Genomic DNA, 771,759 nt, shown 5'->3' with positions numbered 1-771,759 from the left:
TGACAATGTACACCCGCCCCCACCAAGCCCCGAACGGGGCATCCTACATCCATAGCCCGTGGGGAATCCACGGGCGGGCGAGGATGAATCGGGACAATCGGAACCATGCGGAGGGATGATCAGGGTGATGGTTGATGGAACCGGCAGATTGGTCCACGGGGGAACGGTCGAAGGGATCGTCGCCTCGTGCGAGGGGGCGTCGACCGTCTCGACCGCCACCGCATCCGCCATCTCGTCCACCATCTCGTCCACCGCCTCGTCCGCCATCTCGTCCGCCACCTCGTCCACCACCTCGTCCACCACCTCGTCCACCACCTCGTCCACCGCCTCGTCCACCATCTCGTCCACTACCTCGTCCGCGGTTTCGTCCGACGACATGGCGGTCGTGGTGGCGGTCGATGAAACCGTCATGGTCTGGAGCAAAGCGTCGGTCGAAGGGACCGTCACCTCTCTCACATGCCGCGGTTCATGGATTGATGGGCACGGCCTGCAGCCTTTGCCCATCCTGCGAGACTGGTCCAACGCCATGCCCGACAGCTTGCTTGCGCATGGGGCGGACGAGTGCCAGCTTGGGCGCTGCTTCCAATCGCAATTCCGAAACCGGATGTCAGCGCATGTCAGTCACGTGGATGTTCACCCAGATCGGGGTCGTTGCCCTGCTGTGGCTCTCCGCCCAGCCAACCGGTGCGGCGACCGTGCGGGTTCCGGTGGGCAGCCGCAGGCAACTGGCACGCATCGTGGAGGCCGCACAAGCGGGCGACACCCTGCTGCTGGCCGCGGGTACTCATCGTGTGGCCCAATTGCGCCTGCCCGATGGCGTGACCTTGCGCGGCGAGGGCAGCGTGACACGCCTGAAGGGCCGCGGGAGACGCGGCATGCTCTGGCTGGATGCGGCCCACCAGGGAGTGGTGCTGGAGAATCTGCTGCTGACGGGAGCCCGCAACCGGGAGGTTGGTGGGGCGATTCGAGCGCTGGACTCCCGCCTCACACTGAAATCCGTGACCATTGAGCACTGCCGCTCCCGCAAGGCCGGCGGTGCGCTCTTCGCGCGCGGCGGCACGCTGACCCTGCAGGACTGCCAGTTCCTGGGCAACCATGCGCCCAGAGGTGGTGCGCTGGCTCTGGCGCGCGGAGACTCGGCCCTTGCCCCGGGCGGCCTGGACGCCCAGAATGTGCTCTTCGCGGGCAACCGGGCAGGCACGGGTTCCGTCATTGCCAGTGCACTGCCCACACGCGTGAATCACGGCACCATCACCGACAACGAGGTCACCGAATACATGGGCGCCCACCTGATTCTGGAGCACACGCTCGAATTGAGCGCGTGCAACTTGTCCGACAATCGCGGTGCGAGCAGCGCTGGTCCGCTGCAGATGCCAGACAGGGACAGCCTGCGTGTGAGCTATACCAACATTCACGGCCACGAGGGCGGCGACTGGGTGGGAGTACTGGAACCGTTGGCTTCCCGGCCCGGAAATCTGTCCTGTGTGCCAGTGTTCGTGAACCCGGTGGCACGAGACTTCCGCCTGCGCTGGGACAGTCCATTGCTGGACATGGGAGACACAGCGGCTCCGCTGGACTTCGATCTGACACGTTCTGATATCGGGTGGAGCCCTGTCGTGCCAGTGCAGACCCTTGCGGGAACGATCTCGGATCCTCTGGAAGCCATCAACTACGAAATCACCGCGAACTGCACCATCAATGCAGCAATCCCTCCTGGGGCAACATTGCGTGCAGCATCGGGTGTCCAACTGAGCATCGCGGTTGTGGGTAGTGGGGTGTATACATTGGGCAGCGCCCAGGGGCCGCGCACGGCGGTTGTTGGCAGGCCAGGCCGTGATCTATTATCCGCAGCTTCCATCCTCTTCAAACCCGGGACCGCTTCCGGAACGGAGTTGCATGTGGAAGGTGTGCTCTTCAATTATCCAGCCATCGACTATGCGAATGCGACTTCCGCACTGTCCTTCAATGGGCAATTCGCGTCGATGTTGCTTCCCGTTGTTCTGGATGGCAACCTCAATCAGTTCCAGAACTACATGAATCTGACTGTGCCAAACGGCTCGACCCCAATCCATTGTGATCTGCTGTTCTGGAACTGCGAAGGGCAAGTCAGCAACATGAGTTTCGGTGTCGATCCTTTGTTGAACCCGGGAAGTTTGTCCTGCAACAGTTCAAAGATGTCCATCGAAGGTTGCGAATTCACTGTTCCCGCAACGGGTGATTTTCGTTCACCATTGAAGATGTTCAATGTCACATCGAGTGGAACATATCATCTGGTGAACAACACCTTCACAGGAAGTGAAGATCAGGTGGGGCCCTTGGCTGACTTCTATCACGCGGTCGCGCGCCTGGAATGGAACAGGTTCCTGCAGTGCAAGACAACGGCGTACATCCAGACATCCTCAAGCCTGGATATGGGCGGGGAGGCCAGAAATGAGATCCACGCAAACCTGGATGCGGAAGCTTTCGAGACTGATACTCCGATCGTCGCGCTTGAGAGCGGAGATCTGGACATGTACTGCGGACGCAACAGCATTGTCGTCGCAGATGCTGATGCAACGCAGCCTATCATTTCGTTCACAGGGGATCACAGTCCCAATCCAGATCGCATCTGGCGAGAAAACTATTGGGGTACAAGCTGTACGGAGTTGCTGACCGAAGAAACCGTGAATGACGACGTCATTGGGTTGATTCCCGTGTGGGCCGAAGTCGAGGAGAATCTCCTGACCTGTCTGGAGTACTTTGCACCGGGCAATCCGGCTTGCCCCTATGAACCCTACACGGCTTTCGAACTGCTGAAACTGGGCATCGATGCTGAGCTGGCTGGGGATCTGGACAGTGCGCGTGAGCATTGGTACTACTTGGTGATCTTGCACCCCACTGCGAAGGAAATCAATGAAGCGACTCTGCGCTTGAAAGCCCTGGGCCAGGACAAGAATTATGGCCCGGATCATTTCACGCTGGTGCGCGACCATCTGTTTGAAGCCGCCGATCTGTCAGAGGGGGTGAACTTCCATACCCAGGCCGTGTTGCAGGATTGCAGCGCCTGGTGTGTCGAGGCCCTGCTGGGAGACCGCACCCTGGCAATCGCTGCCTTGAATGCCATGCTGGTGGGCGAGACCAATCATGTGTGCATTGATGAAATCCACTTCAGTCTGGCGGAGATCGCCACCTATCCCGCTCAAGGCGGACAATCCTCTGCCGCTCCGGATGCCCGCTATACCCGCGCTCTCGTGCAGCAGCAGGCAGTCCAGACCTTGTTGGCATTCCAGCGGGGCACACATGCCGGAGTGCTGGAACCAGCGGCACTACCGCAGACCTTCGCCATTCAGCGACTGTATCCCAATCCTTTCAACCCCACGACGAGGATTGAACTGTCGGTGCCCGAAACTGCGGTTGTGCGACTGCGCATTTTCAATCTGCAGGGCCAGCAGGTGGCCACGCTGGTGGACGGTCGCCTTGAGGCAGGCGTCCATTCGATCCTCTTTGATGGCAGTGCGCTGGCCAGCGGCATGTATCTGGCACGAGCCGAGTATCAATGCCAGACCCAGGACCGAAAGATGATGCTGATCAAATGACCCGAATCAGGAAACTCGCCTGCTGTTTGCTGTTGGGGTTGGGGCTTTGCAGCCCTGGCCTCGCGGCCATTCTGCATGTACCTCTGGACTTTGGCGAAATCCAGAGTGCCATGGACGCCAGCGCTCCCGGGGACACGGTGCTGGTGGCACCGGGTACATACACGGGGCTGTACACCAGCCCGGACTACACTCTGACTCTGGCCTCGAACTACCTGTTCAGCCAGGATTCCACGGACATCAACGAGACGGTTCTGGATGGAGAGTACGCAGGCACGATTCTGGACATCATCGTCGGCGAAGGAAACTGGTTCACCCTCTGCGGTTTCACCCTGCAGCACGGCCAGGGGCAGGACATCAACTCCTCCGCCTATTGTTTTCGGGGAGGAGCGTTGCAGATCAATGCTCCCTCGAATGCCGAGATCAAGGATACTGTGTTCCGTGAAAATCGGGCACCGCGAGGGGGAGCGGTCCTCAATCAGGGAGTCGTTTGTGGCATAGCAGGGCTTGCGGGCAGTCTGTTCCTGCGCAATGTGGCGTGCTACAGCAATACGACCGACGCGCCGACCGGAGGCGTTACCGGGGTCCTTTTCATTCGCACCAGCGCTTCCACGATGGTCATTGACAAGTTTCTCTACAATGGGGGTGGCGACAGTTCCCGGTCGATACACGTCTCGTGCTCTCTCATGGATTCCGTGTACGTGAACGATCTCACACTGTTGGATTGCGATGGAAACGGGGCCGGAATAGGTTCCAGCATTGTCCATGAAAGCGGACAGGTCTTCACGAACATCCGAACGTCAGCCGCCGAAGGTCTGCGCGGTGCTGCTTTTGTAATACAGCCCATTCACTACGTTGTGGACTCTTCGGTTGTCGTAGTCCGCAACATGGACTACGGTGATCAGAGATTGGCGTTGTCCAGCAGCATACGTTCCCAATCCACGACTCTGGATATCGATGGAGTCAAGATCCATGGATTCCGCAACATCGATGACGCGCCTGCGGTTCAGATCCGCTCGGATGTACCGGGATCCATGCGCAATGTGAACATCTACAACAATGTTGCGGGGGACAGTCTGACTCACGTCGCAGAACCTCTGCTTTGGACGGTCAACATGAACCTGGACAGTGTCTACGTCCACGACAACCGGTCGATCGTGCCTGGGGACCCCCAGGTCGCCAGTAATGGGGGCAATGACGTTCAGGGGGCGATGGTCAGAGCAGAAGGCCAGAACATCACGTTGTCCAATATGCGCTTCGAGAACAACCGGGTCGATGACCTGGATGACTACAGTGACCATTCGCCATCGGAGATTTCACCATTCCAATTGGGGGCGAGAATTGTGGGCCGGTGCCAATGGAATCCTTGTTGCACGAAACATTTCAGTGGAACACAGCCGTCAGCCCAACTCTGTTCCCGAAGTGTATTCGGTTGCAGCCATTGACCTTGCGCGCCCCGGATCGACCTTGGTCTTCGTTGCGGGGACGCACCTGTACCTGGACAGCATCCGAGTGGAAGACGCAGATGATGGCGGCCTTGTTGTCGGATCGGACTCGATATGGGTATCGAATGTGGTGCTGAAGGATGTGGGCAGGGTCGGTTTCCTGATGGGCAGAAATGAACTCCCTCAGGCTGCACCCTACTACAGCTTTCGGAACATCCATATCGAGAATGTGGATGCCAGTGACAACTTCCTGACCCCCCAGGAACAATGGGGCAGCAACCAGGCACTGTTGTTCGTGGATGTGCGTGCGGCGTACTTCGGGATTCCGCCAACCATCGAGTTCGAGAATGTGACGGCCACCGGCTGTGACGGGATGCGGCACTTGTTCAATTTCTATGAAGGTGTCACCCTTCGGGTCCGCAACTGCGTGTTCTGGAACAATACCTACCAGCAGTTGCTGGAGTGGGATGACCCCATCACCCAGACGTGGGAGTACAACATCCTTCAGGAGCCTGTGCCAGGCATCGGCAATCAGGTTGGAGTCGACCCCCTGTTCGATGAGGAACTGGGTATCCCCTGGCTGTCCCCAATCTCCCCGGCCATCGACGCAGGCAACCCGGCATTGGTATACAACGACATCGAAGACCTCGACAACCCCGGCTTCGCCCTCTGGCCCAGTCAGGGCACCACGCGCAACGACATCGGCTACACCGGTGGACCGCATGCGGGAACTCTGGAACATCTGGTGGCCGTGCGAGCACCGCGCCCGGAACCCTTGGCGCAACCGGGGGCCTTCGTGCTGCGCCCAGCCTTTCCCAATCCCTTCAATCCCGTGACCACTCTGGGCTATGTTCTCAACCGCCCACTGCAGGTGGAGCTGTCCGTGTACAATTTGCTGGGGCAGAAGGTGCGGACACTCGTTTCCGAAATGGAGAGCGCGGGGGAGCACCATGTAAGATTCGATGCCAGCGAACTGGCAAGCGGGGTGTACATCGTGGAGCTGACCGCAGGTGGGGAATCGCGAACGCAGAAGATTCTGCTGCTGAAATAGGACGCCCCGAAGGGGCACTGTTTCCTCAGCCCAAAGCGACGCTTTGGGTTGTGTCGCCCCCGTCAATCCACACACAATCGTCTGCCATGTCACTGCCCCCATCCCACCACACCTTCGGCGTGCCTTCCCCCGCTGCGCGAGGGAAGGGATGACGGCTTCGCCTCGCCAGGCAATGGTCTACTGCCAAGCCCCGAACGGGGCATCACACATTCATAGCCCGTGGGGAATCCACGGCGGACGTGGATGAATCGGGTGGAGAAGGGTGTGTGTTCCCATAGCATGGCGCCCCGGTTACGCTGCGCTTCATCCGGGCTACGTCGTTTTATGGGACTTGTCAACCAACACATGGCAATCACACCACACACCGTCCCCCACCAAGCCCCGAACGGTGCATCACACATCCGTAACCCATGGGGAATCCACGGGCGGAGGCGATGAGCTGGCCGCAAGATCACCCACCGCGAGACAGCGGCGAATTCCCAAAGAATCAATCCCCTTCCGCAGCGGTGACGCCGGTGGCGGAACCATCGAGACGGAACGGATGGGCAGGGAACGTTGGCCCCCGCGCAGAGGAGTGTATTGCCGGCGACCGGCGACAGTATCCGTGACATGCACACTGTCAGTCGCACAGCGGTTCCAAATGGGAATGAACTTGTGGTGTAACCAATCGGGATTCCCGCCTTCGCGGGAATGACGGGAATGACGGGAATGGGCGAGCCGCATGCTCACCCACCGCGAGACACCGTCGATTTCCCCAAGATTCAATCCTCTTCCACATCGGTGACGCCGGTGGCGGAACCATCGAGACGGACCGGTTGGGCATGAGCGTGGGCCGCCGCGCTTGGCCCGAAGGACCGCATCGCGGGCCAAGTTTGCGCGGCGCGAGGCCTGCTGGGCCTTCTTTTGGACCTACATTTTCTTCGCGAAGAAAAGGTAGGAGAACGCCCCCCGCGCAGGGAAGTGTATTGCCGGCGACCGGCGAGGCATGCCGTGACACGGCACAGTGTCTGACGCACAGCGACGCCGGCCGAAGGGCGGCTGGTACGGGTGTTGAGTAGAAATGAGATGGTTTGCCGTGTAACCCATCGAGGTCCCCGCCTGCGCGGGGATGACATTCGAGGTGGTGCGGTGTAACCTCGGGGCGCCATGCAATGGGTCCCCGCCTGCGCGGGGATGACAGAACTTTGGTGCTCAGCCTATCTTCAGCTTTTCCAGCAGGAAGCCGTGAGGAGTGTTCCAGGGGCAGAAGCGGACACGGTGGAAACCCCTTGCGGAGAAGAGGCGACGCACGATCGCCAGAGAGTCGATGATTGAATGACCACGCCCGGCGAGAAGAGGCAATGTGTCACGTTCCTCTCCGTCGAAGTTCGCCAGCCAGTCGTGGAGCACGGTCAGGCCATCAGCGTCCAGCATGGTGGATCTGAGGCGCTGCTCTTCCAGGAAAGTGAGACGCGCTGCGACCAGGCCCAGCAGCCAGGCGGGCTGGCCGCAGAGGTCGAGGGTCTTCAGGTGGGCGCGCAGCAGGTCGGCCACTTCGGGCATGGCCTCGGGCGCCAGCTCGCCGCGTCGTTCGAACAGACCGGGGCGCTCGCAGCCCCAGGGCAGGCTGGTGTGTTGGGCTCCCTGACCCAGTTCACGCACCAGAGTGCTGGACCAGCCACCGACCTGCAGCATGTAGCAGGTTTCCTCGTGGGAAAAGCAGGCGCGATGCGCGCGCAGCAGCAGGCGCGCCTCATCCGCGACGGAGGGCAGGTGCAGCGTGTAGCCCATGGTATTGCCCAGATGGCGCGCCCACTGCTCAAGTTCCTTGTGCTCAGGGTCGTCGTTGGCCAGGCTGGGCGACAGCAGCACATCAATCGGGCCCGCACCCTTGGCCTGGCGCAGGGCCAGCGGGCGCAGCTGCAGTTCCACCGCCTCGCGGGCCTCGGGGCGCAGGTGGCCGTGGCGGGCCAGGCTCAGGTCCAGATCGTTGTTGAGCACGTCGTGAGACACGATGGCCAGTGAGCCGGATTCAGCGGGGCCCGCACTGAGAACCTGGGTCCAGCCATCATGGATGCTGCAGACAAGCTGAGGTGTCATCACGGGGCTCCCTTGCTTACTGGGGCCGGGTCTCCGGGTCGCTGGGGGCGGTGAAGGTGAAGGCCAGCCATTCCCCCTGACGATGCACGCTGTCCACGGGTGTGTGCCATTGCCGAGCCAGGGCGTGAATCGCTTCCTCTTCCGTGGAGAGGATGCCCGACACCAGCAAGCGGCCACCGGGGACCAGCAGGCGCAGGAAGTCGGCGAAGAACTCTTCGATCACACTGCGCTGGATGTTGGCCAGCAGAATGTCGAAGCGGAAACTGCGGTCCAGGCTGGCGGGGCTGCCCAGCTGGAAGTGACTGGATACGCGGCATCCGTTCTGGGCGGCGTTCTCGCGCGAGGCGCGCACGGCTTCGTCCTCGATGTCGATGCCCCAGGCAAAACCGGCGCCCAGTTTGAGCGCGGCAATCGCCAGCACTCCCGTGCCACAGCCGGCGTCCAGCACATTGCGGCCCGCCAGCTCCAGCTCTTCCAGGCATTCCAGCAGCAGGCGGGTGGTCTCGTGGGTGCCGGTGCCGAAAGCGCTGCCTGGGTCCAGACGAATCAGCAGGCGGTCGGCGTGCTCCGGCCCCGGCTCGAGCCAGGTGGGGCAGATCAGGATCCGCTGGCCAATGGGCTGGGCGGCCCAGTACTTTTTCCACTCGGTGTTCCAGTCCTCGTCTTCGCGGGATTCGAGGCGATGGTTCCAGGTCAGCAGCGTGTCCGGAGTCAGTTCGGCCAGGCTTTCCAGAAAGGCATCCAGACCGGCCCGCACACGGTCCATGTCGGTCTCGCCGGGAAACCAGGCTTCCAGCTTGTCCTTGTCCTCTTCCAGACCGCTGGCGCCGGCTTCGAAGAGATGGTTGCTGAGGGGCTCGCTGGCCCAGTCGTTGTACTGAATGATCAGGCGATAGTGCATGGCAATTCCGGAAGGGGCGCGGGGTCGCGCGTGGGGCGCCGTGGCTACGGGAGCTGGCGCAGGGTTTCCAGCAGCACATCTCCAATGATGCCCAGGCTCTCGGAGCTGCACTGGGCGGGAGTGTCACGCGTGGTGTGCCAGGCCGGATAGGTGAAATCGATCAGGTTCACTGCGGGAATGCCGGCCTGGATCAGCGGCACATGATCATCGAGGATCGCCTGACCCATCCGGCGCTGGAAAATGTTGTCGTGGCCCAGATCGGCGGCCGTGTTCCAGATCAGGTCCACCCAGTCCGGAGCGGCCTGCCAGCTGTTGCGCTCGATCTGCAGGTCCAGGTCGGTGTCACCCAGCATGTCCAGATTCACCGCCAGAAACGGGGCGGGCACCAGCAGGTTGCGGGCCAGATGGCGCGAGCCCAGCAGGTAATCGGCCAGCACGCCCTCCTCGCCCCAGTCTTCACCATCCACGAGCACGATGTCCACTCCAATCGGTGGTGGAGTCGTGCTCCAGAGCGTGGCCAGTTCCAGCAGGATCGCCACACCGCTGGCGCTGTCGTTGGCGCCGACCAGCGGCTGAGCCGCCAGCTCGGGGTCCTTTTCCTGATCGCAGAAGGGACGACTCTCCCAGTGGGCCGTCAGCAGTATACGACGCGGTACATCGGGCCGGAAGCGGCAGACGATGTTGCTCAGGTTCAGGGTGGGGCCTGCCTCGGCACGTTTCGGATGGTCGTCGCGTACAGGGTGGCTGAAATTCTGCAGAAACACGTCGTCACCCAGGGGCGTCAACGTGGCCAGCAGCCAGTCGCGGGCCGCGGTGTGTCCGGGTGCGCCCGGGTAGCGCGGACCGATCTCGCAGAGCTGTTCCAGAAATGAGAAACTGCGTTCCCGCGAGAAGGACTCGGCCTGCGCCGTGAGGCCACTGGCCAGAACAAGGGCCAGCAGGCAGCGTGTGAGACTCATCGGCGTCCTCCCGAACTGCTGGACGAGCCACCACCGCGTGCGTTGCGGATCTGGATCGTGCAGTTCATTCCGAATTCGGTGTAGGTCATCTGATCGGCCACGGTGCCCGAGCGCTGCGAACCGAACTCGTACCAGGCGCCCCCGCGCACATTGCGCGAGAACTCGAAGTCGGTGCTGGCGCGCAGTTTCCAGTTGCTGGGAGTCTGTGGCGTGTTCCAGACCAGAATCTGCACAGGATCGCCCTCACCATCGGGATTGGGCACCGATTCGCGGATGCTGTTCACGGTCATGTTGTTGGAGCGCGTGTATTCCAGCCGGACGGTGGTATCGTTCTGGAAGCCGGTCTTCATCAGCGGCAGCTTGAAGCCCTTCTTCAGGCGCTTGCTGCCGCTGACCTGCATCTCGGTACGCCGGTTGTAGGTCAGCGAACGGTTGCCCGGGTTCTCGGGCGTGGTCACCGTCAGGGTGCGACTCTGGTTGAAGTTCAGGTTGCCGCTCCAGTCGTTGTTGGTGCTGAAGTCGAATCCGGCCAGCGGGCTGAAATTGCGCGTGTAGGACAGACGGCTGCGCTCCATGCCCGGTCGGGTACTGGAAATCGTGTACGAGGTTTCCAGCTTGCCCGTGTAACTGTGATTCAGGTTGAGCGAGGTCACCAGCGTGCGGATGACCGGCAGTTTGTCCAACCCGCCGATGGTCAGATTGTAGTTGGGCACCAGTTTCAGCGAGGGGTTGCCGCCCACCAGGTCACCATCGTTGAAGGTGCCGCCACTGAGGGTTTCGTTGCTGAAACTGAACCAGCCGTTCTCCGACTTGCGCCGCGAGCTCTCGCGGTCGTTGGTGTAGCTCTGGTCAAAGGCGAAGTCGTAGCTCAGGTTGATGGGCACCGACTTGATGAAGCGCACCTTGGTGCCCAGCTTGTAATCGTAGCCGAATGAGCGCTGGGTCTGCACCACATAACTGCCCACACCCAGCGTGTCGAAGCCCGTGTCACGGCTCAGACCCAGCTGGTACAGCAGGGCCGCGTGGCGTTCGCTGGCGGTGTGTGTCCAGGGCAGCACGGCCTGACCCGGGTTGCCGAAGGAGCCCGTGCGATTGAACGTGATGGTCACATCATCGAAGGCATTGGTGCCCAGTGCCAGGCGCTTGCGCACTCGGGTCAGCCATTCGATCACGGGATTGGGGCCGCGCTCCTCGTCGTCAGCGGCGGTCACCAGCAGGGAATCGCCGCCGGCGGGCAGTTCCACTTTGGCCGGGGGCGTGGTGCCCCGTGCCGCCAGAATCAGGCTGTCCATCTTTGCCTGCTCGCGCATCAGCACCAGGCTGTCCTGGGCGCTCAGTTTCACCGAGTCGGGCAGTTGGTCAAAGAGGGAACGGCGCACGGGTGCGGATTCTGGCTCGGGTTCAGGCGCGCTGGGTGGTGTCTCCACCACGGGATCCTGTGCGACAGGTTCGACGGGCGAGGCGACCATGGCTGGCGCCGTACCGCCTTCGGTCAATTCAGGCTGCTCTTCGGGCTGCTGTTCCGGAGCCTGGGCGGGCGGTGAGGACTCGTCTTCGTTCCCGTCTCCGGACTTATTGTCCTTGGCCTGCTGGCGGTCGGCCTTGCGCTGTTCCTTGAGGGTTTCCCGCTCGGCGCGTTTCCGATCACGCTCGGCAGTCCTGGCCGCTTTCTCTTCCTGGAACTCGCTCTGGTACTCGCTGAGCTTCGCGGTGTTGGTGAACATGGCGGCCTGGAGCACATCCTTGGTCTTCAGCCGCATCGAGGTGCGGAAGTCGCCACGGCTGCCCAGATCCACACCTCGGGCCGGCTCCACCAGGGTGCGCCGCCAGGTGTAGCTGGTGTTGTAGGTGAAGTCCGTGCTCAGCCAGGCCAGCAGCTCGGGCGTGAAACGGAAGTTCATGCCCTGGGTGATGTTGTGATCGCCGTCGTGGAAACTGGCCTTGCCCTGCAGCCAGCGCTCGTACTGCACGTAGAATTCGTCATCGCTGGTGCGCGTTGGATCGTTGGCCGGCACCGAGGTCTGTCCGCGGTCGAAGAGCAGATTGTTCTGGTAGGCCCGGTTCATCTCCACGCTGAAGATGGTCAGCGGCGCGAAGCCCGTGGCCCAGTTGCGGTTCAGGGTGTAGGTCTCGGTGTGCTGGAAGGTGCCGTCACGATCCAGTTTGTCACGCAGTGTGCGCGAGGTGTTGGCCCCCAGGTTGAACTTGTTGGGGAAGTAGTTCAGCTCGGCTTCGCTGTACTTGCCGATCAGCGGCCAGTCGGGCAGGAAGAACAGCGGGCGCAGCCGGTGCTTCCAGTCGATGGTGTTGTTGTAGCCGAAGGTGAAGTTCTGGGTGACCGTCGTATCGCCTTCGATCAGCTTGTTGCGCGAGACCGTCTCCGACACGTCGTAGCTCAGGCTGGCCTTGTCCACCAGCTGCTTGCCCAGCCAGGACTCGCTCTTGGTCTTGCGCACGCTGGCGCGCGCGTTGCGGCGCAGGCTGACGTCCTCGACCCACTCGGGGTGGTTGTTGCGGTCCACTTCGCTGTCGTCGTTGGGGAAGTACTTGGGCAGGCGGTAGTCGTAGGACCAGCCACCGGACACATTCAGGTTGGTGTTCCAGTCGGGGGGCATCAGCCGCCCCAGGTCCGTGTCACCCTGGATGCTGCGCTTCTGGGTGAAGGTGGCGTTGGCACCCGCCGAGCGCTGTTTCACGTTGTGGAATTCGGCGTCCTGCTGCTCGAAGTTGGCGTTCAGGTTCAGCACATCGCTGAAATTGGCATCCACCTTGGCGCGGAAGGCGCTGCCGTTCTCCTTCTTCACATCGGTCAGGCGCAGCTCGTTGAACCAGACCTGGGTATTGGCCGGTTGCGCGCTGTGGTTGCGCACGCCGAAGTAGAGACTGCGCACCTGGTTGATCGAGGGATTGCCCTGCACGCGCAACTGCCCGCCATCGGCCAGCGTGATCGGTTTGCCCGGCTCTTCCTGCTCCTTGCCCGCCGCCGTGAATGACTCCAGCGCCGTGATCTCGGTGAAGAGCACATCCAGGCTGTTGGCCGGGTTCCAGCCGGGGTGGATGAACTTGCTGTACTCGTAGAAGTTGTTCTGCGCCGACTCGATGCGGTAGCGGAACTCCAGCGTGTTGTCCTCGACGAAGTTCACCTCGCCGGGCACTTCGCCCGTCAGTTCGGTGCGCGTGAAGGACCCACCGTGCAGGAACATGCGCATCCTGCGGTACTCGCTGAAGGTCTGGGGCGTGGCGAACTGCTTCTTGACCCAGGCCGTCTCACCGAAGGGCAGGTTTTCCAGCTGCAGCACCAGGCTCTGCTCGCGGCTGACTTCCTGGGTCAGAAAGTCCTTCTGGCCTTCCACCCCGGGCGGGCCGTAGTAGAACTGGTTGTTGTCGAAGTTGTTCAGCACGGTCACGTCGTAGTGGCTGGTGTCGCTTTCCTCGACGATGGCCTGGCGCCACTCGTTGCCCACGATATTGAACTCGGCGATGTCCAGATCCAGCGGATGGGTGTTGCCGCTGAACCAGAGGCGCACACCGTTGACCAGGGTCAGGTTGGGATTGCCCACCACCTGCACGTTGTCGTCGGCCAGCGGAATGCGGATGTAGACCCAGCCGCGCTCGTTGGGGAAGGCGTAGCGATCGAAGTCCGGGTTGGCGGGATTCAGCGGCACCGTGTACGAGAAGTAGCTGTTCTCCAGCTCGACGCTCTTGTTGCCGTTGCGGTCCTCGCTGTCGGGCGAGATCTGGTCGCTGTCGCGGGAGTTGCCTTCCCAGCCGTGTGACTTGTCGATGCTGCGGTCGGGGGGCAGGCGGTCATCCGGATAGCGCAGGTAATCGTCAAAGGACCAGGGCTCCCAGGCGTCCTTGAGGAAGTTGCCGTTGATGTCCCACCAGTCGTAGATGTCGCCCAGCTCGGCGATCATCACGCTGTCGTTGGGAGCCGAATAGCCGAAGAAGGCGTCCGGCAGCGGCCACTCGGGATCGGCGCCATCCAGGTTGTCCAGACCGGTGTCCTCGCTGGGCACCAGCTGGTCGTCATCGTTGAGATCCTCGGTGTCCAGCGCGCCGTTGGGGATCACGTCTTCCGAGATCTGGCCCAGATCGATGTGCATCACGCCGCTGTTGTCGCCCGAGATGTACACCGTCATCTCCAGGTATTTCTTGTCGGACAGGTCGTCGTAGGCCCCGCGGAAGTCGTAGTAGATGCCGCCCCAGGAGCGCTGGCGCTCGACGGGTGAGCCGTCCAGGCTGAACTCGCTGTCCGAGATCACCTGGCTGGCCAGGGTGAAGGGGTAGTAGTGCAGCCGGAAGAGGCGGATGTTGTTGCTGGTGCCTTCGCGCGCGTTCTGCTGGTAGTTGGGCCAGATGTCCGAGGCGTTCACCCGGTCGCGCGGGTTCCACCAGCCGATCTGCCCGCGGTAGCCCAGCGCGTCACTCACCGGCTGCGAGGAGAGGAACCACTGGTTGGCGCCCATGCCCACCGGGATCTCCTGCTTGGAACTCTCGAAGTCGTCGATGTAGGCCACCCCGTTGTTGTCGCCCGTGGTCGGGCTGTTCGAGGGGTTGGGGTCGGGCAGCACGATGGCGTACTCGGCTTCCATGCTCAGCCCCGACTCGGCGTCGGCCTCGATCAGGGGCAGCGCGTCGATGGCCTGGGTCATCAGGCGCGGCTTGAACTTCAGCCGGCCGTTGACGTCGAAGATCAGGTTCTTGATGGGCTCGTTGCCCAGACGGATCTTGCGCTCGCTGCTCTCCTCGTTGAAGTAGATCGCGCTGGCGCCCAGGAAGTTGGTGTTGCCCAGATCGTACTCGGCGCGCAGGCCGGCATAGGTCTTCTTGCGCAGCTGGAAGAGCTGGGGAGTCTCGAAGGTGACCTCGATCTCCTGGTTGGGCTGGGTGTACACCGGGTTGGTGATGCGGATGATGCCGGCGAACTCGTCCAGCTCGTAGTCGGTGCCCTCGCTCAGCCGCCGGCCGTTGGCGGTGACGCTCACGTTGGTCACGTTCCAGCCCAGGTTGATCACCTCGGTGCCCACCAGCGCCGTCGATTCCAGCGAGAAGCGCGAGACCAGGTCCAGATAGGTGATGTCCGTGGTGCGCAGGTTGTACAGCGGGGCCATGGTGGTCGAGTCGGCGAAGCCGATGTACTGGGTGTCGTTGGCCGTGTTCACGATGTTGGGCAGGATCGAGCCATCACGCTGATCCAGCACGCGCGAAAAACCCGTGGAGTCCTGTGAGGAGCCGAAGGGCTCCAAGCTGGGGAACCACAGGTATCCGGTGTCCGGGTCCAGCCACTTGCGGTCGATCTTGCCGTCCTTGCCCACCACGCCCGTGCCGTTCTGCTCGGTGTCCAGATAGAAGATCGAGAGGTAGCTGGTGCCGTTCTGGCTGGTGCTGCCCGTGCCGCCCGAGGCGGTCTTGAGGATGTTCAGGCTGAAATCGTTCTGGTCGGAGTTCTGGGCGCCCACCGAGTAGACGTTCTTCAGCATGCGGTCCCAGTAGCCCTTGTCGCTGTCGGGGCTGAAGTTCTGGGGCACAAGCACCACCACGCTCGACTGCTCGTCCGTGAGCTCGTTCTCATGGACACCCTGACTGAATGCCTGGTAGGTGTTGCCTGACACCGTGGAGTGCGGAGTCTGGAAGAAGTTGGCCGTCGCGGTACTGTAGGACATGGCCACGAATTCGTTGGGACGTGGGCTAAAGTTCAACTGAACGATACCGCGATCCTCGTCAATTTTGAAGGGCAGATCCGCGGTGCTCCCGCTACTCCATTCGTAGGGTTGCAATTGGTAGAGCTGGCCATCGAACTCCGGGCTGCCATCGGGGCCCACAAGATACAGGCGGCGGTAACTGCCCTGTTCGCGGCTGAAGCGCCAGAGAGTGAATTTTGTGATGCGGGCCTGATCCGTGGTGTAGTGACGGTAGGTGCCCGCCTCCAGCTCGCGGTAGCGGTCGCGGTAGAAGTCGTTGACGAAGAACAGGTTGGGCACCCACTCGCCCGGATTGCGCGCCTGGGTGCTTTCGCTGGAGCCGTCGCCGCGCGCGGTCTGTTTCTTGGATTCGTTCTTTTCCGAGGAGGCCACGCCCGTGAGCTGCAGCGGTCCGAAGCGTGTCACGGCCTTCAGTCCAAAAAGCCCGCTGCTCTTCTCGCTGAAGTTGACGAAGCGCGTGCTGGGCAGGCTCATCGAGATGTTGCCCACTTCCAGGCTCTGGATGATCTCCTCGGGCTCGCCCGTGTAGGTGATCGAGAGGCTGTTCTCGAAGTCGAAGGTGCGCTCGGTGTCCTGGTCGATGTGCACATCCACCTTCTCGCCGATCTTGCCCACCACGGTGAACTGCTGGTTCTGCTCCAGCTGGAAGTTGTTGCGGTTGTTGTTCAGCAGACTGGCCGACTCGCTCTCGCGCTTCTCGTTGCGGTAGGCGCCGCGAATGCCGATCTGGCCGGTCACATTCATTCCGATGCGGCCGCTGCCGAAGATGCGCTGGAAGGTCTGGCTGCGGATCTTGAAGGGAATGTCAATCTGGATGTGCTCGCCGCCTCCGGCCGCCAGATCCATCGATTTCTCGCCCAGAGTGCGACGCACCTTGGCCTGGTTGCGCGCCAGCAGCAGGCGGCGTTCCAGGCTGGAGTGGCTGAGGAACTGGGATTCCAGCAGGGTGCCGTCCCAGGAGTAGCTGCGCAGCATCACACCGTTGGCCGTGCTGTCCTGGCGGATGATGGTGGACGCGCCGGGGCGAGGGTGCCCCAGCCATGCCTCCGCACTCTCGCCACTCTGCGACAGCTGCGAGAGGGGCGAGTCCGGAGAGTTGCCGTTGTAAAGCCCCAGCCCCGTGTGCAGGGTGGTGGAGCCGCTGGAAGGCGGAGCCCAGACGGAGTCGTCCTGGTTTCCGGACGAGTCGGAAGTGCTGGCCTGGGCCAGCGCCATCACGGGATGCGCAAGCCACAGCAGGGCCATGAGCAGCAGGATGCGGGTCCTGGCCCGGGGCCGTACAGGATGCCGGAGTGCCTGAATGATGAGGTACCCTCTGGAAGTCCCTGTCGCCGGGGGCCGCGGACGTGTCCGGGAGCCGGGAATGGCGGGCGGGAGATTGAGTTCAACGATCAGAAGAGCAAACGGTCGATGGACCTCCAGAAGCAGTCGGCCGATGGTTCAGCGGTGTTGAGGACCGGGCGATCCGGTCGGTGATCGATGGGGCGGCTGGCCCGGAAGTCCGGGGTCGGTACACTGCGACAGGGCAAGTGCCTGCAGGAAGGTGCCGGTGCCCGGTGGCGACCCCCATCCTCAGCCTGCGCCAACAGGTCGGCAAATATAGGGTTGTGCCATTAATAGTAGATCGGACGGACGGGTTCCCGGCTTCAGTGCCAGGAAGCACAGGACAGGGGGCAATAAGCATGGAGTTCCGGCGTTCCACTGACACGCAAACGACGCGACGCAACAGATGGAAAGGGATATCACATGCGCGCCTTGACCTTGATCGCCATCGGCCTGCTGGCCGTGGGCGCCCACGCCCGAGGGCTGGGACAACTGCTGATGGATCCGGAGCTGAACCTGAAGACCGGCCAAGCCAGCCAGATCGAGACGACCCTGGACCAGCACCGGCTTGAAATGGTGCAGCTTCAGGCGGACCTGAAGAAAGCCCGGATGGAACTGGACATGGCCCTGAAGTCCGACGCGAGTCTGGGGACCATGGAGAAGAAGGCTGACGAGATCACCAAGGCCGAAGGCATGGTGCTGAAGTCACGGCTCAAGGTGCATGTCGCGGTCCGCAAGAACCTGGACGAAACCCAGCAGGCCATCTTCGACCGCAAATACTCGAGCCTCGACCGACCCGGAAAGGGCCGTGGGGGCAAGGGACGCGGCGGTCCGGGCCCAGGCTGGAACGCTGACGGTCCGCGCTTCGGTCCCCACGGACCGGGTCGCTGTGGTGCCGGACCTTGCGGCCCCGGTGGTCCGTCCGCCCTGCCTGGCGGTCCCGACCTGGACTGAGATTCATCGGCTTGCCGCCTCGCGACGGCCGGCCGCAACCCTGACCCACTTCCTGTTTCCTGATGCACTGAGCGGTCGACTCCTGGAGTTCGGCCGTTCAGTGTGTTGGGGGCAACCAGCGGAACAGCTCGCGCTGCAGGGTGCCTTCGGCCACCACCACCTCGCCCTCGGCACTCAGCAGCACATTGATCTCGGAGCGGTAGCCCAGATCCGGCAGGTAGATGCCCGGTTCGATCGAGAACAGGGTGCCGGGAATCAGTGGACGCAGTTCCTTGCTTTCCAGATTGTCCATGTTGGCACCGCTGGCGTGATCCACGGTGTGCATGCTGTGCCCCGTGCGGTGGATGAAACGGTCGCCCAGTCCAGCCGCCGTGATCACATCGCGCGCGGCCTGGTCCACTTCCCAGCCGTGCACGGGGGCCTTGGCCGCCCAGCGCTCCCGAACCAGTGCCAGGGCGGCGTCGCGGGCATCACGGACCACTTCCCACAACTGCGTGACGCGTTCGGGCGGAGTGCGGGGGCCGGTCCAGCCCATCCAGGTCTGGTCGGCGTAGACCGCCCCGGGACGATCGCACTTGGCCCAGAGATCAATCAACAACAGGCAGTCTTCCGTGATCCGGGCCGAGCCATGGGCCGCGGGTTCGTAGTGCGGATTTCCCGCATTGCCATTGATGCCCACGATGGGGGGATGGTCCGTGTTCAGGCCCTGGACGGCGAAGCGGCTCATGATCCACTGCTGCAGGTCGTACTCGCTCAGCGGTTTGCCCGTCGCACAGGCCTTGGCGGTTTCCTGGAAGGCCGCGAAGGCGATGTCGCGCAACTGGGCTGCCGCTTCCAGGTGACTGCTTTCCTGTTCAGGAGTGAGCGTGGCTTCGAAGAACTGGATCAGTTCGGCGCTGGAGACCACGGTCTTGCCCAGGTCGCGTACCAGATCCAGTGTGCCGCCATCGACCCAGGAGACGGTGGGAATCGCGCCCATGGGGCTGTATTCCATCGCGATGCGGGTGGCGCCGGTCAGCAGGGCATCCAGTTCCTGACGCAGACTCTGGTAGCTGAGGTATTCGCGCACCGTGCCGGGCAGATGGGCCAGGGTGGTGCTCTCGATGCGATGCTGCAGTCGGCCCGGCTCGCCCGATGCGGGAATCCAGTAGAAACAACGGCGCGTGCGGACCCCCGTCGAGGGCAGCCCCAGCAGCGAGTCGGCCACGGGGTTGGTGGTGCGGAAGACAAAGAGCAGCCAACCGTCCAGGCCCTGGCGCCGAAGTTCCTGCTGGATGCGGTCCACGGAGTGTTTCATCGTCCTCTCCCTTCCTGCGGCTTTTCGGGTATCGTAAGTTGGCGGCCAACCTAACGATCGCCTGTTTCGATTGGAATCCGTCATGAACCTGATCTATCTGGATCACAACGCCTCCTCGCCGGTCGCTCCCGAGGCGGTGGCCGCCATGCAGCCCTGGCTGGCCCACTGCGGCAATCCCACCAGCACCCATGCCTGGGGACGTCAGGCCGCCATGGCCATCGAGGAAGCGCGCGCCGACCTGGCCGCCCTGCTGGGCTGTGCCGCCGAGGAACTGTTCTTCACCAGCGGTGGCACCGAGTCCGACAATCTGGCGATCCTGGGTCTCTGCGATCCGGCAAGACCCGCGCACCTGATCTGCAGTGCCATCGAGCACCCCGCCGTGCTGAATACGGTCGGCTTTCTTGAGTCACGCGGCTGGAGTGTCAGTCGGGTGGGCGTGGACGGGCAGGGCGTTCTCAAGCTTGCCGAACTGGAGGCGGCCCTGCGAGCGGATACCCGGCTGGTCAGTGTGATGCTGGCCAACAACGAAGTGGGCAGCCTGCAGCCCGTGCACGAGATTTCGCGGCTTGTGCGTGCGCGAGGTATTCCCCTGCACAGTGACGCGGCCCAGGCCGTGGGCAAACACCGGGTGAAAGTGGATGAACTGGGGGTGGACCTGCTGACCGTGGCGGGGCACAAGCTGAACGCGCCCATTGGCGTGGGCGCGTTGTATGTACGCAAGGGTATCCAGCTGCAGCCGCTGTGTCACGGAGCGTCTCACGAACGCGGCCTGCGACCGGGCACCCCCAATGTGCTGGAAATCGTGGGCTTGGGCGCGGCGGCCAGACGATTCGAGATGGCCGAATCCGGGATTCTGGAAGAGTATGCCGGCCTGCGCGATCATTTCGAGCGCGTGCTGCGTGAGACCTTGCCCGCCGTGCGCTTCAATGCCGGTCGGGCGCCACGACTGGGAAACACCAGCAGTGTCTCATTTCCGGGAATCCGCAGCGGTGACCTGATGGCGGCCTGTCCCAGGGTCGCGGCCAGTGCCGGAGCGGCCTGCCACCGTGACCACACCGAACCCAGCCACGTGCTTGCCGCTATGGGACTGCCGCTGGAGACGATAGAGTCCACCCTGCGGTTCTCGGTGGGGCTGGGCACCACGCGTGAGCAATTGAATCAGGCGATCACACTGCTGGCCCAAGCTCTGCGCGAGCTGGGCTTCAGTAGTCGGTGATGCGCGCCAGTCGCGGTCCAACCGGTCCGGGTTCGGCGTCGAAGGTGCTGCCCGTGATCGCCTCGTAGGCTTCGATGTACTTCAGCGCGGCCTCGATGCGCAGCTCGTCCGTGATCGGGGGCACGGGGCCGTCGCCCGTGAACCCGCGTTCCGCCAGCCAGGTGCGCATCACGTCCTTGTCGATGCGCCGCTGCTCGGCACCTTCCTTCAGTCGCTGCTGATAGGTGTCCGCGTACCAGAACCGGCTGCTGTCGGGAGTGTGGATCTCGTCAATCAGGATGACCTTGCCGTCCAGCAGGCCGAACTCGTATTTGGTGTCCACCAGAATGATGCCCTGACGGGCCGCGATTTCCGTACCGCGCGCGAACAGGGCCAGACTGATGCGGGAGAGCTGGTCCATGATGTCCCGACTCACCAGCGAGCGTTTCACGATTTCCTCGGCGGATACGCTCTCGTCGTGCTCGCCCTGTTCCGCCTTGGTGGAGGGAGTCAGCAGGGCGTGGGGCAGGGCCTGATCCTTGACCAGACCATCGGGCAGCGGATTGCCGCAGAAATTGCGCCCGCCATTCTTGTAATGCGTCCAGATGCTGGTGCTGGTGGTGCCCGTCAGGTAGCCGCGCACGATCATTTCCACCTTCAGCGGTTCCACATCCCGCACGATCATCGCATTGGGTGCGGGCAGCGAAACCACGTGATTGGGCACGATGTCGCGGGTCGCCTCGAACCAGAAGGCTGCCATCTGGTTGAGCACCTGGCCCTTGAAGGGGATCGTGGTCAGCACCACATCATAGGCGCTCACGCGATCGCTGGTCACGATCAGCCGTCGGCCATCGCGGTGCCAGCTGTCCCGCACCTTGCCACGCATGCAGGTGCCGGGCAGATTCAGATCGACTGTCTCAAGCGTGTGATGCAGTTGGTCGGCGACCAGCTCGCGGGAAATCACGGAAGCACCTCCTGTTGTGGCCCGTATCACGGAAAATTCTAGAAATCGCAGCTTCCCGGCGTGCGCGGGAAGGGCATCACGTCACGGATGTTCTCCATGCCCGTGGCGTACATGATCATGCGTTCGAAGCCCAGACCGAAACCAGCGTGGGGCGCGCTGCCGAAACGACGGCTGTCGAGATACCATTCATAGGCTTCCAGCGGTTGGCCCAGCGCTTCGATGCAGCCGACAAGCACATCCAGGCGTTCTTCGCGCTGGCTGCCGCCAATGATCTCGCCCACCCCGGGCACCAGCAGGTCCATCGCGGCCACCGTGCGGCCATCGTCGTTGCGCCGCATGTAGAAGGCCTTGATTTCCTTGGGGTAGTCGGTCACGAACACGGGGCGTTTGAGGTACTCTTCCGTGAGCCAGCGTTCGTGCTCGCTCTGCAGGTCCTTGCCCCAGGCCACCGGGAACTCGAATTTCTTGCCGGAGGCCTCCAGTGCCTTGATCGCATCCGTGTACGTCAACCGCTCGAAGGGGCTTGAGGCGATCTGGCGCAGCGAGTCCAGCAGTCCCTTGCGGATCCACTGGTCGAAGAAGGCCATGTCCTCGGCGCAGTTCTCGAGCAGGTCGTTGATCAGGTAGCGCAGAAACTCGCCCGCCAGTTCGCAGTTGGCGGCCAGGTCGTAAAAGGCCATTTCCGGCTCGATCATCCAGAATTCGCTGGCGTGTCGTGAGGTATGGCTGTTCTCGGCGCGGAATGTCGGGCCGAAAGTGTAGATGTCACACAAGGCCAGCGCGAACATCTCTCCGTTCAGTTGTCCGCTGACGGTCAGGTTCGTCTCGCGCCCGAAGAAGTCCTTCGACCAGTCGATGGCTCCCGAGTCCAGACGCGGAGGGGTGGCCGGGTCGAGCGTGCTGACCCGGAACATCTCGCCGGCGCCCTCGGCATCATTGCCCGTGATGATGGGCGTGTGCACGTAGACGAAGCCCCGATCCTGGAAGAATCGGTGGATCGAGTACGCCAGGCGGCTGCGCACCCTGAACACGGCGCCGAAGGTGTTGGTGCGCGGACGCAGATGGGAAATCGTGCGCAGAAACTCGAAGCTGTGGCGCTTCTTCTGCAAGGGATAGCTGGAGTCGCAGCTTCCCAGGATCGTCACCTGCTGCAGATGAATCTCCACGGACTGCCCGCTGCCGGCACTGGCGACCAGGGTGCCCGTCACCTGCAGGCAGGACCCGGTCAGCGCCCGTCCGATTTCCTCGAAATTGTCAATCAGTTCCGGTCCATAGACCAACTGGATGCTGGCCTGGCACGATCCGTCATTCAATTCGATGAAGGAAACGGTTTTACCTGTGCGATTGGTCCGGATCCATCCTGCGGTTGACACCTCGCGTCCCACAAGGGTGGTGTCTTCAAGCAGGCGGCGTATGCGCAAACGTTCGCTTCCCATGCATGTCCTCTATGTAGTTGGTTCGAAAGCGGATTCGAGGGCAGGAAAGTAGGAGTTGACCAGTGCCCCGCCAACGATACAGAGCACGCCCATGTCATCCATGAGAGTGGGGCATCTGCACCCAATCGGTCCAGATCATGGTTCAGGACCGCCCATCGGGCGGTGAAGGTAACAGTGCAATGGTTGCAAGTATTCGTAAACAAAGAACATGAGAGCGGAGATGGGATTGGCATACGATCTGCGTAGTCAACCTCCGACAGGCATTCGAATCAAGAAACGAGGTAGATCATGTTCAAGAATACTCTCCGCATCGCCACACTGCTGCTCTGCGCCACCCTGACCCTGACGTCCACCGCCGGAGCTCGCAAGAACCAGATCGACAATTCGCTGCGGCCCGGCTTCGATGCCCCGGTCGTCGAGCAGACTGTGCTCACCGGAGTCGTCATGGAGTCGATTGATTCCCGGAACTTCTTCTTCCGTTCCATGGAGCAGGGCTTGATCGTGCTGCAGTTCGACTTGCCCGTGGAACTGGATTTCGGCAGTGAACTCATTCTGACCTGCGGGAGGCATCAGAGCCTGAAGTTCAACGACGAGTCCTACACCTGTTTCCAGGTGCTCGAGTACAAGTGATCCAACCTGCACTTCTCCAGTGCGCGGGCGGCCCAGAAGGGCCGCCCGTTTTGTTGTGTGCCCGTTTTGTTGTGTGCCCGTTTTGTTGTGTGCCCGTTTTGTTGTGTGCCCGTTTTGTTGTGTACCCGGTTGACTCTCCGGAACCGTGGCGTGACATGAGCTGAGCGGAATTGGTTCAGTTGAACTCCAGTGGCTGGTGCATTTCAACTGTGTCCTGGGGCACTGGGGCCCGGATCACATCGGAGAGGCTTCCAATGGCTTGAAAATCAATGACTTGAAGTGGAAAGAAATTTTGGCACGATACTGGCAATACCTGATTCCGAAGGACAGAAGACATAGAAGTTGAACACCGAATCAGGAGTTTCACAAAATGAAGACGCTCAGCACCCTGCTCGCTTGCCTGACCATCGCCAGTTTCACCATGGCCGCCGTGGCCCCCATTCACAGTGTCGATTCGCGCAAGGCTTCCCAGGTTCGTGTGTCCGATGGCGAGTACGCCTATTCGGCCACCGGCATCATCGCTTCCAAGCTTGCGGACGGCCAGTGGCTGCTGTACACGAATACCGGCGACTATGTGCTGGACTTCCGTGGAGACGTGGAGCTGACCCGTGGCACGAACCTGCTGTTCTGGGGCAACGAAGACGGATCCATGAACGTGAACGGAGAGGACCTGAGTGTCATCGTGGTCGGACACTTCGAAATCAAATAGCCGTCATCCAGAATGGAGACGAACACGGGGCGCCCATGGGTGCCCCGTGTTGTTTTCGTGATGCTCGTGCTGGGTTCACGACGAATAGCGCGACTCGATCAGTGTGGTCAGCAGCTCGCAGGTGGCGGTCAACGCGCGTTCATGTGTGCGCTCCAGCCCGTGGGATGCTGCCACACCGGGCCCCACCAGCGCGACCCTGAAGTCATTTCCAGCCCGCAAGGCCGCAGTACCGTCGCTGGAATAGAACGGGTATACGTCCACCCGATGGGGAATTTCCTTCTGGCGGGCCAGGTTCACCAACTCGGTGCGAAAGCCGAAGTCATAGGGACCACCGGAATCCTTGGCGCAGATGCTGGTGTGGAACTCATCCCCGGCCGGACCCTTGCCCACCACGCCCATGTCCACCACCAGCATGTCCTTCACACTGTCAGGATATCCGCCCGCCGCGCCGTGTCCCACTTCCTCGTAGTTGGAAAACAGGAAACATACCGGCAGTTCGTGCAGAGTGCTGGACAAGGCATGGGCCACGTCCAGCAGGCAGGCGGTACCCGCCTTGTTGTCCAGGAAGCGCGAGCGAATGAAGCCGTTCTCAACGAATTCGAATCGGGGGTCGAAGACCACGAAATCTCCGACCGAGATGCCCAGGGCTTCCAGATCCTTGCGCGAAGACGTTTCCATGTCCAGGCGCAGCCAGGTGTTGTCCATGCTGCGCACGGTGGAATTGACCTCGCGATTCGCGTGGGTCGCCGGGTTGTCCAGCAGGAAGGTCCCGCGATATGCACGGCCATCATGCGTGAACAGGGTGAGATACTCGCCTTCGAATGACGTGACCGGCCAACCGCCCAATTGGCACAGGCGGATGATGCCTGCTTCGGTGATGCTGGCCACCATGGCCCCCAGTGTGTCGATGTGGCCGGCGATCACCAGCTCGGGGCTCGGGTGATTGCCCGCGATCAGGGCACCCTTGCGGGTTCGCTGGTGCCGGATTCCCCAGCCATCAAGCCGCTGTTCAAGATGCTCGATGATCCTGTCCGTGTATCCCGTGGGGCTGGGAATCTCAATCAGTTCCTTGGTCGTGCGCGTGACGGGTAGCATCTGGAATCCTGTGCTTTTCCTTGAGTGGTCGGACGGGCTCGCAGCCGCTGTTGCGGCCAGCTGCTGCGATAGAATCGGATTTTTAATATAGTCAGGTGATTTCGGCGCAATTTCTCGCCCGGATGTGACATCAGATTCCTGACGATCCCCTGCCTGCAACGTGCGCTCAATTCAGTTCCGGAGTATCCGTATGCCCAGAACCTGGGAAGTTACCGGTGTGTTCGAACCGTCCCCCAAGGGTGCCGGCCTGTTGCGCTCATTGGACCACGATCTTCGTTCGGTCCCCGATGATCCCTACGTCCCGCCAGAGTTGATCAAGGCCCTGCACCTGAGGCCGGGTTGCCTCGTGCATGGATTGGTGCAGGATCAGGACAAGCGCGCACCGAGGCTCTTCAAGGTGCAATCCATCCAGGGCCTCAGTCCTGTCGCATGGAAGGACCTGCCCCCGATGGACCAGGGGGTTCCCATCGACCCGGAAGAGCGCCTGACCCTCGAGCATCCGGATTGTCCGGTCGCGATGCGCATTCTGGACCTCTTCGTACCCATCGGCAAAGGCCAGCGTTCGCTGATCGTGGCTCCTCCGCGCAGTGGCAAGACCGTGTTGCTTCAGCAATTGGCCAAGGCCATTCACCTGAATCATCCCGGCGTCACGGAACTGATGCTGCTGGTCGACGAGCGTCCCGAGGAAGTCACGGACATGCGGCGGACGGTCCATGGGCATGTCATTGCGTCCAGTTCGGATCACAGCACCGACAACCATGTGCGAGTGGCCGAACTGATGACGGAATACGCCCGGCGGGAAGTGGAGGCTGGCAAGGATGTGGTGTTGTTCCTGGATTCGCTCACTCGGCTGGGGCGAGCGTTCAACAAGGAAACCAGAAACAGCGGGCGCATACTGTCGGGCGGCATCGACAGCCGGGCACTGGAAAGGCCCAAACGCATCTTCGGCGCGGCCCGCAAGGTTCAGGGCGGGGGCAGTCTCACAATCATCGCGACCGTACTGGTAGGAACGGGCAGCCGCATGGATGACGTGATCTTCCAGGAATTCAAGGGTACCGGCAACATGGAGCTGGTGCTGGATCGCAAGCTGGCGGAGAAGCGTATCTGGCCCGCCATCGATCTGGGTGAATCCGGTACGCGCAAGGAAGAGAAGCTGCTGGATGAATCCGAGCTGCGGGCCATGTCCCGGCTCCGTACCGCACTGATGAGTCGTCCCTCCGGTGCCTGGATGCCCGATCTGATCAGCAAGGTCTCGGGCAGCCGTGGCAACAAGGATCTGGTGGCCCAGTTGAATGCCCGCATCGCCGAGCTTTGATGCGATTCGGGCCCGGCTCGCCGATTTGAGGTCTGGAACCCCCGGATCTTTTTCCCGACAAAGCTGATTCTGCATGAACCAAGGGAATGCGTATCGAGCACTTTTCGCTTGCGCAACCCAAACACGGTTGGTATGTTGGAAGTCTTGCCGCTTTTCTGGCGGCGAATCGGGACTGTTCTGAACAGTCGAACGCGCTCATTGACATAGTCGAAAACTATACGGCCACGTCACTCAGGAGACCTTTCGGGGTTGTCCTGGGGAACATTTTGAGTCATGTACGAGAGTGCATGGATCATTCATCCATTCGATTCTTATTTGAACGAATAGATCACAATGGAGAGTTTGATCCTGGCTCAGGACGAACGCTGGCGGCGTGCTTAACACATGCAAGTCGAACGTGAAGCCTTTCTTCGGAGAGGTGGAAAGTGGCGAACGGGTGAGTAACGCGTAGACAACCTGCCCTTCGATGGGGGATAGCCCCGGGAAACTGGGATTAATACCGCATGACGCACCGGGATCGCATGGTCCTGGTGTTAAAGATTTATCGTCGGGGGATGGGTCTGCGTGACATTAGGTAGTTGGTGAGGTAACGGCTCACCAAGCCAACGATGTCTAGCTGGTCTGAGAGGATGATCAGCCACACTGGGACTGAGATACGGCCCAGACTCCTACGGGAGGCAGCAGTGAGGAATATTGGACAATGGGGGAAACCCTGATCCAGCAACGCCGCGTGAACGATGACGCTGTTACGCAGTGTAAAGTTCTGTAAGGAGGGAAGAACCACCGGGTATTGCCCGGTCTGACGGTACCTCCTAAGTAAGCACCGGCTAACTCCGTGCCAGCAGCCGCGGTAATACGGGGGGTGCAAGCGTTGTCCGGATTTATTGGGCGTAAAGGGCTCGTAGGCGGGACTTTAAGTCTGGCGTGAAATCTCATGGCTCAACCATGAAACTGCGCTGGAAACTGGAGTTCTTGAATTGCGAAGAGGAAGATGGAATTCCTGGTGTAGCGGTGGAATGCGTAGATATCAGGAAGAACACCGATGGCGAAGGCAATCTTCTGGTCGCTAATTGACGCTGAGGAGCGAAAGCGTGGGGAGCAAACAGGCTTAGATACCCTGGTAGTCCACGCCGTAAACGATGGATACTTGGTGCTGGATTTGATTTGGTCGGTTCAGTGCCGGAGCTAACGTGTTAAGTATCCCGCCTGGGGAGTACGGTCGCAAGGCTGAAACTCAAAGGAATTGACGGGGGCCCGCACAAGCGGTGGAGCATGTGGTTTAATTCGATGCAACGCGAAAAACCTTACCTAGGATTGTGGCAGAGGACCGTCCATGAAAGTGGATTTCCCTTCGGGGTCTCTGTCTCAGGTGCTGCATGGCTGTCGTCAGCTCGTGTCGTGAGATGTTGGGTTAAGTCCCGCAACGAGCGCAACCCTTATCCTTATTTGCTAGCAGGTCAAGCTGAGAACTATAAGGAGACTGCCCGGGTTAACCGGGAGGAAGGTGGGGACGACGTCAAGTCATCATGGCCCTTACACCTAGGGCTACACACGTGCTACAATGGTCGGTACAATGGGTTGCGATACCGCGAGGTGGAGCTAATCCCAAAAAACCGGCCTCAGTTCGGATCGTAGTCTGCAACTCGACTGCGTGAAGCCGGAATCGCTAGTAATCGTGGATCAGCATGCCACGGTGAATACGTTCCCGGGCCTTGTACACACCGCCCGTCACACCATGGGAGTCGGGAGCGCCCGAAGTCGCTGAGCCAACCGCAAGGAGGCAGGCGCCGAAGGTGATACTGATGACTAGGGTGAAGTCGTAACAAGGTAGCCGTACCGGAAGGTGCGGCTGGATCACCTCCTTTCTAAGGAGTACGGCAAGTTTCCTACGGGAAATGCGCCGAGACCAATTCGCGCCAACTTGTTGGCGCGCACGTGCCGACAGATGAAACGCGCACGCACCAACTTGTTGGTGCGCCGTGTCAACTTGTTGACACGCAGGCGTGGCCGTATTTTCGACTATGTTTTGATTTTGGGCCGGGGAACCGGCCTGCTCTTTGGAGACGAAACACAGACAGCACGGACACGTGCAGCGTCTTGCGGGGGCCTTCGGGTTTCCGTCTGAGCGGGCCTATAGCTCAGTTGGTTAGAGCGCACGCCTGATAAGCGTGAGGTCGGTGGTTCAACTCCACCTAGGCCCACTGTTCGGGCCTGGGGAGTGACGCCAGGTTACCCTGTGTCTTTCGTCAGTACCGGACTGTGGATCTGAAGTGATCAGCCGGATTTTCCTGTGGGAAAGGACTGGACTGCGGCATGCCGGCAGCCAGGACTTTTCGCGCAGCGAAAAGTCCCAAGCTGAGCGCTTCAGCGCTCAGCCGGGGAATTAGCTCAGCTGGGAGAGCGCCTGGTTTGCAACCAGGAGGTCGTGGGTTCGAGCCCCATATTCTCCATTTGGACATCGTTTTCGGATGATGTTCTGGCCGCGGAACACCGCTTCACTTCACGGTGGTGGGATCCGGCACTGCGTCCGCTTGCGGATGCACGTTCTTTGACATGCAGAAGTCAACTCGTTGTCATGAATCAATTCATGACGACGCAACCCATTTGGTCGCCACCCTTGTTCGTCGCGGACAAGACGTGGTACGTCCATATGTCCCGTGCCATCCAGCCCGGATGGCCACGAGGACAGTCACAGGTCAGCAGCGATGTTGGCCGCGTGACCGGAGTTTTCGCTTGCGAAAACTCCGAAGGTGTACGCTTGCGTACACCCACGGGTTGCAATTGTTCATCGAGACATCTGAGAACCGCCACTGAATGAATGCGTGAGACAACAAGTTTTGCTTGCTGTCTCACGATCGGAATGGATTTTCAAGTTTTTAAGGGCGTACGGTGGATGCCTTGGCACAGACAGGCGATGAAGGACGTGGTAAGCTGCGATAAGCTTCGGGGAGCTGCACACAAGCGTAGATCCGGAGATTTCCGAATGGGGCAACCCGGCGGGAGTAATGTTCCGTCACTCAAAAGAGAGCCAACCCGGGGAACTGAAACATCTAAGTACCCGGAGGAAGAGAAAACAACCGTGATTCCCCAAGTAGCGGCGAGCGAACCGGGAAGAGCCCAAACCGACAATATGCCAAGCGTTGGGGCGTTGTATTGTCGGGGTCGCGGGACGTTCGGGTCTTTCCCAATGAAGACCATGGAGTTACAAAGGCAGTGTCTAGTCGAAGCGTCTGGAAAGTCGCTCCATAGACGGTGATAGGCCGGTAGGCGAAAGGCACTGCCCTCCAGAACGGATCCCAAGTACCGTGGAACACGAGAAATTCTGCGGGAATCCAGCAGGACCACCTGCTAAGGCTAAATACTCGTCTGTGACCGATAGTGAACCAGTACCGTGAGGGAAAGGTGAAAAGCACCCCGGGAGGGGAGTGAAATAGATCCTGAAACCGTGCGCTTACAAGCAGTGGGAGCCCCCTTGCGGGGTGACCGCGTGCCTTTTGCATAATGAGCCAGCGAGTTGCTCGTAGCATGCAGGTTAAGGTGTTCAGCACCGGAGCCATAGCGAAAGCGAGTCTGAATAGGGCGAAAGTATGTTGCGGCAGACGCGAACCCAGGTGATCTACCCATGGCCAGGTTGAAGGTTCTGTAAAAGGAACTGGAGGACCGAACCAGGTGACGTTGAAAAGTCATTGGATGAGCTGTGGGTAGGGGTGAAAGGCTAATCAAACCTGGAGATAGCTCGTACTCCCCGAAATAGCTTTAGGGCTAGCCTCGATTGTTGACTGACGGAGGTAGAGCACTGGCAGGACTAGGGCCCTCACCCGGGTACCAAACCCTGATAAACTCCGAATGCCGTCATGTTTAGATCGGGAGTCAGACTGCGTGAGATAACTTTCGTAGTCGAAAGGGAAACAACCCAGACCAACGGTTAAGGCCCCCAAGTGTGGTTTAAGTGAATAAGGATGTTGGACCGCCCAGACAACCAGGAGGTTGGCTTAGAAGCAGCCACCCCTTTAAAGAGTGCGTAATAGCTCACTGGTCGAGTAGTCCGGCGCCGATAATTTTCGGGACTCAAAACCACCGCCGAAACCATGGGCATGTGTACTTGTACACGTGCGGTAGGGGAGCATTCTGTTAACCGTCGAAGGTGTGGAGCGATCCATGCTGGAGGAGACAGAAACGATTATGCTGGCATGAGTAACGATAAGGAAGGCGAGAAACCTTCCCACCGAAAGTCCAAGGATTCCTCTGTAAAGATAATCTGCGGAGGGTTAGTCGGACCCTAAGCCGAGGCCGAAAGGCGTAGGCGATGGAAAACGGGTTAATATTCCCGTACCAGCGACGCATCGTTTGAGCGATGGGGGGACGCAGAAGTGAAAGGGCAGCCGGACACTGGATTGCCGGTCTAAGCGTGTGGGGTTGTGATAGGCAAATCCGTCACAGTATACCCGAGGCGCGAATGGGAGAGCGCAAGCTCATGAACTGCCCCTAATCATGCTGCCAGGAAAAGCCTCTAAGCGAGATGTTAGCTGACCGTACCGTAAACCGACTCAGGTAGATGGGGTGAGTATCCTCAGGTGATCGATAGAACCGTGGTTAAGGAACTCGGCAAATTAACTCCGTAACTTCGGGAGAAGGAGTGCCCTTGTGGGAAATGGACTTCGCGTCCGGCTTTCACGGGGGCCGCAGTGACCAGGCCCAAGCGACTGTTTACCAAAAACATAGCACTCTGCGAAGTCGTAAGACGCTGTATAGGGTGTGACACCTGCCCGGTGCTGGAAGGTTAAGGGAAGAGGTCAAGTCTTCGGACGGCAGCTTTGAACCGAAGCCCCAGTAAACGGCGGCCGTAACTATAACGGTCCTAAGGTAGCGAAATTCCTTGTCGGGTAAGTTCCGACCTGCACGAATGGTGTAACGATTTGGGCGCTGTCTCAACCACGGAATCGGTGAAATTGCAATGTCGGTGAAGATGCCGGCTACCCGCGACAGGACGGAAAGACCCCATGGACCTTTACTATAACCTGATATTGTGTTTTACCCTAGCATGTGTAGGATAGGTGGGAGACGGTGATCCGGCCACGCCAGTGGTCGGGGAGTCAACCTTGAAATACCACCCTTGCTTTGGTGAAATTCTAACCGCGGTGTGTGAATCCACATCCGGGACAGTGTCAGGCGGGTAGTTTGACTGGGGCGGTCGCCTCCCAAAATGTAACGGAGGCTCGCAAAGGTTCCCTCAGCACGGTCGGCAATCGTGCGAAGAGTGTAAAAGCATAAGGGAGCTTGACTGCAAGACTTACACGTCGCGCAGGTGCGAAAGCAGGCTTTAGTGATCCGGCGGTTATGCGTGGAAATGCCGTCGCTCAAAGGATAAAAGGTACCCTGGGGATAACAGGCTTATCGCTTCCAAGAGTTCACATCGACGAAGCGGTTTGGCACCTCGATGTCGGCTCGTCGCATCCTGGGGCTGTAGAAGGTCCCAAGGGTTTGGCTGTTCGCCAATTAAAGCGGCACGTGAGCTGGGTTCAGAACGTCGTGAGACAGTTCGGTCCCTATCCGTCGCGGGCGTATGAGAATTGAGTAGAGCTGCACCAAGTACGAGAGGACCGGTGCGGACGAAGCTCTGGTGCACCAGTTGTCATTCCAATGGCATGGCTGGGTAGCCACCTTCGGCAAGGATAAGCGCTGAAAGCATCTAAGTGCGAAACCAACTACAAGATCAGTTCTCACTTCAGGCCCGTCAGAGATGATGACGTTGATAGGCGACAGGTGTACGCACAGCAATGTGTTCAGCCGAGTCGTACTAATCGGCCGTGTGACTTGATTTAATTTTCCCTTCCGACATGTTCGGTGGGGGTTCCCAGATGTCTTGGTGGACCACCAGGACGGTGAACAGAACGTCTGGATTGACCAAACAACGAGTTGACGTCTGCATGCCTGGATTCAAAAATATTCAGGTGGCCATAGCGGCGGGGTCACACCTCTTCCCATCCCGAACAGAGAAGTTAAGCCCGCCAGCGCCGATGGTACTGCATGAGCGATTGTGTGGGAGAGTAGGTCGCCGCCTGGTTTTCATTCGAAACGCCCCTTCGCAGGGGCGTTTCCCGTTTTTGGCGGTGCAGTGGGTGAGCGTCAAATGGGGCCGGGTACTGGCCGGAACTACGTGGTGTATTCAAGCAGTTTGCCGCTAGCAGGCCTTCGCTGATCATTGCACAAAAATGGGCTGTCATGTCACACAAGCGCTGGTATTCCATACAGCAATGAGAGTTTTGCTGGGCGAACATCGGCGTTGCTTTTGTAGTGCTGGATTCGCTCTTTCGACCACAAGCCGCTTTGCTTGTTGAATCCGCCAGTCAGGAAACACCATGAAAACACTACTACTGTCCATTTTCGTGAGCGCAATGTCCGCGCATGGCCAGGACTGCAATGTCAACGGCATACCGGACAACACTGAGCTGCAGGTCTTGCAGGGCGTGCGCCAGGACCTGTCCGGTCTGAACTCCCTGCAGGACGGGATCCTGCTTCAGGATCTCGACGGAGATGGCGACTTGGATGTGTTGCCAGCCCGCTCCACCCAGGCCACGAGCCTGTATTGGTACCGGAACGACGGGAGCGTCTACACGGCGGTGCTGCTGCTCGATGCGAACTTCTTCTACTCGGATTGGAACGTGTTCTGGGCGGGAGATTTCTACGGCGATGGTCAGATCCGGGTACTGATCAGCGAACTGTCCTTCGGCAACGGCGACCAACAGTATCCACGTTTCCTGCTGCGTTCGATCGATGGCAACACGACGGTTCAGATCTCGGGCGCCAGCCACTCCTCCGCCGCGGTCGGTGACGTGGACGGCGACGGAGACCTGGACGTCGTGGCCTACAACGCGGGCACCTACCTGCAGACCAGCTCTGGATTCCAGCTGAATCCCGTACTGCTGACCCAGCGCTTCCACGCCGGCCAGCTGCTCGACTGGGACCTGGACGGGGATACGGACTTCGCCTTCGTCTACAATGCGGATCTCAAGCTAAAGACCAACAACGGCGGGGTCTACAGCGAGCAGACCCTGTACGGCGCTCCGGCCAATCTGCTGCGCAAGCTGCAGATGCTGCAGGAGCCCGGAGACAGCTATCCGGATCTGGTCACAGCGCAAGGCACGAGTGGCGTGCCGGTGGTGATCCACAACACGGGAGCCGCACCGGTGCTCGAGTTGCTGGCTTCTTCGGGTGCCGCCCTGAACGGAATCCATGTTCGCGAGCTGGACGGGGACGGCTGTCCGGACTTGCTTGGAACGCGGGAAGACAATGTTCTGGCGGCCTGGTTCTGCGCAGCCGATCCCCCGCAGACATTCCCGCTGGCCGAGATGAGCGGACGCAAGCTGTTGCAGATCGTGCATGACGATACGGCGCCCGGATGGTTGCAGCTGGGGCGTGTGGCCAGCGGGGCATTCGCGCGGCTTGAGCTGACATGGGGCGATCAGAATCAGAACGGCATTCCGGATGACTGCGATATCATGAATTCGATTCTGGCCGATTGCGACGCCAATGGTCTGGCTGACGATTGGGAGATCGCGGCCGGGTTTGCCCGGGACTGCAATGGAGACGGCATTTCCGATTCCTGCCAGCCCGAGTTGGACTCCAACAACGATGGCATTCCCGATGTCTGTCAGGACTGCAACGGGAATGGCATTCCAGACGGCGAAGAAGGCCTGGACGACTGCAATGCCAACGGCATTCCGGACACCTGCGAACTGGACGACAACGATTGCAACAGCAATGGAATTCTGGACAGTTGCGAAGGTCTGCCGGACTGCAATGCGAATGGAATTCCGGACAGCTGTGAAATGGCGGGCAACGATTGCGATGGCAACGGCATTCTCGACGAGTGCCAGCTCGACTGGTTCAATGAAGATCTGGCGGTGAGCCTGCCCGCGAATGCGCTGTTTTACGCGGATCTGGACCAGGACGCTGTGCAGGACCTGTTGAGCGCCGATGCTTGGTACCGTTGGAGCACAGGCACCTGGGTGCTGCAGTCGACATTCTCCGGCACCTGCATCGGCGTTGGCGACGTCAACGGGGATGGGGTTCCGGACCCCGTGATCCAGTCGGGTGGCATGATCTCTTGGCTGGATCCGGCCAACGGCTGGGCCGCGACTGATGTGGCCAGCATGGATCCGGTGACGGTTCTGCGATTGCACGACATGGATGATGATGGTCGTCAGGACTTCATCTGTCGCACGGCAGACACCTGGGCCATCCATTACAACAGGGTATCGGGAATTCTGAGCTGCATCTCGGATGTGCTGACTCCGGCACCTTACGGTTGGAGCGGACTTGAAGTCGGCGACATGACCGGAGATGGCAGGCCGGATATCGTGGCTGCGTCGATCCTGGATATCTGGGCGCTTGAAGTCGGCCATGTGTCCATCTATGAACAACTGACGCTGCTGGATTACAGCGAAAACCGATTCATCGAGTACGACTCCTCGCAGGAAGCGGTGAGTTTTGCATTGAAGTTCGCGGACTGCGATGGAGACGGACAACCGGAACCCATCAGCATCTACGCATTGAACAGTTTCAGTGGTTCCGACGCGACAGTTTTCGAAGGGGGGGCAGCGGGCAGCCTGACCCGCGCCGAGTATGTGCCCTCCGTGCTCATTCCGGTCGATCTGGATGGAGACGGGCGTTCCGAGCTCCTCACTCGTGACTTCTACAACGCGAACCGCAACGGGGTATGGAACCAGGGTGTGTACACGGATCTGGGACCGACCTTTCTGGATGCCGGCAGTGTCATGCTGGACGCCGATGCGAACGGCACTCTCGAATTCTGTCGCACGGGTCAGGTCCGGGCGCTCTGGCCCCAGGACGGAAACAGCAGCGGGGTCCCCGATGTCTGCGAGATCGCAATGGGCCAGTTGCCGGATTGCAATGGCAACGGTACCTGGGATGCTCTGGAGATCGGCGAGGGCACATCGGCAGACCGGAACCTCAACACAGTTCCCGACATCTGTGAGACACTCGCCGATTGCGACAACAACAGTGTGCCCGACGAGGTGGAAACACCCATCATGCCGGAGATCCATGACCGAACCTGGGCGCTGTTGCCCAACAGTTCCAGCGAAAGGTTTCTGAGTGGCATCTCAGGGGACTTCGATGGGGATGGTGAAACCGAGGTCATCGCCCTGGTGACGGACGAAGTGGGATATGACAACTACGGCAGGAATTTCGGATGGGTGCAGGATGAGGCTGGCGAGCCTGTGTTCACCATGGACAACGCCCTGTCAGACTACACATGGCGCCTCGAGCTGTATCCCTGGCCGCGGTCGGGCAATCTGGCCGACGGCTTCCTCTACTATGTGGAATCCGGTGGACCCACGGGCCTGTTCCTTCGCGACTCTCTGGGTTCCATGGATCAGCTGCTGCCGCTCGGTGCCGGCGCGGAGCGTCAGGTACTTCCCGCCGACCTGAACGGGGATGGCCAGCCCGATGTACTGGACTGGCATGATGGTCAGCTGGACCTGAGACTCTCGGACGGCCTGGGTGGTCTGGTGACACAGTCTGTTGATCCTTCGTTCCACCATGAGAAGATGTGCCGCATTCGCGAGCCTGGATCGGCCCACGATCGCATTCTGTCTTTGGACGATGGCGCCGGCTTGATCCTCAGCCTGTCCCTCGAATTCGGCGCCCAGGTGCTGGACACGCTCGATATGGCGGTCGGCGGGTTCGATGACATGGCAAGTGCGCACCTGCCCGGCGGAGGGCTGGGCGTGCTGCTTCACTCGGGTGACACGCATCGATTGTACCATCTGGCCAGTCCTCTCAATCCTGAACTGCCGGTTCTGGAGGATCTGGGCGCGGAACCCGGCAGTGAATACACCCTCGTGCTGGGGTCGGATCTTGATGGAGACGGCACAATGGATCCGGTGTGCTCCGATGCGCCACCGCCGCACCACAACATCAGGTATCATGTGCGCTACAGTCGTGGTCCTGGCGCAGGCACATGGCAGAATTTCACAGTCAACCGCACCGAAGGTGCCGTAGTCGCGGACCTGCGTCACACCCATCGGCCAGAGCTTCTGCTGCTTGGCTATCGGTTCTGGCAAACTGAAAACTCATTCGCCGAGTCGCACCTGTTCCTGCGCTCCGTGAGTCAGACCGTACGGGATCATGACGGGAATGGTGTCCTTGATGTGTGCCAGTTGGTGGGCCAGACGGAAGTTGACTGCAATCAGAACGGCTTCTTCGATGAATACGAGCTCGCCACGGGCGCTGCGGAAGACTGCAACGGCAATGGCATTCCCGATGCGTGCGACATCGCTTCGGGCGATTCCATGGATCTGGACGGAGATGGGATTCCTGACGAGTGCGAAAGCGCTGCCGGCTGTGTGACGCTTGACATCAGCAGCCCGGGATCAGGCCAGACCTTGCTGCAATGGAATGCCGGTGAAGGATGTCCGGTACTGCACGGCCCCTGCAGATTGCTCGTTTCCGATGATCCAGACTTCCCGGGAGGCGGAACGGTTCTGTATCAAGGCCATGCGACCTCGTTCCTGGACACCTTCGATCCGGAAACGCCCACCGTTCGCTGTTACCGCGTGGAGGTTCAGCGCTGATCTGGGTTGGACGTTCATTGGCCCACTGAAGGATGACTGTTCATCACGGATATCGAGACAGAAGGGCCGCCCCGCGGGGCGGCCCTTTCGTATTCATGACATGAGGGCTCGACTTCAGAATCCGCAAGTATACATCAGCTGAAAGCTGGTCTGACGCCTTCATGTGCATCCCGATCAGATCGCCGCGCGCCCACAAGTGGGCAGGGCCAGGAAGACGCATCTGCTGGAAGACGCGGCTGCACTCTTCACGCCTGCGGCGGACAGGGACCGGAGTGAGGACCTTTCCGATGCCCAGAACGCCAGCGGATTCGCGATCGGCCACTTTCGCAACCAGGGTGCGTTGCGTCAATGGCAAGAGTGGCGAGCACTGTCCGGCCGGGATCAGGTCTGGAGGCGAGGCGCAACTGCCTGCGAAGACGTGATCCGTGGCATCGTGCCGGCGGTTTGCGATCCAGAGAAAGTTGCCCCTGCAGAAATCCTGCAGGGGCAACTGGGCAATGGAGAAATCAGAGCGCGTGTTACTTCAGGCGGAAGAACTCGATGCGGCGGTTCTGGGCGCGGCCTTCTTCAGTGGCATTGTCGGCCACCGGGTTGTCGGGGCCGAAGCCCTTGGCCTGCAGGCGCGAAGCGTCCACATCGTGTTCAATCAGCCAGGTACGCACGGCTTCCGCGCGCTTCTGGGAAAGAGAGCGATTGAATGCATCACGGCCCTGATTGTCCGTGTAACCACGGACTTCCAGGGCGATTTCCGGATTGTCATTGAGCGTGCGCAGCACCTTGTTCAACGCGGCTTCCGAATCGGCGGTCAGCGTGGCCTTGCCGGAATCAAAATTGATGCCCGCCAGTACCACGGCTTTGCCCGCTTCAACCTGAACTTCGGGCTTGGTGTCGGGGCAGCCGTCCTGATCCTTGTAGCCGTTCACGGTTTCGGCCTCGTTGGGGCACTTGTCATCCACATCGAGAATGCCGTCACCATCGTTGTCAAGGTCAGGGCAGCCGTCCTCGTCCTGGAAGCCATCAAAGTCCTCGGCATCGTTCGGGCACTGGTCGTCCGCGTCCAGGATGCCGTCGTTGTCGTTGTCCGCTTCGGGGCAACCGTCGTCATCCTTGTAACCGTCCATGTCTTCAGCCATGTCGGGGCAACCGTCATCGGCATCGAGAATACCATCGCCGTCGTTGTCCAGGTCAGGGCAGCCATCGGAATCCTGGAAGCCGTCCATGTCCTCGGCTTCCCTGGGGCAACGGTCGTCACGGTCGAGGATGCCGTCGCCATCGGTATCCTTCGGCTGACCGGGGAAGAAGGAGAGTCCTGCGGTGACGGTGATCCAGGCATCATTGGCCGAATCGTCTTCGAAATCGTCCAGGAAGTCGGTATTGCTCAGGTGATACAGACCCTCGATGCTGACCGCCCAGTTGTCACTCAGGTGATGCATCAGGCCCAGTCCCACTGGAATGGCCAGGGTATTGGTGTCGGCTGATTTCGTGAAATCGTGGTAAGCCGGGTGCAAGGACCCATCGTCCTGGTCTTCCGCATTGAAAGTGGCCCACTCGACGCCTGCGGTGAGGTAGGGCATCAGAAACATTTCGCGATGGATGGGCAGCCACTTGAACCGGCCGGTGACGCTGTTCGGATTTGACTGGAAAGCCCCCAGATCATTGCTGCCCTTGAGGCGGGCGCCGGTTGCGCGCAGTCCCAGAGCAAAGCGGTCATTCAGCCACCAGTGCACATTCAGGTCCGTCACCAGACCGAAGCCATCACTGTCCAGTTCCCCCATGTAGTTCGACACGCCCAGCGCGACGCCGAATTCCGGTTTGGCGGCGCGTTCGGCGGCGTGCAGCATGCTGGAGATTCCCAGCAGGCACAGACTTGCCCCTGCAATCAGTTTCATGATCACTCCCTTGTGGTTGTTGGCTCGAATGCAATTCCTGGATCCTCTTGGTGAAGAAGGATCTCGGTCTGATCAAGCGCATCAAGTTCTCGAAACAGCAAGTGCAGTTTTTGTTCGGCAAGCACAGTTGCAGAGGTGAATCAGATGAAAAGGGCCGCCCGAAGGCGACCCTTGTGTTCTGGAGATCCTGGCTGGCGCATCAGAAGCCGAATGAATACATCAGCTGGAAGTTCGTCTGGCTATGTGTACTGACAACGCCCGATGCGGACGTGTTCTTCGCCTCGGGCACCAGCTGCATGCTGCCATTCAACTGATGATGCGAACCGATGCGATACCCGGCACCCAGGGTGTAATGGTTCTCCACGATCGCGGGGAACAGCGGATTCAGGTATTGATCCGGTACCGGGTTGCTGGCATGATTGAAGCCGAAACGCAGTGTCAGGTCTTCGTTCCAGGCCCAGGCGGCTCCGAGGGCCATTACAAGCTGGTCGTCCCAATTCTGTTTGAGGGCCATGTCCATGGAAGTCCCCGCGAATCCCATTGCCATGGGATTGGCCTGGGTGGCATCGGCCTTGAAGCTCAGGTTGAAGTTTTCCATTACCGAACTCCAGCCGATCTGCTTCAGGTCCATGGCCACCAACCATGCCTGACTGGGCCTGTAGGCCAGACCGAGTGCCATCTGGGCTGGCCACTGGAAGTCCTTCACGGTGATCTTGCCGCTCACCGGTACGGTCACGGCCGAGTAGCTGCCGGCAGGAGCACCCTGGTTGCCTGGTGCGCCTTCGGGGATTCCGTTCCACTGTTGGGCCAGCAGGGCGTCATCGAAGTTGGCGCTCATGCTCATGCAGGCCCCATCGGCCTCCAGATCGGACAGCGCGGTCGCCCCGTGGTAACTGAGGCCAACGGTCCATTGGTCGGAAACCGTATACAATGCGCCCAGTTTCATCGCCATGCCACCTCCGGTCGCCTGGCCGGTGAAGTCGCTGTCATCACAGAAACTGAAATGAGCCCAGTTGACCGGTCCCGCAGCCATTGGATTGCTGGCATAGTCCTGTGACGGCATGCTGAGCTGACCGGCCATCACGGCACCACCCAGAGCATCCACCATGCTTCCCGACGCACTGCCCAGAGCCTGGCTGCCACCCATGCTGCTGATGAAACTGGCGAACTGGCCGGCTCCGGCCATGGCCATTTCCACATCCATGTTGGCCCAGACATAATCCATGGTCAGGCCAAGGCCCAGTTTCTCATTCATTCGGTAGCCCACAGGCACGCTGAAACGCCCGACACCGACCTGGGACATGGCAGGATTGCCACTGCCAGCAGACAGGAAACTGCTCTTCTCGTAGTCGGTGCCCATCCCGCCCTGGGCAAAGACGCCCGCGCCAAGAGTCCAGCTTCCCATGCTTCGCAGGTAGCCCATTGCCGGCATGATGAATCGATCGGCGGCGGAATCGGCTGTGGGCATTCCGTTCATGCTGGAACTGACTTTGGGTTGCAGCATGCCCAGAGCAAAGTCGAGTCGCGAGCTGCCCGAAGTCATCAGGGTGATGGTGGCAGGATTGTTCATCACGGCCGCGCTGCCGTTGTCGAATGCCTGACCAGCACCCCCCATGGCTGTGGAAATCGGGCCATAGCCCTCGTTGTCCATTCCATTGGTGGCCATGACACTGGCCGGTGCCAGCAGCGCCGCGCACAGCAGGCCGCGGCTGATTGAGTGGTTCACAAAGGCCATTTCAGCCCTCCTCCGTGCAGTCTGGAATCGGACCAAGGCTCCATTCCGGAGTTCCATGCTCAGGAAACTCACCAGGCCGGCGATTCACGGACCGAGATAAGGACCTGTGAAAAGTTTCACATTGATATTGATCAAATGGTCATATGAACATGCGCGCATGACGAAAAGTGACATCCCGACTTCCGGCAGCCAGGCAAGTGGTCCGTCAGGACCCGTTTCCAGTTCTGGGCAACAGGTCCCGACCGACGGATTCCGTGTGTCCGAATGCTGCATTCAAGTGCGAAGAGGTGCCGCCGAGATCGAGAAGGATTCCTCCCGGGACAGCTTGCATTGACCGAATTGCCGAGCGATTCTTCCGGGCGGAAGTCTCAGGTCGGAGTACGGGACAGCCTGCGCGACGCAATCCATGCAAACCAATGAGCATGGCACACTGGGTGCCTTGACGATTCACGATGGGCAGATGGAATGGATCTGGAAACCGCCATCCTGTGGTACGTCTGCCTGGGCGGCGTGGCAACGTTGAAACGTGTCGTGGAAATGCGTCAGGAACTGGTCCAGTATTCGACTCTCATGCCATTCGATGTATTCGGGCTGTTGCTGCTGGTCATCCTCACGGCACGGACAGTGCTTTGGTTGCCATTGCTGATTGCGCGAGGGCTGTTGCACCTGTTTCCGGGCCGTCGGGATTCGTGATCCAGCGCGTGGCACAACCGCCCCTCAGAGCAGGTCGCTGGCAATGTCCGCCAGTTCGCTGCGCTCGCCCTTGCTCAGGGTGATGTGGGCGTACAGCGGCTGTCCTTTCATGCGGTCTATCAGGTACGACAGGCCGTTCGAGTGGGTATTGAGGTAGGGGTGGTCGATCTGGAAGATGTCCCCGGTGAAGACCATTTTCGTGTTGTCTCCGGCCCGCGTGATGATGGTCTTGATCTCGTGGGGCGTCAGATTCTGTGCTTCATCGACGATATAGAAGACCTTGTAGAGACTGCGGCCACGGATATAGGCCAGCGGACTGATCACCAGCTTCTCCTGATCCAGATACTCCTTGATGCGCTTGTGGCGGGCATCCGATTCCTTGAACTGGTTCTCGATCACCCCCAGATTGTCGTACAGGGGCTGCATGTAGGGGTCGATCTTGGACTTGATGTCGCCGGGCAGAAAGCCCAGATCCTTGTTGCTGAGCGGCACGATCGGGCGGGCCATCAGGATCTGGCGATAGTTCTTGCGCACCTCCAGGGCGGCCGCCAGGGCCAGCAGGGTCTTGCCGGTGCCTGCCTTGCCGCTCACGCTCACCAGCCGGATGTCATCATTCAGCAGGGCATCCATGGCGAAGCTCTGCTCGGCGTTTCGCGGTACGATGCCGTAGGCCTGTTGTTTGTCAATGCGGCGCAGGACACCCCGGCCCGGGTTGTACACGGCCAATGCCGAGCGCTTGTTGTTGCGCATGATCAGATACTCGTTGGGCACCAGCGGGTGGTCCACCTTCAGGTCCGCCAGTGGAATTTCACCAACGGGTTCGTAGAGACGATTGATCAGCTCCGAATCCTGGTTCTCCTCGATGCGATGCCCCGTGTACAGTTCCCCGATGTTCTTCACATGATCGTTGCGATAATCCTGCGCGGGCAGTCCCACGGCCTTGGCCTTCATGCGCAGATTGACATCCTTGGTCACCAGCACGACGGATCGTCCGCGGCTCGCCTTGTGCAGCACGTAGGCCGTGTTGAGAATCTGGTGATCCATCTTCTGTGCGGGAAAGCTGACCTGCAGGTCCTTGTGCATGGGGGCCGAAAGCACCACCCGGATCCGCCCCAGACCCGGGCCGATGAGCACCCCCTTGTCGAAGAGGCGATCCCCACTGAGCGAGTCGATGATGCGCACGAACTCGCGGGCATGGAAGTTCAGCGAGTCGTTGCCCTTCTTGAAGTTGTCCAGCTCCTCGAGGACCGAGATCGGCACCACGAGATCGTTCTTCTCGAACTTGTAGATGCAGTTGCTGTCGTGAAGGATCACATTCGTGTCCAGAACGAATGTCGAGGTGCGAATGGCGGGGGTACGGACGGCCATGGAAGTCTCCCGCTGGCTGAATCCTGGTGTGTGGCACAGTGCGGCAGGGGTTGGGCCGCCCGAACGATGGCTCGAAAGTGGCAAGCTGGACGGGACTCTGCAAGGGAGGAAAGGTGTGGTGTGGGATCAGACCCGCGGACCACCGGGGCGCGGGTCACAGCAGGCGGCATCCTCGTGACCTGGGCAGAGCGTGCACCCGCCACAGCGAGTGGGTCCGGGAGTCCTTGCCGCGTGCAGCATTTCGCGCACTTTTCTGGTGCCCAGAACCGTGATGTACAGGGTGGCAGCTCCCACCAGCACGGCCACTCCCACAAGGTCCCAACTCACAGGAAAAGCCCCCCGATCTGGTACACGGCCAGGGAGATCAGCCAGGCCAGTACGGTCAGGCCACCGAATTGGAGCAAGGCCCATTTCCAGCTGCCCGATTCCTTGCGCATGACCGCCACGGTGGCCATGCAGGGTGTGCCGATCAGCAGGAACAGCATCAGGCTGATGCCCGTCAGCGGCGAGTACTCCCGCTGGATGGCTCCCGACAGGGTGCTCACATTCTCATCATCTCCTCCGAGCGAGAAGACAATGCTCATCTGTGACACGAACACTTCCTTGGCGGCGAAGGCACCCAGCAGCCCGGTGGTAATCTTCCAGTCGAATCCCAGCGGGGCGAAGACGGGCTCGATGGCCCTGCCGATCCGGCCGGCCAGAGAATACTGCAGTGCCGCGGCGGCCTGTGCCGCCTCGACACTGATCGCGGAGTCCGCGGGCTGCGGCGGAAACTCCCTGTCGGGCAGACGGGGAAAACTGGTGAGCGCCCAGAGCACGATCGACACGCCCAGGATCAAGGTGCCCGCCTTGCGCAGGTAGCTCCGGGAGCGTTCGGCCATTTTCATGATCACGGCTCGGCCCGTGGGAATGCGGTAGGGCGGCAGTTCCATCACGAATGGAGTGTCTTCGCCCCGCAGGACGGAGCGCTTGAGCAGCAAGGACAGGCCAAGCGCCAAGACGATTCCCGCCATGTAGATGCCCCAGAGCGCGGGGGCACGCAGCCCAGGCGAGAAGAATGCGGGAATCAGCAGCATCCAGATCGGCAGACGGGCCCCGCAGGACATCAGGGGCAACACCAGCATCGTGACCAGCCGGTCCTTTTCGTTCTCGAGGGTGCGGGTGGCCATGATCCCGGGAATCGAGCAGCCGAAGCCGGACATCAGCGGCAGGAAACTCTGTCCGTGAAGGCCGAAGCGGTGCATCATCCGGTCCATGATGAAGGCGGCCCGGGCCATGTAGCCCGTGTCTTCCAGCAGGGCCAGCCCGGCGAACAGCAGCACGATGTTGGGCAGAAACACAACCACTCCACCCACACCGGCGATCATGCCATCGACAAGCAGGGAGCGCAGCAGCGACGGGGAATCCGCGACCCAGAGCGAGGAAATGGCACCGGCAAGCAGCCCGAATCCCGATTCGATCCAGTCCATTGGATATTGGCCGAGACTGAAGGTGAGCCAGAAGATGCCGTACATGATCATGAGAAAGATCGGCAGGCCCAGCCAGCGATGCACGAGCATCCCGTCAATGGCGTCGCTCATGGCACGGGCATCCGCGCGGGACTGCGAGAGTGTCACTTCGCGCAGCAGGCCATTGGCAAAACCGGCCAGCTGTGAGCCCAGCAGAAGCGGCAGGTCCATTCCGGAAAGTGCTTCAAGCTGCTTGCGTTCGAGGCTTGTCGCGTCCAGAACGTCCGTACTGTTCTCGACCAGGATCCCGAGCAGGTTCTGGGCATCCGGATCACACTTCAGCAGCTTGACGGCCAGCCAGGTGCTTTCGCGGCTGACGATGCCGTGTCGGTTCAGCAGACTCTCCAGCCGATCCAGGCTGCCGCGAAGATCGGCGCCCAGCGTCACACGGCGGCGGCAGTCGACTGGGTTGAGACCCTGTTCAAGGATCGCCTGGCGCAGCTGCTCCAGTCCGATGCCGTGTTTGGCCGATGTTTCCACCACCGGAAACCCCAGCAAGGCTCGCATCTGGGCCAAGTCCAGACGTTGTCCGGAGCGCTCGGCTTCGTCAGCCATGTTCAGGCAAAGAACGGGATTGGCGCCCGTGAGCATGACCTGGGCCAGCAGAACCAGACTCCGTGAAAGAGTCGAGGCATCCGCCACCACGACGATCACATCCTGTGTGCCACTGAGCAATTCGGCCTGGGCGATGCGCTCTTCGGGAGACCAGGAACTGAGGCTGTAGGTGCCGGGGAGGTCGAAGAGCTGGAATCCATTGCGTGGAAACCGGGAATCGGACACCAGCCCCAGCCGTTTCTCAACGGTGACGCCGGGATAGTTTCCCACCTGGTGATTCGAGCCGGTGAGTGCGTTGAAGAGGGTGGTCTTGCCGCTGTTGGGGTTGCCGGCCAGGGCCACGTGGAGCGGGCGCTCCAGTTCGGGGCCTTCCGGGAACGCCTCCAGGCGCTCAGCGCGGGATGTGAAACCGATCCCGGTGGTCATTTCAGGCAGGGTCCTTGACCATGATTGTACGCGCTTCCTTCTGCCGCAGGGCAATCTGCCAGCCACCCAGATTGATCCAGATCGGGTCGCCGCCCGGAGCCTTGCGCTCGACCCGGACGATCACGTCGGGCAACAGGCCCATGTCCAGCAGCCGCTGGCGGATGGCCCCGGAACCTTCCACGGTCGTGATGATGCACGAATTTCCCGGGAGAATCTGTTCCAGGCTCATCCAGTTTCCTCGCATCCAGTTGCCTCAGGCGAAAAGGCGAAACCAATCTTGTTCGGCGAGACTAACTTTAACATCCCGCCGTCAGATTTCCCATGATATCGGTCAATCCGCAGGGCAAGAATCAGCCTCAATTGACAACTATTTCGCCAGATCTCCACAGCCGGAGTCAAGGTGACCGACTCCAGGCTTGCCTCAAAGCCATGCAAGGTGGACATTCTGCCTGCCCGACAGATTTCTCCGAACATGCCGGACCCTCGAAATCTGAAGACCAGACATCCGGATCATATTCACCAGAACGCCCCTGAACGGGACATCCGCAGCGCTGTGCCCGTGCAAGGACCATCTCCCCGGAGAGCTCCGCCCGGAAGAGCAGGGACAAGTGGCTGTCCCGGTTTCTCCGAGGCGGCAGCTGCTTGAACCTGGTCAGGGAACTGCCCCGGATTGACCCATATCAAATGGAAGACTGCCCCGCTTCCGGACCTTGGCCGATCCCAACGTCTGCAACCGGAGGTTCGTCATGCATATTCAGAACCGTCGTATCCTGATTCTCGGCGGATTCGGCCTTGTGGGTACCGCCGTATGCCGGGAGCTCCTGAAGCGCTCGCCTGCTGCTCTTCACATCCACAGTCTGCGACTCAGCGAAGCCGAAAAGGCCCGTGACCTGCTGCTGCCGGAAAAGGGGCAGTGCGAACTGGAGGTCTGCGAGGGCGACATCTTCTCGCGTGACAGCGATGGAGACACGGTCTCCCAGCAGCTGTTCGGTCAGGTCGGTCCACTGCGTGACAACGATCTGCCCAAGTACAATCTGTACCGCATGCTGGCCGAGATCCAGCCCGACATCGTGATCGACTGTGTGAACACGGCCACGGGCATCGCCTATCGCAACATCTTCCGTGCGGCCGAGAAAGCCTGCGTTGCCTTGGAAACCGGCGACCCCGACGGTGAAGCCATGCAGCACCTGCTGGAATCGCTGTACATCCCGCGGCTGATCCGGCACATCCAGGTGCTGTACCGCGGCATGACGGACTGCGCCACCGGCGTCTACATCAAGGTGGGCACCACGGGCACCGGTGGCATGGGCATGAACGTGCCGTATACACATTCCGAAGAGAAGCCCAGCCGCATGCTGCTGTCCAAGAGCGCGCTGGCCGGTGCACACTCGATGCTGCTGTTCCTGATGGCCCGCACGCCCGATGCCCCGATCACCAAGGAACTGAAACCGGCCGCCGCGATTGGATGGAAGAGCATTGGCTACGGCCCGATCAATCGCAAGGACGGACCGATCCGCATGGTCAACGCCCGGCCGATGCCACTGGGGCAGGACTTCTCGACCTTTGACCCCTCGGCCGCCGAGCTGCGCGACGATGTGATGGAAAACGTCTACATCGATACGGGCGAGAACGGCATCTTCAGCCTCGAGGAATTCTCGGCACTCACCACCAGTGAGCAGATGGAATTCATCACGCCCGAAGAAATCGCCACTCAGCTGGTATACGAAATCGAAGGCGGCAACACCGGTTTCGACATCATCAACGCCCTGGACAATACCACCATGGGGCCAAGCTACCGAGCCGGCCTGATGCGTCACTGGGCCCTTGAGAAGATGGTCGAGCTGGAAAAGACACACGACACCCACAGCGTGGCCTTTGAAATGCTGGGGCCGCCGCGACTGAGCAAGCTGCTCTTCGAATCCCATCTGCTGCGACTGGCCTACGGCAAGATGAGCGCCGTGCGCAAGGCCGATGCTGCCGACCTGACTCACATTCTCAACACGCTGGTGCTCGAGAATCCGGAAGTGGCCAACCGCATCGTATCCACCGGCATTCCCATCCTGCTGGACGACATGCGTCTGATCCGCGGCCAGAAAGTGATTCTGCCCTCCGAGGCCAAGCAGATCTCGATCACGGACGAACGCCTCGAGACCTGGGTCAACGATGGCTGGGTCGATCTGCGGGCCGCCAACTGCGCGCGTTGGATCCAGCGCTTCCGTTGCATTCACGAAGAACTGCAGGCGATTCCGCGCGAGGACACCTCGAGCCGCCACTTGCGCCAGCATCGCTTCTGGCACGAAGAGAACCTGATCCTGCCGGGCAAGATCGCCGGTTGGGTCTTTGCCGTCGAGGATCACGGCTCCCGGATGAAATGATCCGGTACGTACGCGACAATCCTGATCCCCCGGCCCGGAGCGACCGGGGGATTTTTTGACCAGCCCGGAAGGAGCGCCCCGTGAGTCTTCTGCATGACCTGTGCCGGACCGCCCGAGACGAGAATCGATCGGTGCTGCTGGAGCCGGAAGGACTGGACCTGCTGGCATCCGTGGGTCTGGATGTGCCACGCAGGATACATCTGGCGCTCGGACAGCGCCCCACACCTGAACAGTTGCGGACATTGCCCGGCGAACGCATCGTGCTGAAGGTCGAGTCCCCGCAGATCCTGCACAAGAGTGATCTGGGCGGAGTGCGACTGTTGCCGAAGACCGTCGAGGACATCGTGCCCGTGATGCAGGAGCTGGAAGGCCGACTGGCGCACATGGACCTGCGCGGATTCGGGCTCCACGAGTGTGTGCCATTCCGGGGAGAGTTCGGCGCCGAGCTGCTGGTGGGAATCCGCCGCACCCCCGAATTCGGGAATGTGGTCGTGCTGGGGCCGGGCGGAATTCATTCGGAAGCTCTGGCACACATGATGCGGGGGCAGGTGCCCGCCGTGTTCCATCCCGCCAGCACCCCGGCGGCCGGTCCACTCGAGCTGCTGGATGCCAACCCATTCACCCGTTTCCTGACCCGCCCACAGCGCGGACAGGCACCACTGGTGGATCCGGAACTGCTGTCCCGCACGCTGGCCGCATTCCTTCAGCTTGCTCGTGATCTGGATGACAGCAACATCCGTGATCTGGAAGTGAATCCATTCGTGCTCTCCGGCAATCGCCTGATCGCACTGGATGCCCTGGCGACCCTGGACTGGAATCCCCGCCCCACGCCGGCACTGCCGCGCCCGATTGCCCGCATCCGCAACCTGCTGCTGCCCGACAGCGTGGCCGTGATTGGTGTCTCACAGGCGATGAACCCTGGCCGGATCATGGTGGAAAACCTGAAGAAGCTGGGCTTTCCGGCGGAACGCATCACCATTCTCAAAGCGGGTGAAACGGAACTGGCGGGCTGCCGTTGCGTGCCCGGGCTGGCGGCTCTGGAGCAGCCGGTGGACCTGCTGGTCTGCAGCATCAGCGCCGATCAGGTGCCCGCTCTCGTGGAGGAGGCGGCCACCACGGGCAAGGCCCGCAGTCTTGTGCTGATTCCCGGCGGCATGGAAGAGAAAGCCGGAGGTGCTCCCGCGCTGCAGAGCATGCATGCCGCCCTGGCGGCTTCGCGAGCGACTCCCGGCGGTGGTCCGGTGCTCAACGGAGCCAATTGCGTGGGGTTTCGCTCCCTGCCCGGGCGGGTGGATACGCTGTTCATACCCGATCACAAACTGCCCGCACCGGTGCTGCCCGGAGCGCCCATCGCGCTCATCTCCCAGAGCGGAGCGTTTCTCGTCTCGGCCCTGGACCGGCTGGGCAGCCTGAGCCCGCGGTATGCGCTCTCGATCGGCAACCAGACCGACCTGAGCGCCGCGGACTATCTCGAGTACTTCGCGGAGGACACGGAACTTGAGCTGGTCGCCGTCTACATGGAAGGCTTCAAGCCCGGCGACGGCAGCCGTTTCGTGGAATGGACCCGTCGCATCACGGACAGTGGTCGGCGAGTCCTGCTCTACGTGGCCGGCAGGACCAGCGCCGGAGCCCAGGCCAGCGCAAGTCATACGGCAAGCGTGGCCGGTGATCACCTTGTGATCCAGAATCTGGCTCGTCAGGCGGGAGCCCTTGTCTGCGATTCACTGGACGAGTTCGGAGAGCTGCTCAAGCTCTGCACCCAACTTGTCGGCCGTCGTCCGGGTCAGGGCAGGGTAGGTGCGATTTCCAATGCGGGATTCGAGTGCGTGGCCATTGCCGACAATCTGGGTGGGCTGGAACTGGCCAGCTTCACACCCCAAACGGAGAGTCGCCTGCAGACATTTCTGGAGAAGGCGCGCGTCGAGCGCATCGTGGACCTGCACAATCCTCTGGATCTGACCCCCATGGCCAACGACGCCGTGTTCGGTGATGTGGTTGGCAGCCTGGCGGATGCGGAGGAAGTGGACGCGCTGGTCGTGGGCTGTGTGCCCATGACTCCGGCGCTGCACTCCCTGGCTGCCGGCGCGGGACACGCCGAGGACCTGACGGCCCCGGATGCGGTGGCGGCTGGCATTGCACGGGTCTTTCATGGTTCCCGCAAACCGATGGTGGTGGCGGTGGACGGAGGCGAGAATTATCACCCCCTGCGCAGGCATCTGGATCAGCTGGGAGTTCCGGTCGTGGTGACCGTGGAGAAGGCCACGCGTCTGCTGGCGCTGTGGTACGGCAAGCCCTGAATGCTCAGGCGGAAGGCACCAGCCCCCACTCGCCGCTCAACTGCAGCTGGACCAGCTCGGTACCGGCACCGCCTTCAAGCAATTCGAGAGCACGGCTGACCGCGGCGTCCAGACCCAGAGTGCGGCTGGCGGCCGCTTTCAGGCACAGGTCCACCAGTTCCGGAGCCCGCTCCCCCAGAGCGGAGACACGTTCACCCACTCGCAGCTGCGCAGCCAGGGATTCGCGTTCGCTGCTGTCCAGGTAACGGTCCACGATGTCCCGCACTTCCTGCTTGCAGTTGGAAAGATTTTCGCCGAGCACCGTGATGTCCAGCGATACGCCATCGGGAGTCCTTGCGGTCAGCGAGAGCAGAACACCGTCCTTGCGCTGGCTGACGTCCACACGGTGGAAGGTGGCACCCCGGTAACTTTCCATCATGGTCCCCCTGGCACTGTTGCCGGTTGATTCCAGTCGCATGTGGAACCGAGGGCGAAGATGGTGACCCGTCCGTAAAGGCGCAAGCTACGAGCAACGCCGTCACCGAAGCCTGCAGCCGCCGGATGGCCGATGGTCCGCAGGGGTGCGCTACCCGCTCACCGGCAGACGTTGTGTGGCCCAGAACTCCAGTTTCTGCTGGACCTGCTCGAGCACGATCGGCTTGCTCAGATAATCGTCCATTCCCGCATCGAGGCAGATCTCGCGATCCCCGCTCATGGCGTTGGCCGTCATGGCGATGATCGTGGGACGCAGATCCGGACCGAAGTGATGAAGGATCCGGGAAGTGGCCTCCAGCCCATCCATCTCGGGCATCTGCACGTCCATGAAGATCACGTCATAATTCTGGCGCTGAACGGCTTCCACCGCCTCCAGTCCATTGCCCGCGATGTCAATCGAGTAGCCCATTTTCGCCAGCACCCGCTGGGCCAGCAACTGGTTCACCGGATTGTCTTCCGCCAGCAGGATTCGCAGGGGCAGACGTTCCGAGAGTTTCGAGTCCAGTTTCACGCTCGGTTTCGAAAGGCCCGTGCGAGAGCCGGTTTCCACATCCTTGAGGGTGCGCACCAGGTTCTTGTGCATCACGTTGTGACGCAGGGGCTTGTTCAGCCAGCAGGAGAAGAGCTGGTCGATGTCTTCGTCATCGGGGCGCCCCGCCGAACTGAGCATGATCAGCGGCAGATTGCTGCCCGTCTCCAGCTCCCGGATCCTGCGCGCCAGTTCAAGACCATCCATGCCGGGCATCTGCATGTCCAGGATGGCCACGTCAAACCGATTGCCGGCAGCCAGTGTGTTCAGCGCGGCTTCCCCGCTGTTGACCGCCATGCACTCGATCTTCCAGTTGCTGCACTGCAGCGACAGAATGCGCAGATTGGTGGTGTTGTCATCCACGATCAGCGCGCGTATGCCTTCCAGTGACACGAATTCTTCCCGATCCTCGAGCATCGCGGCCCGTGTACGGATCGTGAAGTAGAAGGTGGAACCTTCACCGTCCGAGCTCTTGACCCAGATCTGTCCGCCCATCATCTCGCTCAGGCGCTTGCTGATCGCCAGACCCAGCCCGGTGCCGCCGAAGCGACGGGTCGTGCTGCTGTCGACCTGTGAGAAGACCTCGAAGAGTGCGCTCTGGCGCTCCTCGGGAATGCCGATGCCCGTGTCGGACACCGAGAATTCCAGTTCCAGCGTGCCACCTTCAAGCTTCGTGCTGCGCACCGACACCAGCACTTCGCCTTCATAGGTGAACTTGACCGCATTGCTCATCAGGTTCACCAGGATCTGGCGCAGGCGGGTCGTGTCACCATGGATTGCGGCAGGTACTTCCGGGTCGATCATGTAAAGCAGTTCAAGATTCTTCTCGCCGGCCTTGTGTGCCAGCAGGTCAATGCAGTCCTCGATGCACTCGCGCAGGTTGAAGGGCTGGTCTTCCAGGTCCATCTTGCCCGATTCGATCTTCGAGAAATCGAGGATGTCATTGATCACCACCAGCAGGCTTTCCCCACTGACCCGGATGGTGTTCACGTACTCTTCCTGTTCCGGACTCATCCGGGTGGTTCCCAGCAGGCTGGTCATTCCGATCACACCGTTCATGGGAGTGCGGATTTCGTGACTCATGGCTGCCAGGAAACTGGACTTGGCCTTGGCGGCGCTTTCGGCGGCATCACGGGCCTGTATCAATTCCTCTTCGAAACCCTTGCGCTCGGTGATGTTGCGGAAGGTCAGCAGGCTGCTGTTGGTGCTTCCCCAGGTGGTGCCGATCGCGCTGCGGTTCGCCTCCACCGGAATCATCGAGCCATCCAGTCGTCGGAAGGTCGTTTCACTGCTCACACCGTTGGTCAACGGGCGAGCACAGAGGATGCCCAGGTCCAGCCCGATCAATTGTTCTTCCGTGCCGTACAGCATTTCACAGGCGGCCGGGTTGGTCATCATCACCTTGCGATCACGATCCAGTACCAGCAGCCCTTCCGACATGCTGTCGAGAATGGTCTTGAGGCGTCGCTGGATGCCTTCGCTGCGCAGGTAGGCCTTGGTGCGGAAACGCACGAAGATCAGCACCACCACCAGCAGGATGGTCGAGAGCAGGGTCAGCCCGGTGAGGATCTTGCTGAAGTCGTAGTGGAAGCCCCGCAGTGTGTCGTCGGCCTGGATCGACATCAACCAGGCTCGCTGGTTGCCGTCCATGTTGGCCACGGGCACGAAGGTGTTCAGATAGTCCTGTCCCTCGGCATTCACGAAGAGTGCGAAGGGGGTGAATCCCATCAGTCGCTCGTCGATGGCGCCCTGGAGCTTGCGTTCGATGATGTTGACCGTGGGGGCCAGCACATTCTCATCGCGGCGCCCACCCTGGACATTGGTGGCCGCGTGTCGCTCGACCCAGAAGCGCGAACTGATCTGTGTGCCCATCAGGAATTCGGATGCCAGGTCCTTGGCCGGATTCTTCTCGAGCAGCAGGGCGTACTCACTGGTGAACAGCTTGTCCAGTTCGCCGCGGTATGCCTTGAAACTGGCTCCCGTGTCCATGTATCCCAGCAGGCGATCGCCGTCGTGGATGTTGAAGTAGTACTTGCTGCCACAGCCGTGCTGTCCGCGTTCGAAACCATAGCGACTCAGTCCCCGTTGTTCCGGAGTCAGGTGTCTCATGAAGTCACTGCTCAGGCCGTCATCGTAGATCTCCGGGTGGTCGAAATTGATCAGCAGGCGGCCATCCGGCAGAAAGATCCGCATCTCGCTGATGTTCTGTTTCTTCAGCAGCTCATAACTGTGAGACAGTTCCCGCTGGATCCAGTCATGGGCCGAGGCCAGATTCTCCTGAGGGTTGGCACCGGCCAGCTCGAGCTGGTGCAGGAATTCCCGGTTGTAGCTGAGATCGCCGTGGACCACATTGCTCACCATCTGCCAACCGTTGTCGATGGCCTGGATCGCCAGTTGAAGTTCCTGGGACTTGCGAAGGGTGTACTCCTCCGTTCGCGTGTCCAGCTCGGTATTCAGCAGGTGAATCGCGGTGATTTCAATCAGGATGTATACGGCGAGCAGATGCTTGGCGTAGGGGATTTTCATCGGGACGGAACCTTTCCTGCGGATACCGATCTGCGGGCCAGTGCCCGGGCTGAAGCAACCAGATTCAGGCAGAATCGACCCTTTGGCACGTCCAGCGCCGGGGGGCGATCCAGTGCAGTTGATCGGCACCTTGCCAAGGCGGATTTGACGACAGATTCACTGGTGACGAATTCAATCCGGGAAAATTCAAAGCCGGGAACAGTGCCTGACCCTTGGCCCATGGGAAAATGCCGGCCCGGATCTTGACCCTGCTCATGGCAATGCAGGCAACGGAAAGGAATGTTGCGGCCCGTCAGCATGCCCGGAAAGGAACGCATCATGAGCCCCTTGGACCCCAAGTCCCTGACCGTCTTCTGTCATCGTCTGCAGAAGCCCCTGAGCATCAAGGAACACGAACGCTGCCCCTATTGTTATGGGCAGAAGGGCGAGATTCGCGACCAGGGTCACGACCAGTTCTGTGATTTCAAGCCCGGCGAAGATCCGGTGCAGTTTGGCGATGACGCGAACGGCGATCGCATGTCGCGTGGCTGAACAGCCTCCAGGTGACTTGAATTCTGTGGAAATGGCCCCGTGAGGGGCCATTCTCGTTGCCCAAGGTCGGGCGCTTGATGACGCATTTTGAACGGCCCCGACCGCCCACGTTTCTGTCTCCCCCGAGAAGGCTCATGCTGGTCTGACCCGGCGCTCTGATAAATCTTGCAGAAATAGGTGCTTTGCCGACCTGCATGAGGCGGCGGTCAGGGCTGGGTCAGGAATCCCTTCCTCACATATAAAGGCACAGGCTTTGCAAGGGTCAGCTCGCCCTGAAGCCAACCCGCGCCCCGCGGGCACGTGCTTCCTGAACTGGAAACTTCAGCAGTCTTGAAACCGGGTCAGGCCTCAATGCTGCCATGCGTGCTGTATTGGCCCTTGCCCACATCGTGGAAGGAATCCCCTCATGACGAGTCGAAATCTTTTGGGTACACTGCTCGGACTGGCGATCGCCGGCCAGGCGCTGGCCGCCGGAGTGTTCTACAGCGAGTACATCGAAGGCAGCAGCAACAACAAGGCTGTCGAGATCTACAATGGCAGCGGCGCTTCCATCAATCTGGCCAACTACGTGATGACCCGTTCCAACAACGGGGATGCCAACCCTTGGGCCAACCGCTTCTCCTTCACGGGCACCCTGGGTTCGGGTTGCGTGTTCGTGATTGCCAACTCCAGTGCCAATGCGGCCATTCTGGCAGAAGCCGATGCCACCAGCGGGCTGACCTTCTACAATGGCGATGACCGTCTGGGACTGTACGAGGTCGTCGGCACCGACACCATCTGCGTGGACACGATCGGTGAGCTGGGCGTGGATCCCGGTGCGGCCTGGACCGTGGGCTCCGGCGCTACCGCCGAATACACTCTGCGCCGCATGGCCGGCATCGTTGACGGCAATTGCGTCTGGCCGGGTTCCGGCGAACTGGAGTGGGATGTGTTTCCCCAGAACGACAGTGCCGACCTGGGCATGCATGGCTCCATCGGTTGCGCGGGCAACGTGAACCCCGAAGTGAGCAACGTGGCCACCATTCCCGCCGTTCCCACCGAGGATGATCCCGTGGACGTGGTTGCCGACATCATCGATGTGGACGGCACGGTCCTGATGGCCGAGCTGCACTGGGGTCTGGCCTCGAATGCGCTGACCAATGTGATTGCCATGCAGAGCATCGGTGGCGACGCCTGGCAGACCATGGTCCAGATTCCCGACCTGAACGCCTGCACCGTGGTGTACTACCAGGTCGTGGGAACCGACGACGCCATGGGTCAGGGTTCCTCGCCCGTGTTGAGCTACACCGTGGATTGCCATCTGACCATTCCGCAGATCCAGGGTGCCACCGATGTGTCGCCCTATGAAAACGCCACCGTCTGCACCGAAGGCATCGTCCAGCGCGTCGTGGCCGACCGATTCTTCATTCAGGACGGCACCGCCGTCCGCAGCGGTCTCACCGTCTTCACCGGCACCGCCCCCACCGTGCTGGTGGGCGACCTGGTCGAAGTCTGTGGCCTGGTGGACGAGTACTTCAACCTGACCGAGATGACCAACAACCCCGTCGTCACCGTGCTGGGAAGTGGTCTCCCCTACGCCCCGGTGCTGCTGGATGCGGCCACCGCCGCGACCGAGGATTATGAGTCGATGCTGGTCACCGTGGCTGCCCTGACCGTCACCGCCGAGCAGAACAACTTCGGTGAGTTCATGCTGGCCGATGGCAGCGGCGAGATCCAGGCCGATGTGGATTTCTTCACCATTGACCCTGCGCCCATGCTGGACGACTGCTACACCCTGACCGGCATCCAGTACTACAGCTTCGGAGCCTACACCATCTTCCCGACGGAAGCCGGTGATGTGGTCAGCTGCAACGTGGCCGACGCCATCGACCTGGTGGGCAGCTTCTCGCTGAATGCCAACTACCCCAACCCCTTCAACCCCACCACCACCATCGATTTCACCCTGGCCCAGACTGCCGAGATGACCCTGGCCGTGCATGACCTGGCCGGTCGTCAGGTGGCCCTGCTGGTCAACGGTATCCAGAGTGCCGGTGCGCACAGTGTGACCTTTGACGCCTCGGGCCTGAGCAGCGGTGTATACTTCTACACCCTGAGCGCCGACGGCTTCCAGGACACCCGCAAGATGGTGCTGCTGAAGTAGACCTGATTCACGTCCCCTGGACAAACGGGCGCCCCATCCGCAAGGATGGGGCGCCCGTGTTTTGGGGCTGTTGGGTGCATCTCAGTCCACCGTGATGCTCTTGGAGACGTTCTTGGGAGAATCGGGATGCACACCGTGGTTGCGGAAGCCCATGCGCTCCAGCCAGGCCATCTTCATCAGGCACATCTCGTAGGCCAGACGCTGCAGCACCAGAATCGAGCTGAAGGTGGTGTACAGCAGGTCGCCCGTTGGGGGCAGGGCAACGAAACGTCCCACATAGTTCGGGTTGCCGCCCGGGGCGTCCAGCGCGGCGCGGCGCAGGTCCTCGTTGGGCTCGGCGATCACGATGGTCATGGCACCCCGGATCTTGTGGGTGTTGATCTGGGTGATGGTCAGGTCCACATCCCGCTGACCGGGACCGGTGATGTAGATCAGCGGATAATCCTTGTAGAGACTGGCATGCAGTTCCTCGGCCACCCGCGGACTGCGTGACAGAATATCTCCGGTGAACAGGCTGTCACCAAAGGCCAGCAACTGGGCCCGGCGCTGGTTGCTGTCCAGCTTCTCCCAGCCTTCCATGCTGGCCAGACTGGAGAGCAGGGTACGAGTCCAGTTCTGCATCTGGTCCAGGCCGTAGGAATTGTTCAGTCCAAGGATGGTGTTGGGCCCGTGCTTGAATTCCGTGGTCGAGATGCCTTCGGCATGATTCAGCACCACTTCGCGGATCTTGAGTGCTCCCTCGCGCGCCACGCCCCACATGCGCGTGCCCAGAATGTGCAGGCTGGGCACCAGATACAGCAGTCCGGCGATCTCGCTGACCGCGTCGCCGGTTGTCTTGAGCGTCTGGTGCAGCAGGTCGGGAATCGGGTCCAGCCGCGATTCGTGATCCACGCTGCCATGCAGTCCGCGCCCGCCCCGGCCGCCCAGCGCGGCACTCAGGTACTTGGCCATTCCCAGCAGCATGGTGTTCTGGTTGATGTAGCTCTTGGTGGCGGGCACCGCGATTTCCGGTCCGCAGCGCAGGGGAATCGCCAGGTCGGCCTTCTCCTGGGCCAGGGTGGAATTCATGTTGTTGACCAGCGAAATGTGATGCAGGCGCGGGCATTTGGTCTTGAGGTCGTTGACCACGTCGATCACGTCCTTGGTCTCGCCGCTCTGGGAAATGGTCAGCAGCAGATCGCGCTCGGTGATGCAGTGGTTGAACTGGCTGCGATATTCACCGGGCAGCAGCGGAATGAACTTGACTCCGCACAGATCATTGAAGAACAGCGCTCCGGTGCGGGCCGCGTTGTAGCTGGTGCCCGAACTGACCGCGTAGATCTGGCCCCCACGGCGATGACAGGCGAGGGCTTCCTGGACGAACTGCATCAGTTTGGTGTTGAGGTCGTTGATCTCGTCGTTCTCGAGATACAGATCGGCCAGTTTCAGCAGATCGCGCCGGGGGTGCTCGGCGTGACGTTCCCAGGCCCAGCGCAGCAGCGGTGCGCTGTCGCTGTAGAAGGTTTCGTCCTTCCAGATGCCCGCAGGCAGACTCTGGAAATTCTCCCAGAGCGGATCGTCGTCAAACAGTGCCCCACAGGCCTGCATCAGGGCATCGGTGCTGTCACACAGCATCAGGTCGCCGATGCCCTTCTCGGACTCGGGTTGCATGGTCTGGTGGCTTTCGCTGGCCAGGCGGTACTGGCGCAGCCGCCCGCTGCCGAAGGTGAAGAAGCGTACCAGGCGGCGTGCGCTGTCGATTTCGTCTACGATTTCCTGTTCCATGAAGTACTGGAACCCGTCGCGCAGACCGATCTCGTCCACCTGCAGATTGCTGAAACGCGGAGTCATGGCGATTTCGCTGCCGGCGCGCACTCTGGAAGATGGCTGTTGCCCTTCGCGTGCGGGCTGATCTCCGGCGGCGAACACCGTATACGAGTCGGCCGTGAACTCCACGAACTGCCCCTCGCGGATCGGCAGCAGCAGGCGTGTCATGCGCAGCACGGCGGTCAGGTCGGAACTGGCCAGGATGAAGGCATTGCCGTCCCGATTCTCGCCTTCGCTGCCAATGCCCACGTAGAGGCTGCTGCCCCGCTTGATCGCCCAGACCGTCTCGGTGCGCGGGTTCACGATGATGGCCGCGTAGGAGCCGGTCAGCACTTCACAGGCCAGCACGATGGCGTGTCGCATGGCGGCATTCTCATCGGGGAAGCGTCCACCGGCGACCGCCTCGCTGAAGAAGTGCTCCACCGTGTGCACCAGCATTTCTCCGTCATTGTCGGAGAGCACCTCGTGGCCCTGCTCCTTCAGCCAGTGCTTGAGTCTGGGCGAGTTGCTGATGTTGCCGTTGTGCGCACCATAGATGTGCGTATGACAGTGCACGTCGTGGGGTTGGCTGTTGGCCTGATCGACGGCACCGTAGGTGGCCCAGCGCACCTGGCCGCAGAAGATGCGCCCGGCCTGGGCCTGCATGCCCAGCGGGCCGCAGATCTTCGACGGGGCACCCGGCGCTTTCAGCAGGGTCACCTCAGTGCCGTCCTGAAACGCGCCTCCGGTGGAGTCGTAGCCCCGGTACTCCAGCGCGCGCAGCAGACGCACGGCCACGCTTCCCAGGCGCTCGGTGCGCTTGGCGTAGATCAGGCCAAGAACGCCGCAACCCAGGGCGGAACGGATGCCCGGAATGGGAATCCGAAGGTTGGCCACGAAAGCCAGAATCACCCAGGGCCAGGTTGCGGGTCGCGAAGTCGTGTGGGGGCGATGAAACATGGTGGAATCCTGATTGCAGGGCCGATTCCGGTTCGCCGGATGGAATCCGGTCGCTGTCGGCGAGAGTATCGGTTCGCGAAGCGTGAATAAAAACAAAGCCGGAAGGTGCTGACGGATTTGCCGATATCAATCCCGGATTCTCGCAATGGCCTGCCGAACCGTACTTTGGCGCGTCGCGTCAATTCAATCGGGAGGCAGAGAATGGAGCAGGCAGGCCTGCACATCGTCGTTTGTCCACGGGCAGCCGAGCTGAATGCGGAAGACCGGGAGCTGATGCGACGCCTTCGACCCGTGGGGATTCACCTGCGGGTGCGCAATTTCGTGCCCGACGTGCCCGCGCCGGAGTGGCTGGAGGCACTGACCGCCCTGTTGAAGGACTGCCGCGAACTGTCGGGCCGGCCCCGGCAGCTGGTGGTCATCGACCACGAAGGCGGACGCGTCCATCGCCTGCCCGCCCCCTTCACCCATTTTCCCTGGGCCGTGCAATGGGCCGACCGAGCGGAAGCTGTGGCCCGCGCCATGGCAGTCGAGCTGCGCGCGCTGGGCGTCAATCTGCTGCTGGGACCCGTGGCCGATGTGGCCTCCAACCCCGGGAATCCCGTGATCGGTCCCCGTGCGTTCTCGTCTTCCGCGGCGGAGTGCGCCCGGATCACGCCCCGGTTCGTGAGTGTGGCCCAGTCTCTGGGGCTGGCCTGCTGTCTCAAGCATTTCCCGGGGCACGGAGATACCCATCAGGACTCCCACGCCTGCCTGCCCCGCGTGGATCACGCGCTCGAGCGCTTGCGCGCGATCGAGCTTCCTCCTTTCGAAGCCGGCATCGCCGCCGGTTGCCGGTCGGTGATGAGTGCCCATCTGGTGAATCCGGAACTGGATCCCGGGTGCCCTGCCACCCTGTCCCGCAAGACACTGAACGGCCTGTTGCGTGAGACACTGGGCTTCAGCGGGATCATTTTCAGCGACGACATGGAAATGGCCGCGATCACCGGGCTGCCCACCGGGACACCGGAGCTGGAGGCTCTGGCCGCGGGCGTGGACCTGCTGTTGTACAACCATCATCCCGAGCGCGCTCTGGCGGCCGCCGACGCGATCGATCGTGCGCGCGCCGAAGGGCGTCTGGATCTGGAACTCGAACGGGCGTCAGCCGCGCGCATCCAGACGCTGCTGGAGTCCCTGCCGGCTCCGGGACCCAGTGTCCTGCCGTCCATGAGCGATCTGGAATTGAATCACGCACTGGCACGTGAGTGTGCCCACGCGATGCCGCTGGATCTGTCCGGAAGCGGTTTCGAAGCCTTGTAGCCGATCGATGTCGCGGGCACGGACAGGATTTTTCCTGCGGCCCCTGCATGGGAGTCACCCGATGAACTTCACCATTTTCGTGATCCGCCTGGCCGAAGCCCTGCTCTCGGCACCCCCGGGTGAGACATCCTCGACTCTGCACTCGGCGCTGGAGACCCTGGCCAGTGCGATCGACATGGAGCGCGCCGGAATTCATCTTGAAAACGAGGGCGGGGACTTCGTGCGTGACCCCGAGCTGTGCTGCGGAGACGAGCTGGCGATTCCGCGGGTCTTCAAGAAGGAGTGGCTTCAGGACGACGTGTTCGCGCCCATCCTTGAAGGCACGCCCGTGCTGCTGGCCAATCTTGGCAATGACGGCGCCGAGGACAGCCTCCCGGCTCGCCTGGCCGACCATGGTGTGCGCACGCTGTTCCTGCTTCCGCTGCGGCGAGAGCAGCACGTGGTCGGTCTGCTGTGCCTCGAGCGCAGCACGGCGATCTCCAGATGGGACAATCTGGACAGTCCGGGGCTGGCGCTGCTCTCCGGTGTGATTTCAGCGGCCATCGAGCGCATCCGCTCCGAAGAACGGCTCTCCAGCCTGGAAGCCGGTTATCGTGAGCTGTTCAACAGTGTCTCGGACCCGATCTACATCCAGGACGCCCAGGGCCGTTTCGTGGATGTGAACATGGGGGCTGTCCGGATCTACGGTTATCCCAGGGAGTACTTCCTGGGCAAGACACCGGAGTTCATTTCCGCTCCGGGCCGGAATGACATGAATTCCGTGATCCAGCATGTGATGGCTGCGCTGAATGGCGAATTCCGGCGCTTCGAGTTCTGGGGCATCGACAGCAGCGGGCGTGTCTTTCCCAAGGAGGTCAGCCTGTACCCCGGGCGCTACAACGGAGAGCCCGCGATCTTCGCCTTCGCCACCATCATCAGTGAGCGCAAGAGCCGGGAAGAAGCCCTGCGCATCGAGGATGAGCGCTCGCTGCATGCCCGCAAGCTGGAAAGCCTGGGAGTCCTGGCGGGCGGGATCGCCCATGATTTCAACAACCTGTTGCAGACCATCATGGGCAATGCCGAGCTGGCCGCCGATGAGCAGATGGCGGGATCGGCCAGTGCACTGTATCTGCGGGACGTGATCCAGGCTTCCAATCATGCGGCGGATCTTTGCCGGCAGATGCTGGCCTATTCGGGCAAGGGGCAATTCCAGCTGGGCATTGTGGACCTGGGCGCGGAAGTACACACGATCGCCCGGATTCTCGAGTCGGCGCGCAAGCCGGGAACTCGCCTCCTGCTGGAGCTGGACAGCGATCCCGTCGTGATCCATGCCGATGTGGCGCAGGTGCGCCAGGTTCTGATGAATCTGCTGACCAATGCCATGGAAGCTCTGGGCGAAGACTCCGGGGAAGTACGGATACGCACCTGGAATCAGGTGCTGGATCCGGCGGAGCTGGAGAATGTCTATTTCGCGGCGGAAGCGCAGCCCGGCAAGTTCGCCTGCCTGGAGGTGGGCGACACGGGAAGCGGCATGGACGAAGACACGCTTGGGCGCCTGTTCGATCCCTTCTTCACCACCAAGATCCTCGGTCGCGGTCTGGGACTGTCCGCCGTGCTGGGCATCATGCGATCCCATGGGGGCATGATTCGTGTCCAGAGTCAACCGGACCGTGGCACTCGCTTCCAGGTGATGTTTCCGGCCCATGGCCAGGCATCGCCGGACATGCTGCCGCCGCAACGGGATTCCGGGAGCAACTCGAGTGCACTGCGGGTCCTGCTTGCGGATGACCAGGCGGCCACGCGCCGGATCTGCAAGCGCCAGTTGGAGCGCCAGGGCCATCATGTCGAGGATGCTGAAGATGGCGCCCAGGCCTGGACCCTTTTCCAGAAGGACCCGGCAAGCTGGTCGCTGATCCTGCTGGACCTTGGCATGCCGGGCCTGAGTGGCGACCAGGTGCTCAGGCGCATCCATGCGATCCGGCCCGAACTGCCGGCAATCCTGATGAGCGGATACGACGAGGAGGATGCGGTGTCGAAGATCGGTGATGACCCGCGGACCCGCTTCCTGCAGAAACCCTTCACCGGAGCGCAGTTGGCCGGCTGCATCGCCACGCTCCTGGAACCCCGATGACCTGCTCACGATTTTCTGACGGGATGGCGCGATCTTGGGCAGCGCACAGCGGATTCCGTTCAGTGAAGAGAGGCTGATGTCAAACAACCCATGCATGATCCTTGCTCATCGGGGTGCCCATGGAGGTGCTCCGGAGAATACACTCCGGGCCATCCGGGGCTCGCTGGCGGCGGGTGCCCAGGCCCTTGAAATCGACGTCCAGGCCGTGGCCGATACACTGCTGGTGTTTCACGACCGGCGTCTGGAGCGGCGCACCGATGGCAACGGTCTGCTCGCGGAGCACAGCCCCGAAGTCCTGCGGCGCCTGGATGCGGGTGGAGGAGAGCGCATTCCATTGCTTGAAGAGGTGCTCGCGCTGGTGAAGGGCGAAGCCCTGCTGAACGTGGAGTTGAAAGGGCCCAGGACGGCGGCTCCGGTGGCACGGATGCTGCTGGAGTGCCTGAGCACGGGCCCCTGGCGGCGCGAGCAATTGCTGGTGTCTTCCTTCAATCATCGTGAGCTGCGCCTCTTTGCGGAACTGGCCCCCGCGATTCCACTGGCCCTGCTCTGCGAGGGTGTACTCAATGATGTGGTGGCTACCGCCCGCAGCCTGGGGGCCGGTGCGGTGAACCTGTCGGTGGACTTCGCCGACCCCGCGCTGATTGCCGAGATCCAGCGCGCGGGCTTGCTGGTGAACGTGTACACCGTGAACCATCCCGAGGACATGCGGCTGCTGCTGCGCGCCGGAGTCAACGGTCTGGTCACCGACGAGCTGGAACTGGCGCAGCGCGAGTGTCTGCAGCAGGGGCGCGAAATCTGGTCCATGCCGGGCAAGGCCGGCCCCGCGCTCTGACTCTCAGTCGATGCGCTGAAGCACGTGATACAGGTTCTCGAGGCGCCCGTCCAGCGGGGTCTCGTTGGCGATGGGTTCCTGATCCATGTCCAGCACGCCCCGCAGCTCGAAGCCACAGCGATCGATCATCTCCAGAAAGGCCTCTTCGCGCCAGAGCCGTGTGCGGTGAATGGTCCGGTGAACCTGTTGCGGCTGACCGGGGCGGGTTTCGGTGACCGTGCAGGTTTCCTGTGAGATGCCCTGCGCGTCAAACTCCTCCGTTTCCCAGAGAATCTTCAGTTCAAGATCGCCGCGGTGGTTTTCCCAGCTGCAGTCAATGGTTGCCATGCCCGGCGGCATGCCATAGCTGAAATCAATGATGTATACACCACGCTTGCGCAGCATGGCCCGTGTGTGGCGCAGGTGGGACTCGATGTCCGCGTCTTCCACCAGGTAGCGGAAGCTGTTGATGGACAGGAATGCGCCGTCGAAGCGCTCGGGCAACCTGAAGCTGGCCATGTCGCCTTCGAGCAGGCGGGCCCAGCCTTCGAGACCTTCCGCGCTCAGGGAGCGTCGCGCATACTCGAGCGTGTGGGGGTTGATGTCGTACCCTGTGGTGCGGCACCCCAGCCGGGCCATGCCCAGCAGGTTGCGACCCGTTCCGCAGGCCGGTTCCAGCACATGCTGGGGCGGGCGTCCGCCAAACTGCTCGAAACACTCCAGATAAAAGACCAGCTCGCGCGTGGTGTCCCAGTCGTAGGCCACGTCGTACAGTTCGGCCAGGTCGTACAGCTCCCGTCCATGTTGTCCGCGCATCGGGCGTCCTTGCTCCAGCTTGAAAGGAACTGCCGGTCATGGGACCGGCAGCGTCGTCTGTGGCTTGGTGTGGCGGGCGCCAAAGGTGCGTCGCCAGCGGTGGATCAGCAGCAGGCACACCCACTTCCGCAGCCGCCCCCGGACTTGCCGGAATCGCCACTGTCGGATGAGCCGTCCTTGTCCGCTTTGGACCCGCCACTCTTGTAGTCGGTCTGGTAGAATCCGGACCCCTTGAAGACGATTCCGCCGCCGCCCGAGATCAGTCGTTCCAGAGTCTCGGTATGGCAGGTCGGGCAACTTGTCAGGGCCGCATCGCTCATGGATTGAAAGGCTTCCAGGCGGTGGCCACAACTGCTGCAGCGATACTCATAGGTGGGCATGGTGTCCGTCCTGTGTTCTTGTCAGTGAAACGCGGGCGAGTATAGCATTTGCCCCCTGCTTGTTCCCGACAGACCTGCCGGTCCTTTTTCAGGAAATCTTCATGGCCCATTGCGCCAGTCCCGTTTTGGTGTTATAGTTGGGTAGAACACCAAATCAGGACGGACCTATGCAAATCCAGTGGCAATCCGATCAGCCCATCTACCGCCAGCTGCGGGAACGGATGGTACAGATGATTCTGGATGGCCTGCTGGCGGAAGGAGAAGCGTTGCCCGGTGTGCGCAAGGTGGCCGCCGAACTGCAGCTGAATCCTCTGACCGTCATGAAGGGCTACCAGGAGCTTGTGGAGGAACAGATCGTGGAGAAGAAACGTGGACTGGGCATGTTCGTGCGTGAAGGCGCCAGGGAGCAACTGCTGGCCAACGAGCGCGAGCGCTTTCTGAGCGAGGACTGGCCGCGCATCCTGGCCCGTATCGAATCGTTGGGCTTGCGGCAGGAAGACCTGCTGGCCGGAGTGAAGGGAGGCGCACGATGAGCTCCGTGATCCACGCCCAGGGGCTGGGCAAGAGCTACGGAAAATTCCGGGCACTGGACTCGGTGGACCTGGAGATTGGCGAAGGGCGCATCGTGGGTCTGATCGGCCCGAACGGCGCAGGCAAGACCACCCTGCTCAACGCGGTCCTCGGTCTCAGCACCTACGAAGGGGAGCTGAGCGTGCTGGGGCACAATCCCATGAGCGAGCGCGACACCCTGATGCGCGACGTCTGTTTCATCGCCGACGTGGCGGTCATGCCGGGCTGGATGCGCGTGAGCCAGGCACTGGAGTTCGTGGCACAGACCCATCCTCGTTTCGATCGGCAGAAAGCGGAGAGTTTTCTGGCCACCACCGAGATCAAGCGCAAATCGAGGATCCGCACTCTCTCGAAGGGCATGAAGACCCAGTTGCATCTGGCACTGGCCATGGCCATCGACGCCCGCCTGCTGGTGCTGGACGAGCCGACTCTGGGTCTGGACATCCTGTACCGCAAGGAATTCTACTCGCGCCTGCTGAACGAGTATTTCGAATCGACGCGCACGATCCTGGTCACCACCCACCAGGTGGAAGAAGTGGAACACATTCTCAGCGACCTGATCTTCATTCGCAAGGGCAAGCTGATTCTGAACTGCCCGATGGAGGATGTGGCCGAACAGTTCGTGGAGGTGCTGGTGACCCCCGACCGCACCGACGTGGCCCGCAGTCTGGCGCCGATTCACGAACAGGAAGTGTTCGGCAGGCGACTGATGCTCTTCAGGGGCCGCCGCCGCGAGGAGCTGGTGACTTTGGGCGAAATGCGCACGCCGGGTGTGGCCGACCTTTTCGTGGCCTTGATGAAAGGAGATCAGGCATGAAAGCCTTCCTGATGCTCATTCGGCGCGAACTCTGGGAGCATCGCATGCTCACCTTCGTGCCCGCGTTCATCACCGTGTTGTCCCTGCTGGGTGTGCTGATCATGTTCTTCCTGCCCTCGCGTCTGCAGACGGGAATGCAGATGGACGGGCGTGCCCAGATTCAGATGGATCTGCGTGAAGGACACAATTACAGTTTCAAGACGGATGATTTCTCGGTGAAGCAACTGGTGCTGCTGTATGACCGGTTGCCCGAAGACACCCGTGGCCTGCTGATCAACGGTGCGCTGCATGGCCTGGCGGCGGGGTTCCTGCCTCTGATGCTGATCCTGATTGTGTCGTACCTGCTGGACTGCCTGTACAAGGAACGCAAGGATCGCAGCGTGCTCTTCTGGAAATCGCTGCCGATCTCCGACCGTGACACGGTGCTGTCCAAGCTGATTACCGGCCTGATCGTGGTGCCGCTGATCACCTTGCTGGCCATCATGATCCTTCAGCTGCTGGTGATGTCGCTGGCCTCGGTCGTGGCGCTGGTCTGTGGTGCGTCCATCTGGGGATCGGTGTGGGGTCCGGCAGAACCGCTGCGGATCTGGCTCACTGGCATCCAGTTGTGGGGCGTCCTGCTGCTCTATTACATGCCCCTGGCAACCTGGATGCTGCTGGCCTCGGCCTGGGCGCGAAAGAGTCCTTTCCTGCATGCGGTGGCACCTGTCATCGTGCTGGCCCTGGCCGAGAAAATCATCCTGGGCAGCGACCGCTTCATCGAATGGATCATGGAGTGGATGGCGGGGGGAGTCGCCGTTCTCGCGAACGGCAGCGTGACACGCTATGCCCACACTCTGAGTTTTGGAGTGAGCAATCTGGGGAGTTTCATGACCCAGCCATCGATTTACGTTGGACTGCTGGTCAGTGTCGGATTCCTGCTGGCAACCATCCGGGTCCGTCGCTGGCGCGAACTGGGTTGACGCAACCGCATCCAGAGATTCAACAGGCTCCGGAGATTCACTTCGGGGCCTGTTGCCATTCTGAGACAGGCGCATCCTTCCCGGACCTTCCGGAAGCGTTGCCTTCCCAGCCGGTCAGGACTACATTGGCGGGGACTTGATCACGCAGTGCGTCGCAATCGGGACAGGATGGCACCATGGATCGTTCGATCGGCATCGACATCGGGGGCAGCAACGTACGCGTGGCCGTCTACGACCGTGAGGGCAAGGAACAATTCTACCGGATCGAACCCGTGGCCGGCAGTACCCCCGACGCGCTTGTTTCCCAGATCGACGGCATGCTGGCCCTTTGCAACACGCATGCCGGCAAGGCGCTTCCCATAGGAGTGGCGATTCCGGCTCCCGTGAATCCACAGGATGGCACACACGGTCTGGTCTTCAACGTGCCCGCCCTCAACCAGATGGATCTCTGCACCGAACTACGCCGCCGCCATGCCGTGCGTGTGGTGGCCGACAACGATGCCAACGCGGCCGCGCTGGCGCAGGTGCGATACGGCCCCCGTCGGGGTGTGCGCAATCTGGTCTACGTGACCGTGAGCACGTCGATTGGTGCCGGCATCATCTGCTCGGGAAATCTGGTGCACGGTGCCGTCGGTGGGGCAGGAGAATTCGGACACATCAGCGTGGCCATGGACGCCGAGCTCTGCTACGAATGCAAGCACAACCATGGCTGTCTGACAACCTTCGCCAGCGGCACCGGGCTGGCCTGGCGTGCCGAGCAGCTGCGCCGGACCGGCATGCTGCCCGCTGACTCACGGCTCAACCGGAAGGGCATTGGAGCAGCGGACGTGGCACAAGCCGCCGAAGCCGGCGATCCCCATGCCGGCCAGTTGCTCGACCAGGCCGCGCGCGCACTGGGGACCGCCGTACTGACTCTGGTGCATACGCTCAATCCCGAGGTGATCGCCTTCGGAGGATCGGTGATCCAGAAGATCGAGCCTCTCTGGGAAGGCCTTCAGCGGATCACGCACGCAGGTTGCATGCCCCAGATGGCCGACAGTTTCAAGTTGGTGCGCGTTCCTGAAGGGGACCGCGAATGTGTGCTGGGCGCCGCAGCCCTGGTCTGGGAGGCCTGATGCTGTACAATCGCCGCCTCAAGGGCAGCCTGGTGGTCGAGGAGATCCGCAGCCAGGTCCTGCAGGGCAATCCACTGGGAGACTCCACCCTTCGCCAGGTGCCGGTCTATCTGCCTCCCGGGTATCACAAGCGCAGCCGGAAGTTTCCCGTGATCTATGTCCTGGCGGGACTGTTCGGCTCGCCCGAGGGCTGGCTGGACTTCCGTGCCTTCTCGGAGAACGTGTTCCAGCTGGCGGACCGGCTGATCGCCGAAGGACTGCCGCCCTTCGTGCTGGTCTGTCCCGATGGCTTCACACGCTATGGCGGCAGCCAGTACCTGAATTCCACGGGTACCGGGCGCTACATGGATCACATCATCCAGGAACTGGTTCCCATGATCGACGAGTCCTACTCGGTGGACGCCCGGCGCGAGGCCCGCGCCCTGGTGGGACGCTCCTCAGGAGGATTCGGTGCCCTGCGCCTTGCCATGGCCCACCCGGATCTCTTCGCCCACGCGCTCTCCGGCTCGGGCGATCTGTATTTTCGCGCGTCCTGCATTGGCGAGATCGCGCAGATTCCCTCGCTGCTGAAGGCGGCCGGTGGGCTCGAGGCCTTCCTCGCCGCGCTTCCCGGTCTGCGCCGCCTGGATGCTCAGGCGGCCACCCTGCTGAATGTGATCGCCCTTTCCAGCTGCTATTCCCCGGATCCTGAAGGTCCGCATGGATTCCGTCTGCCCGTGGATCCCGAGTCCGGTGAGCTGCGCCCCGAGGTGCTGGATCTCTGGGCAGCCCAGGATCCAGCGGAGCGTCTTGGAGAAGACGGCGAAGCCCTGCGCAGCCTGCAGACTCTGTATGTGGAGGCGGGAAACCGGGATGAGTATCACGCGGATCTGGGGGCACGGGTCTTCGCGCACCGGTGCCGTCAGGCTGGAATTCCGGTGATCCACCAGGAATACGACGGTGGGCATTCGGGAGGCGGCTGGCGTTACGAGGTCATGTTCCGGTTGTTGGCCGAACGCTTTGCGGCGCTATGAGACCAGCTCGCGGAACACGCGCAGATACTCGCTCGCGCTGTTGCGCCAGCTGAAGTCCTGCTTCATGCCATTGCGCTGGAGGCGACGCCAGACTTTGGGCTTTTTCCAGGCGGCCAGCGCCAGGTCCACCGCCTCGAGCAGTTCGGCTGCATTGTAATTGTAGAAGTGAAAGCCGGTGGCCTTGTCGGCGTTCTCGAGAAAATCGATCACCGTATTCTTCAACCCACCCGTGTGACGCACGATCGGCAGGGTGCCGTAGGTCATCGAGTACATCTGGTTCAGCCCGCAGGGTTCGTAAAGGCTGGGCATCAGGAACATGTCGGCGCCCCCTTCGACCAGATGCGCCAGGGGCTCCGAATAGGCGATGCGCACGCCCAGCCGTCCAGGATTGGCCCTGGCCGAATCCAGCAGGAACTGTTCGAAGACCTTCTCGCCACTTCCCAGCACCACCATCTTCAGGTCGCGGCTGAGGATGCGATCCAGACAGCCCGCCAGAATCTTGATGCCCTTCTGGTCGGTCAGGCGTGAGACAATGCCGATCACGGGGCCGGGAAACTCTGGGTCCAGTCCGAACTCGCGCAGCAGTTCCACGCGGTTGCGCGACTTGCGATCCAGTTTCTGGGCCGTGAAGGGATAGGGCAGCCAGCGGTCTTCACCCGGATTCCAGACTTGGGTATCGATGCCGTTGAGCACGCCGTGCAGACGGTCGCGATGCTGGCGCAGCACACCGTCCAGTCCGCAGCCCTGCTCGCTGCCGAGGATTTCCTCGGCGTACCCCGGCGAGACGGTGATGATGCGGTCGCTCATGCTGATGCCCGCCTTCAGGCAGTTCAGCTTGCCATAGAACTCGAAGGGACCCATGGGGAAGAGCAGATCACGGGAGAGGCCCAGCTTGTCAATGGCTTCCGCGGGAAACACCCCCTGGTAGCCCAGGTTGTGCAGACCCAGCACCAGCTTGATCTGCTGCAGGCCCGGATGCTGACGGTAGCGGATGCGGATCAGGGCCGGCAGCATGCTGGTGTGCCAGTCGGACAGCACCAGCACATCGGGCTCGACCACTCCTTCCAGCAGCAGTTGCACGATGGCGAGCTGAAAGAAGAAGAAACGCTCGTCGTTGTCGTGCCAGCCCTCGCCCGTGGCGAGATCGGTGTACACGCTGTCACGCTCGAAGTAGTACTGGTTCTCGAGAAACAGCACTCGCACCCTCCCACCGTGTGGCACACACGTGTACACCGAGGTGGGGAAGGTGTTTCCGAGGAACGGCACGGTGATCCGGGTCAGCGGCTTCAGGCCGGCTGCTTCGCGATCGATGTTGCCGTACAGCGGCAGCACCAGGGTCACGTCCTGGTCCAGGTCGGCCAGCGCGGCGGGCAGTGCGCCCATCACGTCACCCAGCCCGCCCGATTTGACCCACGGCGTGGCTTCGGAAGCGGCGAAGAGAAGCGAGAGCGGTCGGTTCCGGTCAGACATTGACTTTCGCCCGGCGCAGGTTGTCGGCCGCCATTTCGGGCGGTGTGGGGTTGATGTAGAAGCCCGAACCCCATTCGAAGCCGGCGGTCTTGGTCAGCCGCGGCAGCACTTCCACATGCCAGTGCCAGTCAAAAGCCAGCGTATCCCAGTAGTTCGCCCGTCGCCGTGCGTGTGTGGGATTGGGCGATGTGTGGAAGAGATAATTGAACGGCGGATCGTTCACCGCCATGCGCAGCTTGGCCAGAACCACCTGCATGGTGTGGGCCAGATCACGCACGATGTGGTCGGGGGCCACGCTGTAGTCGTGGGCGTGCGTGCGTGGCAGCACGATGACTTCATAGGGAAAGCGTGAGGCGTAGGGACACAGGGCCACGAAATGGTCGCTCATGTATACCAGGCGTTCTCCGTGCGAGAGTTCCTCGTCCATGATGTCGCAGAAGATGCAGCGTTCCTTGTGGTGGAAGTGTTCGCGTGCGCTGTCCAGCTCCAGCGATACCGTCTTGGGCGTCACGGGTGTGGCAATGATCTGGGTGTGCGGGTGGGCGATGCTCGCGCCCGCGTCGCTGCCATGATTCTTGAAGATCATCACGTACTTGAAGCGTGGGTCTTTCATCAGATCGGCCAGTCGCAGGCGATAGACTTCGAAGATGCTGGCGACCTGGTCCAGAGGCATGTCCGCCATGTGCTGCACGTGGTTGGTGCTTTCGATGACCACCTCGTGCGCGCCGATGCCATTCATTCGGTCATAGATCCCGTCGGCCCGCCGGTCGCCGGTGCCTTCGATCTGCAGGGCCGGAAACTTGTTGGGAATGACGCGCAGCGTCCAGCTTGAATCATTGGAGATGCCACTGCTGCGGTGTGCCAGGATCTCCGGAGGCGTGAGCGCTTCGTTGCCCGTGCAGAAGGGGCAGATCTGGGTGCCGGGCAGGGTCAGTTCCTTGTCGAACCAGGTGCGTCGGTTCTGGCGCTCGGTGGCGATGATGACCCAGCGTTTCTGTATCGGGTCCAGGCGAAGTTCGGGCATGAAGTCTCCCATGTGATCAGGTTCGGGCGGCCGGAGCCGGCGAGTGTCAGCTCAGTCGCGGGCGGAATCTAGCAATTTCGGCCACCGGCGGGCTTCGATTGACACTTGCTGGGTCCAATGATATGTTCAAACCCACTCAGTAGTCACCAAGGAGCCGGCCATGACGATCACCGAAGAGACCGCGAACGATGTCAGCATTCTCACCATCAAGGGAAACATCATGGGCGGGCCTGACGCTGAAGTGTTCTACAACAAGGTCAAATCCCTGATCGATGCCAACCAGCGCAAGATCGTCCTTGATCTCAGCGGGGTCAAGTTGATGAACTCGTCCGGGCTGGGCATTCTGATCAAGAGCCTGAAGCCGGTCAAGGAGAGCGGTGGCGACTTTCACCTGGCCAACATCTCCGAAAAGATCGACAGCCTGTTCATGATCACCAAGCTTTACACAGTCTTCAGCACCTTCGATACGGTCGCTGATGCCACCAAGGCCTTCCAGGGCAAGTAGTTCCGCACAGCGGGACGGGCATTCCGGAGCACAAGATCCCGACTTCGTTCAATTCGCGCGAGATTCGTGATCGGATCGCGCGTTTGCAGGAAACTCTGCATCGCCTGGGCTCGGCTGGCCCGGGCGATTTTTCCTCTCCCGCTGACCAGCCTTCCTCCGATTCCTGGCATGAGTTCGCCGCATTGCTGGACGAGCTGGTTCCCGCTTCCGAGCTGGATCGCAGCCAGCGGGAAAATGCACTGCTGCGTGAAATCGGCCAGCGTCTGGGTCTGGACCTGGATACAGAACGCCTCTCCCACCTGATCATGGATACCCTCGGGGAACTGATTCCCTATGATGCGGCCGGCCTGTACCTGGTGCAGAACGAGCGCATCAACTGGGAAACCCTGCGCGGGTACGAGATGCAGAATCTGCAGCTGGTACGTTCCAAGCTGGACAAGGGCATCATGGGCTGGGTGGGCCACAACCGGAAGTCCGTGGTGGTGGAGGACGTGCGCAAGGATCCGCGGTACTTCAACGCGCGCGCCTCGACCCGCAGTGAACTGGTGGTTCCCATTCTGCTCGAAAACGAGCTGCTGGGCTTCTTCAACCTCGAATCCGATCGACTGGCCAGTTACGACGAGGAAGCGCGCCACCTGCTGGAAGTATTCGCCAGTCAGGTCGCCCTTGCGGTGGAGCGCGCGCGCCTGCACGGTGATCGCCTGGAAAATCGCCGCGTCGAGCGCGAGCTGGAACTGGCGCGCAGCATCCAGCAGGATCACTTTCCCCACCACGATTTCGTCGCGACCGATCTGGAGATCGCCGGCACCAGTCTTTCCTGCGAAGCCGTGGGTGGCGACTATTACGACCATTTCGCCCTCGATGAGCGACGCCAGGCCGTGGTCATCGCCGATGTCACGGGCAAGGGCATTCCCGCGTCGCTGATCATGACCAGCGTGCATGCCGGTTTCCGGATCCTGATCGCCGAGGGCAAGAGCCTGCCGATGATTGCCGCCCAGCTGAACAACTACATCTGCAGTGTCACCGAGCCGGATGTGTTCGTCACCATGTTCTTCGGAGTCTACGAACGCGACACCCAGCGATTCCGCTATGTCAATGCCGGGCACAACCCACCGGTGGTGCGTCACCCGGACGGTGGCGTGGACCATCTGATCAGCGGCGGCATCGTGCTGGGCGCATTCGAGGACATCGGCTACGAGCAGGGGTCCTTCGCGCTCCGTGCCGGCGATTCGGTCCTGTTCTACACCGATGGGCTCAGTGAGGCCCAGAATGACCAGGGCCAGGAATACGGACTTGAGAATGTCCGGCAGAGTTTCGTCACACACGGCGGGGTGGAACCACCGCGCACGCTGATGGGGCTGCTCAACGACCTGCAGCACTTCGTGGGCGCAGGTGAAGTGGGGCCTGCCACCGGCGACGACCTCACCATCATGGTGCTGCGTGTTCCACCGCAGCCGAGCTGACATCGCAGACGGGAGCAAGCTCATGCGTCATGCCATCTACCCGGGCACCTTCGACCCAATCACTCTGGGGCACCTGGACATCATCCAGCGCAGCTGCCGCCTCTTCGACCGGGTCACCATCCTGCTGGCCGTGAATTCGCGCAAGACTCCGCTGCTCTCGCTGGAGGAACGCGAGAACGTGATCCGGGAATGCGTGAGTCATCTGCCCGAAGTGGTCGTGGACCGTTTCGAGGGTCTGCTGGTGGACTACGCCCAGGCGCACGGCGCCAGTGTCATGATCCGTGGCCTGCGTGCGGTGAGTGACTATGATTACGAAGCCCAGCTGGCGCTGCTGAACCGCCGCATGGCGCCGGAAATCGACACGGTGTTCCTGCTGGCCAGCGAACAGCATGTCTTCGTGAACTCATCCATCGTGCGGGAACTCTATCTCTACGGAACCGAATACCAGCGCTTCGTGCCCAGGCCTGTGATCCAGGTCCTGGAAGCCCGTCGCGAGCTGGGGGAGAAGCGGAAATGAACATCGTGCGAAGCTTGCAGGAGCGCGCCGCACTGCTCAAGGGACACGTGGTGCTGCCGGAGGGCGAAGACCCGCGTACGGTCGAAGCCGCACGCCTGCTCAAGGAAAAGGGGATCTGCCGGGTCAGCCTGATTGGCTCACGGCCACGTGTGGAGGCTCTGGCCCGCGAGGCGGGATTGGCGCTTCAGTCCCGTGATCTGCTGGACCCGGCGGAGTCGGAGTGGAGCGATCGCTATGCCCACGAACTGTTCCAGTTGCGCAAGGCCAAGGGACTGAGCCTGGCCCAGGCAGCCATTCAGGTTCGCCAGGAACTGTACTTCGCCGCATTCATGCTCAAGGAAGGGCGCTGCGATGCCAGTGTGGGCGGTGCGGTGAACACCACCGGGGATGTGATCCGTGCGGGCATCCAGGTCCTGGGAATGGCGCCGGGGACTTCGGTGGTCTCGTCCACCTTTCTGATGGTGCTGCCCGATGGCAGGGTCTTCACCTATGCCGACTGTGGCATCGTGCCCGATCCGGACGCCCGCCAGCTGGCATCCATCGCGATCAGTTCGGCGGCCACCCACGAAGCCCTCACCGGCGCACAGCCCCGGGTGGCCATGCTCAGCTTCTCGACACACGGCAGCGCCGCCCATCCCCGGGTGGACAAGGTGCGCGAGGCGCTGGCGCTGGCGCGCAAGGCGGCGCCTGACCTGTGCATTGATGGTGAGTTGCAGGTGGATGCCGCCATCGTGCCCGCCGTGGCCAATCGCAAGGCACCCGGCAGTCCCCTGGCGGGAAACGCCAACGTGCTGATCTTTCCGGATCTCGATTCGGGCAACATCGCCTACAAGCTGACCCAGCGTCTGGGCGGTGCCGAAGCCTTCGGCCCTCTGGTCCAGGGTCTGGCCAGGCCCTTCATGGATCTGTCGCGCGGGTGCACGGCCGAGGACATCGTCAATGTGGCCTGCATCGCCCTGCTGATGGGGCAGACCGGCAACTGAACCAGCCCAGCAGAAACTCAGAAGAGGCGGCGCCGGACAGAATGGCGCCGCCTTTCTCACATGGGCTCAGCACGCCCGGGATTCTCAACCAATCACCAGGACCGTGATCAGAAGCAGGATGAAGACCGGCGATCCGACCATCAGGTCAAGGTGTTGCCTGTAGTGACGGCGCCGGGTGCCTGCAGGACGTTTTCGTCGGAACATGGCTCCTCCGGATTTTGACAACTGTGTCGCAAAACGGATGCCAGTCGAAATGAATTGATTATCAAGGACTTGCGATCTGAGGATGTGGTTCAAATGCTCCAGGATGGAGCCTGAAGGATGGGTTTGGGCATTTCAACCACCTGCCGGCGAGCTGCCGGCAGGACGAATCCGGATCAGACGACCCGGATGAGAAGCAGCAGAAGCAACAGAAACAACGGGCTGGACATCAGTACTTCCGCCGGAAGTGACAGAAGACGGTTGCGCTGACCGGAGTTCTTCCAGTTGATTTTCAACATGGCACGATCCCTTCTTCCCACGCTGCAATGCAGGTAAGTGAGTTCAGTTTGTGGAGATTTCGGGAAAGCATCAGAGGGCACCCCTGATACTGCGACGCACACCAAGGCAAGACGCGTACCAGTTTGCCAGGATTGGGTGTCCATGGGTTCAAGTACTACAAAATCAATGAATTGGATTCTGGAGAGTTTCGAGTGCTGTTCTGCTTCTGATGGCAGGGCTGTTGAACATCGGGCGCTCGTGTACAGGAGCCGACGTCCTCTCAGCGCGTTCCATGTTGTCCGCGCTTCCAGCGCCGGTACAGTCCTGGCCAACACTCACGAATCCAGGCGCACCAACGTTCGTATTCAGGCCATTCGGCTTCGGCTTCGCGAAATCGGCGGTGGTGATGCACGAGTCGTGAGCCCTGACGTTCGGAACCCAGAACCGCGTGCAGGTACTCGTGATGGATCAGGCTGTCCAGGGCCCAGTCCGGCGTTCGCGCATCATTGAGTGCCTGATGCAACTGGATGCAGTGGCTGGTATCCTGATAGCGCCCAAGTATCCGTCCAGTGGAGAAGGTTTTCCAGATGATGCTGGGCATGCCCGTGTGAGGCATCCCCCGCCCCGAGCGCGCGGCCACATCCTCCAGACGCAGACTCAGCCAGGGATCGGACGTGACAGGTTCCGCGGGGCGCGGTCCCGGGTGTTGTCCGTTGTGCACCCAGCGCAGTTGGCCTTCCTTGAGCAGTCGACGCATTTCCAGAGAAACCGGAAGCTTGCGGATGCGGCGCAGCAGGATTCGCCCCAGCAGCAGGGCGGTATCCGGGTCAGAATCCAGCAGGCTGCGTGCCAGGCAGAGAGACCAGTGAGGCTCGGGCTCCTGTCGATGGCGCAGACTGCCCATGGTGCTGCGGTTGGCCCGGCTGACCAGTTTCACCGGCAGAGCGGGCAGACGCTGGCGCCCCGCTGCCGCATAGAGTCGGTCTTCCTCGCTCAGGCGAATCGCCAGCGAGGCCTGCAATCGCTCACGGGTTTCCGGAGAAGCGGCCAGCGAGTCCAGTTCCGGAAGCAGGCTGAGTTGGTGTGAGTCATGGGAAGGCGTCCGGGGCATGGGCTCCTGCCGAGTCGGGGTGGCTTGTCTGTGTCTCACCGGCTTGCTAAGATGCGACGCCCGCCAGTGCGCGGGCATCTTCCGGAAGAGCGCCCCGGGCGTTTCCCGCGGCGGGCAGCAAATTGAAAACGTCACACGGCAGAAGGATACGAATCCCATGGCGCTCAGCAAAGATCAGGTAATGCAGGCATTGGGCAAGGTGTCCTACCCGGGCCTGAGTCGGGACATCGTCTCCTTTGGAATGGTCAAGGGCGTGGAGCTGCTGCCCGAGGCCATCGTGGTCTCGCTGGTGGTCAGCTCGTCTGACCCCACCATCGGGCAAAAACTGGAGCATGGAGTCCGAGAAGGACTTCAGCAGCTTTCCCCGGGACGGATCGACGTGAACGTCGAGCTGCGCGCAGCCAGTGGCCCAGCCGCGGGCGGGCATGGCACGGCCCAGGCCATGTTGATGGGAAACGCTCGTCACGTCATCGCCGTGGCATCGGGCAAGGGCGGGGTGGGCAAGTCCGCCGTGTCCTCGAACCTTGCCGTGGCCTTCGCACGCCAGGGGCTGCGCACGGGCATTCTCGACGCGGACATCTATGGTCCTTCCATCCAGTTGATCCTGGGTGATCACCAGCAGCCGGTCGTCCGGGATGACAAGATCATTCCCATTGTGCGCCATGGGGTCTCGATGATGTCGATCGGCTTTCTGGTTGACGAAGACAACGCGATGATCTGGCGCGGTCCCATGGTGATGAATGCTCTGGTCCAGCTGATGAGCGATGTGGCCTGGCCCGAGCTGGATGTGCTGGTGGTGGACATGCCGCCCGGAACCGGTGACGTTCAGCTGACCATGAGCCAGCGCGTGGCCCTCTCCGGTGCGGTCGTCGTGACCACGCCCCAGGAAGTGGCCCTCATCGATGCCCGCAAGGCCATCAACATGTTCGGCAAGGTCAACGTGCCCATCCTGGGCATCATCGAGAACATGAGCTGGTTCATTCCTGAAGGCAGTGCCCAGAAGCAGTACATCTTCGGCAATGGCGGCGGACGGCGCGAAGCCGAACGCCAGGGCGTGGACCTCCTGGCCGAGATCCCCCTGGACCAACGGATCCGTCAGTGCTGCGACGCAGGCACGCCCGTGGTCCTTGAAGAACCCGGCTATGGTGAGATATTCGATCAGATCGTCAGCCAGCTGCGGGCACGCCTTCAGCTTTGAGGCCGGGGCCCCGGTTCCGCGCCCTGTTCGCGGAGATCCTGCACCAACCGGACCCGGCAGCCACTTGGACCCTTCCCGGCAATCTCGGCCAAGGACTTTTCCTTGATTGCTGAACAGGGTGTTTCTACTTTGAGACCCTTCGCTTCGTCCCGAATCAAGGAGTACCAGATGGCCCGCTTCGTGCCGTTGTGCGCTTCCGCCATCCTCTTGGCTGGTCTGGCAGGTGCCGCGCAATCCGCCGGTTTCATGGATGGCGTCACCCTGCGCTTCAATACCGGTCTGAACCACCTGTCCGGGTTTGACGGGATGAACAGCTACATCAAATCCCTCAACACCTACTACGGCCCCAACGGGTTCTTTCCCTTCGACGTTGCCGCTGGCGGCAGCTTCGGAAATGGTGTGGGCAACGATCCCTTCGGCGGCTGGCGTCCCCAGTTCGTGATGGACGATTTCCGCAATGACACGACCTTCGGCTTCACCCTTGAAAAGGTCGTCCGCCAGACCGAGTACACCAAACTGCATGCGGGGCTCGAGTACTTCAGTGGCAACGCGGACACCGGCAACAACTTCGACTTCGAAGTCCAGGGCAACATCAGTGGCTCCATCGTGGCATCCGAGCGCATCGAGCTCTCCGGCTTCATGGGCACCCTGCGCTACAGCCTGCGTGACCTTGCCATGCCGCTGTCCGGTTATGTGGGTGTCGGGCTTGGCATGGCCAGCCTGAATTCACACGGCTACGAAGGATTCTTCCAGAACAATCTTGCCACCGGCAATTTCATCGAGTTTCACCGAATCAAGGCCGATCACGACGGAACCACGTTCTCCGGTCGTCTCTTCGTCGGGCTCGAGCGCAGCATGGGCCCCATGTCCCTGATGGCTGACTTCGGTTACAACCTGATGAACTTCAAGGAGTTGGACGGGAAGACCACCCTCAGCATGGCGCAGCTGAATCCCACCGGTGCCAACTACGAAACCCTGCGCGAGGTCGCCATCCTCGGCGCGCCCTCCGATGTGCGCTACGACTTGCTGCCCCTGATTCGCATGGTGGGCAATTCGACCCGCATTTCTCCGCTGATGTTCGAGAACAGTCTGGACTTCGCGGACTATGCGGATCTGTGGGAAAACCAGCCGATCGCTCCTCCCAAGGCGATCGAATACGACTTTTCCGGTGGCTTCTTCAAGCTGGGTGTCGGTTACAACTTCTGACCACCCGGCGCAGTCGCCGACAGCGATTGGAATCTCCGGAGTGGATCCCGGGGATTGCATGTGTAGAAAAGGGGCCCCCACAAGGGCCTCTTTTCTTTGGCAGAGTTCGAGGTGCTTTCAGCTGGCGCAAGTTCGACACTTTCCGTGGACCGCAGCCGCGGTCAAGCCAGTCCGGAATGCCGAAGTCCATAGCACATGTTACTCGATTCCGTCCTGGATCCACGGCCGCTCCTGCGTGGCATGCCACGCGATCGAGATCCGTGCCACACCATGTTCTGATTCACCCCCAGCTTTGGAATATCCATGAAGCGGCTTTTTCTGATTGACCTGATGTCCCAGTTCTTCCGTTCCCACATGGCATTGGACCGCAATCCGATGACGACAGGAGACGGCCTGGTGGTCAGTGGCATCCACGGGGTACTGCGAGCTCTGTTGCGCATTCAGCAGATCGAGGAGCCGGACGCGATCGTGATCTGCACGGATACGGCACAACCCACGTTCAGGCATGAGCTGTTTCCTGAATACAAGGGACATCGGCCACCCATGCCCGAAGCGATGTCGGCCCAGATCCCCATTCTCTACGAAATGCTTGAACTGGCAGGCATGAAGCCGCTGGCTCTGCCGGGCTACGAGGCCGACGATCTGCTGGCCACATTGGCGCTGCGGGCTCGCGATGCCGGGTGGGAGGTCTTCATCGTGTCATCGGACAAGGACCTGATGCAGATGGTTGGCGAGAACCTCTACCTGTACAGAACGGGCAATCGGGGCGAGGTGAACCTGGTGGGTCCCGAAGGGGTACGCGAGAAGTTCAAGGTGGAGCCCGCGCAGGTGATCGATGTGCTGGCGCTGATGGGAGATGCCTCGGACAACGTGCCCGGTGTGCCCGGAATTGGCGAGAAGACCGCCTCGAGTCTGATCAGCACCTATGGAAACCTGGATGCGGTCTACGAGAACCTGGAGGACCTGGGCAAGAAGGCCATCCGGCGTTATCTGGAAGAGAATCGCGAGGCGGCCTATCTCTCGCGCCAGCTGGTCACCATCGATGCCCGGGTTCCAGTGGACTTCTCCCTCGAGTCGGCTGGCCTGCCACGCTGGGACGCGCCCGGCCTCTCGGACATTTTGATGCGTCTCAGCTTTCGCGGCATGATGGAGGACCTGTCCCGCCTCAAGAAGGCGCCGACGGCACCGGACGGTGACGCGGCACCGGCCGCCACTCGCGACTATCATCTGGTTCCGGATCGGGCCGCCTTCGCGGCTTTCCTGGACCGGCTGATTGAAGCCACGGCGCCGGGTCCCGCGCAGAAGCTGTGCTCCTTCGATACCGAAACCACGGGTCTGGACTCGCTGGATTGCGAACTGGTCGGCTTCTCCTTTTCGTGGCAACCGGGCGAAGCCTGGTATGTGCCCGCGCGTTTTTCCGCCGCCGAGTCCATTCAGACCGGCCTTTTCGAACCGGACGCGAATCCCGATCTGGACTGGATCGTCGAGCGTCTGCGCCCCTGGTTCGAGGATGCCGCCCGCCCCAAGTGCGGGCAGAACTGCAAGTATGACATCAATGTGCTCTCGCAGCTGGGCATCGTGGTACGCGGAGTCGTCTTTGACACCATGCTGGCCAGTTTCGTGCTCAAGCCCTCGGGGCGCCAGCACAATCTGGACGCTCTGGCCCTGCACTACTTGAATGTGCGCAAGATTCCCACCAGCGAACTGATCGGGAGTGGCCGCAAGCAGATCAGCATGCGCGAAGTCCCGCTGGAGAAGATCAGCGAGTACGCCTGTGAAGATGCCGACACCACGCTGCAACTGGTGGCATTGCTCGAGAAGGAACTGCGTGAGGCGGGACTCGAGGAACTCTTCCGCACCATCGACATGCCCACCATGGACCTGCTCTGCCGTGTGGAACAAGCGGGAGTCTGCATTGATTCTTCCGCTCTGGCCGTGATGTCCGGCGAGCTGGCGGAGAGCATCACGGAACTTGAACATCGGATACACGAAATGGCTGGAGAGAGTTTCAACTTGAACTCACCCAGTCAGTTGGCACACATTCTGTTCGAGAAGTTCAGACTGAAACCGGGCAAGAAGACTCAATCCGGATTCAGCACCGATGTGCGTGAACTGGAGCGCCTGGCCAAGGAGGATCCGCTGCCGCGCGAAATCCTCAACTACCGCCAATTGGCCAAGCTCAAGAGTACCTATGTGGACTCGCTGCCCAGGTTGGTCAATCGCCGGACAGGCAGAATCCACACCAGTTTCAACCAGACCATCGCGGCCACGGGGCGACTGAGCAGCACGGATCCAAATCTTCAGAACATTCCCATCCGCACCGAGCTGGGCAAGCGCCTGCGCGGAGCCTTCGTCTCGGGGCATGCCGACCGTGTGCTGATCGATGCGGATTATTCTCAGATCGAACTGCGCGTGCTGGCTCACATTTCCGGCGACGAGGAATTGACACGCTCCTATCGCAACGGCGAGGACATTCACTGTCGCACGGCCGCGGCGATCTTCTCGGTGTCACCGGATGCGGTGGATGAAGAACAGCGCCGGATGGCGAAGGTGGTCAACTTCGGTGTGATCTACGGAATGGGAGCCTACGCCCTCGCGGGCAACCTGGAGATTCCCATGAAGGAGGCCGCGGGCTTCATCGAACAGTACTTCGAGCTCTACCACGGCGTCCGGTCCTGGGTTGATCGCACACTCGAGGAAACCCGCAGACTGGGATACGTGAGCAACCTGTTCGGCCGCCGCCGCTACTTGCCCGAGATCACCTCCGACAATCGGGTGCTGCGCGAGAATACCGAGCGGATCGCGATGAACACACCCATTCAGGGCAGTGCCGCCGACCTGATCAAACTGGCCATGATCCGACTGGACCAGCGGATCCGTACCGAACTGCCCGACCTGCGGATGATTTCCCAGGTGCATGACGAACTGCTCTTCGAGGCCCCGCGGGAAAAGGCGGTGGAGTACACCGCCATCGTCAAGCAGGAAATGGAATCCGCCATTGCCCTGAACGTGCCCTTGGTGGCCGAAGCCAACTGGGGCGATTCCTGGCGCGAGGCACATTGATTCGCGGCCACTTGGCGTGAGCGCCAAGTGGCCCACCCACGGAGCCAGGCATCCTGCCCGGCCCGGAGCCACCCACGGAGCCAGGCATCCTGCCCGGCCCGGAGCCACCCAAGGCGCCAGGCATCCTGCCCGGCCCGGAGCCACCCGCGTAGCTACCCACGGAGCCACCCGCGGAGCTACCTGCGGAGCTACCCACGGATCCACCCACGGAGCTACCCACGGAGCTACCCACGAAGTTACCCACGGAGCCACCCAAGGAGCCACCCAGGGAGCCACCCACGGAGCCAGGCATCCTGCCCGGCCCAGAGCCACCCAGCGAGCCAGGCATCCTGCCCGGCCCGGAGCCACCCGAAGACTCAAGACGAACCTTGCCGGAGACTGAACGCCCGGTGATCCACTGGGACCACCGGGCGATCTTGACAGGACAGCTGAATCAGGCAGACACCGGGTCCGGGGCCGCTACCCCTTCCCGATGCGGCCACAATAAGAGGTATTCGCATCCCCCATGAATTGCCCCGAGGCACTGGCAAGGTGTGAGCCCAGACACAGGCGCCCCTTGCTGGAATACCCGGCAGGAACCAGCAGAGCCCGGCATTCGATTGAAGTCCATGGGTGGAAAGGCATCATTTCATCAAGAGAATCCGACGGGTCTGCAGGCTGCTGCGGGTTTCCAGCCTCAGCAGATAAACACCCGACGCCAGGCCGGTCCCGTCGAACTGAGATTGCTGGAATCCGGCTTCGCAGGGGCCATCGAGCAAGCTGCGCACCAGCTGGCCAGCCATGTTGTACACAGACAGGCGAACGGGCCCAGCTTCCAGAGTGTGGAAGCCGATGGAGGTCGTCGGGTTGAAAGGATTGGGCCAGGCCTCCAGAAGGGTGAACTCCGCGGGGTCTTCGATTCTGTGACTCACAGCCACGCCGTCATCGAATCCGCTGAGCTGCAGGTCGTCCACGTACCAGCCTTCAAGCTGGGTGCCGTCGTCCGAGCCGAAATGAAAGGCGAAGCGGACGACCTGATCGGTGTAGTCGCCCAGATCAAAACTGGCGGGTTGCCAGTCAAAGAGCCCACTGTAACACGGAGTGCCACCCGTGAAGGGGTGGGTCGCGGGATTTCCGCCCCCCGTGAGCCAACGGAACACCTTGTTGTATCCTTCGATGGGTTCCAGCTGGATCCAGCTTGCTCCGTCATCCAGGCTGATTTCCACGACACCCCCATCGTAGGCCGAATCCGGTGATGCGCCGGAGATTTCCGCATCCATCCGATGCATGAAGCTCAAGCGGGTCCAGTTCTGGAGCAGGATGGGCGGAGTGATCAGGCGAGCATCCGCGTGAGCCGCGTACTCCCCGATGTCGCTGTCACCGCATTTCCATGCGTGCGTGGGTGACATGCTGTCTTCGGTGCTCAGGTGCCAGTCGTTGAGCCAGTCGCCCACGGTGGGCATCTGCCAATCGACCACATCCCCTTCACCATCCGCAGCCCAGAAGGGCAGGCGCTGCCCGATGTCCAGTAGGATTTGGTCGCTGCCCTGGAACTCCGCGCTGGTGATCTGCAGGGCCAGGTCCGCCGTGCTGATGGCCGGACAATCGGGAGAAATCTGGAGCTGGAAAGGGAAGTCCGCACTGGCGGATTGCCCGGGCAGCAGATCGGGGAAGGTGCTGATCCCATTGAGCACCGTGATCCATTCGAAGTCGGTGGACACGGCCAGTTCCACGGAGCTGGCCGACCCGGCACCCACGTTTTCGAGGCTGGCGGTCAGAACAAGTGTTTCACCGGGCTCCGCGATGCCGTCTCCGTCGTCATCGCCGGAGAACTGCCAGTCCAGCAGAACCAGTTCGGGCAGCGCGGCCACTTCTTCGTCGGCGATCAGGGTCAATGCGGTTGTCTGACCGTTGGTGTTGCTGCCCTGATAGGCGGCAACATACAGGCGCACCGTGCCGGTGCCCGCTGCGGGAGCCGTCCATGAGAAACTGGCCGTATTCTGGCTGTTGGACGAGAGATGCACGCCGTTCGTCTCACCGCTGACACTGTACGTGGCGGTCGCGGTGCCTGCCGTGATCTGCCCGGCATTCGTGGTTCCCGTACCGACCCGGCAGGAGCCGTTGAAATTGCGGATGCTGTTGCCGGCACTGTGTCCCAGCGTGATGGTGTAGGATTGCCCGGGAGTATAGGTCAGCGGGAAACCATCCAGAGTGACGGTTCCACTGCTGTTGCCATGGCAGGACACCGCACAGGTCTGGCGTCCGGGAGCATGTGAGTAGCCGGTATAGCTGGAACGAGCGAAGAGGGGAATGCTGAAGCCCGTCAGCAGGATCAACCCGAGAAGCAGTTTCGGGGTCATTGTGAGCCTTTCAAGTCGAAGAGTGGAGGGTCGGGAGGCTGGACGGCTCTGCCCGATCGGGCAAGACCAATCCAGCGCCGACTATCTACTGCTCCGCCGGTTGCGGGCGCTTGATCTTGCTCAGAAAACAAGGGCGAGAGAAAAGGGGCAGGCTCCCCCCCCAGGGGCCTGCCCCAACAATCCTTCAACCTGCGCCAGGCGCTGGCGGAAGGTTCTTCAGCACGCTGAAGAGTTCCCCCTTGGTTCGGAATCGAATTCCGCGGAATCTTTTGCGCGGCCCAATAGTGGCAGAGAGCCCGGCCTTGAAAGGTGTCCAGAACCACAGTCGGATGTGACGGCCATCACACTGTTGCCTGCGGACGGTGGCCCGGACCTGCCCGCTTCGAGAGGGTCTGGTCTTGAATGGTATGGATCCATCCGGCGCGCCTGTCTGCCATTTCGGGGGGGGGCCATCCGAGGCTCTCCCCGGGACGTCGTGCCGGGGTGCCGATCCGCTCCCGCGCCGGAACTCATTGTGACAAAAATAACAGAGTTTGCTTTTCTCTTGATATCGCCAGAAATGGCGCCACGAAATTTGTGTTTCACGAAAAAAGGATTATACTCCGGGCCGTCCGGAAATGGCGGCGCTCGAAGCCTTGCCTGACGGCCCTGGGTCTTTGTCAAAGTATTTCAACCCAGTGTTCTGGACAGTTGAAGGATACCTTCCCCTTCGGGTTCCGGGGAAACGGCAGGTGATGCGATCGAGTTGCCCCTGTCTACAAGTCAGGAACCAGGGCATTCAGACGACACACACTCACTTCGGAAGCCTCCCGGAACACCGGCAGGTTGTTTCTGTTTACATGGCGGGTTCGCGCCGGCCAGTCGAAATCACTCAGTGAAAGGGAGCTTGATGGACTGCTGTTACTGCCAGAAGGAAATCAAGAAAAAAGACACCAAGTACGAATCCAAGCAGAAGGGTATCGAAGGTACCTACCATTGGAACTGTTTCGTCAAGGTGACCAAGGAAGCCAACCGCCTGGGCAGCCAGAAGCTTGAGAACAACATTCAGTCCACGGGCAACATGCACGTCAATACGCCCATCGACATGTTCTCCTGATTCGGGTGGACCCCACGGAGTCATTCATTCGGAAGAGGCTGGAGCCCGGTGCGGGCAATCCAGCCTCTTCTGGTTTGTACTGCCGGGAGTTTCTGGCCCATTATGAAAACTTCACCGTCGGCAGCCTGCTTTTTCCCCGCCGACTGCGCCCCGCCCTGGCCGCGATCTACGCTTTCGCCCGTTTCTCCGATGACCTGGCCGACGAGCCCGGGGAGCTGCCTCCCGGCCTGGCCCCGCAGGATGAAATCGCCTTTCGTCTGGCCCGTCTGGATCATTGGACCCAGATGATCCGCGAACTGCCCTCCGGGGCTGATCGGCATCCATTGCTGCCCGCCCTTGTCGAGACACTGCAACGACACGCCATGCCCCTTTCACTGCTGCTGGATCTGCTGAGCGCTTTCCGCCAGGATCTGGTATCGCCCGTGCACGAGTCGCGAGCCTCTCTGCTGGACTACTGCAGTCGCAGCGCCGATCCGGTCGGTCGACTGATCCTGCGCCTGTTCGGGCTGGATGATCCGGAATTGGACCGGCTTTCCGACCGGATCTGCACCGGTCTGCAACTGGCGAACTTCTGGCAGGACCTCTCCCGGGATCTGCCCGTTGGACGCTGGACCCTGCCACGGGAAGACCTTCTGGCTCATGGGCTGCCCACCGATCTGGAAGGCCTGCGAGCCGCAGGAAACCAGCTGCAGCCCCTGCTGGATTCGCTGACTGACTGGACCGGCCAGCTCTTCGATGAAGGCGCCCCCCTGCTGCGGCGTGTGCCACGACGCCTGTCGCTGGAACTGGCCCTGTTTCTGGGTGGAGGCCGGGCGATTCTGGAGCAGGTACGCTGGCAGGGAGTGGATATTCTGTGGCGCCGGCCCCATCTTTCCCGCGGGAAAAAAATCCGTATCGGATTGGCCGCAGCAATGGGACGCGGCCGCTGAATCGAGCCTGGAAGGGGGAGGGGTGGGCGCAGCCATCGAGCACGTCAATGCGCTGGCACCAGCGGCCCACGAACTGGACTCCGCCTATCGCTACTGCTCCGCATATACCCGCCAGCACGCCCGCCATTTCTATTGGGCCTTCGCATTCATGAGCCCCGGGCGCCGACGGGCGATCCATGCCGTCTACGCCTTCTGCCAGCATGCCGACCAGGCCGTGGATGAAGCGCCGTCCATTGAACAGGGACGTCAGCGCCTGGACACCCTGCGCGACAAGCTGGAGCGCATGGACTCCTCGCGGGAACCGGTGATGTTGGCATTGCGTGACACGCTGGAACGCTTCCCGATCCGGCGTGAGCTGCTGCACCAGTTGCTGGACGGCATGGAAATGGACCTGACCCGCCAGCGCTATCCCGATTTCGCCGCCCTCAGCCAGTATTGCTGGCATGTGGCCTCCGTGGTGGGCCTGATGAGCATCGAGATCTTCGGCTATCGCGATCCCCGTGTGCGCCAGTTCGCGGAAACTCTGGGTCTGGCGATGCAGCTTACCAACGTGGCCCGAGATGTGGCCGAAGATGCGGCGGAAGGCAGGATCTACCTGCCCCAGGACGAACGCCTGCATCACGGTGTCAGCGACGAGGATGTGATCCACGGAAACTTTCACCCTGGCTTCCGCACGCTGATGCAGGAGTTCTGCGATCGCAGCGACCGCCTGTACGACGACGCGTTCGCCCTCTTGCCCGAGTCCGAACGCTCCTCGATGAAACCTGCCCTGATCATGGCGCGGCTCTACCGTCGCCTGCTGGTCGAGATCCGCGCACGGGACCACGATGTCACTCGCGGCAAGGTGCGCTATCCCCTCTGGCGCAAACTGTGGATCGCCCTGGGCACGGCCCTTTCGTGGAAATGACACACAGCGATGTGGTGGTGGTGGGAGCCGGGCTGGCCGGTCTCACGGCGGCCCGCGATCTGGCCCGCGCCGGACTTTCCGTTTGCTTGCTCGAGGCGCGACGGCACCCGGGCGGGGCGACTTTCAGTCTGGACTCGCCCTTCGGACGTACCGACAACAGCCTGCATCTCTTTCTGGGCTGCTACCGTGAATGCCTGCATCTGCTTGAAGAGCTGGGCACCACCGAGGGTCTGGACACGCAGCCGGACCGCTATCCAATTCATCGAGCGGGCAGGCGTGGCACCCTTGTGCTGCGACCCGCGCTGGGGGCACTGGCATTTCCCATCGGCCTGCTGAATGCCTCGGGTTGGAACTGGAGCGATCGGCTGTCCCTGCTCAAGGCCGGTATTCGCCTGCAACTCAGCGATCCGGCCGAGGGCGAGACGGTGGGACTACTGCTGAATCGGCTGGGCCTGCACTCGCCAGTGGCACTCGAGTTCTGGCGCGAATGGGCGCTCTCGGTTTTCAATGGTCCCCTCGAGCCCCTGGATGCGCGGTTGTTCCATTCCGCCTTCCGCACCATGTTCGCCAGCGCGCAGGCCGCAAGGCCGCTGCTGACGCGCTGGCCGCTGGAGCGTCTGCTGATTGGACCGCTGAGCCAGGAGCTCGAGCGCGCCGGTGGCCAGATCCGGCTGGGTGCCGCGGTACGCACGATCAAGCGTCAACCGGCTGGCGGATTCCTGCTGGAGGGCGAGAGCGGATCCGTGTCGGCGGATCGGCTGGTCTGGGCGGCAGCGCCCGAGGCGCTGGCGCTTGCCTGGCAGGCAGAGAGCTTGCCCGGACTGCCGCAGTCAACCGATGCGGCGGGCATCGCCAACCTGCACCTGCCCGTGAAAACCTGGCCCTGGCGCGAACGCCTGCTGGGACTTTTTGGAGAGCGCTTCCAGTTTCTCTTCAGGCCGCCGGTCGACGCGGGGGTGGAGGAGCGCTCGGCGATTCTGGTGGCCAGTGGCCTGGGCCAGCTGGAAGGCCGGGTCCTCGAGCAGGAAGGCCGGGAGCTGCTGACCCGCCTCGGGCTCGTGTGTGAAGGCCGGGGCTGGCTGATCCGCCAACCGCGAGCCCTGCCCCTGCAGACTCCCGAGTGGAATCGACTGCGACCGCTTCCGGGCGAATTGCTGCCCGGGCTCTGGGTCTGTGGAGCCTGGTGCCGCACCGGTTTGCCGCTCACCATGGAATCCGCGGTGCTCAGCGCTCGGCAGATGGCGCGGCCGATGGTCGCACAAGGACCACGGAGCCCGATTCCGGCTTGTTGAGATGAAACCTGCGGCGGCGGCAGCCGGTCAAAGCGCGGCTTTCGCGGCGAAGACACTCTGCCCTCGTCCGCATTCCGTTCCCTTTCGAAGGAGGTGTTTCGTGAAAACCCTGCTGGCCATCCTGCTGCTCGCGGCCAGAATCGCCCTGGCCGGCGACACCTTTCTGGGAGTGATCCTGGACGACGAACCGGTCTCTCTGGACAAGTATGGCGAAAAGGGTCTGGCGGTCCGGGTCGACCAGGTCGTTGACGGATCGCCCGCCGAAAAGGCCGGCATCCGCGATGGCGACCTGTTTCTGCTCTTCGGGGGCAAGGCAGTCACCGATCGCGACGACCTCAGTTTCTATCTGGGACGCCACGAACCGGGTGATACGATCAAACTGGTCGTGTTGCGGGGCGGCGAGAAGCACACCCTGAGTGCCCAATTGGGCGAGGCCCCAAGGAACGCGCCCGTGGTCAAGGTCTTCGGCAAGGACGTGAGTTCCAACTCGGGCTTCCTGGGAGTGACCACGCAGGAGATCAACACCAACCTGCTCGAGTTCTTTGGTGTCGAGGAAGGATACGGAGTGCTCGTCGATGGCGTGGTGTCCGGATCTTCCGCCGAGAAGAACGGAATCAAGGTCGGTGATGTGATCGTGCAGCTCGACGACAAGCGCGTCGACAGCATCGGCCGCCTGGGACGTCTCACGCGCAGCACGAAACCCGGTACGACCATCACCATCCTGATCTACCGGGACCACAAACCGCGCACCCTCACCTTCCAGATCGGCAGCCGCGATCATTCCAGCCTGTTCGTGCCCGACACGGAAACCCCACGGGCCCTGCTGCTTGACGGCACCGTGGACGGAGCGGAAACGATGGCCGACATGGGAATCCGCATCGGCGAGGGCGTGGTGAACGGACTGGAGTCCTCCATGCTCTTCTTTTCGTTCGACGAGGAGAACCGCCAGGAGATCCGCGAAAGCATGGAAGAAGCCCGGCGTGACCTCGAGGAAAATCGCGAGGAACTTCGTCAGGACATGCTCGAATTGCGAGAGGAGATGCGCCAGGACATGCTCGACGGAGACTGTGATCCAATGCCAGGATTCCTTCTTCGCGAGGATACCGGCGTCTTCTAGTCCCCTGCCACCCGTTTCCATTCGACCGGAGAGTCCATGCGTTCCGCGATTTCCCTTTGTGTGACCCTGTTCCTGACATCCGCCGCCTTCGCCGAGACATTGGATCCGGCCCGCAGTTACACCTTCGCGGACCTGTACGCCATCGGCGGCGCGGGCAACACCTCCGTGGCCTCGGCCGAACTGGATGTGAACAGCCTGCGTGGCGACAGGCTGCAGGCGCTGGGCACCTTTCTGCCCACAGTGGACCTGAGCGCCAACACCTCGCGGACACGCCGGGAAACCTTTGACTACGTGGCCTCCGACGGGTCCATCCAGACCAGCCCGGCGGGTGAAAGCTTCGTCACCAATTCCAATTCCTGGTCGATCAGCGCCAGCCAGGACCTGTTCAAGGGCTTTGAGACCGTGTCCAACTATCGCCTGGCCCTGCTGGCCCAGGCGGATGTGCGTCTGGCCCACGAGCGGGCCCAGCTGCAATTGCATCGCGATCTGCGACGCCAGGTGCATCAGGTGATCGCCCGTCGCGAACTGCTGGGGCGTGAGGAGGAGCTGTTGCGCCAGAACGAGGAGCAGCACCGTCTGGCCCAGGCCCGTTTCGAGGTGGGCGCCGTGACACAACTGGATGTGCTGCAGACCGAAATCGATCTGGGCAGCCAGCAGCTGAACGTGGAGAATGCGCGCCAGGAACTGCGCTCGGCATGGGACGCCCTGGCCGTGCTGATCGGGCTCGAACCGGGAGTGCAGGCCACTCTCGATGTACCCTTCGATGTGTTCCAGCCCACCTGGCAGGCCGAGGATCTGGTGGCCATGGCCGAAGAAACCCGCTACGAGCTTGTGGTCCAGCAGCACCGCGTGGAAAGTGCCCGCTGGAGCACCACGGCCGCGCGTGCCCGCTTCATGCCCAACCTGTCTCTGGGGCTGGACTACAGCCGCTCGATCAACCGTGAAGAGCGCAAGGATCTGGAACTCTTTCCCGACAACAACACCACCTGGCTGGGCCTGAATCTGCGTCTGCCCCTGTTCACGGGTTTCACCACCACCAATACCTGGCAGCATCGACGTGCCGACGAGCAACGCGAGCAACTCAATCTGGAGCAGGCTCGCCGCCAGGCCCGTTCGGAAATCGGCGATGCCCTGGCGCGCCTCGGATCCTCCTGGGAGCAGAGCCGTGTCACGGAAAAGAACCGCGAGCTGGCGCGCCGTTCCTTCGAAATGGAGGAGGAGCGCTATCGCCTGGGTCTGGCGACCCTGCTGAATGTCCAGAGTGCACGCGCCACCCTGCGTCAGGCGGAGACCGGCCACATCCAGCAGCAGCTCGATTTTCTGGACCGCCTGGCCGACCTGGAGCTCTCGGTGGGACGCACTCTGCGCTGAAGACCGTCCACTTCCGATCTCAAGGCCGTTCGCTGAACGGCCTTTTCTGCTCGCTGGGCGGCGCCGGACCGTGCGCCGGAGCCAGCGGTGATCTATATTGCGGCCTCTGCCGACGCCGACTGCTGGAGCCCAGTTCATGCACAGCCCAGACCCGCATCTTCCCCTGCCCGACCGGCTGGCCCTGGTCATCGACACGGCCACACCCGGCGGAGGACTGGCCCTGCACCACAATGGCCTGCTGGAGGAGCGCAGCTGGGGCTCAGCCCTGAAGGCCGGTTCGCGCCTGATTCCCGACCTGCGCGAGATGCTGGCCAACCAGGGCCTGGCCGCTTCCGATCTGGAATTGATCATCCTTGCCAATGGTCCCGGTTCTTTCACCGGACTGCGGGTCGGGCTGGCCAGTGCCAAGGGGCTGGCCTTCCGGCATGGCATTCCGCTGGTACCGCTGAATACATTGGAGGTGCTGGCCCAGCAGGCCCCCTGCCTGAGTGGAGTGGTGGCCCCGGTGGTGGGCGCCCGGCGTGGGGAATTGTACACCGCACTGCACAGGCGCCAGGATTTTTTCTGCCAGCGGCTGCAGGACTTCAGTCGGCACTCATTCGATGAGTTTCTGGAGACTCTGCCCGACGATGCCCTGGTGGTGGGACCCGCGGTTCACGATTTGCGCGCCCATGCCCGCAGCGCACCCCGGGGTGTGTTTCTGGCCGATGATCCGGCCAACCGCCTGTCGCTGGACTGGATGAACCGCCTGGGCCAGGACCGATACCGATTGAAGGGCCCCGAGGACGCGAGCCTGCTGGAGCCCTGGTACCTGCAGGAATTCACGCCCACCCGAGGGAAGAGCCGCCTGTGATGAGAGATACCTGGACCATCCTGCAGATCGACTGGCGCGATCTGGTGGACATTCTCCTGGTCAGTACGCTGTTCTACCAGGTCTACCGGATGATGAAGGGCACGCGCGCCATCCCGATGTTCGTGGGCATGCTGCTGCTGTTCTTCGTGTACGTCGTGGTGCAGCTGCTGGATCTGACCCTGGTCTCGCTGATCTTCCGCGAGTTCACCACGGTGTGGGCCATTGCCATCGTGATTCTGTTCCAGCCCGAATTGCGTCGCTTTCTGATCCAGATGGGCAACAGCCCCATCTTCTCGCGCATCTTCCAGATTCGTTCCTCGGGCCTCTACGAAACGGTTGCCGAAGCGGCCCAGGATCTGTCCAAGCGCCAGTACGGGGGCCTCTTCGTGCTGATTCGCGATGTGGGCCTGCGCGCCATCCAGGAAACCGGGGTGAAACTGCAGGCCGAGCTCACCAAGGAAACCCTGGTGACCATCTTCTTCCCGCGGACACCGCTGCACGACGGCGCGGTGATGATTTCCGGCTCGATCATCCAGGCGGCCAAATGTCTGCTGCCCCTGTCGACCAACCCCAATCTGGACGTGACCATGGGCACGCGCCACCGGGCGGCCATTGGTGTCACCGAAGAATCCGATGCGGTGGTGGTGGTGGTGTCCGAGGAAACGGGGGCGATCAGCCTGGCCGTGGACGGCAAGCTGAATCCGGTGCACGACCCGGCAAAACTGGCCCAGACCCTGCAGAACCTGATGGTCCGGCGCAAGTGAGAACGGGTCTTTCCCGCGCCTCCCGGAGCGCTCGATGATCCCTCCCGGTGCCATCGCTCCCGAGCGTCCGCTCCCCGTCCCCCGCATGCTGATCAATCGCCCGGTGACCGGCTGGGTGATGTACGACTTTGCCAACAGCGCCTATGCGGTGGTGATCCTCGCGGTCATCTTCAACGTCTGGTTCGCCGAAGTGATTGCCGGTGGCGAGGCAGGCACGGTGCTCCATCTCTTCGGGCGCACGGTCACGGTACCCGGGGTGACCGTGTTCAGTTTCGTCAATTCCATCGCGCTTGTCCTGGTGGCCGTGGCCTCGCCCCTGCTGGGTGCCCTGGCGGATTTCTCGGGGCGCAAGCGGCGCTACCTGGCCATCGCCTGGATGATGGGTGTGCTGAGTACCGGTTGGATCAGCTTCTTCGGGGCGGGTGATCTGCTCATCGTGAGCGTGCTGTTCATCCTGAGCAATCTGGGCTTCGCCGGCGGCAGCGTGTTCTACGACGCCTTCCTGCCCGAGGTGAGCGAGCGCGGCACCGAAGGGCGCGTGTCCGGTCTGGGATATGCCGCAGGCTACCTGGGCGGCGGGCTGCTGCTGGTGCTGATCTTCGTGCTCAAGAGCCAGTGGCCCCAGTTCGACTTTCGCTGGAGTTTTGCGCTGACCTCGCTCTGGTGGCTGATCTTCGCGATACCGACCTTCCTCTGGCTGCCGCGCAAGGAACCTCGTCCCCGGCGCGCGGGCGAGCTCGGTGGGTATCTCAAGATCGGCTTCAGGCGGGTGTGGCACAGCCTCAAGCACATGCGCCGTCTGCACACCCTGCGCTGGTTCCTGCTGGCCTATCTGATCTATGGCACGGGCATCGAGACCGTGATCCGGCTGACTTCGATCTTCGGTGCGGTGGAACTGGGCATGCAGCAGCAACAGCTGGTGCTGTTCTTTCTGGTGATCCAGGGCACGGCCCTGGTGGGCGCGATGCTCTTCGGCTGGTTGGCCGACCGTTTCAGCAACCGGCGGTCGCTGGCGATCTCGCTATCGGTCTGGGTGCTGGTACTGGTCTGGGCCTGGTTCCTGGGGGTGATCTGGACTCCCATCCAGGAATTCTGGTTGCTGGGCATTCTGGCCGGAGTGGCCATGGGCGGCAGTCAGGGTGTGTCACGCAGCCTGCAGTCGGTGATTCTGCCCGAAGGCATGGAGAGCGAGTTCTTCGGCTTCTTCACCATGAGCGGGCGTCTGGCCAACATTCTGGGCATGCTGACCTTCGGAGTGGTCACCTGGATCACGGGCGACATGCGCACGGGCATCGTCAGCCTGCTGGTCTTCTTCGTGCTGGGCCTGCTGCTGCTGGTGCTGGTCTCCGAACGCCGCGGCCGTGGCGAAGCCCGCCAGTTTCTCGAGGAACTGGGTGAGGCCTGAGCCCCCGCTTCCACCAGCCTGACCCATCCCCGACCTGCCAAGGAATCGGTTTCTTCTTCACCCCGAATGCCACAAGTTTGACGCAGCCGCGGCGCGCCCCTCACCGGACCGGGCGCGGACCCGGCGCCACCGTCCCAAATCCCGAGAATGCATGTCACGCAACATGTGGACCCAGAAGCGGAAACAGAGCCGCAAGCTGGATGAACTGGACCGCCACGAGGAACGCCGCCAGGCCCGCAAGGCCCGGGCGCTCGAGCAGGGCAGCGAAGAGCTGAGCGTTGAGGACAGCGAGCACCACGCCGACGAGATGCTGAGCCGCCGGGTGCGCGACAAGGCCATCGTGCTGCCCGAGGAAAGCACGGGCGAGCCCGGCCGGGTGGTGGCTTACCGCCGCAACACCTTCCTGGTGGAGCGTGAGGACGGCAGCACCATCGGCTGCCGCACGCGCAGCACCACCAGAACGCCCCACGAAGACAGCACCCTGGTGGCCGTGGGTGACCAGGTACTCTTCGTGGTGCTGGAGGAGAAGGAAGGCGTGATCGTGGAGGTGCGCCCCCGCCGCAACCGGCTCTCACGCTCCTCGAAGCTGCACCGCGAGGTGGAGCAGGTGATGGTGGCCAACATCGACCAGATCCTGATCGTGGCCTCGGTGCAGGAACCCTGGCTCAAACCGGGTCTGATCGATCGTTATCTGGTGACCGCCGCGGTCAATGGCTTTGACAGCCTGCTGTGCTTCAACAAGGTGGACCTGGACCCCGATCGCCATTACCAGGAAATCGCCGAGCTCTACGGCGGACTGGACGTGCCCTGGTGTGCTACCAGCGCCGAGACCGGCGAAGGAATGGATCGCCTGCGCTCGCTGCTGACTGGCAGGACGACCGTTCTCTCGGGGCAGTCCGGGGTGGGCAAGAGTTCCCTGCTGAACGCGCTCAATCCGGATCTGCGGCTGACCGTGCGCGGAATCAGCCAGTACAATTCAAAAGGAACCCATACCACCACCGCTGCCCGCCTGATCCGCTTCAATTTCGGGGGGCATGTCGTCGATACTCCGGGCATCAAGGAGCTCTCCCTCTGGGGCGTGAGTCGGGAAGATGTGCAGATGGGCTATCCGGAGATTCTCCGGGAAGCCGACGGGTGCCGATTCACCAATTGCCGTCATTCCGAGGAACCGGGCTGTGCAGTTGCCGACGCGGTGGAAGCCGGCCGGATTTCTCCCCTGCGCTACCAGAATTACCTGAGCATCCTGGAAAGCCTGTGAGGAATCATGAGCCTGAGCTTCCTGGTCGTTGATGCGGATCCGGTGAACGCGAACCTCGTCTGCCGCTTGCTGGAAGAGGAAGGACATCCCTGCCGCAATTACCAGAGCGGCCGGGCCGCGCTGGACACCCTCAGCAATTCTCCCCCCGAAGTCATGGTGATCGATCTGGGCAACACCGACATGAGCGGCAACCAGTTGCTGGAGTCCGCGCGCGAGGTGCTGCCCGATCTGCGCTGCATCATGATGACGGAAAAGGTGAACAGCGACGCTGTGCTGCAGGCGATGAAACGCGGGGCTTTCGACTTTCTGCTCAAGCCCGTGCACTCCGAGCAGTTTCACCTGATCGTGAACAAGATCCGTCGCGAACTGAAGACCAGTTACCAGGCGGGACTGGTCAGTCGCCACGACGACGAATACGACTTCAGCAACATCATCGGCAATTCTCCCGCCATGGTGCGCACTCTGGAAATGACCAAGAAGGTCGCCAGCTCCAGCGCCAACACCGTGTTCATCAAGGGCGAAACCGGAACGGGCAAGGAACTCTTCGCCCGCGCGATCCACTACAACTCGGACCGCCGCGAGGAGCCCTTCATCGAGGTCAACTGCTCGGCCATTCCCAGCAACCTGCTGGAATCGGAGCTGTTCGGGCACGAGAAAGGCTCGTTCACCGACGCCAAGGAACGGAAGATCGGATTGATCGAACGGGCCTCGGGCGGTACTTTCTTTCTGGACGAAATCGGCGACATGGACTTCAATCTGCAGGCCAAGTTGCTGAGGGTGCTGGAAGAGCGCCGGATCCGGCGTGTGGGCGGCGATCGCACCATTCCCGTGGATATCCGCTTCGTGGCGGCCACCCACAAGGATCTGGAAGACATGATCGCCGAGAAGTCCTTTCGCGAGGACCTGTTCTTCCGTTTGAACGTGATCACCATCGAGTTGCCCGCCCTGCGCGAGCGCCGGGAAGACATCGTGCCGCTGGCCCAGTTCTTCCTGGACCGTTTCCGGCGCGAGCACAAACGCGAAGTCTGCCGCTTCTCCAGCCAGGCGATTCACGCTCTGCGCAACTGGGACTGGCCGGGCAACATCCGCGAACTGCGCAATGCCATCGAGCGGGCCCTGCTGATCGAGGCCGACGATGTGATCGATGCCGAGCACCTGCACCTCTGGCGGCGGCGCTCGTCCAGTCCGGCCAATGGTGCCGAGAGCAATGGCTCACGCACGCGCATCGGTTACGACTTCGAGATTCCCGACGACGGGTTCTCGATCGTGGAGTTCGAAAAGGTGCTGCTGTCCCGGGCGCTGCACAAGGCCCGCCACAATGTCTCACGGGCTGCACGCCTGCTGGGACTCAGCCGCGAAACGATGCGCTACCGCATCAAGAAGCATGCATTGGAAGAGATTGAATGAGGCGATCACCCTTCACCCGCCCCCTGCTGGCCGCGAGTGATGTTCTGCTGCTTTTCGGATGTTTCAGCCTGGCCCGTGTTCCCGCGCTTCTGCTGCCCGGACACGGGCCGGCGCTTGCACCGGACCCTGCCCCCGCCCTGCTGCGGGTTTTCTTTTTTGGCGCGGTGCTCTGGCTGGTGAATGCCTGGCAGGAGCAGCTCTACCGTCTGGATGCCCGTGATCCATGGGACGTATTCTTCGCCGGAGTGCGGGCCGCGCTCAAGACCGGAGCCCTGCTGCTGATCCTGCTGTTTCTGGCCCGCATCGACCTGGACTTTCCCCGTGGCACCGTGATCCTGGCCTGGCTGATGGCGGCCGTGCTGCTGCCCCTGTTCCACATGGCCGTGCAGTCCCGCCTGGTGCTGCGTCCCGGCGGATCCACGCGCACCTTGCTGCTGGGGGGCGAAGAAGGCATTCGCGAGTACTTCCAGAGCCGCAAGATCTCGGCGCTCAGCGAAAGCCTGGGCGTGTGTGGCATCGTCGCGGGTGCGCCCTTCAGCGGAGCCGAACTGCCGCTGCCCGTGCTGGGCCAGCTGGACGATCTGCCCCGGATCATCCGGGAAACCGGTGCCTCACGCCTGCTGATCTGCGCGGGGCACCTGGAACGTGCCCGCTTGAACACGCTGCTGCAGCGCAGCATGGGCAGCGTGGACGAGCTGATGATCTTTCCCGACGTGGCCGTGCTGGAACTGGCCGAGCTGGAAGTGAGCCATCTGGGTTCGCGCATGGTGCTCAACTTCAACCAGAACCTGCGCAGCGCGATGAACCAGTTCGTCAAGCGTTCCATCGACGTGCTGGGATCGCTGGCGGGGCTGGTGGTGCTGGCGCCCTTGCTGCTGGTGTGCTGTCTGGCGATCTCGCTGGATTCGCGCGGCTGGCCGATCTACCGGCACCGGCGCTGGGGACGGGGCATGAAGTGGATCTACATGATCAAGTTTCGCACCATGGTCCGCGACAGCGACGCCGTGTTGCAGAAGTTGCTGGCCGAGGACGAGAACGCCCGCGCCGAGTGGGCCGCCCAGTGCAAGCTCAAGAACGATCCACGGATCACGCGGGTGGGCGCGTTCCTGCGGCGCTGGTCGCTGGACGAGCTGCCCCAGATCATCAATGTGCTGGTGGGAGACATGTCGCTGGTGGGGCCGCGCCCGATCAACGAGGTCGAGTACGACAAGTACGGGCACTGGCAGCGCAATTTCATGAGCATCCGCCCGGGTCTGACCGGCCTCTGGCAGGTCAGCGGACGCAGCGACCTGGACTTCGAGGACCGGGTGCGCCTGGACATGTACTACATCCGCAACTGGACGATCTGGCTGGACCTGCGCATCCTGATCAAGACTCTGGGAGTGGTGGCCGCCCAGGAAGGCGCCTACTGAGGGTCCCCGGCCGCACCGTTCAGCCAAGTGACCCGGGCAGATCCAGCCGGCCCTCGAACGCGCGATGCACCTCGCCCGAGAAATGCCAGCCCCGCTCATCTTCGCCCACGCGCATCACACCGCCGGCCATGCTGGCGTCAATGGGTGACTGCACCACGCCCGCCCGGGCCAGCAGCACACAGGCGGCGATGCAGCCCGTGCCACAGCCCTCGGTCTCGCCCTCCACGCCCTTCTCCCAGGCACGCACCCGCACATGACCCGAGTCGAGACGCTGCACGAAGATCACGTTGCTGCCTTCGGGGTCGAAACTGGGATGATGGCGCACGGCCGGTCCGATGCGTTCGATGGGAAAGGTGCCCAGATCATTCACGGCCAGCACGCAATGCGGAACTCCCACCCGCAGGAAGCCCAGCAGGCGCGCGGGCTGAATGCTGGCCACCAGACGGGCATCCGCCTCCAGCCGTTTCAGGTGACCCGGGTCTTCGACGATGCGTCCGATCCAGAGCGTGCTCTGTCCCTGCTGGCGTCTGACCCGCTGCAGTCCTGCCCTGGTCTGGAAGGTCAGTTCCTGCCCTCCGATGCCCAGGGTCGCGGCGTATTCGGCGCAAGCTCGCGCCCCGTTGCCGCACATGTCCGCCTCGCTGCCGTCCGGGTTGAAGATGCGCATGCGGAAGTCCGCGTCCTGGGCGTGCTCCACCAGCAGCAGTCCATCGGCTCCCACTCCGCGCCTGCGGTCACACAGCCAGGCGACCAGACCGGGGCGCTCGAGGGGCACCTGTCCCTCGCGGTTGTCCATGGCCACGAAGTCGTTGCCGTTGGCGCTCAGCTTGGCGAAGTCAATGCTCATGCGGGTCCCCTTTCCAGCACGGAAATGATCGCGCGGTGCAGCCGGTACAAATCGCCCGCGCCCACGGTGGCCACCAGCTCGCCGGGACGGGTGTTTTCCAGCAGCTGCAGCAGTTCGTCGGGAGTGTCCAGCGCGCGGGCGTCCGGATGACTCTCCATCCAGGGCAGGAAGGAACGATGGGTCACCCCGTCCACGGCGGCTTCACGGGCGGCGAAGACCGGCCAGGTGATCACGCGGTCGGCCCCGGCCAGTGCCTCGGCCGTCTCACGGCAGAAGGCCCGCACCCGGCTGTAGGTATGCGGTTGATGGATCACGGTCAGGCGCGTGGGTGCCAGTTCGCGTGCAGCCTGGATGAAGGCGGCGATCTCGCTGGGGTGGTGGGCGTAGTCATCCAGCAGCAGGCGCCCGTTGCCCTGCCAGACGGTCTGGAAGCGCCGCAGCAGACCGTGGAATCCTTGCAGCGCTTCTGCCGCGCGGCTCACGGGAATGCCCAGCACGCTCTCGTGTTCCCAGATCCAGGCCAGGCACTGGGCCGCATTCAGGCGGTTGTGACGCCCGGGCAGGGGAGGCGTGAACTCCAGGCTGCCACCTGCGGCCGTCTGACGGACCAGGCTCCAGATCCCGTTGCCGGACTGCAGGCGGTAGTCGCAGTCGGCGTGTTCGCCCACGAGCACGGTGCGTCTGTTCCGGGGCCGCCAGGCCAGGTCGGCGGGCTCGCCGGAGACCTGCAGGATCACCGGGTCCAGACGGACCTGGGCCACCAGCTGGTCCATCGCCGAGTAAAGGTCTGCGGGGCGGGGGTAGATGTCCACGTGGTCCCAGTCCAGGTGTGTCACCAGCAGATGTGCGGGGCTGAGGGTCAGGAAGGAGCGGTCGAACTCGTCGGCCTCCAGCACGCGGTAGTTTCCCGCGCCCAGCCGTCCCTGGGGCAGACTGTTCAGGCGTGCGCCGATGAACCAGCCCGGCTCCAGGCCGCAGGCATCCAGTGTCCAGGACAGCATGGCCGTCACGGTGGTCTTGCCGTGTGTGCCGGCCACGGCGATGCTGTGGGCGCATTCGCTGAACAGGCCCAGCAGCTCGGCCCGTTTGATCACGGGCAGACCGGCCGCGAGGGCCGAGAGGATTTCGGGGTGATCCGTGCGCATGGCCGCCGTGCGTACCACCAGTTGGGGGTTCCATTCCAGGGGCACCCGGGTCTGGTCGGTGGTGATGCGGATACCGCGGGCTTCCAGGTCCTGTGTCACGGGCGTGCGATCGCGGTCGGAGCCGCTGACGCTGCAGCCCGCCTCGGCCAGCACGATCGCCAGAGCGCTCATGCCAGCCCCCCCGATGCCGGAGAAGTGGACCCGGGCGGGAATGCCCGGCGGAAGTTGGTTGTGGGACATGCTGGATTCCTGCCTGGCGCTGGGATCGGATCGGGGCCGTTCGCAACGCGGGCCAACTTAGGGAACCGTCACGAGGGGAACCACGGGTGGAACCGTGCCGGATTTGCCCGGATGTCCAGAGTCGCACACACGCGAGGCCAGATTCTTCGTGCCTTGTGCTCGGCCCTCTGTTTGTGCCAGTTGCCCGGTGGCAGATTGGGCGACGATGCGAAATGGCCGCAGGGCGCACGGGACAGGGCAGGGAGGCACGGTGATCGCGGAGCAGGAGTGGATCGAGCGGGCGCGCCCCGGCCGACATTGGTTGCCCTTGGCCGCGGAATGCATGCGGGAGGTCGAAGCCAGTGCGGAAGGTGTTCCGCACGGTGATCCACTGCTGGGCTCCTTTCCGGAGGAGAGCCTGCAGGCCGCATTGCGCGAGCGCGCTCTGGGTTGCCTCGAGCGGCTGCGCCTGGACGATCTGGACCGCCTGCTGACACTGTTGGAAGAGGGGGCCGTCGCGGATCGGCAATGGGCCGCAAGGCTGCGCTCCCTGCTGAGCGACCCTGCCCATGAACTGCCGGGATTGCTCGGGTCTTCCGGAAACCAGCCCGGGGTCTGGCGCGAGCGTCTGTCCCGTGCTCTGGAAATACCGGAGCTTCTGGCAGCCGGGCGTTTCCGCAGTGCCGAGACGCTGGCACACCGTCTGGAGCAGCAGGTGGCGGGGCAGCGGGGCGACGCCCGTGTCTTGCTGCTGATCCTGAGGGCGATCCCGCTGCTGCTGATGGGCAAGGCGCCCGAGCTGGCCCGCGTTGTGGCCGAAGCCAGCGCCTGCCAGTCCGCCGAAGCTCCGCTGGGCACCTTGCTGCAGACCCTGGCGGAAGAGGGTGCACCCAGACTGGAACACGGACGGCTGGCCCGTCGCCTGCTGGTGGAAAGCTATCGCCACGGTGCCATGCTGGGGCGCTCGCCGGCTTTCCAATCCATGCTGGCGCGCCTGTCCCGGGCCGCCCATCATGGCGATCCGGTACTGCTCAGCGGGGAGAGTGGCACCGGCAAGGAGCTGGCTGCCCGTTACCTGCATGAGCACTCGCCCCGCTCGGGTGCGGCCATGGTCTGCCTGAATTGCGCGGGTCTGCCGCTCAGCCTTGCCGAAAGTGAATTGTTCGGCTGCACTGCGGGTGCCTTCACCGGAGCGCGCGAGCGGCGGGGGCTGGTGGAGCGCGCCGAAGGCGGCACACTGTTCCTGGATGAGTTCGGAGCGATGCCTCCCGGCCTCCAGGCCAAGCTGCTGCGCCTGCTGGAGAGTGGCGAGTACTATCGGGTGGGGGATTCGCGACCTCGCCAGGCCCACTTTCGCCTGGTGGCCGCCACCAATGAAGAAAGCCGCTTGCTGGACAACGGTTTCCGCCAGGATCTGCTGTTCCGGATGGGGGGTGAGCCATTGCGCCTGCCTGCGCTGCGCGAGCGTCTCGAGGATCTTCCATTGTTGTGCCAGGCATTCCTGCTGGAGCTGCCCGATGGAGACGGGGCCCAGGACCTCTGTTCCGCCGAGTCCCAGTCATTGCTGGCCGCCTGGAGCTGGCCGGGCAACATCCGCGAACTGCGGTTTCGCTTGCGCCAGCTCGTGCGGATGTCACGCCAGGAACGCAGGCAGGCCCTCGAACGGCTGTGCCGACCCATTGGCACCGACCGGCCCACCATGGTGGCGGAGCAGCCCGAACTGCGGGCCATCACCGAGCGCGCCGAACGACAGGCCGTGGCTGACGCCCTGCGGCGCCACCCCGGGGACAAGCGCCAGGCGGCCCGCGAACTGGGCATTTCCCTGCCGACTCTCTACTCGCGGCTCAAACGCTGGCAGGAAAGCCCGGAGCCACTCCAGCTCAATTCCTGAACCTCCATTCTGCCATTCCGGGCAACCTGTGTCAGTTGCTGGCTTCTTCTTACTTTGGGGCCTTTCCGGCAGCGGGCGCATTCTCGGTCTCGCCTTCCTGCCTCCGTTTCCTGCCTTGACGTCTGGTGGAACCCCTGACCTTCGTGCCGGCTGCTCCGCGGGCTGCGGACCCGGGAACGACCGCCATCGGACCGGGAGGAGCACCTCCGCCGGGTGCCTTGGCAACCCCGCACCGGCCGCGCACGAAGACCTGTCTGTCGCCCTCAATTCGGGATATCGCAATGGCCAACGAAGGCAACCTGTTCCTGCAGTTTCTGCTGCTGCTTTTCCGCCGCAAGAGACTCGTGCTGGGCATGGTCCTGGTGAGTGTCACCCTGACCGCGATCTACAGTCTGGTGATGGACAAGACCTGGGAAGCCCGCGCACTGATCGTGCCACCCACGGGCGGTGCCTCGGGTCTGGCGGGCCTGCTGGGCGACATCCCCATGGCCGGCATGCTGAGCGCGTTCACCGGAGAGTCGGGCAGCGGCGAGTATTACCTGGCCATTCTCAACAGCCGCGTGATGTATCAGAAGGTGCTGGACAAGTTCGAGTTGCGCACTCATTACGAACTGGACGAGGACACCAAGATCGAGGACGTCTACGAAATGATGTCCGAGAATCTCTCCGCGGAATTCGATGTCAACTCGGGCATGATCACCCTGCTGGTGAAGGACAAGAACGCCCAGCAGGCCCTGGAGATGGCCGAGTACATGGTGGCCGAACTGGAAGCGCTCAACCGGCAATACTCCTCACGCAAGGCCGCCGAGAACCGGCGTTTCGTGCAGGGCGAGGTGGACAAGATCTACGCGGGTCTGGACAGCCTCGAGAATCTGATGCTGGCCTTCCAGAAGCAGGAACGTCTGCTGGAGCCCGAACGCCAGGCCGAGGAGCTGCTCAAAGGGTATGGAGAACTGAAATCCCGTCTGGAGCTCAAGGGCCTGGAACTGAGCCTTGCCCGCCACAACTACAGCTCGGGCCATCCGGTGGTCAAGGAGCTGGAACAGGAAGTCCAGATCCTGCAGACACGCCTGGACAAGGCGTATACCAAGGGCGACGATGACCTCTTCATCGCTATCCAGGATCTGCCCCGTGCCACACTCGAGTACCTGCGGCTGAAGCGCGAGCTGGAAATCGGCAACCAGAAACTGCTGTTCATGCTGCCGCAGCTCGAGCAGGCCAAGATCCAGGAAGTGCGTGACACCGATGTGCTGGAAGTGCTGGATCCGCCGCGGCTGCCGGAGAAACGCATCCGCCCCAAGCGCACGCTGATGGTGGCCCTGGCCGGGCTTGCCGCGCTGGTGCTGGCCAGTCTGCTGGTGCTGGTGCAGAAGAAGATCGAAGACGATGAATCGCTGCACGGACAGCTCAAGGAGCTGGGGCAACACCTGCGCGACCTGCTCACATTCAAATGACACTGAGGATTTCCGTGAAGCACCTGACCCGCCCCCGCCTGTTCCTGATGCTGACCCTGCTGGTGGCCGCCTGCTCGGGCGGTCCCGAACTGGCGTCGATCCGTTTCGAGAAGACCCTGCTGCCCAACCGCCTGTATACGGTGAATGCGCTCACCGAGTCCAGTTCGGGCATCGAGATCGAGCGCATGCCCGGAATGGAAGGCCTGATCTCGGAAAAACATTCGGCCACGGCGCGCTCGCGCCAGTTGCTGACCACCGGGCCTCTCTTCGAGGGGGCGATTCCCCTGAGGCTTGAGACCATGGATTACGATGGCACCGACGACTCGCTGGAGATGCACTTCAATCTGGCCGGTGTATACGGCAATGCCCGTTTCGATTCCAGCAGCAAGCAGATTTCGCTGCTGGATCTTCAGGGGGAGTGTCAGGACACGCTGCTCTCGCTGCAGGATGTGGGGGATTTTCTTGTCTCGGCCTATCAGGCCATCCAGGGTGCCTTGCTGGACACGGTGCGCCAGTTCAGTGTGGGGCAGAGCGATACGGTCAGTGGAGTCCAGCTGCATCCGATGGGGCCGCTGAACATGAGCCTCAAGGAAATCTCGGTGTACACGCTGGACAGGATCCAGGGCGACAGCGCCTGGTTCTCCGTGAAGCGCTGGGCCGAGCTGCAGGATGACGAGATGGTGACCTCGCTCAATACGACGGTCGAGGGCACCGGATCGGGCAGCATGCTCTATCTGATGTCCGAGAACTATGTCGTACAGACCTCGCTCAGCACCAGCCTGACCGTGTCGCATACGACCGATTCTCTGGCCTTCGTGGCCACCTCGGGCAGCCGGATCGATGTGACCACGACCATCGAACCCAGTCAGCCGTGACACGGGTCCGGCTCGCGGACAGGATGGCGCAGAGGTTCTTCAGGTTCGCCGGGGAACTGATCGTGCTGTGTACCATCCTGACCGGGGCATCGTGCGCCGCGCCCTGTCCTTCGGTGCTCGATCATCTGCCCCCGTCCTCGCCCGCGTGCCTGCTGGATGCCTGGTCCTGCGAGCTGCGGTTCGCAGCTCCCGATGATGGGCCGGAGGCTCCCGGACCATTCAGTTTCAGACCCTGGTATGGCCAGATCGACGAGCGATATACCCTGAACTGGGAAACCGGGCAGGGATTCCACCTCGAGGTGGAACTGTCGCAGGGCCCCACCGACACCCTGCGCTACCGCGAACGTCTGGAAGAGCTGGCCTCATTCCTCAGTGGTTTTCTGGATGTCTGGAACAGCGCCATGTTCCGCGTTCCCTGTGAGACGGTGCCCGACAGCACCAACTGGAGCGCCGAAGATGGTGGATGGTGCGCACGCTATCCCGTCGCGCCTGACGGGTTCGTGGAGCAGCACTGGGATTCCAGCGGCTTTCCCCGGGGCATCCAGGGCTGGCAGGAGGGTATCCAGCTGTTTCAGGCCGATCTGGCGCCTTTGGTGACCCACGGTGAAAACCTGCTGGGCCAGGCCGACATCTGGCTCGAATCCGGTCTGGTGCATTACCACTTCCGGCTGGAATACAGCCTGGTCAGCCGTTTCCTGATGCCCGCCCGCCTGCTCTTCAATTCATCGGTCTGGGGCTCGGAGCAGGAGCTGCGCATTGAATTCCGCCAGTACCAGTGGAGAATCAAGGATCGGGACCATGATGACGATGTAGGAAGGGAATGAACCCGTCCCGGCGGACCGGGAAGTGATGGTGCCAGAGCAGGAGCCGCGTTGACCTTTCTTCAGCAGATTTCCTGGCATTTCCGCGATTCCATGGAAGGATCGGCCATCATGATGGTGACCGTGATCCTCCTGCTGCTGCTGTCGCCGGCCTTCATCAAGATGGCCAAGGACCGCCTGGCCCTCCAGCGCCGCAACAGCACCTTCATGGATCAGCTGGCCCATACCGAGCTGAGCATGGCCGAACGCAAGATGGTGGTGCGGGCGATCCACGAGATCAGCCCGGGGAATCCCGAAGCCCTGCTTCAGGATCCGCGGATCTTCAATCGCTGGGTCGACGGCATGCCCGAGATCGCCCAGCCGTCCGCCGCACTGATCGAGCAACTGTCCCACATCCGCCGGGTGCTTTACAGCGATGTATATGTAGTACCGCCGCTGCGCAGCACGCGCGACTTCCAGCCCAATCTGTTCGTCAACATCTGCCTGGCGCGCGGCGCCAATGTGCTGCAGCCTTCGGTGCTGGTGGAGCTGGACGATGGGCAGCTGACCTTCCGGCTGACCCGCAAGGATTCAAGCTATTCCTATCGGCCCGGCGATCGCCTGTTGCTGCACGTGCCCCATCCCGAGGCGATGTACATCGCGCCGGTGTCGGTGATTTCCGTCAGCAGCGACCAGCGTCAGATCACCGTGAGCCATGCGCAGGCCCGTGAATTCCAGGTCCGACAGTACCGCGAGTTCTGGCGTGTGGATCTGGACATGTCGATCCGCTTTCATGTGATCACGCGCGATGGCGATCCCGATCCGGCCCATCCGGGACACCATGATGGACACATCCTGAACCTCTCGGGGGGCGGAGCCGCTCTGGTCTGTGCGCGTGAATTGCCTCGGGGAGTCCATCTGCGATTCCCGCTTTATCTGGCGGACAGGGTGCTGAATCCTGTGGTGGCCCGGGTGATCGAAAGCCAGAACCTGCCCGGGGAGAAGTGCAAGGCGCACCTGATGTTCGCTGGCATCTCACCCGAAGAACGTGACCAGATCATCCGCTCACTCTTCCAGTGGCAACGTGAACGGCTCCAGCAGGACCTGGACCTGAAGCACGGAAACGACCTGACCTGATCGGGTCCGAAAAACCTCACGGCATCAGCCAGCCCGATCGCGGCCTGGCGTTGCACTGGTTCAGATCCCTCCTCGAACACCTTGCCGACGGGCCGAATTCCATTTTCCAAAGCTGTGTCTGTCGGCTCAAGCTCGAAAGCATACTTGATAGCGCCAATTCGACGGAAATCCGTCTGTTGCTCATCCCGGGATCCCGTACACGGTTTACACTCTGTTAATCCATTCTTGCCCGAGAACATCCCCCCCGGAGGCATCTGCTCCTTTTGGAAGCTGCAGAACCGGACTTGGAGATTCTGGTCCGATTTCTGCTGAAGGTCGGGTGGAGTGTCGGATCAGGACGGGACAGTCGTGACTATCGGGGACCCCGTTCCTTGCCAAACCCGGTTTTCTTGATTTGGCTTGGGCAATATCCTAGGTTGGCGCCGTTGCTGCGAACCTGTCGGTATCCGATTCGTTTGTCGATCCCCGTAGGGCACCATCCGTTCCATCCTGCTTTCCATGGCATCGCCACCCAGGTGATCCACGGTCGTGGGGCGTGCACTCCCGGAGAACAAGTCAGGATCTCGCCACCCATGCAGGTTCACGTTGGCCATCTCACATCCTGTTCAGCGGAGGGTACCATGAGGAGCGTCACGCGTCTCCGTGCGTTCTCCAACCCTTTTTTCACCCTGTTGCTTGCTTTGCTGCTGCTCAGTCCCGCAGCCTGGGCCGGTCGGGGCAAGATCAAGGGCAAGGTGATCGACACCAAGAGCGGCGAACCGGCCGAGGCCATCGTCAAGCTCGAGGGTACCAGTTACGGCGCCTACACCGACTTCGAAGGGGAATTCCTGATTCCCCAGGTGGATGCAGGCATCTACACCGTGACCATCACCAGCCTGAATTACCATCCGGTCACCATCGAGCAGGTTCCGGTCGCCTCCGACCAGACCTACGACGTGGGCACGATCAAGCTCACCAGTTCCGCCGTGGAACTCGAGACGGTGATCATCGTGGCGGACAAGAAGAAGATCGACCTGGGTGAAGCCAGCGGCAAGACCACCAAGACCGGCGAGGAAATCAGCCGGCAGGCGGCCACCGACGTGACCGACGTGCTGCGTGGCACGGCCGGTTTCAAGATCGACGACGAGGGCGCGATTCACGTGCGCGGGTCCCGTACCGAAGAAGTGAAGTACGTGATCAACGGCATCGACTCGCGTGACCCGCTGGTGGGCGGGCAGAATTACGTCAACGTGGACGTGGCCAACATCGAGCAGATCGACGTGCTCTCCGGTGGTTTCGGCCCCGAATACGGTCAGGCCCAGGCCGCCGTGGTGAAAGTGACATCCAAGGAAGGTGACACCGACGGCTACCACGGCCGCTTCGAGTGGAGCACCGACCGCGCGTTCGACGCCTACTCCTTCAACACCGACGGCTACAACCTGTCCATCGGTGGCCCGCTGCCCTTCCAGAACAACATTCCCAAGAATCGCCGCACCACCTTCTTCTTCGCCGGGCGCGTGTATCTGACCGATACCTACCTGCCCTACGACATCGACCGCGGCAGCAGCGATTACGTGAACCTGGGCATCGACCTGCCCGAACGCCAGAAGAACGAATACAGCGCCTCGCTGAACATTTCCATTCCGGTGACCGACACCCATCGCCTCAAGATCTACGGCGAGCGCTTCTATCGCCGCTGGGACCTCTACCCCGAAGGCGAAGGCCCCGTGTCCGGCAACTACGGCTATCCCTATCTCTACAACGAGCGGGATCGTCCGCGCGCCGAGAACAACCGCAGCAACATCTCGCTGACCTACACGGCGCCCATTCCCAGCAAGAACGCCACCTTCGAGGTGCGCGCCTACCGCTCCAACACCAAGACCCTGATCTCCCCCGGAGGTCGCACGCCCGACCAGTTCGTGCTTGAGCTGCCGGCTCAGGAGCAGGCCAACGAAGACGACAAGAGCGCCTTCCTGGGCAACGGCTACCAGGACAACGACGACAACGGCTACTTCGACGGTTATGTGGATGCCAACAACAACGGTCAGTACGACGGCTATGTGTACGACTCCCACGGCAACCCGATCTACAGCGAAGGCTACGAGGATCTGAACCGCAATGGCCGCTGGGACCGCGGAGAAGACTGGGTGGATCTCAACGGCAATGGCCAGTACGACACGGCCGAGCCCTGGACCAATATTCCCAACCCGGTCAACGGCGAGGACAATCCCTGGTTCGATCCGTGGGACATCTACGATGACCTGAACCACAACGGTCGCTGGGACGATGCCGAGCCCCAGACCACCGAGCAGGACACCAACCACAATGGCATCTGGGACGGCGAACGTTTCCAGGATGTCAACGGCGACGGAATCTGGAACGGCTGGAGCGAAGACTTCGTGGATGCCAACGGAAACGGCGTCTGGGATCCGGGCGAAGACTACACCGATGAGAACGGCAACGGCCGTTTCGACATGGCCGAAGGCTACGACGACATCAACGCCGACGGCCGGATGAATTTCCGCGACGTGCGTGAAACCAACGAGGATCTGGGCGAGCCCTACCTCGACGGCGACTTCTTCTGGGACACGGGCGAGCCCTTCATTGACGAGGCCGACCCGATCACGGGCGTCTACAACGGCATCTGGGATGCGGGCGAAGTCTGGTTCGACCTGCCCAGCACCTACGGCGCCTACGCGACCTGGATCGCCGGCGGACGCCGCAATCAGCAGCCCCAGCCCACCCTCAACGGCATCTACGATGGCCCCAACAATACCTTTGACGAATTCGAGCTGTTCACCCGCTTCGCCGATTTCGTGGTGGATCCTTTCCAGCAGTATCACGGCGAAAGCGACGTGCGCACGGTGGGCCACACCCCCGGCGAGTTGATCACCAATGAGCATTTCCGCGAGACCGTGATCGATGTCAGCATGCCGGTCGTCTACAGCTACAATGGCGAGGACAACGGCAGCGACTGGTACAACGATGGCGTGAGCATCTACAGCGCCAACAAGACCGGTGCCACCTGGCAGAACCGTGGCGACGACCCGCTGAGCATCGGCGCGACCTTTGACCCGCCCAACCTGGACTGGGATGAGTGGGAGCCCTTCGTGGACTACAACTCCAACGGCGTGCAGGACGGCAACAACTGGGGCGGCGGCCCGGATTCGCCCTGGGGGTACCAGTACAACTTCGAAGCCTACTACGACTTCTTCCTGAACCCCAACAATTTCGACGGCCAGGCGATCTGGCAGGAGCGCAGCTCCACCACCCTGTCGCTGGAAACCGAGTACCAGTGGCAGATCAACAAGTATCACGACGTGCTGGGCGGAGCCCAGATCATGGCGCGTGATCTGCAGATGAACTCGATCGAAAGCCCCAACAAGCTCTACGATGGGTCTTCGCCACTGCCGATCGGCAGCCCCTATCCGGAACGCGGAAACTTCCGCGACTTCTACGACCGCCAGCCCACCGAAGGCGCGCTGTTCTTCCGTGACCAGATGAACTTCGAGGGCATGAACGTACTGGTGGGCATGCGCTGGGACTTCCTGCTGCATGAGAAATCCGTGGTCAACGAATCCGACGAAGCGGCCAACGCCGGTGATCCCGGAGCCGTGCACGCCCAGCGTGGCACCAGCCGCCTGAGCCCGCGCCTGGGCATCAGCCACCCGATCACCGAAAGCGCCAAGCTGTACTTCAACTACGGCCACTTCTATCAGGCGCCCCAGTACACCTACTACTACCAGTCCACGACCGGCTCACGGGCCAACAACACCCTGGTGGGCAACCCCAACCTCAAGTATGAGAAGACGGTCGAGTACCAGTTCGGCGTGGAAGCACGCTGGGCCGAGATTGGCACCACCGTGAACCTGCAGGGTTACTACCGCGACATTTTCGACCAGATCACCTCCACGGTCATCGAGCTGGCCCCGGGGTATACGATTGACCAGTGGACCAACGGCGACTACGGCCGCGTGCGCGGTGCCAACATCAGCGTCGAGAAGGCCGAACGCAACTACTCGGTCAGTTTCAACTACGAGCTCAGTTTTGCCTACGGCAAAGCCTCCAGTTCCCGCGCCGCCTCCGAGGATCGTCTCAATGGCAATCCGGTGAATCGCGACGAGCGCCCCCTTGACTGGGACCAGACCCACAGCCTGAATGCTTATTACAGCCTCTACTTCGGTCAGGGCGAGAATGCCAGCCTCTTTGGCTTCAGGCTGCCCGACGACTGGCTGTTCAGCATGAGCAGCAGTTTCGCCACCGGTCGCCCCTACACCCCCTCGATCTACCTTGAGGATGTGGAGCACGTGGCCCTGATCGCCCGCAATTCGCGTCGCATGCCCTTCACCGAGGAGACGCGCATCAAGTTCGAGAAGTACTGGCGCTTCAAGACCAGCAGCCACAACCTGGTTACGGGCATTGAAGTCACCAACCTCTTCAACCACCGCAACGTGCGCAACTACTATGCGGAAACGGGCAATTACTACCAGGCGATGCACGCCAAGAATCCGGACTTCGTGCTGTATTACCCCGGCAAGTACGAGTACGACAACAACCCGCGAAACATCGGGCCCGGTCGGAATATCCTGCTGCGGTTCGGTTACAAATTCTAGCTGGAGCACCGATGAAGCGATACACACCGTGGCTGCTCGGCCTGCTGATTTTGATTGCGGGCCTGGGTTGCGACGACAACAACGGCAACCAGTACGATCGTACGGTGACCGAGACCTTCCGAACCTGGCGCACCGAAGTGGTGGACAGTCTCGTGTCCGGCACCTGGACGCTTGCCAACTCGCCCTACTATGTGTCCAGCTCCGTGGCTGTGGCCGCCGGGCAGACCCTGGTGATCCAGCCGGGCGTGGAAGTGCTCTTCGAGCGCAACAGTTCCATGTATGTCGAGGGCACCCTGACGGCCATTGGCACCAACGCCAGCCCGATCAAGTTCTATCCCGTGATCCTCAAGGAGGATTATGGACTCTGGCAGAGCCTGGTCTTCATGCCGGGCAGTGATGCCAGCGAGCTGAAGTTCGCCATCGTGGCCTATGGCGCCAAGTTCAACAACTCCGACCCCTACAAGAATGCCGCGATCGTGGTGGACGACAGCAGTCCGACGATCGAGCACTGCATGATCTACCTGAACCAGTACAACGGCATCAGCTTCATGCATGGCGCCCTGCCGCGCTTCCGCTCCAACATCGTGCACGAGAACGATGGCTCCGGTGTGGTGTTCGACACCACCCACGTGGGCACGACCCAGTTGCTGGACTGGCAGGGCGACAGTCTCTTCGCGCGCAACAACGTGTCACGCAATTCCTCGCTGGCCTTCCGCTTTCCGGTGGAAATGGGCGAGCTGCAGTGGGGCGTGACGATCTACGACAGCGTGTATGTGGCCGACACGCTCAACACCATTGACACCCTGGTGGTGCTTGACAACCGCTTCGTGCTTGGCGAGAACACCTACCGCAATGAGAACCGCGACAAGGTGGACGTGCTGGGCAATTGCATGGATGACGCGCTCTTCGACGAACTGAACGCCGACTTCCAGAGTTTCAACTCCTGCAGCCCCTGCATCGAGGCCGGGTATGACGTGACTTCCGCCAAGCGGTCCGATGTGGGGCCCGTGCTCTATCAGGCCTCGGCCAACGAACTGCGCAAGCAGATCAAGAATTCCACCCTCACCGGTACCTGGCGTGTCACCTGCGATGCGTTCAGTTCCGAGGACGTGACCATTTCGCCGGGAGCCCGGCTGGAATTCGCCGGCTTCTACGGCCTGGAGTTCAACGGCAACCTCAACATCGACGGTGCCACCTTCGACCTGGCCCCCGAGTCCGACTGGACCGTGACGCCCGGAACCTCTTTGTCCGACTGGCGCAGCTTGCTGATCAAACCACGTACCGACGACCTGAGTCTGGCGGGCACGACCCAGCAGATCACCGCCACCATCAGCAACAGCAGTTTCGCCCGTGGCAGCGAGTCCGGATTCTCGGGTCAGAACTACATCCAGAATGGCGGCATCATCGAACTGCGTGATACGGAGAGCTATTACATCGAAGGCAGCCCGACGCTCTACCGATTCGATGCCGACATCGATCTGACTGTCAGCGGCTGCGATTTCGATCACACCACCTACTACTCGGTGGCGGCCCACGGCCCCGGCAGTCATGCCACCGTCGAGAACTGCACTTTCACCAACAATGGTCTCTCGGCTCTGTTCGCCGGCAATGGCGCCAGCGCCTCCTTCACGGGCAATCGTCTGGATGGCTGTCGGTTCTACGGGGTGTTCATCTACAACACTCCTCAGATGGCCCTGATCGAGAACAACCTGATCATGAACTGCGATGTCTACGGCATCAAGGTTCAGGCCACTCCCAACGCCAGCATCCTGCAGAACACCATCCTGTTCAACGGGTATGGCGGCATCAAGGTGGAAAGCCAGTCCAATCCCGTGATCCGTTACAATATGGTCGTGGGCAATGACTACAGCCTCAGCAGCACCGCCACCGGCATCGTGGGCAACCAGATCGGTGCCAGCTTCGATACCAACAACCCTGTGATCGATCAGAACTGGTTCCACGACAACGGTGCCGCCGATGAGAGTTTCCCCTCCAACTGGGACGTGGGCGCCTGCAACCTCGAAAACCAGGATCCCCAGCTGCAGGGCAGCAACTGGCTGCCGGCCAGTGGCACCATCGACTGCGGAGGCAGTGTGGTGTCGGTCGGCTGGAATCCCGGGGAGAACTAGAAGAGACCATGAAAACCCATCACACCTTCCACACTCTCCGCATGGGTCTGGTGCTGGCCACCGCTGGCCTGCTGGCTGTCACGCTGCAGGCCAAGGAGGACGACAGCCGCTACGAGCCCGTGATCCGCAAGGACGAGCCCGTCTCACGCAATGTCAGCGCCGACTGCGAGCGCCCCACGCTGGACCTGCGCGTGCACCGCGTGGGCAAGATGTGGATGACCTTCAAGAACGACGGCACCTTCGGTCACGGCGACGCAACGGGCGACGACGATCCGGTCACCGGCGAGCAGGCGCCCCAGTGCGAGTATCCCGGCGGCAGCGGGGTCGAGTACCTCTACCAGGGCTCGGTGTGGGTCGGCGCGCTGATCGTGGACGATTCCGGCATCGAGACCCCGCGTGTCTCCTTCGGCTCCGAGGGCTGGGACCGCGACGTGAACGAACTCTGGCCCGGTTGCGGCGAGGAGTTCAAGATTCGCGAGCGCACCACCCGCCTGAACGCGCTGGACTACCTGGACCGCAACATCTACGACTCGCTGGCCGTGTCCGAGCAGGACTTCTATTCGGCCTACACCGACACCATCGACGATCTCGGCCTTCTGCCCAACGGCCAGGTCTGGGACCCCCAGGACAACAACCATGTGCCGCTGGGCGTCAAGGTCGAGATGGAGTCCCATGCCTGGAGCTACAGCTACGCCCAGGACTTCATCGTCATTGACTACAAGATCTCCAACATCGGTTCGAAGTTCCTCAAGAACCTCTACATCGGCCTGTATGTCGACGCCGATGTGGGGCACGGCGACGAAGCCGGACAGGGGCGCGCTTCCGATGACTTCTGCGGTTTCCGGCGCACGGCCATCGACACCGTGTCCAATCAGCACATCCTGATCAACACGGCCTACATCGCCGACAACGACGGGCGCCCGGCCAGCGAGACCAGCGGCACCAACTTCACCTGTCCCGACGTGACCGGCACCCGCATCCTGCGCGCGCCCAACCCCCAGCTGCAGACCACCTTCAACTGGTGGAACTCCAACGCCTCGCCCGACCAGGATTACGGCCCCGCCTGGACCTGGTGGCAGGACCATCCCGACGCCCGTGGCGACGACATGAGCTGGAGTCTGATCCTGGGCACGCCCGAGGCCGACATCCACAAGTATCAGGTCATGTCCAACGGCGAGTTCGATCCCAGCATGCCGGCCTGTGTCGTGGGCCAGAGGCCCCCAGCTCAGGTGGAGCTGGATCCGGTCACCGGGGACACGCTGCTCTACCGCGAGTTCGATGTGGTGGGCGGCGGCGTGAATCCCAACGGCGATGACACGCGCTACCTGATTTCCTGGGGCCCGATGGGCGTGTTCGACTACACCGATGCGGGTGGCAACAACATCTATCGCCTGAATCCGGGCGAGTCCTTCGTGATGACCGTGGCCTACATCGCCGGGCAGAACCTGCACGACCGCAGCCACCCCCAGGGCGCTGTGACCTCACGCATTGACACCACGGTCTTCGACTGGACCGATTTCGACTTCAACGCCATCTGGTCGCAGCGCGTCTACGACAACGAGATGTACGACACCCCGATCTACGACCTGGACGGCGATGGCTTCTACGAGACGGGCGACGGCTGGCCCGGCGAGGACTTGGGGCTTGACGGCCTCTGGGCCCCGGCCATCGGCGACACTGTGAAGTACTGGGGGCGCGTGGTCACCCTGCCCAGCGGCCTGCCCGCGATCTACGAGGGGCCCGACAGCCTGGAAGGCAACGGCAAGCTGGACGAAGGCTTCTCCTCGCTCTGGGGCGAACAGGTTTCCGAAGACGATTTCCTTTGGACATTCCTGCGCAACCGCGGCAATCTGGAAATGGTCGAGGACTCCTTCCTGATCAACGCCGGCCCCAAGTTCTCCCAGGGTCTGCGCGAAGACTGGTACATCGGCCACTTCAACAACAACGGCTTCCTGGATGCCGGCGATGGCATTCCCGATTTCCAGGGACCGCCGCCCCCGCCCTGCCCCGACATGGAAGTCGTGACCGGTGACAAGTGGGTTGAACTGCGCTGGCAGCGCAATTCGATGTCCGAGGCCTACGTCGATCCCTTCAGCCGTGTGCAGGATTTCGAAGGCTACCGTGTCTACGCGGGCAACGCCAACTTCGAAGCGGACTACACCCTGCTGGCCGAATTCGACAATGTGAACTACGCCTACCGCGACAACACGGGGGCGCTGCGCACCCTGCCCGATCCCGGACCCTGGGGCGCACAGCCTTTCCGTGATCCCGTGCGGGGCTGGGAACGCCAGCCCGTGGGCAACAACAGTGGCTTTGGCGCCATCGTGCACGTGGAAGGCGAACCGGACGAAGAAATCCTGATGGACATCAATGAGGATGCCTGGATCGAACAAGGCATCGCGGTCTGGGTCGACGCCCCCGGCGACACGACTTTCTGGCTGGATGGCAGCGCGGTCGAGCTGACCCGCAATCAGGCAGGGTATCTGAGCTTCACCAACGCCGACAACGAGAACGTGGTGTACACGGGCGACATGTACCTGGATGCCAACCGCGATCGCGTGTGGAACATGGGCGATGCCTACCATGTGGAGTTCCGCTATCGGCTGGAAGGCATCCAGAGCCTGTATCCGCGCTTCTATGCGGTCACGGCCTATGACTTCGGTGACTACCAGACCGGTACCGAGCCGCTGGAAACCGCCAAGAGCTGCAACGCGATCCGTCAGGCTCCCAGCGGTTCGCCCAGTCGCGAAGTGCGCGTGGTGCCCAATCCCTATCGCTTCGATCAGGATTACACCACCGAGCAGTCCTTCGGCAACAGCCAGCAGGGCCTCGCCTGGGAAAACCAGGATGATGGTTCCTCGGCCTACCTGCCCGCCCAGGACCGACGCATCGAATTCATGAACCTGCCCTACCAGTGCCTGATCCGCATCTTCAGTCTCTCCGGAGACCTGGTGCAGATCGTGCCGCACAATGTGGAAGGGGACCACAGCCGCTGGAATTCTGACTTCTCGGAAGCGTGGGACCTGAACAACCGCAACTTCCAGCAGGCCGCCAGCGGGCTGTATTACTTCAGCGTCGAAGACAAGACCCCGGGAAATGACGGATCGATTGCCACCGGCAAGTTCGTCATCCTGAAATAATCCGTGTCACGGAGACTTCCATGCGACTGACCCAGATCCTGGCCCTTTGTACAGCGGTGCTTGCCCTGTCCCAGAGTGCCTTCGCCCAGGTGAAAGCCGGCACGGTGACCGCCACTTTCCTCGAGCTGCCGGTGAGCGCGCGGGGCATGGGCATGGCCGATGCTCTGCTGCCCATCGCCAACGATGTGTCCGCGCTGTACTTCAATCCGGCGGGGCTGACCCTGGTGGAGAACTGGACGGCGGGATTCACCCATGTGGAACTGCCCGTTGATACGCGTCAGGACTGGGTGGGTGCCGCACGTACCTTCGACAACCTGGGCCTGAGCGCGGGCATCTCCCTGACTCACCTGTACACCGACCAGATGGACGAAACCACACCCGCTGCCCCCGAAGGCACGGGCAGGACCTTCAACTGGACCAATACCGCCCTGGGTCTGACCGTGGCCAAGCGTCTCACCGACAAGTTCAGCGCCGGCCTGACCGTGAAGTACGTCAACCAGAGCGCGATGGAATTCAATTCCGATGGCTGGGCCGCCGACGTGGGCACCTACTACGACACGGGCTGGAAGTCCCTGAAGGTGGCCATGATCATCGCCAACTTCGGGCCCGACATGACCTTCTTCAACGAGAAGGAAGATCCCCTGCCGATCCTCTTCAAATTCGGCATGTCCATGGATCTGATGGGCACCCCAACCGACGAGAATTACCTGCTGGGAGCCTTCGAATTCGGGCATCCCTCCGACAACGTCGAGCAGATCAACCTGGGCCTGGAGTACGCTTTCAAGCAGAGCTTCTTCATGCGCATCGGCAAGAAGATCAACGGGATCACCCGTGATACCTGGGACGATTTCCAGCAGGACGCGGGCAAGGACCCCTATCTGGAATATCCCCTGCTTTCTCTGGACGGGTTGACGCTGGGCACGGGCTTCATGCTCGATACCAGCAGTGGTGCACTGCAGTTCGATGTGGCCTACGCCCCGAACAAGTACCTGGAAGACCTGTTCATGCTGACCATGTCCCTGAAGCGCTGAGAGGATTTCACCAATGAAAAACTTTGGGTCACGACCCTTGAATCCCGTTCGGGGATTGGCGCTGGGAGCCTTGCTGCTGCCTGTCGTGTTCTGGCAGGGCTGCAGCAAGATTGACGGCAGCTACAGTACGAACACGGCCCCCACGGTCGCTTTCGTCAACAACGAACCCGACGCGGATGGTGTGCAGACAAACTTCCACATCGACCGCTACGCCTTCCTGATGCCGGACAGTCTGGTGGGTTTCGAGGAAGCCAGTCCGGCCAACTTCCCCGCTCCCGGAGCTGAGGACGTGTCGGGTGTGCGCTTCCAGCTGATCCACTATCAGTACCTGCAGATCGAGCACATCGATTCGATCTATGTGCTGGACGCCAGCGGGGAATGGGAACAGACCGTCTCACCGGCGCTCTACGAGCTGGACACCAACATCGGACGGTATCTGGGTCTGACCCAGCCCGCCATTGGTGCCCCCTTCCACTGGGAGCTGAACACCAACTATGTGCTCGCCGGTGATTTCACCTATCGCCCGGTCTACTCCTTCTCGCCGATGATCTTCTGGGCGGGCAGTGATCCCGATGGTTTCGTGGAAGAGTATCGTTTCACCGATCATGTCTACGAAACGGACGCGGCCCTGCAGACCTTCCTGTCCCAGTTGCGGGCCAACCCGGACATGAGTGGTGTGGATTGGACCTACACCCAGAACACCCAGGCCGTGGTCAATCTCACCACTCAGCTGGGGCGGATCCAGAAACATGCCCTGGTCGTGCAGAGCATCGACAACGACGGCCAGGTGAGCGAGCCGGCATACCGGCTGTTCAACCGCAGCAACCGTGCGCCGAACACACCCCGGATCACCTATCAGAAGGATGGGTACAACAGTGTCGGCCAGCCCGAGAACTACACCCGTCACATGATCGGCTGGGATGATTTCATTGGCGACGGTCCCACGGCAACCACGTTCCGCAACCAGGAAGAGTTTCCGGAGCTCCCGTGTTACAACACGGCGCTCAGCAACTGGAACGGCATCCGCTTCCTGATCAGCGGCGATGACCCCGACGACCAGGCATTCGTGACGATTCCGCTTGAATTCAAGTACGAGCTGGTGCGTTTCCAGGGTGATGCCGCCGCGCTGGATTCCTTCCTGCATTTCGACGCGCTCACCGACAACGGTGAATGGGTCGCCAGTTCGGGCCAGGCCGTCGAGCTCACGGAAGCGACGGTTCTGAGCTTCGACGAGTACAAGTTCAGCAATGGCTGGACGGCCAATTCGATTCTCGAACTCTTCAATCTGGAAAGCGGCTACTACCAGCTGCGTGTCTGGACCCGGGACGATGGTCTTGAGTCCACGGCCGTTCCCGCCTGGATCCGCTTCAGCACGCATCTGGCCGCTCCCACACGCGATGTGCTGCTGCTGAACTTCACTCCCCGCAACCTGTCGCCGGCGCAGATCGCCAACGCGCTGGGTGGGCACACGTTCGAAGAGCATGCCGAATTCTATCGGGGCATGATCAGCGAAGCGCTGGGCTCGATCACGGGCGTGGATCCTGTCTGGAGCACGGACGTGGCCGACGACAGCTACAACTGCTTCTACTGGGAACTGGAAGACGGCACACCGCCCAACTTCCCCGATCTGCCCAACTACATTCCCTTCTCGATGATGAGTGACTACCGCACCGTGATCTGCGTGGATGACGGATACAAAGGGACCACGGGCGTGAGGAACCAGATCACCCAGAACCTGAAGGTGATCGCGATGGATTACCTGGACATGGGGGGCAGCCTGTTCTGGACCGGCTACTCCAGTCTGTCCAAATCCTTCGGCTACAACGGGGTGGACATCAACAACACGGCCGCCTACCAGACCCAGAACGCGGGCGATTTTCTGGCGGCCTACCTGGGTGTCTATGACGTCTACGTGGACCAGTTCCTGACCTTCCAGAACAGTCGCGGCGACGGCAATACCGCCGGCATTCCAGAATTCGCCTTCCTGGATACGCTGCAGCTGCAGCAGTCCGTGATCGACACCATGCGCGCCGATGGCAACACCTTCTTCAACGGCCGATTCGATGATGGCGTGGATCCCTTCGACTGGCGCTCGCCGCTGCCCGGCAATGCCATTCCCTATGTGGAAGCCTTCTCGATCTACGAGCCGGCCGGCACCCAGAGCGTGTACACCTACAACAGCTATTCCGCCGAGCTGAATTCTCGCGAGACCTTCGACATCTTCCGGGTCGTGGGCGCAAGCAGCCTGCCGCCCCAGCTGTTCGTCAGTGCGGATTCGGTGGGCGGTTATGGGTTTGACTTCTCGCCCGATCCTGATTCGCAGGGTTGCTGGGTCAGTGTTCCCGACCAGATCCGCAACCTTCAGGACATCACCATCTTCAACGCCTACGAAGCACACAACCTGAGCCGCGCCGACGAGATGTGGGCCCAGCCTGTGGTGCATGTGACGATCAACATCAATGCGCGCGACCGTGTGTTCATGTACGTGCAGCACCAGTTCATCGGCGACCCCGCGGAGTACTGGACCGTGGGTGACACCGTGTCCGTGGACCTGCTCTGGCAGCCCATCCTGGACAAGCACCGCAAGGTGACCACCTGCTACACCGAGAACATGAACTTCAGCGTCAATCTGGGGCCGATCCAGGCCGGTGCCACGTATACCAACTTCCGCACGGCCTTCAACAGCATTCCGATGTATGTGATGGAGTACGGCGAACTGGGTACGGCCAGCCCGACCCTGGGCCTGTTGCCCGGGCCCGGTGCCCTGGGCCTGATGCAGAATGTGCTCTACAGCTTCTATTCGCCCAAGATCCAGGACTTCTTTGCTCCCTGAGCGAGTACCGTACCTGACACATGAGAACATGGGCAAGGCCCCACCCCGAGGGTGGGGCCTTGTGTTCACAGGCAACCCGCACGGATCGCCGCATGCAGCACCCGCAGTACCCAGTCCACGGACCTGACAATGGCAGGCACTGACTCCCGCTCCGGTCGTGGTCAAGGAAACCATCCACGCCCGGCGGGAAAAGAAGCGGTGCGCCGTGGAAATGGGGAACCCCGGAAGAAGGGTGCTGGTCCCATCCGCCTGCTGCTGTTCCTGCTGCTGACGGGAATCGTTCTGCCGGGGGGCTTCGCGCTCTGGTTGTTCGAGGCGCCGGCCGGTGATACCACGATCCAGCAGGAGGTGCGGATACGTCCGGGCACCAGCCTGGCCCAGGTGGTCAGCGCGCTGGACACTCTCGGGATCAGCGACCATCCCTGGGCCCTGCGCCTGTTGGCCCGTCTGACCGACAGTGATCGCGGGATCCAGCCCGGCATTTTCGTGCTGGATGGCCGAATGAGTCGCATGGATATTCTGCGGCGCATCGGCCGCTATGCCGTTCCGGGAGTGGACGTGCGCATCACCGAAGGCCTGCGCCTGCGTGAGCTGGCCGGGGTGGTGGCCCGGCAGTGCCAGCTGGACAGCCTGCGCTTTCTGCAGCTGTGCCGCGATCCGGGTTTCATTTCGGAACTGTCGCTGCCCGGTGACCCTGAAACACTTGAAGGGCGGCTTTTTCCGGATACCTACAGGATCAGCACACTCGACGATGAAGAAGCCCTGATCACGCGCATGGCCCGGCGAATGGAGGATGTGGTCTGCGGTCTGCTGCCGGACTCCTGTGGCAGTCTGGATCGCGTCCGGCTGCTGACCTTGGCCTCGATCGTCCAGGGCGAGTATCAACTGCCCTCGGAAGCGGATACCATCGCCTCGGTCTATCTCAATCGACTGCGCCGTGGCATGAAACTGCAGGCGGACCCAACGGTGCAGTATCTGCTGGACAAGCCGCGGCGTCTGCTGTATCGGGATCTGGAACTGGATTCCCCGTGGAATACCTATCTGTATGCTGGCCTGCCGCCCGGACCGATCAACTCCCCGGGGCGCATCGCGATTGCCGCGGTGCTGTTTCCGGCGGAAACTGACTACCTTTATTTCGTCGCCGACGGGCAGGGCGGACACTTTTTCGGGCGCACCCTGGCCCAGCATCAGTTGAACCGGCGCGTACTCGACAGTCAGCGTCGACGTCTGCGCCAGGAGCAACGCGAAGGCCGCAGAACTGGCGATTCCCTTTCGGTGGAATCGGTGGACAATGACGTCATTCAGCCTTGAGGAAGGGGCAAACTGCGTGGATCTGAGCGGATTGAATCCAGTCCAGCGAGAAGCCGTGATGGCCACGGATGGCAGCGTACTCATCCTGGCCGGAGCCGGCAGCGGCAAGACTCGCGTGCTGACCAGCCGCATCGCCTGGATGCTGGAACAGGGCCAGTGCAAACCCTGGCAGGTTCTGGCGCTCACCTTCACCAACAAGGCCGCCCGCGAGATGAAGGAGCGCATCGCCCATCTGGTGGGGCAACGGGTGGACGAGATGTGGGTCGGCACCTTTCACTCGGTCTTCGCCCGCATCCTGCGCCGCGAGGCGGAATACCTGGGCTACGACCGCAACTTCACCATCTACGACAGCGACGACCAGTTGCGCCTGGTACGCGAGTGCATGAATCACCTGGACATCAGCACCAACCAGCTCAATCCAAAGCGTGTGCGCGGCGAAATATCCTCCAGCAAGAATGCGATGCTGAGCGTCGAGGAGTTCGAGAAGAGCGACAGCGGCTTTGTGCACGACATGATCTCGAAGATCTACCGGGAGTATACGCGCCGACTGCGAGCGGCCAATTCGCTGGACTTCGATGACCTGCTGCTGAAACCCATCGAGCTGTTCGAGACCCACCCGGAACGACTGGCGGTCTACCAGGATCGCTTCCGACGCATTCTGATAGACGAGTACCAGGACACCAACAAGGCCCAGTTCAAGGTCACCGGCATGCTGGGCGCCCAGCACGGCAATGTGTGCGTGGTGGGCGACGACGACCAGTCGATCTACGGCTGGCGCGGCGCAGACATCAGCAACATCCTCGACTTCGAGGATCACTGGAAGAACGCGCGCGTATTCAAGCTGGAACAGAACTACCGCTCGACCGAGACCATTCTCGAAGCGGCACACGCCGTCGTCTCACAGAATGGGGGACGCAAGGACAAGAAGCTCTGGACCGAGAACGGGCGCGGCGAACCCGTGACCCTGCTCAGCGGCGAGGACGACGCGATGGAGGCGGCGCTGGTCTGCGACCGGATCCGCCGTGGCCATCTGGAAGGCCGGCCCTACAAGGACTTTGCCGTGCTCTACCGCACCAACGCTCAGTCACGGGCGCTGGAAGAATCGCTGATCCGCAATGGTATACGTTACCAGATCATCGGAGGCCTGCGTTTCTACGAGCGGCGCGAAGTCAAGGACGCACTGGCCTACCTCCGTCTGCTGGCCAATCCGCGTGACGAGATCAGCCTGCTGCGCATCATCAATTATCCACGGCGCGGTGTGGGTGATACGGGTCTGGCCGCACTGCAGAGTGCCGCCCAGCTCCAGAATCGCAGTCTGTACGACCAGCTGGCATTCGCGGGCAGCGTACCCGGCCTTGCCAAGGGCGCGCGCCAGAGCATGCTGGAACTGCATTCGCTGCTGGAAACCACCCGGACCCGCATGGCGGCCACTCCCCTGGATGTGGCCTTCCGTGATCTGCTGTCGGCCCTGCATATCTACGAAGCCCTTGAGGCGGAGGGGCCCGAAGGAAAGCCCCGCGTGGAGAACCTGCACGAGCTGGAATCCGCCGTGAAACGCTATGCCGAGAACAGCGAACTGGGACTCGAAGGATTCCTTCAGGAAGTGGCGCTGGTCAGCGACATCGACGGCATGGCCGACAGCGATGACCTGGTGACCCTGATGACCGTACACAGCGCCAAGGGGCTGGAATACGACACGGTCTTCGTGACCGGCATGGAGGATGGGCTGTTCCCCCTGGGCAATGCCATGGGTGATCCGGAGCAGCTGGAGGAGGAACGCCGCCTGTTCTACGTGGCGGCCACTCGCGCCAAGCGCCGGCTCTATCTCTGCCTGGCGCGCTTCAGAATGCGCTTCAATGGTGGCAGTGGCGGCCCCAGTCCTTTCCTGCGGGCGATTCCCGCCGAGCTGCTGCAGCAGGAAGGCGGCCGGCTGGGCGGCACCGGCGAGGAGAGTTTCGGAGGGCGCGACGGCCATTGGCAAGGCTCCGGCGCCACCCCGCGCAATCGCAGTCTGCTGCGCGAAGACTCCGCCGTGAGACAACGCCCACTGGGCGGCGGGCTGGACGGCAGTCGTCCCCAGAAGCCAGCCCGCAAGCGCACGGGCCTGCCGCTCTCGGGCAGCGAGGTGCTGTTGAACAAGGTCAGTCCTTTCCGCCAGGCGCCGGTTCCGCCCTCCGTCGAAGACGAATCCCAGGAGGCGGAAGTCTCCGATCCCTGCGAACTGACCGTGAATGCGGATGTGATGCACCCGACCTATGGCCCCGGCATCATCATCCACCGGGTCGGTTTTGACGAGAACATGAAGCTCACGGTCCGTTTCAAATCCGTGGGAGTCAAGAAACTGGTGGCCCGTTTCGCCCGCCTGAGGGTCCTGTGAAGTCTGGATGGATAGAGAGATGAACGGTCCAAGCGCCCGCAGCCTCACCTTGATCGACCTGGCTCTGGAAGAAGACCTGGGGCGGGTGGGGGATATCACGGCCCGGGCCTGCCTGGTTCCCGGACGCCGGGGACGGGCCCGCATCGAAGCGCGCCAGACCGGCGTGGTCTGTGGACTGGAGCTGGTGCGTGCCGTATTCATGCGTCTGGCCGACGGACGCCCGCTCGAGATCCGGAATCTGGTCGAAGAGGGGGCGCGTGTGACACCCATGCAGCGCCTGCTTGACATCGAGGGCGATCTTGCGGTGATTCTCGGCGGCGAACGTACCGCACTCAATTTCCTGCAGCGTCTCTCGGGCATCGCCAGCATGACACGCAGCCTGGTCGATCGGCTCGAGGGCTCGTCCACCCGCATCCTTGACACACGCAAGACCCTGCCCGGCTGGCGCGAACTGGACAAGGCCGCGGTGGCCTGTGGCGGGGGCCGCAATCATCGCCATGGCCTGTATGACCTCTTTCTGATCAAGGAAAACCACATCCGGGGCGCTGGCGGAATTCTGCCGGCGCTCGAGCGGGCTCGCGCGCTGCGCGACCAGGAAGACCTGGATTGCCAGCTCGAGATCGAAGTGGAAAATCTGGCCGAGCTGGAGCAGGCCATCGCCGGCGGAGCCGACATCGTGATGCTGGACAATTTCACTCCCGAGGGAGTTTCCAGCGCTGTGGAGCTGGCCGGTGGGCGTGTGCTGCTGGAAGTCAGTGGCGGCATCACTGCCGACAACCTGGCGGACTATGCGCGCCGGGGAGTGGATTTCATCAGCATCGGCGCGCTGACCCACAGCGTGAAAGCCTTCGATTGCTCGCTGCTGGTCGAGGAGGTGGACTCGTGATCCAATCCTCACGCCTGCGTTCACTGCTGTTTCTGTTGGTCCTGGCAGGCCTGGCTCTTGCCGGCGGGCTGGTTCACAAGGGGCGAGTCTTCCTTGTGGACGCCAACTTCACCCAGGGATTCGAAGAGGACGGCTGGCAGGTAGGCTGGACCATGGTCGACGGCGAGGGTTCCGGCAGCAGCTGGAGTCGCCTGTCCGCCAGCGAGTACTACTCCCCCTTTGCGGGCAACTGGTCACTGGGCTGCCGCTACAACGCCGATGGCAGCGCCAACGACGATTGGCTGATCACGCCTCCGCTGCGTGCCGACAGTGCCCGCACCACGTTCACCCTGCATTACCGCAGCCAGGATGTGAATCACCAGGAGCACATCCAGATTCTCAGTCTGGAAACCGATCAGGTCCAGGATCTGGGCAGTCTGGGCAGCAGCGAGCTGGAGTCGCTGTTCCAGGTGGAGCTGGAGAATGCGCGGGTTCCAAGCTCCTGGCAGACCTGGACCATGGAGGTCCCCGCCGACACCACCCGGCTCTGGTACGTGGCCGTGCGCTGCCTCTCCGCGGATCGCTTCGTGCTGCTCGTGGACGGCTATACCGGACTGAACACGGTGGCCACGGGCAATTACTTCGTCGAATCGCGCTTTCGCCCGCACACTCTGGGGGCAATTCCCGTGGACACCTTCCAGCTTGCTCCGCTGCGCATCTGGAATCTGGCCAGCACCGAGAGCCTCTGGGTGGTGCCCGGTTTCCATGACTCGCCCTGGGGGGCCCACATCGATGCGCCGTTCTACATTGACAATCTGGTGCGTGACACGCTGCTGATTCTGCCCGAGGCCTCGCTGGATCTGCAGACGGGCATCCAGGGAACCTGGGAAGTGGACGATGGTGGCCAGATCAGTACACTGCGCTTCAGCGGCAGTCGTGCCGACACCCTGCTCATCTCCTGGACCACATCGGAGGCTGGCCCCTGGACCCAGGACACGATCGCGATGGCATGCACGATCTGGGATCCCGACAGCCTGGAGCTGTACGCCTGGTCCGAGACGTTCAGTACCAGCACACTGGATTCCTTGCCGGGATGGGGGGGCAACCAGCCGACGCAGAGCCCGGGTTGGCAGATCGGCGAGTTCGTCAGTTCACTGAACTTCACCGTGCCCTGGCGCGAGTCCACAGGGTCCTTCGTCTACATCAACAGCGATGCCCAGGGGCTGTGGCGTTCCGACGGTACGACACCCGCGATCCAGAACGACACTCTCTGGACGCCCTGGATTCAGCTGCCCGCCGCAACTCAGGCACTGACTCTCAGTTTCGAGCTGTTTTACGATGACCGGGCCGGGTCCAGCCTGCAACTGCTGGGTCGCGACTCGGTCGCCGGCTGGCAGCTGCTGGATGAGCCCGAGGCCAGCGGGACGATCTGGAGCCTGAACGCCCTGGGACTGAATGCCTGGCTGGAATCGGATTCCCTGCAGCTGGCCTTCGTTTACCAGGGGAGCTGGTCCTACGGCGTGGCGCTGGACAACCTTGCGCTCCAGGCCGGGGATGAAGGCCTGCCCGTGTCACCTCCGCCAGCACCAAGACCACCGGCCGAATCGGCCAGTGTGCAGGTCAGTCCCAATCCATTCAACCCGATCACCCGCATGCACTATCAGGCTCCGGAAGCGGGCGTGCTGCATTGGCAAGTCTACAATCTGCGCGGCCAGCGGGTTTTCGACTCGGGCCCCCAGCGGGTCTGGCGAGGCGAGAACCTGTTCACCATTGACCTGGGGCCTGCCGCGGCCGGGATTTATCTGCTGCGCATCGAAGGCTCCGGGCCCGGTGGTGCCTGGCCCGGCCTGACCCGCAAGATCACGCTGTTGAAATGAAGCGGCCCCCGGTCACGACCACCGATCGGAACTCCGCGTGCCCCTGGACTGCGGGTCTGATGTATTGCGTTGTCCTGCTTCTCGGCATTGCCCCTCCAGCCAGTCTGGCTCATGGAAAAAGCTGCATCCTGGAACCACCCAGCGCGCGGCCGCTGCTGCAGCTTGGCGCCTGGCAGGAGCAGCTGGACTCGCCCGACGGACATTTCGTGATCCATTGGAACAGTTCCGGCGACAGTGCCAGCACCGGCGCCACGGCCCAGGCGGTTCTCGAGGGCCTGCTGGCTGCCGCCCGCATGTACCACGACAGCCTGGGTTACGCCCGCCCGCCCGCCGCCGAAGGAACGGCCGTGCCTGTCTTCCTGCAGCCCCAACCCGCAATGGGCGCAACCCAGCCCCAGAACCCCGTGGGCAATGGCTACAGCAGTTCACTGTTCCTGGACCGAAGTTTCGCCCGCTGGGGAGCCGATTCACTGGGACTGGCGAGCCTGACGGCGGCTCACGAGTACTTTCACGCCGTACAGTTCGGCAGCGGATTCTTCGTGAGCAACCTGGCCTTCTACGAAGCCTCGGCGGTCTGGGCCGAAGACCGGGTCTATCCCGCGCAGGACGACTGGGTCACGCGGTATGCTCCTTCCTTTCTGGCCGACCTGAGCCTGCCGCTGGACACCTTCAGCGGTGTGCGACACTACGGTGCGGCGGCCGCGCTCAAGATCCTGCTGGCCAGCCAGGACGGACCGGAGGACCTGAGACTGACCCTGCAACTGGCGGGACAGCACCACGCCTGGCCTTTTCTGCTGTCCCTGCGCAGCGATGCCAACACGGCGTTGGCCCACATGCTGGCGGAACTGCTGCATGCGGGCTCGCGGGTGAGCCAGGGCGCTGGAGTTCCCTCCTTCCCCGAGCTGGGGGCGTTGCCCGAGGTGGATCGTCAGCAGTTTCCGATGCAGTACGACGGTGCTGGACTGGCGCCTCTGGCCTCGCTGATTCTGCGGCCCGGAACGCCATCGAGTGTGCTGCAGACCGCGCTTCCTGTATACGCACTGGACTGGCCCAGCTGGACACCTGCTGTGGTGGCCGCCGACCAGTGCCTGCCTCTGGGTGCTGATGATCTGCTGCTGATGCCCAATCCTGCCCCGCTGTCATGGCTCGAACTGATCCAGCTGGAGGCCTGCACTCTTCCGGAACCCGGCTTCTCGGTGACCTCATTGGGAAACCCGTCGCGGATGCGGATCACGGTCGAGGAAGGTCCTCTCGCACTGGGACTGTACACGATTCTGGGAACACGGATTCCCGACTGGAGCCTGCACCTCGACCGCGGTGTCTTCGACATTCCTGTGCCGGGGCTGGCCTCCGGTTCCTACCTGTTGATCGCCCTGCCCCATGGCCCTGCGCGCCGGGTGCTTGTGGTCAAGTGACCGTCCTGAACGGACCTTCCTGATTCAGCAGCCTGGCGCGGCGCCCCGGAAGGGTTGGCGGAGGCGCATTGACTGATAATCTTCGGGCGACTGTTTTTTGATTGTCTGACAGAATCGACAGAGCGACTTTCCCGACCGGATTCTCACTCCCCACAGCTTCGAACCCAGCCATCAGAGCAGCCTGGCGTCGGCGGCATGTTGTCGCGCAACCGGCGCGATCCCCAGTCTGCCGCATCCGGCATGAAAGGAATTGGACATGGCCCTGCATTCTGAGTTCCGTCATTGGGTCGCCCCGTGGGTGTGCCTGTGCCTGTTTGCCCCGTTGTCTGGGGCGAGCCAGACCGACTCGCTGGCACCAGCGGACGCGCAGGCACTTCGCACGATTGCGGACCTGCAGCTGAATTCTCTGGGAGAACTGCTGGATCTGAGCTGGCCGGATACGGCACCCTGCTATCAGGTCTTCAGTTCCGCGGAGCCCTACGGGGGCTACACGGAACTGCCCGACCCTTGGCTGTACGGCAATGAAGACGGTCGCATGCACATGCTGGTCCAGACAGCTGACTCGACCCGGTTCTACCGGGTGGCCGTCAATGAGCCGCCGGTGGCGCTGGTGGCGGAAGCCCAGATTGATGTCTACATCAATGATCCGGTCATCGTGTCGGGAGAGCTCTGCCAGGACCCTGAGGGGCTCCCCCTGCGTTACGATTGGCGATTGAACGGACTCCCATATTCCAGCGCGCAGGACCTTGTGCTGGCCGCAAGCCCTGTCGAGCAATTCCTTGAATTTGAACTGACGGTCAACGATGGCTGTCAGGACAGTGCCCCGGTCACGGTCCAGGTAGAATGGCACCCACTGCCATTCAGCAATGGCTTCTGTCTGTCACCAAACGGAAATGACAGCAATCCGGGAACCCCCGAGCTTCCCAAGCGCAACCTGGATGCCGCCTTCACGGCAATCCAGGCGGATCCTCAACGCAACATCGTCTACATGGAAGAGGGGACGTACAGCTCACCGGCCAATGGCTTGATTTCCAATGTGATCCTCGCGGGTGGTTTCCATGATGGCTTTGACGACACGGACTGGCAGAGTCATGAGACGATCATCCAGGATTCATTTCAGGGGCTGCACTACTGCGGGTTGCTGGGTGATGGTGTGAGCAATGTCAGCCTGAACCGTCTGACCATTCGGGCATTCCAGCCCAATTCGGGTGATCCTCGCAATCGAATCGCCATGATCCTCCTCCAGAGTGATGTGGATTTCAATCACTGCAAGATTGTGGCTCCTGACGCCGGAAACGGTTCCCCCGCTGGCGCTCCCGGTCAGGATGGAAACAATGGATCACGCGGAGCCGATGGCCAATCGGGATGCGAAAATGGGTTTTTTCCACCGTCGTGTGATCACTGCCCACTTCCCGAGGGAGGGAATGGGGGTGGCGCAACTGGGGGCGATGGCGGTGTTCCGGGCTGGGGGCCTGCCGCGGGCGGCCCCGGTGACAATGGCGCTGGCGGCGCACCGGGTGGGTCCGGTGGCAGCCCCGGAGCGAACGGCGCGCATGGAACGCCTGGTAGCCAGGGAGGAGATGGCGCGAACGGCACACCTGCCGGTATTGGCCTCTTTTCCGCCTCACGCTTCGGTTTCCATCCTTCCGCCGGTGGCACAGGGGCCAACGGGACGGATGGCCGCGGTGGCGGAGGAGGTGGCGGAGGTGGTGGCGGCAGCGATGGCTGCTGGAGCTACGGAAGTGGCGGCGGTGGCGGTGGTGGCGGCGGACAGCCAGGAACAGGCGGTCAGGGTGGAAAGAGTGGTGGTGCGAGCATTGCCCTCTACCTTGTGGATTCCACAGTCCAGATCGCGAACTCGACCTTGCTGGCTGGCTCGGGGGGGGCACCCTCGCTGGGTGGCTCCGGGGGTGCCGGGGGAGCTGGGGGACTGCCCGGCGATGGCGGTGCCTGGGATCATGGAGCAGGTCAGGATGATGCCGGCATCGGTGGCAACGGTGGTCGCGGTGGAGCTGGGGGAGATGGCGGTGCGGGTGGCAACGGGGCTGGCGGTCATTCGATCTGCGCGGTCAGCATCAACAGCACGATCCTGTCGGACAATCTGACCTACCTCTTCCAGCCTCCGGTACCGGGTGGTCCCGGGGCTGCGACCGGACTCAGCCGGGGCATCCTGATTCCCTGAGCTCTGGATGCACGGGACTCTGCAGCAACGAAAAGGGGGCCACCCGGCTGGGTGACCCCCTTAATATGTCGCACGGGGCCGGAGACTCGAGTCGATTCCCGGCCAGCCTCACCTCAAGGGCAGACCGTGCAGAGAACGGGCATTTCGGCCAGCAGGATCTGCGCTGTCACGGCCCGATCGGCGTTGACCGGAACGATCACGAAAGTCATCACGCCATCGCAGGGCGGTTCGTAGAAGTTGATGCCAAACGACTGGGCCAGGATGTAGTCCACGTGGCACGTGCTCCAGGTTCCCACGATACTTTGGGGCAGGTTGTTGTCCACCAATGACCAGATGGCAATCTGGACATCCAGTGCACTGATTGCTTGGTTGTCACAGGATGCGACCTGGCCCTGGAAGTGCTGGTTGAGAATCCAGTTCACTCGGTCGAGAGTCGTGGGATTCTCGATCAGACCCGTGGGAAGGTCTTCGTAGCTGGAGTACAATTCGGCCTGGTAGGTCTGATTGCCATTGATTCCAAAGTCGGAGTCGAGGCACCAGCCATGCCAGGGACCTTCCAGGCCGGGTATATCCGTGTTGCCCAGGGTGAGACTGGGGAAGTACGAGGTGTAGCCCAAGAGATTGGGGTTGGTCACGCTCACGGTCACCAGGCCGTCCTGGCCTTCAACGGCGGCCAACAGATCCACAAGCCCGTTGAAGTCGGGGCCTTCCACACAATCCACGGCACAGCCACGCACTCCGCAATCGCCATCGGAATAGTCACCGCTGACCACGGCGTGCGCCACCACGTACAGTGACCCGGCCAGGTCATCCACTTCGATGGTGTACTCCTGAAGGCCCCCGGCGAAGTTTTCTTCGGGGTAGGGGAACTGGCCCGGGGCGGCCGTGAAGCGGTTGCGATGATCGCGGGGCAGTGCTTCCGAGCCGACCCAGAGGTGGATTTCATCAAGTTCGTAGCTGCCGCAGGTGATGTAGCTCACCATGGCGGTACCGTCGAAGTAGTCCACGAAGACCTCTCCCACGAGGGTGCCGGCTTCGATGTTGCACTGCCCGGCACCGGCGTACAGGTCGAAGGCGTAACTGCCTTCATCGAGCGGGCCGTTGGTCCAGCCCCAGCGGTTGATCGAGTTGTTGTTGCAGCCATCATTCAGCTCGTCGAAACACTGGCGCACGTCATCATCGCAACTGTAGGCGAACGCCGTTTCACCATCATTGTTGCAATAGCCGCCTCCGCCACCACCGTTGTGTCCACCGGAATGCCCACCGGAATGACCACCGGAATGACCTCCACCACCACCGCACTGATGTCCATTGCTGTGGTTGCCGCCCCCGCTGTGACCACCGCCGTGGTGTCCGCCACCGCCATGGCCACCTCCGCCACCGTGTCCGCCACCACCTGCAAGTTGGGCCCCCTGATCGCTCAACGGTGACAGCGCACCTTCCTGTGTGCTGTCGCAGGCCGCCAGCATCAAGGCCACACTGCCCGCAAGCAACAGGACTGAAACTCGGTTCATGGTTCGCTCCTCATGATTGAATTGGACAAGACGCCGGTGCCGCGCCCCACAATATGCCGTCGCCCTCGGGCAGAGAGGGTGACGGATATTGAATGGGACCGGGATTTCACAGCCTTGCCGGTTTTGACTGAGCAAAGTGCATGCCATACAGAACAAGAGCATCGTTATCGGGGGCAGGGTTTCGGAATGGGGGAGTGGGCAGCTTTGTGTTGGGTGGCTCCCTGCATGCCTTTCTCTGGCACCATGCAGTCTGAAGCGAGGAAGCGAATTGGATGAAGCAGGGGTTGGAGAGTCGTCGTGTTCAGTCTGTGCCTTTTCGGTCGGAAATGCTGATCAACCAGGGGACTCAGGAGACCCGGGCTTCATGCCGTTGAAGGAGTACTGGGGGCCTGAATGCAGCGAGGCCGCCCTGGATGGGCGGCCTCGCATATCAGACGGTCCGGTTCGTATGCACCGGGTGCATCACGCACCGGGCAGGATCAGGGGCATTCGGTGCAGATCACCGGGATCTGGGCCAACAGGATCTGGGCCGGGGAGCTCACGGGCACCAGGATCACGGTCATGATTCCGTCACAGGCCGGCTCGTAGAAATCGATCGTCGAGGCCAGGTCCAGGATGTAGCTCACGTGGCAGGGATTCCAGGTGCCGAAAGTCGTGGGCACATTGTTGTCCACCAGGGTCCACAGGGCACGCTGCACATCCAGCGCGCTGATCGCGGCGCCCGAGCAGGGGGCGATCTGTCCCTGGAAGTTCTGGTTCAAGATCCAGTTCACGCGATCCAGCGTCTCCGGGTTCTCGAGAATTCCGTTGGGCAGGGTTTCGTAGCTCGAATAGAGATTGGCTTCGTAGTCCACGCTGGCGGTGATGGGCAGGTCGGAATCCATGCACCAGCCCAGCCAGCTGCCTTCCAGCGAGGTGCCTTCTGCATTGCTGATGGTCAGCGTGGGGAAATAGGCCGAGTATCCGAACAGCGAGGGATTGCTCACGGACACGGTCACGGTGCCGTCCAGACCTGCGGCATCTTCCAGCAGCTGGTTCAGTCCAAGGAAGTCAGGACCTTCCACACAATCCACGGCGCAACCGCGCACACCGCAGTCGCCGTCGGAGTAATCACCGCTCACCACAGCGTGGGCCACCACATAGATCAGGCCGTCAAGGTCGTCCACCTCGATGGTGTATTCCTGCACGTTGCCGTCGAATTCTTCCACCGGATAGGGGAACTGGCCGGGAGCCGCCGTGTAACGATTGCGATGATTGCGGGGCAGCAGGTCGTCACCCACCCAGAGGTGGATTTCGTCCAGCATGTAGCTGCCGCAGGTGATGTAGCTCACCATGGCGGTGCCGTCGAAGTAATCCACGAAGACCTCACCTACCAGGGTGCCCGCGTCGATGTTGCACTGGCCGGCTCCGGCATAGAGGTCGAAAGCATAGCTTCCCTCGCTCAGTGCGCCATTGGTCCAGCCCCAGCGATTGATGCCATTGCCGCAGTTGTCCTGGATTTCGTCGAAACACATGCGCACATCGTCGTCGCAGCTGTAGGCAAAAGCTGTCTCGCCATCATTGTTGCAGTAACCGCCGCCGCCACCGTGGTTGCCGCCGCCGTGGTGGCCACCGCCGTGATTGCCACCGCCATGGTTGCCGCCACCACCGTTGCATCCTTCGCTATGGCCGCCGGAGTGGCCACCATGGCTTCCGCCGTTGCCACCACAGGAATGTCCGTTGCCATGGTTGCCGCCACCGCCATGGTTGCCGCCGCCACCGTGGTGGCTGCCGCCACCGTGGTGGCTGCCGCCACCGCCGTGGTTTCCACCACCACCGCAGCCATTGCCGCCACCACCGTGGCTGCCTCCGCCGGCAATTTCTGTACCCTGGTCACTCATGGGCGACACGAGGGAAGTGTTGGAGCTGTCACAAGCCACCATCAGGGCAGCAAAGCCACCGACGCAGAGCAGTACGGAAAGTCGATTCATCGTGATCTCCTGGACTATTGTTCGTTTTCCCTTTCCTGAACAGCGACCCTTACCGGCCAGCGCACCGAACTGGCAGGACCCGTTCTTTTGAACAAGCCTTGCCGCCATGTGTGCTTTGAATGCGGGGTCACCGTCTGACAGCATTGGCATTCGCAATCGGTGTGCCGTTTTGTCAAAAATAGCAGCGTTCCTGAGTTTGGGCCGTGAATCTGTGCGTTGTGTCGAGCCAGATGGTTGTTTTTACTGGAGAAGTCAAAAGCGACAGGTTTGTCGATTTTGGAGATCAGCTTTGATTCAAGGGGAAGAAGTGTCCGCTGAACAGGTCGGCAGTGTCAGATGTGTTCAGAATTAGACAATATTGGCAATGGTGGGCTGGAGAGCTTCAAGGCTTGCTGGGTTTGCTGTCTTTTCATCTATTGGCACGCTGGCCTGGAACCAACGGGTGGCTCCGAGCCATGTACCCAGCTTTGAGAAATCTGGAGGGGGGGCATCTGGACCTGAAAGCAGAACTGGCGGCCTGGCTGGAAACCTTGCTGAGTCCTGAACGTCTGGCACGCATCGAGCGGGTGCTGGATCAGCGCACGCGCAAGGTGACGGTCGTGTTGGAAGACCTCTACAATTGGCAGAACGCGAGCGCAGCACTTCGCAGTTGCGAGATCTTTGGACTGCAGGAGGTGCATACGATTGAAAATCGCTTCGAATTCAGGCGCAATACCCATGTGGACCTGGGCAGCAGCAAATGGCTGGAGCTGATTCGGTGGGCAGAACCCGGTGGCGGAAACACCAGGGCCTGTCTGGAATCACTTCGTTCGCGTGGCTTCCGGATCGTGGCCGCCAGCCCGCACACACCGGCGATGGCTCCCAGTGAGCTCGAGCTGGATCAGCCCCTGGCTCTCTGCTTTGGAACTGAATTGGAAGGATTGAGCCCCGAGCTGTTGGAGCTGGCCGATGCTCGAGTCCAGCTTCCGATGTACGGCTTCACACGCAGTTTCAATGTCTCGGTCAGCGTGGCCCTGTTGTTGAACGAGGTGATTGGCCGATTGCATGCCGGTGAGTCCACCTGGCAGTTGGAGGCTGAAGACCGAACCCAGTTGCGCATGCAATGGATGCGGAAGTCCATCACACATCAGCAGGCTCTGATCCAGGTCTGGCTGGAGGAGCGGGGCCATCCGGTTGATTCCATCGATCCGCTGCCCGAAGACATGCCGGACCGGGGCCGCCCACGTTCCTGAGTTGTTCATCGATGGCACAACAGGCAATCCCTGGGCAGGATCTTCCCCCTGCGCCGCCCAGAAAGTCGCCCATGCATCTGAAGAGCCACCCAATCTGTACGGCCATCGAATCTTGGTCGAGTGCAAGGGCACCCGAAGAGCCAACCTTGCTTCCTGCCAATCTGGTTGATATCAAAACGGACACGCAGGTGCCACGGAGAAGTGTCAGCAGGAGAGCCACCCACGGAGCCACCCGAGGTGTCGCCATGGGAGCCACTCGCACGGAGTCACGTCCGGAGCCACCCGAGATGTCACCCAGGAAGCCAGTCATGGAGCCACCCGAGGTGTCACCAACGGATCCAGCCATGGAGCCAGCCATGGAGCCACCACGGAGCCACCCGAGGTGTCGCCATGGGAGCCACTCGCACGGAGTCACGTCCGGAGCCACCCGAGATGTCACCCAGGAAGCCAGTCATGGAGCCACCCGAGGTGTCACCAACGGATCCAGCCATGGAGCCAGCCATGGAGCCACCCACGGAGCCACCCGAGGTGTCGCCATGGGAGCCACTCGCACGGAGTCACGTCCGGAGCCACCCGAGATGTCACCCAGGAAGCCAGTCATGGAGCCACCCGAGGTGTCACCAACGGATCCAGCCATGGAGCCAGCCATGGAGCCACCCACGGAGCCACCCGAGGTGTCGCCATGGGAGCCACTCGCACGGAGTCACGTCCGGAGCCACCCGAGATGTCACCCAGGAAGCCAGTCATGGAGCCACCCGAGGTGTTACCAACGGATCCAGCCATGGCGCCACCCACGGAGCCACCCGAGGAGTCATCCGGGTGGGCCCTACCGGAGCCACTTCCGGAGCCACCCGACCACAGCGCCACCTTTGTGCCTTGCTGGGCTTTCACTATATAAATGCCCCGTTTCCGCACAGCACCCAGGGAGATCCATGCCGCACTCGCTCAAGGTTTACATCGAAACCTATGGCTGCCAGATGAACGAATACGATTCCGAGCTGGTGGCCAGCCTGCTTGAACAGGACAGCCATCGCCTGGTGCCCACTCTGGATGATGCGGATGTGGTGTTGGTGAACACCTGCGCGGTGCGCGAGAACGCCGAGCAGCGGGTCTTTGCGCAACTGGCCCGCTACAAGAAGGCCAAGGAAGCCCGCTCCGGAGACATGACCATCGGAATCCTGGGATGCATGAGCCAGCATCTGAAGGAGAGCATCACGGCGGCCCATCCCTACGTGGATCTTGTCTGCGGGCCCGACCAGTATCGCCAGTTGCCAGCTGTGATCCGCGACCTCACGGTCAGCCGTGAGCAGCAGTACATCCTGATCAACAAGGATCGCACCGAGAACTACGACCAGATCTACCCGGCCCGCAAGACCGGGGTGAATGCCTGGGTCACGGTCATGCGCGGTTGCGACAATATGTGCAGCTTCTGCATCGTGCCCTTCACCCGTGGGCGTGAACGCAGCCGCAGCATCGCCTCGGTGGTGGAAGAGTGCGTGAAGTTGGCCGGGGAGGGCTTCCGCGAAGTCACCCTGCTTGGGCAGAATGTGAACTCATACAAGGATGGCGACCAGCAATTCGCCGACCTGCTTCAGGCGGTCTCGCACGTGGATGGCATCGACAGGATTCGCTTCACCAGTCCGCACCCCAAGGACTTCAGCGACGCCATGATGGACCAGATGGCCCACAACCCCAAGGTCTGCAAGCACATGCACCTGCCCATGCAGGCCGGCAACGACCGGGTACTGGATGTCATGCGCCGACACTATACGCACGAGGAATTCGCCCAGCTGGTACAGCGTGCCCGCGAGCGGGTCCCCGGCATCGGGTTCAGCACGGACATCATCGTGGGTTTTCCCACCGAGACAGCCGAGGAGTTCGAGGATACGCTGCGGCTCGTCGAGAAGGTGCGCTTCGAAAGTGCGTTCACCTTTGAGTACAGTCCTCGCGAGGGTGCGCCCTCGGCCCGCTGGGAGGATGATGTGACGCCCGTGGAAAAGAATCGACGCCTGAGGGAATTGGTGGCCCTGCAGCAGAGCATCACCATGGAAAAGGCCGCCGAATGCGTCGGCCGCAGCTTTGAAGTCCTGCTGGAAGGCCCCAGTCGCAAGCAGGATTCCGAGCTGGTCGGACGCAGCAGCTGCAATCGGGTGGTGGTCGTGCCCGAGGACCCGCGCTGGACCGAAGGCACTCTGGTCACGGTGGCCGTGGACCGGGCTGTCAACTTCACCCTCAAGGGCTGTGTCACGGCCGTTGAAGGAATCCCTCTGGAACGCCTTCCCGCCGACTGGAAACCCCGTCCCAGGCGTGCACGCGCCTGAGAGTGCGCCTGTCGGGCAGTCCGGGAGGCGGTTTCACCTGCGTCCGCGCTTTCGTACTTTGCCGCCCGTGAAACAACCCGCGGTCGCCGGTGGACGCAAGTCTCCGGCGGTCTTCCCGAGCCCGCGGGGTCGGATTTCTTCCCAAGCATTTCCGGAGGTCTGCCACCATGTGGTTTCTGCGCTGGTTCGTGACCTTTTTGGTGCTGCTGTTCTGCGTCTGGTTCGCCACGGCGAATCTGGATCCGGTGGGACTCAACAATCCCTGGAGTGGTCAGTATCACACCATGCCCGTTGCCGTGCTCGTGCTCGGTTCGATCGCCACCGGCATCGCGATCTGGGGAGTGGTTTCCTTCTTCGCCAGCCTGGGGCTGCGCAGCGAAATCCGCACTCTCAATCGCCGCAACCGGGAACTGAAGAGCGAACTTACCCGGCTGCGCAACATGAGTGTTCTCGAAGACCACGAACTCTTCGGACCGCTTGACGAACGTGATGCAACATTCCCGGGCGCCGGGGGCGCGGATTCTCGCCAGCAGGGAGCCGACCGATGACCTCCTTCCTGTCCCTGATCATGCTGGCCATCGTTGCCGCAGCCCTGTATGTTCTATACCGGATGTTCGAGAACCGCAGCAGTCGGCCGAGCCACGACCACTACGTCGATGGTCTGGACGCCATGGTCCGCAAGGACTATCGCGAAGCGGCCCAGTGTTTCCGCCAGGCGGTGGAAGCGGACAGTGATCACGTACTGGCCTACGAGAAACTGGGCAATGTATACCGCGAACTGGGTGACATCCGTCGGGCGGCCAAGATCCACCGTGATCTTACCGTGCGGGCGGGGCTGGCTCCCGACCAGCTGGCCAGGATCCAGTTGAGCCTGTGTGACGACCTGCTGCTGCTCGATCGCCCCGAAGAAGCTCGTCAGGCCGCTGAGAAAGCTGCTCAGGCCGACAGGCGCAACATTGCCGTGCAACTGCGCCTGCTTGAACTGAATGAATCGGCGGGTCGCCTTGAAGAGGCCATGGCCGCTCTCAAGCGGGTCGAAACTCTGGGTCAGCAGGACCTCAAGGAAACCCGTGCACGACTCAAGGTCGGTCTGGCCCTTCTGCAGATCCAGACCAACAAGGGACGCGCGGGACGTGTCCTGCTGAAGGAAGCCCTCAAGGATCATCCCCGGTGTTTCAAGGCGATGCTGCTGATCGGTGATTCCTACCAGATCGAAGGCCGCATCGAAGACGCCCTGCAGGCCTGGGAGCGAATTCCCTTTGAGGTGCCTGAAGAAGGCTGGCAGGTGTTCGAACGCATCGAGAAGGTCTACTTCGAGAATGGACGTTTCGGGGATGTGGAGTCCCTGTACCGTCGCGTGATCCAGAAATCCCCCGAGAATCCGGACGCCTGGGTGGCTCTGGCGCAGTTCTACGAGCGCAAGGGCGAACTTGAACAGGCCGTCACACTGTGCCGCGAAGGGCTTGAGAAGACAGGACGCAGCATCGACGTTGCCCGGATGATGATTCGACTGCTGGGCCGCAAGGGCGACAGTCGCGAACTGATCGTGTTCACGTCCCAACTGGTTGAGCGCCTGATGGAAGGTTCCCGGCAGGAACGGCGCAAACGTGCCGTCCCGCGTCCGGCAGGTGCCGAGGCAAGCTCTTCCGATCCGGAATCCGTCGAAGAGTGATCACAAGACACCACTGGGGCTCGTTCTTCGGGTACCACGGGGCCGGGCTTCTGCCCGGCCTGTTTGTTTTGTGCCTGCTGCTGGCCGCGCCGGCGTGCAGCGCCTGGAGCGAAGCCGACTGGCTGGCGGGCAGATTGCCCGAGTCGGGCGAGACCGTGATACCCAAGGATGCGGAAGGTCTGGTCCGGGCCGTCCGCCTGGGCGACCCGCGCGCCATGCTGTACGCCATCCGCAGTCTCGACCGCGAGACAACCACGGCTTGGGTGCGCCGCGAGGCGCTGTTGCTGATCCTGCAGCACTTCTGCATCACGGATGCTCTGGACTCGCTTGATGTGCGCCGACGGCAACTCCACGATCTGTACGGTCTGGTCTTCGCCTGCGCTGGAGATCCCGGTCTGGCGGTCGTGCCCGACACGCGCGTGCACTGGTGTCTGCAGCTGGGTGCTTTCTCGAGCAAATCCAATGCGTCCCGCCTGCTGAATCGTCTCAAACACGAAGGGCAATCCTTGCGGGTTGTGGAAGAAGGGGGACTCTTCCGGGCGCTGGCAGGCAGCTGGGCCAGTGAAGAAGAAGCACAACGCATGGCCGCGGACTGGAAGCGGCGCGGTCTGATTTCCGAGTGCTCGGTTCGGGAGGAGCCGTGACCCGCGACAACTCAGCCGCCGCTGCGGCCACCCCGATGATTCGGCAGTACCAGGAGATCAAGCAGCGGTTTCCCGGTCTGGTGCTGTTCTATCGGATGGGCGACTTCTACGAGATGTTCTTCGATGACGCGCGCATCGCGCACGAGGTGCTGGGCATCTCGCTGACCAGCCGTGGCCAGCACAAGGGTGAAGATGTTCCGCTGGCCGGCTTCCCGTATCACGCATTGGAACCTTACCTGACCCGGATGGTCAAGGCCGGCTACCGGGTGGCGATCTGCGAGCAGGTGGAAGACCCGCGCAAGGCCAAAGGCCTGGTCAAGCGAGATGTGGTGGAAGTCGTGACCGCCGGGACCAATTTCACGCCCGCCGTGATCGGTTCCGCCGACAATAATTTTCTGGCGGCGCTCTGCCCGGTTGGCGGCGCGTTTGCCCTTGCCTGGGCCGATCTGACCACGGGCGAGTTCCGCACGGGCGAGTACAGCGAACGCGATCTGCGCATGTTGCTGTCCGGCCTGGAGCCCGCCGAAATCCTCCTGCCCAGGGGGTCCCACAAACAGTTGACGGCCCTCTGCGGCAAGGCGGTGTGTACGCGGATGGAGGATTGGTTCTTCGATACGGAGACCGCCCGCCGCGATCTGCTGGAACACTTCGGGACCGCCTCGCTCAAAGGATTCGGCATCGAGCAGCTTCCCGGTGCGATCGCCGCCTGCGGAGCCCTGCTGTCCTATGCCAAGGAGAACCTGCGTCGTCAGCTGGAGCATCTGGTCAGCATTCGGCGCTACGACATCAAGGGCAATCTGCAGCTGGATCCGTCCACGCGACGTAACCTGGAACTGGTGCGCAGTCTTTCCGGTGACTCCGGTCCCACCTTGTTGGGTGTCCTGGATCGCAGCATCACTCCCATGGGCCACCGCCTGCTGGTGAGTCGTCTGCACGCGATTCCTGCCCGACTGGATGTGATCCGCGAGCGCCAGACCGCCATTGGCCAATTGATCCCGAATTCTTCATCGTGTGATACGCTGCAACGCGAACTGGCCCGCGTGGGGGATCTGGAGCGAATGATCGCCCGTCTGGCGGCCGGCAAGGCCAATGCACGCGATGTGGTGCAGCTTGGGCAAGCGCTCGAGACGCTGCCCGGGATCCGCGACTGCCTGGGATTCGCCCATGACGGCTTGTTGGCGGAACTGCGTGACAAGCTGGACCCTTTGCCCGAAGTGACAACCTGGATCCGTGAGACACTTGTGAGCTCGCCGGCCCTGTCACTGACGAATGGCGGTCTGATCCGCGATGGAGTCAGTCCGGTTCTCGATGAGCTGCGGGAAATCCTGGTCAGCGGCAAGGACTGGATCCGGGGTGTGGAACAGGCCGAACGCGAACGCAGCGGCATCCAGAGCCTGAAGATCCGCTTCAACAAGGTCTTCGGGTACTACATCGAGATCTCGCGTTCCAATCTGGACAAGGTTCCCGAGAACTATATCCGGCGCCAGACGCTGGCCAATGCCGAACGCTATGTCACCCCCGAGCTCAAGGAACAGGAAGAGAAGGTGCTGCACGCCGAGGAGCGCATCGGAATCCTGGAGCTTGACCTGTTCCAGGCACTTGTCGATCGCATCCGTCCGCACTATTCCGTGCTCCAGCGCAACGCGGCGGCGCTTGCCCGACTGGACTGGCTGCAGAGTCTGGCAGCGGTGGCCCAGCGGCAGAACTGGTGCTGTCCCGAACTGGTTGAGAGCGGCGAGATGCACCTGCATCAGGCCCGCCATCCAGTGATCGAGACCGTTCTGCCACCGGGCGAAACCTTCGTGCCCAATGATGTGATCCTGTCCAGCAGCCGTGAACAGGTGCTGCTGATCACCGGGCCCAACATGGCTGGCAAGAGTACCTATCTGCGCATGGTGGGTTTGATCACACTGCTGGCTCACATGGGCAGCTGGGTCCCGGCCACCCGGGCCACGATCCCTGTGCGCGACCAGATCTTCACCCGGGTGGGGGCCAGCGACAACCTGGCCAAGGGTGAGTCCACCTTCCTGGTGGAGATGAACGAAGCCGCCTACATCCTCAACAATGCCACCTCGTCCAGTTTGGTCCTGCTGGATGAAATCGGTCGCGGGACCAGCACCTTCGACGGTCTCTCGCTGGCCTGGGCGATCACGGAGTATCTGCACGAGCGGCCGGGCAGCCAGGCGCTGACGCTCTTCGCCACCCATTACCACGAGCTGGTGGATCTGGAAAGCAGCCTGGTGCGCCTGCGCAATTTCAACATCCGGGTCAAGGAATTCGGCGACAGGGTAATCTTCACCCGGGAAGTGGTTCCCGGTGGCTGCAGTCACAGTTACGGAATCGAAGTCGCGCGCATGGCGGGAATCCCGCCCACCGTGATCCAGCGTGCCCGGGAAGTACTGTCGCGCCTCGAAGCCAATGAGTATACGCGGGACATGACTCCCAGCCTGCAGCAACGCTCGCTCGAACCTTCCAGAGTGGCTGAGCAGTTGACCTTGTTCCAGTCTCCGGACTCGGACCTGCGCGAGCTTCTGCGTCGCGCGGACCTGGAAAACCTGACCCCCCTGCAGGCGATGAGCCTGCTGATCGAGCTGCGATCCCTGCTCTAGTCAAGGCTCGGAGCGGCGTGCTCTGCGGTGCGATTCCAGCAGCGTTGGAACACGGCATTCCACCACAACGGTCGAGAATCTGGAGTTGTTCGCATTTGCCGCCCGCCGTTCAGGATCTGCTGACACATCAAGTGGTGTCCGGCAGTTGTGCGTTTGACAGGCTTGGACAACCTGCGGGGAATCCAGCATATTGAGCCGTTCCCGTTCCATACCCAGGAGGTTCCATGTCCCGTGGCGCACGCCAACTGTTGTTCGTCTGTTCTGGAAACATCTGCCGCAGCCCGGCCGCCGAAGCCCTGTGCCGTCAGGCCCTCGAGCACAGCGGTCGCAAGGGCTGGCGAGTGGGCAGTTGCGGCACACTGAAGATCCCCGGCGAACCCGCGGCGCCCAACACGATCCGTGCCCTGGATGAGCGTGGGGTCGACCTGGAAGAGTTCCGGTCCCGCCCCATGACCTATTTCCTGCTGCGCGAGGCCGACTGGATCGTCTGCATGGAACAACACCATGTGGATGCCGTGGTCGAGGAACTTGGCGGTGACCTGGACCTGGTCGAGCGGATCGCCGTGATCACCGAGTTCCATCCCAACCCCGATTTCCGCAATGATGCCGGCATCTATGACTTCGTCAAGGCCCCCTGGGAGGAATACAGGGAAGGAATTGACGAACTGGAACGCTGCGTTCTCAGCTTGGTGGAAAACCTTCCCTGACCTGCCGATACGCTCCCGGTGGAATGTTTGTCCATGCGCAGTTTCGAATCGCGCCTGGAGGATCCAATGGGAGTGCAAACCCAGATGCCGGAAGTACTTGACAGCCGGGCTCGGCTGACCTGCGTCCTGGTGGATGTGCAGGCCGAGGCCATTCGAAATACCACGGATTCCCTGTTGCCCTATGGGGTGACCGTTCTCAACTGCAGCGAGTTCGACGAACTGGATTCTCTGATCGCCGAGTTCGGAATCCATGCGGTGATGTGTGATATCCAGCGCCTGCAGAAGCTCCCGCCCGAGCGCCTCAGCGAGTTCCGCGAAAACCATCCGACCCTGCCCATCATCCTGCTGGGCAATCCTCCGATTGATCCGGACGAAGTCGAACGCCGTTTGCGTCACGGTGGGGATGAATTCCATCAGAAACCTGTGATCGGTCTGAACCTGGACCGTGTGCTGCGCAACCAGATCCGCCGCCGCGCCGAGGACATGATGCTGCAGGACCTCGAGCAGGAAGCCAGCAAGCGCCTGATGAGCAATGTGCTTCAGGCCAAACGGGAATTCGAGGAAATCTTTGACGCCCTGCCCTGGCCATTGTTGCTGGCCGATCGGGCTGGTGTGGTACGCCGGGCGAATCTGGCGACCGTGGCCAACGACTCCGGTGCGATTCGCCGGATCGTGGGGCGTGCCCTGTCGCCCGCGCTACGCAGTGCAGGACAGCGCGCAGCCCAACTGGATGAGATGGTCAGGGAGCGCCTGCAGGACTGCAGTCCGGTGGAAGCCGAAGGCCTGGGCCCCGTGTTCGAGCATGGCGAACTGTTCAGCTGGCCCTTGCATGGACCCAGCGGCGAATCCAATGGGACTGTCCATCTGCTCGTCGATCGGACACAGATCCACCGCCTCGAGTTTCTGCTTCAGGAGCAGGAGAAACAGTCCACCATCGGACTGTTGGCGTCCGGAATGGCGCACAACCTGAGCAGTCCACTCCAGGCCATCCAGGGCAAGCTTCAGCTGCTGGAAATGATCAACGGGCCCAACGATGACATGACCTTCCTGTACAATGTGACCAGTCGCATGCAGGACATCGTCAGCAGTTTCATGTACAAGCTGCGTCGCGATCGGGAACCCCGGACGACGGCGGTGGACATCAATGCCCTGATTCTGTCGGAATTGAAGGTGCTCGAGGCGAATCTGGTCTTCAAGCACGAGATCTCCTGTCAGACCGAACTGGATCCGCTGCTGGAACCTGTGCCCGCGATTCATGGCGACATTTCCCAGGCGCTGACCAACGTGATCAACAACGCCGTGGATGCCATGCATGGCTGCAAGCGCAAGGAACTGACCATCCGGACCGTGCATGGTGGAGAAGGCTACAGCAGGATCCACATCATCGATACGGGCAGGGGGATTCCGCTCGAGATCCGGGAGAAGATCTGGGACAGCTTCTTCACCACGAAGCCGCTTTCCGGCGAGGCGGCCCCGGGCGAACCCAGTGGAACCGGATTGGGTCTGGCCTCCAGTCGATTCCTGCTGAACAAACATGGAATCGGCATCGATTTCAGCAGCACTGTCGGGGTGGGTACGGAGTTCATCATCTCCTGGCGGCGTTCCAGCTGAATTGATTGGGACGTGTTCACCTTACGGGTGGCTCCGAGGGTGGATTTTCATGTTGAAGTGCCTCCCGCGGCGAACGGGACCTGATCAGGAAATGCCAGGATTGGCATATCAGGGTGGAGCAGGACTCCCGACGGGTGGCTCCGGGCCGACTCCGGGAGTGACTGTCTTGGGTCAACCGACTCGGCGGGGCGTGCCGGATCAGACGGCCTGGGTGGCTCCGAGGGTGCCTTTCAAAGCTCAACGACTGCACCAGAGCACCCAGTAGCCTTGAGCACCTCCCCTTGACCCGGCCCCCATCGGCTGTCGTGAGATGATCCGGGGCCAAGCCTCAATTGTTATGCTCCCACCCTCAATCACTCTGGGATCCATACCCTCCATCCGGTTGCCGGTCGCTCCGTCGGTGTGGTCCTTCTGCAGGTCAGTTCCGGAAACGTGTGCATGTCTTCCCAGCCATCCCAGCCAGACAGTTCTTCCGAAGGACTCGCGCCCGAAGGACAGGTAGCCGTCCGTACGGAACGCAGCGGGTCCGGGCGCCCCTCGATGGACACCCGCATCGTGCCCAGCGAAACTCTGTCGGTACTTGAAATGGATCGACTCCTGGAGCATCTGGCGGATCTTGCGTCCAGCCGGCTGGCCAGGGAGCGACTGAGACATCCGATCTGGTTGCTGAAGCTGGAGCGTATCCAGCGTCTGCAGGGCCTGGTCCAGGAGGTTCGGGAAATCCTCGAGCATCGCAGGACCCTCTCGCTGCTTCCGCTCGCGGATGCCGAGGAAGCCCTCCAACGCCTGCTCGAGAGAGCGGATTTTCTGGACGGTACCCAGCTGAATGCCCTCGCCGGTGTGCTGGAGCTCAGTGGCGAGCTGTCCGTTTTCTTCACCTCACAGCCCGGTGCGTTTCCGCTCTGCACTGACGCTCTTGAGGGCTTGGGGCAATACTCGGAAGAACTGACCTCGCTGCGCCGCAAGGTGGATGAAACGGGTGAGCTCAAGGATGGAGCATCGCCGATTCTGGGACGCTTGCGCGGGGAATTGCGACACGAGGAGTCGCGGATTCGCAACCGACTGGAAAAAGTGGTTGCGGAATGGTCCCGCCAGGGACTGCTGTCGGACACGAACATTGGCTGGCGCGATGACCGGCCGGTGGTCCAGGTCCCTGCCGGAGGAGCCGGCAAGCTGGACGGTCTTGTGGTGGATCGCAGTGCCAGCGGCCGCACGCTCTTCGTCGAACCATTCATCAGTCTGGAACACCGGGGCAAGGTGAACCAACTGCAGGCCGAGATCCGCCACGAGGAGATCCGGCTGTATCACGAACTCAGCTCCATGTTCAGGGCGCGCCGTTCCGACATCACCAGGACCCGGGATCAACTGACACAGCTGGACGAGTGGTTGGCACGCGCGCGGCTGGGAGTCGAGCTGGGCGGACGCCCGGTGGAAATCAGTCAGACCATGGAACTGGTGATCCGTGACGGACGCCATCCCCTGTTGATGCGGAACACGGATGTCGTGCCTTTGAACCTGGAATTGGGACCCGACCAGAAAGTGCTGCTGATCAGTGGTCCGAATGCGGGCGGCAAGACCGTTGCCATGAAGACCCTGGGCATGTTCGCCCTGATGCTGCGGGCGGGAATTCCGCTGCCGGTGGCCGAAGGCAGCCGTCTGCCCGTGTTCGATTGTGTGCTGACGGACATTGGCGATCGTCAGTCGATCGAGAATGACCTTTCCACGTATACGTCCCATCTGAGTCGAACCCGGGACATTGTCGTGCACCGCAATCGCCGGGGATTGTTCCTGGTGGACGAACTGGGCAGCGGCACCGATCCTGATGAAGGCGCGGCCATCGCCATGGCCTTTCTCGAGCGGATGACCGGGGCCTCAGGGCTGACCGTGGCCAGCACCCATCTGGGCCAGCTCAAAGCCTTCGCCCATGAGCGGCCCGGCATCGTCAATGGCTCGATGAGTTTCGACGAGGAAAAGATCACCCCGACCTACCGCTTCGTCGGGGGAGTTCCCGGCTCCAGTTATGCGCTGGAAATTCTGCAACGGATGGACATGCCCAAGGTGATCCAGGACCGTGCACGCCACTTCATGGACAACGAACAGAAGAACCTCGCCCGTTTGATATCGGATCTCCAGTCCAGGCTCGCCCAGAGTGAGCGCGCCCTGAAAGTGGTGGAGATGCGGGAGGTCGAGCTGGAAAGTCTGGTCAATCAGTATCGCGACAAGCTCAAGCTGAGCCGCAAGGAAGCACGCGTGATCCGCAGCGAAGCGCTCGCCGAGGCCTCGACAATCCTCAAGGAAGCCAATCGGCTGGTGGAAAAGGCTGTTCGCGATGTGAGACAGCATGGGGCCGAGAAGGAAAAGGTTGCCGAAGCCCGCGAGACCCTGCGCAACAAGGACAGGGAACTGGAAAGCCGGAGGCAGGCGCTTCAACCACGGCAAACACCCCGACGTCTCGATCGGCCACCTGCGGTCGGAGATCGGGTTCGCGTCACTGGGCTGGATTCCGTGATGCAGGTGCTGCGGGTGGATTCGGGCAAACTCACCGTGCAATCGGGTATCATGAAGCTCAGTTTTCCCCTCGACAGGGTTCTTGAGATTCTGGGCCCTGAAGAAAAACGGAGCGAGACCAGAAGTGGCGTGAAGCATCAGGTGGGTGCGCCGTCCTCCTTGCGTCTTGACATGCGCGGGATGAGCGCGGATGAAGCGATGGGGGCCATGGATGCGTTCATTGATGAATGCATGATCGCGGGGGTGTCGCCCGTCTGCATCGTGCATGGCAAGGGCGATGGCATTCTGCGTCGGGTTGTTCACGAGCATCTTGCGCGCTTCGAATGTGTGACGAACTGGCGCCTGGGCATTCCCGAAGAGGGTGGTGATGGCGTGACCATCGTGACGATCGAGAACTGAGCGGAAGAGCTGTGGCACGTATTCCCGAGCACCAGATCCAGCAACTGCTGGCCAGCGTCGACATCGTCGATCTGGTCTCGGGCTACCTCACGCTCAAGCGCGCTGGCACACATTTCAAGGGACTTTGCCCCTTCCATCAGGAAAAGACGCCGTCCTTCACCGTCAATCCGGCCATGGGAATCTTCAAGTGTTTCGGCTGCGGAAAGGGCGGAAACGCAATCGGTTTTCTGATGGAAGCGGAAGGTCTCTCGTGGCGGGAAGCCGCACAGCGGCTTGCGGACGGTTGCGGGATTCAGCTGGATCCGGCGGGTGACAACTCCGGGGAGCAGCGGTCGATCGAGGAAGTACTCTATCGGATCAACGAGGTTGCCCGGGACTGGTTCCGCCAGAATCTGAAAGCGGCGCTGCGGGGGACCGGTCCGGTCCCCGGTTATCTTGAGCGCCGTTCCCTGGATCATGACACCTGCGAGCAATTCCTGCTGGGCTATGCTCCCGACTCCTGGAGTGGCTTGATGGATCACGCTGCGGGGCTGGGGTTGCCCCGTGAGCACCTGGTGCGTTCGGGGTTGGTCGTGCAGCGCGATGATGGCCGCTGTTACGATCGCTACCGTGGGCGTCTGATCTTTCCTATCCGGAACGTCAGTGGAGCGGTGATTGGATTCGGAGGCCGGGTTCTCGAGGGGGAAGAGCAGGGCGCGAAGTACATCAACAGTCCCGAGACGGAATTGTACCACAAGGGGAGGGAGCTTTACGGGATCTTCGAGGCCCGCAATGAAATCCGGAGGACACGCAGCGCGATCCTGGTCGAGGGCTACATGGACCTGATCAGCCTCTGGACAGCCGGAGTTCGCAATGTGGTGGCCAGCCTCGGCACGGCGCTGACCTCTTCGCAGGCCATGCTGCTGAGGAGATTCGCCGAGCGGGTGATTTTCCTCTACGATGGCGACAAGGCGGGCCAGACCGCGATGGCCCGTGGAGCGGCCAATCTTCTGGAAGCCGGACTGGAACTGAAGGTCTGCCGGTTGCCGGATGGGCTCGATCCTGATGATACCTTGCGCGAGCACGGGCGAGAACGATTCCTGGAGTATCTGGAAGATTCGGAAGATTACTTCCGGTACCGTATCACGGAGTACCGTCGCACGGAGAACGAAGCCAGTCCACAGGCGTATCGCGAGTTCGTCCAGGGGCTCGCTGAAGGTGCCGGGCGGATTCAGGACACTATCCTGCGCCATGAACAATTCCAGCGGATTCATCGCGCCAGTGGGATCCCGGTGGAGGAGATCAGCCGCCTGGCGAGGACTCTGGTCAAGCCGGCCAGCTCAAGTGGCGAAGGGGCTCCCGGCATTCACGATCAGGAGCAAGTCTGGATCGGCCCTGAACACAAACGGGCTCGCGAATTGTATTCCCTGTTCATGCGCAATCCGGACGTTCGTGATGCAATCCTTGAGGAACTTGATCTGGGCCAGATCAGACACCCACTGCTCAAGTCCGCTTTCTCTCTGGCCATCGAAGCCCACCAGGATCCCGGACACAGCGTTGAGAGTTGGGCGCATTCGCTTGAAAACCGTGCAATGCGGGAGCTGGCGATCGGCGAACTGGTTGCAGGCTCACGTGAAGGTGATCTTCAGCTGACGCGCGATCTGCTGTTCAAGTTTCAGGCAGAACCTTTGCAAGAGCGACTGCAGCAGATCAATACCCAGTTCCGCAGTGAAGCGCTCAGTCCCGAAGTGCGTTCCGAACTGGAACAGGAGTTCATGGTGCTTCAGCGTCAATTGGCCCTTCTGCGCAAGACCCAACGCAAGCCCTCCGCCTCCTGAGACTGCGTTCGGCGGTATCCTGCCTGTCACCTGTTCCACCTGTTCAAAGATGCTCAGGCCAGCTCGCGTCATTCAGATTGCGTCCTTGGAACAGCTCTGCTCCATTGGGGAATCGCTGTGTGATATCTGGAGCCTTCCATGTGTGTCCCTCACGTTTCCCGGTTGCTGATCCTTGCACTGGCGTTATCGGCCCGAGCAGAACTTTTCGAACTCATGGACCTGCCGGCCCTGGGGGCGGACAGCACGGACAGCCGAAGTGTGGCCTTGATTGACTTGAACGGTGATGGGCGGTTGGATCTGTTCTTCAGCAACTCGTCCCATGAAGACAGCCGAGTGTTTCTGGGGGGCTCCGAGACAGGGTTTGAGTTGGGGTCTTCAGGAGATCTGACCTCCAGTGGTGGGCGCAGTGATGGTGCCAGCTTTGCGGATGTGGATGGAGATGGCGACCTGGATGCCGCCATCGTGAACTGGTATGGGGATCCGACGCAGTTGTTTCGCAATGAAGGCAACGGCCAGTTCAGTCGGATCACAAGCGGTCCCGTCACCGTGCCGGGCAGCTATTCAGAGACCTGTAGCTGGGCGGACGTGAATGGCGACGGCTGGTTGGATCTTTATATCAGCAACTCGGGTGGCTCCCTGCAGAACCAGCTCTTTCTGAATTCCGCCACCGGAGACGTCGAGTTCGAATCCGATACCATGAATGAGTTGGTGCAATGGCAAGGGCATTCGCGTGCGGTCGCCTTCATGGATTGGACCATGGATGGGCAAATCGATCTGGCAGTGAGCAACGAGGGGAGTGATACGAACCAGGCATTCACCCAGCAACAACCGGGAAACTGGCAGCTCGATTTCACCAGCCAACTCTACCAGAATTCAAACAACACGATGACCATGAGTTGGGGTGATGTGGACAATGATGGAGATCCGGATCTCTTTCTTGGCAATCATGGCCAGACAGACCAGTTGTATCGAGCCAGCTCCTCCGGGGATCTGGTACTCGATTCTCAACCCGGTTTCCTGCCGGACACCCGTAGTTTCGGCAGTGCTTTCGGCGATCTGGACAACGACGGGGATCTGGATCTGGTTGTGACCCAGGGTCATGACGTCTCCCCGACTCAGTCATTCCATGATGTGGCATACCGCAACGATGGCAATGGCAACTTCGCCCCCTGGGTTGATTCCGGATTGGACCTTAATTCTGGTTGGTCCTACGGCTGTGCACTGGCCGATCTGGATGAGGATGGATTTCTGGATCTGGTCACGGCGCGCTGGCAAGCCGAACACCAGCCCAACCTCGTCTGGCGGAACCGGCTGAGTACAGGGCACTGGATTCAGTTCGATCTGGTTGGAATCGGTCCGAACACGACGGCCATCGGTGCGAAGATTCGTGTGTTCTCATCAATCAATGGATCACACACGGTACAGACACGTTGGGTTGAGGGGCAGACGGGCTACTGTGGCCAGGTGCTGAGGCAGCATGTAGGGCTGGGAGAATCCCAGAGGGCCGACAGTGTCGTTGTAACCTGGCCCGATGGGACCACGGATCGTTGGCTGAATGTGCCGACCGACCAGCGGGTTCAGCTCCTTCAGGGTGGCGGCGACACAGCGTTGCGATCCGGTGACCGCGGTCCTCTGCCAATTGGCTTCATATTGAGTCCGGTGCAGCCCAATCCCTTCAATTCCACGACCCGGATCACTTGGACAATGGACAAGGTGCAGCACGTGAGTATCCACATGATGGACCTGCGGGGGCGCACGCTTCGCTGCCTCGCCGCGGGGTTGTATCCTGTGGGCAATCACTCACTTTCCCTGGACGGAACCGCTCTCAGCAGTGGACTCTACCTGGTCACGGTGCGCGCAGGCGACCACATGTACTGGCAGACCGCTTCACTGGTGAAGTAGCGGCTCAGTAGCTGCCAAAGGAGTGTGGTTCACGTATCACGGGTCCAGGATGGAGCCAAGGAATTCATCCACGATCTGTAGCCGCGCTGCCTTTCTCCGCGTGTCCGCCCCAGCGCCATGTAGTGACTGTGGGGTTTCAGAAAGACCGTGTTCCGTCCGTGCGCCAATGCGTTGTGACTTGACCAGGCCCAATCTTCCGGCTTGCCGGCAAGTTTCCTGATCACTGGCAGGTGATCCAGATGCCTGAAGCAACTGGGCAGGTGGGAGTCCTTTCTGACCTCACGATGGATGAAGCGCTTTCGCCAGAGAGACCCGCTCCTGTGCCAGATCCGGTTGAAGGCCCTCGCGTAGCGCCCTTGGACACGGCTCATCATCCTTGAAATGGCGGTCGTGCTGTCAGCCGAGACCAGCAGATCTATCTGGTTCTCGAGCAGGCACCAACCATGAATGCTGACAGACTCCAGCTTTGCTGCGTGTGCCAGATATTCCAGATAGATGTCCCTGTCCTGGTCCGTGTGGAACACAGGCACTCGATTGTTGCCCTCTTGGGTGAGGTGGTAAACCTTGCCGGAAATGAACAGTCGGCGGGATCGAGCCATGGGTCATCCTGTTTTCGGCAATACTGGTGAACACCGGCAACCGATGAAACAGGGTGAAGCTCGGTTCTGAAAAGTAATCGGATCATGTGTCAAGCATGATTGACCTTTCCGGCAAGTGACTGGGGCGGATGTGTGCCGAAGGTTGCATGGCGAAGCTTCAGGGAGGGTGCTGTTCCGGGTGGCTCCTGGCCACTCCGGATCAAGCAGGGATCACGTATCAAGGCCGCGATAGAAGACCAGTGTCAGCAGCATGAATGCCACATTGGGCAGCCAGCCAGCCTGCAAGGGAGTCAGCAGCCCTTCATAGCCAAAGTTTCTTGCGAACACCTGGGCTCCGTAATACAGGAAGCAGCACAGCAGGCTGATCCCGAATCCCACGCCGATACCTCCGAAACTGCGGCGCATGGCGATGGGAACTCCGAACAGAACGATCACGAGGTTCGCAAAGGGCATGGCCATTTTCACCTGACGGTCCACTTCCCAGCGAAGGATGGGCGCCCCGGCCTGTTCCTGTCTTCGAATGAAGACTCCCAGCTCGCCAAGATTCATTTCTTCCGGTTTCGCGCGAAGGTTCCGGATATCATTGGGGTCCAGGTGCAACCGCGGGACAGGCACCCGATCAAATCGATTCCAGCGGGATTCAGGGATCAGTACACGCTCCACGCCGTCCACGAACACCCATCCGGAATCCGACTTCTCCACGGCGATGGCGTCCAGGCGCCGCGCCAGTCGACCATCTTCGAACTCGAGCCAGACCGCCTTGCTTCCCTGCTGTTCAACGAGGTTGAAGTTGTCCAGTGCGAAGACACTGGCTGAATCGTTCTGGAAGTAGATCCGTCCACTGTTCTGAAGCATGGTTTCCGGCCGTTTCCGGATTCTTGTTTCGTAGATCTCGAGCCGTTCCTTGGCGGTGTCCGGCACCAGGGTTTCACCCAGCAGCAGGACTCCCAGACTGATCACGAGACCCATCCCCGAGAGAGTCATCAGGATACGCAGGGGATTGACTCCGCTCGCCTTCATGGCGGTGATTTCGCTGGTACGGACCAGTCCCCCCAGAGTGAACATTGTTGTCAGCAGCAGCGCCACCGGGGAAATGAGATACACGATATGAGGAGTGTAGAGCAGGTAGTAGCGGATGATCTCCGAACGTGGAGTGCCGCTCTCGATGAACTTGTCCAGGTGGTCCATCAAGTCCACCGTGATGAAAGTCATCACGGCGGCGGCCAGAGTCGCCAGTCCGATGATCAGAAAGCGTTTGAGAATGTAACGGGTCAGGATGCTCACGATTTGGTTTCCGATTCCTGCTCAAGCTCTCGCGCCAGTTCGGCCATTGCCTCGTTCTCAAGCCGATCCTGTTCGCTGTCATTGAGATTGCGCTTGAACAGCCGGTCAACCCAGCCGGGAAGCTGGATCGGGGTTCCGTCCCGCATGGCGGAACGCATCAACCAGATTCCAAGAATCAGCAGCAGGACATTCGGAGTCCACATCGCGACCAAGGGTGATACATAGCCCGCATCCGCCAGATCCTCACCTCCGATCAGGAAGATCCAGTAGCCCAGAAAGAAGATCACGGACAGCATGCCGGAAACAACCAGGCTGCCGCTACCCGATTTGATGCCCAGAGGGCCACCGATCAACACGAACAGAATGATGGCGACCGGAATAGAGAACTTCTTGTGGATCTCGACCCAGGCACTGCGGATGCGTTCCAGATTCCGATCCGGTGTTTCCTCCCAGCGTCGAATACGTTCGAGCATCTGCCCGATGGACAGTTCGCGATCTCCCCGGTACTTCGAGGTCTGTCGATTGATGACCATGTTTCTCGCTGCGATCTGCATGAGACTTTCACGGAAATCCAGGCGTGTGTAATCATTGTCCTTGGCCCAGCGTCGCTGGTGGATCTGACCGTCGAAGAGGTGAAGTTCAAAACTCGCCAGCGACTCTTCGAATGCAAGATCAGCCGAGTCTGCAACAATCGTCGTGTGCAGTTTGCGGTCGCTCTCGTCGAAGATCGTGACGGAGTACATTCGCTGCGTGTTGGAATCCACCCGGCGGGCGTTGAGAACGTATCCCGGGACATCCTGCAGAAACATGCCTTCTTCCAGCTGCATGGTCGGTTGCTTGCGGTAGATGGTTTTTCTCAGGAGGCTGGACTTGTAGTTGAAATCCGGCAGCACCCAATTGTTGTACGAGATCATGGCCACGCAGATCAGGGTTCCGGCCACCAGAACCGGATAGATCAGACGGAACACGCTCACGCCGGTCGACTTCAGAGCAGTGATTTCGTGATCGGATGCCAGACGGCCGAATGCCATCAAGCTGGCGATCAGGGCAGCCATCGGGACTGCAAGAGCCAGGATCCAGGCGATGTTGTACAGGAAGAATTCCAGGATCAAGCCTCCGGGCAATCCCTTGCCCAGAATCTTGCCCAGCACCTGAAATGCAAAATTCAGCACGAACAGAAACACGATCAACAGCAGGCTGTAGATGAAGGGAGCGATGTGCTCGCGCAGGATGTAGCGGGTGAGTCGGGACATCCAGTGAGGATCTGCCTATGAAAAATGCCGGGCATCCAGAAAGAGCCCGGCATCAGTGTTGAGTGCAGTGCTCGTCAGTCCCGATTGCCACCCATGATTCTCAGGATGAAAAGGAACAGGTTGAAGATATCAAGAAAAAGGGTCAGCGCGGCTACGGTTGGGGGGATCTGGCGGCTGCTGTTCATCACCCTGCTCAGATCATACAGCAGGAATCCATTGAACAGCAATGCGCCAACGATGGATGTGGCCATCACCATGCTGCTGCTCTTGAAGAAGAAGAGATTCAGGAGCTGTGCTCCGATCAGGGTCAGCAGCCCGATGAACAGGAATCCCCCAAGGAAGCTGAAGTCCTTCTTCGAGAACCAGCTGAACGCGGCCAGTCCCACCACATTCAAGCCCGTCAGAAGCATTGCATTGGCCAGAATCTGGGAGCCGCCCAATTGGTGCGTGGTCACGTAGATCACCGGCGCGATCACGGCTCCTGCCACGAAGGTGAAGCCGTAGAAGATCGGTATCGCCTTGGGGCCGTTGGAAGCCTTCTGGGCCCAGATCACCATTCCTATCAACAGCAGAAAGGAGATGAACGGGGAACCGGCGACAAGCGGCAGAATCGACGGAGACATGCCCACCTGCGCGCCCGCCGCCGCGACAAGCAGTCCGACGAGAACGAGACCGAACACTTTCCGGATGTAACTCGTTCGCTCGCTGATGCTCAGATCACGCAGTGCAGGATCGGCGAAATTGTAACGCTGGTCCATTCAGATTCATCCTTTCAGTCTTGCATTGAAAAGGCCGACCCGACAGTTGCGGTCAACTCGGCTTTTGAACTCGAATCAGGCGTTCTTGTTTCAGCGCCCGTTCTATAAATCTCCCGTTGGCGGGCGGAGAACGAGCTCTTCCACCAGAACCCTTGGATCGCCCAGGCAGCTGTCCAGTATGATCCGGGCCAATGATTCTGCCGGCATCAGCTTTTCTGCCAGCTTTTGTCCTTGCTCGCCCCAGGCAGGGGTCAGGGTGGCTCCGGGATGGACATTGCACACCAGAATGCCTTTCTCGCGCAGTTCCTCACGAACGACATTCATTGCCTGCGCCAGCCCAGCCTTCGCGCCACCATAGATCGAACTCCCTGAAAACACAGTGTTTGCTGCGACGCTCAAGATGGTGATGATCCTGCTGTCCCTTGAGAACAGGTCAGCTCGCAACAGCTCGGACAACAATTGCAGAGGTGCCACGAGATTGATCTGGATCTCACGCGCAATCATGGACGCGTCCTGACTCTCCAGCAGGCCGGGCTGGAAAGACCCCGCATTGTTCACCAGCAGATTCAAGGGGCCGCGGGCTGCCAGATCATGGACCAGTTTCAGAGTGTCCGAGTGCAATGCAAGGTCACACTGAAACCCCAATGCTGAATTCGTATGCCTGGCCGTTTCATCAAGGCCATGCGCATTTCTGCCACAGAAATCGACTTGCCAGCCTCTGGAGTCCAACCCGAGTACAAGCTCCCGACCGATTCCGCTGCTTCCACCGGTGACAAGTGCTCTGGGCGTTGAGTCCTTCACAAGGACCTCCTTCCTCCGTCATTACTTGACCTGAAACTTCCATTCGTCGTGCCGATAACCCCTGTAACCCACCCTTGGAGCCACCCATGTGGGCATGGGGCATCATCTGGAGAAGACATATGCCGTCCCCGGCGCACAATGTACTGGAGCTTGGTGTTGAGAAGCTGGCCGAAGAACTGGTCCTGGCGGATCTTGACGACATTCAGTCCGCAGACTTTCTCGTACGGCAGGTCACCACTCTCCGGGATCTTGCCGAAGCCGAAGGATTGGCGTCAGGTGCCCAGTGGTTGGCGCAGATGCTGTTCCTGCTTGAGAAGCAATCAGACAGTCCAACGGCGCATCTGGCAGAGGAGTTGGGAAGTCTGATCCAGAAGCTGCAGGAGTTGCTGTCCGGGAATTTTGCCGATCGTGCAGACGGTGCCCTACCTGAGATGGTACAGGACGGTTCGGGATGGAGTGTTTGGCGTTCCAGATTGCCCGGATATGTGAGTGAGAACATTCTGCGGGACTTTCTCGAGAACCTGCCAGGGACTCTGGACGAGATCCAGCACGTGCTGCTCGGCCTTGAAAACAATCCCGAGGCGAGCAGCTTCGCTGAGTTGCGTCGGCACTTGCACACAATCAAGAGCGATGCAGGTCTGCTGGGGCAAAAGGATGTGGAATTGCTTTGCCATGCGGCAGAGGATCTGCTTCGAGCCGAAGATCAGCAGCTGGCCATCGACCCGTTCTTTCTGGCCTGGGATTGGTTGAAGCGCCAACTCGACTGGGTCGTCAATGACGAGGAACAACCCGAGTCACATGAAGAAGTGTTGGCCGTACTGGTCAGCGCGGCGTCGACGGGTGGCTCGAAGGGTGCGCAGAGTATTGCTCCCCTATCAATGGAGGATGAGTTCAGCTTCGAGCCAGTCTGCCACTCGGAATGCCAGGAACCGGAAGAAGACTGCTGGGCTGTGTTGCCGCAAGACAGGCTGCTGCTTGGAGATTTCCTTCAGGAGTCACTCGAGCACCTCGAGAATGTCGATGTGCTCCTGCTCAGGCTCGAAAAGCACAGGGATGAGCAAGAAGATCTGAACGGTGTGTTCCGGGCTTTTCACACGATCAAAGGCCTGTCCGGATTCTTCGGCCTCGAGGCCATGCGCCGGTTGGCCCACCATACGGAAACGGTGCTTGACCGAGTCAGGAAGAAGGATCAACCCCTGACCGAGACGATCGTCGATCTGTTGTACGACTCGATAGACGTTCTCAAGACCATGATCGAAGCTCTCAAAGAAGGATTGAACCAGGGGCTTGAGCGAGTCGAGCTTCCCTCTGCCCAGTCTCTGATCACTGCCCTGATGGATGCTTGGGACCAGATCGATTTCCAGAGTTCGGGATCGCCACAGGACGACCGCCCCCTGGGGGCGATTCTGATGGCCCGCCAACAGCTGGATCCGGCATCACTGGCAGCCGGACTTCTGGAACAGTCACGCTCGGAGCCACCCAGACTCGGTGAAATCCTGATCGAACAGGGAATGACCTCACGCCGCCTCGTCCAACAGGCTCTGGCGCGCCAGGAATCCGGGGAACGGCAGCCCATTGGAAAGCTGCTGCTGGAGCAACGCCAGGTCAGCCCTGAGGATCTGGAGATCGCGTTGTCCAAGCAGGAAGGCCATGCGCCACGGCGCCTGGGTGAGGTACTGGTGAAAAGCGGGCAGGTCAGTGCACGGGATGTGAGCCATGCGCTGCGAAGCCAAACCCAGTCCGTGGACACTGGGCGAAAGCCCTTGGACTCCAGCTTCGCACAGAGTGTGAAGGTGGACTCCCGGAAACTGGACCTGCTCGTTGATACCATTGGCGAACTGGTGATTGCCGAAACTCTGGTGGTACAAAACCCCGAACTCAGGAGCGTGGCCCGCTCCCCGAAGCTGGTCCAGCTGATCGCCCAACTGGACAAAATCTCACGCGACTTGCAGGAAATGGCCACCGGACTGCGTCTGGTGCCGATCCAACCCGTTTTCGACAAGATGGCGCGCCTCGCCCGCGATCTGTCCCGCAAGACGAACAAACCCCTCCACTTCCATCTGGATGGCGAAGACACGCAGCTTGACAAGAGTGTTGTGGACCGCATCGGGGATCCCCTGCTGCATCTGGTCCGGAATGCGGTGGATCACGGACTTGAGAGTGATCCTGACCAGCGTGTCGCATCGGGCAAGCCGGCCAAAGGAAACCTGAGCCTCAGGGCCTGGCAGCGCGGTGGCAGCATCTGGATCGAACTTCAGGACGATGGCCAGGGTCTGAATCCCGAGGCTCTGCGGCAAACGGCGATTCAGCGCGGATTGATTCCCGTGGATTCCCAACTGGGCCCCAAGGAACTGCAGCAGCTGATCTTTCTTCCCGGCTTCAGTACATCGCGTCAGGTCACGGACATTTCCGGGCGCGGGGTCGGAATGGATGTCGTGCGGGAATCCATCAATGCCCTGCGCGGCACGATCCATCTCGACAGTGAGGTCGGCAGGGGCACCACCTTCCGGATACAATTGCCACTGACGATGGCGATCATCGAAGGCATGCTTGTGCGAGCGGGGGGCCAGACCTACGTGCTGCCATCCCAGTCCATCGTCAGGCTGGTGGAGCCGGCACAGGCCCAACTCGAGCAGATCATCGGTCGTGGAGTCGCGCTGCGACAACCCGAAGGCATGCTTCCGCTGGTGGATCTGGCGGCCACATTCGGACGGACGGAAATGGAAACGCGCAATGGTGCGGTCCTGATCATCGTGGAACATCTGGAACGCCGATTCGCACTGCTTGTGAACCGGGTCCTTGGCCAGCAGCAAGTCGTGATCAAGAGCCTCGGAGCCACCCTTCGTGGGGTGCCCGGCATCTCCGGCGGCTGCATCCTCGGAGACGGTCGGGTTGGCCTGATTCTGGATGTCGGCGGGCTGACCTGTCCGACCTGCGAACTAAATCCCGTCATGCCCGGCTCAAGAAGCTCCGGCACTGTGGATTCGCCTTTGGCCGGTCGATAGAGTTCCATGTGTCAAAGCTGATTCATGATGGAGGGATGTGTGGAGTCGAAACCGAATCAGGTGGCCGGTGATGCCGGCAAGTACCTGACGTTCACGCTGGGTGCTGAAACCTACGGGCTTGAAATCCTGGTCGTCCGGGAGATCATCGGCCTGATGGATGTGACACCCGTTCCGCGAACACCCAGATACATCCGGGGCGTGATCAACCTGCGCGGACGGATCATCCCGGTGGTGGATCTGCGCACCAAGTTCGGCCTGCCCCCGGCCACGGACACTCCCGAGACATGCATCATCGTCGTCGACATTCCCGATGGGGAAAGTTCACTGCAGATGAGTGTGGTCGTCGACACCGTATCCGAAGTGCTGGACATCTCAGGGGAAGCCATCGAGGAACCGCCCTCGATCGGAGCCGGCGAATGCCGGAGCTTCATTCGCGGAATCGCGCGCAACGAGTTGGGAATAAAGGTCCTCCTGGACATGCGGGAAGTTCTGCGCGCCGATGGCCTGGTGCCCATTTCAGAAACACTTGAAAAATCAATCGCCTGATTTCCAGACGGGAGACACTCATGGCAATGGACAACTCATCCTCAGGCCACGGCGGGTATGTGGACAATCCGGACCGCACCCAGGAGCTGGCAGCCCTCCGGCATGCCGTCGAGTCCGCGAAGGTCGCGATCATCCATCTGGACGGGGAGCTGCGTATACAGGATGTCAACCCTGCGGCTGCCCAGCTGCTGAACGAGTCGAAGGCTGGACTTGAGTCCGAGGTCTACGGTCTGAATCTGGTGCAACTGATCGGGGCAAGTCTCAAGCCTGTGTTCGCTCTGGGCGAGAACATCTCTTCCGAACGGCCAGGCGACTGGCGCCTCAAATCCGCAAGCCGTTCCTGGCGTTTCAACTGGGTACCCATGACGGGGAGTGCAAACGAGCCCGGGGGCGGCACCCTGCAGATCACGGATGAGACCAGATCGGTGGAAACTGAAACACGTGCCGCCAGTCTCGAATCGCTGATCGAAGGATCACAGACCTATTACATGACCTGCGACCGCAACCTCTGCATCACCTACCTGAATCCCTCGGTCAAGGCGATGTTCCGCAAGTATCAGCTGGAGATCCGGAAGTTCCTGTCCACCTTTGATGTGGACAACCTGATTGGTCAGAACATCGACCAGTTTCACCGCACGCCCGATCATCAGCGACGCCTGCTGGCCAATCCATCCTTGTTGCCCGTGACATCCGAAGTCCGGATCGGTGAGCTGGAATTCGGAGTCACCGCGAACATGCTGAGCGATGGGCAAGGCAAGCCGATCGGCATCGGTGTTGAGTGGGCTGACCGCAATGCGTATGTCGGCTACCGACGTGAAACGGGCCAGGTGCTGAACGGTGTGAAACAGGGCGATCTGTCGCAGCGCGGCGATGTCCAGCGTCTGAATGAAGTCTACGCACCGATGATGGCCGGGATCAATGAGATCCTGGATGCATTGACCGATCCCATCAACGTGGCCCGGGATGCCCTGCGCAAGATTGCCGCACGGGATCTTACCGTGCGCATCACCAATGACTATGAAGGTGATCACGCGATCATCAAGCGGAATCTGAACAAGGCGATGGACATCCTCGAGAACGCCTTCATGCAGATCAGCATCTCGGTCAATCAGGTGGGACGCGCTTCGGGGCAGATTGCCGACGGCGCCAAGAAGATCGCCGACGGCGCCAACCTGCAGGCGAGCAGCATCGAGGAGATCTCATCCTCCCTCGAGGAAATGTCGTCGATGGTAGCCCAGAATGCCGACAATGCGGAACAGGCCCGTGGGCTTGCACGCACCGCCCAGGTCGCCGCGGAGAAGGGCGGCAACGCCATGGGCCGGATGGTGGAAGCCATTGGCCGCATCAAGTCCAGCAGCGACCAGACATCCAAGATCATCAAGACCATTGATGAGATCGCATTCCAGACGAATCTGCTGGCGCTCAACGCGGCCGTCGAGGCGGCCAGGGCCGGCGACGCGGGCAAGGGGTTTGCGGTGGTGGCCGAGGAAGTGCGCAATCTGGCCCAGCGCAGTGCCGAAGCCGCGCGCAACACGGCGGACATGATCGAGGAATCGGTTCGCAACGCCGAGGGTGGTGTGCGGATTTCCGACGAGGTCAGTGTGGTCCTCAGCGAGATCATCGACAGCAATACCAAGGTCAACAATCTGATCACGGAAATCGCGGCCGCCTCCAAGGAGCAGTCCGACGGGATCCGCCAGATCAATGATGCGGTCGTGACCATGGATCGTGTCACCCAGGAGAATGCGGCGAATTCCGAGCAATCCGCCAGCTCGGCCCAGCACCTGAATGAGCAGGTTCATTCTCTGCGGGCCATGGTGAGCACGTTCCGGACACGCACCCCCAAGCGTCGTGAAACACCTCAGGACGCGCCCGTCAGGTCGTCCGCAGCACCCCTCAGGTCATCGGCCACACGGGTCCAGCCCATGACCTCGCGCGTCGAAAACAGTCCGAAGCGTGTGCTGGCACCGGCGCTTGCGCCCGAAGACGTGTTCCCGCTTGACTCGGATGATGACTTCGGTGATTTCTGATTCACGGGGGCACGCATTGAATTCCCGACCGACCGGCTCCGCATTCCCGGTGATGGGCGAGGAAGACTCCACGTCCGTCAACACACGGTCAGCGGTCGAAATCTTCGACAGCAAGAGCTACACACGTTTCTGCGATCTGGTATACGACCAGTGTGGCATCCTGCTGAATGAGAAGAAGCGTTCGCTGGTGGAAGCCCGTCTCGGAAAGCGCCTGCGCCAGTTGAATCTGGACAGTCTCAAGTCCTACATCACCCTGCTGGAGCATGGTGAGGGGCGCGAAGAGATGGTCCAGATGCTGAATCTGATTTCCACCAATGTGACCAGTTTCTTCCGCGAGAACGAGCATTTCAATCTGCTGCATCGCCTGGTGGATGATTGGGCCGGGCAGGGCGTCAAGCGGCTCCGGATCTGGTGCGCGGCTGCTTCCACGGGCGAGGAGCCCTGGAGCCTGGCCATGGTGATACAGGAGGCTGCGGCCGGTCGGATCGCCGACATCAAGCTGCTGGGGACCGACATTTCGACCCGGGTGCTCGAGCAGTGTCAGCGTGCCGAGTACGAGGATCGCAAGCTTGAGCCCGTATCGTCCGCACGACGCGAACGCTGGTTCCAGCGAGTGGCCGCCGCCAACGGCGAGGTGCATTGGCGAGTTCGCGATGAGTTGCGACGATTGGCCCTGTTCCGACGATTGAACCTGGTGCGAACTCCCTACCCCATGAAGGGACCACTGGACGTGATCTTCTGTCGGAACGTCATGATCTACTTCGACAATCCGACACGCAAGCGATTGATGGAAAACATGGAGCAGCTGCTCAGGCCCGGAGGGTATCTCTTCGTTGGTCACAGCGAAAGCCTGGCCGGCAGTCTGAGCAGTCTCCAGCGTGTCGCCCCTTCCGTCTATCGGCGTGAGACGCCGTGAACGCGATGGCGGGAACCGCATGCAGAAGTACAGGAGGATGAAGACTTGAGCCGTCGAGAAGACATCATCAACAAGGTCCAGACTGTCAAGGGGCTGCCCGCGTCCACCATGGATGCACTGCGCATGCTCAACGATCCCTCGTTCCGCATCGCGGATCTGGCGAAAGCCATTGAATTCGATCCCGGCATGACCGGCAATGTGTTGCGCCTGGCCAACTCCAGCTACTTCGGCGCCGCTCGCGAAATCTGCACGGTACGCGAATCGATCACACGACTTGGACTGCGCAACCTGTTCAATGTGATGGTCACGTCAGCGGCCGCCCCGTTGTTCCAGGCCGGAATCAATGGGTACGATCTGCCCCCCGGAAAACTCTGGATCCAGTCCGTGGCCACTGCGGTGGGTACCGACAAGATCTGCGGCTGCCTGCACAGGCCCGCCAATGAACTGGGATTCACCACGGGATTGCTGCTGGATGTGGGAAAGCTTGTGCTCGGATCCTTTCTGGAAGTTGATGGCGACGATATTCTGGATCTGGTCAGGCGCGACGGCATTTCCTTCGACGCGGCCGAGCGTGAAGTACTGGGCATCGACCACGCGGAGGTGGGCAGCATCCTGCTGGGGCGTTGGCAGCTACCGGTCACGATCTGTGATACGGTGCGCTGGCATCATCGGCCAGAGCTGGCCGTGGCCGGCAGCCAGCTGCTGGATCTGGTGCATCTTTCCGAGAGACTGACTCACGTCTCGGGCAACAGTCAGGGCGTCGATCAGGGGCATTACCATTATTCCGAAAGCAGTTTCAATCGTCTGGGGTACACCTCGGATCTGGACCAGGACGTGCTCGCGGAAGTGGAAGAAGCAATCCACGAACTCGATGGTGCGTTCGCGGGGGCCGCATGAGCGGAACCGACACCAGACGTCCCGCGCTGGGCACGAACGCTATTGACCCGGAATTGCTGGGAACCGTGTTCTGCGAGTTGATGGAAACCGTGGCCCTGCTCTGCGGTGAACCCATCCCCAAGGATGATCTGGACCCGGATGAGTGCGGTGGGATTCGCCTCAGCATTCGCTTCAAGGGCGAGCGCAGTGGCTATCTGGCCTGGTTCCTGCATCGCCAGACCGGGGAGCGCATTGCTGGAAACGTGTTGGGGCTGGACGTGGAGGACACCTACAATCGCCTGTGCGCCAGCGAAACGCTCAAGGAGCTGACACGCAATCTGTGTGGACAAGTCCTTGAAGCGGTTTTCGGTTGCGAACGCGACTATGAGCTCAGCGAGACGGATCTGGAACGCTCGACCGCCGATGAATGGCAGGATGTGATCGATTCGGCGCATGGCCTGTGCTACAGAATCGATGGCGAGCCCGTGATCGTCAGATTCCATGCGGAGGACTGAGCATGCCGGTCAAGGTTCTCGTGGTGGACGATTCAGCCGTCGTGCGCAGAATCTTCAGTGAGGAACTCTCGCGCGATCCGGAGCTGGAAGTGGTGGGCACCGCCATCGACCCCTACGCGGCCCGGGACCAGATTCTGGCGCTCAAGCCGGATGTGCTCACCCTGGACATCGAAATGCCCCGCATGGATGGCATCACCTTCCTGCGCAAGCTGATGAAGTTCCATCCCCTGCCGGTGATCGTGGTCAGTTCGCTGACTCCGCGCGGCGGGGATCTGGCCATGGAAGCCCTGGCCGCGGGGGCCGTGGATGTGCTGTGCAAGCCCGGTTCGTCCTACACGGTTGGCGACATGACCCGGGAGCTGGCGGAGAAGCTCAAGGGAGCGGCCCGGATCTCGCCCGACCGTCTGCGATCCGACCCCGAACGCCCTGCGATCCAGCGCCTGTCAATGACCCGCACCACGCACAAGATCGTCGCGATCGGTACTTCCACCGGTGGTACCGAGGCCTTGCGCGACGTGCTGTCCGCCATGCCCGCCAACGCTCCGGCCATGCTCATCGTGCAGCACATGCCCGAGAATTTCACCCGCTCGTTTGCCAATCGGCTCAACGAAGAATCGGCGATGTCGGTTCACGAGGCCGAGGATGGTGAGATCCTGTCTCCGGGCAAGGCACTCATCGCGCCGGGCAACCGTCACCTGATGCTGGCCCGCTCGGGAGCCGTATACAAGGCGGTCGTGAAGGATGGCCCGCGCGTATCTCGACATCGTCCATCCGTGGACGTGCTGTTCAAGTCCGTCGCCCGCTACGGTGGTGCCAATGCGCTGGGCGTGATCATGACCGGAATGGGCAAGGACGGCGCCGAGGGACTGCTTGAGATGAAGCAGCAGGGCGCCAGGACCATTGGGCAGGACGAGCAGAGCAGTGTGGTATACGGCATGCCGCGGGAAGCCCACTTGCTGGGGGCGGTGGACGAACAGCTTCCTTTGTCCCGAATCGCGGCTCGCATTCTGGCCGTTGCCGGGTCGGACTGAATCAGGCAGGCGTCCTGGTCTGCCGGGGAGCCCCTGCCAGCAGCGCCTGTCGCAAGGCGGGCAGCACGACCTCGCTCGCCCGCTCCAACCCCTGATAGATCTTCAGCGAATCCTTGTCGATCGTGCTGACCGCTCCGCTGGCCATCAGCTTCTGCTCCATCTCGCTGCCTTCCTTGGCGATCGTCGAGACGACCACGACGGGAATCGGCTTGTAGCGCATCAGCTTGCGCAGGAAGGTATTGCCATCCATGCGGGGCATGATCACGTCCAGCGTGAGCAGGTCGGGATCCAGTTCCAGAATCTTCTCGCGGGCATCGTAGGCATCCTCCGCCTCGCCGCACACTTCCAGGTCCCCGGACTCTTCGATGCAGCGCCGCAGAAGTCGCCTCACCGTAGCGCTGTCGTCCACGATCAGAACTCTGGCCTTGCGGCCGGCCAGACGTTCACGACGCTCTTCCACGACCGCGTGTTCCGCCATGCGCTGGATGATGGACACCTCGATCTGGTTGCTTGTGGAGTTCATGTGCAGCTTGCGGCCGTTGCGTCCGCCCAGGTCCTGATGGATCACAGGAATGCCGAATCTGGCCAGCAGCTCAAGCGCGATCTCGGCGTTGCGTTCGGGAATGCCGCTGACCGATGCCACCGAGGCGGCGCCCAGATGACCGATCACGTGTCCGCCGCCATAGACCGAGGCCACCAGATTCGATTTCCTTGAGCCGGCCGAACGGGCCACCGCAATCAGGTTGTGGATCGCGATGTCCCCGTACTTTCCCGGTTCCAGACTTCCGCCCGTGTTCACGGGCAGCATGTAGTGGTTCATGCCGCCCCAGCAGCGGGCATTGTCGTACAGGCAGACCGCCACACAGGAACCCAGCAGGGTTGAGATGATGGTTTCCGTACGGCAGAAGACGGACTCACCGGGAAGCAGGAAGCGGCGTTCCATGATCAGTTCACCGCCAGTTGGTCCAGGTCTTCGTAGAGCCGGTCGATGTCGATGATCAGGGCCACGGATCCGTCTCCCATCAGGGCTCCTCCCGCGATGATCGGCGCATCCGAGGGCAATCCTTCGATGCGGCGATGCACCACCTGCTGCACGCCCAGCACATCGTCGACACAGAGGGCCATGCTGCGCCCGCGGCTCTCGACGGTCACCAGGGTCTGTTCGCCCAGGCCCGAGCCGGACCAGCGACCCGAGTCCAGCATGTCACGCATCTGGATCAGAGGAGTCATCTTCTCGTGCTGGCGCACGAAATCCGTCCTGCCCAGCATGCGATGCACCTGTTCAGGGTGATGGGTCGAGGTTTCCTGGATGCGTTCCATGGGCAGGATGTAGGTCTGTCCATTCACCCTTATCAGGTAGCCATTCAGGATCTGAGTGGTCACGCTCTGCGGCAGTTCGATCAGGAAGCGCGAGCCCTGGCCGGGAGTGCTGTCGACCTTGATCCGGCCCCCCGCATCCTCGATCTGGCGTTTCACCACATCCATGCCCACACCCCGACCCGAGACGTCGGTGACTTCGCGGGCGGTGGAGACTCCCGAACTGAAGAGCAGGCGTATCACATCCTGCTCGCCCATCGGGGCGCCTTCGCGGATCAGGCCCAGACTCTCCGCCTTGCGGCGGATGCCATCCAGATTCAGACCGGCCCCGTCGTCGCTGACGCTGAACACCAGGTGCGTGTCGGTGAGGCGCGCTTCCACGCGCAGGCTTCCGTTGGGATTCTTGCCCTGCTGTTCACGGGTTTCCGGACTCTCGATTCCGTGATCCGCCGCGTTGCGCACCATGTGGGTCAGGGGGGCATCCAGCAGGTCGATCAGGCTCTTGTCCACTTCCACGGATTCGCCGATCAGCACCACGTCAATCTGCTTGCCGCTCTTCTGTGCCACATCACGGACCAGTCGCGGCACTTTCTGGAACAGGGACTTGAGCGACACCTTGCGAATGGACATGATGCTTTTCTGGAGGTCCTTCGAGAGGCCGTCGAAGGTTTCGTTGGCACGGCGGAAATCGGTGACCAGACGACGATCGACCGACACATCCGAGAGGCGCTTTTCCAGATGTTCGAACATGTCACCGACCACCAGCAGCTCGCCGACATAAGCCAGAAAGGTGTCGATGTGTGCCTCGTTGACACGCATGGTCTTCTGGGAGTCCATCGCGCCCTGGCGTGATTCCGCGGGTGCGCCCGCATCCGTGCCCGGTGCGCTGCTGCCGGCATTCGTCGGCGCGGAACTGGACGGGGTGGGCGAGGGGCGGAAGTGTTTTCCGTTCTCGAGGGGTGTCAGCTTTTCAAGCAGCAGGTCACGCAAGAGGGGATCGTACCCCATGGCGCCGGTGATCGTCTGCCAGGTATCCAGGCAATCGGCCATCGTCGCCTGGGCCTGCTCACTCTCGGCCAGGCCCTTCAGTGCTTCCAGCAGGGCCAGTGCATGGGATCCCGTGTTCTCGTCCAGCATGCCGTTCTCGGCATCCTTGAGGAGCTTCAGCAATTGTCGGCCCTCATCGGGCAGACCACTTCCGTCGCCCTCGACCAGCGTGCCCAGTGTGGTCAGCGCTTCCTGAAGAGTCGTGGCAAGATTGGGGTCTTTGCCTTCAAGGGTTCCCAGCAATCCCTGAAGCAGATGCATCACGGAACCCAGCGCGTCCTCGCTGCCGGAGGGGATGGCCAGTTCGCGAACCCTGGACAGCAGCTGGGCGAAGGATTCGGCATCTCCCACTTCAGCGCCTCCGCCGCGGACCTGCTCGAACATGCTCTTCAGCGTGTCCACGCCTTCCAGCAGGACGGATGTCACCTGCTGGTCCGCCATCAGTCGATTCTTGCGGACCAGATCCAGGATGGTTTCCATTTCGTGAGCCAGCGACTTGATGTTGCTGAACCCGAAGAACGCACTGTTTCCCTTGATGGAATGCACCGGACGAAAGATCGCGTTCACGATCTGAGTGTCTCCCGGTGTCTGCTCCAGTTCGATGAACAGGGCATCGAGACTGCTTAGCGTGTCCGAAGATTCATCGATGAATTCGACCAGCAGCTCCTGGTCCACACTGAGATTCTGGCTTGCCATCGGGTCCCTCGGCTCAGGAAGCGGGTTTCATCGCGCGCAGGTCATTGAGCAGCTGCAGCCAGTGCTGGATTCGGGCGACGGCCTTGCCGACCGCCTGTTCCAGTTGGGACATGTCTTCGAGAGGCTTGAAGATCATCGTGTCCGCGCCCAGGCGCATGCAGTTCATCGCATTGTCCAGTGTCACATAGCCCGTGATCATGATCGCATGGGTCATCGGATACTCCTGGCGAATGTGCGCCAGCAGTTCCACTCCGTTCATCTCGGGCATCATGATGTCCGAGATCACGATGTCCGTCCGGATCTCTTCCAGTCTGGCAATGGCTTCCCGCCCGTTGGCCGCCGTTTCCACGGAGTACCCCAGAAACCGGAAGTATCGTGCCAGCATTTCGCGGATTTCCAGTTCATCATCCACGATCAGAATCTGAACGACCATCTTGTACCTTCCTTTCAGCCGCTGGAAGTCGCAACAGGAAGCGTGCTCCGCCTTCTGGCCTGTTATCAACGAGGATCTGCCCGGCGTGACGTTCGATGATGCCCAGGCTGATCGCGAGGCCAAGCCCCGTGCCTTCTCCCACGCTCTTCGTGGTGAAGAATGGATCCCAGATCTTCGTCAGCAGCTCTTCGGGTATTCCAGGACCGTTGTCTTCAACAGTGGTGTACAGATCCTTATCGTTCGCGCGACTGCGAACAATTAACCGCCCCTGCCGGTTTTTGCCCACCGCCTGTGCCGCATTGACGAACAGATTGACGAAGACTTGTTCCAGCTCCTGTGGGTTGCCTTCAAGCAGGGGCATATCCGGGCAGAGATCCTTTTCCACGGTCATGCGGTTCTTGAGCACATGGCCGGCCAGCATCAGCGCGTTCTCAAGGATCTCGTTGAGCGAACAGGGCTGCATTTCCCCCGTATCGCGCGACGAGAATGATTTAAGACCCTTGACGATCCGGCTGATCCTGCTTACGCCTTCCTGGATGCCGTCCAGAACCCGCGGCACTTCTTCCTGGATGAAACTCAAGCGCTCGGGGTCCGGGTTGCCTTCGGTGGTGTCCTGCTCCTGCAACACGCTCCAGAATCTGCGCAGCGTCTGCACGTTTCCCGAAATGAAGCTGGCAGGGTTGTTGATCTCGTGTGCGATACCCGCGGACATCGTTCCCAGAGTGGCCAGCCGTTCGCTGTGCACCAGTTGCCTGGCCCGGGCCTCGGCCAGTTGTTCCATTTCGGTGGCGTACACCTGGAGACGTTGGTTGGCCTGGCCCAGTTCCGATTCGTAGTTGAGGATGCGCCGACCCACGTCCACTCTGGATCGAAGTTCGGCCGGATTGAAGGGTTTGGTGAGGAAATCGTGTGCGCCGGATTCCAGACCCGCGACAATGTCCTTCTTCTCGGCGCGACCGGTCAGCAGGATCGTATACACGAACCGGCCCAGTTCATTGTGGGCCAGGCGTGTACAAAGATCGATCCCGTCGGCGCCGGGCATCATCCAGTCCAGAATCGCGAAACGGATCTCCGGGTCCCGCACCAGGTGCTCCCAGGCGCTCAGTCCGTCTTCGGCACTCACCACCTCGTGTCCCCAGCGGAGGAGATTGGCTTTCAGCAGCAGACGGCTGGTCAGATCATCATCCGCGCTCAGAATCTTCATCATGCAGTCCGTGCGGGCGAGGTGAATGGCTTGGGAGTCGTCGATCGCTCAGGGTTCAGGCCGGGATCAGATCCAGGCAGATCAGCTGCTTCTCAAGAGCCTCGGGCGTGATCGGTTTCACCAGATACCCTTCGCATTGTGAGTCAAAGGCCGAGAGCACATTCCGCGAATCACCCATGGCGGTGGTCATCACGATCTTGCTGCCTTCGCCGGGGGAGATCTCAAACTCCACCTCGACCGCGCGAATGCGCTTGAGCGCTTCCTGCCCGTTGAGGTTGGGCATCATGATGTCCAGGCAGATCAGGTCGTATGGTTTTGCTTCCACAAGGGCCATCTTGACCGCCTGGACCGCTTCGGCCCCGTCCACTGCCACATCGCAGGATCCCCAGCGGGACAGGTGCTGGGTCAGAATGCGCCTTGCGATGAAATCATCTTCAACAACCAGAAACCGCATCGTGGACTCCTTCGCATCATTCGGATTGTGGATATCCTCCGGGTCCGGAAACGGATCCTTCGGGGTATTGGTAGCTTATCGGCCCTTCGTGAACTGATCTGGATCGCCGGGTCAGACCACTTTCAACACTCGACTCGCTGAAGGAAAACCATGGCCGGCGCCCCACCTCCCTGCTCGTTGCACCATGTTGAAATCTATGTGCGCCAGCTTGCGGCGTGCCGTGAGTTCTGGGACCCACTGTTTGCCCGGCTGGGGTGGCGCCTGCATCAGGAATGGCCACAGGGAGTGAGTTTCATCGATGACAGCACTGGGGCCTATCTCGTTTTCGTCCAGGCGGAGGCTCGATTCGCCAGATCCGGGTTCCATCGCTGCCGCCCCGGGCTGAATCATCTGGCTTTCCGGGCGGAAAGCCGGGAGCGGGTCTTCTCCCTCAAAAGTTGGCTGGAAAGTCAGGGGATATCCATGCTCTATGAAGATCGCTGGCCTTATGCCAGTGGCACGAATTCGGTGGCCTTGTTCTTCGAGGACCAGGACCGTCTGAAGGTCGAGGTCGTCTGGTCTCCGGAAGGGACGTGACATGCGTGCTGTTCTGTACTGTTTGCCGCTGATCCTTGTTTGCCTGGCCTGTCAGGGGCCACCTCAACCGACCGGGCTGCTCGAACTCTTCCCGGATTCATCCGGAATGCGCCGCACGTTCGAGGTCCAGCGCGCCGATGGGGGAAACTTCCGCTACCAGCTGGAGACCGCGATCGTGGATACGCGCGAAGCGGGTCGCAAGGGACTGGCTTTCAATGACCCGCGTCATCGCGGTCTGGTTGGCAATCCGCAACTGATCGTGCATGAGCGCAGCATGGAACTCTTGCTGCCCGATTTCTCCCTGACCATGGGGCTGCTGGATTGGCCACTGGAAGCGGACTCTTCGCTGGTCGAGTATCTGCCCGGCTTCCAGGCCCGCAAGCTGGGATGGCAGCACCTTGAACGTGCCGACGAGCGAAACCTCTGGGCGTTCGGGATGGAGTATCTGGTGAACGAGGAACTGCTCAGGCGCTTCGGAGTGGATGCCATGGGCCAGCAACTGGAGTTTCGCCTCTGGTTGGCGCCCGGGATTGGCCCCGTGCGATTCGAGTCGGGCGACACCTATCGCGAGGAGCTGGTGCGATGACCCACAATGAGGCTGGCCCGCTTCTTGAAGCTGCCCGTGAAGCCGGTGCTGCCGCAGCGTCCGTCATCCGTCAAGCTTTTCGCAGTGGGACGGATCTGGCAGTCGTCCTGAAAGGGCATCAGGACTTCGTGACCCGCGTGGATCTGGAGTGCGAGGGTCTGATCCGCGAGATTCTGGCCAAGAAGTTTCCCGGAATCGGATTCCTGGGAGAAGAGGGCGGCCGGGATCTGGAGGGGCATCAGCGTGTCTGGGTCGTGGACCCTCTGGATGGCACAAGCAACTTCATGCATGGGTTTCCGGCATTCGCGGTGTCCATCGCGCTGGTCGAACGGGTGGCTCCCCGGGTGCTCTGCGGTGGGCGATTCCCCGAGATGGCCCCATTTCGACCGATTCTCGGTCTGGTTGTCGATGTCTGCCTCGAGGATGAATACTTCGCCTGGCAAGGGGGAGGGGCCTGGGTCAGCAGAAAGGGTGCCCCCGAGCAGGCAATTCGGTGCAGCACCCGCCCCAATCTGGAAGGGGCGTTTCTCGCCACCGGATTTCCTGTCCGGAATCGCGATCTGGCCAGGCTCTATACCCAGCTCTTCGTGGATCTGCTGCCGCTCAGTGGCGGCATCCGCCGAGCCGGAAGTGCTGCCCTTGACCTGGCTTATACCGCGGCCGGAATTTTTGATGCTTTTTTCGAAATCCATCTCTCGCCCTGGGACCTGATGGCCGGGCTTGTCCTCATCGAAGAGGCCCAGGGAGCCACCCAGGGGCCGGGTCAGGAAGACGCGATCCAGACCGGAAATCTCATTGCGGGTTCAGTGGATGTCTGCCATGAGCTGAAGCTGTTTCTCGATCGCCGGCTTGGGTGAAAAAGCCGGAATCCAGCTTTGCACTCGAGAGCATCCTTTCTATATTAGATCCCTGTTCAACGGAGGGGAGGGGCGGTGCGACATCCGGGTATTTGCGTGCGTGACGGTCGCCTCATCTTGTCCGTAGACTGACTTCTGCAGTTCAAATGCACCCCGGGGGGGTGCATTTTTTTTAGATCGCCCGTGGAGGACCACCTTGAAAGAGCAATTGCGCCTGTTGATGGAGCTGCAGAAGATCGACGACCGATTCCGTGAGCTCGAAATCTCCAAGGGCACCCTGCCCATGGAGCTTAAGCGTATCGAGAAGGAATTCGTCGAGCTGAAGCAACGGCGTTCCGGAGCGGAAACCAGCCGCCAGGAACTGCACGTGGACATCAGCAAGCGGGAGAAGGCCGGAGACGAGCTGAAACGCAAGATCAACTCCCTGCAGGAGCGGCTCTTCGGCACCCAGACCAACCAGGAGTACGAGGCGGTCACGCGCGAGATAGATTGGCACCAGGAAAGCCTGGCTGACAACGATTCCAAGCTGACGCAGGCCATGGAATCCCTGGCCGAAGCCGAGCGGGAACTGGAAACCAGTTCCAGCCAGGTGGGCGAACTGGAGACCCGGCTTGCGGAAATGAATGCCCGTTACGCGGAGTTCAATGAGCGCACCTCCAAGCAGGCGGCCCTGCTCCAGAAAGAGCGCGATGTGGCCGCGGCCCAGGTGAAACCTCGCTTGCTGGCCCACTACGAGCGCATTCTCAAGGCCAAGGACGGACGCAGCGTGGTGGCCATCAATCGCAGCACCAGCTGCGGCGGCTGTTTCCACACCCTGCCGCCCCAGACCATCACGCGAGTGCGCGCCATGAACGAACTGATCCTGTGTGAGACCTGTGGTCGCGTGCTCGTCAGCGACCAGCTCCTGATCCAGGACTGAGCGAACCGGCCTGTGCCGGAACGTGGTGTGACCATGGGAATTCCCATGGATTTGGGAAGAAGCAGAACTGTGGCCCGAAGCCCGTTCGGTGGCCGCGTTGTGCTCGACACAGAGGGTCTGTGCAATCTGGCAGCCTTCTGTGTCGTGCACAGCGAGGAAAGTCCGGACTTCACAGGGCAGGATGCCCGCAAGGGGCGCCGCGAGGCGACGGAAAGTGCCACAGAAAATATACCGCCAACGTCTTCGCTTGCGAAGACGCGGGCAAGGGTGAAATGGTGCGGCCGGGGATCAACCTGGCTCAATGCAAGAGCGCACCGCGCGGCGGGCAACCGTCGTGGCAGGGTAAACCCCATCCGAAGCAAGACCAAGCAGGGAGCACGAGCGGCCCGCTTCATGGCCTGACGGACGGACACCAGCATTCCGGCTTGCCGGAATGCAAAGGTTCCGGTCGCAGACCGGAAACTCCCGGGTAGGTCGCATAGATCAATGGCCACCCTCCGTTTCGGCGGAGACAGAATCCGGCTTATGGGCGGACTTCGGGCCACAGTTCTGCTGGACGCGGTGCCCGAGCGGCACATCGGGCGAGCACGTCGCGATCCCTGCGCGCAAGCCGCCGCCCCGTGGACATTCGTCCACTCGAGAATCGAAGTGTGTGATGAACGATAGATGGAGCAGACATGGAGATTCTCTGGGAACACCCAGGGGATATTCAGTCCAGCCAACGAGTTGCGGATGTCGCTGAATCACTGAACATCTCGCCCGTCATCGCGGCGATCCTGCTGAACAGGGGACTGAATTCGGCCGACGAGATTCAGGCCTTTTTCACTCCCAGCCTCAAGGACCTTCAGGATCCCATGCAGATGGCGGACATGGCCAAGGCCGTGGATACCCTGATCGGGGCGCTCACGGATCGCCGACGGATCGTCGTGTATGGCGATTACGATGTGGATGGTGTCACCAGCGTATCGCTGCTCTACCTGGTACTGAAAGACCTGGGTGGACGCGTATCCTACCGGATACCCGAGCGACAGAACGACGGCTACGGCCTGTCCGAGACAGCCATCGGGGAGTGCTGGGCCCAGGGTGATCGCCTGCTGGTGACCGTGGACACGGGCATCACGGCCGTTGACCAGATCCGCTATGCACGAGAGCTTGGCATGGATGTGATCATCTGCGATCACCACCGGCCGGGCGACGAATTGCCCAACGCCAACGCCATCCTCAACCCTAAGGTCGAATCCTGCGGGTATCCCTTCCGCGAACTGGCGGCAGTCGGTGTCGCCTTCAAACTGGTTCAGGCACTGAGTGACAGACTCCAGCTCGACGACGGGCTGGCCTTCCGTTATCTCGATCTGGCCGCGCTGGGAAGTGCGGCGGACATCGTGCCGCTGCTGGGCGAGAACCGGATCCTTGTCAGTCTGGGACTGGACAAGCTCAACACCCAACCTCTCACGGGCATTCGTGCCCTGCTGGATGTGGCCAGCCCCCAGGGGCGGGAAGTGGATGTGAGCCAGATCATCTTCGGCCTTGCCCCCCGGATCAACGCCGTGGGTCGCATGGGCAACGCGGAACGTGCCGTGGAACTGCTGACCACCAAGAACCGCAGCCGCGCCCGAGAGATCGCCCAGGTCCTGGAAGAGGAAAACTGCGCGCGCAAATGCATCGACCAGGGCACACTCAGTGAAGCCCTGCTCAAAGTCGAGCAGGAAGTCGATCTGGTCAACGACCGCGTGATCGTGCTGGCCCAGCGGGAATGGCACTGCGGCGTGATCGGAATCGTCGCCTCGCGCATCATCGAGAAGTACCATCGCCCCACCGTGCTGATCTCCGTCGACGAACACGGCGTGGGCAAGGGCAGTGCGCGCAGCATTCCCGGATTCGACATCTACAGTGCTCTGAATGAGAACAAGGAACTGCTCGAGCAGTTCGGTGGGCACATGTATGCGGCAGGTCTCACCATCCGCGAGGAAGTGATTCCCGAGTTCGCGCGTCGGCTGAAGGAATATTGTGCCAACAACCTAAGCGAGCAGGACTTGCTCCCGCGTCTGGTGCTGGCTGCCGAGATCCCCCTGGCCGAAATCAATCGCCAGTTCGTGGAGACCCTGGCCCGCTTCGCGCCACACGGTCCCCGCAATCCCAAGCCCCTCTTCCTGACCCGGGATGTCCAGATCTGCAGCGTGGTACGCCAGGTCGGCAATGGGCATCTCCACGTCAGACTGCAGAAGGGTGGCTACGAATTCGAGACCATCGGATACGGTCTGGGGCGGCTGGAGCCCGAAATCGCCAACCTCGAGTTGCTGGACATCGTCTACAGCGTGGAAGACAATGTCTGGCAGGGACGCCGCAGCATCCAGCTGCATCTGAAGGACATCTGCCGCGCGGGAGCCCGGCGGATGGAATCGCAACCCGTGAGCCGGGCCGTCTGAAACCACCCGAAGGACCACCATGGCATATGAATTCCTGAATGAAGACCAGCGCATGCTGCGCGAGATGGTCAGTGACTTCGCCCAGCGGGAGATCCAGCCCCTGGCGGCCGAGCTGGATCACGACCAGCGCTTTCCCCACGAAACCATCGGCAAGATGGCCGAACTGGGGCTGCTGGGAATTCCCTATCCCGAAGAGTTCGGCGGCGCCGGCATGGATACCGTGTGTTACGCGATCGCCGTCGAGGAAGTCGGCCGTGCCTGTGGAAGCACCGGGCTGATTCTCGCGGCCCACACCAGCCTGGGCACCAACCCGATCTACATGTTCGGCAGCCCCGAGCAGAAGGCCCAGTACCTGCCGCGACTCTGCAGCGGCCAGACACTGGGTGCCTTCGGACTGACCGAACCCGGTGCGGGCAGTGATGCGGGAGGCACGCGCACCCAGGCGGTCCAGGATGGCGATCACTGGGTGATCAACGGGTCCAAGATGTGGATCACGAATGCCGCCTACGCCGACTACCTGATCCTGACGGCCGTGACCGACACATCGAAACGCGAGATCTCGTGTTTCATCATCGAGAAGGGAACCCCGGGCTACACGATCGGCGCCGAGGAGAAGAAACTGGGCCTGCGCGGCAGCGATACCCACGCCCTTTCCTTCGAGGACGTGCGTGTGCCGGCCAGTCAGATGCTCGGGCCTCGCGGCCAGGGATTCAAGCAGATGTTGAAGACTCTCAATGGCGGCCGCATCAGCATTGGGGCGCTCTCGGTGGGACTGGCCCAGCGTGCTCTCGACGAATCCCTGCGTTACAGCCAGGATCGCGTGCAGTTCGGCCGGCCCATCTGCGACAACCAGGTGATCGCGGGCTATCTGGCCGACATGGCCACCCGCGTCGAAGCCTCTCGCGAACTGGTGCTGCGCGCGGCCAGGATGAAGGACGCCGGCATGGACTATTCCCAGGCTGGCGCCATGGCCAAGCTCTTCGCCAGCGAGACCGCCTCATGGTGCGCGGACCGCGCGATCCAGATTCACGGCGGATACGGGTACACACGCGAGTATCCGGTCGAACGGCTCTACCGGGATGCCAAGCTCTGCGAGATCGGTGAAGGAACCAGTGAGATCCAGCGTCTGGTGATCTCGCGACAATTGCTGGATGCACGGTGATCCAACCCGCGGGCGAACGTCTGCCCGCGTCCTGGAAGGGGCGCGCGTTTCGGGCCTGGCCTCTGGACTGCGGGTTGCTGCGGGTACCCGAGCGCCCGGCTGACGGCGCACGGGCGGGACGGTCGCGCTTCACCCTGCCGCTGCGAGCCTGCGTGATCCGCGGTGATGGCCTGACTCTGCTGGTGGATTGCGGACCCGATCCGGGACTGATGCAGCACCTGCCCGACCTGGCCTGGCAGGCGCCGGAGCACGATCTGGAGACTCAGCTGGACATCCTGGGGGTTCCTGCCGAGACGGTGGATCACGTGGTCCTGACCCATCTCGACGGAGATCACGCCGGCGGTCTGTGGAACTATGGCAACGAGCGTTTTCCCAAGGCATGGGTTCACGTGCAACAGGCTGCCCTGGATTGGTGGCGTCGCGAGCTGGATGGTCGGGCCCGTGTTCGCTACTTCCGCCGGGGGGACCTGGAACGGCTGATGAACTGCCCGCGCACCCTGATCCATGACGGCGACTGGGCCCTCGAGCCACGCATTGAGATCTGGCTCAGGGAAGGGCACACGCCCGGACATCAGGTGGTGCGCGTCGAAGGCGAGGGCGGTCTGCTGTTGGCCGGTGATCTGCTCTCGACCCGGTCTTCCTTTCGCCCGGGGCTGCGCAATGATTCGGATGAAAACCCTGCCGAAGCCACCCGCCTGCGGGAGGAGCTGGCGCGGCTGGACTGTTCGGCCTGGTTTCTGTGTCATGGAATGATCCCATGGCAGGAGCAGGGTCTGGTGGTGGCATGACAGAGTCAAGGAAAGGAATTTCCAATGCGTGATACAGTGATCGTGGGCGCTGCCCGCACTCCCATCGGCTCCTTCAATGGCAGCCTTGCGTCGATTCCCGGTCCCCGTCTGGGTGCGGTGGCCATCAAGGCTGCGCTCCAGCGCGCGGGGGTGGACCCCGCTACCGTGGGTGAAGTCTACATGGGCACGGTACTGCCCGCGGGTGTCGGCCAGGCTCCCGCGCGCCAGGCTGCCCTGTTCGCGGGTCTGCCCGAGCATGTGCCCTGCACGACCGTCAACAAGGTCTGTGGCAGCGGTCTCAAGTCTGTGATGCTGGCAGCCCAGGCGATCGCCCTCGGTGACTGCGACATCGCCGTGGCGGGCGGCATGGAAAACATGAGCCTGACGCCCTACTACCTCATGGAAGGCCGCAACGGCTATCGCATGGGGCATGGCAAGTTGATCGACGGACTGGTTCATGATGGACTCTGGGACGTCTACAACGACTACCACATGGGCAGTGCTGCCGAGCTCTGCAGCCGCGAGATGTGCATCACGCGCGAAGATCAGGATGCGTTCGCGGTGGAATCCTACCGCCGCAGCAACGAGGCAATCGCCAGCGGCCGGTTCAAGCGCGAGATCGCTCCGGTGGAAGTGCCCCAGCGCAAGGGTGATCCGCTGATCGTGGATACGGACGAAGAGCCCGGACGCGGCCAGCCGGCCCGCCTGGGCAGTCTGCGTCCTGCCTTCGAGAAGGATGGTACGGTCACGGCGGGCAACGCCAGTTCGATCAATGACGGGGCGGCCGCCCTGGTCCTGATGAGCGCCGACAAGGCACGCGAGCTGGGTCTGAAGCCCCTGGCCCGCATCGTGGCACATGCCAGCGCTGGCCAGAAGCCCGAGTGGTTCACAACGGCTCCCGCCGCCGCGATCACCCGCTCTCTCGAGAAAGCGGGACTGGGACTGGCGGACATCGACTGCTTCGAAATCAACGAAGCCTTTTCGGTGGTATCTCTGGCCAACAACCAGTTGCTCAAGCTGGATCCGGCCAAGGTCAATCCAAGGGGGGGCGCGGTCAGTCTGGGGCATCCCATCGGTGCCAGCGGAGCCAGGATCCTGGTCACTCTGCTGCACGAGATGGAAGACTCGGGTCTGCGCCGTGGGCTGGCCAGCCTCTGTATCGGCGGCGGCGAAGCCGTGAGCCTGATCGTGGACCGTCAGATCGACTGAACCGGACTTTTGCCAGGAGAACATTTCCGATGAATCGCAGCATTTCCGTGATCGGTGCCGGCACCATGGGCAATGGCATCGCCCATGTCTTCGCCAAGGCTGGATACAGTGTCACGCTGATCGATATCAACGCCGAGGCGTTGGCTCGTGGGCACGCCACAATCCGCAAGAACCTCGAGCGGGAAGTGAGCAAGGAGAAGATCACCGCGGAGCAGGCAGCCACCGCGCTGGCGCTGATCACTGCCGCGAACAGCCTGGACGCGGTCAAGGGCAGCGGGCTGGTGATCGAGGCCGCCAGTGAAAACGTGACACTCAAGGAAAAGATCTTCCGGGAGCTGGACACTCTGGCCGACGCCGACGCGATCCTCGCCAGCAACACCTCCTCGATCAGCATCACCAGGCTGGCCTCGGTGACATCACGCCCCACCCAGGTCATCGGGATGCACTTCATGAATCCCGTACCCGTGATGACTCTGGTTGAGGTGATCCGTGGTCACGTGACCAGCGAGGCCACCAACGACGCCGTGCTGAGCGCCTGCCGCGAACTGGGCAAGACTCCGCTTGTCTCACAGGACTACCCCGGATTCGTGGCCAACCGCATTCTGATGCCCATGATCAACGAGGCGATCTTCACCCTGTTCGAAGGTGTGGCCACCCGCGAAGCCATCGATGGAATCATGAAACTGGGCATGGCGCACCCCATGGGCCCGCTGACCCTGGCGGACTTCATCGGTCTGGATGTGTGTCTGGCCATTCTCAACGTGTTGCACACCGAGCTGGGCGACCCCAAGTATCGTGCCTGCCCGCTGCTGAAGAAGATGGTGGCCGCCGGTCATCTGGGCCGCAAGAGCGGCAAGGGTTTCTACGATTACAGCGCCTGAGCGGAATCGATCCGTTCGGTCTTTCATTGCGCAGGAGAGTTCATGGATTTCCTCTTCACCGAAGAGCAGCTGGCCGTTCAGGAAATGACCCGACGCTTCGCCCGGGAAAAGGTCTTGCCCGGAGTGCGCGAACGCGACGAGAACGCCGAGATTCCCGACGCCCTGCGTCACGAGCTGCTCGAAATGGGCTACGGGGCCATGATGGTGCCCGAAGAATGGGGCGGCATGGGAATGGACAGCATCAGCTATTCCCTGGCTCTCGAGGAAATCTCCGCGGTGGACGCGGCCCTCGCGGTGGCTCTGAGTGTGACCAACTCGCTGGGTTGTGCTCCCCTGCTGCGTTTCGGTACCGAAGCCCAGCGCGAGAAGTACCTGCGGCCCCTGTGCGACGGCCGCATGCTGGCCGCATTCTGCCTTTCCGAGGCCGGTGCCGGCAGTGATGTGCGCAGCCTCGAGACTCGCATCGAGCGCGAAGGCGACGAGTATGTGATCACCGGATCGAAGATGTGGGTCACCAACGGCAGCCGCGCCGACCTGTTCCTGGTCATCGGCAGCAGCGGGCCTGAGGTGGAAGGGCGCAGCGCCAAGACCGCCCTGCTGGTGGAGAAGGGCACGCCCGGGCTGAGCCTGGGCAAGCTCGAGGACAAGCTGGGCCTGCGCTGCAGTGATACGGCCCTGATGCACTTCGACAAGGTGCGCGTACCCGCCGGAAACCTGCTACACGAAGAGGGCAAGGGCCTTCACGTGGCGCTGGGCATGCTCGACGGCGGCCGCATCGGCATCGCCAGCCAGTCTTTGGGCCTGGCGCGCGGCGCCTTCGAACTGGCGCTGGATTACGCCAGGCAGCGCGAGCAGTTCGGCAAGACCATTGACCAGTTCCAGCTGATCCAGTTCAAGTTCGCCGACATGGCAACCCGCATCGAAGCGGCCCGCAATCTTGTCTACAAGGCCTGCAGCCTGCGCGATGCCGGGCTTGATTACAGTCGCTATGCGGCCATGGCCAAATTGTACGCCAGCGAGACCGCCAACTTCTGTGCGCGCGAGTGTGTCCAGATCCATGGTGGGTATGGCTACAGCCGCGAGTATCACGCCGAACGCTTCATGCGCGATGCCCGTGTGACCGAGATCTACGAAGGTACCAGTGAAATCCAGCGGATCGTGATCGCACGATCCGTGATGGCTTGAGAACGAGGAGCACATGGCTGAAGTCCGCCCCGACCGGCGCTACGCGCGCGAGCAGGCGATTGCCGTGCTCTATGCTCACCATCTCTCGGGGAGACCCTTGGGCGAGGTGATGGAGTCCGCCCTGGTACTGAATCGCAAGGAAGAGCTGCAGGTGGGGCCGGGTGAAGACCTGCCCGCCGGCGCCCTCGGCGACGAAGCCACCCGGGCCTTTCTGCGCAACCTTGTGCTCAAGACCGTGCGGGACTCCGACAGCATCGATGCGCTGATCGCGCGCAAGGCTTTCAAGTGGGATCTGGAGCGTATCGCCCTGCTCGACCGCATCATCCTGCGTCTGGCCATTGCCGAAATGCTGCACACGGACATTCCCACCAAGGTCTCGATCAACGAGGCCATCGAGATCGCCAAGAAGTACTCCACCGAGAACAGCGGCAAGTTCGTCAACGGCATCCTTGACAGTGTCAAGGCCGATGTGGAACAACAGCGTGCCGCCATCCTTGGTCTGCCCGATGAGGGGTAGAGCGTTTCAGCGAGGCCTGCCACTTCTGCTGGCGGGTCTGCTGGCCTGCGGCGGGCAGCTGGAAAACCCTGCCTGGCGCAACGGTGCGGTTGTCAGCGCGGACAGTCTGGCCAGTATGGCGGGCTTGAAGATCCTGCGCGCGGGTGGCAGTGCGGCGGATGCCGCCATCGCCACCACACTGGCGCTGGCGGTCTGTGAACCCTACAGTTCCGGTCTGGGCGGAGGGTGCCTGCTGGTGAGCCATTCGGCCGAGGATGGTGTGACACGGGCCATCAGTGGACGCGAGAACGCCCCGGCCGCCGCACGTTTTGACATGTATCTCGATGCCGACGGACTGCCAATGCCCGACCTTTCAGGTGCGGGCATTCTGGCTGTCGCCGTGCCCTGTGAGTTGCAGGCCCTGGCGCTGCTGCACGAGGAGCAGGGCCACTTGCCCTGGCATGATCTGGTCGAACCTGCTCGGCTGCTTGCCGAGCAGGGATTCAGCGTGGGCCCCCGCCTCGGACGCGTGCTGGCGGCCAGTGACTCGCTGTTGCGCCTGCACAACGATGTGGCCAGCCAGCCCTGGTGGAAGGATGGTGAGATCCTCGACACGGGTGATCGCCTGATTCAACCCGCCCTGGCGCGCAGTCTGGCCCGTCTGCAGGAGCTGGGCGTACGCGAATTTCTCGAACTGGTGTTTGCCCCCGCACTGGACAGCCTGGCCCAGGAACGCGGTGGCATCCTCACCGGCGGTGATCTGCTGGCCGTGGAAGCCACCGCCGAGACCGTGGTGTCGGGATCGTATCACGGACTGGAGCTGCGATCGATCGGTGCTCCCTCATCCGGCGGTGCCTTGCTGATCGAGGCCTTGCAGGTGCTGGATGGCCAACAACTGGACACACTGGCGCCGCGGGATCCCCTGCGCATCGATCGTGTGGCCCGCACTCTCGAATACGCGTTTGCCGACCGTGCCCGTTGGTTCGGTGACCCCCGCTTCTGCACCATTCCCCTTGACAGACTGCTTTCGGAGGAGTATGCCGACTCGCTGCGCGCTCTGGTGACTTCCGGTATACGAACCGATCAGGCCTGGCCCGGACTGGAACGGGAGATCCGCGAGGGCGATCACACGACCCATGTCTGCGTGATCGATTCCCGTGGCAATGCCGTTTCGCTGACTGCCACCATCAATACGTACTTCGGATCGGGCATCACCGAACCGCGCACCGGCATCGTGCTCAACAATGAGATGGATGATTTCGTGATCCAGCCGGGGGTGCCCAATTTCTATGGGCTGGTCGGCAGCCCCCGCAATGCGGTGCGGGCGGGGGCACGTCCCTTGTCCAGCATGACTCCCCTGATTGTGCTGAAGAATGGCCAGGTTCATCTGGTCGCAGGCAGTCAGGGTGGCCCCAAGATCATCAGCACCGTGCTGCTGCATGCGCTGGATCTGGTGGATTATGGAATGGACCCGGCCGATGCGCTGGCACTTCCCCGCTATCACCAGCAGTGGCGCCCCGCCCTTCTGATGCTGGAACCCGCATTCTCCCCGGCCAGCCGGACCCGCCTGCGCGAACTGGGGTGGGAACTGGACGAGCGCACCGAGCCCTGGAGCGTGGCTTCGCTTCTCCTGCGTGATCCGGACGGGCGCCTGCGCGGTGCCGCCGATCCACGCGCCGATGGTCTGGCACTGGGCTACTGACATGAGCACCCCGATGCCATCCCTGAGGGAGAAGGGGGGGATTCTGCTGGTCTGCGGGGAAAGCTCCGGCGACCAGATTGCCGCGGCCATGCTGCGGGAATTGCGTCGCCGAAACCCGCGAATTCCGGTGTACGGTGTCGGTGGGCCGGCCCTGGAAAAGGCCGGAATGGACATCCTGATCCCCCAGAATGAGCTTGCCGTGATGGGCGTGCTGGATGTTCTCGGCAGCCTGGGCACCTTGCGCCGCAGTTTTCGCCGTCTGGAGGATGTGGTCCGCGAACGCTCTCCCGAGATGCTGCTGTTGGTCGACTTCCCCGGATTCAACCTGCGCCTGGCGCGCGACCTGCGCAGCCTTGTTCCCCGGATCCTGTATTACATCAGTCCCAAGTACTGGGTCTGGAAGCGTGGCCGCCTGCGCACCATGGGCGAACTCTGCGACGCGATCGCACTGATCTTCCCCTTTGAAGAGAATGATTACCGGAGCCTTCCCGTGGATGCCCGCTTCGTGGGCCATCCGGTGCTTGACCTGGTGTCGAACGCCCCATCGCGCGATCTGGCCCGGGAGCTTCTTGGAATTGATTCATCTCGCCCGGTGATCGCCTATTGTCCCGGCAGCCGTCGTGGAGAACTGAAACGTCATCTGCCGATCCTGCGGGATACCGAAGCGGAACTTGAGCGCCTCTGGCCCGACAAGACGCATGCTCCCCTGCGCGTGCTGCAGCTGGCCGATGGACTGGACCCGGACACTCTCGATCAGGCAACACGCCTGCTGCCAGGTGTGAGACAGATCCAGGGACAGTTCCACACGGTGCTGCGCGCCGCCGACAGAGCCCTGGTGGCCAGTGGCACAGCCAGTCTCGAAACGGCGGCACTGGGTACGCCCCACATGGTCTTCTACCGACTGGACCCTCTGGCCTGGGCACTGGCCAGCCGACTGGTGCAGGTCAAATGGGTCACTGCCATCAACATCGTCGCCGACCGAGAACTGGTTCCCGAAAGTCTGCAGCACCGTGCCACCGGGCCCGCACTGGCCAAGTGGTGTCACGATGAGCTGGAAAACCCCGCGGCGACCGAGAACGCCGAGCGGCTGGCCGCAACCGTGCGCGATCTGCTGGGAGGACCCGGCGCCGCCCGGCGTACGGCGGAACTGGCACTTGAACACATCGCTCTGCTGCATCGGGAGCGTGGGCAATGAGTATGAAGAAGCGGATCACACGACTGCTGAACGGTTTTGCATTGCGCTTCGGGTGGTTGCTGCTGCTTGCCACGCGATTGCTTGTCAGGGTGAGGTTCGAAGGGCGGGAGCACTTCCATCAGCTGAAGCAGGAAGGTGTCTCGATCCTGATCGCCGTGTGGCACGGACGCATCCTGCTGCCGATCCTCGTGCATCGCAACGAAGGTATCGTTCCTCTGATTTCGCTGAGTCGGGACGGGGAAATGATCACGCGCACAGTGGAGAGGCTGGGGTATCGGGCGGTGCGCGGATCCAGCTCCCGACGCTCCCAGGAGGCGCTGCAGGACATGGTGAACGAGTTGAGTGTGCCCGGCACGGTTGGCGCGATCATGCCCGACGGACCGCGCGGTCCCCGGCACTCAATGAAATCCGGCGTGATCCGGATGGCGCGGGAAAGCGGTGCGGTGATCCTGCCCATGAGCTTCCGCGCCAGGCGTCCGATCGAGTTCGGCAGTTGGGACCGCTTCAACTTCTGGAAGCCTTTCACGCGCGCCATCGTGATCTACGGCGAACCGATCCGACTGGATGCCGAAGGCGAATTCGGGCAGCAGCGAGAGGCCGTGCGACAGGCCATGATCGCTCTGGAGAACCGCGCGGATCACTGGTTCGAAAGCCATTCGGGATGAGCGCCGGTTCCCCTCCCCGCAGCCTGCTGGCGTGGCTGCTCTCAGTGCCCTGGGCGAGCATCACGGGAGCACGCAATCTGGCCTACGACACGGGCCTGTTCACCACACACGACTCGCCCTTGCCCACCCTGTGTGTGGGCAACATCAGTCTTGGGGGCGTGGGCAAGTCCCCACTGGTGATGCATCTGGCCCGTGAAATCTCCGCGGCGCGGGACTTCCCCTTGCATGGCCTCCGGTTCGGAGAATCGCCGGTGGCCGTGCTGAGTCGAGGCTATGGTCGCCGCAGTCGCGGATTCGTGCTGGTCAGCCGTGGGGAAGGGCCATTGGTATCGGTGGATCAGTCCGGGGATGAATCAGCAGTCTGTGCTCGTTTGTGTCCCGGGGTCTGGGTGGCCGTCTGCGAAGACCGTCTGGAAGGAGTGCGCCAGCTGCGCCAACTGGGTTGTGGTTCGGTGATTCTGGACGATGGATTCCAGCACCGGCGGCTGAAACGCGATCTGGATCTACTGATCTGGGATTGCGGGCTCGATCCTGCCAGCGAAGCACTGCTGCCTTTCGGGAGATTGCGGGAGTCTCCACGAAACGCTGAGCGCGCGCACGCATTGATTTTTTCCAGGGCTGGAGATGCCAGTCTGCTTGCCCGGCGACTGACCTGGTTTCGGCAGGTGACGGATGCGCCGGCCTGGGTGCTTGAACTGCAGCCCGATGGCCTGTACGACCCAATGAGTGGCAACCCGCTTCCCGTGCCCGTGGGGAACTGGGGGGCCTTCTGCGGTCTGGGCAATCCGGGACAGTTCGAAGACTCACTCCAGCAATCCGTCGGACTTCCAGTCCATTCGCGGCATTTTCCTGATCATCACGCCTTCAGTACCGCTGACATTCTGGAACTGCAACGCGCGGTCGAGCAAGATCAATTGTCCTGTCTCGTGACGACCTGGAAGGACTGGGTGCGTCTTCCTCCTGCACATGGTCTGCCTGTTGTGGTGCTTGGCCAGCAGGTTCGGCTTCTTCCGCTCGACTGATCCTCAATTCAGGCGTTGGTCCTGCCATTCCTCCCAATGAACGCAATCCATCAGTTTTCCACACATGTGGGGACGCCAGCTTCAGGGGGCCACCCTCGGAGCCACCCGTTGCACGGGGAGTGTCCAGTCTGGCAACCATTTCCGGGACTGACTGTTCGCCGGATCTCTTGACGTGTTGACTTGAATCCTGGCAGAATTCCAGGCACTCATCCACACATCGGGGACACCAGCTACAGCGGGCCACCCACGGAGCCACCCGTTGCAAGGCACGCATTCCCGACTGGCCAGCGGTTCTCAAGAACCGGTGTTGTCCGGAAGTCCAGCCGGAGCGGAGCAACTCCCAGGAAGTGACCGGGCAGTCATGCACAGTTCTGCGACGGCCAGCTTTGCGGGGCCACCCTTGGAGCCACCCTTTCCACAAGAGTTGTCCAGTTTCGCATCCACATCTCAGGTACTCACATCCGGGTCCATCATGGATGGCCACCCGGGACTTTCCACCTGCCCCCGCGCGGAGCCACCCTCAGAGCCACCCAGGAAACCCTCCACGCAATTGACTTCAAAGTCTCCCCAGCAGATCGCCCACCAGATTCCCGAGGTCCCGGGCTTCGAGCCCCATTCGGAGCCACCCGTTCTTCCCGCCCAGCTTCATCCCTCACAGTTCAATTGCCACATTGACACCCCGGACGGCAGACCACCCGCCGTCCCCGAGCGCGAGCCAGAACCATGAACGATCCCACCGACAGCTGCCGCATCGGAAGTTCCTTTCCCCGGCCGGAAGCCCCGGACAAACTCCGCGGACAAGCACGATACACGGATGACCTCCCCGGAAACGGGGTGCTCCATGGAGCCACTGTGCGCAGCACCTGCGCCCGGGGCACAATCCGTGGAATCCAATTCTCGCCCACGATCGACTGGAGCCAGTTCGTCATCGTCGATGCCAGGGACGTGCCCGGCAAGAATCGGCTGCAATTGCTGACCGACGACCAACCCGTGCTGGCCGCCACCCGGATCAATCACCCGGCCGAGCCCGTGCTGCTGCTGGCGCATCCCGATCGAGAGACATTGCGCCATGCGGTCAGACAGGTGCGGGTTCTCGTGGATGAGGAGCCGCCCGTCGAGGATCTTCGTGCGGCCATGACCGGTTCCGAACGGATCCACGGCGACGACAACCTGCTCAAGAGCTACACCATCCTCAAGGGCGATCCGGATTCCGTCTGGGAAGGTGCGGCGCTGGTGGTGGAAGGTGAGTACGAAACCGGGGCGCAGGAGCAGTTGTACATCGAGCCCCAGGCGATCCAGGCCGAGCCCATGATCGGCGGCGGGGTCGTGATCAAGGGCTCGCTCCAGTGCCCCTACTATGTGCACAAAGGCTTGCTGCCCATCCTCGATCTGCCCGCCGATCGCGTGCGCGTGATCCAGTTCACCACGGGCGGCGCCTTCGGCGGCAAGGAAGAGTACCCCAGTCTGCTGGCGGCGCACGCGGCCCTGCTGGCGCTCAAGGCGGGCCAGTCCGTGCGCATGGTTTACGAGCGCGACGAGGATATGCTGGCCACAACCAAGCGCCACCCCAGTCTGACCCGGATCCTCACGGCCATCGACGACGCGGGAAAGTTGCTTGCTCTGGAGATCGACTTCAACCTGGACGGCGGAGCCTATGTGACACTCAGTCCCGTGGTGCTCTCGCGCGGGGCGATTCACGCCGCGGGTCCCTATGCCTGTCCCCATGTGCGTGTCACGGCGCGGGCCTGGGCCACCAATCGTCCGCCCATGGGTGCTTTCCGGGGTTTCGGTGCCCCACAGAGCATCTTCGCCCTCGAGCGCCAGCTGGACCGGGTGGCCGCCGCAGCTGGACTGGATCCTGTAGAATTCCGAAGGATGAATCTACTGACCAGGGGCGCCAGCATGGCCACCGGTCAACAGATGACCCAGGATCCCGGCTGGTCGGCTCTGCTGGATCACGCCCTCGAGAAATCGAACTATCACGATGTCCATCGCCGCGCGCTGGCTCACAACCGGGAGTCCCTTGACACAAGGCGCGGAGTGGGACTCTCCACCTTCATGCACGGAGCCGGGTTCACCGGGAGCGGAGAGGTGACTCTGGCCTCGGTCGTTGAAGTCGCCGCTCTGGCCGAAGGCCTGATCGAAGTACGCACCAGCTGTGTCGAAATGGGGCAGGGCGCGATAGCTGTCTTCACCCAGATCGCGGCCGAGAGTGCGGGGCTGCCCGCTTCCTGCATCCGCATCGCCCGGCCCGACACGGCCCACGTGCCGGACAGCGGGCCCACGGTGGCGTCGCGCACGGCGATGGTGGTGGGCGAACTGGTACGGCGCGCCGTGTGTGACCTCTGCGAGCTGCTGAAAGCTCACGGCTGGACTCCCGGCCAGTCCCCGGACCTGTTCGCCGAAGCCTGCCGCCAAGCCACCCTGTCGGGTCCTCTCCGCACGCGCAGCCAGTATCAGGCCCCACCTGGAATCAACTGGGATGATGCCACCTACCGGGGCGATGCCTACGCGGCCTGGGCCTGGGCCGTGTACGTGGCGGAGACGGAAACCGATCTCGCCACGCTGGAATCCCGCGTGACACGGTTCACGGCGGTCCAGGAGGTGGGTCGCGTGATCAATCCGATCCTGGCCCAGGGGCAGATCGAGGGCGGCGTGACCCAGGCCATCGGCTGGGCCCTGATGGAGGAAGTGGCCTGGCGTGGTGGCGCGATGGCCAACAATCGCCTCTCCGGTTATATCGTGCCCACCGCGGCCGATACCCCGGAAATCGGCGTGCATTTCCTCGAGCACCCGTTCAGCCATGGACCGGGCGGCGCAAAGGGGATCGGCGAGCTGCCCATGGACGGCCCGGCGCCCGCGATCTGTGCGGCACTGGACATGGCGTTGGGCACCAGAATCACGGCGATTCCCGCCCTGCCCGAGCGCCTGCTGCACGAACTGTCTCTCCGGGAGGCCAGCGATGAGTGAGTCACCCATCCGTTTTCTGCTCAATGGCCAACCGCAGACCTGGAAGGGGGATCCTTTCCGGCGCCTGCTGGACGTGCTGCGCATCGACCTGGGACTCACCGGCAGCAAGGAAGGCTGTGGCGAGGGCGAGTGCGGAGCCTGCGCCGTGCTCGTGGATGGCACGCTGGTCAACGCCTGTCTGCTGCCCATGCTCCAGGTGCGCGACCGCGCCGTGCTGACCATCGAAGGAGTCGAACATGACGCGCTCGGCGCGCGCCTGCAGGCCGCCATGGCCCAGGCGGGTGCCACACAGTGCGGAATCTGCACTCCCGGCATGGTGATCGCGGCACTGGCACTGCTGCGGGCGAATCCCCGCCCCACTCGCGAGGAAGTCCGCCGCGGACTCGCGGGAAATCTCTGTCGCTGCACGGGCTACATGAAGATCATCGACGGCGTGATCCAGGCCGCGGAGGAGTCCGCATGAGCACCCCCTGGAGCATTGTCGCGGCCGATACTCTGGACGACCTGCTGGCGGTGATGCAGCACAATCCGGGCTGCCGTCCCCTCGCCGGTGGCACCGACCTGCTGGTGCAGAAGCAGCTGCGGCCACTGGACGGCGAGCCCTGCGTGGACATCTCGCGCATCCCCGAACTGGCAGGCATTTCACGCACATCCGCTGGTGATTGGCGCATCGGCGCCACCACGTCCTACAGCCAGATCCTGGCCGACCCGGTTCTGTGCGAAACCTTTCCCATGCTCGCCAGGGCCGCGGGCCTCACCGGAGGCTGGGCCATCCAGAACCGGGGCACGCTGGGAGGCAATCTGGCCAATGCTTCCCCGGCCGCCGACAGTCCACCCGCGCTGATGTGTTACGAAGCCGAGTTGGAGCTTGTCGGCCCATCCGGATCCCGGCAGATGCCCCTCGCTGATTTCTTTCTGGACTACCGGCGCACGGCGTTGCGTCCCGGTGAACTGATCGCGGCCATCCTGGTGCCGGCGCGTGATCCACGAGTCTGGCATGAGAGCTACACCAAAGTCGGCACGCGCGAAGCCCAGTCGATCGCCAAGCTCTCGCTGGCCATCGCCCTGCATCTCGAGGACGGAATCGTCCTACAGGCATTTCTGGCCGGCGGAGCCCTTGCCCCCACCTGCGTGCGCCTGATTGAATGTGAAACACTGCTTGTCGGTGCCCGGTTCGAACGCGCATTGATTCCGCGTCTGCAGGACAGCCTGCAGCGCGCGATCCATCCCATCGACGATCTGCGCTCCAACGAGCATTACCGCCGACGCGTGGCCTCCGCCCTGCTGGAGCGGGCGCTGCGGACGGCCATGAAAGGGACTGCCTGATGTCCGACTGGATCAACGAGCTGGCGACCCTGCATGCAAGCGGCGAGGCCTTCGCCCTGGTGTCCGTGATCCGGGTCCGGGGTTCCGCCCCCCGCGAGCGCGGGGCCCGCATGATGGTCACCACGGATCGCGTTGTGGGAACCATTGGAGGTGGTGGTCTGGAGCATCAGGCGATCGAGCAGGCGCGCACCCAGTTGCACTCGGGTGAAGATCTGGAACTGTCCGCCGAGTTGACACCCGCCCACGACCAGATCTGCGGGGGTGCCGTGGACCTGCTGATCGAGATCTTCAACAGCGGTCCCCGACTGATCCTCTTCGGTGCCGGACATGTGGCCCGTGCCCTGACCCAGGTTCTGCAGGGAACGGGAGTGCGCATCGAATGCATCGATGCCCGCGAAGACCAGCTGCAGCACCCCGAGATGCCGGCCAGCGTGATCCGTCATCTGGAACACGGTCCCGACTTTGCTGGCTCGGCCCGCTTCCAGCCCGCGCGAAGCATCGTGTGCGTGATGACCCACAGCCACGAGCTGGACCTGGACCTGTTGCGCACTCTGTTGCCCCAGGCACCTGCCTGGCTGGGATTGATGGGCAGCAAGACCAAGTGGCACAACTTCCGGCGTTCCTTGCTGGCCGAAGGGTTCAGCGAGCCTCAGGTGGATGGGATTCACTGTCCGCTGGGTTCCCGCAAGCTGGGCAAGTTGCCGCGGGAAATCGCGATCAGCATTGCCACCGACCTGCTGGAACGCATCCATGCCGGAGAGTGAGCCCTTGCCCCTGCTGGTTCTGCTGGCGGCCGGCCGCAGCCAGCGAATGGGGCAGGCCAAGGCCTTTCTGCCCTTTGGCGCACATACCTGGCTTGAACAGCAGCTGCAATGGTTCGCCGCCGCCGGTGGCCACCGTGCCCTGGTGGTCCTGAGCGAGATCCCCGCCGCACACGCGCCCGCTCTGCCCACCGTGGGAGAATGGCAACCGCATCACGGACTGACCCTCACTCTCCACCTCAATCCGTACCCGGAATCAGGTCCCCTCGGCAGTCTGCTTGTCGCCCTTGAGGCGTTGAAGGGCGCCCCGTCCTGTTCGGTGCTGATCCAGCCGGTGGATGTACCACTTCCGGATTCCGGACTGCTGCGCTCCTTGCTCGTTCATCCCCTCGGGGAACTGGACAGTGTGCAACCCACGCGCCGGGGCAGACGCGGGCATCCGCTGCGCATCGGTCCCGGCCTTGCGGCAGGTCTGGCCCGCCTGGACCCACTCGAGCCCGGACAACGTCTGGACCGGGCCATCGCCAGGCGTGTTGATGTGCGACATACCATCGAAACCGACTCCGACCTGCCCTTCCTCAATCTGAATGCGCCCGCCGACTGGGCCGCCTTCCTCAGGGATCATCCCCCGTCCCTCTGACTTCCCGCACCTGTTTTCTGCCCGGAATTTCGCCGTGCAGCCAAGGCTCCTGACGGGGGAATTTCTGCCCAGCAGGGCAATTCCTTCCTCATTTCGGAAGCTGCGGGCTCCTGAACTTCAGAAGTTTCAAGCTCTTGAAATTCAAACAGTTGGGGCCAATTCCTGACTTGGCACCGGAATTGCCAACCCCGAGTGAGACGAGGCATTTCCAAACAGGTGGAGTCATGAAGAAAAAAGACCGCATCCAGGGAAAGAAGGCGCTGTTCGTGCTTGGACTGGGCCTGGGTTACCAGGTGGACGCCCTGCGCCAGCGCAAGGACGGCAAAGCGAAGATCTACGCGATCGAGCGCTACGAAGATGTGTTCGAGCGGGCAGTCTCCACCCAGAGCTGGGATGCCAGCATCGATCAGGATGTGGAGTTCTGGATCGGCAAGGATCTGGGGTCCGTGCTGGAGCATCTCGACGAAGTGACCAAGGACATGGCCGAAGAGGACTGGGACATCATCACCAACCAGCCCTCGATCCGCCTGGATCCCCGCTACTACAAGACACTGCTGCGCGCACACCGCAAGCAACGCGTCGCCAAGGTGCAGGCCGACGAGTGACACAGGGAACGAGTGACATGGGCACTTCCGGCAGGCCCGGAGCGCTGCGCATTCCTGCGGTGATCGCCCAGCTGGGTGTGAATCACGATGGCAGTCTGGCGCGCGCGGTGGCCCTGATCGAGATGGCGGTCAGCTGCGGCGTGCAGGCGGTCTGCCTTCCCGTGTATCAGGCGGGGCTCTGCATGCCCGACCCCTGGTCGGCGACGCCCGGGCCGCTGCCCGCCCTGGATCTGGACTCCGAGACCGTGCGGGCCTGCGAACTGGGAGCGCCGGCCATCCGGCACTGCATTGCCCTGGCGCGCTCGCGGCGCATCGACATCGGGCTGCACGCCTGTGACCCGGTGTCACTGGTTCTCAGCCAGGAGCTGGGTCCGGACTTTCTGGTTCTGGATCTCCAGAACGGCCAGGCGGACACACTGCTCGAGTTGGCGCTGGAGACCCGGATTCCCCTGGTGGTGCAACTGGGCGAAGCGGACACGGGCGATCTGGACCAGCTCCGGCAGCATCTTGGTGCCCATGCCGGACGCACCCTGGTCATGCACGGTGCCCTGCCGGCTCCCCTGGACGAAGGCAGCGCGTCCCCCGATCGTGTGAGCATGCTGGAGCGCTGGTTCGAGCGTTGCGGTTTCTGCGACCACACGGGATCTCTGGCCTGCGCACTGGCTGCGACCCACGCGGGCGCTCAGGCGATCAGTGTGCACATCACTCTGGACCGCGCGGCACCCGGCCCCTGTCATCACTGGGGTCTGGACCGCACCATGCTGTCCTCCTACGTGGCGACCCTGCGCAGGAAACCAGCCACGATTCATTCCATCCCGGCCTTGCGCCCGGTTGGATCACATTGGTGGGAGCAATCCGATGACCGACGCGAAGGGACCGGCAATGCCCGGGCCTGAACTGCAAGCGCTGGCTGCCTGTCTGTCAGGGAGCGGACTGGCTGAAGACAGTCCCCAGATCGCCGAATTCGAGATGCGGCTGGCCTCCTTGGCGGGACTGGAGCAACCGGGCCTGGCCACCACCAGTGCATCCGCTGCGATGCAGCTGGCCCTGACCGGACTCGAGATCAAGGCGGGCGAGTGCGTGGTGCTGTCCACCCTCTGCGAGATCCGTTTCGTCAATCCCGTGATCCATCTGGGAATCCGCCCCCTGCTGCTGGATGTGGAGCCGACCGGGTTGTCGCTGGACCCCATAGCCCTGGCCACCTTCCTCGATGCCCAGTGCCTCAGGCGCGGAAGTGCCTGGTTCGAACGGGAAAGCGGTCGGCGTGTGGCCGCCGTGGTGCTGCCGCACATTGGGGGTCTGCGTCCCCGGCGCCGTGATGTGCTCGAGCTCTGCCACCGGCATGGACTAGCGCTGATCGAGTTGCCCGAAAGCCTGCGGGACGCGGAGCTGGCATCCTCGGCCGCCGATGCCCGCGTGCTGGATTTCAGTCACCACGAACCGGGCCTGGGTGGCGGAGGAGCGCTGCTCAGTCCGCACGCCTCCGTGATCCAGAGTGCCCGCTGGTGGGCCGGACTTTGCCGCTCGGTCGGTGATCAGGGGCCCAGTGACTTCGGCTTCCAGTATCGCATGCCGGCCTTGCTGGCCGCTCTGGGCAACGCGCGGCTGGAGCGCATCGAAAGCGAACATTCCACTCAGAGCCAGAGCCACGGTCTGCCCACGACACTGCTGCCTTTCGGACCCGCCGTGTTCGCGCATCATGCCCGGCGGGCCTGGCGCATTCCCGAAGGATCCAGTTTCGCGGCCTGTCTGGAAAACCTGTTTCCCGCAGGCTGGACCGGCGAACGCCTGCCGTTGCCCCTGCATCGCCAGGAACTGTACGCCGGTTTCCTCAGCGGCAGTGCACCCGTGGCCGAGCGCGCCTGGCAGGAAACCCTGGTGGCGCGTCCGGTACGTCCCGTGGCCCGTGCCCCCCACCTGTCCGTCCATGAAAGCCGCTCCCTGGTGGAGTCAGGCGGAAGGAGCCCGCTGTGAACTTCCTCTTTGCCGGAATCAAGAACTGGCCCATTCATCACGAGTGGGAGCACCTGATGGCCGAGGCCCTGAGGGCCGCCGGGCACCAGGTGCTCTTTCTGGGCTGCGAGCCGGGAAGTCTGGAAGCCTGCGAGTGCGTGGATCACACCACTCTGGCCAACCACGGCTCCCATCGGGCCTTCTGCCAGGACTGCGCCCGCTTCCAGCAGGGAGTGCATGCCCGTGCCGGTTTCCGCGAAGTGTCACTGCGCGGCAGTGTCCAACAGGACGCCGAACTTGATGCGCGCCTGAACGGGCTGGATGACGAGCGGATCCTGCGTCTGGGTGTGGCCGGATTCAGCCTTGAAGAACTGCTGACTCCCTCGATCAAGCGCTGGGGAAAATCCGGCCAGCCGGTGCGCGAGATCATGTCCGGGGACGTGCTGCGCCAGCACGCCCGGACCATCCTCAAGGTCGAGCAGCGCTTCCCGGGCATCGTGCACCGGGAAGGTGTGGAGTGCCTGGTCGTGCTCAACGGGCTTTTCGGCACCGAGCGCACTCTGAGCGAAGTGGCCCGGGGCCTGGGCCTGCGCGTGATCAACTACGAACGGGGTCACGTGCGCAATACCCTGATGTTCTCCGATGCGGGTCCTTCGTGTCACATGGAAATCGGCCATCTGCTGCCCGCGGACGACGCGCCCGAGCTGGAGTCGGCACAGGCGGCCCTGCTGGATTCCTACCTGGATGGTCGCCGCAGCAACCGCGATTCCAACGCCCGTTTCGGCACCGGATCCGCGGGGCCGGGACGACGCGCCGGCACTCGCGCGGGCGAGACTCGCACGCGGATCGCCGTGTTCAGCAATGTGAGCTGGGATTCGAGCATCTGCAGTCGCCCCACCGTGTTCGGCAGCTACCGTGACTGGTTGGTCGCGGTGATCGAACTGGCCCGCAGCCATCCCCAGTGGGATGTGGTGCTGCGCGTGCATCCCGGTGAAGCCAGCCTGCAGTACGACCCCACGGCCGATCGCACGGCCGACTGGGTGGCCACCCGCATGCCGCCCTCCAATCTGGAGGTGATCGATGCGGACGATCCGACCAGCTCCTGGGATCTGGCCCAGTCCGCCGACCTGAATCTGGTCTTCTGTACCACACTGGGGCTCGAGCTGGCCTGTGTGGGGCGCACGGTACTGGTCTGTGGAGACGTGCACTACGCGGGACGCGGATTCACCAGGGAACCCGTGAGCGCGGCGGCCTTCGAGGAAAGCATTCAGGACTGCCTGCAGAATCCTCTGCCGCAGGCGGAGACTCGCCGGCGTGCGCGCCACTATGCCTGGCACCTCTATTTCAAAGCGCCGACACCCTTCCCCTGGGTGGAAGAAGTCGAGTATGGCCGTCCCCAGCGCCTTGCCGGGCCGGTGGACATGGTGCAGCTCTCGAAGGATGAATTGCTGCGCGGGCTGCTGGGCTGGTTCGCCGGTGAACGTGCCACCCCGCCCTCCCTGAACGATCTGCTGGAAGCCCCCGACTCCTGCCCGCTGCCCTGGCGTTTCGGCAGCCGTGTGATCCGTGTCAGGGGCAGCCTGGCGATCCTGATCACGGCCCACGACCGTCCCGACTCCCTGCGCCGAGTGCTCGAGGGCTATCGCCAGCAGAGCGCCGGTTCGCGCTCGTTCCGGATCCTGGTGGTGGACGATGGCAGTCCTGCCAGTCTCGAGTCGCTGGTCAAGGAGTATCAGGCCTGGCTGGAGATCGACTGTCTGCGCCTGGATGTGCAGGGTGGACCCGCGCGCGCGCGCAACCGCGGTCTGGACCTGCTGCTGCAGTCCGGTTCCGGGGTGGGCTGTGTCTTCATCACGGGCGATGACATGATTCCCGACCGGGAACTGGTGGCCCGACTCCAGGAAAGCCGGCGTGGCTGGAATGACGAGCGCGTGGCGCTGCTGGCGCGCGTCGACTGGCATCCCGATCTGGCTCTCAACCGGGTGATGAAACTGGTCTCACGCAACGGCATGCAGTTCGCATTCGAGCGCCTGCCCGCCCGCGCCATGCTGCCCGCGGCCTACTTCTACACCAGCGGTGTGGCCCTGGACGCGGGATTCCTGCGGCGCAGCGGTCTGCGCTTCCGCGAGGACTTTCCCTATGCGGCCTTTGAGGACGGCGAATTCGCCAGCCGTGCCATGGCTCAGGGACTGATTCTGGCCTATGACTCGGCGCTGAAGGTGTATCACGACCATGCGATGGACTATCGTGGCTTTTCCGCGCGCCAGCGTCGTGTGGGCGCCGCTGCCCGGGTCTGGCACGCCCTCAACGCGCGGGCGTTCCACGAGGTGGCGGGCAACGAACCGCAGTCTCCCCCGGACCGCCGCGACATGCGCTTTCTCGAGCGCGCCTTGAGCGAACTGTCGCGTCTGGACCTGAGTGCGCTTCAGGGAGTTGCCGGAATGGCCGGTGACCTGGCGGCCCAGCTCGATCGCGAGCAGGACACCCTGCTCGAGCAGTTGTTCCGTCTGCATTACGAAGCGGGCTGGTTCGAACGCCCGCTGTTCCAGGCCGGCACCACCGTGTCCGGGAGACTGAGCATCGTGATTCCGGTCTACAACCAGTGCGAGCTGACCCGGGCCTGCCTGGAGTCGATCCGTCGCCAGACTTCCGGCGATGTGGAGATCGTGGTGGTGGACAATGGCTCCACCGATGGCACGCGCGAGCTGCTGGCCAGTCAGCCGGACATTCTGGTGGTGCATCATCCGCTCAATCTGGGATTCGCCCGGGCCTGCAATGCGGGCGTGCGCCAGGCCAGTGGCGAGCTGGTGGTGCTGCTGAACAACGACACCGTGGTGCAGGCCGGCTGGGATCTGCCCCTGCGCCATGAACTGGCCGACCCGATCACGGGCATCGTGGGCCTGCGCCTGCTTTACCCCGACGGCACGGTGCAGCACGCTGGCGTGGTCTTCAACAACGAGGGTCTGCCCTGGCATGTGTTCCGGGGCCTTCCCGGACTGAGCGCGCCCGTGATGCGCCGCCGCGAACTGAGCGCGGTCACCGGCGCCTGCCTGGCCATGCGGCGCGAGCTGTATCTGAACATGCACGGCCTGGACGAGAACTTCGTCAACTGTTACGAAGACATCGACCTGTGCCTGCGCGTGCGCGACGCGGGTTACCGAATCGTCTACAATCCCGACGGCAGCGTCCTGCATTTCGAAGGCCGCAGCGAAGGCCGCAACGAGCGCATCGCCCACAGCTGGCTGGTGCTGCAGGAACGCTGGCAGGGAAAACTGCCCCGCGACGAGGCCCAGGTGCTGGCCCAGGCCGGATTGCGCCTCGACCGCGACCCCAGGACAGGAGCCGTGCGCTATCTGCCACTGGATCCCTCACCCGAGGAAACCGGGCGCGAAGCCAGCTGGCTGCTTGAAAACGAGCGTCACGAGGATGCCCGCAAGCTGCTGCGCTGGGCCATCAACCAGTACCCGAACCAGCTGGATCTGCGTCGGCAATTGATCCAGCTGGAGAGCGCGCTGGGCAACAAGGCCCAGGCCGAGCGACTGGCGGCGGGCATCCTGAATCTGGCACCGGCCACCGAACACACCTCGCTGACGTCGCCCGGAGTGTCCTCGTGAGCGCTCATGTGCTTGTGATCCAACTGGCCCGCCTGGGTGATCTGGCCCAGAGTCTGCCGCTGATCTTCGGCCTCAAGCAGGCCGGTGCCCGGGTGGACCTGATCTGCGGTTTCGACCCCGGAGACTGGTTGCGCGAGCGGCTGGACTCGTTGATGGTGCTGGACACGCGCAGTCTGGAGCAGGGGCTGGAAGATCCAGCGGTCCTGTTCACGGCCCTGCGCACGCGGCTGGGAACCCTGCTGGCCGGAAGCCGTCACGGCAGCTGGGACCATGTGATCTGTCTCAACGATGCGGTGCCCGCCACCGAACTGGCCGCCCTGCTGCCCGGCAACTCCCGGTGCGGAGCCGGGGTGGCCGGCGATCCCTACGCGGCCTGGTTGGCCGCCCTGGGCGAGGAACGTGGCGAGAACCTGGTGCACCTGAGCGAGATGATGCTGGCCAGTGTGCCATGGGTGGAAGGTCAGGTCAGTGCGGCCCGCGTGCGCAACAGCCGCGACATCGTGATCCACAGCGGATCGGGCAGTCGCTGGCGCCAGCTGGAACCCCTGTTCTGGCGGGGACTGCTGCGCGAGCTGGCCCTGGCCATGCCCGGACATCGCCTGCTGCTCACTGGCAACGCCACTGAACGTGCCACCTGCGAGAAGCTGGCGCTGGGCATTCCGTCGGTGATCAATCTGGCGGGACGCACCTCGCTGGACGAGCTGCTGCTGACGCTGGAGAATGCCGCGCTGGTGATTGCCCAGGACACAGGCGTGCTGCATCTGGCCGCCGCCACCAGCACTCCCCTGCTGGGGCTGTACCACGCCAGTGCGCGCGTGACCGAGACCGGGCCGTTCCAGCATGGCGCCCACGTGCTGGAAGTGTCGGCCGACTGCCACCCCTGCCATGAAGGGGCGCCCACCTGCGCCAATCTCGATTGCCGCCACTGGATCGAGTTTCACGGTGTGGCACGCATCGCGCTGGCGATCCTGCGGGGCGAGACGCCCCCGCATCCCGCCGACCCGCGTCTGGCGCTCTGGCGCTGCGAGTTCGAGGGCGGTGGCTGGCTGCTGCGTGATCTGGGCAGTGGCGGGTGGTATCGTCGCGAGGAAAAGCTGGCCCAGCTGGCCTTCCTGCGGGGCGATGGCGCGCACGAGCCGCTGATGGCCGACGGAAAAGCCTGGCGGGCCGCATGCGCAAATGGAATGGATCACGCCAGCTGGCAGCGCAGACTGGGCATCGGCAGCCCCGTGGGACTGCTGGAGACCGCATCGCACTGGAAGGCCGCCTGTCTGACCACCAAGGAACTTTCGCGATGAACCTGCTGGTTCTGGACATCCCCCTCTTCGTCGAGGAGCTGCGAGCCGCGGGCCATGCGGTGGTGAACATCGGGCCCGACCCGGCCTGCGAGATCCATCTCGCACCGGGACAGTACACGCTGGATGCCATCTGGTCACGCCTGCCTGCGGGATTCACACCCGACCGGCTGCTGCTCAGCGAAAGCCTCAAGCGGCGCCGGGTTCCCCAGGGCATCGCCGAAGCCCCTTGTCCCACGCTCTTCCATTCGGTCGATGGTCACCTGCACCTGGACTGGCATCTGGCGCTGGGACGGCTCTTCGACCACGTGCTCTGCAGCCAGCTGGCGGTCTGTTCGGCCATGCAGGCCGCGGGGCTGCGGGCGAGCTGGCTGCCCTGGGCGATTTCCGCCCACGAGGTCAGCAGCGACATCGAGTCCGGCCCGCGTGACATCCCGGTGAGCATGGTGGGCAGTTTTCTGGCTGCGCACCGCCCCAAGCGCATGCAGCTGCTCGAGCGCCTGGCGCGCCGTTTTCCGCTGGCGCTCTACGGTCCGCCCTTCACGCCCTTCCTCACTCCACTGGAACAGGCGGCCATCTATGGGCGCTCGCGGATCGTGCTCAACGAGTGCATCGGGGGCGAAGTCAATTTCCGCCTGCTCGAAGCGGCCGCGCAGGGCGCCTGTGTGCTCAGTGAACAGGAGTCCGAAGGTCAGTCCCTGCTGCTGCGCCCGGGCAGGGAGTTCGTGCCCTGGACACCGGACACGGTGGAGGAGGAACTGGACCGCCTGCTGGCCTCTCCGGACACCTGCCACGAGATCGGCCGTGCGGGCTGGCAGCGGCTGAACGCCGATCACACGCGCACCCGTCGCTGCGCGATGTTGCTCGAAAGTCTGGAACTGGCCCGGATGGAAGACCGACGACTGGAGCAGATTCCCGCGGCGCCCCGACTGGAGCACTGGATTCGTCAGCGCCTGGTGGCCAACGGTCTCGCCGATCCCCGTGACACACCGCGTGCCGCGCGCGCCGCCGGGCAGCCGTCCACTTCTCACCGCCTGACCGGCCCGCTGGGGGACGAGCTGCTGATCGGGCAGGCCGAGGAACTGCTGCGGAGCGGCCGGACCGACGAAGCCGAGAGTCTGCTGTCCGGCAGTGAGTCCAGGCTTTGCCTGCTGGCACTGGAAGCCTGGCGCCTGATCCGTCTTTGGGACGCACAACAGCTGGACTCCGCGCAATGCGTGCAGGCGGCACAGATGCTGGCCCAGGTCTTTCGCAACCTCAACCGCCGCCATCGCGCGGGCATCGTGGTCAATCCCGAACGGATCACGATTCCCTGCTGGGAATTCCAGTTGCTGCAGCTGGCCCTGCGACGGCTTCCTGACGAGCCCGGCCTGTGGCTGGCGCTGGCCAGATGCGAGGATGACTGCGGACTCACGGCCCACGCAGTCGCCAGCATGGACAGCCTGATGCACGTGATGCACACGAAGGGGCTTGAGCTTCCCGACGAACTCAGGCTAGAGCATGCGCGCCTGCAGTGGAAAGCCGGCCTGCGCGAAGCTGCCGAAGCGAATCTGCTCAGACTGTCCGACTCGGACTGGATCACGGCATCGTGGCTGCCCACCGAAGAACGCCTGCGCCTGCAGTACGTGCGACGGCTGGTGAACGAGCGCAACATCACCGCTCTTGAACTGCTGGCCACCGAGCGTCCCTCGTCCGCGATCACGGGCCTCTGCTGCGAGCTCTCGCAACTGGATCATCAACCCGCGCGCGGGTTGAGCCTGCTGGATTCCCTGATCGCGAAGGAACCCGGCTCCCCGCGCCTGCACAGGCTGCAGGAGCGCATGCTGGAACAGATGGGCCGCCACGAGGAAAGCCGGATGGCCCACCAACGGTCTCGCCAGTGCAACATCCTGGTGCGGCACACGGAGGACATGCAATGAACCGCCCCCTGACTCTTGAAGACCTGGCGGCCCTGGCGCACCAGCATCGGGCCTATTCCCTCGTGAGCTGTCGCCAGGGTGGATACAGTTTCCGTGTTCCCGGTGCGGGTCTGGTGCACAGCACGGTGAATCCGGCCGGCGAGGCCATGCGGCAGGCCCGGGAAGCCGGAGTCGTGCCGGGCAGCCGTCCGCTGCTGCTGGGTTGCGGTCTGGGCTGGCAGGCCCTGGCCTGCCTCGAGCTGGGCGCGTCCAGCGTGCGCATTCTGGAAGCGGATGTGCGCGTGCTGGCCACATTGCATGCCCTGCCTTCGGCGCGCAGGCTGCTGCAGGATTCCCGCGTGCAACTCCATCGGCCCGCCGATGATGGCGAGTTCCTGCGCCTGCTGGCCGGCCTGTTCAAGAGCGAACACGAGAACCAGCCCCTGCTGACCCTGGCCACCACTCCCGCGCTCTGGGCCGAACATCTCCCGGGCAGTTGCTCGCTCGTGCTGGACATTCTCAGCCGGCGCCGCAATGGCTATGCCCAGGAGCCCAGTCTGGCTCACAATGCCCGGCTGAATTCGGTCTTCCTGGCCACCAGCGCCGAGTTCCGGCTCTACGAGGGCTCATGGAAGCAGCAGCCCGTGGTGGTCTGCGGAGCGGGCCCCAGCCTGGACAAGGACCTTGAGACCCTGCGTGCCCAGCGTGCGGAGCTGCGCATCATTGCCGTCAACGCCGCACTCAATCCGCTGCTCAAGGCCGGCATCGTGCCCGACCTGGTGATCGCCGTGGATGGCATGAACGTGATCCAGGCGGACTTGCCGGTGGTGGCCGAGAACATTCCCCTGCTCTGGGTGCCGGGCACCAACCATGGATTCGTGTCCGGTTGGCCCGGTCCGCGCATTCTGGCACTTCCCGTGGGTCCGGGGCTGCCGCCCACTCCCTGGCACGGTCGGACGCCGGGAACGCTGCAGTCCGGAATGGGAACCGTGGCGGGACCCGCGCTGGACGCCGCGCGCCAACTGAGTCAGGGCCAGCTGTATCTCAGCGGAGTGGACCTGGGCTGGAGCGCGGGCCGCGGATATGCGGGCAATGTGCGCCGCGAAATGGTTTCCGGCATCCGCTCGGACTTTGACTACATGCGCCGCCAGCTGGGCCTCTTCGTCAATGAACTGCGGCTGGCGGGCCGCCATGTCTCCGCTTTCGGTGAGCCCTGCGACTGGATGGAACACCCCGTCCGCCATCTCGAGACCCACGCCCTGCACGAGGAGAACGTCTGATGCATGCCCGCACCATCGTCGCCCAGCGCTGGCCCGCCCTGGAACTGGACCCTGCTCGCACGGCCAGCAGCACCTCCTCGACACAGCGGGAGCGTCTGGTCTGGAAGGGCCAGACCATGGTCTCGCCCCTGAATCCCGAGCGCGAGGCCAAGCGCCTGCTCGAGCAGGCATTTCCCGATGGCATTCCCGCACGCGTGACGCTCGTGGGCCACGGCAATGGTGTGCTGGAACGCCTGCTGCTGGATGCGCCCGTCCAGGCCCTGCGCATTCTTGTGCCCGACATGGCGTATCTGTCCTGCGCACTGGACCTCTGGAAGGACGCCGAGGTTCTGGCCGATCCCCGTGTGGACCTGGTGGCGCCCGGACAGGAACTGCTTCCTCTGGACGGCGAGCAGCTGCTGGACCTGCCGGCGATCGTGCGCGCCTTCCCCGGATTCTGTGCCCGCACGCGGGTCCAGCTGGGGCAGCTGCGTGCCAGCGAACGCCGTCTGCGGATCATGGTCGTGGAGCCGGTGTATGGCGGTTCATTGCCGCTGGCGCGTCACGCGGCCGAGGCCTTTCGGGCGCTGGGGCACACGGTGCAGAGTGTCTCACTGGACGGCATGGAGCAGGCTCATCGCACCTTGCTGAACGCGGGCGACCGGCATCTCAAGGGCCGCAGTCTGCTCTCCGGATTCGAAGAGCTGATGGGTCAGCTGGTGCTGCTGGAAGCCTCGCGCTTCCGGCCCGACCTGGTGTTCGCGCTGGCCCAGAGCCCGGTGAGCGCGCGGGTCAGCGAGCAGCTGCGCCAGCAGGGAGCACGCACGGCCTTCTGGTTCGTCGAGGACTACGAGACCATGCCCTACTGGAAGGCCCTGCATGGGCATTTCGACCTGTTTCTCACCATCCAGAAGGGCCGCTTCCACGAGCAGCTGGCCGCGCTCTCGGGAAACCCCGTGCGCTACCTGCCGCTCTGCAGCGACCCCTCGGTCCACTTTCCCGAGCCTGGAACGCCCGAGGAGAGCATCCCGCTCAGTTTCGTGGGCGCCGGGTATCACAATCGCCAGACCGCGTTCCTGGAACTGCGTGACCACGGGCTGAAGATCTGGGGCTCCGACTGGAACCCGCTGCACCCGGCCTTCGACATGATCCAGGACGGAGGTCGGCGCACGGACGAGGCCCGCAACCGCTGGATCTTCTCCAACAGCCGGATCAATCTGAACCTGCACAGTTCCACCTATCACGCGGGCGTCGATCCCGATGGCGACTTCGTGAACCCGCGTGTCTTCGACATCCTGGCCTGCGGCGGATTCCAGCTGGTGGACCAGCGCAGCCTGCTGCCGGAACTGCTGGTTCCCGGCAAGCATCTGGCCACCTACCGTGACACCAACGAACTGCGCGACCTGGTGACCTGGTACCTGGAGCATCCCGGGCAGGCCCGGGAGATGGCCGAGGCGGGGCGGCGCGAAGTGCTGGCCCGTCACACCTTCAAGGTGCGAATGGCCGAGTTCCTGGAGCTGGCGCATCAGCTGGGCGCGGACTGGTTCCCCACCGCCGCTCCGCGCAAGGAAGCGGGCCTGGTGGCCGAGGCCGATCCGGAACTGGCCGCCTGGCTGGCCCAGCTGCCACCCGATGTGGATCACACGGTGTCCTCGATCGCGCGTCACGTGAGCCAGCTCGAGGGCGAACTGGGCGAGACCGAGCGCCTGTTCCTCTACATGGGCCGCATTCAGGAATGGGCTCGCAGCAAGAAGATCGACCAGATGCTCGAGGGGGCCTCCCGTGGCTGAGATCCTGGTGATCAACCTGACCCGCATGGGCGACATCGTGCAGACCTCGCCGCTGTTGCAGGGTCTGCGCCAGCAGCATCCAGATGCGCACATCGCGCTGCTGGTGATCGACGCCTTCCGCGGAGTGGCCCAGCAGATTCCCGCCGTGGACGAGGTACTGGTCTACGAACAGGACGAGAGTGTGAGCCGCCTGATGGCACCGGGCTGGACCTTCGGTGATGCGGTGATCTGGCATCGCAATTTCGTGCGGGCTCTTGGCCAGCGGTCCTGGGATCTGGTGATCAACCTGACCCACAGCCATGACAGCGCCCTGCTGAGCCAGCTGGTGGCGCGGGGCGAGATCCGTGGCCTCAGCGTGCACCGCACGGGCCAGCGCGACATCAAGCACGACTGGGTCAAGTACTTCTTCAACGTGACCGCCAACCGGGGTTTCAATTCCTTCAATCTGGTGGACATCTACCGCCGCATCGGCAATCTGCCCAAGGGCGTCGGTCAGGCACTCTGCCTCGAACCGGGTGACGAGGCCCGCCGCTGGGCCGCCGACTTGCCGCTGGACGGACCGGGCCCCCTGGTGATGCTGCAGCTGGGAGCCAGCCGCGACAACCGCCGCTGGCCGCTGGAAAGTTTCGCCCGCTGCGCGCGCATTCTGGCCGAAGAGTGCGGGGCGCGGTTCCTGCTCTGTGGCACCCAGAAGGAAATGCCACTGGCCGCCTCGTTGATGACTCTGGCTCCCGAGCTGGTGTATCACGACCTGAGCGGCCAGACCAACCTGGCGCAGCTCAGTGCACTCTGCACTCGCGCCGACCTGCTGATCAGCAACGACACCGGCACCATGCACATCGCGGCCGCCATGGGGACTCCCGTGGTGAGCCTCTTCCTGGCTACCGCCCTGCCCGAGGAGACTGCGGCCTACCTGCCCGGAACGCTGGTGCTGCAGCCGCGCATCGCCTGTTCGCCCTGCAGCCACCATGTGGAATGCCCGCACATCAACTGCCGTGACTGGATCACTCCGGCCGCGGTGGCCGCCGCCGCCCGGATGCAACTGGACGGCAGCGTGCCGGAGACCTGGCCCGACGCCGAGCGAGTGCATGTCTTCCGTTGCGAACGCGATGCCGAAGGCTTCCAGACCCTGGTGCCGCTGCTGCAGGAGCAGCTGTCTCCGGAAGCGATCTTCAGCCTGTGTTACCGCAGGCTCTGGAAGACCGAGCTGCGCGCGGGTGTCCGCGAGCCCCTGGCGCTTTCGCTGGTCGATGAGCTGGCCGGTCTGCGCGCGCGGCTGGCCGTCGCCCCGGATCCCGCTCTGTTGCTGCATCGCTGCAATCAGGCCCGCGAGATTCTGGACGATGTGATCCAGCTGGCCGGCGAAGGGCATGCCCTGACCGGTGAAGTGGCACTGGACCTCTCCAACTCTGCACCCAGTCTGAAACTGCTGGAGCGCGTGTCAAGCCGGGTGATCGAGATTGACGCCACCCTGTTCAAGCGCGAGATGTCGCACACCTGGTTGCGCCCGCTGGCCGTGCTCTTCCGCTTTGACAAGGAGGAACTGGACCAGGAACCGGATTTCGAACGCACCAATCGCGCCATGGGCCGGATCTACGACACGCTGGCCCACCGGGCCCTCGAGCTGGCGAACATGCTGGACACGGTGATCCGTGAGCTGGAACCCGTGACCCGGACTCAGGAACTGGACCCCATCTGCCATGAGTGAATGGGCATTCGAAAGCGGCCCCTCGCGCCGGGGTGATGCGACTCTCTGGCTGAGCTGCGGGGAGCGCAGGCTGGCCGTGCACAGCCCGCTGGACCCGCGTCGCGAGGCTCGCACGCTGCTGGCAGGCCTGGGTGTGCAGCAGCCAGCCATGTTGCTGCTGCTGGGCGGCGGGCTGGGGTACCTGGCCGAGGAGGCCTCCCGCGGTGACTGGCAGGGCGTGCTCCAGCTGGAACCGCCTCGCACCGGCGCGCGGATTTCCGGCGAGCAGCGGCCCCCGAGCGGCGTACGCCTCCTGCACGGAACACCCATGCAGCTGGTGGATGCCATCACGCGCGAACAGATGGAACGCGGATATCCGGATCTGTACCTGGTGGTGAACACTGCCTATCGCGCGGCGTTTCCCGGCTGGGCTGCCGGGCTGCTGGAGCACTTCAGCCCCGGGCTGAATCCTTCGCGCCTGGGCAGTCTGCGCACACGCAGCTGGCAGGGGCGGCGCGTGCTGGTGCTGCAGAGTGGCTACTTCCTGCTGCGCGAATGCAGCCGCGCCTTCCGCGAGCAGGGCTGCGAGGTGCTGGAAGTGCCGCTGAGCCGCGAAGGCAACCGGATCGCGCCCACGGTCGTGCATCAGGAATTGAAGATCGACGAGGACTTCCTCAACCGGCTGCTGGAGAAGCTGGGTGACTTCCGCCCGGACCTGGTGTTCTGCGTGAACCACATCGGCTTCGATGCAGAAGGACGGCTGGCGGCGATTCTGGAGAAACTGCGCATACCCGTGGCGGTATGGTACGTGGACAGCCCCGTCTACATTCTCGACGGGCATCACGGGGTGGCCACGGGCAACACGCATCTCTTCGTCTGGGAGCGCCACTGGCTGCCCGCGATGCAGCAGCTGCCCTTTGGTTCGGTCCAGTGGTTGCCGCTGGCGGGCAATGGCGAGTTCGCCACACGGGGCGCGGCCGGCAGCCAGCGCGATTGCAGTTTCGTGGGGGGCTCCAATGTCGAGGCCGTCTCCAAGTGGAGCATCCGGCTGGGGCTGAACACGGCCCAGCGTCGCGAGTACGAACGCCTGCTGGAAGACTGGGTCCTCAATGGGCGCCGGATTCCCGTGGAGACCTTCCTGGAAGAACAGCGCCTGCGGATTCCCCTGCTGGCTTCGGGTCTGGACGAGCGCGGCTGGCGCACACTGCAGAGCCTGCTGGTACTGGAAGGCACCCAGCGGGACCGCCTGGACCTGGTGCGTGCCTTTGCCCAGCGCGATTTCGTGGTCTGTGGTGACCGCGGCTGGCAGAACCTGGAGCCGGCCCTGCGCCTGCTGCCGGGCCTGGACTACTACGGAGCGCTGCCCCTGCATTATGGGGGCTGCCGGGTGAACCTGAACAGCACCAGCCGCCAGATGCCCACGGCGCTGAACCAGCGCGCCTTTGATGTGCCCCTGTGTGGCAGCGTGGTGCTGGGTGACGCCCAGGAAGACCTGGAGCTGCTCTTCACTCCCGGGCGGGACTGTCTGGCCTGGCACACGCCCGAAGAGGCCCTGGAGCTGAGCAACCGGCTGCTGCGTGATCGTCCGCTCTGGAGCCGCCTGGCACGCGAGTCCCGTGAGACGGTTTTGAGCAGGCACCTGTACCGACATCGGGTGCGCGAGATTCTGGATACACTGAAAACGACCTATTCAACCCCGACCGGCAGCCGCAAGGATGCCCGTCCCCTGGAGGAACCATGCAGATCATCGTGAACGGAGAACCCTGGGCCCTGCCTTCCGGCGTGCCGCTGGGTGGGCTGGATTACCGGTCCCTGATGGAGCAGGTGGCGCTGGCCATGCGTGACAGCGGCCTGCTGATCACCCACGTGCGCGTGAACGGCGAGGATGTCACCGGGCGTGACTTGAACGCCATTGACGGACTGGGCAAACCGCAGTCGCTGGAACTGGGCGTGCACCGTCCCGAGGAACTGGTGGCCGAATCCCTGAAGGTGACCGCGGAAATGGTGGCGCCCCTGCGCCGTGATCTGGCCACCTGTGCCGATCAGCTTCGCATCGGCGATGAAGCCACGGCCACCCTGGTGCTGTTCCGGATCATCGACAACTTCGAGCTGCTCAAGTCGGGCGTGACCCAGATGGGGCGCATTCTCACCCGCTACCTGCCCGGCGAGTTGGCCGTGGTGATCACCGGGTTCTCGGGCACCTTCGAGCCGCTGCTGGACGAAGTGATTTCGGCCCAGGAGAATCGTGACCTGATTCTGCTGGCCGACCTGCTGGAGTACGAGTTGAGCGAAGGCCTGGAAAGCTGGGCGGTGGCCATTGAACCGTTGATCGAGACCCTCTCGAAAGTGACCGTCGAATGAGCGCTGCACACCCGCAGGGCCTTGCCGCTTCCGAGACGGAATCCGCGGGCGAGGACCGACTGTTCAGGCTGCTGGACGAGTGGGAGAATCTGCTGCGCCTGCTGGGCGGCGGGGATGACAATCTCGAGCATCTGGACGCCCTGTTGAACCGCCGCGAGGAGCTGGGCCATGCCGTGGCCGAGTGTGTCGAGGGACTGCGTGCCCGCTGGCCCGAGGCCCATCCACACCGACTCTGGTTGCGCGCCGAACTGGCCACCCGGTCGGCACGGATCTCGACCATGGAAGACAGGCTGGGCGGGCAGCTTGGCGAGGAACTGGGAGGACTGCGGGCCAGGCTGAACGGCCTGGATCACACACGGCGCACCCTGGTGGGCTATGGTCGCCGGCCGCGCCCCGAACCCCGCCGCCTGGATACGGAACGCTAGGTCCGGCGTCCCGGGGAAAACCGGGCGATGGCCGCGCTCAGGCGGGAGGAAGTTCCCTGTCGCTCTCCGGTTCCGTGTGCGCCAGCGGCGCATTGCGGTAGTCCAGGCGCGGAGGCCCGAGCATGCCGCCGGAGAAGATGGTCTTGACCGCATCTTCGACGCTCATCTTCAGGATGCGCACGTCGGCTTCGGGCACGAAGAGCATGAAGCCGGATGTGGGATTGGGCGTGGTGGGCACGAACACCGTGATGTAGACCCGGTCATCCGAAGTGCGCGTGCTGCCGGTGACGAAGGCCAGCGCCAGTGTGCCCGGCAGGGGGTACTCGACCAGGGCCACCGCCTTGTAGGCCGACGCCCCGGGCGAGGAGATCGAGTCCACCACCTGCTTCGAGGCCGAATAGACCGTCTTGATGAAGGGCACGCGCATCAGCAAGGTTTCGCCAAGCTGGATCACACGACGCCCGATCATGTGCGCCGCCACCAGACCCACGATGTAGACGATGATCAGCATCGAGAAGAAGGCCAGGCTCACCAGAGCCCATTCGGGCAGATCTCGCAGCAGGGGGCGCAGCACGGGAAGCATGATGCCCGAGAGCGAGGTGAAGAGCAGCTTGAACACGAACACCGTCAGGCCCAGAGGGACCAGGACCAGGATTCCCGAGGCCAGATAGGTGCGCAGGTGTTTGCTGACGCTGGACCCCTGGGGCTTCTGAGAGTCTGTCTGCATGCTGATTCCTGAATGATCCGGGTTGCCTGTCATCTGCCGTGAGGCGCTCAAGGTGGCGAATTCCGGGGCAGATACTCCGTCCGGGCACGTTGCGATCCCCGGACCTCACTCCTCCTGTCTCAAGCCTTTCCTTGGCCCGGGCCGCGTCAATTCCTACTTTCGCCGTTTGCTGACACCTCAACGACAATTCTGGCGCAAGCAGGAATGCCCTGCGGCAGCCGGATCCTTAGCCTGATGGAGACATGCCATGAGCGGCATTTCCGACGCCCAGAAAGCCCGGCAGTGGTTCACCGAAACCCTCAAGATTCACCGCAGCACCAATCCCGACCTGCAGAAGGTCATTGCTGGATATCGCAAGAGCCTGAAATATGCTCCCCACGATCCGGAAGTGCTTTACACCCTGGGCGTGGCCTATCTCGGCCGTGGCGAAGTGAGCCACGCGCTCGAAGAGATTGACAAGAGCCTGTCCATCAAGGACGATGTGGCCGAGGCCTGGTTCCATCATGGCCAGTGCCACATGCTGCTCAAGCAGTACGACAAGGCCGAGGTCAGTTACCGCCACGCTCTGCGCCTGACGCCGACCGAGCGCAGTGCCACCCTGCACTTCGCCTTGGCCATGACCTTTCAGGCCCGCAACCAGGCCGACAAGGCCATTGCCGCCTTCCGCACCGGTCTGGAGATCAGCCCCGATGATCTCAGCGGCAACTTCCAGTTCGCGATTCTGCTGCTGAATACGGGCAAGGCCGACGAAGCCGCCCAGCGTCTGGATTCCCTGCTGGAGAAACAACCCGGCAACCGGGATGTGCTCAACTACCGCGCCCTGATCCATGCCCAGAAGCAGGAGTACGGCCAGGGTGCCGCACTGTTGCAGAAGGCCATCGAACTCAATGGCAACGACGCGGCCCTGTTGTTCAATCTGGGCCAGATGCAGGAGCAGGGCGGCGACCGGGATACCGCTGAAACCAGCTACCGCGAAAGCCTGGAGCTGAAGCGCGACCAGCCGCCCGTGCTGGGACGTCTGGCCATGCTGCTGGCCGGCCACAAGAAGGAATACGACGCGGCCATCGCCCTCTTCGACGAGGCACTGGCTCTGGCCCCCAACGATGCCGGCCTGCACTATCTGAAAGGCATGGCCTATCAGGAGCAGGGTGAGACGGACATCGCCGTGAAACTGGTCGAACGGGCTCTGGAACTGCAGCCCGGCCTGCGTGAGGCCCAGTTGGCCCTCGAGCGTCTGAAGCAGGGTGGCGAGACCGCGGGCCCCAGCTCCAGTCAGCTTGAAGAGGCCCTGGAGAAGGATCCGGAAAACCGCTCCCTCAAGGCCCAGCTGGTGCAGGCCTACATGCTGGGTCAGCGCGCCGCCGAGGCCCTGCCCCTGATCGAAGAGTTGCTCAAGGACGACCCCGACAACCACGCCCTGCACCTGAACCTGGGCTTCGCGCTCTCGATGACCGCCGGCCGCGACGGCAACGCGCTGATGCGTGCCCGTGCCGAGCTGAAGCGCGGCCTGGAAGGCGTCAGTGATCTCAACGCGCGCTATCGTCTGGTGCAGATCGATCTGCAGCTGCGCGAGGCGGACGAGGCCGCCGACGAACTGCGCAAGCTGTTGATGGAAGCCCCCGAGGATGCGCGCCTGCATGGCATGCTGGGCACCGCCCTGCAGCAGAAGGGGCATTTCGTGGACGCGGTGGCCGCCTTCACCACGGCCCTGGAAAAGGACCCCACGGCCAGGGAGCCCGTCGTCTCGCTGGCCCAGATTCATGACCTGCTCGGGGAACTGGAACCCGCGGTGGCCATGTATCAGCGCTGGCTGGAGTTCTCGGGCAAGGATGCCACTCCCGGCCTGAGGCTGGCCCTGCTGTACAATCGCAACCAGCAGTACCAGAATGGTCTGGCCGTGCTGGATGCCCAGCTCGAGCGTGACCCCGAGAACGTGCAGATCATCTTCTACCGTGCGCTGACACTCATGGACCTGCGGCGCTACGACGATGCGGAAATCGCCCTCAACCGGGCCCTCGAGCTGCGTCCCGAGTTCCCGGAAGCCAGTCAGCGGCTCCAGCACCTGCAGCAGATTCGCCCGATGGCCAGCGCCTCGGTCGAGGAGCTGGAGAAGAGCGTGGCCGACGATCCCGACGACCTGGACGATCGCTACCTGCTGGCGCTGTCGTACATGACCAGTCGCGACTGGGGCAAGGCCATCGGCCAGCTGGAAGCCATCGTGGCCAAGGATGCCCAGAATCACCGCGCGCTGTACGAGCTGGCCAACGCCCATGTGGCGGCCGGCGATCTGGATCACGCCATCGACTGCATGATCCAGCTCGAGGAGCGCTTGCCCTCCGATCCCAGCGTGCGCTTCCGCCTGGCGGAACTGATGCTGGAGAACGACGAGGTCAGCCTGGCCCTCAAGGAGTATCACAACGCCGTGGACATGCAGCCCAACAATGCGCTGTTCAATTTCCGCTACGGCATCGCGCTCAAGGAAGCCGACCGTGAGGACAAGGCCGAAGAGTACATCCGCAAGGCGCTCAAGCTGCAGGATGTGTTTCCCCAGGCCTGGTACGAGCTGGGGCTGCTGGAGTACACCAGCGAGCGCCACGATGGCGCGCTGACCAGTTTCCAGAAGAGCCTGACCCAGAACCCGCAGCAGCCCCAGGCCCTGTACTTCAGCGCGCTGATTCATCTGAACGTCAAGAAGGATCCGGCGCTGGCCACCAAGCTGCTGCAGAGCGCGCTGAGCCTGGCTCCGGCCCACGGGGATGCGCACTTCCAGCTGGGCAAGCTCTTCGCTGCGGCCGGGCGTGATGCGGATGCCGGTTATCATCTGGCGGCCGCCCTGGACAGCTGGGACGAGCACGCATTCAATCGCCCGGAGGCCGAGCGCCTGCTGGCGGATTCGACGAAAAGCTAACCATCACTTCACAGGAGGGATCATGTCCACCCTGACCAAGGTCGACGACGGCAACTTCCAGGATTTCGTGTCACAGGCCGGGCTGGTGCTCGTGGATTACGGCGCGACCTGGTGTGGCCCCTGCAAGAAACTCAATCCCGTGCTGGAAGAGATCCAGGGCGAGCGCGCCGATGTGCGCATCGGCAAGGTCGACATCGAGGAAGCCCGCCAGGCCGCGCTGGCCAACGGCGTGATGTCGGTGCCCCAGGTGCACTTCTACCGCGACGGCAACAAGGTGGACCAGTTCATGGGCTACCTGGACAAGACCAAGGTGCTGGCCTACATCAACAAGCACCTGCCCGCCCAGTCATGAAGGCCCTGCACGCGCTCCGGCTTTCCCTCTGGATGCTGGCTCTGATGCTGCTGGCGTCGGCCTGCTCCGATGGAACCGTGGGAAAGTCCACCGCTGATTCGGGTGCCACCCTGGACACGCGCATGGCCGAGTCCACCATTGCCCCGGCTTCCGATCGGACCGGCGTGGTGGATCTGAAGGACTTCGACTGGGCCGCGACCGAGGGCAAGATCGTCTTCCTTGAATTCTGGGGAACTTGGTGCGGCCCCTGCATCCGCAGCATGCCCACGATCCAGAAGCACTGGGAAGAGCACCGCGACAATCCGGACTTCCGGATGATGGCGATCAACACGGGCAGCCGCGGGGATGACCCGGCCAAGATCCAGCGCTGGCGTGAGGCCAATGCGGGATTCACCTTTCCTGTGTTCCTTGACTCAGACCGCAAGATGTCCACCACCTATCAGGTGACCGGCATTCCGCGCTCCGTGGTTCTGGGACGTGACGGCAAGGTGGCCTGGACGGGCCACCCGATGCAGATGCCCGTCGGCCTGCTGGATCGCCTGCTGTCCGGAAACGTCCAGGGCTAATCTGCCCGGGGCTGAGCTGCCCCGGGGCTGACCCGCCCGGCGTGATCCGGCAGCCACACCGCCGGATTGTCACCGCTTCCGGCCCATCGGACCGGGGAGGGTGTGATGCACGGTTTGATTCTTGTACTGTTTCTGGCCCTGCTCTCCTCGCGAGCCGAAGCCGACGACAGCTGGATGCTGCACGACGACAGCCAGGTCGGTCGGGTGGACATCACCATTGACCAGGCCGATCTGGACTGGGCATACGCCAATGTCTGGAGCGACTCGATGCATGTCTGCACCGTGCGCTTCCGCAACGCCCTGCTTGACACCGTGATGACCCCGGTCGGCTTCCGCCTGCGCGGCAACACCTCACGCACCTCCGCCAAGAAAAGCTTCAAGCTCAAATTCGACGAGTACCTGGACGGCCTCGAGTTCTTCGACGAGGACGCCCTCAATCTGAACGGCGAGCACAACGACCCCGCGATCGCGCGCAGCAAGATCGCCTGGGATCTGATGCAGCGCGCGGGCATGCGTGCCTCGCGCGCCTCGCACAGCGAAGTCTGGATCAATGGCAACTTCTACGGGTTGTATGTGTCCGTGGAGCACATCGACAAGGAATGGCTGCGCAAGCGCTTTGCCGACTCTTCGGGCAATCTCTGGAAATGCCTCTGGCCGGCCGACCTGAACTGGCTGGGCAGCGATCCCGAAGCCTACAAGCTGCTGGTCAACGACCGACGGGTCTACGAGCTGAAGACCAACGAGGAACTGGACGACTACGGCGCCTTGCAGCGACTGGTGCGCGTGCTGACCCAGACCCCGCCCGCCGCCCTGCGCGACAGTCTCGAGAGCGTGCTGGCCATCGAGGACGTGCTGGAGGTGATGGCCGTCGATGTGCTGCTGGGCAACTGGGACGACTACCGATTCCTGCGCAACAACTACTACCTGTATCACGACCCGTCATCCGACCTGATGCACTTCATTCCCTACGACTACGACAACAACATGGGCATCGACTGGTTCAATGTGCCCTGGGCGACCCTCGACCCCTATGCCTGGCCGGCCAATGACGGGGATGGGCGCCCACTGAGCGCCGCACTGCTCTCGATTCCCGCGTACCGCGACCTGTACACCCATTTTCTCGAACGGGGCCAGCAGCAGTTGCTGGCAGGCTTCGACTGGTCCGCTTACACCGATGCGTTGCGCACCCTGCTGACTCCCTCGGCCAGCGCGGACAACTGGCGCACGCTGGATTACGGCTTCACTGTCCAGGACTTCCAGCAGAGCTGGTCGCTGGGGCACTATGAGAATCAGCATGTGAAGCGCGGGCTGCTCGAGTTTCTCGATCTGCGCTCCCAGAGTCTGCCCGGGCAACTGAACTGGGTCAATGGCGGCCCCGTGCTCTGGCAGGGTGAGCTGGTGTCCAGTGGCATTGACAGCCTGCAGGCCAGTGTGCTGGCATTCTCCGCGGCGGGTCTGGACTCGCTCTGGCTGCTGCCCAGTCTGAACGGTCAGGAGCTGTCGCCCATACCGCTTCTGGCCAGCCCGACGGGCGGTCAGGAATTGTCGGCTGACGACGGCTGGAGCACACGGTTTCCTCGCCCCGGAACCGGCACTCTGAGCTGGCGCCTGCGGGCTCTGGACCAGGCCGGACACACGCGTGACTGGCCCGTGGGCGCGCCCAGAACCCTGCTGCTTGAAGATCCTGCCGCCGACAGTCTGCGCATCGTGGAGTTCATGGCCAGCAATTCCAGCACCATCAGCGATGGCCAGGGGGACTTCGACGACTGGCTCGAGCTGGTCAACGGCTCGCAGCACACCCTGCAACTGGCGGGAGTCGCACTGTCGGATTCGCCCTCGCAGCCCTTGCGCTATCTGCTGCCGGACACGCTGCTGGGGCCAGGCGAGCGCCTGCTGGTCTGGTGTGACAACGACACCCAGGACCCCGGCCTGCATGCCGGCTTCGCGCTTTCCGCCAATGGCGAGAGTCTGCTGCTGAGTCTGCCCGGCGGACGGCTGCTCCAGCGTCTGGATTTTGGCGCCTCGCAGACCGATCTCAGCTGGCAACTGCCCTGTGACGCGGGGCTGGAGCAGGCCGATGATCCGGGAGCCTGGCTGACCGCGGCCGATCCCACTCCGGGCACGAGCAATCAGTGTCTCACGGTGTCGGACCTGCGCATCACGCGCCTGGCCAACAGCTTGCGCCTGGACTGGAGTCCTTCAGGCGGAACCCTCTGGCGCGTGGAACGCTATCCGGCGGCTCCCTGGCTCGGCGGTGCCCAGACCGTGGCGATCGTCAGCCAGCCCTTCTGGGTCGACGAGCAGGCACTGGGCGACAATCAGCCGGTCGGTTGTTACACGGTGCGGATCATCACTCAACCCTGATCGAACACGGAATTCCCGCGGTGCGGCAGAATGTGCACGCCGTCCGCTCACAAGCTGGAGAACACGGATGCGCATGGATACCCGTCATCTGGCCTGGATGGCCCTGGGAAGTGGTCTGCTGGGGCTGAGCCCGTTCAAGCTTGCCCCGGCCTGGGACGCGATGCCCGATTCGGTGGTGGTCACCGAACAGGTGCCGCATCTGGACTGGACCCGGCACGCCGTGATCTACGAAGTGAACCTGCGCCAGTATACCGAAGCGGGCACGCTGGCCGCCTTTCGCGAGCATCTGCCCCGCTTGAAGGAGCTGGGTGTGGACATCCTCTGGTTCATGCCGCTGACACCCATCGGCGAACTGAACCGCAAGGGAGGCATGGGCAGCTATTATTCGGTGAAGGACTACCGGGCCATCGATCCGGCCAGCGGCAGCATCGAGGAATTCCGGGCTTTGGTCAAGGAAATTCACGGGCTGGGCATGCACGTGATCGTGGACTGGGTGGCCAATCATTGCGCCTGGGACAATCACATCGCCAGCGAGCATCCCGAATGGATCACGCGCGATGCCCAGGGAAATCCCATGCCGCCAGTGCCCGACTGGAGCGACGTGATCGATCTGGACTATTCGCAACCCGGGCTGCGCGAGTACATGACCGGATCGCTGGAATGGTGGCTGCGTGAAACGGACATCGACGGTTTCCGTTGCGACGTGGCCGGCCTGATCCCTTTCGATTTCTGGGATGACGCGCGTCCTCGGCTCGAGGCAGTGAAGCCGGTGTTCATGCTGGCCGAATGGGAAGATCCGCGCCTGCATCCCCGGGCCTTCGACATGAGCTATTCCTGGGCCTTTCACAATGTGATGAACAGCATCGCGCGCGGGGAGCGCGTGCCTGCCGCCATCGACACCGTGATCCAGGACTTCGGCAAGTTTCCCGCGGACGCCTACCTGATGCAGTTCGTCACCAACCACGACGAGAACAGCTGGAACGGCACCGAGTTCGAACGCATGGGCGAGGCCGTGGACGCGATGACCGTGCTGACCTGGACGGTGCCCGGCATGCCGCTGATCTACAGCGGGCAGGAAATCGGCCTGAATCGGCGGTTGGCATTCTTCGAGAAGGATCCCATCGTCTGGGGCCCCTCCCCGCGCGAAGCCTTCCATCGCCGGCTGAACCAGTTGAAACACGATCTGCCCGTGCTGGCCAATGGCTCGGCGGGAGGCGTCTTCCAGTCGCTGCCGGTGCCCGACGACAGGCTGTATGCCTTCCGGCGCGGCTCCGGTTCCGGTGCGCTGCTGGCCGTGTTCAATTTCAGTGACGAGGCGCGCAGTGTTCCCGCCGGTCATCCCGCTCTGGCCGGAGCAGCGCTCTGGGCCGCCGATGGAGTCGAGCCCCGCGGGGATGGCATCGTCCTGCCCGCCTGGGGCTGGGCGCTGCGCCTCGAGGACTGAGCCGTTCGCGCGACGCGTCACACACGCATGATACACTCCGCCCCGACACGGGATTCCGTGCCGGGGCGGTGTCGCGCTTGGGTGTTACAGAGTCGTAACGGGGTGGGGAAAATGGGGCGTCTTCGTGCCCCGGCCCAGCCGAATGGCCGGCACGGGAAGATCCGGGTCCCTGGGACCCTGATCTCCGGAACCCTTGGTGTCGGAGCGGTTTCTGCCATCCGACGGTCACAAACAGTCATCCATCTCCGGCATCCACAAGCGGGGGGTGTCGAAGCGGACTCCCGGGACGCGGAGCGGTGGAGCAGGGGATCACCGGGACTCAGTGGGTGTGATAAACCTCGTCGATGGAGTACATCAGCTCTCCGGACAGCAGATGATACAGGGGCTGCAGTTCCTTGAGGAACCAGAGGTCCAGCTCGGGGAGACGTTCGGGCAGCAAGGTGCCCACGAAGGACTGGAAATGCTGCAGTTGCAGCCAGAGGGTGTGCAGGGTCACGTGCTGGGCATTGTCAATGGCGCGCAACTGCGTGATGTACGGGATGCCGTCCCGTCCCTTGAGCTTGCCGTCGAAGACCTCCAGTCCGTGCACTGCCCCCGACCAGCGACGGTAGAGGTATTCGTACAGACCGGGCAGTTCCACATGAGCGGCCAGGCTTTCCAGGTTGCGCGGGCCATCGAACATCGAGTACCAGATCGGGGTCCGGTTGGTGCGCCGCTTGAGGTCGGCGAATTCCCGGTTCACCTCTTCGAAGAGTGGTTGGGCCAGCAGGCGTTCCAGCTCCAGCACCCGGGGGCTTTCGCCGGCCAGCTCGGGCAGGCGCAGCCCGTTGAGGATCCGGTCCTTGTTCAGCTTGCGGCGAAAGCGGCGCCCCTGACTGCTGGCGGAGTTGAGGCGCTCGCTCATCCCCACTTCCCAATTGAGATAGCCCACCAGAAAACAGAGCGCGCGCCGCTGGCTGTCGGTCTGCAGGATGTACTCGCTGCTCAGCAGGCTTTCGAAGAGGCCCCGCAGCAGCATCTTGCAGGGTTCAACCGCTCCGGCGCGCAGCAGCACACCAATCGCGTCCAGGGTTTCCAGACTGTGGCGGAACAGCAGCAGCAGGGGAGTTTCCCAGGCCTGTCCCGTGGAGCTGAGCGTGCTCCAGTGCAGGATGTGGGTCCCGAAATGCACGGTTTCGGCAATGCCGTTGGCGAACTGATGAAGAAGCCGGTCCTGGGTGCTGCCCGGAACCGGCTCCTGAAGTACCTGGGGAATGGGGCGTGTGGGCATGCTGGGTTCCTGTTCTCTGCTTTGCTGCAGAACAGGCATCGGCAGATCCCGGAAATGCTTGAACTCAGTCGCGTCGCAGGCTCTGGACCCGCCGCTCCATTTTCGTGGAATCGTCCAGGCTCCAGTCGTGGTTGTAGAGCGCACCTTCCCAGTCGCCGTACATCGGGTTGGGCAGCATGATGAAGCGGGTACCGAACTCGCTGGCGTGGGCGTCCACGGCGGCCTGACGTTCTTCGCTGCTGCGTGCGTCAAAGTCCCCGGAGAAGTCGGCCAGATTGTCACCCAGCAGCACGGCCACCCGATGGTCGCGGGCCACGAGCTCGCGGCGGGCGACCTTGCTGTTGCCCTCGGTCCGCAGCAGCACGTGCTCCGCATTGGCCTGGGGCAGGCCAGCGTCCCTGAGATTCTGGATGGTCTCGTCCAGCAGCACCTGCTTGCGATTCGAGATGTAATAGATGTCCACCCCGCTCGAGTCGGCCCAGTCGAGGAACTGCTTGACGCCGGGCAGGGCCAGCGCGCGTGCTTCGCGGCACCATTCGGCCCAGCCGGTGGGATAGGCGGTACCGTCCTGGATGCAGCGGGCCTGGAAGGGGCTGTTGTCCAGCACCGTCTCATCAATGTCCAGGATCACGGCGCGCTTGCCGGCGATCTTGAGACTCAGGTCACGCTCAAGCGCCATCCGGGCCATGGTGTAGGCCTGCAGATACAGGGCCCGGGCTTCGGCGCTGCGCTGGAACCACCAGGTGGCCAGCACCATCTGCTGGTTCAGTTCCCGGTGGCTGTCCGCGGCGACCTGGACCGCCGGTGCCGTAGTGGAAGCGACGCTGACCTCGGCGGTCATGTCGGGTTTGCCGGCCTGAGTGGTCACGCAGGCCATCATCAGCAGCAGCGGCAGCAGAGCGCTTGCCGTGCGCATGGTTCGGAAGTGCATGGGGGTTCCTTGTTGCTCTCGGGTTGGATCTCAGGCCGCCAGTTTACTCTGTTTTGGCTGCAACATCAAATTGGCAGATTGCGCTCTCCGCAACCCTGCGTCGCGCCTCGAAGGAGATCCGCCGATGAGCCAGATGACCAGCCCTGTTCTGGATGTATACGCACCCTGGGATCGCACGCTGATCCGCAGTCTGCCAATGACTCCCGCATCCCGCATTGAAGAATACCTGCAGCGTGCCACCAGCCTCTCGCAGGCCGCTGCCGGGCCTTTGCCGCTGGCCCGGCGCATCGCGATTCTGGAGCGCACGGGCCGCCTGGTGCGTGAGCGGCGCATGGAGTACGCGCGCACCGCCGCCCACGAAGGCGGCAAGCCGCTGACCGACTCCCTGGTGGAACTGGATCGCGCGGCCCAGGGCATCGACGCGGCGGTGGGCGAACTGCAACACAACCAGGGACGCATGATTCCCATGGGCCTGGGGCCCTCCTCGGCCGGGCGCGTGGCCTTCACCCTGCGCGAACCGATCGGGCCGGTACTGGCGATCAGCGCGTTCAACCATCCCTTCAACCTCATCGTGCACCAGGCGATCACGGCCGTGGCCGCGGGCTGTCCGGTGCTGGTGAAACCGGCCCGGGCCACGCCCCTGTCCTGCATCAACCTGCTGGAATGTCTGCAAGAGGCCGGATTGCCCGAGGGCTGGGCCCGCCTGATCCTGTGCGACAACAACACAACGGCGACGCTGGCCGCCGACCCGCGGATCCGCTTCATGAGCTTCATCGGCAGTGGGCGTGTGGGATGGCAGCTGCGTTCGCGGCTGGCCCCTGGTGTGCATTGCGCTCTGGAACACGGCGGCTCGGCCCCGGTGATCGTCGAGGCCGATGCGGACCTGGAAGCCGCGGTGCCGCTGATCGGCAAGGGCGGGTTCTACCACGCGGGGCAGGTCTGCGTGTCCGTGCAGCGGGTCTTCGCCCATCACGGCGTGGCCCGGGAACTGGCCGAGCGTCTGACCGCATACGCGGAGACCCAGCAACCCGGCGACCCCCTGCTGGCGGAGAGTGCCATGGGGCCGCTGATTCGCCCCCCGGAAGTCCTGCGCGTGCAGGAGTGGGTCAACGAAGCCCGCGAGGGCGGGGCGGAGGTCCTCTGCGGGGGCCAGGCTCTCGGCGAGACCTGTCACGCCCCGACCGTGTTGTTCAACGCACCTGAATCCTCACGCGTGATGCAGGAGGAAGTCTTTGGCCCGGTGATCTGCGTGACCTCCTGGACCGACCGGGAAGAAGCCTGGCGGATGGCGAATCGTCCGCCCTTCGTCTTCCAGGCGGCCGTCTTCACGCGCGACATCGAGCTGGCCCTGCGCTCGGCCCATCGCCTGAAGGGAACCGCCGTGATGGTCAACGATCACACGGCCTTCCGGGTCGACTGGATGCCCTTCGGCGGGCGCGAGCAGTCGGGCCTTGGCATGGGCGGCATTCCCGAGACGATCCGTGATCTGAGCGTGGAGAAACTGGTGGTGATCCGCAGCGCGGGGATTCCCGGGTAAGATGCGCGGAGATGCCTCAGGGGAGGTAGACCACCTTGCGGCACAGCTCACCGCGCGCATGAGTCAGGCGCAGGAAGTAGACGCCCGCTGCCAGCGCGTGCCCATTGATCCTGTGAGTGGGGTCCAGCGCCATGTCACGCGCGTGACCCGTGCGTGAGGAGGCCAGCTCGCCCAGTTTGCGCCCCGTGATCGAGTACAGTTCCAGACGCCAGTCCCGCCCCGGATCGCCCGTGATGCTCAACCATGTACGCCCGTTGAAGGGATTGGGTGCAATGCGCAGGTCGCAGCCGGCGATGGTGATCTCATGGGGCAGGATGTCCGTACCCTGGCAGTTCTCGTCCGTGAAACCCAGGATACCGCAGTCGGCACTGTAGCACGGTGAACCGGGCTGCAGACGATAGTCTCCGGCTTGCGGGTCGCAGCAGAGTGGGTCCAGCACGCGGTTTCCACCCTGATTCTGACCGGGAAAGCCATCGCCGCCCGCGTTGTCGAAGTGCAGATTGCAGCCCAGCATGGGCGAAGCCATCAATGCACTGGCGGCCGCTTCGCCCTGGGCGGACCAGGCCACCAGATTTCCTTGCACCAGCGGGTCACCGGCGGCCAGATACAGCCCACCACCCATGCGGGCCTCGTTGCCGGCAATGGTATTCCGCTCGATGAGTGCTTCCGGGGACAGGCGGCAGCTGATGGCGCCGCCGAGAAAGGCCCCATTCTCGACGAACAGGTTCTGCCGGACCCGGGCCGCCGTCGATTCCAATGAGAGGGCGCCCCCATACCCGCGCAACCCACCCGTATTGTGCAGGAACCGATTGCTGCGCAATTCCGGCGCTCCACCCATGACATACACGGCTCCGCCCATGAAGGCCTGATTGGTATCGAACTCGTTGCCTTCCAGCAGACTTGAGCTGCGGATGAGAGCCACCGCTCCGCCCTGGCGTGCCGAGCAGAGTTCGAATCGATTGCCGCGCAGGGTGGGGGAACTGTCGCGAATCAGGATTGCGCCGCCCGCATTGCTTGCCCCTGTGGGCGCCTGGCCCTGGCGCAGGGTGAAACCTTCCAGTCTGGCGGCGGAGCTTTCGCCCCTGGAGAAGACAAGCAGGCGCCCTGCAAGTCCTTGAAGAATGCACGTGCTGGTGCCGCTTCCCAACAGGACCAGATCCCGGCCCCCGAAGTCAAGGCTGCCGAACCAGATGCCTGCCGCCACCACCACGGAATCCCCATCGCTGCTGGCATCCAGGGCCTGCTGGATGGTCGGAAAGTCAGCGGGTACCTGCCTCGTGGCAGCCTGGTTCGACAAAGTGAACAGGGTGCAAAGCAGCAGAATGAGCAGTGGTCCCACCCAAATCCCTCCAATACTCCAATTAGAAATCATGGACTTCCATTGCTGACGAGCGGTCTATATACGATTTGGAGGGGCAGCAAATGCCTGAAAGTGACCATTGAAAAAGTTTGCCAGGACAAAGAGTTGCTGTGTGTCATCACGACCTGACTTCATAGGGTCCATCGCAGGATGTTGAATTGATTGAAGTCAATTGAACCAGTGATTTCCTGTGTGGATCCACGACAACAATAACTCCGCTATGTAACACCGTGACCCTCTTCGCAGGACCTTCGGCAGCCAAGCCGACCAAAGATGAACAGTGGGCGACCAATTGTGAACGATTTCGGCGCCAATTGCCGCCGCGACTCCCGCATGTTCCGCGTGATGCAAAGAAGAAATTCATTGGACGATAATCAGCTTGACTTTGCAGTGACGGATTGACTCCTTGCCGATCATTCAGACGAACACCGAACTGCTCCCCACCTACTGCTCCGATTCGTCCGCTTGTCAACTCCGGAGAATCCCATGACTCTGCTGCAGCGCATTGGACTGCTGTTGCTGTTCCTTGCCGGTACGGCTTCCGCCCAGGGCACACTATCGCTTCAGTTGCCCGAATGCACCGAACCGGGAGAGACACAGATCCTCACCGCACACGTCGATCTGGAACCGGGCGCCACGCTCAAGTCCTACGATGTGCGCATTCTTTTCGACCCGGCACTTGTGACCTTTCTGCCCGCGCAGCTCACACAGGGGCCGTGGTTGCAAAGTGGTGGCCCGACCTTCTTCGTCGGTGATGTGATCGGTACCGAGATGATCGTCAATGCGGCCATTCTGGGGCCGGGGCTGTCCGTGTCCGGATCAGGAAATCTGTTCTCGGTTCCGGTCACATTCCTCCAGCCCGGCGCCATCGACTTTGCCGTCTCACTGTCGACCATGTACGACGTCACGCTGCAGGTATTGGATGTGCTTGTGGTACCCTCCGCCGTCGAGGCCCCCTGCACCAGCTTCAACCTGAACATCAGCTACGGCTCCGGCATCGTGGAACTGAGCTGGGATGCCCAGGATCTGGCCGATGCCTACAGGATCTATCGCAAGCAATTCCTTGGCGAGGCCTGGTCCCTCGTCGACAGCACGGCAGCCACCAGCTGGCAGGAGGCTGTGACACCCGAATCCACACGGCTGTACAGAGTTTCGGCCCAGTATTTGCCATGAGATTCACGAACTGAAAAACTGATCCGGCAAGGCTGCACCACTCTCCCGCACCGCCCACCTGTTCTTGTCGGACCTCGCCCTTGACCACTGAAAATCTGTCTGGTCTGTGACCCGCGATCCGGGCCATCGGGGGGTCTCTCTCTCCTGACGAGAGGCACTTCGACCATTCCTGGATCACGGATGTCGGTCCGGATCGAAACGCCTGACGGGGACTTCATGATGCGCACACATGGCAATCGACACATCCGGACCACCCTCTGGGCCGTGCTGCTCTGCGGCAGTCCCGCCTGGTCCGCCTATTCTCTGGACACCAGCCCGGGCGCGACTCTGGGCCTGTGGTCCCGCTGGGAAGTGGCGGCCAACAGCTACGAACTGGACGTCTATCTCAACCATGTCCCGGCTACCGCGCAGGAGCCGATCCGCCTGGTTGACCTGACCCTGCAGTGGGATCCGGCGTTGCTCGCAGCGGTCGGTGCGCCGGATCCCGGGCTGCTCTTCGATGGCCTCAGCGAGGTCTTCTACGCCCATTACGACGGGGTGGACGGGCGCACCTTCACTGGCACGCTGCTGGGGCAGCAGGCGGGTGTGACACCCACCGGCCCTGTCCTGATCCTCAGCCAGACCTTCCATGCACTGGACCTGCTGGGTGGTCCGGCCAGCATCACCATCGCCAATCCTGTGCTGCGTGGTGAAATGAACCAATCGATTCCCTGCGACAACGCGTCTCCCGTGACCCTGACGGTCGACACCACGCCCCCATCGGGCTACCTCTACGAGCTCGAAGCCATTTCACCTCCGGGCAATGACACGTATACATGGTTGCCCACAATCTCCCAGTCTCTCAGTGGAGGAGACGGCAGCCTGCATTCTCTGGTGAACTCCGAAGACCCGGCTCTGCCGCCCAATCCCTCGCCGCTCTGGACGGCCCCGCCGCTGCCGGGCAGTTTCGTGCTCTCGGCGGGCAACGGCCTCAAGACCGTGTACCTCGACCTGCGCGATCAGTACGGCAATGCGGTCACCCTCAGCGACCAGCTCACGCTGGACGACCAGCCTCCTCTTCCCGTGGGCGCCCTGACGGCCAGTCCCCGTCACCAGGGCGTGCAGCTGGACTGGGGCCTGCCCGGCGACCTGGACTTCAGCCATGTGGAAATCTGGCGCCAGGGCTGGTTCGACAGCGGCATTTCCGCCTATCCGGAGTACGATGACATCGCCCCGATGGACAGCTGGCCCGCCGACCGCGACGAGGCGATTTCCAAGGGCTTCACCCTGGTCTACAGCGGCACGGGCACCAGTCTGCTGGATTCGGTCGTGCCGCGTGACGTGTATCGCTATGTGGCCATCGCCGTCGACCTGGCGCTGATTCCCGCGCCCATCGGCCCCGACTCGCGCGCCCGGGCCACCAACTACTTCCTGGGCGATTTCGCCACACCTTACAGCGGCACGGTGCATGTGGCCGACCTGGTGCGCCTCTCCAACACCTACAGCACGGCCGATGGCGACTTCCTGTATTACAACCAGGCGGATATCGGCCCCAGCGACGACAATGGCCCTCTGGGCATTCCCATGACGGACAACATGATCGATTTCGAAGACCTGATGCTTTTCGCCATGAACTATTCCTTCAGCGGCCCGCCGCTGAGCGCGGCATCCGGCGCAGACCTCGAACTGGCCGACACCCAGGCTCCCGCCACTCTGGAATGGCGCGCCGAGGGCAACCAGTGGAGCCTCTGGCTCAGCGGCAACGGCATTCTCGGAGCCCGACTGGTTCTCGAGAATGGCCTCTCCATCAGCGAATCCGACACGGAACCCTGGCCCCTGCTGGTGCGACCCTCCGCTGCCGGTCAGGAACTGGCTCTGGTCTCGCTGGATGGAGGTGATCTTTCGGGCCGGTTGCTCAGCCTGGCCGTGTCCCAACCCCCGAGTATTCTCTCAATCGAACTCAGGGATCGCGCCAACACCCGTGTGACGCCCACCCTGGATTCGGGGAGTTCCTCCAGACCGGCTTCCTTCGCACTGTACCCCGTGAGCCCCAACCCCTTCAACCCGGATACCATGGTCCGTTTCAGCCTGGCTGAAGACGGCCCGGCGTCTCTGGTGCTGTACGACATCCAGGGCCGCAAGGTGCTGGAGCTGTTCCGCGGCCAGCTGCCCGCGGGCGAGCGGACCCTGCGCCTGGACGCCGGTCCGCTGGCCTCCGGAGTCTACATCCTGCAGCTGCAGTCCGGAGAATTCCACAGCGCACGCCGGATCAGCCTGGTACGCTGAGACCCGAAACCTCGGATCGGTCGCGTGCACAAGCCGTGACCGTGACCCACTTGTTCTGAAAGGACAGAGAGATGAGACATGGAAAATGGATTTGGCTGCTGAGCCTCGCGATGTGCGCGAGTTCGGTCTTCGCAGCTGAAGTCAATGTCTCCGCATTGGGAGACAATGGCTGGTATTCGGATGATACTCGAGCGGATGGGACTGGCTTGCCACCAGCGGGCACGAATCTGGTCAGCGACACGCTGACGGATGATCCGGAAGCCACCGCGGTCGGCACGTCGGCACATGATGCGGATATTCTGGCTCAGATCTCATTCGGGCCGGCTCCCGGCACCGTCCCATCCGGGACTTATACCGGTGCAACACACCTGATGATTGGCGCGAACGGATCCGGCAAGAGCCAGATTTCACATCGCAAGGACGATGCCAGTGGCCACTGCAGCGGCGATGTGGCATTCGGTCCGGGAATGACCCTGAGTTACTCCTGGATGGGCAATGGAACGGTCAGTGTGACTCCCTCTGTCAAGCTCGGCGTCAAGACCGCAGACTTCGGCAGTACGGGCGTGTCCACCCGCACGGGTGAGAATGCCTGGGACAAAGTGCTGATCTACGAACCCGGCAATCTCAACGGTGGCACATCCGATGGGCTGTGGCATACGGAAACGGTTGACTTCAATACCGGCAAATGGTGGTTCTTCGATCGCACGGTTCTTGCGGGCACCATCAGCAATCCCATGACTCTGTCGGATATGTCCACCTCCGGACTCACGTTTTTTGGAAGCAAGACCATCCAGGATGTCTATGACCTGATCGCCGATGAAGACGCTATCGTCACCAGCGTGCAGTTCGGTGTGGGCAGTGGCAATGCGGGTGCCAGTGTCTATGTCAATCAGTTCACAAGCAGTTTCTACAACGTGGGGAACACGATCACTTTCGGACCGCCGCCTCCCGTTCACAATGTGTCGCAACTGACGGACCATTTCACGATCCAGTCCGCCATCGATGCAGCCAGCAGTGGTGACATCATCGAAGTGGACGCCGGAATCTATGCTGAGAATGTCATTGTCGGTACTTCGGTCGATCTGCGCGGACCCAACTATGGCATTTCCCCGAATGGCGGCCCACGCGTGGCAGAAGCGATCGTCGTCCCGGCCGTGGATGCTCCGTCTTCCGGAGAAATCTTTCACATCGCTGCAGGGGCCGACGGCACAAGCATTCGCGGCTTCGTGCTTGATGGCGACAACCCTGCTTTCGCCAGCAACGGATACGGTTTCGGTGCTGACATGCATTGCGCCGAGGGGATCACGACCTACGAGAACAACATTGATGATGTGACAATTCAGGAAAACATCTTCAGGAATCTCACCTACTTCGGTGTGACACTCTTCGGGGCCTCCTATTCGGCCCCCGCCACATCCGGACACACGATTGAAGACAATCTGTTCCAGAATCTTGGAACCTATGATGGTGCTTCGGGAATCGATTTCTGGGGTGGTGCCGTTCTGATCTACAACGGTCAGTACGCGCATATCACGAACAATGTCATGAGCAATGTGCGCATGGGAGTGCAGACCGGAAACTTCCATTCAGCGAATCCAGGTGCAGCGATTTATCAGGAGATTTCCGGCAACACAATGTCCGTGCGGCGTCGCGGCATCTTCCACAATCTGTTCACGGGGAGCCCCAGCGGCCTCACCCTTTCCAACAACAACATCACGGCGGTCTGGGATGCGAACGAAACCAAGTGGGACGGAATCCTGCTGGCTTCGTTGAGTGACGCGACTCACACTGTGTCTGGAAACACGGTGAATGGCTCAGGTGCGGTTCCGGGAAGCATCGGAATCCAGGTCTGGAATGTCGCTGCTTCGGGCATGCCCACCATCAGTGGTGGCAGCATCGACAATGTGGACATGGGCCTGTTCCTCAACAACTATGAAGGCTATTCCAGTGATGCGGGCAGCGGTGCTCATGCCACCGTATCCTCCCTGCCCATCACCAACGCCCAGACAGGTATTCGTGTGCTGGACAGCCCGCTCAGTACGGCGCATGCTGCGGTTGAACTGGCCATTGGAAGTGGTGTCAACGCCAACGGTGGTGTGACAGGCCTTTCGGTCGAAAACTCCTCGGCATCCGTCACCAGCCTGAGCGACCTGGACTTCAGTGGACAGAGTGGGGATTACATCACTCTCGTGTCAAATGCGGGCGACCTGGACGCCACCGGTGTCGAGTTTGATGGTCTGACAGGCGGTGTGGCCAGTCTTTCCCAGAACAACGCCATCGAAGACAAGATCACCCATGCCCTGGACAATGGCGCTCTGGGATTGGTTCGCGTCAAGACCGGCGAACTGTTCGTGACCTCCGCTTCCGGTTCGATCCAGCGCGGTGTGGATGCGGCGGATGCCGGTGACCTGATCAACGTGGAGCAGGGCACCTTCGTCGAGAATGTGCTGGTGAACAAGGTCGTGCATGTGGATGGCGCGGGTGCTGGTGCTGGCGGTACGATCGTCGCTCCCGCGAGTGGAGTGGCGATGGCACTCAGCGCCGGAGCGGACGCCCTCAACCGCGTGATCGTATCCAATGTGCGGGCCACGGGCTGCACGACTGGATTCGTGGTCAGCAGTCACAATACCCTTGATCAGGTCGAATCGATCAGCAATTCGAACTATGGTCTCAGTCTGAACAGTCTGGTTGACCTGATTCTCACAGGATCAAAGTTCAACAACAACACCAATGCGGGTCTGAAGCTTGCTTCGGCTGCCAGTGCCGATGGTCTGGTCGTCACCAACTGTGAATTCAACGACAGCCCCAATGTGGGGTGGTACGCTGACGCCAACAGTGGTGTCGAGCCGATTCTCGACAATGTGAGCGTATCGTATACAACTTTCAATGGCAATCTGAACAAGGGCATCTACACTGAGCGCCTGTCGAATGCTCTCTTCGATCATGTGACCGTCGAGAACAGCGGGACCGGCGGTTCCTTGAATCACCGCGCAGGTTTTGACTTCAATCTCAAGTGGCGCACGGACTATGACAACATCGTCGTGCAGAATTCGACATTCACCAATTGCGGCACGGGTGATCCCAACGGCGCCGGGTTGATGATCAAGGCCAGGAACGACGGGGGCACATACGGATCGAATCCGGCAACGGTCGGCAGTGTGACGTTGACGAACCTTGTCGTGACGGGTTGTGGTGGCACAGGCGCGTACTCGTCGGGTATCCGCATTGGCGAAGCCAGCAATACATTGTATGGCGTCAATACCAGCCCGACTTCTGTCACGGTTTCCAATTGTGTGATCAGTGGAAACAGCGCGTACGGCATGCGGAATGCGACCATCGGCACCGTGATTGATGCAGAAAACAATTGGTGGGGCGCCGGCAACGGACCCTTGGATTCTAGCGATGACACACCAAGTGGCCTCTACAATCCAACAGGATCGGGCAACGCCGTCTCGGATGGCATTGACTACGTGCCATGGATCGGGGATGTCTTCACCGCCACCCAGACCGTCAGCGACAATCGGATCGCGGTGGACGATCTGGGGTGTCCCGGGACTACGACAGTCACTTTCGGCATCACACCGAACTTTTCCATGCTGCCCTATTTCGCCTACAATTTCCAGATCAGCTATCCGACAAGTCTGGTTCCAATCGCGTACACGAACCTGTACAATCCGGGTGGGCAGGGTCTGACCTATACCACGGGATTGAACGGCCCGGCACCCTTGCTGGTGGACTGGGTACTTTACGGCCCGACCGCATCAAGCACCCAGACCGGCGACTTGTTCACGGTCGTCTTTGACGGTGTTGCGGATGACGGCGCTGCATCGATCACCCTGACATTGGCTGACTTCCGCCAGCACGATGGCAACGGTTTCATTCTGTTGCCCGTCACGGAAAGTGCTGCAACCGTCGTTGAAGTCGATGGAGTCAGTCCCTCCTTGTTGACTGCGGTCTTCCCCGATGTGAACTGTGGTGATTCGCCCAATGAATTCTACCAGACCAATGCGGAGATCCAGGTCACAGGCATCAGCGGCTCAGACAATCTGGATCTCGCGCGCGTGCAGTATTCATTCGACAATGCAAACTGGACCGATGCGATCACGGGTCTCAGCGGCCTGAATCACAGCGGCGGATTGTTCACGACTGTCGGGGCACTGCTGGTTGAAGGACCCCGTACACTGTATGTGCGCTATCTGGACTCCGTCTGCAATGCCAGCAATGTCGAGTCGTTTGGCTTTGTCGTCGATACGGGAAATCCGGTAGCTCCGACCAATCTGGTTGCCACTCCGGATCACGGGGTCGTGCACCTCAGCTGGACCGCTGGCAGCAATTATACCAGCTACAAGCTCTATGGCAAGATTCGTGCGGGTTACCCCTACTACAACGACGGCATTCCCGGGCTCCCCGATGATGGCCTGCCCCCTGTGGGTGACCCGACTACCGGAGTCGAGCTGGCCTCCTTCAGTCCTGCGGATCCGACTTCATTCGATCACGCGGTTGCAGCACGTGGAGTCTACGACTACCAGTTGGTGGCATACGACTGCGCGAACAATACGCCTGCTTCCAGCAACATCGCCTCCAGCACCAACTACTTCCTCGGTGACTGGGCTGCGGCCGGAGGGCTTGGACTGTATGATGGGTCAGTATGTTTCAACGATGTGACTTTCGGAATGTCCGTTCATTATGGTGAGACAACTGATGGCTCCGTCAAGGACGAGATCGATGTTGCCCCAACCTCCGACAATTCGGCCTTTGGGCTGCCCGGTCCCGATCACCGGATCAACTTCGAAGACCTGATCATCATGGCCATCAACTATCGCCTCAGCTGTGGTGATTCTCCCCTTGATGCGGCGCCCGACATGCCGGCCTTCGACAAGGACGCGATGGTTGCTTCTGCCGCCACCGTGGGTCTGAATGTGCTGGCCGACGAAACCCGGCTGACGCTGGACGGACAGCTGATGGGTTACAGTGCCTTCGTGCGCACCGACCGCTCCCTGAGTGGTGTCGGTTGCGACAACGGTCTGGCCCTGAGCTATGCCGTTCCCGGTGGCTACATGATTGACGTGGTTGGCCAGGGCGAGCTGCTGGATGCCAGTTCCATCGTGCATTTGCGCTTCTCAGGTTACGGAGACATCAATCTGGAATCGGTTGACGGACGCGACATGAACAACAATGCCCAGTCCGTGAGCACCACCGAGTCCGGCATGGGCACCCTGCCCACGGTGTACAGCCTGGAGCAGAACTACCCCAACCCCTTCAACCCCACCACCACCCTGCGTTTCGCGCTTCCCGAAGCCGGCCAGGTGGAGCTTTCCGTCTACAATACTCTGGGCCAGAGAGTCGCCACCGTGGTGAACTCGACCCTGCAGGCGGGATGGCATGAGGTGACGTTTGACGGCAGCAGCCTGGCCAGTGGTGTTTACTACTACCGGATGCTGAGCGGCAATTTCCAGGACCTGAAGAAGATGGTTCTGGTCAAGTAACACACGAACAAGGTGCGCGCCCCCCGCAACTGCGGGGGGCGCGGATCTGTCTTTCAGGTAAGTGCCCGAAGGACGCCTTGATCCGCACACTGGATGAAAGGGTCAGAAGATGAAAAGGGGATTGAGAATTGTACTGGCACTGGGCTTGACGGCAGCTGGTGTTGCCCAGGCTGCGACTGTGCACCAAGAAGCGGTTCCGTTCCAATATGACGAAGAACAATGCCGCCGAATCAGTGATGATGGAGCAGGAGGAATCTGGGGGAACACATGTTGGCAGGGGCCGGTTGCTGGACCCAACAACAAGATGAACTACCACGTGGGACAGGGCGATCTTCCCACGGGGACCATCGTGACACTGTCAGATCTGTTCGGCCCCACTCCGATCACCATGGATGATCTGGAGTCAATCAGTTTCTACACCAAGAAATTGAGTGCAGACTCAGTTCCGGACAATGAAGATTTCTTTATCGTCATCTACACTGCTCCCCCGGGAAATGGTGGTTGGTACAACAGCCGTCTGGAAACCCAACCTGATGTGGGATACTCAGGGTTCACTTCGGACGATGATAATTGGCGCTTCTGGACAACGGACCTTTCCGGTCCCAACAATCAGCTGCTGTTCTATGACTTCACTCCCCTCAGATCCACATCGGGTGAGTATGCGACGCTGTCACAACTGAGTGATGGCATCGTGCCCTGGACTTCCGTGACTCCGCGTGACTATCGCACCGAAACCGTGCTGATGATTTCCATTCAGACCGCATCCAATTACAACGGTTTTGACGGTATGATCGATGGTTTGACCATTACGCTCGAAAATGGTGATGTCGGTGAAGTGGACATGACCGACGGCATCACCCGATTCACCCAGAGCCCCGCGGTTCCCGACGAGGAACTGCCCCGAGTGGCCAGTGGAGCACCCACGGGCTGGGGAGCTGACTGCTGGCAGGGACCGGCGAGCGGCAAGATCAACTACTACACCTACTATCGTGATGACGAGAAGCCCAATCTTCATGGCGCTGCCGTATCTCTTGATGATCTGTTCGGACTGGATCACGAAGTAACGATCGGTGACCTGAAGAACTTCTCCTTCCATACCAAGAAGCCCAACAGCATTCCGGTTGGCGATGATTTCTGGATTCAGATCTATACCAAGCCAATATCAACCGGCTGGTACAACAGCCGGATATATGCCCAGCCGATGCACGGACCTGGTGGACCCTTCTATACTCAGGAAGACAATGTCTGGCGTCTTTGGTCAACCGACAATGCCGCGTCGGCAACACCGAAGCTGTATCTGGAAGACAAGACCCGTGCTCCGGGTCAATTCGGAACCATTGAACAGTTTTCTGCCGGACCCATGCCTTGGGCACACGACTATTCCGGTGAGGAGATTCTCGCGTTCTCAATTCATACTGACAGTAACTGGAATGGCTTCGATGGATATCTGGACGGCCTGAGCATTGAACTGAAAGACGGCCGTCTGGGTGAAGTTGACTTCACCGATGGCCCACATCTCGAGATGGTTGCCCTGGATCCGACTCACATTTCCGTGGCGAATGGGGGCTGCGAGCCCAACACCCGAGTGAGCGTGCAGCTGTCCAATCTGGGTGGCAGCTCGATCTTCGCCTACCATGTGATGATGACCTTCCCGACCGCGCTGAATGCGCATTCGATCACCTTGAATGAAACCGGCTATCCCTCGCTGTTCGCCACGGCCACGGGTTTCGGCAGCAACGGGGGCACCATCGATGTCAGCTGGGCCCAGTCCGCGGCGACACCCAGCAGCTTCGAGGGTGAACTGTTCCAGGTGGACTTCTGGGGCGATGCCAGCGAAGACCTGTTGGCTCAGGTGCAGTTCACATTCAGTGATTTCCGCGCTCCGCGTGCAGGCGGGGGCTTTGACCTTGTGCCCGTCCTGCCGGGCGATCCTCTGACCGTGGTTGTGGACGATACTGTGCCGGCCTTTGCAGCCACATTCCCGCAGTTCCCGCTGGACACCTGCGTTGATGGCGATTTCACCGTGCTGGTGGACGCCACCGACAATGTGGATCTGGACAAGGTTCAGTATCGCTTCGACAACACGGGCACCTGGATTGATGCAATCACAGGTATCGTCGGCTCCCCGCTGACCGGTGGATCCTTCCTTGCCGATGTGTCTGGTCTGTCAGACAACATGAGTCATTCGATCCAGGTGAAGCTTGTGGATGATGTGTGCTACGAGAGCACCGAAGCCAGCTGGGTTTTCACCAAAGATGCCGTTTCAGCAGCACCCATCACCAATCTGGCTGCATCTCCCCGCCACAATGCCGTTCGTCTGAGCTGGTCCGGCGGAAATGGAAGTGACAGCTACAAGCTCTATCGCTCCAAACGAGTCAGCTATCCCTACTACAATGACATGGTCTCGATGTCGGGGAATGACGGGTTGCCTCCGGTGGGCACCGTGTTCGATTTCGTAGCCGTCATCGACAAGGATTCGACGGGATACACGGATGCCTCCTTCGCCAATACCTACACGGACCGCGGTGTCTATGACTACAAACTGTCTGTGTACGACTGCGCCAATGATTCGCTTCTGAGCAACCTTGCCAGTGCGACCAATTACTTCCTCGGTGACTGGTACGGTGGTCCGGGGAGCTACAATGGTGCCGTGTGCATGGAGGATCTGACGATTTCCCTGTCCAGCTATTACGGTACGACCTCAGATCCTGGTGCGACCGTTGGAACATGGGAAGCCGGTGATTCGGATGAACTGGATGTGGCTCCCACTTCGGACTTCACGGCTTTCGGCCTTCCGAATCCCGACGGCCTGATCAACTTCGAAGACCTGGTGATTTTCGCCATCAACTACAGCCTGGGCTGCACCTCGCCCCTGACGGGCGCCGATGGTCCCGAGATCCACAAGGATGCCCTGATCGCATCCGCTTCCAGCCTGGTGCTGAACAGCGTGGCCGATGGCCAGGTCGAGATCGCTCTGGACGGCAGCCTGATGGCCTACAGTCTGCGGATCAACTCCGGTCAGAGCCTCTTGGGTGCGAGCTGCGACGGTGCTCTGGTGATGAGCTACGCCTCGGCCGATGGTTGGGTGATTGACGTGGCCGGCAACGGCGGCATGCTCACCGAGAATGCGGTGCTGCGCCTGAACCTGTCCAACAGCAATGCCCTGGACCTGGAGGTGCTGGCGGCCCGTGATGGGGCCAACACGCCTGTCGATCTGTCGCTGGACATGCCCGAAGTGGACGCCCTGCCCACCAGCTACAGCCTGGGGCAGAACTTCCCCAATCCCTTCAATCCCACCACCAACCTGCGCTTCGGTCTGCCCGAGGCGGCCAACGTGCGTCTGACCGTGTACAACACGCTCGGCCAGCAGGTGCGTACTCTGGTGTCCGGTGAGCTGAATGCCGGCTGGCACAACGTGGTGCTCGACGGGTCGTCCCTGGCCAGCGGCGTGTATTACTACCGCCTGGAAGCCAACGACTTCACGGATCTGCACAAGATGGTGCTGCTCAAGTAACTCGAACGAATGTCCCCCGCCCACAAGGGGCGGGGGACTGTTTTTTCAAATCCCCCCCCGCGGGGTAGAGGAGTCATGATGAAGAATTTGCTGACCCTTTCGGCAGTGGGACTGCTGCTGGCAGCCACAACGACCCTGGCGGGCCGGCCGCCGGTGAGTCCGGAAGTGGAATTGAGCGGTGTGATCCAGAAGAATCTGGTGGTTCCCCAGGTTCAGGACTTCGTCAACACTGGCGCGGTGGCGGCTGCCCTGCTGGGTGCGGATTATCTGGTCGCCATGCAGGCGGATGTCACCGAGGACAATGCAGGCAATGGTTTCGATGGATCAGAAACGCCTGAAGATCCAGACGATGGGGGTTGGGACTGGGTTACCAACGGCACATCCCACACGGCAGCCGCCAGCCCGCTCAATATTTATGGCGCGACCATCCAGGGGCTGTACAATGCCTACCAACTGGATCCCAAGCCCGAGTATCTCACGGCCATGACCGATGCGGCCGATGCGATGGTCGCTGCGGGCAACAGCAGCATCAACAGGTCATCCGATGTGCTGTTTCTGCTGAAGTTCGCTGTGCTCACGGGGAACTCTTCCTACGCGTCCGCCGCCAAAGGCAAACTGGACTACCGGTTCGCCGAGTACACGGACGCTGCCGGGCTTGCCGAGTACATCCGTGTCAGTCGCGGATCCGGCACGTGGCACAATGGCATCATCCCCTGGGACATCGGTTCCTACGTCCAGGCCGCCCAGGCAATGCATGCCCTTCATCCAGGCGATGGCTACGATGCGGATGCCGATGCGATGGCCGAAGTTCTCTATCAGGACAGCTTTGTCAATCCTGCAGGATACTACAAGCCCTTTGATGCCCAGAACGATGGGTATGATGCCGGCTACGGCAACAGTGCCTACTGGGTGTATACCCTGGGGCTATCGGGCCTGATCGAGAGCTTCTGCACCGCGAATGTGCACATGGCCGAGGTGCCCGCTCTCAAGAACGCCCTGCTGGGTTGCCAGACTCCAAGCGGTGCCTTCAGCTACCAGAATGGTGGCAATGCCGGTGATGAGGACTGGCAGTGCACGGCATATGCCGTCAGGGCACTTTCGACCTGTTTCAGTGGTGTGCAGACCGAAATCGCCAGTGCGGCGGCATGGCTTGCCTCCACCCAGGATGCCAGTGGTGCATTCATCTACACGGGCGGTGATCATTACCCCGAAGAGGGTGGTGAGTGTACGGCGGCCCTCGCCCTTGCCGCGGGTTACTCTCTGAGCCAGACCGCCTCGGATCTGGTCATCGGCGAGGATGCGGGAACCTGTCCTGAGCTGACGACCTTGACATATCACATCGACGGTGCTGCCGATTACCGTTCCTGCACGGTATTCATCGGTTACGACCCGCTGGTGCTTGAAGTCTATTCGGTCGATCAGATCTACGATCCCGGTAGCAACACCTTCGCGTCCTTCGACAATGGCGCGGGCAGTCTGGAAGTGACGTTCTCCATGCTGGGAGTGTCCCCGGGAACGACGTCCGGTTCGGCGGATCTGTTCAGCGTGACATTTGATGCCGTGGCCAACGCCGCCGCCAACAACACAACGAACATCGCTGTGACCAATGTGGTCATGCGTGACAAATTCAATGGCTCCATCCCCATCGACGATTCGGGTGACACCAGTGTGACGGTCGACGGTGAGATCCCCACGCTCAGCGCCAGTCTTCCGGGTACCCCCTGCGCAGGTGACTATGTCTACAATGCGGACTTCATCGTCCCATTCAGTGGCGCCGACAACATCGCTCTGGATCATGTGGAGTACAATTTTGACGATGGTCCCTGGGTGTCGCCGACCATGACTCTGGGCACGTTCACGACGGACATGTTCGCTCCCGGTGACTATGATCTGGCCGATGGTGGCCATGTTCTCAATGTGCGCTACCTGGACAGTGTCTGCTACGCGAGCCTCCCGGTATCGTTGGCATTCATTCTGGACACGACAGCCCCCGTGGCCGCCAGCAACCTGGTCGCCACCCCCAACACGCACGCCGTGGATCTGACCTGGACTGCAGGCAGCGGCCATGATGGCTACGTGCTGAATCGCTACAAGCGAGTTGGCTATCCGTACTTCTGGGATGGGTTTGTGGGACTTCCGCCGGCCGGATCGCACGTGGCCGCGGGATCCGTGAACATCGCCGCGGGTGCGACCAGTTACACGGATGATTTCGGCAGCGAGGACTACACGACCCGTGCCGTGTATGATTATGAACTGGTTGCCGTTGACTGTGTCAATCCGAATGCGACAAGCAACATGGCCAGCGCCACCAATTACTTCCTGGGTGACTGGTTCCACGAGATTTCTCCCACGCCCACCAATTACGATGGCTTCGTGTGCACTCCCGACCTGACTCTGCTTTCTGGATACTACGGACTGGACCCCGATCAGGGCGCGACGGCTGGATTCGAAGACGGTGACACGGACGAGATGGATGTGGCACCCACCTCCGACATGGGTCCCTTCGGACTGCCGGGGCCCGATGGCCGGATCAACTTCGAAGACCTGATCATTCTGGCCATCAACTATCGCCTTGGATGCTCTACGCCCCTGGCCAGTTTCCCCACCAACCCGCACGGCAAGGACATGCTGATTGCCGAAGCCAGCGGGCTGGAGCTGCAGTTGACCGAGTCCGGTGCGGCCCTGCTGCTCGATGGTGAGGCGATGGGCTACAGTGCCCGGCTGCGCACCGAGCGTCAGTTGCTGAACGCCAGCCTGCCCGCGGGCACGGTGATGCACTACAGCGAGAATGGCGAGCTGGTGATCGATGCGGTGGGCCTGGGCTCGCTGCTGGATGCCACCACCGTGCTCAACCTGGAGTTCGCCGGCAGTGGCGCCATCGAACTGGTGAGCGTGGATGCCCGTGATCAATTCAATGCTCCGCTGTCGCTGACCGTGGATGTGCCGCCCGCCCTGCTGCCGGTGGCCTACGAGCTGCAGCCCAACTTCCCGAACCCCTTCAACCCCACCACCACCCTGCGCTTCGCGCTGCCTGTGGCCGGTGAGGTGCGCCTTGCGGTGTACAACATGCTGGGACAGCAGGTGGCCCTGCTGGTGAACGGCAGCCTGGACGCCGGTTGGCACAGTCTGGTGTTTGACGCGTCCGCCCTCTCCAGTGGTCTGTACTACAGCCGCCTCGAGGCGAACGGTTTCACGGCCATGCAGAAGATGCTGCTGGTCAAGTAAGCTCAGCGGGTGGACGCCGGTCGCCCGTTGGACCGGCGTCCACACCTGCGCTGCAGATCACAGATCGAACATGTACGGTGTTCGGTCATCCAACAAAGGAATCAGGCCATGCGTGCCAATCAGTGGCCCTTGCTCGTGACACTGATCCTGGGAATCTCCGGGACTGCGTCCGCTCTTCAGGTGGAAGGGCCCGCGGTGGAAACCGGAAGCTGGACCCAGGCATTCACCGAGTTCGGATCCGGGAACTTCGATCACATTCAACTGCGCACACTCAGTGGCGATGGATTCGTGATGGGACTGGACGGTATCGGTGTGTTCAGCGATGGAGCCTGGTGCCAGAGTTACAACGACGGGACCATCGTCACGGCGGATGGCCCCACTGAAAGTTTCCTCGGATTCACCCTGCATTTCGCAGGAGATCTGGTGGATCCGCTTTCATTCGACTACCAGATCTGGGACGGAGCTGTGCTCCAGGCCAGCCTGTTGGTCACCTGGTCCGGCAGCAGCTTCAGCGTGGGGCCCTCCAGTTGGAGTGATGGCCGCATCGATCAGGGGCAGGACCAGTTCACGGGGGCCTTCGATGTGAGCCAGGTCGGCCTGGCGCCGGGCTGCATGGCCGAGGCCCAGTACACGGTCAGTCTGGGGCAGCTTTGCGGCAGTGGCCCTGCCAGTGCACCGGATTACTTCCACTACACGGTTTTCGTGGACTACCCTGCCTCACTGCAGCCCACCGCCGTGCAGCAGATCTATTTCCCCGGTGGCGGGCATACCTTCCAGGTCAGCCCCCTCTCCGGTGGACAACTGGAAGTCTCGATGACCCTCTTCAGCGCGGTCACCAATCACACAGGGCCGCTCTTCCGCGTTCTCTTCGATGCCATCGCGGATCTGCCGCCCAACGAGGTCTTCATCAGTGAGGTGGTCCTGCGCAAGCCGGTGAACACGAATCTGGTGGCCTGGTTCGGGCCGGGGGACGACCTGCTCATCGATGCGGTGCTGCCCACGATCACCCTGGACGATGTCCCCGAGCTGACCTGCCAGACGGATGCGGGCTTCACGGTGGACCTGAGCGCCACCGATCCGGTGGGGCTCAGCGCCATCGAGTGGCGCCTGGACAGCGATCCCTGGCAGGATACTTTGCTGCCCGTCAGTGGCACCAGTTATGGCCCCGTGCCCTTCTTCGTGGACCTGACGGGAGTGGCCGACGGAGCCCACACGGTGGAGTTCCGCTCGGTGGATGCCTCCTGCAATGCCAGTCCGCTGGCCGACTGGGCCTTCTTCGTGGACAATACCCTGCCCGAGCCGGTGAACAGCCTGCTGGCCCAACCCCGCGACCACGCGGTACTGCTGAGCTGGGCCGCCACCTCCGGACACGATGGTTATTCAATCTACCGTGTCAAGCGTCCGACCTACCCCTATCCCTACGCTCCGGGCCTGACTCCCCAGCTGAGTCCCGTGGACTCCGTAACCAGCGTGGGCCCGGCCGTGACCAGTTGGCTGGATGATTTCGGCAGCGACGATTTTGCCACTCGCGGTGTCTACGACTATCGGCTGGTGGCCTTTGACTGCGCCAACGGAACCGTCAATGGGTCCATCGCGTCGGCCACGAACTACTTCCTGGGTGACTGGGCGATGCCCTACTCCGGTACCGTCTGTGGAGATGATCTGGGGCTGATGTCGATGTACTACAACACGCCGACCGTCCCGGCCTCCAGCGAGCTGGATGTGGCCCCCACCAGTGACTTCACGGCCTTCGGGCTGCCCATGCCGGACGGCCAGATCGGTTTCGAAGACCTGGTGATCTTCGCCATCAACTACCGGGTCGGTTGTGCCAGTCCCCTGACCACATTCCCCGGCTCGCGTCCGGGCAAGGATGCCCTTGTGGCCTCTTCCGGGACGGTGGAACTGGCGCAGACAGGGAATACGGTGCGCCTGCATCTGGATTCGCAGGTTCTGGCTGCCAGTCTGGACCTGCGCGGGCAAGGACGGTACGTGAGTGCCCGCTGTGATCAGGGTGTGGTTTTCGTGACACCTTCGGCTTCCGGCTGGACCGTGGATGCGGCTCACCTGAACCCCGACGACGTACATGGTCTGGACATCGTGTTGACCATCGCAGACGCGTCGGCGCTGGAGCTGGTATCCGCGGACTGTCGTGATGCACGGAATGCCCTGCTTGACCTGAACCTCGAGACTGGTGGTGCGAGCCTGCCCACGAGCCTGGCCCTGCTGCCCAATGTGCCCAATCCTTTCAACCCATCCACTCTGGTCCGTTTCGTGCTGCCCGAAACCCAGTCGGTGAGTGTGGATGTGTTCAACCTGCAGGGCGCGCGCGTGCTGACCTTGCTGGATGGCGAACTGCCCGCGGGTGAACACACGGTCCGATTCGATGCCACTGGACTGGCCAGCGGGGTCTATGTCACCCGTCTGCAGACCGGATCCCGGGTTCTGACACAAAAGATGCTGTTGCTGCGCTGAACGACGATCGCCTTGCTGGAGACTGGAGCCATGAACAAACTGATTCTGAATGCTGTGAGCTGTGGGCTGTTGGCCTCTGGCGCGTACGCGCAGACCTTGAGCTATTCCATCCAGGACATTGTGGTGGAACCGGGAGAACTGATCACCCTGACCGTGAATGTGGACGGCGGTCTGGCCGACATGCGCGGATTCACTCTGGATCTGCTCTACGAGAATTCCATTGTCGACATCTACTCGATCAATCAGGGAAGCTTGTTGCTGGAGCACTCGCCCAGTTTTCTCTACTGGAACGACGAGCTGATCAACGGTGTGACTCTGGTGCGCGTGGATTACGCCATTCTCGGAGGCATTTCCGGGGTTCAAGGCCCCGGTGACCTGCTGCACATCACCTTCGAAGCGGTGGGATGCGGCATTGAAACGCTGGCCATCGTCGCTGCCGAGTTCCGCGATCTGGACAACCAGTCCATTGCGGTCGATCTGGGTACGGGCATCGAGCACCAGGTCTGCCAGGTGCCGCCGCTGCGCATTGTGCACCAGTTGAATGGTGACAAGCTGCTCAGCTGGGGGCGTGTGCTGAACGCCAATTTCTTCACGGTCTACCGATCAGTGGAGATGACCGGACCCTGGACCTCCGTTCAGACCACCTCCGACACCACCTGGGTGGATACGTCGGTGGCCGCCTGGCCACAGGCCCTGTACCAGATCCGGGTGGATCATCCCTGACATCTTCCGCGCCGGGTCCGAAAGGGCCCGGCGCTGTTTCCGCCTTTCCCCCTCCTGCTCCCCGCCTTCGACACCCTGGACAGGGTGTTTCTTCTGCATTGACTTCGGCAGTCATTCTGTACGATTTCCGGCACTTTCGTATGATTCTCGCCATTAGTGACAAAACCAATTTCTGCAAGTACAGATATATCAGCGACATAGGAAGTGGCATTGGGTTTGCCACATCCAGGTCAGCAAAATCAGCGGATCTCTCCGCCGTCAGTCGAACGTTTTTTGGATCCGGAACCAGAGGCCGTGGTGTGCGGCTTCTGGTCAATTACACAAGGGGGACGTATGAGCAAGCGTTTCGAATTCATCAGTGTGGGCGCAGCCCTGCTGGCAACTGCCGTGCTGGCTGCCGCTCGTCCGGCAGGGGTGGGCAGTACCGATTACCTGCATGCAAGCGGTGGTCGCAGTCTGGGTGATGTGTTGATCGTGGAATCCGGTCAGATCACTCTGTCTGCCGATGGTGTTGGAATGACCGGTCCCACTGGCCTGATCCAGGTGGACAAGCCCAGTGCGAGCGCCACGGTGCGCAGTGCCTATCTGGCCACCGCGAGCCAGGGTTTCAGCAATGCCGTGATCGCCGATGGCTGCGTCACCCTGGCCGGGTCGGGCGTGAGCTGGGACATGATCGTGGCCGGACCGATCAACAACAACAATCACTGGGCCGATGTGACCGACATCGTGGCTCCGGTCATCGATGTGGCGCCTGCCGGCATCAATGATCTGGTCGTCACCGAGTGCGGAAGCATCGACGGCAGTGCCCTGTACGTGATCTTCGACGATCCCGACACGGACCTGGTCCAGACCGCCGTGATCGCCTTCGGTGGCCAGTCCACCCTGGGTGATGACTTCTCGATCGGCTTCGGTGCCCCCGTCGAGATCGACGCCAACACCGTGATCGAACTGGGTCTGGCGATTTCCTTTGGTGCTCAGGGCCAGGATCCCTGCCAGAACAGCCAGGTCGACATCAACGGCCAGCGCCTGACCTCCGACGCCGGACACACCGATGACGGTGAGTTCGCCAACGGCGCGCTGATCACGGTGGGCGGCATCGGCGACGACCGTGCCAATCCGCTGGATCCCTTCGAAGGTGATCCCTGCGTGCCCTTCGCCGTGGGCACCGACGACGAACTGTACGATGTGACGCCCTTCATCAACAATGGCGACACCTCCATGCTGGTGCACACCGTGAATCCTTCCGGTGACGACAACATCTTTGCCGCGCACATGCTGATCACCTTCGCGGTGGTGGTGAACGAAGGCGCCGTGCTGACCCCCGGTCTGGCCAACCGCACCGTGGGCAGCATGCACACCCTGACCGCCACCCTGCAGGACGACAATGGTGACCCCGTCGTCGGTCGCGACGTCGAGATCGACATCATTGCCGGACCGAACACCGGTCTGGGTTCGGGCGTGCTGGTCACCAATGGCGCCGGCCAGGCTCAGTTCAGCTACAGCAGCGCCGTCGTCGGCATGGACCAGGCCCGTGCGTCCTTCCTGGACAGCAATGGCGACCCCGCCCTCTCCAACATCGCGCTGGTCTTCTGGGATCGTCCCGCGTCGGCCAACGACCTGCCCGGCACGTTCAGCCTGGGTCAGAACTATCCCAATCCCTTCAACCCCAGCACGACCATTGAGTTCAGCCTGCCCGAGACCGGCATCGCCAGCCTCGTGGTGCGCAACCTGGCCGGCCAGACCGTCGCCACCCTCTTCGAAGGAATGGCCCCCGCCGGCAGCCACAGTGTGGTGTTCGACGCCAGCAACCTGTCCTCGGGCGTGTACTACTACACCCTCGAGCAGGGCAGCCTGCGCGCCAGCAACAAACTGGTGCTGATGAAGTAGTCCCCCTGGTATCACCTGCATCTTTGCCTTGGGCGCCCCGACTTGTCGGGGCGCCTTTGTTTATGCTCCTTGCCACAATTCGAGTGACAAAGGCTGGAGCAGGGGAGAGAGCATGATTCCGGTTGAGATCTGCATTCCGGCCGATGACCGCTTCGCGCTGCGACGGAGCCTGCGTCAGGCGATGGCCGGGGGCGCCGCACGCGTGGAGCTCTGCCGGGAGCTGGCCTGTGGTGGAGTCACACCGGCTGCAGCCGACATGCGTCAGGCGCGCCGCCTGCTGCCGGCTCATGTGGCCTTGCAGGTACTGGTGCGGCCGCGCAACACGCACGTCGAGATCGGACCACGGGTTCTCTCCCGCATGCTGGACCAGATCGATTGCTGTGCCGACGAGGGAGCCGATGGAGTCGTGCTGGGAGCTCTGCGTGGGGCACATCTTGACTGGCCGGTCTTGAATCGCCTGCTGGAACGATCTCATGCGCGCGGATTGTCGGTCACTTTCCATCGGGCCTACGATGAGCTGGCGCATCCCGAGAACGGACTGTCCGCTCTGGCGCGCGCCGGAGTCTCGCGCGTGCTCAGCAGTGGCAGCCCGGGCTTGCACAGTGCGGGCGTGGCACAGGGGGCGCAGCGCCTGGCAAGCAGTCTGTGCGCAGCAGGCAACCGGATCGAACTGGTGATCGGGGGCGGCCTCACTCACCTTCTTGCGGCACGCCTGCTTCAGGAGCTGCCGATTGCCGGGCGACGGATTTCCCTGCACGCCCATTCCTGTGTGATGCGGGACGGGCACGTCGAGGCCGCGCTGGTGCGCAAGCTGGTACGTCTGACACACCGGGCGCCGTGCTGAGCGAGCGCCTGAATCGCACCAATGAAAATGGCCCGCTCATGAGTCTTCATGAGCGGGCCATTTCTGGTTCATGATCTGCCTCAGTCGTCCAGCAGGGACTCCGCATCCACGGCAGACACGGCCGAGATGCGCGGCGGCACCCGGTCGGTGGCGAATACCCGGAACAGGCCCGTGGGGCCCAGCAGAGCGTAGCCGCGGCTGACTCGCAGGCGGGGAGCGTCGGTCCAGGCGACGGTCTGCCAGGCATCGCCGGAATCCGCTGTGTGGCGCCATTCCACCCGGTAGTAGGGGCTGTCGCTCTGGGGAGTCCAGTTGAGCACCAGATCATTGCCCTCGCGCACCGGAGCAGCAACCAGCGGTGGGTCGTACACGATGGGGATGTCCGTGTTGAAGGCCAGCATGCTCAGATCGTCCACGTTCCAGCCGCAGAATGTGGTGTTGCCGTTGGTGGGGCCAAGGCCGAAGCGGATCTGGAAGGCCGGGTTGCCATCGGCCCAGTCGCTCACATCATAGATGCGCTCCAGCCAGAGACCGTCGGACAGGTCCTGGGAATTGCTCCACAGTTCCACCCAGCTGGCACCGTCCCAGACCTGTAGGGTGACCTGGTCCCAGAAGCTGGCTTCGATGCCCAGCCAGCGGTAGAACTGGATCTGGGTGTCCAGTCGGTTGCTCAGGTCGTAGAGCGGAGAATAGGCCCAGCTGGTTGCGGGCATGTTGTTGGGGTAGTCGCCGCCCAGCACGAAGCCCAGGATGCGGTTGTCCGAACTGGGGCTGTGATCTGTGGCTGGGTCGGGGTCGCCATCCTGTCCACCCCCTTCGACTGTGACACCGATCTGCCAACCTTCGCCCAGGGTCCAGCCCTGGTCCGTGGAAAAATCATCTTCCAGGAAGACTTCTCGCACACCGATCTCGATCGAGAAGGTGCGGGTCACGGTATAGCCCTCATCGGCGGTGAGGGTCACCGAGAGATTCACCAGGCTGCCCAGCGGAGCCTCGGGACTGATGCTGAAGCGGAAGGGATTGTCCGTGTTCCAGGCGCCCGTGATGTTGGGCAGATCGGGCCAGGAACCCTGGGTGTCCGTGATGTTGATCAGGTTGCTGAGGGTCGAGAGCGTACCCGTGATGCCCGTGGCCAGCAGACCCGTGTTCTGCAGGTGCACGATGAACTGGCCGCTGAAGCCTGGATTCAGCAGGTCTTCGGGGTCCAGCGGCTGATTGCCGTCGGCCAGCAGATTGGGACGATCGGTGGGGTTGGACTCGGATCCACCAATGGTGTCGGTGCCCGTGTTGTCCGGGTCCAGCCAGTGTTTCAGCTGCTGGTTGTTGCCGGAATGGCCATCCCAGGACAGCGAGAATTTGCCGTAGTAATCGTTGACGTTGTTCGAGCAGTTGGCCTGGCCACCGTGCAGCTGCCCCACGATCTGGTGATTGGGGTTGTAGAGCGGCGAGCCCGAGCTGCCCGGTTCGGTGGTGCCATCATCCCAGGCGGCGATGTGCCAGTGGCTGTTGGCGGGCGTTCCCGACCAGGTTCCATTGTCCACTGGGTCGTTGTCGAAGGAAATCTTCTTGATGTCGCCACTGGGGTGATGCACGCAGACACTGGCGGTGGAGGCCTGATCGCGACGATCCCAGCCCGAGTAGGTCACGTTGTAATTGAAGGGAATCGGTTCGGTCAGTTCCAGCAGGGCGAAGTCGGAATCGGAGTGGCTGGCCCGCAGGATCGCACCCTGCACCGTATCCGTGGTGGGGCCGTCCTGGTTGCCGCAGCCCGCGCTCTGGTAGTTGAACATGAAGATCCAGCTGGTCTCGCCGCCCAGACAGTGGTTGGCGGTCAGGAAGTACTGGGTCTGGTCCTCGCGCACATTGTTGATCATCGCGCCGGTGCAGACCCGGAATCCGCCGCCGGTGAGGATCATGGCCACGCTGTTGATTTCTTCGGTCCAGTTCGTTCCCTCGGGGCAGTTGACGTTGTTGTTGCAGTTGCCCGAGTCATTGTAGTCGCGGCTGGCGTCACGCGCGAAGCCAAAGATGTCGCGGTAGCCGTGGATCACACTCACCACGCGGAAGTCGGGGTTGAAACGCACATCCGCTGGCTGCACGTACTCCAGCACACAGTCTTCACCGGGCAGGGGCTGGGTGGCGAAGACACCGTCGGGCTTGTTGTTGAACTCGGTGAACGCTCCCAGCACGGTGGCGTGGTCGGGAGTGTACACGAAGAAATCGGCCCCGTGCGGCAACAGGAAGTTCTCGTAGATCAGATTGATGCTGGTGGCGCCGTCGCAGTGCAGGGCCAGGCGCCAGATGCGCGTGCCGTCGGCCAGCGTATCCCACTGGCCCGAATCCTGTGGCGAGAAGGAGACCTCGTGCGGCGTGCCGAAACGCAGCGGCACATCCTTGCCTTCCTGCTCGTCTTCGAGCAGCAGGGCGTCCACATCGGGTCGGGCAAAGACCAGCGCTGCCGGGGCGGGCCCGAGATCGGCACTGCGCAGCAGGCTGGGGGGCGAACCACCCGCGCTGACCTGGGCAGACAACGGCTTCAGGCCCGTGAACAGGGCCAGGGCCACAATGATGGAAAGGGAACGGAAACGGGTCATGGATCTCCTCCGGAGTCGGGCTGGACAAGAACGTGGGGGCGCAGGATCCCTGGAATGGCCATCAGGCTGGGGGATGGGGGGCCCTCGGGCGACCGCCCAACTTTGGAAAAAGCGTGTCCGGGTACAACTTAAATGCCCCCCGACCCGGCTTGGCAAGACCCGGGACGGGGGGCGGTTGAGGGCATTGTCACGGCGGTCGATCCGCCGGATGGCTATCGCAGCAGGATCAGCTTGAACTGGCTGGATTGGCCACCACCGGACAGGCGGCAGATGTACAGGCCCGAGGCCTCGGCACCCGCATTCCAGTCCAGCTCGTGCTCACCCGCCTCGAGGGTATCGTCCAACAGGGTGGCCACCCGCTCGCCGGCCAGATTGAAGATTTCCATCCGGGCCTGCACTCGGTGGGTCAGGCGGAAGCCGATGCGTGTCGACGGGTTGAAGGGATTGGGCCAGGCCCCCAGCACCTGCAGGCTGGAGGGCCGCTCGGCCGGGGCATTCACCTGGGTGGTGAGCGGTGGGTGGCCGTAGAGGCCGGTGCCCGTGCCCACCAGCAATTCGTCGTAATACAGAACCTGGATCCGGGTGCCGTTGGGATAGCTGTAATCGCTGCTCCAGGCGCTTGCCCCCTCGGCCAGGGTCAGGATCTCCGTATTCACCGCCACATAGGGCATTTCCCCGCCGGCACCATCGTCGCCCACCGTGACCGCACTGGCTTCGCCGTTGCTCGGAAATCCCGACTGGGTCAACGTTTCCCATTCCTGACTGACCGGGTTGCGCCAATAGGCCACGGCGTGATCGCTCAGGTCGGCGCCCACCGCATAGATTCCGCCCTCTGAATCACGGGCCAGATCCTTGATCGATACGGCCCAGTTGAGTTCCTTCACCGCAGTCCAGCCCTCATCCGTGGATCCCGTGATGCGGTAGACGCCATTGCTGGTGGCCGTGCTGTCGCTGTAGCGATAGTCCACACCGGCGTACAGTACCGACTGACCATCCTCCTGGCAGAAGAGCAGATCGTTGACATCCATGCCATCGCTGGGGATCGGGCTGGGGTCCAGCACGGAGAATGTGTCACCACCATCCTCGCTGATCGCGATCAGTCCCTTGCCCCCGGGGTTGCCGCTGAACCAACCGGCGGCCACACGCTGTCCGTTGGACGGGTCCACCTCCAGAGCCATCACGCTGCAGAAGAAGTTCAGATTCCAGGGCGCCTGGCTGGCATCCAGCAGCATGTCCCAGCTGGTGCCACCATTGGTGGAGCGGTACACGCGCGAGTTGCCCACGAAGACCGTGTTTCCACTGTGATCGGTGGTGTCCATCGCGACGGAATGGTAGGGCGAGCCATCGTTGTTGGGGAAGATCGCCACGCTCCACTCGGGGCTGCTCTGGTAGTTTCGCACACAGCGAATGCCGGCCTTGCTGGCCAGCCAGGCAGTGTCCTTGCCGCTGTCCATTTCCAGATCGCCCACCTGGACCGCCTCGATGCCCTCGTCGATCTCGCTGAGGCTGAATCCCTGATCGAGTGAGCGTCCCAGACCCTGGTCGGTGGTCATGTAGACGACCGCACCGTCATTGGGATCGGTGGCCACTGCCCCATCGTTGGGATGTGTCTCGAAGCCGCCCCCGCCCATGGGAGTCCAGCTTCCGGTTTCACCCATGCCGTTGCTCCAGGCGGTGCCGAAGTAGACGCTGTAGGATTCCGCGTCCCCGGCGAAGCAAAGATTGCTGCCACTGGTGCCGCCGATCTCCGTGTCGATCTCGTTCCAGTTTTCGGTCTCAGGGTCGTAGATGGCCACGGCCTTGTGATGATTGGGCTCCTGACCGATCCGCCCGCCCAGAAAGAGCCGTCCGTCGGGGGCCACGCCAAAGGCCGTCCAGTCCTGGGGCGTGGTCAGGCCCGTGGTGGGAATCGCCACGAAGGAACTGGAACCGCTGATCTCGGCCAGGGCGTCGTCGATCACCCAGAGGGGCTGTGCCGCTCCGTTCGAGAAGCCAAGGAGGTGTGTCTCACCATCCCATTCGCCGATCGCCAGTCTGCCGATGCCTCCCGGCATGCCGCCGATGCTCAGCGGCGACCAGGGCAGGGCGACCAGATCGCCGTTCTCTTCGTCAATGCTGCTGGCGTGCAGTTGCCCACCGGATACCGAGTACAGCACGCTGTCGTGAATCAGGAGGCAGTTGAAGTTGCCGCTGGCCACCTGACTCAGGCTGCCTTCGTCCGTGCTGATGCGCTGGATTCCCTGATCCTGCAGCAGAAAGAAGAGCAGGCCCGTGTTGGCATCCACGGCCAGTTCACGAATGCCGGATCCCAGACCGGCATCCGCGTCTGCATCGGGCAGCACGGTGAAGGTGCCGTCGCCATCGGGCACCGCATCCGTGTGGAAGTCCGCCGAGAACAGCGAATTGGCGCTTTCCGTGGCGATGAATACGCGCGTGTGTGTGTCGGAAACGGGAAGGCAGACGATCGCGTTGATGCGTCCACCGTAGACGGCTTCGGTCTCGGGTCCACTCAATTGGGCCTGCGTCACCAGGGGCAGGGCCAGCAGTGTGCTCAGAAGGGTGCGTGCGACAAGGGTGCGCCTGAAGGTCATGGTTGATACTCCCGTTTGGTCCTTACACCGCCGCAGCGGGCGCCCCCGGTCCGGGCCGCAGGGGCTTGAATCGGCCCCGCTGCAGGGGGTCTTGACGGGAAGACCGAAGAAATGCAAACGGCGGATATGAACCAGAACGATTTTCAAGATCAATCCAAACAAGCACTTGCCAGAAATGTTACCGAAAATTTGCACTCGGGTTGACAAACTGACTGGCAGTCATTACTCTTGCCCCCGCTGAAAATGACTGTCAGTCATTGACTGAACTGAAGAACATTGGAGGGCCCGATGGGATCCACGGAACGCCGGGAACGGGAGCGGGACGAACGGCGGCGCAGCATTCTGACAGCCGCCGAAAGACTCTTCCTGGAAAAGGGCTACAGCGCCGTGACTCTGGACGAGTTGGCGGCGCACTGCGAGCTGGCCAAGGGGACGCTCTATCTCTACTTCCCTTCGAAGGCGGACATGCTGGGAAGCATTGCCCTGGCCACGATCCAGGATCTGGGCGACCGGTTCCAGCGGGTTCTGGAGACCTGCCAGGATCCCGCAAGCTGCCTCGGGCAGATGGGGCAGCAATACATGGAATACCATCACGCCACGCGCGAACGGTCCGGACTGGTTGAGCTGGCCAGATCGAGAGCGATCCAGGAACAGTTGAGCCCCGAATTGCAGGCGGCCTGGGGCCGGGAAAGCGGACGTTCGATCACCCAGCTTGCCCAGGCCCTCGGGGGCTGTCGCGCCGCCGGTTTGCTGGTCGAGGACCTGGATCCGCTGGAATTCGCACTGGTCCTGGCTGGCTGTTCGATGGGCCTGATCGAGATCGCGGGACAATGTCAGGGCATGTTGCCCCTGGAACCGGCGCAGTTCGTGGAACGCGGCTGGAGCCTGTTGCTGTCCGCCGTGAGCGCTCCGGGTGTGGATCTTTCCCGTTCCATGAAGGACGGAGGCCCCGAATGACAACACACAGCTGTCCCGACTTGCATGGTGAAAAGGAGATTGGCATGCGCCACTGGATTGGTTGGATTCTTCTGTTGCCCCTGCTGGTGACACAGGCACATGGAAGTGCATACTCTCTGGAGGGCGTTGTGGATGGCCGCGTCCTCGATGCCCACAGCCATCTGCCTCTGGCCGGTTGCAACGTGGTGATCACGGGCAGCAATCTGGGCACGGCCACGGACCTTGACGGAGCCTTCAGCATTGGCAAGGTCAGGGTCGGAGTGCATTCGCTGACCCTGAGCATGGTGGGGTACGAGACGCGCGTGCTGACGGACGTGATCGTCAAGCCCACCCGCAATGATCCTGTCGAGGTTCTGCTTTCGCCCGCGGTGATCCAGCTAGAAAGCCTGGTGGTGCGGCCCGACTGGTTCGCGGTCCGCGCGGAAGGTGGCGCTCCTGCCGTGAGCTACAACCGCGAGGAGATCCGCCGGGCCCCGGGCAGTGCCGAGGACGTTTCGCGTCTGCTGAACGTGCACCCTGCCGTGGCGATGGGTGTGGACGACCAGCGCAATGACCTGGTCGTGCGTGGCGGCAACCCCATCGAGAACCTGATGCTCGTGGATGGGCATCCTGTCCAGAACCTGAGCCACTTTGCTTCGCAGGGTTCAACCGGCGGTCCGGTGAGCATCATGCAGGCGGACTTCATCGACGATGTGCGGTTCGTGCCCGGTGCTTTCGATGCACGTTACGGCAATCGCCTCTCGTCCGTGATGGACCTGCGCATGCGCCGCGGAAACTCGCAGGAGTTGCGCGGGGAACTGTATACAAGCATGGCGGGTGCGGGTTTCCAGCTCGAAGGCCCCGCGGGCGGCGGAGGCAGTTTTCTGCTGGGCGGACGCCGCAGCTATCTGGAATTGATGACCAGCCAGCTCAACCTGGCCACGGCTCCCGTGATGGCCGATGCCAACGCCAAGCTCTCCTGGCCCATGGGCGACCACGACCGGCTCGAGTGGCTGTTCCTGGGCAGCAGCAGTCGGATCCAGCAATCCGCCATCGACGATGCGGACATGGGCATGAACTACGACACGCGCGTCGGCAACGGGATGAGCGGCCTGCAATGGCAGCACTTCAGCCCCGGAGGCGCCACACGCACTCTGTCGTACACCCTGAACCAGCAGCTCTTCAACGAGAACTTCTCCTGGTTCGACTCCACCGAGCACAATGACAACACGGCCCGCGAGAATGTGCACACCTTTCAGCTGTCCACCATCGAGCGAATCGGGAAGGGAAGCCTGGATCTGGGTGTGGGACTGGAACTTCTCGACAGTCAGCACGATGTGTCGCTGGATTCCTGGACCTCCCCCTACGGCGAAGTACTGCCAGCGGCCCAGGTGCACGGTGCACTGGACAAGAAGCGCAGCTGGGTCCATCTCAACTATGTGACCTGGTTGCGTGGAGGGCTGCAGATCACGGCCGGTGCGCGCCTGGATCACGACGACTTCTTTGGCACCACCGACCTGCAACCACGATTGAGCCTGCGCCAGGATCTGGGTCGGGACTGGGCGCTCACCTCTTCGGCGGGCCTGTATGCGCAGACCATTCCCGCGGTCTGGGCCGTGCAGGACGCGGCCAACGACAAGGTGTCCAGCATGAAGGTGCGCCAGATGCAGGCGGGCGTCGAGTTCCGGCCCCAGGATGCCTGGCTGGTGAGTCTGGATGGCTTCTATCGTCTGTATACGGACATGCCCTACAGTCTGCAGCAGGATTGGCTGCCCCTGGCGGCTGCCGGATCCTATTTCGGCTATTCCGATCTGGGCGAGATCGCCAGCGGTGGAGAAGGCCGCTCCTACGGGCTTGAGTTCCAGGCCCAGAAGAAGCTGGACGAGAAGACCTATGGCACCTTCAGCTATGCCTGGTCGCTGTCGCGCTATCGCACCGAGAGCGGCCCCTGGTTGCGCGGCCCCTTCGATCGCCGCCACATGGCCACGCTGATCATGGGCTGGATCCCCAACAATCGTCTGGAATTGAGCATGCGCTGGGCGGTCTCCGGAGGAGCCCCGTATACGCCCCTGGATCCCGTGGCCAGTGCGGCGGCAGGCCGGAGTCGCTACGACCGGACCCGGATGAACGACGACCGCCTGCCCCTGTATCACCGACTGGACCTGCGTGCCGATTGGCGCTTTCACCTGAAACGCTGGAATCTGGTGACCTTCCTGGATCTGCAGAACGCCTACGACCGCCAGAATGTTGTCAGCCGCTACTGGAGCGTCAAGGACCAACGAGCCAAGGATCAGATCGGCTGGGAAATCATGCCCGTGGGCGGCATGCGCCTGGAATTCTGACGGAAGGCCCGCACGGCGGGCCTTCTTCATTGGGTGACCAGGAGGCGTTCCAGGCCCCCGCCGAAGGCATCACACATATGTAGCCCGTGGGGAATCCACGGGCTACTTATGCATTGTGCCTTCGGCTCGTGGTGGATCGCGTCTTGAAGGGGATCCGATCTTGATGGGCGCTCCCGGCCTCCGCCCATACCCGCCTTGGCCTGCCCCGGCTCGAACCCTATCTTCGGGGCGCTTGCCGCCGGCTGTCCGGATCCTCTGGATCGGTCGGTCCCCATTCCCCATCGGGAGAGTCCCATGATCCGCCCTCACCTTCGGTCGAGCAGTCCATCGGCCCATCGTTCCATGTACCGCGTTCTGGTGTTGCTGCTGCTGCTGGCCTGCGCGGGCCCCAAGGGCAATTCGCCGGAACTGGAAAGCCGGATCTATGCCCATACCAACGGACTGATTCCCCGCGATGCCGAGATCCAGATCAGTTTCCGCGACAACATCGAGATCGGTCCCAATGATCTGGCCGACGGATCCGGTCTGATTCGCTTCACGCCCGTGCTCAAGGGACGCATGAGTCTGCGGAATTCACGGACTCTGGTCTTCACGCCGGACGAGCTCCTGCCCACCGATCAGGAGTATCGCTGTCGCGTGAACATGGGCAAGGTCTTCAAGGATCTGAAGGGTGATACTCGCTACGGCTTCAGGCTGAAGGTGCAGCCCTTCCAGATGGAACTGAGCACGCTCAGTCTCTCGCCCAGCCCTGGCGGGAACTCGCAACTCCAGCGACTCTCGGGCGAGCTGAGCTTTCCCGACAAGGCCGATCAGGACTGGCCGGCGCACATGCTGCGTCTGGTATTCAATGGCCGTCCCGTGACACTGAAGGGCCAGCTGTCCTCGAATGCCCGGACCTATGCCTTCTGGGCCGACAGCCTCGAGCGTGGCGAGGAGGACCGGGTGATCGAGCTGCGCTGGTCGGCCCGGGAAGCGGGATCCAGCGAGCAGGGCACGCGCAGCCTGACTCTGCCCGGAACCGGTGTGTTCCGTTGCCTGCAGCTCACCGAGCGCAGCTCCGCTCCCCAGCAGTTCGTGCTGGAGTTCAGTGATCCACTGGATCCGGACCAGGAACTGACCGGGCTGGTCCGGCTCGAACCGGCGGTGGCCCTGGATCTGAAACGCGAAGGCAACCGGGTGGTGCTGGTCCCGCGCACCCGGATGAGCGGGCGGGTCCAGGTCAGCGTGGCGGGCGAACTGCGCAGCACGCATGGCACCAGTCTGGGTGAGGCATGGGCGGGCCAGCTGGATCTTCCCGAGGCGGAGCCGGGCCTGCGCTTCGTGGGGCAGGGCACCATTCTGCCCTCGGGAGACAGCCTGCTGCTGCCCATCGAGAGCCGCAATCTGCGCGGATTGGTGGTCAGCGCCATCCGTGTGCCACAGGACAACCTGCCCCAGTTCCTGCAGGTGAACCAACTGGATGGACAGAGCGAGCTGTACCGGGTGGGCCGCCGTGTCTGGTGGCAGGAGTTCGCCCTGCCCGATCCGGGCGAACGGCGTCAGGAGTGGACACGCCATGTGCTGGATCTGGCCCCGCTGGCACGCAGATTCCCCAGAGGGCTGTATCACCTGGAGGCCTTCTTCCTGCCCGGGCACTCGCTGTATTCCTGCGCGGGCATGATTCCCGAACCCGTGCTTCCCGGTCCCTTGGCCCATGGCGAGAATGATCAGGATTACCGGGCCTTTCTGGATGCCCGCAGGAATGCCGCGGTCCAGCAGGGCTGGAGCCATTCCGACGATCCCTGTGCCGACGATTTCTTCTGGTCCTGGTGGGACGATGAACCGACACGCGTCACGGGGCGCAACGTGCTGGTGAGCAACCTGGGGCTGCTGGCCAGCAGTCAGGAGGACGGCAGCCTGCTGGTGGGTGTCAGCGACCTGCAGACCGGACGCCCGGTGCCCGACGCCCGCGTCGAACTGTGGAGCAAGGACCTGTTGCGTCTCGCCAGCGCGTCCCTGGATGCCCAGGGCTTCGCACGGCTGGCCAATCCGGATGCGGGCCTGCCCACCAGCTGGCGGGATGCCAGTCCCTTGCTGGTGGCCGTGCGCGGCGACGACCGGATCTTCATGAAGCTGGACGCGGCAAGCCGGCTCTCGCTCAGTGGATTCGACACCGACGGCGTGGGCGCCGAACACGGTCTGAAGGCCTGGATCACGGGCGAGCGCGGTGTCTGGCGTCCCGGAGACTCCCTCTTCGTCAGTTGCATGGTTCAGGATCCGCAACACACACTGCCTGCGGGGCATCCTCTCGAGCTGGAGCTGCGGACTCCGCTGGGCACACGCTATCTGAGCAGCCGGCAGAACATGGCGGCGTCCGGGTTGAATGTGTTCCGGCTGGCCACGGCCCCGGATGCGCCCACCGGGCACTGGGAGGCCGTGCTGAAACTGGGCGGGCGTGAGTTCCGTCAGCTGCTGCGCATCGAGAGCGTGCGCCCCAATCGTCTGGCCGTGGATCTGGAGCTGGAAGGCCCGCTGCTGGCCGGCCGGAAACTGACGGGCAACCTGGATGTGCACTGGCTGCACGGTGCTCCCGCCGCAGGCCTGAAGGCCGATCTGAGCCTGAGCCTGCGCGAGGACCCACGGCCTTTCCCGGGCTGGACTGAGTTCAGTTTCCGCGACCCGACACGCAGTTTCCAGCCCGCGGAATTCCGTCTCACGGAAGGTCGCCTGGATGGAGCCGGGCACTGGAAGCTGGTGCTGGATCCCCTGCCTCTGGACGCTCGTCCGCCGGGACGGCTGAGCGCCGTGTTCACCGCGCGGGCCTTCGAGGAAGCAGGTGTCTTCAGCCAGCGCAACCAGGTGCTGCCCGCCCATGCCTGGCCGCGCTATCTGGGCATGAAACTGCCCGAGCCCAATGCCTGGGGCTTTCACGCCACCGATCGGCCCACCCGGGTTCGCCTGCAGGCCCTGGATCTGGAAGGCCAGCCCACCGGGCCGGTTCCCGTGGAACTGAGTCTTTACGCCATTGACTGGCACTGGTGGTGGGAAGAAGGGGCCGACAACATCGGGCGTTATCTCACGCGCGAAGGCATCGAGCCGGTCCGGCGTGATACACTGACCCTGTCCGCCGGGGGAGCCGACTGGGAATTGATGGTTCCCGAGCAGGACTGGGGCCGCTACTTGCTGCTGGCCCGCGACATCCAGGGCGGGCACCGCTGCGGGCAGTTCCTCTTCTTCGACAGTCCCGAGATCGAGGGCAGCCGCGGCGGTGATACGGCGGAAAGTCTGTCCCAGCTGGCGCTCAGCCCCGATCGCGAAGTATATCAGACCGGGCAGACCGCCATCATCCAGGTTCCCACCGCCCGCGGAGCCCAGGTGCTGGTCAGTCTGGAGAAGGGCGGGCGTGTCCTGCGCCGATACCGCCAGGCCGCCGGAGCCGGCTCGACACGCCTCGAGATTCCCCTGCTGCCCGAGCATTCTCCCACGCTCTACCTGCATGTCACCGTGCTGCAGCCCTGGCGCAACAGCGCCAACGATCTGCCCCTGCGCCTGACCGGAATGCTGCCCCTGACGGTCGAGAATCCGGATACACGCCTCCACCCCGTGCTCAAGACTCCCGCCGAGTTCCTGCCCGGTCAGGAGGCGCGCATCACGCTCAGCGAACGGGACGGTCTGGCCTGCGACATGACTCTGGCCATCGTGGACGAGGGCCTGCTGGATCTGACCAATTCGGACACCCCCGACCCCTGGAGCCACTTCTACGGCAAGGAAGCGCTGGCCGTGGTGCACTACGACAACTACTCGCGCGTCAGTGGAGCACTGGCCGGGCGCATGGAGTCGGTGCTGGCCCTGGGCGGTGATGGCTGGGAAGCCCCGCCCGAAACCAGGGTCAACCGCTTTCCGCCCATGGTGCGTTTCATCGGGCCGATCCGGTTCAAGGCGGGTGAAACACGCCAACTGCAGGTGCCTTTCCCCGAGTACATGGGATCGGTCAAGGTGATGGCGGTGGCCAAGGCCGGCGATGCCTGCGGTTCCTCCGGGGTGGCGGTGCCCGTGCGGGGTCCCCTGATGGTGCTGGGCGCACTTCCCCGCGTGATCGGGCTCAAGGAAGAGTGCAGTCTGCCGGTGAGCGTGTTCGTGGGCGATGAGGTGACAGGACCGATCACGCTGAGTGTGCGCGCCGAAGGAGGTCTGCAGCTTGATGGCCCGGCCAGCAAACAACTGGCTGCGGGAAGTGGAGAGCGTCGCGAGTCCTTCCAGTTGAAGAGCGCGGCCCTGCCGGGCAGTGGCCGTGTCATTCTGGAAGCCCGCAGTGGTGATCTGGTGGCCAGCCAGCGCATCGAGCTGGCCCTGCGTCACCCGGGTGGCCGCGAGAGAGATACCGTTGAGAAACTGCTGGAGCCCGGGGAAGAACTGCAGCTGGATTGGCCCGGCAATGGTCTTCCCGGCACCTCGCGTGGCCGTCTGGAACTGTCGCTGGGCCCACCTCTGCATCTTGGCGAGCGATTGGAAGGTCTGCTTGGATATCCTCATGGATGCCTCGAGCAGATTGTCTCACAGGCCATGCCGCTGCTGGCGTTGGAAGGACTGGGCCAGCTGCCCGACTCGCTCCAGGAACGACGCGGACTCTGGCTGCGGGCCACCATCGAGCGCCTGCAGCGCCTGCAGCAGCCCGAAGGCGGCTTCGGGATGTGGCCCGGGCGGTCGCGCATGGATGACTGGGCCAACTCCTGGGCCGGACATTTCATGCTGCTGGCCGAGAAGCAGGGCTATGCCCTGCCTGCAGGCATGAGGGCCAACTGGGTGCTCTGGCAGTCGCGTCGGGCCAGCGCCTGGACCACAGGTGATGCCGCCAGCCAGTTGACCCAGGCCTATCGCCTGTATACACTGGCATTGGCGGGAAGTGCTGATCTGGGTGCGATGAACCGCCTGCGCGAGCGCCAGGACCTGCCGGCAGCCTGCCGCTGGCGTCTGGCGGCCGCGTACAGGCTGGCCGGCCACGAGGATGGAGCACAGGCCCTGAGTCAGGGACTGCCGCTCGCGGGCAGCGATGCCAGCATTGCCGATGTGGCCTACGGGTCCAGCCTGCGCGACCGCGCGATGGTTCTGGACGCCTGTGTGATGCTCGAGCGCCGCGAGGATGTGAATCGCCTTTCCCGCGAGATCGCCGGGGAGCTGGGCACCGGCCAGCACAGCACACAGAGTCTGGGCTGGGCCCTGCACTCGCTCGCCGAAGCGACACGCCTGCTGGCGGAGGGCGGGGGCATCCGGGCGGAACTTGGGCAATCCGGCAGAACACGCAAGCTGGAGACCGCTCGTCCCCTTCTGGAACTGCCCGTGACACCGGGAGGGACGAACGCGGACCAGGTACTTCGCAACACCTCATCGACTCCGCTGCACGTGGTGTTCACCCGCAGCTGGTTGCCCGAACCCGGGACCGGCACTGCACTCAGCCACGGCCTGAACCTGACGCTGGAATTGGTGGATGACCAGGGGCAGTCGATCCTGGCCGACGGCGTGCGTCAGGGCACGGATGTGGTGCTGCGGGCCACCGTGAGCAACCCGGGCAACAGGCCGTTGAAGGACCTGGCGCTCACGCTCTCCCTGCCCTCGGGCTGGGAGCCCCGTGATCCAGCGCGCGAGTTGATTGGAGTGGAGTACCAGGACCGGCGCGACGACCGTGTGATCAGTTACTTCAATCTGGCAGCCCATGCCCGGGTCGGCATCGAGGTGCGCGCCCATGCGGCGTTCCCGGGACGCTATCTGATGCCGGCCCAGCGCGTCGAGGCCCTCTACGACAGCGACGTCCAGGCGGTGGTGCCCGGCGATTGGGTGCGCGTGCTGTCCTCGGGATCCGCCAGACCGTGATGCGCCGCAGGGGAGTTCCGTTCCGCCTGCTGCTGGCGTGCCTGTCTCTGACGCTGCTCTGGTTGGGCCGACCCCCGGGTCAGCTCTTCCGCGAGCCGTGGTCCTATGTGCTCGAGGATCGAGAGGGAAAACTGCTGGGAGCCACGGTCGCCGCGGATCAGCAGTACCGCTTTCCCCCGGGGGGGAGCCTGCCCGAGCGCTATCGGGTGGCCGTGATCCAGCGCGAGGATCGGCGTTTCCTGTCGCATCCCGGCGTCGATCCTCTGGCAGTCCTGCGTGCCATGCGGCAGAATCTGCGGGCTGGTGAAGTGGTCAGCGGGGCCAGCACGCTCACCATGCAGGTGATCCGTCTGAGCCAGGGGAATCCTCCCCGGACTCTCTATCGCAAGTTGCAGGAGGCGGCTCTGGCCGTGCGTCTGGAACTGCATGCCTCCAAGCAGGAGATCCTGGAACTCTACGCCAGTCATGCGCCTTTCGGAGGCAACACGGTGGGGCTGGAAACCGCCGCCTGGCGCTATGTCGGCCGTCCGCCCCACGAGCTGTCCTGGGCCGAGGCCGCGCTCTTCGCCATGCTGCCCAATCGCCCCTCGGCCCTGCATCCGGGCAAGCGGCGCAATGCCTTGCGCGAGCAGCGCGATCGCCTGCTGAGCAGTCTGGCCGAAAGTGGCCAACTGGATTCGCTGGAGCTAGAGCTGGCGATTGCCGAGCCCCTGCCCGCCGCCCCACGCCCCTTCCCGCGTCTGGCACCACATCTGTACCACACGCTCCAGTCCCGTGCTCGACTCGATCCCGCACAGCACGCTGGCGAACCGCCGCGTCTGCGCAGCAGCCTGGATCTTGAAGAGCAGCGACGCACCCGTGCGATTCTCGATGTGCGCCAGCAATCTCTCGCGGCGGAGGACATCGCCAACATGGCCGCCCTGGTGCTGGACTGGCGCACGGGCGAGATCCGGGCCTGGGTGGGCAACAGCGGCACGGGAGCCGGACGTGATGTGGACATCATCGAGGCCCGGCGCAGCACGGGCTCCCTGCTGAAACCACTGCTTTATGCCGCGCGCTTCGACGAAAGCGCGCTGCTGCCCGGTTCGTTGGTGGAAGATGTGCCGACGCATCTGGGTGGCTATTCACCCGTGAACTTCAACAAGGATTACAGCGGAGCTCTGCCCGCCAAGGATGCGCTGATTCGCAGCCTCAATGTTCCCGCCGTGCTCCAGTTGAAAGCCTTCGGTGCGGCCAGATTCTACGGCCTGTTGCAGGACTTCGGGCTGGGTGGACTCAGTGGCGGACCCGAGCACTACGGCCTGACCCTGATTCTGGGATCCGCGGAAGCCAGCCTGCTTGAATTGTGTACGGCGTATGGCATTCTGGCTCGCTGCACGATGTCTGACCGGGGCGCGCGCTTCACCCCAGGCCTTGAACCCGGAGGCGATCCCGCATCCCGGGTGGAGAATCCTCTGGGACGTGGTGGAGCCTGGCAAGCCCTGGACTGTCTGGCCGATGTGACACGCCCGGACGAGTTCGGTTCCTGGCGTCGCTTCGACGGAGCGGTCCCCGTGTACTGGAAGACCGGCACGAGCTTCGGGCGTCGGGATGGCTGGGCGATTGGCGTGACCGCCGAGCGCGTGGTGGGAGTCTGGGCCGGGAATGCCGATGGCCATGGTGCCGCCGGGTTGACCGGCCTGGGAGCCGCCGCTCCCGCGCTTTTCGAGATCCTGGCTGCCCTGCCTGCCCCTGCCACACGCCTGCTGTCGCCCACGGACGAGTTGCGTCCGCTGGATGTGTGCGCACTCAGCGGCATGCGTGCCTCCGAGGTCTGTCCGGAGCACCGATCCGTGCTCGCTACGCTCAAGGCGCGGAACGGTCCCCGCTGCACCTGGCACCACTGGGTCTGGCTGGACCCCGTCACGGGCGAACGGGTGACCGCTGACTGCGCTCTGCCCGATGCCCGCGTGCGCGTGCCGTGGTTCGTGCTGCCTCCCGATGTGGAAAGCATCTACCGCTCACGCCACATGGAGTATCGCCTGCTGCCCGCCTGGCGTACCGACTGCCGTCCCGAGGATCCGGCCAGCGTGGACCCGACCGGCGAGCTGAGCCTGATCTACCCCTCCGAGGGCGCACGCCTGCTCTTGCCCCGCGGCCTGGATGGCGGGCTGGAAGCCTTCATCTTCGAAGCCGCCCACCGCCGCGAGCAGCGTGTGCTGTTCTGGCACCTCGACGGCGAGTTCCTCGGCCGCACCGAATCGCCCCACCGCCTCTCCGTGCGCGCCGCCCCCGGCCCCCACCGGCTGACCATCGTTTCCGACAGCGGCGAGCGTCTGAGTCGCCGGTTCACGGTGCTGGCACGGTGATGAGCTGTTCGTGGGCTGGGGAATGACAGGCCCGGTTTTCGCACTGTACGAAGAATGGTCCAGGGTGTTCAATGCGGTTCAAGCTGTGATTGGGACTTGTCGCAGGATCGCTGTAGGAGAATCACAACATGAGCATGGTTGGTGAATGCTGGTGAATGGAACGGACAGGAGTGATCCACAGGGCACGACCATGAACTGGTTGCGCTCCCTGAAAAGGCACTACTGGAAGCAGCGCTTCTTCCTGGAGGGCTTCCGTCGGCATCTTCTGCTCGGTCTGCTGGTTTGTACCATGGTGGCATTCATGGTTGGCCTGATGGCCGAAATCTTTGTGAATCCTGGGGCTCCATTCAAGGCTGTTCAGGTGGACACTTCCGTACTGAATGGCGAAGCAGTATTCGCGGATGTGGACTTCGATGGTTGGTTGGACCGTTTGCGCGAATCCCGGACGAAATTCGAACAGGCGTCATTCTCACTCGAAACACGTCATTCAGGATCGCCGAACCCGACACAGCAATTCTATTTCAGCGGATCGGATATTCTGCCGTATCCATATGCCACGAAACTCGACTCGAATCGAGTGATTCTGGCCGCATTGACCGATGCCAAGGATTCGTTGGATGTACGACTGAACCTGAGGACATTTTACCGAGATGGACACACGGTTGATTGGTCGGGACCTTTGGCGGGCCCCGACTGGCCGGTCTTCGACAAGCTGCATCGCCCAATGATCGCCGGTGCTGTGACGATGATGCGCGGCGGCATCCCATGCGTGTATCTCAAGATTGATTCACATTTCAACGGTTGGCGCGGCGGGATTGTGCTGGATCCTGACTTTCCGGAAAAGCGAATTGAATATCCCAGTGGATTGACACCAAGCCTGAATCAGAACAATTGGCTTCGCGGACCCGAAGGACGAATTCTGTGGGCCATGGGAAGTTCTGCTCCACACAATGGGAACACATTGGGTGGGATTGCTGATGATCGTGCCAGGTTGTTCCTGTTCGACCCGGACTCAGGATTCATCTTTCTTCGGGACTTTGGGCCCGATTGCTCAAGCCTTTTCATACAACCGCTTCAGGACAGACGACACGCATTGTTGACCACCAAGCATGGGATGCTGCTTGAAGACAGTCTTGGAGCCAATGCAGCAATCTGGGACAGTTGGACGAATGAATTCGAGGCCACTTGGTGGATCGAAGACCTGATTCAAAATACGCTTGTCGATTCCGCGGGTGTGTACCTGGCTTTCAATCAGGGGATTGTGAGCTACCTGGACGGAACGAGTTGGACTCTCCGGGAAGTTGGCAGAATTCAACTGGAGAATGGAGACAGGCTACTTCCCAGAGACGGCTTCTGGATACGTTTCAATGAAGCGAACTATATGAGTGTGCATGACAAGCGGGGCCGCATGCTGGCGCGGATTCCTCTCAAAGACCAGTTTGAGTTTCCCACCATCGAGCGGGCAGTGAATGGGCTGGCAGAGGCACGACTGCATGTGGCGCTACCTTCCATGATTCTCAGTTTTCGCTTCGATTCCGTTCCGTGGCCGAATCGAGTGCTGGAGAACCCTGCAACGCCGGTGACAGGGCTGCTTGCTTTTCTGGTGTTGCTTGCTTCGCTTAGTCGCAGGATCAGCCTGCAGGAGCGCATTCTGCGCAGTATTGTGGACAGTGGCAGCGAAGCGGTGGGGATCTTCGATCCAAATGGGCGCTTGCTTTTTGCAAACGAGTGCTTCCTGCGCGATACGGATTCTGGTACGATTGGCGAAGTTCTCAAACTCTGCACGGAATCCGACGAACCCGTTCTCCAAAAAGTCCGTAACCGGTGGATACGCTGGACAATACGCGGTTTGAGCATACAGGGCCGTCACTTTGGCCGGGCTTTGCTTGGGGTGGACGAATCGGCCAGCATCACCCAGCAGGAGCTGACTCATCTTGTGGCACTCAGCCGCAGTCTTGGGCACAACATGCGCCAACCGCTGACGGCAATCCAGCGTGCCGAAGGGAATGTGCTGGCGCTGCTGGAGCAATCAGACCCGCTGGTTGCCGCCGAGGCGCGGGATTCCCTGGAATCGATCCGCCTGTCCGTGCTCAATCTGGACCAACGGATCACGAACTTCATCGCCCTCGTGCGCGTGGATGCCAAGTGGCAGTGGATTGATCCGGCAACACTTGTGGACAGCGTACTGGCCGATCTGCATCTGGAGAACATGTCCGGCATTGAATTGCTCAAGGAGCAGCCTTCCGCAGTCCCTGCCGTGTGCGGTTCCCTGGCGTCGCTGCGTGCCATGCTGGATGTGGTTGTCGCCAATGCACTGGAAGCGATGATCCGCAAAGGAAAGCTTTCCGTGAACCTGTGCAGTGCCAACGAGTTTCTGGAAATCCGGGTCTCGGATACCGGCCCCGGGATCGCCCCTGAAATGCTGGCTGACATCTGGACTCCAGGACGTACCACCAAGTCCACAGGTCTTGGGTATGGTCTGTACTTCGCCAGGGGAATCGCCAGGATTCATGGCGGTGAGATCCAGGTGGAACACAGCAGCCCTGCCGGAACTGTGATGCTGGTGCGTTTGCCTCTGGAGCCCCCCGCCAGTATGAAAGCCGGCATTGAAAGGAGACCCAATTGACGACTCTCCAGCCCAACGGTCTGCATGTCCTTGTCGTGGATGATGAGGTGACGACCTGCAGGGAAACGGTCAAACTGTTGAAGCGCCTCGGGTACGAGTCCTCCTACCTTCTGGATCTTGAGAAGGTGGAAAGATGGATCACGCTGCATCAGCCTGACATCCTGTTGCTGGATGTGGAGTTTCCCGGCGATATGAACGGGGGTATAAACCTGTTGCAGGCACTGCGTCGTGCGGGGCATCTTCATCCGGCCATCTTTCTTTCTCATCGGGGAGATTCCGGCACGGTCGTCGATGCCTCCCGCCAAGGCATGGTGACCTATCTGGAAAAAAGTGCTTCAGAATCTGCGCTGGTGGCTGCATTGGAAGAAGCCAAGGGGGCGCTGCCCCATCGTTTTGATCCGGACCTGCCGGCATCCGAGCAAGTTCTTGGGGCCAGCGCGGCGTTCCGCGAGACCATGCAGATCTGCCGGGACTTCGCCCCTCTACTGGACATTCCTGTGTTGCTCACCGGAGAGACCGGATGCGGCAAGAATCTCACCGCCAGATTGATTCACCAACTCAGCCCCCTGTGTGACAAGCCATTCATGGAATTAACCTGTCCCACCATCCCGGAAGGCCTGGCGGAAAGCCATCTCTTCGGACATCTCAAGGGCAGCTTCACCCATGCGATCGCGGACCAGAAGGGCATTTTCGAACTGGCGGACGGGGGCACCCTGTTCCTGGATGAGTTCGGGGACCTCAAACCCGACGTGCAGTTGAAACTGCTGCGTGTGCTGGACAGCGGCGAGTACACGGTCCTTGGGGAACACAGAACCCGCCACAGCCGTGTGCGGTTGATCGTGGCGACCAATCAGGACATTCCCGCCAAAATCCAGAATGGCGAATTCCGCGCCGATCTGTGGCACCGGATCCAGGGCCTGGAGCTGCACCTTCCACCCTTGCGGGAGCGCAGCGAAGACATCGCTTTGCTGGCGAACTATTTCGTGGCACGGTTCATCTCAGGAAAACCCGGACGTGCGCATGTGCTGTCACCGGATGCCTTGCGCGCCCTGCAGCGCCACGACTGGCCCGGAAACATCCGCGAACTGGATTACCGGATCAAGAACATCTGCGCCCGCTCAAAAACCATCGGCATCGAAGCCTGGCAGGTCGAGAATGCCCTGCCTGCACCCGCAGGAGAACACACACAGCAACCAAAAGCCGAAGAACTTCCGTTGCCGACACACAGTGACAAGATTTTGCCCTGGAAGGAGTACAAAACCACAAAGGAGCGGGAGTACTTTGACCGCATCGTGGAGTTGACGGGGGGCAACATCAAGCGAGCTGCAGAGCTGGCAGGTGTCGACCGCAAGAAGATCTATGAGGTCCGGGGCACCGCCTGAAGATTCCGACCCCTCTTGATCCGGGACTCTGTGGGTCTTTTGCTACAGAGTGACGCAATTCTCCCGCAATGGAACACGGAAGGACTGGCCCCCAAAAGCTGATTTCATTGGCATGCCACTTGCCTTCTGTTCCGTATGGCACCTCCAGTGCTTGGCCCACTGGAACTGGATGCCCACCACGAGTGGGTCCGCATGGGAGGCTTGTGCACAGATTGTGCGGTGCTTTCCGCTGTGTGTGTGACCGCCAAAGGCCGCCAAAAAGTCCTCGGCGCCAGCATGGCCCTGTCGGAAGCGGATGTCCACTGGTGCATCCGTCTGGAAAGTCTGGGCCCGGGGCATGCATGGCGTAGAGTACATCCCCAGCGTCAACATTTGAGAGTATTGTTTCGAATTCTGCGCAGGAGATATGATATGAAGCTGATTTCAGTGATGAAGGCGCTGTCAACTCTAAGCGTGATTCTGTTCTGCATCACCGCCTGTGATACGGAAGACAGCAATAGGCATGAGGCCATACGGATTCTGGAACCCAATCATGCGACAGTATGGCCGCTCTATGGGACAGATCTCCCCATAATCTGGTACAGCGAACTGCCTGATGAGGACTTGCTGATCCAGCTCGTCTATGGCGGTGAGCCTGTCGATTTGATCAGTGAGAATGCAGATGATATAGGGCACTACAATGAATTCGACCTGTCCGGAGGTCTGGAAGTCGATAGCGGCTACAGAATCCGGATAACTCGCTCGGATGAACAGTACCTCAGCGATGAGTTTTCCATCGCCGCGGCCATGGAAATTTTCGAACCTGGAGAAGAAACAATTTGGACTCCCGGCGAGGCGAATACACAGATTCGGTGGGATTCTCAGGAAGCTGGCGGATACGTCAGGATTGAGCTCTGGAAGGGAAATGAAAATTATCTGACGATTGCGGATTCCACTGAGAATACGGGAAGCTTGGATAATTGGGAAGTCCCGATTCTGCTTCCCGCTGCAGGAGACTATAGACTGCGCATCCTCAAGAATGCGGAATTGATTGGATTCAGCAAAAACTTCTCAATCGGATCACCCTTGAGTATCACCTTCCCTGATTCCAATACTGTTCTTGGTGTCTCTCAGAGATATGTTGACATTTATTGGGATTCCGGTGATTCAGAAGGATATGTGTACTTGGATCTGTATCGTCAGGGGCACCGGGTAAGACAAATAAGTTACTCTTCGACGAGTAACGATGGCCAATTCTCATCGTGGGATGTCCCAGGGGATTTGCTTTTGGCGGGCGACTACCGTGTGCGAATCACACATGCAGAAACCGGCGTCTTCTCCTACAGCCAGCCTTTCACGATCACAGAGTCCGTGCAGGTGCTCAGCCCGGCTATGGATACGGTCCTCTTCTGGGGGCAGGACTCTGTGCTGATCACATGGGCTCAGGACTCCTTGCGTAGTCCGATTCGCCTGGAATTCGGGCGCAACAACTACGACACACCGATTGCGGATTCTCTTGCCAATACCGGCGAGTACTACTGGAAACTCCCTGACTCTGGCTATAATGCCGATTACTACAAGGTAAAACTCACCTGCTTGAATGGCGGCATGACTTCCCTGGGAAGCCGATTTACAATTGCAGACCGGTTTTCAGTTCTGGAGCCAGATTCATCCACAGTCTGGGAGCTGGGAGAGCAGAATGTCCACATTGCTTGGGGATCGGGAGATCTGGGTGGTGGCGTTCGGCTGGAACTGTTCTTGGGGGATACACTGGCGCACCTGATTTCAGGTTCAACAAGCAACAGCGGTAGTCTGTCCTCTTTCGATGTGCCCTCAGCGTTGATTGCATCCACGCAATACAGGATCAGGATCACTCACCTTGAGTACAATTCGTGGACTGAATTCAGTGACTATTTCTCCATTGCATCGGCATTCGAAGTCGTGTTGCCTGACGACAGCACTATCTGGAGCCGTGGGCAGGAGAATGTCGAGATTCGATGGAACACGGCCTGGATGGATGGATACGTGACGATCGAACTCTTTCGCGAACAAGAGTTCTGCTGCATGATCGCACCAGAAACCCCAAATTCCGGTTCGCTGATATGGGGAGTTGTGCCAGAGTCAATCATGGCCTCGGATGATTACAGTGTACGTATTGTGCACGAATCCGGTCGCACGATATTCAGCGAGGACTACCGTATTGAGTAATGAACATTTTTCAATCGTATTGTGTTAGTTGGCATCTCTTGGTCAGGAGTGTTTGCGGAACCATGAAACAATACTGCATCCGATTGTTGAACATCCTGGTTCTCTTCTTGCTCATTTGCTCCTGTGACGAAGACGAACAAGAGAACCTGGTGATCCTCAGTCCAAGTGAATCCACAGTATGGATCCACGAAGAAGGAATTCCCAGGATTCGATGGAAAAGTGATGGAGTTTCCAGGGATCATAATTTGATGATAGAATTGGAGGATTCAGCGGAAAACAGAATTCTGCTGACATCGAATGCTACCAACAATAATGGTTCCTGGTATTCCGAAGAATCAAGTTTGCCGGAAAATCTTGACCTGAGTTTGAAGTATCACGTTGTGATTACTTCTGCTGCAAGGGAATACAGAAGTGCCGAGTTTTCTATCCTGGCAAGGCTGCGTGTAGAAATCGTCAATGAATCAAGATACTTGCTGGCAGATGGTAGGAGCATTCCTGTCGTCTGGAATGTGGGAGACAGCACGGGGACAGTCTCCATTGAGCTGAAGATTTCAGATTATACTTCCATTGAACTTGCCCAAGAGTTGGAGGATCACGGACTATTCCTGTGGGAAATCGCCGACAGCCTTGTTAGCAACAGTTATCGAACCTTGGTTGTCAACCACTCCAACGGGACTTGGGGCGAAAGCTCTTTGTTTTATATAGCACGACCGATAAAACTAGTTATCCCCGATGAAGATACTGTATGGAGATCCTGGTGGGAGCCGCGAATTGAATGGGAGACAGGGAATCTTGGAGACGATGTGCGTATTATTCTGCTGCATGACAACATCATACGCGATACACTGGCGACCAGAGCATACAATGATGGCGAGGGTTACTTCAGCCTGCCAGAAGGACTCGCCGAGGATTCCACCTACTCCATTCGAATGGAACACCTATTGAGCGGGTCAGTTTCAATCAGTCCGCAATTCACCATACTGGAGCGCTTCGAGATCACCGTTCCCAACGAGGAGACGCTTTGGTTCACTGGTGATACGGTGGACATACTTTGGGAGGCACTGGAGTATACAGGCCATGCAAGTATTTCCCTTTATCAGGGGAACCAGAATTCCGTGGAGGTGATTGCTGACAGTGTGTCATTTGATTCTGGCTTCTATCAGTGGGAGATTCGAGCCACGTTGGAATCAAGACGGAATTACAGGATCAGGATCCGTCCTTTTGAATCCGGGGAAGATGTATCCTCCTCCAGTTTCACGATCTCAGAGCCACCAGCTGTGACTCAACCGGAATCCGCCGTCGTCTGGCAGCCTGGGGAGCATTGGGTTCGTTGGGCAGGGGAAACGCTGGGTGGCGCTGTGCGAATTGAACTGCTTCAGAATGGCATTCTGGCGCATCTGGTCACGCCTTCAGCATCAAATTCCGGTATGTATGAGGCTTTCATACCTATAACAATGCCAATGGGCGATTATCAGGTAAGGGTGAGGTTTCTGGATCACGGTATTGAGGTGTTGAGTGAAGAGTTCACCATAACTGGCCAGTTGACGATTACAGAACCAAACAGTGCTACAGTCTGGCGTATCGGAATGCCAACTTCCATTCGCTGGATTACAGGTGGGATGGGTGGACTGGTGACCCTGGAACTTCACCATCAGTCCTCGATCTTCATGGCGCCAATCGCGAATCAGATCCCCAACACGGGAGTTTTCGACGAGTATGTTGTCCCTCAGGATTTGCCTCCGGAAACGGACTATGTTTTGAAGATCATTCATTCGTCAGGGGGTGTCTATTGGAGTCCGGAGTTTTCGGTTCTGGGGCAGATTGCTGTTCTGGTGCCAAACCAGGAAACAGTTTGGGCGAACAACCTGATCAGCTATCCAATTTCCTGGGATACTGGGCTGTTGGGAGGGCTTGTTGAGATCGGTTTGCTTCGCGATGGTATTGTGATCGATACTTTGGGGTCGTTGACGCATAATGATGGAAGTTTCTTGTGGGTCAGGGACGAAGAAATTGAGCCGGATTCGACGTACCAGATTCTGGTTGATCATCATACTCTTGGTGAAAGCTCGCTGGGTGAGGAATTCAGGATCGTACAGGGTATGACGATCACGAGTCCGGATTCGGATGCGATCTGGGAGCTCTGTCAGCACGATGTGGAAATCCAATGGGATCCGATGGATTTTGGCGGAACTGTGTCCTTGACATTGATGAGTAGTCCACATCAAACAGTCATTGCCGAAGGCATACTAAACACAGGTATATATGTCTGGACTGTGCCTTGCAGCAATTTTACAAGTCCGACTTGCTGGATTCGATTGGATCATCTAGAGACGGGATTTCAGTTTCAAAGTGAGCGCTTTGTACTGAGACCTGACTTCAGGATTCTCGAGCCAGACAACACAACTGTCTGGGCACCTGGAGCAATGGGTACAATTGTTTGGAATACTGGTTGGTTGAATGGCACTGTGCAATTGGAGCTTCTCTTGGCATCACAACCAGAAAGAGTAGTCTTTGAATCCCGAAGCAACTTTGGAACACAGCAGGTGTATTATTGGAGTGTTCCTTGGGATTTGCCTGAAGGTGATGACTATCAACTACGACTCACACATCTGGAAAGTGATCAGGTGATTCACAGCTTGGTCTTCAGTGTCAGCAATTGATCCTGTGAATGGTCTGATCAATCGATCGCAACACAGATTCTGATAGAGGAATCGATTCCTTCTTCTCATAATGCATCACAAGAATGTATCGCCATTCCTTTGTAAGAGCTGCTGAAGCCCGCATGTAACCATCCCCAAAATCCGGGCCATTGATTCTTGGAGTTCTCCGGCCTAATCTGGCAAGGCAAAGGAGATTCCCCGATGAGAAAGTCCCGCTTCAGCGAAACGCAGATCGTCACCATTCTGAACGAGGTCGAAGCTGGTCGAGCAACCAAGGATGTTTGCCGGGAATACGGCATCAGTCCGGCGACCTACTACGGCTGGAAGTCCAAGTTCGGTGGCACGAGTGCCTCGGATGTCAAACGCCTTAAAGACCTGGAAGAGGAGAATCGGCGTTTGAAGCAGATGTACGCCAGTTTGAGTCTGGATCACATGCTGCTGAAAGAGGTGCTCGAAAAAAGCTCTGAACCCGGCGGCACGTCGTGAGCTGGTCCAGAATCTGATGATTGATCCTGGGTCCAGTGAACGTAGGGCTTGCCGGGTGGTTGGACTTCCGCGGTCGGTTGCCCAGTACCAACCGAATCCTGACCGGGATCGGAATGTGATCGATTGTCTGATCGACCTGGTTGAGCGTTTCCCGCGCTACGGCTTCAGAAAGCTGTTCAAGGTGCTGAGGCGCGAAGGGAATTCCTTCAACCACAAGCGGGTTCACCGCGTGTACTGCCAATTGAAACTGAATCACAGACGGAAAGGGAAACGGAGAGTGCCCAATCGCAACCCGGTTCCCCTCAGCATTCCAGAACAGCTGAACCACTCGTGGTCCATCGACTTCATGTCGGACAGTCTATGGGATGGGCGAAAGTTCCGGACCTTCAATGTGATTGATGACTGCAATAGGGAGGCACTGGCCATCGAGATCGATCTGAACCTGCCTGCGCCCCGCGTCGTGCGCACTCTGGATCGACTTGCGGCACGCCGGGGGTACCCCCGGCAGGTGAGGATGGACAACGGGCCTGAATTCGTATCCAATGCCATGGCCGAATGGGCGGTTGATCACGCTGTCCAGCTGGAATTCATTCAACCAGGCAAACCAACCCAGAACTCCCTGGTAGAACGATTCAACCGCAGTTTCCGCGAAGAAGTGCTGGACTTCCATGTCTTCGAAACCCTGAAGCAGGTGCGCGAGATCTCGGAAGACTGGCTGGTCGAATACAATGAGTCCCGCCCCCATGAAGCCCTCGGAGACCGAACACCGGGGGAAATCAGAGACCTATTGAAATGCCGGAACTCCGAGAATCCCTGGCCCTAAAAGCGGGATGGTTACACACACACTGCTCGACCTTCATGGATCCATCCCAGCCCTTGAGATGGTGACTATTGGCAGAATCCATGATGTCAACACACTCGATCAGATCCGGATCGAGCCGGGTGCATTTTATGTGCTTGACCGTGGCTATCTCGATTTTGCACGGCTTTACAGGATCCATCAAACGGGGGCATTCTTCGTCATTCGTTCGAAGTCCAACTTCGATTCAAGGCGATTGTATTCTGTCTCTGTTGACAGAACAACAGGTGTGATTTGTGATCAACGAATCACACCAAATGGACAGGCAACACGAAAGCGATACCAAGAGTTGCTACGCCGGGTTAGATACAAGGATGCAGCCACTGGCAAGAAGCTTGATTTTCTGACCAATAACACGGCTCTTCCTGCGACTACCATTTGTGCTCTATACAAGCAGCGCTGGCAGGTCGAACTGTTCTTCAAATGGATCAAGCAAAATCTGTGTATCAGGCACTTCCTGGGGAACAGCGAGAACGCAGTCAAGACTCAGATTTGTGCGCAGTTGCCAATATGTCCTGATTGCAATCATCAAGAAGGAACTGCGACTGACTCTTCCACTCTACACTTGCCTACAGATTCTGTCGGTGTCTTCATTCGAGAAAATCCAGTTGGAAAGCGCCTTGAGCGGATTCGATTACAAAAAGTTGTGTCACTCTGATTTCAACCAATTGAAATTATTCGACTTCTAACCGGACAGTAGTGGGGCCATGGCTTTCCTTTTAGGTGACTAAACCAAACAAGGGGAAAGCAATCGTGACCCAGACCAATGAAGACAATTTCAACGAACAGCTGCAAGCCTCATTGACAGACAATCCAGACTTCTTGCGCAAGCTGCTGTCGAGTGTGCTCCAGCGCTTTCTGAAAGCTGATTTCACGGCCTTCCTTGGTGCTGAACCGAATCAGCGAATCGAGTCCCCCAGGGGCTACCGCTGTGGGTTCTATGAGCGGAGCCTGATAACCAGAGTGGGCCGAATCCAGTTGCGGGTTCCGCGGGATCGGAATGGCCTGTTCAGAGCGGAGCTGTTCGAGAGGTACCAACGAAGCGAGAAAGCCCTGCTGCTGGTCATCATGGAGACCTACATCCAGGGGGTCGCGACTTGCGGGTGAAGAAGATCACAGAGGAACCTTGCGGAGTGTCCTTTTCCAAATCCCAGGTTTTCAATCTGACACGGGGCCTGGACTCTGATCTGGATGTCTGGCGGGATCGTCCACTGCAGTCGCACTATTCCGTGATGTACGTGGATGGGATGTACACGAAAGTGCGCGAAGCAAACCAGGTCGTCAAGCAGGTGGTCTTTATGGTGCTGGGAGTGGACTCCAGCGGCGGTCGTGAAGTGCTGGGAACGGCCGTGGTTCACGAAACGAATGAGACTGAGAATCACGACATGTTTGACTGCTTGAAAGCCAGGGGAGGCGTCGAGTGGATCTGGTCGTCAGCGATGCGCACAACATGTTGAAGGCCGCGATCACGCGCGGATTCCTGCGCGGCCAGCATGGTTTCTGCCTGGCAAAGATGCCTGTTTCACTTCATTCGGAACTTGCAGGGAATGACTCCTGCCCGACACCAGTCTTGCAGACCGCGCAGAGATCCGCGCGCGAGTCGGTCTGCCTTGAAAGCGATGAAAAGATGGACTTCGAACGATCTCTGATGCAGAATGCGGAATGGATTGTGAAGTCCAAACCACAGCTGGCAGAATGGATCGAAGATACTGCACCTGAGATATTGGCACACATGTAGTTTGCATCTGGGCTATGGTCACGGCTCCGTTACAACAATTTGCTGGAGCGATTCAACAATGAACTACGATGGCGGGAACGCGTGGTCGGCACCTTCCCGAATCAAGCAAGCGCATTGCGACAGATCACAGCAATGGCAGTCGAGAAAGTCGAAGATTGGCCTGAAGGGAAGCGCTACCTGAGTCCTGCGCTACTGGTTCAAGGAAGGCGCCGCACGGCCAGCTGACTTTTGCACATAATTTTGGACTTGACTTGCCCCCGACTTCCAAAGCAGTCAACGACTCCAGCCGATGATCGAGCTGGTATTCTTTAAGATACTGTGCATGGCCTGCTTCAGTGATGCACTTTCTCCACACCCTGAGTGTCAGGGCCCACACACCATCGTTGCAATGCTTCGTTCCTTCTGCATTCCGATCTGATTTAAAGCTGAAAAGTTCCAGCTGAAACTGGAACAGTCATTGCAATTGCATCACTCGACCGGAGACCACAGTGTTTTCAAACAGGTATGATTGATGTATACGCTGGTGCATTGATCTCCGTTGTTCCAACCATGACCGCAAATCGTATCAGTGCCTGGATGCCTACAGGATCCAATCGTAACTGAGCAGTCACAACAGAAGAGGAGAGAAAGATGAAGTGGTGCAATGTCTTGACAGGAGTATTTTTGTCTTTGTTGGCGGGAGCCGCGATTGGGCAGGATCTGGTCACTGAATGCATGAATCTTGACGACAACCAAGTTCCCGCTGGTTGGACTTTGTGGACTGATGGGAATGCTGGCATTGCCGATGGGAGGTTCAATGCAAACACAGTAGACGGATCAGCCAGACTGACCCATATTGTACCTAATTCTGCTGACTTGGCTCAGTTGAGTTTCAGCTACACGGGTAGCCTGAACACAGCCTACTGGGGCCAGAACAATGGACTCGAGTTCAATCTTGCGGGAGGAGAATGGTTTTCCATTCGGCTTGCATATTCTCAGTACAATTGGGGCAACTATGCAATTGCACTGGTTGGGTCCAATTCGGGTTACCTTCAGCAAGACGCCTACCCCTTCACCGCGGGGGAGTATCACATCCAGGTTTCACTCTCTGATGGAGCTTTCAGCTCAACTGCCATAAATGCATCTACCCAGGAAGTCCTGTATGATTACACGATCTCGGTGCCTGGTTTCACCCTCGCTGAACTGGAAGATGTCAGTTTTACTGTGGACGCCACCACAGGAAACAATGTCCACATGGATGACCTTTGTGTTGGTATCATGAGCATCGACACGAATCTGTATACGCAATGCAATGATCTGAATGACAATGCTGTTCCTGATGGCTGGTCTCTGTGGACCGACCAAAGTGCTGAAATCTCCAATGGACGTTTCAATGCGAATCTGATTGATGGCTCCGGGAAGCTCTGGCATCCTGTCCCGAATGGCGCAGATCTTGACCAGATCAGTTTCAGTTACACAGGGAATCTCCAGTATGCTTACTGGGGGCAGAATACTGGCCTCGAGTTTGAAATGGCAAATGGAGATTGGTATTCAGTGCGATTGGCCTATTCGGAGTACAACTGGGGCAACTATGCCATAGCGTTGGTAGGGAGTACATCGGGCTATCTCCAGGAGGCCACCTACCCGTTCATTCCAGGTGAGTACGCTGTGGAGATTGAGATCCGCGACGGAAGCTTCAGCTCACGCGCGACGAATCTTTCATCCATGCAAGTGTTGTATGACTACACGATCTCAGTCCCGGGGTTCCTTGTAGCGGACCTTGAGCAGGTTGCCTTCTCGGTGGACACCACGACTGATAACGGAACATGGTCTGATGATCTTTGCGTCGAAGTCGAGGCACATCTTGCAGCGGTCACAGGGTTGTCAATCGCAACTTTGCCCGATTACACAGTACAACTTGATTGGGATCCCGTTCTTGACATCTATGGGCAAATCGCCCCTGTGGATTACTACTTGGTCTTCTACAACGAACAGAACTACATGTTGGAGAATGATTGGTATTACTTGACTTCAACAGATCAACTGTCAGTGCAGCATTTGCGCGCTGCTCAGTTTTCTGACCAGATTCTGTATCGTGTGTCCGCATGGCGTGGCAGCAATCCCCAAGCACTTGGGTTGACCGTTGGGATGCCCTTGCATCAATGCAAGGCTATTCTTGCTGCAAGGTGATCAAACACATCGTGGGAACATGATTTTAGTTCGCCTTGTCTGCTCGGAGTGGCAACGACTTCTATATACTTCAGTGTTCAAGTTTCAATCGAAAGGTGCACTTGAAGATAGATCTCAGTGAATGCGCGAGTCCATGCAAGTGTTAGATCTTCGATCTGGACTTCGGAGAGAGCGCGAAGAAACATTTTAGTTGGCAATGACTTCGGCTCGTCCCCCGGCGGGCCGGAGTCGCTTTTTGTCCAGAGGGCCCTACCTGAATCTCACCACGGCTGTCGGATCCTCGTGGTAGGTGGCCGAGTGACCCTCGACCCACTGGCCGTTCTGGAGGTAGCGGGAGCGGGTGAGCAGGGTGCCGTCCTCGAGCTGCTCGCCGCTGCCTTCGACCTGTGTGATGCCGTTGGCATTGCCGCTGACCGTTTCGGTGCTGGTGTAGGTGTTGCCGTCGACGGTGATCGTGCCTTCGGTGTGGAAACCCGCCGTTGTGACATACCAGTAGGCGATTGTCTGGCGTTCGGAGTCCCAGATCACCAGAGTTTCGCCGCCGTACTCACCGTCGTTGATCGAATGCATGATCCGGATCGCCTGCCCGTTGAGGATGCGTTCCCAGTGCTGCACGTCCACCTTGGGTTGCTCGGGCGTGCTGTCGGCCAGCTCGCCGCGAAAGGTCAGTCCCACCCAGGGAGCCAGCGGTGCAAGGCCCGGAGCCAGGCTGTCCGGATCCACGGCGGCCTGAACGGAGGGCAGCATCAGCAAGCTCAGACCAAGCAGTCCAAGTCGTGCGGCGAGTCTGGTGCAGAAGGATTTCATCGCTGAATTCTCCCCGTGATGTTGAGGCTGGCGCATGGTTGCCGGACCGTTGGAGTGCTCGATGGTGCCCGGGCCGGGCAAAATTGCGTCTTTCCTGCTGGTCGAGCAAGGGCTCGGCAACACAGGAGAAAGACCCCGATGGCCCATCCACCTTCCCTGGCCTGCGAACATTGCCGGGCCAATGCCTGGCGCCGGCTGGATCCCGGCTCGCAGTTGCTGCGCAAGCAGGAGCTGCTGCACGAAGCTCTCGCCGAGCTGGGGCCCACGCCTGAGCTGCCGCTGCTGCAGCCTTCACCGCGCAACGAAGGGTTCCGCAACAGCGTGAAGCTGCGGTTGGAAAAGCGGCGTGGGCGGCTGGTGGCCGGGCTGTACGACGACAACAGCCACCGCGTGCTGGCGGCGGAGGCCTGTCCCGATCATCATCCGATCATCGGACGGCTGCTGCCCACGGTTCTGGAGGCGGTGGCCAGCTGTGGGCTGCCCGTCTACCGTGAAGCCAGTGGAGAAGGCTTGATCAGTCACCTGGTGCTGCGTGCGCTGGACGGTCAGGGGGCCCTGCTCTGTCTGGTGCTGCGCGATCACGGGTTGCCCGCGGAGGTGCCCGTCGAAGAAGCACCCTGGTGGCCCGTGTGCCAGCGCCTGGCGCGCCAGATCGAGGCCTGGGACGGGCTCTGCATCCAGATCCAGATTTCACTTCAGCGCGAACGCGGCAACCGGATCCTGGGGCGTGAGATGCGCACCCTGCTGGGGCCCGCCGTGATTTCCCGGCGATTTCTGGATACACCCGTGGGTGTCAATTCCGCGGCGTTCATGCAGGCCAACCTTGCCCAGTATCACACGATTCTGGGCACCCTGTGCGACAGGGCCTGTCAGCATCCTGTGGAACGGGTCGCCGATCTGTTCTGCGGCTCCGGGGGCATTGGGCTGAGCCTTGCGGCACGCATGCAACCACGCCCGCGCCTGCTGCTGGTGGAGAATGACCCACTGGCGGCGGAACTGCTGCAGCACGGCTGTGGGGAAGGGGTGGACGTGCTGAACGGGGATGCGTTGCACAGCCTGAGTCTGTTGCGCGAGATGCAGCCCGGGCTGGTGGTGGTCAATCCGCCGCGCAAGGGGCTGGGCGAGGAACTGGCGCGCTGGATTGCCGACAGCGAGATCCCGCGCGTGTTCTACCTGTCCTGCAATCCGCAGAGCCTGGCCCGTGATGCAGGCTTGCTGCGGGCTGCTTACGGCATCGCCGGGCTGAACGCCTGGGACATGATTCCCAACAGTCCCCACATCGAGTGTCTGATGGAGCTGGAGCGGAACTGAGCAGACCCAGCGTGTGGACTTACCCTGCCAGCAGCCGCTCGGCCAGCATCAGGGCGTCCACGGGCCAGAAGGCGCGCGGTCGCGGGTGAACCACCTGGGGCAGGCCCTCGAGTCGCAGAGGGCGGCAACTGAGAATGGCTCGCTGCCAGCGCCGGGGCACCGCCGCAATGCCGTACACGGCTCCCAGCAGCGCTCCGGTGATCGCGGCGTTGGTATCCGTGTCGCCTCCGCGTCCCACCGTATCGACCAGAGCCTCCTCCAGCCCTCCGGCGTTTTTCAATTGCCAGACCGCATTGCGCAGCGCCAGCAGCACCCAACCGGATTCAGGCCCGCTGAACTCGCCGGCGGTGGCGTTCTCGGGCAGAGTCAGCATGTGGGCAAGGCGCGGATCCTGGCCCTTCCCGGAAGCCCAGCCCAGGATGCTGGCATGCAGTTCCAGCGCACCTGGGCCATCCTGGATCGCATGGGCGATCGCCCGTACCAGCAGCGCCCCGGCCTGTCCACAGACCGGGTGCGGATGGGTCAGCCGCGCGTCGGCCAGCGCCAGTTCGCCTGCGAGTTCGGGACGTGACGCACAGAAAATGCCCAACGGACTCACGCGCATCAGTGAGCCATTGGCCTGCGACTCGGCGTTCGGCCTGCCTTCCAGGCCCGCGCGCGTGGTGCGGCCCATGTCGAAGGGCTCGCTGTCTCGCCAGTACTGGTAGGCGCGCAGGACCTCCGCCTGCTTGTACTCACCGTGTGTCACGAGGGTGCGGGCCAGCATCAGCGCCATTTCCGAATCATCGGTGGGCTGTCCGGCGATCAGGTTCCAGCTGCCGCCGTCCTGCAGGTCGCGCACACCGGTCGGGAATTGCTTGCGGATGCGTTCCGCCGACTGGAATTCGACCAGGCTGCCCAGTGCATCGCCGGCCAGCTGGCCCAGCAGGCAACCCTGTGCGCGTTCAAGTCGCGCATGATCCGGGCGACAGGTCCTGTCTCCGGGAAGGGCCGGTCGGGGCCAGCACAGCCCCGGTGTTCCCGGGTCGAGCGGGGATTCGGGAATCTGGTTCCAGGGCCGTGTACGCAGCCACTCCAGCAGGGCGGGAGCTCCACAGAACAGGCGTCCGTCGCTGTTGCAGTTGCCACGCGCGTCGTAGACGATCGGGTGACCCTGGCCATTGACCACCTGGCCGCCTGCCCCGCGCAGCAGGGCGTGTCCGGCGGCCAGATCCCAGGCCACGGGGCCGCCCAGTGATACGGTCAGGTCCCCGTCGCCGGCCGCCACCAAGGCCATGCGCATCGCGATGCTGGGCATGGTGCGGTAGCGCATGGGAGCCACACAGTGGCTGTTCATCAGAGCCTTGCGGTCGGCCACATGGGAGAGCAGGGCCAGTTCATCGTTGTCGGCCTGGGTGGGCCACTCGCGCTGGACAGGCTGGCCATTGCGCAGGAAGGGGGTGTTTTCGGCCCAGCAGAACTCGTCGCCGTCACCGTCCCAGGAATGGACCACGCCCACCACGGGGCGTCCTTCGACGACCAGGGCAATCGAGACGGCCGAACCGCGGAATCCCTTGAGGAACGTGGAGGTGCCGTCGTTGGGGTCCACGACCCAGATCGCGGGCGGAGGGGCAGGATCCTCGCCCAGCAGATGGAACCCGGTTTCCTCGCCAAGGAATCCATCGGCAGGGTACTCCGGAGTCAGCAGCTCCCGGATCCGGTTCTCGACCTCGCCGTCGATGTCCGCATGATCGCCATACCCGCGTGGGCCGCCCGGGCGATGGAACTCCTCCCGCAGCATGCGCGCTCCCTCCCTGGCGGCTGCCCGTGCACTGATCAGCCTCTGAGGCAGCGAATCGGAGAGGAAAGGCATGTCGGGTCCTTTTCATTGATAGTCCGGCAAACGGATTCTGTACCTGACGGAACCCGGGGAACCGGACGTACGGGATTGGTCCAGGCCCTCAGCGCCAGGCCTGGCGGGCAAGATAACTGGCCCCGGGCTAAGCCGCAGCGGGAATGTCCCCTGCGTCATTCGGGCGGATTCCCGGATGCGTGAGCGGAAGAGTCGACGAAAGTGCCGCTGCCCGTTGACTCTCCATCCCCTCGACGCTAGATTGGTGGTCTTGCAAATTTTCTGAAGGACGGATCCGTGAAGACCTACACGCTGAAAGCCGGCGACATTTCGCATGACTGGTTCATCGTCGATGCGAAGGATCTCCCCCTGGGGCGCCTGAGCACCCGGGTGGCCCAGATTCTGCGGGGCAAGCACAAGCCCTCGTTCACGCCGCACATGGACAATGGTGATTTCGTCATCGTGGTCAACGCGGACAAGATCCGCCTGACTGGCAACAAGGCCGAGACGAAGACCTACTTCCGTCACACCGGGTACCCCCAGGGCGCTCGCACGACGACCTTCCGCCAGGCGATGGAGAAGGACCCGTCCTTCGTCATCGAGCACGCGGTCAAAGGCATGCTGCCCCACACTCCGCTGGGCCGGCAGATGCTGAAGAAACTGAAGGTCTACTCGGGAACCGAGCACCCCCATGGTGCCCAGCAGCCCCGCGAGCTCAAATTCGAAGGTCTCCTCCGATGATGATGAAGAACTCCAAGCGAGTCTATGCCACCGGCCGTCGCAAGCGTTCCATCGCCCGCGTGTGGGCCGAGCCCGGCACCGGCAAGGTCACCGTCAACGGTGCCGATCTGCTGACCTATTTCAAGCGCGATGTGCTCAAGATGGTCATCGAGCAGCCCGTCGACCAGTGCGGACTCAAGGACAAGCTGGATGTGTTCGCCACCGTGGTCGGTGGTGGGCTCAGCGGTCAGGCCGGCGCCCTGCGTCTTGGCATCAGCCGCTGCATGGTCCAGATGGACGAAGAGCTGCGCAAGACACTGCGTGCTGGCGGCTTCCTGACCCGCGATGCCCGCATCGTGGAACGCAAGAAGTACGGACAGCCCGGCGCCCGCAAGCGCTTCCAGTTCAGCAAGCGCTAGTCCGCCGCCCGATCGAATCTTGCGAAGGCTGCCGTGCACGCCACGGCGGCCTTCTTTCACAAACACGAGTGTCCGGCTCCGACGCCGGACGACCAAGCACGCGACCGGACCCTGGCGGGGGTGTCTGGCGTCTGTCAGCAAGCTGACAGCCGGATTCCGTCAGGGGTTGAAGGTCGCGGATGATCAACCCGGCAGGACCCATCCTATCCATTCCGGCTTCGGCGGAATCCTGCCACCACCTGGAGGACTCATGTCCCGTATCACGATCAAGCAGTTGCTGCTCGCCGGTTCCCACTTCGGACACCTGACCCGCCGCTGGAATCCCCGCATGCGCCCGTACATCTTCATGCAGAAGAACGGCGTGCACATCCTGGACCTCAAGAAGACCCATGTTCTGCTGGAAGAAGCGGCCAACCGTCTGGGCTCCATCGTGTCCAAGGGCGGCGATGTGCTCTTCGTGGGCACCAAGGACCAGGCCCGCGACGTGATCAAGGAAGAGGCCGAGCGCTGCGGCATGTTCTACGTGAACGAGCGCTGGCTGGGCGGCATGCTCACCAACTTCCGCACCATCCGCAATTCCATCCGCACCCTCGAGATGCTGGAAGCCAAGGGCAAGGACGGCACCTACGACCGCATCCGCAAGAAGGAGATCCTCTCCATCGAGCGTCAGAAAGAAAAGCTGGTCAACGTGCTGGGCGGTATCCGCAACATGAAGCGTCTGCCCCAGGCCATGTTCGTGGTGGACACCATCAAGGAAGACATCGCGATCAAGGAAGCCATCAAGCTGGGCATTCCGGTCTTCGCGATCTGCGACAGCAACTCCGATCCCTCGGTCGTGGATTATGTGATCCCGGCCAACGACGACGCCTACAAGTCCATCGCGATCATCACCAACGTGCTGGCCGACGCGATCGATGAAGGCCGCGTGCTGCGCAAGGAATCCAGCTTCGGCGTGGAAGGCGAGCAGGACGAGAACGAGAATCCGGATCAGAAGCCGGCTGCCCGTCGTCGCCGCAAGAAGGAAGGCGTGGTTGCCGTGGCTCGTGCCGAAGGCGCTCCCGAGGCTCCCGCAGCCCCCGAAGCCCCTGCCGCCCCCGAGGCTCCCGCGGCTCCCGAAGCTGCGGCAGAGTAGTCCGGTCTTGCGGTAGGGCCACGGAGGCCGGGCCACCGAGGCAGGGCTTGTTGAATGAATGCATTCCGGAGTTCGCTCCGGATTTTCCCTGAGACAGGAGTCTGAACGATGGAAGTTTCCGCCAAGGACGTAATGAAGCTGCGCCAGGCCACTGGTGCCGGCATGATGGATTGCAAGAAAGCTCTCGCCGAATCGGGCGGCAGCTTCGATGAGGCGATGGATTACCTGCGCAAGAAGGGTCTCAAGACCGCCGAGAAGCGCGCCGACCGCGATGCCAATGAGGGCAAGGTGGTGGCCGTGATTTCTGCCGATGGTCGCCAGGGCGCCCTGCTTGAACTCAATTCCGAGACCGACTTCGTCTCCGGAACCGAGGATTTCCGCAGCTTCGCCCAGGCCTGCGCCTCCCAGGTGCTGGCCCACAACCCGGCCGACGGCGATGCCCTGATGGCGCTGGCCCATCCCGGTGCCGACGGCACCCTGGGCGATACTCTGAATACACTCGTCGGCAAGCTGGGCGAGAAGATCGGCGTGCGTCGCTTCAGCCGCGTGGAGATTCCCGCCGGCGAGCAGGGCGTCGTGCAGTCCTACATCCACCTGGGCGACAAGCACGGTGTGATGCTGCATGCCACCTGCGGCAAGGCCGACACCGCCAGCAACGACTCCTTCAAGGAACTGGTCAACGACCTCTGCCTGCAGATCGTGGCCTACGGCGCCAAGGCCGTGGACCGTGATGGGCTTGACCTGGCCCTGATCGAGAAGGAGCTGGAGCTGTACCGCGAGATCACACGCAACGAAGGCAAGCCCGAGGCCATGATCGACAAGATCGCCGAAGGCAAGCTGAACAAGTTCGTCAACGAGGTCACCCTGCTGGGCCAGACCTTCGTCAAGGACGACAAGGCCACCGTGCAGCAGCACATCAACTCCGTGGGCAAGAGCCTGGGAGACACGCTGGTGGTCAAGGGCTTCAGCAGCTTCGTGATCGGTGAATGATGTCCTGAGCGACGCGCCCCCGCAAGGGGGCGCGCCTGTATCGATTCCATCTCGGCAAGCACCTGGAGCACGATGACCCCGATCCCTGCAGCCAGACGCATCCTCTTGAAGCTCTCGGGCGAGGCGCTGGCCGGCGAGGTCGGCTTCGGCATTGACAGCGGCATCCTGGCGCGTACGGCACGGGAAATCGCCCACGCCATCGGCACGGGTGTGCAGCTGGGACTGGTGATCGGCGGCGGCAACTTCTTCCGGGGCATCTCCGAGAGCGCCAACGACATGAAGATCGACCGCAGCACGGGCGACTACATGGGCATGCTGGCCACCGTGATGAACTGCATGGCCATGCAGGCCGCCATCGAGAAGCTGGGAGTCGAGACCCGCGTGCTCTCGGCTCTGACCATTCGGGAATGCGCCGAACCCTATATCGTGCGCCGCGCGATCCGGCATCTGGAGAAGGGCCGCGTGGTCATCTTCGCCGCGGGCACCGGCAATCCCTACTTCAGCACCGACACCGCCGCGGCCCTGCGGGCCAACGAGATCGGCGCGGATCTGCTGATCAAGGGCACCAAGGTCGATGGCGTCTACGACAAGGATCCGGTGCGCCATCCCGATGCCACCTTCTATCCCGAACTGACCTACCTTGACGTGCTTCAGCGTCAGCTGAAAGTCATGGATGCCACGGCCATCAGCCTGTGCATGGACAACGGTCTGCCCCTGCGGGTCATCAACATGACCCAGGAGGGCAACCTGGCCCGTCTGCTGGCCGGGGAATCGCTGGGGACCCTGATTTCCGGAGACTGAATCATGACCAACGAGATCATCGAAAAAGCCAGCCACCACATGGACCGCAGCATCGAGGCGATCCGCGAGACTTTCCACACGGTGCGTGCGGGCAAGGCCAGCACCTCGGTCCTGGACGGAGTGCGCGTGGACTACTACGGCACGCCCACCCCGATTTCCCAGGTGGCCAACGTGAGCGTGCCCGAAGCACGCATGATCCTGGTGCAGCCCTGGGAAAAGAAGATGCTGGACGTGATCCAGAAGGCGATCATGACCTCCGACCTGGGTCTCAACCCGGGCAATGACGGCAATGTGATCCGCGTGCCGCTTCCCGAACTGACCGAGGAACGCCGGCGCGACCTGGTGAAGCAGGTGCACAAGCTGGCCGAGGACGGCCGTGTGGCCTTGCGCAACGTGCGGCGTGACGCCAACGACCACCTCAAGAAAGCCCTCAAGGCCGGCGAGATCTCCGAAGACGAGGAACGCCGTGGCCTGAAGGTGATCCAGGACCTGACCGACGAGCACATCGCCAAGGTGGATGAGCTGCTGAAGCAGAAGGAACAGGACATCCTGGTCATCTGAGTTCCCGCGGGCGATCGTCCGCCACGAACGGGTCAGCCCGGCGCCCTTTCCGACCGAAGGAGCGCCAGCCGAAGGGCGGGAGTTTCCATTGTCCGTGTCGTGCGGACGCCAGGATGCTCCCGTCATCCATATCACGGGGACGGGCCGATTGCCGGCCCCCCTGCACTCTCAAGGGTATCCTGGTGAATTCCAGCATCCGCAACTTCTGCATCATTGCCCACATCGATCACGGCAAGTCGACCATCGCCGATCGCCTGCTCGAGCTCACCGGCACGGTGGCCGCCCTGGGCCTGAAGAAACAGGTCCTGGACGACATGGACCTGGAGCAGGAGCGGGGCATCACGATCAAGGCCCACGCCATCACCATGCAGTACAAGGGCCCCGACGGCCCCGTGGTGCTGAACCTGATCGATACTCCGGGCCACGTGGACTTCTCCTATGAGGTCTCCCGCAGTCTGGCCGCCTGCGAAGGGGCGATCCTGGTGGTGGATTCGGCCCAGGGTGTGGAAGCCCAGACCATCTCGAACCTCTATCAGGCCGTGGCCGCCGGGCTCGAGATCATTCCCGTGATCAACAAGATCGACCTGCCCAACGCCATGCCCGAACAGGTGACCCACCAGATCGTGGACCTGCTGGGCTGCGAGGAATCCGAGGTGATCGCGATTTCCGCCAAGACCGGACTCAACTGCGAGAAGCTGCTTGAGGAAGTGGTCCGGCGGATTCCGCCGCCCAAGGGCACGGTGGAAGCGCCCCTGCGCGCCCTGGTCTTCGATTCGATCTACGACAATTTCCGCGGCGCGGTGACCTATGTGCGCGTGATGGATGGCGTGCTGCGCAAGGGCGACGCCATCATTTCCATGCACACTCGCAAGCAGTTCCAGGTGGACGAAGTCGGTCTGCTGATCATGGGCCGAAAGGTCTGCAAGGAACTGAAGGCCGGAGAAGTGGGTTATGTGATCCTTGGCAGCAAGGACGTCAAGGACGCCAAGGTGGGCGACACCCTCACCACCCTGCGTGACGGGGCCAGCGAGGCCCTCGAGGGCTATGCCGTGGTCAAGCCGATGGTGTTCTCCGGTGTCTACCCGGTGGACGCCGAGGACTACGAGGAGCTGCGCGACGCGCTCTCCAAGCTCTGCCTCAACGACGCCAGCCTGATCTACGAGCCGGAGACCAGTCTGGCGCTGGGATTCGGTTTCCGCTGTGGTTTCCTTGGGCTGCTGCACATGGAGATCATCCAGGAGCGGCTCGAGCGCGAGTACAACCTGAACATCATCACCACCATGCCCAACGTGCCCTACCGCATCAAGCAACCGGGGCAGTCGGAGCAGGAAGTGAGCAACCCGGCGCAGTTCCCGCGCAACGAGAAGATCGAATCGGTGATGGAGCCCTACGTCAAGGCGCAGATCATCACGCCCACCGAGTACATCGGCAACATCATGAAACTGGCCATGGACCGCCGTGGTGTCTATCTGGCCACCGAATACATCGACACCACGCGCGCGACGCTGGTATACGAGTTTCCTCTGGCCGAGATCGTCTTCGACTTCTACGACCGGCTCAAGAGTGGCACACGGGGCTATGCCAGTTTCGACTACGAGGTCATCGAGTTCCGCCGCAGCTCACTGAAGCGGCTGGACATCATGATCAACGGCGAGCCCGTGGACAGTCTGTCCATGATCGTGCACGAGGAAAAAGCCTTCGAGTGGGGCAACAAGCTCTGCAGCAAGCTGAAGGAACTGATCCCCCGGCAGATGTTCGAAGTGGCCATCCAGGGCGCCCTGGGCACCAAGATCATCTCGCGCACCACGGTGAAGGCGCTGCGCAAGAACGTGACCGCCAAGTGTTACGGCGGTGACATCAGCCGCAAGCGCAAGCTGCTGGAGAAGCAGAAGGAAGGCAAGAAACGCATGAAGCAGGTGGGCCGGGTCGAAATTCCCCAGGAAGCCTTTCTGGCCATGCTCAAGGTGGAGCGCTGACAATGGAACTGTTCCGACGCTACTGGGCCTGGCGCACGCGCCGCAAGGAACTGCACAAGCAGCGCGAAGAAGCCAAGAAACTGCGCAAGGGCCCCGTGCGCTACTGGATCGACGTGGTCGGTTCGATCGTCATCACGGTGTTCCTGATCAAGGCCATGGTGGTCGAGGCCTATCGCATTCCCAGTCCTTCCATGGAAAAGACCCTGCTGGTGGGCGACTTCCTGCTGGTCAACAAGTTCATCTATGGGGTCAAGACCCCCGACTGGATCGGGATTCCGCTGACCACCATCGGCTTCGACATTCCCTACTGGCAGGCACCCGCGCTGGCCGACCCGAAGACCGGCGATGTGATCGTGTTCAAGTACCCCAAGGATCCGCGCCAGAATTACATCAAGCGCTGCATCGCGGGCCCCGGGCAGACCATCGAGATCCGTGACAAGCATGTGTTCGTCGATGGGGTGGAATTCGAACGCCTGCCACACCAGCAGCAGAGCGAGAGCCTGCTGGAAGCGGGAATCGGCGAGCGCGGCATCGTGCCACCCGGGCGAGGCTGGAACCGACACAATTTCGGCCCGCTGACCGTGCCCGAGAACTCCTATTTCATGATGGGCGACAACCGGGACAACAGCTCCGACAGCCGCTTCTGGGGCTTCGTACCCCGCGAGAACATCGTGGGCAAGGCCTGGATCATCTACTTCTCATGGGACGGCGCACAACTCAAGCGTCGCTTCTGGCAGGTGATCCGCTTCAATCGGCTGCTGAACTTCATCCGCTGAACGATCTCAGGCGGGGCCGTGTGACAGCGGCCCCGTGCTGCATGGGACAGGTCACGCGCAACACAAGTCAGGGGAGGCATATCATGGCGGAATTCATCGGGCGTGGACTGACCTTCGACGATGTCCTGCTGGTGCCCCGGGCTTCGTCGATCCTGCCCTCCCAGGTGGCAATGCGCACTCGCCTGACCCGCGGACTGGAACTGGAAATTCCCTTTCTGAGCGCGGCCATGGACACGGTCACCGAAGCGGCGATGGCCATCGCGATGGCCCGCGAGGGCGGCATCGGCATTCTGCACAAGAACATGGACCCCCAGGCCCAGGCCACCGAGGTCGACCGGGTCAAGCGCTCCGAATCGGGCATGATCCGCAACCCGATCACCCTCAGCAGTACCCACAGCGTGCGCGAGGCGATGGCCGTGATGCAGCGCTACGCGATCAGCGGCATTCCGGTCGTGGACGAGGGCAAGCTGGTAGGCATTCTCACCAATCGCGACCTGCGCTTCCTCAGCCAGCCCGATCTGCCGATCGCCCAGGTGATGACCCGCGGCAAACTGGTCTGCGTGCCCGAAGGCACGACTCTTGAAGAGGCCGAGAAGGTGCTGCAGGAGCACAAGATCGAGAAGCTGCTGGTAACCACGAACGGCGGGGAACTGGTTGGGCTGATCACGGTGAAGGACATCCAGAAGAAACGCAGTTTCCCCAATGCGGCCAAGGATGGTCAGGGACGGCTGCTGGCGGGTGCCGCGGTCAGCGTGAACGACGACGCCCTCGAACGGCCGGGCCTGCTGATCGAGGCGGGCGCCGATGTGCTGGTGGTGGACACGGCACACGGGCATCACATCGCCGTGATCGAGATGGTGCGCCGGATCAAGCGCCAGTGGCCGGATATCCAGGTGATCGCGGGCAATGTGGCCACCGCCGAGGCGACGCGTGCCCTGGCCGAAGCCGGTGCCGACGCGGTGAAGGTGGGCGTGGGTCCCGGATCAATCTGTACCACGCGCATCGTGGCGGGCGTGGGCGTGCCCCAGTTCAGCGCGATCGTGGCCTGCGCCGAAGCGGCCCGCCCGCTGGGCATTCCGGTGATCGCCGACGGCGGCATCAAGTACAGCGGTGACGCGGCCAAGGCGCTGGCGGCCGGAGCCGAAAGCGTGATGATCGGCTCGCTGTTTGCGGGTTGCGAGGAAAGCCCGGGCGAACTGGTGCTCTACGAGGGCCGCAGCTACAAGGTGTATCACGGCATGGGCAGCCTGGCCGCCATGAAGAAGGGCAGCCGTGACCGCTACTTCCAGGCCGACCAGTCCAGCGCCGACAAGCTGGTGCCCGAAGGCATCGAGGGCCGCGTGCCCTACAAGGGAAAAGTCTCCAGCGTGATTTACCAGCTCGCGGGCGGCATCCGCAGTTCCATGGGCTATTGCGGAGCTCCCGACCTGCAGCGGTTCCGCGAAGGGGCCCTGTTCACCGAGATCACCTCGGCCGGGCTGAAGGAAAGCCACCCTCACGACATCGTGCTCACCAAGGAAGCACCCAACTACTGGACCTGACACGGGCCCCGCGATTCGTTTCCCGCACAGTCTCCGCGCAGCGGCCAGCGTTCCCGGAAAAAAACGTTGCATGGCCCGTCCGGAACTCTCTCCTTGAGGTGGCGCATGCAGCTGCCATCCTTCCGGACTTTTCGTGCGACCTCTCCGTGCCCACTCGGGGGCGGAGGTCTCCGGGCTGCCCGTCTCCGGCGTCCGTTCACACCCACAACAAGGATCAACCATGTTGAAACTGCTGAAAATCACAGGCACTCTGGTGGGCCTGGTTCTGCTGGCGATGGTCGCAGGCGCGGCCTTCATCCACTTCCGCGGGATTCCCCATTACCCGATTCCCGGTGGTCAGTTTCAGGCCAGGGTCACTCCCGACGCTGTGATCCGGGGCGAGAAGCTGGTGAGTACCATGTGCGCCGGATGTCATCGCAATGCCGATACTCATACCCTGGCTGGTGGCCCCATGCTCGATGCGCCGTCCGTGTTCGGCAAGTGGTATGTGCCCAACATCACCCAGGATTCCACCTGGGGCATTGGTGCCTGGACCGACAAGGAACTGATGGTGCTGCTGCGCACGGGCATCAAGCGTGATGGCGAGTATTCACCGCCCCTGATGCCAAAACTGCCCCATCTGGCCGACAACGATCTGGAAGCGATCATCGCCTTCCTGCGCTCCGACAACCCGCTGGTGGCCCCCGATCGCACGGCCGACATGCGCAGCCAGCCCTCCTTCCTTGTCAAATTCCTCAGCACGATCGCCTGGAAGCCGCTGCCCTTGCCCGCAGAGCGCATCTCGATGCCCGACAGCACCAACCAGCTGGAGCTGGGGCGTTATCTGGCGGTCAATCTGGATTGTTTCAGCTGCCACAGCGCCGATTTCAAGAGCAATGACATCATGAACCCTGAGGCGAGTCTGGGGTACTTCGGCGGCGGCAACCGTACCCTCAGCCTCAAAGGCGAGATCATGCTGACATCGAACCTGACTCCCGATCCGCAGAGCGGAATCGGCAACTGGGACGAAGCCCGTTTCATCAAGGCTCTGCGTTTTGGTCAGATGGAGGGAGAACCCGCGCTGCGTTATCCCATGCGTCCATATCCTGAGCTGAGCGATGAGGAATCGGCGGCGATCTTCGCCTACCTGAAGAGCATTCCGGTCATCACCAATCCGGTCCCGCGCTCGGGACTGGAAGACCAGCCCTGAGTCCCGTTCGTCCCGATTTTTCCGGCAGAGCCTGTTTGAGAGGATCTTTTGCCCATCGGCTTCGTATGTTCAACGCCCGCCCGGCCACACAAAGTGGAGCTGGCCACCGGTGGTGGACTCTCGAGCCAAGGAACAACCAACATAGTCGAAGGGACAACCCCATGAATGGAATCCGCAAGATCGGCCTGCTGCTGGGCGTGCTGCTGCTCTCGATGGCAGCCCGCGCCAGTGACTCAACCTGGATGACCGACCTGGATGCCGCCAAGACTCTGGCCGCCAAGGAAGGCAAGTACGTGCTGGTGGACTTCACCGGCAGCGACTGGTGCGGCTGGTGCATCAAACTGGACAAGGAAGTCTTCTCCAAGCCCGAGTACATGAGCTGGGCTGAGAAGAATCTGATCCAGGTGAGCCTCGACTTCCCCCGCAAGAAGGAGCAGAGCAAGGAGCTGAAGGCCCGCAACAACGCTCTGGCCGAGCAGTTCGGCATCAAGGGTTTTCCCACCATCCTGCTGCTGAACCCCAAGGGTGAGCTGGTGGCCCGCACCGGGTACCAGCAAGGCGGCCCCGCGGCCTACGTCAAGCATCTGGAGGGATTTATCTCCAAGGATGGCGGCGCCAGCAAGTCCATCAAGGGTTAGAACCCGTTTCCTACCCAGCAACCAATTCGCGGCCCGGAGGATCCACTGGATCTTCCGGGCCATTTCTTCATGCCACATCGAGCAGAGCTGAGTGGTGCTTCCGCTGAGCTCAGGACAGCGTGGATTTGCTGGAGCCGTTTGACCCATTGGTTCTCTGGCTGCCCTTCCCGACACTGGCGCAACCGTGCTGATCCGGTGGCCATACCCAACGAGGCGCTGCTCGGCAGGACCTCATTGACTGATACCTGCCTGGACCGGACGAGAGTGCCAGAATGGAGGAGTCCCGCCATGATCGCGCGAATCGGGTCAATACTTGCCGGGTTGCTGACTGCAGGAGGAATCGCCATGGCCGCCACACCCTGTGACCTGGACTCGCTGAGCTGGATGCTGGGGAACTGGGTCACCCCGGAAGGCAAGAGCGCCACACACGAGTCCTGGGTGCAGCACTCGGCGGATACCTGGGAAGGGGTAGGCTACAGCGAGGACCGATCCAGCGGAGAACGCACACAGGGCGAGAGTCTGCGACTGGTGAGCATGGGTGGCGAGATCTTCTACATCGCCAAGGTGGCCCACAATGATTATCCCACGGCCTTCAAGCTGGTGGAGTGTGGCCCGGACCGCGCACTCTTCACCAACCCGGAGCACGACTTTCCCAAGGCCCTCGAGTATCGCCTGCTGGAGGGTGGCCATCTGGACGTGCTGGTGAGTGACGGCGCGGAGAAGGGCTTTCGGCTGGGTTTCGTGCGCCAGCCTTGAGAGCGGCCAATCCATCTTGATCACACACAGAACGACCCACAAGGGCCGTTCTGTGTGTCCGGCATCCTGTCCATTGCCAAAGACTGGCCAGGCAGGATGGGGGAGTTGCTGGCAACTCCGGAATGCGGGCCGATCTTTCAACCGTTGCGGCGTATCCGATTGAAACGCTGTTCGAACTTGCCCACGGCGCGGAGGATCTCATCGAAGTCGGGTACCTGGCCCAGGAACATCGACCCCCTCATGGATTCATAGTCAGCTTTCCAGCCTCTCAGCTGGTCCTCCATGGGCATCAGGCGCAATTCGCCAGCCTGGAGCGATTCGTAGTTCACACCAGTGACCTTGAAGTAGATCGTTCGATGTCTCACGACACGAGCGAAGAGTGCCTCGTCGCGAATGGCAGATTCCCCGATCCCAGCTTTCAGCATGCACCAGAGGTCGTAGTAGTGGCGGGCCAGGCGCGGCTTTCGGGTCTTGCCGGGTGAGCGATACGCCTCTTCGTGAAGCAGACAGGATTTTTCCCAGAACGTGCGCTCCGTGCTGATCACGCGTACGGAGAACGTGCCCCCGGTGTCGAGAGCTGGAAACTGTTCAAGTACATAGGGCCTGATCATTCTGTTCTCATGTGGCTCAATATCGGAGCGTGCTCCAAGTTCGATCTTCACCACAGGGTTGATGTAACCGGCAATTCCCTTGGCAAGAACGGAGGGATACTCGAACAACAGGCATTGCCCATCTTCCGTGTCCGGATCCACTTCCAGGTTCCAGCCGGATTCCCCCAGAATGTCTGTGATCCGGGCAGACAGTGCCGAAAGCAATGCGCCTTGCACCCACTTCTGACTTGCGGCTCTCAGGGAATCCAGCCTTTTCCTTTGCTGCTTTTTGCTTGCAGCGCTTTCAGGGCTTGCATCTTTCCCGAAGCCAAGCGCCTCTTTGTCCACGACCAGATCAATGTCTTCGGAAAAGCGCTGGATGAGGTTCCAGGCCTTCGAGAGTGAGGTACCGCCCTTGAAGGTCAGGTGCTCGCCGATGTCGGACAGTGCAAACAGTTCGCGAAGTATCCAGCAGACCCAGAAGTCCTTCTCGACGCTGAACACCTGCAGGCCCATCCGCTCTTCCACTTGCTGGAAAGCGTTTTCGCGCCGCTCTGGTGGCAACTGGAGGAATTGGTTCACAGGACAGTCAGCGGATGTGTGAGCGGGCGCAGCATTGCAGCGATCCAGGCGGGAGCGTGGATCAGGTCTTTCCGCAGCATGGCAAGGTCCGCGCTCGTGAGCTGACGGCGCAGGATCTGGATCACGCGCTCGTCTGTCTGGTCTTTGCCCAGATGGCGCAGGGCCTGGATGACAAGACCGCTGCGTCGACCGGCAGTGGCCATGTGTCGAGGTGTGGTGTGTTGCAGCACGATTTCGCGTTTGCCGATCCGTACCTTTCGGGCCGGGCCATCGGTGAGAAACACGACACGCGAAGGAACCTGCTCCGACAGGCCAAGCAAATTGGCCGCATAGGCTCCGGATGGCTGGAGGCGGATGGCGTCCCGATGGGCCAGTGCCCGGGCGATGGCCTCTGCAGTCGGAGCAATGGTCCCCAGGGCTGGGTCTTCCTTGGGAAAGTCATAGAGCCCGCGGGTGAGACGACGGATCCTGCCCTTTGCTTTCAGCCTGCGCAAGGCCGATTCAATGGCTGCTGAACTTCCCAGATTCTGGAAGTGCCTCGGGGTGAAGACCCAACCTCGGCCATGACTCTTCACCCGGCTCATGACTTTGTTTTCAACAGGTTGCAACAGATTGGGTGTTGAATTCATGACGGAAAAAATAGGGCATTTTTCCGTCAAGGCAATACAATTGATACGCCTGTCAGAATTGCTGCCAGCAAGGGGTGGGTCGCATGATGGGTTGAGTCAAAGACGCTGGCTAATCGCTTCCAGCCGTGAAATCCAGCGACACGCTGTTGATGCAATAACGCTTGCCCGTGGGCGGGGGGCCGTCGTCGAAGACATGCCCCAGATGGGCGTCGCAGCGGGCACAGCGCACTTCGGTGCGCTGCATGCCGTGACTTCTGTCCACCAGATAGCGGATCGCGCCCTCGCCGGCCTTGAAGAAGGAGGGCCAGCCGCAGCCCGAGTCGAACTTGGTGTCCGATTCGAAGAGAAAGGAACCGCAGCACACGCAGTGGTAACGCCCGGCTTCCTTGCGCGCCAGATGCTCGCCCGTGAAGGGGCGCTCGGTGCCACCCTCGCGGGTCACCCGATACTGCTCGTCGCTCAGGCGTTTGCGCCAGTCCTCGGGCAGGAAGGTCTCGAAATCCATGCCGGCTCTCCTCAGCGCTCGACGGGCAGGCGCTGGGCCATCCAGGCCGCCATGCCCCCGGTCACGTTGTATACATCCACATGCCCCAGTTTGCGCATCAGGCGGCAGGCCTGCCCGCTGCGCGCGCCCGAGGCGCAGATGACCACATAACTCGGCCCCACGGGCAACTGCGCCAGCTGCTGCTGGAAGTTGCGCGCGTAACAATCCAGATTCTCGACTCCCACCAGATGCCCGGAGGCCAATTCCGGAGGCGTGCGCACATCCAGCACGCGCAGCCCGGGCGAGCCCGCGTGCTCCGCCAGCAGCTCCGCCGCCTGCCGCGCACTCAGATCATTCACACCCGGCAGCTGGAATGCGGGTGCGATGCCCGGCCCTGCGGGCGCAGGTGCAGGCACGGGTGCTGGAGCCTCGCTTGTGTCGCGGGCACCGGTCAGTTTTCTCAGCAGGTCGGACAGTCCCGGCATGCGTCTCTCCTCTTGATTCTCGGTCGTGTTGATTCCCGGACGTGCAAGTGCGGTGTGTTCCATTCGATCGCGGGGCCGCGAGGGAGCCGCGATCATCGGACCTGCTACTCCGCCACGCGCTTGATTCTGGCTCCCAGGGCGGCCAGGCGCTCGTCGATGCGCTCGTAGCCGCGGTCGATCTGGCGGATGTTCTGGATCACGGTGGTGCCCTCGGCGCGCAGGGCGGCAATCAGCAGGGCCATGCCAGCGCGGATGTCGGGGCTGGAGAGGCGGGTGCCGAAGAGCGGTGCGCCGCCGTTGACCAGCACGCGATGGGGATCACATTGGGTGATGCGCGCCCCCATGCCGATCAGCGAGTCCACCCAGTAGAGGCGGCTCTCGAACATCCACTCATGGATCAGCACGCTGCCATTGGCGCAGCAGGCCAGCACCACGGCGATGGAACTGAGGTCGGCGGGAAAGCCGGGCCAGGGCGCATCGTGAATCCGCGGCACTTCGCCGAAGCGGTCGGACTGCACCTCCAGCTCCTGATTGGCGGGCACATGCAGGGTGTTGCCCTCGAGGGTGAAACGCACGCCCAGGCGCTCGAAGGCCTTGGCCACCATCCAGTAGTTGGCCGGTGTCACACCCGGAATGCTCAGCTCGCTGCCGGTGGCGGCGGCCAGAGCGATGAAACTGCCCACTTCGATCAGGTCTTCCAGCACACGATGGCTCAGCTCGCGCGGGGTGGGCACGCCTCCGGTCCCCGTGATGCAGAGGCGGTTGCTGCCGATGCCCGTGATGCGTGCGCCGAACTGTTCCATCAGCCGGCAGAGCTGCTGCACGTGGGGCTCGCAGGCGGCGTTCTCGATGACCGAATCGCCTTCGGCCATCGCCGCGGCCATCACGGCGTTTTCGGTGGCCATCACGCTGGCTTCGTCCAGAAAGAGATGGGCGCCCCGGAAGGGGCCATCGAGACTCAGGCGAACATCACGCGGGCTGGTGTCCACCGTGGCGCCCAGGGTTTCGAACACGGCCAGGTGCGTATCGATGCGCCGGCGTCCGATGCGATCGCCCCCGGGCCGTGGCAGGATCACGCTGCCCCGGCCTGCCTGTGAGCGGCGCGCCAGCAGGGGAGCGGCCAGCAGCAGGCTGGCGCGGATCTGGGCGCAGAGCACGGGGTCCGGCTGACTGCCATCCAGAGTGTCAGCCTGGATCACGGCGGAGTGCCCGTCCGCGCTGCGCTCGACGCGGGCCCCCAGGCCCTGCACGATCTGCAGCATGGCGCGCACGTCAAGGATCTCGGGCAGGTTGTCCAGGCGGGTCACACCAGGATTGAGCAGGCAGGCGGCCACGATCGGCAGGGCTTCGTTCTTGTTGCCCTGGGGGGTGATGCGTCCCGAGAGGCCGCGGGAGGTCTGGATGTGCAGTTCGCTCATGGCGCTAGTACCTGTAGCCGACGGTCAGCAGCAGCGAGGCTCCGCCCACGTCCGCCTTGGGAGCGGCGCGCAGATCGTCCTTGCCGTTGAGGACCCAGTTGTCCTGGCCGAAATGCTGTTTGTACGACACGAGAATTCCCAGCGTGAGCCAGGCGCCCGTGTCCATGTTGGGAATCTGGGTGCGGATGTCGGTGCCCAGCAGCAGTTCCCAGGCGGGGCCGGCCAGGCGGAGTTCGCTCTGGGTGTAGCTGCCGTCGAAGGCTTCGTCCCAGTGGGTGGTGCCGGGCTGCTGGCGCAGCGTCATCCGGCTGGACATCCAGCCCACTCCGCCGCTGAACCAGGCGTGATACAGCGCCCCCGGTTCCATGCTGCGCCCGAAATGCACGAAGACATCGCTTTCGAAGCGTTCGATGGCCACGGAGGCACCCGAGTAATTGCGCCAGCCGATGTCGCCCTTGAATCCCACGATGCCGCCATTCTGGCTGGTGAAGATGTGCCCGCCCGCGGTCCAGGGCCGGTCGTCCAGTCGCGCCAGTACCGGTTGGCTGGCTTTCAGGGCGTCCAGATCCTGCATGACCCGGCCATAGTGGATGCCGCCGAAATTGCCGGCGGGGCCATCTCCCGCCTGGGAAACGGTGACGCTGAACAGCAGAAGGAACAGGGAAATCAGGCGCATGGGGTTGGTCCTGTACTGGATGGGAATGGCGCGTCCGGGCTTGGGCCGCGAATATGGAGAGCCAGCGTCTGAATGTGAAACCGCAGGGTGAGCAGGGGCCTTGGCACTGGCCCCGCGAGCAAAGGCCCGCCCCGCGGGGAAGCCCTATATTGGCGCGTCGTCGCGACACCCCGCGGCGCAACGCGATCCGGATCCCGCAGCCGACACCCCCTCCCGATTCCGGAGGCGATCATCCGGCAGGGTCCGGTGCCTGTCCGCCAACACTCAACGCACGCCGGGCCGACTGGCTCGGGCAACGCGCCCGGACATCCTGCCCCGGCACAAGGAGTATCCATGCACGGTCTGGCTGGCCTATCCGAACGTTTCAGCAAGTTGGCCGCCACCTTCGACCAGAGCGAGTTGCTGGGCAGCGAGCGTGACCGTGAACAGGCCATGCGCGTGATCAAACCCGGCCCCCGTGAGACCGGTCTGGATCTGGCCTGCGGACCCGGCCACCTGGGCGTGTCGCTGGCCGAGGCCGGCGGCCGGGTGCTGGCCGTGGACATTTCCGAGGAGATGCTCAAGCTCTGCGCCCACCGCAGCAGCGAAGCGGGGCAGAAGAACCTGACGATCGCGCTTCAGGACGCCCATCAGATGGAGTTCCGCGACGGCATGTTCAACTGGGTCTGCTGCCGCTTCGGCTTTCGCTGGTTCCTTGACCCGCTGAAAGTGCTGGCCGAACTGTTCCGCATCACGCGCCACGGTGGGCGGGTATATCTGAGCGAATGGGTGCCCGACCTGCCCGGCATTGATCCTCTGCCCCTCGAGTTCCTGCTGCGCGAACTGGATCCAGCCCAGCAGGAACTGGCCGGCCGTGCGCTCTGGGAGCGCCGGGCCCAGGACGCGGGATTCCAGCGCGGGCATGACCTGGTGCGCCCCGACCGCCTCGACCCGATCGCGATCGGCGCCCTGGGCGGGCTGCCCGAGGATGAAGCGCGTGAGTGTTTCGCCCGTTGGCGGGTGGGCCCCGGAAGCGCTCCCCAGTGCCGTTACTTGGTGCTGGACGGACGCGAATGCCTGCTGGCCCAGCGCATGGATCTGCTGCTGATCAAACCCTGACCTGCCGAGGTTGCCCGATGTCCGGACTGGAAACCTGCACCATCCAGTGTCCCTGCTGCTGGGAGGAGATCGAGATCCTGGTGGACTGCTCCGTATCACGGCAGGAGTATGTCGAGGACTGCAGCGTCTGCTGCCGGCCGCTGGTTCTGACCGTTAGCGCCTCGCTGGAATCGGGCGTCGAATCAATCGATGTCCGGCGCGAGGACGACTGAACACGTCGGCCGCCTGATGCTGGGCACGCCCGCATCCTGCCACCGGGCTCAAGGGAGGACCCCACATGAGCTTCAGGCTTCAATCTGCGCGCCATGGTTCCGTGATCTGGATGCCCCTTGCGCTGCTGCTTTGTGTGTCATGCGAGCAGCAGGGCGATCCCACACCAGCGCCCCCGCGCAGCGATCTGCCGGTCACGAATCCAGCGAGCTTCGCGCCCAATGCTCTCCAGCTACTCGTGGACGGCTCGGGCCAGTTGCGCGAGGGCAGCCTGCAACTGGACGATGGTGGACGCATCGGTCTGTTCTACCTGGCTGGACTCTGGGCAGGCTGCGATCGGGGGGATCAGCCCGCTGCCAACATCGCCTGGGCCGGAAGCTGGCCTTCCACCAATTTTGCGTGTGACTGGCCCCCTGACAGCAGCGGAGTCGTGACCCTGCTCCCCGCTGAGACGGACCCCCAAGCCTGGAACTGGCCTTTCGAGCAGGATTTTCCCCGGGCTGGAGCCGGCGTGCCCTGGTTGCCCGGGGACGCCCTGAGCTGGTGTGCGCAGACATCGGACAGCATCACGCTTCCGCTGCTGGCCGCGCCCTGCCGGGAGCTTCGGTTCAGCCAGCTGCTCTGGGGATTCAGGCAGCCTGAACTGGCGAGCACACTTTTTCTGCGATACACCATCCGCAATCAGTCCGTGCATGACGAACCCTCGCTGTTGGTGGGATTCTATCTGGACACGGACCTGGTCGGTCCGGGGAATTCCACAGGTTACGATGCAACCCGCGGCGTGAGCTATACCTACAACCCCTCGGACACGGGCGAAACCTTCGTCTGTGGTATCACATTTCTCGAGGTGAATGGCGTCAGCGATCCTGGGATGCTGGTCAGCAGCCACCGCATCATGCGCAAGAATGGCCAGCTGGATCCGGACTTCGGCGAGATCGGTTTCGAACGACCGGAGCAGATCCTGCTGGCTCTGCGGGGCCTCTCGAACTCAGGTCTGCCGATGATCAATCCCGTCAGCGGTCAACCCGATCTCTTCGCCTTCAGTGGGGACCCTGTGGCACGAACGGGTTGGCTGGACAGTCAACTGGATGTGCGCAGTCTGCTCAATGGCCCCGGGCTCTCGCTGGCCGCCGGCGAGAGTGTCACGCTCACGTTGGCGTTCAGCGTGGTCCGTGCGGGTTCGCTGGCGGAAGCCCTGGAGCGGTTGCGCGCGCGCTTCGACGGGATTCGTACGGACCCGGGCCTGTGGAGATGAAGGGATGCTGGATGGGCGTGCGCTGTCGGCGTTTCTGCATGGCGCCCATCGAGACGGCTTCTGACGGCGATCAGCTGATGGTGATTGCCTGATTGGCGTTGACGAAGAGGATGTCCTTCCCCAGATCCAGTTCGGTGAAGAGCTGGGTGCCTTTGTTCTTGAGCACGTCCTGCTGGAAACCGAGCAGGATCAGGTCGGCGTCGCGGGAGTAGGTGCTCATCAGGGTGTGGAAGGACGACGCGTCGTCGGAAGGCAGCGCCTGCACGTTGCGTGCGGGAATCGGCAGGCGGCCCGTGGCGATGCGGTGATTCAGCTTTTCCACGTGTGTGGTCAACTCGTGAGACGGGAAGGTGGCGAAGATCGTGATCGCCGCGTGTTTCCAGTCCGGGTGTCCCAGGATGATGTAGGCCAGCAGGATCATCAGGTTCTCGTTCAACTCATCATCGCGTGTGAGCCAGACGTGCAGCTTGCGCTTGTAGCCGAAGTTGTGCTGCGAGGAACTGAGCACGGCCACATTGTAGCCCAGTCCGCCGGCCAGGGTGCATCCCGCCACCACTTCCTCCAGCTCGCCTCCCTGATTGCCGTAGAACTCGAAGAGCACGCTGTTGTTGTCCAGGCCGGAGACACCCGGCATCTGAATCGCCTGGGCCAGCGCCGTGGTGAACGAAGGCGAAATCATCGTGTCCACGAAAATGCCCGCGCCGCTGGCTTCGGTCTGGGAAATCAGCCGGCGCAGCAGGCCACGGGCCTCTTCGACCTTCTGGCGCGAGAGATAGCCCTCAACATAGTGCAGGAAGGTGCCGAAGCCGTGTTTGTGCGAGATCCAGCGCAACAGCTCGAAGGGTGCCAGCCGGTCCAGCGTGTGACGCGAGATCGCAATGAACGAGGGGCGCCAGTCGGCGGTGGCCGCGCTGGGCTGACTCTTCTGCAGAAAGATCTGCAGCCAGCGGGTGAGCTGGAAACTGGCTCCCTGGAACAGCGCCGCCAGGCCCCGTGCTTCCTTGTTGGTGCGCAGCATGCCCACATACATCACCAGCATGATCAACAGCGCGAAGCTGGCGTAGAGCGAGCTCATCTGGAACATCATCACGAAACAGAGGATCGAGCCCAGCAGCGAGAGGTACCAGCGCGAGCGGAAGGAGGGCCGGTAGGAGGGGCTGGCGGCGAAGTGTTCCATGAACGAGACGCCGCAGAGCGCTCCGTAGGTCACCATGAAGAACATGCTGATGATCTGGGCCACGAAGTTGACGTCGCCGATGGCCACGAAAATCACCGCGATCACGGCGGTGATCAGGGTGGCGTTCACCGGTTCGTGGGCGTGTCCCCGGCCCTTGCTGAGGAAGCCGTTGCCCAGCGGAAAGGCCCGGTCGGCGGCCAACGCCTGCAGAGTACGGGGCGCCACCAGGATGGACCCCACGGCGGAGGAGAGCGTGGCGGCGGCCAGGCCGATGGGAATGATCGGCCCCCAGAGCGCGATGCGCGCCATGATCAGCTGGTCGCTGGAAAGGTCCGCGGGGGACGCGCTGTAATACAGTTTGAGCGCCACCAGCACATAGACCAGCATGCCCACCAGCGCCGCCGAAATGGTGCCCAGCGGGATCGAGCGCCGCGGGTCCTTCAGATCGCCGGAAAGGCCCACTCCGGCGGTCATGCCCGTGAAGGCCGGAAAGCAGATCGCGAACACGATGGCGAAACTGACCGGGGTGCCCGAGGCGGGTGCCGTGACCACGCCGGAGGGCACGTAGCCATCCACGGGACCGCCGAGGAAGAACATCACCAGAGACACGGCCAGCACGCTCACCACGCCCCAGAGCGCCTTCACGCCCACATCGGCGCCCTTGGTGAGCATCAGGGCCACCAGGCAGAGCACGGCGGGCAGGCTGAACATGCGCGGGTCGGGGGTGAAACCGGTGAGCGACTCGATCCAGGGAAAGATCGGTCTGAAGGCTTCGGCGAAGGCGATGGTGTAGAACGCGACCGAGACGGCCTGGGAGAAGTAGAGCGAGATGCCGATGGCGGCGCCGATGGTGGTACCGAATGAGCGGCTGATGATGAAGTACTCGCCCCCGCCTTCCACTTTGAGGTTGGTGGCGATTTCAGCGACCGCCAGCGCGGTGGGAATGGTGATGGCATGGCCGATGAGAATGATCATCAGCGTGCCGAAGAGGCCCACGTTGCCCACGGCATAGCCGAAGCGCAGGAACATCACCGCGCCCAGAATCGTGCTGATGGCGGCCAGGAAGACCGGTGCGGTGCCGAAGCCATGACCGTGTGGGGGCGTGTCGCCCAGGCTCACACCACCTCGGATGGACTGGATGGTCGATTGCAGTGGATTCTGCACGGAACTCCCGGTGATGGTCTTCCTGCCGGATGATTCGGATTGGCGCGTACCGGGCAAAGAATACAGTTCCCCGTCAAATGGCCAAGCAGACCCCTCAAAGGCCCGGGGCTTCGGTCAGCAGGCCATGCTCCTGAAAACTGAACCAGCCGGTGGGGCCGATGATCAGGTGGTCCAGAATGGGAATCCCCATCACACGGCTGACCGCCAGCAATTGTCGGGTCAGCTGCAGGTCCTCGCGGCTGGGTTCCAGGCTGCCGCCCGGGTGGTTGTGCGCCAGCAGCAGGCTGGCCGCGCTGTAGTGAATGGCGTAGTGAAAGACTTCGCGCGGATGCACGAGGCTGGCGTTGAGGCTGCCGATGCTGATGATCTCGTCGCGGATCACCCGGTTCACGGTGTTCAGGTAAAGACAGCGGAACTGCTCGCGACTGAGGCGCGCCATGCCGTCCAGATAGCGGGCCGTGTCCCTCGGGTTGCGCAACACGGGAAACTCGCCGCTGCCCGGGTCGAACAGCCGGCGCCCCAGCTCCAGGGCCGCGGAAAGCTGGCAGGCCCGGGCGCGGCCGATGCCGTAGGCACCCATCATCTCATGCACGCTGCCCAGCGCGGATATCGAGCGCACCCCGTACTCCTCGGCGATGCGCCGCCCGATTTCGAAGACCGATTCCTTGCGCGTGCCCGCGCTGAGGATCACCGCGATCAGCTCGGGCAGGCTCAGCGCCGCCGGCCCCGCCGCGATCAGTTTTTCCCTGGGTGTTGCCTGGGGCATCTGCTTCTCCTGCCTGAACTGGTTGCCGAAGCGGGCGAAACGGGCGGCGAGCGGCGCGGGTTCCTGTGGATTCCCCCGCGGGCCGAATCGTCACCCTTGGGTGTCCAGTCCCTTTGACACCCATGCGAACCGGCTCCCGGCTCTTCTATTCCTATATTCGCCAGCCAGCGCCGGAATCCCCCGCAGCAACACCGAAGAACAGGACCCGCCCGCATGTTGATCGACAGCCACGCCCATCTGGACTTTCCCTCCTTCGACGAAGACCGCGAGGCCATGCTCGAGCGAGCCTGGCAGGCGGGCCTTGAGGCGGTGATTCAGGTGTGCTTCAACGCCGAGACCATCGAACGCGGGTTCAGGCTGCTGGACGGGCATCCGCGGATCTGGTTCGCGGTGGGCATCCATCCCCAGGCGGCCGATGAATTCACTCCCGAGATGCTGGCCCGGGTGGACGAGCTCTCCCGGCACCCGCGCGTGGTGGCGATCGGCGAAGTGGGGCTGGACAATTTTCGCGAGTACGCCCTGGTGCCCAACCAGGAAGCTTGCTTCCGGGCGATGGTGAGGCTGGCCCGCGAGCGCGCCCTGCCGCTGGTGATCCATTCCCGGGACGCGCGTGACGAAACGGTGCGCATCCTGCGCGAAGAGGGAGCCGGCGCTGTCGGCGGCGTGATGCACTGTTATTCCTACGATCTGGACACGGCGCTCGAGCTGGTGGAGCTGGGCTTTCACATCAGTTTCCCCTGTTTCGTGACCTACCCCAAACGCAACCAGCACGAGGTGGTGCTCGGGCTGCCCCTCGAACGGATCCTGCTGGAGACCGATTCGCCCTTCATGCCGCCCCAGCGCTTGCGGGGCCGGCGCAACGAACCCGCGTGCGTGGCCGACAGTGCCGCCACCATCGCCGAACTGCTGGGCCGCTCCGTTGAGGAGGTGGCCCGCATCACCAGCGCCAATGCGGTGCGGCTGTTCCGTCTGCCCCTTGTGGCGGAACCGCTCTCGGGACAGGAGCCGGCGTGAGTTCGAAGTCCTACAAGAGCCTGGACCCCAAGCGCAGCCTGGGCCAGAACTTTCTCAGTGATCCCTGGTGGATCCAGCGCATCGTCAACGCCTTCGGGCTGGAACCTCAGGACACGGTGCTCGAGATCGGCCCGGGCAAGGGCGTGCTCACCAACGAGCTGCTCAAGACCTGCGGCCGTCTGATCGCGGTCGAGATCGACGACCGCATGGTGGAATATCTGGGCGAGCGCTTCGCGGGATCCGCCAATCTGGAACTGGTGCACCAGGACTTTCTCAAGTATCCCCTCTCCGAGGTGCTGGCCGGACAGCCGGTGCGCGTGATCGGAAACTTGCCGTATCACATCACCAGCAGCATCATCGGACGCGTGCTGGACGAAATCCGCGCCTGTCAGGCCGACTCCGGTGCGCACGCCCGGATCACCAGTTTCGACATCATGATCCAGAAGGAAGTGGGCGACAGGATCTGCAGCACCCACGGCACCAAGGTCTACGGCGTGCTCTCGGTGCTGGCCTACATGCTCTGTGATGTGCGCATCCTGCTGGATGTGCCGCCCAACGCCTTTTACCCGCGCCCCAAGGTCACCTCGTCGATCCTGCGTTTTCGCCCGCTGCCCGCACCGCGCTACCAGATCACGGACTGGGAACTCTTTCGCAAGGTGGTGCGCGCGGCCTTCAATCAGCGCCGCAAGATGCTGCGCAACAGCCTGTTGCCCCTGGCCGACCTGCTGCCCGAGGGCTTTCTGAGCCAGCCTGGTCTGGACTGGCTTGAGCGGCGGCCCGAACAGTTGAGTCCCCTCGAATTCACCCAACTGGCCAACCTGGTCGTCGAGGCCCGCGGATGAGCGACCTGCGTGATACGAGCGGCTCCGCCCTGACCGGGATCCAGCTTGACGAGCTGGACGAGCTCGCCCTGCGCGAACTGGTGGAAAACAATCACGCCGCCGACCTGGCCCAGTTGATGAACCGGGTGGACCGCGAGGCTGCGCTGGCGCTGTTCCTCTCCATGGACGGCGAGCTGCGCGGCGAAGTCTTCACCGAACTGGACGAAGGACTCCAGGAAGCGCTGATTGACCAGCTTCCCAACCGGGACCTGGGCGAAATCATTGGCGAGATGGAGTCCGACGACGCCGCCGACGTGATGCAGACCCTGCGCGATCAGGACGAGGAGCGCGCCGATACGGTGCTCCAGAGTCTGGACCAGGAACTGCGCGAGGACGTGGAATCGCTGCTGGTGCACGGCGAGGACACGGCGGGTGGCGTGATGGCCCGCGAGTTCGTCTCGGTCACCGATGATACCCTGGTGGACGCGGCCATCGGCAAGATCCGCGAACTGGCCAGCAGCCGCGACATCAACGACGTCTACTCGGTGTTCGTGGTGGACCAGGACGGGCGCCTGCTGGGCAATGTCAGTCTGCAGAACCTGCTGCTGGCGCGCCGCGACCGGCGGATGGGCGAACTGATGGACACCGAGATCCTGCGGGTTCCCGTGGACATGGACCAGGAGCACGTGGCCAGCCTGGCCATCAAGTACGACCTGGTCTCGATTCCCGTTGTCGACCAGAACGGCGTGCTGGTGGGCCGTGTCACCATGGACGATGTGTACGACATCGTCGAGGAGGAGGCGGCCGAGGACATCGCGCGTATCTCGGGTACCGACGAGGAAGTGCTCGAACGCAGCAGCCTGGTGATCGTGCGCGAGCGTCTGCCCTGGCTGCTGCTGGGGCTCTGTGGCGGGATGTGCGCGGCGGGCGTGATGAGCGCGTTCGGAGCCACTCTCAGCCGCAGCATGCAGTCGGTGTATTTCGTGCCCATCGTGATGGGCATGGGCGGCAACGCGGGCATCCAGTCCAGCACGGTGGTGGTGCGCGGTCTGGCCACCGGCGAGCTGCAGACCGGCGATCTCTGGCACCGGCTCTGGAAGGAAATGAAGGTCAGCCTGATGGCCGGCCTGGTCTGTGCGCTGATACTTGCCGTGGTGGTGATCACTGTCTTCGGCAATGTGCGCGACGCCGAGGTGGTGGGCCTGAGCCTGATGAGCGTGATTCTGCAGGCCTCGGTGGTGGGCGGTACCATGCCCATCGTGCTCAAACGCTTCAACATCGACCCGGCCATCGCCACCGGCCCCTTCATCACCACCAGCAACGACATCCTTGGTGTCACGCTGTACCTGGGGCTGGTCAACCTGTTTCTGTGATCCAATCTGGAGAATCCGTTGAAGGACCCGATCCGCGACATCCTCTATCCCACGCCCACCCATCTGGCCATCGTCTGGAGCGACGGCCTGGAAAGCGTGTACTCCTGGGCTGAACTCAGGCGAGCCTGTCACTGTGCCAGCTGCGTGGACGAGATCACCGGTCGCCAGTTGCTGGATCCGCTGAAGGTGTCCGAGGAGCTGGGCTGCCGCAGCCTGGTCCGGGTGGGCAATTATGCCCTGCAGTTCACCTTTGGCGATGGCCACGGCACGGGGATCTTTCCCTACGCCAGGCTGCGTGAGCTGTCGGGCCAGGCGCCTCTGGGGGCCTGAACCATGTCGATGAGGCGCTGCCGGGCGCTGGTGCTGCGGGGCATTCCCTTTGGTGACACAAGTCTCGTCGAACGCTTCTTCACCCGCGAGGAAGGTGCCCTGACCCTGTTGGTCAAGGGAGCGCGCCGCTCCGGATCGCCCCTGCTGTCCGTGCTGCAGACGGGGCAGCTGGTGGAGGTCCTGTATTACCACCGCGTCGGCCGCGATCTGCAGTTGTTCAAGGAAGCCTCGGTGCTCGAGGATTTTCGCGGAGTGCGCGACGATTACTCCCGACTGGTGAGTTACAGCGCGATCTGCGAAGCACTGGACCACAGTCAGTTGCCCGGGCATGCCGACGAAGGGCTGTTCGATGCGTCCGTGCGCTGTCTGGCCGACGTGGCGGGAAATTGCCCGCACCCGGTGAACGCCCTATATTGGTTCCTGCTCTATCTGCTGGGGCGGTCCGGGTACTACATCGACCTGTCCCGCTGCGCCGGCTGCGGGCGCGAGGTGGAAGGCTTCGCCCGGCTGCCGGGTACCAGTCTGGAGCGCCTGGGTGGCGGTCTGCGCTGCCCGGAATGCACGGGGCCTGGCCCCGAACGTCCCCTGAGCCCGCGCCTGGTGCGGGTTCTGCATTTTCTGGCAAGCAGCAGACGCGAGGATGTGACCACGCGCGAGATCACGCGGGAGACCCGGGCGGCGCTGGGCAGTCTGCTGGACGAGTTGCTGCAGCAGCATCTGGAACACTGGCGCGGTCTGGGCAGTCTGGAAGCCTGCGCCGGACTCTAGAAGTCGGTCGGACTTGTCTCCTGTGAACGGGAAATCCGTCACAACCCCCAGGTTCGACAGACTCCAAAGCGAATCAAGACGGCCCGACTGCCGATATCAGGGCGATCAAACCGGGAGAATCATGGCGGAAAAACCGATGGCCAACGACACCATGGCCAAGCTGGTGAGCCTGTGCAAACGCAGGGGCTTCATCTTCCAGTCCAGCGAAATCTATGGCGGACTGGCCTCATGCTGGGACTACGGCCCCCTGGGCGTGGAACTGAAGAACAACATCTCGCACGAGTGGTGGACGGAGATGACCCGCCGTCACTCCAACATCGCGGGCATCGACGCGTCGATCCTGATGCGTCCCGAAGTCTGGCAGGCCTCCGGCCACGTCGATGGTTTCGTGGATCCCCTGGTCGACTGCAAGAAGTGCCGCAGCCGTTTCCGCGCCGACCAGCTGCCCGCCGACAACGACGGCACCTGCCCCAGTTGTGGCGGTGAACTCACCGAGCCGCGCAATTTCAACCTGATGTTCAAGACCCACATGGGACCGCTGGAAGACACGGCCAACCAGGTCTACATCCGCCCCGAGACGGCCCAGGGCATTTATGTGAACTATCTCAACGTGCAGAGTTCGGCCCGTCTCCAGGTGCCCTTCGGCATTGCCCAGATCGGCAAGGCTTTCCGCAACGAGATCAAGCCGGGCAACTTCATCTTCCGTACCTGCGAATTCGAGCAGATGGAAATGCAGTATTTCGTGAAACCGGGGACGGACACGGAGGAGATGGAGAGCTGGAAGAACGAGCGTCTGGAGTATTACAAGCGCCTGGGCATCAAGCCCGAGAACCTTCGCCTGCACCAGCATGGCCCCGGCGAACTGGCGCACTACGCCAAGGACGCCTGGGATGTGGAATACCAGTTCCCCTTCGGCTGGAACGAGATCGAGGGCATCCACAACCGCACCGATTTCGACCTGCGCCGTCATGCCGAGCACAGCGGCAAGAAGATGGACTACATCGACTCGGGGCGCGGCGAGCGCTATCTGCCCTATATCATTGAAACCTCTTCGGGGCTGAACCGCACCCTGTTGACATTCCTCTGCGACGCCTATCAGGAGGATGTGGTGGAGGACGAGGAACGCATCGTGCTGCGCTTCCACCCGCGACTGGCCCCGATCAAGGCCGCCGTGCTGCCCCTGATGAAGAAGGACGGCATTGGCGAGATGGCCGAACAGCTGCATCGTGAGCTCAGCGGCAACTGGAATGTCTTCTTCGACCAGAGCGGGGCCATTGGTCGCCGGTATCGCCGAATGGACGAGGTGGGCACACCCTGGTGCATCACGGTGGACTACGACAGCAAGGAAGACCACTGTGCCACCGTGCGCCACCGCGACAGCCTGCAGCAGGAGCGCATTCCCATGGCCAATCTCAAGGCCTGGCTGGCTGGCCAGCTGGCCCAGTGATCCTGACTGCCTGACGTTCCTGGGGGCGAATCCGATTCGGGTTCGCCCTCTTTCTTTTTCATGCCTCAGGGGGGCCGCGCCATCCGGACCGGAGCCAGGCATCCTGCCCGGCGCGGAGCCACCCAACGAGTCAGCTATCCTGCCCCGCCCCGGAGCCACCCACGGAGCCACCCACGGAGACTCCCACGGAGCCACCCAACGAGTCAGCTATCCTGACCCGCCCCGGAGCCACCCATCGAGCCACCCGCCGATCCACTCCCGGAGCCAGGCATCCTGCCCGGCGCGGAGCCACCCACGGAGCCAGGCACCCTGCCCGGCCCCGGAGCCACCCATCGAGCCACCCACCGATCCACTCCCGGAGCCAGGCATCCTGCCCGGCCCGGTGCCACCCACGGAGCCAGGCAACCTGCCCGGCCCCGTAGCCACCCACCGAGTCTCCCACCGAGCCACTCACGGAGCCACCCACGGAGCCACCCATCGAGTCAGCTATCCTGCCCCGCCCCGGAGCCACCCATCGGAGCCACCCACCGATCCACTCCCCCGAGCCAGGCATCCTGCCCGGCCCGGTGCCACCCAGGAGCCACCCACCGAGCCACCCACGGAGCCACCCGACGAGTCTCCCACCGAGCCACCCACCGAACCACCCAACGAGTTACCCCCGGAGTCAGGCATCCAGCCTGGCCCGGAGCCACCCACCGAGTCGCCCCCGGAGCCACCCACGAATCTGCCACGATTTACAGACAAGGTGTTCAAGCTTGCCTTCCTGTGAGGATATTAACAGCTTTGCCCCGCACCCAGAATCGACACAACCTTCACTCAAACCGGAACCGGACACCTTGCCGACACGCAGTACAGTGCCCCAGCGCATCCCGCCATTCACCGTGCTGCGCTTCGCCCGTTACCTGAATTTTCTCTGCAATCTCCCCGAGGACCGCACGGAAATCAGCTCGGCCGAGATGGCACGCATCATCGGAATCAAGGCGACCCAGCTGCGACAGGACTTCTTCACCCTCGGGGGCTTCGGTCGCCAGGGGCGCAAGTACGATACGCGTGTCCTGCAGGAGCGCCTGCGTGATGTGCTGTATCTGCAGGAAGGCCAACACATGGTGCTGGTGGGGGCGGGCAATCTGGGGCAGGCCCTGGCCAACTACCAGGATTTCGAACGTTTCAATCTGTACCTGCGCGGAATCTTCGACACCAATCCCAAGCTGATCGGACTGCGTCTGCGCGGCATCGAGGTGATGGCCATGGAGAAGATGAGCACGTTCATCGCCGAGCAGTCCATCGAGCTGGGCATCATCTGCGTGCCGCATCAGGTGGCGCAGCAGGTGTGCGACATTCTGGTGGAGGCGGGCATCAAGGGCATCTGGAACTTCAGCCCCGAGAATGTGATCGTGCCCGACGGCGTGGTCGTGCAGAACGAGAATCTCTCGGTGGGCATCATGAATCTCAGTCACCAGCTCAACAGTCTGGCGCGGGACCGTTCAGAAAGCAGATGACCGGCGTCCGAGGACTGCCGGTCATCTGAATTCGTACTCACTGCCTCCTGAATTCGAAGAACGCCTGGCCCCCCACCAAACGTGCTCCTAGTCCAGTGTGAGCACTTTCATGCAACGCACCATGCCTTCGGAATGCACTTTCACGGTCATCAGCTCGCCCACCGCGCAGACGGTCGGCAGCGCCAGCGAGTGCTGTCCGGCTTTCAACTTTCCCGCATCGATGACCCGGCGTGATCCAACGCGCTGGCCCCAGAGCTCCAGCCGCACTCCGCGTTCCTGGCCCAGAGTCAGCTCCAGGCTGGCAGGCTGATTCCAGCAGGCGGCCCGATACTCCACGATCGACAGCGTGTCATTCACACGGGAATCGGGTGCATCCAGCGCAGTGCTGGCCGGCGCCGTCTCTGCCGGTAGAGCGTGATCACCCGCGAACGTGATGGGAGCCAGCAGGATCCAGATCAGCAACAGGATCAAGGGCATGACCAGTCCCTTGGGGCAATTGCTGGTTGACGTCGTAAGTCGCAACATGATCCATCCCCCGCTTGAAACCGCACCACCTGGCGCTGCTTCGTCACTGGCAAGTCTCGGACCAAAAATCATCCGTTGATTTTCAAGGACTTGGCAGAATCCAACTGGGGCATTTCCCCACAGTGGTTGATACCAGCCATCCGGGGTGGGGTGTTGAGCCACATGGTCGGTGGCGGGATTCCACTGCCTCGCCGTGACTTCCGGTGTCACACGGATCGGGCAGGGCAAAGAAGAAAGGCCCCCTGTCACTGAAGATGACAGAGGGCCGATTGAGAGCTGAGCCGCGCTGCGAACCCGCCCGGCAGAGCACCCGCCCATGCTCGGCAGGGCCCGAGTTTGCCGGCGAGCGGTGCTACTTCACCAGCATCACCTTCATGCTGCGCTGAGCGTCGCCCGACTGCAGTCGCACCAGGTAGACGCCGCTGGAAAGACCGGTGCCGCTGAAGGTGACCTCGTGCATGCCCGCGGGCAGAATGCCACGATACAGCTCGCTCACCAAGGCCCCCTGCAGGTTGTACACCGAAAGCTGGATGTCGCGCTCACGATCCAGACTCAGCCGCAGCCGAGTGTCCGGGTTGAAGGGATTGGGCCAGGCCCCCAGCAGCTCGAAGCTCTCGGGCAGCGCCTGACTGGTCAATTCGGCCAGCAGCTGTTGAGTGCCGTCCAGTTCTTCGCCCCAGATACGCCAGGACACAAGGCCCACCGCGGGCTCCGGATCGACGAAGCGGTACTCGCGGATGCCCGCTGCCACCGGAATGCTCGTGTTCAGCCAAGTTCCGTCGCGCTGCAGGTGGAACAACACGAAGGAGTGCCCATCCAGCAGGGTCCAGCTCAACTCGATCAGCCCTGTGGCGCCGGGCGAGGCCACCAGGTCGGTGAGCACGGTGGCCGCCACATCGTCGTTTGGTTCCCAGCAGGTGTCCACGGTGGACTGGACCAGGCTGGTGCCGTCATCGGCCAGAATGCCGGACTGGGTGGACACGGCGAATTCGGGACTGAAGGCCGAGGAAATCCAGAATCGCAGTCCGGACATGCCTTCCACGAGCACCACACTGAAGTCTCCTTCCGGTGCGCGGTTCAGGGTCATCCGATGAGTGTTTCCTTCATACAGCCGAGCCTGTGATGCCCCATCCAGCGGATCGAAACGCACCGTGGGGGCGGCCAGGATCAGGTCCGGCTGGTCCGCCCGCGTACCTGGAGTACACGCGGCGGTGAAGGTTCCAATGCCAGAACGGCTGAGCCAGGCCCGCACTTCGACGCCGGGCACCACATCATGGTGCAGTTCCCGCACCGGCGAGGCGAAGGAGAAGTTTCCACGCCAGGTGTTTCCCTGATAGAGGCGCACCTCGGAGAGCGGTACGGCCTGGCAATCCTGACTGTCCAGCGCGATGAAGAAGTCCACCAGCTGCATCGTGTCATCCTGCTCCGCGGAGTCAGCCGGACGCACGGTCGAGCCAAAGGCCCCCAGGCCTTCGAGAATGCAGTACGCCCGCAGGTCCACCCCGTCCACCACATCGATGTGATACTCACCCGCAGCGCCGCTCTGGGCCAGATTGGCGCGCCAGGTGCTGCCCTGATAGAGCCGCACCTCGTTGACGTTGCGCCCGTCGCCTCCCGCCTGCGGACTCTTGAGCACCTGCACCGCGAAGTCCACCAGCTGGAACTGGATGTCGATGGCCTCCGAGTCCACCGGCCGAATCGACTCGGTGAACTGCCCCAGTCCATCCTTGATCACATGGGCGCGCAGGTCCACCCCGTCCACCACATCGATGTGATACTCACCCGCAGCGCCGCTCTGGGTCAGATTCGCGCGCCAGGTGCTGCCCTGATAGAGCCGCACCTCGTTGACGTTGCGCCCGCCGCCACCCGCCTGCGTACTCTTGAGCACCTGCACCGCGAAGTCCACCAGCTGGAACTGGGTGTCGATGGCGTCCGAATCCACGGGCCGCACGGCATCGGTGAACTGCCCCAGTCCATCCTTGATCACATGGGCGCGCAGGTCCACCCCGTCCACCACATCGATGTGATACTCACCCGCAGCGCCGATCTGGGCCAGATTGGCGCGCCACGTGCTGCCCTGATAGAGCCGCACCTCGTTGACGTTGCGCCCGCCGCCACCCGCCTGCGGACTCTTGAGCACCTGCACCGCGAAGTCCACCAGCTGGAACTGGGTGTCGATGGCGTCCGAATCCACGGGCCGCACGGCATCGGTGAACTGCCCCAGTCCATCCTTGATCACATGGGCGCGCAGGTCCACCCCGTCCACCACATCGATGTGATACTCACCCGCAGCGCCGATCTGGGCCAGATTGGCGCGCCACGTGCTGCCCTGGTAGAGCCGCACTTCGTTGACGTTGCGCCCGCCGCCACCCGCCTGCGGACTCTTGAGCACCTGCACCGCGAAGTCCACCAGCTGGAACTGGGTGTCGATGGCGTCCGAATCCACGGGCCGTACCGACTCGGTGAACTGTCCCAGTCCATCCTTGATCACATGGGCGCGCAGGTCAATCCCGTCCACCACATCGATGTGATACTCACCCGCAGCGCCGCTCTGGGCCAGATTCGCGCGCCAGGTGCTGCCCTGATAGAGCCGCACCTCGTTGACGTTGCGCCCGCCGCCACCCGCCTGCGGGCTTCTGAGCACCTGCACCGCGAAGTCCACCAGCTGGAACTGGATGTCGATGGCCTCCGAGTCCCCGGGCCGTACCGCATCGGTGAACTGTCCCAGTCCATCCTTGATCACATGGGCGCGCAGGTCCACCCCGTCCACCACATCGATGTGATACTCACCCGCGGCGCCGCTCTGGGCCAGATTCGCGCGCCAGGTGCTGCCCTGATAGAGCCGCACCTCGTTGACGTTGCGCCCGCCGCCACCCGCCTGCGGGCTCTTGAGCACCTGCACCGCGAAGTCCACCAGCTGGGCCGATTGACCCAGCGGAACGCTGTCCGAGCTGATGCCATTGAGGATGATCCGAGCCGTCGTCACCGCGGGATCCAGGAAACTGAACAGACCCTGCCCCTCGAAGGTGCCGGTCTCGCGCCAGCTGCTGCCGGCATAACCACGGACTTCCATGCCCGCGACGCTGGCAACCGGTGTGCCATCCGAGCGCTGCACCAGAATCTGGTGGGAGTCCTGGGCCATTGCGGGGGAGACGGAGATCCACAGGAAAAGCAGCAGAATCAGGGGCTGCCTCCAGCGGATCGGATGGAAGGACCTTGCATGCGGCATGAGAGCTCCTTGTTTTCGCCTGTCCGGGGCGAGTGATCCTGGGCGGCAAAGCAAAGAGCGTGCCCGAGTCAACTGCTTGTTTTTCAAGAGTTGAAGCGCTGATTGCAAGAGTGCATTTGCCCCGGTTTCGTGCATCTGAGCCGGGCCCGGGATGCGCGGTTCCTGCGGGAATCGCTTTTCTGGCTGCGGTTCAAATGCCTACTTCATGCCCTGCCCACGAGATACACGGCTCGCCCCACACAGGCTGACACGGATTGCGACACCGCGCGGAAGTGCCGGAGTGTGTGCGTCTTCAAGCACCACACGGCACAGCCGCAGCGTCCTCACGGGCATGTCCACCAGCCCGGACGCACTCAGTCCACACCACGAACGGAACCCCCGGTTCCAAGCGCTGGGCTCCGCTCCCGGAACACCCAGCGGCCAGGATTCGCAAGCAAGGAGACCCGCCCGATGATCCATTCCACTCGATTCAGACACCGAGCCGCGACCTGTGCGCTGCTGCTGGCCATTGCGCCCCTTCTGGCGCAGGCCATCGAGCGATTGCCCGTGGACGAGGCCGATCGTGCAACGATTTCCGATCTGCAGCTGGTCTACGAGGATGGCCTGCTGGACCTGAGTTGGCCCGACTCCGGACCCTGCTGGTCCCTGGCCACGTCCCAGGATGCCTGGAGCGGCTTCGTGATCATTGATGATCCCGCCACCACTCTGGAAGATGGACGCCTGCACGTCAGTCTGCCCGCGGACGGAGAGCTGGGATTCTTCCGGGTCTACACCAGCGCGAAGCCCGTGGCTGCCGTGGTACAGAATCCCCTGCAGTCCTTCGGGCTCGAAAGTGTCACACTGGACGCCAGTCCCTCGAGCGACCCGGATGGCGATTCGCTGTCGGTGCACTGGAGCGTGCCCGGCTTCGGCGAGTTCGACCAGCTGGCCGTGCAGCTGGACCTGCCCGAGCTGCCCGACAGTCTGGTGGCCACCCTGATCGTCAGCGACCCCTGCGGCGAAGCGGACACGCTGCTGGTCGCTCTTGGCTGGAGCTGGAATGTCGACCGGGCCTGGCATGTGGCTCCCGGGGGTTCGGACGCCAACGACGGCTCCCCGGGATCCCCGTTGGAAACCCTGCAGCATGCCATGGACATGGTCCAGTTCACTCCTCAACGCAATCTGATCTACGTGCAGAGGGGCAATTATGCGCAGGCGGCGGATCTGCGCAGCGACCTGCTGGTGCGTGGGGGGTTCGACGAGGACTTCAGCGAATGCGATCCGCAGACTGTGACACAATTCAGCAATCCAGCGGGCAACAGCGCCCTGCAGGGAATCCAGGTCGTGCAGTGCCAGCTCTACAACCTGACCTTCAACGGCACGAATCACACGGGCAGCGGCGGGTCCTGCTACGGGGCATTTCTGCGCGATCTGGATGGTGTGACCTTCGACAACTGCAGCTTCCGCACGGGGCCGGCCGGCAGCGGAGTTCCGGGGGCGGCGGGGGCGAACGGTCCATCGATCTTCGACGCCGGCAATTCGGGAGTGCCCGGCTGTGAGGATGACGGCATCTTCTGTGACAACTGCAACCGGCCTCCGGGTGGTCTGGGAGGAATCGCCACTGGTGTCTACTCCGGGGGCCGCGGTGGGAATGCTGGCCACGGCAGCGGGTCGGGCAGTTCGGGAGTGTCGGGTTCGGGCCCCAATGGTGGCAGCGGAGGTCAGGGAGGATCGTCCGGGCATCCGGGCCAGGCCGGTTCACATGGGGGCGCTGGAGCCTTCGGAACTCCCGGCATCGGGCAGTCCGTCGTCAATTCCGGCTTCACCACCGTTGGTTTCCTGACCGGATCCGGCAACCCGGGAACCGCGGGCCAGCCGGGCGGTGGCGGTGGTGGTGGTGGAGGCGGTGGTGGCGGCACCACCGCGTGTGACAGTTTCGGAAGCTCGGGCGGTGGTGGTGGCACGGGCGGAACACCCGGTCAGGGCGGAGGCGCGGGCCAGGGCGGTGGCGGTACATTCGCCGTCTACATCGGGCAGGCTCAGAATACCGAGTTTCTGGAGTGTACCTTCCAGCCTGGAAGCGGAGGCAATGGAGGGGCCGGCGGAGTCGGTGGAACGGGCCACCCAGGCGGATGGTACGGGAATGGCGGTCCCTACGGAGGTTCCAATGAGCAGGATGATGGAGGCAATGGGGCACGCGGCGGAAGTGGAGGCACCGGAGGCTCTGGAGGTGCGGGAGGTGGCGGTGCCGGCGGACCTGCCGTGGGGCTGCTGATGCTGGGCACCGGGGTGGCGCATTCAGGCAGCTCGTTCATCATGCCGCCAACCTCGCTGGGCGGCGGCGGAGCGGGCTTCCCCGGCGCTTCGGGCTGGACGGCCCCAACCTACCAACCCTGAACCCATCCGCCAGGGGATGTTCACGAAACGGGCGCACATCAACGATGTGCGCCCGTTCTGTGTCACAGTCATGGAGTGGTCCGCTCAGGCCGCCGTCAGCACCAGCCCCAGATAGCTCAGATAGCCCACCAGCAGCACCCCGCCTTCCCAGCGATCGATGCGCAGTTTCGTGTACATCAGGGGGAACAGCAGCAGGGTCAGGCCCAGCATCCACCAGCCATCGAAGGAGATCAGGGTGGCCTCGACGGGCAGGGGAGAGAACAGGGCGCAGATTCCCAGCGCGCCCAGGATGTTGAAGAGGTTGGAGCCGATCACATTGCCGATGGCCATGTCGCTGCGCCCGCGGATGCTCGAGACCAGCGAGGCCATCACCTCGGGCAGACCCGTGCCCGCCGAGACGATGGTCAGACCGATCACGCGTTCCGACCAGCCCAGCAGACGCGCCAGCCCCACGGCGCCGGTGACGGTCAACTGAGCGCCGCCCGCCAGCAGGGCCGCTCCCGCCACCACCAGCCCCACGGAGAGCAGGGGACGGGCCGGGGAGCTGGCCGAGAGGGCTTTGACTTCCTCGGTCAGCCCGGCCGCCTCGGCGGCATTGACCTGACCGCGCACCAGACTGACCATGAAAGCGGTGAAGCCCACATAGATCGAGAGCAGCAGCACGGCATCCAGAGCATTGATCGAGCCGTCCTGGGCCAGTGCCAGACAGAGCAGGCTGACCAGCGCCAGCACCGGGTACTCCAGCTTGATGGTATTGCCCGTGATCTGCAGGGGCCGAATTAGTACGCACAGGCCCAGGATCACCGTGATGTTGAAGATGTTGCTGCCAATCACATTGGCCACCGCGATGTCGGCCTGACCTTTCCACGCGGCCATCGCGCTCACCGCCAGCTCGGGCACCGAGGTGCCCGCCGCCACCACCGTGAGACCGATGATCGCCGGAGTCAGCCGCAGCAGTGTGGCCAGACCCACGGCGCCGCGCAGCAGGGATTCACCACCCGCCACCAGCAACAGCACACCAGCGGCCACCAGGGCCAGAGAGATCAGCATCTGGGTCTCCTCGTGCGCCGGACCTGATCCACTTCGATCGGGTCTGTTTGCAGTGTATTCATGTCTACAGTTTCAATCGCTTGACGAAGGGGTCAAAGCTCATGAAGTCGGCGTGATGCACGATGTAACCTTCCACGCTGCGGGCCACCATCTCGCCCTCACCGGCGTGCACCGCCACGATGTGCGACACGGCGTCGGGCACTCCGCATTCCATGCAGAGCGAGACCCCCGTGAAGGGATGGCGCAGGTACTTGCCACGCGCGCTCTGCACGCACTGGCCCTCGGCGTTCAGCTCGTACTCCAGCAGCTTGCCCACATCGGCCAGGATCGCACCGGCGATCACGGTGTCCAGATCGATCGGCAGGCTCTTGCCCATGAAGGCGATCATCGCTTTGGCCGATTCCCGCGCGATGTGCACCACGCAGCGCTTGTGCTCCATGAAGGTCACATCCGTGGGGTGCTTGAGGGTGAAGGGAATCGTGTTCAGATCCTGCATGCTCAGCGGGCCGCGGTCCAGAGCCAATTGCCAGCAGCGCGCCGTGCGCTCGCGCAGGTCAGTATCCTGGATCCATTCCAGTTCCGGCCAGAAGGCCAGCAGTTCGGGGGTCGGGGGCATCTCGGTCTCCATCCTTGTGGGTCAACGTCTCAGCCGGGCATTGCCGCTGGTGGCAGGTCGGGCGACGGACCCGCACAGCGGTTGGCAAGGTCATAAAGCAGGATTCCCGTTGCCATGGCCACGTTCAATGAACTGACGCGCGAGGCCATCGGAATCCGCAGGAGATGGTCGCAGGCGGCCATGGATTCCGGACTGAGCCCCTGGCCTTCGTTGCCCACCAGCAGGGCGCAGGGCCGTTCCGGCGCCAGTTCCAGCGAGCGGGGTGGCTGTCCTTGCCGTGCCGAGCTGCCCAGCAGCACCAGCCCCAGTTCGCGCAGGCGCTCCAGCTCCCGGGCCAGATTGCGGCAGTGCACGAGCCTCAGCTCGAATGCCGCTCCCATGGAAACCCGCAGACTGCGCCGGTTGAAGGGCGTGGTACAACGCTCCCCCAGCAGCACGGCGGGAACACCGAAAGCCGCCGCGGCCCGCAACAACGAACCCAGGTTCTCGGCATCGTTGATCTCGGGCAGCACCAGCAGGGGAACCGGTCCAGCTGTCAGACTGTCGAGCCGGTCCGGCAATTCCGGGCAGGGTGCCGTGGCCAGAATGCCCCGATGGAAGTTGAAGCCGCAGAGCGCGGCGATGGTTTCCGCACTCTCCTCGAAAAGAGGAATGCGCGACTCGAGGGAATGCAGCAGATCCTTGTGCTTGCCGCGCTCGCAGAGCACACAGCTTGGAGTCAGGCCCGCCTCGAGGGCTCGTCGCAGCAGGGCGGGGCCTTCAAGGATCATGGGAGCGCCGCCGCCCTCCGGGCGATGGTTGCGCATCATGCGAAAGGGTTCCAGCAGGGGATGGATCACCGGAGGCTCAGCCACGGGGCAGCTCCCCCAGCTCGAAGAACCCGGCGCAGAGACGCTGGAAAGCCACGGGCTGGTCCACATGCAGCCAGTGCCCGGCATGGGCCAGAGTGGCAAGTTGCAGCCGGGGGAAGTGCGACCGCAGCGGGGGCAGATCCTCATCCGCCACATAGTCACTGCGTTCGCCGCGCACCAGCAGGGTGGGCCCCTCGAAGACACCCTCGAGGGGAGTGGCACCCCGGATGCGCTGCAGCTCGCGGCTGAGCACGGGCAAATTGACCCGGAAACGCAGCCCGCTGCCCTCCGGATCACGCTCGAGCGTCATCAGCAGGAACTGGCGCAGGCCTGGATCCGGAATCAGCGGCCTGAGCGCCTCGCCCGCGTCGCGCAGACTGACCAGCGTGCCTGGATCCAGGCTCCCGAGCGCATCGAAGATCCAGCGGTGCTCGCCTTCGCCATACTCGCGCGCCGTGATGTCGGCCAGCAGCAGGTGCCGCACACGCTCGGGCCAGCGGGTGGCGAAGTGCATCGCGACCTTGCCGCCCATGGAATGCCCCAGCAGGTGCGTGCGCTCCAGCTCCAGGTCGTCCAGAGTTTCCAGCAGGTCGGCGGCCAGGGCCTCCACGCTCATGTCCCCGTCGTGGGGGCTGGTGCCATGGTTGCGCTGGTCTGGCGCGACAATGCGGGCCACGGGAGCGAACTCGCGCGCGAAACTGCCCCAGTTCGTGCCCGAACCCAGCAAGCCGTGCAGAATCACCAGTGCGGGGCCCGCATTGCCGTAAGTGTGTACATCCAGTTTCATGGGGCTCAATATAGAATGGGCGGGGCTCAGGGCGTTCTCCGGCTCTTTCGGCTGTCTTTCTGACCAACGGACCGTGGTTGGATGGTTGCGGCAACTCTGCTTGATTCAAGGCCCACCAAGCCCAGGGAGAATTTCATGATCGCGCGCGCCTTGATTCTGCTGCTGTTGAGCCTGTCTCCTCTCTTCGCCTCGGCCATGCGGCCGGCGCCCGGCGAGGAACTCTGGTGGGTCTTCCTGCGGGACCGGGGCAACCAGCACAGCGGTGCGCAACGCGAGGCCCTGTTGCAGGCTGCCGCCCGTCTGGACTCCCACACCGTGCAACGCCGCGCCAAGGGCAGCCTGGCTCCCGTGGGGGAGTGGGACCTGGCCACGTCACCCGCCTACCGCCGGCAAGTGGAAGCCTGCGGTGCCCGCATCCGTGTCGAGAGCCGCTGGCTGAATGCGCTGAGTGTGATGGTTCGGCCCGAGCAACTGGCCGAGCTGCGCGCGCTGCCCTGTGTGCGCGAGCTGCGCCCCGTGGCCCGCGGGCGGCGCCAGCCTCTTCCCGTTTCCCCGCGCGAACCCATGCCCGCCGGTGGTGCGCGTGTGCTGGATTATGGGGCCTCGCTGGCCCAGTTGGACGAGATCGATGTACCACGCGTGCACGAGGCTGGCTTCAACGGAGCGGGTGTGCGCGTGCTGATGCTGGACACGGGCTTCTTCACCGATCACGAGGCCCTGCACGATTCCCTGGTGCTGGCCGAATGGGACTTCATCAATGGCGATGGTCAGACCCAGAACGAGCCCGGTGACGATCCGGCCCAGCATTCGCACGGCACCCTGACCTTCAGCACGCTGGGCGGTTCCTTTCCCGGCCAGCTCTACGGCCCCGCCTGGGGTGCCCGGTTTCTGCTGGCCAAGACCGAAGACGTGACCAGCGAAACCCCCGTGGAAGAGGATTACTGGATCGCGGGGCTCGAATGGGGCGAGAGCCTGGGGGCCGATGTGGTCAGCAGTTCGCTGGGCTATACCGACTGGTACACGCCCCTTGATCTGGATGGCCAGACCGCGCCCACCTGCCTGGCCGCCGAGCAGGCTTTCCAGCTGGGCATGGTGCTCTGCAATTCGGCGGGCAATGCGCGCACCAGCGACTGGGGACACATTGTGACCCCCGCGGATGGCCTGCATGTGATCGCCGTGGGTGCCGTGAATTCTTCCAACCTGCTGGCCTCCTTCAGCTCGCCGGGCCCCACGGCCGATGGCCGGATCAAGCCCGAGGTCTGTGCGCGTGGCGTGGGCACGGTCTGCGCGGGCATCGGTTCCACCAGCAATTACCGCACGGCCAATGGCACCAGCCTGAGCTGTCCGCTGGTGGCCGGGGCGGCGGCACTTGTGGTACAGGCGCATCCCGGCTGGTCGCCGCTGGCGGTCCGCGAGGCCCTGATGAACACGGCGGACCGCGCCGACAGCCCGGACAATGACTACGGCTGGGGCCGCATCCGCACCGGGGCCGCGATCGAGTACCTGCGGGCTCCCGAGAATCTCAGCATTCGCCTGGACGCATCCGCCGTGCGACTCGACTGGAACCCGGGCGTGGCCGACAGTTATCGTGTATACAGCGCCCCCACGCCCGCAGGGCCCTGGACGCAACTTGTGCAACTGGCCGATACCACCTGGTCGCATGCCACGGCCCTGGACACGGATCTGCTGTGTTACCGCATCACGGCCGCAGGGATCGTGCTGCCATGAGCGAGCCATTGTGCCACAACCTGCGAGAAGGCCCGTGGCGAGTTCTGGTGGCTTCCGGATACCGGGCTCCAGCGGTGGAGCTGTTGCGCGGCTTGCCCGCGCGCGCGGTTCTGCGGGACGACAAACGCAGTCGTGTGATCCGGCTGGACAATCTGCCCGGCATGGCGGAATCGGCCGCGGGTCTGGTGCTCAAGATTCCGCGCTGGCAGGACGGACGGTTCTGGAACCGATTGACCACTCTTTGGCGCGAGGGCGAGTCCCGGCGCGCCTTCCGTCGCGCGCTGCGCCTGCAGGGCCTGGGCATTCCCGCTCCGCGTCCCGTGATGCAATGGGAGCGACGCGCATGGGGCTGTGTGGTGGAAAGTGGCTGGCTCTATGAATATGCCCAGGGGGACCCGGTGGATGAGCGCCATTGGCCCGAGGTGATTCGCCTGCTGGGCCGACTGCATGCGGCCGGGCTGGCCCACGGCGACCCCCATCTGGCCAACTGGATCCAGCACCAGGGGCAGGTGATCGCCCTGGATTGCGCGCCCCATCGCTCACCATGGCCTGCCCTGGCGGCAGCCTATGATTTTGTGCTGCTGCGCAACTGCGAACCACGTCTGGAAGCACTGCTGCCCGGCACCCACTCCGTCTGGTGGCGACTGGCACTGGCGCGCGACGCCTGGGTGCATGGCCTGCGGCGGCTCAAACGCTGGCTGCGCGGGCGCCCCGCCGGGCAGTGAGCTTTCGCCCGACTTGCGCACCAGAATCTCGAACAACAAATTCACACGCCTCGGGAACCCGGACCGCCGCGACGGGTTTCAGCGCCTTGTCCTGACGCTGCCGCGTGCTGCCGCACCGGTCCGGCGGGATCGCTTCCGCGGGCAACCGTCGCCCGCGGTCCCGGGCTCGTCGGCCCCATCAGGATTTCCCTTTCGCGTTCAGAGTGTCCCGTTTCGGCGCAGGTCGAGGCGGCATGCTTTTTTGTTGGGGGCGGGCAGCCGCTCCCGGTTCCAGTCACATTGTCAAACAAGAGGCACCATCGGGTATGATTCACTTCGATCATATCAACAAATCCTACGGCACGGTCCGTGCCCTCGACGACGTCAGCATGACGGTCGAGACCGGGCAGATCCTGGGTTTGCTTGGGCCCAACGGCGCGGGCAAGACCACGGCCATGAAGATCATCACCTGTTACATGCCGCCCACCTCGGGCCGTGTCACGGTCGATGGTCTGGATGTCACCGAGGATCCACTGGCCGTGCGCCGCAAGGTGGGCTACCTGCCCGAGAACAATCCGCTGTACCTGGACATGGGAGTGACCGATTATCTGGCCTTCTGCGGTCGGCTGCACGGCTTGCCCGCCGGGGCGATTCCGGCGGCCATCGACCGCACGATCCAGCGCTGCGGACTCACCGAGTACCGCCATCGCTTCATCGGTCAGCTCTCCAAGGGCTACCGGCAGCGCGTGGGGTTGGCCCAGGCGATCATCCACGAACCGGAAGTGCTGATTCTGGACGAGCCCACCACGGGTCTGGATCCCAACCAGATCGTCGAGATCCGCAACCTGATCCGCGAGCTGGGCCGGGAAAAGACCGTGATCCTCTCCACGCACATCATGCAGGAGGTGGAAGCCACCTGCAGCCGGATGATGATCATCAACCGTGGTCGGATCATCGCCGACGGCACCCCGGGCGAGCTGCGCACCCGACTGACCGGCGCGGGCAGTCACCTCTTCGAGATCCGCGGCGGCGGGGACGGTGTGGCACGACGCCTGAAGGAGGCGTTGCCGATACGCGAGATCACCGATCACAGCCCCCCCGGGGGCGACAGCCTGCGGCTTGAGATCCATGGCGAGGCCGGCGAGGACCTGCGCGAGCGCCTGTACCGCATGGCCGTGGCCGAGGACTGGACCCTGCTGGAACTGAGCCGCGTGCAGACCAGCCTTGAGGATGTGTTCCGCGAGCTGACCGGCGCGGACGAGCGTCAGGGAGGGACCGCCCAGTGAACGCGATGACCGCCATTTACCGACGCGAACTGCAGGCCTACTTCAACAGCCCGATGGCCTACATGTTCATCAGTGTGTTCCTGCTGCTCACGGGCTGGTTCTTCTTCTCAAGTTTCTTCCTGGCCGGACAGGCCGACATTCGCGGGGCCCTGGAACTGATTCCGCTGCTCTTCGTGTTCTTCGCCCCGGCGCTGACCATGCGGCTGATCTCGGAAGAAAAGCGCAACGGCACCCTCGAATTGCTGGTGACCTATCCGGTCACCGATCTGCAGCTGATCCTGGGCAAGTATCTGGCTGCGCTCAGCCTGCTGATGGTGGCCGTGGCCGGCACCCTGACCTACACGATCACCGTGGCCTGGCTGGGAAATCTGGACGGCGGCGTGGCCTTCACCGGCTATCTGGGCATGATCCTGATGGGCGCGGCGTATACGGCCGTGGGCATGTACGCCTCCAGTCTGACCGACAACCAGTTCGTCGGCTTCGTGCTGGGCATTGCCTTCACCCTGGGCCTGTTCCTGATGGACAAGGTGCTCTTCTTCGTTCCCACGGCGCTGGTGGGCTTCTTCGAGTTCCTCTCGATCGATGCCCATTACCACAGCATGATCCGGGGCGTGGTGGACACGCGTGACCTGATCTACTACTTCAGCCTGATCGCGCTGGGCGTGCTGCTGGCTTCCCGCAGCCTGTCCCGGCGCAAGTGGAACTAGGAGGAGCGATGACGAACACGAAGAACCGCAGCAATCTGCTGCTGGTGCTGGCCGTGCTGGTCGCCCTCAACGGGGCCGCCCAGTTGTACTTCGGCCGTGCCGACCTGAGCGAAGGCAAGATCTTCACCCTTTCGGACTACAGCCGTCAAGTGGTGCGCGAACTGGAAGATCCTCTGCTGGTGAAGGTCTACTTCAGCGAGGACGTGGGGCCCCAGTACAACCAGAACCGCACCTACATCAAGGACATGCTCGAGGATTACCGGGCCTGGAGCCACGGCAATCTGCAGTTCGAGATGGTGGACCCCCACGACAAGGAGAACTTCGACGCCGAGGCCCGCAAGGCGGGTGTACAGCCCGTGCAGGCCCAGGTGGTCGAGAACGACCAGATCAGCGTGCGCCTGGTCTACATGGGCATGAGCTTTCTGGCCGGCGACCGCAAGGAAACCTTGCCCTTCCTGGGCGACGTCAACGGGCTGGAGTACACCATGACCAGCACCATCCGCCGGCTCAGCAGCCCGGAACTGGTGAAGGTGGGCGTGATCCAGGGCCACGGCGAGCCGGGCATGGAGCCCGACCCCATGGCCCAGCAGCGCCGTGCTCCCTCTGGCCCCTCGATCAGCACGCTGACCCAATTGCTGCGCGAGACCTACACGGTGGAGGAGACACGGCTGGACACGCCCGTCGATCCGGCGATCCACACTCTGGTCTGGGTGGCGCCCCAGGAGCCGGTCAGCGAACTGGAGCTGTACAATCTGGACCAGTTCCTGATGCGCGGTGGCCGACTGGCGTACTTCGCCGATCGCTATGCGGTGGACATCGCCACCCGCCAGGCCCAGCCACTGGAACTGAACACGGACGACTTTCTGGCCCACTTCGGAGTGAAGATCGAGCAGGATCTGGTGGGCGATCGCAATTGCGGCGCGGTGACCGTGCGCCAGCAGGGCGGCGGCAATCCGCTGGCCGCGCTCTTCGGCATCCAGATGCGCTACCCGCTGTTCGTGGAGCTGCGCGGCTTCGATGACGAGCATCCCGTGAGTCGCAAGCTGGAATCCACCCTGGTGGCCTGGGCCTCCAGTCTGGATACGACGGCCTTCGCGGCGGCTCGCAGCGCGGGTGCCGTGATCCGCCCACTGGTGAGCACCAGCGCGAACACCGAAGTGCAGCGCGGACCGAACTTCGACCTCGAACCCGTGCAGCAATTGACTCCCGAGATTCTGGCCAGCCGCTTCAATGCCGGACCCCAGCTGATTGGTGCCACCGTGGAAGGCAGTTTCTCCTCGTACTTCGCGGGGCGGGCCCTGCCCGAAGGTGCCGACGCTGCCGGCCGTCTGGACGCGGGAGCGCCCACCTCGCTGGCCGTGATGGCCGATGGCGATTTCGTGCAGGACTCCTATTCACAGCAGGGCGACAATCTGGCGCTGGTGCAGAACATCGTCGACTGGCTGAGCCAGGACGAAGGGCTGATCAGCATCCGCAGCAAGACCATCACCAGCAGGCCGCTGGTGGAGCTGGAGCCGGGCACGCGCAAGTTGATCAAGTGGTTCAACATCCTGGCCGTGCCCGTGATCTTCATCCTCTTCGGGCTGGTGCGCTGGATGGCGCGGCGTCGGCGGGCCGGGCTGGCCTGAGGCTGGCCCCGACCCGCAAGAATGCAGACGATACTCACGAGTTGGCAGGAAAGGACTCATGAAGAAGAATCTGATCCTGGGTGTGGTGCTGGTGGTGCTGTTGGCCGCGATCTTCGTGCCCCGCATCCTGCCCCCCGCGAAGAATTACCCCGATACCCTGGGCGCCGTGGACTCCGCGGCCGTGGATTACATGCACATCGTGTTCAAGGCCGATTCGATCACGCTGGTCAAGTCGGGCGAGGACTGGTTCATCGACGGCAGCCCGCGCCACCCGGCCGACCCGGCCCAGGTGGGCCGTGTGCTGCAGCAGTGCCAGAAGATTGACGTGATTGCCCGCACCAGTGACAACAAGGATCTGGTGGATGACACACGCTTCGGCCTGGACGCCGACAATGCCCGCTTCGTCGAACTGCGCCAGGGCGCGAAGACCGTGCTGGATGCACGCTTCGGCAAGGGCTCGGCCGACTTCAGCAACGGCTTTGCCCGGCTGGAAGGCAAGGAACCCGTCTACCGCACCGCCAGCAATCTGGGCAGCCGCTTCGCCCCGCGGCGGTCGATCTGGCTGCAGAAGCAGTTGTTCAACATGAACCCCGACACCCTGCGCGAGCTCAGTCTGACTCACGCCGACGGCTCACGCGAACACTACCGCTGGGCCGACAGCCTCTGGGTGGGCGAGGCCTTCAAGGCCAATGGCAGCATGCGCTTCGCGGAGAGCCCGCTCAACGAGAGTGCGTTCAAGAGCCTGCTCTCCGGGGTGGCCCGCTTCCGTGTCACGGATCTGGCGCCCGATTCCCTGGTCGCCGGAGTCGACATGGCCAGCCCCGAGCTGAGTGCCAGTTTCAGCGATGCCGGCGGCGGCCAGCACACGGTGGCCTGGTACCGCAGCCCCAAGGCCGAGAACCGGCTGCTCTGTCGGGTCTCCGGCCAGGACAGCTGGTACGAAACCTACTCGGGCAGTCTGGACCCTTACAAGAAGGATCCGGCGGAGTTGCTGCAGAAGTAGGTGAGCGTCGTGGTCCATGCGATTGCCAGAGCCCATTGTGATGCGTGGTTCGTTCTGCGGGATCGTCTCTGGCCCGATCACAGCGAAGCCGAGCATCGTGCCGAGATGGAGCAGTTTCTGGCCGATCCCGCCCGGTATGGCCAGTTCATCGCCCTGACCGAAGACGGCCAGCCAACGGGCTTCGCCGAGGTGTCCTTGCGTCACGATTACGTGAATGGCACGTCCAGCTCGCCGGTCGCCTTTCTCGAGGGAATCTTCGTGGATGAAGCGGCTCGTCGGACCGGAGTCGCCCGCAGTCTGGTGGATGCGGTGATCGCCTGGGCCCGTGCGCGCGGTGTCATCGAACTGGCCTCGGATGCCGAGCTCTCGAACAGCCTCAGCCATGCCATGCATCTTGCGCTTGGCTTTGAGGAAACGGAACGGGTGGTGTGCTTCACCAGGTCCCTGAGCGGTGGCCAGGACACCTGACACTTCCGCGATGTGTCCGGAATCTCACATGGCTGGTGGAACCTGACCGAAACCGATTGAATGCAGGGAGGGCAAGGATGGCGAAGGTCACCGGAATCGGCGGCGTGTTCCTGAAGAGCACGGGCGACCACGCCGCGTTGGCTGCGTGGTACAGAACACATCTGGGCCTGGCTCTGGAAGACTGGGGCGGTGCCATTTTGCGCTGGCCGGACGACAAGGCCGACGATGGCGGGCTGACCGTGTGGCATGTGGCCGAGAAGGACAGCCAGTGGTTCAGCCCCAGCCAATCCAGCTTCATGATCAACTACCGTGTTGACGACATGGCCGACATGCTGGAGCAGCTGCGCGCGGGCGGCGTGGAGATCATCCAGGGACCCGAGTCACACGAGAACGGCACCTTCGCCTGGATCATGGACCCCGACGGCAACAAGGTCGAGCTCTGGGAGCCCCGACTCTGGGACCCGGCCAACAAGACCGCCTGAGCCAGTGCCTCGCGCAGCCGGTTGCAGCAGACGCCCCGCTGCGCGGCCCGCAGCTGAACCGGTGCATCCGCCGATTCAGGAGAAACTCGCGGAGCTTCGAAAGGGGCCCGGAAACAGCTGCTGTCAGTTCACTCCATCCCCTCGACCCCCAATCGCCCCGGGCAACCTGTCCGGGGCTTTTTTACTTTCCACGGTCCCGTGGAGCAAAGCGGGACCCACACGGCCACAGGCGGCCCTGCCGAGGAGCGCGGGGCGGCGAATCCGGGAGACGAGCATGGACAAGGCGGGCAACCTGCTGGTGCGGGGTGGGCGGGTATTCCAGGAGGGCGATCTGCCCTTGAGGGACCTGCGGATCCGCGCGGGGCGCATCGTGGAACTGGGCAGCGGGCTGAAGGCGGCGGCGGACGAGGAGAGCCTCGATCTGGACGGGCTGGTGGTGCTGCCGGGCATGCTGGACAGCCAGGTGCACTTTCGCGAGCCGGGGCTGACCCACAAGGAAGACCTGGGCAGCGGCAGCCGGGCGGCGATCGCTGGCGGGGTCACCTCCTACATGGAAATGCCCAACACGCGGCCGGCCACCGTGGATGCGGCCAGTCTGGCGGACAAGATTGAACGGGCGCGCGCCAGCAGCTGGGCCGACTTCGCTTTTTTCATGGGCGCCACGGCGGACAATGCGCGCGAGCTGGGACAGCTGGAACGGCTGCCGGGCTGCGCGGGGGTCAAGATCTTCATGGGGTCGTCCACGGGCAGCCTGCTGGTGGACAATGCCGAGGACCTGCGCACCGTGCTGGCTCACGGCACACGTCGGGTGGCCGTGCACGCCGAGGACAATGCGCGCCTGCTGGAACTGAAGGCCCTGCATGGCAAGCAGGCCGATCATCCGCGCTGGCACACGCGCCTGCGTGACCCGGAATGTGCCCGACTGGCGGTCGAGCGGCTGGTGGAAACCGCTCTGGCCTGTGGGCGGCCCGTGCATGTGCTGCACACCAACAGCCGCGAGGAAATGGAGCTGCTCGAGCGCTGGCGGGGCAATCCGCTGGTGACCGTGGAAACCACTCCCCAGCATCTGCTGATGACCGCACCCGGGTGTTACGAAGAGCTGGGCAGTCACGCCCAGATGAATCCTCCGGTGCGCGAGGCCGAGCACGGCAAGGCGCTCTGGGCGGCCCTGCGCTCGGGGCTGATCACGGTCATCGGCAGCGATCACGCTCCGCACACTCTGGAGGAGAAGGCGCGCGATTACCCCGACTGCCCCAGCGGCATGCCCGGGGTCGAGACCGTGCTGCCCGTGCTGCTGGATCAGGTGAGTCACGGCCGACTGGGACTGGATGATCTGGTGCGCCTCTACAGCGAGGGACCGGCACGGATCTACGGTGTCCTGGGCAAGGGACGGCTGGCGCGCGGGTTCGATGGTGATCTGGCGATCGTGGACCCCGACGAGCGCTGGGCCGTGCGCGCCGAACACCTGCAGAGCCGCGCGGGCTGGACGCCCTGGGAAGGCCGCGAACTCTGCGGCCGCGTGAAGGCCACCGTGCTGCGTGGCAACCTGGTCTGGCGCGAAGGAGTCTTCCTGGGCTCGCCCCAGGGCCAGCCCCTGCGCTATCTGTAGACGCCGACGAGATGATCCACCCCGGACCGGCTCACGGTCCGTTTCCGCAAGGAGCCCAGAGTGAACTACCTGATCCAGCGCCTGCAGACAAATGAGATCTTCGAAGTGCTGCAGGAGGCGGAACTCAAGGAGATTGCCGCCCAGTTCCAGCACACATCGCTGCCGGCGGGCAGTTCGATCTATCAGGGAGGCGACCACCGCCACCGGGTGTACTTCGTGCAGAGCGGCAAGATCCAGGTGATGGGCGGCGAACACGACCAGGACAAGCTGCTGCTGGTGTACCGCGAGGGCAACTACTTCGGCGAGGCCTGTCTGCTGGACGAGAGCTCCCATTCCACCTCGGCCCGGGTGGTGGAGGACAGTGAGCTCTGGTACCTCGAGCGCGAACAGTTTCTGGCCTACATGGAACGGAACCCGCTGGCCGCGGCCAAGATGATCTCGCGCGCGGGGCGGGTGGTCTTCCGGCGCCTGATGGCCGGCCTGTCCTCGAGCGGGCAGGAAGGCGTGGCCTCGGTCTACCAGACCGGTGAGACGCGCGAGGAGCACGACCTGATCGGCCCGATGCGCATTGCCGAGAACGCGTATTACGGCGTGCAGAGCATGCGGGCCCTCGAGAACTTTGACATCTCGGGCATCCGGATCAGCCACTTTCCCCACTTCATCCGGGCGCTGGCGATGGTGAAGAAGGCCGCTGCCCTGGCCAACCTCAAGCTGGACATGCTTGAACCCGAGGTCGCGGGAGCGATCACGCGGGCCTGCGACGACATCCTCAACGGCCACCTGCACAACCAGTTCGTGGTGGACATGATCCAGGGAGGTGCGGGCACCAGCACCAACATGAACGCCAACGAGGTCATCGCCAACCGGGCGCTCGAGATTCTGGGCGAGGCCAAGGGCCACTACGAGCGTGTGCATCCCAACGACCACGTCAACATGTCACAGAGCACGAACGACGTGTACCCCACGGCCTTCCGTCTGGCGATTCTGCTCAGTTATCCCCAGATGCTGGACGCGATGGATGATCTGGTGGTGGCGCTGAAACACAAGGCGCGTGAGTTCGAGTGGGTGATCAAGATGGGGCGCACCCAGTTGCAGGATGCGGTGCCCATGACCCTGGGGCAGGAATTCCTCTCCTGGGCGCACGGCATCGAGGAGGACATGGAACGCGTGCGCGAGACGGCGCGCCAGTTCATGGAGACCAATCTGGGCGGCACGGCCATCGGCACGGGCATCTGCGCCGACCCGGCCTATCCCCAGGAAGCCCTGCGCGCGCTGCGCAAGGTCACGGGCATGGATTTCCGCCTGAGCCCCGACATGATCGAGGCCAGCAGCGACACGGGCTCGCTGCAGGCATTTTCCAGCACCCTGCGCCGGATCGCGATCAAGATCTCCAAGGTCTGCAACGACCTGCGCCTGCTCAGTTCCGGGCCGCGCTGCGGGCTGGGCGAAATCAATCTGCCGCCGCGCGCCGCCGGTTCCAGCATCATGCCGGGCAAGGTCAATCCGGTGATTCCCGAGGTGGTCAACCAGGTCGCCTATCAGGTGGTGGGCAACGATCTGACCGTGACCATGGCGGCGGAAAATGGCCAGCTGCAGCTGAACGTGATGGAGCCGGTGATCGTCTTCAACATCTTCCAGAGCATCGACATGCTCACCCGGGCCTTCACCACCCTGCGCAAGTTCTGCATCGAAGGCATCACGGCCAACGAGGAGCATTGCCGCGAGATGGTGATGGGCAGCATCGGGCTGGTCACGGCCCTGCTGCCGCACATCGGCTACAGCCGCTCGACCCAGGTGGCCAAGGAAGCGCTCAAGACCGGCAGGCCGGTCTCGGAGCTGGTGCGCGAGCATGGCTGGGTCACGGAGGAGGAGATCGCCAGCATCCTTGATCCTCAGAACATGATCCGCCCGGTGAGCCTGCGCAACCGGGGCATCAACGGGAACAGCCAGCACAAATAGCGGGCCGGACCGTCCAGGAACTGCCTGGCGGGTTTGGGTGCCTTGGCAATGGTACATTCGCCAGCGTTCCGACAGGCTCCGAAACCGCTGCCAGGCACCGAACAACTGCGGGGACCCCCCATGACCCTTGCCAACCAGCTCACCGCGGCGCGCATCTTCCTGAGCCCGATCTTCGTTCTCGCGTTCATGCAGGAAGGATTCTGGGCGCGGGTCGCGGCCCTGGCCATCGTGGTGATGTCCGAGTTGACCGATGGATTCGACGGCCACATCGCGCGCAGCCGTGGCGAAGTCACCGACTTCGGCAAGCTGCTGGATCCGCTGGCCGACTCGATCAGCCGCATCACCGTCTTCATCGCCTTCATGAGCGTGGGCCTGATTCCCTGGTGGATGGTGCTGATCTTCGTCTACCGCGACAGCGCCGTCAGCACCCTGCGCACGGTCTGCGCCTCCAAAGGGCTGGTGCTGGCCGCCCGTGGCAGCGGCAAGCTGAAGGCGATCATCCAGGCCACCGTGATCATCGCGATCCTGCTGGCGCGCATCCTCGTGCACCCCTTCCCGCAATGGTTCAACGACGCCCTGATCCAGCGCGCGGCCTGGTGGCTGGTGCTGGTGGCCGCACTCTGGACGGCCTGGTCCTTCGTGGACTATGTCGCCAGCAACCGCCGGCTGCTGGCAGGCATCGGGGCCGCCCAGGGCCGTACCGCCTGATGCGTCCGCTTGCCGAATGGACACGCGAGAAAGCGGCCCGGGTCAGCATTCTCTTCAGCGACATCGACGACACCATCTCGAGCGAAGGACGGATTCCCGCGCCCGCGTACCGGGCTCTCTGGCAGGCTCATGAGGCGGGACTGGCCGTGGTGCCCGTGACGGGCCGGCCGGCGGGCTGGTGTGATCACATCGCCCGGATGTGGCCCGTGCACGGCGTGATCGGCGAGAACGGCGGGTTGGTCTTCCGCATGGAGGGCGGCCGCTTGCGGCGCGACTTCGTGTACGACAGCGCCACCCGGACAGGCTTTCGCGAAAAACTGCAGGCCGTGCGCGAGCGCATCCTGCGCGAGGTGCCGGGGTGTGCCATCGCCAGCGACCAGAGCTATCGCGAATACGATCTGGCCATCGATTTCTGTGAGGATGTGCCGCGCCTGCCCCGCGAGGATGTTCTGAAGATCCAGCGGCTCTTCGAGGAGGCGGGCGCCACCGCCAAGATCAGTTCGATTCATGTCAATGGCTGGTACGGTCACTTTGACAAACTGAGCGCCGCCCGCGAGTACCTGCGCCAGCACTTCGACATGGACCCCGATTCCCCGCCCACCCAGTCGATCTGCGCCTTCGCCGGCGACAGCCCCAACGACGAGCCGATGTTCTCCTTTTTCCGCGAAGGCTCCGTGGGCGTGGCCAACCTGCTGGACTTCCGTGATCTGCTCGAGCACGAGCCCGCCTGGATCACACCCGCGCGCGGCGGCGCCGGCTTCGCCGAACTGGTCGACCACCTGCTGGCCGCCCGCTCTTCCTGACCGAGAATGCCATCGTGGCTTCCAGCCGGACTTGATCAGCCTACTGCCGTGCAGGATCCTGGAATCTTCACTTTTCTGCGCCTTCGACCAGAAGCGTTTCCCACGGGCTGCCAATCCATGACTTGTGCAATTGTTCTTGACAAGTTGTATCCCAAAGGCTACACTCCGCCATGCGCGTTCGGATGACCGAGATGTATCGCGACTGGATCAATGCACTCAAGGATCGAGCAGCGAGGGCTCGGATTCAGGTGCGTGTGGACCGATTGGCCCACGGCAATCCAGGGAAGTACCGGAATCTGGCGTCCGGAATCTCAGAGCTAAAGTGGATGTGGGTCCCGGCTATCGCGTGTACTACACTCAAAGAGGGCAGGAACTGATCATCTTGCTGGTCGGAGGGGTCAAGTCCTCCCAAAGAGCAGACATCCTTCTTGCGCGAACGCTGGTACGAAGTCTTGAGGAATAGCACGATGCCCAGAACCACCAAGACCACCTCGCCAGTCATTCGGACCGTGGAATACGATGTCTCCGAGCAATTGCGTACACCGGAGGAAATGGCCGCCTACCTGGATGCCTGGTTCGAGGAAGCCCCGGATGACATCGCGGGAATCGCTCGGGCCTTGGGCGATATCGCCCGCGCGAAGGGCATGGCGCTGGTCGCCCGTGAGGCTGGTCTGAGTCGTGAAAGCATGTACAAAGCCCTGAGCGAGCACGGCAACCCGAGCTTCGCCACCATCCTGAAAGTCACCAAAGCACTAGGAATTCGCCTGCGCGTCCGGGCTGTGTGACAGCACCCCACCCACCTGCCTTGGCTCTCCCCTCTGGCTTCCATCCGGTCCTGAAGTAGCCCGAAGCACTTCGGGGCGCCAGGCACTGCACCAGAGGTCCGCCCACTCACTTCACCAGACTCAGCCGCACACTCTCCCATTCCGCGCCCGCGCTCACCCGACACAGATACACCCCACTGGCCAATCCCGCCAGATCCAGGGCCACCCGCTGCTGCCCGCTGCCCAATTCGCCCATTGCCTGGCTGAGGCACACACGCCCCGCCATGTCCACCAGGGTCACCGTCACACGCGCAGGAGTGCGCAGCTCAAACTGCAGCACCGTGCCCGGATTCGCCGGATTGGGAAAGGCACGCAGGCCGAGACTCGAGGGCAACGCGACTGGCGCAGGCGTGTCCAACTGCGCGAAGGTGTAACGATTGAGATCGCCGGCTTCCGTCAGTCCCAGCACCTCCAGCCCGCCCATGTCCAGCAGGTCGGCCATGGCGGGCGCGGGTGAGGTCTCCGGCGAGAGCAGGGGGCCGAAGGGATTGCCGCGCGTGCCGGGAAAGGCACCGATCACGGGCGTGTTGCCGGTGGCGAAGCAGACCAGCTCGCCCACCGAGGCGCAGGCCACGGGGCCCCAGGCGTGGTGGTAGCTGTCTTCGATCATCACGGGACCCGCTCCCTGGAAGGCCAGGCGGTAGAGGTCGCCCGCGCTCACCAGCATGCGGTCCAGCGCGGCGGGCGGATAGGGGTCGGCGTCGCGCACGGGGCCGGCCAGTTGCAGGGTTTCCACCAGCGTGGGAGCCTGCGGGTCACTGACATCCACGTGGAACAGGCGTCCGTCCTGACTGCCAAGGAAGAACTGGTCGCCCACCCAGAAGGCGGCTCCCGGCAGGCAGTTGAGGAAGATCGTGCCGTAGTGGAACAGCGTGTAGGGAAAGGGATTGATCTGCTTGATGGCCACGAAACCATTGGACGTGATGTAGGCCAGCATCAGCTCCGGGCCCATCGCCAGGTCCACGATCGGGTCGGTGCTGTGGATGCCGTTGATCGCCGAGCTGTCGGCGAAGACCTGATAGAAACGCAGTCCCGAGCCCTCGGTGACGGCCCCGGCCCAGCCCTCGCGCAGGTCTCCACCGATCACGGGCCGAGGGAAGGCCAGCTGCATGCGCTCGGTGAGAAGCTCGCTGTGGAAACGGCGCAGACCGAGCCTTCCGTCAAGCAGCCAGACGTGATGGGGCAGTTGATCGTCGAGCAGCAGTTTGCGTGCGAGAGGTCGGGTTGAGAAGCGGCCCAGCGCCTGGGGCACGCCCTCGGAGTCCGTGAGATACAGCGCGCCACCGGCTTCGCCTTCGGCCACCGCGATGCGCCCATTGCCCAGAGCGCAGAGCTGGCCGTTCCAGTCGGCGAACCGGCGGGGAGTGCCCGGCTGCGCGGCTTCGCCCGCAGGCCAGAACAGCGGCAGCAGTCCCGTTCCGGGCACGCTCAGCAGGTAACGCTGTGAGCCAAGGGCCAGAATGTCGTTGGGGGCCAGCATGCTGGACCAATTTTCGGACCCTGTCGGCCGACCCTGGGCATTGAGGGAAATCCGTTCCACGACTCCATCCATGTGCACCAGCAGCAATTCGTCGGCGGACACACGGGCTTTCAGCACGGGCGCAGAAAGAGTCTGGCTGGTGCGCAGCGCGAAGCCAGTGGCATCGATGTGGTACAGATGGAGCTGGCTGTCGTCGAAGGCATAAAGCAGAGTATCGCGCTGGGCAAGTGCGGCACAGGCCGAGGGCAGGCTGGCCGTGTGCACGACTTCGGGAGCGGCTCCGTTCAGTTGGATCAGGCTCAGCTGGGAACCGGCGGCGCTTGTCGCCCAATCCTGATCCACGCAGACCTTGGTGGCCGGAACCGCCAGGGTCCAGGGCTCGCTCAGGCCCGTGCTGGCGTCCCAGACCAGCAGGCCCGCACCACCGAGCGCCTGCAGCAGATGCTCGCCATCGCCGGCCAGATCGGACAGAGTGCCCGGGCTGAGCCACTCGCCCATCACGGGGGCCAGTTCAGGCGTTGGCGAGACGAGTTGCAACACGCCATCTCCTCCGGCGATCAGACCCCCCGCGGGCCAGGGAGCCAGCCGGAAACAGTCGGCACCGGGACGGCTGTCGAGCAGTTCGGGAACCTGGGCCAGCACGCAGCCAGCCAGTCCCAGCAGGGCAAGCAGGTGTCTCACTTGAGCAGCAGCACTTTCATGGTATCACCACCTCCCGGACCGTCCAGACGCAGCAGGTAGACTCCGCTGGAGCGCCCTTCGGCCCGCCAGAGCACCTGGTGGGTTCCCGCCGCCAGACGCCCGCGGTGCAGGGTGTCCACCAGCTGCCCCGCCAGATTGTAGACCATCAGCTCCACATTGCCCTCGCGCGGCAGCGTGAAGGATACGCGGGTTTCGGGATTGAAGGGGTTGGGCCAGGCGCTGTCCAGCACGGGGCTGCGCGGCAATGCGTGGCCGGGTTCATTCAGGCCGACCTCGCCGCGGGACCAGGCGATCAGGCGTTCCAGCACCTCGCCCAGGTCCATGCTGGTGCCCGCGCCGCTGATGCCTTCCAACCCGAAGCCCAGACTGAGCACGCGGCCCCCGCTGATGTCCGATTCATGCACCACGCCCGCATCTCCACTTTCCACCGAATTGAAATAATGGAAAACAGGGAAGGCATTGAGCGGATCCAGACGATCCATATGGGTCTGGTTGCCCGCGCCTCCGTTGATGAAGAACAACAGCTGGCCGGGAAAGATCGATGTGATCTCGCCACTGACCGCACTGGAGCTGACCGAGCTTTGGATCACTTCCAGGCCAAGGAACTGCTGGGCCCAGACAGGATCCTGGGATTGCAGCAGGTCCTGGCCACTGAGCACCACGTGTCCACTCAGTTCCACGAAGCTCTCGAGAGCCGAGCGCTCGTCCGGGCTCAGCATGCGTCCGGCATTGCCCTGATGCCAGATCAGCAATGCCTGGGTGTCGGGAGTCTGGCTCAGGAATTCAGCCGGGCTGAGCAATTGCACGACCTCGTCGCCGGCGGCGGCGAGGAAGAGTTGCTCCCAGTTGCCTTCGGTATCGTCGTCCACCAGAATCAGGCTGGGATGCGAGCCGGGCAGGCTGAAGGGCAGACTGAGCGCGTGATCCGGCCAGGCCAGTTCCAGGCTGAAGGCCACGCGGCCCTCGAGGCGTGAGAGGCTGGCGGCATCGAATTCCAGCGTGATCGTCTGGCCCAGCTCGAGGGCTCCCGGAGTGAGCTGCTGCGGAGTCAGGGCAATCCGCGAATCCGTGCTCTGCAGTTCGGCACTCAGCCCGGTCAGTGGGCCGCCGAAGTTCTGCAGGTCCAGTTCAAGACCGAAGGCATCGGTGTCGGGCAGGGCTTCCATGACAGCGCCCTCCCCATCGACTATCCGCACCTCAACCAGCCGCGGATCGGAGTCCAGATCGCTGGCCCGAGTGACATTGCTCAGCACCCAGTTCTGCGGGTCCAGGCGCACCGAATCGGGCTGTTCGGCCAGTGCGATGCTCCAGTTCTGGCTGGGCTGGTCGTTGAAGAGACGCACCAGGGTATCGGGCTGGTTGGGATAGTACACGACCAGATCCAGAGGCATGGTGAACAACTGGCGTTCGGGCAGCTGGCGCTGGACCACACCCATGTCCAGCCAGAGCTGTGGGCCCTCGCTGCGGGTCTGCCAGTTCCAGACATAGTCGGGCCAGTACTCGCCGTGGATCCACTGGGTGAAGAACCAGTCCAGTGACTCGCCGTATTCCGCTTCCATGAAGGACTGGAATTCGGCGGTGTCCACGGTGCGATAGGCCGAGGGGTCGCTGCCGCCCAGATAGGCGCGCACGGCCGTGAAGAAGCCTTCGTCGCCCATCACGTGACGCAGCATGTGCAGCACCCAGGCGCCCTTGGCGTAGCTCAGATTGCCGTCGAAGATGTTTTCCGACTCGGGGTTCTCGACGTAGATCGTGCCGCCCCCGTAATACTCTTCGAAATCCATGTAGTCATGCAGGGTCTGGCTGCCACCGATCGACTCGAAGAACAGGGCTTCTCCATAGGTGGCCCAGCCCTCGTTGAGCCAGATGTGGTGAAAGCTCTCGCAGGTCAGCTTGTCGCCGAACCACTGGTGCATCAGCTCGTGGGCGATCACAGCCTGGTTGTAGAAGCCCATCGAGCTCACGCTCTGGTGTTCCATTGCCCCGCCCCAGGTATACTGGGCATGGCCATACTTCTGCTCATGGAAGGGATACAGGCCGAAGAGATCGGAGAAGGCGGTCAGCGCGTCCATGCCCGTCTGTGAGACGAATTGCTGCTCGCTGGGACTGAGACCCCAGGACCATTCTTCCATGGGCATGCTGGTCTCGTTCCAGCTCCAGGTGTCGCTGCGGTGATTGTAGGGCGCGATGCAGACCGAGAACAGGTAGGTCGACATGGGCAGGCCTTCGAACCAGGTCACCGTGCGGGTGCCGTCCCCATTGACCAGATTCGAGCGCAGCACTCCGTTGGACACCACGGTGTTGTAGTCCTGGGTGGTGATGTGTGCCAGCAGGCTGTCGGCCTTGTCGATGGGCTCGTCGCGGCAGGGCCAGAAACGACGGGCGTCCCAGGGTTCGGCCTGGGTGGTGAGGGTGGCCACGCTCTGGCTGGTCTGCACATTGGTGCGCGTGGCGGGCAGCACGCCCCCGCCCCCATAGGTGACCGTGTAGTGGGTTTCCAGCACGGCGGACTCGCCTTCGCCCAGGGGCTGGGGCAGCGTGACCGTGAAGTCATCGCCCGTGTGACTGAAACTGGCGGCCTGACCGTTGACCAGCACCTGGTCCAGGCCCAGGTTGTCGCCCGCGTGCAGCTCAATGCTGGCCAGGTCCGGCTCGAGCGAGCGGAAGTGCATGCGCACGACACCGGTCATTCCCGCACTGGCCGTGGGCATGTCCAGCTCCAGCTCGTAGTAGCTGACGTCGTACTGGGACAGGGTGCGGCTGTCGCGCAGGCCGGAACCCCCGTGGGAGTGCGGCAGGCGGCGCCAGGGCTTCTCCTGCTGGCGGAAGAACTCGATCATTTCCCGGCTGGGAGCGCCGGTTTCGATCAGCGGCAGGTGCGCGGCAGTCGCCGGGGCGGCCGGTTCTGGCGCGGCCTGCACGTGGGTGGCCGGCAATGCGGTACCCATCATCAGTGACAGAAGGGTTGAACTGAGCAGCATGGGGGTTCTCCTTGGACATGGCGGTACGGCCGGAGCGGTCGGCAGTGTAGCAATCGCCCCGCAGCGGGAGGCGCGGGAAAGTGTCAACCACTGGACCCGCGGGACTCCGCGCGGGTGGCACCAGTCCTGCTGAAGCAAGCCCCATGCCAGCCCTGAAACTGACCGGGATCAAGCTTGCGTCATGGCAATTGCTATACTCTCCGGCGATTTTCCAGTGGCTTTGGAAGCGGATTCAGCTCGAATCGAGCGCAATCGTCCCGGGTCACGCGTCCGCGATCCCCGCGTCCTCGGTGCGGTACCCCGCGGGAGAATTCTGTCACTCTGTCAAGCAGGCCGGACCAGCTGCCAGCGGCTGATCCACGGACCCTGATCCGGAGGAACCCCATGATCATCGTGACCGGCGGAGCTGGCTTCATTGGCAGCGCCCTGATCTGGAGACTGAACCAGCTCGATCGCCGGGACATTCTGGTCGTGGACCGCCTGGGCACGGGGGAGAAATGGCGCAATCTGGCGCCGCTGGCCTTCGCCGAGTTCCAGGGCAAGCAGGAGTTCGCCGAGTCGCTGGAGTGGGGGTTGCCCGAGGACTGCGAGGTGGTGTTTCACATGGGGGCCTGCAGCAGCACGACCGAGCGCGATGCGGACTACCTGATGGGCAACAACGCTCTCCTCACCCGCGACCTGGCCCGGATCTGCGCCCAGCAGAAAATCCGCTTGATCTACGCCTCCAGCGCGGCCACCTACGGAGATGGCGCCCTGGGTTATGCCGACGACCCCGGAGGCATCGACCGGCTGGCTCCTCTCAATGGATATGGCTGGTCCAAGCAGCTCGCCGATCGCTGGCTGCGCGATGAAGGGCTGCTCGAGACGGCCGTGGGGTTCAAGTTCTTCAATGTCTTCGGGCCCAACGAGTATCACAAGGAGAGCATGCGCTCGATGGTGCTGAAGGCCTGGGAACAGATCCACGCGGGCGGGCCGGTGCGACTCTTCGCCAATCACCGCGATGGATTCGCCAATGGCGACGAGAGCCGTGATTTCGTTTACGTCAAGGATGTGGTCGAGACCATGCTGGCCGCCTGGCGCATGCCCGAGGTGCACGGACTGTTCAATCTGGGCACGGGAATGGCCCGTCGTTTCGAGGATCTGGCGCTGGCCGTGTTCCAGGCACTGGGCCGTGAACCAAAGATCGACTGGGTGCCCATGCCCACCGAACTGCGCGGCCAGTATCAGTATCACACCTGCGCCGAGATGAGCCGCAGCACGGCCATCGGCCTGCCATTGCCCGCGACGGGTCTCGAGGAGGCCGTCAGGGATTATGTATGCAACTATCTGGAAAACGGCTGCGCGCGCCTGGGTGCGAGCGGCACGGATTCCCTTTCCTGAGTCACAGTGACCCCCAATCGCCAGGAGCGAGAGATGGCCAAGAAACTCTTCATTCCCGGTCCGGTGGATGTCCGGCCCGACGTACTGGCTGCGATGACCCATCCGATGATCGGCCACCGCAGCAAGGATGCCAGCGCCCTGCAGCGCGGCATTTCCGAGAAACTGCGCAAGGTCTTCCAGACCGAGCAGGTGATCCTGCTCTCCACCTCATCGGGCAGCGGTCTGATGGAAGGTGCGATCCGCAGCTTCAGTGCGAAGCGCGCCGCAGTTTTCAGCGTGGGGGCGTTCGGCAAGCGCTGGCATGACATGGCCGTGCTCAACGGCAAGGATGCCGACCTCTTCGAAGTGCCCCAGGGACAGCCCACCCTGGCCTCCGAGGTCGAGAAGGCCCTGGCCACGGGCAAGTACGACACCTTTACCGTGACCCACAACGAGACCTCCAGCGGCGTGATGAATCCGGTGGCCGAGATCGCCGAGGTGCGCCGTCGTTATCCCGATGTGCTCTGGCTGCTGGATACGGTCAGTTCCATGGCCGGTACCTCGATTCCCGTGGACGAGCTGGGCGTGGACTGCTGCATCACGTCCACCCAGAAGGCGCTGGGCGTGCCGCCCGGCCTCTCGGCCTGCAGCGTGAGCGAGCGCGCCATCGAGCGCGCCCGGGGTGTGCAGAATCGCGGCTTCTATTTCGACATGGTCCAGCTCTACGACTTCGTCTTCAAGAAGGACCACCAATACAGTTCCACCCCCGCGCTCAGTCTGATGTATGCGCTGGACAAGGCGCTGGACCTGATCCTGGAAGAAGGTCTGCAGGTGCGCTGGGATCGTCACAAGGCCAACATGGAGAAGGTGCGGGCCTGGGGCCGCAAGCATTTCGAGCTGCTGGTGGACGATGCCTTCGCCTCGCGCACCGTGACCGTGATCCACAACACGCGCGGTTTCAATGTCAGCGAACTCAATGGTGCCCTGGGCCAGCGCGGCTTCCAGATCGCCAACGGCTACGGCGAGCTGAAGGACAAGACCTTCCGCATCGCTCACATGGCCGAGTGCACGGCTGCCGGGCTCGACGAGCTCTTTGTCGCGATGGAAGACATTCTGGACCTCAAGTAGCGGCATCTGCCGCAAGGAGACTATCATGCCGCGTGTTCTGCTGAACGACGGGCTTTCCGCATCCGCCATCGAGGCTCTCGAACGCCTGGGCGTGACCGTGGATACGACTCACTACACCGGTGATGATCTGCTGGCGCAACTGAAACTCGTGGATGCGGTCGTGGTGCGCAGCGCCACCCAGTTGCGTGATCCCGAGGTGGACGCCGCCGCTGCCGGGCACTGCCGGCTCTTCATCCGGGGTGGTGTGGGCATTGACAACATCAATCACGCCTATGCGGCGGAAAAGGGCATCGCGGTGCGCAACACACCCGGCGCCAGCAGTGCCAGCGTGGCCGAACTGGTCATCGCGCACATGTTCGCCGTGAGCCGCTGGTTGCCCGATGCCAATGTGACCATGCGCCAGGGCCAATGGAACAAGAAGCGCTACGAGGGTCGCGAGCTGAATGGGGCCACCCTGGGTGTGATCGGTTTCGGCCGCATCGGCCGCGAGACCGCCAAGCGCGCGCTCGCCTTGGGAATGTCCGTGGTTTACTGCGACAGTTATGCGGATATCGCGCCGCTGGAAGGTGCCACTCGCTGCAGCTTGAAGGAGCTGCTGCCGCAGAGCGATTACATCAGCCTGAACGTGCCTCACAGCAAGGGCGCACCTCCGCTGATCGGGGCCGCCGAACTTGCGACCATGAAGCCCGACGCGATCCTTGTCAACTGCAGCCGTGGTGGAACCGTGGACGAAGCCGCCCTGCTGGCCGCGCTCGAAGTCGGCAAGCTGGGGGGCGCGGGCATCGATGTCTTCGCCAGCGAACCCGGATTCAACCAGGCGCTGGCGGCGCATCCCCGTGTGAGTGTGACACCCCACATCGGCGCCCAGACCAGCGAAGCCCAGGACCGGATCGGGGGCGAGGTGGTGGAGATCATCGCCGAAGTCCTGGGACTGTGATTCCGCAGTGTTTCCGCGGGCCCGGCGCCACCGTTCCGGGCCCGATTCCATTCCGACCATAGCGTGTTCCGTGCCGGCCCACAGGTCCGCACATCGTTGCCGTGATCCAAAGGAGATTGTCCATGGCCACCTTCGTTCCGTTCGCCGGTTTTCGTCCCCGGGCCGATCTGGCCGCGCGCATTGCAAGCAAGCCCTACGATGTGCTGGATTCCAAGGAGGCCAGGCAGGAAGCGGAGGGCAACGAGTACAGCTTTCTGCACGTGGTCAAGTCGGAGATCGATCTGCCCGAGGACACCAATCCTTACGACGATGCGGTGTACGCCATGGCCCGCCGGAATCTGGACCGGATGATCGAACTGGGGCGCCTGGTGCAGGATGACCGGCCCTGCTTCTACCTGTATCGCCAGGAAATGAACGGCAACATCCAGACCGGTGTGGTGGGCTGCGTCTCGGTGGAGGAATACGAGAACAACACCATCAAGAAACACGAGCACACGCGCGAGACCAAGGAGCGCGACCGGATTCGCCATGTGGACGAGACCAATGCCAACACGGGCCCCGTTTTTCTGACTTACCGCCCCAACGAGAAGATCGACAGGCTGGTCGAGGACTGGTGCGATGCCCACAAGTGTCTGTATTGGTTCGAAGTGGACGGGGTGCAGCACGAGTTCTGGGTGGTCGATGATCCCAAGGTGCAGAAGGAGATCACCGCCCATTTCCAGAAGGTGCGTGCGCTCTATGTGGCCGACGGACACCACCGCAGTGCCAGTGCGGCCAAGGTGGGGGCCAAGCGCCGTGCCGAGAATCCGTCCCACACCGGCCAGGAGGAATACAATTTCTTCATGGCGGTGTGCTTCCCGAGCGACCAGTTGAACATCATCGACTACAATCGCGTCGTGAAGGATCTGAACAATCGTACCGAAGAACAGTTTCTGGCTGAGCTCGCGACCAAGTTCAGGATCGAGCGCATGTCGGACCGCGGCGAGCCATGGCGTCCTCGCGGCAAGGGGCAGTTCGGCCTGTATCTGGATGGCATCTGGTACAAGGTGGAAGCCCCTGCGGAGTGGAGCGAGGTGGACGACGCGGTGGCCCGTCTGGATGTGGCCATCCTCCAGGAGCACGTGCTGACCGGCATGCTGGGCATCGCCGACCCGCGCACGGATGAGCGCATCGACTTCGTGGGCGGCATCCGTGGTCTGCGCGAGCTGGAACGTCGGGTGGACGAGGGCCAATTCGTGATGGCCATCGCGATGCATCCCACCAGTCTCGACGACCTGATGGCCGTGGCCGACAGCGGACGTGTGATGCCTCCCAAGTCCACCTGGTTCGAACCGAAACTGCGCAGCGGCCTGGTGGTACATCGCCTCGACTGAGCCAACGCATGACCGCTTGCAAACTCACGGGGCCATCCACTGGATGACCCCGTTCTCTTTGGTCCGGAGCCGTGTCGGACTTGGTGGCCGTTCCGGACATCACTGTTCTGAGGAGTCATCGCGAATGTGCATCCGGATCACAACCGTACCGGCGATGTAGTCGTGCAGAGCACGTCGTTTGGGGTTGCTGAACATCGTGAGGATTTCCAGAATCCACCAGATCATCGACAGCGACAGAAAGACCATCAGTCCGTCCAGCATGTTTCCCGTCTTCAAGGCCTGCAGGTCGCTGGATTCAAGCGCCAGGTTCACCGTGAAGTAGACCATTGCCAGTCCCCAGAGCACGAGAGGCAGGCCATCGCGCAACCAGGCCTGTTTCGTGGTGATGGGGTTTCCTGTCATGGCGTCCACGACCCGTACTCCGGTCAACATCTTGCCGACGGTCTGCCCTGAACGAGCATGCATCATGATCGTGTAGAGGAATGGAATGATGATCTGGATACAGATCGCCAGGACAGCCACTGTCCCGAGCAGGACGGGTTGTTCATCCACATTCACAAACTGGGTCACAGGCAGCGCCAGGAGGATGCCCACAACCGTGTTGATCAGGCCGATCACAGCGCTGTCAGGAAAACTGGCCAGAAAGCGCGGCCAGAAGGTGTGGTAGATCTGGCTCGCGGCATAGGTCCGTCCCAGATAGCTGCGCCAGATTATCAGGCTGAGCGCTCCCATGAACAGAACATTGAGCAGGGTCGCGAAATCCATGGGTACCTCCGGGATGGCGGGTTGCTGTTGACTTCCGGGGTGAGCGTCCGTCTGGATTGCTGGCAAGAAGGTGCCAGCTGATGGACAATTCTGGACCGATGATCCAGAACGGGAAATGAGATTGCGGAATATCGTTCATCCCTCCCGGCGATACCAATTCCTTGGGCCCAGATGATATGAGGTTGCTGGCCTTGCAGCAGGCGTTGTGCCAGCGGAGGATGCTGGCCTTGCAGCAGGCGTGATGCCAGCGGAGGATGCTGGCCTTGCAGCAGGCGTCCTGCCAGCGGAGGTTGCTGGCCTTGCAGCAGGCGTCCTGCCAGCGGAGGTTGCTGGCCTTGCAGCAGGCATGACGCCAGCGGCGGTTGCTGGCCTTGCAGCAGGCGTCTTGCCAGCGGAGGGTGCTGGCCTTGCAGCAGGCGTCCTGCCAGCGGCGGTTGCTGGCCTTGCAGCAGGCGTCTTGCCAGCGGAGGGTGCTGGCCTTGCAGCAGGCGTCCTGCCAGCGGAGGTTGCTGGCCTTGCAGCAGGCGTTTTGCCAGCGGAGGATGCTGGCCTTGCAGCAGGCATGATGCCAGCGGAGGTTGCTGGCCTTGCAGCAGGCGTCGTGCCAGCGGAGGATGCTGGCCTTGCAGCAGGCATGGCGCCAGCGGAGGATGCTGGCCTTGCAGCAGGCGTTTTGCCAGCGGAGGATGCTGGCCTTGCAGCAGGCGTCCTGCCAGCGGCGGTTGCTGGCCTTGCAGCAGGCATGATGCCAGCGGAGGGTGCTGGCCTTGCAGCAGGCGTGATGCCAGCGGCGGTTGCTGGCCTTGCAGCAGGCGTGACGCCAGCGGCGGTTGCTGGCCTTGCAGCAGGCACGACGCCACCCGCATTGCCACCTGACTTTCAATACTCCCGCCTGATCATCCAGGGAAGAAAGAAAGAACCCCGCCTCGCGGCGGGGTTCCTGTTGAGTGGGCTGTGGTGTGGACTAGCGGGTGAAACCATATCCGGGCTGGAGCACCGGTGTGTCCAGGGGGCCGGGGTGGCCTTCATCGGACTCGATCGGCGGGTCCGGGCAGATGGTGATCACGCGGAAGCTGAACACCGCGTCGGCCGTGGTCAGCGGAGGCGTGAAGTCCATGAAGGTCTCGGTGGTTTCGCCGATCACGATCCAGCGTCCGGTGGCGCGGCGTCCCTCGACCCGATAGGACGTGGCGTACGGCACATCGTTCCAGTGGATCTGGATCACCGGATCAAGGTTCACCAGCTGAATCTCGAGCTCGCTGACCGAGATGCAGCAGTTCAACTGCCAATGCGGGTTGGTCTGGCAGCCCGGGTCGTACTGGGGCCGGGTCACGCAGCTGTTGTCCCACATCGGGTTGGTCGCGCAGAAGGGATTGAACGCCGGATCGGTGAAGGCGCAGCCCGGATCGAGCGCAGGATTGGTGACGCAGGCCGGATCCCAGGTGGGATCGGTCGAGCACCACGGATAGAACGCCGGGTTCGTGTTGCAGCCACCGTGCCAGAAGGGATTGGTCAGGCAGAAGCCATGCACCGGGTTGGTCTGACAATTCTGGTTGAAGATCGGATTGGTGCTGCAGCCCGGGTGAATCGACGGGTTCGTGCTGCAATGCGGATCCAGGTATGGATTGGTCATGCAGGCCGGATCGAACTGCGTATTGGTCATGCAGGCCGGGTCGTAGGTCGGATTCGTGGTGCAGATCACACCCCAGTCGGGATTGGTCTGGCACTGCGGATCGTAGACCGGGTGCGTCAGGCAGGCCGCCGGATCGTAGATCGGGTTGGTGCTGCAATCCGGGTTGTAGGCCGGGTTGGTGTCGCAGAACGGGCTGTAGGCCGGGTTTGACGTGCAATCCGGATCGTGACTCGGGTTGGTCGTGCAGAACGGGCTGTACTGCGGATTGCTCTCGCAACCGGGTTCGAATTCCGGGTTGGTGGTGCAGAACCCATAGGCCGGATTGGTTTCGCAACCGGGCTGGTAGATCGGGTTGGTGTCGCAGACCGTACCGTCCACGGGGTTGGTGAAGCAATGCGGGTCGTAGGCCGGCTGGGTCACGCAACCCGGATCGTAGAAGGGACTGGTCTCGCAACTCACCTGCCACAGCGGATTGGTCGTGCAGTCCGGACCAAACTCAGGATTGGTCTGGCAGTGGTGGTCGAACTGCGGGTTGGTGTGGCACTGCGGATCGTGCACCGGGTTGGTGTTGCAATGATCGAAGTACTGCGGGTTCGTGTCGCAGGACGGGTCGAACAGGGTGTTGGTCACGCAGAAGTCCCAGGCCGGATTGGTCTCGCAGCTGTAATCGAAGAGCGGGTTGGTCGAGCAGTTCGGGGTGTACTGCGGATTCGTCTCGCAGAAGGTGTCGAACTGCGGGTTGGTGGCGCAATCCGCCGCGTAGAACGGATTGGTCTCGCAATTCGGACTGTACTGCGGATTGGTATCGCAGATCACGCCATAGGCCGGATTGGTCTGGCACTGCTGGTCGAAGTCCGGGTGCGTCTGGCAGGCCGGGTTGTACAGCGGATTGGTATCGCATCCCGGCTGGTATTGCGGATTGGTCTCGCAATCCGGAGTGTAGGCCGGATTCGTGTGGCACGAAGGATCGAAGTACGGATTGGTCACGCAGGTCGGGTTGAAGAGCGGATCCGTATTGCAATCGGGCTCGTACTGCGGATCGGTCTGGCAGAATCCCCAGGACGGATTGGTATCGCACTGCGGATTGTAGAGCGGGTTGGAGACGCAACTCGTGCCATCCACCGGGTTGGTGAAGCAGGTCGGGTCGTAGTTCGGATTGGTCGAACAGGTCGGGTCAAAGAAGGGATTCGACCAGCAATCCGGGTTGTAGATCGGGTTGGTGTCGCAACCGGGCAGGAACTGCGGGTTGGTCTCGCACTCCGGCTGGAACTGCGGATGTGTCAGGCAGGTCGGATCATGCACCGGGTTGGTGTAGCAATTCGGTGAGAACACCGGATTGGTGTCCAGACAGGTGGGATCCCAGGACGGATCGGTCTGGCATTCCGGGGAGTATTCCGGATTGGTCATCTGGCACAGTGGGCTGTAGTCCGGGTTGGTGTGGCAGTTGGCATACAGATCCGGATTGGTCACCTGACAGGTCGGGTCGAATTGCGGACTGGTCATGCAGGTCGAGACCCAGTTCGGGTTGGTGTTGCAATCCAGATAGTACTGCGGATTGGTGTGGCAGCCCGGGAAATGGTTCGGGTTGGTGATGCAGAATCCGTAGTCCGGATTGGTGTCGCAGCCCGACTGATAGATCGGGTTGGTGCTGCAGTTCTCGAAGTACTGCGGGTTGGTCTCGCAGTGGCTGTCGAAGAACGGATTGGTATGGCAGGCCGGATCGTACAGCGCATTGGTCAGGCAGGCCGGATCGTACTGCGGATTGGTGCTGCAGTCGCCGCCCCAGCTCGGATTGGTCTGGCAATCGGGGTCGAAATCCGGATTGGTGCTGCAGCTTGCCTGGTACACTGGGTTGGTGTTGCAGTCCGCCATGTAGTCCGGGTTTGTAACGCAGAAGGGACTGCTGGCCGGATTGGTGTAGCAGGACGGGTCGAAATACGGATCGGTGCTGCAGTTCAGGCTGTACTGCGGATTGGTCTGGCAATTCGGCTCGACCGTCGGGTTTGTGGTGCAGAAGCCCCAGGCCGGGTTGGTCTCACAGGGAGTGTCATAGATCGGATTGGTCTCGCAGAACCCACCGTACCACATATTGGTGTAGCAGGCCGGATCGAAATCCGGATCGGTATGGCAGCCCGGATCGAAGCTGGGGTCGGTGCTGCACAGCGGATTGAACAGCGGGTTTGTCTGGCAGTTGGCCTGATACTCCGGATTGGTTTCGCAATGCGGATCGTGCTGCGGATTGGTGGAGCAGGCACTGGACCAGGCCGGGTTGGTCTGGCACTCGGGGAAGTACTGCGGATTGGTCTGGCAGGTCGGGCCATACTGCGGATTGGTGTGGCAGAAGTCCCAGTCCGGGTTGGTGGTGCAGGCCTCGCTCCAGATCGGGTTGGTCTCGCAGTTGGGTGTGTACACCGGATTGGTGTCGCAATGCTCGACATAATTCGGGTTGGTCTCGCACGCGCTCTGGTACAGCGGGTTGGTCACGCAATTGGGCGTGTACTGGGGATTGGTGCTGCACGGAATGCCCCAGGCCGGGTTGGTCTCGCAGAGCGGATCCAGGTCGGGGTTCGTCAGGCAATTGGGCGAATACAGCGGGTTGGTGCTGCAGGTCGCGTCAAATTCAGGGTTGGTGGCACAGGACGGCGCATACTGTGGGTTGGTATGGCAGAACGGGTCAAAGTAGGTGCTGGTCACGCAGGAAGACTGGTACAGTGGGTTTGTCTCACAGCCCGGTTCGAAGTCGGGGTTGGTCTGGCAGAAGCCATACACCGGGTTGGTCTCGCAACTCGGATCATAGAGCGGGTTAGACACGCAGCTGGTTCCGTCCACCGGATTCGTGAAGCAGTGCGGGTCGTAGGCTGGCTGAGTCAGACAGCTGGGATCGAAGAACGTGTTGGTGTAGCAATCCGGGTTGTAGATCGGATTGGTGTCGCAGCCCGCCATGTACTGGGGATTCGTCTCGCAGTAAGGGTCGAACTGCGGGTTGGTGCTGCACTCGGGCATGTATGCCGAATTGGTGAAGCAGTTCGGATCCATGGCCGGATCGGTGAAGCCGCAGGCGGGGTCCCACTGGGGCTGGGTCTGACAGGCCGAGTGATACTGCGGATTGGTCTGGTAACACTCAGGATTCACCGACGGGTCGGTGGTGCAGGTCGGATCGTACTGGGGATTAGTGTTGCACATCGGGTCCCAGGAGGGATTGGTCGGTTGGCAATCGGGATCCCAGTCGGGATTGGTCTGACAGGTCGGGTCGAAGGCCGGATTGGTAGGACCGCAGACCGGATCGTAGTCGGGATTGGTCTGGCAGGTCGGGTCGATCTGAGGATTGGTGGGCACGCAGGCCGGGTCGAAATCCGGATTGGTCATGCAATTGGGGTCCACGGCCGGGTCGGTGGGCACGCAGGTCGGATCGAACTGCGGATTCGTGCGACAGGCCGGGTCCGTGACCGGATTGGTCACGCAGTCCGGATCGGTCGCGGGATTGGTCTGACAGGCCGGGTCGAACTGTGGGTTGGTCTGGCAGGCGGGATCCATCTGCGGATTCGTGATGTCTCCGGCCGTGGCATGCCCGGCTGGCTTGGTGACCGCATTGCCCTCCTCGGCGGCAGACTTGCCGTTCTCCACGTTGATCAGCTGCTGGTTGAAGCGCTGGACGGTGGATTTGGTCTGGTAATCGAAGAGGGGCGTCTTTCCTGCGGCGTGCAGGGACGGCGCTGAGGCGATCAGCAGTCCCGCACCGAGCATGGACAGGAGAGTGAGCGGAGTCCAACGGGCAAACATGGTTTACCTCCCGGTGGTTCGGATTGAATTCAAGTTCAGTGTGTTGCAAGCGATCAGAACCGGCAGTCCGGGGGGGAGGGGCCGCTGGTGCACTGTGGCGCATTGTATGGCCCCATACAGTAGAAGTCAAGAATTATTCGGCTTGCTGAATCATTACCGCGTTACGAAACAATCTGACGCCCGCACCTCTTCTGTCGTTGTGATAACGATGAAATGATTCAGATCCTGACTTCAGAATGGGCAACACAATGCCGTGAAAAGTTGTCGGCCAATGATCTGGCCGGGATCTGGCTGCCAGTCGCGGCTCCTGGAATGGATCCAGATGTCCGGTCTCACCCGCACAGGCCTCTTGTCGGCCGCTGGCTGACACCGCCGATCCTCGGGACTTCCGCTTTTGTTTTCTTTCGCGCCGGTCAAGGTTCTACATTGCAACGCGCAAGGCAGTCTCCCCGACAGAATTCCCATTGACACACAAAACCGGATGAACTTTCCGTGATCACCATGATTCGGCGCCTTTTCCCGAACAGCCTGTCGCCACTGGGCATCCTTGCCGAGTTCCTGCTGGGGCTGGGCACTCTCGTCGCCGGTGGCTGGCTGCCCGTGCTGCACAGCACCAGTGCACTCCCCCTTGCCCTGCTGCTGTTGCTGCCCGGTACCCTGCTGGCACTGCTTCCTCTGCAAGGAAGCCGCCACGATCTCTGGGCGATTCCCGCCTTGCTGGTCGTGTTCTTCAGCGTGCCCGGCCTGAGTGCCTTCTTTCTGCTGCCACTGGCCGTGTTCCTTTTTCTGCGGCATCCAGGCCTGCGCCATCCCGCGGTCGTGATGCTTCTGGCGGCCGCGGGCAGTCTGCTGTTCTCGACACCACAGCTTTTCTGGCTCTCCGACTGGCTTTCGCTGCATGTCACCGGATTCCTGGGCTCTCTGGCGGATCGCAATCTGCAGTGGGGCGACAGCACGGGAGTGTTCCTGCTGGTGTTCCATTTCGCAATCCGGCTGCTGGCGGGACTTGTCCTGCGGGCTTCGCGCAGTGTGCTGGCCGGAACCAGTGCCCTGCTGGGCGGACTGATCGCGATGGGGGTCTGGATCGGATCACTTGATGTGCCACCGGCGAACATCGACCTCTTCCCCCTGGCCTGGTTCGCCTGCGGCATGCTGCTGCTGGAACTTCTGCTGCGCGCGAATCCAGCCGGAACCTCGTCCTTCCGTGCACGGCTTCCCGGTTGGGCCCTGCCCGTGCTGGCCGTGCTTGGACTGGCGATCGTGTGGCATGCGGCCCTGCCCGCGTCCCGCGCGTCTCTTGACGGGGTGACGATCGCCTTTCGCGAGGAGGGGGACTGGTCCTGGGAGAGCACGCGGGAGGGCACCCGGCCCGGTCCGCGCATGGGTGGGCTGCTGGAGGTGCTGAAGCGTTGGGGCGCCCGGGTGGACATTCTCAAGGACGAGGAACTCCAGCGACGCGCAGATGACTACGACCTGGTCTTCGTGATCCATCCCACCGAGCCCCTGCCCCGTGAACTGCGTGACACCCTGATGGAGTGGACCGACAATGGCGGCGCGCTGGTGCTGGTGGGCGAACACACCAACGTCAATGACATCCGTTCGGGTGTGAACGACCTGCTGCGCGAAACCAGCATGAGACTCAAGGACGACAGCGCGATTCCCGCCTGGCGCGGCTGGAACTGGAATCATGTGCAACGATACCTGCCCGGCCCCACGACCCGCGGGATGCGCAATGCCCAGCAGCTGGGAATCAGCATCGGCGGTTCGCTGCAGACCGGATGGCCTGCCCAGCCAATGATTGTGGGCACCATGGCCTTTTCCGACCGGGGCAATCCGGACAACCCTCGCGGCAAGATGGGTGACAACCGCTACGGCTGGGACGAGCGCTTCGGCAGCATCGTGTTGGTCGCCAGCCAGGCTCGCGGCAGTGGTGTGATCTGCGCCATCGGAGATACCTCTGGCCTGATGAGCCTGAGCACGCCCCAGGTCTGGCCGTTCCATCTGAATCTGGTGCGCGGGTTGCTGGCCCATCCCGTCTTCGGACGCCACCCGGTCTGGCCCCTGCTGGGCTGGTTGCTGTTGATGGTCGCGTTGCCCCTGCTGCTGGCCGATGGGCGTGTTCGCAGTCTGCTGGCCTGGGCCTTGCCGGCCTCGGGCATGCTGCTGGCGGCCGCCTGGGTTCAGGGCAGTCAGGCCAGCCCAGTGGCTGTGCGCAAGGAGGCGATCTGCTGGATCGACTATTCTCATCTGCCATCCTTCCACAGCAGCAGCACGATGGATTGGAGTGTGATGTCCTTGGTGGAGGCGTGTTACAATTCCAACAAGCTGCCGCTCTTTCTCTGGGATTTCGATGTGCGCCAGCTCGAGGGGTGTCACTGGTTTCTGGTGAATGGCAGCGCACGCCGCTGGACGCCGCGTGAATCGCGCCAGTTGCGTACCTGGGTCGAGAATGGGGGCAGGCTGATGATCGCCGGAGACTGGCGCCGCCGGGATGCACTGCTGCCTCTGCTCGAGGAACTTCAGCTGGATATTGGTGATACGCCGCTTGGAACGGCTCCCGAGAGCCGCACGCGCCAGGGCACGCCGGCCGAATTCCAGTTCTACGAGGCCTGGCCCGTGATGAGTACTGAAGGCGCTCTGGATACCCTGATCAGTTGTTGGGACTATCCCATCGTGGGCATGAAGCACATCGGCAAGGGCATGGTCAGCATCATGGGCGACGAACACCTGCTGACCAAGTGGAGTCTCGAGGGCTCGCAACGCAACGGGCGGCCCCTCAACACGGCACGCCGGTTCCTTGATTCCATGCAACCCCAGCAGCGCCCCACTCCAGTGGCTCCCGCCCTGCGTGCGTGGATGGAACAGTACTCCGACAGTCTGAACCGAGTCCTGACTCCGGGGCCGGACCTGCCGCCGGACCGCCTGAACAAACGTCAGCAGTTGGTGTATGGCATGTTCAATCTGCCCCAGATCCACTCCAGCACTGCGGGGCAACCCGGGGGGCCACCGCGCTTCCCCGGTGGCATGCGACCCGGTGGGGCCGCCGGACGGCAGACACCGATGCCCCGACCGCAGCCTCAACCCGGTGTGACACCCCGCACATCTCCCCCGGGGAATTCGGTGGAGTTGCCCGCCCGGCCCACTCCAGCCGGTGGAGGGACCCGCAAATGACCCGCCAGACCACAACCTGGACCGCGCTGGCCGTCTGGGCCGGCATCGCCTCGGCCACCTGCCTGAGCCCCCTGTATGTTCTGCCCGAGCACGGCATGGGCTGGAGTGCGCTGCTGCTGGGGGTCGCCGTGGCTGCCCGCTGGATCGGGGGGGGCGCACCTGCTGTCTCACGCCCGCAGGCTGCGGCACTTCTGCTGTCCGCGCTGGCTCTGCTGTGGTTGCTGCCTTCGGCCTGGATGCCGGGAGTGGTCCTGCTGGCGGGCGGCGCGCTGGCCCTGCTGATTCCGGGCGGGTCCTGTGCTCGCACCGGATGGGCTCTGGTGTTCGCGGGGGCCGCGGGAACTCTGGGACATGCGTTGATTCTTCCCGCTTCCTACCTGCATGCCATGCTGCCACGGGATGCCATCACCGGTCTGCTGGCGCAGGCCATCGCAAGGGCCGGCGGCAGCAATGCGGCCATGCTGGGGGCCGACTGGGTATTGGGGACACCGGACGAAATGCTGCCGTTCTCCCTGGGCGGTGAATGGACGGGCCTGTATTACCGCGTGCTGGCACTGGGACTGTTCCTGGTCTTCTGGCTGCGTGCATTGTTGGCCTCCTCTTCAGGAGCTCGCCCTGTGCTGTCCGGCCTGGCGCGGCTGGGCATCCTGGTGGCACTGGCCAGTCTCTGGGGTGCGCTGATCTTCGTGTTCCAGAGCCAGCTGGCGCCCATGCTCTACGATTTTGAAGTGCCCTGGAGTCCGCTCTACCAGGCGCTCACCGGCCTGCCGCCCATCCTGCTGGCGGGCCTGCTGGCCAGTGGGTTGCAACCGGCTGCCGTATCGGAACTTGCGGCACCCTCGCGGAAGTCGCTGCTGCTGGCCTTCGGTGCCGCACTCTGTTTCTGGCTGGCGGTGTTCCTCGAGCTTCCCCTGGGTGCCAACCCGGGCCGGGTGCTGGTGGACGATGGCCACAGCGACTGGGAGTGGACGGGCGACCCCATGAACACCACCCAGTTCGGTACCCGCACCACCTACAACTATCATGGGTTGGGCCGCCTGCTGGCGCGCCATTACGATTCGCGCATCAACTTCGATCCGCTCACGCCCGCCCTGCTGGACACGGTGGATGTGCTGATCCTCAAGACCCCGACCCGGGCCTATTCCGAGGATGAAATCCGTTCCGTGCTGGACTTCGTGCACGCGGGCGGGGGGCTGTACCTGATCAGCGATCATACCGACGTGTTCGGGATGAGCACCTTTCTCAACGAACTGACCCGGCACTTTGGTTTCATCTACAACAAGGACACGGTCTTCGACCTGCTGAGCACGGAGGACCAGTTCTGGCAGCAGGACGATGTGATCGCCCACCCGGCTTTCCAGAATCTGCCCTGGTACCGCTATCTCACGGGGTGCAGCATCAGGCCCGGCTGGAACACCCGCTGCGTGTCACGCGGCCCCCAGACCGGCAGCGACCTGCTGAGCTACGCCACCTCCAACTTCTTCGATGTCTACTATCCACGCACGGAACTGCGCTGGGGCAACCTGTTCCAGGTGGTGTCCGTGCGCTACGGCAAGGGCAAGGTGCTGGGTTTCAGCGACAGCACGACCTACAGCAACTTCGCCATGTTCCTCGAGGGTCGGCTGGAACACCTGATGGGCATCGTGGGCTGGCTGAACCAGAAATCCCTGCCTGTCGACGAGCGCTGGATCTTCGGCCTGCTGGCCCTGCTGCTGGGCCTGGGTGCCCTGCGTCGAGGCGGAACGGGCCGCGTGGACTGGCTGCTGGCGCTGGCTCTGACGGCCGCCCTGGTGATTCCGTTGGTGAAGGCGATCAACGCGTCCGTGTACACCATGCCCGAACGACGCCACGAACTCCCGGGGGTCGTGCTGGATACCGGCCTCTCCCGGATCGAGCTGCCCGCGAAGAACAAGCTGGATCACGACGACCCGCTGAACATGGAAACTTTCTATGTCTGGCTCTACCGTTCCGGCGACATTCCCGAGCGCGCCAGCCAGACCCTCTTCCCGGGCACACGCCAGTACATCCTGCTGAATCCCATGGGCGCACCGGCTCCCGATTTCCGCAAGGAACTGGATCTGTTCATGAAGGAAGGCGGGCAAGTCCTGGTGGCCTCAATGCCGGGGCAGGACTGCGGTGACCTCAACGACTGGCTGCGGGGATATGGCATCGAACTGGGCGAGCAGAACGTGCGTGATGCGCGTCTGGTCGGTTCCGGGACACGCTTTCCGGTGTACCTTGAGAATGCGCGCCAGGTCCTGGGTGGCACGCCCTTCTACAGCGACGAGCGCGGCATGGTACTGGCCAGCGAAGTGGCCGTGGGGCAGGGCATGCTGCGAGTCAGCGGCCTGGCCGAAGGCTTCAACAACGCGCACCTGGGCCGCTACGATTCCATTCCCAGCGATCTGGCCTACGAGTACCTGCAGATCTACTACCGTCACACAGGCATGAGCGGAGGCGACGTGGTGGCCGATCAGGGAGTTCCCGTCCAGAAGGACTGACACAATTCCCCGACAGCGGATTGCTGCCTGGACAAACGCTCCTCGGATTCACCCAGGTCATTGGCTCCAGCGCCGGTACTTCGGCAATAGATCCGCAGGATGGGCAACGCGCAGCGTGCCCATTCCCTTGCGCTGAGTGCTTGCGTCTCATCCCCCGCCATGCCCCGAATGAGGCATCAACATCAGGCAACGGCGGGGGACCGCCGTCGCGCCCATCAGCGCGGGCGATGCGACGTCAATCGCTTCGACCCTCATCCTGACCGCCACCTCGTCCACCACCTTGTCCGCCACCTCGACGGACGCCACCTCGGACACAATGACGGTCGAAGGGACCGTCACCACACTCGTTTCCTGATCAGTAGATCCTCGGGTTCAGATCCGGACTCATGTGATTGAGCGAGTACACGGTCGCGGCAGTCAGAATGGCTGTCCCGATCAATCCACCGCAGAGTGCTCGACCCACATTCTGTCGTCTGGCTGTGGAATCATAGCCCTCGAGGAAGCACTGCCTGCTGACATCCTGCGGGATCTCAGGTGGAATCGGGCTGGACGAACGCGCGGACAGCGTGATCGCCGCTGCTCCGATCGGCCCCAGAACAAGCCCGGAGCCGACTCCTCCCCAGAACCAACCAGCCGACGAGTGGTGCAGCGTTGCCTGTTGTACTCCACTCAACCTGGAGTCATTGCAACTCTTGATGTTCAGTGTCCTGACTTCAGAACCATCCGATTGGAGGATTCCGGCGCTTTCTGACGGGGACTGCGCGAATGTGTGACTGGACAGAAGTGCCAGCAACAATGCCAGGATCGTGATTCGCCCGGGGTTGACAAGCATGGAATCCTCCCATGGAATTGCCCGATTGCGGTGCAGAGTCAGCTGGAGTGGTCCCCTGCTCCCAGCTTCTGATTGTCCGAGTCGAAGCCAAGCCACCTTCCCCCAGTTCGTGGGGGGAGGTATGGATGGCTTCGCCTCGGTTGGTCGACATGTGTCTTCTGTGGCCCACGCTGGCTGACTCTGCTGCGCAAAGGGGGTGGAATCAGTACGGGCGCACGAGTGCGCTCATCCACTTGCCTGAAAACTGTCAGCGCACGCGGTGACGCGAGCGGGTGTCCATGTCGTCACTGCGCATGTTGAAGCCGGTGAGCAGGCTGAGGCGGAAGCTGTCAGGGGAGAAGGTGCCGGCCACATTGAAGGGCAGGTTCAGTTCACCGCTCTTGCGGGTGCGCCCCATGGCCACGGTGAATCCACTGCCCGCCAGACTGGCGTTGGGACCCATGCCCACTTCCCAGCCGCCCGGGCTGCGGGCACCGATCAGCCAGGTGGCGCTCGGCAGCAGCTTGCCCTGATCGGCGCCAACGGCCAGCAGCACCAGCGAGGTGTTGCCACGCGCGCCACCAATGGTGCTGGAGAATTCGGTTTCCATGTGCCAACCGAATGCGCTCAGCATCGAGGACATGTCGGCGTCGGCCGCATGATTCTTGTCGGCCCCCTTGAGCACCATCATGCCCACTCGTGGACCCGCGTTGGTGATCCGCGCCGCCTGGACGCTCGGGATCATGCCCGCCAGAAGCATCAGCGCGGCCAGCAGGGTGGAAGCGGAGAACGGGTTGAGTGTCCTGAACGGTCGTGAAATGTCTTCAGGCAGGGCGGTCGTTGCATTGCGATTCATGGTCACCTCCAGGGATCCGGGTTGAAGCAGCCGCTTGTAGGGGTCCAGCTGCTGTGAATAAACCGAACGATCGTGCCATAAGAAAACGAACGATCGATCTAATTCGCAAGTGAAATCGTCTTTTTCTATTCTCGGGCCATGAAAGGCATCCGAACCCGCGAACAGATCCTCGACCAGGCCATCCGCATGGCCAGCATCCTTGGACTCGAAGGTCTGACCATAGGCAACCTGGCCCGCACGCTTCACATGTCGAAGAGCGGGTTGTTCGCCCATTTCCAGTCCAAGGAAAACCTCCAGAAGATGGTCGTGGAAGCCACGGCCGAACGCTGGGTGCACTTCGTCTTCGACCCCGCGCTTGAAAAGGCGCGTGGATTGGAGCGCGTGCAGGCGCTCTTCGAAGGCTGGCTGGCCTGGGAGAATGCCGAGTTCCTGCCCGGCGGCTGCCTGATCATGTCCAGCGCCTTCGAGTTCGACGACCGGCCCGGCGAGATCCACGATCAGCTGGTGCTCTATCAGCGCCGACTGTACGACACCTTCGAGCGCGCCGTGCGCCTGGCCATCGACGAAGGCGACCTGCGCGCCGATCTCAACGAGAAGACCTTCGTCTTCGCCTGGGTCGGGTTGTTTCTGGCCTACATCCATCGCAGCCGGATGCTGGAGTTCGACGACGCCGAGCAGATGTTGCGCCAGGGCTTCGCGGCACTGGTTGAACGCAGTCGCGCCTGAGTCACACGAGTGCAGGAGGGTCTCACGATGGGCAGCCAATCCCCCGAACTGGGCCGTTTCGTTCACAGCGCATTGTCACACGGAATGACCAGAGCCAGCATTGCCGAGAGCCTGCTGGCGGCTGGCTGGAGCCAGCGAGATATCGAGCGCGCGTTGCAGGCCTGGGCTGACAGTGAGTCGCCGCTGCCCGTTCCCCGTCCGCGCCCCGGTGTGTCGCCGCGCGAGACCTGGTTCTACCTGCTGCTGTTTCTGGCGCTGTACATCGGTCTCTGGAACCTGGGGACCCTGGCCTTCCAGTTGATCGAACAGGCCTTTCCCGATCCTCTGGAGTACATGACCACCAATGGACGCCAGACCACCATCCGCTGGGCCATTTCCTGGCTGGTGATCTGTGCTCCGCTGTTCCTGGCGCTCAACTGGCGACTGACCCGCAGTCTGATCGAAGAGCCCATGCGACGTGCCTCGCGCGTGCGCCAGTGGCTGACCGCCCTGACCCTGTTCATCGCGGCCAGCAGCCTGATGGGAGACCTGGTGGTACTGGTCTACAACCTGCTCGACGGTGATCTGAAGGTGCGTTTTCTGTTGAAAGTGGCTGTGGTGGCCCTGCTGGCCGGTGCGGCGTTCCTGTACTACATCCGCGATCTGCGGAGTTCCGAGGAGCTGGCATGACCGGGGCTCGTCTGCTGCGCATCGCCAGCGCCATTGTACTGGTGATCCTGTTGCTGGTGCTGGCCCGTTCGCTGGGGGTGTTGCCCTCTCCCGCCGAGCAGCGTCTGCTGCGCCTCGACGAGCTGCGCGTGAGCCACCTCGAAGGGCTGGTCGTTGCCATTGATGCCTACTGGAATGATCATGGCCGCCTGCCCGATTCGCTGCGCGTGCTGGCCGAAGATCCCCGGGCCTCGCTCGAACTGGTGGACCCCATGCACGGCACGGACTATGGCTACCGGATCCTGGACGAATCCCGCTATCGCCTCTGCGCCACCTTCAGCACGGCCAGCCCGGAACCGGATCCCGGAAGACGGACCAGGCGGACCTGGCTCCACCCACAGGGTGAGTTCTGCTGGGAGCTGGATGTTCATCCGGCAGCCCGACGGATTCCCTGACCTCGACTCGTCGACCGTGTGCCCCGCGCGACCGTCCAGACTTCCGATCGCAGGCTGTTTCAATGGAATTGACCGGACAGGAGTCCCGGGAGGTTGGAAAAAAATGCGACCAGATGGAAAAATTTCTGGCAAACCCGGTCAGCAGATGGCAGGTTTCGCGCCATGAACACAGCTCCCCATACCGCGTTTCTGCCGGCAGTCTTCCGCATGGGGCCGTCCCCGACCTCAGAGCTGGGCCCACTGGACGGAGTTCAACCCGATTCCAAGTGGCTGGATGCGGTCGGCCACCTTTCCATGTTCTGCGGAAAGACCATTCCCGATACCTGTCAGGCCTTTCGCACCCTCCTGCAACTGGAACGCGACCCTTCGCACAAGGCGGTGCTGCTTGCCGGACTGGCGCGCGGACTGAACAGCCAGATGCGGCTGCGCGAAGGCGGGCAGTTGCTGGGCCAGGCCTGGAGCCTCCTGACTCCCGCGACCGATGCCGAGCAGCGGGCCTTCGTGCAACTGGAGATGGCGCGTTTCCTGATGCTGATCGGCAATTCCGACGCTGCTGGCTCGATGCTGGACAACATCCAGCGTCTGGCCCGGTCCGAGTTTCTCCGGCGCCAGCATCATTACTACAGGTTGGCGCTGCAGGCCGCTCGTGGCGAGTCCGTGGCCGCCCAGCTGGAACTCTCGGCTCAGTGGTTCATGCAGCATGGTCAGAAGGCCACCGCGGTGGCGCACTTCCGCATGCTGGCCCAGCTGGCCCTGGTGGATTCGCGGCCCGAAGACGCGGAGGCCTGGTGCCTGCGCGGACTGGAGCTGGCCGCCGGACCTGAGCTGCAGTTCTGTCGGGCCCTGATGCTGAATGATCTGGGCATGCTACACATCCAGCAGGGCAAGCGCGACCAGGGCATGCAGGAGCTGGCACACGCGCTCTCTCTGGCCGAGTTCCCCTACTCGCGCATCGACAGCCTGGATCTGATGGGACGCTGCCTCAAGCAGGAAGGATGTCACGCCGAGGCGATCGAATTGTTCACCGAAGGGCTGAACATCGCCCTGGAGCAGGGCACGCTGATCATCGTACCCGCGCTCTGCCTGTATCTGGCCCAGTGTCACGAGAGCCTGAATCAGCTCGAGCCGTCCCGGCAGTTCCATTCCAGAGCCTATCTCAGCACGATGGAACTGCTGAGGGCCGGATATCCGGCCACTCCCACCCGACTGGAAGCCATCGAGAGCCACGTGCGTTTCAGCGCGAGCCATCCCGGAACGTCGACAGATGAGGGCGCGGCTCTGGACGATGCGGAGTTCGCATTCGCTCTGGCACACAGCCTCAAGGAAATCCGCACGATCTTCCAGAATGCCCTGCTGGAGCTGCGCGTGCAGGAACATGGCACACAGAAGCAGGCCGTGCAGCAACTGGGAATCGCGCATCGAACCCTCAGCAACGTGCGCCAGCGCCACCGCCAGATGGGGTCCCCGGCCACTCCCGCATCCGTGACACGATTCGTCCGGCTGCACCCCGATCTGGACTGGAAGGACATCAACCAGAAATTCGACGATACGATCCTGGCCTGGCTCTTCCAGCGCTACGAGCACAACCGCAAGCTGATGAGTGACAGGCTGGGGCTCAGTTATCCTCACCTCTCCGCCCTGATCAGCCGTGCGGTGCGCAACAAGGACACACGCATCCCCGAAAGGATTGCAACCCATGACCGCTAGACCATTCCACACCCGCCTGCTGGCACTCCTGCTGACTCTGGCGCTTGGCCTGCCCGCCTTTTCCGCCCGTCTTCAGGGCCAGGTCTTCGACATCCTGAGCGGCCAGCCGCTGCACAATGCACGCGTGGATACCCAGCCCGCATACCCACCGGTCTTCAGCAATGGGGCTGGCCAGTTCGTGCTGGAAGGTCTCGAGAGCGGACCGCTGTTCCTGAGCGTCACACGCGAAGGCTATCATCCAGCCGAATTGCTGATGGATCTGCAGCCGGGTGAGAACAGCGTCACCATCGGCATGGACCCCCAGAACACCTTCCCCGAGGTGGTCGAACTGCACGGGCGTGCCACCAACGGAGAAGGCCAGGGTGTGGCCAATGTGCGGGTCGTGGGTCCCGATGGGCCCACGGACATGCTGGTGTTCACCGATGAGGCGGGGTACTGGTCGTACCCGGCCTTTGTCGGGGTCGGGTCATTCCACGCCTATCATCCTCTGTACCAGACACACGAGAATCCCGCCGTGACCGTTGGCCCCCAGGATACGGAGTATGATTTCGTGCTGGTGCGCAACGACACTCCGGCCGCCCGCCTGGTCGGCATGGTCAGCGGCGCCCCCGATTCGCTGGTCCTGCCGGGAGCGCAGCTGACCCTGCATCAGGGCGAGTTTCCGCCCCGGAACACGGTCTGCGGCCCTGACGGACACTACGAGTTCAACGGAATCCTCGCCGGTGTCGTGTGCCATCTCAACGCATTCTTTCCCGGGTACCTGGCGCGCAGTGTGGAATTCACACCCGGGCAGGGGCTGAACACGCGCAACCTGCTGCTCGAGAATCCGGGCGGTGGCGACCTCGCCCGTCTCTCCGGCATCGTGCGCAATGCCAACAATGACCAGCCCGTGCAGGGGGCCGCGTTCCACTTCCTGTTGCAGCCCGATCACCCCGTGGTCCTCAGCAGTGGCAATGGCGTCTATCTTGCCGAGAACCTGCTGCCCGGGATCTGCCACTTCCGGGTCGAGCGGGAAGGGTTCCACAGTCTGGAGATGCTGGTGGATCTGGAGCCATCCCAGCAGCTCGTGCTGGATCTGGAAATGGTTCCGCTGGGCGGTGGAGGAGAGCTGGCCACACTCGGCGGCACCGTGTTCATTGACGGCAGTGACACAGTGGTGGCCGGTGCGCGCATCGAACTGGACACCAATCAGGGCGTGCACCGGGAAACCTTCAGCACCGAGAATGGACACTACCAGTTCAATGAACTGCCCACCGGCACCGTGGTGCTTCACGCCCATGCCGAGGGTTTTCTGCCCTGGGAGCAGGCCGTGACTCTGGGGGCCGGGGAGAACACGCGCCACATCGGGCTGCACGACGGCGGCGATCACGATGCGTTTCTCAGTGGCCGGGTCAGCGATGCCCTCAGCGGAGCTCCAGTGCCCGGAGCGCTGATCCACCTGCCCGGACCGCATCACGGCCAGGTCCTGCTGACCGACGAGGACGGCAACTACTCGACGGACCACGGACACCCGCTCTTCTCGGGTCCCACGGACCTGCACGCGGATGCTCCCGGCTACTTTCCCTTTGACCTGGAGTTTTTCCTTGAAACCGGCGACAACGTGCTGGATTTCAGCATGGAGCCATTCGAAGGCAATGGGCAGGCCGCCAGTCTGTCGGGCACGGTCAGCGATGCGGGGAGCGGAATGCCCATGGCGCACGTCTGTCTGTCGGCTCCCGGATTCATGGGCCAGCCCGTGACGGCTGAAAGTGATTCTCTGGGGCACTTCCTGCTGGAAGGCCTGCACGGCGGAAGCAGTGAACTGATGGCCGCGGCCTTGGGGTATCACACGCTCTTCATGCCGCTTCTGCTGCAGCCGGGTGACAATTCCCTTGACCTGTTCCTCAACGCCCGTGACGACGGCGAGCCGCACGATCCGGTGATTCTGGGCCGGGTGCTTGACATGTTCAGCCATGACCCCATTGGAGACGCCGAGCTGCTGTTGCAGGCCGGTGACCAGCAATGGCTGGGGCTGTCCGACGAGGACGGCCACTTCGCTTTCGGACCGCTGGCCGTGGACGCGCCTTTCGCCACCCTGAGTGCCAATGCCGACGGGTACAGCGAAGCCCAGCTGGAGCTGAACCTGCACGGGATGGGTCACCATGCCCCGGATACCTTGCGGGTCAACATCGAGATGATGTCCCTCGACAACGGCATGCTGCTGGGCCTGCTGGCGGGCAATGTGCGCACCGAGGACACGGGCCTGCCGGTGTATGCGATGGTGGAAGCGATCAGCGCCGAACCCGGTGATCCCCTGTCCTTCCACACCTTCACCAACAGCTCGGGACACTGGTCGCTGGACCTGCCCGCGGGTGCCTGGTTCGTGCGCTGCCATGTGCTCAGCGGAGGCAACGGAGCCCCCGTGGATTACACCGAGTACTGGGAGGATGCCCAGAGCCTGGACGCGGCCACGGTGATCGACCTGGCACCCACGATGGTACGTGACGGCATGAATTTCGGCATTCCGCGTGTCGACGGTGGCCAGATCACGATTCAGCTGGCGGGGCGTGTGAGTGACGCGGACCTGCAGGGAATTCCCGGCGTGGCCCTGCGGTTCTGGACTCCGGCCGGAGAGCTGGAGGAGGCCCGCGTGAACACGGACCCGCAGGGCAACTGGGGCGCCACCATCATTCTGGACCGCCTGCCGATCGTGCCCTTCTCGATCTCCGCCGAGCGCGAAGGCTATCTGATGGATTTCTTCAGCAACGCCGAAAGCTTCGCCGATGCCACCCAGTTCAGCTTCACCAGCGATGCCAGCATCAGCAACCTGAACTTCAACCTGACGGCCGCCGCCGACGCCCAGAACAGCATCAGCGGCAGGCTGCTGGACCAGTCCGGCGAGGCGCGCGCCGATGGTCTGGTGGTGGCCCTGGATGCGGACACGGGCGCATTGTGCACCGTGCCCACCGATCTGCAGGGCAACTACCGGGTGGGCAACGATGGCGATCATCGCCTGACCCTGCTCTACTTCGCCCCGGGACACATGCCCGTGTTCTCGGGAGACAGCTGGAGCCTGGATGGAGCCATGTCCTACAGCGGCAGCACGGACATGACGAACCAGGACATGAGCGTGCGCAGTCTGGCCACCAGCGCAGGGGCCAGCACGGTCACCGGCTTGGTGCGCAGCGAAGCGGGCCTGCCCCTGGCGGGAGCGCTGCTGCTGGCGGTCTCGACCGATGGGCAGGATGTGCGCTGGGCGCTCAGCGGTCCCCAGGGGGCCTACAGCCTGGCTGGCCTGGTCGACCAGAACAGCTATGTGGTGTACTGCAGTCTGGCCGGGTATCACAGTGGCCAGTCCCAGGTGCAGGCCGATGAATCCGATGCCTACACGCGCCTGCTGAACTTCGACCTGAGTCTGCGCGGCAGCACCGATCTGGACGAAGAGCCGGGCCTGCCCGCCGAACTGGCGCTGTGGGCCAACTGGCCCAATCCTTTCAATCCGGTGACCAGCCTCTCCTATGAACTCGAGCGCCAGCACCAGGTGCGCCTGCAGGTCTTCAATCTGCGCGGGGCCCTGGTGGCGACCCTCGTCGATGGCGTACAGCCGGCGGGCAACTACACACTGGATTTTGACGGTAATGGTCTGGCCAGTGGCGTGTACATCTATCGTCTTCAGGCCGATGGGCGCAGTCTCAGCCGCAAAATGGTGCTGTTGAAATGACCCTTTCCACCCCCGGTGTCCGGTATGCATGATTTTCCTGTGACCGGCTCCGTTGCCTGATACCGGGTTTCCCCACGAGAGCGCCCCCGATTCCAGAAGTCGGGGGCGTTTTCCTGTGACCTGATCGGGAAGAACGGTTGTGCGGATTCTGCAGCCCGTGCGCTGGAGACGCACGCCCCCGGGCGATCCAGCCCCGGGGGCGCGGTCCGTCCGGCCGCACGAGGAGTGACAACGGCCGGAATCATGCATTCGGGCTCTGCCCGAGAAGAAACGCGCCCCAACTGGAGCAGGGGCGCGCGCGGTCCGATCGCCGGGCGGGCTAACGCCTGGTATACGAGGTGTGCAGCAACTTGTGGGAGGATTCTCCCAGGGGCACGTGCAGGAATTCCTCGTAGAGTCGCATCACATCAGGATTGTTGTGCGACTTGCGCAGGGTCATGGCCGAATCCTCGGCGAATATCGCTTTCATGCGTTCCTTGCGGATCTCCAGGTCGGTGGGAATGGGCTGACCGCCGCCGCCGAGGCAGCCTCCGGGGCAGGCCATCACTTCCACGAAGTGCAGGCCCGAATTGCCCGCTTCGATCGTCCGCATCAGTTCCCAGGCGTTGTTCAGTCCGTGAGCCACGGCCACCTTCAGTTCCACACCGTTGAGGAACTCCCAGGCGGGCAGGCAGTCGTGCAGGGGGATCACCGCCTGGCGCACACCTTCCATGCCGCGCACGGGCAGCACGTCCAGGTGTTCGAAGGGCACTTCCCGGCCGGTGACCAATTCGTGCACCGTGCGCAGGGCCGCTTCCATCACGCCACCCGTCGACCCGAAGATCACGCCGGCTCCGGTGGAGTGGCCCATCATCGAATCGTAGTCCTCGGGCACCAGTTTGCGGAAGTCCAGTCCGGCCTGGCGGATCATCCGACCCAGTTCGCGCGTGGTGAGCACATAGTCCACGTCGGGCAGTCCCGTCTCGCCGCGCATCTCGGGCCGCGCGGCCTCGTACTTCTTGGCCGTGCAGGGCATGATCGAGACCACCACGATCTTCTCGGGCGCGATCTTCATCCTGCGGGCGTACCAGGTCTTGGCCAGCGCGCCGAACATCTGCTGCGGCGACTTGCAGGTGCTCAGGTGATCCAGGCGGTCGGGGAAGAGGTGCTCGAGAAACTTGACCCAACCCGGCGAGCAGCTGGTGATCATGGGCAGAGCCACGTCCGTGCGCCCGTTGACCAGCACGTTCTTCAGGCGCTGCAGCAGCTCGCTGCCTTCCTCGATGATCGTCAGGTCAGCGGCGAAGTCGGTGTCAAAGACCTTGTCGAAACCCAGGCGACGCAGGGCCGTGACCATCTTGCCCGTGACACGGGACCCCGGGTCGTAGCCCAGTTCCTCGCCAATGGACACCCGCACCGCGGGAGCGGTCTGCACGATCACGTGCAGCTCGGGATTCTCGATGGCCGCCCAGACATCATCGACCACGGTGTGTTCCACCAGCGCTCCGGTCGGGCAACGGTTGACGCATTGCCCGCAGGTACTGCAGACCACGTCGTAGAGCGGATTGGCGAAGAATGTCTCGATCTTCATGTGCTTGCCCTTGTGGGCCACGGTCAGGGCCGAAACTTTCTGCAACTCGTCGCAGGTGCGCACGCAGCGCTGGCAGCGGATGCACTTGGAATCGTCCTTGATGATCGAGAGTGAACTGCGATCGATGTGCGCGTGGGTCGCCAGATCCAGAAATGTGCGCTCTTCCACCCGGTACTCGTAGGCCAGGTCCTGCAGCTCGCAGTTTCCGTTGCGGTAGCATTTCAGGCAGTCGCTGCGGTGCTCGGAGAGCAGCAGTTCGATCACGATCTGGCGCGCCGAGCGCACGCGCGCCGAATTGGTGAAGACCTTCATGCCTTCGCTTGCCGGCAGGGCGCAGGCGGCCTGCAGGGCGCGCTGGCCTTCCACTTCCACCACACAGACCCGGCAGTTGCCCGCCACGCAAAGGTCCTTGTGGTGACACAGTGTGGGAATGTGGATTCCCGCCTCGCGGGCGGCTTCCAGTATCGACGTGCCCTCTGCGACGTCCATGGGCAGGTTGTTCATCGTGAGATGGGTCATGGTCTTGTCCTAGAAAAGGATTTCCTCGCGGAAGTTCTGCACGATCGAGATGAAGGGGTTGGCCACCGATTGCCCCAGCCCGCACTTGGCCGCGATGTTCATGGTGCGGGCCAGACGGATCAGTTCGTCCAGGTATTCCGGGCCCCGTTCGTGGTGCTTGATGGCTTCGATGCCGCGCAGAAGTTGCTGGCAGCCGATCCGGCAGGGCGTGCATTGCCCGCAGGATTCCTCCTCGAAGAACTCCAGGTAATTGTGCAGCACGTGGTACATCGAGCGTGTGCTGTTGAAGAGCATCATCGAGCCGCCCGTGGGCATGCCTTCGAAACCGATCACGGTTTCCTCGAAGCGCTTGCGCGGTACGCAATGGCCCGAAGATCCGCCCACCTGCACGGCCTTGGTGTCACCATCGCCGAAGATGTCCACGAACTCCTGCAGGGTCATGCCCAGCTCCAGTTCGTAGATCCCCTCGATGTCGGCGTCGCCGGAGACGGAGAAGACCTTGGCGCCGTGTGACTGGGAGGTGCCCAGATCATGGAAGCGCTGTGGGCCGTCCTTGACGATCATGGTGCAGTAGACAAGGGTTTCCACATTGTTGACGATTGTGGGCAGGTTCAGGTAGCCCTGTTCCACAGGAAAGGGCGGCTTGTTGCGCGGTTCGCCGCGCCGGCCTTCCATCGACTCGATCAGCGCGGTCTCCTCGCCGCAGACATAGGCTCCGCTGCCCAGCCGGAAATCGATCGTGAAGGGAATCGTCAGGTCTTCCAGCAGGGCATTGAACAGCGCGGCCCGGCTGCGCAGCGAGGGCAACAGGTAGGCGTACTCACCTCTCAGGTAGAGGATGCCTTCGCGGGCGCCGATGGCCATGCCGCAGAGGGCCATTCCCGTGTACACCTTGTCCGGCTGGTCTTCCAGGATCTGGCGATCCTTGAAGGTTCCCGGTTCGCCTTCGTCCGCATTGCAGATCACGAATTTGCGATCGCCGGGCTGGCGTGCCGCCATGGCCCACTTCCTGCCGGTAGGAAAACCGGCACCGCCACGGCCGCGCAGATCGGCTTCCTCGATCAGGGTGATCACCTGACCGCTGCCCAGTTGCAGGGCATGTTCCAGAATCGCCCGGCAGTCCACGCTCTCGAAGATCATGTTGACGTGGATCTGGCGGTTCTGCAGGGCCGACAGTTTCTCTTCCTTGGTCATGCCCGTATCCTCCGCTCCTGCATGAACTGCTCGATGATGGCCACCGCGCCTTCTGGGGTCAGTTCGGTGTACACCTGCTCGTCAATCAGCATCGCCGGCCCCTTGTGGCACCAGCCCATGCAGTTGGCGGCCAGCAGGCTGAACTGGCCGTCGCGCGTGGTCTCGCCCATGCGGATCTTCAGGCGATCCTCGATGGCGGCCACCAGGGCATCCTTGCCTTTCATGTAGCAGGAGATGGTCTTGCACACCCGGATGATGTGCCTGCCTCGAGGTTCCGTTTCGAGGAAACTGTAGAAGGATGCGGTCCCGTAGACGTCCGCCGCGGAGATCTGCATCTCGTGCGCGAGCGCCTCGAGGACCTGGCTATGAAGGAAATGGTCCTCCCGCACGATGTGCTGCAGGATGGGGAGCAGGTTTTCCCGCCCGGACCCGTATGTCTCCACCAGGTGCTGAATGCGTGCCTTGGTCTTCATCATGGACGGTCCTCACGATTGTGTCAAGCGCGGTCTCCGGGGACCCGGATCTCCGTCGTCGTGGGAATGGTCTCTTCTGGCGGGCAGTGCGGCATTGATAAATGTCAAAATTTTAACAAAAGAGGCCACTCATCCGGATTTCCTTGCTCCTGCCCGCCGGAAGAGACACTGAGTCTCACCCGGATCTGACGCAAGTATCATGAAAACAAGATCCTGGACTGGCAAGGGCGCCATCGGCCCGGAACCACGACAGACAGACGATGGTTGGGAGACAGAAGTCCCGGGCGGGATCCGCCGATGAGATCGAGCGGCCGATTGGTATCATGGGCGCTTGCTTGCAGAAATCTCATCCTGAGCAACGAGACTGGGGCCCGTCCCGACGCAACGGCATTCAGCAGCGACGAGCATTTCGTGATCACCTACTGCGACGACAATCCACGTTATCTGCCCAAGGAACTGAGCTGGCTGTTGTTCAACCAGCGCGTGCTCCAGGAGGCCAGCGATCCCAGCGTGCCCCTGATCGAGCGGATCCGCTTCCTGGGCATCTACTCTTCCAACCTGGACGAGTTCTTCCGGGTACGGGTGGCCACCCTGCGCCGGCTCTGCCAACTGGGCGACCGGGCGCGCAGCTACATCGGCCATGATCCGCATCGCGTGCTGGAAGCCGTGACCCGTACCGTGGCACAGTTGCATGCGGACTACAACTCCACCTACGATGATGTGATCCAGGAGCTGCACCGCAACCGGATCCATCTGCTCAACGAAACCCAGCTCAGTCCCGAACAGGAAGCCTGGGTGCGGAGCTTCTTCAGGGCCAATGTGCAGACCGAACTGTCGCCCGTGCTCTTCAAGCCGGGCGAGCCGCTGCCCTCGCTGCAGGAACGCAGCATCTACCTGGCCGTGCGGATGAGCGATTCACGAAAGAAGCGCAAGCAGCGTTATGCGATGATCGAGCTGCCCCCGGATCTTCAGCGATTCGTGGTGATTCCGGGGCAGGACGACGAGGACACCTTGATCTTCGTGGACGACATCGTGCGCCTGATGCTGCCCGAGATCTTCGCCCTGTTCAAGCAGGATGTCTACGAAGCCTGGACGGTCAAGCTGACCCGCGATGCGGAACTGGATCTGGAAGACGATATCTCCCTCAGCTACAGCGCCAAGATGGCCGAGGGCCTGAAGCGCCGCAAGGAAGGGTTGCCCGTGCGCTTCGTCTACGACGGCAGCCTGCCCCGGGACTTTCTCAAGCAACTGATGCGCAAGATGGGTGTGACACAGGAAGATACTCTGCTGCCCGGTGGGCGTTACCACAACCGCAGTGATCTGATCCGCTTTCCGCAGGTGGGAAGCCGTTCGTTGCGCTATCCGGCCGAAGCCCCGGTGACCCATTCGGGTCTGCCGCTGGATGGCAGTCTGCTGAGCGCGATCCGCAAGCGTGATCGGCTGTTGCACTTTCCCTACAACCCCTTCCAGCAGTTCGTGATGCTGCTGCGCGAGGCGGCGCTGGACCCCAAGGTGCAGCGGATAAGGATCACATTGTACCGACTGGCGCAGAATTCCGATGTGATCCGTGCGCTCATCACGGCCAGACGCAACGGCAAACGCGTGCTGGTGGTGGTGGAACTCCAGGCCCGGTTTGACGAGAATGCCAACCTGAACTGGGCCCAGCAACTGCAGGACGAGGACATCGATGTGGTCTTCGGGGTGGCGGGGCTCAAGGTGCACAGCAAGCTGGTGCACATCGAGCGCGAGGAGCGCGGCAAGACCGCCGGGTATGTCTGCATTGCCACGGGAAACTTCAACGAGGACACGGCGGGTGCCTTCGAGGACATGATGCTGCTTAGCGCTCGCCCCGAGCTGGTGCACGAGGTGAGCCAGCTCTTCGAGTTCTTCACCAAGCCCTACCTGCAGCTCAAGTTCCACCATCTGCTGGCCTCCCCCTGGAACACGCGCGAGGCCCTGGGACTGCTGATCGCCAAGGAGATCAGCGAGGCCCGTGCCGGGCGCCGGGCCGAGATCCATCTGAAGCTGAACAACCTGGGCGATTATGCCCTGATCGACCAGCTTTACGAAGCCGCCGAAGCGGGCGTGCGGGTGCGCCTGAACGTGCGCGGCATGTTCTGCGCGCGCGCCGGCAAGGACACGGTGGGGCGCCAGATCCAGGCCATGGCCGTGGTGGACCGTTACCTCGAGCATTCACGCATCTACAGTTTTCACAACGGCGGCAGCCCGCGCTACTACATCGGCAGTGGGGATTTTCTGCCGCGCAACTTCGAGCGCCGGGTGGAAACCGCCGTCCCGATCATGGACCCGGGCATCCAGGCCTACCTGCAGGAATTGCTGGAGATCTACTGGATGGACAGTCGCAAGGCCCGCCTGCTGGATACGGAGCAGCCGAACAGCTATCGTGATGGCGACCATCAGTCCGGCCTGCGTGCCCAGGAGGAAATCCGCAACCTGGTGATGCGCACGCATCCAGCCTGAGGAAACACGGCCCTTGGAATTCCAGTCTTCGCCCGCTCCCCAACCCGGTGAATTCGGTCATCGCTTCGCCGCCATCGACGTGGGCTCCAATGCCCTGCGCCTGCTCTTCATGCAGGTGCTGGATGAAGACGGCGAGCCCTGTTTCCGCAAGGTCTCGCTGTTCCGGATGCCCCTGCGCCTGGGCACCGAGGCGTTCATCAGTGGGCAGCTCAGTGCCGCCACGGCCGAACGTCTGGTCAACAGCCTGAAAGCCTTTCGCCTGCTGATGGAGGCCTGGCAGCCGCTGCGCTGGCGCGCCTGTGCCACCTCCGCGCTGCGCAGTCTGGCCAACGCCGACGAGCTGGCCCGGCAGATCCGCGAGGATGCGGGGCTGGATCTGGAACTGATCACGGGCAGCGAGGAAGCGCACATCCTGCTGGCCAACGCGGGACAGGCGGGCCTGGACCGGGCGGGAAACTACCTCTATACGGATGTGGGGGGCGGCAGCACCGAGCTGACCTTGCTGGTGCCCGGACGAGCGGCCCAGAGTCGCTCCTTTCCCGTGGGTACCGTGCGCCTGCTGACCGAACGCACCGACCCGGGTGTCTGGCAGGAAATGGCCCAGTGGCTGCGTGAACACCGGCCGCGGGGGCCCGTGATCACCATCGGCAGCGGCGGCAACATCAACAAGCTGGTCTCGCTGGTGGGGCTCAAACCGGATCATTCCCTGTCGCAACTGCGCATCCAGCGCCAGCTGGAGCGCATCAGCGGATTGACGGTTTCCCAGCGCATTCGCCAGCTGGGGCTGCGCCCGGACCGCGCCGACGTGCTGCCCCATGCCCTGAGGATTTACCTTTTCGTGATGCAGACCGCCCGCTCGACCTGGATGCAGGTGCCGCAGGCCGGCCTGGCCGATGGCCTGATTCGCCAACTGTACCACGAATGGGCCAATTCGCGCCAGTCCTGAGCCCACTCCCGCGCCGAACCCAAGGTCCGGATCACCTCCCCACGGCCGGGCGCCACCCGATGGAGATCGCCGTGTTCCAGCTTCCTGCCGACCATGCCCCGCTGCTCGAGAGCGCGCGACTGCTCCAGCGACCCCTGCGCAGCACGCACGCCCGCATCCTGTATCCCCTGCTGGCCGACGTGCGCCTGCACGAGTTCACGGGTGGCGATCCTCCCGAATCGGAAGCTGCGCTGACTGAGCTGCTGAGGTTTCGCGAACAGCGTCGTTCTCCCGACGGCCAGGAGATCTGGCTGAACTGGCTGATCGAACACAAGACCGGGGGCCAGCCGCTGGGCTACTCCCAGAGCACGGTGTGTCAGGACCATGCCCATGTGGCCTGGGTGATCGGAACGGAATGGCAGGGGCAAGGTTTTGCCGGGGAAGCGGCCCGGGCGCTGGTCGCCTGGCTGCTGGAGCAGGGAGTGCCCGAGGTTCGCGCCTGCGTGCACCCCGCGCACGTCGCCAGCCAGCGGGTGGCCGCCTTTGCGGGGCTGGTGCGCACCGAGGATATGGAGGATGGGGAGGAGGTCTGGGTGATCCGCGGCTCCGCGTGATCCCCGGACTGAGGTCTGATTCCGGATGAGCGGAAGAGTCAGCAGGAACTCTCAGGGCTTGCGGGCCAGAACCTGGACCACGGAGGCCAGTCCCGTATGCAGAGTGCCTTCCACGACCGTGCGTTCCGTTTCCCGTGCGATCAGGAATTCCAGACCCTCCAGCTCCGTACGCAGGGTCTCGAGCGACACCAGCAGCGACACATCGCGCGGGCCGCCCGTGCCATGGGCCAGCTGGGCGGGCGTGTAGGCCTCGATCACCAGCAACCCGCCTGAACGCAGACCCGAGCACACGCGCCGGTACAGGTCGGCACGCACAGCCCCGGGCAGATGGCAGAAGATCGACACCACGCTGTCCCAGCGGTCCTGACCGGGATCGTACTCCGCCAGATCGCCACAGGTGGTTTCAAGCCTCACGCCCTTGCGCGCAGCCAGCTCACGGGCCTTGGCCAGACCCACGGCCGAGGAATCCACGGCACTCACGCGGTGACCCAGTCCGGCCAGATACACGGCGTTGCGCCCTTCGCCTTCGGCCAGCGAGAGCAGGTCACCGGGCCTGAGTCGGTCCGCCACCTGCACCAGAAAGCCATTGGGTTCGGTTCCGTAAACATACTCGCTGGCGGAGTAGCGTTCGTCCCAGCTGTTCATGCGTCATCTCCGCTGTCTGTGCCGCGATCGGCATAGGGTGGCAGGGTGCGCAGTCGGGTATCGCGAACCGCGCCGCCAATGGTGAAGTGATACAGGCTGCGGAAACTGTCGTCCTTCAGCCCGATGCTCGTGTGCACGGCCTCGTCGAAGAAACAACCGATGCCCGTGCCGCTCAGTCCTGCCGCCTCGGCTTCCAGATAGAGCACCTGGCCCAGCAGACCGCATTCCCAGTAGAGGCGCGGGTAAAGGGCGGGGCCGACCTGTTCCAGTCCTGGGCGAAACTCGGCCAGCATGCCCAGACTGATGCAGCCCTCGCCCGCGATCTCCTGCCCGCAACTGAGCGCGGCCGCCCGCGAGCGCCAGTCGCCCGGTTGCAGAAGTCGCAGCGGCAGTTCGGCCAGCGATTCGCCGCAAGGTGCCCAGAGCAGGCCCGGATCGCTGACGGCCCGCAACCGTTCTTCGTGAGCCGGATCCCGAAGCAGCAGATACAGACCCGACTCCAGTCCCGTGACACGGTGCACGAAGATCAGCAGGGACACCCGGGGCCGCTGGGGCAGGCTGGCACAGGGCAGATGTCCGGCGCCCGGCAGGCAACGCTGCAGAATCCGCTGGAAATCCTCAAGGGGCATCGCCGTCTCACCGTCCATGGCCACGGCACTGCGTCGACCGTGGATCAGGGCACGCAGCGACGGGCCCGGGCGTGGCCACCTGTCGGACAGCGGAGGCAAGGGCGCTTCGTCCGGGTCGGTCATCGGCGCGGACGAGCGGCAGAGCTCACTCATGCGTCGCAGTCCGGGCCAGACACGGGGAAGGGCTCCCAGGGACTCGGGTTCTCCCTGCCAGTGCAGCTCATTCCAACCCTCGGGAACCGTCAGTGACAGGCCTGAAGCCCCATCGGGCAGCGAGTCGGCCTGGGCCAGCACCACCAGAATGTCCGGGATCTCGTGAAAGGGGCCGCGCGTCGAGTCCAGCCCCAGCAGGGTCTCAAGCTGGGCGTGTGACAGCGCCGGGCAGGAGCGCGCGCTCAGCCCCAGGGGAGCGGCCGCGAAGGCCAGGGCGCCCAGGGCATGGCCCAGATCCAGGTGCACATAACGGAAGGCACGTTCGCCGTACTTCCAGGCTTCGCGCCAGGCAATGCTGGAAAGACCCAGCAGAAAAGACTCCCGGGGCAGTTCCCCGACCAGAGCCTCCCACAGCGCCAGAGGCACACGGGCCCGCAGTTCCAGACTGTGATCGCGGGGAGCGTAGTGCGCCACGAAGGGCGTGTCACTCAGGCCGGGAATCGCGGGGCAGATCAGGGTGGCTTCGGTGGGATGCAGGTTGCCACTGGAGGGATTCATCCGCAGGGCCCAGCGGGACTGGCCGAATTCCTTCCACGCCGAAAGCCCCAGACTGTCCTGCAACAACTGGCCGAGCCGTGTGCGCGCGTCCGTCGATGGCTCCGGGTGGGTGTCGTCCGGACGGACAGGACGCAGCGGCAGAGTGAGGCGCTGGGTGCCCACCCAGTGCTGGAACGGATCGGGCTGGGTGATCCAGTCCAGGCCACCCGGTCCGGGTGCGAATCGCCCGGGCGCGTGGCTGCTGAGCCGGTGCCAGGCCAGCACGTCATTCAGGGCCTGTGAGTCAGCGGGAGTCATCGTCGTCCGTCTTCCGGTTGGGCAGGGCCTGTCGCGCGGGATCGAGCCAGCGCGCCAGCTCGTCCGGATCCAGGCTGCTGTCCTCGAGGGCGACCTCCAGCAGACTCAGCCCGCGCAGGCTGGCCGAATGCGCCAGTGCCGCGGCCCGTTCGTAGCCGATCCGGGGAGCCAGTGCCGTGACTCGCATCAGGTTGCGCTCCAGCAGGTCGGCGATGCGCGCCCGGTCCGGTTCGATTCCCCGGGCACAGTGGGTGTCAAAGGCCGCGCAGGCGTCGGCCAGCAGCCCGATGCTTTCCAGCACATTGTGCAGGATCACGGGCTTGTAGACATTCAGCTGGAAATTCCCCTGGCTGGCGGCGAAGGCCAGGGCGGCGTCGTTGCCATAGACCTGCACGCAGACCATCGAGAGCGCTTCGCACTGGGTGGGATTGACCTTGCCGGGCATGATCGAAGAGCCCGGTTCGTTTTCGGGCAGACGCAGCTCGCCGATGCCGCAGCGCGGTCCGCTGGCCAGCCAGCGGATGTCGTTGGCGATCTTGAGCAGGGCCGCGGCCGTGGTGCGCAGAGCGGCGCTCAGCTGCAGCAGGGGCTCGTGGCCGGCCAGGGCGGCAAAGAGATTGGGAGCCTGGCGCAAGGGCAGACCCGTGATCCGCGCCAGATCCTGGATCACGGCCTCGGCAAAGCCGGGATGTGCGTTCAGCCCGGTGCCCACAGCGGTGCCGCCCAGGGCCAGCTGCAGCACGCCGGGCCGGGCGCTGTCAAGGGCGTCCAGTGCCAGGCTCAGCTGGGCGGCCCAGGCCCCGACCTCCTGGCCCAGTGTGATCGGGGTGGCGTCCTGAAGGTGCGTGCGCCCGGTCTTGACCAGCAGGGCATGCTCAGTCGCCAGTGCCCCGAAGGTTTTCTTCAGGCCGGTGAGAGCCGGAAGCAGACGCTCCTGCAGTTCCCCCAGCACGGCCACATGCATCACGGTGGGGAAGACATCATTGGAACTCTGGCCGCGATTGACATGGTCATTGGGATGGACCGGCCCGGGGCTGCCCAGCGCGTGACCCAGGCGTTCGTTGGCCAGGTTGGCCAGCACTTCGTTGGCGTTCATGTTGCTCTGGGTGCCGGATCCGGTCTGGAACACCACCAGTGGAAACTGTGTGTCCCAGCGCCCCGATTCCACTTCCGCGGCCGCCCCGGAGATGGCCTTGGCAAGCTCTTTGTCCAGTTGTCCCAGTTCGGCATTGGCGCGCGCGGCGGCACCCTTGACCAGGGCGAAGGCCCGGATCACGGAACGCGGCCAGCGGAATCGTTCGCGGCCGATGGGAAAATGCTCGATCGAGCGCTGGGTCTGGGCACCCCAGTACACGTCGGCGGGGACCCGGACCTCTCCCATGCTGTCGTGTTCCAGTCGGAATTCGTTCATCATGGCCTCCGCGCTTGCTGATGCCGGAATGTGGCGTGACTCGCCCCTGCAAGGGCCCATCCCGCAGGCCGGCAGTATGCAGAACCCTGTGCAACCGGCCAAGCCGCAGGCGTTTCCCGGAAATGGATCCGCGGCTGCCTCTTCTGGAGTGGCACTGGCAGTGGGTTCGGTTCAGGAACCCGTCGGGGCATCGGCAGGTTTCGCCATGTCGATGATGGTTCCAGACAGCTCCCGCTCCTTGTTGTCCGCAAAGGGCCCCGTATGAAATCCCTGGTCAGTTCTCTGCTGCTGGGCCTGCAGTGTCTGCTGCCCTCAGCCCTGTGTGCCGCCCGTGCGATCACGGGTGATGCGTTGGCGGACCTGCCGCTGGTGGAGGTTGTGGCCGATGGCCCCGGGCCGGATCTTCTTGTGGTGCTGATCAGTGGAGATGGAGGCTGGGCCAGCATCGACCGGGAGCTGGCCGCGACTCTGTCCGCGGCGGGGCTGCCCGTCATTGGTCTGGATGCTCGCAAGTACTTCAGCCAGCCGAAGACCGTCGAGCAGTCCGGCCGAACCCTCGGCCGGATCATTGCCCGGGGACTGGCCCGTACCGGCAGGCAGTCTGTCCTGTTGGTGGGGTTTTCCCGCGGAGCCGATGTCCTGCCTTTCATGATCAACCGTCTGCCCGAAGACCTGCGTGCGCGGGTCGCCCAGCTGGTGCTGATCGCTCCCTCCGCGGAGACCTCGCTGGAAGTCCACCTGTGGGACGCCCTCGGGGCCTCACCCAGCGGCCCCCTGCTGGAGGTCCTGCCCGAATTGCGAAGCCTGTCCGGCATGCCGATCCTCTGTCTCTACGGCAGCGAGGATCCGGACTGCATCGGCTCGTCCCTGCCCGACGGCCTGGCCACGGTCATTTCCATTGCGGGAGGACACCATCTGGATGGAGACTATGCCCGCCTGGGGCAGTTGATTCTGGAACATCTGCCCCAGGCCGGCACATCCAGGCCCTGAGCATGCGCGCCGGATCTGCTGGCGATCAAGCAGAACGGCCCCCCGGGCTTGTGCGTAGGGGGCCGTTCGTCAATCGGGGGCAATGCTCAGAAGTTTTCGTCCGCACTGGGGCCATACAGCGCGGGAACCGGCTTGTCCAGCAGGCGCAGGTAGACCGTGAGCTGGGCCCGATGGTGAATCAGATGGTTCAGGATCATCGAGCGCAGCGCGGCCACCCGTGGCATGGCGAAGATGACCTCGCCACCGGCGAGCAGTGACCAGGTCTGCATCATCTCGCCATCTTCCACGGCGGCCAGGGCTGAGCGGAACTCCGCGGCATTGCGGTCGAAGGCTTCCAGCGCGGCGGCCCTGCCCGAATGCTCGGGTGATTTCATCGGTTCCTGACCCACGGGAGCCACATCGAAGGAGTCGGTCTGCACGGTCATGGTGCCCCAGGCGAGCATGTTGACCACATGCGAGGACAGGTGCAGCAGGGACATGGAGCGGGCGTGGGGCTTCCAGCCGAAGGATTCGTCGGGCAGGCGTTCCAGCACCTTGCGCGTGTTCTTCAGTTCGTTGTCCAGTTCGGGCAGCATGGATGCGGCGATGCTCATCGTGCAAGTCTCCTGTTGGTTTGGTGGGAACGGTCTGTTGGTTGTTTGCGCCCCGCGTCTGCGAGAAGGTGGAATATGCTCAGGGGGCGGGACATTCCGGAGTTGCGCCTGGCCGGGTTGGCTCGTCGCGCCAGGGATCCCGAGTCAGCGCCAGGGGCGGCAGCAGCATCATCAGGGGCTCGTCCAGCCGCAGACGCCAAGCGGCTTCGGAATGCTCATGGCCAGGAAATGAGCGATAGAGGAAATCCCGGCCGGAGAGCCAGCCCTTTTCGCGCAGCACCTGGTTCACCGCACGCTGCAGGGGCGGGTAGTCCGCATCGAGGGTCCGGTCGCCGTGATCGACGTAGAGCAGGTGTCCGTCCGGCTCGGGCAGGCATTGGCGCAACCAGTCCTCTTCGTGAGCCATGGCGCCCGGCCAATGAGTCGAGAGGCAGGCCGCCGCGCCAAAGACCTGCGGATACTGGATCATGGCCGCCAGCGAGATCAATGCGCCCCGGCTGGACCCCATCAGCACCGTGTGATCGCGGTCGGGCAGAGTGGGGTAGCTGGCATCGATCCAGGGCTTCAGCTCCTCGACAAGGAAGCGCAGATAGTCGTCACCGCGGGCCTTGTCGCCGAACTGCTGGCGAAACTGACGACGCTCCGCGCGCGTGAATTGCGCATAGAGCGCATCGGGCATGTATTCGGGACGCCGCAGCGGAGTATTGGCAATGCCCACCAGCAACGCGAGCGAGCAGAAGCCCTGGCGCGACAGGGCGACCAGGACGCTGTCCACATTCCAGTCCACACCGCTGAAACTGAGTGAATCCTCGAATAGATTCTGTCCGTCGTGCATGTAGAGCACGGGCAGCGGGTGGCCGTCCCAGAGACTGTCGGGAGGCAGCCAGACCTCGATCGCACGGGCCTGCACGTGATCGGAGGGAAAGGCCTCGACCCGCTCGAGCGTGCCGGTGTCCGTGATCCGTCTCGTGGGAGCCGGTATCTGCCGTTGGCGCGCCGTGACACTGGAGCAGAGGCAGAGCGCCAGAATCAGGATCCAGTTCACCGCGTGGGTCCTCCGTGTGTGTCGTCCTGCGTGCGTGGCACACCCAGCGGATCCTGCCGTTCCAGAATCCAGCAGCGCTCGTCGTGACGAAAACCGATGCGGGGGTAGTATTCAGCGGCCGCGGGAGCCGCCAGCAGGATCAACTTGCAGATCGACCCCAGCTGCTCGCGCGTCAGTCGGATCAGTTCCAGCCCGATTCCCGAGCGCTGGCCCGTGCGATCCACGGCCAGATCGGCCAGATAACAGGATTGGTGAAAATCGGTGAGCGAGCGGGACACACCCACGAGGAGATCACCGTGCCAGGCACTCACCAGCAGGTTGCTCGCGGCCAGACTGCCCGCGATGTTGGCACGGTCGTGTACGGGGCGCCGCTCGGCCAGTCCCGAACGCTGCAGCAAGTCGATGTAGTCCTCGGGCGTGATCGGCTGATTCACGCGGTAGCTGATCGCGCTCGCCGGCGATCCGGTGGATGTCACACTCATGGCTGTTTCCTCAACAGTGCCTCCAGGGAGGCGCCCAACTCCAGCAGGCGGGCGTCAGCGAATTCTCCCGCGCTCAACGAGAGGCCCACGGGCAGTCCGTGTACAAGTCCCATGGGCAGGCTCAGGTGGGGGTATCCCGCGATGGCAGGATAACTTGAGAACCCGCCCAGAAAGTGGTCGCCGGTCACCAGATCGATGCTCCAGGCGGGGCCCGTGGTGGGGGCCAGCAAGGCATCCAGCGAGTACTGGGTCAGCAGCGAATCCAGCCCATGCTCGCGCGTGGCGCTGCGGACCCGCTCGAGGGCCCCGGGATACCCCGGATCCTCCAGCCCGCCCGTGGCCTGCGACTTCACGAAGATCTCCTGGCCGAACCACGGCATCTCGTCCCGCGTGTGATCCAGATTGAACTGGATCAGCCCGGCGAGAGTGTGCACGGGCAGCGAGTCGGGCAGCGCGCCCAGATACTGGTTGAGGTCGTGCTTGAACTCGCAGAGCAGCACATGGTAGCTGTCGTCGCCGAAGCCGGTCGGCTCTTCCAGACCCAGACCGTCCAGCAGGATCGCACCGGCACCGCGCAGGCACTCGAGAGCCTGATCGAAGAGCGAGTCCACACCCTCGTGATACCCGGTGGCCGAACGCAGCACACCGATGCGTGCGCCCCTGAGCAATGCGGGATCGCCGGAAGGATGGGAGATCGCCGGCACGCCGGAGCCCCGCGCGGTCACCGGGTCGCGGGCGTCCTCGCCGCGCATCGCCTGAAGCACCAGAGCGGCATCACCGGGTGTGCGTGTCATCGGTCCCGCGGTGTCCTGGCTGTGCGAAATGGGCACGATGCCCGTACGGCTGCACAGTCCGATGCTGGGTTTGAGTCCTGTGATGCCATTGACCGACGAGGGGCAGATCACGGAGCCATCGGTCTCGGTGCCCAGCGCGGCCACACAGAATCCGGCGGCCACGGCCACTCCCGAGCCCGAACTGCTGCCGCAGGGGCTGCGCCCGGTGTCCCAGGGGTTGCGGGTCTGCCCACCCACGGCGCTCCAGCCCGAGGAGGAACGCTCCGAGCGGAAGTTGGCCCACTCGCTGAGGTTGGTCTTGCCCAGCAGGACCGCTCCTGCCGCGCGCAGATTGGCCACCACGGGCGCATCACGTCCGCTGAGGTTGTTCGCCAGCGCCAGTGAACCGGCCGTGGTGGGAAGTTCGCGCATCTCGATGTTGTCCTTCAGCAGCAGGGGAATCCCGTGCAGGGGGCCACGCGACTGGCCCAGCTTCCGTTCCTGGTCCAGCCGACGGGCCTGGGCGAGGGCTTCGGGATTGGTGGCGATCACCGCCTGCAGCGGGCCGTCGTGGTCTTTGATGCGCTCGAGGAAAAATCGGGTCAGTGCCTCGGCCGTGAGCCGTCCTTCGTCCATGGCCGCCTGCAGCTCGGGAATCGAGCCCTGCAGCAGCAGGGTTTCAAGTGGGCCGGGATCCTTGAGCGGACTTCCCTGTGGCTGTGGCAAGGCACTTGTGGCCAGTGCGGCACACAGGCAGAGAACCGAGCTTCTGGCCAGAATCTGTGTCATCAGTCCTCCGCAGTCATCGATGGTCGTTCCAGTAGAACACGGGCAGGCGCCAACCACGGTGAATCGCCAGCAGACGCAGGGCCACCACGGTCGCCAGGCCGGCCCAGATCGCGGGGGCCGGATCCGCCAATGCCTCGCGCAGACCCAGATACACACCCGCGCCCGCCAGTGAGGCGGTGGCGTAGAGGTCGCGCCGCAGGATCAGCGGTACATCATTCGAGAGCACATCGCGGATCACACCACCGGCCGCACCGGTGATCGCCCCCATCATCATGCTGATGGGAACTCCCAGCCCGGCCCGTGCGGCGATGCGCGCACCCATGATGGTGAACAGGGCCAGACCCAGAGCGTCAGCCAACAGCAGGGCACGCTCGGGTACCGGAAAACGACGCACCCAGAGCAGGGTCAGCAGAGCGGCCAGGGTACTCACCAGCAGATAGCGGGTATCCGTGATCCAGAACAGTGGGTGACGGTCGAGCAGCAGGTCACGCAGGGTGCCGCCCCCGAGGCTGGTGACCACGGAAATCACCAGGACGCCAAGCAGGTCCAGCCGCTGGCGTCCCGCCGAGAGCGCCCCGCTGGCCGCAAAGACCGCCACGCCGGCAAAGTCCAGTGCCAGTGCCAGACTCAGCGTGCTCATGAGCCGGACTCCGGAGCCCATGCGCGGTCGTGGGGCGGCCGATCCCGCAAGCGGTTGAGTTCCGGTTCGCCCGGCCGCCACCGGACCAGCAGGCTCGGGAGAGATGCGACGACACCGCTGACAGTCAATGCCACGAAGGGGTTGGTTGCAGTCATGATCATCCTCAGTCCTGAGCGTCGCGCGTGAATGGACGGGTTGGCCAGCGAATCCTCACGAAAGAATTTCAGGCAATCCGGAATTTCCTTGTGCATCCGCGGTCAGGATCACACTATCTGGGCGCGATCTCTCCCAACGATGCGCAGCGACCCAACACAATACAGCGGAATCACGGCAAGGAGTGATGAATGAGTCGATCATGGAACGTCGGTCTGGGCCTGCTCGTGCTGGCAACCCTGTGCCGGGCGGCGGAGGCGCCCGCTCCCCGGGCGGAGCCAAGCTCCGAAGAGTCCGCCATGGCCGACATGGCGCCAATGCCCGTGATGCCACTGGGTGAACTGCTTCACCCGGAGGACAGCCTTTCGGTCATGCGCTATTTCGCCGACGGCAAGATCACGCTCAACGACCGCTGCGCCGTGCGCCAGGTGCGTCTGAACCGCAAGATGGGCGCGTCATACGTCAACGACCATCCGGTGGGATTCTGCTGAAGGCCCTGTGGAGTGACCTTCGTGCAAGGTCCCGAAATCTGGCTGAACAATCTGGGCATCTCGGTGGAGTGTGTGGTCGATCCGGAAAAGCAGGCCCTGCTGGACGTCGATCACCGCGTCTTCGTGAACTATGAAACCTATTACCTGTCCAGCGACGAGAACCGCGAGAAGTTCCTCGTGGCTCCCTGGCAGTATACCGGCATGCTGACCGATCCGGTCACGAAAGAACGCTTCCAGCCCAGTGCCGACTCGCCACGGCGCGAACACGCCAACCGGATCTTCTTCTTTCAGAATGAGGGCAACGTCGCGCTCTTCGAGAGTGCCGCGGATTCGCTGGCCGTGCCGGTGGTGCCCTACGCGGGCCGGATGTGATCCGGGGAGCGGCGCTCAGTCCTTGAAGTCGATCTCGTCGCTCAGTTCGTTGCGGTCATCGGGCATGTAGGGATAATACTCGGCCAGCCGCTCTCCCACCTGGGCAATGCCCGCGCAAAGGCCGTCGCCAAAACGGTCCTCGCGGAAATGCCCGGTCATGCCGGCGATCACGTCCTGCCAGAACCCCTCGCCCACGCGGCGGTGCAGGTCTTCGTCACCGAGCACGGCAAAGCGTCGGGATTTGACCGCCAGATAGAACAGCACCCCGTTGTGTGCCTCGGTGGCGTGCATGCCCAGTTGCTCGAAAACCTGCCGTGCCCGCAGTTCGGGGTCCTGGGTTTCCTTGGGCAGGGCGGTTTCCAGACAGAGCCGCACTTCGGCGCTGCAGGCGGCTTCAGTGGCCGCGATGGCGGCCTTGATCCGGTCCTGCTCCTCCTGACTGAGGAAGCCGCTCGCTGTCAGACGTCGGCCCATGCTCACCACCCTCCGCTTGCACCACCGCCACCCGAGAAACCTCCGCCTCCAGAGAAGCCACCCCCGCCGCCGCCGAATCCTCCTCCGCCACCGAAGCCTCCGCCCCGGCCACCCGAGTTCATCAGCATGCCCAGCACGAACAGACCCGCATCCCGGCGGTTGCGTCCGAAGATCAGGTAGAGAATGATCAGGGGAATCAGCAGCCCCAGCAGTCCGGAAGACTTGCCCTTGCGGGATGTCGTACGCGGCGCCTGGGTCAGGCCCTGGGCCAGCGGATCGTCGGGGGCCACACGCTGGGCCACCCGCTGCATCACCAGGGCGAAACGGCCGATGGCCGGATCACGGGGCAGCTCCTGCATTTCCTGGAGGATGCGGTTGGCGATCACGTCGGGCAGGGCCTCCTCGAGACCATAGCCCACTTCCAGCCGGGACTTGCCCTGGGCGGGGAAGACCAGGAAGAGCACCCCGCGGTAGTCGCCCTTGGTGCCCAGGCCCCAGTGCTCGTAGACGCTCGAGGCGAAGTCCTCGAGCTCGCCCTCCAGTTCGGGCAGAATGGCGATCACGAACTGGATCTTCGTGCGCTGTTCGAACTCGTAGAGCTCATTGGCCAGCAGATCGGCCTGGGCCCGGCTGACCAGGCCCACCTGGTCGGAAAAGTGCTTGGCCGGCACCCGGGGGAGCGCGGCCGGACCCGGGCCTGCCAGCATCAGCAGCAGGCCCAGGAGCATCAGGCAGCGTGCATGAATCGTGCGCACGAAGACCCCCGTTCCGTTCAGAACTTCACCGCGGGGGCCTGTTCCGAGCCTTCGGCCGCTTCGAAGTACGCATGCTTCTCGAAGCCGGTCAGGCTGGCGATCATGGCACCCGGGAAGCGCCGGATGGCCGTGTTGTAGGCCTGGGCCATTTCATTGTAGCGTCGGCGTTCCACCGCGATGCGGTTCTCGGTGCCTTCGAGCTGGGCCTGCAGGTCCAGGAAGTTCTGGTTGGCCTTCAGGTCCGGGTATTGTTCCACGATCACCATCAGGCGACCGAGTGCGGAACTGAGCTGCCCCTGGGCGGCCTGGAACTTCTGCATCATCGCCGGATCATTGAGGGTTTCGGGCGTGAGCTGGGCCTGCATCTGGGTGGCCTTGGCGCGCGCCTCGACCACGCCCTGCAGGGTTTCCTGCTCGTGGGCCGCATAGCCCTTGACCGTCTCCACCAGGTTGGGAATCAGGTCCGCACGGCGCTGGTACACGGTCTCCACATTGCCCCACTGGCTGGTCACGGCCTCGTCCTTGGCGACGAATCCGTTGTAGCTGGACATCAGCATCATGACCACGATCACGATGAACGCGACCACACCCAACAGGATGATCCACCCCTTTTTCATTCCGGTCTTCCTTTCTGGAACATCGGTTCCTGCACCACCCACCGTCCGCCGCGGGATCAACCGGCCGTGTCGAAGGCCTGGCGAATCCAGCCCAGCAGCTCCCCATCCACGTCCTCCGGGCCGCTCAGTCGCACCGTGTGCGAACACATGCCGCCCGGCTTCTGGACCTTCAGCCGTTCCCCGCCGGAGAGCGTCCGGCAATTCAGTCCCACTTCCACCTGGGTCCTGGTGGCCGGGCCGACCATGGCGAACTGCTTGGCCCGACGGAGACTTATGTAGGTCTTTTTGGGCGCGATCTCAAAGGGTCCGAATTGATTGATCTGCCGCATCAGCGCCTCGTGCAACGGGCGCAGGGCGGATTTCGGGCCCGAATACAGTCCGTCCAGCACCGCCTCCAGGTCCTGTTCCACAGAAGGGGCGCTGGCCGCGGAGACCGACACCAGCCGTTCCGGGCTGTTGAGCGCCATGTGGGCCAGAGTATTGGCGTCGCCATGGCCCAGCCCCAGCTCGCCTTTCAGCATGTCGCGGATCTGGCCGTGTTTTTCCAGCCCGCTGCGCTGGATCAGTTGGTGAAGCTGGGACAGCGTCCTGCCGCTGCGGGTCTCGATGTTGGCCAGTTGGGTGGCCAGAGCCTTGTCCAGGGCGTTCATGGCATGTCTCTCCTGTGTTGCTGTGGGGTGGAAAAATCGCCATTGCCGGCGCTGGGCGCGAGGAAAAACTTCCCTCCGCCGCTTCCCGCGGATGCCCGCGGGAAGCGGCGGCCATCCGGGCGCGACTTTTTCCTTGCAGCACTGAACAAGTGTTCATAAAATACTGAACAAAAAATGACGCCCCCGGGATTTCAGCTTCAACCGGGACGCGGACGCCACCTGCCAGGAGGACCCGGATGAGCAGTTTCAACCGCAATCTCACCAGCCGCCAGGAGGATGTGCTGCGCTACCTGCGCGAGCAGCTCGAGAGCCGGGGCGCGCCTCCCAGCTACCGCGAACTGGGCGAGCATTTCGACATCCGCTCCACCAACGGGGTCAAGGCCCTGCTGGACGCCCTGGAGAGCAAGGGTTACCTGCAGCGCCGGGCCAACAAGGCGCGCAGCCTGGAACTGACCATGGAGGCCATGGCGCTCACCGAAGGCTCGGACAGCCATGCCATTCCCCTGCTGGGGCGCGTGGCCGCCGGCGAACCGATTCTGGCCACGGGCAACCTCGAGCGCTATGTCCAGGTCGACTCCGAGCTGATCGATCACCGCGACAGTTTTGCCCTGCACGTGCGCGGCGACAGCATGATCGGGGCGGGCATTCTCGACGGGGACCTGGTCATCGCCCGTTCCCAGGAGAGCGCCATGACGGGCGACATGGTGGTGGCCATCCTCGACGAGGAGGCCACGGTCAAGTTCTATTTCCCGGAAGGGGAGCGCGTGCGCCTGCAACCGGCCAACGAGCGCTACGAGCCGATCCTGGTGGATCGCCGTTCCCCCGAGTTCCGGATCGCGGGCAAGGTCATCGGGCTGATGCGCAGTTATTGAGACCGCCCCCGCTTGCGGGGGCGCATGGAAGGCAAGATGAGATACGAACAGATCGGCGACCCCATCGAGGTGATCAGCCTGTTCCAGAACGGACGCCAGCGTCCCCTGCGCTTTCGCTGGAAGAATTCCGTCTACCGCGTGTCCCAGGTCAACGGGGGCTGGGTCAGCGACCTGGGCACCCAGCGCCGCCTGCACTATTCCGTGTGCGCCGAAGGCGACGATGTCTACGAACTCTGTTTCTCGCTGGATACCCTGGGCTGGGAACTCTCCCGCGTCTGCCTGGTGGGCTGAGCGGGCCAGGAGGAAGGACGGCGGCCATGGCCTTCGCACCCGATGGCTGGACGGAGAAACTCTACGAGCGCTTTCGTGACCTGCAGGGCGAAACCCTGCCCTCGGGTCAGGACGCCACGGCCCCGGCCCTGCCGGAGCCGGACCCGGAGGAAGAGCCCTCGATCCTCCACATTGACATGGACGCATTCTTCGCGGCCGTGGAACAACGTGACAATCCCGCATTGCGGGGCAAGGCCCTGATCATCGGAGGAGTGGTCGACCGTCTGGCCCCCGGCGAGGCGCGTGTGAGTCCGCGTGGAGTCGTCACCACCTGTTCCTACGAAGCCCGTGCCTTTGGAGTACGCTCGGGCATGCCGCTGGCCGAAGCCTGGCGCCTCTGCCCCGACGGCATTTTCCTGTCCGGGTCACACGGCAAATACGGTTCGGCCTCGCTGGAGGTGATGGACCTGCTGCGCCGCTTCAGTCCCGAGCTGGAACCGGTGAGCATCGACGAGGCCTTCCTGAATGTGAGCCGCTGCCATCGTGTCCAGGGGCGCTCGGTGGACATCGCCCTGGCCATCCAGAAAAGCGTGCGGGACGAGCTGGGGCTGAGTTGCTCGATCGGCATCGGTTCCAACCGCCTGCTGGCCAAGATGGCCTCCAAGATGCGCAAGCCGGCGGGCATCTATGTGCTCAGTTCCGAAGCGGCTCCTGCCGTGCTCGCGCCCATGCCCGTGCAGAAGATGCACGGCATTGGCGAGGCGGCCACGGCGTCACTCAATCGCCTTGGCATCCACACCCTGGGCGAGCTGGCCGCCTATCCCGAGGAGGTGCTGGTGCGCCGCTTCGGTCCCCACATGGGACACAATCTCAAGCAGCTCTCGCTGGGAGTGGGCAGCCGGGTGGTCAAGCCCTTCGGTTACCGGCGTGAAGAGAAGTCCGTGGGACAGGAGCGCACCTTCGGGCGCGACCAGCACAGCCTGCCTGCGATCAGTTCCGAACTGCTGCATCTCTGCGAGAAGGTGGGCGGGCGCATGCGCGCGGGCGGATGGCTGGGCAAGGTCGTGACCCTGCGCCTGCGCAGCTCGGGGTTCGTCACCAGCAGCCGACAGACGGCATTGCCCGCGGCCACCGACCGGGATCGGGTGATCTTCGATCGGGCGATGCACCTATTGCAGAACAACTGGCATGAGGGTGAGTCCCTGCGACTGATCGGGGTCTCGGTGAGCGGCCTGGTCCAGGCGAGCCGCAGCCAGTGGGTCCAGGGCGATCTGCTGTCCGAGGTGGCTCCCGAGCGGGAGCGTGCGGTGGATCGTGCCATCGACCGGATCCGGGGAGAATTCGGGGGACAGGCCATTGCGCGCTGCAACGCGATGATGCGCTACTCCTATCGCAATGGCCACAATGGCTGACATGTCAGAAGCCGGACTTTCCGGGCAGGGGGAAATCTGGAGGACTGGTGGGAAAGGAAGGGCGCGTGGTCAGCAAGGAAGGCGCAGTGCCGCAGCGCGGCTGGATTCAGGCTTCGCTTTCCGCGCCGGAATCGCCGATGTGGAACCCCGCTTCACTGTCCGTGGGAAAGTGAAGTTGGACCGATTTCTGGTCCTCTGGGGACAGGCTGCGCGACATGCGATCTTCCAGTTCCGAAAACAACTGAGCAGTTCCCGTGAGGATCATCTTGATCGCTTCGGGGTTCGCACCATGTTTCAACAAAGTGCTCGCTGCGCGGTTCAACCGGATCAATGCGTCGGCGACCGTCTGATATTCGTGTAGCTCGTTTGGCTTCATCCCTGTTCCTGGATTGGCCTTGTAACCAGCAAACCATGTACCACAATCGTCCATGCCAATAAGGTCAGCAATAATAACACTTTGTGGGCTAAGGAACCCCAACTCTTTTCTTGAAGTTTGTTCAATTCCGGTCATGCGGGGGCCAGGATCGAAAGCGGCTGGAACACCGTCTGACAGGGATGTCCGAGTACGGCTTCCGGAAGCCGCTTGCGTGTATGCGGAGCCTACGCCTCATTGAGTGCCTGCACGGGCGGATCCGGCAGGTGAGGCCGACCCAGCGGGAATGCCGAACCCGATCCACAGGACCTTGCCCGGGTTTCGCCCCCGCGCAGCCCCATCACCTGGAGTTACACACGTGTCCCCTGGCAAACGCAATTCCGCCCTGGTGTTGATCCTGTTGGCTCTTTGCGCCGGGACTGCCCTGGCACAGACCATTGTGGCGGGTCCGGCCCGGGATCGGCTGCGCCAGCAGGCCATGCAGCTTCAGAGCATGGGCGAATACCAATCCGCGCTTGACCTGATGCGGCAGGTGGTTGCCCAGGATCCTCAACCCAGCAATCTTCAGATCCTGCTGGACCTGCAGGTGCAATTGCGCCTGGACGACGAGGCCAACCGGAGCATCGCACTGCTGGAAGCGACCATTCCCGGCTGGCCCGCGGATTTCACCGGGTTCCAGAGTCTCAATACGGCCTCCCGGATTGCGGGTGCTCTGAATCGCATGGGCGAGAGCGACAGAGCGGATGCCATCTGGAAGACCATGGAGCGCAACGCCCGTGATGAAATGGAAGCCAGCATCGTGTTCCGCGGTTTCCAGGATCAGCGTCTGTTCGAGCGAGCCGGTGACTATGTGGAGCGCCAGCGCAAGGCCCGCTCGAAACCCGGGCTCTGGGCCATGGAAATGGCACAGGCCTTCGAGCAGCAGGAACACTGGGCACAGGCCTTTGACGAATACAGTCTGGTCACCGAGTACGATTCCAATGCGCGCAACACGGTTGGACATCGCCTGTTGCGTCTGGCAGAGAAAGCCGGCCCGGACTCCGACCTGGTGGCTCTGATGGTGACACGCGCCCTCAAGGAACAGGCGCGCGGGCGTGAAGAGCTGGCGCGCCAGGTCTTTGAAGTCTGCATCCAGCAGAAAGCCTACCAGCAGGCGCACCAGCTCGCTGGCAAACTGGATCCCAAGGGGGATGAGGGGCTGTTGCAGACTCTGGCGCACGCGGCGGTCGGGGACGGAAGCTTCGCCATGGGCTTGTCGCTGCTGGACGAAATCCAGACACGTCAAGGTACCGCACGCACGGACCCGGGACTGCGCATGGATCGTGGATTGGCCCTGGAAGGACTCGAACGCCCGCTGGAGGCGCTGGCCGAATACGACACGCTGGCGCTGGAACCGGGACCCCAGGCTCTGGAAGCCCAACTGCTTGCGGCCCGACTGCTGCATCAGCGGCTGGATCGGGCGGAGGAGGCCATTGCACGGCTGGACCGGGTGCTGAGTACCAGACCCCGGGAACTGCGCGCCATTCTGTACCAGATTCGTCTGCTGGGAAGCACAGGCCGGTTCACGGATGCCGAGTCCCTGCGCGTGCGGGGACTGGAAGCCGCGCGCAACCAGCCCGACATTCTGGTGGAGCTGGAGTTTCTGCAGATCCAGCTTGCCTGGTGGTCCGGGCGGCTCAGTCAGGCGCGCGAAGGCCTGACCGTATTTCTGCAGAAGGAAAGCCAGCACCCGATCTTCAACGACGCGATTGACCTGATGGACCTGCTGGCCTTTGCCGGCAGCGACTCGTTGCTGGTGCGGAGCGCAGCCCTCGCCGATCGGCAGGCATGGCTCACGCACGTGGCGCAGGCCGTGGAAACCCTGAAGACTCCGGAACCCCGCGGATCCAGCGGGGTACGCGAATGGCTTGACTGGCAGGCCTGCACTCTGGCCAGCCGTTTCCTCCCGGTGGAGGCGGCACGTGCCGAACAAGCCCGTTACCGGCTGGCACACGGGGAGTCGATCCGGCTGGACCGACTGACCTGGATGGAGTACGAAGTGCTCTGTCGCGCGGGCGCCCCGGTTGCCGAGCGGCAGCGCATTCTGGAATCCCTGCTGGAAGACTGGCCGGAGAGCATTCTGCAGGATCAGGTCCGGCGCGAGATCCGCCAACTCGGTACCATGAAGACGGGCACGGAAAGGGTTGCTGGATGAAGGTCTGCATTGTGGGCGCATCGGGCAAACTGGGTCGCTACATGATCCAGCATGCACTCGATCGTGGCCATGAGGTCGTTGGAGTGTGCCGACCCCAGAGTGTGGAAAAACTGGCCCCCTGGAAGGACCAGATCACGATCGTTGCCGGTGCCACCGATGATGCCGGCGTGATCCAGCGGGCGGTGCGCGCGTGTGATGGAGTGCTGGTGGTGCTGGTGCCCTGGGGAGTGCATGGCTACTCCACCGGGACCGCCCGGGCGGTGCTGGAACACGCCGAACCCGGCGCTCGGCTGGTCTTTTCCTGTGGGTGGCACATCACACGGGATGGTCAGGATGTGTATTCACCGATCTTCAAGGGATTGGTGGCGTTCTTCGGCTGGATGGCGCGCCTGCTGCGCCTGGTGGACCTGAATGACCAGGTCGAGGCCTGCCGACGGATCTTCGCCAGCCAGACACGCTGGACGGTCGTGCGTGGCAGCGATCTGGAAGAGGGGGAAAGCCAGGGGTTGCCCGTCTGGAGTCACCACGTGGGCGACCCGATCCTCAGGAGCAATCGGACACGCCGGGTGGATTTCGCCCTCTTCATGGTTGCCGCCCTGGAAAATGACGAGCTGGTGCACGAAGCTCCGGCGATCGTTGGCCGCATGTCACCGTCCGCACTCGCGCATGTGGGCCAGAGTCCCCGCACGGGTCAGGAATCGTCGGCTCGAAACGGAAAGGACACTCCGTGATCCCGGATCGACTGCTGCGTCGCCTGCTGCTGCTGATCTGCCTGCTGCTGGGCACCTCCGTGCAGTCCAAGGTTCTGATCCCCATGGACAGCTCGCAGCGTGACCACCTGAAAGCCTACGGTGTGGCCTATTGGACCCTGAGCCAGGGCGTGAATGTCGAATGGTTGCTGAACTACCGTGGTGGCGCGTTCCTCTGTGATGGATTCGAGGGCCTGTTGCGCGAACTGCGCGTGCGCGGTGTCACCTACAGCGAGATCGGCGGAGCGGAAACGGCCACGATCTATGCCCAGATCGAAAGCAGCAACATGGAGCGGATCCTGCTGGAGAAGGCGCCCAAGGTGGCGATCTACACTCCGCCGGAAAGCCAGCCCTGGGACGATGCGGTGACCATGGCACTGAAGTACGCCGAAATCGAATACGACACGGTCTATGATCGAGAAGTCCTGCGCGGCGACCTCAAGGACTACGACTGGCTGCACCTGCATCACGAGGACTTCACCGGTCAATACGGAAAGTTCTACGGCAGCTACGCCACCGCGCCCTGGTACATCGAACAGCAGCGCACCACGGAAGCCCTGGCCGCTGAACTGGGTTTCAAGAAGGTATCACGGATGCGGCTGGCGGTGTCGCTCACCATTCGTGATTTCATCGAGGCGGGTGGTTTTCTCTTCGCGATGTGCAGCGCGACCGACTCCTATGATATCGCCCTGGCCGCGATGAACACGGATATCTGCGCCAGCGTCTTCGACGGGGATCCCCCCGCGGCCGACGCCCAGGCGCGCCTGGACTACAGCCAGTGCCTGGCATTCAAGGACTTCATCGTGGATACCAACCCGATGATCTACGAGTACTCCGACATCGATGCCTCGCCCCAGAACGGGCGCAGCATTCCTGAGGAGCAGGACTGGTTCAGCCTCTTCGAATTCTCGGCCAAGTGGGATCCCGTGCCCACCATGCTGACCCAGAACCACACCGCCGTGATCCACGGCTTCATGGGTCAGACCACGGCCTTCCGCAAGGACCGGGTCAAGGACAACGTGATCGTGATGGGCGAGATCGAAGGCGGCAACGAAGTGCGCTATCTGCACGGAGTGGCCGGCAAGGGCAGTTTCACCTTCTACGGCGGCCACGACCCGGAGGATTATCGCCACCGGGTGGGCGATCCCGAAACCCAGCTCACGCTGCATCGCAACTCCCCCGGCTATCGCCTGATTCTGAACAACATCCTCTTCCCGGCCGCCAAGAAGCAGAAGCAGAAGACCTGATGCGTGAGACGGCGGGCCTGCTTTCCCTCTCCGTCGGCGACCTGTGCAGCGGGCGGTTGAGCGGACGGACCACGCGCAACGAGGGCGGGGTCTGGGTTCCCGGCCGCGCGGCCCGGGGCCTGCAGTTGCACCAACAGGTGCAGCGCCGTCTGCTGGGCGAGCACGAGGGGCTGCGCTGCGAGGTCGAGCTGAGCTGGCGCGGACGGCTGGCCGAGCGCGAGCTGCTGCTGCGCGGACGGGCCGACATGCTGCATCCCATGGGACTGGCCGAGGAAATCAAGACCGTGCTGGCCGAGCCCGGTGTGTTCCGGCGCTATCGGGCCGAGGACTTTCCCGGCCACGGCATGCAGGCCCTGCTGTACTCCTGGATGGCCGGTGAGGGCGAGAAGTTCTACGCCCGCCTGCGCCTGGTGAATCTGCTGGACGAGAGCGAACGGGTGATCCGGCTGGAAAGCAGTGCCGGCGAGATTCTGGCCTGGATCGAAGCCGAGCTGGCCCTGTATCTCAAGCGCCAGGAGGCACTGGCCCTGCTCTGTGGCGACCGCCGTGCCCAGGCGGCCGCCTTGCGATTTCCCTTTCGCGAGTTGCGGCCCGGTCAGCAGGACCTGATCGACCGGATCGAGGCGGGACTGGCCGATGACCGCCTGACCGTGCTGAACGCCCCCACCGGTCTGGGCAAATCCGTGAGCGTGCTCTTTCCGGCTCTGCGCCAGGCTCTGGCGCGCGAGGGGCGCGTGTTCTATTGTACCGCCAAGAATACCGGGCGCGAGGCGGCGCTGGCGGCCTTTCGGGCCCAGCTTGAACAGGGAGCCCGGTTGGGTTGTGTGGCGATGAGCAGCCGCGAAAGCCTGTGCCCCCACGATGTCTACTTCTGCCACGAGGATCACTGCCCCTTTCTGCGCGGCATGGACGAACGCCTGCCCGCGGCACTCAAGTCCCTGGAAGACACGCCCGTGGTGGCGGCCGCCGAACTGGACCGCGCCGGCCGCCAGCACAGGGTCTGTCCTCATGAGCTGGCTCTGGCGCTGACCGAAACCCGGGATCTGGTGATCGGCGACTTCAACTATGTCTTCGACCCGCAGGTCCGCATCCGGCGACTGTTCGTGGAAGGCGACCCGAGCAAGCTGAGCCTGCTGGTGGACGAGGCCCACAATCTGCCGGCGCGCGCACGCGGTTACTTCAGCATGGAGCTGCGCACCAGCCAGCTCAGGCAGCTGCTGCTGGTACTGGACAGCCGTGATACGGGCGATCTGTTTTCCGGGGGGCCGCTCAAGGGCTGCCACACCCGCATGCGTTCGGCACTCGAGGCCCTGCTGGCCTTGCTGAACGATTCGGAATCGATGGCCACCGAGGGATTTCGCCACGAGGATGCGATGGCCGCCGTGATCGATGTGGGGCGCATCCAGGCGGCCCACTCCGAGTACGAGGGCGCGATCGTCAGCTACCTGCTGCTGCGGGTGGTGCACGGACTGATCGAGCCACGCGACCCGCTGGTCTCGTTCTACTTTGACCTGAGCCGTTTCCTGGAACTTGTGCGCCGTGATACACCGGCCATGCACCAGCTGCTGCGGCTGGACCCCGACGATCCGGGGCTGGAAGTCAACTGTTCCTGGGCCGGCGACCACCTGCGCGAGTGCCTGGGTGCCGTGCGCAACGCCGTGCTGTTCTCGGCCACGCTCAAGCCCTGGGACTACCATCTGGGCGAACTGGGACTGCTGGGCGACGCACGTTGTCTGCGCCTGGAGGCCCCGTCGCCTTTCCCCGTGACGCATCGGGAACTGTTGGTGCACGCCGGACTCAGCACGCGCTACCGCGACCGGGAGCAGGGGCTGGACGGTCTGCGCGATCTGGTGCAGCAGGTCTTCGAGCATGTCAACGGGAATTGCGCGGTCTTTCTGCCATCGTTCCAGTACCTGCGCAGCCTCTCGGCCGCCCTGCCTGCCGGAATCCCACAGCTGGTGCACGAGGGTGAAATGGACCCGCGCCTGCGCCAGGCTTTCATCCAGCGCCTGTCCGAAGGACGTCCGCGCTTGCTGCTGACGGTCATGGGTGGCATTTTCGCCGAGGCGGTGGACTACCCGGGCGACATGCTGCAAGCCGCGATCCTCGTGGGTCCCGGACTGCCCCAGTTGTCCTTCGAGCGTGAGCTGGCCCGACTGTACTACGACTCGACGGGCGAGGAAGGGTATGCCAGGGCCTACCGCCTGCCCGGGCTCTGCCGAGTGATCCAGGCCGCCGGGCGCGTGATCCGGACGCCCAGTGACCGGGGCTGCATCATCTTTGCCGATGACCGCTTCATGGAGTATTCGCACCGCAGCGTGCTGGAGGAGTACTACGACAGCCCCCTGCGCTGCTTCGATCGCAGCGAGGACCTGTTGGACGTGGTACGCCGGTTCTACTCGGCCACGACCCCGGTGTCCGCACACGGTCGTGCCCGTTGACCATGGTCAGGCCGCCCGCTGAGTGAGCGCAATCGGAGAACCAGAGCATGACACTTCATCCCGGACACATCGAACTGTTCTGCACGGATCCCGCGCGCACCCTCGAATTCTTCACGGGAATCCTGGGTGCCGAGCTGATCAGCGAGCAGGAGGGCGGGCTGTACTGGGTGGACCTGGGCGGACTGGAGTTTCTGCTGCGCCCCGGAACTCCCGCTCTGCACCCCAGTTACGGAGCCTGCAGTCAGGCTCTGGTGCTGTACACCGACAATCTGCCCGCCACGCGCGAGCTGCTGGAACGTCGGGGGCTGGTTTTCGCGGGCGAGGATGGGCATCCGGATTGTCCCACTTTCCACGATCCGGACGGCCACTGGTTCCAGCTGGTGGACCCGGGGGATTTTGACTGACCTGTCCGGTGTACCGGGCATGGAGGAGGAACAGGGATGGCGCGACTCATCGGCATTGGCCATTGCGTCCAGGACCAGCTGATGTTGCTGGCCCGATATCCGGCCCTTGACAGCAAGCATCTGGCTCTCGATCGGGTCGAATGCGGGGGCGGACCCGTGCCCACGGCCCTGGTGGCGGCAGCCCGCCAAGGGCAGTCCTGTCTGTTCGTGGGCCAGGTTGGTGACGACGCGCCCGGCAAGACGATTCTGGCCGACCTCGGGGCCGCGGGCGTGGACACCTCGGCCTGCCGGCTGGTGGCCGGGGCGCGCAGTCCGCTGGCCAGCGTCTGGATCGAACAGGGCAGTGGCAAACGGACCGTGGTGCTCGACCGGGGCGACCTGCAGCCAATGGACGAAGCGGACCTGCCCGCCCTGGACTGGCGATCCGACGATCTGCTGCTGCTGGATGGCAAGGATCCCGTCTGCCTGCCCGCTGCACGCAAGGCTAAGGCCGTGGGCGCGCGCGTGCTGCTGGACCTGGGCAGCGAGCGCGGAGACGTCGCCGAATTGCTTGCCCAATGCGACCTGTTGGTGGCCTCGAAAACCTGGGTGATGGCGGCCTTGCCCGAGTTGGATCTTTTTGCCGCCGTGCAGGCGCTCTGCGCCAAAGGACCCGCGGCCGTGGCGATCACTCTGGGCGCGGGTGGCCTGGTGCAGGCCCAGCAAGGAGAAAAGGCCACTTGGTTTCCGGCCTGGCCGGGCTCCCGGGTGGTGGACGGCACAGGCGCCGGAGATGTTTTTCATGGGATTCTGGCCTGGGCGATCCTGGAGGGGCGCGACTGGCGAACAGCCCTGAAAATGGCCACGGTGGCCGCGGGACTGGCCTGCGGGGCACTGGGCGGGCGCGCGGGCATTCCCGACCGGGATGCTCTGGCCGCCGCAGTGGAAAGCTGGACCCAGATCTGAGCCAGGGCCACCCCCTGATTCCAAGAGTGTATATTGACCGCCCGCCCGGTCCCTCCGGGCGTCCGATACCGCCGGTGTGTGACAGGCCGGCATGAACCGATTCCGTGATTCACGGAGATAAATCCGGGGCAAGGCATGAACCTGGGCCAGGACGTGGAAATCGAGATCCCTTCGCGCTTGCCGCTGATTCCGCTGCGCGATGTGGTGATCTATCCCTACATGATCTTTCCGCTGCTGATCGGGCGCGAAAGTTCCATGAAGGCGGTGGAAGAAGCGATGGTCGGCGAGAAGATGGTCTTCGTCGTGGCCCAGCGCAATCCTTCCGAGGAAGAGCCCGATCGCAAGGACCTGTACTCCCACGGCACCGTGGCCAAGATCCTGCAGATTCTCAAGCTGCCCAACAACGTGATCAAGGTGCTCGTCGAGGGTGTGGCCCGCGCGCGCATCACCAAGATCCGCAGCCAGAAAAGCATGAAGCTGGTCGACATCAAGGTGATCGAGCCCGAAGTGCAGGTCACTCCCCAGGTGGAAGCGACCGCGCGGGTGGCGATCAACCTCTTCCGCAAGTATGTGACTCTCAGCCCCAATCTGCCCGACGAGATTCTCAGCAACATCGAGCAGGTCAACCGCCCCAGCGTGCTGGTGGACTTCATCGCGGCACACATCATCCAGGGGGTGGAGCAGAAGCAGCCGATCCTCGAGGCCGAGAGCATCGAGGACCAGTTCGAGGCGCTGACCCAGCTGCTCGAGGGCGAGAACGAGATCCTCGAGCTGGAGCGCAACATCGAGAACCAGGTGCGCGACCGCATCACCAAGACCCAGCGCAACTTCTACCTGCAGGAACAGATCCGCGTGATCCAGAAGGAGCTGGGTGAGGAATTCGAGGACGAGAGCGGCGACTACGCCAAGTACCGCCTCAAGCTGGACGAGCACAGTTATCCCACGGAAGTGGTGCAGAAGGTCGAGGAGGAACTGGAGAAACTGCGGATGACCCCCGGCATGTCGCCCGAGTCCACCGTGATCCGCAACTATCTCGACTGGGTCTTCAGCCTGCCCTGGCACAAGCGCACGCGCGACAACCTGAACATCCAGAACGCGGAAGTGATTCTCGACGAGGACCACTACGGTCTCGAGAAAGCCAAGGAACGCATTCTCGAGCATCTGGCCGTGCTCAAGCTGGTGCGCAAGCTGCGTGGCCAGATCATCTGCCTGGTGGGCCCTCCCGGTGTGGGCAAGACCAGTCTGGGCCGCAGCATCGCACGGGCCCTCAAGCGCGAGTTCGTGCGCTTCAGTCTGGGGGGTGTGCGCGACGAGGCCGAGATCCGCGGTCACCGGCGCACCTACATCGGTGCCATGCCCGGGCGCATGCTGCAGTGCATGAAGCGCGCCGGCTCGCGCAATCCCGTGATCCTGCTGGACGAGATCGACAAGATGGCGATGGATTTCCGCGGCGATCCGGCCAGTGCCCTGCTGGAAGTGCTGGACCCGCAGCAGAACAACACCTTCCGTGATCACTACCTCGATCTGGACTTCGATCTCTCCGAGGTGATGTTCATCACCACGGCCAATGTGGCCGAGAACATTCCCTACGCACTGTACGACCGCATGGAAGTGATCCACCTGCCCGGATACCTGCTGCATGAGAAGAAGAAGATCGCCCGGCAGTTCCTGATTCCCCGCAACCTCAAGGCCCACGGACTCAGCGAGAACGATCTGGAAGTCAGCGAGAGCGCCCTGGACACCATCGTGACACAGTACACCATGGAAGCCGGGGTCCGCAACCTCGAGCGCAAGCTGGCCCAGCTCTGCCGCAAGGTGGCCCGCAAGAAAGTCAGCGGCGAACACAAGACCGGTGCCCGTCTCACGGACAAGACCGTCGCCAAATGGCTGGGCGTGGCCGACATCCAGGAAAAGCACGTGCCAGCCATGCCCATGCTGGGCAGCGCGGTGGGTCTGGCCTGGACGCCCTACGGCGGCGACATTCTCACCATTGAAGTGGGCGTGCACGGCGGCAAGGGCGGTCAGTTGAACCTGACCGGTCAGCTGGGCGACGTGATGAAGGAAAGCGCGATGGCCGCGCTGACCTGGTTGCGCACCAACAGTGCCGAATACCGGATTCCGGCGGGCTGGTTCGAGAAGAACTCGGTGCACATCCACATTCCCGAGGGAGCGATTCCCAAGGATGGCCCTTCGGCGGGCATCACCATGGCCACGGCCCTGTGTTCCGCGGCCAGCGGGCGTCGGGTGCGCAACGATCTGGCCATGACCGGTGAGCTGACCCTGCGGGGCGAAGTGCTGGCCATCGGCGGTCTCAAGGAAAAGGCCATGGCGGCCATCCGCGCCGGAGTCACGACGGTGCTGATTCCCCAGGCCAACCTGCGCGACCTGGAAGAGATGCACAAGGAAATCACACGCAAGCTGACCTTCATTCCCGTGAGTCACATGAGCGAGGTGATCTCCCACGCGCTGTTGCCCAAGGGCCGGGTCAAATTGCCCGCCCGGCAAGCGGCGGCCGCCGCCGCGCGGTGATCCTGCTGCTGGATTACCGGGATTCCTTCACCTGGAATCTGGCGCACCAGTTGACCCGACTCGTCGAAGAGCCCCGCGTGCTCTCCGGCTATGACGTGAACGGCCGGCGTGTGCTCGAGCTGGCCCCCAGCATGCTTGTCCTCTCACCGGGCCCCGGCACACCAGCCGGGGCCGGTTTTCTCCTGGACGTGATCCAGACGGTCGCGGGACGGATTCCGATCCTTGGCATCTGTCTGGGTTTCCAGGCGCTGGGTGAACATCTGGGTGCCCGTCTGGTCCAGACCGGTGCCCCCGTACATGGCCACACCGGGTCCGTGGCACACAACGGCCTCGGCCTGTTTGCCGGACAGCCGACCCCGCTGGAGTTCATGCGCTACCACAGCCTGGCCCTGGATCCCCACTCCCTGCCCACGGAGCTTCAGATCGACGCCTGGTGCGAGGGCTGGCCAATGGCCCTGCGCCATGACAGGCTGGGTCTGCACGGGCTGCAGTTCCATCCCGAATCCTTCCTCAGTCCCTGCGGGGATGTTCTGCTTGCCCAGTTCATCCGTCAGGCGAGATCGTTTCGCAGTGCCCACTAGAAGCTTTTCCACCCGATTGGCACGAGCCCGGAGCCGGACCCTCCACGACGCCAAGCGTCCGGTATTGTTGAATCTCATGGATATCCATACTCTCGGTCTGGTCAGACCAACAGGTAGCCCCAGATGAAGCAATTGGCAACACACGCCCTCAACGCTCGTTCCGAACTGGCCAGCGCACTGACACACGGTCTGGGTCTGCTGCTGGCCATCGCGGCCATGGTCGCCATGTTGCTCGCGGCCACTGGCACCCGGGCGGTCGTGGCCGCCGCCATCTTCGGTGGCAGTCTTGTGCTGCTTTACTCCAGCTCCACCCTGTATCACAGCCTGCCCGCGGGCAAGGCACGCCGGGTGGCCCAGGTGCTGGATCACCTCTCGATTCTGGTGCTGATCGCGGGCACATACACGCCCTTCACCCTGCTGACCCTGCGGGGTTCCTGGGGCTGGTCGCTCTTCGGTACGGTCTGGGGTCTGGCCGCTGCCGGCTTCGCACTGGAGCTGAGCAGCTGGCGCTACCGGCACCGGGCGGGCGTGGTGCTGTATGTGTTGATGGGCTGGGTCGTGCTGGTGGCCGCGGGGCCCCTGTGGCAAAGTCTTCCCACGGGTGGACTCTGGTTGTTGTTCATGGGTGGGGTGGCGTATACGGGCGGCGTCGGATTCTATCTGGCCAGACGTCGTCCCTGGGCGCACCCGGTCTGGCATCTCTGTGTGCTGGCAGGCAGCCTCTGCCATGTACTGGCCGTGCTGCAGCATGTCCTGCCGCCGGCCTGAGCTCTCCCTGAACCGTGGTCAGAGCCGTTTTCTTCGGGATCGATCCTGATCCCCACGGATCGATCGGGCAGGCGCGAGCAGTGACGAAACGCCATCGATCGCACCCCGGAATTCCTGACGGCATCTGAAGAGACGCTGGCCACGGAAGTACTCATGCCCGGTCAGACATCCTGGCCTGGGGCTGATCCGCGGCACCAGATCTTCCGCGGGCCCGGCGGCGCGCAGCCCGTTCGCACACGCCGCCAGCGGTGGCTTCCCGAGGCAACACCGCATGGACCTCGCCAGTTTCACCGCAGCTGGCGCGTCGTGACTGCCGGTGCCACTCTCCATGGCAGCAGGCCCATGATCCTTGGAAGCCCCTGACGCAGGGCGGGCTGGGATCGGCCAGAAAACCATGCTCACTCATATTGAACAGTGTTCTCGCCCGAACCGAGCCGACCACCCGCGGGGACCAAGCACACAGCAGAATCACTCCTGTCGCAATTCCGGCAGGACTGAACAGTTCGCTACCACAACCCGTCCATGTCATCCAGCATTCCGCAGCTTCGACTGCGCGTGGGCACAATTCTTGCCTCCCTGAGCGACATCCTCGGCAATCCTCCCATGTCTGGTTCCAGCTTCGACAAGTTGCTGAGGATGTGATCCACCGAGCGAACAGCTCGACTTCGGCCCCCCGCCACGCTGTACAAATCTGATTCATTCACTGTCGACAGGGACTTGGAACCTGGCCATGGTTGAATCTCTCTCTCATTTCCATCGACCACTCTACAGCACTGTGTTGTGAACGAGAGTCAATTCCCCGAAAGGAACACGATGAAACACAGCATCTCTCTCAGTGTCGTCCTTGCTCTGGGCGCAGTGGCAGCGGCCAGCGACATGCCGGAGAAACCCGCACCGGATCTCGCACTCAAGGACACGACACCCATCTGGGTCAAACCCGTCGTCGATCCTTCCCATCAAGCCATGAAGCAGCAGATCGAGCAGGCCAAACGCTCGGGGCTTCCCATCGTCCCGGCAGCCGGCCCCGCCCAGCACCCGCTGAATGCGGTGCCAGCACCCTCCAAACAGGAGCGCCTGGAGAACTGGCGCACAATGCAACCCCTGGAAGCGTATCAACTGTTCAAGGCCGCCGGGGAAGCGATTCCCGAGGCACTGGCCCTGCAGTTCAATGCCAGTCTGACCGTCAATCCCTACGACGAGACCATCCGTCAGGCGGGAGGCAGTCCGGGGTCCGCCACGCCGATCTTCGACACCTCGCCGGGAAGCAGCTACAGTGACAGCGGCAATACGGCCGTCCTCTCCAACTACATCCAGAACGTGCCCTACACGAGCGGCCCGTGCTTTCAGACATCCTACTTCGACGCCAACGACGCCTGGTACACCTTCACCCTCACGACGGCACGGGAAGTGACCGTGGCCACCTGCGGAGGAGCCTTCTACTACGACACGCGCATCGGCGTGTTCACTCCCGATCTGGATCTGGTCACGGGCAACGATGACAACTGCAGCGGCGGGGCCAATGGTCTGCTGTCCAGTCTGACCTGCTGTCTGGATCCCGGGACCTACTTCGTGGTGGTCGATGGGTTCTCGACCTACTCCGGCCAGTACGACTTGACCGTTTCCTTCGAGGCCTGCGGCACAGCGGCTCCGCCCACCCGCGGCGGCCCCGATGCCTTCGGCTACACCTGGATCAATTCGAACGATGCGGACGGCCCTGACATGGAGTGGATCGATCTGACCACCATTGGAACCGCCGTGACACTCAGCGATGATTCATACACCACGACACCCATCCCCATCGGTTTCGATTTCCGCTTCTATGGCAACACCTATACCGAGCTGTACATCGGTTCCAACGGAACGATCGGATTCGATCCCACTTTGCTTGGCAGTCTGGCACCGCAGCAGTTTCCGTATGCCGTCAGTCCCAATAACCTGATCGCTCCGTTCTGGGATGATCTGAACCCATCTCAGGGTGGCACGATTCACTATTGGAATGACACCTACACGGGGCGCTTCATCGTCCAGTTCACCGGCGTGCCGGCTTTCTTCAGCACGGGTTCGAACACCTTCCAGGTTGCCCTCGAGCGCGGTGGCGACATCGTGGTGCAGTACCTCGATCTGCAGGACGACGATCTCGCCAACGCCGGCGTGGGCATCGAGAATGCGGATGGCACACAGGGCCTGTCCGTCCGATACTATGGTGCGGGCAGTGCGCTGGGCGATGGCATGGTGCTGCGCTTCAACCATCCTCGCCCCACCAGCGGCGGACCCGATGCCTTCGGCTACACCTGGGCCAATTCCAATGCGGTGAACGGACCTCCCTTCAGCAGCACCGACATTTACTGGGCCACCAATCTGGGCCTGACGGGCGATGACCAGAGCGTGGACCAGGCGCTGCCCTTTGACTTCCCCTTCTACGGCACCAGCTACAACACGGTGCGTGTGTGTTCCAATGGCTGGCTCTCGTTCAACCTGACTGGCACCGAATACTCCAATACCCCCATTCCGACGCCCGGTATCCCGGACAACGCCATTTTCCCCCTCTGGACCGACCTGTTGCTGCCCCAGGGCGGCACCGTGACCTACTATGAAGAAGCGTACTATCACCGTGTCATCTTCCAGTGGAATGCCATCCCCCACATTTCCGGGTACAATTCCGGATACAACAATCCCTACACCTTCCAGGTCATGCTCTATGACGACGGGAACATCCAGGTGAATTACATGGATGTGTCCGAACAGTTCCTGGGCAAGGCGACCGTTGGTCTGGAGAATGTGGACGGCAGCAGCGGACTGCCCGTCGCCTACGATGGCCTGGGGGCCACCATCGCCGACAACACGAGCATTCGCTTTTTCCCGCCCCAGCCCAGGCCGACGCGTGGCGGACCCACCGATGGCTACGCCTGGGTGAACTCTCTGGATCCCACAGGTCCCGAGTACCTCTGGGAGGACATTTCGACCACCGGCACGAATCTGGGAATCACCGCGGATGATCAGACAGTGGCCCAGGCACTGCCCTTCGCCTTCCCATTCTTCGGCGACAGCTGGTCCACGGCCTATGTGTCGTCCAATGGCTGGGTGTCCTTCACGACCTCGGCGGGGGGCTACTTCGGCAACGCACCCATTCCCTACACCGGGTATCTTGAAAACTTCATCGCTCCCTTCTGGGATGACCTCTTCCCGCCCGATGGGGGCGCCGTGTACTATCTGGATGACAGCGCCAACGGTCGAGTGATCTTCCAGTGGCACCAGATCCCGCACATCGGTGCGGCCTCGGAACTGTACACCTTCCAGCTCATGCTGTACTCGAATGGCGAGATCTATTTCAATTACGAAGACATCAACACCACCGGAACCTATGGTGTGGCCAGTGCCACTGTGGGCGTGCAGAAACTGGGAGGCACTCAGGGTCTGGCCGCCAACTATGATGATGCCGGCAGTCAATTGGCCAATGGCATCACCATCGAGTTCTTCCATCGTCCCCCACGACCGGCACCGATCAGCGACCTGCGCATCGTGCCCGACGGGGTCTGGTCCGGCGTCGGTCCCCTCTATTTCCACTATGAGTGGACTCCGGTCACGATGGACACCTTTGGAGAGCCGCTGGCTGTGGATCACTACGACTTCTACTGGAGTCTGGATGCCTATGCGCCGTTCCCGTCAGGCTGGAACTACTACAGTTCCTATCCTGCCAGCCCGACGCCATCCACCCCGCATACTCCAGGGCAGCCGATGATCTTCGAGCGTTTCGTGGCGGTGGATACCGATGGCTTCATCGTGTCCGAGGATCCCATGGCGCCGCGGATCTCCGCGCAGGACCTGAGGTCGCAAGCGCGGCCATCCATGGGCATCGTGGGTGACACGAGCGGGGGCGATGACCAGTGATGGTACGGATCCATGCATGAATGTGAACGCCCCGCCAGCTGGCGGGGCGTTCCTTTCTCGGGCTGTCGTTGAAAGGGGCGACGTCAGATGATCAGGCGCACACCGCCCAGGTCGGCCAGCTTGTAGGGAAAGTGATCTCCGGGTGAGCCGATGAACATGAAGTTCTGGGGGATCTTCCATTCGGTGGACAGGCGCTCGATCAGCTCGGGACCGAAGTGGCCTTCCAGCTTGATGAAGTTGATCTTGATGCCCGGGTAGGCGCGGTCCAGCACTTCCACATCCCGTTCGATGGCCGGATCAATGGATTCCCCCTTGGGCAGCACGGTCACGATGCGCAGGTTGCGGGTCTGCTCGTTGCGCGTCACGTAGATCATCACCTGGTTGAGAATCTCGACATCATCGTGTTTGGTGAAGAAGACGAATTCCTGGTTGTTGATCTCGTCCAGCAGGTTCACCAGGGTGCGGTTGCCCAGCGAGACCAGAGCCTGGATGCGGTCCGACACGCTCTTGAGCATGTGCAGCAGCACCCGCAGGATCAGGGTGCGCCAGAGCATCACGGCCACGATGCCGATGGTGGGAATGAAGTACTCGAAGAAAACGCCCAGATACACGGGGTTGAGGGTGGCATTGCCGATCAGGGCCGCGAAGACCGCGCCCACGGCCACGAACAGGGCCAGCCACCCGGCGCGCTCCGGACGGGGCAGGCGCGAACGCTTCACCTTGAGCAGCACATTGCCCAGACCGAAGAGGATCATCACCGAGAGGAAGGAAATGGTGTATACGCCGGCCAGCGCGCCCAGCTGGCCCTGGGTGATCAGCAGAATCGAGACGCAGAGCAGGAAGAAGACGATCATGATCCGGTAGGCCGACTTGCGCTGGTTGAGCTTGAGCAGAAACTGGGGCAGGATCCGGTCCAGAGCCATGCGCTGCACCAGACCACCCACGCCCACGAAGGACGTGAGCACGGCCCCGCTGAGCACCAGTGCCGCGTCGATGGAAATGAACCAGGCCAGCCAGGGGCCGCCCGAAATGCCGCCCATGTGAGCCAGCAGGGCTTCCTGGTTCACGGCCACCTCGGGAATCGGCACGATGGCCAGCGCGGCGAAGGCGATCAGCGGATTGAAGACACTGACCACGATCCACATGTTGCGCAGGGTCTTGGGAAAGACTCCCGGCGCCTGCTCTTCCACGAAGTTGGCCGAACTCTCGAAACCCGAGATGCCCAGCATGGCCGCCGAGAAGCCGAAGAACAGCGCCATCAGCAGGCCTCCCTCGACGGGCTGACTGTAATTGTATTCAAGGACCGACAATCCGTGCTGTGAGATGTACACGGCCACCGCGCCCACCAGCACCACCAACGCCACGAGATGCGTGATGAAGATTCCCACCGCCACGCGCGAGGATTCGCCGATGCCGATGATCGTGAGCACCATGAAGAGAGCCAGCAGCACCATGGTGGCCGGGACAACCGGCAGGCCATGCCAGAGCGTATGCACGTAATGCATCGCTTCGCTGGCCGAGATCACGGCCGTGGCCATGTAGGACAACAGGGTCAGCGCGGCGGCCACCGAGGCGATGGATTTGCTGGTGGTGTTCAGCAGGGCGTTGTAGGCGCCTCCGTTCAGCGGCAGTGCCCCCACCACTTCACCATAGATCTTCCGGAAGAGGAAGAGCACGGCCGCCACCATCAGCAGCGCCACCCAGGCATACTTGCCGGCATAGATGATCGAGAGGGCCGACACATACAGGCAGGAGGAGCTGATGTCGTTGCCGCAGATCGCGGTGGCGGGCAGTTGCTTGAGCATCACGGCCGAGGAATTGGCCTTGATCTCGATGGCCTTCAGTGCGGGTGTGCGCAGAGATTCCGGAGACGGGCTTGTCATGGGGAGTCCTGGATTGTGTCGGCACGATGTGTGTGCCGGTGTGGGCGCCGGATGTCTGACCGAATCAGGTCGCGGCTTTCAGTCGGTTCAGTGCGGGTTCTCGCCCGATCACCACCAGGCGATCGTCGGTCGTGAAGCGGTGATCGCCGTCGGGAATGATGGTCTTGCCGGGATCCGTGTGATGATGGATCAGCAGCACCTGCACGGACCAGCTGCGCCGGACCTGGATCTCGCCCATGCTCTTGCCCAGCCAGGCGGCAGGAGGTGGCAGTTCGATCACGGAGTACTCCGCATCCAGCTGCACGTACTGCAGCAGATTGCGGCTGCCCAGCTGGTGGGCCAGGGTGCGCGCCATTTCCTTTTCGGGCGAGACCACCCGGGTGGCCCCGATGTTCATGAGGATCTCCTCATGGTCCGGGGAGGTGGCCTTGGCCACGATCATCTTCACGCCCAGTTGCTTGAGATACAGGGTCACCAGCACGCTGGTGTCGATGCGTTCGCCCAGGCTCACCACCACCCCGTCGAAGAGCTCCAGCTCATGGTCCACCAGCGACATCCGTCGTGTCGCATCGCAGATCACGGCCCTGTGAACATAGGGTTTCACCAGATCAACACGTTCCTCGTTGATGTCCATCGCCAGCACCTGCACTCCCTGTTTGCTGAGGAACTTGCACAGGTGCATGCCGAAACCACTGATGCCGATCACCGCAATCGTCTTCATCGCTTACCCCACCATCACGTTTTCGCTGGCCAGACGCCACTCCGGGCGCCGACGACGACCAATGGCCAGGGCCAGAGCCAGCGGTCCCACTCGCCCGATGAACATCAGCAGGATCAGCACGGCCTTGCTGAACGCCGCCAGATCCGCCGTCAGTCCCGTGGACAATCCTACCGTGGCGAAAGCCGACACGGCCTCGAAAGTGGTTTTCAGAAACAGTTCCGAGCCTTCCTTGAGCGCCACACCCTGACCTTCGGTGCTCAGCAGCAGCAAGGTTCCCGCCATCACCACCAACAGCGAGAAGATGGTGATGCTGACCGAGCGTGACACGATGCTCTCGGGAATGCGCCGGTTGCCGATGACCGTGTCGCGCTGGTCCAGAAAGCGGCTGCGCAGGTGCGCCAGCAGGACGATCAGGGTGGTGGTCTTGATGCCCCCGCCGCAGGAAGCCGGCGAGGCCCCCACCAGCATCAGCAGCACCAGACCCAGGTAGGTGGGTTCGGTGAGACCGTCCATGGGCAGGGTGTTGAATCCGGCCGTGCGGCTGCTGACCGACAGAAACAGGGATTCGAGCAGCGCGCCCGGCAGATCGGACCAGTCACGGATATCCAGCACGTTGTGCCACTCGGAGGCCAGCACACCGAGAGCCCCGAAGACAATCAGACCGATCGAGGTGAACACCACGAGGCGGGCAGTCAAGGAGAGAGGCTGCTGACGGCCCGAACGCCACCAGCTCCAGAGTTCGGAGAGCACCAGGAATCCCAGTCCACCCAGAACGATCAGAGCCATCAGGATGGCATTGGTCAAGGGGTCCTCGCGCCAGGCGGACATGCTGTCAGGATAGAGCGAGAACCCTGCATTGCAGAAGCCGGAGATGCTGTGGAACACGCCCGAATACAGGGCATCGCCCAGGGGCATGCACTGGTGGAAGCGCCAGGTCAGCAGCAGCGCGCCAGCCGCTTCTATCCAGAGTGTGATCCGCAGCACATGCAGCAAGAGGGGCAGCAGACCCTTCATGGGCCCCTGGAACACGCTCATCTCCAGCACTTCGCGGTTGAACAGCGAGACGCGCCCTGCGACCATGTACAGAAAGGCGATCGAGAGCGTCATGATGCCCAGACCACCCAGCTGGATCAGGGCCAGAATCACGGCCTGACCGAAGCCCGTGAAGACACTGCCCGTGTCCACGACCACCAGGCCCGTCACACAGGTGGCCGAGGTGGCCGTGAAGAATGCATCGATGGGACTGATGGGGGCATGGGTGGCGATCGGCAGCAGCAGCAGACAGGTTCCCGCCAGGATCAGCGCCAGAAAACTGAGGGGAATCAGGCGCTCGGGCGTCAGGATGTTCCGGACCAGTGCAGTCACGTGAAAAGAATCCACAAGCTGTGCGAGAACTGATCATGCTGTGCCGTTTCACGCATCGGCCTGAGCCGTCCGGCCCGGGGACCGCATGCAACGGGAACGTCTGGGAATCGAACCCAGCAGGGACAGGGTTTACCTGCCCCTCGAACGGCTTTGAAGGCCGCGGCCGCCACCAGGACGACATCCGTCCCCAACAGAGTCTTTCTTCGTACTTCAAGAATTCCAGCCAGGCAACCACCTGCGCTTGCGACATGTGTCGCGTCGATCCACAAGGACAGACAACCCGCCCGGTCACAGGGCAACGGGAAGGTCTGGGGATCGACCGCGCGCCGCAGGGGCAGCATGCCCCTCAAACGGCTTTGAAGGCCGCGGCCGCCACAAGGACGACATCCGTCCCCGGAATGCGACTCCAGACCGCAGGGCGGGCATCGCATTCCAGCATGCGGCCACCCGGGCCGCAAGTATTTCAAAAACCTGCCGAAGGTAGCAAAGAACGGGACCCATCTCCGGGAAGTTCCACGGCGGAGACCTGCATGAATTTCAAGACCACGCCGACCCAGCGGACCGATCGGCCCGCCCTGAGCGTCATCCTGCCCGTGCATGATGGGCAACGGACGCTGCCGGCGACCCTCGCCAGTTGGCTGGCCCAGGACCGCCAGGACTGGGAACTGCTGCTGGTGGACAATCTCTCCGGCGACGACTCGCCCGAGCTGTTGCACCACGCGGCCCGGCGTAACCCGGAGCGGGGGCCCAGCGTGCGCTGCTTCCGGGAAGAGCGTCCGGGGCAGAGCGCGGCCAGCAACCGGGGAGCGACCGAGGCACGCGGCCGTTTGCTGGTCTTCAGCGCCCAGGACATGCTGGTCCCGCCGGACTTCCTTTCGCGCCATCTCGCGGCCCATTCCCGCGCGGAACCGCCGTGTTGCGTTCTGGGACACATCGATTACCCGCGCCCTCTGCTTGACGATCGCTTCCTGCGCTGCGTGGTTGAGGAAACCGTCTACCAGTTCGGATTCCAGGCAGTGGGCGATCCATCACGGGCCAACCCCCGCTGTCTCTATGCCCCCAACTTTTCGCTGCCCGCCGCCGTGTTCCGGGAGCTTGGCGGGTTCGATGAGGAGTTCCCTTGGGGCTGGCAGGATACGGACCTGGGCCTGCGGCTCTTCGCGGCGGGAATTCCGCTGCGCTACGAGAGCACACTGATCGCCCTGCATGACCATCCACTGGACTGGCGGGGGTTCTGCCGGCGCATGGAACACACGGGCGGCGATCTGCCGCGATTCCTGCTCAAGCACCCGGGCTTTGACGACACGGACCTGCTGCGGCGCATGTTGACCATGCACTTCCTCGACGCCCGACGCATGGTGTCCGCGGCCCAGAAACTGGTGCTGCGCTGGGAAGAGGATCCCGCGGCACCCCTGCCGCGAATCGAGCTGGCGAATGGCAGCCGTGATACACTGTCGGCCGCTTTCGTGCTGCTGCTCAAGTACCATCACTTCAAGGGCGTTCACGATGGAGGGCGACGCTTGTTCGGCCGCGAGGTCTGGCAGGCCTGGCTGGAGGGCACGCCCTGGCCCGCACAGGAGGCCGTACTCCAGGATTGAACTCCAATCCCGGGTTCAGGGAGTGCAGCTCACGCGAAAGGCATCGTCCAGATCCAGAGGCAGGATCAGGGTATTCAGACCTGCGGCCTGGCTGAGCGGGCAGATCGTGGCCGCCAGGGCCGTGGCCTGAACCTCGCCGTCGGCGTATTCCGCGTTCAGCACGGGCAGCCCGGCGTCGCGAAAGACCTCGTACACGTCGCATTCATCCCAGACGTGACACTCTTCGTTCAAGGCCATGTCGTAGTAGTCGACCAGGTCCTCCAGTTGGTCCAGATCATTCTTGAGCACCGCGAACAGACCATGGGAGTGGGCCTCGTTGGCCAGCATCCGGTTGTAGGCCAGCTGGTCCGCCTCGTCAAGGATGAACCCGGTGTCGTTGGAGGCCCCATCCACGTTGTCGAATTCCACGCCCTCGAATCCCCGTGAGGCGGCCAGAGCGATGCGTGTCCGCATCAGTTCGAAAACCTGTGGATCACGGATGTTGAGCCAGCGCTCGCCGGGCCAGCCATCCAGAGGCTGCCCCAGGGCACTCGCGGGAATGCTGGCGAAATCCTCGCGCCAGTCTTCACCGGAACCCGCCGAGAAATAGGCCACCCGCAACACGCCCCTGTCGCCGAGGATCGCCAGCACGCTGTCCGGGGTGTCAAAAAGATCCACATCGTACAGGTCCACGGCATGCTCGGTGTTGATCGTGCCCGAGAGTTGCCACTGCCAGCTCAGACCCGGCTGGGGGTGAATCCAGTTTCCGGTCACCGGCGCAAGCACGGGGGCCAGGGGCGGGAATGTCTGGACGGGCGTGACTGTGTCGTCATCGGACTGGCAGGACAGCAGTCCGCACAGGATCAGGGGCAGCAGAAAGCGGGATGCGTGCATGGAGGCTCCAGACTGGGGGGCGATTGCTTTGCCCTGAATCTGGTTCCCGGGGATGACCGAGACAAGCGATTCCTGAAGTCAGGGGATCACGCAGGACGCCACGAGGGCCCCAAGCAGGGCACCGGCGAACACATCGCTGGGAAAGTGCAGTCCCAGCGCCACGCGCGCGACCATGGTCAACAGGGTGAATGGACCCAGAATCCAGGCCGCCTGTGGCCACGAATCACAGAGGATGAGAGTCTGGCACACCGTGTGCATCGTGTGCCCCGAAGGAAAGCTGTACTGGTCCAGGGGAGGAATTCGGCCGCCCAGCCGCTGATCCAGGTCCAGGGGGCGCCGGCGTACGGTGAAACGCTTGAGCTGTCGGTACACACCCCAGCAGATGGCGCCGGCCAGGGCCATTCGAGCCAGCACGACCAACGAGTCCGGGCCGGCGCTCAGCCACAGGCTTGCTCCTGCCAGAAACCAGATGCTTCCGTTGCCCAGCCGACTGACCCGCTCAAGCAGGATCCGGATTCCCCTGAGCCTGCCCCAGCGACACAGCCGGATGCACCAGGGCACTTCCAGCACCTCGAGATCGCGCCACAACCCGGGCAGACCCTTGTGTGCCATTGGAGTTTCCTTCCTGCAGGACCTGTTGGTAGATCTGGCACTGCTGACGGGCGATGCGCCCCCAGTCCAGATGGTGGGTCGCTTGCGGGGCCGCGTCACGCAGGCGGCGCAGCCGTGCGGGATCCATGGCCAGACCGACGGCCAGTTCGTGGAAGCTCGCGGGTCTGGCGGGATCGGCCAGCAGGCCGTTGGTGTCGTGGCGCACAAGTTCCGCGGCGGCGCCCTGAGCGTAGGCGAGCACGGCCAGGCCCGAGGCGAGGGCTTCGGGAACCACATTGCCCCAGGTCTCGCTGAGACTGGGAAAGAGAAAGATGTCGGCGGAGGCGTAATGGTTGGCCAGTTCGGTGCCGCGTCGAAGGCCGCAGAAGTGGGCGGTTGGAACCATGCGCAGCAGCTGGTGACTCAAGGGGCCATCGCCGACCACCACCAATCTGCAGGTGGGATTGGCCTTGTGCATGAGTCTGAAGGCATCCAGAGCCTGGGTCAGATTCTTCTCGGCGGACAGTCGGCTCACCAGCAGCACCACCGGGTCGTCGGGTGCCGCCCCCCAGATCTCGCGCAGCCAGTGACGACGACGGGCGGGGTTGAACTGTGCGTGGTCCAGGCCCCGGCCCAGCACCTCGACGCGCGACCAGCTTCGCCCCAGCAGGTCCTGGCGAAGCTGGCGGGAGGGCACCAGGGTCAGATCGCAGCGCTCATGAAAAGCCTTCAGCCAATGCGCCATCAGTCGCCCTGCCAGCGGCACGCCGAAAGCCTTTCCATACAGATCGAAGTGGGTGTGGTAGTCGCTCACCACGGGCAGGCGCAGGCGGCGGGCGGCCAGCAGGGCCGCCAGGCCCAGGGGACCCTCGGTGGCCACATGCACCAGATCGGGTCGCTCGTGTTTCCAGCTGCTCAGCAGGCGCGACAGTACCGGCAGCCCCACACGCAGACCCGGGTAGAACGGCAGACCCAAGCCGCCGACCAGCAGGGGATCCGCGCGGGAGGGGCGCGGCACGTCCAGACCGGATTCCGGGTGGTCCGCCGGTTGTCGGGGTCGTACCAGCTGCACCCTGAGCCCCAGTTCGTCCAGCTTTCCCAGCAGATTCCAGCAGCTCAGGGCCACTCCATTGACTTCGGGTGGCCAGGTCTCGGTGACGAACGCGATGTGCGGCAGGTGTGTGGGTCCGGTGTTTTTCATGGCCGAAGGTGCCTGCGCCGCGCAAGCCTTCGATGTGTGCCGGGTGAAATTGTCGTGAAAGGATTTCCGACCCATACTCCGGATCGTGGGTGCTTTCGAGCGGCTGGACCCGCGCGCATACCGGCTGGCAACTCCCGGCTTTGCCAACTCGCTGGGGCTTGCTATCCTTGGGATCGCCAAAGTCTGTTCTGCCCTTCCCACCTTCCGGGGGGCGCGGTCGGCGCCACCACACGACTCAGGAGTTCCCGCATGACCCTCGCAAGGCTGGTCCCGCTTGTCCCGATGCTTTTGTTGCTGTTGGGCGGCTGCGGTGGAGGAGATGAGCAGACCCGGTACGATACCGGACCCGTGATGTCCGTCAGTGAGGGAATTCCCGCAGCCGATGTCTGGCGCGAAGCCGGTTTTGACGTGGTCAGCACGCCGCCGGGGCCTCTGGAAGGCACCACTGCCAGCATGGGCGGCGCGGGTTTCGAGGAGATCGCCGGGGCCGAGGGCTGGCAGACCCGAACGGACTACCACAGCGACGGCAGCCCCGAGGCGGTGCCCGGTGGGCAGATCCGCGTCTACATCAGCGATTATCCCGCCACCATCCGCACCGAGGGCAAGGACACCCACAACGTCAACAATTCGCTCTTTCGCCGGATGCAGTTCGAGACCCTGCTGCGCATCGACAGCGAAACTCTGGAGTACATCCCCGGCCTGGCCAGCCACTGGAAGGTCGTCGACCGGGAGGATGGCGGTCAGGACCTGTACTTCCGCATCAATCCGGCCGCCCGCTGGCAGACCGGACACCGGGTGACCGCCGAGGATGTCATCGCCACCTGGGGCCAGCGAGTGGACCAGGGCATGCTCTTTCCGGCCGACGAACTCACCTTCAAGGAATTCGAGCGCCCCGTGGCGCTCAGTCCCTACATCGTGCGCACCTCGATCAAGGATCACGGCTGGCGCCGCTTCATGGCCTTCGCCACCGAGATGTGGATCTATCCCTCACACATCATCGCTCCTCTCACGGGCAAGGAGTTCATCGAGCAGTACCAGCGCAAACCCCTGCCCGGCAGCGGCAACTATCTGCTGAAGGAAGAGGATCTCAAGCCGCCCAACAGCCTCACCTTCACGCGTGTGTCCGATTACTGGGACAAGGACAACCCCGGCCGGGTCGGCCAGTGGAATTTCGCCCGGATCAAGATGAACACGATCAACGAGGAGACCCTGACTCGCGAGAAGTTCAAGAAGGGCGAGCTGGATGTGTACTACGTGAACCAGTCCAAGTACTGGGTCAAGGAGCTGGTTCCCGAGAGCGTGCACCAGCTCGAGCAGGGCTGGATCCAGAAGAAGGAAGTCTACAACAAGGTGCCCGGCGGCATGCAGGGCCATTTCTTCAACATGCGCAAGCCACCGTTCAACGACCTGCGCGCACGTCAGGCCATTGCCTACCTGAACAACCGCGAACAGATGATCGACAAGCTGTTCTACAACGCCTATGTCCCGGCGAACAGTGCCTATCCCGGCACGGATTTCGAGTGCCTTGAGAACGAGCAGATCACCTTCAATCCCCAGAAGGCCATCGAGCTGCTGGCGGAGGCGGGCTGGAAGGAACGCAACGACGAAGGCTGGCTTGTGAACGACAAGGGCGAGGTCTTCGAGGTCGAGATCATGTTCGACGGCACCCCTTCCGCCGAACGCGTGCACACCGTGTTCCAGGAGAACTGGAAGGCCGCGGGCATCCGGATGATTCTCAAGAGCACCACCTGGGCCACCCAGATGCAGATGATGGACAGCCGCAACTTCACCGCTTACTACGGCGCCTGGACGGGCAGTCTGTTCCCCGATCCCAGTGTGTCCTGGCACAGCAAGTATGCCGACATCGACAATTCCAACAATTTCACCGGGCTGCGCAACGCGCGCGTCGACAGCCTGTGCGATGTCTACGAGATCACTCCCGACATCAACGTGCGCATCGGACAGCTGCGTGAGATCGATCGCCTGCTGGCCCAGGAGCGTGTGGGCGCGTACGCCTGGTACGGACCTTCCTCGCGCATTGCCCACTGGAACAAGTTCGGCATGCCCGAAGGCGTGCTCAACAAGACCGAGGACTGGCGACGCCTGATGCGTCTATGGTGGTACGATGCGGACAAGCATCGCGCGCTGGACACGGCCATCCGCAAGGATCAGCCCATGGATCTGCCGTCCTTCAAGGCGGTGCGCTACTGGCTGGAACACTGATCTCTGCGCCGCGGAAGAACGGCGACGGCTTGAGCAGGGTCATTTGAAACTGCAACGGGACAACCGTAAGTTAAGCCGTTAACAAATTTCGAACGAAAATTCGAGAATCCGAACGGGCTTTCTTCGTCAGGGAAGCACGTTGAATCACCTGCCGGCGAGTTCCCGCCGGATCCCCGGTCGCACCACCCCTGCGAGGGCCCGGTGCTGCTGTCACGTCGGGGCAACCCCCAATCTCTGGAGTTCATGATGAAACTTGGACCCTCCACGGCCGGACTCCTGCTGGCCGCTGGCCTTGCGGCCGTCCTGCTGGTCGGATGCGGGCAGAAGAATGACACGGGCCGTTTCGATACGGGACCGGTGATCACCAAGGACCTCTCGGTCAATTCCAAGGATTACTGGCGCACCACCACCTTCGAGGTGGTCGATGAGCCCGATGGGGCGCTGCCCGGCGTGTCCGCCGAGGACGGTGGCGATGGCTTCGAGGAGATCGCCGCCCTCAACGGTTGGCAGACCAATACGGATTACGAGTCGGTGGGGTCGCCCAAGGCGAAGAAGGGCGGCATGATCAGTCTGGCACTCAGCGAGTACCCGGCCACCCTGCGCAGCGAGGGCAAGGACTCCAATACCAGTGTCAACGCGATGTACAATGGCATGATGTATGAAGGACTGATCGGCGTGGACCCGACGACCCTGGCCTTCATCCCCGGTCTGGCCAGTCACTGGAAAGTGGAAAGCCAGCCCGACGGCACCCAGACCTTCTGGTTCCGCATCAATCCCGCGGCCCGCTTCCAGACCGGCCACCGCGTCACCACCGAGGACGTGCTGGCCAGTTACCGGCTGATGCTGGATGACGGCCTCAACGTGCCCTACAACATCGTGCTCTATTCGGAGTACACCGAGCCTGCCATCCAGAGTCCCTACATCTTCAGCGTGAGCACCAAGGAGCTCAACTGGCGCCACTTCCTGTACTTCGGCGCCTCGATGTCGATCTACCCTGCGGCCCATCTCAAGGGCGTGAACGGCGCCCAGTACATGGAAAAATTCCAGAACGAGGTGCTGCCCGGTTCCGGTGGATACGTGCTGCGCATGGAAGACGTGAAACAGGGCAACAGCCTGACCCTGACCCGCATCAACAACTACTGGGACAAGGACAACCCCCACAGCGTGGGCCTGAACAACTTCGACCGGATCAAGATCGTGATCGTCCAGGACGAGACCCTCAACCGCGAGAAGTTCAAGAAGGGCGAGCTGGACGTGTACGTGGTCGGCCAGGCCAAGTACTGGGTGAAGGAATTCATCCCCGAGGAGATTCACCAGTTGGGTCAGGGCTGGATCCAGCGCAAGCGTGTATTCAGCGATTCACCCAACGGCATCAACGGCTTCGCCTTCAACATGCGCGAAGCGCCCTTCAACGATGTGCGCGTGCGCCAGGCCTTCTCGCACATTCTGGATGTGGGCAAGCTGATCGACAAACTGTTCTACAATCAGTACCTGCCCATGCACAGCTACTATCCCGGCAGCGTGTACGAGAATCCCGACGACAAGATCTACGAGCACAACCTGGACAAGGCACTGGCTCTGCTGGCCGAGGCGGGCTGGGACAAGCGCGATACCGAAGGATACCTCGTCAATGCCAAGGGCGAGCGCCTCGAGTTTGACCTGATGATCGACCAGAGTCCCACCTGGGAACGTGTGATGACCGTGATCCAGGAAGACTACAAGCAGGCCGGCATCAAGTTCAATCTCAAACCCACCACGGGCGCGACCATGTTCCAGATGCTCATGGAACACAATTTCAAGATTCACTGGCAGAACTGGGGCGGGCTGACCTTCCCCAATCCTGAGTCCTCCTTCCACAGCAACATCGCCGACCAGGTCAATTCGGGCAATGTCAACGGCCTCAAGAACGCCAGGATCGACAGCCTCTGCGAAGTCTACAACGTCACATTCGATCAGGGCGAGCGCGTGCGCCAGATCCGCGAGATCGACAAGATCCTCACCGAAGAGTGCCCGTACGGTCTGGGCTGGTACGGCCCCTTCAGCCGCATCGGCTACTGGAACAAGTACGACCTGCCCGAAGCCGGCTGGTCACGCACGGGCGACTGGCGCTCGATCCTGAACTACTGGTGGTACGACGCCGACAAGCACAAGGCGCTCAACGAGGCCATCAACAGCGACTCGGCGATTCCCCTCGAGCCGGTGGATGTGACCTTCTGGCCCAACTACAAGGACTGAGAAAAACACCTGCCTCCCGTGTGCCCGGCACACGGGAGGCAGGCGTGTACACAGCCTGCCAATCCCGGATCGGAACCCGCCATGACGACCTATTTCCTGCGCAGATTGCTGTTGATGATTCCCACGTTCATCGGCATCACCCTGGTGGCTTTCTCCGTGATCCAGCTGGTGCCCGGAGGGCCGCTGGAACAGGAGATGATGCGCCTGCGGGGAGCCATGGCCGGCGGTGAAGCCGGCGCCGGCGCCTCCAGCGACAATTCCTCGGGGACCAGCATTCCCGCCGAGGCACTGGAAGAGATGAAGGCCTATTACGGCTACGACAAGCCGATGATCCTCAACTTCAAGATCTGGCACCCTGAAAAGCTGGTGCAGCTCTATATGGATGCCGTGCCGCTGGAAGAGGAGATCCGCCAGGCCGAACTCGAGCTCTCGGCAATGAACGAGGAGCTCAAATCCGTGGACGGGCGCACGGGCACCCGCGACGATGCGGCCGGATCACGCGTCCAGGCCCGCATGCAGCAGACCCGCGAAGAGATCAGCGCCAAGCGCCAGACCATTGACGACCGGCGCAGCGACGTGATCGCCACCGCCGAGATGGCACTGCCCTTCCTGCGTCCCATCGCGCTGGGTGAAACCGACGCCACCCACGACCAGCAGGACAAGGCTCTGGACCTGATCATCAAACGCGCCGCGCTGCCCGTCTGGACCACGCAGGATTTTGAGGTGAAGCTGGCCGAGGTGGGCAAGTGGGCCGAAGTGGCCGACCCACAGCCGGCCGGCACGATCGCCAAGGTCTGGAAGACCTTCTCCTATGGCCGCTATGGGTCCTGGCTGCTGCGCATCGTCCAGCTCGATCTGGGCAAGAGCCATCGCTATTCGCGTCCGGTCTGGGATGTGATGAAGTCCAAGTTCCCGATCTCGATCTACTTCGGCCTGATCGGCCTGCTGCTGTCCTACGGCATCTGCATCCCGCTGGGCGTCTGGAAGGCCGTCAAGCACGGCAGTCAGTTCGACATGGTCAGTTCGGTGATCATCTTCATTGGATACAGCACACCGGGCTGGGCGCTGGGCGCGGTGCTGCTGGTGCTGCTGGGCGGAGGCAGTTTCTGGGATGTCTTCCCGCTGGGCGGGTTCCGCAGCGAGGATTTCGAGTTTCTCAGTTTCTGGGAACAGATCCGTGACCAGCTGCACCACACGATTCTGCCGCTGATCTCCTGGAACATCGCGTCCTTCGCGGGACTGACGGTGGTGATGAAGAATTCCCTGATGGAGAATCTGTCGGCCGACTACGTGCGCACCGCTTTCGCCAAGGGCCTGTCCGAGCGCCGGGTGGTGTTCCTGCACGCTCTGCGCAACAGCCTGATTCCCATGGCCACGGGCCTGGGCAGCATCATCGGCGTGATCTTCGCGGGCAGTTACCTCATCGAGCGTGTCTTCAACATCGACGGCTTCGGTCTGCTGGGCTTCAACAGTCTGGTCAACCGCGACTACCCGGTCGTGCTGGCTTCCATGGTCATCGGTGCGGTGATCCACCTGACGGGCAACATCATTTCAGACATCATCTACGCGGCCATCGACCCGCGCATTCGCTTCAGATAGGGGGTCCGGATGGCCAAGACCAACAAGCAGCCGTCCAAGTCGCTTTTCGCGAAGCGCTGGCACAAGTTCATGAGCATCCGCCGCGGGTACTACTCGCTGCTGATCCTGTTCACCACCTACGGCCTGTCCTTTCTGTTGCCGCTCTTCGTGGGCAATACCGCGCTGATCGTGCATTACGAAGGCAAGACCTGGTACCCGCTGTTCCAGAATTACATCTCCGCCTCGGAGCTGGGCCAGGACCGGATCGGCAGCGCAGACTACCGCGCCCTGCAGGCCCAGTACAAGGAGCAGGGCTCGGGCAACTGGGTTCTGATGCCCTTCTATCCCTACGGCCCCAAGGAGTCCCTGCTGGACATGCCCGGCACCCCTCCCCACCGGCCCGACAGCCAGCATCTGCTGGGCACGGACGACCGCGCGCGTGACGTGTTGTCCCGCCTGCTTTACGGCTATCGTACCTCAATTTCCTTCGCGCTCATCGTCACGCTGTGTGCGTATACCATCGGCATCAGCCTGGGCGGCATGCTGGGGTATTACGGCGGCACCTTCGACATTCTGGTGCAGCGCGGGATCGAGATCTGGAGTTCGATTCCCTTCCTGTTCATGATCATGATCATCAGCTCGCTGATCAACCCGAACTTCTGGATGCTGACGGCCATGCTGATCGCCTTCCAGTGGATGGGCATGACCTATTATGTGCGCGGTGAATTCTACCGCGAGAAGTCCAAGGACTATGTCCAGGCGGCCGTCTCTATGGGCGCGTCGGATCGCCGGATCATCTTCAAGCACATCCTGCCCAACAGTCTCACGCCCGTGATCTCCTTCATGCCCTTCGCGATCGTGGCCAACATCGGTTCGCTGGTGTCCCTCGACTTCCTTGGCTTCGGCCTGCCGCCCGAGGATGCGTCCTGGGGCAGCATGGTGAAGGTGGGCATGGCCAACATCACCGACTGGTGGCTGGTGCTGGCCCCGCTGGCCGCACTGTTCTGCACCCTGATGCTGGTCGTTTTCATCGGCGAAGCCATTCGTGAGGCGTTCGATCCCAAGGTCTATTCCCGCCTGAGGTAAAGCATGAGCGAGATTCTCTTCGACATCCGCAACCTGCGGACCTGGTTCGAGACCGAAGCAGGAACCGTGAAGGCCGTGGATGATGTCAGTTTCCAGATCTACCGCGGCGAGGTGCTGGGCATCGTGGGCGAGTCCGGTTCTGGCAAGTCCGTCACAAGCCTCTCGATCAACCGGCTGATCCCCAATCCTCCCGGCCGCATCGTCAGCGGGGAGATTCTGTATCACGCGGGGAACGACCGCCCGGTGGACCTGCTCAAGCTGTCCCACGAGGAGATGCGTCAGTACCGCGGGCGCGACATCGCGATGGTGTTCCAGGAGCCGATGACCAGCCTGAATCCGGTCTTCCGCATCGGGATGCAGGTGGTGGAAGCCATCAAGTATCACCAGGACATCGACGACAGCGAAGCCCGGCGTCGCGGCATCGAAATGCTTGAACTGGTGGGCATTCCCGCGGCGGACAAGCGCATGGATGACTATCCGCACCAATTCTCGGGCGGCATGCGCCAGCGCGTGATGATTGCCATGGCTCTGATCTGCAACCCTGCCCTGCTGATCGCCGACGAGCCGACCACGGCGCTGGACGTGACGATCCAGGCCCAGATCCTGCAGCTGATGCTGCGCATGAAGGAAGACCGGGGCAATGCCTCGATCATGCTGATCACCCACGACCTGGGCGTGGTGGCCGAGACCTGCGACCGGGTGATCGTGATGTATGGCGGCATGGTCCAGGAGGTGGGCAATGTCAACGACATCTTCGAACGACCCCTGCATCCGTATACGGTGGGATTGCTGGCCAGCCTGCCCCGACCCGACAAGGAGCATCAGCGCCGCCTGTCCACCATTCGTGGCATGGTGCCCGGCATGCTGGACATGCCCGTGGGCTGCAAGTTCTGCACCCGCTGCGACAAAGTGATGCCCCGCTGTGAGACGGAAAAACCCGAACTGCGCCAGGTCAAGGGCGGCCAGTGGGTCCGCTGCCACCTCTACGAAGACCAGCCCACCATTCCCGACTCCAGGAGCAACTGAGCATGGCCGACAAGGACATCCTGCTGAAGGTCGAGAACCTCAGCGTGCACTTTCCGATCCACGGCGGTCTGATGTTGAGCAAGGTGGCGGAAGTACGTGCCGTTGACGGCATCTCCTTCGAGCTGCGCCGGGGTGAGACACTGGGGTTGGTGGGCGAGTCGGGCTGCGGCAAGACCACCGTCGGCCGTGCCATCGTCAATGTGCTGCGCAGTGGCACACCGGACGTGGAGATCTATGGCAAGCTGCTCTTCAACACGGGCAGTGAGTGGGTCGATCTGGCCCAGCTCAGCCGCAGTCAGATGCGCAAGTACCGCAAGGACATCCAGATGGTGTTCCAGGATCCGTTCTCCAGCCTCAACCCGCGCATGCTGGTGAAGGACATCATTGGAGAACCGCTGGAGATCACCAACCCGGGAATTTCCGGCAAGGAAGTGCGGGACCGTGTCAACTGGCTGCTGGAGAAGGTGGGGCTCTCGGGCGAACAGGCCCTGCGCTATCCCCACGAATTCAGTGGTGGCCAGCGTCAGCGCATCGGCATCGCGCGCAGCCTGGCCACGAATCCCAAGCTGATCGTGGCCGACGAGCCCGTGTCCGCGCTGGACGTGTCGATTCAGGCCCAGGTGATCAATCTGTTCCAGGACCTGCAGGAAGAATTTGACCTGACCTACATCTTCATCGCCCATGACCTCTCGGTGGTGGAACACCTGAGCGACCGCATCGCCGTGATGTATCTGGGAGACATGGTGGAACTGGGCGAAGGCCAGGATGTCTACCGCCGCCCCTTGCACCCCTATTCCCGTGCCCTGCTGGCCGCCGTGCCCCTGCCCGATCCCAGCCGCGTGAAGACCAAGGATCGCAAGATGCTCGAAGGCGATGTGCCCAACCCGATCATGAAGCCCTCGGGTTGCTCATTCCGTACACGTTGCCCGATCGCACGCACCGAATGCGCCGAGGACCGCCCCAAGCTGATCGAGCGGACACCCGGCCATTGGGTGGCCTGTCCCTGGACCGACCCCGCGCACACTCCCCAGTAAGGGCACCCGGAGCATGGAACTTCAGGCTCGAGCCATCGCCGATCTGGCCAACAATGCGGAACAGCTGCGTGCGGCGTTTGCGGGTTTCCAGCCCGAGGAACTGACGCGCAGGCCGGCGAGCGGGGGCTGGAGTCCGCTGGAAGTCATGCACCATCTGCGGGACGAAGAGCACGAGGATTTTCCGCTGCGAATACGCATGACGCTCGAGGATCCGAACCAGCCCTGGCCGCCCATCGATCCCGAAGGCTGGGCCGTGTCACGCCGCTACAATGAGGCCCAGCCGGACAGCATTCTGGCGGAATTCCTCGAGGCGCGCCGCCACAACCTGGACTGGTTGCGTTTGCTGAAGCAGCCCGATTGGGACCTGGTGCACGCTCATCCCCAGGGTGACCTCAGCGCCCGCCAGCTGCTGTTGTGCTGGCTGGCTCACGATCTGCTGCACCTGCGCCAGTTGCTCAGATTGCGCTGGCATCTTCTGGAGCTGCAGCGCCGGAGCCCCGAGGATCTGTATTACGCGGGCTCCTGGTAGGTTTCGCGACCTCGCCATTCCGATTCTTCCACGGACTGCGAATCACCACCGTGCCCGCGATTCTGTCGTGCAGGGCCATCCGGTTGGAATCGCGGATCGCTTCCAGAAAGCCCAGAAACGCCGTGGACACACTGGCGCTGTAGCCACCCGCCCTGCCGAATGAATCCCAGAGTCCCATCGGCTTTCCATTCAAGCGCAGCACCCGGATGCCCAGCAGCCACTTGCCCGGCGTGCGACCCCGCAACAGCCAGGTGAATCCGGTGAAGTACACCAGAATCACCGTGAACAGGCTGAAGGTGCGCGCCCTTTTCCCCAGCAGCGAGAGCGCATTCAGCTGAATCGGGCGCCCCTCGCGCCAGCGCCAGGCATCCTCTCCACCGGCCGCCAGCATCACCACCATCCCGTGCAAGGCCGCCAGGGAATCCACGGCGGCACTGTCTCCAATCGAAAGGGCGTAGTTCATTGCCGGTGGCAGATTTTCCGGCGTGTTCGCGGTGGCCAGCTGCAGCATGGCCCGGTTGAGGGCCCGTGCATTCGGACTTCCGGTCTCGGTCTTGTCGCCGGAGGCCCAGACCGATGGCAGGTCGGGATTCACTTCGTGCATCGAACGGTCCAGCAGGGCCATGTAGAGTGGAATGACCAGCAGCACGCAGAAGGTCAGGTCCAGCACCATGGCGCCAGCCCTGCGCAGCACACCGGCCAGTGGTCTGCCTTCCAGCTCCCGGGCCACGCGAAAGGAATCGGCCGTGAAGCGGGTCCGTCGGCTGCGCAGCGCATCCCGCAGCAGTTGGAGTACGCGGGCCGCACTCATGACTGGCCTCCGAAACGTGTGCGCAACAGGTCGCGCAGGCCATTGAAGCTGCCATTGCTGAAGATCACCCAGAGCTCGTTCTCCTGCAGGTCGGCGTCCAGCCAGTCGGGAATGAGCGACACGTCGTCCTGCTGGAGGAAGGGAATTCCGCGGGCAGCGAAGTACTCCGTCGCGGCGCGGAAGTCAAACAGAGTCTCGGGAGCATACTTCCAGGGGCGATGGAGGGGACCCAGCACGACGCGATCGGCCACAGCCAGCGCCTCCTGGAACTCGGGCTGCATCACACGGGTGACCGCGGTGTTGGAACGGGGTTCGAAGAGCGCCGTGATCCGTCGTCCGGCCCAGCGTTCGCGGATTCCCGTCAGAGCTTCCCGGATTGCCGTGGGGTGGTGGGCAAAATCGTCCAGCAGGACACGCCCGGCGCTCAGTGGGTATGCATCCATCCGGCGCGCCGGACCATGAAAGCCCGCCACGGTCTCGCGCAACACGGAGTCGGCAATGCCCAGGCGCGCAGCCAGCAAGAGGGCCACCGCGATGTTGCGTCCATTGTAGACACCCTGCAGGGGCGATTCCAGTTCGATGCGGGAGCCGTCGGGCCGAAGGAAGCGGTAGTTGGTACCCTTGGGGCCACAGTCATGAGCAAGCAGGCGGCAGTCGCAGGATTCGGATTCGCCAAAGGTGATCACGGGGGCCAGGGCACCGCGAACCACATCCAGAGCATGGGGACTGTCGCCATTGACCAGCACCGCGCCGCTGGCGGGCACCAGGCGCAGCAGCAGGCGGAAACTGTCCTTGATCGCATCCAGATCGGCGAAAATGTCGCCGTGGTCGAACTCGAGATGGTTGATCACCAGGGTGCGTGGCCAGTAGTGCAGGAACTTGCTGCGCTTGTCGTAGAACACCGTGTCGTACTCGTCGCCTTCGCTCACGAAGGGACCGCTGCCGGAATGCATCGAGACGGGAAGGCCGTCGGGCTTGCCGCCAATCAGCCAGCCGGGGTCCAGGCCTGCCTTCAGGAGGAGCAGTGCGCAGAGATTGCTGGTGGTGGTCTTGCCGTGGGTGCCGCTGATCACCACCGAATGCTTGCCCGGCAGGAAATTGGCGCGCACCAGCTCGGGAAGTGAGGTCAGGGGCAATCCCCGGTCGAGGGCCACTTCCAGCTGCGGATTGCCCCGCGGAACGGCATTGCCCACCACCACCGTCCAGTCCCCCGCGGGAAGCCGGTCCGCCTGATAGCCCTCGACCCACTGGATCCCGTGGTGTCGCAGGTAGTCGCTCATGGGCGGATAGACACCCTCGTCGGAGCCCGCCACCTCGTGACCCTGTTCCTTCAGGCAGACCGCCAGCGAGGCCATTGCGACTCCACCCATTCCGATGATCCAGTAGCGTGCCACGTGTTCTCCCTTGAGCTTGACCGGGGTCCGCCCCGCGATCCGGGTCGCCAAGATACGTCAATCACCTGTCCGGCCCAGCTGCGGACCCCGGGGCAGGTCTTGTGAGCGAGGTGCGATGGCGCCATCATTCCGCAGGAGGCAAAAACCTATATTCGGCACTTCGAGCGCCGGAACGCCCCGGGATCCACCTCATGAACCGGCAGTGAACCGGGCGTGGAACGACGCGACCGGGTACCGACGAGCGTTCCCGGTAGACCCGGCTCGGTTTGCCCGCGCCACAAGGAGCACCACATGGACGACAGCAAGCAGATCCTGATCGTGGATGACGATCCCACCCAGTGCGAAATCCTGGCCCAGCTGGTGGGCGAGCTGGGCTATCAGGCCTACAGCTCCACCGATGGAGACATGGCCCTGCAGGTGTTCAAGGAGCGAAACTTCGATCTGGTGATCACCGACATCAAGATGCCGCACATGGATGGGCTGACTCTCCTGCAGAAGATCCGCAAGTTGAACAATGCCGTTCGGGTGATCGTGCTCACCGGATATCCATCGTCCGAGACCATTCTGAAGACCATCGAGAACGACGGGTACACCTATCTGGTCAAGCCGGTCAAGTTGCAGGCCATGGCCGCGCTGATCGAGAAAGCCTTCAGCGATCCTGTCGACGGGGAGTGAGTTGAGCAGCGGATCCTCCAGCCCGCTTGGCGGTACGCACCCCGACACGGCCGCCGACAGTCGGCCGGGTCCCTTTGCCGAGACCAGGCAGGCGGTGGAGCAGCGCATCGATGAGGTGCTGGCCACCTACCCCCGCCCCGCCTCGCTCTACGATCCCATCCGCTACATCATGGGCATCGGGGGCAAGCGTATCCGGCCCATTCTGGTGATCATTTCCGCCGAAGCCGTCGGGGCACAGCAGACCAGCGTGCTGGATGTGGCCGTGGCCGTGGAGCTGTTGCACAATTTCACCCTGGTGCACGACGACATCATGGACCAGGATCTGGTCCGGCGCGGTCAGCCCACCATTCACGCCCGCTGGGACGAAGGCACCGCGATCCTCGCCGGTGACGCGCTGATCGGCATCGCCTACCGTTGCCTCTGCAATTCCGCCTCGGAACAGCTGCCCATGCAGATCCGCACCTTCACCGAAGCGGTGGTGGAAGTCTGCGAGGGCCAGGCGCTGGACAAGGAATTCGAAACCAGTTCCCAGGTGGATCTGGCGGGCTACGAAGACATGATTGCCCGCAAGACCGGGCGGTTGATCTCCATGTCCACCCGCATCGGAGCCATGGCGGGTGGCGCCACTCCCGCGAACGTGGAAATCCTCGAACGGTATGGCGCCTGCATCGGCAAGGCCTTCCAGATCCAGGACGATCTGCTGGACTATCTCTCCAGCACCGAAATCCTGGGCAAGCGGGTCGGTTCCGACATGGCCATGCAGAAGAAGACCTTCGTCACTCTCAAGGCCCTTGAGATTCTTGGAGGACACAAGCGTGCCCGCTTCCAGCAATTGCTGCAATCGGGGGCACCCTCCGAGGAAGGCCTGCTTGAAATGAAGGACCTGCTGGTGCAGGGCGGAGTCCTGGATGCCGGTCAGCAGGTCGTGGATGATCTCTTCGGACAGGCTTTCAGGATTCTGGATGCTGCCGAATCCCGCCTTGAGACCGGCCGGCTGCGGGACTACGCCAGCTGGCTGCTGAAACGCGACTATTGATGTGCGCCAGGGCTGCCGCTCCCGACGCGGATCGGGGCAGCCCGGCGGTATGGTGATCGATTTCCCCACACGATCGCGGCATTCCAAAACAGCGGAAACCCCGTGAACGGTCTGTTGCCCCTGTGCCTGTCGGCTCTGGCCACGGCGGCCATCTATCTTGAAACCTGGGCGGTGGGCCAGTTCCTGATCGGCCGACCTGCGGTGCTGCTGCCTCTGACTGGCCTGCTGACGGGGCAGCTGGAGACGGGCCTCTGGATGGGGCTCAGTCTGGAACTGCTGCTGCTGCGCGAAATGCCCCTCGGCGCCGCTTCGCCACCCGACCCGGTCCTGGGTGGATTTCTGGGGCTGGTGGCGGTCAATCTGGCCGGCGACCCGGCCGATTCCACCGAAGCACGCATCTTCGCGGGCCTGCTGCTTGCGGTGGGTCTGAGTTATCTGGCCGCCTGGCACACTCACTGGCAGCGCCAGGTGAATACGCGTTTCTGGTACGACCGCTTCGAGCAGGCCGTGGAGCGTGACGAACCTGAATCCGTGGACCGGCTGTTCTGGCTGGCCATGCTGGGCACGGCGGTCATGGCGGCCACCTTCGGCCTGCTGGTGCTGTTGCTGGCGACACCGGTCGCGGGCCTCCTGCTGCAGGGACAACGCCTTTTGCCAGCCGCCCCCACGCTCTTCAAGTGGATGGTGCTGGCCACGGCGGTGGGCACCGGAATGAAACTTGGAACCGGGCGGCGCCCAGGTCCCTGGTTGCTGCTGGGCTGGCTCGGCAGCGTGGGCATCTATTTGATATTTCTGGAGATGGCAGGATGAGAGCCAGCCTGTTCCTGCGCTCATTCTTCAACCAGGCCCTGATCAACTACCGGGGCATGACCCATCTGGGCATTCTCTGGGCCCTGCTGCCCACCCTGCGCAAGCGTAACACGGGACGGCGGGCACGCATGCTGCGGGCGTTCGGATTCTTCAATTCCCATCCCTACCTGGCCGGCTATATCATCGGGGCCACGGTCCGGATGGAGGAGGATGAGCAGGGCGAACTGCTCGAGCGCCTCAAACGGGCCTCGGTGGCGCCTCTGGGAGCGGTGGGTGATCGCCTGTTCTGGTACTACCTGAAACCGCTGTCCGGCGTGCTGGCCTGCCTGGGGCTGATTCTCTGGCTGGAAGGATTCGTGACCGCCGCGCTGCTCTGCATCGGGGTGGGCATTCTGGGTTACAACATCCTGCACCTCTGGATCCGCTGGCGTGGGCTGGTGCGAGGGCTGGAACTGGGCAGCCGGATCCATCTGGACATCCAGCAGTTGACCCGCCATCCGCTGAATCTGTGGATGGGTCGGTTCTTTGCCCTGTTCTCGGGCATCTTCCTGGGCACCAGCTTCATGGAGGTGCAGCTCAGCGGGCACAGCTGGGCACAGATTCTGGGACTGGGAGCCGTGACCATCATCTCCTGGCAGCTGCCCGAGCGTGGCTGGGCGTTGCCCTTGTTTCTTGGAGGGCTGGCCCTGCTGGCGCTCCTGAGCGCCAACCTTGGTGTCACGGCGCATGGCTGAACCATCAACGGGCCTTTGGGGGCCAATGACAGCATCGGGGCCGGAATGATTCGCGAAGATCTGCTGGTGAGCAACCAACTGGGCATTCACGCCCGACCGGCTCAACACATCGTCAAGGTGGCCGCCCGCTACCAGGCCGAGCTCTGGCTGGAGAAGGAGGGCAACCGGGTCAACGGCAAGTCCATCATGGGCGTGCTGCTGCTCGAGGCCGAGAGTGGAGCACCGGTCACCGTGGAGGTGGACGGTCCCGACGAAGACAAGCTGCTGGCCGACCTGCGCCAGTTGTTCATGGATCGCTTCCACGAGGAGTGAGAGATGGGCGAGATCCGTTTGAGTGGCATTGGCGTCAGCCCCGGCATCATCATCGGGCCGGTACAGGTGCGCGCCAGCGATTCGCTGAATGTCCAGCCCCGCTCCCTGCGCGACAATGAAGTCGACGCCGAGTTGCGTCGTTTCCAGGGGGCCCTCGATCGCACCTCGAAGGAGATTCGCAAGACCCTGGACCAGGTGGCCAATCGCATGGGCACCGAGAGTGCGGGCATTTTCGAGGCTCACCTGCTGATCCTGCAGGATCCCATGCTGCTGGAACCCGTGGATGGCATGATCCGCACCGAGCGGGTCAACGCCGATTATGCGCTCCAGCAATGCCTGCAGATTCTTGTGAAACAATTCCGCGGACTCAAGGATGAGTACCTGCGCCAGCGTGCCACGGACCTGGAAGACGTGGGACGCCGGCTGATCGAGCAACTGCAGGGGCGCCGACGTCGCAAGTTGCGCAGCTCCGACGTGCCGTTCATTCTGGTCGCCGACGACCTCAGTCCCTCGGAAACCGCCGAGCTGGACACGGACCAGGTATTGGCCCTGATCACCGAAAAGGGCAGCCTGGCCAGTCACACCACCATTCTCTGCCGCAGTGTGGGGGTGCCCGCCATCGTGGGTGCCGAAGGCGTGTTGACTCACGTCAAGGATGGGGACCTGGCGATTCTGGACGGCAGCACCGGAAAAATCTACGTGCACCCGTCCGTGCGCACCACCAAGCGCTTCCGGGAAGCGCGTCAGGTCTTCAAGGAATTCGAGCTGGCGCTCAGCGAGATCCAGGACGCGCCGGCCGTGACACGCGATGGTCACACGATCGAGCTCTCCTGCAACCTCGAGCTCTCCAGCGAGCTGGACAAGGTGATCCGCAGTGGAGGCCGGGGCGTGGGCCTGTTCCGCAGCGAGTACCTGTACCTGGCCGCGCGCAGCATGCCCAGCGAGAAATACCAGTACCGCGAGTACGTGGAGGCGGCCCGGGCGATGCACCCGCATCCGCTCACCATCCGCACCTTCGACCTGGGCGGCGACAAGCAGCCCGCCGGGATGGACTTTCCCAGCGAAGCCAATCCCTTTCTGGGCTGGCGTGCGATCCGGGTCAGCCTCGATCGGCCGCGCATGTTCCGGACCCAGTTGCGTGCCATCCTGCGGGCCAGCGAACTGGGCAACGTGCGGCTGATGTTTCCCATGATCAGCGGCACCGACGAATTGCGCGAGGCCCTGGACGTGCTCGAATCGGTGAAGAAGGAACTGCGCGAGAGCCGCATCAGCTTTGACGAATCGATGAAGGTGGGCATCATGGTCGAAGTGCCCAGCGCCGTGCTGTGTGCGCCCGAGCTGGCCCGGATGGTGGACTTCTTTTCCATTGGCACCAACGACCTGACCCAGTATCTGCTGGCCGTGGACCGCAACAACAAGCTGGTGGGGCACCTGTTCAGCAGCCTGAATCCCGCCGTGTTGCGCAGCATCGCGCTGACCGTTCAGGCGGGTCGGAAGGCTGGCATCCAGGTGGGCATGTGCGGTGAGCTGGCCGGCGATCCCAGTGCGACCATGCTGCTGGTGGGACTGGGCCTGGATGAGCTGAGCGTGAGCCCCGTGATTCTGCCGGAAATCAAGATGCTGATCCGCTCCATGAGCCAGAAGGAAGCACGTCAGCTCACACGGCGGATCATGGCGCTGGACAGTGCCGAGGAAATCGCCCGGACCTGCCAGCAATGCATGCGCGAGCGTTTCCCCAGTTTCCCGATCTGGGCCGAAAATCTGCTTAACCATCCTGTGCAATGAGCGTGTGACGTCCTGCCGCCGTTGAAAAGTCGCTCCGGAACTGCAACCTTGCGCCTTCCCGGTGGGGGTCCGATTGATTTGATAACGTCATTATGATTGGTCCGACAGCCCAGCCGGCAGTGCAAGTATCTACCCTTATCAGTCCCCGGAGGAACATCATGGCCAAGGTGATGCTGTTTGTCGATGGCACGTGGTTCTATCAGAACATGTCCCGCCTGCTCGATTACACCGAAGACCGTCATTATCAGGTCGACTTCCAGAAACTGACCGACGCCATTCTGGAAGACCTCAACGAGCAGAATCCCGGAATGCCGCTCGAGTTCGTGCGTGGGTACATGTTCGGCGCGTTCCCGGTGAAGGTCGATCCGCTGGACGAAGCGCTTTCGCAGCGCCAGAAGGACTTTTACACCCGGATGCGCGAGGACTTCTATTATCACGTGGAAACCTATCCGGTCAACTTCAAGGGCCGTCGCATCCGGCGCAGCGACCGCGAGGCCACCGATCCCTTTCACCCGCGCGAAGGCCAGGCGGCGATTTCCCTGGCGGCCACCAGCCTGCAGTGCGCCTTCAACCATGCCTTCGACATCGGCGTGTTCCTGATTGGCGACCGCGATTACAAGCCCGCGATCCGCGCCGTACGCCGTTTCGGCAAGCGCACCGCGATTCTCAGCATCCGCAATTGCTGCACACCCGAGTTCACCTCCAGTCAGGAGAGGGGTCTGGTCGCCGACTTCGACACCCTCTGGATGGACGACATGGTGCCGCGGATCCAGCTCCAGCGCGAACTGCGTCGCCACGAGGAGTACGAGTCCGACACCGCGGCCTACGGCGATTCCCGTCCGCCCGCTCCCAGTTACACCCAGCGTCAGCGCCAGTTCGAGGAGATCGAACAGGACCGTCTGCGCGCACTGGAAGAAGGCGCCGAAGTACATGGCGCCATCAAGACCATCAAGCTGGACAAGGGCTTCGGGTTCATCACCAGCGATTCAGGCCAGGATTACTTCTTCCATTACACCGACCTGGACGAGGGGCTGGAATTCTCGGATGAGTTGATGGGGCTGCCGGTGAGTTTCTTCATCGTGCGCCCACCGGACGAGCACAAGGCCGGGGCTGCCACGCACATCGTCATCCAGGAGCAGGAACTGCTTGGCTAGAAAGACAGAAGGGGCACCGCGAGGTGCCCCTTTTCTGTCATCAAGCCACCCAGGAGACTTGAACTCCTGACCTACGCATTACGAATGCGTTGCTCTACCAACTGAGCTAGGGTGGCGAGAGGCCCTGAAGATAGAGAGCGGCACCCTCTTCTTCAACTTCAGCGAATGCGGAATCTTGCTGTCATCCGTTGGCAGGGGAAAGTATCTTCCCGGCACTTCCTTGTTTTCACAGCAAGGCCCCTTGTACGAGTCATCCTTCCGGAGTCCTTCCAGAAGGGCAATGGGGCCGTCGGCCGCAACGATCAGACAGTGTATCATACGAGCGAACTCTTGACAGGAGGCACCATGAAGCAGGCACGACCGATTGGAGTGCTGGCCTTGGCCCTGATGCTGGGCAGTCTTGCCCATGCGTCCGGGTTGAGTCCCGCGGAACAGGCGGACAAGGATGCGGCTTTGCGCGCATCCGGACAGACGCTGAGCGCCGCCGAGCTGGCGGAGAAGGTCGCCGACCAGGCCGCCGCACGGCTGAAGGCGAAGACGGTCGAGACCACACCGGCAACGACCCCGACTGCAACGCTGGTGAGCGCTCCCGGTCTGGATGCATCACAGCTGCCGACTCCCCTGAGCACGCGCGAGCAGCAGGAGAAACTGGATGCGGATCAGGCCTTCAGTCTGGAGGATCGCATCCAGTGGAAACTGGCACACGGTGGAGATTTCACCCCTGTCGAGAAGCAGTGGCTCGAAGACCAGGCCGCCGAGATCTCCCACAAGGGGCCGTCACACGGCACGGACGAAGGTGGACCCGACGCCTGGGGCAACACCTGGATCATGACCGGTGACGAAGGTGGGCCCGCGTATGCGTGGGTCGACATTCCCGAAGTGGATCGCAATTACCTGACCCTTACCGACGATTCCTTCGTGGGTCCGCTGGACATGGGCGGAACCCTGAGTTTCTACGGCGTGGACTACAGCGAAATCTATGTGGGCTCCAATGGCAACGTGGGGTTTCTGGGCACTTCGCTGAACAATCTGGGCAATGTGGCCATTCCCAGTCTGGCCAATCCCAATGCCCTGCTGTCGCTGTTCTGGGATGACATGAATCCCGCCACGGGTGGCCAGGTGTATACGGGCACGGTGGACGGGGACTTCGTGATCACCTACGATGCGGTCAACGAGTACTCCAGTGGCCCCGGAACCCTGACGGCGCAGATCGTGATCGATTTTGACGGCCCCGCCGTCTACTTCAATTACGAAGCCTTGGCAAACGGCATCGATCAGACAAGCTGCACCATCGGCATCGAGAACGAAACGGGCACGGACGGTCTGCAGCTGGCCTACAACAACGCAGCACAGGTGCCTGCCAATCAGACCACCGTGCGTTTCGATCTGGCACCGCCTCCCGACTACCTGATCTTTCTGGACACCAGCGCACTGGGCTTCAACGGGGGCCCCAGCGATGAGATCGCGGGCAGCGTCACCATCACCAATGGCGGCAATCTGGCGGACAGCTATGACCTGAGCCTCAGTGCTCCCGGTGTGGTCGCCTGGGGCACCTTCGTCAACGGCAACCCCGTCTCCACCATCGGTCCCCTGGACCCGGGTGCCTCCACCACCGTGGACGTGGTGGGCACCATCGATGAGAACGCACCCACGGGCACGGACAATGCCACACTGACCTTCGAATCGGTGAACTCCGACGCCACCGCCAGTGTGGCGCTGAACACAGCGATCTTCAACGGTGCCGCCGGTGGCCCCGATGCGTTCGGCAATACCTGGGTATCCAGCGCCGGGGGTGATCAGGAATACTTCTGGGTGGACATCCCCGAAGAAGACCGCACCTATGTGACACTCACGGACGACTCCTTCGCCGGTCCCTTCGACATGGGGTCGGTGATCAGTTACTACGGGGATCCGTATACCGAGCTGTATATCGGCAGCAACGGCAACCTGGCCTTCACCTCCACCTCGCTGAACAGCCTGGGCAATGTGGCCATTCCCAATGCCGCCGCTCCCAACAACATCATGCCCCTGTTCTGGGACGACATGAATCCGTCCTCCGGTGGCCAGGTGTACTGCGGCACCGTGGATGGGCGTTTCGTCGTGACCTACGATGCGGTCTCCGAGTATTCCGGTACGGGCACCCTGACCGCTCAGGTGGTGTACGACTTCGCCGAATCGCAGATCTTCTACAATTATGAAGCCCTGACCGCCCCGCTGGACATCACCAGCTGCACCATCGGCATCGAGAATGCCACGGGCACGGACGGACTGCAGGTGATCTACAACAACACGCCGGCCTCTCCGCTGGAGCAGTGGACCCTTCGTTTCGACCTGGCTCCGCCCCCTGATTACGCCGTTGGTGTGTCACCGCTGACCATCAATACCACAGGTGGTCCGGCGGGCAATCTGCTGGAAGAGTTCACCATCACCAACGCGGGTCTGCTTCCCGACAGTTATGACCTGAACATTTCCTTTGAAGATCTCGTGGACTGGACGATCCAGCTCAATGGCAGCCCGGTGGGCAACACGGGTGTGCTGCAGCCGCTGGAAAGCATCACGATCCAGTTGGCGGGCTTTGTGGATGCCGAGGCGCCCACGACCATCGACGCTTCCCAGGTCAGCATCGAGTCGGTCAATTCCGATGTGAGTTACCTGCTGCCCGTGAGCACCTCGATCTTCAATGCGGCCGCTGGTGGGCCGGATGCCTATGGCAATGCCTGGGTTTCCAGCGCCGGTGGTGATCAGCAGTACTTCTGGGTGGACGTCGAGGATGCGACTCTGGTGACGCTCGCCAGCAACTCGGTCGCCGGGCCCTTCCCGCTGAATGGTGTGCTCAGTTACTACGGAGAAGCCCAGACCCAGTTCTACATCGGTTCCAACGGCATGATCGGCTTCAGCAATGTGGGCATGACCTCCACCGTGAATCAGAACCTGCCCAGCGCCACCACCCCCAGTGGCCTGATCGCGCTGTTCTGGGATGACATGAATCCCGGCGGCGGAGGCACGGTGTCCTACGGCAATGATGTCGATGGCCGCATGGTGGTGACCTATGCCGACGTGCCCGAGACCGGTGGTGTGGGACTGCTGACGGCCCAGGTCGTGATCGACTTCGCCACCCAGCAGGTGTTCTGCAACTACGCCAGTCTGGATGGGCTGGACCTGAGCAGCTGCACCATCGGCATCGAGAACTCCACCGGCACCGACGGCCTGACCGTGATCTACAACGGCACGCCCGCCCAGCCGCTGGCCAACTGGACGATTCGCTTCGATCTGGCGCCACCTCCCGACTTCCAGATGGAATTCACCGGTCCCACGCTGATCCAGGCGTCTTCGAACAACGTGGTGGCCGGCACCTTCACCCTCAGCAACTCGGGTCTGGCCTCCGACAGTTACGACCTGACGCTGAGCGGCGGTTCGCTGTTCACCTACGCCATCCAGGACATGGAAGGCAACGAGATCAGCAGTGTGGGGCCGCTGGCGCCGCTGACCCTCGAGGAAATCCAGCTGGTGGTGACGGTCCCGGCCGACATGGGGGGGCAGTCCGAAACGGTCAGTCTCACGGCCACGTCCCAGGCCGATGACAACACCTTCATCACCCTCAACCCGACGGTCAATGTGATCGCCACCTCGGGCAGCGATTCCTTCGGCAACGAGTGGTACAGCAACCTGGATCCCGACGGAACCGACTTCTTCTTCGTGGAACTGGATCCGCAGGATCGTACCGCTGTGACCCTGACGGACGACAGTTCGGCCGGGCCCTTCGACATGGGTGCCTCGATCAACTTCTACGGCGTGCCCCAGAACCAGATCTACATCGGCAGCAACGGCATGGTGGGCTTTGCCGCCGCTGGCATGACCACCCTGGCCAACCAGAACATGCCGTCCACGACGGCTCCCAATGGTGTCATCGCACTGTTCTGGGATGACCTGAATCCGGGAACCGGCGGACAGGTGTACTACGGAACCAGCACCGAAGGTTACTTCGTGATCACCTATGATGGTGTGTTCGAGTATTCCGGCACGGGCACCTTCCGGGCCCAGGTGGTATTCGATTTCGAGAACGACTTCATCTTCCTGAACTACGACCAGTTCAACGCACCCATCGATCTCACCTCCTGCACCATCGGCATCGAGAACTACGATGGCACGGATGCGGCCCAGGTCGTCTACAACAACGCCCCCTGGACTCCCTTCGAGGAAATGACCCTGCGCTTCGAACTGCCCCCGCCCCCGGACTTCTGGCCCAGCCTGGAGGATGGTGTGACTGCCGTGGGAGCCGCCGACAGTGAAGTGTCCGTGCCCATGGACATCAGCAACATCGGCCTGCTGCAGGATGCCTATGTCCTGAGCGCCAGCGCGGACAACGGCATCGAGGTCGACATCCTGATCAACGGCAATCCGGGCAACCAGACTCCCGTGATCCAGCCCGAAGCCAGTTTCACCTTTGATCTGGTGCTGACGATTCCCGAAGTGCCCGGCGGTGCCAATTCCACCATCACGGTGAACGCCGTCAGCGTGGGAGACGCGTCGCGCACGGATCAGACCACGGCCCTGCTGACCATCGTGCTGGTTCAGGGCGGCCCCGATGGCGGAGGATATTTCTGGTCCACCACCGATGCGGACGGCGTGGTCGAATACGACTGGGTCACCATCGACAATCCCACGACCGCGACTCTGACCGATGACAGCTCGGCGGGTCCCTTCGAGATCGGTTTCCCCTGGACCCATTACGGCATGGAGTACACGCAGGTCTACATCGCGTCCAACGGCTCCATCGGTTTCGACCCGACCGGCCTGAACTCGCTGGCCAATCAGCAGCTGCCCAATGTCGCCACGCCCAACGGTGTCATCTCCTTCTTCTGGGACGACCTCAATCCCGCGACCGCGGGCGGCACCGTGAGTTATGGCTCACAGGACGGCATGTTCATCGTGACCTTCGATCAGGTCTTCGAGTTCGGCGGCCAGGGACGCATCACGGCCCAGGTGATCCTGGACAGCAACGAAGAAGCCGTACGCATCAATTACCAGACTCTGGCCGCACCTCTGGACATCCTGAGCTGCACCATCGGTCAGGAAGATGCTGGCGGCAACCAGGGCTTCAGCGCCTGTTACAATGGCCAGGGCTGGCTGCCTCACGACAATGCCTCGATCTGGTTCGGATTCAACGTGATCGGCCCCAGCGGTCCCTACGCCGTGCGCGTGCGCCCCGACAACCTGCAGGGTGTGGGCATCACGGGTGGGTATGCTGAGTACGAGCTTGAAGTGGAGAACCGTGGTGAGAACCCCAGTGCCTTCACGCTCGAGACCGAAGGCAACGTCTGGGATGTGACCTTCCACGACATTGACGACGACTGGGCCGAGATCACCGAAGTGCCCGAGATGGCCTTCGATACCGTCTTCAACCTGGGTGTGCGCGTGCACGTGCCCGAGGAGCCGGCCAGCTTCACGGACCTGGTTCACCTGACCGTGGTCTCCACGGAAGATGAGACGGCCAGCGACGACGCCCAGATCCTGACCGCCAGCAGCTGCAGCCATACGGCCCAGCTGCATCAGAACATCAACGGCAACGGTCTGTTCGGCATGGAACACCTGATGGATGGTGACTGGGTCGAAGGTGAGACGATCGCCTGGCTGGGCACCAACGTCAACCGCATGGTGATGGAGGACACGGAGTCCGGCGCAGTGGGAGACATCGTGGCCCTGCCTTTCGGGCATGACTACATGGGCATTGCCCACGATTCCCGTGACAACAGTTTCTGGGTCAGCTATGTGGGTGGCATCTCCCATGTGACCATCGGGGGCGCCCTGATCAATGCCTTCTCCCCGGCTCTGCTGGATGCGGGTACCGGACGCGTGCCGTCGGGTCTGGCCTTCGACTCCGAGGGCGAAATCCTCTGGGCGATCTGTGCCAATGGCGCCGTGGACGAGTTCGTGCGCATGGATGTGTCCGACGCCACCAACCTTGTCGGGCTGAACGCCATGATCGTGCCCTGGAGTACCCCGGGCGGAAGCGGTTCCGCGGGTCTGGACTACAATGAAGGCTCCGACCAGCTGGTCGCCCTGCACACGGGATCCGGCACGGTGGAGTGTTTCCTGGATCTGGGCGATGGCACCGTGGATGCCCGTGGTGATTTCTGCCCGAGCGGACTCACCGATGCCCACGGCCTTGCGTTGACGGACGACGGCCGGCTCTTCGTGGGTTGGACCAGCGGTCTGGCGCACCCTGTGGAAGAGTACATGGTTCCCTGCGCCGTGACCGCCATCGACCGCGATGCGCTGCGCCTGCCGGTCGACTTCGAACTGGGCAGCAACTATCCCAATCCCTTCAATCCGGCCACCATGATCCGCTACGGACTGCCCGAGCAGGGCAAGGTGCGCCTGGATGTGTACAACCTGGTCGGCCAGCACCAGCAGGTACTGGTTGATGGCCTGCGTCCCGCAGGTTATCACGAGGTCCGTTTCGACGGCGCCTCGCTGGCCAGCGGTGTCTATTTCTACCGGATCCAGGTCACCGATCTGAATGGCAGTTCGCTGTTCAGTGACACGGGCAAGATGATCCTGCTGAAGTAGTCCTGACATCTGTCCCGAACCAGACGGCCCCGGAATCTTCCGGGGCCGTTTCTGTTCGGGGGCGACAGTTTTCCGGTAGCTTGAATGGTCGCCAATGCCCGAGCTGACCTGCTATATTGAGCGCCCGGAATGAAGCAGGAACGGTTCTCCCGCGATCAGCGGTGTTCCTGCCGAGTCGCCACCTGCCGTGACTGAACTCACGTCGTTCATCAGTATTCCGTCCCATGGGCTGGTTTCACGGAAACCGGTGCTGGGAAATCGTCTGCCAAGGAGACCGTCATGCGAATTGGAAGAACGAGCGCCGTCGCGCTCCTGGGGACCTTGATGCTGTCCCCGGCATGGTCCGCCACGACCAGGACATCCATGGACAAGGAACTGGAGCTCAAGGCTTCGGCCGCCGATTCCGGCGTGCAGCTTTCCGCGGAAGAACTGGCCAAGCGCCAGGGCCAGGCCGGTCATCTGCCCGGCGAAAGTCTTCTGCACTACCGATTCCGGATGGGCGAGTCGCTGACACTGGGCGAGAAAGGGCTGTTGGACGCGGAAACCCCCATCATTCACAAGGGGCCGGGCCAGCAGACGGACGAGGGGGGCCCCGACGCATTCGGCAACAGCTGGATCATGACCGGGGATGAGGGCGGCCCCGACTACACCTGGCTGACCATTGACGAAGCCGACCGCAACTACCTGACGCTGACCGACGATGGCGTGGCCGGTCCCGTGGATCTGGGTGGCGTGATCAGTTACTACGGTGTGTCCTATACCCAGGCCTGGATCGGTGCCAACGGCATCCTGGGTTTCTCCGGCACCGCAATGAACACCTACACCAACCAGACCTTGCCCGCAGCCACCACTCCCGACAATCTGGTGGCCCTGTTCTGGGACGATCTGTATCCCCCGGACGGCGGGCAGATCTACTATGGCATGGTCGGCAATGACTTCGTGTTGACCTACGATGGCATCAGCCGTCTGGCGGGCGATGGTACCCTCGTGGCACAGGTGGTGCTGGACTTCGACAACTCGGCCATCTACTGCAATTACGACTCATTCGATGGGGGCATCGACCTGAGCTCCTGCACCATCGGCATCGAGGATCCCACGGGCACCGACGGGCTTCAGGTGATCTACAACTCGGCGCCCTTCCTGCCGACTGCCCAGACCAGCGTGCGCTTCGATCTGGCCCCGCCGCCCCAGTTCGCGCTGGACCTGAGCGGACCGGCCCAGATCCAGGCCGCCTCGGACAACACGGTGACCGCCACCTTCACGGTGGGCAATGCCGGCCTGATCACCGACAGTTACGACCTGTCCTTCTCGGGTGACGATCTCTTCGACTATCAGCTGCAGGACATGGAAGGCAATCCGATCAGTTCCGTGGGACCGGTGAACTCCCTGGAGCTGACCACATTCCGCCTGGCTGTCACGGTGGGCGGAAACATGGGCGGCCAGAGTGAGGCGATCACGGTGACCGCCACCTCCCAGGGCGACGACCAGATCTCGGAGAGCATGCAATCCACCGTGTTGGTGGTGACCACCAATGGGTCCGACAGCTTCGGCAACACGTGGTACAGCTCGGCCGACCCCAACGGAACACCATACTTCTTCGTGGAGCTGGATCCGCAGGACCGCACTCCCGTGACACTCACGGACGACAGTGTGGCCGGCCCCTTCGACATGAACGGCACGATCGGTTTCTATGGCACGCCCCAGACCCAGATCTACGTCGGCAGCAATGGCATGATCGGATTCGATGCTGCGGGCATGACCAGTCTCAGCAACACGGCCATTCCCACGGCGGGTGTTCCCAACGGGATCATCGCACTGTTCTGGGATGACCTCAACCCGGGTTCGGGTGGTTCGGTGTACTACGGCACCGATGGTGATGGCCGTTTCGTGATCACCTACGATGCCGTGGTGGAGTACGGGGGCACGGGCACCGTGCGGGCCCAGGTGGTCTTCGATTTCGACAATGACCAGATCTTCCTGAATTACGATGCGCTGGTGGCGCCACTGGACGTGACCTCCTGCACCATCGGTATCGAGGATTACACGGGCGAGGATGGGATCCAGGTCGTACTGGATGGCGAGCCCTGGCTCCCCTCCGACGACTTGACCCTGCGCTTCGAGCTTTCGCCACCGCCGAACTACTTCGTGGCCCTCGAGGACGGCGTGACCGCCACCGGACCTGCCGACAGCCAGGTGAGTGCCTTCCTGGACGTGTTCAACCAGGGGCTGCTGCCCGATTCCTTCGTGATTCAGGCCACGGCCGACAACGGCGTGGAAGTGGATATCCTGATCAATGGCGAGCTGAGCAACGTGACCCCGAGCGTCGCCGTCGGCGACTCCCAGGAAATCGAACTTGAGCTGACCATTCCCGAGAATCCGGCTCAGCCCAATGCCACGATCACCGTCACGGCCACCAGCCAGGGCGATGGCAACCGCAGCGACGAAACCGTGGTGCTGCTGACCATCGTGCTGGTCCAGGGCGGACCCGATGCCGGGGGCTATTTCTGGTCCACCAGCGATGCCGATGGGGCGGTGGAGTACGACTGGGTCACGATCGAGAATCCAAACCCCGTCACGCTGACGGACGACAGTTTCGTCGGCCCCTTCGAGATCGGCTTCCCCTGGACGCACTATGGTGTGGAGTACACCGAGGTCTACATCGCCTCCAATGGCTCGATCGCCTTCGATCCCACCGGATTGACCTCGCTGGCCAACCAGCAACTGCCCAATGCCGCCACGCCCAATGGTGTCGTGTCCTTCTTCTGGGATGACCTGAACCCTGCCACGGGCGGCACAGTGACCTACGGCAGCCAGGACGGCATGTTCATCGTGACTTTCGATCAGGTCTTCGAGTACGGAGGCACCGGACAGATCACGGCCCAGGTGATTCTCGACAGCAACGAGGAAGCCGTCCGGATCAACTACGACACCCTGTTGGCGCCACTGGACATCCTCAGTTGCACGATTGGCCAGGAAGACGCCAGCGGTGGACAGGGCTTCAGCGCCAGTTTCGACGGTCAGGGCTGGTTGCCGCACGACCAGAGCGCGATCTGGTTCGGTTTCAATGTGATCGGTCCCTCGGGCCCCTACGCCGTGCGCGTGCGCCCCGACAATCTTCAGGGCGTTGGCCTGACCGGTGGCTACGCCGAATACGAACTGGAAGTCGAGAACCGCGGTGACAATGCCAGCGCCTTCTCACTTGTCAGCGAAGGCAATGCCTGGGATGTGACCTTCCACGACATCAATGCCGACTGGGCCGAGATCACCGCCCTGCCCGTGATGCAGTACGAGGATCTCTTTGACCTGGGTGTGCGCGTGCATGTGCCGGAAGTGCCGGCCAGCTTCACGGATCTGGTGCTGCTGACGGTTGAGTCCACCGAAGACGACACGGCCTTCGATACGGTCGAGATCCTGACCGCCGCAAGCTGCAGCCACACGGCCCAGCTGATCCAGAACGTGAATGGCAACGGCCTGTTCGGCATGGATCATCTCAGCGACGGTGACTGGATCGATGCCAACACTCTGGTCTGGCTGGCCAGCGGAGTGAACAGAATGGTGATGGAAGACAGCGATACCGGCGTGGTCGGCAGCATTTTCGTTCTGCCCATCGGACACGACTACTCGGGCATTGCCCATGATTCCCGCGATGGCAGTTTCTGGGTTTCCTGGAGTGGTGGCGTCTCACATGTGAGCGCCAGCGGTGCGCTGATCGGCGCCCACACCCCGGCCCTTCTCGATGTGGCGACCGGTCGCATGCCCACGGGCCTGGCCTTCGACGAGGATGGCGAGGTCCTCTGGGCCATCTGCAGCAATGGTGCGATTGATGAATTCGTGCGCCTTGACGTGTCCGACGCGGCCAACCCGATTGGACTGGACGTGATTCCCGTTCCCTGGTCGGAAGCCGGTGGCAGCGGCGCGGCCGGTCTGGATTACAACGAAGGCTCCGATCAGCTGGTGGCCCTGCACGTGGGCACCGGGTATCTGGAGTGCTTCCTTGATCTGGGAGACGGCAGCGTGGATGCGCGTGGCGATTTCTGCCCCAGCGGACTCAGCGAAGCTCATGGTCTGGCACTGAGTGATGATGGACGCCTGTTCGTGGGCTGGACCAATGGCCTCGCGCACCCGGTGGAAGAGTACACGGCTCCCTGCCAGACCACGGATGTCCAGCGTGACGCCCTGCGTCTGCCGACGGCCTGGGCCCTCGAAAGCAACTATCCCAACCCCTTCAACCCCAGCACCGTGATCCGCTATGCCCTTCCCGAGCAGGGACTGGTGAGCCTGGATGTCTACAACATGCTGGGTCAGCACATGCAGAGTCTGGTGAGCGGCATGCGCCCCGCCGGCACCCACGATGTGATCTTTGACGGCAGCAGCCTCTCGAGCGGTGTCTACTTCTACCGGATCCACGTGGCGTCCGCCGACGGGCGCAGCCTCTTCGATTCGGTCGGCAAGATGATGCTGATCAAGTAGGAAGCTGGTCTCAGTTCGAGCAAAGCCCCGTCTGCAATCCTGCAGGCGGGGCTTTCCATTCCATGAAGCAGGCTTGCCGGATGGACCAGCCTGTGGTCTGATTTAAGTGATGTGATCCACTCGCGTCGCCGCCTGTATCTTCAATGTTTCGAGGCAGGTCAACCGAAACTGCTAGACTGGGCGGTCGCGACTCAACCAAGGATGTTGTGGGCATATCGCAACAAGAATCGCAGACCCGTGCCCAGCAATGATGTCCGCACCATCAATGGAACTGCTCAGATGAATGTGAATGCGTTGAAATCAGTCAAACAGAGTATTGGATCCTTGTTCCTGATCTGCCTGTATTCTGCGAGCGCTGCCGGACAATCCGTTCCGGTTGGCCTTGGAAGTTACAGCACGTCCTTGCCACCCGGTGGAGTGGGGCCACGGAATTTCAATGGCGCGGATGCGACTCCGAAAGTATCCGCAGCATTTGACCAGCCTGTTCAAACCAACGATTTCTGGAGCAGCCTGATTTACCCCTTCTTCGGCTCTTCGTACTCCAACATTCTGTACGCACACCCCTTGAATTTCAAGGCCGTCTCAAGTGGTCTGGAAATCGGATACACAACCGATCATCTCTACGCAGCCGATGATTTTCTGTATCCATATGCTGCCCAGCTGACCATTGGCGTTGCCGGATTGTCAGCTGTCCAGACACTGACCCATCACTATGGGGATTGGACAGTCACGGCTCTGTGGGAAGATGGGCCGATATCCATGGAAGCCACTCTGGGACACGGACTTCCCTGGGCGTTCTTCAGAATCACCGGCGGCAATGCGGTTGTTGCAAGCGCACAGACTCCCGTGATCTGGTACAATCAGAATGAAGTACTGGGGATCACGATCAGCGGCAAGCACTACGGTGTTTTCGCGCCGACAGGCTCGACATGGTCCGGAACCAGCACCTTCCAGTCGACTCTGGACGGCAAGGATTATCTCTCCGTTGCGCTGCTTCCCGACACGAGTCCGGCGACGCTTGAGCTGTTTCGCAGCCACGCCTACGCTTTCGTGACGGACAGCCGCATCGAGTGGCAGTACGACGAGTCGTCCTCGCGGCTCACGAATACCTATACCTATGAGACCGTACTGAGAGACAGTTTCGCGACCAATGTGAATCAGACCTTGACCGCGCTGTATCGGCATCAATGGCTCAATACGGACAGCCCGCTGCTGAACCATACCTATCACTCTCCGCGTGGGACCATGAAATTGCTCGAGGGCAATTCCTTCACGACCGAACTGCAGTTTTCCGGAATACTGCCCGCCCTGCCCGATCAAGGAAACTACAACCGCACGGTGCTTCTGAACCATGTGCAGGACGTGGCGGGCGAAACTCTGTCCATCGAACCGACTTACGAAAACGGAAAGGCGATGGCGCGCTTCGCGCATCTGGCTCAGATCGCCGACCAGCTTGGTGCCACGGCTGAGCGTGACCACTTTCTGGATGAGGTCAAAGTCCGGTTGGAGGATTTGTTCACGGTGGGCGGCTCGCAGGAGTACTCCTATGACGAGAATTGGGATGTGCTCACAGGGTATCCCTCCGGATTCGGGGCGGACGACCAGATCAATGATCATCACTTTCATGCCAGTTACGCCATCATGAGCGCCGCGACCATTGCGCAGTTCGACAGTGCCTGGGCCTCCCCGAGTCAGTGGGGAGGAATGGTGAATCTGCTGATCAAGGATTGTGACAACTGGGATCGCAGTGATACAGAGTTCCCATTTCTGAGAACCTTTGATGCCTATGCCGGGCATTCCTGGGCGGCCGGCCATGGCGACTTTGCGGAGGGCAACAATCAGGAATCCAGTTCAGAATCGATGAACTTCGCTTCTGCGGTCGTCCTCTGGGGGGAGATCACCAATCAGCCGGAGATCCGTGACCTGGGCATCTTCCTGCATGCCAACGAGGCATCCGCCGTGGACCACTACTGGTTCGATGTGGACAACGAGGTGTTTCCCCAGGATTATCCGCACACGGCGATCGGCATGGTCTGGGGCGGAAAGGGCGTGCATTCCACCTGGTTCGGCGCTGAACCCGAGTTCATCCACGGAATCAACATGCTTCCTGTCACAAGCGGCTCCCTGTATCTGGGAAGGAATCCAGCCTATGTCTTGGACAACTACGCCGAAGTTGTTTCCGAACGGAACGGGGAACCGACTGTCTGGCAGGATATCCTCTGGGAGTACCTGGCACTGTCAGATCCGGATCTGGCAGTGACGCTGTATCACGCAGACATCGAGTATGAACCCTTCGATGGCGAGTCCCGTGCGCATACATACCACTGGTTGTACAATCTGAAAAAGATGGGGCAGGTGGAAACCGCCATTGCTGCAGATATTCCGACGTACTCCGTTTTCAGGGATCCCGCGGGCCATCTGACCTACGTCGCTTTCAATGCCGGATCCCAGGAGCGGATGGTGACGTTCTCGGACGGCTTCTCCCTGCTGGTGGGCCCACACCAGACGGCGGCTTTCAGCACCTCACCCGTGGATCCGGATTCCCCGGTGGCCTTGTTGTTGCCGAGCAGAACATCCGGGAAGGCTCCATTGAGTGTCTTGTTCACCGGAAGCAACAGTTTTGATCCCAATGATTCCCCGCTCAGCCATGCGTGGGATTTTGGGGACGGAGACACATCACAAGCGCCTGATGTCGAGCATGTCTTCACCGAAACAGGAACGTATACCGTTTCCCTTGCCGTTACCAACAATCTCAACATCTCGTCTTCAGACAGTGTCTCGATCACTGTGCTTGAGAATGGGACGCCCTACCTGGGAACTCCATTCCAGATTCCCGGACTGATCCAGGCAGAGTTCTACGATGAAGGCGGCGAGGGGGTGGCCTATCACGACGTGGATGCGATGAACCTCGGAGTGCCTTTCCGCAGCACCGAAGGTGTTGACATCGAGGCATCCAATGATCAAGGCGGGGGCTACGACATCGGCTGGATTGAGGATGGGGAGTGGCTGGAGTACACGATCGAGGTGGCGGAAGCGGGCATGTATGCCCTGGTGCCATCCGTTTCTTCCGTCCCTGGTGGAGGCAGTCTGCACATTGAGGTCAACGGTGTGGACCTGACGGGGCTGGTGCCCGTTCCGGTGACGGGTGGCTGGCAGTTCTGGCAGGAACTGCAGATCCCGGATGTCTTTCTGGCTGCCGGTGAGCAGATCATGCATGTGGGACTTCATGTCGGGCAGTTCAACCTGAACTGGATCGATGTCAGGTCTTCTTCCACGGATGTGCGGGAAGAATCCGAGTTGCCAGCCCGCTTCGAGTTGGGACAGAACTATCCCAATCCCTTCAATCCTCGGACCCGCATTGATATTCAGCTTCCCCGGTCCGCAGCGGTCTCCCTCAAAGTATACAATCTGCGTGGGCAGGAAGTGGCCAGCCTGGCAGACCAGGTGCTGAGCGCGGGCAGCCATGGCTTTTCCTGGGATGCTGCTTCGGCTGCAAGCGGTGTCTATCTGTATCGCATGACGGTTGACCAGGACCTTCCTGGGTCCAATGGCTTCAGTCAGACGGCCAAGATGATCCTGCTCAAGTAAACCAGGCCAACTTCGCCGCTGGCGTCACGCCTGCTGCCAGGCCAGCATCCTCCGCTGGCTTCATGCCTGCTGCAAGGCCAGTATCCACGGCTGGCGTCACGCCTGCTTCAAGGCCAGCACCCTCCGCTGGCGTCATGCCTGCTGCAAGGCCAGCATCCTCCGCTGGCGTCATGCCTGCTGCAAGGCCAGCATCCACGGCTGGCGTCACGCCTGCTGCCAGGCCAGCACCCTCCGCTGGCGTCATGCCAGCTGCAAGGCCAGCACCCTCCGCTGGCGTCATGCCTGCTGCCACGCCCGCACCCTCCACTGGCGTCACGCCTGCTGCAAGGCCAGCACCCACCGCTGTCTCCACGCCTGCTGCAAGGCCAACATCCACGGCTGGTTTCATGCCTGCTGCAAGGCCAACATCCACGGCTGGCGTCAAGCCTGCTGCCAGGCCAGCACCCTCCGCTGGCATAACACCTGCTGCCATGCCAGCCCCTTCCGCTGGCGTCATGCCTGCTGCAAGGCCAGCACCCTCCGCTGGCGTCACGCCTGCTGCAAGGCCAGCATCCTCCGCTGGCGTCACGCCTGCTGCAAGGCCAGCACCCTCCGCTGGCGTCATGCCTGCTGCAAGGCCAGCACCCTCCGCTGGCGTCATGCCTGCTGCAAGGCCAGCATCCTCCGCTGGCGTCACGCCTGCTGCAAGGCCAGCATCCACGGCTGGCGTCACGCCTGCTGCAAGGCCAGCATCCACGGCTGGCGTCACGCCTGCTGCAAGGCCAGCATCCACGGCTGGCGTCACGCCTGCTGCAAGGCCAGCATCCACGGCTGGCGTCACGCCTGCTGCAAGGCCAGCACCCTCCGCTGGCGTCATGCCTGCCAGCCCTCCGCTGGCGTCATGCCTGCCGCAAGGCCAGCATCCATGGATGAAGAAGTCAGTGCAGTCGCTGGAACAGCAGGAAGCCCCCGCCAGAGCTGAGCAAAGTCCAATCCGGATTGGACCCAGCAGGCACTGAAACCGGGTCATGCCCCTGGGCACGCAGCTCGTGCAGATTGCCGGGGTTCAGCAGGAGGAGAGCGCCTGGCGGGGGGAGATCCAGACCGGCAGGACCGCTGTCGCCCAGTGGAATGCCGCGGCTGACGGAAGGCTGGCCATCCAGATGATCCAGCGAGAGCAGGCTGAAGGGATCTCCGTACACGGGAGTTGTGGGCGACGCCGACAGCGCAGCGCGCACTTCCTGCAATCCGGAGTGGTCGAAGTAGTTCCGGAAATCCAGACACATCCAGAGGCTGAGCGCCAGCAAGGGTGCCAGCAGCCAGCGAAACCGGCGCCAGCTCAGTTCCGCCAGCAGTTCACCGGCCAGCAGGGCGGCCGGCAGGAAGAGTGGGTAGATGTACCATGGCAGGTCCAGCGGCAGTGGCTGGTAGCGCTGCAGAGATGTGCTGCCGAAGAGGAACATCAGCAGCAATCCACCGAACCACAGTCCCTGCGGCCCCGGATCATGTCGGCGAAGTCTGCGCAGTAGCTGCACCAGAGCCAGAGCCAGAATGAACAGCGTATTGCGGCGCAGGAACAGGGCCTTGGGCTTGCTCCACAACAGCAGGCGTGCCAGTGCGGCGGGTCGTTCCTCGGGTGTGGCGTACCCCTTGGCGCTGCCCAGTTTGAAGAAGTCGTCGGGGCAGAGCCGCGTGTTCAGTTCCATCTGGTGAAAGCGCCAGAGCGGGTCGCCGTGAAGGAGTGCGTATACCAGGGACTCCAGGCCCAGCACCAGCAGAATGCCCAGTCCGGCGGCCAGCAGAGTTGCATCCGGTCGCAGGGGAGTGCCGCGGCGGAAATCACGCAACCAGATGCCGAACTGGATCGCCAGAATCACCGGCACCAGCCAGAGCACGGTTTCCTTCCAGAGCAGCGAGAGTCCCAGTACCAGTGCGCCCGGTACCCGCAGCCAGTGCCGGGCCGTGTGACGAGCCTCCAGCAGCAACCAGACTCCCAGGCCCAGCATGGCGGCTGCGGAAAGATCGGCGAAGGCCAGCGTGCTCAGGGCGATGTCCACCGGCAGCAGGGCCAGCAGCAGGGCCGCTGCATTGCCCACGTGTCCGTGTCCGCCGAGCAGGCATCCCAGGCGCCAGGCAATGGCGATCATGGCCAGCGAGAACATCAGCGGGAAGAAGGCCAGACCCCAGTCACCGGGACCGAACCAGTGCTGGCTCAGTCCCAGAAGGAACAGGTGACCCACGCGCAGGGGCATGACCGGATAGCCCGGGTAGTCCACCCCGAACTGGGCACCGGGATGGGCGGCCAACCAGGCGTAGTGGGCATCGTCGGAAAAGGCAAATCCCTGGAAGAAGGCCAACCGCAGGCCCAGGGCCAGCAGAAGTACCAGAAACAACGGTCGCAGGCTGATGGAGCGGTCGTGAGTCATGGACAACAATTCCGGGAATGCGGCTTGGCGCTCCAGTGCTCCGGAGGCCGGTTGGAAGGCGGGAAGGACCGTCGGTCACGGATTCCTAAGTTGCCCGACGCCGTACAGCGGCCCGGCGAAGGATCTTCAAGCCCAGATCTCCACGAGCGCGGGCCAATCTAGCGAAAGGATCGTCATGCAAGACCTTCTGGACTCGTTCTCCGGAAATCCGCTGCTTGCGGCGGGAGCACTGGCCCTCTGTGTGCTGGTGCTGTACGCCCTGCTCAAGAAGCTGTTCAAGGTGGCCTTGTTCCTGCTCCTGTTGCTGGCAGCCGTGCTGGTCTGGTTCAAGGTGATGGGGCACGAGCTGCCCGATGAACTGGGGCAGGTCAGCCGCACCGTGGGCAAGGTGGTCAAGCAGGCCGGCAAGACCGGTGGCGAATTGCTCGAGGATGCCGGCAAGGAGATTTCGAAGAAAGTGGACGACGCGAAAAAGGACGCACAATAGGCGACTTCACCGCGCCGAGACCTTGAGGCCCTTGACATTTCAGCATTCGCCCCTATATTTGGCGGCTTGCTGTGAGATCGATTGGGCTGTCGTCCAATGGTAGGACTCTGGATTCTGGTTCCAGCTATCGGGGTTCGAATCCCTGCAGCCCAGTAAAAAAGCCCGCTTTGGCGGGCTTTTTCGTTTCTGGTGCCTGTGTGCTCAGGCCCCGGCCAGCTGTTCGATACCCTTCCGATCCAGCCGGTACACCGTCCACTCGTCCTGCGGAAGGGCACCCAGTTTCCGGTAGACCGCGATCGCCGGCGTGTTCCAGTTGAGTACCGCCCATTCCATCCGCCCACACTCCCGGGAAAGTGCCGTGCTCGCCAGCTGGCGCAGCAGTGCGCGTCCCACACCACGGCCGCGCCAGTCGGGCCTGACATACAGGTCTTCGAGATACAGTCCGCCTCGGCCAAGGAACGTGGAAAAGTTGTGAAAGAACAGAGCGAAGCCGACGGCCCGTGTGCCACCCTCGTCGTCCACCAGAGCCAGCAGGGCTTCGGCACGGTGCTTGACGAAGATCTCATGGTGCAGCAGTTCTTCGCTGGCCACCACCTCGGGCAACAGTTTCTCGTAGTCCGCCAGTTCACGGATCATCGCCAGCAGTTCGGGGACGTCGTCTTCGACTGCGTTGCGGATGCGTACGTCCATCGTGGGGCCTCGTGTCAATTCGTGTCGGCCTGATCGGGGTCCGGATCAGCGGAATCGTTCTCGGCGGGAATCGGGCGTCCCGCGCGGCGCAGTTGTTCTCGCAGCAGGAACTCGATCTGCCCGTTCAAGGATCGAAGATCGTCGTCCGCCCAGCGCTGCACGGCCTTCAGCAGGGAAGGGCTGACACGCAGCAGGAAGGCTTTGCGACTGGCCATGACCTTGTGCCCACTAGTTGTACAGCGTGCCGGTGTTCACCACGGGCTGGGTGTGACGATCGCTGCAGAGCACGACCAGCAGGTTGCTGACCATGGCAGCCTTGCGCTCCTCATCCAGCGTGACGATCTGCTTGCGCGAAAGCATTTCCAGGGCCATGTCCACCATGCCCACCGCACCTTCCACGATCTGGGAGCGGGCGGCCACCACGGCACTGGCCTGCTGGCGCTGGAGCATGGCAGCGGCGATTTCCTGGGCGTAGGCCAGGTGACTCAGGCGGGCTTCGATCACACGGACACCCGCCTTCTCGAGACGCTGCTGGATTTCCTCCTGCAGGCGGTGTGACACTTCTCCCGTGTCACCGGAAAGCGAGATGCCCTCGTCGCCATAGCTGTCGTAGGGATAGGCGCGGGCCAGGTTGCGCACGGCCGATTCGCTCTGCACGTGAACGTAGTCCACGTAATCATTGACCTCGAAGGTGGCTTCGGCACAGTCCACCACCTGCCAGACGACCACGCAGGCGATGTCCACCGGGTTGCCGCGCAGGTCGTTCACCTTGACCCGCGAGGTCTCGAAGTTTCGCACTCGGCGCGAGATGCTGGTCTTGGTGTAGAAAGGATTGGCCCAGCGCAGGCCCGGTTCGTTGACCGTGCCCATGTAGCGTCCGAAGAGCTGCACCACGCGGGACTCGTTGGGATTGACCATGAACAGGCCTCCCAGCAGAGTACTCAGCACGAGAATCATCAGGATCGCCCCGATGATCACGGGGGGAAGGTGGGATTTGGCACCCCAGAGCAGCAGGACCAGATCGGCCGAAAGCAGTGCGCACAGTATCAGCGCCGGCGTCAGGCCCGCTGGTGCCTTGATCTCGATATCCTTGACCATGAATTCCTCCAGTGATGGACTCAGGGCGGGCAGCCATGTCGTTCTGCCCGAGCGCGATCAAAATGATATCACTTTGATTTCGCGGCAGCAAGCCATTCTGGAGGATTTCTCGCGGTTCCGGTCAGAGCTCCACCTGCACCTGTCCATCCAGTTCGCGGACGGGAAAACTGCGCAGGTCGTCGAAGGCCGGCGGGCTCAGCACCTGTCCGGTCCGGATGTCGAAGCGAGCGCCGTGGAGAGGGCAGACCAGCTCCCCGTTCTCGCAGCCGCCCTCATGCAGGGGAAAGTCATCGTGGGTGCAGTTGTTCTCCAGGGCGTAGGCCTTGCCGTCGAGGCGTACCAGCAACAGCTCCACTCCCAGAAGCTGGACTGCCCGGGGGCTGCCCTCCAGCAAGTCGGCACTGCGCATTGCCTGGTGATACGTGGCCATGATCGTGTCTCCGGTTTGTGTTGCTCAACAAGCATGCCCACAGGCACGCTCAGGGGGTGGCCAGTGCGGAACGCCGGTTCCGGCCCATCTGTCGCACGCTGTCGACGCTCGTGATCGCCAGGCCGGTCCAGATCAGAATGAACCCGATCAGCTGGGTTTTCAGCAAGGGCTCATGAAACACCCAGAGCGCCAGCAGGAACTGCCCACTGGGTGCCAGATACTGGATCAGCCCCACCGTGCCCAGCTTCAGGTGTTTCACGCCTGCGCCGAACAGCAGCAGGGGTGTCACGGTCGCCAGCCCCGTGGTCAGCAGCAGCGCATGCATCCAGGGGCTCGGGCTGCCCGCCGAAGGCGCGGGCAACAACAACAGTCCGACCAGTGCCAGAGGCAGCAGCAGACTGGTTTCCACCAGCAGTCCTTCGAGCGAGGAGAAGGGTGTGCGCTTCTTCAACAGGCTGTAACTGCCGAAGGTGCCCGCCAGGGTCAGGGAGATCCAGGGCAGGTGTTCCAGCCGCAGGGCCATCAGGGCCACGGCCAGCGAAGCGAGCAGCACGGCCACTTGTTGGGCCCGGCTGAGACGTTCTCCCAGCACCAGCCTGCCCAGCACCACATTGACCAGTGGATTCACGAAATAGCCCAGGCTTGCCTGAAGCACATGTTCATGAGTCACGGCCCAGATGAAGACCATCCAGTTGGTTCCGATCAACAGGCCTGCCAGGGCCTGCAACAGCAGTCCCCGGTCGGGATGGCGCAGGTGCGCCAGAATCACGGGCAGGCGCTGCGGGGAGCGCAGGATCAGCAGCAGAGCCAGGCTGACCACGGCCCAGATCACACGCTGGCAAAGAATGTAGCTCGCCGGAAACTCTGCCAGCAAGCGCCAGTAGAGGGGCATCAGACCCCAGATCACGAAGGCTCCCGCGGTCAGCAGAAACCCGCGCAGGCCGGAGCTCACAGGGCCAGGCTGAGCGCGGACCCCGTGACCAGCCGGGCATCGGGACCCGCCAGAAAGTGGATCACCCGGGCGATGTCCGCGGGAGCCAGCCACTTGCCGGTATCGGCATCGGGCATCGAGGCACGGTTGGTCGGGGTGTCGATGATGGTGGGCACGATCGCGTTTACCGTGATGCTCTGCGGCAGCAGTTCCTCGGCCAGGGCGCGAGTCAGGCTGAGCAGGGCGCCCTTGCTGGCGACGTAGGCGCTCATGTTGGCGCCACCACCATTCAGGGCGGGCAGTGCGCCCACCGTGACGATGCGCCCCCCGCCGGCCGCGCCGAAGAGCGGCAGCGCGGCGCGCACGCTGTTGTACACGGAATGCAGGTTCATTGACAACATGCGCTCGAGGGTGCTGGCATCGCTGTCCTCGATGGGGCTCCAGGCAAACCCACCCGCAATGCAGGCCAGCAGGTCCAACCGCGGCCCCAGCCCGGCGAACCACGCCATGGTGGCCTGTTCGCTGGACAGATCACAGACCGTGGCGAGCAGGTTGGGCTCAAGCGACCCCAGAGCGTCACGCAGGCGGTCGCCTTCTTCCTCGTGATAGAGGGGAACCGCCACCCGGGCACCCGATTCCAGCAGGTCACGCACCACGGCAGTGCCCAGGAAGCCTCCGCCACCCGTGACCACGGCCAGCTTGTTCTGAAAGTCCATGACACAGTCTCCGCAAGTGTTGAGAAGGTTCCAGCGGCGGTCGACCCAGGGCGTTCTGCAGGCACACGCGCTCGTGTGTGGCGGAATGCAGGCGCTGGGTCCGGACCGGCGGTCAACCTCCGATGTACGACATTTCCACCCGCCCGTCCCTGGGGGTGTCTTCGTCGCGCAATTCGGAATAGCGGTCGGACCGCTTGTTCCAGAGCGCGGCGATCATTTGCTGCAGCTGCTCGTCGGACGCGCTCCCCCGCAGCAACGGACGCAGGTCCGTGCCTGTGGTGGCGAAGAGGCAGGTGTGCACCTTGCCCTCGGCCGAGAGCCGCATGCGCGTGCAGTCCCGACAGAAGGGTTTGCTGACGCTGGAAATGATGCCCAGTTCGCCCCCGCCGTCGGTATGGCGCACACGGGAGGCCACTTCTCCCCGGTAGCCCGGTTCCAGCTCTTCCAGCTCGAACTCGCGACGCAGGACCTCAAGGATCCTGGCCGCGGGCAGGACACGATCCAGCTTCCAGCCGTTGCTGGCGCCCACGTCCATGTATTCGATGAAGCGCAGGCTGTGTCCACTGCCGTGGAAGTGGCGAGCCATGGGCAGGATCTGGTCCTCGTTCAGCCCGCGCTGCACCACCATGTTGATCTTGATGGGCGCCAGGCCCGCGGCGGCGGCCGCATCAATGCCCTCGAGCACCTGTTCCACCGGGAAGCTGATGCCGTTGATCCGCTGGAAAACGGCGTTGTCCATTGAATCCAGGCTGACCGTGACACGCTTCAGTCCTGCCCTGGCCAATGCCGTGGCGTGGCGCGCCAGCAGGGCTCCGTTGCTGGTCATGGCCAGATCGTCCAGGTCCAGCGCGGCAAGCATTTCAACCAGCAGGGGCACGTCCCGGCGCAGCAGGGGCTCGCCACCGGTCAACCGCACCTTGCGCACTCCCAGCGGGCGTACAAGTCGCACCAGGCGCGTGATTTCCTCGAAGGAGAGCAATTCGCTGCGGGGCAGGAAGGCATGGTCCTTGCCGAATACTTCGCTGGGCATGCAATAGACGCAGCGGAAGTTGCAGCGATCCGTGAGCGAGATGCGCAGATCCTGCAGGGGGCGAGCCAGAGCGTCCAGAACGCTGGATGTGTCGGGAGTGGTCAGTGTGTTCTCCGGGTCTCGGGGAGTCCTGCCCGGACGGGGCGGATCCCTCGGGCGAGGACAATAGTAGCGGATGGTCCTTTGAAAGGGAAGCCCCGCGCGCGGGTCCGCACAGGCCGTATATTGAGCGGGCCCGGACGGTCCGGGAATGGGAGATGCAATGCGGGACACGGCGGTGCTGTTGTCGGGGGGAGTGGACAGTTCGGTGGCCCTGCGCCTGTTGCAGAGGGCTGGCGGGCATCGGCTGACCGCCTGGTACCTGAAGATCTGGCTGCAGGAAGAGCTGGCTTTCCTGGGGGACTGCCCCTGGGAGGACGATCTGGACGCCGCGCGTGCCGTCTGTCAGCAGGCCGGCGTGCCGCTGGAAGTGCTGCCACTCCAGAAGGAATACTGGGAACGCGTGGTCAGTTATGTCCTGGACGAACTGCGTGCCGGCGGCACCCCCAGCCCCGACCTGCTCTGCAACGAGCGGATCAAGTTCGGTGCCTTCCTGGACTGCCTGGGACAACCCGAGGCCCTGGTCGCCAGCGGTCACTATGCCCGCCTGGACCACGAAGGCGACCGCCTGCGATTGTTGCGTTCTCCCGACCCGGTCAAGGACCAGAGTTACTTTCTGGCCCGGATGGCTCCGGCCCAGCTCGCCCGTTGCCTGTTTCCGGTGGGGCACCTGCACAAGCACGAGGTGCGCGCCCTGGCCGAGGAATTCCAGCTGCCGAATCGGGCTCGCCCCGACAGCCAGGGCATCTGTTTTCTGGGCAAGATCCGCTACTCCGAATTCGTGCGTCATCACCTGGGGGTGAAGGAAGGGCCGATCGTGGAGTGGGAGACCGGTACGCGCAAGGGCACGCATCAGGGTTTCTGGTATCACACCATCGGCCAGCGCAAGGGGCTGCGCCTGCACGGAGGCCCATGGTACGTGGTGGGCAAGGACCCGGTCGAGAACGTGGTCTTCATCAGTCGTCAGGAGTACCTGATGGATCACGCGGCCAGCCGCTTCCGGGCCGGTCAGGCCCAGTGGCTGGGTCCGGTCCCCGGGGAGGAAAGCCTGCATTGCAAGGTGCGTCATGGCCCCTCCTTGCCCGCCTGCCGCCTGCGCCCTCTGGCCGACGAAGGTTGGCTGGTGGAGCTGGAGCGCCCCGACACGGGACTGGCACCGGGGCAGTTCGTGGTGTTCTACAGGGGAGAGGAGTGCCTGGGCTCGGCCGTGATCCAGCAGGTGGAGACCCCGGGACTGTCGGATTGAACCGGGCTGTTCAGCGCGTGCGTTCCAGCCCCAGTTCCCGGGCCACAGTGGCACGGGTCTCGCCGTAGGGCCTGTTCCATTCGGGCTGCGTCTCCGCGCGCCATGCTTCCAGCGGGATCATGCCGCGCCGGGCCAATGTGCCGTGAAGCAGACACTCTTCCTTCGGCTCCCGCACGAATCCGAACGGATTGCGGAAATGACCGGCTTCCAGGCGATGATAGCGCGCGTCCTGACGGGCGATCAGCTGCTGCAGTTCCTGCCCGCGCTCGAGCAGATTTTCCAGGAAGGGCGTGGAGAACGGGCCCAGCAGCCGTCGGGAATCTGGATCACGCGCGACCCAGCGGGCCCAGTCCCACCCATAGAGGAAGTCGTGCAGATAGCGAAAGCGGATGGTGGAGTGGCGACCGAAGGCTGCGTTCAGTTCTTCCAGCAGGCCGAAACTCCGCTCCAGATCCGCGCAGGCCTCGTCGCTGGCGCGCGCCTGCTGCAGCAGTGAGGCGCAGAGGAAGTCCAGATCGCAGAAGATGTTGTGAGGAAAGTGCTCGGCCTGCTGGCGAACCAGATGTGCCAGACCGCGGGCGAAGGTGTGACACAGTTCGGGCGCATCGTCGGGAGTCAGAGCCACCCGGCTCATGCTCACCAGATCGCTGGCCCGTTCTCGCTCCGGTTGCAGACTGGCCCAGCCGGAGCGTTCCCTCAACCAGCGGTCACTGTCTTCCAGCAGGTCAAGCCAGGACTGGGTATCGGAACCGAATCGGGAATCAGCGGGACACATGGGCACACTCTTGCGTTGGTAAGGGCGTCAGCCTGCATTGAAGGACGCGCCATGAATCTAATGCAAAGCACAGCGAGGGAGGAACTCCCCCGGCGACCTCCGCTCGCGCAATGCTGGCGTGCCGCCCTGCGTCCGGCGTCGCTGCCCAAGATTCTGCTGCCGATCGGGGTGGGAGTGGCGCTGGCTCTGGCCGGACATGCCCCGCACCCGGTTTCGGGGATCCTGCTGGTGAGCCTCGCGGGTCTGCTGCTGCAGGCGGCCATCGTGCTGCTCAACGATCTGGCCGATGCGGACGCGGATCGCGAGCACATGCTGCGTCATCCGTCCAGTCTGGGCCCCCGGGTGATCCCGCTGGGCTGGCTCTCCCCAAGGGCCGTGGGCCTGGCCGGCAGCGCTGCCCTGCTGGCATTCGCCTTCTTCACCCAGCTGCGTGAAGCCACCGGCGGGGCCCACAGCCTGGGTCTGCTGGCCGTGGCCGCCATGCTGCTGCCCCTGCTCTACAGTTTTCCTCCGGCACGATTGAACTACCGAGGCGGAGGAGAACTGCTGGAGACCTTCGGAGTGGGCCTGCTGCTGCCCTGGCTGGGGTGGGGGTATTGCGGGCTTCCGCTGGGCGACTATCCCCTGCTCTGGAGCCTGCCCGCGCTCGGTCTGGCGGCTTCATCGGCCCTGGGCAGCGGGCTGGGGCATGTGGCCATGGACCGCCATACGGGCAAACGCACCCTGGCGGTGCTGCTGGGGCCACGCCGAGTGGCAAGGTTGGCCTTGCTTCTGCTGGGAACGGTCATCACGGGCCTGTCGCTGTTCCTTCATTCCCGCAGCGATCTGCCTGCGCTGCAATGGGCCATGGCACTGGCACTGCCGGTGTTCACGCTCCTGCCTTCGGTCCGCATGCTGGTCCAGTCCGCCGATATGCCCGCGCGCGCCCATTCCACGCTTGCCGACGCGGTGCTCAAGGCTTTCAAACTTGCCCAGAAGCAGGTGTTGCTGCTCTGCTGGCTGGCATTGATCCTGCTGGCGCGTGTTTTTGGCTGAGATGAATCCGGTGGATGGGTCGATTCCCAGTTAGGCAAGCCTTAGTTTGAGCGGATCAACGCAGACCACGGCGTTGAGCACTCGTGTCAGACTGGAAGCGTTTCATGATTTCCACCCTCAATCGCCTGCAATTCGAGAGCAGCCCCTATCTGCTGCAGCATCGCCACAACCCCGTGGACTGGTATCCCTGGGGTGAAGAAGCTTTCGCCCGCGCGCGCGAGCTGGATCGCCCGCTCTTCGTTTCCATTGGATACAGCACCTGCCACTGGTGCCATGTGATGGAACACGAAAGTTTCGCCGATCCGGATATTGCCGCGCTGATGAACCGGCTGCTGGTCTGCGTGAAGATCGACCGGGAAGAACGTCCCGATCTGGACGAGTACTTCATGCATCACTGCCAGCTGCTCACCGGTTCGGGAGGGTGGCCGCTGACGGTCGTGCTCACGCCGACGGGCGAGGTGTTCTACGCGGGTACCTATTTTCCGCCCAGGACCCGTCACGGACGGATGGGCATGCACGACCTGGTGCCACGTCTGGCCCAGGCCTGGCGCGAGGATCGCACACACGTGCTGGAATCCGTGAGCCAGATCCAGGCGGCCATCGAGGAAAGCTCGAAGCAGCGGCCGGGACTGCGACCGGGCAATGAGTTGCAGACCATGGCCGCCGAGCTGCTGCTGAAGCGCCACGATCCACTCTGGGGCGGCTTCGGCGACGCCCCGCGATTTCCCACAGCACAGAACCTGCAGCTGCTGCTGCAGCTTTGCCGCCACCGTCCCGACCGTTTCCGGCTGGAGGCGGTGGAGCGCACTCTGCAGGAAATGCGGCGCGGCGGAATCTTTGACCAGCTGGGCCTGGGCTGGCATCGCTACTCCACCGACAAGGAGTGGCGTGTGCCACACTTCGAGAAGATGCTCTATGACCAGGCGCTGCTGGTGCCCGTGTACCTGGAGGCCTGGCGTCAGACCGAGCGCCCATTCTACCGCCAGGTGGTGCGCGAGACCTGTGACTATGTGATCCAGAATCTTCTGCAGCCCAATGGGGGGTTCCGCTCCGCCGAAGATGCCGACAGCGAAGGCGAAGAAGGTCGGTTCCATGTCTGGACGCACCAGCAGCTCCACAGCGTGCTGGGCGCGGAAGGAACCCGGGCATTGGCCAGCGTGCTGGATCTGCCGGCCGGTGGCAACTGGCAGGGCGAGAGCGGACATGAAGCGGACCTTTGGGTGTTGCGCCTGCCGGGTGGGCCGGGAACCCTCCTCGAGGACGAGGTCCTGCCCTCCGCGCAGTCCCGCGAACTGTTCGCTGTGCTGCGCCCCCGGCTGCTCGAGGCTCGCGAACGGCGCCCGCGGCCCTTCATGGACGACAAGGTGCTGGCCGACTGGAACGGGATGATGCTGTCCGCCATGGCCCAGGCCGCCTGGAGCCTGAACGATCCCGGTTATCTGGCCGTCGCCCGGGACACGGCCCACTTCCTGCTCGACTCGCTGCGTGATCCAGCGGGACACTGGCTGAGGCGCTGGCGCGACGGTCAGGCGGGCATCGCGGCCCAGCAACTCGATCTTGCCGCTCTGTGCTCGGGTTTCCTGGATCTGTATACGGCCGACGGAGATCCCACGTGGCTCGAACAGGCCCGCGGCCTGCAGGAGATTCAGGACCGCGACTTCCTGGACTCCGAACAGGGCGGGTACTGGATCTGCAGCCAGCTGGACAGCACACTCCCGATCCGGCGCAAGGAGTTTCACGATGGCGCCCTGCCCTCGGGCAATTCTCTGGCGCTTGAGAATCTGGTGCGCCTGGGCCGTCTTTGTGGAGATGACGAGCTGCTGGACCGGGCCGAAGCGCTGGTTGCGCTGGCACACGCCAACCATCCCCTGGCGATGGGCTCGGCCAATCGACTGCTCTGCGGGCTGGACGAGCTGCGCCGCCCGCGCCGTGAAATCGTGCTCTGGGGAGACCCCAGTCACGAGCGGACACACGCGCTGCTCGAGGTTGTCCGTAGACGCTGGCAGCCGGGGCAGGTGCTGCATCGTCTGCATTCCGGCCAGAGTGAGCGTCTGTGCAGACTCGCACCCTGGCTGGAGGATCTGGCGGTTCAGGCACCCACACATCCAATGGTATTCGTGTGCCAGAACCACTCCTGCGCCCTGCCCTGCGGCGATCCGGAAGAGCTGGAAGGAAAACTGGCCTGAGGCCGGAGGCTTGCGTTGGACGCCTGTCACACCCCGCGAATCAAGATCTGCTGCATATCCAGCGCCCAGGAGGCCCGCCTGGCCGTGGCGGCGGGCGCGCACGCCCTGGGGCTGGTGTCCAACATGCCCTCGGGTCCGGGAGTGATTTCCGAATCGTGCATCGCGCGCATCGCCGCGCAGGTGCCGCCCCCGGTGCGCTGTTTCCTGCTGACGGCCTCGCTCGATCTGGAGACGATCGTGGCCCAGCAACGCAGCACGGGCTGCGATGTGATCCAATTGGTCAGTCCCGTGCCTCCCGGCCTGCTGGAGGAGCTGAGGCAGGCTTTGCCCGGCATCGGGCTGGTTCCGGTCGTGCACGTGCAGGGGCCCGAGTCACTGGACGAGGCCCGGGAGCTTGAAAGGGCGGGCGCGCGCCTGATCCTGCTGGATTCGGGCAATCCGGGAGCGCGTGTCCCCGAACTGGGCGGCACCGGCCGGGTACATGACTGGGCCCTCAGCCGCCGGATTCGTGAGGAGCTGTCGGTGCCCGTCCTGCTGGCCGGGGGCCTCACTCCGGAGAATGTTGCCACGGCCGTGGAGCGGGTGGGGCCCTTTGGCCTCGATCTGTGCAGCGGAGTACGCCGCGGTGGCGCTCTGGACCCCGAACGGCTTCAGGCGTTTTTCCGGGCCTTGCCCCGCTGCTGAAGCCACAACAATCTCCCCATGAGACGATTCACGCGGGGCAGGGTCCCCGAACTTGCTACACTGGGGCGGGCCCGCAGGGACCTTCCTGCACCCCGACCCTCGTTTCCCCTGAAAGGCACAGCATGTCCCAGGACAAACCCCCCATCAACTGGAAAACCACCCTCTTCCTCTTGGCCACCTTCCTGATCAGCGTGATCGGAGTGCCATGGTTCATTTCCAGATACGGCTTCCATGCCTTCGATCTCGTCCATTTTCTGGTCATGGCCTACGCCACCGGTCTGGCGATCACCGTGGGCTATCACCGACTCTTCGCCCACCGCAGTTTCCAGGCCCGCAAGGCGGTGCGTGTGATCACGGGGCTGTTCGCGGCCGCCACCTTCGAGAATTCGATTCTCACCTGGGCCAGCGAGCACCGCTACCATCACAAGTACGTCGACCGGGACGGCTTCCCCTACGATCCCTACAACATCAACAAGGGCTTCTTTCACGCTCACATGGGCTGGCTGCTGCGCGAGCAGAGCCCGAAGATGGACCGCAGCAATGTGGCCGATCTGGAGAAGGATCCCTTCGTGCGCTGGCAGGACCGGCACATCCATGCGCTGATGATTTCCATGGGCCTGCTGCTGCCGACTCTGGTGGGCGTGATCCAGGGACTGCTCAGCGGGCGTCCGCTGTTCCAGGCCGCGCTGGCGGGTTTCCTCTTCGGAGGGGTGGCGCGCGTGGTCTTCGTGCATCACGGCACCTTCTTCATCAACAGTCTCTGCCACTTCCTGGGCCGCCGCCCCTACGACAGCGGCACCACGGCCCGGGACAGCGGCCTGGTGGCCTTCTTCACCTACGGCGAAGGCTATCACAATTACCACCACACCTTCCCCGGCGACTATCGCAACGGCATCCGGGCCTGGCATTTCGATCCGGGCAAGTGGGTGATCTGGCTGCTCGAGAAGACCCGCCTGGCCTGGAGCCTGAAGCGTGTGCCCGAGGAGACCGTGCAGATGGCCCGCCTCAGGGAGCAGCGCCGCCGCCTGGAACACAGCCTGACCACCCGGCTGGAAGATCTGCGCAGCCAGGCCAGCGAGATGCTGCTGGGGCTGGAACAGCGCCTCGAGTTGCTGCACGCGCGCGCCCGCCAGCTCTGGAGCGAGCATCACGCACTCAGAAGCCAGCCCCGGGTCGAGCGTCGCCCGCGTCTCCAGGAACTGAAGCGCGAGGCCCGTCAATTGCGCCTGGAGTTCATGGCCGAACTGGCCAACTGGCAACAGGCCGCCGCCGCCCTTCGCGCGACCGCCTGATCCCCAACGTCGGCCCGCTTGCTGCGGGCATTTCCCATCACACCCACGGATGACCACGCCCCTGGCCGCCGTACGTCCGCCCGTGGATTCCCCACGGGCTTGTATGTACGACGCCCCGTTCGGGGCTTGGCAAGCAGCGATTGTGTAGCGAGGCGAAGCCACATTCCCCTTCCCCCGCGCAGCGGGGGAAGGCCCGCCGACAGGCGGGATGGGATGGGGGCACCGCGCGGAACGGTCCAGAAGTCTGATGTCCGCGACACTGCCCCCATGCCATCCCATGGTTTCACCATGTTCCCCGGATTGCGCCGGGCACCTCTCGTGTCGTGACGGATACGGAGGCTTCATCCGGGCTACGGTGTCTACGTCATAGATTGACGCCCACCCGTGGAATCTCCACGGGCCACAGTGTGCGTCATTCCCGCGCAGGCGGGAACCCCGAGCGGTTGCACCACACATCATCAATCACCCGTGGTGTCCCCACGAAGTGGATTGCGCCGGAGCGATTCTCTTCATGCATCGAATGTGGCGGCGCACCCACGCATCCGCCCTTGGATTCCCCACGGGCTACGGATGTGTGATGCCCCATTCGGGGCTTGGCAGGCAGCGCTTGTGTGCCGAGGCGAGCGATCCCTTCCCTCGCGCAGCGGGAAGGTCCGCCGACAGGTAGGATGGGATGGGGGCATGGGGTTTTGGTCTACCTTTTCGCGCGCTGACTTGCGGGAAATGAGCGCATTGCCGGGGGCGCCACTCTGGGTGACCTGACACATGGATGTCGCACGGATTGGGACCGATGCCACCACGCCCGCTTGCGCGGGAATGACAAAATCCCTCAGATCAATTTTCTTCCGCAGTGGTGACGCCGGTGGCGGAACCATCGAGACGGAACGGTCAGGCATTCACGTGGGCCGCCGCGCTTGCTCGCCGGACCGCGAAGCGGGCCAAGTTTGCGCGGCGCGGGGTCTGCTGAGCCTTCTTTTGGTCTACCTTTTCTTCGCGAAGAAAAGGTAGAGAGCGCCCCCCGCGCAAGGGGAGCGCATTGCCGGCGACCGGCGACAACATCCGTGACACGCACACTGTCTGTCGCACAGCGATTCCGAATGCGAAAAAGCTTGCGGTGTAACCACTCGGGGTTCCCGCTTGCGCGGGAATGACATGCTTGGGGGGGGATGACAGGACCTGGGGCTCGCCTCAGATCAATCTTCTTCCACAGTGGTGACGCCGGTGGCGGAACCATCGAGGCGGAACGGTCGGGCAGGGAGCGTGGGCCGCCGCGCTTGCTCGCCGGACCGCATCGCGGGCCAAGTTTGCGCGGCGCGGGGCCTGCTGAGCCTTCTTTTGGTCTACCTTTTCTTCGCGAAGAAAAGGTAGAGAGTGCCCCCCGCGCAGGGGAGCGCATTGCCGGCGACCGGCGACAACATCCGTGACACGCAGACTGTCTGTCGCACAGCGATTCCGAATGCAAAAAGCTTGCGGTGCAACCACTCGGGGTTCCTGCTTGCGCAAGAATGACATGCTTGGGGGGGTAGGACCTGGGGCTCGCCTCAGATCAAACTCTTCCACAGCGGTGACGCCGGTGGCGGAACCATCGAGACGGAGCGGTCGGGCATTCATGTGGGCCGCCGCGCTTGGCCCGAAGGACCGCATCGCGGGCCAAGTTTGCGCGGCGCAAGGCCTGCTGAGCCTTCTTTTGGCCTACCTTTTCTTCGCGAAGAAAAGGTAGAGAGCGCCCCCCGCGCAGGGGAGTGTGCGGTGTAACCACTCGGGGCCCCCATTCTGGGCGACCCGCTTCACGGGGATGACAGGACATGGGGCGGGCCTGGCTGACCCGAGTCACCACAAGGTGCACGAGCCACGAACACAAGCACGAGCACGAGGTCGAGATCGAGGAAGCTATGGATTGATGCTGGGGTGGCGCGAGGGTGTCAGACCCGGGCGCAGCGCTGGCGCAACCAGTGATCCGCCAGGGTCACCAGCACCATCGCCTCGGCCATGGGGATGAAGCGGGGCAGCAGGCAAGGGTCGTGGCGTCCGGTGATCGCAAGCTCCACGGGGCGGCCCTCGGTATCCACGGTGCGCTGGCTGGCGGCGATGGAACTGGTGGGCTTGACGGCGCAGCGGATCACGATGGGCATGCCGCTGGAGAGACCGCCAAGGATGCCACCGTGATGATTGCTGGCGGTGCCCGTGCTGCCGTCGGCGCGGGTCACGAAGGAGTCGTTGTGCTGGCTGCCGCGCAGGCGCGCGCTGGCGAAGCCGTCGCCGAATTCCACACCCACCACGGCGGGCAGGCTGAAAAGGGCCTTGCCCAGATCGGCGCGCAGTTTGTCGAAGACCGGCTCACCCAGCCCGGCTGGCACTCCCCAGGCGCGGATCTCGGCCACCCCACCGATGCTGTCCCCCGCATCACGGCATTGCTCGACCAGCGTGACCATCCGGGCCGAGCTTGCCGGGTCCGGGCAGCGCACGGGGCTGGCTTCCACCTGTTCCAGGCTGACGCCATCGGGATGAGCCAGCTCGCAGACGCAGTCACCGACCTGCCGCACCCAGCCCAGCACGCGAATGTCCGCGGTGTGCAGCAGCTTGCGTGCCACGGCGCCCGCGATCACCCGGCCGACCGTCTCGCGCGCGCTGGCCCGGCCTCCGCCACGCGGATCACGCAACCCATAACGAGCCAGCCAGGCCTGGTCGGCGTGTCCCGGCCGCAGCACATTCGCCAGCTCGGCATAATCCTTCGAGCGCGCATCCGTGTTGCGTACCAGCACCGTCAGAGGCGCTCCCGTGCAGCGCCCTTCGTGCACTCCCGACAGAATTTCGGGCAGGTCTTCTTCCTGGCGCTGTGTCGTCAATGCGGACTGGCCCGGGCGCCGGCGGCGCAGATCGGGCAGCAGGTCCTCCACGGACAGTTCCAGGCCAGCGGGCACTCCATCGAGGATGAGCACCTGGGCCGGGCCATGGCTTTCGCCCGCGGTGGTCATACGGAACAGGCTGCCGAAGGAATTGCCCGCCATCAATCACACTCCTCAAGGGTGAGACTTTCGCCAATCGCCAGCACGCGGGCCTGCTGACCCTGGGCCAGCACCTTGCGGACAAAATCGTGAGGGTCGGCTTCGATGGGAGGAAATGTGTTGTAGTGCATGGGAATCGCCAGTCCGGCCTTGAGGAACTGGCAGGCCTTGACCGCATCGTCCACGCCCATGGTGAAGTTGTCGCCGATGGGCAGCAGGGCCAGGTCGAGGGGGGCGGGAAAGGAGCCGATGAGCTGCATGTCCAGAAACAGGCCTGTGTCACCGCTGTGATAGATCCTGCGGCCGCCCGCGCTGAGCACGATGCCGCAGGGATTGCCCAGGGCTTCGCCCGAAGGCCCCGTGGAGCCATGATGGGCAATGGTCAGCTTGACGTGGCCGAAGGGAAACTGCCAGCCTCCGCCGATATGCATGCCATGGCTGCGCACGCCCCGGGTTTCCATCCACTGGCTGATTTCGAAGTTGCAGACCACCAGCGCCCCGCTGCGGCGCGCCAGTTCCACCGTGTCACCGATGTGATCGCCGTGGCCGTGAGTCACGAGGATCGCGTCCAGCCTGTCGAAGTCCGCCGGACTCACGCGCGCCAGCGGGTTGCCCGTGAAGAAGGGGTCAATCAGCAGGCGTCCCTGCGGGTGCTCGATCTCGAAGCATGAGTGGCCGTGCCAGGTTGCAGTGATCACAGCGGGGCTCCCGGAGGATCCTGCTCGCTGTGCACCGAACGCATCACACCGAACAGGGTCTGAATGGTGAAGGGCTTGGGCAGAAAGGCCCTGGCCCCCGTTTCCGCGGGCAGCGAGGCATTGTGGGTGCCGTTGCCGCTCATCAGGATCACGCGCAGCTCCGGGTCCAGTTCCATCAGGCCCCGGCAGGTATCCTGACCGCTCAGCCCGGGCATCGAGAGATCGAGCAGTACCACCTGGAAACGCGCTCCGGCTGCGGCCGCACGTGCCAGCGCCTGCTGACCCGATTCCACGGATTCCACCGTGTATCCTCTGGACTCCAGCAGCTTTTCCAGGACTTCGCGCACGCTGGTCTCATCGTCCACCACCAGCACGTGCTGTCCGCGGCCTTCATCGGGCTGGCCATTCAGCTGCGAGCGGCGACTGAGCGGTTCGGGGCTGGTTGCGGCCGGCAGTTCCAGCCGGTAGAGCAGTCCGCCCGTCTGGGTGACACGGTGCTCGAGTGTTCCATTGAGGGCCCGGGCACTCTGGCGGGCGTCCCGGAGCTCCTGTTCCATGGCACACGCTTCCTCGCCGGAATCCGCGGCCAGTGTCGCCGTCTGCAGGCATTCGACTTCGATCCAGCAGGGATGCGGGGATGCCTTCGCCGCGGATTCCTGTCCACAGCGCACTCTGATCTGACCCGTTTCGCTGTCCGAATGGCGCGACACGTGCAGCAGGCAGGACAGCAGGATCAGGCGCACGTGATCCGGGTCGGCCAGTGCGCGCACCGATTTCGAGGGGTTTTCGGCCTCCATCCGGATGCCGGCGGGCACGCTGAACTTGACCAGATGCGCGATGTTTTCAAGAAAGGTGTCCAGCTCCAGGGCCACCAGGCGGGGCTCGTCGCAATCCAGCAGGCCCAGGATCTCGCGCGAGAGATCACGGGCGCGCAGGGCGGCCAGGCGGATCGGCTCAAGCTGCTCGACGGCCTGAGGATCCTTGCACTGGCGCACCAGCAGTTCGCTGTGACCCAGAATGCCCAGCAGGAGGTTGTTGTACTGGTGAGCCACTCCGCCTGCCAGCGACCCCAGACATTGCAGGCGCCCCAGACGCCTGGCCGTGCTCCAGGAGGCGGGTTCGCGATGGGACTGAGTCACGGGTCCCGAGAATTCAAAGCGCACGGCCATTCCGTGACCGTTGCCGAGCGGGAAGGGCAGCAGGTGCAGGCAGGGCGGAAGCCCACTGCGCTGCAGAAAGGTCGGTGTGGGATACTGGCGGGCCTGGCCGTTGCGGGCGGCCTGTGCGACAGGCTCGGCGAACCAGATGGCCCATTCGGGACTCCAGTCGGCCAGTGACATTCCCGCTTGAAGCTGGGTTCCCGGGGAGGACAATCCGGCGAAGGCCGGTGAAAACCGCAGCAGGTCCAGTTCGGGAGAGAGCACACACACTGGGTGGCCCGCATGCGATTCAAGAGCACGCAGTTCCTGCGCGGCCAGCTGGTCGGGATCGTCGATGGGGATCATGGCGTGCCTTTATGCCGGTCATGCCAGCCTGCGGCCCGAAAGAGAAAGAAAAAAGCCCAAGTGTCCTTTTCCACCAACCCAACCATTTCCATTTGGCCGCCAACCAGGTTCGCTCCGAAGTGCCGGGCAACCTGAGAGCATTTCCAATGGAGCGGATCCGGACACAAGGGCAATTGTCGAAACGGCGCGGTGAAAGCCGGTCATCGATTCAGCAGTCCCGGATGCCCCGGGGCCACCCGGGATCCCGGGAATGTTCAGGGATGCGCCCCGGCTGGGCCGGGCTCGGGCGGACCGCCAAAGTAGTCCCGCAGCGGCGCAGAGTCAAAGGAATAAGGGGTGCGGCTCAATCCATTTCTTCGTTGTCGAAGAGACCCGGTTCTTCCGTTCCGGGCAGAAACCCGTGTTCCCAGGCGATCAGCGAGCCCTTGACCAGGCTGCCCCAGCGGTACTGGCCCACCAGACCCAGCTTGCGGATCACACGGTGGCAGGGAATCAACCAGGACACCGGATTGGCGCCCACGCCGCTGGCCACGGCCCGTACCGCGCCGGGACTGCTGCAGAGACCGGCCAGGCGTTCGTAGCAGAGCAATTGGCCGACCGGAATGCGCATCAGGGCTTCCCAGACCGTCAATTGAAACTCGGTGCCGATCAGGTGAAGTCGCAGTTGGGGCCGCCCGGTGTCGTCCCCGGGAAACAGGGTGGCAGCCAGCTCGGCAAGGCTTCCCGCGCGCTGTTCCAGTCGGGCCCGGGGCCAGCGTGCCCGCAGGTCCGCGAGCGCCGCCTCGGGACCCAGTTCGGCGGTGAAGGCCAGGAAACACAGACCCAGCGGGCTGCAGGCCAGCAGCATGGGACCGAAGGGGCCGGGCTGCAGGTCCCAGACAAGCTCCAGGCCAGCGCCACGGCTGCGCCAGCTTCCCGGCCTGACGGCATCGTGCCTCACCATCAGGTCGTGCAGGCGTCCCGGACCCGAGAGTCCGCCCGCCCAGGCAGCCGCTTCCACCGTGTCGCCGGCAACCAGGCGCGCGCGCAGGTCGCGCAGACTCAGATACTGCTGGAAGCGCTTGGGCGAGACCCCCGCCCAGCGTTTGAACAGGCGCTGGGCATGTCCGGGACTGAGCTCCATCACGCGGGCCAGCTCTTCCAGTCCGCTCTCGCCTGCGCCTTCGGCCCGGCGTGTCTCGATGTGGCGCAGGGCCCGGATCATCCGGCCCAGATCCTGCTCACGCAGTTCCATGACATCCTCCCGCTTGTGGGCTGCCAACTTGGAACACCCAGTCGCCGAAAGCCACCCGATTCCTGCGCTCCAGTCGTTTCGAAGAGTGGCCGATTGATGTGGGTCAACCATTGCCGGTTGGCTGCGCTCTAGCTTCCGGCACTGTGCGGCGGAGTCAAGCGCGGCGGCTTCCGGAATAGGGTTTTCAGGAAAAGGCCGGGGTGACCGGGACAGCAACAGTTTCAGGAGGCAGGAATGGCACCGTATAAAGCGAATTCACCGGAAGAGGTGGTCGCCTCGATCGAAAGCAATGAGTACGTCTGGGTGCATTCAATGGGCGCGACTCCGGTACGTCTGCTGGAAGGCATCGCCAACCACGCTCGCGACAAGCAGAACATCACGCTGATGATGCTGCATACCGAAGGCGCCGAAGTGGTGACCGGACCCGAGCTGGAAGGACACATCCAGCTGCGCTGTTTCTTCGTGGGCGCGCCCACGCGCAAGATCGTCAACGAAGGACGCGCCGACTACATTCCGATGTTCCTCTCGGAAATTCCCAAGTACTTCCGTGCCGGGGAACAGCGGGTGGACACGGTGCTGCTGCAGGTGAGCCCGCCCGATGCCCACGGGATGTGCACCATGGGCATTTCGGTGGAAGCCGCCAAGGCCGCCTGCGACGTGGCACGCAAGATCATCGCCCATATCAATCCCAGCATGCCGCGCACGCACGGTGATGCATTCATCCCCTACAATCGCTTCCACGCCGTGTATGAGGAGAACATTCCCCTGCCCGAGTTTCCCGCGGCCAGGCAGTCCGAGACCACCCTTGCCATCGGCGAGCGCGTGGCCAGCCTGATCCGTGATGGCGACTGCCTGCAGATGGGCATTGGCGCCATTCCCGATGCGGCGCTGAAATGCCTGGGCGATCACAAGGACATCGGCATTCACACCGAGATGTTCGCCGAGGGGCTGCTGGATCTGGTCGAGCGCGGAGTCGTCACGGGCAAGCGCAAGAAGATCCACCCCGGCAAGATCGTCACCAGTTTCGCCATGGGCACGCGGCGCCTCTACGACTTCGTGGACGACAATCCTGAAGTGGTCTTCCTGGATGTTGAGTACGTGAACGACTCGGCCAACATCCGGCGCAATCCCAATGTGACCGCGATCAACAGCGCGCTCCAGGTGGATCTGTCGGGCCAGGTCTGCGCCGATTCCATTGGTACCCGCATCTATTCCGGCGTGGGTGGCCAGATGGACTTCATCCGCGGGGCCACCCTCTCGCCCGGAGGCCGTGCCATCATCGCGCTGCCCTCGACGGCGGCCGGCGGCAAGGTCTCGCGCATTGCCCCGATGCTTGCCCCGGGCTCCGGCGTGGTCACCACGCGTGCCCATGTGCAGTACGTGGTCACCGAGTACGGCGTGGCCAATCTCAAGGGCCGCAGTCTGCGCGAGCGCGCCCGGGAACTGATCCGGATTTCCCATCCCGATTTCCGCGAGGAACTGGAAAAGCAGGCCCGCGAATTCTGGGGACTGCATATCTGACGCATTCCGGGCCGCCATGCCCGGCGACTCCCTGTTCGATGCATGCCGCCTCCGTTTGCCCGGGGGCGGCTTTTTCGTGGGGCTCGGCCTCCCGCCGCATTCCCGCCGTATATTGAGTGCGTTCGCAAGTCATGTTCCAGTTGAGGTGCTCGCGATGGTCCCCGGCGCAAGCCCGTGTGTCACACATGCCTGTCCTGCAGCTCCCGCCCCGGGCGATCGGTCCCGCCCATGAACGCCCGAGTGCATCACTGGATCAAAGCCGCGCGTCCACTTTCTCTGGGCAACATCTGGCCTCCCGCGCTCGCGGGCTGGTTTCTGGCCACGGACGCCGGTGCCGCGGGTGGAAGCGGCTGGTTGCTGCTGCTGCTGGTTGCCTGCTGGCTGGACCAACTGGCCATCGTGTTCCTCAATGAAGTGGCCGACCAGGCCGCCGACCGACTGAATCCACGCCCCACCCTCTTTTCCGGTGGATCGCGTGTGCTGGTGGATGCCCTGATTCCGGCAGCGACGCTGCGGCGTGCGGGCCTGTTGGCGGCCTCCGGATTCCTGGGGCTGTGCCTGCTGGCCGGGCTGTTGCTGGGCGACTGGCGTGCGCCCGCCCTGGCCCTGGCCGGGATCGCCTTGCTGCACGCCTACAGTTTTCGTCCCCTGCGCCTGAACTACGAGGGCGGCGGCGAGCTGCTGCAGGCATCGGGAGTGGCTTTCGTGCTTCCCGGTCTGGGGCTGCTGCTTGCGGGCGGGACCTGGGGCCTGCTGGCTCCCGACGAATGGCTTGGGCTGTTTCTGCTGGCCATGCCCGGAGCGCTGGGCAGCACTCTGACCGACGCCCCCGCCGATCGCCTGGCAGGCAAGGAAACTCTGGCCGCCCGCTTCGGCACCAGCGCAGCGGCCCTGCTGGGGCTGGCTTCCGGCTGCACGGCGCTGGGTCTGCTGGCCGATCGCTTCAGCCCACTGGGTTTCTGGAGTCTGGTGACCCTGCTGGGCCTGCTGCTGCTTCAGCGCGCGGCCTTCAGGCTGTGGCGCCTGCCCGAGTCGGAAGCCGCTCACGGCTGGAATCGCCTGAGTGCCCAGCTGCTGCTGGTCTTCACCATGCTGGGGTGGCTGGGGCTGGGGCCCCTGTCCTCGATCTGAGTCGCCCGGCCCGCGGCGGACCACCGCGGGAACCCCTTCGGCGGTCGGCGGTTTACGGGAAACGCCTGACCTGCAAGGCTGGCGCGGTCGGAAACTCTTTCCGGAGTCCCCATGAGCAGTCCCAGACCCCGCAAGCGCGTGGATGAAGACGTGCGACGCATGCACCAGGTGCTGTCGCGCAACCTGCGCCAGTTGATGGCCGAAAGCAATGGGGGCCAGAGCAGCAGCGTGCTCTCGCTGGCGCGGGCCACGGGGCTGGGTACCGGCAGCATCCAGGCCCTGCTGCGCGACCAGGACCACAGCCCGAGCATTCGTGTACTGGAACGACTGGCCCAGCACTTCGGCCTGCGCGGCGCCTGGGTCCTGATGAGCAACATGGACCTGGACCGCGAGATCTGTTTCTGGCTGGCCACCCATCGGCTGCCATTCTCGATGCAGGAAGTGGACATCACCCGCCTGGTGGCGCTCTGCGAACCCTGGCAGACCCCCGAGGCGGCCCATGCCCTGCTGGAACTGGCCCGCGAAATGACCCTGGGCGAGTTCCGCGCCCTGCTGGACCGGGCCGAGGGCCTGGAGCTGCCCACCAACCCCAACTGGACCGTGCTGGCCAGCCAGATCGCCGGCTGATCGCCTGATCCCGCGTCATTCCTGCCCGATTCCTTCCCTGAGCTAACCCGGGTCTAACACCGGCTTGTGAAGCTCTCGCCGTCAACCGTGAACGGGACGGACGGGGCCGCCCAGAGTGAGGCCCGCAGGTTTGCATCCATCGCCGGGCTTCCATATTGTGGCCCCGTTGTTTGTCCGCCGTGTCCGTCCTGCCCGCTCCGTTTCCAGCGCCCAGGGAGGACCCATGAATCGGCGACTCGCACCCCAGGAACACAATCCCGGCATTGCCGCCCGGGGAGAACAGTCAATGGCCCGCACGCGCATTCTGGTGGTGGAAGACGAAGAGGACATCGCCGAGCTGATCCAGTTCACCCTGAACCGGGACGGCTTCGCCTGCGATCACGTGGCCGATGGTGCCCGTGCCCTCAAGGCCATCGAAGACCTGCGCCCCGACCTGGTGCTGCTGGACCTGATGCTGCCCGGAAGCGATGGCAACACCATCTGTCGCGAACTTCGCTCCAACCCCGACCTGGCGCGGATTCCCGTGATCATGCTGACCGCGCGAGGCCAGGAAGGCGACATGATCCGCGGCCTGGAACACGGTGCCGACGATTACATCACCAAACCCTTCAGCCCACGCCTGCTCTGCGCACGCATCCGTGCCGTGATGCGTCGCCGTGGTGCGGTGGAGCCGCCGGTGGGCGAGGAGCCACCGCGGGTCATCCGGCGCGGGCCGATCGAGATCTATCCCGGCAAGCACCAGCTGCGCCTCAATGGCGAGGTGGTGGAGCTGACCTACACCGAATTCCAGTTGCTGCATCTGCTGGCGGGACGTCCGGGCTGGGTCTTCACCCGCTACCAGATCGTGGACGCGGTGCGCGGGGAGGGCTATCCCGTGACCGAACGCGCCGTGGACGTGCAGGTCGTGGGCCTGCGTCGCAAGCTGGGTGACGCCGCGCTCTACATCGAAACCGTGCGTGGTGTGGGCTACCGATTCAAGGAGTCCGACAACTGAGCGGCACCCCATGAAGAATCGCAGGCTCTTCCTGCAACTTTTTCCGGCACTGCTGGCCACCCTGCTGGTCAGTCTGGCGCTGCTGGCGGTGTTCGCCGGGCGCTCCTTCCGTCAGCAGACCTTCGAGCGCCAGCAGCAGGACCTGCTGGAACGCGCCCAGCTGCTGGCGCCTTCCGTGATCGATCTTCTCGAATCCAATCAGCGCGACGCCCTTGATCGCCTGCTGCTTCGCATCGGACCCTCCTCGCACACGCGGATCACGATCATGGCCCTGAACGGAATCGTGCTGGCGGAGACGGACGAAGATCCCGCCAGCATGGAGAATCATGGCACCCGTCCGGAAATGCTGGCCGCCCTCCAGAGCGGCGAGGGCCACTCGATCCGCTTCAGCAAGACCCTTCAGCAGGAAATGGTCTACGTGGCCCTGCGACTCGACCGGGATGGAACACCGCGGGCCGTGGTGCGCACCAGCATTCCCCTGCACGATGTCCGCGAAGCAGTGAGCCGGATCTACCAGTTCCTCTTCCTGTGCAGCTTGGTGCTGGCTCTGATCGCCGCCGGTCTGGCACTCTGGATCACGCGGCGGATCAGCCGTCCCATCGAAGGCATGCGTCACGCGGCGGAACTGTACGCCAGTGGACGGCTCAGTTTCCGCCTGGAAGCGGTACCGATCTCCGAACTGAGCGCCCTGGCCCTGGCGATGAATCGGATGGCGGGCAGCCTGGAGGAGAAGATCGCCAGCCTGGCCCGCGAGCGGAACATGCGCGAGGCGCTGCTGGATTCCATGAACGAAGGGGTGGTGGGGCTGGACAAGGCGGGCCGGATTCTCTTCGTGAACCGGGCGGCCGTGCGCCTGCTGGGTCTCCCGGGCGACCGTCTGCACGGCAACCTGCTGCTGGACATGCTGCCGCTGGAGGAATTGCGCCAGGCGCTGATGCCCGCGCTGGTCACCCGGGGCAGCCGTGAACTGTGCGTGCCCTGGGGCGAAACCGACCTGCGCTACCTGGCGCTGGGCGTGACCACCCTGCACGACCTGGACGACCAGGAAATCGGCAGCCTGGCCGTGTTCAGCGAAATCACGCGCATGCGTCGCCTGGAACGGGTGCGCGAGGATTTTGTGGCCAATGTCTCACACGAACTGCGCACACCCATCACCTCGATCCGGGGCTTCGTCGAATCGCTCAACGAAGGAGCGCTGGAAGATCCGCCCACTGCCCGTCGTTTCCTGGGCATCATTGAGCGCCAGGTCGTGCGCCTGAGCGCGATCATCGACGATCTGCTGGCGCTGTCGCGCATCGAACGCGACGAACAGGACCAGACCGTCGAGTTCCAGCTGACCGGCCTGAGGGCCGTGATCGAGGAGGCGTTGGGGATCTGCGAGTTCAAGGCCCGCGAGCGTCGGGTGAACCTGGCGGTCGAGTGCGCGGGTGACCCGCACTGGGTGCTGAACGCGGCCATGCTGGAGCGCGCACTGATCAACCTGGTCGAAAACGCCATCAAGTACAGCCCCGAGGAGGGCACGGTCACGCTGCGCGTGGATCCCGGCGAGAGCGAGCTGCGCCTCACCATTGAAGACCAGGGCCCCGGCATTCCCGCCGAGCACCTGCCCCGGCTGTTCGAGCGCTTCTATGTGGTGGACCGGGCACGCAGCCGCAGCATGGGCGGCACCGGCCTGGGGCTGTCCATCGTCAAGCACATCGCCCGTACTCACCAGGGTCGCGTCAGTGTGGACAGCCGTCCTGGCGCGGGCTCCCGCTTCACTTTGCACCTTCCCGCCGATCCGAGCGCGCCTGCCCCGAGCGCCTGAGAGTGCTTCCTCCTTCCCGCCCTTAACCGAAAACTCACGCCTGACTCACCGTGGCTTGACGCCATCCCGACACTTTGCGTCCCGTTCGACGAGGAGATCCCGAGAGGAAGAACGGATCTCCCCGGCCTGACGGACGCCCCGGCAGGGTGTCCGCGGGAGAGGCGGAGGAACCAGAGGAACGGGAGCGAAACACATGATTCACACACAACGAGCCCTGTCCGGGCTGCTGCTGGTCCTGTTGCTGGCAGCAGGCGCCGCCACACATGCGGCGACCCGGGGCGTGCTCAAGGGCACGGTGCTGGACGCGCGCGATCATCAACCGGTGGTGGGCGCCAACATCGTGCTGCCCGGCAGTCATGCCGGAGCGTCCACGGACCTGGATGGCCACTACACGATTCTGGCTGAGGCCGGCATCTGGAGCGTGAAGGTGAGCCATGTCAATTATGTGGACGTGAGCTGGGAGAAGATCGTGCTGGTGGACGGCCAGACCACGACCCTGGACATGGAACTGGAACCCAACGTGATCGATGCGGGCGAGATCGTGGTACAGGGCACCCTGCTCACCAACGGCGAGAACGCCCTGCTGGTGGCACGCCAGAAAGCCAGCACGGTGAACGACGCGATCAGTGCCGAGCAGATCACGCGCAATGGCGATGGCAATGTCAGCGCCGCGCTCAAGCGGATCACGGGAGTGACCGTGCGCGGTGGCAAGGACATTTTCGTGCGCGGTCTGGGCGAGCGTTATGCCAATGTGCAGCTCAATGGCTCGGTGATGCCGTCGACCAATCCCGACCGCAAGGAAGTGCCCGCCGACCTGCTGTCGTCCAGTCTGGTGGATCACGTGACCGTGCAGAAGACCTGGACCCCCGACCAGCCCGGCGAGTTCGGGGGCGGTTCGGTGCAGATCCGCACGCGCGAGTTTCCCGAGGGACGCTCCCTCAAGGTGGGGCTGAGTTCTTCCTACAACCTGCGCAGCACCAACCAGAACTATCTGAGCTACTCGGGTGGCGACACGGACTTCCTGGGCTTTGATGATGGCACGCGCGCCATGCCCTCTGAGGTGGCTGCGACCGATCGTCTGGTGGCGTCCAGCGGTCGCCAGTTCGCCAGCGCGTTCCAGAATGTCTGGACGCCCACCTCCTCCCGGGCCGGCCTGGGGAAGGGCGGCTCGCTGAGCTGGGCCGATCGTTTCGGCCTGGCGCACGATCGCGAGCTGGGCGTGACCACCGCCTTCAGCTGGAACCTGAAGACCGACTCCCGCGACGGCGAGTACCGCAACCTGTACCAGCCGGGCTCGCTGTCCTCGGATTTCCAGCGCCAGGCCGGCAGCCAGGACGCGGGCCTGAGCGCCATGGCCAACACCTTTCTGCGGCTGGATTCCCGCACCACCATCGGGCTGCGCACTCTGTACGTCAACGAGAGCGAAGATCAGGCCAGTCTGGTCACGGGCTACTACTACAACTCCGACGGCGACTATCGCCAGAGCATTCTCAAGTTCGTGCGCCGTTCGCTGATGAGCGGTACGCTGGAAGTGGATCACCGCCTGGCCACCCTGCCCGGGGGCAAGCTGAAGTTCAGCGCGGGTCTGGCGGGCACCACGCGCAGCGAGCCCGATACGCGCAACACGCACTACGCCTGGAACTCGGTCACCAACCAGTACGAGATCGTCTTCGGGCTGCGCTCCAATTCGCACTTCTTCTCGGAACAGCAGGACCGCAATCTGGATCTGGATCTGGGGCTGGAGTTCAAGCCACAGACCCAGTTCACCGTGCGCACCGGCCTGCAGTTCCTGACCCGCACCCGTGATTTCCAGGCGCGCAAGTTCGTCTACGAGCTGGAACCCAACATGGTCTACCCGGTGGAGCTGCGCGGCCAGAATGCCGAAGTGGCCCTGAACGCCGACCTGGTTCAGCAGGGAGTGCTGCGCCTCTACGAAGGCACACGCGACTCCGATTCCTACGATGCCAGCCAGCGCCGGATCAGTGGCTACCTGAGTCTGGACTGGAGCCCGCTGGATGTTCTGGACGTGACTCTGGGCGGACGTGTCGAAGCCGATCGCCAGGCGCTGAATTCCGAAGAGTTGGGGCGTCACACGGACGTGCTGCCGGCGCTGAACGCCACCTGGCGTCCCACGTCGCAGACCGCGCTGCGCGGAGCACTTTCCATGACTCTGGCCCGCCCCGAGTTCCGCGAACTGGCCGACTTCTACTTCGCCGATTTCCTTGGCGGACGCACGACCTACGGCAACAGCGAGATCGAGCGGACCCGGATCTACAACGCCGATCTGCGCGGCGAGTGGTTCTACGGCATCGGCGAGCTGGCCGCGCTGGGCGGATTCTACAAGCATTTCGACAAGCCCATCGAACTGCGCCATCGCAATTCGCAGAACCCCGAGGTGTATTACGACAACGCCGAATCGGCGGACCTCTTCGGGCTGGAAGTCGAGCTGCGCAAGGAACTGCCAGCCTCGATGAGCCTCAACGGCAACCTGACCCTGATCCATTCCAGCGTGTCCTACGGTGGCACCAGCGCCAGTCAGGCCAGCAGCGACCGGCCGATGTTCGGTCAGTCACCCTATTCCCTCAACCTCAACTGGAACTGGCAGCTGGAGAAGCTGGCCAGCACCGCCAACCTCTCCTGGAACCGTTTTGGCAAGCGCCTGAGCAGCGTGGGCAGCGTGAATCAGGGTGGTGATGAATACGAAATGCCCTTCGATCGCCTGGACCTGAACCTCAGCCGCAACTGGGGCCAGCTGAGCACGCGCCTGGGCCTGCGCAACCTGCTGGACGAGGCGGTCGAGTTCCGCCAGGCCGGCACCGTGACCAACCGCTATCGTCAGGGCCGTGAACTGAGCCTGGGCGTGAGCTGGGAACTGTGATTCGAACAACCGTGACCGGAACCGGCGCGGAGTGACTGGATGAGTGCGAAACACCCAATACACAGACAGGAGTCCACGAGATGTTGATCAGCCGGAAGCACCTGGTCCTGATGATCGCCGCGAGCGCCCTGCTGGCGTTCACCGCCTGCGAAGACGACGACAACAACAACAACACCACCAATGAAATCCCCCAGATGTACCAGGATCTGCCCGGTACCCTGATCAGCCAGAACACCACCTGGAGCGGCAATGTGGACGCTGCCGGCAAGTACTACGTGCTGCCCGGTGTGACCCTGACCATCGCCGCCGGTACCACCGTGTCCTTCGCGTACCACGAGGACAATCCCGATGACGTGGGTGCCATCATCACCCTGCGCGGAGACTCCGACAACTTCAGCAGCGAGCGTGCCAGTGGTCGGCTGGTGGCCAACGGCACCGCGGCCCAGCCGATCGTGTTCACCTCGGCCCGCGCCACCAAGTCGCCCGGTGACTGGGGCGGGATCGTGCTCATCGGCGAAGCCCCCAACAACATCCCCGGCGGCACCGGCGATGTGGAAGGTCTGGCCGAGACCGTGCATTATGGCGGCAGCAAGAGTGCCGATGACAGTGGTGTACTCAAGTATGTCCGCATCGAGTACTGTGGCTACGGCATCGCCGCCGATTCCGAGCTCAACGGTCTCTCGCTGTACTCGGTGGGTTCCGCCACCACCCTGGATCACATCCAGGTCTACAAGTGCACGGATGACGGTTACGAGTGGTTCGGTGGCACGGTAAACGCGCGGTACCTGCTGAGCACCTTCAATGACGACGATAGCTTCGACATGGACGAGGGCTGGCGCGGCAAGGGGCAGTTCTGGTTGGCCGTGCAGCACGCCGGTTCCGACAACGGCTTCGAGAGTGACGGGCGCAAGACCCTGGGCAGCGGACTGGCCAGCCATCCCACGCTTTCCAACGTGACTCTGTACGGTTTCGGCGCCGGCAAGGATGCCGAGGACAAGAACTACGGCATGCGTCTGCGCGAGGACTTCGAAGGCGAGCTGAGCAACTTCGTGATCAGCAATTTCGCCGGACTCAACTGGAAGCTCGAGAGCAACGACGGCGACGTGACCTCGGCCAACTTCGATTCCGGGATTCTCAGCATCAACCGCGCCTGTGTGTACTCCAACAATCTGGATGGCAGCGGTGATTTTGGCGGCTTTTCGAGCCAGGCCGACAGTACGCGCTTCTGCGCGGGAGCGCACAACGTGCATGTGCTTGACAACGCCGTGTTCCCCAGTGCGGCCAGCCATGACTACCGTCCCGCGGCAGGCAGCTCCGCGGCCAGTGGCGGTCAGGTCCCGTCCGACAGCTGGTTCGACGCGGCCGGCTACATGGGTGCCGTGGCCCCCTCGGGCAGCAACTGGACCACAGAAAGCTGGGTCCGCTGGGCCGACTGAAACGATTTCCTCTCACGTTCCTCTGCCGATGCCGGGAGTCGCGATTGCGGCTCCCGGTTCATTTTCGAGTGAGACAGCACTCGAATTTCATGGGATTCAGAATCGGGTGTGATCTCTCGTTCTGGAACCCTTGATTGTTTCCGATGGTGAACACAATGGGCTTCTGGCGAACGAACATTGTGGCATCGTGGACACTCTCTGTGGGTCCTCGATCCGGCATGCTCCGCCTGAGCGCATTGGTGTTCAGGGGCTCACACGGGCTTGGGCCGAAGGGTGCCCATGCCGGTTTCCGGAGGAAACATGAAGCGAATCGGCCTGGCACGCTGGCTGCCGTTCTTCTTGCTGCTGGTGGGCGGCACCTCGGGCGCACAGTCTCTGCAGCTGCAGTGGCACCGCACCTTTGGCGCGGGTGAAAACGATTACGGCAGGTCCGTGATCCAGACCGCGGACGGGGGATTTCTGGTGGCGGGTGACACGCGGTCATTCGGTTCCGGTCTGTCGGATCTGTGGTTGCTGCGCGTGGACTCCGAGGGGGATACCCTGTGGACGCGCACCATTGGCGGGGTGGGTGACGATCATCCGGGCGATCTGCTGGCATCGGCGGATGGAGGTGCCGTGATCTGCGGCACGACCCGTTCCAGTGGCGCGGGATTCTCGGACTTCTGGTTGCTGAAGGTGGATTCTGGCGGAACCGTCCTCTGGGAACGCACCTATGGGGGCGAGCTGGAGGATGAGTGCTGGACCTTGGGTGCTGCCGCGGATGGCGGGTTCCTTCTTGTGGGAAATACGCGTTCCCAGGGGCTGGGTGTGACGGATCTGTGGCTTGTGCGCACCGATTCTCTGGGACAGCAGCAATGGAATCGCAGCTACGGAGGCAGCCAGGCCGACGGCGGATACGGAGCGCTGGAACTGGAGGGCGGTGATCTGCTGCTGACAGGGTACACCAATTCCCGGGGAGCCGGCCAGGCGGATGGCTATGTGATTCGCACCAACAGCATCGGGGATACGCTCTGGACCCGCACCTTCGGGGGCAGTGGCGAAGATCGCCTGTTCGCCTGCGCGGCCGCGACTCCCGGAGGATGGCTGTTCACGGGGCGCACGACCAGCTGGGGGGCCGGAAGCAATGACCTGTGGCTGCTGCGGCTGAACGAGCTGGGTGACAGCCTCTGGACACGCACCCACGGAGGCGCCGACAGTGATCTGGGACTGCAGCTGCTCTCGCTGGGAGCGGAGGGATTCTTCGCCGTGGGGCAGACCACGCTCTCCCAGCCTGTGATGCAGCAGATCTGGACGCTCTGGCTGGATTCTGAAGGCGAGATTCTCTGGCAGGACGATTTCGGAGGTTTTGCCCACGATGGCGCACAAGGTGTCTGCGCGACCCAGGATGGAGGCTTCGTGGTCACGGGCAATGGCTACATGGATGCGGACAATCTGACGGATCTGCATCTGCTGCGACTGGAATCGACGACTGCGGCCAACCCGCGCGCCACGCGTCGGGGAGCGCCAGCCCTGTTCTCGCTGGCTCCGGCCCATCCCAATCCATTCAATCCTGCCACACGGCTCGAGTATGCTCTGGAAGCCGCCAGTTTCGTGCGTCTGACTCTGCACGACGCTCTGGGCCGGCGGCTGCGCGTGCTGGAGGAGGGACCGCGTGCGCCGGGAGTCCATTCGCTGGACCTGCAGCTGGATGGCTGTTCCTCGGGACTGTATGTCTGCAGGCTTGAAACACGCTTCGGCCACACCAGTCGTGCCATGGTCCTGCTGCGCTGAGCGGGCCGGGGAGGCGGTGCCCATCCAACTTCCTACCTTGGGCGGCCTTCCCATCTGGCTTGCCTGGGTGCAATGCTGCGTCCAGGCCCAACTGCTCGGAGCTCTTCATGTCACGCGTGTCAACACTCTATCCTCTGATTCTTGGTCTGTTGCTGGCCTGTGGGTCCGCGGACAAGCCGGAACCGGCCTCCAGCGGCTCACGCCTCGCCACCCTGCGCTGGACGGCCACCGATACCACCCGGATGTTCAGCGAAGCGGACCAGCGGGGTTTCGAGCTGGCCCCGGCTCTTCCCGGCAGTCAGTGGACCGTGCTGGATTCGCTGGCCGTGCCCGGCGAGCCGCTGCCACGCCTCTGGCTCAAGATTCATGATGCGGAGAAGACCGGCTGGATCGACAGTGGCCGGGAAGCCCTGATTCAGGAAGAAGGCCGGATCGCGACCCACTGACCACGTTGGGTGAGTTGACCCGATCGGCTTGCCGTTTGGGTGATTTGCCCTTGTCCCCGTCCGCTCGAGCGACCTTCGTGCCAGCCGCAACACACTGATACCAGAAGAGTTGCGCTCCTTTGTGGTTCTGGCACGGTCTTGGCATTTCACAGGGGCGACGACGAACACCCTCAACCGGGTGCGGAATAGCCCTGTGTGGTAGGAAGGCCGGCGCCTTGGCAGCGTCGGCATGAGCAGAAGCGGCGGCCATCTGGCCGCCGCTTGGCGTTTTTGCCTGCGATGCCTGTCAGACGTGCTGTCGCGGGCAGGCTGCCGGGGGCATGGCGCCCTGCAGGGCGCCGCGGATTTCCGTGTGACGCACCTGTCCACCCAGGTGGGAGGTCCAGGCCAGCACGCCCAGCATGGCGGCCCCAGCGATCAGCAGGGTCCAGCGCTGCCAGGCGGCGGGCCTTTCGCCCTGATAGTGCTGCAGCCAGGCCTGGAAAGCCAGCGCACCGCACAGCCCGAGCACCACGAAACTGACCCGGCCCCAGAGCGCGTGTGTCTCGACCACATTCTGGGTATCGCCCGTGTTGAAACCGGCATCGATCAGGATCTGGTGCGCCGACGGGCCCGTGTAATACGCCATCGCCGCCGCCAGAGCTCCGGCCACAATGGCCAGCAAGGCCAGTCGAAAGGCCCGTTCCTCGCCCCAGGCGCGAGCACAGAGCAACAGCACCACCGCGCCCAGCAAGGCACTGAGTGGCAGGTGCACGATGGCCAGATGCAGGTTCGCCGCATTCATCATTTCGTGCTGGTGCCGATCGCTTCATGGGGCGCCACGCCCTGCTCGAGCTTGCTGTAGTCCAGTTCGCTGCCGCGCATGCTGTGGGGAATCAGATACACCGCGGTCATCACGATCATGGCCGCCAGCACGACGATCCGGTTGACGGCCTCACGTGCCTTGGGCTTGAAGCCGATCACGCTGCAGGCGAAGACCCAGGCCAGCCACATGATCAGCATCTTGTTGTCCGTCAGGTCCTTGCCATAGGGAAAACCTGTCCAGAAGGCACCGAAGGCATACTTCTGCACCAGCGGGCCCAGCATCATGCCACCGATGGTCAGGCCGATCAGAGTGATCCAGGCGGTGCGCCGCATGGTGTCGGGAGCCGCGATGGCGGCCAGACCCGTGCGCATGCCGATGAGCACCGAGAAGAACATCATGAAGATGTGGGGAATCAGAATCCAGCCGGGCACGGGATCCTTGTAGCGGATCACGACGTTCTCCTCGCCAGCGGGAATCCGGGCAGTCTCACTGCCGGTCAGCTCCAGGTAGTACTCGAGCTTGCCGGCCGCGGGTTGACGCGGCAGGCGTGCCACCAGCGTCTGATCTTCAAGCTGCAGTGGCAGAGCCGTATAAGGTTCGTCCAGCTTGTAGCGCTTGTAGTACAGGGTCGCGCCCAGACCAGCGGCCTGGGGCAGAATCACCGCGGCGTCGATGGTGGAATTCTCGCTGCGCACCAGCCGGTAACTCAGAGATTGTCCGGCCACCTGGAATTCCCCTTTTTTGGGGTAGGTCGGTCCGGTGGTGCGTTGATAGACCACTGCGGCCGCCATCAGGAGCACGGCAAGCACCCACAACAGAATGCGTACCGGTCTGGAGGATCCTTCGGGAGCCGCGGAAGTCGAGGCGCTGGCCATGGGCATGTTCCTTACTGCTTGCTCAGGGATGACCGCCAGTGGCGGACCCGGTCTGGATGGATGGATATGGAATCGTCACAAGATCGCCGGGGACCGATTCTGCTCTGTCAGGGAATTGTGGGCCGACGACAACAACGGAGAGGAATATGCACAAGAATCCGCAATCATGGCGAACCGGGAGCAACTGGCTGCGCCCATTGGCGCTGGCCGCACCACTGGCTCTCATGCTGATGGCCGGCAATGCTCTGGCCCTGAAACCGGCACCCGTGGATCGGGACCAGGACATGGACCACAGGGGCCACAAGGACGGCACAGTCATCGAGAAGGAGAAAGGAAGCGGGATGTACGAGTTCACCGTGGATCGCCTTGATGGCAGCTCCGAGCAGCTGGCCAGCAACCGGGGCAACGTATTGCTGATCGTGAATACGGCCTCCGAATGCGGGTTGACCCCGCAGTACGAGAAACTGCAGACCCTGCATGAGCGTTACGCCGCCCGCGGGCTGAAGATCATGGGCTTCCCCTGCAACGAATTCGGGGGCCAGGAACCCGGCAGCGCCGAGCAGATCCAGACCTTCTGCAGTGCCAATTACGGAGTCGAGTTTCCCATGTACGCCAAGGTCAAGGTGCTGGGCGACGGCGCCGCGCCTCTGTTCAAGTGGCTGAAGACGAACTCCCCCGAGGGCAAGCAGAACGAGATCGCCTGGAACTTCAACAAGTTCCTCGTGGACGGCGAGGGCCATGTGGTCGATCGCTTCGAGCCCAAGGTGGATCCGCTGTCCCCCGAAGTGATCGCCCGCATCGAGGAACTGCTGCCCGCCAAGTAGATGCCGTCTCACAGGGGACGTCCAGTGTCCGATCCCCGCACGAGGCGAAGCCACAATACCTTCCCCCACGACCGTGGGGGAAGGCTCGCCGCTTTGTGAGACACCGCGATTCTCAATGCAGCAGGGTCCAGCTGCACGCGATACGCCTCAGCGGCGGGCATGTGGGCTGTTCGTCCAGAGCGTGTCCGCTGCGGTTCATTACCCGACCGTGATGACATCACCGGATTCCCTTCGCCTCTTCGATGGAACCGGGCCAACCTCAAGACCCGCGGGCTCACGATCCCTTGTGCCTGTTCGCGGTCATACCTGGCTTGCGCAGGCCGACAGGCAACCGTAGCTTTGCCGCCCGGTTCAACACAGCAACCAGATCGGAAAAACCATGCGTTCCACCAGCTTCCCCCTTCGGGTGACGTCCGGCCTCGTCTGCCTGCTCGTCCTCTTCCTGCTCGGGAGCCCTGCCGGCCATGCCGCGGCCGTCAGCCTGGCCGATGCCGACCGGGCGTCGCTAAGCAGTGGCATCCTGCTGGACCTGAGCCCGGACCTAGCCGGAGCCACCCACTACGACGGGCTTCAGGATACTCCGCCCGCCTCGCCCGCCCTGTTCCGCCAGCTGCTGTTCCAGCTCAACCGCGCCACGGTCGACGGTGCCACGCGAACCGCCCCGACCCGGCTGCGGGAGATCGCCCGGGAGGCCCAGCCGCGGAAGCTGGTTCCCCTGGCCTTGCTGGACATGGATGTGCAGCGGGTGAAGGCCGGCGCCCTCGACCAGGGTCTGGTGAGCGTGGGCGGGGGCGAGCTGCGCATTCTTGACCCCCGCGCACTGGAGGAGCGCCGCATCTTTGCGGCCGCGGCACTGGTGGATCACAGCGGCCGGGGCCGGGCCGTCACCTTCCAGCTGCCCTCCGGGGAGCGTTGGATCAGCAACCGCGCGGAACCGCAGCGGATGGAGTGGGATCTTGCCGACGGTGCCGGATTCGTGTCACGGAAGCCGGGCGAGCAGGTGACCGTGAGCTACACCTCCGCGGGCCCGAAGACCCTGCGCCTGCGGGCCAGCTGGGCCAACGGCGAGACGCGCATCACAAGCCTGAGCTTCACGGTCGACCGGCTGGACACGCCGGAGCCCAGCGAGGTCTGGAACCTGGTCGCGGACCAGCCCTACCAGGGGGCCACGGCCGGCGGGAACGCCTACCTCCTTCTGGCCCCGGGACACTCCACTCTGACGCGGCCGGTCGTGCTGTGCGAAGGCTTCGACATGGACAACACGATGTTCTGGGACGAGCTCTACGGGCTGGGCAACCAGCAAGGCCTGGTGGAGACATTGCGTGACCTGGGCTTCGACATGGTGGTGCTGAACTTCACCGAATCCACGGACTACATCCAGCGCAACAGCCTGCTGCTGGCCACCCTGCTGGAGCAGATCAACAGCCTGCTGCCCGAGGGCGAGAGCTACCCCCTCATCGGCGCCAGCATGGGCGGGCTGGTCTCACGCTACGCTTTGGCCTGGCTGGAGCAGCAGGGCATCGATCCCCGGGTGCGGACCTTCATCTCCTTCGACTCGCCCCAGGCTGGTGCCAACATCCCCCTCAGCCTGCAGCATTGGCTGGCCTTCTTCGCGGATGAGGCGGAAGAGGCCGCGTACTTCCTTTCCCGCTTGCAGACACCGGCGGCCAAGCAGATGCTGCTGGCGATGGCCGAGAATCCGCCCAATGCCAACCCGGGCGCGGATCCTCTGCGTCAGACCCTGCTGAACGAGCTGGCCGCGCTGGGTGACTATCCCGTCTCGCCGCGTCTGGTGGCGGTGGCCAACGGCAGCGGCTCGGGCCTGAACCAGGGTTTCGCAGCCGGCGCCCAGATCATCCGCTACGAGTACCGCAGCTGGCTGGTGGACATCGACGGCAACTGCTGGTCTCTGGCCGACCACAGCCCGCAGACCGTTTTCAGCGGCATGATCAACCAGATCTGGCCCTTCCCGGACCGCTACCAGACCGTCACGATCAACGGGGCGTCACCCTGGGACAACGCGCCCGGTGGCTCGCGCAACACCATGGTCCAGCTGGACCAGAGTGCCGTGCCCTACGGGGACATCGTGGCCCTGCAGCCCAACCACTGCTTCATTCCCACCACCAGCGCATTGGGCTTGGTGACCGACGCGCCGTTCCGGCAGATCGAGGGCGCGCCCGACCTGCCCGCCCTGTCCCCCTTCGACGCGCTCCACTATCCGCTGGGTGCCAGCGAGGAGCATGTGACCATCAGTCCGGAATCGGTATGGTGGTTCCTGGAAGAGATCGTGCCGGAGCTGCCCGCGCCGGAACTGGCGATCCAGGCTGTGGAGGAGGGCGTGCAGCTGAGCTGGAGCCCCGTGCCCCTGGCCCGCAGCTACCGCCTGCAGCAGACGACGGACCTGTCCGACTGGCCCGCGGAGTACATCAGCACAACGGGCCTGGGCTGGACCGTGACCGATCTGGAAGCGAACACCTTCTTCCGGGTGACCGCCTCGATGGAGGACGCAGGGCAGTAGGTCAGGCTGCGTGGAAGTCCGTTCAATCCCGATCTCCCGTCGGCCTCCCGGCAGCAGCGGCGCCCCGCCGCTCCGCCCATGAGTGACAATGGCTCGCCCCATCAAAGGGCCTCCCCAGCCTTGCGGATGCTGAATACTTCCGAGTCGTACTCCGACAGGCCCTTCTTGTCGAAAACTGTCCCGCAGGCGATTCGAAGCCGCTCCACGGCCACGGTCCGATCACTTCTCCCGTGGGACGGCCCCCGTCGATCCCTTGGCTGCCTGTGAAATGCTCCCGATCGGGTACGATTTCCCGTGTGTGTATTGTTTTTGTACCCGATCAGGGCGATTTTCCTCGAAAATCATTAGGGTGTACCCGATCGGGTCACATCAACTCACGGGACATGCCATGGAAACCCTCAGTGCCTTCGTCCGCAGAAAGCGCAAGGAGGCGGGGCTGACGCAGGTCGCCCTGGCCGACACGGCGGGTGTCGGCCTGCGTTTCCTGCGGGAGCTGGAACGCGACAAGACCCGCCTGAGAATGGACAAGGTGAACCAGGTGCTCGGTCTGTTCGGCCATCAGCTGGGGCCGGTGCCCGCGCGCCGTGAGGAATCCGGCTCGTGAGGGCGGCGCGGATCATGATGCATGGCCGCCTGGCGGGCCGCCTGCTCGAGGATGAGACCGGCTACCATTTCCAGTATGATCTGGACTACCTCGCGCTTCCGGACCCGGAGGCGATCAGCCAGACTCTGCCCCTGCAAAGCGCCGCATACAGCAGCGCCACCCTGTTTCCCTTCTTCGATGGCCTGATTCCCGAGGGCTGGCTGCTGCACATCGCCGAGCGCAACTGGAAACTGGACCCGCGCGACCGCATGGGCCTGCTGCTGGCCACCTGTCGGGACTGCATCGGTGCCGCCAGTGTCGAGGACGAAGCCGGGGAGGCACCCCGTGACTGAACCGCGCTGCCTGCTGTGTTACGATGAACTGGAAGCGGACAGCGGGGACATCCATGCCCGCTGCGCCCGGCGCCTCTACGGTAAGGGACCGATCCCGCAGCTGGATGTCAGCCTGGACCAGGTGCAAACGCTTGCCGAGCAGGCCGTTCGCGCTCGGATCACCGTTCCGGGTGCACAGGCCAAACTGTCCCTGGGACTGGCCGGTGGCGGAAGCACCCGGGCGCCCAGGCGCCTCACCCTGGTGGACGCGCCCGCCGGTTACATTCTGAAACCCCCCAGCCCCGACTTTCCCTTCCTGCCGGAACTGGAAGACCTCTCAATGCACCTGACCCGCCTGGCAGGGATCCCCTGTGTGCCCCACGGCCTGGTGCGGCTGGCGTCGGGCGAATTCGCCTACCTGACACGGCGGATCGACCGCCAGAATGGCACGAAACTCCACATGGAAGACATGGGTCAGCTGGGCGGAAAACCCACGGAAGCCAAGTACCGCGGTTCCCACGAGCAGGTGGCCCGGCTGCTGCAGCGCTTCTCGGCCCAGCCCGGCCTGGACCTGATCCGCTTGTATGAGCAGGTCCATGTGGCGTTTCTGCTGGGCAACAGCGACCTGCACCTGAAGAACCTCTCGCTGCTGAAGGACCCCCAGAGGGGCTGGCTGCTCAGCCCGGCCTACGACATGGTGGCCACCCGTCTGGTTCTGGAAACCGACCCGGAAGAGCTGGCACTGACCTTGAACGGGAAACGCAGCCGGCTGGATCACGGGGACTTCCTTGCGGCCATGGCCACCAGTGGGCTGGAGCCCAAGGCCGCGCACAACCTGCAGCGCCGGGTGGCGCACGCCCTGCCCGGATGGCACACGATGATCGACCGCAGTTTCCTGCCCGCCGAGCTGCGCCTGCGCTTCCACGCCTTGATCACGGAACGCTCGGCTCGGCTGGGGATCGGGGGCCAGGCCGAATAGCCGCCCCAGCGACTTGCGGTGGTCGCGTTTCGCTCAGTGCATCAACGTGATCCACTGGCGCGCATCACCTTCGATCACGGCGATGCCGTCCGGACGGCGGCAGGCTCGCGGTCCCCTGTGGATGACTTCCTTTCGGTGGGCTGTTCCAATTGAACGGCCATTTCGCCAATGCAACCAGAGAAAAAAGCCCCCGACGGCGGTCGGGGGCTTTTTGCTGCAAGCGTGAATGCGCTCAGTTCTGGCTGCGGGCGTGGATCGCTTCCAGCTGGCCGACCAGGTCGGAGAAGCGGTCCATGGCCTTCTGCACGGGGGCGGCCTGGGTCATGTCCACACCGGCGTCGCGCAGCTGGTCCAGCGGGAACTTGGAACCACCCAGTTTCAGGAAGCCCAGGTAACGCTGCAATTCGTCGCCGCCACCTTCGAGCACGCCCTGACTGAGGGTGATCGCGGCGGACAGCCCGGTGGCGTACTTGTACACGTAGAAGGCGTGGTAGAAGTGCGGAATCATCAGCCCGATCAGCGCGTTCTCGTCGGGCAGGGTCACCGGGCTGCCGTAGTAGGCGCGGCTCAGCTCCTGATAGAGGGCGCAAAGGCTTTCCACGGTCAGGGGCTGGCCCTGTTCCACCATTGCGTGCGTGTCACGCTCGAACTCGGCGAACATGGTCTGACGGAAGATCGTGCCGATGATGTCGTCGATCTGCTTGTTGATCAGGTAGGCCCGGAAGGTGTCGTCGGTGGCCTCCTCGTACAGGTGACGCGCCAGCAGCTGCTCGTTGAAGGTGCTGGCCACCTCGGCCACGAAGATCGTGTAGCCGTAGTGCTGGAAGGGGTTGTTGGTCTTGCTGTAGTACGAATGCATCGAGTGCCCGCCCTCGTGGGCCAGGGTGAAGACGTCGTCGATGGCCTCGTCCTTGTAATTCATCAGGATGAAGGGCGATCCGATGTAGCCGCCCGAGGAGAAGGCGCCCGAGGTCTTGCCCTTGTTCTCGTAACGATCCACCCAGCCCTCGAGCAGGCCCTTGCGCAGGATGCCGCAGTATTCGGCGCCCAGAGGCTGCAGCGCCTTGTCGATGACCTCCACCGCCTGCTCGTAGCTGTGGTTGACCTTGATGTCCTTGATCAGCGGCACGCGCAGGTCGTAGCTGGCCATGTCCTTAAGGCCCATCATCTTCGAGCGCAGGGTGTAATACCGGTGCAGGGTGTTGAGATTGGCCCGCACGGTGCTCACCAGATTGTCGTACACCGAGACGGGCACGTCCTCGCTGAAGAGGCTGGCTTCGCGCGCACTCGGGAAGTTGCGGATCCGCGCGCTGAAGATGTCGTGCTGCACGCTGCCGTTGAACAGGGCGGCCAGGGTGTTCTTGTGCTTCTGCCAGACTCCGTGATACTGGAAGTAGGCATTGCGGCGCACCTCGCGGTCGGGGTCGAGCATGAACAGCGACATGGTGGACTGGGTCAGGGGGCGCATGCCGTCGCTGGACATGCACTCGCCGAATTCCAGGTCCATGTCGGTGAGTGCCGAGAAACCGCGGTAGGCCGTCGAGGCGAACTCGGACTGCATGGCCAGCAGGCGCTCCTCGCGCTCGCTGAGCACATGGGGCTTGTAGCGCAGGCTCTTGTTCAATTGAATGCGGAACTCATCCAGGGTGCCACTGGCCAGGAACGCGTCCATGGTCTTGCTGTCAATGGCGTGCAGCTCGGGCTCGTACCAGCTGAACTCGGCGCCCATTTCGCTCAACAGCTGGAAGATGCGGGCCTGGCGGGCCTGGTTCTCGCTGTTGATGCCGTCTTCGGCCACTTTCAGGTGGGCATAGACGTACAGGGTTTCCTGCAGCAGCTCCATCTCGCGCGTGAATTCCAGACAGGCCTTCAGGGCTTCCGCCGATTTGCCCAGGGTGCCCTTGAAACCGGCGATGCGCGGCTTGAGCGCGGCAAGTTTCTTGAGATCGGCTTCCCATTGGCTGTCATCTTTGTAGAGCTCCGTCAGATTCCAGCAGTGCTCGGTCTTCACTTCTTTCCGCTCCGGCGTGCGTGCGGGGGCGCTCGTCGAACTCATCTGCACCTCCAATTCCTTGATTTTCAAGCGTGTTGGCGTTCGGTGGCAGTGCCCGGGTCCAAACCTTACCTTGGCCCGCCTGCGGTTCCGGGAGCCCTGCCGTGGCATCCGCGGAGGAACGGACCGGCTTCGACCCGTCCCGTGCATTCCGGTTTCGCCCCAATGGCAAACTTCCAGAGTGCGCGGCAATCTAGCAGAACCCACGTAGAAGGCTCCCGCGTGCCCCCGCGAAGAAGTCCCTCGATTCACGGACCCGGCAGCGGATACATCAGGACAGCACCCATGGCCAAGAATCTGAAGAAGATCGCCGACGAGCTGGGCATTCCCCGTCTCAAGCATCACATCTTTCTCTGCGCTGACCAGAAGGATGCCAAGTGCTGTTCGCGCAGCGACTCCAACGAGAGTTTCCAGTTTCTCAAGAAGCGACTGGCGGAACTGGGTCTCAGCGGCGAGGGCGGAGTCTTTCGTTCCAAGACGCACTGCCTGCGCATCTGCCGCAACGGGCCGATCGCGGTGGTCTATCCCGACGGAGTCTGGTATCACAGCTGCTCCCCGGCCGTGCTCGAGGAAATCATCCAGAAGCATCTGATCGGCGGCAAGCCCGTGCGCAAATACATGATCCTGCAACAGCCCCTGAGCGGCGAGAATGCCATCCCCGAACTTGGCTGAGCCCAGTCTGCGCAGGGGCCGCGCCGCCGTGATCATTCTGGGGCTGGCCCTCTGGCTCTGGGGACTGCTGGGAGGTCTGGCCGCCTCTCAATGGCGTCTTGAATACACTCTCGATGACGCCTGGATTCACCTGCAGCTGGCCGAGCAACTGTCCCATGGGCACATGGGATTGCAGCCCGGCCAGCTCAGTGCACCGTCCTCCAGCCCGCTCTGGCCCTTCCTGCTGGCGCCCTTCGCGGGCAGCTCCTTCATGCACTGGATTCCACTGATTCTCAACGCACTCTGCCTGCTGGCCAGTCTGTGGCTGCTGTCGCGGTTGCTGTTTCCCGAGCGGACCTCGCACGGGCGGACAACTCTGCCGCTGGCGCTGGCCGTGGTGGCCGTCAGCAACCTGCCCGGTCTGGCACTCACGGGCATGGAACACAGCCTGCAGGTCCTGTTGGCCTTGCTGCTGCTGCGAGTCCTGCAATTGCGCGCGGAGATGCCCACGCCCAGCCCACGTCTGGACTGGGCCTTCGCCTTGCTGTGTCTGCTGGGGCCGCTGGTGCGCTACGAGATGCTGGCACTGGTGCTGCCCGCGATCCTGCTGGATCCGGCACCCACGCGCGGCCGCGCCGGACTGGTCCTGCGCCTGCTGCTGGCCTGCCTTCCGCTGGGGCTGTACTCGCTCTGGTTGCACAGCCTGGGACTGGGCTGGCTGCCGGGCTCGCTGGCGGCCAAGTCCGACCTGGTGGCCAGTTCGGGAACTGTCGCACGCCTGAGGGCGCTGGTCGCCAACGGACTGCACAACGTGCAACTGCCCCAGGGGCGTGTGCTGGCGGGTCTGGGGCTGGTACTGGCGGCCTGCGGGTTCAGCCGGTCGCTGACCCGTGTGACACGCCGTCTGGCTTTCTGGGCCGCGCTGGCCATTGCGCTGCACCTGTTGGCGGGGCGCACCGGCTGGCTCAATCGCTACGAGATCCAGGTCTGGCTGCCCGGTCTGGTGGTTGGTCTGGGCTGTTTGCGCGAACTGCTGGGACGTGACACAACGCGAATCCGGGGGGCCGGGCCCGTCTGGCTGGTGCCCGGGCTGTTGCTCCTGGCGGGCCTGCCCTACCTGCGCACGACTCTGGAAAGTCCCACGGCGATGGCCAACATCCACGAGCAGCAAGCCCAGCTGGCGCGCTTCGCACAGCAGATCTGGCGGGGGCCGGTGGCGGTCAACGACATCGGTCGCGTGAGCTGGCGCAACCCCTGGCCCGTGCTCGATCTCTGGGGGCTGGCTTCCCCCCGGGCTCTGGCCGCCCGGCGGGCGAGTGCGGGTGCCGACTGGGCAGACCGGCTGGCCAGGGAACAGGGAGTGCAGCTGGTGATGATCTATCCCGACTGGTTCGACAAGCTGCCGGAGAGCTGGATTTCCCTTGGCCGGCTGCATCTGGCCAGCCGGCGAGTGTCAAGCGATCGGGATGCCGTCGAATTCTTCACGCTGGATTCCACGGCCGCCGTCCGGGCCCGGCTGGCGCTGGCCGAGTTCATTCCGGGCCTGCCACCCGGGGTTCTGTTCACCCGTTCGCCCATGACCGGGCATTGACACACCCTGGGCTGCTCGCCTGACTGGTGTACAGCCCACATTCCAGGAGACGGATCATGCGTGCCGCACGCCTTGTGAACTATGGCAAGCCGCTCGAAGTCCTGAACACACCCCGACCGACGGCCGGTCCTGATTCCGCCGTGATCCGGGTGGCGGGCTGCGGTGTCTGCCGCAGCGACTGGCACCTCTGGGTGGGCGACTGGGCCTGGCGCATGCCGGTGCAGTTTCCGCGCACTCCCGGACACGAGATCGGGGGTGTGGTCGAGGAGGTCGGTGGCGGCGTGCGCCGTTTCCGGGTAGGTCAGCGTGTCACGGTGCCCTTCCACAACGGCTGCGGGGAATGCCGCTGGTGCCGTCAGGGTCTGATCAACCTCTGCGAATCCTATGCTTCGCTGGGCTTCAGTTACGATGGCGGCTATGCCGAATTCGTGCACGTGCCCGTGGCCGATCTCAATCTGGTGGCTCTGCCCGAGGAGGTCAGCCTGGATGCTGCCGCCGCATTGGGCTGCCGCTACATGACCGCCTGGCACGGCCTGATCGACCGCGCCGGTCTGCGCTTCGGCGAGCGTCTGGCGCTCTTCGGTTGCGGGGGCCTGGGGCTGAGTGTGTTGCAGATCGCGGTCTCCTGTGGCGCACGCGTGCTGGCCGTGGACCTCGACCCCGAACGCCGCCGTCAGGCTCTGGCACACGGGGCAGAGGCCGCTGTGGACCCCGGGGCCGGACCGGTGGCCGAGGCGATTCTGGAACTGTCCTCGGGCGGAGCCGATCTCAGTGTGGACGCCCTGGGCCTGCAGCCCACCTGCGCCCCGGCCCTTGAGAGTCTGCGCCGCCGCGGACGCCACCTGCAATTGGGTCTCACGGGCGAGAAGGAGCGCGGCAGCCTGAGTCTGCCCATCGATCGCATCGCCAAATGGGAGCTGAGCCTGATCGGCAGCCTGGGCTGCGGCCTGGACAGCTACGGCCAACTGCTTGAGCAGGTGGCGGCCGGCCGGCTCACACCGGACACGCTGATCGAGAAACGCGTGGGTCTGGACGGTGCTTCGGCGCTGCTGGAAGGCATGAGCACCTTCGAGACCCGCGGCCTCTGCCTGATCCATCCCGGCATGGAGTGATTCACCCATCCCCCGCGTCGAGTACGCCGCGCCTTCCCCGCATGCGCGGGAGAAGGTATCACGGCTTCGCCCTTCGGGTGGCGCGGCAAGATGGAATCAGTGAACGGGGTTGTAGGACATGTTGGCATGGCCAATGATCCTCCCCGCACGCGGCGAAGCCACCTCCCTTCCCTCGCGAACGAGGGGGAAGGCTCGCCGCAGGCGAGAGGGATGGGGGCCTTCAGCGCACGCGAGTCACGATTTTCCGGCATGGAGAGATTCCCCCATCCCCCGCGTCGAATACGCCGCGCCTTCCCCCGCATGCGCAGGGAAAGGTATCACGGCTTCGCCCTTCGGGGGAGCCGTCGTGGCGGGGCCAGTGGCCGGCAGCAGCAGCACGGAAACGAACACATTCATGCAAAGGAGAGCCCATGAGCCGAGGAAGCATTGGTCTGGACGAGCGCACGCAGGACTGGCTGTTGCGCCATGGAGTACGCGATGACGCTCTGCTGGAGGAGTTGCGCGCGGAGACGTCGAGACTGCCCAATGCGGGCATGCAGGTGTCCCCCGAGCAGGGCCAGTTCCTGACTCTGCTGGCCCGGTTGCAGAACGCCCGACGCATCGTGGAGGTGGGTGTGTTCACCGGCTACAGCAGCATCTGCCTGGCGCGTGGTCTGGCGCAAGGCGGGGAACTGCTGGCCTGCGATGTCAGCGAGGAGTACACCGCCGTGGCCCGGCGCCATTGGCTGAAGGCCGGGCTGGCCGACAGGATCACGTTGGCACTGGCGCCCGCGGCCGAGACACTGCGCACCCGGCTGGCCCAGGGCTGGGCGGCCAGCGTCGATCTGATGTTCATTGATGCCGACAAGGGCAACTATCCCGTGTACTACGAGCTGGCGCTCGAGCTGCTGCGTCCGGGAGGGCTGGTGGCCGTGGACAACATGCTCTGGAGCGGTCGGGTGGCCGATGAGAGCGTGCAGGACGAGGATACGCGCGCCATCCGTGAGCTGGCGTCCAGGATTCATTCCGATGCGCGTGTGGAGATGTGTCTGCTGCCGATCGGGGACGGACTCAGCCTGGCGCGCAAGCGCTGATCACTCGCCTTCGACTCCGCCGACCAGTTCCATGAAACGGCCAAAGAGCCAGAGCTTGATCGAGTTCATGTCGCGCTTCACGGGATTGCGTGCGGATTCGCGGGAGGATGTGCGGCTGTCGGGGCGACTCAGTTCCTGCGGTTCCGGCTCGTCAAGCAGGGCCATATCCTCGCTGGCGAGGGGCAAGGCGTCGTCCACACCAAGGGGTTTCACCACCATCAGGAGAGTGTGCTCGACCCGGCCCGTCCCGGGGACGGCCACATTTTCCAGACGTTTGCTGAAGTAGGCGCTGTGGGTGGCCGCCAGCCAGTAGCTGCCGGCAGGGAGATCGGCGAAGGAGAAGGCGCCATCCGGCCCGCTGCGGGTGAGGCGGCGTTCGCCACTGAGAGTGCCCAGGCAGATCAGTTGGGCGTCGGCGATGCCCTGCCCGCTCAGACTGTCCTGCAGGACTCCACGCAGCTCACCGGCCTGGCCGCGGCCAGCGGTCAGCAGAAAGAGCAGCAGGGTCATGAAGCTGGCGAAGCGCATGGGTTCCGTCCGATTTGCGTCCTGGTGCGGGGCAGAAAATGGTCATGAATTTCCCTAATTGGATCAACCCATCAAGCAGAATGTTACTCCGGAATTCTGCCCGTACCCGTCCAGAACCGACCCCGTCACAATGGGAGACCCATGGCCGAACAACCCGCATCCCCGTGCATTGGCGTCTGCGAGCTGGATCGTCAATTGGGCATCTGTCTGGGCTGCCTGCGCACGCGCGATGAAATCGCCGGCTGGAGCCGATTCGACGAGCCTCGCCGCCAGCAGGTCCGGGATCGGCTGGCCGCCCTCAAGGCCCGCAAACGTGGGGCGACGGGGTCCTCAGCGCCCAGGGAGGAATGATGCGCAGCTACCGCCGGGAACTCTGGTTCCGCACCGACAGGCGGACCGACTTCGTCAACATCACGCGCGATGTGGAGGAGTGCATCCATGAAAGCGGGGTGCGTGAAGGCCTGGTGCTGGTGAACGCCATGCACATCACGGCCAGCGTGTTCATCAATGACGCTGAGACGGGCCTGCATCGTGACTTCAGCGTCTGGCTTGAGAAGCTGGCACCCCACGAGCCGGTGGACCAGTGGCGCCACAACGACACGGGCGAACTGAATGCTGACGCGCACCTCAAGCGCCAGTTGATGGGGCGGGAGGTGGTGGTGGCCATCAGCGAGGGGCAGTTGGACTTCGGCCCATGGGAGCAGATCTTCTACGGCGAATTCGACGGCATGCGCCGCAAGCGCGTGCTGGTGAAGATCATCGGAGAATGAGCCGGCCGCTTGATCTGGACCGGGTGAATGTGATCGGCACCAGTTGCTGCGGCAAGACGACCTTCACGCGGTCGCTGGGGCGCATCCTGGGGCGGACGCCCACGGAACTGGACAACCTCTACTGGCTGCCCGACTGGGAACCGCGCCTGCTGTCGGACTTTCGCGCCCGTGTCGATGCCGTCACACGCGAACCCCGCTGGCTGGTGGATGGCAACTACAGCCCCGTGCGCGATCTGGTGTGGCCGCGCGCGACCCTGCTGATCTGGCTGGACCATTCCTTTTCGCGTGTGTTCGCACGCTCCCTGCGGCGCACGGTGACACGCTGCGCCACCGGGGAAGAGCTGTTCGCGGGCAACCGCGAGAACTGGCGACTGGCCTTCTTCAGCCGCGACTCGATTCTCTGGTGGGTGATCAGGACCTGGAAGCGCCGACGACGGGAGTTCGAACGTCTCACGGCACAGCAGGACTGCCCGCCCTGCCTGCGCTTTCGCACACCGGGCGAGGCCCGGCGCTGGCTGGAGGCACTCGAGGCCTCAACGCATGCGAACCATCCCGAATGAAAGAGACCTGAGATGCTGAATACACGCAGTCCGCTGCCCCGCTCATTCCTCAAGCAATTGCAGACTCTCGAGCAGTGTTATCTGGACGAGAGCGACCCGATTCGCCAGAGCGGTTTCGCCGGAGGTGCCGAACGCTGGCGCGCCGAACGCGAGCCCCTGCTGGAGGGCGTGCATCGCAGCGGCAGTTTTCTGGATGTGGGCTGTGCCAACGGCCATCTGCTGGAATGCGTGATGCAATGGGCGGCTGAACGGCAGATCACTCTGGAACCCCACGGGCTGGACGCCGGGGATGGCTTGATCCAGATCGCGCGCGAGCGGCTCAAGCTGCCTGCGGCCAGCCTGATCTGCTGCAACGCCTGGAACTGGTCGCCCGAACGCACGTACGATTTCGTCTACACTCTCGTGGACTGTGTGCCCGTCGAGCGGCTCGAGGTCTACCTGAAACGTCTGTTGCGGCGTGCCGTGACTCCCGGTGGGCGTTTGATCGTGGGGGCCTATGGCAGTCGCAGTCGCCAGCGTGCCCCGTTCCCGATTGACCAGTTCCTGCGCGACCACGGTCTGGCGGTCCTTGGTGTGAGCCATGGAGGAGATCCGGAAGTCACGCGCTTTGCCTGGGTGGAACGGGGTGAGGGGGAAGTTTTTTGATTTGTCCGGTGAGGAGATGACCAATGAAACGGCCCGGGGGTGTTGATCCCGGGCCGTGTTGGTTTTTGGGGGTGTGCGTGGAGTTGCAGTGCGGAAGGGTTGAGTGATTCCCGGATTGCGCGTCGCTTCATCGGGCCCGGCAGGAAGCCGCAAGCGTGTGTGGCACAGCGACCTGTGTGGGGCGCAAGTGGCCGACGGGATGTGTGGCTGTGCGTTGGGTCAATTCTTGTGCAGGTCCTTGTGGAGGATGCGGCGGGTTTCGGTTTCGCGGGCATCGGGCTCAAGACTGGCGAGCCAGGTGTGCATGCCGGAGTCGTTCTGGGCGCGCAGGCTCTCGGCGGCCCAGTCGATCATGCAGGCGGGAAAGACGCCGTTCGCCTGGTAGATCTCGCGCTCCGCTTCCAGTTCCGCGGCGCTGTCGGTGCAGGAAGGCGGCAACTGGGCCAGGCGATCGCGCACACTGGGATCGGCGGAGATGTCGCCCACCACATAGAGATCCTCGACCGTCCGCAGGGCGTCCGGATCACGGAAGCCGCGCACCGCGGCCATGCTCATCCCGGCCAGCAGCAGATGCACATTGGCGCTGCCGTCCGGTGAGCGCAGTTCCACGGTCTGGCTGGCGGGCAGCTCGGCCTGGTCGACGGTTTCCTTCGGATTGAAGAGCGCGGTCAGCTGTTCGCCTTCCTTCCAGCCCAGTGGCACACGGATCAGCGCGCTGCGGTTGAGATCGCTCCAGCAGATCCGGGTGGGAGCCTCGTGGTTGGGGACCAGCCTCAGGTAGGACGAGGACACGGTATTGCCGAAGGCCGTCAGCGAGACGGCGCTGCGGCAGAGGCCCGCGATCAGGCGACGCGCCGGTTCCGCCAGTTTGCCACCCTCGGCACGCATCACGCTCTGGCCGTCGCGCATCAGTTCAAGATGGATGTGCATGCCGTTGCCCGCGGCGTCGTCGCAGATCTTGGGCGCGAAGGAGGCCACCATGCCATGGCGATGGGCGATGTTGCGAATCAGCCAGCGCGCGATCACCAGAGTGTCGGCCAGTTCGTCCAGCGGCTGCAGCAGCAGTTCGATTTCCAGCTGCTCGGCCTGGCAGCCATCGATCTCCACCAGTTCACTTTTCAGATTCTCGACGAAGCCCACTTCGTTGTGCCCGTATTTCACCCCATAGGTCGAGCGGTTGATGGCGTCGATCATCTCATTCAGCACGCTCCCCTGTTTGCTGAAGGGGCCGGTGGCGTGATACCCACGCTGGCGCGGAGCGGGGTAGAGCGCCTTCTCGGGCCGGCTGAAGAGGTAGAATTCCAGTTCTCCCAGGCCGCGCATCTCGAGCCCGGTTTCCTGGCGCAGCAGGCCCAGGGCCCGGGCGAGGATGTTGTCGGGAGCAAAATCGGCCGGTTCGCCATTGGGTGTCACGAAACGACAGATCAGATTCAGGCTCTGCTCGTCCAGCGGATTGATGAAGGCACTGCGGTAGAGCGGCAGCACATACAGGTCCGAGAGTCCCGCACCGACCAGGCCGCTGAAGAGTGAGGAGCCGTCCACGCGTTCACCGCGGGCCAGGATCCGGTCCGCCTGGGCGTGATCCAGCACGGGCATCTTCAGTTCCTTGAGCTTGCCATCCAGGCCCGTGTAGTGGAATGTGATCCGGCGAAGACGCCGGGTCTCGATCACCTTCAGCAGGTCCTGGCGTGTCCAGTCCGCGCATGGCTTGTCAATGATTTCCATCATGGGGTGCAGGGGGGCGTAGGCCGAATCCATTCTTCCTCCGTTGGCGGATGCTGGCACGGTTGTCTCTGGCCGGGCACAAGGGCAATGATGATCCCAATGGGTCGCGGGAGGCGACTTGCTCAAGGTCAATCGGGGCGTGCCAGTCGCCGGGACAGGTACGGGCAGGGGATGTCCACGGGAGACTGCTGGCTCGGGGGCGGTTTTCATGCCAAGACCAGAGCCTTACCTTCAGGCCCACGTGGGCGACCCGATGTCCGCACCACTCCCTGAACCCCCACAAGTCTGGAGATGCTCGTCCTGCCATGCAAGAAGCCCTGATGAACCAACTGCTCGCCTGGGGAATGGAACCGCGGGCCAGTCTGATGCTTTCGAAACTGGCCCTGCTGCTGCTGATGGCCTTTGGATCCTGGGCCGCCTACCGTCTGTTGGCCCGGCTGGTGATCGGCAGCCTGAGCCGGATCATCGTGCGAAGCAAGACCCAGTGGGACGACCTGCTGCTCAAGAACCGGGTGCTGGAACGTGCGGGCTGGATCGTGCCCGCGCTGGTCGTGCACTCCTTCGCCCACACCTTTGACAGCATCGACGAATTGCTGCGCCGCACGGCGCTGATCTGGATGCTGCTGGTGATCTTCAGCGTGATCTCCGCGCTGCTCAACACAGCCACGGACATCTACAATTCCTTCGAGGTGGCGCGCAACCGGCCGATCCGCGGGTATGTGCAGGTGGCCAAGATCGTGCTCTTCATCTATGCGGGCGCGCTGGTGCTGTCACTGATCCTGGGCAAGTCGCCCCTGACCCTGCTCAGCGGGCTGGGCGCGATGACGGCCGTGCTGCTGCTGATCTTCAAGGACTCGATCCTGGGGCTGGTGGCCGGAGTGCAGCTCACCTCCAACGACATGGTGCGCATTGGCGACTGGATCCAGATGGACGCCTTCGAGGCCGACGGCACCGTGATCGACATCTCGCTGCACACGGTGAAGGTCCAGAACTGGGACAAGACCATCAGCACGATTCCCTCCTATTCAATGGTCTCCAACTCCTTCCGCAACTGGCGCGGCATGGAGGAGTCCGGAGGACGGCGGATCAAGCGCAGCCTGCTGCTGGACATGAACAGCGTGCACTTCTGCACTCCCGCCGAGCTGGATCGTTTCCAGGCCATCGAGCGCATCGCCGATTACGTGGCCACCCGGCGCAAGGAAGTGCGCAACGACAGTGTGACACACCATGGCGATCCCGGTGAACTGATCAATGGCCGCGCGATGACCAATCTGGGCACCTTCCGGGCCTATGTGGTCGCCTGGTTGCGCAGCCATCCCCTGATTCACGCGGAGATGTCCTTCCTGGTGCGCCAGCTTCAGCCCGGCGAGCACGGGCTGCCGCTCGAGATCTACGTGTTCAGTCGCGAGCAGCGCTGGGCGCAGTTCGAGGATCTGCAATCCGACATCTTCGACCACCTGCTGGCCGCCATGCCCGTGTTCGGCCTGCGCACCTTCCAGGCCCCGTCCGGCGGGGATCTGCGCAGCCTGGCCGACGCTCTCATTCCGACCCTGTCGCACAAGGAAACCCCACGATGAAAAATCTGCAACTCACCGTGTTGCTGGCCAGCGGCCTGGCCGTGGCCCTGGCTCTCTGGCAGACTCCCGCGAGCGAGACGGCGATTCCCGGTTTCCGGGAGTGGAATCTGGCTCACCCTGTGCCGCTGGGGCAGGGCGGCAAGGCCATCGCACGAGCCGATTACGAGCGGATGAAACTGCGCAATCCGGCCACCGGCGAGATTCCCCGCGCGATCCGCAGCCGCGAGCAGGCCTTCGTGAGCCAGCTGCGCCGCCAACCCGTACACAAGGGGGCACAGGTCTTCACCGAGGACTGGGAGTACCGCGGCCCGGTGAACATCGGTGGGCGCACGCGGGCGCTGGTGCTCGATCGCAACACGCCCGGCCGCCTGCTGGCAGGCTCGGTCAGCGGCGCGCTCTACGAAAGCCTGAACGCCGGGACCGACTGGCAGCGCCTGACGTCCATGGAGCAATTGCCCGGAGTGACCTGCCTGGTGCAGGACCCGCGTCCGGGTCATGGCGACACCTGGTACTACGGCACCGGCGAATACGTGGGCAGTGGCTCGCGCTCGATCAACAGCCGCGTGCCCGGGTACTTCGGTGACGGCATCTTCGTCTCCAGCGACGGTGGCCACAGCTGGAACCAGCTGGCCAGCACGGCCACCACGCCGTCCAGCTTCGGCAGCCCCTTCGACGTGGTCTTCGATGTGGTGGTCGATCCCGGTTCCACGGGTGCCGGTCGTGTGTACGCCGCCTGTTACGGCACGGTGATGCGCAGCGACGACGGGGGCGAGAACTGGTCCACGGCTCTGGGCAGTTTCCAGTCGCTGAGTTCCGCCTGGACCCACGTGCACGCCACCGAGGATGGAGTATTGTATGCCGTGCTCAGCAGCGCCTGCACGGACGCGGGTATCTGGCGCAGCACGGACGGCGACACCTGGACGGAGATCACGCCCCAGGACTGGCCCTCTGCCTGGAATCGTGTGATCTGCGCCGAGGCCCCTTCGGATCTGGACCAGGTCTATTTCCTGGGCGAGACGCCGGGAGCGGGGTTCATCGGGACAGGCGGCGGACACAGTCTCTGGCACTACCAGGCCGATACGGGCGTCTGGCAGGACCGCAGCGCCAACCTGCCCGACCTGCAGGACGAGGTGGACCTGCCCTTCGGCTACGATTATGCCAGCCAGGGCGGTTATGACATGACCATCCGGGTCAAACCCGACGATCCACTGGCGGTGTTCATCGGCGGCACCAGCCTCTTCCGCAGCACCGACGGCTTCCAGGGCACGGCTCCCGTGCGCTGGATCGGGGGCTACAACTACTATTACGGCCAGTTGCCCGGACCCGAGGGCAGCGACGTGAGCTATCCCAACCATCACGCCGACGTGCACAACATCATCTTCGATCCGGCCGTTCCCGACCGGATCTGGAGCAGCCATGACGGCGGCATCAGCCGCTGCGAGGACGCGATGGCCGAGCCCGGCCCCAACAACCCCTTTCCCTGGGTGCGCAGCCAGGGCTATCCCACCACGCAGTTCTACTGGGTCTCGCTGGACCGGCTCTCGGACGATGACCCCAAGATCCTGGGCGGCATGCAGGACAATGGGACCTGGATTGCCGTGGCCGATGGTGCGGACACGCCCTGGGTCAACGTGCGCGGCGGCGACGGCATGGCCTGTGCGATTGGCGGGGCCAGTCAGCCCGAGCAGCGCGCGCTCTACGCGTCCACCCAGTACGGCGGCAGTTTCGTCCAGTTCGTGATCGATGAGAACGGCGAGGTCGTGGACGGCAACTGGATCACGCCCAACGCGGACATGCAGCGCTGGATCACACCCTTCTTCGTGGACCCCGCCGACAACAGCCGGATGGCCCTGGCCGCCACCAACGAGCTCTGGCTCAATGACGACCTGTTCTCAAACCCCGGTGACAACTGGCGTGTGGTTTCCTCCACCACGTTCAGCGATGGCTGGCTGACCGCACTGGGCCTCTCCAGCGAGCCCGCGGGCCGGATCTATTATGGTGTGTACGACTACTCGAATGGTCAGGAGAATCCAGTGAGCCGCGTGATCCGGCTGGACGATGCCTGGGGCGAGGACCCGCTGCCGATTGACGTCAGCATTCCCGAGTTCCCGGCGGGTGGCTGGATCCACTGCATCACGGTCAATCCGCTGGATGCGGATGAGGTCCTCGTGGTGTTCACCAATTACGAGGTGCAGAGCGTGTTCCATACCACGGATGGTGGCCTGCAGTGGACGCCCATCGGGGGCAATCTGGAAGAGTTTCCCGATGGCAGCGGGGCCGGCCCTTCCTGTTACTGGGCCCAGATCGTGCATCGTGGGGATGTGCCGCTGTACCTGCTGGGCACCACCACGGGGCTCTGGTCCACGCGCCTGCTGGACGGTGCCGCCACCGAATGGCAGCTGGAAGGTGCCGACCAGATCGGCACGGTCTGGGTCACGGCGCTGGATGTGCGTCAGTCCGATGGCACGGTGGCCGTGGGCACCCATGGCCACGGAGTGTTCAGCGGAGTAGTGCAGGAAACCGCCGTCGAGTCTCCGGGCCAACCCGCCGCACTGCCCACGGACTTCAGCCTGCGGCCCTTCGCGCCCAATCCCTTCAACGGGCGTGGCGAACTGGTGGTGGATGTGGTGCGCGCGGGAGAGCTGAGCGTGGATCTTTACGATCTGCGCGGAGCCCGCGTGGCCAGCCTGTTCCAGGGCGAACTCCCCGCGGGCCAGCGTCGCCTGGTGCTGGGGGCCGAAGGACTGGCCAGCGGAGCCTATCTGCTGCAGGCACGCTCGGCCAGCGGAGAACGCCACAGCCAGCGGATCACTCTGGTCAAGTAGTTCTGACAGCTGAAAATCCCCGAATTGCCGGCCCCGCGGAACCCGGGGCCGGCAATTGTCGTCCTTGCAGGGGAAGTTTGGCGAGGCATACAATTGAGTGCCCATTCCGCCGGAGATTGACTAACCTTTCGAGAGTCTGTCCTGGCGAGGCGCAGTGGTACGGTTCCGTGCCTTGCCCCACCCACACAAAGGAGTCCCGGCATGTCCCTGCATCCCGTTTCCCGCACGCTCTGCCTGCTGGCGCTGGTCGGCGCGGTCGGTGCGGATCCGGCCCCCCAGTACTGGCTGGACAGCCAGCCCGAAGGTCGCTCGGTACTGCGCACGGGGTTCTACATCAATTGGTCGCCCAATGGCGTGCGCTCCAGCGACGGCAATCTGGTGCTGGCCTGGTCGGACGCCCGCACGGGCAACTTCGATGTGCATGCCCAGAAACTCTCGGCTGAGGACGGACTTGAGCTCTGGAGCCAGCAGGGCGAACCGCTGCTGGTGAGTGGAGCTCCGGATCAGCAGGCCCAGCCGCTGACCATTGCCGACGACAGCGGAGGAGCCTTCGTGGTCTGGTTCGATTTTCGCGACGGCAATGGCGGAGGAGCACTGTACGCCAATCGCATCGGCGACGGGCCCGGGGGAACCGGTACCACTCTATGGGCCCAGGACCTTGAGATTCACAGCGGGTCCCACATCGACCCCGAATACATCGCCGGTGACCTGCTGGGCTGCACGGATGACCAGGGCGGCTTCTGGCTGGCCTGGACTGACCAGCGCGCCGGCAACTGGGACCTTTTCCTGAGTCACGTGGACGCCAACGGCGTCATCGCCGCGTTCAGCAGCGACGGCATGCCCATCGCGGACGACCCGGCCGCCCAGCACTCGGTGCGCCTGCTGCCCGACGGTGCCGGCGGAGTCTGGCTGGGCTGGATCGACGAGCGCAACGGCCCCGACGGCGACCTGTTTGTGGAACACGTCGACTCCAGCGGACAGCGCGCCAGCGGCGCCCGGGGCGCCCGGGTGCGCGGGGGAGCGGCCATCCAACAGGAGCCCGCCATCGCGCTGGCCGCCAACGGCCTCTGGCTGGCCTGGACCGACCGGGAGTCGGACATGCTGGGCGATGTGCGCCTGCAGCGAGTGAACACGAATCTTGAGAACCAGCTCGCGGCCGAAGGCCTGCCCGTGCGCTCCGAGTCCGGCATTCGCGAGAGTGCGCCCGCCCTCTGCAGCCTGCCCGGCGGTGAAGTGCTGGTGGGCTGGGAAGACAGCCGCGACGAGCCCTCGGCCGTGGATGCCGACCTCCGGATCCAGCGTGTCTCGCCCGACGGGACCTTCCTGCTGGCCGCCGCGGGAGCTGCACTCTGCAGCGTGCCCGGCAACCAGTTCGAGCTGGAACTGGAATGGGCCGATGGGTCCGTGCTGGCACTCTGGCGCGACCAGCGCTTCCTGCCGCGCAGCAATCTCTATGCGCAGAAGCTGAACCTGAATGGGCAGCTGCAATGGCAGGACACGGGCATGCCCCTGCTGGAAGAAGAAGCCCAGAACCGCACCTCCGATCCGGTGATCCTCAAGGACGGCCAGGGTGGGCTGCAGGCGTTCTGGTTCGATGAAGGGCACGGCGCCCCGGGCCTGCGCACCCAGCGACTGGATGGCAATGGCAGCACCGTGCTGGGCGAGCGCGGGCAGGAGATCAGCTGGGGCCCCGCGGGCGAGCTGAACAAACTGCGTCTAGTGAACACGAACTCGGGGTTGTGGTCCTTCTGGATCGAATCGACGACCATCGCCGGCAACGACCGCCTGTGTGTGCAGAAGGTCAACCCGGACACGGGTGACCGCCAGTTTGCCCGCGAAGGCCAGGTGGTCGCCCCGGATCTGGATGGCCGCACCCAGGCCTATGCACTGCTGCCCGCTCCCGATGGCGGGGTGTATGTGGGGCTGGAACTGGGCGAATCCCTGGGGCAGCGCTCCTGGTTGCTGCGCTTGGCTCCCGGTGGAGAACTTCTTTGGAGCACGCCGCTGACCCAGACCTTCGACCCCTCCGGGGACGGCAGCTCCTACCAGCAGCACCTGAAGCTGGCGTTCAAGGATGGCAACGTGCTCGCGGGCTGGAGCGGGATCTGGAATACCAATCTGAGCTTCCATACCGATCTGGGCATCCAGTGCATCAGTCCGACCGGAAGCCCACTCTGGGGTCCCGATGGGGTGCAGCTGAGCGCCACCCCCAACCAGTCCGAAGATCTGGAAGCGCTGCTGATGAACACGGCGGGCGAGATCCTCTTCATCCACTCGCTGCAGCAGTTCGCCGATGAGATGTATTACGGGTTGCGCCTCGGGCCCGATGGCCAGCCGCTGGCCCTGCCCCTGCTGGAATTCGCCACCGAGCCCCAGCGCCGACGCAACCTGCAGGCCTGCGAGCTGGCCGATGGCGGACTGGCGCTGGTCTGGGAAGTGCAGGAGGATGATGGCCGGACCACCCTGCGCGGAAAGGGCTACAACCCCGACTTCAGCCCCCGCTGGCAGCAGGACTTCGAGGATGGTGTGCATTCGCGCGTCTACACGCGTGTGGTTGCCGATGCCTGGGGTGGAGTGGTGGTGTCCAGTCTGGACTATGATGCCCAGTTCAGTCAGTATGCGGGGCTGAAACACGTGCTGGCCGACGGCAGCCTGCGCTGGACCGAACCCGGTGCCGTGACCCAGCCCCAGGACGGACGCGAAACCGATCCCGGTACTCTGATCCTGCCGGCGGAGGAGTCCTGGACTCTGGCCCAGGCCCTTGTGCAGCACGGTCAGGAGGGCGAGGGTGACGCGATCTTCCTCAGCGCGCACCGGCTGGACGAGGCCGATCCACAGAGCCTGGAATCCCTCTGGGGCAGCAGCCTCTTCCGCACGAGCGAGCTGCGCACCTTCCTGGAGCTGGCTCTGGCCCCCGATGGCGAAGGCGGGTATTACGCGGGCTGGGTCGAGCAGATCCGCCTGCGCACCCAGTGCTGCACCCAGCCGATCCGCAACGTGCACCTGGCGCGCGTGGGCACGCCACTGACCTCGGTCGAAGCTTCCGACGTGCTGCCCCAGCGGCTGGAGCTGCGCAGCTGGCCCAATCCCTTCAATCCCTCAACCCGGCTGGCCTTCCAGCTGGACCGCCCCGGACAGGTGACCCTGCAGGTCTACAATCTCCAGGGACGACTCGTGGCCACACTGCTGCAGGATTCCGCTCTGGGCGCGGGCACCCACAGCATGACCTGGGAAGCCGACTCCCGCCTGGCCAGCGGTACGTATCTGTTGCAACTGGCGGTGGGCGAGCAGAGCACGACCCGCAAGGTGCTGCTGCTGCGCTGAGAGTGATTCAGCAAACAAGAAGGGGCGGACCGCTGAAGTGGTTCGCCCCTTTTGTATGTCATTGAGTTCAACCGGTGGGCCAAATGGAGAAAGCAGCCTGGTCACCAGAACTTTGGTGTTGAAAACGATCATCAATGTTCGTGTTGCTTCCGGACTTCAAGTATTTCGGTTTCAATCTCAACTGGTGAGGGCTTGCTGTTGCTCAATCTTATTGCCCGCCGTTGCAGCTCGGCAACAGCGTCAACTGACCGTGCTTGCCGGAACGCTGACAACGACTCTTCCAGGTTTGACTCATTGACTGCAACCAGAATTGCGATGGGTCGGCCGTTGCTGGTCACGATCATTTCGCGGTCCACTGGTAGATCGCGCCAGACTTCAGAGGACTTCCTGCATAGGTCACCTACGCTTATGAATCTCATGATGGTCTCCAATTGTGGGCCGCAATGTGCCACAATGGCCAGGCATATCAAGCGAATTCTGCTTTCCCGAAATCCAGCGGTTTGGCATCAGAACCCAGAGTACCCAGCAACTGCAGGCAGTGTTGCCCAGAATTGCTTTCCGTGGATGATCCGAGAGATACGAGCAAGGTGCACCAGAGTGTAGACTCAGATTCAACCGGAATAGTGGGTCTCAGCCTGGTCTTGCAGTACGACATCGACCGAGATCTCCACCGCCGGAATCGAGCCTCTGTTCTCAAGCCAGTGCAGAGTGTTCCGGTCCTCAGGCCAGCTCAGTTCTGGTCCATGCTCCGTGGTGACCCTGTAACCATCCCCAAAATCCGGGCCATTGATTCTTTGAGTTCTCCGGCCTAATCTGGCAAGGCAAAGGAGATTCCCCGATGAGAAAGTCCCGCATCAGCGAAACGCAGATCGTTACCATTCTGAACGAGGTCGAAGCTGGTCGAGCAACCAAGGATGTTTGCCGGGAATACGGCATCAGTCCGGCGACCTACTATGGCTGGAAGGCCAAGTTTGGCGGCATGAACGCCTCGGATGTCAAACGCCTTAAAGACCTGGAAGAGGAGAATCGGCGTTTGAAGCAGATGTACGCCAGTTTGAGTCTGGATCACATGCTGCTGAAAGAGGTACTCGAAAAAAGCTCTGAGCCCGGCAGCACGTCGTGAGCTGGTCCAGAATCTGATGAATGATCCTGGGTCCAGTGAACGTAGGGCTTGCCGGGTGGTTGGACTTCCGCGGTCGGATGCCGAGTACCAACCGAATCCTGACCGGGATCGGAATGTGATCGATTGTCTGATCGACCTGGTTGAGCGTTTCCCGCGCTACGGCTTCAGAAAGCTGTTCAAGGTGCTGAGGCGCGAAGGGAATTCCTTCAACCACAAGCGGGTTCACCGCGTGTACTGCCAATTGAAACTGAATCACAGACGGAAAGGGAAACGGAGAGTGCCCAATCGCAACCCGGCTCCTCTCAGCATTCCAGAACAGTTGAACCAATCGTGGTCCATCGACTTCATGTCGGACAGTCTATGGGATGGGCGAAAGTTCCGGACCTTCAATGTGATTGATGACTGCAATAGGGAGGCACTGGCCATAGAGATCGATCTGAACCTGCCTGCACCCCGCGTCGAGCGCACTCTGGACCGACTTGCGGCGCGCCGGGGGCACCCCCGGCAAGTGAGGATGGACAACGGACCCGAATTCGTATCCATCGCCATGGCAGAATGGGCAGCAGATCACGCTATCCAGCTGGAGTTCATTCAACCCGGCAAACCAACCCAGAACTCCCTGGTAGAACGATTCAACCGCAGTTTCCGCGAAGAAGTGCTGGACTTCCATGTCTTCGAAACCCTGAAGCAGGTGCGCGAGATCTCGGAAGACTGGCTGGTCGAATACAATGAGTCCCGCCCCCATGAAGCCCTCGGAGACCGAACACCGGGGGAAATCAGAGACCTATTGAAATGCCGGAACTCCGAGAATCCCTGGCCCTAAAAGCGGGATGGTTACAGATTCACCCGACCGGATCACTTCACAGTTGCGGATCGAGCACGCGAGGCACGACTTGTCCTTACCTGCATCTCCCGCGCGACATCTCAGGCACTCGTTCTTGTCTCGCACGTAAACCATTCACAGGCCGCAGTCCATGCCGCACGTGCTATCAGCTCCGGTACCAGCTTCTCTCTAGGCTTCACGCTTAGGGGCACGTGCCTCCACCTCCTGTCGGTCTATCGTTCTGCATTAGCTGTGACCAGCATGGTGCGAACTTCGCTTACCAAGTCAGACGCGAAAGCTTAATCCATTGGCTGAAAGCCCTCAAGTCCAAACACGACTAATAAATAATTTCAGGTCTTAGGCATTTTTTGCAATCAAACTCTCGACTATTGGATGAAATTTAAAGTAACATCGAGATGGAGAAGTTTCGAGAATCGATTGTAGCTTTGAGTCTTTGTTTATTAGCCTATCCCATTGTACGATTTGATTATTCTCAATGGCATATAAGAACTCATTCCTCAAAAAGAATGAAAGTAAATGCTGTTTACAGTCAACATCATCAGACTTGCAATTTTGCATAATGATGCCTTCAAGTATATCAAGTGGAATTCTTGGCCTATCATTATTTTTATGTTTAATATCACCTAAGACTTTTCCAAAATTTACTGAAAATGGCAAAGACAATAGTTCTGCTTCTATTGACTCGAAGACATGTATTGCGTAATAATTCATAGCTGAGTTGAAAACTCTTGTATCAAATCGCTCAAGCTTTAGGCTTCTTGCAATCATGAAAAGGTGATTAAATACAAACAAATAATCTCGTGGCCGGGGGTAAACATATTTTTCCATTTTTTGCATAAACTGACGAATTGAGAAATCATCACTGAGTATGTTTGCAATATGTTCGATATCATATTGTGCCAAACGAGCATTAATCATTCTAAGTAGATCTTCAGTATCCCATTTCAGTATAACCTTAGTAATTTTGTCCTTTTGAGTAATTTCATTCTTAATCGTTTCATATATATCTCGACGAATGTAAAGATTGATGGCATAGTCATTAACTCGATTTCCAAACAAACTGTTACACACTTCATGCAGATTGAATATCATAAGCATAATTAGACCGCTGTTTCTCTGCACAGTCAAATTCGAATCTAGGCCGTCAATACTTAAAACTATTGCATATTGAGATTCTTTAATGAATTCTATTACACTACTAATCAAATCAACAATTTTGTTCTCATAGAATTCTTTCTGTATTGATCTGACATCCAAAGAACCATTAGTTTTTATTTCTTCTATGATTTCAACCAAGTTCTCAGTCACAGTCCTTCCATTATCTAGAAAATCACAAGTCTTTGTAAACTCCATGAATTGGTTCGCAGCACTCTGAAGATCTTGAAAATGGTATTTATCAGATTCATTAATGAACTCGGCTATTTGTTCTGCAATTATAGAGAAAACTACAAACTTCCAAAATGCTACTACAATTTTGTCTTGATCATTTGCATTTGGAAATTGAATTGCAAGATCATAGATATCGTTCAAATTGAATTCTGTAAACTGATGGCGCACAATAATTGTTTTTGCTGCTCTTGACGATACATTATCTCTGTAGAATGCCGCTGTCTTTCCTGTCCCTTTACGTCCAATGATCAGTTTGTATCCTTGTCTAGAAATCTTTTCAAGTTCTGCTGTTTCTACATAACAACTTTCAAGGAACCTTTTGTCATTTTCTGCTATATGTTCTCCTAAATCAATAGCATTAAATCGTGTTGATTTACCCGCATTCGAGCTACTTATGTATGAATTGATAATCGCAAACGATTTCGAATGTTCGTTAAGAAATTGATATGTAAAATGTTTTGCATCCTTTGGATTGTTGTACTGTTTGACAATTGAAACAATATCTGATGGTTTTGGGCTATGTATGGAGTTCATAATCAGCACTCGTCGGCCTGTGCTGACGGCAAGTCCGCCTACGAATGCACACTTTAGGAAGTGATGATAACTTTCTTGCGTACTCGAGTACCCCATGTCTATAATAACAGCATATGACTTTGTCAATTGTTTAATGTACCATGAAAGACTGTGTTTTTCCTCTTGTGGATCATCAAGTATTACATTGAGATTGCCCTGATTAAGTTCATTTTCTATGCCCTCAGATGCTGCTTGATAATCACTATTCTTTAGATATAGCAAGCAATTTGCAGTAATGTTTGTATTGTCTGATAAGATGCTTGCGTTATTAAATGTGTTGATGGTTATTGGGTTTTCCTTTTCCCAAAATCGTTTCTTGAGTAATTTTGAACTAAGCTTGTTTTTCTCATATCTGGCAATTCCAATTCCAAGAAGAAGTTTCAAAAACCGATCAATGTTCTCATACTCAAAGTCTTGCCCAACGATTGGGAATAATTTTTTGTTTAGCCCTAATGAGTAGCCATATTCAAATATCACATTGAAATTCAAATCTGACATTTCAACCATTACTGCTTTAGATTTAACGATCTCCTTGCAAATCTCGCAGAAAATCAAATTATTTTCGATTTCGATATCTGTTTCCCAAGAAGTCCATTGTATGCTTGAATTTGAATTCAAATACTCCAAAGCGCCATTAATTTGGTCTACAACTAATTCGTCATGGCTCGAGTACGCAGTAAAGACCTTATTTTGCTCTGTCAATGTTTCTATTCCGTAGGGGCATACATTACAAGCAAACTGGCAGTATTTCTTACCGAAACTCATTTCGGATCTCCTGTGTTTTCACAAATGGATTTACATCTGATCAGTGTTAGAAATTCGGAATTGCGTGTCAGTAAGTTGGCATCTCCGGATCATGCGCGCGGCCCCAGGCCAGGATGCCGCCGCTCAGGTTCCACAGTCTGTCGTAGCCGTGTGCGGCCAGCAGCGAGCAGATGCTGCGCGAGCGCACTCCGCTGCGGCACTGTACCACGATTTCCGCCGAAGCGGGCAAGTCGCCCAGACGGGACTCCACCTGGCCCATGGGAATCCAGAGCGCGCCGGGGATGGTGCAGATCTCGCGTTCCCAGTCTTCACGGATGTCCAGCAACAGCAGGGTGTCGCCCTGCTTGCGGCGGGACTCCAGGGTGACCACGTCCATTTCGCCCCAGGCTGGCATGGTGTCGGCTCCTTTGGCTGGACCGGGCACGGCACAGTGGTCGGTCAGGTCGGTGGGTGAGAGGATCACGGGCCGCTCTCCGCAGGCGGGGCAGGCTGGATCACGGCGCAGTCTGAGTGTGGTGAAGTCCATGCGCAGGGCGTCCAGCAGCAGCAGGCGCCCGCTGAGCGAGTCGCCGATGCCCGCCAGCAGCTTGATCGCTTCGCAGGCCTGGATCGAGCCGATCAGCGCGGGCAGCACGCCCAGCACTCCGCCTTCGGCGCAGGAGGGAGCCTGCTCGGGCGGAGGGGGAGCGGGAAACACGCAGCGGTAACACGGTCCGCCGTCATGGCAGAACACGGACGCCTGGCCGTCGAAGCGGAATATGCTGCCGTAGCAGTTGGGTTTGCCCAGCAGCACGCAGCAGTCGTTGACCAGATAGCGGGTGGGAAAGTTGTCGGTGCCGTCCAGGATCACATCCCAGGGGGTCATCAGCTCCAGTGCGTTCGCGGCCTCCAGCCGTTGCTCGTGCACCACCACCTCGATCTCCGGGTTGAGCGCGCGCAGGCGCTCGGCGGCCAGCCGGGCCTTGGACTGCCCACACTGCTCGCTGGTGTACAGCACCTGACGCTGGAGATTGCTCAGCTCGACCGTGTCACTTTCGACAATGCCGATGCGCCCCACGCCCGCCGCGGCCAGGTAGAGCGCCGCCGGACTGCCCAGTCCGCCCGCACCCACCAGCAGCACGGAGCCGCGCTTGAGCGCGCGCTGGCCTTCGATGCCGAATTCGGGCAGGCTGAGGTGGCGGCTGTAGCGTTCCAGTTCGCGGGTGCTGAAGTCCATCGGCGTTCTCCCTGCGTGATGCGCTCGGTGTTGATTCAGGCCAGCCCGCGGGCCAGCCAGATTCCCAGGCCGAAGAGCAGCAGACCCGCGACGCTCTGGCCCACCAGATTGCCCAGGCCGGCCAGCAGTTGCCCTTCCAGCAGCATCGTGCGGGAATCGAAGATCCAGGTCGAGAAGGTGGTGAAGGCCCCCATGAAGCCGGTCAGCAGCACCAGGCGATATTCGAGAGGCAACAGGCCGTGTTCCTGGCTCAGTTCCCAGATCAGGCCGAAGAGCAGGCAACCCAGCAGGTTGGCCAGCAGGGTGCCAATCGCGAAACTGGCGAACCAGTGCTGGCCCGCGCGGGCCAGGCCATAACGACAAAGGGTTCCGGCGGCTCCGGACAGGCCAAGCAGGAGTAGTTTCATGGGCGCCAATATAGGGGCTGGGGCAGCCCGGCGGAAGCACGGACGACCTCTCCCGAGTCTTCTCACGCCGATGGCGGGGAGTGTCCGTTGACGGCCCCGGAGCTTTCCCTGAGCCCGAGCCTGCTGAAACGCGTGTTCCAGAACCGCCGGCTGGCCTTTCTCTGGTCGGGCCAGCTGATCTCGCAGGCCGGTGATTCGGTCTTCGACATCGCCCTGCTCTGGCTGCTGCTGGAGATGACGGGCAGTTCCAGCCTGACCGGGCTGATCGCCATGAGCGCCTACCTGCCCTCGCTGCTCTTCGGCATGTTCGCGGGCACCCTGGCCGATCGCTGCGACCGCCGGACCCTGCTGCTGGTTTCCGATGGCGCGCGCGCCCTGATCGTGCTCAGCATTCCGCTGCTCTATGTCTCGGGAGGGCTGACTCCGGCCCTGCTGGGGCTGCTGACCTTTCTGCGTTCCCTTTTCAGTACCGTGTTCGCTCCGGCCCGGGACGCGCTGATTCCCGCGCTGGTGCCACCCTCCGGTCTGCTCCCGGCCAATGCGCTGATCCAGACCTGCTGGCAGTTCGGCCTGTTGCTGGGGCCTGGACTGGCGGGGCTGCTGATTCCCCTGCTGGGTGCCGTGCATCTGTTCACGGTGGATGCTGTCAGCTACCTGATCAGTTTGATGTTCCTCTGGGTCCTGCCCCGTGTGGCGGTCGCGTCCACTTCCCGGACCGACAGGGGGATTCTGGCCGCGGGACGCACCGCGATGGCCGATGTGCGACTGGGGCTGTCCCGCGCGTTCCGCGACCGGCGCCTGAGCGTGTTGCTGGCGATGACCGCCGTGGACAATCTCTTCATCATGGGACCGGCGATCATCGGCACGCCGATCTTCGTGCGCCAGGTGCTGGGCCTGGGGGCCAGTCACTACGCCCTCGCCATGACGGCCTACGCCCTGGGCATGCTCAGCGGCACCCTGCTGCTCAACCGGGTGGCCCGGCGGCTCTCGCTGAGCCACGTGCTGCTCTGGGGCATCGTCTTCGATGGACTGACCTTTCTGCCCCTGCTCTGGGTGAGCACCTTTCCCGGCCTGTATCTCACCCTTTTCGTGCACTCGCTGGTGATCCCGATGATCGTGGTGGCACGCCCGACCCTGGTCCAGCGCCTGGTGGAGCCGGAAATGCAGGGGCGCATCTTCAGCATGATCGGCGTGTGTGTCACGGGCCTGAGCGCACTCTCGGTGGCGCTCACCGGCATGCTCTGCGCCGTGGTGCCCGTCAATTGGGTCTTCGGTGCCATCGCCCTGCTGGCGGCCGCTTCCGGTGGTGCGGGCTGGCTGGTGAAGGAGTTTCGCCAGGCGGACGATCGCCCCCGGTCTGGCGCCGTCTGAGAGAGACAGCCCGCCATCCGGGGATGGCGGGCTGTCGTTCATGCATCGAGGAAGGGATCAGTAGCTGACCGCGGTCACGTGCAGCAGGCGCACCTGATCGGGCGAGACGGCCACTCCCACCGGGCCGCTGACCACATTCTGCAGCAGGGTGTAGCCGCCTCCCAGTCCGTTTGCCACGTAGACATTGTAACTGGCGGCCCCGGCCACGGCCGGCCATTCCAGCAGCACGAATCCGGGTGTGACCGAGGTGATGCTCAGATTGGGCACGTTCAAGGGCAGCACCGAGTACGGGCAGACCGTGGACGTCGTCTGGTTGGCATTGGCGCTGGCATCGGTGGCGATGACCACATAGTTGACAATGGACCCCACGGGCTGGCCGGGCAGGCTGGCGCTCCAGTTGTCGCCCACTCCCTGAACCATGGGCAGATCCGTGTCCGGACCTCCGGTGTTGTAGCGCAGTGTGACCGAGGCCAGACCCGAGGCATCGCTGACCTGGGCGGTCACGGTGATGTTGTCCGTGCTGTAGGTATCGTCCAGGCAGGGCACGAACAGCGCGGGCGGGGTGTGATCGGTGCTGCCCACGAAGAAGCTCACCGGAATCTGGTAGCTGCCCGGTTCATCCGTGGTGATGGTGACCGTCCCCGTGTAGGTCTGGGGTGAGGCCAGCCCGTTCGAGTCCATCAGGATCTGGAAACCGGAACCGGATCCGCCGGGCAGCGTGCCCGAAGCCAGATCCACGCTCAACCACTGGGGATCCATGGAGGCGGGCTGGAAGCGGATGGCCATGTTCGAATGCAGATAGGCGGCATTGAACACCGCCATGCTGGCGATGCTGTTGTCCACGCTCTCGATGCCCACCGTGCAGGAACTGACCGACCCGTTCAGTGGGCCATACTGGAACTCGATCACTCCCGAGGGGGCAAGGATCGCCTGGAAGGTGTAGTTGTCGCTGTTGCCATAGTGATCGACGGCGCTCCACTGGGCCACGAAGGTGGCCCCCACCTGCTGGACGTACACCGTGCCGCCGCTGGCCGGGTTGAGGTCATCCCAGAAGGGGGCGATCACACCGTCGGGGTTGGCACCGTCCGGGATCAATTGATTGACGTAACCGGCCGTGGTGCTGGCGAAGCTCAGGAAACCGTTGGAGCAGACGTAGACTTCGCTGTAGCTCGTGCCGTAGTACTCCATGCTGAAGCCCAGAGAATAGGGACCGGCCAGCTGGTCGTCGCTCAGAGAAACCGGAGTGCCTGTGGAGCTGATGTCATTGAAACTGACCGCCGGGCCACCCACCTCATCGGAATCGATCCAGCTGTAGCCTCCCGCATCCGGTCCTCCGGAATTGCTGGGGCGCTGGCCGGGGCGTGTGTCCTGCTGCCCCTTGGAGAGGCGTGCGGGGGCATGGATCCGGGTGCTGTGCGCCACACTGGGGAACGGGTCCTGAGTCACGGACACGTTCCAGTCCAGCGACTGCCCGCCCGTGTTCTGCAGGCTCACCGGCACCGCGTCGGAAGCTCCGGGCAGGGCCTCACCGGAGGCGCTGGAGGGCGAGTAGACCAGGTTCGCCGGAGCGACGATCGTGGTGCCACAGCTGTTGCTGGTGGCCGAATTGGAATTGGCGCTGGCGTCCACCGCGTCCACCACATAGCTCACGCTGCTGCCGAAGCTGGCTCCCGCCAGAGTGCCGCTGTAATTGTCTCCACCCTGGGGTGTCATCGCCGCGCTCTGCTGCGGCCCTCCGTTGATCTGCCAGCGCAGAGTCACACTGGCGATGCCCGAGGCGTCACTGGCCGTGGCGCTGACCTGCGGGTTCTCGGCGTACCATTCCGTGCCCAGGCAGTTCAGTGCCACGGTGGGAGGAGTGGTGTCGCTGGCGGCTCCCAGCACATCGAAGAGCGCGGGACCGAAGAGGGTCTGCACGATCGTGTCGAAGTTGGCCAGGCCGGCCAGCTCGAAGGAGGTGCAGGCGGTGGTGCGTGCACCATTCTGGTAGTACCCACAATTGTAGCCGGCCGCGGAGTTGGTGAAGAGCAAGGCGGCTCCGGCGGCTCCCAGACGATCAATCCAGGCATTCTCGCCCGTGTAGGCATAACTGCCCCCCAGCAGGCCCTGGCCGTTGGCCGTACTCAGGTCGCCGGATCCGTCCGCCAGGCCCGTGACGCCAAAGAGGGAGTTGAAATCGGCACCTCCCGAACTGCCCGGATCGTAGGCCCAGCAGTCGCCGCCCTCCATGTAGACATTGCCGCCGGAATTGATGAATGCTGCCAGATCGGTGGCCATCGAACTGCCCGCGGGCAGCACGAAGTTGTTGGAATAGATGCCCAGCAGCACGATCACCGCGTCCACATTGGCACCCAGCACGATGCCGCTGAGATCATCCACGTTCATGATCGTGCCCGGATATCCTGCGCTGGTCAGGGCGGCCTGCCATTCGCTGCCGCTGGACTTGGCGCTGGTCGAAGGAGTCAGCAGCACGATGCCGCTGCTGGAACTGAGCACCGTGAAGCTCCAGGTGGGGCTGGTGGCCGCGTTGGGCGGGGCGGCCCCGTCGGAGGCCGTGATGTAGTAGTCAACGCTGTTGCCGGCGGTCTGGGCCGGAATGCTGGCCAGCCAGACATTGCCACCCTGGGCGGCCATGCCCAGCGCGTTGTAGCCGCCCCCATTCACGCTGTAATGCAGCACCACGCTGTTCACGCCCGAGGGATCGGTGATGGTGGTGCTCACGGGGAAGGGGCCCGTGAATCCGGAACTGACGATCGGCGTGTGGCTGATGCTGGGCGGTGTCACGTCGGGTCCACCGCCACCGATGGCCACCAGCAGTTCGGCCAGATCGGGCATGTTGGAAATGGGCTTGGTACCGGCCTGGCTGGTCTGGGGGGTGCCCGTGCTGCGCAACAGGCTGCGCAGTTCCCAGGGGTCCAGCACGGCTCCACCGTTGCGCTGCTTGTACACGGCCTGCAGGGTGGCCACCGCGCCGGAAACGATCGGGCAGGCCGCCGAGGTGCCGCCGAAACCGGAGGTGTAGTACTGGCGGTCGTCGCCGCCGCCGGTGAACAGGTCCCCATAGCCCGAGCTGTACACCGCGCTGCCCCAGGCATGGGCGTCCACGCGGGAGCCGTAGTTGGTGAAGCAGGCGGGCGCGCCACCCGGGTCGATGGCGCCGATGATCAGCGCGCCGCTGTCGCGCACATTCAGGTTGTACTTGCCGTTGTAGAGCGCGTTGTCCATGGGCACGCAGCCATTGGAAGCGCTGTTGAGCACGATGTAGCCGTTGGCCGTGATGGTCTGGATGGCATCGAAGTCGGCCTGATCACTCTCGGCGGGCTGGCCACCGGCCTGACCCGGATTGCAGCTGCAGTTGTAGCCGCTGGGCAGACTGCCGCCATAGCCCCAGGAGGCGGAGATCACGTCGCCCACTTCCAGATATCCTTGACAGGCGATCCAGGTGTTGGGGCTGCCGTTGTCCCAGAAACCGCGGCTCAGCATCTGGTCGGCCCCATAGGCCAGACCCGTGACACCATAGCCATTGTTGGGGGCGGCCAGAATGCTCACGCAGGCCGTGCCATGGTTCCACCAACCCGAATCGGAGCTGTTGCCGCCGCCCGTGTACACCATGTCGGTGTCTTCGTGGTCGGTGACCCAGCCCCCCTCGTGGTGCATGATCGAGACGCCCACGCCCGTGCCGTTGGTCTCGGCCCAGGCCGAAGCGATGCCCACACCGTAACCGGCGGCATCCTGGTAATCCTGGAAGGACATGTAGTTGGGCGTGGTGGGTGAGATGTCCACGGCGTTGGGCATGGGAATCGGGGTCAGCGCCGCGTAACGGATGAAAGGACTGGAGGAGAGCTGGCTGGCCAGCTCACGCGCGCTGTCTTCATCGGGCATCACCACCGTGTACCAGTTATTCAGGTCGGGCAGGGTGATGCCGCGGCGAGCTTCGCCGTTCTTCTTCAGCAGCTCCAGGCTCTCGGGCGAGTGCTCGAAGAACAGCCGGTCCAGTCCTGTGGCGCCCGAATTGGCCAGCAGGGTCTCGATTTCCGCATAGTCCCACTTCATCTCACTGCGGAAATCATTGCCGTCGAAGAGGCGGACGGCGGCCATGTCATCAAAGGCGAAGTGGACGCGCACATCGGCGTAATAGCCGGACTCGGGTCGGGCGAGGCCGTCTCCCGTGCTGGCCAGTACGAAGCCCGGCGAAAGGGTGGCCAAGGCCAGCAGGGCCAGCCGCCAGCGTCCCGTGCAAGAGTTCAGATCGGACATTCTTCCTCCGTTTCAAGCAGATGGCAGAACCGTCACCACAGGACAGCACGAATGTGCGGACTGTGGTTCAGGTCCAAGAATCTGTGTGGGTTCTGGTTGGAGCACCCATGATATGGAAAGCCCAAAGCTTTCCGAAGCGGAAACTCCTCCCGCGGAACTTCATGCCGCGGCAACACGGGCAATCCGCTCCGGACGCCAGCTTTGGCCATCCTTGACGCCCGCGTGCGTTGCAGAGGCCATATCGGCTTTCTATATTCACGGTCCTGTCGCGACGACGCGAAAATGCGCCATTAGCTCAATTGGTAGAGCATCTGACTCTTAATCAGCAGGTTCAAGGTTCGAGTCCTTGATGGCGCACTGTAAAAACAAGGGCTTGCGAATCTGCGCAGGCCCTTTTTGATTGGTGCCCGCACGCCTCCCGCCGGGCCACCTTCGGTGGGTGGCGCCTCACCACCCACCTCGCCCGCTTCCTCGCCCACATCCTCGCCCGCGACCATTCCGGGAGGAGCAGCCGTCATGGATGGGGCAGCCGTTGAGATCGGATGTTGAGCTGGGCGGATTCCGGGGGGTGGGGAGCTAGAGATACACTTTCCAGCTCAAGCGCAGGCTGTGGCCGGTCTCGGGCATCACGCTGCGCACACGGTTCAGGTGGTCGCGATATTCCCGATCGAGCAGGTTGTCCACCGAGAGCATCAGGCTGTGGAGGGCGCGGCCGCGCACAAGGCGCACGGACACTTGCCCGTCCAGGCGTGCCCACCCCGCGGTGGCCGCCTCGGGAATCGCGTCCGGGGCGGGACTCTGGTACACGCGGTCCTGGCGGTCGGCGGCCTCGAGGGACAGCCCCAGCACCAGCAGACTGTTCTGCCAGTCCATTCCCAGCCGTCCCCGCAGAGGTGGAGTCTCGGGCAGCGGTACCTTGCCGTCCACGAGCCAGCCCTGGACATCCGCCAGTTCCAGATTCACCGACCATGGCTCTGCGGGAGTCCATTCCAGTTCCAGCTCCCAGCCCCGGTGGATGGCATCCTGGCCCGTGTAGCGGTACTCATACAGATCGGCCCGCCTGCTGCTGAAGTGTCCCGTGAATTCGGGAAAGATGTACCTGTGCCAGCGTGTGGCATACACGGCCAGTCGTGAGCGCAGCCCTTTGCGGGCGACCAGCAGGTACAGTTCCCCGTTGCTGCCCAGTTCCGCTTCCAGTTCCGGATTGCCGATCTCGTAGGAGTAGGCGGCCAGATGCGGCCCCCCGCTGAACAGTTCCTCCATGGTGGGAGCGCGCCAACCCTGGTTGAGCAGCATGCCCGCCCGGATTCCGTGCAGAGCATTGTCCGGGGAGTGGCTGAAAATGCCCCCGAGTGGATGTTCCATTCGCAGCGAGAACCCGGCGCCCGTGAAGGATCGTTCCCTGATGTGGCCCACCACGGAGCTGATGCGCTCGCGCTCGGGCATGATCGTGGTGTGATTCAGGCGAGCCGCGGTCACCAGCGTGAGCTGGCCGGGCTGCCAGTGTTTCAGCAGGAACAGGGCGCCGTTGTTCTGGTCCACCGAGGGCATCTGGGTCAGACCACCGGTCACCAGAGATCGGCGGGCGGCCTCCATCCCCAGCAGCAGGGCCCTTGGCTGCTCCGCGGGGCGCTGGTGCAGCAGCAGTCTTGCTCCCATGTTCTGGACGTCGAAGGAGATGCCGATCCGCCCGCTTTTCGAGTACTCGACATGACGGTAGGTGGATGCCGTGGTTTCCAGCTCGATGTGATCCAGTGTGCTCAGGCCGGGCTGCCAGCCGAATCGGGCCCGTGCATTGCGGCGGCTCATGCCGATGTCGACACCTCCGGGGTGCGCCCCGACGAATCCCCCGGGAATGCCGTAATCGCTTTCCAGCAGGGTGAAGGAAAGCCCCTCGAGCCCCAGCCCCTCCTGCAACCGCAGGCCCGTGGAGAAGCCTTGTGTCGAGATGGAACTGTTGCCCAATCTGCCTGTCGGCGTGCGGGTATCACCGCCTTCGCGCCAGGACCCATCGACGTGAATGCGCTGGCGGCCCAGGGGCGCATCCATGGAGGCACCCGCCACCATGGAGCTGCTGCCACTTTCCAGGCTGAGCAGTGCCGTGGTCGAGACACCATGGGCGCGGGCCGGTGGAATGGTTCCGCGCTGCACGTCCACTACGCCGCCGATGCTGCTTCCCGTGTGTACCAGCGCCTCCGGACCCCGCAACAGAGACACGGAACGCGCACTGGCGGGGTCAATGGCCACGGCATGATCCGCCGAGGTGGAGGACAGGTCGCCCACCGCATGGCCATCTTCCTGCAACTGCAGTCGGTCGCCGCTGAGTCCCCGCAACACGGGACGTGCCGGAGCGGGACCCATGCTGCGGCTGGTGATGCCCGCCTGCTCGTCCAGGGTGGCGGCCAGGGTCGTGCCCAGATGGCGCTGCAGCTCCTCGCCATTCAGGCGTGTCACGGCGGCCTCGTCCCCCGTGCGTGCCTCACCGGACTCCGCCGTGACCTGCAGTTCCGCCAGCATGGTCGGGCTGGGTTGCAACAGCAGTTCCAGCACCAGCGAGTCACAACTGTCCAGCACCAGGCTGCGGCGGATGTCGCGGTACCCCACGCGCGAGGCCACCAGCGTCCAGCGTCCGGCCTGGATGTGGTCCAGATGGAACTCCCCGTCGGAATGGCTGCCCTCGCCGATGCGCAGTTCCGGAATGTAGACGTTCACATGGGACAGAGGCTGGAGAGTGGTGGCATCCAGCACGCGGCCGTCCACGCGCGCGCAATCGTCCGGCTGAGCAGCGATTAAAGGTTTCGTGGACGCCAGCACGCCTGCCAGCACGCAGAGGATGCCGGCAGGCCTGATGACATGGCGCAAGAGAAGGGAAATCAAGGATGTCTCCTCAGGGTGCGGCAACGACCTGCACCGGCAACAGCGGAGACACATAGTCATCGTGACCTTCGTGCAGCACGGCCAGTCGGAAACTGCCGGTGCCCACGGCGGACGGCACGAACCAGACCTGCCAGGTTTCGGCATCCCCGAAACCACTGAACCCGCCCGTACTGCGGATCTCAAGCCCGTGCTCGTGTTCGGCGTGCGCCTCGCCCTCTTCTTCCTCGGGGATGAACCAGGCACCTTCGTCCGACAGGAAGAGGACCTGGCAGGGCCCCAGAGTGTCACCCATGGCGAGGGTGACCAGACCGCTCACATCGGATGCATTGCCGGAAGTGGCTTTCACCAGAGTATCGCCCTCGAACACCAGCGCGGACCCGGTGGCATCCAGATGCTCTTCTTCAGCGTGCGTGTCATCATCGGAGCAGCCGACCAGGGTGGTGGCAACCACCGCGATGGCCAGCAGGGCGACCGCCCTTTGGAATGGACTTGACCCCGCAACACGTTTCATCATGGTTCCCTTCACAACGATTCTGGGGTTTTGGTTGATCGGAGATGATAATGAAAAATCATTAGCAAGCAAATCCATGAGCCAGGCTGCACGGGGCAGGCACAGGAATCGGGACTCTCCACGGGCCAGGTCCCGGGATTGGGCAACAGTCGGCGCGCCATCCGCCCGGACGAGTCGATCAGATGGACCACACCGATGTGCGGTCAAAACGGATGACGTGGGTCTGCCACTGGTTTCATGGGGCCGCACGCCTTGCATCGCGCTCGGCGCCAACGACCACCAGACAGTACCGGATGGCGGTGCAAGCGGCTCCAGATCCCATGTGATACAACATCTTCGCTCTGGCCGCACGGGTCTTCGCGGATGCGGCGGCCCCCGGTCGGCTGGCACGCGGGTGGGCGGCCTCCTCATGCAAGGCCTACCGACCCGTGGAGCCGCGGACCGGGATCTTGCGAAGAGGGGCAAGCAGGCCTTGATCGACTCTTCATATTGGAGTACCGTGTGCCACCCGGGTGATCCGGGTGGCATTCCGGTCATCCAAGCGGAGAATCTCCATGTCCGAACTCAGCCAGCTCCAGCGCACCCTGCGCATCCTCCAGGTGCTCAGCGTGCGCGACCGGGTGACCGTGAAGGACCTGTTCGAGCACTTCGACCGCCAGATCCCCCAGCGCACCCTGCAGCGCACTCTGGTGCTGATCGAGGAGAGCAGCCTGCCCCTGCGTCGCGAGACGGGCGCTCATGGGCAGTTGCACTTCAGCCTGGAGCGGCGATTTCATTTCCTGCCCGAACTGCTGAATGCCGACGAGGCTCTGGCCGCGATCCTGCTGGCCCAGTTCGGCGAGCATTTCGAGGGCACCCCCGTGGGACAGGCCCTCGCGCAGGTGATCGAGAAACTTGAACAGTTGCTGCCGCTGAACGGGGTGGTGGCGCGCAGCGGCATCCTGGGACTTGGTGATACGTTCCGCATCAAGCAGCCCGGGCGTGTCCAGGGTGGAGCGGGCGGGCAGGTGCTGCTGCGTCTGCTGCAGGCGATCCTCGAACGCCGGGTCTGCCGTGTGCGCTACCGCAAGCTGGGGGCGGGCGGAGAAGGCCGCGAGTACCTGATTCATCCCTACAGCCTGGCGCTGGTGGCAGGCGCGATCTACCTGGTATCACGCCAGGCCGGCGCGGAGAGCTGGATCTCGCTGGCGGCCCAGCGTTTCGTTCAGGTGGATCTGCTGGAAGACACCTTCGAACGCGAGCCGGGCTTCGATCTGGGCACCTTCCTCAACGGCAGTTTTGGAGTCTGGCAATCGGAACCGGCCGAGGTGCGGCTGGAATTCTCGGCCATCGTGGCCGAGTTCGTCCAGGAGCGGCTCTGGCATCCCTCGCAGGAACTGGAGCAGCGCGAGGACGGATCCGTGACCATGGCGATGAGCGTTGGGCTCTCCAGTGAACTGGAAGCCTGGATCCTGCGCTGGGGCCCGCACTGTCGAGTGCTGGGACCGCCGCCACTGCGAGCCAGAATCCGCGAGCTGCTGGGCCAGGCCCTGGCGGCCTATGATGATGGGACGCCCACCGCCTGACGAAAGCGTCCCGTTCGCTCCATCGCATGCCCTTCTCGCCGGGGCGAGGACTCCATTCCTCGGAAAATGTCAACGCAACAACATGCCGCCTCCCAGTTGGTCAGAATCCGGCGACCTGCCGGCTATCTTGAGCCGAAAAAAGGGAGGTGCCATGAGTTCCGCCGAATTTCCTGTGCCCCAGGCTCTGCTCGAGCTGGCCATTCGCCTCGCGGATGGCCAGCAGTCTCTGGACCCGCTGGACTTTCCTCCCGACGGCCCACCGACGCGCCCCCGGCGTGATCGGGCCCGCAAAGGACGCTCGCGGATTCCCACCTCGCCCTTTAAGGCCGAACTGGACACGCTGCGCTCCAGGCTCGACGCGGGTGGCTACTCCATGACCCGCGAGTTGCAGGACGAAGACCTGCAGATGCTGGCGCTGCTCTTTGCCGCCTGGATCGAAGGCGACGGCAGCCAGCGTGTGCTCTGTCTGGTGCGTGCGATCCGCCCCGAAGGCACCGGCCGGCTGGGCTTGCTCGAGCGCCTGGAAGTGATGCAGACCCTGCGTCTGCTCAGTCGCGACGAAAAGCGTCGGCCCGGTCTGCCCGGTGCGCCCATCGCGCCCGGCAGACTGGATCTGGTCGAAGGCTGGATCGGGCTGCATCCTGCCTTTCTGCGGCGCCTGCTGCAGGGCGATGGCCGCGCCTGCATCACGGAACCCGCGGACCTTCCCGTGGACAATGAGCGTTTCCTGGCCGACCTGGTGGACTACGGTCAGTTCCTGCACGAGAGTGGTGGCGAAGGGGTGCCCGAGAGCGACACACGCAGTGGCCGCGAGCAGGCCTGGAGCCGACTGGAAGAAAAGGCCCGCCTCAGCCAGGAGCCCCTGCCCTTCCTCGAGCTGGTGCGTGAGTGCGGTCTGGAGCCGGTCGAACGCGACCTGCTGGTCTACATGCTCGAGGAGAATCTGCGCGGCATGGATTGCTCCATTGAGGAACTGTGTGCCGTGCTGGGCACCAACCCCCTGGACCAGATCCGTCAGCGGCGTCTGTTCCAGTCCGGGAGCCGTCTGCTGACTCACCAACTGATCACCGTGGGCGCCCGGGGGCGCTTCGGTCGGTTTCCCAACCGGGTGGCCCTGACGGCCAGGGCCCTGGAACGCATCATGGGCCAGGGGGCCGATGCGGAACCCCGGGAAGCCAATCTGCTGGCCGGCTCCGAGCTGTTGAAGGAGCGCCCCGTGATCCGTCGCTGGGACCAGTTGGTCCTGCCCGCTGACACACTCGAAGGGCTGGATTCGCTGCTGCGGCGTTTCGAGAACGGCACGCGCGAGCGCCTGGCACGTTGGGGTGTCTGGAGTGAGGTCCAGTCGCTGGGTGACGGACTCGCCTCCAAAGGAGCCCTCCCCGTGTCCAATGGACTGCGCCTGCTGCTGAGCGGCCCTTCGGGCACCGGCAAGACCCTCTGCGCCGAAGCACTGGCCCAGCGTCTGGACCGCCGGTTGCTGGTCACCGATGTGGGGCGCCTGCTCTCGAAGTGGGTGGGCGAGAGCCAGCAGAACGTGAGCGCGCTCTTCGACGACTACGAGCGCATCGTGGCCTCGACGGAGAAGGCCCCCGTGTTGCTGCTGGACGAGTGCGACCAGTTCCTGCTCCAGCGCGGGCATCCCGACTCGGGGTCCGACCAGATGCGACACGAGATGCTCAACCTGTTTCTCGAGCGGCTCGAGCGGGTGCCGGGCATCGTGGTGGCCACCACCAATCTGGTCGAGGTGCTGGACAGTGCCTTCAATCGCCGTTTCGACCTGAAACTTGTGTTCCACGAGCCGGGTCCCGCCGAGCGCGAACACATCTGGCGCCAGCACCTGCCCGCGGCCGTGCCCCTGCTGGAACCGATTCCCTTTGCGGAACTGGCCCGGCGTTTCGTGTTCAACGGGGGGCAGATTGCTCTCGTGATGCACGGTGCGCTGCTGGCGGCCGCCACACGCGGCGACGGCCTGCTCACCCAGGACCTGCTGGACGCCGCCCATCTGGAAGAGCGTGGCCGCTTCGATGCGGCCGCCCCGGGCGACTGGGGCTTCCGGGCTGGCTGACCGGCCCTGAGATTCCCGCGGGCCCGCTTGCGTTCGGGGCGGGCGCGGGAGTATCTTGGGCCATGTTTCACCACACACGGTTTCGCCTTCAAGCAGCGTCCACGTGAGTGCCCCGGTCCTTTCGGCGCGAGTTCGCGTCCGGTACGACGGGGGCTGTCATGCCCAGGGCAGCGGTCCTTCCTTTCCCGTCGGCGAGCCTCTGGGCATCGGCGCCGACCGCACTGCGCCCTCCTCACTCGACCTGGCTCTCGCTGCGCTCGCGTCCGAGCTGCTGAACCTGCTTTACTCCCTGTGCCAGCGCTCGGGTCTGGCGCTGGATTCCCTTGAACTCAGTCTGACAGCCACTCTCGACAACCCACTGGTCGCGCTTGGAGTGGTGGGCGAAAGCGGGTGTCCCACACTTGCCACCATCCATGGTGTGTGCCATGTGGTCTGCCTGGAGGAAGAGGCCATGTGCGCCCTGCCCGTTCTCTGGGAACAGGCCTGCGCTCGCGCGGTATTGCTGAACAGCCTGCGCCGGGGCTGCCCGGTGTCCATCCGACTGAACCTTCTGTGAGTCATCGTTCACGACATTTCATTCACACAACGAAAGGGAAGTTTTCATGTACCGACTGAACGAGCGAGAAACGACGATCGCAGCCCGGGTGGCTGTGCTTTCCGACAAGATCATCGCGCCCGCCGCGTCCGCTGTGGACCGGGATGGGCGCTTTCCGCGAGAGGCCATGGACGCTCTGGCTGCCGAAGGCTTCATGGGGTTGACCGTGCCCGAAACCCTCGGGGGCATGGGCGTTTCGGTGCGGGGCACGATGGCCGTTCTGGAACAGCTGGCTCAACGCTGCGGATCCACGGCCATGGTGTACCTGATGCATGTCTGCGGCACGGCGTGTTACATCCAGCAAGCATCCGTGGATCCCGCGGGGCCCTTTGCCGCCCTGCTGGGCGAGGTGGCCGGCGGGCGCCACCTGAGCACACTGGCCTGGAGCGAGAAGGGTTCGCGCAGCCACTTCTGGGCTCCCGTGGGCCGGACGACCGCGGACGGGACGGGAGTGGTGCTGAATGCGGCCAAAAGCTGGGTCACCACCGCGGGCGAGGCCGATGGCTATGTGGCCACGGCCAGCAGCGTGACCGGCGAAGGTGTGGACCTTTACCTGTTGCGCAAGGGTGACGAAGGCCTGCGGATCGCAGGAGGCTGGGATGGCATGGGCCTGCGGGGCAATTGCAGCGCCCCCATGGACCTGGAAAACTGCCACTTGCCCAGCGAGCGCCGCATCGGCGAGGCGGGCAAGGCCCTGGACATCATGCTGGGGGTGGTGCTGCCCATCTTCCAGCTCGGCTGCGCGGCCATTGCCACCGGCCTGGCCGAATCCACCGTGCAGCAGACCGTGGCCCATCTCACGGGCAGTCGGCTGGATCACCTGGACAGCCGCCTGGCGGATCTGCCCACCCAGCGGGCCCGACTGGCTCAGATGCGGATCCAGGTGGACCGTTCCCGGGCTCATATCGCCAGCGTGCTGCACTCGGTCGAGAACCCGGATGACAGCACACTGCTGGGAGTTCTGGAGAGCAAGGCCTCGGCAGCCGACTCGGCACGCGACGTCACCGAGCTGGCCATGCTGGCCTGCGGCGGCGCCGCCTTCAGCAAGCATCTGGAAGTTGAGCGCTGCTTCCGCGACTGCCGCGCGATGAGTGTGATGGCGCCCACTTCCGACGTGATCCGCGAATTCATCGGCCGGGCCCTGGTGGGCCTGCCCGTGTTCGGATAGGGGGAGAGGATGTCCAAACCAATTCTGCTGGGAGCCGTGGTCTACGACCCCCGCGTGGTGCTGATCTGGGATATCATCAAGGCCTATTTCAACGCCAGCGGCTGTCCCATGGACTATGTGTTCTACAGCAACTATGAACTGCAGACCCGCGCTCTGCTCGAGGGGCAGATCCAGATCGCCTGGCAGAGCCCGCTGGCCTGGCTGGATACCGTACGCCAGGCTCCAGGCAGCGCACGGGCCATTGCCATGCGTGACACCGACCGTGACCGGGTCTCGCACATCGTCTGTCGCACGGAGAATGCCCCCGCCTCGGTCGCTGAGTTGCGCGGGCGCCGTCTGGGTCTGGGGGCCTGGGATTCACCCCAGGCTGCGCTGATTCCGCTGAACCTGTTGCGTTTAGCGGGTCTGGACCCGGCCCGGGACCTGGACTGCCGGCGCTTCGATGTGCTGGTGGGCAAGCACGGCGATCACATCGGCGGAGAACGGGACGCCCTGGATGCCCTCAAGTCCGGGCAGCTGGACGCTTGCGCCATGCTGGACCTGAACTGGGAGACATGGTGCGCCGATGGCAGCATCGACCGGGCTGGTTACCGGATTCTGGCCACCACCGGACTGTTCGATCATTGTGTCTTCGCGGTGTTGGATCACCTGGAACCGGATCATGAGGATCACTGGTTGAGGGTGCTGTTCAGCATGGATTACTCCAACCCGGATCATCGCGAGATGATGGACATGGAAGGACTGAAGGCCTGGCTGCCTGGCCGCACCTCCGGTTTTGCCGAGTTGTCACGCGCGGTGCACGACGAGAACTTCTTCGAGCGTCGGGATGCCGGAGAGTGGAGCACGGCGGCCGGGAAGGTCCGATGAGCGGGCTGCCACTGTTTCCGGTGAGCACGGTGGGAAGTTGGCCGCGCAGCCACCGGCTGCTGCTGGCGCAGCGCAACAAGCGGCGCGGGAGTCTCTCCCGCGCCGAGTTCCTGCACCAGGCGCGCGAGGAGATCCGCCAGTGTGTCGAGATCCAGCGACGGGCGGGCGTGCACCTGATCACCGACGGCGAACTGACCCGCGACAACTTCTACTCATTCGTCAGTGAAAAGCTGGCCGGCACACGCCTGATGTCCCTGGCCGACATGCTGGAGCTGGTGGAGGATCGCGAGGGTTTCGAGGACCTGCTCGAACGCCTGGATGTGCCCGCGGCCTCGATCCAGAATCCCACCTGCATCGCACGACTGGAGCGACGGGAGCCGCTGGTGACCGAGGATCTGCGCTTCCTGCGGACACTGTGTGACGAACCACTCAAGGTCACACTGCCCGGCCCCTACATCCTCAGCCGTGCGCTCTGGGTGCCCGAAGTGAGCTCGGCGGCCTACGCAAGCAAGGAAGACCTGGCCGAGGATGTGGTGGCGATTCTGGTGGCCGAGGTGCGCGAGGCGGCGGCCGCGGGAGCCGCGGTGATCCAGCTGGACGAGCCCGTGCTGACCGAACTGGTCTTCACCCAGGGCAAGACCCGCACTTTCATGTGCGCCGCCCTGGCCGCACGCCAGGATCCTGCCGAGGAACTGGAATTCGCGATTGGTCTGATCAATCGGGTGGTTTCGGCCATCCATGCCGAGTCGGATTGCCGCAGCGCGCTGCATGTCTGCCGGGGCAACTGGAGCACCCGGGAAGACACTCTGCTGGCCGGAAGCTATCGCCCGCTGGAACCGGTCTTCGCCCGCCTGGAGGTGCAGCAGCTGGTGCTTGAGTATGCCACCCCGCGCGCGGGCGATCTGATGACCTTCGCGGGCAAGTCACTGGGCCTGGGCGTGGTCAATCCCCGTTCGCCCGGTGTGGAATCGGTGGACGGGATTCTGGCTCGCCTCGAAGAGGCACTCGAGCACTACTCGCCTGAAGCCCTGTCGCTGAACCCGGACTGCGGCTTCGCCACCTTCAGCGAGCGCCCGATGAACAGCTGGGAAATCGCCCGGGCCAAGCTGGAGGCCATGGCGGAGGCGGCCCGCGTGCTGCGCGCGCGCTGAGACTCTGCCCGCGAGCGGCAGCCGATGGTCTGCCGCCGATGCGCGAACCGGTCCGGGACTGAATGGAACAAGTGGAAAGGAGTGAGGATGGAGATGACCTTGCTGGCCGACCAGATCGAACGCGCGTTCCGGGGCGACTCCTGGCATGGCCCCGCGGTGCTTGAGGTGCTGGCGGGAATCACGGCCGAGGACGCGGCAGCCCACCCGATCGCCGGTGCCCACAGCATCTGGGAGATCGTGCTCCACATGGCGTCAGGCTACGCTCTGGTGCTGGGGCGGATCCAGGGTGACCGGATCCAGCTGGAGGAGGATCAGGAGTGGCCCTCCGTCCAGGAGGTGCGCGACGACCTCTGGCAGGCTGACCTGGCCAGGCTTGACCAGCTGAACCGGCAGCTGGTCCGCGCCGTGGGCGAATTTTCCCCCGCCCGTCTTGGCGACCCGCTGGGCTCGGAGTTCACGGCGGCCACCCAGTTTCTGGGGGCACCCCAGCACGACCTGTACCACGCGGGCCAGATCGTGATGCTCAAGAAGGCTCTGGCCCGGTCCCGGCAGCAGGCCTGAGCGGACCCGAGGCCATCCGGTTCCCGCGCGATGAGTTCAGGAATCCCGTCGTGCGGCCAGCGCTTCGAGCAGGCGCACCACATCGACGGAGGCCTCTTCCATGCGGGCGTACTCCGCTTCGGCCTCCTCCTTCAGACCCGCATTGAACAACCGCACCACCTCACGGGCATGGGCATGCACGCGGGCATGGGGTTCGTCCAGTGACTGGAACTCGCTGCTCTGGCGCATCACAGGGTCGCTCACGGAGGCGTACCACTTGCCCAGACGACACTGACGGTGATCCGTGAGCGAGGCCGTGTCCAGTCCCGTCCTGCCGATCAGCAGGTCGGCCAGTCGCTTCTTCCAGGCGAAGTGATCCGACTTGGCCTGCTCGAGCACCTTGCCGGGAATGTCCAGCTGGTCCAGCGAGTCCATCTGCCGCTTCAGAATCTGCTCCTGGCCGGCCACCGCATCCACCGCGCGGTCGGCCAGCACGGACGCGCGCCGCGCCTTGCTGGCGATGATGCCCACGCTGCGGGCCACGTCCCGGGTCGCGACGGTCTGTTCCTCGACGCTGGCCGCATTGGCCACCACACTTTCCATCACCTGCTTCACGTGTTGTGAGACGTCCTGCAGCTTGCTCTGTGCGCTGAGGATGGACTCCTGGCCGCTGGCAACCTCCTGGCCGGTCCGCGATCCCGCTTCGGTCAGGGTGGCGATTCCATTCCGGATGGTGAGCACCTGGGCATTGATGTGCTGTGTCGCCCGGGCGGTCTGATTGGCCAGCTCCTTGACTTCGTTGGCCACCACGGCGAAGCCCTTTCCCGCCTCGCCCGCGCGCGCGGCTTCGATGGTCGCGTTCAGGGCCAGCAGGTTGGTCTGGGCGGCGATCCGCTCGATGTCACGGGCGATCTGCCCGATCTGCTCGGAATCCTTGTTGAGGCGCTGGATCTGTTCGCCGGTGGTCCGCATCGAGTGCGCGATCGCCACGATGGCTTCCACCGCGCGGGTCATCGCCTCCAGACCCTGTGAGACATCCGCCTCGACCAGATTGGCGCTTCCGGCGGTCCGGGAGCTGCTGTCCCGGACATCCGCAATCGCCTGGCCCAGCTGTTCCACGGCGGAGGCGATGGTGTCGGCATTCTCGGATGCCTCACGGATGTCGGCAGTCAGGAAGGTCACGGCGGCCATCGACTCGCTCGCCCGCTGGGACATGGCCACCGTGTCCTTGAGGTCGTGCTTGCTGCGCTGCACCAGAAAGCGTGACAGCAGGCGGATGGCGTCTTCCATCGAGCCCTGGGTGCCGGGGTCCTGGAGGAAGTTGCCTTGCGCCATTTCGCGCAGGCAGAGGTCCAGGGGGCTGCCGGAGGAGTCCATCTCGAATGGAAGGGTCTGGTGTGCCGTGGATGCTGGAGTCATGTCGGATTCCCATGCGCTGGTGGTCGATGAGCGGGCATTGGTGCCTGCCGGGCTGAAGACCCGAGCGATATCGGCAGGGAAAAGCGCCAAACTTGTCGCCCGCAGAGTCTGAGAGCGACCTTGGACAGGCCGTCGCACGAAAGATTCCTCGGGAGAGCTACGGGCCTCTCCGGCGCTCGGCCTGAGCGAAACAGTCAACTTTCCCCCACCATCCGTGGCAAATCCGAACGGAATTTCTGACGATAATGACCCGAAAGGCTCTCGTCGTCATGTCGATTCTGGCGGGTTGGACGATCCGGGCCGAACACAATCATACAGGAGAAGCCATGAAGAATCGCAATGCACTTGGGTCCGGGCTTGTGATGCTCGGGCTGTTGCTGGGTACCACCGGTTGCACCGAAGAATCGACCACGACCGGGGGACTGAACCTGGAACCCGAGCATGCTGCCGGAACGACCGACAGTGCCGGATCGATCACACTGGATCTGGCCCAGTATGACATCCAGGTGCACATCACGGCCAATGGCCAGCCCACCTCGGGCGTGCATGTCGAACTGTTCCAGGGGGATGCCCTGGGTCTGATCTGGGCCGAACTGGAGGGTTACTACAGCAATTTTCAGCTGATGGATCTGTCCAGCATCGATGGCGACCAGACCGTGAACCTGAGCCTGACTCCCCAGGCCATCGAGTATTACGAATGGACCACCGATCCCAACCTCTTCAGCCTGCTCTATGAGGATCCCGGTTTCAGCGAGCACTGTGCCCAGGGCAACCTGGAGAGCGTGTACCAGCAGGCACAGACCTGGGGGTCGCCCTTCCTGTTCCTGCGTGCCTACGGCAATGGGGCCTCCCTGCGTGATGGCAACGTGTCCGTGGGTCTGGATTTCGGCTCGATGAGCTACGACGCCTTCGAGCAGGTGGCCTTCGGCCTCTTCGGCTTCATCTCCGAGGATGTGTTCGAATTCTGCTACTACACCCTGGAACTGGAAGGCACCACCTTCGTGCTGCCCACCATCCACATCGGCACGATCGTGACTCAGGGAACGGCCTATGACTACAAGTTCATCCTGACCTGGGGCGAGAACCCGCGCGACCTGGACTCGCACCTCTTCACGCCCGAGATCGAAGGCACCACGCACCACGTGTACTACGCCAACAGCGGCACTCCCACTTCGGCCCCCTACGCCTGGCTGGACGTGGATGACACCAGTTCCTACGGACCCGAGGTGGTCACGATCCAGGAACTGTATCCCGGGATGTACACCTATGCGATCTACGAGTACTCGGGCAACAATACCCTGACCGAATCCGAAGCGGTGGTCCAGGTCTTCAATGGCCGCACCCTGATCGGTACCTACACCATTCCCACCACGCCCCAGGCGGGGGACAACTGGTGGTGGACCGTGGGCACCGTGAATGGCACCACGGGTGCCTTCACCCTGGTGAACACCGTTGCGGCCGATGCACCGGAGGGCGCGCCGGCCCGGCCGACCCTGCCGGCCAAGATCGACTGATCCCGATCCAGAATGCAGACACAGCCCCCCCGCCGGTTCCGGCGGGGGGGCTGTTCATTTGTGCCCTGCAATCCCGTGGTCAGGGTCCGCCGGCAAGCGCCACCACACGATAGCAGCGTGTTCCCAGGGGGGCCGGAAAGACGCAGCCCGACACGCTGCATTCGGCTGCAATCCGCCAGGGCCCATCGGGTGTTGGCGCACTCTCGACCCGGTATTCGCCCGCACCGTCCACGGTTGTCCAGACAAGACTCAGGAAGCCGGGTGAGACACTCAGCAGCTGCAGCTGGGGCGCCCGCGGTACCAGCAGATCCAGGGCGGGCAGGGCGTTGCCCTGGAAGTCGAAGAGGGCCAGATTCTCCTGCACGCTGCCGAAACCGGAGGTGCTGATCCAGGCCGGTTCCCAGAGACAGATCGCGCTTACCCCCGTGCCCGGCTGGTCGCGGCAGAGTGCGCGCAGGGCGCGATAGTAGTCCAGTTGTCCCTGGGGAGTGGCCGGAAAACCTTCCAGCAGCTGCTCGGGCAGCCCGACGAAGTTGCCCGTGTTGTCGTTCCAGTCAAGCGTCCAGGGGTAATCGGTCTCCACGATCAGCACCTCTTCCGGGCGCTCGGTGCACAAGCGCCCCAGCGTGGTGCGCAATGCGCTGAAGTCGCCATGCCACCAAGGGTAGAACGAGAGCCCCGTGCTTTCCCAGCTCAGGCCACGGCTCGCCATCTCCTCAAGGAAACGCATCACGCCGGTCGCATTGCCCCCCTGGGACAGATGGATCAGGCGGCGCGGGCGGGCATCCACGGGCAGGTCCTGCCAGGCACCTTCGGCGGCCGCCGCGAGCAGGGTCGCCAGGTTGTCCCACTGCGCGGGCGTATCGTTGGCTCCTCCCACGGCTCCAACGGGCCAGAGCAGGCCACCGTCGATTTCATTGCCCAGTTGCACCCATTCGGGGTCCAGGCCTTCGCCATGGAATCGCTGGATCACGCGCGCGGTGTAGTTGCGCAGCGAGTCGGCCAGGGTGGCCAGGGGCAGTCCCTGCCAGATGGCGGGAGGAGTCTGCTGGCCGGGATCGGCCCAGCTGTCGGAGAAATGCAGGTCCAGCAGCAGACGGAATCCGGCCTGCTGGCCACGCCGGGCCAGGGCAATGGTCGAATCCAGTCCGTGCCAGGGGTCGTTGGGGCTGTGCCACAGTCGCAGACGCAGGATGCTCCAGCCCGTGTCACGATACAGGTCGAAGAGGTCCCCGGCTTCTCCCCTGCGTGACCAGACCGCGCCTTCCGATTCGAGCCGGGCGGTGAAGGACAGATCCGCGCCCAGGGCGACCTCTTCCGGCTGCCACTCCGGACCGTGACCGAACAGACGCAAGGGCAGTTCGGCATCGGCAACCCCATCCCCGGCCGGAGGGGGCCAGGCGTCCAGATTGCTGCCGGACCAGACCAGACTGTGATCCAATCCAGCTTCCCAGATCCAAGGAGCACCATCCCCGGGGATCACCACCGTCTTCCAGGCCACGGGCTGCTCGCAGAGTCCCGAGAAACTCAGCCAGGCTCCGTACTCGCTTCCCTGCTCGAGATCCAGCAGGGCCGATGGAAGCTGCCAGTTGCCCAGAGCCGTGTGGGCGCCCAGGATGGCCAGCTGGTCACTCTGGGGATGGAAGAGTCCCTGGGCCTGGATCAGGGATGTGTCACACCGGAAGCGAATCTGGGCTGGCTGCAGGGGAATCGCCGGCGCGTCCAGCCGGTCCCACCAGGCCAATGGCAGTTGCAGCGGTCCCGCCGGGATCACGGACTGGCGGTTCTCGATTGAACTTTCCCAGAGCAGGCCGCCGCCGGAATCCTGGATCACGAATTTCCACTGGTGAAATCCAGGGCTCAACTCCGCCTGTGTCTGCCAGAGAGTGCCCTGCGCGGTCAGAGGGTTCTGGCTGCCGTCCCAGGCGTTGAAGTCGCCCGCCAGCAACACCACCGAGCCATCCACCAGCTGGCCGTAGGCCTGGGCCACCGCCAGCTCCACCTGAAAGTCGACCGGTACCGCCTGGGCACTGGGTGCAATCAGCAGGGAGAGTCCCGGCAGCAGGCTGGCCAGCATGGACTTGGCAATTGAAACAGGGCGTGTTTTCATGGCCGGGAAGGACGGGAACCCGAGCGATCCGGGCAAGCGCAATCGCTGTCATTCAGCTTTGAAAGGCAACAACAAAGGGGCGGCCCGAAGGCCGCCCCTTGTATCGATCATGGAGTCTGACGTCTAGTGGGACTGCTTGCGCGGCAGAATTTCCACCGGCTTGCTGCGCTCGGATGAGGCATTCTCGATCGTGTTGTGCGAACCGCGGGCCACCACTTCGGAGGCGGTCACCTGCAGAGTGCGCACGGTGCCCGTGGCATTGTAGCCCACCAGGCTGATGTTGCTGACCGCGCTGCTGCCGGCCACGCTCACATTGCCATCGGCATCCGTGGCCCAGACCGTGTAGGACACGGCGGCCAGCGGGCAACCCGCCACGCTTTCGGTCACGTCATCCCAGTTCAGGTTGACGGTGTTGCCCACGATGCTCACGCTCAGGTTCTGGGGAGCCAGCGGGGTGAGGTCCGAACAGGTGGGCACCAGGCTGATGGTCATCGTGCCCGAGCCTGTGGCGCCGTTGTACCCACCGATGCGGATGATGTAGCTGGTTCCGCCCAGGGCCGCGAAGGTGACCTCGGACTGCAGATTGCAGAAGTCATCGTTGCAGGCGATGGCGCTTTCCACCGCGGGGCAGCTGCCTTCGTAGACCGCCATCTTGGTGTCGTAGCCACTGCCGCAGAGGCTGACCGTCACGTCGGCATTCACGGCAGGCACGTACTCGTACCAGATGTCGGAACCCACATTGGTGTAGTTGAAGGCCGTGCAGGCGCCGGGCTCGTCGGGGCCGTCGGTGGTTGCGCCCACATTGCTGAAGGCGGTCACGCCTTCGCCAACCGGAATGGCGTTCTCGCACAGATCATTGTTGTTGGCCGTCGGGGTGAAGAGCAGGTTGAAGCTGCCCGCACCACTGTTGCCGTTGTAACCGGAGACCTGGATCAGGGTCGTGCTGCCGGCGGATACGTTGCTGGTCACGCGGGACTGCACACTGCAGTCGTCGTCATTGCAGGTGATCACGGTGCTGCAATCGGAGTACAGGGCCAGAGCCGTGTCCCACGCGGTACTGCCGCAGGTGTTCACTTCCAGGGTACCGGCCGAAGGGGCGGAGAAGCTGTACCACAGATCGGGGCCGCCGCCCGAGGCGCAGGTCATGGCCAGCGACTGGCTGCTGCAGCTGGTATCGAAGGCATGGCTGCCCGTGCCGACCGCCATGGCCGTGGCACAGGTTTCGTTGGGCACGCCGCCCACGCTGCTGATGGTCAGGTTTCCGGTGCCGCTGTCGCCGTCGTAGCCAGCCACCTGAATCACGTAATCCACTCCGGGATCGGCCGTGAAGGTGATGCTGGAGGTCAGGTTGCAACCGGCGAAGTCATCGTTGCAGGCCAGATAGGTGCCCGAACAGTCGCTCAGCAAACCCAGAGCCGTATCGTAATCCGCATCGTTGCAGGTGCTCACGGTGACGGTGGCACCGCAGGGGCTGTTGTAGAGGTAGAAGAGGTCCGGTCCACCGCCATTGGCGCAGGGCATGGTCTGGTCGGCCGCGGCCTCGGTGGTGTCGAAGGGATACACACCGTCGCTCACGATCGTGGCGCTGGCGCAGGTGTCGTTCACCGGGCCGCTGCCGCCGCCGGCATACAGCTCACGGCCGGCCTGGCTGAGGATGCCGCCACCCGGATTGAGGTAGGTCCCGGCACCCGCGCTGTACGACACCGAGAGGCGACCGTAGTAGTCATCGATGTTGTTGCTGCAGCTGGCGGTTCCGCCGTGAAGCTGGCCGATGATCTGGTGATTGTTGTTGAACAGGGGACTGCCCGATGATCCGCCCTCGGTGGTGCCGTCTTCCCAGTTGAAGATGTGCCAGTGATTGGTGCCACTGCCCCCGCCATAGGCCGAGATGCCCGGGGAGTTGTTGTCGAAGGTGATCTTCTTCACGTCGCCGCTGGGGTGGTGAATGCCCACGGTCGAAGGCGGCACGGTACCGGTGGCATCCCAGCCGGCCAGGTAGACGCCATATGATTGGGGAATTGTCTCAACCACTTCCACCAGCCAGTAGTCCGAGGCGGAGCCGTTGGAGAGCTGGGTCAGACCCTGCACGGTCATGTTCGTGGGCCCGTTGGCATTGGCGCAGGTGGGGCTGTTGTAATTGAACATGATGATGTCGTTGGCACCGGGCGTGCAGTGGTTGGCGCTCAGAAAGAGCTGGCGTCCGTTGTCGGCCGTGTTGTTGATCATGGCCCCGCTGCAATACCTGAATCCGCCTTCCAGCAGCATGCCCACCGAACGGATCTCGTTGGCCCATGGCGCACCTTCGGGGCAGACCACGTTGTTGTTGCAGGAGCCCGAATCGCCGAAGTTGCGCTGGCTGGCCATGCCGTAGAAGTCGCGGTAGTCGTGCACGATCGTGTTGATGTGCAGCAGCGTGCTGCCTTCGTACTTGGCCGGTTCGAGGTATTCGAGGGTGATGGTTTCCCCTTCGACGGGCTGGATCGCGAACTGACCGTTGGGCTTGTTGTTGGCCTTGGTGAAGGCACCCAGCACCATGCTGCGGTCGGAGTTGTAAACGAAGAGGCGACCACCGGCGGGCAGCACGAACTGGTCGAACTGGCAGTTCAGGCTGTAGGCCCCGTCGCTGTGGATGCTCAGGCGCCAGAGCCTGTCACCATTGTCCAGCCGGGTCCAGATCCCCGCATTGTCCAGGCCGAGATCGGCCTCGACGGTTGCGCCGAAGCGCCAGGCTTCGTCCTTGCCTGCCTGGGCGTCCTCGGCGGCCAGCGCGGCCAGGTCAATGAAACCCAGACTGTGAATGGGAGCGGGTGCCAGCGAGCGCATGGTGCTGCTGAGTGGCGAACCACCCACGGACACCTGGGCCTGCGCGCGCGGCAGGAAAGCCAGCGCCATGGCGGCAGTCACCATGGCGACACGGAATGGAGCCACCCTGGAGCAGGCGGAGTCGGGCGTGGAATGCATGTGGCCTCCGAAAAGAAGTTGGACAGGGAAGAATCAATTGGTTGAGGCTGAAGGACGGCAAAAACCATACCATTGTTATGAATGTTTCAGGGCTTGGGCATGGAGAATTTTTCACGCGAAATCAGCGAGACAGGACCAATCTCAGCAGACTGTGTTCAGCCCTGACCGATCCTGAGCGACCCTCTTCGCACGCAGGGTGCACACGCATACGGAGAGGGCCCGTGACCGGGCCTGTGCCAGTCTGTCCGGAACCGGCTTCCTGCTTGGAAATCCGGGCCGCATGGATGAACTTGGGAGGCGTTTGCCAGCCGGCCACCACTCCCGGTTTTCTCCACATCCGAGGACTGCGGGCCGGCGCCCGGATCTCGCTCATCATGCGACACGCAAGGCCCCCGATCACCGACCGTCAACGCGCAGAGTGCGCCCCAGCTCCGGATCAATCAACATGCTCATCAGCGCAGCGGGCACATTGCCGCCCATCATCCAGGGCGGAATGGGAGTCGGAGTATCCAACTGGCGACTGGCCCAGGCCGTGTCCCTGAAGGATATGCTGGGAGTGATCTCCGGGACGGTCATCGATGCGGTCATGGTGCGCCGGCTGCAGTTGGGCGACCCCGGTGGACACATGCGTCGTGCCCTGGCGGCCTTTCCCTGTGCGAAAACCGCCCAGAAGATCCTGGATGACTGTTTCGTCGAGGGCGGCATCGCGCCGGGCAAGGCGTTTCACAGCCTGAGCATGCCCAACCTGAAAATGAACATCGACCGGATGAAGATGATGGTGGCCGCGGCCTTTGCCGAAGTCTGGCTGGCACGTGAGGGGCATTCAGGACCGGTGGGCATCAACCTGCTTGAAAAGGTGCAGCTGCCCAACCTGCCCACCCTGTATGGGGCGATGCTGGCCGGTGTGCATGCCGTGCTGATGGGCGCGGGAGTGCCCCTGGCCATTCCGGGCGTGCTGGATGGCCTGGCCGCGGGGCAGGAAGTGCGGATCCGCCTGGAAGTGAAGGAAGCAGGCGAAGGACGCAACACCGAATTCATCTTCGATCCCGGGGCCCTGGGCATCGATGTGCCCCGGCCGCTCGTGCGCCCCGATTTCCTTGCGATCATTTCTTCCCATACCATCGGACGGGTGATGGTGCGCAAAGCCAGCGGCAAGGTGGACGGCTTCGTGGTCGAAAATCACACCGCGGGCGGCCACAACGCTCCTCCCCGCCAGAACGGCACCCGCCCCGGGGAAACCCCGGCCTACACCCAGCGCGACATTCCCGAGCTGGACCGCATCGCCGAACTGGGCCTGCCTTTCTGGTTGGCCGGCTCCTGCGCTTCTCCCGAAAAATTGGCGGAAGCCCGGGCCGCCGGTGCCGCGGGCATCCAGATCGGCTCGGCCTTCGCCTTCTGCGACGAGTCCGGAATCGCTCCCGAACTCAAGCGTCGTGCGCTGAAGGCCAGCAGTGAAGGCCACCTGGAAGTACGCACGGATTTCCGCGCTTCCCCCACGGGGTATCCTTTCAAGTTGATTCCCCTCGAAGGCACCCTCGTCGATGGAGCCAAAGCCAGCGAACGCGAACGGGTCTGCGACCTCGGTTTCCTGCGCAGCGCCTTCGAGAAGGAGGGTGGCGAACTGGGCTACCGTTGCTCGGCAGAACCCGTGCCCCATTTCGAGCGCAAGGGCGGCACGGCGGAGGACACCCAGGGGCGGCTCTGCCTCTGCAATGGCCTGATGGCCACCATCGGTCTGGGACAGCGTCGCTCCTATGGTGAGGAGTTGCCCATCATGACCGCGGGGGATGCAGCCGCCGATGCCGCGACCTTCTGCAAGGATGGACGGCTCTCCTATACCGCCGCCGACGTCATCGAGCACGTTCTGGGGCATGTCTCCGCGATTTCCCACACGAACCTCGAGGCAGACCAGCGCTCGGGCGGTGCAGACAGCAACTTCGATCTGGCCGCAGATCCCACCTGAGTGATCCAGCTTCAATCGAATCGCACAAAGTTTTCAATGGCGAACGTTCGATTTTACTGCAGAACTCCGTATTCCGCCTGCATTGTGGTTGTCGCGGGGCCGATAGTTCTGTTTCAGAAGGCACATGTTCCCCCGCGCAGTGACAATTCGGAAGTCTGATGAACGACGAAAACCCGTCCGAATCCACCGACTCAAGACCTTTGGCCCTTGCCGACAGTCTTGGTCATGTTCTCATCATCGACGACGACCCAGGCGTGCGATCCGTGCTCAAGCGCAGCCTTGAAAAGGCGGGCTTCTCCTGCTCCGAGGCCGAGAACGGGAATGAAGGCCTCAAGAAACTGGGCGGCAAGACCGTGGATCTGGTCATCCTTGACATGCTGGTGCCCGAGAAGGAAGGCGCGGAAACCCTGCGGGAGATTCGCGCCACCTGGCCGGTCGTGCCGCTGTTCGCCATTTCCGGTGGTGGTGCGATCTCGGCGGACGATTGCCTGCGCATTGCGCGCGCCCTTGGGGCCGACAAGGTCTTCCGCAAACCCTTCGATCTGAAGGACATGGTGGCCAGCGTCCAATCTGCCTTGGCCTGAATCTCACCAAGTGAGCGCTTTGCCGAACGAGAAAATCCCTGACCTGCAGAAATTCGTGCCAACAAAGACTCTTCGGTTGTTAGATTTGGTGCCCAACACCAACCAACCGGGAGTTCAGCATGAATCGAATCCAACTCATCCTCGCGGGTGCAGCGCTGCTGCCATCCATGGCCTTCGCCTACAGCAGCGGCCCCCCCGACGGTCATACCGGCGCCCCGGGCGAGACCAGCTGCGTGGCCTGCCACACGACCAATCCCCTGAACAGCGGCAACGGCACCTTCCAGATTTCGGGCCCCGACACATGGCTGCCCGGCGAGACCTATGAACTCACGGTCACCCTTGCCGATCCGGGCCAGAGCCGCTGGGGCTTCGAAGCCACCCAGCTCGGTCAGGGCGAGTTCAGCGAAGCCTCCGGTTCGCTGCAGATTTCGGCTTCAGGCGCGACCCAGTACATCAAGCATACCAGCTCCGGTACCTTCCAGGGTACTTCCGATGGCCCGGTCAGCTGGACCTTCGACTGGACCGCACCCACGGGCGAGGACCTGCCCGAGGAGGTCACCTTCTACGCCGCCGGAAATGCCGCCAACGGCAACTTCAGCAACAGTGGAGACTTCATCTACACCACCAGCTTCAGCACCATGCAGGATCTGACCTCGGTGGAGGCCCCCGGCCTGCTGCCCACGGACCTGGGCCTGGCCAACTGGCCCAATCCCTTCAACCCGGAAACCCGGATCGCCTTCACCCTGCCCAGCGCGGGCATGGTGCGCCTGTCCGTATACAACCTGGCCGGTGAGCGTGTGCGCACGCTGCTGGATCAGCCGATGCCGGCCGGAACCGGACACATTCTCTGGAATGGCCTGAGTGATCGGGGCATCGCCCAGCCCAGTGGCATGTACTTTGCCCGACTGGATGCGGCGGGAACCAGCCAGACCCACCGGATGTTGATGGTCAAGTGATGCCAACGACCCGGGCTTCGGCCCGGGTCATTCTTTTTCCGGGGAAAATCATGCGCTCTGGTACACTCAAGTTTCTTGCGTTGTTGCTGCTTGTCTCACGCGTGCACGCCGGCGATTGGCGCGTGACGGGAGATGCGGACTGCAACAAGGTCACCTTCCATTCCGAGGCCACTCTCGAGAGCTTCGATGGCGAGACTCATGCCATCAGCGGCGCGTTGAGTTTCCCGGGAACGACCATCGATTCCACCAGCATGGCCAACTTTTCCGTGGATCTGCTGCAACTGACCACCGGCATCGACCTTCGCGATAGCCACATGCGCGATAACCACCTGCATACCAGCAAGTATCCCACGACCGAGTACACCGTCGATCGGGTGCTGAGTGGTGGGGAATTGAAGGATGGAGTCCCGCTGACCATCCGGGTCGATGGAACATTCCAACTGCATGGCATCACGAGAGATCTGCCGCTGGATGTGACCCTTACCTGGTATGCCGATGGCCAGGGCACCGCCTGTTCCACGCCCGGGCCCGTGCTGCGCATGCAGGCCGCCTGGGATGTGGCCCTGGCGGATCATGAGATTCCCCGCCCCGCTTTCCTGTTCATGAAGATGGCCGAATCGGTCAACATGAGGCTTGATGCCTGGGCTGTTCCTGCACCATAGCAGAGAACTCCTGCCAGCATCCGACAATTCCCGCACCTAGTTTCCAATTGGACGAGCCTTGCGTCCTGGCCGCATGCGGCAGAGGAACGGTTTCTGGCTTTTGATCTGGTGACTTGATCGGCGCATCGCTAAGTTTGGCGCCGAACACAGAGCATTTGCGGAAACCAGCATGATCAATACAGCCGGCGGCAAGGCAGCGGGAGGCACCTCTCCGTCCTTGTTGCCCCCTTCACGTGTGCGCCGGGCGGGCACTTTCCTGAGCCTGATGGGCCTCCTGGCAGGCGTTCTCTATCTCATGGGCTGGTGGTACCAGTTCCAGGGATTCGCTTTCCATCGCTTCGCACCCTTTCTGCTGGGTGGCTTTACGGTGCACCATTTCCTGCCCGGCAGATGGCGGCACGGCTTTTTCACCCTGCTCTCCCTGGCCAGCATTCCGCTGATCTTCGGGCTGGTGCAGGGAAGCTGGTTGTTGGCCCTGGGGCTGCTGGTGATCGGCATCTGCCACCTGCCCATCACCTTCCGCTGGCGTGTGCTTCTGCTGCTCGTGCTGGGCGCGGTCTTCGCCAGCCAGCGGATCGGCAGCCTGGGACAGGCCTGGTCCCCGGCGATCTGGCCGATCTTCGGATCACTGTTCTCGATTCGCCTGCTGATTTACCTCTACGACCTCAAGCACGCGCGGCAACCCTTCAAGGCACTGGACAGCCTCTCCTATTTCTTCATGATTCCCAACGTGGTCTTTCCGCTCTTTCCGGCGGTTGACTACCAGACCTGGACCCGCAGTCAGGCCAAGGAGAAGGACCGCGACCTGACGGCCCTCTCGGGCCTGCAATGGATGGCCCGCGGTGTGTTCCAGCTGGTGCTGTATCGGCTGGTCTACCAGCATCTGCCCATCGACACGACCCAGGTGCTGGATCTGGGCAGTCTGCTGCGCTACCTGATCTGGCCCTTCATGCTCTACCTGAACGTCTCCGGCCAGTTCCATTTCGTGATCGGTGTGGTGCGGCTCTTCGGCTATGCCCTTCCCGAGACCCATCACCTCTTCTACCTGGCCTCCAGCTTCACCGATTTCTGGCGACGGATCAACATCTACTGGAAGGACTTCATGATGAAGGTCTTCTACTATCCGTCGTACTTCAAGCTGCGCAGGTTCGGCAATACCTGGGCCCTGGTGCTGGGCACGGTCTGGGTCTTCGTGGCCACCTGGTTCTTCCACGCCTGGCTCTGGTTCTGGATTCGCGGCGAATTTCTGCTGGCCACCCACGACATCATGTTCTGGGTCGTGCTCTGTGTGCTGGTGGCGATCAATGTGGTGCTGGAAAGCCGGCAGACACCCTCCCAGCGCCTCGCGGCCCAGAAAGGTGGCCTTGCCTACAATCTGGGGCTGGCCGCGCGCACCACGGGAGTCTTTCTGACGATCTGTGTCCTCTGGTCGATGTGGGTCACCGAATCCCTGACGGAATGGCTCTCGCTCTTTGCCGTGGGCACGCGCCTGCTGCCCGGAAACGGTCTGCTGGTGGCCCTGCTGCTGGGTGGAATTCTGCTGCATTTCCTGACGGCGCTGGCTTACGCAGGGCACAAACCGCGCCCGCTGCGCTTCGTGCCCGAGACCCTGCGCATTGGCGCCATGCTGCTGGCACTGCTGATCATCGGGCACCCGCGGGTCTACCGGGAACTGCCCGAGCCGGTGTCAAGCGTGATCCATCAGGTCAAGAGTCCGGTGATGAACCAGCGCGACAAGAACCGTCGCCAGCGCGACTACTACGAGAAGCTGAACGACGTGGGTTGGGACAACCCGGACCTCAACCAGATCTTCAAGCAGAAACCCGCGGACTGGAAATCGCTCAAGTTCTCGCATCTCAGTCTGTCGCAGGATGATCTGCCCTTCCTGTTGCTCAATCCGGACACCGAAGAACGCCACAAGGGCGTGATGGTGAGCGTGAACCACTACGGAATGCGTGACAGGGCGGTTGAACTGGCCCCCGCTCCCGGAGTGCAGCGGGTGCTGATGCTGGGCGCCAGTCATCTGTATGGCAGTGGAGTGGAACAGGAGCAGGATTTCGAATCGCTGCTCGAGGATTCTCTGAATCACACGGGCCAGGGGCCGGTGGAACTGCTCAACTGTGCGGTGGAGGGCTACAGCCCGCTGGATGTGCTCTTCCGTCTGCGCAAGTTCGACCTGCGCTTCGAGCCCTCGGCGGCGATCTATGTGGGGCACATCGTGGACGGCAAGCACAGCGTGGACCGGCTGGCCGATCTGGTGTCACGCTCGCGCCCGCTGGAAGACCCCTGGCTGGTGGATCTGGTCGCCCGGGCTGGCGCGCGCCCCGGCAGCGAGGAGAACGCCTGCATCCGTGCTCTGCGTCCCTTCGAGCGGGAACTGCTGGACTGGATCTATGCCCGCCTGCGCGAGGAGTGCGAGAGCCGCGGCATCACGCTGCGTGCGGTCTATCTGCCGCTGCTGACCGAACACGACCTGAACATGGGGCACCAGGACATCATCGCCAGCATGAACGGGGCGGGCCTGGTGGTCTGGGATCTGAATGAGGTCTACGCCGCCTTCACACCCGAAGACCTCTGGGTTGCTCCCTGGGACGACCATCCCGGTGCCCGCGGGCATGCCCTGGTGGCCGCCGATCTTTACTCACGTTTCATTGCCGACAGCACCCTCACAAGGAGAGACTGATGGATACCCTGCACGCCGAAATCACCGAGTACATTCTGAACGAGTTCCTTCCCGGAGAGGACCCCAGCGTGCTCACCGGTGATGTGGAACTGATCAGCGGCCGGATCCTTGATTCGCTGGCCACGTTGAAGCTGGTCACCTTCCTGGAAGACACCTACAAGGTGCAGTTCGAGGCCCATGAAGTGGGCATTGACAACCTGAACACGATCGACCGCATCGTCGACGTCGTGCGCGAGAAGCAGGGGCAATGATGAGCGGGCTCCGTTCACTCTGGGAATGTCTGGCCAGGGGAGCCGAGCTCAATCCCGCGGGCGTCGCGATTCGTGACGCATCCCGGGATTGCCAGCTGGACTACCGTGACACGCTCGAATTGGCCGAGAGCCTGGCGCAGGTCCTGCGATCGCTGGGTGTGGAGGACGGTGACCGGGTGGGGCTGTGCCTGCCCAAGTCCATCGAGAGTGTGATCGGCGTGTTCGCGAGCCAGCGTGCACGGGCGGCACACGTGCCCGTGGACTGGTCAGGCCCCGCCGAGCGAGCCGCCTGGATTTTTGCCAACTGCGAGGTGAAGGCCCTGATCGTGGACTCGCGCCGCGAATCCGACCTGGTGGCTGCACTGGCCGAGCATGGTTGCAGGCCTGCCGTGATCGTACTGGACATGCAACTGGCTCTCGACCCCGCGGGCGCGCTCAGGGCCGCACTGGCCACACGGCCGGCTGCCGGAGAAGACCTGCTGCCGGTCGCTGGTCGCACGCGCACGGAGTTGGGCTACATCCTGTACACATCGGGCAGCACGGGAGTGCCCAAGGGTGTGCGCATCTCGCAGGGGGCCGCGCTGGCTTTCATCGAGTGGTGCGCACAGCTCTACACTCCCGGACCCGAGGATCGTTTCTCTTCGCACGCCCCCTTCCATTTTGATCTCTCGGTACTGGACATCTACGTGCCGTTGCTGCACGGAGGGCGACTGGTGCTGATCGGCGAGGACGACGGCAAGAACCCGGCACGGCTGGTGGAGATCGTGGAACAGGAAGCGATCACCCATTGGTATTCCACACCGTCGATCCTGACCCTGATGCTGCAGTTCGGCAAGCCCGAAGGTCGGGACGCCAGTGCGCTGCGCGTGGTCAATTTCGCCGGCGAAGTCTTTCCCATCAAGCACCTCCAGGCACTGCGCGCGCTCTGGCCCCATCCCGAGTATCACAATCTCTACGGCCCCACCGAGACCAATGTCTGCACCTGGCACACGCTGCCACCCCATCCCGACGACCGCAGCACTCCGTACCCCATTGGCAGAGTCTGCCCGCACTACGAAAGCCTGCGGGTGGACGAGAATGGTCAGCCCGTGGACGGAACGGGCGAGGGTTTGCTGCTCATCCGGGGTGAGGGCGTGATGGATGGCTACTGGAACGCGCCCGAGCTGGACGCCCGGGCCTTCCTGGAGCTGGACGGCGTGCGCTGGTACAACACGGGCGACGTGGTGCAGCCCAACGCGGCAGGCGAGCTGGAATTCCTCGGTCGCCGGGACCGCATGGTCAAGAAGCGCGGCTACCGGATCGAACTGGGCGAGATCGAGACTGCGCTCTATCGCCATCCCGATGTGCTGGAAGCGGCCGTGCTGGCCGTCAGCGATGCGGACGGCGGAGTACGCATCCGGGCCTGCCTGGTGCCCCGCGATGGCATGAAACTGTCCATCATCGCACTCAAGCGCTACTCGGCCGACAACCTGCTGTCGTACATGGTGCCCGATGATTTCGTCTTCCTTGACAGCCTGCCGAAGACTTCCACGGACAAGACCGATTACCAGCGCCTCAAGGAGATGGTTCAATGAATTTCGAGCTGAACGACGACCAGAAGACCCTGCGCGACACCCTGCGCAAGTTCGCCAAGTCAGAACTGAACGGGGATGTGATCCAGCGCGACCGCGATCAGTTCTTCGACCGTGATCTCTGGCGCAAGATGGGCGAGATGGCGATTCCCGGACTGCCGGTGCCCAGCGAGTACGGCGGAGGCGGGCTGAGTCCACTGGATACGGCGATTGCCCTTGAAGCCCTGGGCCAGGGCTGTACCGACGGCGGGTTGCTGTTCAGTCTCTGCGCGCACATGCTGCCCTGCACCATGCCGATCTACAAGTTCGGCACCGAAGAGCAGCGCCGGAAATGGCTGCCCGGACTGTGTGACGGCACCCTGATCGCCGGCAATGCCATGACCGAGCCGGGCACGGGCAGCGACGCCTTCAACATGACGACCCGGGCCGTGCGCGATGGCGATGACTGGGTGCTCAACGGCAACAAGATCTTCATCACCAATGCCCCGGTGGCCGATGTGTTCGTGCTCTTCGCCCTGACGGATCCCGAGAAGGGCTACCATGGTGGTGTGAGCTGTTTCATCGTGCCCGCCGAGAGCCGTGGTCTGAGCCGCAGCCACAAGATCGAGAAGATGGGTATTCGCACCTCGCCCTTCGGAGAAGTGGCCCTCGAGGATGTGCGCGTGCCCCACTCGGCCATGCTGGCCGGAGAAGGCGGCGGATCCAGCCTGTTCACCCACAGCATGGACTGGGAACGCAGCCTGCTCTTCGCCTTTCATGTGGGCGCCATGGAGCGTCTGATTGAAACCTGCGTCAAGTACGCGCGCACACGCCAGCAGTTCGGCAGCCCGATCACCAAGTTCCCCGCCATTCGCGAGCACATGGCCGAGATGCGCTGCCGGGTCGAAGCCAGCCGCCTGCTGGTCTACCAGGCCGCCAGCCGCCTGGAGAAGAGCCGCAGCGTGAGCCAGGACGCCGCCATCGCCAAGCTGGTGGTCAGCGAGAGCCTGGGCGAGGTGACCCGCCGCGCGGTGCAGATTCACGGCGGCTATGGTTTCACCGTGGAGTACGAGGTCGAGCGGGCCCTGCGCGACGCCGTGGGCGCCACCCTCTATTCGGGCACCAACGAGATGATGCGCAACATCATTGCCTCCTGGATGGGGCTGGGTGCAGGAACCTGAGACACACGCGCCCTCAACCGATTCCAGCCACCGGGCCCCAGACAAACCCCTGCGGCCCGGTTTTCATTTTCCCGCCGGGTTTCACCCACCCGGGGATTCACCCCGGGCTGGCAAAAGAGCGCGCCGCAGGCGCTTCTCCTCCTCGCACCTCAAAAGCACAGGACACTGCCGGAATGAATCTCGCCGCGTCGCATGCGGAAGAATTCCAGTGTGCCCGGGGGCAAGGTCGGGTACCGGCCTGCCTGCCGCCCGGAGGTGACCATGCGACGACGGGCGCGCGCAGCGCAGGCCCGTCCGGCGGAGTGAGCAGAGAGCCTTTTTTGGCCCACCTTTTCTTCGCGAAGAAAAGGTGGAGAGCGCGGCCCGCACAGGGCATGGCCCCATCCGGGCAGATCACGTGAAGGGCCTCCGTTCCCATTGCATGGCGCCCCGATTGCGCGGAACGCGAATTGTGAATTCGAGATTGTGTTGGCTTCATCCGGGCTACGTCGCGAGAGGACAGCATGGGGGAAGCGCTGGTGTTCAGCGCATCAGCACCAGCTTGCGTGTCGAGACGCCGACTGCGCCGCCCGAAGGCTCCAGCTCCAGCCGGGCCATGTAGACGCCTGAAGGCAGGCCCTCGCCATCGAAGCGGAAGGCATGGGAGCCGGCGGGCAGCCATCCATCCACGAGCAGGGCCACCCGCTCGCCCAGCAGATTGTACACGGCCAGGCGGGCACGCGCGGGGCGGTCGAGGACCAGCGGCAATTGGGTGCCCGGATTGAAGGGATTTGGCCAGGCGGCACCCAGAGTGCTGGTTGATGGCCGTTGCCGGGCAGGGTCCACGGCGCTGACCGGCGTGCGGTAGAACACCAGCTGGCCCACCGTGCTGTAGATCGGTTCGGTGTGACCGGTGGAGTTGTAGTTGCAGTCCGTGCAGGTCTGTCCGCTGATGCAATCGGGATTGTTGGGACGGCAGTGGTTGTCGTAGCTCTCGAACCAGTAGTCCACGAAGACCGAGTCCTGGCCCACGGGAACATCGCTGGTCCAGGCGGGCACCGAACTGCCCGGGCACCAGTTGAAACGCCCGTACCACCAGTTGCCGCCCTGGCCGCTGCAGGGATTGACGTTGCAGTCGTCACGCCAGAGGTTCAGGGTCTGCATGTTGAAGTCCAGCAGCACATAGTGTTCCAGATCGGAGAACTCGGCGGCGTTGTCGGTATTGCCCTGGCCGTGGCCCGTGGTCGTGATGCGCAGGCGAGCCGCTTCGGCTTCGGCGGGCAGCGCCCAGTTGCGGCCGCTCAGGTACTGGCTGTAGGGATTGCTGGAATCGCCGATCACCAGGTGCCCCAGATCCCAGAGCGGCAGGACCTCGAAGGGTTCGAGCTCGGGGACGCCCGAGGTGAAGTGAAAGTCCGCGGTGACCTGCCAGCCGCGATCGTCGCCGATCCAGGTTTCGATGTAGCTGCTCAGGATCACCTCGCCGCGCAGCAGATGTGAGTAGTCGGACACATCGAACTCCCAACCACATTCGCCGGGGCCGGTGCCGTAGGGCGGTCCCCAGCTGCCCGTGATGTCGTAGGGCGTCACGATGCGCGCGATCTCGATGCGCGTCTGGCCACCGTTGCCATCGGGCACCAGCACGCTGAGGAATCCCAGTCGGTCCCATGGATCACAGTCGCCGGGGCTGCCTGGACAATCCAGCGTATAGGTCAGACTGACGCTGGAGAAAGGCTCGCTGGCGGCCGGGAAGGAGAAGGTATCCACATGGGCCTCGGCCCAGTTGTGGAACTCCTGCTGGAAAGTGGGCACATCCACATCGGCGCGGGCACCACAGGCCAGCAGCAGCGCAAGCAGAACGGTCAGGGTGGCCATGGTACAGTCCTTTCGATGAATGCCTTGTGGACGGGCCTGCGATGGGGCTGCCCGAAACGCGATGGCCAAGATACTCAGCCCGCGCTTTTCTGCAGCTCTTCGATGGCCTCGAAGAAACTTTCCAGGTCCTGCCGGCGGTAGAGCAGCCGGGGAAAGCGCGCCAGACTTCTGCCCGCGCTGTCGCGGAAGCTCCATTTGCCGATCCAGGATTCCAGCGTGCCCGGTGTGCGACTGCGTGACAGGTCCACTCTGTCCAAAGGAATTGTCCCCATTCGCCAGAAGAGCTGGGAGAAGAGACGGTCCCTGTAGAGGTCGATCCTGGCTGCTCGCATGTGCCAAGGCAAGAACCAGACAGCCAGTGATGAGAGGATGATGAGGATCGATGCGCCAATCGCGAGCATCTTCGCATGCCTCAGATCCAGGGCAGTCCACTCCTGTCCCCAGTGCTGGTGAAACTGCGAGGCGAACATCATGCCCAGGAACACACACATCCAGAACAACTGTCTTGCCAGAAGTCTCGGTCTGGTGGCCATGAGTCGCCGCGCGGGAACTTCGATCTGGAACACGGAATCCTCCCCAGTCTTGCCGCAGGGGGCTCGTGGCCCGCTGCCGGGATGGATGGCTCACAGTCCAATGGAGGACTGTGTCGCTTCGATGGCCTTGAAGAAGTCTTCCACGTCCTGCCGACGGTAGATCCAACGGGAATATCGGGCCAGGATCCGTCCCTGGCTGTCGCGAAAACGACCGCGACCCAACACTCTGTCCAGCGCATTCTGTGTCCGACTGCAGCTCGGATCCACGTCGGCCAAGGGCATGTCCCGCCCACGGCCGAATGCCGGAGAGCTTATCCGGATTTCGTACAGCCCGATTTCATGGAGATATGTACGCCAGACTAGGTTGGGGAACAATGTGGCGAGAACAGCCACCATGGTCACTCCCGCCACGAAGAGCCGATGGACGGGCGGTTCCGGTGCCTGGCCCAGCAGACTGTCCGCCAGCAACATCATGACCAGCATCAGCAGGAGGATGGCCACACCACTCAGTGCCAGTCTGGCCCAAAGTCTGGGTACCGAGGCCGAAAGCCGGGCAGTGGGAACTTCGATCCGGAACATGGATGCCTCATCTGTCTTGTCCTGCGGGTGATCGCTCAGCCTGACCGGAAGAATGGCTCACAGTCCCGAAGCGGATTGCTTCGCTTCGATGGCCTTGAAGAAAGTTTCCACGTCCTGCCGGCGGTAGAGGCGAATCGGAAAGCGGGCCAGGCTGCGGCCCTGGGCATCGCGCAGGCTCCACCACCCAAAAAAACGCTCCCAGCGCCCGGGAATCAGGCTGCGGTCCACATCCACGTCCATCACCGGAATGGCCCGGACCTTGCCGAACACGGGGGAGGCGATGCAGTCGCTGTACAGGCCGATCTCGGTCTGGTGGCTGTGCCCGGCGGCAAAGATCACCCAGATGGCCGAGAGCACCAGCAGCAGGACCAGGCTGCCGCTCCAGAGCCGGATCAGCAGAGGCAATTCATCCAGGAAGGGGCGTCCACCCGGACTGAAGATCCAGGGAATGCTGGCCTGGATGACCAGCAGCAGGCAGCCCCAGCCCGTGATGCGCAGCCACTGGCGAATCGCGGACGCGGTCAGGCGATGGCTGGGTGATTCAAGTTGAAACATCGGTCAGACCCTCCGGATCATGTGCACCCTGCTGGTCGTGTGTCCGTTGCAGGCTGCGGATTGTCTCCATCAGTCGGTCCAGTTCTTCCTTGGTGAAGGCCCAGCGTTCCAGCCAGGTCAACCGCTTGCCCGCGGCATCCTTGAGAATCCAGAAGCCCAGAAAGATCTCGGCGATGTGCCGATTGCTGGAGCGTTCATGGTCAATGCGCTCGAGAGGAATCGGATCCGGCGATCTTCTGCCCGGCACCACCAGAGAGTCGCCGCGGATTTCCACGGGAAGACAGAGTACATGGTCTCGTGTCAGAGCCGCGAACAGAAATCGCGGGAAGTGGGCCAGGGCAAAGAGCAATGCCAGCAGTCCCAGCGGCACATCGAACTGGGGGGGCACGAAGACCTTCATCATCAGCACCACGAACACATACTGCACGCAACCCCAGATGAACTGGCGTTTCAGCGAGGGAACCAGTCTCAGCACAGGGTCGTGCGACATCGGCAAGTCTCCATGGCCTGGCATTCAGTATCAATGAATCACTGGTCGGTCCCGCTCTCAGCGGGAACCGGGAAGACGGGCGATGCCCCCGAAGATCCGCAGTTCCACGAAGGAATCGGAACGGTCCTGTCCGGGCACGTGATCCAGATTCCTGACCTGCGGCAGGGTCCAGGCCAGACGCAGGGTCCAGGATCGCCAGAGACTCTCGACGGCAAGCGTGTGCTCCACCGTGCGCTGGACCACCCCGGTGGGGAAGGGCTCGCTGTAGGGCAGCCGCGCATCGGGTTCCAGCCAGGGTTGGTCGAAGGGCACCCAGGGTGTACGCTCGCCCTGGCGGCGCACGGCCATGGACCAGGAGGGGTGGACTCTGGCCGAGCCCTTCCAGCTCAGCCCCAGCCGGAACTCATCGGCGTCGGCGCCAAGCGGGTGTGCCAGCGGGCGCTCATGGATCAACCAGACCTGATGGCCGAACTTGGAATTGTAGCTGCGCTGGGTGATGCGCGTGTAGCCCGTGTGCAGCAGGATGTCCGCGGGCAGGGCGTTGCGCAGGTCCAGCTGGACGGCCCATTCGTCGGGCTCCTGGTCATCGCGGCTGGCGTCATCCAATTGCAGGTCGTCCACCAGGATTTCCCCGCTCAGCAGCTGGCGCTCGTTGAGTTTCCACCAGCCGGAAAGCTGGAACACGGTGTTGGCTTCCAGGCCGTTCATCTGCACCGCGTGCAGGGGCTGCAGCGGATTGAGCGCCGCCCAGGACGGACCTCCGTGTTCCTTGCCATAGAGAATCGCTTCCGCGAGAGCCAGCGAGGCCCGGTTGGCCCAGGTCCAGCCCACCCGATGGCCGGTCAGCCAGCGCGCGTAGGTGTGCGTGCCCTGTGCGCGCGTGTCCAGTTCGTAGTGGAAGGCACTCAGCCAGAGCCCATCGGCTTTCTTGCCGGGGCGCACTTCCAGCCGCCAGCCATCCAGCGAGGTGCTGTTGCTCAGCAGCAGGCTGCGCCCCGACTCGGGTCCCGTGTTCAGACTCATTCGGCCCGCACGCAGCTGGAACCAGGAGCGTGACCACTGCAGCCAGGCTTCCCGGCTGCCCGCGTGCACATCACCCCAGTTCCCGGGAAATTCCGCGGGAGCCTGCTGGTTCACCATGGTTGAAAAGGTGGTGTGCAACAGCAGCTCCGGCTGGGGCCTCCAGTCCAGACTGCCGCTGAGAGCCAGGTATGGATTGCTGTCCTGCTGGCTGCTGGTGCGGTTCTCGAACCAGAGACCCAGCTGCAGCGAATCGCTGGGCTGCCAGGCCGCCTGCTGGGCCCAGCGTGCTGCCAGCCAGGGAGTTCGGGGCGCGTGAGCTGGGTCCATGTACTGTGTATCGCCCAGCGGCAGCATCCGGTTGGGGTCGATGGCCGTGGACTCTCCGAAGAGCAGGAACTCCGGCTGCAGGGCCATACTGGCCGATTCGGAGAACGGCAGGGCATGTGCGCACACCGCGCACACAAGCAGGGTCGCGACACAGGGCAGGAGTCGGCGTGAACCCGAGCGGATGATGTCACGCGGTGTGCCGGAAGGTGGGTGTGTCATGAGCGGGACGTCCCTTCGCGGGCCAGGGTTTCGAAGCGTGCACAGAGCCAGTCGAGCAGAGTGTCATCCAGGGAGTGGACCCGGGAGGGCTTGCGTTCCAGGGGGATATCGGCCACCTGCCCGATGTTGCTGATGAAGTGAAAGGCGTGTCGCCGCGCCAGTTCCTCGTCCAGCAGGGCGCGCTTGCCCTGGAAGATCGAGTGCACGGGAGTGCCCAGCAGGGCGGCTTCGCGGTTCATGGTGCCGCCACCCGAGATCACCAGATCGGCGGCGTGCACCAGCTGCAGTCCGTCCACGGGGCGGCGCAGGATGCGGAAAGTCGGGCTTTCCAGCGGGGCCAATTCGGCCAGCTCATCCGGAGTGCGCGGCAGTACGATCGTGATGCAGGAGCTCTGACGCAGCCGTTGGACGACCGCCTGGAAGATCGTCTCGGCCCGGGGATCGTGATAATGCGCGGCGCGCGCCGGGGGGCGCAGCACCACCAGCACCGCATTCTCGGGGCATTCCAGCTGCTGGCGGAAGCCGGGATCGGGGCTGAAACGCCCCAGATAGATCTCTTCCTTGTACCCGGGATAGCCCTCGTAGCGTGGGTTGTCGGGAAACACACCGCGTTCCATCAACAGACCGGGCACCAGAATCCTGCTGGCGAAGCGTTCCTGCAGGCCGGTGGAGACATGCTCGTAGTCGTACATCGTGACCGTGGGCAGACCCCGCCAGGCCGCGGCCAGCACGGCGCTGCGGCTGCCGTGGGACAGGGCCAGGTCGAAGGACCGTCCGCCCAGCCAGCGCGTGAGCTGTCCGGCCCGCCAGAGGGTGCCCGCCACCTTGCGCCAGGTGGCCTTGCCGTAGTGCCGACCGATCACGGTGGCCGGCAGACCCAGATCGCGCAGGCGTTCCACCGAGAAGGCGAAGTCGCGCACGGTCAGCTCCACCGTGTGACCACGTGCCTCCAGTTCCCGCAGCAGCGGGTCGAAGATGGTCACATGGGGCAGGTTGTCGATGTCAATCCAGAAGCGGCTCACGCCCGGGCCTCCCCCTGATTGAAGAACCCCTGACCGTGGATCTCGTACACCAGCGCGGTGAAGACCCAGGCCTGGACCCAGCGCATGTAGGGAATCTCGGTGCGCCGGCCGCTGGCCGTGATCCAGTGGCTGTACCAGCCCTCGGGCATCCGGAACAGCGATTCCAGCCGTTCCAGCACGCGCGGGCGCAGGATGGCGGCGCGCTCGTCGAGCGCCTCCAGACTTTTCAGCGTGATCAGGGCATGGGCGAAGGCATGGGGATCCAGCGGGTGGCGTCGGTCGTGGTAGTACTTGACCGTGCCGTCACTCTCGAAGAAGGAATCCAGATAGAAGCGGAACCCGCGCTCCACGCCTCGTCTGAAGTCCGGGTCTCCACTGAGCCGGGCGGCCTGGTCGAGAGCCAGCAGGTTGTAGCCGGTGTGGAAGCTGTCGATCCAGGCCTGGTTGGACGCTTCGCCATAGAACCAGCTGCCGTCGGCGCGCTGGTCGGCCAGTGAATAGGCCATGCGCTCCATGCCTGCCGTGTGCAGTCCCGGGTCCTGCACACACCTGGCCACCGCCAGCAGCAGCGCGGCTCCCAGCATGTTGGCGTTGGGAATCCGTGCTCGGTCCAGGGGAGTATAGGCCGCACAGCAACCGTGCTCGGTGCGGGCGCTCTCCGGCAGTCCCTTGTGGACGAACTCCGCCGCGGCATGGGCCGCCTGCAACCAGCGCTCCTCACCCGTGGCCCGCCAGGCCAGCAGGAATGCCTGCCCCACATACGCCGTGTTGACCACCGTGGGAGTGCCCTCGGGGCAATAGAAGCTGCGCCCCGGCCAGGGAAAATTGTAGCCCCAGCCAATGCCGCCGAACTGCCGGTTGCCGTTCTCCAGCAGCCAGTTGCCGAAATGCGTGATCCGTTCCAGATCCAAAGGGTCGTGCGTGTCCGAGTAGCGCAGGGCACTGGCGTGCAGGAAAAGGCCGATGCCCTTGGGATTGCGCCCCTTGGGCACGGCCAGCAGGGGCCGCAGGTTCCAGGGCGAGCGCTTGATCAGCTGGACCCAGGCGATGCCGCCCACCCGGGTGCCCAGGCTGAGCGCTTTCAACAGGGGACTGTTCAGCGCGTCATAGGGATCCCAGCCGGCGTACTCCTCGGCGACGATCCAGGCTTCCAGGGCCTGCAGCATGGAGCGCGCGTCGCTCACGCCAGGGTGTGTTCCAGACCGTCTTCGAGGGAACGTTTCACCAGCAGGGTGGCGCGCGTGGTTTCCACCAGGCTCTCGAAGGGAATCGGGCTGTTGCCGCTGGCCAGGGCATCCAGGAAGGTGCGGACTTCCATCTCGTGGCCCTTGTCCTGGGCCGATTTGTGTGACTGGGCGCGCCCTGAGAAGAGCTCGAGCTTGCGGAAGTCGTCCAGCACGGCGCTGTGTCCGGCGCAGGAGACTTCGAGCCGCTCCTTGGGCAGCAGTCGGCTGCCATTGGCCAGATACTGGATGCAGGCCAGTGAGCCATCGGCCCAGCGCAGGCTCACGCTCAGGTTGTCGTCATGCCAGCGGCCCGCGTTGGGCAGGGCGGCTGCCTGCACCGAGCGCAGCGGGCCCGCGCAGAGGAAACTGCAGGTATCGATGAAGTGACACAGTTCGCCCATGATGCGTCCACCGCCCACTGCGGGGTCCTGGATCCAGCTGTTCGAGGGAATCATGCCCGCATTCACCCGGTAATGGATCATGCGGGGTTCGTCGCGGGGCAGAAAACGGGCCAGCTCCTGGGTCAGCGGAGCAAAGCGCCGATTGAAGCCCACCAGCAGCATGGGGGAGTGACCCTGTTCCCGCTTGAGCCCGTGAAGGGCCACGATGCGTTCCAGTTCGTCTTCGGTGAGACAGAGCGGTTTTTCCACGAAGATTCGCTTGTCGGCCTCCAGCGCCTTCAGCACCCAGGGCGCGTGCAGGTTGTGGCGGGTGGCGATGAAGACCGTGCCCACCTCCGGATCGGCCATCACGGCATCACCATCGGTGCCGAAATGGGGCACATCGAATTTGCCCGCCACGGCGCGCGCGTTGACTCCCGTGCCGGTCACCACCGTGTGCAGTGGCTGCGACCCGTATTTCTTCACGTGGGGCAGCAGGTAGCTCTGGGCGAAATTGCCCGCGCCGATGAAGGCGATGCCATTGCCACGCGGGCCGGCGGACGCTCCATTGGCCCGGGTTGCGGCGCTGGCCCGGTGTGACACGACCGCCTGGTCCGCCCCGTACTCCAGCAGAATTCCGATATGCGGTTCGGGAGTCTTGCCCAGCACGATATCGTAGGCCTTGAGCGCGTCGTCAATGGAGAAACGGTGGCTGATCAGGGGCGCAAGATCCAGGCCCTCGGCCAGCAGGTCCAGAAAGGCTTCCATGTTGCGCCCTTCGGTCCAGCGCACGTACGCCACCGGGTAGTCGTGCCCGCCTTCCTCGTACTCGGGGTCGTAGCGGCCCGGGCCGTAGCTGCAGCTCATCTTCAGCTCCAGCTCCTTCTGGTACCAGTCGGGTTCGCGCGGCAGGTCCATGCCCACGGCTCCCACCACCACCACCCGGCCTTTCTTGCGCGAAATGCGCCCGGCCAGTTCCACAGGCTCGTTGCTGCGCGTGCTGGCGCAGAGGATCACCGCATCGGCACCCCGCCCGCGCGAGACGCGCGCGACCACGGTTTCCAGTTCGCCGGTCAGGCAAAGTTCGTGCAGACCCAGAGCACGGGCGGCCGCGAAGTTGCCCGCGCCGATATCGGCACCGATCACCCGGCAGCCCGAAGCCTTGAGGATCGCGCCTGCCAGCAGTCCCAGCAGTCCCAGTCCCACCACCGTGACACACTCGCCCACCCGCACGTCCGCCTGGCGCACTCCCTGCAGCGCGATCGCGCCCAGGGTGGTGAAGGCCGCCTGATCCAGACCCACGCCTTCGGGCACCGCCACACACAGGTTGCGTGGCACGAAGATCTGTTCGGCATGCACGGCGTAGCCGCCCCCCGCGCAGGCCACCCGGTCGCCCGGGCGGAAGTCCTCGCACGAGCTCTCAATCACCACGCCCGCGCTGCTGTAGCCCATGGCCTTCATGCTCTCCAGCCGGCTGCGCACCTTTTCGATGGTGGCGCCCAGACCTTCGCGTTTCACATTCTCCAGCACCTGTTTCACCAGGTCGGGCCGCTTGCGGGCCTTGCCCACCAGGCTGGCCTGGGCCGTGGACACCGTGGTGCGCTCGGTGCCCGCGCTGATCAGCGAGAAGGCGTTGGCCACCCGGACACCCGGCCCCGCGATCGCGGGCGCCGGCAGATCTTCCAGCAACAACTCGCCGGTCTTGAAATTCTGGATCAGTTGTTTCATCGCATGTCCAGCATTTATGGATTCACTCGGGGCAGAATGCTGACACTCAATCGAGCACCAGCTCACGCCCGGAACCAATGGGGTCGGGCGTGTTGGATTCGAAGGGAACTCGTCCATCGATGAAACGACGGAACCACAGTTCCAGGGTCAAAAGGGCCCACAGCCGGTGGCCGTAGTCTGCCTGTCCGCTGTCGTTGTCTGTCCGCATGACAGCCAGGGCTCGATAATCAAACAAGCCGCGGCGGCGTACGCTTTCCTCACTGAAGACCTCGTCCAGCAAGGGTTTGAGTCCGTGACGCATCCACGAGCGCAGCGGGCTGCCGAATGGCGCTTTGGGGCGTTCGACCACGTTCCGCGGCAACATGCCGAGACCAAGCTCCTTCAACAAGTGCTTCTGACGCAGGCCGCGAATCCGATGCCGCGAGGGCAGGTCCAGTGCCCAGTCCGTGAATTCGTGATCCACAAATGGCACACGCAGTTCCACGCCGGCAGCCATGCTGGCCTTGTCCGAATAGTTCAGATTGTGGCTCACCAGAAACAGGCGAGTGTCCAGCCAAGTCATCTGCTGCACCATGTCGCAGTCACGCACAGGTTCCAGCAGCTCGCGATGGCGGCGCACACTCCAGGTTTCGTTCCAGCGGAATCCGTGCTCGGGTCGCAGCAGACCGTTCAATTCCCGCTCGTCGTAGTAGGCGTAGTTGCCCATGAAACACTCGAGGGGCGGCAGGTTGGCACTTTTCATGAAGCGCTTGGCCCAGCGGAACAGGCGATAGCCGCGATTGCGGCCGGCCACCGGCAATGCAGCGACCAGAGGCGCGATCACGCCCGTACGCAGAATACCCGGAACCCAGCGGCGGAAGTCCGCGGCAAGGCTGGCGCTCAGATGCTTGCGGTATCCGCCGAATACTTCATCGGCCCCCATTCCCGAAAGCATCACGGTGGTTCCCTGCTTCCGGGCCTGGCGACAGATCAGCCAAGTATTGATAGCAGCTGGGTCCGCTATCGGTTCGTCCAGATGCCACACCAAGCGATCCAGATGCTCCACCACATCGTCCTCGACCAGTATCTCATGGTGATTGCTGCCTGTATGCTGTGCCACAAGGCGGGCATAGCGCTGATCGTCCGGCATCGCCTCGAAGGCCTTGTCCCGTTCGCTGAAGATGATGGAGTACGTGTCCAGGGGGCGCTCCGCCCCTTGACGGCGCAAAGTCGCCATACGGGCCACGATCAGGCTGCTGTCCAGTCCCCCGCTGAGAAAGGCACCCACCGGTACATCCGAAATCAGATGCCGTTGGATCACGCGGTCAAAAAGCGATTTAAGCTCCTCGAGGGCTTCCCGCTCGTCTTCCGGTCTGGGTGATTCCGTCAATTCTGGTTCCCACCATGGGCGGATCTCGCTGCGCCCGCCCTTCCAGTGCAGCAAGTGCCCGGCCGCCAGCTTCTGGATGCCGGCAAAGGCCGTACGCGGCTCAGGCAGCCAGAGGAACAGCAGGTGCCCCAGCACTCCTTCCATGTCGGGAGTGGCGTTCACCCAGGGCAGAGCGAGCAGACTTTTAACCTCGCTGGCGAAGGCGGGCTGGCCTTCGTCCGTGTAATACAGAGGCTTGATGCCCAGGCGATCTCGAACCAGCCACAGGCTGCGGTCGCGCCGGTCCCACAGGGCGAAGGCGAACATGCCCCGAAAGCGTTGCAGGCAGGCTTCGCCCCAGCGATGCCAGGCCGCAAGCAGCACCTCGGTGTCCCCGTGGCTGTGAAAGACTGTGCCCAACCCTTCCAGCTCGGCACGCACTTCCTGGAAATTGTAGAGTTCGCCGTTGAAAACGATCACCAGATCCCGGCTGGGGTGCATCATCGGCTGGTGTCCGGCCCTGCTGAGATCAAGGATGCTGAGGCGCCGGAACCCAAGGAAGACTTGCTCGCCATCGAGCACGGCCGTTCCTGCATCATCGGGCCCCCGGTGGGCCATCCGTCTGCACATTTCACGGATGTGCTCGCGACCCGAATCGCAAACGGTTGTCCTGACGAATCCTGCGATGCCACACATCAGGCAGTGCCCTTTCGTGAGACTGGAAGTACACCGTCCTCAAGGGCCAGGCGTTCCAGAAGATTCGACCAGGATTGGCTGAACGCGTTCAGTGTGAATTGTCTGGTGAAGAGACTGCGGTTGTAGGAGCCCATCAGGGCACAGCGTTCCGGGGATTCCAGCAGCGAGCGCAGGGCGTCTGCCAGAACAGCGGGCTCGTTCCGTGGTACGATCAGACCGCCCTGGCCGTTTACCACTGCCTCCGGGATGGCCCCCTGATCCGTGGTGACAATCGGTTTGCCGGCCTGCATGGCCTCCAGATTCACCAACGGGAATGCTTCGAACGGGAAGGCACTTGGAAAACAGAACACGGTGCAGGCCTCCAGCATGCGCTGCTTCTCAACTCCATGCACGGGACCATGGTAGCGGATACGTTCCGGATGTGGGCCCTCCCTGAAGAATGCATCCAGTTCTTTACGGCTTTGGGTGTCGGGGTGGCCGCAGAAGTCGACCTGCAGCTCCGACAGCTCGTCGCACAGGGTGCACGCCGCCAAGTAGAGTACTTTCCAGCCCTTGCTTTCGATCATGTTGGAAAGGTAAAGCACGCGTTGCCCGTGCGGGGCGGGGGCCGCCAGAACCTTTTCGACAACAGGGATGCCGTTGTGCACGAAATCGATCCGTTCCGCGGGCAGCAGAAAGGAATAGTTGAAGTCCAGTCGCTGGCCGACGGTGACAGCCACCCGCGCGTGGCGATGTGCGAAGCGGATGAATGCTTTCATCACACGACCACTGTCCGCATACAGTCGATCCAGGCCATTGCCGTGGGCCCAGAGGATCACCCGACAGCCCAGGGCCCGGGCCGTGAGCCAATACAGTGCATCCTTGATGAACGGGTTGCGGGAGAAGGCCGGAGTGAACAGCACATAGTCCGGGCGCCGGGTCAGGATGGAGCCGACCAGCCGGAGCCAGTATCTGGCGAACAGCAATGTTTTCTTGACGGAAAAGCGGGTATACTCGCCGATGGTGCGGGAGAAGCCGCAGTCGATGTGTACCAGGCCATGCTGCCTGGCGAAAGGGGACTCCACCAGCAGCCTGACCATATAGGTCGCCCCATTGAAGGGCGGAGGCGCTGGCATGAAAGCTAGAAGTCGCATCTGCATTCCGGGTGATTGTGGGCTCACGCCTCGATCGTTTCCGTCCGAGGAATTGTCGATCCCAGTTCCCGCTGGCGTTTCACCAACAGGGCAGCCAGGATGTAGAGGTAAGCAATACTGGCATCGGCGTAAGAGATCACATGGTCCACGATGCTCCAGATGAACAGTCCGGCACCATAGGCCCCCATCAGGATGGCCAGAGTCCGTGTCAGATTGTCCACGGACTTGCGATAGTGCCAAGCCATACCGGCCATCCCGACCCACATCAGCCAGAACAGTGAGTAGCCAAGCAGTCCGCCGTCCAACAGATAGGCCAGATGATCGTTGTGGATCTCATAGATCCGACCGAACATGCCACGCATGTAGTAAGCGGAAGACCCCATCCCTGCGCCCAGGAAGCTGACTCCGAGCTGCATTGCATAGCCCCACATTTCCAGCCTGCCCTTGAAATTGATCACATCAACCGCGCCCTGAAAGTCTCCTGAGAGCAAGGCCATGAACAGGTCGTGCGGGCCGCGGTGTGGTACGAACATGTAGGTGGAAAAGCTGGAATTGTACAGCATGGTAAAGGACAACATTCCCACGAACATCGCGAAGACTGCCGCCTGAACCAGCCGCGAGAACTTGATCTTGTCCATGGATAGAATCCAGAGAGCAATGCCACCGAAAGCCAGCGCCAACATGGCCCCGCGTTGCAGCAGAAGCGAGAGCCAGGCCAGGCTCAGGATGAAGGTGGTCAGGCTCAGTCGCCGATGGATCCGCGACATGGCAGTCGTCAGTGAGAACATGACGATGAAAGTGAGAGCGAACTTGGGAGAGTGCCGGCCAAAGACCCCGGTGAACCAAGCCACATCGGACGTGTTCCATTGCTCCACCTTGAAGGGCGTAGCTGCAATCGCGAACATCAGACCTCCTACCAGCAAATATCGCACCGCATCCTGTGTGCGAATATCCTCCATGAGGAGCAGTGCCATGCTGACCGCAAGACAGAAGAAAAGTTTTGGGTAATACCGCATGGCATCGAGAGGTGAGATCGCCCAGAAGATTGTCAAACCGATGTAGAAGATCCAAGGCATTGAGGTCAGGAAGAAGGCGTACTCTATGTAAGACCCTTTCCTGATGCGGAAGTGTTTCATGGTAACTACGGAGAGCAAGGTGAACAATATTGCCAGAACGGATATCCGCAGCCAGTTCAATGTGACAAGTCCGCCGATCTTCCCCAGGTTGCCAGGGAAGAAGAAGTACCCAAACATCAGGAAGTAGTTGACAAGTGACTGTGGCTTGAGCAACAGAATACACAGAACGATCTCAACGAACACGCAAATGGTCAATGGGAGAAAATCGTTCGTGCGCAGCGACAAGACCAACGCGCCCAACACGGGCAGGCCAAGTGCAATGCTCACGAACAACTGCTGACCAAGAATCCGGTGATTCATGCGAAACATGAAGTCTGAGTCAGGGCTGGGGCCCTGAACTGGGGGCAAGAGTTTCGAGGTCATCGCTTGCCTGCGATTGAATCAATCCAGCGGATCGAATGTCCGATGGGTCTGCTCTCCGGCTGTAGCGGGTCAAACCGGAATTGGGCCGCGCTGGAAGCCAACTGTCCTTGCACATTCAAGGACAGTTGCGATTGGCTGATGCTGGTCTGGATCATGTTCGTGGCAATTCGCATGTCAAACTTCCAGCCCAGAAGTATGGATAGTGTGTGTTCAGTTCCCATTTGCCTTTCTCATGACGAAGAGCAGATCTGTGTGTGTCCTGCTTAGTCTTCCCAGTGAAAGCATCCAGAATGTGGACTTGGCCAACCAGATCAATTTGCCACGCAATCCTTTTCCAGGAGAGGAATAACCATCGCCCAGTTCCATCTCCATTGCGACCCTGCCTTCACTGTTGTCGCAGAACTGACGGATCCCGGGTCTGCTGATCACGGGGGTATAGTGAGTCGGATAAGGACCGTGTCCAGGTTTGCCAGCATTGGGGTTCCGCAGGATGTGCCGATAGTACAACACATGAAACCAATGCGGAGTCCAACGAGTAACGAATCCCTGCACGGAAACCGGATCCGGAACTTTCACGATGATCACACCTCCCTGACGCGTTGACCTGATCAAGTTCTCCAACGCCTTTCTGGCCTCCGGAATGTGCTCAAGCACAAACGAACAATAGATGACATGGAATTTGTTCTCCCCGAGGTCGACAGTGCACAGATCGCCCACAATCGCCTCATGGAGATCACCCAAAGTCTGGGCACGGATCTGAAGAGCCATGGCATCCAGATCCACTCCGGTAAGATGATGCGGAACAGCGCTGAAGTTGAATGGCCATTTCCGACCACAGCCAGCCTCAAGTATCCGCATTGACTCACCTGACTCAACCGGGACCGATAGTATCAGTGAAGCCATGTAGTCGACCTCGGCCTTCCAGCTTCCGATCAACGTCAACTGCTGTCCCCGGCTCATGTTTTGCCTTCTGGTGGTTTCATGGACGGATTGATCCGATGTGGGCTGCTTTGCTTGCCTCGATACAAATGCACGCCTTTTTCTGCTAAACGAACACGAATTGCGCCTTCACTCACCTGATGGTTCAATAGTATGTGCTCTGACCGCCCGAACATGGCCACATGTTAAGGATTTGTATGCTCTGGCCACAGCAGCAACCCAGTAGGATGGCTCATGACATGAACTTCGGCCACTCCATATGTGGAAGCAGCCTGATGCCGATCAGTCTGGAGTGTTTTGCGGTTTCGGCTGTCATGAATCACTTTCAGATTCTGTTCGCTTGCGTTCCGGATTCTTCCAACCCGAAATTGACGTTCCAATGAAGCCGGTAGTGATCCTGTTACTGGAGCAGATGAGCGGTGGGGGGGCTGAGAGGAATGCTCTGGCCCTGATGCGCCATCTGCCGGAGATGGGATTCACGCCGGTTCTCGTTCTGCGGCGTGGGCGTGGTCCATTACTGGGGCAGGTGCCTGCCGGAGTTCCGGTGGAGTGTCTTGAAACGGGACGCCAGTTGTCAACGGGCAGGCTGTTGTTCCGGCTGGAACAGCTGATCCGGCGCCATCGGGCTTCGATCCTGTTCAGTTCCCTGCCCTGGCCGAACAGCCTGGCTGCTTTCCGGATGGCGCTGGGATCGCGATCCTTGGTCTGGGTCGCCAGTGAGCACAACAATCCGCTGATCCAGTTTGCCCGCTACAGCGCCGCCATTCGATTCAAACGGATGGTCATTCTCAAGCATTTCTATCGCCGGGCTGCGAGCATCGTGTGTGTTTCCGAGGGGCTGCGTACTGCCTTGTCGGGTATCACCGGTCTTCCGTTAGAGCGGTTTCGCACCATCAACAACCCCATCGAAATGGCATCCTCTCTGCTACCTGATACCGAAGCGCGAGATGAATATCTCGGCAGGAACGAGCCAATGCACTTGCTTTGTTGTGGGCGTTTGCATCACCAGAAGGGTTTCGATGTGGTTCTGCGAGCCCTTGCACAGGTGCAGACCCGGCCTGTACCGCACTTGACCATCTTGGGCGGTGGGCCGGAGGAGACTGTATTGCGGCGATTGAGGCATGAACTGGGCCTGGATGATCAGGTGACTCTTCCCGGTTTTGTCGATTCTCCCTGGCAGGAGATGCGAAAGGCGGACATTTTTGTGTTGGGCTCACGCTGGGAGGGGTTCGGCAATGTCCTGGTCGAAGCCATGGCGAGTGGATTGCCCGTGATCAGCACCGACTGCGAATTCGGGCCGGGCGAAATTATTCAGCACGACGTCAATGGAGTGTTGGTACCACCGGAGGATCCAGTCGCCTTGGCCCGGGCGATAGACGGATTGATTGCGGATCCACAACGTGCTGGACGCCTTGGCAGGGCTGGACAATTGCGTGCAGATGACTTCTCTGTGGACAAAAAGGTTCGGGAGTACGCCGATCTGTTCCGGGAGTTGCTGGCCGACGGTTGATTGCATAGGGAGACATTGATGTGGCCCAAGGCCGGACCTGCCCGATTCCAGGAGCGCCAGAGTGTCATACGCGAAATCGAGTGGCAAGTGTGCCTTGAGGCCATTGCGGCCAGGGCTCCGGGAAGATTCCTTGATGTGGGGTGTGGCAACGCCTTTCACCTATGGAAAGCCCGCAAGCTGGGTTTTGAAGTGACAGGGGTGGACCCGGTTCCTGGTCGCCGTGGAGTTGCCTTCGGAAAACTCGAGGACTGGAACATCGTGCTGGGCAGTGCGGAAGAGTTGCCCTTTGACGACGGCAGTTTCGATGTGGTGTTCTCATCGCACAGTCTGGAACACTTCGCGGACAGGCAACAGGGGTTGCGCGAGATGCGGCGCGTGCTGCAGTCGAAGGGCCTGGCAGTGATCACCGTCCCAACCGGGACCATGGCCCTGATCAATACCCTGAACCATATGCTGTTCGCCACTCATGCCCGGTTGCTCAAGAAGTTGCTGGGTGAACCCACCATCCGCTGGCGGCATGTGTTTCTGCCCCATGCCCATGGCTCGCGCTGCAGGTATGCATTGGCGGAGACTCGGGATTTCCGGGTGGACGCCTGGCGGCAGCGCATCGGCGAAGTCTTCCGCATCGTGGACGTGCGACGTGGTCCACTGTATCCTTATCCCGATTTTCCCCAGTGGTTTCCCAGGATGAAGCTGGAGCGGTATTCCAGTTCCGTCTCTTTCCTCTGTACTCGATGATCCCGGCTTTTCACGCCCGATCGACGTTCACTTTTCGGAATCCTCCTTCTGACGGCTCACAATGAAGGACTGCCCCACATTGGCGTAGCCCTTCCAGCGAATCAGGCGGATTCCGGGATGGGCCAGCTGCCACTCCCGGGCCGCTCGCATCTCTCCGCGATCCGGATCCCCGCGGTAGCAGTACCAATCGTCAAAGAGGATCACGGCCCCGTCGGAGACAATGGGAGCGATGAACTCCAGCGCCAGGATCGCCGAGTCATACAGGTCGCAATCGATGTTCACCACCCGCGCTGCATGCAGATCGTGAGCGATGCGGGTTGCGGGAACCAATGTGTCCTGATACCAGCCATCCACCAGCACGACCCGTTCTGCGGGGATACCGCAGGCGCGCAGGTTGTCCTCCACGGTCTTCCGGCTGTGGCAGGCATCGCCCTTGACGAACCGGGTGAATTGCGCATCCACACCTTTGGGTTCGGGAAAGCCCTGAAAAGCGTCGAAACCCAGAAAGCGCAGATCGCGCTCCAGGCCCAACTTGCGGCAAATGTCCCAGCTGTACACCAGGCTGCGTCCCGCGGCGATACCAAACTCCAGATAGTCCCCGGCAACGGATTCTCCTCGCGTATACAGGAAGGCATGGTAGAGCATGCGGTGGCGTTCCCGGGAAAGGCTGTCATGGGGCTTCAGCAGGCGGTAAGGGTGGAGCAGCGACCCGCCCGGAAAGGATTTGAAAAAGGCCATGAAAACCTCGTATGCAGCGGATTGCCGTTGTGGTTGCCGTTGATTGGTGGTCAGATACCTGGGCCAGTCAGCTGCTCCGCCCTGCGGAATGTGTCGCAGTGATCGCACCCTGGATCCGGAGCATTTCGCAAAAACTTGAAACCATCTGGTTTAGCCCAGTTCGCTCTCGGGCTGTCTCCAGAGCCGCATCCTGCATCGCCTGCAGTCGTGCAGGATCACCGGCCAATGCGCGCAATTCGGCAAGAAGCGCCTTCGACTCGGCTGCACAAAGGATGCCGTTGACCCCATCGACCAGCAACTCGGCTTCTGGTCCGTGGGCGATGCCCCGGGAACCCGCGCGGCACCCCAGCACGGGGCAGCCGTAGGCCATGGCATGCACGACCACAAGCCCCAGATTGCCCGGGTGCAACAACAGATGAGCGCTGGCCAACTCACGTCCGACTGCTTCCTGTTCGTGACACTCACCCAGGAACTCGATGCGGGTGTCACCATTTGCCTGCTGCTTCAGTGCCTCGGCCGCTGGACCATCTCCGAGAATGCGGAAGCGCCAAGGCAGTTCGCTGAATTGTGCCAGCGCCTCCAAGGCCATGGTGAGTTGTTTCCCGGGGATCAGGCGTCCCACGAATACCAAACGCAATTCCTCTGACGCTGTCAGTGGTCGACGCCCCGCCCCTTGGGATTGCAACAGGTTGCAATGTTCAACCATTCCTGTCGTATCCAGACTGTTGAAGGCAACCACCTGGGGAATTGCGCCCAGTTGCCGCTGCAACTCGGTGGCCCGGCCGTGGGAGTACAGAAGCAAGCCACGGGTACGGCCCAGCAAGAGGCACTGCAGGCGGAAACGCCAGCCGCGGTGGCCGCTGGCCCAGTCCTCGTTGTCGATTCCGTGACCCCACCCAACCAGGCGGAACCGCAAAATGTGCTGCAGCATGGCCAGATACCAAAAGACAGGAAAACCTGGTGAGGCCTCGCAGATGACCACGGCGGGCCGTTCGCTGAGCAGGGTGCAGACCAGAGCAGGAAGGCTGAACAAGTAGTGCCAACGTGTGTTTCCCCGGAAGCGGGCCGCACGAAGGTTCCCCTCGCCCAGCGGGTTGCTGGCGGAGGACAGGGAGCCGGACCAGTGACAGATGCGAATGCCCAGTTCCCGATGCAAGCGCCGGAATAGTTCCACCCGGTACTCGGGCACCATTCGCTGGAAGAGCAGAACAGGCAGTGCAGGCGCCTTGCGGTCATCGCTTGGTAGTTGGGTGGGGGCGGATTTTACCACAGCACACCCCAGAGCAGCCACCCCACTACGACCAGCATTACCAACCCTACGAGAGACAACCCGGGCAGTAGATTGCAGCCCTGCTGCCGCCGTGAGGCCCAGTGGCCCAGACTGGTCATGACGGAATTGCTGAACAGAGTTGCCCAGGCTGCACCCACTGGACCAGCGGCAGGAATCAGCCACAGGTTTCCCAGGATGTTGCTGGCCATGCCAAGTCCCGAGATCAGGGGCATCATCTTCGTCCGACGGTTGGTGTACAAAGGATAGGCCACCACATTGTAGGTCAGGCTGACCATCATTCCCAGCACCAGCAGCGCCATCAGGTGTTCTGGCAGCGGGTACTTGCCGCCGACGTCGGCCCAATGCACCAGCAGCGGACCTCCATACAGCAGGCCCAGGGTGCCCAGGACGATGGCCAGCAGCATGAAGTTGGTTACAAGGCCCAGGTTGGACGTTCGGTCCTTGCGATCCTGGTGACGGATCACATAGGGCAGGAATGCCGATTCCAGAGGAGAGAGCGCACTCTGCAGGTAGGTGGCAACCCGGAAGGCCAGTTCATAGATGCCCACAGCCGCCGGTCCCAGCATGTACTGCAACAATAACCGATCCACTTTGCTGTTCAGCAGCAGGTTCAGCTTGTGGGGAATCAGGGGCAGGCCGAATCCAAGCATGCGCCGACCCAGATCCCGGTCCAGATGGCCGGCGACGATCACGGAACCGTACTGCCAAGCACCGCAAAGCAGCAGTAAGGCCGTTCCGGCATAGCGGCCGAGCAGGATGCCCCGGATTCCCAGGCCCATGGGAATCACCATCCAGGCGGTGGACAGTAGCAGGACTGCCGCCTGCAGTGTCATGAGCAGGGAGAACCGGCGTGCACGGGCTTCGATGCGCCAGATGTTTTGCAGAATGTTCTGCAGTATCTGCAACGGAATCAGCCCCAGCCCGAGCAGCATCGCCTGACTGTAGCTGGAATCCAGCCGCATCAACCCCAGCAGACCCTGGAACCCAAGCATCAGGGCGCCACTCAATACCAGGCCAGGCACGGCGCTGCAGACCACCGAGGTACGCAGAAGAGTGCCGATTGAACTCGATCCATCCGTTGCGAACCGCAGCAGTGCATAGGGGATACCCAGGGAGCCCAGGGCGGTGAAGAAGGTCTGGCACACTTCGATCAGCGCGAGGGCGCCCAGCTCGGCTGGATGGAGTGCGTGGATGTACAACGGCAGCAGCAGGATACCCAGCAGCTTCTGGAGAATGCTGCCCAGTCCGTAGTTCAGCATCTGGCCGAAGAAACCGCTGTACCTCAGGTGTGACAACAGGCGTCGGCGCAAAGGATTTCTGCCATTGCCCACTTCAGCCGCCGTGTGCTTACCGGCCCAGAGTCTCTCCTTTTCAGCGGACATGGATCGAGCGCAGTTCCTGTTCCAGCATGTCGAAACTGGCCATCGCTTCAGTCCGGGCACGCTCGGCGTGCCTGGCGACTGTGGCCCGGATATTGGGGGCGTCCAGAGTGCCCAGCAGCTCGACGATCTTCCCGCATTGTTCCGGCGCAGTGTCAGTCACATTGGCGAACTCGATGCCGAAACTTCCCAGCAAGCTGCCATACTTGGGGTTCCACCCTAGGGCGACAACCGGAACTCCCTGACCCAGCGCGGCCACGAGCACATGGAAACGGCTGGACACAACCAACCGGGCTGCCCCGATACGACCTTTCAGGATCTCCACCGGCAGGTTCTCATCCCCAAGCAGACAAGTCGGAAAATCCCGGTGCAGCTCCCGGCACAGGTCCGCATCGTCCTTTGTGTCTCCCGGGGCGAAGGTGTGTGCGAGGAGCAGTACACGGTAGTGCGGAATCAATTCCTTCAGAAGCATTTCAAGCAGCAGCCGGTATGACTGTGGGTTCAAACGTTCGACTACTTGCGACGGGCTGATCACAAGCAACGGGAGGTTGTCAGTGTGTGTCGGAGCAGAGGCTACGTGGGACTGAAGGGCAAAAGTGGAGTCCGCGAACGGTCCGGCCAGAGGCAGGTTGCGCAGAGGCACCCCCCGCGCCAGCAATTCATGGGTTCGCGCACTGCGGGTAAAAATCCTGCGGGCTCGGCGCAGCAGCAACCGGGCGCAGAACCGGGTGAACCAGTACTCCATTGGACCCATGTCCTGGGTGAAGAAGAACAGCGGAATGCCCCGGGAAACGAAGGGAAGGTGACGTATCACCGTTCGCAGAGAGCCCCGCTGGCTGCGGTCCTGAAAATTGAGGCCGCCCAGGTCGATCACCGCGTCGGGGCTAACTTGGGCCCCCTGCTCATCGCTATATGCCTTCAAAGGCGATGCCATCCGCCATGCCGGGTGGAAATCAATCCAGCACAGGTTCATTCCCGCTTCGCGCAGTTCCGTGATCCGCTCCCGATAATAGCCTGGGTGCTCCCTGGCAGGACGCTCGATGGCCAGACGAATGCCCGGAAATCGCTGGTGCAACTGTTGCAACATGGTCACCAGCATGGCCTCGGCACCTTTGTTGCCGCCGAAACCCACGTTCATCAGGCACACGGTCATTGACATGGCATTTCCAGTATTGCAGCCAGCTGTTCCACGGGAGTCCGGCTGAGTCGGGATGTGATGAACACCCGGTTGCGTTCCACGATGCTGTTCAGCCGGTCCGGATCGTGTCCGAGCCCGGCAATGCAGTCCGCCAGTCGTTGCGGGTTGCCAAAGGGGAAGAAAAGCATGTCCTGCCCATCCGTGAAATCCGCCGTCAAGCCAGGAAGGGGCGTGCTGATCACTGGCACTCCATGGAGCAAGGCTTCGTAAACCACCCGGGGAAAGCCCTCGGCCAGGCTGCAGATCACCAGGGCATCGGCCTGGCGGTACAGACCCGCCAGTACCTCCGGGTCGGAAATATGCCCGTGCAGGACCAACCGGGACCCAAGGAGTTCGATCGTCTCCTTGTTGGCATCGCGAAACCCTTCCAGATCACCACGTCCGACCAGGTGTATCACCGGACAGCTGCCCGTGCGCTCCAACAGCAGCCTGCCTGCAGCCAGCAAATCCTGCTGGCGTTTGCGTGGCCCCAGATGCCCGACACAGAGCAGGTGTTCCACGCTGCGGCGCTCACGCGGGGGAGGCTGATCGAGCACACTCGTCTGCAGATTCAGCAGGGGCACCGTGCACTCGACATGCCGGGCGCCGCGGCGGAGAAATTCCTCTTGCAGGTGCTTTCCGGTGCAGAGAACCGCATGGCTGCGGCGCAAGGCCACGCTTTCCAACCTGCGTGTCAGGGGCCCCAGAATGCCTGACGGGGTGAAGGCGATGCCACTGTAGAGGATTCGCCGCGCTTTGGCCGGGGCCAGCAGCAAGGTGAGGAAGCAGCCAACGGTTGGTCCCATGGCCAGCACTGTGTCCGTATGCTTCAAGTGCCCCCGCAGATGCAGCAAGCGTTTGACGAAGGACCATGTGCCCCGTCCGGACGGCCAGCAGTCGAAGGTGACCGTCGGGGATTCGAAGCGGAATGTGTACTGGCTGGCGCTTTCGTATTCCAGGTCGCCTGGGGTGATCAGAAATCCGCCCACCTGCAGTTCCTCGAAGAGTTTGGCAATCGATTCCAGATAATGCCCATCGTTGTTGTAGAAACACAGGCCGTCCGGTTTCATCACGAAACGACCGCGAGCGTGGACATAACACCGCCCCCGGGTGCGTTCAGGGGAAGCACCCATCAGAACCGTCCCAGAATGAAGTCCTTGGCGTCCCGTTTTGTCGACCGAGGAATCAGAGCATCCCCGGCAGCGTAGCCGGCAGCGATCACGAACGCCACACGTTGTCTGGGGTCCAGCTTCAAAATGCGGTGAAGGTCCCGGTCCTTGCGGGGAGTGGTGTAGGACCAGTTGAGGCAAACCGAATGGACACCGTGAGCCAGCAGGCCCCAGATCAGGTTCATGCCGAAAAGGGCACTGTCGACATATGGAGTATGACGCTCGTTGTAGTTCGGGTAGCCTCGCCGGTCGCCGACCAGCACCAGAAGAGTGGGCATGCGATCCACATAGCCAGTTGCCCCTCCTTGCAATTCCAGCACTTGTCGCCGTACGGTAGCATCGCGCACGATGACCACACCAGTGGCCTGCCGATTGCACGCGGAAGGGCTGTGTCGGGCGAACTCCAGCGCTTTAAACACAGTGTCGTCGCTCAGTGGCTGCGTGGTAAAACTGCGGACACTATGCCTAGAGGTGAAGAAGTTCTTCAGGTCGGCAGTATCCGTCCGCGCAGAGGGCAGGTCTCGGATCAACATGTGGTGTAAGGGGTTTTCACCGGTTAGCGTCGTGACACAGGAACCCAGTCGCAACAGCAGGCGCTCCGCTTGGGCTTTCAGGGCTGTGGACAGGTTCAAATCAAGCTGGAGCAAGGCGGCATATTGCTGGAGAACCGCCAGACTCCAGGAGCGGTCCTGTTTACTGAGCCGTGATGCAACCTCAGGGTCCTGCAGGTCATCCAGTGCGAGGGTCACGGTGTCCATGCCGGCACCGGGGCGACGTGGATGGGCTACCAGACCTTTTTCGATGCGATGCAGGGCGCGCCGCAACCGGAAATAGCGCTGCACACTGCCTGGAGAAACAAGGGTCCAGCGGACCTGTGCCAGTTCCTCCAACAGCAGAGGCGTCAGCTGAAGTAGTGACTTCAGTCGGGCGCGAAAGGCTTGGGGCAGCTTCTGGTATAGGTTTCTCATGGTGGGGCGATCCGTGGAATGGGATGGTGATCCGTTCGCTTCCAGCTGGCTCCCTCCCGTTTCGACTTCGGAGTCCCCATGCAACGGGGGACATTTCCGTTGGCTGTCGGTCGCGGGAACTGCTCGATGCGGGCGTTCACCGCTGGCGGTTGACGTGAAGAACTGTCAGACCCGCTCATTTTCAATCCGGTGACACCGCACAAAGGTAGCCATTTCATGTGGTCGATGCCCGAGCCACTTGAGAGCGCCATTTGCTCCACGTCACTGCGACTAGCGACGATTTGCAGCGCCTCAAAATCAAGTAGGTCCCACGGGATTCTGGCAAATCGTCTTCGTTCCATTTCGGCCATCAACGAAGCTCTTTGGAAGTTGTGTGGCCCAGGTTCGTTCTCCAGTGGCCTTTGGAGTAGTGGCAATCCGCCAGGAAGTTTGTAGGACTCCGACTTGCGGCTCTGCCGAGATCCCCTTTGCTTCGGCGTCCGATCCAGAGGCCGCTTTCTATATTCGGGCTGTCTCAAGCAGTCCCCGGAGAGCATTCATGGACGTTTCGCCCTTGCCAGGCCAGCCCGCAATCAGGCGGTCCACACCGCTCTATGTGGACCTCGACGGCACTCTGGTGCGTTCGGACACCTTCATCGACACCCTGTTCATGCTGCTGCGGCGCCAGCCCTGGCTGCTGCCCATGCTCGCGCTCTGGCTGCGGGGCGGGCGCGCGCGGCTCAAGCGGGAGGTGGCCCGCCGTCTGGTGCCCGATCCGGCGCTCTGGCCCTGGGTGCCTGAACTGCTCGACTGGTTGCGCGGGCAGGCCGCGTCGGGGCGCAAACTGATCCTGGCCACGGCCAGCGATCGCGCGGTGGCCGAGTCGGTGGCCGCGCATCTGGGCATTTTCACTCGGGTGCTGGCCAGCGACGGCCGCACCAATCGCCGGGCGGGGGCCAAACTGGCGGCGATCCGCGAGGAACTGGGCGGAGCTCCCTTCGCATACGCCGGCAATTCCCGCGATGACCTGCACCTCTGGCGGGACGCGGCCGAGTGCATCTGCGTGAACCTGCCGGCTTCCGTGGAGCGTGTGCTGCGCACCGAAGGCATCCGTCCCGTGCTGGAGATCAATGACCGCCGACCGCGCGCCCGGGCCCTGTTGAGCGTGATGCGCCCGGTGCAATGGGTCAAGAATCTGCTGCTCTTCCTGCCCATGCTGCTGGCCCACCGGCTCTTCGACCCGGCGGCCATCGAGGCTTCGTTGCTGGCCTTTGTCGCATTCTGCTGCGTCGCCTCGTCGATCTACATCTTCAACGACCTGATGGATCTGGAAGCCGACCGTCAGCATCCCCGCAAGCGTGAGCGCGCGCTGGCCCGCGGCGATCTGCCGCTGTCGCAGGCCTGGGCTTTGATGAAGGGGCTGGGCATCGCGGGCCTGGCGCTGTCGCTGTGGCTGCCCTGGGCCTTCACCATCGCTCTGTTCGTCTACCTGTGGCTGACGCTCTGCTATTCGCTCTGGTTCAAGCGCCTGCTGCTGGTGGACGTGGTGCTGCTGGCACTGCTGTACCTGCTGCGCATCGAGAGTGGCGGGTTGGCCGTGCAGGTCAGTCTCACGCCCTGGCTGCTGGGGTTCTCGCTCTTCTTCTTTCTCAGCCTGGCCCTGGTGAAACGCTATGCGGAACTGCTGGCGCGCAGCCGGGAACACCGTCCGGCGCCCAGCGCACGGGGCTATCAGCTGGAAGACCGCGAGCTGCTGGCGATGTTCGGCGCGGCCAGTGGCTATCTGAGCGTGCTGGTGTTCGCACTGTACATCCAGTCGCCGGAAACCCGCGTGCTGTACGCCAACCCCCAGTGGCTCTGGCTGCTGGCGCCGGTGTTCATCTGGTGGATCAGCCGGGTCTGGCTGCTGGCGCGGCGTGGCACGCTCAAGGAAGACGCGCTGGTCTTTGCCCTGCGTGATCCGGCGAGCTGGGGCGGCCTGCTGCTGATCCTGCTGGCGCTCGGTCTGGCCCTGCGGTGAGCGAGAGCCTGCTCTCCTGGGGGCGCTGGCCCCGCCGTCCCCAGCGGGCCATTGCTCTGGACTGGCTGCCGGATCATCTGCCCACTCTGGGACCCAGCAAGCTGCTGCCCCGCGGCCAGGGCCGCAGTTATGGCGACAGTTGCCTCAACAGCCGCGGACTGCTGCTGACCACCGGGGCCCTCGACCGTGTGATCCATTTCGATCGCGAGACGGGCGTGCTGCGAGCCGAGGCGGGGCTGACCTTCGATGACCTGCTGCGCCTCTGCCTTCCCGCGGGCTGGTTTCCCCCGGTGACCCCGGGAACGCGCTTCCTCAGCCTGGGCGGCGCCGTGGCCAACGATGTACACGGCAAGAATCACCACGGCGCGGGCACCATCGGGCATCACGTACGCGCCCTGGAACTGCTGCGCAGCGATGGCTCGCGCCAGCTGCTGACCCCCGCGGACACCAGCGGCCTGTTTCGGGCCACCATCGGCGGCCTGGGGCTGACCGGCCTGATCACCTGGGTGGAACTGCAGCTGGTGCCCACCCGTGGCCCCTGGTTCGAGAGCCACACCGTGCGCTTCTCGACCCTGGCCGAGTGTTTTGAGATCGGCCCCGAACTTCAGGCCCGCCATGGCTACACGGCCGCCTGGATCGACAGCCTGGCCCCGGCCGGCCAATCGGGACGTGGGCTGTACATCTGCGGGGACCCAAGCGACTCAAGCGAGCCCGCCGCCTGGCGCGAGCCGCGGCTGCGGATTCCGCTGGACTGCCCCGAGTGGCTGCTGAATCCGCTGAGCCTGAAGCTCTTCAACACGCTGTATTACCGCCAGCCGCTCAAACAGGGCCGCGTGCACGCCTGGCCCTTCCTGTACCCGCTGGATGTGCTGGCCGACTGGAACCGGATCTATGGCCACCGCGGCTTCCAGCAGTGGCAATGCGTGGTGCCGTCGGCTGACGCGCCCGCTCTGTGTGCCGAATTGCTTTCCCGGATCCGGGCACACCGCCAGGGCAGTTTTCTGGCCCTGCTGAAAACTTTCGGCAGCATGGACCCCGCGGGCCTGCTCAGTTTTGCGCGCCCCGGGGTGACCCTGGCACTGGATTTTCCCATGCTGGGCGAGCGCACCGCGCGCATGTTGCAGGAGCTGAACGCGCTGGTGCGTGAGGCGGGCGGGGCACTCTACCCGGCCAAGGATGCCCAGATGTCCGCCGAGGATTTCCGGAGCGGTTATCCCCGGGTGGAGGAGTTCGAGGGGTTTCGCGATCCCCTGCTGGAATCGGATTTCTGGCGCCGGGTCCGTGGAGGAGGCGAGGCATGACTCACACCCGGCGGGTCGGTGACGTGATCCTTTCGAGATCGAGCACACAAGGAGAGATACCGTGCAGAGCGCGCTGATTCTGGGAGCCAGTTCGGGCATCGCCCAGGCCTTCGGCCGCCTGCTGGCCGAGCGCGGCGTGACCCTGTACCTGGTGGCCCGTGATCCACGCAAACTGGAGGCGGTGAGCGCCGACCTGAGCGCGCGCGGGGCTTGCCTCGCGGGGACCGAAGTCCTGGACCTGAATCTGCACGCGGAGCACGCGGCCATGCTCGAGCGGGCCTGGGCCGCCCTGGGTCCGGTGGATCTGGTACTGGTGGCTCACGGAATGCTGGGCGACCAGGCGGCCTGCGAGGCCGATCCTGCTCTGGCCATGGAGCTGATGCGGACCAACTATGCCGCGACGGGTGTACTGCTGCTGCATCTGGCCACGCGCCTGGAAGCACAGGGCAGGGGCCAGCTGGCCGTGCTTTCCTCGGTGGCCGGGGAACGCGGACGCCGCAGCAATTACATCTACGGATCCAGCAAGGCAGGGCTCAGCGCGCTGCTCTCGGGGCTGCGTGCGCGCCTGGCCCCTGCCGGCGTGCAGGTGGTGACCGTGTTGCCGGGGCCCGTGCGCACCGCCATGCTGGCGGGACGCCCCTTGCCGCCACTGACCGTCGAGCCCGAGCTGGTCGCCCGCCAGCTGCTGCGAGGTCTGGAACGCGGAGCGCACACGCTCTGGCTGCCCCCCAAGTGGCGCGCGATCATGGCTGTGATCCGCGCCCTGCCCGAGGCCATTTTCATGAAGTTGAAATTCTAGGCTGGCGGAGGATTCCTTGAGCCACCCCCAGATGGGAGATGTCGTATGACCGCCTGCCCGGTCTGCAAACAGCTGCAGCACCAGTTCAAGAACTACGATGCGCATACCCCACCCGCCAGTACGCGCGAGCGTTTGCGCCGGGGCTTGCGCGGCCTGTTGCGCGCCCTGCCCGCGGGCACGCCCCTGCCGGGCACTCTGGCGGGTCAGGCTGGTTCGCCCTTCGGTGGACGAGTCCGTGTCTGCACCGAGTGCGGTCACGCGGTCATGGAGACCCCTCCCGACCTGGCCGGACTCAAGCGCTATTACGGACGCCAGTACTGGAGCGAACGCCCCACACAGGATGGTCACGGTGCCCAGCGCGGACAGACACGTGCCACGGCCCAGGTCGAACTGGTACGCGAGTGTCGACGGCTGGCGGGTCAGCCCGATCTGCCCAGCGAGACCCTCGAGATCGGGGCCGCCTGGGCGGGAGCCACCCTGCGTTTCAAGGAGCTGTCCGGCGACTCCGTGCGCACCTCGGTCTGCGAACCTGGCGAGCACTGGAGCGGGCACTATGCCCAGCACAACATCGAACGGCTGGCGGAGTACTATCCTTTCGAGGCGACTCGCCAGTTCGATCACATCCACAGCAGCCACTGGCTGGAACACGTGCTGGATCTGGAAAGCACGCGCCGCGCCCTGGCCAGCCAGCTCAAGCCCGGTGGCACCCTCTTCATGGAAGTGCCCAATTGCGGTGCGCCCTACTGGGAGCTGAACCTTTCGGACAACCCACACATCCACTTCTTCACCGCCGCCTCGCTGCGCCGGGCCTTCAGCGACCTGGGCCTGAGCTGCCTGCACTGCGCCGAGTACGGCATGAGTCTGCAGGAGCGCGCCGCCGGTGTAAGGCCCGCGGCCGAACAGCACGCCGCCAACCCGGGCGGGATCTGGCTGCGCGCGGTGTTCCTCAATCCCGCATGAATGAGCAAGGCCCGGAAATCCGGGCCTTGCATCTCATCTGATCCACGGGCGATTGTCACTGGGGCTTGCCGTCCAGATCACGCACGGCGCGTTCCTCGCGGGCCAGGCGCAGGTCGGAGTCCACCATGTGCGAGACCAGTTGCTCGAATGAGGTGCGCGGGGTCCAGCCCAGCACGCGGGCAGCCTTGGACGCATCGCCCTGGAGCAGGTCCACTTCGGCGGGGCGGAAGTACCATGAGTCGATTTCCACGTACTGGGTCCAGTCCAGATCCAGGCGACCGAACACGGCGGTGAGGAACTCCTTGACCGAGCGCCGCTCGCCGGTGGCGATCACGTAGTCATCGGGCTGGTCCTGCTGCAGCATCAGCCACATGGCTTCCACATAGTCGCCCGCGAAACCCCAGTCGCGTTCGGCGTCCAGGTTGCCCAGATACAGCTTTTCCTGCAGGCCCAGCTTGATCCGGGTGGCGGCCCGCGTGATCTTGCGTGTCACGAAGGTCTCGCCGCGGCGCGGAGACTCGTGGTTGAAGAGGATCCCGTTGCTGGCGTGCATGCCATAGGACTCACGGTAATTCACCACCTGCCAGTAGGAATAGACCTTGCCGCAGGCGTAGGGGCTGCGCGGATGGAAGGGCGTGGTCTCGCTCTGGGGCACTTCGGCCACCTTGCCGTACATCTCGCTGGAACTGGCCTGATAGAAGCGCACGGGCTTGTCCAGCCGGCGAATGCCTTCGAGCAGACGCAGGGTGCCCAGCGCGTCCACATCCACGGTGAAGATCGGCTGGTCAAAGGAGACGCGCACATGGGACTGGGCGGCCAGGTTGTAGACCTCGTCCGGGTTGACCCGCGCGAGGATGTGATCCAGGCTGCTGCTGTCGGTCAGGTCGCCGTAGTGCACGCGCAGATGCACGTCCTGCCCATGGGGGTCCTGATAGATGTGCTTGATCCGGTCGATGTTGACGCTGCTGGAGCGGCGCACGATGCCGTGTACCTGATAGCCCTTGTTCAGCAGGAACTCGGCCAGGTAACTGCCGTCCTGGCCGGTGATGCCCGTGATCAGTGCGGTTTTCATGAAGTCTCCTCGCTTGGGGTGGCCGGGTCGTTCCGGTCATCCGGGGCTGACTGACCCGAAGGCCAGGGGTAGACGGGCATCCAGCGGGCCAGGGTCGAGCTGGCCGAGGAACACCAGAAACGGACATGGCCTTCGCGGCTGGCGATCTCGCGCAGCCAGGCGCTGATGGGAATCAGGCCGCTCACGGCCTGGTCCGTGTAGTGCACGGGAGCGACGTCCGGGTCCTGCTCCGGAGTGGTCTTCTCCTTGCGTGGGCCGTAGAAATAGCCCTTCTCATTCAGGTCCACACCACAAAGCACGATCTCGCTGAAGCCGTGCTTCAGCCCGAAATCCACCGCACTGGAGAGTGAGCCACGCAGGTGGTACAACCCGTCCTGCCAGAAGCGGCGATTGAGCCAGCGGCTGAATCCCAGCATGGCCAGACTGCGGTGTCGCGCGAAGAGCACGGGCACCAATTTCAGCCGTTCGCCGAAGACTTTCCGCATGGCTGGCAACATCTCCTGCATGCCGGAATTGGAGCGGATACGCTCCAAGCAATACGAAGGAAGCAGGGCCAGAGATGGCAGAACCCCGGAGTAGGCGGGCAACTTGTCCAGCCATTGACCGCGAACCTCCTGATCCGGGATATGCTCAAACAGATACACATCAGGCAAGAATGGGGAGTGGAGAAACAGGTTCAGGGCAATCGAATCCCCGTTGCGTATGTGTTTCCAATCTTCAGGCTTCAGCTCCAGGATCGAGCGGCCCGTGGCCAGTACAAACAGAATCGTACCCCTTGGACAGTAGTCCCCGGGTTTGAATTCCTTCAGATTCGTGGCGCTGAGCACTCGCCGGTGAGTGTTGCGGCTGCGGAAAATCTGGCGCAGATTCGCAAGCACGTCCACGACGGGCGTGGGCAGCATCATAGCAGGGCCCTCCACAGCACAAGCCCGGCGGCACTGCCCATGGCCAGCAGGCCGTTACGGCAGGGGATCTTCTGCAGTCGCCGGGAGATCAGATAGCCCACAAGGAACATGAGCAGGTTGCTGGCCAGAGTTGCCCAGGCAGCTCCCATGACCCCGAACTCAGGGATCCACAGCAGATTGCAGACGATGTTCAACAGCGCCGTACTGCCCGAGATCAAGGGCATCACCTTTGTTCGATAAGCTGTGAAGATCGGGATCGAGACCACATTGTAGCACAACATCACGGCGAACCCAAGGGTAAGCACGGGGATCAGTTCGCGGGGCAGGGCGAACTTGCTGCTGTGATCCAGCAGGTCAACAGCCCAGGGACCGGCAATCCCCAGCACGAGGGTGCCTGCTGCGATGAGGACAAGCATTCCGTTCGAGACAATGCTGATGGAGGCATCACCCGAGTCCTGCTTTCGGTCGAATCGTCGGAACATCCAAGGGATGTAGGCCATCTCGAAAGGGGCCATTGCTCGCTGGATCAGCACACCCACTCGTGCGCCCAGATCGTACAGCCCCACGGCGGCCGGCCCGATCATATACTGAAGGAGCAATCGGTCAACACTGTTGTTCAGCACCATGTTCAGCTTGTGCGGAACGATGGGCAGGCTGAAGGCCAGCAGTCGATTGCGAAGCGCTCGATCCGTGCGACCCCGCAGGTAAAGACCACCATAATCCGCAAGTCCGACAGCAACTACCAGCAGCGCGCCCCAGAAGCGCGCCCAGAGGATGCCTTCCACTGCCATGCCCAGCCCCAGCAGGAAAGCCACAGTCAGTACCAAGGTCACCCCGAGACCCATTGTGGTCACCAAAGAATAGCGACGTGCCCGGCGTTGGATGCGCCAGAGGCTTTCAAACACTCGCTGAAGCAGCAGCAATGGCAGGGTAATCAGGGTGATACGAAGCAGCAGCACTGATTCTGGCCCCAATCTCAATGCGAGGATCACAAAGGGGGCGAGCAGTTGCAGCAGCAGCATGGAACCGATGCCAGAGAGCAACAACGGGTTCACGCCTGTGCGCAACAGGTTGGCAAGCTGGCGTTCTTCGCTGCTGGCCATTCGGACCATGGCGTGAGGAATGCCCAGTCCGATGAGTATCAGAGCCAGACTGGAAACCAGCTCGATCAAGGCCAGGGTGCCCAGGCCTTCGGGCTTGAGGGCATGGATGTAAAGGGGAATCAGCAGAGCGCCCAGTGACTTCTGCAGCAGGCTGCCAGCCCCAAAACCGAGCACTTGGCCACCCAGGCTTTCCTTTCTCATGCGTTTGCGCAGGATTGGAAGCCACTTTTTCAGTAGGGATTTCAACTGGGCTCCGTCCCCAAGGAGGTTGCCAGGGCACGGCAGATCAGCAAATCCTGTTCCGTATCGATGTCCACAGCTTGCTCCTCGGGCACCTCGAGCATCGCCATTCGCTCGCCGTAGATCCGCTCGCCGGCCCGGATCACCGCGGGGCGCAGCACGTCCACCACTCCGTTGAGGCGCCAGACGGGGGGCAGATCCTGACTGCGGGCGTGGCGCGCGGGATCGGAGTCCGCCATCACGGAGCGCATCCCGCCCTTGCCATCGTCCACATACATCCAGTAAGGGTGATGCACGCCCGCGGCCAGCGTCATGGTGCGCAGCGAGTCGGCCCCGCTCTCGCGCAGGCGCTGCACGGCACGGTCGATCAGTTCCGCGGTCTTGAAGGGGGTGGTGGGGCGCAGCAGAACCAGCAGTTCCGGATCCTGACCGTCTGTGTCACGCAACCAGTCCAGCAGGTGCAGCAGCACGGGGCGGTCGGTCACCGTGTCTCCGGCCAGTTCGGCAGGGCGCAGGAAGGGGACTTCCAGCCCGCAGGCCCGGCCCGCGGTGGCGATCTCGGGGCTGTCGGTGCTCAGCAGTACCCGGTCGAGAGTGCTGGCGGCCAGTGCGGCGCGTGCGGTCCACTCCAGGAGGGGTCTGCCCGCCAGAGGCAGCAGGTTCTTGCCCGGCAGACGCTTGCTGCCGCCCCGGGCGGGAACCAGTCCGAGCACGCCGCTCACGCCGGTTTCCGGCTTGCGGACAGTTCGCTGCGCAGAGCCTGGATCACCCGCTCCTGTTGCCCTTCGCTCATTCCCGGGAAGAGCGGCAGGTTCAGCACCTGGGCGGCCAGGGCCTCACTCTCGGGGCAGGGCAGGTGGCGGCAGATGGCCTCGCCGCCGTCGTACACCGGTTGGCGGTAGAGGGGCAGCGGATAGGCGATGCGCGTTTCGATGCCGTGATCGCGGCGCAGGGCCTCGGCGATCCGGTCCCGGTCGGGAATGCGCACCGAATACAGGAACCAGGCATTGCGCCCATGCTCGTTGGCGGCCACCGTGCGCAGGCCCAGGGGCGCCAGTTCAGCCAGACCTTCGGTGTAGCGCTGCGAGATCAAGCGGCGCTGCTCGAGCACATGATCCAGGCGATCGAGCTGGGCCAGGCCGATGGCGGCGGCCAGATCGGTCATGCGCGCATTGGTGCCCAGCACCTCGTGGATGTACTTGCGCGAGCTCTCGCCCTGGCTGCGACGTGCGCGCAGGTCCCGGGCGTGGGCGTCGTCGTGGCAGAAGAGCATGCCACCTTCCACGGTGGTGATCACCTTGGCCATGTGGAAACTGAGCGAACTGATCACGTCGTCACGTCCGCAGGGGGCATCGCCGACCGTGGCACCCAGGGACTGGGCCCCGTCGTGCAGCACGAACAGTCCCAGGCGGGCGGCTTCGGCGCGGATGGCGGCCGCATCGGCCGGATTGCCGCCATAGTCGATGTAGATCACGCCGCGCGTGCGCTCGCTGACCGCCTCGGCCATCCGGCGCGGGTCCAGATTCCAGCTGTGGGCGTCGATGTCCACGAAGACCGGCACCGCGGCCTGCCAGCTCACGGCGGCCGCGCTGGCGAAATAGGTCATCGCGGGCACCAGCACCTCGTCGCCGGGGCGCAGTTTCAGGCACTTGAGCGCCAGATCCAGGGCCACACTGCCATTGCTCACCGCAACCGCGTGGGGCACGCCCATCCGGGCGGCCATCCGGGATTCCAGCTCGGCCACCTTGGGGCCCATGGTGAGCCAGTCGGTGGTGAAGCAGGAAAGCATCTGACGCTGCTCCTCCTGCCCGATCAGGGGCTGGGCCCAGGGGATCACGGACTCGTTCATGGGGTTCCTCGGGGGTGTTCGGGCCAGAGCGCTTCCAGGCGGCGCGCGCTGCGTGTGATGGCCTCAAGGCCGCTGTAGACTTCCAGGGTCATGCACGTGGGCGGCGCGGGAAGACGGCGCAATGCCTGCATCACGCTGCCTTCCTCTAGCAATTCCTCGTTGCTGTCGCGCAGGCCATCGTTGTCGCTCAGGTGCAGGTAATCGGTTTCGGCCAGCAGCTCGGCCGCTTCGGTCTCGAAATCCAGTCCCAGGCTGCGCGCGGAGACTTTCAGGTGCGCCAGATCCAGCAGCAGCCCGATGCCCAGAGGCGCCAGCAAGGGCTTCAGCTCGCGCCAGTCCGCCGCGCAGCAGAGCAGCAGGGGATTCTCGCCGGGCCAGGTGCGCCGGTTGCGTTCCGAGAGCACATTGTTCTCGACGTACAGCCGCACGGACCCCGCATGGGGTGCCAGTTCACGCAGGCTGGCCACGAAGCGTTGCAGAGAGTCGGCGTGTGCGGCCAGCGGACGCTCCCCTAAGGCGCCACCCAGTTCACCGGGTGGCACATCAAAGCGAAATCCGGCGTGCACGGCCAGACGGGTGGCTCCCAGCTTGCGTGACAGATCCAGCGCGCGTTTCACATGGTCCAGGCTGGCCTGGAGGATCAGTTCGTCCATGCTGGCCAGATTGAGCACGAAAGGACTTGCAGGCGGCGGAAAGTAGTTGTGCAGCTGGAATCGCAGCCGGCCCCCGGCAGCCAGTTCCAGCAAGTCGCTCTCCAGTTCCGGATAGGGTTCGGTACCGCCGGAGAGTTCCAGCTGAGTGAATCCGGCCTCGGCAAGCTGCTGCACGGCAGCGGAGATCCGGCGCGCACGCACGCCGCTGGAGGAGACCCAGATCATGGTTTCTCCCGTGCCGGCACACCCAGCAGGGTGCATCCGGCTTGTGCGTCACGGATCACGGCGGCACCCGCGCCCACGGTCACCGAGTCGCCCAGCGTCAGATTCTCGATGACCACCGCTCCCATGCCCACGACACAGCATTCGCCCAGCCGGGAACGTCCGGCCACCCGGGAACCGGGCGCCAGGTGGCAGCAGGCGCCCAGCACCGATTCGTGATCCAGACTTGCACCCGTGTTGAGGATGCAGCCGGCACCCAGCTGGGCTCCGGCGCAGACCACGGCACCCGCATTGACGAAGACGCCCTCTTCCAGCCGGGCGTGAGCCGAAACGCTGGCGTCCGGATGAATGATCACGGGAAGAGTGTGGCCAAGTTTCCTCACTCGAGCCAGCCACCCGGCGCGCAGCCGGTTGTCGCCCATCGCGACGGCACAGGCCACGGGCGCCCGGTTCTCAAGCACCTCGGGACCGCCCAGGACAGGGTGTCCCAGAATGGTTTCAGCCTGACCCTTCCAGTCCAGATCGATCAGTCCGGCCACGGTCCAGCCGGCTTCCACGGCGGCATCCAGCACCACGCGCGCGTGCCCGCCACAGCCCACGATGAAGAGGGGCCCGCTGGGAGACACGACGCTCACCGGGCCAGATCCTCCCACTGCAGGGGAGTGCCCGCAGGAATCGCGCGCGTCACCCGACGTCCCAGCAGGTCCAGGCCATGGAATGCGCCAATGCCCTGACCGCCCGTGCGCAGCGCGCCCAGATTCCGGCGAGTGAGTGTCTCACCGGCCTGCAGATCCTGCAGCACGACCAGGGCCTTCTGCAGCGAGGGCCGGGTATCCGACTCCGATGGGCTGGGCCCCAGCTGGCGTGAGCCAAGTTGCAGTTCCACCTCGCGGATCCGCCGGACCCATTCGGTCAGTTGGGCCGGGTTCAGCGAGGCGCGGTGGTCGGGGCCGGGCAGATCGTGATCCAGGGTGTAGTGCTTTTCGATCAGCACCGCGCCCATGGCGGCGGCGGCCGGGCTGGCGCCCACTCCTTCGGTGTGATCGGAGAACCCCACCAGCTCGCCGGTGAGCGCGGCCAGGGTGGCCATGGAGCGCAGATTCACCTCGGCGGGAGGAGTGGGATAGTTGGAGGTGCATTTCAACAGCAGCAGCTCGCGGCAGCCCGCGGCGCGCAGCGTGGTGGCGGCCGCCAGCACTTCCGCGGCCGTGCTCATGCCCGTGGACAGAATCACCGGGCGCCCGCAGGCTCCCACTTCCTCGAGGAAGAGCTGGTTGGTGGTGTCCGTGGAGGCGATCTTGATCACGGGCACCTGCAACGACTCGAGCAGGGCCAGGCTGCGGCTGCCATAGGGTGTGGACAGGAAGCGGATCCCGCGCTGCTCGCAGCGGGCGATCAGCGCACGGTGGAACTCCTCGTCGATCGCCAGCCGTTCCAGCATGGCGCTCTGGCTCTCGCCGGCATCGCCCGTACGCTGCTGGTAGGGGGCTTTCTTCACCCCGGGCAGGATCAGCTCGTCCAGCCGGTAGGTCTGGAACTTGACGGCGTCGGCACCGGCATCGGCGGCCCGGTCGATCAGTTCCTGGGCCAACGGCAACTCGCCGTTGTGGTTCACGCCCGCTTCCGCGATCAGGTAGATCGGCTGGTCCGGGCCGATGGCGCGTCCAGCGATCGAGAAGGTGTGGCTTGGATTCATGCGTCGCCTTGTGTTTCGGGTTCCGCGGGAAAGCGGGCGCTTCAATCCAGTCGGGCCGCTTCCCTGAGAAACTGGTCCACCGGTGATTCGCGCAGCAGCTCGCCAATATACTCATGGCAACGGGCGATCATCGAGCGCCGCAGCTCGCCATTGGAGATCACAGCGGAGATCGCGCGTGCCAGATCCCGGGGATCTCCGGGAGCCGCATACTGCAGGTAACCCACATCGCCCAGACGGCCTTCGATGTTGGGAATCCGGCTGGCCACCACGGGCAGCGACTGGGCCATGGCCTCGAAGATCACCCGCGGAAAGCCTTCGCTGAGCGAGGGCAACACGAAGAGGTCGCTCTCGCGGTAGCGCTGGATCAGGTCCGGTCCATTGGCCACGTAGCCCGCGAATTCCACCGCATCCTCGAGACCCCGTTCGACACAGAGTGCGCGCAGACGGGCACCCGTCTCGGGCTGTTCGCCACCCACGAGCGTCAAGTGGGTTTCCTGCCCCTCGCTGCGCAGCAGGGCCATCGCTTCCAGCAGGAACTGGATGCCCTTGCGCGGCATCAGACCGGCCACGCAGAGCAGGCGGACACGCGGCGTCTGGCAGGTATCACGCCGGGGCGCGATGTCCGCGGGGCGGATCGTGACCAGGGGCTTGGTTTCCACGGTGCGCCCGGGCAGCTTGCCGTACTTGCGCACCAGGCTGACTCCATTGACGATGCGCAACTGGGCGGCGCCCATGGCGCGGCGCTCGGCGAACCCGCAGAACCAGCGAAAGAACGGATACACCAGGCGAGCCAGCGGCCCCTTGAACTTGTAGGAACTGGCCATGTCCGCGTACCAGTCGTTGCCCGAATAAAGGATCACGCGGCGACCGCGCAGGCGGCCGGCCACCGCGGCGAAGGCCGCACGGAAGGTGGACATCATCACGAACACGGTATCGTGGCCATCGAGCTGGCGCCAGATCAGCCGGAACTGGCTCAGCACCTGACGCAGTCCGCCCCGCAGGCTCACCGAGCGGGTCTTGTAGTCGGGGAGTTCCAGAATCTGCAGGGCGGGCGTCGAGAAGCGATGATTGTAGCCCGCGTAGACCGCCGCGGTCTCGTCCTGGCCCAGTCGCTGGATGGGGCAGAGCAGGGTCATCGAGCGCACGCCACGGGCGATGCCTTCGAGATAACTGCCGTCCAGATTCTGGTAGCGCAGTCCGTCGGGGCCCAGCACGGCCCCCGCCCGGGAAACCACCAGCATGTGATACGGCAGTCTTCCGGGCGGGGTACTCAGCGTATCGGCAGGTGCCTCGGAGGGGCCTGCCGGAGTGTGGCTCAGGGTGCTCAGTTTGAGTAGAACTCGCCAATTGTGCTGCAGACCAGCTCGATCTGTTCCGGGCTCAGTTCCGGATACATGGGCAGGCTGAGGATCTCGTCGCAGATCCGCTCGCTCAGCGGGAAGTCGCCCTTCTTGTAACCCAGGTTGGCGGTGGCGGGCTGCAGGTGCAGGGGTACCGGGTAATGCAATCCGCTGGCGATGCCGCGCGACGAGAGGAATTCCATCAGTTCGGCGCGCTGCGGCACGCGCACCACGTACAGGTGGTAGACGTGGCGAGCGTTGACCCGTTCGACGGGTGCCAGCACCGGACCGATGCCGCGCAGGCCTTCGTCGTAGAGCCGCGCGTTGCGGCGGCGGGCGTCGGTCCAGGCTTCGATGTGATTCATCTTCACGCCCAGCACGGCACCCTGGAAGCCTTCCATGCGGTAGTTGTGCCCCCAGACCTCGTGCACGTACTTGCGCGACATGCCATGGTCGCGGATCATCCGGGCCGTCTTCGCCAGCTCGTCATCGTTGGTGAGCATGGCACCGCCCTCACCGTAGGCGCCCAGATTCTTGCCCGGGTAGAAACTGAAACCGGCGGCCACGCCGAAGGTGCCGATGCGCTGGCCGTTGATCTCGGCGCAGTGGGACTGGGCGGAATCCTCGATCAGCTTGAGCCTGTGCGCGTCGCAGAAGGTCTTCAAGGCGGGCAGATCGGCGGGCTGGCCGTAGAGGTGCACGGCCATCACGGCCTTGGTGCGCGGGGTGACCAAAGCCTCGAGGCGGGCGGGGTCGAGGGTGAAGGTGCTCTCTTCCACTTCGGCGAACACGCAGGTGGCACCACAGAGATGCACGGCCTCGGCGGTGGCGAAGAAGGTGTGAGTGGGCAGGATGACCTCATCGCCGGGGCCGATGCCAAGCGACCAGAGGATCAGGTGCAGGGCCTGGGTGCCATTGCCGCAGGCCACCGCGTGGCGGGCATTGTGTGCGGCCGCGAAGGCCTGTTCGAAGCGGGCGACCGTGGGGCCGTTGACGAACTCCGTATTGTCCAGGATCGTCTGGATGGCCTGGTCAATTTCCGTTTTGATTGATCTATATTGGGCCTTCAGATCGACAAAGGGGACGTTCATCTGGGTCTCCTGAGCAGCAAATGGTGATGGAATGACGGCTCTTCATTCCCTGGAGGGCTGTTTTGCTGCAGGCGTTACCCGAGGCGGTTCGTGGCACGGACGCGGTTCCACAGCGATTCAGGGTCGCGCACAAGGTGCCAGATTGTCGCAGCTTCTGCCAGCCCTGCTGGATTTTTCCTGCTTTCCCCGCTTGTCGTCAAATTCGCCGGGCCTTTCTGCCGATGATGTGCTTTCCGGCTCCCTCCACCGGAGCCGCGGTGAATCCATCATCATCCGGGCACGCCCGACCTGAATCAGCATGCTTTGCGACGGCACCCCCACCCGTCCTGGACGTTCCGGCCAGCATTCGCGGGAGTTCGTTTGAAGACGCCGAAATACAAGTATCTGCTTGCGCTGATTGACTGGTTGACTCTGAACCTGAGCTTCATCTTCGCCCTCAAGCTGCGCACGGCCTCCCGCATCGACGTCTTCTTCGAGCACGCCCCCTGGGTCGCCCCGGAAGTGCTGTTCTTCATGCTCTACGGCGTCGTGGCCGTGCTGATCTTCCGCCAGCAGAAACTCTACAAGATCAATGTCTTCCTCAGCGCGGGCGAGCATGCCTGGAGGCTGAGCAAGGCCTACTTCCTGATGCTGGCCGGCATCGCCATCCTTTCCTTCTTCACCAAGTCCTCGGTGATCGTGGACAGCCGCCTGGCGCTGCTCTACTTCGCCGGGCTGAGCATGACCCTGTTCCTCTTCGTGCGGGTCATTCTGTTCCGCAGCATCTTCATCCTGCTGACCAACATGCGGGTCTACAGTCGGCGTGTGCTGGTGGTGGGCACGGGGGAGACGGGGCGGGAACTGGTGAGTCGCCTGGAACGCCACAATCCCTACGGGCTGAAACTGGTGGGCTTTGCCGACGACGAGCTGCCCGAAGGCTTCATGGTCCAGAACGGGCTGGCCGTGCTGGGCAGCACCGAATCGATTCCCGCCCTGGTGCGCGAGCACCGTGTGAACGAAGTGCTGCTCTGCCTCGACCGGGCCGATCACAACGCCCTGTTCCGGGCGGTGGACATCGCCATGAACACCTCGGCCTTCATCAAGATCGCCTCACCGCTCTACCGGGTGATTCCCGAGCGTCTGTTCACCGACAAGTACGCCAACATCCCCGTGGTGGATGTGACGCGTTACGGGCAGCAGCTGCCGCACCGCATCTTCAAGCGCGGGGTGGACGTGCTGTTCAGTCTGGCGGGCATGCTCGTGCTCTCGCCCCTGTTTCTGACCCTGGCAGCGCTGATACGGCTGGAAAGCAAGGGGCCGATCTTTCACACCCAGACCCGCGTGGGCAAGAACGGCCAGCATTTCCGCTTCTTCAAGTTCCGCTCGATGCTGGTGGGCTCCGATGCCGACCCGCAGCGCGTCCAGAACCTGCAGGCCTTCATTCGCGCGGGCAAGGTTGCCGAGCCCGGGCAGACCAAGATCGTCAACAACACGCGCGTGACACGCGTGGGCGCCTTTCTGCGCAAGACCAGCCTGGACGAGCTGCCCCAGCTGCTGAACGTGCTGCGCGGCGAGATGAGCCTGGTGGGGCCACGCCCCTGTCTTCCCTACGAATACGACAACTACAAGCCCTGGCACCGCAAGCGACTGAGCGTCGTGCCCGGCTGCACCGGCGTCTGGCAGGTGAACGGCCGCAGCGAAGTCGGTTTTGACGACATGGTGATCCTGGACCTGTATTACATCCAGAATCCAAGCATCCTGCTGGATCTGGGCATCATTTTCCGGACCATTCCGGTGATGCTCTTCGGGCGGGGAGGCGGATGATGGCAGCGCAACTGGAGAGAGCCATGAAGGCAGGAGTCATCGGTCTTGGTTATTGGGGACCCAATCTGGTCCGCAACCTGCTGTCCACCCCCGGCATCGAGGGAGTGGTGGTCTGTGATCGTGATGCGGGCCAGCTTGAGAAGATCCGCCAGAAGTTCCCGATGGTGGAAACGGTGGAACACATCGATCAGCTGCTGGGGCGCGATGACGTGACCGCCGTGGCCGTGTCCACCCCCATTTCCACCCACCATCCCATCGGCATGCAGGTACTGGGTGCGGGCAAGCATCTCCTGCTGGAGAAGCCCATGGCCGCCTCGACCCGGGAATGTGACGAGCTGATCGCCCTGGCCGAGAAGAAGAACCTGCGACTGATGGTGGACCACACCTTCATCTACAATGGCGCGGTGCGCAAGGTCAAGGAACTGATCGACCGCGGCGAGATCGGCGAGATTCTCTATTTCGACTCGGTGCGCGTCAACCTGGGCCTGTTCCAGCATGACTCCAACGTGGTCTGGGATCTGGCGCCCCATGACATCTCGATCATGGACTGGTTCATTGGCGACTCACCGATTGCCGTGTCGGCCACCGGTTCCTGCCACTTCAACAACTACGAAGACATCGCCTACCTCACCGTGCACTTCCCGGGCAGCGTGATGGCGCACTTCCACGTGAACTGGATCTCGCCGGTCAAGGTGCGCCAGATCCTGCTGGGTGGCACACGCCACATGGTGGTCTACGACGACATGGAGCCCAGCGAGAAGGTCAAGGTCTACGACAAGGGCGTGGAAGTCACCGGCAAGGAGCAGGTCTGGGAAACCCTGGTCCAGTACCGTACCGGCGACATGTGCGCTCCCAAGATCGACCAGACCGAAGCCCTCAGCCGCATGATGCGCGAATTCGTGGACTCGATCCGCGAAGGCCGTGCACCACTGACCGACGGTCACGCCGGTCGCACGGTCGTGGCCGTGCTGGAAGCCGCCGATCGGTCGCTCAAGAACCAGGGCGCCCGCATCGAGATCGCCCGCTGAACCCTGCCTGTTTCGCGTGCGCCCGGGCTTTGGTCCGGGCGCGCCGTGTTCCATTCCCCACCGGCCGGCCGGCCGGGCACAGACCTCAACTTCAGGATCCCATCATGGAAATGTATCAGCGCATTGCCGAGGATGTCTGCATCGGCGAAGGCAGCCGCGTCTTCGCGTTCGTCAATCTCTACGGCTGCAGGATTGGTCGTGACAGCAAGGTCGGGGCCTTCGTGGAAATCCAGAAGGGCGTGACCATTGGCGACCGCTGCAAGATCTCGAGTCATACGTTCATCTGCGAGGGTGTCACGATCGAGGACGGTGTCTTCGTGGGGCACAACGTGAACTTCATCAATGACAAGTACCCGCGCGCCGCCAACCCGGATGGCAGTCCTCAGACCGAAGCGGACTGGAGCGTGGTGCCCACGCGCGTCGGTCGCGGAGCCTCGATCGGCACGGGCAGCACGATTCTCTGCGGCATCGAGATCGGCGAGAACGCCATCGTGGGCGCAGGCAGTGTGGTCACGAAGAATGTGCCCGCCAACACGATCGTGGCGGGAGTGCCCGCCCGGGTCAAGCGCAGTCTCTGAGACCGGCCCGAGCGGAAAGGACCGTATGGAATTGCGTGTGCGCCCAGGCGTCGTGCTGCGCGAGTTCGAAGAGGAACACGCGGCCGAACTGTTCCGGGTAACCGATCACAACCGGACCCACCTCCGGCGCTGGCTGCCCTGGCTGGATGCCACCCGCTGCGAGCAGGACAGCCTGCAGTTCATCCGCGCGGTACGCAAGCGCGTCCTGCTGTACTTCGAAGTGCATTTCGGAATCTGGGTGGACGGGCGATTGGGGGGCGTGATCGGCACCCATCAGGTGGACCGTGTCAACGGCCGCACCAGTGTGGGCTATTGGCTGGACCAGCGTCTGGAAGGGCGGGGGATCGTGACCGCCTGTGTGGCGACCATGCTCGATCACCTGTTCGGCGAACTGGGTCTGCACAAGGTGATGATCCAGTGTGCCACGGGAAACGCCCGCAGCCGCGCGATTCCCGTGCGCCTGGGCTTCACCTCCGAAGGAGTCTCCCGCGAGAACGAGTGGCTCTACGACCACTATGTGGATCACGATTGCTTCAGCATGCTCGAGGACGAATGGCGCGTGCGTTTCACGGATGATCCGGCCAGACGGCCCGGGATGCCGGATCAGTGACGTCCCAGCAGTTTCCTGAACAGCGAGCGCACACCTTCTTCGACCTTCTTCTTCAGGGCTGAGGTGTCCACACGAAGTTCCGGTTTCTCCAGGCTGCCCGTGACCGTGCCCTTGATGTGCAGGATGCCATCCGGGTCGGCCAGCCATTCCAGCCCCTGATCGAGTCCGCCCGGAAGCGACAGCTGCCGGCGACCGGATTCATTGAGAGCCAGATCCACCGCGAGCGCCAGTTTCTGGGTGGGATCCTCTGGATTGCCCAATGGGCCCGAGGCCGTGATCAGGCCCAGACTCGTCCACAGCTCCATCCGGTTCAGGCGGCTGCTGACCGTATCACCCACCAGCTCCATGCTCAATGAGTCGGCCATCAGCGGATCCAGGAACTCGAGTCCCAGTTGCTTCTTCAATTCCAGTGCCACGGGCCAGCTGGCCAGTTCCACATCCCGTGCGTGTGCCACGAAGGAATGGGATGTCCTGCCGCTGCGCGACTGACGGATCCGCAGGGTCACGTCCGCCAGACCACCCAGAGTCCAGCTGCGTTCAGGATAGAGCAGGGCCCAGAGACTGTCCAGGACCAGGCGTTCCGACTGCAGGTCAAGGGTCCATGCGGGCAGGGCACCTGGCTTGCGCAGCACCAGCCAGCGCCCGTCCAGCGCCTGTCCCGCCAGTCGTGAATGCAGGTTCTGGACTTCAAGGGTGTCGGCAACCAGTCGCATGCGTCCGCTGAGCCCTTCCAGGGGCAGGCGGTTCCATTGCGCATGGCTCACCCGCAGGTCGGCCAGCAATGGCTCGTCCGCGGACCACCAACGGCGCAGCGACCCGAGGCCATCCGCTTTCAGGCTCAGGGATTCCAGCCTCAGGCTGTCCCGTGAGATGGCAAGTGTGATCGCGGGCCAGCGCAGGGTGGGACCGGGCCAGAGGGTCAAGGTGCCATCCTTCCAGCCACCCGGAGGCAGCCCCGCCGGCAGCCAGCGCAGGGGCCAGGAGACGGACAGTGCGGCCGCGAGGGCCAGCACCGCCAGCACCAGCAGGATCAGAAAGAATCGCACGATTCGGCGCACCTGGACTCCGGGTTGAAGGATCTGACCACCGACCGGTCGCCGGCAAGCCGCCCAAGGTACGAGGGCCCGTTGGCGATTGCCAGCCGGGGCTCAGAGTTCCAGGCTCTCCAGGCGATCGAGGAAGTCGTTCCATTCGCGGCGTGAATGGCCCCGGGTGGCCGAGAGCGCCACGGCCATCGGTTCGAAGCCCTGAAAGCGGTCGCAGAGCGCGATCACCCGGGCAATGTCTTCCTGGGTGGGCGTGAAGCGCAGCTTGCAGCTGGCGAACCAGCGCAGCACGTCTTCTTCGTGGTCCAGTCCGCGCACCAGCACCCAGACTCCCTTCAGTTCGAAGAAGCGGGCCAGTCGGTCCAGCACCCGCACGCTGGGGCTGTGGTCCGGGTCGTTGAGAATGGCCTGAACGCTGCCAACGCCGATGCCGGCCTGTCGTGCCAGGCGAATGATGCCGATACCACGCCCGTCGTTGGCCTGGTCCATCAGACGTCGGATGGTGCGCCCGATGGACGAATGGGTGACCCGGGCCTGGGGATCGATGCGTTTCCGTTTCAGCACGTGCTGACCTCCTGACAATGCGGCAGCCTGGATCCGGCGGTGAGGGGGAATCGACCGGTTGCCTGTCGGGATCTGCGCGTCTCCCGTCAGGCAGGCAGGAACTCCGGGACACCCTGTCCTGGTTCCTGCGGGCTTTCTTGTTTCAACGAGGAAGATCCCGAATCAAGGCTGGCTTGCCAACGCTTCTTTCGCATCAGCGACTCTTTTGACCAGGTGGGCCCGGCAGAAGAGTCGGGATCCATCCGGGGTCAGGGCTGGATACGGTCTCCTACCGGACCCCGGGAAATCGTAGATTGCACGCCACTTCCCGTATACGAACGCCAACCATCGGAATTCTGGAGGCCAGGACATGCTGGACCGAATCGTCAACCTGCTGGGTGAGAAAGACGCTCGCCTGTTGCTGGATCACACCTGCACGGGCATCACCAAGGACCGCCTGCATCTGCCGGGCCCCAACCACCTGGACACCGTCTTTGCGGCTTCCAACCGCAGCAATCGCGTGCTGGGCAGCCTGAGCCGCCTGCACCATACCGGTCGTCTGGCCGGCACCGGGTTTCTCTCGATCCTGCCGGTGGATCAGGGCATCGAGCATACCGCGGCCGCCAGCTTCTCGCGCAATCCCGATTACTTCGACCCGGAAAACATCGTCAAGCTGGCCATCGAGGCGGGCTGCAATGGGGTGGCCTCGACCCTGGGCGTGCTGGGCATGGTCAGCCGCAGGTATGCCCACAAGATTCCCTTCGTGGTCAAGCTCAACCACAACGAGCTGATGACCTATCCCAACACCTTTGACCAGATCATGTTCGCCGATGTCGATCAGGCCGTCGAAATGGGTGCGGCCGGCGTGGGCGCCACGATCTACTTCGGCAGCGAAGAGAGCAACCGCCAGCTGATCGAGATCAGCCAGGCCTTCGCCTATGCCCATACCCAGGGCCTGTTCACCATTCTCTGGTGCTACCTGCGCAATCCCGAATTCGTCAAGGACGGGGTCGACTACCATGTGGCCGCCGATCTCACCGGCCAGGCCAACCACCTGGGCGTGACCATTGAAGCCGACATCATCAAGCAGAAGCTGCCCGAAAACAACGGCGGCTTCAACGCGATCAAGTTCGCCAAGACCGACAAGCTGGCCTATGGCCCGCTCTGCAGCGACCACCCTGTTGATCTTGTCCGCTGGCAGCTTGCCAACGGCTACATGGGACGCTGTGGGCTGATCAACAGCGGCGGCGCCTCCGGTGCCAATGACCTGGCCGATGCGGTGCGCACCGCCGTGATCAACAAGCGCGGTGGTGGCATGGGCCTGATCCTGGGGCGCAAGGCCTTCCAGAAGCCGCTGGCCGAGGGTGTGGAAATCATCAACGCCGTGCAGGACGTCTACCTCGAGCAGGGCGTGACCGTCGCCTGAGCGTGCTGTCAGTCAACGAGATGCGGGGCCTTCGGGCCCCGTTTTTCGTTGACCGGGCATGGTGGATCTGAGCAACTCCCTTGCCGATACTCCCTGTGTCTATTGTTCCGAATTCCGGAACAAGGTTTGGTTCCGACATTGATCGCACACTCCGCGCGCCCCGCTGAACGCGGCTCTTGGAGCACAGATGATTTCTCAGCCAGACCGGATGCCACGCCAAGTACGTCAATCCCGCCACACCCTGCAGGTGGACGCGTTCTACCAGGTGGGTCCCCACTCAGAACCGAATCCGAAATCGGAGCATGCCGTGCTGGATCACGCGGCCATGGAATCCTTGGTTGACTGGCTCAAGGGCATCAGCGGCGAATTGTCGGTGCTTGCACGCAAGCTGGATGGCATTCCGGCTTCCAGCGCCGAACAGGCCGGGCTTCCCGCACCCGCGCGCCGTGCTCTGGACGCACTCGAAGAATCAATCGTGAATGCCTGCTCGGCCTCCCGTCAGGTATTGTCCCTGCTCTCGCCGTCGGCGCTGGGGCGGGAAACACTCAGCCCCGACCAGCTCTGGCTGATCCTGCGCAGCACGCTCCAGGTTTCAGGCCATCGCAATTTGCGCCTGCATTGGGATTCCAGGAACGTCGAGGGCTGGCTCCAGCTGAATCCCGCCACACTGCTCAGCGCACTGCAGGAACTGCTGCGCAATGCGATGGAAGCCATGCCCGATGGCGGAGTTCTGGGCATTCATCTGCAGGAATGTGTACTCAGCGCCACCGAGCTGACCATGCTGCGTCGAGGTGTCACAACCGGGATCGATCCTGGTTCCTCGAACCGATCGGGAAAACCCGGGCGGGCCTACCTGAGTCTTTGTGTCTCCGATACGGGCTACGGCATTCCTGTCGAACTGATGGAACGTGTGCTCGCCGGAGGGTACAGCACCCATCACGGGCGTGCGGGCAAGGGTCTCGAACGGGCACGCGAGATCATTCTTGAGCATCAGGGATTTCTGTTGCTGGACAGCCGGGTCGGCAGCGGGACACAGGTCCGTGTGCTGCTTCCTTTGCTGGATTCCGCTCCGGGCGAGCAGGTGCTGCCCCAGACAAGCAGAGTCCGGACCGGTCAGGGCAGGATCCTGCTGGCCGAGGATGATTCGGGCATTCGTGAGACGACGTCCGAGATCCTCGAGCGCCTGGGCTACACGGTGGTCTGTGCGCGTGACGGAGAAGATGCCCTCGAACGCCTTTCCGACTCCCGGGAAGCGTTTGATCTGGTGATCCTGGACCTGGTCATGCCCCGCCTTGGCGGTCTGGAAACCCTGAAACGTCTGAAGGAACGCAATCGTGACCAGCGTGCCCTGATGGTGACCGGTTTCATGATGGACGAGGACGTGGATGCCATCGCGCGGATCTGGGGTGTGCCCGTGATCCAGAAACCTTTCAAGCTGATTGACTTCAGCCACCGGGTCGCGGAACGGATATCCGGGCCGCTGCCGCCGGGCCTCTGATCGAAAGCACCCAGTCTTCCACATGCTTCCAGCCCTTTCGGGGGCTGTTTTCATTGGAGGGGTGACGGTCGCTTCGACCACCATGGTGTCTGACGAGATGGCGGACGAGATGGTGGACGAGATGGCGGACGAGATGGTGGACGAGATGGTGGACGAGATGGTGGACGAGATGGCGGACGAGATGGTGGACGAGGTGGCGGACGAGATGGTGGACGAGATGGTGGACGAGGTGGTGGACGAGGTGGTGGACGAGATGGTGGACGAGATGGTGGACGAGATGGTGGACGAGATGGCGGACGAGATGGCGGACGAGGTGGTGGACGAGATGGTGGACGAGATGGTGGACGAGATGGTGGTCGAGCTAGTGGACGAGCTGACGGTCGACACGACGGTCAAGGTGTGGGTTGACACAACCGTCGTACCGACCGTCAACACACTGCTCGATGCAACGGTCCTGTCGACCGTCACCCAAGGCAATCAATCCAGCGCGCGATGCAGCTTGCGTGCCGCTTCCTCGGGCCAGTCCGCGAAACGGAAGACGGCCAGCATGGCCAGTCCCTTGAGAACCGCGGAAATCAGGATCGCCAACCAGACGGCATTGATGCCCAGGCTTGTATACTCCACCAGACCCCAGGCCAGCGGGATGCGCAGCAGGTTGCCGGGAACCGAGACCATGAACTGCCTGCGGGGCACACCGGCACCGCTCAGACAGTCGCCGGGAATGTTCTCGATCAGCTGGAACAGATTGGCGATGGCCGCCATGCGCAGGTAGACCACGGTCAATTCCGTGACACGCGGATCCTGGGTGTACAGACCGATCAGGGGCAGGGGCAGGAACCACCAGACCAGACTGAAGAACAAAGCGATCGGCAGTGCGGCGCTGGTGACCCGCCAACCCGTGAGACGCGCACTGTCGGCTCGTCCCGCGCCAATGGCCTGGCCACTGAGCGCCGAGGCCGCCACCCCGAATCCCATCAACACCATGAACCCGATCGACTCGATCCCGCGGATGCCGATGCCCAGCACTCCGAAGGCCTCCTGCCCAAAGCGCGAGAGCAGGCGATTGAGCACCATGAAGATGCCCGAATAGAAGGCCACCGAGAGACTTGCCGGAATGCCGACCCGGATCATTTCCAGCAGGGTGGACATGCGTGGGCGCCAGCTGAGCATGGGCGGCAAGGGCAACGGATTGCGGCCCCGGGTCAACAACCAGAACCCACGGGCACCGGCAATGGCACGCGAGAGAATGCTGGCCGCGGCGATTCCTGCCAGGCCTCCGTGCAGGGCGAAGACAACCACCGTGTTGAGAGCCGTGTTCAGACCCGTGGCCATCAACTGGTTCTGGAAGACCGTGCGCGAGTTGCCGCGGGCCAGAAAGATCGAGTCGATCATGGGCTGAAAGGCCAGCACCGGGAACCCCAGATAGATCATGCGCAGGTAGCGGGTGGCCAGCAGCAGTACCTCGTCGCGTCCACCCATCCAGGCCAGCAGGTGGGGAGCGATCAGCCAGCCCAGCACGGCCACCGGAATCGTGATGCAGAAACTGAGCAGGATGCCCTGGGCGGCCGCGCGGCCAGCGGCTTCCGTATCACGTGCCCCGGTCAGGCGCGCCACCAGCGACAGTGCCCCGCGCGAAGCCAGCACGATGAACGCCGCATTGAAGATCAGCACCATCATGCAGAGACCGATGGCGTTGTTGGCGTCCTGGCTGATCCGGCCCGCGAAATAGAGGTCGTTGATGTTGTAGAAGTTGCTGAGGATGAAACTGCCCGCCGCCGGCAGGGCCAGCTTCAGGATCTGCGAACGGGTCGGGGGCTGCCAGGAACGGAGACCTTCCGGCACGGAATCGGAACGGGAAGCGAGCGGCATTCGGAATTCATTTCTGCAGCTGGGGGGTGACCTTCGACTCGCGTATACAAATCATCGATGCGGCAGGCTCAGGGGTCCTGGGTCAACAGGCCCTGGAGTTCGTTGACACCCGCCGCGTTGGCGCCGAAACGCTGGGCCAGGTCCAGGTGCAGGCGCGCGCGCTCGCGCTGGCCTCCGGCCCAGGCGGCTCGGGCGGCCAGCAGCTGCAGCTCCGCGTCCTTGGGGGAGTCCGCGAGCAGCTCGTCGATCATGGACAGGCCTTCGGGAAAACGACCCTGCTGGCAGCGCAATTCAGCCAGTCGGCGCAGGGCGGGCCGGTATCCTGGCTGGAGGTCCAGCGCCCGTTGCCAGGCCAGTTCGGCCCGCTCCGGATCGCCGCTGAGCAGCAGGGCATTGCCGTGATGCGCGGGCCAGGCGGGATCACCCGGGTCCATTCTTTCGCCCTCGGCAAAGAGTCTGGCCGCTTCGGTGCTGCGCCCCGTCTCCAGCCAGTGCAGGCCCAGGCTCTGGCGCGCGCGTTCCAGTCCCGGGGCGCCCTTCAGGCCTTCTTCGACCAGTGTCCAGCCTTCCTTGACCTGCCCGTGGGCCACCAGAAATTCCCCCAGCTCCACCTGCAGCGCATGGCTGCGCGGTTCGGCCCTCAGGGCCAGCCGGTAATGCATTTCGGCAGCGCCGGGATCCTGCCTGCGCTGGGCGACGCGGGCCAGCAGGATCTGCATACGGTGGTCCGGCGCCACTCCGTACGACACGGCCAGTCGGGCATGCTGGCTGGCGATCTCCAGTTGTGTGTCACCGGCCTCACCTTCCAGCAGGCTGGCCCGATCGAGAGCGCTGATCGCACGCCAGCTTTCCCACTGGATCCATCCAGAATGCGCCACGAAGAGCATGACGATCGCCGCCATTCCCAGAAAGACTCTGCCCCCTCCGGTGAGCTCTCCGTCCCGGCGCAGCTCCCAGGATTGCACGCGGAACTGGTGTTCCCGGAACAGCCGGTAGACGCTGAGCCCCAGGAAGGCCACCATCACCGCGACTCCCAGAGCCAGCAGAAACGAGACCTTGCCGTAGAGACCGCGCAGGGCCAGGAAGGAGGCCAGCGCCAGCAGCAACAGCATTCCTTCTTCGATCCAGATCAGACCGCGTGTGCGCCGATCACGCGTGCGTGCCGCCGCGCGACCCAGGGCGGGCAGTCCCCAGCCCAGGCGCAGGGCCTTGTTGGGGCAGGCCGCCACGCAGTCCAGCGTCTTCATGCAACCGCTGCTGACCACCATGCCGTGAGTGTGCACCTCGCGGCTCACGTTGACACCCGAGGTGCAGACGCTCGTGCACAGCGCACAGCCCGCGCAGGAGGAATTGACCCGGATCCGCAGGGGCGAGACCTTGTCCACCACGGTGAAGGCGGCGCCATAAGGGCAGGCGTAGGTGCAGAAACCCTTGGCGCCCAGAAACCAGACGATCAGGGCCCCGCAGAGCACGAAGGTCAGAATGCCCAGGGTCCAGCCGGGAAAGGTGGCCCAGAAGGTGGGTGTCATCAGCTCCAGACGGCCGGAAACCTCGCGTGTCTGCAGCAGGCGCGCCAGCAGCGGCCAGAGGAACATGTAGACGAAGGCCAGCATGGGCACCCAGCGCAGCACGCGTGATTCAAGCGGGCGGGGCTGAAGCCCCAGGCGCGCCAGCAGCCAGCGCGAGCCGTCCTGGATGGCCAGCAGATGGCAGCTCCAGCCGCAGAAGAAGCGCCCGAAGAGCGCGGTGACCAGAATCGCCAGCAGCAGGAGCAGAGTGCCCGCATTGATCAGCCCGTCCCGCGAGAAGGCGATCGCCTCGGAGGGTTCCAGGGGGCTGAGGGTGCTTCCCGTCAGTTTCCAGTGCAGGATGTGTGCGCCAATCGCCAGATGAATGCCCACCAGGACCAGCGCACGACGGCGACCCATACCGGAGCCGGAGGGAATCGTGACACGCGCGGCGGCCGGTCCCTTGAACTGTGTGGCAGACTTCACGTGCGCGTTTCCTGGCTTTCTTCCATGAATTCGAAGCGACTGTCGCCCGCGGGAACCCCTTCGGGAGCCCAGCGGCGTTCGCGCAGGATCCAGCGGCCGCTGTGTTCGCGGATCAGCAAGGTGCTGGCGCGCGTGCCGTACTCGCGGCCCCGGATGAACAGGGCCGAGAGGCGGCGCTCCAGTTCCGGGCCCACTCCCGTGTCGGGCAATTGAGCGTCGGGCCAGGTGCGCTGGTCAAGCAGCAGGTCCAGCAGGGCATCTTCTTCGGGTCTGGCCTGTTGCAGCAACAGCTGCTTCAGGCGCAGGCGACCCTCGCGCACCTTGGGCCAGTCTTCATTGAGGGTGCCATTGCTCAGACCATGGATGCCCGGGTCCAGGCGGCGGCAGATCGACTGCCCGGCCGCGGACACCAGCGGCAACCGGTTGCTGACCCAGTACCCCGAAGCCCCTTCGCCCAACAGAAGATTGTATCCGGGAAATGAGCCCGCACTCTCGGCCAGGCGATCCAGCCAGTCGTGCAGACGCTGGGAGCGTGCCAGAAACTCCAGGCCCAGTTTGCCGCGACTGGGGGCGTTCGCGGGCGGTTCGTGTGCGCTCGGACGGCGCACATTGGTCGTGGCGCACCATCGGCCGCGACGGGTCACACCCAGCCAGATGCCTCCCCGCTGCAGATCCCGTCCGGCCAGCAGTCCGGGTGTGTCGGGCCACCAGCCGCAGTCCTGGCTGGGCCGGGCATGGAACTCGTCCCGGTTGCCCAGCAGCAGCAGGCTCCAGTCGGGGTGTGGATCCGTGGCGAGAAAAATGGTGCACATGGCCGCTTCCTTGAACGGCCGGAATGTAGCGAATCGGGCCCCCGGACGCCGGACGCCCGGGGCGGGAAATTCCTCCTGAGGACAAAAAGATTGACTGCGAGCCCGCCGATTGGCTCCTTCCACGCACCCAACGACCCGATTTCCAGCACCCGTCTCCGCCTCCTGCCGCACCGGGAGAGTGGACCGAACTCCAGGAACCGACATCATGCGCGCGTCCTTTTCCCTTGCTCTGCTGCTGTGCCTGGCCGGTCTGGCCCCGGCCCAGATCGCGTCCCACGTTGTCATCGATGAAGTGTTCTACGATGGCGAAGTCAGCGGCGACCTGGATGAATTCGTCGAACTCTACAATCCCACGGCGGCCGCGGTCGATCTGTCCGGCTGGTACTTCGGCGATGAGGAAACATCCGGCGGTGGCGAGTATTACGGCCAGTTGCCCGCCGGGACCGTGCTCGGGGCGGGCCAGCGACTGGTCATCGCCAAGGACGCCGCCACCTTCACCACGGTCTTCGGATTCGCTCCCGATCTGGTGGCCGCTTTCGCCCTGGGCAATACGGGCGACGAGCTGATCCTGAGCACGGGCCCATACACTGGCATCGTCGATGCGGTGGCCTGGGAGGGGGGCTCCTTTCCCGGCGTGGTGTCCTTTGGATCCACGCCTTCGGGTTCCTCGATGGCCCGCCAGCCCAGCGGCAGCGACAGCGACGACTGTCCCGCGGATTTCGTGGTGCAGGCGCCCACTCCTCAATCCGACGGAGGCACACAGCCGCCCACGACCGGGGCCGTGAGCGTGTACTTCAATCGCACGGTCAATACCGCCGTGGCCAGCTGGCAGCCCGCGAACGGCAACGCCAACTTCTACACCCCGGCTCTTGCGCTGATCAACGGGAGCCAGCACTCGCTGGACGTGTGTCTCTATTCGCTGACCGACAGCCAGATCGGCAACGCGATCCTGGCCGCTCATTCACGGGGAGTGGTCGTGCGCGTGATCACCGAGGCGGACTATCACAGCGGCAGTGTGTTGAGCTCGCTGGAGAGCGCGGGCATTCCGGTGATCGACGACGAATTCGGTCTCAATGACGGCACGGGCCTGATGCACAACAAGATTCTGATCGCGGACGCCCGGGCCGGCGCTCCGGCGGGCCAGGCCGTGCTCAGCTCCGGTTCCTGGAATTACAATGCCGGTGGTCTGAACAACGACGCCAACAATCTGATGGTGATCCAGTCCGATGCGCTGGCCGCGATCTACACCGCGGAATTCGACGAGATGTGGGGGTCCAGCGGCGACACACCCAATGCCAGCCTCAGCCGGTTTGGCTCACGCAAGACCAACAACACCTCGCACAGCGCCCAGGTGGACAGCATTGCGGTGCAGAGTTTCTTCTCGCCCAGCGATGCGGTCATGAGCAACATCGCCAGCCTGCTGGCCAGCGCCGACCATGAGATCCAGTTCTGCGCCTTTTCCTTCACCCGGATCGACGTGGCCGACGCGATGCGCGCCCGGCATCAGGCCGGCGTGCTGGTCGAGGGAGTCTTTGATGCCGACCAGATCGACGTGTACTCACAATACAACAACATGACCGGCACGGGCAGCAGTCCCTGGAGCCCGCCCGCCCCCGTGATCCTTGACAATCTGGGCGGCCTGCTGCATCACAAGTACATCCTGATCGATGCCAATCATCCCGACAGCGATCCGGTGGTGATCATGGGCAGCACGAATTACAGCACGGCGGCCAACACGGTCAACGACGAGAACCTGCTGGTGCTGCACGACGCCAATCTGGCCAACCAGTACTATCAGGAATTCGTGGCCCGTTATGGATCGGTGCAGGTCGTGCCCACCGCGATCCATGAGATCCAGTACACCACGGATCCCTCGGGGGATTCGCCCTTGGCGGGGCAAAGCGTGATGATCGAGGGCACGGTGGTGGCGGCGGCCCTGGCGGGCAATGCCTGGGTGGTTCAGGATGCTGCCGGAGCCTGGAATGGCGTGCATGTCTACGCTCCGGGGCAGAGTGCCCAGATCGGCGATCGTGTGAGCGTGACGGGCACGGTCAGCGAGTACTTCGGGCTCACGGAAATCACCTCCGTGAGCGCCTTCGGTGTGATCGGCACGGCAGCTCTTCCCGAACCGGTCGAGATCGATTGTGCCACGGCCGCGCTCGAGGACTGGGAAAGTGTGCTGGTGCGGGTCCCGTCGGTCACCGTCAGTCAGACCGACCTGGGCTTCGGTGAGTGGGAAGTGATGGACAGTGGCGCCAGCCTGGTGGTGGATGATCTCAACTTCGCCCATACCCCTTCGGTCGGCGAATCCTTTGGCGCGATCATCGGCACCATGCACTGGAGTTTCGACCTGCCCAAACTTGAGCCGCGCAGCCTGGCCGACCTGATTCCGCCCCTGCAGTCGGTCACGGACCTGCAGATCACTCATTCTGGCAGCTTTCTCAGCCTGAGCTGGTCGGCCGTTCCCCAGGCACTGGCCTATCAGGTTCATCGCCTGAGCGATCCGGCTCAGCCCCTGTCGCCGGCCACCCTGGTCGCCACCGTCACGGGCACCGGTCATGCGGAACTGCTGCCGGCCGCCCCTTCGCTGGCGCTCTACCGGGTGGTCGTGGTCGGTCCCTGAGCCTGGCGCACGAGACACACGAATCGTGCCTCCAGCTCCCCCGGGAGAGAATCGGGCCGGACGTCCCATGGACGTCCGGCCCGATGTCTTGTGGACAAGATCCGGAGCTCAGTCCAGTGCGATCACGCGCACGGTTTCCACCTGATTGGATGGCCCGACGGCCAGACGCGAACTCAGATCCATGCTGGTGGCGGCGGTGGTGCCCAGATCTTCAACCACTCCATCCACGGTCACCAGCACACGGTAGGAACTGGCGCCGGGTACCGGGTTCCAGCTGAGCGTCAGCGAATTGCCGCTGTAGCTCAGTTCGGCGGCAGGTGCCGGCAGCAGGGACTGGCAGCCATCGGGGATCCAGTCGTTGTCCAGATCACCCGCGCTGCCGTGCCGGTACTTCAGGGTCACCACCATGTGATTGCTCGGCCCACAGAGCGTGGTGTTGACATCGGACGAGGAATGGAAACCGAACACGTCCGCACCGGCGCCGAGGGCCGCGTTGAACACCGCGGGACTCAGGTCCAGTTCCCGGCGGGAGGGGCTGCCGGGGCAGTCGGAGGCGCCGCTGGCGAAGAGGGTGCCCAGCACGGTGCCGTTCAGGTCCACCGTGACCGATTCGGTCGGGGAACTCAGGTCGCCGCGCGCGCTGACACACAGAGTGACGGTGTCATCGGCCGGCGGCAGATCACCCGGACTCCAGCTCTCGCCGAAGAGGGTCGAGGGCATGGGCATGAAGTGGGTGCCCGAGACCAGGAACTGCGACTGGTCGTCATTGCCGTCCTGGTCACAGTCGCCACAATCGATCAGGCGCACATCATCCACATACCAGCCCGTGCTGCCCGTGCAGCCGTCCTTGCCCAGGCTGAAGACCAGACGCAGGCTGTCGGCCCCGGCCAATACGGGTCCGAGGTCCGCCAGTGAGTGCCCCCAGCTCGAGGTGTTGCCCGTGAAACCCGGGATGCCGCTGAAGGGATTGCCAGCATTCAGGGGAGCGTTGGGCGGATTGAAGAGCCAGGCATCGAAGCCCAGTGTCGTGGTACCAGCGGCAGTCTGCACCTGCACGATGCAGCCATCGTAGCCACCCTCGGTGTTCACGAAGTGCCGGAAGGAGAGCAGCGGGCGACCAGCCAACGTGCCACACTGGATCCATGGACTGGTCAGGGTATGGCTGCCCGTCTCGTCCTGTCCCGCACAATCACCCACGTTGCGGTCTTCGCACCAGGCGGCGTTGCCCGCGCGCCCTACGGGCAGGTTGCCGGCGCCGACCCAGTCGTAGGGAGTGGGCATGGCGCTGTGTGACACGGTCCAGCTGCCCAGACCCGCCTCGAAGTCCTCGCTGAAGAATGTGTCACCCGCGGGGCAGGCGCTGATTTCATCGGAACTCAGCACCGAACTGCCACCGCCGCAGGCGCCTTCGGTGTTCATTTCCACCGCGCGCAGGGCACGGTCAAGCTGGACAAGGTCCGAACTGTCCACAATGTGGCCGGAGGCCAGGCCCGTGCGCGGATCGGCCAGGTTCACTCCCAGCAGCGAGCTGCCAGCCAGATTGAAGGCCAGATAGGCGTCCTCGAAATCGGAGGAGGGCACCAGGTACCAGGCCAGGGTCTGGTACCAGATCGCCCCGGCCTTGATCGTGCCGATGCCACTGACCGAATAGCCGTTGTAGTCCTTGCCGTCCACCAGAATCGCGAAGGCGTGATTGGGAATGCCGCTGCCCGAGTGCACACCGCCCGAGTCACCGGAAGGGCAGGTCTGCAGCGGGCTGTTGGCGTAATCCGGGTCGCCCAGGCAGGTGGGATCCCACATGTCGCGGATCTCACCCCCGAAGGCCGCGGCATCTTCGCCGATCAGCCAGCGCACACCGTCCGTGTGACTGGTGCTGCAACTGCTGCGGGCGTTGTTGGGTGTATCCAGCCCGGGGCCCGTGCCGTGTGCCGGCCAGGCGACTCCACCGGGGGCACCGGCCACGCTGGCGTCGCCATTGTACAGGTCCACCAGCTCGCCGAACACGTCGGAGAAGCTTTCGTTGAGCTGGCCCGACTGGTTCTGGTAGATCAGCCCGGCGGTGTTGCTGGTGACACCGTGGGTCAGTTCGTGGGCCACCACGTCGTCGGTGACGGTGCCGTTGCAGAACACCATCTGCTGCAGGCCATCGCTCCAGTAGGCGTTGGGGCAGGGCGGCGAGGTGGAATGGGTGGTGGCCACCATCGGCAGGCCCAGCCCATCGATGCTGTCGCGCCCGTGACCACGCCAGAAGTATCCGTATGTGTCACCGTAGTAGTCGTAGGCCGCGTCGATGTCGAAATTGCCGGTGGCCGCCTGCCCCTCGCTGCGTGCGAGGGTGCCGGGCAGCGCCGAGCCGCCATTGCCATTGTAGATCCGCCGGTCCTGCACCGTGTGGATCAGGCTCCAGGAATTCATCAGTTCGCCCGAGAGCGCATCCACCAGGATCGCCTGCTCGACGGCGCGCTCGAAATCGGCGCCCTCGATGTGCCAGGCCAGACGCAGGCCCGAGTCGGGCAGGCCCAGCCAGGCCAGGTTGACCCAGACCAGTTCGGCCTTGCCGATCCGCGGGTTCCAGTCACGGGTCACGTCCATCAGACGGTCGGCGACCTGCTGCACGTCAATCGGCTGACCCGCGTCCACCTTGCCCGGCAGACGGGGCACACGGCCGTTGAGCGAGACCAGCGCGCCCTTGCTGTCGAAGTGCAGCACCACTCCCTGCCCGAAGAGCAGACGATTCTTGTAGAACAGGTCATAGGCCAGATGCTCGGCTCCTGCGGGATCCTTGCCCTGGCGCTTGAGCTGCAGGTCAATACCCTGGGATTGCAGTTCCAGTGCATCTCCCCAGGTCTGCACGAAAGCCCGTGCCGTGGCGACCGCACTGCCCGAGGCCGGCCAGAGAGGAGCACCGGGGCTGCCGATCAGGGCCGCCAGATGGGCCCCATCCGCGCTGCGCACGGCAGTCCCGGGAAGGGCACTGCCCAGTGGCACCAACCCCAGAGCCAACAGGCAACTGCCCAGCTGCAGGGCACGACGGAAGGACGGATGAGAACAAGACATCGGGGTCTCCTGAACAGGATGAAGCCGCCACTCCGGATTCCGGAACGACGGACAGGTTGTCTGTGCTGTGCAAAGCGGTTGGGAACCGGCTGTCACGATAGCCAACCGGAGGCGGAGTTGCCAGAGACAACTCTGTCCTCACAATTTCCATCCGGCATGCTGCGGCGCAGCCGCGGGCAGGTAGCAGGCATTGCCCGCCTGCCACCGGTTGTGCATTTTGCTCGCCCCGGCCCGAAGCTGCTGTACCAGGATTTCCGGGAACCCGCAGACGACCCGGGTGTTTGCAACAGGTCGCGTCGCCAACAGGAGTGTCAGAATGGGCATCGCGCTGGGTTTCCTGCTGGTCGTCCTCTGTTCGCTGTCCCTTGTCAGCGTGTTGTTTCCCGGGGGGCCACGCCTGATGCAGTTGCTGACCCTGTCGCTGGCCCTGCTGGCGCTCTGGCTGCTGAGCCGCTGGCACATCGAAGCGGCGCTGGTGTGGTTGGTGCTGTTTGGCGGACTCAAGCTGGGCATCTGGACCAGTTGGAAACGGCTGGAGGCTGCGCGCAGCGTGGTCTCGGGGCAACCGGCTCGTTTTCTCAGCCTGGCCCGTCCCGATCGGGGCGAGTTGCCCTTCGTGATGTATCTGCCACCGCTGCGCGCCCCGCTCTACTTCATCGCACGACGAGCACGGGTGGCCGTGCCCCAGGCGGGCAACCGGATGGCTTCCGAGATGCTGGTGCCCCTGCTGGACATGCTGTTCCAGAGCAGCAGCGGATTCACTCTGGATACGCGCCATCTGGCCGGACGGATGCCGGGCGGCCAGCAGGGTCCGGCCTTCGTGATCCGCTGTCTGTAGGCCCCATCCGACCCCGGGCCTGCACTGGACCGAGTCACAGTGGAGGTAAGGAACAGGCATGGCGGGCTTCGAGACCCTGCTGGACCGAGTGCGAGCCTGTACCCTGTGCGAATCGGCCCTGCCACATGGAGTGCGCCCGGTACTGCAGGTGCATCCAAAGGCGCGCATCCTGATCGCGGGCCAGGCCCCGGGTCGAAAGGTCCACGAGACGGGCATTCCTTTCGATGATGCCAGCGGCAAGCGTCTGCGCGAATGGCTGGGCGTCTCGCGGGAAGTCTTTCTGGACCGGCGGCGCTTCGCGATTCTGCCCATGGGATTCTGCTATCCGGGAAGCGGAAGCAGCGGAGATCTTGCGCCTCGCCCGGAGTGTGCGGCCACCTGGCGCGCTCAACTTCTGCAGGTGCTGACGCAGGTGGAGCTCACCTTGGTGCTGGGGACCTTCGCGCAAGCCTGGCATCTGGGATCGTCTGGGAGGACGCTGACGGAAACCGTGAAGGACTGGCGCAGCCATTGGCCCCGGGCCTTGCCCCTGCCGCACCCCAGCCCCCGGAACGGACTCTGGCTGCGACGCAACGCCTGGTTCGAAGCGGAGGTGCTTCCCGCATTGCGCGAGCGAGTGGCCAGCCTGCTGGCCTGAAGAACCGCCGGGAATGACCGGCAAAGCCCGGGCCCTGGGCCCGGACCTGAAGGCCGACACGCAGGCGTATCCTGTGAATCGCCCCGTGATCCGTGGACCTGACACGAGCCCGACACCCAGAAAGGAAACCCGATGAAGACCCTGACAAGTTTCGTGCTGATGGCCCTGCTGGCGCTCGTGCTGGGTACCACGTTCAATGCCCTGCGTCCCCAGGGGCTCTCGCTGATCGCCAAGGATCTGATCGAGACCGGAGCCGCCGGCGCGGATACTCTGGTGGCGGCGCAGACTCCCCAACTGGCCACGGTGACCTTCGCCGAAGTGGATGCGCTCTTCAGCAAGGAACTGGCTGTCTTCGTGGATGCCCGCGACCAGGACAAGTTTTCCCAGGGACACATTCCGGGTGCGATCAATCTGCCCACCGATGCCTATCGCAACGAAGAAATTCCCTTCACCATGCCCAAAGGCATGCTGCTGGTGCTCTACTGCGATGGCGGGGATTGCGAATTGTCGCACGAGCTGGCCGACCTGATGATCGAGCGCGGTTATCAGAAGGTGCGCATCTACACCGGCGGTTTCGAGGAGTGGAACCAGCTCAGCATGCCCGTGGAGTCTGAAAGATGAAACACATCCTGGCCCACCCGGCCACGCTGTGGACCTGCCGCATTGTGCTGGCCGGACTGTTTCTGCTGGCAGCCTGGGGCAAGATCAGCGAACCTCACGATTTCGCCACCGTGATCCGCAACTTCAAGCTGGTGCCACGCGCCTTCAGCAATCTGCCCGCGATCGTGATGCCCTGGCTGGAGGCCCTGGCGGCCCTGGCCCTGCTCAGCGGCATCGCGCGACGCGCGGGGCTCTGGTGGATCACATTGATGCTGGGTTTCTTCACCCTCAGTTTCTTCTGGGTGATGTCCCAGGGCATCGTGGTCGACTGTGGCTGTTTCGGCAAGCTGGGAGCAGCCCTGGCCGGGGATGTGGGGCTCAAGTCCGTGATCCGCAACCTGATTCTGTTGTCGTTCTGCGGCATCCTGCTGAAATACGACCGTGCCTGAACGTTCCGGCACACGCCTGAGTGTGTTCCTGGAGGTGCAGGGATGGCGACTTCACGTGGAGGCGCTGGGCTCCGGTCCGCCTCTCCTGCTGCTGCACAGTGGTGGAGGAGGCTGGAACGCCGGCGAATGGGACGAAGGCTGTCGCCAACTGGCCCGCAGCCACCGCCTCTGGCGCTACGAGCGCCCCGGATATGGCCTGAGCCAGCCCCGTGACCACTTTCCCCGGGATTTCTTCGACCAGGAAGAGCGCCTGCTGCAGGCTCTGCGTGAGCGGCTGGGACTGCAGGCCGCACTGCCCATCGTGGGCACCAGTGACGGCGGTACCATCGCCCTGCTGCACACGGCGCGGCGGCCACAGTCCGTGCTGGGTCTGGTGGTGGAGGGGGCGCACGGATTCTTTCAGTCTTCAATGGAGGAAGAGCTGGAGCGTCGGGCCCGCAAGCTGTTGGTGAAATATCCTCCGGGCGCGGCACGGCCCGTCTTCGCCGAAAGCATGGAAAAGTGGTTCGAGGGATTTCGGGATCCGGTCTGGCGCGACTGGTCCATTCTGAAGGAACTGGGCGCGATCACCTGCCCCAGCCTGGTGGTCCAGGGCGACCAGGATGCGTTCGTGGATCAGGCACACGCCCATCGCCTGGCCGCGGCCATTCCGGGCGCGAGTTGCCGGATCCTGCCCGACTGCCGACACCTGTGCCACCGAAGCCAGCCTCTGGCATACTACTCGCTGCTGGCACAGTTTCTCAGCCAGCTGCCGCCCCGCCCGGCCTGATTCTCAGTTGCAGACCGAATCGATCAGACGGCCCATGATCAGGTCGTCGACGCGATCCATGTCCACACCGTACTGGCTGTACAACGAGCGCGAGCGCGACTGCAGCAGGCCATTGGCCGTGGAGATCAGGGCGATCACGTAGGTGGTCGAGTCCACGTCCTTCAGACAGCCCTGGGCTTTCATGGCATCCACCAACTCGATCATCCGGTTCACCAGTTCAGCCCGTCGGGCGATGATGTCCCGCTGGACCTCCTCGGACAGTTCGGCGAAGACTTCGGGGTGCGAGGCCATATACAGCAGCAGAGTGAAATGCTCGGGGTGGCTGCGGCTGTAGTCGCGGTAGCTGTTGAAGAACAGGCGCAGGCGGCGCTTCAGATCGGGCTCCTTCAGCACCTTGCTCTGGATCTCGCCTCGCAGGAGTTCCCAGGACTCGGTCACCAGAATTCCCAGAATCTCGGCCTTGTTGCGGTAGTTGGAGTAGATCGCTCCGGTGGTCAGCTCGGCCTGGCGTGCGATCTGGCGGACAGTGACCGCATCGTAGCCATCCGCCAGGATCAGTGTCCGGGCTGTCTCGAGCACAAGTTCCTTCTGACAGGCTTTTGGCATGCTCACCTCTGGGTTGGGCTTGAATCGTCAGGAGCGCCAAGAATGCACCATGAGTTCCGGCGGAACGGAAAACCGGAATTGGTTGTAGAGACGCAGGGATGATGATGTCAGGTGGTTGCCTGTGGGGTACCGGCTGCAACCGGGCGTCATTTTACCATATGTCGTGCGGGAAACCGAAGATCTTGGGTCAAGGGATACGGAACTCAGTCTCAGGATGGCCAGAAAGTGGCCGATACCTTGAAACGTACCCCTTCGATGCGGATGACGGCTCCCACGACGCGCATCGGAACACTGGACCTCAAGCCAGGATCGCCCCATGCCCACGCGTTTTTCTCACCTCACCGCCACCGGATCGGGCCCTGCGCCGCTGGCTCCGGAAGCCCTCGATGACTCGCAGCGCGAATTCCGCCAGACCCTGTGCCAGTTCGCCAGCGAACAGCTGGCACCCCGGCGCGCCGACCTGGAAAATTTCGACCTGGCGCTGACCCGCCAGCTGCTGGACCAGTGTGCCGAACTGGGCCTCTGCGCCGTGGACATTCCTGAAGCGCACGGTGGCCTCGAGCTGGGCTGGATCACGGCCGTGGCTTCCTCCGAGTACCTGGCCGAGTGCCGCAGCGCCAGTTTGATGGTCAGTCTGGGCGCGGTCACGGGCATTGGTCTGCTGCCGATCCTGCTGTACGGCACCGAGGAACAGAAGGCGCGCTGGTTGCCCGGCGTGGCCAGCGGCGAGCTCAAGGGTGCCTACGCCCTCACCGAGCCCGGCAGCGGCAGCGATGCCCTGGCCGCCAGCTCCCGTGCAGTCGTCGATGGGGAGCACTGGGTCATCACGGGGCGCAAGCAATACATCACCAATGCCGGATTCGCCGACTACTTCATCGTGTTCGCCCAGGCCCGGTCCTCCGAGGGCCAGGGTTTCAGCGCATTCTTCGTGCCCCGTGACACTCCCGGGCTCTCGATCGGGCTGGAGGAGCACAAGATGGGGCTCAAGGGCAGCAGCACCGCTCCATTGATCCTGGAAGAGGTGCGCGTGCCACTGGATCACCTGATCGGTCAGGTGGGCGAGGGCACGGCCATCGCGCTGGTGACTCTGGACCTGGGCCGTCTCAAGCTCGGGTTGATGGATCTGGGCCTGAGCCGGGTCTGCATTCGCGACACCGTGCGTTACACGGGCGAGCGGCGCCAGTTCGGCACGGCCATCGCCAACTTCGAAGCCCTGCAGGGCAAACTGGCCGCCATGGGCAGTCGCCTGCTGGCCCTGGAGAGCATGGCCTGGCGCGTGCTGGGGCTGCTGGCCGATGGCATGGGCACTGGGGACGCACGCCTGCATGGGCGCGAGGCGGCCGTCGTGCTCGAAAGTCTGGCCCTGGAAAGCTCGATGGTCAAGATCCACGGCAGCGAATCGCTGTTCCGCATTTCCGACGCCGGCCTGCAGAGTCTGGGCGGATACGGTTTCATTGAAGAGTATGGACTGGCCGGCATTTTCCGCGACAACCGCGTCGACCGCATTTTCGAAGGCACCAACGAGATCAATCGCCAGGTGATCGTGGGCAACCTGCTGCGCGCCGCTCTGGAAGGGCAATTGACTCTGCGCAATGGCGACCGCGAGACCCCGGCACTGCCCGGGGATCCCCCCGGACTGGCCCCCGCCCTGGACGTGCTGCACAGGGTGAGGCGCGCCTTCTGCACCCTGCTGGATGCGGCGATCACGGCCTGGGGCCAGGATCTGGCCCTGCGCCAGCTGGCCGGCGAGGATCTGGCGGACCTTGCGACCACGGTCTTCGCGCTCGACAGCGCCTGCCTGCGAGTACGCCACTGGCACCGGGAATTCAAGGACCCGCACTGTGTGATGCACGCCCTGGGACTGCTGGCCTGCGAAAGCCTGGCCGAGGCCCGGCATTGCGCCGCCCGTCTGCGCGCTGGCCTTGGCGATGCGGGTGCCATTGCCGACGAGGCACTGACCGCCTTGGATGTCCACCGGGATGCACAGCTGAATCCCTATGCACTGTCGCGTGCCCTGGCACACAGCCTGGCGCAGCACGGCGGCTGGCCCGAAGGACGCTGAGGCCGGAATCCGGCGGATCACGAGCATCGGGCTGCCCGGCCCGGACAACTGGAAGGAGCTAGAACATGGCAACCCGTGCGGTCATCGTGGATGCGGCGCGTACCCCCATCGGCCTCAAGAATGGCGCTCTCAGCCGGGTGCGTGTGGACCAGCTGACCGCCGACCTGCTGCGCGGGCTGCTGGCACGCAACCGCGGCATGGCCGGCCAGGCCGTGGATGATGTGGTGCTGGGCTGTGCCTTTCCCGAGGGAATCCAGGGCATGCTGGCCGCGCGCGGAGTGGCTCTGCTGGCCGGTTTGCCCGATTCGACTCCGGCCCGAGTGATCAACCGCTTCTGCGGCTCGTCCATGGACGCGCTGCATGCCGTATCACAGGCCATCGAATGCGGGGATATCCAGTGTGCCATCGCCGCGGGCATGGAGGACATGTTCGCGGTGCCGATGGGCGGTTACAATCCGGACTTCCACCCCGAACTGGCTCGTGCCGGCTATTACATGAACATGGGCGAGACCGCCGAGAATCTGGCGCGCGACCTGGGCATCACGCGGGAAGACCAGGAAGCCTTTTCCGCCGAGTCGCACAGGCGTGCGCTGGCGGCCCGCGAGGCCGGTCTGCTGGACCGCGAGATCCTGCCGGTTCAGACTCCCGATGGCATGATGGCACACGACGAAGGGCCACGCACGCCGGATCTGGAGAAGATGCGCTCGCTGGCACCGGCTTTCCTGGCCGCTGGCAGCATCACGGCGGCCACCAGTTCGCCGGTATCCAAGGGTGCGGCCGCGCTGCTGGTATGCTCCACTGAGTTCGCCGCCGAACACGGCCTGACCGTGCGCGCCGAAGTCGTTTCCCGGGGAATTGCTGGTGTGGATCCCACCCGGATGGGGTCCGGCCCGATTCCCGCCAGTGCCAAAGCCATGGCCGCAGCCGGGCTGGACTGGGACGCGATCGATGCCATCGAACTCAACGAAGCCTTCGCGGCTCAGTCGCTGTATGTGATCCGCCATGGCGGCTGGCCCGCCGAGAAGGTCAACCTGCACGGCGGTGCGCTGGCCCTGGGGCATCCGCTGGGCGCCAGTGGGGCCCGCATCCTCTGCACCCTGCTGAGCGTGATGGAACACCGCAAGCTGCGCACGGGCCTGGCCACCCTCTGCATCGGGGGCGGACAGGGCATCGCCACCATCGTGCGGAGGCCCGACCATGACTGAGATCCGCCGTGTGGCCGTGCTTGGAGCGGGTGTGATGGGCAGCCAGATCGCCGCCCACTGCGCCAACGCCGGGCTCGAGGTCCTGCTCTTCGATCGTGATCTGGAACTGGCCAGTCAGGGTCTGCAGCGTGCCACCAGCATCCGCCCCGCAGCCTTCTATTCGCCCGGGAGCGCCCGACGCATCACGGCGCTGGGCATTGACGAGGACGCGGCCCGGCTGGCCGATGTGGACTGGGTCTGCGAGGCGATTCCCGAAGTGCTCGACTGGAAACGCCAGCTCTTCACCAGCGTGGCTCCCCATCTGTCCGATGGCGCGCTGATCAGCACCAACACCAGCGGACTGCCCGCCGCCGAGATCGCCGCCGTGCTCAGTCCGGCACAGCGCCGCCGCTTTCTGGTGACCCATTTCTTCAACCCACCGCGCTACCTGCGCCTGCTGGAACTGGTCGCCCTGCCTGAGACGGATCCGGAATTGCTGGGTACTTTCGCCCGGTTCGCGCGTGAGACCCTGGGCAAGGGGGTGGTCGAAGCGCGGCTGACCCCCAATTTCATTGCCAACCGCATTGGGGTCTTCGGGCTCCAGCGCACTCTGCAGCTGGCCCTGGAACACGGACTGAGCGTCGAGGAAGTGGACGCGCTCACCGGCCCGCTGCTGGGACGTCCCAAGAGTGCGTCCTTCCGCACGGCGGATGTGGTGGGGCTGGATACGCTGCTGCACGTTACCCAGGGGACATATGAGGCCTGTGCCACCGATCCCTGGCGGGCCGTGTTCCAACCCTCCGAGTTGCTGATTCAGCTGGTGGAGAAAGGGGCATTGGGCCAGAAAAGCGGCGCCGGATTCTATCGCAAGAGCGCCGCGGGCCTGGAGCAACTGGACCTTGTCACGCGCGAGTATGGGCCACTGCTCAAGCCGCGCTTCGAGAGCCTGAAGCTCTGGCGGCGCTGGAAGGACCTGGGCCGTCGCGTGGAAGCCCTCTACTGGGAAGAGGACCGGGCGGGCCGTTTTCTGCGGGCCCTGCTGGGCGAGACGCTGCTCTACGCGGCCTGGCAAGTGGAAGAGATTGCCGGCGGCAAGCTGGAAAGCCTGGATCGCGCACTCTGCTGGGGGTTTGGCTGGGAGATGGGGCCCTTCCGTCTCTGGGACTCGATCGGTGTGCGCCGCAGCCTGCAGCGCCTGAAACGGGAAGGCGCACGACTGGCGCCCTGGCTGGACAGATTCCTGGCCAGCGGAGCCGAGACCTTCCACCGCTGGAACGGCGGGACGCGCGAAATCCTGGAGCCCGCCACCTGCGAGTGGCGCGCCGTGGAGAGCATTCCCGGCGAGCTGGATCTGGAAACCTGTCGCCGGATCCATCCCGTGCTGCATCGGGGCTGGTCGGCCAGCCTGCTGGATCTGGGGGAAGGAGTGGCCGGGCTGGAATTCCACAGCGTGCTTCAGCCCCAGCTGAACCCGATTGACGAGAGCGTGATCGAGACCCTGGCTGTGGCCCTGCGCGCCGTGCCCGACAAGGGCTATCGCGGTCTGGTGATCGGCCATGGTGGAGCCAACTTCTGCGCCGGGGCCAATCTGCAACTGATCCTGCGTCTGGCCGAGTCCGGTGACCGGGAGGCCATCGAAGGCGTCTGCGAACAGTTCCAGCGGGTGATTCTTGCTCTGCGTCACGCTCCCTTCCCGGTGGTGGCCGCGCCCTTCGGGCTCTGCCTGGGCGGAGGAGTGGAGCTGACTGCCGGCAGTGATGCGGTGGTGGCACACGCCGAACTCTATGCGGGGCTGGTGGAAGCGGGCGTGGGCGTGATTCCTGCCGGGGGAGGCTGCCTGCGGGTGCTGGAACACTGGATCGACCGGTTGGCTCCCCGCCGCCCGGGGCCTTTCCCGCCCGTGCAGCAGGCCTTTGAAACGATCGCCTTCGCCAAGGTCAGCGGATCGGCTGCCGAAGCGATCTTCTTCGGTCTGCTTCCGGCGCACACGGAGATCGTGCTGGATCGCGCGGCGCTGCTTGAGCGAGCCCGTCAGAAAGTACTCGAGCTGGCCACCGATTACATCGCGCCCGTCGCGCGCCAGGACCTGCGCCTGCCCGGCCCCGGTGGGCGAGTGGCCATGGAGCTGGCCGTGCAGGGATTCCGCGCGTCGGGAAAGATCACGGAACACGACGCGGACATCGCCGCCAGCCTGGCCCGGATTCTCAGTGGGGGCGAGCAGGCGGACACGAGCCATCCGGTGGACGAGGAGTGCATCCTGCGCCTCGAGCGCGAGGAATTCGCCCGGCTGGCGCTCACCAGAGCAACCCAGGACCGCCTGCGTCACATGCTGAAGACCGGCAAGCCGCTGCGCAACTGAGCGCAGCGGTCCGGCTGGCCAGGATCAGTTGGCTTCGACCACGGTCTTCAGCTTGCTCAATCCCGTGTCGAACATCGGGCCGACCATCGTGTCCATCAACAGGCAGAAATACCCGCCGATCACGGGCAGCTCCATCCGGCCCGTCATGCCCCAGGTGACACGCACTCCGCCGGGATCATCCTCGTAGCTCATCACGCCCTTTGACCTGTGCCGGTTGTCGAAGACCATGTCGTAGGCGATGCCCTGCTCGAGCGAGCACTCGGTGAAGGTCAGCTCGCCCGGCCCCTCCTTACTGGTCCAGCTCTGGCTGGCGCCCACGCCAGTGGTCTTCTCGCCCAGGGTGGTGACGATGGTGGGATCGTTCTCCAGCCAGGGCGACCAGTTCGGCCAGGCCCGCAGCTCGCCCACCCGGGCGTGCACGGCCTCGCGGCTGGCCTGGATCACGATCGAACGCGAGACCTCGTAGTCGCGGGGCAGGAACAGACCCACGACCACCACCACCAGGATCAGCACTCCCAACCCCTGCACAAGGCGTTTCATCAGTGACATGTCAATCTCCGGATTCTGTGGATGCGAGTCTGGCGAGCACCCGAAGATTGGACCCATGGACGCGCCGTGCAAGCATTGAACACCAGCAGCGACACATAACATCGTTCCCGGTTGGGCGGGTGGGTTCTCGAGCCGGGCATGTCCAACCTGAGACCCCTTTCGTTAGCTTGGCGCGTCGTGATGTGGTCCCTTTCCAACCGGAGAAGCGCCTTGACCGCCACCCGCTGGCTGCTGCTGGCCACCCTGATCTGGGGGGCGACCTTCACCCTGATCCACAAGGCTCTCGCGAGTGTGGATCCGGTGCTGTTCGTCGCCCTGCGCTTTGGACTGGCCGCTCCGCTGACGCTGCTGTTCTTCCATCGGCGGGTCCGGCTGGGCAGCCTGCTGCAGCTTGGACGCGGGGTGCTGCTGGGCACTGTGCTGTTCCTGGGCTACCTGCTGCAGACCTTGGGTCTGGTGCACACCAGTGCCAGTCGGTCCGGCTTCTTCACCTCGCTGGCGGTACTGTTCGTGCCCATGATCCTGGCCGTGCTGGAGCGCCGCAGACCCCGGGGAGGCGTGATACTTTCGGTGGCTCTGGCCCTGGCGGGTCTCTGGGTCATGAATCCCGGCATTCTCGAGGGAGCAGGCTCGGGCACCGCTCTGGGCGACGCCCTGACCATCGGCTGTGCGTTCGTGTTCGCGGTGCAGATCCTGCTGATGGATCGTACTCCCACGGCCGGACACACCTGGACCCTGACCTTCTGGCAGGTGCTGACCGTGGCCGTGCTCGCCACCGCCTGCCTGCCCTTCCGCGGCCCGCTGCAGCTGGACTGGACCCTGGACCTGGTGCTGGCGCTGCTGATCTGCGGTCTGCTGGCCACCGTGCTCGCCCTGGCCCTCCAGATTCGCTTCCAGCGCGAGATCGCCCCGGAGAAGGCGGCCGTGATCTACACCATGGAACCCGTGTTCGCGGTGCTCTTCGCCTGGATGCTGGCCGGAGAACATCTCAGCACGCGGGAAGCCCTGGGTGGCCTGCTGATTCTGGGTGGCCTGCTGGGGGCCGAACTGGATCGCGCCCGCCTGAGCGCCCTGCGTGTCTGGTTGTTCGGTTGACGTGCTGGATGAAGATTTCACCCATGAGTGCTTGCTTCTCTGGCGAACGAGTTTTATTGTTGGCGCCACTATGCTGATTCGCACTCCCCTCAATAACCGCTAGAACAGGCGTCACAGCCCCGTTCCTGGCTTCCGCGAACGCGTCAACCGCGTCGCGTTTTCACTCATTCCAATACAGCCATCGTTCATGACACCCCGTTCCGGGTGATCCATAGTCTCAGGAGTCTCCCATGTGGGACGATGATTCCGGATTCGAGGAGCACGAAGCTCCGCCCCGCTTGCCCACCCTGTCGCTCTTCCGTCGGGTCTGGCCCTATCTGCGACCCCATCGCTGGGCTTTCCTGGGCGCGCTGCTGCTGACCTTGGTGGGAGTCTGCCTGGTCGTGCTGCAGCCAATGATCTTCAGGCTGATCGTGGACAAGGATTTCCCCTCCGGTGACGTGTCCTCGCTGCTGCGTCACGCCTCGCTCTATCTGGGCCTGATGGTGGCGGGCGGATTGGTTTCCGCGGCGGCCACCATCCTGATGGGGCGCACGGGCGTGCTGGTGATCAACCGCATCAAGCGCGTGCTCTTCACCCACTTCCTCAGCCTGGGGCTGGGCTGGCTCGAGCAGCATCCCGTGGGCAGCCTGGTCTCGCGTACCGAAAGCGACAGCCAGCGTCTGGTGAACCTGTGCAGCACCATGGCCATGCGCATTCTCTCGCCCCTCTGCCTGGTGGCCGGCGCCCTGGTGGTCATCGGTGGCACCGATCTGCGCCTGCTGGCCATCGCGGCGCTCATGCTGCCGCTGATGATCGCGGGCACACTGCTCATGTTCACGCGCATGCGCAGCAGGTTCCGCGAGGAACGGCGGCTGTACGCCAGTCTCACGGGTCAGGTGGCCGAAGTGGTGCCCGCCTCGCGTCTGCTGCAGGCGCTGGGCAGATTGCGCTGGGCCGAGGCCCGGGTGGCCGTGAGCAACAACATCTACAGACGCTTCACCACACGGCTGATGTTTCTGGAGTACGGCTTCTGGGGAGGCATCGGACTGGTCGAGATTCTCATGACCGCACTGGCGCTCTGGCTGGGAGCGGGCTGGATCCAGGACGGCAGCCTGACCACGGGCACGCTGGTGATGTTCGCCCAGTATGCCGCGATGATCTACTGGCCCATTCTGCAGCTGTCCGAACAGCTGGCCGAGATCCAGCGTGCGGGCGGGGCCGCCGATCGCATTTTCTCGGCGCTGGACACGCAGCCCATGGTGCCCGGCCATGCATCGCCCAGGCCGGTGCCCGACGTGCCCGGAAAGATCGAGTTCCGCGAGGTGAGCTTCGAATACACTGCAGGCGAGCCGGTGCTGCGCGAGGTCAGCTTCAGTCTGGAACACGGCCAGACCGTGGCCCTGGTGGGCCCCACCGGCAGCGGCAAGTCCACGATCATCAATCTGATCACCCGGCTGCGTGATGTGAGCTCGGGCAGCATTCTGATGGACGGCGTGGACATTCGCGAGCTGGAGCTGGACCAGTACCGGCGCCGCTTCGGGCTGGTGCTGCAGGACCTGTATCTCTTTCCGGCCCCGGTGCTCGACAACCTGCGCGCCTTCCGTGACGAGATCCCGGAGGCCCGCGTGCGCGAGGCGGCCCGGACGGCCGGAATCCTCGAGGCACTCGAGAATCGCCCGGGCGGATTGCAGGCCATTCTGGCCGAGCGTGGCAAGGATCTGTCCTACGGTCAGCGCCAGTTGCTGGCCTTCGCGCGCGCGCTCTGTGTGGACCCGCCCCTGCTGATTCTGGACGAGGCCACCAGCAGCGTGGACCCCGGCACCGAGCGTCGGATCCAGCGTGCCCTGGACGCCTTGACCAGCAACCGGACCACCCTGCTGGTGGCACACCGGCTGAGCACGGTCAAGCGCGCCCACCAGATTCTGGTGCTGGACCAGGGCCGCATCGTCGAGCGTGGCACCCACGAGAGCCTGCTGGCCCTGGGCGGCGTCTACGCCCGGCTGGTGGAGATGCAGGCCCGCGAAGGTCTGCATGACACGCACGAGGATCTGGCGGACATGCCCCAGGGAAAGGGATCTCGCGACGAGATGCTTGCCCCGGATCCCGGAGGAGAACGATGAAAGTCCTGAGAAGAGTCCTGCGTTGGCTGGCGCCGCTGTGGCGCCTGCAGCGGAAACAGTTGCTGCTGGTGCTGGGACTGACCGTGCTGGCGGTGGCCATTCGCACGCTGTATCCGCTGATCTTCAAGTTCGTGCTGGATGCGCTCGTCGATCCGGGCAACGCGCTCTCGGCCAGAGGCTGGGTGCTGGCCCTGCTGGGTGCTGGAGTGCTGCAGCAGACCATTCAATGGCTGCTGCCCGTGAGCCGGGCCAAGGCCAACCTGGATCTGGGCATGGCCATCCGGATGCGCACATTGCACACGGTGCTGCGCAAGAAACCCGCGTTCTACACGCGCTATCGCTCCGGTGACCTGGTGACCCGGCTGACCGACGATGTGGACACCGAGGACAAGCTGAGCTGGTATTCCTGCAGCGGCGTGATGCGTCCGGTGGAGGCCAGTCTGGTGCTGATCTTCAGCCTGGTGGTGATGCTGACACTCAACTGGAAACTGACTCTCTTCGCGACCCTGCCCCTGCCGATCGTGGTCTGGGCCCTGTCGCGCACCGAGAAGATCCAGGAGCGGCACTACTCCGAACGCCAGAAACGCACCAGCCAGACCGTGGATGTGCTGGAATCGGCTTTCAGCGGAGTGCGCATCGTGCTCAGTTATGTGGCCGAGGCCGCGCAGTCACGCCTGCTCGACCGTGTGCTGCACGACCGCGAATCCAGCGAGAAGAACGTGCTGACCCTGCGCGCGCTGCTGGAAGCGCTGGGCGCCCTGCTGAACCAGCTGGGCGTGATCGTGGTGCTCTTCGCCGGTGGGTACTACCTGATCAAGGGCCAGCTCAGCCTGGGAGATTTCTACGCCTTCGTGACCTATCTCTCCAGCCTGACCGAACCGCTCTGGACCCTGAGCTGGTTCTTCGTGTCCACCACTCTGGTGGGATCCAGCGTGGATCGCCTGAGCCAGATCGAAGAGGAGCCGGAATTCACCCCCGGTATCCGGCGGCCGGCGCACACGGGCACCCTGCGCGTGCACGACCTCGCCTTCCGCTGGGAAGGCGGCGTGCCGCTGCTGGAAGGCATCGGACTCGAGGTGGGCCGGGGCGAGATGGTGGCGTTGGTGGGCCCCGTGGGGTGCGGCAAGAGCACTCTGCTGGATCTGGCCGCCGGGCTGCTGCCCGCCGAACACGGGGTTGTCACCCTGGATCACGTGCCGGTCGAGGAACTGGAAACCTCGCGCCGCAGCAGTTGGCTGGGCTATGTGCCACAGGAAAACCTGCTGTTTTCGGGCACCGTGGGCGAGAACGTCTCCATGGATCGCGAAGGCATCGACGCCCAGCGCGTGCTGGACAGCCTGAGCACGGCCTGCGTGCTGGACGAGTTTCCCCCCGAACGGGAAATCGCCCAGGGCGGCATCGGACTCTCGGGCGGGCAACGGGCCAGGGTGGCGATCGCCCGGGCACTGGCCACCCGTCCCGACGTGCTGCTGCTGGACGACGTCACCAGCGCGCTGGACGCGGCCACCGAACAGCTCTTCTGGACGCGCCTGCGCCAATGGCTGCCCCAGACTGGTGTGCTGGTTTCGACTCATCGCGAAGCCACTGCCAGAGTGGCCGACCGGGTACTCTGGCTGGACCGCGGACGCATCGTGCACAGCGGACGCCACGAAGACCTGCTGCGCGCCCACCCCGAATACATGGAACTCTTCGCCCGGGATGAGCAACCCGCCTGAAGTGGGACTCTTGCCGGGTCGCGTGCTGTGCGACCTGCCGGATTCACGGGCGGGCCAGGCCCGCTGCCCGGTGCAGTGGACAACAGATCGCCGAGGAGTCTCAGGGTGCGGGCGGTTGAACCCGATAATCCAGCGACGGCTGTTCTGTTCAGCTTTGAACATGCGAGTGGAAGAGCCGTGGCAAGCAGGAAACCGCCGGATGTTCCCCGTAGCGTCCACCAAAAGGAGTGATTCATCCATGATGCGTCTATTGGCATTCTGTCTGGTATTCTGGCTCTCCCAGACCGCACAAGCGGCGAACGTCGAGGCAAGCTGGACTCAGGACTTTCAGAAGGAAATCGACTGGCAGAAGCTGAGTGATGCCGGGTATCTGGTCATTGGCAACAAGGACGCCATTTTTGGCGTGGATCCCGCCGACGGCAAGATCGTCTGGACCCTCGAGCAGTTCAAGAAGATGCCCGAGGACTTCCTGGAAGTGCTTGATGGCACCCAGTTCGGCGCCATCACCTACAAGGGCGGTGTGCTGGGCTTTGGAACCACGACCTACCTGGTGGACCTGATCACCGGCACGATTCTTTGGGACACATCCACCATCGAACTGGGCAATTGCAGCGGCCAGTTCTATCTGCCCGAAGCGGGCGGGCTGCTGATCTTCGGTTACGACAAGAAGGGCAAGCCGATCACCAAGCTGGTGGACCTGGCCACGGGCAGCGCCTTCTGGAGCGCGGACGACTGGTACAAGCCGGGCAAGACGCCCCAGCTGTTCAGCATCAGCACCGAGAAGAAGTCCCGGCTGGGCGTGATGGGCAACCAGCGCCCGCTGTTTCTCGAGGACGGCAGTTTTCTGGAGCTGATGTCCGTCATGGGTCTGCGCCGGATCAACGCGGAAACCGGCAAGATCATCTGGAGCTGCGATCTGAAGATCAAGGGCGTCCCGGCCCCCAAGGCGGGGTATGCTCCGATCACCCTGAGCACGGATGGCAAGACCGTTTACGTTCCTCATGACAACAACGTTGTGGCCGTGAATGTGGCCGATGGCAAGGTGCTCTGGAACAAGCCCGAAAAGCTGCGCGGCATCGCCTATCAGATGGCGTACACCGAGAAGGGTCTTGTGGTGCGCGGTGGTCCAGGCGGCAGCGACCCCAAGGGCAAGCCCTTCATCATGACCCTGGACACGAAGAGTGGTGAGAAGAGCTGGAAGAAGCCCTTCAAGGATCTGGAGAGCGCCAGTTCCTTCGTGATCGACGGCGACAAGATCGTGATCTATGCCGACTCCGAAATCCACCAGATCGACATCGCCTCGGGCGATCACAAGGAGCTGGCCGACAAGATCAAGCTGGGCGACGGCGAGATCCCGCACACTCTGGAGCTGCGTGACAACGGGTACCTGCTGATTTCCAGCCAGAACCTGGCGCTGTACGACACCAAGGGCAAGCAGGTCTACTGGACCTACAATCGGGCTCCCCAGGCGGGCATGCTGGCCAAGATCGCCAGCACGGCGGTGATCCTGGCCGTGAATGCGGCATCTGTGGCCAACGCCTACGGTCAGGCCAACGCCCGCGCCGCCCAGAGCGCGAGTGGGCGCGGCGAAGCATCCTACACTCTGATCACCAAGAACCCCGTCATGTCAGAACGCTTCGCCCAATCCGAGAGCTCGCAGAACTTCGTCTACATGCTGGCGGATGTGGGACCCGGCGGGCAGAAAGCCGGTGCCGGCGTGATCCAGGTCGACAAGGTGACCGGCGCGAACATGAAGTCCGTGGTCCTGGGCACCAAGGACCCCGTCTACGAAGTCGACGAACTCGGCGGCCGCCTCTTCTTCAAGTCCGGCAAGTCCGAAATCACCTGCTTCAAGTTCTAGTCCCGATCCCGATTCACACCCAAGCCGGTTTCCCCACGGAAACCGGCTTTTTCATACTCGACCTCCGAGATCGCATACAATGAGATCCCCGTACTCACCATTCAGCACCCCCACCCCTCAACCCCCACAGGATTCATCATTCCCATTTCCAACACTGCCCGTCACACAATTCGAACCAACCATTTCTTCATCCCGCATGCACAGCACAAGTCCCACAACCCCAGACCCCCAAAAGTGGTGCGCCGCAGGCAGCACCAAAACCCCCGTGCTCAACGCGACACACGCCACCCGATCCTTCCCGCCCAAGCGCGCATCGCGCGCCACACACGCCACCCCTGAGGGCCTTTCTTTTGGCCCCACCTTTTCTTTGGGCCCCAGACCAAAGAAAAGGTGGGAATTGCCCCGCCACACGCCTGATGGCACAAAAAACCGGAGCCCCACAGCGAGACTCCGGCAATCAAAACCAACGTGGATCACACCCGATCAGTAGCTCTTGAGAATCCTGAAAAACGCCTCATTCTCGATCTCGAGCCCAAAGGTCACACGCACACAATGCGGAAGCCCGAACGCCGGCAATGGCCGAATGATGACCCCCCGTTCCAGACAGTACTGGGTGAACTTTGCCGCCTCGGCATCGGAGTCCATCGGGCACATCAGGAAATTGGCCTGCGAGGGAAGTGTGCGCCAGCCCTTGGCGGCAAAAGCGGCTTCCATCCGGGGCTTCTCACGCTGAACCAGTGCCAGGGTGCGCGCCAGAAAATCATGGTCTTCCAGGGCACCCAGCCCGGCCGCCGCTGCCGGAATGGACGGTTCGAACGGCAGTTTCACCTTCAGCAGATTGTGAATCAGCGGTGCCGCCGCGAAGCCATAGCCGATACGCTGCCCGGCCAGCCCATAGGCCTTGGAGAAGGTGCGCAGCGTGATCACGTTGTCGTAGCGATAGAGCAGGCTGTCCGGATAACTGTCGGCCGCATCGACGAATTCGATGTAGGCCTCGTCCAGGATGATCAGGGTATGCTCGGGCACGCGTTTCATGAACACATCGAATTCCGCCCGGGTGAAGATCGTGCCCGTGGGATTGTTGGGGTTGGCCAGATAGACGATGCGCGTGCGCTCGCCAATCGCCTCGGCCAGGGCCTCCAGGTCGAAGTGGTAGTCCTTCAGCGGCACGGTGTTCAGCTTCACGCCACGGCTGTTGGTGAGCACGTAGAAGCCCACGAAGGTGCCCTCGGAGGTCAGCACTTCGTCGTCATGCTCCAGGAAGGTGCGCATGATGTTGGCCATGATGCTCTCGCTGCCCGAACCCGCGATCACGTTGTCCGGACCCAGTCCGAAGCGCTCGGCCAGAGCTTCCCGCAGTGGCAGGGTGCCGATGGCCGGGTAGCGGTGCAGCTCGCCCAGGCTGGCCTTGAGCGAGTCGATGGCCATGGGGCTGGGGCCCAGCGGATTCTCGTTGGATGCCAGTTTGTAAACGGTTTCCAGGCCCAGCTCGCGCTTGACCTCGTCAATGGGGCGTCCGGCCTTGTAGGGGACCAGCCGTTCGATGTATTCGGGAACCAGAGGGCGATGCATGGAATCCTCCTTTGAAACAACGGCCCCCAAGGTATGAAAGCCCGCCGGGATGACGGGAGCGTCAGCTTGCCCCTTGAAAGCGTCAATGCGATGTTGAGCCCTGCATCCGACCGGTCCGGGCAGGAACCCACAGCCTGGAACCGATGGGTGAGGCAGCCCGCACCGGGCGATCCGCGGAGCGACCCGCTGGACGATCCATACATTCATAGCACCTGCCCCGGAGAGGGATGAAACGGCAACTCGGTCTGGTTCTAGGAGGTGGCGGCGTGCGCTGCCTGGCCCATCTGGGAGTGTATCAGACACTGCTGGACAACGGACTGCGCCCGGACCTGATCACCAGTTCCTCCACGGGCACCCTGCTGGGCATCCTGCTGGCCAGCGGAATCACTCCCCGGGAGATACGCCGCAAGCTGGACCAGTCGCCCTTTCGCTGGGGCTGGTTCACCCCCAGCCTGAAACACGGGGGCCTGTTCTCCCAGCGCAACATGATCCGCCTGCTCAGGCACTTCAACGTGCCGGAGCGGCTGGAAGATCTGCAGGTGCCTCTGCACGTGATGGTGACCGATCTGGTGCGCGCGCGCCCCGTGGTGGTCTGCGAGGGGGATACGATCACGGTGGCCCTGGCGTCCTGCGCATTGCCCGGAGTCTATGCGCCGGTTCCGATCGGCGATCTGGTCTATGGCGATGGCGGCGTGACCAACAATGTGCCCGCCGACGTCTGCCGCACCCTGGTGGGTCCTGAAGGCGTGGTGCTCACCAGCAGTCTTGAAATGGACACCAGCGTGCCCTCCACGGAAATCCGGACCTTTCTGGAAGTGGCCTATCGCTCGATCTATCTGCCCATCGTGAACGAGCGCTATCGCCTGTTCCGCCAGCACAGCGATGTGGTCATCGAACCCTTCGCCCAGTGCCCGCTGTGTTTCAGCCAATGGCGCGAGATTCTGCGTTTTCACTCGGTGGGCGCCATGCGCCGCCACTACCAGTCAGGCCGGACCTGCATGGAACGGGCCATGCCGCAGCTGCTGGAATGTCTGGCCCGTGAGCCGGACAAGGTGAAGGAGGAGCAGCCGTGAGCCCGCTGGGACGACAGGCCCTGGTCACCTTTTTCGCGGTCCTGGTGGTCGTGCAGATCTATTCGGGCATGACGGCCCAGGGCTGGCTGCCCCAGGTGGCGGCCGCACTCGTGCTCACGGGCATCAATCTGCTGGTGCGGCCGGTACTGCTGGTGCTGACCCTGCCGATAAACATTCTCAGTCTGGGGCTGTTCACTCTCGTGGTCAATGCCCTCTGCCTGCGCATGACCGACTGGCTGGTCAACGGCTTCGAGGTCAGGTCGGCATTCATCGGGGCGCTGCTGCTGTCCCTGACAACCCTTGTGATCAACCAGCTGGTGCTGGGACCCCGCCGCTGATTCCGGCGCTCCGGACCCGATTCCCGGAACAGGAACAGTCACGGCAACGATGCCCCGCTGCGCGGGGATTGGAACGACACGAACGATCCGGCCCGCCACGGTGTCCGGAGATCCATGGAGGAGAATCCGGTGACCACAGGCACTGAACTGCGCACCCGACTGCATGCAATCGCCAGCAACCTGGTCTGGGTCTGGCGCCCCGCCCTGCGGGACTTTCTGGCCTCGATATCGCCCGCGGACGCGGATTTCATTCACAATCCGGTTGCCGGTCTGCACGCCCTTGGTGACGAGCAGCTGGCGGCCCTGGATGCCGACAAGGCCTTCCAGAAGCAGCTGGTCGCGGCGGAGAAGAATCTGGCCGACGAGCTGGCCGCGTCACATGAGCGCTGCCCCGAGGAGTTCCGCGGGCGCGTGCTGGCCTATTTCAGCGCCGAGTACGGCATTCACCAGAGCCTGCCGATCTATTCGGGAGGTCTGGGCGTGCTTTCGGGCGATCACACCAAGAGCGCCCACGATCACGGACTGCCCCTGGTCTGCGTGGGGCTGTTCTACCGTCAGGGCTACTTCACCCAGCGCATCAACGAACACGGCCAGCAGGTGGCCCGCATGGACACCCTCGACCCGGCCAGGCTGCCCGTGCGCCAGGTGCTGAATGCCGATGGCTCGCCCCTCAAGCTCAAGGTGGACATGCCCGAGGGTGAACTGGTACTCCAGCTCTGGGAAGTCGCCATAGGCAACACGCGCCTGCTGCTGCTGGACAGTGACACGGAGGAGAATACCTGGGAGCAGCGCCCCCTGACATGGCAGCTCTACGGCGGGGATCGTGATACGCGCATACGTCAGGAGATTGTGCTGGGGGTGGGCGGCGTGCGTGCGCTGCGGGCCCTGGGCCTGACCCCCGATGTCTGGCACATGAACGAGGGACACAGTGCCTTCATGGCGGTGGAGCGTGTGCGCGAGCACCTCGCGACGGGCATGGGTTTCGTCGAAGCCGTCGAGGCCGTGGCGGCCAGCACCATCTTCACTACCCACACTCCGGTGTCCGCCGGCAACGAAGCCTTCATGCTGCCCCTGTTCCACAGTTACTTCCAGCCCTGGTGCGAGCACCACGGGATGGACTTCCATGCTCTGCTGGACCTGGGCACACTCACCGAGAAGAACGGCTACAAGTTCTTCTCACTGACTGCGCTGGCGATCCGGCTCAGTCGCTTCGCCAATGGCGTGTCGCAGTTGCACGGGGATGTCAGCCGCAAGATGTGGCACCACCTCTGGCACCAGGTACCGATCGCCGAGACCCCGATCGGCCATGTGACCAACGGAATCCACACCGGCACCTGGCTCAGCGACGAGTTCCGTGAGCTTTTCGTGCAGCACGTGGGTGCCGACTGGGAGCAGAAGCTGGAGAACCCGGAAGCCTGGCAAGTGATTCAGGACGTGCCCGACAGCGACATCTGGTCGCGTCATCTGAGCCTCAAGACACGGCTCTACGATGTGATCGCGGCCGGTCTCAAGCGTCGCTTCGAGGGCACCGGCGTCAACTGGCCGCACATGGTGGAGCGACTGGCCCCGGCGAGTCTCACCATCGGTTTCGCCCGGCGGTTCGCCACCTACAAGCGTGCCGACCTGCTCTTCAGCGATCTGGACCGCCTGGATCGGATGGTGAATCACCCCGAGCAGCCCGTGACCTTCATCTTCGCGGGCAAGGCCCACCCGGCTGATCTGCCCGGGCAGGAAATGATTCGCCGGATCCACGAAGTGTCGCTCATGGAACGCTTCCACGGGCGTGTGATCCTGCTCGAAGGCTACGACATGGAACTGGCCGCCCGCCTGGTGCAGGGCGTGGACATCTGGATGAACAATCCGCGCCGCCCCCTGGAAGCCTCGGGAACCAGCGGCGAGAAAGTGCCCCCCAACGGCGGTGTCAACTTCTCGATCCTGGACGGCTGGTGGGTCGAGGGGTACAGCGAGTCCCCGCGCAATGGCTGGAAGATCGGTCGCGACAAGGACTATGGCGACGACCGGATCCAGGACTACTACGACGTACGCAGCCAGTACCAGTTGCTGGAGAAGCAGATCATTCCGCTGTTCTACAAACTGGGCGAGGATGGCCTGCCCACTGGCTGGGTTGACGTGATGAAAGCCAGCATGCAGAGCCTGGTGCCCGTCTACAGCACCCAGCGCATGCTGCGGGATTACATGGACCTCTATTACGGACCCGCACTGCGCAAGGGGCTGAAGGCCCAGAGCGAGAACTGGGGCCGCGTGCACGCCTTCGTGGAGTGGAAGACCCGGCTGCAGGCCTATTGGTATCACATGACCGATACCTTCCTCGATGCCCACCGCGATGCGGAGAAGGTGCAGTTCAAGGCGGGCCTCTACCTCGGTCTGCTCAATCCGGCCGATGTCCGGGTCGAGCTGCACCAGCAGCGCAATGGCGACACCCTCTCGATTCCCGCCGTACTCGAAGGTCCTTCGGGAGAGCCGGGTGAATATGTGTACACGCTCAACTACCGGGGTGAGCATCTGGCCGACAGCCAGTTGAGACTGCGTGTTCTGCCCAACCACGACTACCTGGACCACCCCATGGAAATGGGCATGTGTTTCTGGTTCTCCAAGGCTCTCTAAGCACGAGGATATGGCACCATGTCCCAACATGTACTCGAGCGCGCCAGCCAGTTGCTGGCATTCCTGGATTCAGGTCCCAGTCCGTGGCACGTGGTTCACACTGCCTGCCAGATGCTGGGCGCACTGGGATTCCAGCCCCTTGTCGAAGGTGAGGATTGGGATCCGCGGCCCGGGGAAGCACGTTATGTGATCCGCAACGGCTCCTCGCTGGTGGCCTTCGTGGTCGGCGAGAAGAGTCCGGGCAGTGCCGGGTTCCGCCTGATAGGCGCGCACACCGATTCACCCACTCTGCGGATCAAGCCACGTCCGACCAGCGAGGTCGAGGGCATGCTCAAGTTGGCCGTGGATGTCTACGGAGGGCCCATTCTGGCCACCTTCGTGGACCGCGACCTGGATCTGGCCGGACGCCTGCTGCTGGCGCCCGACAGCGAAGGCGGTGAACCCGAACCCATGTTGCTGCGCTTCGGCCGACCCGTGGTACAAGTGCCCAGCCTGGCGATCCACATGGATCGCGACGTCAACACCAATGGGCTGGTACTGGACAAGCAGAAGCACCTCAGTCTGCTGGCCGGACTGTTGCCACTGGGACACGACGCCCGCAGCACCTGGCTGGGCATTCTGGCCAGGGAGGCGGGTGTCGAGCCGGAGCGGATTCTGGCCTGGGAACTGAACGTGGCCGACTGTCAGCCCGCCAGCTTTTCCGGGTTCGGCAATGAATTCATCAACAGCCCCCGGCTGGACAACCTGGCCTCGTGCCATGCGGCCCTGCTGGCACTCTGTGGATGTGTCACACGCACACGGCCAATGGAGCAGACCTGCGTGATCAGCCTCTTCGATCACGAGGAAGTGGGCAGCCGCAGTTCGCGGGGCGCCGACGGCGCCTTCCTGCGGGATGTGCTGCAAAGGCTTTGCCAACGCATCGACCCCGGCCCCGAAAGCCTGCAGCGGGCCCTGGCCAACAGTTGGCAGGTGAGCGTGGACATGGCCCATGCCTTTCACCCCAACCGGCCCGAAGTCTACGAGGACCTGCACCGGGTGCGGCTGAACGGCGGGCCCGTGATCAAGTTCAATCCCAACCGGCGCTATGCCACCGACGCCGTGGGCGACGTCTGGTTCCAGTTGCTCTGCGGCGAGGCGGGTGTCCCGTTCCAGCACTATGTGCACCATGGCAACCTGGCCTGTGGCAGTACCATCGGTCCGCTCAGCGAGTCCGGGCTGGGAGTGCGCACGGTGGATGTGGGCAACCCCATGCTCTCGATGCACAGCATCCGCGAGACGGCGGGCGTGCTGGATCATGACGCCATGGTGCGCGCCCTGTCCCAGTTTCTGCAGCGTGACTGACATCCCCATGCGGAGCCGACCGGACCTGTCCGCCTCGCCCGGAACGAAAGCAGACACATGACCCATCATATTCATCTGCTGGCGGATCCAGGTCCGATCATCGCTGAGTTCAGCGGAGTGACCGTTGTCATCGGGCATCCCCAGCCCCTGGGAGTGTCACGCTGTGGTCCCGCGACCAACTTCAGCCTGCCCGCCCGACGAGCCAGTCAGGTCTGTCTGGTGCTCTCCGATGCCGAAAGCGGAACGGACAGAATGCTGATCGAGCTGGACCCCCGCTGGCACCGCACCGGCGAAGTCTGGCATCTGGCGGTCACTGGCCTGCGCGAGCCGGTGTGTTACAGCTGGCGTGTGCGCGGAGTCACGGACGTGCCTCCGGCTCCGGGGCAGCTGGAGCTTCCGGGTCGCAATCTGCTGGATCCCTGGGCCAAGGCCGCACGGCTGCCCGACACCCCCGGTGAAAGCTGGCGTGGCCTGTTTCCGGTTCGCCCGTACACCTGGCAGCACAAGGATCGCCCGCGTCATCCGCTGCACGAAACCGTGATCTACGAGCTGCACACCCGGGGATTCACGCGGCATCCCAGTTCGGGCGTGAGCCATCCGGGCAGCTGGCTGGGGCTGATCGAGAAGATTCCCTACCTGAAGGATCTGGGTGTCACGGCCATCGAGCTGCTGCCGGTGGCGGATTTCGATCACCGGGACAATCCCCGCTTCAACCCGCTCACGGGCGAGGCACTCGGCAACTACTGGGGCTACGATCCGCTGGCATTTTTCGCTCCCAAAGCCAGCTATTCGTCAACGGGCGACCCGCTGGATTCGGTGGACGAGTTCCGCCAGCTGGCCGACGCGCTGCACGGAGCGGGCATCGAGCTCTTCCTGGATGTGGTCTTCAATCACAGTGGCGAGCGCAACGACCCCGAGCACGTGATCCACTTCCGGGGCATGGACAACCGTCTCTGGTACATGGTGGACGCGGCGGGTCACGATCTGGATTTCTCGGGCTGCGGAAACTCGCTCAACTGCAACCATCCCCTGGTGCGCCAGTATGTGCTGGAGTGTCTGCGCTGGTGGGTCTGCGAAATGGGCGTGGATGGCTTCCGTTTCGATCTGGCCTCGATTCTGGGGCGTGATTCAAGCGGGCGCGTGCTGGAGAATCCTCCCGTGCTCGAGGCGATCGCGCTGGATCCGGTACTGGCCGACACCAAACTGATTGCCGAAGCCTGGGACGCCCGCGGTCTGTACCAGGTGGGCAGTTTTCCCAACTGGGGACGCTGGGCCGAGTGGAACGGACAGTTCCGTGATTCCCTGCGGCGCCTGTTGCGCGGTGAGGAGGGGCAGATCGGGGCCGTGGCCTCGCGCATCACGGGCAGCGCGGATCTCTATGGCCCCAGCGGCCGCAGCCCCATGCACTCGATCAACTTCATCACCGCTCACGACGGCTTCACCCTGGCCGATCTGGTGCGTTACGAGAAGAAGCACAACACGGCCAATGGCGAAGACAACCGCGACGGCAACAACCACGAGCACAGCTGCAACTGGGGCGTCGAAGGTCCCAGCGACGACCCGGTCATCGAAGGCTTGCGTCTGCGCCAGCAACGCAACGGATTGGCACTGCTGCTGCTTTCGCAGGGTGTGCCGATGCTGCTGGCCGGTGATGAGTTCGGCCGCAGCCAGGGCGGAAACAACAATGCCTGGTGCCAGGACAATGACATTTCCTGGGTGGACTGGAACTTGCTGAAGGACAATGCGGACCTGTTTGCCTACACCCGCTCTTTGCTCGAGCTGCGCCGCCTGCATCCCATGCTTCGCCGTCAGCAATTCTTCGCCACCGGCCCGGACTCCGAAATCCAGTGGCATGGTGTGACACCGGGGGCCCCTGATTTCGGTCCCCGCTCCCACACTCTGGCCTGCCAGCTCAATGGCCGGCGCATGGCTGAACGTCTGCACCTGAAGGGCAATGCGGTGGATCTGTACCTGGCACTCAACTTCTGGAGCAAGGCCCTCGAGTTCGAGTTGCCGCCCGCTCCCGACACGACGGGCTGGCGGGTTCTGCTGGACACCAACGACGGACTGCCGGCCTGCCCTGACCCACGAAAAGGGCGTGCACTGAAGACTGCGGGCCGGATCCTGATCGAATCACGCTCTCTCGTGCTGCTGGGAGCCTGATCCCCGGCCGGGCATCGCTGCCACCCGGAATCCACCCAATCATGGAGGTGAGATCGTGTACACTTCAGCCGCCCTCTGTCTGGGCCTCTGCATTGCCGGACTGTGTTCGGGAGCAGGTGTGGAGCCAATCAAGCTGGTGCCCGTGGGACATTTCGATCATCCCGCGCTCAACGAATGCTCGGGCATCGTGCCCTCGTTCCTCTGGGAAGGAGTGTTCTGGGTTCACAACGACTCGGGCGACGAGGCGCGCATTTTCCCGGTGGATCGCAAAGGTCACACGGTGCAGCCTGAGTGGGCCGGGGACTACCAGGGAATCCGGCTGCCCACCGCGCTGAACATCGACTGGGAAGACATCGGTCGCGACAACATGGGCAACCTGCTGATCGCGGACACGGGCAACAACGCCAACCTGCGCCGGGATCTGGTGGTGTACGTGGTGCCCGAACCCGCACCGCGGGAGGCCGTGCTGACTCGCCCCCTGCGCACGCTGGCACTTCGTTTTCCCGACCAGCTGAGCTTTCCACCCCAGCAGAAGAATTTCGACTGCGAGGCCATTTTCTGGGCCGATGGCGCCATCCACCTGCTGACCAAACACCGCAGCGACAGTGATACACGCCTGTACCGTCTGGATCCGCTCCCCGATCTGGACTGCACACCGCTGAGCTACATCGGAAGTTTCCCGATCCAGGGCAAGGTCACCGCCGCGGACATCAGTCTGGATGGCAAACTGTTGGTGGTGCTGACCTACGACAGCATCAACACATTCGAGCGCAGCGCGCCCGGGCAGAATTGGTTCACGGGACGCCAACGCTGGCTGCCCATCGACGCGGGGCAGTGCGAAGCGATCTGTTTCGACCGAGATGCGCTGCGGATTGCCAATGAGGAGGGAGACCTTTTTCTTGTGCCCCTCTCAGAGCTGAGAGAGCCTGGTGCATCTGCACCGGAATGACCCGAGCCACTGCCCGATTCTGGACATCCCCCGACCGTGGCGAACCCCCTGACGGAGCTTTGCCAGCAAGGGAATCCAGCAGACCCCAACAAAATCAATGGTTTGACGGGCTGGCATGCGACTTGCGACCAATTTGGCAGAATCAGAGTCATTCAGCCAATACAGGAGATCACCCATGGACCCTCGTGAAGATCTTGAACTCTCGAACCCCGTGACCAAGGTGGTTCTGGAATGGTTCATCAAACAGGGCTACGTGATCCAGGACGAAGCCACCGGCGCCAGCATCTATACCATGACCGACGAAGGCCGCAGTTTCTGCAAGCGCTTCCTCTATCATGCCCAGACTCTCCAGGCTGCCCTCAGCCTGGGCGTCAAGGTGGAAGAATTCAAGCCCCATTTGAACTGAATACGATACGACCAGGAACCGGCCGCTTCTGATCTGACCACCACACAGGATTCCGCACCGGTCTCCCAACGATCCGCCCCCCACAGGCCCGCCTGCAGGGGGCGGAAGTTCTCATCGGGGGCACGGCACCCGCCGAGTCACGCCCAGGGCCAAGGGCCCACCCCATCCCGGACCTGGTTGCGCCCGGGGCACGATGCCCGGGGGAGCAATTCCATGGGGTCAATCCCACAGGAACGTTCGTCGGGCTGAAGCCCGGATTGTTCAAGCATTCCGAGGATTTCCTGCCTGAACGAGAGCTGCAGATGGTGATCCCGTTGTCCCGCGATGGTCGCCACCACTTTGCCCCATTCTCCAAGGGCGATTGAGAACGCCGCATGACCACGCTGCCAGTCGAACCGTGCCAATTCGGGACACGGTGCCTTCAGCCAACTGGCGAACGAGGTCTTCAATGTTTGAGCCAACTCGGCCACACGGATCGTTCGGCAGCGGCACGGCGTCCACAGATGACACCCTGACAAAAAGAACCGGGTTCCGTGTGGCACGGAACCCGGTTTGGTTCGCAGTCGCAACAGCTGAAATCAGGCCAGCGTGGCCAGAATCCGGTTCCAGGTCCTGCTGGGGCGCATGGCCGCGTCGGCCTTGGTGTTGTCGGGATGGTAGTAGCCACCCAGATCCACCGGAGCGCCCTGGGCCTGTTCCAGTTCGCTCAGGATCGTGCTCTCGGACGCGGCCAGTTCGTTGGCGATGGGGCCGAAGCGAGCGCGCAGGTCCGCATCCTTCGACTGGGCCACCAATGCCTGGGCCCAGTAGAGACACAGATAGAAGTGGCTGCCGCGGTTGTCCAGCTCGCGCACCTTGCGACTCGGGGACTTCTGGTTTTCCAGCACCTTGCCGATGGCCGTGTTCAGTGCCTCGGCCAGCACGGCGGCGCGGGGATTGCTGTGTTTCTGGGCCAGATCTTCCATCGACACGGCCAGAGCCAGGAACTCGCCCAGTGAATCCCAGCGCAGGTGACCTTCGGCCACGAACTGCTGCACGTGCTTGGGCGCACTGCCTCCGGCTCCGGTCTCGTACAGACCGCCTCCGGCCAGCAGGGGCACGATCGAGAGCATCTTGGCGCTGGTGCCCAGTTCGATGATCGGGAAGAGGTCGGTCAGGAAGTCACGCAGCACATTGCCCGTGACCGAAATCGTGTCCACTCCGCGGCGGGCGCGTTCCATCGAGAAGCGGATCGCGTCCACCGGGGCCAGGATCTTCAGTTCCAGACCATCGGTGTCGTGGGTGTGCAGGTAGCCTTCGACCTTGGCGATGAGCGCCGCATCGTGGGCGCGCATGTGATCCAGCCAGAACACAGCGGGAACCTTCGTGGCGCGCGCCCTCGAGACCGCCAGTCTCACCCAGTCGCGGATCGCCGCATCCTTGGTCTGGCAGGCACGCCAGATGTCACCCTCGTCAACAGGGTGCTCCATCAGGACCGTGCCGGCCGATCCGATCACGCGCACGGTGCCGGGCGCCGTGATCCTGAAGGTCTTGTCGTGGCTGCCGTACTCCTCGGCCTTCTGGGCCATCAGCCCCACATTGGAGACGCTGCCCATGGTGGCTGGATCAAAGGCTCCGTGGCGCTTGCAATCATCGATGGTGGCCTGGTAGATGCCCGCGTAACACCGGTCGGGAATCATCGCCTTGGTGTCATGCAGCTTGCCGTCGGGACCCCACATCTTGCCGGAGTCCCGGATCATCGGGGGCATCGAGGCGTCGATGATGATGTCACTGGGCACATGCAGATTGGTGATGCCGCGGTCCGAATCCACCATCGCCAGGGGAGGACGCATGGCGTACACCGCCTGGATCTCGGCCTGGATGGCCGCCCGCTGCTCTTCCGGCAGCCTGGCCAGGCGAGCTTCCAGATCGGCCATGCCGTTGGCGGGATCCACGCCGATGGACTCGAAGAGCTCCGCATGCTTCTCGAACACGGGCTTGAAGTATTCGGTGACGCAGTAACCGAAGAATACCGGATCGCTGACCTTCATCATGGTGGCCTTCAGGTGCAGCGAGAGCAGCAGGCCTTCCTTCTTCGCGTCGTCGATCTGGGTGGCGTAGAACTCGCGCAGCGCCCGGGCGCTCATCACGGCGCCATCCAGGACTTCGTCCTCAAGGATGCGCAGGCCTTGGCGAAGGATGCGTGTACTGCCGTCTTCGCCATGGAACTCGATCTGCACCGTGTCGGCCTCGCCAAAGACCAGTGTGCGCTCGCTGCCGTAGAAATCGCCCTCGTCCATGTGTGCCACATGGGTTTTCGAGTCGGCGCTCCAGGCGCCCATCCGGTGAGGATGTTTCTGGGCGAAGTCCTTCACCACCCTGGCCACCCGGCGGTCGGAATTGCCTTCGCGCAGCACGGGATTCACCGCGCTGCCCAGTGCCTTGGCATAGCGTGCACGCAGCTCGCGGGAAGCGTCATCGGTGGCTTCTTCGGGATAGTCGGGCAGATCGAAACCCTGGCTGCGCAGCTCGGCGATGGCGGCTTTCAGCTGGGGCACCGACGCGCTCACATTGGGCAGCTTGATGATGTTCGCCTCGGGCGTCTGGGCCAGCGCACCCAGTTCGGCCAGGGCATCGGGTGTACGCTGTGCGTCACTCAGCCGCTCGGGAAAGGCGGCCAGGATGCGCGCCGCCAGCGAGATGTCGCGGGTCTCCACGGCCACTCCCGCGGCTCCGGTGAAGGCCTGGATCACGGGCAGCAAGGAACGGGTGGCCAGCGCGGGGGCTTCGTCGGTGATGGTGTAGATGATTTTCGCCAGGGACATGCTCGCGTCCTTCCATTGGGGGAGGCGGTTGTCGGGATGGCGCGGGCAGGCAAGGGTCGCCCCTGGAGAGACCGGACCGTGGGCCGACACCGCAGGTGTATGATTGTGGTGGATCCGGCATCCAGAGTGAGGCCGGACCGGCCCCCATGATACCATAATTCCCTGCCCGAGTGAATCCGGCCTTGAGGGAATGCGGCGTGCACGGACCCGCCTGCCCGAGAAAGCATGCAGAACATGCAGCCCGGAGCGTGGGCCTGTTCAGACCCGCTGATGTTGCCAGAGGTCGCGCCGCCATTGCCACTGCAGGATCAGCGCCAGCAGGACCAGGTAGAGCGCCAGCCCCAGAAAGGGCAGCAGGATGCCCGTCTGCCAGATCTTGACGCAGACATACGTGAAGGGAATGAAGAACAACCAGTTGACCGCGATTTCCGACCAGGCCACGAAGACGGTCATCCCGCTGCCGCGCAGGCAGCCGGCGGTGGCCATCGCCAGCGCGTCGAAGGCCTGGACCGCGCCCATCAGGCGCAGAGGGCCGCGACCGGCCGCCAGGACGCCCGGATCCTGGCTGAAGGCCCGCAACAGCAGGTCCGGCATCAGCAGAAAGAGAATTCCCAGCGAGCCCATCAGCAGCATGCCCAGCCGCTGGGCCATGTCGCCCGCCTCACGCGCCTGCCCGGGCAGGCCAGCCCCCAGCTTCTGGCCGATCAGGGTGCTGGCGGCCATGCCGATGCCATAGCCCGGCATGAAGCTTACGCTCATGATCGAGATGATCAGGTTGGTGGCCGCGACTTCGGTGGTCCCGATGTGATTCATCAGCGAAATGAACACGGTGAAGCCCGCCATCGCCAGCAAGGTCTGCATGGCCGCCGGCATCGAGAGGGATACCAGTTGACGGATGTCCGGCCAGCGGATGGGGCCCAGCAGGTGCATTCCGTGTGCCGTGAAGACACGGCGCGCGGGAATTCGCCCCAGAAAGAGCAGCGCGCCCAGGGCTGTCGAGAGACTGCTGGCCAGTCCGGCACCGGCCACTCCCATCGCGGGCGAGCCCAGGTGTCCCCAGATGAAGACCCAGTTCAGCACCACATTGGCCGCGTTGATCACCAGCGCGATCCGCATGTGTTCCCGACTGTCGCCAAGACCGTTGAAGTATCCGCGCAGGCTGCTGATCAGCAGGAAGGGCAGCAGACCCAGCATGCGCAATCTGCTGTAGATCACACAGTCGTCGTAGAGAGGATCCTGCGGGTTCTTGAGGATCCAGTTGAACCAGGCCGGAATCAGGGCGTGGGTCAGCAGACCCACCACCAGCCCCAGCAGCACTGCCAATGCCAGCGATTCACGCAGGGTGAGCGCCGCATCGGCCTCGCGCCCCTGGCCCGCGCGCCGGGCCGTGATCACCTGGGTGCCCGTGGACAGTTCGCCCGCGGACCCCATCACCATCCAGACCGCGACTCCCGAGAGCCCGGTGGCGGCCAGTGCGGCCACACCGAGCTGGCTCACCATCCAGGTGTCCACCAGTCCCACCAGGGTCTGCGACATCTGGGAAATGATCATCGGTACGGCCAGTGGAATGATCTGGCGTACGATCTGGCGGTCGAGCAGGGGCATCGGCAATCCGGTTGAGTCGTGCGGCGGTCAGTCCACCAGCGGGATTTCCTCGCCGGGTTCCGGCAGCAGGCAGGTGATGGAAGGCAGGGAAATGGCCATCTCCCGGGCCAGACGTTCCCGTGAATCCTTGCGACCGGGAAGCAGCACGGCCTTGGCCGGGGAGAGTCGCCCCAGCATGTCCAGGAGTTCGTCGCGCGTGCTGTGCGAGGTGAAGTGGAACTCCTCGACGCGGCACTGGCGCATCACGGGGGTGCCATCCACGTCCAGAAGGTCGCCCTGGCGGGATTTGATCACGGCCTTGCCCAGCGTGCCACTGGCACAATGGGAGGTGAAGAACACGCCGTGCACGGGATGGGGTGCCAATCGCCTGAAGAGCCGACGGGCCAATGAGCCCAGACTCAGCATGCCCGTGGCCACAAGGTAGATCTCGCTGCCCCGGTCGGGCGAGTGTTCCAGCAGGTCATCGCTGAAGACATCCACGAGTGTGTCACTGAAGGAGAAGTCCTCCAGCAGACGACGATCCTCGGCAGCGAAGCGGTCGTAAATGGCCGCCACCTTCCAGGCATCGGGCCCCACGTGGATCGGGATCGGCTGGATGCGCCCCTTCTTCTTGAGCATGTGCAGCACGAAGAGCAGTTCCTGGGCCAGACCCAGGTTGAAGACGGGCAGGAGAATGCTGCCGCCCATGGCCGTGACGTCATTGATCGCCTGGGCCAGCCTGCTGATCTCGTCGCGCCGCTTGAGCGTGTTGTGAAAGTCGGACCAGGCCAGGGTCGTGCCCGTGATTACCACATCGGCCGACGCAGGAAGTACGGCGCCCTGGATCACGCTCTGGGGCCGCAGGCAGGAGTCACCGGTATGGAATGCACTGCCCGCGCGGCCTTCGAGCAGAAAGGACTGGCTGCCCAGAATGTGCCCCGCATCGAAGGCGGTGACCTGAGTGGGATAGGGATTCCAGCTGCCCGCCAGTGCTTCCGGTTGGCCGTTGACGATGAATTGGACACGCGATTCGAGTTCGCCGATCTCATTCTCGTCGTACAGGGGATAATCGCCGCTCTGGCCTTCGGCCCAGGCGCGGGCCATCAGGGCCGCCCGGCGCACCAGTTGGAGCCGGGCCAGTTCCCAGGTGGCGCGACTGCAGAGCACACGGGCATCCGGCCAGCGCTGGGCGATGACCGGCAAGGATCCGCAATGGTCCAGATGGGCGTGGCTCAGCAGAATCCAGTCCAGCGGGGCGTTGCCCAGGGGCCGCAGATCGGGCAGACTGGCTTCGCCCGTGCGCGACAGGTCGCAGCCGGCGTCCAGCAGGAAGCCGGTGCCATCAAGATTCAGGTAGAGGCAGCTGCCACCGCAGTCCGCCGTCGGGGAAAGTATGGTCAGGTCCATGCCGGGTACCCGGGTCGCTCGTTGTATTACATGGTGCCGCGAAAGAACGGCAGAAGGTGTTTAAAGCAGCCTTCATCCGCAACGCCGATCAATCCCTACATTGGCCTGCCGGGCGGGAGAGCACCGCCATTGGAGCCATTCAGGCAATTGGCGGATATCCATGATCTTCCCGATTTCGTATACGGAGGCCCGTGTGGCGCTGCGCCTGCACGCGAACCTGCTGGCGGCCCTGATCCGCCAGGTTCTGCTGCGGATGGCTGCCGAGCCTTTCGCCAGTCTGCGGGCGGTCCTGCTGGGACTGTTCCTGCTGGCCTGCCTGCTGGCCTACCTGGGGCTGGCATTGCCCCTGCTGCAGGAGCAGGCCGGTCTGCATCCTCGCATCGGACGCCTGCTGGTGCTTGTGCTGGCCCTGGTGCCGACTCTTGTGCTTGCCCGTCGGGTTGTGGGCTGGATCCAGGTCTGGCAGCGCGAGGGTCTGACCGCCGGTTGGCCCCTCAGTCCTCACCAGCAGCGTCTGATCCAGACCTTGGCCATCGTGGCGCCGCTGGCCTGGCTTCCTCTCTGCCTCGGCAGTTTCCCCTTTCTGATCCAGCGTCCCGATCTGCTCGGCCCGGCGCTTCTGCGAGCGGCCGTGCTGGGGGTGCTGGCTTCCGTGCGCGTACTGGGAAGGCCCCATGGGCATTCCGCGCGACGGCTGCTGGGCGACCTGATGCTGGTCCTGGCGGCTCTGGCATGGACCGATGGGTATCCGCGTCCTCTGCTTCCGCAGGAACCGGTGCTGCTGTCGGTGGCTGTGATGCTTTTTCTGGCCTGGTCCAGATGGGAGGCGGCCGTCTCGACCAATTCGCGCACAGTTCCAATGTCGCCACGACCGAGCCCGCAGGACCCCGGCCGAGATCAGGATCCCTGGGCCCTGCTGGCACGCGCGGGCATGGGAGTCACGGTTCCGCCCCAGCCCGCGCCCCTCCTGCTGGGCCTGCTGGCGGCCCTGCCGATTCTTGCTTTCAGCTTTCTGCCCGACGGCACATGGGTCCAGGCTCTCTGGGCACTGCTGCTGGGCAGTGCCGTGCTGAATCTTGCCTGGGCCAGAATCCACGCGGGGCGCTCCCTGCTGCGGCTGGTCCCATTGGACACACCGGGTTTCCTGCACCAGCACCGGCGAGCCCTGTGGCGTCTGGGGCTGCGGGTGGGGCTGCCCATGCTGCTGGCCGCCCTGCCCGGTGGCACGGCTTCCCAGCTGGCCGTACTGCTGGGCCTGCTGGTCGCGGTGCTGCTCTCGGCCGCCGGCGTGCTGCTGCATCTGGTGGCCGATGGACACAAGTACCGCGAATTGCTGGTGGCGATGGCCTGGCTGCTGCCTCCGCTGGCCTTCTTCTTGGTGCTGCCCCCGCTGGTGCCCGTTCTGGCGGTACTGGCGACCCTGCAACTGTGGCGCCGTACACGCAAAGTCCGGGAGCACGATGCCTGCTGAAATCAACACACCGCAGCTGGTCCTGCATCAACTCAACCAGAGCCGGGGAAATCGGGCGGTCCTGCATGGGCTGGATCTTGTCCTCATGCCCGGCGAACTGGTGGGTGTGATCGGTCCCAACGGCAGCGGAAAGACCACTCTGCTTCGTTCGATCTCGGGACGCCTTCCCGTGACACAGGGAAGCGTATTCATCGCCGGGCTGGATCCGTCGCTGGAACCAAAGGAAGCCCGCCGGCATACCGGCACGGTGCCCGACGGGGATCAGCTGCCGCCCGCGCTCAGCGGCAACCAGCTGCTGGAACTCTGGAGCCAGGCTTGGCAACTGGGCGGAATCCCGGCCGAGACCATCGAGCTGGCTGCGCGTGTGGAGCTCGCCGAGCGACTGGGTGAGCCACTGGAAACCTGGTCGCTGGGAATGAAGCAGAAACTGGCTCTGCTGCTGGCCCTGATGCCCCGTCCGCGCCTCCTGCTGCTGGATGAGAGCTTCAACAGTCTGGATCCGCTCTCCGCCTGGACCCTGCGCCGCGAGCTGCGTGCCCAGTGTGATGCGGGCGCGGCGGCCTTGGCCTGCTCGCACCAGATCGGTCAGCTCGAGAAGGATTGCGACCGTGTGCTGCTGCTGCTCGATGGGCACTGGGTGAAGGGCTGGACGCGTGAAGAGCGTCAGCGCGAAGCCGCCGCCGGACGCGATCTGGAAGATCTGTTCATCGCGGCGCTTGGCGACCGCCCGGCGCAGCAGCCTGTGTATGGCAAAGGGACCCCCCATGGCGACTGAACAATGGGATGTGATCGTGATCGGTGCCGGCGCGGCGGGTATTTTCTGCGCGATCGAGGCCGCACGTCGGGGCCGCTCGGTACTGCTGCTGGATCACGGCAGCAAGGTCGGGCGAAAGATCCTTGTATCCGGGGGCGGGCGCTGCAACTTCACCAACTCCGGTGCCCGGGCCGAGAACTACCATTCCTCGAACCCGCATTTCTGCCGATCGGCGCTCAGCCGCTATCCTCCGGCCCGCTTCATCGAGTGGGTCCGGTCCCACGGCATCGCGTATCACGAAAAGAAACTGGGTCAGCTTTTCTGCGACGGCAGTGCGCGGGAGCTGCTGGATGCCCTGTTGTCGGACCTGGAGCAGTCGGGTGCCGTGTTGCGTACCGAGGTGGAGGTCCAGGAGATCACGGGGCAGCGGCCGTTCCGCATCTTCACGGCCAGAGGATCCCTCGACTGTGATCGGCTGGTACTGGCCACTGGTGGACTGAGCCTGCCCAAGCTGGGAGCCACGGGACTGGCCTACCGGATCGCCCGTCAGTACGGGCTGCCCGTCGTGCCCACCCGGCCGGCGCTGGTGCCATTGACTCTGGGTGGGGCCCTCAAGTCATTCAGTGAATCTCTGGCGGGGGTGTCCTGCGACGTCTCACTGACGGCCAATGGCTCTCGCTTTCGCGAAAACCTGTTGTTCACGCACCGGGGACTGAGCGGGCCGGCCGTACTGCAGATTTCCTCCTGCTGGCAGGATGGCGACCCTCTGGAAATCAACTGGCTTCCCGACCTGAATCCGGGAGAATGGCTCGAGCAGAAGATCCGCGAGGACCGGCGACGGACTCTCGAGAGCTTGCTGGCCGAGGTGCTTCCCCGCCGCCTGGCCCAGGCATTGTGCGCCAGTTTTCTGGGCAACCCGGTACCGGCGTCCCTGTCCGACCCGCAGAAACGTGAGCTGCTGGCCGCGCTGACGGCAATGGTCTGGAAGCCGGCGGCCAGCGAGGGTTACCGTACGGCTGAAGTGACCCGCGGGGGAGTCGATACGCACGCGCTCGAGTCAAAGACCATGGCCTCCCGGGAGATTCCCGGACTGTACTTCATCGGCGAATGTGTGGACGTGACCGGCTGGCTGGGGGGGTACAATTTCCAGTGGGCCTGGGCTTCGGGCTGGGCTGCCGGGCAGGCCGTCTGAGCGGATGTCAGCGCGATGCTGTGTCCTGCCATGGTCAGTCTTCCAGAGTGCGTGCGCCAAGTTCGATGACGAAGAGCTCCAGCTTTTCGAGCAATTCCCTCGACACCGGATCACAACGGTAACGACTGCCCGGTGGATGGCCCTCGTGCAGTTCGCGGATCAGCAGTCCGCGTGTGACCAACAGGTCCAGAGCCAGCGCCAGGGCGCGATCAGTCAGGCCAAGTTCCTCGCGAATGTCCCTGAATCGGTCGGCCCCCTGCCCGACTTCCCGCAACACGGGCAAGGCCCACTTGGCCGCCAGCAGCTCCGACTGTCCCAGAGCCTCCAGTTCCGCTGTCAGCTCAGCGGCCTTTCGGGCAAGTTCCATGCAATCGGGGTCCAGCAGCCATTCGGGGCGCAGGGGATGCCCATGCCCTGGATTCGGAAGGATCCAGCCGCGCTGACGGCAGCTTTCAAGGCTTTTGCGCAGAGTGCCTGGATTGGCCCCCAGCAGTCGATGCAGGCGAAAGACCCGTTCGCCCCCTGATCGCGACAGGGCTGCCAGTACCGCAACTCCCCAGCGGGGCGCCAATGCCCTGGCGAGTTGTTGTCCAAGATGCTGGGTGGTGGGTGTATCCAGCATGCCATTCCTGTTTGCATTGGATTTTCCGCTTGCACTCGTGCGGGACGAGAATTAGAGTAACTATAAATAGTAACCGTTCCAGAGTCAAACAGAATGGCCGGGCAATGCCCGACCACAGCCAATGGAGGAGAATCATGGCCATTGCGTACAAGGGAGATCTGACCTGCGCGATCTGTGTGTCGAATGTGGTCGAGAGCATCGCCTGGCTCAAGGAGATGCTGGGTTTCGAATTGATGTACCACATGGAAGACATGGGCTGGGCGGAAGTGCATACGGCGGTGGGCAACGTGACCATTGGCCTCAGCCAGGTCGAAAAGGTCAAGACCGGCGGCGGCGCGACCCTGGTCTTTGGCGTGCTGGACATCGACGCGACCCGCGCCGAACTGGAAGGCAAGGGCGTGCGTTTCGACGGCGAGACCACCGTCATTCCCGAGATGGTCAAGCTGGCCACTTTCTTCGATTCCGACGGCAACACCTACATGTTGTCCCAGAGTCTGATTCCAGCCCAGAGCTGATCCAGAGAGTTCATCGTTCTAGCGCAGGCACTCCCTCGGGAGTGCCTTTCATTTGGCGCAGGAACGGACTTCCTCCGCAGGCGTCGCGCCTGCTGCAAGGCCAGCACCCTCCGCTGGCGCCATGCCTGCTGCGAGGCCAGCACCCTCCGCTGGCGTCACGCCTGCTACAAGGCCAGCACCCTCCGCTGGCGCCATGCCTGCTGCAAGGCCAGCATCCACCGCTGGCAAGACGCCTGCTGCAAGGCCAGCACCCTCCGCTGGCGTCACGCCTGCTGCAAGGCCAGCACCCTCCGCTGGCGTCACGCCTGCTGCCATGCCAGCATCCTCCGCTGGCATGACGCCTGCTGCAAGGCCAGCACCCACGGCTGGCACAACGCCTGCTGCAAGGCCAGCATCCTCCGCTGGCGTCACGCCTGCTGCAAGGCCAGCACCCACGGCTGGCACAACGCCTGCTGCAAGGCCAGCATCCTCCGCTGGCGTCACGCCTGCTGCCAGGCCAGAATCCTCCGCTGGCACGCCACGCACCCTGCTGCACGCCTGCCAGGCCAGCATCCTCCGCTGGCAGACGCCTGCTGCAAGGCCAGCACCCTCCGCTGGCATAACGCCTGCTGCGAGGCCAGCACCCTCCGCTGGGTGGACGCCTGCTGCAAGGCCAGCACCTGCCGCTGGCACGACGCCTGCTGCAAGGCCAGCACCCTCCGCTGGCGTCACGCCTGCTGCAAGGCCAGCATCCACCGCTGGCAAGACGCCTGCTGCAAAGCCAACTCCCTCCGCTGGCTCCACGCCTGCTGCCTTGCCAGCACCCTCCGCTGGCGTCACGCCTGCTGCAAGGCCAGCACCTGCCGCTGGCACGACGCCTGCTGCAAGGCCAGCATCCTCCGCTGGCACAACGCCTGCTGCAAGGCCAGCAACCGCCGCTGGCAGAACGCCTGCTGCCAGGCCAGCACCCACCGCTGGCACAACGCCTGCTGCAAGGCCAGCCACCATGAACCAATCCGGGTTCCATGAGAGAACTCCCCCGGCTGCCGCAGCTACCCGGGGGAGTTCTGAAGAAGAGTCGCTCCCTTGTTCCCGTGAACAGGGGCGTGTATTACTTCAGCAGCAGCATCTTGCGGGTTTCGCTGCGGCCTTCGCTGTCCAGGCGGTAGAAATAGGTGCCGCTGGAGAGTCCGTCCGCATTGAACACCAGCTGATGCTCACCGGAACCCAACAGACCATCGTTGAGCACGGCCACTTCCCTGCCCATGATGTCGAACACGCTCAGACGCACCGACGCGGTGTGATCCAGACTGAAGGCCAGAGTGGTGCTGGGGTTGAAGGGATTGGGATGGTTGGCGGCCAGTTCGAAATGCACGGGCTGGTCCACTGTGTCCGAGACGCGCTGGGCGTAGAACTGGCCACGGATCTCGCCACCGGGATGCACCGTGGAGTGCACATTGACGTACAGACCATCGGACTGCAGCATCCCGATCTGGGCCGCGGTCAGGTTGTAGGTGTTTTCCGCCTCGAAGTAGGTACCGCTGGTGGAGCCGGTCGCCAGGACCAGAGGAATCAGCACACCGCCATTGCTGCCGGCCGGGGCTGCGTGGATGTGCGACGCCGTGGTGTTGCCCTGCAGACCCGAATAGCTGCCCGACACCACCAGCGTATTGCCCGTGAGCACGGCCGTTACCACTCCGCTTCCGGGGCTGGCGTTGGCGGGCACTTCCTGCAAGCCATCAAGGGAAGCCACATAGGTCTGGGCCAGCGCGGCCACGGACAGCGAGAGCAGGGCGCCCAACACGACGAGAGACTGGGTCTTGAGAGAATGCATGATGCACTCCTTTCTGAAATGGTTGGTAGGGGACGTTGCCGTGTGGGGAGGCAATTGATTCTGCTGTGGTCAACCAAGCAAGAAGTCGGGCGCGGGGCAAGAAGAAAACAGGCGTCTCGAAAAAACTTTGTTGAAACGAATTTCCGTGAAACCAGAATTCGGCAGACTCAGGAGCGGGGCCGGAGCAACCAAGCGCTCAAAGGACCCCAGACAAGGGCCAGGCCGACCGTGGCCAGCCAGACCGGAAGTCTCCCTGCAAGCTCCGGCCTGGCCGAGGCCTGTTCCAGGGCGGGCGCAGCGTGGATGAACAGTCCGGACGCGACCTTGACCATCGCCAACAGGATCACCAGGCCATAGATCCGGTGCAGGTTGCGGTCACTCAGGCGATGTTTGAGCCGGCTGCCCAGAGGGGCACCGATCGTGCCTCCCAGAATCAGCAGCAGGGCCACGCCCGGGTCCAGATTGCCACTCAGAAAGACGTGTCCGCTGGCGGAGAACAGGGCCCCCACAAGAACGGTCAGCTGCACGACGGGAATGATCTGTCTCAGACTGCTGTGGCACAGGCTGAGCAGCAAGGGCGAGAGCAGCAGCGCCCCGCCGATGCCCAGAAATGCGCCCATCACAGCCACCCCGATCGCAGCCGCGATGGGCACCAGCAGGGAGATCGGTTCGTTGCAGAGGACCGTGTTCACACGCAGGAAGGGCAGGCGCAGCAGGGCGTGGGGATGTCGCCCCACGGATGTGGCCGGTCGGCGGAACATCAGCAACAGGGCAATCGCCTGCACGGCCAGAAAACCAGCGCTGATGCCCATGTCCAGAGCGCGCGGGCTGTGTATGCGGGAAACCAGCCAGCTTCCGAACAGGCCTCCGGCCGCGCCTCCAAGGCCCATCCAGAGCCCGACTGTCCAGGAGAAGGATTGGCGGAAGGCGTTGTAGACCGTGGCAGCCGCCGAGTTGCCCACGATCGCGGCGGTCATGCTGGCGGTGGCGAAACGCGGAGGTATTCCGAGGGCCAGCAAGAGGGGCACGGAAACCACACCACCACCGATGCCCAGCAATCCGGCCAGCAGGCCGCCCACCACGCCGGCACCCCCGATGAGCCAGGGAGCGCTGCTTGAGAACGCGGGGCCGCCCGTATAGAGCTCAAGGATCACTCCGGATCGTCCGCCAGATCCTTGTCGGAGGCATCAAGGGGCGGGTCTTCATCCGGAGGAATCGACGGGCCGACAAGGGGGTCATGGCGCTGGCTCGAGGACTGCAGGGTCCAGAGGCGGTGATAAATGCCCTGATTCTCCATCAGCCGGCGATGGGTGCCCTGTTCCACCAGGCGGCCCTGGTGCAGGACCAGGATGTGATCCACATTCTGGATCGTGCTCAGGCGGTGGGCGATCACCAGCGAGGTGCGATCGCGCAGCAATTCTTCGATGGCTTTCTGGATCAGGCCTTCGGAAATCGTGTCCACACTGGAGGTGGCTTCGTCCAGCAGCAGCACGGCCGGATCGTGAGCCAGGGCCCGAGCGAAACTCACCAGCTGGCGCTGTCCGCCCGATAGACTCTGGCCACGCTCATTCACTTCGTGATCCAGACCGTCGGGCTGGCGGTCGATCCAGTCCAGCAGACCCACCCGGCGAGCCGCTTCGCGCAGGCGCTGGTCATCGTAATCAGCGCCCAGCCCGATGTTCTCGCGCACGCTGCCGCTGAACAGGAACACATCCTGCAGCACGATCGCCATCCGGCGCCTGAGTTCGTCCAGTTTCAGTTCGCGCAGATCCACCCCATCGATCAGGATGCTGCCCGACTGGGGCTCGTAGAAGCGCAGCAGCAGACTGGCCACGGTGCTCTTGCCGCTGCCCGTGTAGCCCACCAGCGCCGCACTGCTGCCCGCCGGAATGTGGAAACTGAGGTCCCGGATCACGGGCACGCCCGGCTCGTAGGCAAAGCTCACATTGCGGAATTCGATCTCGCCGCGCAGTTCGCGCACGGCAATGCTGCCGCCGGTGATCGAAGGCTCCTGGTCCATGATCTCGAAGACCCGCTCCGCGGCGGCCATCGCGCTCTGGAGGATGTTGTACTTCTCGGCCAGATCGCGGATCGGACGGAAGAAACGCTCGGCGTAATTCAGAAACGCCACCAGCGTACCGAAGGTGAGCGCGCCGGCCAGAACCTCGTGTCCGCCCTTCCAGATCACGGCGGCCACCGCCACGCTGCCCAGCACTTCCATCAACGGAAAGAACACGCTGAAGTAGAAGATCGTGCGGATGTTCTCGTTCATCAGCCGGTCGTTGATCGCGCCGAAGAGTTCGCGATTGCGCGCCTCCCGCCTGAACAGACGCACCACGGCCAGTCCCGTGATGTTCTCCTGGAGGAAGGTGTTCACTTCACCGACCAGGGCGCGTACACGCCGGAAGGCCTGGCGCACCAGTTTCTTGAACTGGAAGGTGGCGAAGAGGATCGGCGGCAGCACGGCCAGCAGCACCAGCGCCAGTTTCCAGTCGAGCATGAACAGCGCGGCCACGATCAGGATCAGCGAGAGGATGTCCTGGAAGATCAGGATCAGTCCGCCGGTGAAGAGCTGATTGAGATTCTCGACATCATTGGTGAGCCGGGTCATGATCTGGCCCACCGGGTTGCGGTCGAACCAGCCCATCTGCATCTGGCTCACGCGCTTGTAGAGGGCGCGGCGCATGTCCACCACGATGGCCTGCCCGATCCAGCCGGTCACCACCTGCTGGAAGAAGCGCAGCAGGAAGGCCCCCGCGACCACCAGCAGGTACAGCGCGATGGTCCGGCCCAGGGATTCCATGTCCGCATCGTGGATGTCCACATCGATCGCGTGCCGCGTGATCAGGGGCACGGCGGTTTCCAGCAGCGAGGCGCCCAGGATCATCAACAGCGCGAGCGCGGCCATGCCCTTGTAGGGCAGCAACATGCGCACCAGACGCGCCAGAATTCGCGGATCCAGATTGACCTTGGGCGGCGGGGCCTGCTTCATGCGGCCTCCCCGCTCAGTTCGTCTTCCAGTTGCTGGCGCTGGTACAGGTCCGCGTAGACGCCGCCCAGGGCCAGCAATTCCTCATGAGTTCCCGACTCGCTGATCCGTCCCGCGTCCAGCACGATGATCCGGTCGGCCTCCGCCAGCGCGGAGAGGCGGTGACTGGCGATCAGCGTGGTACGCCCCTTCATGTACTCGCGCAGTCCGGCGATGATCTGCTGCTCGGTATGGTTGTCCACGGCGCTCAGGCAGTCGTCCAGCACCAGCACCGCCGGTTCCATCATCACGGCCCGCGCGATGGTGCTGCGCTGTTTCTGGCCCCCGCTGAGGGTGATGCCCCGCTCGCCGATCGCGCTTTCCCAGCCATCGGCCAGCTGGGCGATGTCCTGCTGGATGTGACTGATCCGTCCGCTCTGGTCGAAGAGTGCTTCGGAGGCGTGTTCTCGTCCGAAGCGCACGTTGTTGCGCAGGGTCTCGCTGAAGAGGAAGGCATCCTGCGGGACCACCGCCATGGCATTGCGCAGGCTGTCGAGGGACAGTGCGGCCAGAGGCGTGCCATCCAGTTCCACTGTGCCCTCCACGGGTTCCAGCTCACGGCAGATCAGGCGCAGCAGGGTGCTCTTGCCACTGCCCGTGGGGCCCACGATGCCCAGGATGGTGCCCGCGGCCAGGTCCAGATCCAGCTCGCGCAGGATCCAGGGACTGTCCTCGGAATAGCGGAAGGAAAGCTTGCGCACCTGGATGTGCCCTTTGCCGGGCGCCTTGACCACGCCCTCGCCCAACCGGTCCGGCTCCCGGATGATGCCTTCCAGGCGTTTCATGCCGGCATCCCCGCGCTGCATCAGGTTGGTGACCCAGCCGATCGCGATGGTGGGCCAGGCCAGCATCGCCGTGTACGTGGAGAAGGCCACATAGTCGCCCAGGCTGAGCGTGCCCGCCACGATGGCCTTGCCACCCAGCCAGAGCAGCAGGGCCTGGGCCACGCTGAACAGCCCGGTGAGCATCGGTCGGAAACTGGCGTCCGTGGTGATCAGGCTCATCTGCAGGCGGCGGTAGTCCTCCAGTTCCCGGTCGAAGCGCCCGGCCATGAACTCTTCGCGCGAATAGGCCTGGATCACGCGGATCCCCGAGGCGGTCTCCTGGACCATGCTCGAGATCCTGCCGTATTTCTCCTGGCTCTGCATCGAGAGCCTGTGGATCCGCTTGCTGATCATGTAGACCAGGCTGCTGACCACGGGCAACATCACCAGCACCACCAGCGAGAGCTTCACGCTGATGCCCAGCATCATCACCAGCGCGAAGCTGGTGAGCACCAGAGTATCAAGTGTGTACATCAGACCCGGACCGGCGGCCATCCGCACGTTCTCGATGTCGGTGGTGGCGCGACTCATGATGTCGCCCGTGCGGTTGCGCACGAAGAAGCGCGGCGAGAGTTCCAGCAGGCGCTTGAAGAACAGTGCGCGCAGGTCGCGTTCCACCTGGCGCGAGCTGCCGATCAGGATGCGCCGCATGCCGAAGCGCGCCACTCCGGAGAGCACGCTCAGCCCCAGCAGAACGGTGATGTACCAGCCCAGGCTGTGGTCTTCCAGGCCGCGGCGCAGATCGTCGATGGCCAGACCCAGGACGCGCGGGACGAAGACTCCCAGCACATTGGTCAGGAGAACGAGCAGGGTGCCCAGCAGGATCTGCTTCCGATAGGTACGCAGGAAGGGGAGGATGTTGCGCAGGTGCTTGATGGACTCTCCGGGTTGGCTGACGAGACGCGCAAGATAGGGCATGGGTCGGACAGACGCCCGACCGGCAGGGATTTCCCGACGCAAGCATTACCCTTTCCTCGGCCGCGCGACAGAGCCCGGCCCCAACAGGGAGTCTCTCATGGAACCCAGAGCCTATCGCTGCACGCGCTGCAACGGGACCGAATTCGATACCGACGAGATCCGCACCACCGGAAACGGCTTTTCGCGGTTCTTTGATGTCCAGAACCGCAAGTTCACCGTGGTGGCCTGCCGTGCGTGTGGTTACTGCGAACTCTACCGCCGCAAGTCATCGACGGCCGGCAACGTGCTGGATTTCCTGGTCGGCAGCTAGAACTCCTGTGGGCCCTGCTGTCTGCACAGGGGTTTGCCGCTGGGTGTCCCGATTTTCTGACATCCGCAGGACCGATTTCATGGGCCCCGGGCATTCTTCGTTCCGATGGCCCGGCCCCGCATTATATTGTGCGGGCTTCAGCAACCAACGACACCGGTCAACGGTGCCGGTGCGTGCCCACGCGTCGCCGCACACCACATCCAAGACCTGCAAGGACCTGCCCCATGACGTCCATTCCCGAGACCGTGAGCTATTCCCAATACCTGCACCTCGACGGCCTGCTGGACTGCCAGCATCCGCGCAGTGAGGCGGGCGGGATCAAGGCGCACGACGAGATGCTGTTCATCATCGTGCACCAGGCCTATGAACTGTGGTTCAAGCAGATCCTTCACGAACTGGATTCGGTGCTGGAACTCTTCGGCGGGGGCGAGCTGCCCGAACGGGAAGTGGGCACCGTGGTGCACCGTCTGCGCCGGGTGATCGTGATCCAGGGGCTGCTGGTGCAGCAGATCCAGGTGCTGGAAACCATGACCCCGCTGGATTTCCTGGACTTCCGCAATCTGCTGAGCACGGCCTCCGGATTCCAGAGCTGGCAGTTCCGGCTGCTGGAGAACAAGCTGGGGCTCAAGGAGAGCCAGCGCCTGCGTTTCAGTGGGCGCCCTTATACCAGCTACTATCCCGACCCGATCCGCGAGCGGCTGCTGGCCAGCGAACGGGCGGCCAATGTATTCGACGGCATCGCGGGCTGGCTTGAGCGCACACCCTTCCTGGACCTGGGCCAGTTCCATTTCCTCGAGGAGTACGGTCAGGCCGTGGAACGCATGCTCGAGAAGGACCGTGACACGGTGCGCGCCAGCGACCTGATCACCGAGGAGGAAACCCGGATCCGGTTGCAGATGATCGACGGCACCGCCTCCAGCTACCGCACCATCACCAATCCTGAACAGCACGAGGAACTGGTGCGTGCGGGCGAGCGCAGGCTGAGTCACCGGGCCACCGTGGCCGCGCTCTTCATCAGCCTCTACCGCGACGAGCCGATCCTGCAGATGCCCTTCAACCTGCTCCAGTCGCTGATCGAGATCGACGAGAACCTGGCACTCTGGCGCGGGCGGCATACCCAGATGGTGCAGCGCATGCTGGGCCGCAAGATCGGCACGGGCGGCAGCACCGGCTCGGACTATCTGCGTGACACGGTGGACCGCCACCGGATCTTCACCGACCTGTTCAACCTGGCGACCTGCCTGATTCCGCGCAGCGAGCTGCCCGCGCTGCCCACCAGCGTGACCCGTTCGCTCAACTTCCACTTCGGAGAACAGCGGGACTCCTCATGCTGAAAGCGGGGATCTATCTCGACATCGAGAATCTGGTGCGCAACGGCGGACGCGGGATGCGCTTTCACGTGATCCGCGACCTGGTGGAAGCCCAGGGCGCCACCGTTCTGCGGGCCTGCGCCTATCTGGCGGTGGACAAGGAACGCGAGCAGCGCGACATGGAGTACCGGCGCAAGGGCGAGGACTACCGCAACGTGCTGCGCCGCCAGGGCTACCACGTGATGCAGAAGGAAGTCCGCCGCTTCCGCGACGAGGAGGGCAATCTGGCCGTGAAGGCCAATGCCGACCTGGACATGGCCGTGGACGCCCTGCTTCAATCCGACAATCTGGACTACCTCCTGCTGGGCACCGGCGATGGCGACTTCCTGCGTTTGGTGCAGGCCCTGCAGAACCGGGGACGACGGGTGGACGCGCTCTCGTTCTCCAATACCAGCCATCTGTTGCGCCAGCAGGTGGACACGTTCTTCCCGGGCTATCTGGTGCACGGCCTGTTGCCGCACACGACCGAGGGCCCGCCCAGGCTGCGCGGAGTGCTGCATGCGGTGAACGAAGAAAAGGGCTACGGTTTCATCACGCTGCGCACCGGGCTGGGCCATGCGGATTTCCGTGACGACATCTTCTGCCATATCACCGACCTGCGCCTGGGTGAGATGCCCGTGAGCAACGAGGAGTTTTCCAGGCTGCGCGAACGCTCGCTGATCATCGAGTTCGAGCTCCAGGAATTGCCCGAGGGCAAGGTCAAGGCCGTCAACGGCCGTGTCCTGTCCGCGTCCTGGTAAGCCCGTGACCGAGCCGACAGTCTCCCCCTCATCTCTTGGCGAACGGGCCAGCGACACATTGCGCCGGGTCTTTGGCTACTCCTCTTTCCGCGGTCCCCAGCTTGAGATCATCAAACGGGTCTGCACGGGCGGGGGCGGTCTGGTACTCATGCCCACCGGTGGCGGAAAGTCCCTGTGTTACCAATTGCCCGCGCTGCTGCTTGAGGCCGGTGTGCTGGTGATTTCGCCCCTGATCGCCCTGATGCAGGACCAGGTTTCCGCCCTGCGCGAGAACGGCGTGCCCGCGGCCTTTCTCAATTCCACCCTGGGCGAGGAGCAGGCGTTCGAGGTGATCCGTGGCTGGCGCCAGCGCGAGATCAGGATCCTCTTCGTGGCTCCCGAACGCCTGCTGACCCCGTCCTTCGGACGCCTGCTGAAGGAGACGCCTCCGGGCCTGTTCGCGATTGACGAGGCCCATTGCGTGTCGCAGTGGGGGCACGATTTCCGGCGCGAGTATCTCGAGCTGGCCAGCGTGATGGACGCCCACCCGGGCGTGCCCCGGCTGGCCCTGACCGCCACCGCCGACCCGGAGACCGCCACGGAAATCCGCACCCGTCTGGGCCTGCTGGAAGAACCTGTGTTTTCCACGGGCTTCGACCGGCCCAACATCCGTTACCGGATCATCCGGCGCGATGGGGGGCGCGAGCAGCTCTGGCGCTTTCTGCAGCAGGAGCATCCCGGGGATGCGGGCATCGTCTACGCCCTCAGCCGCAAGAAGGTGGAAGCGCTTGCCGACTGGCTCACGGGCCGGGGGCGCCCCGCACTGCCCTACCATGCCGGCATGCCCCCAGCGATCCGGGCCCGGCACCAGGAGCGTTTCCTGCGCGAAGAGGGCCTGGTGATGGTGGCCACCATCGCCTTCGGCATGGGCATCGACAAGCCGGACGTGCGCTTCGTGGCGCATCTGGATCTGCCACGTTCCGTGGAGGCCTGGTACCAGGAAACCGGGCGCGCCGGTCGCGACGGGCTGCCCGCCAATGCGCTGCTGCTCTACAGCGCGGGCGACGTGATGCAGCACATCCAGTTCATCGAGGAAGGCGAAGGCGACGCGACCTTCAAGGCCCGCGGACGTGAACGTCTCAACGCCCTGCTGGGGCTCTGCGAAACCACCGACTGCCGCCGGCGCCGGCTGCTGGCCCACTTCGGTGAGACCCTGTCCGAGAATTGCGGGAACTGCGACAGTTGTCTGGAACCAGTCCAGACCTTTGATGGCACGGTACACGCCCAGAAGGTGCTCTCCTGCGCGCGTCGCACGGGAGAACGCTTCGGGGCCGGGCACCTGATCGATGTGCTGCTGGCCGTGTCCGGGGAGCGGACTCAACGCCTGGGCCATGAAACTCTGGGTATCTGGGGCCAGGGACAGGACCTCAAGCGAGCCCAGTGGCAGAGCATCATCCGCCAGATGGTGGCCACGGGGCTGTTCGTTCCCTCCGAGCATTCCGGACCCTTCGCGGCGGGACTCAAGGTTGGGCCCGAAGGTTTTGATGTGCTGCGTGGAGAGCGGCCTGTCACCTTTCGGGTGGAGACCAGCAGCGCGGCGCTGCGCCGTGGTGCGACGCCGCGCAAGGCGAACGCTCCCCTCTCCGGGGATGACGGGCTGCGCGAACGGCTGCGGCGCTGGAGGCGGGAGACCGCGGGCGAGAACGGGATTCCTCCGTACATGGTTTTCAACGACCGCACTCTCGAGAGCCTGCTCGACGTGCTGCCACGGTCGCTGGAAGACCTGCTGGGCGTGTATGGCCTGGGCACCCGCAAGCTGGATCGTTATGGCAGTGCCCTGCTGGCGGTGATCAATCCTGGCGATGGCCAGGCGTCCATGTCCGATGCCACTCCGGGGCCGGAGACCGGGTCTGGACCCGCTCTGGCCAAGCTCTCATCCAGCGCCAGCGCCAGCCTCGACGGGATCCGTCGGGGACACAGTCTCGAGGAGGTGGCCAGGCTGCGCCACCTGCGCCCCGAACGGGTCGCCGGGCATCTGGCGGAAGCCTTGCAGTGTGGAGCGGCTACTCTGGAGCAGGTGCTGGATCTGGCCGGGCGGGACCCGGATCAGGCCTTCATCGTGCTGGAGGAGCTGGGTGATACCTCGCCCTCGGTCTTCAAGACCGCCGAAGAGCGCCTGGACGGGCTGTGGTCGCGCGAGGAGCTTTGCATTCTGGCCGCATGGCAGAGCAGCCCCCGGCGCCAGTCGCCCGGGATCTGATCCCGGCGTGTCACGACCGACCATCTTGCCGTCGCCGGTGGATCTCCCTAAGTTGGCGCGTGGCCGGCCCTTGCCGCCGGGCGGCCGGAACCCATGCAGATGACGACATCTTCCACTGCAGGATTGCCCCATGTTTCGCAGCGCACTGTTTGGACTGGCCATCACCGCCTTCGTGGTGGCTCACACTCTGGTCACCTATCCCGCGTCACCGTCGAACGAACCCGGAAGCTGGTGGGCCCCTTTCCTGATTCTGGGCGTGGTCTTCGCCGGGGTGTACCTGGGCATTCTCGAGGCACGCCGCCGGGAACCGAACGGGCAGATCCGCTATGCCCAGGCGATGCGCACGGGGCTGGTGATCGGTCTGGTCAGCGGTGTGGGCACGGGGTCTTTCTTCTGGCTCTACTTCGGGCGTTTGAACCCGGACTTCCTGCCCGCCCTGCTGGCACAGCAGGAAACACTGTTTCACGCCGATTCCCTGGCGGCCGATGTGATCGCCGATCGCCTGGCGATGCTGGAGCAGCGTTTCTCACCGGCAGGTCAGTTTTTCAGCAACATGGCCAGCATGCTGTTCTTTTCAATGGCCTTTTCCGTGCTCTCTTCCTTCCTGCTGGGCCGCGGCGTGCCTGAAATGGACGACAACCGCAGCGAGTACGGCAACGGATCCAGCGCGGATCCCCGATTCACGCCGGCCAGACCATCTTCCGCTTCCGACGGTCCGCCCCCCACGACCGGGGCCTGAGCGCTCGTGTCCGAATCCCTGCTCCATCACCAGCTCAAGATGCTGTACGCCCACGAACCTGACGCCACCGAGCAGGTTGTGGGTGGTTTTCGGATTGATGCCGTGGACGACCGTGGACGCCTTGTGGAAATCCAGACCGGCTCCTTTGCCGCCATTGCCCCCAAACTTCGTCGGCTGTTGAAGAAACACACGGTCGTGCTGGTGCATCCGGTCTGCGCGCGTCGCTGGATCGTGCTCCAGAATGAAGAGGGGGTGGCCGGCAAGCGTCGGGCCAGCCCGCTGCGCGGGCGCTGGGAGGAACTGTTCAGCGAACTGGTGGCCCTGCCCGACCTGATGACGCATCCCCGTTTGCGGATCGAAGTATTGCTCACCGAGGAAGAGGAGTGGCGTCAGGTCCGGCCCGCCCGCCGTCGCCAGAAGCCATACTTGGTTCTCGAGCGCAGACTGTCCTCGGTGCAGGATCAGGTCTTTCTTGAATCGGTCGAGGATTGGCTGCGTGTGCTGCCAGAAGACCTGGAACGCTGGTTCACCAGCCGGGGACTTGCCCAGCGACTGGAAGTGTCCGAAGCACTGGCACGTTGCATCACATACTGTCTGCGGGAAGCCGGATTGCTGCGTGCCTGCGGGAAGGTGGGGAACCGGGTGATCCATGCCAGGGCTGGCGACTCACTGGATCCTGATCCCGAGCAACGACAGCAGGTGGACCTGCGCGAACTCAAGCGCGGCGATTGGGTCGCCTGGAAGAAAACCCTGCGGGCCGTCTACAAGGAACAGGCCGAGACGCGGCTGCGCCTCGAGGGGCAACTCGAGCAACTGGCCGATCTGCTTCGGGCCGGAAAGCCGGAACGGGTTGGTGAATTGCTGGAGGAGGAGCGTCGGCGCACTGAACCGGTCAGCCGAGTCCGGGCAGCGCGCAAGCGCGGATAGGCACTCTGTGCGTATCCGATGACAGGCCATCTGGACACCACACCCTGAATCTTGTCGGTCAGGAGAACGTCAGCGGAACCATTTCTCGCTTCCTGCGTGCCCCGGGTGGGTGGAGGCGGCGGTGGGCGGGAGGGGTACCCCGTGAAATCAAGCGTCCACTCTCCCTGACACATTTCCAACCGAACGCTCCGGACTGGTCAGCCCTCGCAGCGTGTCCAATCTCCTTGTCACTCACTCCCGGAACGTTGCCCGTCCCGGGTCCGACGGGGAACCAATTTCCACTTCCGGCGTGCCCCGGGTGGGTGGAGGCGGCGGAGGGCGGGAGGGGTACCCCAAGAATCACTGTCAAGTCTGCGTGACGGACACCCGACACCGATTGCCAGCGCTCTTCCACCGTCAGGTCGTCCCCCCTGCAATCCCCATCCCGGAATGGCTCTCCCTGAACGCGACCACGGCCAGACAGGCCAGCCAAGAGTTCCTGTGCCCGGAAATGCTCTGGTTTCGGATGGAAGGATCATGCACCGCCGGGATCCGGGCTCAGAGGCCCAGCACGGCCTGCCAGTTCAGCTCCGGGCTCAGGGAAGCGGGGCCCTTGCTGCCTGCCGGGGGCCAGAAGTCACCACCGATGAACCCGATGGTCACATGCAGGTCCTGGGCATCAGGGTCCAGGACCTCAATGGGCAACAGGAAGGTCCGGGCGATGTGCTCGCGCAGCGCACGCAGGTCCGGGGAATCCACCACCAGAAACCAAGTCTGCTTCCCATCCTGTTCCAGACTGCCGATGCCCGGACTGTTCCAGCGCGCCACGTTCAGCATGGGCAGGGCCACGGCCTGGATCACATCCATCCTCAGGCTCGGATCATGTGCCCGAATGCGTTCGGCTTCGGGCGGCGTGATCACCGTGATGTGCGCCTCGCCCCGGTGCTGAAGCACACAGCCTTCCAGGGAGTTGATTCCCGCGCGCAGACGTTCGACGGGAGCCGGGGCCACGGGCAAACCCAGCCAACCCGGGTTGTCTGCAGTGCTGTCATGGGAAATGAAAGTCTGGGGACGATACAGCTCGCGAAAGAACTCAGCGAGGGCGGGAGTCGGAGCACTGCTCTCCGCGGTAGAATGGACAGAAGGCGTCTGAGCCGCATCGATTCTGTGGGCGTCGGGTGTACAACATCCCGCGAGCCCCACAAGGATGCAGAGGATCAGCGGGAGCCTGGGCCGGAAATCAGTGTTGATCCGGGTCATCGTGTTCTTCAGGATCGTTCTCCAGCATGTCCTCGGAATCGCCTTCGCTACCGGCCGGGATCCCGTCCGGATCCGCGAGCGCGCTGTCGTCTTCCTCAGCCGAACCGAAGAGAGTGCTGGAGTGGGCGCCCGCCTCGTGTTGCACCAGATCGAATTCGCGCCCGGCTTCCAGATCCTCACGCTGGATCCTGCCCAGAGCGGCGAGCTGCTCTTCCAGACCCACAACCAGATCGTCGCGGTTGTGCTGGCGCAGGAGTGTCAGAGGCGAGGGCAGCTCGGACACGCAGCGCCCGCCCGGAGTGATGGTGTCACCATGCTTGCGCAGCCAGTGAATGGGCAGATCCGCGCAGGCGGCCAGCTGATCGACGATGTCTCCCGACTGAAGCTCGTCGCTCCAGGTCTTCTTCAAGCGGCTTTCCAGCTGGCGCAGGGCATCCAGTTTTTCCATGGCCAGCAACGCCCGACCCGGTTCGCGCTGGATGCATTCCAGCTGCAGACGAGCCAGCCAGAGCGGCATCAGGCCCTGCTGGGACAATGAGGCCAGCAGGTCTTCTTCGCCACGGGAGCCGCGATGCCAGCGCAGATCGGCCAGGGCACAGGCGTGATCCCTGATCCGCTCCTTGAGCAGCATGATCCTCATCCGGCTTTCGGCCTGACCCCAGCCCACCCGGTTCAGCAGTTCGGGAGCCAGCAGCGCCCAGCCATCGGCGTCCGCGGCCCGATTGAGCAGACGGCCCGCCGCCCGTAGCTCGCGCCAGTGCTGCATCAGCCAGAGGCGACCCGGCAGGGCTTCGCGAGCCAGCAGAACCTGCATTGCCCAGGTGTTGCGGTCCTGTACGAACTCAAGCTGAGCCGGACCATCCAGAGCGGCGATGTCAAGAAAGAACAGCGAGGCTCTGGCCTGTCGCCCCGTGGGCAGCCAATCCCATTCGCTCACCGGTTCCTGCCATGTGCGGGGCAGCAACTCGGGGCAGGCGAAGTTTTCGGGCAGCAATCCCGTGCGTTCCACGAACAGCGACAGGTCACGCAGCTGATGGTTCTGGTAGGCTTCCCATTGTTCCACCTGCGGAGTGTCCTGCCCGAGCTGATGCAGCAACTCCGCCAGGTCCCGTCCGTGAGACGTCGATGGGGAAGTTGTTGCGCTCACGAATCGGCGGCCGAAGTGCTGGGCTTGCTGCTCAAGTTGCAGCAACAGTCGGTTGCGTTCACGTTCCAGTTGCTTCTCGAGGCGATCCGGGTGCCATTCGCGCCCGGTTTCGCCCTTCCAGACGGCACCCAGTTCAGCGTCGCCGAGCGGGGTGGGACGCGAATCGGAACCCCCTGCCAGCAATGTCGCGAGGTCGAACAGTGTCTCACGCGCGGCCGGGGCCTCCCTCCTGAGCAGGGCCAGGCTTTCGTCGCTGCCCTTGAGCCAGCCTTCGGCGCCGTGATCCAGCCAGCGCGCCAGTTCCATGATCGCCGCGGCCGCCTGCCGTGCTCGCCAGGGGGACTGTGTCACCGGCTGGACGCGAACCTGTTCCATCATCAAGGGCAGCCCGCGCAGCCGCTGCACCAGCGCCCCGGCCCGTTCGGGCAGTGTCGCGATGGGCAGCATCAAGAGATCACGCAGACCGATGGAGAGCGTCTCGGCCAGATCGAAGGGGTCAAGGGGCTGAGCCAATTGCCCGGTCAGGCGTTCCAGACGGTCCAGCAGATGCACGGTCGCAGGGTCCTGGGGCAGCGTGTCCCCGGCCAGTTCCCGCAATTCATCCGACCAGGCGCGCACTCTGGCGAGCAGGCGGGCCCGGGACTCGGGAGCAAGGTCCGGCCAACGACCGGCCCAGGCCAGCAGTCCATTGCGGCTGGCCAGGTGGGGCAGGGCTTCCTGCAATGAATCCAGCACCCGCTGATGAAGGTGCAGCAGGCGCACATTGGAACTGGACATGGCTTTCCTTCGAGACCACAAGTGTATTCGGCGGGGCAGAGGCTCCGACACATCCGACCGACGGATCAGGCGCGTGTGCCGTTCAGCGTGTGCTTCCCAACGCGGGCATGTAGCGGGCTTCCAGCACTCGCTGGTGATGCAGTTCGTGCCCGATCAGAATGTGCAGCAGCGAATTGACGGTCAACGTATTGTTGTTGGCCCGTCCCCTGCGCTGCAATTCTTCTGGCGTACGCCCCAGGTACCAGGCCCTGGTTGTTCGACGGGTATCACGGTAGATATCCAGACTGTCGCGGAAGGAACGCTCGTGCCAGCGGCCGATCTGGACCCAGGCGTCCTGATCGAAGCCGGGCAGCTCCCCTTCGGCCCCGCGCGCGATCCAGAGCGCCCGGAAGTTGAACACGCGCTCGCAATCGATCACGTGACCCAGCCACTCCCGGATGCTCCATTTGTCCGGAGCGTAGCGGAACTGGCTTTGCTCCTCGCTCAATGGCTCGAGCATGGACAGGGTGTGCGCATGGATCCGGGCGTCCGCCTCCAGCGGATTCTCCCCACCCAGCAGGCGGATGTAGGTCTGGAAATAGGTGGAAGCGTCGTCAGCTTCCGGCACGGGGAAAGGTCCGGGCATCTCGACTCCTGAATTCGTTGGGTGTCGGCCAGGTTGGACCGACGCGGGCAGGAATGTGGGGCAGGTCCCGGGGTTAAGCAACTCCACCCGGGGCGAATCACTCCTCGTGCCCTTTGAAAGCCCAGAAAAGCATGCCGGCTGCCGCCCCTCCCAGATGGGCCAGGCTGGAGACATTGCTGCCGACTTTCAACTGGAACCAGGCCCCCAGGAGCTGCATGCCGATCCAGAGTGCGAACCAGCCCCAGGCGGGCAGACCGATCCAGCGCAACCCCATCCACCAGCCCAGCATGAAATTCAGGCGTGCCTTGGGAAAACTGAAGGTATAACAGGCAATGACGCCGGAAATGCCTCCACTGGCTCCAACCAGCACCACCGTGGATCCCGGATCGGCCGCCCAGTGGCAGAGGTCGCCCAGCAGGGTGGCCAGCAGCAGCAGGAGCAGGTACTTCCCCTTGCCCAGCTGTTCTTCCACGTTGTCGCCGAAGAGCAGCAGAAACCAGAGGTTGCCCAGCAGGTGCATCAGGCTTCCATGGAGGAAGAAGGAGCTGATCACGGTCATCCCACCGTGGCGTCCCGCCTGGGCCGGCATCATGCCCCAGTCCTTGAAACTGGTCTCGGGGTTGAGCAGACCGATCAGGCTGACCACCACCATCAGGGCACCGATGGTCCAGGTGACGAGCGGTTTGCGCTGCACGGGCGGCAATTCGCTTTCGATCGGCATGCCCAGAAATCCGGGCAGCCATTGCCAGGTTTCCTGAGGTTCGAAAGGGGCCTTCTCGACTGTCGCCCGCATCAGGCGCATTTCTTCGACTTCGGCCATGCCGATCTTTTCGCGCGCCTCAGGAGTCAGCCGGTCTTCCAGTCGGGATTCCCGGGGGATGTTGGGCAGTTGCTCGTACTCACCCCCGTCAAACCAGAAGGCCTGGCAGTGCGTGCAGGCATCCAGCGACGGGGGGGCGCTGTCCCCGGCCGATTGCACACGCATCATCGGCCGGCCGCATTCGGGGCAATTCAACCCCCGTGGCGGCGAGTCCCTGCGGGCGTCGAGCCAGAGCTGTCTGACGACTGCGTCGGGAACGGACTTCTTCAGCGCGGGCAGGGTGATCAGTCGCCCCCCACATGCCTGGCAGGCGCGGTACATCGCCGGTGAACCGGCGACCAGATCGAGGGGCGTGGTACAGCGGGGACAGGAGGACATCGACAGCGGGTCCCTTCCTGGAGGATCGGCGGATTCGACAGCCGGACGCGGACGGCACAAGTTACGCCACAGGGAGCAGCACTGCCCGGGGATCCACGCCTGAACCAAGATTCAATGTCTGCCGGATGCTTGTTTCAGTACTCACGAGGCTGGGACCCTGCACAACAAGAAAGACTGGGCGCTATATTCATGCCAGCTGCAATACCAATGCACGATCAGTTGGTCATTCATCCGATCACGCCGACAAGTTCGTCGTACCAGAAGTCCGCCGAAAGACCCTCATGACATCCCGTTACCTCTCGATTGACCTTGAACTGCCTTCGATGGCCTCCAATCTGAGGGCAGCGGGCCTGTCCACGTCCGTACTCCAGGAGCTGGACACCAGGCTGGAGCTTCAGGTCACCGGTTTGTTGCGCCTGCTGGAGCGTCTGGGCCTGAAGGCCACCGTTTTTGCTGTGGGCCAATTGGCTCTGTCACACGGGAAGCTGCTGGACCGGATCCGGGATGCCGGTCACGGAATCGGCTGCCATGGGCATTCCCACCTGAATCTGCATCGTGCGGATCCTGCTCGTGCTCGCGAAGATCTGCAAGGGGCGACCACCGCGCTTGGTCCTTGGTTGCCCGCTGTCGGCCAACGGGGCTTCCGTGCGCCGGATTTCAGCCTCGATCCTCAGGACTCCCTGTTCTATCGGGCGCTGGCTGAAAACGGGTACCGCTGGTCGTCCAGTGTGATGCGGGCACGAGTCCCGTCCGTGGGCAATCTTCCGCTTGAGCTGCAGCTGGGCAGGGTCTGGCGTGAGCCAGGCAGTGGAGTGCTGGAATTGCCTCTGGGAGGGCATCGGCCTTTCGGCATTCCGCTGGGTCACGGGGGCGGGTTCTGGTTGCGCGTGCTGCCTCTGGCCTGGAGTCGCTGGAATCTGGCACGTGATGCACGCACGGGAGCCCTGCCACAGGTCTACCTGCATCCTTGGGAGCTGGACCCGGATCAGCCGCGACTTGTGCGAGGCTGGCGAGGCTGGCGCCAGTATCACGGGCAGGCCAGTATGGAAACCAGGCTGGAAGTGCTCTGCGCGGGTATGCGGGTGTTGCCGCTGGAGGCGGCAGCCCGGCTTGATTGACGTACTCTTCTGGTTCATGGACCGGTCATGTCCCACACAGGCCGGATTCCCGGGATCCAATCCGGTGCAGACCGGGACCGGCGGGGGCCAGGGATCGTGTCGCCTGGATCCATTCTGGCTGTGTGTTTCCCGCAGTGCGCCTGAGCGCGTCTGCTGGAGGAGGGCCTCTCGGGTTCTTTCAGGATACATGAGCCATTTGCTGCAGGCTTCCTTTCGCCGTGTCCAATCCGGTTGACACGGGTCCCGTAAAAACTGTCCCGTGCTTGCCCATTGGGGAACCGAATGCGGAATCCTGCGTGCCCCGGGTGGGTGGAGGCGGCGGTGGGCGGGAGGTCAACCCCCCACGTGCATGTATCCAGTTATCCTGACACAACACGCTGATTCCCGCAGACCGGAAAAACCCCCGCATACATCAGGCCCCCAGAAACCTTTCCGGTGCAAACCAGGGAATGTGAGGAGGAGAGGGCGCCGGGTGTTCTGGTCCCGGTCCTGATGGAGAACCTCCGGGCTGCGCCCGAGGATGTGCGTTGGCAGGTCGCCGCGTTGGCATGTGGGGACAATCTGAGTCGACCGCTTCAGACACTGGGCCGCCGTGTCCAATCCAGTTGACACGGGTCGCGTGAAAACTGTCCCCTGCCGGCCCATCGGGGAACCGAATGCGGAATCCTGCGTGCCCCGGGTGGGTGGAGGCGGTGGTGGGCGGGGGGCAACCCCCGCTTGCGACATGTCCAGATTCCCTGACATAACACACACTCACTGGGCCGCCGTGTCCAATCCGGTTGACACGGGTCCCGTGAGAACTGTCCCGTGCCAGCCCATCGGGGAACCGAAAGCGGAATCCTGCGTGCCCCGGGTGGGTGGAGGCGGCGGTGGGCGGGAGGTCAACCCCCAATCGCGACGTGTCCAGTTTCCCTGACACAACACACACCTGTACGATGCCGGGAAAAGCCTTGAACCTCATGTCCCCAGAATCCGTTGCGGCTCAAACTGGGGATACGGGAGGGGATGGTTCGTGTAGACCGGTTCCGGCCCGGTTGTGCGCTCCCCGGACCGCGCCCGAGCGCGTGTGCTGGAGGAAAGGTTCGCGGGCTTTTCCGGGCTGCGGCGGAGTGGTGCTTGGCATGGAGGAAGGGAACACGGGAGATTGGGCGTGCCGACCGGTCCGGCGGATGGTGCAGGGTCGCCCGATCCAGAACACTGCCGTGTCGGCGTGTGTCAACAGCCCTCGGGCAAGGTGAACAGCGGCTTGAGTGTTTTCAATTGGATCGGGTTGATCCGGTTGGGGAAGTCGGGGTTGGTGGTCAGGTACCCGATCACCGCGCCGTCCTTGATGATCCGTGGGGGAGCGCTGGCGAATTCATTGGACGACGACCAGGGTGACCAGGGGCTCCCGAAGACCCAGAGCGGATTCCAGACCGAATCCAGCTGGTTCTGGCCGCCGTGTGCTCCGAAATCGTTGAAGATCGAGTTGCCCGAGTGCTCGCTGCTGATGCTGCCCAGATAGGTATTGTGGGCGTCCTGGGCCTGGACCGTGGCATTGTCCAGAGTGCGCACGATATCCGTCATGTCCTCGCTGTGTGTGAGTGGTCTCATGAACAGAACCAGTGCCAATGTGATCAGGCTCGTCGTGCCCATGGTTCTCCGGGCTGAGGGTGAGACGTGCGCCGGTCTGCGGGCATCGGGGCGCGGATCGCCGGGAAACTCCCGGCTCCCCGGAAGGTTCCCATTGTGGACCGTTTACGCGCGTCAGTCCTCGATGGCGGCCTTCTGGTTGCGCTGCTCGCGTGCCCGCTGCCAGGCCTTGCGCGTGTTGAGGATCTGGCCCCGCAGACTCCCCGCGAACTCAGCCCAGTGTTCCTTGTTCTCGGGGTCACCCTTGAAATACAGGGGCTTGCCGAAGACCACGCTGATCTTGCGTGCTTTCGGCACATTGCGGCCCTTGCCCATGGCGGCGTGCGCTCCGTCGATGTAGGCGGGAATCACGGGCAGTTTCCAGCGCGCGGCCAGATACCCCACTCCCACCTTGAAATCCTCGACCTGCCCACTGGGGCTGCGTGTGCCCTCCGGGAAAATGATGATGCTGTGCCCGCGGGACAGCGCTTCCTCGGTTTCCACGAAGGCGTCCTTCATCCGCGCACTGCGTTCGATGGGCAGCACATTCATGAACACGGTGAAAAAGGCCGCCTGCAGCCGGTTCGAGAAGAAGTAATCGCGTGCGGCCACGGGATGCACCCGGTGCATCGTGAAGTAGGGAAAGGCCGAGAGCAGTACTCCCGCATCGTAGTGGCTGCTGTGATTGGCCACGATGATGCAGGGCTGGTTCTCCAGCAGGCGTTGCCGGTAGTGGTAAGTCACCCGGTTGTACCCGATCAGGAACACATCCAGCAGCAGGTGCATGACGATGCGCAGGACCCGTTCGAACAGGGTTCGCAGGAAGAAGATCATGGAGTTCCGGTTTCAGCTCGCCCTGAGTGAGGTTGAGTGGAATACGGGGCGGACCCCGTGCCGCTCAGGCCTGTTTCACGGCCAGTTCGACGAAGATGTCCCGGATACGCTCCGCGGTGGCGCCATCCCACAACGGGATGCCTTCGCCCTTCTTGCCACGTCCATCCAGGATATCATTGACCGCCGCCAGGATCGTGTCGCGGTCGGTCCCTACCAGATAATTGCTGCCAAGCTCAACGGTCACATAGCGTTCGGTATTCTCGCGCAGCGTCACACAGGGAATCCTGAGCCAGCTGGTTTCTTCCTGGATGCCCCCTGAGTCGGTCAGCACCAACCGGGACTGGCTGTACAGGTTGAGGAATTCCATGTAGCTCAGCGGGTCGCAGAGCCGGATGCCTTCCAGCTCCTTGAGCCGGGTCAGCAGACCCAGGTCGTCGATGTTCTTGCGGGTGCGCGGGTGAATCGGGAACACGATCGGCAGGCGGTTCTGCACTTCTTCCAGGGTCCCCAGCAGGTTTTCGAGGGTCTCCTTCACGTCCACGTTGCTGGGACGGTGCAGGGTCAGCACGGCGTACTCGCCGGGAGTCACACCCAGACGGCCTGGCAGGTCCAGCTCCCGTGCCATGGGAATCATCCGGGCCAGGGTATCGATCATCGTGTTGCCCACGAAGCGGATCTTCTCGGCCGGAATGCCCTCGGCCAGCAGGTTGCGATCGGCCTCTTCGCAGGTGGTCAGCAGCAGGTCGCTGAGTACGTCGGTGACCAGGCGGTTGATCTCCTCGGGCATGCTGCGGTCGCGGCTGCGCAGGCCCGCTTCCACGTGGGCGATGAGAATGCCAAGTTTGGCGGCGACCATGGAACACGCGGCCGTGCTGTTCACGTCGCCCACCACCAGCACCCAGTCCGGCTTCTGCTCCAGACAGACCAGTTCGAAGCGCTTCATCACTTCGGCAGTCTGCACCGCATGGCTGCCGCTGCCCACTTCCAGGTTGATCCGGGGTGCCGGAATGCCCAGCTCCTCGAAGAAACTCTGGGACATGCGGTGGTCATAATGCTGTCCCGTGTGGACCAGCACGAACTCGATGGCCGTGTTCTCGAAGGCGCGCATGATGGGCGCGATCTTCATGAAGTTGGGTCGGGCACCGACCACGCCAATGATCTTCATTCAATCTCCCAGAGCAAGGTTTCTTGTGCATCCGTGATCCAGCGGAAGCTGGAGCGCGTGTCAGATGGAATCGGGCAGCTCCGATGCCACCGCCTCCAGGTAACTGCGATAGGGCGACACAGGCAGGTCCTGCAACAGAGCCCGGAAGGCCCCGTGATCAAGGAACCCCATCCGGCGTGCCACTTCCTCGATGCAGCCGATCTTCAGCCCCTGGCGGCTCTCGATCGAGCCGATGAAATTGTTGGCGTCCAGCAGGCTTTCCACCGTGCCCGTGTCCAGCCAGGCGATACCTCGCCCCAGACGGTGCACGCGCAATCGGCCCTCGGTCAGATAGCTGCGATTGAGATCCGTGATTTCCAGCTCGCCGCGTGGCGAGGGTTGCAGGGCGCGCGTCCGCTCGATCACACTGTTGTCGTAAAGGTACAGCCCGGGCACTGCGTAATTGGATCGAGGGCGTGCCGGCTTTTCCTCAATGCTGACCACATGGTCGTGCGTGTCGTACTCCACCACGCCGTAGCGCTCGGGGTCTTTCACCCGGTATCCGAAGATCAGTGCGCCGTCCCGGAAGCCGGCAACCGCCTCGCGGAAGAAGTTGAAATGGCCGTAGAACAGGTTGTCGCCCAGAATCAGACAGACTGGATCATCGCCAATGAATTCGGCCCCGATCGTGAAGGCCTGGGCGATGCCCGCCGGTTTCTCCTGGGTGGCCCAGCTCAGTGTCAGTCCGATCTGTTCACCGTTGCCCAGCAGTTGCTGGAAAGCCGGTTGGTCCCCGGGGGTGGTGATGATCAAGATTTCGCGCAGGCCGCCCAGCATCAGGCTGGAGAGCGGGTAGTAGATCATCGGCTTGTCGTACACATACATCAGCTGCTTGCTGTAGGCCCTGCTGATCGGGTACAGGCGTGATCCGGCCCCGCCGGCCAGAATGATACCCTTCATGGTCGTCCTCCCTGGATCGGCCCGCTCAGACCGGTGTGCGCGTGCCTGTGTAGTAACTGGTGTACCAGTCCAGGAAGCGCTTGATGCCCACGTCGATGTTGGTGGTGGGCCTGTAGCCCAGTTTCTCCGTGGAGTGATCGATGTCGGCGAAACTCTCGGGCACGTCGCCGGGCTGCATCGGCTGGAAGTCGATTTCCGCCTTGCGGCCCAGATAGTCCTCGATCAGGTGCACGAAATCCATCAACCGCTCGCTGCGGTGATTGCCCAGATTGAAGAGCTCGCATTCGTGGTTGGCGTCGATGGCCGCCCGGATGCCCTGGACGATGTCGCTGACGAAGGTGAAGTCACGCTTCATGTCGCCGTTGTTGAAAACCGGAATCGGTTCCCCGGCCAGGATCTTGCGGGTGAAGATGAACAGCGCCATGTCCGGTCGTCCCCAGGGGCCGTAGACCGTGAAGAAGCGGAGTCCGGTGGTGTTCAGGCCATAGAGGTGGGAGTAGCAGTGGGCCATCAGTTCGTTGGCCCGCTTGCTGGCCGCGTAGAGACTGATCGGATTGTCCACCCGGTCGGTCACGCTGAAAGGAATCTTGCTGTTGGATCCGTACACCGAGGAACTGGAGGCGTAGATCAGCCCTTCGATGTGGTTGTGGCGGCACAGTTCAAGAATGTTGAGGAAACCCACCAGATTCGAGTCCATGTAGACCTGGGGGTGGGTCACGCTGTAGCGCACGCCGGCCTGGGCGGCCAGATTGACCACCTTCTGCGGCTCGAAGCTGTTGAAGATCTTTTCGAGGTGGCCCTTGTTGTAGAGGTCCGCCTTCTCGAAGTGGAACGCGGTCGATTCCTTCAGGCGCGCCACCCGGTCCCACTTGAGCTGAGGGTCGTAGTAGTCGTTCACGATGTCGATGCCGCAGACCTCATGACCGTCGGCCAGCAGGCTTTCGCTCAGGTGGTAGCCAATGAACCCGGCTGCGCCGGTGACCAGTATCCGTGCCAAGGGAGTTCCTCCAGGAAATTTCGAAACCGGGCGGCAACCGTCGTGCGGCGATTCCGCGCGAGGTTCGGGCTGCCGGTCTGAATCGGCAGGCAAGGCGTCGGGCTGCAGTGTGCGAAGGCCGCGAGACGGTGAAATCTGGTGGATTCGAGCCAGCACCGTTTGCAAAAGACCCGCCCAATGTAAACATTGGGCGCTTGCCCTGGGAGTCTGTGGGAATCGAGAACAACGCCTGCCGCGCGCACCTTTGGGCCAGCTTTGCACCAGCTCCTTTCCGATCTGAATTTTCTGGTCAGCCGGCCCCCGCTGTGGACTTTCACGCATGGGGTCCGGCGGTCTCCCGATTGTCGATGGAACGCAAGGAAACGCCACGGCACTCCAGAACGGATGGAACCACTTTTCCCCCCACCCAGCAGGAAGACACTGCTGACCGGGACGCATCCCGGCAGGGGGTGCGTGTGCACGACGAAAGCAAACCACCGGACATCGTGCAGGAACTGGCAGGATCTGTAGGCTGCAACACTTTGATCACATTGGAGCTACTCTCCAGTTGATGGGTCAACCTGCCGAAAAGAACTGGGTGACCAGGCCGATTCGCACAGTGAATGGGAACACGGGACTGCAACAGGACGGGATGCGGCACGCGCGATGAAGATTCTGCTGATCAATGCATATGCTATTCCGGCAGCTTGGGGTGGGGGAACTCGTCATTACAGTCTCTGCCAGGAGTTGATTGCCCGTGGGCATGAGGTACTGCTCTGTGCATCCAGTTTCGATCATGTCAGCAAGACCGAACGGCGCCTCAAGGATGATCAGGAGTTCCTGCTCCAGGAAGAGCAGGGTGTGCCCTTCCTCTGGTTGCGCACCACGCCCTATGCGGGCAACACCGGGGCACGGGTGCGCAACATGCTGTCCTTCGCCTCGCGCGTGCGCCGCGGCGTGGGCCTGCCCACAGGATTCCAGCCCGATCTGGTGCTGGCCTCCACACCGCACCTTTTTGCCGCCGACGCCGGTCGCATACTTGCCCGTCGGCTGAAGGTGCCCTTCGTGCTGGAAGTGCGTGACCTCTGGCCCGAAACCCTGCTGGAGCTGGGCGGGATTTCTCCCTGGCACCCTTTCATTCTTTGGCTGGGCATCCTGGAACGGCGCGTCTACCGCAATTCGGTCCGGATCATCAGCCTGCTGCCCGGCGCCTGGCAGCATCTTGAGACCAAGGGCGCGCCCCGATCCAAGGTGCACTGGCTGCCCAATGGCGTGGATCTCTCGCTGCTGCCTCCTGTGTCTCCACCGCCCGTGAATGAGCGATTCACCGTGATGTACGCGGGTGCCCACGGACTGGCCAACGGTCTGGACAGCATTCTTGACGCCGCGGCGATCCTGCAGAGTCAGGGTTACGGCGAGAAGATCCGGCTGGTCTTCATGGGGCAGGGGACCGCCAAGCCGGCCCTTGTGGAGCGGGCGCGCAGCGAAGGCCTCGGCATGGTGGAGTTCCGTGATCCCGTGCCCAAGGAGCAGGTGTACGCCGTCCTTCAGCAGGCGGACGCCTACGTGGCCACGCTCAAGGACTCCCCGCTCTACCGTTACGGAATCAGTCTGAACAAGATCTACGATTACCTGGCCCTGGGCCGACCAACGGTCTTCGGGGTCCGGTCGTACAACAATCCCGTGGACGAGGCCTCAGCCGGCATTTCCACCGCCCCCGAGTCCGCCGTGGAGATCGCCGATGCACTCAAGCACCTGATGCAGCTGTCCCCCGAGGAACGACAGGAAATGGGCCAGCGGGGGCGAGCCTTCATCGAATCCCAACACGAGAAATCGATCCTTGGGGCCCGGTTCGAACGGTTGCTCAGTGAGGTGCTTGAAGCGTGACATTCTATGCAAAAGCTGGCAAGCGCCTCGTGGATCTGGCACTTACCCTGCCGGCGATGCTGCTCATCCTGCCGATCTGCCTGGTGATCGCGCTGTGTGTCCGGATATTTCTGGGGTCGCCCGTGTTGTTTCGCCAAGTACGTCCCGGCAAGGACGGCAAGCCCTTCGAAATGCTCAAGTTCCGCACCATGACCGACGCGCGGGACGCCTCGGGTGACCTGCTGCCCGACGAGGATCGGCTGACACCGTTCGGAATCTGGCTGCGCAGCACAAGTCTGGATGAACTGCCCGAGCTGCTGAATGTGATCCGCGGGGAGATGAGCCTTGTGGGGCCGCGCCCTCTGCTGATGCGCTACCTGCCGCGATACTCTCGAGAGCAGAGTCGACGTCATGAGCGGTTGCCAGGAGTGACTGGATGGGCGCAGGTCAATGGTCGCAATGCCATCGACTGGCCTTCAAAGTTTGCCCTGGACGTCTGGTACATCGATAATGTATCACTGCTTCTGGATCTCCGAATCCTTGTTTTGACGGTTTGGAAGCTTGTGCGACGAGATGGAATCACGCAACCAGGCGAGGTTACTTCTTCAGAGTTCATGGGCGAGACTCAACGCCCGAATGGGAGCTAGACTTTTGGGACAGACGCTGATTCTTGGAACCGGGCGTTTTGCCCAGTCTCTGGCCCGAAGTCTCAATTCCAGATTGCAGTCTGGTCGTGAGGATGTCTCCGGATATTTGCACCTGGAACGCCTGCCTACACCTGTTCGACTACAAGGTTTACCTGTCCATAGGCATTGGACTCCTGAAGGTCTTCCTCGTGGAACCAGTGTGGCCATTGGACTTTGTCATCCCGAAACCATTGCATACTGGCGTTCTCGGCTTGAAGCAGCCGGAGTGCGTGTACTGCTCTCCGAAGAGACTGAAATGGTTGGGGATACGAGTCAATACATCTCGCCTGAAAGCGGTTTCTACTCGTGCAATGCCCCAGAAGTGGCAACGGCGTTGTCAGACTTGTCGCATGACGTCTATCACTTGCCTGAGTACCTGCAACTGTGTGCGGATCAGGAGAATGCTGAGCCATTGTATTACATCGGAAACCAAGGTAGAACGCGAGTACTCATTCCATTGTTGAGGCGACCCATACCAGGGGAGCTGAGTCCCGATGAACCTCTCTGGGATCTTGCATCGCCCTACGGATATCCTTGCCCACTTGTTTCCTTGCCCGATTCGCAAGACAGTTTGGTGTCATTGTTCGAAGGGTTCAGAAAAACTGCTGCGGAGGCGGGTATCGTCAGTGCTTTTCTGCGATTGCATCCTTTGTACTCGATCCCACTGGATCAATTGCGTTCAGTCGGTGAGCTGTTCACACACGGCCAAACAGTTTACATGGACCTGCAACTGAGCGAGGAAGACGGCTGGCGAGAAACACGCCAGAGACACAGAGGCCAGATTCGTCAGCTTCTTCGAGAAGGCTTCCATTGTGAACTTGACTGCTGGGAGTACTATCCGGAATTCCAGCAGATCTATCTTGACACAATGGCAAGAGTTGGCGCCACTTCGTATTACCATTTCGACATTGAGTACTTCGATGGGCTTCGTGAGGCACTGGGGGAGAGGCTGCATCTCGCGTGTGTGCTGTCACCTCAGAACAAGCTGGCTGCCGCCGCTTTGTTCATGCGTCAGTCTGGCCTGTTGCAGTATCATCTCAGCGGGACCCGTGATGAGTTTCTGCAATTGGGTCCTTCAAAGTTGATGTTTCATGAGCTGCGACATTGGGGATGTGACAAAGGGCTACGGTTTCTGCACCTCGGTGGCGGGCTCGGCGGAAGCAATACCGATCCATTGTTTCGCTTCAAATCAGGATTTTCATCACTCAAAGCTGATTTTCACAGCTTCAGGATGGTCATAGATCACGAACGCTTTGAATTTTTGACACGCAGACGCGCAGAACTGGAAGGACCAGGCTTCGAGGAGAATCTGGGGTCTTTTTTTCCTGCATACCGGAAACAATTGCGCTAGGATTTTCAGGAGATCTGTAATGCATGTCTGTCACCCACGCCTGTTTCTGTCCCCACCCCACATGGGAGGACGTGAGCAGGAGTACATCGCCGAAGCCTTCGCCTCCAACTTCATCGCCCCGCTGGGGCCGATGGTGGACCGTTTCGAACAGGAGATGTCCCGGATCACCGGTATCTCCCACACGCTGGCCCTGTCCAGCGGGACGGCCGCGATGCATCTGGCCCTGCGCCTGCTGGGCGTCGCACCGGGCCAGCGGGTGTTCGCCTCGAGCCTGACCTTCATCGGCAGCATCAGTTCGGTGGTGCACGAGGGCGGCGAGCTGGTCTTCATCGACGCCGACCGCGAAAGCTGGTGCATGGATCCGGATCTGCTGGAGGAGGCCCTCGAGCGGGCCAACCGCGAGAATCGCCTGCCCAGGGCCGTGGTGCCCACCGACCTCTATGGCCAGTGTGCCGACCTGGACCGCATCCAGACCATCTGCCAGCGCTGGGAGATTCCGGTGGTGAGTGACGCCGCCGAATCCCTGGGCGCGACCTACAAGGGGCGCCCTGCGGGCAAGGGCACCCGGGCCGCGATCTACAGTTTCAACGGCAACAAGATCATCACCACTTCCGGAGGGGGGCTGCTGGCCTCGGAAGACAAGGCTCTGATGGATGCCGCCCGCCACCTCAGCACCCAGGCCCGCGACGCCGCGGCCCATTATCAGCACACCACCGTGGGCTACAATTACCGCATGAGCAACGTGGTGGCCGCGATCGGGCTGGGCCAGCTGGAAATTCTGGAGCAGCGGGTCAAGACGCGTCGGGAAATCTTCGATCAGTACAAGCAGCAACTGGGCGGGCGACCGGGCATTTCCTTCATGCCGCAACCGGAGTGGGGGCGATCCAACTGCTGGCTCAGCGTCATCCAGATCGATCCGGAGCAGTTCGGCTGCGATCGCGAAACCATTCGCCTGGCGCTTGAAGAACAGAACATCGAGAGCCGCCCGGTCTGGAAGCCGATGCACATGCAGCCCGTCTTCCAGGGGGCGACGGTCGTGGGCGGTACGGTCAGCGAAGATCTTTTCGCCCACGGTCTGTGTCTGCCCTCGGGAAGTTCGATGAGCCGCAGTGACCAGCAGCGTGTCATCGATGGAATTCTGGCTCTGGAAGGGGCGTCGTGCCGCTGAGGGCGCCGAGTGTCCTGCATCACATTCAGGCCGGTTTCCGGCTGTTAGACTTTCGGGCTCGCCGGCAGCCCTGCAAACCGGCGTCATTCACCGTCCTTCCGCAGGAAGGATCAGTCAGGAGAGAACGATGTCCCGCACTGTCGCCCTGGTGGGCATGGGTTATTGGGGCAAGAATCTTGCCCGCAACTTCGACGAGTTGGGTGCACTGCACACGGTCTGCGAAGCGAACAGCGCGCTGGCTGCGACGGTCGCCGAAAAGTACCCCAAGGTCCGCTTCACATCCTCGCTCGACGAGGTGTTGCGCAACGACGAGATCAAGGCCGTGGCCGTGGCCACTCCCGCAATCACCCACCATGACGTGGTGCTGAAGGCACTCAGGGCGGGCAAGGATGTCTTCGTCGAGAAACCCCTGGCCGTCAGTGTGGCACAGGGGCAGGAGCTGGTGGACACGGCCCGCAAGGAAGGCCGGATCCTGATGGTGGGGCACATCCTCCAGTATCACCCGGCCGTGCTGAAACTGAAGGAACTGATCCAGCTGGGTGCGCTGGGGCAGGTGCGCTACCTGTACTCCAACCGCCTCAACATCGGCAAGATCCGCACCGAGGAGAACATCCTCTGGAGTTTCGCGCCCCATGACATCAGCGTGATCCTGGGTCTGATGGGCGAGGTGCCCATGGCCGTGTCCTGTCAGGGCAATGGCTGGCTGAACCCCGAGGTGGCCGACGTGACCGTGAGCCAGTTCGATTTCGCCAGCGGCGTGAAGGCCCACATCTTCGTGAGCTGGCTGCATCCCTTCAAGGAGCAGCGTCTGGTGGTGGTGGGCGCCGACAAGATGGCCGTGTTTGACGACACCGCCGAGAACAAGCTGCTGCTCTACCCGCACAAGGTGGAGTGGAAGGACCGCATCCCCACCGCCGTGAAAGCCGAGGCCGAAATCGTGGAATTGCCCGCGGGCGAACCGCTGAAGGCCGAATGCAGTCATTTCCTCGACTGCTGTCACACGCGCAAGGCCCCGGTCAGCGATGGGGTCGAAGGCCAGAACGTGCTGCGCATCCTGGATGCCTGCCAGGTCTCGCTGGGGCGCAAGGGCGCTCCGGTAGAGCTGAGCAGCGCGGCCCCCGCCGAGAAGAAACTGTGGTACGCCCATCCCACGGCTTTCGTGGACGAGCCGGTCGAGATCGGCGAGGGCACCAAGATCTGGCACTACAGCCATGTGATGAAGGGCGCCAAGATCGGCCGCAAGTGCGTCTTCGGCCAGAACGTCAACATCGACGGTGGCACCGTGATCGGCAACAACGTCAAGGTGCAGAACAACGTCTCGATCTACACCGGGCTGATCATCGAGGACGATGTCTTCCTGGGGCCCAGCTGCGTGATGACCAATGTCACCAATCCGCGCTGCCAGGTGAATCGCCACAGCCTGTACGAGACCACCATCATCCGTCGCGGGGCCTCGGTGGGCGCCAATGCCACCATCGTCTGCGGTATCACGCTGGGGCGTTACTGCCTGATCGGCAGCGGCAGTGTGGTCACCAAGGATGTGCCGGACTACGCCATGATGGTGGGTGTGCCCGCCCGCAAGATCTGCTGGGTCAGCCGTCACGGTCTGCCACTGAAGTCGCCCGATGCCGATGGCGTGTACACCTGTCCCGAGAGCAAGCTGCGCTACAAGGTCAACGCCCAGGGCGAACTGCGCTGCCTCGACATCGACGAAGAAGCCCCCCTGCCGGAGAGCATGACCAAGGGCGGCGAATTCTACGACCAGATCGTCCACGGCAAGCGCCTGACGGGCGAGAACGCCTGAGATCCCGTCGTGTGCCAGGGTGACGCATCACGGCACGTCGTGCCATGATCGGGCCTGCCGCGGTGCAGAATTCCCCAGGGCGCAGCGTGCTGCACCCGGAAGATGAGACCACACTTCGCGAGATGTTGCTCGCGTCATTCAAACCAGGAGACACACCGATGGGTGTTCCACTGCTCGACCTCAAGGCCCAGTACCAGACCATTCGCGAAGAAACCAACGCGGCCGTGCTGGAAGTGCTGGAGAGCCAGTATTTCATTCTTGGCCCCAAGGTCAAGGCGCTTGAAGAACAGATTGCGGCCTACACCCAGACCGCGCACGCCATCGGCGTCTCCTCGGGCACCGATGCCCTGCTGATCAGCCTGATGGCCGAAGGCATCGGCCCCGGCGACGAGGTCATCACCACGCCCTATTCCTTCTTCGCCACGGCCGGTTGCGTGACCCGCACGGGTGCGACTCCCGTGTTCGTGGACATCGATCCGGTGGACTTCAACATCGATCCCGCGCGCATCGAGGCCGCCATCACCCCGAAGACCAAGGCGATCATCCCGATTCACCTCTACGGCCAGATGGCCGACATGGACGGTGTGATGCAGGTGGCCAATCGCCACAACCTGTGCGTGATCGAGGACGGTGCCCAGGCCATCGGCTGCGAGTTCAAGAATCGCCGCGCGGGCAGCATTGGCCACTACGGCTGTTTCAGCTTCTTCCCCAGCAAGAACCTGGGTGGAGCCGGTGACGGCGGCATCGTGGTCACCAACGATCCCAAGCGTGCCGAGACTCTCAGCATCATGCGCGTGCACGGTGGCAAGCCCAAGTACTACCACCGCGTGATCGGCGGCAACTTCCGGCTGGACGCGATCCAGGCCGCCGTGTTGCTGGTGAAGCTGCAGAAGCTGGACCAGTGGACCGAAGGCCGCCAGAAGAACGCCGACCTCTACCGCGCGAAGCTGAAGGCCGCGGGCCTGGTGGTCGACCCCGCCAGCCTCGACTCCACCACCCTGGACATGACGGGTCGCCGTGGAGTCGCGTTGCCCAAGGAATTCGCCGACCGTCGCCACATCTACAATCAGTTCGTGCTGCGCACCGACCGCCGCGAGGAGCTGCGGGCCTTCCTGACCGAGCGCGGCATCGGCAATGAGGTCTACTACCCCGTGCCCTTCCACGAGCAGGACTGCTTCCAGTACCTGGGCTACAAGAAGGGCCAGTTCCCGATCAGCGAGGTGGCCGCCACCCAGAGCATCGCGGTGCCGATCTACCCCGAGCTGAACGACGCCCAGATCCAGGAAGTGGTGAACGCCATCGCCGAGTTCCACAAGGTCTGACGTTCTTCTCGTGTGCATGACGTCCTGAGGCACCTCGTTTCCGCGCGTCGCGTGGGCAACGGGGTGCCTTCGCATCACAAAGTCCCGGGAATCCATGAGTTCATCACGGCCCAGCCTGCTGTTCATCGCCCGCAGTTTTCCGCCGGTGGCGAACATCGCCACCATCCGGATGGCCAGCATCGCCCGACATCTTGCTCGCTGCGGCTGGAAGATCACGGTGCTGGCTCCGCACCCGGATCTGCTGCGGGACTCATCGAACCGTGAGGCGGCCGTCGAATTCTGCCGACAGGAAGGCATTCAGCTGATTCCTACGGGGTATGACTGGCGCAGCCTGGTCCCGGGCTTGCTGCGACAACGCCCGGGACTGCCCGGAATCTTCGGAGGCATCGCTCGCCGTGTGGCACGCTGGCTGGACATCGATGATGGGGCGGGGTGGATCCGGCCCATCCTGAATGCCACCAAGCATCTGCCGGCCGGCAGCATCGATCTGGTTCTGGCCAGTGGATCACCCTTCGCCTCCTTCGAAGCCGCCCGGCTGCTCGCCCGGAGGCTGCGCTGTCCCTTTGTCCTGGACTATCGTGATCCATGGACCCTGCGCGACTTCCGCACGGTGCCGGTCAGGCCCTGGACGGTGCGCAAGGAACGCCGGGTCTGTCAGGAGGCCGCGGCCATCCTGCATGTCAGCCCGATGCTGGTCCCGATTCATGTCAGCGCATTCGGCGGGGCCGAACGGAATCATGCCCTGACCAATGGGTTCGATCCTGAGATGCTGGACCCAGTCCCTGCCAGAGAGTTCGAGCACCCCGCGATCGTCTACGCCGGGCGCTTCTATCCACCACACCGGGTGATCCAACCCGTGCTTGAAGCGGTCAGGATGCTGCATGAGGAGCCGGGAGGGCAGTGGACGGACCTGCGCTTTCACTACTACGGCGTCGACAGCGGCCAGGTGCGCCAGGCAGCCGCAGCCTGCGGGGCGGAGGGTCTGCTGGTGGATCACGGCAAAGTGCCCCAGGCCGAGTCCTTTGCGGCCTCCAAGGGAGCCGCGGTCAATGTGGTGGTCACCTCGGTGCTCAAGTCTGTGGATCAGGGCATTCTGGGCAATCTGCCCGGCAAGCTCTTCGAAGTGATCGGTCTGGGAAGCCCCGTGCTGCTGGTTTCCCCCGATGGCAGCCAGGCGCGCATGATTCTGGATCACGCCGCCAGCGGCATCGGAGTATCCGGTGAGGATCCCGCCCGCATCGCGGAGGCATTGAAGGAGCTTCTGCAGCGCCGGGCGGGGCGTGGACCTCAGGCGGATGCCTACTCCTGGCCCCGACTCGCCCGCCAACTGGACACACTGTTGCGTTCGCTGCTGCCCGCATCACGTGACGGGAGCAGTTCATGATCCAGCGCATCCGGGATGTGGCGTCCCGACATGGAACGTTCCTGCGCTTCGGTTTCAGTTCGACCATGCTCAGCGTGGTGAGCATGGTCGCGGGCATCATCGTGATCCGCTGGATGCCGCCCGAAGAGCTGGGACTGTGGCAATCGGTGCTGATCATCCAGACCTGGGCACTGATCTTCCAGACCGGTGTGATCACCGGGCTCAGTCGCGAGCTGCCTTTTCATCTGGGGCGCGGCGAGGAAGACTATGTGAAGGAGTTGGCGGCCAGTGCCCAGAGCGTGGCGCTGATCGGCCTGGGGCTGCTGATTCTGGGCGGCCTTTCGATTCCCTGGTTCGTCGAGGGCTTCCGTCTGCGCCTGAGCATGATGGTGGTCTTCCTGACCTCCGGCCTGACGATCTACCAGTCCTATCTGGGAACCACCTACCGGGCCAACCGGGCCTTCGAGCAGATCTCGGTGATCCAGATCGTCGACAGCTGTCTGGCGCTGGCCAGCCTGCCCATCGTGTATTTCTGGGGTTACCCGGGTCTGGTGATCCGCTTCGCCACTCTTGTGATCTGCAGCACCAGCATGCGGCATCATTGGCGTCCCATCCGGGTGCGCCCGGCGCTCAATGGCAAACATCTCTGGGCCCTGTTCAGGATCGGTGCGCCGATGTTCGGATTCGGCTACCTGCTGCAGACCGTGGACACCTTCCCTCGTCTGCTGCTGCTGGCCCGCGAGAACGGTGTCCTGATGGTGGGACTCTATTCTCCGGCTGCCGCCGTGCTGGGGCTGATGATGATCCTGCCCAAATCACTGGGGTCGTACATCTTTCCCCAGATGAACTTCCGGCTGGGCAACAGCAAGAGCGCGGGCGCACTCTGGCCCATGTCCTGGAAATCCAGCGTGTACTACATGTTGATGGCGGCCCCGCTGGTGCTGATCGGCATTCTCTGCTTTCCCTGGATCATCCGCAGTTACTTCGCCAACTACACCCAGTCGATTCCGGCGGTTCAGTGGGCTCTGGTGGCCGGGGCCTTCATGGGCACACGCATCTCGATCAACAGCCTGTACAGCCTGAAGGCCTGGGACTGGCTGGCGGTGTACACGGTCTTCAATCTGGCCAGCGCCTGGTTCCTGCCCCAGCTGTTCCTCGACAGGCATGAGCCCCTCGTGGCGATCACGATGGGCTTCGCCTTCTCGCGCATCCTGCTGTTCTTCATTGGCCTCTTCTGCATCCGCCGGGCCACGCTGCGGGTGGCCATATGAATGCGCTGACCTTGAAGGTGCCCGACTCGCGCCGCCGGGAACTGAGCTGGCTGGTGAAGGAATTGCAGCGCCAGGCGGGTGATCACTCGCCGCTGAGGGTTGAGCTCGCTCCCGGCCCTTCGCTGTGGCGTGGTGAACGCTGCCTGCTGGAAGAGGCCGAACTGAGCCGGATGTTCGCGGTGCTCAGTCTGTCTGCCGAACTGGAACTGCCGCGCGACCATTTCGGCCGCCCCGACCAGAGCGCGCCGATCCATGACATTTCCACGCCCTGGCTGCGCGCGCGCGCCCGTGAGGTGCTGGGGGCCGGAGAGGGGGTCCCACCGCTGACCGTGTTCCTGACTCACGATGTCGATCGCACCACCGGTCTGGAACTGACTTCGCTGGTCAAGGCCGCGCGGGGCACGCTCAGCGGAAACCGGCGCCATTGGCTGGGACTGGGTCAAGCACTGGACCATGGCCTGATGCCCCGGCGCCTGCGTCGCCTGCTGGAGATCGAGCAGCGACACGGAGTACGCGGCGTCTACTTCATGATCGCCGGACCGGCCGGACTGGGTCGCTACGACAGCCGTACCGACATCCACTGGCGCAGCGCACGGCACGCGGTCGAAGCGATCCGCGCCGCGGGCGGTGTCATCGGACTGCACGGCGGCTTTCATGTGGCCGAGCGCGATGGCTACCTTGAGGAGGCCGAGCGCATCCGCCGGGCCACCGGCCTGGCCGTGCGCTGCCAGCGCAACCACTATCTGCGGCTGGACATCCACCGCCACTGCCAGCAGCTCGAGGCGGCCGGATTGGCGATGGACTTCACCCTGGGCTACAGCCGTCGCACCGGCTTCCGCAACGGGGTCTGCGGCCCCTTCCGCCTATGGGACCTGGCCAATGGCCGCCCGGGGCGCATCACCGCCATTCCACTGGTCTACATGGAACAGGCGGGCACCCAGCTCGATCCCGGGCCGGCCATGCGGGATCTGGAAGAGCGCCTGAAGGCCGCGGCCGCCTGCGGCGGAGCGATCTCTCTGCTGATCCATCCCGAGGTGTTCGCGGTGGACGAGCGCTGGTACGAGGTCTACGAAACCATCATCGCCCTCTGTCGATCCGTGGGCGCCCGTCTGGATGCCGACCCGGAGGAACTGATGCTGAGCGTCGAGGAAGGTGAGCCCGATGGCGATTGAGACGACCCTGCTGCCCAGGGACCGCTGGTCCGAGTGGAACGACTGGGTGCACGAGCATCCCCGGGGCACCCTGTTTCACACGACCCGCTGGCTTGACCGGGTGGGCGGCGAGCTCCAGGTATACCTCACCCGCGAGGAGGGGCGGATCGTCGCCGGTGCCGCCCTGCTGCGCCGGCGCAAGTTCGGAGTGTCGGGCTGGCATGTTCCGCCATACACACCCTGCTACGGCCCGTTGGTGCTGGATTCGGACAAGAAGCAGCGCGGTGCGGCCCGCACCGAGGAGCGCGGCTGGCTGGGCGCCTTGCTGGACGCCTTGCCCCGCGTGCCACACGCCGACTTCATCCTGCCCACGGGACACCACGATCCTCTGCCATGGCACTGGCGCGGCTGGCAGAGCGACGTGCGCATCACGCACGTAGTCCGTGGCTCGGTGGAAGAGTACCTGGGCAACATCGTCAAACGCAAGGCGGCCTATCTGCGCAAACTGCAGGGCATGGTGGAGCGGGGCGAACTGGTGCTCAGTCTGGATCACGAGGTGGCCCCCGTGCTGGACATGTGGGCCCGCACGGCCGAGCACAAGTCCTTCACGCATCGCGACGACGTACTGCGCGGGTTGTTTCGCGACCCGGGGGAGGGTTTCTGGACCTGTGTGCGCATCAGTGACCGTGAGGGCCAACTGCTGGGCGGATCGGTCCTGGTGCACGACCACCGCCGGGCCTGGAATCTGGTCAACGGTGTGCGTCGCGATGTCGATGGCGTGCTGCGCCAGATCAACATGCTGCTGATGGATGCGGGCATCCAGCACTTCCTGGGCCAGGGCATGGTCTTTGACTTCGAAGGCTCCATGCTGCCCGGCGTGGGAGACTTCTATACCATCATGGGCGGCGAGCAGGTCCCCTGCTACCGTTTCATGCGCTCGCGCAGCCTGCGCTACTTCGCCCTGCGCACCATCGACCGCTTCCGGCGTGAACGCCGGGGAGGGGGAGCCTGATGGGTGCGTTCCTGCTGCACGCCAGAGATGAGCGCATGGACGAGCGCGGCCTTGCCGAGGTGTTCGCTCAGCGTGGGTTCAGTTCCGTACAAAGACTGGAGCTGGGATCCAGCATCCTGCATCTGGCGGGAAAGCGTCATCTGACGCTTTCGAACCTGTGTCAGCGGGAGCTCTCTGGAGCCCATCGGGCGTTGCTTGCGGTCACCGGGTCGCTGGTGTACGACGGGCTGAGCTGGGATGAGGCGCTCGAACGGCTGATGGATGATCTGCTGGAGGATACCCTGAGGACCGACCGGCTGGCCGGGGCATTCTGCCTGATCTTTCACCGCTCCGATCGCGACGCAGTCCCTCGTGTGATTTCGGATCCTTCGGGCTTGTATCACCTCTTCCAGGATTCGCGTGGGCGGGTGCTCTCAAGCTCCCAGTTGCTTGTCCTGCATGCCCTCCCGGAACCCTGGACCATCGATCGAGCAGCGTGTCTGGATCTTCTCACCAGCGGGTATCTGGTTGCACCCCGGACAGTGTTCGAGGACCTGCGCCTGGTCACGACGGCCAGCCCGCCCCTGACAGCAAGCTGTTTCCGCTTCGAAGCACAGCTTGTGGATGTGTCGACTGTTCCCGATGTGCGTGGCGGGCTGGCTGCTCATGTGGAGTTCCAGCTTGAAAGCCTCAAGGAGCATCTGGCGCTGTGCCGGGGTCTGACCCGCACCCTCGGAGTCGACATGGGACTCTCGGGCGGGTATGACAGCCGCTTGTTGATTCTGCTGGCCCATGATGGGCAAATTCCCTTCTCGTGTCATACTCATGTCAAGGAGGGAGACGATCGTGATCGCGTGATCGCGCGGATGCTGGCGGAGCGGCTTGGCCTTCCTCTGGCCGAACTCGTCACCACGGCCCCCGGGGCAATGCCACCCGAGGAGCTGGAAGCCGTGTTGTCCAGCAGCTTCGCCTTCTACGATGGCCATGCGGTCGAGATGATGAACCTGCTCAAGCATGAGTACACGCCCGAGTACAGGGTGCGTGCTCTTGGCCGGATGGGCATCAATCTCAGCGGTGTGGGCGGCGAGATTTTCCGCAACTACAATTACACAAGGCCAGTCGGCAGCATGGACGCCCGCTCCTGGGTCGCCTACCATGTGATCAACCATCGCAATCTTCGCTGCGTGGCGGCGGAGGATGCCCGGGAGTCGATGGTGAATCGTCAGACAGCCGCGATCCTGGGTGCACTGGGACTGGCAAGCACACGGCGTCTGGACTTTCGTCAGACCCGCCGTTACTACGGTGAAGTCTGGCTCTCGAACTGGCATGGAGTGAGGAACAGTGTCGAGAGCACGCTTGCCGTCTATCTGACGCCCTTCAGTGATCGCCGCGTGCTGCGCAATGCGCTGGCATCCAGCGCTCATCTGGGTGTCAGCGGGAAGTTCGAAGCCGCGATGATCCAGGCGCTGAATCCTGAACTGGCCTCACTGCCGTCCAACTACGGACACGATTTCAGTCGGATTCCGCTGAAGCACAGTTTGCGCGCCGGGATCCGGGCCTGGCTTCCCAATCCGCTGAAACTGGCGCTTGCGAGGCGCATGGCACGAACTTCCGGGTCCAGGCAGGCCGCGGATGCACTGATCAGCCGACATCCGATTCTGGCACGCGCTCTGGAACAACTGGAGCGTCTGGAACTCCCTCTGGACTGGAACAGCTATCTGGCCGGTCCGTCGATGCGGATTCTGGCCTTTTCGCTGGGATATGTGCTGCATCGGCTTGAGGCGAGAACCCGGACATCCATCAACCACTCCGATCTGCTTCGGGAAGAGGAGTCTCGATGAGTACTCTTGTGCGGCGCTGGAGCGCAAGCAAGGGCCTGCGTGCGCTGATTCCACAATGGGTGATCCGGTTGATCCGGAGGCACGCACCCATGCACCGGATCCAGCAGGATCTCTGGCTCAGTCAGAACCCATGGGCAGGCACCCCTGCCGAGTGGGAGTACACGGGAAGCAGCCAGCACCGTCTGGGGATCCTGCGCGACCCGGCCCAGCATCACCGCAACATCATGGCCGCCTGCCAGGAACTGAATGTGTCCTACCGCGTGATCGACCTCTTCGCCGAAGATTGGATCGAACGGATCAGGAGCAGCGAGTGCGATGCGTTCATGGTCTGGCCTACCGTGGCCAACACTCTCTGGAAAACGGTCTGTGATGAGCGCATCGCCGTGCTGACCGGCTCTCTGGGCAAAGTGGTGTACCCTGATCCGCTGGCAGTCTGGCTCTATGAAAGCAAACGCCGAAGTCGGGACTGGATGCTTGCCAATGGGGTGGAACACCCACGCACATGGGTCTTTCTTCACGAACAGCAGGCTCTCGACTTTGTCGCAGCAGCGACCTATCCGCTTGTATACAAGACCGATCTTGGCGCGGCGGCTGCGGGAGTGGAAATCGTCCGGGATCCGGCTCGTGCGCGGGCCATTGTGCTCAAGGCCTTCCGCTCTGGAATCGTGGTGCCCCGGGGAGACAACCGGGATCGTTTCTGGGGGCATGTCTTCTTCCAGGAGTATCTGCCCGCTGTCCAGGAATGGCGCATCGTACGCGTCGGGAACAACTTCTTCTGTCGGTACAAGGTACCGGGAGCGGACGGCCTGCACAGCGGATCAGGAACCATTCGCTGGGAGCGTCCCCCGATCGAATTGCTCGAGCGGACCTGGCAGATCACGGAGCGTGCCGGATTCACCAGCATGAACATCGACTACTTCGAGACACAGGATGGCCGCTATCTGGTGAATGAGCTGCATGCGGTCTTCGGCAGCAAACCCAGGGATCGGGAGCTGGGACAGGAGAATCTGGGCCGCTGGCTCCGCGATGCCAATGGCGACTGGACATTCGAAAAAGGGTACTGGTACTACAATGCCTGCTCGAATCTGAGAGTACAGCTGGTGCTGGCGTCACTGGGTGAATCGATCGCGGTGCAGCCTTCATGAGTGAGGCATCCGGGAAGGCCAACCTCAGGGTTCTGGTACTGTCCCACATGTATCCTTCGCGCGTGCATGAGTCCGCGGGGGTGTTCATCCATCGCCATGTCCAGGCTCTCAGACATGCAGGCGTGGATGCACGGGTGGTCAGTCCGTTGCCCTGGGCACCGCGCGTGCTCTGGTTCCGCCCGGAATGGCGTCAGTTCGGGGAAACTCCTCTTGAAGACACATGGGAAGGAGTTCCCGTGCGCCGGGTGCGCTATCCGCAGATTCCGCTGCGTGGCCTCCAGCCCTGGGCGGGCAGGTTGATGTCCTACCCTTTGGCGTGGGCCCTGAGGGACATGCGACGCGAGTTCCCATTCCAGTTGATTCACTCCCACACAGTCACACCGGATGGCTTGGCCGCGCTCCGTCTGGGTCGCGTGTTCGATGTGCCAACCGTGAATTCGGCGCGTGGCAGTGACCTGAACGAGTATCCGCACACTCACGTTCGACGGATGGCATTCACCCGGCAGGTGCTGCGGGAAACGGGTCGCTGCCTGGCGGTCAGCCAGGCGCTGTCGAAGGTGGCGGCAGGCTACACGGATGGCCAGGTCAGGCCCGAGGTGGTCTACAATGGCGTGGACCAGACCGTCTTCCGTCCGGCCGAGGACCGGAACGCCCTGCGGCGCGCTCTGGACCTGCCGACCGAGCGTAAAGTGCTGGTCTTCGTGGGACGCTGCGAGCGGGACAAGGGCGTCGAGGAGCTGCTGGAGGCCTTTCTTGCCGTGCGCAGTCAGTTTCCCGATTGGGTGCTGCTCTGTGTGGGCGATGGTGGCTTCCGTGCCGAGCTGCTCTCACGCATCTCGGCCTTTTCCGCGGATCAGGTCATTCTGGCGCCGGGGCGTGTGGAGCACGCGAAGGTGGCAAGCATGTTGCGCTCGGCAGATGCCTTCGTGTTGCCTTCCTGGGCGGAAGGCATGCCGAATGGTCTGCTGGAGGCGATGGCCTGCGGCCTGCCCTGTGTGGCCACGAGGGTGGGGGGCATACCAGAAGTTCTCAGGGACGGTGAAAATGGTCTGCTGGTGGAAGCCAGATCGCAGGACGACCTTTCCCGGGCACTGGGTGCGCTGATGTCCGATCCGGTCAGGGCAAAAGGCTGGGGCCAGCGCGCTCTTGAAACGATCGCCCGGAGTTTTTCATGGGAGAACAATGCGCACACGCACTTGCGCATCTACCACGAACTGCTGGATCGCCACGCGGTCAGGAGTGTTGGATGAGACTCTGTGTGCTTACCACGGGACACGGACCGGCCGATGACCGGGTGTATTACAAGGAAGTGCTCAGCCTGCTCAAACGCCCCGATGAGCTGTGGCTGGCTGCTCCGGGCACTGCGGAAGAGTGGGCCAAGGTCGATGAGCGAGTCCAGCGGATTTCCCTGGGGGCGGCCCGCGGTGTCGGCGGGCGGCTGCGGGCCATTCCCCGGGCCATCGCCCGGATGCGTGCCCTGCGCCCCGATGTGATCCACTTCCATGATTATGAACTGCTGCTGGCCGTGCCCTTTCTGCGCCTGCTGACACGGGCACGACTGGTCTACGATGCGCACGAGATGTACCCCGACCAGGTGCAATTGAGCGATCGCATCCCCAACTGGCTGAAGCCGTTCGGGACCTGGCTTGTCCACCATTTCGAGCGGGGGATGGTGCGCTTGTGCCATGCCATCATCACGGCCGACCAACCGGTTGCCGACAGCTTTGCCGCAACGGGCGTACCCTGCGAGGTCATCTACAATTTTCCGCGCCTCGAGCTCTTCGTGCCCGACCCGGAGCGGGTAGACCAGATCCGCGCCGAGCGCTCGGGTCGCCGGCTGCTGATCTATCAGGGATCCATGGGCATCGACCGGGGCCTGCTGCAGATGATCGAGTCGATGGATGCCGTGAGACGCACACATCCCGAGACCCTGCTGCTGCTGGTGGGCAACCTGCGACCGGCGTTGAGGACGAACGTGGACCGTCTCATTGCCGAGCTTGGGCTCAAGGACCATGTGGAGTGTGTGGGCTGGGTCGCCCACTCGGATGTGGTCAATTGGATTGCGGCCGCGGATCTGGGGCTGGTTCCCTTTCTGCCGGTCGAGAAATACCGCAAGAACATTCCCGTGAAACAGTTTGAGTACATGGCCTGCCAGCTTCCGGTGATCGGAGCCGATCTGCCACCCATCCGGCGTTTTCTTGACACATCAGCTGCTGGAGTTCTGTATCCCGCGGGGGATCGGCCTGCGCTTCAGGAATGCCTGTTGAATGTACTTGCCGATCCTTCGGGCATGACTCGCATGGGAAAGGCGGGAAGGAAGGCTGTGGAAGAGCACTGGAACTGGGATCGAATGGAAGTGGTTCTGCTCGACCTCTATCGGGAGATTCTGTCCAGCGCAGCGGGCAATCAATCCATCTCGAACAGCGTCTCAAGCAATTCGCGGTGATCCTCGCAGCGCAGAAGATTCAGATACAGTCTTCGCCTGCGCCTGGAGAACACGCGACCCGCCCAGGGCCACTTGCGATTGAGCCACTTGAGATATCGATTGTCACTCAGCAACAGCAGCAGTGTCTCATGTTCGCGAGACGTCGCCCAGTCCTGGTAACGACTCCGGATGATCTCTGGCGATTGGCAATCGCGGGAACGTCTGTGGAATGCTTCCAACCAGAGCTTCTGCCTGTCGTCCGACATGGCCTGTAGACCCGCCCCATCGACGGATTGGAGATAGGGAAGCAATTCGACCTGGTGGTCGAGTGTCTCACGCTGAATGGCCACATCCAGCAGGACTCCTCGATTCCATTCACTTTCACCTCGTGCTCCCAGATCGAAGAACAGATTGCCTTGACCATACACGAGCGTGGCACGGCCAGCTGGGCCACCCGGCACCGACTCCATGGCGCCCGCGATATGGCTGTGCTGGCAGACGACGATCCCCGCCCCCCATTGGGCCAACTTGCGACACAGGATTTGCAGACGCGGTGTGGGCCATGGGTACTTGTTGGGGCCCGCGTGAACAAAGAGGATGGGAAAGTCGCAGGATTTCGCCAGGGCCCTGACCCGGGACTCCATCTCCCACGGGTCCATGGGGGCTGCTCCGGCTGAATTCGGACCCGCGATGCTGTATTCGTGTGCCGCAACGGCCAACACTCCGAACCGCACCCCGCAGCGATCCACGAACGCTGGCGTCCAGGCGGCGTCCAGATCGGGGCCTGCTCCCACATGGGAGATCCGCGCGTCATCCAGCGCCTCCAGAGTACTCAGCAAGCCGCTCGTCCGATGATCCATGATGTGATTGTTCGCCAGAACGGCCAGATCCACGCCGATGGCCAGGATGCCCACAATGGCTTCCCGGGGTGCGCCAAGTACCGGTCCGGTCTTGGGAAGCGGATCCGGCCTGCTGATCAGGGGGCATTCGATGTTCAGGATGCGCAGATCGGCAGACGCGAAGACCTTGTCGAATGGTCCCAGCAAGTGTGCGCGATCGCCTTGAATGAAAGCGGCTTCATTGCGCTGGATCGCGCACAGGTCGCCACCGATCAGCACCCGGCAATCCGCAGAAAATCGATTCGAGGATGTCACCGCAGGGGTTCCTGCAGGCGCGGGACGGCGGCAGTGTTCGGCAAACCGGTTTCATGAACTTCTTCGGCCGTGAGCTCAGCCTCGGGCTCCAACAGGCCATCGCGACCGATGTAATACATGGCGATCAGAAGCATCCATTTGAATTTGTCCATGTAGCGCCAGGAACCCAACTCGAGGCCGGCCGCGAAGAGCACGAACAGTCCCAGCAGCACGTATGTGCTGCGTTCCTTGCGGCGACGCCAGAGCAGCCTCACGAGGGACGCGAAGATCGCGACGTAGGCCACGAAGGCCAGCAGGCCACCCTCGATGTACATATCCAGAAATGTCGAGTGGGTCACACGATCTTCGGTGATGGCGTTCGACAGCTGGTTGGACAAGGCACGGAAGGCACCCACACCCTGTCCGATGATCGGGTTCTCCCGGATGATCTGCAGCCCCGTGCGATAGAATTCCAATCGGATCAGGATGCCCGAATCCTCTTCCGAAGCCGTGACCGTGGGGTCGGTGAAGGTGCGCCAGGCATTGCTGAATCGCCTCAACACCGGGGCATCGGGAAGCACATACAGCGTTGTGCTGAAAGCCATCAATGCCAGCATCGCGAACCCAAGCATGGGGATCTTGAAGCGGGAACGCCTGAACCACTTGATCGCCTCCCAGCCGAGAAACAGCACGATCACCAGCAGACTCTTGCGCGATTGTGTCGCCAGGATCAGTTGAACGGCACAGAGACTGACGAGGATCAGCCAGCCATTCAGCAGTGGACGCCCATTCGAATCTCGCTTGAGGTCCCAGAGGATGCGGATGCAGAACAAGGTGTAGACGGCACAGATACCGGCTGCGTTGGGATTCTCATACAGGGCCATGGCGCGGCCGGCCAGTTCGCGCTGCAGTATCAGGTGTCCCCAGATGTAGGTTCCCATGAATGCCAGTGTCACGGCCAGCAGGGAGTTCTTCAGCCTTGTCGGAGATTCCAGCGTGCTGGAGAAGAACAGCAGCAGCAAGACCAGCAGGCTTGCCTGTGTCACTCCATCGGTCGCCAGATCCAGATAGATCGCCTTGCCCATGAGGATGGGCAGCAGATGTCCGATGATGGTCAGCACAAAAAGGGCGGCGACCGGAGTGACGCGCAATCTGGTCTGTCCGGAAAACTGTTCCAGCAGGAAGAGCGCGAAGACCAGCACGAACATCGCGTTGGCTATCAGATGCCCGGTGGGCAATGGGTCCAGCAGCACCATCAGGAACACGTACAGCGGCAACATCAGATCCAGCAGGCTGTGCCGCTCTTTTGCGATCTCCGCGGTCATCAGCGCGGACCGGCGCTTGGCAACGGCTCCAGAAGAATCGGCTCCACTCGCACCGTATCTGAGTTGGCGGTGGTGCGACCATCTCCGGAAAGGCTGGTTGAAGACACGATGTCTTCCAGATTGGTCGTGCCCCACCAGTTCCGCATGGCAGGCAGATAGCGTCCTGGCAGATAGGCTCCGGTGGTGGCCAGTTCCACGCGCCGCCCGCCTGGGCCGGGCAGGATGTTGTTCTGCTCAAGAAAGACGCGGTCGGCGAAGGGATGGGCGAACAGCAGGGGAAAGTAGACGCTGTTGCTGAACTGGCACTGGGTCAGGATCACAGCGCGGTTGGCAGTGTCCCGCAGACCATAGTAGTTGCCATCAAAAAGGCTGTGGGTGATCGAGTAGGCACTGTCGGTCCCGTCCACGGTGATTCCGCTGCCATTTTCGGTCAGGCCGTTGTTGGCCAGGGTGCAATCCTCGAGCAGCGACTGTCCGCTCAGCAGATAGACACCATGGAAGGCGCACCCTGTCACGCTCACCCCTGAGAGCCGGGTCTTGCTGAACTTGATGTGCGCGCCATCGGAGACGCAGTCGGAAATGCGGCTGTCTTCGATGATCAGGCTGTCCAGGCTGACCGCGTACAGTCCGTACTGCTCGCATTCGGAGATCGTCAGGCGGGACAGAGTCGCCGCGCCTGAGCCGCTGAGGTCCAGGCCGATGATGGCGCCCCGGATCGTCAGGTTGCGCAGATCGACCTGTGCCTGGCTCACTTTCAGTTTCTGCCAGGGTGTGGCATCGGCGGGGCGGAAGGTCACACCCGCACTGGCCGGCACCGAGAAGTCCGCGGGCAGCTCGAGGCTGGTGTTCGCTGACATCAGGAACTCCACCTGGCCGCTGAGCACCAGGTTGCTGCCTTCGGTGAAGGACACGGATTCGGTCACCGTGACCCGCGTGTGATCGCCAATCGTGAGTGTCTCGGACTGCAGACCTCCGATCGTGCGGGAGCTCCAGCCGGCTTTTTCATCGTCGCAGGAGCAACCGACCAGCAGGAGCAGAATTCCGATGGAAGGCAACAGGAGTGGCCGCCGGATCATGTGCGCGTCCTTTCTGGATCTCGCTACTTGTAGAGGCGCACCACGCTGAGAGTGTGCAGACCCGTGGACTTGAACACGTCCATGTCCGTGTGTACCCGGCTGTCCATCACCTGCAGGTAGAAGGGCAGCGAGAAGGCCAGCACCAGCCCCAGCAGCAGGCTGGCGACCGTGTTGAACAGCACCTTGGGTTTGATCGGCTGCATCGGCCTCTGCGCCGGCGAGATCTGCTGGATCTCCATCCGGTCGGCGCTCACGGAGAGGATCCGGGTCTCTTCCAGCTTCTGGTTGATCACGGTACGCACCGACTGCAGGTCGTCCAGCTTCTTCTGGAGGATGGCCTGGCGACTGCTGGCGCGCGACAGTTCGCGCTTGCGCTGCGTGGCATTGACCAGTTGCTGCTGCAGCATGGCCTTTTCGGATTCAAGCAGGGCAAGTTTCTGGCGCTGGCCCGTGATGGACGTCGCGTACAGCGTCTTGAGTTCGGCCTTCATCTGCCCCAGACGCTGGTCCAGCACCTTCATTTCGGGGTTCTCGGGGGTATACATCGAGGACTTCATCAGCCGGTCGCGATACAGCTCGTTGTAGGCGTTGAACATGCTCTGCAGAGGGCCGTTGGCCACCAGCAGGTCCGGCTGGATCTTCACCGGATCGAAATTGCGTTCTACTTCTTGCATGGACTGCAGGCGCGCGTTCTCCTGGGCCAGACTCAGCTCGCGCTCGAGCAGCCCGGATCTCAGCTTGCCGATCTGGTCCAGCTCCTGCCCCTGCTGGGCGCTGAGTATCGCGATGTCGCGGTCGGCGTTGTACTCCGACAGTTCCGATTCGGACTCTTCGATGCGCTGGTCGATGTCCCCGATCATCTTCTCGTAGTTGCTCAACTGGTCGTCGCTCTCACCGGCGTTCTGACGAAACTCCGAATACGAATGCACGAGCTGGTTCACCATGTCCCGGCAGAAATCGGGATCGGAACTGCGGTAGCGGACTTCGATGAAGGTGGTGTTGCGCACCGCTTCGATCCGCAGGTTGGCCATCACCGCACCGGAAAGAGTGCCCTGCGGCAGCTTGCCGTGTGCTTCCATCGTATCCATGGCCGTTTCCAGCAGGGTCCAGGACTTGAGGATTTCGATTTCCGTGGCCACCATCTGTTCCACGTTCAGTCGGGTATTGGCCTCGGTCTGCGTGATCCGCAGACGCTCGTAGTTGATGGCCAGATTGATCTTCGAGCTGGCCTCGTAGATTCTGGGCGAGAGCATGGTGAACACGATGCCCGCCCCCGCCACCACCACGAAGGTGAGCAGAGTCAGCCAGCGGTAGCTGAACAGGGTATAGAGCACGTCCCGCAGGGTGCCCCGGGTCTGGGTCGTCATGGTCGGGTCCTGCCTATTTGAACAACCAGCGGTAGATGAACTCGGGAATCACCTGCTGGCGCTTGTTGATCACGCAGCCCAGCAGGTTCGCATTGTGCGACTTCATGCGCTCCACGGCTGCCTGGGCCGCATAGCGACGGGTCTTGCCCGCTTCGATGATCAGAATCACCCCGTCACACACGGCCGACCAGGTCAGACTCTCAGGAGTGTCCATGGGGGGCATGTCCAGCAGCACCCAACGGTAATGTTCACGCAATTGCTGCATGCGGGCCCGGAGTTGTTTCTCTGGCAGGCGTGTCATCCAGCTCGAATCGGGGCTGCGCCCCAGCAGCATGTCCACGCGAGTCAGCTCGCTGGCCTGCACACAGGCCTCGATGGACTCATCTCCGGTCATGAAGCGCGCAAGGGCGTCGCCGCGCTTCAGTCCCGCAAGCGCCATCGGCGGTGTCTGGGAGCGGTAATTGGCATCCACGATGAGCACCGAACTGCGATCATCCTGCTGGTAGACTTCCCCCAGGATGCCCGCCGTGTGGGTGACGATGCTGCTCACGCCGGCCTCGGCATCCACATTGGTGAACATCACGGAGCGCAGGTCGTTCGCGCTCTGGTAGCGTTCCAGCAACTGGACCAGGCTGCCCAGATCGCGCCGGAAGGATCCGGTGTTGACCTGATGGGTTCCTGTGGACACCAGCGGGGTCTCGGTCCCGGTGTCGTTGTCCAGCTTGTTCAACATGTCGCGGTAAACCGACATGTGTCCTCCCGTTGCTTCAGGGTGCGGGAATCCGGATCAGATCTCCGATACGGATCAGGTTCGGGTTCTTGATGCGTGGATTCAGGGTCAGAATCTGCTGGATGCGGTCCCAGTCGGCCTGCCCGTATTCGCGTGTCACGATCTTCATCAGTGTGTCATTCTGGCGGATGCGCACCAGGGTATTGCCCTGGGCATCGCGGCTGCCTTCGGTGCCTTCGCTCTCTTCGGTCACGTCGGCTGTCCGCACGGTTTCCTGCGCCTGGGGCCTGGTGTTCTCCTGATCGGGAACAGCACTGGCTTCGGCGGTGCCCAGCGGCCTGTTGGCCAGTTCTTCCAGCTGGCGCTGCATGTCGCTCACGCTGTTGCGGGCGGCCGCAAGTTCCTGCTGGAGAGTGGCCAGTTCCTTGTCATTGGCGACCGCTGGTTCAGTGCCTGTCCCGGGGCGGAGGAACAGGGCCCAGGCCAACAGTCCCAGAATGCCCAGATTGAGACCCACGAGCCACGGCATGCGGGATGACCTGCGCGACTCCGCCACCGTGGTCGGTGCAGCCACGGTCGGTTCCATGGGGCGTACCTTGGGCTGTTGCTTGCGGAAGGCGAATTCCTCGTTGGAAACGCTTTGCAGGAATGCCTTGTCAAGCACCTTCAGGCTTTTGCCGTAGCCCTTGAGCAGGGCCGTGTCGCAGACCTGGTTGATCACGCGGGGCACGCCTGCCGAGATCTCCTGGATCACGCCCAGTGCACCACCGTCGAAGATGCCGCTCGCTGCAGGACCGCCGGCAAGGCTCAGCCGATGCTGAACGTAGGCACGCGTCTCATCGGCCTTGAAGGGCTTGAGATGATAGCGGATCGCGATGCGCTGTTGCAATTGGTGCAGGCTGGGATCGGCCAGCTTGTCGTTCAGTTCGGGCTGGCCCACCAGCAGAATCTGCAGCAGCTTGCGCTTGGCGGTTTCAAGGTTCGAGAGCAGGCGCAGGTCTTCCAGGGTGGCCAGACTCAGGTTCTGGGCTTCGTCGATGATGATCACCGTGTTGATGTCCTGGCGGGCCTGTTCAAGCAGCCAGTCGTTCAGGGCGATCACGCCTTCGGCCCGGTTCGCGGGTTTCGCCGCGATGTCGAAGTCACGAAAAAGGTATTGGAACAGTTCATCCGTGTTCAGCGAGGAATTGTAGACCACGGCGGACTTCACCGTGTCCCCAAGACGATTCAGCACACTGTTGATCAGGGTGGTCTTGCCAGTCCCGATGTCTCCCGAGAGCACCGCGAATCCCTTGCGTTGCTCGATGGCATACAGCAAGTGGGCGTAGGCCTCCTCGTGCTGTGGACTCAGCCACAGGAACTTGGGGTCGCTGGTGATCGAGAAGGGTTCCTCGTGGAATCCGTAGTGTGCCAGATACATCCGGACTCCGCCTTATGGCTGCAGGATATCATTGCCCAGACGCCAGTAGTAGCGCATCCGGATGAATGCGTCCACCGGCGGAATCCAGGTCATGATGTAATCGCTGATGAATTGCTGGATGTCGCTGATCAGGCGGTTGGGCACGATCACGATGTCCCGCGGCTGGAGCCAGATCGGAGCAGTGCCGGTGGACGAGAGCATGCTTTGCAGGTCATGCACGGAGTAGGTGTAGACACCGCCATAGCCGACCCGCACGACGATCACGCTCTTCAGCTTGCCGCGGGTGTCCGGTCCGCCCGCCATGGTCAGCGCCGAAAGCAGGTCCAGACTGCCATCCCACTCATAGCGGTCGGGAGTCTTCACGGCACCGTAGACATACACGTACTGGGAACCGGTTCTGGTGAGTGTGACCGTGGGGTGAACACCCAGATAGTCCTTCGCGTACAGTGCGCCCAGGCTGTCGGCCAGTTCGTGTCCGGCCAGACCCATGGCCATCAGATCTCCGTAACGTGGAGAGGTGATGTATCCATCGGGGCGTACCACACCTTCGAAGTTCTCCTCGGGAATCCGGGGGAAGGAGACCCGGAATTCGTCGGCGGGCTGAAGAGTGTAGCGGCCGTCCGGACGGTCCATGGACGGTGCGCCGTTGGCAGGCTGCGCCTGTTCAAGAACCTGGAAGGCCGCAGCCGCCAGTGTATCCTCGTAGACTTCCACCGCGGGCTCGAGGTGCTCACGCGAACGCAAGGCACACCCACTGACGATCAGCAGAAGCAGGAGAAAAGCGAACCCGCGATCCCGGGGGACGCGGCGGGCCTCAGCTCGAAACATGATGATTCCACCCAATTGGTCTGATCTTGCTTTTTGTGGCCAACATCCATCCTTGTCGACCTCAATCGGGAGCCGGGGCCGCATTCCCTTGCCCGATCTTGAAAGAGGTTATCGACCCGAACGGACCTGACCTTCAACGGCTAAATTCACAGTTAACAGCGTTGAAGATTGCCGCGAACATAGCACAATCCGGCGAGTAGCCCGACGCGGACCAATCTAGTCCTTGGCCGCTTGATCGGCGTGACCTCCGTCACGCCGAAAGAACTGGCAGTATTGCGACCGAGTGCGGTGCAATCGGCATTCAGCCGCGGCTATGATTGACATGCCCCATCCCCGAATCCGTGGAATCCATGCCCCACTCACGGGGCTCTCACTGCAACTCCTGTAATTCGGGCACCGTTTCCTGCCGATGTTAGGAGGCACGCCGGAAGGACACGTCCGACGATCCGGAAGCCGGGGTGTTTGTGGGTGGATCCCGTCATCGAAGCCTGTGGCAGTCGCATCCGAAAGCGGATTGTGCAATATTCACCGGCTTCGTACTCCTTCCGCAGGCAGATTCGAGTCATTGGGACGTTTGCGGCCAGCGTGCCGGAACGAGTGCAGAAGCTTCAAATCAGGAGTTCATCAGATGCTGGACAGAATCCGGAATAAACAGTTCGTGGTCGGCATTGTCGGCCTTGGCTATGTGGGCCTGCCCCTGGCTCTCGAGTTCATCGAGGCCGGCATCAAGACCGTCGGTTTCGAACTGGACGGCAGCAAGTGCGAGAAGCTGATGGCGGGAAAGAGCTACATCCGCCATATCCCTGAGGCGCGCATCGCCAAGGCGGCTGCGACTGGCCTGCTGAGTGCCACCACCGATTTCGACCGTCTGAGCGAGGTGGATGCGATCCTGATCGCGGTGCCCACTCCGCTGGACGCGCACCAGGCTCCCGATCTGGGCCCCGTGCTGGCCGCGACCCACACCATCGCCAAGACTCTGCGCAAGGGCCAGCTGGTCGTGCTGGAATCCACCACCTACCCGGGTACCGTGGACGAGGTGATGGCCCCGATCTTCGAAAAGGCCACCGGTCTGGTCGCGGGCAAGGATTTCTACCTGGCTTTCAGCCCCGAGCGCGAAGATCCCAACAACCCCGATTTCAATACGCACACCATTCCCAAGGTGGTGGGCGGTCTGAATCCCGAGTGCACCGAGCTGGCCTGCGCGGTCTACAACCACGTGATCGTGAAGACCGTGCCCGTTTCCAGCACCCGGGTGGCCGAAGCTACCAAGCTGCTCGAGAATATCTATCGCGGCGTCAACATCGCCATGATCAACGAGCTCAAGGTCGTCTTCAGCCGCATGGGCATCGACGTCTGGGAAGTGGTCGACGCCGCCAAGACCAAGCCCTTCGGCTTCCACGCCTTCTATCCCGGACCCGGTCTGGGCGGGCATTGCATTCCCATCGATCCCTTCTACCTCACCTGGAAGGCCAAGGAATACGAAGTGAACACCCGCTTCATCGAGCTTGCCGGCGAGATCAACACCTCGATGCCGCGCTATGTCACCAACCGCCTGATGCATGAGCTGAACAACCACGAGAAGAGTCTGCGTGGCAGCCGTGTGCTGTTGCTGGGCATGGCCTACAAGAAGAACATCGACGACCTGCGCGAGAGCCCGTCGCTCAAGCTGGTCGAGCAGCTGGTCGCGCGTGGCGCCAAGCTCGACTACCACGACCCCTACATCCCCCAGTTCACCGAGCATTACCATGGGTTCAATGTCACTCTGACCAATGTGGACCTGTCGCCCGCGATGCTGGAAACCTACGATGCGGTGCTGATCTCCACCGACCACGATGACGTGGATTACGAGATGGTGGTCAAGCACTCCAAGCTGGTGGTGGATACGCGCAACGCCACCAAGGACATCAAGGTCGGGCGCGAGAAGATCGCCAAGGCCTGATCACCGGACCCACACTGTCGGACATTCAAACGACTGCGCGGGTCGCGCTTGCTTGCGACTCTGAACACGCACTGGATCACGGGGCTGCGGGGAGTCTTCGGACTTTCCGCAGCCATCGTCAAGAAGCGGAACCTCTCCACTGGACATGATCAACAAATTACGCGTCCACAGGAAGTGGTACATCCTCAGCATGGATGTGGTGCTTTCCTGCATCGCCTTCTATTTCGCCTTCCTGATCATCGGTCTGGGCGAGATTCCTCCCGAGCGGATGCCTCTGTTCCTGCAGGCACTCTGCGTGATGGCGGGTGTGCGCCTGCTGGCCTACAGCGTGTCCAATCTCTACAAGGGCATCCTGCGCTACGCGTCCATCGACGACCTGAAGAACATCTTCAGGGCAACGAGCACGGGCACGCTGCTCTTCCTGCTGGCCACCTACATCATCGCCCACGGTGTGCTCAAGATCGAGGTGCCCGAGTATCTCAAGTGGGCGGTCATCGCCGACTACATCCTCAACATCATCCTGATCGGCGGCAGCCGGTTCATGGTGCGTGCGCTGCGGACCTACAGGCCCATGGACCGCAGCAATGTGTCACGCGTTGTGATCGTGGGCGCGGGCGACGCCGGTGAGTCGATCCTGCGGGAAATCCAGTTCAACCCCAACATGAACTACGAGGTCGTGGGCCTGCTGGATGACGACCGCTCCAAGGTCTACAAGCAGATCCACGGCATTCAGGTTCTGGGCACCTCCAGTGACCTGGCCGGTGTGCTGTCACGCAATCAGGTCGACCAGGTCCTGATCGCGGTGCCCAGCGCCCCCGCCGATCTGATCCGGCGCATCGTGGAACAGTGCCGTGAGCGCAATGTCCAGTTCCGCAAGCTGCCCGGTGTGCGTGACCTGATTCATGGCAACATCAGCCTGAGCCAGTTCAAGGAAGTCCAGCTCGAGGACCTGCTGGGCCGTGATCCAATCAAGCTGGACCTGCCCAGCATCGGCCGTTTCATCACCGACCGCACCGTGCTGGTGACCGGCGGAGCCGGTTCCATCGGCAGCGAGCTTTGCCGCCAGGTGATGAACTTCGCCCCGCGTCAGCTGATCTGTCTGGACCACAACGAGAACGGTCTGTACTACCTGATGCAGGAGTTCAGTGGCCGTGCCGACCTGAACAATGTGGTGCCCGTGGTGGGCAGCATCACCGACCCCGCGCGCATCGACTGGGTCTTCCGGACCTACCGGCCCGAAGTTGTGTTTCACGCGGCGGCACACAAGCATGTGCCGATGATGGAGCGCAACAAGCGCGAGGCCGTGCGCAACAACATTCTGGGTACCAAGATCCTGGTCAATGCGGCACACGAACACAAGGTCGGCAAGTTCGTGATGATCTCGACCGACAAGGCCGTCAACCCGACCAGTGTGATGGGTGTGTGCAAGCGCGTGGCCGAACTGGTGGTGCGCGACCGGGCCCGCGAGAGCGAGACCCAGTTCATGACGGTGCGCTTCGGCAATGTGCTGGGCAGCGCCGGCTCGGTGGTGCCCCTGTTCCGCAGCCAGATCTCGCGCGGCGGACCGATCACCATCACCCACCGCGACATCGAGCGTTATTTCATGACCATCTTCGAAGCGGTGCAGCTGGTGATCCAGGCGGCCGCCATCGGGCAGGGTGGGGAAATCTTCGTGCTGGACATGGGCACGCCCATGAAGATCATCGATCTGGCGCGCAACCTGATCACGCTCTCGGGTCTGAAGGTGGGCATTGACATCGACATCGAAGAAGTGGGCCTGCGACCCGGCGAGAAGATGAGCGAAGAGCTGTGGGTGCACAACGAGAAGCTGATTCCCACCGTGCACAAGAAGATCAACATCGCCCTTGCCGAAGAAGGTGCCGAGCAGACCGTCCTGAACGGAAACATCTCCCAGATCCTTGAGGAACTGGATTTCAAGGACGACGCGCGCATCGTCGCCGACCTGAAGGTGCTGGTGCCCACTTTCACCCCTGTGGCGGGAGACAACAAGAGGTATTGATGCATGTCCTGGTGACAGGAGCAGCGGGCTTCATCGGGTCCAACCTGTGCGACCATCTGCTCGCGGCGGGGCACCGGGTGACGGCGCTTGACAACTTCGACAGCTTCTACGACCCCGCCATCAAGCACGCCAATATCCGTCAGGCTCAGGTTCATCCTGCCTACAGGCTGGTCACGGGTGATATCCGCGATGCCGCCTGCCTCGACGACCTGTTCGCCCACAGCCCGATCGATACCGTGGTTCACCTGGCCGCCCGCGCGGGAGTCAGGCCGTCGATCGAAGATCCCCTGCTTTACGAGGATGTCAATGTCCGCGGGACCATGGTCCTGCTGGAAGCCATGCGCCGTGCCGGTGTGGGCCGCATGCTGTTCGCCTCGTCCAGTTCCGTATACGGAAACAACCCAAAAGTGCCGTTTTCCGAGACGGATTCGGTCGACAATCCCATCTCCCCCTATGCGGCCACCAAGAAGGCCGGGGAACTGATCTGTCACACCTGGCATAAGCTGCATGGTTTCCAGATCGCATGTCTGCGCTTCTTCACGGTGTTCGGGCCCCGGCAGCGTCCTGAAATGGCCATTCACAACTTCGTGCACAAGGTGGAACACGGGCAGGAACTGACGCTCTACGGAGATGGGACGTCCCGCCGGGACTATACCTTCATCGCGGATATCGTGCAGGGCATCGATCGTGTTCTTTCTACCGAATTCGGGTACGATATTGTAAACCTTGGCGAATCACAGACCACTTCATTGGCGGAACTCATCCGCGAGATCGAGGTGGCCACTGGAAAATCGGCGAAGATCCGCTGGATGCCCAACCAGCCCGGCGATGTGGATCAGACCTGGGCGGATCTTGAGCACGCGAGGAAGACCTATGGCTACACCCCCACGACCCGTGTTCCACAAGGCCTCCGGGAATTCGTCCGCTGGTATCGTTCCCGCTGACTGGCGGGTCTGGCTCCTGGGGCTGCTGCTGTGCACGGGGCTGTCCCGGGCCGCCACTGTCCGGATACTCTCCCAGGACGAAGACGGCCTGCGGTTCCGTGTTGAACTGGACGACCTCAGCGTGCGTCGCGACACGGTCGAAGGCCGCGAGCAGCTTCAACTTGCCTCCCGGGACGCCCTGTTCCTGGTGGAATCCAATGGCAGCGCTCGCCTGATCCAGCCCATTGAACTGGGCATCCCCGCCGACGCCAGGGTGTACCTGCGGGAACTGACCCGCGATCTGGAACACCCCGACCTGGCACCTCCGCCTCTTCCCGAGAAGGACATGCTGTCCGAGCCGATGCCGGTCTCGGTATCGCTGGTGCCCGGTGCCCAGCTGGCCAACGAGGGCTGGATGCGCCAGCAGCGGATCCAGCGTCTTGTATTGACTCTTGCCACCTGGGACGATGGCTGGAGCCTGATGCGCGCCGGTGAATACGAACTGGCATTCCGGCGCTCGCCCTCCTCGGGGGAGTCGCTTCAACCCGCGCGCGCGGAATCCCCGGATTTCGATCAACTGCTTGACGCTCGCCTGCTGAATGCAGCCCAGGCCCGGGCCTGGCAACGTGCGCGCGTCGCGGATTCTCCTATGCGGACCGTGCACCCGGCCTTTGCGGGCAACCAGATCTACAAACTGAGCACGTCCACGGACGGGCTTTACAAGGTCACCACCGAGTATCTGGCTGCGCAGGGGGTGCCCGTGGCCCAGATCCAGAGTTCGCGTCTGGCGCTCTGGCGAGGCGAGAGCCAGGTGCCCATTCTGATGAGCGACGGCAATGACGGCCGCATGGATGCGGGCGATTACTTCATCTTCCACGGCGAGGAACGTGAAGGCGAGAACTTTCCCAAGTCCTTCTTCGGGCCCGCCAGCCATTATTTCCTGAGCTGGGACCAGGGCTCTAGCCAGCGCTACCTGCTGGACGCCACCGTGCCGGGCGAGCAGGAGCCACGCGAGAGTTTCGTCCAGGATCGCCTGTTCGAGGAGAATCGGGTCTGGGCGCATCTGGAACGCATCACAAGCGCCCCGGAGGAGACGGATCACTGGTTCTGGCGTGAGCTGAGCCGCATTGGCACACCGGGTACCCTGACCCAGACCCTGAACATTCCCTGGCCCGTCGCCGACAGTTCCCGCACCGACCGGATCCGCTTCACCTGCCGCGGCAAGAGCGACATCCAGGCCTCGTCGCCCGATCACCACCTGATCTTCCGGGTCAATGATGTGTTCGCGGGTGATCTGGAGTACCGTCTGCAGGAAGAAGGTCAGAGTGCCTGGTGGCCCCTGCCGGGCACATTGCTGCAGCCCGGCAACAATACGGTGCAGGTGGAGTTGCCTCTGGATCACGGCAACCAGAGCGATCTGAACTACCTCAATCGCATCGAGTTGAGTTACCTGCGCGAGATCCGCCTGGACGACGGCCATCTGACCGTGCCGATCACGGACGCCAGTTTTGGGGACGGTGCGTTCGTGCGCGTGCTGCGGGTCAAGGGGGTCACGGGAAATCTGCTGGCCTTCAGTGAGACCGCATTCATCACCGGCTGCCGACCCGACCCCGAGCTGACCGGAGCCTGGCTGGTGCCCGTGCCCGTGGGAACCGGCGTGATTCACCTGGTGGCGGAGAACTCGCTGAAGTCACCCGACGAGTTCAAGATCACGGAGAATCTCAACCTGCATTCGTCGGACAATCAGGCGGACATGTTGATCGTGGCACCGTCACAATTCCATCAGGACCTGCAATCCCTGGTGACCTACCACAGCCAGTTCCGCACGGTGAAACTGGTGGACGTGGACGCGATCTTCAACGAGTTCAATGCGGGCGACCTGAGCACGCCCGCGATCCATGACTTTCTGGGACATGTCTTCGATCACTGGCAGGCACCCTTGCCCTCCTACATGCTGCTGGTGGGCAAGGCCAGCAACGCCAACCTGATGGATGTGGGGGGTGGTCAGATCTACCAGACACTGGTGCCCACCGACTGGGTCTGGACCAACTCGGAAAGCGGTCCCACCGCCACCGACGAGGAGTTCAGCTACATCGTGGGCGGGCCGGACGACCGCTTCCAGGACATCATGATCGGGCGCTTCTCGGTGGCCAATCGCAGCCAGCTGCAGGCCTATCTGGAAAAGCATCGCCAGTACCGCGAACACGTGGTCAAGGGCCCCTGGATGGAAACCAGCCTCTTCTGCGCCGACAACGGCGACCTGGACTTCGAGGCCGGCGACAACTACGTGACACAGAATCTGGTGCCACCCGCTCAGCGCTTCAAACAGATCCATGTGCGCTCGAACAGCATCTACCACGGTGGAGCGGTCGAATTCATCGACCAGTTCAATTCGGGCTCGCTGGTCAACTCCTACAATGGACACGGCAACGTGGGCATCTACGCGGGCGAAGCCCTCTTCCGGGCCACGGACATCCGCTTCCTGACCAACCAGGGCAAGTATCCGATCTGTTTCGCCTGGTCCTGCCTGGTGGGGTATTACGACGACCCCGACAGCATGAGCATGGCCGAACTGCTGCTCAAGCAGCCCAATGCGGGTGCGATCGCCTTTTATGGAGCAGCGGCCAAGGCCTACATCAAGGTCAACGATCCCTTCGTGCTCAACTACTTCACCCGCTTCTACGATGAACGGGCCCGGACCTTCGGCCAGGGCATTCTGCTGGCCGAAATGTCCATGTACGCCATCAGTCAGGGACGCAACCACATCAGCATGTTCAATCTGCTGGGCGACCCCGCGCTGGAGCCAGCCTTCCCGAAGTACAGATTGCTGCCCGGTGCGGACTGGCTCAACGTGGCCAGCGGTGATGCCATCAGCGTGGAACTGAGCAGTGATCCACCAGGGCTGAGCGGCACCGTGCGTGCCGAACTCTGGCTCGAGGGGCGGCGTGGCGTGAACGTGAGCAGCGCGGCAGCCGTCACGCAGGTGGCATTCAACGGGGCGGCCACGGTCAACATGACGGTGCCTTCCTTGCCCGAGACCGAGAGCCACCGGGGTGTGATCCGTTTCGCGATGGACACCGGCGACAACCGGGCGATCGGGTCGATTCCTGTCTTCATCAATTCCAGTTCACCGGGCGTGGGGTCGCACAGTCCCGAGCAGGGCATCGGCGGCCAGCCCATGACCATCGAGCTGGAGACTCTGCCCGAATTCACCAACGCGCGCCTGCAGGCGAACCTTCTGCTTCCCGGCGGTACACCGCTGTCGAACCAGCGTTCGGTGGCGCCAATGGAATCTCTGGGCGGAGGACGCTGGCGACTGGTGATTCCCAGTCTGCCCTCCACGCCCAACAGTCTGTACTCCATGGAATATCAGTTCGACTACAAGCTCGGGTTGGTCAACTATTCCTTCCTCGTGGACAACAACGAGGTGGTCCAGGAAATTCCCGGAGGCATGTTCGCCATCGGTTCGCAGGAACAGATCCAACCCTTCGCGGACAGCCTGCGCATCACGGGCGATGCCAGCGCCACACGTCTGACGCACCGTTTCAGCGTCAACAGCATGGGTGAGCCACTGTCCGCCCGTCTGGTGCTGCACGACCAGCTCACGGACACGGAACTGCTCTCCGATTCCGTGGCCGTCCTGAATGGAGCCAATGTCTGGGACCGTGTGCTGAACATCCCGGCGGGACCCACGTCCCTGCGCCTGAGCACGGGGCCGGTCTGGGACGCCGCGGGCGTGATGCAATCGCTCAACTCCGTGAGCCAGCAGGATGGGTTCATCCTCCTCACTCCCGGACAGGGCAGCGGCGGTGAAATCGCCCTGGACCCCACGCGCTACAGCCTGCTTGCCGGTACCGGGGCGCTGAGTCAGGTGGTACAGATCGACAGTTCCTTCGTCTCCGGAGCCTTGCCTGAACTTGAACGGTCCGCCCTGGCCCCCGGCCTGGCGCCGCTGGTGGAGGATCCGCAGTCACCCGGCGTGCTCAGCCTGGTGCCACGACTCCAGGTCGGCGGAGAACTGGCAGATATCAATGGGGTGCGTGTGCGTTGCCAACTGGACAGCACCAATCTGTTCCGCCTGGCCGATGGCAGTCAGCTCACAGCTCAGGAATCTCCGCGTCTTGCCCTTGGGCGCTGGAACGCGCAGCGCCAGCTCTGGGTAATGCAGGCCGGTACTCGCACCGAGAACCCGGGCGGCCCATTGCTGGACTCGCAACTGCATGCCGAAGGCGGGCTGCTGCTGCCATTCCGGCTTGACGACGACCAGGGACCCTCGATCCAGGTGGACGTCAACGGCCAGTGGTTCGCCCCCGGCGACCGTGTTCCGCGTTCCCCCGTGTTCCAGATCGTGATCAGCGACCCTGCCGGTGTGGACGTGGGGGACGGGGCCCTGCCGCCGCGCCTGTTCCTCGATGGCAGTGAAGTGGATTTCGCGGACCTGCAACTCAGCGACAACCGCACCACCGTGCTGATCAGCTGGACTCCCGGCGAGCTGGAGGCGGGCAGCACACACACACTGCGCATCGACGCGGCGGACGTGCTGGGAAACTCGACCACTGAAGAACTTGAGTTCCAGGTGGCCATCAAACTGGCCGTGCGTTTCTTCGCGAATCATCCCAATCCCTTCGCGTCACACACGACTTTCGCCTGGGAATTGACGGGCGCTCCCCGCACGCTCAGCTTCACGATCTACACCTCGGCGGGCCGGCGCGTGAAAACCATCAACGTGCCACTGCCGCGCATCGGCTACGATGAATTCAACTGGGACGGCACCGACGACCGCGGGCATGAACTGGCCAATGGCCTGTACTACCTGCAACTCAAGGCGACTGATCCCGGCGGCACGGTGGAAGAAGTGTACAAACTGGCGAGGCTGCAATGAGGAACCCAATTCCCCTGCTGCTGGGCCTTGCCACACTGCTGGGCTGTGGCACGGCCCGGGCCGCGGATCCCTGGTACACGGCAGATTTCCTGACGCTTGGCACCGGAGCCGCGGCGGCCGCACAGGGCGGTGCCTGGGGGACCAGCAAGGCTTCGGCGACCAGTTTCTACTGGAATCCGGCGCTCGTGCTCGATGAACGACCGATCAAGCTCTACGCCGAAAACGTGTCGCTCTTCGATGGCCTGTCCACCCTGCAGACGGCGGCCGCCCAGTTGAGGCTGCGCGAGCACTGGGCGCTGTCCCTGGGCATGCAGCTCCAGATGGACGATGGCATTCCACGCTACGGCGATCTGCTGCCCGGGCGCGATCTGCGCAATCCGGACGACCGCAGCACGGGCGATCCGCTGGGCACGTTCAAGAGCAGCAGTTCGGCCCTGACCGCGGGAATCAGCCGAGAATTCTGGTTCGATGTCCTGATGGGCAGCGGGCTGGTGCGCAACGTGCTGCCATCGAGGCTGGCGGTGGGTGCGTCCTGGCGCGTGATCAACCAGGATCTGGACGATGTGGCGGCCAGTGCGTCGGGCATGGATCTGGGCGTGAAGATGATCATCCAGGGACCCGCGAGTGGTGGACGCCCCTCGCCCAAGGAACTGATTCTGGCGCTCAGTCTGCAGAACATCTACAGCCAGGATCTCGAATGGGATACGGGGCGTGCCGAAACTCTCGCCCTGAATGTCAAGTCAGGCATCGCCTGGCGCGATCGCCTGGCCAGCCTGCCCGTCGGATACCGTCTGGCCCTGGAGAAGGATTCCGCCTGGGAAGGGCAGTGGCACCTCGGCAGCGAGCTGGATCTCTTCCAGAGCCTGTTCCTGCGGGGTGGGCTGCAGGGCGAGAAGCTGTCTTCCCTGGATGGCACCATGGGCGCCGGTGTGCGCTGGAAGGGTGTCAATGTGGACTATGCCTTCCTGGCCCATGATCTGGGTGCAAGTCATCGGGTATCCCTCGAACTGGATTTCTGAGGCATTCCGTCCCGCGCGGGTGGTTCATGTCCGGACAATCTTCCGGGATCCTGTCTTGAGTTGTTTACACCCTGTTCCGCCGCCGGCGTGCCTGGTAAAGGTTGGGCCGGACTTCCGGAGGCGCGGGTACCCACGCCGACCTGTTTCCCACACCAATCGGGATCTTCCCGGCCGCACGGACATCATATTTTCGGGGACCCTCTCCCGACCCCTTTCTCGATCAGCGCCATTCGCGAAACTCTGATCCCCGATCCGTTGTCAGACGCCAAGTGTCTCCGGTACTTGACTCCGGCTGATCGACGCGCACCCGGCAGCATGTTTCTGTCCGATCCTCAAGGATTGGTTTTCCGGACGACGGCCGCCGGGTTCCCGCCAAAGGACACGAATCGTCCCGGATTCCTGCATTTGCGGGCAACTGGCAAAGTAATTGCGATGCGGGTCCTGTTGGTTCCATGGAAACGACCCTCCCGCGGGTGGTTTCCAGGGACGTTGGGACAGGAAACAGGGTCGAGAGGAACCCCGGCCACAAGGCGAGTCAGGTGCAAGCACCGCCTGGTTCGTGCCGAGGTCCTGGAAATGTCCTGAGGCGTCCGGTGATTCCTTGCGCTGCCGGTTGCAGACCAGCGGTCAGGGATATAAATTCCGCGCTTGTCAGAGAGCCAGTCTATCGGGATCCCGCAATCCCCCTCTCCCCGCCTTTGTCAGCCTGCCAGGCAGGCACAGAGCAACTCTCCATCCCAGTTCGGGACTGTTCGCGCCTTGACCGTGGTTTCCGTGCCTGTGGCATGCCGAAGCCGCGTTACCTTGAAATTGCAAATGACTGACAACCAGTAACCCAAGAGACGAAGGGAGTACAGAGATGAAGATCTTCAAGCGCGACGACAGAGGCTTCACGCTGGTCGAAGTCCTGATCGTGGTCATCCTGGTGGCCATTCTGGCCGCCATCGCCGTGCCCAAGTACATGCAGATGGTGAAGGGTGCCCGTGCCTCCGACGCCAAGGTCCAGATCAACGCGATCATGAACGCCGCCGAGATCTACGAGCAGGAAGTGGGCACCTGGCCCAGTGACCTGACCCTCCTCGAGGAGCAGGGCTATGTGGAGCTTCAGGAGAGCACCAAGCGCGCCTGGACCTTTGCCCTGATCGGTGACCAGCAGATCCAGGCCACCTCCACCGCGGAGATGCGTGGCGGACCCGGCAACGTGGTGACCTACAACATCCAGAACGGATCCTGGTCTGGCTATGGTTTCCCCAAGTCCGAGACCGGCGAATAGTTGCTTGACACATTCCTGCCCCGGAACCCGGCCCGCACCGGGTTCCGGGCGCTGGATGCCCGACGGACCCACTTTCACTTCAGGATGATGGAATGAACCTCGACGAACTGCTGCGCTTCGGAGTCAGCAACGGAGCATCCGATCTCCACCTTTCCGTGGGCGCCACGCCCATGATCCGGATCCATGGCCACATGAAGAAACTGGCTCTCCCGCCTGTCACACAGGAGACCATGGCCGGGTATGTCAAGGAGATCATGAACGAGCGCCAGGTGGAGATCTTCGACACCAAGTTCGAGGTTGACTTTTCCTACAAGCTCGAAGGTCTGGCGCGTTTCCGCGTCAACTTCTTCCAGCAGATTCTGGGCATGGCGGCCGTGTTCCGCACCATCCCCGACAAGATCAGCACCTTCGAAGAGCTGGGCCTGCCCGGCAAGGTGCTCACCGACCTGGCGCTCAAGGATCGCGGCATCGTGCTGCTGACGGGCCCCACCGGTTCCGGAAAGTCCACGACCCTGGCCACCATGGTGGACATCGTCAACGAGACCTACGAGAAGCACATCATCACCATCGAGGACCCCATCGAGTTCTTCCACCAGTCGAAGAAGTGCATGGTCAACCAGCGCGAGCTGGGCAGCACCACCCACTCCTTCTCGAATGCGCTGCGCAGCGCCCTGCGTGAAGACCCCGATGTCATCCTTGTGGGCGAGATGCGCGACCTGGAAACCGTGCAGCTGGCTCTGACCGCGGCCGAAACCGGGCACCTGGTGCTGGCCACCCTGCACACGCCCAGCGCCACCAAGACCATCGACCGCATCATCGACATTTTCCCGGCGGCCCAGAAGCAGCAGGTGCGCAGCATGCTGGCCGAATCCCTGGAAGCGGTGGTGGCCCAGCGCCTGCTGCCCAACAAGGACGGTCAGGGCCGGACCGCGGTCACCGAGGTGATGATCGCCAACACGGCCGTGCGCAACCTGATTCGCGAAGACAAGATCTTCCAGATCCCGAACGTGATCCAGGGCGGTGGCAAGCAGGGCATGCACAGCCTCGACAGCGATCTGCTGCGCGTGGTGCGCGAAGGCCGCGTCGATCGTCAGGTGGCCCTGCAGATCGCCGAGAACCCGCGGGCTCTCGAGTCCGAAATGGGCGACCTCTACTAGAGGCACAAGCCCGATCCGCGCCCCGGCAGGGATGCGCGGTCCCGGCGCGACAGGTCCCGCAGCCCGTCGTGCGTTGATAGATCCGGCCGGAGGGAGAGCCCGGCCAGACCCAGCGGTTCCACTCCGGTGGAATGAGGAGGCGACAGTGAGCGACACAACCTGCAGCAAACTGGCGGACGATCGGGGGGGGGTATTTCTGCCTTCCCTGGTGATGGGGTTCATGATTGTGGTCATCACCTCCACCGCCGTCTTCAAGGGCGTGTTCCAGGCCCATCAGCAGAATCTGAACATGTACCGGCGCCTGAAGGCCCTGGAAGCGCTCCAGAATGAAGTGGAGTACTGGAAGGCCGAGATCTTCGTGAAGGGCCCCCAGGCGCAGAGCCCCAACTCGCGCATCTCGGTGCCCATTGAAGTGAACAAGCGCGGCCGCAACGATGTGGTACTGGCGACTTTCGAGCCCGCAGCCCGCATCCGGCGTGTGCCTTCTTCGGCGGGCGTGGATTACTACGAAATCTCCGTGAGTGTCACCTGGCCCGAAGGGCGGGAAGTGCGCCGCGAGACCATCACCACCGCGATCAACCCGCGCTACTAGGAAGGAGGGCAAGATGAACCGACTGATTGCCTCCCTGCGGAATGAGCGCGGCACGACCCTTGTCGAGCTGATGGCCGCGGTGGTCATTCTGGGTGTGGTGTCCATCGGCCTGTTCCAGGCCTCTTTGGCTCTGGCCCAGCATCTGGTGCGTGACAAGCTGGCCAACGACATCCTGGTCTACGGCCAGATGGTCATGGACGAGACCGTGCGCTCGCTGGAAACCTCCAGCGTGGTGCAGGCTGGCGCGAACTCGGGTGGCTCGGGCAAGGAAGAGCTGGAATTCGATTATCTGGGCACACGCAATGTGGGCTTCACCCAGGACACGCGCTTTTCCAAGGCATCGGAGCTGAACGTCGAAATGTCCGACAATCAGGGCAGTGCGCAGTTCCTGCGGCGCTGGCCGCCCGTGGAGCTGGACCGGGATCGCTTCGAAGGCGTGCGCCAGAAGATCGAGATCATCGATTACAAGATGACGCACTACAACGACCGTCCCGCCGTGGACGCCTTCGTGGCGCGCAACCTGTTCGAAGTGTATCTCAAGGTGCGTCTCACCGACGAAACCCTGCAGAACGACTGGTACATCGAACGCGAGTTCAAGCGGGTGGTCTTCACCCCGAACGTCGAGATCAAACGGGTGCGTGAACTGCAGGCCGCCAACGGCTGATCCGCGACTCCGTGGTTGGGGCTTGAGTGCGCCAACCGGTGACCCTCTGGGTCACACCGGCGTCGGGACTGCAGGGCACCGCGGGTGTCTTCCCGGCGCGAATGCTGGCTGGCGCGTACTGCCAGCATTGTTTTGGAGTCCGGAAAGGGAGAGCCGGATTCCCGAAGCGAACACCAAGGAGTGGCCATGAAAAAGCTCACTCAGCCAATCACATTCGACCTGAAAGGGTTGCGCGAGGACCGCGGTGCGTTCCTCGTGGCGGCCATCATCATGACGACCGCACTGGTTGCGGTCAGCTTCGCCTATTTCATTCAGGCCAAGGAATACCAGCACCAGTACATGCGCGAGCGGGCCCGTGTGCACGCCCGCTACTGCAGCGAGTACGTGCTGGCCAGTTATTCCGTGCAGTCCTATTTCAATGATGTGGAAGGCTACAACGCCCAGCAGGGCCGTGTCGTGGTCACCCCGATCAACCTCGTGGAACCGATCCGCAGCGACAACTGGGGCGATGACAGTGCCCAGCGCATGAGCTATGCCAGTGGCAACGCCTACAAGGAAATCGTGGCGGAGAAGAACTCGCGCAAGCCCTATTACTTCGTGTCCGCGGAAGGCAAGGTGACCTACCGCCGCGGCACCAAGGAATTCGAGGTGTCGCACACCAGCGCCATCGCCTTCGATTTCGGTGACTTTTCCAAGTTCCTCTACTTCACCAACAGCGAGATTTCCCCAGAGAACGCGCCGGTGAACTTCTACGGACAGGACATCATCCGCGGCCGAATACACATCAACGGCCAGATGAACGTGACCCCGGGCTCCACACCGACCTTCCTCGGTTTCTTCACCCAGACCGAAGAGACCATCAACGGGCTCACCGAATCCCAGTACGACCAGGTCTTCCAGGGTGGCTATCGCTTCCCCTACCCCAGTTACGAATGGCCCCCGGTAGACGCGATCGAGCAGCTCAAGGGATCGCATACGGCGGCACACACCTATGCCGACAGCGTGGTGCTGGAGAGCTTCGGAAACGTGCATGCCCCGCTGACTACGCGCATCTGGCTGGAGGGGCGCCAGTATCGGGTCACCCAGTACGTGCCCACCTTCTTCATGGCCAACCATGTCTACGGAGGAACGGCCACCCAGCGCAGCGATTCCACCTGGTATGGAGACACCCTCTACGTCGACCCGCGCACTGGTGGCAGCCCTGAATTCAACTACCGCGGGCTGGTGCAGAACTTTCCCCAGGCCGACGGTACCCAGCTGATCTGGGCCAAGGGAGTCTGCCGGATTTCCGGTGAAGTCACGGGCCAGATCACGGTGCTCGCCAGCGACACCCTCTACGTCATGGACAATGTCTACACGTCCGATACGCGCTTCGCCCCCTGCAATGACGACGCGGAATTCGGGATGGTGCCCCTGGGCTCGCCCAACCGTATCGGTCTGGCCAGCGAAGGCAACATCGTGATCGCGGCCACCGCCGAGAATGGTGCATTCAACGGTGAGCAGGTCCCCGGCACACTGTGCGGCCACACGGGTGTGAGCAATGTCACCGCCTGCCAGCAGAGCCGCAAGGATGTGATCATCACGGCCGCCATGATGGCCAAGGCTTGCAGTTTCGAAGTCGAGTACTGGCATTCCAGTGTGACCAACCAGTTCATCGTCCAGGGCTCCAGCGTGCGTCCGGTGCAGGCCGAGGAGTGTGACACGGGGCGCGTGCCCAACAACGTCAACCACATGTGGAACTACAGCCGCAACCGGGCCCTGACCCAGGGCGGACCGCGCGTCAGCGCCTTCCCGCCATGGCGCCCTGTCAACTATTCCTGCAACACGGGACAGAACGACCGTCGCGGAACGATCTGGCTCTGCGGCAGCATGGTGCAGGCGGTTCGCGGTTTCGTGCAGCGCAACCCTCTGGGCATCTACGACCCGGCCACCATCGGTTACGCGTCCAAGCAGTATCGCTACGACGAGAACTTCTTCGTGGCGGGGCCGCCGGTCTGGATCCGGGCCACTTTCGAGAATGGAAATCAAGACATCACGACAGCCATGGTGCTGCCCGATTATCCGCGCTGGCGGCAATTGCGGGTGGACAATGGGCTGGAGGCAGAGACAACCCAATGAACCTGGACAGTCACTGAGTCCATCTATTACAGGAAGCGCACATGTTCTTTGGAGGACCATCCAATCAGACGCTGGGCCTGGACATTGGCACACACAGTGTCAAGGCCGTGCTGATGGAGAATCACCGCAATTCCCACCGGGTGTTGAAGGCGGGTGTGCAAACCATCGCCTTCGAGGGAGAATACGATCCCACCCAGTTCCGGAAAGCGGAAACCATCGTGGCTGTGAAGTCGCTGATGAACGACCTGAAGATCTCGCCGGCCAAGGTGAAACAACTTGTTTCGTCGATCGGCGGGGTGGCCACCAGCATGAAGGAAATCTCGTCCATCCAGATGGCCGAGGAAGAGCTGGCGACCAGTCTGGTGTTCGAGGCCCGCAAGCACCTGCCCCTGGATGACTCGGATACGGTCATCGATCATCAGGTGCTGGGCGAGGATCCCACCGATCCCCAGAAGCTGCGCATCCTGCTGGTGGCCACGACCCGCAAGATGTACGCCTTTCACGAGGACGTGCTCAAGGAGTCGGGCTTCCGTCCCGGTGTGGTCGACATCGACCCGCTGGCCGTGCTCAATTCCTACAGCTTCCTGAGTGAGCTTCCGGACGAAGGGCAGTTGCTGTTCCTGAATCTGGGCACCCGTCACACGAACTTCATCGTGACCGGGCGCAAGAGCAAGCTCTTCAACCGCGACGTACCCATTGGTGGACACCATTTCACCGCGGGCATCGCCAAGCTGAAGGGCGTGAGCTACCGGGAAGCCGAAATGCTGAAGACCAGCGAAGGCGTGGCCGCCTTTGAAACGGGCGCCGAGGGCAATGGCGGTCTTGCGCTGTCCCTGCAGTCGCGTACCGTGCTGGAAGATTTTGTCGATGACATTCGCCGCACCTTGCGCTACTACGTCAAGGAAAGCGGACAGAGTGACTTCGTCAAGATCTGGCTCACAGGGGGCGGCGCGGCTTTCCGCGGCCTTCCCGAGCTGCTGGCCGAGAAGTTCGGCGTCGAGGTGGCGGTCTGGAACCCGGCCGAACAGATCGAAAGCCGGACCGATCTTGGACACTGGGGTTCCCAGATGACCCAGTGCCTGGGTCTGGCACTGAGGAGGGAATAGTGGAACACGTCTATCACATCAACCTCAACAAGGGCGAGGACAAAGTCGCCCATATCCAGCGCCAGATGGAGCTGCAGCGTTGGCTGTTGCTGCTGGTGCTGGCCCTGATCGGTGCTTCCGAAGTCTGGTGGATCAACGACAGCAACAACAAGCTGAACGATCTGCTGGCCCAGAAGGAAAATCAGGTCGAGGAAGTCCAGGCCCAGCTGGCCAAGCTCCAGCGCACGGGCAAGAACCTGAGCAAGCGCGACATCCTGAATCTTGCTGCCCTGGAACAGGGACGCCTGCTCTGGACCAAGAAGCTGATCGGTCTGGGTGAGGAAACCACCCGCCAGATGGCGCTGACCGACGTGCGCTTCGAGAAGGGCAACCTGTACATCGTCGGGTTGCACAAGGTCAAGGAGGGCGAGGATCCCATCGACCTGGTCATGGATTTCGTTCACCGCCTGGAGAACAACCCCGACTTCAACGAGAACTTCTCCAACATCCAGTTCGCTTCCAGCTCGGACATCATTTCCCAGGATCAGCCTGCTTTGCAGTTCGAGATCCGCTGCAAGATCGAACCCAAGTTCCTGAGCAAGACCATCAACTTCAACGCCAGGAAATCCTGAGGAGCGCCCCGCCATGCAACGGATCATCGTCGGTTATGTCCTGCTCATCGCGCTGGCGCTTGGACTGAACCACTATCTGACAAACGTATACCCGCCCAAGCCTGACCGTTTCATCTCGCTCGAATCCAAACTGAAATTCGAGCAGGAAAAACTGATCAGTGCCCAGATTCTTGCCAGCGAATTGGTGCGGGTGGAAAACCTGATCGAGAACAACCTGGCCAGCAACAAGGCGGATGACCTTGTGCAGGAAGCCAGCGTGGATTTCATCAACGAAATGATCACGGTGCTCACGGAACTGAACTGTGAGATCACCGGAATGAAGACCTACGAGAAGGACCGTGCATCCAACTACGTGCGCACTCCCTATGAAGTGAGCTTCAGAGGCACGTACAACAAATTCGGCAAGTTCATCAATCGCATGGAACAGTCGGACCGGCTGGTGATGATGGAGCTGTTCAAGATTGACAACGATCTGACCAAGCTGAATTTCGCACGCACCCTCGACGACCTGAAGTCGCACGATTTCATGGTCAAACTGTCCACACTGACCCTGGTTCGAGGCGATCTGGGTGAAATCGCGCAAGGGAACAACTGATGAAAACCTATTCCCAACTGTTCTGGAACCTGTTGATGCTGCTCTTCGTCGGCGCGCTGGTCTATTTCGGCTGGCAGGGCTGGGAGCTCAGCCAGAAGGTCGAGGAACTTGCCAACCGCCCGCAGATCACCGTGGGCAGTGACAAGGATCTTGAGGAAACCGTGGACCGGATGGAGAACACCCTTGCCACCATCCAGGAACAGGAATTCAACGTGAGCAAGGACCCGCTCGAAATCACCCGTGTGGTGATCGCGCGCAGCCTGCTGCTGGATGACGCCAGTTTCCTGGCCAGTCTTGAAAGCCGCCCGCGCCTGTCCTGCACCATCAAGGGCGAATCACCGCGCGCCATCGTGCGCCTGAAGAGCAAGAATCACGTGGTGAGCGTGGGCGACAGCTTCGAAGGCTATCGTGTGACGGCCATCGGCGACAATTCCATCAGCCTGAACCGCAACGGCCGGATGGAAACCCTGCAAGTCCAGGCGGCGCCCAAGGACATCGCCAAGCGTCTTTCCAGTGGCCAGCTCGACTGGAGCACCCCTGAGTGAACAACGGAACAAGTGAAGACCATCATAAATCCCGCAACAGGAGTCTGCAACACATGAAATCTGCCCGTTTCGCTTCCTGCCTACTGGCGGCGCTGATGATCGGGATCATCGCACCCTCCCAGGAAGCCAGCGCAGCCCGGACCCCCAGTCTGGATACTCCCGTGACCATCGATGCCCAGGATGCCAACCTGGCGGATGTTCTCTCCATCCTTGCCGAGCAGTCTGGCTTCAACATCGTCACCGGACCCGAGCTGTCCGACGACCCGGAAAACAAGGCCAAGTTCGACCAGATCACGATTCACCTCAAGGACACGCCGATTTCCGAAGCCATCGACATGGTGGTGCGGGCGGCCGGTCTGGGTTATGAAAAGGTGGGCAACAGCTTTCTGGTCACCACGACCGAGAAGCTGGAGCAGGAAGTCAGCCTCAACTCCTATGTGATCAATCTGAAGTACGCCAACGCCTCCGAAGTGCAGACGATGCTCAAGGACATGAGCAAGAGCGTCCAGGTGGACACCAGCAGCAACAGCGTGGTGCTGCGGACCTCCACCAAGGTCATCGAGGAAGTGCGCAACGTGATTGCCTCGGTGGATCAGCCTGTGCCGCAGGTCGTGCTGGAGGCCAAGCTGATCGAAGTCCAGATCGACGACCAGGAACTGATGGGCATCGACTGGGCCCGGCTGAATTCCCTGACCACGATCCTGGCTGAAAACGGCAAGTCGCGTCAGGACTGGATGACCCCCGAAGACTGGGGTACCCCCGGTTCCGACCAGGGCTGGAAGAACAACGCCGGCGGTCCCTGGACCTGGATGAACGATGAGCAGGTCCCCCTGGGCAAGCTGCCGCGCAACGGCAAGTTCCAGCCCCTGTCCATGGACAATCTGGGCCACTTCAGCCGCCAGTTCAACGCCTTCGACATCACGCTGAATTACATGCTGCGCAACAACAAGGCCAGCATCCTGGCGTCCAGCAAGGTCTCGACCCTCAACCACCGCCCCGCCGAGCTGCGCGTGGTGGACAAGATCAGCTATGTCTTCACCGCCGGCGGCAACACCCAGCAGATCACCGTCAAGCAGGAAGAAGTGGGCATCGTACTGAACGTGCTGCCTTCGATCAATCCTGATGGTTGGATCACCACGATCGTCGAGCCGGAAGTCAGCTCGATCGTGGACTGGTTGGGACCCAACAAGGACATCCCGCAGATCAAGCAGCGCACCACGCGCACCACGGTTCGTGTGAAGGACGGTGAGTCCATCATCATCGCCGGTCTGCTGGACACGCAGACCCTGAAGGTGGTCAACCGTGTGCCATTGCTCTCCCAGCTTCCCTTCGTGGGCGGCTTTTTCCGAAGCAACGAGGAACGTATCAGCAAGACAGATCTGATCATCCAGGTCACTCCCCACATCCTGTACCCCGAGGGCAATTACACCATGGAGGTGCCGCCCGCGATCCAGGCCATTGAGGAAGAGCTGCGTCTGGAAGACCTGATCAGAGACAACGACAAATAACGGCAGAAAAGGGAGAGTACGCCATGAAATTGTCAAAGGGACTGTTCCTTGCCCTGGCCTTGCCGGTGCTGTTCTACGGCTGCGATTCCCGCACCGTGAACACGTCCGGCATCGACAACGGCACGGGCGTCATTCCGGTGGATCGGGTCGTTGTATCCCTGTCCAACTCGGCGATCTATTACAGCCAGAACACCCTGAACACGGTGGTCGACACGGTGACCGTGCGCGTGCTGGGAGCGGGCAATGCCTCCGTGTCCGGTGCCGCCGTCAGCCTCAACCTGAGCACGTCCTTCGGGTCGCTGACCCCCATCGGGGACAGCAACTCCGGCTACACGGCCAACACCTCCAACGCGGATGGTGTGGCGAAGTATGTGTTTCGCCTGCTGCCCGACGACCAGATCTCCGGCAGCCTGACCGTCAACTTCACGGCCACCAGCCAGAGCCGCACCGGATCGCGCGCCCTGAGTCTGGTGGAGCAGAGCGAAATCCTGCTGGACTTCGTCTCCCCGGCCGAAGGTGCATACCTCAACCGTACCCGGGCCAACGGCGAGACCTTGCCGATCGTGGTCCAGGCCTACCGTGACACTCCCACCGGCGATGGCGGTTTCGAACGCCAGCCCGTGTCGGGCGTGACCATGTCCTTCCGCGTCAGTGCGCTGAACGGAGCCAACCCGGGCAACATCACGGGCGGCGACTTCACCACCGACAACTCGGGCATGATCAGCGGTGTGTACTATGCCAATTCCACGGCCCAGCCCGCGGACACGGTGCGGATCAACCTGATTGCCACGATCAAGAACACCAGCACCTCGTTCACCAACGAGCTGCGCCTGTTGAACCGCTTCGGCACCAAGATGACCCGCGTCTCGCCGCCGCTGAACACCACCTTCCGCAGTGACCTGCTCTGCGCGGATTCCACGGTGTTCGTGTATCGTTTCACCGACCGCAACGACAGCCTGATGGTGAACCAGCTCTTCTCGCTGGACACCGAGATCGGCACCGTGTCGGCCACCTCGGTGGTGACCTCGGAGGATGGCACGATCAGCTTCTGGTGGCGCAGTTGTGGCACCGACTCCGGCAACAACACCTTCAGCCTCACCAGCCAGGGCCTGAATGCCGACAGCTTCAGCGAGAGCTTCTTCGTGAACACTCCGCGCACCATCGGCCTCTCGCTGACCTCGCCCTCCACCGGGTTCCCGCTGGAAATCGACAGCGAGTGCCTGGATGACAACCAGCTGCCGATTCGCGTGACCATGAAGTACACGGACAACGATGACCCCATCGTGAATCAGATCGTGCGTTTCTCGGCCAGCCATGGCCAGATCGGCGGCTCCGCCGTGACCAACGAAAGTGGTGTGGCCACGGTCAACTGGCACGACTGCGACGAAAGCCATGCCGGTCAGACCCTGAATCTGGCGTACTCCTATCGCAATTCGCTTGGGACAACCCTGGTCTCGGGTGCGGCCCCCTTCACGCTGACCCTGCCGCTGGGTGTGCCCTCACGCATCGTGGTGACCACCGGCAACGACACTCTGCCCGATGCGAACCAGACCACGACGGCCGTGTTCGCCCAGGTGTTCAATTCCCAGAATCAGGCTCTGGGTGCCGGACTGAACATCGGCTTCCGCACCAATGGTGTGGGCGCGATCAACAATTCGGCGATCACAAACTTCGCCGGTGTGGCCCAGGCCCAGTTCGCGATGAACGGAACCAATGGCCTGAGCCAGGTGGTGGCCTTTTACGCCAAGCCGAATGTCAGCCCGCCCGAGACCCTCTGGTCCAGCCCCACCACGCTGACCATTCTTTCCGGTACTCCGGCCAACATCACGCTGAACACCAGTGAGCAGCGGATCCAGATCCAGGGCAACGGCAGCTCCAGCGACGCGCTGGTGACCGCCCGCGTCGTGGATGCCGGCGGCAGCCTGGTCAACCTGCCCTACAACGTGTCCTTCACTGTGGCGCAGGCTCCCGACAATGTGTACATGAATCGCCCCGGCGATGACACCCGGTACTACTTCGCCCAGCCCCTGGTCGTGACCACCTCCAATGGTATCGCCCAGGTCACCCTCAACGCGGGTGATCGCCCCGGCCCCATCACGCTCGATGCCTGCATCGATCCGGGTGGCCTGGAGCAGCTCTGCACGCTTGAGTCCCTGGTGACCGTGGTCGCCGGCCCGCCGACCTTCGGCGAGATCGGTTTCGACGGCGTGGGTGAGCAGATCGGTGGCGGCATGTGGCGCGTGACCTGGTCCGTGCACCTGTTCGACCGCTTCGGCAACGATGTGGAAGACTCCACAGCGGTGCTGTTCTCGCCCTTCCCGCCCAACGTCTGTTCCTTCGAAGGCTTTGGTCGTACCGGCTTCAATGCCGATGGCGAGCTGGACATCCACGGCGTGGCCGAGAACTACATGCTCTACCACGGTCTGTCCATCGGTGACACGCTGACCCATGTGCGGGCCCGCTCCGGCGGTTCCGTGCCCCAGATCGACGAAGTCACGGGCGATACCACCTGGGTCACCGGATATGTGGACGTGATCTATCCCGATCCGCCCGGCATTTTCCAGCTGCCCTTCCAGCCCGGCGAGCGCGACGACAACCTGACCGTGGTGGCCTCCGCCGCCCAGGTCGTGTTCCCGATGCGCAACTGCAACAACGTCCAGAGTGAGGTGCTGCTGGTGCAGGGCACCCTGATCGACGGTTACGGAACTCCCATCGCCGACCAGGTGGTGCGTTTCTGGGCCGATCAGCCGGGCCTGTACTTCGACATCGACTCCGGTCAGCCCGTGGGCTCGGTGATCGAAGTGATCACCAATTCCAACGGTGTGGCCCAGACCCTGCTGCAGGTCAGTTCGGTCCTGTTGCCGAACCTGGGTGCCCAGTGCCCCGATACCGACGCCAACGAGAACTGCTGGAGCTACGGCAACCAGACTCTCAACTTCGGTGCCGTGCGCATGCCGGGAGCCAACCCGCAGTCCAATGACATCAGCGTGTTGCTGCTGCGACCCTGCCAGCAGGCCGAAAACTAGGCTCTGTGAGAACGGCCCCGCCCGCTCTGGCGGGCGGGGCCTTTTTTGACGCTTTCGTGTTCCCCCGCATGTAACGGAATCGTCCCACTCTCCCGCAATAGAGGACCGCATGTTTGAGAAACTCGGCGAGATTCTGATCCGAAAAGGCTATCTGGACCAGGTAAAGCTGCAGCAGGCTCTTTCTCAGAACTACATGGAAAAAAAGATCGGGGAAATCCTGATCAGTCTGAATCTGGTGACCGAAGATCAGCTGACCGAAGCTCTGGCCGATCAGGCTGGCACTGACTTCCTGAAATCCGACCAGATCCTCGTGGCGGATGAAAAGGCCTGTCGTCTGGTCTCCGAAGACTTCGCCAAGGCCAACCGCCTGATCCCCATCACCATGGACGAGAACACGGTGCTGGTGGCGATGGTCGATCCCGAAGACATCGTGGTGCTGGACAACCTCAAGAAGAGCCTCCAGGGCCGTACCCTCGTCACCCGCATGGGTGGTGAGCGCGCGATCGCCGAGGCCATCGAGCGGATGTATGTACGCATCCGCAAGTCCAGCGAAGTCTCCGATGCCATCGGCGAAATGGAATTCATGGCCGACCCCGATGCGGACAACCGCGATCAGGGCCTGGAAGTGGATGCCACCGTCTCCGACAGCCCCATCGTCAAGCTGGTGAACCTGATGCTCTCCGAGGCGATCAAGGAACGTGCCACCGACGTGCACGTCGAGCCGGAGGAGAAGGAAACGCGTGTCCGCTACCGCGTGGACGGAATGCTGGTGGAAACCATGCGCATTCCCAACCAGAACCACCCGGCCGTGGTCAGCCGCATCAAGATCATCTCGAAGCTCAACATCGCCGAGCGCCGCCTGACCCAGGACGGTCGTTTCACCATCAAGACCGCCGACCGCGAAGTGGACGTGCGCGTGAGCATTCTGCCCACCGTACACGGCGAGAAGGTGGTGATGCGTCTGCTGGACAAGACTGGGTTCATGCTGGATCTGCGCAATCTGGGCTTCCGGGACTATGAGCTGGGCATCTTCCGCCACTGGATCGAACAGCCCTACGGCATGGTGATCATCTCGGGCCCCACCGGCTCCGGCAAGTCCACCACGCTGTATGCGGCGCTGACCGAGATCAAGTCGGTGTCCGACAACATCACCACCGTGGAAGACCCGGTGGAGTACCAGATCAGCGGCATCAACCAGGTGCAGGTGCGCGAACGCATCGGCCTGACCTTCGCTGCGGCCCTGCGAAGCATTCTGCGCCAGGACCCCGATACCCTGCTGCTTGGTGAAATTCGTGACCACGAGACGGCCGACATGGCGATCAAGTTCGCGCTGACCGGTCACCTTGTGTTCAGTACGCTGCACGCCAACGACGCGCCGACCACCATCACGCGTTACATCGACCTTGGCATTCCCCCCTTCCTGGTGGGAAGCTGCCTGAACCTGGTGATGGCTCAGCGTCTGGTGCGCACGATCTGCAAGAACTGCAAGACCTCGCGTCCCTCGACACCCGAAGACTGGATCAGCCTCCACGAGGATCCCGAGAAGTACACGGGCAAGGACATCTATTTCGGCAAGGGCTGTCCCGTGTGCCGGAACAGCGGGTTCCGCGGTCGTACGGGAATCTTCGAAATCCTGGAAATCCGCCAGGACATCCGCAAGATGATCTACGACAACATGAACCAGCAGCTGATCCGTGAACAGGCCATCGTCAATGGCATGGTGCCTCTGCGCAATGCGGGCATCGAACGTGTGCTTGATGGCACGACCACGTTGTCCGAAGTCAAGCGTGCCACGGTCGAGGACTTCTAAACCTAGCGAGCGGAACGGGATACCCACATGCCGACCTTCAATTATGTCATTCGCAATGCGGCCGGTGAACGTATCGAAGCCGAGATGCGTGCTGCCACCATGGAAGCCGCCATCGAATCCCTGCGCAGCCAGGGAACCTTGGTCTCCCTCAAGGAGCGCAAGGTGGGCGAGAGCACACAGGTCACCGTGCTGGACAAGATCAACCTGGCCTTCGAGCGGGTCAAACAGCACATTCCCCTGCGCAGTCTGGTGTTCTTCACCCGGCAGCTTTCGACCATGTTCTCGGCCGGTCTGACTCTCGAAAAGTCCATTGGCAACCTGGCCATCTCCGAAACCAACAAGAAATTCCGTCGCACACTGGAAGCGGTCAACAGCGAGATCAAGCGCGGTGTCCAGCTTTCCGACGCGATGAGCCACTACCCGTATCACTTCGACAGCCTCTATGTGGCGCTGGTGAAGGCGGGTGAGGTGTCCGGTTCGCTGCACACGGTGCTCAAGGACCTGGCCGACTATCTCGAGAACGTGGAAGACACGCGCCAGAAGGTGAAGGGTGCGCTTTATTACCCCGTGATCATGATGGTGATTCTGGGCCTGGCGCTGCTGATCCTGCTCTGGAAGATCATTCCCCAGTTCAGCGACATCTACGCCAGCCTGGGCGCCTCGCTGCCCGCACCGACCCTGGCGCTGGTGGCCATGTCCAACATCGTGGCCAACAACTTCATCATCGTGATGCTGGGGACTTTTTCGGCGCTGTTCTTCCTCTGGGTCCTGACCCTGACCGACCGTGGCGAGCTGATCTGGGACCAGATGAAACTCAAGATTCCCGTGTTCGGCAACCTGATCTATCTGAACCTGCTCAACAAGTACGCCAAGACCCTGGGCATCCTCTTCGCTTCAGGTGTCACGGTGACCGAAGCGCTCAAGCTGGTGAAGGCGGTCATGGAGAACCGGATCATGGCGGGCGCCGTGGAAGACATCCAGGACATGCTCAAGGATGGTTACAGTCTATCCGTGGCAATGACCCGCACGGGTGTGTTTCCCCCGATCATGCTGCAGCTGACCCAGACCGGTGAGGAGTCCGGCGAGTTGGACGGTCTGCTGGCCAAGGCCTCGGAGTTCTACCAGAAGCAGGTGGATTCCATGATCGAGCGTCTCACCAGCCTGATCGAGCCGATCATCATCGTGGCCGTGGGTCTGATCATCGGCGCGATCGTGATCGTGATCTATCTGCCCATCTTCGACTTCGGTCAGGCGGTGCAGAGCCTGGGTTACTGACGCACCCGGCGGCGGCCCCGGCATGCCGCAGCGTTTACTGACATGTACGACATCAGCGTCCCGCCTCTGGCGGGACGCTGTGCATGGAACGATTTCCTCACGGGAATTCCCGACGGACCGCGGCGGAATCAGTGTCGAGGGCAAGGAAGTGGAACTGATCGTATACACACCGCAGATCCTGGCCGTGTTGCTGGGACTGGCGCTGGGCAGTTTCGGCAATGTGCTGATCCACCGGGTGCCGCGCGGGGAGTCGCTGTGGCACCCGCCGTCTTCCTGTCCGCAGTGTGCCCATCGGATCCGCCCCTGGGAGAACATTCCGCTGCTGTCATGGCTTCTGCTGCGCGGGCGCTGTGCCGGCTGCCGGGGACCCATCGCCTGGCGCTATCCATTGGTGGAAGCCACCGTGGGAGGCCTGTTCCTGCTGCTGGCGCTGCGCTGGCCCCTGGAAGCGGCCATGTTCCACTACATGCCTTTCGTGCTGCTGCTGGTGGTGCTTTCGGTCATCGACTGGGAGACCTATCGCCTGCCCAATCCCCTGGTTCTTGCTCTGGCGATCTGCGGCGTGGGATCCACGGGGCTGATCGCGGCGTTCTGGCCCGGCAGCCCTGACATTCTGGGACCGGGGGCCGCGCTGCTGGGTGCCGCCGCCGGTCTGTTCAGTCTGCTGGCCGTGCGCCAGTTGTCGCTGCTGCTGCTCAAGCAGGAAGGCCTGGGCCTGGGCGATGTGAAGCTGATGGGCGCGGTGGGCCTGTATCTGGGCTGGGAACGAACCCTGCTGGCGATCTTCCTGGCCTGTGTGGCCGGGCTGGTGCTGGCGATCCCTGTGCAGAAGCTGAAGGGCAGCCGCGAGATTCCCTTCGGACCCTGGCTTGCACTTGGGTCCCTGCTGGGCCTGTTCATTGGAGAGCGACTGGTGTCGTGGTACATTGGCTGGGCCCTTGGCGGCATGCCCTGAACCATGGCGTGCCCGAGTGCGCCGATTCCCGAAACCGGAGTGACCCATGAGAACCCTGTTGATCTCCCTGCTGCTCGCCGGCCTGCTCGGCGCCGCCGATGCTCCCTACGTACCCTTCGGGGCCGACAAGGCACTGGAGAAGGGGCAGCAACTGGAGATCCTGCCCTGCCTGTCCTACGAGAAAGCAGATTTCTCTTCCACCTCGCACTACATGCACGCCAGCCAGAGCGTGACGGTGGAGGACTTCGACGGACGCTTCTACCGGGTCAGTCTGGATGACGGCAGCACGGCGTACATCTATCGCACCGAGCTGGGACTGGTGCGCAAGGACTCGCCCGCTTCCACGCGCAGCACTCCCCAGCGCAAGCTGGGCAAACTGGGCGGCAATGGCATTCCGGTCTCCGGGGACAGCCTGGACCTGCTCTCGCCCGTGCTCTATGAGAATCCGGACCTGCTGGCCACAAGCCACCTGCTGCCTGGACTTCAGCGTTTTGTCGTCGTGCAGGGCGAAGGCAGCACCGGCTTCCTCGAGGTGGACTCCGACAGTCTGGGCCATGGCTGGATCTACCGGGTCGAACTGGACTTTGACGAACGTCAGCCCGCGGCGAGCGTCGTCCCCTCGCGGGATGGCGGCAAGTGATCGAACACGAAATCTTCATGCGGATGGCGATCCGGGAAGCCCGCAAGGCCGAATCCAGGCAGGAAGTGCCCGTCGGTGCGGTGGTCGTGCATCGCGGCCACGTGATCGGCCGTGGACACAATGGGGTCGAGCACCTGCAGGACCCCACCGCCCATGCCGAGATCCTGGCGATCGGCGCGGCCGCCAATGCCCTGGGCAGCTGGCGCCTCGAAGACTGCGTGCTCTATGCCACCCTCGAACCGTGCGCCATGTGTGCCGGGGCTCTGGTGCTGGCCCGGGTGCCGTTGCTGGTCTATGGTGCTCCCGACCCCAAGGCCGGGGGGTGCGGCAGTGTGAATGACATCATCGCCGACACTCGTCTCAACCATCAGGTGAGCTGCCTGCCGGGTGTCCTGGAAGGGGAATGCGCCGAACTGTTGCGCAGCTTCTTCCGTGAACTGCGCGCGCGCGCCAGGGAATCGCGCGAATTGCCCGGCGATCCGGCCGGAGGCGCTTCAGCCCGGGACGATCACCGCAACTGAGTGCGGCCCGTTCCCCGGGTAGCGTCGCGGGCTCTCGATTGGCCCCGTTGCTGGGCTTTCCCTACTTTCCGCGGCAGCCAGCAGGGGGACCGATGACCATCCAGCAACGCCTGAAATCAAGCCAGACCCACTTCTGCCTGGGGCTGGATCCTTCGCCCGAACTCCTGCCCCGTGGGTACGGCCAGCACAGCGATCCCGTGCTGGCCTGGAACCGCGAACTGGTGGAAGCCACCGTGGATCTGGTGGCCGCCTACAAGCCCAATCTTGCCTTCTACGAAGCCCTCGGGCTCGACGGGCTGCATACCCTGGCGGGCACGGTGAGTGCCATTGCCGGTCGGGTCCCCGTGATCGCCGATGCCAAGCGCGCCGACATTGGCAACACCTCGCGCCAGTACGCGCGCCTGATCTTCGGCACCCTCGATTGCGACGCCGTGACACTGGCACCCTACATGGGCGAAGACAGCCTGCAGCCCTTTCTGGAAGTCCCCAGACCCTCGGGCCTGCCCGTGTTCGCCTATGTGCTGGCACTGACCTCCAATCCCGGCGCCCTGCGATTCCAGTCTCTTGAGTGCGAAGGTCGGCCCCTGTATCACCATGTGCTGGAGGCCGTCGATGGCTGGAACCACGGCTGGGCCGCCGGCCGTCTGGGCGTGGTGGCGGGGGCCACGCGGGAGGAGCAATTGCTGGAGATCCGTCGACTCTGGCCCCGTCTGGACCTGCTGGTTCCCGGGGTGGGTGCCCAGGGCGGAGACGCGGCGGCAGTCTGCCGGATTCTCAACGAAGGCACCGGCAGTGCCCTGGTCAATGTCTCGCGGGCCGTGCTCTATGGCGAAGACGGAGATGCCTCACCTCAGGCCGTGCGCCAGCGAGCGCAGGTCTGGAGCAATCTCCTGGCGCGGAAGCCGGCCGAATGAGTCTGGTCTTCAAGATCGGCATGGGCGTGCGCCTGCTGCCCGGTGATGACGGCGCCCAGCAGCCGCTGGAATGCACCGTGCGCACCGTGGAAGGCCCTGCGCTGGTGCTGGCGGTGGGCGGACATGCCGTCGATGAAGACACACTGGCCGCACTGGAAGGGCGCACCTTGCGCGCCATGGTCTGCCGCGCGGATGCGATGTATACCTTCGAAGGACTGCTGGGCGCGGCCAGCCCCGGCGGCGAGAGCTGGCGCCTGCGCTTCAGCGTGCGCAGCGAGCCCCGGCGCCACCAGCGCCGACGCTGGTACAGGGTGGAACGCGCTCTGGACACTGTGCTGCGCCTGCCACTGGACAACCGGGCGCTGCGCGAATTGCGTGGCGAAGGGCTGGTACGTGAGTACTGGGTGCGCGGCCTGTGTCACAACATCAGCGCGGGCGGCATCAAGCTCAAGCTGGACCTGCCCCCGGGGCACGAGCTGCTTGCACATCGTGACGCCAGGATTTCCCTGGACGTGGTGGATGTGGTCGACAGCCTTGCCCTGAACGAGCGCCTGCTGCATTTTCTGCGGCTCGAAGGAGACCCGGGTGCGGGCGTGCTGGTCTACGGATTCGCCGATCTGGTGGAAGACGAGAGCAATCGCCTGCACAAGTTGAATGTGCGTTTCGAACAGCAGCGTACTCGCCAGCGTCTGAAGAGCGATCCGGCAGGGGGGCCCCGGTGAACCGTGCCCCCATTCCCCTGCAGACGCGGCTGGATCTGGATCGCAGCGAGCTGGAAATCTGTGTCCTGGCCAGTGGCAGCAAGGGCAACAGCCTGGTCTTGCGCACGCACCAGGGATGCCTGCTCGTGGATGCGGGTCTGAGCGCGCGCGAACTGCTGCGCCGGCTGAGCATGGTGGGTGTGCCGGCCACCGATCTGGCTGGCGTGCTGCTGAGTCACGCCCACAGCGATCACAGCAGCGGGCTGGGCGTGCTCTGCCGCAAACTGGGCTTGCCCGTGTTCACCAGCGCCGGAACCCAGAGCGCGTGTGCCAGGCACCTGACCGGGCATGGGCGGCTGCACACGATCCGGGCGGGACAGCCGTTTCAGGTGCTGGGGCTTGACATCCTGCCCTTTGCCGTCTCCCATGATTGCCGGGAACCGCTGATGTTCAGGGTGGAAGCCGGGCAGACCCGTCTGGCCATCGCCACCGATCTGGGAGTGGCCGATCCGGGGGTGAGTCAGCACCTGCACGGGCTGGACCTGCTGGTGCTTGAAAGCAATCATGATCTGGAGCGGCTGCTGGCGGGGCCCTACCCCTGGCAGCTCAAGCAGCGGGTACGGGGGCCGCGTGGGCATCTTTCCAACCGTCAGGCAGCCGAACTGCTCTGCGAGGTGCTGGGGCCGCGCCTGAAACACGTGATTCTGGGGCACCTGAGCGATACCAACAATACGCCCGCGCTGGCCCTGGAAACGGTCCGTTCCCTGCTGCGCGAACGGGGCCTGGTTCAGCCCGAGCTGCGGGTGGCCGCCCAGAGCGAACCGGGAGAATGGCTGCGACCGGGTGCAGACCGGCTTCCTGCCTCAAAACAGGCGAATTCCTAAGTTGCGCGTCGCCATCGACCGGTTTTCGCCGTCGACCGCGCACGGTTTCATTTCCAAGGAGACAACCATGTCAATTCCCTTCTTCCGGACCGCACGGCTGGGCACACTGCTGGCGGGCGTGACCCTGCTGGGGCTGTTCACCTGGGGCACCCTCGAGTCCAAGACTCCAGACGACCGCTTCGTGATCAAGACCACCATGGGAGACATCACGGTTCAGCTCGATCGTGGCAAGGCTCCCTTGAGCACCGAGAACTTCGCCCGCTACGCCAATGATGGTTTCTACGACAGCACCCTGTTCCACCGGGTGATGTCCAACTTCATGATCCAGGGAGGCGGTTTCACCGCGGACATGAAACAGAAGACGACGCGCTCACCCATCGCCAACGAAGCGCCCAACGGGCTGGGCAATACTCGTGGGACCATTGCCATGGCCCGCACCAATGACATCAACAGCGCCACCAGCCAGTTCTTCATCAACGTGGTGGACAACGACTTCCTCAACTTCCGCGATTCCACGGACACCCGCTCCTTCGGTTACGCGGTCTTCGGCAAGGTGGAAGCCGGCATGGACGTGGTGGACAGAATCCGGGCGGTCAAGACCGGTTCCGTTCCCGCCGAAGGCGGCTACCCCATGAAGGACGTGCCGCTCTCGCCCGTGATGATCCTGTCCGTCAAACCCGCACCCTGAACTCTGGAGAGCCCGTGAGCGCCACCACTCGTACGGTCCGGCTGGAAACTTCCGCCGGCGACATCACCATCCAGCTGGACCTGGAAAAGGCTCCGGCCACCTCGGCCAACTTCCTGCGCTACGTGGAAGAAGGCTTCTACAAGGACACCGTCTTCCATCGTGTGATCCGTGACTTCATGATCCAGGGCGGCGGCATGACCGCGGACATGAAGGAGAAGAAGAACCACGAGCCTATCGCCAACGAGGCGGCCAACGGTCTCAAGAACCAGCGCGGCACCCTGGCGATGGCCCGCACCAGCGACATCCACAGTGCCACCAGCCAGTTCTTCATCAATCACCGGGACAACGACTTCCTGGACCACAAGTCCACGGCGCCCAGCCAGTACGGCTATGCGGTCTTCGCCCGGGTGACCGAAGGCATGGATGTGGTCGATGAAATCGCCGGCGTCGCCACCGGAAACAAAGGCTTCCATCAGGACGTGCCCGTCGAGCCGGTGGTGATTCGCGGCGCCCATCTGCTGGACTGAGCCTCTGCCGCTCCGGCCCTTGCGGGGAGGCCGTACGGACGGTCGAGTTTACGCCTGCATCGAATTCTTGACAGCCTGGAACCCCACGGAACGGAATCGACCGGACCCAACGGTTTTTCAGCAGATCAAGTTCAGCCAGAACAAGCAGTTGACCGGTCCGTCACGGTTGCCGGGACGGGCACGGTCTTTGCCTTTGACAATGGACTGCGTCGGCGCACGCCGGATGCCGTCTCCCCATCCCCCGATTTCCGCGTTTCTCTGGAGGATTCCCATGCGGTTGCGCTCAATGTCCGTCCTGTTGGTGCTGGCTTTCGCTTCGACTGCCCTTGCCACCCTGGACGACTACTACTACACCAACGACGAGATCCGCCATGAGCTGGACTCGCTGGCAGCGGCACATCCCAATGTGATGCGCGTGGACTCCATCGGATACACCTGGGAAACCAACTCGCCGATCTGGTCGGTCAAGCTCAGCCAGAACGTGAGCCAGGAACTGGACAAACCTGCGCTCTGGGTCAACGGACAGTGCCATGCGGAAGAGATCCTTGGCATCAACATTTCCATGGCCTTCATTCGCGAGCTGGCGCACTGGGGCGATCTGGGGCATCCCAACTACGCTCCGCTGCTGCAGGCTCTGGAAATCCACGTGGTGCCCACCAACAATCCCGATGGACTGGACGTGGTGATGAGCGAGCAGGATGTCACCTATCGCAAGAACCTGCACTGGTTCAGCCCCGACGGAGACTGCACCATCATTTCGGGCGTGGGCAACGACAGTTGCGGAGTGGACCTGAACCGCAACTATCCCGCCTGGTTCGAACACGGCGACCCGCTCTGGGCCCAGAACAGCGACGTGGAACAGTACGATTACTATCGGGGGCCCTGGCCGCTTTCGGAGCCGGAGTGCGAAGCGGTGGCCCTGCAGGCCGAACGCGAACGCTTCGTGGCCGCCGTCTCGTACCACAGCGCGCGAACCTCCACGAACCACGAGATCGTGATCCATCCCTGGGAATGGGAAGAGGGCGTGAAACGCTGCCCGCCCCGCGATTACACCATGATGGACAATCTCACGCGCGGCATGGCCGACCAGATCGCCGGCCAGGAGTTCGAGTTCTACCGCAACGTGGCGGGGAGCGGGCGCAAGGGCAACCATCACAACTGGATCTATCGCGAGTACGGTGCGGTGGGCATGCTGATCGAGGTGGGCCTGCAGGAAGATGCCGGCATGCAGCCCCAGAACCAGGAGACCATTGACTTCATCGTGGACGAGAACCTGGACGGGCTCTACTGGTTGTGTCGCCGGATCATCGGCTACCAGCAGGATGCCCCCGGACTGCGACTGCACACGCGCGAGGCGGGAAGCAACACTCCCCTTGAAAGCCGTGTGCGCATCGAGGAAGTGATGCATCCCGACCAGGTGCCCTTCTATCGCACCGATCCGACCTGGGGTGCCTACTACCGTCTGCTGCAGCCGGCCAGTTATACGCTCAACGTGCGCAAGCACGGCTACCAGCCCGTCACCCAGACCATCAACATCGCTCCCACGGCCCCGACCTCGGTCAATCTGTCAATGACTCCCTTGCCCCGGCACACTCTTGACCTGAGTTTCGAATCCTCCAGCGGGCAGTCCCTGCTGCTGGACGTGCTGGAACTGCAGGACCTGGACAACGACACCACCCTGACCTTCCACAACCAGAGCGACTGGAGCCTGGAACTGCCCGAGGGCAACTGGCGCATGGTGGCGCGCAACGTGTATCACGTGAGCAACGTCAGTGAGTTCAGTCTGGACTCCGACATGAGTCTGTCCCCCGTGCTCTTCCCCACGGGGTCCCAGGGAGCCCAGATCGACGCCTGGCTCAGCCAGATCGAAGACTTCAGCCAGGAAGGCACCGGCTGTGGCTGGGTGCCGGTCATGCTCGATGAGTATCCCACGTTCAAGGACAGCGCCGATGAGTTCAGCCCCGACGACATGGACTGCCTGCTGCTCAGTACCCAGCAGTTCGAGTTGATGGCCCCCGTGAGCCGCACCCAGACCGCCGGCGTGTTCGAGTTCGATGCCTGGTACGCTCTCGAGGGCGCGCGTGACTCATCCTTCGTGGAAATCCATCCCGATGGCGGCGACCCTGTGCGTGTCATGGCATTCACCGGCCGTGCCACCGACTGGCGTCACGTCACGGTGGATCTGGGACCGTGGGCCGGCCAGCTGATCCGGGTGGGCTTCCGGACCCGCACCGACGGCAGCATCACCGATGCGGGCCTGCTGCTGCGTAACGTCCACCTCGCCTGGAATGGCGACGCGGTGGCCGTGGAACCGGAGGACGGGCAGCCCATCGCCTTTGCCCTGGATGTCTACCCCAATCCCTTCAATCCGTCGACCACGGTCTCGATCCAGCTGCCCCAGGTCGCCGCGGGCGCAACCCTGGTCGCCGGACTCTATGACCTGCGCGGGGCCCTGGTCGCCCGGGTGGCCAATCTGCAGGGATTGAGCGGGTCAACTTTCGAGACACACATCGACGGCACGGGCCTGGCCTCCGGCGTCTACCTGCTGCAGGTACACGTGGAGAAGGGCGGCGCGGTGCTGTTCAGCGAGAACCGGCGGGTCACGCTGGTCAAGTAGGCCCGGACACAGACAGAACACTTCTTTCAACAAGGCATTCCATGACCTCGAACACTCTCCTGAACTCCTTGCTGATCTGCAGCCTGCTGGCCCCGCTGGCGGGAGCGAGCACCGGGCTGCACACAGCCGGGATGCGCATCCTGGAACAGACTCCGGGACACACCACCATCGAGGTGCAGCCTCAATCCCCCGTGATTTCGGTGGACAAGGATGGCCTGGCCAGCATCGAACTCGATGGCTATACCCTGTACGCCAGTCACGGCGAGTACATGCTGCCCAGCCACACCGAATTCTGGGAAGTGCCCCCCACGGGGCGGATCAGCGTGGTGGTCGAGGAGCTGCGCACCCGTCTGCTGCCCGACCTGCGCCCGGCGCTGGGTGTGGAAGATGCGGCCGGAGAAGTCCGGCCAGGCAGCGCGGCCGCCGCAGGTGTGGATGCCGACCAACCCTACCGCGGGCAATTCACCGACTTCGTGCATCTGGGCGACCCGGTGATTCTGCGTGACCTGCGGATCTGTCCCCTGGGAGTGCAGCCCTTCGTGGTCCGTGCCGAGGGCCTTGAAATCCTGGAGCACGCGGTGATCCGCCTGAGCTATGGGAGCGAAGGACTGGGCGGCAATGAACTGGGAGCCGCGCACAGCTGGTCCAGCTCGATGGAGCAGATCTACGACGGGCTGGTACCCAATCACGGGCAATTCTACGATTCGGTGGACGACACGGTCTTTCCGGTGTACTGCATCACGGGAGCCGACGCCTACCTGAACATGAGCGTGATCGGCGAGTTCGTCTCCTGGAAGCGCCGCAAGGGATTTGATGTGCGTCTGGTGCCCTTCAGCACCATCGGCAGCGAGAACCCCAACACCTGCAGCTACCCGGAACTGAAGGCCTGGGCCGATGCCATCTGGGACAGCGACCGCCCCGAAGTGATGCTGCTGATCGGTGACGAGGACGAAGCCCTGGCCTGTCCCACCAGCTTCGTGGTCTCGGTCGAGGGCGATCATGACGTCACCGATCACGACCTGACGCTCCAGGAAGGCGACGACTACCTGCCCGAGTTCCTGGTGGGTCGGATGAGCGTGGACAACGTGCAGCAGCTGGTCACGGTGGCACGCAAGCCGGTGGTGCACGAGTCCCAGACCCCCGTGGACGACAGCGAGTGTGATTGGCACAAGCGCGGTCTGGTGGTCAGCTGCAACTACGCCGACAATGGCCAGGCCCCGATCAGCCCCAACCTGACCAGCCGCTGGCTGATTGACAAGATGCGCGCCAATGGCTTCTGCATGACTCCGGCCGACAGTGTGTTCTATCCCCCCATTTCCGACGGTGGCACGCCCATCGGTGGTGCGCTCAATTCGGGCCGTGGCATCGTGAGCTACCGCGGCTGGGCCAATTCCAACGGCTGGGTCTTTCCCGCCTTCGACCGTGACGACATCTCGGCACTCAGCAATGGCTACCGCATGCCCATCGTGGCCAGTTTCGTCTGCCAGACGGGCGCTTTCGGAGGTGAGGAGACCGTGCTGGACCCGTGCTTCGGCGAGCGCTTCCTGCAATTCGGCAACCTCCAGACTCTGGGCGGTGCGGTGGCCTTCGTGGGCCCCAGCGACCTGCACACACGCACCCAGTTCAACAACCCGGTCTGCAGCGGATTCTTCAACGCGATCTTCGACCTGGACCTGACCTCGGTGGGCAGTGCGCTGCTGAACGGCAAGTTGGAGCTCTACCGGGGCTACCCGCTGACCCGCGAGGACCCCTACGAGGCCTTCTTCTACTTCCATGTCTACAATGTGCTGGGCGATCCCGACCTGAAGATCTGGCGCAACCAGCCCCGCGTGATGAGCCACGATGCCCCACCATCGATCGCCGCGGGTGTCCAGACCATGGATCTGCACGTGATCGGTCAGGACGGGGAGCCGCTCGAGAATGCCGTGGTGTCCCTGGTGGGCGGCTCCAGCAACAGCCGCATGGTCGCCCGGGCCCGCAGTGATTCCCAGGGCCGCGTGCTGCTGCAGATCGACACCTCCGATCTGACCAGCATGGTGCTGACCATCAATCATATCGACTACACGCCCGGCGGGCGCACCATCTCCGTGGTGGCCAACACCGAAGGCGTGCAGTACAGCAGTGCCCAGATCAGCGAAGAAACCGTGGACGGCACCTACCGGGCCGGTGAGACACTGAGCATCCTGCCCAGCCTGCTCAACACGGGCAGTGCCACCATCGCCAATCTGGAAGCCACCCTCGAAGAAAACAGCGAGCTCTTCGAGATCCTCGACGGCAGCGCCAGCTGGACCGCTCTGGCCGGTGGAACCACGGCCGCCAGCAGCGATCCCCTGCAGGTCCGATTGAATCCCGATCTGGGCGATCATCAGCAGGTACCCCTGGTGATCCGCATCACGGGCGACGCCAGTGCGACCGCCGTGCTGAATCTGGACACGCGCAACAAGGCGATCACCGTGAACGATGTGCGTCTGGGTTCCGGCCTGGATCACCTCGAGACCGGTGCCCTGGACACCCTGATCATTGACTTCAGCTGCACGGGGCTGGCCGCACTCAGCCAGGCCCATGCCGCACTGTCCACCCAGAGCGAGCTGATCTCGCTGCTGGATGAAGAGCCGCAGCTGATTGGCGACCTGGCCCTCGATGCCAGCTCCACCCTGCGTTTCCAGGTGGTGGGTGGGCTGCGGCTCTTCCCGGGCCGGCTGGTCTACCTGACCCTGGAGACGACCGACGCGGATGGTTTCGTGCAGCACGTGCGCTTCCTGCTGCCCAACGGCAGCGACGTGCCCGGCAATCCCACCGGGCCGGACATGCACGGCTACTACGCACTGGAGAGCACCGACTTCGACCTGCAGCGCAATCCGGTCTACAACTGGAAAGAGCTGGACCCGGCCTACGGCGGCACCTTCGGCGAACGGCTTTATCTGCGCGATGACCAGACCACCCAGATCAGCCTGCCCTTCCCGATCACGTATTACGGCCAGACCTTCAACACGCTCAGTGTCTGCAGCAACGGCTGGGTCAGCATGGGCACCACCTGGATGAGCGATTTCAGCAACTGGAACATTCCCAGCGCACTGGGGCCCTCGAACATGATCTGCGCCTGGTGGGAAGACCTGAAACCCAAGTACACCACCAATGGCGACAGCCTGTACGTGCCGGTGTTCACCCGCCACGACGAGGCCGCGGGACAGTTCATCATTTCCTGGAGCCGTACCTGGGCGCGTTATGCCTGGGAGAACGCGGGCCAGCCGCTGCAGGAGTTCCAGCTGATCTTCTTCGACACCGCCACCCGACCCACGGACACGGGTGACAATGAATTCCTGATGCAGTACAAGCAGGTCACCAACGTGGACCTGAACAACAACTACGCCACCGTGGGCATCACGAACTTCGGCCACAACGACGGCATCGAGGTGACCTACGCCAATCTGGCCCACGGTTCCACGAGCGTGCCGGGGCCGGGCCGCGCGATCCTCTTCACCACCGTGCCTCCCGAAAAGGACCAGACCCTGAGCGTGAATGTGCTCCAGCCGGAGCCGCAGCAGTGGCTGATTCCCGGCAATCTCAACGCCAGCTGGGACCACGGTCTGCTGCAGGCGGCCCTGGGAGCCACCACGGTGGAGTACAGCGTGTCGGTGCTCGACGAGAATTTCACCCCACTCTGGACCACCAGCGTCACGGATACCGGCACTCTGGATCTGACTGAAGCGACGGGCAGTCTGCCCGAGGGCGAGCTGCTGTACCTGCGCCTGGAAGCCGATGCCACCACCCCCGATGGAGCGGTACCCGTGGCCAGCCTTCAGGGCGACATCCCCTTCCATCTGGACCTGACGGCACCCCAGCTGACCACCGCCGTGATCGAGAACGGCCTGTTCCTTGACCAGCTTGAACTGGCGGTGTTCTGCAGTGAACTCATGGGGTCCCTGCAGGCCTTCGGGTCCGATGGGCTGGGCGAGAACATCGGCGAGCTGGAGATCATTCCCGGCGAGCACTTCATCGCCGGGGGTCGCGAACTGTATTACCTGCAGGCCCGCCTGTCCGGCAATCTGGACCATCTGCGCATCGTGGGCAGCGATTCCCACGGAATTCCCGTGAGTCAGGATCTGGGGCTGGCCCAGGCCGGGGGCGCCGAGGGAGAACTGGCCCTGCCAGCGCTGAACCTGCAATTGAGCTGGTCGGCCGCCGGCAGCACTCCGCTGCGCGTGCTGGAACTGCACCGTCTGGATGGTGCTCCCCAAGCGCTCAGCCCCTTCTGGCTGCAACTGCCGGATGGCGTGCGTGACCTTCAACTGCGCCTGCCTGCCCGAGGCGAACTGCAACTGGCCCGTCGTGTGGGCGGCAGCTGGCAGCGAGTCGAACAGAGTCGATCCGGCGACGAGCTGCTGAGCCGACCCGTTGAGGGCGGTGTGTACGCCCTGCTGCCCGCCGCTGAGCTCGAGAGCCTGCCCACGGCCTTCGCACTGCATGCCAACTGGCCCAACCCGTTCAATCCCGAGACACGCATCCAGTTCGACCTGCCCGAGAGAGCCGCAGTGAGGTTGACCGTTTACAATCTGCTTGGCGAGCAGGTGCGTGTGCTGCATCAGGGGCCCCTGGCCGCCGGCAGCCACCAGCGGGTCTGGGACGGCACCGGGCAGGACGGCACGGCCCTGGCCAGCGGGATGTACCTGGCCCGTCTGGAAGCCGATGGTTTCAGCGCCACCCGCAAGATGCTGCTGGTACGATGAGGGGAGCCAGGATGGACTTCGAGAAGAGAGAGACACGCACCATGTCACACCGGACCACCACCCGTTTCGTCACCCGCATCCTGCCCATGCTGTTGCTGGGAGGCCTGGCCATCCAGGCCTGTGACGATGATGTGGATTCAACCGCCGGCCACGTCGGAGTGGGCAACTCCTGGACTCAGTTCCAGAGTGGCAATTGGCAGGCCGCCAGCGACGGGTTCCTGTCCGCCCTGAGCGGCGACCCCTTCCACCCGGAGGCCCTCTGCGGGCTGGCCTGGAGTCAGGCCATGCTCAATGACGGCAGCCCGGGTGGACCTGACTATCGCGATGCCATTGAAGACAACTTCCTGCTGGCCGATCAGCTGCGGCCCGGTTACCAGGACGCCTGGGCCGGTCTGGCCAGTTTCTACAGTTCACAGTCCGATACCCTGCTGGCCATCGAATGGTCACTGGATCTGCTGGACGCCGCCGGTGAATCCTATGTATTCACTCATCGGCCCGAGGTCAACAGCCGCGCGATGCACAAGATCGCGGCCTGGAATCTGTTCAAGCTCAGCCGCTATGCCGAGTGCGAGAGCCAGGTGCGCAGCGTGTTCCCCGATTTCAATCCGGACGACACGGATCCGCTCTATCTGGAGACCCTGCTGGCCCGGATCAACGACCTGTGACACAGGCCGCTTGAGCGATTCCACCATGAACACGAAGGCCCGGGGCATGCCCCGGGCCTTTTCACTCAATGTCCGGACCGGTGCCCCAACCCGCTCAGTGTTTTCTGAACATGTCCACGATGAAGGTGTTCACCAGCGAGGGATTCTCCTTGAGGCGGCGGGTGGAGTAGGCGAACCAGGCCTCGCCGAAGGGCACATAGACCCGCAACTTGTGTCCACGTGCGACGATGCGACGGCGCAGATCGGGCAGCACGCCCAGCAGCATCTGGAATTCGAAGGCTTCGCGGGGCAGGTTCAGCTCGCGCACGATTTCGAGGGCCCCATCCACGAGCCATTCGTCATGGGTGGCGATGCCCACATAATTGCCCGCGCTCAGCAGTTCGCGCAGGATGGCCAGATAACTGTCGCGGATATCCTGACGAGTCTTGAAGGCCAGCGATTCCGGTTCCACGTAGATGCCCTTGCAGAGCCGCAGGTTGGCCTTGCCCGGGATCAGCCGCTCGCGCGTGTCGCTCATGGTGCGTCGCAGGTAGGCCTGGATCACGACCCCCACATGGCCCGGCCAGCGGGCGACCAGTTCGTCGTGCAGGTCGAGAGTGGCGGTCGTCCAGGGTGTGTCTTCCATGTCGATGCGCACGAAGTTGCCCAGCTCGGCCGCCCGCCCAACGATGGATGTGTAATTCTCGCGCACCAGCGCCGGGTCCAGCGCCAGCCCCATCTGGGTGGGCTTGACACTGACGTTGGCATCCAGTTTCTCATCGGCGATGCGCTGCAGCACCTCGTGATACTGACGGGCGAAGGTGCGGGTCTCTTCGGCCCGGGTCACGCTTTCGCCCAGTACGTCCATCGTCACGCAGCAGCCTTCGTCGATCACTTCCCGGGCGGCCCGGACCGCGTCGTCCAGACTGGGACCGGCGATGTAGTGACGGGAAAGATGCCCCACCAGGGCCTTTGGCATCAGGGGCAAGGTGTGTACGACAAGGGAATGGAACACGTTCATCTCAGGGTCCACCCAGTTGGTGCGGTTCCGTCGGGAGTCTGTCGGATCTGGGTGCTTGTGTCCTGTCGCGCCCACACGGACTGTGTTTTTCGCCCATTTCTTGCCGGTAACCCACTGCAGGCCATGAAATGGGCGAAAGATCCAGCCTCATGTGTACGCGACATCCATCAAAGCCCCCAAGTCCGACAGACTCCCGGGAACAACGCGTCGAAGGCGGGGCCGGGCCGTCCGTGAAATAGGGAGCTGCCGGCAGCGCGGGCCACAATATAAGTGGCCGCGATGGCATCCGGTTGACCTGTGTCGTTCCGAATGCACCGGGAGACGAGAATTCGTCACATGCCCGGATCGGCGGCTCCCCGGCGCCCGAATTCCCGGTTCATGGTCCGGTGGAATGGGTCCGGATTCAGGGCCTGATCCACTGTATAGGCGCTGCCCGTGAGGACGAGCAGGGCCCCGGGTTCCAGCCGCGCGCGCGCCTCGGCCAGGGCCAGCACCGGATCGGGTTGCACGTCCAGCGGACAGTTCACTCCTCCGGCCCGCAGCTCGTCGCGCAGCAATTCGGGGTCGCGGCCGGCATAGGAGGCGTTGGTCAGCGTGATCCGCCCGACCAGGGGCAGCAGCGGACCCAGAACCTCCATGGCCGCCCGCTGACGACTGAGGCCTGCCAGCAGGTGAATCGGCCGTCCGGGATACTCGCGGCGCAGGTCTTCGGCCAGGGCGCCCACCTTGTCGCGATTGTGCGCCACGTCTGCCAGCAGATCGGTGTCCACCAACCAGAAGCGCCCTTCAAGAGGAGCTGCGGACTGCATCGCGCGCACGGCCAGCCCGGCGTCCAGCGTGGGTTCCAGCAGACGGGCGGCGGCCAGCGCCAGACTGGCGTTGCCCAGCCAGTGCTCGCCCCGGTGCGCGCGAGCGTCCGGCGGCAGCAGATCGCGTACTTCCTCGCGCTCACGCTCGCCCAGAATCACGCACTCGGCTCCCTGGGACTCGGCCGTGCGGCGCACGAAATCAGCGCTTGCGCCAGTGGCCGTGCTCAGGAGGGGGCGCCCCCTGCGGGCGATGCCCGCCTTCTCCAATGCCACCTGCCAGGCCTGGCTTCCCAGAGTGCGCGGATGGTCGTGTCCCACATTGGTCAGCAGGCAGAGCTCGGGGTCCAGCGCCATGGTGGGCGCGTAGCGGCCGCCGACTCCTGTTTCGAAGGCCGCCCAGCGCAGGCCCTCCTGCTGGAACAGGTGCAGGGCCAGCAGGATGCCCGCCTCGGCGAAACTGAGGCCGCGGCCCGCTCCGCTTTCCTCCCGGTCCAGACTGTGGGGCAGTACGGTCTCCTGCCAGATCCTTGCCAGAGCCTGCTTGTCTGCGGGCTCGCCGCGTACGCGGAAACGTTCGACATAATCGAAGAGATGGGGATTGACCCAGCAACCGCTGGGACCCAGCGTGCCCAGCGCGGCTTCCAGCATGCGGCAGGTGCTGCCCTTGCCGTTGCTGCCCGCCACATGCACGATGCGGGTGGGGTGTCCATTCGGCCAGAAGGTGCCAATGCTGCGTTCGAGCAGGCGGATCCGCAGCAGCTTGCCCACCGACCATTCGTAGTGATACAGCTGGTCCACCGTATTGAGCCAGTGCGGATCAAAGGGCGCCGATTCCATGCCGACTCCTTCAGGCATTTCCGCCGGGGTTGATGGCGGAGTTGTCGTGGCGGGCCAGGTAGTCCCTGAGCAGGCGTGCCACCACCGGTGACAGTACCACCAGCGCGATCAGGTTGGGGACCGCCATGAACCCGTTCATCGTGTCGCTGATGTCGATCACCGTGTTCAGCTGGATCAGGCAGCCCACCCCGGCCATCGCGGTGTAGACGATGCGATAGGGGCGCACGGCACGGGGACCGAAGAGGTAGTCCGCCGCACGGTCGCCGTAATAGGACCAGGCGATCAGGGTCGAATAGGCGAAGAGGATGATCGAGAGGTTCACCATCCAGCCCGAGCCGGGCAGGCCAAGCTCGAAGGCCGTACTGGTGAGCAGCCCCTTGTTTGCGGTGACCGCGTCGGCTCCCGTGATCACGATCACCAGGGCCGTGATCGAACAGACCACGATGGTGTCGATGAAGGGTCCCAGCATGGCCACCAGACCTTCGCGCACCGGTTCGGAAGTCCGCGCCGCACCATGGGCGATGGGCGCGCTGCCCAGACCGGCCTCGTTGCTGAACAGGCCGCGAGCCACTCCGTTGCGGATCACACCACCCAGCAGACCGCCGGCCACCGCTTCGGGAGCGTGGAACGCGGCGTGGAAGATGGTGGCCAGGGCCGCCGGAATCTCGCTGGCGTGAGTCAGCAGGATCAGCAGCCCGCCACCCAGATAGAACACGACCATCACCGGCACGATCCTGCCCGAAATGCTGGCGATGCGCCGCAGTCCGCCCAGGATCACCACGCCCACGGCCAGGGCCATGCCCACCGCCATCACGACTCTGAATCCGCTGCCCAGTTGTGCCTCGGGGCCGTAGAGCAGCGAGTTGAGGCTGGTCATCACGTTGTTGGCCTGAAACATGTTGCCGATGCCGAAGGAGGCCAGCACCGTGAAGACGGCAAAGAGCACGGCCAGCCATTTCCAGCGCGGCCCCATGCCCAGTTCGATGTAGTGCATGGGTCCGCCGTGACACTCGCCTCTGGCATCCACGCGCCGGTAGTGCACGGCCAGGGTGCAGCAGGTGAACTTGGTGGCCATGCCCACCAGGGCCGTGATCCACATCCAGAACACGGCTCCCGGACCGCCGGTGAGAATCGCCGCGGCCACGCCCACGATGTTGCCGGTGCCGATGGTGGCCGAGAGCGCGGTGGCCAGGGCGCGGAAATGGCTCAGCTCGCCAGGGTCCTGCTCGTGATCGTAGTGGCCGCGCAGCACCCTGAGACCGTGGCGGAATCCGCGGAACTGGATCAGCCCCATGCGCACGGTCAGGTACAGTCCCGTGCCCACCAGCAGGAGGATCATCGGGGGGCCCCAGGCCAGCCCGTTGGCCACCGACACCACATGCCGGAAGGACTCACCGGCACCCGCGAAGGCCAGATTCGGCAGCAGCAGGGTCAGCGGAACGAGAGCAAGCAGTGACCGGCTGTGCCGGAGACGGGGATGGGTCATGGGATCCTCGACTGGGTGTGTGCGACGAATGCCCCAACCTAACAAGCGCGACCCCCGGATGGAATCCCCGATCGGCGTCCTCCGCAATCGGGCGTGACACCCTTGAGTCCTCAGGGGCAATCCAACGGGCCAGCAGGCATTGTTATGTTTGGCGCCCTGCCCACGGGCCATCATTCAAGGAGAGCACGCATGGCTCTGCACCTGCTGATCATCGGAGCCAACGCGGCCGGACTGGCCGCCGCCATGGAAGCGCGCCGCCGGGATGCCCGCTGCCGGATTACCGTGCTCGAAGCTTCCACGGACATTTCCTGGAGCAGCTGCGACCTGCCCTACAGCATGACATCCGGTCGCAGCCCCGAGGACCTGGTTCTGCGGCGCCCCGAAGACTTTCGTCTGCAGGGCATCGAGATCCTGCTGGAGCACCGGGTGACCGAGCTGGATCCTCTGCGGGCGCAGCTGCGCGGAGTCAGGGCCTTCGGTCAGGCCTTCGAGATTGGCTGGGACCGTCTGATTCTCTGCAGCGGGGCCCGCGTGCGACCCTTGCCCGATCCCCGGGGACGCCCCGCCAACCTGCCCGGAGTGCGCAGTCTGGCCGACGGCCGGCGTCTGGCGGAGGCACTGCCGAGCGCTCGGCGGATCATCGTGATTGGCGGAGGTCCCATCGGGCTGGAAGTTCTCGAGTGCCTGCAGGCGCCCGGGCGCGAACTGATGCTGCTGGAACGGGATCCACGCCTGCTGGCGGACTGGCCGGATTTCGTGGGCCGGGCCCTGGGCGACAGGCTGGACTCCCGCGAGATCCGGGTGCGCTGTGGACAGACCGTGAGCGCCGTGGAGTACGCAGGCGGAGTGGCGCGCGTGCACACCGCCGCTGGAGCTCCGCTGGAAGCGGACCTGCTGGTGAACTGCGCCGGCATCCTGCCCAATACGGACTACCTGCCCGACGGTTTCCTCCAGACGGACTCCCGCGGTCTGCTGGTGGTGGACGCGCAGATGCGCACCAGCCAGCCCGGCATCTTTGCCGCGGGCGACATCGTGTTGCGCCGCTCCTGCGTGGACGGTCGCCTGTTCTGGAACAGCCAGGCCCTGGATGCCCGGCGCGGTGGACGAATCGCCGGCGCCAATGCGATCGCCGCGGATTCCGCCACACCACTGGAACTGCCCCCAGGACCGGGCACGCTGGCGCTCTCGGTCTTCGGGCTGGAGCTGGCGCGCTGTGGACTGCACTGCCCGCCCGGCAAGGAACCCGCGGGCACGCCGGGAGCCCCGCTGGAAGGATTCTGGCAGGATGAGGATGGCGGCGCGGCCCGCAGCCTGTTGCCCGCCCCGCGCAGCGTCGCGCCCCAGGGGCCGGGCCTGCTGGGTCAGCGCCAACCGGGCAACTGGGAGTCTCTGCCCGTTCACAGTGCCGCGCCGGGTGCCCGGGTGGCCCTTGTGCGCCATCGCTCACCCGTGAGCGGACATCGGAAAGAAAGCCGCAGTCTGGAGCTGCAGCTGGAGGCGGAGGCCTCCGGCGGCAGGCTGCGTGGAGCCGTGCTGCTGGCCGATGGGAGCGGGGCGCTGCGCATCAACACGGTGGCCGCCCTGTTGCAACTGGGGGCCGACTGGAGCCAACTGGAAGCTCTGGATCTGGCCTACACTCCGCCGCTCGGACCGGCCGTGGATCCGCTGATCCAGGCCGCGCGCCGGTTGGGCCGACTGATACGACACACGGGAGAACGTGACAATGACTGAGCGCGCAAACGCACTGGTCGAGAGCTGGGAGAGTCGCTGGCTTCCCTTGCGGGATGCCCGGGCACAGGCTCTGGATCAGCTGGCCCGCACGGGCAGCGAACAGGCGATGCGCACACTGGCCACCTGTCTCACGGCTCTCGATCGGCTGCATGCCGAGGCCCACTGGATGGATGCGGTGTTCGACTCGCTGCTGGAACCCCAGGATGACCCGGCTCTCGAAGCGCGCCTCCTGCGTCTGCTCAAGGAAGTCAGTGCCTGCCAGGGGGGACTTTCGGCGCTGGAGCGGCAACGCGAGCTGGAGGCTGAATGCCTTCGGCTGAACTGGAGCTGGCGCTGCCCGGACACGGGCTCGAGCCTGCCCGAACTGGAACGCGCCCTGCTGGCCACCCGTGATCCGGAACCGCGCGAAGCTCTCTGGCGCAAGGCCCGCGCGGCAGGGCGCGAACTGGCGGTGCTTCGTGTGACACTGGAGCAGGTGCGTCGCCAGCGGGCCATCGAACTGGGCTATGGAGACGCCCGCGCGATGAGGTTGGGACTGGGCGGAATCGACCCGGAGACCCTGGATGCCCAGTGCCAGTTCCTGGAACGGCTCAGCCGCTCGGCCTGGGAACAGGCCCGGACCGACCTGGCCGGACAGCTGGGATTTTCCGATCCGGCCTGCTGGGATTTCGGTGATACGCTGGATGCCAACTGGCTGGTTTCCGAGCTGACTCCCCTGCCCGGAGAAGTGACGGCGCGCGCCTGCCTGGAGTTCGGCCGCGATCTCCTGGACAGTCTGGGGTTGCCCATGGAACTGGTGGCCCGTGTGCGCTGCATGGCGGAGTCCACGCACACCGCACCGCGCGACCTGTGCCTGCTGCCCGGGCTGGGCGAACCGGTGATCCATCATCCGGGCGGCGATGGCCTGCGCCTTCCTCGTTTCCTCAAGGGTCTTGGCGGTGGACTGGGCCTGTTTCTGGCCGATCCGGAACACTCCCCCTGCCTGCGTGATACGGAGTCGATTCTCATTGAGTCGCTGGCTCTGATGCTGGCCCGTCTGGCCGATCGGGGTCCGCTGCTGGCACCCTGGCTTCCCGCGGGGATCACGATTCCCGCCAATCCCGCGCTGCGGTCCTTGCGTCTGTACCGCCTGCGTCGAATGCTGCGTGACCAGCGTTTCGAGGCGGTCTTCTGTGCCGATCCGGATCAGGACCCCGATGCCCTCTTCCATTCCCTGGATCAGGAACTGCTCTGGGGGCCGCATGCCCGCTCGGGGCCTGCGGGGGCCTGGGCCGCCGGGCACTGGCCCACGGGAGGGGCGCTGCCACCCGCCGAGCAGGTGGTGGCCGAACTGGCGTCCTGGCAAATGGATGCCGCCATGAGCCGTGATCTGGAATGCGAGGATTCGGCAATCGGCTGGTTGCAGGCGGGCCCTGCCGCGGGAGGCTGGCTGGCCGACCGGCTGATCGTGACGCTGGGGGAATCCGCGTTCGAGGACCAGCTGGAAGACCTCTGCGGCCAGCCACTCAACAGCCGGCCTTTCTGCCTGGCGCTGAACCTGCTGCCGCAGGCGGGCGAGGCGGAAGCCGACGAAGATCCGGACCTGCCCGCCTGACATCCTTCGGATGGCACAGCCTTTGCCTTCTCCCTGCGGAACGGCGTCAATCGGTCACTCTTCTGCCAGAAACACAGCATGCTGGCAGTGAGTCTGACAGAGTGGCAGGGAACGTCGGCAGGGCTACCCCGAAGGAGGATGGATGGACACCAACAAACTCACCAACCGCACCCAGGAATGTCTGCAACAGGCCGCCGCCTGGGTCGCCGAGGCTGGCCAGCAGGCTCTGCGCAGCGAGCATCTGCTGCTGGCCCTGACAAAGGACCGCGAGGGCGTGGTCCGTGGTCTGCTCAAGCGCCAGGGGGTGGAGAGCGCGCCCCTGATTGAGGAGCTGGAAGCGCTGTGCCACAGGAATCCTCGTGTCAGTGGCGATGCTCAGGTCTACATGGATCGGGAGCTGACGGCCCTGATGTCGCAGGCCGGGCGTCAGGCCGAGGCCTTCGGCGATGAATTCATCAGCAGCGAGCATGTCCTGCTGGCCGCTCTGGAACACGGGCACCGGGGGGCGGAACTCTTCGCCACCCGCGGGCTGCAGCGCGATCGGGTGCTCGAGTTGCTAAAGGAACTGCGCGGTGGACAGCGCGTGGACCAGCCCGACGCGGAACAGAGCTATCAGGCCCTGGAAAAGTACACGGTGGATCTCTGCCGGTTGGCGCGCGAGGGCAAGCTGGATCCGATCATCGGGCGCGAAGACGAGATTCGCCGTGTGATGCAGGTTCTGTCCCGGCGCAGCAAGAACAATCCCGTATTGATCGGCGAGCCGGGCGTGGGCAAGACCGCGATCGTCGAAGGTCTGGCCCAGCGCATCGTGGCCGGTGAGGTGCCCGAGAGCATCAAGGGCCAACGCCTGCTGAGCCTGGACCTGGGCGCGCTGGTTGCCGGTGCCAAGTTCCGGGGCGAGTTCGAGCAACGTCTCAAGGCCGTGCTCAAGGAGATTTCCCAGGCCGAGGGGCACGTGTTCCTCTTCATCGACGAGCTGCACACTCTTGTGGGTGCCGGTGCGGCCGAAGGCAGCATGGATGCGTCCAACCTGCTCAAGCCGATGCTGGCGCGCGGCGAGCTGCGCTGCATTGGCGCCACCACCACGGCCGAGTTCCGCAAGCACATCGAAAAGGATGCGGCGCTCGAGCGACGCTTCCAGCCGGTGACCGTGGGCGAGCCCGACCGGGAGGCCACCCTCAGCATTCTGCGCGGCCTGCAGGAACGCTACGAGATCCACCACGGCATCCGCATTCGTGACGCGGCCCTGGTGGCGGCCGTGGAGCTGTCCAGCCGCTACATCGGCGACCGCTTTCTGCCCGACAAGGCCATCGATCTGGTGGACGAAGCGGCCAGCAAACGACGGATGGAAATCGACAGTCTGCCCGAACAGCTGAACGAATACGAGAGCCGGGTACGCCGTCTCGAGATGGAAGTCCGTGCTCTGGCCCGCGAGCCGGATGCGGAGAGTGCGGCCAGGCGTCACGAGGTGGAGAAGGAGCTTCAGGAGCAGAAGACGCTCAGCCAGGGACTCCGTATACAATGGCAACAGGAAAAGGCGCGCCTGGAACAGATTCGCGCGCTCAAGGAGAAGGTGGAACGCACGCGCGCCGAGCTGGAAGCCGCCGAGCGCGCCGGTGAATACGACCGAGCCTCCGAACTGAAACACGGCACCCTGCGCACCCTGACTCGCGAGCTGGATCAGCAACAGGAACAGCAGGACCGTCTGCAACGGGAAGGTGCGGTCTTCAGCGAGGAGATCGGTGCGGCCGAGATCGCCGATGTGGTGTCACGCTGGACCCGGATTCCCGTGAGCCGTCTGCTCGAGGACGAGAAGCGCAAACTGGCCACTCTGGAAGAACGGCTGGAACGGCGCGTCGTGGGGCAGCGGGCCGCCGTGGAAGCGGTGAGCCGCGCGATCCGGCGCAGTCGGGGTGGCCTGGCCGATCCGGATCGCCCCGCCGGCTGTTTCCTCTTCGTGGGCAGCTCGGGCGTGGGAAAGACCGAACTGGCCCGCAGCCTGGCCCTGGAACTGTTCTCCGACCGCCAGGCTCTGCTGCGTTTCGACATGAGCGAGTACATGGAGAAACACAGTGTGTCGCGCCTGATCGGTGCTCCTCCGGGGTATGTGGGACACGAGGAAGGTGGCCAGCTGAGCGAGGCCTTGCGACGTCAGCCCTGGAGCGTGCTGCTTTTCGACGAAATCGAGAAGGCCCATCCCGATGTGCTGAATCTGCTGTTGCAGGTGATGGATGACGGCCGCCTGACCGACAGCAAGGGCCGCACCATCGACGCGCGGCACACGATCCTGATCATGACCTCCAATCTGGGCAGTGCCCGCCTGCGCGAGCTGCTTGAGCAGGGAATTGACGAGGGCGGTCTCCAACGGCGTCTGGAATCCGAAGTGGAACAGGCCCTGCGGGGAGCCTTGCGCCCCGAGTTTCTCAATCGCCTGGATGAGATCATCGTGTTCCGTCCTCTGCAGCGCGAGGACCAGCGACAGATCGTGCGGATTCAGCTCGAGCGGGTGCTCAAGCGTCTGGCCGATCAGCACGTCGAGCTGGCGATCTCCCCGGATGCTGAGAACAGGCTCTGCGAAGAAGGTTTTGACCCGATCTTCGGTGCTCGCCCCGTGCGACGGTTGATCCAGCGCGAGCTGGTGGACCGGCTGTCGCTGGCCCGGATGGACGGCAGTCTCGATCAACACACCAGCTGGCGCCTGGACTGGCGCTCCGGTGAGTTCCTTCTTGAGCCGGTGACGGAAGTCACCGCGTGACTGTTGAGGTTGCTGGCCTTGCCGCAGGCGTCTTGCCAGCGGAGGATGCTGGCCTTGCCGCAGGCGTGATGCCAGCGGAGGATGCTGGCCTTGCAGCAGGCGTGATGCCAGCGGAGGATGCTGGCCTTGCAGCAGGCGTCGTGCCAGCGGAGGATGCTGGCCTTGCAGCAGGCGTTGTGCCAGCGGAGGATGCTGGCCTTGCAGCTGGCGTTCTGCCAGCGGAGGATGCTGGCCTTGCAGCAGGCGTGATGCCAGCGGAGGTTGCTGGCCTTGCAGCAGGCGTTATGCCAGCGGAGGTTGCTGGCCTTGCAGCAGGCGTTATGCCAGCGGAGGTTGCTGGCCTTGCAGCAGGCGTCTTGCCAGCGGAGGATGCTGGCCTTGCAGCAGGTGTTGTGCCAGCGGATGATACTGGCCTTGCAGCAGGCGTGATGCCAGCGGAGGATGCTGGCCTTGCAGCAGGCGTCGTGCCAGCGGAGGTTGCTGGCCTTGCAGCAGGCGTCGTGCCAGCGGAGGGTGCTGGCCTTGCAGCAGGCGTTGTGCCAGCGGCGATTGCTGGCCTTGCAGCAGGCGTCTTGCCAGCGGAGGGTGCTGGCCTTGCAGCAGGCGTCCTGCCAGCTTCCACTCATTCTGGATTTCCGAGGTTCAGGGTAGAATCCCCCTCCGATGCCTGACGATACAAGTCCGGCAGACATTGGATGGAGTGGATGAACTCATTGCACAAGAGCCTCAAGATTCAGCACGCCGGATTGGAAACAGTCCGGCGTGCATTTCCTCTCCAGCGGCGACTGGCGCTCGCGCTCGTGGTCTGGGAACCGCTGCTGGGCTGGATCCAGTCGCACTGGTTCGGAGTGCCCACGGCATGGTCAGGCCGATTGATCCTGTCGCTCTGCGCTCTCGCCCTGGCTCTGGGCAGCCTGCGCATGCCTCAGATACGGGCGAAATGGTCCGCTCTCTGGCTGGCTTTCGCGATCGGCTATCTGGGCTTTCAGCTGACCCTAGCCTGGATCGGGGGACTTTCCGCTCTCAGTCTGGCCTACCCCGCCATCGCCCTGATTGGCTTCGGACTGTTGTGCCCGAGACCTCTCGCACTCTGGATCCTGTTGTCCGCCAGCGCACTGCAGATGGCCCTTGGGTGGGCCATTTTCGCCAGACCCGATGGGACCGATCCCGGGATCTGGCTGGTGGTCTGGGCTGCCTTGTTGCTGGGGCTGGCCGCGGTGGATGCCCTGCGCGCACACCGACGCAGGGAGAACCAGCTGGCAAGCATTCTGCATCAGGGACTTTTTGAAGGAAGCCCCCTGGCCTGCCTGCTGGTGGACCCCGCTCGCGAAGAAATCCTCCTGGTCAATTCCAGTGCCCGAAAACTGCTGGCGATCCCGGCGGCACCCACCGCATCCGCCTTGCGTCTGGCAAGTTTCCTTGACCAGACGGAGCAGGGACGGGAGCAGTGGACCAGCGACATCACCGACAAGGGCTGGACTTTCGAAGCGACTCTGCGTGCCTGTGATGGCCGCTGTTTTCCCGCCCGTCTGGTCTTCAGCCAGATCAAGCTGGACCGGGGCAGGTTCAGCGTGGTCCAGATCCAGTCTCTGGCTCAGGAGCGGGAACGGACCGAGCAACTCGAACAACAGCGCCGTGAGCTGGAGGAGTATGGTTCCAGCCTCGAGGAGTTGCAGGCTCTCAATCGCCTGAAGTTCAAGGACGACGCCGAGCACTACAGGACATGTCTCACGACCGGTTGTCGCCGACTGGACATGGAAGCGGCCCTGTTGGTGCTCTGGGGCGAGAATGCGTCGGAACAGCGCATCCTGTCCCGCATCGCCACCTTCGGTGACGGCACCCTGCCGGGCAGCCCTGACCCTGATCTGCTGGAACAGCTGTACTCGCTGCGTGACATGCTGAGCATCGAGGATCTGGCCAGTGACACGCGGGCACGTGATCTGGAGCTCCCTCTTGAAGCAGGCTCATTGCTGAGTCTGCCCTTGATGCTCGCGGGAAACCAGCGCGGCATGGTGATCTTCCGTTCGTTGCGCGCGCGCCCCCGGCCATTCAGCTCCCTTGAGTTGACCTTCGCCACTCTGCTGGCCCAGGCGCTGGCTCGCAGCGTCGAGATCCAGCTGACACGCGAACAGCGCAACGCGGTACTCACGGAGCAGGAGCGTTTCTTCACGTTGTCCAGCGCCATGCTCTGCATCCTTGACGAACATGGCACACTGCTCCAGGTGAACCCCGAGTGGACCCGCCTGCTGGGATATCCACGTGAATCGCTGCTGGGTCGACCGGTCACCGATCTGCTGGACCCCTCAAAGGTCCACGCGATCATGGAAACCTATGATGCGATGATGCAGCAGGGCGGGGATCTCTCGGTGCAGGTGTGGTTCCGCGCCATGTCCGGTGACTGGAAATCCGTTCAGTGGAGTGCCTGGTTCGATGCGGACACGCGTCTGGTCTATGCTGCCGGAGTGGACAATACACGCCAGCTCGAAGTCGAGAGCCAATTGCGCGACAGCGAGGGCCTGCTTACCGAATTCGTGCTGCATCTGCCTGCGGCGGTGGCGATGTTCGACCCTGAGATGCGCTACCTGATGACCAGCCAGCGCTGGCTCAACGAGTATCGCCTGGAGAACAGCGAGTGGATCGGGCGCAGCCATCTGGATCTCTTTCCGACCCTGGCCCGCGACCTGCGGTCCAAGTTGTCCACTGTGCTTGCCGGCGGGCGAGTCACGGCGAACGAGGTGCTGCTGCGTCACACGGATGGCAGTGAGGACTGGATTCGGACGGAATTGCGCCCATGGCATCGCTCCGATGGTGCGGTCGGCGGGGTGCTGATGTTCAGCGAGGTGATCACCGAAGCCCGCCGGGCCCACGACGAGTTGCTTCACGCGCACGATGATCTGCGCAGTCTGCTGGATGCGCTGCCCGATCTGTATTTCAAGCTGGATGCGGACGGGATCTTCCTGGACAGCCATACCCCGGACAGTGCCGAACTGATCGCCGCGCCTGAGTTGTTCATTGGCAAGCACTTCGCTGAGGTGCTGCCCCCGCAGATCGCCTCTGTGACACAGGAAGCCATCCATGCGCTCCGGTCCGGTGACGAGAGTTTCAATCGCGAGTATCAACTGGAGCTTCACGGTGGTGTCCAGCATTTCGAGGCACGATTCCGCCAGCTCCTGGACGGGCAGTTCCTGGTTCTGGTGCAGAACATCACCCAGCGCGTGCAGCATGAGGAGCAACTGCGCACCTCGCGCGACGCCGCCCACGAAGCACTGCAGGCCAAGTCCGATTTCCTGGCGATGATGAGTCACGAGATCCGCACGCCGATGAACGGGGTGATCGGAGTCACGAACCTGCTGATGGAAACCCATCTGGACGGCGAGCAGCTGGACTACGTGAACACGATTCAGCAGAGCGGCGATACCTTGCTGACCGTGATCAATGACATCCTTGATTTCTCCAAGATCGAAGCGGGCAAGGTCCGTCTGGAATCCCTTGACATGGACTTGCGTGAGCTGGTGGATGATTCGATCGAACTGTTCTCGGCCCGGGCCCGCGAGAAACAGCTGGAATTGCTGACGCACTTCGCTCCTGACTGCCCCGCGCGCCTCAAGGGCGATCCCGTGCGCCTGCGCCAGGTCCTCTTCAACCTGCTGGGCAATGCGCTCAAGTTCACCGAGAAGGGCTTCGTGCGCGTGGAACTGGACGGACGCGAACTGGGCGATGGTGTCACGGAGCTGCAGGTCTCGGTGATCGATTCCGGCATCGGCATATCACCGGAAGCGGCACGGCGCCTGTTCAATCCCTTCAGCCAGGCGGATGGCTCCACCACGCGCAAGTACGGTGGCACGGGACTGGGGCTTTCGATCTGTCGCAAGCTGGTCGAGCTGATGAATGGCCGGATCGGAGTGGACAGTGAGCCTGAGGTGGGTTCCCGCTTCCATTTCAGTGCCAGGTTGTTGCACTCGGATGACCGTCGCACCTTCGGTGACATCATCAATCCGACCCTGCTGGAGGGGAAGCGGATCCTCGTGCTGGGAGACGCGGAGAACACGCGCCGGAGTCTGGTGGAGTGTCTCACAGCCTGGGGAGCCGTGCCTGAATCGGAGCTGCTGGAGGAGACACAACCCCTGTGGCTGCCTTCCAGGGAGACAGCCGATCTGGTCCTGCTGCTGCGTCACCGGGGAATCCCCGATGGCCGGGACAAACTGGCCTTCATCCAGACATTCCGCCAGCCGGACCACCCCGAGGTGATTCTGCTCAGTTCGGGTGAGCGCTCCAGTCTGTACGAAGCCGAGCAATTCAATCTGTTCCACAAGGTGCTGGTCAGGCCAGCGCGCCAGCGTGAATTGCTGAACGCCATCCTTTCCGCTCTGGGCATGGAACGCCGGGCGATTCCCGACCGCGAAAAGGTTGGATCGGGTCTGGATGCGGGCCTGGGAGAACGCCTGGGTCTGAAAGTGCTGCTGGTCGAAGACAATCGGGTGAACCAGAAGCTGGCGCTGCGCATGCTGGGCAAGATGGGTTTCCAGCCGGAGTTGGCCGAGAATGGCCTGGAAGCCTTCGAAGCGGTGCAGGCTCGAACGGTGGATCTGGTACTCATGGACATGCAGATGCCCGTGATGGACGGCCTGCAGGCCACGCGCCTGATCCGGGCCGAACTTTCCGCGGCCCAGCAACCGGTGATCATCGCCATGACCGCCAATGCCATGGACGAGGACCGTCAAGCCTGTCTGGCCGCCGGAATGAACGACTTCATCACCAAGCCGATCTCGATCCAGGTGGTCCAGGAGAAGCTGCGCCTCTGGTTCGACTCCCAACAGGCAAACGTCCACTGAACCTGAGGCTTCCTGGTCCGACTCCTGAACACTGCGTCCCTTCGCGAGACCCCCGGCCGGCCTCCCGGAGGCGCTCCCGCCCTGACTTTCTGCCTTGCAATTCCGACCTTGGCCCGCCTTTCCGGAAGCGACCGGACCCCATTTCCCAGCTGTGATCCAGATGGAAGCGCCCGTGAGTTCCAGTGCCCCCTTGTTCTTCATGGCCGACAGCCACGCCGGGATCCGCGGGGATCTTGACGAGCAGGCCAAGCTCCAGGCATTCCGGGAGCTGGTGGATCGGGTGATCGCCGCACAGGGCTCGCTCTGGATTCTGGGTGATCTGTTTGATTTCTGGTTCGAATGGAAACACGTGGTGCCCAAGCGCAGCATCCACTGGCTGATGGCCCTGCGACGCTGCATCGAAGCGGGCTGCGCCGTGCACATGCTGCCCGGGAACCATGATTTCCGTCTTGAGGGCTTTCTTGAAAGCGACCTGGGAGTGCAGGTGCACGAGGAACCCTTCCGTCTGGACCTGCCCTCGTTGCGTGTTCTGATGCATCATGGCGATGGGCTCGATCCCACCGAGAAAGGCTATCGCCTGCTGCGCAAACTGATCCGCAACCGGTTTTCCTACGCCTGGTTCACGGCCATGCATCCCGACTGGGGCATGGGACTGGCCGATCGCAGCGGCAGCCGGGATCGCAACCATCGCTGGAAGACCGAACACATCCGGGCCTACCTCAAGCTGGCCTGTCAGGCGCTCTGCCAGCCCGGGGACGATCTCTTCCTGCTGGGGCACGCCCATCGCTGCGTGGTGGAAAGAGTGAATGGCGTGGTCGCGGTGGTGCTGCCGCCCTTCATCCATCCCTCCCGAAGCTATCTGACACTGCATCAGGGCCGTTTGAGCCTCGAGACCCTGCGCCCCGACTCCCTCGAAGCCGATGATCCCTCGCCCTTTCCCGAGGACGGCCTGCGGTTCGGCCCAACAGGAGAGTCCGTCTCGTGACAGGACGCATCACCTCCAAGGTCGGCCGGCATCCCTGGCTTCTGCTGGCTCTGGCCAGTGCATTCTTCATCGTCAGCAGCGGAGCCCTGTTCCTGCTCTGGCTCTCCCGGGGCCTGCCCTCGCTGGAAACCCTGGAACGGTACACACCCACTCTCAGCTCGCGTGTCTACGACATTCACGACAACCTGATCGGCGAGTTCTATCAGGAGCGCCGCAGCCACGTGGATCTGGAAAAGGTGCCGCCCGAGCTGGTGCAGGCCCTGATCGCCACCGAAGATCGGCGCTTCCGCGAGCACTGGGGCATTGACCTGAACCGCATCGTGGGGGCGATCTGGGTGGACCTGACCCATCTGAGCTACAAGCAGGGCGCGTCCACCATCACCCAGCAGCTGGCACGCAATCTGTATCTCAACCAGGACAAGAATGTGGTGCGCAAGCTGCGCGAGATCCTGACCGCGATCCAGATCGAGCGCGCGTACTCCAAGGATGAGATCCTTGAGATGTACCTGACCCAGACCTATTTCGGTCATGGCGCCTACGGCGTGCAGCGCGCCGCCCTGCGCTACTTCGACAAGGACATCGAAGACTGCGATCTGGCGGAATGTGCACTGCTGGTGGGGCTGCTGAAGGCGCCGGGGAATTACAGCCCCTTCTTCGAACCTGAAGCGGGCCTGCGTCGACGCAATCTGGTGCTTCAGTTGATGGCCGGCCAGGACCTGATCACTCCCGACCAGCTGAAGCAGGCCTCCGCGAGCCCGCTCACCGAGGTCAGCTATGTGAACAACGACGCGGGTCTGAAGGCGCCCTACTTCAGTGAGCGGGTGCGCAATGAACTGGAACCCTTGCTGCACCGCATGGATCTGGACCTCTACCGCGACGGACTCAACATCCATACGACTCTGGATCTGCGACTGCAGGAGCTGGCGGAGAAGGCCCTTGAGCCCTGGCTGGCCCGTCAGGACACACTTGCACGCGCCGCGTTTCTCAAGACGGAATGGGCGGACCATCTCAGGCGCGAAACCCCCGGAATCAGCGATTCGCGCATTGCGGCCCTGCGCCAGGACAAGGCCTACGTGCAGGAGGTTCTGAATTCCACGATCAATGTCCAGGCGGCCTTCGTGGCTCTGGACCCCCACAGCGGAGCGATCCGGGCGATGGTCGGCGGGCGGGATTTCAGCAAGAGCGAGTACAACCGCGCCACCCAGGCACGCCGCCAGCCCGGCAGCGCCTTCAAACCAATCCTGTACATTGCGGCCCTTGAGCAGGGCTATGCGCCCAGCACCCGCCTGCTGAACCAGGATGTGGTTGTCGAGGAATCGGATGGCACCCAGTGGACGCCCCAGAACTACGACGACAGCCGTGGCGGGCTGACCACCCTGCGCGAAGGTCTGAGGATGAGCTACAACCTGGTGGCCGTGCGCCTGCTGATGGACCTGGTGCCCCCCCGGCGGGTGGCCGAGACCGCCAGCCGGATGGGCATCAGCGCTCCGCTGGAACTGAACTACACTCTGGCCCTCGGCAGCAGCGGGATCAGTCCTTTGGAATTGACCAGCGCCTACGCCTGCATGGCCAACCAGGGCATCTGGTGCCGCCCCTTCGACGTGGAATCGGTGACCGACAGCAAGGGCAAGCTGGTCTATCGCAACCGTCCACTCAGCAAGGATGCGCTCTCGCCGGGCGTGGCCTACCTGATCACGGACATGCTGAAGACCACCATCGACCACGGCACCGGAGGGCCCGCACGCTGGCGGTATGGGTTCACCCTGCCCGCCGGGGGCAAGACGGGCACGACCAATGCCTACACGGATGCCTGGTTCGTGGGCTACACGCCCCAACTGGCGGCGGCGGTCTGGGTGGGCAACGACGATCCACGGTACGCGCTGGGCAAGGGGCAGAGTGGCGGTGCCGCCGCCTTGCCACCCTGGGCGATGGTGATGGCTGCGGCGCAGGAACAGGGGCTGATCACGGCCGAGAACTTCCAGCGCCCCGAATCGGTCGTGGACGTGTATGTGTGTTCCGAGACCATGGAGCGGGCGGGGGCGCTTTGCCCCAGCCCCGTGAGTGAATTGTTCCTGCGGGATTTCGAACCGCGGGAAAACTGTCATCTGCACAAGTTGGATTACTGATCCGATGGACGACGCTGAGTCAGTCGTTGCACCGAAGGTGTCACCGGATCCATCCAGTCAGGAAGCATCATGAAAACTCTGTTCTTGTTCTGTCTGGCCACCCTGTGCGCCAGTGCTGCCGATCGGGCGGCCCTTGATCGCATCGATTCTCTGGATGCCAGCTTCAGGATGATGCAATGCCTCAAGCTGACACAGGAGGCTTCGGGGGGCAGCTCGGTGGACTTCGAGATCCTCTGGCGACTGGTGCGCGCCGAAGTGAACGTGGCCGAAGAGGCCATGGACGCCAACGACAAGGCAACCGCCGAGGACCAGATCAATCAGGCGCTGACCACCAGCGAGCAGTTGGTCGAGCTCTATCCCGGTCGTTCGATGGCGCACTATTACCGTGCCTTGGCGCTGGGGCGACGCGCCCTGCTGGCCGGTGGACGGGAGAAGGTGGAACTGTCGCAGGGCATTGAAACACACGCGCTGAAAGCCATCGAACTGAACCCGGAGAACGGCCGGGCTCACGGCCTGCTGGGTCGTTACTACCGCGAAATGGCACACCTGCCCTGGTTGCTGCGCAAGGTGGCGGAAACGCTCTATGGCAATCTGCCCGAGGGTGGGGACGAGCTGGCCCTGAATCACCTCCAGCGGAGCTCGGCCCTGATGCCCGACTGGGTCTTCGCCCGGTATGAACTGGCCGAAACCTATCAGGTGATGGGACTGAAGGACCAGGCTGCCGCCCAGTTCCGCAGTGTGCTCGAGATGCCCGAGACCGATCATCGGGATCACCTGCTCAAGGACGAGGCGCGCAAGGCACTCAAGAACCTCTGAGACCTGGAGTCCATGTCTCTCGGGACAGGCTGTCCGGATTGGCGTCCCTTGGGGGACGACCGACGGGGAGGTCGTGAGGGACACATCGGCCGCCCCCCGGGAACGCAATCCAGTTCTCCCGGCAGGTTACTGGGAACAGGCACCAGCGCCTGCAGCCTGGACTTTACAAGAGCCGTGCCAGATTCGGTTGGCGGTTCAACACCAATAGAAACATCAAGTTGATTCGTCGCACGGTTCCTGCGGTCGCACGGCCGCTGACTCCACTGACAGAATCACTGCCAGCCGGGACCGGCGGCAAGGGAAGGGATTCATGGCCGGACATCGAGAACTGGTGGAAATGCAGGGCGACGCACGCAAGGACGGCGTGCGCGAGATGTTCAACCGCATCTCCGGGCGCTACGACCTGTTGAACCACCTGCTCAGCGGGGGCATGGACATTCTCTGGCGGCGCAAGGCGGTGAACCTGCTGGGCGTCGCCGCGGACGAGAGCTATCTGGATCTGGCCACCGGCACCGGTGACTATGCCCGCGAGATTCTCAAGCGTGGCCCCCGACGGGTGATCGCACTGGATCTGGCGCCCGAGATGCTGGTGCATCTCAAGCGCAAGGCCGAATCCTGGCCCCGGGCCGAGCGTCTGGAGGTGATCCAGGGCGACGCCGAAAACCTGCCCTTCGAGAATGGCTGTGTCCAGGGCGTGACCATCGGCTTCGGCATCCGCAACTTTCCCGACCGGCCCCGAGCCCTGCGGGAATGTGCGCGTGTACTCAGCCCTGGTGGACGCCTGGTGATCCTCGAGCTGGCGGGAATCCCCAACCCCGTGTTGCGCCGTGTGTTCGACCTCTACTTCCGCTTCGTGCTGCCGCCCCTGGGCGGGCTGATCTCCGGTGATCGTGAGGCCTACCGTTACCTGCCAGCTTCGGTGGCGCGCTTTCCTGAGCGGGAGGAGTTCCTGGGCTGGATGCGGCAGTCGGGCTTCCGCGACTGTCGCTGCATTGACCTGAGCCTGGGCATCGCCAGCATCTTCTACGGAGTTCGCGACACGGACTGAATCCATTGCATGCACCGAACACAGAACGGGGACTCCAGATGGAGTCCCCGTTCTGTGTTCAGCCCAAATGAAACGGGGGCTGCCCGAAGGCAGCCCCCGTTTTCATGGGAACCGAAAATCGGATTACTGGCAGAGGCCGTTGAAACCGATCACCTTGTAGAACAGCTTGCTGCCGGCCACGCTGGCGTCGCCGGTGTAGCTGGTGGTGTACTGGTCAACCGTGGTCACCAGAGTGCCGCCGTTGGGAACGAAGAAGGGGTCGGTGCTGGCATGGATGGCATAACCGTCCACGGCACCCGGGCTGTTCCAGGACAGGGCGATCTGGGCGTTGGGATTGTAGACCAGGTCGGAGGCCAGGTCGATGGTGAAGGGAATCTCGGCCTCGACGCCCCAGGACATCTGGACGTAGAAGCGCAGGTCGCCACCCCACTCGCTGGTGGTATTGGTCAGGTAATCATACCCATAGGAATGATTGACCCAGGCGGGGGCGCCATTGGCATCGGCGAGACCCACGACACCCGTGGCATTCTGATTGTTGGTGCGCACACCGATCCAGACCGGGGTATTGCGGCACTTCAGTTCGGGGAAGTTGCCGATCCAGCGGTTCATGATGTTGGGATAGACATCGTTTTCGTCGATGATGGTGGTGGTGTAGGTCGCCAGCAAGGGGCCGACCACGCTGCTGGAGTCGCCTTCGTCATGGATCACGATGGTGATCTGGTCGCCGGCCTCGACGGCGTACACGGAAAGATTGAGGAACTCGGGATCCCAGATGTGGGTCGGATCCGAGGGCAGCTCATTGTCCAGACGGAAGGGATCGAAGCGCACCAGCGCACCATCTTCGCCGTCGTTCTGGCTCAGGGTCCAGGCACTGGAGATGTTCCCGGGATCATAGCGCAGGAAGCCCACGTTCTGATCGGTGATGCCCAGATTCACGACCAGGGTGTCATTGCTGTGATCTTCATCCAGGTTGGCCCAATCGAAAATGCTGGGGTTGGGGTAGAACTTGGCGGTGTACAGTCCGGCGACCAGCGGGGTCCACTTGAAGGCCAGGGGATCGGTGGTGGCCATGCTGGTACGCACGGTGGACAGACCGGGAACCAGGGTCGCGGTCAGGTGGGCGGGAGTCGCGGTGTGAACCACGGGTCCGTTCAAGCTGTCCTGGTAGACCACGTAGGAGACACGCACAGGGGTTTCGTCGGTGGCACCGTAGTTGCGGATTTCCACCTTGGGCAGCTGGGTCTCGCCCACGACACGGGGATAATCGTACCAGGCCTTGGAGACGCCCAGGTCATGCAGGGGCACCGGGGCGATGGTGATGACCACGTTGTCGACATGCAGGCCGGTGCCGCTGCCGCCATCGGCATTGTCATCGGTGCGCATGCGATAGCGCAGCTGGAACTGGGTCTCGGTGGGCAGGGTCAGGATCAGGCTGCCGTTGAAGACATCGTCATCGGTGTAGGTGGCATAACCCATGTCGATGGGGGCACGGAAGTAGTCGTAGCACGCGGTGACCCAGGTGGCTCCGCCATCGGTGCTGTACTCGATGTAGAAGTAATCTTCCAGGATACCGTCATCATCGCCGTCCTGATCGGGCATGTCGCACCACAGGTCCTGCTGCAGGACGATGCGCATGGGCGGGGTCAGGCCAGTCAGATTGGGGCTGCCGATCCAGCAACCAAGATTGAAGTTGTCGTCGCAGACCCAGTCGGTGCCAGTGTAGGCCCAATCATCACCGAACACCCAATAATTGTGCTCGACGGCTCCGCCGGTGTTGCTGGAGCCATTGTCCGACCAGACGGTCGAGGCATTGGCGGTGACGACGATGTCGTCCACTTCCATGCCTGTCATCAGGGGATCATCGATGGAATCGAACCCAGGGTCGGCACACATCACGAAACGCAAGCGCACGTCGCTGTTGCCCGCGCCGGTGAAGCTGTCCAGATTGAAGCTTGCAGCCTGGACGCCCGGGCCGGTGCCGCCCCACTGGGGAATTCCGGTACCCATGCCGAACTCGGAACCGAACGCAAATGAACTGGTGGCCGTGTAGGCCGGAGTTCCCGAGATCACATTCCAGGTGGTGCCACCATCAACGGAGGCCCAGACATTGCAACCATCCCAGCCGTCGTAACCGGCAGGCTCGCCACCAGGGGTTTCGGTGCGGTAGAACAGGTTGAATGCCAGACTGGCGGAGGATGCAGCGGACAGGTCGATGGCGGGTGTCTGCATGTACACGAAGCTGCTGCTCAGGTAGCCGCCCACTCCGGCGTCGGCGCTCCACCACACATCGGACATCCCGGAGGGGCCGGTAGCTTCCACGTGCCAGGTGTCATTGGTCAGGCCGGTGCCGTGGCTGGTCCAGCCCTGGGTGTCGCCGTTGAAGTCGTAATTCTCGTCGTCGGTGGTCACGTCCTTGCGGACGCCGTTCTCGATCACGGTCACGGGGATGATGGATCCCTGCCCGGCGGGGTGAACCATCGGTGCGCTGACGATGGCTGCCATGCTCGCGGAAGCGGCAAGCAGCGTGCCAAGCACAACAAGCTGTTTCTTCATGGTTGCTCCTCTAAGAAGTTTGTGGATCGGGGATCCAACTCGGATGTCCGTTTCAAAAGTGCCGGAGCCTGTAGCGCCCACCCCGTGGGATGGTGACGAACTGCAAGTGTGTGAGTGTTAAGGATGGGGTACCAAGCGTCAGCAAGCTGATCTTCAGCAAAATCCGGACCAGCCGAAACCATTTTTCATCTTGTGTCAAATCAATGACTTGGGCAGGCAGTCAAAGCGAGCAAAGAGTGATGTGATGGCGGAATCTGCACAGATTTGACAGTCGACCCCATCCGCGCCCGGCGAACGGCCTTGAGGGCGTCCGGTGCCGGACTCGTGCCCGGGGGCATTCCTTGACGTGGGCAGCCCGATCCTGGAGCGAGCACTGTTTGCGCGCTGGTTTTTGATTGCTACACTTGGCGCTTGTCTCCGCTGCGCATGCAGTGGAAGATTCGGGGCGTGGCTCAGCCCGGTAGAGCGCTCGGTTCGGGACCGAGAGGTCGCTGGTTCGAATCCAGTCGCCCCGATCACCCAGAATCCGCCGCAGCCTGTGACCCGCAAGGGCCCTGGCCGGCGGATTTTCTGTTTCACCAGCCCACGAGGACAGCCAGATGGCCGGATACGAACACCAGCGGATCGAGAAGAAGTGGCAGGATGCCTGGGCCGGGCAGCGGACTTTCCGCACCGAGCTCGACCCCTCGAAACCCAAGTATTACATCCTCGACATGTTTCCCTATCCCTCGGGTGCCGGCCTCCACATGGGGCATCCCGAGGGCTACACGGCAACCGACATCCTCGCCCGCTGGAAGCGCATGAATGGTTTCAATGTGCTGCACCCGATGGGCTGGGACGCCTTCGGTCTGCCCACCGAGCGCTTTGCCGAGCGCACGGGCCAGCATCCGGCCGATGTGACTCGCGACAATTGCAACACCTTCCGTCGCCAGATCCAGGCCCTGGGTCTGTCGTACGACTGGGAGCGCGAGATCTCCACCAGCGATCCGGAGTATTATCGCTGGACGCAGTGGATCTTTCTGCAGTTGTACCACAAAGGCCTGGCCTATCCCGCCGAAGTGGCCGTGAACTGGTGCCCGGCACTGGGGACCGTGTTGGCCAACGAGGAAGTCAAGGACGGCCGTTACGTGGAAACCGGTGATCCGGTTGAAAAGCGCAAGATGCGGCAGTGGATGCTGCGCATCACCGAGTACGCCCAGCGACTGCTGGACGATCTGGATGGTCTGGACTGGCCCGAAGGCGTGCTGACCATGCAGCGCGAGTGGATCGGGCGCAGCGAAGGTGCCGACGTGCGTTTTGCCGTGGACGGCCACGACGCGGACTTCACTGTCTTCACCACTCGCCCGGACACGCTCTTCGGAGCCACATATTGTGTGCTCGCTCCCGAGCATCCTCTGGTCTCGCGCATCGTGAGCGACGAGTACCGCACGACGGTGCAGGCCTATCTCGATGACGCTGCGCGCAAGAGCGATGTGGACCGCCAGGACGAGAACCGCGAGAAGACCGGCGTGTTCACCGGCGCCTACGCTCTCAATCCGGTCAACGGTGCGCGTGTGCCGATCTGGGTCGCGGACTACGTGCTCGGTGGGTATGGCACCGGCGCGATCATGGCGGTTCCCGGACACGATGCCCGCGACTGGGAATTCGCGCGCACCTTCGACCTGCCGATTCTCGAGGTGGTTGCCGGCGGTGATGTGAGCCTGGCCGCCCATACCGACAACAGCGAGGGCGTGCTGGTCAACTCCGGGCTGCTGGACGGCCTGAAGGTCCCCGCGGCCAAGGCGCGGATCATCCACTGGCTGGAAGAGCACGGACTGGGTGAAGGACGCGTGAACTACAAACTGCGCGACTGGCTGTTCAGCCGGCAGCGCTACTGGGGCGAACCCTTCCCGCTGCTGCTGGATGACAAGGGAACCGTGCATGCCGTCGCCGAGCAGGACCTGCCCGTGAGCCTGCCCGTGCTGGACAACTTCAAGCCTACCGAAGACGGACGCCCCCCGTTGGCGCGGGCCGGCGACTGGCTGGAGGTGCGTGACACGGAAACCGGCGAGCTGCTGATCCGCGAAACCAACACCATGCCCCAGTGGGCCGGCTCATGCTGGTACTATCTGCGTTTCATCGACCCCCACAACAGCGAGCAGGCCTGGTCTCCCGAAGCGGAGAACTACTGGATGCCCGTGGATCTGTACGTGGGCGGTGCCGAGCACGCCGTGCTGCACCTGCTGTACGCACGCTTCTGGCACAAGGTGCTCTACGATCTGGGTCTGGTGCATACCAAGGAACCCTTCCAGAAACTCTACAACCAGGGCATGATCCTGGGTGCCAGCTTCCGCGATGCCAAGGGCAAGTACCATCCGGCCGAGGATGTGGAGCAGGGGCCCGAAGGCTGGCGCGTGATCGCCACGGGCGAGGCCGTGGTGACCCAGATCGAGAAGATGAGCAAGTCCCGCCTGAACGTGGTCAACCCGGACGACATGGTGCGCGAGTTCGGGGCCGATGCCGTACGCCTGTACGAAATGTTCATGGGGCCCCTGGATCGCGACAAGCCCTGGAGCGACGAAGGAATCCGGGGCTGCCACCATTTCCTAAAGCGAATCTGGAATCTCTGTGTCGATCGGGACGGCGGGCTCTCGCCACGCCTCGTGGCCGATGCGGCCGATGAGGACACGCTGCGCCTGCTTCACCGCACCATCCGGGCCGTCACGCGCGACCTGGAAGACCTCAAGTTCAACACGGCCATTGCCCGTCTGATGGAACTGGTCAACGGCTGCTACCGGCTGGACACCGTACCGCGCTCCCTGACGGAGGTGCTGGTGCTGTTGCTGGCGCCATTTGCACCGCATCTGGCGGAAGAGTTGTGGAGCATGCTGGGGCATCCCGCCAGTCTGGCCTTCGAGGCCTGGCCCACCTGGGACGAGGCGCTCTGCCGGGAAGACTCCCTTGAGGTGGCCATCCAGGTGAATGGCAAGGTGCGGGCCACGCTGAACGTGGCGCTGGAGACCAGTGATGCGGATGTGCTGGAGCTGGCGCTGTCCCATGAGAAAATCGCACCGCTGCTGGACGGCAAGAAGCTGAAGTTCAGTCGCCGCGTATCCCCGCAGGTGGTGGCACTGGCGATCGCCTGAGCGGAGTGGGTCAGGGACCTCGAGGAAAGCACTGGAAACCTCGATCGTCGCCTTGACATTGCCCAGCGATTCAGATAAAATAACAGGTCTTGGCCCTTGCTGCTGCTCGCACTCAGATGAGCAGTGGCCAGCGGTCCGCTGATTGAAATCCGGTAGGGTGCCCGAGTGGTTAAAGGGAGCAGACTGTAAATCTGCCGGCGACAGCCTACGAAGGTTCGAACCCTTCCCCTACCATATATCAGCCGACAGCCACGTGGTTGTCGGCCGATTCGCGGGAGTAGCTCAATTTGGTAGAGCATCAGCCTTCCAAGCTGAGGGTTGCGAGTTCGAGCCTCGTCTCCCGCTTGTCTTGAGTACCCGCTCGCGTAGCTCAGTCGGTAGAGCGCATCCTTGGTAAGGATGAGGTCACCGGTTCGAATCCGGTCGTGAGCTTGTTCGCGCCTCCGGCGCATGCCCGTGCAAGGGTAAGACCGCACAGAACAACGTGGAGTTCTTCATGGCGAAGCAGAAATTCGAACGCACCAAGCCGCACGTCAATGTGGGTACCATTGGTCACGTGGACCATGGCAAGACCACTCTGACCGCGGCCATCACCCAGGCCCTGTCCGCTTCCGGACTGGCGGAGAAGCGCAGCTTCGACTCCATTGACAACGCCCCGGAAGAGCGTGAACGCGGCATCACCATTGCCACGGCCCACGTGGAGTACCAGACCGCGAACCGGCACTATGCCCACGTGGACTGCCCGGGTCACGCGGACTATGTGAAGAACATGATCACCGGTGCCGCCCAGATGGACGGCGCGATTCTGGTGGTGGCGGCCACGGACGGCCCGATGCCCCAGACCCGTGAGCACATCCTGCTGGCCCGCCAGGTGGGTGTGCCCAGGATGGTCGTGTTCATGAACAAGGTCGACGCGGTGGACGATCCCGAGTTGCTGGACCTGGTCGAGATGGAGCTGCGCGAGCTGCTGACCGAGTACGAGTTCCCCGGCGACGAGATTCCCATCATCCGCGGCAGTGCGCTGCTGGCGCTTTCCAACCCGGACGACGCCAGCAAGCAGGAATGCATCATGGAGCTCATGCAGGCGGTGGATGATTACATCCCCACCCCCGAGCGCGACCGTGACAAGCCCTTCCTGATGCCCGTCGAGGACGTGTTCTCGATCACGGGTCGCGGCACCGTCGCCACCGGCCGTATCGAGCGTGGCGTGGTGAAGGTCGGCGAGGAACTCGAGCTGATCGGCATGAACAGCAAGGTCAAGACGGTCTGCACGGGCGTCGAGATGTTCCGCAAGCTGCTTGACAGCGGCGAAGCCGGTGACAACGTGGGCCTGCTGCTGCGCGGTGTGGACAAGAAGGCGATCATCCGCGGGATGTGCCTTGTCAAGCCGGGCAGCGTGACTCCGCACACCAACTTCAACGGCAAGGTGTACGTGCTGTCGAAGGACGAAGGTGGACGCCACAAGCCCTTCTTCACGGGCTACCGTCCCCAGTTCTACTTCCGCACGACGGACGTGACCGGTGTGGTGACCCTGCCTGCCGATGTGCAGATGGTCAAGCCGGGCGACACGGTCGAGATTTCCGTGGAGCTGATCAGCCCCATCGCCATGGAGCAGGATCTGCGATTCGCCATCCGCGAAGGCGGCCGCACCATCGGCGCCGGCGTGGTGACCTCGATTTCCAAGTAATCACCGAACCGGGCGTGTCCGCAATGGCACGCCCGGCTCTTCAATTTTCCCTGCTGGACGCGGTCGGGATGCAAAAGGTACAGGCCAGTAGCTCCAACGGTAGAGCAACGGACTCCAAATCCGTGGGTTGGGGGTTCGAATCCCTCCTGGCCTGCTATTTCCCCCTATGAGCAAGGTGACTGCATACATCCAGGAAGTCTCCGACGAAATGCGGAAGGTGCACTGGCCTTCGTGGGAGGAACTGAAGGAGTCGACGGCCGTGGTGCTGTTCGTGACCTTCATTCTGGCCTTCACGATCTACGCATTCGACTGGGTCATGTCGAAGGCCATCGGTCTCCTTCTGTAAACGGATCGGAAGCATTTCCTGATGACTGAAGAGAACGCATTGCCGGAAGACGCACTGGCCAACGAGCCCAAGGCCCGTTGGTACACGATGCAGGTCTACACGGGGCAAGAGGAGAAGGTAAAGCGCTACGTGCTCGAGGAATCGGTCCGTGAGGGACTCGCCGACCAGATCCTCAACGTGCACATCCCCACCGAGAAGAAGGTGGAGATGCGTGGAGGCAAGCGCAAAGTCAAGGAAGTGGTCAACTTCCCCGGTTACATGTTCATCGAGATGCTGCTGACTCCTCACAGCACACATTTCATCCTGAACGCCCCCAGCGTGCTCAATTTCGTGGGGCCGGACAATCATCCTCATCCCCTGTCGGAGAGCGAAGTCAAGCGCATCATCGGCCGGATCCAGGGTGATGACGAAGCGGTGCTGGAAATCAGTTTCAAGGTGGGGGACACGGTCCGGGTCGTGGACGGTCCCTTCAACGATTTCACGGGCACGGTGCAGGAGATCAACGAAGAAAAGAAGCGGCTCAAGGTCACTGTGTCGATTTTCGGCCGCAGCACTCCCGTGGAGCTCGCATTCCAGCAGGTGGACGCGGTCCAGTAGGGCAGTGCCACACAAACGCATCAGGAAGTCAGGACCATGAAGAAAGTTACCGGCTATATCAAGCTGCAGCTCCCCGCCGGCAGCGCCACCCCCGCACCGCCCGTGGGCCCGGCCCTCGGTCAGCATGGTGTGAACATCATGGACTTCGTCAAGCAGTACAATGCCAAGACGCAGGACCAGAAGGGCATGGTCATTCCGGTGGTGATCACGGTCTACGCCGACCGCTCCTTCACCTTCGTGACCAAGACGCCGCCCGCCGCCAACCTGCTCAAGAAGGTGGCCGGCATCGACAAGGGCAGCCCCGTTCCCAACCGTGACAAGGTGGGGACCATCACCTGGGAACAGTGCCGCGAAATCGCCGAGACCAAGAAAAGCGATCTCAACGCCAACGACCTGGAAGCTGGAGCCAGCATCATCGCCGGCACCGCGCGTTCCATGGGTCTGGTAGTCGAAAAGTGACGAACGAATACAAGAGGCAAGTCAGAACGATAGCAGGAAAGACTCAATGAAAAGGTCCAAACGCTTTCGTGCTGTCCATGCGAAGGTCGACCGGCTGAAGCACTATTCCCTGAATGAGGCCTGCGGCCTTGTCCGGGAGTGCGCGTCGGCGAAATTCGACGAGACAGTCGAAGTGACAATGAACCTCGGCGTCGATCCGCGTCATGCGGACCAGATTGTTAGAGGGACAGTATCGTTGCCTCACGGTACTGGCAAAGAGATCCGCGTTCTCGTGCTCGCAAAATCCGACAAGGCCAAGGAAGCCACGGAAGCGGGAGCCGATTTCGCCGGTCTCGAGGACCAGATCCAGAAGATCAAGGACGGCTGGCTTGAGTTCGACTCCGTCATCGCGACTCCGGACGTGATGGGCGAAGTGGGCAAGCTGGGTCGCGTACTTGGTCCCCGGGGACTGATGCCCAACCCCAAGGTTGGCACGGTCACCATGGATGTGGCGAAGGCCGTACGTGAGGTCAAGGCAGGACGAATCGACTTCCGTGTCGACAAGTACGGCATCCTTCATGTGGGTGTCGGAAGGGTGTCCTTCACCGCCGACCAGCTTGAGGAGAACATCGACGCCTTCGTGCGCACGGTGGTCCGCCTGAAGCCGAGCGGTGCGAAGGGGACTTATGTCAAGGGCATCTCCTTGGCGTCGACAATGGGTCCGGGAATCAGAGTCGATCGAACCGAGGCCCTGGCCCGGGTCGGGAGCTAGGAGATATCCATGCCCACGCCACAGAAAATTGCTGTAGTCAAGGAAGTCAGCGAAAAGCTGCAGCGCTCCAGCGTCGTCTACGTGACCGGATATTCCGGTCTGAACGTGGCGGCCCTGACCGAGCTCCGCAATGATCTCCGCCAGGTGGATGCCGAGTACCAGATCGTCAAGAACAATCTGGTGCGTCTGGCCCTCGAGAGCACTCCCTGGGCCGATGCCGGCAAGGAGCTCGAAGGTGCCACGGCACTGACCTTCGGTTACGGAGATGCGGCCGGCCCTGCGAAGGTGCTGCGCAAGTTCGCGAAGTTCCATGGCGAAAAGCCGGGAATCAAGAAAATCGGTTTCGAGAGCTCCGTCTACGGTGGGGAATACATCGGCACTCTGGCCAGTATGCCCACCCGTCCCGAGGCTCTGGCCATGCTCGCCGGTGTGTTCAACGCCTTCCCAGCCTCTCTGGCCCGTGCCTTCCAGGCATTGGCTGACAAGATGGCTGCCGAAGGCGGGAGCCTGTCGTCCACGGGACCTGCCGCCACCGAGGCACCTGCCCCGGCCGAAACCGCTGCCGCACCCGAAGAGCCCGCCGCCTCCGCGGACGGTGACAACTGATCGACTGGAAAAAGAGTCTTAAAGGAGCATACAATGGCTGCGTTTGATACCCAGGCCTTCCTCGAGCAGGTCAAGGAAATGACGGTCGTTCAGGTCACCGAGCTGGTGAAGGCGATCGAAACCGAGTTCGGCGTTTCCGCTGCTGCCCCCGTCGCCATGATGGGTGGTGGTGGTGATGGACCGGCCCCCGAGGTCGCCCAGACGGAATTCGACGTGATTCTGATGTCCGCCGGTGCCAAGAAGATCGCCGTGATCAAGGTCATCAAGGAAATCACGGGACTGGGTCTGAAGGAGTCCAAGGACTTCGTGGATGCCGCTCCCAAGGCCGTGAAGGAGAAGGTCTCGGAAGACGAGGCCAACGACATCAAGGCCAAGCTCGATGCCGAAGGTGCGACGGTCGAAATCAAGTAACCGACGGCTTCCCTGATTGTGCGCCAACCCCCTCCGGGGGGTTGGCTCTCCGTCTGTTTTTCACAGTTGACGGAACGGGACGACGCCATTACTACGACACACGTGCATCACAGAAGTTGAAGACCGACCCGGCCGGCGGGAGCGGATGATGTCCGCTTGCCGGCCTTTGCTGCATGTACCGGTTGTCTGACGGTTGGACCCGTCAGGGGTCGACACATGTTGTGTGAGCGCCCGATCTCCGAGGTCGGCCGTCACGGTTTCCCGCGCCCGCGGGTGAGTACGCCCATCACAGCCTTGGCGGCCTGTCCACCGGGCTGTCCACCGCTATCACAGCGAGGGAGGAAGCATCCTTGAAGCTGACCAACCAGATCCAGCGCCACTCCTTTTCCAAGATCCGCAAGCTGCTTGAAATGCCCGACCTCCTGGAAATCCAGCTGGAATCATTCCGGCGCTTTCTCCAGGACAACGTCAAGCACTCGGAGCGGGAGAAGATCGGCCTCAGTGCCGTTTTCCTGAATGTCTTCCCCATCATCGACAACCGGGAAGAGCATATTCTGGAGTTCGTGGATTATTCCATCGATCATCCCAAGTACACGGTGGAGGAGTGCAAGGAGCGCGGTGTCACCTACTCCGCCCCTCTCAAGGCCCGCCTGCGCCTCAGCCGCAAGAGCGATGGGGACGAGGGATTCGGTGAAACCGTGGAATCCGATGTCTATCTGGGGTCCTTGCCCCTGATGACGAACACGGGCACCTTCGTGATCAACGGATCCGAACGTGTCGTGGTGAGCCAGCTGCACCGCAGCCCGGGTGTGTTCTTCGGCATCAATTACCACCAGAACGGCACCGAGCTCTATTCGGCGCGCATCATTCCCTTCCGCGGGTCGTGGGTGGAGTTCACCACCGACATCAACAGCGTGCTGCATGTCTACATCGACCGCCGCAAGAAATTCCCCGTGACCACTCTTCTGCGGGCCATGGGTCACGGCAGCAATCTGCAGATCATGAACCTCTTCGGCTTCAGCGAAGAAGTGAGCGTCAATTCCAAGTACATCTCGCGCTACATCGGCCGCAAGCTGGTGGACGACGTGGTGAACATGGAAACCGGCGAGATCGTGGTCGAACGCGACCAGGAGTTGAACGAAGAGCGCCTGGCCGAGGTCAAGGATGCTGGCGTGACCACCCTGAACCTGCTCAAGGTGGATGACACGGTCATCGGCTACGACATTCTGGTGAACACCCTCGCCAAGGATCCCACTCGCAACCAGGAAGACGCGCTGCTCTACCTGTACCGCGAACTGCGCAACGCCGAAGCCCCCGATCTGGACACGGCCAAGGGCCTGCTGGAGCGTCTGTTCTTCGACGACCGACGCTACGATCTGGGTTCCGTCGGTCGCTACCGGATGAATTCCAAGCTGAACCAGACGGTCCCGCTTGAAGTGACCGTGCTGACCCTGCAGGACATCGTCTCGATCCTGCGCTTCGTGCTGGAACTGCGCGACGGCAAGCAGACCACCGACGACATCGATCACCTGGGCAATCGCCGCATCCGTACCGTGGGCGAGCAGCTGGCCAATCAGTTCTCGGTGGCCCTGACCCGCATGGCACGCACGATCAAGGAGCGCATGAACCTGAACGAGTCCGAGCGCATGACGCCCCAGGACCTGATCAACGTGCGCACCATCACCAGTGTGATCAACACCTTCTTCGGCACCAACCAGCTGAGCCAGTTCATGGATCAGGTCAACCCCCTGACCGAACTGACTCACAAGCGCCGCATCTCGGCCCTGGGCCCCGGAGGCCTGACCCGCGAGCGCGCCGGTTTCGAAGTGCGCGACGTGCACTACACCCACTATGGTCGCCTGTGTCCCATCGAGACCCCGGAAGGCCCGAACATCGGCCTGATCTCGAGCCTGAGCACCTATGCCCGGATCAACGACCTGGGCTTCGTGGAGACTCCCTACCGCAAGGTCAAGGACGGTCGTGTCGGGCGTTCGATCGAGTATCTCACCGCCGACGACGAGGACCGTTACACCATCGCCCAGGCCAACGCGGTCATCGATGACAGCGGCAACTTCGTTCGCAACGTGATCAAGGCCCGCAACCGCGCCGAATATCCGGTGGTGGGCCCCTCGGAAGTGGAATACATGGACGTGTCCCCGGAGCAGATCGTGTCCGTGGCCGCCAGTCTGATTCCCTTCCTGGAGCACGACGACGCCAACCGCGCCCTGATGGGCTCCAACATGCAGCGTCAGGCCGTGCCCCTGCTGCGTCCCGCCGCGCCCTACGTGGGAACCGGCATGGAGCGCAAGTCGGCCGTGGATTCCCGCGCCGTGGTGTCCGCCGACGTGGCCGGTGAAATCGTCTACGTTTCGTCCACGCGCATCGAGCTGCGTCCCACGATTCGCGCCGAGTTCCGCAGCCGCCTGGCCTCGCGCACCCGCGTCTACAATCTCCAGAAGTTCGTGCGCACCAACCAGAACACCTGCATCAACCAGAAGCCCCTCGTGGCCGTGGGCGACAAGGTGAAGAAGGGCGACATCCTGGCCGATGGCTGCAGCACCGACCGCGGCGACCTGGCCCTGGGACGCAACGTGCTGGTGGCCTTCATGCCCTGGAACGGCTACAACTTCGAAGACTCGATCATCCTCAGCGAGAAGCTGGTGGCCGACGACGTCTTCACCAGCATCCACATCAATGAGGAAGTGCTGGAAGTTCGTGAGACGAAACGTGGCGAGGAAGAGCTGACCGCCGAAATCCCCAATGTGTCCGAGGAAGCGACAAAGGATCTTGACGAAAACGGAATCATCCGCATCGGCGCCAAGGTCAAGCCGGGTTCCATCATCATCGGCAAGGTGACGCCCAAGGGCGAGATGGAGTCCAGCCCCGAAGACAAGCTGCTCAAGGCCATTTTCGGCGACAAGGCCGGTGACGTGAAGGACGCCTCCAAGACCGCCGGCCCCGGCGAGTACGGCGTGATCATCGACACCAAGCTCTTCAGCCGCAAGAAGAAGGATATCCGCTCCAAGCGCGAGGAGAAGCGCTTGATGGAAGAAGTGGACACCCAGCTCAAGAGCGATCGCGAAGCGTTGCGTGCCCAGTTCGGCGAGGACCTGCGTGACCTGCTGCAGGACAAGGTCTCCGGCGGCATTTCCTACAAGGCCACGGGTCGTACCGCGATCAAGGCCGGCACGAAGATCGAAGAAAAGCACATCGTCAAGCTGGACCTGGATGCCCTCGATCCCGAGAGCGCCTGGACCGAGGATGCCGACTTCAATTCCCAGGTCGAATCGATCTACACCAACTATCTGGTGCAGAAGGACATCCTGGAAATGGAAGCGCGCAACCAGCGCCACAAGATCGAGATCGGTGACGAGCTGCCCGCGGGCATCGTCCAGATCGCCAAGGTCTACGTGGCCAAGAAGCGCAAGATCCAGATCGGCGACAAGATGGCCGGCCGCCACGGCAACAAGGGCGTGGTCGGACGCATCGTGCCCGTGGAGGACATGCCCTTCCTGGAAGACGGCACTCCCGTGGACATCGTGCTGAACCCGCTGGGCGTGCCCAGCCGCATGAACCTGGGGCAGATCTTCGAGACCGCCCTGGGCTGGGCCGGCAGCCAGCTCGACCGTTACTATTCCACGCCCGTGTTCGACGGCGCGAGCCTCGAGGAAGTCCAGGAGCAGCTCAAGGAAGCCGGCCTTCCCGTGCACGGCAAGGTGCGCCTCGTGGACGGCAAGAGCGGCCAGGTCTTCGACCAGGAAGTGACCGTCGGCCAGATCTACATGATCAAGCTGAATCACCTGGTGGATGACAAGATCCACGCCCGCAGCATCGGCCCCTACAGCCTCATCACCCAGCAGCCGCTGGGCGGCAAGGCCCAGTTCGGTGGCCAGCGCTTCGGCGAGATGGAAGTCTGGGCCCTGGAAGCCTACGGTGCCTCACACATCCTGCAGGAAATCCTGACCATCAAGTCCGATGACGTGGCCGGTCGTGCCGCGGCCTATGAGGCGCTGGTCAAGGGAATGAACCTGCCCAAGCCCGGCATGCCCGAATCCTTCAACGTGCTGATCCACGAGCTGAAGGGTCTGGGACTGCACATCCCCGAGTTCACGAAGACCAAGTTCTTCTTCTGATCCGGGGTCACATGAGACGCAGGTCGTGTCTCATGCGTTGATTGTGCCGGCCGCACAGCAAGGCCTGCGCAACCGCCCACGGGCGGAAAGTGAGACAGAGAGCAAGAGGAGGTTCGCGTGGAGCAGGAACTGACCACAACACCCCGGTTGACCATTACCCTCGCCTCGCCGGACATGATCATGTCCGAGTCCAGGGGCGAGGTGACCAAGCCCGAGACGATCAACTATCGCTCCTACAAGCCCGAGAAGGATGGCCTGTTCTGCGAAAAGATCTTCGGGCCGGTCAAGGACTGGGAGTGTCACTGCGGCAAGTACAAGGGACGGCGCTACAAGGGCATCGTCTGTGACCGCTGCGGTGTCGAGATCACCAAGAAGGACGTCCGCCGCGAGCGCATGGGTCACATCACCCTGGCCGTGCCCGTGGTGCACATCTGGTTCTTCCGCAGTCTGCCCTCGAAGATCGGCTACTTCCTGGGCATGACCGTCAAGAACCTGGAAAAGGTGATCTATTACGAGAGCAACGTCTGCATCAAGCCCGGCCTGTCCAAATGGAAGAGTGCCCAGCTGGTGAGTGACGCGGACATCGAAGCCTATCTGGCCGAGCATCCCAACAACCGGGAACTGGCTGAAGACGATCCCGATCGCTTCATCTGGTCCATCGGTGCCGAGGCGATCAAGACCCTGCTGGCCGCCACCGATGTGGACCTGGTGTCACACCAGCTCCGCCACCAGGTCAAGAACGAGACCAGCGTCCAGCGCAAGCACGAGGCGCTCAAGCGTCTGCGTGTGATCGAGGCCTTCAAGCACGGAGCCGAGCTCGAGGGCATTCCCAACGAGCCCGAGTGGATGGTGATGGACATCGTGCCCGTCATTCCTCCCGATCTGCGCCCGCTGGTGCCCCTGGAAGGCGGACGTTTCGCCACCAGCGACCTGAACGACCTCTATCGTCGCGTGATCATTCGCAACAACCGCCTCAAGCGCCTGATCGAGATCAAGGCGCCCGAGGTGATCCTGCGCAACGAGAAGCGCATGCTGCAGGAAGCGGTGGACAGCCTCTTCGACAACGGTCGCCGCAGCGTGGCCGTGCGCAGCGACGGCAACCGCCCGCTGAAGTCCCTTTCCGATGTGCTGAAAGGCAAGCAGGGGCGTTTCCGCCAGAACCTGCTGGGCAAGCGAGTCGACTATTCGGGCCGCTCCGTGATCACCGTGGGGCCCGAGCTGCAGCTGCACCAGTGCGGTCTGCCCAAATACATGGCCATCGAGCTCTTCAAGCCCTTCATCATCCGGCGCCTGCTGGACCAGATGAAGGCCCCCACGGTCAAGAAGGCCAAGCGCATCATCGAGGACGCGCCCAGTTTCGTCTGGGAAATCCTCGAGGAGATCGTCCAGGCCCATCCGATCCTGCTCAACCGCGCGCCCACCCTGCACCGTCTGGGCATCCAGGCCTTCCAGCCCCTGCTGGTGGAAGGCAAGTCGATCCAGCTGCACCCGCTGGTCTGTTCCGCCTTCAACGCGGACTTCGACGGGGACCAGATGGCCGTGCACGTGCCGCTCAGTTTCGAGGCCCAGCTCGAGGCCAAGTATCTGATGCTGGCCAACCAGAACATCCTGCACCCCGCCAGCGGTCGCCCGATCACGGTGCCCTCGCAGGACATGGTGCTGGGCTGTTACTACATGACCAAGATGCGTCCCGGCCGCCGGGGCGAGGACAAGAAGTTCGGCGACCTGGACCAGCTGCGTGCCGCCCTGCATCACGGCAGCCTGGAACTGCATGCGAAGATCCAGTTCCGCCTGGAGAACGGCACGCATGTCGAGACCACTCCCGGACGCGTGCTGTTCAATCAGATCATCCCCGCCAAGGTGCGCGGCCGTCACTTCTTCAACGAAGCGATGGGCAAGAAGGCGCTGGAGAAGCTGATCTTCACCGTGTTCCACAGCGTGGGCCACGGTATCACGGCCAACTTCCTGGACGAGCTGAAGAAACTGGGTTTCACCGAGGCCACCCGCAGCGGCACCTCGATCGGTCTCTCCAACATTCTGATCCCCGATGAGAAGCACACGATCATCGACAAGGCCCAGAAGGAAGTGGACGAAATCCAGGAAGCCTTCCAGATGGGCTTCATGCGAGACGGCGAGCGGTACAACAAGGTGATTGACACCTGGAACCACGCCTCGATCCGCCTCTCCAAGGTGCTGAACCGCAAGCTGGCCGAAGACCAGGACGGGTTCAACCCGATGTTCATGATGGCCGATTCCGGCGCGCGAGGCTCCAACGACCAGATCAAGCAGCTGGCCGGCATGCGCGGCCTGATGGCCAAGCCCCAGAAGCGTCTCACGGGCGGCAAGGGCGAGATCATCGAAAGCCCGATCACGGCAAACTTCAAGGAAGGCCTGTCGGTGCTGGAGTACTTCATCTCCACACACGGTGCCCGCAAGGGTCTGGCCGATACGGCACTCAAGACCGCGGACGCCGGCTACCTGACCCGCCGCCTGGTGGACGTGGCCCAGGACGTGATCATTCGTGCCCACGACTGCGGCACGATCATGGGCATTGAAGTCGAAGCCCTCAAGGAAGGCGAGGAAGTCACCGAGCAGCTGCATGACCGTATTCTTGGTCGTGTGCTGGCCGAGGATCTCACCGATCCCGCCAGCGGAGCCATGGTTGCCGAAGCCGACACCATGGTTGACGAGGAGCTGGCCGAGAAGATCGCCAACCTGGTGATCGACCGGGTGCGCATCCGCAGCGTGCTGACCTGCGAGCTGCAGAGTGGTGTGTGCGGCCTGTGTTACGGTCGCAACCTGACCACCAACGATCTGGTCCATGTGGGCGAGGCCGTGGGCGTGATGGCCGCCCAGTCCATCGGCGAACCCGGTACCCAGCTGACCCTGCGCACATTCCACATTGGTGGTGCGGCCAGCCTGGCGTCGAAGGATGCCGAAATCAAGGCCCGTCACAATGGCCGTGTGCACTTCGAGGAGATTCACACCACCGAGCGCAACGACGGCGTGCGTGTCACGAATCGTCGCAACGGCGAGATCCTGATCGTGGACGCCAAGGAAAATCGCGCCCTGGCCAAGTACAACGTGCCGTATGGCGCCGAGATCAAGGTCGAGGACGGTCAGCAGATCAAGGAAGGCACCACGATCTACGAGTGGGATCCCCACAATGTGACCATCCTGAGCCCGGCCAGCGGTCTGGTCAAGTTCGAGAACATGCAGCCCGACGTGACCTATCGCGAGGAAATCGACGAAGTCAGCGAGAAGAAGACCCTGGTCATCATCGATTCCAAGAACCGCAAGCTCACGCCCATGGTTCTGATCGTGGACGAGAAGGGCAACAAGGTGGGCAGCACCATCCCGCCGGTGGGCAGCCACCTGATGGTCAAGGAAGGCGACAGCATCTCCCAGGGTGCGGCCCTGATCAAGAAGCCGCGTGAGTCGGCCAAGAACAAGGACATCACGGGCGGTCTGCCCCGCGTGGCCGAGCTCTTCGAAGCCCGCAAGCCCAAGGATCCCGCCGTGATCACCGAGATCGACGGCAAGGTCAAGACCGGTGAGATCAAGGCCAACTTCCGCGAGATCACCGTGGTGCCCGACTTCGCCGACGCCCGTACCTACAAGGTGCCCGCCGCCAAGCACGTGGAAGTCCACGACGGCGAAGTGGTGCGCGCCGGCGACAACCTGTCCGAAGGCAACAGCGTGCCCCAGGACATCCTCAAGATTCTGGGACCCAACAAGGTGCAGGAGTACCTGCTGAACCAGATCCAGGATGTGTACCGTACCCAGGGTGTGACCATCAACGACAAGCACATCGAGGTGATCATTCGCCAGATGATGCAGAAGGTGCGCATCACCGAACCGGGCGACACCGAGTATCTCGAGAACGACATGGTGGACAAGCACCGCTTCTTCCACCAGAACGAAGAGATCCACAACATGGTGGTGGTCGAGGAAGTGGGCGACAGCAGTTTCCGTCTTGGGGCCGTGATCACGCGCGAGCGCCTGGCCGACGAGCTGAACCGCATCAGCAACGAAGGCGGCGTGGAACCCACGACCCGTCCCGCGGAGCCCGCGATCTACGAGCCAGTGCTGATGGGCATCACCCAGGCCGCGCTGAACACCGAGAGTTTCGTGTCCGCCGCGTCCTTCCAGGAAACCACGCGCGTGCTCACGGAAGCCGCCATCCGGGGCAAGACCGACCGCCTCGTGGGGCTGAAGGAGAACGTGATCATGGGGCACCTGATTCCCGCGGGCACGGGCCTGGCGCACTACGAGCTGCTGCATGTCGAGGACCCGGATCTGCGCCGCCAGCAGGCCGAAGCCCTGGCTGCCGCCGCCGCTGCCGAAGCCCTGGCCGATGCCAGCATCGCCCAGGACAGCGACGACTGATACCTTCGCTCCCAGTATGGATTTCCTGCCGCCCGTTCCCTCCAGGAACGGGCGGTTTTCTTGGCCGCCAATGCTCGGGTACTGCCGGAGCTGACCGGTCAACCGAGGAACCAGGATGAATGTGAATCCCCGCATCCTGCTGCCACTGTGCGTGCTGGTTCTGGCCAGCCTGCTGCTGCTGGACACCCCGCTCCAGCTCCTGCCGGCCCTTCTCTGGTTGCCGCTGGGGCTGTCCGTGTCGCGGATGTCTGCCCGGGAACTGGGCCTGGCGCTCCTGGGCTTTCGCTGGATGGTGGCCCTGAACCTGCTGTTCCTGCTGCTGCTTCCCCTGTGGGGCACCACGGGCTGGCAGGGTTGGGTGCAGACGGGGCTGGTGCCCGCACTGTTCATCAGTGTGCGCCTGCTGCTGCTGCTGGCCTGTTCGTTGATCTTCGCCCGTCTGGCGGGACCGGAGGACGTACTGGATGTGCTCGAACTGGGTGCCGAGCCCCTGGCCCGCATTGGATTGCCCGCCCGGCGCTGGGTCTTTACCCTGACCCTGGCCTGGCGGCTGTTGCCCGTGATCCAGGAGGAGAGCCGCTGGATCGAGCGCGCCCGCAGAATCCGCCTGGCCACGCCTCCGAAAGGTATGGCCAGGGTGCACCATCTGGCGGGTCTGGCCCTGCCCGTTCTGCAGGCGGCTCTGGACCGGGCGGATGACCTGCAGACCGCCCTGCACTGCCGGGCTTGCGATCCACTCACCCGGCCGGTCAGCCTGCGGCGTTTCCGGCTGGCCACCGGCGAGCTGCTCGCACTGGCGCTGGGGCTGGTCTGGTGCGCTTACCTGTTTGCCCTGCACGTGCGCTGAACGGAGCCGGGCTATGCTGACAGGGCCGCCGGGCAGCTCAGCGGCGGCCTGGCCGGAGTTTCCCTTACGGTGGCGTTCGACTACATTGGGGGCCGGGCCGTCAAGCCAGGTGATCGGGCAGGTCGGTACGGCAGCAAATCAATACCGGAGTCACGCGCCCAGTGGGCCGGAATCCGACGCACAGCAAGGGTTCTCTCCGATGACGCTGCTGCCCGAGCGCAGTTTCGCCCTGGAAATCGCCTACGATGGGACGGATTTCGTGGGCTGGCAGATCCAGCCGGGCCAGCGCTCGGTTCAGGGCACGATCCAGGACTGGCTCTGCCGGATTCTGGACCAGAAGATCACACTCACCGGTGCTGGGCGCACGGACACGGGCGTACACGCCGAAGGCAGTCTCTGCAGTTTCCCCGCACGAACCCTGGTGACGCGTGAACGCCTGCTGAAATCCGTGCGGCGTGTGCTGCCCGAGGATGTGCTTGTCTACCGTCTGCACGAGTTCGAAGACCAGCGCTTCAGCGCGCGCTACAGCGCGCAGGCCCGCGAGTACCGCTACAGCCTGCGCCGCGGCCCCGATCCCTTCGTCCGGCGGAGGGCCTGGTGTGTACATCATGAGCTGGACATCGGGCGGATGCGTGAGGCACTGGCGGCACTGAGCGGTACACGCGACTGCCGGGGCTTCTGCGTGACTCGCAGCCTGCCGCCCACCGCGACCTGCGAGTTCGCCCGGGCCGAACTGCTTGAGAGCGGACAGGAGCTGCATCTGCACCTGCGCGCCGACAGGTTTCTGCACAGCCAGGTGCGCGGCATCACGGGCACCCTGGTGGAGATCGGCCGTGGTTCCTTTCCGGTGGAGCGCATGGAAGAGATTCTGGCCACCGGTCGCCGGGATCTCTGCGGACCGCTGGCCCCACCCGAGGGCCTGCACCTCTGCCGCGTGGATTACGCGCGCTTCCGCACCGGCCTGCGTCCCGGGGAGGTGAACAGCGCTTCCGAGACGGTGTTGCCGCCCTGTGTCTACTGGGAAGGCATATCGCGCTCGCCACGACAGGATCAGTACGAAGACAGACAGAACACACAGTTCCCGGACGGCCAGGATCTGGCACACCGGACAGAAAGGACCGATCCATGAAATTCTTCATTGACACCGCGGACATCAACGAGATCCGTGAAGCCAATCGCCTGGGCCTGCTGGCCGGTGTGACCACAAATCCCACCCTGATCGCCAAGACCGGGCGCCCCTTCCGCGAGGTGATTCTCGAGATCTGCGAAGAAGTGGATGGTCCCGTCAACGCCGAAGTGGTCAGCCTGGACGCCGAGGGCATGATCCGTGAAGGCCGCGAACTGGCGCCCCTGCACAAGAATGTCTGCGTCAAGATTCCCATGACCACCGAGGGTCTCAAGGCGGTACGCGCGCTGGCCAACGAGGGCATCCAGACCAACGTGACCCTGATCTTCAACTCGATCCAGGCGCTGATGGCCGCCCGCGCGGGCGCTTCCTTCGTCAGTCCGTTCGTGGGACGTCTGGACGACATCGGTCAGGACGGCATGGCTCTGATCGCCGAGATTCGCCAGATCTTCGACGCCTACGCCATTTCCACCGAGATCATCGTGGCCAGCATCCGTCACTCGATGCATGTGCTCGAGTCGGCCCGCCTGGGCGCCGACATTTCCACCATTCCCTTCAAGGTGATCCAGCAGCTGGCGCGTCACCCGTTGACGGACAAGGGCATCGAGCAGTTCCTCAAGGACTGGG

The 771,759-nt window shown here is 63.0% G+C and carries 567 protein-coding genes, 11 tRNA genes, 3 rRNA genes and 1 other RNA gene (1 of these 582 running past the window's edge); 393 read left to right on the top strand and 189 right to left on the bottom strand.

From position 1 onward, the window contains the following. Together H6678_04135 and H6678_04130 are read right to left on the bottom strand one after the other, a co-directional pair. Positions 1–411: hypothetical protein (locus H6678_04135; GenBank protein ID MCB9472980.1), on the bottom strand; the 411-nt coding region annotated here is incomplete at its 3' end. A 206-nt stretch (positions 412–617) separates the two neighbouring features. Further along, positions 618–1,244: a hypothetical protein gene (locus H6678_04130; protein ID MCB9472979.1), complete on the bottom strand. Its 627-nt coding sequence runs from the start codon at positions 1,242–1,244 to the stop codon at positions 618–620. On the opposite strand from H6678_04130, the gene H6678_04125 reads away from it, so the two are divergent. The 3 genes from H6678_04125 (at position 1,236) to H6678_04115 (ending at position 6,068) form a co-directional block, all read left to right on the top strand. Continuing rightward, a complete protein-coding gene (locus H6678_04125) occupies positions 1,236–3,575 on the top strand; it encodes a T9SS type A sorting domain-containing protein (protein MCB9472978.1) in 2,340 nt (779 codons plus the stop codon). The two genes, H6678_04130 and H6678_04125, sit on opposite strands and share 9 nt — an antisense overlap. Next, entirely contained in the window at positions 3,572–5,017 is a 1,446-nt protein-coding gene (locus H6678_04120) for a hypothetical protein (GenBank protein ID MCB9472977.1), read from the top strand. Before H6678_04125 ends, H6678_04120 begins: the two co-directional genes overlap by 4 nt. Before the next feature lie 163 nt (positions 5,018–5,180). Then, entirely contained in the window at positions 5,181–6,068 is an 888-nt protein-coding gene (locus H6678_04115) for a T9SS type A sorting domain-containing protein (protein ID MCB9472976.1), read from the top strand. 1,191 nt (positions 6,069–7,259) lie between these two features. On the opposite strand, the gene H6678_04110 is transcribed toward H6678_04115, so the two are convergent. The 4 genes from H6678_04110 to sprA are packed head-to-tail and all read right to left on the bottom strand — an operon-like array spanning position 7,260 to position 16,957. After that, entirely contained in the window at positions 7,260–8,147 is an 888-nt protein-coding gene (locus tag H6678_04110) for a hypothetical protein (GenBank protein ID MCB9472975.1), read from the bottom strand. A gap of 16 nt (positions 8,148–8,163) precedes the next feature. Beyond that, complete coding sequence (gene prmA / locus H6678_04105; GenBank protein MCB9472974.1) at positions 8,164–9,048, bottom strand: 50S ribosomal protein L11 methyltransferase; 885 nt, start codon at positions 9,046–9,048, stop codon at positions 8,164–8,166. 44 nt (positions 9,049–9,092) lie between these two features. Next, positions 9,093–10,007 (bottom strand): M28 family peptidase, encoded by a 915-nt coding sequence (locus H6678_04100; protein ID MCB9472973.1) that lies wholly within the window; start codon positions 10,005–10,007, stop codon positions 9,093–9,095. Continuing rightward, on the bottom strand, positions 10,004–16,957 hold the full coding sequence (gene sprA, locus H6678_04095; GenBank protein ID MCB9472972.1) for a cell surface protein SprA: 6,954 nt from the start codon (positions 16,955–16,957) through the stop codon (positions 10,004–10,006). Before sprA ends, H6678_04100 begins: the two co-directional genes overlap by 4 nt. A gap of 501 nt (positions 16,958–17,458) precedes the next feature. Here sprA and H6678_04090 point away from each other — a divergent pair. After that, positions 17,459–17,989, top strand: coding sequence for a hypothetical protein (locus H6678_04090; GenBank protein ID MCB9472971.1), 531 nt, complete (start codon positions 17,459–17,461; stop codon positions 17,987–17,989). Between the two features lie 97 nt (positions 17,990–18,086). Here the strand turns inward: H6678_04090 and H6678_04085 are convergent, their stop codons facing one another. Then, positions 18,087–19,286 (bottom strand): aminopeptidase P family protein, encoded by a 1,200-nt coding sequence (locus H6678_04085; GenBank protein MCB9472970.1) that lies wholly within the window; start codon positions 19,284–19,286, stop codon positions 18,087–18,089. A gap of 82 nt (positions 19,287–19,368) precedes the next feature. Here H6678_04085 and H6678_04080 point away from each other — a divergent pair, with 82 nt between their 5' ends. After that, positions 19,369–20,502: a cysteine desulfurase gene (locus H6678_04080; protein ID MCB9472969.1), complete on the top strand. Its 1,134-nt coding sequence runs from the start codon at positions 19,369–19,371 to the stop codon at positions 20,500–20,502. Here the strand turns inward: H6678_04080 and H6678_04075 are convergent. Together H6678_04075 and asnS are read right to left on the bottom strand one after the other, a co-directional pair. Then, entirely contained in the window at positions 20,489–21,367 is an 879-nt protein-coding gene (locus H6678_04075; protein MCB9472968.1) for a phosphoribosylaminoimidazolesuccinocarboxamide synthase, read from the bottom strand. The two genes, H6678_04080 and H6678_04075, sit on opposite strands and share 14 nt — an antisense overlap. Positions 21,368–21,483: 116 nt before the next feature. Further along, entirely contained in the window at positions 21,484–22,881 is a 1,398-nt protein-coding gene (asnS, locus tag H6678_04070; GenBank protein ID MCB9472967.1) for an asparagine--tRNA ligase, read from the bottom strand. A gap of 288 nt (positions 22,882–23,169) precedes the next feature. Here asnS and H6678_04065 point away from each other — a divergent pair, with 288 nt between their 5' ends. Next, on the top strand, positions 23,170–23,511 hold the full coding sequence (locus tag H6678_04065; protein MCB9472966.1) for a hypothetical protein: 342 nt from the start codon (positions 23,170–23,172) through the stop codon (positions 23,509–23,511). Positions 23,512–23,881: 370 nt separating this feature from the next. Then, positions 23,882–24,220: a hypothetical protein gene (locus tag H6678_04060; GenBank protein MCB9472965.1), complete on the top strand. Its 339-nt coding sequence runs from the start codon at positions 23,882–23,884 to the stop codon at positions 24,218–24,220. Between the two features lie 75 nt (positions 24,221–24,295). Here H6678_04060 and H6678_04055 read toward each other — a convergent pair whose 3' ends face one another. Next, positions 24,296–25,315 (bottom strand): M42 family metallopeptidase, encoded by a 1,020-nt coding sequence (locus H6678_04055; protein MCB9472964.1) that lies wholly within the window; start codon positions 25,313–25,315, stop codon positions 24,296–24,298. Positions 25,316–25,505: 190 nt separating this feature from the next. On the opposite strand from H6678_04055, the gene rho reads away from it, so the two are divergent. The 7 genes from rho (at position 25,506) to H6678_04020 (ending at position 37,228) form a co-directional block, all read left to right on the top strand. Then, positions 25,506–26,630 (top strand): transcription termination factor Rho, encoded by a 1,125-nt coding sequence (gene rho, locus H6678_04050; protein MCB9472963.1) that lies wholly within the window; start codon positions 25,506–25,508, stop codon positions 26,628–26,630. A gap of 331 nt (positions 26,631–26,961) precedes the next feature. Continuing rightward, positions 26,962–28,497: ribosomal RNA gene (locus tag H6678_04045) — 16S ribosomal RNA — on the top strand. 260 nt (positions 28,498–28,757) lie between these two features. Next, positions 28,758–28,831: transfer RNA gene (locus tag H6678_04040), tRNA-Ile, on the top strand. A gap of 176 nt (positions 28,832–29,007) precedes the next feature. After that, positions 29,008–29,080 (top strand) — tRNA-Ala (locus tag H6678_04035). A gap of 418 nt (positions 29,081–29,498) precedes the next feature. Continuing rightward, positions 29,499–32,452, top strand: a 23S ribosomal RNA gene (locus H6678_04030). A gap of 125 nt (positions 32,453–32,577) precedes the next feature. Further along, positions 32,578–32,694: ribosomal RNA gene (rrf, locus tag H6678_04025) — 5S ribosomal RNA — on the top strand. Together the 16S, 23S and 5S rRNA genes with 2 tRNA genes alongside form the textbook arrangement of a ribosomal RNA operon. Before the next feature lie 295 nt (positions 32,695–32,989). Then, the gene (locus tag H6678_04020; protein ID MCB9472962.1) at positions 32,990–37,228 is read left to right on the top strand and encodes a VCBS repeat-containing protein; all 4,239 of its coding nucleotides are present in this window, start codon (positions 32,990–32,992) and stop codon (positions 37,226–37,228) included. Between the two features lie 518 nt (positions 37,229–37,746). Here H6678_04020 and H6678_04015 read toward each other — a convergent pair. Continuing rightward, a complete protein-coding gene (locus H6678_04015) occupies positions 37,747–39,117 on the bottom strand; it encodes an OmpA family protein (protein MCB9472961.1) in 1,371 nt (456 codons plus the stop codon). 199 nt (positions 39,118–39,316) lie between these two features. Then, on the bottom strand, positions 39,317–40,852 hold the full coding sequence (locus tag H6678_04010) for an outer membrane protein transport protein (GenBank protein MCB9472960.1): 1,536 nt from the start codon (positions 40,850–40,852) through the stop codon (positions 39,317–39,319). 465 nt (positions 40,853–41,317) lie between these two features. On the opposite strand from H6678_04010, the gene H6678_04005 reads away from it, so the two are divergent. After that, positions 41,318–41,545, top strand: a complete 228-nt coding sequence (locus tag H6678_04005; protein MCB9472959.1) for a hypothetical protein — start codon at positions 41,318–41,320, stop codon at positions 41,543–41,545. A 24-nt stretch (positions 41,546–41,569) separates the two neighbouring features. Here H6678_04005 and H6678_04000 read toward each other — a convergent pair whose 3' ends face one another. The 4 genes from H6678_04000 to H6678_03985 all read right to left on the bottom strand — a co-directional run bounded on the left by H6678_04000 (position 41,570) and on the right by H6678_03985 (position 45,631). Further along, a complete protein-coding gene (locus H6678_04000) occupies positions 41,570–42,913 on the bottom strand; it encodes a PhoH family protein (protein ID MCB9472958.1) in 1,344 nt (447 codons plus the stop codon). A 126-nt stretch (positions 42,914–43,039) separates the two neighbouring features. Then, positions 43,040–43,240, bottom strand: a complete 201-nt coding sequence (locus H6678_03995; GenBank protein MCB9472957.1) for a hypothetical protein — start codon at positions 43,238–43,240, stop codon at positions 43,040–43,042. Beyond that, a complete protein-coding gene (gene feoB, locus H6678_03990; protein ID MCB9472956.1) occupies positions 43,237–45,402 on the bottom strand; it encodes a ferrous iron transport protein B in 2,166 nt (721 codons plus the stop codon). Before feoB ends, H6678_03995 begins: the two co-directional genes overlap by 4 nt. Before the next feature lies 1 nt (position 45,403). Beyond that, a complete protein-coding gene (locus H6678_03985; protein MCB9472955.1) occupies positions 45,404–45,631 on the bottom strand; it encodes a ferrous iron transport protein A in 228 nt (75 codons plus the stop codon). Between the two features lie 517 nt (positions 45,632–46,148). On the opposite strand from H6678_03985, the gene H6678_03980 reads away from it, so the two are divergent. Both H6678_03980 and H6678_03975 read left to right on the top strand, forming a co-directional pair. Next, positions 46,149–47,777, top strand: a complete 1,629-nt coding sequence (locus H6678_03980) for a short-chain dehydrogenase (GenBank protein ID MCB9472954.1) — start codon at positions 46,149–46,151, stop codon at positions 47,775–47,777. An 80-nt stretch (positions 47,778–47,857) separates the two neighbouring features. Beyond that, positions 47,858–50,074, top strand: a complete 2,217-nt coding sequence (locus tag H6678_03975) for an acetate--CoA ligase family protein (GenBank protein ID MCB9472953.1) — start codon at positions 47,858–47,860, stop codon at positions 50,072–50,074. A 4-nt stretch (positions 50,075–50,078) separates the two neighbouring features. Here the strand turns inward: H6678_03975 and H6678_03970 are convergent, their stop codons facing one another. Together H6678_03970 and H6678_03965 are read right to left on the bottom strand one after the other, a co-directional pair. Continuing rightward, a complete protein-coding gene (locus H6678_03970) occupies positions 50,079–50,492 on the bottom strand; it encodes a hypothetical protein (protein ID MCB9472952.1) in 414 nt (137 codons plus the stop codon). A 147-nt stretch (positions 50,493–50,639) separates the two neighbouring features. Then, positions 50,640–53,603, bottom strand: coding sequence for a response regulator (locus tag H6678_03965; protein MCB9472951.1), 2,964 nt, complete (start codon positions 53,601–53,603; stop codon positions 50,640–50,642). A 318-nt stretch (positions 53,604–53,921) separates the two neighbouring features. Between H6678_03965 and H6678_03960 the strand changes: the two genes are divergently transcribed. Together H6678_03960 and H6678_03955 are read left to right on the top strand one after the other, a co-directional pair. Next, entirely contained in the window at positions 53,922–54,134 is a 213-nt protein-coding gene (locus H6678_03960; protein MCB9472950.1) for a hypothetical protein, read from the top strand. Positions 54,135–54,540: 406 nt separating this feature from the next. Beyond that, entirely contained in the window at positions 54,541–56,274 is a 1,734-nt protein-coding gene (locus H6678_03955) for a T9SS type A sorting domain-containing protein (protein MCB9472949.1), read from the top strand. Between the two features lie 81 nt (positions 56,275–56,355). Here the strand turns inward: H6678_03955 and H6678_03950 are convergent, their stop codons facing one another. Then, the gene (locus H6678_03950) at positions 56,356–59,019 is read right to left on the bottom strand and encodes an SIS domain-containing protein (GenBank protein ID MCB9472948.1); all 2,664 of its coding nucleotides are present in this window, start codon (positions 59,017–59,019) and stop codon (positions 56,356–56,358) included. Between the two features lie 201 nt (positions 59,020–59,220). Between H6678_03950 and H6678_03945 the strand changes: the two genes are divergently transcribed. The 3 genes from H6678_03945 (at position 59,221) to H6678_03935 (ending at position 63,257) form a co-directional block, all read left to right on the top strand. After that, on the top strand, positions 59,221–60,315 hold the full coding sequence (locus H6678_03945) for a glycoside hydrolase family 3 protein (protein MCB9472947.1): 1,095 nt from the start codon (positions 59,221–59,223) through the stop codon (positions 60,313–60,315). Between the two features lie 61 nt (positions 60,316–60,376). Next, positions 60,377–62,425 carry a response regulator gene (locus H6678_03940; GenBank protein ID MCB9472946.1) on the top strand — a complete coding sequence of 683 codons (2,049 nt, stop codon included), beginning with the start codon at positions 60,377–60,379 and terminating at the stop codon, positions 62,423–62,425. Between the two features lie 76 nt (positions 62,426–62,501). After that, positions 62,502–63,257 carry a glycerophosphodiester phosphodiesterase gene (locus tag H6678_03935; protein MCB9472945.1) on the top strand — a complete coding sequence of 252 codons (756 nt, stop codon included), beginning with the start codon at positions 62,502–62,504 and terminating at the stop codon, positions 63,255–63,257. 3 nt (positions 63,258–63,260) lie between these two features. Here the strand turns inward: H6678_03935 and H6678_03930 are convergent, their stop codons facing one another. Next, positions 63,261–64,052 carry a class I SAM-dependent methyltransferase gene (locus tag H6678_03930; GenBank protein ID MCB9472944.1) on the bottom strand — a complete coding sequence of 264 codons (792 nt, stop codon included), beginning with the start codon at positions 64,050–64,052 and terminating at the stop codon, positions 63,261–63,263. 104 nt (positions 64,053–64,156) lie between these two features. After that, positions 64,157–64,432 carry a zinc ribbon domain-containing protein gene (locus tag H6678_03925; protein MCB9472943.1) on the bottom strand — a complete coding sequence of 92 codons (276 nt, stop codon included), beginning with the start codon at positions 64,430–64,432 and terminating at the stop codon, positions 64,157–64,159. A 167-nt stretch (positions 64,433–64,599) separates the two neighbouring features. On the opposite strand from H6678_03925, the gene H6678_03920 reads away from it, so the two are divergent. The 5 genes from H6678_03920 to H6678_03900 all read left to right on the top strand — a co-directional run bounded on the left by H6678_03920 (position 64,600) and on the right by H6678_03900 (position 68,909). Beyond that, positions 64,600–64,965, top strand: coding sequence for a GntR family transcriptional regulator (locus H6678_03920; GenBank protein MCB9472942.1), 366 nt, complete (start codon positions 64,600–64,602; stop codon positions 64,963–64,965). Then, positions 64,962–65,819, top strand: coding sequence for an ABC transporter ATP-binding protein (locus tag H6678_03915; GenBank protein ID MCB9472941.1), 858 nt, complete (start codon positions 64,962–64,964; stop codon positions 65,817–65,819). Before H6678_03920 ends, H6678_03915 begins: the two co-directional genes overlap by 4 nt. Beyond that, entirely contained in the window at positions 65,816–66,781 is a 966-nt protein-coding gene (locus H6678_03910) for an ABC-2 transporter permease (protein ID MCB9472940.1), read from the top strand. The genes H6678_03915 and H6678_03910 overlap by 4 nt, the downstream gene beginning before the upstream one ends. Before the next feature lie 176 nt (positions 66,782–66,957). Further along, positions 66,958–67,896, top strand: a complete 939-nt coding sequence (locus tag H6678_03905; protein MCB9472939.1) for an ROK family protein — start codon at positions 66,958–66,960, stop codon at positions 67,894–67,896. After that, positions 67,896–68,909, top strand: coding sequence for an esterase (locus H6678_03900; GenBank protein ID MCB9472938.1), 1,014 nt, complete (start codon positions 67,896–67,898; stop codon positions 68,907–68,909). The genes H6678_03905 and H6678_03900 overlap by 1 nt, the downstream gene beginning before the upstream one ends. Here the strand turns inward: H6678_03900 and glgA are convergent. After that, the gene (gene glgA, locus H6678_03895) at positions 68,904–70,379 is read right to left on the bottom strand and encodes a glycogen synthase GlgA (GenBank protein ID MCB9472937.1); all 1,476 of its coding nucleotides are present in this window, start codon (positions 70,377–70,379) and stop codon (positions 68,904–68,906) included. The two genes, H6678_03900 and glgA, sit on opposite strands and share 6 nt — an antisense overlap. After that, the gene (gene galT, locus H6678_03890; protein ID MCB9472936.1) at positions 70,372–71,403 is read right to left on the bottom strand and encodes a galactose-1-phosphate uridylyltransferase; all 1,032 of its coding nucleotides are present in this window, start codon (positions 71,401–71,403) and stop codon (positions 70,372–70,374) included. The genes glgA and galT overlap by 8 nt, the downstream gene beginning before the upstream one ends. 160 nt (positions 71,404–71,563) lie before the next feature. On the opposite strand from galT, the gene H6678_03885 reads away from it, so the two are divergent. From H6678_03885 to pta, 4 genes are all read left to right on the top strand, one after another. After that, positions 71,564–71,908, top strand: a complete 345-nt coding sequence (locus H6678_03885) for an STAS domain-containing protein (GenBank protein MCB9472935.1) — start codon at positions 71,564–71,566, stop codon at positions 71,906–71,908. 83 nt (positions 71,909–71,991) lie between these two features. After that, positions 71,992–73,371 carry a SpoIIE family protein phosphatase gene (locus tag H6678_03880; protein MCB9472934.1) on the top strand — a complete coding sequence of 460 codons (1,380 nt, stop codon included), beginning with the start codon at positions 71,992–71,994 and terminating at the stop codon, positions 73,369–73,371. A gap of 22 nt (positions 73,372–73,393) precedes the next feature. Then, entirely contained in the window at positions 73,394–73,888 is a 495-nt protein-coding gene (coaD, locus tag H6678_03875; GenBank protein ID MCB9472933.1) for a pantetheine-phosphate adenylyltransferase, read from the top strand. After that, positions 73,885–74,871, top strand: a complete 987-nt coding sequence (pta, locus tag H6678_03870; GenBank protein ID MCB9472932.1) for a phosphate acetyltransferase — start codon at positions 73,885–73,887, stop codon at positions 74,869–74,871. The genes coaD and pta overlap by 4 nt, the downstream gene beginning before the upstream one ends. A 760-nt stretch (positions 74,872–75,631) precedes the next feature. On the opposite strand, the gene H6678_03865 is transcribed toward pta, so the two are convergent. After that, on the bottom strand, positions 75,632–76,462 hold the full coding sequence (locus H6678_03865; protein MCB9472931.1) for a hypothetical protein: 831 nt from the start codon (positions 76,460–76,462) through the stop codon (positions 75,632–75,634). Here H6678_03865 and H6678_03860 point away from each other — a divergent pair. The 3 genes from H6678_03860 to polA all read left to right on the top strand — a co-directional run bounded on the left by H6678_03860 (position 76,461) and on the right by polA (position 81,929). Then, entirely contained in the window at positions 76,461–77,660 is a 1,200-nt protein-coding gene (locus tag H6678_03860) for an Mrp/NBP35 family ATP-binding protein (GenBank protein ID MCB9472930.1), read from the top strand. The genes H6678_03865 and H6678_03860 overlap by 2 nt on opposite strands. 168 nt (positions 77,661–77,828) lie before the next feature. Next, on the top strand, positions 77,829–78,866 hold the full coding sequence (locus tag H6678_03855) for a hypothetical protein (GenBank protein ID MCB9472929.1): 1,038 nt from the start codon (positions 77,829–77,831) through the stop codon (positions 78,864–78,866). 303 nt (positions 78,867–79,169) lie between these two features. Next, entirely contained in the window at positions 79,170–81,929 is a 2,760-nt protein-coding gene (gene polA / locus H6678_03850; protein MCB9472928.1) for a DNA polymerase I, read from the top strand. Between the two features lie 623 nt (positions 81,930–82,552). Here polA and H6678_03845 read toward each other — a convergent pair. Beyond that, on the bottom strand, positions 82,553–84,268 hold the full coding sequence (locus tag H6678_03845) for a T9SS type A sorting domain-containing protein (protein MCB9472927.1): 1,716 nt from the start codon (positions 84,266–84,268) through the stop codon (positions 82,553–82,555). Between the two features lie 889 nt (positions 84,269–85,157). On the opposite strand from H6678_03845, the gene H6678_03840 reads away from it, so the two are divergent. The 12 genes from H6678_03840 to H6678_03785 all read left to right on the top strand — a co-directional run bounded on the left by H6678_03840 (position 85,158) and on the right by H6678_03785 (position 98,079). Beyond that, a complete protein-coding gene (locus tag H6678_03840) occupies positions 85,158–85,364 on the top strand; it encodes a hypothetical protein (GenBank protein ID MCB9472926.1) in 207 nt (68 codons plus the stop codon). A 74-nt stretch (positions 85,365–85,438) separates the two neighbouring features. Beyond that, positions 85,439–86,293, top strand: a complete 855-nt coding sequence (gene hpnC, locus H6678_03835) for a squalene synthase HpnC (protein ID MCB9472925.1) — start codon at positions 85,439–85,441, stop codon at positions 86,291–86,293. Positions 86,294–86,315: 22 nt separating this feature from the next. Further along, positions 86,316–87,200 (top strand): squalene/phytoene synthase family protein, encoded by an 885-nt coding sequence (locus tag H6678_03830; protein MCB9472924.1) that lies wholly within the window; start codon positions 86,316–86,318, stop codon positions 87,198–87,200. Further along, on the top strand, positions 87,191–88,492 hold the full coding sequence (locus tag H6678_03825) for an FAD-dependent oxidoreductase (protein ID MCB9472923.1): 1,302 nt from the start codon (positions 87,191–87,193) through the stop codon (positions 88,490–88,492). The genes H6678_03830 and H6678_03825 overlap by 10 nt, the downstream gene beginning before the upstream one ends. A 100-nt stretch (positions 88,493–88,592) precedes the next feature. Further along, on the top strand, positions 88,593–89,609 hold the full coding sequence (locus H6678_03820) for a PDZ domain-containing protein (protein ID MCB9472922.1): 1,017 nt from the start codon (positions 88,593–88,595) through the stop codon (positions 89,607–89,609). 36 nt (positions 89,610–89,645) lie between these two features. Then, positions 89,646–90,980: a TolC family protein gene (locus H6678_03815; protein MCB9472921.1), complete on the top strand. Its 1,335-nt coding sequence runs from the start codon at positions 89,646–89,648 to the stop codon at positions 90,978–90,980. Between the two features lie 136 nt (positions 90,981–91,116). After that, positions 91,117–91,833 (top strand): tRNA (adenosine(37)-N6)-threonylcarbamoyltransferase complex dimerization subunit type 1 TsaB, encoded by a 717-nt coding sequence (gene tsaB / locus H6678_03810; GenBank protein ID MCB9472920.1) that lies wholly within the window; start codon positions 91,117–91,119, stop codon positions 91,831–91,833. Next, positions 91,833–92,597, top strand: coding sequence for a TIGR00159 family protein (locus tag H6678_03805; protein ID MCB9472919.1), 765 nt, complete (start codon positions 91,833–91,835; stop codon positions 92,595–92,597). Before tsaB ends, H6678_03805 begins: the two co-directional genes overlap by 1 nt. Before the next feature lie 34 nt (positions 92,598–92,631). After that, positions 92,632–94,002 (top strand): MFS transporter, encoded by a 1,371-nt coding sequence (locus H6678_03800; protein MCB9472918.1) that lies wholly within the window; start codon positions 92,632–92,634, stop codon positions 94,000–94,002. Positions 94,003–94,153: 151 nt separating this feature from the next. Next, positions 94,154–95,260 (top strand): ribosome small subunit-dependent GTPase A, encoded by a 1,107-nt coding sequence (gene rsgA / locus H6678_03795; protein MCB9472917.1) that lies wholly within the window; start codon positions 94,154–94,156, stop codon positions 95,258–95,260. Between the two features lie 6 nt (positions 95,261–95,266). Continuing rightward, positions 95,267–96,667, top strand: coding sequence for a sigma-54-dependent Fis family transcriptional regulator (locus tag H6678_03790; protein MCB9472916.1), 1,401 nt, complete (start codon positions 95,267–95,269; stop codon positions 96,665–96,667). Further along, complete coding sequence (locus tag H6678_03785) at positions 96,664–98,079, top strand: exopolysaccharide biosynthesis polyprenyl glycosylphosphotransferase (protein MCB9472915.1); 1,416 nt, start codon at positions 96,664–96,666, stop codon at positions 98,077–98,079. The genes H6678_03790 and H6678_03785 overlap by 4 nt, the downstream gene beginning before the upstream one ends. 19 nt (positions 98,080–98,098) lie before the next feature. On the opposite strand, the gene dapF is transcribed toward H6678_03785, so the two are convergent. Then, positions 98,099–98,926 (bottom strand): diaminopimelate epimerase, encoded by an 828-nt coding sequence (dapF, locus tag H6678_03780; protein MCB9472914.1) that lies wholly within the window; start codon positions 98,924–98,926, stop codon positions 98,099–98,101. Next, the gene (gene murC, locus H6678_03775) at positions 98,923–100,311 is read right to left on the bottom strand and encodes a UDP-N-acetylmuramate--L-alanine ligase (GenBank protein MCB9472913.1); all 1,389 of its coding nucleotides are present in this window, start codon (positions 100,309–100,311) and stop codon (positions 98,923–98,925) included. Before murC ends, dapF begins: the two co-directional genes overlap by 4 nt. Before the next feature lie 322 nt (positions 100,312–100,633). On the opposite strand from murC, the gene H6678_03770 reads away from it, so the two are divergent. From H6678_03770 to H6678_03695, 16 genes are all read left to right on the top strand, one after another. Further along, complete coding sequence (locus H6678_03770) at positions 100,634–102,181, top strand: sigma-54-dependent Fis family transcriptional regulator (protein ID MCB9472912.1); 1,548 nt, start codon at positions 100,634–100,636, stop codon at positions 102,179–102,181. Between the two features lie 281 nt (positions 102,182–102,462). Continuing rightward, complete coding sequence (locus tag H6678_03765) at positions 102,463–103,635, top strand: hypothetical protein (GenBank protein ID MCB9472911.1); 1,173 nt, start codon at positions 102,463–102,465, stop codon at positions 103,633–103,635. A gap of 14 nt (positions 103,636–103,649) precedes the next feature. Continuing rightward, complete coding sequence (locus tag H6678_03760; GenBank protein ID MCB9472910.1) at positions 103,650–104,510, top strand: hypothetical protein; 861 nt, start codon at positions 103,650–103,652, stop codon at positions 104,508–104,510. 62 nt (positions 104,511–104,572) lie between these two features. Beyond that, positions 104,573–105,334 carry a hypothetical protein gene (locus tag H6678_03755; GenBank protein MCB9472909.1) on the top strand — a complete coding sequence of 254 codons (762 nt, stop codon included), beginning with the start codon at positions 104,573–104,575 and terminating at the stop codon, positions 105,332–105,334. 48 nt (positions 105,335–105,382) lie between these two features. Then, the gene (locus H6678_03750) at positions 105,383–106,447 is read left to right on the top strand and encodes a PilZ domain-containing protein (protein ID MCB9472908.1); all 1,065 of its coding nucleotides are present in this window, start codon (positions 105,383–105,385) and stop codon (positions 106,445–106,447) included. A 620-nt stretch (positions 106,448–107,067) separates the two neighbouring features. Next, complete coding sequence (locus H6678_03745; protein ID MCB9472907.1) at positions 107,068–111,039, top strand: TonB-dependent receptor; 3,972 nt, start codon at positions 107,068–107,070, stop codon at positions 111,037–111,039. Positions 111,040–111,050: 11 nt separating this feature from the next. Next, complete coding sequence (locus H6678_03740) at positions 111,051–113,168, top strand: right-handed parallel beta-helix repeat-containing protein (protein MCB9472906.1); 2,118 nt, start codon at positions 111,051–111,053, stop codon at positions 113,166–113,168. A gap of 8 nt (positions 113,169–113,176) precedes the next feature. Then, positions 113,177–116,308: a hypothetical protein gene (locus tag H6678_03735; protein MCB9472905.1), complete on the top strand. Its 3,132-nt coding sequence runs from the start codon at positions 113,177–113,179 to the stop codon at positions 116,306–116,308. 20 nt (positions 116,309–116,328) lie between these two features. Then, positions 116,329–117,339 (top strand): PorV/PorQ family protein, encoded by a 1,011-nt coding sequence (locus H6678_03730; protein ID MCB9472904.1) that lies wholly within the window; start codon positions 116,329–116,331, stop codon positions 117,337–117,339. Positions 117,340–117,352: 13 nt separating this feature from the next. After that, on the top strand, positions 117,353–120,172 hold the full coding sequence (locus H6678_03725) for a hypothetical protein (GenBank protein MCB9472903.1): 2,820 nt from the start codon (positions 117,353–117,355) through the stop codon (positions 120,170–120,172). A gap of 198 nt (positions 120,173–120,370) precedes the next feature. Next, positions 120,371–121,483 (top strand): endolytic transglycosylase MltG, encoded by a 1,113-nt coding sequence (gene mltG / locus H6678_03720; protein ID MCB9472902.1) that lies wholly within the window; start codon positions 120,371–120,373, stop codon positions 121,481–121,483. Further along, positions 121,464–123,860, top strand: a complete 2,397-nt coding sequence (locus tag H6678_03715; GenBank protein ID MCB9472901.1) for a UvrD-helicase domain-containing protein — start codon at positions 121,464–121,466, stop codon at positions 123,858–123,860. The genes mltG and H6678_03715 overlap by 20 nt, the downstream gene beginning before the upstream one ends. Before the next feature lie 19 nt (positions 123,861–123,879). Next, a complete protein-coding gene (gene nadC, locus H6678_03710) occupies positions 123,880–124,746 on the top strand; it encodes a carboxylating nicotinate-nucleotide diphosphorylase (GenBank protein ID MCB9472900.1) in 867 nt (288 codons plus the stop codon). After that, the gene (locus H6678_03705) at positions 124,743–126,602 is read left to right on the top strand and encodes a choice-of-anchor J domain-containing protein (GenBank protein ID MCB9472899.1); all 1,860 of its coding nucleotides are present in this window, start codon (positions 124,743–124,745) and stop codon (positions 126,600–126,602) included. The genes nadC and H6678_03705 overlap by 4 nt, the downstream gene beginning before the upstream one ends. 59 nt (positions 126,603–126,661) lie before the next feature. After that, on the top strand, positions 126,662–128,017 hold the full coding sequence (locus H6678_03700; protein MCB9472898.1) for a hypothetical protein: 1,356 nt from the start codon (positions 126,662–126,664) through the stop codon (positions 128,015–128,017). Positions 128,018–128,273: 256 nt separating this feature from the next. Continuing rightward, positions 128,274–130,199 (top strand): hypothetical protein, encoded by a 1,926-nt coding sequence (locus H6678_03695; GenBank protein MCB9472897.1) that lies wholly within the window; start codon positions 128,274–128,276, stop codon positions 130,197–130,199. 113 nt (positions 130,200–130,312) lie between these two features. On the opposite strand, the gene H6678_03690 is transcribed toward H6678_03695, so the two are convergent. Further along, positions 130,313–131,713: a hypothetical protein gene (locus H6678_03690; GenBank protein MCB9472896.1), complete on the bottom strand. Its 1,401-nt coding sequence runs from the start codon at positions 131,711–131,713 to the stop codon at positions 130,313–130,315. A 479-nt stretch (positions 131,714–132,192) separates the two neighbouring features. After that, positions 132,193–133,683, bottom strand: coding sequence for a hypothetical protein (locus H6678_03685; protein MCB9472895.1), 1,491 nt, complete (start codon positions 133,681–133,683; stop codon positions 132,193–132,195). 455 nt (positions 133,684–134,138) lie between these two features. On the opposite strand from H6678_03685, the gene H6678_03680 reads away from it, so the two are divergent. The 11 genes from H6678_03680 (at position 134,139) to H6678_03630 (ending at position 151,105) form a co-directional block, all read left to right on the top strand. Next, entirely contained in the window at positions 134,139–134,915 is a 777-nt protein-coding gene (locus tag H6678_03680; GenBank protein MCB9472894.1) for an RNA methyltransferase, read from the top strand. Between the two features lie 932 nt (positions 134,916–135,847). Then, complete coding sequence (gene miaB / locus H6678_03675; GenBank protein MCB9472893.1) at positions 135,848–137,236, top strand: tRNA (N6-isopentenyl adenosine(37)-C2)-methylthiotransferase MiaB; 1,389 nt, start codon at positions 135,848–135,850, stop codon at positions 137,234–137,236. Positions 137,237–137,403: 167 nt separating this feature from the next. Next, the gene (locus tag H6678_03670; GenBank protein MCB9472892.1) at positions 137,404–137,784 is read left to right on the top strand and encodes a LapA family protein; all 381 of its coding nucleotides are present in this window, start codon (positions 137,404–137,406) and stop codon (positions 137,782–137,784) included. Further along, complete coding sequence (locus H6678_03665) at positions 137,781–138,908, top strand: tetratricopeptide repeat protein (GenBank protein MCB9472891.1); 1,128 nt, start codon at positions 137,781–137,783, stop codon at positions 138,906–138,908. The genes H6678_03670 and H6678_03665 overlap by 4 nt, the downstream gene beginning before the upstream one ends. Further along, positions 138,905–139,552, top strand: coding sequence for an SPOR domain-containing protein (locus H6678_03660; protein MCB9472890.1), 648 nt, complete (start codon positions 138,905–138,907; stop codon positions 139,550–139,552). The genes H6678_03665 and H6678_03660 overlap by 4 nt, the downstream gene beginning before the upstream one ends. 35 nt (positions 139,553–139,587) lie before the next feature. Further along, positions 139,588–142,161 (top strand): DNA mismatch repair protein MutS, encoded by a 2,574-nt coding sequence (mutS, locus tag H6678_03655; protein ID MCB9472889.1) that lies wholly within the window; start codon positions 139,588–139,590, stop codon positions 142,159–142,161. A 224-nt stretch (positions 142,162–142,385) separates the two neighbouring features. After that, on the top strand, positions 142,386–142,868 hold the full coding sequence (locus H6678_03650) for a hypothetical protein (GenBank protein MCB9472888.1): 483 nt from the start codon (positions 142,386–142,388) through the stop codon (positions 142,866–142,868). A 33-nt stretch (positions 142,869–142,901) separates the two neighbouring features. Next, the gene (locus H6678_03645) at positions 142,902–144,479 is read left to right on the top strand and encodes a PAS domain-containing protein (protein MCB9472887.1); all 1,578 of its coding nucleotides are present in this window, start codon (positions 142,902–142,904) and stop codon (positions 144,477–144,479) included. A 540-nt stretch (positions 144,480–145,019) separates the two neighbouring features. Continuing rightward, positions 145,020–147,386: a Smr/MutS family protein gene (locus tag H6678_03640; GenBank protein ID MCB9472886.1), complete on the top strand. Its 2,367-nt coding sequence runs from the start codon at positions 145,020–145,022 to the stop codon at positions 147,384–147,386. Positions 147,387–147,397: 11 nt separating this feature from the next. Continuing rightward, positions 147,398–149,203, top strand: a complete 1,806-nt coding sequence (locus tag H6678_03635) for a DNA primase (protein MCB9472885.1) — start codon at positions 147,398–147,400, stop codon at positions 149,201–149,203. A 264-nt stretch (positions 149,204–149,467) separates the two neighbouring features. Next, a complete protein-coding gene (locus H6678_03630) occupies positions 149,468–151,105 on the top strand; it encodes a VCBS repeat-containing protein (GenBank protein MCB9472884.1) in 1,638 nt (545 codons plus the stop codon). Between the two features lie 29 nt (positions 151,106–151,134). Here the strand turns inward: H6678_03630 and H6678_03625 are convergent, their stop codons facing one another. The 5 genes from H6678_03625 to H6678_03605 form a co-directional block, all read right to left on the bottom strand. After that, positions 151,135–151,704, bottom strand: coding sequence for a transposase (locus tag H6678_03625; GenBank protein ID MCB9472883.1), 570 nt, complete (start codon positions 151,702–151,704; stop codon positions 151,135–151,137). Between the two features lie 210 nt (positions 151,705–151,914). Further along, a complete protein-coding gene (locus H6678_03620) occupies positions 151,915–152,988 on the bottom strand; it encodes an LptF/LptG family permease (protein MCB9472882.1) in 1,074 nt (357 codons plus the stop codon). Then, positions 152,985–154,241 carry an LptF/LptG family permease gene (locus H6678_03615; protein ID MCB9472881.1) on the bottom strand — a complete coding sequence of 419 codons (1,257 nt, stop codon included), beginning with the start codon at positions 154,239–154,241 and terminating at the stop codon, positions 152,985–152,987. The genes H6678_03620 and H6678_03615 overlap by 4 nt, the downstream gene beginning before the upstream one ends. Before the next feature lie 74 nt (positions 154,242–154,315). After that, a complete protein-coding gene (locus tag H6678_03610; protein MCB9472880.1) occupies positions 154,316–154,999 on the bottom strand; it encodes a Bax inhibitor-1/YccA family protein in 684 nt (227 codons plus the stop codon). Between the two features lie 102 nt (positions 155,000–155,101). Then, a complete protein-coding gene (locus tag H6678_03605) occupies positions 155,102–155,800 on the bottom strand; it encodes an SDR family oxidoreductase (protein ID MCB9472879.1) in 699 nt (232 codons plus the stop codon). Between the two features lie 485 nt (positions 155,801–156,285). Here H6678_03605 and H6678_03600 point away from each other — a divergent pair, with 485 nt between their 5' ends. Genes H6678_03600 through H6678_03570 form a run of 7 tightly spaced genes read left to right on the top strand, consistent with a single transcriptional unit; the run spans position 156,286 to position 164,719 of the window. Beyond that, entirely contained in the window at positions 156,286–158,805 is a 2,520-nt protein-coding gene (locus H6678_03600) for a chemotaxis protein CheA (GenBank protein MCB9472878.1), read from the top strand. Between the two features lie 24 nt (positions 158,806–158,829). Next, complete coding sequence (locus H6678_03595; protein ID MCB9472877.1) at positions 158,830–159,351, top strand: purine-binding chemotaxis protein CheW; 522 nt, start codon at positions 158,830–158,832, stop codon at positions 159,349–159,351. Between the two features lie 20 nt (positions 159,352–159,371). Then, positions 159,372–161,381: a PAS domain-containing protein gene (locus H6678_03590; GenBank protein MCB9472876.1), complete on the top strand. Its 2,010-nt coding sequence runs from the start codon at positions 159,372–159,374 to the stop codon at positions 161,379–161,381. Between the two features lie 16 nt (positions 161,382–161,397). Beyond that, on the top strand, positions 161,398–162,297 hold the full coding sequence (locus H6678_03585; protein ID MCB9472875.1) for a methyltransferase domain-containing protein: 900 nt from the start codon (positions 161,398–161,400) through the stop codon (positions 162,295–162,297). A gap of 45 nt (positions 162,298–162,342) precedes the next feature. Further along, positions 162,343–163,194: an HDOD domain-containing protein gene (locus H6678_03580; GenBank protein MCB9472874.1), complete on the top strand. Its 852-nt coding sequence runs from the start codon at positions 162,343–162,345 to the stop codon at positions 163,192–163,194. Next, positions 163,191–163,688: a hypothetical protein gene (locus tag H6678_03575; protein ID MCB9472873.1), complete on the top strand. Its 498-nt coding sequence runs from the start codon at positions 163,191–163,193 to the stop codon at positions 163,686–163,688. The genes H6678_03580 and H6678_03575 overlap by 4 nt, the downstream gene beginning before the upstream one ends. A gap of 2 nt (positions 163,689–163,690) precedes the next feature. Beyond that, entirely contained in the window at positions 163,691–164,719 is a 1,029-nt protein-coding gene (locus H6678_03570) for a chemotaxis response regulator protein-glutamate methylesterase (protein ID MCB9472872.1), read from the top strand. A 1-nt stretch (position 164,720) separates the two neighbouring features. On the opposite strand, the gene H6678_03565 is transcribed toward H6678_03570, so the two are convergent. From H6678_03565 to H6678_03545, 5 genes are read right to left on the bottom strand one after another with little or no spacing between them, the layout of a single operon-like run. Next, the gene (locus H6678_03565) at positions 164,721–165,662 is read right to left on the bottom strand and encodes a response regulator (GenBank protein MCB9472871.1); all 942 of its coding nucleotides are present in this window, start codon (positions 165,660–165,662) and stop codon (positions 164,721–164,723) included. 2 nt (positions 165,663–165,664) lie between these two features. Beyond that, complete coding sequence (locus H6678_03560; protein ID MCB9472870.1) at positions 165,665–167,779, bottom strand: chemotaxis protein CheA; 2,115 nt, start codon at positions 167,777–167,779, stop codon at positions 165,665–165,667. A 13-nt stretch (positions 167,780–167,792) separates the two neighbouring features. Continuing rightward, positions 167,793–168,212 (bottom strand): response regulator, encoded by a 420-nt coding sequence (locus tag H6678_03555; protein ID MCB9472869.1) that lies wholly within the window; start codon positions 168,210–168,212, stop codon positions 167,793–167,795. Next, entirely contained in the window at positions 168,184–169,416 is a 1,233-nt protein-coding gene (locus tag H6678_03550; protein MCB9472868.1) for a response regulator, read from the bottom strand. Before H6678_03550 ends, H6678_03555 begins: the two co-directional genes overlap by 29 nt. A gap of 55 nt (positions 169,417–169,471) precedes the next feature. Next, positions 169,472–169,870, bottom strand: a complete 399-nt coding sequence (locus H6678_03545; protein ID MCB9472867.1) for a response regulator — start codon at positions 169,868–169,870, stop codon at positions 169,472–169,474. 150 nt (positions 169,871–170,020) lie between these two features. Here H6678_03545 and H6678_03540 point away from each other — a divergent pair, with 150 nt between their 5' ends. The 33 genes from H6678_03540 (at position 170,021) to H6678_03380 (ending at position 208,123) form a co-directional block, all read left to right on the top strand. Beyond that, entirely contained in the window at positions 170,021–170,446 is a 426-nt protein-coding gene (locus tag H6678_03540; protein MCB9472866.1) for a hypothetical protein, read from the top strand. Positions 170,447–170,552: 106 nt separating this feature from the next. Then, entirely contained in the window at positions 170,553–171,032 is a 480-nt protein-coding gene (locus H6678_03535) for a hypothetical protein (GenBank protein ID MCB9472865.1), read from the top strand. Then, positions 171,029–171,889, top strand: a complete 861-nt coding sequence (locus H6678_03530) for an inositol monophosphatase (protein ID MCB9472864.1) — start codon at positions 171,029–171,031, stop codon at positions 171,887–171,889. The genes H6678_03535 and H6678_03530 overlap by 4 nt, the downstream gene beginning before the upstream one ends. Positions 171,890–172,085: 196 nt before the next feature. Further along, a complete protein-coding gene (locus H6678_03525) occupies positions 172,086–172,808 on the top strand; it encodes a hypothetical protein (GenBank protein ID MCB9472863.1) in 723 nt (240 codons plus the stop codon). A gap of 76 nt (positions 172,809–172,884) precedes the next feature. Further along, an RNA gene (rnpB, locus tag H6678_03520) (RNase P RNA component class A) lies at positions 172,885–173,350 on the top strand. A gap of 135 nt (positions 173,351–173,485) precedes the next feature. Next, entirely contained in the window at positions 173,486–175,234 is a 1,749-nt protein-coding gene (gene recJ / locus H6678_03515; protein MCB9472862.1) for a single-stranded-DNA-specific exonuclease RecJ, read from the top strand. A gap of 19 nt (positions 175,235–175,253) precedes the next feature. After that, positions 175,254–176,396: an acyl-CoA dehydrogenase gene (locus H6678_03510; GenBank protein MCB9472861.1), complete on the top strand. Its 1,143-nt coding sequence runs from the start codon at positions 175,254–175,256 to the stop codon at positions 176,394–176,396. Next, complete coding sequence (locus tag H6678_03505; GenBank protein ID MCB9472860.1) at positions 176,393–177,184, top strand: MBL fold metallo-hydrolase; 792 nt, start codon at positions 176,393–176,395, stop codon at positions 177,182–177,184. The genes H6678_03510 and H6678_03505 overlap by 4 nt, the downstream gene beginning before the upstream one ends. Before the next feature lie 24 nt (positions 177,185–177,208). Next, entirely contained in the window at positions 177,209–178,393 is a 1,185-nt protein-coding gene (locus H6678_03500) for an acetyl-CoA C-acetyltransferase (protein MCB9472859.1), read from the top strand. Between the two features lie 29 nt (positions 178,394–178,422). Beyond that, a complete protein-coding gene (locus tag H6678_03495) occupies positions 178,423–179,274 on the top strand; it encodes a 3-hydroxybutyryl-CoA dehydrogenase (protein MCB9472858.1) in 852 nt (283 codons plus the stop codon). A gap of 42 nt (positions 179,275–179,316) precedes the next feature. Beyond that, positions 179,317–180,459, top strand: coding sequence for an acyl-CoA dehydrogenase family protein (locus H6678_03490; GenBank protein MCB9472857.1), 1,143 nt, complete (start codon positions 179,317–179,319; stop codon positions 180,457–180,459). 13 nt (positions 180,460–180,472) lie between these two features. Beyond that, on the top strand, positions 180,473–180,976 hold the full coding sequence (gene nusB / locus H6678_03485) for a transcription antitermination factor NusB (protein ID MCB9472856.1): 504 nt from the start codon (positions 180,473–180,475) through the stop codon (positions 180,974–180,976). Next, positions 180,966–182,657, top strand: a complete 1,692-nt coding sequence (ggt, locus tag H6678_03480) for a gamma-glutamyltransferase (protein ID MCB9472855.1) — start codon at positions 180,966–180,968, stop codon at positions 182,655–182,657. Before nusB ends, ggt begins: the two co-directional genes overlap by 11 nt. 13 nt (positions 182,658–182,670) lie before the next feature. Further along, positions 182,671–183,852: a lipid-A-disaccharide synthase gene (lpxB, locus tag H6678_03475; protein ID MCB9472854.1), complete on the top strand. Its 1,182-nt coding sequence runs from the start codon at positions 182,671–182,673 to the stop codon at positions 183,850–183,852. Continuing rightward, positions 183,849–184,517, top strand: a complete 669-nt coding sequence (locus H6678_03470; GenBank protein ID MCB9472853.1) for a lysophospholipid acyltransferase family protein — start codon at positions 183,849–183,851, stop codon at positions 184,515–184,517. Before lpxB ends, H6678_03470 begins: the two co-directional genes overlap by 4 nt. Then, on the top strand, positions 184,514–185,539 hold the full coding sequence (gene lpxK, locus H6678_03465) for a tetraacyldisaccharide 4'-kinase (GenBank protein MCB9472852.1): 1,026 nt from the start codon (positions 184,514–184,516) through the stop codon (positions 185,537–185,539). Before H6678_03470 ends, lpxK begins: the two co-directional genes overlap by 4 nt. A 723-nt stretch (positions 185,540–186,262) precedes the next feature. Next, positions 186,263–188,509, top strand: coding sequence for a xanthine dehydrogenase family protein (locus H6678_03460; protein MCB9472851.1), 2,247 nt, complete (start codon positions 186,263–186,265; stop codon positions 188,507–188,509). Further along, a complete protein-coding gene (locus H6678_03455; protein MCB9472850.1) occupies positions 188,502–188,972 on the top strand; it encodes a (2Fe-2S)-binding protein in 471 nt (156 codons plus the stop codon). Before H6678_03460 ends, H6678_03455 begins: the two co-directional genes overlap by 8 nt. Beyond that, positions 188,969–189,835, top strand: coding sequence for a xanthine dehydrogenase family protein subunit M (locus tag H6678_03450; protein MCB9472849.1), 867 nt, complete (start codon positions 188,969–188,971; stop codon positions 189,833–189,835). The genes H6678_03455 and H6678_03450 overlap by 4 nt, the downstream gene beginning before the upstream one ends. After that, a complete protein-coding gene (gene xdhC / locus H6678_03445; protein ID MCB9472848.1) occupies positions 189,835–190,599 on the top strand; it encodes a xanthine dehydrogenase accessory protein XdhC in 765 nt (254 codons plus the stop codon). The genes H6678_03450 and xdhC overlap by 1 nt, the downstream gene beginning before the upstream one ends. Next, positions 190,586–191,236 (top strand): NTP transferase domain-containing protein, encoded by a 651-nt coding sequence (locus tag H6678_03440; GenBank protein MCB9472847.1) that lies wholly within the window; start codon positions 190,586–190,588, stop codon positions 191,234–191,236. The genes xdhC and H6678_03440 overlap by 14 nt, the downstream gene beginning before the upstream one ends. 224 nt (positions 191,237–191,460) lie before the next feature. Then, positions 191,461–191,841 carry a hypothetical protein gene (locus tag H6678_03435; protein ID MCB9472846.1) on the top strand — a complete coding sequence of 127 codons (381 nt, stop codon included), beginning with the start codon at positions 191,461–191,463 and terminating at the stop codon, positions 191,839–191,841. Positions 191,842–191,858: 17 nt separating this feature from the next. After that, positions 191,859–192,737, top strand: a complete 879-nt coding sequence (locus H6678_03430; GenBank protein ID MCB9472845.1) for an N-acetylneuraminate synthase family protein — start codon at positions 191,859–191,861, stop codon at positions 192,735–192,737. Beyond that, entirely contained in the window at positions 192,700–193,815 is a 1,116-nt protein-coding gene (locus H6678_03425; protein ID MCB9472844.1) for a DegT/DnrJ/EryC1/StrS family aminotransferase, read from the top strand. The genes H6678_03430 and H6678_03425 overlap by 38 nt, the downstream gene beginning before the upstream one ends. Continuing rightward, complete coding sequence (locus H6678_03420; protein MCB9472843.1) at positions 193,812–197,408, top strand: glycosyltransferase; 3,597 nt, start codon at positions 193,812–193,814, stop codon at positions 197,406–197,408. Before H6678_03425 ends, H6678_03420 begins: the two co-directional genes overlap by 4 nt. Continuing rightward, positions 197,405–198,706 (top strand): glycosyltransferase family 9 protein, encoded by a 1,302-nt coding sequence (locus tag H6678_03415; GenBank protein ID MCB9472842.1) that lies wholly within the window; start codon positions 197,405–197,407, stop codon positions 198,704–198,706. The genes H6678_03420 and H6678_03415 overlap by 4 nt, the downstream gene beginning before the upstream one ends. After that, the gene (locus H6678_03410; GenBank protein ID MCB9472841.1) at positions 198,703–200,622 is read left to right on the top strand and encodes a glycosyltransferase family 1 protein; all 1,920 of its coding nucleotides are present in this window, start codon (positions 198,703–198,705) and stop codon (positions 200,620–200,622) included. The genes H6678_03415 and H6678_03410 overlap by 4 nt, the downstream gene beginning before the upstream one ends. After that, positions 200,619–201,881 carry a DUF115 domain-containing protein gene (locus tag H6678_03405; protein MCB9472840.1) on the top strand — a complete coding sequence of 421 codons (1,263 nt, stop codon included), beginning with the start codon at positions 200,619–200,621 and terminating at the stop codon, positions 201,879–201,881. Before H6678_03410 ends, H6678_03405 begins: the two co-directional genes overlap by 4 nt. Further along, positions 201,881–203,650: a glycosyltransferase gene (locus H6678_03400; protein MCB9472839.1), complete on the top strand. Its 1,770-nt coding sequence runs from the start codon at positions 201,881–201,883 to the stop codon at positions 203,648–203,650. The genes H6678_03405 and H6678_03400 overlap by 1 nt, the downstream gene beginning before the upstream one ends. Next, a complete protein-coding gene (locus tag H6678_03395; protein MCB9472838.1) occupies positions 203,643–205,358 on the top strand; it encodes a glycosyltransferase family 9 protein in 1,716 nt (571 codons plus the stop codon). The genes H6678_03400 and H6678_03395 overlap by 8 nt, the downstream gene beginning before the upstream one ends. After that, complete coding sequence (locus H6678_03390) at positions 205,351–207,090, top strand: glycosyltransferase (protein MCB9472837.1); 1,740 nt, start codon at positions 205,351–205,353, stop codon at positions 207,088–207,090. The genes H6678_03395 and H6678_03390 overlap by 8 nt, the downstream gene beginning before the upstream one ends. Further along, a complete protein-coding gene (locus H6678_03385; protein MCB9472836.1) occupies positions 207,075–207,698 on the top strand; it encodes a hypothetical protein in 624 nt (207 codons plus the stop codon). Before H6678_03390 ends, H6678_03385 begins: the two co-directional genes overlap by 16 nt. Beyond that, positions 207,695–208,123, top strand: coding sequence for a hypothetical protein (locus H6678_03380; protein MCB9472835.1), 429 nt, complete (start codon positions 207,695–207,697; stop codon positions 208,121–208,123). The genes H6678_03385 and H6678_03380 overlap by 4 nt, the downstream gene beginning before the upstream one ends. A 37-nt stretch (positions 208,124–208,160) precedes the next feature. Here the strand turns inward: H6678_03380 and H6678_03375 are convergent, their stop codons facing one another. Beyond that, a complete protein-coding gene (locus tag H6678_03375) occupies positions 208,161–208,850 on the bottom strand; it encodes a DUF502 domain-containing protein (protein ID MCB9472834.1) in 690 nt (229 codons plus the stop codon). Positions 208,851–209,097: 247 nt separating this feature from the next. Between H6678_03375 and H6678_03370 the strand changes: the two genes are divergently transcribed. From H6678_03370 to H6678_03350, 5 genes are all read left to right on the top strand, one after another. Further along, the gene (locus tag H6678_03370; GenBank protein ID MCB9472833.1) at positions 209,098–211,758 is read left to right on the top strand and encodes a tetratricopeptide repeat protein; all 2,661 of its coding nucleotides are present in this window, start codon (positions 209,098–209,100) and stop codon (positions 211,756–211,758) included. A gap of 22 nt (positions 211,759–211,780) precedes the next feature. Then, positions 211,781–212,110, top strand: a complete 330-nt coding sequence (locus H6678_03365) for a thioredoxin family protein (GenBank protein MCB9472832.1) — start codon at positions 211,781–211,783, stop codon at positions 212,108–212,110. Beyond that, on the top strand, positions 212,107–212,676 hold the full coding sequence (locus H6678_03360) for a TlpA family protein disulfide reductase (protein MCB9472831.1): 570 nt from the start codon (positions 212,107–212,109) through the stop codon (positions 212,674–212,676). Before H6678_03365 ends, H6678_03360 begins: the two co-directional genes overlap by 4 nt. Before the next feature lie 105 nt (positions 212,677–212,781). After that, complete coding sequence (locus tag H6678_03355) at positions 212,782–215,040, top strand: CotH kinase family protein (protein MCB9472830.1); 2,259 nt, start codon at positions 212,782–212,784, stop codon at positions 215,038–215,040. Between the two features lie 67 nt (positions 215,041–215,107). Next, the gene (locus tag H6678_03350) at positions 215,108–216,484 is read left to right on the top strand and encodes a DUF3459 domain-containing protein (protein MCB9472829.1); all 1,377 of its coding nucleotides are present in this window, start codon (positions 215,108–215,110) and stop codon (positions 216,482–216,484) included. Between the two features lie 319 nt (positions 216,485–216,803). Here the strand turns inward: H6678_03350 and H6678_03345 are convergent, their stop codons facing one another. Both H6678_03345 and H6678_03340 read right to left on the bottom strand, forming a co-directional pair. Beyond that, positions 216,804–217,754 carry a hypothetical protein gene (locus H6678_03345; GenBank protein ID MCB9472828.1) on the bottom strand — a complete coding sequence of 317 codons (951 nt, stop codon included), beginning with the start codon at positions 217,752–217,754 and terminating at the stop codon, positions 216,804–216,806. 64 nt (positions 217,755–217,818) lie between these two features. Beyond that, positions 217,819–218,685, bottom strand: coding sequence for a 5'-nucleotidase, lipoprotein e(P4) family (locus H6678_03340; GenBank protein MCB9472827.1), 867 nt, complete (start codon positions 218,683–218,685; stop codon positions 217,819–217,821). A 133-nt stretch (positions 218,686–218,818) separates the two neighbouring features. Here H6678_03340 and H6678_03335 point away from each other — a divergent pair, with 133 nt between their 5' ends. Further along, positions 218,819–220,222: an aldehyde dehydrogenase family protein gene (locus H6678_03335; protein MCB9472826.1), complete on the top strand. Its 1,404-nt coding sequence runs from the start codon at positions 218,819–218,821 to the stop codon at positions 220,220–220,222. A 16-nt stretch (positions 220,223–220,238) separates the two neighbouring features. On the opposite strand, the gene H6678_03330 is transcribed toward H6678_03335, so the two are convergent. Then, positions 220,239–221,561 (bottom strand): hypothetical protein, encoded by a 1,323-nt coding sequence (locus tag H6678_03330; protein ID MCB9472825.1) that lies wholly within the window; start codon positions 221,559–221,561, stop codon positions 220,239–220,241. A gap of 507 nt (positions 221,562–222,068) precedes the next feature. Here H6678_03330 and H6678_03325 point away from each other — a divergent pair. From H6678_03325 to H6678_03285, 9 genes are all read left to right on the top strand, one after another. Further along, positions 222,069–222,755 carry a hypothetical protein gene (locus H6678_03325; GenBank protein ID MCB9472824.1) on the top strand — a complete coding sequence of 229 codons (687 nt, stop codon included), beginning with the start codon at positions 222,069–222,071 and terminating at the stop codon, positions 222,753–222,755. Positions 222,756–222,971: 216 nt separating this feature from the next. After that, positions 222,972–225,020: a T9SS type A sorting domain-containing protein gene (locus H6678_03320; protein MCB9472823.1), complete on the top strand. Its 2,049-nt coding sequence runs from the start codon at positions 222,972–222,974 to the stop codon at positions 225,018–225,020. Between the two features lie 371 nt (positions 225,021–225,391). After that, positions 225,392–230,506 carry a right-handed parallel beta-helix repeat-containing protein gene (locus tag H6678_03315; protein ID MCB9472822.1) on the top strand — a complete coding sequence of 1,705 codons (5,115 nt, stop codon included), beginning with the start codon at positions 225,392–225,394 and terminating at the stop codon, positions 230,504–230,506. 304 nt (positions 230,507–230,810) lie between these two features. Beyond that, a complete protein-coding gene (locus H6678_03310; GenBank protein ID MCB9472821.1) occupies positions 230,811–234,020 on the top strand; it encodes a T9SS type A sorting domain-containing protein in 3,210 nt (1,069 codons plus the stop codon). Positions 234,021–234,098: 78 nt separating this feature from the next. Continuing rightward, positions 234,099–237,245, top strand: a complete 3,147-nt coding sequence (locus H6678_03305; GenBank protein ID MCB9472820.1) for a T9SS type A sorting domain-containing protein — start codon at positions 234,099–234,101, stop codon at positions 237,243–237,245. Positions 237,246–237,353: 108 nt separating this feature from the next. Continuing rightward, positions 237,354–239,717: a T9SS type A sorting domain-containing protein gene (locus H6678_03300; protein ID MCB9472819.1), complete on the top strand. Its 2,364-nt coding sequence runs from the start codon at positions 237,354–237,356 to the stop codon at positions 239,715–239,717. Positions 239,718–239,747: 30 nt separating this feature from the next. Beyond that, positions 239,748–240,440, top strand: coding sequence for a hypothetical protein (locus H6678_03295; protein ID MCB9472818.1), 693 nt, complete (start codon positions 239,748–239,750; stop codon positions 240,438–240,440). A gap of 333 nt (positions 240,441–240,773) precedes the next feature. After that, a complete protein-coding gene (locus H6678_03290; GenBank protein ID MCB9472817.1) occupies positions 240,774–242,327 on the top strand; it encodes a T9SS type A sorting domain-containing protein in 1,554 nt (517 codons plus the stop codon). Between the two features lie 112 nt (positions 242,328–242,439). Continuing rightward, positions 242,440–243,171: a hypothetical protein gene (locus tag H6678_03285; protein MCB9472816.1), complete on the top strand. Its 732-nt coding sequence runs from the start codon at positions 242,440–242,442 to the stop codon at positions 243,169–243,171. Between the two features lie 80 nt (positions 243,172–243,251). On the opposite strand, the gene H6678_03280 is transcribed toward H6678_03285, so the two are convergent. Together H6678_03280 and H6678_03275 are read right to left on the bottom strand one after the other, a co-directional pair. Further along, a complete protein-coding gene (locus H6678_03280) occupies positions 243,252–245,765 on the bottom strand; it encodes a trypsin-like serine protease (protein MCB9472815.1) in 2,514 nt (837 codons plus the stop codon). 212 nt (positions 245,766–245,977) lie between these two features. Next, entirely contained in the window at positions 245,978–248,356 is a 2,379-nt protein-coding gene (locus H6678_03275; GenBank protein ID MCB9472814.1) for a T9SS type A sorting domain-containing protein, read from the bottom strand. Positions 248,357–248,644: 288 nt separating this feature from the next. On the opposite strand from H6678_03275, the gene H6678_03270 reads away from it, so the two are divergent. The 15 genes from H6678_03270 to H6678_03200 all read left to right on the top strand — a co-directional run bounded on the left by H6678_03270 (position 248,645) and on the right by H6678_03200 (position 273,936). After that, positions 248,645–249,313, top strand: coding sequence for a TetR/AcrR family transcriptional regulator (locus H6678_03270; protein MCB9472813.1), 669 nt, complete (start codon positions 248,645–248,647; stop codon positions 249,311–249,313). Between the two features lie 44 nt (positions 249,314–249,357). After that, on the top strand, positions 249,358–251,634 hold the full coding sequence (locus H6678_03265; protein ID MCB9472812.1) for a TonB-dependent receptor: 2,277 nt from the start codon (positions 249,358–249,360) through the stop codon (positions 251,632–251,634). Between the two features lie 342 nt (positions 251,635–251,976). After that, positions 251,977–257,481 carry a hypothetical protein gene (locus H6678_03260; protein ID MCB9472811.1) on the top strand — a complete coding sequence of 1,835 codons (5,505 nt, stop codon included), beginning with the start codon at positions 251,977–251,979 and terminating at the stop codon, positions 257,479–257,481. Then, entirely contained in the window at positions 257,478–259,829 is a 2,352-nt protein-coding gene (gene pbpC, locus H6678_03255) for a penicillin-binding protein 1C (GenBank protein ID MCB9472810.1), read from the top strand. The genes H6678_03260 and pbpC overlap by 4 nt, the downstream gene beginning before the upstream one ends. Before the next feature lie 190 nt (positions 259,830–260,019). After that, a complete protein-coding gene (locus H6678_03250; protein ID MCB9472809.1) occupies positions 260,020–262,455 on the top strand; it encodes a HAMP domain-containing histidine kinase in 2,436 nt (811 codons plus the stop codon). Then, positions 262,452–263,837: a sigma-54-dependent Fis family transcriptional regulator gene (locus tag H6678_03245; protein ID MCB9472808.1), complete on the top strand. Its 1,386-nt coding sequence runs from the start codon at positions 262,452–262,454 to the stop codon at positions 263,835–263,837. Before H6678_03250 ends, H6678_03245 begins: the two co-directional genes overlap by 4 nt. A 411-nt stretch (positions 263,838–264,248) precedes the next feature. After that, positions 264,249–266,024 carry a hypothetical protein gene (locus tag H6678_03240; protein MCB9472807.1) on the top strand — a complete coding sequence of 592 codons (1,776 nt, stop codon included), beginning with the start codon at positions 264,249–264,251 and terminating at the stop codon, positions 266,022–266,024. 62 nt (positions 266,025–266,086) lie between these two features. Next, positions 266,087–268,684, top strand: coding sequence for a hypothetical protein (locus H6678_03235; protein MCB9472806.1), 2,598 nt, complete (start codon positions 266,087–266,089; stop codon positions 268,682–268,684). Positions 268,685–268,885: 201 nt separating this feature from the next. Next, positions 268,886–269,993, top strand: a protein-coding gene (locus tag H6678_03230; protein ID MCB9472805.1) for an IS3 family transposase whose coding sequence is annotated in 2 segments (ribosomal slippage) — positions 268,886–269,139 and positions 269,138–269,993 — 1,110 coding nt in all. Because the reading frame shifts where the segments join, the coding sequence is not laid out codon by codon here. A 7-nt stretch (positions 269,994–270,000) separates the two neighbouring features. Further along, positions 270,001–270,687 carry an IS4 family transposase gene (locus tag H6678_03225; protein MCB9472804.1) on the top strand — a complete coding sequence of 229 codons (687 nt, stop codon included), beginning with the start codon at positions 270,001–270,003 and terminating at the stop codon, positions 270,685–270,687. Between the two features lie 95 nt (positions 270,688–270,782). Then, positions 270,783–271,136 carry a transposase gene (locus H6678_03220; protein ID MCB9472803.1) on the top strand — a complete coding sequence of 118 codons (354 nt, stop codon included), beginning with the start codon at positions 270,783–270,785 and terminating at the stop codon, positions 271,134–271,136. Positions 271,137–271,162: 26 nt separating this feature from the next. Next, positions 271,163–271,486 carry a transposase gene (locus H6678_03215; protein MCB9472802.1) on the top strand — a complete coding sequence of 108 codons (324 nt, stop codon included), beginning with the start codon at positions 271,163–271,165 and terminating at the stop codon, positions 271,484–271,486. Continuing rightward, positions 271,450–271,767 carry a hypothetical protein gene (locus tag H6678_03210; protein ID MCB9472801.1) on the top strand — a complete coding sequence of 106 codons (318 nt, stop codon included), beginning with the start codon at positions 271,450–271,452 and terminating at the stop codon, positions 271,765–271,767. Before H6678_03215 ends, H6678_03210 begins: the two co-directional genes overlap by 37 nt. 39 nt (positions 271,768–271,806) lie before the next feature. Then, on the top strand, positions 271,807–271,992 hold the full coding sequence (locus tag H6678_03205) for a transposase (protein MCB9472800.1): 186 nt from the start codon (positions 271,807–271,809) through the stop codon (positions 271,990–271,992). A gap of 405 nt (positions 271,993–272,397) precedes the next feature. After that, positions 272,398–273,936, top strand: a complete 1,539-nt coding sequence (locus H6678_03200; protein ID MCB9472799.1) for a hypothetical protein — start codon at positions 272,398–272,400, stop codon at positions 273,934–273,936. 249 nt (positions 273,937–274,185) lie between these two features. Here the strand turns inward: H6678_03200 and H6678_03195 are convergent, their stop codons facing one another. Continuing rightward, entirely contained in the window at positions 274,186–274,743 is a 558-nt protein-coding gene (locus H6678_03195; GenBank protein MCB9472798.1) for a hypothetical protein, read from the bottom strand. 138 nt (positions 274,744–274,881) lie between these two features. Here H6678_03195 and H6678_03190 point away from each other — a divergent pair, with 138 nt between their 5' ends. Continuing rightward, positions 274,882–276,054 carry a class I SAM-dependent RNA methyltransferase gene (locus tag H6678_03190; protein MCB9472797.1) on the top strand — a complete coding sequence of 391 codons (1,173 nt, stop codon included), beginning with the start codon at positions 274,882–274,884 and terminating at the stop codon, positions 276,052–276,054. A gap of 19 nt (positions 276,055–276,073) precedes the next feature. Here H6678_03190 and H6678_03185 read toward each other — a convergent pair whose 3' ends face one another. Beyond that, complete coding sequence (locus H6678_03185) at positions 276,074–277,906, bottom strand: ADP-ribosylglycohydrolase family protein (protein MCB9472796.1); 1,833 nt, start codon at positions 277,904–277,906, stop codon at positions 276,074–276,076. 276 nt (positions 277,907–278,182) lie between these two features. Between H6678_03185 and rplM the strand changes: the two genes are divergently transcribed. The 12 genes from rplM to H6678_03125 all read left to right on the top strand — a co-directional run bounded on the left by rplM (position 278,183) and on the right by H6678_03125 (position 289,384). After that, positions 278,183–278,626: a 50S ribosomal protein L13 gene (gene rplM / locus H6678_03180; GenBank protein ID MCB9472795.1), complete on the top strand. Its 444-nt coding sequence runs from the start codon at positions 278,183–278,185 to the stop codon at positions 278,624–278,626. Next, on the top strand, positions 278,626–279,024 hold the full coding sequence (rpsI, locus tag H6678_03175) for a 30S ribosomal protein S9 (GenBank protein MCB9472794.1): 399 nt from the start codon (positions 278,626–278,628) through the stop codon (positions 279,022–279,024). Before rplM ends, rpsI begins: the two co-directional genes overlap by 1 nt. 250 nt (positions 279,025–279,274) lie before the next feature. Further along, positions 279,275–280,156 carry a 30S ribosomal protein S2 gene (rpsB, locus tag H6678_03170; protein MCB9472793.1) on the top strand — a complete coding sequence of 294 codons (882 nt, stop codon included), beginning with the start codon at positions 279,275–279,277 and terminating at the stop codon, positions 280,154–280,156. A gap of 108 nt (positions 280,157–280,264) precedes the next feature. Further along, positions 280,265–281,146 (top strand): translation elongation factor Ts, encoded by an 882-nt coding sequence (gene tsf / locus H6678_03165; protein ID MCB9472792.1) that lies wholly within the window; start codon positions 280,265–280,267, stop codon positions 281,144–281,146. Positions 281,147–281,218: 72 nt separating this feature from the next. Further along, entirely contained in the window at positions 281,219–281,947 is a 729-nt protein-coding gene (locus tag H6678_03160; protein MCB9472791.1) for a UMP kinase, read from the top strand. A 3-nt stretch (positions 281,948–281,950) separates the two neighbouring features. Then, positions 281,951–282,508, top strand: a complete 558-nt coding sequence (frr, locus tag H6678_03155) for a ribosome recycling factor (protein ID MCB9472790.1) — start codon at positions 281,951–281,953, stop codon at positions 282,506–282,508. Between the two features lie 113 nt (positions 282,509–282,621). After that, the gene (gene lepA / locus H6678_03150) at positions 282,622–284,484 is read left to right on the top strand and encodes an elongation factor 4 (protein ID MCB9472789.1); all 1,863 of its coding nucleotides are present in this window, start codon (positions 282,622–282,624) and stop codon (positions 284,482–284,484) included. A gap of 2 nt (positions 284,485–284,486) precedes the next feature. Further along, the gene (lepB, locus tag H6678_03145; protein MCB9472788.1) at positions 284,487–285,260 is read left to right on the top strand and encodes a signal peptidase I; all 774 of its coding nucleotides are present in this window, start codon (positions 284,487–284,489) and stop codon (positions 285,258–285,260) included. An 83-nt stretch (positions 285,261–285,343) separates the two neighbouring features. Continuing rightward, entirely contained in the window at positions 285,344–286,801 is a 1,458-nt protein-coding gene (guaB, locus tag H6678_03140) for an IMP dehydrogenase (GenBank protein MCB9472787.1), read from the top strand. A gap of 220 nt (positions 286,802–287,021) precedes the next feature. Next, on the top strand, positions 287,022–287,990 hold the full coding sequence (locus H6678_03135) for a c-type cytochrome (GenBank protein ID MCB9472786.1): 969 nt from the start codon (positions 287,022–287,024) through the stop codon (positions 287,988–287,990). 170 nt (positions 287,991–288,160) lie between these two features. Continuing rightward, a complete protein-coding gene (locus H6678_03130) occupies positions 288,161–288,628 on the top strand; it encodes a thioredoxin family protein (protein ID MCB9472785.1) in 468 nt (155 codons plus the stop codon). Positions 288,629–288,973: 345 nt separating this feature from the next. Further along, positions 288,974–289,384 carry a hypothetical protein gene (locus H6678_03125; GenBank protein MCB9472784.1) on the top strand — a complete coding sequence of 137 codons (411 nt, stop codon included), beginning with the start codon at positions 288,974–288,976 and terminating at the stop codon, positions 289,382–289,384. Positions 289,385–289,521: 137 nt separating this feature from the next. Here the strand turns inward: H6678_03125 and H6678_03120 are convergent, their stop codons facing one another. The 6 genes from H6678_03120 to H6678_03095 form a co-directional block, all read right to left on the bottom strand. Next, positions 289,522–290,556, bottom strand: a complete 1,035-nt coding sequence (locus tag H6678_03120; GenBank protein MCB9472783.1) for a nucleotidyl transferase AbiEii/AbiGii toxin family protein — start codon at positions 290,554–290,556, stop codon at positions 289,522–289,524. Further along, positions 290,553–291,185 (bottom strand): hypothetical protein, encoded by a 633-nt coding sequence (locus tag H6678_03115; protein ID MCB9472782.1) that lies wholly within the window; start codon positions 291,183–291,185, stop codon positions 290,553–290,555. Before H6678_03115 ends, H6678_03120 begins: the two co-directional genes overlap by 4 nt. 109 nt (positions 291,186–291,294) lie before the next feature. Continuing rightward, entirely contained in the window at positions 291,295–291,690 is a 396-nt protein-coding gene (gene msrB / locus H6678_03110; GenBank protein ID MCB9472781.1) for a peptide-methionine (R)-S-oxide reductase MsrB, read from the bottom strand. 11 nt (positions 291,691–291,701) lie between these two features. Then, positions 291,702–292,154: a rhodanese-like domain-containing protein gene (locus tag H6678_03105; GenBank protein MCB9472780.1), complete on the bottom strand. Its 453-nt coding sequence runs from the start codon at positions 292,152–292,154 to the stop codon at positions 291,702–291,704. 104 nt (positions 292,155–292,258) lie between these two features. Next, on the bottom strand, positions 292,259–293,572 hold the full coding sequence (gene murA / locus H6678_03100; protein ID MCB9472779.1) for a UDP-N-acetylglucosamine 1-carboxyvinyltransferase: 1,314 nt from the start codon (positions 293,570–293,572) through the stop codon (positions 292,259–292,261). A gap of 4 nt (positions 293,573–293,576) precedes the next feature. After that, a complete protein-coding gene (locus H6678_03095; protein ID MCB9472778.1) occupies positions 293,577–294,248 on the bottom strand; it encodes a hypothetical protein in 672 nt (223 codons plus the stop codon). A 333-nt stretch (positions 294,249–294,581) separates the two neighbouring features. On the opposite strand from H6678_03095, the gene H6678_03090 reads away from it, so the two are divergent. The 3 genes from H6678_03090 to H6678_03080 all read left to right on the top strand — a co-directional run bounded on the left by H6678_03090 (position 294,582) and on the right by H6678_03080 (position 296,811). Beyond that, positions 294,582–295,346 (top strand): methyltransferase domain-containing protein, encoded by a 765-nt coding sequence (locus tag H6678_03090; GenBank protein MCB9472777.1) that lies wholly within the window; start codon positions 294,582–294,584, stop codon positions 295,344–295,346. A 17-nt stretch (positions 295,347–295,363) separates the two neighbouring features. Further along, entirely contained in the window at positions 295,364–295,558 is a 195-nt protein-coding gene (locus tag H6678_03085; protein ID MCB9472776.1) for a CPXCG motif-containing cysteine-rich protein, read from the top strand. A gap of 65 nt (positions 295,559–295,623) precedes the next feature. Beyond that, positions 295,624–296,811 (top strand): hypothetical protein, encoded by a 1,188-nt coding sequence (locus H6678_03080; GenBank protein ID MCB9472775.1) that lies wholly within the window; start codon positions 295,624–295,626, stop codon positions 296,809–296,811. Between the two features lie 70 nt (positions 296,812–296,881). Here H6678_03080 and H6678_03075 read toward each other — a convergent pair whose 3' ends face one another. Together H6678_03075 and radC are read right to left on the bottom strand one after the other, a co-directional pair. Beyond that, positions 296,882–299,017, bottom strand: coding sequence for an amino acid permease (locus H6678_03075; protein MCB9472774.1), 2,136 nt, complete (start codon positions 299,015–299,017; stop codon positions 296,882–296,884). 229 nt (positions 299,018–299,246) lie between these two features. Beyond that, positions 299,247–299,918 (bottom strand): DNA repair protein RadC, encoded by a 672-nt coding sequence (gene radC, locus H6678_03070; protein MCB9472773.1) that lies wholly within the window; start codon positions 299,916–299,918, stop codon positions 299,247–299,249. A gap of 213 nt (positions 299,919–300,131) precedes the next feature. On the opposite strand from radC, the gene H6678_03065 reads away from it, so the two are divergent. The 7 genes from H6678_03065 (at position 300,132) to H6678_03035 (ending at position 307,170) form a co-directional block, all read left to right on the top strand. Next, the gene (locus H6678_03065; GenBank protein MCB9472772.1) at positions 300,132–300,932 is read left to right on the top strand and encodes a TatD family hydrolase; all 801 of its coding nucleotides are present in this window, start codon (positions 300,132–300,134) and stop codon (positions 300,930–300,932) included. Next, complete coding sequence (gene rsmA / locus H6678_03060; protein ID MCB9472771.1) at positions 300,929–301,774, top strand: ribosomal RNA small subunit methyltransferase A; 846 nt, start codon at positions 300,929–300,931, stop codon at positions 301,772–301,774. The genes H6678_03065 and rsmA overlap by 4 nt, the downstream gene beginning before the upstream one ends. Continuing rightward, entirely contained in the window at positions 301,771–303,126 is a 1,356-nt protein-coding gene (gene mgtE / locus H6678_03055) for a magnesium transporter (protein MCB9472770.1), read from the top strand. The genes rsmA and mgtE overlap by 4 nt, the downstream gene beginning before the upstream one ends. Positions 303,127–303,144: 18 nt before the next feature. Then, a complete protein-coding gene (locus H6678_03050; protein ID MCB9472769.1) occupies positions 303,145–303,456 on the top strand; it encodes a DUF971 domain-containing protein in 312 nt (103 codons plus the stop codon). A gap of 3 nt (positions 303,457–303,459) precedes the next feature. Then, on the top strand, positions 303,460–304,224 hold the full coding sequence (gene recO, locus H6678_03045; protein MCB9472768.1) for a DNA repair protein RecO: 765 nt from the start codon (positions 303,460–303,462) through the stop codon (positions 304,222–304,224). Positions 304,225–304,360: 136 nt separating this feature from the next. After that, positions 304,361–305,671, top strand: a complete 1,311-nt coding sequence (locus tag H6678_03040) for a glycine--tRNA ligase (GenBank protein ID MCB9472767.1) — start codon at positions 304,361–304,363, stop codon at positions 305,669–305,671. A gap of 836 nt (positions 305,672–306,507) precedes the next feature. Then, complete coding sequence (locus H6678_03035) at positions 306,508–307,170, top strand: redox-sensing transcriptional repressor Rex (protein MCB9472766.1); 663 nt, start codon at positions 306,508–306,510, stop codon at positions 307,168–307,170. 87 nt (positions 307,171–307,257) lie between these two features. Here H6678_03035 and H6678_03030 read toward each other — a convergent pair whose 3' ends face one another. Further along, on the bottom strand, positions 307,258–307,695 hold the full coding sequence (locus H6678_03030) for a hypothetical protein (GenBank protein MCB9472765.1): 438 nt from the start codon (positions 307,693–307,695) through the stop codon (positions 307,258–307,260). Positions 307,696–308,047: 352 nt separating this feature from the next. Continuing rightward, positions 308,048–310,924, bottom strand: a complete 2,877-nt coding sequence (locus tag H6678_03025; protein MCB9472764.1) for a T9SS type A sorting domain-containing protein — start codon at positions 310,922–310,924, stop codon at positions 308,048–308,050. A 450-nt stretch (positions 310,925–311,374) separates the two neighbouring features. Between H6678_03025 and H6678_03020 the strand changes: the two genes are divergently transcribed. Continuing rightward, positions 311,375–313,300 carry a hypothetical protein gene (locus H6678_03020; protein ID MCB9472763.1) on the top strand — a complete coding sequence of 642 codons (1,926 nt, stop codon included), beginning with the start codon at positions 311,375–311,377 and terminating at the stop codon, positions 313,298–313,300. A gap of 84 nt (positions 313,301–313,384) precedes the next feature. Here the strand turns inward: H6678_03020 and H6678_03015 are convergent, their stop codons facing one another. From H6678_03015 to H6678_03000, 4 genes are all read right to left on the bottom strand, one after another. Beyond that, positions 313,385–314,350: a calcium/sodium antiporter gene (locus H6678_03015; protein MCB9472762.1), complete on the bottom strand. Its 966-nt coding sequence runs from the start codon at positions 314,348–314,350 to the stop codon at positions 313,385–313,387. A gap of 64 nt (positions 314,351–314,414) precedes the next feature. After that, positions 314,415–314,978 carry an HDIG domain-containing protein gene (locus tag H6678_03010; GenBank protein ID MCB9472761.1) on the bottom strand — a complete coding sequence of 188 codons (564 nt, stop codon included), beginning with the start codon at positions 314,976–314,978 and terminating at the stop codon, positions 314,415–314,417. 17 nt (positions 314,979–314,995) lie between these two features. Beyond that, entirely contained in the window at positions 314,996–315,820 is an 825-nt protein-coding gene (locus H6678_03005) for an RNA methyltransferase (GenBank protein MCB9472760.1), read from the bottom strand. Then, positions 315,813–316,604 (bottom strand): alpha/beta fold hydrolase, encoded by a 792-nt coding sequence (locus H6678_03000; GenBank protein MCB9472759.1) that lies wholly within the window; start codon positions 316,602–316,604, stop codon positions 315,813–315,815. Before H6678_03000 ends, H6678_03005 begins: the two co-directional genes overlap by 8 nt. 135 nt (positions 316,605–316,739) lie before the next feature. Here H6678_03000 and H6678_02995 point away from each other — a divergent pair, with 135 nt between their 5' ends. The 13 genes from H6678_02995 (at position 316,740) to H6678_02935 (ending at position 330,474) form a co-directional block, all read left to right on the top strand. After that, positions 316,740–318,332, top strand: coding sequence for a S8 family serine peptidase (locus H6678_02995; GenBank protein ID MCB9472758.1), 1,593 nt, complete (start codon positions 316,740–316,742; stop codon positions 318,330–318,332). After that, on the top strand, positions 318,329–319,057 hold the full coding sequence (locus H6678_02990) for a hypothetical protein (GenBank protein ID MCB9472757.1): 729 nt from the start codon (positions 318,329–318,331) through the stop codon (positions 319,055–319,057). Before H6678_02995 ends, H6678_02990 begins: the two co-directional genes overlap by 4 nt. Positions 319,058–319,362: 305 nt before the next feature. Beyond that, positions 319,363–320,322: an ATP-binding cassette domain-containing protein gene (locus H6678_02985; GenBank protein MCB9472756.1), complete on the top strand. Its 960-nt coding sequence runs from the start codon at positions 319,363–319,365 to the stop codon at positions 320,320–320,322. A 5-nt stretch (positions 320,323–320,327) separates the two neighbouring features. Beyond that, positions 320,328–321,029, top strand: a complete 702-nt coding sequence (locus H6678_02980) for an ABC transporter permease subunit (GenBank protein MCB9472755.1) — start codon at positions 320,328–320,330, stop codon at positions 321,027–321,029. Positions 321,030–321,037: 8 nt separating this feature from the next. After that, positions 321,038–322,657 carry a Gldg family protein gene (locus H6678_02975; GenBank protein MCB9472754.1) on the top strand — a complete coding sequence of 540 codons (1,620 nt, stop codon included), beginning with the start codon at positions 321,038–321,040 and terminating at the stop codon, positions 322,655–322,657. Positions 322,658–322,715: 58 nt separating this feature from the next. Beyond that, positions 322,716–323,660, top strand: coding sequence for a DUF4340 domain-containing protein (locus H6678_02970; protein ID MCB9472753.1), 945 nt, complete (start codon positions 322,716–322,718; stop codon positions 323,658–323,660). 9 nt (positions 323,661–323,669) lie between these two features. Beyond that, the gene (locus H6678_02965) at positions 323,670–324,128 is read left to right on the top strand and encodes a GNAT family N-acetyltransferase (GenBank protein ID MCB9472752.1); all 459 of its coding nucleotides are present in this window, start codon (positions 323,670–323,672) and stop codon (positions 324,126–324,128) included. A gap of 77 nt (positions 324,129–324,205) precedes the next feature. Then, positions 324,206–324,610 carry a VOC family protein gene (locus H6678_02960; protein MCB9472751.1) on the top strand — a complete coding sequence of 135 codons (405 nt, stop codon included), beginning with the start codon at positions 324,206–324,208 and terminating at the stop codon, positions 324,608–324,610. Between the two features lie 274 nt (positions 324,611–324,884). Then, on the top strand, positions 324,885–326,219 hold the full coding sequence (locus tag H6678_02955) for a dihydroorotase (protein MCB9472750.1): 1,335 nt from the start codon (positions 324,885–324,887) through the stop codon (positions 326,217–326,219). 60 nt (positions 326,220–326,279) lie between these two features. Further along, positions 326,280–328,178 carry an aspartate ammonia-lyase gene (locus H6678_02950; protein ID MCB9472749.1) on the top strand — a complete coding sequence of 633 codons (1,899 nt, stop codon included), beginning with the start codon at positions 326,280–326,282 and terminating at the stop codon, positions 328,176–328,178. Between the two features lie 120 nt (positions 328,179–328,298). Continuing rightward, the gene (gene pgsA, locus H6678_02945) at positions 328,299–328,886 is read left to right on the top strand and encodes a CDP-diacylglycerol--glycerol-3-phosphate 3-phosphatidyltransferase (GenBank protein ID MCB9472748.1); all 588 of its coding nucleotides are present in this window, start codon (positions 328,299–328,301) and stop codon (positions 328,884–328,886) included. Then, positions 328,886–329,689 (top strand): HAD-IIB family hydrolase, encoded by an 804-nt coding sequence (locus tag H6678_02940; GenBank protein ID MCB9472747.1) that lies wholly within the window; start codon positions 328,886–328,888, stop codon positions 329,687–329,689. The genes pgsA and H6678_02940 overlap by 1 nt, the downstream gene beginning before the upstream one ends. 467 nt (positions 329,690–330,156) lie before the next feature. Then, positions 330,157–330,474 (top strand): putative addiction module antidote protein, encoded by a 318-nt coding sequence (locus H6678_02935; protein MCB9472746.1) that lies wholly within the window; start codon positions 330,157–330,159, stop codon positions 330,472–330,474. A gap of 106 nt (positions 330,475–330,580) precedes the next feature. Here H6678_02935 and H6678_02930 read toward each other — a convergent pair whose 3' ends face one another. Both H6678_02930 and H6678_02925 read right to left on the bottom strand, forming a co-directional pair. Further along, positions 330,581–332,674 carry a T9SS type A sorting domain-containing protein gene (locus H6678_02930; GenBank protein MCB9472745.1) on the bottom strand — a complete coding sequence of 698 codons (2,094 nt, stop codon included), beginning with the start codon at positions 332,672–332,674 and terminating at the stop codon, positions 330,581–330,583. Beyond that, on the bottom strand, positions 332,671–335,676 hold the full coding sequence (locus tag H6678_02925; protein ID MCB9472744.1) for a T9SS type A sorting domain-containing protein: 3,006 nt from the start codon (positions 335,674–335,676) through the stop codon (positions 332,671–332,673). Before H6678_02925 ends, H6678_02930 begins: the two co-directional genes overlap by 4 nt. Positions 335,677–336,060: 384 nt before the next feature. On the opposite strand from H6678_02925, the gene rfaD reads away from it, so the two are divergent. From rfaD to H6678_02905, 4 genes are all read left to right on the top strand, one after another. Next, on the top strand, positions 336,061–337,056 hold the full coding sequence (gene rfaD, locus H6678_02920) for an ADP-glyceromanno-heptose 6-epimerase (GenBank protein ID MCB9472743.1): 996 nt from the start codon (positions 336,061–336,063) through the stop codon (positions 337,054–337,056). Positions 337,057–337,089: 33 nt separating this feature from the next. Then, positions 337,090–338,163: an alanine--glyoxylate aminotransferase family protein gene (locus H6678_02915; GenBank protein ID MCB9472742.1), complete on the top strand. Its 1,074-nt coding sequence runs from the start codon at positions 337,090–337,092 to the stop codon at positions 338,161–338,163. 25 nt (positions 338,164–338,188) lie between these two features. Then, complete coding sequence (locus tag H6678_02910; protein MCB9472741.1) at positions 338,189–339,100, top strand: D-2-hydroxyacid dehydrogenase; 912 nt, start codon at positions 338,189–338,191, stop codon at positions 339,098–339,100. Positions 339,101–339,222: 122 nt separating this feature from the next. Beyond that, the gene (locus tag H6678_02905) at positions 339,223–340,473 is read left to right on the top strand and encodes a DUF1015 domain-containing protein (GenBank protein MCB9472740.1); all 1,251 of its coding nucleotides are present in this window, start codon (positions 339,223–339,225) and stop codon (positions 340,471–340,473) included. A 99-nt stretch (positions 340,474–340,572) separates the two neighbouring features. On the opposite strand, the gene H6678_02900 is transcribed toward H6678_02905, so the two are convergent. The 3 genes from H6678_02900 to H6678_02890 all read right to left on the bottom strand — a co-directional run bounded on the left by H6678_02900 (position 340,573) and on the right by H6678_02890 (position 346,651). Next, positions 340,573–341,238 (bottom strand): RDD family protein, encoded by a 666-nt coding sequence (locus H6678_02900; GenBank protein ID MCB9472739.1) that lies wholly within the window; start codon positions 341,236–341,238, stop codon positions 340,573–340,575. Then, positions 341,187–342,110, bottom strand: a complete 924-nt coding sequence (locus H6678_02895; protein MCB9472738.1) for a hypothetical protein — start codon at positions 342,108–342,110, stop codon at positions 341,187–341,189. The genes H6678_02900 and H6678_02895 overlap by 52 nt, the downstream gene beginning before the upstream one ends. A gap of 92 nt (positions 342,111–342,202) precedes the next feature. Then, complete coding sequence (locus tag H6678_02890; GenBank protein MCB9472737.1) at positions 342,203–346,651, bottom strand: hypothetical protein; 4,449 nt, start codon at positions 346,649–346,651, stop codon at positions 342,203–342,205. Positions 346,652–347,143: 492 nt separating this feature from the next. Here H6678_02890 and H6678_02885 point away from each other — a divergent pair, with 492 nt between their 5' ends. Both H6678_02885 and H6678_02880 read left to right on the top strand, forming a co-directional pair. Continuing rightward, entirely contained in the window at positions 347,144–349,822 is a 2,679-nt protein-coding gene (locus H6678_02885) for a hypothetical protein (GenBank protein MCB9472736.1), read from the top strand. Next, on the top strand, positions 349,819–352,323 hold the full coding sequence (locus tag H6678_02880) for a hypothetical protein (protein MCB9472735.1): 2,505 nt from the start codon (positions 349,819–349,821) through the stop codon (positions 352,321–352,323). The genes H6678_02885 and H6678_02880 overlap by 4 nt, the downstream gene beginning before the upstream one ends. 1,079 nt (positions 352,324–353,402) lie before the next feature. Here the strand turns inward: H6678_02880 and H6678_02875 are convergent. Beyond that, a complete protein-coding gene (locus H6678_02875; GenBank protein ID MCB9472734.1) occupies positions 353,403–353,990 on the bottom strand; it encodes a hypothetical protein in 588 nt (195 codons plus the stop codon). Positions 353,991–354,176: 186 nt separating this feature from the next. Here H6678_02875 and H6678_02870 point away from each other — a divergent pair, with 186 nt between their 5' ends. From H6678_02870 to H6678_02850, 5 genes are all read left to right on the top strand, one after another. Further along, entirely contained in the window at positions 354,177–354,716 is a 540-nt protein-coding gene (locus H6678_02870; protein MCB9472733.1) for a TetR/AcrR family transcriptional regulator, read from the top strand. Positions 354,717–354,743: 27 nt separating this feature from the next. Further along, positions 354,744–355,385, top strand: a complete 642-nt coding sequence (locus H6678_02865) for a hypothetical protein (protein MCB9472732.1) — start codon at positions 354,744–354,746, stop codon at positions 355,383–355,385. Continuing rightward, positions 355,382–355,819, top strand: a complete 438-nt coding sequence (locus H6678_02860) for a hypothetical protein (GenBank protein ID MCB9472731.1) — start codon at positions 355,382–355,384, stop codon at positions 355,817–355,819. Before H6678_02865 ends, H6678_02860 begins: the two co-directional genes overlap by 4 nt. A 162-nt stretch (positions 355,820–355,981) precedes the next feature. Continuing rightward, positions 355,982–357,526 carry a hypothetical protein gene (locus H6678_02855; protein ID MCB9472730.1) on the top strand — a complete coding sequence of 515 codons (1,545 nt, stop codon included), beginning with the start codon at positions 355,982–355,984 and terminating at the stop codon, positions 357,524–357,526. Further along, entirely contained in the window at positions 357,516–361,226 is a 3,711-nt protein-coding gene (locus H6678_02850; protein MCB9472729.1) for a carboxypeptidase regulatory-like domain-containing protein, read from the top strand. The genes H6678_02855 and H6678_02850 overlap by 11 nt, the downstream gene beginning before the upstream one ends. Positions 361,227–361,545: 319 nt before the next feature. On the opposite strand, the gene H6678_02845 is transcribed toward H6678_02850, so the two are convergent. From H6678_02845 to nuoE, 3 genes are read right to left on the bottom strand one after another with little or no spacing between them, the layout of a single operon-like run. Further along, positions 361,546–363,315 carry an iron hydrogenase small subunit gene (locus H6678_02845; protein ID MCB9472728.1) on the bottom strand — a complete coding sequence of 590 codons (1,770 nt, stop codon included), beginning with the start codon at positions 363,313–363,315 and terminating at the stop codon, positions 361,546–361,548. Between the two features lie 9 nt (positions 363,316–363,324). Next, the gene (locus tag H6678_02840; GenBank protein ID MCB9472727.1) at positions 363,325–364,509 is read right to left on the bottom strand and encodes an NADH-quinone oxidoreductase subunit E; all 1,185 of its coding nucleotides are present in this window, start codon (positions 364,507–364,509) and stop codon (positions 363,325–363,327) included. Beyond that, complete coding sequence (gene nuoE, locus H6678_02835) at positions 364,506–364,985, bottom strand: NADH-quinone oxidoreductase subunit NuoE (GenBank protein ID MCB9472726.1); 480 nt, start codon at positions 364,983–364,985, stop codon at positions 364,506–364,508. Before nuoE ends, H6678_02840 begins: the two co-directional genes overlap by 4 nt. Positions 364,986–365,393: 408 nt before the next feature. Between nuoE and ppk1 the strand changes: the two genes are divergently transcribed. Genes ppk1 through H6678_02820 form a run of 3 tightly spaced genes read left to right on the top strand, consistent with a single transcriptional unit; the run spans position 365,394 to position 369,002 of the window. Next, entirely contained in the window at positions 365,394–367,463 is a 2,070-nt protein-coding gene (gene ppk1, locus H6678_02830) for a polyphosphate kinase 1 (protein ID MCB9472725.1), read from the top strand. 13 nt (positions 367,464–367,476) lie between these two features. Beyond that, positions 367,477–368,409 (top strand): exopolyphosphatase, encoded by a 933-nt coding sequence (locus H6678_02825; GenBank protein MCB9472724.1) that lies wholly within the window; start codon positions 367,477–367,479, stop codon positions 368,407–368,409. Between the two features lie 59 nt (positions 368,410–368,468). After that, complete coding sequence (locus H6678_02820) at positions 368,469–369,002, top strand: GNAT family N-acetyltransferase (GenBank protein ID MCB9472723.1); 534 nt, start codon at positions 368,469–368,471, stop codon at positions 369,000–369,002. Between the two features lie 51 nt (positions 369,003–369,053). Here the strand turns inward: H6678_02820 and H6678_02815 are convergent, their stop codons facing one another. The 3 genes from H6678_02815 to H6678_02805 are packed head-to-tail and all read right to left on the bottom strand — an operon-like array spanning position 369,054 to position 372,695. Further along, positions 369,054–369,647, bottom strand: coding sequence for a class I SAM-dependent methyltransferase (locus tag H6678_02815; protein ID MCB9472722.1), 594 nt, complete (start codon positions 369,645–369,647; stop codon positions 369,054–369,056). Further along, positions 369,644–371,284 carry a SagB/ThcOx family dehydrogenase gene (locus tag H6678_02810; GenBank protein MCB9472721.1) on the bottom strand — a complete coding sequence of 547 codons (1,641 nt, stop codon included), beginning with the start codon at positions 371,282–371,284 and terminating at the stop codon, positions 369,644–369,646. The genes H6678_02815 and H6678_02810 overlap by 4 nt, the downstream gene beginning before the upstream one ends. Continuing rightward, on the bottom strand, positions 371,271–372,695 hold the full coding sequence (locus tag H6678_02805) for a class II fumarate hydratase (protein MCB9472720.1): 1,425 nt from the start codon (positions 372,693–372,695) through the stop codon (positions 371,271–371,273). The genes H6678_02810 and H6678_02805 overlap by 14 nt, the downstream gene beginning before the upstream one ends. 261 nt (positions 372,696–372,956) lie before the next feature. Here H6678_02805 and H6678_02800 point away from each other — a divergent pair, with 261 nt between their 5' ends. After that, the gene (locus H6678_02800; protein ID MCB9472719.1) at positions 372,957–373,685 is read left to right on the top strand and encodes a hypothetical protein; all 729 of its coding nucleotides are present in this window, start codon (positions 372,957–372,959) and stop codon (positions 373,683–373,685) included. Between the two features lie 86 nt (positions 373,686–373,771). On the opposite strand, the gene H6678_02795 is transcribed toward H6678_02800, so the two are convergent. The 5 genes from H6678_02795 to H6678_02775 all read right to left on the bottom strand — a co-directional run bounded on the left by H6678_02795 (position 373,772) and on the right by H6678_02775 (position 378,007). Then, positions 373,772–374,278 (bottom strand): DinB family protein, encoded by a 507-nt coding sequence (locus tag H6678_02795; GenBank protein MCB9472718.1) that lies wholly within the window; start codon positions 374,276–374,278, stop codon positions 373,772–373,774. Between the two features lie 79 nt (positions 374,279–374,357). Then, positions 374,358–375,323, bottom strand: a complete 966-nt coding sequence (locus H6678_02790) for a hypothetical protein (protein MCB9472717.1) — start codon at positions 375,321–375,323, stop codon at positions 374,358–374,360. Continuing rightward, positions 375,320–375,805, bottom strand: a complete 486-nt coding sequence (locus H6678_02785) for a GNAT family N-acetyltransferase (GenBank protein MCB9472716.1) — start codon at positions 375,803–375,805, stop codon at positions 375,320–375,322. The genes H6678_02790 and H6678_02785 overlap by 4 nt, the downstream gene beginning before the upstream one ends. Beyond that, positions 375,802–377,367, bottom strand: coding sequence for an amidase (locus tag H6678_02780; GenBank protein MCB9472715.1), 1,566 nt, complete (start codon positions 377,365–377,367; stop codon positions 375,802–375,804). Before H6678_02780 ends, H6678_02785 begins: the two co-directional genes overlap by 4 nt. 13 nt (positions 377,368–377,380) lie before the next feature. Further along, on the bottom strand, positions 377,381–378,007 hold the full coding sequence (locus tag H6678_02775; protein ID MCB9472714.1) for a trimeric intracellular cation channel family protein: 627 nt from the start codon (positions 378,005–378,007) through the stop codon (positions 377,381–377,383). A gap of 344 nt (positions 378,008–378,351) precedes the next feature. Here H6678_02775 and H6678_02770 point away from each other — a divergent pair, with 344 nt between their 5' ends. Next, a complete protein-coding gene (locus H6678_02770; GenBank protein ID MCB9472713.1) occupies positions 378,352–378,651 on the top strand; it encodes a hypothetical protein in 300 nt (99 codons plus the stop codon). Positions 378,652–378,672: 21 nt separating this feature from the next. Further along, the gene (locus H6678_02765; GenBank protein MCB9472712.1) at positions 378,673–379,023 is read left to right on the top strand and encodes a hypothetical protein; all 351 of its coding nucleotides are present in this window, start codon (positions 378,673–378,675) and stop codon (positions 379,021–379,023) included. Positions 379,024–379,038: 15 nt separating this feature from the next. On the opposite strand, the gene H6678_02760 is transcribed toward H6678_02765, so the two are convergent. Genes H6678_02760 through H6678_02745 form a run of 4 tightly spaced genes read right to left on the bottom strand, consistent with a single transcriptional unit; the run spans position 379,039 to position 381,519 of the window. Then, the gene (locus tag H6678_02760) at positions 379,039–379,497 is read right to left on the bottom strand and encodes a TPM domain-containing protein (GenBank protein ID MCB9472711.1); all 459 of its coding nucleotides are present in this window, start codon (positions 379,495–379,497) and stop codon (positions 379,039–379,041) included. A 2-nt stretch (positions 379,498–379,499) separates the two neighbouring features. Next, entirely contained in the window at positions 379,500–380,252 is a 753-nt protein-coding gene (locus H6678_02755) for a TPM domain-containing protein (GenBank protein ID MCB9472710.1), read from the bottom strand. 17 nt (positions 380,253–380,269) lie between these two features. After that, a complete protein-coding gene (locus H6678_02750; GenBank protein ID MCB9472709.1) occupies positions 380,270–380,869 on the bottom strand; it encodes a LemA family protein in 600 nt (199 codons plus the stop codon). 56 nt (positions 380,870–380,925) lie between these two features. Continuing rightward, positions 380,926–381,519, bottom strand: a complete 594-nt coding sequence (locus H6678_02745; protein MCB9472708.1) for a DUF4287 domain-containing protein — start codon at positions 381,517–381,519, stop codon at positions 380,926–380,928. A 236-nt stretch (positions 381,520–381,755) separates the two neighbouring features. Between H6678_02745 and lexA the strand changes: the two genes are divergently transcribed. From lexA to dinB, 3 genes are read left to right on the top strand one after another with little or no spacing between them, the layout of a single operon-like run. Continuing rightward, positions 381,756–382,391, top strand: a complete 636-nt coding sequence (lexA, locus tag H6678_02740; GenBank protein ID MCB9472707.1) for a transcriptional repressor LexA — start codon at positions 381,756–381,758, stop codon at positions 382,389–382,391. A gap of 36 nt (positions 382,392–382,427) precedes the next feature. Further along, entirely contained in the window at positions 382,428–382,682 is a 255-nt protein-coding gene (locus H6678_02735) for a hypothetical protein (GenBank protein MCB9472706.1), read from the top strand. Positions 382,683–382,708: 26 nt separating this feature from the next. Further along, positions 382,709–384,073 carry a DNA polymerase IV gene (dinB, locus tag H6678_02730; protein MCB9472705.1) on the top strand — a complete coding sequence of 455 codons (1,365 nt, stop codon included), beginning with the start codon at positions 382,709–382,711 and terminating at the stop codon, positions 384,071–384,073. A gap of 106 nt (positions 384,074–384,179) precedes the next feature. Here dinB and H6678_02725 read toward each other — a convergent pair whose 3' ends face one another. Next, the gene (locus H6678_02725) at positions 384,180–384,584 is read right to left on the bottom strand and encodes a hypothetical protein (protein ID MCB9472704.1); all 405 of its coding nucleotides are present in this window, start codon (positions 384,582–384,584) and stop codon (positions 384,180–384,182) included. A 220-nt stretch (positions 384,585–384,804) separates the two neighbouring features. Between H6678_02725 and H6678_02720 the strand changes: the two genes are divergently transcribed. The 10 genes from H6678_02720 to H6678_02675 all read left to right on the top strand — a co-directional run bounded on the left by H6678_02720 (position 384,805) and on the right by H6678_02675 (position 400,192). Next, on the top strand, positions 384,805–386,640 hold the full coding sequence (locus tag H6678_02720; GenBank protein ID MCB9472703.1) for a hypothetical protein: 1,836 nt from the start codon (positions 384,805–384,807) through the stop codon (positions 386,638–386,640). Further along, on the top strand, positions 386,637–387,371 hold the full coding sequence (locus H6678_02715) for an NAD(P)H-binding protein (protein ID MCB9472702.1): 735 nt from the start codon (positions 386,637–386,639) through the stop codon (positions 387,369–387,371). Before H6678_02720 ends, H6678_02715 begins: the two co-directional genes overlap by 4 nt. Positions 387,372–387,382: 11 nt before the next feature. Continuing rightward, entirely contained in the window at positions 387,383–388,636 is a 1,254-nt protein-coding gene (locus H6678_02710) for an asparagine synthetase B (protein ID MCB9472701.1), read from the top strand. Further along, on the top strand, positions 388,636–391,077 hold the full coding sequence (locus tag H6678_02705) for an ATP-dependent DNA helicase (GenBank protein ID MCB9472700.1): 2,442 nt from the start codon (positions 388,636–388,638) through the stop codon (positions 391,075–391,077). The genes H6678_02710 and H6678_02705 overlap by 1 nt, the downstream gene beginning before the upstream one ends. Positions 391,078–391,124: 47 nt before the next feature. Next, entirely contained in the window at positions 391,125–391,481 is a 357-nt protein-coding gene (locus H6678_02700) for a VOC family protein (protein ID MCB9472699.1), read from the top strand. 36 nt (positions 391,482–391,517) lie between these two features. Further along, positions 391,518–392,426, top strand: coding sequence for a hypothetical protein (locus H6678_02695; GenBank protein ID MCB9472698.1), 909 nt, complete (start codon positions 391,518–391,520; stop codon positions 392,424–392,426). 135 nt (positions 392,427–392,561) lie between these two features. Further along, complete coding sequence (gene lon / locus H6678_02690; protein MCB9472697.1) at positions 392,562–394,955, top strand: endopeptidase La; 2,394 nt, start codon at positions 392,562–392,564, stop codon at positions 394,953–394,955. Beyond that, positions 394,952–395,536 (top strand): aminodeoxychorismate/anthranilate synthase component II, encoded by a 585-nt coding sequence (locus H6678_02685; protein MCB9472696.1) that lies wholly within the window; start codon positions 394,952–394,954, stop codon positions 395,534–395,536. The genes lon and H6678_02685 overlap by 4 nt, the downstream gene beginning before the upstream one ends. A 123-nt stretch (positions 395,537–395,659) precedes the next feature. Further along, positions 395,660–396,304, top strand: coding sequence for a hemolysin III family protein (locus tag H6678_02680; GenBank protein ID MCB9472695.1), 645 nt, complete (start codon positions 395,660–395,662; stop codon positions 396,302–396,304). Positions 396,305–397,117: 813 nt separating this feature from the next. Next, positions 397,118–400,192 carry a hypothetical protein gene (locus tag H6678_02675; GenBank protein ID MCB9472694.1) on the top strand — a complete coding sequence of 1,025 codons (3,075 nt, stop codon included), beginning with the start codon at positions 397,118–397,120 and terminating at the stop codon, positions 400,190–400,192. An 83-nt stretch (positions 400,193–400,275) separates the two neighbouring features. Here H6678_02675 and H6678_02670 read toward each other — a convergent pair whose 3' ends face one another. The 4 genes from H6678_02670 to H6678_02655 all read right to left on the bottom strand — a co-directional run bounded on the left by H6678_02670 (position 400,276) and on the right by H6678_02655 (position 404,350). Further along, positions 400,276–401,997 carry an APC family permease gene (locus tag H6678_02670; protein ID MCB9472693.1) on the bottom strand — a complete coding sequence of 574 codons (1,722 nt, stop codon included), beginning with the start codon at positions 401,995–401,997 and terminating at the stop codon, positions 400,276–400,278. A 142-nt stretch (positions 401,998–402,139) separates the two neighbouring features. Next, the gene (locus H6678_02665; GenBank protein MCB9472692.1) at positions 402,140–402,796 is read right to left on the bottom strand and encodes a TrkA family potassium uptake protein; all 657 of its coding nucleotides are present in this window, start codon (positions 402,794–402,796) and stop codon (positions 402,140–402,142) included. A gap of 3 nt (positions 402,797–402,799) precedes the next feature. Continuing rightward, the gene (locus tag H6678_02660; GenBank protein ID MCB9472691.1) at positions 402,800–404,161 is read right to left on the bottom strand and encodes a hypothetical protein; all 1,362 of its coding nucleotides are present in this window, start codon (positions 404,159–404,161) and stop codon (positions 402,800–402,802) included. Between the two features lie 91 nt (positions 404,162–404,252). Then, positions 404,253–404,350 (bottom strand) — tRNA-Sec (locus H6678_02655). 341 nt (positions 404,351–404,691) lie between these two features. Here H6678_02655 and H6678_02650 point away from each other — a divergent pair. After that, positions 404,692–405,759: a glycosyltransferase family 2 protein gene (locus H6678_02650; protein MCB9472690.1), complete on the top strand. Its 1,068-nt coding sequence runs from the start codon at positions 404,692–404,694 to the stop codon at positions 405,757–405,759. 15 nt (positions 405,760–405,774) lie between these two features. Here the strand turns inward: H6678_02650 and H6678_02645 are convergent, their stop codons facing one another. The 3 genes from H6678_02645 to H6678_02635 all read right to left on the bottom strand — a co-directional run bounded on the left by H6678_02645 (position 405,775) and on the right by H6678_02635 (position 408,424). Further along, positions 405,775–406,632, bottom strand: a complete 858-nt coding sequence (locus H6678_02645; protein MCB9472689.1) for an endo alpha-1,4 polygalactosaminidase — start codon at positions 406,630–406,632, stop codon at positions 405,775–405,777. A 78-nt stretch (positions 406,633–406,710) separates the two neighbouring features. Then, on the bottom strand, positions 406,711–407,244 hold the full coding sequence (locus H6678_02640; protein ID MCB9472688.1) for a phosphatase PAP2 family protein: 534 nt from the start codon (positions 407,242–407,244) through the stop codon (positions 406,711–406,713). After that, positions 407,132–408,424 carry a glycosyltransferase family 1 protein gene (locus H6678_02635; GenBank protein MCB9472687.1) on the bottom strand — a complete coding sequence of 431 codons (1,293 nt, stop codon included), beginning with the start codon at positions 408,422–408,424 and terminating at the stop codon, positions 407,132–407,134. The genes H6678_02640 and H6678_02635 overlap by 113 nt, the downstream gene beginning before the upstream one ends. A 249-nt stretch (positions 408,425–408,673) precedes the next feature. Between H6678_02635 and H6678_02630 the strand changes: the two genes are divergently transcribed. The 7 genes from H6678_02630 to H6678_02600 all read left to right on the top strand — a co-directional run bounded on the left by H6678_02630 (position 408,674) and on the right by H6678_02600 (position 418,135). Beyond that, on the top strand, positions 408,674–410,647 hold the full coding sequence (locus H6678_02630) for a hypothetical protein (GenBank protein ID MCB9472686.1): 1,974 nt from the start codon (positions 408,674–408,676) through the stop codon (positions 410,645–410,647). Positions 410,648–410,893: 246 nt separating this feature from the next. Beyond that, positions 410,894–412,882, top strand: a complete 1,989-nt coding sequence (locus H6678_02625; protein MCB9472685.1) for a hypothetical protein — start codon at positions 410,894–410,896, stop codon at positions 412,880–412,882. 81 nt (positions 412,883–412,963) lie between these two features. Continuing rightward, on the top strand, positions 412,964–414,481 hold the full coding sequence (locus H6678_02620; protein MCB9472684.1) for an ABC transporter permease subunit: 1,518 nt from the start codon (positions 412,964–412,966) through the stop codon (positions 414,479–414,481). 9 nt (positions 414,482–414,490) lie between these two features. Then, positions 414,491–415,546, top strand: coding sequence for an ABC transporter permease subunit (locus H6678_02615; protein MCB9472683.1), 1,056 nt, complete (start codon positions 414,491–414,493; stop codon positions 415,544–415,546). 3 nt (positions 415,547–415,549) lie between these two features. Beyond that, positions 415,550–416,572, top strand: coding sequence for an ABC transporter ATP-binding protein (locus tag H6678_02610; GenBank protein ID MCB9472682.1), 1,023 nt, complete (start codon positions 415,550–415,552; stop codon positions 416,570–416,572). Positions 416,573–416,574: 2 nt separating this feature from the next. Beyond that, the gene (locus tag H6678_02605; protein MCB9472681.1) at positions 416,575–417,606 is read left to right on the top strand and encodes an ATP-binding cassette domain-containing protein; all 1,032 of its coding nucleotides are present in this window, start codon (positions 416,575–416,577) and stop codon (positions 417,604–417,606) included. 13 nt (positions 417,607–417,619) lie between these two features. After that, a complete protein-coding gene (locus H6678_02600; GenBank protein MCB9472680.1) occupies positions 417,620–418,135 on the top strand; it encodes a DinB family protein in 516 nt (171 codons plus the stop codon). On the opposite strand, the gene H6678_02595 is transcribed toward H6678_02600, so the two are convergent. Together H6678_02595 and H6678_02590 are read right to left on the bottom strand one after the other, a co-directional pair. Further along, positions 418,062–418,946 carry an RDD family protein gene (locus H6678_02595; GenBank protein MCB9472679.1) on the bottom strand — a complete coding sequence of 295 codons (885 nt, stop codon included), beginning with the start codon at positions 418,944–418,946 and terminating at the stop codon, positions 418,062–418,064. The two genes, H6678_02600 and H6678_02595, sit on opposite strands and share 74 nt — an antisense overlap. Then, a complete protein-coding gene (locus H6678_02590; GenBank protein ID MCB9472678.1) occupies positions 418,943–420,340 on the bottom strand; it encodes a hypothetical protein in 1,398 nt (465 codons plus the stop codon). The genes H6678_02595 and H6678_02590 overlap by 4 nt, the downstream gene beginning before the upstream one ends. Before the next feature lie 291 nt (positions 420,341–420,631). On the opposite strand from H6678_02590, the gene H6678_02585 reads away from it, so the two are divergent. The 7 genes from H6678_02585 to H6678_02555 all read left to right on the top strand — a co-directional run bounded on the left by H6678_02585 (position 420,632) and on the right by H6678_02555 (position 426,846). Beyond that, entirely contained in the window at positions 420,632–421,015 is a 384-nt protein-coding gene (locus H6678_02585; GenBank protein MCB9472677.1) for a response regulator, read from the top strand. Position 421,016: 1 nt separating this feature from the next. Then, on the top strand, positions 421,017–422,051 hold the full coding sequence (locus H6678_02580; GenBank protein ID MCB9472676.1) for a polyprenyl synthetase family protein: 1,035 nt from the start codon (positions 421,017–421,019) through the stop codon (positions 422,049–422,051). Positions 422,052–422,153: 102 nt separating this feature from the next. Beyond that, positions 422,154–422,861, top strand: coding sequence for a PTS sugar transporter subunit IIC (locus H6678_02575; GenBank protein MCB9472675.1), 708 nt, complete (start codon positions 422,154–422,156; stop codon positions 422,859–422,861). Beyond that, complete coding sequence (locus tag H6678_02570) at positions 422,858–423,595, top strand: PTS system mannose/fructose/sorbose family transporter subunit IID (GenBank protein MCB9472674.1); 738 nt, start codon at positions 422,858–422,860, stop codon at positions 423,593–423,595. The genes H6678_02575 and H6678_02570 overlap by 4 nt, the downstream gene beginning before the upstream one ends. Positions 423,596–423,655: 60 nt before the next feature. Continuing rightward, complete coding sequence (locus H6678_02565; GenBank protein MCB9472673.1) at positions 423,656–423,907, top strand: HPr family phosphocarrier protein; 252 nt, start codon at positions 423,656–423,658, stop codon at positions 423,905–423,907. A 3-nt stretch (positions 423,908–423,910) separates the two neighbouring features. Then, positions 423,911–425,692 (top strand): phosphoenolpyruvate--protein phosphotransferase, encoded by a 1,782-nt coding sequence (ptsP, locus tag H6678_02560; protein ID MCB9472672.1) that lies wholly within the window; start codon positions 423,911–423,913, stop codon positions 425,690–425,692. Positions 425,693–425,850: 158 nt separating this feature from the next. Then, positions 425,851–426,846 (top strand): NYN domain-containing protein, encoded by a 996-nt coding sequence (locus H6678_02555; protein MCB9472671.1) that lies wholly within the window; start codon positions 425,851–425,853, stop codon positions 426,844–426,846. 43 nt (positions 426,847–426,889) lie between these two features. Here the strand turns inward: H6678_02555 and H6678_02550 are convergent. Next, positions 426,890–426,962 (bottom strand) — tRNA-Thr (locus tag H6678_02550). A gap of 229 nt (positions 426,963–427,191) precedes the next feature. Between H6678_02550 and H6678_02545 the strand changes: the two genes are divergently transcribed. The 3 genes from H6678_02545 (at position 427,192) to H6678_02535 (ending at position 441,474) form a co-directional block, all read left to right on the top strand. Further along, positions 427,192–433,416, top strand: coding sequence for a T9SS type A sorting domain-containing protein (locus tag H6678_02545; protein ID MCB9472670.1), 6,225 nt, complete (start codon positions 427,192–427,194; stop codon positions 433,414–433,416). A 363-nt stretch (positions 433,417–433,779) separates the two neighbouring features. Continuing rightward, on the top strand, positions 433,780–437,886 hold the full coding sequence (locus H6678_02540; GenBank protein ID MCB9472669.1) for a T9SS type A sorting domain-containing protein: 4,107 nt from the start codon (positions 433,780–433,782) through the stop codon (positions 437,884–437,886). Positions 437,887–437,997: 111 nt separating this feature from the next. After that, the gene (locus tag H6678_02535; GenBank protein ID MCB9472668.1) at positions 437,998–441,474 is read left to right on the top strand and encodes a carbohydrate-binding protein; all 3,477 of its coding nucleotides are present in this window, start codon (positions 437,998–438,000) and stop codon (positions 441,472–441,474) included. Here the strand turns inward: H6678_02535 and H6678_02530 are convergent. Both H6678_02530 and H6678_02525 read right to left on the bottom strand, forming a co-directional pair. Further along, positions 441,467–442,330, bottom strand: coding sequence for a hypothetical protein (locus H6678_02530; GenBank protein MCB9472667.1), 864 nt, complete (start codon positions 442,328–442,330; stop codon positions 441,467–441,469). The two genes, H6678_02535 and H6678_02530, sit on opposite strands and share 8 nt — an antisense overlap. 61 nt (positions 442,331–442,391) lie before the next feature. Further along, positions 442,392–443,879 carry a glycosyltransferase family 39 protein gene (locus H6678_02525; GenBank protein ID MCB9472666.1) on the bottom strand — a complete coding sequence of 496 codons (1,488 nt, stop codon included), beginning with the start codon at positions 443,877–443,879 and terminating at the stop codon, positions 442,392–442,394. Between the two features lie 175 nt (positions 443,880–444,054). Between H6678_02525 and H6678_02520 the strand changes: the two genes are divergently transcribed. Continuing rightward, positions 444,055–444,366, top strand: coding sequence for a hypothetical protein (locus H6678_02520; GenBank protein MCB9472665.1), 312 nt, complete (start codon positions 444,055–444,057; stop codon positions 444,364–444,366). Positions 444,367–444,448: 82 nt separating this feature from the next. Further along, positions 444,449–444,519: transfer RNA gene (locus tag H6678_02515), tRNA-Gln, on the top strand. 48 nt (positions 444,520–444,567) lie between these two features. Here H6678_02515 and H6678_02510 read toward each other — a convergent pair. The 7 genes from H6678_02510 to moaA form a co-directional block, all read right to left on the bottom strand. After that, positions 444,568–445,056, bottom strand: a complete 489-nt coding sequence (locus H6678_02510; GenBank protein MCB9472664.1) for a GNAT family N-acetyltransferase — start codon at positions 445,054–445,056, stop codon at positions 444,568–444,570. Positions 445,057–445,070: 14 nt separating this feature from the next. After that, positions 445,071–445,271: a hypothetical protein gene (locus tag H6678_02505; protein MCB9472663.1), complete on the bottom strand. Its 201-nt coding sequence runs from the start codon at positions 445,269–445,271 to the stop codon at positions 445,071–445,073. A gap of 13 nt (positions 445,272–445,284) precedes the next feature. Further along, entirely contained in the window at positions 445,285–446,154 is an 870-nt protein-coding gene (locus tag H6678_02500; GenBank protein ID MCB9472662.1) for an SPFH domain-containing protein, read from the bottom strand. 121 nt (positions 446,155–446,275) lie between these two features. Beyond that, positions 446,276–446,563: a non-heme iron oxygenase ferredoxin subunit gene (locus H6678_02495; protein ID MCB9472661.1), complete on the bottom strand. Its 288-nt coding sequence runs from the start codon at positions 446,561–446,563 to the stop codon at positions 446,276–446,278. Positions 446,564–446,633: 70 nt separating this feature from the next. After that, a complete protein-coding gene (gene rarD / locus H6678_02490; protein ID MCB9472660.1) occupies positions 446,634–447,476 on the bottom strand; it encodes an EamA family transporter RarD in 843 nt (280 codons plus the stop codon). Between the two features lie 56 nt (positions 447,477–447,532). After that, entirely contained in the window at positions 447,533–448,231 is a 699-nt protein-coding gene (locus tag H6678_02485; GenBank protein ID MCB9472659.1) for an SDR family NAD(P)-dependent oxidoreductase, read from the bottom strand. Between the two features lie 112 nt (positions 448,232–448,343). Continuing rightward, a complete protein-coding gene (moaA, locus tag H6678_02480; GenBank protein ID MCB9472658.1) occupies positions 448,344–449,366 on the bottom strand; it encodes a GTP 3',8-cyclase MoaA in 1,023 nt (340 codons plus the stop codon). Between the two features lie 157 nt (positions 449,367–449,523). Here moaA and mnmA point away from each other — a divergent pair, with 157 nt between their 5' ends. Then, positions 449,524–450,606 carry a tRNA 2-thiouridine(34) synthase MnmA gene (mnmA, locus tag H6678_02475; protein ID MCB9472657.1) on the top strand — a complete coding sequence of 361 codons (1,083 nt, stop codon included), beginning with the start codon at positions 449,524–449,526 and terminating at the stop codon, positions 450,604–450,606. Between the two features lie 10 nt (positions 450,607–450,616). Here the strand turns inward: mnmA and H6678_02470 are convergent, their stop codons facing one another. Beyond that, complete coding sequence (locus H6678_02470) at positions 450,617–451,381, bottom strand: ferrochelatase (GenBank protein MCB9472656.1); 765 nt, start codon at positions 451,379–451,381, stop codon at positions 450,617–450,619. A gap of 51 nt (positions 451,382–451,432) precedes the next feature. Between H6678_02470 and H6678_02465 the strand changes: the two genes are divergently transcribed. The 4 genes from H6678_02465 to H6678_02450 all read left to right on the top strand — a co-directional run bounded on the left by H6678_02465 (position 451,433) and on the right by H6678_02450 (position 456,578). Continuing rightward, positions 451,433–452,416: a prenyltransferase gene (locus H6678_02465; GenBank protein ID MCB9472655.1), complete on the top strand. Its 984-nt coding sequence runs from the start codon at positions 451,433–451,435 to the stop codon at positions 452,414–452,416. Positions 452,417–452,520: 104 nt separating this feature from the next. After that, positions 452,521–454,602 (top strand): thioredoxin domain-containing protein, encoded by a 2,082-nt coding sequence (locus H6678_02460; GenBank protein ID MCB9472654.1) that lies wholly within the window; start codon positions 452,521–452,523, stop codon positions 454,600–454,602. Between the two features lie 39 nt (positions 454,603–454,641). After that, complete coding sequence (locus tag H6678_02455; GenBank protein MCB9472653.1) at positions 454,642–455,286, top strand: phosphoribosylanthranilate isomerase; 645 nt, start codon at positions 454,642–454,644, stop codon at positions 455,284–455,286. Between the two features lie 122 nt (positions 455,287–455,408). After that, on the top strand, positions 455,409–456,578 hold the full coding sequence (locus H6678_02450; protein MCB9472652.1) for a fatty acid desaturase: 1,170 nt from the start codon (positions 455,409–455,411) through the stop codon (positions 456,576–456,578). 1,922 nt (positions 456,579–458,500) lie between these two features. Here the strand turns inward: H6678_02450 and aroC are convergent. From aroC to H6678_02430, 4 genes are all read right to left on the bottom strand, one after another. Then, positions 458,501–459,586 (bottom strand): chorismate synthase, encoded by a 1,086-nt coding sequence (gene aroC, locus H6678_02445; GenBank protein MCB9472651.1) that lies wholly within the window; start codon positions 459,584–459,586, stop codon positions 458,501–458,503. After that, positions 459,586–460,278, bottom strand: coding sequence for a metal-dependent hydrolase (locus tag H6678_02440; GenBank protein MCB9472650.1), 693 nt, complete (start codon positions 460,276–460,278; stop codon positions 459,586–459,588). The genes aroC and H6678_02440 overlap by 1 nt, the downstream gene beginning before the upstream one ends. Further along, entirely contained in the window at positions 460,278–461,786 is a 1,509-nt protein-coding gene (locus tag H6678_02435; GenBank protein ID MCB9472649.1) for a response regulator, read from the bottom strand. The genes H6678_02440 and H6678_02435 overlap by 1 nt, the downstream gene beginning before the upstream one ends. 343 nt (positions 461,787–462,129) lie before the next feature. Then, positions 462,130–463,020, bottom strand: coding sequence for a methylated-DNA--[protein]-cysteine S-methyltransferase (locus tag H6678_02430; protein MCB9472648.1), 891 nt, complete (start codon positions 463,018–463,020; stop codon positions 462,130–462,132). A 234-nt stretch (positions 463,021–463,254) separates the two neighbouring features. Between H6678_02430 and H6678_02425 the strand changes: the two genes are divergently transcribed. The 9 genes from H6678_02425 (at position 463,255) to H6678_02385 (ending at position 475,630) form a co-directional block, all read left to right on the top strand. Next, the gene (locus H6678_02425; protein ID MCB9472647.1) at positions 463,255–464,541 is read left to right on the top strand and encodes an acetyl-CoA hydrolase/transferase family protein; all 1,287 of its coding nucleotides are present in this window, start codon (positions 463,255–463,257) and stop codon (positions 464,539–464,541) included. Positions 464,542–464,769: 228 nt separating this feature from the next. Continuing rightward, complete coding sequence (locus H6678_02420; protein ID MCB9472646.1) at positions 464,770–465,672, top strand: UbiA family prenyltransferase; 903 nt, start codon at positions 464,770–464,772, stop codon at positions 465,670–465,672. Positions 465,673–465,783: 111 nt separating this feature from the next. Then, positions 465,784–466,299 (top strand): helix-turn-helix transcriptional regulator, encoded by a 516-nt coding sequence (locus H6678_02415; GenBank protein ID MCB9472645.1) that lies wholly within the window; start codon positions 465,784–465,786, stop codon positions 466,297–466,299. Between the two features lie 286 nt (positions 466,300–466,585). Continuing rightward, entirely contained in the window at positions 466,586–467,293 is a 708-nt protein-coding gene (locus H6678_02410; protein ID MCB9472644.1) for a response regulator transcription factor, read from the top strand. 10 nt (positions 467,294–467,303) lie between these two features. Continuing rightward, a complete protein-coding gene (locus H6678_02405; protein MCB9472643.1) occupies positions 467,304–469,100 on the top strand; it encodes a PAS domain-containing protein in 1,797 nt (598 codons plus the stop codon). 193 nt (positions 469,101–469,293) lie between these two features. Further along, positions 469,294–471,978, top strand: a complete 2,685-nt coding sequence (locus H6678_02400; GenBank protein MCB9472642.1) for a TonB-dependent receptor — start codon at positions 469,294–469,296, stop codon at positions 471,976–471,978. A gap of 80 nt (positions 471,979–472,058) precedes the next feature. Further along, positions 472,059–473,414, top strand: a complete 1,356-nt coding sequence (locus H6678_02395) for a hypothetical protein (protein ID MCB9472641.1) — start codon at positions 472,059–472,061, stop codon at positions 473,412–473,414. Positions 473,415–473,714: 300 nt separating this feature from the next. Next, positions 473,715–475,184 (top strand): hypothetical protein, encoded by a 1,470-nt coding sequence (locus H6678_02390; GenBank protein MCB9472640.1) that lies wholly within the window; start codon positions 473,715–473,717, stop codon positions 475,182–475,184. Positions 475,185–475,291: 107 nt separating this feature from the next. Continuing rightward, entirely contained in the window at positions 475,292–475,630 is a 339-nt protein-coding gene (locus H6678_02385; protein MCB9472639.1) for a hypothetical protein, read from the top strand. A 286-nt stretch (positions 475,631–475,916) separates the two neighbouring features. Here H6678_02385 and H6678_02380 read toward each other — a convergent pair whose 3' ends face one another. Together H6678_02380 and H6678_02375 are read right to left on the bottom strand one after the other, a co-directional pair. After that, entirely contained in the window at positions 475,917–476,414 is a 498-nt protein-coding gene (locus H6678_02380; GenBank protein MCB9472638.1) for a hypothetical protein, read from the bottom strand. Further along, positions 476,414–477,310: a hypothetical protein gene (locus tag H6678_02375; GenBank protein ID MCB9472637.1), complete on the bottom strand. Its 897-nt coding sequence runs from the start codon at positions 477,308–477,310 to the stop codon at positions 476,414–476,416. The genes H6678_02380 and H6678_02375 overlap by 1 nt, the downstream gene beginning before the upstream one ends. Before the next feature lie 341 nt (positions 477,311–477,651). On the opposite strand from H6678_02375, the gene H6678_02370 reads away from it, so the two are divergent. The 5 genes from H6678_02370 to H6678_02350 all read left to right on the top strand — a co-directional run bounded on the left by H6678_02370 (position 477,652) and on the right by H6678_02350 (position 482,546). Continuing rightward, entirely contained in the window at positions 477,652–478,134 is a 483-nt protein-coding gene (locus H6678_02370) for a glutathione peroxidase (GenBank protein ID MCB9472636.1), read from the top strand. 379 nt (positions 478,135–478,513) lie between these two features. Next, positions 478,514–480,652: a hypothetical protein gene (locus H6678_02365; GenBank protein MCB9472635.1), complete on the top strand. Its 2,139-nt coding sequence runs from the start codon at positions 478,514–478,516 to the stop codon at positions 480,650–480,652. Positions 480,653–481,040: 388 nt separating this feature from the next. Continuing rightward, positions 481,041–481,256, top strand: a complete 216-nt coding sequence (locus H6678_02360) for a helix-turn-helix transcriptional regulator (protein ID MCB9472634.1) — start codon at positions 481,041–481,043, stop codon at positions 481,254–481,256. A gap of 17 nt (positions 481,257–481,273) precedes the next feature. After that, positions 481,274–481,588, top strand: coding sequence for a HipA N-terminal domain-containing protein (locus H6678_02355; GenBank protein MCB9472633.1), 315 nt, complete (start codon positions 481,274–481,276; stop codon positions 481,586–481,588). Then, complete coding sequence (locus H6678_02350; GenBank protein MCB9472632.1) at positions 481,581–482,546, top strand: HipA domain-containing protein; 966 nt, start codon at positions 481,581–481,583, stop codon at positions 482,544–482,546. Before H6678_02355 ends, H6678_02350 begins: the two co-directional genes overlap by 8 nt. A gap of 232 nt (positions 482,547–482,778) precedes the next feature. Here the strand turns inward: H6678_02350 and pepF are convergent, their stop codons facing one another. Then, positions 482,779–484,602: an oligoendopeptidase F gene (pepF, locus tag H6678_02345; GenBank protein ID MCB9472631.1), complete on the bottom strand. Its 1,824-nt coding sequence runs from the start codon at positions 484,600–484,602 to the stop codon at positions 482,779–482,781. A gap of 282 nt (positions 484,603–484,884) precedes the next feature. Between pepF and H6678_02340 the strand changes: the two genes are divergently transcribed. The 4 genes from H6678_02340 to H6678_02325 all read left to right on the top strand — a co-directional run bounded on the left by H6678_02340 (position 484,885) and on the right by H6678_02325 (position 489,026). After that, the gene (locus tag H6678_02340) at positions 484,885–485,271 is read left to right on the top strand and encodes a (2Fe-2S) ferredoxin domain-containing protein (GenBank protein ID MCB9472630.1); all 387 of its coding nucleotides are present in this window, start codon (positions 484,885–484,887) and stop codon (positions 485,269–485,271) included. Beyond that, entirely contained in the window at positions 485,249–486,841 is a 1,593-nt protein-coding gene (locus tag H6678_02335; protein ID MCB9472629.1) for a hypothetical protein, read from the top strand. Before H6678_02340 ends, H6678_02335 begins: the two co-directional genes overlap by 23 nt. A gap of 56 nt (positions 486,842–486,897) precedes the next feature. Next, a complete protein-coding gene (locus tag H6678_02330; protein MCB9472628.1) occupies positions 486,898–487,953 on the top strand; it encodes an alcohol dehydrogenase catalytic domain-containing protein in 1,056 nt (351 codons plus the stop codon). Between the two features lie 410 nt (positions 487,954–488,363). Then, the gene (locus H6678_02325) at positions 488,364–489,026 is read left to right on the top strand and encodes a class I SAM-dependent methyltransferase (GenBank protein ID MCB9472627.1); all 663 of its coding nucleotides are present in this window, start codon (positions 488,364–488,366) and stop codon (positions 489,024–489,026) included. Here the strand turns inward: H6678_02325 and H6678_02320 are convergent, their stop codons facing one another. After that, positions 489,027–489,554: a carboxypeptidase regulatory-like domain-containing protein gene (locus H6678_02320; GenBank protein ID MCB9472626.1), complete on the bottom strand. Its 528-nt coding sequence runs from the start codon at positions 489,552–489,554 to the stop codon at positions 489,027–489,029. Between the two features lie 141 nt (positions 489,555–489,695). On the opposite strand from H6678_02320, the gene H6678_02315 reads away from it, so the two are divergent. The 4 genes from H6678_02315 to H6678_02300 are packed head-to-tail and all read left to right on the top strand — an operon-like array spanning position 489,696 to position 491,529. Next, the gene (locus H6678_02315) at positions 489,696–489,905 is read left to right on the top strand and encodes a DUF1289 domain-containing protein (protein ID MCB9472625.1); all 210 of its coding nucleotides are present in this window, start codon (positions 489,696–489,698) and stop codon (positions 489,903–489,905) included. Further along, positions 489,905–490,324 carry a YjbQ family protein gene (locus H6678_02310; GenBank protein ID MCB9472624.1) on the top strand — a complete coding sequence of 140 codons (420 nt, stop codon included), beginning with the start codon at positions 489,905–489,907 and terminating at the stop codon, positions 490,322–490,324. The genes H6678_02315 and H6678_02310 overlap by 1 nt, the downstream gene beginning before the upstream one ends. Next, entirely contained in the window at positions 490,321–490,884 is a 564-nt protein-coding gene (locus H6678_02305) for an adenylate kinase (GenBank protein MCB9472623.1), read from the top strand. The genes H6678_02310 and H6678_02305 overlap by 4 nt, the downstream gene beginning before the upstream one ends. Positions 490,885–490,896: 12 nt before the next feature. Next, positions 490,897–491,529, top strand: coding sequence for a class I SAM-dependent methyltransferase (locus H6678_02300; GenBank protein MCB9472622.1), 633 nt, complete (start codon positions 490,897–490,899; stop codon positions 491,527–491,529). Between the two features lie 219 nt (positions 491,530–491,748). On the opposite strand, the gene H6678_02295 is transcribed toward H6678_02300, so the two are convergent. Then, positions 491,749–493,287: a glutamine synthetase gene (locus H6678_02295; GenBank protein MCB9472621.1), complete on the bottom strand. Its 1,539-nt coding sequence runs from the start codon at positions 493,285–493,287 to the stop codon at positions 491,749–491,751. Between the two features lie 287 nt (positions 493,288–493,574). On the opposite strand from H6678_02295, the gene H6678_02290 reads away from it, so the two are divergent. The 4 genes from H6678_02290 to H6678_02275 all read left to right on the top strand — a co-directional run bounded on the left by H6678_02290 (position 493,575) and on the right by H6678_02275 (position 502,926). Beyond that, entirely contained in the window at positions 493,575–494,831 is a 1,257-nt protein-coding gene (locus H6678_02290) for a mechanosensitive ion channel (GenBank protein MCB9472620.1), read from the top strand. 2,058 nt (positions 494,832–496,889) lie between these two features. Continuing rightward, a complete protein-coding gene (locus H6678_02285; GenBank protein MCB9472619.1) occupies positions 496,890–497,342 on the top strand; it encodes an ash family protein in 453 nt (150 codons plus the stop codon). Positions 497,343–497,857: 515 nt separating this feature from the next. Next, positions 497,858–500,980, top strand: a complete 3,123-nt coding sequence (locus H6678_02280; GenBank protein MCB9472618.1) for a T9SS type A sorting domain-containing protein — start codon at positions 497,858–497,860, stop codon at positions 500,978–500,980. 838 nt (positions 500,981–501,818) lie between these two features. After that, positions 501,819–502,926, top strand: a protein-coding gene (locus H6678_02275) for an IS3 family transposase (GenBank protein MCB9472617.1) whose coding sequence is annotated in 2 segments (ribosomal slippage) — positions 501,819–502,072 and positions 502,071–502,926 — 1,110 coding nt in all. Because the reading frame shifts where the segments join, the coding sequence is not laid out codon by codon here. 357 nt (positions 502,927–503,283) lie between these two features. Here the strand turns inward: H6678_02275 and H6678_02270 are convergent. The 3 genes from H6678_02270 to H6678_02260 all read right to left on the bottom strand — a co-directional run bounded on the left by H6678_02270 (position 503,284) and on the right by H6678_02260 (position 507,297). Then, on the bottom strand, positions 503,284–505,674 hold the full coding sequence (locus H6678_02270; protein MCB9472616.1) for a hypothetical protein: 2,391 nt from the start codon (positions 505,672–505,674) through the stop codon (positions 503,284–503,286). 67 nt (positions 505,675–505,741) lie between these two features. Continuing rightward, the gene (gene moeB, locus H6678_02265) at positions 505,742–506,890 is read right to left on the bottom strand and encodes a molybdopterin-synthase adenylyltransferase MoeB (protein ID MCB9472615.1); all 1,149 of its coding nucleotides are present in this window, start codon (positions 506,888–506,890) and stop codon (positions 505,742–505,744) included. 35 nt (positions 506,891–506,925) lie between these two features. Next, positions 506,926–507,297 carry a CrcB family protein gene (locus H6678_02260; protein MCB9472614.1) on the bottom strand — a complete coding sequence of 124 codons (372 nt, stop codon included), beginning with the start codon at positions 507,295–507,297 and terminating at the stop codon, positions 506,926–506,928. Positions 507,298–507,384: 87 nt separating this feature from the next. Here H6678_02260 and H6678_02255 point away from each other — a divergent pair, with 87 nt between their 5' ends. After that, positions 507,385–508,668, top strand: a complete 1,284-nt coding sequence (locus H6678_02255; GenBank protein MCB9472613.1) for an MFS transporter — start codon at positions 507,385–507,387, stop codon at positions 508,666–508,668. 57 nt (positions 508,669–508,725) lie between these two features. Here the strand turns inward: H6678_02255 and H6678_02250 are convergent, their stop codons facing one another. Next, positions 508,726–512,925 carry a hypothetical protein gene (locus H6678_02250; GenBank protein ID MCB9472612.1) on the bottom strand — a complete coding sequence of 1,400 codons (4,200 nt, stop codon included), beginning with the start codon at positions 512,923–512,925 and terminating at the stop codon, positions 508,726–508,728. Between the two features lie 284 nt (positions 512,926–513,209). Between H6678_02250 and H6678_02245 the strand changes: the two genes are divergently transcribed. Beyond that, positions 513,210–513,282: transfer RNA gene (locus H6678_02245), tRNA-Lys, on the top strand. A 219-nt stretch (positions 513,283–513,501) separates the two neighbouring features. Here H6678_02245 and H6678_02240 read toward each other — a convergent pair. Together H6678_02240 and H6678_02235 are read right to left on the bottom strand one after the other, a co-directional pair. Further along, positions 513,502–515,802, bottom strand: a complete 2,301-nt coding sequence (locus H6678_02240; protein MCB9472611.1) for a TonB-dependent receptor — start codon at positions 515,800–515,802, stop codon at positions 513,502–513,504. A 10-nt stretch (positions 515,803–515,812) separates the two neighbouring features. Then, entirely contained in the window at positions 515,813–516,313 is a 501-nt protein-coding gene (locus tag H6678_02235; GenBank protein ID MCB9472610.1) for a hypothetical protein, read from the bottom strand. 554 nt (positions 516,314–516,867) lie between these two features. On the opposite strand from H6678_02235, the gene H6678_02230 reads away from it, so the two are divergent. The 7 genes from H6678_02230 (at position 516,868) to H6678_02200 (ending at position 524,288) form a co-directional block, all read left to right on the top strand. Beyond that, positions 516,868–517,878 carry a WYL domain-containing protein gene (locus H6678_02230; GenBank protein MCB9472609.1) on the top strand — a complete coding sequence of 337 codons (1,011 nt, stop codon included), beginning with the start codon at positions 516,868–516,870 and terminating at the stop codon, positions 517,876–517,878. A gap of 151 nt (positions 517,879–518,029) precedes the next feature. After that, positions 518,030–519,946 carry an ATP-binding protein gene (locus H6678_02225; protein ID MCB9472608.1) on the top strand — a complete coding sequence of 639 codons (1,917 nt, stop codon included), beginning with the start codon at positions 518,030–518,032 and terminating at the stop codon, positions 519,944–519,946. A 103-nt stretch (positions 519,947–520,049) separates the two neighbouring features. Next, positions 520,050–520,502 (top strand): hypothetical protein, encoded by a 453-nt coding sequence (locus H6678_02220; protein MCB9472607.1) that lies wholly within the window; start codon positions 520,050–520,052, stop codon positions 520,500–520,502. A 46-nt stretch (positions 520,503–520,548) separates the two neighbouring features. Beyond that, the gene (locus tag H6678_02215; protein MCB9472606.1) at positions 520,549–521,709 is read left to right on the top strand and encodes an acyl-CoA/acyl-ACP dehydrogenase; all 1,161 of its coding nucleotides are present in this window, start codon (positions 520,549–520,551) and stop codon (positions 521,707–521,709) included. A gap of 9 nt (positions 521,710–521,718) precedes the next feature. Next, a complete protein-coding gene (locus H6678_02210) occupies positions 521,719–522,576 on the top strand; it encodes a PhnD/SsuA/transferrin family substrate-binding protein (protein MCB9472605.1) in 858 nt (285 codons plus the stop codon). Next, positions 522,573–523,727 carry a cobalamin-independent methionine synthase II family protein gene (locus H6678_02205; GenBank protein MCB9472604.1) on the top strand — a complete coding sequence of 385 codons (1,155 nt, stop codon included), beginning with the start codon at positions 522,573–522,575 and terminating at the stop codon, positions 523,725–523,727. The genes H6678_02210 and H6678_02205 overlap by 4 nt, the downstream gene beginning before the upstream one ends. 87 nt (positions 523,728–523,814) lie before the next feature. Continuing rightward, entirely contained in the window at positions 523,815–524,288 is a 474-nt protein-coding gene (locus H6678_02200) for a DinB family protein (protein ID MCB9472603.1), read from the top strand. A gap of 36 nt (positions 524,289–524,324) precedes the next feature. Here the strand turns inward: H6678_02200 and H6678_02195 are convergent, their stop codons facing one another. Then, positions 524,325–525,686 (bottom strand): CZB domain-containing protein, encoded by a 1,362-nt coding sequence (locus H6678_02195; protein MCB9472602.1) that lies wholly within the window; start codon positions 525,684–525,686, stop codon positions 524,325–524,327. A 326-nt stretch (positions 525,687–526,012) separates the two neighbouring features. On the opposite strand from H6678_02195, the gene H6678_02190 reads away from it, so the two are divergent. Further along, positions 526,013–527,200 (top strand): hypothetical protein, encoded by a 1,188-nt coding sequence (locus H6678_02190; protein ID MCB9472601.1) that lies wholly within the window; start codon positions 526,013–526,015, stop codon positions 527,198–527,200. Between the two features lie 79 nt (positions 527,201–527,279). On the opposite strand, the gene H6678_02185 is transcribed toward H6678_02190, so the two are convergent. Further along, positions 527,280–529,277, bottom strand: coding sequence for a glycosyl hydrolase 53 family protein (locus H6678_02185; GenBank protein ID MCB9472600.1), 1,998 nt, complete (start codon positions 529,275–529,277; stop codon positions 527,280–527,282). A gap of 156 nt (positions 529,278–529,433) precedes the next feature. Next, positions 529,434–532,271: a hypothetical protein gene (locus tag H6678_02180; GenBank protein MCB9472599.1), complete on the bottom strand. Its 2,838-nt coding sequence runs from the start codon at positions 532,269–532,271 to the stop codon at positions 529,434–529,436. Positions 532,272–532,716: 445 nt separating this feature from the next. Here H6678_02180 and H6678_02175 point away from each other — a divergent pair, with 445 nt between their 5' ends. From H6678_02175 to H6678_02140, 8 genes are all read left to right on the top strand, one after another. Then, positions 532,717–534,234 (top strand): nitronate monooxygenase, encoded by a 1,518-nt coding sequence (locus tag H6678_02175; GenBank protein MCB9472598.1) that lies wholly within the window; start codon positions 532,717–532,719, stop codon positions 534,232–534,234. 158 nt (positions 534,235–534,392) lie between these two features. Next, positions 534,393–534,818 (top strand): response regulator, encoded by a 426-nt coding sequence (locus H6678_02170; GenBank protein ID MCB9472597.1) that lies wholly within the window; start codon positions 534,393–534,395, stop codon positions 534,816–534,818. A 119-nt stretch (positions 534,819–534,937) separates the two neighbouring features. Further along, positions 534,938–535,774, top strand: coding sequence for a T9SS type A sorting domain-containing protein (locus H6678_02165; protein MCB9472596.1), 837 nt, complete (start codon positions 534,938–534,940; stop codon positions 535,772–535,774). Between the two features lie 50 nt (positions 535,775–535,824). Next, a complete protein-coding gene (locus H6678_02160; GenBank protein MCB9472595.1) occupies positions 535,825–536,436 on the top strand; it encodes a YceI family protein in 612 nt (203 codons plus the stop codon). A gap of 169 nt (positions 536,437–536,605) precedes the next feature. Continuing rightward, positions 536,606–539,119 (top strand): hypothetical protein, encoded by a 2,514-nt coding sequence (locus H6678_02155; GenBank protein ID MCB9472594.1) that lies wholly within the window; start codon positions 536,606–536,608, stop codon positions 539,117–539,119. Next, positions 539,119–539,370 (top strand): acyl carrier protein, encoded by a 252-nt coding sequence (locus tag H6678_02150; protein ID MCB9472593.1) that lies wholly within the window; start codon positions 539,119–539,121, stop codon positions 539,368–539,370. Before H6678_02155 ends, H6678_02150 begins: the two co-directional genes overlap by 1 nt. Further along, entirely contained in the window at positions 539,370–540,944 is a 1,575-nt protein-coding gene (locus H6678_02145) for an amino acid adenylation domain-containing protein (protein ID MCB9472592.1), read from the top strand. The genes H6678_02150 and H6678_02145 overlap by 1 nt, the downstream gene beginning before the upstream one ends. After that, positions 540,941–542,101, top strand: coding sequence for an acyl-CoA dehydrogenase family protein (locus tag H6678_02140; protein MCB9472591.1), 1,161 nt, complete (start codon positions 540,941–540,943; stop codon positions 542,099–542,101). The genes H6678_02145 and H6678_02140 overlap by 4 nt, the downstream gene beginning before the upstream one ends. Positions 542,102–542,623: 522 nt before the next feature. Here H6678_02140 and H6678_02135 read toward each other — a convergent pair. From H6678_02135 to H6678_02075, 13 genes are all read right to left on the bottom strand, one after another. Next, positions 542,624–543,955, bottom strand: coding sequence for a hypothetical protein (locus H6678_02135; protein ID MCB9472590.1), 1,332 nt, complete (start codon positions 543,953–543,955; stop codon positions 542,624–542,626). Between the two features lie 74 nt (positions 543,956–544,029). Further along, on the bottom strand, positions 544,030–544,203 hold the full coding sequence (locus H6678_02130) for a hypothetical protein (protein MCB9472589.1): 174 nt from the start codon (positions 544,201–544,203) through the stop codon (positions 544,030–544,032). Positions 544,204–544,578: 375 nt separating this feature from the next. Next, a complete protein-coding gene (locus H6678_02125) occupies positions 544,579–545,067 on the bottom strand; it encodes a hypothetical protein (protein MCB9472588.1) in 489 nt (162 codons plus the stop codon). 57 nt (positions 545,068–545,124) lie between these two features. Continuing rightward, a complete protein-coding gene (locus H6678_02120; protein ID MCB9472587.1) occupies positions 545,125–545,622 on the bottom strand; it encodes a hypothetical protein in 498 nt (165 codons plus the stop codon). Beyond that, positions 545,609–546,112, bottom strand: coding sequence for a hypothetical protein (locus tag H6678_02115; GenBank protein MCB9472586.1), 504 nt, complete (start codon positions 546,110–546,112; stop codon positions 545,609–545,611). The genes H6678_02120 and H6678_02115 overlap by 14 nt, the downstream gene beginning before the upstream one ends. Before the next feature lie 57 nt (positions 546,113–546,169). Next, positions 546,170–547,681: a hypothetical protein gene (locus H6678_02110; GenBank protein ID MCB9472585.1), complete on the bottom strand. Its 1,512-nt coding sequence runs from the start codon at positions 547,679–547,681 to the stop codon at positions 546,170–546,172. Further along, on the bottom strand, positions 547,678–548,703 hold the full coding sequence (locus H6678_02105; protein ID MCB9472584.1) for a DUF354 domain-containing protein: 1,026 nt from the start codon (positions 548,701–548,703) through the stop codon (positions 547,678–547,680). Before H6678_02105 ends, H6678_02110 begins: the two co-directional genes overlap by 4 nt. Beyond that, positions 548,700–549,887: a hypothetical protein gene (locus H6678_02100; protein MCB9472583.1), complete on the bottom strand. Its 1,188-nt coding sequence runs from the start codon at positions 549,885–549,887 to the stop codon at positions 548,700–548,702. The genes H6678_02105 and H6678_02100 overlap by 4 nt, the downstream gene beginning before the upstream one ends. Further along, positions 549,884–552,037 (bottom strand): bi-domain-containing oxidoreductase, encoded by a 2,154-nt coding sequence (locus tag H6678_02095; GenBank protein ID MCB9472582.1) that lies wholly within the window; start codon positions 552,035–552,037, stop codon positions 549,884–549,886. Before H6678_02095 ends, H6678_02100 begins: the two co-directional genes overlap by 4 nt. Positions 552,038–552,083: 46 nt before the next feature. Then, positions 552,084–554,081: an asparagine synthase (glutamine-hydrolyzing) gene (gene asnB, locus H6678_02090; protein ID MCB9472581.1), complete on the bottom strand. Its 1,998-nt coding sequence runs from the start codon at positions 554,079–554,081 to the stop codon at positions 552,084–552,086. Beyond that, complete coding sequence (locus tag H6678_02085; protein MCB9472580.1) at positions 554,081–555,214, bottom strand: glycosyltransferase family 4 protein; 1,134 nt, start codon at positions 555,212–555,214, stop codon at positions 554,081–554,083. Before H6678_02085 ends, asnB begins: the two co-directional genes overlap by 1 nt. A gap of 23 nt (positions 555,215–555,237) precedes the next feature. After that, entirely contained in the window at positions 555,238–556,617 is a 1,380-nt protein-coding gene (locus H6678_02080) for a hypothetical protein (GenBank protein ID MCB9472579.1), read from the bottom strand. 306 nt (positions 556,618–556,923) lie between these two features. Then, entirely contained in the window at positions 556,924–557,673 is a 750-nt protein-coding gene (locus H6678_02075) for a class I SAM-dependent methyltransferase (GenBank protein MCB9472578.1), read from the bottom strand. A gap of 370 nt (positions 557,674–558,043) precedes the next feature. Between H6678_02075 and H6678_02070 the strand changes: the two genes are divergently transcribed. Together H6678_02070 and H6678_02065 are read left to right on the top strand one after the other, a co-directional pair. Further along, positions 558,044–559,162 (top strand): glycosyltransferase, encoded by a 1,119-nt coding sequence (locus H6678_02070; GenBank protein MCB9472577.1) that lies wholly within the window; start codon positions 558,044–558,046, stop codon positions 559,160–559,162. 18 nt (positions 559,163–559,180) lie between these two features. Beyond that, a complete protein-coding gene (locus H6678_02065) occupies positions 559,181–559,900 on the top strand; it encodes a methyltransferase domain-containing protein (GenBank protein MCB9472576.1) in 720 nt (239 codons plus the stop codon). Between the two features lie 27 nt (positions 559,901–559,927). Here the strand turns inward: H6678_02065 and H6678_02060 are convergent, their stop codons facing one another. The 6 genes from H6678_02060 to H6678_02035 form a co-directional block, all read right to left on the bottom strand. Further along, complete coding sequence (locus H6678_02060) at positions 559,928–560,638, bottom strand: hypothetical protein (GenBank protein ID MCB9472575.1); 711 nt, start codon at positions 560,636–560,638, stop codon at positions 559,928–559,930. Positions 560,639–560,705: 67 nt separating this feature from the next. Then, positions 560,706–561,569, bottom strand: a complete 864-nt coding sequence (locus tag H6678_02055) for a glycosyltransferase family 4 protein (GenBank protein ID MCB9472574.1) — start codon at positions 561,567–561,569, stop codon at positions 560,706–560,708. Between the two features lie 332 nt (positions 561,570–561,901). Then, positions 561,902–563,311, bottom strand: coding sequence for an oligosaccharide flippase family protein (locus H6678_02050; protein MCB9472573.1), 1,410 nt, complete (start codon positions 563,309–563,311; stop codon positions 561,902–561,904). Continuing rightward, entirely contained in the window at positions 563,301–564,467 is a 1,167-nt protein-coding gene (locus tag H6678_02045; protein MCB9472572.1) for a polysaccharide pyruvyl transferase family protein, read from the bottom strand. Before H6678_02045 ends, H6678_02050 begins: the two co-directional genes overlap by 11 nt. Further along, a complete protein-coding gene (locus H6678_02040) occupies positions 564,458–565,618 on the bottom strand; it encodes a glycosyltransferase family 4 protein (protein ID MCB9472571.1) in 1,161 nt (386 codons plus the stop codon). Before H6678_02040 ends, H6678_02045 begins: the two co-directional genes overlap by 10 nt. Then, entirely contained in the window at positions 565,618–566,622 is a 1,005-nt protein-coding gene (locus H6678_02035) for a nitroreductase family protein (GenBank protein MCB9472570.1), read from the bottom strand. The genes H6678_02040 and H6678_02035 overlap by 1 nt, the downstream gene beginning before the upstream one ends. 538 nt (positions 566,623–567,160) lie before the next feature. Between H6678_02035 and H6678_02030 the strand changes: the two genes are divergently transcribed. The 4 genes from H6678_02030 to H6678_02015 all read left to right on the top strand — a co-directional run bounded on the left by H6678_02030 (position 567,161) and on the right by H6678_02015 (position 571,681). Beyond that, entirely contained in the window at positions 567,161–568,621 is a 1,461-nt protein-coding gene (locus H6678_02030) for a UbiA family prenyltransferase (GenBank protein MCB9472569.1), read from the top strand. Next, positions 568,618–569,922: an FAD-binding oxidoreductase gene (locus H6678_02025; protein ID MCB9472568.1), complete on the top strand. Its 1,305-nt coding sequence runs from the start codon at positions 568,618–568,620 to the stop codon at positions 569,920–569,922. The genes H6678_02030 and H6678_02025 overlap by 4 nt, the downstream gene beginning before the upstream one ends. Positions 569,923–569,983: 61 nt before the next feature. Next, positions 569,984–570,721, top strand: a complete 738-nt coding sequence (locus H6678_02020; protein ID MCB9472567.1) for an SDR family oxidoreductase — start codon at positions 569,984–569,986, stop codon at positions 570,719–570,721. Positions 570,722–570,766: 45 nt separating this feature from the next. Beyond that, positions 570,767–571,681, top strand: a complete 915-nt coding sequence (locus tag H6678_02015; GenBank protein ID MCB9472566.1) for a class I SAM-dependent methyltransferase — start codon at positions 570,767–570,769, stop codon at positions 571,679–571,681. Between the two features lie 55 nt (positions 571,682–571,736). Here H6678_02015 and gmd read toward each other — a convergent pair whose 3' ends face one another. From gmd to H6678_01965, 10 genes are all read right to left on the bottom strand, one after another. Continuing rightward, the gene (gmd, locus tag H6678_02010) at positions 571,737–572,753 is read right to left on the bottom strand and encodes a GDP-mannose 4,6-dehydratase (GenBank protein MCB9472565.1); all 1,017 of its coding nucleotides are present in this window, start codon (positions 572,751–572,753) and stop codon (positions 571,737–571,739) included. After that, entirely contained in the window at positions 572,750–573,238 is a 489-nt protein-coding gene (locus H6678_02005; protein MCB9472564.1) for a hypothetical protein, read from the bottom strand. Before H6678_02005 ends, gmd begins: the two co-directional genes overlap by 4 nt. Positions 573,239–573,654: 416 nt before the next feature. After that, a complete protein-coding gene (locus tag H6678_02000; GenBank protein MCB9472563.1) occupies positions 573,655–574,962 on the bottom strand; it encodes an oligosaccharide flippase family protein in 1,308 nt (435 codons plus the stop codon). A gap of 41 nt (positions 574,963–575,003) precedes the next feature. After that, complete coding sequence (locus tag H6678_01995) at positions 575,004–575,714, bottom strand: acylneuraminate cytidylyltransferase family protein (protein ID MCB9472562.1); 711 nt, start codon at positions 575,712–575,714, stop codon at positions 575,004–575,006. Between the two features lie 5 nt (positions 575,715–575,719). After that, complete coding sequence (locus H6678_01990) at positions 575,720–576,850, bottom strand: DegT/DnrJ/EryC1/StrS family aminotransferase (GenBank protein ID MCB9472561.1); 1,131 nt, start codon at positions 576,848–576,850, stop codon at positions 575,720–575,722. After that, positions 576,847–577,728: a sugar phosphate isomerase/epimerase gene (locus H6678_01985; GenBank protein ID MCB9472560.1), complete on the bottom strand. Its 882-nt coding sequence runs from the start codon at positions 577,726–577,728 to the stop codon at positions 576,847–576,849. The genes H6678_01990 and H6678_01985 overlap by 4 nt, the downstream gene beginning before the upstream one ends. Next, positions 577,725–578,360: an acetyltransferase gene (locus H6678_01980; GenBank protein ID MCB9472559.1), complete on the bottom strand. Its 636-nt coding sequence runs from the start codon at positions 578,358–578,360 to the stop codon at positions 577,725–577,727. The genes H6678_01985 and H6678_01980 overlap by 4 nt, the downstream gene beginning before the upstream one ends. Next, positions 578,357–579,421, bottom strand: a complete 1,065-nt coding sequence (locus H6678_01975) for an N-acetylneuraminate synthase family protein (GenBank protein MCB9472558.1) — start codon at positions 579,419–579,421, stop codon at positions 578,357–578,359. The genes H6678_01980 and H6678_01975 overlap by 4 nt, the downstream gene beginning before the upstream one ends. 41 nt (positions 579,422–579,462) lie before the next feature. Beyond that, positions 579,463–580,662, bottom strand: coding sequence for a glycosyltransferase (locus tag H6678_01970; protein ID MCB9472557.1), 1,200 nt, complete (start codon positions 580,660–580,662; stop codon positions 579,463–579,465). Positions 580,663–580,745: 83 nt separating this feature from the next. Continuing rightward, the gene (locus H6678_01965; protein ID MCB9472556.1) at positions 580,746–581,852 is read right to left on the bottom strand and encodes a DegT/DnrJ/EryC1/StrS family aminotransferase; all 1,107 of its coding nucleotides are present in this window, start codon (positions 581,850–581,852) and stop codon (positions 580,746–580,748) included. 360 nt (positions 581,853–582,212) lie between these two features. Between H6678_01965 and H6678_01960 the strand changes: the two genes are divergently transcribed. From H6678_01960 to H6678_01945, 4 genes are all read left to right on the top strand, one after another. After that, positions 582,213–583,655 carry a sugar transferase gene (locus H6678_01960; GenBank protein ID MCB9472555.1) on the top strand — a complete coding sequence of 481 codons (1,443 nt, stop codon included), beginning with the start codon at positions 582,213–582,215 and terminating at the stop codon, positions 583,653–583,655. A 23-nt stretch (positions 583,656–583,678) separates the two neighbouring features. Beyond that, positions 583,679–584,683 (top strand): Gfo/Idh/MocA family oxidoreductase, encoded by a 1,005-nt coding sequence (locus tag H6678_01955; protein MCB9472554.1) that lies wholly within the window; start codon positions 583,679–583,681, stop codon positions 584,681–584,683. Between the two features lie 110 nt (positions 584,684–584,793). Continuing rightward, positions 584,794–585,261, top strand: coding sequence for an N-acetyltransferase (locus H6678_01950; GenBank protein MCB9472553.1), 468 nt, complete (start codon positions 584,794–584,796; stop codon positions 585,259–585,261). A gap of 25 nt (positions 585,262–585,286) precedes the next feature. Beyond that, the gene (locus H6678_01945; protein ID MCB9472552.1) at positions 585,287–585,871 is read left to right on the top strand and encodes a GNAT family N-acetyltransferase; all 585 of its coding nucleotides are present in this window, start codon (positions 585,287–585,289) and stop codon (positions 585,869–585,871) included. Here H6678_01945 and H6678_01940 read toward each other — a convergent pair. Beyond that, positions 585,865–586,929: a hypothetical protein gene (locus H6678_01940; GenBank protein MCB9472551.1), complete on the bottom strand. Its 1,065-nt coding sequence runs from the start codon at positions 586,927–586,929 to the stop codon at positions 585,865–585,867. The two genes, H6678_01945 and H6678_01940, sit on opposite strands and share 7 nt — an antisense overlap. Positions 586,930–587,019: 90 nt before the next feature. Next, positions 587,020–587,481 carry a helix-turn-helix transcriptional regulator gene (locus tag H6678_01935; protein ID MCB9472550.1) on the bottom strand — a complete coding sequence of 154 codons (462 nt, stop codon included), beginning with the start codon at positions 587,479–587,481 and terminating at the stop codon, positions 587,020–587,022. 352 nt (positions 587,482–587,833) lie between these two features. Between H6678_01935 and H6678_01930 the strand changes: the two genes are divergently transcribed. Together H6678_01930 and H6678_01925 are read left to right on the top strand one after the other, a co-directional pair. Continuing rightward, positions 587,834–588,886 (top strand): class I fructose-bisphosphate aldolase, encoded by a 1,053-nt coding sequence (locus H6678_01930; protein MCB9472549.1) that lies wholly within the window; start codon positions 587,834–587,836, stop codon positions 588,884–588,886. Between the two features lie 187 nt (positions 588,887–589,073). Next, positions 589,074–590,384 (top strand): response regulator, encoded by a 1,311-nt coding sequence (locus H6678_01925; protein ID MCB9472548.1) that lies wholly within the window; start codon positions 589,074–589,076, stop codon positions 590,382–590,384. Positions 590,385–590,861: 477 nt separating this feature from the next. Here H6678_01925 and H6678_01920 read toward each other — a convergent pair whose 3' ends face one another. From H6678_01920 to H6678_01910, 3 genes are all read right to left on the bottom strand, one after another. Next, entirely contained in the window at positions 590,862–592,253 is a 1,392-nt protein-coding gene (locus tag H6678_01920) for an MATE family efflux transporter (protein MCB9472547.1), read from the bottom strand. 68 nt (positions 592,254–592,321) lie between these two features. Further along, complete coding sequence (locus H6678_01915) at positions 592,322–594,247, bottom strand: tetratricopeptide repeat protein (GenBank protein MCB9472546.1); 1,926 nt, start codon at positions 594,245–594,247, stop codon at positions 592,322–592,324. Beyond that, positions 594,244–595,059 carry an NRDE family protein gene (locus H6678_01910; protein ID MCB9472545.1) on the bottom strand — a complete coding sequence of 272 codons (816 nt, stop codon included), beginning with the start codon at positions 595,057–595,059 and terminating at the stop codon, positions 594,244–594,246. The genes H6678_01915 and H6678_01910 overlap by 4 nt, the downstream gene beginning before the upstream one ends. A 205-nt stretch (positions 595,060–595,264) precedes the next feature. Here H6678_01910 and H6678_01905 point away from each other — a divergent pair, with 205 nt between their 5' ends. Continuing rightward, positions 595,265–597,682, top strand: a complete 2,418-nt coding sequence (locus H6678_01905; GenBank protein ID MCB9472544.1) for a lamin tail domain-containing protein — start codon at positions 595,265–595,267, stop codon at positions 597,680–597,682. Positions 597,683–597,790: 108 nt separating this feature from the next. Here H6678_01905 and H6678_01900 read toward each other — a convergent pair whose 3' ends face one another. Both H6678_01900 and H6678_01895 read right to left on the bottom strand, forming a co-directional pair. After that, positions 597,791–600,739 carry a M4 family metallopeptidase gene (locus tag H6678_01900; GenBank protein ID MCB9472543.1) on the bottom strand — a complete coding sequence of 983 codons (2,949 nt, stop codon included), beginning with the start codon at positions 600,737–600,739 and terminating at the stop codon, positions 597,791–597,793. A 138-nt stretch (positions 600,740–600,877) separates the two neighbouring features. Then, positions 600,878–601,063: a hypothetical protein gene (locus tag H6678_01895; GenBank protein MCB9472542.1), complete on the bottom strand. Its 186-nt coding sequence runs from the start codon at positions 601,061–601,063 to the stop codon at positions 600,878–600,880. Here H6678_01895 and H6678_01890 point away from each other — a divergent pair. The 5 genes from H6678_01890 to H6678_01870 all read left to right on the top strand — a co-directional run bounded on the left by H6678_01890 (position 601,056) and on the right by H6678_01870 (position 604,032). Beyond that, positions 601,056–601,577, top strand: a complete 522-nt coding sequence (locus H6678_01890) for a hypothetical protein (protein ID MCB9472541.1) — start codon at positions 601,056–601,058, stop codon at positions 601,575–601,577. The genes H6678_01895 and H6678_01890 overlap by 8 nt on opposite strands. Positions 601,578–601,635: 58 nt before the next feature. Further along, entirely contained in the window at positions 601,636–602,214 is a 579-nt protein-coding gene (locus H6678_01885) for a uracil-DNA glycosylase family protein (GenBank protein MCB9472540.1), read from the top strand. Positions 602,215–602,346: 132 nt separating this feature from the next. Continuing rightward, on the top strand, positions 602,347–602,835 hold the full coding sequence (locus tag H6678_01880; GenBank protein ID MCB9472539.1) for a rhodanese-like domain-containing protein: 489 nt from the start codon (positions 602,347–602,349) through the stop codon (positions 602,833–602,835). Then, positions 602,832–603,263, top strand: coding sequence for a DoxX family membrane protein (locus H6678_01875; GenBank protein ID MCB9472538.1), 432 nt, complete (start codon positions 602,832–602,834; stop codon positions 603,261–603,263). Before H6678_01880 ends, H6678_01875 begins: the two co-directional genes overlap by 4 nt. Then, the gene (locus H6678_01870) at positions 603,256–604,032 is read left to right on the top strand and encodes an alpha/beta fold hydrolase (GenBank protein MCB9472537.1); all 777 of its coding nucleotides are present in this window, start codon (positions 603,256–603,258) and stop codon (positions 604,030–604,032) included. The genes H6678_01875 and H6678_01870 overlap by 8 nt, the downstream gene beginning before the upstream one ends. 3 nt (positions 604,033–604,035) lie before the next feature. On the opposite strand, the gene H6678_01865 is transcribed toward H6678_01870, so the two are convergent. Then, positions 604,036–604,638: a TetR/AcrR family transcriptional regulator gene (locus tag H6678_01865; protein MCB9472536.1), complete on the bottom strand. Its 603-nt coding sequence runs from the start codon at positions 604,636–604,638 to the stop codon at positions 604,036–604,038. Positions 604,639–604,954: 316 nt separating this feature from the next. Here H6678_01865 and H6678_01860 point away from each other — a divergent pair, with 316 nt between their 5' ends. The 3 genes from H6678_01860 to H6678_01850 all read left to right on the top strand — a co-directional run bounded on the left by H6678_01860 (position 604,955) and on the right by H6678_01850 (position 610,243). After that, positions 604,955–606,700, top strand: a complete 1,746-nt coding sequence (locus H6678_01860; protein ID MCB9472535.1) for an acyl-CoA dehydrogenase family protein — start codon at positions 604,955–604,957, stop codon at positions 606,698–606,700. Between the two features lie 65 nt (positions 606,701–606,765). Further along, positions 606,766–607,905 (top strand): thiolase family protein, encoded by a 1,140-nt coding sequence (locus H6678_01855; protein ID MCB9472534.1) that lies wholly within the window; start codon positions 606,766–606,768, stop codon positions 607,903–607,905. Further along, positions 607,898–610,243: an enoyl-CoA hydratase/isomerase family protein gene (locus H6678_01850; protein MCB9472533.1), complete on the top strand. Its 2,346-nt coding sequence runs from the start codon at positions 607,898–607,900 to the stop codon at positions 610,241–610,243. Before H6678_01855 ends, H6678_01850 begins: the two co-directional genes overlap by 8 nt. Positions 610,244–610,267: 24 nt before the next feature. Here the strand turns inward: H6678_01850 and H6678_01845 are convergent, their stop codons facing one another. Next, positions 610,268–610,792 (bottom strand): SRPBCC family protein, encoded by a 525-nt coding sequence (locus H6678_01845; protein ID MCB9472532.1) that lies wholly within the window; start codon positions 610,790–610,792, stop codon positions 610,268–610,270. A gap of 210 nt (positions 610,793–611,002) precedes the next feature. On the opposite strand from H6678_01845, the gene H6678_01840 reads away from it, so the two are divergent. The 4 genes from H6678_01840 (at position 611,003) to H6678_01825 (ending at position 617,565) form a co-directional block, all read left to right on the top strand. Then, complete coding sequence (locus H6678_01840) at positions 611,003–611,887, top strand: DMT family transporter (GenBank protein ID MCB9472531.1); 885 nt, start codon at positions 611,003–611,005, stop codon at positions 611,885–611,887. Positions 611,888–612,117: 230 nt separating this feature from the next. Then, positions 612,118–613,989 (top strand): ABC transporter ATP-binding protein, encoded by a 1,872-nt coding sequence (locus tag H6678_01835; protein MCB9472530.1) that lies wholly within the window; start codon positions 612,118–612,120, stop codon positions 613,987–613,989. Continuing rightward, positions 613,986–615,704 carry an ABC transporter ATP-binding protein gene (locus H6678_01830; protein MCB9472529.1) on the top strand — a complete coding sequence of 573 codons (1,719 nt, stop codon included), beginning with the start codon at positions 613,986–613,988 and terminating at the stop codon, positions 615,702–615,704. The genes H6678_01835 and H6678_01830 overlap by 4 nt, the downstream gene beginning before the upstream one ends. Before the next feature lie 238 nt (positions 615,705–615,942). Continuing rightward, a complete protein-coding gene (locus H6678_01825; protein MCB9472528.1) occupies positions 615,943–617,565 on the top strand; it encodes a PQQ-binding-like beta-propeller repeat protein in 1,623 nt (540 codons plus the stop codon). Between the two features lie 483 nt (positions 617,566–618,048). On the opposite strand, the gene H6678_01820 is transcribed toward H6678_01825, so the two are convergent. Beyond that, the gene (locus tag H6678_01820) at positions 618,049–619,137 is read right to left on the bottom strand and encodes a histidinol-phosphate transaminase (GenBank protein ID MCB9472527.1); all 1,089 of its coding nucleotides are present in this window, start codon (positions 619,135–619,137) and stop codon (positions 618,049–618,051) included. 227 nt (positions 619,138–619,364) lie between these two features. Between H6678_01820 and H6678_01815 the strand changes: the two genes are divergently transcribed. From H6678_01815 to H6678_01785, 7 genes are all read left to right on the top strand, one after another. Beyond that, on the top strand, positions 619,365–620,210 hold the full coding sequence (locus H6678_01815; protein ID MCB9472526.1) for a patatin-like phospholipase family protein: 846 nt from the start codon (positions 619,365–619,367) through the stop codon (positions 620,208–620,210). Further along, positions 620,207–620,548, top strand: a complete 342-nt coding sequence (locus H6678_01810) for a phage holin family protein (GenBank protein MCB9472525.1) — start codon at positions 620,207–620,209, stop codon at positions 620,546–620,548. The genes H6678_01815 and H6678_01810 overlap by 4 nt, the downstream gene beginning before the upstream one ends. 129 nt (positions 620,549–620,677) lie before the next feature. After that, entirely contained in the window at positions 620,678–623,173 is a 2,496-nt protein-coding gene (gene glgP / locus H6678_01805) for an alpha-glucan family phosphorylase (GenBank protein ID MCB9472524.1), read from the top strand. 18 nt (positions 623,174–623,191) lie between these two features. Continuing rightward, positions 623,192–624,514 carry a M18 family aminopeptidase gene (locus H6678_01800; GenBank protein ID MCB9472523.1) on the top strand — a complete coding sequence of 441 codons (1,323 nt, stop codon included), beginning with the start codon at positions 623,192–623,194 and terminating at the stop codon, positions 624,512–624,514. Between the two features lie 57 nt (positions 624,515–624,571). After that, on the top strand, positions 624,572–626,677 hold the full coding sequence (locus H6678_01795; GenBank protein MCB9472522.1) for a glycogen-debranching protein: 2,106 nt from the start codon (positions 624,572–624,574) through the stop codon (positions 626,675–626,677). A 55-nt stretch (positions 626,678–626,732) separates the two neighbouring features. Beyond that, on the top strand, positions 626,733–627,626 hold the full coding sequence (locus H6678_01790; GenBank protein MCB9472521.1) for a hypothetical protein: 894 nt from the start codon (positions 626,733–626,735) through the stop codon (positions 627,624–627,626). A 175-nt stretch (positions 627,627–627,801) separates the two neighbouring features. Then, positions 627,802–628,032 carry a hypothetical protein gene (locus tag H6678_01785; GenBank protein MCB9472520.1) on the top strand — a complete coding sequence of 77 codons (231 nt, stop codon included), beginning with the start codon at positions 627,802–627,804 and terminating at the stop codon, positions 628,030–628,032. Between the two features lie 578 nt (positions 628,033–628,610). Here the strand turns inward: H6678_01785 and H6678_01780 are convergent. From H6678_01780 to H6678_01770, 3 genes are all read right to left on the bottom strand, one after another. Next, positions 628,611–630,836 carry an NADP-dependent isocitrate dehydrogenase gene (locus H6678_01780; protein ID MCB9472519.1) on the bottom strand — a complete coding sequence of 742 codons (2,226 nt, stop codon included), beginning with the start codon at positions 630,834–630,836 and terminating at the stop codon, positions 628,611–628,613. Positions 630,837–631,094: 258 nt separating this feature from the next. After that, positions 631,095–632,441, bottom strand: coding sequence for an MATE family efflux transporter (locus H6678_01775; protein ID MCB9472518.1), 1,347 nt, complete (start codon positions 632,439–632,441; stop codon positions 631,095–631,097). A 27-nt stretch (positions 632,442–632,468) separates the two neighbouring features. Beyond that, complete coding sequence (locus H6678_01770) at positions 632,469–633,827, bottom strand: MBL fold metallo-hydrolase (GenBank protein ID MCB9472517.1); 1,359 nt, start codon at positions 633,825–633,827, stop codon at positions 632,469–632,471. Between the two features lie 160 nt (positions 633,828–633,987). On the opposite strand from H6678_01770, the gene H6678_01765 reads away from it, so the two are divergent. The 3 genes from H6678_01765 to H6678_01755 are packed head-to-tail and all read left to right on the top strand — an operon-like array spanning position 633,988 to position 637,244. Further along, positions 633,988–635,298 (top strand): hypothetical protein, encoded by a 1,311-nt coding sequence (locus H6678_01765; GenBank protein MCB9472516.1) that lies wholly within the window; start codon positions 633,988–633,990, stop codon positions 635,296–635,298. Continuing rightward, on the top strand, positions 635,288–636,073 hold the full coding sequence (locus H6678_01760; protein MCB9472515.1) for an ABC transporter ATP-binding protein: 786 nt from the start codon (positions 635,288–635,290) through the stop codon (positions 636,071–636,073). The genes H6678_01765 and H6678_01760 overlap by 11 nt, the downstream gene beginning before the upstream one ends. Continuing rightward, the gene (locus H6678_01755; GenBank protein MCB9472514.1) at positions 636,063–637,244 is read left to right on the top strand and encodes an NAD(P)/FAD-dependent oxidoreductase; all 1,182 of its coding nucleotides are present in this window, start codon (positions 636,063–636,065) and stop codon (positions 637,242–637,244) included. Before H6678_01760 ends, H6678_01755 begins: the two co-directional genes overlap by 11 nt. A 34-nt stretch (positions 637,245–637,278) precedes the next feature. Here H6678_01755 and H6678_01750 read toward each other — a convergent pair whose 3' ends face one another. Continuing rightward, entirely contained in the window at positions 637,279–637,866 is a 588-nt protein-coding gene (locus H6678_01750; GenBank protein ID MCB9472513.1) for a winged helix-turn-helix transcriptional regulator, read from the bottom strand. A gap of 134 nt (positions 637,867–638,000) precedes the next feature. Between H6678_01750 and H6678_01745 the strand changes: the two genes are divergently transcribed. From H6678_01745 to H6678_01735, 3 genes are all read left to right on the top strand, one after another. Then, entirely contained in the window at positions 638,001–638,381 is a 381-nt protein-coding gene (locus tag H6678_01745) for a VOC family protein (protein MCB9472512.1), read from the top strand. A gap of 41 nt (positions 638,382–638,422) precedes the next feature. Beyond that, positions 638,423–638,719, top strand: coding sequence for a hypothetical protein (locus tag H6678_01740; protein MCB9472511.1), 297 nt, complete (start codon positions 638,423–638,425; stop codon positions 638,717–638,719). Between the two features lie 295 nt (positions 638,720–639,014). After that, the gene (locus H6678_01735) at positions 639,015–639,389 is read left to right on the top strand and encodes a hypothetical protein (GenBank protein MCB9472510.1); all 375 of its coding nucleotides are present in this window, start codon (positions 639,015–639,017) and stop codon (positions 639,387–639,389) included. An 82-nt stretch (positions 639,390–639,471) separates the two neighbouring features. Here H6678_01735 and H6678_01730 read toward each other — a convergent pair whose 3' ends face one another. The 4 genes from H6678_01730 to H6678_01715 form a co-directional block, all read right to left on the bottom strand. After that, positions 639,472–640,194, bottom strand: coding sequence for a CHRD domain-containing protein (locus tag H6678_01730; protein ID MCB9472509.1), 723 nt, complete (start codon positions 640,192–640,194; stop codon positions 639,472–639,474). Between the two features lie 167 nt (positions 640,195–640,361). After that, complete coding sequence (locus H6678_01725; GenBank protein ID MCB9472508.1) at positions 640,362–641,348, bottom strand: sulfite exporter TauE/SafE family protein; 987 nt, start codon at positions 641,346–641,348, stop codon at positions 640,362–640,364. Then, positions 641,345–643,186 (bottom strand): ABC transporter ATP-binding protein, encoded by a 1,842-nt coding sequence (locus H6678_01720; GenBank protein ID MCB9472507.1) that lies wholly within the window; start codon positions 643,184–643,186, stop codon positions 641,345–641,347. Before H6678_01720 ends, H6678_01725 begins: the two co-directional genes overlap by 4 nt. Next, the gene (locus H6678_01715; protein ID MCB9472506.1) at positions 643,183–644,964 is read right to left on the bottom strand and encodes an ABC transporter ATP-binding protein; all 1,782 of its coding nucleotides are present in this window, start codon (positions 644,962–644,964) and stop codon (positions 643,183–643,185) included. Before H6678_01715 ends, H6678_01720 begins: the two co-directional genes overlap by 4 nt. 97 nt (positions 644,965–645,061) lie before the next feature. Between H6678_01715 and H6678_01710 the strand changes: the two genes are divergently transcribed. The 6 genes from H6678_01710 to H6678_01685 all read left to right on the top strand — a co-directional run bounded on the left by H6678_01710 (position 645,062) and on the right by H6678_01685 (position 651,289). Beyond that, positions 645,062–645,274 carry a zinc ribbon domain-containing protein gene (locus H6678_01710; GenBank protein ID MCB9472505.1) on the top strand — a complete coding sequence of 71 codons (213 nt, stop codon included), beginning with the start codon at positions 645,062–645,064 and terminating at the stop codon, positions 645,272–645,274. A gap of 224 nt (positions 645,275–645,498) precedes the next feature. Beyond that, positions 645,499–646,608 (top strand): hypothetical protein, encoded by a 1,110-nt coding sequence (locus H6678_01705; GenBank protein ID MCB9472504.1) that lies wholly within the window; start codon positions 645,499–645,501, stop codon positions 646,606–646,608. Next, positions 646,602–647,384: an NYN domain-containing protein gene (locus H6678_01700; protein MCB9472503.1), complete on the top strand. Its 783-nt coding sequence runs from the start codon at positions 646,602–646,604 to the stop codon at positions 647,382–647,384. Before H6678_01705 ends, H6678_01700 begins: the two co-directional genes overlap by 7 nt. Positions 647,385–647,388: 4 nt before the next feature. Continuing rightward, the gene (gene recQ / locus H6678_01695) at positions 647,389–649,623 is read left to right on the top strand and encodes a DNA helicase RecQ (GenBank protein ID MCB9472502.1); all 2,235 of its coding nucleotides are present in this window, start codon (positions 647,389–647,391) and stop codon (positions 649,621–649,623) included. 130 nt (positions 649,624–649,753) lie between these two features. After that, complete coding sequence (locus H6678_01690; GenBank protein MCB9472501.1) at positions 649,754–650,362, top strand: DUF4199 domain-containing protein; 609 nt, start codon at positions 649,754–649,756, stop codon at positions 650,360–650,362. A 6-nt stretch (positions 650,363–650,368) separates the two neighbouring features. Further along, positions 650,369–651,289 (top strand): hypothetical protein, encoded by a 921-nt coding sequence (locus H6678_01685; protein MCB9472500.1) that lies wholly within the window; start codon positions 650,369–650,371, stop codon positions 651,287–651,289. A 537-nt stretch (positions 651,290–651,826) separates the two neighbouring features. Here H6678_01685 and H6678_01680 read toward each other — a convergent pair. The 4 genes from H6678_01680 to H6678_01665 all read right to left on the bottom strand — a co-directional run bounded on the left by H6678_01680 (position 651,827) and on the right by H6678_01665 (position 656,275). Then, positions 651,827–652,279, bottom strand: a complete 453-nt coding sequence (locus H6678_01680) for a hypothetical protein (GenBank protein ID MCB9472499.1) — start codon at positions 652,277–652,279, stop codon at positions 651,827–651,829. Positions 652,280–652,508: 229 nt separating this feature from the next. Next, on the bottom strand, positions 652,509–654,452 hold the full coding sequence (locus H6678_01675; GenBank protein ID MCB9472498.1) for a DUF885 family protein: 1,944 nt from the start codon (positions 654,450–654,452) through the stop codon (positions 652,509–652,511). 82 nt (positions 654,453–654,534) lie between these two features. Beyond that, positions 654,535–655,077: a DinB family protein gene (locus H6678_01670; GenBank protein ID MCB9472497.1), complete on the bottom strand. Its 543-nt coding sequence runs from the start codon at positions 655,075–655,077 to the stop codon at positions 654,535–654,537. A gap of 97 nt (positions 655,078–655,174) precedes the next feature. Next, the gene (locus H6678_01665; GenBank protein ID MCB9472496.1) at positions 655,175–656,275 is read right to left on the bottom strand and encodes a rhomboid family intramembrane serine protease; all 1,101 of its coding nucleotides are present in this window, start codon (positions 656,273–656,275) and stop codon (positions 655,175–655,177) included. Between the two features lie 281 nt (positions 656,276–656,556). On the opposite strand from H6678_01665, the gene H6678_01660 reads away from it, so the two are divergent. Beyond that, entirely contained in the window at positions 656,557–657,393 is an 837-nt protein-coding gene (locus tag H6678_01660; protein MCB9472495.1) for a DUF3473 domain-containing protein, read from the top strand. Positions 657,394–658,608: 1,215 nt separating this feature from the next. Here the strand turns inward: H6678_01660 and H6678_01655 are convergent. The 5 genes from H6678_01655 to H6678_01635 form a co-directional block, all read right to left on the bottom strand. Then, positions 658,609–659,028, bottom strand: a complete 420-nt coding sequence (locus H6678_01655) for a hypothetical protein (protein ID MCB9472494.1) — start codon at positions 659,026–659,028, stop codon at positions 658,609–658,611. A gap of 111 nt (positions 659,029–659,139) precedes the next feature. Continuing rightward, positions 659,140–659,838 (bottom strand): 1-acyl-sn-glycerol-3-phosphate acyltransferase, encoded by a 699-nt coding sequence (locus H6678_01650; protein MCB9472493.1) that lies wholly within the window; start codon positions 659,836–659,838, stop codon positions 659,140–659,142. A 64-nt stretch (positions 659,839–659,902) separates the two neighbouring features. Next, positions 659,903–661,003 (bottom strand): UDP-N-acetylglucosamine 2-epimerase (non-hydrolyzing), encoded by a 1,101-nt coding sequence (wecB, locus tag H6678_01645; GenBank protein MCB9472492.1) that lies wholly within the window; start codon positions 661,001–661,003, stop codon positions 659,903–659,905. Between the two features lie 60 nt (positions 661,004–661,063). After that, positions 661,064–661,942, bottom strand: coding sequence for a glucose-1-phosphate thymidylyltransferase RfbA (gene rfbA, locus H6678_01640; GenBank protein ID MCB9472491.1), 879 nt, complete (start codon positions 661,940–661,942; stop codon positions 661,064–661,066). 25 nt (positions 661,943–661,967) lie between these two features. Then, positions 661,968–663,260: a GDP-mannose 4,6-dehydratase gene (locus H6678_01635; protein MCB9472490.1), complete on the bottom strand. Its 1,293-nt coding sequence runs from the start codon at positions 663,258–663,260 to the stop codon at positions 661,968–661,970. Positions 663,261–663,584: 324 nt separating this feature from the next. Here H6678_01635 and H6678_01630 point away from each other — a divergent pair, with 324 nt between their 5' ends. The 14 genes from H6678_01630 (at position 663,585) to H6678_01565 (ending at position 681,323) form a co-directional block, all read left to right on the top strand. Next, on the top strand, positions 663,585–664,805 hold the full coding sequence (locus tag H6678_01630; GenBank protein ID MCB9472489.1) for a glycosyltransferase family 4 protein: 1,221 nt from the start codon (positions 663,585–663,587) through the stop codon (positions 664,803–664,805). Next, positions 664,802–665,431: a sugar transferase gene (locus H6678_01625; GenBank protein ID MCB9472488.1), complete on the top strand. Its 630-nt coding sequence runs from the start codon at positions 664,802–664,804 to the stop codon at positions 665,429–665,431. Before H6678_01630 ends, H6678_01625 begins: the two co-directional genes overlap by 4 nt. Before the next feature lie 265 nt (positions 665,432–665,696). After that, on the top strand, positions 665,697–666,821 hold the full coding sequence (locus tag H6678_01620; GenBank protein ID MCB9472487.1) for a GNAT family N-acetyltransferase: 1,125 nt from the start codon (positions 665,697–665,699) through the stop codon (positions 666,819–666,821). A 19-nt stretch (positions 666,822–666,840) separates the two neighbouring features. Further along, a complete protein-coding gene (locus tag H6678_01615) occupies positions 666,841–667,989 on the top strand; it encodes an aminotransferase class I/II-fold pyridoxal phosphate-dependent enzyme (GenBank protein MCB9472486.1) in 1,149 nt (382 codons plus the stop codon). Positions 667,990–668,116: 127 nt separating this feature from the next. Beyond that, positions 668,117–669,793 carry a Gfo/Idh/MocA family oxidoreductase gene (locus H6678_01610; GenBank protein ID MCB9472485.1) on the top strand — a complete coding sequence of 559 codons (1,677 nt, stop codon included), beginning with the start codon at positions 668,117–668,119 and terminating at the stop codon, positions 669,791–669,793. 158 nt (positions 669,794–669,951) lie between these two features. Beyond that, positions 669,952–671,115, top strand: a complete 1,164-nt coding sequence (locus tag H6678_01605; protein MCB9472484.1) for a DegT/DnrJ/EryC1/StrS family aminotransferase — start codon at positions 669,952–669,954, stop codon at positions 671,113–671,115. 94 nt (positions 671,116–671,209) lie between these two features. Continuing rightward, positions 671,210–672,499 carry a glycosyltransferase gene (locus H6678_01600; GenBank protein MCB9472483.1) on the top strand — a complete coding sequence of 430 codons (1,290 nt, stop codon included), beginning with the start codon at positions 671,210–671,212 and terminating at the stop codon, positions 672,497–672,499. Next, the gene (locus H6678_01595; GenBank protein ID MCB9472482.1) at positions 672,496–673,749 is read left to right on the top strand and encodes a hypothetical protein; all 1,254 of its coding nucleotides are present in this window, start codon (positions 672,496–672,498) and stop codon (positions 673,747–673,749) included. The genes H6678_01600 and H6678_01595 overlap by 4 nt, the downstream gene beginning before the upstream one ends. After that, positions 673,746–674,921, top strand: a complete 1,176-nt coding sequence (locus H6678_01590) for a hypothetical protein (protein ID MCB9472481.1) — start codon at positions 673,746–673,748, stop codon at positions 674,919–674,921. The genes H6678_01595 and H6678_01590 overlap by 4 nt, the downstream gene beginning before the upstream one ends. Further along, positions 674,911–675,912, top strand: coding sequence for a hypothetical protein (locus tag H6678_01585; GenBank protein MCB9472480.1), 1,002 nt, complete (start codon positions 674,911–674,913; stop codon positions 675,910–675,912). The genes H6678_01590 and H6678_01585 overlap by 11 nt, the downstream gene beginning before the upstream one ends. Further along, a complete protein-coding gene (locus H6678_01580) occupies positions 675,912–677,732 on the top strand; it encodes a hypothetical protein (protein MCB9472479.1) in 1,821 nt (606 codons plus the stop codon). The genes H6678_01585 and H6678_01580 overlap by 1 nt, the downstream gene beginning before the upstream one ends. Beyond that, a complete protein-coding gene (locus H6678_01575) occupies positions 677,729–678,877 on the top strand; it encodes a hypothetical protein (protein MCB9472478.1) in 1,149 nt (382 codons plus the stop codon). Before H6678_01580 ends, H6678_01575 begins: the two co-directional genes overlap by 4 nt. After that, the gene (locus tag H6678_01570; protein ID MCB9472477.1) at positions 678,874–680,127 is read left to right on the top strand and encodes a glycosyltransferase; all 1,254 of its coding nucleotides are present in this window, start codon (positions 678,874–678,876) and stop codon (positions 680,125–680,127) included. Before H6678_01575 ends, H6678_01570 begins: the two co-directional genes overlap by 4 nt. Continuing rightward, a complete protein-coding gene (locus H6678_01565) occupies positions 680,124–681,323 on the top strand; it encodes a glycosyltransferase family 4 protein (protein ID MCB9472476.1) in 1,200 nt (399 codons plus the stop codon). Before H6678_01570 ends, H6678_01565 begins: the two co-directional genes overlap by 4 nt. On the opposite strand, the gene H6678_01560 is transcribed toward H6678_01565, so the two are convergent. Genes H6678_01560 through H6678_01530 form a run of 7 tightly spaced genes read right to left on the bottom strand, consistent with a single transcriptional unit; the run spans position 681,284 to position 689,181 of the window. Next, complete coding sequence (locus tag H6678_01560) at positions 681,284–682,456, bottom strand: CapA family protein (GenBank protein ID MCB9472475.1); 1,173 nt, start codon at positions 682,454–682,456, stop codon at positions 681,284–681,286. The genes H6678_01565 and H6678_01560 overlap by 40 nt on opposite strands. Further along, complete coding sequence (locus H6678_01555) at positions 682,453–683,760, bottom strand: O-antigen ligase family protein (protein MCB9472474.1); 1,308 nt, start codon at positions 683,758–683,760, stop codon at positions 682,453–682,455. The genes H6678_01560 and H6678_01555 overlap by 4 nt, the downstream gene beginning before the upstream one ends. Further along, on the bottom strand, positions 683,760–684,836 hold the full coding sequence (locus tag H6678_01550) for a right-handed parallel beta-helix repeat-containing protein (protein ID MCB9472473.1): 1,077 nt from the start codon (positions 684,834–684,836) through the stop codon (positions 683,760–683,762). Before H6678_01550 ends, H6678_01555 begins: the two co-directional genes overlap by 1 nt. A 23-nt stretch (positions 684,837–684,859) precedes the next feature. Continuing rightward, the gene (locus H6678_01545; GenBank protein ID MCB9472472.1) at positions 684,860–686,203 is read right to left on the bottom strand and encodes a hypothetical protein; all 1,344 of its coding nucleotides are present in this window, start codon (positions 686,201–686,203) and stop codon (positions 684,860–684,862) included. A gap of 13 nt (positions 686,204–686,216) precedes the next feature. Then, positions 686,217–686,954, bottom strand: coding sequence for a hypothetical protein (locus H6678_01540; GenBank protein ID MCB9472471.1), 738 nt, complete (start codon positions 686,952–686,954; stop codon positions 686,217–686,219). A gap of 16 nt (positions 686,955–686,970) precedes the next feature. Next, positions 686,971–688,353 (bottom strand): AAA family ATPase, encoded by a 1,383-nt coding sequence (locus H6678_01535; GenBank protein MCB9472470.1) that lies wholly within the window; start codon positions 688,351–688,353, stop codon positions 686,971–686,973. Positions 688,354–688,365: 12 nt separating this feature from the next. Continuing rightward, positions 688,366–689,181 carry a hypothetical protein gene (locus H6678_01530; GenBank protein ID MCB9472469.1) on the bottom strand — a complete coding sequence of 272 codons (816 nt, stop codon included), beginning with the start codon at positions 689,179–689,181 and terminating at the stop codon, positions 688,366–688,368. Between the two features lie 628 nt (positions 689,182–689,809). Here H6678_01530 and H6678_01525 point away from each other — a divergent pair. The 29 genes from H6678_01525 (at position 689,810) to H6678_01385 (ending at position 730,083) form a co-directional block, all read left to right on the top strand. Beyond that, positions 689,810–691,120, top strand: coding sequence for a nucleotide sugar dehydrogenase (locus tag H6678_01525; protein ID MCB9472468.1), 1,311 nt, complete (start codon positions 689,810–689,812; stop codon positions 691,118–691,120). A gap of 145 nt (positions 691,121–691,265) precedes the next feature. Next, the gene (locus H6678_01520) at positions 691,266–693,140 is read left to right on the top strand and encodes a polysaccharide biosynthesis protein (protein MCB9472467.1); all 1,875 of its coding nucleotides are present in this window, start codon (positions 691,266–691,268) and stop codon (positions 693,138–693,140) included. Next, on the top strand, positions 693,140–694,084 hold the full coding sequence (locus H6678_01515; GenBank protein MCB9472466.1) for an SDR family NAD(P)-dependent oxidoreductase: 945 nt from the start codon (positions 693,140–693,142) through the stop codon (positions 694,082–694,084). Before H6678_01520 ends, H6678_01515 begins: the two co-directional genes overlap by 1 nt. Beyond that, positions 694,014–698,945 carry a hypothetical protein gene (locus H6678_01510; GenBank protein MCB9472465.1) on the top strand — a complete coding sequence of 1,644 codons (4,932 nt, stop codon included), beginning with the start codon at positions 694,014–694,016 and terminating at the stop codon, positions 698,943–698,945. The genes H6678_01515 and H6678_01510 overlap by 71 nt, the downstream gene beginning before the upstream one ends. Next, positions 698,942–699,964, top strand: coding sequence for a hypothetical protein (locus H6678_01505; GenBank protein MCB9472464.1), 1,023 nt, complete (start codon positions 698,942–698,944; stop codon positions 699,962–699,964). The genes H6678_01510 and H6678_01505 overlap by 4 nt, the downstream gene beginning before the upstream one ends. A gap of 859 nt (positions 699,965–700,823) precedes the next feature. After that, positions 700,824–701,237: a prepilin-type N-terminal cleavage/methylation domain-containing protein gene (locus H6678_01500; GenBank protein MCB9472463.1), complete on the top strand. Its 414-nt coding sequence runs from the start codon at positions 700,824–700,826 to the stop codon at positions 701,235–701,237. Between the two features lie 92 nt (positions 701,238–701,329). Then, a complete protein-coding gene (locus H6678_01495; protein ID MCB9472462.1) occupies positions 701,330–702,394 on the top strand; it encodes a type IV pilus twitching motility protein PilT in 1,065 nt (354 codons plus the stop codon). Between the two features lie 145 nt (positions 702,395–702,539). Beyond that, positions 702,540–702,986, top strand: a complete 447-nt coding sequence (locus H6678_01490) for a hypothetical protein (GenBank protein MCB9472461.1) — start codon at positions 702,540–702,542, stop codon at positions 702,984–702,986. A 13-nt stretch (positions 702,987–702,999) separates the two neighbouring features. Beyond that, on the top strand, positions 703,000–703,650 hold the full coding sequence (locus H6678_01485) for a prepilin-type N-terminal cleavage/methylation domain-containing protein (GenBank protein MCB9472460.1): 651 nt from the start codon (positions 703,000–703,002) through the stop codon (positions 703,648–703,650). 186 nt (positions 703,651–703,836) lie between these two features. Continuing rightward, positions 703,837–705,768: a hypothetical protein gene (locus H6678_01480; protein MCB9472459.1), complete on the top strand. Its 1,932-nt coding sequence runs from the start codon at positions 703,837–703,839 to the stop codon at positions 705,766–705,768. Between the two features lie 41 nt (positions 705,769–705,809). Next, complete coding sequence (gene pilM, locus H6678_01475; GenBank protein ID MCB9472458.1) at positions 705,810–706,874, top strand: type IV pilus assembly protein PilM; 1,065 nt, start codon at positions 705,810–705,812, stop codon at positions 706,872–706,874. Continuing rightward, positions 706,874–707,485: a hypothetical protein gene (locus H6678_01470; protein ID MCB9472457.1), complete on the top strand. Its 612-nt coding sequence runs from the start codon at positions 706,874–706,876 to the stop codon at positions 707,483–707,485. Before pilM ends, H6678_01470 begins: the two co-directional genes overlap by 1 nt. A 13-nt stretch (positions 707,486–707,498) precedes the next feature. Next, positions 707,499–708,080 carry a type 4a pilus biogenesis protein PilO gene (gene pilO / locus H6678_01465; protein MCB9472456.1) on the top strand — a complete coding sequence of 194 codons (582 nt, stop codon included), beginning with the start codon at positions 707,499–707,501 and terminating at the stop codon, positions 708,078–708,080. After that, positions 708,080–708,625, top strand: coding sequence for a hypothetical protein (locus H6678_01460; GenBank protein ID MCB9472455.1), 546 nt, complete (start codon positions 708,080–708,082; stop codon positions 708,623–708,625). Before pilO ends, H6678_01460 begins: the two co-directional genes overlap by 1 nt. A 53-nt stretch (positions 708,626–708,678) precedes the next feature. Continuing rightward, positions 708,679–710,133 (top strand): hypothetical protein, encoded by a 1,455-nt coding sequence (locus tag H6678_01455; GenBank protein MCB9472454.1) that lies wholly within the window; start codon positions 708,679–708,681, stop codon positions 710,131–710,133. 23 nt (positions 710,134–710,156) lie between these two features. Next, positions 710,157–713,159, top strand: a complete 3,003-nt coding sequence (locus H6678_01450) for a hypothetical protein (protein ID MCB9472453.1) — start codon at positions 710,157–710,159, stop codon at positions 713,157–713,159. Positions 713,160–713,268: 109 nt separating this feature from the next. Further along, a complete protein-coding gene (gene tadA / locus H6678_01445) occupies positions 713,269–714,969 on the top strand; it encodes a Flp pilus assembly complex ATPase component TadA (GenBank protein ID MCB9472452.1) in 1,701 nt (566 codons plus the stop codon). A gap of 27 nt (positions 714,970–714,996) precedes the next feature. Continuing rightward, positions 714,997–716,244 (top strand): type II secretion system F family protein, encoded by a 1,248-nt coding sequence (locus H6678_01440; protein ID MCB9472451.1) that lies wholly within the window; start codon positions 714,997–714,999, stop codon positions 716,242–716,244. A gap of 148 nt (positions 716,245–716,392) precedes the next feature. Then, the gene (locus tag H6678_01435; GenBank protein MCB9472450.1) at positions 716,393–717,199 is read left to right on the top strand and encodes a prepilin peptidase; all 807 of its coding nucleotides are present in this window, start codon (positions 716,393–716,395) and stop codon (positions 717,197–717,199) included. Between the two features lie 46 nt (positions 717,200–717,245). Beyond that, positions 717,246–717,839 (top strand): hypothetical protein, encoded by a 594-nt coding sequence (locus tag H6678_01430; GenBank protein ID MCB9472449.1) that lies wholly within the window; start codon positions 717,246–717,248, stop codon positions 717,837–717,839. Between the two features lie 17 nt (positions 717,840–717,856). After that, positions 717,857–718,360: a nucleoside deaminase gene (locus tag H6678_01425; protein MCB9472448.1), complete on the top strand. Its 504-nt coding sequence runs from the start codon at positions 717,857–717,859 to the stop codon at positions 718,358–718,360. Positions 718,361–718,452: 92 nt separating this feature from the next. Next, positions 718,453–719,274: an orotidine-5'-phosphate decarboxylase gene (gene pyrF / locus H6678_01420; GenBank protein MCB9472447.1), complete on the top strand. Its 822-nt coding sequence runs from the start codon at positions 718,453–718,455 to the stop codon at positions 719,272–719,274. Continuing rightward, positions 719,271–719,996, top strand: a complete 726-nt coding sequence (locus H6678_01415) for a hypothetical protein (protein ID MCB9472446.1) — start codon at positions 719,271–719,273, stop codon at positions 719,994–719,996. Before pyrF ends, H6678_01415 begins: the two co-directional genes overlap by 4 nt. Further along, complete coding sequence (locus H6678_01410) at positions 719,993–720,859, top strand: MBL fold metallo-hydrolase (protein ID MCB9472445.1); 867 nt, start codon at positions 719,993–719,995, stop codon at positions 720,857–720,859. The genes H6678_01415 and H6678_01410 overlap by 4 nt, the downstream gene beginning before the upstream one ends. Positions 720,860–720,926: 67 nt before the next feature. Continuing rightward, on the top strand, positions 720,927–721,547 hold the full coding sequence (locus H6678_01405) for a peptidylprolyl isomerase (protein ID MCB9472444.1): 621 nt from the start codon (positions 720,927–720,929) through the stop codon (positions 721,545–721,547). Positions 721,548–721,561: 14 nt separating this feature from the next. Beyond that, positions 721,562–722,074 (top strand): peptidyl-prolyl cis-trans isomerase, encoded by a 513-nt coding sequence (locus H6678_01400; protein ID MCB9472443.1) that lies wholly within the window; start codon positions 721,562–721,564, stop codon positions 722,072–722,074. A 271-nt stretch (positions 722,075–722,345) separates the two neighbouring features. Then, positions 722,346–724,691 carry a T9SS type A sorting domain-containing protein gene (locus H6678_01395; GenBank protein ID MCB9472442.1) on the top strand — a complete coding sequence of 782 codons (2,346 nt, stop codon included), beginning with the start codon at positions 722,346–722,348 and terminating at the stop codon, positions 724,689–724,691. Positions 724,692–724,732: 41 nt separating this feature from the next. Beyond that, complete coding sequence (locus tag H6678_01390; protein ID MCB9472441.1) at positions 724,733–729,418, top strand: T9SS type A sorting domain-containing protein; 4,686 nt, start codon at positions 724,733–724,735, stop codon at positions 729,416–729,418. Positions 729,419–729,429: 11 nt separating this feature from the next. Then, positions 729,430–730,083 carry a hypothetical protein gene (locus H6678_01385; GenBank protein MCB9472440.1) on the top strand — a complete coding sequence of 218 codons (654 nt, stop codon included), beginning with the start codon at positions 729,430–729,432 and terminating at the stop codon, positions 730,081–730,083. 94 nt (positions 730,084–730,177) lie between these two features. Here the strand turns inward: H6678_01385 and H6678_01380 are convergent, their stop codons facing one another. The 3 genes from H6678_01380 to H6678_01370 form a co-directional block, all read right to left on the bottom strand. Beyond that, positions 730,178–731,083 (bottom strand): proline dehydrogenase family protein, encoded by a 906-nt coding sequence (locus H6678_01380; protein MCB9472439.1) that lies wholly within the window; start codon positions 731,081–731,083, stop codon positions 730,178–730,180. 332 nt (positions 731,084–731,415) lie between these two features. Continuing rightward, complete coding sequence (locus H6678_01375) at positions 731,416–732,729, bottom strand: hypothetical protein (protein MCB9472438.1); 1,314 nt, start codon at positions 732,727–732,729, stop codon at positions 731,416–731,418. A gap of 10 nt (positions 732,730–732,739) precedes the next feature. Then, entirely contained in the window at positions 732,740–734,215 is a 1,476-nt protein-coding gene (locus H6678_01370; GenBank protein MCB9472437.1) for a sodium:alanine symporter family protein, read from the bottom strand. Between the two features lie 189 nt (positions 734,216–734,404). On the opposite strand from H6678_01370, the gene H6678_01365 reads away from it, so the two are divergent. From H6678_01365 to H6678_01355, 3 genes are all read left to right on the top strand, one after another. Beyond that, positions 734,405–735,946: an FAD-dependent oxidoreductase gene (locus H6678_01365; protein MCB9472436.1), complete on the top strand. Its 1,542-nt coding sequence runs from the start codon at positions 734,405–734,407 to the stop codon at positions 735,944–735,946. Further along, positions 735,939–737,540: a hypothetical protein gene (locus tag H6678_01360; GenBank protein ID MCB9472435.1), complete on the top strand. Its 1,602-nt coding sequence runs from the start codon at positions 735,939–735,941 to the stop codon at positions 737,538–737,540. Before H6678_01365 ends, H6678_01360 begins: the two co-directional genes overlap by 8 nt. A 142-nt stretch (positions 737,541–737,682) precedes the next feature. Next, positions 737,683–740,295 carry an AAA family ATPase gene (locus H6678_01355; GenBank protein ID MCB9472434.1) on the top strand — a complete coding sequence of 871 codons (2,613 nt, stop codon included), beginning with the start codon at positions 737,683–737,685 and terminating at the stop codon, positions 740,293–740,295. Here the strand turns inward: H6678_01355 and H6678_01350 are convergent. Next, positions 740,220–740,921, bottom strand: coding sequence for a hypothetical protein (locus H6678_01350; GenBank protein MCB9472433.1), 702 nt, complete (start codon positions 740,919–740,921; stop codon positions 740,220–740,222). The two genes, H6678_01355 and H6678_01350, sit on opposite strands and share 76 nt — an antisense overlap. A gap of 78 nt (positions 740,922–740,999) precedes the next feature. On the opposite strand from H6678_01350, the gene H6678_01345 reads away from it, so the two are divergent. From H6678_01345 to H6678_01325, 5 genes are all read left to right on the top strand, one after another. Continuing rightward, the gene (locus tag H6678_01345) at positions 741,000–745,127 is read left to right on the top strand and encodes a PAS domain-containing protein (GenBank protein MCB9472432.1); all 4,128 of its coding nucleotides are present in this window, start codon (positions 741,000–741,002) and stop codon (positions 745,125–745,127) included. A gap of 172 nt (positions 745,128–745,299) precedes the next feature. After that, complete coding sequence (locus H6678_01340) at positions 745,300–746,112, top strand: UDP-2,3-diacylglucosamine diphosphatase (GenBank protein MCB9472431.1); 813 nt, start codon at positions 745,300–745,302, stop codon at positions 746,110–746,112. Next, positions 746,109–748,238, top strand: a complete 2,130-nt coding sequence (locus H6678_01335; protein ID MCB9472430.1) for a PBP1A family penicillin-binding protein — start codon at positions 746,109–746,111, stop codon at positions 748,236–748,238. The genes H6678_01340 and H6678_01335 overlap by 4 nt, the downstream gene beginning before the upstream one ends. Positions 748,239–748,307: 69 nt before the next feature. After that, positions 748,308–749,054, top strand: a complete 747-nt coding sequence (locus tag H6678_01330) for a hypothetical protein (GenBank protein MCB9472429.1) — start codon at positions 748,308–748,310, stop codon at positions 749,052–749,054. 310 nt (positions 749,055–749,364) lie between these two features. Then, on the top strand, positions 749,365–750,102 hold the full coding sequence (locus tag H6678_01325; GenBank protein MCB9472428.1) for a ubiquinone/menaquinone biosynthesis methyltransferase: 738 nt from the start codon (positions 749,365–749,367) through the stop codon (positions 750,100–750,102). A 123-nt stretch (positions 750,103–750,225) separates the two neighbouring features. Here the strand turns inward: H6678_01325 and H6678_01320 are convergent, their stop codons facing one another. After that, the gene (locus H6678_01320) at positions 750,226–752,655 is read right to left on the bottom strand and encodes an immune inhibitor A (GenBank protein MCB9472427.1); all 2,430 of its coding nucleotides are present in this window, start codon (positions 752,653–752,655) and stop codon (positions 750,226–750,228) included. A 441-nt stretch (positions 752,656–753,096) separates the two neighbouring features. Here H6678_01320 and H6678_01315 point away from each other — a divergent pair. From H6678_01315 to fsa, 18 genes are all read left to right on the top strand, one after another. Next, a tRNA-Pro gene (locus tag H6678_01315) sits at positions 753,097–753,170 on the top strand. A gap of 84 nt (positions 753,171–753,254) precedes the next feature. Beyond that, positions 753,255–755,780: a leucine--tRNA ligase gene (locus H6678_01310; GenBank protein MCB9472426.1), complete on the top strand. Its 2,526-nt coding sequence runs from the start codon at positions 753,255–753,257 to the stop codon at positions 755,778–755,780. A gap of 151 nt (positions 755,781–755,931) precedes the next feature. Then, positions 755,932–756,014: transfer RNA gene (locus H6678_01305), tRNA-Tyr, on the top strand. Between the two features lie 37 nt (positions 756,015–756,051). Next, positions 756,052–756,125 (top strand) — tRNA-Gly (locus H6678_01300). 14 nt (positions 756,126–756,139) lie between these two features. Further along, a tRNA-Thr gene (locus tag H6678_01295) sits at positions 756,140–756,212 on the top strand. Between the two features lie 64 nt (positions 756,213–756,276). Continuing rightward, positions 756,277–757,467: an elongation factor Tu gene (gene tuf / locus H6678_01290; GenBank protein ID MCB9472425.1), complete on the top strand. Its 1,191-nt coding sequence runs from the start codon at positions 756,277–756,279 to the stop codon at positions 757,465–757,467. Between the two features lie 81 nt (positions 757,468–757,548). After that, positions 757,549–757,621 (top strand) — tRNA-Trp (locus tag H6678_01285). 12 nt (positions 757,622–757,633) lie between these two features. Next, a complete protein-coding gene (gene secE / locus H6678_01280) occupies positions 757,634–757,813 on the top strand; it encodes a preprotein translocase subunit SecE (GenBank protein MCB9472424.1) in 180 nt (59 codons plus the stop codon). A gap of 21 nt (positions 757,814–757,834) precedes the next feature. Further along, a complete protein-coding gene (gene nusG, locus H6678_01275) occupies positions 757,835–758,410 on the top strand; it encodes a transcription termination/antitermination factor NusG (GenBank protein ID MCB9472423.1) in 576 nt (191 codons plus the stop codon). A 36-nt stretch (positions 758,411–758,446) separates the two neighbouring features. After that, complete coding sequence (gene rplK / locus H6678_01270; protein MCB9472422.1) at positions 758,447–758,869, top strand: 50S ribosomal protein L11; 423 nt, start codon at positions 758,447–758,449, stop codon at positions 758,867–758,869. 46 nt (positions 758,870–758,915) lie between these two features. Next, on the top strand, positions 758,916–759,620 hold the full coding sequence (locus tag H6678_01265; GenBank protein MCB9472421.1) for a 50S ribosomal protein L1: 705 nt from the start codon (positions 758,916–758,918) through the stop codon (positions 759,618–759,620). Between the two features lie 9 nt (positions 759,621–759,629). Next, positions 759,630–760,226: a 50S ribosomal protein L10 gene (locus tag H6678_01260; protein MCB9472420.1), complete on the top strand. Its 597-nt coding sequence runs from the start codon at positions 759,630–759,632 to the stop codon at positions 760,224–760,226. A 33-nt stretch (positions 760,227–760,259) separates the two neighbouring features. Beyond that, the gene (gene rplL, locus H6678_01255) at positions 760,260–760,637 is read left to right on the top strand and encodes a 50S ribosomal protein L7/L12 (GenBank protein ID MCB9472419.1); all 378 of its coding nucleotides are present in this window, start codon (positions 760,260–760,262) and stop codon (positions 760,635–760,637) included. A 350-nt stretch (positions 760,638–760,987) separates the two neighbouring features. Further along, complete coding sequence (gene rpoB / locus H6678_01250) at positions 760,988–764,770, top strand: DNA-directed RNA polymerase subunit beta (GenBank protein MCB9472418.1); 3,783 nt, start codon at positions 760,988–760,990, stop codon at positions 764,768–764,770. A gap of 117 nt (positions 764,771–764,887) precedes the next feature. Next, positions 764,888–769,159 (top strand): DNA-directed RNA polymerase subunit beta', encoded by a 4,272-nt coding sequence (rpoC, locus tag H6678_01245; protein MCB9472417.1) that lies wholly within the window; start codon positions 764,888–764,890, stop codon positions 769,157–769,159. Positions 769,160–769,274: 115 nt separating this feature from the next. After that, a complete protein-coding gene (locus tag H6678_01240; protein MCB9472416.1) occupies positions 769,275–770,006 on the top strand; it encodes an energy-coupling factor transporter transmembrane protein EcfT in 732 nt (243 codons plus the stop codon). 199 nt (positions 770,007–770,205) lie between these two features. Then, positions 770,206–771,135: a tRNA pseudouridine(38-40) synthase TruA gene (gene truA / locus H6678_01235; GenBank protein MCB9472415.1), complete on the top strand. Its 930-nt coding sequence runs from the start codon at positions 770,206–770,208 to the stop codon at positions 771,133–771,135. After that, positions 771,132–771,759, top strand: the 5' portion of a protein-coding gene (gene fsa / locus H6678_01230; protein ID MCB9472414.1) for a fructose-6-phosphate aldolase. It continues 20 nt past the right edge of the window; the window shows 628 of its 648 coding nt (coding positions 1–628); it begins with the start codon at positions 771,132–771,134; its stop codon lies beyond the right edge, outside the window. Before truA ends, fsa begins: the two co-directional genes overlap by 4 nt.

The organism is Candidatus Delongbacteria bacterium, assembly GCA_020634015.1.
Lineage (GTDB): Bacteria > CAIWAD01 > CAIWAD01 > CAIWAD01 > CAIWAD01 > JACKCN01.
Note: the sequence above shows the minus strand (reverse complement) of the source record. Positions and strands in the feature narration are given on the sequence as shown.

Bases quoted from the DNA above. Each gene is read 5' to 3' on its own strand.
- H6678_04120 (MCB9472977.1), top strand. From the start codon at position 3,572: ATGACCCGAATCAGGAAACTCGCCTGCTGTTTGCTGTTGGGGTTGGGG.
- H6678_04115 (MCB9472976.1), top strand. From the start codon at position 5,181: ATGGGCAGAAATGAACTCCCTCAGGCTGCACCCTACTACAGCTTTCGG.
- H6678_04110 (MCB9472975.1), bottom strand. From the start codon at position 8,147: ATGACACCTCAGCTTGTCTGCAGCATCCATGATGGCTGGACCCAGGTT.
- prmA (MCB9472974.1), bottom strand. From the start codon at position 9,048: ATGCACTATCGCCTGATCATTCAGTACAACGACTGGGCCAGCGAGCCC.
- H6678_04100 (MCB9472973.1), bottom strand. From the start codon at position 10,007: ATGAGTCTCACACGCTGCCTGCTGGCCCTTGTTCTGGCCAGTGGCCTC.
- sprA (MCB9472972.1), bottom strand. From the start codon at position 16,957: ATGGCCCTGCTGTGGCTTGCGCATCCCGTGATGGCGCTGGCCCAGGCC.
- H6678_04090 (MCB9472971.1), top strand. From the start codon at position 17,459: ATGCGCGCCTTGACCTTGATCGCCATCGGCCTGCTGGCCGTGGGCGCC.
- H6678_04085 (MCB9472970.1), bottom strand. From the start codon at position 19,286: ATGAAACACTCCGTGGACCGCATCCAGCAGGAACTTCGGCGCCAGGGC.
- H6678_04080 (MCB9472969.1), top strand. From the start codon at position 19,369: ATGAACCTGATCTATCTGGATCACAACGCCTCCTCGCCGGTCGCTCCC.
- H6678_04075 (MCB9472968.1), bottom strand. From the start codon at position 21,367: ATGCGTGGCAAGGTGCGGGACAGCTGGCACCGCGATGGCCGACGGCTG.
- asnS (MCB9472967.1), bottom strand. From the start codon at position 22,881: ATGGGAAGCGAACGTTTGCGCATACGCCGCCTGCTTGAAGACACCACC.
- H6678_04065 (MCB9472966.1), top strand. From the start codon at position 23,170: ATGTTCAAGAATACTCTCCGCATCGCCACACTGCTGCTCTGCGCCACC.
- H6678_04060 (MCB9472965.1), top strand. From the start codon at position 23,882: ATGAAGACGCTCAGCACCCTGCTCGCTTGCCTGACCATCGCCAGTTTC.
- H6678_04055 (MCB9472964.1), bottom strand. From the start codon at position 25,315: ATGCTACCCGTCACGCGCACGACCAAGGAACTGATTGAGATTCCCAGC.
- rho (MCB9472963.1), top strand. From the start codon at position 25,506: ATGCCCAGAACCTGGGAAGTTACCGGTGTGTTCGAACCGTCCCCCAAG.
- H6678_04020 (MCB9472962.1), top strand. From the start codon at position 32,990: ATGAAAACACTACTACTGTCCATTTTCGTGAGCGCAATGTCCGCGCAT.
- H6678_04015 (MCB9472961.1), bottom strand. From the start codon at position 39,117: ATGAAACTGATTGCAGGGGCAAGTCTGTGCCTGCTGGGAATCTCCAGC.
- H6678_04010 (MCB9472960.1), bottom strand. From the start codon at position 40,852: ATGGCCTTTGTGAACCACTCAATCAGCCGCGGCCTGCTGTGCGCGGCG.
- H6678_04005 (MCB9472959.1), top strand. From the start codon at position 41,318: ATGGATCTGGAAACCGCCATCCTGTGGTACGTCTGCCTGGGCGGCGTG.
- H6678_04000 (MCB9472958.1), bottom strand. From the start codon at position 42,913: ATGGCCGTCCGTACCCCCGCCATTCGCACCTCGACATTCGTTCTGGAC.
- feoB (MCB9472956.1), bottom strand. From the start codon at position 45,402: ATGACCACCGGGATCGGTTTCACATCCCGCGCTGAGCGCCTGGAGGCG.
- H6678_03985 (MCB9472955.1), bottom strand. From the start codon at position 45,631: ATGAGCCTGGAACAGATTCTCCCGGGAAATTCGTGCATCATCACGACC.
- H6678_03980 (MCB9472954.1), top strand. From the start codon at position 46,149: ATGCATATTCAGAACCGTCGTATCCTGATTCTCGGCGGATTCGGCCTT.
- H6678_03970 (MCB9472952.1), bottom strand. From the start codon at position 50,492: ATGATGGAAAGTTACCGGGGTGCCACCTTCCACCGTGTGGACGTCAGC.
- H6678_03965 (MCB9472951.1), bottom strand. From the start codon at position 53,603: ATGAAAATCCCCTACGCCAAGCATCTGCTCGCCGTATACATCCTGATT.
- H6678_03960 (MCB9472950.1), top strand. From the start codon at position 53,922: ATGAGCCCCTTGGACCCCAAGTCCCTGACCGTCTTCTGTCATCGTCTG.
- H6678_03955 (MCB9472949.1), top strand. From the start codon at position 54,541: ATGACGAGTCGAAATCTTTTGGGTACACTGCTCGGACTGGCGATCGCC.
- H6678_03950 (MCB9472948.1), bottom strand. From the start codon at position 59,019: ATGTTTCATCGCCCCCACACGACTTCGCGACCCGCAACCTGGCCCTGG.
- H6678_03945 (MCB9472947.1), top strand. From the start codon at position 59,221: ATGGAGCAGGCAGGCCTGCACATCGTCGTTTGTCCACGGGCAGCCGAG.
- H6678_03940 (MCB9472946.1), top strand. From the start codon at position 60,377: ATGAACTTCACCATTTTCGTGATCCGCCTGGCCGAAGCCCTGCTCTCG.
- H6678_03935 (MCB9472945.1), top strand. From the start codon at position 62,502: ATGTCAAACAACCCATGCATGATCCTTGCTCATCGGGGTGCCCATGGA.
- H6678_03930 (MCB9472944.1), bottom strand. From the start codon at position 64,052: ATGCGCGGACAACATGGACGGGAGCTGTACGACCTGGCCGAACTGTAC.
- H6678_03925 (MCB9472943.1), bottom strand. From the start codon at position 64,432: ATGCCCACCTATGAGTATCGCTGCAGCAGTTGTGGCCACCGCCTGGAA.
- H6678_03920 (MCB9472942.1), top strand. From the start codon at position 64,600: ATGCAAATCCAGTGGCAATCCGATCAGCCCATCTACCGCCAGCTGCGG.
- H6678_03915 (MCB9472941.1), top strand. From the start codon at position 64,962: ATGAGCTCCGTGATCCACGCCCAGGGGCTGGGCAAGAGCTACGGAAAA.
- H6678_03910 (MCB9472940.1), top strand. From the start codon at position 65,816: ATGAAAGCCTTCCTGATGCTCATTCGGCGCGAACTCTGGGAGCATCGC.
- H6678_03905 (MCB9472939.1), top strand. From the start codon at position 66,958: ATGGATCGTTCGATCGGCATCGACATCGGGGGCAGCAACGTACGCGTG.
- H6678_03900 (MCB9472938.1), top strand. From the start codon at position 67,896: ATGCTGTACAATCGCCGCCTCAAGGGCAGCCTGGTGGTCGAGGAGATC.
- glgA (MCB9472937.1), bottom strand. From the start codon at position 70,379: ATGTCTGACCGGAACCGACCGCTCTCGCTTCTCTTCGCCGCTTCCGAA.
- galT (MCB9472936.1), bottom strand. From the start codon at position 71,403: ATGCCCGAACTTCGCCTGGACCCGATACAGAAACGCTGGGTCATCATC.
- H6678_03885 (MCB9472935.1), top strand. From the start codon at position 71,564: ATGACGATCACCGAAGAGACCGCGAACGATGTCAGCATTCTCACCATC.
- coaD (MCB9472933.1), top strand. From the start codon at position 73,394: ATGCGTCATGCCATCTACCCGGGCACCTTCGACCCAATCACTCTGGGG.
- pta (MCB9472932.1), top strand. From the start codon at position 73,885: ATGAACATCGTGCGAAGCTTGCAGGAGCGCGCCGCACTGCTCAAGGGA.
- H6678_03860 (MCB9472930.1), top strand. From the start codon at position 76,461: ATGGGCTCCTGCCGAGTCGGGGTGGCTTGTCTGTGTCTCACCGGCTTG.
- H6678_03865 (MCB9472931.1), bottom strand. From the start codon at position 76,462: ATGCCCCGGACGCCTTCCCATGACTCACACCAACTCAGCCTGCTTCCG.
- H6678_03855 (MCB9472929.1), top strand. From the start codon at position 77,829: ATGGCCCGCTTCGTGCCGTTGTGCGCTTCCGCCATCCTCTTGGCTGGT.
- polA (MCB9472928.1), top strand. From the start codon at position 79,170: ATGAAGCGGCTTTTTCTGATTGACCTGATGTCCCAGTTCTTCCGTTCC.
- H6678_03845 (MCB9472927.1), bottom strand. From the start codon at position 84,268: ATGACCCCGAAACTGCTTCTCGGGTTGATCCTGCTGACGGGCTTCAGC.
- H6678_03840 (MCB9472926.1), top strand. From the start codon at position 85,158: ATGGACTGCTGTTACTGCCAGAAGGAAATCAAGAAAAAAGACACCAAG.
- H6678_03815 (MCB9472921.1), top strand. From the start codon at position 89,646: ATGCGTTCCGCGATTTCCCTTTGTGTGACCCTGTTCCTGACATCCGCC.
- tsaB (MCB9472920.1), top strand. From the start codon at position 91,117: ATGCACAGCCCAGACCCGCATCTTCCCCTGCCCGACCGGCTGGCCCTG.
- H6678_03805 (MCB9472919.1), top strand. From the start codon at position 91,833: ATGAGAGATACCTGGACCATCCTGCAGATCGACTGGCGCGATCTGGTG.
- H6678_03800 (MCB9472918.1), top strand. From the start codon at position 92,632: ATGATCCCTCCCGGTGCCATCGCTCCCGAGCGTCCGCTCCCCGTCCCC.
- rsgA (MCB9472917.1), top strand. From the start codon at position 94,154: ATGTCACGCAACATGTGGACCCAGAAGCGGAAACAGAGCCGCAAGCTG.
- H6678_03790 (MCB9472916.1), top strand. From the start codon at position 95,267: ATGAGCCTGAGCTTCCTGGTCGTTGATGCGGATCCGGTGAACGCGAAC.
- H6678_03785 (MCB9472915.1), top strand. From the start codon at position 96,664: ATGAGGCGATCACCCTTCACCCGCCCCCTGCTGGCCGCGAGTGATGTT.
- dapF (MCB9472914.1), bottom strand. From the start codon at position 98,926: ATGAGCATTGACTTCGCCAAGCTGAGCGCCAACGGCAACGACTTCGTG.
- murC (MCB9472913.1), bottom strand. From the start codon at position 100,311: ATGTCCCACAACCAACTTCCGCCGGGCATTCCCGCCCGGGTCCACTTC.
- H6678_03770 (MCB9472912.1), top strand. From the start codon at position 100,634: ATGCGGGAGGTCGAAGCCAGTGCGGAAGGTGTTCCGCACGGTGATCCA.
- H6678_03765 (MCB9472911.1), top strand. From the start codon at position 102,463: ATGGCCAACGAAGGCAACCTGTTCCTGCAGTTTCTGCTGCTGCTTTTC.
- H6678_03745 (MCB9472907.1), top strand. From the start codon at position 107,068: ATGAGGAGCGTCACGCGTCTCCGTGCGTTCTCCAACCCTTTTTTCACC.
- H6678_03740 (MCB9472906.1), top strand. From the start codon at position 111,051: ATGAAGCGATACACACCGTGGCTGCTCGGCCTGCTGATTTTGATTGCG.
- H6678_03735 (MCB9472905.1), top strand. From the start codon at position 113,177: ATGAAAACCCATCACACCTTCCACACTCTCCGCATGGGTCTGGTGCTG.
- H6678_03730 (MCB9472904.1), top strand. From the start codon at position 116,329: ATGCGACTGACCCAGATCCTGGCCCTTTGTACAGCGGTGCTTGCCCTG.
- H6678_03725 (MCB9472903.1), top strand. From the start codon at position 117,353: ATGAAAAACTTTGGGTCACGACCCTTGAATCCCGTTCGGGGATTGGCG.
- H6678_03715 (MCB9472901.1), top strand. From the start codon at position 121,464: ATGACGTCATTCAGCCTTGAGGAAGGGGCAAACTGCGTGGATCTGAGC.
- nadC (MCB9472900.1), top strand. From the start codon at position 123,880: ATGAACGGTCCAAGCGCCCGCAGCCTCACCTTGATCGACCTGGCTCTG.
- H6678_03700 (MCB9472898.1), top strand. From the start codon at position 126,662: ATGTATTGCGTTGTCCTGCTTCTCGGCATTGCCCCTCCAGCCAGTCTG.
- H6678_03695 (MCB9472897.1), top strand. From the start codon at position 128,274: ATGGCCCTGCATTCTGAGTTCCGTCATTGGGTCGCCCCGTGGGTGTGC.
- H6678_03690 (MCB9472896.1), bottom strand. From the start codon at position 131,713: ATGAACCGAGTTTCAGTCCTGTTGCTTGCGGGCAGTGTGGCCTTGATG.
- H6678_03685 (MCB9472895.1), bottom strand. From the start codon at position 133,683: ATGAATCGACTTTCCGTACTGCTCTGCGTCGGTGGCTTTGCTGCCCTG.
- H6678_03680 (MCB9472894.1), top strand. From the start codon at position 134,139: ATGTACCCAGCTTTGAGAAATCTGGAGGGGGGGCATCTGGACCTGAAA.
- miaB (MCB9472893.1), top strand. From the start codon at position 135,848: ATGCCGCACTCGCTCAAGGTTTACATCGAAACCTATGGCTGCCAGATG.
- H6678_03670 (MCB9472892.1), top strand. From the start codon at position 137,404: ATGTGGTTTCTGCGCTGGTTCGTGACCTTTTTGGTGCTGCTGTTCTGC.
- H6678_03665 (MCB9472891.1), top strand. From the start codon at position 137,781: ATGACCTCCTTCCTGTCCCTGATCATGCTGGCCATCGTTGCCGCAGCC.
- mutS (MCB9472889.1), top strand. From the start codon at position 139,588: ATGATTCGGCAGTACCAGGAGATCAAGCAGCGGTTTCCCGGTCTGGTG.
- H6678_03650 (MCB9472888.1), top strand. From the start codon at position 142,386: ATGTCCCGTGGCGCACGCCAACTGTTGTTCGTCTGTTCTGGAAACATC.
- H6678_03645 (MCB9472887.1), top strand. From the start codon at position 142,902: ATGCGCAGTTTCGAATCGCGCCTGGAGGATCCAATGGGAGTGCAAACC.
- H6678_03640 (MCB9472886.1), top strand. From the start codon at position 145,020: ATGGACACCCGCATCGTGCCCAGCGAAACTCTGTCGGTACTTGAAATG.
- H6678_03625 (MCB9472883.1), bottom strand. From the start codon at position 151,704: ATGGCTCGATCCCGCCGACTGTTCATTTCCGGCAAGGTTTACCACCTC.
- H6678_03615 (MCB9472881.1), bottom strand. From the start codon at position 154,241: ATGTCCCGACTCACCCGCTACATCCTGCGCGAGCACATCGCTCCCTTC.
- H6678_03610 (MCB9472880.1), bottom strand. From the start codon at position 154,999: ATGGACCAGCGTTACAATTTCGCCGATCCTGCACTGCGTGATCTGAGC.
- H6678_03595 (MCB9472877.1), top strand. From the start codon at position 158,830: ATGATGGAGGGATGTGTGGAGTCGAAACCGAATCAGGTGGCCGGTGAT.
- H6678_03590 (MCB9472876.1), top strand. From the start codon at position 159,372: ATGGCAATGGACAACTCATCCTCAGGCCACGGCGGGTATGTGGACAAT.
- H6678_03575 (MCB9472873.1), top strand. From the start codon at position 163,191: ATGAGCGGAACCGACACCAGACGTCCCGCGCTGGGCACGAACGCTATT.
- H6678_03570 (MCB9472872.1), top strand. From the start codon at position 163,691: ATGCCGGTCAAGGTTCTCGTGGTGGACGATTCAGCCGTCGTGCGCAGA.
- H6678_03565 (MCB9472871.1), bottom strand. From the start codon at position 165,662: ATGGAACGCCGCTTCCTGCTTCCCGGTGAGTCCGTCTTCTGCCGTACG.
- H6678_03560 (MCB9472870.1), bottom strand. From the start codon at position 167,779: ATGGCAAGCCAGAATCTCAGTGTGGACCAGGAGCTGCTGGTCGAATTC.
- H6678_03555 (MCB9472869.1), bottom strand. From the start codon at position 168,212: ATGGTCGTTCAGATTCTGATCGTGGATGATGAACTGGAAATCCGCGAA.
- H6678_03550 (MCB9472868.1), bottom strand. From the start codon at position 169,416: ATGAAGATTCTGAGCGCGGATGATGATCTGACCAGCCGTCTGCTGCTG.
- H6678_03545 (MCB9472867.1), bottom strand. From the start codon at position 169,870: ATGCGGTTTCTGGTTGTTGAAGATGATTTCATCGCAAGGCGCATTCTG.
- H6678_03540 (MCB9472866.1), top strand. From the start codon at position 170,021: ATGGCCGGCGCCCCACCTCCCTGCTCGTTGCACCATGTTGAAATCTAT.
- H6678_03535 (MCB9472865.1), top strand. From the start codon at position 170,553: ATGCGCCGCACGTTCGAGGTCCAGCGCGCCGATGGGGGAAACTTCCGC.
- H6678_03530 (MCB9472864.1), top strand. From the start codon at position 171,029: ATGACCCACAATGAGGCTGGCCCGCTTCTTGAAGCTGCCCGTGAAGCC.
- recJ (MCB9472862.1), top strand. From the start codon at position 173,486: ATGGAGATTCTCTGGGAACACCCAGGGGATATTCAGTCCAGCCAACGA.
- H6678_03510 (MCB9472861.1), top strand. From the start codon at position 175,254: ATGGCATATGAATTCCTGAATGAAGACCAGCGCATGCTGCGCGAGATG.
- H6678_03500 (MCB9472859.1), top strand. From the start codon at position 177,209: ATGCGTGATACAGTGATCGTGGGCGCTGCCCGCACTCCCATCGGCTCC.
- H6678_03495 (MCB9472858.1), top strand. From the start codon at position 178,423: ATGAATCGCAGCATTTCCGTGATCGGTGCCGGCACCATGGGCAATGGC.
- H6678_03490 (MCB9472857.1), top strand. From the start codon at position 179,317: ATGGATTTCCTCTTCACCGAAGAGCAGCTGGCCGTTCAGGAAATGACC.
- nusB (MCB9472856.1), top strand. From the start codon at position 180,473: ATGGCTGAAGTCCGCCCCGACCGGCGCTACGCGCGCGAGCAGGCGATT.
- ggt (MCB9472855.1), top strand. From the start codon at position 180,966: ATGAGGGGTAGAGCGTTTCAGCGAGGCCTGCCACTTCTGCTGGCGGGT.
- lpxB (MCB9472854.1), top strand. From the start codon at position 182,671: ATGCCATCCCTGAGGGAGAAGGGGGGGATTCTGCTGGTCTGCGGGGAA.
- H6678_03470 (MCB9472853.1), top strand. From the start codon at position 183,849: ATGAGTATGAAGAAGCGGATCACACGACTGCTGAACGGTTTTGCATTG.
- lpxK (MCB9472852.1), top strand. From the start codon at position 184,514: ATGAGCGCCGGTTCCCCTCCCCGCAGCCTGCTGGCGTGGCTGCTCTCA.
- H6678_03460 (MCB9472851.1), top strand. From the start codon at position 186,263: ATGAACGATCCCACCGACAGCTGCCGCATCGGAAGTTCCTTTCCCCGG.
- H6678_03455 (MCB9472850.1), top strand. From the start codon at position 188,502: ATGAGTGAGTCACCCATCCGTTTTCTGCTCAATGGCCAACCGCAGACC.
- H6678_03450 (MCB9472849.1), top strand. From the start codon at position 188,969: ATGAGCACCCCCTGGAGCATTGTCGCGGCCGATACTCTGGACGACCTG.
- xdhC (MCB9472848.1), top strand. From the start codon at position 189,835: ATGTCCGACTGGATCAACGAGCTGGCGACCCTGCATGCAAGCGGCGAG.
- H6678_03440 (MCB9472847.1), top strand. From the start codon at position 190,586: ATGCCGGAGAGTGAGCCCTTGCCCCTGCTGGTTCTGCTGGCGGCCGGC.
- H6678_03435 (MCB9472846.1), top strand. From the start codon at position 191,461: ATGAAGAAAAAAGACCGCATCCAGGGAAAGAAGGCGCTGTTCGTGCTT.
- H6678_03430 (MCB9472845.1), top strand. From the start codon at position 191,859: ATGGGCACTTCCGGCAGGCCCGGAGCGCTGCGCATTCCTGCGGTGATC.
- H6678_03425 (MCB9472844.1), top strand. From the start codon at position 192,700: ATGACCGACGCGAAGGGACCGGCAATGCCCGGGCCTGAACTGCAAGCG.
- H6678_03410 (MCB9472841.1), top strand. From the start codon at position 198,703: ATGAACCTGCTGGTTCTGGACATCCCCCTCTTCGTCGAGGAGCTGCGA.
- H6678_03405 (MCB9472840.1), top strand. From the start codon at position 200,619: ATGAACCGCCCCCTGACTCTTGAAGACCTGGCGGCCCTGGCGCACCAG.
- H6678_03400 (MCB9472839.1), top strand. From the start codon at position 201,881: ATGCATGCCCGCACCATCGTCGCCCAGCGCTGGCCCGCCCTGGAACTG.
- H6678_03390 (MCB9472837.1), top strand. From the start codon at position 205,351: ATGAGTGAATGGGCATTCGAAAGCGGCCCCTCGCGCCGGGGTGATGCG.
- H6678_03385 (MCB9472836.1), top strand. From the start codon at position 207,075: ATGCAGATCATCGTGAACGGAGAACCCTGGGCCCTGCCTTCCGGCGTG.
- H6678_03380 (MCB9472835.1), top strand. From the start codon at position 207,695: ATGAGCGCTGCACACCCGCAGGGCCTTGCCGCTTCCGAGACGGAATCC.
- H6678_03375 (MCB9472834.1), bottom strand. From the start codon at position 208,850: ATGCAGACAGACTCTCAGAAGCCCCAGGGGTCCAGCGTCAGCAAACAC.
- H6678_03370 (MCB9472833.1), top strand. From the start codon at position 209,098: ATGAGCGGCATTTCCGACGCCCAGAAAGCCCGGCAGTGGTTCACCGAA.
- H6678_03365 (MCB9472832.1), top strand. From the start codon at position 211,781: ATGTCCACCCTGACCAAGGTCGACGACGGCAACTTCCAGGATTTCGTG.
- H6678_03360 (MCB9472831.1), top strand. From the start codon at position 212,107: ATGAAGGCCCTGCACGCGCTCCGGCTTTCCCTCTGGATGCTGGCTCTG.
- H6678_03355 (MCB9472830.1), top strand. From the start codon at position 212,782: ATGCACGGTTTGATTCTTGTACTGTTTCTGGCCCTGCTCTCCTCGCGA.
- H6678_03350 (MCB9472829.1), top strand. From the start codon at position 215,108: ATGCGCATGGATACCCGTCATCTGGCCTGGATGGCCCTGGGAAGTGGT.
- H6678_03345 (MCB9472828.1), bottom strand. From the start codon at position 217,754: ATGCCCACACGCCCCATTCCCCAGGTACTTCAGGAGCCGGTTCCGGGC.
- H6678_03340 (MCB9472827.1), bottom strand. From the start codon at position 218,685: ATGCACTTCCGAACCATGCGCACGGCAAGCGCTCTGCTGCCGCTGCTG.
- H6678_03335 (MCB9472826.1), top strand. From the start codon at position 218,819: ATGACCAGCCCTGTTCTGGATGTATACGCACCCTGGGATCGCACGCTG.
- H6678_03325 (MCB9472824.1), top strand. From the start codon at position 222,069: ATGACTCTGCTGCAGCGCATTGGACTGCTGTTGCTGTTCCTTGCCGGT.
- H6678_03320 (MCB9472823.1), top strand. From the start codon at position 222,972: ATGATGCGCACACATGGCAATCGACACATCCGGACCACCCTCTGGGCC.
- H6678_03315 (MCB9472822.1), top strand. From the start codon at position 225,392: ATGATTGGCGCGAACGGATCCGGCAAGAGCCAGATTTCACATCGCAAG.
- H6678_03310 (MCB9472821.1), top strand. From the start codon at position 230,811: ATGAACTACCACGTGGGACAGGGCGATCTTCCCACGGGGACCATCGTG.
- H6678_03305 (MCB9472820.1), top strand. From the start codon at position 234,099: ATGAAGAATTTGCTGACCCTTTCGGCAGTGGGACTGCTGCTGGCAGCC.
- H6678_03300 (MCB9472819.1), top strand. From the start codon at position 237,354: ATGCGTGCCAATCAGTGGCCCTTGCTCGTGACACTGATCCTGGGAATC.
- H6678_03295 (MCB9472818.1), top strand. From the start codon at position 239,748: ATGAACAAACTGATTCTGAATGCTGTGAGCTGTGGGCTGTTGGCCTCT.
- H6678_03290 (MCB9472817.1), top strand. From the start codon at position 240,774: ATGAGCAAGCGTTTCGAATTCATCAGTGTGGGCGCAGCCCTGCTGGCA.
- H6678_03285 (MCB9472816.1), top strand. From the start codon at position 242,440: ATGATTCCGGTTGAGATCTGCATTCCGGCCGATGACCGCTTCGCGCTG.
- H6678_03280 (MCB9472815.1), bottom strand. From the start codon at position 245,765: ATGACCCGTTTCCGTTCCCTTTCCATCATTGTGGCCCTGGCCCTGTTC.
- H6678_03275 (MCB9472814.1), bottom strand. From the start codon at position 248,356: ATGACCTTCAGGCGCACCCTTGTCGCACGCACCCTTCTGAGCACACTG.
- H6678_03270 (MCB9472813.1), top strand. From the start codon at position 248,645: ATGGGATCCACGGAACGCCGGGAACGGGAGCGGGACGAACGGCGGCGC.
- H6678_03265 (MCB9472812.1), top strand. From the start codon at position 249,358: ATGCGCCACTGGATTGGTTGGATTCTTCTGTTGCCCCTGCTGGTGACA.
- H6678_03260 (MCB9472811.1), top strand. From the start codon at position 251,977: ATGTACCGCGTTCTGGTGTTGCTGCTGCTGCTGGCCTGCGCGGGCCCC.
- H6678_03250 (MCB9472809.1), top strand. From the start codon at position 260,020: ATGAACTGGTTGCGCTCCCTGAAAAGGCACTACTGGAAGCAGCGCTTC.
- H6678_03240 (MCB9472807.1), top strand. From the start codon at position 264,249: ATGAAGCTGATTTCAGTGATGAAGGCGCTGTCAACTCTAAGCGTGATT.
- H6678_03235 (MCB9472806.1), top strand. From the start codon at position 266,087: ATGAAACAATACTGCATCCGATTGTTGAACATCCTGGTTCTCTTCTTG.
- H6678_03225 (MCB9472804.1), top strand. From the start codon at position 270,001: ATGGTTACACACACACTGCTCGACCTTCATGGATCCATCCCAGCCCTT.
- H6678_03200 (MCB9472799.1), top strand. From the start codon at position 272,398: ATGAAGTGGTGCAATGTCTTGACAGGAGTATTTTTGTCTTTGTTGGCG.
- H6678_03195 (MCB9472798.1), bottom strand. From the start codon at position 274,743: ATGAAATCCTTCTGCACCAGACTCGCCGCACGACTTGGACTGCTTGGT.
- H6678_03190 (MCB9472797.1), top strand. From the start codon at position 274,882: ATGGCCCATCCACCTTCCCTGGCCTGCGAACATTGCCGGGCCAATGCC.
- H6678_03185 (MCB9472796.1), bottom strand. From the start codon at position 277,906: ATGCCTTTCCTCTCCGATTCGCTGCCTCAGAGGCTGATCAGTGCACGG.
- rpsI (MCB9472794.1), top strand. From the start codon at position 278,626: ATGATGAAGAACTCCAAGCGAGTCTATGCCACCGGCCGTCGCAAGCGT.
- rpsB (MCB9472793.1), top strand. From the start codon at position 279,275: ATGTCCCGTATCACGATCAAGCAGTTGCTGCTCGCCGGTTCCCACTTC.
- tsf (MCB9472792.1), top strand. From the start codon at position 280,265: ATGGAAGTTTCCGCCAAGGACGTAATGAAGCTGCGCCAGGCCACTGGT.
- H6678_03160 (MCB9472791.1), top strand. From the start codon at position 281,219: ATGACCCCGATCCCTGCAGCCAGACGCATCCTCTTGAAGCTCTCGGGC.
- frr (MCB9472790.1), top strand. From the start codon at position 281,951: ATGACCAACGAGATCATCGAAAAAGCCAGCCACCACATGGACCGCAGC.
- lepA (MCB9472789.1), top strand. From the start codon at position 282,622: ATGCTCCCGTCATCCATATCACGGGGACGGGCCGATTGCCGGCCCCCC.
- lepB (MCB9472788.1), top strand. From the start codon at position 284,487: ATGGAACTGTTCCGACGCTACTGGGCCTGGCGCACGCGCCGCAAGGAA.
- guaB (MCB9472787.1), top strand. From the start codon at position 285,344: ATGGCGGAATTCATCGGGCGTGGACTGACCTTCGACGATGTCCTGCTG.
- H6678_03135 (MCB9472786.1), top strand. From the start codon at position 287,022: ATGTTGAAACTGCTGAAAATCACAGGCACTCTGGTGGGCCTGGTTCTG.
- H6678_03125 (MCB9472784.1), top strand. From the start codon at position 288,974: ATGGCCGCCACACCCTGTGACCTGGACTCGCTGAGCTGGATGCTGGGG.
- H6678_03115 (MCB9472782.1), bottom strand. From the start codon at position 291,185: ATGAATTCAACACCCAATCTGTTGCAACCTGTTGAAAACAAAGTCATG.
- msrB (MCB9472781.1), bottom strand. From the start codon at position 291,690: ATGGATTTCGAGACCTTCCTGCCCGAGGACTGGCGCAAACGCCTGAGC.
- H6678_03105 (MCB9472780.1), bottom strand. From the start codon at position 292,154: ATGCCGGGACTGTCCGACCTGCTGAGAAAACTGACCGGTGCCCGCGAC.
- murA (MCB9472779.1), bottom strand. From the start codon at position 293,572: ATGAGCGAACTGCACATCCAGACCTCCCGCGGCCTCTCGGGACGCATC.
- H6678_03095 (MCB9472778.1), bottom strand. From the start codon at position 294,248: ATGCGCCTGATTTCCCTGTTCCTTCTGCTGTTCAGCGTCACCGTTTCC.
- H6678_03090 (MCB9472777.1), top strand. From the start codon at position 294,582: ATGCACGGTCTGGCTGGCCTATCCGAACGTTTCAGCAAGTTGGCCGCC.
- H6678_03085 (MCB9472776.1), top strand. From the start codon at position 295,364: ATGTCCGGACTGGAAACCTGCACCATCCAGTGTCCCTGCTGCTGGGAG.
- H6678_03080 (MCB9472775.1), top strand. From the start codon at position 295,624: ATGAGCTTCAGGCTTCAATCTGCGCGCCATGGTTCCGTGATCTGGATG.
- H6678_03075 (MCB9472774.1), bottom strand. From the start codon at position 299,017: ATGTTCCTGCGCTTCGGCTATGCCGTGGGCAACGTGGGCCTCTTCGGC.
- radC (MCB9472773.1), bottom strand. From the start codon at position 299,918: ATGCCCCAGGCAACACCCAGGGAAAAACTGATCGCGGCGGGGCCGGCG.
- H6678_03065 (MCB9472772.1), top strand. From the start codon at position 300,132: ATGTTGATCGACAGCCACGCCCATCTGGACTTTCCCTCCTTCGACGAA.
- mgtE (MCB9472770.1), top strand. From the start codon at position 301,771: ATGAGCGACCTGCGTGATACGAGCGGCTCCGCCCTGACCGGGATCCAG.
- recO (MCB9472768.1), top strand. From the start codon at position 303,460: ATGTCGATGAGGCGCTGCCGGGCGCTGGTGCTGCGGGGCATTCCCTTT.
- H6678_03040 (MCB9472767.1), top strand. From the start codon at position 304,361: ATGGCCAACGACACCATGGCCAAGCTGGTGAGCCTGTGCAAACGCAGG.
- H6678_03030 (MCB9472765.1), bottom strand. From the start codon at position 307,695: ATGTTGCGACTTACGACGTCAACCAGCAATTGCCCCAAGGGACTGGTC.
- H6678_03025 (MCB9472764.1), bottom strand. From the start codon at position 310,924: ATGCCGCATGCAAGGTCCTTCCATCCGATCCGCTGGAGGCAGCCCCTG.
- H6678_03020 (MCB9472763.1), top strand. From the start codon at position 311,375: ATGATCCATTCCACTCGATTCAGACACCGAGCCGCGACCTGTGCGCTG.
- H6678_03015 (MCB9472762.1), bottom strand. From the start codon at position 314,350: ATGCTGATCTCTCTGGCCCTGGTGGCCGCTGGTGTGCTGTTGCTGGTG.
- H6678_03010 (MCB9472761.1), bottom strand. From the start codon at position 314,978: ATGGAGACCGAGATGCCCCCGACCCCCGAACTGCTGGCCTTCTGGCCG.
- H6678_03000 (MCB9472759.1), bottom strand. From the start codon at position 316,604: ATGAAACTGGATGTACACACTTACGGCAATGCGGGCCCCGCACTGGTG.
- H6678_02995 (MCB9472758.1), top strand. From the start codon at position 316,740: ATGATCGCGCGCGCCTTGATTCTGCTGCTGTTGAGCCTGTCTCCTCTC.
- H6678_02990 (MCB9472757.1), top strand. From the start codon at position 318,329: ATGAGCGAGCCATTGTGCCACAACCTGCGAGAAGGCCCGTGGCGAGTT.
- H6678_02985 (MCB9472756.1), top strand. From the start codon at position 319,363: ATGATTCACTTCGATCATATCAACAAATCCTACGGCACGGTCCGTGCC.
- H6678_02980 (MCB9472755.1), top strand. From the start codon at position 320,328: ATGACCGCCATTTACCGACGCGAACTGCAGGCCTACTTCAACAGCCCG.
- H6678_02975 (MCB9472754.1), top strand. From the start codon at position 321,038: ATGACGAACACGAAGAACCGCAGCAATCTGCTGCTGGTGCTGGCCGTG.
- H6678_02970 (MCB9472753.1), top strand. From the start codon at position 322,716: ATGAAGAAGAATCTGATCCTGGGTGTGGTGCTGGTGGTGCTGTTGGCC.
- H6678_02960 (MCB9472751.1), top strand. From the start codon at position 324,206: ATGGCGAAGGTCACCGGAATCGGCGGCGTGTTCCTGAAGAGCACGGGC.
- H6678_02955 (MCB9472750.1), top strand. From the start codon at position 324,885: ATGGACAAGGCGGGCAACCTGCTGGTGCGGGGTGGGCGGGTATTCCAG.
- pgsA (MCB9472748.1), top strand. From the start codon at position 328,299: ATGACCCTTGCCAACCAGCTCACCGCGGCGCGCATCTTCCTGAGCCCG.
- H6678_02940 (MCB9472747.1), top strand. From the start codon at position 328,886: ATGCGTCCGCTTGCCGAATGGACACGCGAGAAAGCGGCCCGGGTCAGC.
- H6678_02935 (MCB9472746.1), top strand. From the start codon at position 330,157: ATGCCCAGAACCACCAAGACCACCTCGCCAGTCATTCGGACCGTGGAA.
- H6678_02925 (MCB9472744.1), bottom strand. From the start codon at position 335,676: ATGCTGCTCAGTTCAACCCTTCTGTCACTGATGATGGGTACCGCATTG.
- rfaD (MCB9472743.1), top strand. From the start codon at position 336,061: ATGATCATCGTGACCGGCGGAGCTGGCTTCATTGGCAGCGCCCTGATC.
- H6678_02915 (MCB9472742.1), top strand. From the start codon at position 337,090: ATGGCCAAGAAACTCTTCATTCCCGGTCCGGTGGATGTCCGGCCCGAC.
- H6678_02910 (MCB9472741.1), top strand. From the start codon at position 338,189: ATGCCGCGTGTTCTGCTGAACGACGGGCTTTCCGCATCCGCCATCGAG.
- H6678_02905 (MCB9472740.1), top strand. From the start codon at position 339,223: ATGGCCACCTTCGTTCCGTTCGCCGGTTTTCGTCCCCGGGCCGATCTG.
- H6678_02900 (MCB9472739.1), bottom strand. From the start codon at position 341,238: ATGGATTTCGCGACCCTGCTCAATGTTCTGTTCATGGGAGCGCTCAGC.
- H6678_02890 (MCB9472737.1), bottom strand. From the start codon at position 346,651: ATGTTTGCCCGTTGGACTCCGCTCACTCTCCTGTCCATGCTCGGTGCG.
- H6678_02880 (MCB9472735.1), top strand. From the start codon at position 349,819: ATGACCCGCCAGACCACAACCTGGACCGCGCTGGCCGTCTGGGCCGGC.
- H6678_02875 (MCB9472734.1), bottom strand. From the start codon at position 353,990: ATGAATCGCAATGCAACGACCGCCCTGCCTGAAGACATTTCACGACCG.
- H6678_02870 (MCB9472733.1), top strand. From the start codon at position 354,177: ATGGCCAGCATCCTTGGACTCGAAGGTCTGACCATAGGCAACCTGGCC.
- H6678_02865 (MCB9472732.1), top strand. From the start codon at position 354,744: ATGGGCAGCCAATCCCCCGAACTGGGCCGTTTCGTTCACAGCGCATTG.
- H6678_02860 (MCB9472731.1), top strand. From the start codon at position 355,382: ATGACCGGGGCTCGTCTGCTGCGCATCGCCAGCGCCATTGTACTGGTG.
- H6678_02855 (MCB9472730.1), top strand. From the start codon at position 355,982: ATGAACACAGCTCCCCATACCGCGTTTCTGCCGGCAGTCTTCCGCATG.
- H6678_02850 (MCB9472729.1), top strand. From the start codon at position 357,516: ATGACCGCTAGACCATTCCACACCCGCCTGCTGGCACTCCTGCTGACT.
- H6678_02845 (MCB9472728.1), bottom strand. From the start codon at position 363,315: ATGACCCATCTCACGATGAACAACCTGCCCATGGACGTCGCAGAGGGC.
- H6678_02840 (MCB9472727.1), bottom strand. From the start codon at position 364,509: ATGACCAAGGAAGAGAAACTGTCGGCCCTGCAGAACCGCCAGATCCAC.
- nuoE (MCB9472726.1), bottom strand. From the start codon at position 364,985: ATGATGAAGACCAAGGCACGCATTCAGCACCTGGTGGAGACATACGGG.
- H6678_02820 (MCB9472723.1), top strand. From the start codon at position 368,469: ATGGAGATCGCCGTGTTCCAGCTTCCTGCCGACCATGCCCCGCTGCTC.
- H6678_02815 (MCB9472722.1), bottom strand. From the start codon at position 369,647: ATGAACAGCTGGGACGAACGCTACTCCGCCAGCGAGTATGTTTACGGA.
- H6678_02810 (MCB9472721.1), bottom strand. From the start codon at position 371,284: ATGACTCCCGCTGACTCACAGGCCCTGAATGACGTGCTGGCCTGGCAC.
- H6678_02805 (MCB9472720.1), bottom strand. From the start codon at position 372,695: ATGAACGAATTCCGACTGGAACACGACAGCATGGGAGAGGTCCGGGTC.
- H6678_02800 (MCB9472719.1), top strand. From the start codon at position 372,957: ATGAAATCCCTGGTCAGTTCTCTGCTGCTGGGCCTGCAGTGTCTGCTG.
- H6678_02795 (MCB9472718.1), bottom strand. From the start codon at position 374,278: ATGAGCATCGCCGCATCCATGCTGCCCGAACTGGACAACGAACTGAAG.
- H6678_02785 (MCB9472716.1), bottom strand. From the start codon at position 375,805: ATGAGTGTGACATCCACCGGATCGCCGGCGAGCGCGATCAGCTACCGC.
- H6678_02780 (MCB9472715.1), bottom strand. From the start codon at position 377,367: ATGACACAGATTCTGGCCAGAAGCTCGGTTCTCTGCCTGTGTGCCGCA.
- H6678_02775 (MCB9472714.1), bottom strand. From the start codon at position 378,007: ATGAGCACGCTGAGTCTGGCACTGGCACTGGACTTTGCCGGCGTGGCG.
- H6678_02770 (MCB9472713.1), top strand. From the start codon at position 378,352: ATGAGTCGATCATGGAACGTCGGTCTGGGCCTGCTCGTGCTGGCAACC.
- H6678_02760 (MCB9472711.1), bottom strand. From the start codon at position 379,497: ATGGGCCGACGTCTGACAGCGAGCGGCTTCCTCAGTCAGGAGGAGCAG.
- H6678_02750 (MCB9472709.1), bottom strand. From the start codon at position 380,869: ATGAAAAAGGGGTGGATCATCCTGTTGGGTGTGGTCGCGTTCATCGTG.
- H6678_02745 (MCB9472708.1), bottom strand. From the start codon at position 381,519: ATGAACGCCCTGGACAAGGCTCTGGCCACCCAACTGGCCAACATCGAG.
- lexA (MCB9472707.1), top strand. From the start codon at position 381,756: ATGAGCAGTTTCAACCGCAATCTCACCAGCCGCCAGGAGGATGTGCTG.
- H6678_02735 (MCB9472706.1), top strand. From the start codon at position 382,428: ATGAGATACGAACAGATCGGCGACCCCATCGAGGTGATCAGCCTGTTC.
- dinB (MCB9472705.1), top strand. From the start codon at position 382,709: ATGGCCTTCGCACCCGATGGCTGGACGGAGAAACTCTACGAGCGCTTT.
- H6678_02725 (MCB9472704.1), bottom strand. From the start codon at position 384,584: ATGACCGGAATTGAACAAACTTCAAGAAAAGAGTTGGGGTTCCTTAGC.
- H6678_02715 (MCB9472702.1), top strand. From the start codon at position 386,637: ATGAAGGTCTGCATTGTGGGCGCATCGGGCAAACTGGGTCGCTACATG.
- H6678_02705 (MCB9472700.1), top strand. From the start codon at position 388,636: ATGCGTGAGACGGCGGGCCTGCTTTCCCTCTCCGTCGGCGACCTGTGC.
- H6678_02700 (MCB9472699.1), top strand. From the start codon at position 391,125: ATGACACTTCATCCCGGACACATCGAACTGTTCTGCACGGATCCCGCG.
- H6678_02695 (MCB9472698.1), top strand. From the start codon at position 391,518: ATGGCGCGACTCATCGGCATTGGCCATTGCGTCCAGGACCAGCTGATG.
- lon (MCB9472697.1), top strand. From the start codon at position 392,562: ATGAACCTGGGCCAGGACGTGGAAATCGAGATCCCTTCGCGCTTGCCG.
- H6678_02680 (MCB9472695.1), top strand. From the start codon at position 395,660: ATGAAGCAATTGGCAACACACGCCCTCAACGCTCGTTCCGAACTGGCC.
- H6678_02675 (MCB9472694.1), top strand. From the start codon at position 397,118: ATGAAACACAGCATCTCTCTCAGTGTCGTCCTTGCTCTGGGCGCAGTG.
- H6678_02670 (MCB9472693.1), bottom strand. From the start codon at position 401,997: ATGCTCAAGCAACTGCCCGCCACCGCGATCTGCGGCAACGACATCAGC.
- H6678_02665 (MCB9472692.1), bottom strand. From the start codon at position 402,796: ATGAAGACGATTGCGGTGATCGGCATCAGTGGTTTCGGCATGCACCTG.
- H6678_02650 (MCB9472690.1), top strand. From the start codon at position 404,692: ATGAATTTCAAGACCACGCCGACCCAGCGGACCGATCGGCCCGCCCTG.
- H6678_02645 (MCB9472689.1), bottom strand. From the start codon at position 406,632: ATGCACGCATCCCGCTTTCTGCTGCCCCTGATCCTGTGCGGACTGCTG.
- H6678_02640 (MCB9472688.1), bottom strand. From the start codon at position 407,244: ATGGCACACAAGGGTCTGCCCGGGTTGTGGCGCGATCTCGAGGTGCTG.
- H6678_02635 (MCB9472687.1), bottom strand. From the start codon at position 408,424: ATGAAAAACACCGGACCCACACACCTGCCGCACATCGCGTTCGTCACC.
- H6678_02630 (MCB9472686.1), top strand. From the start codon at position 408,674: ATGACCCTCGCAAGGCTGGTCCCGCTTGTCCCGATGCTTTTGTTGCTG.
- H6678_02625 (MCB9472685.1), top strand. From the start codon at position 410,894: ATGAAACTTGGACCCTCCACGGCCGGACTCCTGCTGGCCGCTGGCCTT.
- H6678_02620 (MCB9472684.1), top strand. From the start codon at position 412,964: ATGACGACCTATTTCCTGCGCAGATTGCTGTTGATGATTCCCACGTTC.
- H6678_02615 (MCB9472683.1), top strand. From the start codon at position 414,491: ATGGCCAAGACCAACAAGCAGCCGTCCAAGTCGCTTTTCGCGAAGCGC.
- H6678_02610 (MCB9472682.1), top strand. From the start codon at position 415,550: ATGAGCGAGATTCTCTTCGACATCCGCAACCTGCGGACCTGGTTCGAG.
- H6678_02605 (MCB9472681.1), top strand. From the start codon at position 416,575: ATGGCCGACAAGGACATCCTGCTGAAGGTCGAGAACCTCAGCGTGCAC.
- H6678_02600 (MCB9472680.1), top strand. From the start codon at position 417,620: ATGGAACTTCAGGCTCGAGCCATCGCCGATCTGGCCAACAATGCGGAA.
- H6678_02595 (MCB9472679.1), bottom strand. From the start codon at position 418,946: ATGAGTGCGGCCCGCGTACTCCAACTGCTGCGGGATGCGCTGCGCAGC.
- H6678_02585 (MCB9472677.1), top strand. From the start codon at position 420,632: ATGGACGACAGCAAGCAGATCCTGATCGTGGATGACGATCCCACCCAG.
- H6678_02570 (MCB9472674.1), top strand. From the start codon at position 422,858: ATGAGAGCCAGCCTGTTCCTGCGCTCATTCTTCAACCAGGCCCTGATC.
- ptsP (MCB9472672.1), top strand. From the start codon at position 423,911: ATGGGCGAGATCCGTTTGAGTGGCATTGGCGTCAGCCCCGGCATCATC.
- H6678_02555 (MCB9472671.1), top strand. From the start codon at position 425,851: ATGGCCAAGGTGATGCTGTTTGTCGATGGCACGTGGTTCTATCAGAAC.
- H6678_02545 (MCB9472670.1), top strand. From the start codon at position 427,192: ATGAAGCAGGCACGACCGATTGGAGTGCTGGCCTTGGCCCTGATGCTG.
- H6678_02540 (MCB9472669.1), top strand. From the start codon at position 433,780: ATGGACAAGGAACTGGAGCTCAAGGCTTCGGCCGCCGATTCCGGCGTG.
- H6678_02530 (MCB9472667.1), bottom strand. From the start codon at position 442,330: ATGACGCCAGCGGAGGGTGCTGGCCTTGCAGCAGGCGTGACGCCAGCC.
- H6678_02525 (MCB9472666.1), bottom strand. From the start codon at position 443,879: ATGACTCACGACCGCTCCATCAGCCTGCGACCGTTGTTTCTGGTACTT.
- H6678_02520 (MCB9472665.1), top strand. From the start codon at position 444,055: ATGCAAGACCTTCTGGACTCGTTCTCCGGAAATCCGCTGCTTGCGGCG.
- H6678_02510 (MCB9472664.1), bottom strand. From the start codon at position 445,056: ATGGACGTACGCATCCGCAACGCAGTCGAAGACGACGTCCCCGAACTG.
- H6678_02505 (MCB9472663.1), bottom strand. From the start codon at position 445,271: ATGGCCAGTCGCAAAGCCTTCCTGCTGCGTGTCAGCCCTTCCCTGCTG.
- H6678_02500 (MCB9472662.1), bottom strand. From the start codon at position 446,154: ATGGTCAAGGATATCGAGATCAAGGCACCAGCGGGCCTGACGCCGGCG.
- H6678_02495 (MCB9472661.1), bottom strand. From the start codon at position 446,563: ATGCGCAGTGCCGACTTGCTGGAGGGCAGCCCCCGGGCAGTCCAGCTT.
- rarD (MCB9472660.1), bottom strand. From the start codon at position 447,476: ATGCCCCTCTACTGGCGCTTGCTGGCAGAGTTTCCGGCGAGCTACATT.
- H6678_02485 (MCB9472659.1), bottom strand. From the start codon at position 448,231: ATGGACTTTCAGAACAAGCTGGCCGTGGTCACGGGTGGCGGAGGCTTC.
- mnmA (MCB9472657.1), top strand. From the start codon at position 449,524: ATGCGGGACACGGCGGTGCTGTTGTCGGGGGGAGTGGACAGTTCGGTG.
- H6678_02470 (MCB9472656.1), bottom strand. From the start codon at position 451,381: ATGTGTCCCGCTGATTCCCGATTCGGTTCCGATACCCAGTCCTGGCTT.
- H6678_02465 (MCB9472655.1), top strand. From the start codon at position 451,433: ATGAATCTAATGCAAAGCACAGCGAGGGAGGAACTCCCCCGGCGACCT.
- H6678_02460 (MCB9472654.1), top strand. From the start codon at position 452,521: ATGATTTCCACCCTCAATCGCCTGCAATTCGAGAGCAGCCCCTATCTG.
- H6678_02450 (MCB9472652.1), top strand. From the start codon at position 455,409: ATGTCCCAGGACAAACCCCCCATCAACTGGAAAACCACCCTCTTCCTC.
- aroC (MCB9472651.1), bottom strand. From the start codon at position 459,586: ATGGCGGGCAATTCCTTCGGCAGCCTGTTCCGTATGACCACCGCGGGC.
- H6678_02435 (MCB9472649.1), bottom strand. From the start codon at position 461,786: ATGATCCCCATCGACGATCCCGACCAGCTGGCCGCGCAGGAACTGCGT.
- H6678_02430 (MCB9472648.1), bottom strand. From the start codon at position 463,020: ATGGAACTGCGTGAGCAGGATCTGGGCCGGATGATCCGGGCCCTGCGC.
- H6678_02425 (MCB9472647.1), top strand. From the start codon at position 463,255: ATGGCACCGTATAAAGCGAATTCACCGGAAGAGGTGGTCGCCTCGATC.
- H6678_02420 (MCB9472646.1), top strand. From the start codon at position 464,770: ATGAACGCCCGAGTGCATCACTGGATCAAAGCCGCGCGTCCACTTTCT.
- H6678_02415 (MCB9472645.1), top strand. From the start codon at position 465,784: ATGAGCAGTCCCAGACCCCGCAAGCGCGTGGATGAAGACGTGCGACGC.
- H6678_02410 (MCB9472644.1), top strand. From the start codon at position 466,586: ATGGCCCGCACGCGCATTCTGGTGGTGGAAGACGAAGAGGACATCGCC.
- H6678_02405 (MCB9472643.1), top strand. From the start codon at position 467,304: ATGAAGAATCGCAGGCTCTTCCTGCAACTTTTTCCGGCACTGCTGGCC.
- H6678_02400 (MCB9472642.1), top strand. From the start codon at position 469,294: ATGATTCACACACAACGAGCCCTGTCCGGGCTGCTGCTGGTCCTGTTG.
- H6678_02395 (MCB9472641.1), top strand. From the start codon at position 472,059: ATGTTGATCAGCCGGAAGCACCTGGTCCTGATGATCGCCGCGAGCGCC.
- H6678_02390 (MCB9472640.1), top strand. From the start codon at position 473,715: ATGAAGCGAATCGGCCTGGCACGCTGGCTGCCGTTCTTCTTGCTGCTG.
- H6678_02385 (MCB9472639.1), top strand. From the start codon at position 475,292: ATGTCACGCGTGTCAACACTCTATCCTCTGATTCTTGGTCTGTTGCTG.
- H6678_02380 (MCB9472638.1), bottom strand. From the start codon at position 476,414: ATGAATGCGGCGAACCTGCATCTGGCCATCGTGCACCTGCCACTCAGT.
- H6678_02375 (MCB9472637.1), bottom strand. From the start codon at position 477,310: ATGGCCAGCGCCTCGACTTCCGCGGCTCCCGAAGGATCCTCCAGACCG.
- H6678_02370 (MCB9472636.1), top strand. From the start codon at position 477,652: ATGTACGAGTTCACCGTGGATCGCCTTGATGGCAGCTCCGAGCAGCTG.
- H6678_02365 (MCB9472635.1), top strand. From the start codon at position 478,514: ATGCGTTCCACCAGCTTCCCCCTTCGGGTGACGTCCGGCCTCGTCTGC.
- H6678_02360 (MCB9472634.1), top strand. From the start codon at position 481,041: ATGGAAACCCTCAGTGCCTTCGTCCGCAGAAAGCGCAAGGAGGCGGGG.
- H6678_02355 (MCB9472633.1), top strand. From the start codon at position 481,274: ATGCATGGCCGCCTGGCGGGCCGCCTGCTCGAGGATGAGACCGGCTAC.
- pepF (MCB9472631.1), bottom strand. From the start codon at position 484,602: ATGAGTTCGACGAGCGCCCCCGCACGCACGCCGGAGCGGAAAGAAGTG.
- H6678_02340 (MCB9472630.1), top strand. From the start codon at position 484,885: ATGGCCAAGAATCTGAAGAAGATCGCCGACGAGCTGGGCATTCCCCGT.
- H6678_02335 (MCB9472629.1), top strand. From the start codon at position 485,249: ATGCCATCCCCGAACTTGGCTGAGCCCAGTCTGCGCAGGGGCCGCGCC.
- H6678_02330 (MCB9472628.1), top strand. From the start codon at position 486,898: ATGCGTGCCGCACGCCTTGTGAACTATGGCAAGCCGCTCGAAGTCCTG.
- H6678_02325 (MCB9472627.1), top strand. From the start codon at position 488,364: ATGAGCCGAGGAAGCATTGGTCTGGACGAGCGCACGCAGGACTGGCTG.
- H6678_02320 (MCB9472626.1), bottom strand. From the start codon at position 489,554: ATGCGCTTCGCCAGCTTCATGACCCTGCTGCTCTTTCTGCTGACCGCT.
- H6678_02315 (MCB9472625.1), top strand. From the start codon at position 489,696: ATGGCCGAACAACCCGCATCCCCGTGCATTGGCGTCTGCGAGCTGGAT.
- H6678_02310 (MCB9472624.1), top strand. From the start codon at position 489,905: ATGCGCAGCTACCGCCGGGAACTCTGGTTCCGCACCGACAGGCGGACC.
- H6678_02305 (MCB9472623.1), top strand. From the start codon at position 490,321: ATGAGCCGGCCGCTTGATCTGGACCGGGTGAATGTGATCGGCACCAGT.
- H6678_02300 (MCB9472622.1), top strand. From the start codon at position 490,897: ATGCTGAATACACGCAGTCCGCTGCCCCGCTCATTCCTCAAGCAATTG.
- H6678_02295 (MCB9472621.1), bottom strand. From the start codon at position 493,287: ATGGATTCGGCCTACGCCCCCCTGCACCCCATGATGGAAATCATTGAC.
- H6678_02290 (MCB9472620.1), top strand. From the start codon at position 493,575: ATGAACCAACTGCTCGCCTGGGGAATGGAACCGCGGGCCAGTCTGATG.
- H6678_02285 (MCB9472619.1), top strand. From the start codon at position 496,890: ATGCCTGGGGCGAGGACCCGCTGCCGATTGACGTCAGCATTCCCGAGT.
- H6678_02280 (MCB9472618.1), top strand. From the start codon at position 497,858: ATGTCCCTGCATCCCGTTTCCCGCACGCTCTGCCTGCTGGCGCTGGTC.
- H6678_02270 (MCB9472616.1), bottom strand. From the start codon at position 505,674: ATGAGTTTCGGTAAGAAATACTGCCAGTTTGCTTGTAATGTATGCCCC.
- moeB (MCB9472615.1), bottom strand. From the start codon at position 506,890: ATGGACTTCAGCACCCGCGAACTGGAACGCTACAGCCGCCACCTCAGC.
- H6678_02260 (MCB9472614.1), bottom strand. From the start codon at position 507,297: ATGAAACTACTCCTGCTTGGCCTGTCCGGAGCCGCCGGAACCCTTTGT.
- H6678_02250 (MCB9472612.1), bottom strand. From the start codon at position 512,925: ATGTCCGATCTGAACTCTTGCACGGGACGCTGGCGGCTGGCCCTGCTG.
- H6678_02235 (MCB9472610.1), bottom strand. From the start codon at position 516,313: ATGAAACGTGTTGCGGGGTCAAGTCCATTCCAAAGGGCGGTCGCCCTG.
- H6678_02230 (MCB9472609.1), top strand. From the start codon at position 516,868: ATGTCCGAACTCAGCCAGCTCCAGCGCACCCTGCGCATCCTCCAGGTG.
- H6678_02225 (MCB9472608.1), top strand. From the start codon at position 518,030: ATGAGTTCCGCCGAATTTCCTGTGCCCCAGGCTCTGCTCGAGCTGGCC.
- H6678_02215 (MCB9472606.1), top strand. From the start codon at position 520,549: ATGTACCGACTGAACGAGCGAGAAACGACGATCGCAGCCCGGGTGGCT.
- H6678_02210 (MCB9472605.1), top strand. From the start codon at position 521,719: ATGTCCAAACCAATTCTGCTGGGAGCCGTGGTCTACGACCCCCGCGTG.
- H6678_02205 (MCB9472604.1), top strand. From the start codon at position 522,573: ATGAGCGGGCTGCCACTGTTTCCGGTGAGCACGGTGGGAAGTTGGCCG.
- H6678_02200 (MCB9472603.1), top strand. From the start codon at position 523,815: ATGGAGATGACCTTGCTGGCCGACCAGATCGAACGCGCGTTCCGGGGC.
- H6678_02195 (MCB9472602.1), bottom strand. From the start codon at position 525,686: ATGACTCCAGCATCCACGGCACACCAGACCCTTCCATTCGAGATGGAC.
- H6678_02190 (MCB9472601.1), top strand. From the start codon at position 526,013: ATGAAGAATCGCAATGCACTTGGGTCCGGGCTTGTGATGCTCGGGCTG.
- H6678_02185 (MCB9472600.1), bottom strand. From the start codon at position 529,277: ATGCTGGCCAGCCTGCTGCCGGGACTCTCCCTGCTGATTGCACCCAGT.
- H6678_02180 (MCB9472599.1), bottom strand. From the start codon at position 532,271: ATGCATTCCACGCCCGACTCCGCCTGCTCCAGGGTGGCTCCATTCCGT.
- H6678_02175 (MCB9472598.1), top strand. From the start codon at position 532,717: ATGCTCATCAGCGCAGCGGGCACATTGCCGCCCATCATCCAGGGCGGA.
- H6678_02170 (MCB9472597.1), top strand. From the start codon at position 534,393: ATGAACGACGAAAACCCGTCCGAATCCACCGACTCAAGACCTTTGGCC.
- H6678_02165 (MCB9472596.1), top strand. From the start codon at position 534,938: ATGAATCGAATCCAACTCATCCTCGCGGGTGCAGCGCTGCTGCCATCC.
- H6678_02160 (MCB9472595.1), top strand. From the start codon at position 535,825: ATGCGCTCTGGTACACTCAAGTTTCTTGCGTTGTTGCTGCTTGTCTCA.
- H6678_02155 (MCB9472594.1), top strand. From the start codon at position 536,606: ATGATCAATACAGCCGGCGGCAAGGCAGCGGGAGGCACCTCTCCGTCC.
- H6678_02150 (MCB9472593.1), top strand. From the start codon at position 539,119: ATGGATACCCTGCACGCCGAAATCACCGAGTACATTCTGAACGAGTTC.
- H6678_02145 (MCB9472592.1), top strand. From the start codon at position 539,370: ATGAGCGGGCTCCGTTCACTCTGGGAATGTCTGGCCAGGGGAGCCGAG.
- H6678_02140 (MCB9472591.1), top strand. From the start codon at position 540,941: ATGAATTTCGAGCTGAACGACGACCAGAAGACCCTGCGCGACACCCTG.
- H6678_02135 (MCB9472590.1), bottom strand. From the start codon at position 543,955: ATGGCCACCCTGACCGTTCTGCTTGCGCTGCTGCTGGCCTGTGGTGCC.
- H6678_02125 (MCB9472588.1), bottom strand. From the start codon at position 545,067: ATGTTCCGGATCGAAGTTCCCACTGCCCGGCTTTCGGCCTCGGTACCC.
- H6678_02120 (MCB9472587.1), bottom strand. From the start codon at position 545,622: ATGTTTCAACTTGAATCACCCAGCCATCGCCTGACCGCGTCCGCGATT.
- H6678_02115 (MCB9472586.1), bottom strand. From the start codon at position 546,112: ATGTCGCACGACCCTGTGCTGAGACTGGTTCCCTCGCTGAAACGCCAG.
- H6678_02110 (MCB9472585.1), bottom strand. From the start codon at position 547,681: ATGACACACCCACCTTCCGGCACACCGCGTGACATCATCCGCTCGGGT.
- H6678_02095 (MCB9472582.1), bottom strand. From the start codon at position 552,037: ATGAAACAACTGATCCAGAATTTCAAGACCGGCGAGTTGTTGCTGGAA.
- asnB (MCB9472581.1), bottom strand. From the start codon at position 554,081: ATGTGTGGCATCGCAGGATTCGTCAGGACAACCGTTTGCGATTCGGGT.
- H6678_02085 (MCB9472580.1), bottom strand. From the start codon at position 555,214: ATGCGACTTCTAGCTTTCATGCCAGCGCCTCCGCCCTTCAATGGGGCG.
- H6678_02075 (MCB9472578.1), bottom strand. From the start codon at position 557,673: ATGAGCCGGGGACAGCAGTTGACGTTGATCGGAAGCTGGAAGGCCGAG.
- H6678_02065 (MCB9472576.1), top strand. From the start codon at position 559,181: ATGTGGCCCAAGGCCGGACCTGCCCGATTCCAGGAGCGCCAGAGTGTC.
- H6678_02060 (MCB9472575.1), bottom strand. From the start codon at position 560,638: ATGGCCTTTTTCAAATCCTTTCCGGGCGGGTCGCTGCTCCACCCTTAC.
- H6678_02055 (MCB9472574.1), bottom strand. From the start codon at position 561,569: ATGCTGCAGCACATTTTGCGGTTCCGCCTGGTTGGGTGGGGTCACGGA.
- H6678_02050 (MCB9472573.1), bottom strand. From the start codon at position 563,311: ATGTCCGCTGAAAAGGAGAGACTCTGGGCCGGTAAGCACACGGCGGCT.
- H6678_02045 (MCB9472572.1), bottom strand. From the start codon at position 564,467: ATGTCAATGACCGTGTGCCTGATGAACGTGGGTTTCGGCGGCAACAAA.
- H6678_02040 (MCB9472571.1), bottom strand. From the start codon at position 565,618: ATGGGTGCTTCCCCTGAACGCACCCGGGGGCGGTGTTATGTCCACGCT.
- H6678_02035 (MCB9472570.1), bottom strand. From the start codon at position 566,622: ATGAGAAACCTATACCAGAAGCTGCCCCAAGCCTTTCGCGCCCGACTG.
- H6678_02030 (MCB9472569.1), top strand. From the start codon at position 567,161: ATGGACGTTTCGCCCTTGCCAGGCCAGCCCGCAATCAGGCGGTCCACA.
- H6678_02015 (MCB9472566.1), top strand. From the start codon at position 570,767: ATGACCGCCTGCCCGGTCTGCAAACAGCTGCAGCACCAGTTCAAGAAC.
- gmd (MCB9472565.1), bottom strand. From the start codon at position 572,753: ATGAAAACCGCACTGATCACGGGCATCACCGGCCAGGACGGCAGTTAC.
- H6678_02005 (MCB9472564.1), bottom strand. From the start codon at position 573,238: ATGCGGAAAGTCTTCGGCGAACGGCTGAAATTGGTGCCCGTGCTCTTC.
- H6678_02000 (MCB9472563.1), bottom strand. From the start codon at position 574,962: ATGAGAAAGGAAAGCCTGGGTGGCCAAGTGCTCGGTTTTGGGGCTGGC.
- H6678_01990 (MCB9472561.1), bottom strand. From the start codon at position 576,850: ATGAACGAGTCCGTGATCCCCTGGGCCCAGCCCCTGATCGGGCAGGAG.
- H6678_01985 (MCB9472560.1), bottom strand. From the start codon at position 577,728: ATGATCTGGGTCTCCTCCAGCGGCGTGCGTGCGCGCCGGATCTCCGCT.
- H6678_01975 (MCB9472558.1), bottom strand. From the start codon at position 579,421: ATGAATCCAAGCCACACCTTCTCGATCGCTGGACGCGCCATCGGCCCG.
- H6678_01970 (MCB9472557.1), bottom strand. From the start codon at position 580,662: ATGCTGGTGGTTTCCCGGGCGGGGGCCGTGCTGGGCCCCGACGGACTG.
- H6678_01965 (MCB9472556.1), bottom strand. From the start codon at position 581,852: ATGAACGTCCCCTTTGTCGATCTGAAGGCCCAATATAGATCAATCAAA.
- H6678_01955 (MCB9472554.1), top strand. From the start codon at position 583,679: ATGAAGGCAGGAGTCATCGGTCTTGGTTATTGGGGACCCAATCTGGTC.
- H6678_01950 (MCB9472553.1), top strand. From the start codon at position 584,794: ATGTATCAGCGCATTGCCGAGGATGTCTGCATCGGCGAAGGCAGCCGC.
- H6678_01945 (MCB9472552.1), top strand. From the start codon at position 585,287: ATGGAATTGCGTGTGCGCCCAGGCGTCGTGCTGCGCGAGTTCGAAGAG.
- H6678_01925 (MCB9472548.1), top strand. From the start codon at position 589,074: ATGATTTCTCAGCCAGACCGGATGCCACGCCAAGTACGTCAATCCCGC.
- H6678_01920 (MCB9472547.1), bottom strand. From the start codon at position 592,253: ATGCCGCTCGCTTCCCGTTCCGATTCCGTGCCGGAAGGTCTCCGTTCC.
- H6678_01910 (MCB9472545.1), bottom strand. From the start codon at position 595,059: ATGTGCACCATTTTTCTCGCCACGGATCCACACCCCGACTGGAGCCTG.
- H6678_01905 (MCB9472544.1), top strand. From the start codon at position 595,265: ATGCGCGCGTCCTTTTCCCTTGCTCTGCTGCTGTGCCTGGCCGGTCTG.
- H6678_01900 (MCB9472543.1), bottom strand. From the start codon at position 600,739: ATGTCTTGTTCTCATCCGTCCTTCCGTCGTGCCCTGCAGCTGGGCAGT.
- H6678_01890 (MCB9472541.1), top strand. From the start codon at position 601,056: ATGGGCATCGCGCTGGGTTTCCTGCTGGTCGTCCTCTGTTCGCTGTCC.
- H6678_01895 (MCB9472542.1), bottom strand. From the start codon at position 601,063: ATGCCCATTCTGACACTCCTGTTGGCGACGCGACCTGTTGCAAACACC.
- H6678_01885 (MCB9472540.1), top strand. From the start codon at position 601,636: ATGGCGGGCTTCGAGACCCTGCTGGACCGAGTGCGAGCCTGTACCCTG.
- H6678_01880 (MCB9472539.1), top strand. From the start codon at position 602,347: ATGAAGACCCTGACAAGTTTCGTGCTGATGGCCCTGCTGGCGCTCGTG.
- H6678_01875 (MCB9472538.1), top strand. From the start codon at position 602,832: ATGAAACACATCCTGGCCCACCCGGCCACGCTGTGGACCTGCCGCATT.
- H6678_01865 (MCB9472536.1), bottom strand. From the start codon at position 604,638: ATGCCAAAAGCCTGTCAGAAGGAACTTGTGCTCGAGACAGCCCGGACA.
- H6678_01860 (MCB9472535.1), top strand. From the start codon at position 604,955: ATGCCCACGCGTTTTTCTCACCTCACCGCCACCGGATCGGGCCCTGCG.
- H6678_01855 (MCB9472534.1), top strand. From the start codon at position 606,766: ATGGCAACCCGTGCGGTCATCGTGGATGCGGCGCGTACCCCCATCGGC.
- H6678_01850 (MCB9472533.1), top strand. From the start codon at position 607,898: ATGACTGAGATCCGCCGTGTGGCCGTGCTTGGAGCGGGTGTGATGGGC.
- H6678_01845 (MCB9472532.1), bottom strand. From the start codon at position 610,792: ATGTCACTGATGAAACGCCTTGTGCAGGGGTTGGGAGTGCTGATCCTG.
- H6678_01835 (MCB9472530.1), top strand. From the start codon at position 612,118: ATGTGGGACGATGATTCCGGATTCGAGGAGCACGAAGCTCCGCCCCGC.
- H6678_01830 (MCB9472529.1), top strand. From the start codon at position 613,986: ATGAAAGTCCTGAGAAGAGTCCTGCGTTGGCTGGCGCCGCTGTGGCGC.
- H6678_01825 (MCB9472528.1), top strand. From the start codon at position 615,943: ATGATGCGTCTATTGGCATTCTGTCTGGTATTCTGGCTCTCCCAGACC.
- H6678_01820 (MCB9472527.1), bottom strand. From the start codon at position 619,137: ATGCATCGCCCTCTGGTTCCCGAATACATCGAACGGCTGGTCCCCTAC.
- H6678_01815 (MCB9472526.1), top strand. From the start codon at position 619,365: ATGAAACGGCAACTCGGTCTGGTTCTAGGAGGTGGCGGCGTGCGCTGC.
- H6678_01800 (MCB9472523.1), top strand. From the start codon at position 623,192: ATGTCCCAACATGTACTCGAGCGCGCCAGCCAGTTGCTGGCATTCCTG.
- H6678_01795 (MCB9472522.1), top strand. From the start codon at position 624,572: ATGACCCATCATATTCATCTGCTGGCGGATCCAGGTCCGATCATCGCT.
- H6678_01785 (MCB9472520.1), top strand. From the start codon at position 627,802: ATGGACCCTCGTGAAGATCTTGAACTCTCGAACCCCGTGACCAAGGTG.
- H6678_01780 (MCB9472519.1), bottom strand. From the start codon at position 630,836: ATGTCCCTGGCGAAAATCATCTACACCATCACCGACGAAGCCCCCGCG.
- H6678_01775 (MCB9472518.1), bottom strand. From the start codon at position 632,441: ATGCCCCTGCTCGACCGCCAGATCGTACGCCAGATCATTCCACTGGCC.
- H6678_01770 (MCB9472517.1), bottom strand. From the start codon at position 633,827: ATGGACCTGACCATACTTTCCCCGACGGCGGACTGCGGTGGCAGCTGC.
- H6678_01765 (MCB9472516.1), top strand. From the start codon at position 633,988: ATGATCTTCCCGATTTCGTATACGGAGGCCCGTGTGGCGCTGCGCCTG.
- H6678_01760 (MCB9472515.1), top strand. From the start codon at position 635,288: ATGCCTGCTGAAATCAACACACCGCAGCTGGTCCTGCATCAACTCAAC.
- H6678_01755 (MCB9472514.1), top strand. From the start codon at position 636,063: ATGGCGACTGAACAATGGGATGTGATCGTGATCGGTGCCGGCGCGGCG.
- H6678_01750 (MCB9472513.1), bottom strand. From the start codon at position 637,866: ATGCTGGATACACCCACCACCCAGCATCTTGGACAACAACTCGCCAGG.
- H6678_01745 (MCB9472512.1), top strand. From the start codon at position 638,001: ATGGCCATTGCGTACAAGGGAGATCTGACCTGCGCGATCTGTGTGTCG.
- H6678_01730 (MCB9472509.1), bottom strand. From the start codon at position 640,194: ATGCATTCTCTCAAGACCCAGTCTCTCGTCGTGTTGGGCGCCCTGCTC.
- H6678_01720 (MCB9472507.1), bottom strand. From the start codon at position 643,186: ATGAAGCAGGCCCCGCCGCCCAAGGTCAATCTGGATCCGCGAATTCTG.
- H6678_01715 (MCB9472506.1), bottom strand. From the start codon at position 644,964: ATGCCCTATCTTGCGCGTCTCGTCAGCCAACCCGGAGAGTCCATCAAG.
- H6678_01710 (MCB9472505.1), top strand. From the start codon at position 645,062: ATGGAACCCAGAGCCTATCGCTGCACGCGCTGCAACGGGACCGAATTC.
- H6678_01705 (MCB9472504.1), top strand. From the start codon at position 645,499: ATGACGTCCATTCCCGAGACCGTGAGCTATTCCCAATACCTGCACCTC.
- H6678_01700 (MCB9472503.1), top strand. From the start codon at position 646,602: ATGCTGAAAGCGGGGATCTATCTCGACATCGAGAATCTGGTGCGCAAC.
- H6678_01690 (MCB9472501.1), top strand. From the start codon at position 649,754: ATGTTTCGCAGCGCACTGTTTGGACTGGCCATCACCGCCTTCGTGGTG.
- H6678_01675 (MCB9472498.1), bottom strand. From the start codon at position 654,452: ATGTCCAGTTCCAATGTGCGCCTGCTGCACCTTCATCAGCGGGTGCTG.
- H6678_01670 (MCB9472497.1), bottom strand. From the start codon at position 655,077: ATGCCCGGACCTTTCCCCGTGCCGGAAGCTGACGACGCTTCCACCTAT.
- H6678_01665 (MCB9472496.1), bottom strand. From the start codon at position 656,275: ATGTCCTCCTGTCCCCGCTGTACCACGCCCCTCGATCTGGTCGCCGGT.
- H6678_01660 (MCB9472495.1), top strand. From the start codon at position 656,557: ATGACATCCCGTTACCTCTCGATTGACCTTGAACTGCCTTCGATGGCC.
- H6678_01655 (MCB9472494.1), bottom strand. From the start codon at position 659,028: ATGGGCACGACGAGCCTGATCACATTGGCACTGGTTCTGTTCATGAGA.
- H6678_01650 (MCB9472493.1), bottom strand. From the start codon at position 659,838: ATGATCTTCTTCCTGCGAACCCTGTTCGAACGGGTCCTGCGCATCGTC.
- wecB (MCB9472492.1), bottom strand. From the start codon at position 661,003: ATGAAGATCATTGGCGTGGTCGGTGCCCGACCCAACTTCATGAAGATC.
- rfbA (MCB9472491.1), bottom strand. From the start codon at position 661,942: ATGAAGGGTATCATTCTGGCCGGCGGGGCCGGATCACGCCTGTACCCG.
- H6678_01635 (MCB9472490.1), bottom strand. From the start codon at position 663,260: ATGCGTGAAAGTCCACAGCGGGGGCCGGCTGACCAGAAAATTCAGATC.
- H6678_01630 (MCB9472489.1), top strand. From the start codon at position 663,585: ATGAAGATTCTGCTGATCAATGCATATGCTATTCCGGCAGCTTGGGGT.
- H6678_01615 (MCB9472486.1), top strand. From the start codon at position 666,841: ATGCATGTCTGTCACCCACGCCTGTTTCTGTCCCCACCCCACATGGGA.
- H6678_01610 (MCB9472485.1), top strand. From the start codon at position 668,117: ATGTCCCGCACTGTCGCCCTGGTGGGCATGGGTTATTGGGGCAAGAAT.
- H6678_01605 (MCB9472484.1), top strand. From the start codon at position 669,952: ATGGGTGTTCCACTGCTCGACCTCAAGGCCCAGTACCAGACCATTCGC.
- H6678_01600 (MCB9472483.1), top strand. From the start codon at position 671,210: ATGAGTTCATCACGGCCCAGCCTGCTGTTCATCGCCCGCAGTTTTCCG.
- H6678_01595 (MCB9472482.1), top strand. From the start codon at position 672,496: ATGATCCAGCGCATCCGGGATGTGGCGTCCCGACATGGAACGTTCCTG.
- H6678_01590 (MCB9472481.1), top strand. From the start codon at position 673,746: ATGAATGCGCTGACCTTGAAGGTGCCCGACTCGCGCCGCCGGGAACTG.
- H6678_01585 (MCB9472480.1), top strand. From the start codon at position 674,911: ATGGCGATTGAGACGACCCTGCTGCCCAGGGACCGCTGGTCCGAGTGG.
- H6678_01580 (MCB9472479.1), top strand. From the start codon at position 675,912: ATGGGTGCGTTCCTGCTGCACGCCAGAGATGAGCGCATGGACGAGCGC.
- H6678_01575 (MCB9472478.1), top strand. From the start codon at position 677,729: ATGAGTACTCTTGTGCGGCGCTGGAGCGCAAGCAAGGGCCTGCGTGCG.
- H6678_01570 (MCB9472477.1), top strand. From the start codon at position 678,874: ATGAGTGAGGCATCCGGGAAGGCCAACCTCAGGGTTCTGGTACTGTCC.
- H6678_01565 (MCB9472476.1), top strand. From the start codon at position 680,124: ATGAGACTCTGTGTGCTTACCACGGGACACGGACCGGCCGATGACCGG.
- H6678_01555 (MCB9472474.1), bottom strand. From the start codon at position 683,760: ATGACCGCGGAGATCGCAAAAGAGCGGCACAGCCTGCTGGATCTGATG.
- H6678_01550 (MCB9472473.1), bottom strand. From the start codon at position 684,836: ATGATCCGGCGGCCACTCCTGTTGCCTTCCATCGGAATTCTGCTCCTG.
- H6678_01545 (MCB9472472.1), bottom strand. From the start codon at position 686,203: ATGACGACCCAGACCCGGGGCACCCTGCGGGACGTGCTCTATACCCTG.
- H6678_01540 (MCB9472471.1), bottom strand. From the start codon at position 686,954: ATGTCGGTTTACCGCGACATGTTGAACAAGCTGGACAACGACACCGGG.
- H6678_01535 (MCB9472470.1), bottom strand. From the start codon at position 688,353: ATGTATCTGGCACACTACGGATTCCACGAGGAACCCTTCTCGATCACC.
- H6678_01530 (MCB9472469.1), bottom strand. From the start codon at position 689,181: ATGTTTCGAGCTGAGGCCCGCCGCGTCCCCCGGGATCGCGGGTTCGCT.
- H6678_01525 (MCB9472468.1), top strand. From the start codon at position 689,810: ATGCTGGACAGAATCCGGAATAAACAGTTCGTGGTCGGCATTGTCGGC.
- H6678_01520 (MCB9472467.1), top strand. From the start codon at position 691,266: ATGATCAACAAATTACGCGTCCACAGGAAGTGGTACATCCTCAGCATG.
- H6678_01515 (MCB9472466.1), top strand. From the start codon at position 693,140: ATGCATGTCCTGGTGACAGGAGCAGCGGGCTTCATCGGGTCCAACCTG.
- H6678_01510 (MCB9472465.1), top strand. From the start codon at position 694,014: ATGGCTACACCCCCACGACCCGTGTTCCACAAGGCCTCCGGGAATTCG.
- H6678_01505 (MCB9472464.1), top strand. From the start codon at position 698,942: ATGAGGAACCCAATTCCCCTGCTGCTGGGCCTTGCCACACTGCTGGGC.
- H6678_01500 (MCB9472463.1), top strand. From the start codon at position 700,824: ATGAAGATCTTCAAGCGCGACGACAGAGGCTTCACGCTGGTCGAAGTC.
- H6678_01495 (MCB9472462.1), top strand. From the start codon at position 701,330: ATGAACCTCGACGAACTGCTGCGCTTCGGAGTCAGCAACGGAGCATCC.
- H6678_01485 (MCB9472460.1), top strand. From the start codon at position 703,000: ATGAACCGACTGATTGCCTCCCTGCGGAATGAGCGCGGCACGACCCTT.
- H6678_01480 (MCB9472459.1), top strand. From the start codon at position 703,837: ATGAAAAAGCTCACTCAGCCAATCACATTCGACCTGAAAGGGTTGCGC.
- pilM (MCB9472458.1), top strand. From the start codon at position 705,810: ATGTTCTTTGGAGGACCATCCAATCAGACGCTGGGCCTGGACATTGGC.
- pilO (MCB9472456.1), top strand. From the start codon at position 707,499: ATGCAACGGATCATCGTCGGTTATGTCCTGCTCATCGCGCTGGCGCTT.
- H6678_01460 (MCB9472455.1), top strand. From the start codon at position 708,080: ATGAAAACCTATTCCCAACTGTTCTGGAACCTGTTGATGCTGCTCTTC.
- H6678_01455 (MCB9472454.1), top strand. From the start codon at position 708,679: ATGAAATCTGCCCGTTTCGCTTCCTGCCTACTGGCGGCGCTGATGATC.
- H6678_01450 (MCB9472453.1), top strand. From the start codon at position 710,157: ATGAAATTGTCAAAGGGACTGTTCCTTGCCCTGGCCTTGCCGGTGCTG.
- tadA (MCB9472452.1), top strand. From the start codon at position 713,269: ATGTTTGAGAAACTCGGCGAGATTCTGATCCGAAAAGGCTATCTGGAC.
- H6678_01440 (MCB9472451.1), top strand. From the start codon at position 714,997: ATGCCGACCTTCAATTATGTCATTCGCAATGCGGCCGGTGAACGTATC.
- H6678_01430 (MCB9472449.1), top strand. From the start codon at position 717,246: ATGAGAACCCTGTTGATCTCCCTGCTGCTCGCCGGCCTGCTCGGCGCC.
- H6678_01425 (MCB9472448.1), top strand. From the start codon at position 717,857: ATGCGGATGGCGATCCGGGAAGCCCGCAAGGCCGAATCCAGGCAGGAA.
- pyrF (MCB9472447.1), top strand. From the start codon at position 718,453: ATGACCATCCAGCAACGCCTGAAATCAAGCCAGACCCACTTCTGCCTG.
- H6678_01415 (MCB9472446.1), top strand. From the start codon at position 719,271: ATGAGTCTGGTCTTCAAGATCGGCATGGGCGTGCGCCTGCTGCCCGGT.
- H6678_01405 (MCB9472444.1), top strand. From the start codon at position 720,927: ATGTCAATTCCCTTCTTCCGGACCGCACGGCTGGGCACACTGCTGGCG.
- H6678_01395 (MCB9472442.1), top strand. From the start codon at position 722,346: ATGCGGTTGCGCTCAATGTCCGTCCTGTTGGTGCTGGCTTTCGCTTCG.
- H6678_01390 (MCB9472441.1), top strand. From the start codon at position 724,733: ATGACCTCGAACACTCTCCTGAACTCCTTGCTGATCTGCAGCCTGCTG.
- H6678_01385 (MCB9472440.1), top strand. From the start codon at position 729,430: ATGGACTTCGAGAAGAGAGAGACACGCACCATGTCACACCGGACCACC.
- H6678_01380 (MCB9472439.1), bottom strand. From the start codon at position 731,083: ATGAACGTGTTCCATTCCCTTGTCGTACACACCTTGCCCCTGATGCCA.
- H6678_01375 (MCB9472438.1), bottom strand. From the start codon at position 732,729: ATGGAATCGGCGCCCTTTGATCCGCACTGGCTCAATACGGTGGACCAG.
- H6678_01370 (MCB9472437.1), bottom strand. From the start codon at position 734,215: ATGACCCATCCCCGTCTCCGGCACAGCCGGTCACTGCTTGCTCTCGTT.
- H6678_01365 (MCB9472436.1), top strand. From the start codon at position 734,405: ATGGCTCTGCACCTGCTGATCATCGGAGCCAACGCGGCCGGACTGGCC.
- H6678_01360 (MCB9472435.1), top strand. From the start codon at position 735,939: ATGACTGAGCGCGCAAACGCACTGGTCGAGAGCTGGGAGAGTCGCTGG.
- H6678_01355 (MCB9472434.1), top strand. From the start codon at position 737,683: ATGGACACCAACAAACTCACCAACCGCACCCAGGAATGTCTGCAACAG.
- H6678_01350 (MCB9472433.1), bottom strand. From the start codon at position 740,921: ATGAGTGGAAGCTGGCAGGACGCCTGCTGCAAGGCCAGCACCCTCCGC.
- H6678_01345 (MCB9472432.1), top strand. From the start codon at position 741,000: ATGAACTCATTGCACAAGAGCCTCAAGATTCAGCACGCCGGATTGGAA.
- H6678_01330 (MCB9472429.1), top strand. From the start codon at position 748,308: ATGAAAACTCTGTTCTTGTTCTGTCTGGCCACCCTGTGCGCCAGTGCT.
- H6678_01325 (MCB9472428.1), top strand. From the start codon at position 749,365: ATGGCCGGACATCGAGAACTGGTGGAAATGCAGGGCGACGCACGCAAG.
- H6678_01320 (MCB9472427.1), bottom strand. From the start codon at position 752,655: ATGAAGAAACAGCTTGTTGTGCTTGGCACGCTGCTTGCCGCTTCCGCG.
- H6678_01310 (MCB9472426.1), top strand. From the start codon at position 753,255: ATGGCCGGATACGAACACCAGCGGATCGAGAAGAAGTGGCAGGATGCC.
- tuf (MCB9472425.1), top strand. From the start codon at position 756,277: ATGGCGAAGCAGAAATTCGAACGCACCAAGCCGCACGTCAATGTGGGT.
- secE (MCB9472424.1), top strand. From the start codon at position 757,634: ATGAGCAAGGTGACTGCATACATCCAGGAAGTCTCCGACGAAATGCGG.
- nusG (MCB9472423.1), top strand. From the start codon at position 757,835: ATGACTGAAGAGAACGCATTGCCGGAAGACGCACTGGCCAACGAGCCC.
- rplK (MCB9472422.1), top strand. From the start codon at position 758,447: ATGAAGAAAGTTACCGGCTATATCAAGCTGCAGCTCCCCGCCGGCAGC.
- H6678_01265 (MCB9472421.1), top strand. From the start codon at position 758,916: ATGAAAAGGTCCAAACGCTTTCGTGCTGTCCATGCGAAGGTCGACCGG.
- H6678_01260 (MCB9472420.1), top strand. From the start codon at position 759,630: ATGCCCACGCCACAGAAAATTGCTGTAGTCAAGGAAGTCAGCGAAAAG.
- rplL (MCB9472419.1), top strand. From the start codon at position 760,260: ATGGCTGCGTTTGATACCCAGGCCTTCCTCGAGCAGGTCAAGGAAATG.
- H6678_01240 (MCB9472416.1), top strand. From the start codon at position 769,275: ATGAATGTGAATCCCCGCATCCTGCTGCCACTGTGCGTGCTGGTTCTG.
- truA (MCB9472415.1), top strand. From the start codon at position 770,206: ATGACGCTGCTGCCCGAGCGCAGTTTCGCCCTGGAAATCGCCTACGAT.